This is a genomic window from Acidovorax radicis (genome assembly GCF_020510705.1).
Classification (GTDB): Bacteria; Pseudomonadota; Gammaproteobacteria; order Burkholderiales; family Burkholderiaceae_C; genus Acidovorax; species Acidovorax radicis_A.
In genome coordinates this window covers 1602158-2524903 of record NZ_CP075184.1, presented here as the reverse complement: position 1 = coordinate 2524903, position 922746 = coordinate 1602158, and the positions used below count along the sequence as shown (strand labels likewise).

Here is a 922746-nt window from a genome sequence, read left to right as displayed (position 1 = left end):
CACCAAGATCATGCAGACCGCGCTGGCCGTGCGCGACATGATCTTCACCACCACCGACGTGGTGATCGGCATGGGTATCTACCTGGTCACCATCCTGGTGCTGCTGGCGGGGTTTGACGCGCGGCTGCTGCTGCCGTTTGCCGCGTGGATGGTGGCCTATGGCCTGGCCTGCTGGTACTTTGTGCCGCGCCTGGGCAAGGTGGGCAAGGCGCAGGCCGATGCGCGCTCGGTCATGACCGGGCGCATCACCGATGCGTACACCAACATCGCCACCGTCAAGTTGTTCTCGCACACGCGGCGCGAGTCAGAATTTGCGCGCGCGGCCATGGACGCGTTCAAGCTCACGGGCTACGCGCAGATGCGGCTGGTGAGCCGGTTCGAGATCGTCAACCACATCCTCGTGGTGGCGATGATTCTGGGCGCCTGCGGCACCGCGCTGTGGCTGTGGTCAGCGGGTGAAGTGGGCGCCGGGGCTGTGGCCGCCGTCACCGCCATGACGCTGCGCGTGTCGGGCCACGCCCACTGGGTGATGTGGGAGATGACCACGCTGTTCGAGAGCGTGGGCACCATCCAGGACGGCATCAACACGCTGACCAAACCGCGCACGGTGGTCGACGCACCCGATGCCAAGCCGCTCAGCGTGACCCAGGGCGAGGTGCGCTTTGACAACATGACCTTTGCCTATGGCCAGGGTGCCAACGCGCGCCCGGTCATCGACCAGCTCAACCTGACCATCCGCCCGGGCGAGAAGATCGGGCTCATCGGCCGGTCGGGCGCGGGCAAATCCACCCTGGTCAACCTGTTGCTGCGCTTTCACGACGTGCAGTCGGGCCGCATCCTCATCGACGGACAGGACATTGCCCACGTCACACAAGACAGCCTGCGCCGCAACATCGGCATGGTCACGCAAGACACCTCGCTGCTGCACCGCTCCATGCGCGACAACATCCTGTACGGCCGCCCCGACGCGAGTGAGGCCGACCTGCACCAGGCGGCCGATCGCGCCGAGGCGGCAGACTTCATCGCCACGCTGACCGATCTGCAGGGCCGCACGGGGTACGACGCCCATGTGGGCGAGCGCGGCGTCAAGCTCTCGGGCGGCCAACGCCAGCGCGTGGCCATTGCGCGCGTGATGCTGAAAGACGCGCCCATCCTGCTGCTGGACGAAGCCACCAGTGCGCTCGACTCGGAGGTGGAAGCCGCCATCCAGCACAGCCTGGACGGCCTCATGCAGGGCAAAACCGTGATCGCCATTGCCCACCGCCTGTCCACCATTGCCGCCATGGACCGCCTCATCGTCATGGACGCGGGCCGCATTGTGGAAGAAGGCACCCATGCGCAACTGCTGGGCCAGGGGGGCGTGTATGCGCGGCTGTGGGGGCACCAGAGCGGCGGATTCCTGGGCGCGTCGGAGGAAGACTGAGTGCACGCGCCGCATCTCCCGCAGGCGATGCCCGCTCAACGCCGCAGATGAAATTTAAGTAAAAATGGGCTCTTACGCTTATGCAGAAAGCGCTAGCAGCTACACATTTGATAGTGAAACCTTCTTTTTCAAACACCACCCATGACTGCGCCTGAACAGCCCCTTGTGCCCATTCCGCCACGGGTCACACCCATGGCCCTGCCTACCCCCACGGGCGACCAGCTCAAGGCGGCCCGCGTGGCGGCCGGGCTCAGCCAGGCCCAGGCGGCCGAGCTGATGGGCTACCCGCTGCAAACTGGCAGCCGTGGCGGCGTGCAGTCGCGCACCTGGCAGGCGCTGGAGAGCCCCACCGACGAGCGCAACATGCAAAGCCCTGTGTTCGCCCTGTTTCTGCTGCTCACCGGCCAGCACCCAGGGTTTTGCCTGCTGCAGCGTACAGGTGGCGATCACGGTGCGGGTGGCGAGGGGGCCGAGGCCCCGTCTGCGCCCCCCGGCGATGCAACCGGCACGCGATTAGGCAAGTGATCCGGCACATGCACAGGCCCCCGGGCGAACGCATCCCGGCATAAAAAAGCGGGGTGGCCCGTGACAGCCACCCCGCTTTTTTGAGCAACCATGCAGCCGGCCACGGCCCCACCAGTGGCCGCGGCCCGCCGTGACGGCTCAGTCCACCTTGATGTTGGCGCCCTTGATGACCTGGGCCCATTTTTCCACTTCGGCCTTCTGGAAGGCGCCGATCTGCGCCACCGACAGATCGGCCGGCTCCATGCCAAAACCCTTCAGGCGGGTTTGCATGTCGGGCTGGGCCAGCACCTTGCGGATCTCGTCATGCAAACGCGTGACGATGGGCTTGGGCGTGTTCTTGGGCACAAAAATGGCCTGCCAAGACTGCACTTCAAAGTCCTTGAGTTCGGGCACACCCGACTCGGCCACCGTAGGCACGTCAGGCATGGACGCCAGGCGCTTGGCCGATGTGACCGCAATGGCGCGCAGCTTGCCGCTCTGGATGTGGGGGGCCGCCACCACGGTGGTGTCAAACATCATGTCCACCTGGCCGCTGATCACGTCCTGGATGGCGGGGCCGCTGCCCTTGTAAGGCACGTGGGTGAATTTGATGCCCGATTTGAAACCCAGCAGTTCCACCGCCAGATGCTGCGAGCTGCCAGTGCCGGCCGATGCAGACGACAAGCCGCCCTGTTTCGCCTTTGCGGCGGTGAGCACGTCCTTCAACGTTTTGTAGGGGCTGTTGGCAGAAACCACCAGCACAACCGGGTTGGTGCCGATCAGCGTCACGGGGTCGAACGATTTGATCGGGTCGTAGCCCAGCTTGGGATACAGGCTGATGTTAATGGCATGCGAGCTGACCGTGCCGCCCAGCAGCGTGTAGCCGTCGGGTGCCGAACGGGCGGCGGCTTCAGAGCCGATGCTGCCAGCCGCGCCGCCCTTGTTTTCAACAATCACGGTGGTGCCCAGGGCTGTGCCCAGTTGCTGCCCGATCAGGCGTGCCAGCGTGTCGGTGGTGCCCCCAGCGGCAAACGGCACCACGTAGCTGATGGTTTTGCCGGTGGGCCAGGTGCCCTGGGCGCTGGCGGGCAGGCCGATAAGCCCACTGGCGACGACGGCCGCGAGGGTGGCGGTGTGAATCAAGGTTCTGCGTTGCATGAGGATTGTCTCCAGGTAGTGTGTGAAAAAGGAGGGATCAGCGGACGGGGCAAGGCGACACAAAAAGCGAAAAGGGCACGGCCGAACCTGGCGCGAAACTTTGAACAGGTTCTTAGATCGTGAACACGTTCTTATGGCACCTCGACGATTTCGACCCAGTTGGGGTTTTTGCCTGCAGGAAAGCGCAACGGTGTGCCAGGGATGCCGGTAGCAGGGTCAATGGGGTGCAGCGACACGCTGTGCGACTCCTGGCCAGCGGCGATCAGGAAGCGGCCTGATGCATCGACGGCAAACCCACGCGGCGACTTTTCGGTTGGCACCTGGCCCAGAGGCTGCAGCTGGCCCGTGGTGGCATCGACGCGAAAGGTGCTGAGGGTGCTGGAGGTGCGTTCGGACGCATACAGCCAGCGGCCGTCGGGCGACAGGTGCAGGTCGGCCGCCCACGGCTTACCGGCAAAGTCGGCGGGCAAGGTGGTGGTGCGTTGCACAGCGCGCAGCGTGCCACGCTCTTTGTCGTAGTCCATCACCTGCAGCGCGGCGTCCAGCTCGTTCAGCAAATACAAATGGCGCTGGGCCTTGTCCCACACGAAGTGGCGGGGGCCGGACTTCTCAGGCGCCACAGCAGTCAGCGCAGGCTCGTGGGCGGTGAGCTTGCCAGTCTCGGCATCAAACCGCCAGGCCGAGAGGTTGTCGCCCCCCAGGCTGGTGGCAAACACATAGCGGTTGGCTGCGTCGGCATGGATGGCATGTGCGTTGGGCGCTGTGGGTATCAGTTGCTGCACCGCGCCCACCGCGCCGTCTTTGCCAATGGCATTGACCGTGATCTTGTGCCCGGGATAAGACGCCGCAAACAGCCAGCGGCCAGTGGCGTCGGTGTCGATATTGGCCATGCTGTCGGCCAGGGGGGCCTCACCGATCTTGCGCAGCTTGCCGCTGGCTGGGTCGATGGCCAGACTCAGAACCCGGAACGGCTGTGAGCGCAGCGCCACATACAACACACGTTGGTCGGGCGACAGCGCCATCGGCATGGCCTGCCCGCCCACCGGCACCGTCTGCACGGGCCTGAGCGTGGCTGCGCTGCGATCGAGCTCGAACACCGACACATCCTGGCTGTCGGCATTGGCCACATACACCCAGGTGGCAGCACCGGCGCCTGGCCCCGCGCACGCGGCGCCAAGGGCCAAGACCAACTGGGACGCTCGCAGGCGGGTGCGATGGGTAGCAATCATGGGGTTTTCCTTTGAAGCGAAGGGGGTATAGCGCCAAGGCAGGCCGGGTTGGGGGCGTGAATCGTTGGGGTTCCCGCTCGATGCACGCTGTATCGCCGTCAAGGCATCCAGCACGAATCAAACATTTTGTTATACGTCGTCATACAACATTGCTTGTATTTTGAGGGGAACGGCATGGTTCGTCATAAAGGGATTACCCCAATTTCAGAAGGCCCTCAAAGGCCATTTTTTCCTTTGAATCCGCCACCATCATTGTCAAAAACCTTAGCGTTAACCCTTGTTTTTGGCCATTCACCCACTGTCTTATGTCTGTTTTTGTTGAGTTGGAACAAATATAGTTGTACGATGACTAACAACACAACTTATCGGAGACACCCCATGCATTTGCAACGCCGCGCGATCCTCCTGGCCTGCACCGCCGCATTGGCAGCCACCACCACCGTCGCCACCGCGCAGCCTGCGGAGTGGCCGGCCAAGACTTTGCGTATTGTGGTGCCCTACCCGCCAGGCGGCAGCTCGGACATCATTGCGCGCTCCATCAGCCAGTCGCTGTCGGAACTGCTCAAACAAACCGTGATCGTCGAAAACAAGCCCGGAGCCAACGGCAACCTGGGCGCTGACTACGTGGCCAAGTCCGAGCCTGATGGCTACACCATGCTGCTGTGCGACGTGGGCGCGCTGGCCATCAGCCCCTCGGTCTACACCAAGCTGTCGTTCGACCCATCCAAGGACCTGCGCGGCGTGACGATGCTGGCCTATTCGCCCCACCTGCTGGTGGTGCACCCCTCAGTGCCGGTCAACAACCTCAAGGAACTGGTCGCATATTCCAAAAAGAACGACCTGAACTTTGCCGTGACCGCCACTGGCAGCGCCCCCCACTTGGCGGGCGTGGCGCTGGAGCGTGCCAGCGGCGCGCGCTGGCAATACATCCCCTACAAAGGCGGTGTCACGGCCATCCAGGACACGGTCGCCGGCCAGACACAGGTACTGATGAACGGCATGCTGGCCACGCTGCCGCAGGTGCAAAACGGCAAGCTCAAGGTGTTGGGCGTGTCCAAATCCACGCGCATGCCGCTGCTGGGTGACGTGCCCACCATCGCCGAGCAAGGGGTGCCCGGCTACGAATCCGGCACATGGCAGGGCATTTTGCTGCCGCGCGGCACACCTGAAGCCGTGGTGCAAAAGCTCAATAAGGCACTCATCACCGCCATCCGCGCACCGGAGCTGCGCTCGCGCCTTGCGGGCCAGGGCGCCGAAGTGGTGACGATGACGCCCACAGAGCAAGACCAGTTCTTCGCAAAGGAGCGCGCCCGCTGGGCCAGCGTGGTGTCGGCAGCCAAGATCCGGCTTGATTGAGAAGGTGTGAGCGAATCCACAACACCCTTGTGCCAGCCTGGCGGCACAGGGTGTGCTCCCGCCTTCTGACACCCCTCTTTTGTTTTCCGTTTCGTTTTTCTTTTGATCTTTTTCTTTTTTAGGCGGTTGCCGCTCACACCATGAATCCCCAAGAACTCAAGACCATCATGGGCTCCGGCCTGTTGTCTTTCCCCATCACCGACTTCGATGCCAACGGCGACTTCAACGAAAAAGGCTACCGGGGCCGCCTGGAATGGCTGACACCTTATGGCGCGTCGGCCCTGTTCGCTGCGGGCGGCACGGGTGAATACTTCTCCCTGGCCGGTGCCGAGTACAGCCAGGTTATCAAAACCGCCGTGGACACCTGCCGCGGCAAGGTGCCGATCATTGCCGGTGCTGGTGGCCCCACCCGCATGGCCATCGCCCATGCCCAAGAAGCCGAACGCCTGGGCGCCCACGGCATTCTGCTGTTGCCGCACTACCTGACCGAAGCCGGCCAGGAGGGTCTGATCGAACATGTGGCGCAGGTTTGCAACAGCGTGAAGTTCGGTGTCATCGTCTACAACCGTGACCGCACCAAACTCACCGCAAAATCGTTGGCCATTCTGGCCGAGCGTTGCCCCAACCTTGTCGGCTTCAAGGACGGCGTGGGCAACATCGAAACCATGTCTTCCATCTTCATGAAGATGGGTGACCGCTTTGCCTACCTGGGTGGCCTGCCGACCGCCGAGGTATATGCCGCCGCCTACAAGGCGCTGGGCACACCGGTGTACTCGTCGGCCGTGTTCAACTTCATCCCCAAGACTGCAATGCAGTTCTACGAAGCCGTGCGCACCGACGACACCGCTACGCAGCACCGGCTGCTCAAGGGCTTCTTCATGCCTTACCTGGACATCCGCAACCGGGTGGAAGGTTACGGCGTGAGCATCATCAAGGCAGGCGCCACCCTCGTCGGCCACAGCGCAGGCCCCGTGCGTGCGCCCCTGAGCGACCTCAAACCCTCCGAGATGGAAGAACTCAAGGCGCTGATCGACAAGCTCGGCCCACAGTAAGCAGCCCCAAGAGGCCTGGTGAACCAGGCCTCTTTTGCATTTCTGGCACCGTCACAGGCACCGTCATCCACGCTACACGCCGGGCCGTGCACTGGCGGGTGGTTTTTCTGCGGCACGCACACATCCATCACAGACAACAACGGAGACAGACAACATGTTCAAGCCATTCGTTCTCGCCACAGCCGCCGCTGCCGTGGCCATTGCAGCCCTGGCGGGCTGTGCAGCCAGCGCACCCAGCAGCGCCACGGCCTCGTCAGAGCAATCTGTCGCCGCCACCGCCGAGAAACTGCGCGTGGCCATGATCGACCCCACGCCCGCCGCATTGGCCCAGCTTGTCGCCGATGACCTGAGCTACGGCCACTCGGGTGGCAAGGTGGACAGCAAAGACAGCTTCATCGGCGACCTGGTCAGCGGCAAATCCGACTTTGTCACCATCGCCATCACCGACCAGACCATCAAGGTGGTGGGCAACACCGCCATCGTGCGACACACCCTCACGGCCGACACCAACGACTCGGGCAAGCCCGGCAAGGTGCAGATCAAGATTCTGGGCGTGTGGCAGCAGCAAAGCGCCCAATGGAAGCTGCTGGCCCGCCAAGCCGTGCGCGTCGCAACGTAATATCGTTGCGGACCACCTCTGCCTGACCTGGCCGCAGCAGCCCTCCCGGCTGTGCTGGCGGCAGGCACCGTCCGCTTTTCATGAGCGCCATGCCCAGGCGCCTTCATCCCGTCGCCATCCAATGACCCACCGCCCAAAGCCCCGCATCCTGCAGATCGCCCGCTTGCCCCTTCCTGCCCTCGAGACCGATCTGGCCGCCCGGTATGACGTGGTCTGCCTGTCCGACCAGACTGACCCGGCCGCCTTTTTGGCTGAGCATGGCGCAGGGTTTAGCGGCGTGGTCACTTCGGCGTCCATCGGCCTTCAGGGCTGGGTGATTGCCGCCCTGCCCAACCTGCAGGTGATCAGCAGTTTTGGCGTGGGCTTCGATGCGCTGGATATCGCGGCAGCACGCGCGCGCGGTGTGCAGATCGGCTACACGCCCGGGGTGCTCAATGACTGTGTGGCCGACATGGCATTTGCGTTGATGCTGGATGTGTCACGTGGCGTGGCCGCCAGCGACCGCTTTGTGCGCCGCGGCGAATGGCCCAAAGCCCGTTATGCACCGCAGACCAAGGTCAGCGGCAAACGCCTGGGCATTGTGGGCATGGGCCGCATCGGCCAGGCCGTGGCCGAACGGGCCAACGGGTTTCGCATGGAGGTGGGCTATCACAACCGCAGCCCCGCCGTCGGCACCACCTTCCAGTATTTCGACACGGTGGTCGATCTGGCCATGTGGGCGGATTACCTCATCCTTGCAGTGGCTGGCGGCCCTGCCACGCGCCACATGGTCAACAGCCAGGTGCTGCAAGCCCTGGGCCCACAGGGCTTTCTCATCAACGTGGCACGCGGCAGTGTGGTCGACGAGGCCGCTTTGATCGACGCACTCACCCACCGCCACATCGCGGGCGCAGGCCTCGATGTTTTTGAGGACGAGCCCAACGTACCCGCTGCGCTGATGGCCCTGGACAACGTCGTGCTGACGCCGCACACCGCAAGCGGCACCCATGACACGCGCCGCGCCATGGCGGACTTGGTGCTGGAAAACCTGCGCTCTTTCTACACCACGTGCACGGTGAGCGAGCCGGTGCCCGGCACTTGAGCGGAACAAAGCAGCGCATTCAAACGCTGCCACGCCGGGCAAAAAACCCGCATCCTGCGCGACGCAGTGCGGTGGCGCGCCTCGGCGCACACCCGTGCTTACCGGCCCCTTGTTTCCAGCATCACTCGCGGTGGTAGGGATGCCCGGCGTTCACGGACCACGCACGGTATAGCTGTTCAATGAGCAGCACACGCACCATGGCGTGTGGCAAGGTCAGATCGGACAAGCGGATGCGCTCGTGCGCGGCCTGGCGAAAGGCGGGGTCCAGGCCATCAGGGCCACCGATGACCAGCGCCACATCGTCGCCGCCCAGCTGCCAGCCCCGCAGCCGCTCGGCCAGGGCCTTGGTGGTGAGGTTGGTGCCGCGTTCGTCCAGCGCCACCACCCGCGTTCCGCGGGGGATGGCTGCCTCGATGCGCTCACGCTCGGCAGCGTAAAGCGTCTCCAGTGTCTTGGAGCCACGCGGCTCGGTTTTGACAGCCTTGAGCTCCACCTTGAGCTCGGGCGGGAAGCGTTTGGCGTAGTCGTCATACGCGGTCTGCGCCCAGTCGGGCACGCGCTGACCCACGGCCACGATCAGCAGCTTCATGGCGACTCAGGTGCTGTACACGTACGCGGATGCGGGTCGTCGATGGGCCGAGGCACCCATCACTTGCGGCCCGGTGCCCTCTTGGCTGCGGGCTTGGCGGCAGCACCACTGCGTGCCACTGCGGGCTTGGCACCCGTCTTGACGCCGGTCTTGGCAGCAGCAGCGGTCTTGCTGCGTGGGGCCGATGGCTTGACCACCACGGTCTTGATGGGGGCCTTGGTGGCTGCAGGCTTCTTGGCCGCAGTCGTCGGCTTGGCGGCTGTCTTGGCCGGTGTGGCTTTGGCTGCGCTGCTGCTTTTTGCTGGAGCCTTGGTCGGGGCCTTGGCAGGAGCTTTTGCGGCGGCCTTGGCTGCTGGTTTGGCAGCGGGGCGGGCAGCGGATTTGGCCGGCGCCGCCTTCTTTGCTGCAGCAGGGCGTGCCGATGCTCCACTCTTCGCGGCCGACTTCGCATCGGACTTGGCAGCCTTCTGGGCCGACTTCTTTTCTGCGAGCTCAGTGGCAGCGCTGGACACGGGCTTGGCGGCACCGAGCTTCAGTCGCACAGGCACTTCGCCCCAGAGCTCTTCCAGACGGTAGTACTGGCGGATGGCGGGCTGCATGATGTGCGCCACGGCGGCGCCACAGTCCACGATGATCCATTCGCCATTGTCTTCGCCTTCGATGCGTGGCTTCACAAAGCCTGCTTCGCGCACTGCGTCGCGCACGCTGGCGGCCAATGCCTTGGTCTGGCGATTGGAGGTGCCCGACGCCACGATGACCCGTTCAAACAGCGGCGAAAGATGCTCGGTGTTGAACACCTGGATGTCTTGCGCCTTGACGTCCTCCAGGCCATCGACGATGGCGCGCTGGAGTTTGGTAACGTCTTTTTTGGCGGCAGTTTCCGATTTGGAGGAGGTGGTCATCAGGCGGTGAAAGTGAAAGAAATGGAATCAATATAGCGCGCAACGGAGCACGCAGCCAGTGGGCAACGCCTTGGGAGTTGCGCATCAGCGCGGAGGCAGTTAGAGGTCGTTTTGGCCTCTTGCGCCGATGTAAAAAGCGCGGACAGCTACTGAAATTATAGCTTTTGCGCTTTTCAATGCGTTCAGGCTGTTGCGCCGGTGCCTTCGGCGAGCCAGTCGCGACGCACCAAAAACCGCTGCGTGAGGTCTGCTTCGGCCGAATCGGCAGCATCCGAGCGCTGGTAAGACCACGACACCAGCGGCGGCATCGACAGCAAGATCGACTCGGTGCGCCCACCCGACTGCAGGCCAAAGTGCGTGCCCCGGTCCCACACCAGGTTGAACTCGACATAACGGCCCCGGCGGTAGAGCTGGAAGTCGCGTTCGCGCTCACCGTAGGGCGTGGCTTGGCGGCGCTCGACGATGGGCAGGTACGCGCCTAAAAAGGCATCGCCCACCGACTGCGTCATCGCCAAGCTTTGCTCAAAGCCCAGCTCCGAGAAGTCGTCATAAAACACTCCGCCCACGCCACGCTGTTCATTGCGGTGCTTGAGGAAGAAGTATTCGTCGCACCATTGTTTGAAGCGCGGGTACTTGTCGTCGCCAAAGTTGCCGAGCGCATCACGGCAAGTGCGGTGAAAGTGCATCGCATCCTCTTCAAACCCGTAGTACGGCGTGAGGTCCATGCCACCGCCAAACCAGCAGGTCGGCGCCTGGCCAGGGTGACCGGCGGCAATCATGCGCACGTTCATGTGCACGGTGGGCACGTAGGGATTGCGCGGGTGGAACACCAGCGAAACGCCCATGGCCTCAAACGGTGCGCCTGCCAGCTCAGGTCGGTGCTGCGTGGCCGAGGGCGGCAGCTGCGGGCCGCGCACATGGCTGAAGCCGCAACCCGCGCGCTCGAACACGCGGCCGCCTTCCATGATCTTGGTGATGCCGTCGCCCTGCAGTGGTTCGCCGGGCGGCTTGCTCCAGGCGTCGGCCAGAAAGCGAGCTCCGCTCTCGCCTTCCACGGCTTCGAGTGCATCGGTGATGCGTGCCTGCAGGCCCTGCAGGTAGCTACGCACACGGGTCACTGTGTCCGCGGCATTCAAGTTGTGAGCGCCGGACATCAGCTTTTGAGGGCGCGAAAGCCAATGTCGTGGCGGTACTGGGCGCCGTCAAAGTGAATGCCGCGCGCCACATCGTACGCACGTTGCTGCGCCTGCTTGACGCTGTCGGCCAGCACCGTCACGCACAGCACGCGGCCGCCCGTTACGCTGACCACACCATCCTTGAGCTGCGTGCCGGCATGGAACACCACGGCATCGTCCGCCTCGGCAGGCAAGCCGGTGATGGCATCGCCCTTGCGCGGGTTCTCAGGGTAGCCGTGAGCAGCCATCACCACGCCCAGCGCGGTGCGGCGGTCCCATTGCAGTTCCATCTGGTCGAGCTTGCCGTCGGCGGCGGCGGTCATCACATCGCAGAAGTCGCTTTTGAGGCGCATCAGGATAGGCTGCGTTTCAGGGTCGCCCATGCGGCAGTTGAATTCGAGCGTCTTGGGGTGGCCCTTGGCGTCGATCATCAGGCCCGCATACAGGAAGCCGGTGTAGGGAATGCCATCCTTTTCCATGCCACGGATGGTGGGCAGGATGATTTCGCGCATGGCGCGGGCATGCACATCGGCCGTGACCACCGGTGCGGGCGAATACGCGCCCATGCCGCCGGTGTTGGGGCCTTCGTCGCCGTCCTTGAGGCGCTTGTGGTCCTGGCTGGTGGCCAGCGCCAGCACGTTCTTGCCGTCGCACAGCACGATGAAGGAGGCTTCCTCGCCTTCGAGGAACTCCTCGATCACCACACGCGGCTCTGCCTTGCCGTCTGCGCCTTCGTTGTGCGTCACGCCGTATTTGTTGTCCACCAGCATGAAGTCCACGGCATCGTGGGCCTCCTGCAGTGTCATGGCCACGACCACGCCCTTGCCCGCCGCCAGGCCGTCGGCCTTGATGACGATGGGGGCGCCGAGGCGGTCCACGAACGCGTGGGCTGCAACGGGGTCGGTGAACGTGTCGTAGTCGGCCGTGGGGATGCCATGGCGGCGCATGAAGGCCTTGGAAAACGCCTTGGAGCTTTCGAGCTGGGCGGCCGCCTTGGTGGGGCCAAAGATGCGCAGGCCGTTGGCACGGAATTCATCGACCACACCGGCGGCCAGTGGGGCTTCGGGGCCCACCACCGTCAGGCCGATCTTCTCGGCCTGGGCCCACACGCGCAACTCGCGCACGTCGGAGATCGCCACGTTGTCGAGCTTGGGGCTCAAGGCCGTGCCACCGTTGCCGGGGGCCACAAACACCTTGGTCACCTTGGGGGATTGGCTCAGTTTCCACGCCATCGCGTGTTCACGGCCGCCGCCACCAATCACAAGTACTTTCATAGGAACCTTTGGTGAACCCGGCCCGCAGCGCAATGCTGGTGGGCGGGGTTCCGGGAAATATCAGTCGGAATACAAGTCAGTGCAAGAAAAAAGCGGCGACCCACTTGCACACGGTCAGAGCGCAGCGTTGTGATAGACCTCTTGGGTGTCGTCCAGATCTTCCAGCACGTCCAGCAGCTTTTGCATCTTGGCGGCGTCGTCGCCCGTCAGTTCGATGGTGTTTTCGGGCCGCATGGTGACGCCCGCGACCTCGGCCGTCAGGCCTGCGGCCTCCAGCGCATTTTTCACGGATTCAAAGTCGGCTGGGGCGGTCAGCACTTCGACCGCGCCATCTTCGTCGGTCACCACATCTTCGGCGCCTGCCTCCAAGGCGACTTCCATCACCTTGTCTTCGCTGGTGCCCGGGGCAAAAATCAGCTGGCCAAAGTGCTTGAACTGGAACACCACCGAGCCTTCGGTGCCCATGTTGCCACCGTGTTTGCTGAACGCGTGGCGCACCTCAGCCACGGTGCGCACGCGGTTGTCGGTCATGGTGTCGATCATGATGGCGGCGCCACCAATGCCGTAGCCTTCGTAGCGGATTTCCTCGTAGGTCAGGCCTTCGGCGTTGCCCGTGGCCTTGTCGATGTTGTACTTGATGCGGTCGGCGGGCATATTGGCCGCCTTGGCCTTGTCCACCGCCAGACGCAGGCGAGGGTTGGCCGACAGATCGCCACCACCCGAACGGGCAGCGACAGTGATTTCACGAATGATGCGGGTCCAGATCTTGCCGCGTTTTTCATCCTGGCGCCCTTTGCGGTGCTGGATATTCGCCCATTTACTGTGTCCTGCCACGGGAAGTCCTTTTGTACTTGGTGTATTGATTTAATCTACCCAATGGATTTTACTTTTTGCTGAACCCGTACCCCCGAGGAAACCCCAAATGGCCGAACCCCTGCTGATTGCCAAGCACGACACCATCGAATGCCACCTGCTGCCAGGCCTGGCCAACCGCCACGGGCTCATCACCGGCGCTACCGGTACGGGCAAGACCGTGACCCTGCAGACCTTGGCCGAGAACTTCTCACGCATTGGCGTGCCGGTGTTCATGGCCGATGTGAAGGGCGACCTCACCGGCGCCAGCCAGCCCGGCAAGATCGGTGACAAGCTGGCTGCCGTGCTCAAAGAGCGTGGCCTTCCCCTGCCCGCCCCCCTGGCCTGCCCCACCACGCTGTGGGACGTGTTTGGCGAACAAGGCCACCCGGTGCGTGCCACGGTGTCGGACATGGGCCCGCTGCTACTGGGCCGCATGCTCAACCTGAACGAGACGCAGCTGGGCGTGCTCAACCTGGTGTTCAAGATCGCCGACGACAACGGCATGCTGCTGCTGGACCTGAAAGACCTGCGTGCCATGCTGCAGTACGTGGGCGACAACGCCAAAGACTTCACCACCGAATACGGCAACGTCAGCGCCGCCAGCGTGGGCGCCATCCAGCGCGGGCTGCTGCAGATCGAGCAACAGGGCGGCACGCAGTTCTTTGGCGAGCCCATGCTCAACATCCAGGACTTCATGCAGACCGTGGACGGTCACGGCGTGGTCAACATCCTGGCGGCCGACAAGCTCATGAACTCGCCGCGCCTGTACGCCACGTTTTTGCTGTGGATGCTGTCCGAGCTGTTCGAGCAACTGCCCGAAATCGGCGACCCCGAGCAGCCCAAGCTGGTGTTCTTCTTCGACGAGGCCCACCTGCTGTTCAACGAGGCGCCCAAGGTGCTGGTAGAGCGCATCGAGCTGGTGGTGCGCCTGGTGCGCTCCAAGGGCGTGGGCGTGTACTTTGTGACGCAGAACCCGCTCGACATCCCCGACAGCGTGCTGGCCCAGTTGGGCAACCGCGTGCAGCACGCGCTGCGCGCCTTCACCCCGCGCGACCAGAAGGCCGTGAAGGCCACGGCCACCACCATGCGGCAAAAGCCGGGCCTCGACATCGAAACCGCCATCACCGAGCTGGCCGTGGGCGAGGCGCTGGTGAGTTTTCTGGACGCCAAGGGCCGCCCCAGCGTGACCGAGCGCGTATTTGTGCTGCCACCGGGCAGCCAGCTCGGCCCCATCACGCCGCAGCAGCGCCAGGCGCTGATGGCCAGCTCGCTGGTCGCGGGCGTGTACGAAAAGGTGGTGGACCGCGAGTCGGCCTACGAAAAACTCAAGGGCCGCGCGGCTGATGCGGGCGAGCAGACGGGCAACGCTGCGGGCGGCAGCAATGGCAAGGTCGCCACCGGGGCGCCCGCCGAAGAAGGTGGCGGCCTGCTGGGCGGTCTGAATGACGTGCTGTTTGGCAGCACCGGCCCACGCGGCGGCAAGCGCGACGGCCTGGCGCAGACCATGGCCAAGTCGGCCGTGCGCACCATGGGCACGTCGCTGGGCAAGGAAATACTGCGCGGGGTGCTGGGCAGCATCTTCGGCGGCAGCAAACGCCGCTGATCACCGTCCACCCGGTCGATGGTTGCGGAGGGGACGGACTACCAAAACACCGCCCCGCCTTGCTGCCCCCACGAAAAGCGCGCAAAGGCCCACCCAAAGCCCCGATTGTCGCCCCTCCCAACCTTGCAGAGTTACCCCGTAACGATCTGGCCACACCCAAAAATCAGTCACAAATTAGTCATCTATCTGTCGTGAAATCGCCATACACAACAACAAAAAGGAGGGACGATGAAACGATTCGAACAGGGATTGCTGCGGTTGGGCGACAAGGCCATGCTGCTAGCCATCGCCGGGTGGATGGTGGCCATTGGCGGCTTTTTTGCGGGAGCCTGGCGCATTCGCGGGGTATGGGTTCTGTACTTCGTTGCCACCGTGGTCATCACTGCGCTGGTCATCCAGTGGACCACGGCGGTACGCCAGCGCACCATTCGCGAAGCCCCCCTGCCCCGCTTTCTGCAGCGCAAGCTGCGCGAAACCTACCCCCACCTGAGCACCCGCGACTGTGAGCTGGTGGAACGCGGCCTGCGCCAGTTCTTCATGGCCTGCCTGCGCAGCAACCAGCAGTTTGTGGCCATGCCCTCCAAGGCGGTCGATGCGCTGTGGCACGAATTCATCCTGCACACGCAGGCGTACAAACTGTGGTGCCAGAACGCACTGGGTTTCTTCTTGCACCACACACCCGCCGAGGCGCTGGGCCACAAGGCGCGCCACAACGACGGCCTGCGCCGCTGCTGGTACTGGGTGTGCAAGGAAGAATCCATCGACCCCAAGGCGCCCAGCCGCCTGCCCCTGCTGTTTGCACTGGACGCCAAGTTCGCGATTGCCGGAGGCTTCAGCTACGTGCCCGACTGCTCCGACATCGCCCGCAAGAGCGACGCGGGCGGCAGCGGCGGCGACAGCTACTGCGGCACCAGTTTTTCGGACGGCAGCTACAGCGGCAGCTCGGGCGACTTTGGCGGCGCCGAAAGTTCGGATGCAGGCAGCGACGGCGGCGGGGATGGCGGGGGCGATGGAGGCGGTTGTGGCGGCGGCGGGGACTGAGGGGCTGAGAACGGGGTCGGTGTCAGCCCCCGTGGGTCGGCCATCCCATCGAACCCAAAAACTCCTGCTTTCATAGCTACCAGCGCTTTATACATAAGCGCTAGAGGCCAAAAACACCCAAAGTCACCCAGGCGACGACCTGGCCTGCGTTCACCGGTCTACAGTGGTACCCCATGAACACCCTCACCTGCTTTTCCCTCAGCATCACCGACCATGTGGCCCATCTGGTTCTGAACAAACCCGAGGCCATGAACACCATGCACCCCACCTTCTGGCGCGAGCTGGACATGGTGCTGGCCCAGCTGCACCAGGCGGGCGAGGCGCGGGCGCTGGTCATCAGCAGCACCGGCAAACATTTCAGCGCAGGCATGGCGCTGGAGACCTTCGGCGGCGCCATCACCATGGACGACCAGAGCCCCGAGGGCCGGGCCGCCATCTTCGACCTGCTGACCGACATGCAGGCCACCTTCACCCGCATCGACAACCTGCGCATCCCCGTGATCATGGCCATACATGGCGGTTGCATCGGCGGCGCGGTGGACATGGTCACGGCGGGCTGCATCCGCTACGCGACGGCCGACGCGTTCTTCTGCATCCAGGAGATCAACATCGGCATGGTAGCCGACGTGGGCACGCTGCAACGCCTGCCCAAACTCATCCCGCTGGGCGTGGTCAAGGAGCTGGCCTATACCGGCCGCCGCCTGAGCGCGGCCAAGGCCCTCGACTACGGCCTGGTCAACGAGGTGTTCGACACGCAGGAGGCCATGCTGGCCGCCGCCTTGCAGTGTGCCAAAGAGATCGCGTCCAAACCCCCCGTGGCCATCTGGGGCACCAAGCAGGCTGTGAACTACGCCCGCGACCACAGCGTCGAAGACAGTCTGCGCCAGATGGGCTGGCTGCAAGGCGCCATCTGGAGCAACCAGCATGTGCGCGAATCGGTCGCGGCCATGAAGCAAAAACGCGGAGGGGATTTCCCGGCGTTGGCACCATTGCGCCGGTTCAGCGAATTGGGCTGAACGGCCGACCCATGGGATGGCCACTCTGCCGACCACGCATTGTCAGTAACACCGCAGGCCGCCCGCGGAACATCAAAATTCATAGCTGCTAGCGCTTGATACACAAGCGCTAGAGGCTATTTTTGCTTGAATAGACGCGGCAGACGGCTATCATGAGGCACCAGGGGCCAGCGTGCGCCCCGGCACACAGGGACGCCACCAATGACCTTGCCCAGCCTCACACTGCCCACCTACGAAGACGTGGTCACCGCCGCCCAGCGCCTCTCCGGCAAAGCGCACCGCACACCCGTGCAGCGAAGCGCTCACATGGAAGAGCGCCTGGGTGCCAAGCTGTTCTTCAAATGCGAGAACATGCAGCGCACGGGCGCCTTCAAGTTTCGCGGCGCCTACAACGCTCTGGCCCAATTCAGCGACGCGCAGCGTGAGGGGGGCGTGCTCACCTTCTCGGCAGGCAACCACGCGCAGGCAATTGCACTGTCGGCGCGCCTGCTGGACATGCCCGCGCTCGTGGTGATGCCGGAAGACGCCGCCCATTCCAAGATGGCGGCCACGCGTGAATACGGCGCTCAGGTCGTCACCTACAACCGCCATACCGAGGACCGTGAGGCCATCAGCCGCCAGTTGGCCCAGGAGCGTGGCATGACGCTGGTGCCCCCGTTCGATCACGCCCACGTCATTGCAGGCCAGGGCACCGCTGCCCTTGAGCTGCTGCAAGAAGTGCCCGATCTGGACTATCTCTTCGTCAGTCTGGGGGGCGGTGGCCTGCTGTCGGGCAGCCTGCTGGCAGCGCAGGCGCTCGCGCCGCACTGCAAGGTCATCGGGGTCGAACCCGCAACCGCCAACGACGCCCAACAGTCGCTGCACGCCGGGCACATCGTGCGCATTGCGCACCCGCAAACCATTGCCGATGGCGCCCAGGCCCAGGCACTGGGCGACCTGACCTTTCCCATCATTCGCGACCACGCGGAAGACATCATCACCGTCAGCGACCAGCAACTGATCGAGGCCCTGCGGTTTTTTGCCGAGCGCATGAAGATCGTTGTCGAACCCACCGGCGCCCTCGCCTTTGCCGGTGCGCAGGCGTTTTCGGGTGAAGACGATGGGGCCAGGCTGCTGCAGGGCGAGCGCGTGGGCATCATCATCAGCGGCGGCAATGTGGACCTGGCCCGATACTCACGGTTTCTGGCAGATTAAACATTCTCCCCCCCCGATGCGACTACGTCGCCGCCCCCTCAGGGGGCGGCCCCAGCGGCCCGGCAAAGCCGGTTCCGCGGGGCCACTGGCGTTGGACCGCTCCAGTTTCCACGCCCAGAGGGCGAAGGGGCGTCAAAATACGGCCACCGCTATTCATTCACCCCCTGCAGACCAAAGGCCGCGCCATGAGCACCGCTACCAACAACAACGTCACCGTCATCACCCACCCCCTCGTCCAGCACAAGCTCACGCTGATGCGCAGAAAAGACGCCAGCACCAACAGCTTTCGACGCCTGCTGGGCGAGCTCTCCACGCTGATGGCCTATGAAGTCACGCGCGACATGCCCTTGCAGGATTTCGAGATCGAAACTCCGCTGGAGACCATGACTGGCAAGGTCATTGATGGAAAAAAACTCGTGCTCGTGTCGATCCTGCGTGCCGGCAACGGCTTTCTGGACGGCATGCTCAACGTGGTGCCCGGCGCGCGCGTGGGCCACATCGGCCTGTACCGCGACCCGGCTACGCTGCAGCCCGTGGAGTACTACTTCAAGATGCCGTCTGAAATGGAAGAGCGCGACATCATCGTGGTCGATCCCATGCTGGCCACCGGCAACTCGGCCGCCGCTGCCGTGGCCCGGCTCAAGCAGCTCAAGCCCCGCTCCGTCAAGTTCGTGTGCCTGCTGGCCGCGCCCGAAGGCATCGCCACCCTGCAAAAGGCGCACCCCGATGTGCCGATCTTCACGGCGGCCATCGACCGCGAGCTCAGCGAACACGGCTACATCCTGCCGGGGCTGGGGGATGCGGGCGACCGGATTTTTGGCACCAAATAGACTGATCGCTACGGCCACCGGGCCAATCAAAGGCAGGCGGGCATCCCGGCGTGGAGCGCGCTGCGATGCAGCACGGCCCCGCGCCAGGCAGCCCCTCCATGCGCCTTGAAAGATGGGCTTTTTTGTTCAGACCGCTGGCGGTGGCCCCATCGGCGTGCACAGCTCGACCAGTGCGCCGTTGATGTCCGCCACGTAGGCCACCGTCTGGCCCCAAGGCATCTGAGCGGGGGCCTGCACCGTGCGGGCACCGGCATCCACAGCGCGCTGCACGGCGGCGGCCACATCGGGGGTGGTGAACGCGATCTCGAAAGTGGGGGCATCAGCCGATGTGCGCTGAGGGTTCTTGCCCAGCTCAGCCATCAAACGCAGCGACGAAAAGGCCAGCGCAGTGGCGCCCGTGTCCAGCTCGCCATAGTCGCCCGCTTCGTGCACGAAGCGACGCTGGAAGCCGAATGCAGACTCATAGAAGGCGATGGTTTTGAGAACATCTTCGACGTAGACAATCGTGTAGCTGAATTGCATGCCGCGTTCCTTGGAAACAAAGGGGTGAAATCTATCGCAGGCGCCACGGTGCAGGCACCGCGGGCCATCTCCCGCTTGAGATCTAGATAGCCGACAACATCCTCACCCGGCGACCACGCCGACGCGTTTCAATCTATAAAAAAATAGGCTCTAGCACTTATTGGATAAGCGTCAACAGCTATATTTTTTATAGCAAAAAGCGATAACATCAATGCCATGCAGAGCCCCGTATGACGCCCCTGCGTGGCTCTGCGACGGCTCTGCGACGGCGATAGTCAGCGCGTCGGCAGCGGTCCGCCTCGCCGCCCCATCAGTGGCTGGCAGATAACGGCAGGCTGGCCGGGGCCACATCGCCCGCAGGCCGGTGCGGGGCACAGGGCGCAGACGACACCATTTCGACCCGATTGCGTCCCCGCTGTTTGGCGAGATACATGGCTTCGTCCGCCCGCTGCAACACGGTTTCAGGCGCCTCAACGCCCTGGGTCAGAGCCACGCCCACGCTCACCGTTATCGCGATGGGCCGTGCGGAATCTGCCGCACAGGGGCTCGCCTCCAGCAGTGCACGCAGGCGCTCTGCAACCGCCAGGGCGCCAACGCCATCGGCATTGGGCAAGAAGATGGCGAATTCTTCGCCCCCGATCCGCCCCATCACGTCTTCGTTGCGCAGGCACTGCTGGGCCACGTTGACAAAGTGCCGCAGCACCGCGTCTCCACCCTGGTGGCCTCGGGTGTCGTTGACTTGCTTGAAATGGTCGAGATCGAGCACCAGCACGGGCAATGGTTTGCGCACGCGCTGGGCATTGCTGAGGGCCTTGTCCAGCAGCGTAAGGAACGCGCGCCGGTTGAACACACTGGTCAGGGGGTCTACCTCTGCCAGGTGCCGCAGCTCGTTGGTGATGAATTCATTGATCAACATGACCGTGCCAAAACCAATCAGCACCAGTGTGACGATGGATTCAAGAACCACGATGGACGACAGGGATGAGGGCAGCGATGAATCACCTTGCAGCGCGAGCAATTTGAAGGCCAAGGGCCGCATGAGCACAAAAATGCCATGCGCGCAGAGCATCCCCCCAAACAGATAGCGCATGGGCACCCGGTGGAACCCGCCACGCACCAGCGTATGCGCTGTCAGCAAAAAGAACACCCCGGAAAACAACCCCGCCATCACAAACCGCGCGCCCGGGTTTGGCTGGACATCGGTGAAATAGACCGACGCGCCCACCAGCCCCGCCAGCGCCAGCGCGGCGTATCCACGGGGTATGGGTGCGCGCCCCATATAAGCCCTGCTGCCCAGCCAGCACAGGTAGCCCGTCAGCGCGATAGCCACCTGGGCAAGCACCACCGACACCACCTCGGGCACCGGGCCGCGCACCAGCAGGTTGCAGCAAAACACCGCCGCGCTCAGAAACGAAAACACCCAGTACCGCAGCCCGGGGATGTGGCGATTGAAATGCCAGACGGCGTAAAGCACCGCAGTCACCAAGGACGACAGCACGGCCGCCAAAACGATCAACGTGGGGCTATGCACAGGGGCGTATCAACCATAAAAAGAAGAGGCAACGTCAAGGCTGACAATTTAACGCAGGGCAGTACAAAGCGGGGGGCTGGCGAGAGGTGAATGGAGAGGCCCAAGCGCTGCATCCCTTCGTTGCCTGCAAATGCCAGCAAACCAATCGACCCACCGCCCCGTTCCCTGAGCGACGTGATGACATGTCACGCGCCCTGTGCATGTTAACCACCCAGCACCGCGTCACAATGACAGCGCTTGTTCATGCTGTTGCATAGGTGCCTATTCCTGCACATGGCATTCACGGCGCAGCAGCGCCAGCGCATCGTGCAACTGGTAGTCCATGTCGCTGAGCAGGGTCCCCAGCGCATCCTGGAGAAACCCGTTCCACAGGGCGATGTAGTCCTGCTCGTGCACGCCGGGTGCATGGCCGCGGATGAAGTCGAGCACCAGTTCCGGTTGCAACCCGTTTTTGCGCATCTTGCGCACCAGGCTTGCTGCGGTTTTCTCGGTGAGCAGCGTCTTTTTGGGTGCGCCTGCAGCCAGGCACAAAAACAGCGTGAGCAGCGAATGCTCGTCGTCATTGCCCTGCACGGTCTTCACCCAGGTTTTGCTCGCCGGTTGCGGTGGCTCGTCCTGCGGCTCCAGATCGTCGAGGCTGCGGTGGTAGTCATCCACCTCGGCCAGGGGGTCGTCGAGCAGAAAATAGCGCGCGCGAAAGCTGCTGGTGGGGCGCAATAGCGGGCGCAGCGGCGTGGTGGTCTCCAGCAGACGCGGCAGCTCGGCCAGCACGGTGGCGCACTGGGCTTGCAAGGGGCCTTGCAGCTCGGCGGGCAGGCCGGGCGGCAAACGCAGTTGTGCGGGGGCCGCGTGTTTCTTCTTGCGCAAGGCCACCACCTGCTTCTCCAACGACACGGCATTGGGCCATTCGCCCAGCGCCATGGCCTTGGGTGCCAGGGCTTGCATGAGCAACCCGGTACGGATCACCGCCTCGGCGTCGGCGCCTGCGGCTTCGAGCTCATCGCTGTCCAGGTCGTATTGCTCGGCAAGCCATTGGGCGGCGTCCATGGCCTGCGCGATCTGGCTGCGGCGAGCCAGCTCAACGCGGTAGTCGGCATGGCTGCGCAGCGACCAAACGGCCAGCAAGGGGGTTTCGGCATCGGCATAACCGGCCATGCCGAAGTTGCTGCTCTCGGGCATGGCGATCAGGCGCTTGAGCATGTCAGAGCCGCCCTTGGAACGCGACAGGAATGAATGGTCGCGCAGGGAGACGGCGGCTTTGTGAAGGTCGCCATCCGTGGTGTCCAGCAGGTACAGGCTGATGAGGTTCACCATGCGGTCGCGCGCCTTTTCCAGCTCGGGCCGCAGGAACTCGCTGCCAAAGTACCGCGCAATCTGCACCATGCCTTTGGGCGCATCGGTGTCGATGGCCGCGAGCCGTTCGGCATCGACGATGCCGTGCTGCACGCCATATACCAGCGCCTTTTCAAAGAACGGGCGGGCGTCGTGGAGTTGCAGGGCGTTAGCGCCCGCTGGCAAATCAGAAGCTGTCGTAGGGGACAAGGTCATGCAGGTACTCCATCACGTTGCGCGTTACTCATGCCCTTTGCAACGGGCGCGGCCCCAACCAGGACCGCCGAGCAAGGGCCGCCCCGCAGCGAGGGCGGTGTCCCCCTTCCCGAATGGCGCAGCCATTCGAGAGAAGGGGGAAGGCGCAAAGCGCCTCAGGGGGTTGTTCTCTAGATCGCAGACTCTTCGTCCGATGCACGGGCCGCGGGCGTGGCCTTGCCCCGGTCGGTGTCGCTGGTCTCGAATTTGCCATCGTTCTCGTCGGCGGGCTCTTCACCATCTTCCTGACCCAGGTCGAACGCACGGGCCTTGGCGCGCAGCACCAGCAGGGTTTCAATGAACAGGTCGCGGCATTCATAGCGCAGCAGCCAGGCCATGTGCATCCAGTCGCGGTCGGCCACCTCATCGAGGTCGATGCGCGGCTGCACGTAGCCCGAGGCCAGCAACTCATCATCGGTGAGTGTGGGGCCGTAGTCTTCGGTGGCGTCAAAGGTGCCGGTGCGGGCAAACGCCTCCACGCGGCTCCACTTCTCGGCAAAGTAGTTGGCCAGGGCTTCGCTGCCGCCTTCAAGCTCGCCAATGGCGGTGAGAAATTCCACCGGGTCGGCGTCGTCACGAAACACCACGGCGTTGACCATGTTGCGCAGATGCTGGTGGGTAAGGTCTTTGTATTGCTTTTCAAGCACCATCGCACGCGCAAACTGCTCGGGGGTGACCAGCAGGTTCACCACCGACGCCTTGGAATCGTCGTACTCGCGCATCACGGCCAGGATGTCTTTGGGCGCGAGCTGGTCCAGCACCACCATGAGCGCGTTGTCGCCATCGGTGTCGGCCAGTTCGGCCAGCGCCGACTCGGCACCCACGATGTCACCGGCCGCGATGAGGCTGGTGGTTTTGGTGATCAGGGCCAGATGGCTGTTGGTGCTGCTATTGCTCATGGTCGGTCTCTTTGGGTGGTGGGGTTGCACAGCGCCCATGGGCACTGTGCAAGGCGCACAAACGGTGCACGCCGCCGGGGTGACGGCGAACAGCAACGCAAAGCTTCAATCCTTGCGGTCAAAACCTGCGTCGGCCAGCCAGTTGGAGCTCGCCTCGTCGCGGGTGCGGCTGTTGCTGGGCTCTGTGGCATCGTCGGCGCTGAGCGTATTGAAATCGTCGTCGTGCTCAAGCGCATCTTCGCCATCGGCGCCCTCTTGCGCGTGATCGCCATCGGCATGCAGGGCCGATGCCGCATGGGCCGCCATGCGCGCATGCATGTGCAGATATTCGAGCCCGGCGGCCACGGTCATGAAACGTGCGCCTTGTGGTTCACGCAGCACCGTTTGTGCCAGGCTCTGGGCCCAGGGCTCCAGGGCCACGGCGTGTGCAATCTCTTGCCAGTCTGGCAGACCGTCGACCGGCAAGCCCAGCACACGTTCTATCGCAGCGGGTTTGGTGAAACGAAAACCGTGGTGAAACACCACCGCCACCATTTCGGGCGCCAGCTCCATCATCTGCACCAGAAACGCGATTTCGTTGCGCTTTTCGGCCAGCCGCTTGCGCAGCACATCCTTGCCTTCGGAGTCGGAAAGCAGATCGTCGAGTTCGGCCTGATAGGCCGAGCGCAGGTCATGAAAGTAGGGAGAAATTTTCACTGAGATGAAGAGGAAGATGAGGAAAGAATGTTTCTGGAATAGGTCTGCCAGATCTCTTGAGCAGTCTGCAGCGGGTCATCGAGCAGGTTGCGGCGGCGGTTGTCGTCGTAGGCTTGCCGTGCCGTGTCGTCTGACAGCACTTCATAGGCCTTTTGCACCGCCTGAAAGCGCAGCGCGGCGTCGTGGGCGTCGTTACGGTCGGGGTGGTAGAACGAGGCTTTCTGGCGAAACGCCTTCTTGATGTCCGCCAGCGTGGCATGGGCCGACACCCCGAGGGCGGCGTAGTGGTCTGCAGTCATGGCATGAAGAAGGAGTGAACGCCGTCTGAGGGCCGGCCTTGCGCACAACCCCAAGCGCTAAAGCGCATGAAAGTCGGACGTACGGAGGCTGTAGAAAGAGCGTGGAAATTGGAGGAGCAGCAGAAAAAGGAGATAGCGCCAGAGGAGAAAGAGCCGGAAGCTGAAGGCGACGTGCCACAGGGGCGATCGTTACCACCACGGCCCACGGGCGCCCGCCCAGATGTGCGCTGCGCCCGCAAGCGGCCGTGGTGTTTCGTTTTCGTCAACCGCCCAGGCTCACATAAACGTTTTGCACATCGTCATTGCCGTCGATGGCCGCCAGAAAGCTCTCGACTTCTTCGAGCTGTTCGGCGCTCAGGCTGGCGGGGTCGACGGGGGTTTTGGGCTTGTAGCCCAGCTTGGCCGACAACACCGTAAAACCATGCGCCGGCAACGCGCGGCTGACGAGGTCGAGCTCGGTCGGGTCGGTCCAGAACGTGGTGTAGCCCTCTTCGTCGCCCGGCTCGCAGTCTTGCGCACCGGCTTCGATAGCGGCTTCTTCAGGGTCGGCACCGGCCACGGCAGGCTCGGCTTCGATGATGCCGACATGGTCAAAATCCCAGGCCACCGAACCCGAGGTGCCCAACTGCCCCTTGCGAAACAACACGCGCATTTCGGGGGCCGTGCGTTTGACGTTGTCGGTCAGGCACTCGACCATCACGGCCACCTGGTGGGGCGCAAAACCTTCGTAGATCACCCGCTCGTAGCTCACGGCATCGGCACCCGTGCCCGAACCCTTTTTGATGGCACGCTCGAGCGTGTCTTTGGGCATGGACGCCTTGCGGGCCTGCTCCACCACCAGACGCAACTTGGAATTGCTGGCCGGATCAGCCCCGCCGCGCGCCGCGACGGTGATTTCCTTGACCAGCTTGCCAAACAGCTTGCCCCTGGCATCGGCGACCAGCGCCTTGCCCTTTGCTTTCCACTGTGCGCCCATGATGGATCTCTTTTCCTTAATGTGTTGGCGCTGCGAAGCGCCGGTTTTTTGATATGTATCACCGGAACCATGCCTGCGCAAAAGCACAAAACCGGCGCAAAAAGGGCGCCGGGCACGATGGAACCGAACCCTCTAGATTACCACTGTGGGCAGTTTGGGCCCCAGCCGCGCCTGAAAACCGTCCTGCCGCCATCGCTGCCCTGTGTCGACCCATGTGTCGGCCTATATCTCGGCCCCTCTTCCTACTCAAAGTCACACCGTCACGCCGCCCTGCCCGCCGGGCGCGGTAACCTTAGAGCCTGTTCAAAGGCAATGCGTTCTTGTTTCCTCCCCCTATTCGCCTTCACCCGGTAACTGATTGATGCTCAATACCCTGTGGCTGGGATTTTTTATCGTCGCCGCCGTGGCAGCGTTGGCGCAATGGCTGGTGGGCGGCAACGCCCAGGTTTTTGCGGCCATGGTCGAAGCCCTTTTTGGCATGGCCAAGCTGTCGGTCGAGGTGATGGTGCTGCTGTTTGGCACGCTGACGCTGTGGCTGGGGTTTTTGCGCATCGCCGAAAAGGCCGGCATCGTCAACGCACTGGCGCGGGCTCTGGCGCCCCTCTTCACGCGGCTGATGCCCGGCGTGCCCCGCGGCCATCCGGCGCTGGGCCTGATGACGCTGAACTTTGCCGCCAATGCCCTGGGGCTGGACAACGCAGCCACGCCCATTGGCCTCAAGGCCATGCGAGCGCTGCAAGAGCTCAACCCCGAGCCCGCAACGGCCACCAACGCACAGATCCTTTTTCTGGTGCTCAACGCATCGTCGCTCACGCTGCTGCCGGTGACCATTTTCATGTACCGCATGCAACAGGGCGCCCCCGACCCCACGCTGGTGTTCCTGCCGATCCTGCTGGCCACCTCGGCGTCCACGCTGGTCGGCCTGGTCAGCGTGGCGGTGGTCCAGCGGCTGCCACTGCTCAGCCCCGTAGTGCTGGCTTATCTGCTGCCGGTGGGGCTGCTTCTGGCGGGGTTCATGGCCCTGCTCTCCACCATCAGTGGCGCGGCGCTGGCACAGCTGTCATCGCTGCTGGGCAACCTCACCCTTTTTGCGCTCGTTCTGGCGTTTGTGGTGATAGGCGCTTGGCGCAAGGTGGCCGTGTACGAAGCCTTCATCGAAGGCGCTCGCGAAGGTTTTGATGTCGCCAAAAACCTGCTCCCCTATCTGGTGGCCATGTTGTGTGCCGTGGGCGTGCTGCGTGCGTCGGGGGGCCTCGCGTATTTGCTGGACGGCATTCGCTGGTGCGTGGAACACGTGGGCATGGACACCCGGTTTGTGGACGCCATGCCCACCGCATTGGTCAAGCCGTTTTCGGGCAGCGCTGCGCGCGCCATGCTGATCGAGACCATGCAAACCTATGGCGTGGACAGCTTCCCCGCCCTGGTGGCCGCCACCGTGCAAGGGAGCACCGAAACCACGTTCTACGTGCTGGCCGTGTACTTTGGAGCGGTGGGCATCCAGCGCGTGCGACACGCTATCCCCTGCGCGCTGGTGGCCGAGTTGGCGGGAGTGCTGGCGGCCATTGGGGTCTGCTACTGGTTTTTTGGCTGAATTCTGCAAAGGCGCCGCCACGAAAAGGGCCTGCATGCGGCGCAGTATCGGCGCGATGGCATGGACGATGGCATGGGCCTGCACGAGCGGGATGCCAGCGCGCGTGTCTTAAGCGCCTATTCAAAGAGACCGCAGCCCACGACGCGCCGATTTATTTGAACGAAAATACCCGCCAGCGCTTATGCGGCAAGCGCTAGCAGCTATCAATTCAAGAGTGAATTGGCGGTGCCGCCACCAGATCCCATTCAGCCACCTGCTCGTTGGTGGCCACCAGGCGCCCCACCAGCAGCTTGATGAAGGCCTTGTCAAAACACGACTGCAGGGCCTCGGACGCACCACGCAATGCTGGGTTGCGCACCTTGAGCACCAGCACCTCGGTCTCGGCCACGGCGGTGGCGGTGCGCACGGGGGATTCGGGGCGCAGAAAGGTCATTTCACCAAAGGTCACGCCCGCATCCAGCGTGCACAGCTGCCAGTTCTGGCGGTGAATGCCCACCTGGCCCTCAATAAGGATGCAGAACGAATCGCCCACCGCGCCCTCGCTCATCAGCGCGGTGCCGCGTGGCACGCGGCGCCAGTGGCCCAGGCGCATCAACTCCCACAGCGCCACATCGTGAAAGCCGGCAAAGAACGGCAGTGCGCGCAAGCGCGTAAAACGTTCGGTCTCGGTGTCTTGCGATTTCTGGCGCGGCAGGCTGCGCGAGATGGCGATCAAGGCGTTCGCCCAGTCCTCCCACTGCGCAAAGCGCTCTTGTGGCGCCTTGGCCAGCGCGCGCAGCACAAAAGCATCGACCTCGGCCGGCAACGAGGCGCGCAGCAGGCCGGGGGCGGTGGGCTCCTCGTGGCCGATACGGTACAGCGTGGCAAAGTCGGAGTCCCCATCAAAAGGCCGCCGGCCCGTGAGCAACTCATACAGCACCACCCCGAGGGAGAACATGTCGCTGTGGTGCGTGAGATCTTGTTCGCGCACCTGCTCGGGCGACATGTACGAGGGTGACCCCACCAGGCCCGCCAGTTGGGTGGCCTCGCTGCGCAGCGACAGTGCGGCGCCAAAGTCCGTGAGCTTGACGTTGCCATCCCGCGCGAGCAACAGGTTGGCGGGTTTGATGTCCCGGTGCACCAGGCCTTCGCGGTGGGCGTATTCGAGCGCATTGCCGCACTTGAAGGCGATGTCCAGCACCTGGGACACCGGCAGCAGGGTGTCTGGCGTGGCAAAGTCTGACAGCGGCCGACCGTCCACATACTCCAGCACGAGATAGGGCGGCTGCGCCTCTTCATCGGCATCCAGCAACCGCACGATGTGGGGGTGGCGCAAGCGCCCCGACAAGGCCGCTTCATTGTGCAGGAGCTTGCGGTAGCGCTCGGCCTGGCCTGGCTGCTGCAGCAAGTGCGCGTGGGTCTGCTTGATGGCTACCCTGCGGCCCCGAAAGCCATCCAGCGCCAGATAAACCACCCCGCTCGCCCCCCGCCCCAGCTCCCGTTCGATGCGGTATTTGCCAATAGTGGCCGGTGGTGCCGAGGAGGGATTGACCATGGCCGGGCTCCATCAGGATGAAGGGACAAGAAACGCTGTTCGGCTAGGAACAATCGGCCAGGGCCTGCTCGAAATCTGCCAGCAGGTCTTCCACCTCCTCCAGCCCCACCGACAGGCGGATCATGCTTTCGGCAATGCCCATGGTGGCGCGCACCGCAGGGCCCGCCTCCCAAAAGATGGTGTGGGCCACAGGGATGATGAGCGTGCGGGTGTCGGCCAGGCCCGTGGCCTTGATGGGCAACCGCAGGCGGTTGCACACGGCCAGGCACTGCGCCGGATCGCGCAGCTCAAACGACAGCAGCCAGGAGCCGGCCTTGAGGTGTTTGCGCGCCCGCTCATGCTGCGGGTGAGACGGCAGCATGGGGTACAGCACCCTGGCGATGGCAGGGTGCTGCTCCAGCCACTGGGCCAGTACCAGTGCCGTGGCGCTGGTGCGGTCCATGCGCAATGCCAAGGTTTCGGCGCCCACCGCCAACTGGTGTGCTGCTTGGGATGACAGCGTGCCACCCATGTCACGCAAACCCTTCTTGCGCAATTGCTGCAGTCCCCAGCCTTTGGGGTCGCCCTTGCGGTAGGGGTCATAGATGTTGGGATAAACCGACCAGTCGAACCGCCCCGTGTCCGTGACCGAGCCCCCCAAGGCATCGCCGTGCCCGCCAATGCTCTTGGTCAGCGAATTGACCACCAGGCCAGCGCCCACCGTGGCCGCGCGAAACAGATACGGAGAGGCCACGGTGTTGTCCACCACATACAGCACACCGCGCTCCTGGCACAGCGTGCCGATGCCCTCCAGATCGGGGATCTGCGTGCCAGGGTTGGCAATGGTCTCCACAAACACCATGCGGGTGTTGGGGCGCAAGGCGGCCGCCACCTGAGCTGCGTCGGTGGCATCGACGGTGGTCACTTCAACGCCCAGATCGGCCAGCGTGCCCAACACGCTGTTGGTGTTGCCAAAGACAAACTGGCTGGCCACCAGGTGGTCGCCCGCCTTCAGCAGCGTCAGAAATACGGCGCAGATGCCAGCCATGCCGGTCGAGAACACGATGGTGCCCTGCCCTTGTTCCATCTGCGTGAGCTTGCCTTCCAGCGCGGCCGTGGTGGGCGTGCCTTGGCGGGCGTAGTTGAAACCGCCTTTCGCGGTGCCCTGAAAGACGGCAATCAGGTCTTCCACCTGGTCGTAGCCGTATTGCACCGAGGTGTGGACGGGCTTGTGGATAGCGCCCTGTTCGGCGCCGCCCAGGCGGTCGGCATGCACGATCTGGGTGGTGAAACGGTGGTTGTGCGGTGTCGTCATAAAAATCTACAGCAGTTTCTACTGGTCTACGTGCAAGGCATGGCGAGGGACACTGGCACGCCCCCATGCCAGCGCACCTGTGGAACTGGCTTTGCCAGGCCTCCGGGTGCATCCCCTTCCCGCGAAGCGAGAGAGGGGGAAGGCGTGCAGCGCCTCAAGGGGTTATCTCTCCGGCGCAACGTGCTCGGCGTAATCGTACAAGGCGCCAAGGATGTCCTGTGCGCGCTCGTCTGCGGTTTCCGACAACGCGTCGATCTCGGAAAAGAGCTGCTCGACCGTGCGTGCGCCCCCCTGGCCGTCAAACAGGCAAGCCGCGCGGTGGGCGTCCCAGCGCTCTTGCTCCTCGGGCGCCAGGGTTTCGGGGTAGTTGCGGGCGCGGTAGCGCCACACCAGCTCGGCCAGGCGCGGGTCGTCAAAGCCGGTGCGGGCCGTGGCCAGCTTGGCCCCGCTCAAGCCACGCAGGTCGTTCAAATGGCGCCGGTCGTTGTTGCCCACAAAACCGCCGTACAAGTCCAGGTCCACATCGGGCGCGGGCTCGGCGGGGCGCGCAAACACGGCGGGCCAGATGCCGCTCATGTCGGGCAGGCTGCGCGCCACCTCGGCATGCTGCGCCGCCTGCGCCAGATCAATGCCCCAGCGCTGCGCGAGCGCGGGGGTGAGCGTGTTCACATTGCCCACCACCATGGGCGACTTGTTCAGGTGGATGGTTTTGATGGGCAGGCGCGTGACGCCGTCGGGCAAGTCCGCTGCGCGGGTGAACATGCGCAGGCGGATATCGTCCACGTTGAGGGTGGCTAGCTCGCTGGGGTCGTGCGCCAGGTCCCAGGCAATCAGCTCGTTCTTGTTGGTGGGGTGGCTGGCCAGCGGCCACATCACACCCAGACAGCCGCGCTCGACGGGGAACATGCCCGACACGTGCAAAAACGGCCGGGCGGTGGCCGCGGTGGCGGGCAGACGCAATTCGGTAGCGACGCGGTCCTTTTTGTGCAGCGCCAGCGCAAAATCGAACAGCTTGGCGTTGTGCTGGCGGATAAGGCGCGCCAATGCGATGGTGGCCCGCACGTCTGACAAGGCATCGTGCGCGGCTTCGTGCAGCAGGCCATTGGCTTTGGAGAGGTGCTCGAGCTTGAAGCTGGGTGCACCGTCGTCTTTCGTGGGCCAGGTGATGCCGTCAGGCCGCAGCGCGTACGTCATGCGCACCACGTCGAGCAGATCCCAGCGGCCGCACTGGTTCTGCCACTCGCGCGCATAGGGATCAATGAGGTTGCGCCAGAACATGAAGCGCGTGATCTCATCGTCAAACCGGATGGTGTTGTAGCCCACCCCGATGGTGCCGGGCTGGGCGAACTCGGACTCGATACGGTTCGCGAAATCCCGCTCTGGCAGGCCTTTTTCAAGGCACAGCTGGGGTGTGATGCCGGTGATGAGGCACGACGCCGGGTCGGGCAGGTAGTCGTTGGCCGGCTGGCAATACATCATCAGCGGCGCGCCGATTTCATTGAGTTCGGCGTCGGTGCGGATGGCGGCAAACTGCGCGGGGCGGTCGCGCCGGGTGTCGGCGCCAAAGGTTTCGTAGTCGTGCCAGAGAAAGGTGTGGGAAGCCATGGGCGACGGGCCAACGAGGGCGGGACAAGAACGATACGGCAAATGTAACCTGATTTAGTGTCATTTTGACCCCAGGCGCTTGTATATCAAGCGTCAACAGCTATCAAAATAGTAGTAAAAAGCACGCTATTTCGCTTCACGCCGTGATACACCTGCCGCGCGGCAGACACGCCGCCGCGCGGGACAATAGCGCATGCCTCGTACCTTCCCCACACATCGCTCCGCCACGCGCCACTTCACATTCAGACAGATCGGCGCCCTCAGCGCTGTCAGCGCCCTCATGGTGACGCTGACGCTGGTGGGCTGCGCCACGGCCCCGGGCTCAGCCAGCCGCCCCGCCGCAGAGCCCACCCCACCACCGGCGGGGGTGCCGGTTGCACCTGATGCATCCTATGCGCCCGCCCCCACTGCCACGCACGTTGCGCCAGCACCCACCCAAAACGCCGCCCGCCAGATTGCAGCCGCTGCCAACGCGACGCCCGCCCCCGCGGTGGACCACATCGCAGGCTTTACGGCGTGGAAGACCTCCTTCATGGCACAGGCACTGCAGACAGGCATCCAGCCCCAGACGGTGCGCAATGTGCTGGCCAATGCGCAGTGGCAACCCCGCGTGGTGGAGCTGGACGGCGCACAGCCCGAATTCACCCGCACGCCCTGGGCCTACCTCGACAGCGCCGTATCGGCACAGCGCATCGCACAAGGGCGCGCCAAGCTGGCCGAATACGCGGTACCGCTGCAAGGGGCTGCCGACCGCTATGGCGTGCCCGCAGAAATGATCACGGCGATATGGGGCATGGAGAGCAACTACGGCAGCAATTTCGGCACGTTCCGCACCGTGGACGCCCTGGCCACGCTGGCCTATGAGGGCCGCCGCCGGTCATGGGCCCAGAGCGAGCTGCTGGCAGCGCTGCGCATCATCGACCAGGGCGACATCACATCTGAACGGATGATCGGCTCGTGGGCCGGCGCCATGGGACACACGCAGTTTCTTCCCTCGGTGTTTTTGGCCCATGCGGTGGATGCAGACGGCGATGACCATCGAGACATCTGGGGCAGTGTCCCCGATGTGGCGGCATCCACAGCGGCCTTCCTGGCAGGCGAAGGCTGGCGCCGTGGGGAACCTTGGGGGCGTGAGGTGCGGCTGCCACCGGGTTTTGATTACGCGCGGGCGGAGCTGAGTGTGCGCCAGCCTTCTGGCAAGTGGGCGGCTGAAGGCGTGGTGGCCATGGATGGACAGCCATTGCCCGCACTGGACAGCACCGCCATCGTTGCGCCCGCCGGTGCGCGCGGGCCGGCATTTCTGGTGGGACACAATTTTCGAACGCTGCTGCGCTACAACAATGCGCTGACCTATGCGCTGGGTGTGGCGCAGCTAGCGCAGCAAATCGGCGGCGGAGCCCCCATTGCTGCAGACTGGCCCCGCGACCTGGAGCCGCTATCGCAAGCGCAGATACAGACCCTGCAGTCCGCGCTGAATGCACGCGGGTTCGATACAGGCCACCCGGATGGCGTCCTCGGCCCTGCCACCCGGGGGGGATTGCGGCGCTACCAACAAAGCGAGGGGCTGGCGGCAGATGGCTATGCGACGATGGATTTGCTGAACAGGCTCACCGAGTCATCCCAGCCCGTGCTGGGAACGCCGGTTTCGCAAGATTTGCGCTGACCGGGCGAACTACAACGCCGCTCTGGCGGCGTGCTCTGCATCGGAATGCAGCGACGTGCTCAATTGGTCCACGATCACGGACCAAGGAGCATCGGATTTGAGCTGATCCAACAAGAGCTCGCGCTGCGATGCACTCCAGTACGCAGCATCGCCAATCGGTACGGCGGTGGGCAACTGGTGGCTCTTGATGAATTGAGCGATGCCCTCTTCGGTGGCGTCCAGACCGAGTTGCAGGAAAAGATGGGTCATGGTGGGTTCGGTCGTGATCATGAAAACTCCTTGAATGAGAAAGTCAAAGCAGCCGCAGCAGCCAAGGCGATAAACATAGCAGCTTGGCGCGCATCACCACACCTGCCATCGCCGTATTCATCGCGGTTTGCTCAAGAGGCGCCTTGAGCCTGCGGGGCGGGCACACGCCATCTGGCACCGTTTGGCGGCATGCGCTGACACAATGCACGCCACCACCTGTTGTATTTGGCACGTCGCCAACGAGACTTCGGACGAAAAAAAGCCAGCCATGGTTGAGATGGCTGGCTCGGTCCCTGTGGGGACTGTCTACGCGATGGCGCGGCCTTTAAAAACAGCGCCCTGGGTCTCTCCTCAGTCGGCGGTGGCCTCTTCGGGCTCGGCAGGCTCGGACTTGGCCGCACGCTCGCGCTTGGGCAAGGGCTGGATGTCAAGCAACACCTCGGAGGTTTCCACGCCCTTGTCGTCGGTCTTGACCTCGATATCCACCGTCAGGCGCCCACCTTCGGTAAGGCGACCGAACAGCAGTTCGTCGGCCAGCGCACGGCGGATCGTGTCCTGAATCAGGCGCTGCATCGGACGGGCGCCCATCAGCGGATCGAAGCCCTTCTTGGCCAGGTGCTTGCGCAGCGTGTCGGTGAAGGTGACTTCCACCTTCTTCTCGGCCAGCTGCTGCTCCAGCTGCAGCAGGAACTTGTCCACCACACGCAGGATGATCTGCTCGTCGAGCGCCTTGAAGTTGACGATGGCGTCCAACCGGTTGCGGAACTCGGGCGTGAACAGGCGCTTGATGTCGCCCATTTCGTCGCCCGCTTGCCGCGGATTGGTAAAGCCAATGGTCGCCTTGTTCATGGTCTCGGCGCCCGCATTCGTCGTCATGATGATCAGCACGTTGCGGAAGTCGGCCTTGCGGCCGTTGTTGTCCGTCAGCGTGCCATGGTCCATGACCTGCAGCAGCACATTGAAGATGTCCGGGTGCGCCTTCTCGATTTCGTCGAGCAGCAACACCGCGTGCGGCTTCTTCGTGATGGCCTCGGTCAGCAAACCACCCTGGTCAAAACCGACGTAACCCGGGGGCGCGCCGATCAGGCGACTCACGGCATGGCGCTCCATGTACTCCGACATGTCGAACCGGATCAGCTCGATGCCCATGATGTAGGCGAGCTGCTTGGCCGCCTCGGTCTTGCCGACGCCCGTGGGGCCGCTGAACAAGAACGAGCCGATCGGCTTGTCGCCCTTGCCCAGACCCGACCGCGCCATCTTGACCGCACTGGCCAACACTTCGAGGGCCTTGTCCTGGCCGAACACCACGCTTTTTAGGTCGCGTTCCAGCGTCTGGAGCTTGCCGCGGTCGTCGTTGGAGACATTGGCGGGCGGAATGCGCGCGATCTTGGCCACGATCTCCTCGATCTCGGCCTTGCCAATGGTCTTCTTGCGCTTGCTCGGCACCATGATGCGCTGGGCAGCACCGGCTTCATCGATCACGTCAATCGCCTTGTCGGGCAGATGGCGGTCATTGATGTACTTGGCGCTCAACTCGGCCGCAGCCTGCAGGGCCGCCGCAGCGTACTTGACGCTGTGGTGCTCTTCAAAGCGCGACTTCAGGCCCTTCAGGATGTCGATGGTCTCTTGTACCGTGGGCTCGACCACGTCCACCTTCTGGAAGCGGCGCGACAGCGCAGCGTCTTTTTCGAAGATGCCACGGTATTCAGTGAAGGTGGTTGCACCGATGCACTTGAGCTGGCCGCTGGACAGCGCCGGCTTAAGCAGATTGGACGCATCGAGCGTGCCGCCCGAGGCTGCGCCCGCACCGATCAGGGTGTGGATCTCGTCAATGAACAAAATCGCGTTGGGCTTGTCCTTGAGCGACTTGAGCACGCCCTTGAGGCGCTGCTCGAAATCGCCGCGGTATTTGGTGCCCGCCAGCAGCGCGCCCATGTCGAGCGAGTACACAACGGCCTCGGCCAGGATCTCCGGCACGTCGTTTTGCGTGATGCGCCAGGCCAGGCCCTCGGCAATCGCCGTCTTGCCCACACCGGCCTCGCCCACCAGCAGCGGGTTGTTCTTGCGGCGACGGCACAGGATCTGGATCGTGCGCTCCACCTCGTAGTGACGGCCGATCAGCGGATCGATCTTGCCATCCTTGGCCGCCTGGTTCAGATTCTGGGTGAACTGCTCCAGGGGCGAGGCCTTTTCGTTGCGTTCGGAGCCGCCACCTTCTTCGCCTTCGGCCTGGCTCTCGGCCTTGGCGGGCTCTGGGGGTTCACCCTTCTTGATGCCATGGGCAATGAAGTTGACCACATCCAGGCGCGTCACACCCTGCTGGTGCAGGTAGTAAACGGCGTGCGAGTCCTTCTCGCCAAAGATGGCTACAAGCACGTTGGCGCCTGTCACTTCCTTTTTGCCGTTGCCTGTGGATTGCACATGCATGATGGCGCGCTGGATCACGCGCTGGAAGCCCAGCGTGGGTTGTGTATCCACCTCGTCGCTGCCGGCAACCTGTGGGGTGTTGTCTTTGATAAAGTTCGACAACGATGAGCGCAGATCATCGATGTTGGCCGAACAAGCGCGCAGCACTTCTGCTGCGCTGGGGTTATCGAGCAGTGCAAGCAACAGATGCTCCACGGTGATGAACTCGTGGCGCTGCTGGCGGGCCTCAACAAAGGCCATGTGCAAGCTGACTTCCAGTTCTTGGGCAATCATATGAACTCCTTTGTGCTTGCGTGGAAGGGATAACTGTAGATCGGGGCGAAAAACCTGTTATTCAACAGGCTCACTGACACATTGCAGTGGGTGGCCCGCCTTGAGGGCTGCATCGAGCACCTGCTCCACCTTGGTGGCTGCCACATCGCGCGAGTACACGCCGCACACGCCTTTGCCATCGAGATGGATCTTGAGCATGATTTGGGTGGCCTGCTCACGGTCCTTGCTGAAAAACTCCTGCAAGACCACGATGACAAACTCCATCGGCGTGTAGTCGTCATTGAGCATGACCACCTGGTACATCTGGGGCGGCTGGGTCTTTTGTGTGCGCCTCTCGAGCACGACCGAACCGCCATCATCCCGCGCGGGCCGGGTGACCGACGGTGCGGCAGGGGGTTGAGGTGGTTTTGTTGCCATGAAAATCATTCTAGCGATCCGCGCGGCAGGCTGCCGCAAGAGAAGCTGGTTGTTACCCCGGTATTTTTCAAGCCGTGGTGTGCAAGTTTTTATTGCCGGCACCAGCTACTCGTACACCACGGTCGCAGAACCGGAGCCTGCCTGTGCCGTCCACGCGGCCAGCGCTGCGTCTGTCGGATAAAAACGAGCGCTTTCTCCCAGTTGCAGCTCAGCCACCGCAGCAGCATCTTCCGCAGCGCACCGCACGCCCATGCGCACGCGCAGGCCATGCACCAACTCGCCCTCGGGGACCTCTTCGCGCCGCGCAGGAAAATCGCGCACCAGCCGCGGAACATCGGGAGCTTTGTCCCCCACAAGCACATGCAGGTATTTCCCAAACCGGCACCGTGCGCCCGCCAGATCCCACACCTGCTGCACCTTCACCCGCAGGCCGCCGCTGAAATGGTCCAGTTGCAGCCGGCCCATCATCACCACGAACTCATCCTCTTTCAGTTCGTTGCGATAGGTATTGAGCAAGGCCTCATCAGCGGAAGCTTCGATGACCGCAGACTTGTCATCCAGCTTGAACAGGGCCAGCTTGCCGCGCTGGCCGTTAATGACACGGAAGTCGCTGATGATGCCCGCCAGAATCTGCGAATCGCGGCTGTCCAGCAGCTCGTCGATCTGGGTGCGCACAAAGCGACGCACTTCCGAGGCCACTTCATCGAACAGGTGGCCGGACAGGTAAAAACCCACCGCCGTCTTCTCCAGCGTGAGTCGCTCCTTGACGCCCCAGGGCACGGCGTCGACCAAATCAGGCTCCTGGGTGCTGGAGCCATGGGCGTCGTCGCCCATCATGTCAAACAGCCCCCCTTGATTGACATTGGCCAGCGTCGCTGCCGCAAAGTCAAATGCCCGGTCAATGGAGGCCACGAGGGCCGCACGGTTGAGGTGGATCGAATCAAAGGCACCGGCCTTGATCAATGCTTCCACCGAACGTTTGTTCATGCGCGCCTTGTCCACACGCAGACAAAACTCAAACAAGCTCTTGAAGGGGCCGGTGGTGGAGCCCTGCGGCCCGTCGCCCCGCCCTTCGCGCGCAGCCACGATCGCCTCGATGGCCTGCTGGCCTGTGCCTTTCACGGCGCCCAGGCCATAGCGAATGATCTTGTCGGTCACCGGCTCGAACCGGTAGCGGCCACGATTGACATCCGGCGGTTCAAACGTGAGCCCCATCTTGTGGGCATCTTCGAACAGCACCTTGAGCTTGTCGGTGTCGTCCATTTCCACGGTCATGTTGGCGCAGAAGAACTCCGCCGTGTAATGCACCTTCAGCCAGCCGGTGTGGTACGCCAAGAGCGAGTAGGCAGCCGCATGCGACTTGTTGAAGCCGTAGCCCGCGAATTTCTCCATCAAGTCGAACACTTCGTCAGCCTTTTCCTGGCTGATGTTCTTTTCTGCTGCGCCCTTGCGGAAGATCTCCCGGTGCTCGGCCATCTCCTCGGCCTTCTTTTTGCCCATGGCACGGCGCAGCATGTCGGCACCACCCAGGCTGTAGCCTCCCAGGACCTGGGCAGTCTGCATCACCTGCTCCTGGTACACCATGATCCCGTAGGTCTCTGACAGCACGGGTTCCACCAGGGGGTGCGGGTACTCCACCACTTCCTTGCCGTGCTTACGGTTCACGAAGCTGGGGATCAGGTCCATGGGCCCCGGGCGGTACAGCGCGTTCAGCGCAATCAGGTCTTCCAGTCGGCTCGGCTTGGCCTCTTTGAGCATGCCCTGCATGCCACGGCTTTCAAACTGGAACACGGCTTCGGTTTTACCCTCGGAGAACAGCCGGTAAGTCGGACCGTCGTCCAGCGGAATGGTTTCGAAGGTGAAGTTTTCTTGCCCCTTGTGGCGTTTGGCAATGAACTCGCGCGCAATCTCCAGAATGGTGAGCGTGGCAAGACCCAAAAAGTCAAACTTCACCAGGCCAATGGCCTCTACGTCGTCCTTGTCGTACTGGCTCACTGCAGACTCGCTGCCCGGCTGTTGGTAGAGCGGACAAAAATCCGTCAGCTTGCCTGGCGCGATGAGCACCCCCCCCGCGTGCATGCCGATATTGCGCGTCATGCCTTCGAGCTTCTGGGCCATCTCGATGACCGTTTTGACGTCTTCCTCCTTGCGCACTCGCTCGTAGAGCAGGGGCTCCAGTTCCAGCGCGTAGTTGTTCTTGTCCCCTTCTTTTTTCGGGTCTGGCGGGTACTGCAGGGTGTAAGACATCCCCGGCTTGCCGGGAACCAGCTTGGAAATGCCGTCGCAGAAGGTGTAGCTCATGTCCATGACGCGGCCCACGTCGCGGATCGCCGCCTTCGCAGCCATGGTGCCGAAGGTTGCAATCTGGCTCACCGCATTTTTGCCGTACTTGTCCTTGACGTAGTCGATGACACGGTCACGGTTGGACTGGCAAAAATCGATGTCAAAGTCGGGCATGGACACCCGCTCGGGGTTCAGAAACCGCTCAAACAGCAGGTTGTATTCCAGCGGGTCCAGATCGGTGATCTTGAGCGCATAGGCCACCAGCGAGCCCGCACCGGAGCCTCGCCCAGGCCCGACGGGGCAGCCATTGTTCTTGGCCCACTGGATGAAGTCGCCCACGATCAGAAAGTATCCTGGGAAGCCCATTTTCAAAATGGTCCCAATCTCGAATTTCAGGCGCTCCTCATAGCGCGCGCGCTGCCGGTCGCGCTCTGTGGTGTTGGGGTACAGCAACTCCAGCCTCGCTTCAAGCCCTTCGAAAGACGCAATGCGAAAGTATTCTTCGATCGGCATCCCGTTGGGGGTAGGAAAGTCTGGCAACTGCGGTTTGCCAAGCACCAGAGTAAGGTTGCATCGCTGCGCGATTTCCACCGTGTTGGCGATGGCCGATGGCAGGTCCGCGAACAGCGCCTGCATTTCTGCCGACGACTTGAAATACTGGTCCCGGGTGAACTTGCGCACCCGGCGGGGGTTCGCAAGGATCTCACCTTCGGCGATACAGATGCGGGCTTCATGCGCCTCATAGTCATCCGCTGCAGCAAACTGCACCGGGTGCGTGGCAACCACTGGCAGGTTCAGCCGTGCCGCCAACTGAGCGGCGGCGAGCACATGGCTTTCATCATCCACACGGCCCGCACGCTGCAGCTCAATATAAAACCGGTGCGGAAAAATCCCCGCCAGCCGCAATGCGATATCCGCGGCACCGGATTCGTCGCCTTTGAGCAGCGCCTGACCCACCGGGCCCGCCTGAGCTCCCGCCAGGGCAATCAACCCTTCGGAAAGCTCCTCCAGCCAGGCCCAGGTGCATAGGGCCAGGTTCTTGACGACGTTGCGCGTCCAGGCGCGGGCCAACAACTCGGACAAATTGAGATAGCCCTGGCGACTTTGCACCAGAACGATGACGCGCGACGGAGCACCGCCGCCCTCGGCCTCCAGAAAAATCTCCGCGCCAAGGATGGGCTTGACTCCTTTGCCCCGGGCTTCCTTGTAAAACTTGATCGCACCAAAGAGGTTGTTGAGATCCGTGATGGCAAGCGCAGGCTGTCCGTCCTGGGCAGCGGCCTTGGCCACCTTATCAATTCGATTGGTTCCGTCAACGACGGAAAACTCGGTGTGCAGGCGCAAATGAACAAACATGAAGCCATTGTAGAAAGCCCTGAACGCCTCCGCGCAAAAGCCGCACCGTCAGCGCCCATGGCCGGCACTGCCCGCCAGTACAATGGCTTTTTGCGCCCTGGGTGGCGCTGCGAGAAAGTCGGCACGCAGGTGAAAAACACTTGCGGCCTGACAACCGTCGCGTCCACCTGTTGTCCCTTTTGCCGAGAAAGCTGCTTGCAATGTTGCGTGCCCCCCTGCCCCTCGTTTCCGCCCTGCTATTTGCTGGTTTGCTGGCGGGTTGCGCCAACACCAAAGACGACCCTACCGCGGGCTGGAGCCCCAATCGCATCCACGCGGAAGCCAAGGACGAACTGGACAGCGGCGCTTATGACAAAGCCGTCCCGCTGTTTGAAAAGCTCGAAGGCCGTGCGGCAGGAACCCCTTTGGCACAGCAGGCACAGATCGACAAGGCCTACGCACAATACAAAGGCGGTGAAAAGGCCCAGGCGGTCGCCACCCTTGATCGCTTCATGAAGTTGCATCCCGCCAGCCCGGCACTCGACTATGCGCTGTACCTCAAGGGCCTGGTGAATTTCAACGACAACCTCGGCCTGTTCTCGTTCATCTCTCGACAGGATCTGTCGGAGCGCGACCAGAAAGCCGCCAAGGACTCATTCGAAGCCTTCAGCGAGTTGGTCACCCGTTTCCCGGAGTCGCGTTATGCACGGGACGCGCAGCAACGCATAACGTACATCGTCAATTCCCTGGCGCAATATGAAGTTCACGTGGCACGGTATTACTACCAGCGCGGCGCCTATGTGGCAGCCATCAATCGGGCCCAGTCTGCCCTGGCGGACTACCAGAACGTTCCAGCGCTGGAAGAAGCGCTGTACATCCTGATTCAATCCTACGATGCACTGGGCATGGCGCAACTGCGCGATGACACGCGCCGCGTGATGGAAAAATCCTATCCTGGCAGCGCCTACGTGACCGGCGGTTTCAAAGGCAAATCGGATCCGTGGTGGAAGGTCTGGTAAGTGCCAGCAAAGCGGTATTGAAGTCCTCGGCAGAATCGAGCCGCCGCATGGGAGGCAACGCAGCCAGCAGGCGTTTGCCATAGCCCATGGTAACGAGTCGGGTGTCGCCCACCACCAAAATGCCCCGGTCCGATTCTCTGCGGATCAGACGGCCAGCTCCCTGTTTGAGTGCCACCGCCGCTTCAGGGAGCGCATAGGCGGTAAAGGCCTTCCCTCCGGCGATCTCGATGCGACGAATGCGCGCCTCGACCAGGGGGTCTCCAGGTGGCGGAAACGGCAACTTGTCAATCACGACCAACTCAAGCGCATCGCCTGGGACGTCAAACCCCTCCCAGAAAGTGGCCGACGCCACCAACAGACAGCCTGGCCGGCCAGCACTCGCCCCCTCACGGAAACGCTCCATCAGTCGCCACTTGGGCCAATCGCCCTGCACCAGCACTTCCAGCGCCCCAGGCCCCGTAAAACGTGCCTTGAGTACATCGCCAATGGCTCGCAAGGCCTTGAGCGTTGTCGTGAGAACCAAGGTGCGCCCTCCCAGTCGCCCCGCAGCATCTCCCACCCAGTCGGCCAGTTGGCGGCTGTGCGACGGATCGGAGGGCGACGGCAAATGCCGCGGCACATGCAGTGCGGCCTGCAACGCATAGTCAAAGGGGCTTTCAACGCGCAACACCTGGGCGTCTTCCAGTCCGGCAGGCTCGGTAAACCAAGTCAACCGCTCGTCAGTGCCCAAGGTGGCAGACGTGAAAATCCATGCCCGGCCTGGTCCCCCGGAGGACTCTTCGGGCCACCCGTCCTCCTCTGCCGCCACTGAGGGCGCCGCCAGCACGCGGGCACGCATCGCTTGAGCAATGTCCAGAGGCGACTCAATCAGCCGCAACTGCGCCCCCACATCCAACCAGCGGACCCCATCAGCGGTGCACGGGCCAGCAAAACGAGCCAGACGCGCCAACAACTCCGCCCCCCGCTCGTACAAACGCACAAAATCGGGGGAAATTTCGCTGACGGTGTCGAGCGCTTCCTGCGCTTGTGCGCAGGCCACTGCCACACCGCGCAACGCGTCCTGCCACCCTTGCGCGGGGACCCCTTCGGGGATTTCATCCATCCAACGGATCTTGGCGCCACGCGGCGTGGCCTCCACCGCCAAACGCAGATCCCGCGCCGACAACTCTACGTGGCGGGATAGCGCAAGCCAGTCGGCCAATCCACGCGCCTGGTCAAACCCCGCCGCGAGCACGTCACGGCTGAAATCAAGCAGTTGCCCTGTGGAGAGGTTCAGCCCCAAAAACTGCACCCCGGTTTCGTTGATCTGGTGCGCCTCATCAAAGACCACCACGCGCACTGTAGGCAACAACTCGGCCATGCCCGACTCTCGCACCGCCACATCCGCAAAAAAAAGGTGGTGATTGATCACCACAATATCGGCCGCCAGCGCCTCGCGCCGCGCGATGTGCACGTGGCACTCCCGAAAATTGGGACACTGGGAGCCCAGACAGTTTTCGCGGGTGGAGGTAACCAGCGGAATCACCGGCGAGCGGTCATCCAGCCCTGTCAATTCAGCCAGGTCGCCTGATAGGGTGCTGTGGGACCACTCGCGCACCTTGGTCAGCACGCGCGCCACACTGCGCTCATGTGCGGGCATGTCGTGACACGCTTGTTTCATGCGGTGCAGACACAAATAGCTGGCGCGCCCCTTGAGCAACGCTACGCGCACCGGCAGGCCAAGTGTCTGAACCAAACGCGGTAGATCACGCGCAAAAAGCTGGTCCTGCAACGCTTTGGTGGCCGTAGCGAGCAGCACCCGCTCACCACTGAGCAACACGGGCACGAGATAAGCAAACGTTTTGCCGACGCCCGTGCCCGCCTCCACCACCAGTGCACCACCCTTCTCGATGGTGACCGCCACCGCCTGGGCCATCTGGGTTTGCCCGTCGCGCGGCTGAAATTGCGGATCGGCCCGCGACATCACGCCGTCACGGGCAAATACCTCCGAAACCATGGCGGCCAGACTCATGAGTCCCACTCTTGCGGGGCCAGCTCACGCCCCACCCGGCGCGCTGCGTCGCGCAATACCGGGCGGTGCTTTTTCAAGTGCGGCGAAATCAACCCGTCACATGCGCCAAAAGGCGGAGGGTTTCCAATCCGAGCGACAGTGGCCGTTGGCTCTGTGCGCAATGCGATCCATTGGCGTTGGGGTAATTGAAGGCGGGGTTTCAAGGTAGGGGCGCACCAGGGATGGCAAAAATGCCACAGGCGCGCAGATAATACGCGTTTGACCTGTATTACACGACGAGCGTTTGTGCACACGCCTTCACAATCATTCCCATGACCAAAGCGTTCCGCCTCATCGCATCCACCGGCATCCACAAGGGTGACCGTGAATATCAGCAAGATCAGGTCGCCTTGATCTCCCATGAGCGGCACAACGGCTGTGTGCTGGGCGTGATTGCCGATGGCATGGGTGGGCGCAGTGGCGGGCGCAAGGCTTCCGACCAGGTCATGATGACTGCCAGGCAGCTGTTTGAACGCTATTCGCCCGATACGGATGACGCGGCAGCAATGCTCAAAAGCATGGTTGAAGAAGCCCACATCGTCATCCGGCTCACGGCCATCTCGGCAGAACAGGAGCCCCACAGCACGATTGCCGCGTTCCTCATCAACCCCCGCGGCGACTGTCACTGGGTGCATGCAGGTGACTCGCGCATTTACCATTTTCAAGGTCCGAGAATGGCATTTCGTAGCAGCGACCACTCTTACGTGCAGGCGCTGGTCGACCGGGGTGAACTGACCGAAGCGGAGGCCAACAACCACCCGCACTCCAACATTTTGGTCGGGTGTCTCGGCACCGAGAGTGATCCGCCCATCACCACCCACGTGATTCCCCAGCTGCAGCCTGGGGACGTCTTGCTCGCCTGCAGCGATGGCGTATGGCATTACTTTTCACCGACGGAACTGGCCTCGGTGGTGGATTCACTCTCCCCACGCGAAGCCACGGAGTTTTTGATTGACAAAGCCCGCTCCCGCGCACGTGGGGGCGGCGACAACCTGTCGCTGGTTGTCGTCAAAATCGAGGCCCTGGTAGAAGAGAAAAAGATCGCCCGCCTCACCCCCGTCGATCTCGGCCGCGTTTGAAATCACGGTGCGGGCCGGCGTGGGCCTTCACCCACTTGCAAAAAGAGCGCGAGCAACAAAAGGCGGGTGTTGCTTTACGCGGCGTTGCGCTGTGAACGCCATGAATCTGCAACACTAACGCTGAAAATCGGGGGCGGGCAGCGGTGCAGCAGGCTTGAGCCCCTGCGCGGCCGCATCGGCACTGGCTTTTTCTACCCGAGCGCGGCGTTCTTGCGCCGCTTTGAGCGCCTCTGCATGCCGCTCGCGTGTTTTGGCTGCACGCTCTGCGTTCGAGGCGGCACGTGAGGCCTGCTCCGTGGCTTGTGACTGAGCACGTTCACGCTGCTGTTGCGCCCGCTGCTGGGCAGCATGGTCGTGCTGCGTTTTCACATCATCCGGACCAGGTTGCCCCTTGCGCACCTTGGCATCGCCCTTTTTACCACCAGGCGGCGGGGTGGGGACGGCATTCTGCTTTTCTTCGATGGCGCGCAGGCGCTCGGCCGCTTTTTCGCGGCGTTCGGCATCGTTGAGTTCCACCTCCTGCGAGCGCAGAGCGCTCTCGACGTCCCGCACCTTGGCACGCACGCCGCGCAAACAATCTTCCACCGCAAACCGCTTATAACAAGCAGCCTCATCCCGCTGGCGGCCTGCGGCCAACGCTGCACGCTCACGGGTGATGCGTGCGTGCTCGGCTTTGCGGTGTGCTGCTGCCGCAGATGCCGTAGGGTCATTGGTCGGTGTACCGGCTGGGGCGCCTGCATCCGCACCGCCGACGAGGCTCTCTGCCTGCCCTGCGATGGGAGCGGCCGTCAACACCAGAAAAAGCGCAGCGGCCACTAGCGACCAACGGATCATCGTCATGTGAGTCCTGTATCTACGGTACGCCGCTCCAGCGACAGAAATTCCTTGGACTGCATCTCGTTCAGCCGCGAGACAGTTCGAGGAAACTCGTGCGCTAGCGGGCCTTCGGTATAGAGTTGCTCAGGGAGCACCGCCGCCGACATGATGAGTTTGACGCGCCGGTCATAAAGCACATCCACCAGCCACGTGAAACGCCGTGCAGGCGATGCCATGCTCACTGGCATATGGGGCACATCCGACAACAGCACCGTGTGGAACTGCGTTGCGATCTCCAGATAATCGTTTTGCGAACGTGGCCCTCCGCAAAGGGTCCTGAAGTCAAACCAGACCACGCCACCCGCCTTGCGGCGCGACCGGATCTCGCGGGCTTCGATGTGCAGCACAGGGTCTTCGTCGCGCACTTCGGCCAATTGGTCAAACGCCTCATTCATCTGCGCATCGGCCTGCGGCCCCAGCGGCGTGTGATACAGCTTCACCTGTTCGAGCGTACGCCGACGGTAATCGGTGCCGTTGTCCACGTTGACGACTTCAAGCCTTTCGTTCAACAACGCAATGGCTGGCAAGATGCGGTCGCGGTGCAAACCATCCGGATACAGATCGTCAGGTTTGAAATTGGATGTGGTGACAAAACCCACACCATTCTGGAACAGCGCCGCCAACAAGCGGTGCAAGATCATGGCGTCAGTGATGTCCGCCACGTGAAACTCATCAAAACAGATGAGTTTGTAGCGCTTGGCAATGCGCGCGCCGAGCACATCCAACGGGTCTACCGTACCCTGCAGGCCAGCGAGTTCGCGGTGCACCTCGCGCATGAACTCGTGAAAGTGCAAGCGCACCTTGCGCTTGAGGGGAACCGCGTTGAAAAAGCACTCCATCAGAAAGCTTTTACCCCGCCCCACCCCGCCGTACATGTACACACCCCGTGGAATATCCGGGCGGTTGATCAGCTTCTTGAGCGTATTGGAGCGTTGTGCTTTGTACGCAGCCCAGTCATCCGCGCAGCGTTGCAGGGCATCTACCGCACGCAGCTGCGCTGGGTCACTTTGGTAGCCTTTAGCGGCCAACTCGGCCAGATAAGCCTGTTTGACAGTCACGTGATGGATGCTCTGATACTATGAATTCAATAGCTGCTAGCGCTTATTTGATAAGCGCTAGCGCCCTTTTTTGTTCAAAAATCAGAAATTCAGCGTGCGCTTGTCCACGGCCAGGGCCGCTTCCTTGGTGGCTTCGCTCAAGCTAGGGTGCGCGTGACAGATGCGCGCGATGTCTTCGCTGCTGGCCTTGAACTCCATGGCCACCACGGCTTCAGAGATCAGCTCGCTGGCCTGTGGGCCCACGATGTGCACGCCCAGGATTTCATCGGTCTCGGCATCGGCCAGCATCTTGACCATGCCGGTGGTGTCGCCCAGCGCACGTGCGCGGCCATTGGCCAGGAACGGGAAGGTGCCGGCCTTGTACTTGACGCCGTCGGCCTTGAGCTGCTGCTCGGTGCGGCCCACCCAAGCGATCTCGGGGCTGGTGTAGATGACCCAGGGCACGGTGTTGAAGTTGACATGGCCGTGCTGGCCGGCAATGCGCTCGGCCACGGCAACGCCCTCTTCCTCGGCCTTGTGCGCCAGCATCGGGCCGCGCACCACGTCGCCCACCGCCCAGATGCCAGGCAGGTTGGTCTTGCAGTCGGCATCCACCACGACGGCGCCGCGCTCGTCCAGGGCCAGTCCCACGGCTTCAGTGTTCAGACCGATGGTATTGGGCACGCGGCCAATGGAGACGATGAGCTTGTCCACGTCCAGCGACTGGGCTTCGCCCTTGGCGTTGGTGTAGGCGATGCTCACACCCTTCTTGCCGGTCTTGATCTCACCGACCTTCACACCCAGTTCGATCTTGAGGCCCTGCTTGTCGAAGGCCTTCTTGGCTTCCTTGGCGATCTGCTCGTCCACAGCGCCCAGGAACGTGGGCAGGCCTTCGAGGATGGTGACTTCGGCACCGAGGCGGCGCCACACCGAGCCCATTTCGAGGCCGATCACGCCCGAGCCGATGAGGCCGAGCTTCTTGGGCACTGCGCCCACGCGCAGCGCGCCGTCGTTGGACAGCACCAGTTCTTCATCGAACGGCGTACCGGGCAGCGCACGGGCGTTGGAGCCGGTGGCGATGATGATCTGTTTGCCGGTCAGCAACTCTTCGGCGGCGCCTGCCACCTTGATCTCGTAACCGCCTTCAACGGCCTTGGTGAACGAACCACGGCCATGGAAGAAGCTAACCTTGTTCTTCTTGAACAGGTACAGGATGCCATCGTTGTTTTGCTTCACGACGGTGTCCTTGCGGGCGATCATCTTGGCCACATCCATCTTGACGCCGGTGGCCGTGATGCCGTGCTCGGCGAAGTGCTTGTTGGCGTGTTCGAAATGCTCGGACGACTGCAGCAGCGCCTTGGAGGGAATGCAGCCCACGTTGGTGCAAGTGCCGCCAGGTGCGGGGCCACCCTTCTCGTTCTTCCACTCGTCGATACAGGCCACGTTGAAGCCCAGCTGGGCGGCGCGGATAGCGGCAATGTAGCCACCAGGGCCACCGCCGATGACGATCACATCAAATTGTTTGCTCATGGGAAATCTCGTTCAGTCTGTTGGAGAAAGACCCACCGGCGGGCAGGACCAGAGGCCGGGCCACGCGGGTGGGTCGATACGGTTCAGGGCTTAGATATCAAACAGCAGGCGCGAAGGATCTTCCAGCGCCTCCTTCATTGCCACCAGGCCCAGCACGGCTTCGCGGCCGTCGATGATGCGGTGGTCGTAAGACATCGCCAGGTAGTTCATCGGGCGAACGACGATCTGGCCGTTTTCGACCACAGCGCGGTCCTTGGTGGCGTGCACGCCCAAAATAGCGGACTGGGGCGGGTTGATGATGGGGGTGGACATCATTGAGCCGAAGGTGCCGCCGTTGGAGATGGAGAAGGTTCCACCGGTCATTTCTTCAATACCCAGCTTGCCTTCGGCCGCCTTCTTGCCGAATTCGGCGATTTTCTTCTCGATGTCGGCAAAGCTCATCTGATCCGCATTGCGCAGGATGGGCACCACCAGGCCACGGGGCGAACCCACGGCGATACCGATGTCGAAGTAGCCGTGGTAGACGATGTCATTGCCATCGACCGAAGCGTTGAGCACGGGGTACTTCTTGAGGGCATGCACAGCAGCCTTCACGAAGAAGCTCATGAAGCCAATCTTCACGCCATGTTCTTTGGTGAACGCGTCCTGGAACTTCTTGCGCATGTCCATCACAGGGGCCATGTTCACTTCGTTGAACGTGGTCAGGATGGCGTTGGTCGATTGCGACTGCAGCAGGCGCTCTGCCACACGGGCACGCAGGCGGCTCATGGGAACGCGTTGTTCTGGGCGACCGCTCAGGTCTTCCTTACCTGCGGGGGCGGCTACCTGTGGCAATACCTTGGTCGGCACGCCCGTCGGGATCACGCTCGGAGCGACGGTGGCCTTGGCTCCGCCGGCCACGGCGCCCAGCACATCGCCCTTGGTCACGCGGCCATCCTTGCCCGTGCCGGCCACCGAGGAAACCGACAGGTTGTTATCAGCCAACAACTTGGCGGCAGCAGGCATCGCGACATCACCCTTGTTGCCGCCCACAGGCGCGGGTGCTGGGGCAGGAGCCACTGCAACAGCAACAGGCGTAGCCGCCGCCGCTGCTGCGGGTGCTGCTGCACCGGCCTTGCCTTCGGTGTCGATCTTGGCAATCAACTGTTCGGCCACCACGGTGGCGCCGTCGCCCTGAATGATTTCGGTCAACACACCAGCGGAAGGTGCTGGCACTTCCAGCACCACCTTGTCGGTTTCGATTTCGATCAGGATTTCGTCCACGGCCACGGCATCACCGGCCTTTTTCTTCCAGGTGAGCATGGTGGCTTCAGCCACGGATTCCGACAGTTGGGGGACTTTGACTTCTACGATAGCCATTTTGAATTCTTTCAGAAGGGGGTTTTGTTCTGGTCTGTTGACGTTCGGGTAGCTGGCCTTACTTGGTCAGGACAAAACCCTTGAGTTTGGCAAACGCGCCATCCACCAGCGCCTTTTGCTGTTCCTGGTGCAGGTGCGAATAGCCCACCGCTGGCGATGCCGACGCAGCCCGGCCGGAGTAACCCAGCTTCTGGCCTTCGAGCATGTTCTCGTGGATGTAGTGCTGCACAAAGAACCAGGCGCCCTGGTTTTGCGGCTCGTCCTGGCACCACACCACGTCGGTGGCATTGGGGTACTTCTTGAGTTCGGCCGCAAAAGCCTTGTGAGGAAATGGGTACAGCTGCTCGACGCGCAGGATGGCCACATCATCATCTTCGCGTTCTGTACGCTTTTTCACCAGGTCGTAATACACCTTGCCAGAACAAGCGATCACGCGCTTGACCTTGGCGGCCTTCTTGGCGATTGCTTCATCCTGCTCAGGGATCACCGTCTGGAAGCTGCCCTTGGTGAACTCGGACAGCGGCGAGGTGGCGTCCTTGTTACGCAACAACGACTTGGGCGTCATGATGATCAGCGGCTTGCGCAGATCACGCACCATCTGGCGGCGCAATACATGGAAGATCTGGCTGGCGGTGGTGGGTTGAACCACCTGCATGTTGGCATCAGCCGACAGCTGCATGAAGCGCTCCAGACGCGCAGAACTGTGCTCCGGGCCCTGGCCTTCATAGCCATGTGGCAGCATCAGCGTGATGCCGTTCACACGGCCCCACTTCACCTCGCCCGAGGCAATGAACTGGTCGATCACGACCTGCGCACCGTTGGCAAAGTCGCCGAACTGCGCTTCCCAGACCACCAACGTATTGGGGTCGTTGGATGCGTACCCGTATTCGAAGCCCAGCACGGCCTCTTCCGACAGGATGGAGTCGATAACGACAAACGGCGCCTGGTTTTCGGCCACGTTCTGCAGAGGCACATAAGTGCCGATATCCCACTTCTCGCGCTTTTGGTCATGGATGACCGAGTGACGGTGTGTGAACGTGCCGCGGCCGCAGTCTTCACCCGACAGGCGCACCGGGTAGCCGCTGGCTACCAAAGAGGCAAACGCCATGTGCTCACCCATGCCCCAGTCCACGGGGATGTCGCCACGCCCCATCGCTGCGCGGTCGTCATATACCTTCTTGACCAGTTGGTGCGGCGTCACGCTGTCAGGGATGGTGGTGATCTTTTCGGCCAGACGCTTCCATTCAGCCATCGGGATAGCCGTATCACCAGCGTCCGTCCACTTTTTACCCAGGAACGGGCTCCAGTCCACCGCGTACTTGCTCTTGAAGTTGGTCAGCACAGGGTCTACTGTGTGCTTGCCAGCATCCATGGCGGCGCGGTATGCCTTGGCCATATCGTCGCCCAGGGTTTCGCCCAAGCCTTGTGCCGCCAGCTTGTCGGCGTACAGCTTGCGCGTGCCGGGGTGCTGGCCGATCTTCTTGTACATCAGCGGCTGGGTCAGGGCAGGAGTGTCCTGCTCATTGTGGCCAAGTTTGCGGAAGCAGATGATGTCCACGACCACGTCTTTGGCGAACTCCATACGGAACTCAAGGGCGAGCTGAGTGGCCAGCACTACGGCCTCTGGATCATCTCCGTTCACGTGCAGCACGGGCGATTCGATCATCTTGACGATGTCGGTGCAGTACAGCGTGGAGCGGGTATCGCGCGGATCGGAGGTCGTGAACCCGATCTGGTTGTTGATGATTATGTGTACCGTGCCACCCGTGGAATAACCACGGGTCTGGGCCAGCGCAAGGGTTTCCTGATTGACGCCCTGACCGGCAAAGGCAGCGTCGCCGTGCACCAGAACAGGCAGCACCTGCTTGCCATGCGGGTCGGCGCGGCGGTCCATACGCGCGCGCACCGAGCCTTCAACGACGGGGTTCACAATTTCGAGGTGGGACGGATTGAACGCCAGCGACAAGTGAACCGGACCGCCGGAAGTTGTCACGTCAGAGCTGAAGCCCTGGTGGTACTTCACGTCACCAGAAGGCAGGTCTTCAGGGGCGGTATGGTCGAACTCGGCAAAAAGGTCCTTGGGCATCTTGCCCATGGAATTCACCAGCACGTTCAAGCGGCCTCGGTGGGCCATGCCGATGACGATTTCCTGCACACCCTTGGCGCCAGCAGACTGAATCAGCTCGTCCATCGCAGCGATGAAACTTTCTCCCCCTTCGAGGGAGAAACGCTTTTGGCCCACATATTTGGTGTGAAGAAAACGCTCCAGACCTTCAGCGGCCGTCAAACGCTCAAGGATGTGTTTTTTCTTGTCAGCGCCAAAGCTGGGCTTGCTGCGAATGGCTTCAAGCTTTTGCTGCCACCAGCGCTTTTGATTCTGGTCGGTGGCATACATGTACTCGGCACCAATAGAGCCACAGTAGGTTTCGCGCAGCGCGTTGACCAACTCACGCAACGGCATGCTTTCTTTGCCGAAGAACGTGTTGCTGGTGTTGAACACCGTTTCCTGGTCGGCATCGCTGAAACCGTAGAACGAAAGCTCCAGTTCAGGAATTGCCGGGCGCTCTGTGCGTTTGAGCGGGTCCAGATCAGCCCAGCGCTGGCCCACGTTGCGGTACGCGGCAATGAGCTGCTGCACGGCGGTGCGCTTGCGGCCCAGCTCTGAGTCAGCGCCCGTAGCAACCACCACCTTGGTGCCGCCCTGCTTGGCGCGCTCGGCAAAAGCATTGATGACAGGAAGATGCGGGACGTCTTTGGCGTTGCTGCCGTCCGCAGCGGGAACGTGCTGGAGTGCGTCGAAATACTCGCGCCAGTTGTCAGGCACGCTGCCAGGATTTGCCAGGTAGTTTTCGTACATCTCTTCGACATAGGGCGCATTGCCGCCGAAAAGATAGGTATTGCCTTGGTAGGCTTGATAGACGGACGTCGTATCGCTCATATTCCGCTGACCTCCGCTTTCCTTGGGAAAGCATTAGCTGGTTGAGAAACCTTCCGCGTCACGGCTGAACCGGTTGGCGGATGCGACTGTGGCTGGGGAAGGGCCTTGGTACAAGCCGGTATTGTGCCACTGAACCGCATTCACCCTTATCCGGGTTCGTTTTGTCACGCATCGACCAGCACGCGCAGCTCGCCCCTGCAACGCCTCGCGTACATTCCAACCATCCTCATTTGCCTCACCAACATGACACCCCACCACCTGCAGGACAAAGCCTTCTTACTGCTGCTGATCGCCGTCACCATCGCGTTCGGCGCCATCCTATGGCAGTTTCACGGCGCGGTATTCTGGGGCGTCATCTTGGCGATCCTGTTCGCCCCCCTGCACCGCAGGCTTCTCAAGAAGATGCCTCAACGCCCGACCCTCGCTGCGCTGTGCACCTTGGCTCTGTGCCTGATCGTTGTGATCCTCCCCCTCACAGTCATCGCCGTTTCACTCGTCCAGGAAGCATCAACCATCTATGAGCGGGTACGTTCAGGTCAAATTAATTTTGGCCTTTATTTTCAGCAGGTGATCGCTGCCATTCCTGTCTGGGCTGTCGATCTGCTGGATCGACTGCACCTCACAAGCGTCGCAGAACTGCAAGAGAAGCTGTCGTCCGTTTCTGTGCAGGCGAGCCAGTTTTTGGCGACACGTGTTTTGACCGTGGGGCAAAACACACTGGAATTTGTCGTGAGCTTCAGCATCATGCTGTACCTGCTGTTCTTTCTGCTGCGAGACGGTGCGAGCCTTGCTTTACGCATCGGACAGGCAACGCCACTGAACGAGGCCCACAAAAGGCAACTGATTGAAAAATTCACCACGGTCATCAGGGCTACCGTTAAAGGAAACATCGTGGTTGCGGCCTCCCAAGGCGCATTGGGTGGCATGATCTTCTGGGCGCTAGGCATCCAGGGCCCCGTGCTCTGGGGCGTTTTGATGGCCTTCCTGTCACTGCTGCCAGCGGTAGGCGCAGGGTTGATCTGGGTGCCAGTTGCCATCTATTTTCTGGCCACGGGTGCAGTCTGGCAGGGCGTTGTGCTGAGCACATTTGGTATCTGCGTCATCGGGCTCGTCGACAATGTTTTACGCCCTATCCTGGTAGGGAAAGACACCAAACTGCCTGATTACGTCGTGCTCATCTCTACCCTCGGAGGCATGGCGCTGTTTGGCCTGACAGGTTTTGTTATTGGGCCCGTTATTGCGGCACTATTCATCGCATGCTGGGACCTTTTTGCGCCCAAACATGCAAGCCCCACCACCAGATAGTGCTGGGACTGCGTTGTGGCACTTCGTCAACTCGTCTTGACCACACGATTAGGACAATGGGTGCTCAACGCATGCAGGTCAGGCTGAGGCCGGGCCTTTCCGCTGGCCTGGCAAAGGCCTTGAGACGCCGCGAAACAAGCCGAGCGATCACCAAAACAAGCGACATACCCAAGAAAAAAGCACCTAGGCATCTCTGCGCTAAGTGCTTTTTTCGCAACTAAAACTTGGTGGGACGTGCGGGGGTCGAACCCACGACAAACGGATTAAAAGTCCGCTGCTCTACCAACTGAGCTAACGTCCCGGTCATTGCAACAATCAATTTTCAGATTGCTGCAAAGCCTTGAATTATAGCGTGCTTTTTACAGCTCTTTCTGAATTCTCGGCAAGTTTGTCCATGACCCAACCTGCCGCACATTGACCGAACGTGGCCGTCACAGCCACAACCGATCCGTACCCGTGGCAATTCAATGATCCATCGCCCAAAATGTCGCACGACGGGTCCGGGGGCGCGACAGCCTCACGGCTGAAAACGCAGGTGATACCAATCTTCTTGCCGTCGCGCGGCGCTTGGTGGTGCTTGCGCATCCGGTAGCGCAATTGCGCTAGCAATGGATCATGCGTGGTGTGGGCAAGATCATCGATGTCTACCTTGTGTGCATACCGCTTTCCACCCGCAGCCCCCACCGCAATATGGATCACCTTGGCAGTTTTAGCCCATACAGCGATCGCCAATTTGGCCTTGATCTGGTCACAGGCATCAATCACCGCGTCCACGGGCGTCACGAGTAAGGCAGGCCAGTTGTCGGTGTCTACAAAATCTTCGACGCAATGGGCCACACAGGCAGGGTTGATTTCTGCAATCCGATTGCGCATGGCCAGTACCTTCGCCAATCCGATGGTTCCCCCTACTGCATGGATCTGGCGATTGATGTTGGATTCAGCCACATGGTCGAGATCGATCAACGTGATCTGTGCTACACCGCTGCGTGCTAACGCCTCTGCAGCCCAGGAGCCGACACCACCGATGCCGATGACAGCAACATGAGCTCCTCGTATTCGGGAGGCGCCTTGGACACCGTATAACCGATTGAGACCACTGAAGCGACGCTCGAAGGATGCATCCGAAACGTCGATTACCTGATCAATCACAGCCCCCAGTGTCGTCGTGCCCGGCATTATTTCAAACGAGACAGGCGTTCCTTGGCAGCCAATGCGGCCTCGGATTGCGGATAGGCACGAATGAGATCTTCGAGCGTTTTGCGGGCTGTGCGCGTATCCTTGAGTTCGATCTGGCAATTGGCGATTGACAAAGCAGCCTCGGGAGCCCGGGCATGGCCTGGAGCGTCTGCAAGCATCTGCTTGAAATTACCAATGGCGTCTTTGTACTCGCGGGTTGCGTATTGCGCGTTTCCCAACCAAAACCGCGCAGATGGCACGTAACCGCTGCGAGGATATTGCTTCACAAATCCAGCAAAGGCAACGCCTGCGTCCGCGAATTTCCCGGATCGGAACACAGCCATCGCGGCTTCGAAGTCACGCTTTTCAGCAGGGTCCGCCTGAAACTCACGACCGTCCACGGTGACCTTGATGGGCTCAAACTGACGCAAACGCTCATCCACACCCTGCGCAATGTCTTTCTGGCGACTTTGCAGCTCACCCACACTGCGCAATAGCTGCTCATTCTGACCGTTCAGTTTCGCCTGATCGTTTTTCAGCGTGTCAATTTGCGTTTGCAGTTCCAACAAGCTGCGGCGCAACTGCGCATTTTCTTCACCCAGTTTGCGCAGCTCATCGACAGAGCGCTGATTGGATTGTTGAAACCCATCAACGCGTAGCCGCATTTCCAGAATGGCGCGGCGCGCCTCGTCGTCTTCAAACAGGGCAGCGTTTGCAGATGCCAGCAGCCCCACCGAAAGCACGGCTGCCGACAACGCCTTGAGAGAAAAATTCAAAGCGATGGCTCTCATCAACGGTAAGACAGTTCGGCACGGCGGTTTTGCGCACGTGCATCGTCAGAACTTCCCTGCACGGCCGGCTTTTCCTTGCCAAAGCTGACTGCTTCCATCTGGTTTTCAGGCACGCCCAGCAGTCCCAGCGAACGGCGCACTGCTTCAGCGCGCTTTTGACCCAGTGCCAGGTTGTACTCACGACCACCACGATCGTCGGTGTGGCCCTCGATCATGACCTTGCGGTTTGCACCCGCTTTGACGAAGCGGGAATGGGCTTCGATGAGCGACTGAAATTCGGGCTTGATGACGTAGCTGTCGTAATCAAAATAAACGATGCGTGCCACGCCCACAGGGCCGGCCGCGTCACGTGCAGACTGACCGAGATCCACGCCGGCAACGCCGCTTTGGCCGGTGTTGCCAGCGTTTGCGCCGCCGTTGGCTCCCATGGTGGAAGTCGCGTTTTTGTCTTCGACGGGTACGTCATCCAGCTTCACGCCGGAACTACAACCGGCCATCAATGCTGCAACGGTAAAGGCAAGGGTAATGCGTTTGATCATTCAAATTTCTCCTGAGACGGTTTGGTAACTAAAAGTGTGTGAAAGTTCATTGCTTTTGAAATGGACCCCAATCGGGTTCGCGAATATCGCCCGCCTGCCCCGCTAGGCGGGCCTTGATCTTGCCGTCCAGCGTTGACGTCATCAGTGCTTCTCGCCCTTGCTGCTGCGTTGCGTACACGATGAGTTTGCTATTGGGTGCAAAACTCGGGTTTTCGTCGGCGCTGGTGTCGGTGATGGCATTGGCCGTGCCAGATGAAAGATTCATCACGTAGAGCTTGAAAGCGCCTCCCACGCGAGAGATATACGCGAGCCAGCGGCCGTCAGGGCTCACGCTCGGAGAGATGTTGTAAGAGCCGGTGAAGGTCACACGCTCGGCATTGCCCCCTGACGCGCTGACTTTATAAATCTGAGGCGCCCCCCCCCGATCGCTTACAAAATAGATGCTGCGACCGTCGCCTGAAAACGCGGGTTCGGTGTCAATGCCCGGGCTCTGCATGAGCCGACGAGGCTCGCCGCCATTGGCGTCAATGGTGTAAAGCTGCGAACCACCATCCCGGCTCAGGGTGACCGCTAGCGATTTCCCGTCGGGAGCCCAAGCTGGTGCGCTGTTGGACCCTCGGAAATTGGCGATCAGGCGGCGACGCCCCGATGCCACGTCATGAACATACACAACCGGTTTGCGGGATTCAAATGATACGTACGCCAGCTGCCCACCACTGGGCGACCATGCTGGCGAAATAATGGGCTCAGGGCTCGACAGCGCAGATTGCGAATTCTCTCCATCCGCATCAGCTACCCAAAGGCTATATCGCCCTCCAGTTTTGGTCACGTAAGCAATACGCGTCGAAAAAACGCCACGCTCGCCCGTTAGCTTTTCGTAGATGAAATCGGCGATGCGATGGGCCACCAAACGCAAATCGCCCTGCGTGACAACAAAACTCTGCCCCCCTAGGTCTTGCCCCTTCACGACATCCCACAGGCGAAAGCGCACGTCGTAGCGGCCATCGGCCAAGCGGGTAACACTGCCGGTGGCCAAAGAGTCCGCGCTTTTCTGCCGCCACAACGCCACGTCGGGTCGCGCGGTCTCATCGAGCACTGCGCCCCCAGTGTCCACGGCCCGAAACTGGCCGCTGCGCTCCAGATCCGCCTGAACAATCGCCGCGATCTTCTGGGGGGCTTGGGCATCCCCCCTGAATGGGGCAATGGCGATGGGCAACTGCGTAAGCCCCACGCCCTTCACCTCGATGCGGAACTGCGCAAGGACGGGTAACGAGGGAGTGGCAATCAGCGCGGCCAGCAACTGGCGGCGCACGGGAAGCGGCGATGCCGCAGGAGAGGGGAATTTGGAGATTCGATCTGTGGTCATTGACATCCAGCAGTGGCCGAAAAAATACCGAAAGGCAAACCCGGATGTTACACACCACCGGGACACCCCTGTGACAAACTGTGAGCCACGAAGTTCTGCTGACGCGTTTGCCTTCGGCGATCACACTCCCCCGACTGCCGACAACCGCATGCCCCTGCAACCGTAGAATCCGGGCCACATGCAAGCCAAAGACATAGACGCCTCGCCCAAAACCGCCCCTCCTCCCGTCACCCCCCCCGGCTTGATTGCGCGCCTCAGGCGGCTCTCTGTTTATTTTGGCAACCAGGGTTTGGCGTGGGGTGTTGCCATTGCAGCGACCCTGGTAGGTGCAGTGACGGAGCCGCTGATTCCCGCCTTGTTGCAACCCCTTTTGGATAAAGGTTTTACCCAAGGCACCTTGCAGCTATGGATGGTTCCGCTGGCCATTCTGGGCGTCTTTTTTGTACGGGGTGTGTCGCAATTTATCGGCCAATACGCGCTTGCACGGATCGCCAACGAGGGTATGTTGGTGCTGCGTCAGGCCCTGTTTGATCGCGTGCTGGCGGCAGAGATGGGACTTTTTTCGCGCCAGTCGGCCAGCGCACTTTCCAACACCGTGGTGTATGAGGTGCAAACAGGCGCCACGCTGCTGGTCCAGGCGCTGCTGGGGCTTTCGCGCGATGGGTTCACGTTGGTCGCGCTGCTCGTGTATCTCCTGTACCTGAACTGGCAACTCACCTTGATCGTGGCAGTGGTGGTGCCGGGGGTAGCATGGATCATGAAGACACTGTCACGCCGCCTATACCAACTCACCAAACGCAGCCAGCAGGCCACCGATGAACTGGCCTATGTCGTGGAAGAAAACGTGCTCGCGCACCGCATGGTGCGCCTGCATGGCGCACAAGCGGGTCAGGCGCGCCGGTTTGCAGCACTGAGCACCAGACTGCGGGGGTTGGCCATTAAATCCACCATAGCCTCGGCAGCCATGACGCCACTGACCCAGTTGCTTGCCGCAGCAGCGCTCTCGGTGGTGATCTGCATTGCCCTGTGGCAAAGCCGGGGTGCAGTCACGGCCAAGGACGTCACCGTTGGGGGTTTCGTTTCGTTCATCACCGCCATGCTCATGTTGATAGCGCCCATCCGGCGACTGGCCGATGTAGCCAGCCCGGTGACGCGGGGCGTAGCGGCTCTGGAGCGTGGACTCGGGCTGCTGGGCGACTCTGGGGCCGAATCTGGCGGGCAATACCGTACCGACCGCGTGCGGGGATCTCTCTCCCTCGACAACGTGATTGTGTCGTTCGGCCCGGACCACGCGCCTGCACTTGATCGAGTGAGCCTGCAGGTGGCACCCGGCGAAATTGTTGCGTTGGTGGGGCCTTCTGGCGCAGGCAAAACCACGCTGGTCAATCTATTGCCAAGGTTTGTGATACCTGAATCAGGGACGATCCTGATCGATGGGCACGCTTTGCCCGAATGGGAATTGGGCTCCCTGCGCTCACAATTTGCCATGGTGAGCCAGGACGTGGTGATGTTCAACGACAGCATTGCCACCAATGTGGCGCTGGGCCATGTGATCGACGAAAAACGCGTACATGATTGCCTTGCCGCCGCCAACCTCGCAGAGCACGTTGCAGCGCTCCCGCTCGGGATCCACACGGTGGTGGGACACAACGCCACGCAATTGTCGGGCGGGCAACGCCAGCGTTTGGCCATTGCCCGCGCGCTCTACAAAGACGCACCCATTTTGATTCTGGACGAGGCTACTTCAGCACTCGACACAGAATCGGAACGGTTGGTGCAAGAGGCCTTGCAGCGCCTCATGCAGGGGCGCACGACCCTGGTCATAGCGCACCGGCTTTCCACCATCGAACACGCGGATCGGGTTGTTGTGATGGAACGCGGGCGCATTGCCGAGCAAGGCACACACAGCGAACTGATGGCCTACGGCGGCCTGTATGCGCGTTTGCAAACGCGGCCGGCTTCTGGCAATACCATGGCACAGCATTGAGGGGAACGAGGTGCATGCGCCTCTGTGCGTGCGACAGTCCCTAGTCCCTAGTCCCTAGCCCCCAGCGCAGCCCAAACTTTAGACAGCCTCTCAGGCATTCAAAGTCGTGTCCGGCTGGCTTCGCTCCCGATGGCTACCACTTGCCGTGGTTGGGCTGGCGTTTTCGCACGGCGGCAGCGATCTTTTCGACAACCCCTACACGGTTCGTCTGCGACGCAAAATCTGATGCCGAAAGCCCCAGCTGGTTCTTGAGCGTGGGGTCTGCCCCCTCGTCCAACAAAAGCTGAACCGCCTCTTCAGAGCCATAGCGCGCTGCCATCATCAAAGGCGTAGTGCCATTCGGAGAGGCTGCGTCGATGTATGCGTAGTTCTCCAGCAGCATGCGGGCTATGGCCACGTGTTGTGCCGAGCTCGCGGATGCCGCATAGTGCAAAGGCGTCCACCCTGTCTTGTTGACGTCGGCGTCGCGTGCCATCAAGGCCTTCACAACGTCGACCTGGCCCTTTAGCGCGGCCATCATGAGGGGACTTTCATCCTGTGCGTTGCGCGCATTGACATTCGTTCTGCGCGACGCGAGCAAAGCAGCGAAAGCCTTATAGCGTTCGTTTTGCAATGCAAGGACAAGACCCACCTGCTTTTTTTCATCCCGCGTGTTGGGATCAAATCCCCGGCGAAGCAGTGCCGTGATGGCATCTCCATCGTCTCGCACGATAGCGACGAAAAAATCGTCGTAAGCACCGGCCCATGCAGAAGGCACGGCCAAGCCCAACATCACCGCAGCCAAAGCAGAACGTCGTTGCAAATTCATGGTGCCGTCACGCCTTTGAACAAAGTGTCGAAATTGTGGCTGGTGGCTTCGGCCACCGCTTGCAGCGCCACCTCTTTGATTTGTGCGACTTGTTGCGCCACCAAAGGAACGTAGGACGGGTTGTTCGTTTTGCCCCGATAGGGCACTGGTGCAAGGTAAGGGCTGTCGGTTTCGATCAGCATGCGATCCAGCGGAACAAAAGCCACCACATCACGCAAGTCTTGCGCACTTTTGAATGTGACGATGCCCGAGAAAGAAATGTAGTAGCCCAGGTCTAGTGCCGCACGCGCCACCTGCATCGACTCGGTGAAGCAGTGAAACACGCCCCCAGCCAGGTTGCCGGGGCCCTCTTCCCCTTCCTCTCGTAGGATGGCCAAAGTGTCGTCCGAAGCACTGCGGGTATGAATGACAAGGGGTTTGCCACACGCGCGGGCCGCCCGTATGTGATGGCGAAACCGGTCACGTTGCCACTCCAGGTCGGCAATGCTGCGGCCACCCTTGCGGTCTTCCATGCCGTAGTAATCCAGGCCTGTTTCGCCGATGGCCACCACACGGGGCAAGGCGGCGCGATCGAGCAAATCCTGCACCGAGGGCTCGCTCACACCTTCGTTGTCGGGATGCACTCCGACCGTGCTCCAGAAGTTGTCGTATGTGGTTGCCAGCGCGTGAACACCGTCGAACTCTTCGAGGGTGGTACAGATACACAACGCCCGCGTGACCTGTGCGTCGGCCATCGCCTGACGGATCGCTGGCAACTGGTTGAGCAATTCTGGAAAGTTGAGATGGCAGTGCGAATCAGTGAACATGCGGTTTCAAAATAAAAAAGCCGACCAGCGAGCGCAGGTCGGCACAGACAGGAGGTGGGCGTGTACTCAAATGGTCTGCGTCGGGCGATCCGAGCCCAGCGCGGTGCCCAGCAGCTCCTCAATTTTGGCCTTGAGCTGGCGCGACTTCTCGTCCTTGGGGAACTGGATACCAACCCCTTGCGTGCGGTTGCCTGCGGCACGTGCCGGGGTCACCCATGCCACGCGACCCGCCACGGGATAACGCTGCGTGTCATCGGGCAGCGTAAGCAACACATAGACATCATCGCCCAGCTTGTAGTCACGCTGGGTGGGCACAAAAATGCCCCCTTCGGCAAAAAAGGGAATGTAGGCGGCGTAAAGGGCGCCTTTCTCCTTGATGGCCAGCTGCATGACACTGGGACGGGGCGCTGTGGATGGACTGCTCATGAAAGGTGTTTGCGTCTTAGTGCTTGAAGTGTAGGGTGTTTCTCGCCTGGGCGACAAGCGCCTCCAGCATGAGGCCGCCGTTGAAGGGATGGTCTGCCGTGCGAGCGGCCTTGGACAAGGCTTTGGACCAACGGGTCAAGGCCCCCAGCGGGGGGGCCTTGGGTAAATCGGCCAGCGCAAAATAACGGGGTGCCGCGCCCACGCTTACGGCCAGAAGGTCATGGCAGAGCTTTTGCAAGGCATCGATCACCTGGGCGGGCGCCCAGTCACCCAATGCGCTCACGTCGCCGCGAGCCACGGCCTGTGGCAGGGCCGACCAGGATTGAGGGCTGCGGCCCGATTGAGCCAGCGCCAGTGCGTCTTCTGGCCGACCGCCAGAGGCACGTAAAAAAGAGGCCGCGGCATCGGGTGCAATGCCTTGGGCCTGCAACCACGCCTGCATATCCACATCCGCGGGCCATACCATCGTGTGGCCCAAACAGCGGCTGCGGATGGTAGGCAGCAGCTGGTGCGCCGCCTCGCTGGCCAGCACGAAGCGCACATCCCCCGGCGGCTCTTCCAGTGTCTTGAGAAGCGCATTGGCCGTGACGTGGTTCATCTGCTCGGCCGGGTACAGCAGCACCGCCTTGCCGCGCCCACGGGCCGAGGTGCGCTGGGCAAACTCGACCGCATCGCGCATGGCCTCCACGCGGATCTCGCGGCTGGGCTTGCGCTTTTTGTCGTCGATATCGGCCTGGGCTTTTTCGGACAACGGCCAGCCCAGCGCCATCATCTGCACCTCGGGCATCAGCACGCACAGGTCGGCATGGGTGCGCACGTCGATGGCGTGACAGCTGCCGCACTGGCCACAAGCACCCTGGGCCGTGGGGGCATCGCACAGCCAGGCGCGCACCAGCTCCATGCCCAAGGCATATTGCCCCAGCCCCGAAGGCCCCTGCAACAGCCAGGCATGGCCGCGCTGCGCCAGCAAACGGGTGCGCTGGGTAGCAATCCAGGGGGCAAGGGCCATCGCTGGCTCTGCGGCGGAGACCCCACTCATTGCGGCCCCTTCTGAGCAGCCACCATGATGGCCAGCCAGCCCTTGCGCACAAACACGCTGGTGAGCTGCTGCCACACCCGGTGGCGATCCTGTGCGGCATCCAGCCGCGCAAACCGCTGCGGGGCCGCTGCCGCCCGGTCGGCATAACCTTGCGCAACCCGGCGGAAAAATTCGATGGGCTGGGCCTCGAAACGATCCGGGATGCGCGCCCCGGCCAACCGCGCCGCAGCCACTTCAGGCGCCACGTCAAACCAGACCGTCAGGTCAGGCTCTCGCATCAAATCGGCCTTTGGCGCAGTGCCTGTCTGCACCATGCGCTCCAATGTTGATAGCACGCCCAGGTCAAACCCCCGCCCGGCACCCTGGTACGCAAACGTTGCGTCGGTGAATCGATCGCACAGCACCACCTCCCCGCGCGCCAGAGCGGGCTCGATGACATTGCACAAATGATCGCGGCGCGCGGCAAAGATCAGGAGCGCCTCGGTGAGAGCATCCATGGGGTCACTCAGCACCATGTCGCGCAGCTTCTCAGCCAGCGGTGTACCGCCCGGCTCACGGCTCACGGTCACGGCGCGGCCCTGGGTGCGAAAGGCGGCAGCAAGGCCTTCAATGTGCGAGGACTTGCCCGCGCCATCAATACCTTCAAACGTGATGAAAAGACCGGGATGTGACATGGGAACCTTGGTTGAATCCGTGCCTGCTTGCAGGCAAGCAGGCGTGTAGGTGCGGCCGCCTATTGCCCCCGCTGATAGCGGTTGACGGCACGGTTGTGCTCCTCCAGCGACGGGCTGAAATGGCTGGTCCCATCGCCCTTGGCCACGAAGTACAGCGCACGCGTGGGCTCGGGCCGAACGGCCGCCAGTAGAGAGGCCTTGCCGGGCATGGCTATCGGCGTGGGCGGCAGGCCGGCGCGCGTGTAGGTGTTCCAGGGCGTATCGGTTTGCAGGTCGCGCCGGCGCAAATTGCCGTCGAATTTTTCGCCCAGCCCGTAGATCACGGTGGGATCTGTTTGCAGCAACATGCCAGAACGCAGGCGATTGGCAAACACGCCTGCAATCTGGCCGCGGTCGCTGGCGCGGCCCGTTTCTTTTTCGACGATGCTCGCCAGGGTCAGCGCCTCATCCGCAGATTTGAGAGGGGTATCCGCCGCCCGCTGTGCCCAGGCGGCCTCCAGTCGGCGGTCCATGGCATGCAGGGCCCGGCGCAGCAGGGCCACGTCGCTGGAGCCCTTGGCAAAGGTGTAGGTGTCGGGGAAAAACCGGCCCTCGGGTGCCACGCCGGGGCGACCCAGCAGTGCCATCAGGGCTTCATCGGTGAGTGGGGCGGAGTCGGGTTTGAGTTGCTCCTCTTTGGCCAGCGCACGGCGCACCTGGCGCCAGTTCCAGCCCTCGACGAGGGTCAAGGCACGCAAGGCCTCTTCGCCCCGCACCAGCTTGCGCAACAAACCAAGAGGTGTGGTGCCCGGCGGGATTTCATAGTTACCTGCCTTGATGTCCCGGTCTTGCCCCGACACCCGAAACCACGCGTAGAGAAGCCGCGCATCGGTCTGCACTCCAGCCGCGACCACGTCCCGGGCCACGCCGCGGGGCGTCGTGCCGGGCTCGATGGCGAGTTCAAGCGCCTGCGTGCCTGCGCCCGCCATGGGCATTGGCTGGTGCAGCCACCAGTAAGCCGCGCCGCCCAGTGCCATCAAAACCACCACGATCAAAGCCAGTAAACGTCGCACAACCCTGCTGCCTGTATGTAAGGGAGCGGGCATCATAATTCAGCGATGACTTATTCATTGAATGGCATCACCCCCCTCTCCCACCTTGGCGTGATTCGCGTGGAAGGCGAAGACGCTGCCAAGTTTCTACACGGCCAGCTGACCCAGGACTTCGCCTTGCTGGGCATGGACCAGGCACGTTTGGCAGCCTTCTTGTCGGCCAAGGGGCGCATGCAGGCCAGCTTCATTGGTTTCAAGCGCAGCGCGACCGAGATCCTGCTGGTGTGCAGCCTCGACCTGCTTGCGCCCACGCTCAAGCGCCTGTCCATGTTTGTGATGCGCGCCAAGGCCCGGCTGACCGATGCCACGGCCGACTTTGCGCTGTACGGCGTGGCGGGCGACACTGTGGCGGCCATCGCTGGCGGCGCGCAACCGGCATGGGCAAAAACCGATGTGGACACTGCCACCATGGTCCACCTGTACCCGGCCGATGGCCAGCCGCGCATGCTGTGGGTCGCGCCAGCGGCCACGCCGGCGCCCGAGGGGCCTGCGCTTGATACGGCTCTGTGGCTATGGGGCGAAGTACGCAGCGGCGTGGCCACGCTGAGTGCCCCGGTGGTGGAGGCCTTTGTGCCGCAAATGCTCAATTACGAATCGGTTGGCGGGGTGAACTTCAAGAAGGGCTGCTACCCGGGGCAAGAGGTGGTGGCGCGCAGCCAGTTTCGGGGCACGCTCAAGCGACGCGCCTATGTGGCCCATGCGGCGGCTGACGTGGTGGTAGGTGCGGAGGTGTTCCGCACCACGGACCTGGAGCAACCCTGCGGCACCGTGGTGCAGGTGGCTTGCGCCCCCGGCGGCGGCGTTGATGCCATCGTCTCGTTGCAGATTGCAGCGGCACAAGAGCACAGCTTGCAGGTGGGTGCGGCAGACGGCGTGACGCTGTCCCTGTTGCCCCTGCCCTACGCCCTGCTCGAAGATATTTGAATGAAAATGGGCTCTTCTAGCGAATGCTAGTGATGCACTCGATAAATGTCGTACGTTGAAATCGCCGTCTTCAGACGTGCGGCGAGTTCCATCACTACTATTCGCTAGAAGAGCCTGAAAATGGCCTCTAGCGCTTATTGAATAATCGCTGGCAGCTCATTTTTTTATAGCAAATCAGTCACAACGGCCGCGCCATGGCGATGTGGGCGATCCCCGCTTCTTGCCACGGCTCGCCCACCACCGCAAACCCGGCCCGGCGATAAAACCCCTCGGCATTGCGCTGGGCGTGCAGACGCACCTCGTGGTCGCCCCGGGCCTGCGAGGCGTCGACCAACGCATCCAGCAATTTCCGCCCCCATTGCGCGCCGCGCACCGAGCGGTCCACGGCCATGCGGCCAATGCGGCCCACGCCCCGGCTCTCTTGCAGCAGGCGGCCTGTGGCTACCGGCATGCCCAGGCGGTTATAGACCACGGCATGGCGTGCAGAAGCATCGAGCGCGTCGGCTTCAATGTCGGCCGCAATACCCTGCTCGCGGACGAATACGGCGGTACGCAGGCGGCCCGCGTCGCGGCCCAGGGCATTCCAGTCGCCGGTGCGCACTTCCGCCATATCGGTGCCTGCCTCAAAGCCCTCGAAGATGGCGCGCAGCGCAGGCGGCACGGGGCGCGAGGTTTGGGTGGCGGGGTCGGCAAACACATACACCAGCTCGCCCGACACCAGCAGCTGGTCGCCGCTGAAGATACCCGCCTCGAACAGGCTGGACGAGTTGCCCACCCGCGCGCAGCGCAGGCCCACATCCAGCGTGTCGTCCAGCCGCGCCGAGGCGTGGTACTCGACCGTGGCCTTCTTCACATACATCTCGCCACCCAGGGCCAGCATGCTGGCCTCATACGGCAACGCCAGCGCGCGCCAGTAGTCAGACATGGCCGTGTCGATATACATGAGGTAGTGCGCGTTGAACACGATCTTTTGCATATCCACCTCGGCCCAGCGCACGCGCAGGCGGTGGAAGCAACGGAAATCACTGCGTTGCATGGGTTCGTTTACTCCAGGTGAAAAGCCAGACGCAGCGCGCGGGCCGCGTCGGCATGGGCCTTGCGCGCTTCAGGGATGGCGCGGCCCATCTTGATGAATTCGTGGGTCACGCCCCGGTAGATGTCGAGGTCCACCGGCACACCAGCCAGGCGTAGCTTGTCAGCGTATTCGATGCCTTCGTCCACCAGCGGGTCGCATTCGGCCAGGCCGATCCAGGCGGGTGCCACGCCTTCCACATCGGGGGCAAGCAAGGGGGCAAAACGCCAGTCTTCGCGCTCTTCACGGGTGTTGACGTAGTTGCCGAAAAACCAGCTGATGGCGGGCTCCTCCAGCACCAGGCCGCGCGCAAAAGTGGCATGGGACGGCGTGTCCTGGTGCGCAGCGCAGCCGGGGTAGATCAGCAGCTGCAGTGCCAGCCGCAGGCCCGCATCGCGCGCGAGGATGGCGTTGGCCGCAGCCAGCGTACCGCCCGCGCTGTCGCCGCCCACGGCCAAGCGCTCGGGGTCTGCGCCCAGACTCTTGGCATGGGCCGCAAGCCATTGCAAGGCATCCCAGGCATCGTCGCTGGCCGTGGGGAAGCGGTGCTCCGGCGCCAGCCGGTAGTCCAGCGACACGACCATGCAGCCCGACAGGCGCGCCAGCTCGCGGCACAGGATGTCGTGCGTGGCAATGCTGCCGATGGTGAAGCCCCCGCCATGCGTGTACAGCAATAGCGGCAACCCGGCGTCCGTGGTCGGTGCGTACAGCCGCGCGGGCAGCGCGTGATCATCGCGGGCCGGGATCTGAAAATCCTCCACGCGCGCAAGGGTGGCCTTGGGTACTTCCAGCACGTCCGCACCCGCCTGGTAGGCGACGCGGGCGTCCTGGGGGGTGCGGGTATGCAAAGGGGCATGCCCTGCGCGGGCCATGCGTTCCAGCACGCTGCGCATCTGGGGGGTCAAGCGGGTGTGGTGAAGATGAAGGTGCGGATCGGTCAACAGTCAAAATCTCGGAAGCAGAAAAACACAGCGGCCCAAGCCAACGCCCACAGGGCGTTGGGGGGGCAGAAAAACGGCCTATTTAAAGATCAGGCGCACGGGCGTAGCCCCCGGTAATCCGTCGTAGGTGGCCGTCACCGACAGGCCTGCCCTGGGTGGCAGCAGCGGCGAAAACGAGCCCAGGCTGATGAGGTCGCCCGGCTGCATGGCAAGGCCTTCCTGCGCCAGAGCGCCCGCAAGCCACACCACGGCATTGAGCGGGTGCTCCAGGATGTCGCTACCCTTGCCGCCGCCCAGCCGCACACCACTGCCATCGGTCAGCGCCACGTTCATATCGGCCAGTGCCTGCAGTAGCGCATAACGTTCGGCGCGATAGGCCGGCACCGCCATGGGGGCGGCCGCCACACCAAGCCGGGCACCCACGTTGATGGCCGTCACGCCAGCGCCGTTGAGCTTGGGCGGCGCCTGCACCATCAGGTCGGGCAATTCGACAAAGGGAATGATCTGGTCCACCGACTCCAGCACCTCCATGGGCGTTTTGGCGTGGTTGATGGCGGCACTGCTCACACGCACCAGCATATCGGCCTCGTACAGCGGGCGGGCACCAAACGCCGCGTCCACAGTGGCCCCGCTTTGCAGCACCATGCCTTCATACAGCTTGCCCCACACCGGCTTGTCGGTGTTGAAGCGTTTTTGCACCGCCGGGTTGGTGAGGCCCGCCTTGTAGCCAATGACCTTGCCCAGACGCTGCGCCAGCAGCACATTGACCTTGGCACGCGTACAGGCGCCATCCGCATCCGACAGGTTTTCGGGGTTCGCTGCCGGGGTTTTGGCCAGGTAATGGGCGACCATGTCGGCAGCTTGCGCATCGGTAAGGCACTCCGCCTGCGCCGATGTCGCAAATGCGACGAACGCACTGGCCAGCAGGGCGGCGATGAGGGTTTGCTTCGTGGTCATCGGTGTCTCCGGGTTGTAGAGTGTTTGCAGCAATCGTAAACGTAACTCCCGAACTCACCATGGCCCTCATTTACTACGTCACCCAGATCCAGTTCGAATTCGGCGCCGTCCAACTGCTCCGGCAGGAATGCGAGCGCGTAGGCATCACGCGCCCGCTGATCGTGACGGACCCCGGTGTGAAGGCTGCGGGCGTGCTGCAAAAGGCGCTGGATGCCCTGCCCGGCATGACCGTCGCCGTGTTTGACCAGACGCCATCGAACCCCACCGAGGCCGCCGTGCGCGCCGCCGTGGAGATGTACAAGGCCCAGGGCTGCGACGGCCTGATCGCCGTGGGCGGTGGCTCGGCCATCGACTGCGCCAAGGGCATTGCCATTGCCGCCACACACGAGGGGCCACTCACCCACTACGCCACCATTGAAGGCGGCTCGCCCCGCATCACCGACCGCGCGGCGCCACTGATCGCCGTGCCCACCACCAGCGGCACGGGCAGCGAGGTGGCGCGCGGCGCCATCATCATCGTTCATGATCATCGCAAGCTCGGCTTTCACTCGTGGAACCTGGTGCCCAAGGCCGCCATCTGCGACCCCGAACTCACGCTGGGCCTGCCCCCCATGCTGACCGCCGCCACGGGCATGGATGCGATTGCGCACTGCATGGAGACCTTCATGTCGGCTGCGTTCAACCCCCCGGCCGATGGCATTGCGCTCGATGGCCTCACGCGCGGCTGGGCAAACATCGAGCAGGCCACGCGCAACGGCAGCGACCGCGACGCTCGCCTGCACATGATGAGCGCCAGCATGCAGGGGGCCATGGCGTTCCAGAAGGGCCTGGGCGCCGTGCATTCGCTCAGCCACAGCCTGGGCGGCGTGAACCCCCGCCTGCACCACGGCACGCTCAACGCCATGTTCCTGCCCGCCGTGGTCCGCTTCAATGCGCAGGCTGAATCGGTGCAAAAGGAAAGGCGCCTGGAGCGCATGGTCCATGCCATGGGCCTGCAAAGCGCGAGCGATATCCCCGAAGCCATCCGCGACATGAATGCCCGACTGGGACTGCCCACAGGCCTCGCCGCCATGGGCGTGACCGAAGCGATGTTCGACGACATCATCAAGGGCGCCCTGGCCGACCACTGCCACAAGACCAACCCGCGCATCGCCACGCCAGAGGAATACCGCAGCATGCTGGCCCAGTCGCTCTGAGCCTCCGGGCTATTGTTACGCTCCATCCCCGCGCACGGGGTCACGCGGTGGTGCGCTGCGTGGTGGTGTGAGTGAGCCAAAGGCCCAGCCGAAGGCTCTGGCATTCACACACCGCTGGATGTGCATCGGCCCGTCCACTCGCGTCCAGATCCCCCCCAACGTGCGCATCAAGCAACATTTCGGTGGATTGCGTTGTCCATCGCAGGGCTACCCATATGTAACAGTCCGCTACACGCTAGACTCCCCCCCCGGTCAACAATTAATTAACAATTCATTACCCTGGGGTTATTGGGGGAGAGAGGGCCATTGGCAAACGTGATGCGTATCGAAAGTCTCAGCACGTGGCTCCTGCGAGGCACCTACCCCCGGCTGTACATACCCATTGTGCTGATCGTCGTGATGGTCCTGGGGGTGCGCTACCACTATCTCCTGGGGTCGGAAACCGAAGAAGCCCATCAACACGCGGTGGCACAGTTGCGGCGCGCCAGCGACTATCTGCTGCCGCGCCTGGCACGGGTACAGGCGTCGGACAGCGCAACCATGCAGAGCCTGCTGAACGAGGGCATCCGCCACCTGGGGCCAGGCATAGACACGCTGCAGTGGGAGCCACGCGAACGGGACGCCATCACAGCGCACGCAGCCCCCGCCATTGCCCATGCGCCGCCATGGTTTATCGGCGTGCTCGACATGCCTGTTCCAGTGCAGCAATCGGGCCAGATACAGGCCGATGGCACCGCCGCACGCCTGACCGTGACGCTGCAAACCGCCCCGTTGGTGGATCGGGTCTGGCACAACATACTCGTTCAGGCACGCATCTCGGCGCTCAACGTATTCACCGTCTTTTTGCTGCTCACGCTGCTGCTGCGCGCCAACGCCCGCATGCTGCGCCGCCTGGCACGCGCCACGGATGCCTTTCGCCACGGCCACCTGGACGCACGCATGGAAGTGGCCGGGACGCTGGAATCGCGGGCCATCGCCGCCACGTTCAACGACATGGCGGGCAAAGTCCAATCGCTCGTGCTTTCACTGCGCGAAACCCAGCACCAACAAAGCGAGCAGCTGCATTTCACGCGCCAACTGATCGACGCCCTGCCCTTGCCCGTTTTTGTGCGCAACACCGACGGCGCACACCTGGATGCCAACCGCGCCTGGAAGAAGCTTTTTCATGCGACGGCCGAGCCCGCACGCCCCCACGCACACCAAGCAGCCACCCCGTGGCCTGCAGAACTGGCACCCGCACGCTCGGCGCAGTTGGCTGCGGCACCCAGCAACGAAATCCGTATCCATCCCCCCCGCCAATCGCCCCGAGACATGGCGTATTACGAAGCGTCGTTCACCACCACCAGCGGGGCATTGGCGGGCACGATCGGTGCGCTGGTCGATGTGACGGAGCGCAAGCGCGCCCAAGAGGCCCTGCAAGCCGAAAAGGAACGCGCCGAAGTCACCCTTGCGTGCATTGGCGACGGTGTCATCACCACCGACCTTGCCGACCACATTCAAACCCTCAACGAAGCTGCCCAGCTGATGACGGGCTTCACGCCCGAGCAAGCCACCGGTTGCCCGCTGGGTGAGGTGTTTCGCCTCTACCAGCAACCCGGTAGCCCCGCCGACACAACGGCCACCACCCTCAGCGACAACCCGCCGGGTGCGCTGAGCCAGCCCACACAAGAGGTGCTGATCCACCGCTCAGGCGAGCGCTATGCCATCGAATACACCGCGGCGCCGATTCGCGAGGGCAATGGCCTGGTGGTAGGCCGTGTGCTTGTCTTCCGCGATGTGACCGAAACCCGCAACCTGCGCCACCAGATCTCGTGGCACGCCCGACACGACGCACTGACAGGCCTTTACAACCGCGCCGCTCTGGCCGAACGCCTCACACACGCCACCTTTGTGGCACGCAACACGCAGCAGCTGCTGGCGGTGTGCATGCTCGACCTGGACCACTTTCAAACCATCAACGACACGCACGGCACCCGGTTTGGTGACCGTCTGCTCAAGGAGGTCGCTCGCCGCCTGGAGTCGTTCATCACACCGCGCGACGCGGTGGCACGCATGGGTGGCGATGAGTTTGTGCTGCTGCTGGGCGAACAGCCCGATGTGCCCGCCATCGAGGCCCGGCTCGCGGTGCTCAGGCAGCAGTTGAACGCGCCCTACGCCATTGCCGACCGAAAGGTGAATGCCACCGTCAGCATCGGTGTGGCCCTGTTCCCCCTCGACAATACCAACCCCGACACCCTGCTGCGGCATGCCGACCAGGCCATGTGCCAGGCCAAGAGTTTTGGCCGCAACCAGCTGCACGTGTTTGACGTGCAACACGACCATGCCGTGCAGACCCAGCACTCGCGCCAGACCCGCGTGGTCCAGGCACTGCGCGGCGGAGAGCTGGTCTTGTACTACCAGCCCAAGGTCAACCTGCGCACCGGCGAGGTGCTGGGCATGGAAGCGCTGCTGCGCTGGCAGCACCCCGAGCAGGGGTTGCTGGGCCCACAGCATGTGCTGCCGATGGTGGATGACATCGAGCTGATGGTCGAACTCGGCGAATGGGTGCTGCAAACGGCGCTGACACAGATGAGGCAATGGACCGATGCCGGCATGTTGTGGGAGGTCAGCGTGAACATCGCCGCACCGCACTTCCATCAACCCCAGTTCGTGCAGCGGCTCCAGGACATTCTGCACACCTGCCCCGAAGTGTCCCCCTCGCGGCTGGAGCTGGAAATCCTCGAATCCGCCGCGCTGGAGGACATGCAGTACATGCGCAGCATGATGCAAAGCTGCCAGGCCCTGGGGGTGCGTTTTGCGCTGGATGACTTTGGCACCGGCTACTCGTCGCTGTCCTACCTCAAGCGCCTGCCCGCCGAAACCATCAAGATCGACCAGTCTTTTGTGCGCGGCATTCTGGATGACGAGGACGACCTCACGCTGGTCAGCGCCATCGTGGCGCTGGCAGCGGCGTTTCAGCGGCATGTGGTGGCCGAAGGTGTGGAAACCGACGAACACTGCGCCAAGCTGCTGATGCTGGGCTGTGAACGGGCCCAGGGCTTTGGTATTGCACGCCCCATGCCTGCGCACGACGTAAGCGCATGGGCGCGGGACTACGCCACCCGCCACGCGGCCTTTCCACCCGGCAAACCGACACCGGGCGGAGCACCCCACGCAGCCCTGAAAAACGCGCCCTTACGCCCTGCCCTGGTGTGATTCGCGCAGCCGCCCTGGCCCTGACCACGCGCGGCAACGGCGATGCGCCATCGGCGCTGCAATCCCCAGCGCCTACAACGCCAGGACCTGCGCCATGTCCGGGCGTGCCAGCCATTGAGCCCATTCATCCGCCAGCTGCTGACTGGCGCGTATTGCGCCCAGCCACGCCTTGGCGCGCGCGCCGCTGTCGGTGCCGTAATGGGTGAAATCCCTGCGGTCTGGCAGCTTGGCGTTAGGCAGGGTACGAACCCAGTCGGGGTGGGGAGAGAGCACCACCACACGGTCGAGTGCGGGCGTGGCATGGTGGCGCCACGCCAGCCCCTTGTCGAGCCAGCCAGGGACCACCTGGTGCTGAAAGTGGGGATACAACACGATGCCACGCTCAGCGCTGAAGCTGTCAGCGCCACCAATTTTCAAGTCTTTTTGGCCTCCAGCTCTTGATGGATAAGCGCTAGCAGCTATCAAATCAGAAGCATTCCCGGGCACTAACTGCTGCCCGTACGCCAGATGCAGGTGGTAGTCCGTGATGCCACCGTCCCAATACGCGCCGCGCGGCGCACCGGGGATGTCGTGCACGGCCTGCAATACAAAGGGTATGGAGCAACTGGCCTGCAGCGCCGGCAAAAAGTTTTCCACACTGAGCCCCACCTGGCGCGTGGGGTAGTCGACGATGCCAAACGGAAGCCGTGGCAACACCTGCGACACGGCGCCGTTGCCCGCACCACCCGCCGCCGCCGCCATGGGATCGTGCCCAGGAACGGGTGATGAAAACACCACGCGCTCCAGCCACGCGCCCAGGGCCTTGCGGTGCACGGCATTCGACAAAAAAGCCGCCAGATAACCCAGTGGCGTGGCCACACCATGCTCGCGGCGCAACAGTCCGCGGCCGCGTGACGTCACGATATGCAAGCGGTAGCGCGGGTGGTTGAGCACTTCATGCACCCGGCCTGCGTAAAACGCCTGCAAGTTCTGCCCGAACCGCTCGCTCACATGCGTGGCCGTGGGGCGCCTTTTGCCTGGGGGCAATTCATAGTGCTGGTGAACGTAGTCGTGCTCCAGGCGCTCAAACGCTCCCTGGGCGTCTTGCAGGCACGCCGTGGCCATGCGCCACGCGCCAATGGATGCACCCACCAAATCCACCGGCTGGCACGATTGCGCCAGCCACTCACCAAAGATGAACCGATCCAGCGGCCCCAGAACCAGCCCCTTGGGCCCACCCGCTGCGGCAGGGATCACCCCCACATGGGCGGGCTGCAGCCCATGTTTTTGAAGGTGACGAAGGGCGCCGGGACCGGCATGGATACGCAGGGCTTTCATGCACACGATTGTCGCAAAGCAAAGCAACGCAACGCAACGCGGCGTGAACAGCGACCATCGACCAGCGTGAGGGGCAGAGCCGCCCGCCGCCCCATCCCCAAGCGCGGACTGCCTGCCTCCGACTACACGATGTAGTCGGCCGCCTCGGGCTTGGCGGTCCAATCAATGGGGTCTTGCTGCAGCACCATGTCGATGTCCAGTCCCAGGGTCAAGCCCACCTCTCCAGGGAAAGACACGGCCAGCTCTTTGTCCGTGAGCTCGGCTTCACGGGCGCGGGCGCGCCACGCCGCCAGATGAATGACCCCCGCCAGGGGCTCATAGGCATCGCCATCGAACGGAGCGCTTTGGTATTGCAGCGCGTCGATCACCACCCCGGGCAACTGCCAGCGGCGGGCGCACCCGGCGGTCACATGGCCATAGCTGTAGCCAAAGATGCGTTGCTCGATCCGGTCGCGGCGCAGATCAAACGGCGCCACCAGCGTGTTGACCGCTTGCGCCTTCTCAGGGTCTGCAAGGTGGATGACGAGCTCGCCCACCGCGTGCAAAAGGCCTGCCGTGTAGGCAGCAATCTGGTTTTGGTGAACGATGCCCGCCAGCGAGCGGGCCAGCTTGGCCGTGTTCAGGCTGCAACGCCAGAACTGTTGCATGTTCACGCCGGGCACTGACCGCGATGTGGTGCCCAACGGTGCCGTGGTGACCAAAGCGCGCAACTGCGCAATGCCCAGCAGCGCCAGCGCCTCCGGGATGCCCGAAATCTGGCGCGGCAGTTGAAAGGCCGCAGAGTTGGCCAGTTCCAGCAACCGGGCCGCCAGCGCGGGGTCGGTGCCAAAGAGCTGATTCAAACGCCGCAGGCTGGGCTCGCCGTGCGCCAGCTCACTCATCAGCAACGCCACCGCGCGCGGAAAGCTGGGCAGCGCCACAGGTTGGGCCAGCAGTGCGTTCAACTCCATGGGGTCAGGGTGCCTCGTGGTTAAGTGGTGCATTAGGCCAAGGGCCTATCGAAAACAGGCGCTTGGTTGCTGGCGATTATGGACCGGTGGGCCACCGGCCCACCATCCTGGCGCCTACCTGCCTTTGACTTGTTGCAGCTTTGCAAATGCCGATGCCATGGCCGACTGCTGCGTGGACTCGGGCGCGCGGCGCTGCGGTTGCGCATACCCCCGGCCTGCACCCTCAAACCGGTTATCGCGGGGTGCACCCCGGTCGCCGCCCTGGCGTGGTGGTGCATCGCCCAGCTTCATCGACAGGCCGATGCGCTTGCGCTCCACGTCCACCTCCATGACCTTGACCTTGACGATGTCGCCGGTCTTGACCACTTCGCGGGCGTCGTTCACGAACTTGTGCGCCAGCTGGCTCACGTGCACCAGGCCGTCCTGGTGCACCCCCAGGTCGATGAAGGCGCCAAACTGGGCCACATTGCTCACCGTGCCCTCCAGGATCATGCCTTCCTTCAAATCCTTGATGTCTTCCACGCCGTCGTTGAAGCGCGCCACCTTGAAGTCCGGGCGCGGGTCGCGGCCGGGCTTCTCCAGCTCGGCCAGGATGTCCTTGACGGTGATGACACCAAACTTCTCATTGGCGAACAGCTCAGGCTTGAGGGTCTTGAGCATGTCAGAGCGACCCATGATCTCGGCCACCGGCTTGCCCGTCTTTTCCATGATCTGCTCGACCACGGGATACGTCTCAGGGTGCACGCCGGTCATGTCCAGAGGGTTCTCGCCACCCCGGATGCGCAAGAAGCCCGCGCTCTGCTCGAAGGTCTTGGCGCCCAGGCCGGCCACTTCCATCAACTGCTTGCGGCTCTTGAACGCGCCATTGGCCTCGCGCCAGCGCACCACCGCCTTGGCCACGCTGCCCGACAGGCCCGACACGCGGGAGAGCAGCGGCACGCTGGCCGTGTTCAGGTCCACACCCACCGAGTTCACGCAGTCTTCCACCACCGTGCCCAGCGTGCGCGCCAACTCGCTCTGGTTCACGTCGTGCTGGTACTGGCCCACGCCAATGCTCTTGGGGTCGATCTTCACCAGTTCGGCCAGCGGGTCTTGCAGGCGGCGGGCGATGGAGGCGGCGCCGCGCAGGCTCACGTCTACATCAGGCATTTCCTGGCTGGCGTATTCGCTGGCGGAGTAAACCGACGCGCCCGCCTCGCTCACCACCACTTTCTCGATGGCGCGGTCTGCCTTGGCAGCCAGCTTGACGAGGTCGGCGGCCAGCTTGTCGGTTTCACGGCTGGCCGTGCCGTTGCCGATGGCAATCAGGTTCACGCCGTGCTTCTCGGCCAGCTTGGCCAGGGTGTGCAACGCCCCTTCCCAGTCGCGGCGCGGCTCGTGGGGGTACACCGTGGCCGTCTCCACCAGCTTGCCGGTGTCGTCCACCACAGCCACCTTCACGCCGGTGCGAATGCCGGGGTCCAGCCCCATCACCACGCGCGGGCCCGCAGGCGCGGCCAGCAGCAGGTCACGCAGGTTGTCGGCAAACACCTTGATGGCGACTTTTTCAGCGTCGTCGCGCAGGCGGGCAAACAGGTCGCGCTCGGTAGAGAGGCTCAGTTTCACGCGCCAGGTCCAGGCCACGCACTTGCGGATCAGGTCGTCGGCCTTGCGGCCCGCATGGCTCCAGCCCAGGTGCAGGGCGATCTTGCCTTCGGCCAGGCTCGGCTTGCCTGGCTCCGGCTCAACAGGCAACACCAGCTTGGCTTCGAGAATTTCGAGGCCCCGGCCCCGGAACACCGCCAGCGCGCGGTGCGAGGGCACGCGGCCAATCGGCTCGTCGTATTCAAAGTAGTCGCGGAACTTGGAGACCTCGGGATCGTTCTCGTTCTTGCCCTCCACCTTCTTGCTGCGCAGCAGGCCCTCGGCCCAGAGCCATTCGCGCAGGCTCTGCACCAGGGCGGGGTCCTCGGCCCAACGCTCAGAAAGAATGTCGCGCACACCATCAAGAACAGCAGGCACGGTGGAGAAGTCCGCACCGGGCTTGCCGTCGTCCAGTACCTCGGGCGGCCTCGTGAATGCCGCTGCTTCAACGGCCGGGTCCAGCGTGGGGTCGGCAAAAAGCTTGTCAGCGAGTGGCTCGATGCCAAACTCCCTGGCGATCTGGCCTTTGGTGCGGCGCTTTTGTTTGAACGGCAGGTAGATGTCCTCCAGCTCCTGCTTGGTCGGTGCGGCGGCGATCGCTGCGCGCAGTGCATCGGTGAGTTTGCCTTGCTCGTCAATGCTTTTAAGGACCGCAGCGCGGCGGTCGTCCAGCTCGCGCAGGTAGCCCAGGCGGGCCTCCAGTTCACGAAGCTGAATGTCGTCGAGCCCGTTGGTTACTTCCTTGCGGTATCGGGCAATAAACGGCACGGTGGCCCCGCTGTCGAGCAGCTCTACCGCTGCGCGTACCTGTTGTTCACTGACCCTGATTTCTGCGGCCAGTTGCCGAATGATCTGCTGCATGGGCTGCTGAGGTTGCAAAAGACGAAGCGCGCGAGTGTGCCATAGCTGCAAGGCCCGGGCCTCCATACCCGGCTTTCTGCCTCACGGCGCCATCGGTTCACGTTCAGGCCAAGGCGGTGCCATTTTCACGGTTTTTCGCTCAAGGCACCCCATACAAAACGACCTATACCCACGCGCAGCATTCAAATAACGAGCCTGTCCGCAAAGTCAAACGACCAATACCCCCCCGCTTCCAGCCGCACCCGCGTGCCACCGCCTTCCGGGGTTTCCTGTGCCAGAAAAAGCCCCGCCCGCAATGCCCGCTCGCGCATGGTTTTCAGGCCATACCCTGGGCTGGATTCAGCAGCGTCAGTGCCCTTCGACAGGCCGATGCCGTTGTCACGAACTTCAATGCACCACACCCCCCTGTTCACTTCGTGGACCATTGTCACCGTGACCTCCGTAGCCTGCGCATGGTGCAGCACATTGCTGAACGCCTCCTGCAGGATGAACACGATCTCGGAGGCAGTAGCGCCGCACGGTACGGGCAGGCCATCTGGCGGCTGGATATTCCACACCAGGCCGATATTGCGCAGCGTCAACACCGGTTCTATGCGATGGCGAAGGCAAGCAAGCCGCAGGGTCAACGGGTCGTTGGACGAAGAGATGGAGTCGACCGCAAGGCGCAGGCTGAGCAGGCACATCTGCAACTCCTGCAGCGTGCGTAACTCTCGGGGATTCTGGGCATCAAGCAGGGCCATGGCAGCCGTCAATTGCAGGCCGACGCCGTCATGCAGGTCACGCGCGATGCGTTGGCGTTCGGCCACTACCTCGGGGCTGGCGCGCTGTCTATATCGCCGGTCACGGAAGAAGGCGCCCAGGAATGGCCGCAGCATGGCCCGGCCCCGAAAAAACAAAGTGACCAGCAGAATCACCTGTAGCGCAATCAGGTAGGCCGGACTCTCGTGCAGGATATGCTGGAGTACATAAACCGTCAGAAAAAGCTGCAAGCACCATATCGCCAGACCGACCAGCAGCAGGCGGCGGTTGCGTTTTTCGAACATGACTGTCTATCGTTGGCGTCAAGTTCTGCCCGGCTACGCCCAATGCGCTAAAGCAGACCCCACAAAGACGCAAACCGCACGGCCTGCGCGCGTGTTCGCACCTGCAACTTGCGATAGATGTTGCGAACATGGGTGTTGACGGTGAGGGTACTGATCAGCAGCCGGGCACCGATCTCTGCACTGGTATAGCCACTGGCCACCAAGCTCAGGATTTCCTTTTCGCGCACCGACAGGTGCTCTGCCTCGTCCTTCGGACGCCTCGCTGACTCTACGGCGTGGGCGCGATCAAACCGCTGTAGAAGCCGCCGCGCCAGTGTGGGTGTAATGGAAGCACCACCATTGGCCACCTGCAACACCGCCTGCAGATAGCTACCGAACCAGGAGTTTTTACCCAGATAACCCGTCGCGCCCAGCTCAAATGCGCGTAGCAATTGGTCATCACTCTCCATCACCGAGATCACTACCGCCTGCGCTTGGGGTCGTACCGTATGCAGATATTCGAGCAATTCGAAACCCAGACCATCCCCGAGATTGATGTCCACCAGCAAAACGTCGAATTCATGCTGTTTGATCGCCTTGCGCCCTTCACGCACGCTGGTTGCTTGTGCAATCAAAAGCGTGCGGGGATCTCCCATAAGCTCTTGAGCGATCACGCGGCGGACGTGTTCATCGTCATCCACAAGCAACACCCGCACGGGTTTCGCTTCCTGGCCCACCATGAAATCGGGCCACACCGAGGGGGGGTTGCTGTACGTCGAAAACAGCCCCGCTCGCACGGCTGCGTGCTGCTCTAAAAGGGCCATATGGGCCCCGGCACTGGCGCCGACATTAATACCGGCATTGACATTGGCTTGCGCACTCTGGTCCACGGGGAGCACTCCTCAAACGGCCTTTTTTAGGCACACCATCACCTCTGGCACGACCAACGATGGAGCTTGAGCGCTGCCCCATCCCAAAAACCTCCCAGCTCAGCGTCCACGCGCAACAACCCAAACCCGTCCGACGCCACCAACGGACGAAGTCCGTCGTTCTCCAAGAGCTGTTAGTACATATTGCAGCAACAAAACGAATCAGATAGTGACAAAAATCAGTGCAGTTTCTTTTGTTACATACCGTAACTACCTAACAATTCAGGGGCGCCAAGACCCATATTTCGCTCCCACAACCCTCGCCAGCAGGGCACTTGGCCCCAGAGGACACACTGCAGATCCCCCAGGCACGCTAACCATTTCGGTGGATTGGCGCACTCTGGCACAAGACACACACTGAAACCAGACAGAGCAGAAACGTGGGGCAAATGGCTTACTCACCCAAGGGCGCCACCCATCGTTTCTCCCTGTCAGGTAGCTGCGATGCTGCGCCCCCGCAGACGTAGCGTGTGTAGAGAAGTGCAATTTCGAAGGAACTGTCATGAAAACCCTTGCTTTCATCGCCTTGAGTGCCATCGCCACCGCCGCCATGGCCACCACCCCGGTCGCCTCCAGCCCAGAGATCGTCATCAGCGGCACATCCAACCAGTTTGCGTCGCTCACCTCCACCTCGGTCAACAACAATTCGACCGGATCCAAGAGTGAGGCCTTCCAAAACCTTGCCAGCAACAGCGGCAACACCACCATCAGCGGCACATCGACCCAATCGGTCGGCGGCATCGGTGGCAATGTGACCAATACCGCGTCCGGCAGCGATGCCTATGCCAGCCAGAACCTGTCCTCCAACGTGGGAGAGGTGACAATCAGCGGCCACTCAAACCAGTACACCATGATGTACAACGCTTCCGTCAACAACCTCTCCAGCGGCAGCAACAGCAAAGCGGTGCAGAACATCGCCAGCAACAACGCCTGCTTTACCTGCCAACCTGCTGCGTCGGCTCAGCAAAGCGGTGGCGGCTGGGGTCATTAAACCCCTGGAGGCGCTGGTCCGGTACTCATGACCGGACAGCGCCGTGCCCCGGGCAATGCGCAACGGCACCCACGCGGACCACGCACCAAGCACCCGACCTCGGGCGGTCTGCGGCATTGCATCGACAGACACTCGCCATGGCAACGGTCTTGGCTGCGAAGCGCTTCTTTTGCGCAGTCGCCGCCCGGGGCGCTCGCCATTGCGGTGTTCCGTCATGCATCGCCCCCATTTTTCGGGAGACGGGGTTTTCAGCGCCACGGCGCCGCCACCGCATCTCCGCTTGCCTTGAAGGAGATACACCATGAAAACACATTTTTCGGTGCCACTCGTTCTGGCGCTACCGAGCGCCTTGGTGACGATCCTGTGCAGCGCAACACCCGCGTTCGCTCAAGCCCCGGGTGAAGACCCGGTCGTGCTGAACAAAAAACTCATCATCCAGATGCAGCCCACCGGCAATGCAGCACCCTCGGGCAACATCGACGGGGCTACCGGCATGCCGTCATGGCTGCGTGCCCGGGTGGCCCGCTACGAAGCCAAGGCATTCTCTGGCGATACCACCGGCATCGCGACCAATAGCGACGTGGTGACAACGGCCAATGCGCAGGGCATGCAAAAAACCTGCGTACAGGAAGTGGGCAGCAACACGCTGTCCAGCAGCAGCACCAGCAACGTCAACCGGTATGGCCCCCAGGCGGCGCCGCAGGTGGTCGTGTTGCGCGGTGATCTCGTCAACATCTGCAACTGAGCCCCACACCCCGTTCGCCACCAGCGCCTGCGCGGCAGGCCGGAGAAAGCACCATGATGCAAACAACACATGCCGCCAGCATGGCCTGGCGCCAGGCTGCGTTCGTGCGCCGTGGCTGGCTTGTGGCCTGCGCCGGCGCCGCCTTGCTGCTGAGCGCGTGCAGCACCCCCATGAACGCTCGCGAGGATGCGGCATTTCAGGGCCAGGCGTCCATTTCGGATCGGCCCGTGGTGCGCCCTACCCGCTCCATTTCCAGCTTTTCCGATTCGCTGATGTGCATGGACCACATGCTGCGCGATGCCCAGTTGCCAACAACACTGATCACCAGCAAGCAAATCCCTGATTACTCAGCGCGCGTACCCGTGGCCACCAAAGACATGGTGATTACCGCCATATCGCAAATGTCCCGGCTGAGCAATGCGTTTCGCTTCGTGGATTACGAAGTGGACATCGCACGCCAGGACACGGTGCAAAACCTCACCACCATCCTGCTCAACAACAACCAGATGCAGCTTCAACGCCCCGCGCTGTATCTGTCGGGCGCCATAGCATTTGTGGACCAGAACGTCATCACCAACCGGTTCGACGCGGGCCTTTCGGGGCCGCGTGTCGATCTCGGCTACAGCAAAAGCCGTGGCGCCACGGTCATTGGCCTGGAAATGCACCTGGGAGACTTTCGCACTCGCACGCTGATACCGGGCCTCGACTCGGCCAATGAAGTGATCGTGGGCAACGGCGGCCAGGGGCTCGATCTTGCAGGCCGCATCGGAACCTATGGTGTGCAGTTCAATGTAGGGCGCGACTACACCCAGGGAGCGGGAGCCGCCGTGCGCACGCTCGTTGAACTAGCCACCATCGAGCTCATCGGCAAATGGGCGCGTGTGCCGTATTGGCAATGCCTCACGCTAGAGCAAAACCACCCCGACTTCCAGCGCCAGCTGCGCGACTGGTATGACGAGGGCGAACCAACGGTCCACCGCCAATTGGTCAAACGCTCACTGGTAAGCCGGGGCTACCTGCCCGCAGGGGGGGAGCAGATGGCCGACAACAGCCCGCTGCTGCGCGTGGCGCTGGCCCGGTTCCAGGCCGATCAGGGCATGGTGGTCACGGGCGTGGTGGACTTCCCCACCTACGAACGGGCGCTGCGCCATTTTGTCGGCCTGGCCGCAGATGGCACGCTGGCGCGTGTGGGCTGGGCCAGCACCCACGCCCAACCCGTGGCCGTGGCCCCGCCGGACAGCGCAGGCGCCGCCGACCCCGCCGCTGCGCTCCTGCCAACCACTGCGCCGCTGGCATATGGCACCACCGCACCTGAGCGTGTCATCAATCTGCAGATCGAAAACATCATGATGGAGCGCACGGCCTTTGAGGTGGGCGAACAGATCTTCCTGTCTGCCACGCTGTCGCGTGCCTCCCATATGCAGTGCTACCTGGCCGATGCCACGGGTACGGTGATCCGCCTGCTGCCCAACGCGGCCAACCCCTCGGGTTGGGTATCCGCGAACCAGGCCGTGCGCATTCCGGACTGGATGAGCCCCAACCCTGGCTTCATCATGGACGCCGCCAGCCCCGGCACCGAAGGTGTGGCCTGCTTCGCCACCGATGAAGACAGCACACAAAAACTGCCCGAAGCCTTGCGCGGCCCGCCGCTCAAATCCATCGTGGGCTACAGCAAGCTCGAAACCATCAACCAGGCCTTTGCCGCTGCAGTGGGTGCCAATGGCTACACCGGCAACGCCATCTACTGGCAGGTCATTCCCCGGCGCAAACAGCCCGCTGCAGCGGCGCCTGCGGGGGGGGCGGTCGGTGCGGCTGCGGCTGCCACGCCACGCAAGTGACACAAGGGGACGGACATGACGTCCATCCGGAGGTACTTTCATGGCCGACCCCACCACTGGTTCTGCGCTGCCACACAACAGGGTACGCGCCACCGCGCGTGCCGCGATCCGTACCGCCATCCCTGTGGTCGTGTGGTGTAGCGCGACCTTGGTCTTTAGCGCGCCTGCAGCCCATGCGCAGGTCCGGTCGCACACCACGCAGGAAACCGCCCCCATCGACCCCCGCCTTCTGAATGCGCCCTCCCCTCAGATGCCAGGCCCAGACGACGCTGCACAGGAAAAAGCCATGGAAAATCTGCGTGCCGCAGCCCAAAGCGCCACCACGCCTTCGCGCGGCAAAAGCACATCGCCACAAGACATCGGCGCCGATCTGTCGCCACGCGATGCCGCCTGGCTGCTGGGCTTGATGGCCCTGCACGGCAAAGCCATGCCCGCCGACCCGGTGCAGGCACAACACTGGTTTGAGCGTGCTTACCTGCTGGGCAACCCGATGGCCGCCGCAGGGCTGGCCTGGTGCCAGATCGACGGGTGTGGCGCCCCCCCCAACCCCGCACTGGCGCGCACCTGGATCGACCGGCTGCGCAAGGCGGCACCGGGTCGGGCGCTGTTCCTCGAATGGCTCCTTGCCAACCAGTTGGCCCCGCTGGACATTGCACGGCCGGGCCCACTGGACCAGGCCCAGCCAGCCCCAGCCACCTACCCGGCAAAACACCGCGACCTGCTGCTGCGCGCAGCCCAGGCCGGCGACTGCCACGCCCTCAACGAACTCGGGTTGGAGAACCTCGCCGCCGGGCGCCTGGACATAGCCCTGCGACAGTTTCACGCCGCAGCCCGGCAATGCGACGCGGCCGCCAACAACGCCCGCCTGCTGGCCGAGCGCATTAACGCCGCCAAGAATCCATCCACGACGGCCAACCCCAATGCGCACACAGAGTGGCTGCAGGCCCGCAAATACCACCGGGGCGAGGGAGTACCCGCCAACTACACCGAAGCCATGCGCCTGTACCAGCAGGCGGCAGCCAAAGGCAGCCGGGAGGCCAAGCACATGCTGGAGCTTATCTACTCGCGCCCCGGCCCCCAGGGGGGCGTTGATATTGCGTGGATGCAGCAGCTGGCTGCGCTGGAGATCGGGGCGGACGGCGCGGTGCTGCAGCAAGCACCGTCTTCAGGCCCGGCACGCTTCGGGCATGACCCCACGCCGCTGTATGACCTTTTGCCCAGCCAATGGCGCAGCGCACCACGCGCAATGCCGCAAGCGGCCGAAACCACGGTGCGCTGAGCGTGCTCCCCGGGGCGCACGTTAGTTATCGCCTGCACGTGCAGGCCATACCCGCAGCGGTGGCCCGACCTACCCAGGAGGCTGTCGGACTGGGAAACCCGTCGGCTACATGTCGGCCGCACGTCGGCCGCACGTCGGCTGCACGTCGGCTGCAATTTGGCCGCAGCAGCCCATTTTTGGCTTCACGGCTCGTCGCAAACACCGTCTTCTTGCCCCACAGCTCGGCCATAGGGCTACAGATCCGCTAAAAACTGTGCGCGCCAGGGCCGAGTTTCGCTGATCGACGCTCCAGGTCCGACAGCCTCCTAGAATGCCAAGGCTTGCCGATCCCCCGCGATGCTTGCTGCCCATGAATACCGATGTCCCCTTCCCCATCCGCACCGAATGCCCCCCGGGCACCTGCGTGTGTGAGCGCGACGCGCTGCTCGCGGCGCCGCAGGGTGACGTGCGCATTCTTCGCCTTACGCGCACCGAAGAAAAGAAACTGCTGGAACGCCTGGAGAACCTGACAAGCCTGAGCGATTTGCGCCACATGCAGGCGCGCATAGAGCAGCAACTGGGTGTGCGCATGACGATCACGCCCAGCCCCAACGAAGTGCGCAGCCTGCGCGGTATTGCCATACTGGTGCTGGAGCAGCCCGGCCTGTGCCGCAAGACGCGCCAGGCCATTCCCGCAGCGATTCGCAAAAGCATGGACCAACGCCCCGAAATCACCTTTGATCTACTGAACGAAGGTGGTCTGTTTGGGGCGCTCTAAGAACGTGTTCACGATCTAAAGCCGCGCCACCGCATGCAAGATGATCTTTTTGGCGTACCGCTGGTGCCGGATATGCCGCCAGTCCCGCCAGACCCGGCCGCAAAAAAAGCAGCCCGCAGAACCCACCGCGCCGACGCCGCAGATGCCGCCGACGGCGACGCAGCGCAGCCCTCAGCACCCACACCACCCCGTCGCAGGGGCATTCAGCCCGCACCCGGATTAGACGTTTGGAGCCCCCTGGCTGCCAAACTGCCGCCAGGCCTGCGGCTGGGCACGTCGTCATGGAGCTATCCGGGCTGGAAGGGATTGGTATGGGAAGGCGAGCATTCCCAGCCCATGCTGTCCCAATCCGGCCTGCCGGTGTATGCGCAGCACCCGCTCATGCGCACGGTCAGCATTGATCGCGGTTTCTACCGGCCCCTCACCGCCAGCCAATACGAGCGCTATGCCGCGCAGGTGCCCGACGATTTCCGGTTTGTGGTGAAGGCGCCCAGCTTGGTGACCGACGCGCTGGTGCGCAGCGAGGATGGCCAGGGGCGCCAGCCCAATTCCGCATTTTTGGACCCTCAACTGGCAACGCAGGAATTTGTGCAGCCAGCGCTCGATGGCCTGGGCCACAAGACGGGCGCGCTGGTGTTCCAGCTCAGCCCCCTGCCCCTGCACGAACTGGGCCGATTGCACGACGTGCTCGAAAGGCTGCGTGCCATGCTGCTGATGCAGCCAGCGCTCCAGCCCACCGCCCCCGACGGTGTGCTGGCCGTAGAAGTGCGCGACGCGCAGTGGCTGGCGCCCGACGTCATGCCCCACTTTGCCGATGTGCTGCGAGAAACCGGCGCCACCTATTGCCTGGGCCTGCACCCCAAGCTGCCGCCACTGCAAGAGCAACTGCCCCTGCTGCGCCTGCTCTGGCCCGGCCCCATGGTCTGCCGCTGGAACCTGCACCCAATCCACGGCGCATATGGCTATGAAGACGCCGAAAAGCACTACGCCCCCTACGACCGCATCCACCACCCCGACCCCAAAACACACACGCTGCTGGCCCGCACCATCGCGGGGGTCACCGGCCGTGGGCAAAACACCTACGTCACCATCAGCAACCACGCAGAGGGATGTGCGCCGCTCACGGTACGCACACTGGCTGAACACATTGCGGCGCTGCGCCCGGCAGCGTAGCCTTCGCGCACGCGAGCCCTCGGCACCACGCGGCCGGAAGCGGGCCATCCACCCATACCGCACGCAGTGCACATCTGATTTGCTTCACTATTGATAGCTTCTCGCGCTTTATACATAAGCGCTAGAGGCCAATTTAGCCTTAAAACCCTGCAGAACAACGCCTGCGCATCAGCCGCACGACCTTGGCACCTTTGCGCTCCAAACCGCAACAAGCGCTGTGCCCCGCCCCCGTGATGGCCCAGTCCAAAACACCATTCTTGGCCCTATGGGGCTAGGCCACATATGCCCACAATCATGGCTAACCGAACTGCAGCAGCCAGCGCTTTTTGTGCGCCGCCAGCAGGCAGCGGTTTTCTCGAAGTCCCGATCCTTTTTTTGCTTTCACCTTGACGGAGCCAGCCATGTCCCAACGCCTCGACTATTTTCAGTCGTCTCCCGACGCTGCCAAGAAGTACATCGAATTCAACACCCTGCTGCACAAGAAGCCATTTCTTGCCGAAGTCGGCCATCTGGTCACGCTGCGTGCGTCCCAACTCAACGGCTGCGCCTTCTGCGTGGACATGCATGTGAAAGAAGCCAAGATCCACGGTGAACGCGAACTGCGCCTGCACCATGTGGCGGTCTGGCGCGAGTCCACGCTGTTCTGCGCGCGTGAACGTGCCGTCCTCGAATGGACGGAAGCCCTGACCCACCTGGGCGCGCATGGTGTGTCGGATGCAGTTTTCGACAGCGTGCGTGCCGAGCTGTCGCAAGAGGAGCTGGCCGACCTGTCGTTCCTGATCGTCGCCATCAACGGCTGGAACCGTCTGAGCGTCGCCTTCCGCGTCGTGCCTGGGTCGGCCGACAAGCTGTATGGACTAGAGAAAGCCGGGCTGTCCTGAGCGCCCGCGTTTCCCCGCGAGGTTCGACCGTGCGATCTACAGCGTCTGGCGAATCAATGCCCCCAGCTGCTCGGCGTGCGCCGTGGTCGTGCAGTTGGTAAAGCTCAGCAGGAGGGCCGAGTCCGTGCTGCCCGACGACCACCCATTCGATAGCGCTTGCACGGCCATGCCGTGCGCCAGCAGCTTGCTGGCCAGCGACTGGTCGGTGCGCTCGCCGGGCAGGCGCAGCACCAGGTGCATGCCACCGGGCTGCGGCTCGGCACGCAGGCGGCCTTGTAAACCTCGCTCCAGCGCGGCGATGGTGGCCGCGCGCCGATCGGCATAGAGGCCCCGCATGCGCTGGATGTGGCGCGAAAAATGGCCCTCGGCCATGAAGCTCGCCACCATGGCCTGTGTGATTGCGGGCGTAGCGGCCGCGAAGAAGATATGACCCACCCGTTCAAAGGCTGCCACCTGGGCCTTGGGCACCACCAGATAGGCCAGCCGGATGCCCGGGAACAGCACTTTGCTGAATGTGCCCGCATACAGCACGCGGCCACGCCGATCCAGGCTGGCCAGGGCGGGCAGCGGACGGCTGACATAGCGGTACTCTCCGTCGTAGTCATCTTCCAACACCCAGGCGCCCTGCGCCCCCGCCCATTCCAGCAGCGCCTGCCTTCGCGGCAACGACAAAGACATTGACAGCGGGCTTTGGTGCGCTGGCGTGACCGCGACCACTTTGGCATCGGGCGCCAAGGCGATGCCACGATCCACGTCCAGCCCCTGGGCATCGACGGGCACAGGCACAGGCACCAGGCCCGACTCGCGCAGCAGCTGGCGCGTGGGCGGGTAGCCAGGGTCTTCCACCCAGGCCCGCTCGCCCCGGTGCATCAGCGCCAGAGCGGCCAGTTGCAGACTGCTGCGATAGCCCGTGGTGACAAAGACCTGGTGCGCTCCGCAATCGATGCCGCGTGCCACCTGCAAATACGACGCAATGGCACTGCGCAACGCGGGCAACCCGTGTGGTGGCGGGTAGTCCAGATCGGCAGTCTGCATGCCACGCAGGTAGCGCGCCCCCAAGCGCGCCCAAATTTTGCGGGGAAACGCATCCAGCGCCGGCACGCCCATCTGAAACGGCAACAGTTGCGGCGGGCGCCACAACATGTCGTGTGCCGGAGACGGGGCCGACGGCTCCTGCACGCGCTCCTTGGCCAGTGAGGGCGCCGCAGCTGAGAATTGCAGCGCCGGATTGATCACCGTGCCCGCTTGCCCGCGGGCCAGCAAATAACCCTCGGACGCCAGCAGCTCGTAGGCCAGCTCGACGGTGCCACGCGCCACACCCAGCTCCTTGGCCAGAGCGCGGGCCGATGGCACGCGATCGCCCGGCGCCAGCGTGCCTGCTGCCAGCGAACCGCGCACCCTGTCATAGAGCTGCCGGTACAGCGGTTCACCGCCCTGCGGGGCCAGTGGCGTGAGGGCACCGAGCGCATTGGCGGGCATCATGGCCTAGTTGATATGTCGATTCATGGTTCATGGAATTGTGGCATGCACGCCCTAGCATGGCGCCATGACCACTTCGCACTCATTGCACTCTTTGCCGCAGCACCAGCCCAGCGTGCTGGACCTGGCAGACGGCGCGCTGCGCCCACTCGATTCGGCAGGCGACCTGCGCATGGCCACGCCGCTGATGCGTGAGCTGCGGCCCCATCTGGGGGGCGAAGACGATTTCGTGGCCCGCGTGGCGCGCATGCGTACTCAGGGCTATCACCTCGTCGGCGCCTTCGGATCAGACGGAACCTTGGTCGCGCTGGCAGGCTATCGACTGCAGGAAAACCTGGTCTATGGCCGCTTTCTTTACGTGGACGACCTGGTCTCCGCCGAATCCCATCGTGGAAACCAATGGGGATCACGCTTGCTGCGAGCGCTCGACCGGGTGGCGCGCGCAGAAGGCTGCGCACGGCTGGTGCTGGACACAGGCCTGGCCAATGCACGCGCCCAGCGCTTTTACTTTCGCGAAGGGCTCTATACAGGCGCACTGCGTTTTCAAAGGCCGCTCGACGGAGGTTGATCCATGCGCTCCGCCCCCTCTTCTTGCACACCGTGTGTTGAATGGGCCCACCTTTTTCACAACGCCATGAATGCCATGAATGCCATGAATGCTGCCGCCACTCTCCCTGCCACACCTGACCGTCCCGTGCACGTGCTGCGCATCATCGCCAGCCCCCGTGGGCTGAATCCGAAAGCCGCCGACTGTCGCAAGAGATTCTCGAAGCGCTCACCTTGCAGGCCGGTGGCCGCACCCTCCACACCACCGATCTCGACACCCACGAGCTGCCAGCAGTTGACGGTGGCTATGCCGCTGCACTGGCCTCGCCAGCCGATCCGAAGAGCCCCCGGCCCAAGGCACCGCACTGCATCGGTCGGACCGCTTGATTGCACAACTCGATGCGGCCGACGTGGTTGTCATCGCCACACCCATGCACAACTTCACACTGCCGTCGGCGCTGAAGGCGTGGGTGGACCATATCGTGCGAATACGCGCCACTTTCAGCGTCACACCACAAGGCAAGGTTGGCACGCTGCGTAACCGCCCCGTCTATGTGGCGATCTCGTGCGGCGGGTTCATCAGTGGTGAGCGGGCGCGCCAGCCCGACTTCTTGCGGCCTTACCTGCAACACACCCTGGGCACCCTGGGGCTGCATGACGTGCATTTCATCAGCGTGGAAGGTACGGCCCTTGGCGAGGCCGCACTCCAGGCGGGGCGCCAACGCGCTAGCGAAGCCGTGGCAGCCTTGTTCGCCCCACATGCCTCCTGCCTGCGCACGGCCACCAATGGGACGCCTCTCGACAGACACCATGAGGCCGAGAGCGCCCTGGCGTGATCTGCAGAACGCTGTAGCCAGGGCACCCCGCTACCACGAGACCGCGCCAGGCCGCGAAGCGCCATCAGACGCTTTTATGATCAGCGCATGCTCACGCTCTCGCAGTCTCTCTCGTTCCTCCTCGTCGCCGTCCTCATCACGGCCACCCCCGGGCCTGACAACCTGATGGTGCTTGGCATGGGCATGTCCAAGGGCCGCAGGCAGGGCATTGCTTTCGGCCTGGGCTGCGCGTTGGGATGCCTGAGCCACACGGTGCTGGCGGCCATCGGGGTCAGCGCGCTCGTTGCGGGTTCGCCCATGGCCTTCACGCTGCTCAAGTGGGTCGGCGGGTTGTATCTGGTCTGGCTGGGCATTCAGGCACTGCGCAGCCGGGGCGGCACACAGATGGACTCGGCCAGCGAGCGCAGCCAGACGCTGCGCGGCCTGTTCGCCAAGGGGCTGGTGGCCAACGCCATCAACCCCAAGGTGGTGCTTTTTTTCCTGTCGTTCCTGCCGCAGTTTGTGGTGCCTTCCCAAGGCAACGTCGGGCTGCAACTGGGCCTGCTGGGGCTGCTGTTCACGGCACAGGCTGCCGTGCTGTTCGCGCTGCTTGGCTACTTTGCCGGCGCCATCGGCGGCTGGCTGACACGCAGGCCCCGCGCGGGCCTCTGGCTCGATCGCATCGCGGGCATGGTGTTCGTCGGGTTGGGCCTGCGCATGATCATGGCCCGCTGAGTGCGGCCAAGGCGGCCTGCCGCTCACAACCGCTCCGCCCCTTCAAGCCGAGGTGCGTACGCGCATCGTGCTGCAAATGCCGGCCAGCACGGCGCTTGCAGCGGCCAGCATCAGTGCGATGGACTCACCCCGGCCATCGTGCTGGTTCCACACCGCATAAATGGCCGCCAGCACCACGGCGCCCAAGGTCTGGCCGGTGAGGCGCGCCGTGCCGAGCATGCCGCTGGCTGCGCCACTGCGGTGCAATGGGGCCGACGTGACGATGGTGTGGTTGTTGGGGGACTGGAACAGTGCAAAACCCGCACCACACAGCACCATGCGCCACACCACGTCCCCATCGGCGGCATGTGCAGGCAGCCATGCCAGGGCAAGCAGGCCACACGCAAAGATGGCCATGCCAATGCCACCGAGCAGCCCATCGGCATAACGACCGATGAGCCGGCCTGCAATGGGCGCCACGATGACGATGGCCAGTGGCCATGCGGTGATCAGCAGCCCCGCCTCGATGTGTGAGCGGCCGTGCACCTCCAGCAGCAAAAAGGGCAGCGATAAAAAAGCCAGCATCTGGGCACAAAACGCGCTCACCGACGAACCCATCGACAGTGCAAACACGGGCTTTCGCAGCAGATCCACAGGGAACAGCGGCGCAGCCAGGTGCCATTGGCGCCGCACATAAAACACCCCCAGGCCCACACCCGCAGCCAGCAGCAGCCAGCCCATACCGGCCCCCTGGGCTGCGGCACCTCGCACACCCAACTGCTCACCGCCGATGAAAATCAGCGTGAACATGGTCACGTTCAGAGCCACGTCGATGAATGAAAAACGCGGTGCTCCGTGCCCCTTCACCCCTTTCACGATGTTATGGGGCAACTCACGCCGACCCAGCCATACCGTGAACAGACCCAGCGGCAGGTTCAGCGCAAACAACCACTGCCACGAAGCCACTGACAGAATCGCCGCTGCCACTGAAGGGCCAGCCATCGACGACGTCGCTACCACCAGCGAATTGATCGCCATGCCCCGCCCCAGCAGCGCACGCGGATAAATCAAGCGCACCAGCGCAGCGTTCACACTCATGATGCCCGCCGCACCCAGCCCCTGCAGCGCACGCGCCGCGACCAGCGTCCACAGCGAGGACGCCAGCATGGCGCCCACCGAGGCCAGCGTGAACAGCGTCATGCCCACCAGATACACCCGCCGATAGCCAAAACGATCGCCCAGCGCAGCCAGCGGCAGCAGCAACACCAGTGCCCCCATCTGGTAGGCGTTGACCACCCAGATCGCCTGCGACGCACCGGCGTTCAGCTCATGCGCAATGCCTGGCAGGGCGAGGTTGACAATGCTGCTGTCCAGCACGGCCAACGTCAGGCCCAACACAATGACCAGCATTGCCTGGCGACGGGCCGGATCGCTCAGGCCGTCATGCCCAAAGGCTGGCAAAGAGGCGGGGGCAGGCGCACCGGTATTCATGAGCGGGGGGCGCGTTGCACGTTCTGCACGTTGTGCGCGCCGTGCACGCGGTGCGCCCGCGCGCCACCGAGCGTGACCCACGTCAGGGCCCCCCCTACCAACGCACCGGCCGCCATGCCAATCACCATGGGCAGCGGCTCCCCGTTGGCAAAAATGCCGACCAGGCCCATGGCCGCCGCCCCCATCAACATCTGCAGCGTGCCCAGCAGCGCCGACGCCGTGCCTGCAATCGCCCCGTGTTCTTCCAGCGCCAGCACCGAAGCCGTAGGAATCACCAGCCCCATGAAGCCGCTGGCCACAAAATACAGGGCCAGCAGCACGGCCAACGCATCACCACCGGCAAGGTAATAGGCCAGCAGGGCCAGCATCACCACCCCAGCGGCCGACACGGCAAATTTCACGGTGGGCACCAACCCAAAGCGGCGCCCCATCCGGGCATTGAACTGTGCAGACACAAAAAAGGCCGCCGCATTCACCGAAAACGCCAGGCTGTACTCCACAGGCGTCAGGCCGTAGTGGTTGATCAGCACAAACGGCGAGCCTGCGAGGTACACAAAAAACCCGGCCATCGAGCTCCCCCCGATGAACACCAACCCCAGGTAATGCGGGTCGCGCAGCAACAGCCAATAGCCCGCCAAAGCGCTGGCAAGGCTGCTTTCACGCCGCTCGCTCGCAGGCCGTGTTTCGCCCAGGCCTTGCGACACCAGGACCAGACCAGCCGCCGCCGCAATCGCCACGGCCCAGAACACGCCGCGCCAGCCCACCACCGCGATGACGCCACTGCCCGCCAGCGGCGCCAGCAGCGGCGAAACGCTGAACACCAGCATGAGCAGCGACATGAGGCGCGCCGCCTCGGCGCCAGTGTGCAGGTCACGCACCACGGCGCGCGGAATGGCCATACCGGCCGCAGCGCCCAGCCCCTGCACAAAACGCAGGGCCACCAGGGTCTGAATGTCGGTCGCCAGCGCACAGCCCACACTGGCCAGCAGGAAAAGCGCCAGCCCCGCATACAGCGGCGGCTTGCGGCCCACCATGTCGGACACCGGGCCATAAAAGAGCTGACCCACGCCCAGAGCAACAAAAAATGCGGTCAGGCTCCATTGCACTGCACCCACTTCGGCGCGCAGGCTCGCGCCAATCGCGGGCAGCGCGGGCAAATACATGTCGATGGCAAACGGGCCGATGGCCGAAAGCAGGCCCAGGATCAGGGCCATCTTGAAAAAGCGGGAAAAAGGCATAGCCCGCGATTGTGACAAATTAGCCACGAACTTGCGGGTTAACCCGCAATACCCTCGCATCGCCCTTGCGTCGCCTTTGTGTTGCCTATTGGTCCCGACAGCACCAGGGCGCTCTTCGCTGGGCTACGCGCCGGTGCTGGCCACTTCGACCCGATTGCGCCCCAACTGCTTGGCGCGGAGCAAGGCGCGATCAGCCTGGCGCACCAGCGCTTCGGGCAACTGGTCGCGCTCCGGGTGCAGGCTTGCCACCCCGAAGCTGGCCGTGACAGACCCCCATGGCGCGCCTTCGTGCGGCAAGGCCAGATGGCGGATCGCCTCTTGAATCTGGCGTGCCACCTCTGCTGCCACCAGCCCATCAACACCCGGCAGCAGCACCATGAACTCTTCCCCTCCAAACCGCGCCACCAGGCCGCCTTCACGCCCGGCGCAGGTTTGCACCAGCGTGAGCGCCAGGGTCTGCAGGCAGGCATCGCCGGCCAGATGCCCATAGTGTTCGTTGAACGGCCTGAACCCATCCACGTCCAGCATGATGAGCGCCACTGGCGTGTGGGCCCGCTGTGCGCGCGCCCATTCGTGGGCCAGGGCATCGTCGAAATGGTGGCGGTTGGCGACGCCCGTGAGGGTGTCGGTATTGCTCAGCACCGCCAAACTGTGATTGGCCTGGGCCAACGCCTCGGTACGCTCTTGCACCAAGGTTTCGAGATCACGGTTGTGCTGCCGCAATTCGTGGAGGGAATACACCTCGTTGTCACGCGCCTTGCCAAAAGGGATGGACACACTGACGTGCGCGATCTTCCAGATGTCGATGTCTTCGCGCCGAAACAGCACGACTTTGCGAGCTGTTTCTTGCGAAAACAGCGCATCGGGGATCGGCAAATGAATATGAAAAAAAGCGGTGGCCGCCACCAGATCCGACCCCAGGTCCTGCACCAACAGATCCACCATCTGGATCCCGATGCGGCCCGGCACCTGCCGAAAATCATGCTGCATCACGCCAATCCACTCGGCACGGGTTTTGATCAGACGGTCGCCGCTGCCCGAAAAGCCGCTGAAGTTGTCGCTGAAGCGCTCTAGCAAGCGAGCATCACGCGCTGCGTACAGTTCGATGTATTCCTCGAACAACAGGCGAATCAGTCGCTGGCGTTCCGGTGACATGGGTGGGTTCCTCTGGAGCAGCGGTAGGGATGGGGCGCATGACCTGCGGAGCAAACGGTGGCCCGACGCTCTCATGAATGTAGCATCACACGCCCTCGCGCAAGCGGCCGCACAAGCGCTAGTGGCTGTACGCAACAGTCAGACGAAGCCCAGAATCCCGCCCCATCAAGCTCCATCAGCACCGATCCGCACCGGATCGCAACAACCCGCAGCTTCGAAATGCATGACGAAATCCTGGCACCGGGCGGCCAACGAAAGCCGCATGCAAGCGTCCCATAGCCTGTGCTTATGTTTTCGGTCGGGGATCTACTGATTGTGTGTATACCGCGATCAATCACCCCTTTTTCGCAACACAGACGCAGCATGTCGCCCTATGTGCGCTGGCAGACAGTGAGAAGCCCTTAGACCCCGCAGACTCCATCACTAGTAAGGACATTGTTCTGATGACCATGCCCTTGTCCCGACTTCGCGTTGCCCCGCTGTTTCTCTGACAGTGGCGGCTGCATTCAAAGGACCGGCATATGGGTATCAATCAAAAAAAATTTCTGTTTGGCAAAACGCTCACCACGTCATGGCCCAGCGCAAGGCAACTGCAGCACTGGAACCAAGTGCTGCGTGCCCTGCGGTCGCGGCTGGTCAACCGGGAACTCTCAGGCGATGCGCTGCAAGAAAATCAGACGCTGCGCGCCACCACCACACCAGGCCCTAACTTCAGCATGAATGAGTGTGTGGCAGCGCTGGATGAAATGCACACAGCACTGCAACGCGAAACGGCACAGCGGCTAGAGCTGGAGCGCGCCTTTCACACCGCCCAGACCGCACTGATCAAGGCCGAAACCGACCTGGATCTTGTGCGATGTGGCGAGCGACGCGCGCGCCACATGGCCTTGCATGACGAGCTGACCACCTTGCCCAACAGACGTCATTTGCTGGAGCAGCTGAGTCACACGCTGGCAGAGCGTGGGCCCGACAGCCCTGGGCTCACCGTGTTGTACATCGACCTGGACGCCTTCAAGGCCGTGAACGATCTGTATGGGCACGGCGTTGGAGACGAAGTCTTGTGCATCACCGCCGCGCGACTGCGTGCAGCGGTGCGCCGTGGCGACACCGTGGTGCGCCTGGGCGGTGACGAATTTGTCTGCCTATTGCTGGACGTGGTTGACATGACACCGTTACGGCTGTTGTGCAAAAAGCTGCTGGAGGCTGTATCTGCCCCCATGAAAATTGGCACCCTGCAACTGCTGGTGCGCCCTAGCATCGGGATTGCGATTTGCCCACAACATGGGATCACGGCTGACGGTTTGCTCGCTTGCGCGGACGCCGCGATGTATGCGGCGAAACGCGACGGCTGCGGATTTGCTTTTCACTGCGCCGATCGCTGATCGGAACCCGTAGTCCGCCCCTCCCTCGCAAAGTAAAAAGATACATGGCCATGGGTACGGTTACGAACAGACGCCCGCCCCGCCTTCTGCAAAAGTACATACAACGGTTGCCACCTTGCCGACCGGCTCTTTGAGGGCATGTACCATGACGACGCTTCACCCCATTTTTTGCCACTAGCCACGTACGCGCCTTGGTGGACTGCGCCTACTCTTTCTTGCATCGCTGTTATCGCTGCTAGGCTGCAAAGGCACTGAGGTGGCGGACTCACGGGAGCCACTCACCTCAACAACAACAACAACAACAACCGCTCAACACGCGCAAGACAGTGTGCTCAATGAACGCGTCAAAGAGGCCTTGGGGCGCTCTCCGGTGACTCACGCTGTGGACATTGGTGTCGACTCGCACCAGGGAGTGGTACTGCTGAGCGGCATGGTGGCAGACCAGACGCAGCTGGATCTTGCCCTGTTCATCACCCAGAATGTGGAGGGTGTGATCCAGGTGGATAGCTTCATTTTTTCTGCTGGGGTAGCACTGGCCCTTCCCACACCCAGCAGCTACACGCCCTCCCCAGAGTTCCTTACGCGTCAACGCGCGGTGCGCCGCGCACGCAGCACCCAAACAAACGCCTTGCAGAGCCCGCAGACAGTGGCATCCTCCCTCTCGGCAACGGAAAACGCACCGCCAGCACCGAAGTCATCCTTGGCGATGCGCCGATTCATGAAGGTGACCTACGGCATTCTGGGGATCAGCAACGTCTACGACGAACTGTTGATTGAGCAATAGCCCACATGAGCCCACATCGCCCCCGCAAATTCTCAGCGGGCTGTTGCGCTGCATCACTCGGCAGCTCAGCAATTCCCTGCACGCATCGAGCGGCAAGTCTGCGCTGCGAATCGGCGCGGTCCGCGAGGTCCAGCAATAGCCATCACCATTGCGCGTATTTGTCACACCGCAGACCGAACGAGGCCGCACATAAGTACGGCGCAGAGATTCGTGCATTGGACCCATTGGCAACGCTGAGCAAGTCCCTCGCGCACGGCGCATCGCGCAGGCTTATTTAGCGCCGCCTTGGTTGCGGGCTGCCATCAACCGGCTGTGAATTTTTTTATCAGCGGCATAACAACTGCATGCCTGCTCTTCCATTGCCGCGCGGTTGAGCACCGTGAGCTCGCCCCGGTGGTAAGCAATCAAGCCTACGTCCTGGAACCGACTGGCGGCTTCCGTCACCCCCACACGACGCACGCCCAGCATCAGGGCCAAAAACTCCTGAGTGACATGAAAAATCTCAGTGCGCGAACGGTCCTGGCTCATCAACAACCAGCGTGCCAGGCGGGGAGCGATGGCGTGGTACCGCTGGCAGGCAGACGCCAGCGCCTGCTGGTGCAACCGCACCAACACGCAGGATTGCAGCAGCTTTTGCAGCGCAGGAATCGCGTCACTTTGTGCACGCAGCTCTGCTGCGCTGATCCGCCAGCTCGACCCCTCTCCCTGCACAAGCGCACGCCACGGCGTTGCTGCTGCACCTAAAACCAACTCAGAGCCGAGCATTGACTCCACCCCCACCATGCCCACTTCGAGCGGCGGGTGGCTGTCAACATGGATCACCAAAGACAAAAAACCTTCGTTGGGAAAATGCGCATACGCCAGCGGCTTGCCCAGCGCACTCAACTCGGCCGAAAGAACCAAGTCAAACGGCTCGCAATGGTCCAACAATTGCTTTCGGGCGGCAGGCGGAAGCAGACGAATGATCTGGTTTTGAGGACGAGGCATTAGGACGTTTCACTGGTCAGCCAGCACCGCTCAAAGAAGCAGTGTCATGACGAATGCACCGGCGCTGGGGCGGAACAACTCTCTACCAGTGTGTGCGCAGCGCAGGGCCTTGACTGTCTGCCAGCGCACAGAGGCTTGGTGGCAGCGCCTCACTACAACGCATCAACGGCTAACTCGCGGTGCGCGGGGGCAGCAACCGGTCATATTCTTTTTTCACAACGTCATAACACTCACAAGTGCGCCCCTCGAGGCCCGGCCGGTCGATCACATTGATATGCCCACGAGCGTAGCTGATGAGCCCTGCCTTTTGCAGTTTGAGCGCGGCCTCGGTCACACCCTCACGGCGCACCCCCAACATGTTGGCAATCAGCTCCTGGGTCATGACCAACTGGTTGCTCTGCAACCTGTCGAGGCTGAGCAGCAGCCAGCGGCACAATTGTTGGTCGAGGGAGTGGTGGCGATTGCACACGGCGGTCTGCGCCATCTGGGTGATAAGCGCCTGGGTGTACCGCAGCAAGAGATGCACCACGGGTCCCGAGCGCTCAAATTCTGCCTTCATGACATCAGCGCGCATGCGGTAACCTGCACCAGCGCTTTGCACCACCGCGCGGCTGGGGGTCGAGCCGCCGCCCATGAAGATGGAGATGCCCACCAGGCCCTCTAAACCGACCACCGCAATCTCGGCCGACGCCCCATCCTCCAGCACATAGAGCAAGGACACGATGGCGTTGGTCGGAAAATACACAAATGGCATGGCCGCACCCGATTCGTACAGCACTTGCCCTAGAGACAGTTCAACCGGCTCGAGTTCAGGCAGCCAGCGCTGCAACTCGGAGTCGGGCAGCGCGGCCAAAAGCTGATTCTGCAGTGGGGTTGCGTTCGGTTTTTTAATGGCGGTACCTTCGGTGAGATGGCAAACACCGAGGTAAGGGTGCCGCTGCATTGCGCTGGCAATCAATGTGCAACTGTTGGGCGCCAGCAGTCTGTACGGTATCGCACATACACACTTTTACCTAACGGCCACTTTCGTGGCTGTTCCAAGGTGGATGCCGAATGCCCCGCAATATGTCACAGCGGCACCACAAAGCAAGCGTCGCTCCTCTCATCCACCCAACGCAGCCGCTGCCCGACTGCAAGCCAGCGGGCATCGGCGGGCACGTTATCCGGTAGATGGTGACCTACCACCTGGGCAACTGTCGCGCGCACCAAGACGAAACGCAGCGTGACACCCGCCCGTACGAGGGAAATCTCGGCCCCCGGCCAATGGGTTGGCAGGCACGGCGAAAAGAACAAGTCGTGCGCACGTATATGCAAACCCACCATCGACTCCACCGCCGCCCGGTGCAGCCAGCCCGCCGCGCCGGTGTACCAGCTCCAGCCGCCGCGCCCCACATAGGGTGGCTGGCTGTAGATGTCAGCCGCCATCACATAGGGCTCCACGGCGTACACCGGCCCCCACACCGGGTGCTGGGCCCGGTGCACCGGGCTCAGGTAGGTGAAGTAACGGTAAGGCACATCGAACGCACCGGGGTGCTCAGGCTGCTGCACTGCCAATTCTGCGGCGGCCATCAGCGCCCACACGCCACCATGGGCATACTGCCCGCCGTTCTCACGCACGCCGGGCGGGTAGGCCTGGATGTAGCCCGCGCTGGGTTCGGCATGGCGCAACGGGGGGGTCAGCAGTTGGATCAACCCTGCTGCGGGGTGGACCAGATGCGCCTCGACCGCGTCCATCACATGGCGCTGCCGCTCAGGCGTTGCAACGCCCGAGAGCACTGCCCAGGCCTGGGCAATCAAATCGATGCGGCCCTCGTCCCGCGTGTGGCTGCCCAGGGCTGTGCCGTCGTCAAAAAAGGCGCGCTGGTACCAGTCGCCATCCCACGCATCGCTCTCCAATGCAGCGCGCCAGCCGGTCCATGCGGTATCCCAGCGCTGAACCCGCTCCAGATCGCCCCGATCACGGGCCAGTGGAATCCAGTCGGCGACGATGGCACACAGGAACCACGCCAGCCATACTGATTCGCCACGACCGCCGTCGCCCACGCGGTTCATGCCGTCGTTCCAGTCGCCACCGCCCATCAGCGGCAGGCCGTGCGCACCAGTGCGCAGACTGCGGTCGATGGTGCGGGCGGCATGCTCGTACACACTGGCCGTGGTGGCACTGGCGCTGGGGGATTCATAGATGTCTTCCGCCCCTTCGGGGATCGCGGAGCCTTCAAGGAACGCCACCTGCTCCTCCAGCAAGCCGTTGTCTGCGGTGCGCTGGAGGTAATGCGCACAGGCAAAGGGCAGCCACAACAGGTCGTCCGAGAAATGCGTGCGCACCCCTGCCCCGCCCGGCGTGTGCCACCAGTGCTGTACGTCGCCCGCTTCAAACTGGCGCGACGCACACAGCACGATCTGCGCGCGCAAGGCGCCCGGCTGTGCCCAGGCCAGCGCCATCGTGTCCTGCAACTGGTCGCGGTAGCCCGTGGCACCGCCCGCCTGGTAAAAGCCCGCCTTGGCAAACAGGCGTGATGACACCGTCTGGTAGAGCAGCCAGCGGTTGACCAACACGTCGAACAGCGGATCGGGCGTGGCCACCTGCGTTGCACCCAACAGTTCGTTCCACTGGTCGAGCGTGGCTTGCTCGCGTGCACGGGCCGCCACGGCCATGGCCTCTTGCGCCAGCGTGCGCGCGGCTGCCTCGGTGGGGGCGTAGCCCATCAGGTACACGCGCTCGAACGCGGCCCCACCCCGCAGGGTGACCATGCGCGAGAGTGCCGCGCAAGGGTCCAGCCCAAAGCCGCGGCGCTGCCCCAGTTGCAGGGGCACCACCAGATCACCCTGTGCATCGAAGAATTCGCGGCGGTCGCAGGTCCAGTCCAGGCTGTCGTTGGCACGGTCGCCCGTGCCCGACCCGGCCAAGGCCTCGCAGAAAAAGGCCGTGCCACCGCCAAAGCCAGCGGATGCCTCGGTTTGCGTGCACAGCAGGCCCAGCAAGCGGCCATCGGGCAGTGGTGCAAAACACGGTGCGGTGACCAGCGTGGCGCGGTCGCCGCGCTTTTCGCCCATCATCCACTCCACCATGCCAATGAGGCGCAAGTGCGCACGCCCGGCGCCCAGATTGCGCACCTGCACATGCACCTGCTTGATGGCGGTGACGGGGTCCACACACCAACGCACCTCTATATCCAGCAAACCTCTGCGGTGGCGGATGGTGGTGGTGCCCTGCGCGTGTTCCACGCGGTACACCACGTCGGCTGCGCCCCAGGCTGAGGGCGTCAGGCTCCACACCTCGCGCGTGCGGCGGTCCTGCAGCAGCAACCATTCAGCGGGCGGGTCGGCCACCGGGTCGTTCGACCAGGCGGTGAGCTGGTTCAGGCGGCTGTTGAGCGCCCAGGTGTTGCCCGCACCGCTTTCAGACACCATGGCCCCCAGTTGGGCGTTGGCCAGCACGTTGACCCAAGGCTTGGTGGGCCGCAGCGCAGCCGACACATCGAACCCAAAGGTGCCAGTGACGGGGGCAAAACTGCCTACTGGCGCGGGCACCCGCGTGCTGCCTTGGTGCGTGGGCACTTCATCGGTAGCGCCGCCGCGCCAGGGACTGACCGTTGACACGCCATGGGCCGCCACCCAGGCCTTCACCTGGTGCATGAGCGCATGGCCATCGGCCTGCAGGGTAATGCGAGCCAGGCTCGCCAACGTGCCCAGTTGCTGGGCCGACAGCTCGTCGATCCGCAGCACCCGCAGGCCGGTCACTGCCGGGCCGGTGCGTGTGGCCAGGTCGGCATCATGGTGCTCGCGCAGCAGCGCCAGCTCGCGCTGCAAAGGCATGTGGTACGAGTGCGATTCGCTGCTGAGCACCACCAGGTCGCAGGCCACACCGCCATGCGCCCATTCGCGCAGCGCCTGGGCCAGGCTGCGCAGCAGGCCCATGCCCTGGGGCGACCCGGCCATCACCAGCACGATGGGCCGGTCGCCTGACAGGCCCAGTTGCCACAGCGTGCGCCTGTCACACACGGGATGGGCGGCCTGCGATTCGGTCAGCACACCCCGGTAGGTGGTGTGCACCTTGGGCAGCGTGAACACCAGCGCCGTGGTCAGCGCCTGGAGCGCGGGCAGGTAGTCGCGGTGCGGGCGGTGTGAAGCCCACTGGATGCTGGCCAGCGTGGCCGACATGGCCGAAGCGCGCTCTACATAGGTCGGCTGGCGGTACTTGTCGATGATGGCCAGCAGCGTGGTCGGGTCTTGCGATGCCGCCGTGGCGAACGTGACGCAAGCCTGCGCACCGGGCGCAATGCGCAGCATCACGCCCAGGACAGCCACGGGGTCCAGGCCGGTTTCCAGCACCGCGGGCGCCTCGGGCACACGGTTCAGCAGGGCCAGCGGCTGGCAAGGCGTATGGTTGCGCCCCACCCAGAGCTCGCGGTCGGTCTGGCAGCGCAGGCCCAGCACGTGGCCGTGCGTATCGGCCACAAAGTGCGTGGCCTGCAGGGTGGCCTCGGTCTGCAGGCGGGGTGTTCTGACGAACCGCAGCGCCTGTTGCGCGGGCAGCCAGTCGGCGGCGATGAAAAGGTTAGAGAACGCCGGGTGCGCCTCGTCGGCCGCGTGGGTGGCCAGGGTGATGTCCAGGGCCGATATCAACTCCAGCTCGATCACCTCGTTGCCGAGGTTACTCACCACCACCTTGCGCAGTTCGATGTCGTCTTCCGGGCTCACCCACACGGTGGTGTGCACGCGCAGCCCCGGCCACAGCGCATCAAAACACACGCGGTCGGTGTGGAAGGTGCTGCCGTACACCGCACGCGCATCGGGCGCGGGGTGGCTGGTGACGGACGCGGGCACGCTGGAGCCCATCTGCCGCACATACAGAAAGCTGCCGTGCGCATCCCGCAGCGCATCGTCGCGCCAGCGGGTGATGCCGGTCTGGTGCCAGCGGCTCCACCCTGCCCCATTGGCACGCAGGGTAACGCTGTAGCGGCCGTTGCCCAGCAGGTGCGTGGGCTCCAGCGCCTGGGCCCCAGGGGTGACGGGGCGCACATGGTCCGGCGTTTTCTGCTGGCGCGCGTGCAGCGGCAAGCGCGACGGCGTCGCCTGCAGGGTGGGCAACTCGCGCGGGGCGCGCTCCTGCAGCAGCGGCAGCACGGCCTCGATGCGTGCATGCGCCGTACCCCAGCGCTGGGCCACGCCACGCAGCAGCACATTGGCCAGCGCCACAATGGTCATGCCCTGGTGGTGGGCCATGTAGGTGCTGACCAGCGTGAGCCGCTCGCCATGCGTCTGGCGTTCGGGTGTGAAGTCCAGCGCCTCGTAAAAGCCGTAGCGCCCCCGCGCCGACAGTGCGGCCAGCGTGCGGAAGTTCGTGCAGGCTGCGCGGGCGTCTACCTGTGTTGCCAGCGCCGTGGCGTAGGGTGCAATCACCAGCTCGCCCACGGGCGTGCGGCGCAAAGCCAGGCGTGGCACACCCTGCGGCGCGTATTGGTACGCCAGGGTGTGGTCGCGCCCGGCATAGGCACATTCGGAAATGCCCCAGGGCATGTCCTTGCCCAGGCCTTGCACCAGCGCCACCTGCTCACGCAGGGCCGACCGCCCTGCCTCGCCCAGGGCACTGTGATACGGCTCGGCCATGACCAGCGTGGGCATGAGGTACTCGAACATCGAACCCGACCACGAACGCAGCACCGCATGGTGGCCGCTGGCAAAAAATGGCCGCCCCAGGGCCGCCCAGTGCTTCACAGGCAGGTCGCCCTTGGCCATGGCCAGCAGGCTGGTGGTGCGCGACTCGGACGCGAGCAGGTCATAGAACGAGGTGTCCAGCTGCTGCTCGTCCACGCGATAGCCAATGTGCAGCAGGTGCCGCCGGGGGTGGTAAAGAAACCGGAAATCGGCCTGCCAGGCCAGTGCATCCAGCGCCTCGGCCAGGGCCGAAAGGCGGCGCGTGGCCTCGGGCGCGCCGCCGCTGAGCGCAGCCTGCTGGTCGCGGTCCACCGACTGCAGCGTGGACAGATGGTCGGCCAGCAGCCACAGCAGTTCGTCGTGGGCCGTGGGCTGGCTGTGCACGATGGCTGGGTGGCGAGGCTGGGCCATGCTGTGCAGTTCGTCTTGCGCCTGCGCCAGCAGCGTACGAAACGCCGTGGCCTCGGGCAGGTGCGCGGGGTCAGGCGGGCGCATGCCCAGCAGGCGGCTCAGCGCCGATGGGTGCTGCAGCCCGCGCATGCCGGGGTGGTGGGTGCCCAGTCGGGGCTGCAGCCGCGCCAGCGAGGTGCGGATGGCCTGCTCACCGGCCTGCGGCGACAGTGGCTGCGCCGCCAGCGCGTTGCAGGCCTGCGCCACGGCCACCAGGTGGGCGCAGAGGTTGCCGCTGTCCACGGTGGACACATAACGCGGGAGCAGCGGCTGCAAGGTTTCGGTGTCGTACCAGTTCAGGAAGTGGCCCTGGTGCCGCTCCATGGCTTGCAGCATGGCCAGCGTGGCTTCAAGCCGGTCGAGCAGCTCCAGCGTGCCGATCCAGCCGAACTGGCGCGCGCAACTGGCGCTCAGCAAATACAACCCGATGTTGGTGGGCGAGGTGCGGTGCGCCACCATTTCATAAGGGGCGGTCTGCAGGTTATCGGGCGGCAGCTGGTGGTTGTGCGCATCCACGCAGCGCTCGAAAAAACGCCAGGTGTCGCGAGCCACGCCGTGCAGCAGGTCCTGGTCTTGTGCCGACAGCGTCGGGCTGCCCTGGCCGGGCGGCTCCCGGTTGGCCAACCACACCAGCAGTGGCGACAGCGCCCACAGCGCCAGCAGCGGCGCCACCAAGGCCCAGGGCGCCGAGGTGTCCTGGGAGCCCCCGGCCCACAGCACCGCGCCACAGCCCAGCGCCAGCAAGGGCGCCGCCCTGTGCCTGCGCAGCGTTGCGCCAAGGCCTGTCATCAGGGTGCTCTGCGCGGCCTCGGCCGTGGTCCACTCCAGCAGGTGCCAACGGCTTACGGCCTGCCGGTGCACGGTGCGCACCACGGCATCGCCCAGCAACTGGGCCTGCTGCGGCAGCAGGGCCAGGTGCCACACGCCACTGGCCAGGGCGCGCAACAAGTCACCCGATGCTTCGTGCACAAAACGCATGCCCAGCAGCCCAAACCGGCTCGGAACCCAGCCCGCCAGTGCTCCCATCAGGGGTGCGGCCACGTAGGCCATCACCACCAGCGCCAGCGTGCTGGCCAAGGGCAGACCCCACCCCGCCAAGGCCAGCACCACCAGCACCAGCGACGCGGGCGCCACGAGCGAGCGGCGCAGGTTGTCCAGCAGCTTCCAGCGGTTGATGCTCGAGAGGCCCCATCGATGGGCCTGGGCCAGAAAGGGCCACAGCTGCCAGTCGCCCCGCGTCCAGCGGTGCAGGCGGGAGGCTGCGGTGTCGCTGTGCTCGGGCTCGGCCTCCACCAGCGTCACATCGCTCACCACAGCGCAGCGTGCGAGCGCGCCTTCAAGCAGGTCATGGCTCAGCACCTGGTCGGCCGGCAGGCGCCCGCCCAGCACGGCGTGCACGGTGGCCACATGCAACAATCCCTTGCCGGTGAAACTGCCTTCGGCAAAAAAATCCTGGTACACGTCAGACGTCATGGCGCTGTAGGGGTCCAGCCCCTGCTGGCCCGCAAACAGCCACTGCCACAACGAGGTGGTGGCATGCGTGGGCAGTGGCGCTAGCACCCGGGGCTGCAGGATGCCGTAGCCCTGCACCACGCGCTGGCCGCCGGCATCCAGACGGGGCTGGTTCTCGGGATGCTCAGCCACACCCACCAGGCTGCGCAGGCGGCCCGGTGGCAGCTGCGTATCGCTGTCGAGCGTGAGCACATAGCGGGTCTGTGGTGCGAGGTGCGAGAGTTCGCCCATATCGATGAACGCCTCCGACACCCCGGTAGAGAGCGCGGCCACCAGCTGTTCGAGCTTGCCGCGCTTGCGCTCCCACCCAATCCACTGCTGCTGCGTGGGGCTGTAGGTGCGCGCGCGGTGCAGCAGCACAAAACGCGGGGCACTGCCCGTGGCGGTCGGGTGCTGCGCATTCAGTGCCTGCATCAAGCCCTGGGCATGGGCCAGCAGCGCGCCATCTTCGGGCAGGTCTTGCACATCGGCATCTACACCGTCGGTCAGCAGCGCAAACTGGGCACAGGGCTCGGGGTTGGCCAGGAAATGCAGGTGCAGGCGGTGCACCAGCCGGTCGATGGTGCCGGTGCTGCTGAGCAGCGCCGGGATGGCCACCAGCACGCGTGCCGATGCCGGAATGCCCGCTGGCAGCAGGTAGCGTGGCATGTAGGTGGGCCGGACGGATTCGCCAATGAGCCGGTTGACCACAGCCACCACGATCTCGGACACGGGCAGCAGCATCAAGACGGCCAGCAACGCCAGGCCTGCAAGATGGGCTGCGCTGGCTGCGGGCCCTGGCGAAGCACCCCACAAGGGCACCGTCAGCCAGGCCAGCAGGCCGAGCGAGCCCAACAGCAAAGCGCCCAGGTACAGCGGCACGCGTGACAAGCCCACGGCAGAACGCCACAGGGCCACTGCATCGGTGGCATGGCGGCGCGCACCCAGGGCATGCTCCAGCTGGCCGCGCCCGGCGCCTTGCAGCCAATAGCCCGCCAACGCCTGCGCACCTCCAGGCTCATCCCGAGGCTCACCGTCGGCGCCCGACATCAGCACCAGCAGCGCCTGCGCCACAGCGGCCTCGCCCTGCCCGCTGCGGGCCGACAGATTTTCAATGCCGTGCAAGGTGGTGTTGCGCGTAGCCTCATCTTCGGCCGCGAACACGGGCGACTGCAGCATGGCGCGCAGCACCAGGCTGGTCTGGCTGATGATGTCGGACCAGTCAGCCGCACCAATCAGCCGCAGCGCCGTGACGGCATTGCCCATGCTCAGTTGGTCCGCCGCCTGGTTGATCTGCTGCTGGGCCTGCAGCGCCACCAGGTCGGGCACAGCGGTCAACAACCACTGCTGCACGGGCGACGGCGTGCCTGCAGCGGTATGCCCACCTAACGTGCCGCGCCCCACCATCGACTGCGCCAGATGAGCGAGGAACACCGGGGCCACGCCACGCCTGTCCATCGCCGCGCAGGCCGCATCCAGCGTCAACACGCTCAGGTCCTTGCTACGGGCGGCGCACAGGCTGGCCAGCTCCTGCGCGGCCTTGTGGCTGGCCAGGCGCTCGGCCAGGCGGCGCAGGTTTTCGATGAGCACCACGCGCAAAGTGGTGGGCAGCGCCCACAGCTCCCCCTGGCTCAGCTCGCAGGTCTGCTGGTAGGCATTGAGGTAGTGCATCAACAGCGATTCATCAAACGCGCTGTCGGTGTGGGCCACAAACGACCACGCCACACCGTACACACGCGGCAGGCCCACCAGCGGTGCATCTTTGAGCACCGGCAACGAGCGGTAGTAACGCGGCGGCAGCCCGGCGCGGATCTCCTTGAGCTGGCTTTCGATCAGGTGGAAGTTGTCAAACAGCCATTCGGCGGCGGGGCTGATGGCATGCTCGTCATGCGGTGCGTCAAAAAGGTAGCGGTATGCGGCCCGCAGCGCACGGATGTTGCTCTGCAGGCGCGGGTAGAACGTGGTGCGGCCGAAGGGTGCCTTGCCTGCGTCGTGGGAGGCGCCCAGGTGCCGGCCATGCTCTTCGAAGCGGACCACGCCAAACACTTCGGCCCGCAGGGGCTCCAGCACCAAGCCTGCCCGGGCATCGAGCATGCGGTCCAGCGCGGCAGGAACCCAGGGCCATGGTGTACGTAAGCCCATGCGCACGCCCCCTATCGCACCAGCGATACGGCCCCCACCGCCAACGTAACCAAGAGTGCAACAGTCACCACATGTTCTGCTACCAGGGCCTGCAGCCATGCAGCGCCAGCAAGAAACTGGTCCAGCGGCCCCCGCAAAGCGCCGCAATGCACCAGATGTTCACCCAGGTGGGAAAGCTCCAGCAGCGACATGTCTGCTGGCTGCCCTACGCAAGACGTGTCCCACGCAGAGACAAGGGTGGATGGATGGGACATGGGCGGCTCCTGGTACACAAGGTGAATGGCGCAACCGCATTGCGGCTGCGCTCCGATCCTCTTGTACAAGGGGCCGGGGCCGCGAGTCTGTGCGCTGCCGAACAGACCACCAGAGAGGTCTTTTTCAGGGTAAAGGCAATCCACCAAGAACTGAAACGATCAGTTACCAATCAAACAGCGATGGTGTTCCCCCCGGGCAAGCGCCTTCAATCTGCAGCATGCGCAGCTTAGTCAGCGCGCCGCCTCCGGCCGAAAAGCCGCCGGGCCGGTCGCCCGCCGCCAGCACGCGATGGCACGGCACCACGGGCGCAAACGGGTTCAGCCCCAGCGCCTGCCCCACGGCGCGCGACAGGCCCTTGCCGCCCAGTTGCTCTGCCACCTCGCCATAGGTACGCGTCTGGCCCGGCGGTATGGCCCGGGCAATGGCATACACCTGCTGGTGAAACGGCGAGATGCCGGACATATCGAGCGGCACCTCGCACAGGTCGCGGGGTTGCCCCGCCAGCAGCGCCTGGATACCTTCGATGGCGCTGCGCACGGTGGCGGGAGGCTCCGCAAACTGCGCGCAGTGTGTATGGCTGCGCAGCAAACGCGCCCGGGTCGCCTCGGCATCCGCCTCGGGCAATTGCACGGCCACGATGCCGCCCGGACGCCAGGCCATGCCGCAGGTGCCGATGGCGGTGTCGAACAGCGCATGGCCGTGGCCAGGGGCGGCATCAGGCACAGTGCGGGCCCCTCCTTGCAGGTTTGGTGTTCACTACTCTTTTTATAGCTGTTAGCGCTTACTGGATAAGCGCTAGAGGCCAATTTTTCTCACATTTTTGGCACCAAGCCTGCGCCTGCGCCATCAATCGGCCCGCAGCGCCGCACGCAGTTGCGCGCCCAGCTCGGGCTTGGCGGCGAACGGGTCGGTGGGGTTGCGGCCCATCATCACGTCTTCCATGCGCGTCTGCACCGAGGCCAGGGCCTTGGGGTGGCTGTAGATGTAGAACTGGCCCTGGGCGGCCGCGTCAAACACCTTTTGCGCCACCTCGGCGGCAGTCACCTTGCCGCTGCCCACGGCCTTGTCACTCATGGCCTGGCCGATGAGCTGGCTCTTGGTGGGCTTTTCCACCGGCATGTCTTGCGGGCGGTTACGGTGGCTTTGGCTGATGCCAGTGGGCACGAAGAACGGGCACAACACGCTGGCGCCGATCTGGTCAGTGACCAGCGACAAGTCCTGGTACAGCGTCTCCGACAAACTGACCACTGCATGCTTGCTCACGTTGTAGATGCCCATGTTGGGCGCCGCCAGCAGGCCCGCCATGCTGGCGGTGTTGATGATGTGGCCGCGCCAGGCCGGGTCGGCCTTGGCCGCTGCCAGCATCATGGGCGTGAACAGGCGCACACCGTGCACCACGCCCCACAGGTTCACGCCCAGCACCCATTCCCAGTCCTTGACGGAGTTCTCCCACACCAGCCCGCCCGCGCCCACGCCCGCGTTGTTGAACACCAGGTGCGGCGCGCCAAAGCGCTGCTGCACATCGGCGGCCAGCTGCTCCATCTGCGCGGCGTTCGATACATCCACCTTGCGGGCCAGCACCTGGCTGCCTGCGGCCTGCATCTCGGCAGCGGCGGCGTCCAGCGCGTCCTGCTGCACATCCACCAGCACCAGGTTCATGCCGAGGCGGGCACCGATGCGCGCGCATTCCAGGCCAAAGCCCGAGCCTGCGCCGGTGAGGACGGCGGTTTTGCCAGCAAAGTTATCGATCATGTTTTATGTCTCCTATAGGTTGTCAGTGGTTTATTGGATGCAGTGTTAAAAACCCAGGGCGGCGCTGACGCCGACACACGGCTTCGACAGGCTCAGCCCGAACGGGTGGAGGTCGTCGGGTGCGATGCGATAAAAAGACGCCGTTGCTCAGGACGAAACGGGCTTCAGCACATAGCCGATACGCGGGAAGTGAACATGGACCGTCCCCGCACGCGGGTCCGTGCGCCGCAGCGTGTAGCGGGTGCGGGTGGCGGCGATCAGCTCGCCCTCGGTGGGCTCCGTGCCAAAGCTCTCGGCCGCAATCGTGACCCGGCTGCCCAGCGCAATGCCGTGCTCGTCCTGGAACACATCGTCGGTCAGCGGCAGCGGCTCCATGCCCGCCGCCACGGTGATGGCGTCGGCCGCGCTGAACTTTTCCATGCGGCCATGGCCCAGCGCAGCGATGCGGTCCATCCACTCCAGCACGGCGGGCGTGGCCGCAAAGATGTCGGCCATCACCGGCACACACTGGCGTGTGAACCACAGCGGGTGATAAGCAGCTAAGTCGGCCAGGCAGGGCTCGGCGCCAAACAAAAAATCGTGCTCTTCGGCCATGTGGGCGATGCGGCGCAGGTACGAGCGGTAGGCGGCCGTGGCGTCCTGCGGGCGCAGGCGCTGCATGCCCGTGCTCATCTCGCGGCGGTCTTCGCCAAACACTTGCGCGGCGGCGGGCGGCAGGTTGGCAAACAGCACGGCTGCGCCCTTGGGCTGCAGGTTGTAGGCCATGGCGGCCCAGAACAGCGTGCTATCCGCCCACTGTGCAAACACGCGCGCCACGCCCTTGAGGTGCGGCGGGTACAGCACCGGTTCGGGGTGCTCGTGCTCCAGCACGTCGCAGATCAGGGCCGAGTCGCAATAGATGTCGGCGCCGATCTGCAAAAACGGCGTCTTGCGGTAGCCGCCCGTGAGCGCCACCACATCGGGCTTGGGCATGACGCTGGGGATGATGACGGACTTCCAGGCCAGTTGCTTGAAGCCGAGCACCGCACGGATCTTTTCGGAAAACGGCGACGAGGGGTAGTGGTGCAGGATGAGGTGGGACATGGGGTTCTCCGCAAAATTCTGTAGGGTGAATCAGGCCGGGAGCGCGCGGGTCAAGATGGCGTCAAGGTTTACACCCGCACCCAGCGTGCCAAAGCTGTAGCCCCAGTCGCCGCCCAGGCGCGAATCGCAGAACGCGCCGAACACGCTGGCGGGTGCGCTGCGGAACAGCAGCGCGGCCTGCACGGCCATGGCCACGTCTTGCGCGAGGCGGCGGGCCTCGGCCTCGGTCGTCATGGCGTCCACGCGCAGGGGCAGCGCGCTGGCCATGCGGTCCAGCGCCGGGTGGGCGCCGCGTGCGGGGGCCAGTTCGTCGGCCAGGGCTGCTGCGGTATCGGCACGGCGCACGGCGCGCAGCAAGTCGAGCGCCATGATGTTGCCCGCGCCTTCCCAGATGGAGTTGAGCGGCATCTCGCGGTAGATGCGGGCCATCACGCCCTCGCCGCCCTCCTCCACATAGCCGTTGCCGCCCAGGCATTCCATGGCCTCTTGCGCAAACACGCTGCCGCGCTTGCAGACCCAGAACTTGGCCACGGGCGTGAGGAGGCGGGCCATGATGGCCTCGTGCTCGTTCTTTTCTTTGTGATCAAAAGCACTCGCAAGCCTTATGGATAGTGCGGTAGCCGCTTCACTTTCGAGAGCAAGGTCGGCCAGCACGTTGCGCATCAGCGGCTGCTCGATGAGCTTCTTGCCAAAGGCCGAGCGCTGGCGCGTGTGGTGCAGCGCGATGCTGAGCGCCTGCCGCATGAGGCCGCTGGTGCCCAGGGCGCAGTCCAGCCGGGTCATGGTGCCCATCTCCAGGATCTGCGCCACGCCCCGGCCCTCCTCACCCACGCGCCAAGCCATCGCGTCGATGAACTCGACCTCGGAGCTGGCGTTGGCGTGGTTGCCCAGCTTGTCCTTGAGGCGCTGGATGCGGATGGTGTTGACGGCACCGTCACCACCATCGGGCAGCACGCGCGGCAGAAAGAAGCAGGTGAGCCCGCCAGGCGCCTGCGCCAGGATCAGGAACGCATCGCACATGGGGGCCGAGAAGAACCATTTGTGGCCGGTGATGCGGTAGCGCGCGCCCCAGGCGTCGTCGCCATCGGGCACGGCCTGCGTGGTGTTGGCACGCACGTCCGATCCGCCCTGCTTCTCGGTCATGCCCATGCCCATGGTGAGCGCGGATTTTTGCGAGAACAGCGCGAGGCGTGGGTCGTACTGCGTGCTGGCCAGGCCCGCGCTCCAGTCGGCCCACACGGCGGCATTGCCACGCAAGGCGGGCGTGACGGCATAGCTCATCGACACGGGGCAGAGGATGGAGGGCTCGGCTTCGGTGAACAGCATGAAGCCTGCGGCCCGCTCGATGTGCGCGTGGCCCGTGTCCTGGCGCGACCAGGGTGTGGCATGCAGGCCGTGGCGCAGGGCGGCCCCCATCAGCGCGTGGTAGCTGGGGTGGAACTCCACCACATCGGTGCGGTGGCCAAAGCGATCATGCGTGCGCAGCTGGGGCTTGTAGGTGTTGGCAAGGCGCGCATGGGTCGCCATCTCCGCCGAGCCCATCTCCGCGCCCAATGCCGTCAGGCTCGCCAGCGGCAGGCTGGGGGCATGCAGGCGCAGCGCGTCCTGCAGGGGCTGGTTGGTGGTGAAGAGGTTGGCATCGGCCCAGGGCGTGCTCTGGTTGAACACGTCATGGGTGGCAGCAAGACTGGCAACGGTCATGGCGGCTCCTCAGGCGGTGGGGCTGTCACCCCGCCTCAGCATTTCAACGTGCGGGATATCGTCTTCCAGATACTCGTCAGACACAGCCTCAAAGCCCAGGCTGCCATAAAAGCCCTGCAGATGCGCCTGTGCGCTGATGCGGATGCCCTGCCCCGGCCACACCTGGCTGCAGCGGGCAATGCCCTCCTGCATCAGCGCCCTGCCCGTGCCATTGCCACGCGCCTCCTTGGCGGTCACAACACGGCCGATGGAGGGCTCGGGGTAATTCACACCCGGGTCCGCCACGCGCAGGCAGGCCTGCAGCATGCCGGCGTCGTCGTAGCCCAGCAGGTGGTAGGACTGCTTGTCCGCTTCGTCCGGGTCCTGGTAAGGGCCCTGCTCCAGGATGAAGACCTTGCAGCGCAGGGCCAGGGCGTCATGCAGCGCATGCACGCCCAGGTCGTCGAAGCGGGCCCAGGTCCACTTCAGCATCGTCAGATCAGCTTGACGAGTTGCTTGCCAAAGTTCTTGCCCTTGAGCAAGCCCAGGAAGGCCTCGGGCGCTGCCGCAATGCCTTGGGCAGTGGTTTCGCGCGGGCGCAGCTTGCCGGTGCCGACCAGCGTGCCCAGTTCCTTGAGGGCATCGGGCCAGACTTCCATGTGCTCACTCACGATGAAGCCTTCGACCTTCATACGGTTGATGAGCATGAGCGCGGGGTTGGCCATGGGCAGCGGCGCGCCGTCGTAGCCGGCGATCATGCCGCACAGCGCGATGCGGCTGAAGGCGTTCATGCGCAGCATCACGGCGTCCATGATCCAGCCGCCCACGTTCTCGAAGTAGCCGTCGATGCCGTTGGGGCAGGCTTCCTTCAAGGCCTTGGACATGGCTTTCACATCGCTGTGTTCCTTGTAGTCGATGCAGGCGTCAAAGCCCAGCTCCTCCACCGCGTACTTGCACTTCTCGGCGCCACCGGCAATGCCCACGGCGCGGCAGCCGCGCGCCTTGGCCAGCGCGGCAAACGCGCTGCCCACGGCGCCGGTGGCTGCGCTCACCACCACGGTGTCGCCTTCCTTGGGTGCAATGATCTTGACCAGGCCGTAGTACGCGGTAACGCCGGGCATGCCCACGGCGCCCAGGTAGTGCGACAGCGGCACGTGGGCGGTGTCCACCTTGCGCAGCGCGCCCACAGCGTTACCGTCCACCACGCTGTACTCCTGCCAGCCGCCCATGCCCACCACCTTGTCGCCCACGGCGTACTTGGGGTGGCGGCTTTCGGCCACCTCGCCCACGGTGCCGCCGATCATGACTTCGCCCAGGCCTTGCGAAGCCGCGTAGCTCTTGCTCTCGTTCATGCGGCCGCGCATGTAGGGGTCCAGGCTCAGGTAGTGGTGGCGCACCAGCACCTCGCCGTCCTTGAGCGCGGGGGTATCAGCGGCCACCAGCTTGAAGTTGCTGGCCACGGCTTCGCCCTGGGGACGGTTGTCGAGAACGATTTGTTGATTGCGTGGCATGAAAGGCTCCTTCAGAATGTCTATGACTATGAATTCAATAGCTGCTAGCGCTTATGGATAAAGCGCTAGAAGCCCATTTGACTTAAAAATTTGGCTCAATCGGTGGAAATGACCTTGAGGTCATTCACATTGCGCCCGTCCACCGGCAGGCGCTTGACGTACTTGAACGTGCCAGTGGCGTGGCAGCACACCTTGCCTTGGGCGTCGACCACCGTGCCCTCGGTAAACGCCATGGTGGCCGTGCGATGCATCAGCCGCCCCTTGGCCACCAGCGGCCCGCGCGCGGGTTGCATGAAACTGGTCTTCATCTCGATGGTGACCACACCCATGTCGGGCGTCACACTGCGCGCCGCCGTGGCCATGGTCACGTCTAGCAGCGTCATCGACGCGCCGCCGTGCGTCACGTCAAAGGAGTTCAGGTGCTCGGGTTGGGCTTCGTAGTGCAGTTCAGACTCGCCACCTTCCATGCGGTGCAGCGTAAAGCCAAGGTGGCTGACAAAGGGGATTTCGACGCCGAATTTCAGCAAGGGCAACTCCGGTTTTCAGAACAAAAAAGCGAGCATAACGAACGCTGCCCGCCCCTCCTACCCTGTGGTCAACCGCCCGTAACAATGCTCACGCCGCCATCGACCGCCAGCCATTGGCCGGTGATGTGCTTGCCCGCATCCGACGCGTACAGCGCGCACAAGCCCTTCAGGTCTTCATCATCGCCCAGGCGGCCCAGGGGCGCATGTGCCGCCAGTGCCTCCTCGCCCATGGCCTTGAGGGTACCCACCGTCATCTTGCTGGGGAAAAAGCCCGGGCAGATCGCGTTGACGCGGATGTTGTACGCGCCCCATTCGGCCGCCAGCGCCCGCGTGAAGTTGATCACTGCGCCCTTGGAGGTGTTGTAAGCAATGGTGTTCATGCCCTTGGGGTTGCCACCCAGGCCCGCGATGGACGCCAGGTTGATGATGCTGCCGCTGCGCCGGCCAATCATGCTGTGCTTGGCGATGTGCTGGCTCAGGATGAAGTAGCCGCGCACGTTGAGGTTCATCACCTTGTCCCAGGCCTCCACAGGGTGGTCTTCGGCGGGCGCTCCCCAGGCCGCACCGGCGTTGTTAACCAGGATGTCCACATGGCCCATGCGCTCCAGCGTCTCATCGGCCAGGCGGCGGATGTCGTCTTCCTTGGCGCAGTCGGCGGCGATCCAGCGCGCGTCGATGCCTGCGGCCTGCAGGTCAGCGGCGGCTTCTTCCAGGTCGGAGGCCTTGCGCGAGCTGAGCATGATCTTGGCGCCCGCCTCGCCCAGCGCGTGGGCCAGTTGCAGGCCCAGGCCCCGCGAGCCACCGGTGACCAGCGCGGTCTTGCCTGTCAGGTCAAAGAGTTGTTGGATGGTGCGTGTCATGTGAATGTCTCCTTGGATTTTTGCCAGTCGATGGATGTTCTCGGACCACGGCCCGGCGCTGGGGAGCGCCGGCCAGGGGGTGGAATGCAGGCAGCCATTGTGCGGCGCCAAGAGGCTGCATTGTGTCGCCGCCGCGTCCGCTCCGCACCGGGCCAGCCACGTTGCCCCAGCGTCAGCTTTGCGAGTCAGCCTGGAGCCGCGCACGCACGGCGATCAGCGCCACACCCACCGCAGCCACCACGCCGCCGCCCACCATCAGCACCCAGCCCGTGGGCTCGTCCGTGCGGGCGATCGCGATGCCCAGCACCAGCGTGAGCAGGCCGCCGTAGATCAGCACCCAGATCAGCTTTTGCAGCCGCTGCAACGTGTGCGGAGCCGCCATCAGAACGCCTCTTCCGGAAAGCTGGCGCAGGTCGCGTCGCGCGTGCTGACCACTTGCAGCCAGGCGCCGATCTTGGGCAGCTCGTAGTGGAAGAAGAAGCGCATCGCACCCATGCGCCCCACGCTGGCAGGCTGGGCCAGCGCAGCATCGGCCTGCAGGGTGGCCAGCGCCACATCCAGCCACACCCAGGCCAGCACCGTGTGGCCAAAGGCCTGCATGTAGGGCACGGCGTTGGCCAGCGCATCAGCCGGTTGCCCTGTGGCCCAGGCGGCCTTGGTGGCAGCGCCCACGTCCTGCAACGCCTTGCCCAGCGCGTTGGCATGGGCGGCGAGTGCGGGCACCTGGAGGGCGCGCTCGATGGTGCCGTTGATGCGCCCTGCCAGCAGCTGCAGGCCGCGCCCGCCTTCCATCAGCACCTTGCGGCCCAGCAGGTCCATGGCCTGAATGCCGTGGGTGCCTTCGTGGATCATGTTCAGCCGGTTGTCGCGCCAGTACTGCTCCACCGGGAAATCGCGCGTGTAGCCATAGCCACCATGGATCTGGATGGCCAGGCTGTTGGCCTCCAGGCACCATTCGCTGGGCCAGCTTTTGGCGATGGGGGTGAGCACCTCCAGCAACATGCGGGCGTCATCGGCCGATGCCGCATCGGCGGTGTGCATTTCGTCCACCAGGCGCGCGCAGTACAGGTTGAGCGCCAGGGCGCCCTCGCCGTAGGCCTTTTGCGCCAGCAGCATACGTTTCACATCGGCGTGTTCGATGATGCGCACCTGGGGCTGTGCGGCGTCTTTGACCACGGCCACCGCACCGTCCTTGGGGCCTTGCACGGGGCGGCCCTGGGGGCGGTTCTTGGCATAGTCCAGGCTGGCGTAGTAGCCCGCCAGACCCAGCATGGTGGCGGCCATGCCGATGCCGATGCGCGCCTCGTTCATCATGTGGAACATGCAGTGCAGGCCCTTGCCGGGCTGGCCCACCAGGTAGCCCACGGCGCCCGCCTGGCCATCCACCGGGTACGTCCCCTCGCCAAAGTTCAGCAGCGTGTTGGTGGTGCCGCGCCAGCCCAGCTTGTGGTTCAGGCCCGCCAGCGCCACGTCGTTGCGCACACCGGTCAGCTGGCCGTTGGTGTCCACCAGCTTCTTGGGCACGATGAAGAGCGAAATCCCCTTGGTGCCCGGCACCAGCTTGCCATCGGGCCCAGGGATCTTGGCCAGCACCAGGTGCACGATGTTTTCGGTCAGCTCATGGTCGCCAGAGCTGATCCACATCTTGTTGCCCTTGAGGCGGTAGCGGGGACCGAGCGGGTCGCTCTCAAAGCCCTCGCCATCCGGCACGGCGCGTGTGGCCACATCTGACAGGGACGAGCCCGCCTGTGGCTCCGACAGGCACATGGTGCCCGACCAGCGACCGTTGAATTCATTGAGCGCAAACACCTGCTTTTGCAGGTCGGTGCCATGCACCATGAGCAGGTTGGCGTTGCCCGAGGTCAGCAGGTTGGAGCCGATGCTGATCGACGCCACCGCAAAAAAGCTGTTGGCCGCCGCATCCACCGTGTAGGGCAATTGCATGCCGCCAATGTCGTAGTCCTGCGCGGCGCTCAACAGGCCCGACTCTGCGTAGGCACGGCGCGCCTCATAGGTGGCCTGCGGCAGCACCACGCGCAGGGTGCCATCGGGCTCGGTCTCGGTGCGGGGTTCTTCGGTGTCCACCACGCGGTTGAAGGGGGCGTACTTCTCGCGGGCGATGCGCTCTGAGGTGTCGAGCACCGCGTCGAAGGTTTCGCGCGAGTGGTCGGCAAAGCGCTCGCGGGCTTGCAGCTTCTCGGCGTCGAGCCACTGGTACAGCAAGAAATCGACGGTGGGGCGTAGGCTCATGGCGTTTACATTAAAAACAGCCTCTAGCGCTTATAAATCAAGCGCAAGCAGCTATAAAAATAGGAGTATCGAAGTCCATAAAAAACCCCGCTACAGCATCACTCAACTCAGTGACACTGCACGCGGGGTAGTTCCGGTTGCGAAACCGCAGCGAGATCAGAACACTTCAAAAATGCCCGCAGCGCCCATGCCGCCGCCGATGCACATGGTCACGCACACGCGCTTGACGCCGCGGCGCTTGCCTTCGATGAGGGCGTGGCCCGTGAGGCGCTGGCCCGACACACCGTAAGGGTGGCCCACGGCGATGGCACCGCCGTTCACGTTCAGGCGATCGGCCGGAATGCCCAGCTTGTCGCGGCAGTACAGCACCTGCACGGCAAAGGCTTCGTTCAGCTCCCACAGGTCGATGTCCTGCACCGTGAGGCCCAGCTTTTTCAGCACCTTGGGCACGGCAAACACGGGGCCAATGCCCATTTCGTCGGGCTCGCAACCGGCCACCGCAAAGCCCAGGAAACGGCCCAGGGGCTTGAGACCCTTCTTGCTCGCGTACTCTTCGCTGGTCACCACGCAGGCGCCTGCGCCGTCGCTGAACTGGCTGGCGTTGCCGGCCGAGATCAGGCCACCGGGCAGTGCCGAGCGCAGGCCGCTGATGGCCTCCACCGTGGTGCCTTCGCGCGTGCCTTCGTCGCGGCTCACAGTCACTTGCTTGGTGATCAAACCCAGCGTCTTGTCGGCCACGCCGGCTGTGACGGTGATGGGGGCGATTTCTGCATCAAACAGGCCAGCGGCCTGCGCAGCGCAAGCCTTTTGCTGGCTGGCCGCGCCGTATTCGTCCATGGCTTCGCGGCCAATGTTGTAGCGCTTGGCCACTTGTTCGGCGGTCTGCAACATGCTCCAGTAGATCTCGGGCTTTTGCTTGGCCAGCGCCAGGTCCTGGATCATGTGCAGGTTCATCTCCTGCTGCACGCACGAGATGCTTTCGACACCACCGGCCACATACACGTCGGCTTCACCGGCAATGATGCGCTGCGCTGCCATGGCAATGGTCTGCAGGCCCGACGAACAGAAGCGGTTGACGGTGACGCCAGAAGCCGTGATGGGCAGGCCAGCCTTCAGCGCAATCTGGCGCGCGATGTTGCTGCCGGTGGCGCCTTCGGGCGTGGCGCAACCCATGATGACGTCCTCCACGTCAGCGCCGTCGATGCCGGCGCGCAGCACAGCGTGCTGCACGGCATGGCCGCCCAGCGTGGCGCCGTGCGTCATGTTGAAGGAACCCTTCCAGCTCTTGGCAAGCGGGGTGCGGGCGGTGGAAACGATCACTGCGGAGGTCATGGGGAAATCCTTTCAGGGGTGGAACGCACCGATGGCCGCCAAAGGCGTGCGCATCCGGTGCGGCTTCACTGCATCAATCAATTCGATCGGATCAAGCGATCCAGCGATCAGGCAAATGCCTTGCCTTCGGCTGCCAGCTTGGCCAGCAGCGGAGCGGGCTTCCAGAACTCCGCATCGTCGTTGGGGTTCTTGGCAAAACGGTCCATGGCCTGCACCACGTTGAACAGACCCACTTCGCTGGCGTAGTGCATGGGGCCGCCACGGTGGATGGGGAAGCCGTAGCCGGTCAGGTACACCATGTCGATGTCGCCGGACTTGCTGGCAATGCCGTCTTCCAGGATGTGCGCGCCTTCGTTGACCAGAGCGAACACCAGGCGCTGCACGATTTCTTCGTCCGAAATCTTGCGTGGCGTGATGCCGAGTTCCTTGCGGTGGTCTTCGATCATCTTGTTGACCAGGTCGCTCGGGATCGCGTCGCGCTTGCCGGCCTGGTAGTCGTACCAGCCTGCGCCGGTCTTCTGGCCAAAGCGGCCCAGTTCACACAGCTTGTCGGCCGTGCGGCTGTACTTCATGTCGGCGCGCTCGACGGCGCGGCGCTTGCGGATCGCCCAGCCGATGTCGTTGCCCGCCAGGTCGCCCATGCGGAACGGGCCCATGGCAAAGCCGAACTTCTCGACGGCCTTGTCCACCTGCTGGGGCGTGCAGCCTTCGTCCAGCAGAAATCCTGCCTGGCGGCTGTACTGCTCGATCATGCGGTTGCCGATGAAGCCGTCGCATACGCCCGAGACCACCGAGGTCTTCTTGATCTTCTTGCCGATGGCCATCACGGTGGCCAGCACGTCCTTGGCGGTCTCTTTGCCACGCACCACTTCCAAGAGCTTCATCACGTTGGCAGGGCTGAAGAAGTGCATGCCCACCACGTCCTGCGGTCGCTTGGTAAACGCTGCGATCTTGTCCACGTCGAGCGTGGAAGTGTTGGAGGCCAGGATGGCGCCGGGCTTGGCCACGGCGTCGAGTTGCTTGAACACGGCTTCCTTGACGCCCATTTCTTCGAACACGGCCTCGATGATGAGGTCGCAGTCCTTCAAGTCGTCGTAGCTCAGCGTGGTGGTCAGCAGGGCCATGCGCTGTTCGTACTTGTCTTGCTTGAGCTTGCCCTTCTTGACCTGGGCTTCGTAGTTCTTCTGGATGGTTGCGATGCCACGGTCCAGGGCTTCCTGCTTCATCTCCAGAATCTTGACGGGGATGCCCGCGTTCAGGAAGTTCATGGAGATGCCGCCGCCCATGGTGCCTGCGCCAATCACGCCCACCTGCTTGATGTCGCGCTTGGGGGTGTCGGAGGCCACATCAGGGATCTTGCTCGCTGCACGCTCGGCCATGAACAGGTGGCGCAGTGCGCGCGACTCGGGGGTCCACATCAGGTTGATGAACAGCTCACGCTCGACCAACATGCCTTCTGCAAACTTCTTCTTGGTGGCGGCTTCGACGGCGTCCACGCACTTGGGCGGGGCCGGATAGTTCTTGGCCATGCCGTTGACCATGTTGCGGGCGAACTGAAAGTACGCGTCGCCCTCGGGGTGTTTGCAGGGCAGATTGCGCACCAGCGGCAGGGGGCGTGCATCGGCCACACTTTGTGCATAGGCCAGGGCTTCTGCCGCCAGCGATTCGGCCGACGCGGCCATCTTGTCAAACAGCTTCTGCCCAGGCATGGCGCCAATCATTTCGCTCTTGACGGGCTCGCCGCTCACGATGAGGTTGAGCGCGGCTTCGACACCGATCACGCGCGGCAGGCGCTGCGTGCCGCCCGCGCCAGGAATCAGGCCCAGTTTCACTTCGGGCAACGCAATCAAGCAGCCAGGGGCCGCAATGCGGTAGTGGCAGCCAAGGGCCAGTTCCAGGCCGCCGCCCATGGCGACAGTGTGCATGGCGGCAACGACCGGCTTGGAAGAGTTCTCGATGGCGGCGATCACCGACAGCAGATTGGGCTCTTGCAAAGACTTGTCGGTGCCAAATTCTTTGATGTCGGCGCCGCCTGAAAACGCCTCACCGGCCCCGGTGATGACGATGGACTTCACGGCGGCGTCAGCGTTGGCACGGTTCAACCCGTCCACAATGCCTTGGCGGGTCGCAAGACCGAGCCCGTTGACAGGTGGATTCGACATGGTGATCACGGCAACGGCGCCGTGGACTTTGTATTCAGCGGTCATGCTGTTGTCCCTTGGAAAGTAAAAAAGAACGATCGTGCGATTTTATTGTAGAGGCTGCCACTGACTTTGCCAGTGACAGGGGGTATCTATTTGTCCCGCCCGGGACAAGATGCGGGCCATGCCCCACAGAAAGCGATAAGCAGCGATGTCACCTTTAGAACGTGTTTACGATCTCGCAGGGAATCGCGTTGGAGCGCAATCGGGATGAGTGGATGCTTTGGATGCGCCGCATGGGCTCGTGCCCATGCAAGCAGCCGGAGCGTTCAATCGCCCGATTTCGCTCCAACCCTTCGGGCAGCGGTCTTTGCGGGCGGTCTGCGGTGTTGCGGCGCTTGCCAATAGCCTAGCTATTGGCTGCTCCCCGCGCCTTGCATCCCATCCCGCAAAGACCGCTGCGCGACCCCTGGGAGATCCTAAACACGTTCTTAGCGCGATGCCCCATGCAAAAGCCCCTCGCACGGGGCTTTTGCAGCGGTCGCTCGGCACATTAGCTGAAAGCGGCTTCGAGGGCGTGCAGCCCTACTTTCGGGTCCAGCATGCCGTTGTAAATCGCCGGAATTTCACGGTCAATGCCCAGCAGGTGGTACACCGCCACCATCGCACAGCGCACCGAATATTCGACAGTGAACACCACATCACCGTCCATTTCGACAAACTGCCCCAGAAAAGCGAAGTTCTGCGAACCCTCGGGGAGCACCAAAGGACGGTCGCCCGCAGCGCGGCAGGCAAACAGGGCCGACGCGTAAGGCAGCATCACGGTGGTGACGTCGGTAGTAGCCAGCGCATGGTCGAGCAGGTCCTCAAAACCCATCTGGTGAATGAGCTCGGTGAGGATCTCTTTGCCCGTGGCCTGCGACATGGGCTTGCGCACGTAATCACCCAGGTTATCTACCTGAAACCCGTACCCCCACAGCGTGTAAGTGCCCTGTGCCTGGCCATAAAAATGGGGCTGATAGGGCACCACCACCGACAGATGCCAGCCGGATTCGTACCAGGTCATCAAAGCCCCGGTGCCGGGCTGGTTGCCCGAGTATTCGGTGATGCGCTGCAGGAGGCGGTCGTCGCGCATGGTGAGCGTGAACGACTCCCACTTGTGCTCATCGACATTGCCGCAGAACGCGGTGGGACGGCCGAAGTCAGGGGCCTTTTGGGCAATCTTTTCCCACAATGCCCAGCCGTGGTCTTGCCGGTCGCGCACCAACGCAGGCACATCGTCGTTGCCACCATAGCGCGCGTCAGGCGTGATGGAGCCCAGCGTGAAAAAGGCCAGGTCGTCGGCGCCCAGGTCCAGCGTGACGCTGGTCGCTGCGGTGGTGGAGGTACCCCGCCCTTTTTCCACCTGCAGTGCGGTTGCCCTGCGTGTGCCATCGGGCTGCTCTGCAAACGTGGCATCGGTCACGCGGTGACCAAAGCGCACATCCACGCCCTGCTCCATCAGCCAGCGCTGCAGCGGCACAACGAGCGAATCGTATTGGTTGTATTTGGTGCGCTTGACACCGGCAAGGGTATGGATGCGCGGAAACTCCTGCACGAACCGCAGGAAATAGCGGCGCAACTCGATGGCGCTGTGCCACTTCTGGAACGCAAACGTCGTGCGCCACATGCGCCAGAAATTCGTCTGAAAGAACGCCTCGTCAAAAAACTCGTCGATGCGACGGCTGCCGATATGGTCTTCGCTGAGCGCCAGCAGGCGCAGCATCTGCACGCGATGCCCCATCGAAAAACCCAGCTTCTGTGCGTCGGCAATCACATGACGGGCATCGATGAGGCGGGCTTGTGCATGGGTCTGCACTTGGGTGTTGAACTGGCGGCATTCCTCACGCACCGACAGGCCCGGGTTTTCCAGTGAGGGAATGCTTTCGAACAGGTCCCACAGGCACAGGTAGGTTTCGTCGGTCAGCATGCGGCCGCCACGCGTCACCCATGTCTGGGGAGCTTGTGCGTTGGGCGCAGCGCCGCCGTCCAGCGAGCCACCGGGCATATCGGTCTCTTCGAGAATGTGAATATGGCTGGCCGGAACCTTGCCGTCACGGATGGCAAAGGCGGCAACCGACATACCCGCAATGCCGCCCCCAACGATCCACAGCTGTGCTGTCTGGGGGTTGGCAAGCGAAGGCGTTGGACTGTGTTTTTTCATGCGATGACTTCCCGTGGGTAAAAAAGAGCGCCCGGCGAAATCTGCAGCCAACGCAGCAAAAGCGTCGCATACGGGTGCCTCAGTCACGCGTCCGCAAAAGACGAAACGCTGTGGACACAAGATTTATACGCTCGCCACATGACCACACTGCACCGCAGCCACGCCGCATGCAGATGCAGATCAAAAAGCAGTGGCCTGCGCGCGAAAAAAAAACCCCGACAGCGACGCCGGGGCTTGAAATATCGCAATGACAATCCTTTGTTTTTTTTCAGACTTCTAACCATTCCTTGCGCACGTAGTTGTCCGCGCGCAGGCTTTCGGGGGTGCCCTGAAACACGATGGAGCCGTGCCCCATGACCAGCGCCCGGTCCGAGATCTTCATCGCAATGGTGAGCTTTTGCTCGATCAACAGCACCGAAATGCCCCGGGCCTTGATGGTCTGCAGATACTGCCCCACCAGCTCGACGATCTTGGGCGCAAGACCTTCAGTGGGTTCATCGATGATGATGAGATCAGGGTCCCCCATGAGCGTGCGGCACAGCGTGAGCATCTGTTGCTCGCCACCCGACATCACCCCCGCCTCGGTGTGCTGGCGCTCCTTGAGGCGCGGGAACATGGTGTACATATCGTCGAACGACCAGCGGCTGCTCTTTCCTTTGCCTTTCTGGCCCAGCAGCAAGTTCTGGTGCACGGTGAGGTTGGGAAACACGTCGCGGCTCTCGGGCACATAACCGATGCCCAGGTGGGCGATCTCGTAGGCTTTCTTGCCACGGATGTCCTGGCCCTTGAAGTTAATGGCTCCCTCCCAGTCCACCAGGCCCATGATGGCCTTGGCGGTGGTCGAGCGGCCCGAACCGTTGCGGCCCAGCAGCGCCACGATCTCGCCGGGTTGCACATCAAAGCCCACGCCATGCAGCACATGGCTCTTGCCGTAGTAGGCATGAAGGTTGTCTATTTTCAGCATAAGTCAGTGTCCCGCACCCTGTTCATCGGCCACGGCAGAGCCCAGATAAGCCTCCTGCACGCGCGGGTTAGCGCGCACCTTGTCGGGGGTATCGAAAGCGATCACCTCGCCATAGACCACCACGGCGATCCGGTCAGCCAGGCCGAACACCACCCCCATGTCGTGCTCCACCGTGAGCAGCGTGCGGCCTTCGGTGACTTCCTTGATGAGATGGATGAACCGCATGGTCTCGGTCTTGCTCATGCCGGCCGTCGGTTCGTCCAGCAAGATCACATTGGCACCGCCCGCAATGGTGATGCCGATCTCCAGCGCGCGCTGCTCGGCATAGGTAAGGTTCATCGCCAGCGTGTCGCGCTTCTTGTCGAGCTTGATCATCTCCATGAGCTCTTTGGCACGCTGGTTGGCATCGCGCAAGCTCGACAGAAAACGCAGGAACGTGTACTTGTAGCCCATGCTCCACAGCACGCCACAGCGCAGGTTCTCGAACACGCTCAGCTTGGGGAAGATGTTCGTGATCTGAAAACTGCGCGACAGCCCCTGGCGGTTGATCTCATACGGAGGCAATCCGTTGATACGCTGGCCGTTCAAGATAACGTCGCCACTGGTGGGGGCAAAACGCCCGCTGATCAAATTGAACAGCGTGGATTTACCGGCACCATTGGGGCCGATGATGGCCACGCGCTCTCCCGGCGTCACCGCCAAATTCGCCCCTCGGATGATTTCAGTCTTGCCAAAACTCTTGCGCAGGTCACGCAGCTCGAGGGCATAGGTTGCATTGTCAGCCGCCATGGTTACTAGGCCCCCCCACGCTTGATTTCATGTTCAATTTCTTCCTGAATCTGGCTCCATTGGCGCACAAACTGGCGCCGGCAGAGCTCAAAAAGCCCAAACCCTGTCAGCATCACAAAAACAGCGCCAAACCAGGTGTTGTAGCCCGTGGCATTGAGCGTTGCCCCCAGGAACGTGAGCTCTGGCCCCAGCGCGGCATTGAGCTGCAGGTGGTAGGTCATCTCGATCATGCAAGCGGCGCCCAGCACCCCCACCAACCCCGCACCCGCAAGACCCAGATACGACGTCCAGAGTTGCCGCAGCTTGCCGTATTTGGCCAGGCGCAAATTCATCATGACCAGGCTGGCCACACCACCGGGCGCATACATCACCATGAAAAGGAACACCAGCCCCAGGTAGAGCAGCCAGGCCTTTGACAGCTCGGACAACAACACCGAGGCGAGCACCAGCAGGACCGCACCGATGATCGGCCCGAAGAAGAACGTGGCCCCACCCAGAAAGGTGAACAACAGGTAGCCCCCGGAGCGAACCACATTCAGGCTGTCAGCGCCGGTCACGATCTCAAAATTGATGGTGGCCAGCCCACCACCGATGCCTGCAAAAAAGCCGGCAATGATGAAAGCGAAATAACGCACGCGCTGCGTGTTGTAGCCAATGAACTCCACACGTTCGGGGTTGTCGCGCACAGCGTTCAGAATGCGCCCCAAAGGCGTTCCGGTGAACGCAAACATGGCTGCCGTGCACACAAAACAATAGGCTGCGATCAGGTAGTACACCTGAATGGCCGGGCCGAAGCTGATGCCCAAAAATGCAGAGCCATACACGCGGTCGGTGGTGATGCCGCCCTCGCCCCCAAAGAACTCGGGGAACATCAGCGCCATCGAGGCCACCAATTCACCAATACCCAGGGTGATCATGGCAAACGTGGTGCCCGATTTCTTGGTGGTCACAAACCCCAGCAAGATGGCAAAAAAGGCCCCGGCCAAACCACCGACCAAGGGGATGAGCACCAGCGGGATGTTGAAGCTGCCTTTGCTCGCCATGTTCATCGTATGGATGGCGATAAAAGAACCCAGCCCGGTATACACGGCGTGGCCAAAACTCAGCATCCCCCCCTGCCCCAGCAAGATGTTGTAAGACAGGCAGATGATGATCAGATAACCAATTTGGGACAGCATGGTCATTGCGAGGCTGCTGCGAAACAGCATGGGCGCAACGATGAGCGCGACGGCAAACAGCGTCCATATGACCCATCGACCGATGTTCCAGGGGGTGAACCGGTAGTGCGGCGCAGCGCCCGAGACAGTGTTGTTCTTGGAGTTCATGGCTTCAGTCCTCCCGCGTGCCGAGCAAGCCCTTGGGGCGGAATATCAGGATCAACACCAGAAACAGGTACGGCAGGATAGGAGCGACCTGGGAGATGGTGAGTTTGAGCAACGGATAGCCAAAAGTGTTCTCAGTCACCGTCATGCCCACAGAGGTGAAAACGCTGATCAGCGAATAGTCCAGCGCCACGGCAAAGGTCTGAACCAGGCCGATGAGCAGCGACGCCAGGAAGGCGCCCGCCAAGGAGCCCATGCCCCCCACCACCACCACCACAAAGATGATGGAGCCGACCGAGCCGGCCATGGCAGGCTCTGTGACGTAGGTGTTGCCGCCAATCACGCCCGCAAGCCCCGCCAGTGCCGCGCCACCACCAAACACCAGCATGAAAACACGCGGCACGTTGTGGCCCAACGCCTCCACCATCTCGGGGTATTTGAGCGCAGCCTGAATCACGAGGCCAATGCGCGTGCGCGTGAGCAGCAACCACACCGACACCAGCATCAACATCGCCACCAGCATCACGAACGACCGCGACTTGGGGAACTGCGTGCCATACAGAGAAAACAGCGGGCCCTGCAGTTGCTCAGGCAGGCCGTAGGGCACGGTGGACCGGCCCCACACCAGCTGCACCACTTCCAGTATCAGATACGACAGACCGAAGGTCACCAGCAATTCGGGCACATGCCCAAACTTGTGCACCCTGCGCAGGCAATAGCGCTCAAACGCAGCCCCCAGCACAAACACCAGCAAGGGGGACAGCACCAGTGCCGGCCAGAACCCCACCACACCGGAAATGGTGAAGGCGAAATACGCCCCCAGCATGTAAAAACTGGTGTGTGCAAAGTTGAGCACACCCATCATGCTGAAGATCAGCGTGAGACCAGAGCTCAGCATGAACAGCAAGAGCCCATAGCTCACGCCGTTCAGCAAAGAGATCACGAAAAACTCAGAATTCATTGGAATTTTTCACAACGGGAGGGGGTAAAAAAAAGGCCCGATGGTGTCGGGCCTCTGCGCGATGCACCGGATTTACGGACGCTTCATCTGGCACGATGTGGGCGTGCTGGCCACATAGGGTTCGTAGTACTTCACGGGGACGAAGGTATAGCCCGTGCTCTCAGAATCCAGCGGGTACTTGCCACCGGCCTTTTCCCACTTCGAAATGAACAGGCCTTGCTGCAGCTGGTGGTCAGTCTTGCGCATTTCGACCTCACCATTGAAGCTCTTGAACTTCATGCCTTCCAGCACGGCAGCCACCTTGACCGGATCGGTGGACTTGGCTTTCACAAAGGCGCTGTCCAGCATGCTGAAGGCGTGATACACAGCGCCGGTATACATGTCGTCGTTGAACTTCTTTTTGTAGTCCACCACGATCTTGTTGATCTCGCCAGGCAGATTCAAGTGGGCGTAGGCCACCATGTAGACATGGCCCGCTGCAGAGGCGCCCATGGCGGTGGGGGCGCCGGTGACCGAGCCGTAGTAGGTGTAGAAGTTGACGTTGTTCAGACCGGCATCGTTGGCGGCCTTGATGAGCAGCGCCAGGTCAGAACCCCAGTTGCCGGTGATCACGGAGTCGGCACCCGACTGCTTGATCTTGGCAATGTAGGGCGAGAAGTCGCGCACCTGGGCCAACGGCGCAAGGTCGTCACCCACGATTTGCACATCAGGGCGCTTGCGCTTGAGCATTTCCTTGGCGTATTTGGAAACCTGGTGACCGTGCGAGTAGTTCTGGTTGATCAGGTAGACCTTCTTGACTTCAGGCTGGTCTTTCATGAAGGTCGTCAGCGCTTCCATCTTCATGGACGTGTCTGCATCCAGACGGAAGTGCCAATAGCTGCACTTGCTGTTGGTGAGGTCGGGGTCCACGGCCGCATAGTTGAGGAACAGAACTTCCTTGCCGGGATTGCGCGCGTTGTGTTTTTCCAGCGCGTCCATGATGGCGAGGGCCGGGCCTGAGCCGTTGCCCTGCACTACATAGCGCGCGCCCTGGTCCATGGCCGAGCGCAAGGCACTGGTGGTTTCTTGTGGGCTGAGTTTGTTGTCGATGCCGATGATTTCAAATTTGACGCCAGCAGCGTTCTTCTTGTTGAACTCTTCGGAGATGAACTGAAAGCTCTTGAGCTGGTTGGTTCCCACTGCAGCCATCAGGCCGGAGAGCGGGTCGAGCCAGGCGATTTTTACCGTTTCGCCTTTTTGAGCGAATGCCCCGCCAGCGCTTACCAATATTAGCGACGCAGCTACAGCCTTAATAGCAAATTTCATGGTTTTGTCTCCTAGTGAATCGACACAACGCAGCGTACCGCGTTGCAACAAAGCGATGCTCAGGGATTGCCCCTAGCAGCGTCGCACACGTGACTGGACTCGGTTTCACCCCCTGAGGCGCTGCGCGCCTTCACCCCTCTCTCGCTGCGCGGGAGGGGGATGCACCCGGTGGCCTGACAGAGCCAGTTCCACGGGTGCACTGGCTTAGGCCCCGCCAGTTTCATAGGCCGCGACGATGACGATGGCACTGTCATGACCGATGACTTGTCTCAAAGACCTGGAAGCTTGTAATCCTTGAGCTGCTCACGCAGTTTGGTCTTGAGCATCTTGCCGGTAGCACCCAGCGGTATGGCATCGACAAACACCACGTCGTCCGGGATCTGCCACTTGGCGGTCTTGCCTTCGTAGAAGGCCAGCAACTCTTCGCGCGTCACCTCTGCGCCAGGCCGCTTGACCACGGCCACGATGGGGCGCTCGTCCCACTTGGGGTGTGGCATGCCCACGCAGGCCGCCATGGCAATCGCGGGGTGGGCCATGGCGATGTTCTCGATGTCGATGGAGCTGATCCACTCGCCACCGGACTTGATCACGTCCTTGCTGCGGTCGGTGATCTGCATGAAGCCGTCAGCATCGATGGTGGCTACATCACCCGTGGGGAACCAGCCACGGCCCTGCGCGTCGCGCACCAGCGGGTCGCCGCCCTCGCCCTTGAAGTAGCTGCCCACAATCCACGGTCCCTTGACCAGCAGATCGCCATAGGTCTTGCCGTCCCAGGGCAGCTCATTGCCGTCGCCCCCCACGATCTTCATGTCCACGCCGTAGATCGCACGGCCCTGCTTTTGCAGCACCTTCATCTGCTCGTCCTTGGACATGAGCAGGTGCTTGTTCTTCAAGGTGCACAGCGTGCCCAGCGGGCTCATCTCGGTCATGCCCCAGGCGTGCAGCACCTCCACGCCGTAGTCTTCCTTGAACGCGTGGATCATGGCCGGCGGGCAGGCCGATCCGCCAATCACGGTGCGGCGCAGCGTGGAGAACTTGAGGCCTGCAGGCTTCATGTGGCCCAGCATCATCTGCCACACCGTGGGCACGCCAGCCGCGTAGGTGACCTTCTCCGCTTCGATGAGTTCGTAAATCGACTTGCCGTCCATCGCCGGACCCGGAAACACGAGCTTGCAGCCCGTGAGCGCGGCCGAGTACGGAATGCCCCAGGCATTGACGTGGAACATGGGCACCACGGGCAGCACCGAGTCACGGGCCGACAGGCACATCACATCGGGCAGCGCCGCAGCGTAAGCGTGCAGCGTGGTAGAGCGGTGGCTGTACAGCGCGGCCTTGGGGTTGCCTGTGGTGCCGCTGGTGTAGCACATGCTTGACGCCGAGTTCTCGTCAAATTCGGGCCACGCATAGTCGGGTGATTGCGCACCAATCCAGGTTTCGTAGCTGGTGAGGCCAGGGATTCCCGAATCCGCAGGCAATTTGTCAGCGTCGCACAGGGCCACCCATTTCTTCACATTGGGGCACTTGGCATGCACTGCTTGCACCAGGGGCAGGAAGGTCGTGTCAAAACACATCACCTGGTCTTCGGCGTGATTGACGATCCAGGCAATCTGATCGGGATGCAAGCGCGGGTTCACGGTGTGCAGCACACGGCCGGACCCGCTCACGCCAAAGTACATCTCCATGTGACGATAGCCGTTCCAGGCGAGCGTGGCGACGCGGTCGCTGAACTGCAGCTTGAGCGCATCCAGCGCATTGGCCAGGCGGCGCGAACGCGTCGCTAGATCACGATAGGTGTAACGATGAATGTCACCCTCTACCCGGCGCGAAACGATTTCAGCGTCGCCATGGTGGCGTTCGGCGAATTCAATCAGCGACGAAATCAGCAACGGTTGACTTTGCATCAGGCCCAGCATGGGTGCTCCTTGAATGGTGTGGTGGCAAAAATAATCATCGTAGCGCGAGGTGTCTGACGGCGGTGTCTCGGCGGTACCAACACCAGCCCATCACCGCCCGGTGTGTGCGCTCAATCCGGTTGGAAAGCCTGCGTTGCAGGCGGAGAAACAACTGCTGCCCAAGCCTTCAGTGTGCGCCGGACCACTGTAGCTGCCAACACTTGTCGTCCCGTTGACAAACGCCGAGGGATTACCCTGAACGCCCCGCTGTGCCACGGCGACAATGGCGGCCATGCTTAGCTCGTCACCCTCTGCCTCGCGGTTCATTTCGGCCCAGCCATGGTTTGGCAGCATTCCCGCCAACCTGCAGGAACAGCTGTGCAACGAGGTGTCGCTCATGCAGGCAGACAAGGGCGCGGTCATGCTGGCCGCGGGCAGCCGCGTGGATGGTTGGCATGCCGTGCTCAGCGGCCTCGTGATGCTGCAAAGCCCGGCCAGCAAAAAGCGGTCTTCGGCTTTTATCGGGGTGCCCGACGGGGAATGGTTTGGAGAAGGCTCGGCCATGAAACCGGAACCGCGCCGATACAACGTGGTCGCCTTGCGCCCCACCAGCTTGCTGTGCCTGCCGCTGCCGCTGTTTGCCACCCTGCGCAAGACCAGCCTGGCTTTCAACCAGTTCCTGGTGCTGCACCTAAACATGCGACTGGGCCAGGCGATGACCATCATCGAGGCGGGGCGCACCCAATCGACCGAGCACCGCGTGGCTCTGTACCTGAGCCGCCTGTTTTGGCGCAGCACCAGGCGGCTGAACCTCACACAGGATGAGATCGGGCAACTGGTGGGGCTGTCGCGGCAAACCGTGAACAAGGTGCTTCACCTGATGGAAGGCCATGGGATCGTGTCGCTGGACTTCGGGCGCGTGGCCATCGTGGACGACGGGGCGCTGAACGCCTTCCTCGCCGCGACGGCGGCGCGCTGAGGAAGCAATAGTTTGCGCAGGCGCATATCCCTCACCCATGCCGCTGAGGCTGAGGCTGAGGCTGAGGCTGCGGCTGCGGCTGCGGCTGCGGCTGCGGCTGCGGCTGCGGCATCGGGCGTCGGCCCGAGACAGACGTTCGCCCCCAGAGACACACGCAGGCGCGGCAGCTACCAAACACGGGCCACCATGCCAAGGCCCTGCAAGCGGCGGGGCATCCATGGTGCGAGACAATCGGGTCCATGAACCTGACCGCTGAAAGCGACACCTCCGCCGACATTCGCCTGGCCTGGGACCACCGCTTTGCCGCACTCGGCCCCGACTTCTTCACCGAGTTGCGCCCTACGCCGCTTCCTGCGCCCCATTGGGTGGGAACAAGCGCCGAGGTGGCGACATTGCTCGGCCTGAACGAAGCCTGGATGCGCACCGACGAGGCGCTTCAGGCCTTTGCGGGCAACCTCTTGCTCACCGGCTCGCGCCCGCTGGCCAGCGTGTACAGCGGCCATCAGTTTGGCGTGTGGGCTGGCCAGTTGGGTGATGGGCGCGCCATCCTGCTGGGGGAGACCACCAGCGGATGGGAAATCCAGCTCAAGGGCGCTGGCCGCACGCCCTACTCGCGCATGGGGGATGGGCGCGCCGTGCTGCGGTCGAGCGTGCGCGAGTTCTTGTGCAGCGAAGCCATGCACGGCCTGGGCATTCCGACCTCCAGGGCGCTTTGCATCACGGGCTCTCCGGCCCACGTGCGGCGCGAAGAAATTGAAACCGCAGCCGTGGTGACCCGCGCAGCGCCCAGTTTTGTGCGGTTTGGCCATTTCGAGCACTTTGCGGCGACCGGCCAAGAAACGCAGTTGCGGGCCCTCGCTGACTACGTCATCGACCGCTTTTACCCCCAATGCCGCTCGACCACCCTGTTGGCGGGTAACCCTTACGCCGCATTGCTGCAGGCCGTGAGCGAACGTACCGCACGGCTCATGGCGCAATGGCAGGCCGTCGGTTTTTGCCATGGGGTGATGAACACCGACAACATGAGCATCCTGGGGCTGACCATTGACTACGGCCCTTTCCAGTTTCTGGATGCCTTTGTGCCCGGCCATGTGTGCAACCACAGCGACACCCAAGGCCGCTACGCCTACAACCGCCAGCCCAACGTGGCGTACTGGAACCTGTTTTGCTTGGCACAGGCCCTGCTGCCGTTGATCGGCGACCAGGACACCGCCAAGGAAGCACTGGAGTCGTACAAAACCGTATTCCCCACCGAGTTTTTGGCCCGTATGCGCGCAAAGCTGGGCTTGTACGAAGCAGGGAATCACCCTAGCAGCGAGGTCGGAGGCCATGGTGTCGCGGCAGATGTCACGGCAGGTGCCGGCGCCGGTGACACAGAGTTGATCGACACCCTCTTATTGCTATTGGCCCGCAACGCGGTGGACTACACCATCTTCTGGCGGCGCCTGTCGGTCGCAGTGGGCTCGGGTGATTTCGAGCCCGTGTGCGACCTGTTTGCGGACCGCGCCGGATTCGATCAGTGGTTGCTATCGTATTCAGAGCTGCTAGCGCTTATGGATAAAGCGCTATCGGCCGATTTGATGCTAAAAACAAACCCAAAATTCATTTTGCGCAACCACCTGGGCGAACAAGCCATCCGCGCAGCGAAACTCGGAGACTTCAACGAACTCCAAACCCTTCAGCGGTTGCTCGAGCGCCCCTTCGAGGAGCACCCGGGGCACGACGCTTACGCAGACTTCCCGCCCGACTGGGCGTCTTCCATCGAGATCAGCTGTTCATCATGACCTACCCTATCCAGAAAACCGATGCGCAATGGCAAGCCCTCCTGAATGACAAGGGAGCGGAGCCCACCGCCTTGCAGGTCACACGCCACGCAGCTACTGAACGCCCTTTCACCGGCAAATACGAAGCCCATTGGGCCGATGGCAGCTACCACTGCATCTGCTGCGGCACCAAGCTGTTTGACTCGGTGACGAAGTTCGACGCAGGTTGCGGCTGGCCCAGCTTCTCCGAAGCCATTCCCGGCGCGATCACGGAAATCGTGGACCGCAGCCATGGCATGGTTCGCACCGAAACGGTGTGTGCACAATGCGGGGCGCACCTGGGCCATGTCTTTGAAGACGGCCCAGCCCCCACCGGCCTGCGGTATTGCATGAACTCTGCGTCCCTTGACTTTGAGTCAGACAAAACCTGATCGCCGGAATTTCTTTCTGACTCCATGAAAATTCTGATCGACTTCTTCCCCATCCTGCTGTTCTTCGGGGCTTACAAGTTTTACGGCATCTACGTGGGTACCGCCGTGCTCATGGCCGCCACGGCGGCTCAGATGGCGCTGATCTACGCCATCGACCGGCGCTTGCAGACCATGCACAAAGTGACGCTCGCGCTCATCTTCGTGTTTGGCACACTTACGCTGGTGCTGCAGGACGACCGATTCATCAAATGGAAACCCACCGTCCTGTATGGCGCCATGTCGCTGGCACTGGCAGTCGCGCTATGGGCCATGAAGAAGAATTTCCTCAAGATGCTGCTGGGCAGCCAGCTGGAGTTGCCCGACGCCGTATGGCTGAGACTCAATGTGGCCTGGATTATCTATTGCGCCTTCATGTCAGCCATCAACGCCTACGTCGTGATGCACTTCAGCACCGAGGCCTGGGTGGACTTCAAGCTCTGGGGCTACGCCTTTCCACTGGTTTTTCTGGTGTGTCAGGGCATTTATATTGCGCCGCACCTTAAAAGCGACGAACCCACTTCTTGAGAGCCCTGCACATGAACACCCTCGCTCAGCAGATGCACGAAACCCTGGCCAAACGGTTGACTCCGACCCATCTGGAAGTGGTGGACGAAAGTGGCGCCCACGCGGGCCATGCAGGCGCCAATGGCACAGGTTTTGGCACCCATTTTCGGGTACGAATTTCGTCACCTTTCTTTACAGGCAAGCGCCGCGTAGCCCAGCACCGGCTTGTGTATGATGCGCTGCAAGAATTTATTGACCAAGGCGTTCACGCCCTCGCCATTGAAGTTCTCTGAGCCGGCCTCACTTCATCAGTTGCCGGATTTCACTCGGCAAAAAAACCCTCTCCTTTTTTTGGATTTCGCATGAAGAAACAGCTCCTGTCCGGCCTCGTGGCCGCTGCCGTGCTGGGCTCTATGGCCCTGCCCGTTTCCGCCCAGAACATTGCCGTCGTGAATGGCAAGGCTGTGCCCAAAGAGCGCGCAGAAGCGCTCAAGCAGCAGGTGGAACGCTCCGGTCGCCCTTTGACACCCGACATTGACGCCCAGATCAAGGAAGAAGTCATCGCTCGCGAAATCTTCATGCAGGAAGCGCAAAAGCGCGGCTTGGAAGCATCCGCTGACTACAAGACCCAGATGGAAATGGCGCGTCAAGCCATTCTGATCCGCGAGTTGTTTGCCGACTACCAAAAGGCAAACCCTGTGACCGACGCTGAAATCCAGGCCGAATACGACAAGTTCGTTGCGGCCAACAGCGGCAAGGAATACAAGGCCAGCCACATCCTGGTCGAAAAAGAAGCGGACGCCAAAGCCATCATCGCCTCAATCAAAAAAGGCGCCAAATTTGCAGACATCGCCAAGAAGCAGTCCAAGGATCCAGGCTCTGGCGCCAAGGGCGGCGACCTCGACTGGGCCAATCCGTCGAGCTACGTGAGTGAGTTCACTGAAGCGCTCATCAAGCTCCAAAAGGGCCAGATGACCGACACCCCCGTGAAGAGCCAGTTTGGCTGGCACGTGATTCGCCTTGACGATGTCCGCCAGGCAGAGTTGCCCAAGCTCGAGGAAGTCAAGCCCCAGGTGGCCCAGCAGCTTCAGCAGCAAAAGCTGGCCAAGTTCCAGGAAGACCTGCGCGCCAAGGCCAAGGTTGAATAATCCGATCGATCTGGGTCGAATGGTTTTAGACTATTCCTGAAACAAAAAAACGCGACCCAGGTCGCGTTTTTTTATGGGTACTCACAAAATTCCTGAGGGAGTAGCTGCGCCCTTCCGCCATCTCACCATAGCCATAGCCATACCTGTCAAGCTGCTTTGCCGCTCACCCAGACAAAGGCCATCACCAAACCAATCAAGACCGGCTGGTGAAGCATGTAGTAACTCAGACTCCATCGCCCCAACGCAGCAAGCGGGCTGAAAACAAGGGGCACCGGCCGCTGCATCCACGTCGGCTTTTGGGTCACAAGCCACTGCCCTGCAGCAAGCCCCCACCACAACACACCCAGCCAGGGGAAAACAGGCACATAGTCTTCTGTGAACGGTTTGCGGGAGACCAACCCCAACCAGTTGACGGCCCGACCGTTAAACCATGGCGCCGCATCAGCCAGGCCCCCTAGCCCATGGTGCGCCAAGGGAGGCAGCGCCATGGCCAATAGCCCCCCCAGCCAAAGCCATCGCCCCCACCCTGCCGTACACCTTGCGACGACAAGCATCACCGCCATGCCATGCAAAACCCCGAAGTAGATATAGCTTTGCGGGAACATCACGAAAGACCCAGCGGATACCAACAAGGCGCACCCCACAATTTGGATCCAGCGACGTCCAAACCGCAACCACCCCTGGCCCTGGTGCCAGGCGATCGCCTGCCCAAGCCCCGCACAAAAGAGAAAGAGGCTGACGATCAGCGTGCGCTGGGTCGTCCAGAACGGATCAACGCGGAAGTTTTGCGGCCACAGCCCAAAATGGCTCAGGTCAAAGCAGAAATGGAACACCGTCATCCACACCATGGCCAGCCCGCGCAATGCATCGACCGTTTCGTAGCGTTTCGTCGATGCGGCCAAACCCATCTTCGGGACTGCACTTAGTGCCGAAGAGATAGGGGTAACAGACGAAGAAGGTTTCATTGCGTGGCCAGCAAATCAGATCAATGGAGGTATAGGCCCTACCCAGACGCCGAATGGTACAGATGGATGTTGGTGCCAGGCGCCTCGCACCATTCCATCTCCCAAGCGGGATTTTTTCAAACCGGTTTTTGAAAAACCAAAGAAAAAAGGCCCTGCAACATTGTTGCAGGGCCTTCAAACATTGGTCGGAGCGGCGGGATTCGAACTCGCGACCCTCTGCTCCCAAAGCAGATGCGCTACCAGGCTGCGCTACGCTCCGACAGCTCGTATTCTAACTCGCCAAATTCTTGCTTTTTGGTAAAACGCCTGCTTTTTTTGAAATTTTTCAAAACATCCGGCGCAAGACTTGTTTTACAGATCCACTTCCGAGCCTTGAAGTGGTGGGTGAGTCAAAAAATGGCCAAAAAGGATCAACGATTGCTCGAAGGACCTGGGCCGCGACCGGCCAGGTGACGGAAAGTGATGCGGCCTTTTGAAAGGTCATAGGGCGACATTTCCAGTGAGACCTTGTCGCCCGCCAGGATGCGGATGTGGTGTTTGCGCATCTTGCCGCCCGTGTAGGCGATCAGTTGGTGACCATTTTCCAGGGTGACGCGAAAACGCGAGTCAGGCAAGACTTCCGTGACGGCACCTTGCATTTCAATGAGTTCTTCTTTGGCCATATTCTTTATCTCTTCAAAACAAATATTCTGTGATCAGCGCCTGAACGCTTTAGGCATCCACCACGGATGGAGCAACGTGGTCGGTCATCGACACACGGTGCATTGCGGGCGGTTGGAGTCGCTGCACCCTGGGCGCAGATCAGGCAGAGGGCCGGGAGACGGCTTCAATGGACAGGCAGAGCGCTGTGCATAGCCTATCAATTGTACCGCGATGTACTGCTTCATGCCTACCCATGCCTATGGGGAAGATTGCCCCACAGCGCCAAGAGCGTAGCCAACCTGTTGCGCAGCAGAAACGTCGGCGTCAAAAGCATCGTGGCTGCGCACCCCTTTGCACCCCCAAGGCTATTTCGGATTTCCGCCTGTCCCGCTGGCCTCGTCGCGCCCCTGAATGGCGGTCGCCAGCGTGCGCACGAGATCGGTCTGGGTAATAACCCCCACCAGTCGGTCTTGCTCATCCACGATGGGAATGTGGTGATGGCCACCTTGCGAAAACAGGGGGACAAGGTCCATGGCGTGTTGCGTCGTTTGCGCGACCTGTACATGGTGTGACATGATTTCTTTGACTTGGCTGGGGTGACCCGCGCGGCCCATGACGAGGGTGCGCAGACGTTGCCCCAGACCTTCATGCACCTCCAGATTGGCCAGACGCATGAAATCCGCCACGGTCACGATTCCAATCACCAAGCGCTGTCCGTCCACGACAGGCAACGCCTTGATTTGCTCCGTCCGCATCAACGCCCAGGCGTCCTTGAGCGAAACGCCAGCCTCCACGGCAAACGGCGGGTGGGACATGATGTCCGAGCACAACACCTCACCCAGCGTGCGCTGAAAAGCGGCGCGCCCCGCCAGATGCAAAAGCCCTTCCAGATCGGCGCGGCTGACGTCCAGCACCTCGTTGTAATGCGCCAATGCAGCATCCACGTCAGAGGCGGTAAAGGCGCCCTTGGCCACGCTGGCGCGTCGCACGATGCGCTGCGGATGCGGATAACTGCGGCCCGTGAGTCCGTTGTACACAACCCCGGCAATCAGCAGGATGACCACATTGAACAGGATGGGGAATGCGGCCAGATGCACACCGTCACCCGCTGTCAGCACCACATACAACGCCATGGCGCCACCGGGCGGATGCAAGCAACGCAGTGGCACCATCAAAGCGATAGATGCCCCCACAGCAACAGCACCTGCGACAGCAGGGTCGGGGATGAAGGCCGCACAAACCGCGCCAACCAACGCAGACAAGGTACTGCCACCCAACACGGGCCATGGCTGGGCGAGCGGGCTCGACGGCATGCAGAACACCAACACAGCACTGGCTCCCAACGAGGCCACCATCCACGGGCCCGCTGCACCGTGCTCCGCCCACCATCGACTGAGCAATGCCGTGATGAAAACCCCAAGAACAGCCCCAACGATCACACGCAGGCGTTCTCGCCCATTGATGCCGATAGGCGCAGGCCAAAAGTTGCTCAGCCAGCGCCCCACTCTGATGAAGAAGGAGTCCCCAACGCTTGGTGCAACAAGAGACGCGGATGAAGGTTGATTGAATTCAGATGGAGGCATGAAACAGCAAACGGTTCGCGACAAGCAATCGCACCAGGACCAAATGTTTTGAAAACGCGCGTCAAAGGCAAGCCGATACGCACCATGGGCAAACCCAAAGCGGCGGCTCGTTGGAGCGCGTTCAAAGCGGCAACCACAGCCCACGCCGCGGGATAAAGCGATAAATATCGCTCAGTCTCACAGGATCCAAACTTGGAGCCTTGGGCAGCGCCAGCGGTTTCTCAGCGAGAAAATGCCACAGAACGGGGTTTAACGTGGCGCAGTGCGATCAAACCCGCCATTTTGCCGCGAACGACCCGTTGGGGTTGCCTGCCCCCTCGTCCTCCAACGCGCAGCCAACACCGCAACCGCCTGGCCATCATCACGTGTGGTACGGGTAAGTCATAGGTTCCCACACCCAAAGCCTTGAAGTAAATTACTTTAAGCCTAAACAAAGGAGCCGCCCCATGACAACTCGCCGTCTTGTTCTCAGCCGCAGTGCAGCCCTCGTAGGTGCTGCCTCCTCGGGCCTGATACTGCCCTCGATGGTGCGGGCACAAAGCGGCAAGGTGCGCGTAGGCTTCATGCTGCCGTACACAGGCACATATGCCCAGTTGGGCGTTGCGATCGAAAACGGCGTGCGCATGGCCATCGACCAACAGGGCGGAAAACTGGGTGGCCGCGAGATCGAATGGTTCAAGGTGGATGACGAGTCCGAGCCGAGCAAAGGCGTAGAAAACGCGAGCAAGCTCGTACAGCGCGACAAGGTCGATGTGCTGATCGGCACCGTGCATTCGGGTGTGCAGATGGGTATCCAGAAAGTCGCACGCGACACCGGTGTCCTGAACCTGATCCCCAACGCAGGGGTGCTGGCGGCCACGCGCTCTTTGTGTGCGCCCAACGTGTTTCGTGCGAGCTACACCAACTCTCAACCAACGCTGGCACTGGGCAAGGCCATGATGGACCGGGGCCATAAAAAGGCGGTCTGGATCAGCTGGAAGTATGCTGCGGGCGACGAGGCACTGGAAGGCTTCAAGCAAAGCTATACAGCCGCAGGCGGCACCATTGTCAAGGAGCTGGGCTTGCCGTTCCCGAACGTGGAGTTTCAGGCGCTTCTCACCGAGATCGCCGCACTCAAACCCGATGCCGTCGCCTGCTTCTTTGCCGGTGGCGGGGCGGCCAAATTCATCAAGGACTACGCAGCGGCGGGGCTCAAAGGCAAAATTCCGCTGTATGGATCAGGCTTCCTGACCGAGGGCATTCTGGATGCGGCAGGCCCCGCAGCAGAAGGCATCGTCACCACGATGCATTACGCAGACTCGCTGGACACGCCGCGCAACAAACAGTTTCGACTGGAATACGCCAAGGCGTTTCGCAGCCAACCCGACGTGTATGCCGTGCAAGGCTACGACACCGGCCTGTTGCTGATCCAGGGCGCCAATGCGGTCAAGGGCGATATGTCGGCCAAGCCCGCGCTGTACAAGGCTCTGGAAGGCGCCGTCATCGACAGCCCCCGCGGAAAATGGACCATGAGCAAATTCCACAACCCTGTGCAGGACATCTACCTGCGCCAGGTGGAGAACAAGGAAAACAAGGTCATCGGCGTGGCCGCCAAGGCCCTTGCGGACAGCGGCGCCGGTTGCCGAATGGGCTGAGCCCGCGCACTGAAGCACGCACCCCGCTGATTCCCCACGCTGCGACCACATTTATTTGCGCCGCAAGAGCGGAGGGCCCGGTGGACGCGAGTGACAGTTAACGAATGCCTGGTTTTGCCAGATAGTGCGCTCACAGCGCGCCCATCTGAGGAGGTTGTGGGTTGCGGTTTTCACACCGCGTCTCTGACCCAACATGGTGTGTACGCCGCACTCAAAGTGCGGACACATCCAGTGCCGCACCGCATCCTTCGCTTGCCTTCCCCTTTCCGCTTCCAGCTTCCCTATTGCAGCCCCCATGGATTTCGCCACCTTCCTCATTCAGCTGCTCAACAGCGTTCAATACGGATTGCTGCTGTTCATGTTGGCAGCGGGTCTTACGTTGATCTTCGGGATCATGGGGGTGGTCAACCTGGCCCACGGCAGCTTTTACATGCTGGGCGCCTATCTCGGTTATTCGCTGTCGGCCGCGTTCGACAATCTGGCATGGGCGCTTGGGGTCGGAACCTTGTTGGCGGTGGCTTTCGGGTTTGCGCTTGAGTGGCTGCTGTTTCGCCACTTTTATCACCGAGACCACCTCGACCAGGTACTGCTGACGTTCGGGCTGATCTATATCTTTGAGGAGCTGCGCTCCATCGTGTGGGGCGATGAAGTTCACGGGGTGGCCATCCCAGCCTTGCTCGATGGCTCCCTTCCCCTCACCGACACCCTCTCCTACCCCATCTACCGGTTGTTCATGTCAGGGATTTGTCTCGTGATCGCAGCCGGTCTGTATCTGCTGATCTCGAAAACCCGCTTGGGCATGAAGATCCGCGCGGGGGCATTCAACCGCGACATGGCGGAGTCGCTCGGGGTGAACATCAAGCTCATTCATGCCACCGTTTTTGCCCTCGGCGTGGGACTTGCAGCCGTGGCCGGCATGGTGGCGGCGCCCGTGTCCAGCGTGTACCCGAACATGGGTGCGTCGGTGCTCATCATGTGTTTTGTGGTGGTGGTGATTGGCGGCATCGGATCGGTGCGGGGGGCCCTCATTGCCGCCTTGTTGGTGGGGCTGGTGGACACGTTCGGAAAAGTTCTCCTCCCTTCCATGGCCAGCATGCTGGTGTACATGCTGATGGCGGCCGTGCTCCTGTGGAAACCGGAAGGTCTTTTCAAACAATGAGCGCACCCAAAGCCCATACCGAAATGCTGCCGCGCAGCGTGCAGTTCGCACTGGCCCTAGGCCTTGCCGCCTTGCTGTTGTTTCCGGTGGCAGGCAGCGATTTTTACGTGCAGATGGTGACACGCATGATGATCATGGCCATCTTTGCGATGAGCCTGGATCTGCTGCAAGGTGTCACGGGCCTCGTTTCACTGGGCCACGCCGCCTATTTTGGCGTGGCAGGCTATGCACTTGCTTTTGTCACGCCGGCAGACGCGCCCGTCAGCCTGTGGTGGTCGCTGCCGCTGGCGGTTGCGGGCTCGGGACTGGTGGCACTCGTGATTGGCTTTTTTGTCGTACGCACGCACGGCATTTATTTCATCATGGTCACCATGGCATTTGCGCAGATGGTGTTCTACCTCTTCTTCGACAACAAGGCACTTGGCGGATCGGACGGCATCTATATCAACTTCCGGCCCGATGCGTCTATTTTTGGATGGCTGCCCTTCGACCTGGAAGGGCGCAAAACCTTTTACTACGTCACACTCGTTCTGGTCGTTGCTGTGTATGCCCTGCTGCGCAGACTGCTCTGGAGCCCGCTGGGTCGCGCCCTTGCAGGCATCCGCATCAATGAGCACCGCATGCGCGCAATGGGCTTTGGCACACGCGGCTACAAACTCACCGCGTTCACGGTGGCGGGCGCTCTGGCGGGCCTGGCTGGCTATTTGTGGGGTGCGCAGACCGGCTACGTGAACCCGGAATTGATGGGGTTTCACATGAGCGCGCATGCCATCATGATGGTCATACTGGGCGGCATGGGCAACTTCGCAGGCGCCATCGTAGGGGCGTTTGTTTTCGAATACCTGCTGCATGTTTTCAAGGACATGACCAAACACTGGCAATTGCTGATGGGCGGATTCATTGTGCTGGTGGTGGTGGTGGCGCCGCGTGGGCTGCTCGGCCTGTTTGGCCAGTCCCGCGCACCCGTTGGGCCCACAACCATGCCCCCCCCTCAAGAGCGACCACATGGCTGATCTGTTGCTCAGCGCCCGCGCGCTCACCAAGCAGTTCGGAGGCCTGGCTGCAGTCCATGGTGTGTCCATCGACCTTCGGCGTGGGCACATACACGCCGTGATCGGCCCCAATGGTGCCGGCAAATCCACCCTCACCAACCTGCTCTCGGGAGACCTGCCCCCCACCGCAGGTCAGGTGTGCCTGGGTGGCGTTGACACCACAGGCTGGGCGCCCGAACGCATCTCGCGCCAGGGTCTTGCGCGCAGCTACCAAAAAACCAACATCTTCATGCCGCTCACCGTGCTGGAGAACGTGCGCCTGGCCGCCCAGTCCCGCGAGGCACAGCAGCCATGGAACCCACTGCGGTGGTGGCACGACACACGCAAAAACACTATCAAAAACAGAGCTGTCAGCGCACGTGTAGAAAGCGCCATCGTGCTGTCGGGCTTGCAAGATCGCGGCACCAGCATTGCTGGTGCCATGAGCCATGGAGAGCAGCGCCAGCTGGAGATCGCCATGACCCTGGCCACAGAGCCCCAGGTGCTGCTGCTGGACGAGCCACTGGCAGGCATGGGCGTGGCAGAGGCGGAGCGCATGGTGCAACTGCTGCTGCGCATCAAACCCGCCTTGGCCATCATGCTGGTGGAGCACGACATGGATGCTGTTTTTGCGCTGGCAGACCATCTCACCGTGATGGTCAATGGGGAAGTGATTGCGCACGGCACACCACCCGATGTGCGCGCAAACCCGCAGGTGCAAACAGCTTATCTCGGCGAGGACCACTGAGATGAACACCCCCTGGATCGAAGCCCGAGGTATTCATGCGTTTTATGCAAGCAGCCATGTCCTGCACGGTGTGGACTTCACCATAGGCCATGGCGAGACCATTGGTCTCATGGGCCGCAACGGCATGGGCAAAAGCACCTTGCTCAAGTCGCTAATGGGGCTGGTCAAACCGCGCTCGGGCAGCGTAGTCGTGGCAGGCCGCGACATGACAGGCAAGCCGCCCTACGAGGTGGCGCGCCTTGGCATTGCGTACGTGCCCGAAGGGCGCGGCATCTTTGGCAATCTCAGCGTGGTCGAAAACCTGCAGATGGCCGCCCGTGTAGGCACACGCGGCCAGCGCGACTGGACCTACGAGCGCGTGCTGGAGACCTTTCCGCGCCTCAAGGAGCGCCTGGGCCACGGCGGCCAGCAGCTCAGCGGTGGCGAGCAGCAGATGCTGACCATTGGCCGCGCATTGATGACCAACCCCGACGTGCTCATCCTTGACGAAGCCACCGAAGGCCTGGCACCCCTGATTGCCCGCGAAATCTGGCGTATCTGCAGCCTGATCAAGGAAAGTGGCATCAGCAGCGTGATCGTGGACAAGAACTGGAAACACGTCACGCAGATCACCGACCGCAACGTCATCCTGGTCAAGGGCCAGGTGGTGTTTGACGGCAGCTCCGACGCATTGCACGCGCAGCCGCAATTGCTTGAGCAGTACCTAGGCGTCTGAGCCCGCAACCCGGCTGCTATCACACACCAGCCACCCGCTCGGCCTTAACGCAGGTTGATCGTCACCGGTACGGCCAGCTGGGCCGACAACCCTGCCGAGTCCTTGGCGGTGACCAGCAACTGATAGCTGCCTGCCACCGGCCTGGGCCAGCTGGCGGTGATGGTGTTACCCGCCACGGCAAAGCCCATCCCCAACGGAACGCCCGCGATGGACACCGACAGCCACGTGGCGCCCGGCGATGTGACGGAAATGCTGCCGGACAGCAGCTGGCCTGCCACGCCGACCAGGGCGGAGGCCGTGATCACAGGCCCTGCTGCGGCGATCTTGACCGTGAACACCCCCTTGCCCGACAGGCCTGTTTTGGTGTCCCTGGCGGTCAAGGTCACGCTGTACGTGCCAGCCACCGGCTTGGGCCAGCTCATCACGCCATCCGCAGCCACCACCATGCCCGACGGAGCACCCGCCAACGAGTAAGCCAACGGGTTGGCAGAAGCGACGTTGGCCTTGAAGGCCAACGCCACGCCAGGGCGGCCCGCAATGCTGGCACTTCCGACCGTCGGAGCGACAGGTGCGGCCACGCTGACGCTGTAGACACCTTGGCCCGTGAGCCCCGTCTTGGTGTCCTTGGCCACGACGGTGACTGCGTAGGACCCAGCCACCGGCGCCGGCCACGACACGACACCTGCAGCGCTGACGGACATGCCCGTAGGAGCACCTGAAAGACTGAAGGCCACCGGGTTGGACGCATTGACGGCCGCCGTAAAGGTGAGCGCCGAGCCCACCATGCCACTGATGCTGGCGGGAGTCACCACCGGCGCTAAAACGGGCGCCGTGGCGCCGGTCAGCAAACTCACCAGCGGGCCGGCATTGGGCGTTCCCAGGCCCGTCAGTTCGTCGTACCCCAGCCCGGCAGAACAGGTGCTGCAGGCGCCATGGCTGCCCAAGCGAATGTCAGCAAACCCACTGGCGTAGTTCGACGCCACTGCACCAATCTGCCCGTACAGCACCGCGTGCCCACCGGCCAACACAGGCAGGGTGGCCAGCTTCCGGTTTGCGGTGGCAACGGCCACCAGACCGGCCCACATGGGCGCAGCCAAGCTGGTGCCGCCCGCGCTGATCCATTGCACGGCGCCGCTGCCGGGCTGCATGACGGCCACATATTGGCCGGTGGTAGGGTCTGCATTCATGGCAACGTCGGCCACCGTGCGATGCACCAGCGAACCGGTGCCTCGCAGGGATGATTTCTGGTACGCAGGCACAGCGATGAAGGCGCTGGCGCCACCACCGGTGCCCGACCAGCTCACCTCGCTACGCACACCACTGCCGGCATAGGTCAGCGTCGTGCCGCCAACCGCGATGACATTGGGGGATACCGACGGCCAGTTCACCCCGGCCCCTGAATCACCCGTGGCCGCGAGGTAGGTCATTCCGGTGGCTGAAAAGGCGGAATCCACCGAATCCGTCCAGGCGCCCTCCTGGGCTCCAAAACTCATGGACACCACGCCTGACCCCATGGCATTGGCCAGCCGGATAGCGCCCAGCAGGCTGTTGAGCGATGGGTCGGGCGCTTCGATGAGGACGATGCGCGCCAGCGGCGCAATCGCATGCACCCACTGCACATCCAGCGCCATTTCTGTGGCCCAGCCAGCGTCGTAGGCGGGGGCCGTGGACGCGATGGCGCCAGACGCCGTGCCGTAAGCCACCCACAGTTCGCACCCCGTCGCCGGGGAGGCGGGAGCCAGAGGCAAACCGGTGGCGGCAGGCAGCACCTTGGCGGTACAGGTGGGCAAACCGAACTTCTGGTTGAAGACCGCCAGTTCGGCCGCCACGTTCGGGTTGTGTTTTGCGCCGATAACGTAGACGGTCTGCCCCGCCCCCAACTGCGCGGCCTGCACGCCGGCGGGCTTGGAGCCCACGGCGGGCAAAGCGCCAAAACCGTAGGCTGCACGTACCTGTGCAACCGAATAGGTGGTCACCACACCCGTGCCTGCCAGAGGCGCTGCGGCTTCGTCTGTTGGTGCAGCCAAGGCTGCGCGTGCCAACTTCTGGTGCACCTCCTCCAGTGTGTAGGGCGTCAGGCGGCGGGTGGACAACGCCTTGAACTCGTCAGGCACCCGCTGGAGCTTGGGCACAACCTGGGCGGATCGATTGGCGTCGTGCACATCCAGGTCGTCGGGGGCCTCCAGCACCACGGGCGCGATGTGGAAGGTGGGCTGCGCGACCAGGCCTGCCGCCTCGGGCGCAAGCGTGTCCGCAGACATCTGCAAGGTCGTCGTCGTGGAGGCCACTTCGCCCGTGTCCTCGGGGTCGGCCGATCCGCCGCACGCCATGACAACAAAGGGAATGGCTGCCAGCGCAGCCCAGCGAGCGCGTGGGCGCTCAGCGAAAGGAGGATAGGGTCGGGGCTGCGTTGGCATTGGGTGTTCCATGAAATGCGGACATTCACACCGCACACCCTGAAGAAATCCCGGGCCGCATACCGCTGCAAGGGTTGCCGCCGCGCCTGCATGCGCAGCCCCCAGCGGGGCTCGCTCGGAGGACTGTGGCAACCCCGCTGTCGTGTCCGTTGAACGGGGTTAGACCGGTGGCTTTGCGACCCCGACTTTCGTGCAGGTGTGCCTTGATGCGCTAAATGTAATTGTTTGAAACAAAAAAAATCAATAAATTTGATATCAAATTTCACATTTATCACATACGAATTCAGCGCGTGCGAGCAGGCACTCCCCTGTAGCAACAGCCCCCGAACACCTTGGAAACCCGGGTCGCCACCACACCCCCCGTCGTTAGAATCGTTCGCTCCATTGACTCAGGAAGAACGTTTTGTCTGACCGCCTGGCTGTACTGCCGCAATACCTCATGCCCAAGCAAGCCCTGACCACCCTGGCAGGCAAATTTGCTTCGGCCCGGCTGGGCCGTCTCACCACCGCGGTGATTCGCTGGTTTGTGACCCGCTACAACGTCAACATGGCCGAGGCGGCCAACCCCGATATTGCAAGCTATACATCGTTCAATGACTTCTTCACGCGGGCACTGAAACCGGGCGCCCGCCCCCTGGCGGGTGCCGACCTGATTTGCCCGGTGGACGGCGCTATCAGCCATTTTGGCCCCATCGCCAAGGACCAGGTTTTTCAGGCCAAGGGCCACACTTATTCCACCACCGCGCTGCTCGGGGGTGATGCCGCGCAAGCCGCGCATTTTGAAGATGGCCACTTCGCCACGCTGTACCTGAGCCCCCGCGACTACCACCGCATTCACATGCCTTGTGCGGGGGCGCTCACACGCATGGTGCATGTGCCGGGTGATCTTTTTTCAGTGAACCCCACCACGGCCCGGGGCGTGCCCGGCCTTTTTGCACGCAACGAGCGTGTGGTGTGTTTCTTTGAATCTGACCATGGCCCGTTTGTGCTGGTGCTTGTGGGGGCCACCATCGTCGGCAGCATGGCGACGGTGTGGCACGGCCAAGTGAACCCACCGCGCACCGGCACATTGCGGCACTGGGACTACCCCAAAGGCCAGGTGTGTCTTGAAAAGGGACAGGAGATGGGTCGCTTTCTGCTGGGCTCCACCGTGGTGATGTTGTTCCCGCGCGGGCCGCTGCAATTCAATCTCGAATGGGCGCCCACACGCGCCATTGCTTTGGGCGAGGCCATGGCAGAGCAATCCGCCTGACTCACGGCAATGCACTAAGAGAACAAGAAGCCAACGACGCCAGCGCACGGCGTCGTTCGCGCAAAGCAGGCCCACAAGGCCTTAATGGTCAAAGCCGGTCAGGTGCCCGCGTGAGCTGAAACGCTGTCGGTTGAAGTTGCAACGCGTCTGGATGCACGGGCGAATCGTGCCCGATCAGATAGACCATGAGCATATTGCGCCTGATCACCACGTGGCTCACGGTTTCGTAGCGCTGCATCCACTGCACAGAAACCCCAGGCTTGAAATGGGGCATGTAGTAATAAGCGGTAGGGTCCATGCGATGCGGCTCCTCCCGCTTGGCGCCGCAGGGGTGTGGCGCACTTGGCGGTCTGAAGCAGTCCGCCCAAGGCATGGTAGCACCGAACGCTCTGTGCACCGGGCGCCCCCCTTCATAGCCGGTGCCGGCCAGACCCGTCAGCCCTTGGAAACCTGGCGCGCGGCAAACGCCAGCACGGCCTCCAGCATGCGCCGCAGGTGCGGCTGCACGCCCGCTGCCACCTCGGGCAGGTAGTCAAATGGCAATGCTTCTTGCATATAGCTGCACTGGGTCATCTCCAACTGGATAGCATGCACGCCCTGCCCCGGCTGGCCATAGGTGCGTGTGATGTGCCCGCCCTTGAAGCGGCCATTGAGCACCGCCGTATACCCACTGGCTTGCTTCGCAATCGACAGCACTTCTTGCGCCAACGCAGGGTCGCAGCTTTCGCCGTTGGCCGTGCCCAGGTTCAGATCCGGCAGCTTGCCGTCAAAGAAGCGCGGCAACACCGAGCGGATGGAATGGGCGTCCCACAGCATTGCCACACCGTGCTGCGCGCGGATGCGGTCCAGCTCGGCACGCAGTTGCGCGTGGTACGGCGCCCAGACCGCATCACGCCGCCCAGCGACCTCTGCGTCATCTGGCACATCACCGTTGGCGTAGATGGGTGTGTCGTCAAAGGTATCAACCGGACACAGGCCGGTGACGCTCTGGCCAGGGTACAGGCTGGCGCCATCGGGCGGGCGGTTCAGATCGACCACATACCGCGAATGCGTGGCCACCAGGATGGACGCCCCCATGTCTTTGGCAAAGGCGTAGAGGCGCTCCATGTGCCAGTCCGTGTCGGGCACCTGGCGGGCTTCTTCCGTGAAGCGAGCGGCCAGCGCCGGGGGCACATAGGTGCCTGCGTGGGGCATGGAGACCAGTAGCGGCTGCGTGCCCTGGTAAAAATTGAACGATGGTGGTGGTGCGGTATTGGCGGTATTGGTCATGGCAGATTCAGAAAAAAGGGGGAAGGGATCAGTCGCGTGCAATGGTGGCAGAGCGCGCGACCACAAAGGCCCGTGCGGCGGCCTCGTGCAACGCATGGCGGCCTTTGGACACACGGCACACGCCACCTGCCCACAGGCTATCAAGGGCCGAAGTGCGGTGGCTGCCAAACACATGGGCCGACAGCATGCTGTGCGCAGGCAGATCACGCAGCGCCACATGCTGCGCGTCCAGCACCACCAGGTCGGCCTGCTGGCCCACGGCCAGGCCACCCACGGCGCGCCCGGCGGCCTGCGCGCCACCCAATACGGCCTGCAAGCTCATGGCCGTGGCCACCTCGGGCTGCGCCGCAGTGGCCAGCACGTTGCGCTGGCGCCGCGACAGGCGCTGGCTGTATTCCAGCATCTGCATCTCTTCGGCCGCGTTCACACAGGCATGGCTATCCGAGCCCACGCCCCAGCGGCCGCCGTGTTGCAGCCACAGTGGCATGTCAAAAATGCCATCGCCCAGATTCGCTTCTGTCGTGGGACAGATGCCTGCCACGGCGCCCGTGCGTGCGGCAGCGGCGTATTCATCCGGCGTCATGTGCGTGGCGTGCACCAGGCACCAGCGGGCGTCCACGGGGGCATGGTCGAGCAGCCACTGCACAGGGCGCTGGCCACTCCAAGCCAAACAGTCATCCACCTCCTGCGTCTGCTCGGCAATGTGGATGTGGATGGGAGCCTGCGGGTTCAAGGCGGTAAGGCCCTGCACGGCGGCAGCCAGGCTGTCGGGCGGCACCGCGCGCAGCGAGTGCGGCGCCAGGCCCAAAACGGCCCCTTGCGCTTGTGCAGTGGGCGCAAGGCGCTCCAATAATGAGAGCATGTTGTCCGTGCTGCGAATAAAGCGGGCCTGGTCCGCACGCGGTGGCTTGGCGCCAAAGCCGCTGGTCTGGTACAGCACCGGCAGCAGCGTGATGCCGATGCCCGCACTCTGCGCCGCACGCAGCAGCGCCAGCGACAGTGTGGCATCGTCGGCATAGGGCGTGCCGTCCTGGTCGTGGTGCACGTAATGGAACTCGCACACGCTGGTGTAGCCCGCCTCCAGCATCTCCACATACAGCCAGGTGGCGATGGCCTGCAGCGACTGCGGCGTGACGCGCGCAGCAAAGCGGTACATCAGGTTGCGCCAGCTCCAGAAGCTGTCCTGGCTTTCTCCCCGGTATTCAGTGAGTCCGGCAAACGCGCGCTGGAACGCATGCGAATGCAGGTTGGGCATACCGGGCAGCAGTGGCCCGGCAGCCACCGTGGCGCCCTGTGGCGCGGTGGTATCCGCAGTGACCGCACCAATGCGCCCCGCCCCATCCCACTGCACCAGCACATTGCGCGCCCAGCCCATGGGCAGCAGCGCGTCGGCCGCAAAAAGGCTGTGTGAAGCGTCAAGCGCCATGGCGAACTCCCTGGTGTGTGTGAATGCCCAGGCCGTCGGCGGCCACACGGCCCTGGCGCACGATGGTGCAGGCGGGCTTGTGACCCAACCAGTAGGCCAACTCTGCAGCCTCCCCCACGGGCCACAGCACAAAATTGGCGGGTCGGCCCGACGCAATGAGCCCCTGCGAATCCTGCAGCCCCAATGCGCGCGCAGCATGGGTGGTGATGCCTGCCAGCGCCTCAGGCACCGTCAGGCGGAACAGCGCGCAGGCCATGTTGGCCATGAGCAGCAGGCTGAGCGCTGGCGACGTGCCGGGGTTGTGGTCGGTGGAGACGGCCATGGGCACGCCCGCTTCGCGCAACTGCGCGATGGGCGGCAGGTGCGTGTCGCGCAGCGTGTAGTAGGCGCCGGGCAGCAGCACGGCCACGGTGCCTGCGGCCTTCATGGCCGCAATGCCGCCCTCCGACAGGTGTTCGATGTGGTCGCACGACAGCGCGCCATAGCGCGCAGCCAGCGCTGCGCCGCCCATGTCTGACAGTTGCTCGGCGTGCAGCTTAACGGGGATGCCAAGCTTTTGCGCGGCCTGGAACACCTGCTCTGTTTCCGCCAAGGTGAAGGCGATGCGTTCACAAAACACATCGACGGCATCCACCAGGCCCTCGGCCACCAGCGCGGGCAGCATCTCGTGGCAGACGAGGTCGGTGTACGCCTGGCTGCGGCCCGCGTACTCGGGTGGCAACGCATGCGCGCCGAGAAAGGTGGTGCGCACCGTCACGCCGAACGCCTCGCCCAGGCGGCGCGCCACACGCAGCTGCTTGCGCTCATGGGCCAAAGCCAGCCCGTAGCCAGACTTGATCTCGATGGCGCACACGCCTTCTGCCAGCAAAGCCTGCAGGCGCGGCGTCGCCAAGGCAAAGAGTTCGTCCTCCGACGCCTCGCGCGTGGCCTTGACCGACGACACGATGCCCCCGCCCGCCTTGGCCACTTCTTCATACGTGGCGCCCGCCAGGCGCATGGCGAATTCGTTGGCGCGCTGGCCGCCGTAGACCAGATGGGTGTGGCAATCGACCAGGCCGGGCGTGGCGATGGCGCCCAGACCGTCAAACCGGGGCAAGGCGCTGAAGGTCGATGGCAACTGTGCGTGCGGCCCCACCCAGCGCACCATGCCACTTTGCACCACCACGCTGGCGGGTTGCCCCTCAGGCACCGCCACATCGGCCACCCACAAAGGGACAACGGGCCGCAAGCCCGACCAGACACCGTCCGCCATGGGGGCCGATGAAAGCCGGGAGAGCCCGCCCTGAATCTGCGGGTTTGCCAATGTGTTCATGGATATTTTTGCTACTCAATTAATAGCTGCTTGCGCTTATAAATAAAGCGCTAGCGGCCAGTTTTAATCATATTTCTGTCGAAATGAAAGGCTGCAGCGCCACAAAGGCCAGAACGGGGTCTGCACCTTGCTGCCGCACACCGCTCGTGTCACCGAGGGGTTCGAGGCGGGCGCTCGCAACCCCGCCGTCGCCCACCTGCGCACCATTGCCATTGCCATTGCCGTTGCCGTTGCCGTTGCCATTGGCTTCGGCAGATCCATTGACCCACCAGGCCCCCTGCCCCGCCATCATCGAACGCGGGTTACCACCGTCGCCGCAGAAAACCCAGGTGCCCTGCAGCACCATACAAAGGCCAGCAGGGGCGTGGGCAAGCTGCTGCGCGTCGCGCACCACTTGCAGCGTGCCGCGCCAGGCGCCCCGGCGCAGCATGAGATTGAAGTCGGTCGAGGTGCTACCCCGCATGCGGCAATCCACGGGCTCGTCGCCCGAGAAGGCAAACGGGTGCCAACGCTGGTCCAGCGTATGTGCCCAACGGCCACCAGCACCCTGCAGATGCACGCCATCGCCCCCCAGCAGCATGATCTGCCGATCCACCCCGGGGAAGGCCGAGAAAGGCCCGGGGGTGGCAATGGTGGCCACGCTCACACGCCATTCAAAGCCGTCCATGCCCGCTCCGGGTGGCCAGCACACCAGCTCCTGCGTGCTGCCGCCACCGTTCTTCCAGGGCACAGGGGACAGGTCGTTCAGGTCAAAAAACGCCATCATGCGGCGTTAGCCCGCTGCGTCGGCGCACCATCCACCAGCAGCGGGAACAGCGGGTGGTTCATCTCGGCCCCGGCGGGCAGCTCATCGGCCAAGCCCGGAAACTCGGGTGAGGTCTTCCACGGCCGGGGCGCATGGCGCGTGTCGTCGCCGAGGAATCGCACCGAGAACACACGGCGACGGTTGCGGCCCTCCACCCCGCCCGCCGCATGCAGCGTGAGCATGTGAAAACACACCACGTCGCCGGGCTCGATCTCCCAGCCCACGATGGGAAAGGCGTCGCGGTGGGACTCCACATCCGGCAGGTCCTGCAGGCTGCCTTCGGGGAACCACTGGGCCTGGTTGTCCATGAAGGTGCGCGGCATGAGCCAGGGGCCCTTGTGCGAACCCGCCACGAATTCAAGGGTGGCTGCGCGCGACACCGGATCGACCGGAATCCACATGCTGATGTTCTGTTGGCCGTCGATGTTGTAGTAGGGCTGGTCCTGGTGCCATGGCGTGCGCTGGCGCGTGCCCGGCTCTTTCACCAGCACATGGTCGTGGTAAAGCCGCACGGTGCGCGACTGCATCAGGCGCTGCGCAGCCAGCGCCAGCGGTGTCTCGTGCACCAAGCGGCCAAACTGCGGGATGTCTTGCCAATTGCAAAAGTCCTCGAAGAAGCGGCCCGGGTCATCGGGCCGGCTGGCCACCTTGGCGCGCGGGCTGGGCGCGGCCAGATTGGCATCGATGCCATCGCGCAGCAGCGCCACTTCTTCGGGCGTGAGCAGCTGCTGGATGCACAGCGCGCCGTCACGGTCAAAGCGGGCAATGTCGTCTGGGGTCAGGCGTGCCTGCAAACGCTGTTGAATGTGCTGTTGAAAGCGATCTTGCTGGCGCTGGTCCACGGCGGGTAAAAACGGGGGCATGCGAGGCCGTCTCCTTGTGTGTTGTTAACCGTTGTCGCCCACGATGCGCCCCCCTGGCTCAGGTGCGGGTGAGCACCGCCTGCAGGAAGGAGCGCGTGCGCTCCTGCGTGGGGTTGGTGAAGATGGTGACGGGCACGCCGGCCTCGATGATGCCGCCGCCGTCCATCACCACGACCACGTCGCCCACCTCGCGCGCAAAGTCCATTTCGTGCGTCACGACCATCATGGTCATGCCTTCGCTGGCCAGCAGCTTCATGACCTGCAGCACCTCGCCCACCAGCTCCGGGTCCAGCGCCGACGTGGGCTCGTCGAACAGCATCACGCGCGGCTCCATGGCCAGCGCCCTGGCAATGGCCACACGCTGCTTTTGCCCGCCCGACAGGCTGGCGGGCATGGCCAACGCCTTGTGCGCCAGGCCCACCTTGGCCAACAGCGCTTGGGCGCGATCCTCGGCCTCTTTGCGCGAGAGACCACGCAGCTTGCGCGGGCCCAGCGTGACGTTGTCGAGCACCGACAAGTGCGGGAACAGGTTGAACGACTGGAACACCATGCCCACCTCTTCGCGCAGGGCGTTCAGGTCATGGTCAGGCAGCATGCGGCCGTCCTGCACCAGCGTGCGGCCGCAGATCTCGACCGTGCCGCCCTCGGGCTGCTCCAGGCCATTGCAGCAGCGCAGGAAGGTGCTCTTGCCCGAGCCGCTGGGCCCGATGACCACCACCACCTGCGACGGCAGCACGTCAAAGTCGATGCCGTTCAGCACTACATGGCTGCCAAACGACTTGCGCAGTCCGCGAATGCGCACGATGGGCTCGGCGGATTGGCTTGCTCCAGTCATCACAGAATTTTTCTTCATTGCACCATCCCCCCGGCACGCAGGCGCAGCTCCATGCGGCGCAGCACCAACGAAGTGACACCCGTGAGGATGAAATACACCACCGCAATCGCCAGGTACACCTCCAGCGAGCGATACGACACACTGATGATCTTCTGCCCTTCGTGCATCAGGTCGTGGATGGTGAGCAGCGACACCAGCGCCGAGTTCTTGATCAGCGCGATGAACTCATTGCCCAGTGGCGGAATCATGCGCACCACAGCCTGTGGCAGCACCACGGTGCGCATGGCCAGGCCCGAGGACATGCCGATGGAGCGCGCCGCCTCCATCTGCCCCTTGTCGATGGACTGGATGGCGCCGCGCACCACCTCGGACACATAGGCGCCCGAATAGATGCCCAGGCCGATCACGCCACACACAAAAGCGGGCAACAAGATGCCGAACTGCGGCAGACCAAAGAACAGGATGAACAGCTGCACCAGCAGCGGCGTGCCGCGGATCGCAGCCACGTAGGCGGTGCACAGGGCGTAGACCACCCGGCGCTTGGGGTTCAGGCGGCCAATGCCCACCAGCAGGCCCATGACGCAGCCCAGCAGCAGCGAGGCGGCCGTGATTTCCACGGTGACCAGCGCGCCCGCCAGCAACTGGGGCACCCCGGCCCAGACAGGAGAAAAATCGAGTTCCATGGCTCAGTTCGGCAACGTTAGGTTGCTGTTTACTTGGCAGCGCTGTTGCTGAACCACTTCTTGACGATGGCCGCATAGGTGCCATCGGCCTTGAGCTTGGTGATGGCACCGTTGACGGCCTTCGTCAGCTCGGGCGTGTCCTTGCGCAGGGCCATGCCGTATTCCTCGGTGGTGAGCTGCTCATCGAGCACACGCAGACCCGGGCGGGTGCGCACGTACTGGAAGGCGGCGGGCTTACCCGTCACTGCAGCGTCCGCGCGGCCGATGTCCACGAGGTTGAACATCTCCTGGTTCTTTTCAACCTCAACGCGCTGCACCTTGGGGAATTTCTCGGTCAGGTACGCCACCGACTTGGTGCCCACCTGCACGCTGACCTTCTTGCCGTCCAGGTCGGCGAGCTTGTTGATGGCCTTGTTGTCGGCCTTCACCATCACCACCAGGCCGCCCGCGTAGTAGGAGTCGGTGAAGTCCACCACCTTCTTGCGCTCGTCGGTGATGTAGATGGCCGATACCGCCATATCAAAACGCTTGGAGATCAGGCCGGGAATCAGCCCCTTGAAGTCGATGTCCACCCATTCGACCTGCTTGCCCATCGACTTGGCAATCGCTTCCACCAGCTCAACATCAAAGCCCGTGCGTTTGCCGTTCTCGACAAACTCCATGGGCGGAAACGTGGCATCAGTGCCCACACGCAGCACGTTGTCTTGCGCCTGCGCACCCGTGGTGCAAAAAGCTGCGGCGGCCAGGCTGGCCAGAAGAAGGTTGCGACGAAGGTTCATGGGAAAATCTCCTGAGGAGGGGTGGGGGAAATCAAGGGGAAGTGAGCTGGCGGGAAATACGCGCTGCGGCGACGACGGCCATGCCGGTGAGCGCGACCTGCTGCCCCTGGGCACGCAAGATCGGGGCCATCAGCGTGATGGCCCCGGCGGCCTGCCGGGGAGAACCGAACACGGGCACGCTGACGCCCCAAACACCGGCATCCACCTCGCCAGAGCTGACGGCGTAACCCGCCTTGGCAATGCCTTCCAGCTCGGTCAGCGCGGCCTGGCGCTCGGTGGTGCCTGCGCCGTAGTGCAGGTCCAGAATGGCGTTGCGCGTGGCCGGGGCCACATGGGCGAGCAGGCATTTGGCCGAGGCGCCCGCGCGCAGCGGCACGCTGCGCCCTTTTTCAAACGAGCAGCGCAGGGCCTGCGTGCTGTCCACCATGTCCAGGCACACCACGCTGTCATTCACGGCCACCACCAGCCCCACGCTTTCGTGGGACTGCCGGGCCAGGGCCTGCATGTCCGGCCGCGCGTGGTGCACCAGGTGCGACGCCATGTCAAAGCCCAGGGCCAGTTGCAGGCTGAGCGGCCCGGGCGCGTAGTGCCCGCTGCTCTCCAGCACAAAACCCCACAGCTTGAGCCGCGCGAGTTGCCGGTACAGCGTGCTGCGGGCCAGGCCCGTGGCCTCCACCAGCTCGGCAGCCGACATGGGCTGGCCGTGCTGCGCCAGCACCGCCAGCACGTGCAGAACACGGTCGGCAGCAGTAACGGAGGTCGGTCCACGGGTGGGCATGGGCTCAGTATCAAAGGATTGCTGCGGCATTCAAACCCACAATTCCCAGCAAATGGGAATGCAGTTCCCTTTTTTCACACCCTTGTCATGACCCTCTTCCCCGTCACTTCACCATCGGCAGCTTCAGCCCCTGCTTCTTGGCCGTTTCCACCGCCAGTTCATAGCCCGCGTCGGCATGGCGCATCACGCCGCTGCCGCAGTCATTGACCAGCACGCGCGCCAGGCGCTCGGCTGCGGCGTCGGTGCCGTCGGCCACGATGACCATGCCCGAGTGCTGCGAGTAGCCCATGCCCACGCCACCGCCGTGGTGCAGGCTGACCCAGGTGGCGCCGCCTGCGGTGTTGAGCAGCGCGTTGAGCAGCGGCCAGTCGCTCACGGCGTCAGTGCCGTCGCGCATGCCTTCGGTCTCGCGGTTGGGGCTGGCCACGCTGCCGGTGTCCAGGTGGTCGCGGCCGATGACGATGGGGGCCTTCAGCTCGCCGCTCTTGACCATCTCGTTGAAGGCCAGGCCCGCGATGTGGCGCTCGCCCAGGCCCAGCCAGCAGATGCGCGCGGGCAGACCCTGGAAGGCGATGCGCTCACCCGCCATGTCGAGCCAGCGGTGCACGTGTTTGTTCGCGGGGAACAGCTCCTTGATCTTGGCGTCGGTCTTGCGGATGTCCTCCGGGTCGCCCGACAGCGCCACCCAGCGGAACGGGCCCTTGCCTTCGCAAAACAGCGGACGGATGTAGGCGGGCACAAAGCCGGGGAAGTCGAATGCGTTCTTCACGCCTTCGTCAAACGCCACCTGGCGAATGTTGTTGCCGTAGTCCACCACCGGGATGCCCATGTGCTGGAAGTCGAGCATGGCCTGCACATGCACGGCGCAGGACTTGGCTGCCGCCTTCTTCAGCACCTCGTGCTGCGTCACGTCCTGCTGCGCGGCGCGCCACTGGGCCACCGTCCAGCCTGCAGGCAAGTAGCCGTTGACGAGGTCGTGGGCCGAGGTCTGGTCGGTCACCAGGTCGGGCTTGAGGCCACCGGCCTTGGCGCGGCGCACCAGCTCGGGCAGGATCTCTGCGGCATTGCCCAGCAGGGCAATCGACACGGCCTCTTTGGCAGCCGTGTGCTGCTGAATCAGCTCGAACGCATGGTCGATGTCGCGTGCCTGCTTGTCCACGTAGCGTGTGCGCAGGCGGAAGTCGATGCTGCTTTGCTGGCATTCGATGTTGAGCGACACCGCGCCCGCAAAAGTGGCGGCCAGCGGCTGCGCGCCGCCCATGCCGCCCAGACCGGCGGTCAGAATCCACTTGCCTTCCAGCGAGCCGCCGTAGTGCTTGCGACCTGCTTCGGCAAAGGTCTCGTAGGTGCCCTGCACGATGCCCTGCGTGCCGATGTAGATCCAGCTGCCCGCCGTCATCTGGCCGTACATGAACAGGCCCTTTTGGTCCAGCTCGCTGAAGTGCTCCCAGTTGGCCCACTTGGGCACCAGGTTGCTGTTGGCCAGCAGCACGCGGGGTGCGTTGGCGTGGGTCTTGAACACGCCCACGGGCTTGCCGGACTGGATGAGCAGGGTCTCGTCGTCGTTCAGGTCCTTGAGCGACGCGAGGATCTGGTCATAACACTCCCAGTTGCGTGCGGCGCGGCCGATGCCGCCGTACACCACCAGGTCCTGCGGGCGCTCGGCCACTTCGGCGTCCAGGTTGTTCTGGATCATGCGATAGGCCGCTTCGGTGAGCCAGCTCTTGCAGGTGAGCTGGCTGCCACACGGCGCGCGGATCACGCGGCTGGCGTCGTGGCGGGGGTCGGTGTTGGCGGAAGCTGCTGCAGCAATGATGGCGTCGTTGGCGTTCATGGTGGGCTCCTGGGGTATGTGGCTAGAAGGGGTGATGCCTATCAGGCGTGGCTGGGCTGGCAGGCGCGCAGCGGTGCGGGCCAATCGGCCTGCAGAGCCCACTCGCGCATGGCGTCGATGTCCGGGGCCAGGTAGCGGTCTTGCTCCAAGAAGGACACGCGCTGGCGGATGGCGGCGAATTGCGCTTCGATCAGGGGCGAGGATTTCAGCGATCTATCGAACTCCATGCCCTGCGCGGCAGCCATAGCCTCCACGCCCACCACCACCGCGGTGTTGTTCACCATGTCGGCCAGGCGGCGGGCGCCATAGGTGGCCATGGAGACATGGTCCTCCTGGTTGGCGGAGGTGGGCAGGCTGGTCACGCTGCTGGGGTTGGCCAGGCACTGGTTCTCGGCGGCCAGTGCGGCGGCAGTGACCTGGGCAATCATGAAGCCGGAGTTCACCCCGCTGTCTCGGATCAAGAAGGCTGGCAGGCCCGACAGGCCCGTATCGAGCAGCAGGGCCATGCGGCGCTCGGAGATGGCGCCGATCTCGGCCACGGCCAGCGCAATGATGTCGGCTGCAAAGGCCACGGGCTCGGCGTGGAAGTTGCCGCCAGAGATGACTTCACCCGTGTCCGTGAACACCAGCGGGTTGTCCGATGCGGCATTGGCCTCGATGCGCAGCACGCGTGCAGCATGCTGCAGGTTGTCCAGGCACGCGCCCATCACCTGCGGCACGCAGCGGATGGAGTATGGGTCTTGCACCCGCCCGCAATTGGGGTGCGATGGGTCGATTTCGCTGCCCTCCAGCAGCCCGCGCACGGCGGCCGCCACGGCGATCTGGCCGAGCTGGCCCCGCGCCTCGTGGATGCGGGCATCGAACGGCTTGACCGAGCCCTTGATGGCTTCGAGCGACAGACAGCCCGCCACCAGGCCTGCGGCCAGCACGTTCTCAGCCCCAAACAGCCCGGCCAGCGCCAGTGCGGTAGACACCTGGGTGCCGTTGAGCAAAGCCAACCCTTCCTTGGGGCCCAGCACAAAGGGCTGCAAACCGATGGAGCGCATGGCTTCTGCGCCCGACACCACCTGGCCGTTCACCTTGGCCTGCCCTTCGCCAATCAACACGCACGACAGGTGCGCCAGCGGCGCCAGGTCGCCTGACGCCCCCACCGAGCCCTTGGCGGGAATCACCGGCAGCACATTGGCATTGGCCAAGGCCAGCAGTGCATCCACGATGGCGGGGCGAATACCCGAGTGGCCGCGTGCCAGACTCACCGCCTTGGTGGCCAGGATAAGGCGCACCACGCCGTCGGGCAGCGCATCGCCCGTGCCCACGCTGTGTGACAGCACCAGGTTGCGCTGCAGTTCGGCCAAGCGGTCGTGGGCAATCTTGGTGCTGGCCAGCTTGCCAAAGCCGGTGTTGATGCCGTAGACCACCTGGTCCTCGTCCACGATGCGCTGCACCACGGCCTGAGCGGCCTGCATCCCTGCGAGGGCACCCCCGTCCAGCTGCAAGGCCACGCCGCCTGCATGGATGCGGCGCAGCGTTGCCAGGGTGACGGAGCCCGGCACCAGCTTGATGGCGGCGGGGGAATGGGAGGCCAAAGGTGCGGAAGTGGTCATAAGTCTCATCCTGTATATACAGGTTAGTATCAGCGAAAAATCGGTATTTGAAAAGAGGTGAAACCTGCAGTGGCGGCTGCGGGGCAGATTCAGAGCGGCTCACAAAACTCAGCAAAGCGTCCCTGGCTAGGCGTTTCGCCGCAGGCAGTACAAGCGTACGACAAGGCGAGACAACGACGCCAGGGGAGTTTTGTGAGCCGCTCTCAGCCTGCGGCCGGGTTGCCGTCGGCCCGAAAGCGGCTGCCCAGCCGGTAGCGTGATGCCGGGTGCAAGCAGCGCACCACCGTGATGGGCACGCCACGCGACCAGGTGCGCCGCGTGAGAAGTAGGCAGGGCTCAGTCGCAGGCATCTCCAGCAGCGCCGCTTGCTCAGCGGTGGGCATGACGGCATCGACCACATGTTCGACCTGGTCAAACGGCACGTTGCGCACTAGATATTCGGACGGCTGCAATTGCGTAAAGTCTTGCACCGCAAATTGCGGAACCTGGCGGGGGTTGACGTGGCGGTCTTCCAACTGCACCGGCAGACCGTCTTCACGGTGCACGCACAGCGAATGGAACACCGACTCGCCCGTGCGCAAATCCAGCGCCGCAGCCACCTCGAGCGAGGCCGACACACGATCGACCGCCAGCACATCGCAGCGGTAGTCGTGCCCGCGCTGGCGAATCTCGCTGGCCAGGTTGGCAATCTGCAGCAGTGTGGACTGGGGCTTGTCTTCGGCCACAAAGCTGCCCACCCCGGCCACGCGCACGATGCGGCCCTGCTCTACCAGTTCGCGCAAAGCGCGGTTTACCGTCATGCGCGAGATGCCGAACTGGGTGACCAGCTCGCTCTCGGACGGCAGCCGGTCCCCCGCGCGCCAGGCGCCCTCCTGGATCTTGCGGGCGATGAAATCTTTGACCTGCTCGTACAACGCCATGGCCTGGGTGGCTGCGGGCGCAGGCGCCGCAGCCCGGGGCTTGTCCGCCCGCGAAGATGTGGCAGGCGCACGGGCAGGCGATGCAACCGGGGCCCGCGCAGCAGGCGCAGTGGTAGAGCGGGCTTTGGCAGAAACTGCGGGGCGGCGAGGAGAACGGGCAGGCATGGGCAGGTCAGGGGTCAGTGCAAATCGGCAGCCATGGATTCTGCGCGAATCTCCTCGGTCAACCGGGCCTTGAGGTCCATGAACTCGGGGCTGGTCTTGATCGTGTAATGGCGCGGGTGCGGCAGGTCCACCGCCAGCTCGGCCTTGATGCGGCCGGGCCGGGCGCTGAACACGGCGACGCGGTTGGCCATGAAGATGGCTTCGTCGATGTCGTGGGTGACGAAGAGCACGGTCTTGCGCTCGGCCTCCCAGATGCCCAGCAGCAGCTCCTGCATGAGCACGCGGGTCTGGTTGTCGAGCGCGCCGAAGGGCTCGTCCATCAGCAAAATCTTGGGGTCGTTGGCCAGTGCGCGCGCAATGGCGGTACGCTGTTGCATGCCGCCCGACAGCTGCTTTGGAAAGTGCTGCTCGAAGCCGCGCAGGCCGACCTTGGCGATGAAGTACGCAGCGCGTTCCTTTTGCTGTGCCTCGGGCATACCCCGCTCGCGCAGGCCAAAGCGGATGTTCTGCTCGATGGTGAGCCAGGGGAACAGCGTGTAGCTCTGGAACACCATGCCGCGGTCGGCGCCGGGGCCTTCGACGGGCACCCCATCCAGCAGCACGCGGCCGCTGGTGGCGTGGTCCAGCCCCGCCACGATGCGCAGCAGCGTGGACTTGCCACAGCCCGAGGGGCCCAGGATAGTCACGAAGTCGTTGTCCTTCACCTCGAAATCGACCGGCTGCAGCGCCTGCGTGCGCTGGCCTTTGGCAGTCTCGAAGACACGCGAGACGGCTTGGATGGATACGCTGCTCATCGCACAAAACTCCAGGCAAACAGACGGTGGTTGAGCGCCTTGAAGGCGAAGTCGGACACCAGCCCGATGAGGCCGATGATGATGATGCCGAAGATAATCTGCCCGGTGTTAAGCAGCGACTGGCTGTCGGTGATCATGTGGCCGATACCGCTGGACGAGCCGATCAGCTCGGCCACGATCACATAGGTCCACGCCCAGCCCAATACCAGGCGCAGGGTCTCGGCGATCTCGGGCGCCGCGCCAGGGATGAGCACGCGCGTGACGATGCCCTTGTGGCCCGCGCCCAGGGTGTAAGCAGCTTCCACCAGGTCGCGCCGCGCACCACCCACGGTGACGGCCACCATCAGCGTGATCTGGAAGACCGAACCGATGAAGATGACCAGGATCTTCTGCGCCTCGCCAATCCCGGCCCACAGGATCAACAGCGGGATGAAGGCCGACGCAGGCAGGTAGCGGCAAAACGAGACGAAGGGCTCAAAGAACGCCTCGATGCCCTTGTACGCACCCATCGCAATGCCCAGCGGCACGGCAATGATGGCGGCCAGGATGAAGCCACCGACCACACGCCAGATGGTCATGCCGATGTCTTTGATGAAGCCGTACTCGGTGAACAGCAGCCAGCCTTCCTTCACCATGGTGACGGGGCTGGCCAGGAAGGTGGGCGACACGAAGCCGCCCAACGTGAAGAACGCCCACACCGCCACGAACACGACGAAGAAGGCCAGCCCGAGCATCCAGCGGGCGCTGCTGCTCACAGGCTCCAGCGGGGCCAGCGAGCGCCGGCGCGCGGGGGCATGTGGTCCGGCTTTTTGCTCGGGTTTTGGCTCGGTAACGGACAGGGGTTGCACGGCGGACATGGAGCGCTCTTCTTCCGTCTATTTACTTGATGAAGCTCGCGTCAAACGTCACCGACAGGTCTTCGTTGGCCTTGCGGATGATGCCGGCCTCCAGCAGGATGGCCGTAGCGTCCTTCATGAACGTGGTCAGTTCGCCCGCAAAGAACTTCTGGTTGGCCGCCTTGTCCTGCCAGCGCAGGAAGGCCGACGACTTGGCGAACTGCTCGCCCGTCTGCTTGACAGCGGCGCCCATGATTTCGTTGGACTTGGTCGGGTCGGCCTTGATCATGTCGAGCGCCTGGAAGTACGAGTTGGCCAGCGCCTGCGCAGCCTTGCCGTTGGCCTTGAGCCAGGTGGGGTCGCAGCCCACGGTGTCCATCACCATGGGGTAGTCGAGCGTGGTGGCCAAAATCTTGCCCGAGGCAGGGTTGTTGCGCACGGTAGACAGGTAGGGCTCGTAGGTCATGGCGGCATCGTTCTGGCCCGCCACAAAGGCCTGCGCGGCCGCCTGGGGCGACAGCGTGGTGGTCTTCACGTCCTTGAGGCTCATGCCGTTCTTGCTCAGCATCCAGGCCAGGCCAAAGTACGGGGCCGTGCCGGGCGCATCCACGCCAATGGTCTTGCCCTTGAGGTCAGCAAAACCCTTGATGTCGCCACGCACTGCAATGCCGTCAGCGCCGTAGGACTTGTCCATCTGAAAGATCTGCACGATAGGCACGCCGTTGGCGTTCCACGCCACATGCGTCTCGACCGTGGTGGCGGCGCACTGGATGGACTTGGAGGCCAGGGCGAGGTGGCGGTCCTTCTGCGGGATCATCTTGATCTCCACATCCAGGCCGTTCTTCTTGAAGATGCCTGCCTTGTCGGCCAGCGTGAGCGGCGCAAAGCCCGTCCAGCCGGACATGCCCAGCACGATTTTGGTGTCTTGCGCCTGGGCCGGTGCGGCCAGGGCCATCATGCATGCCGTTGCCGCTGCCAGCGACGTCCATTTCACAACCGATCGAGTCATCATCTGCTCCTGTTTGAAGAAAGTACCTTGCCCCACTCCAGCCGGTGCACCCGTGCACATCGGACGCCATCATGACACCCCGGTATACCTGTCTATACAGGGTAAACACCAAAACCGGCTGAAAGTGATGCTGCCAACACGCAGCAAGAAAAGGGCCAACCTGTGGCAACGGCTTTTGGGTGGGGTTTCCAACACCATCAACTATCAAATTTATAGCTGCTAGCGCTTACACATCAAGCGCCAGCGACCAATTTGATATAAAACGCGCCGCTGCAGCCCCTGCAGGGTTCGGTGGCGACAAACCAAGACGCACCAGCAGTGTGCAGACAAAGTGCCCCTCAGCCCTAGAAACCCAGCAGATATTTCGTCAGAGTGGGCCGCCAGCACAGGAACAACCCCGCCGTTCAGCCCGCAAACGGCAAGATGACAGCGACTGAAAGGCCCGGCTCGGCATTGCGCATGTGCAACTGCCCCCCATGCGCCTGCGCTACCAAGCGGCACAGATAAAGGCCCAGTCCCACCCCACCCGTGGAGCGTTGGCGTGCGGTATCTGGCCGATAAAACGCCTGTGCCAGATGGGGCAGGTGTTCTGGCGGTACGCCGCAGCCATGGTCTCGCACCTCGATCGCGACCGTTTGGTCGGCGACGCGCACATGCAACTCGGGAGGTAGCGCGGCCGATTCGGTATGGCGCAAACTGTTATCGAGCAGGTTGCGCAGCACCAAGCGCAGGCGTGAACGGTCCAATAAAACCAGCGGCAGATCTTGCGCGACATGCAGGGCAATATCTGCCGCCCCCGCGTGGCGCACGCCCAGTTCGTCAATCACCTCGCGTGCCAGCTCTGCCAGATCAGTGGACTCGCGATGCAGTGCGGCATGGCGGCCTGCCAGTCGCTCGCTTTCGAGCAGGTCGGTAATAAGCCCGGCCATTTCGCCCAGGTCGCGCAGCAGGGCCTGCCGCTGGATCACCACGTCGGCGGACTCGGGCAATAGTTCGGTGTTCAGCCTCGCACGGGTCAGTGGGCTACGCAGTTCATGGCTCATCGCCAGCAACAACGCACGTTTAGCTTCCAGCATCTGGTGGATGTCGTCGCCCATCGTGTTGATGGTGGCGGCCAGTTGCCCCAGCTCGTCGGGGCGGTGGGCGTGGCGCACGGGGATGGCCTGCGCAAAATCACCGTCGCCAAAACGCTGTGCACCACTGCGAATATCGTCCAGCGGCCGCAGCAGGTGGCGCACGTACACGTAAGCCAGCGCGGTCAACAGCAGCAGCACGGTGAGCGTGCCCCAGGCAATACGCGGTCGCTTTTCCCATGAAAGCGCATTCAATCCAAATTCAATGTGGTGCCCGTCCGCAGTGGTGCGCTGCAGCAGCCGGCGCCCGTTCTCACCATCGGCCCAGTGCTCTTGCCTGCGGAATTTGTCGCTCATCCAATCGGGTTCGGGTTGCTCGGGGTGCGACGCCCAGTTGACCTGCGGGCCATCAATGCGCAACGTGACAGGCAAACGGTTGGCAATGGCCTGCGCCCGCGCGATGCTTGGCGGGCTGCCAATATCGGCGGTGAGGCGGTCCACATAGTCCATCAACAATGGTCGGGCTGCCTCGCGCCAGCCCACGGCAACGGCCCGTTGAACCCCTCCCATAAATGTGACCGCCACAGCCACAGCAAGTGCCATGAACACCAACACCAGGCGTATGTGCAATGAATGCCCCACGGCGCGCCGCGCGCGGCGATGCCAGGCGCAATCGGGATCGCGCGCCCGACGAAACACTTTCATGACACCGCGCGCCGCAGCGCCAATGAATAACCGGCGTTGCGCAGTGTCTTGATGCAGTCAAGCGGCTCCAGCTTCTTTCGCAGGCGGCTCACCACGATATCCACGGCCCGGGTATACAGATCTGCCTCATGACCCCGCAGATGGTTCAAGATGTCGTCGCGGCTGAACACCCTGCCCGGCTCCCGCGCCAAAAGGTGCAGCAGATCAAATTCGGTGCCCGTCAGCTCGACCACAGCCCCCTGGCGATGAACACTGCGCTGCGCCGCGTCAAGAACGAGGCCGTCAAACTGGAGCGCCTCCACTGCCGCGCCGCCCTGCCCCTGGCCTCTGCGACGGCGAAGGATGGTCTGCAACCTGGCTACCAGCTCGCGTGGCTCAAACGGTTTGGGCAAGTAATCATCCGCACCCAGTTCCAACCCAACGACCCGGTCCATCACGTCACCGCGTGCGGTGAGCATCACGATGGGCAGATCGCCCTGTTTGCGAATCGTGCGACACAGCTCAAACCCGTCCATCTCGGGCAGCATCACATCCAGAATCGCCGCGTCAAAGCCCCCTGCATCCAGCAAGTCGAGCCCGTGGCTGGGCCTGACCGCGTGAACCAACTCGAGCTCAAAGCGGCTGAAATAGGTGGCAAGCGGCGCCCCGAGCTGTTCATCGTCGTCAATTAGCAAAATACGGTGCATGAGCAATTCTTACACCGTCAAGCGCGTGCGCCGAGCGATGCCTGTGCCGCGCCCGCCGCACGCAATGCGCGGTGACGCACGATCAGACGGCGCAAACGGCTCTGTGCCAGAGCATGCAATGCATCGAAGTGGTCGGCGGCGGCGAGCAGGGCGGGCAGGGTACGCGCTGCCGCTTCAGGCTGCCGGGCGACCAGCTGCAGCGCGTGGTCTCGATCAAATCGCGGGCCCCACACCAGCGACATGAGCTCATCGTGCGGGTCGGTTGCCCCTGCAAGCAACTCGCTGCCGTGAATGCGTACGCCCTGAGCCAAGCGGTGTACCGGTTCCTGAGTGGGTGACATGGCAAGTCCCGCTCGCATCAACCGCGCGCCATCCAGCCTTTGCGCCGGTGTTGCATCATCTCGCGCACCTTTTGCTGCTGACTGGGGTTGAGGCTGTCGTAGAAATCTGCCAGAGCCGTGATGACTTCAGGACTGTTGGCCTGCAAGGCACGCGTCGTCTCATCCACCATGGCTTGAGCATGGGCACGGTCAAATGTGCTCCCCGCCACGATGGTTTGCATTTCAGCGTGACGATCCTGCGTCTTGCCCATGAAAGCCGTACGCTGGGCCTCCAACTTGTCGGCCAGAATATCAAGCTTGTGCTTCTGCGCCTCGTCCAAATCGAGCTTGCTGCTTACCCGCGCAACCAACTTGCCGCGCACCTGGCTCATTTTTTCGGCGCCCATGGGCCCGCTATGCGGGCCGCCGCTGGAGCAAGCCGTTAGACCGCCCAGGACAATAGAAGCGCCGAACACGCCCAATAAAGTTTTTCGAATCCAGGGGCTCATGTTGCCGTCCTTTCAAGGAAGGTGTTGAACATGGCCCTCATCTTGCCCACCGCCAAACGCGGCGTCGTCTCGACCCGGTTTCGGTTTATTTCATTTTGTTTCGTCAGGGCTGCGGCCCTTCAACGTCCACTGTCTTGCGGAGGGGGCGTCAGCGCACCACGGCAGCCAATACCAGCAAGCGATTGGCCAACTGGGCCGCATCCGTGTCCATCTGCGTGCGCGCGACGCACCCAATCGTCCAGCCGCCATACCAGATAGAGAATGCCGCAGCCTGCGGGAACACCTCTGGCGCATTGGCGCCGTACGCCAAAATGGCGTCTTCAATGCGGGGATGGACAGTGGGCGCGCCTACCAGCAGCTTGCCATCAAACACCCTGGCAAGATATTGATGTGAGCCTTGGTGGCCAATGTGCAGGATCAGCGCCATAGCAGACCTCGGGGCCGCGCCAATAACGTCAGGCACCTTGCAGTGCTGCATCCGCGCGCGCCAACCCTGAAAGATCTCCACCCAGCGCATCCCCCTCCCCCGCCAGCAAGCCTATGCAATCGATGGCCAACGGAGGGTCGCAGGGCTCGGCATAGACACGCAAAGCAATGTCTTGCGCGGCGGGTGAGAAATACAGAGAGAGGTTGTCGGTGTTTTTGTCATAGCAAGAAAAGAGCGCCCGCCCTGATCCAGGCGGGCACATCAGAAACTTTGACATGAACATTTGCTGAATACGCAGCGTCGGCTCAAACGCCTGATCATCATTGCCGAGATTCAATTTGTACCAACTACCCATGAATCACCTTTCAACGGGCAACACCCGTAATTGAAGGAATTCATCATATTTTTGTGACGAGACTACAAACCGCCCACCGCAGCGCATTCACTTGTAGGAGATCTGCCCATGGCTCGCAGTGCTGCCATCAGCGTTGCTGCGCCAGAATCAATCGAAAGAAGGCTCGAGATCACACTCAGACTCAGACAGGACTGCGCGTGGAACATGAGCAGTCGCACCACCGCAGGCTCGCAGCGTGGCAGCACCCAGCCCGGTGATGAACAGCACCTGTGCGGTCTGCACATCTGCATCGACCGATGAAAACCGGACCTCGACCAAGCCCGCAGCATGCAACACCCGCAACGTGTCAATGTTCTCTACATCCGACTCGATCAGGGGCAGTTCATCCTGCGAAAGTTCCAACAAATATCTCATTGGCATACCACCTCCGGCTTGAACGAACGTGCATTCTGAATGCGACACAAAACGACCTTCAAGAACTGATACACACGGGAACAATATGCCAAAGCAGCGTATCTGCGCGAGTCACTCCAAAGAGAAAAATTGATCGAAAAAAGCATCAAGCGCTGGCGGGAATTGAACCCGCGTCCGCGCCTTGTTCCACGCCAGATGCCATCAATCGGTGCGAAATCGGTGCGAATTTCTGCGACGCACCCGACACCACTGGACACCGACAATTGTTAGAAATTGAAACTGAACTGGTCGCCATTCCGGGCAAAATTCCACGCCATGGCCCATATCTACGAAAAGCTGCTCTCCGCGCTCAAGACCCATTAGAAGGCACACAACAACGCCCACCCCAAAAAGTTCGTAATTTCTTCCTCTGAATTCGCGAAGCTCAAAAACGACCCCTCATCCACAAGGAAGGCCGTCACAGGCAATGACGTGGACGATCAAACCAAATTCATGGGCGTGAAGCTGGAAGTAGACGACTCAGCGCCTGGTGCGCATTCCGGTGATGATGACCGGTCAGTCCAGCAGCATGAACACCCTTAGCAGGTATCCTCGGCCACCGGCCGCAATCGGCCGAGGCTGTGTGAAAACACTTCGCCATTCGGACCATCGCAAATAAAATCATGCCACCCCGTTGCGATCGAGGTGACCCATGAAGAGATTCATCGAAGGCGAGGACCGAAGACAGGTCACGCTGCTGCCGGAGTGCCTGGACGACTACATCGGCGAGGACAACCCGGTACGAGTAGTAGATGCCTTTGTCGAGGAGCTCGATCTCCAGTCGATCGGCTTCGATGGCGTCAATCCTGCTGCCACCGGTCGGCCGGCGTATCACCCTGCCGTACTGCTCAAGCTCTACATCTACGGGTATCTCAACCGCATCCAATCGAGCCGTCGTTTGGAGCGTGAAGCCCAGCGCAATGTCGAGCTGATGTGGCTGACCGGCCGTCTCGCGCCGGACTTCAAGACCATTGCCGACTTCCGCCGCAACAGCGGCCCGGGCATCCGCAACGTCTGCAAGCGCTTCATCGCCATGTGCCGGCAGTTCAAGCTCTTCTCGCAGGCCATAGTGGCGATCGATGGCAGCAAGTTCAAGGCGGTCAACAGCCGCGACCGCAACTTCACCCCGGGCAAGATCGACAGGCGCCAGGAGCAAATCGAACAAAGCATCCAGCGTTACCTCGACGCGCTGGAGACCGCTGACCGCACGCAGCCCGCGGAAGTCGAGGCTAAGACAGAACGCTTGCAGGAGAAGATCAAGAAGTTACGCGAGCAGATGCGGCGGCTCGATAGCTTGAGAGAGCAGCTAAAGGACCTACCTGACGGACAGATATCACTCACCGATCCCGATGCACGCTCGATGACTACCCAGGCCAAGGGATCGGGTCTGGTGGGCTACAACGTGCAGACGGCCGTCGATGCCGAGCACCATCTGATCGTCGCGCACGAGGTCACGAATGTCGGCAACGACCGTGCACAACTGCACAAGATGGCCTGCGCCGCAGGCCAGACGATGGGAACTCAGGGCCTACAGGCCTTCGCCGACCGCGGCTACTTCAGTGGCCCGCAGCTCAAGGCCTGCGAAGACGCCAGCATCACGGCATTCGTACCCAAGCCTATGACCTCCAACGCGAAGGCCGAGGGGCGCTTCGACAAGGCCGACTTCATCTACATCGCGGAGGATGATGAATACCAGTGCCCTGCGGGCAAGCGAGCCATCTACCGGTTCAGCACGCTGGAGAAGAGCGGTCTCAATGCGCGTGTCTACTGGAGCAGTGCATGCCCGGGATGCGCCCTCAAGGCTGAGTGCACGACCAGCCGCAACAGACGCATCCGGCGTTGGGAACACGAAGAAGTTCTTGAGCGTGTGCAGCAGCGGCTGGACCGCAAGCCGGACGCCATGACCTTGCGCAGGTCCACCGTGGAACATGTCTTCGGCACTCTCAAGCACTGGATGGGCTCGACGCACTTCCTGATGAAGACCCTCAAGCATGTCAGCACCGAGATGAGCCTGCATGTGCTGGCCTACAACCTCAAGCGGGTGATCGGCGTGCTGGGCATCGCGGGGACGATGCAGGCGATGAGGATGGTCAAGGCATGAGGCCTTTCTTGGCCTCTACAAGCACATCCGCGCTTCAGATCGACTCATCAGCCCCAGGGGTGCGCTCAAAAACGCGGAGGCCGAAAATACGGCCCAGTTAGGCAGGAAGGGATTCGCCCGTTCACTCGCTGCGCGTTTCCACACAGCCTCGGCCAGAAGCGGACATTGCCGGTCAAACTTCAGCACGCAACATCCTTAGCTAACGGCTCAACGTGCATCATTGCCTTTGCAGGTGTGTTTTACTTTCTCCATGTCTATACGTTCCGCTGCACCCGCACTCGCCGCCGCCCTGTTGTTTGGCGCGAGCACGCCATTTGCCAAGCTGCTGCTCGGCAATGTGACACCTTTGCTATTGGCCGGGCTGCTCTACCTGGGCAGCGGACTTGGCCTGTGTCTGTTGCTGGCGCTGCGCCAGCTGAGGAAAAAAGAAGGTGAGCACACTCCCGATGCTCTGCGTATTCCACGGGCCGAACTGCCCTGGCTGCTGAGCGCCATCGTGTTTGGCGGCGTACTCGGCCCAGCGCTGCTGATGCTCGGACTGACCCAGACCAGCGGCGCCTCGGCATCGCTGCTGCTGAATGTCGAAGGCGTGTTGACTGCGCTCATCGCCTGGTGGGTGTTCAAGGAGAATGCGGACCGCCACATCGTATTGGGTATGGTGGTCATCGTTCTTGCCGGTCTCCTGCTGTCCTGGCAGCCAGGCGCTGTGAGATTTTCGTCAGGTGCGTTGCTCATTGTTGGGGCATGCCTGTGCTGGGCAGTGGACAACAACCTGACCCGCAAGGTTTCGACGAACGATGCCATGCTGGTCGCCGGGTTGAAGGGATTACTTGCCGGGGTCAGCAATACCGCCCTGGCGCTTCTCAATGGCGCCGCGCTGCCATCGATGACCACGCTGGGTGGGAGCCTCGTCGTGGGATTTATCGGCTATGGATTGAGTTTGACCTTGTTCGTGGTGGCTCTGCGGACGCTGGGCACGGCCCGGACGGGGGCTTATTTTTCGGTAGCACCGCTGTTTGGCGTGGCCATTTCTTTGGCGTTATGGCCCGACGTGCCGGGCCCACTCTTCTGGACGGCCGCCGCGCTGATGGCCGTTGGCATCTGGTTGCATGTCCGCGAGCGGCATGAACACGAACACAGCCATGAGCCGCTGGAGCACAGCCACAGGCATTCGCATGACGAGCACCACCAGCACGCGCATGCCTTTGCCTGGAACGCCACGGAACCGCACACGCATGCCCACCGGCATGAGGTGTTGACGCACAAGCACCCGCATTACCCGGACATTCATCACCGCCATGGGCATGCACATCCGCATTGAGATGGCCTGTGTATCAATCCGGGCTATTAGCTTGTAGCTCGGTGATTTACTGACGTCTGCTTACGGGAAAGGTGTACGGCTGCTTTGGGCCCGGTAGTGCCCCTCGCCGTGGGGCAGAATCCGGCTAATAGCAGACCTTCGCATTCTTTATGACGCTCGTATCCATTTTTTTCGCTTCGGTGGTTCTTTGGATAGTTGTCGGAGCAGTCTGGCTCCTTCCCCAAAAGCTGAAGCTGATGAAGCGGCTCGGACACCTGAATGCATATCAAATCATTCAGCTTGGCAAAGAGGGTGATGCCGAAGTGCAGAGCCTACGTAGGAAGGGCTGGTGGTGGATTGCTATTGGAATGACTGCACTCCTGCCCCAGCTGATCGTTCTGAACATCATCAAGGCAACGAGCAACTAAGGGGCAAACTTTTTTGTCTCGGCTACGCTCTTGACTTCCGCTTTGGGCCCAAAGCCGCCGCTCAGTAGTGCCGCCTGGAAGCCGCCATTGACTTGCTGTCGCGGTTGCTGGAAATCCCTGTGTTTGCCTACGGCAAGCTATAGTTTGCTGACTTAAAGCGTACCGGGTTTCATGGAATTTTTATACCTGTACGTTTGAACAGCTCATCGCTTGAAAAGCTATGCTGCAAGCGGCCTCCAGGAGAAATCAGTGCCCAGAATATCCCGCACGGTCCAGTTTATCCCGCAGGTTTTGCGGTCTAAATTACGTTATGCCTCAAGGAGTATCAATGCCTGATCTATTCGTCCAGCAGGAAGAGTTTTCTGAATGGCTATCCGATGAACCGCATCTTCTGGCCCCGTTGCTCCAGGGGTACGGCGACGCCATCTCGGATATGGGCGGCAATCTGCTAACAGATCCTCGGTCATCAAAGAACGCTCACGTTCTCAATCCGGATTTCGCAAAGCAACAGCGATATTTCATGGGCTTTCAGCATAAACAGTTTCAGTTCGTTCTTTCGTGCCTCTATGTCTTCCCTGCGTTCAGAGGCGCGGGCCTCGGAAAGCATCTCGTCAATACTGCGAAGCAAATGGTCCAAGACAAAGGATTCATTCAAGTCGCCGTGGAGCAACAGAAGATCCCTCAGCTTGATCGCTTCTACAAAGATCTGGGCTTCCTGTCGACCGACGACATCATCTCCAATGGTTTCGGTATGGCATATCGAGACTATTTCTGGTCAGGGAAGAAATTCTCTTTGTCGCGCGTCGGGAACACTATCGCGGTACAGCCGCTATGAGGCATAACCCGGCGTTCGAGGCGACCTGCGCGAAAAGCCGCGCAGGCGCCTCAACTCCACGTTAGAGCTCTCAGGCCCGATCGGACGCCGTGAACTTCACATCCACATCGCCGTACGTCGACATCTGCATCGAGTATGCGTATGCATACCCTCAGGGAACCTTGAGCGCCGAGTTTTCACGCACCGTCAACCGCATCTGTCGCAGACATTCGGATGGTGAGCACGCCACGACGAAGCCTATCTACATTCGGCACGGTCCGTTTGAAACTGAGGCGCTCCCTACGAACATCCGCGATGGTCTATGGCACTTCTTTGGGAATCGCCAGGCGAGAAGTTGGAACCAACTTCCTTTCGCAGAGTATTTCGCTCAAGTCAAGGCCGAGATGGTCCAGTGCTACGTTCCCTTCAGGTCGTTCTCGGAGGAAAGTTTCCAGGACGCAATGCGTCTTCGGGTTTATCAGGACACTATGAATATCATGGCAGGTCGTTCGGTGGACGAGGTTTCCTCAAAGACCTACTCAACTCTTCAAAAATTTAAGTGGCGTTTGAAGCGCACCACACCACCGGAGCTCTAACATGACAATCGACACGGACCCAGACCTGCAGGAGGCGGCTTCGCCGCAAAGGGTGGTGGTCCGGTCATTTTCACGTTGGGCGTCATAGGCGTGAGCACGAACGACTTTCTGAAGTTTGTTCCTAAACCAATCGATGCAGTGGGCATCAGAGCGGGCGAAGGGCCGAACGTTCAAGTAGCCTTAGCCATCATCCAGCGAACAACTGCTTTGCGCGCATACAGCAGCTTTGGCAAAGGTCGTGACTGGATGGAGGAGTTGTCTAAAGCTTACGTGGTGGCGCTCGCAACCCGCTCGGCGGACACAGTTGTTATGAAGCTAATCCAAGAAGACTTGGCCGCGAAATTATCGACTGATTGCCGTGGGTGCAAGGAAGCATCTGTTGGCGTAAACATCATCAGAGAGCGCCTGTTTCCCACGCTGAAGGTGCTCAGAGAACATGCCAATGAGCTGGTGCACCACCTTGATGATCCAAAGAACAAAGGCGTGGCTGGGTTAAACATAGAGGGCGTATTTGCCTACTGTCACCACTTCTTTCAGGAGAACGCCGAGGCGCTATTTGGTGTCATTCCGAACCCGAACGGGTTATTCCCGGAAGTGAAATGCAAAAAATGCAGCGCCAGTTCCTAAGTGCCGCCATGTGGCAATGGCGCCCAACCCTTCTTTCGAGCGGACCTGCGCGAAAAGCCGCGCAGGCCGCTCAATTCGAACGTTGAACGTCCGCTTCCATTTGCGGTGAGCTGCTGCTTCTGGCCGATTGCAGCCGGTGACCGAGGATACCTGCTAAGGGTGTTCATGCTGCTGGACTGACCGGTCATCATCACCGGAATGCGCAGCTACTGCTCAAACCTGAGCAGCGGTATCAAGTCGATGGGCACATCCGCCAGGAAGGATGTACCGAGGGCCGTCGCTTGAGCACGCGCGCCACGAAGGATTTCGCCGCTACCAGCGCCACGCGCGGTTTCTCTTGGCTGGGCGGCTTGACCTGCGGCTGAAAGGGTTCCACCCAGGCAGTGAGCAGGCGGACAACCCCGTAGCTCACGGCGGACACAACGCGGTCAGCGGCGACGGAAATGGCAGAGGCGGCAGCCATGAAAGCCACGGCAACCAGGGAAACGAGGCGGGACGAACGGTACATGGTGAATCTCCAAAAGGTGGTGCCGTGGCTACCGGCGAAGGGCCCCTTGCCGTGGCGGGGAATGGGTGTCGGCCAGGCTGGCGAACCACTTGGCCATCCCGGCGCACCGGGGCGGGCCTTGCCGACGTAATCAGAAGCAGGCGATCCGCTCGTCCAAGATGCCGGAGTAAACGGCCATGGCCTTCGACTGGCGAGACAGACGCTCCTGTTCGGCGCTGGGCAGCTTCAGGAAAAGCGGGTTGTCCAGAACGAAGGCATCCAGCTTTGACAGGCGCTCGTCCAGTTCTCGCTTCTCGTCCAGCACGCGCTGTTGGTGAGGCGGCAGAGCCTTGGCCTGGATCTCGCGCTCCAGAGAGTCGGGGCCGGGATCGATGACGGGGAGCTGTAAACTCGCGGAAGTGGTGCCCACACTTGGCGCACCAATCGGCGGGATCACAATCCCAGATGCCATGGCGGCCGATGCAGACTCCGCTTTTGCCGCCTGCCCCTGCTGGTAGGGCATCCATTCGGCGTAGAAGCCGGTCGCGGGTGTCGAGTCACCGGGTTGCAGCAGATTGACGCTGGTTGCGATGAACGGGTTGCCGTAGTGATCGAGCACCGACAGGTTCACCATGCGTTCGCTCCACACATAGGTCACGGTGGCGTCCAGCGGTTGCCCATGAAGTTCGTTCAGGCGGCCGCGTTCGGTAGTGCCGGGCTTCTGCAGATCAGTAGTGCCATTGGGGCGAAACCAAACTTTGCGGCCCACGGTGGGCTTGATGACAGTAGAGGTCATGGTGTTCTCAGGGAGTTGACCCGGCATCCGGCCGGGGCGGGATTACTGGCCAGGCTTCACGGTGGGTTCGGACATCACTTGCGTGCCCATCAGCTTTTTCAACCATGCCTGCATAAGCGGCACGGCAGTCGTCGAATACGGCGTTGACGGCAAGGGCGTACTCAAGGACGGCGGCGGGGGGAGCTGCAGCGAGGCTGCGGGCGGCACCGGCGTTTTGGTCCCGCAGCCCGTCAGAAACACGGTGCAGATGGTCAATTTCAGTGCGCAAAAGCGCTTCACGGGTGCGGGCAGCATTCAGGGCTCCTTGGTAGGTCGAGGTGATGGCACGCTCGTCGGCGCGGGCCTGGCTCACTGCGCCCAGGCGCTCATTCGTCTGCTCCAGCCGGACCTCGGCCACGGCGGCATCCATGCGGGCGTCTTGAAAGACCCACACGCCAGCGGCGGCCACGGTGGCAGCAATCAGATGGGTGATGAGAGTGAGGTTCACGCGCCCACCTCGCACTTCGCGGTTTCGTCCGCACGTCGGTTGGCAAGCCCTTGAACGAACGTGTAAACCTTCTTACCGGTCTTGGGGTCGATGTGACTGGTGAAACTCCACACCAGAGTCCCGTCATCGCCACGGCTGATGCGCTGGCAACCGCGCTCCCACTCGCCACGGTTCCATGCGGCCATGGCACCGCTGCCACAGGTGGCGCTGGCTCCGAGGTTCCATGCGTGGCTGCTGGCCATGTCGAGCACGCTTGGCGGTGGCAGACGTTTGAAGCAAGAGAGCACGGCGCGCTGCACGCGTTCCAGTGCGTTGGATTCCTCTACTACACACTTCTCTTCGGTCCAGCGCTCGCCGACGATGATCGGGGTGGTGGTGACGTGACGTGTAAGGCCATTGCAGACGGTGGGGATGTTGCCGGCCAGCTTGTCGGCATAGACCACCAGCACGCGGGCCTTGCCGCTTTCCCACTGCTGGAGGTGGTCTATCAGCATCGGTGACAGCAGCGTGACGAAGCCGCCGAGGGCCGCGACCCAGATCACCTTCGGCTGAATCTTGGAGTCGCTCATTCGTCCGCCGCAAGTTCGCCAAGGTCCGTGTCCCGATGGAACACCGGCAGGCCTGATGTACGCATTAACTGCATGCGCATGTCGCGCTCGGTTTCCCGGCGCTGGTGCTCAGCCTCGCGGCGTCGATCATCGGCAGCTTGGCGCTTGTTGGCTTCGCGCTTGTAGTACCAAGTGACGATCAAGCCAATCACGGCCACCGCTGCACCGATGTACGTGGCAATTTCCGTTGCAGTCCACTTCCCGGCCACCGCAACGGCGCCGCCGACAATCGTTGCTTTGTTTCCGGCTGCGCCGATGGCTTCAAGGGTTTCTGTCTTCATGAGCCCGGAGTGTTCCGGGCATAGCGCAACAGGTCGAACCCTACTGGGGGGGAATCAAGCCAGAACGGAGATTTCCCGCTGTCGCGTGGTCACAGTAACTTGTCCCGGTGCGGAGATGGCCACCACGGAGAGCGGAGCGGTTCGCGCGCTGATCTCGCGCAGCATGGTGGCCACAGATACGTCTCGAGTGAAATCACGCGTACCCCCGCGGATTCTTGTCGCGCTGGTGATGTTCACAACCGCAGCGGCTTGCCCGGTAACGGCGACGGCCCCGGCGGCTACAGAGCCCACCTGCACCGTGTTGTCCGAGAAGGCTGCAATAGGCACTGCACCGGCAGCCGCAGAGCTGACAGCCACCGAAGCGCTGGCCTGGCCACGCACTGGCACAGACCCGGACGCCACCGACAAAACCGTGACTTCCGATGCCCCCTGCCCCGCCGCGCGCACTGCAGCAGATCCAGCCGAAGCAACGTCTACCACCGTACTTCCGGACAGTTCCGCGCCCGACCGCACCGTGGCGTCCGCGCTGGAAGTGACGTTGATGGCCGTAGATCCTGCGCCCTGCACAATGGCGGCGCCGGATGCGGTTGACGAGACTCCTACCGTGGCTGCCCCGGACAGAACAGCTTCTGGGATGCCCAGCTCGCCAGCCGCTGCCGAGGTGACAGCCACAGTCGTGGCGGCCGAACCATCGACTGCGATACCGCCCGCCGCCGTGGAGGCTACTGAGACGTTGGCCGCTGCGGCGCCAGAATTTGATACCGAGGCAGACGACGAAGATGTAACGCCAACAGCCGCTGACGCGGAAAGCTCAGCGTCCGCCCCGAAAGTTGGGAATCCCGCCGTCGGTGGAGTGAAGTTCGCCGTGTACCTGGCGAGCCCTTTCGTGATTCGGACCTCATCGATATAGCCCGACAGCAACTGCAGAGGGCTGGGGTTATTCGAGTCTGTCCCCGTCGCACCGATGCTGACGCCATAGTCTGTCTTTGTGCTATTCAGACCTATTGGTGTGGTTGCCCAGATAGCCCCGCTCGTCACCGTAGTGGTCGCCGCCACGCCATTAACGTAGATCTTCGGAACCCCGTTCTGGAGGACGATCGCCACATGCGCCCAAGTCGCTGCGCTAAGTACGGCAGTGGTCGTGGTCATGCCAAAAATCCAAGGATTTGTGGCGGAGGATATCCCTGAAATCTGTAGGGCGAGGTTGCCGGACGTGGAATACAGAGACCATCCACCACGACCACTTCCGCCGCTACCAGGCAGCGCGTGGGAGATGAGGTTTTGAGCTTCCCCCCCAACACCGTCAAGCCGAACCCAAAGCTCTATGGTGTAGTTTGACGACGAGGTGATCGAACCAAGGTCAAAATCTGCATCAGCCCCGGAAAAAAAACGGGTCGAAGCCGATCCATCGGCCCGTAGGCTGGCCCCACCAAATTTGCTTTGTGTGGTGCTTATCTTGGCGTTCCCGCCGACTGAGATCGTTTTCCCGAAACTGCTGCTGTCTACGACGGTCGTGGAGTTGTTCGCCCCGTCGCCTTTCAGCAGCAGGACGACTTTACTGAAATCTGCGTCTCCAGCCATGGGCTGCTTTATGCCCCGCCAGCAGTCAGCGTCTTGGCAGTGATGGTCACAGTCTGCCCGGAGGCGATGCTGGTGTTGTCCAGGGTCATGTCGCCACCGCCGCCCGTGGCTGTGATGGAGCCCTGCTCGTGGCAAGTCGTTGCGGAGTTGTCCTTCAAGCGGTAGTGACCGGCCGTACCGGCGGCACCGGCCGCGACGGTCCAGGAGCCAGCGAGCGCCTTGGCGCCAGCGGATGCAGCGCCCATCCAATCTGCTGGGCAGGTGATTTCGGCGAGCAGCGTGCCGCTGTCAGCGGCTGCGCAGTTGGCGGGCGCTGCGCCGGTGCGAATCTGCAGCTTTGGGGATGTACCGATAGTGGTTTCGATGCTGTCCAAGAACGCATTGCGCACAGCGGTGGAAAATTGGGCGGCCATGTGGGCTCCTTCAAACAATAGGGGTGGTTACTTCGGTGTCGATGGCGACGGCACCCTCCATCAGCGCCGTGACCACGCCGCCAGGGGAAACAAGCTCGAGGTCGTACACGCCTGCGGTTTTCGTGAAGGCCTCGGCCTGCTCCGCCGTGATTGAGATTTCGATGACCTTGGTTCCGTCATCCAGCGCGATGCCGCCGTTCTCGGTAGTCAACTCCAGCAGCACGGTGCCGCCCACGCGGTCCTTGATCTGCATGCGCGCCTTGTAGCCGTCGAGGCTGTGCGGTGTGAGCCATGCCAGATAGCCCGTGCCGGCCTGGTGCTTGCTGAATGCTGCGGCGCTGATCTCGTTGAACTGGATCTGCGTTGCGCTCACCACGGTGGCGCGGCGCATGTCCGAAGCCTTGGGTGGATTGCTTTTGGCGTTGAGCTGGGTGAGGCCCTTGGCGTCCACGACAGCCACATTCCAGCCATCGGGGATGGTGTGAGCGGCCGACGTGATGGCTACCGGCGCGGTGAGCGAAATGCTGGCGATGGCCGCATACAGCCAGGGCGTTGTCTCCCACCGCACGGGCAGGACGAAGGTTGCCCCTCGGCGGAGTTCAATGTCGTGCTGTAGTGCTGCTGCCATGCCCTGCAGTTTTCCGGCTGCTGGGCATGGGGTAAAACCAGACTGGGGGGCTACAAAGTGGCACGCGCCTTCGCCGCTTCTTCCCGCAGCTGCTGGCGCATCGCCTTGGGCGCAGTGTCGGCAATCCGCTGGTCCTTGGTCTTGCCCATTTCTCGCACGCGCTTGAGCACGGCTGGCATGCTCACCACAATGCGCTGGTCTGGGTTCTTGCGATTCCAGTCCTCCAGATCCGCACGAGCTTCTGCAACCAGGCCAGGGTCTTTCTCAAAGATCCCCTTTGCCCACTTGGCGCGGATTTCCTGCGCCTGCTGGTTGTAGAAGTTCTTGGCCTGCTGGTTGATGAAATTGGCCTCTTGCACCTTGGACACACTGGCGGGTTGGAAGCCGATGGCCTTCATGGCCGCCTCGGCGGGGCTGGTGTCCAGAACCTTGTAGCCCTTGTCGTCGCGGTACATGCCGGTGGCGGCCATGTCGGCGCCCTTGACTGCGTTGCGCACGGCGGCAGGCGCCATCTGCAGAAGCCCGGCGCCCACATCGCCCGCCAGGATGGAGCGCGTACCCGACGCCACGCGCTTGGCCAGGTCGCCCACTGGGCCCACCACTTCCAGCACGTCGCGGGTGTAGTCGGTCTTTTCCTTGAACAGGCCAGTGGCCGGCAGCAGGTTCCCCATGCCAAGGCGCCCGGACACGTCCAGAGGCATACCTGGCAGGCCGGTGATACCGCGCTCAATGAAGCCTGCGCCAGCCTCACCGAACAGGCTTTCGAGCAATTCCTGCTTGGCCTTCTTGCTATTGAAGTTGTAGCCTGCCAGCTGCGCCAGACCATCCACCAAATCCTCGGCATCCTCGGCAAACGGCAGGCCGCCCGCACCACCCATCAGCATGAGCATGCCCAGCGCCAGGAGCACGGCCTTTTTGCCCTCGGGGCCGCCCTGCGTCCACATCCGGCCCAGCAGCTCCAGATAGGCAATGGAGTAGGTCTTGAAGGTCATCGCGGTGGCGCCCACTGCCCCGCGGCCCCACTTCATCTTGTTCGCCTTGCTGTAGGTGAACTGGGTTTCAATCACGGCCTTCTTGGCGAAGGCGGCCGGGTTGGCCATGCCTTGCGCCTTGGCCACGCGGTACGCGGCAATGAAGGTCATGCGGCGGTTCACCTGCTCTGCCGCGCCGAACACCTTGCCCCAGGCCAGTGACAGGCGGGTGAGCGCATTACTCGCTGCGGCGCGCGCATCCCCGGCGCGCGTGCCATCGCCAGGGCGCAACGAGCCGGACCCCCGGGCCTGTGCCATGAGCTGGTGCACCTCCTGCGGGCTCACGGTGCCTTCTTCCTCGGCCTGCTTGAGGGCGGCGGCCAGGTCGGCCTCGTAGCGGTGGCTACGGCTGGCCAGGTTCTTGGCTGCGCGGCCCAGCTCAGCTGCGGCCTGTTTGGCGCCACCGAACTGCGACAGCCACGGGAATGTGACGGCAGCAGGCTGGCTCATGTTCACAAAAGCCGAAGCGATGGAACCACCCAGGTACTGGGCAAACAACAGTCCGCGCACGGCCTGGGCTTCCTCCTGGGGGTTCTTCACGTATTCCGAGAGCTGGATCGCTGCGTCTTTCAGCTCGCCCTGCTGCTTGGGAATCGCCGTGATCGCCTCGCCCAGCTCGCCCATGTGCAGCCCGGCCGAAGTCTGGCGGGAGTTGCTGTAGAGGAAGCTGGCCAGCACCCGGCCCACATCCTCGCTGTAACCCGCGATGCCCTGGCGGTGAATCAGGCGGCGCATGGCGCTGCGGTTGGTCTTGGTGCGGCGCAGGTACTCTTGGAAAGCCTGGTCCTTGGCCTGATCGCCATCGGATTCAAGGCCCAGCATGTTCCCGAACAGCTCAAGCGACTCGGGCGTTATGCCGGCCAGCAGCTTGAACTCGTCGTTTGACAGCGTGCCCTGGGTCACGGCGTCCTGCCCGAACTCCTTGCGCATCTTGATGGCCATCAGATTGGCCTCGCGGGCAGTCTCGAACAGGCCGAAGTATTGGCGCTCGCCATTCTCGTCCACCACGTCCACCGTGTACTGGCCGAAGCGCGACAGCGGTGCATAGCCCTGCTCCTGCAGCTCCTGCACGCGGGCGGCACGGTCCAGCATTCCGTTCGACACCTGGCCGATTTCGCCTGCGCGGTCGGGATTCTCCTTGGCCAGCATCTGCAGGTGTTTACGCAGGATCTGCGCGGCATCCTGTGCGTCCTTGGCATCCATCACCATGTCGCGCAGCTCGGCCACGTCCTTGCCGCCGTAGCGCAGCATGTCGGCGCGGGCCATGGTATCCAGGCTGCGGTCTGTCGCGGCGCGGAACTCTTGGTACAGGTCCACTTGGGCGTCGGTCAGCTTGAACAGGGATTTCAGCTCGGCGGGCGTCCACACCACACCGGCCTGCAGCATCTGCGACTCGTAGCGGGAATCCACGTTTGCGGTGTACTGGTCCAGGGGCAGGCCCTGCCAGGCTTTCAGCATGCCCTCACTGATCTTGTTGTTGCGCAGAAGGCGCTGCGCCTTTTGCTCGGCGTTCAGGTTTGCGGCCTGGTCCAGCAGGGTCTGCAAGCGCACGGGCACTTCCTCGCCCTCACCAGACTCGCCGCCCTGGCTCTGCTCTTCCATGCCTTCAGCTGCTTCACCCATTTCCTCGGGCTCGCCCAGTTCTTCCAGCATTTCAGGTCCAAAGGCCTGCGTGCTATCGGCCGGCATGATGAAGGTGCCGGGGCGCTTCTCCGTTTCGATGGAGTCGCTGGTCCCAGTGCCTGGCCCACGGATCAGGCCGCCTGCCTTGAACCCGTGCGGCTTGACCGCGCCGCCGTTTTTCAGGCCCTGCTCCTTTTCACGGCGCTGCATGGCGCTCATGCCCGCATAGTCCGTGATAGCTGCCTGCGGAGCTGGCGCAGCAGGAGCGGCTGGAGCTGGGGTTTGGCGAGCGGCGACACGGGCCGCCGCCTCCCGATTGCGCTCCTGATTTTTGGCATCTGCCGCCAGCAGTTCCTCGCGGGTCTTTGGGCGCAGTCCCACCATCCCCTTGATCGTATCCACGATACCGCCATCGGCCAGGGCTTGAGGCTGCTGCTTGTAGCCCATGGCCTCCATCTGGGGGATCATGGCGCGCAGGCGTGCGGTATTGGATGTGTCGGCTGGTTGCGCAGGTTGAAATCCCATGGCCTGCATCCGGGGGATCAGGTCACGGACGCCCGCGACACCGCGCGAACCGAACGGTACAGATCCGCCATCAGCGAGCTGGGGCACGGTCTTGTTCCGTGCGGATTTTGGTTGGAAGCCGTACATGGCGCATCCTTTGAGTCGCGTTTTTTTGATTCTTGCGGTGCCCTGCCTATCGAACAAACCCGACAGGGGTGGTGGTTACAGCGACACGTTGGAAGAAATGGTGTTTCCAACATTGACGCCGATAGCGTTCAGGCTTGCTCCGACGGAATCACCAAGCATCTTCAAATTGGCCACCGAGGCATCTGCCCGCAGCTTGGCCGTTTCCATCTTGGCGCGCAGATTGGCCTCGTTGGCCCGCTCTTTCAGCTCCGCATCGGTGATTTCCAGCCGCAGAAATGGCTCCAGGGCAGCGCTCTCGGCCTGGTAAAGCGACACCAGCGTGCGCGCCGCGTCGTTCTTGAGCCCGCTCAGTGAGGTGGCCAGCTGCGCGGCGGTCTGGGGCGCGAGCATTACCGTGCGCACATAGTCGCTCACCGCCTGCAGCGCCTGCGTGAACAGGTTGCCCGCCGTGGTGATGGCAAAGCGAACGTTCTCCACCTCGGTGTCGAAGCTCTTGATGGCAATGTCCCGGCTCTGCTCGGCCAGCTTGTCCCGGCTGTCCTGGCGGATCATGGCAATGTCGTTCAGCATGGCGCCGGGCGGCAGCGGCCAGCCCGCGCGGGCGTACTTCTCGGTCACGCCGGCGGTATCCCGGGCGGCCTGTTTCAGGACGCGCGCACGCCCGCGCTCCCAGAGCGCCGTTTCCACCGCCGGATTGATACCCGTGCCGCCCTCATTGATCGCCCGCTTGCACCAACGCATGGCGTCTGCAAGCAGGGTCATGTCGGGGAAGGCAATGCCCACCATCTTGTTGAAAGCGTCTTCCACCAGGGCAGAAAGCTCTGCATTTTTCTCGTCAAAGAAGGCGAACGCACTGTTCGGGTCGTCAAACTGCAGGCCATCCGGGGGCGCGATCTGCTCCAGCGCTGTGCTCAGGGAAGGCAGCGGGATCTGCGCGGCGGTGCCAACATCGCCCTTGATACCGTCGCCAAACGCAAACGCCCGCTCGAACCACTCCTGGGCGTTGTTCCACTTGGCGTTGATGATCTGCGTGGTCTGCAGGGCTGGACCTGTCACCCCGCTGGGAATGGTCACAATATCGGTCATGTTCCGATCCTCCGGGCCGATTCGGCAATGAGAAAGCGCACGGCATCCACCTCAAAGGGCGTGCCGCTGTCGTTGTAGAAAGTGGGCGTCAGGTAGGTGCTCTGCATGCCCTTGCCCAGGTCGAAGCGCATTTCGCGCATGGTGCTTCCATACACCCGGGCTTGGTAGGAATATCTGGCCGGCACGCCGCGCACCAGCGCATCCACCTCCAGCCGCATCGCGCCGGCCGCCGCGCCCAGGTAGCAGTGGGTCACGGTCTTGACCTGCGGATTGCCGAAATTCATCTGGCCCAGGCCAAACACCGACACGATGGGATCGCCAGCGTCGTCCTCGCCCTCCAGCAAGAACAGGCCTTCGTCGGTCGCGCCGTAGTAGCGACCGCCGATCTTGGCGACACTGTTGAACGGGTAGTTCTCGTACTGCGTGGTGCCGCCCACCTTGCCACTGGTGATGTTCATTGCGAACACCTCCATCAAGCGCGAGAGCGCCCCCAGTTCGCCGCCCAGCACCAGGTGCATGGCTTCAGTCTGCAGCACCACATCCGCCAGCGCGCTCAGGCTGCCGCCCAGGATGCCACGCATATCCGCGGTGGTCAGCGTGATTTCAGCGTAAGGGGTGAAGCCGCCGCCCAGCACGCCGATGATGGGCTCAGTCTGCAGGATGCTGGTGCTCGCAGATCCTGTGAAGCTGCCAGACAGCAGGCCAACAAGGGGTGCTGTAGCCAGGGTGACAATCGCAAAGTGGCTGATCTCCCCGCCCAGGATGCCCATGATCGCGGGCGGCTGGTCGGAGGCGTAGCCCTGCATCGGGGCCATCTCGGCGTGTGACTCGCCATATTTCTTGTCAACAGCCATGCCTGTCATGGGCCGCATCACAGCGTTGGACGTGCCGTACCGCACTTCTGGCCCATAGGCGGCGCCGTACATCGGCATCATCTGGGCGGCGCTCACTGCATATGTTGGGGCGAGCATGCCCGCCGATGCACTGCCGCTCATGGGCCGCATGGAGGCGTGTGACTCACCATACTTCTTGTCAGTGGCCATCCCAGTCATCGGGCGCATGACCGCGTTGGACCGAGGCCACAAATCGCTGGCTGCACCAGTCATCTGCGCCATAGAGGCGTGCGAAAAGCTCCACCCAGATGTTTCCGAGGCGAAGCCGCTCATGGGCCGCATGGAGGCATTGGAATAACCGCCCGTGGTCCCGATGAGAGTCGGTGCGTCAACGATGTCACCGCCCGAATACAACGACACGTCAAGGAACACAGGGCGCGTGCTGGGCTCCAGGCTGGTGTAAATCAGTGCATCGTTTTGGTAGTAGCGCACCTGGTCGCCCACACGCTCAATCTTGAACGTGTCGGTCTTTAGGAACGTTGCATCTGACCCTTTCAGCACTCCAAGCTCGATCACCCGGAACGTCTCATTCTGGAAATAGAGCCCGTGCTCGATGCTCAGATAGCCAGAGTCTTCATCCACATCATTGAAGCCCACCACTGCGCCGCTGGCGCTCGGAACCAAGAAAGTCGCGGCGCCGTTGCCCGACAGCTCGGCGATGGACCTGGCCCCTGCATTCCACCCGATGCCAAATTCCTGCACCACGGTGCGTGGGCGGTAGGTCACGGCTTCCTGAGCCTTTTGTTCCGGGCGCGCAGGGTAGAAAACTGAAACCTGTACGTCCTCGCATACGCGGGTTGTTGTCGTGACGCCTGGAGAGCCCGGGATCTGCACAAAGGTCACCACCGCCTTGCCGTCCACAATGGTGACCACTTTGGTCAGTGACGGGGCCGTTCCCCCAGTTGTCCTTGTGACGAGGCGGCAGAACTGCTTTGTCTCTGTTGCCGTGTACGCCGGGCGCGCGGGCATGTAGGGGATTGCTGCCGAAGCCGCACGCTCGGGCAGCACCACTACATTCGTGACTTTTTTGAGGGTGTTGGTCACGGGATTTCCTTTGTGCCAGACAAACTCGTCCAGAAAGCAGGAGTAGTTGGTGGCTCAGGGCTGGTGAATGCAGAGATCGCAACCGAGAACCGGTCGCTGTCGCTGATCGTCGTAATCCCAGACCAATACGACGGGTCCGCCGCCACGGCGACAGCAACGATCACCCTCGGGTCAGATAGCTCGGGCGCTTGCCATACAGCAACCGCAATGTAATTTGTCCCGCTGACCACAGCACCAGGCGCCAAAGCGGACAGATCGAAACTCCCCGGATAGAGCAGGCCGTCTCCGTCGATGATTCGCACGTCGAATGCACGCACCGTCCCATCCAGCGGCTGGACAAACCGGATATCACCAGGGGTGATCGCGTACAAAGCAGCGATGTCCGGGTTGGCATCCGTGATCTCGTTGGCTGGGTAATAGCCAAACCGCTGCCCAGTGGAATCCGCCTGAGATGCTGAGTACGTGCCCGCGCCAAGGAACGTAACGGCGCCGTCGTCATAGATCGCATACGCGCGCAACGGCGCATCCCACGGCGCCCCGTACACATTGCCTGACGGGATGTAGCTGTAGTTCTCCGCCCGGCTGAAATAGGCGTACCCAGCGAGCGTCGCCATGGCTTAGAACGTAGGCAGGTTGATGCTGAATTCGTACAGGGGCTGCTCGATGCCAGACTCGAACGCCGTGCTGCCGAGGTTCATTTCTGCTCCGGATTTGCTGACGCGCCCTTGCACGCGAGGCTCAGTGGTAGACACGACACCGGTGTCGGCTGCCCCCACATAGCGGTAGTAGCCAGCGATGCCCGTGGCGATAATGGTGCCCTTGAGCACGTCCGAAACTACCTTGGACACGATGCCATCGACAGCAGTGGTGTCCAGCGTGAAGCCAGCGCCCGCACCGTCTTTGTCTATGACGCACAGCAGTGTGCCAGTCTCGGCCGCATCGGCGCTTACGGGCTCTGGGCCGCTGAAGATGCGGATCTTGCCGCCTGCCAGCGCAGCACGCGCGCTACCAGTGACCTGCATGTAGTTGCGCAGGCCAGAAGAGGTTTTGTAGGTCATGATGATTCCCTTTGCTGTGATTCAGTTTTTTACCCAGAGCGCGCCAGACATGAAGCCGCCGAACTCTTCTTCATCGTCAACGCCGTCGGGGTCGCCCCAATAGCTGTAGTCGCGGTCCTGCCCAAAGGCTGCGTTGAACACCGCTTTGTGCGTGGTGTCCTGCTTGCCGTGGACATGGATGGCATCAAACCAGTTCAGGGCACCCTCTGTCGAACCCGACAGGGGGGAGATCAGCTCGCCGGTAGCTGTGGGGATTTCTTCGGGGCCATCGAAACGAATTTCGCCCTGTGTGCGGTTGATGCATGCGGCCCAGTGCCCGCCCGGGTGGGCAGGGATACTGTTGCCCGGCAGCAGACTGGGGGTGATGAAGCGAGCTGCGAATTCCTGCTGCATGGCCAGGGCGGCGCCCTCATTGCCGCAGGGCGCCTCACCGCGTGGGATGCTTGGCAGGCGCACTGCATCCGCTGGCGTGGCCATGGTCACTGCAGGGTCTGGCCCAAACTCTGGAATGTCAGGCTGGTACAGGATGGAGCGCACCGCCTGGCCTCGGATGCGCAGATGGTGGTTGGGATACACCTGGCTGCCGAATCGGCGGCTGGCGCGCGCTGCGTTCCACTCCAGATGCGGGCTGGGATCGTCCACCACCAGCCGCTCATAGCTGGATGCCGTGGCCCTGTTGCGCTGATACGTGCGGGTGATGAAGTTCAAAAACCGCAGGTCGGCCACGTCAATGTGCGTCACAAAGGTGGCCGGCATGTGGTTCTCGCTCAGGTATTTGGCGCGAGCCAGCCCGATCTCGAACTGCGGGGATGTGGTGCTGGTGGTCAGCGGCATGAACACCCGCCCGGGGTAGCCCACGGTTTCACCGTTCTCCTGCTCGAATGCGCGGTCGGTGTCCGGGCCCGCGTAGAAGAACTCCGTGAGCACGTCCAGGCCGTCGAACTCCCACCGCTCGTTGTGCACCAGGCACAGGCGCTGCACCATGGCCTGCGTCCGCTGGTTGCGCACCATGTAGTACGCATGGACGCCATCGGCCCGGAACTGCCCGGTCAGCGCGCTTTCCAGGTAGGGCTCGTCAATGTGGTCGTGGTATCGCCGCCCGCTCGCAAAGCCTGGCGGCCCCACGATCCCGCGAAGATGCCGGCCGCCCTGGGCGTACTGCACGCCCGCCGTCAGGTAACGCCAGGTGTTGCCGCCCACAGGATCCGTGGGGAACCCGGTCCCCTCGTCCGTCACGCCCTGCCCCGGTGTGAAATACACCTCCACCTCGGCCACCACCAGGTCATCGTCCGCGAGGCCGTCCACCGCGTCCTGCTCCTTGGTGCGGGGCGTGGCCACGTAGTAGGCGGCGTCCACAAAGTACCGCTTGGGGCGCTCGCTGGTGGCGTCGTAGAACTCGCTTTGGAGCACATCAAACGTCACATCGAAGGCGTAAGGGTCGCTCTCGCTGGTCGCCGTCACCGTAATGCCCAGCTCCAGCAGGCCCGGCAGGTAGGTGAATGCGGGCTCGTAGTTCTCCGGGCTGGGCACTGCCTTCCAGTCCTTGGTGCTGCCGCCCACGACGGGATTGAAACCCGCCTCCTGCGAACACCCCACCAGCACGCCGTCGATCAGGTATGCGCGGGCAAATGTCTGCTCTCCGAATTTGCGAGGCAGGCGGTACTCACGCACGCGGCGGTAGGCCCAGCCGTCGCCGTCTGGATCTGCGCGAAATGAGCCATCCGCTTCACGGCCAGGCGCCGAGTTTTGGTAACCGTTGCCAGCGTTCTGCGTGGTGTAGAGGTTGTTGAAATGGGCATCCGGCATCAGCGGCTTGCCGTCCACCAGGTAGTAAGGGCCGAATGGGTCGCCCGCATTGGTCTTGGTCCACACCCAAACCCACGACTCCACTTTTTTGTGCGCCACGGTCGCGCAGCGGGTGGCGAGTCGCGTCTTTCCAACCGAGGGTGGTGTGCAAAAAAGCGATGAGCGCAAGGCGGCAATTGAAAAGCGCGTTTGCAACCGCCTTTACACGCTCCAGCCGCAGCTCTTCTGCGTGACGTGCCTGAGTCCGCACCTGCCAGTTCACCGCGACAGCACCGGCGGCAATTGCGACGATGGCCCCCACAGCTTGAACCCAACTAGCCACGTTGCTGGAGTTGTCGCTGATCCACACCCCAAGGCCAACCAGGACGGCCAACACCCCTACCGAGGCGATGACCAGAGCCCACGCAACAAACAACCTCTCGACCCAACTCAGTTTCGAATCCCGCATATGCCCACTCCATATGGCGAAAGTCTATCCGCGAGAGTCCCTTGAATTAAGAGCTCGTTGCGCGAGTGCAAGTCGCGGGTCGCCAAAACTACAAGTTCACTAGCCCCGAGCGCCGGGGCGTAACCGACCGCCTGGTGCTGCTGACCAGCCGCGCCCCCTGAGTTTGTGGAGCGCAAGTGCCGGAAGGCCAACCCCCACACCAGTTGCGCCGCTCGAATAGCCCCGGGAAGCCGGGAGGGCTGCCCAGCAAGGCAGGAGCTGTCGGATCTGTATCAACAGGCGGGTGATCCGCTGCACTTCACCTGGCTGCGAAAGCGGCAGGGAGGAAAGAAAACATGACCCTACCCTATGAGAACGCCACCAGCGGCGACGCTGCACTGGGCGAGATCCGCAAGGTGCTCACCAAATTTGGCTGCGCCCGATTCGGCACGATGACAGACACCGAGGCCGGCGAGTTGATCGTGCAGTTCAGCTATCGCGGCATGGATGTGACCGCGCGCGCTAGCTACCGGGGCTACGCGGCTGCTTGGCTGAAAGAGCACCCTTACACCACGCGCATGCGCGGCACCAGGGTGGACCACGAGCGCAAAGCGATGAAGCAGGCCGAGATCAGCGTCTGCAGCGTGCTCCGCGACTGGATCAAGGGCCAGGTGGTGGCCATCGAAACAGGGGTTCTCACCTTTGAGGGCGCATTCCTGGGGCAGATCCTGCTGCCAACCGGCAGCACGGTACTGGAGCAGGCGCGCAAGGTGGGCCTGCTTCCGGCACCAGGAGGAAACACACCATGAAGATCGGAATCGCACGCATCTACTACGGCGGCAGCCGGCGCTGGTTCACCCTGCGCGCGGCTTGCCGTGCTCACGCCCGCGATGTCATTGACGCTCGCCGGGCCCTCGAAGGCTACGACCGCAATGACCCGTGGCCCGCTGAACGAGTCGAACGCTTGGCCAAGCGGCTGGAACGAGAACATAGGAGAACCACAGCATGAACAGCTCCAAAAAACAGGCAGATAACGATTCACGCTTTGTTACAGAGCCTGAGCAGGACGGCAGCACAGTCGCGCCGCAGCCCGAATGGGTCCTGGCCAGCAAGTTCCAGGACATGACGGGCATCACCAAAGAAACGGTGAAACAGCGCAAAAAGAGCGGCGTCTGGAAAGAGGGGCAACAGGTTGCCGTCATCGCCAGGCGTCTGTACGTCAACATCAAAGCGGCTGACCAGTGGATAAACGACCAACTCCCCCAACCCCGCCGGGCGTGAAGATCCGGCAATTCGTTGCCGGTGACCGCATCCAGGTGGCTTTCACCTGGAACGACCAGGAATGCCGGGAGCTGCTGCCTCCCTGCCCCATCAACAAGTCGAGTATCCAGCGCGCATCCGTGCTTCGTGAAGAGGTGCGCCGCAAGGTCGGTGAAGGGACGTTTGTCTATGCGGACTACTTCCCGGACAGCCCCAGGGCCAAGGCGAACGTCAAGGACGCCCTGCTTATGGAAGTGCTGCTGCAACGCCAGCTAGAAACCTACGAGAAGCAAGTGCAGAACGGCCAGATGGCCAAGTCTTCCTATCGAGGGTACGCCAAAGCCATCACAGGGGAGAGAATGCGCCGCTGGCATGGACTGACTGTGCGCGAAGTGGCCCCCAGCGCCCTGCGCGAATGGATCAGCGTGATGGACTGCACCAGCAAGACCATCAGAAATACTTTGATTCCCTTGCGCAGCATCTTCGAAGACGCCTTGAACGATGAGCTGATCGACTTCAACCCATTCGACCGCATCGCTCTGACCAAGCTCATCAGGCAGACCGCCAAGGCCAGCGACTACGTGATTCAGCCTTTCACGGCCGATGAACGTGGCGCGATCCTTGAAGCCTGCCGGCCGGATGAGCGGCCGATGGTGCAGTTCTGGTTTCACTCGGGACTCCGGCCGGGCGAGCTGCAGGCGCTGGAGTGGGGCCACATCGACTGGGAGCGGCACATCGCACGCATTGAACTCAACCAGGTGGCGGGGGTAATCAAGGCGCCAAAAACGGCAGCCGGCATCCGCGATCTGGAACTCAACGCCGAAGCCATGGCAGCCCTGACAGCACAGAAAGTAATCAGTCTGATGCGCGGCCCCAGGGTGTGGCTCAACCCAAGCAGCCTGCAGCCTTGGGAAACAGATGCTCAGGTGCGCAAGACGCTGTGGATGCCACTTATGAAGCGCTCAAAGGTGCCCTACCGCAACCCGTATCAGGTACGGCACACCTACGCATCAAGCCTGCTGACGGCTGGTCAGAACCCTTGGTATGTCGCCCAGCAACTGGGGCACGAGGACGTAGAAATGGTGTTTCGCACCTATGGCAAGTTCATCCGCGAGGACTACCAAAAGCCCAAGGCTGAATTGCGCATCGTGGGATCAATCTGATCGGTGCGATTTACGTGCGAAATCGGTGCGATTTTCAGGACACCACCAGACCCCGACGGACAAAGAAAAACCGCCACAGACTGGGGTTTCCAGTGTGTGGCGGTGTCTTAGATGGTGGAGCTGGCGGGAATTGAACCCGCGTCCGCAAGCCTTTATCGGGCAGATCTACATGCTTAGCGGTCTGATTTAAATCTCGCCAATGTTGTCGCGCAGTCGCACGCTACACCACCAGCCAGCACCCTTTTTTCTTACCCCAAGCCAAGGTACCCGGATCAGGGCCAGCCCATGTAATTATCCTTGCAGCCGGGAGGAACTGATTACTCAGAACCCCCTTGCCCAGCCCATCGGCCAACTGTTGCAAGGCTCACTGGCAATTAAGCAGCGAGTGCGAAACGTTCGTCGTTTGCAGTTAGTTTTTTAAATCGAGATTTACGAGCGTGACTCAAGCTCGACATGCACCACACCGACTCCGAACCCACGTCGAAACCAGGACAGCCCCAAGACATCTATTTTAGTCTTATGCGAGCAATTGCAAGAGCTCCTTGGGATATTTAATTGTGGCGTGCGCGCCCCAGGCTTTGGGATCCACTTTTGCGCCCAAATATCCATACGCAGCAGCTACCGTTCCCATGTTGGCAGCAAGCCCCGCCACAATATCTCGCTCATCATCTCCCACATAAATGCACTGCTCAGGGCGCAATTGCAAGCGCGAGGCCGCCTCCAACAACGGCGCCGGATGAGGTTTGGGATGGGATGCCGTGTCTCCGCTGATAACGGCTCCAGCTGTTGCAAACAGACTGATGGCTCGTGTCAGGGGCTCCGTGAAACGTGCGGCCTTGTTCGTGACGACACCCCACACCAAATTGCGCTGCAAAATATGGTCGATGAGATCAGGTATGCCCTCAAAAATTGTAGTGCGTTGGGTCATACGCGACTCATAGTTCTCAAAGAACTCTTCTCGCAGGCTGGCAAATTCCGGGTGTTCAGGCCCAATGCCAAAAGCCTCGCCCAACATACCGCGAGCACCCGCACCGGCCATGGGGCGATAACGAGCCATTGGCAAAGAGGGCAACCCGCGATCGGTGCGCATTTGGTCAGCGGCTGCGCCCAGATCCGGCGCGCTATCAATGAGAGTTCCATCCAGATCGAACAAAACAGCACGAATATCGTGAAACACTGGGCGGGCCTTACACAATACGCTGAGTGGCAAACAGGTAGTTCACACTGGTGTTCCAGCTGAGCCAATATCGTCGCGTGAGGGGGTTATATTCCAGCCCCTTTGTTTGCAGAACTTCAAGCCCCGCGTCACGGCAACTGGCAGCCAGCTCGCTAGGGCGAATCATTTTGGCGTATTCGTGTGTTCCGCGTGGCAACATGTTCAGCACATACTCGGCACCGACAACGGCCAACATGAACGCCTTGGCATTGCGGTTAATGGTGGAGAAAAACACCCAGCCTCCCGGTTTCACCAATTGCGCGCAGGCGCGAACCACAGAACCCGGGTCCGGGACATGCTCAAGCATCTCCATACAGGTGACCACATCAAAACTGGCCGGCTGCTCTTGTGCGAGCCGTTCAACGCTGACTTCCCTGTATTGAATATTCTGCGTACCGGTTTCAAGCGCGTGTAGCTGCGCCACGCGCAAGGCTTTTGATGCCAGATCCACGCCCAGCACCTCTGCACCTTTATGAGCCATCGAATCCGCCAGTATTCCCCCGCCACAGCCTACGTCCAGCACCCTCTTTCCAGATAGTGGACACAAAGCATTGATCCAGTCGAGCCGCAAAGGATTGATTTGATGCAAGGGGCGGAATTCGCTCTCGGGATCCCACCAGCGATGGGCCAGCTCTGAAAACTTGGCCAATTCGGCCGGATCTGCGTTGACGGTGTCACTCATGAAGCTGATTGTCCCCCAAGAAACACAAAATTCAGAAGAAGCCAAACGCAAAAAAGCCCCGTCACCGGGGCTTTTTTGAGGAGTAATCCAGAGATTACTGAGCGGCGCGAGTGCCAACCACTTCGATTTCCACGCGGCGGTTCTTTGCACGGCCTTCGGCAGTCTTGTTGTCTGCAACAGGTTGCTTTTCGCCCTTGCCTTCGGTGTAAACGCGGTTCTTTTCGATGCCCTTGGACACCAAGTAAGCCTTGACGGCTTCGGAACGGCGCACCGACAGCTTCTGGTTGTATGCATCAGAGCCCACGGAGTCGGTATGACCCACAGCAATGATCACTTCCAGGTTGATGCCCTTGACCTTGGAAACCAGGTCGTCCAGCTTGGCTTTGCCTTCTGGCTTGAGCACCGACTTGTCGAAGTCGAAGAATGCGTCAGCAGCGTAAGTCACCTTGGTAGCGACGGCTGGAGCCGGCTTAGCAGCGGGCGCAGCAGCAGGTGCTGGGGCAGCAGCAGGTGCTGCAGCAGCTGGAGCCGCAGCAGCGATAGCGCCGTCGCAGCCAGGAGCAGCCGTTGCAGGCGTCCAGTTGGAATCGCGCCAGCAGTACTCATTGGTGCCGTTCTTCCAGACCAGTTGGCCAGAAGCGTCTCTCCAGTTGTCAACAGTTTGTGCGCCAGCGGCGGTTGCGAGCGCTGCAGAGGCAAACAACATCGCCACTTTGTTCAGTTTCTTCATGGTTCTCCTCTTGGGGAAAAAGCCGCAGCCGCGCTGCGAATCAGGACGCTTGGAGTGACCATCACCCAAAGCGTTCAAACGATTGTGCCATACGTAACAGGGCAAAAGCGGGGGCACCCACCTGGGGGCCGTAGGACAAAACCGGAATTGCTTTGATATGTTGCGTGGTCGCTACACGGTCTTACCTCTAAAATGGTTCTCCTTCGCCGCCACCGCCGTCCCCAATGACCCAGTTTGCCAAAGAAACCCTGCCGATCAGCCTCGAAGAGGAGATGCGGCGCAGTTACCTTGATTACGCGATGAGTGTGATCGTGGGGCGGGCTCTGCCCGACGCGCGAGACGGCTTGAAGCCGGTACATCGGCGCGTGTTGTATGCCATGCACGAGATGGGCAACAACTACAACAGCAAGTACCGAAAGAGTGCTCAGGCGGTTGGCGAGACGATGGGTAAGTACCACCCCCACGGGGACTCTGCCATCTACGACACGATCGTGCGCATGGCGCAGCCATTCAGTTTGCGCCATCCGTTGATTGATGGCCAGGGCAATTTCGGCTCGGTCGATGGCGACAACGCCGCAGCCATGCGGTACACCGAAATCCGCCTGGACAAGATCGCCCACGAAATGTTGGCCGACATCGACAAAGAAACCGTCGACTTTGGCCCGAATTACGACGGTAGCTTGACTGAGCCCATCGTGCTGCCCAGCAAGTTGCCCAATCTGCTGGTCAACGGCTCATCCGGCATTGCCGTGGGCATGGCCACCAATATTCCACCCCACAATCTGAACGAGGTGGTGGACGCCTGCCTGCACATGCTGCGCAACCCGGATGTCACCATCGACGAATTGATGGAGATCATCCCGGCACCCGACTTTCCCACGGCCGGCATCATCTACGGCATCAACGGCGTCAAGGACGGATACCGCACCGGGCGCGGCCGCGTGATCATGCGCGCCAAGTGCCACTTTGAGGACATCGACAAAGGCCAGCGCCAGGCGATCATCGTTGACGAGTTGCCCTACCAGGTCAACAAGAAGACGTTGCAAGAGCGCATGGCCGAGCTGGTGCATGAGAAGAAGATCGAAGGCATCAGCCACATCCAGGACGAGTCCGACAAGTCGGGCATGCGCCTGGTGATCGAACTCAAGCGCGGCGAAGTGCCCGAGGTGGTGCTCAACAACCTGTACAAGCAGACGCAACTGCAGGACACGTTCGGCATGAACATGGTGGCGCTGATCGACGGCCAGCCCCGCCTGTGCAACCTGCGCGACCTGATCAGCGTCTTCCTGCAGCACCGCCGCGAGGTGGTCACCCGCCGCACGGTGTTCGAGCTGCGCAAGGCGCGTGATCGTGGCCATGTGCTCGAAGGCCTGGCCGTGGCCCTGGCCAACATTGATGACTTCATCGCCATCATCCGCAACGCCCCCACCCCACCGGTGGCCAAGGCCGAGCTGATGGCCCGCCCGTGGGACAGCAAGCTGGTGCGCGAGATGCTCACCCGCACGCGGGCCGACGGCGGCGTGGTCAATGCCGACGACTACCGGCCCGACGGGCTGGAAAAAGAACTTGGCATGGGCCAGGACGGCCTCTACCGCCTGTCGGAAACGCAAGCCCAGGAAATCCTGCAGATGCGACTGCAGCGCCTGACCGGCCTGGAGCAGGACAAGATCGTGGCCGAGTACAAGGAAGTCATGGCAGTCATCGAAGACCTGCTGGACATCCTGGCCAAGCCCGAGCGCGTCTCCACCATCATTGGTGACGAGCTAACCTCCATCAAGCAGGAGTTCGGCCAGCACAAGCTGGGCGCACGCCGAAGCATCGTCGAATACAGCGCACAAGACCTGTCTACCGAGGACCTGATCACTCCGACCGACATGGTCGTGACGCTCAGCCACACCGGCTACATCAAGAGCCAGCCCCTGTCCGAATACCGCGCGCAAAAACGCGGCGGACGCGGCAAACAGGCCACGGCGACCAAAGAAGACGACTGGATCGACCAGCTGTTCATCGCCAACACGCACGACTACATCCTGTGCTTCTCCAACCGGGGCCGCCTGTACTGGCTCAAGGTGTGGGAGGTGCCTGCGGGATCACGTGGTTCGCGCGGCCGCCCCATCGTCAACATGTTCCCGCTGCAGGACGGCGAAAAGATCAATGTCGTGCTGCCGCTCACAGGCGACATGCGCACCTTCCCGGCCGACCGCTATGTCTTCATGGGCACCAGCATGGGCACCGTGAAGAAGACGGCGCTGGACGAGTTCAGCAACCCGCGCAAGGGCGGCATCATTGCCGTCAACCTGGATGACGGCGACTACCTGATCGGCGCCGCCCTCACCGACGGCCAGCACGATGTGATGCTGTTCAGCGACGGCGGCAAGGCCGTGCGCTTTGACGAGAACGACGTGCGCCCCCTGGGCCGCCAGGCCCGCGGCGTGCGCGGCATGATGCTGGAAGACGGCCAGAGCGTGATCGCCATGCTGGTGGCCGAGAACGAAACCCAGAGCGTGCTCACCGCCACCGAAAACGGCTACGGCAAACGCACCAGCATCGTCGAATACACGCGCCACGGCCGTGGCACCAAGGGCATGATCGCCATCCAGCAAACAGAGCGCAACGGCAAGGTCGTGGCCGCCACGCTGGTGCATGCCGACGATGAAATCATGCTCATCACCGACAAGGGCGTGCTCGTGCGCACACGGGTCGCTGAAATCCGCGAACTGGGCCGCGCGACGCAAGGGGTCACCTTGATCGCGTTGGACGAGGGTTCCAAGCTCAGCGGTCTGCAGCGCATCGTCGAAAACGACGCCAACATGCCCGACACAGATGCGCAAGTTGACGACACCAGCCCACCTGGCGCCGATGCGCCAGACCTGCCCCCCACCGACGCTTGATGCCCCCGCCGAAGGAGCCCCATTCCACGGGGCACATTCGCTACGAAAACAATAGCTGCTTGCGCTTGTGGAATAAGCGCCACATGCCTATTTGACACTTACCCATGAATCGCCCGTACAACTTCTCCGCTGGCCCCGCTGCCATTCCTGCCGAAGTCCTGGAACAAGCCGCTGCAGAAATGCTGGACTGGCACGGCAGCGGCATGGGTGTGATGGAAATGAGCCACCGCGGCAAGGAATTCATCTCGATCTACGAGAACGCGGAGGCTGACCTGCGTGAACTGCTGGCCGTGCCGGCCCACTTCAAGATCCTGTTCATGCAGGGTGGCGGTCTGGCCGAGAACGCCATCGTGCCGCTGAACCTCTCGCGCGCCGCCACGGTGGACTTCGTGATCACCGGCAGCTGGAGCCAGAAATCGCAAAAGGAAGCACGCAAATACGCCTCCGAAGTGCGTGTGGTGGCTTCTGGCGAAGACAGCCACTTCACCACCGTGCCCGATCCGTCTACCTGGCAGCTGAGCCGCGGCGCCAGTTATGTGCACCTTTGCAGCAACGAAACCATCCACGGCATTGAGTTCCACACACTGCCCGACCTGCAGGCGCTGGGCAGCGATGCCCCCCTGGTGATTGATTTTTCGTCCCACGTGGCGTCGCGCCCGGTGGACTGGTCACGCGTTGGGCTGGCCTTTGGTGGCGCACAGAAAAACCTGGGGCCCGCCGGCCTCACGTTGGTGGTGGTGCGCGAAGACCTGTTGGGGCAGGCCCTTCCCGCCTGCCCAAGCGCTTTTGACTACAAAATCGTGGCCGAGAACCAGTCCATGTTCAACACGCCCCCCACCTGGGGTATCTACATGGCAGGCCTGACCTTTCAATGGCTCAAGCGCCAGCGCGAAGGTGCGGCCAGCGGCGTGGCCGCAATGGAACAACGCAACATGGCCAAGGCGCAGTTGTTGTACAGCGCCATTGACCAGTCCCAGTTCTACGTGAACAAGGTGGCCGTCAATGCACGGTCGCGCATGAACATTCCCTTCTTCCTGCGTGACGAATCGCGCAACGAGGCGTTCCTGGCAGGCGCCAAGGAGCGCGGGTTGCTGCAACTCAAGGGCCACAAATCGGTGGGGGGCATGCGTGCCAGTGTCTACAACGCTATGCCGCTGGCGGGCGTGCAGGCGCTGGTGGACTACATGCGAGAATTTGAGCAGAAACACGCCTGAGCCTTCAGGGAACACAGGCCTGCACTCGTTCCAGCGCCGCATCGACACATCAGCCACTCATGAACACTCCGCAAGCCTCACCCGAACTCGCCAGCCTGCGCGTGCAGATTGACAGCATTGACCAGCAACTGCTCACGCTGCTGAACCAGCGTGCTCTGGTGGCCGAACGGGTGGGCGAGATCAAAAAACGCGAAGGCACCCCTTTCTTTCGCCCCGACCGCGTGGCCCAGGTCATCGACAAGATCACCCACGCCAATCCCGGGCCGCTCAAGGGCCCGCATGTGGCTGCTATCTGGCGCGAGATCATGTCCGCCTGTCTGGCGCTCGAATCGCCCCAACGGGTTGCCGTTCTCGGCCCCGAAGGTACGTTCTGTGAACAGGCGGCGATTGAATTTTTTGGTGGCGCAGCCGACCTGATGTACTGCGCGAATTTCGACGAAGTGTTCCACTCCACCGCAGCTGGCAGCGCGCAGTACGGTGTGGTGGGCGTTGAAAACTCCACCGAAGGTGTGGTCACCCGCTCACTGGATCTGTTTCTGCACACTCCCACGCATGTGGTGGGCGAGGTAAGCCTGCTGGTTCGCCACAACCTGCTGCGCACCAGCAATTCTGCAGAAGGCATTGAGGTCGTGTTGGCGCACCCACAAGCGCTGGCTCAGTGCCAGGCCTGGTTGTCCAAGCACTTGCCACATGCTGAACGCAGGCCCGTCTCCAGCAACGCGGAAGGTGCGCGCCTGGCCACCACCAACCCCGCATGGGCTGCGTTGTCCAGCGATCGGGCGGCCACCCAGTTTGGCCTGCACATCGTCTCGCACGCCATTCAGGATGACGCCTACAACCGCACGCGGTTTGCCATCATCTGTCTGCCCCACACACTGCAAACGCCGCCACCGAGCGGCAAGGACTGCACCAGCCTGGTGGTGTCCGTGCCCAACCGTCCCGGCGCCGTGCATGACCTGCTCGTGCCGCTGAAGACCAACGGCGTCTCCATGACTCGTTTTGAATCGCGCCCGGCACGCACCGGCCAATGGGAGTACTACTTCTACATCGACCTGGATGGTCACCCCGCCCAACCACACGTCGCGCGGGCGCTGGAAGAACTGCGCAGCCTGTGCGCGTTCTACAAGGTCCTGGGGACCTACCCCGTTTCTGCGTAAGGAGCCATCGCCATGTTTGAACAATTGGGGCTGATTGGCTGCGGGCTCATGGGTGGATCGTTTGCGCTGGCCATGAAAAAAGCGGGGCTGGTCAAACGCGTGGTGGGGTACAGCAAGTCGCCTTCCACGACGGATCGCGCGCGCCAGCTTGGTGTGATTGACGTCGAGGCACCGTCCGCATTGCTCGCCGTCGCGGGTGCCGATGTGGTGCTGGTGGCCGTGCCCGTCGCGGCCACCGAAGCAACGCTCAAGGCCATCAAGCATCTGGTCACGCCCCAGATGCTCATCATGGATGTGGGCTCAACCAAGGCAGACGTGGTGCAGGCCGCGCAGCGCGCGCTGCGCGACCAGGTGGGCTCATTCGTGCCGGCACACCCGATCACGGGGCGCGAGGTCTCGGGTGTGGAACATGCCGAGGCAGATCTCTACAGTGGGCGCCAGGTCATCCTGACACCCACCGAACGCACGCTGACTGTTCAGCTGCAACGGGCCGAAACGATATGGAACGCCCTGGGCTGCCGCGTGAGCAGCATGTCGCCAGAGTCCCACGACGCCGCCTTCGCGGCTGTCAGCCACCTGCCCCACGTGCTGGCTTTTGCAATGATGAACAGCATCACAGGGCAATCACACGGCGACGAATTTCTGTCGCTGGCCGGCCCCGGGTTCCGGGACTTCACGCGCATTGCCGCCAGCGACCCCAAGATGTGGCGTGACATCCTGCTGTCCAACCGGGAAGAACTCATCGCCCAGTCCAAGCTGTTTCGCCAGGCATTGGCCAACATCGAGCAGGCCATGGAAAAAAGCCAGGCGCAGAGTCTGGAGGACATGCTCACCCTGGCCAGCGAGACCCGCGCCCACTGGCGCATGGGCGCAAAGCGGAAGTAACCCCCCCTGAGTCGCCTTCGGCGCCTTCCCCCAAGGGGACGCCACCAGTGGCCTGGCAAAGCCAGCTCCACGGTGGCACTGGCCTAGGACGCGCCAGTTGCGTCGGGCACTGGTGCAAATGGACGAAAGATACTGATGTACACCACCGAATTCCTCGATCTGCCGCCCTTGCAATCCGCTGCGGGCGAAGTCCACCTTCCAGGCTCCAAGAGCATTTCCAACCGTGTGTTGCTGCTGGCCGCGCTGAGCCACGGCACCACCATCGTGCACGATCTGCTGGCGTCAGACGACACCCGCGTCATGCTCGATGCCCTGCGCCAGATCGGCTGCAGCATCGACGAAACCGGCAACACCGTGCACATCACCGGGCTGGGTGGGCGCTCGCCCCAATCCCCAGCACAGCTCTTTTTGGGCAACGCTGGCACCGCCATGCGGCCACTCACGGCAGCGCTGGCGCTGCTCGGCGGCGAGTTTGAGCTTGCGGGCGTGCCGCGCATGCACGAGCGCCCCATCGGCGACCTGGTTGCCGCCCTGCGTCAATTGGGCTGCCAGATCGACTACCTCGGCAATGACGGCTACCCCCCCCTGCGGATTGCGCATACCCAAGGCGTTCCGCCCTTGGCATTGGCCCGGCCGATTCAGGTGCGAGGCGATGTGTCCAGCCAGTTCCTGACGGCGCTGCTCATGGCCTTGCCATTGGCGGCTGCCACGCAGGCCATCGTGATCGAGGTGGTGGGCGAGCTGATTTCCAAGCCCTACATCGCCATCACCTTGGCGCTTTTGGCGCGTTTTGGCATCGTCGTCCAGCACGACAACTGGCAACGGTTCACGATTGCGGCGGGCAGCCGTTACCAGTCGCCTGGCAGCATCCACGTCGAGGCCGACGCGTCCTCAGCTAGTTATTTCATAGCACTTGGCGCAATAGCATCAAGCGCTAGCGGCCAAAAAGGCATAAAAATTCAAGGCGTAGGCCTGGACTCGATCCAGGGGGACATTCGCTTTGTAGAGGCCGCACGCGCCATGGGTGCCATGGTCACAGGTGGCCCCAACTGGCTGCACATAGAACGTGGCGCACCCGGTGTGGGCTGGCCCCTCAAGGCCATTGACCTCGACTGCAACCACGTTCCCGATGCCGCCATGACACTGGCGGTGATGGCGCTGTATGCGCAAGGCACCACCACACTGCGCAACATTGCCAGCTGGCGGGTAAAGGAAACCGATCGCATCGCCGCCATGGCCAAAGAGCTGCGCAAACTCGGCGCCACGGTGGAGGACGGCGCCGACTTCATTCGTATCACGCCCCCCGCACAAACCGGGGACTGGAAGGCGGCCAGCATCCACACCTATGACGACCACCGCGTGGCCATGTGCTTCTCGCTGGCGGCCTTCAATCCAGCCCGGTTGCCCGTGCGCATTGAAGATCCCAAGTGCGTGGCCAAGACCTTCCCCGATTACTTCGAGATGCTGTTTTCGGTGTCCCGGGTTGCAATCGACAGCATCCCGGTGATCTGCATCGACGGCCCTACGGCCTCTGGCAAGGGCACGGTGGCTGCCGCCGTGGCGCAGCGGCTGGGCTACCGGTTTCTGGATTCGGGTGCGATTTACCGCATCACGGCCCTGGCGGCGCTGCGCGCGGGCCTCTCCATCGACACTGCCCACGAGCCACGCATCGCATCTATGGCCCAGACACTGCCCGTTCGTTTTGAAGACGGGCGAGTGTGGCTGGCCAACGACGATGTCACCGAGGCCATTCGCACCGAAGAAGCCGGCATGAACGCCTCGCGCGTGTCGGCTTTGCCCACCGTGCGCACGGCGCTGGTCGCCTTGCAACACAGCTTTCAGCAGCTGCCCGGCCTAGTGGCCGATGGCCGGGACATGGGCACCGTGATCTTTCCCAACGCCCCCTTGAAAGTCTATTTGACAGCCAGCGCCACGTGCCGCGCTGAGCGCCGTTATAAACAGTTGATTTCAAAGGGTTTTTCAGCTAGTATCGAAGACCTCCGTGCGGACCTTGAAGCACGCGATGCCCGGGACAGTACCCGCAGCGTCGCGCCTTTGAAGCCCGCGCTGGATGCTCTGGTCCTGGACAACTCCACCTTGACGATTGATGAAGCCGTCGAACAAGTGTTGGTCTGGTGGCAGGAGCGGCAGCCGTTCGCAGTCTCTGCGCAAGGCTGAGCAGTGTGGGGCCGCAAGGCTCCCAGGTCAGGCCGAAAGGCCTGGCAACAGGCCCACGCAACCCCTCTCGCGCGCCAGCGCACAGGTTGTGTGGATCAATAACCTAACCCGCGGCTCTGCCGCAAAAAACTACCGCAAGCAGCTATAAAAACAGTAGCAATAGTGCTCCTGGAATCCTGTTTGTGGCAAGGAAATACATGTCCGAATCTTTTGCCGCCCTTTTTGAAGAATCCTTGCAGCGCACGGAAATGCGCCCAGGCGAAGTCATCACCGCTGAAGTCGTGCGCGTTGAGCACAACTTCGTGGTCGTGAACGCCGGCCTCAAATCCGAAGCCTACGTGCCGCTGGAAGAGTTCAAGAACGACAAGGGCGAAGTCGAAGTCCAAGTGGGTGACTTCGTGTCGGTGGCCATTGGCTCCATCGAAAACGGCTACGGCGACACCATCCTGTCGCGCGACACCGCCAAGCGTCTGGCTTCCTGGATGAGCCTGGAAAAGGCCCTGGAATCCGGCGAATTCGTCACTGGTACGACCAGCGGCAAGGTCAAGGGCGGTCTGACCGTTCTGGTCAACGGCATCCGCGCATTCCTGCCCGGTTCGCTGATCGATACCCGTCCGATCAAGGATCTGACGCCGTACGAGAACAAGACCATGGAATTCAAGGTCATCAAGCTCGACCGCAAGCGCAACAACGTGGTGCTGAGCCGCCGCGCTGTGGTGGAAGCCTCCATGGGCGAAGAGCGCGCCAAGCTGATGGAAACCCTGAAGGAAGGCTCCATCGTTCAAGGCGTGGTCAAGAACATCACCGAATACGGTGCGTTCGTGGACCTGGGCGGTATCGACGGCCTGCTGCACATCACCGACATGGCATGGCGTCGCGTGCGTCACCCTTCCGAAGTGGTGACAGCTGGCCAGGAAATCACGGCCAAGATCCTGAAGTTCGACACCGAAAAGAACCGTGTCTCGCTGGGTCTGAAGCAAATGGGTGACGACCCATGGATGGGCGTGAACCGCCGCTACCCACAATCGACCCGCCTGTTCGGCAAGATCACGAACATTGCCGACTACGGCGCATTCGTCGAACTCGAACCCGGCATCGAAGGCCTGGTGCACGTGTCTGAAATGGACTGGACCAACAAGAACATCGCTCCCGCCAAGCTCGTGTCGCTGGGTGACGAAGTCGAAGTCATGGTCCTCGAAATCGACGAAGACAAGCGCCGTATCAGCCTGGGCATGAAGCAGTGCAAGGCCAACCCATGGCAAGAATTCGCCCAGGAAACCAAGCGCGGCGACCGCGTGAAGGGCCCTATCAAGTCGATCACCGACTTCGGCGTGTTCGTGGGCCTGGCTGCCGGTATCGACGGCCTGGTGCACCTGTCCGACCTCTCGTGGAACGAAGCCGGTGAAGCCGCTGTTCGCAACTACAAGAAGGGCCAGGAAGTCGAAGCCATCGTGTTGGCTGTGGACGTGGACCGCGAACGCATCTCGCTGGGCATCAAGCAGTTGGATGGCGACCCATTCACGACCTTCGTGACCGTGAACGACAAGGGCCAGACGGTGACCGGCAAGGTCAAGACCGTGGACGCCCGTGGCGCTGAAATCGACCTCGGCGAAGACATCGTGGGCTACCTGCGCGCTTCGGAAATCTCCCGCGACCGCGTGGAAGATGCCCGCAACGTGCTCAAGGAAGGCGACGAAGTCACTGCTGTGGTGGTCAATGTGGATCGCAAGACCCGCAACATCCAGTTGTCGATCAAGCAAAAGGACATGATCGACGAACAAGGCGCCATGGCCAACCTGAGCCAACAATCGAGCCGCGAAAGTGCCGGCACGACCAGCCTGGGCGCCCTGCTGCGCGCCAAGCTGGACAATTCCGAAAAGTAAAGCACTGACCCGTTAAACGGTCAGACAGCGGGCGCCTTGTGCGCCCGCTCTTCTTTTAGCAAGCCGCCTATGCCCCAAGACTCCATGACCCGCTCAGACCTCGTTGAAGAACTGGCCGCGCGCTTTGGCCAGCTCACGCACCGCGATGCCGAATACGCCGTAAAGACCATTCTGGACGCCGTAGGCGACGCACTGGTGCGCGGGCACCGCATCGAGATCCGGGGCTTTGGCAGCTTCTCGGTCAACCACCGCCCTCCCCGCATGGGCCGCAATCCGCGCAGCGGCGAAGCCGTGGCCATTCCGGAAAAACGTGTGCCCCACTTCAAGCCCGGCAAGGCCTTGCGTGAAGCAGTCGACAAGCGCACCGCCGAAATGGAAATCACCACCGAATCCATAGTGGCAGGTGAATCAAATTTGATAGCTAAAAGCGCTTGATAATCAAGCGCCAGCAGCCGATTGGCCGCAGATTTACCGGCTCACAAGCCTGCACGGGCCTGCACACCTCTTAGAATCGCCCCACCACCGGGGAGCCTGATGAAATACCTCCTGTGGCTGCTTAAGGCAGCCATTTTTTTTACGCTGTTCGCTTTTGCTCTGAACAACCAGCAAGACGCCACCGTGCATTTTTTCTTCGGCACGCAATGGCGCGCGCCCCTGGTGCTGGTCGTTTTGACGGCATTTTCAGCCGGCCTGGTCGTGGGCGTGCTCGGCATGGTGCCGCGCTGGTGGCGCCACCGTACAGCAGCCCGCCGCGCCCAAGCCTCCGCGCCCGCAAGCACGCCGTTGCCCACGCAGACGTCCACCGTTGCCGACAGCAACGCCGTCACCCCTCCCCCTCCAGACCTGCCTTCAATTCATGGAATTTGACCTGACCTGGATTCTTCTGGGCCTGCCCGTGGCGTTTGTGCTCGGCTGGGTCGCTTCACGGTTTGACCTGCGCCAGTTGCGTGCCGAAAACCGCAGCGCCCCCAAGGCTTACTTCAAGGGGCTGAACTTCCTGCTCAACGAGCAACAGGACCAGGCCATCGACGCGTTCATCGAGGCCGTGCAGAAGGACCCGGATACGTCCGAGCTGCACTTTGCATTGGGCAACCTTTTTCGCCGCCGGGGCGAATACGACCGCGCGGTGCGTGTGCACGAACACCTGCTCTCGCGCGGCGATCTGAGCCGCACCGACCGCGAGCGCGCCCAGCACGCGCTGGCACTCGACTTCCTCAAGGCCGGCCTTCTCGATCGTGCCGAAGACGCCTTGCACCGCCTGGAAGGCACGCCGTTCGAGGCGCAGGCCCGTCTGGCGCTGCTGGCCATCTACGAACGCTCACGCGACTGGCCCCATGCAACAGCCATCGCCCGCAAGATGCACGATGCCGACCAGGGCGACTTCAGCACCCGCCAGGCGCACTACCTGTGCGAACAAGCCCTTGCGCTGACCGGACACGGCGAGCTGCCCGCCGCCCAGGCGCTGCTGGAACAAGCCGTGGCTGCGGCCCCCGAGGCCGCGCGTGCGCGCATTGAAATGGCACGGCTGCAGCGCCTGATGGGGCAACCTGCGGCAGTGCTCACCACGCTCAAGACGCTGGGCGAACGCACTCCCGCCGCGCTGCCACTGGCTGCCCCGCTGATGGTAGAGGCCGCCGTCGCTACCGGGCGCGTGCCCGAGGTGCAGACGCTGCTGCAGGCGCACTACACGCTGACACCGTCGCTGGATGTACTTGAAAGCCTGGTGGGTATCGAGTCTGCCAACGAAGCAACACGTGGCACAGCACGCCAGCGTTATGTGCAGCATCTGGACAAGGAAGCTTCGCTGGTGGCTGCCACCAAGTGGCTCGCAGCCGAAAAACTGGAGCACGAAGAGTTTCACCCGCAAATCCAGCGGGCGCTGGAACAAGCGGCAAAGCCGCTCACACGCTACCGCTGCGCCGCCTGTGGGTTTGAGGCCCGCCAGCACTTCTGGCAATGCCCGGGTTGCCAGACGTGGGACAGCTACCCCGCGCGGCGTGTCGAGGAGCTCTGACACGGCCCGAATCTGTCCCCGCTCTGCCACAAGGAACCCCGCCATGCTGAAAAGCCTGCTGACCCTCATCGCCCTGCTGTTTGCTGCCGCATCGTTCGCAGCCGTTGATGTGAACACCGCCACCGAGGCTGAACTCGATGGCATTAAAGGCATTGGGCCAGGCCTGTCGAGCAAAATTCTGGCGGAACGCAAAAACGGTGAATTCCGCGACTGGAACGATTTCATTGGGCGCGTGAGTGGCGTAGGCAACACGTCTGCCGCCAACTTCTCCAAGGAAGGTCTCACGGTAAGCGGCAAGAAATACACGGCAGCGGCCGCCGCGAAGGCCCGGGCGCGAGACACCCAACAAAGCGGGACCTCGGCAGAGGGCAAGACGGGACACAGCGCCACCACAGGTGCTGGCGCAGTACCCGCCACGCCCACCGCCACAGCGACCCAGCCGGCCAGCGACGCCAGCGCTAGCAAAAAATAAGCACGGCTCACAGACTGCAAGCCCGCTTCGGCGGGCTTTGTTGTTTGTGTCACCGATGACGCCCGGCGCAATACGACGCCAATGTTCGGGCAGGGTTTTTAGGTGCTCCCCCTAGAATTGGTAACGCATGCCCCTTATCACGCTCATCCTCCTCCCTTTTATCGGCAGTCTGCTGGCGGCGGTGTTACCTGCCAACGCCCGCAATACCGAGTCCACATTGGCGGGGCTGATTGCGCTGTTTTGCACCGTTCAGACGGCGCTGTGTTTTCCAGACATCGCTGATGGCGGCGTGTTGCGCCAGGAAATTGTCTGGTTGCCCGCGCTGGGCCTGAACCTTGTCATCCGCATGGATGGTTTCGCGTGGATGTTTTGCATGCTGGTGCTGGGCGTAGGCAGCCTGGTGGTGCTGTACGCGCGCTACTACATGTCGGCTGCCGACCCGGTGCCGCGCTTTTTTTCATTTTTCCTCGCCTTCATGGGGGCGATGACCGGGGTGGTTCTGTCGGGCAACCTCATCCAGATTGCTTTCTTCTGGGAGCTGACCAGCCTGTTTTCCTTCTTGCTGATCGGCTATTGGCACCACCTCAAGGATGCCCGGCGCGGCGCGCGCATGGCTCTCACGGTGACGGGCACGGGTGGCTTGGCCATGTTCGCGGGCATGCTGGTGCTGGGGCACATCGTGGGCAGCTACGACCTGGACCATGTGCTGGCCGCAGGCCAACTCATCAAGGACCATGCGCTCTACAACACGGCGCTGGTGTTGATACTGCTGGGGGCGCTCACCAAAAGCGCCCAGTTTCCCTTTCATTTCTGGCTGCCACACGCCATGGCAGCGCCCACACCGGTCTCGGCCTACCTGCACTCGGCCACCATGGTCAAGGCGGGGGTTTTTTTATTGGCGCGCCTGTGGCCGGCCCTGGCAGGCACAGAGCAGTGGTTCTGGCTGGTGGGTGGCGCGGGCCTTGCCACGTTGCTGGTGGGTGGTTATGCGGCCATGTTCCAAAACGATCTCAAGGGCCTGCTGGCGTATTCAACCATCTCGCACCTGGGGCTGATCACCCTGCTGCTGGGCCTGAACAGCCCGCTGGCCGCCGTGGCCGCCGTTTTCCACATCATGAACCACGCCACGTTCAAGGCCTCGCTTTTCATGGCGGTCGGCATCGTGGACCATGAAAGCGGCACGCGCGACATCACGCGCCTGTCGGGGCTGCGGCACATGATGCCCGTCACCGCCACGCTGGCCATGGTGGCCAGTGCGGCCATGGCGGGCGTGCCGCTGCTCAATGGCTTCTTGTCCAAAGAAATGTTCTTTGCCGAGACGGTGTATGTGAACGCCACGCCCCTGCTCGACTGGCTGCTTCCCGTGGCTGCGACCATCGCTGGCATCTTCAGCGTGGCCTACTCCCTGCGTTTCACGGTGGACGTGTTCTTTGGCGCCCCGGCCACCGACCTGCCTCGAACGCCCCATGAACCTCCCCACTGGATGCGGGTGCCGGTGGAGCTGCTGGTGCTGGCGTGCCTGGTGGTCGGTGTGTTGCCTGCATGGTCGGTAGGCGCATACCTGGCAGCGGCCGCGCGACCCGTGGTGGGTGGCGAGCTTCCCGTCTACAGCCTGGCCGTGTGGCACGGGTTCAACACCCCCTTCGTAATGAGCCTGGTGGCCCTGGGCGGCGGCATTGCGCTGTATACGCTGCTGCGTCGGCAACGCAACAAGGGGGTTGTGGATGCGCCCCCTTTGATGCATCACGTGAGCGGCCAGCGCATTTTTGAACGCACACTGGCCGCTCTCACGCAGGCCGGGCGCCATGGCCGCCGCGCGCTGGGCACCACACGATTGCAATGGCAGATGTTGTGGCTGGTGTGTGCGGCGCTGTTGGCCGGCATATTGCCCTTGTGGGCACGGGGCCTGCCGGTGGGTGACCGCGTGCAGCTGCCCTTGTCACCATCGTTTGCGCTGTTGTGGCTGCTTGGCGCGGTCTGCGCCGTAGCCGCCGCCTGGCAAGCCAAATACCACCGGCTGGCCGCGCTGACCCTGCTGGGCGGCTCCGGCCTGTGCGTGTGCCTAACGTTTTTGTGGTTCTCGGCGCCCGACCTTGCTCTCACGCAGATCGTGGTCGAAGCGGTCACTACCATCCTGATTCTTCTGGGTTTGCGCTGGCTGCCCCGGCGCGACGAAAGCCTGCGAGTCCCCACCCTCGCCGAAGAGCGGCGCACCCAACTGCGCCGCTACCGCGATCTGGCCCTGGCACTGGTCGCTGGTGGGGGCATGGCGCTGCTGTCATTTGCCATGATGAGCCGCCCCTTCCCTGACAGCACCTCGACGTTTTTTCTGGAGCACGCGCTCACGGGAGGCGGGGGCACCAATGTCGTCAACGTGATGCTGGTGGACTTCCGCGGCTTTGACACCTTTGGCGAGATCGTGGTGCTGGGCATCGTGGCCCTGACGGTGTATGCCCTGCTGCGGCGATTTCGTCCGGCGCGCGAAGTGATGGACCTGCCGCCCCAGCAGCGCGCGCTGCCTGCCGATGTGCACACCGATCTGGCCAACCCACGCCAGACCGCAGACACCGCCGTGGGCTACCTGATGGTGCCGGCCGTGCTGGTGCGGCTGCTGCTGCCATTCGCCACGCTGGTGGCGGCCTACCTTTTCATGCGAGGGCACAACGAACCGGGCGGCGGGTTTGTGGCCGGGCTGGTGTTCTCTGTGGCGCTGCTGCTGCAGTACATCGTTTCGGGCACCTCGTGGGTAGAGGCCCACTTGCCTTTGTATCCGCGCCGCTGGATTGGTGTCGGCCTGCTGGTTGCGCTGGCCACCGGGCTCGGGGCACTGTTCTGGGGATATCCATTCCTTACCAGCCACACCGCCCATTTTGATCTGCCGTGGGTCGGAGAGGTCCACGTTGCAAGCGCCATGTTTTTTGACATCGGCGTGTTCACGCTGGTGGTGGGCTCGACCATGCTCATCCTCACCGGCATCGCCCACCAGTCGGTGCGCAGCCGCCGCTACAGCACACGCGTTGCCGATGAGACGCAGGCGGCGGCCGCTGCGCAGGGAGAAAGCCCATGGAACTGATTTTGGCCCTGGCCATCGGCCTGCTCACCGGCTCGGGCGTGTGGCTGCTGCTGCGCCCGCGCACGTTCCAGATCATCATGGGGCTGTCGCTGCTGTCGTATGCCGTCAACCTGTTCATCTTCAGCATGGGCCGCCTGGGCCTGGCCATTGACAAGGAACCCGTGCTGCAACAGGGCCTGCCCCAGAACCTGGCGCACTATGCCGACCCCATGCCGCAGGCCCTCACCCTGACCGCCATCGTGATCGGGTTTGCGATGACCGCATTGTTCCTGGTGGTGCTGCTGGCCTCGCGCGGCATGGCAGGCACCGACCACGTGGATGGCACACACGCCAAGGATGCGCAGGAGATGCAGTGATCACGAACACCCCCCTGAGCGGCTTCGCCGCCTCCCTCCGCTCTCGCAGCGCTACGCGCTGCGGGCGGGGGGACGCAGCCCTCGCGGCGGGGCGGCCCTTGCTTGGCTGCTCTCGCCTAGATCGCGCCTGTTTTACGCGTAGCGCTAGGCAACTGACATGACATCCGTGGGATTCATCCTGGAGCGGCTTATGCCGCATTTGATCCTGGCGCCCATCGCGTTGCCATTGCTGACGGCAGGGCTCATGCTGCTGCTGCGCGAGGAACGCCAGCGCACCAAGGTCGCGCTCAACATCGCGGCGACGTTTGTCGGGCTGGTGGTGGCCGTGCTGCTGCTGGTCCAGGCCAAGGACCCCGGCGTGCAAACCAGTCTGGGCGTCTACCTGCCAGGCAACTGGCCCGCGCCGTTTGGCATCGTGCTGGCCATCGACCGGCTCTCGGCCATGATGCTGGTGCTGTGCAGCACCGTGGCCCTGGCGTCGGTGGTGTTTTCGGCGGCACGCTGGCACCGCGCGGGTGTGCACTTTCACCCGTTGTTCCAGTTCCAGCTCATGGGGCTGGCCGGTGCCTTCCTCACGGCCGATCTGTTCAATCTGTTCGTGTTTTTTGAAATCATGCTGGCGGCCTCTTACGGTCTGCTGCTGCATGGCTCGGGGCGACAGCGCGTGGCCGCGGGCATGCATTACATCGCCATCAATCTGGCGGCTTCATCGCTGTTTCTGATCGGTGTGTCGATGCTGTATGGCATCACTGGCACGCTGAACATGGCCGACCTGGCGCGGAGCATCGCTGGCGTGGCGGTGGCAGACCGGGGCCTGCTGCATGCGGCGGCCGCCATCCTGGCCGTGGCGTTTCTCATCAAGGCGGCCGTGTGGCCACTGAACTTCTGGCTGGTGCCGGCCTACAGCGCCGCCACCGCGCCGGTGGGCGCACTGTTTGCCCTCATGACCAAGGTGGGCGTGTACACCGTGCTGCGCCTGTGGACGCTGATCTTTGGCGCCGAGGCGGGCGAGTCGGCGCAGTTTGGCAGCCAGTGGCTCATGGGCGCAGGCATGGTGACGATGGCGTTTGGCGCCATCGGCATGCTGGGCTCACAGCGGCTGGGGCACCTGGCGGGGTACGCGGCCATACTGTCTTCGGGCACGCTGCTGGCGGCCACGGGCTTTGGGCAGACCCTACTCACCGCTGGTTTGCTGTATTACATGATCGGTTCCACGCTGGCGGTAAGCGCGCTGTTCCTGCTCACCGACCTGATCGACCGCTGGCGCAACCATGGCTCCAACCTGGCGCCTCATGAGCAGGCTGACGATGCACCATTCCTCTCTGCCGACCTCGTGCCCAACGAACGCATGAGCCTCGACGACGCGGACGATGCCCCTATCGGCCAGGTGATCCCGGCAGCGGCCGCCTTTTTGGGGCTGGCATTCATGGCCTGCACACTCATCATCACCGGCTTGCCGCCGCTGCCGGGTTTTGTCGGCAAATTCGCCATGATTCACGCGGTACTCAACCCGCTCGGGCTGGGCGCGTCGAACGGATTTCAGCCGGGCACGGCGGGCTGGGCGCTGGTGGCTCTGCTCGTGGGTTCGGGCTTGCTCGCCCTGCTGGCGCTCACACGGGCGGGAGTTCGCCATTTCTGGGCGGCGCACGACCGGACATCGCCGAAGCTGCTGGTACTTGAAGGCATGCCCATCGCCCTGCTGCTTGTGGCCTGCATCGCCTTGGTGTGGCATGCGGGTGCCGTGATGCGCTACACGCAGGCCACCGCAGATGCACTGCACGCGCCCGCCGTCTATATACGCGCCGTGATGACCGCCGCTCCCGTGGCCAACCCGCCCCGGCAGGGTGCACCCCAAACAGGCACCCCCACAAGCACTGGGAGCAGCGCGCCATGAAACCCTCCGACACGCCGATCGAAGCAACATCGCCCCACGCTGCGTCCGACGACAGGTTCGGTGGCAGTGCTGGCGCGGCCCTCGCCGTGGCGTCCGCTGCGCCGCGCCCAACCGCCCCACGGCAGGCGCCGCTCAAGCGCCTGGTGCCTGCGCCCCTGCTGTCGTTCGCGCTGCTGGGCCTGTGGCTGCTGCTCAACCGCTCTTTGAGCGCGGGCCACATCGTGCTGGGCGCCGTGCTGGGCCTGGCCATACCGCTGCTCACCGCCGGGCTGCGACCGTTGCCTGTGCGGGTTCGCAAACCCGGCGCGGTGTTGCGGCTGGCGCTCACCGTGGTGGCGGACACCACACGCTCCAACATCGCCGTGGCGCGCCTGTTGCTGGCACCGGGCAGCCGGCGCCACCCTCCGGGTTTTGTCCATGTGCCGCTGGATGTGCGCGACCCCAATGCCCTCGCAGTATTGGCGATGATTGTGTGCCTGACACCCGGTAGCGCCTGGGCCGAACTGTCGGTGGACCGCAGCATGCTGCTGGTGCATCTGCTGGAGCTCGATGATGCGGCTGCCGTCGTCGCCGATATCAAACACCGCTATGAACGCCCCCTCATGGAGATTTTTGAATGACCCCCATCCTCGACTGGGCCTTGCCTGCGGCGCTGCTCATGCTGGCGCTGGCCATGGGATGCGCGCTGATTCGCCTGCTCAAAGGCCCGTCGGCACAAGACCGCGTGCTGGCGCTGGACTGCATGTATCTGAGCGGCATGCTCATGATGCTGGTGCTGGGCCTGCTGTATGGCAGCAAAAACTACTTCGAGGCGGCGCTGCTGCTGGCGCTTTTCAGTTTTGTGGGCTCGATGGCCATGGCCAAATTTTTGCTGCGCGGCGAGGTCATCGAATGACCGGCGCCGCCGCACTGCCCTTGTGGCTGGAGGCCATCATTGCCGTGCTGGTGCTGGCTGGCGCGGGCTTGGCGCTTTTGGGCTCCATCGGGCTGCTGCGGCTGCACACGTTTTTTGAGCGTGCGCATGCCCCCACCATCATCGCCACCCTGGGCTGCTGGCTGATCATGCACGCCACCGTGATCTATTTTTCGGTGGTGGATGGGGCGCTCGCGTTGCACGCCTTGCTCATTGCCGTGTTCGTGGCGATCACGGCGCCAGTCATGTCGGTTTTTCTGATGCGCGCCGCCCTGTTCCGCGCGCGCCAGGCCGGGCAGGACGTGCCCCCCAGCCTGAACCCGAGCGGGCCCACACTGGAATCACCCGAAGATTCCTGATTTAATAGCTGCTAGCGCTTATGGATAAAGCGCTAGCGGCCATTTTCATCATTATTTCTGGCCTGCCGCGCCAAACCCGCCACCGCCCGGCGTGTGGATCTCGAACACATCGCCCGGCAGCATCTCGGCCTGGCCAATGTGGTCCAGCAGCTCCACCCGGCCATCGCTGCGCACCACCTTATTGATGCCCACGGCACCGGCCTTGCCGCCGGCCATACCAAAGGCGCCATGGTGGCGACCGTTCGACAAGATGCTGGCCGTCATGGGCTCCAGAAAACGCACGCGGCGGATGCCGCCATCGCCGCCCTTCCACTGCCCGGCCCCGCCTGAGCCCTTGCGGATCTCGTAGCCCTCCAGCCGCACCGGAAAGCGGAACTCCAGGATCTCGGGATCGGTCAGGCGCGAGTTGGTCATGTGGCACTGCACCACGCTCGTGCCCGCAAACCCGCCCGCGAGCTGCCCCGTGGCATCCCACACGCCGCCCGCACCACTGCCACCCGAGATGGTCTCGTAGTACTGGTAGCGCGTGCTGCCAAAGGTGAAGTTGTTCATGGTGCACTGCCCCGCCGCCATCAAACCGAGCGCGCCGTACAGCGCATTGGTGATGCAGGTGGAGGTCTCCACATTGCCCGCCACCACCGACGCTGGCGGGTTGGGGTTGAGCATGCTGCCGGGCGGGATGATGACCTTGAGCGGCTTTAGGCACCCCGCGTTCAGCGGAATGTCATCGTCCACCAGCGTGCGGAACACATACAGCACCGCCGCCATGCACACCGCTGTGGGCGCGTTGAAGTTGTTGGTTTGCTGCGGGCTGGTGCCGGTGAAGTCGATGGTGGCGCTGCGGTTCGCTGCATCCACCTTCACCGCGACGCTGATCTGTGCGCCGTTGTCGAGCGGCAGAGTGAATGCACCGTCCTTCAGGCGGGTGATCACGCGGCGCACCGATTCTTCCGCGTTGTCCTGCACATGGCGCATGTAGGCCTGAACGACGTCAAGCCCAAATTCGGCCACCATGCGGCGCAGCTCCTGCTGGCCCTTCTCATTCGCTGCGATCTGCGCGCGCAAATCGGCCATGTTCTGCTGCGGGTTGCGGGATGGGTACTCACCGCTTTCGAGCAGCGCAATCATCTCCGCCTCACGCAGCACGCCGCGCTCCACCAGCTTCACGTTGTTGATCTGCACGCCCTCTTCTTCAATGCGCGTGGAGAACGGTGGCATCGAGCCCGGTGTGGTGCCACCCACGTCGGCATGGTGGCCCCGGCTGCCCACATAAAACGTAGGCTCGGCCTCGTCAGACACATACACCGGCGTGATGACCGTGATGTCGGGCAGGTGGGTGCCGCCATGGTACGGGTCGTTGAGCACGTACACATCGCCTGGCTGCATCTTGCCCGCATTCTCGCGGACCACGGTCTTGATGCTCTCGCCCATCGAGCCCAGGTGCACGGGCATGTGGGGTGCGTTGGCAATCAGGTTGCCTTCGGCATCGAACAGCGCGCAGCTGAAGTCCAGCCGCTCCTTGATATTCACCGAGTACGCGGTGTTCTGCAGCTGCAGCCCCATTTGCTCGGCGATGTTCATGAACAGGTTGTTGAACACTTCGAGCAGCACCGGGTCCACCGTGGTGCCCACAGCATGCTGCACGGCGCGCGCCACGCGGCGGTTGAGCAGCAGGTGGTCCAGGTCGGTCAGCTCGGCCTCCCAGCCGGGCTCCACGATGGTGGTGGCGTTCTTTTCGGCAATGATGGCGGGGCCGGGAATCACGTCGCCGGGGCGCAAGTCTTCACGCACCACCAGCGCGGCATCGTGCCAGGCGGCCACACCATCTACGCCACCGGTGTACATGCGCACGGTGCTGCGGCGCGGCACCTCGCGTGCAGGCGGCAGCGCGTGGCGCGGTTCCACAGGCGCATCCCCAGGCACCACGGCCTCGACGGATACCGCCTCCACCACCAGGCCCTTGCCCTGCATGAGGAAGGCAAAACGCTGGCGGTACGCGTTCTCGAACGCGGCGGTGATCTCGGGCATCGACCCGAACGGAACGATGAGCGCCGAGTCGCTGCCCTCGTAGCGCACGTGCACGCGGCGGTGCACCACGGCTGTGCCCACGCCCACCTGCTGGCGCTCCAGCTCGGTGCGTGCGGTGGTGGCCAGTTGCTCCAGCGAGGCTGCGATGCCGGCCAGCGCATCGGGCACCAGCTTGGCCTCTACCGCCTGCTCGCGGATCACGTTCTGGTCGGCCAGGCCCATGCCATAGGCGCTGAGCACACCCGCGAGCGGGTGCACAAACACGCGCGTCATGCCCAACGCATCGGCCACCAGGCAGGCATGCTGGCCGCCCGCGCCGCCAAAACACTGCAGCGTGTAGCGCGTCACGTCATAGCCGCGCGCCACGCTGATCTTCTTGATGGCATTGGCCATCTGCTGCACGGCGATCTGGATGAAGCCGTGGGCCACGTCCTCGCCCGTGCGGCCGGTCTGCTGTGCAAGGTCTGCAAACTTCTGCGCCACCGCATCGCCATCCAGCGTCTCGTTGGCGCCGTGGCCAAACACCTTGGGGAAATGCGCGGGCTGGATCTTGCCCACCATCACGTTCGCATCCGTCACAGCCAGCGGGCCGCCCCGGCGGTAGCTGGCGGGACCAGGATTGGCCCCCGCGCTCTCGGGGCCGACGCGAAAGCGTGCGCCGTCAAAACCGAGGATGGAGCCGCCGCCCGCCGCCACGGTGTGGATGCTCATCATGGGCGCGCGCATGCGCACGCCCGCCACCTGGGTCTCGAACTCGCGCTCGAACTCGCCCGCGTAGTGGCTCACGTCGGTGCTGGTGCCGCCCATGTCAAAACCAATGACCTTGTCGTGGCCCGCGAGGCCCGCAGTGCGTGCCATGCCGACGATGCCGCCTGCGGGGCCAGAGAGGATCGCGTCCTTGCCCTGGAACACCTGCGCATCCGTGAGGCCGCCCGACGACTGCATGAAGAACAGCTTGACGCCCGGCATCTCGCTGGCCACCTGGCTCACATAGCGGCGCAGGATGGGCGAGAGATACGCATCCACCACCGTGGTGTCGCCCCGGCTCACCAGCTTCATCATCGGGCTGGTGGCGTGTGATGCACTCACCTGCGTAAAACCCACCTCGCGCGCGATGCGGGCCGCCGCCTCTTCATGCGCGGCGTAGCGGTAGCCATGCATGAACACAATGGCCGCGCTGCGCAGGCCGGCGTCGTAGGCGGCCCACAGGCGCTCTTTCAGGTGCGCCTCGTCCAGCGGCTCGATCACGTCGCCATGCGCGCCCATGCGCTCCTGCGCCTCGATCACACGTTCGTACAACAGCTCGGGCAGCACGATGTGGCGGTCAAAAATGCGCGGGCGGTTCTGGTACGCAATGCGCAATGCGTCCTTGAAGCCCTTGGTGGTGATGAGCAGCGTGGGCTCGCCCTTGCGCTCCAGCAGCGCGTTGGTGGCCACGGTGGTGCCCATCTTCACGCACTCCACCAGCTCGGGCGTCACGGCCTCGCCGGGCTTCAGACCCAGCAGGTGGCGAATGCCGGCCACTGCGGCGTCCTTGTACTGCTCGGGGTTCTCGGACAACAGCTTGTGGGTGACCAGGCTGAAAGATCCGTCTGGATGGGGCCGCTTGCCCACCACGTCGGTAAAGGTGCCCCCTCGATCGATCCAGAACTGCCAGCGGGACAAAGAGGATGGTTGATTGGACATATAAATGCTATTTAATTTATAGCTACTACCGCTTTATGGATAAGCGCCAGAGCCATTTTTATTCAAAATTTAAGGAAACGGGGGCGGCAGCGGTCACAACGAAGCCGCAGAGCGCGCAGCCTGGTCATACATGCCCGAGAGCACACGCAGCAAACGGGCCAGTTCGCCGATGTCGCGGTTCAGCGCATCGTCGGCATTCAACGCATTGATCAGGCAACTTTCACGAATCTCGCGGTAGCGCTGCACGTAAGCGCGGCCCGAGTCGGTGGCGGCATAGGTGACATCCTTACCATTCTTTTGCGAAGCCACCACGCCCAGGGTCTGCAGCTTCTTGAGCGAGTAGTTCACCAGGTGCGTGTCTTCCACATTCATGATGAAGCAGATGTCCGCAAGGCGCTTGTCGCGTGCGCGGTGGGACACATGGTGCAACACCACCACGTCGAGCGGTGTCAGGTCCTTGAGCCCCGCAGCGGCCATGCAGTGCACCACCCAGCGATGAAACGCATTGCCCGCGACGATGAGGCCAAACTCGAACTCGCTCAGCTCTGCGCTCTGGGCTGAGACAAGGTGCGCCGATGAAACGATGGAGAGCGCTTCGGTGGCTGGCTTAACGGAGATGTTCATGGCGAGGATTCCGACCGGACACAAAGCTGGCACGGGATGTGCAAGCGGATATTATGGTGCCGCTTTGATGGTAATTTGTTGATAATTTGTCGACACTGTGGCAAACACCTAGATGAACAGAGAACTCCGTCCAGTACATTGGTCACCCTGCGTTGGCTTCACCCCATCGAGCACGGCTGGTGAGCAGCAGCTTTTATCGAGCGGCGACTTCCATCGCCCTGCGGCTCGCCTTCAACGCACATGAATTGATGCTTCTCTCCTTCCTTCCACGATGACAATCAGTCCCGAATCGGCGACAACGCCGCTGCTTTCCGTGCGGTCTCTTTCCGTGGAATTCAACGTGCCCGGCGGTCGCTTCAAGGCCGTGGACGGGGTCAGTTTTGATGTACACGCTGGCCGCACACTCGCCATCGTGGGGGAGTCGGGCTCGGGTAAATCCGTGACCTCGCAGGCCATCATGCGGCTCACCGACTATTCGGGTGGTCACATCACCCATGGACAGGTGATGTTCCAGTCGCCCAGCAGCGGCGCGTTGGACCTCACGGGCGCAGACGACGACACATTGCGGCGCATCCGTGGCAATCAAATCGCCATGATTTTCCAGGAGCCGATGACCTCGCTGAACCCAGTGTTCACCATCGGCAACCAGATCGCAGAAGCGCTCATCCTGCACCAGGGCATGAGCCCGGCGCAGGCACGGGCGCAAACCCTGGTCCTCTTGCAAAAGGTGCGCCTACCAGACGCCGACCGTCTGGCAGATAGCTATCCGCATTCGCTGTCGGGCGGCATGCGCCAGCGCGTGATGATTGCCATGGCCTTGTCGTGCCAGCCGTCGCTGCTGATTGCCGACGAGCCCACCACGGCCCTTGACGTCACGATTCAAGCGCAGATTTTGAACATCATCCGTGAACTGCAGCGCGACCTGAATACCGCCGTCATGTTCATTACGCACGACATGGGTGTCGTGGCACAGATGGCCGACGATGTGGTGGTGATGTGGCGAGGCAGCCAGGTCGAGCAAGGCCCCGTCGCGCAAATTTTTCAAAACCCCCAGCACCCCTACACGCGCGCCTTGCTCTCGGCCGTGCCCAAGCTGGGCAGCATGCAAGGCCAGCCCCTGCCCCAGCGCACACCGCTGATCGTGCTGGATGGCGACACGCCGCGCGAAGTGGGCACCACACAAGTTCAAGACACGGTCGATGCCGCCACCACCTTGCTCAGCGTTGACAAGCTGACGACCCGTTTTGACGTAGGCCACTCGCTGCTGGGCCGCGTGACCCACCGTGTGCACGCCGTCGAACAAGTGAGCCTGGAGATCCACCCCGGTGAAACCCTGGCGCTGGTGGGCGAGTCCGGGAGTGGGAAATCCACGATTGGCAAAACCTTGCAACAGCTCGTCCCCTCCAGCAGTGGCACGGTGCGGTTCAACGGCCAGGACGTTCAAAGCCTGGATGCAGCAGGCCGCCAGCGCATCAAGCAAGAAATCCAGTACATCTTCCAGGACCCCTTTGCGGCGCTGGACCCGCGCAAGACCATCGGCTTCAGCATTGCCGAACCCATACACACCCACCGCCTGCTGACCGACAAAGAGGCCGTGCAAAAGCGTCTGACCGAGTTGCTGCGCGATGTAGGCCTGAACACCGAACACCTGCACCGCTACCCGCACGAGCTGTCTGGCGGCCAGCGCCAGCGCGTGTGTATTGCCCGCGCCCTGGCCTGCAACCCCCAGCTCATCATTGCCGACGAGTCGGTGTCAGCGCTTGACGTATCGATTCAGGCGCAGATCATTGACCTGTTGATGGAACTGCAAGCCCGGCTCAAACTGTCTTACCTGTTCATCACCCACGACATGGCCGTGGTCGAAAAAATCAGCCACCGCGTGGCTGTGATGTACCTGGGGCAGATTGTCGAAATCGGCAGCCGCCAGGACATTTTTGAAAACCCGCAGCACCCCTATACCAAGAAGCTGCTGGCCGCCGTGCCGATCGCCGAGCCGGGGCGCACCATTGATGCCCGCCTGATTGAAGGCGAGATCCCCAGCCCCGTGCGCAAGGTAGGCAATGAGCCGACGATTCTGCGTTTTCGCGAGGTGGCGCCAGGCCATCGCGTTGCGCTGGTCGCCACCGCCTGAAGCGACCCCAAGGCCCACCGACCTAGAGCCAGTTCATTGATTGGTTAGTTCGTTAAGTTCGTTAATCAGTTAGTTAGTCATTCCGTCAGTTCAAAAGCAAAAAGTCAGCCGCTCCACGACCGTCACCCACTCACTTCCAGGATGCACACCATGAAACTGAAAACCCTCGTTGCCGCCACCAGCTTCGCGCTTGCCAGCGTTCTGACCACAGGCGCCCATGCCGCCGGCACGCTGAACGTCGCCATCCACCAGGACCCGGGCAACTGGGACCCGATCGCGACCTTCCTGGTGTCCTGGGGCGCCGTGGGCAGCCAGGTGTTTGATGGCCTGATCATGCGCACCCCTGACATGAAACTGGTGCCGGGCCTGGCCACCAAGTGGGAGTTTTTGGACAACAACACCAAGCTGCGCTTCACGCTGCGCGAAGGTGTCAAGTTCCATAACGGCGAGCCCTTCAACGCCGACGCCGTGAAGTTCACGTTCGACCGCCTGCTGGGCGACGAGGGCAAAAAGGGCCCACAACAATCGAACTACAACGCGATCGAAAAAGTCGTGGTGGTCAACGCCCATACCGTGGACTTCTTGCTGAAGAACCCCGACCCCGTGTTGCTGACCAAACTGGCTGGCTACGGCGCCATGATCGTTCCACCCAAGTACATCACCGAAAAGGGCAGCGCGTACTTTGGGGCCAACCCCGTCGGCACCGGCCCCTTCAAGTTCACAGAGTACAAGCCCAAGGTCAGCCTCTCGTTTGAGCGCAATGCCAGCTATTGGGGCGGCGCGCCCAAGCTGGACAACCTGGTCTACCGCTTCATCACCGAGCCCGCCACACAAGCCGCCGAATTGCAGGCAGGCCGCATCGACGTGGCCAACCAGATCCCGCTGGCGATGATCGACACGCTGAAAAAAGACAGCAAGCTGGCCGTGCAAAGCATGGACGGCCCCGTGGCCCTGGCCATGCGCTACAACACGCAGCGCGGCATCATGAAAAACAAGGAAGTGCGCAAGGCCCTGACCATGGCCGTGGACCGCGACGCCATCATCAAATCGATCTTGCTGGGCAATGCCAAGCCTATCGCCAGCTTCCAGGGCGCGTTGTCGTTTGGCAATGACCCCGCCCTCAAGCCGCTGCCGTTCAACCCCGCGCAGGCCAAAGCCATGCTAGCCAAGGCAGGTGTCAAGCCCGGCACACAGATCCAGATCGACTTCCGCGGTTCGGACAGCAACTTCCGCGAAGTGGCCCAGGCCGTGGCCAGTTACCTACAAGGCGTAGGCATCGTGGCGTCCCTCAAGCCTTACGACACCAACGTGCTGCTCAACGACATCATCCCCGCAGGCAAGACCGGCGAGATGTGGCAAAACCAATGGGGCGGCTGGACGTTTGACTACGACAACACCGCGTATTCGATGTACTACACCAAGCAACGCTGGAACCCGTTTGACGACGACGCCAAGCTCAACGCCTTGCTGCATACCCAACGCAACACCTGGGACCAGGCTGCACGCAAGACCACGCTGCAGCAAATTGCCCGTTACGTCGCCGACGAAGCGCTGGAAATGCCGCTGTACAGCCTGAACACCATCTACGGCCTGAACAAGCGCGCCAAAAACCTGGCGTTGCCAGCCGATGGCCGCTTCCGTTTTGTCGACGCTTCGGTCGACTGACCTTGCAACCGTTCGCCCTTTAACCTGACACGCCAGCCCCATGAGTGGATTTTTGATTAAACGACTGCTGCAGGCGATTTTCGTCGTGCTCGTGGTCACCCTGTTTGTGGCCTATGCAGTGCGACTGTCGGGAGACCCCGCATTGATGCTGGCCCAGGGGGCCGGTAGCGTGACCGAAGAAGATCTGCGCAACATCCGCGAGGGGCTGGGGCTGGAGCGCCCTTTCGCGGTGCAGTACTTCGAATTTCTTCGGGGCGCGGTAGTGGGCGATCTTGGCAAGAGTTTCATGGGCGGCACACCCGTGTCGCGACTGATCGCCGACGCCTTGCCTGCCACGCTGGCCCTGGCGCTGGTGTCGTTGTTTTTGTCGGTGCTGGTGTCGGTGCCGCTGGGCATACAGGCGGCGGTGCACAAGGGCAAGGGCACGGACCAATGCATCCGCATCCTTTCGCTGGTGGGCTTGTCGTTCCCCAACTTCTGGCTGGCCATCATGCTGGTGCTGCTGCTGTCCATCACCTTCCCGCTGCTGCCGCCGTCAGGCTGGGACGGCCCCATTAGTCTGGTGATGCCGGCATTGACCATGGCCATCATCCTGTCAGCCACCAATGTGCGTTTGGTGCGCACGGCCATGCTGGAGACCTTGTCTGCGCAATACATCATGGTGGCGCGTGCCAAGGGGCTCAAAGACCGCGTTGTTTTGTACAAACATGCGCTGCGCAACTGCGCCATTCCCCTGATCACCTACATCGGGCTGCAGTTTGGCAATCTGGTCGGCGGCCTGGTGGTGGTCGAACGCGTTTTCAACTGGCCCGGCTTAGGCACCTTGGCGTTTGAAGCGATTGCCAGCCGCGACTACCCGGTGCTGCAAGGCACGGTCACGGTGTTGTCGGTGTTGATCGTCGCCGTCAATCTGTTGGTCGACATTGCCTACGGCCTGGTCGACCCCCGCATTCGCACCAAATAACACTGCAAGACCATGCAATCCACCGCTTCTACGACGGCCCCGGTGACAGCTCCGGCTCAACCCTTGCGCGCAATGCATTGGCGCTCGCTCGAATTTGTACTCGGCGTTGTGCTCACGGGCTCGATGCTGCTGCTTGTGTTGTGCTCGGTCTGGATTTTTCCAGACGGCGGCGCTGCCATGGATCTGAGTGCCCGATTGACCGCGCCCTTCACCAACTGGGCCCATCCCTTTGGCACCGACGCCCTGGGGCGCGACGTCTTGGCGCGCGTCTTGGTCGGCGGTCGCATCTCCTTGCTGGTGGGCTTCGCGTCGGTGGCGGGTGCCTCGGTGCTCGGAATCGTGATCGGGCTGGTTGCAGGCTACTACCGCGGCTTTTGGGACATGCTGCTGATGCGCTGCGTGGACATCCAGCTGGCGCTTCCCTTCATCCTGATCGCGCTGACGTTCATTTCCATTCTGGGCGGCGGCCTGTTCAACATCATCGTTTTCATGGTGATCTCGCAGTGGGTGCAGTTTGCGCGGCTGGTGCGCGGCATGGTGCTGCAGGTGCGCGAGCGTGAATTCGTCCAGGCTGCGCGGGCCTTTGGCGTGCGGGATCTAGCCATGGTGCACCACCATATCCTGCCCAACATCATGGGCCCCGTCATCATCTTGATGACGCTCAACGTGGCCAACAACATCCTGCTGGAGTCCAGCCTGACCTTTCTGGGCCTGGGCGTTGATCCACTGATCCCCAGCTGGGGCGGCATGCTGGCCGACGGCCGCACCTACATGCAGACCGCTTGGTGGATCAGCGTCTTCCCGGGGCTGGCCATCATGTTGACCGTGTTGGGCTTGAATCTGCTGGGTGACTGGCTGCGTGACCGCATCGACCCAACCGGAAAACAGTGATGAGCAACACCACCACCGTCCTTCTCGACCAGCGTTTCCCCCGCACCCTGGACGTGTGGGTGCAAGAGTTCACCCAACCCGCCTGGCGTGGCGCCAGCGTGCAGGCCTGGCTGTTTGAAGGCGTGGCGGCCCGCCGCGCGGCCGAACGCCAACTGGCCGCAGCGGGCGTGCAAGCGCACCTGCACAGCGCCTACAAGCCGTTGGTGTTTTATTTCATCGAAGACATCGACGCCAGCCTGCTGGCTGAAGTAACCATCCACTATCCGGTGCACCCGCAAGCGTCGCCCCAGCGGTTTTTACAAGAAGCCTATCCCTTGGCGGCACTGCTGACGCATTGCCAACTCAGCTTCGTGCCAGGCACGGAGGATCTGCACTACCGCATCGAAGGCACCTATCGCGATGGCACACGGCTCCTGGCTCGCGTCTGGGCGCCCAACCGCATGCACACGGATTTGCAAGGCATCAAACTGCTGTCACCCACGGGGTGGGTGCGGGCAACGCCTGAGTCCGCCGCACAGCCCGCGCTGGATATGGCCCGGGTCACCGACTACGAACAGCTGTTTGCCACGGTAATGGACACCGTGGCCAACCACCCGTGGCGCGCCGAGGAGCCCTACTTTGAGCGCCTCGATATCCGCATCGACATGCCTGGTATCGAGCAGCGGCTCCCCGTCGGTCACGAGACCATCAGCAGCCTTGAGGGTCTGCACGAGGACATCTATTTTTCGCTGCTGGAGGTTTTCCAGCGGCGCTCGGGCCGCCCTGCGGGCGACCGCAGTCTGCAACCCGGACAAATCGTGCCCGACCTGCGTGCCAGCTTGCAGGCGCCACGGCTGCGCATCGCACAACGAGCCTTTGACACGACCGCCCAAGACCTGTGCGCAGCGGCGCTGCCGGCAACGGATGAGCCACTGGACGCGTTGGGCACAGCGCCATCGCCCGAGCGCATCGCCTCCGAAATGCAGCGGATAGCCGGAGACCGCTTCGGCGCTGCCAGCCGCCAGGGCCGCGCGGTGCAAGCCCTGTACCGCCACGGCACCGACGCGCCGGTATTCATCAGTGGGGGTCAGCACGCCAACGAAACCTCTGGCATCGTCGGCGCCTTGCGCGCAGCACGAACACTGGACAGCCACGCTGGCGCCCACTTTGCGCTGATGGCCCTGGAAAACCCCGACGGCTACGCCCTGCACCGCGAGCTGCGCAGCCACAATGCGGAACACATGCACCATGCCGCGCGCTATTCAGCCCTGGGCGACGACATCGAGTACCGCAAGGGGGCACCTCTGTATGAGCGCGCAGCCCGCCGGCAAGCCCTCTCCATCTCGGGTGCGCAACTGCACCTCAACCTGCACGGCTACCCGGCCCACGAATGGACGCGCCCGTTGTCGGGTTATATGCCGCGCGGTTTTGAGCTATGGACCATACCCAAGGGCTTTTTTCTGATCCTGCGATACCACCCAGGCTGGCAAAGCGAAGCCATGGCATTGCTGCATGCGATGTGCGCCGCGCTGGACCAAGTGCCGGGCCTTACCGCCTTCAACGCACGGCAAATGGCGCTGTACGAGCGCCACGCGGGCAAGCTTCAATTTGACGTGCTGCACGGCACGGCCTACACCGCGACCGAAACGGCCAACCCCGACTCCGCGCCGGTCACCCTGATCACAGAGTACCCCGACGAAACCGTTGAAGGCGACGACTTCCGCCAAGCGCACACGGTGCAAATGCACACCGTGCTGGCGGCCACTGCGGCCTGGCAAAAGCTAGCCCGCCGACGCTGATATCCAGCAACGACGTCATCAGCGACCGCACGGCACGCTGGCCATCCCCCTGCCCTTGAGTCCGGCCTGCCGTTCAGCGTCTACAACGAAGCCGCAGAGCGCGCCGCCTGGTCATACATACCTGACAGCACACGCAGCAGCCGCGCTAGTTCGCCAATGTCGCGATTGAGTGCATCGTCGGCCTTGAGTGCATCCATCAGGCAAGACTCACGAATCTCTCGGTACCGTTCTACATAGGTGCGCCCCATGTCGGTGGCCGCGTAGGTGACATCCTTGCCATTCTTTTGCGAAGCCACCACGCCCAAGGTCTGCAGCTTCTTGAGCGAATAGTTCACAAGGTGGGTGTCCTCCATGTTCATGATGAAACAAATGTCGGCCAACCGCTTGTCGCGCGCCCGGTGCGTGACGTGGTGCAAGACCAGTACATCCAGCGGCGCCAGGTCTTTCAAACCCGAGGCAGACATGCAGTGCATTACCCAGCGGTGAAACGCGTTGCCCGCAACGATGAGGCCAAACTCGAACTCGCTCATCTCTGCACTCTGCGCAGACACGAGGTGTGCAGACGACACGATGGCCACGGACTCGCCGGACCCCTTGGATGCAGATTTCATGGGCTGAAGCCTTCACGGAACGATCACTTGGCACGGGTTGTGCATGCGTTCATTGTAGGTAAGTCAATGATGATTTGTTGGCAAATTGTCAGCGTTTAGGCAAAACACCTAGCGTATTTTGGCGAGCTTCCGATAAAGTCGTTTCTCTCACCTTGTCAGACACAGCTAGATACATCAACCTGCGGAGCTATCTCATGAAGCGTCGAATCTTCCCCGTCACCGCACTCGGCCTGGCACTGGCGGCCGGCCTGTCCGTCACCTCGGCGTTTGCCCAGACCAAGTGGGATCTGGCAGCGGCCTACCCCGCCACCAACTTCCACACCGAAAACATGGTGCAACTGGCAAGTGACGTGGACAAGGCCACGGGCGGCAAGCTCAAGATCACCGTGCATGCCAACGCCGCGTTGTTCAAGGCGCCCGAAATCAAGCGCGCCGTGCAAGGTGGCCAGGCACAGATGGGCGAAATCCTGCTCGCCAACTTCCAGAACGAATGGCAACTGTTCGGCGTGGATGGCCTGCCCTTCCTGGCGGACAGCTATGACGCCTCCAAGAAGCTCTACGCTGCGCAAAAGCCCTTCCTGGAAAAGAAGCTGGCGGAGCAGGGAATGATGCTGCTGTACGCCGTGGCCTGGCCGCCGCAAGGCATCTACACCAAGAAGCCGCTGGCCTCCGCCGCCGACCTCAAGGGCATCAAGTGGCGCGCCTACAGCCCCGCCACCGCACGCATCGCCGAGCTGGTGGGTGCGCAACCGGTCACCGTGCAGGCCGCCGAGTTCTCGCAGGCCCTGGCCACGGGCGTGGTCGAATCGACGATGACGTCGGGCGCCACCGGTGTGGACAGCAAGCTCTACGAGCAACTCAAGTATTACTACGACACCCAGGCCTGGCTGCCCAAGAACGCGGTGCTGATGAACAAGAAGGCGTTTGAAGCGCTGGACAAACCCCTGCAGCAAGCACTGCTCAAAGCCGGTGCCGACGCCGAAGCGCGCGGCTGGGCCAACAGCTCCAAGGTCAATACCGACACCGTGGCCAAGCTCAAGGCCAACGGCATGAACGTGGAAGCACCGCCTGCCGCGCTGAAGGCCGACATGGCCAAGGTGGGCGACACCATGCTCAAGGAATGGCTCGACAAGGCGGGCCCCGAAGGCAAGGCCCTGATCGACGCCTACCGCAAGTAAACAAGGCACCCAAGCCCATGCGTCGTCTGCTTGATTTTCTGTACAACAGTGCCGCCGCTCTGGCGGCGCTTTTTATGGTCGGCCTGCTGGGGATGGTTTTGCTGTCCATCGCCAGTCGGCAGTTCCACTTCCACGTGCCAGGCACCGATGCCTATGCGGGCTACCTCATGGCCGCCGCCGGGTTTCTGGCGCTGGCACATACCTTGAAGCGCGGCGAACACATCCGCGTCACGCTGCTGCTCAACTTTCTGAAGGGCGGCGCCAAGAAGGCCTTTGAGATCTGGGCCCTGGCCATTGCCTCGCTGCTGGCGCTGCTGTTTGCGGTGTACAGCTGCAAGCTGGCCTGGCAGTCGCACGAGTTTCACGACATCTCCACCGGCAGCGACGCCACGCCGCTGTGGATTCCACAAATCGCCATGGCCCTGGGCACGGTGATTCTGGCCATCGCATTCCTGGATGAGCTGGTGCTGGAGATGATGGGCAAGCGTGTCGAGGCCTCATCCGGTGAAGCATTGCGCAATGAATAAACCAGACACGACCCACCACCATGAGTGATCTCACCATAACCGGCCTGCTCATGCTGTCGCTGTTCCTGATTCTGGGCAGCGGCGTATGGATCGGGCTCACCCTCTCCGGCGTCGCCTGGATCGCCATGCAGCTGTTTTCCGCGCGCCCGGCGGGCGATGCGATGGCGGTGACCATCTGGGGCAGCGCCTCCAGCTGGACGCTGACCGCCCTGCCGCTGTTCATCTGGATGGGCGAAATCCTGTTTCGCACCCGGCTGTCGCAAGACATGTTCAAGGGCCTGGCCCCCTGGGTGCAGGCGTTGCCGGGCCGGCTGCTGCACACCAACGTGGTGGGCTGCACGATCTTTGCCGCCGTGTCGGGGTCGAGTGCCGCCACCTGCGCCACCATCGGCAAAATGACGCTGCCCGAGCTGACGCGCCGCGGCTACCCCGAGCACATGGTGGTGGGCACGCTGGCTGGGGCCAGCACGCTGGGCCTGCTGATCCCGCCGTCGATCATCATGATCGTCTACGGCGTGTCGGCCGAGGTGTCGATCTCGCAGCTGTTCATCGCGGGCGTGCTGCCGGGCATCTTGCTGGCGGCCTTGTTCTCGGGCTACATCATGGTCTGGGCGCTGCGCCACCCCGAGCAGGTGCCTGCCGCCGACGTGCGCATGACCTTCATGCAAAAGCTGTCCGAATCGCGCAGCCTGATCCCCGTGGTGCTGCTGATCGCGGCCGTGCTGGGCTCCATCTACACCGGCTTTGCCACCGCCACCGAAGCAGCGGCTGTGGGCGTGGTGGGCTCGTTGGTGCTGTCGGCCGTGCAGGGCTCGATGACCTGGGGCACCTTCAAGGACTCGCTGATGGGCGCCACGCGCCTGTACTGCATGATCGCGCTGATCCTGGCAGGCGCTGCGTTCCTCACGCTGGCCATGGGCTATATCGGCCTGCCGCGCCATCTGGCGGAGTGGATTGCATCGCTGGGCCTGAACCAGGCCCAGCTCATCGTGGCGCTGGCGGTTTTCTACATCATCCTGGGCTGCTTCCTCGACGGCATCTCGATGGTGGTGCTGACCATGGGCGTGCTCATGCCCACAGTGCAAGCCGCTGGCATCGACCCCATCTGGTTCGGCATCTTCATCGTGCTGGTGGTCGAGATGGCGCAGATCACACCGCCCGTGGGTTTTAACCTGTTCGTGCTGCAGGGCATGACGGGCCGCCAGCTGCCCTGGATCGCCAAGGTGGCGATGCCCATGTTCTTGCTCATGTGCGGCGCCGTGGCGCTGATCTACGTCTTCCCCGGCATCGTGACCTGGTTGCCGCAGCAGATGTCTGCCCGCTGAAACCCGGATGTAGCCACCGGATGTGGACAATCGCGCCATGCTGAATGTTCTCTCCATCTGTATCGGCGCCTGCCTGGGCGCGCTGGCCCGGTGGCGCCTGGGCCTGTGGCTCAGCGGCTCCGGTGCGCTGCTTCCATGGGGCACGCTGGTGGCCAATCTGGTCGGCGGCTACCTCATTGGCGTGTGTATGGCGACCTTCCAGGCGCTGCCCCAGATCGACCCCGTGTGGCGGCTGGCGCTGGCCACGGGGTTTCTGGGTGCCCTGACCACTTTTTCCAGCTTCTCGGCAGAGGTGGTGACCATGCTGCAGCAGCAGCGCTACCTTCTGGCTTCAGGCACCACCGTGCTGCATCTGGGAGGGTCCCTGCTCATGACCGTGCTGGGCCTGCAGACCGTGGCGCTGGCGCTGTCCACCCGCCCCTGACGGCGGAGCCCCCCTGGCGCCGCGAAGCGCTACTGCACAAGCAGCCGCAGGCTGGAAAACCCACTCGCCGGGTACACCGCCGGCACTGCGCCGCCACCAGCCGCGGGCTGCCACTGCGTGGTGGCCGATAGCAATGCCTGCAGCGCCACGCGCAGTTCCATGCGCGCCAGGGGCGCCCCGGGGCACACATGGATGCCGGCGCCATACAGCAGGTTCTCAGACGGGTCGCGGTCCAGCCGAAAGGTGTCGGGCTGCTCGAACACATGGCCATCGCGATTGGCCGATGTCCAGTAGATCGTCACGCGCTCACCCGCCCCGATGGACCGGCCACCCAAATCCACCGGGCAAGTGGTCACACGCCGGTTGGTCGCCAGCGGGCCATGCATCCGCAGGATTTCCTCGATGGCAGCGGGCACCAGCGCGCTGTTTTCGCGCAATTGGGCCTGCACATCGCCGTGCTCAGCCAGCCACTGCGCCAGGATGCCCACAGCAGCGGCGATGGTGCCGATCTCCCCCACCGTCCAGTTGCGCAGGATGCTGGTGATGTCGGCCGCGCTCATGCGCGCGCCGTTGACCGTTTCATGCATCAGCGCAGTGGTCAGGTCGCGCGGCGCCGCAGCACCGGCCTGCTGGCGAGCCTGCAGCAAGCCCGCCACGATGCCATCGAACTCAAGCGCCAGCGCCGCCAGGGCGGGCCGGTCCTGCGCCAGGGTGGCTGCTTGGCTTTTTTGCAGCCACTGCGTCAGCGATGCCTGCAGCGTTTCGGGCCAGCCCAAAAACGCACACTGGGCACGCACGGCAAAGGGCAGTGCAAAGGCGGCGATCATCTCGACCTCGCCGCCACCCGCCAGCGCCTGGGCCAGTGCAGCCGCGATCTCGCGGCATGCGGGCTCGAAAGCGTCCACCCGCTGCGCGGAAAAATAGGGTTCGATGGCCCGGCGGTAGGCGGTGTGCTCGGGCGGGTCCATGCCATTGGGGACGGCCACATGGCGCGACACGGCATTGCTGAAGGTGACGGGATCAAGCAACACGCGCATAACATCCGCGTGATGGAACACCGACCAGTGCAGCATCTCGCTGAAAGCGACAGGACAGCGCCCGGCCACCTCGTCGTAGGCGCGGATCTGGTTGTGTTGAACGTCGTCCGCCCGGGGATTCCAGTCGGGTTGGTGTGCAGGTGGGTTCATGGAATATCGCAAGGTCGAGGCGGCCCCAAAGGCCGGGGAATGCGCCTTGCCGCAGTGGGCTTTGCGCGGACCCATGCAGTATGGCCACGCAACGGTCCGGTCTCCAAGTGCTGGCCGCGCTGCCAGTGCGGGATTGCAGGCAAGCCCCTCCCCCCCCTCCAGCGAACGCCGCGCCGTGCCATACCGTGCCAGACGATGACGAGGGCACGTCCCGATCCGCTTTGCCAGCGCACTGAATCACTATGATTTTTATAGCTTGCAACGCATATCCATCAATCGCAATCAAGTGATTTGGCATAAAATTTGGCCCCACCTGACTGCCCGCCAAAGAGCGACGCGGCCACATCCTCTTATTCATCGTCCGGCCTCGCGCCGCGGCGCCCGGAATCCCCATGGAAGCCAACACCCAACTCAACGAACGCCGCCTGGCCGATGCCTGGGCCGAACTGCACGCCCACGCCAACAACGACAACCCCCTGCACGCCGACGCTTACCGGCTGGCCTTTGCCGACCCCGAGTTCCTGTTCCGGCGTGAAACGCGGGGCATCCGCTTTCAGCTGGAGATGCTCAAACCCGACCTGGGCCAGGCCGAGCAAGGCATCGAGAACACGGTGGTGGTGTATGGCAGCGCCCGCTTTGTGGCGCCCGACGAGGCCGCAGCCCGGCTGAGCGAAGCCGAGGCCAGCGGCGATGCAGAACAGCTGCAGCGCGCCCGCCAGGCCGTGCGCAACGCCCGCTATTACGACCTGGCGCGCCAATTCGCAGGCCTCGTGGCCACCTACAGCGAGCGCCAGCGCCCTGCCGACCGCATCTACATCTGCACAGGCGGCGGCCCCGGCATCATGGAGGCCGCCAACCGGGGGGCCCACGAGGCGGGCGCACTGAACGTGGGCCTCAACATCGGCCTGCCACACGAGCAAAGCGGCAACCGCTTCATCTCGCCCTCGCTGAGCTTCAAGTTCCATTACTTTGCGCTGCGCAAGATGCACTTCATGATGCGCGCCAAGGCCCTGGTGACCTTCCCTGGCGGGTTCGGCACGCTCGATGAACTGTTCGAAGTGCTCACCCTGGTGCAGACCGGCAAGGCCAAACCGGTGCCCATCGTGTTGTTCGGCGTGGACTACTGGAAGCGCCTCATCAACTTTGACGTGATGGTCGAGGAAGGCACCATCGCCGCCAAAGACCTGCAGCTGTTCCACACCACGGACGACCCGCAGGAAGCCTGGGACTTCATCCGCACGTTCTACAAGCTGTAAGGCCGTCTCGCCGGCTGCGGGCCACTGCCACACCCGTCAAACGCAGGCTGGCCCCACCCACCATCGAGGCAGGCGCGCGCTCACACAGGCTTTCTGCAGCGCTCTGCGTCTGTGCCGCCCAGCCGCCAAGCCGCCCGCGTGCAGACGCCCACGGCGGCGCCCACCACCCAGAACAAGCCCCCTACGCCGATCACGGCGCCTGCGGTTCCAAACAACATGGGCATCAGCACGCTGGAAGCGTTGATGGCCATGAGACGCAAACCCAGCGCCTCGCCATGGCGGTGCGACGGCGTGATCTGGTGCAGCAAACTCATCACCATGGGCTGCACCGAGCCCAGCGCAAACCCCAGCAGCACCGAGCAGACCCCCATGGCCAGTGCGCTGCCCAGCAACGGGTACACACCAAACAGCAGGGCCGTGATGGCCATGGCGCCGGTCACGACCACACGCTCGCGCAAACGCTCGGCCACCAGTGGCATCAGCAGGCGGATCACCGCAGCGGCAATGGCAAATGCCCCCAGGATGGAGCCGATGACCGAGGCCGATAGCCCGCGCTCATGCCCCAACAGAGGCACCACAAAGGTGTGCACGTCCCAGCACGACGACAGCAGCCAGTTGACGATCAGCAGGCGGCGAAACGGGGGCTCGTTCATCAGGTCCCAGGCCCGGGGGGCCGCGCCACCGCTCGCAGCGATCACTGGCGGCAATTCGACCGTGTTGCGCACCCAGAACCAGGTGAGCAGCGGCAACACCGCCATCAACGCAAACGCAGCGCGATAGCCCTCGGTGCTGCCGGCCACGCTGCCCACGTTGTCGATCAAAAGCCCGGCGCAAAAAGGACCGATGAAATTGGACACCGCAGGCCCGATGGCCAGCCAGCTGAACACCTGCCGCAGCTGCGTGGCATCGTGGGCCGCACGCCCTACATGGCGCTGCAGGGCAATGGTCGCGGCGCCCGTGGCGCCGCCTGTCATCAGCGCCGCCAGGCACAAGACCGGAAACACCGGGTACACGAGCGCCAAGCCCGCCCCCACCGAGGCCACCGCCACCGCGTAGCCCACCGGCCGCTTGAGGCCATGGCGGTCTGCATAACGCCCTGCGGGCAACGCCAAAAACACCTGCGTAAGCGCAAACAACGCCAGGAGCACACCCAGCGCCGCAGCACTGTAGCCCTCACGCAGCGCCAGCAGCGGCGCGGCCAGGCGCATCCCCGCCATGCACGCGTGCACACAGATCTGGCCTGCGATCAACCGCGCGAGGGCCCAGTTCACAGAGAATCATCCTCCGCATCCAGCCCCGGCAGCGCAGCCGTGCGGGCCCCTGCCAAGGGCACAGCAGTGTCGGGCGCGGGCAGGTCCTGCACATCGCGCAGGCGCTTTTGGATGGCGCGGGTGCGCACGCCCACCTCGTCAAACTTCCTGGCGGCGGCGTCGATGGACTTTTTGGTGGCCTCGACCACATCGCCAAACTTGGCGAACTCGGTCTTGACCATGCCCAACAGACTCCACACCTCGGACGAGCGCTTTTCAATCGCCAGCGTCTTGAAGCCCATCTGCAGGCTGTTGAGCATGGCGGCCAGGTTGGCCGGGCCGGTGATCATCACGCGGCATTCGTTCTGCACGGCTTCAACCAGGCCGGGGCGGCGCATCACCTCGGCAAACAGGCCCTCGGTGGGCAAGTACAGCACGGCGAAGTCGGTGGTGTGCGGGGGCGAGACGTACTTGGCGAAGATCTTCTTGGCTTCGAGCTTGATGGACGTTTCAAACGCATTGCCCGCCGACAAGATGGTCGCCTTGTCGGCGGCATCTTGCGCGTCCATCAGGCGCTGGTATTGCTCCACCGGGTATTTGGAGTCGATGGGCAGCCACACCGGGTGCTCGTCGCTCTTGCCCGGCAGGCGGATCGCAAATTCCACCAGCTCGTCGCTGCCTGGCACGGTCTTGACGTTGCGGGCGAACTGCTCGGGCGTGAGCACGTTGTCGATGATGGCGCCCAGCTGCATTTCGCCCCAGGTGCCACGCGACTTCACGTTGGTCATCACGCGTTTCAAGTCGCCCACGCTGCCGGCCAGGGTCTGCATCTCGCCCAGGCCCTTGTGCACCTGCTCAAGCCGGTCGCTGACCAGCTTGAACGATTCGCCGAGGCGCTGCTCCAGCGTGGCGTGGAGCTTTTCGTCCACCGTGCGGCGCATTTCTTCGAGCTTGGTGGCGTTGTCGGCCTGGATGGCAGCCAGGCGTTCGTTGAGCGCGGTGCGCAGTTGTTCGGCGTTGTGCTGGCTGCCCTGCACCAGCCCGGTGAGCTGCTGCGACACCGCATCTTGCAGCACCGCAAACTGGTTCTTGATCTGAAAGCTGTTGGCTTCGAGCTGGTCTTTGAGCGCTTGCGACATCACCCCCAGCTGCGACTGGGTGTCGCTCTTGAGCGAATCGAGCGTGAGGCGCGTGGCCGCGTCCAGGGCCGTGAGGCGCTGCTCCAGCCGCGCCTCAAACACGCTGAAGGCCGCCAGCAGCTCGGTACGGCCGTTGCGCGATTCGGTCACGGCCTGGGCCAAGCGCTCGTCCACTGCGTGGCGCAGGGCCTCCAGCGCGGTCTGTGTGGTCTGCGTGAAGCCACGCAACTGCTGGCCCATGCCGTCCAGCGCGCCATCGTTCTTGGCCACTGCCATCTGCGTGGCCTGGGCGGTGTGCTCCAACGCCTGCAGACGGGCAGCCCACTCAGGCGGCAAATCAATGCGGGGGCAGCGTAGCAGAAGAAGCACCAGCAGCAACAGCACCAGGGCCAACGCGGCCAGCAGAACGAGGGTATCGGTAGTCAAGGCAGATTTACTATGCTTTTAATAGCTGCTAGCGCTTATCCAATAAGCGCCACAGGCCATTTTTATTCAAAACTCTCCTCACTGCGCGCGCAAGCCGGCCACGGGCTGGTTCACCGGTGTGAGCGCCCCGCGCCCGTCAAAGAAGGCCATCAGGTTGTCTGCCGCCAGGTTGGCCATGGCACGGCGCGTGGGCACCGTGGCGCTGGCAATGTGCGGCGTGAGCACCACGTTGGGCACGGTGAGCAGATCGGGGTGCACGCTGGGCTCGCCCTCGAACACATCCAGGCCCGCTGCGGCAATGCGGCCTTCGCGCAGCGCCACGGCCAGCGCGGCATCGTCCACGATGCCGCCGCGCGCAATGTTGATGAGGGTAGCCGTCGGCTTCATCAGCGCCAGCTCGGCCGCGCCAATGGTGTGGTGCGATGCGGGGGTGTAAGGCACCACCAGCACCACATGGTCGGCCGTGCGCAGCAGCTCTTCCTTGCTCACATACGCTGCCTTGCATTCGGCTTCGAGCGCGGGCGCCAGGCGCGAGCGGTTGTGATAGATCACCTTCATGCCAAAGCCGTGCGCGCCGCGCTTGGCAATGCCCTGCCCGATGCGGCCCATGCCGATGATGCCCAGCGTGCTGCCGTGGATGTCGCTGCCCGCAAACATGTCGTAACTCCACTTGGTCCACTTTCCGGCGCGCAGGTAATGCTCGCTCTCGGTCATGCGGCGCGCCGTGGCCATCAAGAGCGCAAAGCCGAAATCGGCCGTGGTCTCGGTCAGCACATCCGGCGTGTTGGTGCCCCACACGCCTGCGGCGGTCATGGCATCCACATCAAAGTTGTTGTAGCCCACGGCCATGTTGGCGCAGATCTTCAGGCGCGGCGCGGCGGCGAGCAAGGTGGCGTCGATGCGCTGGCTGCCGGTGGTGAGCACGCCGTCCTTGTCGGCCAGGCGGGCGGCCAGCTCGGCCGGGGTCCAGATCACGTCGTCAGGGTTGGCTTCGACCACGAAGTGTTCGCGCAGGCGATCCACGATGTCGGGGAATATCGCTCGGGCGACCAGGATGCGAGGCTGTGTGGACATGGGCAGATATCTCCAATCAACGGAACCAGATGAATGTGACGATCACGAACAAGGGCACCAGAATGCCGCCGGACCAGAGCATGTAGCCAAAAAAGCTGGGCATCTTGACGCCACGGTCTTCTGCAATCGCCTTGACCATGAGGTTCGGTGCATTGCCGATATACGTATTGGCGCCCATGAACACGGCACCCGCCGAAATGGCCGCCAGCGTGGGCGCGAGCGTGGTCATGAGCACCGCAGGGTCGCCCCCGGCGGTGTTGAAGAACACCAGGTAGGTCGGTGCGTTGTCCAGGAACGAACTGAGCAAGCCCGTGGCCCAGAAATACATGGCAGGGTCGGCAGATCCGTCCGCACGGGTCACGGCAGCCACTACGGCACCAAACGGGCCGTTGACGCCGGCCTTGAGCATGGCAATGACGGGGATGATGGTGAGAAAGATCCCCGCGAACAGTTTGGCGACTTCCTGCATGGGGCCCCAGCTGAACTGGTTGTCGTGATGCACCTTTTTGCTGGTCAGCCACAGAGAGGCAAAGGTGACGAGCACCAGGCCCACATCGCGCACGATGCCGGGCAGCCCCACCGGCGTGCCTGCCATATCGAACACCACGGGCGACTTCCAGAACCCGCTCAGCAGCACCAACACGATCACGGCGCCAAGCAGCACAAAGTTGACCTTGCCATCAAACCCGATGTTGCGGCTGTCGGGTGTTGGATCGACAGGCAGTGTTTCTTCGCGGCGGTGGTAATACCACGAGTCAATGGCAAAGAAGATGGCCAGCAGCACCCCGACCATGAACAGTGTTTCCTGAAAGATATGGCCGACAGTCCAGAAGAAATCCACGCCCTTGAGGAACCCCAGAAACAACGGCGGGTCGCCCAGCGGGGTCAGCGAGCCCCCGACGTTCGACACGATAAAAATGAAGAACACCACCACATGCGCCACGTGTTTTCGGTTGTCATTGGCCCGGACCAGGGGGCGGATCAGCAGCATGGAAGCGCCCGTGGTGCCCATGAAGCTGGCCAGCACCGCACCGATGGCGAGAATCGCCGTATTGAGCCCCGGGCTGCCGTGCAGGTTGCCCCGGATGTGAATCCCCCCGGCCACAGTGAACAGCGCTGTGAGCAAGATCACAAACGGGATGTATTCGGCCAGCAGGGCATGAACGAGGCTCGCCCCCGCCACACCGGGCCCAAAGGCCACGGCAAACGGCACCAAAAACGCCAACCCCCAGCCTGCCGCCACCTTGCCAAAGTGGTGGTGCCAGAAGATGGGCGCCAGCAAGGGAATGAGGGCAATCGACAACAAGATGCCGGCAAACGGCACACCCCACAGCACCGACAGCGATGCGCCGTCCACATCAGCCGCCATGGCCAAGCCTGGCAATAGCAACCCTGCCCCTGCGGCGATCATCGGGGCCCATCGGCGAAAAATTGTCATTGTTTTTGTCTCCATCAAAGCGGTAAGGGTGTCCATTGCGGATACCCACTGTCAGTATCAGAAAAAGAAAAAGCGGCGGCGGGGCGCCACCGCCGCCCGCCAAGGTCAGGCCGGCGTCTGGATGTCAAACACCTGGCGCAGGTAGGCCAGATACTTCTCGTCGTCGCACATGCCCTTGCCGGGTGTGTCGGACAGCTTGGCCACCGGCTGGTCGTTGCAACGGGTCATCTTGATGACCACCTGCAAAGGCTCGTGCTCCGGCGGGTCTCCCAGGTCGTTGGTCAGGTTGGTGCCAATGCCAAACGCCAGCTGGCAGCGCCCCCGAAACTGTTGGTACAACTCAATGATGCGGGGCACCGTGAGCCCGTCGCTGAAGATCAGGGTCTTGGTCAGCGGATCCACCCGGTTTTTGCGATAGTGCTCCAGCAGGCGCTCGCCCCAGGCAAATGGGTCGCCACTGTCGTGGCGGGCACCGTCAAACAGCTTGCAAAAATACAGGTCGAAGTCGCGCAAAAAGGCGCTCATGCCGTAGACGTCCGACAGTGCAATGCCCAGGTCACCCCGGTATTCCTTGGCCCATATTTCAAACCCAAACACCTGGCTGTCGCGCAAGCGTGGGCCCAGTGCCTGGCAGGCCTGCAGGTATTCGTGGGCCATCGTGCCCAGGGGGGTGACGCCCAGCTTCATGGCATACAGCACGTTGCTGGTACCAGCGAACTGGCCCGCGCCCTGGGGCGCACCAGGACGGCGGTCACCGGTGCCCAGCCGCGCCACCAGCACACGCAACACCTCTTCATGCCAGGCCCGGCTGAAGCGGCGGCGGGTGCCATAGTCGGCAATCTTGAGATCTTCCAGCCCCTCGGCCTGTAGCGCTGCAATCTTGGAATCGAGCCTGCGGCGGCCTTCGGGAAAATTGGGCACCTTTTGCGTGTTGCGAAAGTAGACCTCGTTGACGATGGCCAATACAGGGATTTCGAACAGGATCGTGTGCAGCCACGGCCCACGAATGATGATTTCGATCTCACCCGTGTGTTGCGGGGTGATGGTGATGTACTTTTCATTCAGGCGAAACAGCCCCAGAAAATCCACAAAATCACTTTTGATGAATCGCAGCGAACGCAGGTACGCCAGTTCAGCATCCTGAAAATGCAGGCTGCACAACGAGCGGATTTCGTCGCGAATCTCGTTGACAAAGGGGGCCAGCTGCACGCCGGGGTTGCGGCACTTGAAGCGGTATTCCACCTGGGCGCTGGGAAACTGGTGCAGCACCACCTGCATCATGGTGAACTTGTACAGATCGGTGTCGAGCAGGCTGGTGATGATCATGAACGGGGCAGGCCTCAGGCGTGGTGACAACAAGGTCAACGGGGTTGCGCGTAGGGCGGGCTGCTTGTCAAACAGGCCGCCGCGCAATCAATAGCCCGGACAGGCTACGAGGGGGCAAACGCCATAAAGTGTAGGCCATTAGGGACATCGGTGCGGGGCAAAACCACTGCCGTCAGCACCGGTTCAGCCGTCGAATACCGAATGGCCAGTTTTTTAATGAAATATGCCTCTAGCGCTTATGCATCAATCGCAGGTAGCTATCAAAATGATGGCAACAATCTGCTCGACATTCAAGCGGGCACCACCAGGGCCTGCAGCACACCGCGCAAGGTGTCCGGCACCGGAACGGGTCTGCGGCTGTCGCGGTCCACATAAACATGGATAAAATGCCCAGCCGCTGCCGTGAGCGGCTCGCCTTGCGCAAACAGGCCCACCTCGTAGCGCACGCTGGAGCCGCCCAGCCGCGCCACGCGGATACCCGCTTCCACGGTTTGCGGAAACGCAAGGGGCGCGAAATAGTTGCACTGCGTTTCGATCACCAGGCCGATGGTGGTGCCCGCGTGAATATCCAGCGCGCCCTGGTCGATCAGGTGTGCATTCACCGCCGTGTCGAACCAGCTGTAGTACACCACGTTGTTCACGTGGCCATAGACGTCGTTGTCGGACCAGCGGGTGGTGATGGTGCGAAACACGCGGTAGGCGCTGCGCGGCTGGGGCGCCAGGCGGGCGGGCGTGGAAACGGAGGCGATGGCTGGGGAGGTCATGGCCGCCTATTTTGCCAGCGCTGGTGATATTCCAGCGCCACACGCCAGGTCGTGAGCTGGGCTTTGATCGTGTCCTCCAGGTCGTTCCCGTAGCCTCCGGCCATGGCAAATGCCACAGGAATCCGCCGTTGCCACGCCCAGTCAAACACACGCCGGTCGCGTGCCTCCAGGCCATCGTGGCTCACCGCCAGACGGCCCAGACGATCGCCCACATGCGGGTCGGCCCCGGCGAGGTAGAACAGCACATCGGGGCTACACCGCTGATCGAGCACGCCCAAGGCGAGTTCCAGCGCGTGGAGGTATTCATCGTCCGCACAACCGTCGGGCAGCTCGACATCCAGGTCGCTCAGCTCCTTGCGAAAGGGAAAGTTGCGCGCCCCGTGTAGCGACAACGTGAACACGCTGCTATCGCCCTGGAATATGTGCGCCGTGCCATTGCCCTGGTGCACATCCAGATCAACCACCGCTATTTGAAGCACGCGCAACCGAGCGCCCGGTTCGCGCACGCGGTCGGCCTGCAGAGATCGCGCAGCGACCGCCACATCGTTGAACACGCAAAAGCCGCTGCCCCGGTCGGCATATGCATGGTGCGTGCCGCCTGCCACATTACCCGCCACGCCATCGCGCAGGGCCGCCCGGCCTGCAGCGACGGTGGCCCCCACCGAGCGAAGGGCACGCTCGGCCATGGCTTCGCTCCACGGGAATCCGATCTCACGCTGCGCGGCGGCAGACAAGGTGCCCGCCGCAACCTGCACGATGTAGTCGCTTTGGTGCACAAGCGCCAGTTCGCTCTCGGACGCCGGCAACGCCACATGCAGCGCCACGCCGGGCAGCTCGCGGGCGATCCGGTCTCGCAACATCCGGTACTTGGCCATTGGAAACCGGTGGTGCTCTGGCAGCGGAAGAACAAAGTGATCGGCGTAATAGGCGCGCATGTCGGCATTGTGTCGGGCCGTGGGTTTCTGGGGGAGCGTGCCTAATTTGCTGCAATGCAACAAAAACCCCTTGCAATCACACAGCAAGTCCCTAAAATTCGATCTATGCTGCACTGCAACATGACGACAAGGTCAGGGCCAGCGCAGATGTCTGTGAAACACCCGGGCCCCAGGGGCCTTCATTCTTAGGAGATATGACATGACGCTGACCGCTGAACAAATCCTGGCCTCGCACAAAGCCAACATCGAAACCCTGTTTGGTCTGACCACCAAGGCCTTCGAAGGCGTGGAAAAGCTGGTTGAACTGAATGTGACCGCTTCGCGCGCTGCCTTGTCCGAAGCCTCTAACCACACCCAAGCCATGCTGGGCGTGAAAGACGCACAAGAACTGTTGGCCCTGCAAGCTGGCCTGTTCCAGCCCCTGGCTGAAAAGACAGCGGCCTACAGCCGTCATTTGTATGACATCGCCTCGGGCACGGGTGCGGAACTGGGCAAGGCTTTTGAAAGCCAGACCTCCGACGCACAACGCGCTTTCACCAACTTGGTAGACAGCGCCGCCAAAAACGCCCCAGCGGGTTCCGAAACCGCCGTGGCGGTGATGAAGAGCGCCGTCTCTGCCGCCAACAACGCGTTTGAATCCGTCCAGAAGGCTGTGAAGCAAGCGTCTGATGTGGCTGAAGCCAACTTCAACGCCGTGGCCAACACGGCCGCCAACGCAGCCAAGACGGCCGCTCCCCGCAAGCGCTGATTGCCTGCGGTTGATCGGGTCTGGAGGACACCCTCTAGACCATCTTCAGGGAATACCCTGATAATGCAACCCAGCGCTGAGAACACTTCTGAGCACTCCAGTTGTCTCCTTGGATCCTCTCGAAACCCCCGTTTCAGGGATCCTTTTCAAGCCCGGTTTATTGACCGGGCTTTTTTTTGGCCGAAACATCCGTGCGACACCAACGGCCACCGATCACCATAAAAAAAAAGGGCTGTCTTTTGACCTGTGGGCGACGTGTAGCAGCGGTCTGGGCTGTGCAGAAACCCCGTTCACCATCGTGCCATGTTGAGAATAATTCGCGTTTGCTTTATCATTGGCGACATCACAAACCGCAAAGATGTTGTCCATGTCAAAAACCGTGAAAGTCTTGCTAAGCGCTTGTGTGCTGGCCGCCACCGCTGGCGCCCTGCATGCACAGGAACAGGTCGTCAACCTTTACTCGGCCCGCCACTACGCCACAGACGAAGATCTGTACACCGGCTTCACCAAGGCAACCGGCATCAAGATCAACCGCGTGGATGCCGACGATGCTGGCATCTTGGCCCGGCTCAAGGCCGAAGGCACGGCATCACCGGCCGACGTGATCCTGCTCGTGGATGCAGCCCGCCTGTACAAGGGCGAGGTCGACGGCCTCTTCCAGCCCATCCATTCCAAGGTGCTCAATGACGCCATTCCGGCCAATCTGCGCAGCAATCCGGCGGCAGATGGCGGTATTTCCTGGTTTGGCCTGTCCACGCGTGCGCGTGTGGTGGTCTACAACAAGGTCAAGATGCAGAAGTCGGATGTGGACACTTACGAGGAACTCGCCGACCCCAAGAACAAGGGCAAACTGTGCATCCGCTCGGGATCACACCCCTACAACCTGAGCCTTTTTGGCGCAGTCACAGAACACATGGGTGAGCAAAAGGCAGAAGCCTGGCTCAAGGGCATGGTGGCCAATCTGGCCCGGCCACCCAAGGGGGGCGATACGGACCAGATCAAGGCCGTTGCGTCGGGCGAATGCGAAATTGCCGTGACCAACAGCTATTACCTGGCTCGGATGATGCGTTCGAACAAACCCGAAGACGTGGCGGTGGTCAACAAAGTGGGCGTGGTGTTCCCCAACCAGGATACCTGGGGCACACACGTGAACATCGCAGGCGGGGCCGTGGCCCGTTACGCCAAGAACCAGGCCAATGCCATCAAGTTTCTGGAATACCTGGCCAGCCCACAAGCGCAGAACTACTTTGCCAACGGCAACAATGAATGGCCCGCAGCCAAGGGTGTGACGCTGGACAACCCCGCCCTGAAGGCCATGACTGGCGGCAAACCATTCAAGAGCGAAACCATTCCGATCAGCGCCGTGGGCGCCAACATGACCAAGGTGCAGCAGATGCTGGACCGCGTGGGTTTCCAGTAAGCACGACGTGCTCCCGCAGGTTCGCACCAAGCCCGGTCCAGCCGGGCTTTTTTACGCCCCGTTCCGCGAAGTCATTGCGTCATAATTGACGTTTACGTTAACGTAACTTCTTGGAGACAAAGACATGGACATCAAGGGCAAAGTATTCATCGTGACTGGCGGAGCATCTGGTCTTGGTGAAGGCACGGCACGCATGTTGGCCGCCCAGGGCGGCAAGGTGGTGATTGCCGACATGCAAGCGGAAAAAGGGGAAGCGGTCGCCCGTGAAATTGGCGGCGCTTTCGTGAAATGTGATGTGAGCAACGAGGCCGACGGCCAAGCCGTGGTTGCCAAAGCGGTGTCCATGGGCAAACTGATGGGGTTGGTCAATTGCGCCGGCATTGCACCGGCTGAGAAAACCGTCGGCAAGAACGGCGCCCATGCGCTGGCTGTTTTCAGTAAAACCATCACTGTCAATCTGATTGGCAGCTTCAACATGATCCGTCTCGCCGCCGAGGCCATGTGCAAGAACGAACCCGAGTCCACGGGTGAACGCGGCGCACTGATCTCCACAGCCAGTGTCGCTGCGTATGACGGGCAGATTGGCCAGGCAGCTTATTCAGCCTCCAAGGGTGGTGTGGTGGGCATGACCCTTCCCATCGCCCGCGACCTGGCTCGCAATGGCATCCGCAACATGACGATCGCCCCCGGCATCTTCGGCACGCCCATGCTGTTTGGCATGCCCCAGGAAGTGCAGGACGCGCTGGCTGCGGGTGTGCCCTTCCCCAGCCGACTCGGTACACCACAGGACTACGCCAAACTCGTGCAGCACATCTTCGAGAACGACATGCTCAACGGCGAGGTCATCCGCCTGGACGGTGCCATCCGCCTGGCCCCGCGGTGATTGCGTATCGCAGCGGTCCCCAAGCGCGCCACGCCACGCTATTTAATTGATAGCACCTACCGCTTATGTATAGCGCGCTACGGCCTGAAAACGCTTAAAAATGTTGCTCGGGGCCCGTAGCTGGCCCTGGCGACAGGATCTGGCGCAACGGCCCTCCCCCAGCGCATCCGCTCACGATGGGGCCTGTCAGGATGGGGCCTGCCTTGTTTCTCGCGCAGGCACCCGTCGGCTGGATCAATCCGTGATCGAGCGCGGCTGCGTCATCAGACCTTCCAGTTGCGCAGCGGGCACCGGTCGGCTGAAGAAATAGCCCTGGCCCGTATCGCAACCCAAAGACAACAGGGTTTCAGATTGCAGGGCGGTCTCGACCCCCTCGGCGATGGTTTCCAGGGCCAGGCTTTGCGCCAGGCCGATGATGGCGCGCACGATGTGTTGGGCACTGGGGTCTTCACCCAGATGGCGCACGAACGACTGGTCAATCTTGAGCTTGTGCACACGCAGGCGCTGGATGTAGCTGAACGACGAATATCCGGTGCCAAAGTCGTCAATCGACAGCTGGACCCCGAGTGTTAGTGCCAACCCAAAACTGACCAGCTAAAGCGCAAAGTGCCAATCCAAAATTGACCAGGGTGTTCCACTGACCTGCTGAATCTTTCAGCAGGGGGATACAAGGTGATCACCATGGACATGATTGGCAAAGTCAGGCGCATGAAGCTGCGCGACCAACTCTCCCTCAGCGAGATCGCAAAGCGCACCGGCCTGTCGCGCAACACGGTAAAGAAGTGGCTGAAGGCCCCCAGCGAAGCCGTTCCTCGGTACGAACGGGCCCACGCCGAGGGCAAGCTCACGGCCTTCGAGCCAAGCCTGCACCAGGCGCTCAGCACCGACAGCCGTCGGCCCAAGCAAGGCCGGCGCAGCGGCCGGGCTTTGTTCGCACAGATTCAGGCCCAGGGTTACCGTGGCGGCTACAGCGCCGTCACCGCTTACATCCGCCGCTGGCGGGTGGAGTCCGTGTCCAGTTCCACCAAGGCCTTTGTACCGCTGAGCTTCGAACTCGGCGAAGCCTTCCAGTTCGACTGGAGCGACGAAGGCATGGTGGTCGGCGGCGTGTTCTACAACGTCCAGGTGGCTCACTTGAAGCTGTGTGCCAGCCGGGCCTTCTGGCTGGTGGCCTATCCCAGCCAAGGGCACGAGATGCTGTTCGATGCACACACGCGGTCGTTCCAGGCCCTCGGTGGTGTCACGCGGCGCGGCATCTACGACAACATGAAGACCGCCGTGGACAAAGTCCAGCGCGGCAAGCAACGCATCGTCAATGCCCGCTTCGCCGCCATGTGCAGCCACTACCTGTTCGACCCCGACTTCTGCAACGTCGCCTCGGGCTGGGAGAAAGGCGTGGTCGAGAAGAACGTGCAGGACAGCCGTCGGCGCATCTGGATCGAAGCCGCCACACGCCGCTTCGGCTCGTTCATCGAACTCAACGCCTGGCTGGCGGAACGCTGTCGCTCGGTGTGGGCCGACACCGCACACCCGATCCATCGACAGTTCACCGTGGCCGAGATGTGGGAGTTGGAGAAAGGCCACCTCATGTCGATGCCGACGCCCTTTGATGGCTACGTCGAGAAGTTGGCCCGGGTCAGCAGCACCTGCCTGGTGGCGGCCACCCGCAACCGTTACTCCGTGCCCTGCGAATGGGCCGGGCACATCGTCAGCACCCGCGTCTATCCCGAGCGTATTGATGTTGCCGCCGCAGACGCCGTGGTGGCCAGCCACGCCCGACTGCCCGGCGGCGGCCAGACCAGCTACGACTGGCAGCACTACATCGACCTGGTGCAACGCAAGCCTGGCGCCTTGCGCAACGGCACACCGTTCCTGGACCTGCCGCCACCACTGCTGCGCTTACGCCAGTCATTGCTGCGCCACGCAGGCGGCGACCGGGCCATGGCCCAGGTGTTGGCCGCCGTGCCGCAGTCTGGGCTTGAAGCGGTGCTGGTGGCGGTCGAGCTCGTGCTCGAAGGCATGGCCCCCAGCGGCACCATCAGCGTCGAGCATGTGCACAACGTGCTCACCCGCTTGAACAACCCGGCCACGTCGGCGCAGGCAGAAACCTCACTGCGGCTGAGCCAGGCGCCGAAAGCGGACACGGCGCGCTACGACCGCTTGCGGCCCACCCATCTGGATGGACAGGAGGTCGGCCATGCGTGATACCACCGGGGATGTGTATGCCCAACTGAAGGCGTTGCGACTCAATGGCATGGCGACTGCCTGGGCCGATCTGACCGAGCAAGGCGGTGACACCAGCCTGGCGGCTTCGCGCTGGTTGGTGGAACACCTGCTGCGAGCGGAAGATGCCGACCGGGCCATGCGCTCGATTGCGCACCAGATGAAGTCTGCTCGCTTCCCGGTCCACCGCGACCTGGCAGGCTTTGACTTCAAGGTCTCGCAAGTCGACCAAGGCTTGATCCACAAACTGGCCGACCTGGCGTTCACCCAGGACGCGCAGAACGTGGTGTTGATTGGCGGGCCGGGCACGGGCAAGACCCACCTGGCCACCGCGCTGGGCATCTCCGGGCTGACTCAGCACGGCAAGCGGGTGCGCTTCTATTCGACGGTGGACCTGGTCAACGCCCGGGAGCAGGAAAAGAGCCTGGGACGTGCGGGTCGCATCGCCATGAGCCTGGGGCGCATGGACCTGGTCGTGCTCGATGAGTTGGGCTATCTGCCGTTCAGCCAGGCCGGTGGGGCTTTGCTGTTCCATCTGCTGTCCAAGCTCTACGAGCACACCAGCGTGATGATCACCACCAACCTGACATTCGCCGAATGGTCGACGGTGTTCGGAGACGCCAAGATGACCACTGCGCTGCTCGACCGGCTCACGCACCACTGCCACATCATCGAAACCGGGAACGAGTCTTACCGCTTCCGCCACAGCAGCAATGAAGCCAAAGGCCGCATCAAGACGCGGGAGCAAGCTAGGAAGGTGGCAGCCGGCCGAGGCATCCAAGCCAGCGATACCGTGGAGGAAGGGGCCTCGCCTGACGGCTCGGGAACACCACAGATCGATTCAAGAAAAGGAGGACCAACCGAGGCAAGCAGCCTATAGTTATTCACAGTTGGCCTTCACGAAGGTCGACCTAGCCCCTGGTCAACATTCGATTGGCACTGGTGGTCAAGATTGGATCGGCTCTAACAGCCGGGCACTGACCCGGCCGGATATGCCGGACTGGAGGATGGCGTGGACTGGCACTGGGACCGAATCCTGGCCGGGGCTGCGCTGTCTACGCTGCTTGGGGTCGGAGCGGAACTGGCGGCGCCGGAGAGCCGCACCAGCGAGGATGGCAACCGGACGGTGATCGCTATCCGCGAGGGCGCGCAGGACTCGATCAACCAGGTGGGGCAGGAGATCACGAGGCGCAATGCGAGCATTCAGCCGACGCTGACGATTCGACCGGGGTTCCCCATGCGGGTGATGGTGAGCAAGGATCTTGTGCTGCGGCCGTACCAGCCTCTTTTCTTCAGTCGCGGGGGGATTCAATGAGCAAGAGCGTGAACCGGTTGAGCCTGGGGCCGCTGCCGGCGTCATCTTCGGTGAAATTGACGGTCACGGTCTCAACCGAGCTGAAGGCGCAGCTTGATGCGTACGCAGAGGTGCATGCGCGGGTGCACCAGGTGCCGGTGGATGCCGTGGCGCTGGTGCCGCACATGCTGGCGGCGTTTATCGCGCGGGATCGTGGCTTCAAGGCAATCCAGACCGAGCCAACCACAAGGGTTCCCGTTTGAGTTGACACCCAATGCCACCCCCCTCCCCTACTCCTCGCTTTGCTGCGTCAGGTTGGGGACGGCGGACATCCCCGGCAATCTATGGACATACCGCGACGGCAATGAACGCCGACGCAACCGTCGAAAGGATCGCCAAATGTCAGCCTCCTCCAACAACCCATCACGCGTGATGACCGAACAATTCATCGACAACCAAGCAACGGCTCGGACCGAGCAGGCTACGCACCTTCTTCGGGAAGCCCTCGCGCTGCTGGATGTCGGAACACTGGCTTCAACGGAGGTCATCGCCACGAAGCGCATGCCTGACAGACTCCTGCGACTTCCCGAAGTCGAGCGACTGACTGGCCTTCGCCGTTCAGCCATCTATGAACAGATGCAACGAGGTATTTTTCCTCGGTCCGTCAAGGTCGGACCACGTGCGGCAACATGGTCGGAGATCGCTGTTCAAGCGTGGATCGCAGATCGCCTGGACGGACGTTTGCGTTGACCCAGAACGCTCATCAACGCCGATCGCTAAGGCATTTTTGCAACAGCTCAGACGTCTGAGAAATCTAGGACACCCGTTAGGACACGGGGCATCAGAAAGACAAGAGGGTTAGCAGATACTTACCTGCTAACCCTCATGAATATTGGCGGAGTGGACGGGACTCGAACCCGCGACCCCCGGCGTGACAGGCCGGTATTCTAACCAACTGAACTACCACTCCTGGCAGGCAGCTTTCGCTTGCATCTTTCAACACAAGCCAAGCGCTACAACTTGGCGACCCCACGGGGATTCGAACCCCGGTACTCACCGTGAAAGGGTGATGTCCTAGGCCTCTAGACGATGGGGTCAAAACCTTGGAACTAACCGATAACTACTAACACGACCAACCAACAATTCTCAAACCTTGGTGGAGGTAAACGGGATCGAACCGATGACCTCTTGCATGCCATGCAAGCGCTCTCCCAGCTGAGCTATACCCCCACGGCTCTTTGGCTTACACCAAAGAAAAACCCTTGCATATCAAAGACCTGCAAGGGTTTTTGACTGGCGGAGTGGACGGGACTCGAACCCGCGACCCCCGGCGTGACAGGCCGGTATTCTAACCAACTGAACTACCACTCCTGGCAGGCAGCTTTCGCTTGTATCTTTCAAAACAAGCCAAGCGCTACAACTTGGCGACCCCACGGGGATTCGAACCCCGGTACTCACCGTGAAAGGGTGATGTCCTAGGCCTCTAGACGATGGGGTCAAAACCTTGGAACTAACCGATAACTACTAACACGATCAACCAACAATTCTCAAACCTTGGTGGAGGTAAACGGGATCGAACCGATGACCTCTTGCATGCCATGCAAGCGCTCTCCCAGCTGAGCTATACCCCCATTTAATGACATCAATCACACAGTGTTTGTTGTCATCATCAGAGCCTCGAATTATAGACAGCTTTTTAGTGATTTCGCAAACGCGCTACAACTTTTTCACGCCCAACCAATTCAAGCACCGCATCCACCGATGGTGTGTGGGCTGTACCCACCGTCAAAACCCGCACCGGCATTGCCAACTGAGGCATCTTGACTCCGTGGGCTGCAAGCACCTGCTTGAAGGCGGCACTGATAGAAGCCTTATCCCATTCGCATCCAGACAACACATCGGCCAATGCATCCAGCGCCGGAACAATGGCTTCGGTGACATGCTGGGCGCGTTCTGCATCCACTGGTGTCACATCCCCGTAAAAGACCTGCGCCCAATTCGCCAGCGCCACCGTGGTGTCGCAACGATCCTTGAACAAGGCGCAGATACGCGCAAGTCGACCGTCAGCCAATTCAGCGGCCGATATACCCCGCTGCTGCAGTTGTGGCGCCACAAGCGCAGCCAAGTCAGCATCCGCCATCACTTTGAGGTGCTGCGCATTCACCCAGCGCAACTTGGCCTCGTCGAACTGCGCAGCACTGCGCCCCAGATGGTCCAGATTGAACCACTGCAGAAACTGCTCGCGGCTGAAAATTTCATCGTCACCATGACTCCAGCCCAGGCGAGCCAGGTAGTTCACCATGGCGTCTGGCAAATAACCTTCGTCGCGGTATTGCGTGACGGGCTTGGCACCATTGCGCTTGCTCATCTTCTCCCCCTGCTCGTTCAGCACGGTGGGCAGATGGGCGTATACGGGCGGCTCCTTGCCAAGCGCCCGGAAGATATTGATCTGACGCGGCGTGTTGTTGACATGGTCATCGCCACGAATCACATGCGTGATGACCATGTCGATATCGTCAACCACCACACAAAAGTTGTAGGTGGGCGTTCCGTCCGGGCGCGCAATCACGAGGTCGTCGAGTTCGTCGTTGCTGATCTCGATGCGGCCCTTGACCTTGTCATCCCAGGCCACGACGCCGCCGTTGGGGTTTTTGAACCGCAGGACGGGCTGCACACCAACGGGAACTGGTGGCAGGGCTTTACCAGGATCAGGACGCCAGGTTCCGTCATAGCGCGGCTTTTCCTTGGCGGCCATCTGCTTTTCACGCAACGCATCGAGTTCTTCAATACTCATGTAGCACGGGTACACATGGCCTGCGGCCTGCAAATCGGCCAGTACCGCCTTGTAGCGATCCATGCGTTGCATTTGATAGAACGGGCCTTCGTCATGGTCAAGCCCCAACCACGCCATGCCCTCGATGATGACGTCCACGGCGGCCTGGCTGGAACGCTCCAGATCGGTGTCTTCGATACGCAGAATGAAATCTCCGCCAGCCGCACGGGCAAACGCCCATGGGTAGAGTGCCGAACGGATATTGCCCAAGTGGATGAACCCCGTAGGCGAGGGAGCAAAACGGGTGCGTACGCGGGTTGAAGTGGAAGCGGTGTTTTCAGTCATATCAATAAGTTCTGGCCCCTTGTGGGGCCAGTTTCAAGATTCAATCAGTCGACGGATGTGCTGCACTTTGCATCCATCCAGGCGATATGCACAGGCCCTACGCCTCTTGCGCATTTGGCAAAGCCAGACGCGAAGTATCCTCTTCGCCCTCTTCCACCCCCACACGCCCTTCATTGAGGCGGTCAATATCGGCGGCGGAGATGTCACCCGTCACATACACACCATCAAAGCACGATGCATCAAAGTCGGCGATCGCGCTATTGAGCGAGCCAATGGCTTTCTTCATGCCATCCACATCCTGATAAATGAGCGCATCACAACCAATGGACTGGCGAATTTCATCCACGGTACGGCCATGGGCGACCAGTTCGCTGCTGGTGGGCATGTCAATGCCATAGACGTTCGGATAGCGCACCGGTGGCGCCGCGCTGGCCAGGTAGACCTTGCGGGCCCCAGCGTCGCGGGCCATCTGCACGATTTCGCGGCTGGTGGTTCCGCGCACGATGGAGTCGTCCACCAGCAATACGTTGCGCCCCTTGAACTCGCTGGCAATCACATTGAGCTTCTGGCGCACAGACTTTTTGCGCACGCCCTGCCCGGGCATGATGAACGTCCGGCCCACGTATCGGTTCTTCACGAAACCCTCGCGATACGGGATGCCGAGCAGATGGGCCAGCTGGGTCGCGCTGGGCCGGCTTGACTCCGGGATCGGGATGACCACATCGATCTCGTTGGGGGGCACGGTGGAGATCACCCGCTTTGCCAAGGATTCGCCCAGGTTCAGGCGGGCCTGGTAGACCGAGATTCCATCCAGCACCGAATCCGGGCGCGCAAGGTACACAAACTCGAAGATGCAGGGGTTGAGCTTGGGGTTCTCGGCGCATTGGCTGGCATGCACTTTACCGTCCAGCGTGATGAAGATCGCCTCACCGGGATCAATGTTGCGCTCGAAAACATGCGAGGTGCCTTCCAGCGCGACCGACTCGCTACCCACCATGACCGTTCCGTCCTGGCTGCGCCCCATCGCCAGCGGGCGGATGCCGTGTGGGTCACGAAAAGCCAGCAATCCATGGCCCGCAATGAGGGCAATCACCGCGTAAGACCCCTTGATGCGCTTGTGCACCGCACGCACCGCAGTGAACACGTCCTCTGGTTGCAACGGCACTCCGCGCGTGGAGCGCTCCAACTCATGAGCGAACACGTTCAACAGTACCTCTGAGTCGCTGTCGGTGTTGGTGTGGCGGTGATCGGTCAGGAACAACTCGGTGCGCAGCTCGCGGGCATTGGTCAGGTTGCCGTTGTGCACCAGAACGATCCCAAAAGGTGCGTTGACGTAAAAGGGCTGCGCCTCTTCCTCACTGTAAGCATTGCCTGCCGTGGGGTATCGCACCTGCCCCAATCCGACGCTGCCGGGCAAAGCACGCATATTGCGGGTGCGAAACACATCGCGCACCATGCCTTTGGCCTTGTGCATGAAAAACTTGCGGCCTTGCTGGGTGACGATGCCCGCAGCGTCCTGACCCCGGTGCTGCAAAAGCAGCAAAGCGTCATAGATCAGCTGATTGACGGGCGTTGTGCTCACGACGCCGACGATTCCACACATAGTTGTATTCCATCCGTTTACGGGAACATCCCCGCGGCAACCACTCGGCAACGGCTTATGGCCGCTACCCCATTGATATCAAGAAGGCAGATGCCTACTAAATTCTTCCGGTAATGCAGGTTTCAAGCCCTTGAGCACTTCAGCCAGCACCGGTGCGGCCTGCGACTCTTGCCACCAAGGCGCACCACCCACAGGCGTAAGCCCCGCCACCACTGCCACAGCCAATAACAAAACGACGCCTCGCAGCACCCCAAAAATCGCGCCCAATGCCCGGTCCGCCGGTCGAAGTCCAATGGCCTCGATCAGCTTTTTGGCCAGCGAGGTCAAAAAACCGCAAGCAAACACTGCGGCAATAAAAACGATCACAAAGCCCGCTGCATAACGCAGCGCCCCTGCCGACTCCCTCATCGGGAGCCAGGCCGCAACGTCTTGCGCAAACCACTGCGCCACAAAAAACGACACGACCCACCCAAACAAAGACAGCACTTCAAACACCAGTCCACGCCAAGCGCCTATCAGCATAGATGCGACAAGCACCCCCATGAAGATCCAATCAAGCGCCGCCATGAATGCAAGCTAGACCGAGCTGGCTTTGGCTTACAGCGTCAACACCGAAGCGGGAAGATCCAGCCCTTTGATGCGCGCAGCGGCCTTGTCTGCATCACCACGGGTAGTGAACGGGCCCACACGAACCCGGGTCCGCTTTCCGTCTTTGGTATCTACCACCTGCATATAAGTTTTCATCCCGGCGCGCTCGACCTTGGTCCGTGCTTCGCGGGCCTTGTCGGCGTCAGCAAAAGCGCCCACCTGCACGATGAAGCGGCTCTCCTCGGCATTGCCAGCGGCAGGCAAAGTGGTAGCGGCCGGTGCAGGCGAGCGCCCTTCCAGCAACGCACGGGCGCGGGCTGAATCGTCCGTGCGGGGCGTCGGCTTGTGCTCAATCGGGGCCGGCGTTTTTGGCTCCGGCTTGGGTTCGGGCCTTGATTCCACCTTGACGGGCGCGGACGGTACCGGCTTCGCCACAGCGGGACGTGTTCCAGGCACGATTTCTTCGCCCTCGGTCAATCCGTTGCCGATCGCGCTGCTGCGCGCAGCAGCGACATGCGACCCCGCAGCGGAACTTTGAGCAGCAGGCGCAGCAGGTTTGACCGCAGGAGCCACGGCCACCGGAGCAGGAACCACCAGGGGTGCGACCTTATTGCGGTCCGGGATTTCAATGGGAATATCCACGGGCACAGGCCGGGGCTGGGTATCAAAAAGCAGAGGAAATCCGATGACACCCAGCAGCACCAGCACGGCGGCGCCAATCAGCCTGTGGCGGGCGCGGCGGCGCATCACCTCGACACTCTCGACCTGGGGCGCGCGTGGCCGCTTTGAAGGTTTTTCGGTCTGTTGCTGCTCACCCCGACCGGGCCACCGAAACTTGAAAAATGCCATGGAGTAACGACTCGTAAGGACCTCAGAACCCGCCTGATCAGCCCAAATGTTTAGCGTGCAATCGGGGGGTTCCGTTCACCAAAACGCCTCCAACCGTATAAAACGAGCCAAAGACCACAATTCTATCAGTGGGGTCTGCAGCGGCGACCGCAGACTGAAGTGCCTCCATGGGGCCTGAGTGCAATGTGGATGTGACGTCACTGCGGCGCCCTGAAACCATCTGGACAGCGTTCCACTTCTGCTGCAATCCCGCAGCAGTTTCAGCACGTGGAGTCGGCAGGTCGGTGAAATACCAGCGATCCACCAACGGCCCTACCTTGGCCATCATGGGAGCCAGGTCCTTATCGGCCATGGCCCCAAAAACAGCATGGGTGCACGGGAAATACCCCATGGCATCCAGATTGGCGGTGAGCGCCGCCACCGAATGGGGGTTGTGTGCCACATCCAGCACCAGCGTGGGCTGGCCCGGAACAATCTGGAACCGGCCAGGCAACTCGACCATGGCCATCCCGTTGCGCACCGCCTGGGCCGTCACGGGCAGGCGCTCGCGCAGCGCTTCAAACGCAGCCAATACACCCGAGGCATTGATCAACTGGTTGGCGCCCCGCAGCGACGGGTAGGCCAGACCGGCATAGCGCCGACCGCGCCCCGCCCAGTTCCACTGCTGCTTGTCGCCCGAGAAGTTGAAATCGCGCCCAAAACTCCACAGGTCAGCACCAACCTCCATCGCGTGATCCATGACGCTTTGGGGCGCCATCGGATCGCTCACCACCACGGGCCGGCCCGTGCGCATGATCCCCGCCTTTTCGCGGCCGATGCTCTCGCGGTCGGGCCCCAGGAACTCGGTGTGATCGATGTCGATGCTGGTGATGATGGCGCAGTCGGTATCCACGATATTTGTCGCATCCAGCCGTCCACCCAAGCCGACTTCCAAAATCGCAACGTCCAGCAGCGAATGGCTCATCAACCGCAGGATGGCCAGCGTGGTGAACTCAAAATACGTGAGCGATATTTCATCCCCATTTTGGGTTCTTGCGCTTTCCACTGCTTCAAAGTGCGCTACCAAATCTGAAGCAGACACAATCTCCCCATGCACACGGCACCGCTCTTCGAAATGCACCAGATGCGGCGATGTGTACACCCCTGTGCGATAGCCCGCCTGCAGCGCCACCGCTTCGAGCATCGCGCAGGTGGACCCCTTGCCATTGGTGCCCGCCACCGTGATCACCGGGCATTCAAAACGCAATGACATCCGTCGCGCGACTTCGCGGACCCGGTCCAGGCCCAGATCGATATTGAGGGGGTGTAACTGCTCACAATGGCGCAGCCAGCCTTCCAGGGTGTGGGGTTTGGTTTGCATACAGCCGGGGATTGTCGCCGAGCCTGCGGTCACCCGCCGAATATCAGGGATGATGCGTGGCATGAAAAATGTGCGTATCACCCTCTATGGCATCCCCAACTGCGACACCGTCAAAAAATCCCGCGCCTGGATGACAGAACACGGGCTGGACTACGAATTTCGCGATTTCAAAAAGCAGGGCGTTCCTGCAGACCGGGCCAGCGCTTGGACAAAAGCACTTGGATGGCAAAAGCTGCTCAATCGCCAGGGAACCACCTGGCGCAAGCTCGATGCAGACACCCAGGCGACGGTGCAAGACGATGCAAGCGCGCGTGCCGTCATGCAACTGTACCCAAGCACCATCAAGCGCCCAGTCGTCGAGTGGCAGGTCGAAGGCCAGAGCGAACCACAGATTCATGTGGGATTTGTCCCGGAACAATGGCAAACACTGATCGATACCCAGGGCCAAGACTGAAATCTGGCGGCCAAGACGGGAAAATCGCACAATTCTTTACGCAGGTTTACGGTGCCCCAGCCCTCAATTCACGGTCTGCGCCTAAACTTTTCGTCAGTCTGGTGCGTTATGTACCGACCCGAAAAGGAGTTTCTCCATGAAAAAGATCGTTGTTTTTTCCGTCCTGGCCGCAATAGCCACCCTGGCGAGCGCGCAGGAACAAGGCCGTGTGCTGTCGGCCACCCCTGTGGTGCAACAAATCGGCGTGCCACAGCAGGTCTGCGGCAATGAGACCGTTTACAGCGGCAACCGCACATCAGGAGCCGGTGCCGTGATTGGCGCAATTGCTGGCGGCGCTGCGGGCAATGCCATCGGCAGAGGCAACGGCCGTGCCGCCGCCACCGCCATTGGTGTGCTGGGTGGCGCGGTTCTGGGCAACCAGATCGAGGGCAATGGCCAGCCGCAATACCAGAACGTGCAGCGATGCAACACCGAGACCTATTACGAAAACCGCACTGTGGGCTATGACGTGGTCTATGAATACGCTGGCCGGCAATACACGACACGCACCCAGAACGACCCCGGCCGCTGGATTGCGGTGAACGTGCAGCCCGCTGGCCAGTACTCCACCCAGCCTGATCCATACGCACCGCAAGGCGTGTACAGCCAGCCCGGTGTGGTCACCTCCACGTATTCCACTCAACCGGTGTACCAGCAACCGGTCTACGTCGCCCCTCCTGTCACCGTGATCGAATACGGGTATGACGGCGGGCGCCCTTACTACCCGCGCCATCGCAATCCGTACGATCGGTGATCGACTGAGTGCTGATGGCCCATGGGCATGCAGGCCCATGTATGGCCCTCCATTGAAGAAAAGAGCCTTTCGGGGCTCTTTTTTTGACCTTTGGATAGAGTGCGCGCACGCAACTGGGCGACTGCGTGCAACGCGGCGCGCACCCTGTCCTAAAATCGCGGGTTTCCTTCCTAACTCACCGCCCCTCCATGACCACCGAAAAAATCGACGGCGTGTCCGTCACGACCCAGGCCAGTGTTTACTTTGACGGCAAGTGCGTGAGCCACGGGATCACGTTCCCCGATGGCACGAAAAAATCGGTCGGTGTGGTGCTGCCAGCAACACTCACCTTCAACACGGGCGCACCTGAAATCATGGAGTGCGTGGCTGGATCGTGCGAATACAAGCTCAGTGGCACAGACAACTGGGTGAAATCTTCGGCAGGCGAAAAATTCAGCGTGCCCGGCAATTCGAAGTTCGATATCCGCGTGACCGAGGCCTACCACTACATCTGCCATTTCGGCTGAGATGTTTCGGCTGAAATTTGATTGATTTTGGCCTCTAGCGCTTATTCAATAAGCGCTAGCAGCTATCATTTTTGAAAAACATTCCATGGCAACCATCCTCCAGAACCTCCCCCTCGGCCAAAAGGTCGGCATCGCATTCTCCGGCGGCCTGGACACCAGCGCCGCACTGCACTGGATGAAGCTCAAGGGCGCTTTGCCCTACGCTTACACCGCCAACCTCGGCCAGCCGGACGAGGCCGACTACGACGCCATCCCACGCAAGGCGATGGAATACGGTGCAGAAAAAGCCCGTCTGGTCGACTGCCGCACACAGCTCGCACATGAAGGCATCGCCGCCCTGCAGGCCGGCGCCTTCCACATCTCCACGGGTGGGCTGACCTACTTCAATACCACGCCCCTGGGCCGCGCCGTGACCGGCACCATGCTCGTGGCCGCCATGAAGGAGGACGACGTCAACATCTGGGGTGACGGCTCGACCTTCAAGGGCAACGACATCGAGCGCTTCTACCGCTACGGCCTGTTGACCAACCCTTCGCTCAAGATCTACAAGCCCTGGCTGGACCAGTTGTTCATCGACGAACTGGGCGGCCGTGCCGAGATGTCGGCGTTCATGACGAAGGCCGGCTTTGGCTACAAGATGAGCGCCGAAAAGGCCTACAGCACCGACAGCAACATGCTGGGCGCCACGCACGAGGCCAAAGACCTGGAGTTTTTGAACAGCGGTATCCGCATCGTCAACCCCATCATGGGCGTGGCGTTCTGGAAGGACGAGGTTGAAGTCAAGCGCGAGGAAGTGTCGGTGCGCTTTGAAGAAGGCCAGCCCGTGGCGCTCAACGGCGTGGAATTCGACGACCCTGTCGCGCTGATCCTGGAAGCCAACCGCATCGGCGGCCGCCACGGCCTGGGCATGAGCGACCAGATCGAGAACCGCATCATCGAAGCCAAGAGCCGCGGAATCTACGAAGCCCCCGGCCTCGCGCTGCTGCACGTCGCCTATGAGCGTCTGGTGACCGGCATCCACAACGAAGACACCATCGAGCAGTACCGCATGAACGGCCTCAAGCTCGGCCGCCTGCTGTACCAAGGCCGCTGGTTCGACCCGCAGGCCATCATGCTGCGCGAAACCGCCCAGCGCTGGGTGGCGCGCGCCGTGACCGGCACGGTGACGCTGGAACTGCGCCGTGGCAATGACTATTCGCTGCTGAACACCGAATCGCCCAACCTGACGTACCACCCCGAGCGCCTGTCGATGGAGAAGGTCGAAGACGCGCCGTTCTCGCCGCTGGACCGGATTGGCCAGTTGACCATGCGCAACCTGGACATCGTGGACACACGCGACAAACTGGGCGTGTATGCACGTGCGGGGCTGCTGTCGTTGGGTGGCAATGCCGCGCTGGCGCAACTGGAAAATGGCAACAGCACCAAGAAATAATGGCGAAATAAGCCTCTAGCGCTTGCACTGCAAGCGCAATCAGCTATAAAAACAGAAGCAAACCGCCCCCCGCTAAGCAAGCAGCTGGGGCGGTTTTTTGTTGTGTGGGCTCAGGCCGCTGCTGGATAGGGCTCCCGCCCCATGGTGCGGACGACGGCGGCCAGCACCACGCCATACGCTGGCACAAACAGCAGCAGGCTCACAACCAGCTTGATGATGTAGTCGACCATCGCAATCTCCCCCCAGTTCGCGGCCATGAAGGCGTCCGTGCTGCGCCAAAAGGCAATGGAGAAAAATGCCGCCGTGTCCAGCGCCTGACCGAACACCGACGCTGCAGCGGGTGCCAGCCACCACGCCCGGCTTTGCTGGCGGATGCGGTCGAACACCTGAATATCGAGCAGTTGCCCCAACACATAGGCCGCAAAACTGGCAAACGCGATGCGGAACACGAAGGTGTTGAACGTCTGCAGCGCGCCTGCGCCGTTGAAATGCCCTTCGTGGAACAGCACGCCCACAACGTAAGAAGCCACGAGCGCGGGGAACATCGCCCTCGTGATCACGCGACGCGCCGACTCCTTGCCAATCAGGCGCACCGTGAGGTCGGTCGCCAGAAAGATGAAGGGGAAACTGAACGCGCCCCAGGTGCTGTGAAAGCCCAGCAGCGTGATGGGCAACTGCACCAGGTAGTTGCTGGCGATGACGATGGCGATGTGGAGCGCCACCAGGAGGAAAAGAGCGAGCGGCGCGCGCGAATGCGGCGCTTGAACGGGAGTCATGGCAGTCCTTTTTGGTGAATGGGGGCGAGGGAACCCATCAATTGACGAACGAAAGGCGCGCATTGTACGCGCGCGCCCGGTTGCGGCCTCAGAACACGTTCTTACACCACCACCGGCTCAGGCTCCAGCCGGATGCCGAAGCGCTCGTAGACACTGGTCTGGATGGCCTTGGCAAGCGTCATCACCTCACCGCCGGTCACGCTATTGGCGCCCTGCCCCCGGTTGACCAGCACCAATGCCTGCTTTTCGTACACGCCGGCCTTGCCAATGGATTTCCCCTTCCAGCCACATGCATCGATCAACCAACCGGCCGCCAGCTTGATGCTGCCGTCAGGCATGGGGTAGTGCACGATGCGCGGCTCGCGCGCGATGATGTCGGCACACTGGTCGGGCGACACCGTGGGGTTCTTGAAGAAGCTGCCCGCGTTGCCCACCACGGCCGGGTCCGGCAGTTTGGTACGACGAATGTCACAGACCCAGTCGAAGATCTGCTGGGCGCTGGGACGCTCAATGCCCGCCTCCACGCGCCTGCGCTCCAGGTCAAGGTAACCCAACACCGGCTTCCAGGGTTTAGGCAGCCGAAAACGCACATGGGTAATGACCGCCCGCCCTGCGAGGCCCATGCCACGCGGCAACCCTTCTGCATTCCTGATGTCTGCCGGGGCATGTTTGAACACGGAATCCCGGTAGCCAAAACCGCACTGCGCCGCATCCAGCGTGAACGGCAGGCCAGTGGCCAGGTCGATGGCATCGAGCGAGTCAAATCGGTTCTGCAGCTCCACGCCATAGGCCCCGATGTTTTGCACCGGTGAGGCCCCCACCGTGCCGGGGATCAGTGCCAGGTTCTCCAGCCCCGGGTAACCCTGCGCCAGCGTCCAGGCCACGCAGTCGTGCCACACCTCGCCCGCACCGGCCTCCACGATCCAGGCCTTGGGGTTGTCGTCCACCAGCCGCAGGCCCTTGATTTCCATCTTGAGCACCACGGGTTTCACATCCCCCGTGAGGATGATGTTGCTGCCGCCGCCCAACACAAACTTCGGGGCAACTGCCAGTTCGGGGTGGGCCAGGACGGCGAGCACGTCTGCGATGGACTGCACGCGCACCAGCGTTTGGGCGCGCGCGGCTATGCCAAAGGTATTGCAGGGCTGTAAAGGGGCGTTTTTCTCGACTACCATTGGCTCGATTGTCGCATCCACCCCCCTTGGGGGCATGCGATCCGCCCTGTTTCCCCGAGATTGACTGAGAGCCACCATGCCATCTTTTGACACCGTTTGTGAAGCCAACCTGGTTGAAGTGAAAAACGCCGTTGAGAACACCGCCAAGGAAATCGGCACCCGTTTCGACTTCAAGGGCACTTCGGCCGGCATTGAGATCAAGGACAAGGACATCACGCTGATTGGCGATGCCGAATTCCAGCTCACGCAGATCGAAGACGTGCTGCGCAACAAGCTCACCAAACGCAATGTGGACGTGCGCTTCCTGGACATGGGTGATGTCCAGAAGATGGGCGGTGACAAGGTCAAACAGGTCATCAAGGTGCGCAATGGCATCGAGAGCGAGTTGGCCAAAAAAATCCAGAAGCTCATGAAGGAAAGCAAGCTGAAGGTGCAAGCCGCCATCCAGGAGGACAAGGTGCGCATCACCGGCGCCAAGCGCGACGATCTGCAGGCTGCCATGGCCCTCATCCGCAAGGATGTGACCGATGTGCCGCTGTCGTTTGACAATTTCCGCGACTGAGCCGGGACCCAAAGCCTCTACACCCTTCTTCACTCCTTTCGAGGGTCTTTGCCCATGACGCGCTCCCTTCAGCCACTGCGCATTCTTCCAGCCGCCATGGCAATGGTGGGCGCGCTCTGGTGGGTGCCCATGGGGGCTCAAGCGCAATCGGTCGCCCTGGCGGGCGTGCTGGGCACCAAGGCCTTGCTGGTGGTGGACGCCCACCCCCCACGCGCCATTGGTGTAGGTGACGAATTCCAGGGTGTCAAGGTCATTGCGGTGTCCAAGGAAGATGCCACGATTGAAGTCAAAGGCGCCCGCCGCGTCGTGCGAATGGGCGAGGCGCCGGTGAGCGTGGGTGCGCGCTCGGGTGGGCGTCGCGTCACACTCGTGGCCGACAGCCGCGGGCATTTTGTGAACAGCGGCTCCATCAACGGGCAGGTGATGCAATACATGGTGGACACGGGAGCCTCCACCGTGGCAATTGGGCGCCCTGACGCAGACCGCATGGGACTCAAATACCAAAGTGGTCAGCCCGTGAGGGTGGGCACCGCCAACGGGGTGGGCCAAGGGTGGCGAATGAAGCTGGACTCGGTGCGTATCGGCGATGTGGAGGTTTTTGGCGTGGAAGCCATCATCACTTCGCAGCCCATGCCCTATGTGTTGCTGGGCAACAGCTTCTTGACCGAATTCCAGATGACCCGCATCAACGACCAAATGGTGCTGGAAAAGCGCAACTGACACCGCCAATGTCTGTTCACCCCCACACCAGCCCCCCCCATTCGGAAGGCGAATACGAAGACCTGCTGAGCCTGTGGTCCGATCTGGAATCAGCCCTGTCGGTGCTGCTGTCACGGCCGCTTCAGGTACAGGACTTTCCGGGCAAGGTGCGGCAGTTCGATGGCTGGCTGCAGGATCTGGTGGCCCACGACATCGATGCGGCGCTCTACCTCATGTTCCAGCTGGCATCCACATCAACGGTTGGCTACAGCGCGTCCCATGCGCTGGTGTGCGGCACGCTGTGCCACATCATGGCGCACGAGTTGCAACTGTCACAGCGCGAGCGCGATAGCTTGGTGCGCGCGGCGCTGACGATGAACATCGGCATGACAAGCTTGCAGGATGAACTGGCGATGCAGCGCGAACGGCCTACCGCCGTGCAGCAGGAAGCCATCAAAACCCACCCGCTTGAAAGCCAGGCACTGCTGGAGCGGTTGTTCATTTCCGACACACTATGGCTCGACGTGGTCGGACAACACCACGCCAGCATTGCCGAGCGCACCCCCCTGGCCAACCAGGAGCCCGAGGACCGCCTGACGCGCATTCTGGGCACCATCGACCGCTACGCGGCCATGATCAGTCCACGCAAATCACGCGCTGGTCGCAGCGCCACGGACTCGGTGCGCGCCATCGTCGGGCAAGAGGTGGATCAACGCGATGAGGTGAGCTATACGCTGGTGCGGTCCATCGGACTGTGTCCTCCGGGCACCTTCGTCAAACTCGATAACGGCGAAACAGCCATCGTGCTGCGCCGCAGTGACAAAGCCAATCACCCGCTGGTAGCCAGCGTGCTGGACCCCAAAGGCAGCCACCATGCGCAACCGAGCCTGTACCAGACGGCCAGCGGCAAACCACGCATCCAGTCGGCGCTTGCACGGTCTGCGGTGGGTCTGGAACTCAACCACCGCACCATGGTGCGTCTGGGCCTGTATGCGGCCCAACACAGCAGCGGCTTGCGTGGCCTCGTCGCGCCGAGCCTGGTGGTCTGACGCTACCCTGGCCAGCAGACTCTCGACGGGTGGCTCCTGTCTGCCAACGGCAGATCTCTGCCCCACCGACCCCTCTCCGGTTCACAGGCAACCGATTGCCCCGAAGGCAAACTCGCGCCTGCCGTCGCAGAGAGGGCTGCGCGGCCCGGCAATCACGTCACTTGTGGGCTTTGCCAGAGGCTTCTGCCGCCGCCTTGACCTTCTTGCTCCCTAGACGCGACTCCTTGCCAGCGATGAGCCGCTGGATGTTTTCTTTATGCCGCCAGGCCAGCAACGCGGACATCACCACAATAGACAGGGCGATGGTGACTTCGGCATACCAGACCACGCCATCGACGAGCAGGTAATACACCGGCGCAAACACCGCCGCAACCAAAGACGCCAGCGACGAGTACCGAAAAAAGACGGCGATGATGAGCCAGGTTGCGGCCGTGGCAAGGCCCAGCCAGACACTGATGCCCAACAGCACGCCCAGCGCCGTGGCCACGCCCTTACCCCCCTCAAAGCGAAAGAACACCGGCCACAAGTGGCCCAAAAACGCAGCCAGTCCCACCATCGCCACGGTGCCATCCTCCAAGCCGTAGGGGTGCCCAAACCACATCACCAAGGCCACGGGCAACCAGCCTTTCATGCAATCGAGCACCAGTGTGACAACGGCTGCAGCCTTGCTGCCGGAGCGCAGCACATTGGTGGCGCCGGGGTTTTTGCTGCCATAGGTGCGCGGATCGTTCAGGCCCATGACTCGCGTCACGATGACCGCAAACGACAACGAGCCCAGCAGATAGGCAGCCACAGCGGCAAGAAGGGGGTAGACGACGTTCAAAACAACTCCTCAGGATTCACGGGGGCAGGCCTTCAGCGGCCCGTCTTTCTCAACGGCCTATTCTGCCAGCGCGCACTGCACGGGCGTCGCTCCCAGCAACTGCACGCAGATTTGTGGGTCAAGCTGTACGAGAAAACCCCTGCGCCCACCATTGATGGCGATGCGCGGTAGCGCAAGAATGGTTTGCTCGATGTACACCGGCATCTCGCGCCGTGTACCGAACGGCGAGGTGCCGCCCACCAAATAGCCACTGTGGCGGTTGGCCACCTCGGGCGCACAAGGCTCGACCGACTTGGCACCGATCTGGCGCGCCAGGTTCTTGGTCGACACCTTGCGGTTGCCATGCATAAGCACCAGCAATGGCTTGGCGTTCTGGTCCTGCATGACCAGCGTCTTGACCACCATGAAGGGATCGAGCCCCAACACCTCGGCGCTGTGCAATGCGCCGCCGTGCTCGAGATACTCATAGGGGTGCTCGGTAAACACCACCTTGTGTGCCTTGAGCAACTGGGTGGCTTGGGTCTCGGAGATGTGTTCTTTCTTGGCCATGGTGCAATCCGGATAGGGAACGAATGGTATCCACTTGCGAGCCCCGCCACGCAGCGGCGCTGGCGCGTTCAGGGGAGCGCGGCCATGGCTTTGCCGGTGGTCTTGCGCAGCCCCACCTTGCGTTTTCCGTACTGTTCGATGGCAGCGACCAGTGCCTGCGTGAACTGCTGCACCAGTGCTGACGGCGCCCGCCCGTCCACGGCCAGTACCTGCAGGCGCCGCTGCTGCAACTGCACCTCATCAAACGGCCGGGCCGCCAGCAGGCCCGCCTCCACCCAGCGCGCCGCAGTCAGATAACTGGCCAGCACCACATCCTGCCCGTCCAGAAGCGGCAGCAGCGCCGAGGAAAAATTGCTCTCGACCGCCGGCACGTAACGCAGACCCTGCACCGCACAGCTCAGGTCAAACAACTGCCGCCCTGTGATGCCAGCGGCCCCCAGAAGCAACGGGTAGCGCACTACATCGGCCACGCTCACACTGCGCTGGCGGGCCAGCGGATGCTGTGCGGGCATGATGGCGTAGAGGGGGGCGATGGCCGAATGGAGCACCTGCAAGCCCTTCTCGGGCGCCACGCTGTACTTCAGGGCCAGATCAACGTCGCCACGCAGCACCAGGGCCGACACCTCCTGCGGCACGGCCACCAGCAACTGCAGCTGCACCTGGGGGTGCGCCTGCCGGAAGGCCGATATCACGAGCGGCATGAAGCTGGCGGCAAACCCTTCGGTGCAGGCCACCCTCACGCGCAAGGACTCCTGCGCCGACAGCCCTTGCAATTGCTCCACCAGCTCCGTCGCCTGCGCATCATGCGCGGCGGCATGGGCCAGCAGCCGGGTGCCCGCTTCGGTCAGGGTCATGCCCCGGGCCTGGCGCTCAAACAGCACTACGCCCAGGCTGTCCTCCAGCTTGCCCAGCTGGCGGCTCACGGCCGAAGCGGCCACATGCAGGCGCTGCGCCGCCTGGTTGACGGAACCGGTACGCGCCACCTCCAGGAAGTAACGCAAGGGCAGGCTGAGCAATGAAACAGGCATTGTCTAAAAATCGCAAAAAGGTAATGGTCAATTGCCAAATCTCTATTCCAGGCAATGGTAAACCAGCATCCATCTTGCATGGCTTGAGGCTCCAATTCACCCATGCCCTGGCGCGCCCATCTGCTGTCGGGACGCTTACCACCGGAGTCCGCATGAAACGCCTTGTTCGAGTCTCGTTGTTGTCCACCGCCCTGGCCGTCCTCGCCAGCACCAGCGGCTTGTCGTTTGCCCAGACCGCCGCGCCCGCTGAGGCGTGGCCCCAGCGCGCCGTGCGCCTGGTGGTGCCCTTCCCGCCCGGTGGCGGCACGGACGCCGTAGCCCGCGCGCTGGGCCAAAAGCTATCCACGCGCCTGGGTAAGCCTGTGGTCATCGACAACAAACCTGGGGCATCCACCATCATCGGCACAGACAGCGTGGTGAAGGCCGAGCCCGATGGCTACACGCTGCTGGTGTCAGGCTCCACCAGCTACACCGTGAACGCAGCGCTGCGCCACAAGCTGCCCTACGACCCGCTCAAGGACCTGACCCCCGTGGCCACCATTGCGCGCGCACCGCTGGTGATCGTGGTGAACGCCAACTCGCCTTACAAGGACCTGCCCGCGCTGCTGGCGGCGGCCAAGGCTGCGCCTAAAACCATCAACTACGCCACCTTCGGCTCGGGCTCGGCCCCGCACCTGGTCGGTGCACTGCTGGAGCAGGCGGCCAACGTACGCCTGCAGGATGTGCCCTACCGGGGCAGCGCGCAGGCCATGCTGGGCCTGATCGGCGGCGAGATCCAGATGGCCATCGACACGGTGGCCAGCGCCGCGTCCCATGTGCGCTCCGGCAAGCTGCGCGCACTGGCCATCGCAGGCAACGAGCGTGCCCGTGCCCTGCCCTCGGTGCCGACCGTGCGAGAGTTGAAGCTGCCTGACGCAGCCTTTGATGGCTGGTACGCCCTGGCGGCGCCAGCGCGCACGCCGGACGCCATCGTGAACAGGCTCGTGAAGGAAGTGGAAGCGGCCATGCGCGATGTCCAGCTGCAAGAGCAAATCCGCGCCCAAGGGATGGAGCCCGTATTTGTAGGCCCCAAAGCCATGCATGCCGCGATGGACGACGAAATCGGGCGCTACCGCGCGCTGGCCCACCGCGCCCAGATCGTGGTGGACTGAACCCAATGCCGCAACACCAAGGATTCGCACGATGAGCCGAGAGCAACTGGTCCAGAACGTCCAGCGCTACTTTGACGACGGCCACTTTGCCACAGACCTGCGCCGCCGCGTGGCCTGGCGCACCGAGAGCGACACCGGCAAGGTGCCGCCCGAGCTGCGCACCTACCTCACCGACGAAATGGTGCCCTGGCTCACGCCCCTGGGTTTTGAGTGCCAGGTGCTCGACAACCCATCGCCACAAGGCGGCCCCTTGCTGGTGGCCCGCCGCGTGGAAGACCCGGCGCTGCCCACCGTGCTCACCTACGGGCATGGCGACGTGGTCAACGGGCAGGACAGCCAGTGGCGCGAGGGCCTCTCGCCCTGGGAGCTCACCATCGAAAGAGAGCGCTGGTATGGCCGGGGAACGGCCGACAACAAAGGCCAGCACACCGTGAGCCTGGCTGCACTCGCCCACACCATCGAGGCCCGGGGCGGCCGCCTGGGCTACAACGTGACGCTGCTCATGGAGATGGGCGAAGAGGCGGGTTCGCCCGGCCTGGCCGCCTTCTGCGAGCAGCACAGCGACGCGCTGAGAGCCGACCTTTTTCTGGCCAGCGACGGCCCCCGCGTGAACGCGGGCCACCCCACCCTCTTCCTGGGTTCGCGCGGAGCCATCAACTTCTCACTCGCGGTGCGCAGCCGCGACAAGGCCTACCACTCCGGCAACTGGGGCGGCGTGCTGGCCAACCCGGCCACCGTGCTCACCCACGCCCTGGCCACACTGGTGGACGCCAAGGGCCGCATCCTCGTCAAAGGCCTGCTGCCGCCTGCGGTGCCCGACAAGCTGCGCACTGCCCTCAAGGACGTGGTGATTGGCACCGGCGCCGATGACCCCGCGCTCACCCCCGGCTGGGGCGAGCCCGGCCTGACCCCCGCAGAGCAGCTGGTGGGCTGGAACACGCTGGAGGTGCTGGCGCTGGGCGCGGGCAACGCGCAGCGGCCCATCAACGCCATCCCCGCGCAGGCCGTGGCGCACTGCCAGCTGCGCTTTGTGGTGGGCACCGATTGGCAGAACGTGCAGGCCACGCTGCGCGAACACCTGGATGCGCATGGCTTCAGCCAGGTCGAGATCACCATGGGCATGCACTGCGGCGCCACGCGGCTCGATCTGCACAACCCCTGGGTGGACTGGACGATGGCCTCGCTGCAGGCCAGCGCAGGCCAGCCCGCCACGCTGCTGCCCAACCTGGCAGGCTCGCTGCCCAACGACATCTTTGCCGACCAGCTGGGCCTGCCCACCCTGTGGGTGCCGCACTCGTACCCCGCCTGCGCCCAGCATGCGCCCAACGAACATTTGCTGGCGCCCGTGGCACGAGAAGGTCTGGCGGTGATGGCTGGGCTGTTCTGGGACCTGGGTGAGCCACAAGGGACACCGTGGACTGAAGGGCGCACCACCCGGCAGGAGGCAACTGCCTGACAGCAGCGCGCACAAACTCGCAGAAAAACAAAGGGGCCTGCGCGGCCCCTTTGTTTGATCTTGCCGATTTGCAGGGCCACGCCCTGCCCCCGGTCACAACGCAGGGTCGCGCAGCTCCCAGCGAATCGCATCGATGGCCTTCAGCACCTCGGGCGACAGCGTCGTGCCCCAGGCATTCAGGTCTTCCTCCAGCTGCGTCACCGACGTCACGCCGATGATGGTGCTGGCCACTTGCCACTTGGTGTAGCAGAACGCCAGCGCCATCTGCGTGGGTGTCATGCCGTTGGCACGCGCCAGTGCGTTGTAGCGGCGCGATGCCTCCAGCGCCTCAGGGCGGCCCCAGCGTTGTTTGCGCACGGATTCATACGATGCAATGCGCGCACCCTGCGGGGCATTGGGGCCAGTAATGCCGCTTTCGTCGTACTTGCCCGTCAACAAACCAAAACCCAGCGGCGAATAGGCCAGCAGCGAGACATCCAGGCGGTGGCAGGTTTCATCCAGTCCGTTTTCCCAAGTGCGGTTGATCAGGCAGTACGGGTTCTGCACCGTGGCCACACGCGGCAGGCCGTGCTGCTCGGCCAGGCGCACGAACTCGTGCACACCATACGGGGTTTCGTTTGACAGGCCGATGTAGCGCACCTTGCCCGCCTTCACCAAGCCGGCCAGCGCTTCCAGTTGCTCGCGGATGGGGGTTTGCGAGGTTTCCTTGGAAGGGTCGTAATACAGGTTACCGAACGCTGGCACATGGCGCTCGGGCCAGTGGATCTGGTAGAGGTCGATCACATCGGTCTGCAGCCGGCGCAGGCTGGCCTCGCACGACGCCACGATGTCGGCCGGGGTCATGCCCTTGCCCTCGCGCACCCAGGGCATGCCGCGCGATGGGCCGGCCACCTTGGTCGCCACCACCAGCTTCTGGCGCGCGCCAGGGTTCTTGGCAAACCAGTTGCCGATGATGGTTTCGGTGGCACCAAAGGTCTCGGCCTTGGCGGGCACAGCGTACATCTCGGCCGTGTCGATGAAGTTCACGCCGCGCGCAAGCGACTGGCTCAGGATGGCATGCGAGTCGGCCTCATTGACCTGCTCGCCGAAGGTCATGGTGCCCAGGCAAATGGGGGTGACAAGCAGGTCACTCTGACCCAAGCGGACGGTGTTCATGCGGTGAAGGCTCCAGAAGATGGAAAAGTAAGCAGGGCCTGCTGCGGCCCCGGCTGGCGATGGTACAAGCGATCGCCAAAACCTGCCGGACGCCGGACTCCTTGGTGACACCGCAGGGCGCCCCGCCAGCGTGGCGGCAACGTAACATTGGCACAGCATGTACCAAGTCCTCACCCCTTCGCGCAGCAGCACACTGGCGCTGCGGCACCTCAACTACCACGTCCGCCACTGGGGCCCCGAGCAAAGCGACCTGCCCACGCTGGTGCTTCTGCATGGCTGGATGGACGTCAGTGCCTCCTACCAGTTCACGGTGGACGCGCTGCGGCAACCACGCCGCATCATCGCGCCGGACTGGCGTGGCTTTGGCCTGACCACCGGTGCGCCGGTGGACCACTATGTGTTTGCCGACTACCTGGCCGACCTGGACCTGCTGCTGGACCACTACGCCCCCGGCGAAGCCATCGACCTCGTGGGCCACAGCATGGGCGGCAACGTGGCCATGATGTACGCCGGTGTGCGGCCCGAGCGCGTGCGCAAGCTCGTCAACCTGGAAGGCTTTGGCCTGCCCGCCACACGCCCCGCGCAAGCGCCCACGCGCTACGCGCAATGGATCGACGAAATCAAGCAACTGCACCAGGGCAACAAAGATCTGAAGACCTATGACGGCGCCGACGGCGTGGCCCGCCGCCTCATGAAGACCAACCCCCGCCTGTCCGAGGACAAGGCCCAATGGCTGGCCCAGCACTGGGCTCGGCCCAACGCCCAGGGGCAATGGGAAATCCTGGGCGACCCGGCGCACAAGATCACCAGTGCGCAGCTGTACCGCGTGGACGAGGCCCTGGCCATCTACGAGCGCATTGCCGCTCCAGTGCTGGCCATCGAAGCCAGTGGCGACAGCCTGGGCCAGTGGTGGAACGGCCGGTACACCCTGGACGAGTACCACCAGCGCCTGACCCATGTGCGCACCTGCAGCACCGCCGTTGTGCAAGACGCGGGCCACATGCTGCACCACGACCAGCCCCAGGCAGTGGCCACGCTCGTTGAGGATTTTTTTCGCTGAAAGCTGCGGAAAAAAGGCCTCCAGCGCATTCTCTATTAGCTATCATTTTTACTTCCCTAGCACGAAACCCACCCACACCACCAGGAACACGGCACCCACCCACGAGCGCGGAGCCAGCACCACCGCCGTGCAGGCAGCGACCGCTGCGCCCCACAAGACCCGCTCCAGACGCGGCCACACCTGTTCGCCAAAGCGCCAGGTAAAAAGACAAAAGCACACCGTGTACAGAACGAAGGCGGCAATGTTCAGGCGTGACATGGCCTGCGTGTCTTCAAGCGGCTACGGGTTGGTGGCCAGCACAGTGAGCAGGTACACCGGCCAGGCGATCGACATCAGGGCATACCAGCCAAACGCGCGCTCTGCGCGGCGCAGGCACCACACCACACCAAACAGGCAACCCACAGCGCAGGACAAGTCCGCAGAAAACAACTACACCGTGCGCCGGCGCCACTGGCTCTGCTCTTGCTCTGCGGCTACCTCCGCAACGTTACCCAGCCGCACGCTACCCAGCCCCGGCGCCAAAAGCTCCAGCCCCAACACGCGCACCCGCACCGTGTTGACGCCCTCCCGCAGCGCCAAAACCGGCAGCAGCCACCAACGCGGCACATTCAAGTTGCGCGACAGAGGCCCCACCAGCGAAGCATCGTGCAAGAGCAGGTCATCGTTGATGAACACCTCTCCGGTCATGCTCATGCCATCCACGCCCAGCGCCATGGGCTCCGTGTGGTCAGCGCAAACACGCTCCCACTGAATGCGATACCACGCCGTCCCATCATGGTCCGGCCAGCGCCGCCCCCACACATCGGGCAGTTCTACTGGCTCCCAGCAACTGTCAGGCCGCACCAGCGGGTCGGCGCCACATGATGCGCGCGGCCTCCCCGGCCAGCACGCGCGGCGCGCATACCCCAGGCATGGCGACGGTTTGCGACCATGCCGGGCTGCACACCGCCATCGCCCACACCAGCACCCAGCCGCAGTCCCACCACCTCATCCGATCACCCCATGGTCACGCGCCGTGCGCACGGCCACGATGCGCGACGACACCGCCAGCTGCGGTAGATGCGCTTCACACGGCTCTCGACCGTGTAGTGCTACAGGTGCAGTTGCTCGGCAATTTCGCGGGTGCGCAGGCCGTCAGCCACCAGCCGCAGGATCTGGACCTCACGCTCGGTCAACGCCTGGCCCTGCCCTGCGACCGGCACCACCGCAGCTGCAGGCAGGGGCAGCAGCTCCAGAATGCGCCGCGCGTGAAGGGGTTGATCGGCGCCCCGCCGCGCAGCGCGCCGCGAATCGACACCTCGATGTCGTCACGCTCCTTGAGCACATAGCCCGTCGCCCCGACACGCAGCGCGCCCAGGATGGACTCCTCGGTGCTCCAGGCTGACACCACCAAAATGCCCAGCCCCGGATCGTCCGCGCGCAGTTGCTCGATCAGCGCCATGCCACTGCCGTCGGGCAGCGCCAGGTCGACCAGCGCCAGCGCCACTGGCTGCGTGGCCAGGCAAGCCCGCGCCTCGGCCAACGTGGCGGCAAACACCAGCGCATCGGACGCATAGCCCAAGGACAACAGGACGCCGCGCAGGCGCTGCTGCAGCAAAGGCTCATCCTCCACCACCAGCACCGGGGCAGGCAAGGAAAGCTCAGGCGCGAGGGGGTCAAGGGTCATGAAAGAAGGCAGGCATGCCAAGGCAAGAAAAAGGAAGAGCAAGAAGAAGAGGCGCCATGGTAGGCCACAGCGCCATCCTCGCCCATCCCTGAAACTGGTGAAAGTGCGCCGCGCGAGCGCAAATTACCCAATTTCAGGGATACCAAAAACGGGGCTCAACCACTAGCCTCGCCATAACTTCATACAGCCCCCTCGCGGGCAGCACGGCTTCAAGCCAAATCAATGCCCAGCGCTTGTCTGAAATGCACCAATGGATATCAAAAAATGAGCAACCGTCACTACACTCCCCGCCTATGCATTTGAAACACCTCTTGGGCCTTGCGGCGCTTGCGCTCACCTGTGGAGCAGCGCAAGCAGACTGGGCGCTGCCCGCGGGTGCCAGTGCGCGCCTGGGCGGCGGCACGGTATCGATGGGCTGCGCCAGCCTGCAAAACGGCGGCACGCTGCGGCTCGACGATGGCGCACTGCTCGCCGCGCGCGACGTGGCGCTGGCCAGTGGTGCGCAGCTAGAGATCGGCGCCGGCCGTATAGAGCTGGCCCAACAGTGGACCAACCTGGGCACGGCCACGGCCACCAGCGGCGGCGTGACGCGCACCGCCAGCCCAGGCTGCGCGGTAGTGGGCCAGGCCGGGCCGGTGGCACTGAGCCCGCTCACGCCGCCTGCACCGCAGCCCGTGACCGTGCCGCCCCTGCCGGGCGGAACCGGCACAACGGCACAGGTGGCCATCGGTGGCGTCGGTGCATCAGGCGCCATTATCGGCCTGCCGTCGGGCTGCACCGTCACCCAGTTGGCCATCGACCGCACCATCCCTCCTGGCGCGCCCGGCAACGCCAGCTTTCCGCTGGGCGTGCTGCGCTTTGAAGCCAGTGGCTGCCCTGGCGCGGTGCTGCAGGTGCGCGCCACCTACCCCGCCGGCAGCCTGGCGGGCCTGGTGATGCAGAAGTATGGCCCCCACGGCACGCCAGTGCGTACCGGCTGGTTCAGCCCGCCCGGCCTGGCGGTGAGTGGTGACACCGTGAGCTACACCGTGACGGACGGCGGCGACGGCGACAGCGACACCCGCGCGGGCTCCATCTCCGACCCCTTCGCGCCCATGCTGCTCGCCGCTGTGCCTGGCGCTGGTGGCGCACAGGCCATCCCCACTCTGGGCGAATGGGGCGTGTTGCTGCTGTCGACGCTCATGGCCCTGCTGGGCGCGCACGGCGTTCGCCGCATGCGCCATCCTGCCCGCCGCCACATCCTTTGATTTGCCTTTTCGACCGGATTCACACCATGCATCGCACCCCTCGCACCTACCGCCTCCTGGCCGCTGCCGCCGCCGCACTTGCCCTGGGGTCCGCCTGGGCACAGGACATGACCTTCACCCCCGCCACCAATGGCGCCGTGGTGATCGAAGCCCCTGCAGGCACGGCCGCGCTGCGCGTACAGCCCTCGGGCGCCGTGCAGCTGCCCGGCCTGCCAGCGACGCCCGCCACACTGACCACAGCCGTGTGCCACGATGCGGCCGGCACCCTGGGGCGTTGTGACGCTGCGGCGCTTGCGGGCCAGCAAGGCCCCGCAGGCCCACAGGGGCCTGCAGGGTCTGCAGGCGCCACGGGCCCAGCGGGACCCACCGGCCCTGTGGGGCCGACCGGGCCCGCTGGCGCTACCGGAGCGACAGGCGCCACCGGCCCCAAGGGAGACCCTGGCACCAGTGGCGGCGCAGGGGTCGTGGGCCTGGCCGAGACGCGCCACGGCTGCTTCAGCGCCGCCGCCACACCCGTATCGGGAGCAGGCTATGCCGTGGCCCTGGCCAACGGCATCTACTCCGTCACCTTCAACCCGGCGCTGGGCGCTGGCAACTACACCCTGCTGATGGACGCACGCACCAGCACGGGCCGGGCACTGGCCGTCACCACAGGCGGCGACGTGACCACGGCGCTGACATTCGCACCCGGCTGGCTCGCCGCCGACGGCCCCGAGACCATCGCCCGCATCTGCTTCATGCTGGCTCGCTGACCATGGCACACCCCGCACCATCCCAACCCTCGCGCCGCTTGCCAATCTGGCGCCACCTGGCCATCCATGGCGCATGCGGTCTGTCCATGCTCGCGGCTTGCGCCGCGGCGCGGGCCGACAGCTACCCTTTCGTGGGCGCGCTCATGCCCATGGCGGGCCTGTCGTCAGGCTCCTCCTGCCCCAATGGCTGGCTGGCGGCCGAAGGCCAGGTGCTACCTATCCAGACCAACACTACGCTGTACTCGCTGCTTGGCACCGCGTATGGCGGCAACGGCACAACCACCTTCGCGCTGCCCGACCTGCGCGGGCGCGTGGCGGTGGGCATGGGCCAAGGCCCCGGGCTCTCCGCACTGAATCAGGGCGAAAACGGCGGCAACACCAACACCACGCTGTCGTCAGCCAACCTGCCCATGCACCAGCACGGTCTGGCCACCAACGCCACGGCCACCCACACCACGCCAGGCCCGGGGCGCACGCTGGCCCAGGCACAGAACGCCGGGATTTACGCCAATAGCGGCAACGCAACCACTCTGGCCCAAAGCCTCCCAGTGGGCCAGAATGCGCCCATCCCGACCATGAGCCCCTACCTGGTCATCAACTGGTGCATTGCCATCACCGGCGACTTCCCTCAACGCCCATGAACCAATCCATGCCCTTGCGCACTCCCTTCTGGCAGCGCCCGGCCACACGGCTTGCAGCGCTGTCTGCCGCGCTCTGCGCGGCCTTGTGCACCGCGCCTATTGCACACGCCTCCGGCCCCGATCCGTACGTTGGCGAGCTGATGCTGTTTGGTGGCAACTATTGCCCCGTGGGCTGGCTGCCGGCCGAAGGACAGACGGTGAGGATCACTGAATACGAGCTGCTGTTTGTTCTACTCAACACAACCTACGGCGGCGATGGCGTGGAAACGTTCCAATTGCCCGACCTGCGTGGCCGCGCGGCCGTGGGCGCGGGCAACGGCCCTGGCCTGGCACAGCAAACCCTGGCCAATCGAGGCGGGGCAGAGGCCGCAACGCTGTTGCCGCAAAACCTACCCCCCCACACGCACAGCATGCAAGCCAGCACCCAGCCTGCCACCCACACCACACCTGCGCCGGGCCGTGTGCTGGGCACGGCGCAAAACGGCGGCGCCTATGCCTCCGGGGGGCCCAGCATGAATTTGCAGGTCACCAGTGCCGCCGGCACCAGCGCACCGCAGCCGTTCAGCGTGCGCAGCCCCTTTCTCGCCATGCGGTGGTGCATTGCCACCACGGGCCTTTTTCCGCAGCAGCAATAAAAAAATGAAAACCTCGTTACGCGCCCATGCAGCCTGCGCAAGCAGGTCTCTTTTCAATGGCATTTCATGCCACCTGCGGGTGGCCGCGCTGGCCGCCACAGCCCTCCTCGTTTGCAGTGGCGCACAGGCCCAAAGCCCCTACCTCAGCGAATTGCGTGCCTTCGCTTTCGGCTACTGCCCCAAATACTGGTTTCCAGCCAACGGAGCCATCTTGGCAATTCAGACCAACCAGGCGCTGTTTGCCCTGACCGGTACGACCTATGGCGGCGACGGCATTCGCACCTTCACCCTGCCCGATCTGCGCGGGCGCACGCCGGTGGGGTGGGGCAATGACACGCTGGGCAACAACTATCAGCGCGGGCAAAGTGATGGTCGGGAAACCACCTCCATTACCACCGCTCAAATGCCTTCGCACACGCATCAACCGATCGCCACCACGGACCCAGCCACCCACGCCACGCCCACAGCGAACGCGCTGCTGGCACAAGCGCAGAACGCCGGCTTATACGTGGACAGCGCCGCAGCCAACACCACGCTGGACACCGCCCCCGCCGGCACTGGCCAGGCAGTGTCCACGCGCGATCCCTATCTGGCCATCACCTGGTGCGTGGCGACGCAGGGCGTTTTTCCATCTTCAAATTGATCGCCAAAGCGGGCGATAGCGCTTACGTTTAATGCGCATATAGCTATTGAAAAAATATCATTCGCACCATAAAAACGCAAGCGCACCCATCGCGCCGCAAGACCTTTCGTGCCGGTGGCGAAGCCGAGCGGCACGTTGCGCGTCCCATGAGAAAATGTCGGATTACTCCCCACAAACACACAGGACACATCATGGACGCAGAACGTATCAACCTCATTGGCAACACCCTCTCCGACCTGACCGTGCGAACGCAAGAGTTACGGAGGTATCTTTGACTACGATGCCAAATTTGAACGCCTGCGCACGGTAAACGCCTCGCTGGAAGACCCTTCGGTCTGGAACGATCCGAAGAAGGCCCAAGAACTCGGCAAAGAAAAGAAATCGCTGGACGGCGTGGTGCTCACGCTGGAAAAACTCACGCGCGAACTGGCTGACAACACCGAGCTCTATGACATGAGCAAGGAAGAAAGCGACGAAGCGGGCCTGATGACCATCGAGGCCGAAACCGCCAAGCTCAGGCCCGAGATCGAGCAACTTGAATTCCGCCGCATGTTCCGCATGGAAGCCGACCCGCTCAACTGCTTTGTGGACATTCAGGCGGGTGCCGGTGGCACCGAAGCCTGCGACTGGGCGAGCATGCTGCTGCGCCAGTACCTCAAGTACGCGGAACGCAAGGGCTTCAAGACCACGGTCGAAGAAGAAACCCCGGGCGATGTGGCCGGCATCAAGAGCGCCACGATCAAGGTCGAGGGCGAATACGCCTATGGCCTGCTGCGCACCGAAACCGGCGTGCACCGCCTGGTGCGCAAGTCGCCCTTCGACTCGTCGGGTGGGCGCCACACCAGCTTCGCCAGTTTGTTTGTGTACCCCGAGATCGACGATTCCATCGAGATCAACATCAACCCCGCCGATGTGCGCACCGATACCTATCGCGCATCCGGCGCGGGCGGGCAGCACATCAACAAGACCGACTCGGCCGTGCGCCTGACGCACATGCCCACCGGCATCGTGGTGCAGTGCCAGGACGGCCGCAGCCAGCATGGCAACCGCGACATCGCGTGGCAGCGCCTGCGCTCCAAACTGTATGACTTTGAGATGCGCAAGCGCCAGGAAGAGGCGCAAAAGCTCGAAGACACCAAGACCGATGTGGGATGGGGCCACCAGATCCGCAGCTATGTACTGGACAACAGCCGCATCAAGGACCTGCGCACCAACGTCGAAATTTCGGCCACACAAAAGGTGCTGGACGGCGATCTGGACGCCTTCATCGAAGCCTCTTTGAAGCAAGGTGTCTAAAGGATGATGATGCGCACCGACGCCATCATCTTCGACATGGACGGCACCATGATCGACTCCATGCCCTGGCACGCCCAGGCATGGGTCGAGTTCGCGCGCCGCCGGGGCATGGACATCGACGTGCCCGATCTCATGGCCCGCACCACGGGCCGCAACGGCACCGAGTGCATCGTCGAACTGCTGGGCCGCGCCGTGTCGCAGGACGAGGCGGACGCCCTCACGCACGAGAAAGAAACCATCTACCGTGAGCTGTTTGCCCCCCGCTTTGCCGAAGTGGCGGGCTTTCGCCAGTTTGCGGCGCAGGTGCGCGCGCGCGGCCTTAAGGTGGCGGTGGGCACGGCGGGCGACATCGGCAACGTGGAATTCGCCCTGGGCCATCTGGGCCTGGAGCCTGCGCCACAAGCCATCGTGCGGGGCGACGAGGGCCTGCCCGGCAAGCCCCAACCCGCCATCTTTCTCGAAGCGGCACGCCGCATTGCCGCAGCGCCCGAGCACTGCATCGTTTTTGAAGACGCGCCTTTTGGCATCGAGGCCGCACGGCGCGCAGGCATGCGCGCCGTGGCCATCTGCAGCACGCACACGCCTGAGCAATTGGCCGGGCCGCATGTGCTGGCTAGCGTGCGCGACTACACCGAACTCATGAACACCGACTTTCTGGAGAGCATCCATGTTGCAACTGCATAACGCAGACGGAAGTGGAGACAGCGCCGGCCCGGCCGCCGCCATCCGCCGCGAGGACTACGCCGCCCCCGCCTACTGGATCGACAGCGTCGAGCTGACCTTCGACCTGGACCCCAACAAGACCCGCGTGCTCAACCGCATGACGCTGCGCCGCAACCCCGATGTGGCTGCGCAGCCGCTCAAGCTCGATGGCGATGACCTGAACCTGGCACGCGTGCTGGTCAACGGCCAGGGCACCTCGTTCAAGATGGAAGGCGCGCGCCTGGTGCTGGAGAACCTGCCGGAGGGCGCCGAGCCCTTTGCGCTCGAAATCTTCACCACCTGCTGCCCCGCCAAGAACACACAGCTCATGGGCTTGTATGTGAGCCAGGGCACCTTCTTCACACAGTGCGAAGCCGAGGGCTTTCGCCGCATCACCTACTTCCTGGACCGCCCCGATGTGATGGCCAGCTACACCGTGACGCTGCGCGCCGACAAGGCCCAGTACCCGGTGCTGCTGTCCAACGGCAACCTGGTGGACAGCGGCGACCTGGAAGACGGCCGTCACTTTGCCAAGTGGGTGGACCCGCACAAGAAACCCTGCTACCTCTTCGCATTGGTCGCAGGCAAGCTGGTGGCCCGCGAGCAGAAGATCAAGAGCCGTTCAGGCACCGACCACCTGCTGCAGGTCTACGTGCGCCCGGGCGATCTGGGCAAGACCGAACACGCCATGAACTCGCTGATGTACAGCGTGGCCTGGGATGAAGCCCGCTTCGGCCTGCCGCTGGACCTGGAGCGCTTCATGATCGTCGCCACCAGCGACTTCAACATGGGCGCCATGGAGAACAAGGGCCTGAACATCTTCAACACGAAGTACGTTCTGGCCAGCGAAGCCACCGCCACCGACACCGACTTTGCCAACATCGAAAGTGTGGTCGGCCACGAATACTTCCACAACTGGACGGGCAACCGCGTCACCTGCCGCGACTGGTTCCAGCTGAGCCTGAAGGAAGGCCTCACCGTCTTCCGCGACCAGGAATTCAGCATGGACCTGGCGGGCAGCCCATCGGCCCGCGCCGTCAAGCGCATCGAAGACGTGCGTGTGCTGCGCACCGCGCAGTTCCCCGAAGACGCGGGCCCCATGGCCCACCCGGTGCGGCCCGACAGCTACGTCGAGATCAACAACTTCTACACCGTCACCATCTATGAAAAGGGTGCCGAGGTGGTGCGTATGCAGCACAACCTGGTGGGTCGCGAAGGCTTTGCCAAGGGCATGAAGCTGTACTTTGAGCGCCACGACGGCCAGGCCGTGACCTGCGATGATTTTGTGCAGGCCATCGCCGATGCCAACCCCACCAGCCCGCTGGCGCAGCACCTGCCCCAGTTCAAGCGCTGGTACAGCCAGGCCGGCACGCCCCGCGTGCGCGCCACCGGCCGCTACGACGCTGCCACGCGCTGCTATGCGCTCACACTGTCGCAAAGCTGCGCCCTCACACCCGGCCAGAGCGAGAAGCAGCCCTTTGTCATCCCGGTGGAGCTGGGCCTGATCGATGCCACCACCGGCGGCGCCCTGCCCTTGCACCTGGCGGGCGAAGGCGCTGCAGAAGGCGCAGCCCACACCACCTCGCGCGTGGTGGTGCTCACCGAGGCATCGCAGACCCTGACCTTCACCAACCTGGATGCCGAGCCTGTGCCGTCGCTGCTGCGCGGCTTCAGCGCCCCCGTGGTGCTGGACATCGACTACACCGATGCACAGTTGCTCACGCTGCTGGCACACGACGCCGACGCCTTCAACCGCTGGGAAGCAGGGCAACGCCTTGCGCTTCGGTCTGCTATTAATGCAATAGCTGATAGCGCAATGGGGACAAGCGCTAGCGGCCAATTTGATCATAAAATTCTCGCTGCAGAGTTTGTGGACGCCATGCGCGGCGTGCTGCGCAACCCCGCGCTCGATGCAGCCTTCAAGGAGCTGGTGCTCACGCTGCCGTCCGAAACCTACATCGCCGAGCAGTTGGACGTGGTGGACCCACAGCGCATTCACGCCGTGCGCGAAGCCATGCGCGAGCAACTGGCCCTGTCGCTGCAGGCCGACTGGGAAGCGGCATGGGAGCAGAACCAGGACACCGGTGGCTACAGCCCCGATCCTGTGTCCTCGGGCCGCCGTGCACTCAGTGGCCTGGCGCTGCACATGCTGTGCATCGCCGCACAGAAAACAGGCGACGTGGTCTGGCCCGGCAAGGCCTACCAGCGGTTCAAGGTGGCCAGCAACATGACGGACCGTTTCAACGCGCTCACAGCCCTGGTGGCCAGCGGCAGCGAACTGGCGGCCCCGGCCCTGGCGCGCTTCCATGCGCTGTTCAAGGACGAGCCCCTGGTCATCGACAAATGGTTTGCGCTGCAGGCCGGTGCGCCCGACCGTGGCGGCAACGTGCTGCCCGCAGTGCGCCAGCTCATGGCGCACCCGGACTTCAGCCTGAAGAACCCCAACCGCGCACGCAGCGTGATCTTCAGTTACTGCAGCGCCAACCCCGGTGCCTTCCACCGGTCGGATGCCGCAGGCTACGTGTTCTGGAGCGACCGCGTGATCGAGCTGGACGCCATCAACCCGCAGGTGGCTGCGCGCTTGGCCAGGGCCCTGGACCGGTGGAAGAAACTGGCAGAACCGTGGCGCACCTCGGCACGCGAAGCCATCGCCCGCGTTGCCGCAAGGCCCACCCTGTCCAACGACGTTCGCGAGGTGGTCACCCGCGCGCTCGCTGAATAAACCACCACAAAGAGAAGACAGACATGGCAAAAAGCATCAGCCTGACCCGCTACCTCGTTGAACAGCAACGGGTGGACGGCCTTATCCCCTCACAACTGCGCCTGCTCCTCGAAGTGGTGGCCCGCGCCTGCAAAAGCATCAGCCACGCCGTGAACAAAGGGGCGCTGGGCGGCGTGCTGGGCACGGCCACCAGCGAAAACGTGCAGGGCGAGATCCAGAAAAAACTCGACATCATCGCCAACGAGGTGCTGATCGAAGCCAACGAATGGGGCGGCCACCTGGCGGCCATGGCGTCTGAAGAAATGGACGGCATCTACCTGGTGCCCAACCGCTACCCGCAAGGCGAATACCTGCTGCTGTTTGATCCCCTGGACGGCTCCAGCAACATCGATGTGAACGTAAGCATCGGCACCATCTTCAGCGTGCTGAAAAAGCCCGATGGCGACCGCGGCGTGGAGGAAGGCGACTTCCTGCAACCCGGTACCCAGCAGGTGGCCGCAGGCTACTGCATCTACGGCCCACAGACCACCCTAGTGCTCACCGTGGGCGACGGCGTGGCCATGTTCACGCTCGACCGCGAACAGGGCTCCTTCGTGTTGACCGAAGAGAACGTGCGCATTCCCGAAGACACCAAGGAATTCGCCATCAACATGAGCAACATGCGCCACTGGGACGAGCCCGTGAAGCGCTACATCGACGAATGCCTGCAAGGCAAGGAAGGCCCGCGCGGCAAAGACTTCAACATGCGCTGGATCGCGAGCATGGTGGCCGACGTGCACCGCATCCTGACCCGTGGCGGCGTCTTCATGTACCCCTGGGACAAACGCGAACCCCACAAGCCCGGCAAACTGCGGCTGATGTACGAAGCCAACCCCATGAGCTGGCTGGTCGAACAAGCCGGCGGGGCTGCCACCAACGGCAAGCAACGCATCCTCGACATCCAGCCCACCCAGCTCCATGAGCGCGTCAGCGTGATCCTCGGCTCAAAAAATGAGGTCGAGCGCGTGACTAGCTACCATTCCACGCTATAATTCGAGGCTAAGCCGGTGTAGCTCAGTCGGTAGAGCAGCTCATTCGTAATGAGAAGGTCGGGTGTTCGATTCATCTCTCCGGCACCAAGTCAGTAAAGAAAACCCCGCTATCCAAAAGATAGCGGGGTTTTTATTTTGGTGTTGCTTGTAGGCAATCTGTAGGCAAGTGACGCGAATCACTATCCTTCTTTGGGCGTGAAAAACGCCCCTGCCCCTTGCTCGATAGACGCGGCTATTGCTTTGCGGGCCAACTTCGCTTCGCCGGGGTAACGACCAGTCAACAGCACGCATGCGAGTGAGAACACGACACTAGCGAGCCAAAAGAAGACGGCAACAAACAGCACAGCCCACATTGAGGCGGCGCTTTCCGCGCCATAGGTGTACATGTACCAACCGACACCAGCCATCACCCCCACCTGAAGAAGGCCTCCCAGCCATCCCCAACCCGTGCGAATGAGCCCGCACATGTCTGAAATCCTGTTCCTTAGTAGTTCATCGCTACTACGACGCGACGCATACTGCATGACGCTAGGTAAAAGGCTCGGCTCGTTCTCGATGGCGGCGACTGGAACGCCAAGCGCGATTGCGGCGTCTTGAAGGCGGCGTTTGCGGACACGCTCTTGCTCCCACGCGCTGATTGCGATTGTGAGCACACCAAAGGCCGTAGTTAGACCAAGAGCGCCGACCACGTGCAGAACCGCCATCCACATTTGTCTCTCCAAAAGTATGAGAGCGATTTTGGTCGGAGCCAGTTGGGAATGTCTAGGAAATCTCTACGCCGGGCACTCTCTGCGCATGCGAGCGAGAGCAAAGCCCCCCGTTTTTCCGGTGAAAGACCCCCAAATTTCCCATGAAACACCCCCAAAAATGCGGGTATCAGCGGGCTGACGCCGGTGCGACGATGTAGACCCCTCCGATGATTGCGCCCGGCACTTTCACCACCTTGCCGGGTCCGCTTGCTCCCTCGGCAATCCCTCTGATGGTCACCAAGCCACCTTGCGCAACGCTCACCACCCAGAATTCCCGTTTAGCTCCGCCACGCCCTCGACGAACGGGGGTGCGGATAAAAACTTGGACTGGTTTTATGCCGTGAGTCCAAGGCTCTCTCGGTATTCGATGGGACTGAGTGAGCCAAGGGAGATCTTGATCCGCTTCTCGTTGTACCAGCGGATGTAGTCGTCGACTGCCTCAATGAACTGCGCAAGGGTGACGCTCTTCCAGTCCCGAGGATAGAACAGTTCGTTCTTCAGCCGACCGAAGAACCCCTCGCAGGCTGCGTTGTCAGGGGAGCATGCCTTGCGAGACATCGAGCGGGTGAAGTTGGCATCGCGCATCCTCGATATCCAGCCTGGCCAGCGGTAGTGCCCCCCGCGGTCGAAGTGAACCACAGGCCGGTCAGCGGTGTCTGTCACCGTCTCGATGGCTGCATCCAGCATGGTATTGACCAGCTCAGCATCCGGGCTCGTGCCAATGGTCCAGCTCACCACCATCCCATCGAAGCAGTCGATGATCGGCGACAGGTAGACCTTACCTGCAGGGATCTGGAACTCCGTGATGTCCGTGAGCCACTTCTTGTTCGGTGCCGCGGCCTGGAAGTCTCGGTCGATGATGTTCTCAGGCGCGGGGCTGATCTCGCCAAGGTAGGACGCATACCTGCGCCGCTTGGGCTTAGCCACGACTAGGCTCTCTTGCTTCATCAGGCGCTGCACCACCTTCTCGGAGATTGTGACGTCTTGCCTAGTCAGCGAGGCCTGCAGCCTGCGGTAGCCGTAGCAGCGATGGTTCGACTCGAAGATATCGGTGATGGACTGCCTTACTTCAAGGTACTTGTCGCCGGCGGCCGCTCGGACCCGATGGTAGAAGTACGAGCTGCGTGCAAGACCCAACTGTCCAAGGAGCTTTGGCAGACCATAGTGCTCCTTGAGGGCGTCAATCAGCAGTGTCTTCTCCCGGTTGGACAGGAGCTGCAGATCGACGCCCAGGCCTTTTTTTAGCAGTTCATTGGCCTTGTTCAAGAGGTCCTGCTCAAGGCGCAGTTGCCTGACTTCGCGGCGCAACGCCTCAACCTCGCGCTCGAGCTCATCGCGCTCTTGAGCCCGCGGGGACTGATTGGTGTGTTTCATGGATGCGGGTGCCTCACGTCCCAGAAGCTGGTTCTTCTAGTTGTACAACGTCGGCCTGCTCACGCCAAGCTTCTGAGCAACCGCCTGCGCACTTCCCTCACGAGTGCACAGCTCGAGGACTGTCTGCTTCTTCAGTTGCGGCAGCCGAGGCGCACTGACGGCTCTGCCGACAACGCGCTGGCGGGAGTCAGGGTCCAGTTCATCAATCCAGGCACGCAGCAAATCGCGGCACGGATAGCCCAGCGCCTTGACCGTGGCGACGATGCAGCGCCCGTGCTCGGCGTAGTGTTCGACAGCCTTCTTCTTCTGAATTTGAGAATACTTCGGCTTTGAGCGCGCGTAGCCGGACGGCAGGTCCAGGCGCCGCTCGTACTCCTCATGCCAGCTCATCAACGAGTTCTTCGTCGGATATCCCAACTGGCGGATAGTGGCACCGGTGCGCTTGCCCAGTTTGATGTAGAGCTCGACCGCTCGGATTCGATCTTCGTAGGAATACATGAACTACCTCCTGGTAGTCCAAGTTTTTGTCCGCACCCCCAGCTGGTCAGTTTTGGGTTGGCACTAACACTGTCGCCTCATCAAGCACATTTCCAATTGGCGTAGACGCCGCACCAGCGACCGCATTTTCGTAAATGGGCCGATAACGACAACCGGCATGGGCCTCAGTAGTCCAGCGACGCCGGAACTGCAAGCAGTCGGTGCGCCACCATATCAAGCGCAGGGCGCACTATGCCTTGTTTGTCTGTCCAAACGCGGGGGGTCAGACTCCCTGACAGAGCGACGGAATCACCATCGCGAAGTGCATCAAGTGACTCGCACACTCGCGCTTCGAAGGCTATGACATTGACGAACAAGACCTCACCCTCGGCCGTGCTCGCCCGCACTTTCGCGAGCGTGAAGCTCTTTCCACCCTTGTCAGTGCGCCGCTCGGGTTCACCGTAAATTCGTCCAGCAATCAGTCCGTCAATCATGAGAGTTTTTCGCTAGTTCAAGGCTCATTGCAGCGCGATTTGCGACATTTCACAGCCGCGTGAAGAACTGGGTATAGGCATCGCCACCGCCACGCGACAAAGGCCCCAGTGGCCGCAGACCCGAAAGCAATTCATCAAGCAAAAAAGCCCAGAATCTTTCGATTCTGGGCTTTTGCTATCAATGGTCGGCGTGGCGGGATTCGAACTCGCGACCCCTTGCACCCCATGCAAGTGCGCTACCAGGCTGCGCTACACGCCGACAAGAATTAGATTATATGCTGAAAAATCACCCCAAAGAAAGCAGCTCACGAATTTCAAACAATTCTTTGCGAACCGCGTTCGAATCCAGCGTAGCGGCTGACGCATCAAAGGAAAACCCATGCGCGCCATTCATCGAATCCGAGAGGGCATCCGAACCAGCATCTCCATGGCCACCAGCCACTGAATCATCGCGTGCGGGGTGCGCAAGCTCTTGCAGGCGATTGCGGGCTCCGCTGATGGTGAAGCCCTGATCGTAGAGCAAGTCGCGGATGCGGCGAATCATGAGCACCTCATGGTGCTGGTAGTAGCGCCGGTTGCCCCGCCGCTTCATGGGGCGCAGTTGAGTGAACTCCTGCTCCCAATAACGCAATACGTGGGGTTTGACCCCGCATAGCTCCGCCACCTCACCAATCGTGAAGTACCGCTTGGCTGGGATAGAAGGAAGCGTGGTGCCCATGTGATGCGGGTTCAAGCCGGAAAACCGTCGAGCGTACTGCAGACTCACCGATCCCGCCAGCCAAAGGCTTCGCATGAAGAACGAAATCGGTAAGAAATCACGCTGCAACAGCTGTCTGAATTTGCTCCTTGAGTTTGCTGCTTGCGTGGAAGGTCACGACGCGGCGCGCCTTGATCGGAATGGCTTCGCCTGTGCGAGGATTGCGTCCAGGGCGTGGTGCTTTGGTGCGGATCTGGAAATTCCCGAAACCCGACAATTTCACATCCTTGCCTTCGACCAGGCTCTGCGCAACCAAATCAAAAAATGCGTCGATCATGTCTTTGGACTCGCGCTTGTTCAGTCCAATCTGATCAAACAACAAGTCCGCCAGCTGCGCCTTGGTCAGCGCAGGTGTTTCCAGGGTTTCCACTGCAAACTCGATCACGGCATCACTCTCCTTGAACATCTTCAACCACGCAACCTTGCACCGACGTGCTGGGTCAATCGAGCCACGACGGCCTGCACTGCACCGTCGATTTCAGCCTCCGTCAAAGTCGCCTCGTCGCGTCCCAGCGTCAGGCGCACCGCCAGGCTCTTTTCGCCCTGTGCCAATCCGCCTGCGGGAGCTTCTTCTCCGGCACGCAGTGGTTTGGGCCGGTACACGTCAAACAAAACGGCTGAACGCAACACACCCCCAGGCAACGCCTGCTCCACTGCAGCCATGATGTCTCCGTGCGTCACACGCTCGGCCACCACCACGGCCAGATCCCGCTCAACCGATTGATGCTTGGTGACAGATTTGAACTGGGGCACTGCACGTTGCAGCACAGCATCAAGCTCCAATTCGAACAGCACTGGCGCCTGCGGCAGATCCCAGGATTGGCGCCATTGGGGATGCAGTTCGCCCACAAAGCCAATAGCGCGCTCATTCACCCACACGCTGGCGCAGCGGCCCGGATGCATGGCGGGGTGGCTGGCGGGCTCAAAGCGCGCCTGCAGCGGCGCGAGCAAAGCCTCGACATCACCCTTGACGTCAAAGAAGTCAACGACTTGCTCCTTGCGCCCCCATTGCAATGCATCGTTGGGCCCATAAGCCAGACCTGATACACGCATGGGCTGGTGAAATCCATCAACCGTTGTATCGGTGTTGCGCACGCTCGCATCACGCAGAAAGACACGGCCCAGCTCGAACACGCGCACGCGCTCTGTCTTGCGATCCAGATTGAACTTCAAAACTTGTAGCAACGAACCCAATAGCGTAGAGCGCATGACGCTCATCTGGCTTGCAATGGGATTGAGCAGCTTGATGGGCTGCGCATTGGCTGCCAGCTCCTGTTCCCAGCGTTCTTCCACAAAGCTGAAGTTGATCGTCTCTTGATATCCCAGACCTGCGAGCGAACGGCGCACGGCAAACGGGCTGCGCGTGGCCTCGGCCGCCAGCTTGGGCGTGATGGGCGCCAGTGGCGGCGTGGTGGGCAGGTTGTTGTAGCCGACCATGCGGGCAATTTCTTCGATCAGGTCTTCCTCGATCGTGAGGTCAAACCGGTAGGCTGGCGGCGTAACCGTGAGCAAACCATCGGCCTGCTCCAGTGGCAACCCAAGGCGCTGCAGCACGTCTGCGCATTGCGCCTGCGTCAATGGCATGCCGATGACCTTGACTGCGCGCGCAACACGCAGCGTGACCGGCTGCGGCACGGGCAGATTCACCGATTGATCGTCCATGGGGCCGCAGGCCGTACCAGGCGTGCCACAGATATCGATGACGAGCTGGGTGATGCGTTCAATGTGTTCAACCGTCAGGCTGGGGTCGACACCCCGTTCAAACCGGTGCCCCGCATCGGTGGAAAAGTTGAAACGACGCGAACGCCCTGCCACCGCCTTGGGCCACCAGAAGGCCGCCTCAATATAGATGTTTTGGGTGTCGTCGGACACCGCCGTGGCATCACCGCCCATGATCCCGGCCAGCGACTCCACTTGCTGGGCATCGGCAATCACGCCGACCTTTTCATCCAGCGTGATGGTGTTGCCATTGAGCAGCTTGAGTTGCTCACCAGGTTTGCCCCAGCGCACGTCGAGGCCGCCGTGGATCTTGTCGAGGTCAAAAATATGCGAGGGGCGTCCCAACTCAAACATCACATAGTTGGAGATGTCCACCAGCGGCGACACGCCCCGCTGGCCACAACGGGCCAAGCGGTCCAGCATCCACTGCGGGGTCGCCGCACGCGTATTCACGTTGCGCACAATGCGGCCAGAGAAACGGCCACACAGGTCGGTGGCACTCACCTTCACAGGCAGCTTGTCGGCGAGCGTCGCGTTCACGGCAGGGAACGACTGCGGCTGCAGTGGCACACCGGTCAGCGCAGACACTTCACGGGCAATGCCATACACGCTCAGGCAATGCGCCAGATTGGGCGTGAGCTTGAGGGTGAACAGCGTGTCATCCAGATTCAGGTGTTCGCGGATGTCCTGGCCCACGCGGGCAGCGCCATCAAGCTCGAGCAGGCCACCGTGGTCTTCCGAGAGCTTGAGCTCCCGCGCCGAACACAACATGCCCTGGCTCTCCACGCCGCGCAGCTTGCCCACTTTGATGAGGAAAGGCTTGCCGTCATCGCCCGGAGGCAACTCGGCCCCCACCAAGGCGCATGGCACCTTGATGCCAACGCGCGCATTGGGCGCCCCGCAAACGATGTTGAGCAACGCACCCTGCCCCACGTCCACCTGGCACACACGCAGGCGGTCCGCATCGGGATGCTGTACGGCTTCCTTGATTTCACCCACCACAATCTTGGTGAACGGGGGCGCCACGGGGCGCAGCTCTTCGACTTCCAAACCCGCCATGGTCAACGTATCGGCCAATTCTTGGGTGGTCAGCGGTGGATTGCAGAATTCGCGCAACCAGGACTCGGGAAATTGCATAGTGAGATTCTTTGGCGTTAGCTCTTAAAAAGATAGCTGGGTGCGCTTTTCAATACTCGGTTTCAATATAAAAATCCATGGAAACCTAATGAACACAAGCGCTAACAGCTCACTTTTTTGCGTTACTGAAACTGCGACAGAAAACGGATGTCGCCGTCGAAAAACAGGCGCAGGTCATTGACGCCATAGCGCAGCATGGTCAGGCGGTCGGGCCCCATGCCGAAGGCAAAGCCGATGTACTTCTCGGGGTCGAGGCCCATGTTGCGCACCACGTTGGGGTGCACCTGGCCGGAACCAGCGACTTCCAGCCAGCGGCCGGCCAACGGACCCGTCTGGAATTGGATGTCAATCTCGGCGCTGGGCTCGGTGAAGGGGAAGAAGCTGGGGCGAAAGCGCAGCACGAGGTCGTCGCTTTCAAAAAACGTGCGGCAAAAGTCCGTGAAGATGACTTTCAGATCCTTGAAGCTCACGTTCTCACCGATCCACAGGCCTTCGCACTGGTGGAACATGGGCGAGTGCGTCGCGTCACTGTCCACGCGATAGGTGCGGCCAGGAGCGATAACGCGGATCTCAGGCATGGACTGCCCCGCATCCAGCGCAGCGCGGTGTTTCTTGACATGCTGCACCGCGTGGCGGATCTGCATGGGGCTGGTGTGCGTGCGCAGCAGATTGGGGGCGGTGGCAGTGCCGCCCTCAACATAAAACGTGTCGTGCATGGAGCGCGCGGGGTGATCCTCGGGCGTGTTCAATGCGGTGAAGTTGAACCAGTCGGTCTCGATCTCAGGCCCCTGCGCTACATCGAAGCCCATAGAGCCGAAGATGCCCTCAATGCGCTCCAGCGTGAGCGACACGGGGTGCAGACCGCCTTGCCCGCGTCGGCGGCCTGGCAGCGTGACATCCAGCGCCTCGGCCTTGAGCTGAACTTGCAGTTCGGCATCGGCAAGGGCTTGGCGGCGCGCGGTGAGCGCAGCCTCGATGGCCTGCTTGGTCACGTTGATGGCCGCACCACGGGACTTCTTTTCCTCGGCGGAAAGCTGCGCCATGCCCTTCATGAGCTCGGTCACGCGGCCCGACTTGCCCAAAAATTGCGCTTTGGCATTTTCCAGATCAGCGGGGGTGGCGCTTTGGGCAAACAATTGCCGTGCGCTTTCGACCAGAGAATCCAACTCGTTCATATCAACTCTTGAAAATGAACAAGGGCTAGCGCCTTTTCAAGCCCTAGCCCTTGCTGTTATTGCGCAAGCAGCTATCAAGAAGATAGCTACTCATCGTGAACTCAAGCAGCCAGCTTGGCCTTGACTTGCTCCACGATGCTGCCAAAGGCAGCCTTGTCGTGCACTGCGATATCGGCCAGCATCTTGCGGTCGATCTCGATGGATGCCTTCTTCAGGCCGTTGGCGAACTGGCTGTAGGTCAGGCCCAGTTCACGGGCAGCGGCATTGATACGGGCGATCCACAACTGGCGGAACACGCGCTTCTTGGTGCGGCGGTCACGGTAGGCATATTGCCCAGCCTTCATTACCGCCTGTTTGGCGATACGGTAGACATTACCGCGGCGACCACGGAAACCCTTAGCGAGGGCGAGAACTTTCTTGTGACGGGCACGGGCCGTTACACCACGTTTGACGCGAGGCATGTATGTACTCCTTGTTCGTCGTTATTAAAGGCCAGCACCGGGCAGCATTTGTGCGATAGAGCCCATATTGGTCTCATGCACAGCAACTGCACCACGCAGGTGGCGCTTGTTCTTGGTGGTCTTCTTGGTCAAGATGTGACGTTTGAAGGCTTGACCGCGCTTGACGGTGCCACCGGGACGAACGCGGAAACGTTTTTTCGCGCTGCTCTTGGTCTTCATTTTGGGCATGTGAATGCTCCTTTTTCATTGTGCTCGTGAGGCGTTTGCAAACCGATCTGCAAACTTGTTGGCCCCGAGCCACTTTTTTCGAAAGGCTTGTGGGCCTTCCGATTTGGCAGCGCTTTCGCACCACCTTTGAGCACCGCGCCCTTGCAGGCACAGCGCTCAAATTCTCAAAAAAAACCGAACTCCAAACCTTCTGCGTTCAAGCCGAAGTACCGGGAGCAGCCTCTGCCGCCGCGGGCTTTGCCGCAGCAGGCTTCTTCTTGCCAGGGGCGATCATCATGATCATCTGGCGGCCTTCCAGCTTGGGAAACTGCTCGATCAAGATGGAATCCGCCAACTCGTCGCGAATGCGGTTGAGCAGCGCAAGACCCAACTCCTGGTGGGTAATTTCACGGCCACGGAAACGCAGCGTGATTTTGCACTTGTCGCCCTCCGCCAAAAACCGGCGGATGTTGCGCATCTTGATGTTGTAGTCGCCATCGTCCGTACCCGGACGGAACTTGACTTCTTTGATCTCAATGACCGTTTGCTTGGCTTTGGCTTCCGCCGCACGCTTTTGCTCCTGGTACTTGAACTTGCCGTAGTCCATGAGGCGGCAAACCGGAGGAATGGCCGTGGCGGCAATCTCTACCAGATCCACATCCAGCTCTCCGGCCATGCGCAAGGCCTCCATGAGGCTGACAACGCCCAAAGGCTCATTCTCAGGCCCGGACAGACGAACTTCCGGGGCCATGATTTCACGGTTCAGGCGGTGCTTGCGCTCTTCCCGGTGGCGACGATCACGAAATTCAGTAGCGATGGCTATCTTCCTTGAATCAAAATGCTACAAAATAAGTAGCTACTTCCGCACAGTCCACGAGCCGCAAAGCAGTTTTGTGTTCAAAATCAGGCTTTGGTGGCGATGTCGTTAGCGATCAGTTCAATGAACGCATCAACCGACATCACACCGAGGTCACGATTACCCCGGGCTCGCACTGCAACGGCACCTGCCGCCTTTTCCTTGTCGCCAGCGACAAGAATGTAGGGCAGCTTTTGCATCGAATGCTCGCGTATTTTATACGTAATCTTCTCGTTGCGCAGATCCAGGGCCACCCTAAGGCCTTGATTGGGCAGCGCTTTTTGCAGTTTTGCAGCGATTTCACGACAGTAATCGGACTGCGCATCGGTGATGTTGAGTACGGAAACCTGCACCGGAGCCAGCCACGTAGGCAGAGCGCCTGCGTGCTGCTCGATCAGAATTCCGATGAAACGCTCAAGGCTGCCGACAATGGCACGGTGCAGCATGATGGGGCGATGGCGGGCACCGTCCTCGCCCACGAATTCTGCGTCCAGGCGCTCTGGCATGTTGGGGTCCACCTGGATCGTGCCGCACTGCCACGGACGACCCAGCGCATCCTTGAGCGTGTACTCAATCTTGGGGCCGTAAAACGCACCCTCCCCTGGGAGGTATTCAAATTCGCAGCCAGATGCCCGCAACCCCTCGGCCAAGGCGTTTTCCGCACGGTCCCAGCTCTCCTCGCTGCCAATGCGCTTTTCAGGGCGTGTGGACAGCTTGTAGATGATGTCGGTGAACCCGAAATCCTTGTAGACCTTCTGTAAAAGTGTGGTGAACGCCACCACTTCGGCCTGGATCTGGTCTTCCGTGCAGAAGATGTGACCATCGTCCTGCGTGAATGCGCGCACGCGCATGATGCCGTGCAGGCCACCGGACGGTTCGTTGCGATGGCATTGGCCGAACTCGCCAAAACGCAGCGGCAGATCGCGGTAGCTCTTGATGCCCTGCTTGAAGATGATGATGTGGCCCGGGCAGTTCATCGGCTTGAGCGCATAGTCGCGCTTTTCCGATTCCGTCACGAACATGTTCTCGCGGTACTTGTCCCAGTGGCCGGTTTTTTCCCACAGGCCCTGGTCCAGAATCTGAGGCGCCTTGACCTCCTGATATCCGTTGTCGCGGTACACGCGGCGCATGTACTGTTCCACCTCTTGCCACACCGTCCAGCCCTTGGGGTGCCAGAACACCGTGCCTGGCGAGTGCTCGTCGATGTGGAACAGGTCCAGCTCGCGGCCCAACTTGCGGTGGTCGCGTTTCTCCGCCTCTTCCAGCATCGTGAGGTATTGCTGCAGCTCGTCCTTGGTGGCCCACGCTGTTCCATACACGCGTTGCAGCATTTCGTTGCGGTGATCGCCACGCCAATAGGCACCCGCCACCTTCATGAGTTTGAAGAATTTGAGCTTGCCCGTGCTGGGGACGTGCGGACCACGGCAGAGGTCTTCGAAATTGCCTTCGCGGTATAGGCTCACATCTTCATTGCTGGGGATGCTTGCAATGATCTCGGCCTTGTAGTGTTCGCCCAGGCCCTTGAAATACGCCACCGCCTCATCACGCGGCAGCACGCGACGCACCACAGGCTCATCCTTCGCGGCCAACGCAGCCATGCGCTTTTCGATGGCGGCCAGATCTTCGGGCGTGAAGGGGCGTTTGTAGGCAAAGTCGTAATAAAACCCGTTTTCAATCACCGGGCCGATGGTCACCTGCGCTTCAGGGAACAGCTCCTTGACGGCATAGGCCAGCAAGTGGGCTGTGGAGTGACGAATCACCTCCAGGCCATCCGCGTCTTTGGCCGTGATGATGGACAAGGGGCTGTCTGCCGTGATCTGGTGGCTTGTATCGACCACCTTGCCATTGATCTTGCCAGCCAGGGCCGCCTTGGCCAGACCCGCACCAATCGATGCAGCCACTTCGGCCACCGTAACCGGGCCCGGAAACTCGCGCTGAGAACCATCAGGAAGCGTGATGTGAATCATGGGATAACTCTTTCTTTTCAATCAGTGCAACGGGTACGGGCACGCGCCAGGCCCAGAAACAAAAAAAGCGCGGAACAGGTCCGCGCTTTGAGAGGGATGTATGCAATCTCGTGCAGGCGCGAACAGCCAGCCTTAGCGGCCGGTAAACATCTCCGATGTCGTTCGCGGTGTCATAACCAGATTGCCTTTCTCGCTCTTGTTCAGTGAATATCGCCGTATTTTAACCTTGATACAAACAAAAAACCCAAAGCGGCTGCTTTGGGTTTTTGGAGGATGTGGTTTGCGCCGCAGGTTGCCAGCGCAAACCCGCATGAAGTTCAGTGGAACTGCTCTTCTTCGGTCGAGCCCGTCAGTGCCTTCACGCTGGACGCGCCGCCCTGGATCACCGTGGTCACGTCGTCGAAGTAGCCTGCGCCCACTTCCTGCTGGTGCGACACGAAGGTATAGCCCTGTTCGCGCGCAGCGAATTCAGGCTCTTGCACCATGTTCACGTAATGCTTCATGCCTTCGCCGTTGGCGTAAGCGTGGGCGAACTTGAAGGTGTTGAACCAGTTGATGTGGATGCCGGCCAGCGTGATGAACTGGAACTTGTAGCCCAAAGCCGACAGGTCTTCCTGGAACGAAGCGATTTGCGAGTCGTTGAGGTTCTTCTTCCAGTTGAACGATGGCGAGCAGTTGTAGCTCAGCAGCTTGCCGGGGCACGCTGCGTGCACAGCCTGGGCGAACTCCCGGGCAAAACCGAGGTCTGGCACGCCGGTTTCGCACCACACCAGATCGGCGTAGGGGGCGTAGGCCACGCCACGGCTGATGGACTGCTCCAGGCCGTTCTTCACGCGGTAAAAACCTTCGGGGGTGCGTTCGCCAGTCAGGAAACGCTGATCGTTGGCATCGTGGTTGGACGTGATCAGGTTGGCCGCTTCCGCATCAGTGCGGGCCAGCACGATGGTGGACACTCCCATCACGTCGGCAGCAAATCGGGCTGAAATCAGTTTTTCGCAAGCCTCTTGCGTGGGCACCAGCACTTTGCCACCCATGTGGCCGCACTTCTTGACAGCGGCCAGCTGGTCTTCAAAGTGCACGCCAGCAGCGCCGGATGCGATCATGTTCTTCATCAGCTCAAACGCGTTCAGCACACCGCCGAAGCCAGCTTCAGCGTCGGCCACGATGGGCAAAAAGTAGTCGATGAACTCTTTGTCGCCAGGGTTGATGCCACGGCCCCACTGGATTTCGTCGGCACGCTTGAAGGTGTTGTTGATACGGCGCACCATGGTGGGCACCGAATCGTATGCATACAGCGACTGGTCGGGGTACATGGTTTCGGACGTGTTGCCATCGGCCGCGACTTGCCAGCCCGACAGGTAAACAGCTTCGAGGCCCGCCTTGGCTTGCTGCATCGCTTGGCCGGCAGAGATCGCACCGAAGGCGTTCACGTAACCCTTCTTGGCTTCGCCGTTGATTTTGTCCCACAGCTTTTCAGCGCCGCGCTTGGCCAGCGTGTGCTCAATGGGCAGCGAGCCGCGCAGGCGCACCACGTCCGCTGCGGAGTAACCGCGCTTGACACCCTTCCAGCGGGGGTTCTGGGCCCAGTCTTTTTCGAGGGCAGCAATTTGTTGTTCGCGGCTCAGTTGTTCATTGAGGGATTGGGGCATGAGATCACTCCAGAAGGTTGGTTGAAAACGCCGGGCTGCTGTAGGCCGCCCTTGGAGACAACTTTAAGTCTTCTATAAGACCCGTGCAAGCTCTTATGTCTTATATAAGATATAAATTTTCTTGTTTAAAAACAATGGTTTAACCCATTAATTTCTCAATGCAAAACGCAATTTCTCATATTGAGAAAAAATGTGGCAACGCAGCATCCGTTGAATTTTGCATTAAGAAAATCAACTTTCGTATTACGAAAAATCACCTGCTCGGCCATGCCCAACGGCCATGAGCCAGTCCCCATGGGCAATGGCGGGGGCAGCCACCACGCACCGGGGGTTGATTTCGTACACCAGACAGCACAAGGTCTGCCCTTGCACCCGCACGGTAATTTCCCGTTTGGTGTATTCGTCGGTCGGGTTGGCGCCCAGGCCCTCAATCTCATCCAGAACCAATTCGAGGGCGGGCTCTATGGCAAACACCTCGCCTTGTACTTCGTTGCCAGGGTCACTTTCACTTGCGCCGCTGGCACCCGGGCTTTCACCGCCACCAAGCACCATGCCCGGGTAGGCACCCAGGTGGTACAGCACACCTGGCACACGGCCAGAGCCGATAAACCGTGGCGCGGGTTGCAGGCGCGTGATGTCGTTGCGACCCGTTCGACGCAAGGTGCCGTACACAAATACATGGCGGGACGATGGGTCGGGTCTGGTTTCGTCGGGCATCATGCGCACTCGTTTTTTGAACAGCCCCTAGTCTAGTGAACACGCCCCGTCGCCCCCTCGCCTATTTGTGCCTGGCCCTCAGCATGTCGCTGGTGGGCTGCTACGTTGCGCTGTCCAAACCGCTGGCGGCGGTGCTGCCGGTGCTTCTGCTGGCCTGGTTGCGGTTTGGTATTGGCGGCGTGGCGATGCTGCACTGGCTCAAAAAGCCCCTGGACGAACCCGCGCTCACCCCGCAAACCAAACGGCTGCTTTTTCTGGAGTCGTTCCTGGGCAACTTTTTGTTCACCATCTGCATGATCTACGGTGTGAGCCTGACCGACGCCGTGTCGGCCGGTGTCACCATGGCGGCCATTCCCGCCGCAGTGGCAGTGATGGGCTGGGCCTTCTTGCGCGAACGGGTGGCTCCGCGCACTTGGGTCGCCGTGTTGTGTGCTGTCATCGGCATTGGTCTTTTTTCACTATCAAAACAAGAGCACATTGCGCAGACCAGTCAAGCGCTTACGGGCAATAATGGCAAAAACTTGGCATGGTTGGGCCACTGGCTGCTGATGGGCGCCGTGGTGTGTGAAGCCGCGTACACGGTGATCGGCAAAAAGCTCACCGCCAGCCTGGGGCCCAAACGCATCACCTCGCTCATCAACCTGTGGGGGTTTGTGCTGACGACCCCTTTCGGGCTTTATCTGGCCTGGGATTTCCCCTTTGCCACGGTCGGCTGGGGTACGTGGGCGCTGCTGCTGTTTTATGCACTGGCCGCCTGCATGTGGACGGTATGGCTCTGGATGACCGGCCTCAAGGCCGTGCCAGCCGCCCAAGGCGGGGTGTTCAGCGTCATGCTGCCCGTGAGTGCGGCGGCAGTGGGCGTGGTGGCGCTGGGTGAATCACTCACCACGCTGCAATTGATCGCCTTTGCCATTGCCCTGGCGAGCGTGGTGCTTGCCACCCTGCCCTCACGCGCAGCCATGCGCGTGCGTCAAAACCACCGCCCGGTCGATTGAAGGCAGCGGCCGCAGGTGCGCCGTGCCCGGCAAAAACAGCCGAGAGGGGGTCAGGCCGCCAGCGCCTGGGCGCTCACCACGATGCCGTCCGCATCGGCATACAGCCAGTCACCGGGACGCACCCACACGCCTTGGATCTGCGCAGGCACATCGCGCAGGCCTTCATTGCGTTTTTCTGTAGGCAGTGGCATGAGCGCCAGGGCGCGAATCCCGACGGCCGTCGCATTCAGCTCGGCCACGTCACGCACACAGCCGTCCACCACAATGCCCGCCCAACCATTGCGAGCCGCAGCTGCAGCAAGGTTGCCGCCGACCAGCGCACGGCGCAGCGAGCCCCCACCATCTACCACCAGAACACGCCCCGCCCCTGCGGAATCCACGGCGGCCTTCACCAAGGTGTTGTCCTCATGGCATTTCACGGTGCTGACCTGGCCCGAGAAGGCGTTGACGCCGCCAAAGCTCTGAAAAACGGGCGCCAGCACACGAAAAGCACCACTGGTGTCGCCCTTGTGTACATCACAAAAATCACAGGTGCTGAATGCAGGAGGGAGCGCGGAGGTCATGGCAAAGGCCTTTCACAATGGCAAAAATCAAAGGATAACGACGTACAGATAAGCCCTGCTGGGCCCACCGCGCCCGGCCCAGCCGAACACCGCATTTTGTCAAGCCAGTGGTGCCGCTAGGGGTGACGGGCCCGCCTGGCGCAGCACCGCCGCTACAAATCGAGGCAAAAAAAGCGTTTTCTCCCTTGGAAACGCAATTTTTTCCCATTAGCATCGGTCTGCCAGTAGCAAAGCGTCGTTTAGCTGGTAAAAATTTACGTCCAACAAGGAAAACCCAACATGGCAACTGCAAAAAAAGCTCCGGCAAAAACAGCCCCAGCAGCCGATAAGGCCGCTGCACCCGCCAAGAAGCGCACCCCCAACGCCGCTTTCATGAAGGCGCTCACGCCCAGCCCTGCGCTGGCTGCCGTGGTGGGCTCGGCACCGCTGCCACGCACGGAGATCATCAGCAAGCTGTGGGTCTACATCAAGGCCAACAACCTGCAGGACGCCGCCAATAAGCGCAACATCAATGCAGATGCCAAGCTCAAGGAGCTGTTTGGCAAGCCACAGGTGTCGATGTTTGAACTCGCAGGCCTGATCGGCAAGCACGTCAAATAAGACGCTCTGCCTTGCAGCAAAAAACCGGCTTTCGCCGGTTTTTTTTCGCCTGGACGCCGGCAAAGGTGTGGCAGACAAACATCAATACAAATGAGAATGACCCGCATTTGATGTAACATAAAGAAGCACGACGACGCACAGCCATGTTGATCTAGCCACTGCCTTTCGTCGGCTCTTGGCGCATCCACGCGCCACCTGCCCCCCTCACTGACGGAGTCCATCTTGGCCAATCCACGCGCCCCGCGCCTCAGCCCCGTGCTGCCCTCACCTTCCACTGCCGTAGCCCCCGCGAGCCCCGCCACACATGGCATGTCTTCGGACGTGGCCTTGCTGCCTTTGGGCGCACTCATGCTGGCAGCCTCCATGGGCGCCATGGCACAAACCAGCCCGCCAGAAACTACCCTCTCGACCGTGACTGTGAAAGAAGCGGCCGACGTGCAGGGCAAGGACACACTGCTGATCAAAAAAACCACCGTGGGCAAAGGCAAGCAGGACATCAAGGACATTCCGCAGTCCGTCACGGTGTTCACCGAAAAGCTCATGGCCGACCGTAACCAGGACGACTTCCGCGACGTGCTGCGCACCACGGCGGGCGTGACCTTCCAGGCCGGCGAAACCGGCGAAGAGGATGTGCGTTTGCGCGGTTTCTCGCTGGGCCAGGCGGGCGACATATACATCGACGGCATGAAAGATGCCCCGCTGATCGAGCGCGACACCTTCAACAACGACCGTGTGGAAGTGCTCAAGGGCTCGGCGTCGATGCTGTTTGGCAAGGGCTCGACCGGTGGCGTGGTCAACCAGGTCAACAAGGCACCCCTGCTGATCGACCAGCACGAAGTCTCGTACACCCTTGGCACCGGCAAGGAAAACCGCCTGACGGGCGACTTCAACTTCAAGACCGGTGAAAACGCAGCGTTTCGCCTGAATGCGCTGGTGCACAACGCGGACAACTATGGTGCCAAGCAGGACAAACGCGGCATTGCGCCCACGTTCGCCTGGGGCATCGGCACGGCCGACGAGTTCTCGGTGGGCCTGTACTACCTCGACGTCAAGGGCCGCCCCAACTACAACAGCCCCTGGATCAGCGACAACGGCAAGATCGTCGCCACCTTGCCGTCCAAGAACTACTACGGCCTCAACAGCGACCACCTCAACACGTCGTCGCAGTACGTCACCATGGGCCACATCCACCGCTTTGGCGACGGCGGCGAGTTGCAGACGCGCCTGCGCCGCGGCAAGTACGAACGTGACCTGCTGGCCAGCACCATCGGTTTTGCCAACCCACGCCCCACGGCGCTGGACCAGATCAACGGCGACACCGTGCTGACGCGTGGCTCCAAAGGCCGCATCGGCGAGAGCACGATGACCCAGGTGCAAAGCGACTACACCAACTCGTTCAACCTGGGCGGAATGAAGAACGACGTATTGGCCGGCGTGGACTATTACCACGACGATGCCAGCCGCAACGCCAACTACGCCAACCCCACAGCCCGCCCCAACACCACCGTGGGCACGCCTAACAACGGAGACTGGGTTGCCGACACACGCGCACCCGTGGCGCTCAATACCTTCAAGGCGCAGAACCTCGGCATCTACCTGCAGGACACGCTGTCGCTTACATCCACCGTCAAACTGGTGGGCGGCCTGCGCTACGACCGCTTCAAGGCGAACTACCGCAATGCCGACGGCACCTTGGCCGACGAAACCTCTGACGGCCTTTGGAGCCCCCGTGCAGGGCTGATATTCCAGCCCGACGAACTCACGTCGTACTACGTGTCGTATGGCTCTTCGTACAACACGTCTGGCGATACCTACCAGTTCGGCAGCATCAGCACGGGCGGCACCGTGGCCAACCCAGGCACCGGTTCGCTGGCCAACACGCCCCCCGAAAAGAGCCGCAACATCGAGATCGGCGGCAAGTGGGAGCTGTTCGAACGCCGCGCGCTGCTGGGCGTGGCCGCGTTCTACAGCGAAAAATTCAACGAACGCAACACCGACCCCGACAACCCGGGCTACCTGCTGTCGGGCAAGCGCCACGCTACGGGCATGGAGTTCAACCTGGCCGGCCGCATCACGCCGAAGTGGGAGATCTTCACGAACCACACCTGGATCCCGAACGCCAAGATCGACAAGAGCACCACGGTGCTGGCGTCCAACGGCGGCGGTGCACAGGTGCAGGGCGACCGCCCGGGTCTGACGCCCAAGCACAGCGGCAGCATCTGGAGCACCTACGCCGTTGCGCCCCAGTGGCGCGTGGGCGCAGGCCTGACCTACCGTGGATCACAAAATCCCGAGGGCTCGCGTGCCATGGAGGCCAGCGGCTTTGCCACGGCCGACGCCATGGTCGAATACAGCATCAACGACAAGACATCGCTCAAGCTCAACGTCACCAACCTGACCAACAAGCTATATGCCGACACGCTGTACCGTGGCTTCTACGGCGCCGGGGCCACCCGCTCGGTGCAACTGACGCTCAAATCGCGCTTCTAAAACCCGCCCCTGCATGCTGCTCGCCCTCCATGTTCTTGCACCTCAAAAACATCCTCACACCCGATGAGGTCCAGACCGCCCGCTCCCTGCTGGGAGCGGACGCACCCTGGATCGATGGCCGCAGCAGCGCGGGGGGCCAGGCGCTGGCGCACAAGCGCAACGAGCAACTGGCGCAAGACAGCGCGCCATCGCACCAGTTGCGCGCGCTGGTACTGGCCGCACTGCAGCGCGACGCGCTGTTCTTTTCGGCAGCCCTGCCCAAGAAGATTTTCAATCCGCTGTTCAACCGCTACAGCGGTGACAGCAATTTTTACGGCGACCATGTCGATGGCGCCGTGCTGCGCTCCAGGTCACCGGACCAATGGGTGCGCAGCGATATCTCCTGCACCCTGTTCCTGGCCGGGCCTGAGGAATACGACGGCGGCGAGCTGCGCATCCACGACGCGCACAGCGAACGCCACGTCAAGCTGCCAGCCGGTGACATGGTGCTCTACCCCAGCTCCACGGTGCACCAGGTGGCGCCCGTCACGCGCGGCGCGCGCATCGCCAGCTTTTTCTGGATCGAAAGCATGGTGCGCTCGACCGAGCAGCGCCTGCTGCTGTGGAACATGGACATGGATCTGCTCAAACTGCGCAGCCGCGTGGGCGACACCGACCCCGCCGTGGTCGGACTGACCGGCACGTACCACAATCTGCTGCGCATGTGGGCGGATGCCTGAGCCCCCCCGGGGGCCATCAGCAACGCCTTTAGCCCCCCGCCACGGCTGCGGTTCTATTCAAAAACAATAGCTGCTTGCGCTTGACCAGATTGCGCTAGAGGCCATTTTGACCAAAAACACTGCCCCCACCCTGCAACGCGGCACGTTGCCACCCGCCACGGCCAACCTGGCAGACCACGAACTGCACGCGCGCCAGCGCCTGGACGACAACGCCTGGGCCTATTTCAGCGGTGGCGCTGGCGACGAGATCACGCTGCGCGCCAACCGCTGCGCGTGGGATACCCTGCCGCTGTGGCCCCGCGTGCTGCGCCCCCTTGCGGGCGGCCACACGCGGGTGACGTTGCTGGGCCGCACCCTCGCCCACCCGGTGCTGGTTGCACCCATCGCCTTTCAGCGCCTGGCCCACACCGACGGCGAACTGGCCATGGCCTATGCAGCAGCGGCACAGGGTGCGGGGGTGGTGCTGAGCACGCAGGCCAGCGTCGCACTGGAAACCATTGCGCACGCCGTACAACCCGACCCGGGGCGCGGGCCGTTGTGGTTTCAGCTGTATCTGCAGCATGACCGTGGTTTTACGCAGGCCCTGGTGCAGCGCGCCGAAGCCGCCGGTTATGAAGCCCTGGTGCTGACGGTGGACGCCCCCGCCAGCGGCGTGCGCGACCGCGAGCGGCGTGCGGGCTTTCGGCTGCCGCCCGGTATCGCTGCGGTCAACCTTGCAGGCCTGCAGGCTCCGGCACCCGTTGAGCCGCACCCCGGCCAAAGCGCCCTGTTCGATGGCCTGCTGCACCATGCCCCCACGTGGGACGACATCGCCTGGCTGCGGTCCATCACCCGCCTGCCGGTGCTGCTCAAGGGCGTGCTGCACCCTGCCGACGCGCGCCTGGCGATCTCTGTGGGCGCTGCGGGCCTGATCGTGTCAAACCACGGCGGGCGCACGCTCGATACGGCACCCGCCACGGCCCAGGCATTGCCACGCGTGGTGCGGGCCGTGGCAGGCGCCGTGCCGGTGCTGGTGGATGGCGGAATCCGGCGCGGCACCGACATCCTCAAGGCCATAGCGCTGGGCGCATCGGCGGTGCTGGTGGGGCGGCCCGTGGTATGGGGCCTTGCCAACGCGGGGGCGGTCGGTGTGGCCCATGTGCTGCGCCTGCTGCGCGACGAGCTGGAAGTGGCGATGGCCCTGACCGGGTGCGCCACGCTGGCCGACGCCTCGCCGGCATTGCTGGACGCAGACGCCCCGCTCAACGACGACGCCCCACGCTGAGCGTTGTCTCACGCCTGTTATCCCAATGGCAGAAAGTGATTGGGATGGGGTGAGTTTATTTATTGCAAATGCGATAGATTCGTATTTATAATACAATCACTTCTTCTTCAACAGCCAGCCACACTGCCTGCTTGCCATCATGATCGTCTGTGTTTGCCGCCGGATTTCTGACCGTGAGATTGCCCGCCATGCACGCGCTGGCATGAGCTTCGACGAGATCCAGTTTGAGCTGGGCGTAGCCACCCAGTGCGGATGCTGCGAGAGCTGCGCCCGTGACGTGGTGGCGCAATGCAGTGCATCGCACCCTGTTGCTGCGGTGCACAATGATGCCGCGCCACAGACGATACAGCTTGCCAACTCCATTTTGGAAAGCAAGTCATGGAACTCCTCTCAACACTCGCGGGCAGCCTGATCCTCGTCGCAGGCTCGGCCTGGTGGATCTTTCGCAAATAATCAAGGTCTTTTAGGCCTCTGGCGCTTATTGAATAAGCGCAAGTAGCTATCATTTTTATGTCTTACCCAGATCGTTTTGCTGCCCCAAGGGGCATCAGCCGCAATACCGTGATCGTGGGCTCTGTCATTGCACTGCATGTCGGCGGCATCTGGGCGCTGCAGTCTGGCCTGGTACGCAAGGCCGCCGAAGTGATCGTGCCGGCCGAGTTGCTCAGCGAGTTCATCGCGCCGCCGGCCCCGCCCAAGGTGACACCGCCACCGCCCGCACCGCCACCGCCGCCCAAGCCGGCGCCCAAGGTTGCGCCACGCCCGGCGCCGATGCCGGTGGCCATCAATGACCCCGTGCCCGCGCCTAACGCGCCCACAGGCATCACCACGCCACAGCCGCCTGCGCCACCGATGGAAGCCCCCGCAGCGCCCCCGGCGCCAGCGCCTGCAGCGCCCGCCCCACCGGCCCCACCGCGCATCGAGATGCCATCGAGCGATGCGGCTTACCTGAACAACCCCAAGCCCAGCTACCCCGCCATCAGCAAACGCATGGGCGAGCAGGGCAAGGTGGTGCTGCGCGTGCTGATCGGCACCGACGGTTTGCCGCAAAAGGTAGAAATCAGCAAGTCCAGCGGTTTTGACCGGCTGGACCGACAGGCGCAAGAAGCCGTCATGCGCTGGCGCTTTGTGCCCGGCAAACGCAACGGTGTGCCCGAGACCATGTGGAATCTGGTCCCTGTCAACTTCGTTCTCGAATAGCCCAATCAACGTTTTAGATCACCGCTTCAGGGAGTTTTTTCATGGAATCGCAATTCGGCATCGCCAACGTCTGGATCCAGGGTGACTTTGTCACCCGCGCCGTCGCCATCCTGCTGCTGGGCATGTCGCTGGCCTCGTGGATCGTCATCCTCATCAAGGCGCTGGACATCATCAAATTCAAAAAGCACGCCCGCACTGCGCAGGACTTCTGGCACAGCGAGGACTTTGCCGCAGGCCTGACCAAGCTGGGCACGGACCCGACCAACCCCTTCCGCCACCTGGCGCTGGAAGGCCGCGAGGCCACGGCCCACCACCGCAACACCAAGGCCCACCTGCACGACAGCCTGGACGTGAGCGACTGGGTTACCCGCTGCCTGCGCAACTGCATCGACGAATTCACCGCCCGCCTGCAGTCGGGCCTGGCCATCCTGGCCTCGGTGGGTTCCACCGCGCCTTTCATCGGGCTGTTCGGCACCGTCTGGGGCATCTACCACGCGCTGCTGGCCATCGGCACCTCGGGCCAGTCCACCATCGACAAGGTGGCCGGTCCTATTGGTGAAGCACTGATCATGACGGCGCTCGGCCTGGCCGTGGCCATTCCTGCGGTGCTGGGCTACAACGCGCTGGTGCGCGGTAACAAGTCCATCCTGAATGGCCTGAACAGCTTTGCCCATGACCTGCACGCCTATTTTGTGACCGGCGCCCGCGTCAGCACCGGCGAGCCCGGCAATGTGGTGCCCATGAAGAAAGGCGGCTGAACACCATGGCCTTCGGAACCCAAGACGAATCCGATGAGGTGATGAACGAAATCAACATGACGCCCCTGGTGGATGTCATGCTGGTGCTGCTCATCATTTTCATCATCACCGTGCCGGTGATGAAACACTCGGTGAACGTGGACCTGCCGCGCGCCACCAACCAGATTGAGAACATCAAGCCCGAAACCGTGCGCCTGTCGGTGGCGGCTGATGGCAAATACTTCTGGAACGAGTCGCAGGTCACGCAAGAAGAGCTCTACCCGCTGTTGCAGGCCGAAGCCGCCAAGGAACCACAGCCCGACCTGCACATCCGCGGCGACAAGGAAGTGCGCTACGAGTTCGTGGCCCAGGCCATGGCCGCCGCCCAGCGCGCCGGAGTACGCAAAATTGGTTTTGTGACGGAGCCACAGCCCTGACGCCAGGCGCACAAAGGGTTTGTTAGCCTTTACCGTGCCTTGGCGGCCCCTTCGCCGTCGCAAAGCGAAGAACGCCCAGGCCCGTGCTTTGCCGCAATGGGTTGGTGAGTTGGTGGGTTGGCCTTCAGACCTCACACACCCACGGGTTGCCGCATCAACCAAAGCGTCATGCCCAGCACGGAGGGGTCAGGCCGCACAGAGCTTTCATTCGCCAGCACCGACAGCACAACCGGCACCAACTGCACCAACTGCACAAAAAGAAACATAAATTCCGCTTGACCAGTAATTGCGAATCGTTATCATTAACAAAACGCACCGCCACAGGAAACCAACCATGCAAGCCACCACCATGACCTCCGCCTCGCTTTTGCGCCCAGGCCATGCCGAAAACGCCGCCGCACAGCGCCCCATCGACGGCGGCACGGGCACCAGCCCTGCGGAACTTGCCGTGGACAGCAGCGCCCTGTTGCAAGGCCAAAAGGCCGTGTCCATCAGCCACAACGGCTCGGTGTATCGCCTGCAGGCCACCAAGCTGGGCAAACTGATCCTGACGAAATAACACGGCACGCCGAGCGGGCTCAGCCTGCCGGGCCAGGACAATTTTCCAAAAACCTTCCCTCTCCAGTTTCATCGTGGGGCGACTCCCGGACTTGTCATAAGTCCGACAGGGTCGTTTTTGCCAGCCAACGGGTTTACCCCCGCGTAGCCAGGCTTTTTTTCCCACTTCGCCATACGCCATACCTATCCTGCGCGGCTCTTGAAACAGCCGCTGGCAACAAAAAACCGGCGCTGAGCCGGTTTTTTGTTGGGGCATCAATAATCTGACGACTATTGGCGTTTTGTGCTTTATCTATGTAGCTTCTGAGCTATCAAAAACAGAGTTGTCTGATGCGCCAGTGGCTTATCACAAGCCCAATGCGGCGATGCCAGCACGTGCAATCTGCGCATCTTCGTTGGACTTCACCCCGCTCACGCCCACCGCGCCCAGGCACTGGCCGTCCTTCATGATGGGCACGCCGCCTTCAAGCAAGCCATCGATGGCTGGCACGCTCAGGAAGGCCGTGCGGCCACCATTGATGATGTCCTCATACACCTTGCTCTCACGGCGGCCCATGGCTGCCGTGCGGGCCTTGGAGGGGGCAATGTAGGAGGCCGAGGCAGCGGCACCATCCAGGCGCTGCAGCCACAGCAGGTGCCCGCCATCGTCCACAACGGCAATCGCCACGGCCCATTGGTTCTTGAGGGCTTCAGCTTCTGCGGCAGCGGCAATGACTTTGACATCGGCCAGTTCAAGTTCGTGTTTGGTCTTCATGCGTTCACTCCGGCAAGGAAATAATCGGGGCGCTCAAGGCGAAACGCCCCGGAGCAAGAGGCGCCAAGCATAGCGAGAATGCCAAGGCGTTTACCCCCAGTCGGGGTGAAAGTACCCTCACAAAAAGTAGGTGACAGGGCAACGCCATTGCAAAACAATCCATCGTCACCACCTAGAATTTGCTTTGTCTGCATGGTGCAGGCTATCAAGGAGAGACACAAGATGAATGACCAAGTCACCACCCTGGGCCACTCTGCGGGCTATGGCATCTCGCAGCAAGAACGCCACCGGGTGCTTCGCAATACCTATTGGCTGCTGGCGCTGAGCCTGATCCCCACGGTGCTGGGCGCCTGGATTGGTGTCGCCACGGGCATCACACAGTCGCTGCGCGGCGGCCTCGGCTTGATCGTGTTCCTGGGTGGCGCGTTCGGCTTCATGTATGCCATCGAAAAAACCAAGCGCTCGGCCGCTGGCGTGCCCGTGTTGCTGGCATTCACGTTCTTCATGGGCTTGATGCTGTCGCGCATGATCGGCATGGTGCTGGGGTTCTCGAACGGCGCCGAGCTCATCATGACGGCCTTTGCCGGCACAGCGGGCGTGTTCCTGGTGATGGCCAGCGTGGCCAGCGTCGTCAAGCGCGATCTGTCGGGCATGGGCAAGTGGCTGATGGTGGGCGCACTGGTGCTCATGGTCGGTGCTGTCGTGAATGTGTTCGTGGGCTCCACTGCCGGCATGATGGCCATCTCCATGGCAGCCATCGGCATCTTCAGCGCCTACATGCTGTATGACATCAAGCAGATTCTGGACGGCGGCGAAACCAACTACATCAGCGCCACCCTGGCCCTGTACCTGGACATCTTCAACGTATTCCAGAGCCTGCTGGCCCTGCTGGGCATCATGGGCGGCGAGCGCGATTGAGGCACTGCCTGGCCTTGATTGGCCTTGACTTTCATCAAAAGGCTCCTGCGGGAGCCTTTTTTATGGCCCCCTTGCCAGGATCAGGCCTCAATAGCGCTGCGGGCATGCCGATAATGCAAGTACATGTATCCACCCTCCACATTCCCCCTGTTGCGCCTGATGGTCCTTTCGACCGTTGTGCTGCTCGCGGGCTGCGACAAAATTCCCGGGTTAGGCCCTGATCCACGCATAGAGCAGCGCGACGCAGAAGCCAAAGCCATTGGTGGCGCCTGCCGCCATGCGCTGCGGGGTCTGGAGGACTGCTACACCCTCAACCCCAAGGCCGCCAAGGCCTCGGTGTTTGCAGGCTGGAAGGACATGGACGGCTACATGCGCGAAAACAAGATCGAGGGCACGCCGTCGGTGCTGGGCAAGGTTGAAAAGCCTAAGCGCAGCGAGCCGCCGGCCGACATCGAAACCGAACCCAGCGACACCGCCACCAACCGCGGCCGCAGTTGAGGTTGCGGTGGGGTGGAGTGCCCCCACAGGCGCAACCCCACATTGATTGCGCCCCTGACTGACTCACTCCCGCTCAAACACGGCCATGCTCTCGACGTGGGCCGTGTGCGGGAACATGTTCACCATGCCAGCCGCCGTGCACCGGTAGCCCGCCAGATGCACCAGCAGCCCTGCATCGCGCGCCAGCGTGGCGGGGTTGCAACTCACGTAGACAATGCGCTTTGGGGGCGTCCAGCCCTCGGCCCCTTCAGGCAATGGCCCGGCGCCTTCGGCACCGATGCGTGCCTGCTCGATGTCGGCCAGCGCCTTGGCCAGCGCGAAGGCACCTTCGCGGGGTGGGTCCACCAGCCACTTGTCGGCGGACCCGTCGGCCACCAGCATCTCGGGAGTCATCTCGAACAGATTGCGCGCTACAAAATCAGTAGCTGCCAGCGCTTTATGGTCGGGCGCTACGGCCTGATTCAATGCATAGTTCTCGCGCGAGCGGGCCACCAGCGTTTCGCTGCCTTCAATACCCAACACTTCGCGCGCCTGCGTGGCCAGCGGCAGTGTGAAGTTGCCCAGGCCACAAAACCAGTCGATCACACGCTCGTGTGGCTGCACGTCCAGCAGGCGCAGCGCGCGCGACACCAGCACACGGTTGATGTGCGGGTTCACCTGCGTGAAGTCGGTGGGCTTGAACGGCATGGTGATACCAAAGTCCGGCAGCGCATACGACAGCAGCTCGCCACCTTCGTCCAGCAGCTTCACCGTGTCTGGGCCCTTGGGCTGCAGCCACCACTGCACCTGGTGCTCAGCCGCGAAGGCACGCAGCCGGGCAATGTCGTCAGCGCTCAGCGGCTCGAGGTGGCGCAGCACCAACGCGGTCACCGTGTCGCCACAGGCCAGTTCGATCTGGGGGCAGGTGTCGCGGGCATCCATGCCGGCGATCAGTGCGCGCAGCGGCATCAGCATGGCGTCGACATGGGGCGGGAGCACAGGGCATTGCTGCATGTCGGCCACATAGCGGCTCTTGCGCTCATGAAAGCCGATCAGCACCTCGCCCTTCTTGATCACGTGGCGCACCGACAGGCGGGCTCGGTAGCGGTAGCCCCAGGCGGGGCCTTCGATGGGCCGCAGCATGGTCTGCGCCTTGACCTTACCCAGGTGCCAGAGGTTGTCTTCCAGCACGCGCTGCTTGACGGCCACCTGGGCACCAATATGCAGATGCTGCATTTTGCAGCCGCCGCAGGCACCGGCATGCAGGCCGAAATGTGGGCAGCCGGGACGCACGCGCTGTGACGATTCGCGATGGATCGCCGTCAGGCTGGCCTGCTCCCAGTTGTTTTTCTTGCGGTGGGTGTTGGCGGTGACCAGCTCAAAAGGGAGTGCACCTTCGATGAAGATGACCTTGCCGTCGGGCTTGCGGGCCACGCCCTGGGCGTCAAGGTTCATGGACTGGACTTGCAGCCAGCCCTCAGGGAAATCGGATGCGTCCTGTACGCCGGGTTCAAACGAGGGGGATAGTTCTTTCGGTTCGCTCATCCCCCGATTGTCTCAGGCCCGGGGCTGGCCATCCCGCCACCCCCATCAACCTGGATCAGCTGCGGTCCGCGCGTGCGGGGCGCATGCGCAAGCCACCGGGGGCCGAAACCGTCGTCAACGGCAGTTTGTTCATGCTGAACCGGCAACCATGGTCATCCGGCGTAAACACCAGCGTGGAGCCAGGGGCTACCACCGGCAGCGTTTCATGGATCTGGCGCGACATGTCCACCGGGGGTTCGTAACTCCGGTACACCACGGTTTTATCCGGGCCATACACCACATAGCACGAGGCCGCAGCGGACTGGCTGAAAAGGGCAGCCACCAGGGCTGCGGCTGCGTAGGGAAAGGCGGTCATGGTTCTTCTCCTCGATCGGACGTTTGTGCGGGGCATTATGCGGGCTTTGGCCTGCGCAGCCAATGTGACCCAAGCGGCAGCGCCGCTGCCCGCGCACATCCATCCCATCAACTGCCCACCGATGCACAGAGCGTCAACGCAAGGGCAGATGATTGCTGTGCTTGACCTCTTCCATCACCGCATAGGTGCGCGTCTCGCGCACACCCGGCAACTGCCACAGCACGTTGCCCGCAAACACGCGGTAGGCGTTCATGTCGGCCGAGCGGGTTTTGAGCAGGTAGTCAAACCCACCCGCCACCATGTGGCATTCCATGATCTCGGGGTGCACCTGCACGGCGGCCTTGAACTGGTCGAACACATTGGGCGTGGTGCGATCCAGCAGCACCTCCACAAACACCAGCATGCCCGCGCCCAGCTTCAGGGGGTTCAGGCGCGCCTCGTAGCCCAGGATGAAGCCATCCCGCGTGAGGCGCTGCACGCGCGCCAACACTGCCGTGGGCGACAAGGCCACCGCCTCGGCCAGCTTGAGGTTGGCAATGCGGCCGTCTTCCTGCAGGATTGACAGAATCTTGCGGTCTATTCGGTCCAGATCGGGTTCTGTTGGCATATTGAGTAGCGATTTATTCTGCACGAGCGCCAATTTTCGACCATTTATTCATCATCAACCCAAGGATCATCGCCAGTAACGTGCAAAACCGACACATCCACCCTGTGTTGGGCCCACAAAACCCCTGAAAGACACCGCCATGACGCTGCCCTCCGCCCTGTTTGCAGACTTCGCGCCCCGCACGCCACTGAGTAACCCGCTGCGCGCCGCCATCACCGCTGCCTACCGCCGCCCCGAACCCGAAGCGCTGGCCCCACTGCTGGCCCAGGCACGCCTGCCACGGGACCAGGCCGAAGCAGCCGAGCAACTGGCCCTGCGCATCGCCAAGGCCCTGCGCGAACGCAAGGCCAGCGCCGGGCGCGCAGGCATCGTGCAAGGGCTGCTGCAGGAGTTTTCGCTGTCGTCGCAAGAAGGCGTGGCGCTGATGTGCCTGGCCGAGGCGCTGCTGCGCATCCCCGACAAGGCCACGCGCGATGCGCTCATCCGCGACAAGATCAGCCACGGCCAGTGGGATGCCCACCTGGGCAAAAGCCCTTCGCTTTTCGTCAACGCCGCCACCTGGGGCCTGCTCATCACCGGCAAGCTGGTGGCCACGCACAGCGAGGGCAGCCTGGGCAATTCGCTCAGCCGCCTGATCGGCAAGGGCGGCGAGCCCCTGATCCGCAAGGGCGTGGACATGGCCATGCGCATGATGGGCGAGCAGTTTGTGACCGGCGAGACCATTGACGAGGCCCTGCACAACGCCCGCACGATGGAGGCCGAGGGCTTTCGCTATTCGTACGACATGCTGGGCGAAGCGGCGCTGACCAGCGAAGACGCCAAGCACTACTACGCCTCGTACGAGCAGGCCATCCACGCGATTGGCAAGGCCTCTGCCGGGCGCGGCATCTACGAAGGGCCGGGTATCTCCATCAAGCTCTCGGCCCTGCACCCGCGCTACAGCCGCGCACAGTTTGGCCGTGTGATGGACGAGCTGTACCCGCTGGTGTTGCGCCTGACCGCGCTGGCCAAGCAGTACGACATTGGCCTGAACATCGACGCCGAAGAAACCGACCGCCTGGAGCTGTCGCTCGACCTGCTGGAGCACCTGTGCCACGAGCCCACGCTGGCAGGCTGGAACGGCATTGGCTTCGTCATCCAGGCCTACCAAAAGCGCTGCCCCTTCGTCATCGACTATGTGGTGGACCTGGCCCGCCGTAGCCAGCGCAGACTGATGGTGCGCCTGGTGAAGGGCGCGTACTGGGACAGCGAAATCAAGCGCGCCCAGGTCGATGGCCTGGAGGACTACCCCGTGTACACCCGCAAGGTGCACACCGACATTTCGTACATCGCCTGCGCGCGCAAACTGTTGGCCGCACCCGAGGCTGTCTACCCCCAGTTCGCCACCCACAACGCCGAAACGGTGGCCACCATTTACCAACTGGCGGGCAGCAACTACTACGCGGGGCAATACGAATTCCAGTGCCTGCACGGCATGGGAGAGCCGCTGTATGAGCAGGTGGTTGGCGCCATCACCGCCGGTAAATTGGGACGCCCGTGCCGCATCTACGCCCCCGTGGGCACGCACGAAACCCTGCTGGCCTACCTGGTGCGCCGCCTGCTCGAAAACGGCGCCAACACCTCGTTTGTGAACCGCATTGCCGATGAAACGATTGCGCTGGACGAGCTGGTGAAGAGCCCCGTGCAAGTGGTGGACCAGCAAACTGCCGTGGAAGGCACTGCGGGCCTGCCCCACCCCCGCATTGCCACGCCGCAGGGCCTGTATGGCGCCCACCGCAGCAACTCCCGCGGGCTGGACCTGTCGAACGAAAACACGCTGACCGAGCTGGCTACCACGCTGCAAGCCACGGCAAGCCACGACTGGGCGGCAGCGCCCCTACTGGCCGCAGACGTGCCCGCAGGCCCCACCCAGCCCGTGAGCAACCCCGCCAACCACAACGACGTGGTGGGCCAGGTGCAAGAAGCCACCACCGCCGATGTGGACCAGGCCCTGGCCCACGCCCAGGCCGCCGCAGCACCTTGGGCTGCCACGCCACCCGCCGAACGCGCAGCGGCCCTGCTGCGCACCGCCGACCTGCTGGAAACCCGCATGCAGCCCCTGCTGGGCCTGCTGATGCGTGAAGCGGGCAAAAGCGCCAGCAACGCCGTTGCCGAGGTGCGCGAAGCCGTGGACTTCTTGCGCTACTACGCCGCCCAGGTGCAAAGCACCTTCGACAACGCCACCCACCTCCCGCTGGGCCCGGTGGCCTGCATCAGCCCCTGGAACTTCCCGCTCGCCATCTTCATGGGCCAGGTCGCTGCCGCATTGGCCGCAGGCAACCCCGTGCTGGCCAAGCCGGCAGAGCAAACCCCGCTGATCGCCGCCGAGGCCGTGCGCCTGCTGTGGCAGGCCGGTGTGCCCCGCGCGGCCGTGCAGCTGCTGCCCGGCCAGGGCGAAACCGTGGGCGCGCGTTTGATTGGAGATGAGCGCGTGATGGGCGTGATGTTCACCGGCTCCACCGAAGTGGCGCGCATCCTGCAGCGCGCCGTGGCGGGTCGGCTCGACGCCGCAGGCCGCCCCATTCCGCTGATTGCCGAAACCGGCGGGCAAAACGCGATGATCGTGGACTCGTCCGCCCTGGCCGAACAAGTGGTGGGCGATGCCGTGTCGTCCGCCTTTGACAGCGCAGGCCAGCGCTGCTCGGCCCTGCGCGTGTTGTGTGTGCAGGACGACGCTGCCGACCGCGTCGTCGAGATGCTACAAGGCGCCATGGGCGAGCTGCGCGTGGGCAACCCCGCCGCGCTCGCCGTGGACGTGGGCCCAGTGATTGACGCCGAAGCTCAGGCAGGCATCACCCAACACATCGAGACCTTCAAGGCCAAGGGCCACCGCGTGTTCCAGCACCCGAACCATGTTTCGGCTACCGGAGCCCAGGGCACCTTCGTTCCGCCCACATTGATCGAACTGAACCACATCGGAGAACTGCAGCGCGAAGTCTTCGGCCCCGTACTGCACCTGGTGCGCTACGCCCGCAACGACCTGGACCAGCTGCTCGACCAGATCAACGCCACCGGCTACGGCCTGACACAGGGCGTCCACACCCGCATCGACGAAACCATTGCCCGCGTGGTGAACCGTGCCCACGCAGGCAACGTCTACGTGAACCGCAACATGGTCGGTGCCGTGGTGGGCGTGCAGCCCTTTGGCGGCGAAGGCCTGTCGGGCACGGGGCCCAAGGCGGGCGGGCCGCTGTACCTGCTGCGCCTGCTGTCGCATCGCCCGGCCGATGCGCTGGCGCGCACCTTTGCAGAGGCTGACCGCGCCACGCCACCCGAGGATGCTGTGCGCGAGCGCCTGCTGGCGCCCCTGGCCACCCTGCAGCAATGGGCCCAGTTGCAAGGCAACGCAACCCTGGCCAGCACCTGCCAGCGTTTTGCCCAGCAAACCCAAAGCGGCACCGCCCGCACCCTGCCCGGCCCTACGGGCGAGCGCAACGTCTACACCCTGGCCCCCCGTGCCCGCGTGCTGTGCCTGGCGCAAAGTGTGGACGACCTGCTGGTGCAGACTGCAGCCGTGCTCGCCAGCGGTGGCACCGCTCTGTGGCCCCACGCCCAGGCTAACCAGCGCAAGCCATTGCCCACGCTGGTGCAAGCGCAGGTCATGCTGCAGGACAACACACTGAACGACGGCACCCTGGAGCTGGACGCCGTGCTGCACCACGGCGACGCCCCATCGCTACAGGCCGTGTGCACTGCCCTCGCCCGCCGCGCCGGGCCCATCGTGGGCGTGATGGCACTGCAACCCGGTGCCACGGACATCCCGCTGGAGCGCCTGCTGATCGAACGCGCGCTGAGCGTGAACACAGCAGCGGCTGGGGGCAATGCGAGCCTGATGACAATGGGATGAGGGCCCAGCACCGGGCCGCCATCCAACGTGGAGAAATTTGAATAAAACTGGCCGCTAGCGCTTACTCATCAAGCGCTAGCAGCTATTTATTTAATAGCATCAAGACGCTGATGCCAGTGGCAAATTGAGCAACAGGTTCTGGGGCTTGATGCGCACCACACCCTCGGCGTTGGTCGCCAGCCCCAGGTACACCGGCTTGCCCGCCACATCGGCGCGCATCTCGGAGGGGTTGGCAAAGGTCAGCGTGAACAGGCTGACCAAGCGCAGCATGCGTTCCGCCTCCACCGGGGTGTCCTGGTACAGGTCGTTCAGGATGGCGGTGGACTCCACATCCAGCCCCACATGCCAGCGCCAGGCGCTGTCGTTGATCTGGTGCACCGGCTCAATCTGCACCTGCACGCCCAGCATATGCAACACCCAGCGCTCCAGCACGCGCGCCAGGGCCTTCAAGCCCGAGCGGGCGCGGGTCAGCTTGAGGGTGAGGCCGTGGCTCAAGTCCTGCGTCAGCTCATGGGTCAGGTCCAGCAAAAAGTGGTGACGCTCGCTCTGCGCCCAATACAACGCCGCGTTGTCAGCCGTAAGCACCTGCATGTCGATGGCGGGCTGCAATGCTCCGCTTTGCAGCAGCAGGCGCCCCACCTCGCCCAAACCCGCGGTCTCATTGAGCATGTCCAAGGTTGCCCGATCGCCTGCCAGCATCTGCCCCTCTTGCACGGTGATGCGTTGCGGGCGAAACAACATCTCGGCAGCGCGGGCTTCGAGGGCGTCGTTGCAGTCATCCAGCAGGTTGCGCAGCAGAGCCTGCACCACGGCGTCGATGAACACGGCAGGCACGTTCACCGCCCCGCTGCGCATGAGTTGCAGGTAATACGCCTCCAGCGTGCCCGCCGCCATCAAGCCATCGCGAAAGCGCAGGAACACAGCGTAGTTCTCGCGCGCATCTTCGTCCTGCACGGCAGCCAGCTCGACCGTGGGCACAGGCTTGAGCGGCGTGGACAACAGGCTTTCATGCAGGGCCACTTCGGCCGCGCAAGACTCGGGCACCAGGGCCAACTCAGGCCGTGCAAGCAGGCTGCGGACATATGCCTCTGTAGGCACCGACCAGCCGCGGTCATTGCGCTGCAAACCAGAATAGCCACTGCGGGTCCAAAAATCGTTGGGGTGTTGGGTCACAAGGGTCTGTCTTTCCATTCCAATGGCGCAAGGCTACACCCCCCGTGCTTTCCCGCAGTTGCCTACGGGCTTGAAAGGTCAGCGGCACAATGACAGCACCATGATCGCGGCGCTCACCACGTTCCTGATCCGCACCGAATGCCCGCCCGGCGCCTGAGTGTGAGACCGCGAGGCCCTGCTGAAAAACCCGCAAGGCGAGACCCGCCGCCATCAAGCAGCACCTGGACCAGCGGCCGAAGATCAGCTACGAATTGCTGGACGAAGGGGGTTGTTTGGTGGGCTGTAGCCGCACAAATACAGCACAGGTTCTGCGGTGCGATCCCATCAAAAAAAGAAAAAAAGGCCTGGAAGTCATTCAAGGCACTTTTGCATAAAGATGTTACGGCTGACCTTGAATCGACCAGTTCAGAGCACTTGTTCCAATTCCGAACTGATAGGACGCATGTATCGGGAAAGGCGCATCCAGCTTTGTTTTGCAAGGACTCGGGGTGGTCATGAAATTACTGGCGGTGTTGGTCATTCTGCAGTTGGCGTCAACACCGCAACGTTAAACCGCCCCATCGCCTACGGTGGCGACGACACCGGCACCTTTGAGACCACCCTGCGCAACGCCATGCCGCACTGGATGGCGTACGACATGCGCCTGATGGCCGAGCGCTTCCTGACCGACTGCATGGCGCCCGAAGCGGGCGACGTGGAGCGCCTGGTGCAACTGCTAGGCCGCCCGCTGCATTCGTACCGCAGCATCGCCGATGCGGCCTCCCAGGCGGCCTGAGCGCCGTGCAACGAACTCTTTAAGCAAGCAACACCGACAGGAAACCACCATGATCTATTCCACCGCCACCGTCAACCCTGCCGGCGAAGTGCCACTCACCCGCGCCGAGACCTGGGCGGGCCTTGTGCTCAAGGCCCGCGATGCACGGCTTTTTCTGCCGCCCAACTTGTGCACCCACTGCGAGGTAGTGCAAGAAAGCGGCACGCATATCGTGCGCGAGGCCACCATCGCGGGGCAGGATCTGCGCGAGATCATCGCCTTCGAGCCGCAGAGCAAAGTGACCTTCTTCCAAGCTGCATGCCCGCGCGAGGGCGCGATCGTCAACGAGCTTTTTGAGGACGAACACGGGCAGCTCCAACTGCGGTTCTACGGCTACCTCGGCCTGCGCGGCAAGCTGCCCGGTGGCCCTTAGAACCTGTTTACGATCTCCTAAGATAGGAAAATCGCTTGGTGACCAGAAAGCCATACCCAAGCGACATCAGCCGAGAGAAATTCTCTGAGATAGAGCCATTGCTGCGTAGCGTGCGGCGCAGCACCAAACCCATAGAACTGAACCTGTACGAGGTGTTCTGTGCGGTGCTGTACCTTCTGCGCACGGGTTGCCAATGGCGTTTTTTGCCACCACAGTTTCCCAAGTGGCAGAACGTGTATGCGTACTGGCGCAAATGGAGTGAGCCTGACCAGCGCGGAATGAGCGTGCTGGAGCAGGCTTTAAAAAAATCAGGTTGGCGCGGCCCGAGAGAGACTGGGGCGCAACGCCTCAAGCGCGTTCTTGATCGTGGACGCGCAGAGCGTGAAGAACACAGACACGGCGGCCTTGAAGGGCTATGACGCGGGCAAGAAAGTCTCAGGCATCAAGCGCCACATTACGGTGGATACCCAAGGGTTTCCATTCAGTTCGGAGACCGCATCTCCGTCAATTGAAGTCCGAACCGTTTACACAAAAATTCGGACACGCCCTTGGGGGCGGGTACAACTGCTCACTCCGTGCGCGACGATTCGTTCTCAAAGCGCTCCCAGCACTGGCCTGTTTTGAATTGCCGGTGACGGAGGGCAGATTCAACCGGTCGATGCAACACACTAACCACCGCGTAGGCGCAAGGAGTGTTGCAGATGAAACAGCGACCAAGAATCTACTATTCAGATACCCAGAAGGCGCTGATGTGGGAGCGCTGGAAGCAAGGCTGGACGCTGCATGAGATCGGCAAGCTCTTTGATCGCGCCCACTCGTCGATCCATCGGATACTTGCAGAGACGGGCGGATTCCGGCCTGCGCAGCGATCACGTGCAGCAATTGCATTGACGTTGGCAGAGCGCGAGGAGATCTCGCGGGCGATGGTGTCAGGCGAATCGATTCGCTCCATCGCAACGCGGCTCGGGCGAGCACCGTCGACGATCAGCCGAGAGATCAAGCGCAATGGCGGCTGTGATGGCTACCGTGCAACTCAGGCAGATGAAGCGGCTTGGAATCGAGCGCAGCGCCCAAAGCGCTGCAAGCTCAGGCAGAACCGTGCATTGGCCCGGATCGTGGCTCACAAGCTGCGGATGCTGTGGTCGCCGGAGCAAATTGCAGGTTGGCTCAAGCAAACTTATCCTTGCGACGAGAGCCAGCACGTGTCACACGAGACCATCTACCGCAGTCTGTTCATTCAAGCGCGTGGCGCCTTGAAGAAGGAGCTGTTGGAGCACCTCAGACGCACTCGTGGAATGCGCCGATCACGGCACTACACACAGAAGACGGCAATTCACGGAAAGATCGTTGACGCTGTTTCGATCAGCGAGCGCCCCGCTTGCGTCGAGGACCGGGCAGTGCCTGGTCACTGGGAAGGCGACTTGGTCTTTGGCAGTGGCAACAGCCAAATTGCGACACTGGTTGAACGTCAAACGCGATACGTGATGCTGGTGAAGCTGAATGGCAAAGACTCGCAGTCGGTCGTCAAGGCACTCATCAAGAGCGCCAGCAAGCTACCGCAGGAACTGTACAAGTCACTGACCTGGGACAGAGGCTCGGAGATGCATGCTCACAAGCAATTCACGATGGCTACCGACATCCAGGTGTACTTCTGCGACCCGCGAAGCCCATGGCAGCGGGGAAGCAACGAGAACACGAACGGCTTACTCAGGCAGTACATGCCCAAGGGCATGAATCTCTCGGGTCTCTCACAGCTTCAGCTCAACGCCATTGCGAGACAATTGAATGAGAGGCCGCGCAAGACGCTGGGCTTCCACACACCCGCTGAGATGTTCAGCGAATGTGTTGCATCGACCGGTTGAATCTGCCGCTGGTGGCGTTCTTGGAGTCCTTGGGGTCCACCTCGCCACTGAGCGTGCCGGTCACACGCTGGTATTCGCCCACATCGCCGTAAGTGCCGGGGAAGGCTTCAGTGCCGGTGATCTCCAGCTTGAAGGCCGGGCCCTTGGCTGCGTCACTGTTGCTGCTGCCGCCGCAGGCAGCGAGGGCCGCAGCAGCGGCGGCGGTCAGCGCTATTTTTCCGAATGCATGAAGGGGTCTCATGTTGTCTCCTTGGATGGGTGGTTGATGTGGCCGCTTGTGCGGCTCTGGGGGAAGGTGGCGGCGTCTTTGCGCCGCACGCGGGCAAGGCTTCGCCCACACCTGCCAGTGAATGGCAGGGGGCGCGAAAAAAGCGGAAAGAAGGGAGAGAACCCGGCGCGCAGGTCAGCGTGCGCCGGGCGAGCGGCTTACTCGGCCTCGATACCAGCGGCCTTGATCACCTTGCCCCACTTCTGGGTTTCAGCGGCTTGGAACTTGGCGAGTTCATCAGGGGTGGTGGTCCAGACTTCGGAGCCTGCGTTGTCGAAGAAGCTCTTGGCCGCCGCGCTTTTGGTAGCGGCGCCCAGCAGTTCATTGAGGCGCGCCACCACCGGCGCGGGTGTGTTGGCAGGCACGTAGGCCGCAAACCAGTAACCCATGTCGTAGCCCTTCACGCCCGCCTCGTCGATGGTGGGCACGTCGGGCAGCTGGGTGCTGCGCTTTTGCGTGGAGTAGCCCAGCGCACGCAGCTTGCCCGCCTTGACCTGCGGCACCCCGGTGGAGGTGTCGGTGATCATCAGATCGATCTGCCCGCCCAGCAGGTCGGTGATGGCGAGCGGGTTGCTCTTGTAGGGCACATGCAGGATGTCCACGGCCGCGAGCTGCTTGAGCATTTCGCCCGCCATGCGGCTCGACGAGCTGCCGCTGCCAAAGCTGAGCTTGCCGGGGTTTTTCTTGGCAAAGGCCAGCAGCTCGCCCACGTTTTTGTACGGCGCGCTGGCGTTGACCACCAGCACCTGCCCGCCCTTGCCCAGGCCGGTGACGGGGGCAAAGTCCTTGACCGGGTCGTACGACAGCTTTTTGTACAGGTGCTCGTTGGCGGCGTGTGTGGTGTTGGTGGTGATGAGCACGCTGTAGCCATCGGCTGCCGACTTGGCCACGGCCGACGCGGCGATCATGCCGCTGGCGCCCGCCTTGTTGTCGATGACCACGGGCTGCTTGGTGTCGTTGGTGATGGACTGGCCCAGCGCGCGGGCCAGCTGGTCGGTGGCGCTGCCTGCGGCAAAGGGCACGACGAAGGTGATGGCCTTGGCGGGGTAGGCGCCTGCCGCCTGGGCCAGCGCAGCGGGGGCGTGCAATGTGCCCAGCGCCAGGACGGCGGCAGTGGCGAGCAGAGCACGGCGGGGGGATGAATGGGTCATGTTGTCTCCTTGTGTTGGTATGGATGGAAAAGAAAAAAGCGGGGCTACACGGAAGGTCCGCCAAAGTACGGCGCCAGGTGCGCGGGCACGGTGATGGGCAGGTCCAGCAGCAGGTAGCTGAGCGCCTTGCCATGGCTGTCGAGGTTGAGCGAGTCGTTCACGCCGCCGTCGAGCACCTCGTCCAGCACGATGTTCATGGCCTGCAGCTGCGGCAGCAGGTAGCGCGTGACCTGGCGCGGGCGGCGCTGCGCAAACTGCTGCGCCACGGCGGCCTCGGTGACCTGATCGACCAGCACATCCCACAGCGCGGGGTGCCAGGCGATGACGCTGATGTTGGAGCGGTTGCCTTTGTCGCCGGTGCGGCTGTGGGCCAGGCGGTACAGAGGCACGGTGATGGTGGTTGTCATGGTGTGTGTACTCCTCAATCCACCATCTCAAACCGCACGGCCACGGCCTCGCGCGGCACCAGGCACGACACGGTGCCCAGGCGTGGGCGCATGGCGGTGCGCACCCCGCCGCCGCCCGCAGGGCCGCAGGTGTAGAGCGCAGTCACCTCGCGCACCAGGCGCTGGGCGCTGGCGTGGTCGCGGTGCTGCAGGGCCACGCGCAGGCGCACATCGCGGGTGTCATTGTGGGCATCGCCCGCTGCGGGGTCGTTCAGCCAGCGGCTGGTGTCGTCGCCAAAGATGCTGGTCACGCCGATCAGGTCGATGCGCAGGGGGCCCAGGCCTTGCAACCGCTCGCGCAGCACCTCGCCCGCCAGGCGGGCGCGGGCTTCGGCGCGCGGGCCGGCGTAGGAGATTTCGCCCTCTGCAAACCAGCCCGATTCAAAACACACGTTGACCTTGAGCGTGGCGGGCCGCGCATGGCCCTGCACGCCTTCTAGCCGCACCGCGTCGGAGCCCACCGTGGTCACGCGGGCGGTGGTGATGTCGGCCACCACATCGGGCGTGAGGTACGCCGCCGGTTCGTGCAACTCGTACAGCAGCTGTTCCTTCACCGTGCGCTCGGTGATGCTGCCACCTGTGCCCGGGGGCTTGGTGATGGTGCAGTGGCCGTCGGCGTCGATCTCGGCGATGGGGTAGCCCAGTTGCGCCAGGCCCGCCACATCCTTGTAGCCAGGGTCGGCAAAGTAGCCGCCTGTGACCTGTGCACCGCATTCCAGCAGATGCCCCGCCATGGTGGCGCGGGCCAGCCGGTCCCAGTCGTCCAATGCCCACCCGTAGTGCGCCAGCGCGGGGCCCAGCACCAGCGACGGGTCGGCCACACGGCCACACACCACGATATCGGCGCCTGCGCGCAGCGCATCGGCAATGGCCTGCGCGCCGATGTAGGCGTTGGCGCTGACGATGGGCTCGGTGGGCATCGCAGCGCCCAGCGCACCCTGCAGCAGCGCGCGGTGTTCGGGGCCGCTCAGGTCGTCGCCCTGCAGCACGGCAATGCGCAGGCGGGCAAGGCCCAGCTTGGCCGCCAGCGCGTGGATGCGGCGCGCGGCGCCGTGCGGGTTGGCCGCGCCAAAGTTGCTGACGATGCGCACGCCGTGCGCCAGGCACTGCGCCAGCACGGGGCGCAGCAGGTCCACCAGCAGGGGTTCGTAACCTGCATCGGGGTCAGTGCGGCGCGCGAGCTGGGCCAGCGCCAGCGTGCGCTCGGCCAGCGTCTCGAAGATGAGCACCGCAGGCTGGCCGCTGGCGATGAGCGCCTGCACCACGGGCAGGGCCGCGTCGGTGCGGTCGCCCGAGAAGCCGGCGGCGCAGCCCACCAGCAGGTTGGTTTTTTGGTCGTTCGGCATGAATCCGTTGTCTCCTGACCGTGAATGTAGGAACATGTCTGTATTCTGTGAAATCGATTGTTACGATGAATCCATCTGAAAACCAGATGAATAACACCCACCCCGCATGAGCGCCCCCCACCTCTCCAGCCGCCAGCTCGACGCCTTCCTCGCGCTGGCCGAGCAGCGCAGCTTCACGCGCGCTGCCACTCTGTGCCACCTGTCGCAGCCCGCGTTCAGCGCCCTCATCCGCGCGCTGGAGGACGACCTGGGCCTGCGCCTGTTCGACCGCAGCACGCGGCATGTGGACCTCACGCCCGAGGGGCAGAATTTTCTGGAGTCTGCCCGCCGCATCCGCACCGAAATCACCAGCGCGCTGGCCGCCGTGCGCGACAGCGCCACGCTGCAGCGCGGGCGTGTGGCCGTGGCGCTGCTGCCGTCGCTGGCCGCAGGCTGGCTGCCGGGCGTGCTGGCGCAGTACCGCACGGCCCACCCCGGCATTGAGATCGACATTGCCGATGTGCTGTCAGAGCCTTGCATTGACCGTGTGGCCAGCGGCCATGCCGACTTTGCGCTGGCGGCCATCCGTGCCGACACCCCAGCCCTGCAGGCCGAGCCTTTTTGCAGCGACAACTTCTATCTGGTGTGCCCCGCAGACCACCCACTGGCGCGCCGCCGCAAAGCCATCACCGCGCAGGACCTGGCCGCCTGGCCTTTCATCCACCTGGCCCGCACCAGCAGCGTGCGCCAGTACCTCGAGGCCGCCCTGCACCCGCAGGCCATGCACACGCTGATGGAGGTGGAGCAGCTGGCCACCGTGATGGGCATGGTGCGCGCGGGCCTGGGCATCAGCGTGGTGCCTGCGCTCACGCTGTTTCACTTCGAGCAGCCAGGGCTGGTCACGCGGCCGCTGTCACTGCCGGGGCTGACGCGGCAGATCTACCTGGTGCGGCGGCGCGACGTAAGTCTTTCGGTGGCGGCGCAAGCGCTCTATGCGCTGGTGATGGCACAGCGGCCATAAGAGCCTGTTTACGATCTCGTAGAGCCTTGCTGCGCCAAGGGTCTCGCCGACCGATCCAGCGCAGTCCCACGTGTGACCCTGGCGGGTGCGCGCACAGATCGCCCCGCCAAGGGTTCATGCATACTTGACCGTCTGGTACAGACTGTTACGCCTGCGCGCCGCAGCCGTGAAGTGCCGCGAAGGCAACCAGTGCGAAAGACTTCCATCCACTGGCCAGCCACGCTTCGCGCGCCCGCGGCCACCACCACAATCACTGCAATAACTGAGGGAGATTCACCATGTTTTGTCATGTACGTACTGGCGCATTCTTGTTGGGCGCTACCGTGATCTTCGGCCCGGTGGCCGCACAAACGGACGGCAACAGCGCGACCCACAACCGCGCAACGGCGCGCGCTGCCGCACCAGCACCGGCTCCCGCCCCCAGCTTTGGCGGCCCTCGCGAAAAGCTGGTGGTTGCCATGCCAAAAACCTACGACAAGAGCGAAACGATGCTGGTGTGGGGTGACTATTTCAACCACCTCGCACGTTGCGGCAACATCGATCTGCAGAACCAGCAGGGCGAATCGCTGGAGCGCAGCACCAACATCGACACCCTGGGTGAAAAAGAACTGATTGGCGACCTCATCGCCGGCAAGGTGCAGTTGGCCCAGGTGAACCCGGGGCTGGTGCCCCAGTTGGTGGCAGCCGGCCAGCCCGCCCCGTTTGGCGTGCCCGGCAACAAGGCCAGCGGCGTGCGCAACTCCTACAAGCTGATCCTGATCACGCGTGTCGACAGCCCTTACAAACAACCCAAGGACCTCGTAGGCGCGAAGATCGCACACACCACACCGACGTCCAACTCGGGCAACCTGGCGCCCCGTGCGTTGTTCCCAGCCATTGGCCTGGTGCCCGATCAAAACTATGAAGTGGTGTTCTCCAAGGGCCATGAGCGTTCTGTCACGGGTGTGATGCATGGGTTCTACCCTGCAGCCGCCGTGGCCAGCGATCTTTACCAGCGCATGGTGGTCAAGGGCGAAGTGAAAGGCTCCAGCATCCGCACCCTGTGGGAGAGCCCCCCATTCATGACCGAGACATGGACGCTGGGCAAAGACGTATCGCCCGACCTGCAGGCCCGCGTGAAAAAGTGTTCTTACGCCTACAACTTCTCACCCAAACTGCGCCAGTTGCTGCCAGGCAACGACACCTTCTTGCCCATCAACTTTGATCGCGACTTCGCCACCGTGATGGAGGTCTACAACAAGACCCAGAAGGCAGGCGCCGCCAAGGCAGCAGGCAAATAAGCAGGCCGCTGGCGCCGAGAGCGCTGGCGTTTTCAGCGCCCCATGCGTGCGGGTGCGAGCCCGGCTCCACGGGCTGCGCCCACCACACCGCTTAAGGTTTCCACCCACCTGTCGATAACAAGGTATGCAGATCTCCATTGCCACCTCTTCTTCTGGCGCCACCTCGGGCGCCCGCGGCGGCAATGACGTTGCCAAACTCCAAAAGCAGCTGCGCGAGCTGACCGAGGAACTGCGCGGTGTGGCCTCACAAGACATGGATGCCAAGGCCAAGCAGGAGAAGGTCAAACTGCTGCAGGCCCAGATCCAGATGGTGCAGCAGCAGATTGCGGCCATTCAGCGCCAAAACCAGCAAGACCAGGCCGACAAGCTGCAACAGGCGCAAGACGCCAAAAAATCTGACACTAAAACACCGTCGACCAGCGGTAAAACGCCAGGCCTTGGCAACAACGTGGACACCTTTGCCTGACACGCGGGCCACGTATTCAACGCGCAAAAGCGCGCCTGCCTTGTGCCATATTGCTATTTAATTTATAGCTGCTAGCGCTTATGGCTATTGCGCAAATACCCATTTTCATTCGAAATGAGTCGCTACATCGGCTGGTGGTAACAGCACGAGCGTTTTGAACGGCATATGGTGCATCAGCTCGCGCAGCACCAGCAAGGCAGCGGCAAAAGCTGCGCTGGCTGGCAGTCCTTCATGCGCAGCGGGCCTCCCTTGCGAGACGGCTGTCAGGCGGTTGAACAGGCGCTCCACCGCATCTATTGTCAACAACCGCTGCGCCCCGGCGGCGACGCCTGCCAAAGTGGCCAAGTCATGCAGTGCCGGATCTGCTGCGTAAGGCACCACCAGCGCCCCTTGAGGCACCCAAAGGCGATGGCGCACATGTGCGGCATACACTTCATCCTCCACCTCGGCAATTGCTGTTTCCAACTCCAGTGGCGTGGGCAGGTCACTGCGAAAAAAGTCACGCGCCGTCTTCAAGCGCCCTAGCGCGAGGGTCAGCATGATGGACGGCGATGTGGCCTCCATGCCGGACGCCATCAGCGTGTGTTCGTTCCCCAAGTGAAACGCGGTCACCCACTGACCAGGTGGGCACACCGCGCGCACGCGGTGGTAAAGCGCCTTGATATCCACCGCCAGGTTCACGGCGGGCGCCAATGGCAAGGCCGCCTGTGCAGGCGCTGGTGCAGGTGAGAAAGGAAGGGGCAGGTTCATGGCGATTTCCTGTGGTGATCGGCGCACGGGCGGATAAAACAATCAGGCCATCGGGTGCGCACAACAAGCGACGGCTTTGTTGGAGTGTGCATACGCAATGACAGCAACGAGCGGCGGAAGATTCCAGGCGTCTCAGGCCTGCCCGGCAGGCGCCACAAAACGCTGATGAATCTCAACGGTCAACGCCTCCAGACGTGCCGCCAGTTCACGGGTCTGCGCGGTCAGCCGGGTGTTCTGCTCCAGCAGCTCCAACAACTGGGCTGCGTTTTGCGCAGCAATGGACTGGCGCTGCTCGTTGGCAACGGCCAACGCCTCGCGATGCTCCGCATCGGCCTCGGCATGGGCCTTGTCCCGCGTGGCCTGGCGGGTCTGGGCCAGCAGGATCAAGGGCGCAGCATAGGCGGCCTGCAGGCTGAATGCCAGGTTCAGCAAGATGAAAGGATATGGATCGAACGTGGTGGCGCCCAACAGGTTGATCGCAATCCACAGCACCACAACCACCGTCTGCGTCCCCAGAAACAACGGCGTACCAAAAAAACGTGCAAAGGCCTCGGCCCGCAGGGCAAACCGGTCAGTGCCAAAGGCGGGCGCCAGATGCGCGTGGGGCCTGTGAAAACGCAGGTGATCCACGGGCAAAGGTGCCTGTGCCGGGGCATCGGTGGACGTCGGTAACGGGGCATGGGCTGACATGGATTCTCCGGATGGGGCGTTTGAGACGGGAGGCAAAAAGGCACGTTGATGGCCGGACTCTACCCCTGTCATGGCCACGCACCTCACCTTGAAAGGCCCGCATGGCACCCTCCGCACAACCCATCCGCGCCGCTGCCCACCGACACGCGCTGACAGTTCACTCCTACACGCCCGCGCCACGCTGGCTCCTACATTGGAGCGCAGATTCAAGCGCGGTCTCATTACACCCAGCCACCACAAGACACCACCAGACAAGGCCTTGAGCCGCTGAATAACGCAAAAGAACAGGAAACGCCCATGCGCACTGATAACGCCCCCCGTCGTCGCCACACCGGCTGGACCTTGATGATCGGCGCCGCCGCTGTGGTGGCGCTGGCGGCCCTGTCTGCCTGTTCCACACCCCGCACACCCGAAGGCATCAAGCCAGTCAGCGGGTTTGACGTGGAACGTTATCTAGGTCATTGGCACGAAGTGGCGCGCATAGAGCATTCCTTCGAGCGTGGACTGATCCAGACCAGCGCGACCTACAGTCGCAACCAGGACGGCACCGTGAAGGTGGTGAACCGGGGCTACGACCCCATAGCCAAGAAGTGGAAAGAAGCCGAGGGCACGGCACGCTTCGTAGGCGACCCGAACCAGGCCGCCCTCAAGGTGTCGTTCTTCGGCCCCTTCTATGGTGGCTACAACGTGGTGGCGCTGGATGAAAACTACCAGTGGGCCATGGTGGTGGGCTCCAGCACAGACTATCTATGGATACTCTCGCGCACACCCAGCCTGCCCTGGCATGTGCGCGAACACCTTGTGGAACGCGCTCGCGCCATGGGCCTTGATGTGACGAAAATCCTGTGGATGCCACCCGCCAGTGAGCAATTGGCGCGGCGCGGCGTCATGACGTAAGCACCGAGGGCTGCGTTGTGGCGGGTTGACCCCAGCTCGTCGGCACAGATCAAAAGCCCAATGCCCGCCAGCGGCAAAGCTCAATACCTTGGCGAATTTCACCACGGTTGCCAGCTCAATACGCTATATTTTTCATAGCGATATATCCATACAAAATAAGCGCCGCCTGGCACTTTCTCTAAAATCAGGCGAGTGCAGGAACGGCGGCAGCGGCAACCAGGCGCTGTGTGTAAGGGTGCTGAGGATCATCCAGCACCTCGTTCACGCCGCCGCTTTCAAGCACCGCGCCGTCTTTCATCACCAGCACCTCGTGCGCCATCGCGCGTATGACATCCACATCGTGGGTGATGAGCAGGTAGCTCAAGGATTTCTCCTTTTGCAGGCGCTGCAGCAGCGTGAGCACCTGCTGCTGGATGGTCACGTCCAGCGCACTGGTGGGCTCATCCAAAACCAGCACCTGGGGCTGCACGATCAGCGCTCGCGCGATCGCCACACGCTGGCGCTGGCCGCCTGAAAACTCGTGCGGATACCGGTCCAGCAGGCGCGGGTATTGTGCCTCGGCCAAACCCACCTCGGCCAGCACGGACTCGACGCGCTCACGACGCTGGGCGGCGGTCAGACCGGGCTCGTGCACCTTGAGCCCCTCGCCCACAATTTCCTCGACGGTAAGGCGTGGCGACAACGATGAAAAGGGGTCCTGAAACACCACCTGCACCCGCTGGCGCAGGCGCTGGTTGACCGCAGTGTTGCGCGTTGCCGGCTGCTGCCATGCCCCGCCGCCCACCTGCAAATCCCCGGCATAGGGCAGCAGGCCCAAAATGGCCTGCGCCAGCGTGGATTTACCCGAGCCAGACTCACCCACCACCCCCAAGGTCTGCCCAGGCAACAACTGCAACGTGGCGCCTTGCACGGCCACGAACTCACCCTTGCCAAACCACCCGCGAACACCCGGCAAAGGGGTCGGATAGACCACCCGCAAACCCTGTGTCTTGATCACCGGCATTGAACCTGGGGGGGGCGCGGTGTCGATCACATCGCGCCGGGGGCGGCTGGCGATGAGTCGGCGCGTGTAGTCGTGTTGTGGCGCGCCGAACACCTCGGCCACCGGCCCCTGCTCGACCAGAACGCCATGCTCCATCACCGCAACCCGGTCGGCAAAACGGCGCACCAGATTCAGGTCGTGGGTGATGAGCAGCACGGCCATGCCGGTCTGGCGCTGCAGGTCGGACAACAGGTCAAGAATCTGCCCGCGCAGCGTCACATCCAGCGCCGTGGTGGGCTCGTCGGCCAGCAAGAGCTTGGGTTCGCTGGCCAGGGCCATGGCAATCATGGCGCGCTGGCGCTGGCCACCACTCAACTGGTGCGGAAAACTGTTGGCGCGACGCGCGGGCTCCGGGATGCCGGTTGTGGACAGCAGCTCGATGGCCGCCTGGGCACACTGCGCGCCCGTGAGGCCCTTTTTGAGCTGCAGGATTTCGGCAATCTGCATGCCGATGGTCATCAGCGGGTTGAGCGCCGTCATGGGCTCCTGAAACACCATGGCAATGTCACCGCCCCGCACACCGCGCATCTGCCGCTCTGTCAGGGCCAGCAGATCGCCACGCCCATGCATCAGCACCTGCCCGGTGATGGCGGCATCGCCCGCCAGCCGAAGCAGACTCAGCGCCGTGATGGTTTTGCCCGAGCCCGACTCGCCCACCAGCGCCAGTTTTTCGCCCGCAGCAATGCGAAAACTCACACCGCGCACGACCTCTTTGGTGCCAAAACGCACGTGAAGGTCTTTGACGTCGAGTAGCGGCGCCTGTGTGGTGTCGGCCGTGCCCCGGCTGGCATGGGCGGGCGATGGCAACGGCACCGCCGACGGTAAAGGGTGGGCAGTCATTGGTCGGCCTTTCGCGGGTCAAGGGCATCGCGCAGCGCGTCACCCATGAAGGTCAGCAGCAGCAAGGTCACCACCAAAACGGCAAACGTGGAGAGCGAAATCCACCACGCATCAATGTTGTTTTTGCCTTGGCTCAGCAGCTCGCCCAACGAGGGCGTACCCGGCGGCACTCCCAGCCCAAGAAAATCAAGCGAGGTGAGCGCCAATATCGCCGCGCTCATGCGAAACGGCAAGAACGTGACCACGGGCGTCAGGCTGTTGGGCAAGATATGGCGCCAGATGATCTGGCCATTGCCCACGCCCAGCGCACGTGCGGCCTTGACGTAGTCGAGCTGGCGGTTGCGCAGAAACTCGGCGCGCACATAGTCGCTCAATCCCATCCAGCCAAACAGGCTCAGCAAGATTAGCAGCAGCGAGATGCTGGGCGCGAACACGGCACTGAAGATGATGAGGAGATACAGCTCGGGCATGGAGCCCCAGATTTCAATGAATCGCTGGAACGCAAGGTCGGTCTTGCCGCCAAAAAAACCCTGAATGGCGCCCGTGATCACGCCCAGCAAAACCCCCGTCACGGTGAGCGCCAGGGCAAACAGCACACTCACCCGAAATCCGTAGAGCAACTGGGCCAACAGGTCACGGCCCCGGTCGTCGGTGCCCAGCCAGTTGTCCGTCGTAGGGGCCGAAGGGTTGGGCGCCTTGGCAAAGTAGTTGAGCGTGTTGGGGCCGTAGGGGTTGAGGGTGTAGAGCGCCCAGTTGGCGCCTTCGCTCAGGCGCTCTTTGATGAAGGGGTCAAGGTAATCAGTGGGGGTTTCAAAGTCACCTCCGAAGGTTTTCTCGGGGTAGTCCTTGAGCATGGGGAAGTAAGTCTGCCCTTCATAGCGCACGATGAGGGGCCGGTCGTTGCTGACCAACTCGGCGCACAGGCTGACCAGCACCAGCGCGCAAAAAATCAGAAGGCTCCAGTAGCCCAGGCGGTTGCGCTTGAAGCGCAGCCAGGCGCGGCGGCTGGGGGACAGGGATGCGGGGGCGGCGGCGTCAGCAGTGGCCGTGGCGACCGTGGTGCTGTGTGAAGTGTTCAAGCCCATGTCCTGCTGATTACCCGGCATTGCGCTGCAGGATGGCCTTGCTGTACTGAAGAAACTCATCCAGATGCTTTTCAATGATGGCGACGGTGATGGGCAGTTGCAGGCTCTGGTAGTCGTGCACCGCAATATTGCGGAACCCCACCATGCGTTTCAAACCTTCGGCCAAAAGCACGTCGATCCAACCGCCCTGCGCCAGCAAGGCAAAAACATCCCGTGCACTTTGTGGAACACCCAACCGCTCGCGCCGAATGAGGTGCTGGCCCATGTCTAGCGCAGCCTCGCAGGCGCGCTGGATGTTCAGAATGGCTGCATCCTGGCGGCTGAAGTTAGTGGCGAAACTGGAAGGATCACTGAAATATTCTTCCCGCGCGCGCGCTACGCAGCGCTCAATCGTGGCGGCCTTGTTGATCAGCACGTCATCCACCATACACACTCCCTCGTTCCTGAATATCGGCCAGCAGACCGGCACGCGCCGTGTCCAGTGCGGTTTTCTCGCTCAGGATGGCGCTCTCGAACATGGCGGCCTGCGTATCCCGTGCCCACCAGCGCTCGCCCTGGGTGATGATCTGGTATTGCATCACCGTGGACGCCGCGCGCAAGTCCAGCAAATCAATATCGCAACCCGCTATGTCGGCCAGTTCACCGGAGATTTGCCACAGCAGCAGCGCATCGGCATTCCCAGCCACCAGCACGGCCATGTCCAGGTCGCTGTCCGGCCCTGCCGTGCCTTGCATGCGGCTGCCAAAGCCGTACACCGCCAGCAGGCCCGGCAGCCGAGCCTGCAACACGCGCACGGTGCGCTCGATAACCTCGGGAGTCACGGAATACTGCATGGACATGGTTCGCCCTCAATCAAACTTGACACGCGGGTCCACCCACACATAACAAAGGTCGCTGACGAGCTTGGTGACCAGACCGATCAGCGTGAACAGATACAAGGTGCCCAGCACCACCGGGTAGTCTCGGCGGATGACGCTTTCATAGCTGAGCAGCCCCAGTCCATCGAGTGAAAAGAGTGTCTCGATCAAAAGCGAGCCTGCAAAAAAAGCGCCAATGAAGGCCGCCGGGAAACCCGTGATGATAGGAATGAGCGCGTTGCGGAACACGTGTTTCCACAACACCTGGCGCTCGCTCAGCCCTTTGGCACGGGCGGTCAGCACGTACTGCTTGCGAATCTCTTCGAGAAACGCATTTTTGGTCAGCATCGCGGTCACGGCGAAGCTGCCTAGCACCATCGCAATGATCGGCAGCGTGATGTGCCACAGGTAATCGACCATGCGCGCGCCCCACGACAGCTCGTCCCAGTTGGCAGAGGTAAGCCCCCGCAGCGGAAACCACTGCAACTGCCCGCCAAAAATCACCAGCAGCGCAACACCCAGCACAAACCCCGGAATGGCGTAGCCCACCAGAATGAGCAGCGTAGTCACCAGGTCAAAGCGCGAGCCCGCGCGCACCGCCTTGGCTACGCCCAGCGGCACCGCCACCAGATAACTGATAAAAAAAGTCCACAACCCGAGGCTGATGGACACCGGCAGCTTTTCCACCACCAGTTGCCACACATCCTTGTTCTGGAAAAAGCTCTTGCCCAGATCAAACCGGGCAAACTGGCCGAGCATGGCGATAAAGCGTTCGTGCGCCGGTTTGTCAAAACCATAAAGCGCCTTGATTTGTGCGATCCGCTGCGGGTCCACCCCTTGTGCGCCCCGGTAGCTGAGGCCACCACCTTCGGCGCCTGCGCCACCCGTACCCGCCTTGGCTTCGGCCATGTATTGTTCGACGGGGCCACCCGGCACAAACTGGATCACCACAAAGGTCAGGAGCAGCACGCCCAGCAAGGTGGGCAGCATGAGCAGGACACGTTTGAGGATATAGGCGAGCATGGGTGGGCGATCTTGTTATTTCTTGTCCGGCGCGGTCTGGGGCGGCATGCGCGCCCACCAGGTGTCAATCACCCAGCCTTCGCCACTGGTATATGCGGGCACGATCGGTGGTTTGGCCAGCCGCCAGGCGTTGTAGGCCATGCGGTGCGTGGCCGCTGTCCACTGCGGAATGAGGTAGTGGCTGTGGGCAATGATGCGCTCCAGCGCGTGGCATGCGGGCAGTAGTTGCGCTTCGGTCTTGGCCGAGGTCATGGCCCGGATCATGGCGTCCACCGCCGGGTTCTTCACGCCGGGGAAGTTGCCCGAATCCTCCACATCCGCCGCCTGGCTGCCGAACATGTCGGCAAACTCCTGGCCAGGGTTGTTGGTGCCCTGGTATGCCAGTGACGTGATGTCGAAATCAAACTTTTGCAGGCGTTGCTGGTACAGCGCAAAGTCCACCGACCGAAAACGCAGGGTGATGCCCAGCTTTTCAAGGTTGCGCATCCAGGGCGCGATGGTGCGAACGCCCACCTCGCTGCTGTCCATGTATTCAAGCACCATGTCCTGACCCTGGGCGTTGCGCAGCACCCCGTCCCGCACCTCCCAGCCCGCTTCCTTGAGCAGCCTTTGCGCGCGCCGCAGGTTGTCACGCAGTGACGCCTTGCCGTCGGTGCGGGGCGGCACGGTCATGGGACCAAAAGCTGCGGGCGGGATGTCTTTGCGAAAAGGCTCCATCAACGCCAGCTCCTCGGGCGAAGGTGTTCCACGTGTCTCACAGGCGGTGTTGCCGAAGAGCCCGTTGACCCGCTGGTAGGCGCCATAGAACATCTGGCGATTCATCCACTCGTAGTCCATGGCCAGGCCCAGGGCCTCGCGCACGCGCACATCTTGCAAGAGAGGCCGCCGGGTGTTGAGCACATAGCTTTGAAACCCCGAGGGCAGCTTGTGGGCGAATTCGCCCTTGACCAATTCACCGGTGTCAAATTTTTTGCCCGTGACACGCCGCGCCCAGTCCCCTGCGCTGAAAAACCGCATCAGGTCAAACTCACCCGCTTTCAACGCTTCCAGGCGCGCCGTGCTGTCCTTGTAGATTTTGACCAGGATCTGGTCGAAATTGGCCGTGCCTTTGCGCACATTCAGATCACGCGCCCAATAGTTCGGGTCGCGCACATAGGTGATGTCCTTGCCAAAACGCACGGGGCCAATCTTGTAGGGCCCGCTGCCGATGGGGATGTCCATCACCACCTGGTCAAACGGTTTGGCTTTTCCGTTCTCTACACCCCAGTCGCGGCTGAAGACCGGTAGCCCGCCCACCGTGAGCGGCAACTCGCGGTTGGGCTGCTTGAAGCGGTAGCGCACGGTGTGGTCGTCCAGCACGTCCACACCGGCCACTTCGATCAGCATGGTTTTGTAGGCGGGCGAGGTGTAGGGCCCCACCAGCGTTTCATAGCTGTACTTCACGTCTTGCGCCAGCACGGGCTTGCCGTTGTGAAAACGTGCTTCGGGCCGAAGCCTGAAAGTGGCGGACAAACCATCTGGCGCCACCGCCACGTCGTCGGCCAGCAGGCCGTAGCCCGTGGCGGTCTCATCCATTGAGCCCACCAGCAGGGAGTCGAACATCAACGACGCAAGGTAGGCAGGCGCACTGCCTTTGATGGTGAACGGGTTGTATTTATCAAAGGTGGACGTGCGCAGGTTGCTCACCAACCGCAACTCGCCCCCCTTGGGCGCATTGGGGTTCACATAGTCGAAGTGCGCAAACCCGGCCGCGTAACGCGGCTCGCCCCACAACGCATACGCATGCGCAGCCCACGCAGGAACAGCGCAACCCATCAGCAAAAAAGTCAGCCAAAACCGCATGCGACAATTCTGCACTACGTTCGCCGGGCCTTGCAGCAGATGCCACCTATCCACATGCACAGGGCGCCAGGCCTGCATTCCGCCATTCCACAAGGAGATTACACATGGGTTTTCTGACCGGCAAAAAACTGCTCATCACGGGCGTGCTGTCCAACCGCTCCATCGCCTACGGCATCGCAAAGGCCTGCCATCAACAAGGCGCCGAGCTGGCATTCAGCTACGTGGGCGATCGCTTCAAGGACCGCATCACCGACTTTGCCGCCGAGTTCGACTCCAAGCTGATCTTTGACTGCGACGTGGGTAGCGACGAGCAGATCGACCGCATGTTTGCCGACCTCTCCCAGGTGTGGCCAAAGTTTGACGGCTTTGTGCACAGCATTGGTTTTGCCCCGCGCGAGGCCATTGCCGGCAACTTCCTGGAAGGCCTCTCGCGCGAAGGTTTTCGCATCGCGCACGACATCAGCGCCTACAGCTTCCCGGCCATGGCCAAGGCGGCCCTGCCCTACCTGAACGACAAGTCGTCGCTGCTGACCCTGTCGTACCTGGGCGCACTGCGGTCCATCCCCAACTACAACACCATGGGCCTGGCCAAGGCCAGCCTGGAGGCGTCGGTGCGTTACCTGGCCGAGGCCGTGGGTCGGACCGAAGACGGCCGCGCCATCCGTGCCAACGGCATCAGCGCCGGCCCCATCAAAACGCTGGCGGCCAGCGGCATCAAGGATTTTGGCAAACTGCTCAGCCGTGTGGCCGATGCCGCGCCCCTGCGCCGCAACGTCACGATTGAAGACGTGGGCAACGTCGCTGCGTTCTTGCTGTCTGACCTGGCCAGCGGCATGACGGCTGAGATCACTTACGTAGATGGCGGCTTCAGCCAGACCGCGGGCTTGAGCGCCGACCAAGTCTGATATCGCTTTTTAGTTAATTTATAGAAAAATGGCCGCTAGCTCTTATCCATAAAGCGCAAGCAGCTATATATTCAATAGCAAACCCACTCACCACCATGCGCCGCAGAAGCTGCCTGCTTTGGCTTGGCTTGCCCGCCCTGCCCTGTTTCTCGGTGCTTGCGGCCGACGCGCCAGCCTTGCTGCTGGCGAATGTGTACCGGCCCGGCATGCCGCTGGCTGACTACTGGGTGAGCGAAAAATTCGACGGAGTGCGCGGCTTCTGGGACGGCCACACACTGCGCACGCGGGGTGGCGAAACGGTGGCAGCGCCTGCCTGGTTCACGGCAGGCTGGCCGGCGGTGGCCATGGACGGCGAGCTGTGGGCCGGGCGGAACCGTTTTACCCACGCCCAGTCCACCGTCCGCCAGCAACAACCCGACGATGCAGCGTGGCGCGCGATGCGGTTCATGGTGTTCGACCTGCCCAAGCACGAAGGCACGTTCGACGAACGCCTGCCCGCACTCCAGGCCCTGGTCGAGCGCATCGGCCAACCCCGGGTGCAGGCCGTGGCACAAAAACGCATTGCGACAGATGAAGCGCTCCAGGCCCTTTTACAGCGCACCGTGCGCGGGGGCGGCGAAGGCCTGATGCTGCACCGAGGCAGCTCTCGGTACCAATCTGGCCGCAGCGACGATCTGGTCAAGGTCAAAACCCACGAAGACGCCGAAGCCCGCGTCATCGCCCATCTGCCCGGCAAAGGGCGCCATGCCGGTCGCATGGGTGCCATGCTGGTGGAAATGCCGTCCGGCCAGCGTTTTCGGCTGGGTGCGGGGTTCACCGACGCGCAGCGGGAGGCCCCACCCCCGATCGGCAGCTGGGTCACCTACCGTTTTCGGGGCACCCATGATGGCGGACTACCCCGCTTCGCCAGTTTTCTGCGCGTGCGTGAGGACATGCCGCCCCGCTGACGTTGGCACGCAGCAGGATGCGCGGCCCTCGTGCCCCGTGCCGCCGCCCTCGCCGAGCGCCAGCGAATCATCCCTACGCGGCTTGCAGCCAGGCGGATTCAGCATCCGACCTCTTGACCTCTTTGGCAACCGAAAATCCATGGCAAAAAAATCGCCCCGCAGCAATGCCAGGGGCGATGGATGTGGGACAGCCAAAACGCTGCGGCACTAGCCGCAGGCGCTACCGTCAAACATTGCGCCCATAGGGGCCATCGTCTCCCACCTGCACCAGGTTCTTGGCCGTGGCCAGTGGTTTGGGGTTCTTCGGTGTATTGCTGGCGGCTACGCAGTCGGCGTAATAGCGCACCTGCCCGGATTCATCTTCCACCTCGACCAGGCCATGGATGTCGGTCTCAAAGCCCGGGCAGAGTTTGGCAAATTCGCGGGCGAACTTGAGGTAGTCCACGATCTTCTTGTTGAACACCTCGCCAGGAATCAACAACGGAATGCCCGGCGGGTATGGCGTAACCAGCCCCACGGTGATACGGCCTTCCAGCTGGTCGATCTCCACACGTTCCGTCTTGCGGTGCGCGATGTACGCGTAGGCGTCTGACGGCTTCATGGCGGGCGTCAGGTCCGACAGGTACATCTCGGTGGTCAGGCGCGCAATGTCGTACTTGGCATACATCTGGTGCACGTGCTGGCACAGGTCCTGCAGGCCCATGCGCTCGTAGCGTTTGTGCTGCTGACAGAACTCAGGAAGGATGCGCCACATGGGCTGGTTCTTCTCGTAGTCGTCCTTGAACTGCTGCAGGGCCGTGAGCAGCGTGTTCCAGCGGCCCTTGGTGATGCCGATGGTGAACATCACGAAGAAGCTGTACAGGCCCGTCTTCTCGACCACCACACCGTGCTCGGCCAGGTATTTGGTGACGATGGACGCAGGAATGCCCGTCTTGTCGAACTTGCCGTCCAGGTTGAGGCCCGGCGTAACGATGGTGGACTTGATCGGGTCCAGCATGTTGAAGCCATCTGCGAGCTGACCAAAGCCGTGCCACTTGGCACCAGCCTTCTTGCTCTTGCTGTCGCTGCGGATGATCCAGTCTTCCGCGCGGCCAATGCCTTCGTCCACGAGCTTCTCGGGGCCCCAGACCTTGAACCACCAGTCCTTCTTGCCAAAGTCGTCTTCGATCTGGCGCATGGCGCGGCGGAAGTCGAGCGCCTCCAGGATGCTCTCTTCCACCAGCGCGGTGCCGCCAGGCGGCTCCATCATGGCCGCAGCCACATCGCAGCTGGCGATGATGCTGTACTGCGGGCTGGTGCTGGTGTGCATCAGGTAGGCCTCGTTGAAGAGGTGGCGGTCGAGCTTGGTGGTCTGCGAGTCCTGCACCAGCACGTGGCTGGCCTGGCTGATGCCGGCCAGCAGCTTGTGAATGGACTGGGTGGCGTACGTCACCGAGTGTTTGGGGCGCGTGCGCTTCTTGCCCATGGCGTGGTAGGTGCCATAGAAGGGATGGAAGGCCGCGTGTGGCAGCCAGGCCTCGTCAAAGTGCAGGTTCTCCACGTAGCCGTCGAGCATGCCCTTGATGGTTTCGGTGTTGTAGAGCACACCGTCGTAGGTGGACTGCGTGAGCGTGAGCACGCGCGGCTTGACCTTCTTTGCGTCCACGCCCTTGAGCAACGGGTTGGCGCGGATCTTGGCCTGGATGGCCGCAGGCTCGAACTCACTTTGCGGAATGGGGCCGATGATGCCGAAGTGGTTGCGTGTGGGCTTCATGAACACGGGGATGGCCCCGGTCATGATGATGCTGTGCAGGATGGACTTGTGGCAGTTGCGGTCCACCACCACCACGTCGCCCGGGGCCACCGTGTGGTGCCACACCATCTTGTTCGATGTCGATGTGCCGTTGGTCACGAAGAAGCAGTGGTCGGCATTGAAGATGCGCGCGGCGTTGCGCTCCGATTCGCCGATGGCACCGTTGTGGTCCAGCAGCTGGCCCAGCTCTTCCACCGCATTGCACACGTCAGCGCGCAGCATGTTCTCGCCATAGAACTGGTGGTACATCTGGCCCACCGGGCTCTTCAAAAACGCCACGCCGCCCGAGTGCCCGGGGCAGTGCCAGCTGTAGGAGCCGTCTTCGGCGTAGTCGAGCAGCGCCTTGAAGAACGGCGGCTGCACGCCCTCGAGGTAGCTCTTGGCCTCGCGAATGATGTGGCGCGCCACAAATTCGGGGGTGTCCTCGAACATGTGGATGAAGCCATGCAACTCGCGCAGGATGTCGTTGGGCAGGTGGCGGCTGGTCTTGGTCTCACCGTGCACGTAGATCGGCACCTCGGTGTTCTTGCGGCGCACTTCACCAATGAAGTTGCGCAAGCTCAGCACGATAGGGTCCAAACCCTCGCCCACGGTGAACTCTTCGTCGTCAATCGACAGGATGAACGCGCTGGCGCGGCTTTGCTGCTGGGCAAACTGCGAGAGATCCCCATAGCTGGTTACCCCCACAACCTCGAAGCCTTCGGACTCGATGGCCTGCGCCAGAGCACGAATACCCAGACCCGAGGTGTTCTCGGAGCGATAGTCCTCATCGATGATGATGATGGGAAAACGAAATTTCATGCGCAGCCTCCGTGCAACCGTGCCCTGCCAGGCAAAAAACGAAACAGGCGCGAAGTGTAAGGAATAACAATGACCAGCCTTTGAACTCCCCCCCTTTTGACCCAGAATGTGGTGCACGCAACACATTACAAGCAGACAAAACTGCACAGGAGGTTTGATATGGAGGAATCCACCATCTGGTGGCTTGCCGCGGGGGCCGTGGTAGCAGCTGAATTGCTGACAGGCACCTTTTACCTCTTGATGGTGGCCGTGGGCCTTGTTGCTGCGGCGGTGGCTGCTCACCTAGGCCTGCACACCGCAGGACAAATGGTGGCTGCGGCGATTGTTGGTGGCGGATCTGTCGTGGCCTGCTACGTCGCCAAGAAGAAACTCCCTGGCAGCCCCTCGGCTCGGGCTGACCGCAGTGTGAATCTCGATGTGGGCGAAATCATCCTGATCGAAAGCTGGAACCCCGACGGAACCTCTACGGTGAAGTACCGCGGAGCCCAATGGATCGCCATTCACCGCCCTGGTGTCACTCCCTCCACAGGAATGCACCGTGTCGCCGAACTCGTAGGCAGCCGCCTGCTCGTAGACCCGCTGTAATCGTGCTGCGGATTCACCCGTCCATCGAAAAGGAAACTATCTCGTGGAAATAGCCATCGTCATTCTCGTCATCGCCGTAATCTTCATCGTTCGATCCATCAAGGTCGTGCCCCAGCAAAACGCGTGGGTGAAAGAACGCTTGGGCAAATACGCTGGCACCCTCACCCCCGGGTTGAACTTCCTGATCCCGTTCGTTGACAAGGTGGCCTACAAACACAGCCTCAAAGAAATCCCTCTCGATGTGCCCAGCCAGGTCTGCATCACGCGCGACAACACGCAGCTGCAGGTGGACGGTATTCTTTACTTCCAGGTCACCGACCCCATGCGTGCCAGCTACGGCTCGTCCAACTACATCATGGCGGTAACCCAGCTGGCGCAGACCTCGCTGCGCTCCGTGATCGGCAAGCTTGAACTGGACAAGACTTTTGAAGAGCGGGACATCATCAATGCCCAAATCGTGCAGGCCATCGATGAGGCCGCATTGAACTGGGGCGTCAAAGTATTGCGCTACGAAATCAAGGATCTGACCCCTCCAAAAGAAATTCTGCACGCCATGCAGGCACAAATTACCGCCGAACGCGAAAAACGTGCATTGATTGCCGCATCCGAAGGGCGACGCCAGGAGCAGATCAACATCGCCACGGGCGAGCGCGAGGCATTTATCGCCCGATCCGAAGGGGAAAAGCAGGCCGTGATCAACAAGGCCCAGGGCGAGGCGGCCTCCATCCTGGCTGTAGCCGACGCCAACGCGTTAGCCATCGAACGCGTGGCAGCAGCCATCCGCCAGCCCGGCGGCGAGCAGGCCGTGCAACTCAAGGTGGCAGAAAAGGCCATGGAGGCCTACAGCCAAGTGGCAGCAGACGCCACCACCACGCTCATCGTGCCAAGCAATATGACCGAGGTGTCCGCGCTGATCGGATCGGCTATGAAGATGGTGCAGACCAGCACGAAAGCCGTCTAAAAGCGCGAGTACTCTTGTTTTGTCTTGGCTGACGGATGGGCGTTCTGCATTTTTTTCATCATCGCCCACTTAACGTCAAAATGACCGCACTGCTGTGGCTATAATCGAAGGCCACCGGAGAGGTGGATGAGCGGTTTAAGTCGCACGCCTGGAAAGCGTGTGTGGGCTAATCCCCACCGCGGGTTCGAATCCCGCCCTCTCCGCCAGTAAGCAAGCAAACAAGCGCCTTTCGGGGCGCTTTTTTGTTTTTATCTACCATCATTTCTACCATCCAGTTTGCGATTGGACTGGATGCGCTGGAACGTCATTGGACATTCCAGCGTGGAAGATCGGTGCAGCGCCACTGCCAAGAAGCCATGCGATCTTGGCGATTTCGCTGCAGAGATGCTGCTTGGCGCTCCGGCAAGCCTGCGGTCTACCGCTCCGTCAACGATTGGTCAGGGCAGTTGCATGGCACCATACTGCCCCGCAAACGACTGCCCCTGCCGCACCGCATCCAGCAGTTGCACCACGCCAGCATTGCCGCGCTTGCCGATCCACGCTGCCACCTCCGCGCGTGCTTGGCAGTAGGTCTTGAAGAACACATCTTCCGGTCCCGTGTACGCCACCCAATCCGTCTCCTGATCGAGCTTGCGCAGATCGTCAATGCCCTTGCCTGTGACGTTCGTGCAGATAGGCTCACCAGCGATGTAAGTCGCCAGCCCCTCATCGAACCAGGCTGGCACGTGCTTGCCACCAGTGCGCGCCGCCACCTCCACGTGCGAGAACTCATGGGCAAGCACATACGGGTTCTGTGTCCAGGTCGGTGACGTGAGCACCACGGTCATGCGCGGAGCCACGTACTGACCGGCGTAGGTATTCGGGTACAGCGTCACATTACGCCGCCGTGGGCCCGCGAAATAGTCCGCACATGTCCCCGATTGGCACACCAGCACATCCGGCTGGGCCGATTGCAATTGGCCGTTGACCTTGCGATCCATCTCCAGGGCCGTCTGGATGCCATTGACGATCACTGGCCAGAGATTCTTGGCAACAGCGGATTCAACGAACACATTGCCACAGGCTGCTACCAATGCCGCGCCATTGAACGACGGAGGGGTGTTGGCCGAGCCACCAGGGCAAGCCAGCGCTTTCACTGTGAAGCTGGTCAGGGCAGTTGATCCGGTGAACACAGTTCCAGCCGCGTCCTTCGTCGCTGCAGCGTCCACCGAAGCCGAGCACTGCGCATTGGCGGCAACGCCTGGGGCATCTGGCTTGAAGGTTGCCACGGCACCGGAGACAGTGGTTTTACCCGCCACAGCCACACCATCGCAGACCAGCTTGATACCGGCCGCAGCTAGGGCCTTGCTCGCAGTGAATTGCACCGCAGGCGCATAGTCGGCGCCGGTGGTTCCGTTGGCCGGGGCAATGGCTGGAGCAGCCGCCAGTGTGAGATCTACAGGCGTGGTTGATGCACTGTTGTCACCGCCGCCACCACCGCCACCACCGCCACAGGCCAGTAGCATCGTCACCGGCATGGCAATGGCGGCACGCCGCATCGAGACAAGGGAAAGGGACTTCTTCATTTTTGCTTCTTTGGTTGGATGAATAAGGATGGCCGTGCGCTGGATGACACACCGGCTCAGGGCATGCGGCTCGGATCGGTGTAGAGGGCCAACAACTGCGCCACATGCATGTGCTCGCCTGGGGTTTCCAGCAAGGAGGCTCGGTCATCGGTCACCAGAGCCCAGACGTAGGCTTCCTTGCCCTCTGTGCGGAAGACAAAGCCGATGGCGGGCTGGCCAGGCCGTTTGATGGACACGCCGGGTCGGCCGCGCACCGTGATAGCCCGTACTTCTGAAATTTTCTGATTCTCCAGCAGCAGGCCAAGCCACTGCGCGCAAGGCATCAACTCCGTCCAGGCGGCGCCATAGCTCACGTAGAGCATGGAAGACACAAAGTCCGCTGGCAGCCCTAGTGCGCGGATTCGGGCTGCTTGGCGTGTGGCGGCCCCCTTGGCGTTGGCTTCCTGCTGGGTTTTAGCGGCAGCACGCTCCTGGGCTTCGCGCTCTTGCTGCTGCTTCGCGGCAACCTGGCGCTGGCGTTCCTGCTCTTCTTTGGCCTTCCGTTCAGCTTCGCGCTGGCGCTCGACCGCCTGCTGCTGCTGCTCCCAGGCTTCTTGGCTCCGTCGCTGGGCATCACGGCGCTCCTGGGCTTGGCGCTGCGCCTGCTCATCTTCGCGGCGCTGGGCTTCCCGTTGGCGAGCTATGCGCTCATCGTTTTCTCGGATGGCACGCTCGCGCAGGGCGTCTTTCTCTCGGTTGGCTTCTTGCTCACGCCTGGCACGCTCAGCGGCTGCAGGAGAAGCCGATACCGGCGGTGGCACCGCTACCGGCTTAGTGCCCCCGGCCATCGCAACCCGTACCGAGCAATCTCGCAAGCGCTGATCGCCATTGGCTGAAAAAATGGTGGCTGGTCCGGACAGCGCAGAGTCTTTCCACTCCAGCATGACCACGTTGCGCCATTGGCCGGTACTGCGCTGCCCTGGGCTCCAACGGCCCTCCAGATTGAAGCTCACGCGACCATTGCGCAGCATGCCGGAGCCCGTCTCGGACAGCCGACTGTCGAGCCGTTCCCAGGTCACGCTTTGGCCCGAGATGGTCAGTTGAATGGGCTGACTCCATGCGCCCTGCTGGGGGTTGGTAGTCAGGGGGCCGCATTCGAGTGTGCCGGTGTAGGTGCCGACTGTGGGCTGGGCTTGAGCGGCTTGAGCAATCAGCAGCACCATCGAAATGTGCAGCCAGACCCGTGTTCGCTGCGGTCGTGTGCGTGCAGTACGCATGTCCCTCTCCTTGATGTTTGATGGGCAATGGATGAGCCGCTGAGTGCAAGGCACCATCGCACTTTTGGTTTGAGATTCTTTGTATGAAATGAAGTATATATAACGCATACCAAATTCATCTGGTTCGGAACCCTCGGGGCATGAGTTCCCCGAAGGCAGTTCAAAAATCACAGGCGTCGCCGCTGGTCGGTAATCCGATGGCAGAGAAGCTCGGAGCCAACCTGAAACGCATACGACAGGATCGCGGCTTGACACAGCAGAACCTTGCATTCGCTGCAGAGATGGATCGGACGTTCATCTCCCTTTGCGAGAGGGGCGCGACCAACCCATCGCTCTACAGCTTGGGCACGCTTTGCTGGTGTTTGAAGATCACGTTGGCAGAGCTTTTTGCGGGCATTGAAGACACGCTTCCGCCGTCGTCATCGGGGGCTCAGAAGCGTCGTAAGAACCAGGCTTCGCACGAGCCGCGACCACCATCCGCCGCAACGTTGAAGCGAGCGGAGACCATGAGAAAGAAGAAGCTGGCCCAGCAGTCCTCGGCTCCTGCAAAGAGAGCACGGCCGGTTTAGTTCGGTAACAGGAGCTGGATGACAGACGCTGTTCTCACCCGTCCATGGCAACTGTGACCCTCAGAGCATCCATCAGGACTGGGTCACGCGCCGCAGCAAACCACAAGTTGATCTCGCGCGAACCCACGGCTGCATGGATCGCGCTGGAGACGGCTGCACAGTGTTGCAACTGCAGTCTGTGGCTATCACCGCTCAGTACCACAATGGCCGTCGTCGGATTCCTGCGCCGCCGATGCTGTGCAATGGCGTCAAGGCAGTCATTGATCATGGTCTGCAAATCACGGTGGCGGCCGGTAGCAACGAAGCACCAAGGCGAGTACCCCCATTCGGTTAGTGCACGATACAGATCACCCCAGTCCAAAGCAGGCATGGCATCCGGCTCCGTTGCTGCGCACAGATCGTCAAGAACTAGTGCTGAATGGACGACTGAAGAACTTGGTATGAACGCCAGGGCCAGCGTCTGCAACCATTCGCGCCGGTTCAGCGTCATGACGTTCTCCGCACACGTATGGCTGCGAGCAACCGAACTGCCTCGGGTTGCCAAGACTCAGACTCGTGCATCCAAATGATCATCTTCTGCTTGGGCTCTTTGTGCCAACCAGGCTTGGCACGACGGCTACCGGGGCCGGCATCTAGCAAACGCAGCCGTGCGTTATGGGCGTGGAAACATGGTTCTCCGCCACCACTGTCTAGTAGCAGGATACGCTGCGGAAAGTGGCTTTGTCCCACTACCAAACCCTCCACGCCGACCGCAAGAGCCCAGTGCTTGGTGCGGTGATGTTTCACAGAGGTAAATGCAATGGCAACTAGATCACCCTGCATGAGCCATTTGACGGCGGGGGCATCCACATCGTGCTCAATGCAGTAGCGAGCGGTGAGTTCGAGTGGCAGTCCAAGGCCATTCACTTGATCCGCCCAGTTTTCGGGGGTGATTCCGGTGAAGTAGTACGGGGACATTGCGGTCCACACTGCGGCTGCTACACCATGCTTGCGCCGTGACATGTCGTGCAGCGCCGAGGCCTTTGCAAGTCCAAGAATCACAAGCAGCATCGCCAGCATGTGAGTCCCGCAAGATGCGTCCAGAACCGATTGCTGCATGAAGACCGGCACCGGCTCTTCGCGCTTCTGTTGAACGGTAAGCGTATGGCCGGTCTGCAGCGCCGCGTGGATGCGCTGAAACGTATATGACGGCTCAGCGCGCTTGGTTGAGACGGCTTTGGGCATATCAATACTCATCTGGTCGCAACAACGTAGTCACGCTGCGGTCGGCTTCAGTAATGATCCAGAGCGTTGGCAGTGACGAACGCCTGTCTCTGGGCGTTGCAGCCAGTCGCTCCGCATCGACGAGCCGATAGCAACTCTGAATCCGCAAACGGCGCGTGATGGCGAAGTCGTTTTCTGCGCGGTCTTCTTCGCATATATCACCCCAGTCACATTGCACATGGCGGCGGCACAGGGCCGCAGCGCTGAAGCCAGTTTCTTGCAGCAGTTCAAAAGCACCGGGTGTGGCAACAATCTGACCCAGCGGAAACTTGGCGCTACTGGAATAAATGATGGTGGTGGTAGTCGGTGAAGACGAGGCCAGACTTGATGTTGGTTCGGGTGTAGCGGTCATTGAAAACTCCATAGGTAGGGAACGAAACAGAACGGTGAAAACAAGCGGGCGTGCGTAGTCCTCCGCAAACAGGTAGCGGATAGAAAACGCGGGCGAGGGAAATCAGTGCGGCCGCAGAAAAGCAGCCGACGAAAGACGAAGCCTCAGCGAGAGGCTGGTAAGGAAACTTGCGCTTGGCAGAGCGCTTTCGACAGATCACTGTCCGAGGCATAGGGATGCTCGGCCCAGTCTGCAAACTTGTCGGAGGCCGACAGCCAGCCGCTCAGCAACGGGGGCATTTCACCTTCAGCACCGATGCCATCGAGAAAACCCCAGGCGTACAACCGACGCGAGGCCACGGCATCTTGAACAGCGCCCACCGGCATGTCGGCTAGCAGCGCCAGCACGTCGCAACCATGAGTGACATGACGCAATGTGATGACTGGCAGGATCGCTCGGCCGAAATGCCAGACACAGCAAGACCAAAGTAACCACTGGGACTCGAATGGCGTGAAATTCAGCAGCCGCGCCAGCGTGTCCAGATTAGCGCCGATTGGCGACGACGTCGGTAATGATGAGGCTGCCAAATTCACCATGCGGGCAGCCAACTTCACCGGCTCCGTTGGTAGAGACAGATCGCATGGTTGACCGACACCGTCCTCCATCAAAAATGCAGGCAGGTCACCATCGAAAATGGGCTGCTTCGCATATCCAAGTTCACGCCAGCATCGCTGTTCAATCTGCCGACTTTCTCGGATCAATTCTTGGCCGACCAACCATTCGGGTAGTAGTGCTCCCATGCAATGCGGCAAACTGCCCATGTGGTGGCAACGAAAGGCTGCATTATCCAAAACACAAGTGCCGTCAATTATATTAAAAATCAAAGCAAATGTTTATACACCAATTATATCAGAATTTTCGTTTTTAAAAAAGCAAACTTAAAAAACCAGAAACAGCCATTTAAACTACGGCATGCTGGCTATTTTTTTTGATTCTGGTGTTATAGATCGAATCCCGGCGACATACCAGCAAACACCATTTTTATTCACATTCTTTGTTGCCTTAAATCTCCAAGGAGTCTTTTTGCACACGTCTGGATTACCTTCTGAAAATTCGACATAGCAGGCACCGGAAAAGGGGCAAATTGCATTCTTTAGATCTTTTGTTTTAGATATCCCCCCATCTGCAGTGAAATGTTGCTTTACAAAATGTATTGCAGAACACAAAACGATGAACCAGGTTATTTTCTCATCTGGCAATGAAGCCAGCCCATTTTGGTTGCCATGATAGTCTGTGATGGCAGTTCCGTCAGCTTTCTCTTGAATAATAAGTCGTTCCGCTAGAGCAGATGAAATTTCCAAAAATCTGCTAGGAGTCAATGAATCTTGCAGGAATATCTCTTCAACCAAGGGGAATGTCGATCGCATTTGAGAAGCAGATTTAATTCGCATAAGATAGCTTTCAAATGGCTCCCCAAGCTTATCAGTATGTGCATAAAACTCCCTGAGAATATCCACCTCCTCTTCAAAGGCATTGTCCATATAAAATTTTAATGCTTTGATGGAATTTTTAAAATACTTATCAAACGAATCACCACCTTTTCTAAGGGCCAGACAAGCCTCAATAAACCCTTGTGAGGGTGAATAATGCATGAGCGCAGCGCTTCCAACTTTCATCCGCTCTGATTGATTTGTTTTGCGCCCTACAATATAATTAACCACAGGCTCATAGGTTAAATATGGAAATATTGGGGTTGCATCATCAATAATTCCAGATGCAATGCCATTTTTTTGCCACACCTCTCGCTCCACTTCGTAAGCAATCCCCTCCGTAATAAAATTTAAGCCTATTTTTAAAACTCCATGTACGGCTCTTTTTTTTATTACTCCTTTGATGTTTAATTGGTAAGCAAAAAGGTGTGCAAAGCAATTTTGATCATAACTCTGGAGATTTGATATCTCCCAATGATCTTCGATGCTTTCATCTCTACAGTCTTCTATTTTTTCAAAAGAACCAAATATAAGATTCAAGTGTTTCAGAAAAAATTCAACGTCTTTACTTTGAAGTGTTTCTTGGCTTGATTTTTCGATCAACTCACTCTCAGTCATTAGGTACTGAGTCGCCATAAATACGGCTGTATTTACCAAAACAGCCGCACGAACCCCTGCTACCGTTGATATATTGTGGAGATAGTGAATGAATTCATGCACATGGGTTGGAACCGCGCTAGGATATGGATCGCCATCAGCAGGAGATAAATCGGCGGCGCTCTTGAAACGTGTAAAAAAACTATTTGTGCTATAAACCCCAAGAGTGGCGGAAGAAAATTGATCGTCATCGAATAAGATGGTCATGACAAAAATATAATTCCCTATTAAATCAACAATACCACTCTTGCCCTGATATTTTATAGACTACATTTAAGTATTTTATAAGGGGGAAAATATCATTCGCCTTCAAAAAATCATTAATCAACGCAGATTGAATATTGACCCATGAAGCGAGCTAGGCATTCCGGATGCACCACACCTATTGCTAGATTATATGAAGCACATGTTGTTTTCATTGACTTCTTAGCTCAACCCAAAAAGCCGCAACGATCAGTAGGTGCCGCAACGGGGGCGTTAACGTGGCAACGACGGGTGTCTCTTTTTCATCGAATATGATCGGCTTAGCGTTTATCTCGCCAAGTTTCACGCGCCTGATGAGTGCTGCGCTGAGAATGATGTTGTCAATGTGTTTGTGCTCATCGCACGCCGCCACCATGGTCAACATAATCTTGCTGCCTGAGGGATGATCGTCGTTCCATTCTAGGAACATCTGCTTGACCTGGGTCTTGCCCTGCGCTCTTTTTTGGGCGGTTCTCTTTCACTAGCGACAGCCATCGGTTACGGAAACAGACAGTACACACGTCGGACATGGCACTCTCTGAGTACATCCGCCTGGCAGCAAGAATGAAGATCCCGCCTAGGCTCGCATGCAGAGCTCGCTTGAATGAGGATTGCGAGCTGCTACCAAGGGATTGGCACGGCGTTCATCCCGTTCCTGCCGATGAACTGCGATGGGGCTCCGCTTTTCTCCTGTCCGGAACCGTTTAAGCGTTTGGTTGACGTTAGCAGAACTACCGCTTTGATAGCGCGAGTCACCCCAACGTAGTGCAGGTTCAAACACTGTTGCTCGTCTTTAAAGACAACTTGCCCATAAGGGACGCCGTCATACTCCCGCGCTGGCATCACGTGATCGTATAGATCCGCATGGAAGACCAAGTCAAACTCTAACCCCTTCGCTCTATGCAGCGTCATGATCTGCACCGCATCATCGCTGGGCTCACGGAATTGACCCAACTGGTGGACATTCGCACAAATAGCTAGAAGCTCGTCAGTGCTTTTCTTCGTTGGTGGCATACCCATAACCGCAGTAGCCGCTGATATGAGGACAGTAGCTAGATTGGCTTCATCGCAAGAGCGGCAAAGGAGGATGGACTTACGTATACGGCGCTTTTCTGGAGCCGTAAGCCTTACCGGCCCCAGGCGGTCGAGTAGCGACTCTGCCGTAGCTTGTGGGTCATAGCGCAAACGCAGCAGGTCGCTGAAAAGGTTGGCTTCGGACAGCGAAGCTAGAGCAAATGGACTGTCTTCTACAGCCACGTGAGACAGCCCAATATTTGCAGCGGCCAGCGACACGGTGTTCTGGTTTCTACAAAGTATGGCTACTCTCTTAGCCGCAGACACTTGATAGTGAGCCATCAAATGCGGGATTGCAGTCCTCAGCCAATGGGCGACGTGAATCTGAGTGCCAGTGACCGTCTTGATGAATACCCGATCATCTCCCGTCCGAGTTACTGCATGATTTGGGTTCAGCAGCCGTTGGGCGAAGTCATTAATCGAAGGGTGACTTCGGAAGTTCGTCGTTATCGCAAAGGTCGCGAAACCACTTCCCGAAGCGCATATAGCCTGTAAATAGCGAGCATCTTTGTGCGCGAAAGAGTAAATTGACTGATCAATGTCTCCTACTGCTACCGCGGTCAGCCCGATATCGCGTAGCTTGAGAAAAAGCCCGTGTTGAAAGTAACCGCTGTCCTGATACTCGTCGACATAGACTGCTCTATATCGTGCTTTGTGGTACGTTCTGCAAGCAGCCGACATCTCGAAGACGTAGCAAGCCAGCATGCCGACAGCTTCCATCGGAATACAACCATGTGCGAGCGCTGCCAATAGGAAGGGCAGGAAAGCATCTATATCCTTGAGCGAAGCGTTCGCGATGCTTATCGTAGGAAGCAGCTGTTGGATCGTCTCGGGTAAGTCGCGGATCTTGCCTGTGGCCAGTTCGACGGGAACACCAGTTACATGGCACTGAAACGGTAGGATGATCTCGCGCAGGCAGAATTTGTCGATCGTACCGAAGAAAGATTGCTTGACGTCGAACGAGCCCGTCTTGCAGCGATGCTCCAGCTCGTCGCTTGCCTTGTTCGTAAAGGAGATGGCGATGATGCCTTGATAGGGGCGTAGGTTTTCCAATTCCTTGCGGACTTTTTGAGAAATCACGCTTGTCTTGCCGCTCCCTGGTCGAGCAATTACGGCCATGTGGCCTTGGTACTCGATCGCTCGTAGTTGTTCCAAGCTAGGGGAAAAGGCAGCCATCCTCTAAACCCTCAGGGCAGCGTTGATGCAGTGCAAGAGCGGCTTCAGCAGGTTTCCGGCAGGACCGGCTTTAAGGTTGGCGCCGCAGTGTTGAATAAATTCCTGCATGCGCGTGGCCTTTTTGCCCTGAAGATACTTGATTGCGTCTGGCGCTCCCAGGTTATTAAAGGTGGCCATTAGAGTTGAAAACTCTGCGGCTATGTCGTGCTCAAGATCTACTTCAGACAAGAAGACGCCTTTAGGTGCAACGGCAGTACTGACTCTCATCCACGTTCCATCACTGAGAGAGGTTTGCCGATCGTACGGCGGCGGACGATGGGGCTCCGAAGCATATCCGGCCAACGAAAGTGCTCGATTGATGCCTGCTAGGTTGCGCAGGACCACCGGAGCTGAGCGAGGCCCGGTTGATATGTCGGAAACGTCATTGTCAGTGCGCATCGACCACGGGATCTCTAAAGCATCGAGCACTCGCTTGTAGGTGGCAAAGGACACGCCATCGACGGACAAAAGAGATACATTGTGCTGATCAAGGTCTAGATCGTGTGCGCGAGCCAAAGCTGAGTAGAACAACATCTCCGACGGGCCTTCGACCATCATCACTGCAGAGGCAAAAAATGCTTCAGCCGGAAGGATGCTAATTCGGTACCCCAGTCCAGTCCACGCAGTTTCGATGCAAGAAGAGCAGCCCTGACTGGCCGCGCGCGTTGAGCCCTTGTCCCTCATCAAACGAACGACCGAGTCGGGACGGTAGCTCGCGGCGATTTGAGGTGAGTGCGATGTGACGATCGTCTGTCCGGGCAGGGTACTGATCAGATAGCTCGCGAGCTTTCGCTGTTGATGGGGGTGGAGGTGCGCTTCCGGTTCTTCGACGCAGTAGATCACAACCTCGTTGTCTTCATCGTGCTCAAGGACGCTCCGGGCTTTCCATAGGGCAAGAAGGATCTGGTTGTTGCGGCCGTCGCCGCCCAGCATCACGGGTGAGCCATTTGTGCTGGCGCCTAATTCCAACTGCTCGATGAACTGCTGCATGTCGATCGCGCCAGTATCAAGCGAGACGTCATAACCCGCGTGATGATGTGAGAGCTTTTTCAGCTCCGCGTTGAGATCGGTCGTCGCCGAAGCGACATAGTTCAGCCTCTTTACACCGGCATTGACTGTGTCAAGAAGCTTGCCCAGCGCGAGGAGCTCTGTCGTATCAGCATCCGTTTGTTTTGGTGTGCGGGCATCTTGAGCAAGACGCAACAAGTGCTTTTTCTCAGTACGAATGAATCGCTGGAGGTCGCGCTGCGAGTGGATGTACTTCAAATGCAAGTGCTTCAAGTAGAAGCGGCTGGAGATCTCCGCCATGCTCGAAATATCATGGCCAGCAAAAATTTTATAGCTTAGGTCTGATCGGGTTGCATGGAATCCGAGGAAAGTCTGCCCAGTCGCGCTCACATGGCCCTTTAGCTGGGAGAGCACCGCGTCCTGGGTCACCTCGGAGAATGCGACGAGAACTGAAAAGGTGCTGGCTTGTGAGCCATCGTTGGCACAGTGGAAGTCACGAGCCGATGGCTCAATGTCTGCGTCGGAGAGCGTCTTATCGAGCAGCAGCCGGAGCCCATGGATCATGTTGGTCTTGCCAACGTCATTCCCTCCGATCACCAACGTGTTCAGGGCAAAGTTGATGTGAGCATCGGCAAAGTTGCGATAGCCCTTCAGTTGGATATAGTCAATTTTCATGAGTAGACGGGCTGGGTGGTGCGAATTTCGCCCGGCCTACGGCGCGCTTGCCAAACCGGGCACCAGGGTTTGCAGGACTAGCCCTTTTCACATTAAGGCCGACGAGTACCCAGCCACAACGGAAGCTTCTTGCGGCGGCAGTTCAAGATGCGACAACTCAGGGCACTCTTCAAAGGAATACCTCGGCTCAGACTATATTTTAAGAATGCCGGGATGCTGAGGGTTATTAATTACAAAATCCTCGGCAATTGCTCTAACCCCTGCTGCCCAGTTTGGCCCTTTCACCACACGATTTGTTTCTTCAAACGAGCTGAGATGTGTCTTAGTTATGTGAGGGTTGTTCAGAGTCGCACCACGTTGTGCGATGTACTGCAAACGTAGCTGCAAAATCTCCAGCATCCGTTGCGGAGATATTCTTGGTTTGCCGTCGACGACCAAGTCTAAGGCCGCTTGATATTCATCCGCAGTCCATTGCTGCTTATGTAAGCGCTTGGCGTCCTCGATGGAATAGGACTCCTGCTCTCCGCAGACCTCGTACAAATCCTCGACCAACAAACGACGTGACGCCCAGAGAGCAAGCTTAAAATCAATTGATATTTTGGCCTCGATGGATGCGATCCAAGGCTCCATATCAACTGGGGTCAAACAGAGACAATGCTGAAGCTCAGGCCTTCTAGCTTCTTTTGAATAGAAACCGATCACAAAAAGCATCCTGCGCCATTTTTTGATGTGATCCATTCCCACATCCCGCGCAGTTGAAACAGTAGTACCCGTCGAAGACTTGACTTCAACATCAAAGCGGAAATTCTCGCCATTGACTTCAACGTCAAGAACGGCGTCAACGCCAGCACGCTGATGAGCGGGATCCCAATTGAGGTTGAACATCCGAACAAGCTCACGCTCGCGCTCATCATCTTGTACTGGCATTTAGTTCCCTGTTAAAGCTCTTGCTACCTGTCGCGCGACAGCATAGCCTACTGGAGGGCATACGCTATTCCCAATTTGGCCGAGAGCTTGGTATACAGCACCTTTGAACCGCCAATTGGCCGGGAATCCCTGAAGTAACGCGCAGTCATCGACAGCCATCCGGAAGTGTCCGTTCTCCGGCGGGTAGGCTGCTGCCACAGCATGAGTCGGTTGAACGCCATTTGGCCAGATGCGCAACTCGTTCCAAATGCCTAATGCAGCCTTACTGTTCAAAACACCAGTGGTGTTCCTCGGTCCGGTAAATCCTGAGCGCAATGTCGGCGCTACCACGTCGTAGCCGATGGGCGGAAGTCCAAGGCTCCGACGGGCTGTGTTGCGCGGCAAAATTGGCCCGAAGACGCCTTCCACGTCTCCATGTGTGTGCGCAGGTTCGATCCATCGAGCGGCATCACGAGCAGCCCGGAACCCAACGAAGAAAACACGGCGGCGGGCTTGAGGTACGCCGAAGTCATGAGCCGCAAGTTTGAACTTGAAAATCGTGTACCTTTCTTGCAACGGCTGAAGAATGTTCTCTTGCACGAACCCCTCAAACTTGCGATCCAACAGGCCAGGCACATTTTCGGCAACGAAAGCACGCGGCCGGGTCTGGAGGACACACCGAATGAAGTCGGGCCACATGTTGCGTGGATCATCAGCGCCGGCCTGCTTTCCTGCAATGGAGAAAGGTTGGCAAGGGGGGCCGCCATGAACAATATCAACCCCTCTGAAGTCGAGGAAGCGGGCTGTGCGCACATCGCCAGCCTCTGCTCCTGCATAAACCGTCCACTCAGGCCGGTTGGAACGCAGGGTCTCGCCACAAATGTCAAGAATCTCAAATGAGGCGCTATGACTGAAGCCTGCGCGCTCAAAGCCAAGGTCGAGGCCTCCGCCACCAGCAAACAACGATAGCGAAGAAAGTCCATTACTTTCTAGTTGCGGCATGAGATCGTCAACATCAAGACGATCTCCGAACTCTGCGCCGAGCAGGGGGTTGTTCTCGTGGGCCTGTAACAATCGAAGTTTGCGCTGCTGTGAACGAATAGAGGTTTCTCTATAGCGGTCCCGCTGCTCATCGGTCAATTCATACGGCATAGTACTCCCAAGGTGAGCAGGCACTCACACGAACGTGTTGTGCCTGTAAATAAATACAGTATACAAGCCTGCTTCAAACCTGTTGCTGCGGTGAATTATCCTTGACCTCCGGAAGCCCTCCGCAACCACCGCAACGAAAACCGGCATGTCATTTTAGTTTTTGGCTATCAACTATTTAAATTCATAGTGTTTCCATTGACTGTTACCGGCTAGTCCGAATCGGCATAGCCAATCGGCGCCAGCGAAGTCCAGCGGCAAAGAAGTGCTCTGAATGGCTCCAGAACGGCCGGCAAGCTCGGTATTCGAGCCACCGGCATGAATGAATGCCATTTCAACTGAAAGTGGCTCAAATCGCTTGTCGGCCGGTTGTGTCGGCTAAGCGGTCACTTTCAAGAATGGCCACGCGGCGGAGTCGCGCAACGTCTCAAGCAGCGACGCGGCGTACATCTCCGGCTTCCACCATGGCGCAGCCATGGCATTGAGGCGGGCTTCCCACGCCAGAAGTTGTTCGTTAACCAGGCGGCTTTTGCCGCACTGTTCCTGAATGTGGGCACGCGCACCGTGTACACCGCGCAAGCGCACCTTGTCGACGTAGCCCGAGAAGCTGGCATCCCATTTCTGAGCATCACCCTTGAGTTCCAAGATGCGGTACCTGCCGAAGGGGGCCCTAATCTGCGCCAGTTCCGCAAAGGTCAGGGGCTTTTCAAAATTGCGGCGGCTCTCCAACTGAGTCCGGCCAGTCTTGCGTTCGAGAGCCAATTCAGCGCTGTCGCGTAGCTTGCTGCGACTAGGCTTCTCGCCCACCAGGCGTTTGTAGGCATCGCTCGCAAGCTGGTCATAGGCTACGCCGTGATGGGCCGAGTTAACGTCGCCCATGTAGATGGTCTGCACGTAGCCTTTGCGGTTTGTATTCACCCAAACCTTCGCGCCGGACATAACGCCTTCCATGTCGATGACCAAGTCATCAATGGGCAGGCCAAGCTGAATGCAAACGTCGATGCGACGGATGAGCATGTTGGCAGCGATCAGGCGGGCGCTTACGGAGAACAGAGTCTTGAACACCTCCTTGAGCAAGTCGCTGTCGCCTTTTTCCATCTGGTTCGGATTGAGCACGATCTGCATGGGGGCGCCCTTGTCTGTGTTGTTTGGCACCATGTGGAAGCGCACGATGGCGCCACTGGGCAGGTGGAGCACGAAGGCGTGTTTAAAGAAGGTGCCCTGAGTGCTGCCCTTGCCCAGGCGGCCATTACGGAGCAGTTGACGTGCGCGATCCAATGCAGCGTCAAGTTCATAGGCTTGCAAATGCAAGTCCAAGTACAGTTTGTCGATAGCCATCACGCCAATGGCAGGAGGAGGGGACTGCTGCAACGCTGCAGAGACATGTCTGTGTGGACTCATCTTCTGAGTTCCACCATTGCTACTACTAGTCTTACTGTTCTTATATGCTGGCTTCTTCTTTGTGAGAGACATGCTGATTCCTGATGAAGCCGGCCATGAACGCCAGCGCCGTCTCGAAGAAGTCCAGACGCCCCAGGGCCGGGAACTCGTCGAGCATCAGCAGCAGCTTGTGGCGGCGTGCGATGCCGTCCGAACCATCGAGCGATTCGGTGAGCCGCCGGCCGATCTGGTTGAGGATCAACCGAACCAGCGGCTTGGTGCGGCTGATGTCCGAGGGCGGCACCACCAGGTACAGCGATACCGGATGCTCCGCCGATATCAGGTCGGCAATGCGCCAATCGCAGCGCGAGGTGACTTCTGCCACCGTGGGATCGCGGTACAGGCCGAGTAAGGACATCGCCGTGGACAGCACGCCCGAGCGCTCGTTGTCACTCTTGTTGAGCACCTCGCGTGCGGCCGAGGCGACGACGGGATGCGGAGCGTGGCCCAGGTGCCGCGTCGTCATCATCCGGTGCAGCGTCAGCTCGAACGGACATGCCGGGTCGGACAGAAAGTTGGCGACGCCGCGCAACGTTTTGTCTTCGCCCGCATAGAGCACATGCAGGATGGCGCCGACCAGCAATGCGTGCGAAGTCTTTTCCCAGTGGTTGCGGCGCTCCAGGGCGCCTTCGGGATCGACCAGGATGTCGGCGATGTTCTGCACGTCGCGCACCTCATGTGCGCCGCGCCGCACCTCCAGCAGCGGGTTGTAGGCGGCCGACTTGGCATCGGTGGGGTTGAACAGCAGGCAGTGCGAGAAGCGGGAGCGCCAACCTGCGGTGATGGACCAGTTCTCGCCCTTGATGTCGTGGATCACGGCGGAAGCCGGCCAGGAGAGCAGCGTGGGGACCACCAGGCCGACGCCCTTGCCTGAGCGCGTGGGCGCGAAGGTCAGGACGTGTTCAGGGCCTTCGTGGCGAAGGTAGTGCCCGTCATGCTGGCCGAGGAAGACGCCAGCAGGCTGGGTCAGCCCGGCCTCGCGGATGTCAGTGGCACGGGCCCAGCGTGCCGAGCCGTAGGTGGTGACCAGCTTGGATTGCCGCGAGCGCCATACCGACATGGAGATGGCAACCACCACAGCCACCAAACCGCTGCTACCTGCGATTGCGCCTCCGATGTCAAAGACATGCGGTGCGTAGGCATCGAAGAAGAACCACCACTCGAAAAGCCGCCAGGGGTGATAGACCGGTGTGCCAGAGAAATCGAACCAGGGCGAGCCAAGGCGTGCTTGATAGCCCAGGGTGACGGCAGTCCATTGTGTGGCGCTCCACACGCCAGCGACCACGATGCCGAAGACAGCGGCGATCTGCCCGAATAGCACACCTTGACCTTGCATCCTGACTTCCCAATTTCTCCTGCGCGGCAAGAGGCACGAAAACGTGCCGCACACTCGAGACTGAGGGCTGGATCAAAGTCGGTCAAAGACCGTTATCGGAACAACGATGCTCTACAAGGCATCAATTCCCGTAGCGACGAAGCCAATAAAAATGCCGCGAGCGGCGGCATGCTGCGGCGTATCGAGCAAAAAATGCAGCTTTTTTGCAATTCGTCCAAGATCAGAACTTGGCAGGATCTTTCGGTGGTGTGTCGGTTGTTTTACGATCACCGAGAAAGCGTCGGTTCGTCGCTTCCGCCACCCGGTTACAGAGTTCATCGCCGAGCTTGGCGCGCTCGAGTTTGCATTGCAGGCGCAGTGCCTTCAGTCGTTCGGGGTTGGCAGCAAGCGATTCCACCGTATCGATGGCCGAGGAAGGGCTGCACGCAGACAACACCAGCGTAAACAACAATGTGGAGAAGTGGGACAGAGGTTTCATCGCGGTCACCATACAGAAGGTGGGCTATCGGACTGGCCGCACCGGATTAATTCGTTCGATAAAGCGGCTCAATTCCTGCGGCGGCTCAGTATTTCGGCGCAGCAGGTATGTCGTAAGCAGGGGCGTGCGGCCCGCAAGCGGACGGGTCACGATGGCGGGGTGATTGCACGTCGACAGGTGTGCCTCGGTAGCAAAGCCGAGGCCGAAGCCGGCAGCTACCAACGTGATCATCAATTCGTGGCTCGCTACCTGTTCAGCCACAATTGGCTCTCGGTGGTTGGAACGCAGCACCTTGGCGAGTTGTCGGCTACACCCTTCACTGGCATCTGGGTCGCACAGCACCAATGGGTAGCGCAGTATCTCGTCCAGCGGCAGCTTCTTGTATGCGAGCAAAGGATGCCGCACCGGGACAGCGACGACCATGGGATCATTCCACACGGGTAATGCAATCAAACCGTCGTCCACCTCTGCCGATTGTGCGAAACCGGCATCGTACAGGTCGCAGCACAAGCCTCTCATCTGCTGCGCAAAGGGCACCTCGTACAAGCGTATATCCACCTCGGGCTCCTGCTCTCGGCACAGGGTCAGTAAGGCTGACAAACGAGCTTGAGACAGGCAGTCAGACAATGCAATACGCAATTGCCCATAGTAGCCTGCCGCCACAGCCTTCACACTTTCACGAGCTTGTTGCAGTGCAGCGAAAATACGGGGTACATGCTCCAGGAACACCCGCCCTGCGTGCGTCAACCGCGTGCAGCGGGTGGTGCGCTCGAACAACAGAACACCCAGATCGGATTCAAGTTCCTTGATCGCTCGCGACAGGGGTGATTGTTCGATGTGCAGCTTCTCTGCCGCGCGCGCGAAATGGAGTTCTTCTGCCACGGCCACGAAACAACGCAAATGCCGAATTTCCATTCTGCCCTCTCGGATGCTGCTACCGAATCGTGCACGAGCACATGCTGGTGTTCATAGGAAATGACTCAGCGCGATTTTCGTGAACGCCAGGTAGATAAGCGCAAATGCACAACGACGTCTCGTCCCGCATAAGTTCGCGCTCATTAGGGCGACACAGAACAAGTAGCAGCGGGTGGCAACGCTATCGCGGTCTCGATCGAATTTGATGGTCTCGAGGCAGCATTGCAGGTTGCTGAAGTCCCCGGCTTGAGAAGCCTTGATCGCTACCATTGCTCTCTGGGTGGCGTAGGCCATGTCGCCATAGCTACGACACTCCTTTCCGCACCACTGCTTTGAGAATCGATCATATTGGCATTACCTGCACGCCGATATCGACCGGTAGAGCATGGTGAAGGCTACTGGTGACAAGCGCATCAACGCCAGTGGCGGCGTAGTCGGCGGCGTTGTGCCCGTTGATGCCGCCAGCCGCCAGCAAGGCCATATCCGGGTGCTGCGCCCGGAGTAGCGGACACCACTCGCGCAGTTGGTCTGCACTGGCTTTGTCGAACTGCACAACGTTGGCGCCGACTTGGGCCGCCAGCAAGGCCTCTTCCAGCGTATGCACTTCGATTACGCATTTTTTCTCAGCGAGCGCCGGGGCCACAGCCGTCAGGCGCATTTGCAGAGCACTCCAATCGCCCAGCAGTGCGCGATGCTGAGGAAATACCAAAACCGTCTCGCCAACACTGAGTCGATGTGGAAAGGCCCCACCGCAGAGTGTGGACTTGAGCGCAATGCGGCGCAGGCCGGGTGAATGTTTGCGCGTGGTCAACACCGCCACACCAGGCGCTGCGGCATGCACCGCCTGCACCATGCGCGCCGTGGCACCAGCCACGCCGCAGGCATATTCGAGCAAGTTCTGCACCACTTTCCATGCGCGCAAAAGGCTTGCCGCTTGACCGGTAGCGACCAACAGCACATCGCCCGCTACCGCCCGCGTGCCGCTAGGCAGGCAGCGCTGCACCTCGCCACCACAATGCTGCACCACGCGCGCTGCCTCTTCGGTGCAGGCGGCCATGCAGGTCTCGCGCACGGAGAAGCAAATATCCGCCTGCTGCGTACCGATCTGCAGCAGGTGCGTGGTCAGGTCGAGCAGAGGTGCATCCTCGGCAATCCAGGCATCGATGGTGGCGTGGTCAAAAAAAACGGAATTCATAGCGCTCCCAAACGGCGTAACAGAACAAAGGCCAGCAGCGCGGCCACCGCCAGCACCAGCGACAACGTGTTGGCACAAGCCAGGTTGCCGTCCAGCACATGGTTGTAGATGGCCAGCGACAGCGTCTCGGTGCGCCCGGCGATGTTGCCGCCCAGCATCAGCGACAGCCCCACTTCGCCCAGCCCGCGCCCGCCCGCCAAAATCACCCCGGCCACGACGCCGCGCCGCGCCAGCGGCAGGTCGACGCGCAAAAACACCGACCACGGGCGGTGGCCCAGCGTGGCCGCCGCCTCGCGCAGGCGCGGCGACACCCCGGCAAACGCCGCCTGCGCGGGCTTGACCATTAAAGGCAGCCCGGCAATGAATGCCGCTGCCACCAGCCCAGTCCGCGTAAAAACGATGTCGGGCCGCAATCCCTCGGGCAGCCACTGCGTGAGCCAACCCTGGCGCCCCAAAAGCAGCAGCAATCCATAGCCCAGCACGATGGGCGGAAACACCAGCGGCAGTGTCACCAGGGCGTCGAGCAGGCCGCGCCCGGCAAAGCGGCGCCGCGCCAGCAGCCAAGCCAAGCTACCGCCCAACACCAGTTGCAGCGCCATGCTCCAAGCCACCACGTTGAACGTGAGGGGCAGCGGCGCGCCGGGGCAGCCGTTGAGCACGTCCATTCAGGCCTCCATGCTCACAGGCCGTGGCGCTCCAGCACGCGCCGCGCCTCGGGGGTTGCCAGGTAGTTGAGAAAGGAGCGAGCACCAGCGCTGCCGCTGCGCCCTTTGATCACGCCAACGCTCAGCTCGATGGGGTCGTAGCAGCTGCCCGGCACATCCAAGCGCGCATACGCGCGCCCGTCCAGCGCCAGCGCCTCGGTCAGGTTGATGAAGCCGGCATCCACCTCGCCGGTGGCCACGTAGGTGCTTACCTGCGGTACCGTGGCCACTTCCAGCAGCTTGTCGGCCAGCGCGTGGTCCAGGCCCAGGCGCTGCAGGCAGGTGGCGGCAGCGTTGCCATACACCGCCTTGGTCCGGTCGGGCAGCGCAATGCGCTTGAAACGAGGCTCTTTCAGCTCAGCGATAGTGCCGATGGCCTGGCCGCGCGCCAGCACCAAAACCAGCCGACCCTGACCAAGCAACACATAGCGCTCGGCCAGTTGCATGGGCTCCATGAACACCCGGTCACCAACGATGAATGCGACGTCGGGATTCTGCTGCGCCTGCGTCTCGACCTGCTTCATATTCCCGAAGCTGGCTTCCGCGCGGACGCCACTGACCTTGCTGAAGTTCGCCAATAGCTCCAGCACGGGTTTGCGATAGCCTGCGCCTGCAGCGAGCAGCACGCTATCGGCAGCCCGAATGGGGCTCGACGTCAGGACCAGCATGGCAATAAGAAGATGGCGCAACAGCATCAGGTTTTTCCAGGTTTTCATGAAATAGTGGTTCAAGGCGACATCGCAGGTTGAGTCACGAAACCGACACGCGTCAGGCCATGGCGCGCGAGCGCGGACAAGGTTCGGGCCATGTCGCCATAAGGTACGGCTTCATCGCCTTTCAGATGCACTTCGGTATCTGGTGCTCTGGCGGCGAGTTGGTCCGCGCGTTGCTCCAGTTCGGTGCGCGTGATGGGCACGCCGTTCCAATGCAATTGACCCTCTTTCTGCACCACAATTTCGATGCGCTCGGCCTTGCTCACATTGGGGCGGCTACTGGCCTGCGGCAATTCCAGCTTGACGGCATGTGTGAGCAAGGGCGCCGTGACGATGAAAACCACCAGCAGCACCAGCATGACATCCACCAAGGGGATGATGTTGATTTCAGAGGTGGGACGGCCCGCGCCGCCCGCACCCAGTGTTCCGAGTCCCATCACACGGCCTTTGCAAGATGCAGGGGCTTGGCGCCCGGCTCCACCAAAGGATATGGCGCGATCGAATTGGCCCCTGGCGTGCTGCGCACCAGCGGTGCGCCAGTCACGACCATGGTGAGCACGTCGTGGCCGAAGGCATCGAGCTGGCACAACGCTACACGGTTGCGCCGCCCCAGGGCGTTGTAGCCCAGCACGGCGGGAATCGCTACGGCCAGGCCGATGGCGGTCATGATGAGTGCCTCGCCCACAGGGCCAGCCACCTTGTCCAACGTGCCCTGGCCCGAGATGCCGATCGCCAGCAAGGCGTGATAAATCCCCCAGACGGTGCCCAACAGGCCGACGAAGGGGGCTGTGGACCCGACAGAGGCCAGAACGGTCAGGCCCCGTTCCATGCGCTGCGCCTCATCCTCGATGCCCTGGCGCAGGACGCGGGTCAGAAACTCCGATAAACCACCGGCCCGGTCGATATGGCTGGCATCGTGGGCGTCGTAGTGGCGAACGGAATCGAGTGCCAGATAAACCAGCCGCGTGCAAGGCACATCAGCGGCTGAAGACAGGCCTGCGATGGCTTCTGGAAAGTTAATAGCCCGGTGGAATCGGGCCAGAAACGCCTGGCTTTGGCGGCGCACCCGAAAGTTATCGATCAAGCGGTCAACAATCAGTCCCCAGGTGACCACAGAGGCCACTAGCATGAAGCCAAGGATGAACCGGGCGACCACGTCGGCCTGCCCTAGAAAATGGGGAAACCCCAGCATGGAGTCATTCATTACGAAACCCTCATTACAAAAGAAACGGGCACCAGCACCCAGGCGGCAACCACTTCATCGCCGCGCCGTGCCGGCACGAAACGCCAGCCCTGCACCGCGTACATCGCAGCGCGGTCCAGCCGGTCAAAGCCGGACGAGGTCTTGATCTCGACACGCTCAGCACGCCCCTTTACAGAGACGTACACACGCAGCGTCACCCGGCCTTCTTCACCCATGCGCCGCGATGCCGGTGGGTATTGCGGCGCTGGGTTCTCAAGGTAGTTGGCGTTGAAGACCGGTGGCACCAACGGTGTCGGCGGCGCCGCAGGCGCGGCGATGACCGGCCCAGGATCCACCGCCGCAGCAGGAGTCGGCTCTACCGGCGCAGGAGCCGCCACAAAAGACGCCGGAGCCGCATCGGCACGCGGTACAGCCGCAAGTACAGGGGCGGGACGCGGCGGTGGCAGCACACGCTGCCTCTTCGGTGGCGATTGGGGTGCCGGTGGTTTGGGCTGCTCGGGTGGTGCCACCGGCAACGACTGGTGCAATATCAGGCTCGCCTGAATGACCTGGTCAAGCGCCTGGCGCGCCTGCGGCGAAATACTGAGCACCAAGGCCACCACCACACCATGCACCAGCACGACTGCCAGCCATGCGCTCGCGCGGCGTGGCAAGCGCGCAGCACAGCGGGGCACTGCCGGAGTTGGGCCCAGCCCGTACATGAACTCTTCAGCAACAAACATCACGCACGCGGGCGTAAACGCAGGGTGACGCGCTCGACCGTCTTGCCAAAGAAGTGATAACCCGACCCGCCTTCGGCCAACAAGTCGAGCAATACATCGGGGTCTAGAACACGTGTTCCGCCGACCACGGTGACGCCACGCTGCGCGAAAGGCTCCGTCACCAGCGTGGCCGTCGGCCCAATGATGGCGGCCTCAGCCCCTGGGCGCAGCAACCTCAGAAGGCCATCCAGGGAGCCATTGACGAGTGTGGTGCCCGTCGTGATGAAGACATCGGCTTGTGGAATCACCTCGGGGGCCCGCTCTGCAGGCATGTAGAACGGCAACTCCTCGGGTTTGAGCGTGGAGAGATCAAGCTCCAGTACATGGAAAGGTTGCCCGCGTTTGCGTAGTTCCCGCATGTAGGGAGGAAAGGCGCCCACCAACGCAACCTGCTGGCCGGGTGCCAGCGGCAAGGCATCGAAGGCATCGCCCGTGTGCAATTCCACGTGTGCAGGCGGCCCATCGCGCAGCCACAACGTCTCGGCCAATGCGTTGAGCGTCGCAATGGCGAGTGCGCGGCGCAGGTCCTGCGTGCGGTAAAGGTCTTCCAGCACATCGACCGCACGGCGTCCGGCAATCTTGCCCGGTGTAGGCATGGCCTTGGCCGAACTGGGACAGCACACAGCCTCCGGCACACTTTTGATGGGTGTGGCGCACAAGCCGCCAGCACCGTTGTTGAGTCTGACTCCGGTAAAGAAGATGCCCATGACGGCACGCTCGATCACCAGGGTCTCGACTTGATCGCCCAGGCGGTCAACTACGGCTCCGTGCAGTTCGGACAATAACGAGGTGGTACGGGGCTTATTGCAGGTTGCGAGGTTTTGCATGGTGCACCTTCAGCAGCCGCGCCCGCCACCTGGGCGGCGGGCGAAATGAAGCTTGGTATTGCCAAAATCGCCAGCCAGATCGGCACGTTCTGCGCCAATAAGCCCGGCATCTTCAAGCCGTTGACAGAACTTCTCGACACCACACAGGGGGTGGCTATCGGTAAGCACCGCTTTGTCTAGGTCACGCAATCCGCCAGGGGCAGACTCGCAGGCCTCGAGGCAGAACCAGTGCGCGCAACACAGCTCCCCCCCCGGCGCCAAGCGCGCCGCGGCTGCGGCCAATGCATCGGTCATGAACTTTCGTACCGGATACAGGCTGTGAAACAACACCACCTTGTCAAAGGTCTCGTGGGTCACAGAATCCAGCGGTGTACCCACCAGTACCTGGCAACGCTCAGCCACATCACATTCGAGCAATGCCTTTTCCGTGCGCTGCTGCGCGCCGGGCGCCACGACCACCTCTGCACGCAGTTCGGGAAATCGCTGGCACAACGCAGCCGCCAGCAGACCATCACCACCGTCAAAACACAGAAGCGTTTTCAGAGCCGCTCCGCCGCATCCCTGCCCGCTTCGCGATGCGAGGGCAGCCGCCAGTTGCTGGGCCTCGGTAAGGAATGGATGCAAGGCCAGTGTTTGTGGTGCCTGCCATGTTTTGGGCGGCCAGCCCTCCGTCATGAATGCCTGCATGTCTGCCCAGCCATTGGACGACACCAGCAGTGCTTCGAGCGTAGCCGCCTGGCACCATGGGCTGCTGGCCGCCAAAGCCTCTTTCATGCCCACAGGCAAGGTGTAGGCTGTCGCCTCACGCGCCAGGAGGCCAAGGTCTTCCAGCACCTGCAGGAACGCGCCCAAATGTGCACCCCGCAGGTTCAATGCGGCGCCAATGGTGGCCTTCTCTGCGGGGCCGTTCGCTTCCAGCCAGTCGAAAAGGCCGCTTCCATAGCCAGCCAACAAAACCTGAAATTCCTTGAAGCCATTGACAATGCCACGCACAGTGGCGAGCGCAGGCGGCGCTTTCAGTGTGGCGAGTTCGGTTCTTTCAATTACCAGATCCATTTTCAAACTCCGATTTCATGTGAATGCGGTCAGCGGGTGACCGGCAGACCACGTGGCCCACCTGCCAGGATTTCGTCGACCTGGGCCGCAGACAGGTCGATACCGAAAAGGTCGCTATAAAAGCGCTGCGTCTCCTGCTGGATGGAAACGTGGGCAAAAATGCGCGGGTGAAACCGAGTGGCCGCCCATAACACGGTGAGCGGCTGTTCAGAAGTTCGATTGCTCCAGGTATGTGCACCGCAAGGGGCCACCAGCACGCTGCCCGAATGCACAGCCTTGAGACCTGCAAAACGTGGTTCTTGCAAAACGGCTGCAGCCTCTTCATGGCCAGAAACAATCAAGAAATCTGGATCCCAAGCCAGCAATTGCTCCAGCGTGAAACTGCGTGTTTCCATTTGGCGGCCGTCATCTGTCACGCTGTCGCCACCGGCAGCGCGAATCCACCATTCGGCGATCAGGTGGGGTTGGCGCAACGTAGCGGGACTGAAATACAGCACGCGCGGCCGTTTGGGCGCCTCTCTCTGCAATACCGCATCGACCCGGCCCAAGATTTCGTCAAAGCGCGCTGCATAGCGCGCAGCTGCCTCAGGCTTGTTGAACAATTGCCCCAGCAAGCGCACTACGGCTTTGACGTCCTCAGGCTTTCGCCATGCGAGGTACAAGGCCGACAGGCCTGTGCGGTTGAGAGTCTCCGCTGTGGCGCGGTCCATCGTCAACACCACATCGGGCGCTGCCTGCATCAGTGCTTCCAGGTTTGGCGCATAGTCAGGGCTTTGCATGGATGGCAGCAGTACCGTATGGGGCGCAAAAACCGCTTGATAGCCCCACCGAGGCTTTTGCGCGAATACGGGCAATCCATTGACGATGCGCCGGCCCTCGCCCACCGCAAACACCAGGCTGTTGAGCACAGGGACAGAACCCACAGTCGCGACATGTTCGATCTGCACCGGTACGGTGGCGGTACGGCCCGCCATGTCCTGCAGCGTGCGCACAGGCGCGGCGTGCACCCAGGGTGCGCACCACAAGAAGCACATGAGAAGAAGTCGGGCAATCATCAAAAGCCTCCTGAACCATCAAAGTCGCAAGACGCAGGCCACGGCCTGCGCATCTTGTTGCAGTACATCCACCGCCGTGCCGTACAACGCGGCCAGGGTGTGTGCCTGCAGCACCTCTTGCGCGGGCCCGGTGGCCGCCAGCCGCCCAGCAGAAATCGCCACCACTTGGGCATTGAGCAGCAGCGCATGTTCTGGCTGGTGCGTGGTCATCAGCACCGTCATGCCATCGGCGGCCAAGTCACGGATGGTGCGCAACACCCGCGCCTGGTTACCCAGGTCCAGGCTGGCTGTCGGTTCATCCATGATGAAAAGCTGCGGCTGTTGGGCCAGTGCCCGGGCGATCAGTGCCAATTGACGCTCACCACCGCTGACCCGGTTGAATGGACGGGTTGCCAAGTGAGGGATACCTACACGCGCCAGCGCAGCGTGGGCAATGTGTGTGTCGTGCCGACCCGGCAAGGCCAGGGGTGGCAAATGGGGGGTGCGCCCCATCAAGACGGTGTCAAGCAGCGACAGACCACTGTCGCCTGCGGCTTGCGGCACATATGCCATCTTGCGGGCCATCTCGCGTGTGGCGGTATAGGCCTGGCCGTCGATGCGCACCTCTCCACGTTCTGTTTTCAGCGCTCCAATCAAGCAACGCAGCAACGTCGTCTTGCCGGTGCCATTGGGGCCGAGCAGGCACAGGATTTGCCCTGCGTTCAGTTGCAGATCGATCCCATCGAGCACGGGCGGTAGCCCCGGTGCACGGCGGTATGCCAAGTCTTTGACGGTCAAGACCATTGGCGCCTCGCCCGCATCAAGACGGCAACGAAGACCGGCGCACCCAGCACCGCCGTGACAATGCCCAGAGGCAGCTCGGATGCAAACGCACTGCGGCACAGGTCGTCCACTAGCAACAGGTAGCCTGCCCCCATCAACGCCGAAGTCGGCAATAAAACGGCGTAGGCGGGGCCGACCAACAAGCGCGCCAGGTGCGGCACCAGCAAACCTACCCAACCCACCGTGCCGGAGATGCTGACCGCCGCAGCCGTCATCAACGTGGCCGCCAGAATCAGCAACGCGCGCAGGGCGCGTACCGGTATACCCATGGTGCGGGCCTCGTCATCCCCAGCCTCCAGCACCTGGGTCGGCCAGCGCAGCAAGAACAGCGAAGCCATGCCGGCCAGCGCAAACGGCGCAGCCCACGCGAGATCCGTCGTAGTAACCCGCCCGAGGCTACCCATCAACCAGAACACGATGGCAGGCAAAGTATCCAGGGGATCGGCCACGTATTTGAGCGCCGAAGTAAATGCCATGAACAGGGCCGAGACCACCATCCCCGCCAATACCAGCACCAGCGCGGAGCCTTGACCCAAGCGACCCGCAATGAACATGGCCGCGCCCACCGCCAACACACCGCCCGCGAATGCCGAGCCCTGCACCATCAACGCGCCCGCATGCAACAGCATGGCCAACGCGGCTCCAAACCCGGCACCTGCAGAGACGCCCAGGATGGCGGGTGACGCCAAGGGGTTGCGAAACAGCGTCTGGTAGGCGGCACCGGCCGCAGCCAGGCTCGCGCCGACCAGCATCGCGGCAAGAACGCGCGGCAAACGGACGGATAAAACGACGTTGTCCACCATCAGCGGTTGCCCAGAGTCAGTGCCTGACAGCGCTGCCCATAACACCTTCAACACCGTTCGGGATGACAGCGGGTAGTGACCCAAGCCCATCGAAAAGACAGCAAGGGCCAAAACACATAGCCCCAGTAATACCAGCGGCGCCAGTCGCTGGCGGACTGACACGAAAGACGGGCGACCGATATGCGGCACGGGCATCGCGTCAAGACGCAGCCTGGCATCCAAGGCGTTGGAATGATCCATGTGCTCTCCGCGACTCAAAACTTCCCGCTTACCGTGAGCACCACCGCACGCGGAGTGCCCGGCAAGTAGGTAGGGAGGCCACCTACGGCGTAATCCGACGTATTTATGAGGCCGATGTAGCGCCGGTCAAAGAGGTTAGAGATGCTCAGGCCAATGTCCAGGCGATTGAACCCCAAAAGGTTCCGGGCCTGATAATCAATGCCCAGATCGGCCACGGTGTATCCGGAGACCACCTGTTTTTCCTCGGTATCGCCAAAGCGCTTGCCCGTGAACCGAACAGAGGGTGCGATCGACCAAGGTCCTATCCGCCATACGGCACCCACCTTGGCCATGTGCTTGGGCGCGTCCTGCATCTGCATGCCCTTGACGTTGACTACTTTGTTGCTGCCCGTGAGGGCGTCGTCGTCATAAACCGCCTGGTTGTAGGCGTACGAGAAGTACACATCCAGGTTTCTGAGTGGTGCAGCCCCCACCTCCAGCTCCAGACCGTTGGCGTGGGCCCGCGTTACGCTTTGGTGGTAGGCGACGCCCACGGCAGGATCAAACAGACTCAGCTGTTTGTTTTTGTAGCGGGTATGGAAGAACGTCGGTGCGATATAGGCGCTCCCTACATCAAAGCGTGCTCCCAGATCGAAGTTGTCCGATATTTCTGGTTGCAACTTGTACCAGAGGTCATTGAAACGGATACCTGCGGCATCAAAGGCAGCGCGGTTAGAAGTGAAAGCGCTGGCCACTGAGCCCCAGTTCTGGCGGCCGTAGGTGCGGCCATAGCTTCCCCGTAAAAGTGCTGTATCGGCCAGTGGATAGGTAAAACCAAGGTTTGGAAGTGCTTCCTGGAACGTGCGGCCGGTCGAATACATGCCTGCATCAGGCTGCGGCTTGTGGTCGAAAACTGACCCATAAGACACATCGGGCGCGGTTTTTCCAAGGTAGTACGCGAACGATGGATCGCGGTAAATCATGTACCGCAATCCCGCCGTCAACTCCGCCTTGCCAAGATGTGTCGTCGCCGAGATATAGGGGTTGTTGTAGATATGGCGCGTGGTTTTCGCCAAGGTGCTCCACTGCTCAAAGCGCAGACTGCCATCGGGCTGGATGCGATACAAGCGCTGGGAAGTGGGTGGTGGTGGTGCCGAGCTGCTTTGGTACCAATAGCCTACGGTCAAGTTACCCCAGCCATGCTTGGATTCATGGCGCAAATCAAACCCATAGGTATCGTGAACGATCTCCCACCACGTCACGCCTGGAGCACCCAGGGTGTTGGCGCTGCCCGAGAGCGAGTAACCAGTCTCTTTCCAGTAATAGGGCTTGAACACAAGGCTGGCATCCTCACCCGTGCGCAAGGTGGTTTTGCCGAGCAATGCGTTGTTGGTGAAGTCCTGGCGATTGAAGCCGTAGTAAAGCGCATCGGTGGCAGGTTTTCCTGTCAGCGCTCCATTGAACTCCACGTTCCTGTAAGAGGAAGGGGCCTGCACTTGTGCGTAGCTCAATGCTCGGTAGTCGTTCCAGCCCACCTTGTGGTGAACGCCGGTCAATTCGATGGCCAGGCGTTCGTTGACGTCCGTTTGCACTCCAAATTCAACGTTGGTACGGCTCTGATCGCCGGGGCCGCGCCATTTGTCGCTTCCCATGTCCGAAGCAGATACAAAGAAACGCAGAGGAGCAGACAGCTGCCCTGAATCAACCCGTACAAAAGTGCGGCGGAACTTGTCTGATCCAAAAGACTGGGAGGCCTCAACACCAAACGCCTTCTCCGGCCCGCGCAGCGTCATGTCTACCACTGACGAATTGGAAAAACCAAGGCCACTACCCGCCGGTACAGCACCCCGAAAAAGAGTGATGTCATTCATGTTCTCCATGTCGAACAAGTCGCCGCCACCTTTGCCACTGGCAAATCCCGGCTCCCCGGCGATGGGCAGGCCGTTGACAGTGCGACCTATATGCGAAGCACTCTTTCCGCGCACGCGCATGCTCAACTTGTTGCCCAGGCCATTGGAGTCTGCACTTTGCAGATTGACCGAAGGAGCCATTTGCAGGGCCTTCCAAGGATTACTTTGTGCGGGGCCACCCAATGTCCGAATGCCCTCGCGGCCAATCGTGGTGGCGGTATTGGCACGGCTATCGGGCGGCAGCACCATGGGTGCGGGTGCCTCACCGCTCACCGTGACTTCTTCGAGCAAGGCATCAGACCTATCGGCTTTGCCCGGATCCGCTGCCATGGAAAGGGTCGGCGCCCCACAGATCAATAGGGCGATGGCAGTAGCTATCGGGGTACGCATGAGCAATGTCCTCTGAGAATGAAAATTTCTGGAATTCGGCTACTGAGGCCTCGATGGAGCGGCCGCGTTCTCAACCCCTGCCAGCGCTACCGGCGTAAACCCAAGTTCCGCCAGACGCCGCTGGCCAGCGGGCGAAAGGATGTAGAGAGCCAAATCCGATGCCCTCGGATTGGCCGTACGTGCGAATGCTTATTTCTCCCACGAAATGAACGCCCAACGCATGGGGCTTCCCATGCGTTCATTGGGTGTGGCGCGCTCATACCAGGCATGCAGGCGACAGATTTCGTAAGCATCGAGCTCCCCCATCGACCAAGCCACCCGGCGCGCGAAGTCATCAAAATCCACCGCATCAGCGAGTCGGTTTTCGTGCGCGATGTAGTCCAGCCGAGGGTGGACACCCATGCGGTGCAGGATGTTCAGCAGGTAGATGTAGTCGGGCACGCTGGGCACCTGGCGGCCGATGACGGCCTGGATGGCCGGGTCGGTGAAATGGCCACCGACCAGGTGCGTGAGGTAAACGCGCAGGCGCGCCTTGGCGTGCAGACGCTCTAGCGCAGTGGAAATGTCATCCACCGTGGTCGAGCGTGAAGCGACCACGATGTCGCACTGCGGCACGTCGCTCCAGCATTCTTCCCAAGCGCGGTGCAAGGTTTCGACATTGCTCAACCTCATCTCTGCGGCTTTGGCACGCATAGCTTCCAGCATGGCGCAGCTGTAGTCCAGACCGACCACGCGCTGCAACTGCCCGGCTACCGCCAAACCAATCGTGCCAGGGCCGCAACCCACGTCGAGCAGAGAATGCGCGCCGGTCAGATCCATACGCCCGATGAATTCGTCAGCATAGCTGCTGCGCAGCGCCTTGCTTGCCATGTCTGCGGCGCGGCGATCCCAAGCGCTTGCATCTTTTCGGGTACGCTGGGTGGTGGCCAGGTGGTCGCGGTAGAGACGGCCAAAGTCGATAGCTTCGATGGTCATACAGGGCTCATAAGGATGGTGATGGTGGGGAGGTGTTCAGGCTGGCGACCAAGCTCGCGGCCACAGCGCGTTCGCTCACGCCGTACAAGGCGGCCAGGCGTTCGGGTGTCGCGGTGCTGGCAGGTGTGCCGACGGCCACCAGGCGGCCACCGCCGAGCAAGGCAATGCGATCAGCAATGCGCAGCGCGTGTTCGGGCTGGTGGGTGGAGAGCAGCACAGCCATGCCTTGCTGGCGCAGCTGGGCGATGTGTTCGAGCACGCGGATCTGGTTGCCAAAGTCGAGGCTGGCGGTGGGCTCGTCCATCACCAGCAGCACGGGCTCTTGCGCCAGCGCGCGGGCAATCAGCACCAGTTGGCGCTCGCCGCCGCTGATGGCGGTGTAGATGCGCTGGCGCAGGTGGGCGATGCCGAGGGTGTGCAGGCAATGCAGGGCATGGTCGCGGTCTTGCTGCGCAGGCGCTGCAAAACGGCCAATGCGGGCGGCGCGGCCCATCAGCACCACGTCTTCGACCGTGTACGGAAAGATGCCGGCGTGCGCCTGCGGCACATAACCCACATGGCGCGCAAAGGCACTGCGGGGCCACGCGGCCACGGGCTCGCCCAACACACGCACCTCCCCCGCCAGCGGCGCCAGCAGGCCGAGCAACGTGCGGAACAAGGTGGTCTTGCCGCTGCCGTTGGGCCCCAACAAACACAGCACCTCCCCAGGGACCATGGCAAAGTTCAGGTCGGTGCCCACGCGGCGCTGGCCGTGGCCGATGGCCAATGCGCAGGCTTCCAGCACGGGCAACGTGGCGGAATTGGCTTGCGGCACGGCGCTCATTCGCCCCGCCCCGGCCGCGCCAGCAAGAACAAAAAGAACGGTGCACCCACCAGCGCCGTGAGGATGCCCAATGGCAGCTCGATGCTGGCGACGGTGCGCGCCAGCGTGTCGGTGGCCACCAGAAAACCGCCGCCCAGCAGCAGCGACGCGGGCAGCAGACGCGCAAAGTTGGGCCCCACCAACAGCCGCGCCACATGGGGAACCACCAGGCCAATCCAGCCGATGATGCCGGTCAGCGACACCGCCGCCGCCGTGCTCAAAGTGGCAGCCGCCACCAGCAGCAGACGCAGGCGCACGACGGAGATGCCCAACGCCTGCGCTTCTTCGTCGGCCAGGCTCAGCAGGTTCATGCGCCAGCGCAAGAGCGCCATGGGCACCAGCCCCACCAGCATGACGGGCGCCGTCACCGCGAGGTCGGCCGTGGTCACGGCGTTCAGGCCACCCAGCAGCCAGAAGGTGATGGAAGGCAGTTGCGTGGTCGGGTCGGCCAATATCTTGATGAGCGAAATGCCGGCGCCCAATAGCGCGCCCACGGCAATGCCTGCAAGCACCAGCACCAGCACCGGGTCGTGCCGCCGCACCAGCCCCGCCACGCCCACCACCGTGCCGACTGCGAGCAATCCGCCCACGAAGGCCAGCGCCTGCACCACCGCCAGCGGCAGGCCCAGGTAGATGCCCAGCACCGCGCCCAACCCGGCACCGGCCGACACGCCCAGGATGTCGGGCGAGACCAGCGGGTTGCGAAACATGCCCTGGTAAGCCGCGCCCGCCGCCGCCAGCCCCGCGCCCACCAACAACCCGGCGGCAACGCGCGGCAGGCGGATATTCCAGACCACGGTTTCCTGGGCGGGCGAGAGGCCCGATTCCGTCCCCGTGATGCGCGCCAGCACGGCGCGCAACAGGTCGGCCGGGGCCATGGGGAACTTGCCGAGCGCAAACGCGGCGACCACCACGGCCGCCAGCAGCACGCCCGCCACGGCCCAGGGCAGCCAGATGGCCGGGGCGGGCGGGCAGAGCGCGGCGCTCGCCTGCCGGGCTTCTTTCACGCAGGCAGTCATGGGCTTAAAACTACCGAATTGATAGCTGTTCGCGCTTGACACATAAGCGCTAGAGGCCAATTTATTATCAATTTCACGCCGCACCTTCCAGCAAGGCCGCCACCGCTTTCGGCGACAGATCTGCGCCGTAGAACAGGCGGTAAAAGCGCTGCACAGCCACGGGCAAAGGTTCGAGCGCACGCACCGCCGGATGTGCGGGGTGCAGCAGTTGCACCAGCCAATGCACTCCGATGAGCCGGTTCACACCGGGCGGGCCATCGAGCCAGCCAAACGGCATGCTGGGCGCGCAGTGCACGCGACGCTTCCGCACGGCGGTGAGCGATTGCCACAGCGGGTCGCTCAAGGCACGGCGCGCAAAGGCAGGGTCTTGGGTGACGATGACCTCCGAGTCCCAGCCCAATATCTGCTCCATCGAGACGCGGGTGAGCGAGCCCTTGCCGGCGGCAGCGGCAACGTTGCGGCCCCCGGCAAAGTCCAGCACCTCGAGGTTGATGGAGCCTTCCAGCCCGGTCTCCAGCCCGTCGGCGCTGCGGCCAAAGTACACGCGCGGGCGCTCGCCCGGCGGCACGGTGGCACGCACCTGGGCCGCCAGCGCCAGCACCGTGTCGGCATAGGCGGCCAGGTGTTGGCCGCGTTCGGCCACGCCCAGCAGTTGCCCTACTTCGCGCAGCTGCGCTGGGTGGTCGGCCAGGCGGCCGTGCACCAGCACGCAGGGCAGGCCCGTTTGCTCGGTCACGCGCTGCGCGGCCGAGATGTAGGTGGCGCCGGCCGTGCCGGAGTCGAGGATCACATCGGGCTGCAACTGCACCAGGGTTTCCATGGGCACTGTGCTGCCCCGCCCGGCCAGGCGTCCGACAAAAGGAAGATCGCGCAGCGGCGCACCGAGCAGGCCACGGGCGGCGTCGCTCAACTGCAGCGGCCAGCCCACCAGTTTTTCAGGGGCCAGAGCGGCCAGCAGCACGCCCGCAGGCGCACCCGCTGCAAACACCCGGCGCACGCGCTCGGGCGGTGGCAGCTTGCCAAAGCGGGCCGCGATGGTGCTGCCCGTCGGGCCTGCCCAGGCGGGTACCCCCCACCAGGCAGCGGCCAGCCAGGGCAGGCCCGATTGCAAAAGGAGGCGTCGCTTCATCGCTCCTCCCACTCCATCGCCGTTTGGTTCTTTTGCATGTCGATGGCCAGGGAAAACCAACTTTGCAGCGCAGAAACGCGGGGCGGCAACTCTTCGCCCAACCCGCCGGTGAAGCGGCGCCAGGCGGGCAAATGTTTCTCACTTACCACGGTCATCAGGGGGCACTCGTCCGCCATCAGCGCCAGCAGCTCGGCGGCAAAACCACCGCCCGCCGCCTCCAGCGCGCCAAAACGGTTGACCACGGTCAGATCAACCCGATCGCGCAGCGCCTGGCGCAGCGTACCGCTGGCTTGCGCCACACCGGCAGGGTCGATGCAACACGATTGCGACTGCGCGCCCAGGTCTTGCGAGATGGAAAACTCCTCTCCGGTGCGCAGGTCCTGCAAAAGCATCCATTTGCCGCCCCCAGGGCGCACCCGATGGGCCTGCACCACACCGCCCACACACCAGCCCTGGGCCTGGAGGCTGCGGCAGAAGTCGGCAAGCAAGCTATCGGCACCGCCAAGATGGTCGGGGTGCACGATGGCGGCCAGAAGGGATGGCTGGATCACGTTCATGGTTTTGTTTCCTCGTAACTTGCGGGAACCGTGTTGCGGCCAAAAATCCAGGTGCCGGTGGCAGGCGGCTGTGCCTGCAGCAGTGCGGCCTGCCCGGCTGTAGACACCAGATGGTCGGCCAGTTGCTCGGCACGGCGGCGTGTTTCCGCAGAGGCAGGATGGCGTGGGCCGGGGGTCAACACCACATAAGGTCTGCGCATGAGCGGGTCGCCCTGCAGCAGCACCTCGATACCGGGCGCAGCCATCCTGCCGAACGCCACGGGGATATGGCCCACCACGGCATACGCACCCAGGGCGGCCGCCTGCTGCAATACGTCCTGTGGTGTGTTACCCGTGTCGATGCGCGCCCAGCGGGCATCGGGCCGGATGCCTGCGCGGCGCCACAGGCGCTGCACTACGGAGTAGCTGCCGGGGTCACGAAATGCGATAAATGACGCCTTGGCGTTGGCAATGCGGCGCAATGCGTCCTGTCCATCGCGTGCGTTGCGCACCTGGGCTGGGTCGGCAGCGGGCCCGACCAGCACATGTTCGTTCCAGGCCCAGACGCGCACCGGCGCCGCCAATGCGCTGGCCTCCAGGGCCATGGCCTCGTCGCTTGCGTGGATCAAGAGCACATCGACATCACCGCGTGCAAACACGGGCACCACACCCTCTTTGGGACTGGCGGCCACGGTGAGCACCTGCACCCCCAAGGCTTTGCCCGCCTGCGTTGCCACCCGGGGCCAGACGCCGCTGAGCACCAGCCCACCCACCGCAGCCACGCGCACGGCGGGCAGCACCGCAGGTGTTTGCGCCTGTGCGCAGGCCGCGCCCAGCAGTACGCAGGCCAGCGCCCTGCGGCAAACGGTGTGCCAGCGATTAGAAACGGTAGCTGCCACGAACAAACCAGGTGCGTCCGGGCAGCGGGAAGCCATCCGACAGTTCATACCATTTGTCGCCGAGGTTGCTCACCCCAAAGTCCAGCGCCATGTCTTTGCGCGGCTTCCAGGTGGCCTTCACTCCCACAATCCCAAAGCCAGCCAGGTCGCGGTAGATGGTCTTGCCCGATCCGGCAAAAGCGACCTTGCGGCCTTGCTCGGTCTCCAGCGTGGCGCGCAGCTCCCAGGCATCGCTGGGCGCCCAGGTGAGTGCCGTGTACAGGCGGTGGCGCGGTGTGTCGGTGAGCTGCACGCTCGCATCGCTGAGGTTGCGGCGTGCCAGATAGGTGTAGGCACCGGTCAGCGTCCACTGGCGCGCAAGGGCCTGGTCGAGCGACAGCTCCAGCCCCGCGTGGCGCGCGCGGCCCACGTTCTGGGCCTGTGCGCAGGTGTTGCTGCCCTCGCCACAGGTGCCCACCGGCGCCGCCACATAGACGTTTTGCATCAGGTCGGTGATGCGGCTGTAGAACACCGCCGCCTGGCCTTTGCCACCGGCCCAGGGAGCACCCTTGATGCCCAGCTCCAGGTGATTGGCCACCTCGGGCTTGAGGTCGGGGTTGGGCAGCGCCGAGCCCATGCGGGCAGAATAGCGGTCCTTGATGGTGGGAAAGCGCGTTTTGTGCGAGGCAATGGCATAGGCCTCGCTGCCGTGGTCATCGAGCAGGCGGGTCAACTCGACCAGGCCATTGGTGGCGCTGGTGGAGCCAGTGGGCCAGTCGTACACCTCTTTGGCATCGCGCTTGTCGTGCGACAAGCCCACGCGCAGGCGCCAGTTTTTGGCGAGCGCGATGCTGTCTTCGACCGCCAGCGATGTGGTGGTGTCGCGGTAGTTCTTGGTGGGCGACGAAGGGTTGGAGTCGTTGTGCTTGTCCTCCTTGAGGTGCACGGCCAGGCGCAACTCGTGGTTGGCGAGCGCGTAGTTGGCCAGCTCCAGCGAGGCACCGGTGGAGCTGTCGTTGTACACGCTGGGGAAGCTGGTGTTGTTCAGCTGCGTGGTGTAGCTGGCGTTGCTGAAGGCAAGAATGCTGTTCTTGTAGGTGTCATGGAACACCCGGGCCTTGAGCACATTGTTCTGGCCGATGCGGGTGCTGCTGATGAAGTACACGCTGTCCTTGTCCCAGAAGGGCCACTGCCAGTAGCGGATGCCGCTGGTGGACTGGCCGGTGTACACCGGGTTGCCTTTTTCGCCGTCCTGGCGCACGTAGCCCAGCGCATATTCGTCGGTCGCATTGGGCGTGAGGCCCACTTTGAACGACAGGCGCTGGTCGGTGCGGTAGGCGTTTTCGCGCTGGCTGCCGGTGTCGGTGGGTTTGGCCTTGTAATCCTTGAAGCCCTTGGGCAGCGGAAAGCCGTCGGCATCCAGGTACGACAGGCCCAACTGCGCGTACCAAGCACCCTGCTGGGTGCCGAGGTTGATCGCACCCATTTTTTCGGAACCCGAGCCCACGCCCAGCCGCACATCGCCTTCAAAAACGCGCACCGGCTTGCGCGTGACGAGGTTGATCGCGCCGCCCAGGGTGTTGGGGCCATAAAGCAGCGATGCGCCACTGGTGGCCACACGGATCTCGGCCAGATCAAACGTGGTGAACCGCCCAAAGTCCACATAGCCGTCGTAGGGCACATAGAGCGGCACGCCATCGACAAACATGGGCACCTGGCGCGCATCAAAACCGCGCAGATACACCGTGTCCTCGTTGCGGCTATTGCGGGACAAACTGACACCGGGCATCTTGGAAACCGCCGCCCCCACCGTGTCACTCCCCGTGTTCTGTATTTCTTGCTTTTCAACGATGCGCTCATCCCCTGAAGACACATCGCCTGCACGATCCCCTGCACGCCCCGTAACCACCACCGTTCCCAATTCAAAGGCCCCCTCGGCGGCCACTGCGGGCAAGGCGGTGGAGAAAGCCAGAACGATATGCACCACCAAAGGCCGAACCACATGGCACGTCCTACTCCCACTATTGTGGCGAAGCATCACATTCGCGTGTGCTCTCGTGGCGGCATATCCGTTTTTTTCAAACACGCTTTTCTCCCTCATTTTTCATTCCTTTTCATTTGGCGCCGTGTACAAATGCTTGCGAAAAGCACATCAAATGACGGATAAGAAACCATAAATTTTCACATCGACATGTTTTTGAAAACATAACGATACCCAAAAAAAACCTCGCGGATCTGATAACCATCAAAAAAGATTGAAAGTTCCGCTCATGACATTGATGTCCATTCGCACGTATCGATGTGGTTGTCGCGATACATTACCTCCGCGTCACCCCTCACCGCCTCGTATCGCCATGAAATCAAAAGTCCAATTCCGTGTGCGTATTTACCGCGACGACTGCATTGCCATCGGCCCCGGCAAAGTACAACTGCTGGAGTGCATTGCCGAGACGGGCAGCATCTCCGCCGCCGCCCGACAATTGGACATGTCTTACCGGCGCGCCTGGCAGCTAGTGTCTGAAATGAACAGCGCATTGATTGAACCCGTCGTCAACACAGCAATAGGGGGTGCTCACGGCGGCGGTGCCGGCCTGTCATCCACCGGCATCCGACTCATCAAGCATTACCGGGCCATGGAGGCTGCTGCGCGCGCAGCAGCGTCTGCGGATATCGCCGCACTCAACCGGCTCCTTGCGCCGTAGGGTAGGTAGTGCTGCATGCCGCTAGTACGACAGTCGGCATCGCCGCCACCGACAGGCCCGTCGACTCCAGGTAGGAGCCGTGGCGTTGTTGCTCACGCGGCCATAGTTCACCTGCTACTGTACCGAGACCAGCTCCAGCGATAGCGGTCCAAATGCCGTAGAGGATAGGAATTGGTTCACAGGCCCTCCCTGGGAGGGCCTGTCTCCACCTCGTTCAGCCACGCGGTAAATACAGCCCGTGCCACCTGCGGCAAGCCGGATTGCAGAGCTTGCGCTTCGCTGCGCAAGGCACGCGCGTCGATGCCAGCCTGCGCCAGTTCGCAGGCATGACCAACGAGCCAGCGCTCGATTTGGCGCGGGTTGGCCTCCAGATGGCATTGCAGGGCCAGCACATTGCGCCCTATGCTGAAAGCTTGATTGGCACAGGTTTGTGTCCCCGCCAGTCTCGTTGCTCCGTCGGGAATGCCGAAGTGGTCGCCATGCCAGTGCAGCACCGGCGTTTGGCCCAGTGCCGCCAATGGTGACCCCTCGCCATCCTGGGTCAGTGTCAGCGGCGCAAAGCCGATTTCCTTGACACCCATGCTGGCAACACTTGCACCAAGTGCGCGGGCAATCAGCTGTGCCCCCAGGCAGATCCCCAGCAGCGGGCGCCTGCTTGCCAGCCACTGCTGAACTACCGCCAGTTCGTCGCGGATGAAAGGGTAGATGTGGTCATCGAAGGCGCCTATGGGACCACCCAGTACCACCAGCAGATCAGCTGCTGCCATGTCAAGGGCATGCAAATCATCGGTGGTGGCATCTACATAGCGCACCGCATAACCGCGCGCCACCAGCAGGGGCTCGAGCGTACCCAGGTCTTCAAAATGCAGATGTCGCAGGGCAATGACGGTTTTCACGGGCGTGGCTCCTTGGTACTGGGCTCGCCGGGCCAATAGTAGCTATCCGGCAAGGGGCGAGCGCCAAAGATGGCTTGGCCAACACGAACCACCGTGGCGCCTTCCTCGATGGCGATCTCGAAATCGCCGGACATGCCCATGGACAGCTCCTCCAAGGCGATGCTGGCGGGCGCACTCTGGCGCAACTGGTCGCGCAAAGTGCGCAGCAGAATGAAGCACTGGCGTACCCGATCAGCATCGGAAGAAAACAGCGCGAGCGTCATCAGCCCTCGCACGCGCAGTGCCGGGAAAGCGGGCAGCGCGCGCAGGAAGGCCGAAACGTCCTCGGGCGACAGCCCGTACTTGCTGACCTCGTCCGAGGTGTTGACCTGCACGAACACATCCAGCGCGCGACCCTCGGCCTGCAGGCGCCGCTCCAGCGCCTCGGCCACGCGCAGACTGTCCAGTGCCTGGAACTCACTGGCGAAGCGCGCCACCAGCCTGGCCTTGTTGCTCTGCAGATGGCCGATGACCGACCAGTGCAAATCAGTCAGATCCTGCATGGCCCCCCATTTGCCGAAGGCTTCCTGCACCTTGTTTTCACCCAGCACGCGGCAACCGGCCGCGTAGGCCAGGCGCAGGCTGGCCTCGGGCTTGGTCTTGCTCACTGGCAGCAGGCGGACCCCGGAAGGATCACGCCCAGCGCGGTGGCAGGCGGCATCCATGCGAGCCCGTACTGCTGCCAGGTTGTGTCGGAAGTCCTCGACGGAGGCTGCCTGGGGATAGTGGCCATGCTGGTCGTGACGGGTCAGTGTGTGGGACGGCTCAGGCATTTGCTCTCTCCCCGTTGATCGCGGGTTTGGCAGTCGGTGCCGCGATGGCCTGTCGCCCACGGTGCGGCCGTTGTCCGTTGAGCGCGGCATGGGCCACCAATCCAATTACCAGGCCCCAGAATGCGCCACCGATGCCCAGCAATGTGATGTTGGCCGCCGAAGCCAGGAAGGTGATCAGAGACGCTTCTCGCGTCTTCATGTCGGCCAAGGCGGTGGCCAGGCTACCGCCAATGGTACCCAGCAGCGCCAGGCCCGCCAGCGTCGTGATGAAGGTCGCCGGAAGGGCCATGAAGACAGCGGCCAGTGTCACGCCGAATACGCCCACGAGGATGTAGCACAGGCCTGCGGCGATGCCTGCAATCCAGCGCTTGGACGGATCTTCGTGCGCTTCCCGGCCCGTTGCGATGGCTGCCGTGATGGCAGCAACGTTGAAGGCGTGTGAGCCGAACGGCGCCATCAGCAGCGATCCCAGCCCGGTCAGCGTCACGATGGGATTGGCGCTGGTCTTGAACCCGTCGTTGCGAAGCACCAGCATGCCCGGCATGTACTGGCCGGTCAGCGTGATGAGGAACAGCGGCAGTGCGACGCCCAGCAAAGCACTGAGCGAGAACACCGGCATGGTGAAGACCGGCGCGGCGGGCTTCAACGCCAACCCCGACAGGTCTACCCGATCCTGCGTCAGCAGAAAGAGCAGGCCCAGCACCAGAATGCCAACGACGGCATAGCGCGCACTGAACCGCTTGAGCACCACATAGGTCACGATGAGCAAACCGGCCAACAACGGGTCGATGTTCATGCCGCCGAAAGCCTTGATACCAAATTGCAGCAAGATGCCTGCGAGCAAACCTGCCGCCACACCATGTGGAATCAGCCGGATCAGGCGCTCGAACCATCCCGATAGGCCTAGCACCACAAAAGCAGCGGCTGAAATCAGATACGCGCCCACCGCTTCGGCATAGGGAGTGGTCGCCAGCGCCGTCACCAGGAACGCTGCAGCCGGCGTGGACCACGCGGTAATGATCGGCTCGCGCGTCAGCCAGCTCAGGATGATTCCCGTGGCGCCCACGCCAATCGAAATCGACCACACCCACGATCCCGTCAACTCCGGGCTCAGGCCTGCCACCTTGGCCGCCTGGAACACCAAAATGAAAGTCCCGCCATAGTTGACGATGACCGAAATGAGACCCGCGACGATGGGATGGGTGAGATCAAGCAAACGGGAGGATGGGGAGGACGAGGCGGATGACATGGTTTGTATCGGGCTCTTGAGAGTGATCTATTGGGCTGAACCTGGTAAGGATTTATAGATCTTGAATGGCATACTGCGCCCCACCAATTTTTTGATGCGATACCGGCCAATTGTTCAAGCATGCACAACTCGAATCCGTAAAAGCCTGGGTCCTTGATCCGGCAAATGGGGCGTTGCCCTTGCACGCGCGCATTCAACGCGCGATTCGGCAACTGATACTCGACGGTGCACTCGATGTCGCCACACCGCTGCCTGCTTCCCGCGCCCTGGCGAAGTCGCTGGACGTGTCACGCGACACAGTGGAGTCGGCATACAGCCAGTTGCATGCTGAGGGTTTTATCGAGCGACGCGTGGGCAGCGGCAGCTTCGTTTCGGAGCGGGCTTTGCGTTTGCCTGGATGTGGCACGGCGCGGCGCCTTGGACCACAGCGGGTACCTCTGCAGCTGAGCCAGCGCGGTGCGGCCATGTACCGTGCTGGCGGGGTACGAGACTTTCTGACGCCTCGCCCGTTCGCTCCTGGCGTGCCGGAAACGCGCACTTTCCCACTGCCCACCTGGGAGCGGCTGGAGCGGCAGGTGTTGAAGGACTGGGGCACCACAGCACTGCTGCACAGCCCCCCGCAAGGACTGGAGCCGCTACGGCGCGCGATTGCCAATTACGTCAACCTCGAACGCGGCGCGCATGCGACCCCCGAGCGTGTGCTGGTGGTCACCAGTTCACAGCAAGCCTTGACCCTGTGCGCTACCGTGCTGCTGGATGCTGGCGATCGCATCTTCACCGAAGACCCCATGTACCACGGCGCGCGCAAGGCGTTCGACGCCGCGGGGCTGGAATGCGTGCCCGTCCCGCTGGATGCCGAGGGAATGCAGGTGGGGCACCTGCGCAAGGTGCGACAACCGGGCAAGGCGGTGTTTCTTACGCCTTCGCACCAGTTTCCAACCGGAGTCACGTTGGCACTGGACCGGAGGTTGGACGTCATCGAATGGGCCCAGCAGCACCATGCCTGGATCATCGAGGATGACTATGACAGCGAGTTCCATTACGCGGGCAAACCCACGGCCTGCGTACAGGGGCTGGACCCGCAGCAGCGAACGATCTACATCGGCACGTTCACCAAGTCGATGTTTCCGGGCTTGCGTATTGCCTTCATGGTGCTGCCGCCTGAGCTTGTGGCGCCGATGACCGCCGCACGCACCTTGCTGGATGGACACAGCGCGCCAATTGCGCAACTGACCCTGGCGCGCTTCATGGAGGGCGGGCATTTCGGGGCGCATGTGCGAACCATGCGTGCCGTCTATTGTGAGCGACGCGATGTCCTGGCGCAGCTCGTGCGCGAGCACCTGGCAGACTTCGTGGAACCAGAAGTGCCGGACGGCGGCATGCAAATGCCTTGTCGGCTCATTCGCGATATTCCCGAACTGGAAGTCGTGGGCGCAGCGCGGCGTGCCGGTATTGATTTGCTGGGGCTTACGCCATTGCATGCATCGGGCGCGTGCCGGCCCGGGTTCCTCATGGGCTTTGCCGCGTATGCGCCGAAGGAACTGGAGATCGCGGTGAAGAACCTTGCGGTTGTACTGCGTGCGCTAGACCGCTGAGTCTGCTCGTCCAGTCAATTAGCCGATGACAGGGCCACACTGTCGCGCGATCTCCCACGACACCCCGTCGCCGCGCAGCATCGCCGCGATCTGCTGCCCCAGTCGCTGCTCGATCACCGGCTTCCAAGGCACCAGGCAGAATCCCATCCCGTCATCGAGCATCGCGTAGCGCCCGCTGGCGAGCATGACACTGCGGCGGAAAATGCCCGCCACGCGCTGACCGTCCGTCACCAGGCGATGCTCGAGGCCCGTTTCGGCAGCAATGTCCTTGGCGGCCCGCGCCAGTTCCCGGTTGCGCAGTGTTGCCAGCAGGTTGCGTGCCAGGATCACGCGCTGGCCGCGCCGCTCGGCCAGTCCCCATTCGGACAGGAAGTCGGCGCGCAGCTGCAGCGCCTCCCTGACTTCGCAGCCAAAGCCCAAGTCCCCCAGCCCTTTGCCACCGCCGATCAACTGTTGGTCCAGCCAGGTGGCGCCAATCACGCGCGCCTGCCGCTCGATGGGCAGGTGCGATTTCAGCTCCACAGCCACGCCACCCAGGCGCTGCGCGTCGTACTGTCGTCCGCGTTCGGACAGGTCGTCGGGTACCTTCCACAGCCCCTCGGCCACACGCTCCACGATGCCGGCCCGGCGCAGAGCTTCCAGCCGACGTATATGGGCCGCCACCACCTCTTGCGGATCGCGGCCCGGCACGGCCTGCCCCTGCGCGACGGCGAGGTGATGGTCGGTGCGGTACAGGCCATCGCTCGCCAGCGCTCCGATGTTGCGGTCGGCCGCGCGCTCGTCGGCCGCGCCCTTCACTTCCACCACCGCGCCCGCTGGGTAGGTCGCCAACTCGTCGCGGGCATTGAGCGCGACATAGTGGGCCTTGCCGTCCACGCCGCCGATGACCAGATAGTCCCGGTCGCGCAACTCGTCGGCCAGTCCCTTTGCGGCCACGCGGCCGATGATCGTGCGGCCATCATCACCCGGCTCGAACACCGCCAGCTCGCGCGGCTGGCCGCTCATGGCGCGCTGCATGGTGCGGATGATGTCGCCGCGCTCGCCGAGAGTGCGCAAGGTCTTCTCAGCGTCGGCATGGACGGCCCAGGTGCCGGGTTTCATCTCGCCGGCAAGGCCCAGCAGCTCCAAGCGTTGTAGCCGGCCGATCAGCAGCAGGCGCTGGCGTTGCAGTCGGGGGTCGTTGAAGCGCTCAATCTGCACCCGGCCGTCATCGTCCAACTCACGCTTAAGCGTGCGATCCAAGCTCGTCCATCGTTCTTGCTCCATTTCGCGCTGCAAGGTCTGCTGGATTTCCAACTCCGTGCGCGGCCCGAGCCATTCGGTCTCCAGCTCCGCGGCCCGATGACGGAAGCCATCGGCAATGTAGTTGCCCGCGATGATGAGGTCTTTTCCGGTGTCGTCGCGCCCTCGCACGATCAGGTGCGTGTGCGGGTTGTCGGTGTTCCAGTGATCGATTGCCACCCATTCCAGTCGTGTGCCCAGGTCAGCCTCCATGCGGCCCATCAGGTGGCGGGTAAAGGTACGCAGATCATCCAGTTCCGCTCCATCCTCGGGGGAGACGATGAAGCGAAAGTGATGCCGGTCATCAGCACAGCGTTCCTTGAAGGCATCAAGGTCGGCTTCGTCGGTCTGCGGCCCGTAGGCTCGGCCTGGCTCGCCATCACGGCCCACGCCATCGCGCTCAATGTAGCGCAGGTGCTTGGCAAGCGATTGCGGGCTGGCCCGCTGCTGATTGACCAGCAAGGTCTTGATGGTCACGCGCCTAGATAGGGGCGTGAGCTTCGCGCCTGCGAACCGTGCCGCCGTATGGCCGCGCCCTAGCCGCGAGCCGGGCCGCTGGCCGGTTCTGGTGCCCTTGCCACTGTTACTGCCACTGCCACCAGGGCGGCGCACCGAGGACTTCCCGCTGCTGGCCTTGCCCGCCTGCTTGAGCACCTTGGAGACGAAGCCCTGACCACGGTTCTTCGGAGCGCTGGGCCGAATGGGAAAATCGTCGTCGTCGTCGTCGTCGTCGTCGTCGTCGTCGTCGTCGTCGTCGCGGCGGTCGGTCATGGCTGTGCTCTCTGCAAGCGCCAGCGCGTCCGGTCGTGCGAAGCAAGCGGACATGCCTGCATTGGCGCGGGCCTCGCGCCACAAGCAGCACGGCGGCGAAGCCGCGCCGTGCTGCGCCAACCCCACGTGCAGACTGGCGTTCGACGCGGCCCGGTGCCGTGTCCTTTTGTCTTGCCTTCCGCATTTTTCTCCCCCTGCCCCCCAGGTTCTCGCTCTCGGCAACTGCGTTCCGGTGGCGCTGCTTCACCTGCAGCAAGCGCCCGGGCGAACACGGCGATGGCCGAAGGCCAGCCGCGTTCGATGGAAGACGCCTGCACATGGGACGACTGCGCCGGAGACAGCGCGAAGTGCGGTGCCGGATACGCAGGATCGGCACGCGCACTGCACGCGCGACGACACGGCAACAGCAGCCGGAACGACACGCCCGATAGCACGATGACGCGCAGCGAGTCGGCGGCCATCACGGACACTTCTCCAGCCAGACCGGGCGCGCAACGCCAATCACGGCAGTGGCGCTGACCGGGCCGAAATATCGGCTGTCGAACGACGCCGGATTGGTGACGCTGAGCAGGAACAGTTCGTCAGGCCGCAGGCGGCGGCACTGCTGCCAGGATGGCAGCAGCCGGCCCCAGCGATCGGCAGGCAGCACGGCAGCCGAAGGTACGCCGTCGATGCGGACTCTGCCGTTAGCGATGCACACCTCTTGCGGTGCCACCGCGCCTACGCGCTTGAGCAACGGGATGCGCGTCGGCAGGTAGCCGCGCTGCGCAGCGAGCGCGGCAGCCTCGGCGTGCAGCGGAACCAGCACAATGCTGCCCGCAAACAACGGACTTGGCAGCGAGCTGGCGCGATGGTCGAGCGGATCGACGCGATACCAGCCGGCCGCCACGCTGTCGGATGGGTTGTAGGTCAGGCGCGGCAGCGGATGCACGAAAGACGCCCAGGCCAGCGCAGCGAGGCCGCAGGCGGAGAGGCCAGCCAGCACGAGGCGAGCGCGAAAGCGCGAGCGTGGCTGCGTGACAGCAGTGGAAACAGAAATTGTGGTCATGGCAGTGCGTTCCCGGCCAGCCAAGCGGTATGCCGCTCGGCGCTGTATTCGGGCGGCGGCAAGCGCGCCGCGAGCCGGTTGCCTAGCGTGCGCCAGTACGCGGGCGAGGCGGCTGCGGGCGCGATTCCCAGCGCCTCGAGGGCGTCGATGCACTCCAGCACGGAGCACCGATGGCTCGCCCTCGGCGTGCAGCAGCAGGCGCGCGCCCGGCTGCACGCCGGGGATGCGCTGCACGCCCTCCATCGGCATGCACGCCTGCATCACCATGAGCTGCCAGCGGAACGTGCCGTAGTCGTTGGCCTGCCAGCGGATGCGGCAAAGAAGAACCGCGTTCGGCGTGAACACCGCGCAGCGGCGCCAGCGGTCGAACCGGATGATGCGCGAGGGATCGCCAAAGCGCAGATAGAGGTCGAAGCGCTGGTCGATGTACGCGAGCGCAACGCGCGTCAGCGGCACGCCAACAGGCGGAATGGACGGCGGCGCCGATGCAGTCGAAGCGGGTGTGTTCATGAAGACTTCTCCGGGAATTCACGCTCCAGCAGCGCGCGCAGCAGATCGGCCAGCGTCACGCCTTGCGTGAAGGCCGATACCTTGATGCGCGCACGCATGCCAGGCGTGATTTCGAGGGTCAGGCGGGCTGTGTAGAGGTCGCCCTTTTGGATTTCATCGGAGCTGCCCTGGCGAATCCACGCCTCGGCGTGCGGACTCGCGGGCGGACGTGCGCCGATGCCGACGCGCTTTGTCGTGCGTTTGCTGGCGGGACCGCTCATGACGGCCACCGCAGCAGTTCATCGACCAGAGCGGTGATTTCGCGCGCGGCGGCGCTGTCCGGCGCCGTCTCGCGAGCAAGCCGTCCAGCAGCCACGCTGTCGGCGAAGACGATGCGCTGGCGCACTTCCGAGCGCAGCGCAGGAAGCGGTTGCTCGGCCAGCGCACCGCGTGCTTCGCGCCCGATCACGGTGGTGCTGACGCGCCGGTTGATGACGAAGGCCGCGCGCAGCGCAGGCCGGAATACCTGGGCTTCCCGGATCAGCGCCACCATCTCGGCACTGGCCCACAGGTCGTAGGGGCTGGGCTGCACGGGGATAAGCACCCGCTCGGCCGCCAGCAGCGCGGAGCGCGCCAAGGCGGCAATGCGGGGCGGCCCGTCGATGACTACGTGATCGGCCCGCCTGGCGAGTTCTGGCGCTTCCTGGTGCAGTGTTTCGCGTGCGAGGCCCACGGCGCTGAACAGCCGTGGCAAACTTTGCAGGCTGCGGCGCTGCGTCCAGTCCAACGCGGAGCCCTGCGGGTCGGCGTCCAGCAGGATGACCGACTGCCCACGCATCGTCAGTTCGCCAGCGATGTGGGTGGCGAGCGTGGTCTTGCCCACGCCGCCTTTCTGGTTGAGCAGAGCAACGATCATGGCCTGGCCCTCCCTGTTGGAGAATCCGGCTGTTGCTGCTGCGCATGGTGCCGCTCGGCGGTTGTCCACCGAGGCGCGTCGCTTCTACTAAAAGTTAGAGAATTTAAGTTAGGGAAGTTAGGAGAGGCTGAAACCCGCGCCAGCATTGGCTTTGCGGTCGATTTTTTTGCCTGATAGCACGAGGATTCGTTGCGTGATAGCACGATACCTCTGTTGCCTGATAGCACAAGTCCGTCCACAGGCTTTGTCGCTGTTATCCCCGTGCCGTTTGCGGCACGGGCCTGAACGTCAACAGCGGCGAGGCAATGCCCGAGACGTACTCGACGCCCAACTGGTAGCCCGGCAGGGCTTGCCGCACTACCAGCGCCCGCAGGTCGGCGGCGAAATCGTAGTACCGCGCCACGCTGCCCGATTTTCGGTACAGGTGCTGAAAGTCGAATTGCCAACCACCCGGCTGTCGCCCGCCGTGCTTGCGCACCAGCCGGTACAGCCATCGCTCGATCCCGCCCGTGAGCCGGAAATACGCTGGGTCGATGGTCAGCACCAGCGCGGCATCCATGACGCCCGCGTAAAACCAGTCCGGCAGGATCAGCTCCAGCCCCAAGGGCGTGCCCTTGGCATCGGCCAGTTCCTTCCATTCGTTGATCCATGAGAAGCGGTGCAACCGCCTTCCCGTGGTTTCGCGGATGGACGTGGCCACCGTGGTCGATTGCAGCCGGTCGAGCGCGGCCTTGAGGCGCTGGTAGTCGCGCAGCGACGTACCGCGCCCGATGAAGCGCAGGATCTCGTAGGGTGTGGCCTGCATCAGCCGCGACGGGCGCAAGCCCGCGTCGCGCGCTTCCACGATCTGACTGGCCGCCCAGATCAGCACGTCCGCATCCCAAATCGTGGCGATGCCGTGCTCCTGCGTGCCCTCCACTCGGATCGTTATGCCGCTGGCGCGGAAGTCGATCGGCGCGATGCGCCGCGACTTCGCCAGCGAGAAGAATGGAAAGGCCATCAAGTCCTGGCTGTCGCGCGGCGCCATGTCGCCCGGCAGGGCGCGGAACAGGTCGAGCTGTTCGCGCTCTGGCACGGGCCGCTGCCGGGACGGCAGCGCAGGGCTGGACATGGCGAAGGCCACCCGCGCGCAAGCGATCAGCGCGCACGGCTGTCCGCCGAATGCTGCTCGGCGTACTCGGGATCGGATGTGCTCTCGAAGCTGCGCTCGGCGGCCCAGGCATCGAGGTCGGCCACGGCGTACATGACGCGGCGGCCGAACTTGCGGAACTTGGGGCCCCCACCCAGCACGCGCTGCTTTTCCAGCGTGCGCGGCGACAGCCGCAAGTAGTCGGCGGCTTCGTCGTTTATCAGATAACACTGCGGCTGCGCGGCAGCTGCAGGGGTGGTTGCGGGAGCGGCGGCAAGCCACAAGGGAGCAGGACGCATGGTGAGAACCTCCATCGGTTGCAGGGCTCCGGCCACACAGCGCAACCGGATGGAGGCAGTCTCAGAAAACGAAGCCCTCCTGCTCAGGGTCGTTTTGGGTTCCCTTCAAAACGCCCCTTCTCAAACGGTGGCAGTTGTGCTAAGCGGCGATAGCCGCCGCGCATCAACGCATCGCCGCGCCGCGCCAGACGACGCACCTTGGAGCGCAGACCGCCATCGCTGTACCAGCCGGCTGCGGCATCCACGCCGAACAAACCTTTGGCAACCTCGCGCAAGGACGCGCCCGCCAGGGTTGCGTCGAGCGCCTGCAGGGTGTGCAGCTCCAATAGTGCGGCGGGCGGAGGCCTGGGCCGCGCCATCGGCCTAGGCGCGTCAGGCACATGCGTAACGGCGCGCCCACGATAGGCATGGGTTACGGCCATACCGTCCTCCAGTCCAGGCGCCAGCGCGAAGCGCAGGCAATGGCCGGGGCTGCGCGCGATCAGCGCCAGTCCCTTGCCGTCGTGCAGCAACTGCTTGTGGCCGGGGACGTGCCAGAAGGCGAAGGTGATGGCATCCGGCGGTGGATCTACATCCGGGTGGAGCTGCACCACGGTCTCATGGCCGGGCAGCCAAGCTGGATGTGCGTCACGCGCATCCAGGGTCGGATCTTCCAGCAGACGCAGGCCCCAGCGATGCGCAACATCGGGGTAGCGCGCACGGCGCAGCCAATCGACCCGATAGTCGGGATGGCGGCGCAGGTACTCCCAGGCCAGCGCCAGCGTGTCCAGGCACAGGACGTAGAGGTAGGCGGCGGTCGGATACCAGTGCGCGAGGTGGTGCGGCTCGGCTATGACGCAAGCTCCCGTAGAACCGCAGGACGGCCGTCATCGGTTTCACACGCAAACGTTACCGCATCGAACCAGTGTCCAATCGTGAATAAGCTGTTAGATTGGTAACTTGCGCGTCAAGACGAAAAGCAACCGATGGATTGCGTGAATCGTCTGAATGCGACGGTGGCGCGCGAGGAAATGCCGCCTCCTGCAATAGCCACCGTGCCCCATCGCACGGCTGTCGTCATGACCGTTTGCGTCAGGATGGCATCGGTTTGGTGCAACAGTGCGGACAAAGACCTCACTGGTCTGGAGCAAGACCGAAATAGTCTCAATGCGCCCGGCTTGGCCGTGGCGCGAACGGCTCAATCGAGGATGGAACCGTTCTCCTGGGCCAATCGCAGGTACTCCGACAACGGGCGAACCGCCCGGAAATACAGGTCCCGCATCACGGGCTGCTGGCCCGGCCCGACGATGGATGCGAGGTCGGACAACTTGACCTCACCCAATTCGGGCATGCTGATTCCCAGGTCGATCAGGCCATAGGCCGTATTGCCGTCGGCGGGGTCGAGCGCAACCAGCAACCAGATGGCGTGTGCGTCCGGGGTGAACAGCCGCACCACGGGCAGCGGGTCAACGGCCTGGCCAGTCGCGCGGGCCAGGCCGTGTTCCAACAACTGACTGCGCTCGTCCTCGGTGATGAGCCGATTCATGGGTACCTCCTCATTCGCACACATCCGCCGAAGCGTGAAAGCGTAAAGCCGTATTGGTGGATTCGAGGAAATGCGCAGATGCGGCTTTGCGCGTCTGCAGGAAGCCCCAAATACGGATTTCCGTAAAAACGTAGAGCCACAAAAAAGGATTGAATCGGTTGAATGAGTTAAAGATAACGTGGTTTTAATTGTGCTGCGAATGGACGCTTCTGTCCATGCAGAAGCGCCCCGTCCAGCGCGGCCGACCGGCCGGCTCCACCACCCATGACGCCGAGCTGGCTCACGCCTTCGGCGCTGCGGTGCGTGCGCTGCGGATGGAGCGCGGCATTGCGCAGGAATCGCTGGCGCACCAGGCCGGCATCGAGCGTTCCCACATGGGAAAGATCGAGCGCGGCGAACACATGCCCACGCTGGCGATCATCTTCAAGATCGCCGGCGCGCTCGAATGCAGCACGGCCGTGCTGATGAGCGAAGCTGAAAGCCAACTCGCAGCAGCGGCCCAGCCGTAGGCGCCGGCCCGGCCGATCCGGCGCCGCCGGTTCGGGGGTATGCAGGGGCGCCAAGCCTGCGCGGCGGGGATGTGCCTTGCGCCGATCCCCCGGAGGCAAGCGAAGCGCGCAGCGCCCAAGGCGCGAAGGCGTGAGGGATTGGAGCCGGATGGCCGTGACGGCGAAGTCGGCACGGGGCGCAGCTCGCAAAGCCCGGCGGTGCAAGGCACCGACACGCCCGGCCGATCTTGCAGCCGCAGACTCACACACACGATGGCGACTCGACTTGGCTCAGGCCCCTGGGACGGCGCTGCCTCCATGCAGTGCCGCGAAGGCAGCACTGCGCCCCGCCGTGTGGGCGGAGCGCTGGTGGCCGTCAGGCAGCCTGGGGCTTGCTGCGCGACCAGATCAGGTCGTGCGTGCCGTTCTCGCCCTCGATCAGGCGGGCATAGACCGTGGCCGGGAACGAAGGATCGTCAAGGGTCACAGAGATGTACTCCCGCCCGGCCTCGCTGGTCTTCTTCCACGCCGCACCGATGTCGTGGCTGGCGGCCTGCAGGCGGAAGTCCGGGGCCTTCTCGTTGTCCCCCTTGTCGTTGGGCACCAGCTTGACCTTGACGTTGAGCGTCAGGGTGCGCAGCGTGCCGGTGAAGCTGTCTTTGTCTGCGGTGAAGCTGCCGATGTTGGCCATGATGAAACTCCTTTTGGTGGAACAAGGTTCGCGCCCATCGCGTCCTTGTTGTGATCCGGCCGGCGGGGGACGGGCGGGCTGCACCGCTTGCGGTCGCAACACAGTGGAGAGCCGGGAGGCGAAAAGAATTTGGCCCGCGAGGAATGCGCGCAGCGCAGGGGAAATTGTTTTCGCCGGACGGTTGCAGCCATGAAGCCCGAGGCGCAGCCGCGCCCCCGCCAGGATTCACAACAACACAAGGACGCCTTGGGCCGAACCGCTTCGAAAGGAGACAGGGCCGACTCTGCATCCCCGCACGAAGGCTGCACCGGCTCGCTCCCAGACGCGGGCCAGGTCAACACCCCAACGACGGGCGAGAACGCCTCGCCGCACCTTGCGGCGCCAGTCTTGAGGCGTGGCGTGGAAGCTCCATAGCGATGCCGGGCGGGATGTCCGTGAACCGTCCTTCGTGACGTGATGGGCGAGAACCGCCAGCGTTGAGGACGGCAAGCATTTGCACAACCTGTCGCAGCAAGTTCCAGGGTGTTCGCCAGCCCCGTCCATTGCGACGAGGCGCTGACCGGGCCGATCCGGCTGTCGGGCTCTAAAATTGATGAGACGTTCCAAAATTAGGTGAGACGGCAATCCCTCTCCCACGTCCATTCAGCGATCTTGGCTCAGAGTGTTGATTTCCACGCAAACCTAACCCGGGTTAGTGGCTCACTTCAGCGTGGAAATCAACTGCCTTCGAGAACGGTTTTCTCCGGATGTGGCGGTGAAGGCCGTAGGGGGCACACCCAAAATCAGTGACCCGATAGACGTTCCCCAGCCACTCGTCAGCTATAGCGAGAGGCGGAATGTCATGCTTGGCTGCGGGTTCATGCCAGCGTGGCGTTTTTTGGCCTGACTGAACCGCCCCGGGTTTGAACTGACCCCCAGAAGTTGGACAAACTTCAAGGGGTCAGTTCAAACCCGGGGTGATTCAGAACATTACTCCTGAACAAGGCAGCAAAGGTCGCCAGCGTAGAGATTCCTAGCTGCATGCATGAGGCTACCGCATTTCCTTTGAATTCGTCGCTGTGCAAGCGTCGATGGCCAATGGATCAACGCCAATCTACTGCGCCGCTGAATGCAAGCCACCGAGATGCGCCCCGGTAGCGCCTTGCCAGTTGCGCGGCCGACGCCCAGCAGCCATGAGGCGGATACACCTGCCGCGTTCGTGCCGTTGCAACTGCCAGCCAAAACTGCGGGCCCCGACATCCGCATCCAATTGCGTCGCGTCACGACCTCGATCTCCATGTCCTAGCCCAACGATGCCGCCAGCGAATGTGCGTGCGACCTGAATGCGCGAACTACTTCGATGATGCGCATCGATGCCATTTGGCTCGCAGTAGATCCCGCGGACATGCGTGCTGGCGCCGACCGCCTGATCGCCAGCGAGGTGCAAGTCTTCGGTGCAGCCCAGGCACATCACGGCTACCTCTTTGCCAATGTACGCGGATCAAGCTGCTGGCGCATGAGGGCTTTGGCGTGTGGTGCGCAACGCGCCGCCTGAGCCAAGGACGCTTCGTGTGGCCCGGCGGTGGAGTGCCGCTGCAGCAATCCACGCTCACACAGGCCCAGTTCGATGCCCTCATCGGGGGCCTGCCGTGGCAGCGGCTCGCTCAAGTGCAGGCCATCAAGCGCGTGTGAAGGAAGGCTCCGTGCGAGCCGGTGAGGATCGCGCGCACAAGGCAATTCGAGAATGCCCCGATGACAGCCATCGCCAAGCTTCAGACATTGGTGCATGCTAGATGTGAATGCGCTCAAAGCTCAAGACCTCTAAGGTGCAACCATGAACTCGACCAACTGTGCCAGGAGCTGGGCATAAATACCGCCTGACCAAGGCCAGGACGCCCCAGAACCAACGGCATGGTGGAGCGGTTCAACGGCCGCATCGCGCACGTCCTGAAGACCCACCGATTCAACAGCCGAGAGGACATGGAGAAGACCTTGCAGCGCTATGTGGCCCTGTACAACCACCAGGTGCCGCAGTCAGCGCTGGGCAGCAAGACGCCTATGCAGGCCATGAAAGAGTGGTATCAGGAGCACCCGGATCTGTTCCACAAGCGGCCATATGATCGTCCGGGATGCGGCAGCTAGGCGCAGGGCGTCAATGCAGATTACTTGAGCAAGTCCCACATCTCACCACTGAGCAGTGCTCGGCCACCGAACAGGCCAGGTCAGCGACACGCTGACTAAAAAGAGTCAAAGGCATACCAAGTGATATTGGCACCGGACCCCGGAGCACGCGCAACAGCGCCTGAGGCAGATGAACTCAAAGGCAGGAAAGCTGATTTTTGAAACCCAATTTGCGCTCGCTGCACAAGCGTGGTTGACGAAAAGTTGTCTTGAAACAACTCTGCGTACAGATTCAGCCAATCTCCGGTCACTGGAGTAATTGTGATTCTGACCCAATAGTGATTACCCGGCACAAAGCTCCAATTTGCGGGGAGCGGCTCAACGTACGCGCCCTCTGCCGAATAACTACTCCCAAGACAAACGTTTATTGGATTGGCATTAACAGCCGAACCACACAAATTATTTGTGCTCCAGACATGAGCGCTTCCGGATGCCGATACCGTTGGGTTAAACCAAAGTTCTAGATTAAGTCCGTTTGCGGCGACCAACGCGCCAGCACCATATGTCCATACAGCGGACTTAAAGCCTGGAGGTGCAGAATTCAAAAATGCTGGATTGTAGCCTTGCACGTAAGCAACAACTGCATGATCGCTCATTGAATTGGTGGGGGCCCATGTAAAACGGCTTTGGAGTTTGATGGGTGCCATTCCTGGAGTCGGAATTGTTTTTATAAATCCGTCCGGATAATTTAAATCAAATCCTCCCGTCCCCCCTACTGCATACAGAACCCCATTAGAAGATGCTGCCGATGCACTTATGCTAGCCATTAAAACAGCGAATACTGCAAGTATATTTCTCAACGACATTGAAAACTCCCAATTAAAACCTAGGTGTTGTGATATTAACCTAGGCTACTGTGCAGCATACTCCATTCGGCAATCAACCCAGTGTACTTACAGCAGATATCGTAGTGCTCCGTGCGTATCTTCGAATATGCCCTACCTGACTCATTGGCGCCCGTGGTTCGAAGTATTTTAGATCTCACCGACGCCTCGATTAGCGCCACCGCTCAGGATGAAACATCAGCTGCGTACCGCAGAACCAGAACAAAAGTTTTCCAGCTTGGACAGCAAGTCTTCCCGAATAGGCCCTGATTGCTTCATTTTTATCTCCGCCCCGCATCGCCTATGTGACCCGCTATACCCGGTGCTACAGGAATTGCCGCCAGGATGGCATCGACCACAACCCCCACACCACCCGGAACCCCACAGCTTTAGCAATTGGCAGGGGTTGTCGGTGGATTTTTGTTTTATTGCTCCGGCCCCCTGAAGTTTGAACAAATTCGATCATTTGCCATCGAGGCAATGCCGAAAAACTTATGACTTCACGGGGCCGGATCTATAGTTAAAAGAATAATTGGCCGTCGGACATCATTCTTACTGCGTAAGATGCTATGAATTTTGCAGTAAAATCCACTCCACTTTGTCATCAACCGTTGGTGATTCCATTTTTGCGAGAATTGTGCAGGTACGTACCGGGGGCCGAAGGCTGGGGTCGGGCCGTGGTGCGGTCGCGATCGCTTTCTCCGTGTCCATCTTTGTCTGGGCCCAAGTTTGCAAACACTGCCGCAGGCGACTCTGAGACAAACTCAGTAAACGCTTTGTCAAATGGGATAGGATTGGTTATGTAAGGCGATTCAGCTATGGAGTGCCGAGCATTTTTTCTAAAATGTTTTGTACGTCAACGGTGAATTTTGCGTAGGCAGTTCTATCTCCGCCTCTTTCTGCAACCCGATCAGATTGCCATCCGAGGAAGCTAGGTAAATACCAAAGTAGTGCCACTAACCGTTTCGGCATTAAATCGTCCATACCGATATCTATGGCGTCCAATATTTGGAGGATTTTTTGAGCTTGTTTTGCATCGTAATCTCCATTTCGGATTCGATCAAAGAAGCCGTCCGTATCCCACTCAGAATCCAGTTGCTCAATGATTCCACTGTAATCCATCACTTGATCCGATCTATTGCGTTCGGGGAAATAAAGTCTCGAATCAGCACCTCTTGATCTCGACGTGCCCAATTTGACATCCGCCCGCCATTCGCGAAGCCATCGGAAACGTCGAGAACCTCAGATCCGACCTTGTTCAGGTCAATCCGAACTACGCCGTTCTGTCCATACTTTTCAAGGGCGGTGTCTAAATCCTTAGTAGTCGAAATCCATTGCGTATCGCGTTTACCTGCGACGTGGCTGATCGTACTATTGCCGACACCAGGCGCTCGCGCAGCAAGCCCTTGTGCGGTGTCTTCGCCCTTGGCAAGTCCTCTGTAGACAAAGTTTGCTTCCTTTGAAGCCACTTTGGCTGCCATAGCTTCCGTCCCAGCAATCCCCGGCCCAGCGGCGCCCGCTGCCATCATTGCTCCTACTTCGACAACCGCTACCGTGGCTGCTTGCCGAGCACCCAGCCAAGTTACCACTTCAAATGCGGCCCACAAGATTGGATGCCGACCATCCGGATCAACGTACCGGTTGGGATTGTTATTCCCATACGCATACCGGTTAAAGCTATGCAGGTTCCCTTCCTGAAAGTCCACCGGGTCCACGCACATTCGGACAGTGTGGGGATGGATTCCACCCCGACTGGGCCTGCTTTCATGGCCACGGGACGGGTACGGGGGCCTGCCACGCGGGCATTCATCGCCGGGCTGGAATTGCCCTGCTCTTCACCCGGAACTACAGGTCACGGGAAGCTCAAGTAGCGCATGGACGCTACCCGCAAGTCCGTGGCTTGAGCGAACCCCAGACGAACAAAGGGCCGGTGTCAGCGGCCCTTTGTTCTTTAGCTGCCCAGCAGCTTTGTTAGTTTTATCTCCACTGACCCATACCCGCAAACACTTGCCTCTTCCAAAGCGCTAGCGTAATTCGAAAACAGATCTTCTTGCTCAATCTGGCTGGGATCAGTGTCTGAGTAACGGATCAGCCATGCGCGCTTGGACAAGGGATCTCGCCTAAAAAAGGAAGGCATCGGCCAATCTTCCCGCACCCAATGCGCAACACCAATGACTGGCCATTCGCCATTCACCAGACCCAAGTCACCCATGCGAAGACACTTAACCGCGTCCTCCGCTCGCAGATTTTCAACCTCAGACAAAACAGGAACAGCATCACGTTTTGGCCCGAACAAATACGCTAGAATGATTCGCCCCTCTGGGGCCATCCTGGCCACTACGCCAATGGCGTACCCCCCTTCACGTAGCGGCAGCGCAAACCATGAGCCTTCGCGATAAGGAAGTGCTTTCATCAGTTGATCCCCAAAAAGTCTCGCGCCGCATCCATATAGGTTTGCAACCTAGGATTTCTAGGACTGATCGGACGGATTGCGTTCAATGGCGGGTTGTACTGGTCATGCAGCATCTGCTCAAGACCCCGCTGCTCGGCTCGGACATCGGTGCGATGCACAGCACTAAAGTCCAAGTCCTTCAAAGCCGGATCGCGCGCATGCTCAAGCTCTCTCCTTGCCAAATCTTTGGTTCGGCCGGTACGCATCACGATACCTTCAGCGTCCTTGAGCAAATAGGTTCCACCCTTTGCAGCAACCTCTCCGCCCTCTCGAATGGCTTTAATTCCCAGGCCCGCGATACCCGGCGCCACAGGTATCGCCGCAAGGATGGCATCGGCCACTACCCCTACGCCATCCACTGCAGCCGCACTATAGCTTCCGGCACTGACGTTCTTGCGAAAACTGTCAATGCCAATTGCTAGGCTCAATGCCTCGAAGGCGATTTCGGCATAGCTCCCATCCGGATCTTTGTACTTGACCGGATTGTTATTCCCATACGCATACCGGTTAAAGCTATGCAGGTTCCCTTCCTGGAAGTCCACCGGGTCCACGCCCATGAACCGACCCACCACCGGGTCGTAGTACCGCGCCCCGAAGTATTGCAAGCCCGTGTTCGCATCCTGCTCTTTGCCATGGAACCACTGCGTCTGTTGCCCACTGCCCGCTTGCTGTACCGCGCGCTCACCGTATGCTCGGTAGCTCTCCTTCCACACCACCGCGCCAGTGGCATCAGTGGCCGCCAACGGACTTCCACTCACGTCCGTGTGCAGGTACGTGATGACGTCCGGGGTTGTGGCATTCGCAGGTGACCCTGTCGCCATCAGTGCGCCACCGAGCACCAGAGCGAGCACTCCCGGCAGCAAATGCTTACCGCCGCGCTTGCCCGTCTGGCGCAGGCCGAAGACGCCCAACAGGGCTGCCAACAGCAACACACCCCATTCGGACAGCGTGGGGATCGCTTCCACACCGCCGGGGCCCGCTTTCAGAGCCACGGGGGCCGGGGCTGCCATGCGGGCATTGATCGCTTGATTTGAATTGCCCTGCTCTTGATCCGCGATCTGCAGGTCGGGTGCAGCCGCTTGGGCTGTTTTGCTCAATTGGTCCGCTTCAGCCGCCGCTACTTTCAGTGTGGTCTTTTGCGGCACTTCAGCCTGGGCGAGCTGCACGGGACTTGTACCTGCTGGAGCGCAGATGCTGCCACTCGTTCGGGCCTGCTCCTTGCTCATGGCAACGCCTTGGCATGCGCTTGCCACCATGACTGCAGCCCGGGGGCTTTGAGCGCTTGCGCCCAAGCCCTGTGCAGTCGGGCGCCGCGCGCTCGGACTCTGCTGGGTGGATGTTGTCAGCGGTACGGTCCTGCGCTCGGCGACCCGGGGCCGAAGGCTAGGGTCGGGCCGTGGTGCGGCCGCGATGGCTTTCTCCGTGTCCATCTTTGTCTGGGCCCATACAGTGCCTGCCAACGAGGCGAGTGCCACGACGAGCGCGACCTGAATGCCTTGCTTTGCAATCGTTGTATTGTTCATTGCACACCTTCCTCTCAGTTCAGATCGATGCGGCGCTCGGCCACTTGGCGGCGGCCCAGGTAGACGTGCTCTTTGCGCTCTACGCCGGGCTTGAGGGTTTGCAGCAACAGGCCCTGCTGGCTATGCAGATACTGCGTGGTGTTGATTCCATCGCTCGTTTGCACGCGCATGTTGTCGCTGTCGTAGCTGTGCTGGGTGGGGGTGGTCGCGCTGCAAGAAATGCAGCGCAGGTTGTTGGCGCGGTCGTGGCCAAAGGTCCAGCTGCCATCGGCCCGCACGTTACCGGCAGAGTCGTATTGGTACGCACGGCTCACCCCGCCTGTGACTCCATCGAGGAGACCGGTGGAGGCTCCATAGGCATAGGTGTTCAACGCGTTGGGCGTGAGCAGGTAGGTAAGGTTGCCGGTGGCGTCGTAGTAATACTCGCGGGAGCCGTCCACGCTGGCTTCGACGATCAGGCGGTCGAGCTTGTCGTATTGAAAGGCGCGAGCGTAGATCCCATCGGCATATTCGTTGACTTGCGTGAGGTTACCCACTTGGTCGTATCCGTACATGCTGTCGATAAAGCTGGTCGAACCTTTGCTCAATTCAAGGCTTGAGGGCCACTGTCGATCGTTGATGCCCATCGCGGAAACCACGCCGTTGGCATACTGGATCTCGCTGGGCATGCCATTGGGGTGGTAGTTCACCTGGGTCACGTAGGGGGTCACCGCACGTGCGCGCCCGAAAGCATCCGGGTTGTAATTCACCAGATTGCCCGAGGGGTAGGTGATGCGCGACAAGGCCTCGTTGGCGTTGTAGCTGTAGCCCAGGGTCTGCGTAGTGCCCCCAACGGTGAGCGTTTCCTGCGTCAACTTGTCGCCGTCGTCGTAGCCGAAGCTGCGTGCGATAGTCCCGCTGACAGTGGTGACAGGTAGGTCGTTGCCGTTGTACGTGCGGCTCACGCTGGCCGCATTGGGAACGTTCGGATCTTCGGAGGGTGGATAGGTGATGTCTGTGACCCGGTTGCGGGCGTCATAGGTGTAGGTGATCGCTGGCGCTGCACCGATGGCCTTGCTGGTCATGTTGCCGATGGCGTCGCGGCCGAAGGTGGTCGTACCGGTTTCCGGATCAGTGCGTGCGACCAGGAAGTAGCGGCTGTCATAGTCGTAGGTGCGCGTCTTGCCATCCATGGTCACAGTCTTTGGCTGGCCCAGCAGGTCCCGCGTGATGTCCACGCTGGCATCGATATAGAGCTGGTTGTTGGCGACCTCCCCCGCGATGGTGTTGACGGTGTGCCGCTCGGCTGGGCTGCCGAAGGCCCGGAAAGACTCGATGGAAGCGCGGTTGGCCGTGTCTTGCCGCGTCACTTGCAAGCCGCTGTAGGAGGCGTACTCGATGCTATTGGCGCTATTTGTGCCTGCCGGGTTCCCATGCAGGGTTGTGATGACGCGGCCCAGCATGTCGTATTGATAGCCCGTTCCCTTGGTGCTGTTGGGGTAGGACTGGAACAGGCGTTGGCCCAGCATGTCGTAGCGGAAGTCCACACCGATCGGCGTTTCCCCCGGCGCGCTGACTTCGCGGCGCACCACGCGCCCCATGCCATCCATCGTGGTTAGATCAGCCATACTGCCCCGTTGAACCTTGCGCGAGGTGGCGCCCCAGGTAATGGCAATGGGATTGCCTTCTGGTCGGGTGATGGCGGTCACGCGGTTGAGGCTGTCGTAGGCGTAGGTGGACGTCTTTCCCCGACCATTGGTTGCGGAAGTGATGTTGCCAGCACCATCCACGCTGCGCGTGAGAATCACGCTTCCCGGCTGAACCTCCGAGCGCGCTGTGCCGCGATGGTAGTCGCCGAAGCTTGTGACTTGCCCCTTGGCATTCGTGTGGGTTTGCAGGTCGCCAGTGCTGTGATAGGTAAACATTGCGGGCACGCCAGCTACCGACTGCGACAACATGTTCCCATTGGAATCGAATTGACGGGTGGTTGCATGCGTCTGTCCATCAACCGCGACGGTTTCACTCGCCACCTGGCGCAGCCGCCATTTGGTGGTGTCGATGTTGTAGGTCCGGTCTGTTTGCCGGGTATAGGTGCGGTCGTCGTTGTTGGTGCCCATCTCTACGATGGTGGATGGATTGCCCCAGTTGTCGTAGTCATATTTTGCGACCTCGTAGGTCTCGCCAGCGCGCATCGTGACGTAGTAGTTGACTACGCTCGCGTCAGGGTAGTAGTAAGCGTTAGTGAACATGTTTGCGACAACGTCCTGTTGGGACGATATCTGAATGTGCTCGTAACCCAGCAAGGTGTATTCGAAGTCAGACACAGTGCCGATGAACAGGCCTACGCGTGTAGCGGCCTGAGGCACAGATTGAATGCCGAAATGGAAGTGCTCTTTAAGGTTTCCATTCGGATCGGTGACAGAGGTCACATTCACTTGGCTGCGATCAGGCGGCGGGACACTGTATTGGTAATTGATCCAGGTCCCGTCGACGGTGGAGGGCAAAGGGTTGGTCGCCACCTCATAGGCCCATGTCCAGGTACCGGTCTGCAAGCCTGCGGTGTTGGTGCCTGCAGTTTTACTGGCGACAACCGTGCTGCTGCCGTATCGCGGCGTGCCCGCTTTGAAATCGACGTGGCTATAGGCGTAATCGATACTGCCTGCGCTGGGGTACTCGATGCGAGACATGGACCCAATGCCGGGGGACGCCTGATGGTAGGAATATTTCCATGAGAGGCCATCTGGACGATCTACTTTGTCCAGGTACACATGCCCACCAGGCCCGCTGGAGACTGTGTATTGCCATGTGCGGGTAGGTGAGCTGGTCGTGTCAGTCACGGATGCCAAGGTCGACCCGCTATAGCTGAATGCCACCGACCGACCATCACTTGCAGTGATCTGGCTCATGGCCAAGACGCCGTACGGAAGGAACTGGTAGGTGATATTGAACCAGTTGCCATTGCGGTCAGTGATCTTGCTCGGGTAGTAGGCTTTTTGCTTGCTGCTAGGCGCTCCGAACATGTGTCCGATGGTGGTCATCTCGTACGTCGTACCGTTGGGCGATTGCACGTGCAAGTAACCCGCCACGCACTTGGCACGCCAGAAGTCCTTGGTGAGCCACGTCAGCGTGGGTGAATCGTCTTCATACAGAATCTGCCGACTTCCATCGGGCAGTTCCAGCACGGGATTGGCGGACGCCGAAGCCCACGATGCGGTACAAATACCTTTGTTAGCACCGCGAATCACGCGCCCCATGTGCATGGTCCAGCCCAGGCCTGCAGGACTGTATTCATAGTCGCTCCACAGCGCGAGCGTCACCAGGGGGTCGTCGATGCTGTTGTAGCTGCGCTGGACGACAAGATCCATGCCGCCGTTACCAGGGATGACCAGATCCGTGAAGGTGTACTGCAGTTTGCCGGTGAAGTTGTTGATCAGTTCATTGACGGACTGCGTCTCGGCTGAATTGGTGCGAGGCTGGCCTTTTTGCTGAAAGTAATCTGGAATGCTAGGCAAGCTCGACTCGTCAACTCCTTGCGCAGTGGCAACAGCAGGACTGCCTAGACCTAGTGCGCTGATGACGAGGATTGCAAACAGGCCTCCAAGAAAGCGCCCACTCCAGGCAAAGGTTCTTTGTGGGTTGCCCCCTCGCGCGGATGTCTTCAAACGGTACGACATACTCTCTCCCGTGCAAACAAAATTATTAAATATTCAGCCGTCGAAATGTTGGCAAATGCCAATTAATCGGCACAAGCATCTGATCCAGCGAGAGGCAGATGAACGGATGAACCCTGAATTCAATCAGCTGGATAATTTATAAAAACAAACCACCAATATTTGGTAGTTCATTGATATTTCCCGATCAGAAATTCGTTGTCAGGTGGCGCCGGATCGGCGCTTTTGGCTTTATGTATTTCGCAGCGTAATTCCCCCCCAATTACGCCGATATTTATTGAAGGCACTTCTGCCAATATTTGTTTCGCAACTCTATTTAATGGGATTTAGAGACGCCTGCCACCTACCAGTGTTGGTGGGTATTGGCCCTATCGATCTCGTGGAGAACGTCGATTAGCCCGTTGCGAGTCACCGTTGATGCTGACTTCTTCAACTCGACAGCGGACCTTGCACTTCAATCCAGCATCCAAAGAGCATCTGACCATCTACCACCACAGGTGGCGCGGCGCGGTGTGCTGCGATGCCCAGGCGCCGCAGCAGTCGTTCAACACCGAGCGGCGATACCGTGATCAGGCGGCTGGCGCCGTGCGATAGCGCAACCCGCAGCACCTCGCGCAGCAAGCCGGCAGCAACCGGCGAAGAAAACTGGCTCATTGGATGGGTGCTCGCCTGGTCAAAATCCATGGCCGCAAATCGTGAGAGTTCCCAAACGTCGGAGCTGCGAGGAGGCAGGGCATCACCCATCAGCTGAGGGAACACCTCTCCGAGCAGATAAGGTTTATCAGTGGGCAAAAGACGGGCTGTCCCTACCAAGCGACCATCTTCTTCACGCGCCGCCAAATAGATGGTGTCGGGCCGGTCGAACTGGTCGAGCTCCAAGTTTTCACGCGTCGGCAGATTCCACCCAAGGGTTTCGATGAATACCTTGTGCCGGTAACGCGCAATGCCCTCGAACAAATCAAAGGGCAATGACTTAGCAGTTCCACGAATAATTTGCAAATTGGCCTCCAGCAATGACAGACGGTCAGTCATTGCACCGCCGCAGAGGTCATCGCGGTACTACCAAATGCTGGAGGAGACTACAACGTACAAAGGGCCAGAGCCCGTCTTGTGTCAACGCGCCAAGGCAAGGCGTCGACCACCGTACCTAGTAGTTCAAGACTGCGCTCCCAGCCGTAGTCGGAACCCTGGGCGTCAATCAGCATTACGTTGCTGCGAGGCGACCCGACGCGCACCAGCCCTACCAAACCTTGCTCCCACGACAGGCGCCAGTCCCACCCGAGGCTTACGCGGGGCGCTGTGCTGCTGGCCCATTCGCTGAAGCCGCAGATGGTCGTGGGCGTGCCACACCGCGCAGACTCCTGTTGGTCATGTTCCAGCCCGGAAAGCATGTGCTCCAAGTGAGCACAAAGTATGGCGTCCAGAGACAGCCGCACAAAGCCGTCAGTGCTGGTCTCTGGGAGCGATGCAGGCCCCAAGCAGCTTTCATTGCGCGTCATGTGACAACTATCGTTCATACGTGGCAAGCCGCGCACTGCAAAAATAGCGCCTTGCAGTCTCAAGATACATAGTGGCCGTTCAAACCGTCCCAGAATCAGGACAGCAACCCCAACGCGAGAGCACGGATCGCGGCGGTGGCTTTGTTAGGGGTGTTCATCTTGGTGATCACGTTCTTGATGTGGAAGTTCACCGTGTCAATGCTGATCGACAGAATGTCGCCAATCTCGCTGGCAGTCTTGCCATCGGCAGTCCACTTGAGCACCTCGGTCTCCCGGCTGGTCAGCTCAATGGCGTTGTCCCCGTATAGCTTGGGCTTGATGAGGCGGCCCAGCGCCATGTGGGCAATGCTGACCAGCCAGCACATCTTCATCTGGTTGCCTGCCAACTCCCTCGCCGTGATTGCCTCACACGAACGCGACAGAGTGAGCATGCTTGTCACGCCGAAAACGTCGAGGTTCGACTGGCACCAGCCGTGGCGCAGCCCCACCGATTGGGCTTCTGACCACAATTGCTGAGCTGATCCAAAAACCTGATCGCTCCAAACAAGTGGGGCTTGGCTAGTGCGACCGTGAAGCACGGTGGGGTCGATACGGACATAGCCCGCATCGTGGTAACGCTCCTGCCATTCCTGAGAATAGTTGTTGAGCAACATGAACTTGGGATTGGTCACTGGCAGCGGTATGCGCATCCCAAACGCGCATTGTTCGAAGCCCAGCGCATGGGCCGCCGCCGCGATCCGAGCGAATACTTCGGCCTCGCCGCTATTAGGATCGATGGCCGACATGAGATCTGCAGCCCAAGTATGCATGCTCTTCCCTCGTCTATATCCCCTCCTGCAAGCCCGAGGGCGACCCGCTTGTAGCCGTCCGACGAAAATACGGAATGAGTATTGTTTATTGACATAAACGTAACGCGGCAGCAACTTAGAGATGCCAGACAGCTTTAGTGTGGCTGCTCAATTGCTGGTTGTAAACGGGTTCAGCAAATTTCGTACATTCAAATTCTGTTGCTGCAGACCGAAAACTGCCGTCTGGGACAGCTCCGCTGCGCATTTCTCATCAGGATAAATACCACCCCTTCCCGGCTTGCGGTGGCTTGCTCCCTATGCCGAGGGGGCCAGTTGCTGGGTTCACGGGACCAGTCAGTGCAGGGAATGTCTGCACTATGTCATTGTGTTTTCAGGAGATGTTGTGACGCCACTCGATCGAACGCCGGGGGGAAAAATGTTGCGTAATTTGTTACAAACCTATGATTTAGCGCTTCCGCGATTTATCACTCACCACATATTTCACATCAATGAAGACTCATCTTCGGCAGTGGCTCATCGCAGTCGGCATCTTCTTTTTTGCAGGCGGTAGGAGCCTTGCCATGCGGACGATGTTCTTTGCTCATCAGATATTGCCCCTGTATAACTTCACTTTAATGGCACTCGTCGTATATGGGGGCAATGAAAGAAGGTATCGCGCGGTACAGCGATGCCTTCAACGCCGCCGCCTGAGCGTCAGCGAGGGCGGTGGCGTTCTGATCGAGCTTTGGGGCCGGGCGCGGCCACTGCCGCGCCCGGATTTTTGCGTTCACCGCGCCCAGGGCGGAACGGGCTGGGCGCGATGCTGATGATGGTTATTCCTTCGCCTCGATGACCCACCACACGGCATGCGCCAAGGCGCGGCCCGTGATGGGATGAATGTCGGTGAGGTCGGCGCGGGCCGTCCAGCCCGAGGGCGGGCGGTAGCCGCGCACGTCGCCATCGCCGTGCCAGCGGCGAGCGCGTACCGTGCCGGGGGAGTAGATCGCCACCATGCGCGGTCGGCTGGTGGTAGTGCGGGTCATGGGGTTGCTCCTGACAGCGAAGCGCCCCGGTCGAGGCCGGGGCGCGTGCCTTCAGCGCGGGTCAAGCGGCCAACACTTCAGCGGGTTCATCCGCCTCGGTGGCGACTTCCTCCGCACCGTTCTGCGGGTTTGCCTCCGGCGCGTCTGCCGTCTTGAAGATGGCAGGCATCCAGCCCGTGCCGCCCACCAACCGCTCGGCTTCGCTGGCAATGTCGGCCTTCTTGAGCTTCGCCAGCCGATTGACGCTCTCGGGCGCAAATTCGCCCACGGCTTGCAGAACCCCCGCCTTCGGAACGTGCTTGAAATACCCCTCGGCGGTGGGCTGCCACCACGCGGCCATATCGAGGCCCACGGCCTGCGCCAGTTCTTCACCCGGCTGCTGCGCCGTGGCGCGCGGCGTCAACACGTCCACAGCCCCCGCCACGCATACGGCCAACAGCTTGACCAGCTCGCCTTGCTCCATCGCCAGCAGCGCGGCGAACAGTTCGGCTCTGTCCTCGGGCAGCTTGCCGCCCCAGGCTTCTTGCAGTTCGTGCAGAGCCACGGAGGCGGGTGAATCGGGCCAGTCCGGGGCCATGCCTTCCAGCCGGTCTTGCACCGTCAGGCGCACGCCCAACGGTAGATCGTGGCCGTAGTGGCGGCCCTGCAAGACGGTCTGCACCATGCCATGCACCAGCGCAGCCAGCGCCACTTGCGGATGCCGCGCGACTTCGATTTGCAGCGCGGCGGTGCGATGGGCGCTCAGCCGCTGGGCTAGCCGGTCGGAAATCGCTGCGGCCTTGGGCTGCTCGTCTTCCTCGCCTTCGTCATCGCTCGTGGCATCCGGGTCGCTGAAGCCTTGGCGCAGCTTTTCGAGCGTGCGCAGTGCCTTGGCCTCAGCCTCGCGCAGCAGCCCCCGATGAATCACGGCCTCGCCGTTGCGGTCGATGGTCACAATGGCACCGGCTGCGGCCTTCACGTTCGCGCCGTATCCCTGCAAGCCATCTTCCAGTGCCTGCAACTGCTCGCCCAGCCGCTCGCCTTCCTCTTGCAGCGCGTCGGCCTTGTCCTCGTCGTCGGCATCCGTCGCGGCGTCAATGGCTTCGGCTACCTCCTGCATCTTGGCTTGCAGCTTCTCGATGCGCTGTGCTTCGCGATTGCTCGGCTCGCGGCGCTCCCTCGGCGCACGCTGGAAGGCGTGCAGGTCGGCATGGGTCATGCCCGGCGTGGCATCCACCCAAGCCCAGCCCTCGGCCTTCACTTCGGCGGCGATGCCTGCCAGCTTGTCTTGCGCCTGTCGTTCCAGCAGCGCGGCGTCGGTCAGGTACACGCCTGCATCGCCCTCCGCGAACAGATCGCGGCGGATGCCGCCGCCTGCGGCCTCGTAGGCGTCCAGCCCGACAAAGCGCACCAGCGGATGGCGGTAGGCATCAATCTCGCGCTCGGTCAGGCGTTCGCGCAGCGCGGACGGTTGGCGCTGCCACTGCGGGGCATCGTAGAACGTGCTTTCCTGCGCGGCGTGGTCGTCGGTGATGGAAAGGGCCATCAGTTGGTCAAGGCTCACTGCGTCGGCCCGGTAGTCCGCCATCAGGCGCGGCGAGACGTTCGCCAGCTTCAAACGGCGCTGCACCACCAGCGGCGTGACGGAGAAATCCGCCGCAATGTCCTCGATGGGCCGGCCCTCGGCCACCAGCGCCGCGAAGGCTTCAAACTGGTCTGCGGGGTGCATGGATTCGCGCTGTACGTTCTCGGTAAGGCTGGCCGTGCGGGCCGTGCCATCGGCCACCTGCAGGCAAGGCACTTGCCAATCCTTGGCGATGCGGTGTTTCCTCGCCAGCAGCTTGAGGGCGGCGAGGCGACGGCCACCCCCCACCACCTCGTAATGCTCGCCATCGCTGGCGGGAATCACGATCAGGTTTTGTAGCAGGCCCACGCGCTGAATGCTCGCGGCCAGCTCAGGGATGGACATGCGCGGGACGGTCTTGCGCACATTGCGGCCTGCGGGGCGCAGCACCAGCCGCGACAGCGGAACCAGAATCATGTGCTTGCTCGGGTCGGCGGCTTGCAGCGCGTTGGCGGCGCTGCTGGCTGCGGTGCTGACGGTACGGGCTTCGGTAGTGGTAACGGCGTTCATGGAGAATCTCCAATCGAGTGAAACAAGGGAATGGAGGGGAACCGCCCCTCCGGCGGGAAAAGCGTCAGAAAGGTTCAGGCCTTGAGGGCGCGCATGCCATCGGCCAGCAGCCACAGGGCGCGGTTCAGGCGAATGTCGGAATCAATGCCCTGCACGGGGCGGGTCTGTTGCCTGCGGCCGTTGGCGGCACGGCCAGCCAATCCGCCCTTGGTCAAGTTCTCCTGCGTGCGGTTGAACACGCTCCACAGGTCGGGGCGGCGGTCATCGAAGCGGCGCGGCATCAGGATTTGCGATTCCGTGATGGGCGCGGGCTTGTCGGGGTCGTCATACTTGAGAGCCAGCGCGGCGCGGGCGAACACTTCCGATTCCCCGCCGTCCAAGGTGATGGCCTGCATGGATTCGCGTGATTCCTGCGCACGCTCGAAGCCGTCCAGCACCTGATAGGCGCCTTCGATGACATGCCCGGTCACGTCGCCCTTGTGGGGCACGCGCACATCGGCCACAGTGTTGCCGCAGACAAGGCCGTTTTGGCAAACGAAGCGGAACATGCCCGCCAGTAATTGATAGCTGCTCGTTCCGTCGTGGGAGTTCAGCAGGATGATTTCGTTGGCCTCGCGGGCGTTGATCTGGTTAGCGTGGCGCAGCCGGATCATGTGCTTGGTGAAGTCGCGGCGGTCTTCGGCGCGCACGCGGGTCTGGCCCACCATGAAGGGCTGGAAACCCTCTTTGCGAAGCTCGGTCAGCACCGCAGCAGTGGGGATGTAGCTGTACCGCTCGGAGCGGCTTTCGTGCGGGGCGTCCGCGAAGATGGACGGCACCACCGTTCGGATTTGGTCATCCGACAAGGGATGTTCCGAACGCAGCACCGGGGAGCTGGAAGCGAAGCGGGATGCGAGTTGCATGATCTTTCTCCTGACAAAGAAGGCTGTTGAAGAAACCGCACACCGGATTCCTAGATTCGGAGCCCAGCCTTTGTGGCTGTTCGGTGCGGTCGGCACGAGGGACCCGGTTGGCCTCGTTACCACCGTCTTTCCTGAGTTCATCGCCCGCGACGGTCAGGAGCGCGCGGCCGGGTGCCGTCAAGGAGACAAGCGCAGGGTGGGTGCGGCCCGCAGGCGCAGCCGAGGACACGGCCCTGCGCGCCTTGACCGCACCAGGCCGCGGGCTACAGTCGCGGACAAGGTGATGGAGTCAGGGAAGACGGCTGGACAAGGCAGCTGCCTTTCCACACGCCGACCGCAAGGCAAGCGAAGCGCGCAGGCCCGAAGCTGGAGGCCGGGCCGGAGGCGTCAGCCGAGCGGAGCGAGGGGACGATGGAAGCCCGTCAGGGGCGAGACGCCGAAGGTGGCTCGATGCGCCAGCACGAGAGCGCGACCGGCCATGCTTCTTGGCCGGGAACGCACGACTGTCCTACGATCCCTCTATAGAGGGAAGCATCATCAACAACGATGATCGTTTTGGAACACATGCTCCACCCGCTCCAATGCCTTGCACAAACGGCTGGAATGAACTGCTGAGCGATGCCGAGTTCGATGGATCGCCCCGTGGCGAGTCAGCTCTTGCCAAGTGCCTGGTCCCTATGGAACATGCAGTGGCAATGCGAGCATTGACGGCGCTGCGACTACCCAGGTCCGCCGTCGGCCTCATGCGTCTGCAGTTCGAGGCCCTGACGCGGGCGATGTGGCTGCTCTATGCGGCCAGTGACACAGCGATCGACAAACCGCTGGCGCCATTGAGCCTGCCTGGCGCGAGCGAAATGATCGAACAGATCGGTAAGCGGGTTAGGCAAGGTGCACCGGCAGCCGCACACCAATTGCTTTCGCACTTCAAGGAAATGACCTGGCACGGCATGAACTCGTTCGTGCATGACGGCATTCATCCGCTGCGGCGCAGTGCCGACGGCTTCCCGGTCGATCTTGCGCTGCAGGTACTGCCCAACCCGAACGGTCTGTCGACCATGACTGGCATGACGATGGCAGTCCTCATCGGCGACGAGGCCGTGACCAAGCCGGTGAGCAAGTTCCAACCGGCATTCGCCGACTGCCTGCCGGGTCTGCAGAGACCTTGAACGGGGCGTCTTGCGATGCCCCGTCCGGGATCATTCGACGATCCGCCCTGCATGCCGCGCATCACGCGCATAGGCGCTCAACCGCTTCTCCGCGCGAAAGTGCAGATCGCGCTCGACCGGCAACCCGAGCCGTCCGCGCACGGCCCCCAGCTCCTGCAGGCTGACCCAACCCAGCTCGGGCGTCCCCAGGCCAAGATCGCAAAGACCAAAGGCGTGGTCGTGGTCATCGGGATCAATCTCGGTCAGCAGCCAGGTCACGCCGGCGTCCGGCGTAAACAGCTTGACCACCGGAACCGGATCGAAGTCCGGGTTCTCCAGCGATTCGCGGCCGTTGGTCAGCAACACGATACGCTGCTTGACAGTGATGAGTACGTTGTTCATGGTGAACTCCTGAAAGTTGCCGGGCGAAATTGCCCACCCCTTCCGGGGCACGGCGCAGCGCAAGCAGTCAGGGGTCAAAGACGGCCGCCAGGACGCAAGCGCGCTCATGCGCGCGCCGCCCTTGACGGCGTGAACGCCGTGGCACGATGAAGGGAACAGCAAGACCGCCCACACCCGCCCACAGCACAGGTTCGGTTTTTGGGCAAACAGAGCGCGCAGGCCCTCACGGGCCGGAGGCCTCAGGGATCAAAGCCGAATGACCGCGATTCGGCAAGAACCGCGGGGCGCAGCCCGCGAGCCCGACGTCGGGACGCTCAGATGTTCATGAAGGGAAGAATTTCTTCATCTGAATTGTCGTACCAGTGAGACGACAATCGGCCGCTTAACGCGCACATCGGGACGTGACGGCACGGGTTCCTGCCGCCGGGAGGGTAGCCCCACACTTCCGCCAAGTTGAACATCTTGCGCAGTATGTCGAAAGCCTTGTTCGCTTCTGTCGGCTTGTAGGCCAGCCGTTGCATCAGCCCGGCAGTGTCGGGCCGCTTCACGTCCTGCACCTTCTTGCGGCCCAGCAACGGAATGATGCAGCGGTCAATGACGTCCTGATAGCGTTCCTGCGCACTGGGCTTTCCAAGAGCGACATGGGGGCCAAGCGGATGGAAGCCGGGTCAGGTTTCAGAATGCGCGGCATATGATGGACGCGCGTAAGTTATTGATAAACCTGCTGTATCTGGTTCTATCTCAGTCGAGCGAAGTTCGGTGCTGGAGTCAGCGTGAAACAAAAAAACCGCCTAGGACACACCAGACCCGTGGCGGTTTTGTTCTGGCTTTGGCCGACAGCGCCTTACTTACTTCCCAGCCTTGTCCGCCTTGCGCTTCGCAGCCTTGGGATCCACCACCGCCTTGAACTTCGCACCCGCCACAAACTTCGGCACCGTGCTCGCAGGGATCTTCAACGCAGCACCGGTCGATGGGTTCTTGCCCGCACGCGCCGCACGCTTGGCGGACTTGAAGGTCCCAAAGCCTACCAGTTGAACGGCATCGCCCTTCTTCACGGCGGTCTGGATGGTGTCGATCAGGGTGTCCAGTACGGCATTGGCTGAGACCTTGGACAGATCATTCTTGGCGGCGAGGATGGCAACGAGGTCGGCACGGTTCATGGATGCTCACAATGCAAAAAAGGTTGAAAGAGCCAATTTATAACGCCCCCGCTGACACCTGGCTTGCGAAGTTCAATGCTGCAGTGCACTCTTTGGCAAAAACTCAACCCCCGTTCGCTTCACCAACTCCTGGTAGCTGATCGGCCGACCCACCGTCTCACCCTCCCGGTTCTCCTGCCAATGCGCCCAGGCCCGCTTGTCCGTCGCGTCATAGACCAGTTTGTACAGATAGGTGGGCACCTTCACCCCATTGGCGCCAATGCGCGGCCCACTGTCCGTGAACACCGGTCCGGTGATCACCAACACATCTCCTTTGGCCCTTCGCGCATAGCGCCGGGTGTCCTGCTCGATCTTGTTCCAGGCGCCCCCGTTGTGCTGTGCGACCTGTGGAACCATGTTGGCCAGGCTGAAGCTTTGCGCCATGGCAGTGGGTGTGGGCATATCACCTGCGGGCGCCATGTGCCCGCGGCTGTACCCAGAGTTCTTGTAGTCCTCCAGTTCAGCTCGCTCGCCACTAGGGAGACGCGCATCGGCGAAGAACCGTTTGGCGCGCTTTTCATCGGCATCTTCAACGCTCTGGCGGTTCAGTCGCTGGGCCACAAACACCGGCGTTCGGGTCGTCCCACTGTGCAGCACCGCAAAGGCTTCATAGCAAAGCTCGCGAAGCTGACGTCGGGGTGTGATGGCAGGCGGCGTCCCATTGGCAAAGAACTGAGGGCACTGCGCAAAGCTGGTCGGCTGCGGTGTGAGGAGGGCTGCACTGTCGAACTGTGGCGAGCGGGCCCAGGAGAGATTCGGACTGACACTGGCCAGAGACAGGACCAGTGCGGTGGCAATGCGCAGACGGCGCGGCCAGGAAAACATACGGTTCACAGAATGGACTGAGCAAAAATGGAGCCCGATTGGAGCATCCTTCCCGTCCGATATCAGCGCTTAATGCTCAGGAATCACAGAGATTTACAGCTGCTTGCACGCATGTATCCCGCCAACAAACAAGGCTCCCGATGGGAGCCCCGTTTGCTTGGTTAACAGTGTGGGAAGAACACCCCCGTGGCAGCAGCACCCGCACCGCGCGAGGTGCCACCACCATGCGAAGTCCCGCAACTCATTCAGTTAGATGGCGCTGAATTCGCCCTGAGGAATCTACCGGTACGAGCCGCTGCGGCAGCCTGGCCCCCCCCAGTCGCAAACTACTGTTCCAGCATAGAAAACAATCGAACAGCAGAACCAGGCTCCCAAAAACACTTCCCGAAGGTTCTTTCTGACATGTACTTTTCCGAAGAAAGCTGTATATTCATACAGCAAACCAACAACCCGGAGAAGCCAGATGGAAACCATCGAATCCACCTACACCGTCACCCTGCGCGACTACCCCGAAGAGCTGCCTGCCAAGGAGCGCATTGCGGCCGAAACCCGATACGCGAAAGTACTGGAAAAGCAACTGGGCGGACCAGAACAAGTGGCTGCAGCCTTGGACACCATGAACAACCTGGAGGAGTCCCCGCCTGAGGTGGTATCCCCCGGAGATCTCACTTTGCTCAAGGCCTGGGGGAAAGCCAGCGCTGCGGCCAAGCAGGCGGGGTTCCGGGATCTGGGAGAAGGAGATGGGGCGTACTTTGAAGTACGGTTGGCGTGAAGGTTGATTTCGCTACCCAGAGCGCTGCAACCAACGAACGGTGCACTTTACCGATGGCAGAGCCTTGAACTGTTCATATTGAGTCAACACCTTGACTACCACCTCACCCTGGAAGTCCCCTCCTTGCTGTGCAAGCGACCTTGGACGATTGAAGGCATGCCTCCGACAGAGACAGCGTTGCCATCAGAGCCTGAGGCCTATACCGTCTGCCAGGAAGGAGGGGCTTGGTGCGTCGTGTCAGTCAACACCCGGTGGCCGTGGTTTATGAGGGGCCGGAGTCTGTGGAGTTTGTGGGGTTGCCTGCGCCGTTCCAAGGATGCTGAAGGTAGTGGCGAAGGCTCAACGTGTCGGGCCGCTATGGCTTCTTTGCAGCGATTGCTGTCATCCAAACCGTGCCATCTAAGGCGCACTATCGGCCACTAGCAGTCAGTGGTGGCAGGTGAAAGCGGGTGCTCAACGTTTGACATGAGAGGCTCGACCCGGCTTGCCGGGTCGAGTCCTCTCGATGGAAGGGTTAGGCGTCTGGCGGCTCACAGTGCTATGCATACATGCGCCACAGATTCCAGCCACCGAGCGCCACCATTGCAACAGAGATTAGTAGGCCGAGCGGAAGAAAAGACTCACGGGTCATCTTTGTTGCGCCGTCAAGCCCGTACTTCCGTACCCACAAGGCCGCCTTGGGACTGTTCTGCACGTACTCTCGCAGAGCATCTTCGCTCCGCAGGAGGCGAACATTACGGACCCCGAAATAAATGCCGCCTACAACCAGCAGCAGTGACAGTAGTAGTGCTTCCATGAAATCCTCCATGCGGTTTAACGTTTGAATTCACCGGACTGGCGCGGCTTGCCGCGACAGGTCCGGTGGAATGAATTGCTGGGCAGCAGGCCAAAGCATGAGGCAGTAACGCTCTTCGCTACCTGCTGATCCAGCGAAATAGGCGCGCCCACTGTAACTTCCGGGAGCCACGGTTAGCCGCCACGTCGCGGTCTGCTATCCAACGGTTGCTGCCCGTTGCTGCAGAGCAGCCGAGTGCTTACCGATTGCTATGAAGCGGGCGCTGGCTCCGTGCCGACTGCCTCCCGCGTTGTCACCGAGAGACGCGCGCGCCCGGTCCCCCTGGCAGATTGTTGATATTCATCAAGATACAAAAACAGCCATTCGTTTCAATCTACCTGCGCCTAGACGCGGGTCCCCCCTCCTTCATCGCCACCACGCATCGATTTCTTTTTCACACATGGCGCTATCCCCCTCGACCTTTTCGTTGCGACACATGACGATCGCCGCTAAGGTGCGGTTCATGGCCGCCCCCAGCACCTTGGTGCAAGTCGCCCGGTCCGGCTACCTGCTGGCTGAGGAGCACTTGACTGGCCGCCACGGCCGTCAGGTGCCCATTCGGCAGACGGTAGGGGTGGCTCACACCATCCTGCAGTGGACCCAGAAGCTAGGGGCCGACGGCCCCCAGACCCACGAGCAGGCAGTGGCGCCATCACAGAGCGTCAGCCGCTTCCGGCTGGCCTGACGGTGCGTGCGGGTATGCGAGGTGACCCGCCCCCGTGGCCCGGATCGGCGGCCTTCGCGGCTGCGACACTGGTGTCCCTAGCGTTGGCCGGCGTGGTGGCCTCCAGCCCCCAAGCGCCGGGCCTACCGCCACTGCTGCTGCCGACCACGGGCCTGGCGCTCGCGCTGTGGCTGCAGGGTGGGGCGCGCCTGACGGCGGCCCTGCTACCCGGCTCGGCCCTGGTATGGTGGCTCGCTCGCACCCCGCCTGCTGTGGCGCTGAGCGAGGCCTTGGCCACCGCGGTGGCGGCGGCGCTAGGCGCGGTACTGCTGCGGCGCCAGGACGGAACGGACCCACGCTGCGGCTCTGTGAAGGCTTTCGCGCGCCTACTGGCCAGCGGCTGCGGCGCGGCCGCCGGGGCTGGGGCGTTGGTAGCGGCCACCGGGCTGCTGCTGTCCGGCCACATCGTCTCCAACGCCTGGGCGCAGGTGCTGCTGCGCTGGTGGCTGGGCAGCGCGCTGGGCATCTTGCTGGTCACGCCGCTGGTGCTGGCCTGGTGGAGCGCGCTGGGCACCCGGGCCGCGCTGCGGCGCTTTCCCGAAGGCGTGATGGTGCTGGCGCTAGCGGCGCTGGCTGGCCAGCTCATCTTCCTGGACTGGCACAGCCCCGTGTTCAGCCCGGTGGCAAACGCGTACTGGATGTTCCTGTTCGTCACCTGGGCTGGCGCGCGCCTGGGCGTGGCCGGCACCGCTACGCTGCTGTGCACGACCGGGCTGCAGGCATGGTGGGGCGCCCACACCAATGCTGGCTTCTTCGCCAACGACCTGGACGCCAGCCAGGGCTTCGGCTACTGGTCGTACATGGCAATCCTGTCGCTGGTGGGCATGGTGCTGGCGGCCTACCTGGCGGAGCTGCGCCGCCAGCGCGCCGACCTGCTCATCGCCGCCATCGCCTTCGAGTGCCAGGAGGGCCTACTCATCACCGACACCCGTGGCGTGGTGCTGCGGGCGAACCAGTCGTTCCTGCGCATGTCGGGCCACACCGCGTCCGAGGTGCTGGGCAAGACCTCGCACCAGCTCTGCGCCCACCCTAGCGATGCCCCCGACCCACCGCCGCCCCACGACGACCGCCACCTGCCCTACCTGGACGTGCAGCGCCGCGAGTGGCACCGGCGCCAGTACGGCGAGCCCTATCCGGTGTGGACCGCAATCACCCCGGTCACCAGCGCGCGCGGGCGCATCACGCACTATGTGGTGGCCATCACCGACATCACCGACCTGCGGCGCCAGGCCGAGCAGCGCCAGGAGATGGAACAAAGGCACCGCGACGCTCTGGTGCGCGAGGTGCACCACCGCATCAAAAACAACCTGCAGGGCATCATCGGCATCCTGCGCGGCTTCGGCCAGGCGCACCCGCAGCTGGACGAGCCCATCACCGAGGTGGTGGGGCAGGTGCAGAGCATCTCCGTCATCCACGGGCTGCAGGGGCGCGCGCGCATGGACCAGGTGCGGCTGTGCGAGCTGACCAGCGCCGTCGCCGCCAGCATTGCCTCGTTGTGGCAGACGCCGGTATTCGTGGACATCCCGCCCATGTGGCAGCCCTGCCGCGTGCACCAAGCCGAGGCCGTGCCGGTGGCGCTGATGCTCAACGAGCTGATCCTCAATGCTGTCAAGCACGGCGGCAGGGCGCACCGCGACGTGCTCGTGGCGCTGCGCAAGGGCGACGACGACAGCACCGTGCGGATCACCATTTCCAACCCCGGCCAGTGGCCGCGCGAGGCGATGGCCGGTCACACCGGTCTGGAACTGGTCGCAGCTTTGATGCCGCGCAGCGGCGCCATGCTGACCATGGAGCAGCACCAGGAGCGGGCCGTGGCCTGCCTGGAACTCCATCCGCCCGTGATCCACGCAGAACCCACCGAATCCGCTACCGCATGAACGCCGCCATAAGCACTTCCTCCCCCGCCACCGCGCCTCGCCTACTGCTGGTGGACGACGACCGGCTGATCTTGGCCACGCTGGCCGGCGGCCTGCGCAGCGCCGGCTACCAGGTCAGTACCGCCGAGTCGGTGGACGACGCCGAGGCGCTGCTGGCGGGCGGTACTCCGCCCGACCTGGCCCTGATCGACCTGTGCATGCCCGGGCGCGGAGGGCTGGAGCTGGCCGAGCGCCTGCACGGCCTGGACCACATCCCCTTCCTCATGCTCAGCGCCTACAGCGACGGGCCCACGGTGGAGCATGCCTCGGCCCACGGGGCCCTGGGCTATCTGGTCAAGCCGCTGGACATCTTCCAGATCAGGCCCGCCGTCCAGGCCGCGCTGCGCCGCGGCCGCGAGTTGGAGGCCCTGCGTACTAGCCGCGCGCAACTCCAGGCGACGCTGGACGGCGACCGCGACATCAATATCGCCATCGGTATCGCGATGATGCAATACCGCCTATCCCGCACGGCCGCGTTCGACCTGCTGCGCTCGGCCTCGCGCTCACAGCGGCGCAAGCTCTCCGAGGTGGCGGCCGAAGCCATCCGGGCATGCGAAAAGTTGCACAGCTGACAGCAGCTGCGGGTTTTCCCGCGTAACACAATCTGTTTCAAGGGGTAAAAAGGGTCTTCTTTTGCTTGACCGCCCCGCCCTCGCAGCCAAGCTTACCCCTTCCCGAGGCCCCGACCATGCCTCTCCCCGGGTGCTCCAGCACCCGCATATCCTTGTCTAGGATGGAGACCGCCATGTTCGAATCGGCCCCTTGCCCGCTACCGCTGCACGTCCGCCCCGTGCGCCCATGACCGCGCCGCGCAAGCGCTGGCCGCAGCTGGATCACGCTGCCCTGTTCTCACGCTTTCGCATCGGCACGCGCCTGGCCGCCATGATGGCGCTAGCCGTCGCGGTGACGGTGGTGCTGGCCGCTTCGGGCCTGCACGCCTTGGCCGCCGCGAACGAGAGCCTATACATGGTGCACGAAGGCCGCATGAAGCCGGTACGCACCCTGGCGCAGATCTCGCTACTCATGCTGGCCAACCAGCAACAGCTGCAGATGGCGCTGGGGCGCACTGCCGACGGACGCTCGCCCAGCCTGGACCCGCTGCCCGCCCGCAGCGCCCGGGAGGCCATCGAGCACAACGTGCAGGCCATCGACCGCCTATGGAGCGAGTACGCCACCGGCCCCCTGGGCGGCCAGGAGCGCGCCTTGGCCGACACCTTCGCCAGCAGCCGCGCCCGCTACCTGGGCGAGGCCGTGATGCCGGCGCTGGAGGCGCTCAGCACCCTGAGCTACCACGACACCCAGCGCCTGGCCGCCACCGCCCGCGCGCTGTATGAACGCGCCTACCCCGAGATCCAGGCGCTGACCGACCTGCAGTTCCAAATGGCCCACGCCGCCTACGCTGACGGCGTGCAGCGCTACGCCCATGCGCGCTGGCTAGCCGTGTCGGCGCTGCTGGCCTCCATGGCGGTGCTCTCGCTGCTTGGCATGCTGCTCATTCGCTCCATCGTGCACCCGCTACAGGCAGCGCAGCAGGTGTTCCAACGCATCGCGCGCGGCGAGCTCAATTCGCCCATCGTCGTGCAAGGTCATGACGAAATCAGCGAGCTGATGACGGCCCTGCGCGACATGCAAACGCAGCTGGGGGCCAAAGAGAAGGCCATCCACCAGCTGGTCTACTACGACCCACTGACCAGCCTGCCAAACCGCAGCCTGCTCAAGGAGAACGTCCAGGCCGCGCTGGCCGCCAGTGCCCGCGACGACCACCATCGCGCCCTGCTGCTGCTGGACCTCGACAACTTCAAGGCCATCAACGACACCCTGGGCCACGAGCTGGGCGACGCCTTCCTAGTGGACACCGCGGACCGCCTGCAGCAGGTGGTGCAGCCGCCCCACTTCATCGCGCGCATCGGTGGGGACGAGTTCGTGGTGCTGGCGGGCCAGCTCTCGGCCGACGCGGCCACAGCCCTGGCCCAGGCGGGTCTTTTGGCCGACCGGCTGCTGGCCGCCGTCAACGGCCCTTGCCAGCTGGCGGGCCAGTGGCACCACGGCAGCGCCAGCATCGGCATCTGTCTGTTCCGGCGCCAGGACGCCACCATGAAGGACCTGCTCAAGCGCGCCGACACCGCCATGTACCACGCTAAGAGCGCCGGGCGCAATAGCTACTGCCTGTTCGACCCGGCCCTGCAGGCGCAGCTGGAAACCCGCACCGCGCTGGAGGCGGCGCTGCGCGGCGCCATGGCTGCCGGCGAACTGGAACTGCACTTCCAGGTGCAGGTCAACGCTGAGCGCAAGGCCTCGGGCGCAGAGGTGCTGCTGCGTTGGAACCACCCTGCGCACGGCAGCGTGCCGCCAGCGCAGTTCATCCCCATCGCGGAAGTGTCGGGCCTCATCCACGCCATCGGCACCTGGGTGCTACAGCAGGCCTGCGCTCAACTCAAGGCCTGGGACGCGCAGCCGAGCACGAGCCACCTGGAGCTGGCCGTCAACGTCAGCGCCAAGCAGTTCTGCCACCCCGATTTCGTCGCCCAAGTGTGCGGGGCACTGGACCATGCGGGCGCCAACCCGCGCCTGCTCGTTCTCGAACTCACCGAAAGCCTTGTGCTGCACGACATCGCCGACACCGTGCGCAAGATGCAGGCCCTGCGCCGTCGCGGCGTGCGCTTCGCGCTGGACGACTTCGGCACGGGCTACTCGTCCCTGTCCCACCTCAAGCAGCTGCCGCTGCACTACCTGAAGGTGGACGGCTGCTTCGTGCGCGACATCGTCACCGACCCCAGCGACGTAGCCATCGTGCAGACCATCGTCGGCATGGCCCGCAACCTGGGCCTGCGCGTGATCGCCGAAGGCGTGGAGACCGAGGCCCAGCGTCACGTGCTGCAGGGCCTGCAGTGCCCCGTGTTCCAGGGTTACCTGTTCGGCCGCCCCATGCCGATGCCGCATTTCGAGGAGCGGCTGGGCATGCCGCCTCCGCCGTCCCGCTCCACTCCGCCCTCCGCCGTCCCCGTGTACATGCCGGCGACTCTTTCCCAGGAAATCCCATGAACCGCTTCAAGATCTCCACCCGCGTCGCCACCCTCTCCGCCCTACTGTCCCTGCTACTGCTGACCATTGGCAGCCTAGGGCTATGGGGCATGGGCCGCTCCAACGAGGCGCTGCGCTCGATGTACGCAGACAATCTGATCGCCACGGGCGAGGTCACGCAGATTCAGGCCCTGCTGCTGCACAACCGCCTGGCCATCGCCATCGCGCTCATCACGCCAGAGCCGGCTACTATCGAAGCCAGCAGCAAGCAGGTGGAGGCCAACATCGCCGCCATCACCCGCATCTGGGACGCCTACCTGGCCCGCAGCCACGGCCCCGAGGAAAGTCGTCTCGCGCGCGATTTCACCGAGCACCGTGGCCGCTTCGTGCAGGAGGGCCTGCGCCCCACCGTCGCAGCGCTGCGCTCGGGCGACCTGCCCGGTGCAACTCGGCTGGTGACCACCGCCGTGCGGCCGCTGTACGTGCCTGTGGGCGCAAACATCGAGGCCCTGGTGCAGCTGCAGGCCGACGAGGGTCGCAAGGCCAGCGCCGCCAGCGCAGAACGCTACGCCACGGTACGCGCCGTTGCCTGGGCCACCATCGCGGGCGGGCTGCTGCTGGCGATCCTGTTCGCCGCCACGATGGTACGGGGCATTAGGCGCGCGCTGGAGCAGGCCGTGCACTCGGCCGAGCGCATCGCCCAAGGCGACCTAAGCCAGCCCATCGCAGTGGGCGGACGGGACGAGGCGGCCCAAGTGCTGCGCGCGCTGGCCGCCATGCAGCGGCAGCTCACCGGCGTCGTCGCCACCATCCGCGAGGGCGGCGAAAGCGTGGCAAGCGCCTCCAGCCAGATCTCCACCGGCAACCACGACTTGGCCAACCGCACCGCGCAGCAGGCCAGCGCGCTGGAGCAGACCGCCGCCGCCATGGAACAGCTCAACGCAGCCGTGCAGCACAACGCCGACAACGCCGGTCAGGCCCGTGCGCTGGCCGCCGAGGCCAGCACAGTGGCAGAGCGCGGCGGCGCAGTGATGGACCAGGTGGTGGCCACCATGCGCGACATCCACGCCTCGTCCGGCCGCATCGCGGACATCATCGGCGTGATCGACGGCATCGCCTTCCAGACCAACATCCTGGCGCTGAACGCCGCTGTCGAGGCTGCCCGCGCCGGCGAGCAGGGCCGGGGCTTCGCGGTGGTGGCGTCTGAGGTGCGCAGTCTGGCGCAGCGCAGCGCCGAGGCGGCCAAGGAAATCAAGCAGCTCATCAGCGCCAGCACCGAGCGCGTGGGCCAGGGGGCCAGCTTGGTGGACGCGGCGGGCACCACCATCCAGGAAGCCGTGGCCGCCATCCGGCGCGTGACCACCCTCATGGCCGACATCAGCGCCGCCAGCACCGAGCAGCGTGGTGGCACGGCTCAGATCGGGCAGGCCGTGCAGCACCTGGACCAGGCCACGCAGCAGAACGCGGCGCTGGTGGAAGAACTCTCCGCCGCCGCCTGCAGTCTGCAGGAGCAGGCGCGGGCCCAGGTGGCGGCCATCGCAGTCTTCACGCTGGAAGCCGCCGCGCCGCACGCACCCGCGCCCGCCGTCCGGCTGCTGTCGGCCGCAGCCTGACTCAGACCTGACTTTTACAGTCCGAAGTGACATGCCGTCGTAAGTCCGTGCAGCGCAACGCATTTCCGGCATGGTGCCGGCAGGCCACGTATCTACGGGGTTTGCCCATATCAGGTGAGCCCAAGTATTGGCGACGGAGTCTTGATTTGCAGGCATCTAAAGCACTTAACGGCGTCGGGTCGGTGACCAGCCACACAGTGTCGTGCAGCCATGGTCGGCTGCCTTCAACGCCCGAGGCCACGACACCGATCGCACTGGGCCCACCGCTCCACCGGCGCATGGTTTCTGTTGTACGGCGTCACATTCGACGTGTCCCGGGAGGTTTCGCTGGATTTTCGTGGTGCGGTCTCATGTGCTGTGAATTTCATTTCTTTAATCGGTTTTATGGTCATGGCCCGTCGTAGCTATCTCAAAGAACACAGCCAAAAAAAGGATTACCCCCCACGTTCCCGACTAGTTGCCCCGCCGTCTGCGGAATCGGGGGATCACGTTAAAGCGGCGCGCATTTCCGCTCACAGCCTCAAGCGGTCGGCACGCACAGTGCGCACCGTGACTTCCCGAAGGTGGGCATGGCCCGATGGCGCCGCCGCGCCGGGTCAGAACCACGCCCAGATGCGGCGCAGCAGTGCGGGAGCCGGTCGGGCGGGACGGAATACATAGCGGGAGGGTTTGTACATGGCCTTCTCGGTTTCGGTTTTTGCAATACTGTACAAAAATACAGTATTATGCGCAAGAGCGTGCCGCACCTGTCGATCATCTCGCCATAGGCATCAAAATTTGCGCGCCAACGTCCTCCGCCCCACCTGATGTCCTCAGCCCTCGCACCCACCGAACTCCGGGGCTTCCTCCTCACCCGCCACTGGCGTGACCTCCCAGACGGCACCGAGACCGAATACTGGCTGGCCACCGACGATGGGCCAAAGAAGGTGCTTCTGACCCGGCAGACCTCGGTCGCCTTTCTGCCGGCCCGTTACCGGGCAGCGGCACAGACCCCGCTGACGAACCTGCGGGGCCTGGAGGTGAGGGTGCTCGATCTGAAGACGTTCGATCAGGAACCCATCCTTGGTGTCTACGCCCGCAGGTTCCGCGATCTCGGCAAGGTGGCACAGGCTCTCCAGTCTCTGGGGGTACCGCTCTACTAAGCGGATATCCGTCCGCACGACCGCTACCTGATGGAGCGGTTCATCACGGCCGGTGCCGCCGCACCCCCTCTGCTGGTTGGTGGTCATACCTGCCTCTTTACTCACCAATTTTTCGGAGGAAGGTGGCGCATGTCATATTGGCGCTGGGGCTTGATGCTGACACGCCAGCCGCCAGAAGAGGTGCACGATGACAACGAACGCTCGCGGGCGAGTCCGTCGTCGTTTATCCCTCGCGCGTTGCTCGGCACTGAACTTGTACATTTTGGTTGAGCGAAATAGCCAGCGCATCGCATGGTCTGAAATTCGGAGACCCGTTGACTAACATCATCGAAGTAAGCGGCAAACCTTTCGAGCTGCAAAAAGCGTCAAAGCTTGTAGATAATGTTTGACCATGCACCGTCTGCGAAGTTCGTCATTGCTTGCCCGCCTTATCCTGGCATGGTTTGCATTGACACTGGCAAGTGCTACGGCCTCTCCCATCTTCCATCCGCAAGTGATGGAGTTTGTTTGCTCCGATGGCAGCTTCACCAAGCTGCTCGTGATCAACAGCGACGGTGAAGCTGTCGAGTTGGTCAAGCGCACGCTGGACTGTCCGCTTTGCCTTGGCGCTATCGCTCCTCTTCCTGAGACCAGCAGCGCCTTGAAGACGCCACCGCCAATGGCACATTTTCTCCAACTCTTCTTTGTGGCGCATATCGCCGCACTTGCCGGGGCACCGCTACCCGCGCGCGGGCCGCCCGTACTCGTCTGAATTTCTAGTTTCCCGGCGTCACGCACGCCTGCGAATGATTCTCCGCCAAGCGCAGTGGGGCGGTTTGCTGCCGCCATGGGCGTTCATCGAATGATCCCAGCCTTTCCCCGTGCGCGTCGGCCCAGCGCCGAAGGCAGTCGCTAAACCGCTGTTCATTTCTACATTTTCCCGCCTTTCGTGATCGACGAATCGGCTCGATTGCGTGTGCCCAGCTGCCAATCGCCCAGCTCTATGTGAACCCACGTCCATGGCTAGCGCAAAAGACATTCATGCGCCCAAAAGTTTCAACCCCGCATCTTTTACTGAACAGCGCATCCCCAGGCACGCTTGAATTAGGCGTGGACGGCATGCATTGCGGAGGCTGTTCGGGTCGCCTGAAAAAAGCACTGGAAGCAACGACGGGCATTCGCTCGGCCGTTGTCGTTCTGGAAAGCCAACTGGTGACGGTCGATTTCGACACGGCCTGCATCACCAAAGACGCCATTCGGCTAGCCGTCGAAGCAACCGGCTTCAGCGTGCGCGCCTAGAGCGACATGCGCTACGTACGAAGAGCACCAGCATCCGGCGCCAGAACATCAACACCTCAAAGAAAAATTCATGTCCATAAAAAGCAATCAACGCGCAGAAAGAAATTTTGCAGCAACGGCCACCGCGCTGGCCATCTTGCTGGTTTTGTATGTACCGCAAGGCTGGTCCCAGGTCAGTGACCCGCTGCAAACGGTCAAGCCGTCCGCATCGATCGCGGCGCCGGCTGCAGACACTGCGAACCCCGACCACAATGCGGTGCCGAGTCTGGCGCCGGTCATTGTTACCGGCTCAACCGAACCGGAAGGCTACCTCAGCAAGGTCATGGTCGGAGGCAAGCAGGAGCGCAGCTTGCGTGAGATTCCGAATTCGGTTTCAGTCATCACGCGCCAGCGAATCGAGGAGCAGAACCTGGCCACGGTTACCGAGGTGCTGAACCAGATGCCCGGCGTTACCGCCATTTCAAACGACTCCACGCAAAGCCAGTTCTACTCACGCGGCTATGCCCTGGGCGTTGCTTATGACGGAATTCCTGCGCGCACCGGGCTTTCGGGTTATCAGCAAATCGACCTGCCTATTTATGAACGCGTCGAAGTGCTGCGCGGACCTGCGGGTGTTCTCCAGGGGGCAGACGAACCGGGCGGCGTGGTCAACCTGGTGCGTAAGCGCGCCAAAGCGGACTTTGGTCTGTCCGGCTCGATCAGCGCGGGTTCGTGGAACAACTACCGCAGCGAGATCGATGTCACCGGCCCACTCAACGAGGCCAGGACGGTGCGCGCCCGTGCGGTTCTTGCGGCGCAGGACCGCGACTATTTTTACGATGCGACCAGGACGCGAAAATGGCTAGGCTACGGCACGCTGGAATGGGACCTCACCAAAGACACGACGCTCTCGCTCATCGCCACCGGGCAGGAGGACAAAACGCCTGTTTCTTATGGTGGTTTGCCGGCCTGGACTACAGGCGGCCTGCTGGACGTGCCGCGCTCCACCAACCCGGTGCCGCGCTGGTCGCGCTACGAATGGCGTACGCAGGATCTTGCAGCTGAACTGGAACACCGCTTCAACCCTGACTGGAGCGCCAAGGTCAAGCTCTCACGGCGCGACCAAAGCTTCTTTTTCAAGGACTCGTATGCATCGACCGGCGTTAATCCGGTCACGCAGACGCTGAACTATGCGCGCCGAGTAAGCGATGTGACATACCAGCGTGATGCCGTCGATGTGTTCGTGACAGGTGCGATTCCGGTGCTGGGTCGCAGGCACGATGTGCTGTTTGGCTACAACTACGACAAGTTCTCGACCCTCAACGTCGGCGTGAATGCGCCAGCCGTGACCGACGTGCCTTTTGAACGGCCTGACCTGGTGCCCGATTTCGAACTTCCGTATAACCGCGGATCGAATTCACAGACCCAGCAGAGCGGCTTCTACGGGCAGGTCCGCCTGAACGTCACCGACCCGCTCAAAATACTGCTGGGTGGCCGGCTGAGCCAGTTCAAAACCCGGTCACGCACCGTGGCGCCGGGAAATCCGACCGACTGGGCGACGGGCGCGGCCGGAGCCGACAACGAATTCACACCCTATGCGGGTGCGGTTTACGACCTGACTCAGGAAGTTTCCCTGTATGCCAGTTACGCCAGCATCTTCATTCCTCAAACCCAGAGCAAGGTCAGCGGCGAAACGATTGATCCGCGCGAGGGGCGCCAATATGAAGTCGGCGCAAAGAGCGCGTTCTTCAACGGGGCGTTGAACGCATCAATCGCGCTGTTCAATCTGCGCGACACCAACCGTTCATTCGCCGACCCGGACCATCTGGGCTACTACATCAATGCCGGCGAAGTGGAAAGCAAGGGATGGGAGTTCGAGGTGTCGGGCAGCCCGATGCCCGGCTACAACCTGCAGCTCGCTTATTCGCGGCAGGACACGGCTTATTTAAAAGACTTGGCCAACGCAGGCCTGCAGTTCCAGACCTGGCAGCCGCGCCACACCGTGAAGGTCTGGGGCACGCATACTTTTTCCGAGGGCGCGCTGCAGACATTGACACTGGGCCTGGGCGCGAATTTGGTGAGTAAAAGCAAGGCCGGCAACGGCAGCTCGGAAATCCGCTCGCAAGACGGGTATGCAGTGGTGAACGCTCTGGCCAGCTACCCGATCGATGCCCGCACCACGGTGAGCCTGAATGTAAACAACCTCTTTGACAAGACTTACTACACGCGGCTTGGCGGCACCAACACCTACAACAGCTACGGTGAACCGCGCAACGTGGCGATCACGCTACGCACCAGATTCTGATCTTTACATGGCACCGAACTGGAGGTGGCGATGATGGCAGCATCCGCGCGCCTCCGGTCGAAAATGAACACACGAACAGGCGGTGTCGATGGCCATTAAAGAACAGTTTTCGGCAGCATGGCGGCTGGCAAAACCCTACTGGATATCGGAAGAGCGCTGGGCCGCGCGCGGCCTGCTGGCGCTGATCATTGCGATTGACTTGACGCGGGCCTACACCGCGGTGCGCATGACGTACTGGCAGCGCGATTTTTTTGATGCGTTGGCGGATTTTGATGCTGCCGCCTTCTGGCGCCAGATATGGGTATTCCTGGTGATTGCGGTATCAAGTATTTTTCTGGATACCACGCGCCCTTGGTTCAACCAGAAGCTTGAAATGCGCTGGCGCAGTTGGCTGACCGATGTGTATGTGGGGCGCTGGCTTCACGCCAACGCATACTACCGTATCAACCGCGAAAAGCTCGTGGACAACCCCGACCAGCGCATTGCCGAAGACTTGCGCATGATGGCCACGGAAACGCTGCGGCTGTCGCTCGGCTTGCTCGACAACGTGGTCAGGCTGGTGTCTTACGGGACGGTTGTCTGGGCGATTTCGGGCAGTTTGGCTTTTGCGGTGGGCGGCATCAACATCAGCATTCCGGGTTACATGCTCTGGGCGGCCATCCTGTACGCGCTGGCGGGCTCGCTGTTTCTGGAAAAAATCGGCAAGCCGATGGCGGCGGTCGATTACCAACAGCGGCGGCGCGAGGCGCATTTTCGTTTTCTCATGGTTCGCCTGCGCGAAAACGCGGAGCAAATTGCCTTTTATGGCGGGGGCGAAACCGAGCGTGGGCAGCTGGGTGCGGCCTTTGCGGCCATCCGCCACAATTGGCGAGATGTCATGCGCTACACCAAGCGCGTGACCTTTTTCAAGGAAGCGTATATCGAGGTGGGCGCTTTTGTTCCTTACCTGATTATCGTTCCGCGCTACTTCGCCAGGGAGATCACGCTGGGCACGGTGCAACAAGTCACGCTGGCTTTCAGTCGGGTGCGCGGTGGACTGTCGTGGTTCATCATGATGTACAAGGACCTTGCCCTGCTGCGCTCGGTGTATATGCGCTTGAATGAATTTGACGCCGCCCTTGCCACGCCGCAAGTCAGCGACATCAAAACGGTTGAGGGCAACAGCGCGGTGCTGCGCACGCATGGCCTGCGCCTGGCGCTGCCCGACGGCAGCGCGCTCGATGAGCCCCTGGACCTTGCCTTGCATCCGGGCGAGCGCTGGCTGATCCGCGGCCCTTCGGGCGCAGGAAAAAGCACACTGCTTCGGGCGCTGGCGGGACTCTGGCCCCATGGCAGCGGCAGCATCGAATGGCCTGTATCGGCCAAAGCCATGTTTGTGCCGCAGCAAAGCTACCTGCCCAACGGCACGCTGCGCGCCTGCCTGTGTTATCCGGGCAATGGATCGGATGCCGGGACCGACGAGTGCGTCGAACTGCTGCGCGCCGTGCGGCTGGAACATCTCACCGAACACCTGGACGAAAGCGACAGCTGGTCAACACGCCTGTCGCCCGGAGAACAGCAGCGTATCGCCTTCGTCCGCATACTGCTGCAAAAACCGACCCACCTGTTCCTTGACGAAGCCACCGCCTCGCTGGATGCCAGCAACGAAGCGACGCTCTATGGTCTGGTGCTGGCGCGTCTGCCCGGCGTAACACTGATCAGCGTGGCCCACCGCGACAGATTACAGCCCTTTCACACGCATGCGCTGAACCGCAGGGGCACATCCGTCAACATGCCGCTCGCACATGCGCCTGGACTCCTTGCGGAAATAGCCACGTAAGGCGTTTGCGTCGTTGACTGCACAGCGGGCTTTTTTAAATTAAAACGTCCTGTAGCGCATGGCGGCCTCAAATCTGAAGTGCAACACCCCTTCAGAATTGAGGTATCCATGAGTAATCGAACATACGAGCTGATCAAAGAATCAGAACGCCACGCGATAGCGTCGGGACTCTAACAAAAGCGGAGCATCAGAGCCATTGCTTGTTCCCTAGCTGTCGCATCCCGGACGATTACATAGACCCTAAACGCTATCCACTCTTCATGGACCGAGCGGTTCTGCAAGAGTTGATAGAGTCCTTGCAATCAACCCGGGGAGTGAAGTCACGTTGATTGCCCTGCACAAGAACGCCCTTACCACGCCTGCCATGCGTGCCATGCGTGCCGAGAACTACCCCCCAGTAGATCCCGGAAAGACCTTCATCTGGAACCAATCAAAAGGTCAACGGTGTACTCAGCTTCTACCCTCTGCACCCCCACAATCCATCCGGCCGCACGCACCACAGCACCGGTGCGATGCGCCAGCAAAGCAACCCGAACGCCGTCACCCAGGACAGCCCGGCCAGGCTCTGCAGAGCGACCACCGCGTCAGGCACAAATGCCGCACTCGCGCGCAGCACGGCCCCAGCAAGGATCAGCATCGCCCCGCGTGCGACCCAGGGCCGTTCGTCCGACGGGTAGCCGCAGTGCGCACGCCCGGCGATGCAGATCACGGTGTATATCGAAAGCCCGATGGCGCCCACGCTGAGCAGGTGGCGCCCGGCGTCCACGCCTGGCCCGCCCGCGAGTAGGGCTGAGCCGATGAGGGCGTAGCCCAGCGCCATACAGGCGTATACGACGTAGAGCATGAGCGGCAGGCGGCGCAGCAGTGGGCGGCCGACATGCCAGTCGCCCATCAGATTGCACAGCGCCGCGGCGGCGGAGCATGCCAGCCATCCGCTGGTTCGGCCGCCGGGCTCAAGGAACTCGGCCACGGTGAACAATGCAATGCAGAGGATGGCGAGGTTGCGCCGAGGCGGGCGGGCCAGGTAGGGCTCTCTGCCCTCGCCTGCTGCGTCAATGGCGTTGTTGACGATGCGCATGGAGATACGGCTCATGGCCACGATGATGAGCACCATCACCATGCCCAGCAGGGCCAGCAGCCAGCGCATGGGGTAGGCCCCGCGCAGCGCGTCCACATAGAAGCCGGCCACCAGCACGAACAGGCCCGCCAGCGCCCAGCCAAAGGCGCGGTGGCGCTGCCCGGCCACGGTGCGCAGCGCGGGCCACAGCAGCGCCAGCAGGCCGCCGAGCAGGCCCAGGTGCGCCAAGGCAGCCAGCGCCAGCGCGAGGCTGCCCGCCACGCCCGAGAGCCAGAAGCCCGCACGCCCCAGCAGCCACAGCAGCACCAGCTGGCGCGCGGTGCGCGGGCTGGCGCTCGCGGTATTGGTGAACTCGGGCACGGCGGTGAGCACAAAGCCCGCCACCGCCGCCAGGCCAAAGCCCAGCAGCAGCTCGTGAGCGTGCCACACCAGCGCGCCGCCCGCCACCGGGGGCGGCGGCAGGCCCAGCGCCAGCACGGCGCTCCACAGCGCGATGAGCAGCACGGCAGAGCCCATGGTGAGCAAAAAGAACGGGCGCATGGCGCACATCCACAGCGGGTGTACCGACTGGTGCCATGCAGCAGAGGCGGCAGTGGCAGCCGTGGGCGGATGGGGGGCAGTGGAGAGGTTCATCCGCAGGAGATTTTGCTGGAAGCACTGGCGGCAGACGCTTGCTGCGCAGCCGCCAAGCGCTGCTGGCCCGGCAAGGAAGGGACTGTGGTGGCCGCGCTGGTCACGCTGGATATCGCGATGCATGCACCCTCTTCCTGCAGCGCATCCAACCCAAAGGCCATACGCACGGCGGGCACGCGCAGCAGCTCGGCGGTCTCGCGGTAGACCATGGCGTCGGTGCGCGCCAGCGCGGGCGCGGCAGGCGTGTGCCCGTGCAAGATGCGGCCCGGCCTAGCGGCCATGACGAGCACGGTGTCGGCCAGGCGCACGGCCTCCATAAGGTCGTGCGTGATCATCAGCACCGCTGTGCCCTTCTCGGCCTGGTGGCGCAGCAGCAGACGGTGCAGCTGCGCCTTGAGGCCGATGTCCAGCGCGGCGAAGGGTTCGTCCATCAGCAGCAGATCGGGTTCGAGCACCAGGGCGCGCGCCAGCGCGGCGCGGCTTTGCATACCGCCCGAAAGCTGGTGCGGGTAGACGGCCAGCGCCTCGGCGTCCAGCCCCAGCACGGCGCCCATGGCGTGCGCCCTGGCGCGGGCCTCAGCACGGGCCATGCCCCGTGCGCGCAGGCCCAGGGCGATGTTGTCCACCGTGGTCTGCCAGGGCAGCAGGCGCGGCTGCTGGAACATCAACGCAGGGTTCGCAAAAAAGTTGTCCAGCCGGCCCTCCTGCACATCGAGCAGGCCCGCGCACAGGTGCAGCAGCGTGGTCTTGCCGCAGCCCGAGGGGCCGACCAGCGCCAGCACGCCGCCCGCAGGCAGGGCCAGGCCCACACCGCCCAGTACTTCGGTCAACGCGTAGCTGTGGCGCACATCGTTCAAAAAAAGGCTCATCGCGGTGCCTCCCGCCAACGCTCGACTTCGCGCTTGAGCGGTTCCAAAAATCCATACTCCACTACCAGCAGGCAGCCCACCACGGCGGTGATCCAGCCCAGGGTGGTGGCGGTGTCCAGTTGCGAGCGGCTTGCCGCCAGCGCGGCGCCCACGCCGTCGGTGCTGGCCAGCAGCTCGGCCATGACGGTCACTTTCCAGGCACTGCCCAGCGCCGTCACCCAGGCCGGGAACAGGTACGACAGTGCATGCGGGCCATACACCTCGCGCAGCGCCATCCAGCGCGGCAGGCGGTAGGCGCGCGCCATGTCGCGCAGCTGCAAATCCAGCGTGCGCGTGCCCTGCAGGGCACTTGCAAACACCACGGGGACGCAGGCGATAAACACGGTGAACACGGGCGTGCCGTCGCTCATGCCGAACCACAGCATGGCCAGCACCAGCCAGGCAATGGGCGGTGTGCCCAGCAACACGGTTACCAAGGGGCGCGAAAGGACGGACGCGGTGACCGACAGGCCTGCGGCCAGCCCCAGCAGGCTGCCCACTGAAACGGCCAGCGCCAGCCCCACGAGTGCACGCCGTGCGGTGGCGGCCAGCGCGGGCCAGGCACTGCCCTGCTCTACCAGGCCCCACAGCGCGGCAAAGGCGCCTAGCGGGTCGGGCAGGATGAGCGGGTCGTAGAAAGCAGCCACCGCCTCCCAGGCGGCCAGCAGCAAAAACAGGCTGGCGCACGCACCCCAGCCGCTCCACAAGTAGCCGGGCAGCCCCCGCAAAACGCGCGCCAGCAGCCGCAGCATTACTGCACCACCCCTGCCGCTGCAGACTGCTCTGCACCTGCTTCGGGCACATACACCATGGAGCCATCTTTGAGGCGATAGGCCACACCCGCCTTGTTGCCCTGGCCTTCGCCAATTTCGCCGCTGGCCTTGTAGCGCTCGATCTTCTGGCCGTCCTTGATCACGACCTCCATATTGGGCTTGCCAGGGTTTTTGATGACGGTGACCGACTCTGTGCTGAACGGGTTCACCGGGTTGTTGGCCACCGCCAGCAGCAGCGCAGCGATGATGACCAGGAACACGTCGATCAGGTTCACCACCGACTGGATGGGGTCGTCGGCCTCCATGTCGTCCATCAGGCGCAGCTTCATGCGGGCACCTCGCTCACCAGGTGGCCCAGCATGTCTTGCGCGGGGGTCTCGGCCGGGGCTGTGCCTTGCTCAATGGCAGCCAGGTCGGTGGCGTACCAGCGCTTGCGCACGTTGACCACGCTGTAGCTGATGGCGGCGGCCAGCAGCGCCAGGATCACGGCGGAGAACGCCACCATCAGGCTGCGCGACACATCGGCCAGATTGCCATCGGCCAGTGCCATCAGCGCCGGGCCCATGGGGATCATCGTGGCCACCAGGCCCAGCATGGGCGCCACGCGGGTGGCGATGCGGGCAAACTCGAGCCGCTCGGCCGCCAGCACTTCCAGGTCGAGCACGCTGATGGCGGGGTTGGCGCGGCGTGCGGCCAGCATTTCAAAACCTGCGGCCTTGCCGCTGCGGCGCTGCCAGGCCTGCCAGGCAAAGGCGCCTGCCGCGTAGAAGGCATGCACGAACAGCGCGGCAATGGCCAGCAGCACGGGGAACAGGAAGAGCTGGCTGACGCCATACATCATCGATTCAATGGGATTGCTCATTTGAAAACTCCAGAAAGTGAAGGGATTCGGTGGGGGCGCACCACGCTGCGGCGGCGCGCCTGCCGCACGGCACCGGCGCCGGTGATGCCCGCCAGCAGCAGCGCCAGCAGCGCGGCCTGCGTGGGGCCCACGCTGACCGGCTGGGCTTGCGGCACGGGCGCCATCAAGAGGCCGCTGACCACCGGGGGCTCTGCAGCGGCGGGCTCGGCGGATTGCGGCGGTGTGGTGGGTTGCGGTGGCTCGGCGGAGGGTGGCAGCGGCGCTGGCGCAGCGGCCTGGGCGGCGGCAGTCTGCGTCAACGGGGCATCGAGGCCAAAACCCGGTGCAGCGGGCGCCACTTGGTTGTTAGTCGCAGGCGCTTTGCCTACATACGCTTGAAAGCGTGCGTTATCGGTGCGCACATCAAAGCGCTCCGCCAGGTCGCGCCAGCGCGCTTTCAGCTCGGCCACGGTTTTCGGGTCGGCCTTCCAGTAGCCCTGGCGGGCGGCTTCGAGCATGCGCTCCATGGTCTGCGCCAGCGCATGCGGGTTGTGCGCCTCGAACCAGCGCTTGAGGCCCAGCTGGTGCTTGTCGCGCACGTACACATCAGCCATCTCCTGCCACTGGTCGTCGCGCACGATCTCGCGCGCCACCGCCGTCCAACCCCAGAAGTTGTTGGTGGCGTCCAGCACCTGCAGCGTGCCGGCGTAGCCCTCGGCCATCAGGCCCTGGATGTAGCCGGGGTGGAACTGGCGCGTGGCCAGCTCCTTGCCCAGGAACTGCGCCGCGCCTTCGACCTTGCCACTTCCTGCCCCGCGCAGGTTGCTGATGTAGAGCTGCGGCGCCTTGCCGTCCAGGTGCCGCACGGCCAGCGCAATGCCGCCCAGGTACTGGAACGGGTCGTCGGTGGTCAACATGCCATAGAGATTGGAGCTGCGCGAGAGCACCGCGCCCTCGGTGCCGCGCAGGTGCTCGGCATACAGGTTGAGTGCCTTGCCGCCGTTGCCGCCTATACCGCTTTTTCCCTCCTGCGCCGCCCCCGGCAGGCTGCCCCAGGTGGATTCGTCCGGCCCATAGGCGTACTGCATGCGCGACAGGTACAGCTGCGCGAGCTTGCGGTCGCCCTCTTTCTTGCCCTGCCAGCTGTCGGTGGCCAGCGTGGCGTTGTCCAGGCCCGTGCCGTAGTTGCCCGATTCGGACGAGAAGATGCGCGTTTGCGCCGCCGCCAGCGCAGCCTGGTCGCCCATGCCTTGGGCGCGCAGCTTGGCGGCCATGCTGCGCGTGTGCGCCGCCACGGGGTTGGCCTCTTCGCCCGGCCCCTCAGCCTGCGCAGCCAGTTGCACGGCACGGGCCAGCTGCTTCATGGCGTTGGGGAAATGGTCGCGGTACAGGCCGGTGGCCGACAGCACCACGTCCACCCGCTCGCGCCCGAGCACGTTGCGCGGCACCAGCTTCACGCCCGTCACGCGCCCGCCGTCGTCCCACACCGGCTCCACGCCCAGCAGCCACAGCGCCTGTGCTTCGAGCAAACCCTGGTGGCGCATGGTCTCCACCGACCACAGCGACACGGCCAGCTTCGTTGGCGCCTTGCCGGTCAGGCGTTGGTGCTCAGCAATGAGTTGCTCGGCAGCGTCCTTGCCGGCCGCCCAGGCCTGGGGCGTGGGCACGCGCGAGGGGTCAAAACCGTACAGGTTGCGGCCTGTGGGGTAGGCGTCGGGGTTCTTGATGGGGTCGCCGCCAAACGACGTGGGCAGGTGGCGCCCGGCCAGCACCTGCAGCAAGGCAGGCAACTCCTGGTCGGCGCCAATGTGGGCGTAGGCGGTGCGGGCCTTGGCGATGCCGGTTTGCAACGCCGCTGGCAGGGCCTCAAGGCTCTGGCCCTCGATCACATGGCGCTGCAGCAACTGGTAGGGCGCCGTCTGCGCCAGGCGGCTGTACTCGCCAATCAGGGCCTCGTCCACATCGGCAGCCGGTGCTCCGGCGTGCAGTGCCGCAGCCTCCCAGAACGGGCGCCCCAGCATCAGCAGCACGGTGGCCAGGCGGTGCTGCTCTTCGGGCGCACGGCCCAGGGTGTGCAGGCCCAGCGGCTGGGCGGTTTCGGCCAGCTCGTGCAGGTGGTTGTGCAGCAGGTCGACAAAAGCCGGGAATTCGCTGCGCGCACGCGCGGGCGTCCAGCCCATGTCGCGGTCGATGTGCTCTTTTTGCACGGCGGCCAGCAGGTCGGCCTTGATTTTTTCTCTGACCACACCATCGTCCTGCGCCAGCCAGGCGTGCAGCAGGTCGTGCATGTGGGTGAGTGCGGCGTGCAGCCCTGCGGGTTTGAACGGCGGCGTCTGGTGGCTGACGATGACCGCGCGGCCCCGGCGCTTGGCTTGCTGTGCCTCGCCGATGTTGTCGGCAATGTACGGGTAGGCCACCGGCACGTTGCCCACCGCCAGCATGCCGGGGTCGAACACCGACAGGCCACGCTCCTTGCCGGGCAGCCATTCCTGGCTGCCGTGGGTGCCAAAGTGCACCAATGCGTCGCTTTTGTGCTGCTCGCGCGCCCACAGGTAGGCGGCCAGGTAGTAGTGCGATGGCAGGGCGCTGGGTGAGTGGTACAGCGCCTTTTCCTTGTCGTCCCATTGCTCGCCGCGCGGCGGCTGCGGCAGGATGGCGACCTTGCCCAGCATCAGGCGCGGCACCACGAACACGGCTTCGCCGCCGCGCCGCAGCACCATGCTCGACGCTTCGGGCGCGCCCCAGCGCTCGCGCAGGGCTTCTTGCGTGGCCGCAGGCAGCGTGGCCAGCCACTGGCGGTACTGCGCCACGGGCAGGGTGGCGGCCAGGCCGTCGCGCAGCAGGGGCTCCAACTCGCCTTGGCGGTAGGCCGGAGCCAGCAGGCGCTGCAGATTGCCGATCAACAGGGGCTCGGCAGGCGACTCGGTGTCGTAGCCCGCTGCCTGCAGCGCGGCCAGCGTGGTTTGCAGGCTGCGCGGCACGTTCAAAAACGAGGCAGACAGGTTCTTCTCGCCCGGTGGGTAGTTCCAGAAGAAAATGGACAGGCGCTTGTCGGCGTTCTGCTTGCGCTGCAAGCTAGCCAGGTTGAGCGCCTTGCCCACCACGGCGTCGGCCTGCGCGGCAATGGGCACGATCTGCTCATCGGCCTTGCGTGTGGCGGCCGCCACCTGGATGTCGGTAACGCCCGCGTATTCGGCCTGCGCCAGGTAGAACGGCACATCCATCAGCGCCACGCCCTGCGGGTTGGCGGCCCAGGCGGCCTCGTCGCCGCGCCGGTACGGCATGGCTTGCAGCACGGGGATGCCCAGCCGCTCGAACTCGGCACGTCGCTCCTCGGCGTTCAGCATGATCTGGGTGTTGATGAGCACGTCGGCCAGCCGCATGCCCGCGGGCTTGAGCATTTGCTCCAGCGCGCCCGCCTCCAGCATGGGGCTGTAGAACGGCAGCGCCACGGCGCCCCCGGCTTCGATGCGCGCAATCAGGTCGTCGATGAAAGCGGTCTGCATGGCGGCGATGTACTGCTGGTGCAGCGCCAGCGCCACCACGGGGCGGCGGTTGGTAGCAGCTGGATCAACGCCTTGCGAACGCAGCCACGCCACAGGGTCTGCCATGACCAGGCCCGGCGCACGCGGGTGGTACACAGCGGTTTTGGGGAACACCACGGGGTCGGGCACGCCCGGGGCCGCGCGGCCCTGCAGCTGCGCGGCCAGTGTGGCGAAGAAGCCCTCGAAGTTCTGCTTGCCGCCGTTGCTGTAATAGGTGATGAGCCGCCGCGCCACGGGCTCGGGCAAGCCGCCGCCCCAGGCGGGTTTGGCGTCGTACAGCCAGGCGTGGGGCGCACGCAGGCCGGGCAGCGCATGCGCCAACCGGTCTTGCACCACATCCTGCAAATAGCTGTCGATGAACACCGCGTCAAAGCCCTTGAACAGGCCTTCGTCGGTCTCGGCGGGCAGCCTTTCCAGGTAGCGCACCTGCAGCTCAATGCCGTGCGGCCGGGCGATGTCGGCCAACTGGCGGAACTTGCCTGTAGGCACATTGGACGTGGCGATGAACAACACCTGCGCCGCCTGCGCAGCGCCAAAGGGCGCCAGCACCAGCAGGCACAGGGCCAGCCAGCGCCGCAAGCAGGCGATGGTGTTTGCAATAGTTTTATGAGTCAAATTGGCCTCTATCGCTTATCTATAAAGCGGCAACAGCTATCAAAATAGTAGTATTTGAATATTGATACAACCGGCCCCTGGCCCACACTTCCCCACCAGAGAGAGGGCCAGGGGAGGTTCAAAGAGTCCTTGTTGTCAGAAATCAACCCTTGCGGTCACGAACACACGGCGGGCGCGCTCGGCATAGCCAAAGCTCTCCGACTTCTCGGCCAGGTTCACGTTGCCAATGTTTTCCAGCCCCGCGCGCAGCACCAGCTTGCGGCGGGCGTCCAGTGCAAACTGCTTGCCTACGCTGGCGCTCCACAGCGCATACGCGGGCAGCGCCGCGCCGTCGGTGCCGGTCTGGCTGCCGGTGAATTCGCCGGTCAGGCGTGCGCTCCAGCCCTCGGCGCCTTTCCATTCCAGGCGCGAGGTCAGGCTGCTCGATGGCCGGTCGGCCAGCTTCTTGCCGGTGCTCTTGTCGCGCGTGTGCAGCAGCGTCAGGTCGTTGCTCCAGGCAAGCTGGCGCGTCATGTCCCAGGTCATGCCCGCCTCCAGCCCCTGGATGCGTGCGGCGTCCACGTTGTCGTACTGGTAGAAGCGCCGCACGCCCTCCTGGCGCAGCAGGCGGTAGGTGATGAGGTCTTTGACCTCGGTGTTGAACACCGTGGCGCGCAGCGACCAGGCGGGCGCCACCTGCCAGTCGGCACCCACTTCAAACGAGTTGGACGACTCGGGCTTGATGTTGCCGTTGCCCGCAAAGGTGTGCGGCCCTTCGGCCCCCACGTAGTTGGGCGAGATCTGCTTGAGCGTGGGCGCCTTGAAGGCGTGGCCAAAACCGCCCTTGACCACCAGCGCCGGGGTGGGCTCCCACACCAGATAGGCGCGCGGACTGACTTCGCTGCCAAACAGTGCGTGGTGGTCGGCACGCAGACCGGCGGTGAGCATGAGCGTGTCGGTCAGGGCGATTTCATCTTGCGCAAACAGGGCCTTGTGCGCCGCATCGTCTACGCCGTTTTTCAGGCCGGCGTTCTCCAGCGTCTCGCGGCGCCATTCGCCGCCCACGGTGACCTTGTGCGCGCCCAGGGCAAAGCTGGCATGGCCGTCCAGCACGTCGTCCACCATGTTCTGCGGCCGCGTGGGCGTAGCGCCGTTGCTGGCGCGGTTGGCAATGTCGATCTCGCTGCGGTAGGCGCGCAGCTTGCCGCGCCAGTTGTCAAACTGGCCCTCCCAGCCAACATGGGCCTGAGAGCGGTCGATGTCGTAGGTGCTGCGGTACACACCCTTGGAGGTGGAGCTGGTGTCGTACACGCGCTGCTCTTTGCCGCCACTCCACCCCGCCTCCAGGGTTTGCTCGGGCGTCAGCGCATAGCGGGCAGCCAGGCCACCGTTCTTGGCGTGGCTGCCTTCGATTTCCGACAGCAGCGGGCTCTGCCGATCGGCCACGGGTGCGCTGTGCGCCAGCTCGGCGTTCACGCGCAGGCTCAGGCGTTCGCCCACCGGGCCGGCAGCAAACACCGAGGTGGTGCCCGTGGGTTCGCCTTCGCTGAAGCGGGTAGGGGCGCTGGCCGAGACGCCCACCGAGCCGATCCAGCGGTCCTTGGGCTGGCGGGTAATGAGGTTGATGACACCGCCCAGCGCCTCGGAGCCATACAGCGCCGACATGGGCCCCCGGATGATCTCGATGCGCTCGACCGCCGACATGGGCAGCCAGCCGTATTGGTAGTCGGAATGGCCCACCACATCGTCCGTGGCGCTGATGCGCCGCCCGTCGATGAGAGTGAGCGTGTGCTTGCCTTCCAGCCCCCGCAACGCCAGCGTCTTGCGCCCGCCCACCTGGCGCGGCGAGAGTGTGAGGCCAGGGGCGCCGCGCACGGCGTCGAGCAGATCGGACGCATTGCGCGCCGCCAGCTCCTCGCGGTTGATGACGGTGACGCTGGCGGGCGCGGTGCGGGCGTCCTGCTCGGTCAGCGTGGCCGTGACGGTGACCGCAGGCAGGGCCGTGGCGGCCTGTGCCACCTGCAGGGGCGGGGTGTTGTCCTGGGCCTGGGCGCTCGTTCCGGCAAGCAACAGCATGGCGGCCCAGGCCACGGGACGGGGGCGCAAGGGGCGGGAATTGTTCGGGGCTGCGCTGGGCGCGCCGGGGGCCTCGGGGGAATACGTCATGAATGCAAACTCCTGGAATCAAAAAAGCAAAGACCCAGGTGGCGGCGGCTGCCGGGGACAAACAATGGAAAACAACGAAAAGGAATGCGGGGCTGCGCCCCGAAGCAGCTACGGCATGCCGTAGAACGCGCTGGCAGGCAGCTTGCCGCCCACCAGCGCCGGGTTGCGCGCCATGAGCTGGCCAAAGAAGAACTCCAGCTCGGGCCGCGCGGCGGCGGCAGGCACGGTGTCGAGCTGGCTCACGGCAATGGCGTCGGCCACGGCCTCGGGGATGAGCAGGTCGATGTGTTTGGCCATCATGGCGCCGCACTCCAGGGGGTGCGCGCGGCACCAGGCGAGCGACTGCGCATAGGCGTTTGCCACGGCAGCCAAAACCTCGGGCTGCTGGCGCACCGTGCCCACGGCAGCGATACCCGCCTGCGGCAAGCGGGGCTTGCGCTCAAAAAGGCGGCCCCACTCCTGCTGCAGGTCGGCGCCCCGGTGCAGGTCAGGCGCAATCAGACCGATGGGGAAGGACTTGGTTTTACGCAGCGCCAGCGATACGGCGGGCTCGGCCAGCAGCGCATGCGAGACACGGCGCGTGATGAGCAACTGCATGGCCTCCATGGGCGTGGGCACGTAGCGGATGCGGAAGTCTTTTTGCAGATCGAGCCCCTGCTTGGCGGCCAGCAGTTGCAGCACGATGTCGGGCATGTCGCCCCGGAAGGGCACGGCGATTTCCTCGCCCCGGTAGTCGGCCAGCGCCTTGCGATGGGCATCGCGCGTGACGAGCCACAGCGCTCCCCAGGTCGAGATGTTGAGCAGCGTGACGCCCGCGCCCCGGTTGAACAGGTTGGCGGCCACGTTGCTGGGCATGGCCAGCACGTCGGCCTTGCCGCCCATGGCCATCATGCGCAGTTGGTCGGGGTCGCGCCACGACACAAAAGCGGTTTCGCCCGCCACACCCGCCAACGCATGGGTCTCGGCCATGTGGATCAAGGGAGCCGACACAATCGCCGGAGGGCCCGACAGGGTGATGCGCGGCAGGCGCGGGGCAGAACACGCCACAGCGGGCAGGCCGGAGGCGGCCAGCGCCGCCAGCACCTGGCGGCGTGAGAGGGTCGGCACAGGCAGGGATGGCAGCATGGCGTACCCTCAGAACTGGTAGCTCAGGCCTGCCGTGAAGCTGCGGCCCAGGCCTTGCAAGTAGCCCGGCTGCGCTGCGGTAGCCTGGTTGCGGATGGCGTAGGCGCTGGCATAGCGCCGGTCGGTCACGTTGTCGGCCTGCAGATACAGCGCCAAGGGTCCATCGCGCCATTCGAGCTTGAGGCCCAGCAGTGCGTAAGCGTCCTGCTCGGCACCTGCGGTGTTGGCGTGGTCGGTGGGCGTGCTGACAGGCATCCAGCGCACGTTGGGGCCGAAGCGCCAGGCGCCGATGCGGTAGAGCACCTCGGCATTGATGAGCTGGCGTGGCACACCGGCAATCTGTTTGCCCGCGTATTCGCCGCCCCGGAAGCGGAAGTCGCTGTACGTCCAGCTGGCGCGGTAGTCGAGCGCACCCACACCCATGCGCTGGCTGCCCGAGAGGCCCAGCTCCACACCCTGGTGGCGCGTGCCGCCGGCATAGTTGTACGTGCCCACCTTGATACCGTTGGCGTCGGTGGTGGAGATCAGCTCGTCGGCCAGGACGCTGCGGTACACGGCGGCCGTCCAGTTCAGCGCATGGGCGCCCTCGCCCCAGCGACCGGCACCGCCGAGTTCGAAGGTGGTGGCGCGCTGCATCTTCAGGCGCACCAGTTCGGCCTGGGCCGTGGCCGGGCTGTTGGGTGCCACGGTGGCGCTGACGATTTCCCAGAAGGTGGGCGCCTCGTGGCTGCGGCTCAGGTTGGCCCACAGGCGGGTGGTGGGGGTGGCCGCCCAGTTCACGCCCACCTTGGGGGTGGCAAATGCCCAGTCTTGATCGGCCCGCACAGCGCTGGTGCGGCTGGCGGCATCACGGGTCAGGTGGCTCCATTGCACGCTGCCCACCACCGTCCAGTCAGGTACCACGCGCCAATCCAGCGCGGCCAGCGCCTGCAAATTGCTGGCGTCCAGATCGTAGGAGCCAAAGCGCTGCAACCGCTGGCCATTGACAGGGCTGGTGGCGTACAGATCGCGCTGCATTTCACTGTGCGCCCACGACACGCCAGTGCGCCAACCCCACGCCCCCTGTTCACCCGCTGGCCGCCCGCTGGCCTGCCACTGCGCGCCCGCCGTGCGGCTGTGGGTCACGGTGTAGTTGGTTTGGTTGTTGAACAAATCATCGGTGTCTTGCCAGTACACCCCCACCTCCTGGCGCAAGGTGTCTGAGCCCCAGCGCGAGCGGTTGGCCAAGCGCATTTGGTCAGCCGCACGGCGCGGGTCGCGCTTGTACACGTTGAGCAACTGGTCTTGCGCCGTGGCGCCATCCCCCATCACGCCGCGCGGGTTGGACGCAATGCGGTCTTTGGGCACCACGCTCGGAACCTGAAACGACAGGTCGGCCCAACTCAGGTAAGTGCGGTTTTCAAAGCTGCCATCTCCCTGGAAACCCAGATTCGCCTGCACACTGTCCCGGCTCGACGCAGAGTGGTGACGGTAGCCATCGAAACGATCGCTGCTGGCAGAGATGCGGCTGTCAAACCGCTCTCCCACCCCGCCCACTGATGCCTGCAAAGCCTGGCGGCCATAGCTCCCTGTCTCTGCACGCACGCGGCCGCGTTCCTGAGCACCCGTCAGCGACACAAAATCCAGTTCACCACCTAACGTGGTTGCCCCTGGGGTGAGCGCATTCGCTCCTCGGCGCGCACTGATCAGTGCAGCGTTGCGCGGCTCCAGCAAACCGATGATGAAAGAGCCATCGGCCTCATTCAAAGGCAGGCCATCTTGGAGCAGTAATACACCTCGGTTGACCGGGTTGCTCTGAATACCCGAGCCTCGAATGCTCAAGCGTGGCTGGTCCGTGCCCCCAAAAAAGTCCTGGATCACAATTCCGGGCTGATAGTCCAGCGCATCGCGCAAGGTGGCCAGCCGACTCTGCTGCTGAGGCTCAATCAAATTGGTGCCGCCCGGCACGCGCGCAAGGCGCGCCCGCTCGGCCTCCACTCCGTCATACATCGGCGCAGTAGCACTGTCGCGGCTGGAGCGAACGGTGACCGCTGGCAGCTCTGGTTTCTGGGGCTGACCATCCTGGGCGATTGCAATCTGGGCCATGACTGCCACCACTACCAAGCAACCAGATCCCTTTTTTGTCGAAGGTAGAGAGAAACAAATGCGCATATGAAAAGTTATTGAGATGTATTCGTATTCTCAATATGATCTATGCACATGCAATTTCAACCAATGACTTTTATCAACAACGCTGCCACGCCAGAAAAACTCATCACTCTGCTCAGTACACTGCCAAGGCTTGCGGGGCTGGCTCCTCAAGTGCTGGAGTCATTGGTACAGGGCGCCCAGCAGCGAGAACATCGCAGCGGCGAAACCCTGTTTCGCGAAGGAGCGCCCGCACAACACTGGTTGTTGATAGAGCACGGCTGCGTGGAGGTTGTGCGCTATGGACTCGAAGGCCAGGAGTTGGTGTTTCATTGCTTCCTCGCAGGCCAAAGCGTGGCCGAAGCGGCGATGTTCATGGAGCACGGCCGCTATCCCATGACCGCGCGAACCAGAGGTGCTACAGCTGTTTGGCAGCTTGGGCGTGACGCAATGCGCCGGACATGTGAGCGCCACTCCGAACTAGCGATAAGGCTGCTGGAAGATTTCAGCAAACGGCTGTATCGCTACGTCAATGAAGTGCAGTGGCTTACCACCAGCAACGCTCCAGAGCGTCTGGCGGCCTATCTGCTGCGGCTTCCGAGCACGCAGCAGGGGGAGATCACTCTGCCCCTGAGTCAGCGCCAGCTAGCCGCCTATTTGGGTATCCGCGCAGAAACCCTGAGTCGGTTGCTAGCTGACTGGCAGTCCCAGAGCTGGCTACGCGGACATAGGAGAAGCTGGACACTGCTAAACGCATCGCCACTGCGCGACCTGGCGTATGGCAGCACTCGCCCGTTCTGAACGGCAACCGGGTTGGCTCAGATCTGTGATGAATCCCTGCCCGCTTATGGCCGCTTTGCCAGGAACAAAGATAGCATCCGTACTAACTAACGGCCTCGAAATGTCGCGCGAAACCGAACTGGCTGGCTGCTTGAACCATGCTGAAAGCGCACAGCACACGTACCTGCTCAGCTCGTTTCTGCGACGCCATTCAGGCGTGTTACCTCCCAGGGCAGACCATATCGGAAAAGCTGAAGCCCTGCAATGATTTGAAGCTGCACCACTGAGCGCCCGCTGAGATGTTCAGCACAACTATTGCATCAACCGGTTGAATCCGCCGCCTAAAGCTGTCGGATGGCCTTGAGCCCCATAAAGACTGTTTATGGCCGGTAGGCTCCCGACGCGGAGGTGACCAGGAACACTTTTCGTGTGATCACATCACCGGAATATGCGACTCGCCCAAACCGGGCGATGTGTCGACAACCCCCATGTGGCGCAACATCCGCGTCATCTGCATGCCTCTCACTACAGGGAACGTGTCAGTAAGGGCACATCGAGCAGCGTTCAAGATGCTGTGAGCCAAATGATGGAATAGACAGGCCGATTTTTTTCTCTGCAGCCCTTCTGATCCACTTTCTTTCGGTACGCCTATCTACGCTCCTGCGAGTTTCCACAATAGCAAATGAAAGCCACCATTCCTTAATACGGCAGCAAGCCACGCATCGCCGAAAACTCAAGGAGTTCGACATGGGGAACAACTTGCCGGGAGAAATTAGCTACAGCCAAGGTACCGAAAGCCGCCCGCAGGCCGCCCCCTTGCCTGGCTCAAACGTTTACAGCAATCTTCCGCAGTTCCCGAAGCGCGGCGTTCTGCCATTTCGGCGCACCATTCGTCGGCATGAGTTACGCCAAATCGTTCCCCTGGCCGAAACGACGATCTACGAAATGGAGCGCCGCGGCGAGTTTCCACGGCGCTTCAATCTGACGCCGCGCTGCGTGGTGTGGGACCTAGCCGAGGTGGAGGCCTGGATCGACGAACGCAAGCAAGCCCCGCGCGCCAGCGCCGCCAAGCCGGATGTCCACCTACGAAAAACCCGCCCCGTTCGGGCGGGTTCCGCTCTGAGATGAGCCTGGCGACAGCCTCTCATCCAACAAGAGCATCCAGTTCATTGGAAGCCGAACGCGCTAGCCGCCGCCCCTCCTTGGCCAAATTGACCTGCAAGGCCGCTCGCGCCACCTCCAGGACATCCAAGGCCAGCGAGTAGCTACCCTTGGCCTGCAGCCAGGCCAGCACATCCGCCAAGTGCCAGATCGATGCACTGCCCTCATGCACCGGCGTCGGGAAGCTGCCCGGATGGGCCAGCATCAGCTTGCGCATATTCTGCCGCGACACGCCCACGATATCGGCCACATCGGTCAGCCCGACCAGATCCGGTGCGACCTCGATCAGACTGGCTGACGGTACGGCACGCCGCACGTCCGCCAGCGCGCTGCGCACAGCCTCGTCCGCACTGACCGCCTCGCGGGTGAACTCCAGTGCGAGCCGCCCCGGCTGCCCGATGCCGACCAGGGCATCGTCGCAACCTGCCTCGCCCAAGCGCTCGACCAGCGCATCCGGTTCACGGTCATCGTCGGCAAGTTGGTATTTCAGGGTGAAGGTGTATTCCATCGTGCTACTCCTCGGCATCGTCAGCGGCCTCCTGCTGCTTGCGGTGTGTGGTGCAGTTGTCCACGACGCGCCGCAAGGCACGCGCGTGGTTGCCAGGGTTCTTCGGCGTGCTCCATACGCTGGTGATGCAGAACTCGCCACAGCGACACTCCGCGTCGTTGTACGGGCAATAGATCCGTCCCCAAGCATGGCTGCCACCGACTTCCACGCGCCAGCCTTGCCCTTCAGCGTGCCTGAGCGCTTCCTCAACCTCTTTCTTCGGATGAGAGGAACGTGCCATCAACAGTCTCCAGTATAGGAATAGTCAGCAAGGTTGTCAAGTGACAACCTTGCCATCGCATTAGGCCAACGCACTCAACACCGGCACGACCACGTTGTCCGGCATCAGCTTCGGCACGTAGGTCTGTCCGTCGGTCCAGGCATCGACCATGTTGGCCCACTCCTGAAGCATGTGGCGCCGCTGCTCGGCGTACTCGGCCTTGTTGTAGATCGAGCGCGAGGAACGCCCTTCCTCGTGCGCAAGGCACTTCTCGATCCAATCGCGGTTGAACCCGATCTCGTTGAGCAGCGTCGAACCCGTGCGGCGCAGGTCGTGGACGGTGAATGGCTCCAGCGGCAGGCCTGCAGCCTTCGCCCGCTGCGCCACGATCTGCGTGACCCGGTTGAGGGTCGCGTGGGACATGGAGCGGTCGGAGTCGTAGCGCGACGGCAGCACGAACCTCGATCCAGCCGCACAGGTGTGCAACGCCACCAGGATGTCCAGCGCCTGGCGCGACAGGTAGACCACATGCGGGTTGCGCCCCTTCATCCGCTGCTTCGGAACGGTCCAGGTCGCGTTCTCGAAATCCACCTCGTCCCAGGTGGCCTCGATCAGCTCGCTCTTGCGCACCAGCGTCAGCAGGATCATGCGTAACGCCAGCCGGATGGTGGGATAGGTGGCCACCGACTCCATCTGCCGCGACATCAGGCGAATCTCCAGTGGCGACAAGGCACGGTCCTTGGGCACGAAGGTCGCAATCGACGCCGCGCCCACGTCGGCCGCCGGGTTATCCACTTTCTCACCATGCAGGATGGCGAAGGCATAGACCTGCTTCACGATGTCGCGGACGTGCACCGCGGTGGCCGGGGCACCGCGCTCCTTCACCTTGCCGCACAAGGCGCGCAAGTCATCGGCGGTGATTTCGTTGAGCAGGCGGTTCTGGAAGGCCGGCAGGATGTCCCGATCGACGATGCTCTTGCGCATCGCTCGCGTGCTGTCGGCCATCCTCGCACCGGCCAGCCATTGGGCGGTCATGTCGCCAAAGTTCTTGGCAGCAGTCAGGCGGCGCTTCTCGCGCTGCTTCTCGTGCGCCGGGGACTTGCCCTGGGCGACGGCCTTCTTGGCGTCCAGCAGCTTTTCGCGGGCCATCGCCAGCGAAATACCGGAAAGCCCATACCGGCCAATGGTCAACGTCTCGCGCCGACCGTTGAGACGGTAATCAAAGCGGAAGGTGACGGTACCGGTGGGCGATACCGTCACGTACATTCCATCCCGGTCGGAAGCCTTATAAGTCAAGGACTTAGGCTTCAAATTGCGCAGTGCGGTGTCGGTAAGCATCGAGGTTTTTCCTCCTGTTCATGACGGCTTTTACCGTCAGGGGTCAGGAGACCTGCTGATGCCTGGAAAGCCGCATGAAACAAGCTTTCCAGAGGAGTGATTTACCGTCAAAGACCGATTTGGTCTCGATAGTAAACAAGGGGGTCTTAATCCGGCCTTCGGTTCTTACCGTCACCTCTACCGTCAATCCGCTGCGCTGCCCGGCGATAGTCACCGATAGCTGCCGTGACGTATTTCTTTTTAAATCAACACGTTACGACGGATTTTCGATAAGTAGCGATAGTCCCCGAAGGACCTGATTTCACTCCCACTCAATCGTCGCTGGCGGCTTGCTACTCACGTCATAGGTCACGCGGTTGATGCCACGCACTTCGTTGATGATGCGGCCCGACACCTTCTTGAGCAGCGCGTAAGGCAGTTCGGCCCAGTCGGCGGTCATGAAGTCGCTGGTCTGCACGGCGCGCAGGGCGACCACGTAGTCGTACGTGCGGCCATCGCCCATCACGCCCACACTCTTGACCGGCAAGAAGACGGTGAAGGCCTGGCTGGTGAGGTCGTACCAGGTCTTGCCGGTGGCTTCGTCCACGTGGTTGCGCAGTTCTTCGATGAAGATGGCGTCGGCGCGGCGCAGCAGGTCGGCGTATTCTTTCTTCACCTCGCCCAGGATGCGCACGCCCAGGCCGGGGCCGGGGAAGGGGTGGCGGTAGACCATTTCGGGCGGCAGGCCCAGAGCCACACCGAGTTCGCGCACTTCGTCCTTGAACAGGTCGCGCAGGGGCTCCAGCAGCTTCAAGCCCAGCTGCTCAGGCAGGCCGCCCACGTTGTGGTGGCTCTTGATAGTGACGGCCTTCTTACTCTTGGCGCCGCCGGATTCAATGACGTCAGGGTAGATGGTGCCTTGGGCCAACCACTTGGCGCCCTTCGCTCCGTCGCCCTTAAGCTTCGCGGCTTCGGCCTTGAAGACATCCACGAACAGGCCGCCGATGATCTTGCGCTTGGCCTCGGGCTCGCTCACGCCGGTCAGCTTGCCAAGGAACAAGTCGCTCGCATCCACGCGGATGACCTTGGCGTGCAACTTGCCGACGAACATGTCCATGACCATGTCGCCTTCGTTCAGGCGCAGCAGGCCGTGGTCGACGAACACGCAGGTGAGCTGGTCGCCGATGGCGCGGTGGATGAGCGCCGCAGCCACGGACGAATCGACGCCGCCGGAGAGGCCGAGGATCACTTCCTCATTGCCCACCTGCTGGCGGATCTGCTCGACTGCTTCGGCAATGTGGTCGCGCATGACCCAGTCGGGGCTGGTGCCGCAGATGCCAAGCACAAAGCGGTCGAGCAGCGCCCTGCCCTGTACGGTGTGCGTGACTTCGGGGTGGAACTGCACGGCGTAGAAGCGGCGCTCTTCGTCGGCCATGCCAGCGATGGGGCAGCTATCGGTGCTGGCCATGAGCTTGAAGCCCGGGGGCAGCTCGGTGACCTTGTCGCCGTGGCTCATCCAGACGTTGAGCATGCCGTGGCCTTCGGGGGTGGTGAAGTCGGCAATGTCCTTGAGCAGTGCGGTGTGGCCGCGTGCGCGCACGGCCGCAAAGCCGAACTCGCGCTTGTGGCCGCCCTCGACCTTGCCGCCCAACTGGTGCGCCATGGTCTGCATGCCGTAGCAGATGCCCAGCACGGGCAGGCCGAGCTCGAACACCGATTGCGGCGCCTTGTCGGTGGTGTCCTCGTACACGCTGGCATGGCTCCCGGACAGGATGATGCCTTTGAGTGAGCCGTCCTTGGCATAGTCCCGCACCCACTCGTCGGTCACATCGCAGGGGTGCACTTCGCAGTACACGTTGGCCTCGCGCACGCGACGGGCGATGAGCTGGGTGACTTGCGAGCCGAAATCGAGGATGAGGATTTTCTGGTGTGGCATGATGGGCGACAGGAAAAGACAAAGGCCCGAACACTTGGAAAGTGGGTTCGGGCCTGTAGTTGCTGAAAAATCAGTCCGCGCGGTAGTTGGGCGCTTCTTTGGTGATTTGCACGTCGTGAACATGGCTTTCGCGGATACCAGCAGTGGTGATCTCGACGAATTCAGCCTTGTTGTTCATGTCCTCGATCGTGGCGCAGCCGCAATAACCCATGGCAGCACGAATGCCCCCCGCCATCTGGAACACGATGGACACCATGGATCCCTTGTAGGGCACGCGACCTTCGATGCCTTCGGGTACCAACTTGTCGGCATTGGGATTGCCTGTGGTCGACTCCTGAAAATATCGGTCGGCACTGCCTTGCTGCATCGCACCGATAGAGCCCATGCCGCGGTAGCTCTTGTAGCTGCGGCCCTGGAACAGGATCACTTCGCCCGGCGCCTCTTCCGTGCCTGCAAACATGCCGCCCATCATGATGGTGCTGGCACCAGCGGCCAGAGCCTTGGCGATGTCACCGCTGTAGCGCACGCCACCGTCGGCAATCAGCGGCACGCCCGTGCCGCGCAGCGCCGTGGCCACACTGTCGATGGCCATGATCTGCGGCACGCCCACACCGGCAACGATGCGCGTGGTGCAGATGGAGCCCGGTCCAATACCGACCTTGACAGCGTCAGCACCGGCTTCGACCAGCGCCAGCGCGGCTGCGCCCGTGGCAATGTTGCCGCCAATCACATCGACCTGCGGGTAGTTTTGCTTGACCCAGCGCACCCGCTCTATCACCCCTCGGCTGTGGCCATGGGCGGTGTCCACTACGATGGCATCCACACCAGCCCTGACCAAGGCCTCGACACGTTCTTCAGTGCCCTCACCCACACCTACCGCAGCGCCCACGCGCAGGCGACCCGATGGGTCTCTTGCGGCGTTGGGAAAGCTGGTCTGCTTGGTGATGTCCTTGACGGTGATCAACCCCTTGAGCTCGAAGTCATCATTGATGACCAGCAACCGCTCCAGCTTGTATTTGTTCAGAAGCGCCTTCGCCTCGCTGGCCGTAGCGCCCTCTTTGACCGTGATGAGTTTTTCACGGGGCGTCATGATCTGATGCACCTTGACGTCGTAGCGGGTTTCAAAGCGCAGATCGCGGCTGGTGACGATGCCCACCACCTTGCCACCATCGCACACAGGGAATCCCGAAATCCCCAGTTGCTCCGACAAGTCCAGCACTTGGAGCACGGTGTGCTCGGGGGTAATGACGACCGGATCGCGCACGACACCAGACTCATACCGCTTGACCTTGGCCACGTGGGCAGCCTGCTCCTGGGGTGTGAGATTTTTGTGCACGATTCCGATACCGCCCTCTTGGGCGATAGCAATGGCCAGGCGCGCTTCGGTCACGGTGTCCATGGCGGCGGACACAAGCGGCAGATTCAGCTGGATATTGCGGGAGAGTTTCGTCGCGAGGGACGTGTCCTTGGGCAGGACCTGGGAGTACGCTGGCACCAGCAACACATCGTCGAAGGTGAGCGCTTTTCCAAGAAGGCGCATGAGAAAGCTCCAAAAAACGGATTGTACCCGTGCCACGCGCCGTCAGCAGCGGGCACACGCATTCAGTTGGCGGTCCATATGAAAATCAGATCCGCTCGTCATTTGTCATATATCGCCCTGCGGCCGACATTCCCACTGACATGAAACCCCAGCGACGCGTTGTCCAAAGGCAACCCCGGCGCTCATACGCTGGCGGGTGACGAGCCGGACGGATAAACTCGTTCGCATGAAAATGCACAAGCTTCTGCTGCTGGCTGTGGCCTGCACCTGGGCCATGGGCGCAGCCGCCCAATGGCAGTGGATCGACAAGGACGGACGCAAGGTCTTCAGCGACCGCCCGCCACCACAGGAAATCCCTGACAAGAACGTTCTCAAACAGCCTGGCGGAAACCGCCCCGCCAACAGTTCGCGCGTAGCCGTGCCGGTGGACCCGGACGCGGCACCAACCGCGGCCGCCGCACCCAAACCGGCCGCCAGCGCTCCCGGCACTGGCAAAGACAAGGAGCTGGAAGAAAAGAAGGCCCAGGCAGAGGCCGCCGAAGCCGCTAAAAAGAAGGCAGAAGACGAAAAGGTGGCCAAGGCCAAGGCTGAAAACTGCACCCGTGCAAAGGCTGCGAAGGCCGCGTTTGATGCGGGCAAGCCCATTACCCAAGCAAATGCCCAAGGCGAACGCATATTCCTGGATGGACCGGCACGCGCTGCGGAAGCCAAACGGATTGACGGGATCGTCGCGTCAGACTGCGTGCGCTGATCCGCTGCGACCCACTGCGCGAGGATGTCCGGCACGGCTTGGCAGAACGCGCCCCAACAACTCGGCCATCAATAACCCGATTTACCTCCGTCCCGGCGGTTCGCAAACAGGCCGGTGGTTCGGGCGCCCTGGCGGGCAAACCGCTCCCGGCGAGCCACCTTGGGGTCTACGGTCAGTGGCCGATAGATCTCCAGTCGATCAAGATGCCCCAGCAATACATTGCGATCGACAACGCGGCCCCAAACACCCACAAGCACCGAGGGCGGCACTGCGTCACTGTGCCTTGGATTCTTCGACTGCAGCGTATCGCCACCAATAGCCGCTAACGAACCCAACGCATCCAGGGCGTCCCCTACTGTAGAGCCCACGGGCAGTTGCAAAACCTGCTCCTGGGTTTCTCGCGGGGCAACACACACAACCACCGTCACCTGCATCACCTGCGTCACCTGCAAAGGGGCCAGGCCCCGGGCCCTATCAGCCATAGACCTGCTCTGCCCGCTTCACGAAAGCATCGACCATGCTCCCGGCAATGCGGTCAAACACCGGCCCCACGAGCGCGGCCAGCGCGGCACTGGCAAACCCGTAGTTGAGAAGCAGCTCGACCTTGCACGCCCGCTGCGTGCCGTCACCGACCGGATAAAAATGCCAATCACCATCGAGCCGTGAAAACGGCCCCTTGACCAAATGCATCTGCACCCGCCGCCCCACTTCGTGCGTATTTTTGGTCACAAACGTTTGGTGGATGCCTCCAAGGGCAATACCCACCTCGGCGGTCATGCTGTCGGCCGTGCGCTCAAGCACGGCAGAGCGATCACACCACGGTAAAAACTGGGGGTATTGCTCCACGCCAGTGACCAGCGCAAACATTTCTTCAGGGCTATACCAGATCAGGACGGACTTTTGGACGGTTTTCATGCAGACAGGGATTCTGGCCATCGCAACGCGGTCAACGAAGTTCGACTGCCAGAGGAAATTAGAATCACGTGAGCCAGACCACGACAATTGTAGGGAGGCCTTTCAACTCCCGGTTTGCGCCGCATCTAATTCCCCATGGCCAAAAAACCCGATCCTACTGCCCGCATTGCCGACAACAAGAAAGCGGCCTACAACTATTTCTTCGAGGAACGCTACGAGGCGGGCATGGTGCTGCACGGCTGGGAGGTCAAGGCGCTGCGCGAAGGCAAGGTGCAGCTGACCGATGGGTATGTGCTGATTCGCGAGGGCGAGCTATTCCTGCTCGGCTGCCAGATCAATGCGCTCAAGACCGCCTCCACCCATGTCAGCCCCGAAGCTGCGCGCACCAAAAAACTGCTACTCAGGAAGGCCGACATTGAGCACCTGATTGGCAAAGTGGAGCAAAAAGGCTTCACCCTGGTGCCCTTGAACCTGCACTGGAAAAATGGTTTCGTGAAATGCGAAATCGCTTTGGCGAAAGGCAAGGCCGAGCACGACAAACGCGACACCATCAAGGACCGCGAAGGCAAACGCGAGGTGGAGCGCGCCATGAAGAGCCGCAGCCGCTGATGAGAAGGGCTTTGCAGGCCCGTCCTTACCCCCGGCTGCAATGGCGAGTTTGAAGCGCTTACCTATGCCACGCCCTTGTACTCAACTCACATCTTGACCCGTGTGGCTAAAGCGCGGCCTGATGCTTCAATCGGCACGATCTGATCGCCATCGCCGTGGATGACCAACCTGGGCACGTCGAAGCTCTTGAGGTCCTCGGTGAAGTCTGCGGCCGAGAACGCTGCAATAGAGTCGTAGGTGTTCTTAGGCCGTCCAGCATGCCCTGGTGCAAGAACGACTGGACGGAGCAAGGCGCGACGGGCGTCGGCATGCTCGCAGGGCTGACCCCTCCGCTCTGCTTGGGTGAACTTCCCGAAGAAATCTCGATGCAAGCGCAAGCCCCCTGGGGTCAATGCGGGTGCGTGGGCGACACGCCGAACCAAAGTAAGCACAGCCCCAACCGTCAACTGGCAGAATTTATTAGGTACCTACGGGAATAAACCGCCATGCCTCTGTGTTTATGCAGGTGCAAGGCAAGCATTGGTGCCCGCCTGCACCCACCACACCCTGGAGAAACCCATGAAGAAATTTGTATCGATGGCTGCAGCACTCGTCGCCGTGGCTGGCATGGCTGGCTGCGCTGCCATGTCCGAAGCGCCCGTAAAGGCCATGGATGGCGTACTCGTTGGCGCCAGCGGCATGACGCTTTACACCTTTGACCGCGACGCAGCAGGCAGCGGCAAATCCGTGTGCAACGGCCCTTGCGCCACCAACTGGCCGCCGCTCATGGCCAGCAAGGCACCCGACAGCAACTACAGCATCGTGACCCGTGACGACGGAAAAACCCAACTGGCGTACAAGGGCAAGCCTCTGTATTTTTGGGCCAAGGACGCAAAACCCGGCGACAAGACCGGCGACGGTGTGAACCAGGTCTGGCACGCGGCGCGTCCTTAAGCGCTGGCACGGCTGCAGCCCCCCCTGCCCACCACATGAACCGCAACCAGGTCATCGAGCAATTGCCTGGCTTGCGCAGATATGCGCGGGTGCTGACCGGTGACGCCTGGGCCGCCGACGATCTGGTGCAGGACACGCTGGAGCGCGCCTGCAGCAAATGGCTGCTGTGGCGCACAGGCACAGATCTGCGGGCCTGGTTGTTCACGTTGATGCACAACCTGTACCTCAACCAGCGCCGTGGCGCACCGATGTTGGCATCGGTGGACATCGACGACATCAAAGACCATTTCGCTGGAGCACCCAACCCCACGGACGACGCGCTGGACCTGCAGCGTTGCCTGCAGCGTTTGCCCGCAGAGCAACGGGCCGTATTGCTGCTGGTGGCCATGGAGGACATGAGCTATGAGGACACGGCACGCGTCCTCTCGATCCCTTTGGGCACCGTCATGTCACGCCTGTCACGGGCCCGTGCGCGCCTGCGCGGGCTGATGGATCACACCACACCATCAGCTGCTGCGCCCAACCCTGCGCCCACCCCAGGCCCCGAGCCAGCCCCGATGGAACAGCCAGCGCGTACCGCCTCTTTGCGCCGACTCAAATGACCCACCGTCTCGCACCCTCCGTATCCCCACGCACCCCGCCGTTGGAACATACCGACGATCAAGCCGCGTGGCACGCCCTGGCAGACGGCCGCCTCACCCCTGCCGAGGCCGCCACCTTGCGCACCCAGTTACAGGGAAACTCCGCTGCGCTCGAATCCATCGATCAGTGGCAGAAACAACGGCAGCAGTTACAGGCACTGCACACCGACATGCTCGACGCCCCAGTGCCAGAGATGCTGCGGGCCAGCGCGCTGCGCACGGCCCATCGCAAGGCGCAGCAAATGCAGCGGTGGCGCTGGGGAGGCATGGCTGCCTCGGTATTCATGGCGTTTGCATTGGGATGGGCGGGCCACGGCCAATGGTCGGGCGGCACCCTCCAGCTGGGGTCCGGCAAACCGGCGTCTGGTGGCCCCAGTGTCCTGGTGGCGGCAACGGCCCAGCGTTTTGCCGAGCAGGCAGCGGTAGCCCATGCCGTGTACCAGCCCGAAGTACGCCACCCCGTCGAGGTTGGTGCCGCGCAGCAGGACCATCTGGTCCAGTGGCTGTCCAAACGGCTCGACAGGCCCCTCAAAGTGCCCGTGCTCACCCCGTTGGGCTACGAGCTGGTGGGTGGACGCCTGTTGCCGGGCGACACCGGCGCGCGGGCGCAGTTCATGTACCAAAATGGCGCGGGCCAGCGCATCACCCTGTATATGGGGGCATTGGCGGGCGCCGCTGCCTCCCCTGCGGCAACGGCTGCTGGCTCGTCGACAACAAACCCGCCTCTGCAATCAGCGCAGCCCGCCCCCGCAACAGCGTTTCAGTTCACCAGCGAAGGCCCGGTGCCTGGGTTTTATTGGGTGGATGCAGGCTTCGGCTACGCACTCAGTGGGCAGCTGTCTCGCGCGCAATTGCTTGCGCTGGCCACCGCGGTGTACCCACAGATACAGCGCTGACCGTCAGGCGAGCTGCGCCAAGGGGTGTGCGTGGGTCGGCCAAGGGCTGACAAAAAACGGCGCCACCATCTCGGGCGTCACATCCTCGATGCGGCCGGGGTTCCATTGCGGCGCATGGTCCTTGTCCACGGCCAGAGCACGGATGCCCTCCACTGTCTCGCTCTGCCCGGGGCGCAAAAAGAAACAGTGGCGCACCATGTCGCGCTCCATGCGCAAGTCGTCGGCCAGGCCCATGCCACGGGCGCGGCGGATTTGCTCCAGCACCACATGCAGCATCAGCGGCGAGCGCTTGCGCAGCGTAGCGGCCGTGGCGCGTGCCCAGTCGGTGTCGGCAGCCTCCAGCGCAGCGACGATCTCACCCACGGTAGGAAGCGAAAAATATTGATCAATTTGGCCTCTAACGCTTGACTGCAAAGCGTTAGCAGCTATTAATTTAGAAGCAACAAAGTCTTTGGCGGCGCCACCGCTGGCAAAGCCCTGCGTGCCCAACGCTTCCCACACGGCAGCTTGCTGGTCGGCAGGCAGACAGCCGTCGGCCAACTGGTTCTCGATGGCATCACCGGCACCAATGGCGTCACCGGTCAGCGCCAGCCATTCACCCACACGGCCTGGGCAGCGGCTCAGAAAGTACCCTCCGCCCACATCGGGGAACAGACCAATGGCCGTCTCGGGCATCGCCATCTTTGTGCGCTCGGTCACCACACGCAACGCAGCGCCCTGGCTGATGCCCATCCCGCCACCCATCACGATGCCATCCATGAACGCGATGTAGGGCTTGCCGTAGTTATGAATCAGGTGGTTGAGCGCGTACTCCTCGGTAAAGAAGTCCTCGATCAACGGGTTGCCCTGGCTGCCCGCCTGGTGCAGAAAGCGAATATCGCCCCCTGCGCAAAAGGCGCCAAATGGGCCTTCCTTGTTGCTGCCGCGGATCGCCACGGCCAGCACATGGGCATCGTTCTGCCAGGCGAGCAGCGTGCCCATCAGGGCCCGCACCATGCCCAGCGACAACGCATTGAGCGCGCGCGGGCGGTTCAGCGTGATGAAACCAACCTGTCCACGCACTTCGCTCAGGACCTCAGATACCCCTGTCGTCTCCGTCATTTTTGTTCCTTCCAACCTAACAGTTCATTAAAAACCAGCGCACCAATGACCAACACGCCGCCGGTGAGCACGGCCGCGCCGGGCTTCTCACCTGCCCCCACCCATGCCAGCAAGATACCGAAAATCACTTCCAGCAAACCCAGCAGAGCCATCTCGGGGGCCTTGAGCACGCGCCCACAGCGCACCGCCAGCACACACGGGATCGCCAATTGCACCACGCCCAGCAACGCCAGCAACACAAGGTCATGCAAGGATGCCTGAAACGGCAGGGCCAGCGGCAGAGTGGCAATGACCGAAAGCACCGCCCCCACCAACACCGCAGGCACCAGATCCACCGAGTGACCGTGCCGCTGCGAATGCTGCACCACGGTCCAGTTGATGGCAGCCGCCACCGGAACACACAGCGCCACCAGCGTCCCGGCCACCGGCAGGCCCGCCATTTGCGAGCCATACATCCACGCAATGCCCAGGCCCGCCACGGCGATGGCGGCCCAGGTGCGCGGGGCAATATGGTGGCCGATAAAGACACGCGCAAACAGCGCGGTGAGCAGCGGGCCCACCGCCATGGTGACCAGCACATTGGCCACCGGCATCAGCATGATCGCCACCATGAAGGCGGTGAACATCACGCTCCAGCACACACCCGAAATCCACAGGGAGCGGCCGCTGTGGCGCATGGACACAAACACGGTCCGTCCCTGCAAGGTCGGCAGAATCACCAGCAGTGCGAGCACCGTGAAGAAGCTGCGCCAGAAAGTCACTTCAAAGCTGCGAGCGTGCTCCAGATGGCGCGTGACCACACCCGCAATGGACCACATGAGGGTGACCGCCACCATCAGAACAACCGCGCGGGAATGCGTGAGCTTCAACATGGGAATCTGCAAGACAAGGGGAGCAACATGGAAAAAAGGCCACCGCAATGCAGTGGCCCTTCGGGTCGCGCAGCAAGAACCAAAGGGCCCTTGCGCGCACAACGGCTACCGGATCAAGCCGCCACAAAGGCGACGCTCTCCGGCAAGCCCGCTCAGGAGCGGCCTGCGCGCTTGCGGTCGCTTTCCTTGAGGTGGCGCTTGCGGATGCGGATCGACTTGGGCGTGATTTCGACCAGTTCGTCGTCCTCGATGAACTCCACCGCGTATTCCAGCGTGGCATCGATGGGCGGCGTGATCTTGATCGCGTCTTCCTTGCCGGAGACGCGGAAGTTGGTCAGCTGCTTGGTACGCGTGGCATTCACCACCAGGTCGTTGTCACGGCTGTGGATGCCCACAATCATGCCTTCGTACACCGGGTCGTTCGCCTTCACGAACATGCGGCCACGGTCGTCCAACTTGCCCAGGGCGTAGGTGAAGATTTCACCATCGTCCATCGAGATCAGCACACCGTTCTTGCGACCGCCAATATCGCCCTTATGCGGCTCGTAGCTGTCGAAGATGTTGGCGATCAAGCCCGAACCACGCGTTAGATTCAGGAATTCGTTCGTGAAGCCGATCAGGCCACGCGCAGGAATGCGGTACTCCAGGCGCACGCGGCCACGGCCGTCCGGCTCCATGTTCACCAGCTCGCCCTTGCGCTCGCCCAGGGCCTGCATCACGCCACCCTGGTGGGCTTCTTCGATGTCGGCGGTAACCAGCTCGATAGGCTCGTGCTTTTCGCCATTGATGTCCTTGAACACCACGCGGGGCTTGGACACGGCCAGTTCATAGCCTTCACGGCGCATATTTTCGAGCAAGATGGTCAGGTGCAATTCGCCACGACCCATCACTTCGAAGATACCTTCCTCGTCGGTTTCCTTCACACGCAGGGCCACATTGTGTTGCAGCTCCTTTTGCAGGCGGTCCCAGATCTGGCGGCTGGTCACAAACTTGCCTTCACGGCCGGCCAGCGGGCTGGTGTTCACGCAGAAGTTCATGGTCAGGGTGGGTTCGTCCACCTTGAGCATGGGCAGCGGCGCGGGGTTCACCGGGTCGGTGATGGTGACGCCAATACCGACGTCGGCAATACCGTTGATCAGCACGATTTCGCCAGGGCCGGCTTCGGTCGCCTGCACACGATCGAGCCCCTGGAACGTCAGCACCTGGTTGACACGGCCCTTCACGGCTTTGCCATCCGGGCCTTCCATGACCAGCACATCCATCATGGGCTTGATGGTGCCCTGGCTGATGCGGCCCACGCCGATGCGGCCCACGAAGGTAGAGAAATCGAGTGCGGAGATCTGCAGCTGCAGCGGGGCGGCTGGGTCACCCGTCTGCGCGGGCACATGCTTGAGCACGGTGTTGAACAATGCAGACATGTCAGGGCCCCACTGTTCGCCAGGTGCGCCTTCTTCCAGAGAAGACCAGCCATTGATGCCCGAGGCATACACCACGGGGAAGTCGAGCTGCTCGTCGGTAGCACCCAGTTTGTCGAACAGGTCGAAGGCAGCGTTGACCACCTTGTCGGGGTTGGCACCTGGCTTGTCCACCTTGTTCACCACCACGATGGGCTTCAAACCGAGGGCCAGCGCCTTCTTGGTCACAAAGCGCGTCTGGGGCATGGGGCCTTCTTGCGCGTCGATGAGCAGCACCACACCGTCCACCATGGACAGCGCGCGCTCCACTTCTCCGCCGAAGTCGGCGTGACCGGGGGTGTCCACGATGTTGATGTGGGTGCCTTCCCAGCTCACGGCACAGTTCTTGGCCAGAATCGTGATGCCACGCTCTTTTTCAATCGCGTTGTTGTCCATCACCGTGTCAACCACTTTTTCGTGGTCGGCGAAGGTGCCGGACTGGCGCAGCAGTTGGTCGACCATGGTGGTCTTGCCGTGGTCAACGTGGGCAATGATGGCGATATTGCGGATTTGTTTAGTCATAGTTTTTCCAATGTACCGCTGGCTTTCAGGTGCGGCGTGCCTTCCAAGATTTGTTGAATTTCCAGCGGACTCAGGAGCCTGTCCGGCACCAGCTCCCCGCCAACGATGTGACCGACCCCAAGCAACGCTGGGGGTGTTTCTCCAAAGACCGCGACAGCGCTGGCATCCGGCCAGTCCCCGCGCCGCCGCACGCCCGACAGGAACCGCGCCGCATTGTCGCTGTCCAGCGTGACACGCACGTGATGCACCAGCAGCGATTCAGGCGCCTCCAGGCAGGCCAGGCGCTCTGCTTCGGGCAGGGCTTCGAGCTGAGCGAGCGTGATGCAGCGCTCCACACCAATACCGCCGGTATCGATGCGGCGCAAAAACGTCAGGTGGGCGCCACATCCGAGCGCCGCACCGATGTCTTCACCCAGTGTACGGATGTAAGTGCCCTTGCTGCAGGTCACTATTATTTTGATAGCAGGTTGCGCTTGATCTGTATGGGCCAACGCCAGTTTTAATGCATGAATGACCACGTTGCGCGCCTCGCGCTCCACGGTCACGCCGGCGCGGGCGTACTCATACAGTGCCTTGCCGTCTTTCTTGAGCGCACTGTGCATGGGTGGCACCTGGCTCAACGGGCCCGTGAACTGCTGCTGCACTGCGGCAAGGCGTTCAACGGTCAGCTGATCGGGGGCGATTTCGCAGCGCTCGACCACGTCACCTTCGGCATCGCCGGTCGTGGTGGTGGTGCCGAGCAAAGCCACCGCTTCGTAGGTTTTGGGCGCATCCAGCTGCAACTGGCTGAACTTGGTGGCCGCGCCAAAACACAGCGGCAACACCCCGGTGGCCAGTGGATCGAGCGTACCCGTATGGCCCGCCTTTTCGGCGCGCAGCAGCCATTTCGCCTTCTGCAAGGCGTCATTGCTCGAGAGTCCGAGCGGTTTATCGAGCAGCAACACCCCATGCACAGGGCGCCGCTGCACCCTGGTGCGTGGCGCGTTCATGGTTAGTCTTCTTGAGCGCGCGAGGAAACAGCCTTGGCGATCAAGGCGTTCATATCTGCCGCACGCTCGGAGGTACGGTCGAACAAGAAGTGCAGCGTGGGCACCGTGTGGATGTGCAAACGCTTGAACAACCCATTGCGCAGGAACCCCGCAGCCTGATTGAGCGCCGCCTGCGTTTCCACAGGGTCGCCTGTCAGCAGGCTGAAGAACACCTTCGCATGGGCATAGTCAGGGGTGACCTCCACGCCCTGCAGCGTCACCATGCCCACGCGCGGGTCTTTCAACTCGCGCGCGATCAACTCCGTCAGATCGCGCTGGATCTGGTCGGCCACTTTGAAGGCGCGGTTGGGTGTGGAGGACTTCTTTGCAGCCATGTCGTCTTCGTCGAAGCCTTACAGCGTCCGCGCGATTTCCTTGATATCAAAGAACTCGAGTTGATCGCCTTCCTTGATGTCGTTGTAGTTCTTGAGCTTGATACCGCACTCGAAGCCTTCCTTGACTTCCCGGACATCGTCCTTGAGGCGCTTGATCGAATCGACTTCGCCCGTGTAGACAACGACGTTGTCGCGCAGCAAACGGAAGCGTGCATTGCGATGGACCATGCCCGACGTGATGTACGAGCCGGCAATCGTGCCTATCTTGGTCGCCACGAACACCGTGCGGATCTCGGCCGTGCCGATGACTTCCTCGCGCTGCTCAGGAGCCAGCATGCCGGACATCGCCACGCGCAACTCATCCACAGCGTCATAGATGATGCTGTAGTAGTGCAGGTCCACGCCATTGCCTTCGGCCAGCTTGCGCGCACCGGCATCGGCACGCACGTTAAAGCCAATAACGATGGCCTTGGAGGCAATCGCCAGGTTGATATCCGACTCGCTGATACCGCCCACGCCGGTATATACCAGCTGCACCTTGACCTCGTCGGTCGAGAGCTTGAGCAGCGATTGCGACAGCGCTTCCTGCGAACCCTGCACGTCGGCCTTGACGATGATGGGCAGATGCTTGATCTCGCCCGCCGTCATGTCGGCAAACATGTTTTCGAGCTTGGCGGCCTGTTGGCGTGCCAGCTTGGTATTACGGAACTTGCCAGCGCGGTAGGTAGCTACTTCACGGGCACGACGTTCGTCGGTGAGCACCATGAACTCGTCGCCTGCCTGTGGCACTTCGGTCAGGCCCTGGATTTCGACCGGAATCGAAGGTCCTGCCGTTTTGGCCGTTTTTCCGTTTTCGTCCAGCATGGCGCGCACGCGGCCATAGGTCTGGCCAGCCAACACCACGTCGCCCACCTTCAGCGTGCCCGATTGCACCAGCACGGTGGCCACAGGACCACGGCCCTTGTCGAGCTGCGCTTCGATGACAAGGCCCTTGGCCAGTGCATCCACCGGCGCCTTGAGTTCCATCACTTCAGCCTGCAGCAGCACCTGTTCCAACAGGTCGTCGATGCCCATGCCGGTCTTGGAAGACACGGCAATAAAAGGCGAGTCACCACCGTATTCTTCAGGCACCACCTGCTCGACCACCAGCTCCTGCTTGACGCGTTCAAGATTGGCATCGGGCTTGTCGGCCTTGGTGATGGCAACCACGATGGGAACGCCAGCAGCCTTGGCGTGCTTGATAGCCTCACGGGTCTGGGGCATGACACCATCGTCCGCCGCCACCACCAGAATTACGATGTCGGTGGCCTGGGCACCACGGGCACGCATGGCCGTGAAGGCCTCGTGACCGGGGGTATCAAGGAACGACACCATGCCGCGTGGAGTTTCCACGTGGTAGGCACCAATGTGCTGCGTAATGCCGCCCGCTTCGCCCGCTGCGACCTTGGCACGGCGAATGTAGTCGAGCAGCGAGGTCTTGCCGTGGTCGACGTGACCCATCACGGTCACCACAGGAGCGCGTGGCAGCACTTCAATGTTCTGATGTGCGGCCTCTTCGTCAGCGAAAGCTTCCGGATCGTCGAGCGCAGCCACCAGGGCCTTGTGCCCCATTTCCTCCACCACGATCATGGCGGTGTCCTGATCGAGAGGCTGATTGATGGTGACCATCTGGCCCATCTTCATCAGCGTCTTGATGACTTCAGACGCCTTGATCGACATCTTGTGCGCCAGCTCTGCCACCGTGATCGTTTCGGGCACGTGCACTTCAATAATGCGCGCTTCCACCGGTGCGGACTGGTGGTGATCGTCACGTTGATCGCGGTTGTCGCCACGACGGCCACGTGGGCCACCGCGCCAGTTGTTACGCCCGACACCGCCACTGCTATCGCCGCGGGTCTTGATTTCTTTCTTCTTGGCCGTGTCGCCCGCCCAGCTGGAAGACAGCTTGGCAGATTTGACTTCCTTGCCTGCACCGGGGGCACCGGCGCCTGCGCCTGCAGCCGCTGGCGCACCAGCGCGCGCCACCCCCGTACCCACAGCGGGTTTGTGCAACGTGCCCTTTTTGGCGTCTCCCGCAGGGGCTGCTTTAGCCACAGGCTTGGGTTCTTCAGGCTTCTTGGCCACCATGACCGCCTTCTTGGGCGTGGCCATCATGGAGCGAATGGCAGCGGCTTCGGCCTCGGCCTTGCGGCGACGGGCGTCCAGATCAGCAGCACGGGCCGCCTCTTCGTCGGAGCGCGCCTTGGACTCAGCGGCGGCCTTTTCGCGAGCCTCCACCTGCGCGGCGTTGCGCGCTGCTGCCTCGGCAGCCTGCTCGCGGGTCGCTTCTTGCTTCACTGCGGAGGCCTGGGCCTTCTTACCGGCCTCCTGGGCTGCGTAGGCTGCGGCACGCTCTTCGGCTTCACGCTCACGCGTTTCGCGTGCTTCGCGCTCAGCACGCTTTTCGGCCAGTTCGGCCTCCTGGCGGCGAATCAACTCGGCCTGGCGACGCGCCTCTTCCTCGCGGCGAGACAGCTCCTGGTCTTCGCTAGACACTGCGGGCTCAGCCACTGAAGACGCCGCGACAGACTCCACAGGGCTTTCGACCTCGTCATCACGCTGGATGAATGTGCGTTTTTTGCGCACTTCCACCTGGATGGTGCGTGCCTTGCCGGTCGCATCCGCCTGCTTGATTTCGCTGGTGGATTTTTTCACCATCGTGATCTTCTTGCGGTCGGCCGAAGCGGTGCCATGGCTGGCTTGCAGATAGACAAGCAGCTTTTGCTTGTCTGACTCGGTCAACACGTCAGACGGGGCAGCCTTGCCCACGCCCGCAGCCTTGAGCTGGTCGAGCAGGGTTTCAGGCGATTTTTTGAGTTCGGTGGCGAACTCGGCGACAGTATTACTGGACATATTTGGTTCGTGCCTCCCTGACCTTTACTCTTGCCCCGCGAACCAATGTTCGCGCGCCTTCATGATCAAGGCTTTGGCTTCTTCTTCAGACTGTCCGGTCAGGTCGGTCAGTTCATCAATGGCCAGATCGGCCAGGTCGTCACGTGTATGCACACCACCTTCAGCCAATTTGGCAATCAGCTCGGGGGTGAGGCCTTCGAGGTCGCGCAGATCCTGAGAGATCTGGTCCACGCTTTCTTCGCGGGCAATTTCCATAGTGAGCAGCGCATCCTTGGCGCGGGCTCGCAATTCATTGACGGTGTCTTCGTCAAATGATTCGATTTCCAGCATTTCCTGCAGCGGCACATAGGCCACTTCTTCCAGGGTATTGAAACCTTCGGAAATCAGGATGTCGGCAATTTCTTCGTCGACGTCGAGTCGCTCCATGAACAGCTTGCGGGCCGTGTCGGTCTCGCTGGCCTGCTTTTGCGCCGATTCGGCGGCGTCCATGATGTTGATCTTCCAACCCGTGAGGTCGGAAGCGAGGCGCACGTTCTGGCCACCACGGCCAATGGCAATCGCGAGGTTTTCCTCGTCCACCACCACGTCCATGGCGTGTTTTTCCTCGTCCACCACGATGGACGACACGTTGGCCGGGGCCAGCGCACCGATCACGAATTGGGCCGGGTCTTCGGACCACAACACGATGTCCACGCGTTCGCCAGCGAGTTCGTTGGTCACTGCATTCACACGGGTGCCACGCACGCCGACACAGGTACCGATGGGGTCCACGCGCTTGTCATGGCTGAGCACAGCAATCTTGGCGCGGGAGCCGGCGTCACGGGCACAGCTCTTGATCTCCAGCAGGCCCTGCTCGATCTCGGGTACTTCCTGGCGAAATAACTCGACCATGAATTCCGGGGCCGAACGCGAAAGGATGATGGGTGCGCCGCGCAGCGACAGGTCCACCTCCATGATCATGGCGCGCACACGGTCGCCACTGCGCAGGTTCTCCTTCGGGATCATCTCGCTGCGACGCAGGCGGCCTTCCACACGGCCGGATTCGACAATGATGTCGCCCTTGTCCATGCGCTTGACGGTGCCCGTGAAGATGCGCTCGCCGCGCGACATGAAGTCGTTGAGCAGCATTTCACGCTCAGCGTCGCGGATCTTCTGCAGGATGACCTGCTTGGCCGCCATGGCGCCAATACGGCCGATAGGCACGGATTCGACGCTTTCTTCGATGTACTCGCCGACTTCGATGTCCGCAATGCGATCTTTCGCATCCATCAGCAATTCTTCGGCCTCAGGATTTTGCAGACCAGCATCGTCCGGCACCACCAGCCAGCGGCGGAAAGTCTCGTAATTGCCGCTATCGCGATCAACGGACACGCGAATGTCCACATCGCCTTGGTACAGCTTTTTGGTAGCCTGGGCCAAGGCCGCCTCCACGGCGCCCAAGACCACGTCAAGCTCCACGTTCTTTTCGCGCGAAATGGCCTCAACCAACATCAACAATTCGCGATTCATGCGACGACTCTCCTATTTCAATCACCCGAAGGTAGTGGCCACACACCGCGGCATCCACCCAATTCATTCAGCGACTCAGGCGGGTGCTGCCCCTGCCTTGCCCGCACGCCCCTTGAAATCCACGATCGGTGCCAAACGGGCATCCCTCAGTTCATCCAGGGTAAAAGTCATGGCCTGCAACGGGGCTGGCACACGTTTTTTGCTAACCCTTTGGCCTGGCTTGACCGGCGGCTCATCGCTCCAGACGATCTGCCAGCCTCCAGCCTCGGCCCGCTCCAGCGTGCCGCGAAATTTTTTGCGGGTCGCATTGACTTGCCCTGCCGCTGCGACACCGATTGGCGCCTTCAGTGTGATGTCAATGATCGATCCCTCAAAGCGCACAAAATCTTGGTCATGGCGCAAGGGGCGATCAATACCGGGTGACGAAACTTCCAGGCGCTTGTACTCAACGCCGTCCACTTCCAACGAAAACTGCAACTGGCGCGTCACCTTCTCGCAGTCTTCCACCGTAATGAACTGATCAAGCACTGGCGCGGGCGCATCGGCGGCCGGCGGCACCCAAGGCAAGTCGATAGTGACACGCAACAACCCACCGGCAGAGCGCTCTATCTCTACCAGGTCATACCCCAGGCCCGTCACAATTTGTTCAACGACTTGCTGCAATGCCACGTGTTCAGTTCAATCCCGGAAAAACAAAAAACCCGATAACCCCCGGAGACTTCCCCGACAGCTTCGAGCTCGAAAAGCAAGCGACCAAAAAAAACGGGCGGTTGGTACCCGCCCGATTGGTCGTGAGCTTTGCATTGTAACGCGTAAAGCATTGCTTTGCAAAGGTCAAGTGTGCCAAACACGCCTTGCGATGTTGTTTGTGTGCCAGCGTGCCGCACGGGCGGTGCACCCCATGGCGCACGCCATGGGACGCGGTAGGTACAAGCAGAAAAGACAATGCACAAAATCGGCTCCAGCGCTTTATGGTCAAGCGCATACAGCTATGACTATGATAGCTACGATAGCGGCTTGAGCAACTGCGCAATGTCATCTTCACTGAACAAGGGCTCTTTGCGCCCCGCCGCGCCGCTGTACAGGCTGTCCGCCAGTTGCGCCTTGCGCTCTTGCAGCGCCAGGATGCGTTCTTCAATGGTGCCTTGCGCCACCAGCTTGATCACCCACACGCTCTGCGTCTGGCCGATGCGATGGGCCCGGTCGGTGGCCTGGTTTTCGGCCGCCGGGTTCCACCACGGGTCGTAATGGATCACGGTGTCGGCCTGGGGCAAGTTGAGCCCTACCCCGCCCGCCTTGAGGCTGATCAAGAACAGCGGCACCTGCCCGCTGGTGAACTGCTCGATGATCGCGTCGCGCCGCTGGCTTTGCCCGGTGAGCTTGACCCACGGCAGCCCACGTTTCTTCAGTTCGGCTTCGATCAGCGTGAGCATGTTGGTGAACTGCGAGAACAACAAAATCCGCCGCCCCTCGGCCAGCATCTCGGGCAACAGCGTCATGAGTTGTTCCAGCTTGGCCGACCCTTTGACCTTGCGCGCCGCATCGAGCGGCACCAGTTGGGGGTCGCAACACACCTGGCGCAGCTTGAGCAGTGCATCCAGGATGGTGATCTGCGACTTGGCAAGCCCTTTGCTCTGCAGCGCCTCGCGCACGGCCTTTTCGGTGCCCAGGCGAATGGTTTCGTAGAGGTCGGCCTGCGCACCGCTCAGCGCTACCGGCATGACCGACTCGACCTTGGGCGGCAGCTCGCTGGCCACCAGCGCCTTGGTACGGCGCAACATGAACGGTGTGATGCGTGCGCGCAGTTGGGCCAAACGCGTGGTGTCACCCTGCTTTTCGATGGGATTGCGGAACACTTCCGTGAAGCGCTGCTGGCTCCCCAGAAAACCCGGCATCAAAAAGTGAAAAAGGCTCCACACCTCGCCCAGATGGTTCTCCATGGGTGTGCCCGACAGGCACAGCCGGTGGCGCGCCGACAGCTGCCCCACCACCTGCGCGGCGTGGGTGCTGGCGTTTTTGATGTTTTGCGCTTCGTCGAGCACCACGAGGTGCCAGGTCTGCGCCAGCCAGCGCTCGCGATCACGGTGCAGCAATGAATAGGGCGCAATCACGATGTCGTGGTCGGCCAGCGCACCTGCGGCGTGGTGGCGGTCTGCTCCATGCAGCACCAGGCAGCGCAGCCCAGGGCAAAACCGCGCCGCCTCGCGGGCCCAGTTGCCCATGAGGCTCACGGGCGCAATGATCAGCGCGGGATCGGTCAAGCGCCCCGCGTCTTTCTCGACCTGGATGTGGGCCAGGGTCTGCAGCGTCTTGCCCAGCCCCATGTCGTCCGCCAACACACCGGCCAGCCCGTGGGTGCGCAAGAACTGCAACCAGTTCAAGCCCTGCGCCTGGTAGGGGCGCAGCGTGGCGTGAACCCCTGCAGGCACGGGCACCACGGGCAACGTGGTGTCGCCGTGCAACTGCGACAGCAATGCGCGCAAGGTATCCAGCCCTTGCCACACCGCGCCTTCGCCCAGACGGCCCAGCGCAGCGCTGGTGCGCAGTGCTTCCATGCGCGAAAGCCGCAGGCTGTCGCCGGAGAAGTCGTGCGCGCGGTCGCCCACCAGCTCCAGCAGCGCGGCCATCCAGGGCCGCAATGCGTCGGTGGGCAGGCGCACAAATCCCGCATCGCCCAGTGCGCGAAGGTAAACATAAGGAGGCAGGCTCGGCTGCCCCGTGACCGGGTCGGCAGGCTGCGCGGCCGCTGCGGCAATCAACATCGGCAACAGGGGCAGGATGTTGTGGCGCACGCCGTTGATCTCTACCCCCAGCGACAGTGCAAACCACGGCGCCGTGGTGTGGCTGCTGGCCGTGTTGGCACCGCCGCCCGCGCCTCCAGCAGCCCCCACACCACTGGCATCACCCTGCGGCAGCAAAACCGCATCCAGCACGTCGGCGTGGGTAATCCAGCCGTTCAGCGCCGCATCCAGCGACACCTCAAAACCCGCCTCGCGAAACACGCTGAAGTGGTTGTCCACCCAGTGCATCCAGTCGTTTTGCGATTGCTCACCGGGGATGCCGAACAGACCGTCATCGGTGGCCAGCAGGCCCAGGTCCATCAGGCCTTCGATGGCCTTCAATTCAGCCCGTGCGTCGCGCTGCAGCAGCTCCTGGGTGCCATCGGGCGCTGAAACGAGCACCTCCAGCGGCTCACCAGACCACCAGCCTATGCGGTGGGATTCGAGCGACCCGACCCGCGCCGCCGCATCGGCGCCCCGGTAGTCAAACCGCAGTTGGGCGGTGAGCAAGCCAAGGTGGGGCACATCAGCCTCGGCCACTGGCGCGATGTGCAGCCGAGCGACCGGTTTGACACGCGGCAGCCGCTGCACGGACGGCACCACGGGCGGCAAGGGCAACACACCGCCCAGGCGCGAGGCAATCTGCGCCTGATAGCGCTGCAGGGCCGCTGCGCTTAGCGCGGGTGTTCGCAGCAGCACCGCCAGCTGCGCGGAGCTCAGGCCCTCGGCAAGCACGGGGCCACACAGGCCGCGTTCAATGTCTATATACAGCGGCGGCTGGTTGACGCACAACAAGGCGCTGGGGTGTGGCAGGCGGGCGCCCAGCGCCCAGTGGGTATCGTCATCGGTGCCATGGTTGGTATCCGGCAGACGGTTCGCAGAGGCCGTTGAGGGCACGGCGCCCCAGGCCCATCTGATGGCCAGCGGCTCGCCCCACTGCAGCGCCTGCCCCACGCTGGGCCCCTCTTCTTCTGCAAAAAGAAAACCCGTGCTGGCCGCCAGTTGCAGAGCCTGCAAGCCCAGTGGCCCCTGCAGCACGGCGCAGGGCAACGACTGGTGCATGGCGTAATACGGGCTGTGAGCATCCGCCCCCATGCCCCCAAGCAGTTGCAGCACCTGGCGCTCGGCCTCGCCAGCGCGGTCGTAGGCGGCCTGCCCCGGTGCGGGCGTGTTGCGCACGGGCTTGGGCTTGATCCAGCCGCCCGTGGCTTTGGGGTATGACACCACGGCCTGCAGCTGAAGCTCGGGCAAGGCGGGTGGTTGGCCTGCGCTGGCTGGGGCCCCCCGGTACGCAAGCCGGTACGCGGGCCGGTTCACCACCTGGCTTTGGACTGACAGCAAAAAAACATACTGCTCAGGCCGCGCCGCGCTCACCCCTGCGCGCGGCGGCTTGCCTGCCCGCAATGCAGCGCCGGGTGCCGCCACTGCGTTGTCCCATTCGCGCAGCCAGTGTTCAAGCTGCGCATCGGCCTCGGCACGGGCCGCTGCTTGCTGGCGGGCCTGCAGATCAGGGGCTCGGCCTTTCGCGGGTGGTGCGCGTGAAACCTTGGCCATGGCCGGGGCAGCACCAGCGGGCGCGGCGTCTTGCAAAGCCGTCAAGGTGAGCGCCACCGCGTGTTTGCACTCGGCGCCGACGGGGCAACTGCAATCCCCCAACCAGTCGCTGAGTGTCGATTTCGCATCAAAGGCCAACTGCACTACCACGTCATAAGGCGTGTGCGCCGTGCCCTGCACCTGCCCATGGATGCGCCACCGGTTTGTGGCCAGCGGCTCCATCGACAGCACCGTGACGCTGTCGCTGTTCGCCAGCCCGCGCCCACGCGTCCAGGCGCCGGGGTCGCACAGTGCCTGCAGCGCCTTCAAAGGAAAAGAGGGGAATGACATTGCAAGAAATGTATCAAAAGTGCCTCTTGCGCTTTACAGCAAAGCGCAAGCAGCTATCAATAGATGAGTGAAGGCGGAACGGGCAATTGCGCTGGGTGCGCTCATCGCGCCCAACAACCCCGCTGGCTGGCGGGACAGAAGCAGTCAGCCAGACCTTCTCAGCCGCCGCGGGCTGTGCGCACGCGCTCGAACACACCCTGTGCCTCGCCCCCCACACCCGCTGCGGCCGGCGCGGCGGCCTGCAGGCTGGTCAACAAACGCGCCAGCACCGGCGCCTGCGGCAGCAGCGGCCCTAGAAACAGCGCTTGCCGGCCGTTGGCAATCAACAGCGTGGGGAAGGTCTCCACATCGAGATCGCCCGCAATGTCCGAGTCGTCCTCGATGTCCACCCATTCAAAACGCACACCGGGGTGCGCGCGGGCCAGTTCGTCAAAAAGGGGGCGGTACACGCCACAAGTGCCACACCAACCCGCACACAGACACACCACCCACCAATCCTGCGGGGCAGAGGGCGAAGTGGCGCCGGGGGCAAGGTGGGGCAACGTGGCCGGGCTTTCCATGACAACGACTCCTGGGTCATCCGCAACGGGGCAGCGGTTTGCGCAGGGGGGCGCAAAAAACCTCGGCAGTTGCTTTTTTATCTACAAGCCGCGCCGCTCGCGGGCGCGGTAAGCCTCGATGGTACCCACACCAGCCGCCTGGTTGCCCCAGCTGTTGCGAACAAAGGTGGCCACGGCCGCCACTTCTTCGTCTGTCAGCAATTGCTGAAACGGCGGCATGCCATGGGGGCGTGGGTTGCCTGCGGTGGCTGGCAGGTAGCCGCCCTGCAGCACCACACGCAAGAGGTTGGTCGGGTCGGCCAGCACCACCGCCCGGTTGCCGGCCAGCGCGGGGAATGCACCGGCTTCGCCCAGGCCCTTGTCGCCGTGGCATTGCGCACATTGCTGCTCATACACCTTGCCACCACGCGCCATGGCAGAGGCCAGGGGCGCGGGCTGCGTCGCAGGGGCTGCTGCGCCTGGCTGCTGCGGCAGGGCCTGCAAGTAAATGGCCATGGCACGTGCGTCCGCATCTGTCAGGTACTGCGTGCTGCGGAACACCACCTCAGCCATGGGGCCCAGCACCGACCCGTGGGGCGCCACGCCTGTTGTCAGCAAGGCCACCACATCCTCGGTGCGCCATTCCTTGACGCCAGCCTCTTTGGCCGCGTTGAGCGCGGGCGCGTACCAGTTCTGCACAGGGATCAGCCCGCCCGTGAAAGCCTTGGCGTCCGTGGTGGCGCCCAGCGCGTTGCGCGGTGTGTGGCAGGCCGTGCAATGGCCCAGGCCGTTGACCAGATAGGCGCCCCAGTTGTACTCGGCGGTTTGCGTGGGGTCGGGCTTGGGTGTGGCAGGCGCAAAGAACAGCGCACGCCACACGCCCAGTGCCGCCTGTGTGTTGTAGGGGAAGCGCAGCGCGTGCGCGCGGTTGGCATCGGCAGCAGCAGGCACGCTTTGCAAATAGGCAAAGAGCGCATCCGAATCCTCGCGCGAAACCTGGGTGTAGTTGGGGTATGGGAAGGCGGGGTACAACAACCGCCCGTCCTTGCTGCGGCCATGGTGCATGGCGCGCCAGAACTCGGCCGAGGTCCAGGCGCCAATACCGTGGCTCTTGTCGGGCGTGAGGTTGGCGCTGTGCACCACGCCAAACGGCGTTTCGATGCCGCGCCCGCCGGCAAACGGCGCCCCGCCCTGCGTGGTGTGGCAGGCCATGCAGTTGCCGACGCGGGCCAGGTATTCGCCGCGCGCCACCAATTCGGGTGTGGTTTGCAGCGTCTTGCTGGCAGGCAGCGGCTCTTCGCCGCGCAGGTTCAAGGTGACCAGTGCGGCGGCTGTGATGCCCAGGGCCGCCAGTGCGGAAGAAATGGTCCAGAGGATGCGTTTCATGGGGGCACCCTTTCTCAACGTGCAGCCGCCACAGCGGCAACCGGCACCTCGGCCACGCCACCGCAACGGGCGGGCATGGCGGCGGGCAGTGTGCGTGCGGGCTTGCCACCCGCTGCCACGGGCTGGGCGGCCAGCCAGGCAGAGACAGCACTCACCTCATCAGGCGTGAGCTGCCGGGCGATGTCGGCCATGCAGTCGGGCACGTGGGCGCGGCGCTGGCCGGTCTTCCACGCACCCAGCTGGCTGTTGAGGTAATCACGCGGCAGGCCCAACAGGCCCGGAATCGACGGTGCGACGCCCGTCATGGCGCTGCCGTGGCACGACACGCAGGCCGGAATGCGGCGCGTGGCGTCGCCCTGCTGCACCAGCTGGCGCCCCTGCTCCAGGGCAGCGGCCGGCGCCTGGGGCGCGGGCGGCGGCGGGTACGGCAGGTCCAGCGCGGCAAAGTGCTCGGCCATTTCGCGCAGGTAGTCGTCGGTCAGATGTTCGATGAGGTAGGTCATCTGCGGGTAGCTGCGCCGCCCATCCCGAAAGTTGAGCAGCTGGTTGGCCAGGTAGCCCGCCGGCTTGCCAGCGATGCGCGGAAAGTAGCCATCGGGCGTGGCCCGGCCTTCCTTGCCGTGGCAGGCAGTGCAGGCCAGTACGCGCGACGCCATGGACGACGCGGGCACCGTGGCCGCAGTGGCTGCGGTGGCCACGGGGGTTGCAGGGGCGGCGCTGGCAGGCACCGTCTGGGCCACAGCACCAGCGCTCAAGGCCAGTGCCAACAGGGCAGTGGCCGCAGGCAGGCGGAGAACGGGGCGCAGCAGGCTGCGCAGGCAATCGATCATGGGGTTTTATCAGTAGGGGAACGGCCGGCTGGCACACATCAGGGCGGACACCAGCACACGCCGCCACTCTACGCCCAGTCCAAAAATCAGTACAGATTCAGTTTCCAGTTAAAAATACAGATCAGTTTGCTCTGAATCAACCCCCGCCACCCGCCACCCATCACCGTCAGCCCGCCCCACGCCATGAAACGCTACGAACGCCACGCCGACGCCATCGCCCAGCTCATCCACAGCGGTGCGCTGCGCCCCGGCGACCGCGTGCCCTCGGTGCGCGAGGCCAGCCGCACGCGGGGCATCAGCCCCTCCACCGTGTTCGAAGCGTATTACCTGCTGGAAGCCCAGGGCCTGATCCACGCGCGCCCGCGGTCGGGCTATTACGTGAGCGCGCGGTTGCCTGGCGTCGCCGAGGCACGCCCGGCTGAGCCCCTGCCCTCGCGGCCTGCCGCTACCTCTACCGGCGTGGCCATCAGCGACCTGGTGTTCGAGGTGCTGGGCCTGGCGCGCGACCGCGACCTGGTGCCCCTGGGCTCGGCCTTCCCGGGGCTGGAGCTGTTTCCGCTGGAGCGGCTGGCGCGCTGCCTGGGCAGCGGCATGCGCAAGCTCGACCCCTGGAACATCGTGCAAAGCCTGCCACCCGGCGACGAACGCTTGCGCCAGCAGCTTGCACTGCGCTACGGCCTGCACGGCATGACCGTGGACGCGCAGGAAATCATCATCACCAACGGCGCCATGGAGGCCCTCAACCTCTGCCTGGAGGCCGTCACGCGCCCCGGCGACATCGTGGTGGTCGAATCCCCCACCTTCTACGCCGCGCTGCAGGCGCTGGAGCGGCTGAACCTGCAGGCACTGGAAATCGCCACCCACCCGCGCGACGGTATCGACCTGGCGGCGCTGGCCGAGGCCCTGGAGCGCCAGTCTTCGCGCCATCCTCAGCAACGGGTCAAGGCCTGCTGGCTCATGCCCAGCTTTCAGAACCCGCTGGGCAGCCTGATGCCCGAAGATAAAAAGCGCGAACTCGTGGCGCTGCTGGCCCGCCATCAGGTGCCATTGATCGAGGACGATGTGTATGGCGAACTGCACTTTGGCCCCCAGCGCCCGCCACCGGCCAAGGCGTTTGACGGCGATGGGCTGGTGATGCACTGCAGCTCGTTCAGCAAAAGCCTGGCGCCCGGCTACCGCGTGGGCTGGGTGGCGGCCGGCCGCTTTGCCACGGCGGTGCAGCGCCTGAAGCTCATGACCACGCTCTCGGCCGCCACGCCGTCGCAGCAGGCGCTGTCCGAATACCTGGCCCAGGGCGGCTACGACCGGCACCTGCGCCAACTGCGCCGCAGCCTGGCGCAGCAGCAGGCGATGGCGCTGGCGAGCGTGGCCCGGCATTTTCCGCAGGGCACACGTGTGTCGCGACCCGAAGGCGGCTACTTCTTGTGGGTGGAGCTGCCGCCCCATGTCAATGCACTGGAGCTACACAGACAGGCACTCGCACAGGGCATCAGCCTCGCGCCGGGGCAGATCTTCTCTGCCGACCAGCGCTTTGCAAACTGCGTGCGCATCAACTACGGGCACCCGGCGCAGAGCCGCTTCGAAGCCGCGCTGCAGACGGTGGGTGAGCTTGCCACGGCGATGGCGAACACATCGCCCGGCGCATGACACCGCCAATCGCTACATAAACAATAGCACATAACGCATACACAATAATCGCAGGCAGCACATTTGAGCCCAAGCCACCTCGGCAGAACAGCGCGAGAAAGCACATCCCCGGCCGAGCCACACGTTGGCTTGCAGCCACCTGACACATCCGCACCTGCGTTGGAAAGACCCACCTCGGGTTTTCCCGACCTCGGCACCGCTTGTGCGACGGCATACTGGCGGCCGCCCACACCACGGGCTGCGCACCACGGCGGCCCATCCGTCCGCCCGTACACCTCAAGCCCCTTGTTCATGGCCGCTCCCCAGCATGTCCCGTTTCTGACGGTGGAAGACGAAGACGACTGGGTCGTCTCATTCGCGCTGTGCCCACGGGGTGCCCACCGCCTCACACTGGTGCGCACCCCCCGGCTGGAGTTCATGCTGCGGCCCGAGCAGCGCGGTGTGTCGGTGGGCGCCGAAGCGGGCCAGCGCCCCGCCCTGCTAGTGGCCGTGCAATGGGGGCACAAGTGCGTGGACGTAGTGTCCACCGCCAAGCGCTACAGCCTGAGCCACCCGTGCCGCTGCGCTGCGCGTGCTGGGCAAGATGAATTTTGATCAGCGGTTTCAATTGGCGGGGACCTAACCCTCCGACCAACGCGAGCTCAGAGTGGCTGGGCCAGCAGAAGCTGCCAAGGCAAACACCCTCCGCGCATTGGCCAAGTGTCAACGCATCATCTTGAACAAGGCGGTGGTGATGGCCACCTGCGATTCATCCAGCGAAGTGGGTGTAGTGCTACCAAAAGCCATACGGTCATCAATGGGCCAAATTTTCCCGGGAGTGTTGGCCGTAGTGTCGTTCGCTAACGAAACGTCGCGCAGTCGGCCAAACCGTGCATCGCTGTTGCCATCAATCTGCTGGTCCAATGCGGCGGCCAGCGAAAACGTGGTGCCACGAATCACCATGACGTTGCGAGGCCGCGTCTCGTAAGTGCCCACGGTGGCACCGGGCTCAGCCCACTTCATGCTTTGGAAACACACCTGCACCTCCTGGGGGTTGCCATTGCTGTCCAGGTACACATAACGGTCTTGTTGCCCCTCCGTACGTCCGGCGGGCAACCGGATACCGGCGGCCAAAAACGCATTGATCATCGCGTCGCCACACAGCTCTGTACCGGGAGTAGCACTGCTGCCATAAATGCGCCCCGTGGGGTTGGTGGGGTTGTCCCCCGGAGGGTAGCCGACGCCGTTGAAGAACGCCTCGTAGGCCAGCTGCCATCCTTGAATGAAGTCTGTGGAAAGGCGTTGGTTGGCCGCTGACCGTTGCAGGTCGCGCCCCACCGCCACAGCCCCCAACACAAGGCCAATCACCACCAGGGCAATGCTCAGTTCAAGCAGCGAAAACCCGCGCTGCCGCCTCGCGGGCGTAGCCCAATAGTTCGTTGGTTTCGTTGTCATGGTGTACAGCTCTTTGAGCAAAAGTTCTCAATAGCCAATGGCATCAGCCTTCAGCGTGTTGTTGTTGATAGAAATGGCGAGTTCCGTCATGGCGGTGGTTCGCGTGGCAAAGTCCGAATGCACTTGCTTTGCCTCTATCAGAGCGGCGGTCGCCAATCCCGTGGTCACGATAGACAGCCCCACGCCAACGGCGGCTGCCACGATGCCTGCAGCGGCCAATCCGATCTGCACAGCCCGGGCGCCCGCGCTCATTGTCGTGTCCGCGGTTGCTGAAACCATCTCCTTGGCCGCACCCAAAGCACCCGCCGCTGCACCGGCAACCCCCGCAAAGGCAGCAGCCTCGTTGGCTTCTGCCAGTTTGACAGCCACGAACAACTGGTCTCGGTAGTCGTACAGAGCTCGCTCCATGACGAAAGCACCCGTGGCGGCGGTGAAATGCGCGTGCGATATGGCCGACAAGGCAGCACCACAGTGCAGTTCGCCGAACAGCTCCGCATGGCTGGGTGCCACTACAGAGTCGTCATAGGCATTGGTCGCCACGGTGCCAGGTGCTTCAAAGGTCGGATTGGCAGAACTGGCGGTGGCGTTCGCCCCGTCGAAGGCATGTCCGTCTCCGTCAGCATCCAACATGCCTGGAGCGGCAATGACAAACGCCACGGAACGTCTGGTTCCCAGCATCTTCGCAGCCAGCCGCCCCGCAGGTGCAACCAGAGCGTCACTCCCCTTATTCAGAGCCAGACAGACATCCACGAGGTTGACGGCCCTCGCTACACCCAGGGGGCAAGGTGGACTATCTGACGGGTTGCACGCCGTGTTCAAAGGGGCTGCATCGTTGCCAGACTGCGTAATGCCCAACTGAACCGTCGATACCGAAGGGATCGGGGGCTCCTTGTCATTGGGTGCATCCTGATTCTGCGGCTTGGGATTGGGTGTTCGCACGCGCAGCGGATTCATGCGATCCACGGCGGTCGCGAGATCCCGGTCCTCATGCGCGGTGGCTGATGGCTCCCTGTTGACCCCATAGCGTAGGGCCCCGGCCTCAGGACGTGGAAGCCCCAGTGTGCGCCAGGGCACAAACCCCACCTGTCGCAGGCCCGCGCCCTCTGCGCAAGACTCGACACCTGCCGTATCAGCGGCCGGGCAAGGAAGGCGATAGTTCGAGTGCAAAAAACCCACCACGGCATCGCGCGTTTGTTGTTGGGCGTCCACCTGGACGGTGGTTACGCGCTGGCGCTCCGACAGCTGCCAGAAAACGATGGCACCTGGCAATATCAGACCCAGCGCGAGCAAGATGACCGAAATTTCGACCAGGGTGAACCCTTGCATGCGGCGCTTCATGGGTTGAGTCCCTTCACATCCAATTTGGTGGCATTGGTCAAAACTTGCGTGAACGTGTCATACACCTGCGTGGCGTAGGTATCCGTGGCAACTTGCTTTTCCTTGGCCACCTGCAGCGCAGCCTTCGCATCATCAAGCGCCTTGGCTGCGAACACTGTTTGCGCAATTGCCACGGCCAAGTTGGCGGCTGCAATGCTCACCACAAATGCTGTGACTCCCTCAGAATTGGCCGCCGACGCAATACTGATCACGCCGCTAGCGGTAGCCACAGCCAAGGCCAAAGCCGCTGTGGCGACACCGGACTCGGCAGATTGCACCGCTGACTCCGCCGCCGTGATGTCAAACACTCGCAAAGCCCAATACTCCTGCATCACACGCGCACTGTCGTATGCCGCATAGGCACCTTGCGCAGTGGCCTGCATCTCGCTCAGCCGACCCACGCAGCCAATCCGCGCATCCAGATCCGCGGGTCCCACCGCCAGAGTCAAATCGTCGTAGTTCGCATCCTGCGGCCGCCCCGGAAAATCAAAACGCCAAGTCGCGCTGGCGCCGACTGCGTTGTTGCCGTCAAACTGGTTGTTTGCGCCTGGGTGTACCAGCACATAAGCCACTGGCATGCTGTCAGTCACGTTACCAGCAGTGAGTGTGCCGGCCACTGCCGAATTGGAAGCGAAGCCGCGCAGCACACGACACCAATCCAACCCGTTGACTGCGACACGGCGAGCGCTGGCTGCGATGATGGCGGCTTGTGCTCGGGCGGCTGCCGCAGTGACAGTTGCCGACGCTACGATCGGTGGGGAAAACGTGGGGTAAGTCGGTATCACCGGCATGCCGGTGAAGTCGATGTTCAGGTCTGGAGATACGGCCGCAGCGGGCGCTGCTGCCAGGTCCAGCCCCGCCCCCCGGTTCACGCCGTAGTGAAACTGCCCAAAGGCGCTACTTAGCCCCAGGCTTTTCCAGGGCAGCCGCACAGCCGTGACGTCGCCACAGGTTTCGTTGCCGCTGGCATTGGCCGCTGGGCATGGCAGCCTGTGGTGGGCTAGCACAAAACCCTCCACAGCCGCCTGTGCTTCTCCCAACTGCCTCAGCATGGCAGGCCGCTGCATCGGCTCACGGGTGGACACAACCCATCGCCATACGAAGATGCCGATGATTCCAATGATCGCCAGCACGACGGCCAACTCCACCATCGAGAAGCCGAGCTCTCGGCGCAGGGAGCGCTTCATCGCGTCCCCCCTTTCTCGTCCACCTTGATGAGAATATCCAACGCGGCACTTGGGGGCATCGGTGTCACCCCCTTGCCAGTGATGTTGCAAGGTGGAGGATTGTCAGCCTGTGTCTTGAGTTGGTCGTATATGTTTTTGGCATTGGTCACTCGTTTGTTGGCCTCGCCAAGCTGGCTCTGAAGGGCATTGAGCTCCCTTTGCAGCTTGATAGGTTTCAGATACTTGGCATCCGGGTCCGGGCTGACCGATGAACCACCGAAGAGATCCACCAAAGCCGCCTGGATACCTGCGGATGTCACGATGTCGCCCGCTTGGCATACGCCGGCAGACGTGGTCGTGCACCCAGTCGCTGCGGCCGCCGCACCCACAAAGATGGTGTAGCGCCCGGCATTGCTCAAATTGGAATAGGCCGTCTGAAAAATCGTTTGCGCAGATCCGACGCTCGCCTGGGCAGCCGACAGATCACTCTGGGCTGCATTGAGGTTGTTTTGCGCGTTGGTCCGCTCGGTCACCGCCTTGTCGTACTCCGCCTGGAGGGCAACGGGGTCGTTAAGTAGAGTCAACTGCGAAGTCTTCTCCAGCCTCTGTTTCTGCAGCGCGGCCTTCACTGCGGGGTCGGTGGTGGTGGCAATTTGTGCGTCCAGTGCCGCTATGTCGACATTGAGCTGGGAGATCATCGTGGTTCGGTTGGCCAGCATGTTGGCGTAGGTAGCCACCTGATTGGTCCACTGCGTTACCGCCGTCTGATAGTTGTCGCGGCGCATTGTGGCGGCGGTCAAGGAGAACGAATTGGACTCCCAGGTGGTCGCTGCATCCAGGACCGGCAGTATCCGAGAGTCAATGCTGGTGGAGGTGCCTCCGGCGCGCACCTGCGCTACCAGGTTGTTGATCGCAATGGTGCGCGCAACGTTGGCCGCGTTCAGCTCATTGGTTTTGTCGTTGATTTTTGTGATGAGCGTGTTGCGGTCCGCTACAGCATCGTCCCACTCCTTTTTCGCAGCTGCGAGCGTTTGCGTGTAGTCGGTGGATGGGCATGTGAGCGTGGACGCATCGACAGAGCTGTCGGCCAGCGCCAGCGCATTGCCTGCCATCACAGCAGCCACAACGTTCAGCCCCACCGAAACGCCGTTGGCATACAACACGCCGCCCGTCAGCGCCACGGCAGCAGTGTGTTGTGGCGCAGCGGCGCAAGCGTTTACAGCGAGCCCCAGAGTCGCTGCGCAAATCGCCCACTCCACAGCAGCATTACCCGCATCGGAAATGCCACCCAGAATCGTGCCCGTCATATCTGCCGCCGTGATCGCCGCCCCCAGGGCAGCGAAAACGACAGCTTGTTTTGCCGCAGCGATGTTGCCGGTCCGCAGATCGTCCACCTGTGTCACCACATCGTGCGCCAATGCCACGGTGTTGATGGAGTCGATCAGGGGAGCGCAATGCAGCCCGGCGAGCAGGCTCACGTAGGAGTGCTCCATGACGATGTCGTTGTAACGGGCCAGCAATGGCCGACGCACCGGGTCTTCCACGGCGCTGTCTGCAGAGGCGTTCGCCCCATCGAAGAGCGATCCGTTCCCATCTGCGTCGTCATTACCAGGATGAACCAGCGCGTACGCCACCGTGCGAACGGGAGACGACCTCACCTCCGCCATACCCGCCGCGTAAGGTGTTTTGCGCCCATCCTCCAGACGCTGACACAGATCCGCCAATGTCTGAATGTCTGCCTTGTAGGCGCCCCCCGCTGCAGTGGTTGCACGCATGGCATAGGTCTTGCCTGTGGTGTCGTATTCAAGGGGTCGCCATGCGTCGTCCAGCACGGTCAGATCGTTCGCTCCGCCGCCTCGCTGCACGAGGTAGCGCAACTGGCCCACATCAACGCCAGGGTCTGCCCCTGCCAGTCGCAGCGACACGGAGGGCAGCCAGCCTTTCTGGTCGCCAGCGCCACAGTCTTCCAGACCATCACGGTTGGTATCGGGACAAGGCAAGCGCCGCATGACCGTGGCAAACGTCACAATGGCGCGGTCCGCCTGGGCCAACGCCTGCCGCTCCTGGCGTGAAGACTCCACCGCAGAACGTTCACGCCATTGCAGGTAGCCCATGGTCGCCAGACCCGCCAAAACGGCAATGAGAAGTAGCACCTGCACCATCCCAAAGCCGCGCGAGCGATAGCACGACGCACCCTCGCTGCATCGCAAGCCAGTGCCCGAGAACGAACCGTTCTGCCTGGAATGAGGCCCGCGCAATTCGAAAGCGCCAACGCCAAGGCTCGGTACCTCCCGCGAAGGCCCTCCAGCCAGGTGAGCAAAGGCAAATATCAACATGAACATGAGTTATTGGTCTCGAATGCGGCTACGGCAAACTTGCACGCAGCCAGCCAGCCAACTGTGCGGGTGACTCGGCCACCACCACATCATCGGAAGCAAACCTCAGCGGTGCCGAAGGACTTGCTGCACACAGGCTGGCGCTCGTATGGGGTGTATCCAGGCGACTGCCATCGTTGTCCTTGTCTTGGAGCGGCACCACCACCCAATAGGCCACTGGCATTACGGCGTTCGACACGCAATCAATGACCCCAGCCGATCCTTCATCTCCCGTGAGATAGGCGCGGCCGGTGGACAAAGGAAGCGCGGCCGCATTCACAAGCGCCGCAATCAAATCCGTGACGTCAAGGTAGTTGGCTTCGTTGACGGAGTCGCCGGTACGCTCCTTGGAGATGGCCAGATCTGCGTCCAGCAACGGATCTGCGTTGGCTGCACGAAACACCGCGTAGCGGGCACGGTGCTGTAGCGTCGGAATCTCCAGCCCCAAACTGACATATGGAAACCAACCCAACTGGCTACCGCTGGAACACTCGCCAGCGGTCAGCGACTCATAGCCATTCGCCACTGCGCCCACGTCAGGACAAGGCAGACGCCCATAGCGAAGGGAAAAGGCGCGCAATATCGACTGCAGCTGTTGTGCCTGTGCTCGGCCCCTTTCAAGCTGCTGCTGTGCGGAAACGGTCTCGTACGCGCTGAATGACGCCCAAGACAAGAGGCCCACCACCACCAGAGCAACAGCCAGCTCGATCGCCGAAAAGCCGGACTGCAACCGACGCATGCGAATACGCGTCCGCAGCAAGAAGCCCCGCGTCATCACGATTTCCCCGCTGCGGACGGCCGTCGCACGCTGGATTGGAGATCAGCGGCATCAGCACTGATACGCGCGCTGATCTGCTGCAACTGACTCAATACCTCTTGGCGACGCGCGATGTCTTCAGGTTTGGAGCTGCCCGAGATCCGCTGCAACTCCGCATTGAGCGCCTGAACCTTGGCCGTGCTTTCCAACATGTTCCGAAGCGTTTGAAAATAGCGCGGGTCTGTATTTCCTGGCGACAGTTGCTCCAGCTCATCGATGAGTGCCAACGCTTTCTGGGGCGAACCGAGCGCTCCGTTAGACATCATTGCCGCAATATCGGACCGCACTTGGGCCAAACGCTTGCGACGTTCATCAGGCGAAAGTGGAGCAGAGGAAGTTGTTGCAGGAGCCACTGCTGCCGGAGGCTTCCCGGACGACGCCAACTCTTCGGAAGGATGGGACATCGGGCTGGCAGAGCTGCCCTGATTTGACGGCGGTGCGGTCGTTAACCGAGGGACTGGGGAAACGAGACTGTCAGCGCCCCTCCCTCGCGCCGTCCACCCAGCGAAGAACACAATGCCAAGTACGAGCAGAGCCAGGCTGCCGCCGATCAACACAGACTTTTTCATTGCCACCCCGCCAGAATCAACAGGCAACCTTTGGCCAACGATAGGCAAAGTTCAGCCCGCGTGAGTCTGTGCAAATACACACCCCGTGGGCCACGATGGGTGGTGGATGTCATCATGCTGCGCATCTTCACCGCCCCATGCTTTGATTGACTGACTGTCGCACCAAGTCATACACAGGCAATAACAGAGCAACAATCAGGAACAGGAACAATCCCCCCGCAATCAAGATGATCAAGGGCTTAAGGATCTCTGCCAGCGACTTCACCAGCACCTCCAGGCGCTTGCGATAGTCTGCCGCCAGATGCGAGAGTTGCTGGTCCAGACTGCCAGACTCTTCGCCCACCGAAATCATGCGCACGGCCATGGCTGGAAAACCGCCTACGCGCCTCATCGACGATGACATCGATTCCCCGCGCGATACGGACTCCGCCACATGGATGAGACGCGTGCGGTAGTACCGGTTCTTGGTTGCACGGCCCAGAACGCGCAGGCTCGACACCATATCCACCCCCGCGCGCACCAGGATCGAAAGGTGCTCCGTGATGTGCGCCATGCCTGAGGAAACCAGCAGCGTTCGCGCGATTGGCAGACGGTGCATGAGGGTGTAGGTAGCGAGCTGGAAGCGCTCTGATCGCCTGAAGGCAATGACCCCGATCGACACCACGATGGCCGTGACCAGCAACACCCAGGGAAGATGGGTGGACAGCAGGTCTGCGAATGCCACTAGACCTTCCGTAATGGGGGGCAGCTTGGCCTGCAGTTGCTTGAACAGCCGCGCCATGTTGGGCACCACGTAGTAGATCCAGAAGATCGCCACGCCGATGATGGTGGCAAACACAAAGGCCGGGTAGATGAGCGCGGTCTTGACGTCGCGCTTGATGTTGATCATGCGTTCCACGTGCTCGGCCGCCTCGCTCAGCATCTTGTCGAGCGTGCCGGTCTGGTCGCCAATGGAGATAAGGTTGCGCACGGTCTCAGGGAACACGTTGGGGTGCCGATTGAACGCCTCGGTCATGCCCACGCCAGCGTTCAGGTCGTCCAACATGTTGCGGGCCACTGCGGCCATGGCCGGATGGCCCACGCTGTTGCTCTCATCCACCAAGGTGGCCAATGCATCAAGAGCGGGCACACCGGCTCGCATCATCAACCCCAGGTCGCGCAGAAAGCCCGCCAGGTCTTCATTGCGCACCTGCCGGCGAAACAGGTGCAAAAGCACGTTAGAGATGGCCCCCAGCCAGGCAGGAAACTTCCACAGGCTGATGACCGTGCCCTCGGTGTCAGACTCCAGGCGCATGCGCGCCGACAAGTCGCGCTTGACGGCCAGACGCAGCAGTCCAGACCTGACGCCCCCGTGCGGCAGCAATACCCGGTAATAGTATGTATTGAGATTGGACATGCGATGGCTCTCAGTCCTCACCGACCGTGCGCAGAATTTCTTCCATGGTGGTTTCACCCGCGAGCACTCGATGGCGTGCCAAGGTCAAGATAGGGCGCATACCGGCAGCCAGCGCACGCTGGCGCATTTCAGCGCGTGAAGCGTCCGACGCAATAGCGTCGGCCAGATCACGGTTGACAACGAGCATCTCGTAGACCGGCAGGCGGCCCAGGTACCCGGTATCGCGGCAGTGGTTGCAACCCGCGCCATGGAAGACCTGGACGGTTTCATCCTCATGCGCCTGCCCCAACCACCGGCGCTCGTCGTCCGTTGCCAGGCGTGGCCGCACGCAGTGCGGGCAGATGCGCCGCACCAGGCGTTGATTGATGACGGCCACCAGGTTTTCGGCAATCGTCTCTGCATCCACGCCCAGCAGCTTGAGCCGGGGCATGACGCCAAAGATGGTGCCAACGTGCAGAGTCGACAGCACAAGGTGGCCAGTGGAAGACGCATCCAGCGCCGCACGCGCGGTTTCCGAGTCGCGGATCTCGCCCACCAGAATGATGTCGGGATCATGCCGAAGAAAATGCCGCATCGCGTTGGAAAACTCATAGCCCGCACGGCGGTTCACTTCCGTCTGGCAAGCCACGGGAACGCGGTATTCCACGGGATCTTCCACCGTCAGCACGTTACGCTCAATGAGCGGTTGCATGCGCAGCGCGGCATGCAAGGTGGTGCTCTTGCCCGAGCCCGTGGGCCCGGTGATAAGAATCAACCCATGCGGCCGCGAGAAGGCCTTCGCCATCACCGCAACGTCGTCCTTCAGAAATCCAAGGTCAGCGAGCTTGTCCAGGTTGCTGCGCTCGGGCAGCAAGCGCAGCACCATGCGCTCGCCGAACTCGGAGATGAGCGTGGACACGCGAATGGCGTAGGTTTGCTCCATCACCACCGCAGTGAAGCTGCCGTCCTGCGGCAGGCGCTGCTCGCTGGCGTCCATGTCGGCTTGCAGCTTGACGAAAACCACCAGGCGGTCCAGCGCGGGAGACAGTGCAAAAACCGGGCGGAGTACGCCATCCACCCGCAACAGCACCGAGCGGCTGCGCGCTGTGGGCGCAAGGTGAATATCGGTGGCGCGCTCACGCACAGCCAAGTGCAACATGTGCTCCAGCAGCCGCGCTGGGCTGTAAGCGCGGTCTACGTCCGCTTCGAGCTTGCGCACCTCGCTCTCGATCAACTGTGCCGGGGGGTGCTCGGCAAAGTAATAGTGTTGCTGGATGGCCTGTGCAACGCTGTCGAACTCGCCTTGATAGAAGTGGCAGCCCTTGCCCAGTTTGCGCTGCACCAACTCGCTGACCGCGTCTGGCTGTGCGTCGCCCAGCACCACGTCAATCAAGCCGTCGTCGTTCTCACGCACCGGCAAGAACCCATACGTCAAACACAAAGCGCGGTTGAAGAATCCTGCGACTGCCGCGTCAGGCTCTGGCATTTCATCGGAACTGATAAACCGCAGGCCACGCTGGCCCGCCAACTGGCGGGCCACTTCATTGGCACTGACAAAGCCCAATTCCACGAGAAGAGCACCCATGGGCACCTTCTCGATCTTTTGCTTTTGCAATACGTAGTCGATGGCCACCGCTGACACCAACCCCGCATTGACCAACGCAGCGCCCAACGAGGGGCTCTTTTCTTTGAGAACCGTCAGGCGATCTGCAACAGACACGCCAGAGGAGGACAACGACTGGCCTGAAATCTCCGGCAATGATTCAGCGGGGGGATGCATCCAGATGCTCCAAAAGTAAGAAGGTCAATTCGTCAGGCTTGCCCGTAGGAGCCAAGCCGTTTTGCTGCTGAAAGCGGGCGAGCGCCTCCCCAGTCTTGGTGCCAAAAAATCCGTCCCCAGGCTCGCGCGGATCGAGCAGCCCCAGGCTCTTGAGCTTTGCCTGCACCTTGAGCGTCGCCGGTTGTGCAGCCACGATGTGGCGCGCCTCACCGCGCTCCAGCCATACCACCCAAGACTCTTGCCCCTCCACGAAACGACAGAACCGTGCGGAAGACTTCCAGGCATCAGACACCCCGACCGGCAAGCGCTGCGTGTGCACCACTTCGTCGGCAAGCGCCTGCGCCTCCATGTGGGTCTCGCAAGCACGGCGAGGTGAAACCTCAGCGGACATAGCAGAACCGTGCGCAAGGCCAGAAACAGAAGCGGCAGAGAGGCTGGGTTGCGCAGGCGTAGCAACTACGGCAGCATCACTCGTTGCCCCCAAAGCGCTTGCTTGCGGAGGACCCAGTCCGAAACTGGCAAGTGCCACGGTGGCCGATGTACCCGCCAGCAAGCCCGCAAGAATCCACACTTTGCGAAGACGAGGGCCGGTGACCGCCGTGGCGTGCATCGCCTCATCGCCCAAGGCGGGCACATCAGCCACAGCACGTTGAACCAGTGCCACCGTGACCACGGACCCACGCGTGCTGGCGAGCCCATAAAGGCAGCGGTCCAGCACAAGATGAATGCGCCGAAGGTTGCCTTGTGTCGCGCAATGCAAGGCGTGGACTGCAGAGGCTTCGATGGACAAGCGCCCTTCCGCGCCCGCAGCGTTGACCCGAAAATCGAAATACCTCGCCAGCTCATCCTTGTGCAAGCCATTGAGGCGCGCATGCTTGACGATGCGGCTCTTGAGCTGACGCAACTCAGGCGTCGCCAGTTTCTCTTCAAGCTCTGGTTGCCCCACCAGCAGAATCTGCAACAGTTTTTCCTGGGCTGTTTCCAGGTTGCAAAGCAAGCGCACCAACTCCAGCGAATCAACGCTCAGGTTCTGCGCGTCATCAATCACCAGCAAATTGATGTCACCAGCCTGGTGCTTGGTGATAAGGAACTCCGTCAGACGTGCAAGGCCCTGTTCCAGTGAATCTGTGGGCGGCAGGCCAAAGTCTGCCTGGATGGCTGACAGCAAGGCACTGTCCTGAAGAAACGTGTTCAGAATCAACGCCGAATGGCAATTCGTACCTTGAAGCGTGTCCAGCAAGCGCCGCACCAGCGTGCTCTTCCCAAGCCCCACCTCTCCCGTCAGCAACACAAAACCCTTGCGGGCCTCAATGCAGTGGACGATCTCGGCAAAGTCCTCTTCCAGGCGGGGCGTAAAAAAGTACGACCCCGCATCTGGCGTGGGAGGAAATGGGTTGCGCGACAAACCCAGCGTTGCATAGATGGAGCTGGCAGTCATTACCGCGCTGCCGGGGTGAACTGGGCCAAGGCCGCCCGCAGGGCGGCGGAGTCGGGCTGCAGGCGCATGGCAGCATCCAGCGTTGCACGGGCTTCTTCGGGTCTCTTCTGATGCGCCTGAATGCTCGCCAGATTGATGGCCGCCTCTTCATCGGCAGGCATGCGTTCGATGATGGCCCGGTAGCCGTCCGCAGCGGCGGCCTCGCGCCCTGCACTCAAGTCGTACCACGCCTGCGCACGCAGCCGCCCCAAAGACCCTGCAGGCAGCCGCTCTTTGAGCGTGCCAAGCGCCCGCTCGGCATCGGCCCCCCGTCCTTCTTTCATGGCAGCCACAAAGCGGGCAAATATCAGCTCTATCGGGGTGTCATCCACCACGGGTTGCACAATAGGAGCGGGCGCAGCCTGCACCACGGGTCTTGCCGAACGCATTTGTCGCTGCGCAACAGGCCGCAGGTTTACCTGCGCAACGGTCGGTGCAGCGGCAGGAAGTGCCCCCACTGCAGCGGTGGTGCCGATGGGCGCGGCAAACACCACCGCCGGAGCCGCAGGAGTAGATGGCACAGTCACGCTCGCATGCGCAGCGGTCTGTATGTGCGGGGCTGCAGGGGCTGCAGACGCAACGGCAACATCGATCGGAGCCGCCGGTGTAGCGTTTGCTGCGACAACATCTGCAGGCGGGGTGTCTGCGGCCGCTGCGACAGGCACTGGCGGCGTCAACGGCTGTGGCGCAGCGTTGACGGTGGCAACCGCCACGGGCGACAGATCGGCCCGTGGCTTGGCCTGGCTTTGCCAGGTGAACCAACCCACCATACCGGCGCCTACCACGAGCACAAAGGCCAACACGGCGTCCAACCACGCCGGGCGGCGACGCATCGCCGCGGCAGGCGCGCGCGCTGGCACCATAGTCGGGTCTTGGGGCGCATCCATGGACTTGAGCGCGTCGTGAATGAGGCTCATAGCACACGCACCCGCAAAACGATCACCAGCTCGCGGCTGCCGTGCACCTTGTTCTCGTTGCCAAACAGCTTACCGAACAGCGGCACGTCAGACACTCCAGGCGCGCCCCGGTCGTTGTTGGAGGTGCGCTGGTCAATCAGTCCGCCTACCACCACCACGTCGCCATCGCCCACATTGAGCGTAGTGGTCAAACCCTTGTAGCTCACCTTGGGCAGAGATACCAGGTTCTCGCCGCCCACCGCCACCAGCTGCAGGCTGGCCGGGTCGACATCACTTTGCATGGGGTTGAGCAGTAGCTCAATACGGCCATCGTCGCGCACCATCGGCAGCACACCTACCATCACACCCGAGAACACGGTGTCGGTCTGAACGCTTGAAGACGTAGTGGACGCCCCGCCACCAGGCACCGTCTGCGTGGATGCCGACTGAGAGACATAGCGCGAGCTGGTGCCCACCGACAGCAGCGCTGGCGTGCCATTGCGCACCTGTACATTGGGATTGGAGAGCACCTTCAGGTTGCCGAAGGAGCGCAGTGCGTTAATAACGATCCCGTAGTTGCTGCCTTGGTAAGAAACCCCGAGCGCTGGGCCAGCGACGCTACCGATAATCGCAGCAGGAATCGAGATGGCGCGTGAGGAGTAGCCCGTGCCCGCGTTGGGCAGTGTTCCTGAGCTGCCACCCAGCTGCATGGGCGAAGAACCAAAGCCCGCAGCAAGGCGGCTGCGCAGGCTGTTCCAATCCACACCAAACTCAAAGTTGTCCGACAGCTGCACATCGATCAGTTGCGCCTCGACATACACCTGCTTGCCCAGCACCTTGTGCACCTGCGCCAGCATTTTTTCGACCGCACGCATCTTGGATGGGCGGGCCTTGACGTACAGCGTGCCTGTCATCTTGTTCAGGGTGAAGCCGCTGTCCTCACCCATGGTCGCCAATGGCGCCTGAGGCAAGACAGCGGGTCGAACGGGCGTGGGCGCCCCGGGCCAAGGCGACGACAAGTTGGCCGACAAACCCTGGTTTTGCTGTTGCTGCTGTTGGAAGGCGCGGTCCTGGGCGCTGTCACCCAACACCGATTTGATGGCGTTCTCCAACTCCATGTACGGGTCGGTAGTACCGCCGCCAGAGCCAGACATCGTCAAGCTCCCCTGTTGGGCGCCTGACCCACCACTGCTTCCGCCGCTCCCCCCACCGCTGCTACCGGAGGTGCCGCTGCCAAACACATTGCCGCCAGAGCCCATCTGGATGCTGGACTTGGTGTTCAGAAAATTGAGTGCAAAGAACTTTTCTTCTGTCAGGTTCACCCGCAAGGTGTTACCCCGGAACTCCCCCGCCACGTCATAGGTGCGCAACACTTCGTTGAACCCCTCGCGCAACGTGACTTGCCGCAGGTGCATGTCAGCCAACTGACCGCCCTTGAGAACATTCGGGTCCACGATCAGGTTGAGCTGCCCCGCATCGGAGAAAGCCCCCAGGATCTGGCTAATGCTGGCCTTCGACATGGCTACATTGATCAGCTTGCCTTCCAGGGGATCGAACACAGGGGCCATCGGCGCGATGACCGGTGGGGCCGCAGCCTTGTTCATTTCGGCGAGCAGCATCTGCTGGTGAATCAAAAGCCGCTGCGACTCCTGCACTGCGTGTTCGCGCATCTGGTCGGCCGCTGCGGTATCGGGCGGCGCCAGGCTCGACGCGCTGCGTGGGGACTGGTTGGCGCACCCACTGAGCGCGACTGCGGCACACACCAGGGCCACGGGCTTGAAAAACGGAAAATTGTTCATGTCGCTGTCCTTGGCACTGCTAGCGTGATTCTTGAAATATTCGAGAGGGAGAGTTCGTTCCGGAGCACGAGGCACCGCGAAACACCGGCAGTCGCACAGACTGCCTGGTCATTCACGGCAAGCTCCTGATGGGGCCGGGCTGACCGCCAGGCAAGCCGGCCTTGAATTCCTGCGAATTGACGCTTGCGAGCGACCCATCAGCCCATCGCAACGTGCCCACTCGCAGCTCCCCCTCAGGCAAAGTCAGCGTTTGACGCCCCAGGCGCTCGACGACCACCGCTTCATTGGGTCGTACACGCACAATCCGGCCTCCGCCATCCAGGCGTGCACCCTGGCGCACCAGGCGGCCATCGATGACCACGGACTGGGTCTCCGCAGACAAGTCATCCAGATGCAACGACAGCGAGCGACGCGGCATCTGCACGCTGCCCACGACCTCGCTGCCGGGCACAGGCAATGCAATCAAACCCAGCGGGTCTGTGCCTGCGCGGGCCGCTTGAGCCTGAACACGTGCCATCGCGTCAAAGGCATCGACAACCCGACTTTGCTCATTGCGCAAGGCGGGGGGCAGGGGCGCCAGTTCGCTCACGATGGGCCGCAACGTGGGGGTGCGCGCCTGACTCAGCTGAATCACCCCATACAGGCCCCATCCCAACAAAAGGATGGCCAAGCCATTCAAAAACAAAGCTGCGAATTTCATGGTTTCACATTTCCTGTGGCAGTCACCGACGAAACCAACTCGTACGAGAAGGCGCCAGGGCCCGTGTAGGTGGGGTCCACCGCCTTGAGCGTCCAACCCGCTTCAATCATCTGGGACACCCAGCGCGTCACCGCTGCCGACGCCCCGGCCGCCATCACGCCGTCCACCCGAAACGAGCGGACGGTGCTCACTCCGGTGGCGGTTTCAAGGCGCACGCGCTGTATGCGGATGTCCTTTCCCGTCGAGGCCTTGAGCAGGGCAAGAAAAGCCACAGGGTCATGCCGCGCACCTTCGTCCAGCACGCGCGAAAACTCGGCCACGGGCAAGAGCTTTTTCGGAGCCTCTACCGTCGACACTGCCTGTATGCGCTGCTCCAATGCCGTCAACTCACTGCGCTGACTCTGGCCTTCTGCACGCTGCTGATCGGCCATCTGGCCCACCAGTACACCCAGCATCACAAGCACCAGCCCCACCAAAGCAGTCACCACCGTGATCGGTGCAACCCAGCGCTCGGCGCGCCACGCTACGCGTTCCACCAGCGGGTTCAGCGCATGCCGCCCCGCGGCTTCACGAGCCAGCTCAGGCAACACCGTATGCACACGTTCGCCACCCATGGCAAATTCGGTGGTCGGCATCACGCCCGGTGCGCGGCCCAGCATGCTGCGCACAGCGGCCTGGTACGTGTCGATGTCGGCAGTGCTGGTGGTCCACATCGCGCCGCACTCCACGGCATCGGCTCCCAGGCGCTTCAGCAATGCCCCCTGGTTGGCTGTCATGACGTGTGCCGCACTGGTCATCGCCGAAATACCCGACCCCAGCGCCTGGGTGGAGCCGAACACCATGCCCTCTTCCGTCTGCGCAAAACACATCAGGCGCCGCTGCGACAGCATCACCCGTGCGTTGCCACTCGTAACGCCACGGCACAGCAGACCGGTCGCCGTCATCACCAGGCAATGGTCTGCCTGCTCTTGCGCCCATTGCGTGCAACGCTGCCACAGCTCCAGCGAGATGGCCGTGAAGTACACCTGAAAGCCCCCTGGCATCTTGACCAGGCGGTGCACCACGATGTGCGCGGCGCCCTCCACCAGACCCTGTGTACGCACCCGTTTTTCAATCAGTGCCGCCGCGTAATCGGACTTGCCCTCAAAGCGCCAGACATCCGTAAAAACGTCATCCAGATCCAACACCACAAGCGCGCTGTGCGTGAGCTGAGGCCACGCTGGAACAACATCAACTTGCTGACCATGGCAATGCAACCAACCAGCGCTTGCAACGCGATAGATATGTTCGGTGCTCATGGCTTGACCCTGAAAGGCTGCGAAACAGACACCGTCTGAAAATGCAGCGTGCCGCTGACACCCAGCACCAGACCCTGGTCCCCAGGCAGCGGAGGAATAAACAGGCTGGCTTCAGGCGACACCGTGGCAATGTCAAAGAGATCGGCCACAAAGATGGCGCCCGCCCCCCCTCGTCCCAGCTCCCCCAAAAACTGCGCGGCCTCTGCACGGGTGGCAGGCCCCTGTGAGCGGCGCAACCTGCGCTCGCCCCACTGCGAAGGGTCAAACCCCATGCGATCCACCTGCAGCGCCACATCCTTGATTGACCGCACCAGTTGCTCCCGCTGCTGCACCTCAGGAACTAGGCGGCGTGCGTTGTCTAGCGCCGACTGCAGTTGCCCATGCTGCTGGCGCTCGAAAGCCAGGCGCTTGAGCCCACTTTGAGCCAACCAGGCACCACCGCCCAAGAGAGCTGTGGCCAGGGCAAGTGAGACAAGCTTGAGCGTGCGGGTGGCGTTCAATTACTGCTCCATCGTCCAGTGGGCGGTCAGCAAGATGACGCGGTCTTCGTCATACGTGCGGCCCGTGGCTGTGCCACCGGCGTTGCCGCTGGCGTTGTCGATGCCTTGGCGTGTGTCGCTATTGTTCATGGCGCTATTGGCCTTCGTATCGGCAATGTTGTTGCCTTCGGTGTTGTTGGCCTCCCACTGATTGCCAGGCGCATTGGCTTGGGTCGAGGCCGTGTGCGCAGGGCGGCTCTGAATGCGAAAGCGCCCTTCGCGGGAGTCAGGCTTGCCGTCGACCACCTGGTCCATGAAACGGGCCAGATCGGGCGTCAGCCCCCGAATCACCATCACATTGCCTGCACCGCTGGCCGTGCCCGAGGTATTCCACTGGAAGCACACTTGCAGCTCCACAGCGTTCCCGTTGGAGTCGATGTACAGGAACCGGTCCTCATGCCCTTCACCACGGCCGGGCGGCATGCGCACGCCTGCACGGGTCATGAGGGTGCGAAGATTCTGGGTCGCCAAACCGGCATCACCTGGGCCAGACTGGCCTGGCGCGTAACCTTGGCCACTGCAAATCTTGAGCGCTCGATTGTCAAAATTCTCAGGGATGCCGGCGACCTTCATGGACCCTGCACGCGTGCAGGCGTCGCCCCCAAGAATCGTGGTCTCAGAGCCATTGACCATGTAGGTCGAGGCTTGTTGGCAATCGCCCAGCACCACACCAGTGCGCTGGTAATACTGGTCGTACGCCATCTTCCACTGGTAGGCGAACTTGTTGACGGCCTTTTGATATTCAGCGTTGCGCTGCACATCCTTGCCGATGGCAATGGCGCCAATGATGAGGCCGATGACGGCCAGCACAATGGCCAGCTCTACCAGCGTAAAGCCCTGCTGAACCTTGCGGCCAAGCCTGCGAAATGAATTGGATTTAGGCATTAGAAATCTCCGGCGATAAGTCGATACGGATGAGGTAAGTTGTTTTCAGAAAGATGCAAACCAGTCACTGGTTCATCTTGTAGATAGCGGTAACGATGACCACCTGGTCTTCGTCAAAGCTGCGGTCCCGGGCGTGAGCAGGGTCGATGGAGTCACGGTTGGTGGCTTGCCATTCCTGGCCGGGGGCGTTAACCGCACCACCCGCGTTGTTCTCAACACCTTGACGACGGAAGCGACCTTCGCGTTCATCGGGCTTGCCGTCGATCATCTGGTCCAGCGAACGGGCCAGGTCGGGCGTAAGGCCCGTGATGATCATTACGTTGCCAGAGCCTTCGCCCACCGCATTGACCGCAGATCCGTTGCCCAGCGGCACGTTCCACTGAAAGCAGACCTGAATCTCTTGAGGGTTGCCGTTCGTGTCCAGATAGACATAGCGATCCTCCAGCCCCTCCGCACGGCCGGGCGGCATGCGAACCCCCACACGTGTCATCAGCGTGCGCAGATCCACACGGTCGCCCGTGCGGGCCACCATGCCTCGGCCAATGGCCTTGTCGCAAATGGCGCCGGGGGGGGTTACACCCGTCATGTTCCGGCCAGACCGAAGCTTGGCCGTGACCAGCTGCTCGCCGTTGACCATGTTCTGCGGAGCAGTCTGGTCATCACCCAGCACAACCCCCGCACGCTGGTAATACTGGTTGTAGGCCTGCTCCCACTGGTCGAGGAACTTGTTCTTGACCTTGGTGTACTCGGCATTGCGCTGCACATCCTTGCCGATGGCAACGGCGCCGATGATGAGCCCGATGACGGCCAGCACAACCGCCAGCTCAACCAGTGTGAAACCCTTTTGACGCAGCGAATGCAGCCGGCGTGCAGGGAGCTTGAATGCTTGTTTCATGATGTTGATTCCTCGCCCTGATTCACTGATTCATCTTGTAAATGGCGGTCAGGGTGATGACCTGCTCTTCGTCACGCGTGTTGCCCGCGTCCTTCGCCCCTGTGGTGGGCGACGGGGTTGCGTCGCGGCCAAACGTGTTGTTGGCGGACCACTCCACCCCGGGGGCGTTGTTGGTGCTGTTGTCGATGGTTTGCAGGCGGAAGCGCCCTTCACGCGCATCGGGCTTTCCGTCGATCATCTGATCCAACATGCGGGCGAGGTCTGGCGTAAGCCCCGCGATCACCATCACGTTGCCAGCGCCTGCAGCCGTGGTGGGACTGTTCCACTGAAAACACACCTGGATTTCTTGCGGGGCACCGTTGGTGTCGGTGTAGACGTACAGATCCTCCTGCCCCTCGGCACGGCCTGGCGGCATGCGGATCCCCGCACGAGTCATGTAAACGCGCAGGTCGTTGGTGTTGGCAACGTACGCATTCGCAGAGTTGCGAATCACGGTGTCCGCCTCAGGGGTATGGGCACAAACAGGGGCAGGCAAAGTTGCACCAGCCATGTTGCCCCCCGAAACAGGCAGACCTGCCGCTGCTACGTAGCTGGTGCCGTTAACCATGATGCGCGGCGAAATCTGGCTGTCGCCCACCACCACGCCAGTGCGCTGGTAGTACTGGTTGTACGCCTGCTCCCACTGGTCAATGAACTTGTTCTTGATCTTGGCGTAATCGGCGTTGCGCTGCACGTCCTTGCCGATAGCGACGGCGCCAATGATGAGCCCGATGACGGCCAGAACCACGGCCAGCTCAACAAGGGTGAAACCACCCTGCACAGCTCGGGGGCTAGCGGAACATTGCATGCGCCGAGAGGGCAGGACGGGAAAGAGTGATCGCATGATTTCCTCAAGCGTTGAAATAAGAGTGAGCGCGAAGACTACTGAACGTAACGAATGCAAACAAGTGAAAACTGCGCACAGCCAACGAACCGAAAACTGCTTTTTTAACCACTGCGGATCTGAACAAAGTGACTGGAGGCGCAAGGGCCACACAAAGTCAAACCATTCACTTTTCCTCAATGAAATCAACGATTTTTCATATCCATCCGCAGCTTCTAAAAGTTCAAAAGACGGTGCGCAAGCATCGCGTACTGGGTCTCTACAAGCCATAGTGCGTATGGATTAGCGACACAAAATAACCAAAACAAACAACTAAAGATACATTTTGATAGATTTCAACTATCAAAAAATCGAGGGTTTACCCGCAGATATTTACGTACCTGTATCTGCACATAACTTCATTCGGCCGTGGTGAGCAGCATCGACGTCACTGCGCAACCTGCTTTTTGGTGGTTGGCGCGACCAAATTAGTGCGGTCGCCCCGATGCGGTAGGGGCGAGCAACACGCCAATCTGATGGCGCGCAGGGAGCAGTGTCGAGAGGGCAGCGAAGTACGTGGGGCGTGCCCTCAAGTGAAGGCGTATCCACGTCGGCACAGCAAAGGAGTACGGTGCTGTGCGCGGACGCACTCACCAACCCGCGCAATATCTACCGGCACCAGCAATGAAGGCTGCGCGCAAGGAGACAGGCCGGGTCTCACCAGAATGCGTAACACCTTCGCGCTGCGCGACGACGGAAGACGCGCTGAAGACGCACAGAAATGCGACGTGACAGGAGAAGGGGCCGCCCCCAGCTACCCACCACTTAGCGCGCGCAGACCCTCACCCCAGCGCCGTCCACTTGCGCTCGCTGGCGGCGGATTCCACCACCTTCTCGATAAAACGCACGCCTTGCGCGCCGTCTTCCACGCGCGGGTAGTCGGCGGCCAAGGGGTCGGCCGTGCGGCCGGCGGCGCGGGCACGGATGTCGGCGGCCACGCCCAGGTAGATGTTGGCAAAGGACTCGATAAAGGCCTCCGGGTGGCCCGGTGGCAGGCGGCTTGCACGCAGCGCTGCGGGGCTGAGCCAGGGAGAGCCGCGCGTGAGAATGCGGCGGGGGCCATCCACCGGTGAATGCACGAGGTGGTTGGGCTCCTCCTGCCGCCAGGTGATGGTGCCCAGCGTGCCAGAGACCTGCAGGCGCAGGTCGTTCTCCAGCCCCGCCGCCACCTGCGATGCAACGATGACGCCGCGTGCGCCATTGGCATAGCGCAGCAGCAGTTGCGCGTCGTCATCCAGCTGGCGGCCTGCGCCGAAGGTGGTGAGGTCGGCACACAGCGCCTGCGGCCGCAGGCCGGTGACGGTGGCGGCCAGGTTCTCGGCGTGTGATCCGATGTCGCCCATGGTGCCCACGGCGCCGCTGCGCGCCGGGTCCAGCCGCCAGTCGGCCTGTTTGTTGCCGCCACCCTGCTCCACCGCCGTGGCCAACCAGCCTTGTTTGTATTCGGCCGTGATCTTGCGCAGCTCGCCCAACGCGCCGCTTTGCACCAGGTGGCGGGCCTCGCGCACCAGGGGATAGCCGGTGTAGTTGTAGGTCACGCCGAACACGGTGCCCGCCTTGTGCACTGCCGCCACCAGCTCATCGGCCTGCGCGCTGGTGTGCACCAGCGGCTTGTCGCACACCACGTGAAAGCCCGCCTGCACAAAGGCCAGCGCCACCGGGTGGTGCACATGGTTGGGCGTGACGATGCTCACCAGGTCGATGCGCTCATCCGCCGGGCGGCGCAGTTCGTCGGCCAGCAGGTCCTGCCAGCTGCCGTGATTGCGGTCGCCTGCCAGGCCCAGCTCGGCGCCGGATGCGCGGGCGCGCTCGGGGGATGACGACAGCGCGCCGGCCACCAGCTCGAACTGGCCATCGAGCGCCATGGCCTTGCGGTGCACTGCGCCAATGAAGGCGCCCTGGCCGCCGCCCACCATGGCGTAGCGGAGCTTTCTTTGACTGGACATACGAAACGCCTTTGCTCGCTGTGTGTTGTTGTTATCGGTTTTCTGGAGGCGGCGTGGCTAGGCCTGCTTGTCGCGCGCAAACACGGCGTCGAATGCACCCGCCGCCGGCTTGAAATCCAGCCGCTTGCAGAACGCCGCGCTCTCCGTGGCGCCGTGCACGCGGTCCATGCGGCTGTCTTCCCACTCCACCGAGAGCGGGCCCTGGTAGCCAATGTCATTGAGCGCAACGATGATGGATTCGAAATCGATCATCCCGCGCCCCACGCTGCGAAAGTCCCAGTGGCGCCGCGCATCGCCAAAGCTGGTGTGCCCGCCAAACACGCCCACTGTGCCGTCGCCCTTGCCCCACCACACGTCCTTCATGTGCGCGTTGTAGATGCGGTCGGCAAACTGGCGGATGAACCTGATGTAGTCCACGCCTTGATAGGCCAGATGGCTCGGGTCGTAGTTGAAGCCGAAGCGCTTATTGCCGCCTACGGCTGCAATCGCGCGCTCGGCCGAGGCAATGTCGAACGCGATTTCGGTAGGGTGCACTTCGAGTGCAAAGTTGATGTCGTGCTGCTCGAACACATCGAGGATGGGGCCGAAGCGCTTGGCGAAATCGGCAAAGCCTTTGTCCCAATACGCCTGCGTGGTGGGCGGAAAGGCATAGATCGAGTGCCACACCGACGAGCCGGTGAAGCCCGTCACCGTCTTCACGCCGAACTTCGCGGCAGCGCGCGCCGTGTCTGCCAGCTCGCTAGCGGCCCGCTGGCGCACGCCCTCGGGCTCGCCATCGCCCCACACATGCGGCGGCAGGATGGACCGGTGGCGCTCGTCGATCAGGTCGCACACAGCCTGGCCCACCAGGTGGTTGCCGATGGCAAAACACTGCAGGCCGTGCTGGGCCAGCAGGGCGTGTTTGTCTTTGACGTACTGAGGCGACGACAGCGCCTGCTGCACGTTGAAATGGTCGCCCCAGCAGGCCAGCTCCAGGCCGTCGTAGCCCATGCTTTTGGCCAGCGGCGCAAGTTGGGCCAAAGGCAGGTCGGCCCACTGGCCGGTGAAGAGGGTGACGGGTCTTGGCATGGCGGCTCCAAGGGGCGTGGGGTTGCAGTTGCAGATGCAAAGCGGCAAGCAGCTATACTTTTTATAGCTGCTTGCGCTTTATGAATAAGCGCTAGAGGCCTATTTGATTCAAAACACCATCAGAACGGCGAATCCGGGAAGTAGAAGTCCTTCGCGTTCTCTTTGGTGATCAGCACCGACGGAATGATGGTGTTGGCGGGCAGTTTCTCGCCCTTGATGCGCGCCTCGGCCGTGAGCTTGATCGAGTCGTAGATGAACTTGGGGCTGTACGACACGTTGGCCTGGATCAGCGGGTTGCTGCCGTCCCTCAGCGTCTTGATCATGCCCTTGGCACCCGCGCCGCCAAACACCAGCTTGATGTCCTTGCGCTTGGCCTGCTCGATGGCCTTGAGCACGCCCACGGCCATATCATCGTCGGCGGCCCACACGGCGTCGATCTGCGGAAAGCGCGTGAGGTAGTCCTGCATCACCTTGAAGGCGTCGTCGCGGTTCCAGTTGGCGTACTTGGCGTCCAGCAGCTTGATGCCAGGGTAGTTCTTCAGCACGCTGTTGAACGCGTCCATGCGCTCGTTGTCCAGCGTGGTCGCAATGCCGCGCATGGCCACCACGTTGCCCTTGCCGCCCAGCGCCTTGGCGATGTATTCGGCCGGAATTTTGCCGAACGCCGTGTTGTCACCGGCCACATACGCGTCCTGCGCGCTGGTGTCCGTCAGGCCCCGGTCCACCACCGTCACGTACACGCCCTTGGCCTTGACCTGGGCCACAGGCTTGGTCAGCGCTGCGGATTCGAACGGGAAGATGACCAATGCGTTGATCTTGTTCACCGTGACTAGGTCCTGCAGCTGGTTGGCCTGCTCGGGCGCGCCGCCTGCGGTCTTGACGATGACCTGCAGGCCCGGGTGGGCCTTTTCCAGGTCCTTCTTGGCCTGGTTGGCCCAGTACACGATGCCGCCGGTAAAGCCGTGCGTGGCCGACGGAATGGCCACACCCACCACCGTCTTGTTGGCCTGGGCCATGGCGGGGCCGGCCAGCGCCAACGCTGCGGCGGCACCCACGGCCGAGAGGGCCAGGCGGCGGGTGAAAGAAGAAAGTTGGCTGTTCATGCGTTGTCTCCTGTTGCTTTAGAAAATGGCCAAGAAAGCTGGCCGGCTGGGGAACACCTCGAAAAACAAATGCACGCAAAGAGTGGCTGGAAAACTCAGCGAAGCGGTCCTGGCTAGACGCTGCGTCGCAGACAGTGCGACTGACACGGCGATATGCAAGCGCACACAGCAACAACGCCAGGAGAGTTGTTCCAGCCACTCCGTCACCTGCGGCCGCGCTGCATGAAGGCAACCGCAATGATCACGAACCCCTGCACCGCCGCGTTCAGGTACACGCTGATGATGCTGGTCAGGTTGAGGATGTTGCTGATGACCGAGAGCAGGATGGCGCCCACCACCGTGCCGGTGATGCTGCCCGCCCCGCCCTTCAAGACCGTGCCGCCCACGATGACGGCGGCAATCGCCTCCAGCTCCCACAAGAGCCCCGTGGTGGGCGATGCAGAGCCCAGGCGCGGCACGTACAGCAGCGTGGCAATGCCCACGCACACCCCGAGCAGCATGTACGTGAGGATCTTGATCTTGTGCACATCCACCGCCGCGTACTGCGCCACCTGCTCGTTGGAGCCGATGGCCTGCACATAGCGGCCATAGGCCGTGCGGTTGAGAATCACGCCGCCGATGACAGCCACCAGCAGGAAGATCCATACGGGGATGGGCACGCCCAGCAGGTTGGCGTAATACACCGGGCTGTAGATGTCCGACAGATCGTTCTCCAGCGTGATGGCCCCGCCGTTCGAAAAGTACGTGAGGTACGCGCGGAAGATGCCCAGCGTGCCCAGCGTCACGATGAAGGGCTCGATGCGCCCCTTGGTGATGAGCAGGCCATGCACCAGCCCGAACACCGCGCCCAGCACCACCGCCAGCAGCATGCCCACCACAACAGCCGCCATGGGCGAGCCCAGCATGGGCGCCATCGCGTTCATGAACAAGATGACCGAGCCTGCGATCAGCGCCGCCATCGACCCCACCGACAGGTCGATGCCGCCCGAGATGATCACAAAGCACATGCCCACCGCGATGATGCCGATGAAGGCCGTGCGCGTGAGCACATTCATCACGTTGTCGTAGGTGGCGAAGTTGCTGTTGAGCAGCGTGCCGGCAATGCACAGCAGCACCAGCCCGATGACCGGGCCCAGCCCGTGCAGCCTGCCCCACCAGGCCGTGGCGCCGCCGTGGCGGCCTGCACCGGATACGGCGGGTGCTGCGGCAGCCGCTGCGGTGGGTGCGTTTTCAGCGGGTACCTGTGGCATGTGCGATCAACTCCTCTTCGGTCAAATTTGGCTCTTGGAGCGTGGTCTGCAGCCGCCCGGCGCGCATCACCGCCACGCGGTGGCACAGGCCAATCAGCTCCATCAGTTCGGAAGAAATCACCACCACCGCCAAACCCTGCTCTGCCAGGCGCTGCACCAGGTGGTAGATCTCGCGCTTGGCGCCCACGTCCACGCCGCGCGTGGGTTCGTCGAGGACCACCACGCTGGGGCCGGGGTGCAGCACCTTGGCCAGCGCCAGCTTCTGCTGGTTGCCGCCCGACAGCGACGACGCGCGCACCTCCAGCGACCCGGTGCGGATGCCGAACTCCTGCACCGCATCGCGCAGCGCAGCCTGCTCGGCCGCCGGGTCGATCCAGGGCTTGGCGTAGCGCTCCAGCGCCATCAGCGTCAGGTTGGGCCGCAGGCCAAAGTGCACATGCAAGCCCTTGCCCTTGCGGTCTTCGCTCAGATACGTCAGGCCATGGCGCGACGCATCGCGCGGGCTTTTCAAAATCACCGGCTTGCCTGCCAGCTCCACCGTGCCGGCCGAGCGCGTGCGCAGACCCAGCAGGCCTTCAAACAGCTCCGTGCGGCCAGCGCCCACCAGCCCGGCAAAGCCCAGAATCTCGCCGCGCCGCACGTCAAAGCTCACATCCTCGGCCCAGCCCGGCACCGTGAGGCCGCGCACCTTAATGGCGAGCTCTCCACCCTCCGGTGCGGGCAGCTTGGGCGGGAACAAATCCGCCAGCTCGCGGCCCACCATCAGGTTAGCCATCTGCCGCCGCGTCACGCTGGCCGTGGGCTCGCGCGCCACCAGCAGGCCGTCGCGCATCACCACCACCTCGTCGGTGGTGCGCTCCACCTCGTCGAGCTTGTGCGATATGTAGATGATGGTCACGCCCGCGGCCTTGAGCCCGGCCATCAGCGCAAACAGGCGCTCCGTCTCGCCGGGGGTCAGCGTGGCGGTGGGCTCGTCCATGATGAGCAGGCGCGCATTGCGGGCCAGCGCGCGGGCAATCTCCACAAGCTGCTTTTCAGCCACGATGAGCTTCTTCACCCGCGTGTCCGGGTCCAGCGGCAAACCCACCTGTGCCAGGGCAGCGCGCGTCTTCTCGCGCATCGCTTTGTCGTCGAGGAAGGGGCCCTTCTTGATCTCGTGGCCCAAGAAGATGTTCTGCGCAATCGTCAGGTCGTCCGCCAGGTTGAACTCCTGGTGGATCAGCACAATGCCCTGCGCCTCGGCCGCGCGCGATCCACCGCCGGGTGCGCGCACCGCGCCATCTACCACCACCTCGCCGGTGGTGGGGCTCTCGTACCCCGCCAGAATCTTCATCAGCGTGGACTTGCCCGCGCCGTTCTCGCCCAGCAGGCCATAGACGCGGCCCGGCTGCAGCGCAAAGCCCACGCCGTGCAGCACGCGCACAGGGCCAAACTCTTTGGTCACGTTGCGGAACTCGACGGCCACACTCATCGCGCTGCCCCTGTTCCAGAACCTGCTCCAGCGCCCACACCCGCCGCCGAGCCCGCGCGCGACAGGCTCTCCTGCATCGCCAGCACACCCGCGCCCACCACACCGGCATCGTCGGCCAGCGGCGCGTACTGAATCTCCAGGTGCCGCGTGGACAGCGCCAGCGACCGGTGGTACACGCTCTGCCGCACCGACGCGAGGAACAGAGGCCCCATGTCCGTCACCCGCCCCGCAATGAACACATGCGACGGGTTGAAGAAGTTGACGATGGACGCCAGCATCTGCCCCACCAGGCTGCCCGCGCGCTGGATGATGGCGTTGGCCGCCACATCGCCCGCCCGGCTGGCCTGGGCCACGTCCTCGGTGGTCAGCGTGCCGGAGGCCTGCAGGCGCTCGGCCAGCATCGCGCTCTCGCCGCGCTCCACGGCCTCCATCGCCATGCGCGCCATGGCGGGCGCTGCGGCCATCGCCTCTACACAGCCCTGGTTGCCGCAGTGGCAGCGCGGCCCGCTCTGGTCCACGCAGATGTGGCCCACGTCGCCGGCCGAGCCATTGGCACCCCGGTACACCTGCCCGTGGCACACGATGCCGCAGCCAATGCCCGTGCCGACCTTGATCACGAGGAAGTTGGGCAGATTGCGCTGCAGCCGCCACAGCTCGCCCAGCGCCATCAGGTTCACGTCGTTGTCGACAAACACCGGCGCGGCAAATGCCTCGCGCAGGTAGTCGCGGATGGAAAAGCCGTCCCAGTCGGGCATCAGCGGCGGGTTGACGAGCTGGCCGCTTTCAAAATCCACCGGCCCCGGCACGCCCATGCCGATGGCGATCACCTGCGAAGCCTGCATCCCGCAGCGCGCCAACAACTCGCGCATCAGCCCCCGCACCCGCGCCAGGATCACGCCCGGCCCCTGGCGCACATCGATAGGCTCGCGGTGCCGCGCCAGCACCGTCATGTCGGGCCGCATCACCGCGACCTGCATGCTGGTCGCGCCCAGGTCGGCGCCAATCACCACGCCCAGGGTTTCGCTCAATCGAAGGGTTTCGGCACGCCGGCCGCCAGAGGATTCCTGCAGGCCCACCTCGTCGAGCAGGCCCTCGTCCAGCAGCGCCGCGACCATGGCGTTGGCCTTGCTCTTGGAATAGGCGAGCCGCTGCGCCAGCGCATTGCGCGACGCGCCGGCGGACCAGAAGATGGTCTGCAAAACGCTCAGGTCTTCAGTGCCGCAGTGACTCCAGCGGGTGGATGGCAAGCTTGTCTCCTGTCATGGTTTTGTGCAGCACCTCATGGGGATGGGTGCTTGACAGGGATGCTATGCGGTCTACTTTGGCCGGGCAAGACTGAACTTGGACCCGAATTAGATAAAAGGGGCTTAGTTTTTAATGCGCTATTCAAAACGCCGCAACCACTCGGCAAAATTTATTCAAGCTGCTCTTTAACCCAATCATCGCAATACTTCGACACTTGCCAGCTCTCCAAGCTAACTACCGATTGAGTAGCGACACTAACCGGCATTTGAGAAATGTAATAGTCAATTTTATTAGCTTCTTCCGGCATATCCTTTTTCCAAAGATTGCGAGAATGAAGATAAAAATAAAGGGACTCTACAATTTTTCCGGCATCACGCAGCCCTTCACCAATCCATTTATACGCATATCCCAGATTGTGGCTATCAAGGTACCCCAACCCACCTCGCATAAATCCCACATAGGATTTACAAATGAATTTGTGGACCAATTCTACATTATTTTGATAAAGCAAACATCGGCCAATATTTCCAAGCTTCGAAGATGACATGTCATCATCATTCAAAATATCCTCCAATGCCCTACCTTCAGAAAAATATCGAAGTGCAGCTCCCACATTTTCTGGTTCCTTAGAATCACGCAATGCCAAGTTTAACGTATGCTTTCCCGACCAAATATCCTCCTCGCCCAACACATCGATCAAGTCAGCTGCACTCTTGCCTTCACGAATCGCCTCAGAAAAGTTTCCAGCTATCCATGCCCTATGAGAAAGGGCTGACTTGGAAAGAATCATATGAGTATCGGGTATTTGATAAACATCCGTATATTTATACATATATTTATCAAAAATGTCATTTCTTCGCAGATAAGCAGCCCGCGTAAAAAAGGTGCTTATAAACTCCAAAAAACCCTTTAAACCTGAGATCCTCTTATTTGACCACTGCAAACCACTCAACAACAATTCGGAAAGCCTAAGATATTCCTCAGAAAAACCAGATACAAACAATGAGCCGCTCGTCAACCTCAACTCATTAATTGCATCTTGTGTCTTGCCTGCGTTTATTAATATTTCAATTTTCTTAACTATTATTGCTATATCTTCAGGTTGAAGCACCTTACCGAACTTCTTTTTGAGTAGATATATAAAACCATCAAGATAACTAACATACAATCCAATATAATTCTCCTGCTCCTCACTTCCATAATTTTTTCTAATAAATTCTCGAACCAAAGGGTGCAACTCCACAAAGCCATCACCCTCTTTCGAAATAATCAAATTTAGCGATTTAAGCGACCTTATTGCTTTTGAAAATTGATTGTAATTAATTTTGCCAGAAACAATCTTCGAAAGCCCTTCTTCCGACTCCGCAACGCTGGAGATCGAAAGCATTCGAAGCACCACTTTTTCGCGCTCCTTCAGTCCACTCCAAAGATCTTCCAAAACGATAGCCGAAACAAGACCTGAAAAATCAGGGTTGTATTCCGTGATTTTCTTATGTTCGATCTTATCCAAAAGAACATCGATTTGATTTATATCGACCCTTGACTGTGCAAGAATCAAACCCATCCAAAGCGGATGGCCGCGAGTGCACTGATGCATTCGCATGGCAATAGCTTTCAGCGTATTGACATTTAGCTGGGGATGGTACTTCGCTATCAGGTCCTCTGCATCGTCAACAGCTAAGGAAATCCTGCAAAACCTCGTGGTCAGTCTGATAGACCCCGGCCAGTCATGGCATCCTCGCAAGCCATGAAGCAAAGCAGCCTTGACCTGAACCTGAGCACCAAGAAGACCCGCAAACAGGAACTGCTGGCCCAGATGGATCGGGTGGTTCCCTGGGCTGCATTGCTCGATGTCATTGCCCCGTATTACCCCGAGGACAAGAACGGCCGCCCACCCTTTGCCCTGGAGACCATGCTGCGCATCCACTGCATGCAGCAGTGGTTTACCTTGTCGGATCTGGCGATGGAGGAAGCCCTCTTTGACACCCCGATCTACCGGGATTTTGCAGGGCTTGATGCCCATGGACGAATGCCTGACGAGAGCACCATTTTGAGGTTTCGCCACCGGCTGGAGAAGCACAAGCTGGCCGAGCAGATTCTGGCCACCGTCAACGAACTGCTGGCAGCGCAGGGCTTGCTGCTCAAGGCGGGCACTGCGGTAGACGCCACGTTGATCGCAGCGCCCAGCTCTACCAAGAACAAGGACAGAAAGCGCGATCCAGAGATGCACTCAAGCCAAAAGGGCAATGAATGGCACTTTGGCATGAAGGCCCACATTGGCGTGGACGCGGACTCAGGACTGGTGCACACCGTCATCGGAACCTCGGGCAACGTGGCCGACGTTGTAGAAGGCAACAGCTTGCTGCACGGGCAAGAAAAAGACGGGTTTGGTGACGCGGGCTATCAAGGCGTTCACAAGCGCCCGGATGCCAGGGCGGGCGTGACGTGGCACATAGCGATGCGCCCGGGCAAGCGCAAAGAGCTGGACAAAGAGCACAACCTCGTTGACGCGCTCATAGACCAGATGGAGAAGATCAAGGCAAGCATCCGGGCCAAGGTGGAGCATCCCTTTAGGGTGATCAAGCGGCAGTTTGGATATGTGAAGGTGCGCTACCGGGGATTGAAGAAGAACACACTGCAGCTCAAGACGCTGTTTGCGCTGTCCAACCTGTGGATGGTGCGCCACCAATTGCTGGGGGCGCAGGCATGAGTGCGTCCGCAAACAGCCGTGCAGCCGCAGCGGCTGCGCAAGCGGCCCCCACAAGGGGCACCAAACAAGACGGAACCGCAGGAAAGACGGTCTCCATTGCGCCAGCTGAAAAACTCAGTCTCGTAGCACGCGCGAAACCGAGTTGTTCAGAACATCCTTAGCTCCAACCCCAACGAATGATAAAAGTGAACCGCCCCGCGTTTTGAGGAGGCTCTTTTCTCTGAGAGGATTGAGCCATGAGCAAGAAGTCGAACCAGTTTTCACCTGAGGTCCGCGAGCGCGCTGTTCGCATGGTGCGTGAGCACCGAGGCGAGTACCCCTCGCTGTGGGCTGCCATTGAATCCATCGCCCCCAAGATTGGCTGCGTGCCGCAGACCTTGCACGAGTGGGTCAAGCGTGCCGAGGTCGATTCCGGCGTGCGTGAGGGCATCACCACCTCCGAGCGTGAACGGATGAAGGTGCTGGAGCGCGAGGTCAAAGAACTGCGCAAAGCCAACGAGATCTTGAAGCTGGCCAGCGCGTTTTTCGCCCAGGCGGAACTCGACCGCCGTCTGAAGCCCTGAAGGGCTTCATCGATCAGCATCGACAGGCCTACGGGGTCGAGTCGATCTGCAAGGTGCTGCAGATCGCCCCGTCAGGCTATTGGCGTCATGCCGCCCGTCAACGCAATCCACGGCTGCGCTGTCCGCGCGCCCAACGTGATGACACCCTGGTGCCGCATATTGAGCGCGTCTGGCAGGCCAACATGCGGGTCTATGGCGCCGACAAGATCTGGAAACAGATGAACCGCGAAGGGCTGTCCATTGCCCGCTGCACGGTCGAGCGCTTGATGAAGCGCCTGGGATTGCAGGGCGTGCGCCGTGGCAAGGTGGTTCGCACCACCATCAGCGACATGAAAGCACCGTGCCCGCTGGATCGGGTCAACAGACAGTTCAAGGCCGAGCGGCCCAACCAGCTGTGGGTCTCGGACTTCACGTACGTCTCAACCTGGCAGGGGTGGCTGTACGTGGCCTTCGTGATCGACGTATACGCCAGGCGCATTGTGGGGTGGAGGGTCAGCACCTCCATGCAAACGGAATTCGTTCTGGATGCCCTGGAGCAGGCCCTGTATGCCAGGCAACCCGAGCGTGATGGCGCATTGATTCATCACTCCGACAGGGGGTCGCAATACGTCAGCATCCGCTACAGCGAACGGCTGTCAGAGGCAGGCATCGAGCCCTCGGTGGGCAGCAAGGGCGACAGCTATGACAACGCTTTGGCTGAGACGATCAACGGTCTGTACAAGGCCGAGGTGATTCATCGACGGTCCTGGCCAACTCGTGAATCGGTAGAGCTGGCAACGCTGGAATGGGTGTCTTGGTTCAACCATCACAGGCTGCTCGGACCCATCGGATACATACCGCCGGCAGAGGCTGAGGCAAACTACTACCGGCAACTCGCCAGTCAGTCCTCCATGGTGGCGGCCTGACTTAAACCAACCGGCCTCCACGAAACCCGGGGCGGTTCAAAGTGCTTGATTGAATGCGGATGCAGTTACGCCTGTTGCCTCTGATTGCATATTAATCTTATTGGCAATCGTTGAGGCATTATCATTTGAATCAAGCGAAATGCTCGATTTTTTATCGCCTGAAATTTCAAATGAACCACTCAGATTGAGCTCTGGATGCGGAAGAATATTTACGGCTTTTACGAAGCTATTAGATAATTTTTGCTCTACCCCATAACTTTGGGTGCGAGCATTCTTCATGGAAGCGGCAATCGTCTGATTCGCATTCGGCCCCACTTGAAAGTTGGCTGTTCCAAAAGATCCGTCCAACAGTTTTTGACCGTTGAACTCCGATGTTTGAGCGATTCTGTCCAATTCGGTGAGCAATTGACCAACTTCCGCTTGCAAAGCCTTGCGATCACTGGCGCTGTTGCTCGCATTGGCAGATTGAACCGCCAGCTCACGCACTCGTTGCAGGATATTGGTGGAGCTTTTGAGCGCTCCTTCGGCCACTTGGGCCAGCGAGATACCATCGTTGGCGTTACGCCTAGCAGCGTCCATTCCCTTGACCTGTGCAAGCATGCGCTCACTAATTGCTAACCCTGCTGCATCGTCCTTGGCCGTGTTAACGCGCAGACCCGAAGACAGGCGCTGCATGGTCGTTGTCAAGCCTGCTTGGCTTGCACTCAAGTTGCGCTGTGCATTAAGCGAAGAGACGTTGGTGAAGATAGTCAATGCCATGTCTGACTCACCGCGCCAAGCCACAAAGCCACGGCCACTGTGGCTCCATCGCCAGCTGGGTCATTTCTCAGTCCACTCGAAGCCTGCCTCCCCGTCATTGGTTCTCCTCCTGCTGCTACAGGTCGTCTCGACCTTCGCCTTAAAACTACGTAAATCGTAGCTATAGAGAATATTCAGATAGGCAGCCATCAAAGGCAGGAAGTAGCTGGAAATGGCTACGTAATTCGTAGCTTTAAGGCAAATGGGGGGAGGCGGGGTGACAGCCCGGGGCTTTCAGCACGCTATCGTGCTCAGCACGTCCTGGCGGGCCACTGAAGAGGTGCAGGCCGCGTTCATCGTCAGGCTGCACGGCCTGAACAACGCAACTCGTAGTATCAATAAAACCGCATAACTACGACTCTCGTAGTCCTATGGGACGAGAGATGTCAGAGGCGGATCAACGGTGGGGAGCCAGGCTCAAGCAAGCCAGGCTCAACGCTGGCTTGTCTCAAAAAATGCTAGGGATCGAAGCTGGGATTGATGCATTCGTGGCGAGCACACGAATCAATCGCTACGAACTGGGCATTCATCGGCCTGACTTGCTCACCGTGCGCAAACTGGCCAAGGTGCTTGATGTACCCGTGGCCTTCTTTTTCGCGGATGAGGATGACGACATTGCAGAGCTGCTGTTTCGCTACAGCAAGGTCGCCCCCAGTGTTCGTATGGCGGTTTTCAAACTGTTGGCTGAATAGTTTTCGCTTTGCCCGTCGTAAAAGCGAGCCAAATGCAAAAATCTTGAAACGTTACAGAAGAAATTTTCTGTATCCCGCCTTGTGTTTTCTTCCTCGTTTTTTGAATAAATTGCCATACTGAGCGACCACTGGCACCCCTACCAGCCGGGAGGTCGATTTGATCCGTCCGAGTGCCGCATCAGAGACAACTGAGGCCAACGGTTTAATACCGGTGGCTGCGTATGTCCGCATGTCAACCGACCATCAACGGTACTCCACTGAAAATCAGACTATTGCCATCAAACAGTATGCCGAAGCGCACGGCATGGTGGTCGTAAAAATCTACGCCGACGAAGGCAAGAGCGGCTTGAATGCCGAAGGTCGTGAACAGTTTCGCAAATTGCTCATTGACGTGCAGGGTCATCACGCCGCGTATCGTGGAATCCTTGTGTATGACGTGAGCCGCTGGGGTCGATTTCAAGACACCGACGAAAGCGCTCATTACGAATATCTATGCACCCAAGCGGGTGCCCCTGTTTCCTATTGCGCAGAGCCCTTCAACAACGATGGGACGCCAATGGCTGCTGTTTTCAAAAACTTCAAGCGGTCAATGGATGGCGAGTTTAGTCGCGTGCTTTCGACCAAAGTCTTCATAGGTCAGTGCAATCTGGCCGGACGGGGATTTCATCAAGGTGGCACCCCTGGCTATGGTCTACGCCGTGAATTGATCAACGAGCAGCGGGAGTCGAAGGGGTTGCTTCAATCAGGGGAGCACAAGAGCATCCAGACGGATCGCGTGATTCTGGTTCGCGGTCCGGCTGAAGAAGTTGCTGTGGTTCACCGCATCTATCACGACTTTGTCGAAAATGGTAGGCCAGAGCGGGCGATTGCCAATGCACTCAATGCCGAAGGACTTTTCACAGACCTGGGAAAAGCATGGACACGCGGCACCGTCCACCAGATCCTGACCAACGAAAAATACATCGGCAACAACGTCTACAACCGTCGGTCGTTCAAACTGAAACAGGTGCGTGTCCGGAATGCGCCCGAACTTTGGGTGCGTTGCGATGGGGCATTCGAGGGAATCATCTCTGAGTCCTTGTTCTCAAAAGCGCGGGAAATCATTGTGGCGCGCTCGCATCGACTCGACGACGCGCAAATGCTGGCGCTCCTTCGTGATCTATTTGCACGGTCAGGCACTTTGTCTGGACTGATCATTGACGAACAAGAGGGCATGCCCTCCAGCTCTGCCTACCAGGAGCGATTCGGCGGATTGATCACCGCTTACGCATTGGTAGGCTTTCACCCTGATAGGGACTACCGCTATCTGGAAATTAATCGAGCACTCAGAAAGCAACGCCCCGATTTGGTGGATCAAGTCATCCGCCAACTGCATGCAGTGAACGCTGTTGTTCAACGCGATGCAGGTAATGATTTGCTGACTATCAATGGGGAATGGACCGTCTCCTTGGTCATTGCGAGATGCCAAACAACAGCAGCGGGAACACTGCGCTGGCGCGTCCGCTTCGATACCAGCCTGGAGCCTGACATCACCGTCGCGGTACGAATGGACAGCTCAAATGCGAAAGCGCGGGATTACTACCTCATTCCACGTATCGACACCGGTGCATGGCCTGAGCGCATCAACGAAGAGAACTATGGGTTGATTGACAGCTACAGGTTCGACACGCTGGACATACTGAACGAATTGGCTGCTCGATACAGCCTGAAGGACGCTGCATGACCAATACGCATCAAAGCGTGGAAATGATTCCCGTCTGTTTGGTTGATGTCCTCAACCCCCGCACCCGCAACAAGAAGCAACACGAAGCCATCGTGGAAAACATTCGCAGCGTAGGTCTGAAGCGCCCCATAAAGGTAAGCCGCCGAACGTTGAAAGACGGGTCCTTCCGATACGATCTGATATGTGGGCAAGGTCGCCTAGAAGCATTTCAGATGCTCAACCAGGAGGAGATTCCTGCGTTCGTCACAGACGCTCCTGAAGACGACTGCTTGGTGATGAGCCTCGTTGAGAATATTGCGCGAAGGCAGCACCGTCCTATCGACTTGATGCGCGAGGTGGGCAGCCTCAAAGAACGCGGCTTTAACGATACCCAGATAGCACTGAAAATTGGCGTTACCGCTTCGTGGGTGAACATGATTGGTGGGCTCTTGCAGCGCGGGGAAGAAAAGCTGCTGAGTGCGGTGGAGATGGGAACCATCCCGTTGAGCATGGCAACGACTATTGCCAGGAGCAGTGCTAGCGAAATCCAAGACCTTCTATCCGATGCTTATGAACAGGGATTTCGCGGCAAGAAGCTGTCCACATTACGCAGACTTTTGGAGCAGCGAGCGAATCGCAGCAAGCTTGTCAGCAATCCCCCACTTGGCAAAACGGCAAAACGCAAGACGCTAACTCCGCTTGAACTTCGACGAATCTTCGAGCGTGAGGCGGAAAACCAGCGCCTTGCCGCGAAGAAAGCTGATTTCACACATGACAAGTTGGTTTTTGCCACCCAGGCTCTGAAAGAACTGTTTGCCGACAAGAGCTTTGTATCGATTCTTCGTGCCGAGAAAATGGACTCGATTCCAAAGCTCATCAAGGATCGCATGGCAATAGGAGATCGTCCATGAATCTGGATGCATCCACAGCGAACGGCGCACCTACTACCGAGCCAATCGAGAAGACCAAGGCCGCCTTCTTGACAGATTGTGTGCGTATTCCCTTGTCCAACCTCATCTACCTTAAAACTTTGCGGCCTCGCGTCAAGGACAGCATCACCTTCCAGCAGGTTCTGTCATCGGTACGAGACGTAGGTCTGGTTGAACCGCCAGTAGTTTTCCCCCACCCGACCAACCAAGGTCACTACTTCGTGATGGATGGGCATCTGCGTATTGAAGCACTAAAAATTCTAGGCATTGCTGAAGTGGATTGCTTGGTTGCCACCGATGATGACACGTACACATACAACAAACGCATCAATCGAATGACAGTTGTGCAAGCGCACAAAATGATCGTCAAAGCAATGGAACACGGCGTTTCCGCCGAACGACTGGGAAAGACGCTGCATCTATCACCAGCGACCATCAGAAACCATTTCAGGTTACTGGATGGCGTTTGCCCCGAGGTGATTGAACAGCTACAAGACAAACCGTGTCCTGCCAAGTCATTCGCGATTCTGCGGCGTATGAAGCCCATCAGGCAAATTGAAGCTGCCGAGTTAATGTCTGGCCAGAACAACTTCACCACTGCGTTTGCAAATGCCCTGCTATACAACACACCATCAAATATGCTGGTAACGCAAGCGCCTGCCAGTGACACTGTGTCGGTGGAGTCCATGGCAAAGATGGAGCGTGAGATGGCCGCACTGCAAGTGCAAAACAAGGCTATTGAGGAAACTTATGGGCCTGATGTACTGCACCTCACCGTGCTGAAGCGCTTTTTGGAAAAGTGGATGGACTGCGCGCCAATTGTTCGTTGGTTGGCGGCCAATCAGCCAGAGTACTTCAGGGAGTTTCAGAGCATCGTCGGGACGATGCAGATCGACGACAGCAGGTCACATGGCGCTGCCGCCCAACAGAGTCGCGGAAAACTTGCTTAATGCCCCCGAGGATCCGCCATTCAGGCGCGGAACATCTCTTCCGCCATGTTGTCCAGCTTCTCTTTCACTACGCGCCAATTGGGCATATGCCTATCTAAGACGCTATAAAACTTGGAACTGTGATTGTGGTGAAGCAAGTGACATAGCTCATGCAGCAGGACGTAATCAATACACTCACGTGGCGCTTTGACCAGCAGAGGGTTCAGCGTAATACGACCAGAGGGCGAACAGCTTCCCCATTGAACGGTCATGAACTGGAGGCGTGTCGGAGGAGAGTGCTTGACCCAGCGCAGTGGCGCGGCCACGGCTGCAATACGGGCTGCGAATAGCTCACGCGCTCGCTGGCGGTACCAGTGATCCAGGGCGGCTCTGATCGCTTCGGGATCGTGCTCCGGTACGGTGACGGTAATGAACGCGCCGCGCATGCGGGCCTCCACTTTGGCATCAGGATTTACAACCACCCGCAGGCGATAGCGCCGCCCAAGGTAATGCAGTGATTCACCGCTCACGTACTCACGCGGGAGCACATGGGCCAGTCGCGCCTTGGCGGCTTCTAAGTGGTGGCTTATCCATCTCGAACGCTTCTTGACTGCCTCCAGCACGTCAACCAAGGGGGCGGTGTCAGGCGCATCCACCAACACACGGCCATCAGGCTCGACGTGGATTGCGACGCGCTGCACAGTACGCGTCGGCTGGCGGCGTACGCTGAAAACAATGACTTCATTGCCGTACACCAGCTGATGTTGGGAGGTGCGCTCCAGCAAAAGCATACTCAAGTCTTACCAAGACCAACACGCGTGATCTGGACAACCTGCTCTACCACCTGCTTGGCGTTGTCGAGCCCCAGAGTGCCGAATAGCAAAGGCAGCAAGCCCTTTCGGATAGCCGCCTCGATGTTCTGCGGGTTGAGCGAGTTCTCGGCCACGGCATCGCGCACCATGGAATCCATCGTCATTGCCTGTTGCGCCAGCGCATCCACGGCCACGTCACCCAGCGATGCAAAGGCTTCATCGCCTAGCACCAAGCGGATCGCGCCAAAGTAGGCCTTGGCATGCGGTTTTTCCGCCAACACGTCGGGCACGCCCGGTGTTGCGCGGGACGCCAGCTTTTGCTCGAAGGACTGAAACAATGCGTATTGCTTCAGCGGGTGGTCAAACATGGCTTCAGCCTCGGCAATGGCCTGCTTCAGCAGCTCGCCGAACACCTTTTGTGCATAGGGGTCTTCGGCCAGCTCCTGCTCGATTGTCTTGCGTAGGCGCGTGCGGATCATGTCCGTTTCATTGCGGGTTTTTTCTTCTGACCAGTCTTTCGGGTCTTCGGCCTTGCCTAACTGGTGCACTAGGTACACGCCGTCGGGTTCACGCACTTCGGTACCGATGACCTGTTTGTCCACGAGCTTGCGGATTTGCTCCTCGTAGGCGCTGTAGTCCACCGTCTCCATGGCATCGCGGCGGGCCGTCTGCCGCAGTTCGGTGAAGAAGCGCAGATCGGCCTTGTAGCGGGCAATCAAGCCTTCGGAAAAGCTCTTATCTTCAAAGAAGCTGTGGCTTGAGAGAGCGGTTTGCAGGCACAGGCCAAATGCCGTCAACGCCTCGTAGAAGTCATCGCGGACCTTCTGCCGCTCATCGTAGTCCTCACCATCGGCCCCCTTCACGAACTTTGGCGTCAACAACTGGCGGTACTGCTCGCGGTCCAGCTTGTTCGCCACCGACTTGAAGAACGACCACAGCTTGTCGTGCAAGGCGGGTAGCTGCTTGTACTCGGTGCTGAACTGGTGGTAGAGGCCTTCAAGGTCGCTCACGTCAAAGCCGCCTTGGGTGCGTGTCTCCAGGTCTTGGTAAGCTCGGATGGCGGTGTCCAGCTCTTTCAAAATGCCACGGTAGTCCACCAGCACGCCATACCGCTTCGCGTCGTGCAAGCGGTTCACGCGCGCCACGGCCTGAATCAGATTGTGGCCCTTCAATGGCTTGTCGATGTAGAGCACGGTATTACGCGGCTCATCGAATCCCGTCAGCAACTTGTCCACAACAATCAGCAAGTCGGGGGAGCCGTCCGTGCCAAAGTCGCTGACGATCTGCTTTTCATAAGTCTCCGGGTCATGGCCGTAGGTGGCCATGTTTTGCTTCCACCACTTCTGCACTTCAGGCATAGTGTCCTCATCCACATCGGAATTACCTTCTCGCGTGTCGGGGGCCGAGATCACCACGGCGCTGGTGACCAAGCCGGTGTCGTCCAAGGCTTTCTTATAGCGGATGGCGTCGAGCTTGCTGTCTGTGGCCACTTGGCCTTTCAGGCCCAGATCGAGTTGCTTTATGTTTTCGTTGAAGTGGGTGGCAATGTCCCAGGCGATCAACTCGATGCGGTTGGCTGCACTGTAGATAGCACCCTTCTTGGCAAACTTCCTTTTCAGGTCGGTGCGTTGCGCGTCACTGAGATTCACGGTGATCTTGTCGAACCAACGGTTGACTGCATCCTCGTTGATGTCGAGTTCGGGCACGCGCTCTTCGTACAGCAGCGGGGCCACAGTCTCGTCTTCCACGGCGCGCTGCATCGTGTAGGCATGCACGATGGGGCCGAACTTGTTGGCGGTCTTCTCGTTCTTCAGCAACGGCGTACCGGTGAAAGCTATGTAGGCCGCGTTGGGTAGCGCGTTCTTCATGCGCTCATGCGTCTCGCCGCCATGACTGCGGTGGCCTTCGTCCACCAACACGATCAGGTTCGGCGAGTCGTTTCGGCACTCGGGCAACTTGGACGCCGTGTTGAACTTGTGCACCAGCGTGAACGAGATGCGCTCGGTGCCGCTGCCGATGCGTTTGGCCAGGTCGCGGCCGGAGAGACTGCGGCTCGTCTCGCCATCCTTCTGCGTAGCGATGCTGGACCCGAACGCGCCGCCGGTCATGAAGTTGCGCGAGAGCTGGCTTTCCAGATCAATGCGGTCGGTCACCACCACCACGCGGCATTCTTTCAAGGCCTCCACCAGCAGCAGTGCCTTGGTCAGGAACACCATGGTGAAGCTTTTTCCAGACCCTGTGGTATGCCACACCACACCGCCTTCACGGCCGCCATCAGGCCGCAACAGGCTGATGCGCGCCAGCAGGGCACGGATGCCAAAGAACTGCTGGTAGCGCGCCACGATCTTGCCCACCTTGCGGTCGAACAGCACGTAGCCGCGCAGGAACTCCAGCAGCCGTACAGGCGTGAGTAGGCTCACCAGCAAACGATCCTGGTCAGTGGCCTGCATGGGCGCGCTCCACAGCGCATCGAAGTAGGTAGTCAGATCGGCGGGCTTGCCGTCAAACAGCGCGGCGCGTACTACAGGCTTTAGCGCCGCGTTCTTGAGGGCTTGCATGTGCGCGTCGTCAAACTCCTCTTCACGCCACTTGGCCCAAAACTTCGCGGCCGTATGCGTGGTGCCGTAGCGCCCCTCGGTCTGGCTGATGGACAGCAGCAACTGGGCGTAGCCAAACAGGTTGGGAATTTCGTCGGGCCGTTGGTTGCGTAGGTGCTGGCTGATGCCCTCGTTCACCATGGCTTTTGCCGGGTGGCTGCCGCCGCCTGATTCGGGCCGCTTGGCTTCGATCACCACCAAGGGGATACCGTTGACATAGCAGACCACATCCGGTGTGCGGTGGTGCGTGCCCTGTGCGGCCAGCACCTCCAATTCTTCGGTCACATCCCAATGGTTGGCTGTAGCGTCTGACCAATCGATCACTGGAATAGTAGGCTGGTGTTTCTTGCCATCGGGCATGAACTCGGTGACCGTGATGCCCAGTGCCAGTTTGCCGTAGAGCCGCTCGTTGGCGGGCATAAGCCCTTCCGCCAGGCTGAGCGCCGACAACTCCCGCACGATCTGGTCGATGCCGCTGGGTGATAGCGGGTACCACTCGCCCTTGTACTCGTAGCGTCGAGTCTGTAGCACCTCAATCAGCCGGGGCTTGAGAAGCACCTCGCGTGTGCTACCGCGAAGTGCCAGGGCATGGGCCGTGGTCAGAAAGCTCCAGCCCAGGTTGCACAACAGGTGCAGCGCGGGCAGGTGAGCACTGTATTGCTCGCGAGAGTTGGGCGTGATATTCATGCTTACGCTTCCGTCTCAGCTTTGGGCAGCTTGACACGGCGCTTGCCGGTCAGCAGTTGTGCCATCAGCGCGGACTTCTCGCGCTTGAGTGCTTTCAACTGCTCAGAGATGGCGGCTACCTCCCGGCTAGCCGTGTCCAAGATTTCGACAATGTGCTTCTGCTGTGCCAATGGGGGGATGTTGAATGGCCAGTTGAGCCAGTGGTCGGTCTTGAAAATCATCTTTTCAATATGCACGCCAATGCTGGAGTGAAAGCACGTCTGCTGAAAGTACCTTGACTCCGATAGATACCGCAAAAACTGCAAATCGATCTGACCGTCCGAGTTGAGAACGGCGTATTCGTTGGAGACCACCGCACCGTCTAGTTCTGGCGGTACAACGCCGCACGCTCCGTGCACGATCTGGCGTTTTGAAATCAGAAAGTCACCCGCCTGAACATAAAACTGTGTCGGCGTTTTGACCTCGTTGCCTCGCAAGTTTGCACGCAATTCCACGCCACCACGGGAGCGTTTGACAGTCACCAGCGAGTAGGACTCCTCGTCCACCAGGACTACCGGGCGTCGCACTTCCCTCAGGTGGTCGCGCAGGTGAATACGCCGCCAGCCTGAAGGTGTTGCTGGCAAGTTTGGTATACCCGGTTGCACTGAGGCCGGGAAGCCGCCGTTGTCGGCAGGCGCCATAGCATCGGGGTTGGCGGAAGGGAGATGCAAGTTAATGCCGATCAGCGCTTGTCTCTGCGTTCGGCTGTTGGCCAGCAACCGCTCCGAGGTGGCTATGGCTTGATCCCAGATGGAGAGAATGCGTGCGATGCGATTCTGTTCGGCAAGTGGCGGCAACAAAACAGGAAAAGACTTCAACTGTGAAGAGTTGATGCTTGCTAAGTTGGTACTTCTTTTTGCACAACTAAGAAAGTACACCCGCCCGTACTCGCTCCCCGATAAAGCCGACAAGAACTGCGGGTTGACCAACTCATTCCTAGCTCTGACCGAAAAAACGTGGTTCTGATGAAGGCAAGGGTCAATCTCACCGTCCCATACTGCCCCACGCCCTAACTTGTCGAAATCACCACCCTCTGTCATCAATATGTCGCCCCGCCGTAGCGAGTAGCGTTCAACCTGTAGCCTTTCTACCGCAATGCTCTTGACCTCAGCGAGATCAATATAACCATCCTGCACATTGGCTACCCGTAGATATGGCAATTCCACCGGATCAAGCAAACCTATCTTGCCCTTCGCCAATCCAGTTCGTACTTCGGCAACCTCATGAAGGGGGCGACGACTCCAACCTTTAGGCAGCATCGCGCCCTCCCTTCTTCTTTGTCAGCCGTTTTGCTACCTGTCCCAGGTCGGTAAGGGTCTTTTCATCAGCTGAGCCCACGCCCAGCATTCGCACGGCATACGCCTCACCGTCAGCCTCTAGCGCTGCACGCCGTTGAGCAGCGAACTGCTCGTACTCGCCTTGCGCATGGGCCACTGCTTGCTTGTGCGACACCTTGCCAGCGCCCACCAGCACCTTGCGGTCGTTGAAGCTAAGGAAGGCGTCGAGCTTCTCGGCCCAGTCTTTCAGGAAAACCTCTTTGCGGCGCGTAGCCTGGTCTTCGGCAAAGTCCAGCCACATGGTGACGATGCGATTGAGTTCGCTGATTTCACTCTCGGCCAGGTAGTTCTTGGCCACGCTGACATCGGCCTTTTGCACCTGACCCTTGCGAGTGCTGGTGAGGCCCATGTTGGGCTGGGTATGGTCGGCACGGGTGCGGATGATTTCGGCCGCTGTCTGGCCGCACACGGCATAGTGCAGCTTGTTTTGAATGATGCGGAAGAAGGCGGTAGTTTCTGGCAGCGTGGGGGCGTAGTCGGCTGCCAGGGCAAAGATTTCGCGCACGCGAAGGTACATGCGGCGCTCGCTGGCGCGGATGTCGCGAATGCGTTCCAGTAATTCGCCAAAGCGGTCGGGCACCACGGAATCACCCACAGGCGGGTTCTTCAGGCGCTCGTCGTCCAGCGTGAAGCCTTTGAGCAGGTACTCGCCCAGACGTTCTGTCGCCCAGCGGCGGAACTGGGTACCACGGGCTGAGCGCACGCGGTAGCCAACAGCCAAAATAGCTTCCAAACTGTAATAGTCGATCTGGCGGTTGACCTGCCTGGCCCCCTCCTGGCGAACTATTCGGAATTTCCTAATAGTTGCCTCGGGTTGTATTTCGCCATCGGCAAACAGCGTTTTCAGATGTTCGTTGACGGTGGGGACGGACACCTGAAACAGCTCAGCCATAAGGGCTTGCGACAGCCATAGCGAATCATCCACAAAACGGCACACCACGCGGGTGCGCCCGTCTTCGGTTTCATACAGTAGGAATTCAGCTCCTGGCACTGGCGTGGATTCACTCATAGCCCAGCTCCTTGAGGTACACGGCCATCTGAGCTTCCAAGCTCACCAACTGAGTCTTGAGCTGTTCACGCTCTTTGCGCACGGCCATCAGGTCGATTTCAGCCTCTTTCTCGAAGGTATCCACGTAGCGGGGGATGTTGAGGTTGAAGTCGTTCTCGGCGATTTCAGCTGGGGTTGCAAGGTAGGCGTATTTCTCAACGCCCTTCCTTGCCTGGGCTGTGCTCAGAATGCGCTGCAGGTCGACTTCACGCAGGACATTTTGGTTCTTGCCTGCTTCATATTCGCGGCTGGCGTCGATGAACAGCACCTTGTCGTCGGCTTTGTTCTTGCGAAATACCAGCACGGCGGCGGGGATGCCCGTGCCGTAGAAGAGCTTTTCAGGCAGGCCAATCACCACGTCGAGCAGGTTTTCTTCGATCAGCTTCTGGCGGATGCGCCCCTCGGCTGCGCCACGGAAAAGCACGCCGTGCGGAACAACGACGGCCATGCGGCCGGTGCCGGGCTTCATGGTTTCGATCATATGCAAGATAAAGGCATAGTCCCCTTTGGTTCGCGGCGGTACACCCCGACGAAAGCGGCTGAACTTGTCGGCGTCAGCCCCCTCGAAGCCCCACTTTTCCAGACTGAACGGCGGGTTGGCCACCACGATGTCGAAGTGCTTGAGGCTGGCGGCACTGTCGAGCAACTTGGGGTTGCGGATGGTGTCGCCCCACTCGATGCGGTGGTTGTCCTCGCCATGCAGAAACATGTTCATCTTGGCCAGGGCCCATGTACTGCCAATGGCTTCTTGCCCATAGAGCGCGTACTTGCGCGAGCCTGTGCGCTCGCGGATGAGGCGGCCACACTTCATCAGCAGCGAGCCGGAGCCACAGGTGGGGTCGCAAATTTCGTCGCCCTCTTGCGGTGCCATTAGGCGCGCCATCAGTGACGACACCTCTGGCGGGGTGTAGAACTCGCCCGCCTTCTTGCCGCTGGTGGAGGCGAAGTTCTTGATGAGGAATTCGTAGGCGTTGCCGATCACGTCGAGCTGGCCGACGCGGCTGGGGCGCAGGTCGAGTGCGGGTTTGGCAAAGTCTTCCAGCAGGTGGCGCAGGATGTCATTCTTCTGCTGTTCGTCACCCAGCTTGTTGGAGTTGAAGCTGATGTCCTGGAACACATCGCGCAGCTTGGTGATGTTGGCCTCTTCAATGGCGTGCAGGGCCTTGTCGATCCGCTCGCCGTTGCCGGGGCTGTGGCGCAAGGTGTGCAGCGCATAGAAGCTGGCACTGGCGGGCAACACAAAGCGCTCGTTCTTGAGCATTTCCTCGATCAGCTCGGGGTGGTCGCCGTACTGCTTTTTGTAGGCGTCGTAGTGGTCTTGCCAGACGTCCGACACGTATTTCAGGAACAGCATGGTCAGGACAAAGTCCTTGTAGATGCTCGGGTCTACGGTGCCGCGAAAGGTGTCACATGCGGCCCAGACGGCGGCATTGATGTCGTCCTGGCTGACCGTTGAGCTAGAAGTGGATACGGTCTGGATGGCGGTGTCGTTCATGGTCTTGTATTTCCGGAGATGTTCAACGGGCGGCCTGGGCGGCGTGAGCGAGGCCTTCGGCGAGCGCTTGAAGTTGCTGCTCGCGGTTGTGAATGAGTTGGTGGAGGGCGTGGCGCTCGCGACGCGCGAGATCGGTCAGGGCAACGATGCGCTGCTGGTCCGCCAGCGATGGCACTGAAAGCAATAGCGATTCCAGCACCGGGCGGCGGATGCTCAGTTGGCTGCTGCCCTCTGCCGCCTGTTGAAGCTGGCGCTGGAACGGTGGTTGATTGATCTGCCATGCCAGAAAGGCTGGCACCAGAGGTGTTTGTAGGGCAACCTGAAGATGGAAGAAATGCGGGCTACAAACGGCTTGGTTGGGCGGCTCGTCGATGCAGACCGCGTAGAAGCGTGCACCTTTAGAGACAAACAGCACGTCGCCCGCCTTGAGCCATTCCGGCTGCTTTCTACCGGCGAGTGCAGTGCGCGTGACGCCGGGCCAAAACACTCCATGTTCGGGGTCAACGTCCTTCATCTGAACAGCCAAGGCGTCCGCGTCGGCGGCCTCCTCGATGGAGCCGCGGAAGGGGTAGCCGCTCTTAACAACGGCGAGCGCCCCAAGGTTTGAAATTATTGCGTCAATCGACATGACGCAAATGTATTCGAAAAATCATCAACCATCAAGAATTAATGCATCAATCGTTTTGATGCAAAAACTTTCGCCAACTTCCTCCATGTGCTTGTAGTACCCAAATAGGCAGAAGGCGCGACTAGCCACCAGCTTGGCGTGCGCCACCTCCAGGCGGGTCCGCAACCCACCGATGGAGAACCTGAGCCACTGTGGCAGATTGCCCAGCGTGTCCAGGATTACCAGAGCTGCATAGGCCAGCAATCCTAATGCTCCCATAGTGCAGCCAAGCCGCGCCCCCTTGTCAAACCAGCATGCGAGTGAGCTTTGACATACCGCGACACATTCCGTCGCAACTCACAGCTATAGTGCAAAGTATCAAAACGTTACACCATGCCCGCCCAAACCACCCGAAACACGCTGGCCCGTCTGTGGGAGCTGCTCAAATGCTTGCCCAAGAGCGGCACTGGGAAGTCTGCCCAGCAGTTGAGCCAAGATCTTCAGGTGCGGGGATTTTCGGTGAGCAAGCGTCAGGTGGAGAGGGACCTGCATGACTTGTCCGCCAGCTTCTCCTTGCATTGCAACAAGGCGGGCACTCCGTATGGCTGGCGTTGGGCCAACGGTGCCCATACCGAGCTTGCTGGGATGGATGTGGCCGAAGCCCTGTCGCTGCACTTGGCAGAGTCTGCGGTGCGCCCGCTGTTGCCCCAGTCGATGCTCAAAACACTGGAGGCCAAGTTCCAGCAGGCGCGAGCCAAACTGCAGGAACTCAGCAGCACTAATCCGCTATGCCATTGGCAAGACAAAGTACGCAGCATTCCTGCCCAACTGCACCGTGAGTTGCCCGAAGTGGACACCGCAGTCGCCAGCACGATCCATGAAGGCTTGCTGTACGACGAGCAGTTGGATGTGGAATACACAGGACTGGGCGCCACGGCAGCCACCCCCCTTCGACTGCACCCTCTTGCGCTGATCCAGCGCGGCCCGCTGACCTATCTTGCTGCAACGGCGTGGGAATATGAGGACATCCGTCTGTACGCGCTCCACAGGATCACTGCGGCACAGCGCACTTACACGGCGTGCAATCGGCCTGCAGAAGGTCAGCTAGATGCTTGGCTGCAAAACGGCGCTGCGCAGTTCGGCAATCAGCAAACCATGCAGCTACGCTTAAAACTGTCCGAAGACCTGTTACGCCTGGTCGCCGAATCGCCGCTTTCCACAGACCAGGTGATGAAGCAAGACACCTTCCATGCCACAGTGCAAGACAGTTGGGAGCTGCGCTGGTGGATTTTGTCGCAAGGGGCTGGCATTGAAGTTCTGGAACCCATGACTTTGCGTGAAGAAATCGCGCAATCGCTGCGAGACGCCTGTAAGCGGTATGACACGCCAGTAGAAACAGAAAGCCTGCAATGATCCCCCCGTTAAACCCTGACCTGGCAGCGATCACCGGCGCACAGCTCCATCCAGTGCGGGACATCCTGAACGAAGTCATAGCGCTGCAAGGACGCCAGAAAGCACAAGAGACCCGTAGAGCACGCGAACTGCTGCAGCACCCTCTTGTGCATGATTTGGTGCTGACAGAAAAGGTTCGACGGCGGCTGACCGGTGAGCGCCACAACATATTTGAGGCGCTGGGCGTTGCTCACAAGGAAAACTACCATTCCCGCTTTATTGGCTACCTCTTCAACCCGAGCAGTGAACACGACCAGGGCGATGCGTTCTTGCGCGGCTTGTTGAAGTGGGCCGCATTGCAGATTGATCTTTCATCCGCTGTTCGCGAGTCCATCAGCGCGTACCTGAGCAGGGCATCGCACCGAGCTAATGCAAAGATCACCACAGAGCAGGATGCTGGTGAATACGGGCGGGTTGACCTTGTCATCGAATTGCCGGACGGCACCACCATCGCCATTGAAAACAAGGTGTATGCAGGCGAGCAAGACAGGCAACTGAGCAGGTATTGGCAGTGGCTTCGATCACGTCCAGGACGTGCTGCAGAGCAGGCGGCGCTCATTTTTCTGACCCCAGACGGCAGAGCGGGGACAACTGCGGCAGCGCGCGACATCGTGGTGTGCATGTCCTACGCGGACTTAGCAAACGTGCTGGAGCAAGGGGCTGCCGCTTGCCCTGCCACGGCCCTTCCACTGATCCAATCCGTATCTCAATACACCCATCTTTGCAGAAGCATTGCTATAGGAAGTGCACCCGTGACCAAACCCAATCCTGAAATCCAAGAACTGCTGGAGAGCCCTGCGCAACTGGAAGCTGCATTTATGCTGGCCGAACAGTTGGAAGAGAAAAAGAAAGCCATTCCTAGGGACTTTGCGCTTCATGTTGTCGAACTTCTGAACCAAAGGCTGCAGGCAGCCAGCCTCTATCAAAAGCCATGGGTGGCCAGACTTGAGGCTGACAACGGTCTCCTCTTTGGCATCGGAATAGACGGTGCCTTCGGCGACCACAGCAAATGCGTGGCAGAAGCATGGAATGGCACGCTCATTGGCGGCTGGCGCAAGGCGTATGAAAACCAAGGCTTTGCAGACGACGCTTTGCGCGTTGAAATGACGCAAAAGCTGGCAGGCAAATCGGACTCGTGGTGGCTTTGTTGGACAAGCCTTTCCGGTCCCGCCAGAGAAGCAGGTTCCGCCGTTGCAGGATCAACCGAAGGACTCCTTTTTCTCCACGAAGACAACCGTGACCCCACGCATCCGAATGCCCAGCGCTTGGCTCAGGAGCTTTGGACTTTCTTCGCACCCTTTCAAGAACGGATGAGCGCGTTGTACTGCCCTTCTGATGACGCGCTCCCTAACGGCTAAATCCGACTTGTGATGAAAGAACCGAAGCCCTATGACCTACGCAGCAAAGATCGAAGGCACCAACGTCAAGATCGTTGAAATCCGCACCAACAGCACCAAGCGCACGTTTGGCTGTGCCAGCTACAAGGGCGCCAAGTCCGTCAACATCACCAGCGATCTGGCGGCAGTCACCTGCGGTGACGGCAAGGTGCGTGTGTACGACATACGCACGGGCTCGCTCAAACGCACGCTGTAGTACAGCAAACACGCAGATCAGCACCTACTTGCCTACAACGATGAAAACTCCTGGCCTGTCCAAGTCCCGTATCGCTGCCTGGCGGCAGTGCCCGCGCAAGCTATGGCTGCAAGTGCATCGGCCTGATCTGCTGGATGCGTCCGAAGAAGCGGAACGCGGACACCAAATTGGCTATGAAGTCGCAGAGGCGGCTCGTTCACTGTTTCCGAACGGCGTTCTCATTGAAGGCGAAGCCGATTTGCAGTCGGCACTGGACGCAACGCGCAGCGCCATGCAGCAATTCCCCGACCGCCCTCTGTACGAAGCGACTTTTCAGCACGACAACGTCTTGGTGCAGGCCGATCTCCTGCTGCCTTCGCCCGCAGGCTACCGAATGGTCGAGGTGAAGTCTTCTGCAAGCGTCAAGCCCTACCACCTGGACGACTGCGCCTTGCAAGCTTGGGTTATTCGACAAAACGGCGTTTCGCTCAGTGCCGTCGAACTCGCCCACATCAACACAGACTTTGTTTACCAAGGCAATGGCGACTATCAAGGGCTGTTGCAACATGCACCGTTGCATACGGACATTGGGCCGATGTTGGAAAGCGTGGTCCACTGGGTTGATCAAGCACGCCTGGTACTGCAGGGGACTGAGCCCGCCACTGCCACTGGCGCGCAATGCGATGATCCTGTGGAGTGCCCTTTCAAATCGCACTGCAGCGTATCCGCCACAGAGGAAACGCCTGAGCCCGACTACACACTGGACGTGCTTCCGCGCATGCGATCCGCACTCAAAGACGAGCTGCGAGCACAAGGGGTTTTCGACGCTTTGCTGGTGCCCGAGGAGCACTTGAACGAGGTTCAGTTGCGAGTACAGGAGTGCAGCCGCACTGGTCAAATGTGGCTTTCCGACGCAGCAGCCCGTGTGTTGGAAGCCCTGCCCTATCCACGCTATTACCTGGATTTCGAGACCATCAAGCTGGCTGTGCCACGCTGGGCGAACACGAGCCCCCACCGCACGCAGGTGCCGTTTCAGTGGTCTTGTCACACCGAAGAGGAATCAGGAGAACTGCAGCACGCCATGTTCCTTGACGTGACGGGCGATGACCCGCGCCGACCATTCGCGCAAAGCCTGGTGAACGTGGTGGGCGACACCGGCCCGATCCTTGTGTACTTCCAGGCGTTTGAGAAAAGCCGCATTGCTGAGCTGGCGGCCTTGTACCCAGACTTGGCGGAACGGCTGGAAGCCATCAACGACCGGGTCATTGATTTGCTCCCACTTACGCGGGAGAGCTACTACCACCCCCATATGCGTGGGTCGTGGTCTATCAAAGCGGTGCTGCCTACCGTCGTCCCTGATTTGGACTACGGACAAATTGCGGTGAGCAACGGTACCGCAGCCCAGACTGCGTATGCAGAAATTGTGCACCCAGCAACCACAGCAGCGCGCCGCGAGCTGCTGACAGAGGGGCTGCGCGAATATTGCACGCTCGACACAATGGCGATGGTGCGGCTCGCGCATTTCTTGAGTGAAACGACTTCTTGGCGGTACTTCCTGCCAGACCTCGACAAAGAGTTCGGCGCATTTCACCTAGGCACACAAGACGGCGCATTACTGCACCGGGCGGCTGAACTGCTGCGCGAACGGTGCCGACTGGCCGACAACCGAGTGATCACCGATCCTATTGCGTGGCTACAGAGGAAGCTTCGGACCGGGTATTTGAGAACGCAAGCGCTGGTGGCTGAGTTGGAAGCGTTCAGTGTGTTGTCCCCTGCAGCTCAACGTACTCAAGCAGAGTTTTAAGGTAGCTGCTTCTCAAAATACCGCTTGCCAACCATCTAGCCGTCGTTCTTCGGGCGCTCGTCATCCATCGCAAAGCTTTTGATGGTGAACGACTAGATGATGGCTGTGGCCCACTTTCTGAACTGCACTGTGCGCTCGGAATTGACTTTGTAGTCAACGGCGATGATTGCAGCCAGGTTGAAATGCTTGGTGTTGCAGCTTTTTCCATCGGGGACAGTTACTCGAAAATTTCGAATAACTGAATCCTCGACCAGCACAAGGCATGGGGGTGGCGGTAGGTGCAGGCATGGGCATCAGCACTTGCCAACAATGGGCTATTTCCGAAAAACATACGGCACTTAGGCCCGACACATTCTGTCGCCGCACTGCGGATGATGACTCCTCCCATCAACAGGAGAATCGCCGTGGCCTATCACTGCCTCAGCCGTCCAGAGAAACTGGCACCGCACGTCACGCTGTGGATGCTGCGTCTGCTTACGTTGCCTACCGCGTTACGCAATTTCGTGCGCAAGGATGACTTTGGTAACGACGACATCGCCCACGCCTTGGGACTGGGCCATTGGATCGACTCGGAAGATCACCCGTTCAACCCCAAAGCCGTGCGTGCGGAGCTTTATCAGCAATTGGAGAAAGCACAGCAGGTTTGCGCCAACGTGCCCTTGCCTCCCTTGCTACAGCGCAATGTGCAGCGTCTGACAGAGCTGGTGGGTCTAGAAGCCGTCGATGCACAAATACTGGCGTTTGCCGTGTGCCTTCGCACCGACTCACTGCTTGAGGACGCAGCCGATCAGTTGGAAGCACTCACATCCATGCAGTTGTTTCAAACCCTGACCAAGGTGCTCAATGTGCCCGATGAGCAGGTGCGTCAGGCGTTGAGCAGCCAGGGCCTGCTGGCACGTTCGGGCCTTGTAGTTGTTAATCGGAGGGAAGCGTTCTACCTGAAGAGCAAACTCGAACTGCTCTCGCGCTCCTTCGCCGATCAGTTGATGTCCTGCGACGCCGACCCGATCCATCTGCTGCGCGGCAAGATTCAGCCCACCGCACCCGGGCATTTGCGTCTGGCCGACTATGGACACATCCAATCCACGCTCGACATCGTGCGCCCCTGGCTACGCCATGCGCAGGGCACGCAAAGGCGCGGGGTCAACGTCTTCGTGCATGGCGCATCGGGCACGGGCAAGACTGAGTTGGCCCGCGCCCTTGCACAGGATATGAACTGTGAGCTGTTCGAAGTTGCGGCAGAGGACGATGATGGCGATCTGAGTGACTCCAAAGACCGTCTGCGGGCCTACCGCGCTGCGCAAAGCCTTTTGTCTCAACGCAAGGCGTTGCTGCTGTTCGACGAAGCGGAAGGCGTTTTCACAGCCACCTCGCTAGAGCCCAGCGCAGCGCAAACACACAAGGCCTGGCTCAACCGCATGCTGGAGAACAACCCCGTGCCCACGCTCTGGTTGTCCAATACCGTGCGTGGAATAGACGCCGCCTTCATCCGCCGCTTCGACATGGTGTTCGAGCTGCCTGTGCCGCCCCGCAGCCAGCGCAATCGCATCATCCAGGCGCATTGCGGCGAGCTGCTAGACGCCTCCCAGCTGGCCCGTGTAGCCAACGCTGAGCACCTAGCCCCCGCTGTCGTAGCTCGCGCTAGCGCCGTGGTGCATGCCATCAAGCCGGAGGTCGGCCACACAGCCAGCGCTCAAGCCTTCGAGCACCTGATCAGCCACACCCTTGAGGCCCAGGGCCACGGCCCGTTGCCGCGCAACGCCTCAAGCTGGCTGCCGGAGGAGTTCGACCCGGCCTTTGTCAATGCGGACACAGACCTGATCGCTCTGGCTCAAGGAATTGCAGAGACGCGCAATGCCCGCCTGTGTCTTTATGGCCCGCCGGGGGCAGGCAAAACGGCCTTTGGACACTGGCTGGCCAAGCAGCTTGACATGCCTCTGTTGGTGCGCCGCGCGTCCGACCTTCTGTCAAAGTGCATTGGCGAGGCAGAAAAGAACATCGCTCGTGCCTTCCGCGAGGCCGAGGAAGACGGCGCGCTGCTACTCATCGACGAGGTGGATAGCTTTTTACAAGACCGACGGTCCGCTCAGCTCAATTGGGAGGTGACGCAGGTGAACGAAATGCTCACGCAAATGGAAGCGTTCAATGGCGTGCTTGTTGCCAGCACCAACCTCATGCAGGGGCTAGACCCCTCCGCGCTGCGCCGTTTTGATTTGAAGATCAAGCTGGATTTTTTGCGCACCGAGCAAGCCTGGGCACTATTGCAACGCCACTGCTCACACCTGGGACTGCCTGCGCCTGGCGGTGCCGAGCAGGCAGGGCTGGCGCGCTGCAGGCATCTCACTCCCGGTGACTTTGCCACCGTGCTGCGCCAACATCGCTTTCGCCCCGTGCGCGGCGCCGATGCGATGGTGGTAGCTCTGGAGGCCGAATGCACGCTCAAGCAGGATGCCCAAAACCCCGTCGGCTTTGTTTGACACTACATTGAACCGGCGAAGAAACGAACCCCACAAAGCGCGTGCAATCCAATTCCGAAATGCTCGATTTCGCAAATACCCAGAGAGCCGATAACCGATGTTTAAGGAGAGTGCTCGGGCCGCGCCTACATCATCGCGCGCCACTTCTCCAGCACATCCCCGCGCCGGTCGGCTGCCTCCACTTTAATGCCCACGATGTGTGGTCGCGCTGCATACGCCGCAGCAGGCGGTGAGTGTGATGTTGAGGTCTTGATCCGCTTTTCGTTGTACGCGCGGATGTAGGAATCAAACGCTGCGACGAATTGCTAGTGAATGAGTGACCTTAGCTGGTTGTAAAGAGCATCAAGCAAAAGCCTCTACCGTGACCCGATTCCCCGGCGTACATCGCCGCGCCGATTCCGGCATCTACCAATTCGGCCTTCGTGCCCCCCAAGACCTCCTCGCCCACTTCCCCGGCGGGTGGGCCATCCGTGCCTCGCTCAAGACTGCCGACTTCAAGGAAGCCAACGCCAAGGCCAAAGTGCTCCCAGCCGCTCCGATTGGATGAATTTTGGATTCACTTCGCCGCGTAGCGTCGCGACCCAAAGTGACTGAGTTGCCGTTCTCACTTGATCTGTAAAACACGACTGGAGTGGTAGCTGGTCGCGCAGGCCCATCTCGGCAGGCCCTTCGTCGCGCCACAAAAACGGACTATTCGGCATCCGCTCGGATTGCGAACATCCTTTTCGTTGCAAGCGCTTGCACAACATCTATTGGCGCTGGTTTGGCGCAGCCTCAATCTCCACGTTCTTGGCTTTGAGGGCGATTCGTTGTTTCAAGGGCGGCACTACGTCCGCCGACCTCCTACGCTCTGACAATTACTTTCACCATAAGTCGGCCGGAGGCGACGTGCTCTCACTGGCCTCCCCAGAAACCAACCGCCATTTCGGATCTGGGTGTGAGGCTCCAAGACCTGAATGGCGAGAAGTTTTGCCGCACCCTTGACGCATGTCAACTTGCATCGGTCGCTACACACCCATTATTGGGTGAGACGCTGCGCAAGCCCCTTGCCATCCTGAGGTGGATGCAGCGGTGTCACGAGAGGCACACACCATGAAAAACCAGGCACGTCCCAGAGCAATCTTGACGCCCGCTCCCGCGTTTCAGGACCGATTCCCCACCGCCTACACCATCCTCTTCGGGCTCATCATCCTGATGGCGGCGCTCACCTGGATCCTGCCCGCGGGCCAATACGACCGCGTCGCCAACCAGGCGCTGGGCAAGGATGCACCGGTACCCGGCACCTACAAGGTAGTGGAAGCCGCACACCAAGGGGTGCTCGACGTGATGATGGCGCCCATCTCGGGTTTCTACAACCAGGCCACGGGCATGGCCAACGCCATCGACGTGTCGCTCTTCGTGCTCATCATCGGCGGCTTCCTGGGCGTGGTGAACGCCACAGGCGCCATCAACACCGGCATCGAGCGCGTGATGCTGCGGTTGAAGGGCCGCGAAAAATGGATGATTCCTGTCCTGATGCTGCTGTTTGCCGCAGGCGGCACCACCTACGGCATGGCGGAAGAGACGCTGGCGTTTTACGTGCTGCTGCTGCCGCTGATGATTGCGGTGGGCTACGACGCACTGACCGGCGTGGCCGTCATCATGGTGGGCGCAGGAGTTGGCGTGCTGGGCTCCACCATCAATCCGTTCTCCACCGCCATCGCGTCCAATGCAGCCGGTATTCCATTCACGCAAGGGATGGTCTTGCGGCTGGCCATTCTGGGATTGGGCTGGCTGATTTGTGTGGGCTACGTGATGCGTTACGCCGAGCGCGTGCGCAAAGACCCGTCGTCTTCCCTGGTGGCCGACCTCAAGACATCCAATGAAACCCATTTCCTGCGAAATCGCGTGAGCCATCGAGACGCCCTGCTCAGCGGGCGCCAAAAGCTCATCCTGATTCTGTTCGGCGCCACCTTTGCAGCCATGGTCTGGGGCGTGGCGCTGCGAGGCTGGTGGATGGCCGAGATGTCCGCCCTCTTCCTGGTGTCGGCCATCGCCGTCGGGCTGGTGGACTGGATGGGCGAGAAGCCTTTCACCACCGCCTTCGTCGATGGATCGCGCGAGCTACTGGGCGTGGCGCTGGTGATTGGCTTGGCGCGGGGCATCGTAGTCATCATGGACCAGGGCAAGATCACCGACACAATTCTGCACACCTTCGAGGGATGGATGGGTGGCATGTCCGATGTGGCCTTCGTGAATGCGCTCTTTGCCACTGAAGGCTTGCTCAGCTTGCTGGTGCCATCCACCTCCGGGTTGGCGGTGCTGAGCATGCCCATCCTCGCCCCGCTGTCGGATTTCGCGGGCGTGCCTCGCCATCTGGCCGTCACGGCGTTCCAGACCGCTATCGGCATCACCAATCTGATCACTCCCACTTATGCCGTGGTGGTGGGCGCACTCGCCATCGGCAGAGTGCCTTATCAACGCTGGGTGCGTTTCATCTGGCCGCTAATGCTGATGCTGGCCTTGCTCAGCATGGCATCGTTGAGCGCGGCGGTTCTGCTGTGAACGCGATGCCCGAAGCGCAGGCGAGCGTCAACCGCCTGGGTGTGTATTCCGAGGTCGGCAAGCTCCGGCGCGTACTGGTGGCCTCGCCGGGCCTGGCCCATGAGCGCCTCACCCCCGCCAATTGCGACGCCATGTTGTTCGACGACGTGTTCTGGGTGCAGCAGGCGCGCACCGACCACTTCGACTTCGTATCAAAGATGGAGGACCGTGGCGTCGAGGTGCTCCACATGGACCGTTTGCTCAGCGAGACCCTGGCCCTTCCCGCCGCTCGCGACTGGGTGCTGAGACGCAGGGTCACACCCGACCACGTCGGCATCGGCATGCTCGACGAACTCCGTGGCTGGTTGTGGGAGCTGCCCCCGGAGGCGCTGGCGCGCTATCTCGTCGGTGGCATTGCTGTGCAAGATCTGCCGTTCACACCGCACGGCATGTTCGGCCCTTACCTTGGGTCCGATGGTTTCGTGCTGCCGCCGCTGCCCAACCTCATGTTCACCCGCGACACCAGCGCCTGGATCTACGGTGGCGTCACCCTTAACCCGATGCACTGGCCCGCCCGTCGGCAGGAGACGCTGTTGACGGCGGCCATCTACCGTTTTCATCCGCTGTTTGCGCAAGCCGGGTTTCCGGTCTGGTGGGGCGACCCCGATGTGGACCACGGCCCCGCAACGCTGGAGGGTGGCGACATCATGCCGATCGGCAACGGTGTGGTGCTGGTGGGCATGGGCGAGCGAAGCACGCCGCAGGCTGTGGGCCAACTGGCGCAAGCCCTGTTCGCGGGTGGCGCCGCGCAACGTGTGGTGGCCTGCCAGATGCCGCCGTCGCGCGCGGCCATGCACCTGGACACGGTTTTCTCGTTTTGCGACCGCGACACCGTGACGAGTTTCGTGGAGGTGGCGGCGCAGATCGTCTGCCACAGCCTCTACCCTAACGACCAGGGCGGCATCGACTACCGGCGCGAGACGCAACCTCTCTTCGACGTGGTTGCGCAATGCCTCGGGCTGAAGCAACTGCGCGTCATTCCGACCGGTGGCGACGGCTACGAACAGGCGCGCGAGCAATGGGACGACGGCAACAACGTGATCGCCCTGGAGCCCGGCGTGGTCATCGGCTACGACCGCAACACCCACACCAACACGCTGCTGCGAAAGGCCGGCATTGAGGTCATCACCATCCGTGGTAGCGAACTCGGCCGCGGTCGCGGCGGCGGGCATTGCATGACCTGCCCGCTGTGGCGCGAGGCTTGATGCCCTCCCCAGAACCCGACCCACGAAAGACATACCATGGCATTCAACCTGCACCAACGCAGCTTCCTCACGCTGCGCGATTTCTCGGCTGGCGAGATCGACTTTTTGCTCAAGCTGGCCGCGGACTTAAAGAGCACAAAAAACACCGGCACGGAACAACCCATGCTGCGCGGCAAGGAGATCGCGCTGATCTTCGAAAAGGATTCCACACGCACCCGCGCTGGCTTCGAAGTGGCGGCGCATGATCAGGGCGCCACCGTCACCTACCTGGGTCCATCGGGCAACCACATCGGCCACAAGGAGTCCATCAAGGACACAGCCCGAGTGCTGGGGCGTGTGTACGACGCGATCGAGTACCGTGGCTACGGACAGTCGGTGGTCGAGACGCTAGCCGCATGGTCGGGCGTGCCCGTGTACAACGGACTCACCGACCAGTTCCACCCGACGCAGATCCTGGCCGATTTTCTCACCATGCGCGAACACGCCGAGAAACCGCTGCGGAAAATGGCCTTCTGCTTTCTGGGCGACACCGGCAACAACATGGGGTCCTCGCTACTGACGGCAGCCGCCAAAATGGGCATGGACGTGCGCCTGTGCGGGCCGCAGAGTTTGTGGCCGCACCAGGACATTGTCGATGAAGCCAGAGGCTTGGCCCTGGAAAGCGGAGCCCGCATCCTGCTGACCGAGGACGTGGCGCTCGGTGTGAAGGATTGCGACTTCCTCTACACCGACGTCTGGGTGTCCATGGGGGAACCCGAATCGGTCTGGGCCGAACGCATTCGGCTGCTGCTGCCTTACCAGATCAACTCCCGGACGATGGAGATGACGGGCAATCCGCGCGTGCGTTTCATGCACTGTCTGCCCGCATTTCACAACACGGAGACCGAGGTGGGCGCACAGATCGAGAAGCTGCACGGCATCACCGCTATGGAGGTCACCGACGAGGTGTTCGAGAGTCCGGCGTCCATCGTGTTCGATCAGGCCGAGAACCGCATGCACACCATCAAGGCCGTGCTGGTGTCCACGCTCGGCGGCTGACATGGCACGCGTGGTGGTGGCACTGGGCGGTAACGCCTTGCTTCGACGAGGCGAGCTGGTAAGCGCGTCGACGCAGCGCGACAACATCCGCTGCGCAGCGCAGGCGTTGGCGCAACTCATGGCAGATGGTCACCAATTGGTCGTCACCCACGGCAATGGCCCACAGGTTGGCTTGCTCGCGCTGATGGGCGAGCAAGCTGGCAAGGGCGCGTTCCCGCTCGACGTGCTCGGCGCCGAAACCGAGGGCATGATCGGCTACGTGCTGCAACAGGAACTGGACAACGCCTACGCAGGGCCGGCGCAATTTGCCACGCTGCTGACGCAGGTCGAGGTGGATCCCCGCGATGCCGCCTTCAGCGTGCCTAGCAAGCCCGTGGGCCCGATCTACACCGAAGGCGATGCTCGGCGGCTGGCCGACCAGCGCGGGTGGGCCATTGCCCCCGACGGCAACGCCTGGCGCCGCGTCGTGGCGTCACCACGGCCGGTGCGCATTCTGGAGATCGAGGTCATCCGCCTGCTGATGGCGCAGGCAGTCACCGTGATCTGCGCGGGCGGTGGTGGCATTCCGGTGGCGCAACGCTCGGACGGGACCTATGTCGGAGTAGAAGCCGTGATCGACAAGGACTACGCGAGCGGTTTGCTGGCCGCCGAGTTGAGGGCAGATGCGTTTCTCATGCTGACCGACGTGTCCGCGGTCTTCACCGACTGGGGCACCCCGGCCCAGCGCGCGCTGGGCGACGTGTCACCGCAGGCGCTCGCGGCCCTGGACTTTGCTGCGGGCTCCATGGACCCCAAGGTGGAGGCCGCCTGCGATTTTGTGAACCGCACTGGCGGTCTGGCCGGCATCGGCGCGCTGGCCGATGCGTCCGCCATACTGACGGGTAAAGCCGGTACACGCGTGAGTGCTGATAAAAGTTGACGGTCCAGCTGACCCCGTCCCGCTGGCCAGTGCCGCAGAGCTGGAAGTGCAATGGGTACACCGCTGCGCCTCGGGTGCAAGCAGCTTGCCCTTGGTAGATGCCGTGCGCCAAATACGGATGCCGACTGGCTATTTCCACACCCGGATCGCTTGCGAATCCCTAAAGGCCAAGGCCCTGCGCGATTACCTCGTCACGGAATGCAAAGCCCATCCCAAATGGATTCGCGCGTCTGGCTATTGACGCAAGGGCAGCGCCGGCACGCACGATTCCTTGGATTGAAGTTCGCACGCTGCTGTGTTCGCCGTGCCGGGGCGCTACGCGCTGGCGGCCATGTAGTGGCCGCGCGCATCACGACGCAGCCAGCGCCGCCGCCAAAAAAAATGTTGACCCGGCACCTCGGGCGCTTGCGGCGTGGTGTCGTCAACTTGGCTATCTGAACCTTCCGCAGTTGAGCACTCTGAAAGCACACAATGGAGGACCACTTTCGGCGGCAGATTCAACCGGTCGATGCAACACACTAACCACCGCGTAGGCGCAAGGAGTGTTGCAGATGAAACAGCGACCAAGAATCTACTATTCAGATACCCAGAAGGCGCTGATGTGGGAGCGCTGGAAGCAAGGCTGGACGCTGCATGAGATCGGCAAGCTCTTTGATCGCGCCCACTCGTCGATCCATCGGATACTTGCAGAGACGGGCGGATTCCGGCCTGCGCAGCGATCACGTGCAGCAATTGCATTGACGTTGGCAGAGCGCGAGGAGATCTCGCGGGCGATGGTGTCAGGCGAATCGATTCGCTCCATCGCAACGCGGCTCGGGCGAGCACCGTCGACGATCAGCCGAGAGATCAAGCGCAATGGCGGCTGTGATGGCTACCGTGCAACTCAGGCAGATGAAGCGGCTTGGAATCGAGCGCAGCGCCCAAAGCGCTGCAAGCTCAGGCAGAACCGTGCATTGGCCCGGATCGTGGCTCACAAGCTGCGGATGCTGTGGTCGCCGGAGCAAATTGCAGGTTGGCTCAAGCAAACTTATCCTTGCGACGAGAGCCAGCACGTGTCACACGAGACCATCTACCGCAGTCTGTTCATTCAAGCGCGTGGCGCCTTGAAGAAGGAGCTGTTGGAGCACCTCAGACGCACTCGTGGAATGCGCCGATCACGGCACTACACACAGAAGACGGCAATTCACGGAAAGATCGTTGACGCTGTTTCGATCAGCGAGCGCCCCGCTTGCGTCGAGGACCGGGCAGTGCCTGGTCACTGGGAAGGCGACTTGGTCTTTGGCAGTGGCAACAGCCAAATTGCGACACTGGTTGAACGTCAAACGCGATACGTGATGCTGGTGAAGCTGAATGGCAAAGACTCGCAGTCGGTCGTCAAGGCACTCATCAAGAGCGCCAGCAAGCTACCGCAGGAACTGTACAAGTCACTGACCTGGGACAGAGGCTCGGAGATGCATGCTCACAAGCAATTCACGATGGCTACCGACATCCAGGTGTACTTCTGCGACCCGCGAAGCCCATGGCAGCGGGGAAGCAACGAGAACACGAACGGCTTACTCAGGCAGTACATGCCCAAGGGCATGAATCTCTCGGGTCTCTCACAGCTTCAGCTCAACGCCATTGCGAGACAATTGAATGAGAGGCCGCGCAAGACGCTGGGCTTCCACACACCCGCTGAGATGTTCAGCGAATGTGTTGCATCGACCGGTTGAATCTGCCGCCCTTAGCGGAACTTCAAATGTCAGTTGACCGTGTTGTCTTATTGGACCTATACCGCAGCCACCCGGCAACAATCGGACCACCTTCAGCACTGTCCTTCGGGTGCATTCGCCCCTCATTTACAGGCACTTCATCAAAGTCGAATGGACTCATTCCTTCAATGCAGGCGACGTTGACTCCGTATTGGTGCGGAGATGAGCGACGCTGGTGAAAGGTATAGATGCCGCAGCGCGAACAGAAGTAGTGCTTGGCTTCCCCAGTGTTGAACTGGTAAAGCGTCAGCACATCTTCCCCTTGCAGAACCTGTATATCGTTTAAGTTGGCAGAGACAGCCACTGCGCCGCGCATGCGGCAATAGGAGCAGTTGCACCTGCGGGCAGTGCGCAGACCATCGGTAAGCAGCACTGCAAAGCGGACAGCTCCGCAGTGGCACGCTGCTTGGTAGGTTGGCCGGCTATCGAGGGAGATTTCGGTCATACGAAGGCATTTTCACCGATGGCGGTTATTGGCCGATAGTACTCATTCGAAGGCGGGCATGCATTGCGGAGGCTGTTCGGGTCGCCTGAAAAAAGCACTGGAAGCACCGCACTGGCCATCTTGCTGGTTTTGTATGTACCGCAAGGCTGGTCCCAGGTCAGTGACCCGCTGCAAACGGTCAAGCCGTCCGCACCGATCGCGGCGCCGGCTGCAGACACAGCGAACCCCGACCACAATGCGGTGCCGAGTCTGGCGCCAGTCATTGTTACCGGCTCAACCGAACCGGAAGGCTACCTCAGCAAGGTCATGGTCGGTGGCAAGCAGGAGCGCAGCTTGCGTGAGATTCCGAATTCGGTTTCAGTCATCACGCGCCAGCGAATCGAGGAGCAGAACCTGTCCACGGTTACCGAGGTGCTGAACCAGATGCCCGGCGTTACCGCCATTTCAAACGACTCCACGCAAAGCCAGTTCTACTCACGCGGCTATGCCCTGGGCGTTGCTTATGACGGAATTCCTGCGCGCACCGGGCTTTCGGGTTATCAGCAAATCGACCTGCCTATTTATGAACGCGTCGAAGTGCTGCGCGGGCCTGCGGGTGTTCTCCAGGGGTCAGACGAACCGGGCGGCGTGGTCAACCTGGTGCGTAAGCGCGCCAAAGCGGACTTTGGTCTGTCCGGCTCGATCAGCGCGGGTTCGTGGAACAACTACGTTCTCAGCGTTCTTCTCAATGTTGTCCGCGACATAGGCTGTGAAGCCGTCGATGTCTGCATAGATGCTCACCGCCTCCTGACGGCGCGAGTTGCCGGGGGTCAGTGCCGGGATGTCCATCGTCGAAAACGGAGGGGTATGTCGCGTGAAAACAAAGCCTCCGAGAGGATTGTTTTTCTGGTCTTCGCGCCACTCTTTAACTATGGTTTCAGTGGTGACATCAAGGTCTTCTGCATCTTGGCAGTCCTTGATTTCGTCCTTGGTCAGTGCCGTCTTTTCCGGCGTATCGACTTCCTTGAGGCCAATCGCCAAACGTGCAGCATTCGTAAGGTAGATACCCTTGGAGGACAGGTTGCTGGCCAGTTTCGCAGCATGGTTTGCGGCATCGCCCAGGAACAATGGCTCGCGATTTCCGTTGCGCCCGTTGTTGACAGCCAGTGTCTCCCCAGTATCGATGCCAACGCGCAAGACTGCTGCTGGGATTTTTGCATCGTCATCTTTGGTCTCGTTCAGGACGTCAATCATGAGCTGTGCCGTTGCGACCGCACGTTGCACGCGTTTCTTTTCTGCTCCAGCCTCGGAGTTGTACGGTTTTGTGAAGAGAGAGTGCAGCCGCTGGTTGTGGAAGTCCACCCGCCGCGCGTCAACACGCTTGAGGATGCGATTGACGGCGCGATAGTGTTGGTCCAGAAATCGCAGCGTGCGCTTGTGGCAGTCCGGGCCTTCCACGTCAGTCACATTCAGCATCTCACGCAGATTCTGGATGTCTGCGTACATATGAACGCCGTCAACACGGTACGCCGCGTTGGTCGCGATGGACTCAAGAGACATATCACGCCCGTACTGCTTGATGGTGACGGTCTCCACATCCTCCATCTTCTTGTCGATGTGGGTACTGGCGCGTTCGTGGTTCCAAGTGTGACTCACAGCTATCTCCGGATGTAACCCGCGTGGACAAGGAGCAGTCCATTGCGTATAGTTTAATTATGGGTAGAGATTTTTTACCTGTCAACTAACTATACGCATGAAATCTGCAGTCGACAAAATTCGCTGGGGCACTGAACGGCGCCTTGAGTTCATTGAGTTCCGTCTCTATTGGGAAGGCGGTGTCCGACGTGGAGACATCACAGAAAAATTTGGGGTTTCGACCCCGCAGGCGTCTGCGGACCTTGGCCTTTACCAAAAGCTTGCTGCCGGCAACCTAGTGTATGACTCAAGTGAGAAGCGCTATGTCAGCACAGAAGACTTCAAACCGATCTTTCTAGACCTCAAGGCAGATAGCTACCTGGCCCATCTGCACGACGCGTCTGGGGACCGCGTTCGGTTGACGGATTCTTGGATGGGCGAAGTCCCGAGTACTGCTCTGATGCCCGTTCCAAACAGGCGGGTGAAATCAGATGTCCTTCGGGCGTTGATAAGAGCGATACGAGAAAAACGGTCGATTGAGATTCTGTATCAATCGATGAACAAGGAAAATTTGGATAAGGCGTGGAGATGGGTTTCCCCGCACTCTCTTGTGAACGATGGTGCGCGATGGCACGTTCGAGCTTTTTGCCACAACAGACGAGATTTCCGAGATTTCCTTCTGTCTCGCTGTGATGCCACCAAAAGCTTTGGCGAAGCCGAAAGTGACATTGACAATGACGTTGCCTGGAATGAACTCTTCGAAGTTCAGCTTCATCCCAACCCTAGTCTTAATGAAGTTCAGAGGCGTGGGGTGATGGAAGACTATGAAATGGAAAATGGCAATTTGTCCATTTTTATTAAAAAAGCACTCCTCTTTTATTTTGAAAAAAATCTTAGGCTTGACGTACCCGATGTCAAAGGAAATCCGGCAGCTACACCTCTGAAAATTCTGAATTACGAGGAGTTCAAAATCGCGATGTCACAAAGTTAATTGTGAATGCACATGAGAGGTGATAAGAAAGAAAGACTGGAATAACCTGTGGGTCGATTCCAACGTGTAGATGCATTAAAGGGATATCACTTCGATGTAACGCCAGTCACACGTGGGTTATGTGCACCTCGGCTAAAATGCTATAGGAAAAGTGAGTGCGCAGCATGGCTGATCTTGAAAGGCCGCGCGACCGTCTGCAATCGCTGCATTCCAGCAGCCCACATAGTGGCATAGCTACTCTTCTGGACCCGAACGCATTCTTTGCGCAGGTAATCCCCGACATAACAAACGCTTGCGCCAAAATAGTGCAAACGCCACAAACGCATCGGGAGGAACCATGGCCAGACGCAAGAAATCTAGTCCACTAGAAGATGTCCTGGACTTGCTTTCCATGCTCCCCTGGTGGGTCTGCCTGGTGCTCGCAGCGGTCAGCTATTTCTTGCTGCACCGCCTAGGGAAGCTCTTCACGAATCGGTTCTGGCTATGTCACAGCGATGCCTGAACTAAAACAGCACTCGCTTTGAGTAATGAGGCGTGCGCAGCGCACCCAGCAGGCGTTTGGCGAGGGCCATTGCCCCTATATCGGAGGCTTTACGCCCCCTGCACGCGCACCTGCCCCATGCAGGCCAGCAACTTGTGCCTTGCCATCCACAGATTGCCCAGCGCAAACAGCGTGACGATCTGCGCCGTGTTCTTCATGAGCCCCCGGTAGCGCACCTTCACGTACCCGAACTGCTGCTTGAGCACCCGAAACGGGTGCTCCACCTTGGCCCGGATGCTGGCCTTGGTGCGTTCAAGTTGGTCGATCAGCGCATCCACAGGCTTGTTTTTGTCCAAAGCCCGGCGCAACCCCGGGCGCATGGCTACATGCCAGCGCACGTTCTTGTTGGCATCGGGCCGCTTGTCCACTCCTTGGTAGCCCGCATCGCCAAAGGCATCCGTTTCTTGCCCGTGCAGCAGGCTGTTGGCTTCTATCACGTCGTTCACATTGCCACTGGTGCCGCGCACGCTGTGCACCAGGCCTGAATCCGCATCCACGCCAATGTGAGCCTTCATGCCAAAGTACCACTCGTTGCCCTTCTTGCTTTGATGCATCTCGGGGTCTCGTGCCTTGCCTTCATTCTTGGTGGACGTCGGCGCCGCAATCAGCGTGGCATCCACCACCGTGCCTGCTTTGAGTTGCAGCCCTTTGGCTTGCAGCAGGGCATTGACCGTAGCGAGGATCTGATCGGCCAGTTTGTGGCGCTCCAGCAGATGCCGAAAACGCAGGATGCTCGATTCACTGGGAATGTGTTCGTCCCAGTGAGACAGGCCGGCAAAGTCCCGAAAGGCTGGCACGTCGTGCAGTGCCTCTTCCATGGCTGGGTCGCTAAGCTTGAACCACTGCTGCATGAAATGGATACGCAGCAGGGTCTGCACCGCAAAGGGCTGCTGGCCCCGGCGTCCGATCTCTGGGGCGTAGGGCTCAATGAGCGAGACCAACTCGGCCCAGGGCACCACCAACTCCATCGCATCAAGGAACTCGCGCTTGCGTGTGCGCTTGATGGTATTGCTCAGGCCCAGGCTGCTTTGCTTCATGCGCTTATTGTCTGGGCTTCAGGCCTGTTCAATCACATCTCACAGGGATTCGTGCAGAGAATCCCTAGAAGCTCGCAGCAAGCGGCTTGCAGACTTCGCTAACAAACTGTTGGATTGATTTGTCAATGGGCCCCCTTCATCGAAGTCCAACCCACGTGTGCCAGTGCCATGTCAGCTCCAGCAGCCGCCTGCACCCGCCACCAGCACGCGATGGACCTCATGTAAGGTTCGCTCTGTATTTGATAGCTACCAGCGCTTTACCAATAAGCGTTATTGCCTTTTTCCGCTCATATTCTGCGGAGCACTTAGAGTGCCCCGTACGCCACTAGCGAAGATCACGCGGCACCACCCCCACCGCCTCGCACCGACGCCGGTAATCCGCCCGCCGATCCGCCGTAGTGATCCGCTGCAGCACCGTGTGGTGCGGGCCCAGGTACTCCACGCTGCCCTTGACCACCACATGCACCAGCAACTCTTCGGTGCCCGTTGCCTCCCACCAGTCCACATTGCCAGCGGGCTCGTGGATGTAGTCGCCCGGCCGCACCACGCGGCCGTCGTTCAGGCGGCGCTCGCCTGCCAGCGTGAGGGCGTGCACTTCGCCCGTGTGCCGGTGCAGGCCCAGCCGCGTGCCGGGTGACAGGCGCATCAGCTCCACCCACCCGGCATCGTCGGACAGGAACTGGATGGGCAGGGACCACTTGCCTTCGCCTTCAGGAATCCAGTCCGCCAGGCCCGCTCGCTCCAGCGTCTGGGCCACGATCACATCGGCAAGGTGGTTGTTCGTTGTCGTCATCGTCATGTCGGTACTCCTGGGTAGCTATTGGTTGATGGCTTGAGTGACTGATTGCTTACTGCTCGGGGTGCTGGTGGCGGTACTCCTGCGTGCGGCCGCCAAAGCCGTAGGCGGCGGCCCGAACGTCCTGCACGTAGACATAACTTTCGGGGTGCAGCGTGCCCAGCAGGCCCTCGAAGGCTGCAAACGCCTCGGCGATGTAGCGTGCCTTCTCGGCCTTGGTGTTGGTCTCGTCCACCACCTTGACGTCGAAGTAGAAGCTTGACTGTTTGAGGTCGGCCAGCGACCGGCCGGCGACGTACCAGTCGGCCGGGTCCACAAAGGTGATGACCACGGCGGTGAGGTCGCGCCGTTTGCCGAGCACGCGGGTGGTCAGGTCCAGCAGGGTTTCTGCAATGCGGGCAGACAGCTCGGGCGTGCGTTGGGCAGACACTTTGACGTTGAGGATGGGCATGGAGGGCTCCTGTAAAAACTCATGGGGTTGAACGAGCCTTCACTGTAGAAATTGCGCCCCGCCACGGAAACCGCCCGTGGCGATAATGGCTTTTGCTCCGCACGCAAAGGCGCGCACCATGAAAAATCAACCTCATTTCCTCCCCGATCCGGCCGACCTGCGTTGGCTGGTGCGGTCGCTCGATCTGCGCTCGTTTTCTGCAGCGGCGCGTGAAATGGATGTGGCGGTGTCCGTGGTGGCGCGAGGTGTGGACCGGCTGGAGGCCGGCTACGGCGTGCGCTTGCTGCGCCGGTCCACGCATGGCCTGTCGGCCACGCCCGAGGGCGCAGAACTGGCGCAGGAAGCGCGTGCCTTGCTGGCGCAGCTGGAGGACATTGGGGCTTCGCTGTCGGACCAGCGCAGCCGCGTGGCGGGCACCTTGCGCCTAGCCTCCAGCCAGGAGATTTGCGAGGCGCTGGTGCTGCCCCACCTGGCGGACCTGCAGGCGCGCTACCCCGCGCTGCGGGTGGAGCTGCTGGCCGACGACCGCGTGGCAGACCTGGTGACAGAAGGCATCGACGTGGCGCTGCGCACCACGGTGGGCCACAGCGACCTGGTGGTGGCGCGCGCGCTGGGCCGGTTTGAGCGCCGCCTGTACGCGGCCCCTGGATATTTGGAACAGCACGGCACGCCCGCCGACCCCAGCGACTTGCAGCAACACCACACCGTCACGCACACCGCGCAGGGGCCGGCGGTGACCTGGGCGTTTCGCAATGCACAAGGCAAGCCGCTGGAGGTGACCGTGCGCTCGCGCCTGGCCGCCAGCACTTCGGCCCTGGTACACCACACGCTGGTGGGCGGCGCAGGGATCGGCATGCTTTCCAGCCCGCTCGCAGCGGCCGATGTGGCGCAAGGCCGGTTGGTGGAGGTGCTTGCGCCTTTTGCGTCCCGCACCGTGCACACGCTGTACGCGGTGTCATCACCGGGCCGGCGCAACGCGGCCAGGGTGAAGGCGGTGATTGATTTTCTGGTGAAAGCGTCGAAGGACCGGTGGGCGCTGGCGCCTGTGCGTTGAAGATTTTTTATGCACCACCGGCTGGCCGAGGGCCGTTGACCCCTGCCGCAAGACAGCCCGGGGGTGAGCAAGGTGCGGACATGCAGGTCCAATGAGCTGGCCCGCTTTCATTGCTTGCTAGCAGGCCGATGCCACCCAGCCCCTGAACGCAAAGCCCATGTAAAACATCTGCACATCGGTGAATCCGGCCTCGCGCAGAATCGCCTCGTCTTCCTGCGGCGTCAGCACAGCCAGCTCCGCCGCAATCTTGTCCCGCGCCCTGGCCGCGTGCTCCGGCGGCACACCGGACGCCACCTGAAAAGCCGCGTAGCGTGACAGCCACAGATCTCGCTCCCCTGCCCCGCCCTCGCCACCGGGGCCTGCACCATGCGCCACGCTCAGATGCGCCACCACCAACGGCGCCCCGGGCTTGAGCCGCCGCCGGATCTCCGCCGCCATGGCCGCACGCTCCTCGCCCGGCACAAAGTGAAAAGTCAGCAGGCACGTCGCGCCATCAAACGGCCCGACCGGTGCACTTTGCACATACCCGTGGTGCAACGCCACGCGGTGCCCTGACACGCCCGCGCTCTGCAGCCGCTGCGCCGCCAAGTCCAGCATGGGCTGGCTGGGGTCCACGCCATTAAACCGCCAGCTGGGGTGCGCCAGCGCCATGTCTTCCAGCTCCAACCCGCCGCCTGCGCCCACCACCAGCACGCGGCCGTGGTCGGGCACACGCTCGGCCAGCAGGATGCGGGACATGCGCAGCAGGCTGTCGTAGCCGGGCACGTTGCGGCGAGGGCCGTCGGCGTAGCGGGCGACGGCGGCGGGGTCGGTGAAGGGGGAGGTGTGCTGGTGTGTCATCGGGCTGGTTGGGGGGTACGGCCGCAGCGGTGTCTGCAACGGTGGTGGCAGGGAAAATTCAGCATCAAATTGGCCTTCACCGCGCGTCCATCATGCCCCGGCAGCTATTGATTGAGTAGCAACCTGCCTAGGCGTTGGCAGGGTTTGCCGCGCCATGCTAGTATCACGCAACTTTTAATGTTGCATGAAACGAGATAGCCGCCTTTCCAACGTCCTCCACGCGCTGCTGCACATGGCAGAGATGGATGGCCCCGCCACGTCCGAGTCGCTGGCGCAGGCCACGCAGACCAACCCGGTGGTGGTGCGCCGCCTGATGGCGGGGCTGCGGTATGCGGGGTTTGTGGCTTCGGCCAAGGGCCATGGCGGCGGGTGGGTGCTGTCGTGCCCGCTGGCAGACATCACGCTGCGCGACATCCACGAAGCGCTGGGCGCGCCCACGTTGCTGGCGGTGGGCAACAGGGTGGAGAGCCCCGGCTGCATCGTGGAGCAGGCGGTGAACCGCGCGCTGTCTGACGCTTATCAAGCGGCCGAAGAGGTGCTGCTGGCACGCCTGGGTGAGGTGACGCTGGCGCAGCTGTCGGCCGAGTTCCATCAACGCATGGTGGCCGGGGGCCATTCGCACAAGGAGATTTCTCATGACGACGAAGACGACGACACCAGCACCCAGAACAACGGCGTATGACGTGATCGTGATTGGCGGCAGCTTTGCCGGCCTGTCGGCCGCAATGCAGCTGGCGCGGGCGCGGCGGCGCGTGTGCGTGGTAGACGCAGGCCAGCCGCGCAACCGGTTTGCGGCGGCGTCGCACGGCTTTTTTGGGCAAGACGGCGAGCCGCCGCTGGCGATGATCGAGCAGGCGCGGCGCAAGCTGCTGGCCTACCCCACGGTGACGTTGCGGCAGGGCAAGGCGGTGTCTGCCACGGCGCAGCAACGCGCCGGGTCTCCAGAAAACGGGTTTGAAGGGGTGCTGGACGATGGCGCCGCTGAGCTGTCAATGTTGGAGGCCAACAAGCTGGTGCTGGCCTTTGGCGTGTTGGATGGCCTGCCCGACATTGTTGGCCTGCGCGAGCGTTGGGGCGCATCGGTTTTGCACTGCCCGTATTGCCACGGCTATGAGTTTGCGGGCCAGCGGCTGGGTGTGCTGTACCACTCGCCGCAGTCGGGCATGCACGCGCAGCTGATTGCAGACTGGGGCCCGACCACCCTCTTTCTGAATGGCGAGACCACGTTGGAGCGCAGCGAGCACGAGCGGCTGCTGGCGCTGGGCATTGCGGTGGAGCCCGCGCGCATTGCTGCGCTGGAGGGCGCTGGGCAGGCGCTGCACGGCGTGCGCCTGCAGGCCCATGGCGGCAGCGATGCACGCCTGGTGCCGCTGGCCGCGCTGTATGTAGCAGCCACCACCCGCCCCGCCAGCCCACTGGCCGAGCAACTGGGCTGCGCGATGGACGACGGGCCCATGGGCCCGCTCATCCGCACCGATGCCAACAAGATGACCACGGTGCCCGGCGTGTATGCCGCAGGCGACGCCACGCTGATGCGGCACAACGCCACGCTGGCGTCTGCCGAAGGGGTGCTGGCGGGCGTGGGGGCGCACCAGGCGCTGGTGTTTGGGCAGTAGCGCTGCGCCGGGCTCAGAGGCAACCCACCACCGTGCGGGCTGAACTGGGCTGGGTTTGTCGAAGCCGGTGCGTCTGCCGGGAAAGCCCCTCCACAGGCTGCAGGCCAATGGCTCGAACGAGGTGGCGATGGCGTTGACCTTCAGCTGCCGCGCACGGCCTGTGCGCTGGCAGGCCGCCGGATGGTCCAGAGCGCAGTAGCCATCAGCCCCACGCCAGCCAACTGCACAGGGCTGAGCGTGCGGCCATACACCACCCAGTCCACCAGCACCGCTGTGAGCGGGTACACAAACTGCAGCACCGCGATGCGCCCCAGCCCCAAGCGCGCCATGCCGGCGAACAGCACCACATACGCCAGCCCCGTGTGCAGCACGCCCAGGCCCAGCAGCCAGCCCCACGCGGCGCCCTGCTGCGGCCAGCCCAGCACGAAGGGCGCCCACACCAGCACCACGGCACCCACTAGGCACTGCCACAGCGCCATCGCAAAGGGGCTGATGGTTTTCTGCGTGTTGGCGAGCAAGGTCACACCGGCATAGCAAAAAGAGCCCGCCAGGCACATCAGCACCCCCGCCAGGTAGCCGCCGCCGCTGCTGCTGGCCGCTGCGGCGGCCGCGGTGCCGTCGAGCAGCCCGGTGGTCAGCACCAGGCCGCCCAGCGCGGCCAGTGTGGCGAGCCATTGCATGGGCGAAACGGCCTCGCGCAGAAACAGCGCGCCACACACGATGACCCAGATGGGCTGGATGTGAAACACCACCGTGGCCACGGCAATGGACGTGCGCGGAATGGCCGCAAAAAACAGGGCCCAGTTCAGCACCATGAGCACACCGGTGGCGCAGGCCACCCAGCGCGCACGCCCATGCAATAGCAGTTGACGGCCCCGCCCGGTGGCCAGGCACCAGGCCAGCAGCGCCAGCGCGCCGAATGCGCAGCGGAACCATACGGTGACCAGCGGGTGCTGGCCCGCCTCTTCCACAAACACGCCGATAGTGCCCAGCAGCACGCCACCTGCGATCAGCAGCCACTGGCCGTCACGCGCGCGTGTGCCGCCGGGCGCGGTGGATGCAATGGGCAGAGCAAGTGATGAAGGCGCTGCAACGCTGGCTTTGTGGTTCATGCCGCTGATGCTCGAAGATTTCCGCCGTGGTGTAAAGCGCATAGTTCGAACGGCTACCATTCGATAAACGAAATATTAAAAGCGGGCCTCTTTGCCGCCACCCACCAGCGAGCTAACGCGATGAACTACCCGGACTTTCAGATCGACTGGCTGCGCGCCTTTGTGGCCGTGGTGGATGCAGGCTCGCTCTCGGGCGCGGCACCGCTTGTGCACCGCTCGCAGTCGGCGGTCAGCATGCAGATCAAGAAGCTGGAGGCCGCGCTGGATCGCCCCGTGCTGCTGCGCGGCCCGCGCCACCTGGAGGTGACGCCCGCTGGCGCGCAGCTGCTGTCGTACGCGCGCCGCGTGCTCGATTTGCAGGCCGAGGCGCATGCCGCGCTGTTTGGCCCCAAGCTGGCGGGCCGGGTGCGGCTGGGCGTGCCCGACGACTACGCATCGACCTACCTCACGCCGGTGCTGCGCAGCTTTTCACACCGCTACCAGGGGGTGGAGATTGAGCTGACCTGCGAGCAATCGACCTCGCTCATCCCGCGCGTGGTGCGCGGCGAGCTGGACCTGGCCCTGGTCTCGCGCGACAAGCCGCAGCGCGGACGCTTTCTGTTTGACGAGCCGCTGGTGTGGGTGGGTGCCGCGCAGTACGAAGCCTGGCGGCGCGACCCACTGCCGATTGCGGTGTACGAATCAACCAGCATGGCGCGGCAGGCCACCCTGTCGGCACTGGCGGCGCGGCGGCGTGCCTACCGCATCGTGTACCACAGCTCCAGCCTGGCGGGCCAGCTGGCCGCTGTGGAAAGCGGCCTGGCGGTGGCCGTGCTCACGCGCTGCAGCGTGCCGCCCAATCTGCAGATTCTGCAAAACCTGCCAGCGGAGTTTGACCTGCCGCCCCTCGATGCGATGCACGTGGCAGTGCTGCGCAGCAAGGTGTCGCAGCGCTCAGCAGCGGTGGATGCGATGTATGAGCAGGTGGTGCGTACGCTGGGCGCGTAGACGGGGGCGAATGCCTCTGTGCCCCTCCCCCATGCCCCTGTGCCGCTTGCCTCCCGTTGTAAGGCTTGCCGCCACCGCGCCCTGGCTTCGACAGGCCCAGCCCCAACGGTTGGGGGCGTGACGAGCGTCCTCAACCCGCCAGAACCTGCGCCAGCAAACTCTCGTGCGGCCCCAGCAGCGCGTCGCCCCCAATCAACCGCAGCGCGCCGCCCTGCCCCGTCGCCACTAATTGCGGCACACCGCGTGCGCCCACGGCGTGCATCGTGGCCTGGGCTTTGGCAACGCGCTCTGCCGTGGCGCGGTGCAGTGCGGCGCCAGGCGCCAACACCATGGCCGCCGCATCAGCCAGACCCAGGGCCGTCAGCACATCGGCCAGCACCTGCGCATCGGCTGTGTCGCGGCCATCCACGTACCGGGCGCACTGCAGGGCGTGCAACACGTCCAGCTCGCGCTCGGGCGCCGTCTGCGCCACGGCGGTCAGCGCCAGCGTGGCGGGGCCTGAGTCGAACCGGCCTGCTGCGGCGCCCAGAATGCGGTCACGATAGGCCGGGGTGAACGGCTGGCCCGTGAGCTTTTCGATGCGCTGGTCGTTGGACCATGCATAGGCGGCGAACTGCGCATCCATGGGGCGAGCACCCGCGCCCGCAAACAGGCCGGTAGGTGCCAGTTGCACATGCACACCGGGCGTGGCCTGCAGGCGCGCCAGCGCGGAAGCGGCGGCGTAGCACCAGCCGCACAGGGGGTCGAAGAGGTAAGCGACGGTGGTGTGAGAGTCAGATCGGTCCATTGCTCAGGTCCCTGGGTATGGGGTACTTTGGTTATGTTGTGTCGCAGCGTGCCGAGCGGCTTACAAAGCCCAGCGCAGCGGTCCTGGCTAGGCGCTCCGTCGCAGACAGTACGAGTAGTACGGCAAGACGGAGCAACGACGCCAGGAGGGCTTTTTAAGCCGCCCTTCCCTTTACTACCACTTCATCTCGCCCTTGTTGACCTTGGCGCCAATGTCCAGCGACAGGCCCATGGGCGCTGCGGGGTAGGCCTTTTTCATCGCGTCGATGAGTTCGGCGCTGGTCTTGGTGGCAGCGGCGTTTTTCTCGAAGGCTTGCAGGTAGCCTTTGGTGTAACTGATGTTGGCGGCGGCCAGCGTGCCACCAGCGGGCATGTGGCCGGGCACCACCACCGTGGGCTGCAGCGCGGCCATTTCGTCGAGCTGGGCCACCCAGGCGCTGCGTTCGGCCACGGTTTGCGTGTCGGCCGTCCACACATGCATGTTGGTGCCGAACACGCCAATGTTGCCCACCACGGCCTTGATCGATGGAATCCACGCATACGGGCGGTGTGCCAGCAGGCCCGTGGTGCCACGGATCTCCACCATCTGGCCGTCCACGCTCAGCGTGTTGCCGCTCAAGGCCTTGGGCAGCACGGGCGTGCGCGGTGCGTTGGCGCCCATCTTGGGGCCCCAGAAGGCGAGCTTGCCTGCGAGCTTGGCGTTGATCTTCTCCAGCACGGCAGGGGTGGTCACCACGTCTGCCTGGGGGAAGAACTCCTTGAGTGTCTCCACGCCGAAGTAGTAGTCGGGGTCGGCCTGGCTCACGTAGATGGTCTTCAGCTCTTTGCCCGTGTCGAGCACGTTGGCAGCAATGCGCAGCGCGTCGGCACGGGTGAAGCCTGCGTCGATGACCATGGCCTCTTTCTCGCCATACACCAGCGTGGAGTTCACGTTGAAGCTGTTGCCGTCGGCGTTGTAGACCTTGACTTGCAGGGGCTGGGCGGCCTGGGCGCCGGTGAAGGCAACGGCGAGGGTGGCGGCGATGAGGGTGGTGCGGAACATGGTGGTTTCTCCTAGATTTGATTGGTCGGTGTTGGGTACGGAATGAAGTTTATTTGCATCAATCGAACCAATAAACCAGATAATCCGCGCATATTTGTTTCACCAATCGATCAAATAACCCACTATGGACCGCCTGACCGCCATGCATGTATTTGCCGAAGTCGCCACCAGCGGCAGCTTCAGCGCCACGGCCGACAAGCTGGATATGTCGCGTGCCATGGTCACGCGCTACGTGGGCGAGATGGAGCAGTGGCTGCAGGCCCGCCTGCTGCAGCGCACCACCCGCAGCGTGACGCTGACCGACGCGGGCGAGCTGGCGCTGCGCCGCTGCCAGCAGATGCTGGCGCTGACGCAAGACCTCGAAGAAGAAACCGCCACCACCGCCGAGGGCGAACTGCGCGGCCAGTTGCGCATCACTTGCAGCGTGTCGTTTGCGTTTGCGCAGATGGGCGCGGCGATTGCCGACTTTCTGGCGCAGCACCCACAGCTTAAGATTGATCTGGACGCCAGCGAGGGCTCGCTGAACCTGGTGGAAAAGCGCATCGACCTGGCCATCCGCATCAGCGCCGAGCCCGACCCGTTGCTCATCGGCCGGCCGCTGGCGCGGTGTGACTCGGCCCTGGTGGCATCGCCCGCCTACCTGGCCGCGCATGGCGTGCCGCAGCAGCCCGCCGACCTGGCGCTGCACCGGTGCCTGAGCTATGCCAACTTTGGCAAAAGCGTGTGGCAGCTGACGCGCGGCGATGAAGTGGAACGCGTGGGCGTGAGCGGCCATTTCAGCGCCAACGAGGCCACCACGCTGATGCGCGCCGCGCTGACGGGCGGCGGCATTGCGCTGCAGCCCACTTACCTCGTCAACCCGCACCTGCGCAACGGCGAACTGCAGGCCGTGCTGCCAGGGTGGGATTTGCCGGTGATGACGATCTATGCGCTGTACCCATCGCGCAGGCACCTGTCGCCAGCGGTGCGCGCGCTGCTGGACTTTTTGGTGCAGCGGTTTGCTGAAGTGCCTTGGTAACGTGGGGACGCACGCTGTGTGGCACAAAGCGCTTTCATATTGATAGCTGCCACCGCTTACACGTCAAGCGCTAGAGGCCGATTTGGCTTGATATTTATGGCTCGCAGATGCCCTGCCATTCATCCATCCGTTCGGGCTGAGGTTCTGTCGAAGCCAAGGCGCTCGATGGAACCAGCCTGCCGCCCCTTTTGGCGGGCTCAGAACAGGCAAACTCCGGACGAATGAGCCCGGTCGGAAACAGGCATTTTTGAGGGGCCAGAAAATGGCATCCCCTCGCATGGTCGACGTGCAGGCGGGTGTTTTTGGCCCACAGAGTTTGAAGCGCCGACTGGTCGCTTGGGGCCCAACTCGGTCATTCGCTCGTCTCCAAAGCGGTCATCTAGCAAGCCCTGTTAATTAGCGAAAGCAAACTTCTTTTAGATACAGCTAAGGGGCCATGCCCCATGCTGCCCGAGCTTCCAGAAGTGGCGCCAAAACAGTGAGTACCTTGGCAACGCTTTGCCGAGGAGCCTCCCACGAAGGGTGCGGCATGTCCTTGAGTGACGCCGCTGCATTTCGTCCACCGCTTCGAGCGTCCAAAGGCACCGATCGGACACTTTGCCGTAGCACTTCGATAGCGGATTTTTGCTCCGCTGAAAGCGGCATGGAAGGATCTGTCAGCAGAGATGTTGGCTGGAGCAGGAAGTAGAACAACTCGCCTGCGACCAGATAGTTGTCCTGATCGGCGCAACACTCTTTCGGCGTCATAGCGAGAGATCGCACGTGGCCGATGTACCACGACACTTCGGTATCGAATCTCTGAATCACATCCTGTGATAGCGGGTGCAATGACGAGTGGTCCATTCGATCTTGATTGTTCGGTTGTGGCCGATGTGCGAATCTACCGCAAGTGTGGCGGGACACGCTTTTCCAAAAGCAAGACGAGCTCTGGTTGCATGAATTGATAGTTGTCCTGAATGTCTAGGCAAACCACCTTCTTACCTGACAAATATCGCTTGAATCTCTGAGTCAGTTGCGTTCGATGCTGTTTTTCCATGACGCAGATAACGTCTGCCCACTCAATCTGGTCAGAGCTTAGCTGGCAATCCGCGTCGGACGCCAAGCCAGCGGAATCCGTTTCGATGCCGGGTACGGAGGCGAAAACATGCTCCGCTGTTGGGCTGCGCAACCTATTTCGGCTACAGATGAAGAGCACTCGTTTCATTGGTGGGAGATGCTGTGTTGATGGCGTTGGCAGTCGGCCTTGGATGGCCGCTTGTGGCCGAAAGCACCCCCCACCACCTCCGCCTCTATGGGCACGAAGCAAGCAGGGGCGGGCCTACGACAACCTCTTCACCCCTGCTTTTGCAGCCAAGCCAAAGCCCCCGCCCCCGCCGCCCGGCCGCTGGCCATGCTGGCGGTGAGCAGGTAGCCCCCCGTGGGTGCCTCCCAGTCGAGCATTTCGCCAGCGCAGAAAACGCCGGGTGCGGCCGTGGCCATGAGGTGCGGATCCAACGACTCAAACACCACACCGCCTGCGGTGCTGATGGCTTCGTCAAGCGGCCGCGCGGCGACCAGGGTGAGCGGCAGCGCCTTGATGGCGTGCACCAGCGCCACGGGGTCGTTCATGCCGTCTTTGCCCAGGTGTTCATACAGCACACCAGCCTTGATGCCATCGAGCCCCAGGCGGCTTTTGAGGTGGCTGGACAGCGAGCGTGCGCCGCGCGGGTGGCGCACCTCCACCAGCACCCGTTCGGGGCTGTGGTCGGGCAGCAGGTCGAGGTGGAACGTGGCGTGGCCGTGGGCCTCAATCTCGTCGCGCAGCAGGTGCGAGGCGGCATAGATCAGGCTGCCCTCTACCCCGCTGGCCGTCACCACAAACTCCCCCCGGCGGCTGAAGCTGCGGCCCTGGCTGTCGGTGAAATCCAGCGCGACGGTCTTGAACGGCTGCCCTGCAAAACGCTCCACGAAATGGGGCGTCCAGCCGATGGCGGGCTCGGGTGCGCGGCCCAGCAGCTCTTGCAAAAACGCCCGGCGGGTTTCGCCAGTGGGGGCCTGGTCGCGCAGCACATCAAAACCGCAATTGGCCGGGCGCAGCGGCGCCACGGCCACCCCGCGCCCCGCCAGCAAGGGAACCCAGGCGCCGTCAGACCCCAGGCGCGCCCAGCTGGCACCACCCAGTGCCAGCACCAGCACGCGCGCGTGCACCAGCACCTCACCCGACGGCGCAGAAAAACGCAGTGCGCGCTCGGTACCGCCTTGCACCGGCTGCGCCTGCGGGGCTGGCGACCCGGCTTGCGGTTCTTGGGACTGTTGGGGCTGTTGGGGCTCTTCTTGCCAACCGAGCCACCGGTGGCGCATATGGAATTGCACACCCAGCCCCCGCAGGCGCTGCAGCCAGGCGCGCAGCAGCGGCGCGGCCTTCATGTCGGACGGAAACACGCGGCCCGAGCTGCCGACGAAGGTGTCCACCCCCAGCGCCTGCGCCCAGGCCCGGATCTCTGGCCCGCCAAACGCCTGGATGAGCGGCTCGATCTGCGGTTGCCGCTCGCCGAACCGGGTGGCAAAGGACGCATGGGGCTCGGAGTGCGTGAGGTTGAGCCCCCCCTTGCCCGCCAGCAAAAACTTGCGCCCGACCGAGGGCATGGCGTCAAACAAGTGCACCGCCACACCGGCCTGCGCCAGCACCTCGGCGGCCATCAGCCCGGCCGGGCCGCCGCCGATGATGACGGCGTCGCAGCGCCAGGGGGTGGCTGCATCGGGGGCCGCTGGGTGGGGTGTTTGCATGGGTAAAAACCTTTGATTCAGATACGTTCAGAACAGGGAGCCTTGGACATCGTTGGCGTCGTTGGCGTCGGGAATGTGTGGCGCTTTGTGGGCTGCGCTGGGTGGGGCCTGGGGCACAGGTACAGGCACCGGTACTGGCACCTGCACTGGCGGTGCGGGCGCTGTGTCGGCAGCCTCAGCGCCAGCGGGGGCGAGAGTATGCCCGACCGCTGCTGCGCGCGCTGCCACCCGCACCAAGCGCCCGTCGCCAGTCAACAGCGCGGCATGCACCGGCTCGCCGGGCACCTGCAGCTGCACGGCGTCGCGATAACGCTGCAGCTGCGCCAACAGCACGGCCTGGCGCTCGGGCTCGGCCGCGCTTTTGTAGTCCAGCACCCACCAGCCCGCGCGCTCGGGCGGCTGGTGGCAATGCACCAGGCGATCCAGGCGCAGGCTTTGCCCCTGGTGGCGCAGCGGTGCTTCGTTGATGGCGGTGTCCACGGCGGCGGGGGCCCAGGCCCAGGCGCCCTCGCCCGCCAGGATGCGCTGCGCGGTGTGTGCGGCCTGCTGCGCGGCGCCAGGTGTGATGTCGAAATCTTGCGCGAGCCGCGCCACGCGCACGGCGGGCCAGCCCGCCGTGCGCAGATCGGCCAGCGCCGCACCGGCCACACCGGCCTGCTCCAGCAATTGGTGCATGGCTTCGCCCAGGCGGGATGCGGCGGTGGAGGTAGCGGTAGAGGTGGCCACCGTCACATCCACCGGAGCCCCGGCCTTTGCCTGCGCTGGCTGCAAGCCGGGTGACGTGGCGGGCAAAGAGCCCCGCAGAGGGGCTGGCAAAACAGGCAGCTCGGCCAGGGTGAACTGGTCGTGTGGCTGGCCTGGTGCTGCGGGCTGTTGCCCGGTTGTGTCGCCTGAACCGGTTGTGTCGGGTGCACCTTCGGGCGGCGGCCACACCACATCGCCGACCACGGGCGCCAGTCGGTTCCACCAGCTGCCGGGGGCCGACGTGGAGGGCTGCACCGCCGACAGCGCCAGGCAATGTTTGGCCCGCGTCATGGCCACGTAGAGCATGTTGAGCTCTTCGCGCTGGCGGGCCTGCTGCTCGGCGGCCAGGGTGGCCTCGGCGCTGGGGGGCGGGTTCGATTCGCTGGCCAAAAACACAAAACCCGTGGGCACCGCCTGCTCGCCGGGCCAGTCCACCAGCACGCCCATGGTCTCGGCCTTTTGGGATCGGGTGTCGGTGTCGAGCAGCAGCACGCAGCGGGCCTCCAGCCCCTTGGCGCCGTGCACGGTGAGCAGGCGAATGGCCTGCGCATCGACCCGGCCCGGCGCGCGCACGCCACCTTTTTTCATGGCGCGCACAAACGCATAGGGCGTGAGATAGCGGCCTCCATCGTGCTGCAGCGCGGCCGACAGCAGCGCGCGCAGATTGGCCAGCACCGCCGTGCGCTGCGCTGCAGGCGCGGCCGCCGCAAAACGCGCCAGCACATCGCCATGCTGGTAGATGGCGTGCAGGGCATCGTGGGGCGGCAAAGTGTCTACCCAGGCTTTGTATTGAGTCAAAACAGGCGCTAGCGCTTGTGTATCAAGCGGCAACAGCTCACTTTTTTGAAGCAGATCGAACCAGCTGCAGCCTGCATGTGCGGGCTGGCGGCGCAACACGGCCAACGCCACCAGCGCGTCATCGGACAGGCCAAACAGCGGCGACTTGAGCGCACGCGCCAGCGAAAGGTCATGCCCGGTGGACACAAGTGCGTCGAGCAGCGCCACGATGTCCTGCACCTCGGGGGCGTCGAACAGGTCGGCCTTTTCGGGCTGCACGCAGGGCAGGTGCAGGGCACGCAGCGCCTCTTGCATGGCGGCGAGCCGGTCGCGCTTGCGCGCCAGCACCAGCACTTCATGGGGCGGCGTGCCTTGCGCAATCTGCGCGGCCACCCAAGCGGCGGCCTGCGTGCATTCGCGCATGCGCTGGGTTTCTTCGGGCTCGTGGCGCGGCTCGGTCAGGCTGTCGCGCCAGGCAAGCGGGTCGGTGCTGCCGCCACCATCGGCATCGGGCGGCAGGATGGCCGGCAGGCGCAGCAACACGCCGGGGTCTGTGGACTCGGTGGTGTGGTCGCGAAAGCCGCTGGTCTCGTGCTGAGCCTGGGCGGTGCCCATCACGTGGTTCACGGCGGCGATCACGCCCGTGGCGTTGCGGCGCGTGTGGTCGCAGCTGAGCAGGTCGCCCCCGAGGCCGTCGCGCACAAAGGCCTGCGCGGCGATGAACACCTGCGGCTCGGCACGGCGAAAGCGGTAGATGCTCTGCTTGGGGTCGCCCACGATGAACACGCTGGGCGGCTTCTGGCCACTGGCGCCGCCGCCCGAGCCCGCATAGCCCGACAGCCAGGCGTGCAGCGCCTGCCACTGCAGCGGATTGGTGTCCTGGAACTCGTCCACCAGCAGGTGGCGGATGCGGGCGTCGAGGCGCTCCTGCACCCAGCCCGAGAGAATGGGATCGTCCAGCATGACCAGCGCGGTGCGCTCCACATCGTTCATGTCCACCCAGCCGTGCTGGTGCTTGACGGCGGCAAACGCCGCAATCAGGCAACGCGCCAGGCGGGCCATGCGCTGCTGGTGTTGCCAGGCCGCGTGCTGGCGGCGGGCGGTCAGCAGGCGCTGCAGCTCGGGCTCGGCCTCTTGCGCGGCGGCAAACTTTTCGAGGTTCTTGGACAGCCGGTCTTCCTTGGCCACGAACATCGCACGGCGCAGCAGGTCCAGGCGCTGGTTCAGGTCGCCGCAGGCCAGCGCATCGATGATGGCGTCGGCGGCCTTTTGGGGGGTCTTGTTGGATTCGGCCCCCAGCGCCTTGGCCCGCGCGAGCCAGCGCTGGTGGCTGGCGTCACCCTGCAGCGCCCCGGCCGGTTCATCCAGCCCCGCCAGGTCGGGGTATTGCACCTGGAAAGGGGGCACGGATGCATCCACCACACCGGCTTCGTCGGCAAGGTCGAACTCCACGCGCTTGGCGAGCGCCGCCGCCAGCGCCTTGTGGGTTTGCGAGCGCCCGTGCTGGGCCACCACGGCTTCGTAGTCGGCCCGCAGCCCGGCGCTGGAAGACACGGTGTGCAAAAACGGGCCCCACACCTCGCGCACGGCCTCGGCATCGTCTTCAAGCAACTCAAAGTGGGCGGGCAGGCCCTGGGCCTGCAGCAGCGCCAGCGGGGCCGTGCCCAGCAGCGCTGCAAACCAGCTGTGGAAGGTGCGGATCTGCGCCGGGCGGCCGCTGGCCAGCATCTGTTGGTATAGATTTTGTAGCGCCTCGCGCTTATCCAGCGCGCGTTGGGGGCTGATTCCCCTGGTAACCAGCTCGGCGGTCAAGGTGTCGAGCGGGGCCTGGGCAAATTGCTCCAGCCACTCTTGCAGGCGCTGGCGCATTTCGCCCGCTGCCTTCTTGGTGAAGGTGATGGCCAGGATCTCGTGCGGCGCAGCGCCGTCAAGCAAGGCGCGCAGCATGCGCGACACCAGCATCCAGGTCTTGCCAGCGCCCGCGCAGGCCTCCACCGCCACGCTGCGCGCAGGATCACAGGCGATGGCATAAAAGGCCTCGCGCGAGACGGGCTGGCCATTGTGTTCGTAGGCCGCAGTCATGGGGGAATGTGCAGTCACCGGCGGGGCCTCAGTCATTTCCAGAAATCCTTGCGGCACAAGCCGCGGGCGGTGCAGTAGTCGCACACCGCCCCCTCACCCAAAGCGGGCAGCGGCGCGCCTTGGGCAATGCGGTCAAAGTCGTGCTGTATGCCTTCGACCAGCAAGTCGCGCAGGTGCACCACGTCGTCCTGCTCGTGCATCTGCGTCTCGCCCCGCTCGCCCACGTTGACGTAGGCAGCACGCAGCGTGTCGTGGCTCAGCAGCGCGGCGTAAAAGGCCAGTTGCGTGTCTTCGGCGCCCGCGCCGATGCGCTTGCGCGTGACGGTGTCGTTCTCGGTTTTGTAGTCGATGACCAGCGCAGTGGGCTCGCCGGTGGTCGAGACCGCATCGATGCGGTCGATGGTGCCCACCAGCTGCAGCGCGCCCAATGGCTGGGTGGTCTGCAACTCGGCCCGCTGAAAACGGGCGCCCGTGGCTTCGTGTTGCGCCAGCCATCGCAGGTAGCCGTCGCGCACCTGCGGCCAGCCCGCGGCAAAGGGCAAAAAGTCCCCTTCGTTCACGCCTTGCTCCTGGGTCACGGCCTGTGCGGCACTGTCCATGCGCGCCACGCGGGCCAGGGTGTCGTCCTCCGGGTCGGCGAGCAGCGCTTCATGAAAATGCTGCAGCACGGCGTGCAGCCAATTGCCAAAGTCGCGCTTGTCCATTTCGGCGGCCAGCTCGTCGGCATCTTGCAGGCCGAGCTGGCGCAGGGCAAAAAATCGGTAGGGGCAATGCCGCAGGTCGGAATACGCCGTGGACGACAGGCGATGCACCGGCAGCGCCTCGGCATGCGGCATGGGCCGCAGCGTGGGCGTGGCCGTGACTAGGCGCTGGCTGCGGTCGTCAACACCTTCGTGGGCTGCGTTGGCAAGGTGCAGCGCAAGCACCAGCGGGCTGGCCATCAGGGGCTCGCCGCCCTCATCGCCCGTGCGCCAGAGCAGGTCCACCGCAGGCGTTTGCAGTGCATGGGCCCATGCGGCGCGCTGCGCGGCTTCGAGCGTGTCGCGGGTGGGCAAGCCCAAGGCCATGCGTTGCGCCTGCGTCCAGTCGCCAAGCGGCTCGGGCGAGGGTTGCAGGCGTTTTTCATCGCAGCCGGGCAACACCAGCGCAGCAAAGGGCCGGGCCAGCAGTTGCGGCAGGGGCAACACCACCACGGGTGCATCGCCCTGCGGGGTGGGCACAAAACGGGCCGCCTCCAGCACCTCGTTGGCCCAACGGGTGAACTCGGCCAAGGTCATGCGGCGCCCGGCGCTATCCCACCCATCCAGCTCCACCCCCTGCCCTGCCTGCAAGCGCAGCACGGCAAGCACGCGGGCCCCTGCGGCATCCTCTGACAGCGCCTCCCACTGGCCGGTGGCCGTCAGCAAGCCACGCAGGGCCTCCAGCCACTGCACCAGCGGGCGTGCCGCACGCAGGCCCTCGCGCCACCCCTCCGCCAGCGCCACACAGGCCGCCAGGGCGGGTGTGTCGGCCCCGGACCCAGCCCAGGAACGGGCGACTGCGGCCGACCAGCTCGCCACCTGGGCCCGGCGCAGCGTTTTTTCCAGCGTGTCGATGGTCGCCTGATCCACAGCGGGGGCCTGTTTCAGCCAGTCAAGCAGGGTGTCCGCAGACGCGTCCCAGGCGCAGGCCTTGAGCGCGCCCATCAACTGTGCTGCCGCACGCGTGGTCGACAGCGTCCAGCCGTTTTCATCGCGCACCGCAACCCCGGCACTGGCCAGGTGCGCGCCGATGCGGCGCGTGAGCGCGCGGTCGTTGGCGGCCAGCGCCACCGGTGTGCGACCCGCCACAATGTGCGCCAGCACACAGGCGGCGGCGCGCTGCGCTTCGTCCTCGGCATCCTGTGCAACGTGCAGCGCAATCGGGCCGCGGGGTTGTCCATCCAGCGTTGCGGGCGGCAGTGCCCAGGCCAAGGCGCTGTCGCCCCAATGGGCCTGCAACGCCTGCGCCAGCGGTTCGACCTGAAACCCCTGCAACACGACCAGTGCATCCACCGACGAGCGCACGCCGGGTTCGAACAACACGTCCGTGGCATGGCGCGAGGCCAGCACCCATTCAAGCGCAATGCGGGCCACGACGGCTTCAAAACGCAGCGTGGAGCCCTCGTCTGCTTCGGGCAGCAGGCTGCGCGCCTGAAGGCCCCAAGCGGCCCTGTCCACTGGCGCAATCGCAGCCACAACGGGCAGGAGCTGGGTGGCCGCCTCTTGCAGCGGCACGGCCAGCACATCACGCTGGGCAGAGAGCCCGACGCGATCGAGCAGCGCGCGTGCGGTGAGCGTGTCGCGTGCCACGTCACCGGCCAGATCGTCGCCCTGCGGCACGAAGGCGGCAAGCTGCTGGGCCCAGTTGCGCGTGGTTTCAAAGCGGGGGGCAAAGCCGTCGGTGTGGTGCATGTCCCAGTAGCGCTGCGCCCAGGGCATGAGCTGTGCATAGGGCACAAGCACCACCGTGCGCGCCGGATGCGCCTTGAGGCGGTGCATATGCGCCACGACCTCCTGCAAAACACGCTGCCACAACGCAGCGCACCGATCACTTCTCGCTATGACAGTCATAGCGTCGCAAGGCCCGGCCACACCGGTCAACGTGGGATTGGTTTCTGTCACAATGCCCTGACTTTAAACGTACACCGGTCACAACCCGATCAAAATCAAGGAATCCGCCATGGCCAGCGAACTCATCAAACATGTCTCTGACGCCAGCTTTGAAGCCGACGTGCTCAAACCCGGCACCGCCGTGCTGGTGGACTACTGGGCCGAATGGTGCGGCCCCTGCAAGATGATTGCCCCCATCCTCGACGAAGTGGCCGGCACCTACCAGGGCAAGCTGCAGATTGCCAAGATGAATGTGGACGAAAACCGCGAGATTCCCGCCAAGTTCGGCATTCGCGGCATTCCCACACTGATGATCTTCAAGGACGGCCAGCTGGCCGCCACCAAGGTCGGCGCCATGAGCAAGGCGCAGCTCACTGCCTTCATTGACCAGCAACTGGCCTGATTCACCTCCCCCCGCTGGCGTCACAGCCAGCAGGGGTTTTGGGCGGCAGGCAGCACAAGCCAGCCAACCGGGTCCACACCCGTCGGCCGATTCAATTCAGCGCCCATAAAGCCCCTGCAATTTTTCCTGTCATAATTCCTACAGATCACCGGCCTGCACGCATTGGCAGCCGGACCGAGATCCCCGGCGAGCCAGACCTGCAAACAGCAGCCCATCTGGCACCAGCCCTCCTCCCCCAAGATTCATACCAGCTCCGCCAAGGAGTCATTCCATGCACTTAAACGAACTCAAGGCACTGCACGTGTCTGAAGTCCTGAAGCAAGCCGAAGAACTCGAAATCGAAAACACCGGCCGCATGCGCAAGCAGGAGTTGATGTTTGCGATCATCAAAAAGCGCGCCAAGACCGGTGAACAGATCATTGCGGATGGCGTGCTGGAGATATTGCCCGACGGATTCGGCTTCCTGCGCAGCCCCGACACGAGCTTTACGGCCAGCACGGACGACATCTACATCAGTCCGAGCCAAGTGCGTCGCTTCAACCTGCACACAGGCGACATGATTGAAGGGGAAGTCCGCACACCCAAAGATGGGGAACGGTACTTTGCACTGAACAAGCTTGACTCCGTCAACGGCGGCCCGCCGGAGCAGAACAAGCACAAGGTGATGTTCGAAAACCTGACGCCCCTGTTCCCCAAGGAGCAGATGCGCCTGGAGCGCGACGTCAAGAGCGAAGAGAACATCACCGGCCGCATCATCGACATCATCGCGCCCATCGGCCGTGGCCAGCGCGCATTGATCGTCGCCCCGCCCAAAAGCGGCAAGACAGTGATGATGCAGCACATCGCCCATGCCATCACGGCCAACAACCCCGACGTGCACCTGATGGTGCTGCTGGTGGACGAGCGCCCTGAAGAAGTGACCGAAATGCAGCGCACGGTCAAGGGCGAGATCATCGCCTCCACCTTCGACGAGCCCGCCGCCCGCCACGTGCACGTGGCCGAGATGGTGATCGAACGCGCCAAGCGCCTGGTCGAACTCAAAAAAGACGTGGTGATCCTGCTGGACTCCATCACCCGCCTGGCCCGCGCCTACAACAACGTAGTGCCCTCCAGCGGCAAGGTGCTGTCGGGTGGTGTGGATGCCGCCGCGCTGCAGCGCCCCAAGCGCTTCTTTGGCGCCGCGCGCAAGGTCGAAGAAGGTGGCTCGCTCACCATCATCGCCACCGCGCTGGTCGACACCGGCAGCCGCATGGACGAAGTGATCTTTGAAGAATTCAAGGGCACCGGCAACTGCGAAATCCACCTGAACCGCCGCCTGTACGAAAAGCGCGTGTTCCCTGCCATCGAACTCAACAAGAGCGGCACGCGCCGCGAAGAGCTGCTGCTGGCCCCCGAGATCCTGCAAAAGACCCGCATCCTGCGCCAGTTCATGTACAACATGGACGAGATCGAGTCCATGGAACTCATGATCAAGAACATGAAGGCCACCAAGACCAACGTGGACTTCTTCGACATGATGCGAAGAGGTGGGTGACATCCCCCTGAGGCGCTTGCGCGCCTTCCCCCTTCTCTCGAATTGCAACGCAATTCGAGAGAAGGGGGACACCACCAGCGCGGCGGGGCGGCCCTTGCGCGGTGGTTCTGGCTCAAGCCGTGCCAATTTCAAGCAGCCGTTGGAAACTTGATGTTGGAGAAATTGTCGTCTATGCAATAATGGAGGGCTTTTTCTGCGGAAAGTACGCTGGATGTTCCACGGCGCAAAGGTTGCATCGGGTTCAGCACGGCTCCCGCACTTGACAAGGATTGATCATGAAAGAAGGCATTCACCCCAATTACCGCGAAGTGTTGTTCTCCGACCTGTCTAACGGATTCAAATTCGTGACCCGTTCGTGCGTGAACACCAAGGAAATGGAAACCTTCGAAGGCAAGGAATATCCGCTGTTCAAGCTGGACACCTCCTCCGAATCGCACCCCTTCTACACCGGTACGCAAAAGTCGGTGGACAACATGGGTGGCCGCGTGGAGCGCTTCCGCAACCGTTTCGGCAAGACCACAGCGAAGTAACTCGCCGTCAGCGTTTCGCCCAAAAGGCAGCCCGGGCAACCGTGCTGCCTTTTTTTATTGTTTTTGCCCTTATTCTCGGTAGCTCCGCTTTTTTTGGCACCCCTGACGCGTGACACCCCCCACCCCCGCCATCGTTACCAAAGATGCCGTCCGCGCGTTTCCCCGCTGGGCGCTTGTGCTGCTGTGTATTGCTTACGTGGTACCCGGTTTTATCGGCCGCGCCCCCTGGAAAAATGCGGACGTCAGCGCGTTTGGCTACATGCTGGAGCTGGCCCATGGCCACACGCCGTGGCGGAGCCCTTTGCTCGGCGGCATGGCGCCGGACACCGAGGGTCTGCTGCCGTATTGGCTGGGTGCGTGGGCTATTCAGATGGCACCACCCTGGCTGTCGGCGGAGATGGCGGTACGCATTCCGTTCGCCCTGTTGCTGGCCATCACGCTGATCGCCACCTGGTACAGCGTGTATTACCTCGCCCGCAGCCCGGGCGCTCAACCCGTGGCGTTTGCGTTTGGTGGTGAGGCGCAGCCGCTTGACTATGCGCGGGCCATTGCCGATGGCGCACTGCTTGCGCTCATTGCCTGCCTGGGTCTGGCGCAGCTGTCGCATGAGGTGACGAGCTACCTCGTTCAGCTTCACTGCACCGCCCTGCTTTTCTTCGCCGCCGCTGCCATGCCCTACCGCACCGTTGCGCCCGCGATAGCCTTGGTGCTGGGCCTTGTGGGGCTCACCCTGGCGGGCGCACCGGCACTGGCGGCGCTGCTGGGAGTAGGCACCCTGGTATTGGTGTTTTTGGCACCGGGCGGTAGCAAAGCCCGCGGGATGCCTTGGGCGTTGGGTCTGGCGGCGGCCATCCTGGTCACGGCCTGGATGGCCTGGGCGCTGGATTTGTGGCGCTGGCGAATTGTGGGCACCGATGTCGACGCGAAAGAATGGCAAAGCCTTGCGAAGCTGCTGCTGTGGTTTGGATGGCCGGCATGGCCCATGGCGCTGTGGACGCTGTGGCGCTGGCGCCATCAGATCTTCAGTCGCAACGGCCACCGGCATTTGTTGCTGCCGTTGTGGTTCTCGGCGGTTTCCATTGGGGCAACCATCACCACCCAACCGGCAGACCGAGCTCTGCTGCTGGGATTGCCAGCGATGGCCGCTTTGGCAGCTTTTGCGCTGCCCACGCTGCGCAGAAGCGTGGCAGCGCTGATCGACTGGTTCACGCTGCTTTTCTTTACCGTGTCTGCATTGGCGATCTGGGTAATCTGGGTTGCCATGCAAACCGGTGTGCCCGCCAAGCCCGCCGCCAACGTGGCCAGGCTGGCGCCGGGTTTTGTGCCCCAATTCTCGGTGCTGGCCCTGGTGGTAGCACTGGCCGCCACCGTGGGCTGGTGCAGCCTGGTCTGGTGGCGCGCGTCACGCAACCGGGCCCCCATCTGGAAAAGCCTGGTATTGCCAGCCGGAGGTGCCACGCTGGGCTGGCTGCTTTTGATGACCTTATGGCTACCCCTGCTCGACTATGCACGCAGCTACGTAGCCCAGGTGCGCAGCGTTGTACAGGCACTGGGGCCCGCGCCAGGCTGCATTCAAACGGTGGACTTGAGCCGGGCTCAGGTTGCAGCGCTGCAGTACCACGGCGGGCTCACGCTGGAACGCGCAGGGCTGCAGGATAACTGCCAATGGCTCGTGGCGAACATCGGGTCGTGGCCGCCGTCAGAGCACAAGGTGAACACTGCGCTCTGGCAAGCCGCCGCCACCATTGGCCGCCCCACCGACAAGGAAGACTTTCTGCTGCTGTTCAAGCGCAAAGATGCGCCTGCGGCATCACCAGACCGGCCCCCCGAAAAGCCCCCGGGCTGATCTGCCGCATGTCAGAACTGTCGACCATTACACGGCATGCCACCACGGTGCTTGCCGGGCAACTCGCTGTCATGGCCTTTGGCGTCATCGACACCATCGTGGCGGGTCGCTATGGCGAGTCATCGCTGGCCGCGTTGTCTGTGGGGTCCGCGATTTTCGTCAGTGTGTACGTTGCACTGATCGGCGTGCTCCAGGCCTTGATGCCCGTGTGGGCAGAGCTGCACGGAGCCCGTGAGACCAAAGACGTGGGCCGTTCGCTGCGACAGTCTCTTTACCTGTGCGTGGCGGCCTCGGTCATCGGCATGACGATCTTGCTGTTTCCGGGCCCCGTGCTGCGCTGGACCGAGGTGCCCGCAGCCCTACGCACGGAGGTGGAAAACTACCTCGCAGTGCTGGCCATGGCCCTGCCCCCCGCATTGTTGTTTCGCGTTTACAGCACACTCAACCAGGCGCTGGGTCGCCCACAGCTGGTGACCTGGCTGCAGGTGGGCTCGTTGTGCATCAAGCTGCCGCTGTCGATATGGTTCACCTTCGGCGGCACGGGCTTGCCGGCCCTGGGTGTCGTCGGGTGTGCGTGGGCCACGCTCGTCGTCAACGTCAGCATGCTGACCTTGGCGATCTGGCTGCTGCGCACGCAGTCGCTCTATGCGCCATTGGGTCTGTGGCGACGCATGGAGCCCCCGCACTGGCCAACGCTTGCCAACTTTGCAAGGCAGGGTATCCCGGCAGGGCTGGCAGTCATGGTGGAAGTGACATCCTTCACCTTGATGGCATTGTTCATCGCACGCCAGGGAACCACGGCCTCTGCCGCGCACCAGATTGCATCGAATTTGGCGGCGGTGCTCTACATGGTTCCGCTGTCACTGGCCATTGCCACCAGTGCGCGGGTCAGCTATTGGCTGGGTGCAGGCGACGCCCTGCGCGCACGTGCCGTAGTTTTAATGGGTTTTAAGCTCTCAGCGCTTATCGGTATTGCGCTAGCAGCTATCCTATTGATAGTAAAAAATCACATCGGCTACATCTACACCAGCAATGCCAGTGTGGTGGCAATGGCCAGCGGGGTGCTGGTGTGGGTGGCTGCATACCACAGTGCAGACGCCATTCAGACCCTGTGCGTGTTTGTGCTGCGCTGCTACCGAATCACGATCGCGCCGCTGGCTGTGTATTGCACCTTGTTATGGGGCGCAGGCCTGGGCGGCGGTTATGTGCTCGCTTACGAAGGCCACGGGCCCTGGGCCGCCGTCCCCTCACCCACACCTTTTTGGGCAACAAGCGCCACCGCACTGGCAGTGACCGCTGCGCTATTTGCCACCATGCTGTGGCGTGCCATCAAGCCGGCAAACCCGGTGCTCGCAGGCGGCTTGCCGGAAACGTGACCGAAAACACCGAGCCTTTTCCCAGCGTGCTGGTAATGCCGAGCGTGGCGCCGTGGCGCTGCAGCACATGTTTGACGATGGCCAACCCCAGACCGGTGCCTCCGGTCTCGCGAGAGCGGCTGCGGTCAACCCGGTAAAAGCGCTCTGTGAGCCGGGGGATATGTTCAGGCGCGATGCCCGGGCCGCTGTCGCGCACGGAAAACACGGCGCTGCCATCACCTTGGCGCGTCCATTCCACAATGATGGAGCCACCGGCTGGCGTGTAACGCACCGCATTGCTGATCAGGTTGGAAAGTGCGCTCTGAAGCTCGGAGGGTGCCCCCGCAATATCGCCCTGCAACCGCAACATTTCGGAGGAGGGAAACTGCATCACATGGGGCCGCTGCTGGGCCTGCGTAAGCAGCACAGACAAAGCACGGCCTTCTTCTTCGCAACGCTCGAGCAACGACTGCACCGGAGTCCACTCGGTCATACCCGGTAGTGGGCTGCCCTCCAGGCGCGACAACGTGAGCAGCCCCTGCACTACGCTCTGCATGCGCACCGCCTGCTGCGCCATCATGCCCAGATAGCGCGCACGTTCGTCGGCATTCAGGGCAAGGGTCTGCAGTGTCTCGACAAAACCGGTCAGCACTGTCAGGGGCGTGCGGATCTCGTGCGAGACATTGGCCACAAAATCACGGCGCATGGCGTCAGCCTGCTCCAATGCCGTCACATCACGCGAGAGCAGCAAAGTACGCCCGTCGCCATAGGGATGCAAGTGAACCGATATGCGTTCGGGACGGGATGGCGTGCTCAGGCGCCCTTCGAGCACCACATCGGTTGAAAAATCGCGGGCTGAAAAATACGCGGTGAACTCGGGATTGCGCAGCAGATTTCCGATGGACTGCAACACATCGCGCTCCGCATCAAACCCAAACTGGGTCGCAGCAATCTGGTTGCACCACTCAATACGCCCCTGCGCGTCGAGCAGCACCACGCCGTTGGGAGACGCCTGCAACGCGGCCAAGATCTCCTGCAGGCGACTTTCACTGCTGCGCACCTCGGCCTGCTGGTTGCGCAGCAGCCGACGCGCACGATCGGCCGCCTCGCCCCAAACGCCCCCCATTTCAGGGGTGTCTGCCAGCTCACCGGTGCGCAGCCAGCGCAACACGCGTGCACCCTTTACCAGATCCCAGACAAACCACACCCAGACGGCAACGGCAGCGCCAAGCACAGCACCCCAAACACCTCCCTGCCACCACCCCAGGCCAGCCCCCGCCAACTGCCACAGCAGGAAAAATGAAATACGCCACAACATGCGGATTGCAAAGCCTTCTCAGAAAACCAGAAACAGGGCGCAAGACTCCATGGACCACAACCGTCGCTTCGGGATCTTCGCCATCCGCTTCAGGCCTGCAGTTGTGTTTGTGGTTGCGCCGTCAGCCGGTAGCCTGCCCCGCGCACGGTTTCCACCATATTGGATGCGCCACCCAGGGCTTCGCGCAGACGCTTGACGTGCACGTCCACCGTGCGCTCTTCAATAAAGACATGGTCGCCCCACACCTTGTCGAGCAGTTGCGAGCGGCTGTGCACACGTTCGGCATGTTTCATCAGGAAATGCAGCAGCTTGAACTCGGTAGGCCCCACTTTGAGTGACTGCCCCTGGAAAGTGACGCGGTACGTCGCCGCATCCAGCACCAGTTCACCAATCGCCACACTGTCGCTCACCTGCTCGGGCGCGCGGCGGCGCAGCACGGCGCGAATGCGGGCAAGAAGCTCCTGCGTCGAAAAGGGCTTGGTGATGTAGTCATCAGCCCCTGCATCCAGCCCCGCCACTTTGTCGGGCTCATCCCCGCGCGCTGTGAGCATCAGGATGGGTATGGGCTTGGTGCGGCTGTCGGCGCGCCACTTGCGGGCAAGCGACAGGCCGCTCTGCCCTGGCAGCATCCAGTCGAGCAGGATGACATCGGGCAGCACGGCATCCAGCTCGCGCTGGGCAGAATCGCCATCTTCCGCCCAGAAGGGCTGGAATCCGTTGTGGCGCAGGTTGACGGCAATCAGCTCGGCAATGGCGGGCTCGTCCTCCACGATCAGAACACGGGGGAGCTTTCTCATAGGTCTATCAACACCCTCTTGTCACAAAACAGCCGATTCGATCTCATCCATGGCCGTGTGGCGCACGTCTTTGCCCTTGACAAGATAGATGATCAGCTCGGCCACGTTCTTGGAGTGGTCACCGATACGCTCGATGGCCTTGGCCAGAAACAGCAAGTCCAGGCTGGGCGATATCGTGCGCGGGTCTTCCATCATGTAAGTAATGAGTTTGCGCACGAAGCCATCAAACTCCTTGTCGATCAAATCATCCTCCTTGAGGATGGCCACGGCAGCCTTGGTGTCCAGCCGGGCAAACGCATCCAGCGTTTTGCGCAGCAGGCCCGAAGCCAATTCGGCCGCTGTGCGCAAGTCGCTGGACGGCAGGGACCGGGGTGCGCCACTTTCGATGATGGAGCGCACCATGCGTGCCATCTTGTTCGCCTCATCACCCATGCGCTCCAGATTGGCCGTGGTTTTTGAAAACGCCAACAGCAGGCGCAGGTCACGCGCGGTGGGTTGCCTGCGCGCAATGATGGAAGACAGCTCCTGGTCGATCTCGACTTCCATCGCATTGATGCGTGTTTCCATCGACGCAACGGTTTCCACGGCCTCCAGACTGAACTGCGACAGCGCATATACCGCCTGGCGAATCTGCGACTCGACCAGACCACCCATCTCCATGACGCGGGCGGAAACGCTGTTGAGTTCGCTGTCGAACTGGGACGAAAGATGTTTATCGGGCATCTGCTGTCTCCTTAGCCGAAACGGCCGGTAATGTAGTCTTCGGTTTCTTTGCGCTCGGGCTTGAAGAAGATCTGCTCAGTGGCACCAAACTCGATCATCTCACCGAGATACATGTAGGCGGTGTAGTCGCTGCAGCGGGCTGCCTGCTGCATGTTGTGCGTCACGATGGCAATCGTGTAGTCATGCTTGAGCTCGTCGATCAGCTCTTCGATCTTGGCGGTTGACAACGGATCGAGCGCCGACGTGGGCTCGTCGAGCAGCAGCACGGAAGGCTTCACGGCCACGCTGCGCGCAATGCAAAGGCGCTGCTGCTGCCCGCCGGACAAAGACAAACCGCTCTGATTGAGCTTGTCTTTCACCTCGGTCCACAACGCCGCCTTGGACAGCGCCCATTCCACCCGGTCATCCATATCGCTTTTGCTCAGGGTTTCATAAAGTTTCACGCCGAAGGCAATGTTGTCGTAGATCGACATGGGAAACGGCGTGGGTTTCTGGAACACCATACCAATGCGGGCACGCAACAGATTGATGTCCTGCTTGGGGTCGAGGATGTCTTGCCCATAGAAGTTGATGGCGCCCTCGGCGCGTTGCCCGGGATAAAGGCTGTACATGCGGTTGAGCGTGCGCAACAAGGTCGACTTACCGCAGCCCGAGGGCCCGATGAAAGCAGTGACCTTGTGTTCGGCAATATTCAGACTCACGTTGCGCAGGCCCTGAAACTTGCCGTAGAAGAAGTTCAGGTTGCGCAGTTCCAGCGCATTTTTGCTGGAGGAGACGGTAGCGGTGGCGTTCATTATCAAATCCTGGAAATAGGGGCTGACGGTGTCTGCAACAGGTTGTCAGCGGTGGTCAGACGCGGTTCTTTTCACGCAGAAAAACACGGGCGACGACATTGAGAATCAGCACCGACAAGGTGATGAGCAAGGCACCACCCCAGGCGAGGCGCACCCAGTTCTCATAAGGACTCAGCGCGAACTGGAAGATCACCACAGGCAAGTTAGCCATGGGTGCATTCATGTTGGTACTGAAGAACTGGTTGTTGAGCGCGGTGAACAACAGCGGAGCCGTCTCGCCACTGATGCGGGCAACCGCCAGAAGCAGGCCCGTCATGACACCACTGCGCGCAGCGCGCAACGTCACCATGGTGGACACCTTCCAGCGTGGCGCGCCCAGTGCAAAAGCGGCCTCGCGCAGGCTGCCGGGGACGAGTCGCAGCATGTTCTCGGTGGTGCGCACCACCACAGGCACGGCGATCAATGACAGGGCGAGGCTGCCTGCCCAGCCAGAAAAACCGCCCACCGTCGCCACGGCAATTGCATACACAAACAAACCCAGCACGATAGACGGCGCCGACAGCATGATGTCCGTCACAAAACGGGTGAGTTCTGCCGTTTTGCTCTGGTCGCCATATTCAGCAAGGTACACACCAGCGAGCACACCCACCGGCGTTGAAACCAGCACGGTGAAACCCACCATCATCAGGCTGCCGACAATGGCGTTAGCCAAACCACCGCCCTCGGAGCCGGGCGCTGGGGTGGACTGGGTAAACATGTTCCAGTCCAGCGCGGCCACCCCCTTCGAAAGCAGGATGCTCAGAATCCAGAGCAGCACAAACAGGCCCAGCACCATCGCGCCCAAGGAGAGGGTCAGACCGATGGTGTTGGAGCGCTGGCGCTTTTTGTAGAGTTGTTGGTTGAATTCCATGGAGCGTGTCTCAAAAGAAGTTCGTGGTCAAAGCGTGGATCAAAGGCCCTTGGCCTTTTCAGCGCGCAGCATCATGATCTTTGCAGCTGAGAGCACCACAAACGTGATCACGAAAAGCAGGAAGCCCAACGCAAACAACGTGGAAAGATGAAAATCGGCTGCTTCGCCAAACTCGTTGGCCAGCGTGGACGCAATCGAGGTTCCCGGCGAAAAAAGTGAAGTGGGCATGCGGTTGGCATTGCCGATCACAAAGGTGACGGCCATGGTCTCGCCGAGCGCACGTCCCAGGCCCAGCATGACACCACCAATCACGCCCTTTTGGGTGTAAGGCAGCACGACCCGGCGCACAACCTCCCAGGTGGTGCAGCCCAGGCCATAGGCAGACTCGCGCAGGATGGGTGGAACGATCTCGAACACATCACGCATCACGGCAGCCACGAAGGGCAGCACCATGAATGCGAGCACGATGCCGGCGGCCAAAATGCCAAAACCATTGGTACTGCCGCCGAACAAAAATCCAACCAGCGGCATGGAGCCCAACAGCTTTTGCACCGGCATCTGAAAATAGTCCGCAAACAGCGGGGCAAAAACAAACAACCCAAACATGCCATAGATGATGGAAGGCACCGCGGCCAGCAACTCAACGGCCGTGCCCAGAGGGCGGCGCATCCACACCGGGCATGTTTCGGTGAGAAACAAAGCAATACCAAAAGCCAGAGGCACTGCGATCAGCAGGGCAATGCCCGCGCTGGCGAGGGTGCCGACAATGGCAATCGCCGCACCAAACTCTTCATTGACGATGTCCCATTCGACACGCCAGATGAACCGAAGACCGAACTTGTGAAACGCTGGCCATGCGTAGACAAAAAGCGAGACGATGATGCCCAGGAGCGCCACCAATACCAGCAGCGAGAGGCCCTGGGTCAACCGGTGGAAGAAGATATCCTGCAAGCGCTGCCGCCGGGCAATGGACACCATGCTTTTTGTAGGGACGTCCGTCGATCGGACGACCGGGGGTTGCGAACTCATAGTGGTTCCCACGCTCATATTGACTCCCGTCTGGCTGGTGGAAGCCCCACAAACCAGCGCCCATCAGTCGGTTTACCCGACCAACTGGACGCCATTGTGGGGCAGGCTCGCTTACTTCTTGATCTGCGACCAGACCTTGGACCGGATCTCGGCCGTGAGGGTATCGGGCAACGGAACATAGTCCAGCTCGGAGGCCATGCCCTTGCCGTTCTTGAACGCCCACTCGAAGAACTTCAAAACTTCAGCCGACTGGGCCTTGTCCGAAGGGTCCTTGTACATGAGGATGAAAGATGCCGTGCTCACAGGCCAGCTGTCTGCGCCCTTGGCGTTGACCATGGAGATGCCCATGCCAGGCACGCTGAACCAGTCTGCACTGGCTGCGGCGGCGGCAAACGTCTTGTCATCGGGACTCACGTACTTGCCATCTGCATTCTGAAGCTGCAAGAAAGTCATGTGATTCTTCTTGACATAGGCGTACTCGACATACCCCACGGCACCCTTGACACGAGTGACGTTGGCAGCCACACCTTCATTGCCTTTGCCACCCACAGACGACGGTGCAGGCCACTTGACTGCAGCGCCCTTGCCTACAGAGTCAGCCCACTCTTTGCTGACCGAGCTCAGGTAGTCGGTCCAGTTGAACGTCGTACCCGATCCGTCGGCACGGTGCACGATCGTGATGTTTTGATCAGGCAAGGTCTTGCCGGGGTTCAGCGCCGCCAGTTTGGCATCGTTCCATTTGGTGATCTTGCCCAGATACATCTCTGCCAGCACCGGGCCCGTCACACGCAACTCGCCAGGCTTGAACCCTTCCAGATTCACCACCGGCACCGTCCCACCGATGATGGCGGGGAACTGCACCATGCCGTCACGCTCCAGATCAGCGCCAGGCACCGGTGCATCAGAAGCGCCAAACGCCACTGTTTTTGCGCGGATTTGGCGAATGCCGCCCGACGAACCAATCGACTGATAATTCAGCCCGGTGCCCGTTTCCTTTTTGTAAGCTTCAGCCCACTTGGCGTACATCGGGAATGGGAACGTGGCTCCCGCGCCAGTGATGTCAGCCGCAAAAGCGCTGCCAGTGGCCATGGCGGCCAGTGCTACAGCGACGGTTTTGAGAAATACGCGTTTCATTAAGGACCTTTCGGCTAGGGTTAACAGGAACACAACGAACTCTAGATCCGAAAAATGACAATTTGGTGACAAAAATAACGACATTCAAACCATTGCCACATATCGCACTCACCCACAACGGGCAGCGTCATCATTGCGTCATCAAACGATGACATAGTCCCAAGGTTAAAAACTGGGGGCATTTTTGCCTCCCACGCCCTTCCCCCGCGTCCTCAACCGTTTAGTACCGATCCGCCCCTCGACAGGCGCGGTACGATGCCTCAAGCCTCCACCAGAAAAATATGCAGAACGGAACACGCCTCGCAGCAGTCGATCTCGGCTCCAACAGTTTTCGCCTGGAGATCGGGCGTTATGAGTTTGGACATATTCAGCGGGTGGAATACCTCAAGGAGACCGTCCGCCAGGGCAACGGACTTGATGAAGATCGCAATTTGACACAACAAGCCATGGAACGCGGCTGGGCTTGCCTTGCTCGATTTGGAGAACGGCTGGCAGACTTCCCCCGCGCGCACGTACGCGCCGTTGCGACACAAACATTACGAGAAGCGCGCAACAGGGAAGAATTTCTGTCGCGTGGCAGCGAGGTGCTTGGGTACCCCATCGACGTGATCTCTGGCCTTGAGGAGGCCCGGCTGATCTATCAGGGAGTGGCGCGGTTGTTACCTCAATCGGACGAGCGCCGGCTGGTGGTTGACATCGGAGGCCGCTCCACAGAGCTCATCGTGGGCCAGCAGTACACGCATCAGACGGTAGCGTCGTTCCGGGTCGGCAGCGTCGCCTGGTCGCAGCGGTATTTCGCCAACGGTGAATTCACCGTTGACGCCCTCCGTGGAGCGGAAATTGCCGCCAAAGCGGTGCTGGATGAAGCCGTCGGGACCTTCAGGCCGGACGCCTGGGACGTGGCGTATGGATCTTCGGGCACGGCAGGCGCGGTGGGAGATGTACTCGCCGCAGCGGGGGGGCCTACGGGCATCATTACCCGCGAAGGCCTGAACTGGCTTCGTGATCGCCTTTTACGGGCCCAGACTGCCGAACGCTTGCGCATGGACGGATTGAAGGACGAGCGACGCGCCGTGATCGGCGGAGGTCTCTGCGTGCTGCGTGCCGTGTTTGATCTGCTGGACATCAGAGAGATGCACGTTGCGCAAGGCGCTCTGCGCCAAGGCGCTCTTTACGACTTGCTGGACCGCGAACAACCTGGCACCGATCTGCGAAACACCACCGTGGATGGACTCACGCAGCGATTTGGCGTGGACATGGAACAGGCCGAACGGGTGGCACGCACCGCGTGTATGCTGTTTGATCAGGCAGCCCCAACTGGCAGTGAGCGCGCATCCCGCAAGCTCAACTGGGCGGCTCGTTTGCATGAGATCGGCTGCCAGATCTCACACAGCGACTATCAACGGCACGGGGCCTACATCCTCGACAACACCGATGCAGCTGGCTTTGCCATCCCGGAATTGCACCGCCTGGGCCTGCTGGTGCAAGGCCAGCGTGGCAAGGTTCGCAAACTCGACGCAGACCTGAGCGACCCTGTTTTTGCACTGCAACTGCTTGGGCTGCGTCTGGCCGTGGCGCTGTGCCACGCCCGCCGCGAACCGGACTCCGCGGGCCTTGCCCTTCACCAAGACGGCCAGCACTTTTACCTCACAGCGCGCGCTGGCTGGGCCACTGCGTACCCGCAATCGGCGCACCTGTTGTGCGAAGAAATGCTGGCCTGGCAGAAGACTCCGTGGGAACTGGTCGTTGAGCTGCCTTGAGCACAACCAAAGAACGGTATAAACTGTTTATACCGTTCATTTGATAATTACCATGACCACTTCCAGCACCGCGCTCCACGCCCCATCGCCAGCCGAAGCCCCGGCAACACCGGCCAAGGCCGTCAAGCCAGCAACCACCGTGACGAAGGCGATCGCAAAGGCCCCAGCCGAATCCGCGAAAAAGACTCCCACCAAGCCAGCGCCTGCCGCCAAGAAGCCGTCTGTACTCAGTCCCGCAAAGGCAGCAGCACCCGAAGCAGCCAAAGACAGCAAGGCCAAGAAGCCCAAGCTGGTGCGCGACAGCTTCACCATCCCCAAGGATGAATACGCCGTCATCGAAACGCTGAAGCAGCGCTGTGCCACATTGGCCCAGCCCATCAAGAAAAGTGAACTGCTGCGCGCTGGACTCAAAGTGCTGGCGGCGATGTCCGACAACACTCTGCGCAGTGCCGTGCAGGCCGTGCCATCCATCAAAACGGGGCGCCCCAAGGCTGAAGCTCCCACGGCAGCCAAAGTCACCCAGCCCAAAAGCCCCAAGCCCGCCCGCAAGTGATTTGCAGGCCGCTGCGCCACCTTTGATGCGCGGTGGACGGGGCCCGTCTATAAAAGATCGGGGGACTGTACCGTAATCAGCACCGTCTGACTCTCGTCCAGACGGTGCCGCTGGCGCAACCACCACACAGCCCCCTTGCGCACCGCGCAGTCAGCGGCCCGCAGCCCCAGTAACTGGGCAATGGTCTGCCCCAGAACCGGCTGATGCCCCACCACCAGCACCGTCCCCTTGCCATGGGGCCACTGCGCCAATTCCAGCAGATCCTGCGGCGTGCCCCCGGGCAAAAGCTCGGCCCGCATCTTGAACCTGCGCCCCAGCGCTCTGGCGGTCTGCTCAGTCCGCCGCGACGGACTGGCCAGCACACGCAGCCCTTGTGGCAACTGGCGATCCAACCAGGCCGCCATGCGGGCCGCCTGTTTTTGGCCACGGTCTGTCAGCGCCCTGGCCAGGTCATCGCAGCCCTCGCCCGCCTCCTCCGCTTCTGCGTGGCGCCACAGGATGAGATCCATCATGACCCTCCCAGCTCCAGAGCAGGCCCATAGCGAACCATCAGCGCGTCCTGTGCACCCCGCCCATCCGTGGGGTGGGGGGCGCGGTCGTACCCACCCTCGGCATTCAGCGTCCAAGCATCGCGATCATCGTGCAGATAAGCCACCAGGCATTCATCCACGATCTGCTGGCGCAACGCGGGGGCCGTGACGGGCCAGGCCAGTTCCACGCGGCGCATCATGTTCCGGTTCATCCAGTCGGCACTGGAGAGATACAAATCCTCTTCCTCGCCCGCGCGGAAATAGAACACGCGTGTGTGCTCCAGGAAGCGGCCGATCACCGAGCGCACACGGATGTTGTCCGTGACCCCGGGCACCTGGGCGGCCAGCATGCAGGCGCCGCGCACGATGAGATCAATGCGGGCACCCCGCTGGCCCGCCAGGATCAGCGCACGCATCAAGGCTTCATCGGTCAGGGCGTTCATCTTGGCGACGATGCGGGCGTCCTCGCCCCGGCTTGCGGCCAGCCCGACCTGCTCAATCTTCTCCTGCATGCGCTGGTGCAGATGGAAAGGCGCCAGCATCAGCTTGCGCAACCGCGGCGGCCGGTTCTGGCTGGCCAGATGGTTGAACACGCCATCCATCTCCGCCATCGTGTCCTCGTCGGCCGTGAGATAGCTCAGGTCGGTGTACAGCCGCGCCGTGCGCGCGTTGTAGTTGCCCGTGGACAAGTGCCCGTAACGCCGCAGCCGCCGTCCTTCCCTGCGCGTGACCAGCAGCATCTTGGCGTGTGTCTTGAGCCCCACCACGCCATAGACCACCTGCGCGCCAATCGACTCCAGCGCCTCGGCCCAGTTGATGTTGGCCTCCTCATCGAAGCGCGCCTTGAGCTCCACGACCGCCATGACTTCCTTACCGCGACGCACGGCTTCGGACAGGAGATCCATGAGTTCGGAGTCGGACTCCGTGCGGTAAATGGTCTGCTTGATGACCAGCACCTGCGGGTCATTGACCGCCTCGCGCAGAAACGCCAGCACGCCGCTGAAACTCTCAAACGGCTGGTGAATCAGCACGTCCCGCTGGCGCAGTTGCTCCATGATCGGGAGGCTGGGCTGCAACTGGCGGGGCCACGCAGAGCGCCATGGGGGGAACAGCAGGCGCGGATCACCCACCAGATCCACTAATTGCGTCAGGCGCACCAGGTTCACAGGGCCCTGCACCCGGTACAGAGCCGCCGCAGGCAGTTCAAATTGTTTCAGCAAGAAGTCCGACAGGAATTGCGAGCAGCCCGCCGAAACCTCCAGCCGCACGGCCTGACCGTAGTGGCGATGCTGCAAGCCCTGGCGCAACGCAGTGCGCAGACTGCGCACGTCTTCTTCGTCCAGCGCCAGATCCGAATGGCGCGTGGCCCGGAACTGAGAGAACTCCGTCACCTCCCGGCCCGGGAAGAGCTCGTCCAGATGGGCCCGAACAATGCTCGACAGACTGACGAACACGGCCCCTGTGTGTGCCACCTTGGCGGGTATGCGGATCAGGCGGGGCAAAGCGCGCGGCACTTTCACGATGGCAATTTCGTTCTCGCGGCCAAAGGCATCACGGCCTTTGAGACGCACGATGAAATTCAGCGACTTGTTGGCCACCTGCGGGAAGGGATGCGCGGGGTCCAACCCCACTGGGATCAACAGCGGGCGAACCTCGCGGGAGAAATACGCGTGTACCCAGCGCTTTTGCTCAGGCGTTCGGTCGCCGTGGCCCAGGATGCGGATACCGTGCTCGGCAAATGCCGGCACCAAGGCATCGTTGTACAGCGCATATTGCCGCTCCACCAGGCGATGCGCCTTGAGCGACAAGGCATCGAAGGAGGCCGTGGTGTAAAGCCCTTTGGTTTCGCCATTCTTGGCGGCGGTGATGTGCGGCTCCGCGCGCACTTCAAAGAATTCGTCCAGATTGGACGACACGATGCACAGATAGCGCAAACGCTCCAGCAAAGGCACATCCGTGCGCACCGCCCAATCAAACACCCGCTCGTTGAAGGCCAGGATGCTGTGGTCGCGGTCCAGAAACATCTGGTGCGACGCGCCCGACACCGCGACGGCCTGAGCCCCGCCACTGCGTGCAGTCGGGGCAGGGTTTTGGTCGGCGGCGTGTGGCTGCGGCAGTAGCGGCGAATCAGTGGAAGACAAAGGCAACATGGGTGCGCAAACGCAGCAAATTCAGGGTCTCCCGAGTATTCAACTATCCAATGACAGTGATGTGACATTTTTATGACCAATACGCCAACCGCCATGCCCCTCGGAGCGGGCCGGAACCAGGTGCTGCTGAAACACCTGCGCCGCCTGAGCCCAGGTGAAGTCCAATGCACGGGCTCGCGCTTCGTGCCGGGGAACGGCCAAAGCCTGCTGGCAGGCCGTGAGCAAATTGTCATGCAACACCCCTCCCCTGGCTGCTTGCCCCTCATGGGCGCCCAATACCTCGGTGGGGCCGTCAACCGGGAATGCCGCCACCGGCGTCCCGCATGCCATGGCCTCTAGCATCACGAGGCCGAAGGTTTCTGAGCGGCTGGGGAACACGAAGACGTCGGCCGCCGCATACACCTTAGCCAGGGCGGCGCGGTCCAGAATTCCGAGCCAACGCACCTGCGGGTACTTGGATTGAAGCCGCGCCCCCAGCGGCCCCACGCCACAAACCACCTTGGTGCCGGGCATATCCAGCTGCAAAAAGGCCTCTATGTTCTTTTCATAAGAGACACGCCCGACATACAAGGCCACCGGATGGGCCAAGGCACCGATATGGGTGCTTTTCGCCACCTCACCGTGGAACGAGAAAGCCTGGGTATCAACGCCATGCGTCCACGGGCGCAGATGGCGAAAGCCCCGCCGCTCCAGCATCTGCAACACGCCCTGCGTAGGCACCAGGACGCCCGACGACGGCCGATGAAAATGCCGGAACAGCGCATAGCCCCAGCCCAGCGGAATCCGCAAAGCGGCATGGAGGATTTCCGGAAAGCGGGTATGAAACGCGGTCGTGAACGCCAACCCATGGCGCAGGCAATACCGGCGCCCCGCCCAGCCGATAGGCCCCTCGGTCGCGAGATGAATGGCATCGGGCTGCAAGGCATCGAGCATCTTTGCAACCCCCTTGCCCGGGCGCACGGCCAGGTCAATGCCGGTATAGCCCGGGCACGGACGGGTTACAAACTGCCCCGGGTGCAGCACCTGCACCTCGTGCCCGGCCGCCTCCAGTTGCTGAACCAGCTCCCGCAAGGTGGTGACCACACCATTCACCTGGGGCAGCCAGGCGTCTGTGAGCAAAGCAATTTTCATACGGTGGTGACGTCCGCTGTGGGGAGGGTGGCGTGCGTGGGGGCCATGAAGGGCCAGCGGATCAGCTCCAGGCGGCCATCCAGGTGCTCTACCAGCGCGGCGTGGCTCTCCACCCAGTCGCCGTCGTTGCAATACAGGATGCCGTCGATCAGCCGCATTTCGGCACGGTGGATATGGCCGCAGACCACCCCGTCGTGGCCACGGCGGCGCGCCTCGGCGGCCACGGCTACCTCGAAATCGGTGACATAGTTCAGCGCTTTCTTCACCTTACCCTTGAGGTAGGCAGATAGAGACCAGTACGGCATGCCCATCCGGGCGCGCAGGGTATTGAGGTGGCGGTTGAGCCTGAGCGTGAACTCATACAGGTTGTCGCCCAGGTACGCGAGCCATTTGGCGCATTGAATGACACCATCAAAATGGTCCCCATGCGTGACCCAGAGGCTGCGGCCATCGGCCGTGGTATGCACCGCATCCGCCACCACCTCGATGCCGCCAAAGGAATGCCCGATGAAGGCGCGGGCAAACTCGTCGTGGTTGCCCGGCACAAACACCACACGGCAGCCCTTGCGCGCACTGCGCAACAGTTTTTGCACCACATCGTTGTGTGCCTGCGGCCAAAACCACTTGCGGCGCAGTTGCCAGCCATCGACGATGTCGCCCACCAGGTACAGATGCTCGCTGGGATGGTGCTTGAGAAAATCCAGCAAGGCGGCGGCCTGGCACCCCGGGGTGCCCAGGTGCAGATCCGAAACAAAAACCGCGCGGTAGCGCGGCAGGGCCACAGCCTGCGCTTGCGCCACAGCGTCCCCGGAACCCTCGGCGCGCATCGCCTCGGACATCCAGGGGCTAAACGCATCGAAGGCGGTGCGCATCAGGCCCCCAGGAAATGCTTGCGATACCGAGGATGCAAGTCTGCAAGCCGCATGAGCATGGGCAAATCTGCCGTGTTGAAATCCGGGTCCCACGCCGGTGCGCCCAGCACCCGAGCGCCCAGACGCAAGTAGCCCTTGATCAAAGCCGGAGGCTCCACGGTCATGGAACCATCGAGTTGCTCCACCGGTAATGGCAGCCGTGGAAGCACGTGGTATTCAATAGGCGCAAGGTGTGTCTTGCGCACCTGTTGCCAGATGCTGGCAGCGGTGTCTCCACTGACAATGCCGTTGCACAGCATGGGGATGCTGGCGCAGCCAATCATGGTGTCAAGCTGATTGCGCACCATGAAGCCCCCCAGGGCACTCCACAAAGCCATGATCACACCACCGTGGCGATGATCCGGATGCACACAACTGCGCCCGAGCTCAACCATGCGCGGACGCAAGGAACGCAGTCGCGTCAGATCAAACTCGGTGTCGCTATAGGTGCCGCCCACCCGCTTGGCCTGTGCCGGCGTTAACACACGGTAAGTACCAATGACTTGCCGGCTCTCCGCGTCACGCACCAGCAGGTGCTCACAATAATCGTCAAAAAGATCGGCATCGTGGCCGGGTATGGGAGTCGTCAATCGAGCGCCCATCTCGTTCACAAAAACCGCAAACCTCAATCGCTGCGCTTCACGCACTTCGTCCAGATGCCGAGCCCAGGTGACCTCAATCACGCCTCGTCCTTGCTCCATGCTCTCGGGGCCTTGGACGGCACCTTGAGCGACGCCTGCGCGTACCAGGATGCCTTCGGAATGGTGATCGCCAGAGGATGGCAATGCCAAGTTACGCGGCTCATTCATGGTGCAACTTCTCCTGGTGTGAGGTCGGGTTCGGCTGGAGTGCCAGTCACTGGACGTAATTCATTTCGCTGACAGGAGTGTTGAATCGGCGCATGACGCCGTCGTGTCGAAAACATGTCGAATAGATGACGCCACGCGTGCCCAGCAAGCGTCCGATCGATAGGATGCCTACCGAATGCCCACAGAGGCCGCTACGGCCAATCTGAACACGCGAGATGCGCGGGTCCGCCTTCCCGCATGCCCGGCAGCCGCTGCAAACCGGCGTGGGCCGCAGGGGGCCACGGTGTGGACGCCCGTGCCGCAACGCTGGTCAGCCTCTTCGCACTGCTACACTTTGGTACAACTCACCGAGGCCGTCTGGCCATTACGCCGCACTGGTCTCTATGTACCCGCTGTCTAGCGCTCCGGATTTGGAACGTCCGCGATCCTCACCCGAATCCGCACTTCAACGCGCCCTGCGTGAACAGCAAACCCTGCTAGAGAGCGCAGGCGTGGGGATTGTTTTTCTGCGGCAGCGCAGCGTCGTGCGCTGCAACCAGCGATACGCAGAAATCTTTGGCTACCCCGATGCCGATCAATTGATCGGAACCAATACGGAGACCTTCTACCCCAGCCGCAGCGCATTTCGGGAGCTGGGCCGAATAGCGTATCCAGTGCTGCGCCAGGGACAGTCTTTTCGCACTGAGCGCCTCTTGTGCCGCCGTGATGGCGCACTGTTCTGGGGCCACCTGACCGGGCGGCTTATCAATCCGCGCGACACCGCCGAAGGATCGATCTGGACCGTGGATGACATTGACGAGCAAAAGCGTGCTCACGCGGCGCTCAGCGTTGCAGAGCATGAAAAGCAGTTGCTGTTTGACTGCGCGATGGTCGGCATCGCTTTTTTGCGTGACCGCCAGTTAACACGCTGCAATAGCCACTTTGAGCAAATGCTCGGTTATGTGCCCGGCGAACTGACGGGCTGCTCGTCGCGCCGCTGGTATGCCAGCGATGCAGCCTGGGAGGAAGCAGGTCGTCGTTGCTACCCACCGCTGACGATGGGCCATGCCTACGAGGGTGAAGTCGAACTGCGCCACAAGGATGGCAGCGCCGTCATTTGTGATGTGCGTAGCAAATCCATCAACCCGACGGACCCCTCGCAGGGCTCGGTATGGATCACGCTGAACATCACCGACCGCAAGCAGGCGCAGGCTGCGCTCTCGCGCGTCCATGAGGAGCTGGAGCAACGGGTGCACGACCGCACCCAGGAATTGCGTGAAACGGTGGCCAACCTGCACCGAGAGATCCATGATCGCCGAGCAGATCAGGAGCGCATTTATTGGCTGGCCCATTACGACGCTCTCACCGGCCTGCCCAATCGCACGCTGCTGGCGGAACGTGCGAACGAGGCCATACGACTGGCCCAGACAAACAACACGCCTTTGGCAGTGATTTTCCTGGACCTGGATCATTTCAAACATGTGAATGACTCGCTGGGCCACAGCGTCGGTGACGCACTGCTCGTAGAGATTGCGCGGCGACTGCGCGCCGTTGTGCGCGACAAGGACACCGTCTCACGACTGGGCGGCGACGAATTCATTTTGCTTTTGCCAGGAGCAAATGCACATGGCGCTGCACGGGTGGCAGGCAAGCTGCAGGAGGCGTCACGCCAGCACTATCAGATCGATCACCATGAGCTGACCATGGCGCCATCCATGGGGGTGGCACTGTTTCCACAGGATGGCACGGACTTTGAAACGCTGACCCAGTCTGCCGACGTCGCGATGTACCGCGCAAAACTTGATGGCCGCAACACCTTTCGGTTTTTCACGCCCCAAATGCAAGCCGAATCGGTGCGTGCGTTGCAACTGGAGAATGCACTGCGTCGCGCGCTGGAGCGCAATCAGTTCCACCTGCTCTACCAACCCCAGGTGCACCTTGCCACCAACACGGTGCAAAGTGCTGAAGTGCTGCTGCGATGGCAGCACCCGCAGTTGGGAGCCATCTCTCCGGCGGAATTCATTCCCATTGCCGAAGACAGCGGGCAGATTCTGCAGATTGGAGAATGGGTTCTGCGCACGGCACTGACACAACTGAAGGCCTGGCGAGATGGGGAATTCAAAGGGCTCACCATGGCGGTGAACCTCTCGGCCATTCAGTTTCGCCAGCCCCGATTGCCGGAGCTGGTCAGCCAAATACTGGCAGCGCTTGATCTACCGCCCGTTTCGCTGGAACTTGAACTGACTGAGGGTGTTGCCGTTGACGACCCACATACGGCCGTGGCCACCATGGACCAACTGCACGCGCGGGGTGTTCGCATGGCGATAGACGACTTTGGTACCGGCTATTCCTCGCTGAGTCAGCTCAAGCGGTTTCAGATCTTCAAGCTCAAGATTGACCAATCGTTCGTGCGTGATTTGGGCAAGGACAGCAATGACCGCGCCATCGTGAGCGCCATCATTCGCATGGCGCAGACGCTGGGCATTCGCACCACCGCGGAGGGCGTGGAAACACCATCCCAACTCGCGTTCCTGCGCGAGCAGGGGTGTGATGAAGCGCAGGGCTATCACTTCAGCAAGCCGTTGCCAGCGACCGAGTTTGAAACATTCTTGCGCCAGCACCTCGGTTGACCGCAATGCCTCAGCAGGCAGGCGAACTGGCAGCACGGTGACTGACCGAGAGCCGGGCGCCCAGCCGGCGCCGAGCCACTGGCGCCGATATGAGCGCGCAGCCCAAGGCATCCATGCTCAGAGCCCTGTGTAGCCAGCCCTCGGAATCAAGAAATCATCCGGCGCGCGCCGCGTCAGCCAGCCGTTGGGCACACGAACTGGCCAGTTGTGCATCGCGCGCTTCCACCATCACACGCAGCAAAGGCTCGGTACCGCTGGCCCGAATCAGCACCCGCCCAGAAGCCCCCAACTGTTGTTCGACGGCCTGTGTCGTCTGCGCAAGCAGTGTGTTCGACTTCCAGTCCTGGCCCGGCGCCAATCGAACATTGAGCAGCACCTGTGGATACAAGGTGATATCGGCCAGCAACTGAGACAGCGTGCTGTCGCTGCGCACGCAGGCTTGCAACACCTGAAGGGCGCTCACCAGCCCATCCCCCGTCGTGTGGCGGTCGAGTGCCAGCAAATGCCCCGAGCCCTCACCACCGAGCACCCAGTGGTGACGTTCCAGCTCTTCAAGCACATAGCGATCACCAACCTTGGCGCGTACAAATTTCACACCACGCGCCTGCAACGCCACTTCCACCGCCATGTTCGTCATCAGTGTGCCAACAACACCCGGCACATGTTCATCCCGACTCATCCGGTCTGACGCCATGAGGTACAAAAGCTCGTCACCGTTGTACAGCCGCCCCGTGGCATCCACAATCTGCAAGCGGTCGGCATCGCCATCGAGGGCAATGCCGTAGTCCGCGTGATTGGCACGCACAGTGCGCACAAGGGCATCGGGGTGCGTCGCACCCACTTCATGGTTGATGTTGAGTCCATCCGGGGCGCAGCCAATCGACAGCACCTCGGCACCCAGCTCATGAAAAACTTTGGGCGCCACCTGATACGCGGCACCGTGGGCTGCATCCACCACAATCTTCAGCCCTTTGAGGGTCAGGTCATGAGGAAAGGTGCTTTTGCAAAACTCAATGTATCGTCCAGCCGCATCCTCAAGCCGCCGCGCCTTGCCCAGGCTGGCAGAGTCCGCCCACACAGGCGCCTCACGCAACTCGGCTTCCACCGCCTGCTCCCACGCATCCGAAAGTTTCGTGCCCTGCGCGCTGAAAAACTTGATCCCGTTGTCAGGGTAAGGGTTGTGGCTCGCACTGATCACAACACCCAGGCTCGCGCGCTGGGCGCGGGTCAGATACGCGACACCAGGCGTGGGCAAAGGCCCCAGAAGCACTACGTCCACCCCCGCAGAGTTGAAACCGGACTCCAGTGCACTTTCGAGCATGTAGCCAGAAATACGCGTGTCCTTGCCAATCAGCACCGTGGGGCGCTCTTCAGTCTGACGGAGCACACGACCCACTGCATGGGCCAGCCGCAATACGAAATCTGGTGTGATCGGTGGTTGCCCCACCGTGCCACGGATACCGTCCGTTCCAAAGTATTGCCGTGTCATGTGATGAGATCTCCTCGAATGGACATTTTTTTGATGGTGGATTGTGACTGGCTGACGATCAAACCACTTCATGGGGTTCACCCACCGGCAGATCTTGATGTGTCAGCTACCGGCTTGCGCGGCGCTCCACACTGCCAATGCAGCCACCGTTTCGCGGACGTCGTGCACTCGAACCACTGACGCGCCCCGTTCTACGGCCAACATGGCGGCGGCCACACTGGGCACCATGCGGTGCTCCACGTCGAGGCCTGTCACGGCACCCAATGATGACTTGCGCGACCACCCCACCAGCAGTGGGTAGCCCCCAGCCAACAGCATCGATTGATTTGCGAGCAATGAAAAATTCTGCGGTACCGTTTTTCCAAAGCCAACTCCGGGGTCAAGAACAATACGATTCTTTTCGACCCCTAGCGCTTGTATAGAAAGCGCTGAATGCTCTAAAAATGAGAGCACCTGCGGCCCTATATCGCCATTCATGAGAGCTGTCTGCATGGTCAGCGGCTCACCATGCATGTGCATCAGGCACACGCCACAACGCGGGTGCCCTGCTACCACTGCGGCGGCCCCTGGTTGCCGCAATGCCCAGATGTCATTGACGATATCGGCGCCCAGATCCAATACCGCTTGCATGACTTCGGGTTTGTAAGTGTCCACCGAAATAGGGACGCCCAGTGAAACGGCATCGCGCACCAGTGGGACTACGCGGGCTAGCTCCTCATCAAGCGGCACCGGAGGGCTGCCAGGCCGCGTGGACTCGCCTCCGACATCCAGGATATGAGCCCCCTCTTTGAGGAGCTGCTCGCAGTGCCTCAAGGCCCCAGCCAGCGAACCATGACGCCCGCCGTCAGAAAAAGAATCTGGCGTGACGTTCACAATGCCCATAACGCGGGGCGACCCCAGGTCGATCGAGAAGCGGGACGTTTGCCAGATCATGAAGCTGTCGAGATGAAGAGATGGGGGACCACTGGCAGCACCATCGATAAAAAAGAAATGAAATTGGCAGGCGTGAAAAACGGGGCACAAGGCCCCGTTGTAACGGCTGGGTGATGGCTAGGTGGTGCGGAGGTTGCGTAATGGCCGATGAAGCATGTGCATCAATCGACCTGTTTACCCTCAAGCCACCGTGGGGGCCACATCCGTGGCCACAGCGGGGGTACCACCGCTGGAATTGTCGCCACCCGACGAGGGCGGCGTGCGAGGAACCCAGTCCTTCGGAGGGCGCGGCGCCTTGCCAGCCATGATGTCGTCAAGCTGCTCGGAATCAATGGTCTCCCATTCGAGCAAGGCCTTGGCCATCGCATGCATTTTGTCGCTGTTTTCTTCGATCAAACGGCGGGCGAGGTCATATTGCTCATCGATGATGCGCCGCACCTCTCCATCGACCTTCTCCATCGTCTGTTCGCTCATGTTCGTCGTTTTGGTGACAGAACGGCCCAGGAAAACCTCACCCTCGTTTTCCGCATACACCATGGGACCCAGCGCCGCAGTCATGCCATAGCGGGTAACCATGTCACGCGCTATGTGTGTGGCTCGTTCAAAGTCATTGCTAGCGCCTGTGGTCATCTGATTCATGAACACTTCTTCCGCAATGCGGCCGCCAAACAGCATGCTGATCTGGTTGAGCATGTACTCGCGATCGTAGCTGTATCGATCTTGCGCAGGCAGGCTCATCGTCACACCGAGAGCTCGGCCACGGGGAATGATGGTGACCTTGTGAACAGGGTCACACTTGGGCAGAAGCTTGCCAATCAGCGCATGGCCAGACTCGTGGTATGCCGTGTTGCGGCGTTCTTCTTCGGGCATGACCATGCTTTTGCGCTCTGGGCCCATGAGGATCTTGTCTTTGGCTTTTTCGAAGTCCTGCATATCGACCATGCGGGCGTTACGGCGCGCAGCCATCAGTGCGGCTTCATTGCAGAGATTGGCCAGGTCAGCACCCGACATACCAGGCGTGCCGCGTGCGATGATGGCCGGAGCCACATCCTGACCGACCGGAATCTTGCGCATGTGGACGTTGAGAATCTGCTCACGGCCGCGGATGTCGGGCAGCGTTACGTACACCTGGCGGTCGAAACGACCAGGGCGCAGCAAAGCCGCATCCAGAATGTCCGGGCGGTTGGTAGCTGCCACCACGATCACACCCAGGTTGGTTTCGAAGCCGTCCATCTCGACCAGCATCTGGTTCAAGGTTTGTTCGCGTTCGTCATTGCCACCGCCCAGGCCTGCACCACGCTGACGGCCCACAGCGTCGATTTCGTCAATGAAGATGATGCAAGGTGCATTCTTCTTGGCGTTCTCGAACATGTCGCGCACACGTGCCGCGCCCACGCCAACAAACATTTCTACAAAGTCAGAACCCGAGATGCTGAAAAACGGCACCTTGGCTTCGCCCGCAATGGATTTGGCCAGCAGGGTCTTGCCGGTACCTGGAGGGCCCACCAGCAGCAGGCCACGGGGGATACGGCCACCCAGCTTTTGGAATTTCTGTGGATCTTTCAAAAAATCCACCACTTCCTTGACTTCTTCCTTGGCTTCGTCGCAGCCGGCAACGTCGGCAAAAGTGACCTGGTTGGTGTTCTCATCGAGCATGCGAGCCTTGCTCTTGCCAAAGCTGAAGGCACCACCTTTGCCACCGCCTTGCATCTGGCGCATGAAATAAACCCACACCCCGATCAGCAAAAGCATGGGGCCCCAGCTGACCAGCAAGGTCATGAGCAGAGAACCTTCTTCACGGGGTTTGACGTCAAACTTCACATTGTGATTGAGAAGGTCACCCACAAGACCGCGATCCAGCACCGACGCGTTCGTGCGGATCTTGCGATCATCCGTGGTGGTGGCAACAATTTCACCGCCACTCAGTCCCTCTGGAATCGTGGCGCTTTTGATGCGGTTGTTGCGCACTTCATCAAGAAATTCGGAATATCCGACATGCCCAGCGCTGGCACCGCTACGGGTGTCGAACTGTTTGAACACAGTGAACAACACCATGGCGATGACAAGCCAAACGGCAATTTTTGAAAACCACTGATTGTTCAAGCGGAGCTCCAGTTGCGGAAAACAGAAAACGGACACACTGCCGTCATGGCACCCATATGCGCTCTATTTTAGGTCTTTCAAGCCACGGGGCCACGCTTATTCCCCCATACGCCCCTTGAATCAGCACGGACTTCAGGGCAACAAATCACAGATTTGGCCCTCGAATTGCGCTGGATCAAGCAGTCTTTTTTAGCCCCATGCCCACTAGAAACGTTTCCGACGACTTGTCACGAGAAGCCTTGGGCTTGATGGGCTTGACGATCTTGAATGTCTGCTTGAAAAGCGTCACCAAATCACTGTAGCCACTGCCATGAAACAACTTGACGACCAGTGCCCCGTCCGGTTTAAGGTGCGTGGCCGCAAAATCCACCGCCAATTCCACAAGATGCGCAATACGAGCCGTATCCGCAGACTCGATGCCCGACAAATTGGGCGCCATGTCGGACACCACCACATCCACCACACGCCCAGCAAGGGCCTGCTTCAGACGATCCAGCACATCGGCCTCTCTAAAATCGCCGTTCAAATACATCACACCTTCGATGGGTTCCATGGGCAGAACATCCAATGCGATGATGGTTCCATTGAGCTGTCCTGCAGCCGCCCCAGTCGGTGACATGCGTCGCCGCAGATACTGGCTCCATGCTCCCGGTGTGGACCCAAGATCCACTACGGTATAGCCCGGCTTGATCAACCCCAGTTGCTCGTCAATCTCCTTGAGTTTGTAAGCTGCACGGGCGCGATAACCCTCCTTGTGGGCTAATTTGACGTAGGTGTCATTGACGTGGTCGTTCAACCACGCTTTATTGACCTTCTTGCTTTGCGTTTTGACTTTCATTACTTTTTTCTTCCTGCCTCGATAATACGGCCCATGCCCCAAATTCAACTGACTCCCGCAGAGCGCCGGGAACAACGCGCCAATGCCCATCACCTGGACCCTGTGGTTCTGATCGGTGGCGACGGTCTCACTCCTGCCGTCCAAAAGGAAATTGACGCCGCGCTGAACGCCCACGGGCTGATCAAAGTACGCGTCTTCAATGACGACCGTGCTGCGCGCGAGCTGATGTACCAGCAAATCACGGCAGAGCTCAACGCAGCCCCCATCCAACACATTGGCAAGCTGCTGGTGCTGTGGCGCCCTCAACCCCTCAAAGAGCGCACTATCGACGAAGACCGCATGCCAGGCCCTCGCGATGTCAAGGTGCTCAAGTACAGCAAACGTGGCGGCCAGCGCCCTGAAATCAAGCAACTGCGCGTGCTCGGCAACCAGCGCCTCACGTCAGGCGGGCAGATCAAGCGCGCCAAACCCAAACAAAAATCCATCAAGAAGCGCCAGGCAGACTGATGGGCTCCACGGCAGAAAAATCTTCTCCTGCTGTGGCGAGCACCCGGCACATCCTCTGCATGAAATGGGGCTCGAAATACGGCCCCGAGTATGTCAATCGTCTCTACGCGATGGTGCGTCGCCATTTGAGTGGCGACTTCAACTTTGTCTGCCTGACCGATGACCGCTCGGGCATCCGCAGTGAGGTGCAGTGCTTTCCAATCCCGGCACTGGACCTGCCTGCGAATATTCCGGAAAGAGGCTGGACCAAACTGGCCACTTTCAGCGCGGATCTGTATGGCCTGCGTGGCACGGCCCTGTTTCTTGATGTGGATGTGGTGGTTACCGGCCCGCTGGATGACTTTTTCACACAGCCGGGCGACTTCCTGATCATCCACGACTACAAACGACCTTGGCGCATCACGGGCAATTCATCGGTGTATCGCTTCGAACTCGGTGCACATCCCGATGTGCTGGACTACTTTCGCAATCACTTTGACGAGATTCGCAGCCGCTTTCGCAACGAACAGGCCTACCTCTCTGACTTTCTGCACCAACAAGGCAAGCTGGCGTACTGGCCTGCGCCATGGTGCCCCAGTTTCAAGTACCACGGCATTCCTTCCTGGCCCACCAATTATTGGCGAGCGCCCTTTGTGCCGGCGGGTGCACGGATCGTGATTTTCCACGGGGAATGCAACCCACCCGACGCACTGGCCGGCCGGCGCAACCGACGTTTTCGCTATATCCGTCCCGCTCAATGGGTGGCGGAACATTGGCACGAATAACGCGCACCCAAACCCAAGCCTAGGTTGATGAGCCTCTGGATAGGGGCGATAGGGGCACTGGCATGGTCAGCCCCAACCTACCCACCCTATGCAAGGCGGCCACGCCGGGTGCATACAGGCTCAGGGTTAGTCACTCCGTGAAAGCTCCTGCAGCGGCACATTGGCGGAGCCCTGTGCCAAGGTGTGCCACAACACCCACAGCGCGCAGCACCACTGCAATGCATACATGGCCGTGCCCACGCCGTGCCATAAACGCAGGTCCTGGCGGGCCACGATGCGGGGGGCCACGCCAAACTGATTCAACAATGCCAGCAGCATGCCACCCACTATAAAAAGCATAGCTGCTTGCGCCCATTGGTATTGCACTACAGCGCCTTTTGGCCTTGAAACCAGTAGCAGTACAACACAACACACTACGGCAACCCAAGTCTGCGCCGCAAACAGTTTTGCGGCCATCGCACCAGCCATGGCTGGCGACGGCAGGTTGGCAAAAAGCATGGGGACAGCAAGAAAGCCTATGGTGGTCAGGCTCCCCCACCACAAGGCAGCAACCAGGGCAGGAAAACGAGCACGCATGCCTTGTGGGGTGTTTACTGGTAGCTGACGGCTACCACGTCGTATCGACGGATGCCACCGGGCGCCTGCACCTCGGCGGTGTCACCCTCTTCTTTGCCAATCAGCGCACGCGCGATGGGGCTGGAGATATTGATCAGCCCCTGTTTCAGATCAGCTTCGTCTTCGCCCACGATTTGGTACCGAACCACATCGCCGGACTCTTCGTCTTCGAGTTCGACCGTCGCGCCAAAAACGACCTTACCGCCACCATCCACGCCACTGGGGTCGATGACCTGCGCCACCGACAATTTGCCCTCGATCTCCTGAATACGGCCTTCAATAAAGCCCTGGCGATCTTTGGCTGCCTCGTAATCGGCGTTCTCGCTCAGGTCACCCTGCGCCCGCGCCTCGGCAATGGCAGTGATCACGGAGGGACGCTCCACGGTCTTGAGTCGATGAAGCTCTTCCTTGAGCTTTTCGGCGCCGCGCTTGGTAATCGGAATGGTGGCCATGTTGTTGAGTCTCCACAAGTCAAAACGGTGAAAGTGCAAAGCACTTCCACCGGTCGTTTGCCACATCACACGCCGGCTGGGGCTGCGTGCGTGGCCAGTCTATAAAAGGAAACCGCCGCACGTTGCCGCGCGGCGGTGTCTGTTCAGGAGCTGATTATGCCGGTTTTACCGGCGCTCAGGCCACCAGTTGGGCGTGAAGTTCCTGCACCGAATACACATCCAGTTTATCGATGTACTTCATGCCTTCAACAGCCGCTTCCGCACCAAAAATGGTGGTGAAAGTGGTGACACGGGCAAGCAATGACGATGTGCGAATCGCCCGCGAATCGGCAATCGCATTGCGGCGCTCTTCCACCGTATTGATCACCATCACGATCTCGTTGTTCTTGATCATGTCGACGATGTGCGGACGGCCTTCGGTCACCTTGTTCACCACCGCAACTGGCACACCCGCATCGGCAATAGCAGCCGCCGTGCCCTTGGTCGCCACCAGGTCAAAACCCAACGCCACCAGCTGACGAGCGATATCCACCGCGCGGGGCTTGTCGCTGTTTTTCACGGTGAGGAACACACGGCCGGATGTAGGCAGCTTGGTGCCCGCGCCCAATTGGCTCTTCACGAACGCTTCGCCGAAAGTCTTGCCCACGCCCATCACTTCGCCGGTGGATTTCATCTCAGGACCAAGAATCGTGTCCACGCCCGGGAACTTGACGAACGGGAATACGGCTTCCTTCACGCTGAAGTACGGGGGCGTCACCTCCTTGGTGATGCCTTGCGAGGCCAGGGTCTGGCCAGCCATGCAGCGCGCTGCCACCTTGGCCAGCTGGATGCCGGTGGCCTTGCTCACGAACGGCACCGTGCGCGAGGCGCGTGGGTTTACTTCAAGTACGTAGATCACGTCCTTGCCGTCGACTTCCTGGATGGCGAACTGCACATTCATCAGGCCGACCACGCTCAAGCCATTGGCCATGGCTGCGGTCTGGCGTTTGATCTCGTCAATGGTGGGCTGCGATAGGTAGTACGGGGGCAATGAGCAGGCCGAGTCGCCGCTGTGCACGCCAGCCTGCTCGATGTGCTCCATCACGCCACCAATGAAAGTGACGCCTGAAGAATCACGCACGCAGTCCACGTCGCACTCGATCGCATTGGAGAGGAAACGGTCCAGCAGCACGGGCGAATCGTTGCTCACCTTGACGGCTTCGCGCATGTAGCGCTCCAGGTCGCGCTGCTCGTGCACGATTTCCATTGCACGGCCGCCCAGCACGTAGCTGGGGCGCACCACCAGGGGGTAGCCCAGAGCGGCGGCCTTTTCCAGGGCCTCGGGCTCAGTGCGGGCCGTGGCGTTGGGTGGCTGGCGCAGGCCCAACTCACCCAGCAGCTTCTGGAAGCGCTCGCGGTCTTCGGCCGCATCGATCATGTCGGGGCTGGTGCCGATGATGGGCACGCCTTCGGCCTCGAGGCCCAGGGCGAGCTTCAGGGGTGTCTGGCCGCCGTACTGCACGATCACGCCGACCGGTTTTTCCTTGTCTACGATCTCCAGCACGTCTTCGAGCGTGACGGGTTCGAAGTACAGGCGGTCGGAGGTGTCGTAGTCGGTGGAAACCGTCTCGGGGTTGCAGTTGACCATGATGGTCTCGTAGCCGTCCTCGCGCATGGCGAGGGCCGCATGCACACAGCAGTAGTCAAACTCGATGCCCTGCCCGATGCGGTTAGGGCCACCGCCCAGCACCATGATCTTCTTGTTGCTGGTGGGCTCCGACTCGCATTCCGCGACGCCGCCGTGCGTGGCAGCCTCGTACGTGGAGTACAGATAGGCCGTGTTGGTGGCGAACTCGGCAGCGCAGGTGTCCACGCGCTTGTACACCGGGCGCACGTTCAGCGCGCGGCGTGCGTCGCGCACCGCCTTTTCGGAGGTCTTGAGCAGCTTGGCCAGACGGCGGTCGGAGAAACCTTTTTGCTTGAGCGTGAGCAGCGTGCCCGCGTCGAGCGCCGCGAGGGCACCCTCGCCCTTTTCGGCCACCAGCTTGTCGATGTCGAGCTCGATCTTCACGATCTGCTCGATCTGCACCAGGAACCACTTGTCGATCTTGGTGAGGTCGAAGACTTCGTCGACCGACAGGCCCATGGCGAAGGCATCACCCACGTACCAGATGCGCTCGGGGCCGGGCTCGCCCAGTTCCTTTTCGAGCACTTCGCGGTCCTGGGTCTTTTCGTTCATACCATCCACGCCCACTTCCAGGCCGCGCAGGGCTTTCTGGAAGGACTCCTGAAAGGTGCGACCCATGGCCATGACCTCACCCACCGACTTCATCTGCGTGGTCAGGCGGCTATCGGCCGTGGGGAATTTTTCGAACGCAAAGCGCGGGATCTTGGTGACCACGTAGTCGATGGACGGCTCAAACGAGGCGGGCGTGACGCCGCCCGTGATCTCGTTGCGCAGCTCGTCGAGCGTGTAGCCCACGGCCAGCTTGGCGGCGACCTTGGCGATGGGGAAACCCGTGGCCTTGGAGGCCAGCGCCGAGGAGCGCGACACACGCGGATTCATCTCGATCACGACCATGCGGCCGTCCTGGGGATTGATCGAAAACTGTACGTTGGAGCCGCCCGTGTCCACACCGATCTCGCGCAGCACCGCCAGCGAGGCGTTGCGCATGATCTGGTATTCCTTGTCGGTCAGCGTCTGCGCGGGGGCCACGGTGATCGAGTCACCGGTGTGCACGCCCATCGGGTCCAGGTTCTCGATGGAGCAGATGATGATGCAGTTGTCCGCCTTGTCGCGGACCACTTCCATCTCGTACTCTTTCCAGCCGAGCAGCGACTCTTCGATCAGCAGCTCGTTGGTGGGTGAGGCTTCCAGGCCGCGCTTGCAGATGGTTTCGAACTCTTCAGGGTTGTAAGCGATACCGCCACCCGTGCCGCCCAGCGTGAAGCTGGGGCGGATCACCGTAGGGAAGCCCACGCTCTTTTGCACAGCCCAGGCTTCGTCCATGCTGTGGGCGATCCCTGAGCGCGCGGAACCCAGACCGATCTTGGTCATGGCGTCCTTGAACTTCAGGCGGTCTTCTGCCTTGTCGATGGCCTCTGGTGTGGCGCCGATGAGCTCAACCTTGTACTTGTCCAGCACGCCGTTGTGCCAGAGGTCCAGCGCGCAATTGAGCGCGGTCTGGCCACCCATGGTGGGCAGGATCGCGTCGGGGCGCTCCTTGGCGATGATCTTCTCGACCGTCTGCCAGGTGATGGGCTCGATGTAGGTAACGTCGGCCGTGGCCGGGTCGGTCATGATCGTGGCAGGGTTGCTGTTGATCAGGATGACCTTGTAGCCCTCTTCGCGCAGGGCCTTGCAGGCCTGCACGCCGGAATAGTCGAACTCGCAGGCCTGGCCGATGATGATCGGGCCGGCGCCGATGATGAGGATCGATTTGAGGTCGGTGCGCTTTGGCATTACTTCTTCTCCATCAGCGCGGTGAAGCGGTCAAACAGGTAGGCGATGTCGTGTGGTCCGGGCGATGCTTCAGGGTGCCCCTGGAAGCAGAACGCAGGCTTGTCGGTGCGTTCCAGCCCTTGCAGCGTGCCGTCAAACAGGCTGATATGCGTGGGGCGCAGCGTGGCGGGCAGCGATGCCATCTCTACGGCGAAACCGTGGTTCTGGCTGGTGATGCTGACACGGCCGTTGTCCAGGTCCTTGACCGGATGGTTGGCGCCGTGGTGGCTGTTGTCCATCTTGAAGGTCTTGGCGCCGGATGCCAGAGCCATGATCTGATGGCCCAGACAAATACCGAAGGTCGGCACACCGGCTTCAATGATCTGTTGCACCGCCGTGACGGCGTAGTCGCAAGGTTCCGGGTCGCCCGGACCGTTGGACAGGAACACGCCGTCGGGCTTCATGGCAAGCACTTCCGATGCAGGAGTCTGGGCGGGCACCACCGTAAGCTTGCAACCGCGTTCTGCAAGCATGCGAAGGATGTTCAACTTCACGCCGAAGTCATAAGCCACCACGTGAAAACGCGGCGCCTGCTGGGTGCCATACCCCGAGCCCAATTTCCACTCGGTCTGCGTCCACTCGTAGCGCGATGCCGTGCTCACCACTTTGGCCAGATCAAGGCCGGCCATGTTGGGCGCCGCCTTGGCCTTGGCGATGGCCTCATCGATGAGCGTCTGCGTGACCGCCTGCCCTTCGGCCAGGCCCACAATGGCACCATTCTGGGCACCCTTGGTGCGCAGCAGGCGAGTCAGCTTGCGGGTGTCAATATTGGCGATGGCCACGGTTTTCTCGCGAATCAGATACCGCGAGAGCGTTTCCGTCATGCGGAAGTTGCTGGCCACAAGGGGCAGGTCTTTGATGATCAGGCCTGCAGCATGGACTTTGCCGGCTTCGATGTCTTCCGCATTGACGCCATAGTTGCCGATGTGCGGATACGTCAACGTGACGATCTGCTGGCAATAGCTGGGGTCGGTGAGGATTTCCTGGTAGCCAGTGATAGCGGTGTTGAACACCACTTCGCCGACCGTGGTGCCGGTGGCACCAATCGAATTGCCGATAAAGACCGTGCCGTCTGCGAGCGCCAGGATGGCGGGCGGGAATGTTCCCTGTAGAGACAAAAGCACTGGGTTCTCCGGATGGTTACGGTCGCCCGGCGCCTGCAGTCCACTCGCAAGCGAGTGCCAGTGGCTGCTCTCAGATAGATTGTTGCTTTGGGTGCGGTCGGGCGACGCTGTTGCGAGAAAAGCCCCCGATTATACCCATCCCCACCTCGGCCCTATGCGGCATGCATCGCATACCCCTGCAGCGAAAGCAAGTGATTTTCAAGCCGAAACCCTGAGATGGAAGAGGAAGTGTGCGGTTTACGTTCTGAAGCGCAGCGCCCCTTGCACGGCCCCATGCACGGCCCTTCCCACCCATCCCCCTCACGGACCCGCCCCCGCCCTAGCGCCCGGCCCCGCTCGCATGCAGGCAGATTGCGGCCGCCGCTGCCACGTTCAGTGACTCTTCGCCGCCTGGCTGCGCAATGCGGATGCGCAAGCTGGCCCGCGCCTCCAGGACGGGCGACACGCCCTGCCCTTCGTGCCCCAAAACCCAGGCACAAGGCCATGGCAGCGCAGCGCGATGCAAATAATCCCCCTCGTGCGAACTGGTGACAAGCATGGGCAGCCCAAGCCCATCCAGATCACTGTGCTCCATGCCCTCGATCAGCTCCAGCGCAAAATGCGCGCCCATTCCGGCCCGCAAAACCTTGGGCGACCACAGCGCCGCACTCCCCTTGATGGCCACCACCTGCCGGAATCCGAATGCCGAAGCGCTGCGCAGGATGGAGCCCACGTTGCCGGCATCCTGCACACGGTCGAGCACCACCGTTGGCGCGTCTGGCCGGAGGGCAGCAGGTGCGGGAAGGTCCATGACAAAGCCCATGCGCGCGGGGGACTCCAGGCCGCTGATATCCGCAAACAATGCATCAGCGAGAACTACTGTTTTGATAGCAGCTTGCGCATATTCCACCTGCGCTAGCGGCCAAAAAGACTCTGAAAACACCGCCACCGATGCCCGCAGACCACGCGCCAGCGCCGCACGGCACAGGTGATCTCCCTCCAGCCATACGCGGCCTTGCTTGCGGTAGGCGGTCGAGTCTTGCGCCAGCCGGCGCAGGTCTTTGACAAACGGGTTGTCGCGGGAATGAATGGCAATAACGGGCGCTGAAGTCATCGGTCGTTTCGTGAAGGCCCACTCAGCGGACGAGCAGGTTTTGGGCCACCGGTGCAAAGGAACGCCGATGGTGAATACAAGCGCCATGCTCGCGCAGGGCTTGCATGTGCACGGCCGTGCCATAGCCCTTGTGCCCTGCAAAACCGTACTGCGGAAACTCCTCATGCACCTGAACACACCAGCGATCCCGGTGCACCTTGGCCAGGATGGATGCCGCCGAGATGGCGGGTACCAGCGCATCGCCTTTGACGATGGCTTCGGCCTGAACATCCAGCAGCGGCAGTCGGTTTCCATCGACCAGCACCATCGCGGGCTTGAGCCGCAGCCCCATGACCGCACGACGCATCGCCAGCATCGTAGCCTGCAGGATGTTGAGCCGATCGATCTCCTCCACGCTGGCCTCGGCAATGGAGCAGCACAGCGCCCTGGCACGGATTTCGTCGTAGAGCCGCTCGCGCCGGGCGGGAGAGAGTTTCTTGGAATCTGCAAGGCCCGCGATAGGGTGAATATCGTCCAGAATGACGGCAGCCGCCACCACGGGCCCGGCCAGTGGCCCGCGGCCCGCTTCGTCCACACCTGCGACGAGCCCTGGCGGATGCCAGGGCAGGCAAGATTGCTCAGGCACCAGTGGCAAGGATTTTCTGGATCGCATCGGCAGCCAGTTGAGGGGTATTGCGCTGCAAGCTGTGGTGCAGCGCGGTAAAGCGCTGCACCAGCGCGGTCATTTTCGGGGCGTTGCTCCGCCGTGCATCCAGCCAATCGAGCGTCGCTGCACATAGCGCCTGAGGGGTCGCGGCATCCTGTATCAGTTCGGGCACCACAAACTCTCCACAGAGGATGTTGGGCAAACCCACCCAAGGCTGCAACTGCTTGCGGCGCATGAGCCACCAGCTCAGCGATTGCATCCGATAGCCAATCACCATGGGGCACTTGAAAAGTGCCGCCTCCAGCGTGGCCGTGCCACTGGCGATGAGCGTGGTATCGCAGGCGGCAAGCACCGCATGCGACTGCCCTTCAACAATCTGCACAGCACCTGCCAAACCACAGGCGTGGGCGGTTTGTTCAATCCGAGCCCGCAAGGCCGGCACTGCAGGCACTACCAATTTAATAGCTGGTCGCGCTTGTCGGATAAGCGCTGCAGCCTCAAAAAATGGTTGGGTAATGTACTGGATTTCAGAGGACCGGCTGCCTGGCAGGATCGCCAGCACCTCATCCGAATCCTGCAGACCCAACTGCGCACGGGCGGCAGCACGATCGGGCACCATGGGAATCACCCCGGCCAGCGGGTGCCCCACATACGTGGCCGCAATGCCATGCTGCGCGAGAAGCTCGGGCTCAAAAGGAAAGATGCACAACACGTGATCGGCGCTGCGCCGGATCTTCTCGACGCGGTCGGCACGCCAGGCCCAGATGGACGGACACACAAAATGCACGGTCTTGATGCCTGCAGCCCGCAAATCCGCTTCCAGGCCCAAATTGAAGTCAGGGGCGTCTACCCCAATAAAAACGTCCGGGCGGTCGCGCAGCAAGCGGGTGCGCAATTGTTTGCGAATCGAGAGCAGCTCACGCAACCTGCGCAGCACCTCCATGCTGTAGCCATGCACGGCCAGCTTCTCGCTCGGCCACCATGCTGCGAACCCCCGGCGCTCCATTTGCGGGCCACCGATGCCACTGGACTGCAAACCCGGCCAATGGGCCAACATGCCGTCAATGAGCAAACCGGCCAGCAAATCACCCGATGTCTCGCCCGCCACCATGGCAACACGGGGAACAGCATTCATCATCTCCGCCCCATCACTGGCGCATCAACGCGCCACGCCACGCGTGGAGCCATCCAGGAAGGCAAGCATCAGCGCGATGTCGGCTGCAGCCTCTGGATGAATGAAGGGCAACTCCGCTATGGCCGCACGCGCCGCATCCAGCGTGAGGCCCTGGCGGTACAGCAGGCGGTGCATCTGCTTGATGGCGGCCACGCGCGCGGACGAAAAACCACGGCGGCGCAGACCTTCGAGATTCAGCCCCCGCACGGCCAGCGGGTTGCCATCCACCATCATGTACGGAGGAACATCCTGCGAGATGTGGCTGGCAAAACCCGCCATGACATGGGCACCCACCTTGACGAATTGGTGGATGCCGGTCAATCCACCAATGATGGCCTGATCGGCCACATGCACATGGCCTGCGAGGGTGGCGTTGTTGGCCAAAATGGTCTGGTTGCCCACCACACAATCGTGTGCGATGTGGGCATACGCCATGATCCAGTTGTCATCCCCGATAGTGGTCACCCCGAGGTCCTGGGTCGTGCCCAGGTTGAACGTACAAAACTCACGGATGGTATTGCGGTTGCCAATGACCAGTCGCGTGGGTTCACCGGCGTATTTTTTATCCTGGGGTGCCGCACCGAGCGAGGCAAACTGAAAAATGCGGTTGTCTGCCCCAATCGTGGTACGCCCCTCGATGACGCAATGCGCGCCCACGGTGGTGCCTGGGCCGATCACCACATGCTCGCCGATGACGGCATAAGGCCCCACGGTGACCGTAGGGTCCAGACTGGCGCCATCCGCAACAATGGCAGTGGGATGAATAGTGCTCACGTCCAACAGGGCTCCGTCAGATCCGTTCAGCCCACGCTGCGCATGGTGCACATGAGTTCGGCTTCACACGCCACTTCGTCGCCCACACTGGCAATGCCCTTGAACTTCCAGATGCCGCGGCGCACGCGGTCGATCGTGATGGACAGGATCAGCTGATCACCCGGCTCCACAGGGCGCTTGAACCGCGCACCATCGATCCCGACAAAATAGTAGATATTGTTTTCATCGGGCACCTTGCCCATGGCATCGAACGCCAGCAAACCCGCCGCCTGGGCCAGTGCCTCCAGGATCAGCACGCCAGGCATGACGGGACGCCCCGGAAAGTGGCCCATAAAATAGGGCTCATTGAACGTGACGTTCTTGATGGCCTTGATGCGGGTGTTGCTCTCAAGCTCGATCACCTTGTCCACCAGCAAAAATGGGTAGCGGTGTGGCAGTTGCTTGAGAATTGCGTGGATATCCATCATCGAGTTGTTCTTCCGTTCAGGCTGCTTTAAGAGCCTGCTCCAGCGCCTTGATGCGCTCTCGCAGACTGTGCAGTTGTTTGAGTGTCGCAGCGTTTTTTTCCCAGCGCGCATTGTCGTCGATGGGAAACACACCGGTGTATTGCCCCGGCCGGGTCAGCGACCGGGTCACCACCGTGGCTGCAGAAATGTGCACGTTGTCTGCCAATTCGAGGTGGCCCAGCACGATGGCACCGCCACCGACGGTGCAGTGCGCACCGATGGTGGCGCTTCCCGCCACCCCCACACACCCGGCCATGGCTGAATGTTTGCCAATCCGGACGTTGTGACCAATCTGAATCAGGTTGTCGAGTTTGACGCCATCCTCAATGACGGTATCCAGCAAAGCACCGCGGTCAATGCAGGTGTTGGCACCAATTTCGACGTCGTCTCCGATGCATACCGCACCCAGCTGTTCGATCTTGACCCACTGGCCATGGTCTGGGGCAAAACCAAACCCGTCGGCGCCGATCACCACACCAGGATGCACGATGCAGCGCGCACCGATACGGCAGCCTTCACCCAGCGTCACACGGGACTTGAGCACGGTTCCGGCGCCCACATAGGCACCACGCTCCACCACACACAAGGGCCCAATCGTGGCCGTGGGGTGAACGTCAGCCGTCGGGTCAACCACCGCACTGGCGTGTATGCCGCCTTGCCGGGTGGGTGCCGTGTGTTCGCGCCACCATTGGGTGGCGCGAGCGAAATAAACGTAGGGGTTGTCCGCCACGATGCAGGCGCCACGCGCCAACGCAGCGTCGCGCATCGCAGGCGCCACAATGACACAGGCCGCCCGGGAGGCGGCCAGTTGCTGCTGGTAGCGGGGATTGCTCAGAAAACTGAGGTCTCCTGGGCCTGCGACATCGAGTGGCGCGATGCGTGAAATGGGGGTGTGTTGCCCCCCCCCTTCCAGCGAACCACCGAGCGCATCAACAATGTGCCCGAGAAGCACCGTCACGCGTCACCTGCCTGCAGGGACTTACTTGGTGCCAGGGGCAGCATTCAGGGCCTTGAGCACCTTGTCGGTGATGTCATGCTTGGGGTTGATATAGACTGCCTCTTGCAGGATCACGTCGTATTTTTCAGCCTCGGCCACTTGCTTGACCACTTTGTTGGCACGCTCCAGCACCTGGGACAGCTCTTCGTTCTTGCGAGCGCTGAGGTCTTCCTGGAACTCACGGCGCTTGCGCTGAAAGTCACGGTCCTGATCGACCAACTGGCGCTGCTTGACGGCGCGCTGGCTCTCAGCCATGGTGGGCGCTTCCCGTTCGAACTTGTCGGTGGCGGTCTTCAGGGTGGTGCCCATATCGACCAGCTCTTTTTCACGGCGCGAGAATTCCTGCTCAAGCTTGGCTTGCGCAGCCTTGGCTGTGTTTGCCTCGCGGAAGATGCGGTCGGTATTGACAAAACCGGCTTTGAACTCTTGCGCTTGAGCTGGCGCAGCTACAGCAAGAGTGCCGAGCAAGAGGGCCAGAGAAAGATGGCGAGAAAAGGATTTCATTAGAAAGACGTTCCAATCTGGAATTGCAGTTTCTGGATTCTATCGCCGGCGAACTTGCGTACCGGCTGGGCAAACGCCAAACGCAGCGGGCCGAGCGGAGAAATCCAGCTCAGACCCAGACCGACTGAGGCGCGCATGTCGCTAAAAGTGACTTTCTCATTTTCCCCATAGACGTTCCCCACGTCGACGAAGGTAAAGATTCGAAGGGTACGGTCGTTGCCTGCACCGGGAAATGGAGCAATCAACTCTGCATTCAGCGTGACCTTCTTGGGGCCACCCAATGAAGCACCTGTTACATCACGCGGGCCCAGCGTCCCCTGGTCAAAGCCTCGCACCGAGCCCAAGCCACCAGAGTAAAAGTTCTTGAACACCGGGAACGGACGACCGTTCATGCCTTTACCAAGACCCGCCTCCCCATTGAAGGCCAGGGTGAAGCGCTTGTTGAGCGGCACATATTGCTGATACTGGTAATTGGCACGCACGTATCGCGCATCTCCGGCCACCGACCACTCTGAGTTGAGCCGCTGGTAACGACCCGAATTAGGGGCAAGGGCGCTGTCCCGATCATCGCGCGACCAACCCACCGTCAAGGGAATGGAGGTGCTGCTGTAGCCAAACTTATCGGCATAGAAGAGATAGGTGGCTGGTATGTTCGTGCCGGCTTTGATCGTGGTTTGCTCAAGCCCGCCGCCAAAAAAAACCGTGTCCGTCTCACTGAAAGGCACACCGAATCGCACCGACGTACCCTTGGTCACCAGTTGGTAATTGCCACCCTGGTCTTCATATGGTTTGTCCGTACGGTAATAGGCGTCAAAAGTGCGCGAGATGCCGTCGGGAGTGAAATACGGGTTGGTGGTGCTGAACACCAAGGTGCGGCGGTATTTGCTGGTGTTGACATCAATGCCGAGGTAATTGCCCGAGCCAAAAATGTTCTCTTGCTTGATGCCGAAAGAGATCGAAGCTTTTTCAGCGCTGGAGAAACCCACACCCATTTGCAGCGAACCGGTGGGTTTCTCGGCAACGTTGATCACCAGATCCACCTGGTCAGGGGACCCCGGCACTTCTTGTGTCTCAACGTTGACCTCGGTGAAAAAGCCCAAACGGTCCACGCGGTCACGGGACAAGCGAATCCGGTCCCCGTCATACCACGAGGCTTCGTATTGGCGGAATTCGCGCCGGATCACCTCATCGCGCGTGCGATTGTTGCCACTGACATTGATGCGTCGAACATACGCGCGGCGTGCAGGTTCGGCCTGCAACACAAAATTGACGCGGTTGTTTTCGCGATCGATTTCGGGCACAGCCTCCACCCGGGCGAAGGCAAAACCAAAACGTGAAAAATAATCGGAAAAGGCCTTGGTGGTTTCCGTGACCTGATCGGCGTTGTAGGGCTCCCCGGGACGAATGGTCACCAGCGACTTGAATTCGTCTTCGCGGTCCAGATAGTTGCCTTCGAGTTTGACCCCTGAGACCACATAACGCTCGCCTTCGGTCACGTTGATCGTGATCGAAATGTCTTGCTTGTCAGGAGATATCGCCACCTGGGTGGAGTCGACACGGAACTCCAGGTACCCGCGCTGGAGGTAGTACGAGCGGAGTGTTTCCAGATCAGCATTGAGCTTGGCCCGGGAATACCGGTCAGACTTGGTGTACCAGCTGAGCCAGCCGCCAGTGTCTTGATCGAACAGGCCCTTGAGTGTCGATTCGCTGAAAGCTTTGTTGCCAACCAAGCGCACTTCCTTGATGCGGGCAGGCTCTCCCTCCACCACGGTAAAGGTCACATTCACACGATTGCGCTCGATAGGCGTCACCGTCGTCACCACATCGGCGCCATATAGGCTCTTGTTGATGTATTGGCGCTTGAGTTCCTGCTCCGCACGGTCCGCAAGGGCCTTGTCAAACGGACGTCCCTCTGTGAGGCCCACATCGCGCATGGCTTTTTTCAGGACATCCTTGTCAAACTCTTTGGTTCCGGCAAAGTCGACATCGGCAATGGTGGGACGCTCTTCCACCACCACGACCAAGACATTGCCCGTGGCCTCCAGGCGGACATCCTTGAATAGCCCGAGGCCAAACAAGGCACGGATGGCTGCCGCACCCTTTTCATCGTTGTAGTCGTCACCCACGCGCAGGGGCATGGATGCAAACACGGTTCCAGCCTCCACACGCTGCAGACCTTCGACGCGGATGTCTTGCACCTTGAAAGGCTCCAGAGCCCATGCCGCATTGGCGGCAAAAATCATGGCTGCAACGGCCGATGCGGTACGCACGCCCAGGCGATTGATGTGTTTTTTCATGAGTGAAGCGGAAACCGCTGTTGCATGGCAAGCGGCATAAGGTTAGCCAAAGAGCCGGGTGATATCGTTGAACAGGGCAATTGACATCATGAGAAGCAAGACTGCAACACCTCCGCGCTGCAGACGCTCCATCCATGCGTCCGACACTCCCCTGCCCGTGACACCCTCCCAAAGATAATACATCAGGTGCCCCCCGTCCAAAACGGGGAGCGGAAGCAGGTTGAGAACCCCCAGACTTACGCTGATCAGCGCAAGAAATACCAGATACTGAGTGAGACCCATGCTGGCCGACCGACCCGCATAGTCTGCAATCGTCAACGGTCCACTCAGATTCTTGAGGGAGGCTTCGCCGATCACCATGCGGCCCATCATGCGCAGCGTGAGAACCGAAACATCCCACGTCTTGACGACGCCGCCCCACGCACCTTCCCACAGCCCGTAATCGACCGTCACAAACTCGGGGGCCGCCCCAACGTATGCACCAATGCGCCCCACCGTGGCGGCCGGTTCCACGACCGCGTCGGGCCGCACGTCCAGGGTCATGGACTGCCCCGCGCGCTCAATGCGCCATGGCTGCACCAATGGCTCGGTCCCGCGCACTGACTGCCGGATCAGTTCGCGCAGCTGTTGACCATCCACCACCTCAGTGGCACCTACCTGAAGAACCACATCGCCCTGCCGCAACCCTGCACGCTCGGCAGCACTCTGAGGCATCACCTCGCCCAACACGGGGCGTGTCCAGGGGCCCAGAATGCCGATCTTGCGGAAAAGCTGGGCATCGGCCTCGCGGCTGTTGATTTCGGCCATGTCGAGCAAGACCTCCCGGTGCCCCGCGCCGTTAGAAGAGCGCACATCCAGCCGGACCGTTACACCTTCCAAAGCACCACGCGTCAACAGCCAGCGCAAATCTTCAAATGACCGGACAGGCTCCAGCTCATCGGAGCCTAGGGCTGCCTGATCGACAACCTCTCCGCCCCGCAACCCGGCACCCTGGGCCACAGAGCCCGCCACAGGACTGGCTAAGACAGCACGCGGTTCCTGGACACCATTCCAGTTCACGATGGAATAAAGGACAACGGCGAGCAACAGGTTGGCAATGGGCCCGGCGGCAACAATCGCCGCGCGTGAAAGCAAGGGCTGGGTATTGAATGCCAGGTGGCGCTCTTCAGCGGGCACGGGCGCCTCGCGCTCATCCAGCATGCGCACATACCCGCCCAATGGGAAAGACCCCAATACAAATTCGGTTGGCGAACCCTTCGGTTGCCAGCGCAGCAAGGGCATTCCAAAACCCACAGAAAACCGCAACACCTTCACGCCGCAAGCCACTGCCACGCGGTAATGGCCGTACTCGTGCACCGCGATCAGAAGGCCAAGAGCCACAACAAATGCAACGAGGGTCAACAACATGGGCGGCAAAATCTGTGATGTCTCAAACACTCAGGCAGCCAGACGGTGGGCCACATGCTCGGCGGCACCGCGGGCCCGGTGGTCCAGATCCATCAGCGCCTGCAGCGAATCAGGGTTGGAGGGTGAGACCGCGTCCAAAGTTGCAAGGTTGACGGCATGGATGTGGTCAAACCGCAGTCGCCCAGACAAAAAGGCTCCGACCGCCACCTCATTGGCGGCATTCAGCACGGCGGTTGTGCCCTCCACGGCCTTTAGCGCCTGCCACGAAAGGTGCAAGCCAGGAAAGCGGATGGCATCGGCATCTTCAAATGCCAAGGCACTCAGTTTTGAAAAATCCAGCGTGCTGGCGCCACTGACAATACGTTCAGGCCAGGCCAGGCCACAGGCAATCGGCACGCGCATGTCAGGCGTGCCCAACTGGGCCAGGATCGAAGCGTCCTTGAACTGCACCATCGAATGGATGATTTGCTGCGGATGGATCACCACCTTGATCTGGTCCGGGTGCAGGTCGAACAACCAGCGCGCCTCGATCACCTCGAGCGCCTTGTTCATCATCGTGGCCGAATCCACCGAGATCTTGCGGCCCATTGAAAAGTTGGGGTGCGCACAGGCCTGGTCGGGCGTGATTTTGGCCAGAGTGGCAGGGTCGCGCTGACGAAATGGGCCACCCGACGCCGTCAGCAAGATGCTGTCAACACGCTGAGACCAAGTCGCAGGGTCTTCCGGCAGGCATTGGAAGATGGCGGAATGCTCGCTGTCGATCGGCAACAAGGTCGCTCCGCCCTGCCGCACGGCCTGCATGAACAAGCCGCCTCCTACCACCAGGGCCTCTTTATTGGCCAGCAGCAATCGCTTGCCTGCGCGTGCAGCCGCCAGACAAGGCGCCAGGCCCGCAGCCCCCACAATGGCCGCCATGACGGCATCGACGTCCGGATTCGATGCTATCATTTCAAGAGCATCTTGCGCTTGTATCACCTGCGTTAGAAGGCCATTTGCCTTCAATTTTTCAGCCAGCAGCGCGGCATGGGGGGCACTGGCCATCACAGCAAACCGCGGCTGAAAACGGGCGCATTGGGCGAGTATCAAATCCACCTGCGTGGCCGCACTCAGCGCAAAAACTTCAAAACGGTCAGGGTGGCGCGCCAGTACATCCAGCGTACTGGTGCCAATGGACCCGGTGGATCCCAGAACAGTGAGACGTTGTTTCATCATGGTGTTGTCAGGCTCGTGAGCATCATCGCCAGGGGCAGCGTGGGCAGCAGGGCATCCACCCGGTCGAGCACACCACCGTGCCCCGGCAGCAGGCCACTGCTGTCCTTGACACCCGCGCTGCGCTTGATGAGTGATTCCACCAGATCACCCGACACGCTCATGGCAACCATGAAGAGCGCTGCGAGCACCAAAAACCACCACCCCTGCTGCGCCATGCGCGTGTAAAAACTGGGCACCACGGCCTGCCAGTGTCCATCGGCAGCCACCCAGACAAACGCCATCACCACAACACCGGCAAGGCCGCCCCACACCCCTTCCCAGCTTTTGCCGGGACTGATAGCGGGTGCCAGCTTTCCCTTGGTGAACCGCAGGCCAAATGCCCGCCCCGAAAAATAAGCAAAGATATCGGCCACCCACACCAACACCAGCACCGACAACAAGAAATTGATGCCTACATTGCGTGCCTGCACCACCGCCAGCCACGCCAGCCACAGCGCAAGCACCCCGGCCACCAGCCGCAGCGCCGCAGGGATACGCGGCCAGCCCGGCACCCCGACCCTGAGAAGCCAGGCCGCCGCCAGCACCCACAACCCGCCGCCCACAACCCACAGGGCGGTCAATGACCGGTCGACCCATCCCAACGCCCACGAGGCGCAACACAGGGCGACACACCCGGCGCCAACAGCCACCGCTCCCGCCTGGCCCAAACCACTGAGACGCCCCCACTCCCACGCGCCCGCGGCCATGAGCACCAGCACAACAACAGTGAACGGGACGGGTGAGGAATAAAAAAGTGCCGGCAGCAAAATCGCCAGCAAGACAAGGGCAGTGATGACGCGCTGTTTGAGCATGAAGCCTTTTTCAGCCCGGCATCGGATCGGGATGCGCGGACAGGATTTGTTCGGATGTTTTACCAAAACGACGCTGGCGGCCACTGAACGCGGCAATCGCCTCGTCCAGAGCGGCTTCGTCGAAATCGGGCCACAACCGATCACTGAAGAACAGCTCGGAGTATGCCGCCTGCCACAGCAGGAAGTTGCTGATACGCATTTCACCCCCGGTGCGAATCACCAGATCGGGGTCCGGCACATGCGCCATGCCCATGGCGCCATGCAGGCTCACCTCGGTGATGGGCTCGCCCCGCGCCATCAGCGACGCCGCAGCTTGGGCGATGTCCCAGCGGCCACCATAGTTGAAACACACGTTGAGCACGAGGCGGGTGTTGTCGGCCGTGGCGGCTTCGGCTTGCGCCAGCCCGTCCCGCACCTTCTGAGACAAGGCCGAACGCTCGCCCACAAAATAAAGACGAACCCCGTCTTTCTTGAGCTGCGGCACCTCGCGCGATAGCGCCATGGCCAGCAACTCCATCAGACCCGAGACTTCATCGGCAGGACGGTTCCAGTTTTCGGAGGAGAACGCAAACACGGTCAACACCGCCACGCCACGCTGCACACAGGTGCGTGCGCAGCGGCGCAGTGAATCAACACCCTGTTTATGGCCAGCCAGACGCGGCAGAAACCGGCGCGTCGCCCAGCGGCCGTTGCCATCCATCACGATGGCGATGTGGTGTGGCACCACCTGCGGTAGAGACATGCTGAACGATCAGACCCGTCGTGAATCGGGGTTCAGACCGCCATGATTTCCTGCTCTTTGGCAGCCACCAGCGCATCGATCTCGCTGATGTGTTTGTCAGTGAATTTTTGAACGTCGGCCTCGGCACGCTTTTGATCGTCTTCCGATACCAGCTTGTCCTTGACGAGCTTCTTCACGGACTCATTCGCGTCACGACGCAGGTTGCGCACGGCGATCTTGGCACTCTCGCCCTCGTTGCGCGCCAGCTTGGTCATTTCCTTGCGGCGCTCTTCACTCATGGCCGGCATAGGCACCCGGATCAGGTCGCCCATCGACGCAGGATTGAGCCCCAGATCGCTTTCGCGAATGGCCTTTTCAATCTTGGCGCCCATGCCCTTTTCCCAGGGCTGAACGCTGATGGTGCGCGAATCAATCAGTGCCACATTGGCCACCTGGCTCAGCGGCACGAAGGAGCCGTAGTACTCCACCTGCACCGTGTCCAGCAACGCAGGGTTGGCGCGACCGGTACGGATCTTTTGCAAGTTACCCTTGAAAGCCGCGATGGACTGGTCCATCTTGGTTTCCGTATTTTTCTTGATGTCGGGAATCGTCATGTTTTTCTCCTCGGGGCCGGCCTGCACCCAGCGCAGACCTCGTCCATCGTCGTCGTCAAGCGTAAACCAGCGTGCCTTCATCTTCACCCATCACCACACGCTTCAATGCGCCGTGCTTGATGATGGAGAAAACACGCACGGGCAGCTTCTGATCGCGGCACAGTGCGAACGCGGTCGCATCCATGATGCCCAAATTGCGGGACATGGCCTCGTCGAAGCTCAGCTTCGTGTAGCGCGTGGCCGTGGGATCCTTCTGGGGGTCGGCAGTATAGACGCCATCCACCTTGGTGGCTTTGAGCACCAACTCAGCACCAATTTCCGCGCCGCGCAGCGCAGCTGCGGTGTCGGTGGTGAAAAATGGATTGCCCGTACCCGCCGCAAAAACGACGACCTTACCTTCTTCGAGGTACTGCAACGCCTTCGGGCGCACATAGGGCTCAACAACCTGCTCAATGGCAATGGCAGACATCACGCGAGCCACCAGACCCTGTTTGTCCATCGCATCGGCCAGCGCCAGCGCGTTCATCACGGTGGCCAGCATACCCATGTAGTCGGCGGTGGCACGGTCCATTCCGACCGAGCCGCCCGCGACGCCACGGAAAATATTGCCCCCTCCAATCACTACCGCCACCTGGACACCCAGGCGGGTCACTTCGGCAATTTCCTCCACCATACGAACGATGGTGGCACGGTTGATGCCGAAGGCGTCATCCCCCATCAGCGCCTCACCAGACAGCTTGAGCAGGATGCGCTTGTGAGCTGGTGCAGCGTGGGACATGGGGACTTTCTCCGGTGATAGGAACGGGGCTTGGGGAATAACGGAAACGATCAGGCCGCAGCCTTGGCAGCAGCTACTTGCGCAGCCACTTCGGCGGCGAAGTCGTCCACTTTCTTCTCGATGCCTTCACCCACGACGTACAGCGTGAAACCCTTCACGGTCGTGCCAGTGGCCTTGAGCATCTGCTCGACGGTCTGCTTGCCGTCCGCAGCCTTCACAAAGACCTGATTGAACAAGGAGACTTCCTTGAGGTACTTCTGCACGCCGCCTTCGATGCGCTTGGTAACGATTTCGTCGGATTGAACGGGCTTGCCTTCGGCCTCGGCCTTGGACTTGTCTTCCGCCGCCTTGGCAGCAGCCACCGAGCGCTCTTTTTCGATCAGGTCGGCAGGCACGTCAGCGCTGGTCAGGGCCACAGGCTTCATGGCAGCGATGTGCATGGCCACGTCCTTGGCAGCGACTTCATCGCCTTCAAACTCGACGATCACGCCGATGCGCGAGCCGTGCAGGTACGAGGCCAGCTTGCTGGACCCACCGAAGTGCTTGAAGCGGCGGAACGACATGTTCTCGCCGATCTTGCCGATCAGGCCCTTGCGCACATCTTCCAGCGTGGGGCCGAAGCTGTCTTGCTCGTAGGGCAGCGCGCCCAGGGCAGCCACGTCGGCAGGGTTGTGCTTGGCGACCAGTTCGGCAGCAGCCTTGGCCAGCGCCATGAAGCTGTCGTTCTTGGAAACGAAGTCGGTTTCGCTGTTCACTTCGACCAGGGCACCGGTGGTGCCGCTGATGTAGCTGGCGACCACGCCTTCAGCGGTGATGCGCGATGCAGCCTTGCCAGCCTTGGTGCCCAGCTTGACGCGCAGCAACTCTTCGGCCTTGACCATGTCGCCATCGGCTTCGGTCAGCGCCTTCTTGCATTCCATCATGGGCGCGTCAGTCTTGCCACGCAGTTCAGCGACCATGCTTGCGGTAATTGCAGCCATCTTTATTCCTTCAATATTCAGTTCAATCGATTCAGATTTGGGCTAAAAAAAAGGGGGCTCACCAGGGGCCCCGCTTTTATTCGCGACGAATCGCGCAGCCGGGCGATCAGGCAGCGGCTTCTTGCACTTCCACGAATTCGTCCGTACCTTCAGACGTCGCAGCCTTGACCACTTCATTGACGGCGCTGGCACGGCCTTCGATGATCGCGTCAGCGATGCCACGGGCGTACAGCGTCACAGCCTTGGCCGAGTCGTCGTTACCAGGGATCACGTAGTCGATGCCTTCAGGCGAGTGGTTGGTATCCACCACACCGATCAACGGAATGCCCAGCTTCTTGGCTTCGGCCACGGCGATCTTGTGGAAGCCCACGTCGATGATGAAGATGGCGTCAGGCAATGCAGCCATGTCCTGGATGCCGCCGATGTCCTTTTCGAGCTTCGCGATTTCGCGGGAGAACGTGAGTTGCTCCTTCTTGCTCAGGCTGTCGAGACCGGCTTCTTGCTGGGCCTTCATGTCCTTCAGGCGCTTGATAGAGGTCTTGACGGTCTTGAAGTTGGTCAGCATGCCACCCAACCAGCGCTGATCAACGAAGGGCACGTTTGCGCGCAGGGCTTCGGTGGACAGGATTTCGCGGGCTTGGCGCTTCGTGCCGACCATCAGGATGGTGCCGCGGTTGGCCGCCAGTTGCTTGGCGAACTTTTGGGCTTCCTGGAACAGTGGCAGCGATTTTTCCAGGTTGATGATGTGAATCTTGTTGCGATGGCCGAAGATGTAGGGGGCCATCTTGGGGTTCCAGAAGCGGGTTTGGTGACCGAAGTGGACACCGGCTTCCAGCATTTCGCGCATGGTAACGGACATAAAAATACTCCAAAGGTTGGGTCTAAAATCCAGCCCCAATACTTGCGCCGCCGTGGTTTTCACGAAAGGCACAACACCTTGACAGGGCTGGTTTGCGATTTGTCTTGCTGCAGCTGCCACACCACATATGCAGCGCCAGAGCCCTCAACCCGATAGCGATATAGCCACGCAGCTCAAAAGCCACATCACTTCGGATGACACTTGCGCCCTGCACGCATTGCGTTACAGCACCCAGCAAAACCCAAAGATTCTAGCACACCCATGTTTTCTGACCTGATTGCCACCCGCGAGCGTCTGCGGACTGAAGCGACCACCCCGGCGGCCGAAATGGAGCGTTGCATCGGCATTGCGCAGGCGCCGTCGAACACCCACAGTTTTGTACGCACGCTGTTTGACACCGCGCGCACCACATCGGTGCAACCCGGTATGACCGCCCAGCCACTGGCGGGGCTGGCGGTGTCGGTCAAGGACCTGTTTGACATCGCAGGCCAACCCACTCCCGCAGGCTCGACCGTGCTCGAGAATGCTCCCGCTGCACGCGCTGACAGCACCGCCGTGGCTCGTTTACGTGCGGCAGGGGGCGCCATCATCGGGCGTACCAACATGGTGGAATTCGCATTCTCCGGTGTGGGCGTGAACCCCCATTTCGGCACGCCGGCAGCATGGGATGCGCGCTCGGGCGCCCTTGTCGGTGCGCCCCGGGTTCCAGGGGGATCGTCATCAGGCGCCGCCGTGTCGGTGGCGACCGGGGCGGCGTTCATCGGTCTAGGGTCTGATACCGGTGGGTCGATCCGCATTCCGGCGGCGCTCAACGGGATCGTGGGATTCAAGAGCACCACCCGCCTCGTTTCCACATCGGGGACCGTACCGCTGTCCACCACGCTCGACACCGCCTGCGCCATGACACGCACGGTGCGCGATGCCATCGTGGCGCATCAGATCCTGGCCGCCCGGCGCGTCACGCGCAGTCTGGCGCCGCTGTCTCAATACCGCCTTGCGATCCCATCCACCGTTTTTCTTGACGGGATGGACGCCACGGTGGCCCGCGCTTTCGAGCGCAGCGTGTCCCTGTTGCGCACTGCGGGCGCCACCATTGACACCATCGACATGCCCGCTGTACAGGAACAACCGTCCTATGGCTTTGCGGCGCCCGAGGCTTACGCCTGGCACCGTGAGCTGCTGCAGCAAGCAGCCAACCGCTACGACCCCCGGGTGCGCGCACGCATCGAAAAAGGGGCCACGGTCATGGCCTGGGAATACCTTGATCTTATGGATGCCCGCCAGCATTGGATCGCACGCATGCACGCCAGCATGCAGGGCTATGACGCCCTGCTGTCGCCCACCGCCCCCATCGTGGCACCACTGCTGGCCGACGTGGCGCCCGCCGACGGCAGTGATCATGCGCAGGATGCTGCGCGCGACGCCGAGTTCTTTCGCGTTAACAACCTGCTGCTGCGCAACACCAGCGTCGTCAACCTGCTCGATGGCTGCGCATTGTCACTGCCCTGCCACGAACCAGGGGAACTCCCGGTGGGCATGATGATCTGGCACGGTGCACTGAGGGACGACACGGTTCTCAACATCAGCCTGCAAATCGAACAAATACTACAAAAACAATAGCTGCCAGCGCTTGATAATCAAGCGCCACAGGCCAAAAACACACCAACCCATGAAGATTGCCATCGTGGGCGCCGGCATTGTCGGCGTCACCACTGCCTATGAGCTGGCCAGCGATGGCCATGAGGTCACCGTTTTCGAACAGCGCGGCGCCGCCGCTGAAGAAGCCAGCTTTGCAACCGCCGGCTTGCTCGCCCCCCTGGCACTGAACCCGTGGGCCATCCCCGGTTTCGGCCAGGCACTGCGCATCATGGGCCCGCACCCCACACTCCGGGTGGCCGGTGGCCTGAGCCGGGCCAACCTGACCTGGCTCAGGCGCTGGCGCCATGTGGCGCGCAACCAAAGCGCCCCGGCGGCCGTCCTTGAACGCCTGGCGCAATACAGCCTGACCCGCATCCACACCATCGCTACCCGCCATGAACTGGATTTCGAAGCCAGCAGCGGGCGGCTGGTGTTGCTGCGCAGCGAGCAAGAACGTGCCGCGCTGCAGCCGGCCTTGCAGGTGCTGCGCGATGCAGGCGTACCGCTGCACGAAATCGATGCCGATGCGGCGCGCGTGATCGAACCCGGCCTGTCGCCCGAAGCGCCCTTGGCAGGCGCGATCCACCTGCCCGATGCGGGCGCAGGCAACTGCCGCCTGTTTGCACAGCTTCTGCGCCAAGGCACACAAGGCTCGGGCGTGCACTATGCGTTCAACACCCGTGTCGATCGCATCAGCAGCAACCCCACCGGGCTTGTGGTGCAAGGCGAGTCCGAACTGCGCCGCTATGACGCGGTGGTGCTGTGCGCCGGGATGGCCTGCGCGGCATTGCTGCCCGCTGTAGGCCTGCGACTGCCGATGACAGCCGTGCATGGCTACTCCGTCAGCGCACCGGTGCGCGAATCCACCCATGCCCCCTGCACCAGCGTGGTGGATATCGCCCAGCAGATCAGCATCACCCGCCTGGGGCAACGCGTGCGCATCGCTGGCGGTGCAGAGTGGGCCGGGCCAGACGCCGAACACCACACGCCCACGCTGCAGCGCCTGTACCGCACGCTCAACGACTGGTTCCCTGGCGGCGCGCAGCTGTCATCGGGGCTGCAGATCTGGCGAGGAGCGCGCACCATGCTGCCCGACGGCGCCCCCCTGCTGGGTGCCACTGGCTTGGCCGGCCTGTGGCTCAATACCGGCCACGGCGCCAGCGGCTGGGGCCTGGCTTGCGCCAGCGCGCGGGCGGTGGCGGACCTGATCGCGCAGCGCGAACCCGAAGTGAACCTTGACGGGCTGGGGATGCGCAGGTTCTGAACGGCTCGGCACCTGCGCGGTCTGATCGCGGTCTCGGCGCAAAATGACGGCCCTCCTGGCGCACGCAGGCAAAGCCAGAGGGGTTTGTCGCCTTTTGCCGAATCAGCAGCCCCTGGCGCGCTGCTGCACGCACCGAACTACGGATCGACCGGACCGCACCATGCAACCCACCCTGAACCGCATCACGCACCACCAGCCCCACGCGCTGTTCAACACTGCCGCCACCCGGCACATCGAGCAGATGGCGGCGGCCGCGCTGCCACCCCACACCCTCATGCAGCGCGCCGGCCTCGCCGTGGCCCGGTTGGCACAGGCGCTGGCGCCCCACGCGCGCACGGTGTGGATTGCCTGCGGCCCCGGCAACAACGGCGGCGATGGCCTGGAAGCCGCCATGCACCTGCAGCGCAGCGGCCGGGAGGTGGTGGTGACCTGGCTGGGTCACCCCGACCGAGCCCCCGCAGATGCACTCGCCTCGTGGCGGCGCGCACAAGACGCGGGGGTGCATTGGGCCGACGCGCCGCCCGACCATCTCACAGCCGCAGACCTGTGTATCGACGCGCTGCTGGGCATCGGGGTCACGGCACATCCTGCCGGGCCAGTGCGTGCGCCAGAAAATCGGATGCAGCGCTGCCTGGACGCGCTCCACCACAGTCCCGCCCCCGTCCTGGCCGTGGACCTGCCCAGCGGGCTGGATGCGGACACGGGCCAGTTCGCCGAGGGTTTCGGACCAAGCCCCACGGCCCATGCGCCATCGCCATCGCCATCGCCCGACCATGCGCCCTGCCCCAGCACATCGCCGCGCTACACCCTGAGCTTGCTCACCCTCAAGCCCGGTTTGTTTACTGCCGTGGGGAGAGATGCAGCGGGACAGGTTTGGTTGGACGGCTTGGGGGTGGACACCCGCCCCACACCACCGTCTTGCCAACTGTCAGGCCCGGCGTTGGCCACACCACGCGCCCATGCCAGCCACAAGGGCAGCTACGGTGACGTCGCCGTGATCGGGGGCGAAGGCCTTGACGCACGCGGCATGGGCATGGGCGGCGCGGCCTTGCTGGCAGCGTCGGCAGCATTGCACAGTGGAGCGGGCCGGGTGCTGGTCGCGCTGCTCGACAACGGCCACCAACAACTGGACCCAGCCCAGCCCGAGTTGATGTTCCGCCATTTTGAAGCGCTGGCGCTGGAACAGCTCACCGTTGTCTGCGGCTGTGGCGGCGGCCAGGCCGTGGCCCGCGTGCTGGCCGAGGTCATCAGACGCGCAGCCCAACTGGTGCTGGATGCCGATGCACTCAACCTCGTCGCATCCGATCCAACGCTGCAAACACTGGTAAAAACACGCAGCGAGCGAGGCCAGCCCACGGTGCTCACTCCCCACCCCCTGGAGGCCGCTCGGCTGCTGGGGACGAGCACCACCGACATCCAGGCCCATCGCATAGAAGCCGCAGAACAACTGGCAGCGCGATTTCAGTGTGTGGCCATTCTCAAGGGATCGGGCTCTGTGATTGCGGCGCCCGGCCAGGCGCCAACGATCAACCCCACCGGCAACGCCCGGCTGGCCACCGCCGGCACGGGCGATGTACTGGCTGGCATGGTGGGCGCACGCTTGGCAGCCAAAGCGAGCGCGCTGCGCGCTGCCAGCGAAGCGGTGTACGCCCATGGCCTGGCGGCAGACTGCTGGCCCACGCAACACCCTGAGGCCCGTGAGCGCAATGCAAGGAGCGACGCCACTGATTGCATTGCCCTCACGGATTCCATCGTGCCAACACTGACTGCCAGCACATTGGCGCGGTGGGTTTCCCGCTGAAAGCCCTGGCACCAGGCATCACACACCAAGGGCCCATGGCAATGGGCCGCTGAACGCAACACACCACAAGCAGAACAAGCAACGCACGAGGCGCCACTTCGCCACGTCACAGCGGCGTTTGAAATAGTGCCGTATGAATAAAAATAGCCGCTAGCGCTTATGAATAAAGCGCTAGCAGTTACAAAATAAATAGCAATTCAAAAGCACGCCTGCGTGGCGCCTTCAGCGGTGCTTGTTTGCACGCTCTGCCCCCTCTTCAACCGCGCCGCGGTTTACGGCTCTTGCTTTTGCCCGTTTTGGCGCCAGCCGCTTTTTTGACAGAGGCCTTGAGTTCCTGAATAGGTGAACGTGCCGCACGCTCGCGGGTGAGCGACGCCATCTCGGTGCTGCCCTTCTCGGGTGTCTGCCCGCCCTTGCGTCTGCCGGCCGAGCGGCTGCCCGTTTTGTGCGCGGCAGTGCCGGAGCCTTCCGAGGGGCCTGCACCTTTGTCCTTGGCTGCACGGGCGAGCAACTCCTCGCCTTCGCGTACCAAACGGAAATCTATCTTGCGGCCATCCAGATCCACACGACTCACCTGCACGCGCACGCGAGAGCCAATGGCGTAGCGGATGCCGGTGCGTTCGCCGCGCAGTTCCTGGCGGGCTTCGTCGAACTTGAAGTACTCGCCACCCAGCTCCGTGATGTGCACCAGTCCTTCGACGTACATGGCGTCGAGCGTGACGAAGATGCCAAAGCTGGTCGTGGCGCTGACCACGCCGCTGTATTCCTCGCCCAGATGCTCGCGCATGTACTTACACTTGAGCCAGGCCTCCACATCACGGCTGGCCTCGTCGGCGCGGCGTTCGTTGGCACTGCAGTGCAGGCCGGCGGCCTCCCAGGCCAAGGTATCGCGGCTGGGCGGCACCACATCCTTGCGGGGCTTGGTGCCCGGGGCGGCAACGCGCGATGCAAGCCGCTTGGCGAGCTTGGCATGGGCCTCGCCCGGCATGGGCAAGGTCGGCAGCTTGTACCGGGTCTTGCTCAGGATCGCCTTGATGACGCGATGCACTAGCAGGTCGGGGTAACGGCGGATGGGACTGGTGAAATGCGTGTATGCGTCAAATGCCAAGCCAAAGTGGCCGCTGTTGACGGGCGTATAGATGGCCTGCTGCATGGAGCGCAGCAGCATGGTGTGGATCTGCTGGGCGTCGGGGCGGTCTTTGGTGGCCTCGGCAATCGCCTGGAACTCTGCGGGCTTGGGATCGTTGCCAATCGTCATGCCGACGGCCATGGCCTTGAGGTAGTTGCGCAGGATTTCCTGCTTTTCAGGCGTTGGGCCTTCGTGCACACGGAACAGGCCCGGCTGGCCACCCTGGTCAATGAAGTCGGCACTGCACACGTTGGCGGCGAGCATGGCTTCTTCGATGAGCTTGTGCGCCTCGTTGCGGGTGCGTGGCACGATTTTTTCGATGCGCCCGTTCTCATCGCAGATGATCTGTGTCTCGGTGGTTTCGAAGTCCACCGCACCACGCTGCTGGCGCGCGATGAGCAGCGCGCGGTACACGTCGTGCAGGTTCAGCAGGTCCTTGACCCGCTCCTTGCGCTTGCTGGCTTCGGGGCCACGCGTGTTGGCCAGAATGGCCGCCACCTCGGTGTATGTGAAGCGCGCGTGGCTGTACATCACCGCCGGGTAAAACTGGTACGCATGCACCTCGCCCTTGGCCGTGACCATCATGTCGCAGACCATGCACAGGCGCTCCACTTCGGGGTTGAGCGAGCACAGGCCGTTGCTGAGCTTTTCGGGCAGCATGGGGATCACGCGGCGCGGGAAATACACACTGGTCGCTCGGTCGTAAGCGTCAATATCGATGGCGCTGCCCGTTTCGACATAGTTGCTGACATCTGCAATCGCCACGAGCAAACGCCAGCCCTTGCCACGGCCCACCTTGGCCGGCTCGCAATACACGGCATCGTCAAAATCGCGTGCATCCTCGCCGTCGATGGTCACCAGGGGAATGTCTGTCAGGTCGACCCGGCGTTTTTTGTCCTGCGCACGCACCTTGTCAGGCAGCTCTTTGGCCTGGGCCAGACACTCTGCCGAGAACTCATGGGGCACGCTGTATTTGCGCACCGCAATCTCGATCTCCATGCCGGGATCATCGACCTCACCAAGCACCTCGGTAATACGCCCGACAGGCTGACCAAAAAGCGCGGGGGGCTCGGTCAATTCAACCACCACCACTTGCCCTGGCTTTGCGGCCCCGGTAGCGCCTTTGGGGATCAAAACATCCTGCCCGTAGCGCTTGTCTTCGGGCGCCACCAGCCACACGCCACTTTCTTGCAGCAGGCGCCCAATAATGGGCTGCGGTGGGCGCTCGATGATCTCCACCACGCGGCCCTCAGGGCGACCACGGCGGTCCTGGCGCACGATGCGCACCCTCACACGGTCCTTGTGCAGGACGGCGCGCATTTCGTTGGGGGGGATATAAATGTCGCCTTCGCCATCGTCGCGGATGACGAAACCGTGTCCATCACGGTGCCCCTGTACGCTGCCTTCAATCTCTTGGGACAAATGTGCAGCGGGCTGCACTCCGGGGGAGGTTTTTTTGATATACAATCTTAGACTTTCCTGAAATGCCCAGGTGGCGGAATTGGTAGACGCACTAGTTTCAGGTACTAGCGAGTAACATCGTGGAGGTTCGAGTCCTCTCCTGGGCACCAAGTTTAACGAGAACCTGTGAAGGTTTCAAAAAATGAGCCGCTGAATTTTCAGCGGCTTTTTTATTTCCCGTCACGCCTCTCGCACATTCCGACATTCTCAAACTTTTTCTGAGATTCGCCAGAAGTGCTGAATACTTCCTCTATAATTCGAGGCTGATCTGAAAGCCCAGATGGCGGAATTGGTAGACGCACTAGTTTCAGGTACTAGCGAGTAACATCGTGGAGGTTCGAGTCCTCTTCTGGGCACCAAACACATAAAAAGCCGTTGCATTTGCAACGGCTTTTTTGTTTCTGCTGGACGCTCATACACCGCAGAATTCATTCACAGCCATCCCCGCCCCTCCACCGACGAGCGAACGTGATGGCTTCCCTTGTCGGCACAACCTCCACCTACGCGGCCGCCACCAGCGCCGCGTCAGTCGCAACAACAGAAAGCGCCCCACTCCAGGTGCGCGTGCCATAAACGAGCACCAGAAACACCCACCAACAACAACGCCCCAGCGGCTATGCCCAAAGAGGCCAGCACACTGGGGCGTACCAACATTCTGGGCCGGAAAAGCCAGCCCAAAATGCTTGTCAACTGACTCGTTTACTTGCGCAGCAGATTCTTGAGCACGTTCTGCAGGCGGCGTGCGGTGGCCGCATCGCTGGGGCTGGCCAGCACGCGGGCAGCATCCTGACCCCAGGTCTGCTCAGGCGCAGGATCGTTGCGGCGAGTAAGCAGTTGCAATTGCAGCATACGGCGTGCAGAAATATGCTCTGCCGGCGTTGGAACATCTGCTGCCATCTCCAAGCGCAGCAGCGCTTCAGACGCATCACCCTTGGGCGCCGCCGACAGCGCTTGCGTCCATGACGTGCGCACAGCGGGTGTCACGCGGCCTCCCAGATCCTGCATGCTGGGCACCTGCTCGGCATCGCGTTTTTCCCAAGCGGTCAGCAGTTGCGTGAGAGCCTCGCCATGGGCCTGTGCCGCGAGTTTCTTGAGCGCCATCTGGGCGTGCTCCATCGCGTCGCGCTGCGCGCGAAAGGCCGTATCGCCCAACCGTGGGCCACGATCCTCGTAAGGCGGGCGATCACCAAAGCGGCCGCCGCGGTCACCACCATGATCGCCAGGGCGACCATCTCGCGGACCGCCACGGCCAGCATCACCACGGCCACCATCTCGGCGCTCACCAGGGCGCGCACCACGGCCAGGGGCCGCTGGTGCGTCTTTCTTCATGCCGGGACGATCGTCGCCACGCACGGCCACCACGGGACGGGCGGGCTTCGGAGGCGTCTCCATGGGGGCTGCAGCAGGCGCTTCAACATCCCCATCGGCAACACCATCCACCGCAGAGGCTTCGTTGTCTGTCGACGCCGCTTCGCCGCCACCGGCCGCTACAGCAGCCTTGTCGGACTGCGCCACCGAAGCGGCAGCGTTTTGCTCACTCTTGTGGGCTGAGGCAGCCGCCTCCGCCGCCTGGGCCTGGCCGCGCAGAGCAGCTTCCAAGGCTTGCACGGCCGCGCGGATTTGCTGCGCATCTCCGGTCGCGTTGGCAGCCTCAAGCGCCTTGGACGCCTCCAGCACAATGCGGTCGCGCGCGCTCAATTCGGTCACGGCCTTTTCACGGTCGGCCGACTTGCGATTGAAGGCTTCGTCGATTGGCTTGCGGAAGGCATCCCACAGTTTTTGTTCGTATTTGCGGTCCAACGGCACGGCCTGGGCCTCGGCCTGCCAACGTTGCTGCAGCGCCTTGACAGCGTCAATGCGCAACATAGGCGCGGCGCCCAATGCCACGGCCTCGTCGATCATGGCGTGGCGGCGCGCCAGGCTTTCTTTCTGCGCTGCCTCCAGCGGGGCGGCAGCCAGACCAATGGCCTGCTTCCACAACGGCTGCAATTCGGCAAAGAGCTTTTCACCCACATGACCGCTTTCACGCCAGCGGTCCCCAAACTGGTAAAGGGCGCGAAGAATGGCCTTCCAGTCTCCGGACGATGCATGCGTTTGCGCCCACGCCGTGACTTCCTCGATCAAGGCCAAACGCTGCGCCTTGTGCTCTGCGGCGTCGGCACGAATCTTGTCCAACCAGGCCTCGACCACCTTGTGGGCAGCGTTGCAAGCCTCGTCAAATTTCTTCCAAAGTGCGTGGTTCGCCGCTCCACCCTGGTCTGCCTGCTTCCATTGCTCGCGCAAATTGCGAAGGGTTTCCTGCATCTTGCGGCCACCAAGCGCCTGACCCTCGGGGCGATTAAGCAGTGCTTCCGCCTTGGCAACCAGGTCTTCGCGAACCTGATCTGCGCTCCAACGCTGCCAGCCTTCCAGCTCGCCAGCGGCCACCAGGGCCGTATGCACCTGCTGCTCCAAGGAGTTGTCGATATGTTTGCCATGCACCTTGAGCACAGCGCGCAAAGCCGTAGCTGCGCCTGCACTGGCCTTGCCATGCCCCTCGGCCGTCTCCTTTTCCAGGGTGGCCAGGGCGTCGCGCACAGCTTGCGCTGCCTTGTCTATGACTTCGGGAGCAACCTTCGGCTTTGCTGCACGGGGCAATTTGGCAGCGACTGCAGCCGCTTCGGTCGGCAAGCCGCGCGCAACGCGCAATTCATCAGCCCACACAGGCACTGGCGGGAGCGGCGCACTCACATCTTCTGCGGCGGCAGCGGCCTGGGCTACTGCAGGCTGGAATGCGTCCCAGACGACCAACAGCTGCGTGCGCGACGCATCAAGCAGTGGTGGAAACCGCGCCTCAACACTTGCCCAGCTGGCATCGCTGGTCAGCTCCTGCGCCTGCTCCTGCCAACGGGCAACATCTGCTCTCAACAGTTCGAGTGCCGAGTGCGCATCACGCCATGGTTTGGTGGAAAGCACTTCAATCCGTTGCGCGAGGAGCACAGCGGCTTCACGCTGCACCTGCACGCGGTGCTGCAGGTCTTCGATGACCTTCACACGGTCCGCAACCTGCACCTTCAGTAACGACAGGGGTTCACGCGACAAAGGTGCTCCCGCCTTGGCTGCATCACGCTGCCAAGCCAAAGCGTCGGCGATGTTGAGTTTGGGTGCAGCCAAAAGCGCCTGGGCCTTTTCAGCCCACTCGGCAGCAATATTTTCTTGGCCCTTGGCACGGCGAATTTCATCCAGGCGCTCGCGCACCGCACGGGCTGCACCCTTGTCACGGCCGCTCAACTCCTTGAAAACATCCTGCAATTGCTCGGGCACGGGCTGGGTAGCCAGCCATTCGCGAATGCGTGAGGCACGCTCGCCAGACGTTGCGGCAGAAAAAGCGCCACCAGTCAGTACATCCAGCGGATGCGGCTCATGCGTTTTGGCCGGAGCCGGATTCACTTCAGGTGCGTCGGACATTTTGTTGCGAGAAAAAAGTGGAAACATGGATCCAATGGATAACAAGGGTGGCCTCCACGCATTGCACGAAGACCCGCCATGGCAACACATGCTGTGAAGGCCAGGACGACAAAGAAACTATTTTCACCGGAGTGGGCAAAAAGACCGCAGCATGACGCCGCACCAAATTCCGCAAGGTGATCTGGCACAAGCCTTAGTCAGACGGACTGACATGCTGCCCCCCCCTTGCAAGGACGCACGCCGCTCAGGCGACTGCATGGCGAAAGCTCTGGGAGAACAGCCCCCATTATCTATATATAAGGCACCGCCCCCAAATACCAGGGGCCGGCACAAACAAGAAAGCCCAGCTGACAAGCGGTTGAGGCTTGCCTGCCGGGCTTGACGGCTGACACAACGGTCTTTGCCATCGGTCGCAATGCGGAGATAAAGGTCCACATAGCGAGGAGGCAAGGTATTGCCTCCAGGGGGTTGCCATGAAAGCGGCATCTGCTGCACCTTGGCACTGAGTGCCCTCGGAGGGAGATTTCGCTTTGTCTGGCGATGCCTGAAATAGACAGGCAACTGCACGATACCAAAGTGATCTCAAGTACTCAAATCGGATTGCCAATGGCCAGCCTCACACCGATTGAATTTGACAAGCGCCCGAGCCCAAGAGCTTGTCATTTCACGCAGCATGAGTCTAAAAATATGGATTTTACTGTATTTTTTTACATATTTTTTATAACCAATTGATCTAACAATCTGTTTTTTTAGTATTGACTAAGCATTTAGTGAACTTCTAGAATCCGCCAGCCCCAAAACACGGCTAGTAAAAACCCGAACCCGCTGCCGAACCCGGCTAAGTCAAACCAGGGAACCAAGCACTCCACAGACGTGTATCCCGGTTTTGATGGCGTACCAATCCAGGCGTATTGCCGGGAGGGCGCAGTCCCAGACGACTGCGCCACAGCCCTGCCCCGCCCCAGAAAGGAAGAGCTATGACAGCGTCAAGAGAAATAATCTCCGGCGTACGAACCTTTGTGTCTGACGTGACCGAGGGTTTCCTTGAAATCACCCACAACAGCTTTGCCCTCATCGGTTTGGCCGTTGCTTTTGTTGTGATTGCGCTGACTGCGCGTCCAGACCTGCGCCAAGTGGGTGAAGAGCAACTCATGGGTTGGCTGCAGGCCCGTCAGACGCAAATGGTGGGCATGCCTATCGAACCCGAAGCAAGCGAGCGCGCGACGGCAGCCAACCCCAAAGACCTGCCCAAAGAGCAGGCGGCGGTCGCCTTCTGGCTGAGCAAGAAATACCGCGTGGCACCAGAACCTCTCAGTGCATTGGTCGCAGAGGCCTATGAAATCGGCACGCGGGCCAAAATCGACCCCACGCTTATCCTGGCCATCATGGCTGTCGAATCAAGCTTCAATCCGTTCGCTCAAAGCGCGGTCGGGGCCCAAGGACTCATGCAGGTCATGACCCGCGTGCACACCGACAAGTACGAAAACTTTGGAGGGCATTTCGCCGCCTTCGATCCGGTGAGCAATCTGCGTGTGGGCGTCAAGGTTTTGCAGGAGTGCATCGCACGCGCTGGCTCTCTTGAAGGTGGTTTGCGGTACTACGTCGGTGCCGCCAACCTTGCCGACGATGGCGGGTATGCCGCGAAGGTCATGGCTGAACACTTCCGGCTGCGTCAGGTAGCAGGCGGGCGGGCAATGCCAACAACCCCTCCCCCCACCCTCTCGACCCAAGCGCCAGCTCAGATTATTCCGGTGACGGCACCGCCCGCAAACCCACCTGTGGCAGCAGACAAGGTGGCCCTGCTTTCGGGCCTTTGAATATTCTTGGTGTAGGCACCGTAGCCCCGCACTGGCGGCCCCATCGGCCTCAGCAACATCGTCGGCTACACTAACGGGGTACGCAACTGGCGATAGGCGCGACCCCTGGCCCCAGGAAGTCGCCGCTGACGTGGAAACCAGCAAGAACCTGCTTCTTGTGAACCACTGGGGAGCGTGCCGCAAAGGCTCAAGGCTTGCGCGTTCAGCCGTTCGCCTGGGCAGCCCTTGTTTCAAGGGACACAAGTTCATAGGACTGCCAATATCATGTACGACCGCAATATTCTTGTCGAACAAACCGACCCCGAACTCTTTGCCGCCATCCAGGCTGAAAACGCCCGGCAAGAGCACCACATTGAGCTGATCGCCAGCGAGAACTACGCCTCCCCCGCCGTCATGTGGGCGCAGGGCACACAGTTGACCAACAAGTACGCCGAAGGCTATCCAGGCAAGCGCTACTACGGCGGCTGCGAACATGTGGACGTGGCCGAGCAACTGGCCATCAACCGGGTCAAACAAATCTTCGGTGCAGAAGCCGCCAACGTGCAACCCCATTGCGGCGCATCGGCTAACGAGGCCGTGTTCCTGGCCTTCCTCAAGCCCGGCGACACCATCATGGGCATGAGCCTGGCCGAAGGTGGCCACCTGACGCACGGCATGCCGCTGAACATGTCGGGCAAGTGGTTCAACGTGGTCTCCTACGGCCTGGATGCCAACGAAGCCATCGACTACGAAGCGATGGAAAAGAAGGCCCACGAAACCAAGCCCAAGCTCATCATCGCTGGAGCCTCGGCGTACAGCCTGCACATCGACTTTGCACGTTTTGCCAAGGTGGCCAAGGACGTGGGCGCGATCTTCATGGTGGACATGGCCCACTACGCGGGCCTGATCGCTGCGGGCGTGTACCCCAACCCCGTGCCCCACGCCGACGTAGTCACCTCCACCACGCACAAGAGCCTGCGCGGCCCGCGCGGCGGCATCATCCTGATGAAGGCCCAGCACGAGAAGGCCATCAACAGCGCCATCTTCCCCGGCCTGCAAGGCGGCCCGCTGATGCACGTGATCGCAGCCAAGGCTGTGGCTTTCAAGGAAGCACTGCAACCCGAGTTCAAGGCCTACCAGGAACAGGTGGCCAAGAACGCCAAGGTGGTGGCAGAGACGCTGACTGCACGCGGCCTGCGCATCGTGAGCGGCGGCACCCAAAGCCACGTGATGCTGGTGGACCTGCGCGCCAAGGGCATCACCGGCAAGGAAGCCGAGGCCGTGCTGGGCGCCGCCCACATGACCATCAACAAGAACGCGATCCCCAACGACCCTGAAAAGCCGATGGTGACCAGCGGCGTGCGCATTGGCACCCCCGCCATGACCACGCGCGGCTTCAAGGAAGAAGAAGCCCGCATGACGGCCCACCTGATCGCCGACGTGCTGGACAACCCCCGCGACGAAGCCAACATCGCAGCAGTGCGAGCCAAGGTCAACGCGCTGACCGCACGTTTCCCTGTCTACGGTTAAGCCCGGCGCATTGCTCCCATGAAGTGCCCCTTCTGCAGCCACCTCGAAACGCAAGTCGTTGAAACCCGGGTGTCTGAGGATGGGGTGTTCATCCGCCGCCGCCGCCAGTGCGGCGCGTGTGATAAACGCTTTACCACCTACGAACGCCCGGAAGTGAACTTCCCGGCCATCGTGAAGAAGGATGGCCGCCGCATCGACTATGAGCGCGGCAAGCTGCTGGCCTCTTTCAATCTGGCGCTGCGCAAGCGCCCGGTCAGCACCGACCAGATCGACAGCGCCATAGAACGCATCGAAGAAAAGCTGCTCAACCTAGGACAGCGTGAAGTGATCTCCAGCCGCATTGGCGAGCTGGTGATGCGCGAACTCAAGAAACTCGACAAAGTCGCGTACATCCGCTTTGCCAGCGTCTACCGCAGCTTTGAGGACATTGACGATTTTCGCGCCATGGTCGACGAAGTGCGCAAATAAACAGACATGCGGTGCAGGTGCCATGTAGGCAACGATTACGAGGTTTTTTGCCTTTTTGCGCCCGTAGCTATTACCTGAGCAGCTACATATTCAATAGCACATCATGATTGGGAGCGGGCCTTGCATACACAAGCCTCGTTCAACACCGAAACCGCCGGCCGCTCGCCAGACTCGTGCCACCCGTCTGCAGGGTTGCGAAAACTACAGAAAAGAAGCCTGAATAGGCGGCACCGTGGCTACCACATCACCGCACTGCGCACGGTGACGCAAGGCATGGTCCATGACAACGAGTGCCAGCAATGCCTCGGCAATAGGTGCAGCGCGGATGCCGACACAAGGGTCATGGCGCCCCTTGGTGATGACTTCGGTACTTTGGCCGTGCACATCAATGGACTCACGCGGGCTGATGATGGAACTGGTGGGTTTGATGGCAATACTTACTTCAAGGTCCTGCCCAGTGCTGATACCTCCCAGAACGCCACCAGCGTTGTTGGTACGAAAGCCTTGGGGCGTCATCGAATCGCCGTGCATCGTGCCGCGGTGGCCTACGCTGGCAAAACCCGCACCAATCTCCACCCCTTTGACGGCATTGAGCCCCATCATGGCGTGGGCAATGTCCGCATCAAGCTTGTCATACAGTGGCTCGCCCAGCCCCACAGGCACCCCTGTGGCCTGCACACGAATGCGTGCGCCGCACGAGTCGCCTGCCTTGCGAAGCGCATCCATATAGTCCTCGTACTGCGCCACATCGGCCACGGGCGCAAAAAAGGGGTTGCTGTGCACGTGGTCCCAGCTCTCAAAAGGAATAGCGAGCTCGCCCAACTGCGTCATGCAGGCGCGCAACTGCACTCCGTATTGCGCAGCCAGCCATTTTTTGGCCACGGCCCCGGCGGCGACCGTAGGCGCGGTAAGGCGAGCGGAAGACCGCCCCCCGCCCCGAGGGTCACGGATGCCGTATTTGTGCCAGTACGTGTAGTCGGCGTGGCCCGGACGAAAACTCTCGGCAATGTTGCTGTAGTCCTTGCTGCGCTGATCCGTGTTGCGGATCAGCAGGGCAATGGGGGTGCCGGTGGTTTTACCTTCATATACGCCAGAGAGGATCTCTACCGCATCGGGTTCATTGCGCTGCGTGACGTGGCGGCTGGTACCGGGGCGGCGGCGATCAAGATCTGCCTGAATGTCAGCTTCAGCAAGCGGCATGCCCGGCGGGCAACCGTCGATCACACAGCCAATGGCTGGGCCGTGGGATTCACCAAAGTTGGTGACTGCGAATAGTGTTCCGAAGGTGTTGCCGCTCATGGTGCTGGATTATCCCAGAGCTACGCGGGCATGGTCCGGCCAAGTGCGTAGCAATGCAGTACACCCACCTGCACTCGCCCCCCGGGCGCAAGGGGCCGGCAACCACCGGCAGCTGCAGTGCAAAAAAACATCCCTTGGCAAAAGGAGCTTGGCAGCGGCATGGCTGCTTGCTAGGATGACACACGACCTTTGGGACACCCATGCCCGTCTCCGCAATGCCCCCTTCCGGCTCCTCGTTGTCATGCCTGCCGCATCCACCCTTCACCTTGGCTGACGCCCCACTTCGCAAGGCGCTTGATGCAAGCGATAACGCCATCGCGATAAGCGATAGCGCCCGGCGTGTGGTGTATGTCAATGACGGCTTCACACGACTTTTCGGCTATGCGTCGGACGAGGTCCTGGGGAAATTACTCAGCGACGTGCTGCTCGGGCCCTACTCCGACCCGGGTTTGCTCGAGAACATTCGAGAGCACATCAAGACCGACGGCCGATTTCACTTCGATACGTTGCTCTACAGCAAGACCGGGCAACCGCTCTGGGTTTCGATGGTGGTCAACGGGTCAGACGATGCATCCGGCGGCCCGGGCGGCAGCATCACCATTTTGACGGACATCACACTCACCAAGATGCACGAGGTGCTTCAGACGCGGGTGCTCGAAGGCATGGTCAATGAGCTGCCGCTGCCCGACCTTATGGAGCTTGTCTGCCGTGAAGTCGAACGCATTGCGCCCGAAGTCACCGCGTCCATTTTGGCGGTCGATGGACAAGGCCGGCTACGCCCTTTGGCTGCGCCCAGCTTGCCACCATCCATTGCGCGGGCCATTGATGGCATAGCCATCGGCCCCTGCGCGGGCTCATGCGGCACGGCGGCGTTTCGCAATGCACCGGTGGTGGTCACCGACATCGCCACCGACCCCTTGTGGGCCGACTACCGAACGCTGGTCAGCCCCACTGGCTTACGGGCGTGCTGGTCCAGCCCGATCCGCGATCACAACGGCAAGCCGATCGGCACCTTCGCGTTCTACTACCGCGAGTCTCGCGCGCCAGACGCCCTGCACGAGCGCTTGGTAGATGTGTGCCTGCACCTGTGTGCGCTGGCCATCGAGCGGGAAGCTACCCATCAGCGCATCCACCAACTGGCATTTTTTGACGCACTCACCGGCCTGCCCAATCGCTCGATGTTCCACACCAGCGCAGAGCTGGCGCTTTCAGACCTGCAGCAAAGCGCCCGCCCCGCAGCTCTGTTGTTTGTCAACCTGGACCGATTCAAGCAAATCAACGACACCCAGGGGCATGGCGCGGGCGACACGGTGTTGTGCGAGGTGGCCAAGCGCCTCACCCAATGCCTGCGGGCACGCGATCTGATTGGCCGGCTGTCGGGCGATGAGTTCGTACTGTTGCTGTCCGAATGTCCGACCCGCCAGGCCGTGCAAACAGCCCAACGCATGCTGGACGCTATTGCGCAGCCCATGGACATCAAAGGGCAGACCAACGTGCCGCAGGCCTGCATCGGGATCGCCATTTACCCTGACGATGGCGACACCGTCGACACCTTGTTGCGGCATGCCGATCAGGCCATGGCACAGGCCAAAAGCAATCACCGCCACACACTGCAACTCTTCAGTGCCGAGATGAACCGCCGCGCCCAGGAGCGCGCGGCCCTTGAGCGTGCCTTGCAGCAAGCCCTGGCCGAACGCAGCCTCACCTTGCACTACCAGCCTCAGGTGCTCAGCAACTCAACGCGCACCCTGCATGGTGTCGAGGCCCTGGCACGCTGGCAACATCCCGAATGGGGCAAGGTGGCCCCGGGCCAATTCATTCCCGTGGCAGAAGAAACCGGTTTGATCCATGCGCTGACACTTTGGCTGCTGGACGAAGCCTGCAGGCAACTGGCCGCGTGGCGGGCCACTGGCTACAACGTGCCTAGCGTGGCAGTGAACCTCTCGGGCTACAGCTTTCACCGCCCAGAGTTTGCGCAAGAGATCCATGACGCACTGGAGCGCCACGGCCTGCGTCCCATTGACATCCTCCTGGAGATCACCGAAAGCGTCATGATGGATGCCAGCGCCGTAACGCTGGCCAACATCGACGCCCTGCATCGCAATGGGTTCCGCTTGTCACTGGATGACTTTGGCACTGGCTACTCGAGCCTGAGCTATCTGCACCGCCTGCCTATCGCTGAACTCAAGCTCGACAAGGCGTTTGTGCAAGACCTGACGACCAGCCCCGCCGCACGCGCGCTCACTGTGTCGGTGCTGAGCATTGCACACAGCCTGGACATGGTGGTCGTGGCCGAAGGTGTGGAAACTGCCGAACAGCAGCAATGGCTTCAAGCCCATGGATGCCCCGTGCTGCAAGGCTATCTGTTCGGCAAGCCCCTCGCGGCGGACGAGCTGGAGGCATGGCTTTGTGCGCAGGCCCCGCTTCGAGACTGAACGAAACCAGCGCTACCTCTCAGCACCAACACACGCCACCGCGCATGTACTGAGCCATCGCCGTGGCGATACCGCCACGACCTTGCGGCGTGTACACGGATCAGTCGCGAGATTCGTCCTCGGGCCAGTCGCGGATATAGGCCTTGAGCATCTTGTTCTCGAAATTCTGGCTGTCCACCACGGCCTTGGCCACGTCGTAGAAACTGATCACGCCCATCAGCATCCGGCGGTCCATCACAGGCATATAGCGTGCGTGGCGATCGAGCATCATGCGGCGCACTTCGTCCATATCGGTTTCGAGTGTGCAGGTCAGCGGCGCATCATCCATGGCCGAACGTACCAGCGTTGTGCCCACGCTGCCCGCGCCTTTCACCATGGCCTGGATCACCTCGCGAAAAGTGAGCATGCCCACCAGATCGCCATGCTCCATCACCACCAGCGAACCGATGTCCCGCTCTGCCATTACGTTGACGGCATCCGCCAGCGGCTCATCCGGCGAGGCGGTATAGAGGGTATTGCCTTTGACGCGAAGGATGTCGCTGACTTTCATGGTGCGGAGTCTCCGGGGAATCGGGAAGAATATGTGTGGACCCACAGGCACAAGCACATGCGCTTGCGCTTGGGTTGCCGAGGTGCTGCAGGCTGTTTGTCGGCAAATATAGCCCACAATGCCCGCCTGCATAGACAACATGGGAGACACAGAGATGCCCGGTTACTCCGACCCCGGCTTTGACACGCTGGCCCTGCACGCAGGCGCCAGCCCCGACCCCGCCACCGGCGCACGCGCCACGCCCATCCACCTGACCACGTCGTTCGTCTTCGAATCGAGCGACCACGCAGCCTCCCTCTTCAACCTGGAGCGCGGCGGCCATGTGTATAGCCGCATCAGCAACCCGACCAACGCGGTGCTGGAGCAGCGCGTGGCGGCACTGGAAGACGGCGTCGGCGCCATCACCACAGCTAGCGGCCAGGCCGCGCTGCACCTGGCCATCGCCACGCTGATGGGCGCGGGCAGCCACATTGTGGCCAGCACGGCCCTGTATGGCGGCTCGCAGAACCTGCTGCACTACACGCTCTCGCGCTTTGGCATCGAGACCACGTTCGTCCAACCCGGCGACATCGACGGCTGGCGCGCCGCCGTGCGGCCCGACACCAAGCTGTTCTTTGGCGAAACCGTGGGCAACCCGGGCCTGGATGTGCTGGACATCCCCACCGTGAGCGCGATTGCGCACGAGGCCGGCGTGCCGCTGCTGGTGGACTCCACCCTCACCTCGCCCTGGCTCATCAAGCCGTTTGAACATGGCGCGGATCTGGTCTACCACTCGGCCACCAAGTTCCTCTCGGGCCACGGCACGGTGGTGGGCGGCATCGTGGTGGACGGTGGCAGCTTTGACTGGGACGGTCCAAAGTCGGCCGGCAAATTTGCCGAGCTGACGCAGCCCTACGACGGCTTTCACAACATGGTGTTCACCGAAGAGAGCACCGTGGGCGCCTTTTTGCTGCGCGCCCGCCGCGAGGGCCTGCGCGACTTTGGCGCCTGCATGAGCCCGCACACGGCCTGGCTCATCCTGCAGGGCATCGAGACCCTGCCGCTGCGCATGGCACAGCACATGCGCAACACCGAGAAGGTGGTCGAATTCTTGGCCGCGCAGCCCTTTGTGTCGCGTGTGGGCCACCCCATGCTCGCATCGCACCCCAGCCACGCACTCGCGCAAAATCTGCTGCCGCGCGGCGCTGGCTCGGTGTTCAGCTTTGACCTCAAGGGCAACCGCGAACAGGGCAAGAAGTTCATCGAAACCCTCAAGGTCTTCAGCCACCTGGCCAACGTGGGCGACTGCCGCAGCCTGGTGATCCACCCGGCCAGCACCACCCACTTCCGCATGAGCGACGAAGCGCTGGCGGGCGCAGGCATCAGCCAGGGCACGATCCGCCTGTCCATTGGTCTGGAAGATGCCGACGACCTGATCGACGACCTCAAGCGCGCCCTCAAGGCAGCCGAGAAAGCGGGGGCCTGACCATGCACATCCAAGTCAACGGCGCTACCACCTACTGCTACACCGGCGGCAAGGCGTTCGACGCCACCAAGCCCACGGTGGTGTTCATCCACGGCGTGCTCAACGACCACAGCGTGTGGGCCCTGCAAAGCCGCTACATGGCCAACCACGGCTGGAACGTGCTGGCCATCGACCTGCCCGGCCACTGCCGCAGCGGTGGCGATGCGCCCGCCACGGTGGAGCAAGGCGCGGACTTCATCGGCGCGCTGCTCGATGCAGCTGGCGTGCAGCGTGCAGCGCTGGTGGGCCACAGCTGGGGCTCGCTCATCGCGATGGAGGCCGCCGCACGGCTCAAGGACCGCATCAGCCACCTGGTGCTGGTGGGCACGGCCTTCCCGATGAAGGTGTCGCCCGCGCTGATCGAAGCGTCGCAAACCAACCCCGAGCAGGCCATGCGCATGGTCAACGTGTTCTCGCGCAGCACGTTGTCAGCACCCCCTTCGGCTTTAGGGCCTGGCACTTGGGTGTTTGGCGCGGGCATGGCGCTGGGGCGCAAGGTGCTGCGCGGCAACACGGCGGTGAACGTGTTCCACCGGGGGTTTGTGGCCTGCGATAGCTATGCCGGTGGCGAAGCGGCCATGGCGCAGCTGACTTGCCCGGTGCTGTTTGCGCTAGGCGCCCAAGACCAGATGACAGCGCCCAAAGCGGCGCAGGGTTTGATCAATGCAGCGCGTGCCTCAGGCAAGACGGTGCAGGTCGCCAGCCTGCCCGTGGGGCACAACCAGATGACCGAAGCGCCCGAAGAAACACTGGCCGCCATTCGGGACTTCCTGGCCAGGTGACATCCTGGCCACCCCGGCGCGCTGAAAGGCCTGCCGGGGTTTTGATGTGCAGACCTCTTGGCGACAGCGCACCCGCATTCCCCCGCTGGTGCGCCCTGAGGCCGCGGCGTATAACGCAGGCAGAGCCCCAACGCCGCCAGGAGACAACATCATGACCGCCCAGATTGCCACCCCGCAACCCGCGCCCAGCACAGACCCTCGGGCCTTCAAGCGCTTTGCCGATTTCTATCCGTTCTACCTGAGCGAGCACAGCAACCGCACCTGCCGCCGCTTGCACTTCGTCGGCTCGACACTCACGCTGGTCTGCCTGGCCATGCTGGTGGCCACGGGCAAGCCCCAGTACCTGCTGTATGGCCTGCTGTGCGGCTATGGCTTTGCCTGGGTGGGCCACTTCGGCTTTGAAAAGAACAAGCCCGCCAGTTTCAAGCGCCCGTTCTATAGCTTCATGGGCGACTGGGTGATGTACAAGGACATCTGGACCGGCAAGGTTCCTTTTTGATGATTTTTTATCCAATAGCCCGCTAGCGCTTTATTCATATGCGCAACCAGCTATCATTTAAATAGCAATCGCACCCCAAAGACTGCGCGGTCTGCCTGCTGCTTTGCAGCCGTGCCTCACGGAGCACCGAGCACATCGGCCATCCGCAGCGCATCGAGCCGGGCGCTGCCCCACAGGGGCTCCAGGCTCAGCACCCGTTTGAGCAGCAGGCGCTGCAACAAGGGGGCCAGCAAGGTGGTGTTCGGGTCGGCCAGCAACACGCAGCGCATTTCGGGCACATCGGCTGCATTCAGGGCCACATCGTTCACCTGCCCGACCCAGTCCAGCGCGATCAATGCCTCCATCACGGGTTCGAGCTGCAACACATCCACCCGCAGCAACTGCGCCAGTTCGCTCGGCCGCAGGCCTTTGATGGGCTGCGAGCGGGCACGGTGCAGCGCCTGCAGCACCTCCACCGCCAGCTGAAACGTCCAGCCTGCCACGGTGCCGCGCCGCGCAACCCCTGCCAACAGGCTGGGTAGATACGCCGTGACCACGGCGCCCAGCAAAACAATCACCCACGCCACATAGATCCACACCAGCAAAATCGGCAACGTGGCGAAGGCGCCGTACACCATCGAATAGGTGGGCACCTTGCTCAAATAAATGGCCAGCACCTTTTTGGCCAGCTCAATGCACACCGCCACAAAAAAGCCACCCGCCCAGGCGTGCCGCCATCTCACGGGCGTGTTGGGCACATAGTGGTACAGCGCCGCCATGCCACCGGCCAGCGCCAGGAACTGGAAAGAGTCGAACAAAAGCTGCACGCCATCGGGCACGCGGTTGACCAACCCGCCAGACGCCGACATCACATAGGACGTGACCGCCAGGCTCGCCCCCATGAGCAACGGGCCCAGCGTGATGGCAGCCCAGTAGATGAGCACACGCTGCCCCAGCGGCCGCAGGCGCTGCACGCGCCAGATGTCATTGAGCGTGCGGTCAATGGTCAGGATCAGCGCGAGCGCCGTGACCAGGAGGACGCTGAAACCCGCCACACCCAGGCTGCTGGCCTTGGCCGCAAACTGCGTGAGATAGCCCAGCACCTGGCGCGAGATGCTGTCGGGCACCAGGCTGCTCACCAGCCAGCGTTGCAGCGCGTCCTGCAATTTGCCAAAGATGGGGAACGCAGTGAACACGGCCAGCGCCACGGTAAAAAAAGGCACCAGCGCCAAAATGGTGGTGAAGGTCAGGCTGCTGGCCGTCAGCCCCAGATGGTCTTCACGAAAGCGCTCGCGCAACGTCTGGGCCGTGGTTTTCCATGGAAAGTGCGACAGCTCGGTCATCAGCGACTCAAGACGCTGGGCAGGGGACAAGGACATGGCCGATATGATGCCATCCCAATGAATGCATCGCCCCACGCCCCTCTCTCCCCCCCCTCCCCCCAGCGCGCAGACAACGGCGTTGCCGCCACCCGTTGGTTGGCCACCGGCAGTGTGCTGGCGCTGATCGTGTTGTGCCTTGCCTGGGAGCTGGTGCTGGCGCCGGTGCGGCCCGGCGGGTCGTGGCTGGCGCTCAAGGCGCTCCCGCTGTGTGTGCCACTGGCGGGCCTGCTCAAAAACCGCATGTACACCTACCGCTGGGTGAGCCTCGTGGTGTGGCTTTATTTCATTGAAGGCGTGGTGCGCGGCTGGGGCGACAAGCCCCCATCGCAATGGCTCGCCTGGGCCGAGGCAGTGCTTTGCATCACGCTGTTTGTAGCCTGCACGCTGCATGTGCGCCTGCGCCAGCGCAATGCCAAAGCCACGGCGGCAGCAGTGCCAGCAGCAACCGCCTCATGATCCGGACGGCCACGGCCCACCGCCCGCGCCAAGCCCCGTCGCAGCGTCCCCGCTTGCTTGTTTATTGAAGACATGAAGACTTTGCACATGACCACACTCATCGACACCCTGCGCAGCCTTGTTGGCCCCACCCATGTGATCACCGACGGCGACCTCACCGCCTGGGAGCAAGACTGGCGCCGCCGCGTGCGCGGCAAGGCCCTGGCCGTGGTGCGCCCCGCCAACACGCTGGAAGTGGCCGCCGTGGTCAAGGCCTGCGCAGCGGCGGGCACCTCCATCGTGCCGCAGGGTGGCAACACAGGCCTGGCCGTCGGCTCTACGCCCGACGAGTCCGGCACGCAGATCGTGCTGAGCCTCACGCGCATGAACGCGGTGCGAAGCGTGGACACCGACAACCTCACCATGACAGTGGAAGCCGGCTGCATCCTGCAGAACCTGCAGGACGTGGCGCAGAACGCGGGCGTGCTGTTCCCCCTGAGCCTCGCGGCCGAGGGCAGCTGCACCATCGGCGGCAACCTGGGCACCAACGCGGGCGGCACGCAGGTGGTGCGCTACGGCAATGCGCGCGACCTGTGCCTGGGCCTCGAAGTGGTCACCGCCCAGGGCGAGGTGTGGGATGGCCTCAAGGGCCTGCGCAAGGACAACGCCGGCTACGACCTGCGCGACCTGTTCATCGGCAGCGAAGGCACGCTGGGCATCATCACCGCCGCCACGCTCAAGCTCTACCCCGAGCCCGCCGCGCGCCTGACGGCCTGGGCCGCCGTGCCGTCGATGGAACACGCCGTGGCGCTGCTGGGCCTGGCGCACAAGCAACTGGGCGCGGGGCTCACGGGCTTTGAGGTGATGGGCCAGTTTGCGCTGAGCCTGGTGGGCAAACACATGCCGCAGCTGCGTGTGCCCTTCCTGGGCGACGAGAACGCGCCCTGGTGTGTGTTGCTCGAAAACTCCGACAGCGAATCCGAAGAACATGCCCGCGCGCGTTTTGAAGCGCTGCTGGAGACCGCGTTTGAGGTGGGCTGCGTGACCGACGCCGTGGTGGCCGAGAACCTCACCCAGGCCCACCAGCTGTGGCACATCCGCGAGAACATTCCTCTCGCGCAGGCCGAAGAGGGCCTGAACATCAAGCACGACATCTCCATCCAGATCTCGCGCATCCCCGCCTTTGTGGCCCACACCGATGCAGTGCTGCAGCGCGAGATCCCCGGTGTGCGCCTGGTCAACTTTGGCCACCTGGGCGACGGCAACCTGCACTACAACGTGCAGGCCCCGGCCGATGGCGATGCGAAGGCCTTCCTGCGCGAGCATGAACAGCATGTGAACCACCTGGTGTACGAAGCCGTGGCCGAGTTCGGCGGCTCGTTCTCGGCCGAGCATGGCATTGGCGAACTCAAGGCCGACAAGCTCGAAAAGTACCAGTCGCCCGTGGCGATGGACATGATGCGTGCCATCAAGAACGCGCTCGATCCGCAAGGCATCCTGAACCCAGGGCGGGTGCTCCGCAGCCCCGTTCAGCCCTGAAGCGACGCGCACCCAAAGCACCGCCACACACCGCCTCTTAACGCACCGCACCACAAAAATTGCCCATGCCCTTGACCGACCTGTATCGCGCCGTCAGCGAACACACCGGTGAATTCACCTGCGAGCGCCTTCGCAAACCCGATGAAACCCGCGTGGTGACGTTCAAGCACCTCATCCAGCCCCCGGCCCCATTGGACGAGGCCGCACAGGCAGTCATCCACGATGTCGGCCCACTGCGCGCGTTCTACGCCACCTTCGGCGCGCTCATGCTGTACCACGACGCCCACAGCGGGGAAGCGGCCAGGTACATCGCCCCTCCTGCCGAGTGGGCGTCTCTGCACGATGGATTTGCGGGCTGGACGCAAGACCTGAGCGACGAAGAACGCGCCCACACGCTGCCACTTTGGGTTGAACACTGCGTGGTGATTGGCGAGGCGCCCCGCACGGGCAACTACATCGTGGTGGCCACCGATGGCGAAAGCGCTGGCCAGGTGTTCGAGTTCGACAACGGCGGCTTCACATTTGCACCAAAAAGCAGAGATATCGTGGCCTATGTCGAGCAACTGCTCACCCCAGACGCTGCGGCACTGACCGAGATCGCCTCCCACATGCGCTTCACCGACAGGAACTACGGCACGCAGTGGCAGATTCTGGAAATGCGGGACAACCGGGGCAAGCACATTCGCACGCAAGTGTGACGCGCCGGACTCCAATTACTATAAAAACAATAGCTACCAGCGCTTATTTATCAAGCGCTAGAGGCCATTTTTACCTGATTAGCTACTTACCTCAGATACCCGCAGCAGCTTCAAAGGCAGTGGGCCAGTAGTCACCAAGGCCTTCAACAGTCTGGGCAGCATGGCAGGCAGATCAAAGCGGCGGTTGAATCGCCAGCAGAACTCGGCCAAGTAGCGCTGGGCATACCTGGTGTGGTCAAACGAGTGATAGGTTCCTGCCATGCTGGTCTTGAGGTTGCCCAGCAAGGTGTTCACCCAACGCAGCTGAGGTGTCTGCGCCCCCTGGCGCCCACCTCCAGTCACGTGGCGCTCATGCGTGGCCTGCGCCTGCTGCACCTGCGCAAAGGCACGCGTGCCGTCGCTGACCACGTGGCAGCCCGCCGCCAGGTGGCCCTGTGCCCATTGCCGCATGTGCTGGTTGGTAAAGTCCTGCACAGGCGTCAAGTGCATGTACAGGGGCCGGCCATCGACGCTGGTCTGCACTGCGGCGACGAAGGCCGTCTTGTTGGCTGCGCGGCGCCCGCCGTTGATGTGGCCTGCCCGCTCGCCCCCAAGGTAGGCATCGTCAATCTCCACCCGCCCTTGCAGCAGGTAGCGCGCATCGCGCTGGGCCATGGCCTGCATCAGTTTGTGCTTCATCAGCCATGCCGTTTTGTAGGACACGCCCAACTGGCGCTTGAGCGCCAGGGCGCTGATGGCGTTCTTGTTCTGCGTCAGCAGGTACATGGCAAGAAACCACAGCTTTAGGGGCACATGGGTGTGTTCCATCACAGTGCCCACGATGGATGAGCTTTGGTAGCCACAAAGCAAGCACTCCCACAGCAGACGGCCCGTGCCATTGCGGGGGTGAAAAAAGCGCTTGCAGCCGCAATGCGCGCACTGCCAGCCATCGGGCCAGCGGGCGGCCACCAGGGCCTGCTCGCACTGCTGATCGCTGCCGTACTGAGACTGAAATTGTGGCAGCGACAGCCCGCGCTGGAACTGGATGGTGTTGATGGACATCGCTTGCTCCTTGGCGCCGAGAACTCGGCATGTCCGTTGGAGTCCTCTGGCTGGGCTTTGTTCTGCGCAATCTGAGGTATGTCGCTAATCAGGCATTTTTATTAAAAATTAGGCCGCACGCGCAATCGCCAGTACGGGCATCCAGCTTTAGTCAAAGCACTTTGCGCATGGGCTGCGCCTGCAAGCCGGCCCACACCTGGGCCGCGCCCGTTGGCTCATATCCGTTGCGAAGGTAAAACGCCTGCGCGGTGCGCGTGCTCTCCAGCCCCAACACAGCGATACCCGCCTGTCGCGCATGGGCCTCGGCTTCATGCAGCAAGGCGCGGCCGACGCCCTGGTGCAGCGCCTCTGGCACCACGTAGCACAGCGCCAAGGTGGCTCGCGTCAAAAGGACAAAACCCACCATCGCCTCTGCACGGTAAGCGCCCCACGCCGCTGCACCGGGTGCCGTGATCCACGCAGCCAAGCTCTCGGGGGTTTTGTTGGCAAGCCATGCGCTGAGGATGGCGGCGTTGTTGTGGTGGTCCTGAGCACAGCCGTGGGTGATGGATTGGCGCACCACATCGCAGGCAGCTTCCGCTGCACTTGTGCCGACAGTGACGATGCGTTGGGCATGGAGCACGACGTTGGAGGAGGTCATTCCGAGGCCGTCCGCGACAGCCCCACCACCACCAACACGAGCAATACGTAGAACAACAGGCCCGCGCATACCAAGCCGTTGGTTGTCACCACGCGCCGACCTTCGCGCCGGAACGAAAGCGCGCCCGCCGCACCAAAGACGCGGGCCTCGTTGCTGCCCCACTGCTCTGTGCGCCAGCGGCCCCAGCTGACCGTCCGCACCACCAGCGCACCCGTGAATATCAGCAGCACTTCTACGGCGGACCACAACACCGCGCAAACAAGCTCCGTCATCTGCATCCCCACCGAATCTGCGACAAGAGATCATAGATGCCAGCCGTAGGCACCTGCGCCGAGCCCCCGACTCAGGCGGGGTCTTGGGTCGCAGCGTGCAGCCGACTCCATTCGCGCGCAGCCTCCCACCCTGGCGGCACACAGCCCTGCTCCGTCACACACAGACTCGCACTGGTCAGCGCATGGCGCAACGCCTGCTGGCACGCCTTGGCTGAGAGCGTGTCAATGAACTGCACAAAACTCGCCACGCCTTCTGCCTGCGCCTGCCGCAGCAGGTGCGCCAGCAGCCCCGCCAGAAAGCTGTCTCCGGCGCCCACGGTGTCGACAACATTCAGCAGCTGCGCCTCTTTCGCAACGCACTGCGTGCCGTTGCTATGCAGCAGCCATGCGCCTTCAGCCCCCAGCGTGAGTGCCAGTAGGTGGGCCTGCGGGTTGGCGGCCAGCAGCTGGCGGGCGCGGGCCAACGCATCAGCGCCGGGCACGGCCAGGTGGTCCAGGTCTTCGTCGCTCACTTTGATGATGTCGGCCTGGGCCAGCGCCGCGTGCACGGTGGCGCGGTAAGCAGCCAGGTCGGGCATGACGGAGGGGCGCAGGTTGGCATCGACCACCACGCATCGGCCCGCCGTACGCTGGGCAACGAGCCAGGGCAGGTAGACAGCGGTGTCGCGTGCGTCGAGCGCCAGGGCGCCGGTGCAAACGACTTGCAGCGCGGGCAATGTGGTGCAGGCATCGACCAGGCCTTGTGCCGACACGGCGCGGTCGGCCACACCGTCGCGGTAGAAGGCGTAGTCGGGGTGGCCGTGTTCATCGAGGTTGACCACGGCCAGCGAGGTGACCTGCTGCACCGGCTCGGGCCGGGCCAGGTGCACACCATCGGCCGCCAGCTGCGCGGCCAGCTCGCGGCCAAAGCGGTCGCGTGACAAGGGGTTGAGGTACTGCGTGCCCACGCCCTGGCGGGCCAGTGCACGGCACAGGTTGTAGAGTGCGCCACCCAGGCATGGCAGGTAGCTGCCGTCGGGGCGGCGGATGAGGTCGATGAGGGCCTCGCCTGCGATGGCGGCCCGCACAGGGGCTGTGGTGAAAGAGGTGTTTGCGTCGGATGTCATGGTGGCTTCTGAAGGGGGGGGATGCCGCCTTGTCTTCGACAAGCTCAGCCTGAACGGCTCTGGGTGCCCTGTCTGAGATCCCTGGGCAGCGCTACCGATATAGCGTCACACTTTGCCAAAACGGCCCGCCCCTTGTTTTCGGTATTCACTCGGCGTCATGCCCTTGATGTCCAGAAAGCGGCGGTTGAAGTTGGCCATGTTGTTGAAGCCCACGTCGTAGGCGATATGGGTGATGTAGCGCTGCGTCTCCATGAGCAATTGGCAAGCGCGGTTGATACGCACCAGGTTCACGAAGTCGGTGAAGGTGTTGCCCGTGGCGCGGCGAAAAAAGCGCGAAAAGCGGCTCTCGGTCATGCCCAGCTCTTGCGCCAGGTCGGCCGCTGACAGCGGCTCGGCCAGGTGGTCGGTGATGCGGCTCACGATGGCGTTGATCTGGTCGAGCTGGGTATCGTTGTCTTCACTTTGCAGTTGTGTGCTCGACAGCAGGCGAAAGTCGGTGCAGCCGGCCAGGTCGCTCAACAACTCGCAAAAGGCGCCAAACCGAGCCAGCCCCTGGCGCGATTTGATGCGCTGCCAGTGCTCTGTGGCCTGTGCCTCCATGCCAAAAAACTCAATGCCGTGCCGCGCACGCTCCAGCAGGGGCAGCACCTCGCGCAACTCGGGGATGTTCTCGCTGCTAGCGACCAGGGGCGCGTGCGAGAACTGGATCACCAGGTCGCGCAGCGGCACCCCTCCTTCGGGCAGGTCCATGCTGATCCAGTTGTGCGGCAGGCGCGGCCCGGTCAGCACCAGGTGGCCGGGCTGGAACTGACCGATCCAGTCCCCCACAAAGACCTTGCCTGACGTGGCGGTGATGAGGTGCAGCTCGTACTCATCGTGGTAGTGCCAGCGCGCCAGCGGCGTGGGAAACCCGTGCGACAAACAACGGATGAAGCCCGCCGCCTCGGGCGACTCGTAGCCCAGAGCGGGCGAGCGCACATAGTCGTGCTCCAGCTCGGGCTTGGTCTGGCGCGGGGCGATGGGCATCTTCACGGTCATGGTGGAAGTGGGCTCAAATTACACCAGCATCAGGCGCCTGTCCGCTCCGCAACAAAAGCCAACACGCGGGCATAGGCTTTGCGCAGCGCGTCCACCAACCTGGGGTGGCCAGCCATCTCGCCCCACAAGGTCGTGTCGGCCGCATAGGCCGCCACCGGGTCGGCTGCGTCGCAGATGGCATGGGCCATGGCGGGGTCCATGGCCTGGTCCTGGTAGGTGTAGGGGATCTGCCCCGCATGCCAGCGCTGCAGGTAGGCCAGGAACAGCGCGGGCAGCATGGCCACGCTGCCGAACGAGCCCTCAGCGCCTGATCGCGCCAGCTTGTCACGGATGGTGGGCGCGATCATGCCGGGGATCTTGGAGAACGCGTCCATCGCCACGCGTTGGTTGGTGTCGGCAATGGCGGGGTTGCCAAAGCGGTCCAACACCACGTCGCGGTAGCGCGCGAGGTCGATGGGGCATGGCAGCAATACGGGGATGGCATCGTCGGTCACGTAGTCATAGGCCATCTGACGGATCGCGGCATCGTGCGTTCCTTCGTGGATGTACTGGTAGCCCGCCAGCGTGCCCGCCCAGGCAATGCAGCTGTGGGTGGCGTTGAGCAGGCGGATCTTGGCCTCTTCATGGGCCTGCACCGACTGCACCATCTCCACGCCCACCTTCTCCCAGTCGGGCCGGCCGGCAATGAAGTCGTCTTCAATGACCCACTGGATAAAGCTTTCACCCATGAGTGCTGCCTTGTCGCCCCAACCCGTTGCAGCCTTCACGCGCTCGGCCACATCGGGCGTGGGGCGCGGTGTGATGCGGTCCACCATGGCGTTGGGGCTGGTGGTGTTCTGCTCCACCCAGTCTTTCAGTTGCGCATCGCCCAGGGCCTCAATGAACTGCAGCAGGCCGCCGCGCGAGCGGTCACCGTTGTGGCGCAGGTTGTCGCAGTTCATCAGCGTCACAGGGCCCGCACCGGTCGCCCTGCGCGCGCGCAGGATGCTGACCAGGCCGCCGTAGATGGTGTGGCCCGCCTGCCCCGCCTGGATGGCCGCCAGGTCCGCACGCAGATCGGGAAAGGTGGCCCAGTCCAATCGGTTTTGCGCGTCGAGGTAGTAGCCCGCTTCCGTGACGGTGAACGAGATGATGCGCGTGGCAGGGCCGGCACCTGCAGCGATCAGCGGGGCCAGGTCGTCCTGGTAGGGGATCACGCGCTGGATCGATTCGATGACGGTGTAGCTGCGCTCGCCCTGGGGGGTGACGGTCTCTAGCGTGTAGCGGCCACCTTGCGCTTGCAGGGCCGCAATCGTGTCGGCCAGGTCGGGGCGCAGGTTGCCGCCCGCGATGGCCCAGCCCATTCCCTCGGCTTGGCCCTGCTGGCGCAATGCGTGGACATAAACGGCCTGGTGGGCGCGGTGGAACGAGCCCAGGCCCAGATGCAGGATGAAATTCATGGTGCGTGAAGACAGGGTTCTAGAGATCAAAATTCGTGGGCATCATCACCACGTCGCGGATGGTCATGCCGCGTGGCCGGGTGAGCATGAAGAGCACCACCTCGGCCACTTCGGCGGCCTCGATGAGGCTGCCGCTGGCCTTGGCTTCTGCGAGCTTCTCCGCAGGCCAGTCGGCCAACAGCGAGGTGATGACCGGGCCGGGCGAGATGGCGCCGACGCGGATGCCGTGCTTGAACACCTGGCGGCGCACGGTCTGCACAAAGCAGTTGACCGCCCACTTGGACGAGGCATACACCGGCTCCCACGGCGTGGGGAAATGCGCGGCCAGCGAGCTGGTGACGATGATGTCGCCCGTGCCGCGCTCGATCATGTGGGGCAACACGTTGTGCACGTTTTTCATCACCACGTTGACGTTCAGGTGGAGCATGCGGTCGATGGCGTCGGGGTCGGCGTCCACCAGATCTCCGCCCACATACAGCCCGGCGTTGGCGTGAAAGATGTCGAGCTGCCCGGCGATGGCCAGCGTGCGCGCCAGCAGACTCGCGCACTGCTTGGCGTCCAGCAGGTCCAGCACCAGCGGCAAGGCACACGCGCCGATGGCGGCACAGGCCTTGGCCAGCGCGGCCTCGTCACGGTCGATCAACACCACATGCGCACCCGCGTCGGCCATGGCTTGGGCACTGGCAAAGCCGATGCCCGATGCAGCGCCGGTGACGGCCGCCACCTTGCCATGAAGTGCTTGTCCGGGGGGCATGGAAGCAGTCATGGCGGTCATGCGGCCTGGCGGGCCACCACGCGGCCGTTCGGGTCGAACCAATGGGCTTGCGAAGCGTCGATGTCCAGGCTGACCGCATCGCCCGCACGCAGGCCGGTGCGGTCGTTCTGGCGGGCCACAAACTGCGCGCCACCGGGCGTGCTCACGTAAATCAGCGTCTCGGCGCCCAGTGCTTCGACCAGGTCCACCTGGCCCGGCACAAGCGTCGCACCGGTGTCGCGCACGCTGATGTTCTCGGGGCGCAGGCCGATGGCGCCGCCCTCGGCCCCGGCAGGCGCCTGCTGTTGCACGGGCGGTGGCAGCTGCGGCAGGGGCACCACGTTCATCTGCGGCGTGCCGATGAACTGGGCCACGAACTGGTTGGCGGGCCGGTCATACAACTCCAGCGGCGTGCCCACCTGCTCGATGATGCCGTCGCGCAGCACCACCACGCGGTCGGCCAGCGTCATGGCCTCCACCTGGTCATGCGTGACGTAGATCGTGGTGGCGTCCAGGTCGCGGTGCAGCTTGGCGATCTCCACCCGGGTCTGGCCGCGCAGCGCTGCGTCGAGGTTGGACAGCGGCTCGTCAAACAAAAACACCTTGGGCGCACGCACGATGGCGCGGCCGATGGCCACGCGCTGGCGCTGCCCGCCCGACAGCTCCTTGGGCGTGCGCTGCAGGTACTGCGTGAGGTTGAGGATGCGCGCGGCGTTCTGCACCTTCTCGTCGATCACCTGTTTGTCCACCTTGGCGAGCTTGAGCGCAAAGCTCATGTTCTCGTACACGCTCATGTGCGGGTACAGCGCATAGCTCTGGAACACCATGGCCAGGTCGCGCTTGCTCGATGGCTGGTCGGTGATGTCGCGGCCGTCCAGCATCAGGGTGCCGCCGTCGATGTTCTCGAGCCCCGCGATCAGCCGCAGCAGCGTGGACTTGCCGCAGCCCGAGGGACCAACGAAGACGATGAACTCGCCTTGCTGGATGGTGAGGTCGATGCCCTTGATGACGCGGTGTTCATCAAAGAATTTCTCGATGCCGCGCAGTTGAAGGTAGGCCATGGAATCGGGTTCCTGAAAACTTGATTGCGTTGGGATGAAGGGCTGCGCGTTACTTCACGGCGCCAAAGGTCAGGCCTTGCACCAGTTGCTTCTGACTGAACCAGCCAAACACCACGATGGGCGCAATCGCCATGAGCGACGCGGCAGACAACTTGGCCCAGAACAGGCCCTCGGGGCTGGAGTACGACGCGATGAGCGTGGCCAGCGTGCCCGCCTTGGCAGCGCTGAGGTTCAGGCTCCAGAAGGCCTCGTTCCACGACAGCACCAGGCACAGCAGGCCCGTGGACGCGAGCCCGCCCATGCCCAGCGGCAGCAGCACCAGGCGCACCTCTTGCCACAGCGTGGCACCGTCCATGCGTGCGGCTTCCAGAATCTCGCGCGGAATGTCCTTGAAGTGCGAGTACAGCATCCAGACCATGATGGGCAGGTTGGACAGCGCGAACACGATGATCAGCGCCAGCTGCGTATCGAGCAGATGGCTCTTTTGCGCCAGCACGTAGATGGGCACAAATGCGCCCACGGCGGGCATCATCTTGGTGGAGAGCATCCACATGAGGATGTCCTTGGTGTACTTGCCCTTGAAGAAGGCCATGGCATACGCCGCGGGCGCGGCCAGCATGAGCCCCACCACGGTGGAGAGCACGCTGGTGATGACCGAATTCTTGGCGTACAGCAGGTAGTCGCTGCGCTCCTGCACCTCGTGGAAGTTCTCGAACGTGGGGGTGAAGAACAGCAGCGGTGGCACGGCGATGGCCTGCAGCTCGGTCTTGAACGCGGTCAGCAGCAGCCAGCCCAGCGGGAAGAACAGCAGCAGGGCCACGCCCCAGGCAGCCACGGTGCGCAAGGCCAGCAGGCCCAGGGGGTAGGAAGAACGGCGTCGGGCGGTCATGGTGATGCTTGGGTTACTTGTCGAGGTTCTTGCCGACCATGCGGATCAAAAAAACGGCCGCGATATTGGCCAGCAGCACGGCGAACAGCGCACCCGCCGAGGCCACGCCCGCATCGAAATTGAGCAGCGCCTGCTTGAAGATCAGGAAGGTGACGTTGGTGCTTGCATCGCCCGGCCCTCCACCCGTGGTGGTGTAGATCTCGGCAAAGATGCTGAGCAAAAAGATGAGTTCGATCATCACCACCACGGCCACCGAGCGGCCCAGGTGCGGCACATACAGGTAGCGCAGTTGCTGCAGGTAGTTGGCGCCATCCATGCGCGAGGCTTCGAGCTGCTCGTGGTTCATGCTCTGCAGCGCAGTCATGAAGATCAACGTGGCAAAGGGCAGCCACTGCCACGCAACCATCACGATGACCGAGAACAGCGGCAAGTCCGTGAGCCAGTCCACCGGCTGTGCGCCAAAGAACATCCACACCTGCGCGAGCACGCCGTAGATGGGGTTCATCATCATGTTCTTCCACATCAACGCATTCACCGTGGGCATGACGAAGAACGGAGAGATCAACAACACCCGCACGATGCCCCGGCCCGGAAACGGCTCGTTGATGAGCAGCGCGATCGCCACGCCGAACACCACCGTGATGAGGATCACGCTGCCCAGCAGCAGCAACGTGTTGAGCACCGCCGTGCCAAACGAAGGGTCGGTGACGAAGTACTCAAAGTTCTCCAGCCCGGCAAAACCGGTCTGGTCCGGCTGCATCAGGTTGTAGTGGATGAACGAGAAATAGAGCGTCATCACCAGCGGCACGATCATCCACAGGAAGAGCGTGACCATGGCTGGCGTGAGCAGCAGGCGGGGGAGCAGGCGGCGGTTCATGAGGGTCTCGGGAGAATCCAGCTTTGCCAGATGAAATTAAAACCAGCAGCGCAATAGGCGGTCAGTCGGCGTAGCGAGCGGGTCGAGGCGGGGTCGCTGTACCGCAGCCGTACTCCCGTACGGCGAGGAACACCGGCCCCGGATCGGCCCGCGCAGTAGCCGAATGAATGCCTATTTGTAGTAGCCGGCTTTCTTCATCTCACGGTCGGCCGCCACCTGGCTGGCCTTGAGCGCCGCGTCCACCGTCGTCTTGCCGGCCAGTGCAGAACTCATCTGCTGCCCCACGGCAATGCCGATGGCCTGGAACTCAGGAATCGCCGCAAACTGCACGCCCACATACGGGCTCTTGGGCAGCGTCGAATCGGTCGGGTTGGCCGAGTCGATGGCGGTCTTCTCTGCGGCGGCAAAGCGGGCCGCCTTCTGGAACTCTGGCGCCGCGTAGGTGCTCTTGCGTGTGCCGGTGGGCACATTGGCCCAGCCGTTGGTCTTGGCGACCAGCTGGATGTACTCCTTGCTGGTGGACCAGGTGATGAACTTCTGTGCGGCCTCCACCTTCTTCGACCCTGCGGGAATGGCCAGATTCCATGACCACAGCCAGTTGGCGCCCTTGGGCGTGTTCATGGTGGGGGCCTGGGCAAAGGCCATCTGGTCGGCCACCTTGGACTGCTTGGGGTCGCTCACGAACGAGGCCGCGATGGTCGCGTCCACCCACATGCCGCACTTGCCGGAGTTGGTGAGTGCCAGGATTTCATTGAAGCTGTTGGCCGACGAGCCGGGCGGGCCATAGTTCTTGAGCAGGTCCACGTAGAAGGTGATCGCGTCCTTCCAGGGCTTGGATTCGAGCTGCGGCTTCCACTGCATGTCAAACCACTGGCCGCCGAAGGTGTTGACCAGCGTGGTCAAAAACGCCATGTTGTCGCCCCAGCCCGGCTTGCCGCGCAGGCAGATGCCGTACACGCCGTTCTTGGGGTCGTGCATCTTGGCGGCCAGGTCTTTGATCTGCGGCCAGGTGGGGCGCTCGGGCACCTGCACGCCGGCCTTGTCGGCCAGGTCCTTGCGGTACATGAGCATCGAGCTTTCGCCATAGAACGGCGCGGCAAACAGCTTGCCGCCCACGGTCAGGCCATTGCGCACGGCGGGCAGCAGGTCGTCCACGTCGTAGGCTGCGTCGGTTTTCAGCTCCTGCAGCCAGCCCTTCTTGCCCCAGATGGGCGCTTCGTACATGCCGATGGTCATCACGTCGAACTGGCCGCCCTTGGTGGCGATGTCGGTCGTCACGCGCTGGCGCAGCACGCCTTCTTCGAGCGTCACCCAGTTGAGCTTGATGTCGGGGTTCGCCTGCTCGAAGTTCTTGCTGAGCTTTTGCATCTCGATCATGTGGCCGTTATTCACGGTGGCGATGACCAGCTCGGTCTGCGCGCTGGCGGCGCCGCACAGCGAAGTCAAGGCCAGCGCAACGGCCAGGGCCAGGCGCGTGGGCATGGCAACTCGGTTGAAATGAGGCATTCGAAAGGTCTCCTTGGTTATAAGATTCTGCAATCTGCCACTCAACACCGACCAGACAAGGGGGGGCATTGACGGTCTGAACGATACCGATGCTGGCATGCCAGATTGATACTCCCCATGTCATCAAAGATACTTTTATGCACCAGCATCTTGGGATTTATACCTATCGGTCTCAACTGGGTATCTAACGGCGCGTATCTCACTGCGCCTCCCGGCTGGGGCGTTTTGATGTTTCTGTATGAAATGTCCTGCCGGCCGGAGCAAAAACTATCAAATTAATAGCTGCTAGCGCTTTATGCATAAGCGCTAGCAGCCTATTTGGCCAAAAACTTCTGTGGCACCGCAGACTTGCCCCACCGCTGGCCGCGCGCGGGGCGGGCCGCATAAAATCCAGCGGCGCGCCCACTCCACAGACACATCGCTACGGCCGGGCACGTGCAGTTTCCTTTCACCCGTGATGAGCCCCTTCGCATGACCCCGCCACTAGCCGCCACCGCCCGCCCAGTTCGCTCGCAATACGAAGACTTCATGCGCCATGTGTTCACCCACGGCGTGGATAAATCCGACCGCACGGGCACCGGCACCAAGAGCGTGTTTGGCCACCAGATGCGGTTTGACCTCAAGGAAGGCTTTCCGCTGATCACGACCAAGAAGGTGCACCTCAAATCCATCATCCAGGAGCTGCTGTGGTTCCTGACCGGATCGAGCAACAACAACTGGCTGAAAGAGCGCGGCGTCACCATCTGGGACGAATGGGCGCGCGAGGATGGTGACCTGGGCCCCGTGTACGGCGTGCAGTGGCGCAGCTGGCCCACGCCGGACGGCGGGCACATCGACCAGATCAGCGACGTCATCCAGACACTCAAGACCAACCCCGACTCGCGCCGCATCATCGTGAGCGCCTGGAACGTGGCCGAGCTGCACAAGATGGCGCTCATGCCCTGCCACGCGTTTTTTCAGTTTTACGTGGCCCCCGCGCAGCAGCCCGGCGGGCGCGGCACGCTGAGCTGCCAGCTCTACCAGCGCAGCGCCGACATCTTTTTGGGTGTGCCCTTCAACATCGCCAGCTATGCGTTGCTGACACATATGGTGGCGCAGCAATGTGACCTGGACGTGGGTGACTTCATCTGGACGGGCGGCGACTGCCACATCTACAGCAACCACCACGAGCAAGTGCAGACCCAATTGGCGCGCACGCCCTATCCCTACCCGGTGCTGAACATCAAGCGCCGACCCGGCAGCCTCTTCGACTACCAGTTCGAAGATTTTGAAGTGCTGGACTACCAGTGCCACCCGGCCATCAAGGCGCCGGTGGCGGTCTGACCGCACGCGGTCGCCACCGAAGAGCCCCTTCCCCCTCAGACCGATTCCCCCGGGCACGGCGCCATGGTTGCGCCCCGCCTCTTTTCACCATCCACATCGAGAACTTGCATCCATGTCTTCCGGCGGATTTCACGTACACGGCCCCCACGACCACGCAGTCGAGCACGCTACCCAAGGCCACGGCGAGCATGCAGCAGACCACGGAGCCGAAGGCGGCAACGGCTCGTCGGTCAACAAGATCGCCATGTTCACCGCCATCGTGGCCACGGTGGGCGCGCTGTTTTCGTACATGGGTGGTGCCACGCAGGCCAACGCGGGCCTGATGAAGAACGACGCGGCCATCAAGAAGACGGAAGCCTCCAACCAGTGGAATTATTTCCAGTCCAAGAGCACCAAGCAGGCCCTGGCCGAGCTGGCCCGCGACCTGACCCCCACCGAGCCCGAGAAGGCCAGATACCAGGGCAACGTGGACCGCTACGAGAAGGAAAAGAACGCGATCAAGACGGAGGCCGAGAAGCTGGAGGCCGATGCCCTCGCCTTCGATCACCAAAGCGAGGCCCAGATGCACCAGCACCACCGCTGGGCACAGGCCACCACCGCGCTGCAGGTAGCGATTGCGCTGGCAGCCATCGCGCTGCTGACCCGAAAGAAATGGCTGGAATACGGCATGTATGGCGTGGCGGCCGTGGGCCTGGGTGTGGGCGCGCTGGCGTTTTTGCACATCTGATCCGATCAACCCCAAAGCACTGAGCACCGAGCCCCATGCCCCTGCACCTTATCTACGCCCGCGCTGCCAACGGCGTCATCGGCAAGGACAACCGCCTGCCCTGGCACATCCCCGAGGACATGGCGCACTTCAAGCAGCTCACCCAGGGGTGCCCCGTGGTCATGGGCCGCAAGACCTGGGACTCGCTGCCGCCGCGCTTTCGCCCCCTGCCCGGCCGCACCAACATCGTGGTGACGCGCCAGGCCGACTGGCAGGCCGAGGGCGCCCACCGCGCGGGCAGCCTGGCCGAGGCACTGGCACAGTGCGATGCGGGCCAGACCGTGTGGGTCATCGGCGGCGCGCAGATGTATGCCGAGGCCCTGCCCCTGGCGGACTGCGTGGAGGTGACGGAGATAACGCAAGACTTTGACGGCGATGCCTATGCCCCCGTGCTCGGCGCAGAATGGGTGGAGACAGCCCGCCACCACCACGTCAGCACCAACGGGCTGCCGTTCCACTTTGTGACCCGTGTGCGCCGCGCCTGATGGCGCCCTGCCCCTTGCCACCCCATTTACTCACTTTTTGATAGCTGCCAGCGCTTTATCCATGAGCGCTATCGGCCAAAAACCATGCAAATCGCCACCTGGAACATCAACTCCCTGACCGTACGCCTGCCGCAGGTGCTGGCCTGGCTGGCCAGCAACCCGGTGGACGCCCTGTGCCTGCAAGAGCTCAAGCTCACGGACGACAAGTTTCCCCACGAGGCGCTGAAAGAAGCCGGCTACGAGACAGCAGCCTTTGGCCAGAAAACCTATAACGGCGTGGCCATCCTGAGCCGCCATCCGCTGCGCGACGTGGTGCGCAACATCCCCGCCTTTGGCGACGAGCAGGCCCGCGTCATCGGGGCGACGTTTGACACACCCACCGGACCGTTGCGCCTGCTCAACGGGTATTTTGTGAACGGCCAGGAGCCCGGCTCGGAAAAGTTCGCCTACAAAATGCGCTGGCTGCAGGCCCTGCAAGACATGGTGCGCGCCGAGATGGCAACCCACCCGCGCCTGGTGCTGGTCGGCGACTTCAACGTGGCCCCCGAAGACCGCGACTCGTACGACCCCGAGGGCCTGCGCGAAACCATTCACCACACCACCGAAGAGCGCGCACATTTCCAGGCGCTGCTGGCGCTCGGGCTGACCGATGCGTTTCGCATGTTCGATCAGCCCGAAAAAAGCTTCTCCTGGTGGGACTACCGCATGCTGGGTTTTCAAAAGAACCGGGGGCTGCGCATCGACCACATTCTGGTCAGCGAAGCATTGCGGCCTAGCGTGGTGGCCTGCACGGTGGACCGCGCGCCGCGCAAGAACCCACAGCCCAGCGACCACGCGCCTGTGGTGGTTACGCTGGGCTGACTGGCCTGCCCGGGCACTGTGTAGCGGCAGCAGCGGCCCCAGTGCCGCGCGGCAAAGTTGGGCAGACGTACGCGCAGCAACGCAAAAAAAGGCCGCCAAGTTTTACCTTGGCAGCCTTTTCGTATGGCGTCGTATGGGCAGACCGCCGCAGGCATTGCAACCGGGCTATGACCGACGCTCTTGACCTGCTGCAGGGCAACATCGAGCCCTGGGCAGCGGCATATCAGCGGCTTGCATCAACGCCCACTAACGCCCACTTACCCCCATTAACGCTGGGGCGAAAACCCATCACGAAATGCGCGCACTTCGTCGTGATTGCGCTGCGCACCCTGCGCCTGGCGCTCGATGAGCGCACGCACATCAAAGGGCAGCGTGGACTTCAGCGCCTTGTGGTAACGGGCCACGGCGGCGTCTTCACCGCGCTCGCACTCTTCGAGCACTGATTTATCGTCGCGGGTGGAAAGAGCCGTCTTGACCGAAACCCAGCCACGGTGCAGAGCCCCAGCCACGGTGCCGCCCGAAGCAGGTTCGCCGTTGAGGCGGCGGATTTCGTGCTCCAGCTCCATGGCCGCAGCGGCACACTCCCGCGAGTGGCGCTGGAAGATGCCCTTGAGCTCGCCCGAATCGGCGTGTTCGGAGCAGGAATGAAAGCCGAATTCACCGTCGCGCGCCGACTCCAGCAAGTCATTGAGCACATCGACCACATCATCGTTATCGATCACATCCATGGGACGCTGGTCATCGCTGCTGCGCGCACGGGAGGCTCGCTCCCAGGCAGCACGGGTGGCCGGGCGGACATCGGTCCAGGCCAAGCCTTGCGCCGCGTGGCGTGCACGCCAGTCGTCGGCCAGGCGTGGCTCGATAGCGTCGAAGTCGCCTTCGTAGCGGCCCACAGAACCCCAGCCCAGCTCATACGCCGGGCGGTATTGATCGTAAGTGCGGCCGCTCACAAAGTAGGGCTCACGCTCATAGGCGTCGCGCCAGTACGCATCTTCTGCGGTGGGGTTGACCGATTCGGCTGCCGCCTTACCAGCAAGGCCACCGACGACCGCGCCAGCCACGCCACCAATCGCGGCACCGATCGGGCCACCCAAGGCGCCTGCGGCTGCACCTGCTGCTGCGGCGCCCATGGCAGCGCCTACGCCAGTGCCGACAGGGTGAGCACCCGGCTCGTTGGTCAGCGGGTCACGGTTGGCATCGTTGAAATCCGACATAGAAATTCTCCGGTTGGTTGACAGTGACTTCATTCTTGAAGCGGTCAATCAACCCGGAGGTCGGCCCATGGAGGGCCTGTGTGTAGGACAGGGGGCCAGCCCCTGCCGCACCTGGCATCGGGGTTGCCCAGCACCGCACGGGCCCCACAGACTCCGCCTCAGTGCGGCGCCGATGCTACATATTCGATAGCTGCTAGCGCTTATAAATAAAGCGCCAGCAGCCATTTTCATGCCTCATCCGGCGCGTCGAGCCCCAGCTCCTGGATCTTGCGCGTGATGGTGTTGCGCCCAATACCCAGACGCTGCGCGGCCTCCATGCGCCGACCGTGTGTGGCCACGAGGGCCGTACGGATAAGGCGCGACTCAAAGCGCCGCATGAGCGCATCCCACACCTCGGGCTGCCCGCCTGCCAAGAGCTTGTGCGCCTCGGTCTCCAGCGATTGCTCCCAGCTGAGTGGTATCGATGCGGCCAGCGGTGCGGCAGCCAAAGCGATGTCGGTCATGGGCGAGGGCATGCCTGCATGGCCCAGGCCTGCACCCGCCGTACCCGCCTCAGCCACAGCCGCCGGGCCCGCACCCTGCCCCGCGGGGGCTGCAGGCAACGATGGCGCGGCCGCTGCAAACTCTGCAGACGGAGCGGCAGCAACAGCCGCCGCAACGCCCATGCCCAGGGGCGGCATCACTGGCGCTTCGATCGGCGCAGCCCGCACCACCGCGTCACGCGGGGCGGGCGCTTCCAGCACTTCGGGTGGCAAGTCTTGTGTGGACACCGTCTGGGCAGGTGCCATCACGGTGAGCCAGTGGCAGATGTTCTCGAGTTGGCGCACGTTGCCCGGAAAAGCAAACTGCTCCAGCCGCGCCAGGGCCGCATCGGATATGCGTTTGGGCTCCACACCCAGTTGCCGCGCGCTTTGCTGCAAGAAGTGGCGCGTGAGCATGGGCACGTCTTCATGGCGCTCGCGCAGCGCGGGCAAGCGCAGGCGGATGACGTTCAGGCGGTGAAACAAGTCCTCACGAAAGCCCCCTTCCTTGACGCGCCGCTCCAAGTCCTGGTGGGTGGCGGCGATCACGCGCACGTGGGCTTTCACGGCAGCATGGCCGCCTACGCGATAGAACTGGCCGTCCGACAGCACACGCAGCAGGCGCGTCTGCAGGTCAAAGGGCATGTCGCCGATTTCATCGAGGAACAAGGTGCCGCCTTCGGCCTGTTCGAAGCGCCCACGCCGTTGCGTCTGCGCGCCAGTGAAGGCGCCGCGCTCGTGGCCAAACAGCTCGGATTCCAGCAGGTCCTTGGGGATGGCTGCCGTGTTGATGGCCACAAAGGGGCCGTCAGCCACGGGCGAGTGTTTGTGCAATGCGCGCGCCACCAGCTCTTTGCCCGAGCCCGATTCGCCCGTGATGAGCACGGTGACCTGGCTTTGGCTCAAGCGGCCGATGGCGCGGAACACGTCTTGCATCGCAGGCGCCTGGCCGAGCATTTCGGGGGTAGCCGCCTGGCGCACTTCGGTGACTTCCTCGCGCTGGCTTTCCTCCACCGCGCGGCGGATCAGTTCGACCGCTTTGGGCAAGTCAAAAGGCTTGGGCAGGTATTCAAACGCTCCGCGCTGAAACGCCGACACCGCACTGTCCAGATCGGAATAGGCCGTCATGATAATGACGGGCAGACCGGGCTGCAGCTCGCGCACCTTCTCGAGCAACTGCAGGCCCGAGCCACCAGGCATGCGAATGTCGCTCACCAGCACTTGGGGGCTTTGGCGCGCTGGGTCTCCGGCGGTGATGTCGGCAAGGGCATCCAGCACTTCGCGGGGGTGGGTGAAGCTGCGGGTGGGCAGGTTTTCACGGGCCAGTGCCTTCTCCAGGACGAAGCGGATCGAGGGGTCGTCATCCACTAACCAGATCGGCTTCATATTTTTCTAACCTTCCCTGTGGTTGTATGTCAGGGACCGTCGTGCGCTTTTAAGGCAAGGGGATCAGGATTCGAAAGTCGGTGCGACCCGGTACGCTGTCGCATTCGATCAACCCGTGGTGGCGCTGCACGAAGGTTTGTGCCAACGTAAGCCCCAGCCCCGATCCACCGTCCCGACCCGATACCAGAGGGTAAAAAATACGCTCCTTGATGGCATCGGGCACGCCCGGTCCGTTGTCGATGACATGCAATTCCAGTGCCAGCCGGTAGCGCTGGCGACCAAACGTTACTTGTCGGGCGACACGGGTGCGCAACGTGATCACCGCGTCTCCGGCCGCAATGCGGTCAGACAGCGCCAGCGCGGCGTTTTGCACAATGTTGAGCAGGGCCTGGATGAGCTGGGCGCGGTCGCCGCGGAACTCCGGGATCGACGTGTCGTAGTCGCGCTGCACCTTGAGGCCCTGCGGGTACTCCACCAACACCAGAGAGCGCACACGTTCACACACCTCGTGGATATTGACGTCGCCCACCAGATGGGGGTGCCGGTGCGGAGCCAGCAACCGGTCAACCAGGCTTTGCAGGCGATCGGCCTCATGGATGATGACCTGCGTGTATTCGTGAAGCTCTCGGCTCTCCAGCTCCATCTCCAGCAGCTGCGCGGCGCCACGGATTCCACCCAGCGGGTTCTTGATCTCATGGGCCAGATTGCGGATCAGCTCCTTGTTGGCCGCAGCCTGGTCGCGCAGACGCTCTTCACGATCTTGCCGCGCCTGCTGCTCCAGCGGCCACAGCTCCACCAGAATCTCGCCCACCTGCTCTGCGTCGGCCACGCTCACGTGCACCGGCACTGGCTCCTGGTGCAGGCGCTTGAGGCTGGTTTCGTAACGCAGCGCGGCAAAGTCTTTGCCACGTGCGCCCGCAAGCGCCGTCTGCAGCAGCGCGGGGTCGGTAAAAAAGCCGGAGAAGTCAGCCCCTTCCAGCGTGCGCCGCGACAGGCCCAGCGTGTTCTCCAGCGCGGCATTGGCAAACTGCACGGCACCGTCGCTGGCTCGCAACACGGCCACCAGGGTGGACATCAGATCAAGCGAATGAAACCGCCCGGAGCCTGGCCTGGACGGTGCAAGGGGTGGAGAAGAGCTCACACGCAGCAGCGCTGGTTAATTGGCAGCGGCGGCAGGCAGTCGTGCCAGCTCGCGCTTGATGCCTGCGACGTCGCTCTCACTGCGGGCCAGGCTCGCCTTGAGCTCGGCAGTCCGATCCATGTATTGCTGCGGGTTGCGCAGATCCAGCGCATTGCGTTGAGGCGCACCGTTGTTGTATTCCTTCGCCAGTTCTGCGTACCGCGCTTCGGCCTTGCGCAATTCAGACTCCAGAATGGCCCGTGCATCGGAGTCACGGGCTTTTTGGTCACTGTTGCTCACGCGGGGGGCCGTGGAAGGCGAAGTGGCAGCGGCGCCGCCACTGGCAGCTGGGGCCGCACCGGACGCAGGGCGATTGCCCTGCAAAACCGTGACGTTTCCGCCTTCAACCAGTTTGCAGCCGCGCTCCTTGGACTGGCTGGCGTTGTTGGTGTATTCGTTGCCACAGCGGTAGATGCGGTCTTGCGCCAGGGCTGCGGGAACGGAAGAGACGATGAGTAGCAGGGTGATGAGCGTGTATTTCATTCAGGTTCCTCGCATTGACATGCCGGGGACAGGAGAGTATCTCCGAATCCCCCCACATCTCCAACGCAACAACGGCCGACCTTGCCAGGGGCGTTGTAAAGGTAATGAGGCAACACGGGCCCATGAGGTTCCGCAGGAGATCGCTCTATAGACAACGCTCCATAAAAAAAGGCGGCTTGCGCCGCCTTTCCAACGTAATGACCTGCAGGCAGGCAATTACAGCGAGTAATACATATCGTATTCAACGGGATGAGGTGCCATGCGGAAACGCGTGACTTCACCCATCTTGAGCTCGATGTATGCGTCGAGCATGGCGTCAGAGAACACACCACCCTTGGTCAGGAAGCTGCGGTCCTTGTCGAGATATTCCAGCGCCTGGTCCAGGCTGTGGCATACGGTAGGCACCAGCTTGTCTTCTTCGGGCGGCAGATGGTACAGGTCCTTCGTGGCGGCTTCGCCGGGATGGATCTTGTTTTCCACGCCATCAAGGCCGGCCATCATCAGCGCCGAGAAGCACAGGTATGGGTTGGCCGATGGATCGGGGAAGCGCGCTTCGATGCGGCGGCCCTTGGGGTTGGCGACGTAAGGAATGCGGATCGAGGCCGAGCGGTTGCGGGCCGAGTAGGCCAGCTTCACCGGGGCTTCATAGCCAGGCACCAGACGCTTGTACGAATTGGTACCGGGGTTGGTGATGGCGTTCAGGGCACGTGCGTGCTTGATGATGCCGCCGATGTAGTACAGCGCGAAGTCCGACAGGCCCGCATAGCCGTCGCCAGCGAACAGGTTCTTGCCGTCTTTCCAGATGGACTGGTGCACGTGCATACCGGAGCCGTTGTCGCCAGCGTAGGGCTTGGGCATGAAGGTGGCGGTTTTGCCGTAGGCGTTGGCCACGTTCCAGACCACGTACTTCAGCACCTGCGTCCAGTCAGCTCGCTCGACCAGCGTGCTGAAACGCGTGCCGATTTCGTTTTGGCCAGCGCCCGCCACTTCGTGGTGGAACACTTCGACGGGGATGCCCAGGGATTCGAGAATCAGGGACATCTCGGCGCGCATGTCTTGCGTGCTGTCGACGGGAGGCACGGGAAAGTAGCCGCCCTTGACGGTGGGACGGTGGCCACGGTTGCCGCCTTCGAGCTTGGCGCCCGAGTTCCAGGGGGCTTCGTACTCTTCGATCTCGAACATGACCTTGCCGGGCTCGTTGGACCAGCGCACGCCGTCGAAGATAAAGAATTCAGGCTCTGGGCCGAAGTAGGCCGTGTCGCCCAGGCCAGAGGCCTTGAGGTAGGCTTCAGCGCGCTTGGCGATGGAGCGTGGATCGCGGTCGTAGGCCTTGCCATCGCCAGGCTCGATCACGTCGCACTGCAGGAACAGCGTGGTTTCTTCAAAGAACGGATCGAGGTTGGCCGTGTTGGGGTCGGGCATGAGCTGCATGTCCGACGCTTCAATGCCCTTCCAGCCAGCCACGGAAGAACCGTCAAACGCGTGGCCCGAAGTGAACTTGTCTTCGTCGAAGTGAGACACAGGCACGGTAACGTGCTGTTCTTTGCCCCGGGTATCGGTAAAACGGAAGTCAACGAACTTGACTTCGTTCTCCTTCACCATCTTCATCACATCGGAAACGGTCTTGGCCATCAGGTTCTCCTGGGTAAAGCGCTTGTTGAAAAAAGAGTTTGAATAAACAAAAGCAGTTTGCGTGCCAGCCCGGTGCATCAACCGCACTACGAAAGGGCACTACGAACTAGGCGACGACACGGAACTCCGTCAATGCACCAAAGCAGTGCAAACCATTGTGCGAGGCATACATCAAAGATTTCGCACCAATTCAGGGCCAAGCTGCGCACCAAATTTGTGCAATCCATCTTTGAGTTGCTGCCAGGCGGCTGGGACAGCCGATGCCGGGCCTTTGACGCCTAGCTCAATATGCCGCCCGTATTGTGGATGATCCACGCTGGGCAAACTGAATACACGCACCTGTGGATGTTTGGTTTCGATGCGCTGCATGAGCGGTGTCAAAGCAGCCTCCATGGCGCCGTACACCACCACGGATTGTTCGGTTTGCGGCGTGCGATTGAAATGGTCGGCGTAACGGTGGTCCAGCACCCATTCGATCATGGGCCACGCCATTACAGGGAAACCTGGCACAAAGTGCACGGCCCCGGCACCGACGCCATTACAGCTGAAGCCCGGAATCTTGTTGTAGGGATTGGGGATGATGCGGGCACCTGCAGGGAACATCCCCATATTGAGGCGGTGGATGTTGTCAGGACGATCTGCCTCATAGGGGACACCCTGCTCACGCGCGACATCCCGCATTCGCTCGCGAATCAATACCTCGGCTTCGGCATGAAGCTCCAAGTCGCTGCCCAAGGCGCGCGCCGCACATTGCCTTGTATGGTCGTCGGGCGTGGCGCCAATGCCTCCACACGAGAACACCACATCGCCTGAAGCAAAGGCCCGTTGCAGCGTGGACGTGATCCTATCCGGGTTGTCGCCCACATAGTCTGCATATGCCAATGCCAGACCGCGTCCTGAGAGGAGTTCAATCACTTTGGGCAGGTGTTTGTCTGCGCGTTTGCCAGACAGTATTTCATCGCCCACGATGATGAGGCCGAAGGTTGGGGTCATGGCGTTGGGGCTCCGCTTGCGGGGAATTCGGATGAAGGCGCGACCACAGGGCTTTCCGCGCTGGCCAGTGCAGGGTTGTCAGGGCTGCCCATATGGTAATGGGGCCCTGGTGCAGCGGCAACACCAACACCAGTGGAAGTCTCAGCCCGGAGGCGCTGCAAAGCAGCCAGCCCATAGTGCGTGAACCAAAGCGACGAAAACGCGAAAACCAGGGTGTATATCCAGATGGCTAACGGCACAAGAACAAAAAACGCTGCGGCAAACACCACACCAGACGCCCACACCACGCTGGGTGCGGCACCCAGATAGCCCGTCAGAATGCCGATGCCCAGCAGACTGGCGCGATGGCGGCGAAATATCTCCCGCCGCTCGTCTTTGCTGGCATGCTCCGCCAGCGCATCAAAGGCCATCACACGGTAGGTCAGCCACCCCCAGATCAATGGCGGCAACACAAGCACCAGGGGCGGCACCAGCCACAGCGGGACAGACACGACAAGCGCCACCAACGCCAGCAATGTGGAGCCCAGCGACCAGGCCACGCTGGCCACAAACGAACCACCCTTCTTGCGCTCCAGATTCGGGAAGCGGCGATTGGCCACCAGGGACACCAACGCCGGTGTCATCAACACCGCCACCAACAATAACGAGACCACCACAAGCACCGGTGCCACCGCCAGCACGACCATCAGGGGAGCCATCACCGAAGTCACGTCCCCCAGCCCCCATCCCTGCAGCCAGCTCCAGATGCTGGCCAGCAGCGCCGACGACTCCAGCAACGAATGCATGAAGCGCACCGCCGCATCCCAGTAGAAATGCCCCAATCCAAGAGCCAATGCCGCCATCAGCAGCAGCGGCAGCAGTGACAACGCCATCACGCGTGGCCGCATGCAATAGGCGGCCGCGCGCCAGAAAGAATCAAAAAGTAAGCCCATTGGCGCAAGCATACCCTGAGCGCTCTGCGTGGCTTCAGGCCTTGCCAAACAACCGCAAAACCCCCAGCCACTGCTGGGACCAGAAGCCCTGCCCGTAGTCCCGCAATGGGCCGTCGGCGGCGGCGGGCTCGACCTGGTCGCGCACGCCCGTAGCGTCATAACGCAGCTCAAAATTGGCCGTGTGCATCAGCATGTCCCACCAAGGAAACAGCACACCAAAATTGTGACCACCGAGCACCACACGCGTTCCGGGAGACTGCGCATCGGCAGAGGCTACCTTGACGGTTTCATGGCCTATGCCAATGCTGTGGTGCCGCCGGTGAAAACGCGGGCTGATCCACAACCGCTCGCCCCATCGACCAAACCACATGCGCACATTGGCATGCTGAAAGCTTTCGCTGAGCTGGGTGATGGCCACGATGGCAATGAACTGCCCCGGTGCGACCCCGATGACCTGGGCCACCGCAACAAGGATCGCATCCCGAATCACGTCATCCAGCAGGTGGTTGCGGTTGTCGCTCCACATGGTCATCTGTTGCTGGGCATGGTGCAAAGAATGCAGGCGCCACCACCATTCAAAATGGTGCTGTCCCCGGTGAATCCAGTAATTCACGAAATCAAACACCACCAAATAGAGCAGCAAGCTGACCCAGCCTATATCGGTGACTCCGGGCCAAAGACCGTCCATATGGAACGTGCTGATTCCAGCAACCCGTAGCGAACCAAACAACCGGTCTGCCAATGGGTCGACCGTGAAAAAAAGTGCCAGCCGAAACAGACCCAACCGATGAATGAGGGTGTAGAGAATATCCGTGCGAATCGTCGCCCGGTCTGTGATGGGTTCCACCGGCCACAGGCGTTGCAGCGGTCCGATCACCACCACAATCACCACCAACTGCAGCACCCCCACCAGAAGCCAGCCAGCGGCTTCGTAGCCGTTTTCCAGCAGACTGGCCAAACCCATCGAAAACATCAGCGGCTGCAGCAGATTTTCAAAAAACCATTGCTGCACACCATCAAAACAACTGCCGAGCCATCCAAGCCATCCCATTGCGCAACCCTTCCAAACCCGTCCACCGCTATCCGCCGGGCACGGCCCGAGGTAGCCCCAATAGATATTCCCGCCGCACTCGCATCTGCAACCCGTCAGGAGGTTGCCATGTCAACGCCCCACGCGCTTGGCAAAATCAGGATGCTCGCGCAAGGTACGAAAGCAAAAGCCCTGCTGTTTGAGCCCGGCAATCAAAGGCTCCAGCACTGCGGGCGCCCATGGATCCCTGCGAGACCAGATTCCCAGATGGGCCAGCAAAATATCGCCGCTGCGTATATCACGCAACGCCTTTTGCAAGAGGGTTTCATTGCTTGCCGTCTCGCTCGGCAGTTCGTCACCCAGAAACCCGGCAGGCGACCAACCCACATGCGTGAATCCGCAGGCCTGCGCACTCTCCAGCAGGAGGGGGGATGTTTTTCCACCAGGTGCACGAAACAGCGGCAATGGCACCTTGCCCGTCACCACCTGGAGGCGATCCGAAGCACGGCGAATTTCCTCGCAATACTCAGGCGCAGACATCACAAAGGTCTGGCCCTCCCGGGCTCCTGCCGTCGGACGCACTCGAAATGAAGGCGGCCGGGTCTTACCAAAGTCCGCTCGCCAATAGGTGTGGTTCCAGGTGTGCGACGCAAACTCGTGCCCCTCTGCGGCCCGGGCGCGCCACCACGGGGCCCAATAATCCCCGAGACTGCCATCACCTAGCTTGGTGCGTTCATTCGCCGCAAAGAAAGTCACCTTCACTTGTTGGCGCTTGAGCACATCAGCCACCAGCGGTGCGATCTCCATGTGGCCGGTATCAAACGTCAGATACACCGGCTTATCACAGTCTTTTTGGGCATTAGCGCTTGATGTACAAGCGCAACCAGCTATCAATAGAATAGCAATCGTATACCCGCGCACATGGTTGCCAGAGGCCGTCAAACGTGCACGCATCCTGCTCTTTCAACGCCGCGCGTGTTGCAGGGTCCAGACACCATGGGGCGACTTGCCAACCGTCACCTGGCGCACCACCTTCTTGGCCTCGGTGTCCACCACCGACAGTTTGCGCGCCCACCGTGAGCTGACATAGATGAACCGGCCGTCGGCCGAAACGTCCATACAGTCCGGGCCTCCAGGCACTGGATAGGATTCAACCACCTGTTGCGTCACCAGATCGATCTTGCTGATGGAGTTAGCGACACGATTGCTCACATAAAGGTGGCGCCCATCCCCGGCGGAGCGAAAAGCATGCGCCCCATTGCCCGTCTTGATCTTCTTGATGCTCACGGGCTGCGGTCCGGAGACATCAAACACTTCCACACTGTCGCTACCGGTAAGGCCCACGAAAATCCGTTTGTCGTCAGCGCTCCCAAACACATCAGCGGGCATGGCACCCGTGTGAACGCGCCATTTGATTGTCTGCGTTGCGATGTCGACGGCAATCAACTCATCGCTGTCCTGCATGGTCGAATACACGGTAGTGCTGCGGCTGTCGATCCAGAGATGGCTCGGTGTACGCCCCGTAGCCACCCGTCGAACAAGATTCAAGTCCTTACCGTCCCATCGGTAAAAATCGATGTGATTGAGCCTGTTCGCCGCAGTGATGAACCACTTCATGTCGGGACTGAACCGCAGATGGTAGGGGTCAACGATGCCTTGTATCGTACGCTGCACCTGGGCGGTCCGGGGATCCAGAAAGGTCAAGGTATCACTCAACGCATTGGCGACGATGAGCGATTTTTCATCTGGAGTGAGGTACAGATGATGCGGCTCTTTTCCGGTAGATATCCGGCTGGTTTCGGCCCAGGTCAGAGGATCAATCACACTGACGCTGGCTTCCAGAGAATTCAGCACAAACAAGGGGGGAATCGCCGCAAACGCTACATTCACGGACAGTCCAATGAGGACCACGCACGCACGTGTTATAGAAAAAAACTTCACACAACCACTTTCAACAGAGCGGAGAAGTGTAGCTCTGGGCACCCCAAGAGGCGGCGCCGGAACACGCAACATTTTGATATTTAGCACCCCAATCTCCGATCCGCAACGCTTCAAAGACAAGGGATCGCACCGGGGCGCCGCATGGATTCAACGCCCTGACGGCGGCCATCAGGAACTGACCGTCGTCAACAACTGCAGGTCCACGGCACTCAGCCATTTCCATTCTCCGGGTCCGAGATCCCCAGGCAAATCCATGCCACCGATTCTTGAGCGGTGCAGCCCTTCAACACGGTTACCGACCGCAGCAAGCATACGTTTAACCTGGTGGTATTTGCCCTCAGTCAACGTCAAATCCAGGCGGTGACTCTCCACCACTTCACACGCGGCGGCACAAACTGGTTTGGGATCATCGTCAAGCACTACCCCGCTGAGTAGTTTCTCCACCTGAGCGCCATCAACCGGGTGCTTAGTCGTCACCTGATAGACCTTGGCGACATGTTTTTTTGGCGAGCTCATCCGATGAATGAATTGCCCATCATCGCTCAGTAACAACATGCCTGTCGTATCTTGGTCGAGTCGCCCAACCGCCTGAACACCTTGCACGGCACTCTTTGTCGGACGTTGACGCAAAGGTCCGGGCAACAAAGTGTAGATACTGGGATAAGTAGACGGCTTCTGCGAGCATTCAGTGCCAGCAGGCTTGTGCAAAAGCACGTAGGCCTTCTCTTGATAAGGCCAGTCGACTCCCTGCACCCGCAGGTGGAGCCCATCCAGTTCAAACCGGGCGGTAGCGTCAATGGATACCCTGTATTCGGACGCCAATGATGAGTCACACACCGATACCCAGCCCTGCTGTATCAGGCCCGCACAAACCCTGCGTGTTCCGAAACCTTGGGAGTAAAGAATATCTTGTAACTGCATAGTAAAAGGCAGGATGCCGATGTTGAGGTTGACGCTTCAAATTTCGCCCCCCCAAACGCAAAACCCCCCAGTCCTTTGGAGACTGAGGGGTATTGGGGCTATAAGAGCCTGACGATGACCTACTTTCACACGGGAACCCGCACTATCATCGGCGCAAAGTCGTTTCACTGTCCTGTTCGGGATGGGAAGGAGTGGTACCAACTTGCTATGGTCATCAGGCATAACTTGGTGTCGAACTGCTCTGAGAGCAGGCCAACGAATTCATAGAGTTTGGAATCAGATTTTTATGTCTTTTGACTGCGTCAACTTGGCATAACAATCTTTGAGCGTCTCACCTGTTGGAGAGAACGACTATCAAAGTTATAGGGTCAAGCCGCACGAGCAATTAGTATCAGTTAGCTTAACGCATTACTGCGCTTCCACACCTGACCTATCAACGTCCTGGTCTTGAACGACTCTTTAGGGGGCTCAAGGCCCCGGCAGATCTCATCTTGAAACGAGTTTCCCGCTTAGATGCTTTCAGCGGTTATCTCTTCCACACTTAGCTACTCGGCAATGCCACTGGCGTGACAACCGATACACCAGAGGTGTGTCCACTCCGGTCCTCTCGTACTAGGAGCAGGCTTCCTCAAATCTGCAGCGCCCACGGAAGATAGGGACCAAACTGTCTCACGACGTTTTAAACCCAGCTCACGTACCTCTTTAAATGGCGAACAGCCATACCCTTGGGACCGGCTACAGCCCCAGGATGAGATGAGCCGACATCGAGGTGCCAAACACCGCCGTCGATATGAACTCTTGGGCGGTATCAGCCTGTTATCCCCAGAGTACCTTTTATCCGTTGAGCGATGGCCCTTCCATACAGAACCACCGGATCACTATGTCCTGCTTTCGCATCTGCTCGACTTGTCAGTCTCGCAGTTAAGCACGCTTATGCCATTGCACTATCGTCACGATGTCCGACCGTAACTAGCGTACCTTCGAACTCCTCCGTTACGCTTTGGGAGGAGACCGCCCCAGTCAAACTGCCTACCATGCACTGTCCCCGATCCAGATAATGGACCTAGGTTAGAACCTCAAACACACCAGGGTGGTATTTCAACGTTGGCTCCACAAGATCTAGCGACCCTGCTTCAAAGCCTCCCACCTATCCTACACAGATCTGTTCAAAGTCCAATACAAAGCTACAGTAAAGGTTCATGGGGTCTTTCCGTCTTTCCGCGGGGAGATTGCATCATCACAAACATTTCAACTTCGCTGAGTCTCAGGAGGAGACAGTGTGGCCATCGTTACGCCATTCGTGCAGGTCGGAACTTACCCGACAAGGAATTTCGCTACCTTAGGACCGTTATAGTTACGGCCGCCGTTTACTGGGACTTCAATCAAGAGCTTGCACCCCATCATTTAATCTTCCAGCACCGGGCAGGCGTCACACCCTATACGTCCACTTTCGTGTTTGCAGAGTGCTGTGTTTTTATTAAACAGTCGCAGCCACCGATTTTTTGCAACCCCGTTGGGCTCGCCTTGTACAGGTTCACCTACTTGGGGCATACCTTCTCCCGAAGTTACGGTATCAATTTGCCGAGTTCCTTCTCCTGAGTTCTCTCAAGCGCCTTAGAATACTCATCTCGCGCACCAGTGTCGGTTTGCGGTACGGTCGTCAATAGCTGAAGCTTAGTGGCTTTTCCTGGAAGCAGGGTATCACTCACTTCGTCTGCAAGCAGACTCGTTATCACCCCTCATCTAAGCCCGGCGGATTTGCCTACCAGGCACGACTACAGGCTTGAACCAACATATCCAACAGTTGGCTGAGCTAACCTTCTCCGTCCCCACATCGCACTATTGATCGGTACAGGAATATTGACCTGTTTCCCATCAGCTACGCATCTCTGCCTCGCCTTAGGGGCCGACTCACTCTACGCCGATGAACGTTGCGTAGAAAACCTTGCGCTTACGGCGAGGGGGCTTTTCACCCCCTTTAACGCTACTCATGTCAGCATTCGCACTTCTGATACCTCCAGCATCCGTTACCAGACACCTTCACAGGCCTACAGAACGCTCTCCTACCACGTGCAATAAATTGCACATCCGCAGCTTCGGTAACTGGCTTAGCCCCGTTACATCTTCCGCGCAGGACGACTCGATCAGTGAGCTATTACGCTTTCTTTAAATGATGGCTGCTTCTAAGCCAACATCCTGACTGTTTTAGCCTTCCCACTTCGTTTCCCACTTAGCCAATTTTAGGGACCTTAGCTGGCGGTCTGGGTTGTTTCCCTCTTGAGTCCGGACGTTAGCACCCGGTGCTCTGTCTCCCAAGCTGTACTCTGCGGTATTCGGAGTTTGCATAGGTTTGGTAAGTCGCCATGACCCCCTAGCCTAAACAGTGCTCTACCCCCGCAGGTAATACTTGAGGCACTACCTAAATAGTTTTCGGAGAGAACCAGCTATTTCCAAGTTTGTTTAGCCTTTCACCCCTATCCACAGCTCATCCCCTAGTTTTGCAACACTAGTGGGTTCGGACCTCCAGTACCTGTTACGGCACCTTCATCCTGGCCATGGATAGATCACTTGGTTTCGGGTCTACACCCAGCGACTGATTCGCCCTATTCGGACTCGATTTCTCTACGGCTTCCCTATTCGGTTAACCTTGCCACTGAATGTAAGTCGCTGACCCATTATACAAAAGGTACGCAGTCACCCCTAAGGGCTCCTACTTTTTGTAAGCATGCGGTTTCAGGATCTATTTCACTCCCCTCCCGGGGTTCTTTTCGCCTTTCCCTCACGGTACTGGTTCACTATCGGTCGATTACGAGTATTTAGCCTTGGAGGATGGTCCCCCCATATTCAGACAGGATTTCTCGTGTCCCGCCCTACTTTTCTCTAGCTTAGTACCACACGTCTGTTTTCGCATACAGGGCTATCACCTGCTATGGCCGGACTTTCCATTCCGTTTTGCTAACAGTCGTGCTATCACTAGAAGGCTCTTCCGATTTCGCTCGCCACTACTTTCGGAATCTCGGTTGATGTCTTTTCCTCGAGCTACTGAGATGTTTCAGTTCACCCGGTTCGCCTCGCATGACTATGTATTCATCATGCGATACCTCTTGCGAGGTGGGTTTCCCCATTCAGAAATCTCCGGATCAAAGCTTATTTGCCAGCTCCCCGAAGCTTATCGCAGGCTATCACGTCTTTCGTCGCCTGTAATCGCCAAGGCATCCACCACATGCTCTTAGTCACTTGACCCTATAACTTTGACATCTCTTTCAAGATACCGCCGTCATCTCAAGGACTTGCCAGGTCTTTCACCTGACGCGTTATGCCGTAAACAACTTCAACCCTTTCGAGTTGTCATCGTATTACTTAAGAATTTCAAACTAGGTTTGAATATTCGTTTTGACGCAATCAAAAATTCTTGTTGCTAGCGGCACGGTCTGCACTAAACCTTTACGAATGCGCAGTTTCCGCTAGCAACTCTGATTCGACTCTATGAATTTTTAAAGAACAGCCGATTGATCAAATGATATTGATCAACAACAAAGAGGCCTTTAACCATTTCTGATCAAAGCCGCTTTGGTGTTGAATTCCTAAACTATCCGCTTGTTGGTGGTGGAGGATGACGGGATCGAACCGACGACCCCCTGCTTGCAAAGCAGGTGCTCTCCCAGCTGAGCTAATCCCCCGTGTCCTCTTACCGTATCTAGCAATTGGAATTTGGTGGGTCTAGTTGGGCTCGAACCAACGACCCCTGCGTTATCAACACAGTGCTCTAACCAGCTGAGCTACAGACCCATTCCGCTTCTTTGCGAATGACTTCGCAAGTCAGCAGCTTGTTCCAACAACCGATAAGTGTGGGCGTTCAATATTGAATGCGGTTTTCCAGAAAGGAGGTGATCCAGCCGCACCTTCCGATACGGCTACCTTGTTACGACTTCACCCCAGTCACGAACCCTGCCGTGGTAATCGCCCTCCTTACGGTTAGGCTAACTACTTCTGGCAGAACCCGCTCCCATGGTGTGACGGGCGGTGTGTACAAGACCCGGGAACGTATTCACCGTGACATTCTGATCCACGATTACTAGCGATTCCGACTTCACGCAGTCGAGTTGCAGACTGCGATCCGGACTACGAATGGCTTTATGGGATTGGCTCCCCCTCGCGGGTTGGCGACCCTTTGTACCATCCATTGTATGACGTGTGTAGCCCCACCTATAAGGGCCATGAGGACTTGACGTCATCCCCACCTTCCTCCGGTTTGTCACCGGCAGTCTCATTAGAGTGCCCAACTAAATGTAGCAACTAATGACAAGGGTTGCGCTCGTTGCGGGACTTAACCCAACATCTCACGACACGAGCTGACGACAGCCATGCAGCACCTGTGTTACGATTCTCTTTCGAGCACTCCTCTATCTCTAAAGGATTCCGTACATGTCAAAGGTGGGTAAGGTTTTTCGCGTTGCATCGAATTAAACCACATCATCCACCGCTTGTGCGGGTCCCCGTCAATTCCTTTGAGTTTCAACCTTGCGGCCGTACTCCCCAGGCGGTCAACTTCACGCGTTAGCTTCGTTACTGAGTCAGTGAAGACCCAACAACCAGTTGACATCGTTTAGGGCGTGGACTACCAGGGTATCTAATCCTGTTTGCTCCCCACGCTTTCGTGCATGAGCGTCAGTACAGGTCCAGGGGATTGCCTTCGCCATCGGTGTTCCTCCGCATATCTACGCATTTCACTGCTACACGCGGAATTCCATCCCCCTCTACCGTACTCTAGCTATGCAGTCACAAATGCAGTTCCCAGGTTGAGCCCGGGGATTTCACATCTGTCTTACATAACCGCCTGCGCACGCTTTACGCCCAGTAATTCCGATTAACGCTCGCACCCTACGTATTACCGCGGCTGCTGGCACGTAGTTAGCCGGTGCTTATTCTTACGGTACCGTCATGGACCCTCTTTATTAGAAAGAGTCTTTTCGTTCCGTACAAAAGCAGTTTACAACCCGAAGGCCTTCATCCTGCACGCGGCATGGCTGGATCAGGCTTTCGCCCATTGTCCAAAATTCCCCACTGCTGCCTCCCGTAGGAGTCTGGGCCGTGTCTCAGTCCCAGTGTGGCTGGTCGTCCTCTCAGACCAGCTACAGATCGTCGGCTTGGTAAGCTTTTATCCCACCAACTACCTAATCTGCCATCGGCCGCTCCGTCCGCGCAAGGCCTTGCGGTCCCCTGCTTTCATCCGTAGATCGTATGCGGTATTAGCAAAGCTTTCGCTCCGTTATCCCCCACGATCGGGCACGTTCCGATGTATTACTCACCCGTTCGCCACTCGTCAGCATCCGAAGACCTGTTACCGTTCGACTTGCATGTGTAAGGCATGCCGCCAGCGTTCAATCTGAGCCAGGATCAAACTCTACAGTTCGATCTTGATTTTTTTCGCTCTTTCGAGCAACTCATAATTAAGAATTGAAGTGAACTTCACTTCTCTCTCATGAGCGTTTGTAGTGCTAAGCACTAGTTCCAAAGAACTTGGCACTCGCCATCAAACGCCCACGCTTATCGGCTGTATATTTTTAATGAACCAGACAACAAACAAACCGTAATCTCTTTGCAATCTTTGCTTTGCTGCGATCAGCGAAGCCTTGTATTCTAGCACGAGTTTTTAAGTCCCGGCAAACTTTTTTTGCTTTTCTGATCAATCAGCGCCTCGGCAGCCAGATCAACCCTTACTCAGCGAAGCCTTGAATTCTACATCGGTTTTTACACCACTCAGAAACAAAACTTCTTGTTTTTTCCTTCACATCATCCGTCGCAATCGGCACCAAGCCCAAAGAGCCCATCCACCGCCTGCAACCCAAACACAGCACTGGGATGTGTCTTGAGCGAAGCCTTCGACTATAGCATGGATTGAAGCGCGGCATCCAGAAAAATCCCCAAACCGCGGCCGAAAGCCATCATACCCTCCACTTCTCAAGCAGCTTGGCCGGACCAAGGCTGTCGTAACCCTCAAAAGGCTGATGGATCCAGGGATTGGTGGGTAAGAACTCCACCGAGTAATCTGGCGAGAAGTTGGAAAGGCCCTTTGTCCAAATTACCGCACTACGCAACTCTGTAATAGGAGCGTAGTTGGTCTTCAACATGCTGATCACCGCATGAAGGGTGTGCCCTGAATCAGCAAGATCATCGACAAGCAACACCTTGCCAGCAATTTCACCCTTTGGCGTGGTGATAAAGCGAGCAATGTCCAAGTGACCTTGTACAGTGCCTGCCTCCGCGCGGTACGAACTCGTTGACATGATGGCCAACGGTTTGTCAAAAATCCGGCTCAGGATGTCCCCTGGTCGCAAGCCCCCACGAGCGAGACACAGGATGGTATCAAACTCCCAACCTGACTGATGCACCTTTAAAGCCAGCTTTTCAATGAGGCTATGGTATTCGTCATAACTGACGTAGAGATGTTTTCCGTCTTCGGTCAACATGAAACGACTCCTGATAGAAAGCGGTAGCGCTTAGTCAGCGACATATGGATGGCGCATCATGATCGTGTGATCACGATCTGGGCTGGTAGAAATCAAGTCGATCGGCACGCCCGTCACTTGCTCGATACGTTCCAAATAACGACGCGCACTCTCAGGCAGCTTCGCGTAGTCCGTCACCCCCACAGTGGATTCACTCCAACCAGAAAGTGTTTCGTAAATTGGGGTGCATCGCGCGATGTCCTCTGCGCCCATGGGCAAGATATCGATGCGTTCACCATCCAACTCATAGCCGGTACACAACAATAATTCCGTCAATCCATCCAGGACGTCCAACTTCGTAATACACAAACCAGACAGACCATTGACTTGGGCACTGCGCTTCAAGAGCGCCGCATCAAACCAGCCACAACGGCGACTACGCCCGGTAGTCACCCCCTTTTCGGCGCCCACCGTGCTCATGTGGTATCCGGGGGTACCTGGCACATCCCAATCCAGCTCAGTGGGGAAAGGACCTCCGCCAACACGCGTGCAATAGGCCTTGGTGATTCCCAGGATGTAATGCAACATGCCGGGACCGACCCCAGCGCCGGCTGCAGCATTGCCTGCCACGCAGTTACTGGACGTCACATAGGGATAGGTTCCGTGATCCACATCCAGCAACGTTCCTTGCGCCCCTTCAAATAGCAGATTAGCGCCCAACTTGTTGGCGTCATTCAATTCTCGCGACACGTCTGCCATCATGGGTTTGAGCATCTCGGCATGACGCATGGCCTCAGCGTAGACCACGTCGAATTGAACTTTCCCATCCATCAGATATGGCTTCAGCGCATCTCCAAACACAAACGTGTCCGAATGGAGATATGTCGTCAGCACATGATTGTGGAGATCAAGCAACTCACGCAACTTGGTCGCGAACCGCTCTGGGTACTTCAAATCTTGCACGCGAAGTGCACGCCGCGCAATTTTGTCTTCGTATGCTGGACCAATCCCCCGCCCCGTCGTACCAATTTTTTCCGTCCCACCCTGCTCCCGAGCGGCCTCTCTGGCCACGTCGATAGCGGCATGAAAAGGCAGAATGAGTGGACAAGCTTCACTGACGCGCAAGCGCGATCGCACTTCCACACCTGCTTTTTCAAGTCCTTCGATTTCTTCGAACAACTTGGCAGCAGATAGAACAACGCCATTGCCGATATAGCACTTGATGCCAGGACGCATGATTCCACTCGGAATCAAATGCAACGCCGTTTTCACTCCGTTGATCACCAACGTGTGCCCTGCATTGTGCCCACCTTGAAACCGAACCACCCCTTGAGCACTCTCAGTCAGCCAATCGACTAACTTACCCTTGCCTTCATCGCCCCACTGGGTACCGACCACCACGACGTTGCGACCTTTGGTTGCTTTCATCTCAAACCCAATTCAAATGACAATTGCTCAAATAGCCTGCACGACCCAACGGCCAGCAACCCGCACCAATTCACGATCGCAGTGAAACTCGTCCACTTCGCTTTCATGTCCTGGTAAAACACAAACCACGGTCTCCCCCGCTGCACGCAACTCGGAGATAGCGGCGTTCACATCTGCGGCTTCCCCCCATGGCGCGCGAATCGCCGCGTTCAAAGCCCGGGGCGCGACGACACCCACCAACTGCTTAATATCCAGACTAAAACCTGCAGCGGGACGATTGCGCCCAAACACAGCGCCGACCTCATCGTAACGGCCACCTCGGGCGAGCGCGTCCGTGGCACCACGGGCGTAAATGGCGAAACGAGCACCACTGTAATAGGCATATCCGCGCAGATCTGCCAAATCGAATGTGACGGAGGCACTCTCAAGACGCGACGCAATCCATTTCAAATTTGATAGCACATCAGCCATGCCAGGTATACGCCCAAGCGCTTTTTCGGCTTCAATTAAAACCGAAGAATCACCATAAAGCCCCAATAAAGCGAGTAACCCCTCACGCGATGCCGAAGAAAATTCCTTGGTGAGTGAGGCCAACTCACTTGCATCCTTAGCCGCAAGTGCAGAATAAATACCATTCAACTGCTGCGGGCGCACTACCTCGCCTGCAAGCAGATTTCGAACAATGCGAACATCCGCAAGGTCCACGATGGTGTCTCGTACCGCAGCCACGCGAAGGCACTCCTGTGCCAGTTGCATTACCTCCAGATCAGCCTCTAGTCCAACATGCCCATAGATCTCTGCACCAAACTGCAGAGGCTCACGCGTGGCATGCGGGCGATCAGGGCGTGTGTGCAATACGGGACCGCAATAACACAACCGCGTAACTCCCTTGCGATTAAGCAGATGGGCGTCTATACGAGCAACCTGCGGAGTCGTATCGGCCCTCAACCCTAACGAACGCCCAGAGATTTGATCTACCAATTTGAACGTCTGGAGATCGAGCGCTTCACCAGTGCCGGTAAGGAGCGACTCAAGGTGCTCCATCAAAGGCGGCATAACCAGCTCGTATCCATAACGACGAGCTGTATCAAGCAGCCCGCGACGCAATTCTTCGATGTGCCGCGCTTCGGACGGCAAGACATCGGCAATGTGATCCGGCAGGACCCAAGCAGACATGTAGAAAAGGGGAGGCTGTTAAAACCGCGATTCTACCGGCACCTGCTGTGAGTCTCCAAAGAATACTCCAGTCTGTAGATAGAAACCGCGTTCAAAGCCAACGCACACCTACTCCACTAGGAACGGACAGCAACGCAAAAAATGTATCTGACCGTCGCACAACAAGCACTCGCAGAAAGCCACACATCGCCAGCTTTAGGGAGGGCAGAGGGGTCCCACCCTCTTCCATGATAAGAACCCCAAAGCCAACGCCCCCAGCTACTCACCACGGTGCGTCGGGAGCATTGAGCAGCAGGCGACTACTTTCGTGGAGCGACCTGAGAGGCTCCTTGCGCGTTTCCTCGAAACACCTTGAAAAAATCCGAGGATGAAGGGTCGACGACCATGACATCGCTCTTCTTGTTAAAACTTGATTTGTAGGCCTCGAGACTGCGGTAAAACTGCGCAAACTGGGGATCACGGTTGAAAGCTTCGGCATAAATGCGCGCAGCTTCTGCGTCACCCTCCCCCTTCACCTTCTGTGCATCACGGTAGGCATTTGCAACAGCAATTTCTCGCTGCCGATCAGCATCGGCACGAATTTTTTCACCCTCGGCCGCGCCTGTAGAACGCAATTCGTTTGCAACACGTTTGCGCTCTGCCTCCATTCGCCTGTAGACCGACTCTGTGATCGCCTCGACATAGTCCACGCGGGTGATCCGCACATCAACCACATCTACACCCCAAGGCTTGGCGCCGCGCACAGCATCAAGCACTTCACGCTTGACATCTGCCATCAAGGCTTCTCGCTTAACCGAAAGCAATTCCTTGACCGTGCGCTTGTTGATCTCCTCTTGGAAGGCGTTGCGAACCACGCGGTTGAGTTGCATAGAGCCCGCACTTTCGTCAAGACCCACATTACGGATGTACTCCGTAGGCTCGGAAATACGCCACCTGACGTACCAGTCAATCACAACACGCTGCTTTTCGGCCGTCAACATGGGTTCCGCGTCCGTACTGTCCAAGGTCAGCAAACGCTTGTCGATGTAACTCACATTCTGAAAAGGCGGTGGCAGCTTGAAATTGAGACCGGGCTCCGTGATCACCTCTTTAATTTGCCCCAATGCGTACAACACACCAAATTGCCGTTGATCGACAACAAAAAGCATGGAGCTCATCAATGCGAGGACCACCAAAAAGGTGGATGCAATAAATCCAACTCTATTCACGAATTGCTCCTAGCGTGTTTCACGTTCGCGGGTGCGGCCAGTATCCCGCGTCCGCTGGTCATTCGAGAGTGCGGCCGAGGGCACCGCTGGCACCGTTGATGGCACCGCATTGAGCGAAGGACTATCGGCAGAGGCCGCGCCGCTCGCCACACTTTGCATAATCTTGTCGAGCGGCATGTACAAGAGATTGGAGCCCTGCCGAGAGTCCACAAGAATCTTGGTCACATTGCCATAGATTTGCTGCATTGTTTCCAAGTACATGCGATCGCGTGTCACTTGAGGCGCCTTCTGATACTCCGCGAAAATCGAAGAAAACCGTTGGGCATCACCTTGCGCTTGGGCAACGATCCGCGCCTTGTAAGCCGCCGCTTCTTCGTTCATGCGAGATGCCGAGCCCACGGCCCGTGGTATCACGTCATTGGCATAGGCTTGGGCTTCATTCTTGGCCCGCTCACGCTCTTGACCCGCCTTCAAAACATCGTCGAATGATGCCTGCACCTGCTCTGGTGGACGCACACCGCCCTGCTGTAAGTTGATGCCCACCACCTCTACACCAACCTTATAACGGTCCAGAATCGTTTGCATCAAGTTGCGAACCCGGGGTGCAATTTGGTCTCGCTCCTCAGCCAAAGCGGTGTCCATCCGCATTTTGCTCACCACCTCTCGTACAGCTGTTTCTGCAGCTTGAACGACTGCATCCGAAGGGTTTTTGCTCTCGAATAACCAAGCCCGTGCATCACTCAACCGGTATTGCACCGCGAATTTGATTTCAACGATGTTTTCATCTTCGGTAAGCATGGCGGACTCGCGCAAGCCCGTGCTTTTGATCACGGTGTCACGCCCTACATCTGCCGAGCGAATTTGCGTCACAAAAACAAGCTCGTGGCGTTCAATGGGATAGGGCAAGCGCCAGTTAAAACCGGCCCCAACGGTGCTCTTGTATTTGCCAAACTGTGTGATAACAGCCTGCTGCCCTTCTTGAACAATGAAGAACCCAGTTCCCATCCAGATCAAAAACGCGATCCCAGCGATCACACCCACACCCACACCAGCACTTTTCATATCAGGCTGAAAACCGCCGCCGGAGCCTCCGCCATCAGGCCTCCGATCACCGCCATTTTTACCTCCAAACAATCCCCCGAGCTTGCGATTCAAATCGCGCCAAAGTTCATCAAGATCTGGAGGTTGCTGTCCGTTGGTCGGCCGTTGGCCAGCGCCATTGGGGCCAGCAGCGGGAGGCGAAGAAGGGCGATCATCAGGACGCCCACCCTCCTCGGGCTTACCCTCACCACGCCCCCAACGAGGATCGTTCAGGTTGAACATGCCCCGAATACGTTGTGGAAGCGAGGCCCAGCGTAGGGTTCGATTTTGGAAATTCATGCGCAAAGTCTCTGGTTCTCTGATGGCGTCAATCAATCCATCATTGTGCCCAATCAAGGCATAACATCTGGCAATTCAACAGAGGGGTCTGGGGTCATGGCCAACGGTGTAGCAAGCACCTTTGCAGCGAGCACGCTGCGAAGATGACTCACCCCCTCACCGGACTTGGCACTTACGAACAAACGGGGCAACAAATGTCCAGAAACCTCATACTGGTCACTCAACAGCGCCGGACGCCGGTCTGCTGAAAGCGAATCCAACTTATTAAATACAAGGATTTGAGGGATATCTGCCGCGCCGATCTCGAGCAATACTCGCTCAACTTGTGCCATCTGCTCTGGAAAATCCGCATTGGAAGCATCAACGACATGAATCAGCAAGTCGGCATCAATGGCCTCCTGGAGGGTCGCCTGAAAGGCATCCACCAATCCGTGCGGCAGATCGCGGATGAACCCCACCGTGTCGGACAGCGAAACTGACCGCTGTGCATCGGCGAGATATAGCTGCCGCGTCGTAGTGTCAAGCGTTGCAAACAATTGGTCTGCAGCATACGCGCGCGCTTTTACCAGCGCGTTAAAAAGCGTGGATTTTCCGGCGTTCGTATACCCAACCAGGGAAATATTGAAAGTATCTCGACGCTCGCGCTGACGTCGCTGCGTAGACCGCTGTCGCTTGACCTTGACCAAACGCTCCTGAGTGCGTTTGATGGCATCGCCAATCATGCGACGATCCAACTCAATCTGCTTCTCACCCGGACCGCCCCTGGCCCCAATGCCACCAGTCTGACGCTCCAAGTGCGACCACCGACGAACCAGTCGCGTGCTCACGTACTGCAGCTTTGCAAGTTCAACCTGAAGTTTGCCTTCATGACTGCGCGCACGCTGGGCAAAAATTTCAAGGATCAGCAATGTCCGATCATTGACAGGCAACTCTAGATGCCGCTCAAGATTTCGCTGTTGAGCAGGACTAAGCGACTGATCAAAAAGCACCTCGACCGCGCCATGCATTTGGGCCAATGTGCGGATTTCATCCGCCTTGCCGCTTCCTACAAACAACGCGGCATCGGGCGCTTTGCGTTTGCAAGTGATACGCGCCACAGGCTCCATGCCAGCCGTTTGAGCCAGCAATCCCAACTCTTCAAGATTCGCGTCGAAGTGCGGAAGACCGAAGTCCACCCCCACCAATAAAACGGGGGCGGCACTAGCCTTAAGAAGGTCAACAGAACTCAAAGCAGGCCACCTTCTCGGACCATTCCACCCCTAAAGACAATCAAGCGCAAAAACAACAACTTACGTGCTGCTGCTATCTGCATCAGGCGTATCTGCAGTAGTGAAGTTGACCGCACGGCCTGGGACTATTGTGGAAATAGCGTGCTTATAGACCATCTGCGTAACGGTATTCCGCAGAAGAACCACGTATTGGTCAAAGGATTCGATCTGTCCTTGCAGCTTGATGCCGTTCACCAAATATATGGAGACAGGTACATGCTCCCTACGCAGCGCGTTGAGAAAGGGATCTTGCAAAAGTTGGCCTTTATTGCTCACGATATTCTCCGTGTTCAAAATGTTGTTGTAAACCACCACCTTACCACAGGCAAGCACCGCTTTCGCCGGTTCGGGCACATAGCCCCGCACCACACGAGACTATGTTTTCAACTCTCGTCCTTTTCTGCAAAGGGATTGTGCGAGGTTTTCATTTCGATGCGCAGCGGGGTTCCGACCAGGTCGAATTCCTTACGGAAACGCCCTTCCAGAAAACGTTTGTAGGCATCGGTCACGTGTTCCAGAGAATTGCCATGAATCACAATCACCGGGGGGTTCATGCCACCTTGATGGGCGTAGCGCATCTTGGGGCGAAACATACCTGCTCTCTTCGGGCTTTGGAATTGCACTGCCTCTAAAAGCAGCCTCGTCAACACCGGCGTTGACATCTTGCAATTTGCCGCCTTGTGCGCTTGCGCAATCGAGGACCAAAGAGGCCCGAGACCTTGGCGTTTTTTTGCCGAGATGAAATGCATTGAAGCAAACTTCAAAAAGGCGAGGCGCGTCTCTATCGAACGTTCCAGCAACTGACGTTGATAGTCGTCTACAGCATCCCACTTGTTGACCGCAAGAACAACGGCACGCCCGCTCTCCAAAATGTATCCGGCGATATGCGCATCTTGATCCGTGACACCTTGGGTCGCATCCAGCAAAAGCAACACAACACTCGCCGACTCAATGGCTTGAAGTGTTTTGACCACCGAGAATTTCTCGATCGCCTCGAACACCTTGCCTTTGCGACGAAGGCCCGCAGTGTCCACCAATTCGAAGCGTTGCCCATTGCGTTCAAATGGCACCGTGATCGCATCGCGGGTTGTTCCAGGCATATCAAATGCAACAAGCCGCTCCTCCCCCAACCAAGTATTGATTAAGGTGGACTTTCCTACATTGGGGCGCCCCGCCACCGCCAATGTAATAACGCTTTTATCTGAAGAATCTTCAGATTCGTCCGGATCTGGCAGATGCAGTGGCGCCAGAGAAATCTCCACCAAATCTCGGATGCCCTGACCGTGTGCTGCCGATACAGGATAAACCTCGCCCAACCCCAGTTCGTAGAACTCTGCAAGCTGCACACCTTGAAGCATGCCTTCTGCCTTGTTGGCGACAAGCACGCAGGGCTTCCCTAAACGTCGGAGATAGTTCGCGATGTCGTGATCTTGGGCGGACACTCCTGCGCGAGCATCAACCACGAAAACAACGACATCTGCCTCAGCGACAGCTTGCTGCGTCTGTTTCGCCATTTCCCGATAGATACCGCTGGATGCATCGGGCTCGAAGCCACCTGTGTCGATAACAATGTATTCGTGTTTCCCTTGCCTGCCGTTGCCGTAGTGCCGATCACGCGTAAGCCCCGCAAAATCAGCCACGATGGCGTCACGCGATTTGGTCAGACGATTGAAAAGCGTGGATTTACCGACATTCGGACGCCCCACGATGGCGATAACTGGCTTCATTAAATAGAACCGATCAATCCGGACGAAATCCGTAAACACCGCCATTGAGGGTGACAACTACCAAAGTATCTGCGGCAGCAACTGGCGCAGTTGCGATGCCCGAACCATCCGTAACGATCCGGTTGAGTGGAGAACCATCCTCTCGTGAAAGCAAATGGACGAGCCCGCTATCGTCCCCGATCACCACAGAGCGGCCAAGCAACAAAGGCGTCGTCAACTTGCGGTATTTGAGCCTATCGGTTTCCCACAAACGCTCTCCGTTGCTACGGCGCCATGCCACCACCTTGCCATTGCTCTCCACACCATAAAGTGCGTTTGCATCTCCATGAACGCCTTCCGCTCCATTTGCAGCCTGCGTCCAAACCACGGAACCACGCACCGCATTGACGCAGCCCACCGCAGATTGAAAGGACCGTGCGCAAACACTATCGGCAATTTTGCTGCTGGGGCCCACCAACTCCACCAGACGCTCCACATCATTGGTTCCGCGAGAACTACCGATGGGAGCTTCCCATCGGGTGCTTCCGTTGTCGGGGTTCAACCCCACAAGGCGCCCAGACAGGCCAACGACCAGCGTATCACCGACGGCCAAAAGCACTCCCGGCTGCCGCAAAATCAGCGGCTCCCCTGTTCTTTGCTGGGTCCAAAGGCGGTGTCCACTTGACGCGTCATAAGCGGAAACTGATCGATCGGCCGAAAGGATGAAAACACGCCCTCCGGCAATCAAAGGTGGAGTAAACACCTGCGCCGCCATTTGCTCGCGCCAACGCTCGTGGCCCGAGCCCAAAACAATTAGGGCATTACTGCGAGACACGACCGCAGTCAGCTTGCCGTCACCACCGACCCCTGCGGACAAAGCTTCCCCCAGAGAAATGCGCCAAAGATCGCCCCCGGTACGGGCATCAATTGCAGCAATCGTGCCGGCCGCGGAAGCAATCGTTACCACGTTTCCTGCGGTATTTATCTCAAGAGGAAACCCCGCGACAGCATCCACACGCGCCGTCCATGCCTGACGGACACCCAGGACCGCAACATTGGGCCCTAAATCTGCTGGCAAGGGCTTGGAACTGCCTCCACCCCACAATGAGCAGCCTGCCAACCCAACAACTACCACGACACCTACCAAACTACGCACCAAGGCCTTGCGCCCATAACCACTAATAAAAGTCAATGCCATGTTCACTTCACCTCAGTAGAAGTTGCGGCAGCGACTTTGGCTGCATCTTGTGGCGAAACACCCAAAGCATTTAACTTTATTTCCACCAATCGTCGATATTCCACATTACCGTCAAAATCCTTGTAGGCCTTTGTATATTCGCTGGCGGCTTCTTGACGCTTGTCCTGCAGAAGAAGGATGTCACCTTTACGGTCAGCAACAACGGACGAAAACTCAGAAGGGAAATCGCCGGACAATTGTCTAAGCGCCTCATCGTAGTTTTTTTGATCCATAAGAAGACTCGACAAACGCAATTGGGCTATCGCCTTGAGCCCCCCATCAGAAGACTGCGCAACGACCCATTCAAGAGCATCCTGAGCGCCCTTGGTGTTTCCTGCAGACTGCATTGCTTTCGCAACCACCAAGCCCGCTTGCCCGGCCTGGGTAGTGCCAGCGTACTTAGACTTGAGGTCACTGAACGCTTGCTCAACACGCGCCTGGTCCGAAGACGCCACAGCCACATCCACCGCATCAAAAAGCGCAGCTGCCTGCGCAGCCTGGCGGTTCTGCCAATACTGGTAACCATTCCAAGCAGCGGCTGCGCCCGCTACAAGGATGACTACCGTACTGATCAGCGTCCCCCACGTGTTCCAGAAATGCTTGAGTTGATCAAGCTGCTCTTGTTCTTCGAGATCGAGATGATTGGCCATGAAATGTGATCCGTTTAGCGGGTGGATTGTAGGGTGCTCGACCAATCGGCAATGGCGTCCAGCGATCGCTCCACTTGTGTGCCACTCCCATCGCGCAATGACTTGATCGTGACAGCGCCACGCAATGCCTCATCTTCACCAAATACCAGCGCATAAAAGGCACCACTGGCATCTGCCTTCTTAAACTGGGATTTCATGCTACCCATGCCCGCTGAAGTTGCAGCGTGCATCTGAACATTGACGCCTCGTTGCCGCAAGCGCTCAATGGTTGACACCGCCAAAGGCAATGCCGCTGAAGAAGGAATGACGGCGTACACATCAGGCACCGGAACAACCGCAACATTGTCTTGCTGATTGATCAACTCAAGAACTCGCTCCACACCAAGAGCCCAACCCACGGCGGGTGAAGGCTTTCCCCCCACCTGCTCGACGAGATAGTCGTATCGCCCCCCCCCGCAAATAGTGCCTTGCGAGCCTAGCTGATCGGTGACGAATTCAAAGACTGTCAGGTTGTAATAATCCATGCCCCGCACAAGCCGGGGATTAACTGTCCATGCCACTCCGTTGGCGTTCAGAATCGTTTTCACCGATTCGAAATGCGCCAACGACTGCGGGCCCAGAAAATCGATCAATCGGGGCGCTGCGTCCACCAGAGCCTGCATCGCGGGATTTTTTGTATCCAGGATACGCAGGGGATTGCTGTGAAGACGTCGGCGAGCCTCTTCATCCAGCGAGTCCACATGCTGCTCAAAATACGCAATCAATGCGGCACGATGGGTCTTGCGCTCACTGGGTTCACCCAGACTGTTGAGCTCCAGACGAACATTTTCCAAGCCCAACTCACGCCAGAGAGCATTCGCAAGAAGGATCAATTCCGCATCGACTTCTGCGCCCGGGAAACCCAAGGCCTCCGCACCGATCTGATGAAATTGCCGATAGCGACCGCGCTGAGGACGTTCGTGGCGAAACATCGGACCCATGTAATAGAGACGCTTGCCTCCGTCGTAGAGCATCGAATGTTCGACAGCCGCCCGCACAACACCCGCAGTAGCCTCAGGTCGCAACGTCAGGAGTTCTCCGTTAAGACGATCCTCGAATGAGTACATCTCTTTTTCAACAATGTCTGTGACCTCACCCAGCCCGCGCACAAACAAAGGAGTGGGCTCAACGATGGGAGTTCTGATATTGCGATAGGCGTAGCGCGCCATCAGGTCGCGCACCTTGGCTTCCAGCCACTCCCAGCGGGCAGACTCGGGGGGCAAAATATCGTTCATACCCTTCACTGCGACCAGTTTTTCTGGTTTGGCGGAAGAAATGCTTTTTTCGTGACTCACAGCTCTTCTTTTCTATAGAGGCAGATTTTTTGAATGCAACGTCCGTTCGCTACTGCAAACACGCACAGAAAGCGAAAAGTGCACTTAATTAAGAAGCAGGAACACCGGCGCCAAAGCGCTTTTCAATGTACCGCTCGACAATCTGATGGAACTCGGCGGCAATGCTGTCGCCGCGCAGTGTCAACGCCTTTTCACCGTCAATAAAGACGGGGGCAGCTGGCGCCTCCCCGGTACCTGGGAGACTGATACCAATATCTGCATGTTTGCTTTCACCAGGGCCATTGACAATACATCCCATGACAGCCACTCGCAGATTCTCAACCCCTGGATAACGGACTCTCCATACGGGCATCTGAGCGCGCAAAAAATCGTCGATCTGCTTGGCCAGATCCTGAAACGTGGTGCTGGTAGTGCGGCCACAGCCAGGACAAGCGGTCACGCTTGGCACAAAAACGCGCAGGCCCAATGCCTGCAAAATCTCCGATGCAACCACTACTTCCTGCGTACGCGCTTCCCCAGGCTGAGGGGTTAAAGAGACGCGTATCGTGTCTCCGATTCCCTCTTGAAGAAGCACAGAGAGTGCGGCGGCAGACGCAACCGTACCCTTGGTTCCCATGCCGGCTTCCGTCAGACCAAGGTGCAGGGCGTAATTGCAGCGACGGGCCAATTCTCGATATACCGATATCAAGTCTTGAACACCGCTCACCTTGCACGACAGAATGATCTGATTGCCATCCAGCCCCATCTTCTCAGCTTGGCGTGCAGATTCGATTGCCGATGTGATCAGCGCTTCGTACATGACCTGGCGCGCTTCCCACGGCGCACTACGGCGACTATTGACGTCCATTAAGCCCGCCAAGAGTTCCTGATCCAAGCTGCCCCAATTCACACCGATGCGAACCGCCTTGTTCCAGCGTATCGCAGCGTCAATCATCTGACCGAACTGCCGATCCCGCTTGTCACCCTTGCCAACATTGCCTGGATTGATTCGGTACTTGGAAAGCGCCTGCGCACAATCAGGAAAGTCTGTGAGCAATCGATGTCCGTTGTAATGGAAATCGCCCACCAGGGGCACACTTTCACCCATTCGGTCCAGTTGTTCGCGGATATAAGGCACCGCGGCGGCAGCTTCGGGCGTATTGACTGTAATCCGCACAAACTCTGAACCAGCCTGGGCCAGTTCCTTTACCTGGATAGCCGTGCCAATCGCATCCACCGTATCGGTGTTGGTCATCGATTGCACGCGAACAGGCGCGTCACCACCCACCGTGACGACCCGAGATCCCCAGACTATTTTTGCCTGACGGGATACGTGACGCAAGGGGGATGCGATTGCTACAGGACCGAACTCATGCACAGTATTCCCCACTATTTCACCTCAAAACGAGCGACGTTCTCGCGCGTCACAGGCACCAGATCAAAAGGTTTGCCTTTGACCACAACCTCTGTGGCATCTGCACGACCGATCACCACCGCCAGCGGCGTCGGAGCGGTCACAGAAACGGATTCGCCTGCGACAAGATTTCGTTGCAAGGCCACAGCACCCGCACCATCGCGAACCTGAACCCATGACTCACTACGGGCACGCAATACCAGCGCTCCAGCGGACGCCACGGGCACTAGCGGAGCACTGGCACCCGCCGCAGGCGCAACAGGAACGTCAGGGATAACGGCAACAGCCTCCGACGACGCAGGCACGTATGGACCCGCCGCCATCGAAGGGGTGGAATTCGCCGAAACCACGTCGGAAGCGAGTCGATCCGCAAGAGGGACCGCGTTAGATGCCGGATCCGTCGACAGGCCGTTCACGGGGGCTGCAGGAGCCACCGGATTAGACGTTTCCGCAGCGTTCTGCTCCTGCACTGTGTGGCGAGGATAGAAATACAAAGCCATAGCGCCGACCAACAAAACCAACACGACAAGCACGAAGGATTTGGATGATGAACTGGAGCCCGAAAATGATGAGGAGGACATCACGGAATGCTTGCCAAAGTTGCCTTTGACAGGCGCATTCAAGCCCGCGCTGTTTGTCGAAAGCTTGGGGCTCTCACTCTGCGGAAGCCGCGAAAGAATCAAAACAGGATCTATCTTGAGCGTCCGACAAACACTGGCCGCCAGAGCCCTGACAAAAACGGTATCCGGAAGCGCTGCATGGTCGTCTGCTTCCAGCGCCTCCAATTTACTCACCGGGACTTTCAAAGCCACGGCCAGAGCCGCAATATGCATTCCACATGCCTGCCGAGCTTCGCGAAGCAATGCCCCTGCGGTGGCTCCGTTATCCACAACCTCACTCATTAAAAGCCCCGCGTTCATATGCGCCGAGTTCTCGCGAATCCGGAAAGCGCTTGCGCAACTGGCCTGCCAGCTGCCTCATTGCCACAGAATCCCCCAAAGCACGCTCCACCTTGACACCCAACCACAACGACTCTGCATTCGCAAATTCGCTATTGTTCAGGCGTCGAATATAAAATTGTGCCCGCGTCATTTCATTGCGACGCATTAAAAGTGCCGAGAGGTGATAGCCAACAAACGGATTGGAGGCATCAAGTTCGTACGCCTTCAAAAATGACTGCTCAGCTTCGGCATATTGACCAGCACTCGATTGACACAAGCCACGCGCCATCAATGTTTTGCTACGGGCTGTATAGGTGGGACTCGCAATAGCCCGATCAAAAAACTGATCAGCCTCTGCGTATTTTTTCTGCTGACAAAGTAACCAGCCATAGTTATGCAGCAGGTTGGGATCCCCTCCACGCAACGCTAGTGCGCGGCGAAAGCTATCTTCCGCTTGTGGGAAATCACCGAGCCGCATGTAGATAAGCCCACGGAGATTGAAGGCATCGGCATAGGACGGGTCTGCAACAATGGCCTGTTTGACCTCATCCAGAGCAACCGCCGTCTGCCCCATATCAAAATAGTTCGCAGCAAGCTCCAGCCGGATACGGGCACGCCGCCGGGTCTCCGGCTCATCGGATGGAGTGACCAATCCAGCATCTGCATCGCTTACAGCAGTGGAACTGTTAGTAGCACAACCGTGGAGCGCGGAGATGCAGACCACTGCACTACATGCCATGAATGTCCAGCGGCCCAAATGCCGCCAGCGTTCAACCAATCCCACCATGTAGAGCCTCCTTGAAGTGCGCCAATTACCTGATCAATTCACCGGTTTGAGCACGATTGTGCGCTGCTTTGCCATCCGCTCCGCAGCCCGGGTACGGTCTTTGACATCACCCGCCAGCTGCCCGCATGCCGCATCAATATCATCCCCGCGGGTCTTACGCACTGTTGTGACAATGCCCGCATCACTCAAAATCTTGGCAAAAGCCAAGACTTGTTTCTGCGTTGATCGCAACAGTCCTGATGCGGGAAACGGGTTGAAGGGAATCAAATTGAATTTGCAGCGAATGCCCGAACGCCTAACCAACTCGATCAGTTGCTGTGCGTGCTCCAGTTGGTCATTGACCCCATCGAGCATGCAGTATTCAAACGTGATGAAGTCCCTGGGCGCATGAGCCAGATAACGCTTACAAGCCTCCAACAACTCGTCTATTGGATACTTGCGGTTAAGCGGCACCAGATTGTCACGCAGCGGATCATTTGGTGCATGCAAAGAAACAGCCAAAGCCACAGGGCAGTCTTGCGCAAGACGGTCGATCATAGGGACTACACCCGATGTCGAAACGGTCACGCGCCGACGTGACAAACCATAGCCATGGTCATCCAGCATCACATGCAACGCTGGAATCAGAGCGGCATAGTTTTGGAGGGGCTCCCCCATTCCCATCATGACCACGTTCGAGATCACGCGATCTTCTGTCTTGAGACGCTGGCGTAGGGTGTGTTCAGCAAACCACAACTGGGCAATGATCTCGCCAGTGGTCAAATTGCGGCTGAAGCCTTGGTGCCCCGTGGAACAAAAGCGGCAACCCACCGCACATCCAGCTTGGGACGAAACACAAAGTGTGCCGCGATCATCTTCCGGGATGAACACCGCTTCAACAGCATTGCCACCGCCTACGTCAAACAACCACTTCACCGTGCCGTCTGAAGACACATGCTCGGAGATGACCGTCAGGGCCTCGACTTTGGCGCAACCTTTGAGCTTGTCACGCAGTGCCTTGGCCAGATCGCTCATTGCATCAAAGTCGCTGGCGCCGCGTTGATGAATCCAGCGAAACAGTTGGGTCGCGCGAAACCGCTTTTCACCCAACTGCTCGCAGAAAGCTGCCAGCCCATCCAAGTCGAACTCAAGCAGATTGGTGCTCATGAATCCGACCTTTCGACGAGCGAAGCGCACTCACCCCCATGACGCAGGCATCCCACGATTGCGGGAACGGGCATGGGGACCGCCATATCAGCGCGAGTAGATGTTCAGGCCAGGGAAGAAGAAGGCAATTTCTGCCTGGGCAGTTTCAGCGGCGTCGGAGCCGTGCACTGCGTTGGCATCGATGCTGTCAGCGAAGTCGGCGCGGATAGTGCCTGCATCTGCCTTCTTGGGGTCCGTGGCACCCATCAGCTCACGGTTCTTCAAAATTGCGTTTTCACCTTCCAGGGCCTGGATCATCACGGGACCGGAGATCATGAAATCCACAAGATCCTTAAAGAAAGGGCGCGCCTTGTGCACAGCGTAGAACTGCTCGGCTTCCAGGCGTGACAGATGCGCCATGCGCGCAGCCACAACCTTAAGCCCCGCCGCTTCAAAGCGTGCGTAGATCTGACCGATGACATTCTTGGCCACTGCGTCAGGCTTGATGATGGAGAGAGTGCGTTCGATAGCCATGTTGATTTTCCTGAATGAATAATGTTGCTGTGATTCGTTTGCCCACCGGACAAAGCCCTCGATTCTAACCGGGGAAGGCCCTTCGCAAGCTTAGCGCCCACCACTGCGCCGAGGGCCACCGCCGCCTGGCCGACGCTTATCCTGGCGTTGCCGCGACAAACTATCCATGCCGATATAGCCCACCGACGTTTTCATCGGATCAGGCTGGGCTGCGCCCCGCTGGCGATCGCCACCTTCGGAATTATTGCCACGTGCACCCTGCCCGGCCCTGGAGCCATCTCGTCGTGGCTGTGGGTTGCGGGGACCACCACCAGGCGCCCCGCCCTGTGACATGTCGCGGCGCGGTCCATCACCCACCCTCGGGCCACTGCGCCCCCTGTTACGCTGATTGCCACCACGGCTTGCAGCTTCGGGGCGGCCATCCGCCGCACCGTCAACGGACTCGGACCGCCCTGCGCCTGCAGCCTGAACGAGTGCTCGAATATCGCCCTCATCGAGCTCCATCCAAGCCCCACGCTTAAGCCCCCTCGGAAGCACCATGGCGCCGTAGCGGATGCGAATCAACCGACTGACTGCATGCCCCACCGATTCGAGCATGCGACGCACTTCGCGGTTACGGCCTTCGGAAATCGTGACCCGATACCAGCAGTTGGATCCCTCGCCACCACCATCTTCGATCGACCCGAACGAGGCCATTCCATCGTCAAGCCGCACACCATCCAATAATTTCTGCTTTTCTTCGTTGCTAAGCGCACCCAATACACGGACTGCATATTCGCGCTCAAGGCCGAAGCGGGGATGCATCAGCTTGTTAGCCAACTCACCAGAGCTGGTGAACAACAGCAGCCCCTCGGTATTCAGGTCCAGCCGCCCCACAGACTGCCACTTGCCCTGGATCAGCCGGGGCAGCTTACGAAAAACAGTGGGCCTGTTTTGTGGATCGTCATGCGTTACGACTTCACCCACGGGCTTGTGGTAGGCGATGACACGCGCGGGCGGGGGATCAATACGGTAACGGATAGGCTTTCCATTGACCTTGACCTGATCTCCAAACTGAATGCGCTGACCAATATGGGCCGGCTCATTGTTCACGGAAATACGCCCTTCAAGAATGAGCTGCTCCATCTCCAGTCGCGAGCCCAGTCCGGCCTGGGCAAGTACTTTGTGCAATTTTGGAGTCTCCACCTGGGGCAACAACACCCGCTTGGAGGACACCGCCTCTGCCGATGCGTCCTCTTCATCGAAACGGCCAGATACCACGTCTTCAAATTGATAACCGTCCACCACCAACGGCACCCTGCCCTTGTCGCGACCCGCAACGTCGGGGCGCGCCTGTCGCGCCCGAGAATCGCCCCGAACCCGTCGCTCGCCTTGCGAGGCCTGGATTCCGGCATCGGAATCATCCACTTGTGCGACCGCAGGTGCAGCCTTCATCACCAGGTCTGTGGCGGAGGGAACTTCGGGCTTCAGCGCTGGAGCATCCACATCCGATGCCGTCGCAACAGCCGCCACAACCATCACGTCGGTAGCAGGTGCCGGCTTCTTACGCGGAGCGCGCTTGGCTGCCGGTTTTTTGGCAATCGCAGGCGTGTCAGCTACATCTGCATCCGGCACTGCGTCCGGATTTTCGAGGGTCGAATCATTCATCAAGTGTTTCCCTGGATACCACCCGGGGTATCACCATGATCGTCACGGAGATTGATCTCCGTGTTCTGAAAAAAATCATTCATAGACTGCAAACGAGCAGGGTCCGAAATGGAACCAGCGGCTTGCGGTGGCTCAGCCACAGGCTCAGCGGCGTCAAACCCCGACTCAATCACACCCTGTGCGACGGCGGCCATGGCCTCTAGCACATTCGCATTGCCCGAGGGATCGTCAAGCACCGGTAATTGATCCAGCGACTGCAGTCCCATATCGTCCAAAAACTGGCGGGTCGTCGCAAACAGCGCAGGACGCCCTACGGCCTCCCTGTGTCCGATAACTTCCACCCAGCCCCGATCTTCCAATTGCTTGATGATCAGGCTATTGACCGTCACCCCCCGAATGTCTTCAATATCACCACGTGTCACTGGCTGGCGATAGGCAATGATGGCCAAAGTCTCCATCGTTGCTCGCGTGTAACGCGGCGGCTTCTCTGGATGCAGCCTGTCGAGATATTCCCGCATTTCTGGACGGCTCTGAAAACGCCAACCCGTCGCCACCTGAACCAACTCCACACCCCGTTGCGCCCAGTCGAATTGCAACTCCAGCAAGAGATTTTTAAGAGTGTCAGAGCCCAGCGCGTCGCTGAACAGCACCCGCAACTCCCGCAACGGCACAGGCTGCGGCGCACAGATCAACGCAGTCTCGAGGACCCTTTTGGCATCCACCGTGTTCATGGTTAAGCGATTCCTGGAAAAGTGCCACGCGTTGCAACGGGTGTCACATCAACAGCAGGGGGCAATAAATAGCTCTGCGCAAGAAAGCTAGAGCAAAGCAAGAGCCCGGCGGGATTCCGTCTTCGGGCTGGGGCCGATAAGGCCGTCAGGGCTCATTGTATCCCAGCCCCCAGGACGACAGTGTTTGCTGCATGTCATCAGGTGCTGGCGAATGAAACTCCAGCGCTTCGCCGCTCATGGGATGCACGAACGCCAACCGATAAGCATGCAAGGCTTGGCGATTCATCACCCCCACCGGGGCACCACCGTACAAAGCGTCCCCGACGAGCGGATGCTTGAGCGATGCCATGTGCACCCGTATCTGATGGGTCCGCCCCGTGTGCAAGGTGCATTGCACCCAGCAGCCCAGTGCAGTGCTATCCATGCACAAAACATCGGTCCGTGCTGCCTTGCCGGCATAAAGGGCCAAGTCCACCACCGCCATTCGAAGCCGGTTGCGTGGATCTCGACCGATGGGGGCACCAACAGAGCGACTCTTGGGGCCAGTCCAGGCACCGTGGGCCAGGGCAAGGTACTGGCGTTTGACCTTGCGCTCTGCGATCAACGCAACCAAAGCATCCATCGTGGCGCGATCCCTTGCGACAACCATCAAGCCACTGGTGTCCTTGTCCAGCCGATGAACAATGCCAGCGCGTGGAACCTGCAACGCCTTTTCATCACGAGCGAGCAAACCATTGAGCAGCGTCCCACTCCAGTTGCCAGGAGCCGGATGCACCACCAAACCTGCAGGCTTGTTCACAATCAGCAGATACGCGTCCTCATACACCACGTCGATGTCCATCGGCTCAGGGCGGAACGCCTGACTCTGCAGCGTGGGCCGCATTTCCAGCACCAAGCGGTCTCCCGCCTTGACGCGTGTAGCGGCTTTGAGAACCGGCTTGTCATTGAGGCTGACCAGCCCCTGCGCCAGCAACTGCTGCAAATAGCTGCGAGAAAACTCGGGAACCAGCTCCACCAGCGCTTTGTCCAGCCTGGCGGAGTGTTGATCCGCCCCCACCTGCATGGGGCGCAGTTCACTGCCCGAGTCAACCAGCGCCTCCGACTCATCAGCAAGCAGATCATCACCCGCACCGGAGGGCAGGCCGGCGCTACCGGACTCGACCTCCGTCGGGATTGCCAACATCGTGTTCAACGCACCGGCAAATAGCGCGAAGGATCAACGGGCTTACCCTGCCGGCGAATCTCGAAATGCAGCTTGACGCGATCGGCATCGGTATTACCCATCTCCGCGATCTTTTGCCCCTTGCGCACAGCCTGATCTTCCTTGACCAGCAGGGTCTGGTTGTGCGCGTAAGCCGTCAAGAATGTGTTGTTGTGCTTGAGGATGACCAGATTGCCATAACCGCGCAGACCAGCACCGGCATAAACCACCCGCCCCTCAGCGGCTGCAAGCACCGGCTCACCCGCCTTGCCAGCAATGTCGTAGCCCTTATTCCGAGCTTCATCAAACCCTGCGATCAACGAACCCGATGCAGGCCAGATAAACGCCATATCGTCTTCGCCAGCGGGGGCTGGGGCTGGCGCGGGTGTTGCCGGAGCCACGGCAACTACCGTGCTTGATGCAGCCGGGGCCGCAGGCTTTGGAGTGCTGGCTGGTGCGATAGGCGCCAGCGCAGAAGAAGTGACGGGTCGGGTCACCACACCAGTGTCCGAAGCCACAGCCTGGGAAGGAGCCAAAGGCTGTGCAACACGCAGTACTTGCCCGACCTCGATGAGGTTGGCATTTTCGAGATTGTTCCAGCGGGCAATGTCTTTCCAGCTTTGGCCAGACTCGAGCCCGATGCGAATCAGGGTATCTCCGGGCTTGACCGTGTAGTAACCGGGCTTGCCAGCATTCTCTGCGCCAGGCAAAGGCTTGATAGCCGCGCCTACTACCCCCCCGGGCTGGGCTGCAGGCGCTGACGCCGATGCAGAGGTGCCACGGTCTTCCACAGGAGCCTTGCTCATGCGGGTTCCGCAACCGGAGAGCATCAGCCCCGCCACTGCCACGGTAAATCCCACCACAAGACCACGCGATACGAACATAAGCAATTCCCTTCAGGCAATCCCTGATTTTAGAGGGACAAAATGAACCGGCTCGAGCACGTTTTGTTTCAATCCGTGCGGAGTTTTGTCTATCACAAGCAACATCTGCTGCCCACCGGACAATGCCATGGGCGCCACCAGCCTGCCACCAACAGCCAATTGATCGCACCAAGCCTGGGGTACGGCATCGCCTCCTGCGGCGGCAATGATCGCTGCATAGGGCGCGCCTTTGGCGTATCCCAGCATCCCGTCTCCAAACAGAAGATGGACATTGGCAAGCCTGAAAGGCCGCAGGTTGTCACGCGCCTTGTCGTGCAGGCCGCGTAATCGCTCAAGGGTGTAGACCTCCCGGGCCAGCAGGCTCAGAACGGCGGCCTGATAACCGCAACCTGTTCCAATTTCGAGAACACGACCCAATCCGCCAGTGCGGGCAATTTCCGCGCCCAGTAACAATTCGCACATACGTGCCACAACGTTGGGCTTGGAGATGGTCTGCCCCAGACCGATGGGAAGACTGGTGTCTTCATAAGCCTGATTGGCCAGGGCGCTGTCCACAAATCGATGGCGCTCCACGGACCCCATTGCGTGCAAGACCATGGCGGAATCAATGCCAGACGCCACCAGCTTTTGCACCATGCGGGCCCGGACCGCCGATGAATCAAGCCCCACACCGGTAGGCACCGCAGCATACTGGCGTGCAGCCGACGGCTGAGGCGCCGGTTTTGCGGGGGCACTGCCAGCCCCCGGCATCCTGGCCGGGAATCCGGGGCGGCGCTGCATCACACGCCAGGAGCGATCACCGCCCCTGCAGCCCATCGAGACGCCGCTTGGGCCCAATGGCCCAGATTGTCGTGGTCGGTCAAATCCACCTTGAGCGGAGTGATCGATACATGGCCCTGCGCCGTGGCGTAAAAATCCGTCCCTTCGGCCTCGTCTTTGGCCGCTCCAGCGCTCCCAATCCAGTACATCGCTTCACCCCGGGGGCTTTCCTGCACGATGACGCGCTCCGCAGCATGGCGCCGCCCCAGGCGGCACCACTTGATGGGCCGCAAGGCATCCAGCGGCATGTTGGGGATATTCACATTGAGCAGCCACGGCGGCTCACCCACCAGGTTTTGCGCACGCATCTGCGCCACGATCTCGCGCGCCTTTGCGGCTGCGGCTTCCAGTTCCCCCCAGCCCTTGTCCACTTGAGAAAAGGCGATGGCGGGAACGCCAAAAAGATAGCCCTCCATGGCCGCACCCACCGTGCCCGAATAAATGGTGTCGTCTCCCATATTGGCACCGTTGTTGATGCCCGACACCACCAGGTCAGGTCGATAACCCAACAAACCGGTAAGTGCAATGTGCACACAGTCTGCCGGTGTTCCGTTGACATAGCGAAAACCGTTGAAGGCCTTGTGAACGGACAGCGGGGAATGCAATGTCAGCGCATTCGATTTGGCACTGTTGTTGTGCTCGGGGGCAACCACTTCCACCTCGACCCCGTCGAGGGATTGGAGCGCATCATACAAAGCCACGATGCCGGGAGCTTGGTAGCCGTCGTCGTTGGAAATCAGAATCTTCATGGGTTGCCGTATGGGTTGCAACCGATTGTAGGTGGGGCATGGCGCCACCGCCTTATCGGTCATCAAACACACACGGGCTTTTTCTGTCCGGCACAGCCGATCACCCGTCGCTCGTGGGACATCCCGGCTCTCGAAGGCACACCTATCATGCAGCCCATCTTTGACAGAACAACCTGGAGACACCCCATGCACGCTTGGCTCTGTACCACCCCCACCGGCGTTGACGCACTGGCCTGGACCGAACTGCCCACGCCCACGCCCAAAGCGGGCGAGGTCCTCATCGAGATCAAGGCGGCTAGCCTCAACTTCCCCGATCTGCTGATCGTGCAGAACAAATACCAGATGAAGCCGCCACTGCCCTTTGTGCCGGGCTCTGAATATGCAGGGGTCGTGGCCGCAGTGGGGGAAGGCGTCACGCACCTCAAGGTCGGGCAGAACGTGGCCTGTCTTTCGGGCACCGGGGGCTTTGGCACCCACACCATTGCACCAGCCGCGTTGTGCATGCCATTGCCTGACGGTTTTTCGCATGTGGATGCGGCCGCCTTCATTATGATTTACGCCACCTCGCACCACGCGCTGGTCGATCGCGGACAACTCAAGGCCGGCGAGACGGTGCTCGTGCTGGGTGCCGCAGGCGGCGTGGGCACGGCCGCCATTCAGATCGCCAAGGCGATGGGCGCGCGGGTGATCGCGGCAGCCTCCAGTGACGAGAAATGCGCGCTGTGCACCACCATTGGTGCAGACGCCACCATCAACTACAGCAAGGAGAACTTGCGCGACGCCATCAAGGCCCTGACCGATGGCAAAGGACCGGACGTCATCTACGACCCCGTAGGCGGCGACTTCGCGGAACCGGCCTTTCGCTCCATCGCATGGCGCGGTCGTTACCTGGTGGTGGGTTTTGCTGCGGGCCCCATCCCTGCCCTGCCGTTCAATCTGGCGCTGCTCAAGGGCGCGTCGATTGTGGGCGTGTTCTGGGGGGATTTTGCCAAACGTGAACCCAAGGCCAACGCGGCCATGATGGGCGAGCTAGCACAGTGGTATGCGCAAGGCAAAATCAAACCGGTGATCGACCACACCATGCCCATGGCCGAGTTGCCCGCAGCGTATGCCCACATGGGCTCACGCGGGGTCATGGGCAAACTCGTGATGGTGAACTGACCCGGTCGGCCCCAACGGGAGGGTGGCCCGTGACGCCTGTATGTGCGCCGTTGCTGTGTCACACTCTGCCCTCTCAGCCCCATGCACTGGTGCCCTAAATGGCCGACCGACCCCCTTCCGAGATTGCGCGCGAGACATTCAAACAACTGGCAGCGCGCCGACTGTCCCCCACGCCCGACAACTACCTCGCGCTTTACGAGGAAATCGCGGGCGTTCGAAGCCCGCAGCCCTTCCCGGAAGGGCCGCTGAGCAGCATCCTGCGGGTCTTGCCTGGCCAGACGCCAGCCCAAAAGCGGCTGCTGACCCAGTTTGAGCGGGCCATCATCACCAAGGACTGGACGTCGCTGCAAAGTGTGATGGTGGGTTACGCGAACCTGGGACTCAATCCGGCCGCCGCCTCCTCCCCCGTTGAAATAGTCACCGCAACGTCAGCGCTGAGCGAACTGCCGCCAGACCTGGCTGAAACAATCGCCCGGCTGATAGACAACACCTTGCCCGCACTGGGCGATGATGACGCCAGGGTGATTGGCCTGGGCCAGCAGCTCGTGACCTTTCTGCGCGAACCAGCCCCGTCGGTCGCGGACACCCAGACCCTGCTGGGCAATTTCACATACCGCCTGTCGTTTGCCAGTGAAGACCAGTCCGCCATACGCGCGCTGCTATTGGAACTGCTGCACATGGTGTTCGAGAACATCGCCGTCTTGAGCGTGGACGATCGCTGGCTGCAAGGCCAGGCCGAAGCCTTGATGACGGCCGCCACACCGCCACTGACGCTCCGACGTCTGGATGACGTGCAGCGGCGGCTCAAGGATGTGATCTTCAAACAGACGGAAGCGAAGGCCCGTGCGCTTGAAGCCCAAGAGCAGATGAAGGACATGCTGGCAACTTTCATCGAGCGTTTGGCAAAAATCACGGCGTCCAGCACCACCTACCAAGGCACGATGGAACGATGTGCCGACCTGATAGGCAAGGCAAACACACTGCAAGACATCGCTCCTGTGCTGCAAGAGGTGATGAGCGCAACACGCGCCATGGCCCTGGACAGCCGCATGACACACGATGAGCTGCAGGATCTGCGCGAACGCACCGAAGCCAAACGGGCCGAGGTCATCCATTTGCAAGAGGAACTCGACCGCGCCAGCGCCCAGGCGCGCCATGACTTGCTGACGGGGTCACTCAACCGCAAGGGCCTTGACGAAGCGATGGAACGCGAGATCGCCCGGGCGCGGCGACTGGGTTCGCCACTGTGCGTCGCATTGCTCGACGTGGACAACTTCAAGTCACTCAACGACCGCCTCGGCCACGCTGGCGGCGATGCCGCCCTGGTTCACCTGACGCAGGTCACGCGCGAAGTCATGCGGCCACAGGACCTGCTCGCACGCTACGGCGGCGAAGAATTCGTGATTGTTTTGCCAGACACGGCCGCAGAAAGCGGCGTGGCAGCCATGACCCGGCTGCAGCGTGAGCTGACCACGCGTTTCTTTTTGCAGGGGGCCGAAAAGGTGCTCATCACCTTCAGCGCCGGTGTGGCCCAGCTCAACGGCTCAGAGAGCAGTGCCGACGCGATTGGCCGCGCCGACCAAGCCATGTATCTGGCCAAGCGCTCCGGCAAAAACCGCGTGGTGGCCGCCTGAACCATGCATCCGCTCGCACGCCGCGCGTTCCTTGAGAAAGCGGCTTGGGCAGCCACCGCTACCAGCCTGCCCCGCTGGGCCTGGAGCAACCCGCCGGCCCTTGCCACCAACCCCTTCGCCCTCGGCATCGCCAGCGGCGATCCCACCCCTGACGGGGTGGTGCTCTGGACCCGCCTTTTGCCCACCGGGCCCGCAGCCGCGCAGTCTGCACTGACGGTGCATTGGGAGCTGGCCGACGATGCCGGCTTTCGCCAGATCGTGCAGCGCGGCCAGGTGCAGGCGCTGCCCGAATGGGGTCACAGCATCCATGTGGAACTTCAGGGCCTCAAGCCCGACCGCTGGTACCACTACCGCTTTCAGACAGGGGGGGCCACCAGTGCCGCTGGCCGCACCCGCACGGCGCCGGCCTTGGGGGATCTGCCCGCACGGCTGCGCGTGGCTTTTGCATCGTGCCAGCGGTGGGAGCATGGTCACTATGCCGCCTGGAGCCACGTCGTGGCCGACGCGCCAGACCTGGTGCTGTTTCTGGGCGACTATATCTACGAATACGCTAGCCCCAAAGAGACAACGGGCCTCGCCCGCGTGCACACCCTGCGTGCTGCGCAGGCACTGGCCGACTACCGCGACCGCTATGCGCTGCACAAAAGCGACCCGCTGCTGCAGGCCGCCCATGCCGCCTGCCCCTGGAGCACCACGTGGGACGACCATGAGGTACAAAACGACTACGCAGGCGAATTAGGGCGCGATGGCGACGCCGCAGCGTTCACGGCCATGCGCCTGGCCGGATGGCAGGCGTTTTATGAACACATGCCCCTGCGCGCCGCCAGCCTGGCGCGGGGCATCGGTGCGCTGCAGGTCTACCGCAGCCTGGCCTGGGGCCGCCTGGCGCAACTGCATTTGCTGGATGCGCGCCAGTTTCGCCAATGGCAGGCTTGCCGCAAACCGGGCAGCAGCGGCGCCAGCGGTGTGCAGCCTGACGACTGCCCCGCCCTGGCCGACCCCACACGCACCCTGCTGGGCGCCGCCCAGGAGCACTGGCTCAACCAGCGCCTGGCCGAAGGCGCCGCTTCTTTGGGCGGGGCCGCCCCCCACTGGAGCGTGATCGCACAACAAACCCTGTTTTCGCCGCGCCATTACCCCTCGGGCAAACGCAGCACCGACACCTGGGACGGCTACCCCGCCGCACGGGGCCGGCTGTTGCAATCGCTACAGCGTCACCCGCAGCGCAACACCGTGCTGTTGGGCGGGGACATCCACCAGAACTATGTGTGCAAGGTGCTCGCAGACCCGGAGCGCGCCAGCGCCCCCGTGATCGCCAGCGAGTTCTGCGGCACATCCATTTCATCGCGCTCAGGCACTTCACAAGACAAGGTGGATGCCATCGTTCGGCACAACCCCCATGTGCTGCTGGCGCGCTGCGATGAGCGCGGCTACGGCCTCGCCGACATCACCCCGCAGCGCTGGACCACCACACTGCGCGCCGTTGACGACCCGCTGCGAGCGGACAGCGGCGCCCATACGCTGGCGCGTTTTGTGGTCGAGGATGGCGCACCCGGCCCCCGGCGGGACCTGTAGAACGGGGCCCCGGGCCGCATGGACGCATGGCCACCATGAGCGCAACGGCATGCCGCATTTGCTATGTTTTATATAGCTACTATCGCTTAATACATAAGCGCTATAGGCCAAAAATACCTAAAACACGAATCACCACCAACGGCCACGCCCCACCCCCAAGCGGCCGCCAGCGCAGCGACCCAGGCCCGTTGGAAGCAATGCATTCACGGGTCCTATGCTGGTGGTAGCCGATGAAATCGCCGGAGCCAGCATCAGACGTTGATCGCAGCTGCAGAACCCGCCTGCTTGCGCAGCTCGAACTTCTGGATCTTGCCCGTGCTGGTCTTGGGCAGTTCGCCAAACACCACGGCGCGCGGCACCTTGAAGCCCGCCAGATGCTTCTTGCAGTGGGCCACGATGTCTTCAGGTGTCGCGGTGGCACCGGCTTTGAGCTCGACAAAGGCGCAAGGCGTTTCACCCCATTTCGCATCGGGTTTGGCCACCACGGCGGCGGCCAGCACGTCGGGGTGGCGATAGAGCACGTCTTCGACCTCGATGGACGAGATGTTCTCGCCGCCCGAGATGATGATGTCCTTGCTGCGGTCCTTGATCTTGATGTAGCCGTCAGGGTACTGCACGGCCAGGTCGCCGCTGTGGAACCAGCCGCCCGCAAAGGCCTCGTCGGTGGCCTTGGGGTTCTTCAGGTAGCCCTTCATGGCGATGTTGCCCTTGAACATGATCTCGCCCATGGTTTCGCCGTCCTGCGGCACGGGCAGCATCGTCTCGGGGTCCAGCACGCGCACATCGCGCTGCAGGTGGTAGCGCACGCCCTGGCGGGCGTTGAGGCGGGCGCGCTCGCCAATGTCCAGGGCATCCCAGGCCTCGCGCTTGGCGCACACGGTGGCGGGGCCGTACACCTCAGTCAGGCCGTACACATGGGTCAGATCGAAGCCCATCTTTTCCATGCCTTCGATCATCGAGGCCGGTGGCGCCGCGCCCGCCACCATGGCCTTGACGCCTGCGGGCACACCCGCCTTCATCGCATCGGGCGCGTTGACCAGCAGGCCGTGCACGATGGGCGCGCCGCAGTAGTGTGTGACGCCGTGGTGGCGAATGGCGTCGAAGATGGCCTGCGCGTCCACGCGGCGCAGGCACACGTTGACGCCGGCGCGCGCCGCGATGGTCCACGGAAAGCACCAGCCGTTGCAGTGGAACATGGGCAAGGTCCACAGGTAGACCGCGTGCTTGGGCATGTCCCACTCCAGCACGTTGCTGATGGCGTTGGTGGCCGCGCCCCGGTGGTGGTAGACCACGCCCTTGGGGTTGCCGGTGGTGCCGCTGGTGTAGTTGAGCGCAATCGCATCCCACTCGTCGGCGGGCAGGCTCCAGGCAAAGGCCGCGTCGCCACTGGCCACAAAGGCCTCGTAGTCGGTGCCGCCCAGGCTTTGCACGGCGGGACCGTAAAGCGCGTCCTGCACCTCAATCACGCGCAGGGGGGTGGTGGCGGTGCGCAGGGCCAGCGCCTTGGCCATGGTGCCGCTGAATTCCGGGTCCACGATCACGGCCTTGGCCTCACCGTGGTCGAGCATGAAGGCAATGGCTTCAGGGTCCAGCCGGGTGTTGAGGGTGTTGAGCACCGCGCCCGCCATGGGCACGCCAAAGTGCGCCTCCACCATCGGAGGCGTGTTGGGCAGCATCACAGCCACGGTGTCGTTTTTGCCGATGCCAGCCTTGGTCAGTGCGCTGGCCAGCTGGCGGCAGCGCGCGTAGGTCTGCGCCCAGGTCTGGCGCAGCGCGCCGTGCACGATGGCCAGGCGGTCGGGGTAGACCTCGGCGGTGCGCTCGATGAACGACAGGGGCGACAGGGCGGCAAAGTTGGCTTCGTTACGGGACAGGTGCTGGTCAAAAATAGAAGGCATGGCTCGTCTCATGAAGGTGGATCGGACACAGCCTACCGCCCCAGGCTGACTCAAACCCTTCGTCGGTGGCTCTGTTTGACACGGTACATGGCCGCGTCAGCGCTGGCTAGCAATGCGTGCGCATCGGCGGCGTCGCGCGGGAACAGGCTCACGCCAATGCTGGCGCGCACGGAGAACGACTGACCGTCGACCACCAGGGGTTGCGCAAAGGCCCGCTCCAACTTGGCGACCACAAGCAGCGCCCCGGCATCGGAATCCACGTTTTCACACAACACGGTGAACTCGTCTCCCGCCAGTCGCGCCACGGTGTCGATCTGCCGCACCGCCGCCACAATGGTCTGCGCCACGGCCCGCAGCACGAGGTCGCCCATGGCATGGCCCTGCGCATCGTTAATGGCCTTGAAGTCATCCAGATCCACAAACAGCAGTGCACAGCCGCATCCGCTGCGCCGCACGCGCTCCAGTTCTCGTTCGAGGATCTGTTCAAACATGCGACGGTTGGACAGACCGGTCAGTGTGTCGTGGTGGGCCAGGTGGGCCATGGCGTCATGGCTGGCATTGAGCTGCCTGATCTGGCGGCTGATCTGCTGCTCCATGTCATGAAAACTGCGGGCCAGCTCGCCCATTTCATCGGTGCGGTGCACGGGCAGTTCGCCATGGGGCTGCCCCTGCGAAAAGGCTTTGGCGGCAACCACCATGGCCTGAATCGGCTGGGTGACAACACGCGACACCCAGGTGGCCAGCACCACCCCAACGGCACCCAACAGCAACAGGATTTTGAGAATACTGCGCCCAAGGTCGCCCACCTCACCCTGCACCGCAGCCAAAGGCTGTGAAAGGCCCACCACCATGAAGCGCCCCTCCGTTGGACGTCCGTAAGGCATGCGCACAAAAGAAAATACGCGGGCTTCCTCATCGTCTGTGCCCGGCTGGCCCAGCACCACCTCGGATGTGCTTCCATCAATCAGCGTTGCCACCGGCGCAAACGCGTCTTGAATAAGAATGCGCTGCCCCCGGTCAAATCCGAAGGTCTGCGACGAATCGGGGTGCATCAGAAAATCGCCCCACCGGTTGCTCAGAAAAAATCCGTACGGTGTTGGCAAGGCGCTGTTGAAGTTCTGCAAAAACGCTTGCGCCGCCACGCGCACCACCACGACACCGTGCACCTGCCCACCCCGCAGCACGGGTGACGCCATGCTGAACACCGGAAGGGCCTGTTCATCTACCCCGTTCTCGTGGTTGATGCCGAAGTCAGAGATGTAGACCTCTCCCGGGCGCAGAGCGAGCGCCTCAAAGACAAAAGGAACATGGGACTTTTCCTGCAGCGCCTCTTCGGAGGCTCGCACCAAGGCATTTCCCACGCGGTCGACGCGCACCAGCTCCAACCCGTGGTTTTGCGCGCCGATGAAGCGGATCTGCAGATAACTGGGATGAGCGGCCAGGTTGGCCCTGAACACTTCGGCCAGCCGCCCGAGATCGCTGTCGGCGCCCGCCACGCTGGCGAGAAACGTGGTGTCCCGCGCCACCGTGCCAAATCCCGACTGCATGTGGCGGGCCAGCACCTGGGTGGTGGCCAGCAGTGAGCGCTCAGACCGCGCCTGGAGACGGTCGCTGCTGGAGTCAAATGCGTAGTAGGCCGCGAGCGTGGCCGCAAAAACACTGAACGACGCCAGCAAGACACCCAGTCGCAGTGCAATGCCCCATTTCATCCGGCTCATGCGTCAGAACCTGTCCGGGCGGTCGCCCGAAATAATGCGCTGCCACAGCTGGGCCCGCCGGGCTTCGTCTTCCACGGGCTCCAGCCAGAGGATAGGGCCCGCCAGTGCATCGCCCGAGAGCGCCAGTGGCTCGTCCAGCGTGTTGGCCAAGCCTTGGCGCCTAGTCAACTGGCGGCTCACGGCAGGATCAAGCATGAAGTCGATCCACTGAACCGCCAGCGCCGCTTGGGTCGAGCGCCGGGTCATGGCCCAGCAATCAAGCCAGGCCAAAGCCCCCTCCCGCGGCACGACATAGCCCACATTCAGCCCTGCATCTCGCAATTGTTTGAGTTGCTGCTGGCCATAGTTGGCATGCATCACCGCCACATGGTGGGTACGAAACAGCTCCAGCGATTCTTCCGGCAAGCTGTAGAAAGCGCGCACATTGCGGCGCAACGCCACCAGGTCTTTCGCAAGCAGGCTGAACTGGCTGCCATCCACGTGAAACGGCGGCAAACCACGGCGCTGGGCGGCCAGAGAAAACGCGTGGCTGCTGCTGTCAAACGCCAACACCCTGCCTTGCCAACGCGGGTCCCAGAGCACGGCAATCGATTGAGGCGGCGCGCTGAACTGTTGGCGGTCGTAGATCAGCCCCATTTCGGAATACGTGTAAGGGATGGCATACACATCCGCGCCGCGGGTGATGCCCACAATCGATTGCAACCGGCGAAAACGCGGTAGCTGGCGTGTAGTGTTGGGAATGTCGTTCACCGGCAGGGGTGCCAACAACCCTTGATGCACCATGCGGGAGATTTCTGCCGTATTGGCCGCCACCACGTCAAACCCCGGGCCATCGGCGCGGGCAAGCAGCGCGCGCAGTACCTCGTCAGACGCGACCGTGGTCACCGCGACCTTCACGCCATATCGTTTTTCGAATACGGCCACAATATCGGGGTCGGCATAGCCAGGCCATGCAAGCACCCGCAAAACAGTCGCAGCCCGCGCTGCACAAGGGGCCAGCACAATGCTTAACACGATGACCGCCAGCGTTACCGTGGCACAACGCAGCATTCGCTGCGCAAAAGCACCTGCCGTCAGTGGCCACGCCTGTTCCGCCATGCTGAACGCCTATATTGCAATATTTAGTAACAACATTTTAGTCGGACAACAGGCCAGTGACGATCCCTCAGTCTTTCATTCAGGAACTGCTTTCGCGTGTCGATGTGGTCGACATCGTGGGCCGCTACGTTCCGTTAAAGAAAGGCGGAGCCAACTTCATGGGTTTGTGCCCTTTCCATGGGGAAAAGTCGCCGTCCTTCAGCGTCAGCCCTTCCAAACAGTTCTATCACTGCTTTGGTTGCGGCAAAAATGGCAATGCCATCGGTTTTCTCATGGACCACGCGGGCATGGGGTTTGTGGAAGCCGTTGAAGACTTGGCCCAGCAGGTGGGCCTGCAAGTGCCCGATGACGACATTTCTACCCAGGAAAAAGAGCGCGCCGCTGCGGCCCGCCAGCGCCAGGCCACTCTGACGGATGTGCTTGAAAAGGCAGCCGATGCCTACAGGCGCCAGTTGCGCGAGTCACACCGCGCTATCGGGTATTTCAAAGGCCGTGGCGTATCGGGTGCCGTGGCCAAGCGTTATGGCCTGGGCTATGCGCCGGAAGGCTGGCGCAGCCTGGCCAGCGTGTTCCCGCAATACGACGATCCGCTGCTGGAAGAAAGCGGTCTGGTCATCGTGAGCGATGAAGACGGAGGCAAACGCTACGACCGCTTCAGAGACCGGGTGATGTTCCCCATCCGCAACGTCAAGGGGGAATGCATCGGATTTGGCGGTCGCGTGCTGGGCGACGACAAGCCCAAATATCTGAACTCGCCAGAAACCCCGGTGTTCCACAAGGGTCGCGAGCTGTATGGCCTGTTTGAGGCACGCACGGCGATCCGCGAACAGGGCTACGCGCTGGTGACCGAAGGTTATATGGATGTGGTGGCCCTTGCGCAACTGGGCTTCCCCAACGCCGTGGCCACACTGGGCACAGCCTGCACGCCAGAACATGTGCAAAAGCTGCTGCGTTTTACTGAATCGGTCGCGTTCAGCTTTGATGGCGACTCGGCCGGCCGCCGCGCTGCGCGCAAAGCCCTCGACGGCGCGCTGCCACACGCCACCGACACCCGCAGCATCAAGTTTCTGTTTCTACCACCCGAGCACGACCCCGACACCTTCATCCGGGCGCACGGCACGGAGGCGTTCGCCCGGCACGTGGCTGAAGCCGTACCGCTGAGCCGGTTCTTGATCGAGGCCGCCAGCGACGGCTGTGATATGGGCACAGCGGAAGGCCGCGCCCACATGGCCAGCAACGCCCGCCCCTTGTGGACAGCCTTGCCAGATGGCTTCCTGAAACGGCAGTTGCTGGGTGAACTGGCCGACCTGACCCAACTCAAAGCGCAGGATCTGTCTGAACTGTGGGAACCCACCCCCCACAAAGGCCAGCAGCGCATGCCGGGGGCAGGAACATCAACCAGCCCCCCCTCTCACACACGGCACGCATCGGCCGGGCATCCAGACGACGTGCCAGCTTGGGATGCGCCCCACGAGGCGGACCCGTGGCACAGCCACGCAGAACCTGCCAACAATGCATACAACAGTGGTTACAGCAAACCGCCCTTTCGCAAAGGCGCAGGCGACTGGAAAAGCGGCAACAGCTGGAAGAAGCGGGACAAGGACGCCCCCTGGCCGCCGCAGCCCCGTCTGCCGCGCACCCCCACCGCCAGCCGCATCGACCATGCGGCACGTTTGCTGCTGTCGCACATGGCTTTTCTGGAAGAGCTGACACAGGACGACCACACCACCCTGTGTGCCCAGCCAGCGCCCCACGGCCCGCTGTTCAGCTGGCTCGAAGCGCAGTTTCACGAACACGGCCCATTGGCGTGGGCCGTGCTGCGCGAGAGCCTGCGCGAAAACGAATGCGAAGCCCTGGCCGTGAAGGTCATGACCGGCTCGCACGCGCAGACGGAAGGCGATTTGCAGGAGCTGCGGCTCGAACTGCGCGATTTGCTCAACCGCATGCAGATCGAAGATATCAAGGAGCAGCAAAAACTGCTGGTCCTGCAGGTGGCGCAGGACCCTACGGCCCTGGAGCGCTACCGTGCGCTGGAGCAAAAGCGCAGCGCTTTACAGAGCGGCCCCGCTGCGGCGACTTGAAATCCGTCGCGACGGTATAATGTAGGGTTAGTTAGCGGCAAGAGCGACAGCAGCACCTCCGAGCCGGGCCACCGTGACAAACGCGCACAACCGCCCAATCATCGCAAGGACTGCACTCCAAATGATCGCCCAGACATCTTGCCCCTGAGGACCTTGTCCTCGAGCGCAAAGCCCAGGCTTTGCGTTGCCACCCGCGCCGGGATCTGTGGCGCTTGCGTTTTCTTTGTGTCCGTTTTTGATTTTGAGGTTCACCATGCCTGCTCAAAAGTCCGCGAAGCTGCCCAAGACTGCTCCAGACATCGCCGCCAAGGCTGTCACCAAAACCGCTGCCAAAGCAACGGCCAGCGCTGCGTCCCCTAAGACCGCAGCCGCAGCCCCTGCAAAGGCCGCCAAGAAAGAAGTCAAAACTGTGTCCGCAAAAAGTACTGCAGAGCTGATCAAAGCCGCCGACGAATTGTTAAAGAAAAAGCCCGCCCGCGCCAAAGCGGCTGCGGCGGCCGGCGACGATACGGAAACGCTCAAAAAACGCCCCGGCCGCCCCGCCAAAGCCGCTGGTGCCGCCGAAACAACGGCCCCAGCCAAGCGTGGCCGCAAGCCCAAGGCAGCGGAAGATGGTGACGATGCCGATCTGTCCGACATCGAGTCCGATCTGGAAGGCGAAGTCGAAGAGACCACCGAAACCGCGGCCACGGTCGAGAAGGTCAAGCCGCTGCGCATGAAGATCAGCAAGGCCAAGGAACGCGCCTTGATGAAGGAATTCGGCCTGGACGAGACCGTCCTGTCCGAAGAAGACATGGCCAAGCGCCGTGCGCGCCTGAAGGCCCTGATCAAGCTGGGCAAGACCCGTGGCTACCTCACGCACGTGGAAATCAACGACCACTTGCCCGACAAGCTGGTCGATGCCGAAACCCTCGAAGCCGTCATCACCACGCTGAACGACCTGGGCGTGGCGGTGTACGAGCAAACGCCCGATGCCGAAGCGCTGATCATCACGGACAACGCCCCCGCTGGCGCCACCGAGGAAGAAGCCGAAGAAGCCGCTGAAGCCGCCCTGTCCACCGTGGACTCGGAATTCGGCCGCACCACCGACCCTGTACGCATGTACATGCGCGAAATGGGCACCGTGGAGCTGCTGACCCGCGAAGGCGAAATCGAAATCGCCAAGCGCATCGAAGGCGGCCTGATGGCCATGATGGAGGCGATCAGCGCATCGCCCGCCACCATTGCCGAAATCCTGAACATGGGCGAAGAGATCCGCGAAGGCAAGGTCGTCATCTCGACCATCGTGGACGGCTTCTCCAACCCGAATGAGGCCGACGACTACGTGGCCGAAGAAGACTTCGACGAGTTCGACGAAGCCGACGACGACGACGGCAAGGGCGGCTCCAAGGCGCTGACCAAGAAGCTCGAAGAACTCAAGAAGCAGGCGCTGGAGCGTTTTGACAAGCTGCGCGAGCTGTTCGAGAAAGTGCACAAGATCTATGACAAGGAAGGCTACGGCACACCGGCCTACATGAAAGCCCAGGCCGCCTTGTCTGAAGAGCTGATGACCATCCGCTTTACCGCCAAGACCATCGAGAAGCTGTGCGACATGGTGCGCGGCCAGGTGGACGATGTGCGCAAGAAGGAGCGTGAACTGCGCCGCATCATCGTGGACAAGTGCGGCATGCCCCAAGAGACGTTCATCAAGGACTTCCCGCCCAACCTGCTGAACCTGCAGTGGGTCGAGAAGCAGGCCGCCGCCGGCAAGCCTTGGTCAGCCATCATGGCGCGCAACATTCCGCCCGTGCAGGACCTGCAGCAAAAGCTGATGGATCTGCAGTCGCGGGTCGTAGTGCCGCTGCCTGAGCTCAAGGGTATCAACAAACGCATGAACGAAGGTGAATCCACCTCGCGCGATGCCAAGAAGGAAATGATCGAGGCCAACCTGCGCCTCGTGATCTCCATCGCCAAGAAGTACACGAACCGTGGCCTGCAGTTCCTGGACCTGATCCAGGAAGGCAACATCGGCCTGATGAAGGCGGTGGACAAGTTCGAATACCGCCGTGGCTACAAGTTCTCGACCTACGCCACCTGGTGGATTCGCCAGGCCATCACCCGCTCGATCGCCGATCAGGCCCGCACCATCCGTATCCCGGTGCACATGATCGAGACGATCAACAAGATGAACCGCATCAGCCGCCAGCACTTGCAAGAGTTTGGTTTTGAGCCCGATGCGTCCATCCTGGCGGCCAAGATGGAAATCCCCGAGGACAAGATCCGCAAGATCATGAAGATCGCCAAGGAGCCGATCTCCATGGAAACGCCCATCGGGGACGACGACGACAGCCACCTGGGCGACTTCATCGAGGACGGTGCCAACACCGCGCCTATCGAAGCCGCCATGCAAGCCGGCTTGCGCGACGTGGTCAAGGACATCCTCGATGGACTGACCCCCCGCGAAGCCAAGGTGCTGCGCATGCGCTTTGGTATCGAAATGACCAGCGACCACACGCTCGAAGAAGTGGGCAAGCAGTTCGACGTGACCCGCGAGCGCATTCGCCAGATAGAAGCCAAGGCGCTGCGCAAGCTCAAGCACCCCTCGCGCTCGGACAAGCTGCGCAGCTTCATCGATTCGCTGTAAACGCACCCAGTTCGCTGGAGCGCTCTGCGCCACACCCGCCCTGCCCCGCTCACGCGGCGCGGGGCTTTTTTACGGGCGTGGCTCTAAAAATAAGTGTTTACCCTAGCGCTTTAGACAGCAGATTGACAGCTTGGGCCGCGACTATTACTCATTCATTGTTTGCTCGCTTGTATGCACTTGCATGCGCTTGAACACGATGATGTGGCGAAAGAAGTGCCCTGCAGCACACGCCCACAGGCTCCATGTAGAGTGGCCAACGTCCACATCCACCATGTTCAACGGAGAAACCCCATGACAGAAATCAATCGCCGCAAAGCACTTGCGCAGGCAGCCATTTCCGCAACGGCCATGATGGTCATGGGGCCGTCGGCGTGGGCACAAGCCAATTCGGCGGCAGCTCGGCCCGCAGCCCCCAAAGCGCCCAAACTGGCCGCCACGCTGCGTATCGTCATTCCAGCCAATCCCGGAGGTGGCTGGGACCAGACAGGCCGCGCGCTGGGCGCCGCGCTCACCGCGGTGAGCGCGGCAGACCAGGTGGTGTATGAAAACATCGGTGGCAAGGGCGGCACCATCGGACTCGCCAAGTACGCCGAAAAATATGGCAATGACGCCAACACGCTATTGATGGGCGGCATGGTGATGGTCGGGGCCGTTGCGCTGCAAAAACCCGCCGTGGACATGACCCACATTCAGCCGATTGCGCGCCTGACCAGCGACTATCTTGTGGCAGCCGTTGCAGCGAACTCTCCCATCAAAACCACCAAGAACCTCACGGACGCCATGCGTTCCGACCTGAAAGCCGTGCCCGTGGCAGGTGGCTCAGCGGGCGGTGTGGACCACATTTTCGCGGGGGTTTTGGCAAGGGCCGCCAAGGCCAATCCAGAAAACCTCGTTTACAAGCCCTTCCCCGGCGGCGCCGAAGTGGTGGAAGCTCTCGTATCGGGCAATGCAGCCATGGGCCTATCGGGTTACAGCGAGTTCAGCGATGCGATTGCAGCGGGCAAGCTCCGGACCGTTGGCGTGTCATCTCGCCACAGCGCGTTCGGCGTGCCGTCCTTCCGCGAGCAAGGGCTTGATGCTGTCATGGCCAACTGGCGCGGCGTATTTACAGGCAAGGGCGTGCCGGCCGGGCGCACTGCGGAGATGCTGACAGCCGTAGAGGCTGCGACCAACAATGAGGCTTGGCTGCGGACCCTCAAGCAAAACAAATGGGACCCCTCGTGGCTCACCGGCAAGGATTTGACGGAATTCCTGGAGCTAGACCTCACCACAGCGCGTGTAATGGTGTATTTGCTCAAGCTGAAGGCCTGAGAAGCCATGCATCAAAACAACACGCTTGTGAAGAAAACACCGGTTTTGATCAACCGGAGAGGCATGCACGGCCCGCTCCCCCGTTGGGGTCACCAGCGTATCAAGCGACGGCCCCACGCCCTGGCCGGTTGACTGATTGATTGAAGGTGCGGTGCCGCGCGGGCAGATACCCGCGCTTCAATCGATCTTCAACCCAGACTGTTTGACGAGTTTGGCCATGCGCGCTACCTCGGTACGAAAGAAGGCCGTGGTGGCGTCGGGTGTGGTGGCTTGTAGCTGGTAGCCCTGCGCCAGCAAAGCATCACGTGCTTCCGGCACGGTAAGGGCCGTGCGTACCGCCTGGTAAACACGGTCCACCTCGGCTTTGGGCAGACCTGCGGGGCCCACGACGGCCACCCAACCATCCAGTGCGTACTGCGACAGCCCTTGCTCGGCAATCGTCGGCACATCGGGCAGCAATGCCGAGCGTGTGGAGGACGACACGCCAATGGCCCTCAAAGTCCCCGTCTTCACATAGGGAGCCGCCACCGCCACCGCGATGAACGCCATCTGGATCTGCCCGCCCAGTACATCCGCCGTCAGCGGGCCCATGCCCCGGTAGGGAATGTGCTTGATATCCACCTGCGCCTCGTGCACAAACATTTCGGCGGCAAGGTGGAGGATGGTTCCGTTGCCCGACGAGCCGTAGTTCAATGCCCCAGGCTGTGCCTTGGCCAGCGCAATAAGTTCGCGCACATTCCTGGCCGTCACGGACGGGTGCGCCACCAGCACGAACGGTGTCGCGCCAATCACCGTGATCGGGGTAATGTCGTCCACCGCGTCATACGGGATGTTCTTGAAAACGCTGGGGTTCACCACGTGGTTGTTGGACACGATACCCAGCACCGAACCATCCTTGGGCGCCTTGACGATCATCGACGTGCCGGTGATGCCTCCTGCCCCAGGGAAGTTCTCCACCACCAACGGGCGTCCCAGCGCCTTGCCCAGACTGGGGCTCAGCGCACGTGTCAGTCCATCCACACCCGAACCGGCACTCACGGGCAGGATCATGCGCAGCGGACGATCGGCGGCTTGCGCCCAAACACCGGACGGCAGCACCACGCCAGTGGCGAAGATGGCCAGAGCCGCAAGCGCGTGGCGCCGGTGGAGCGCAGGCGGTGGCAATGGCAATGGCAATGGCAATGGCGTCAGGTTGGTTTCAAGGAAGGTCCCATTGTGCATGGCGGTTGACTCCGTTGTTGTATTCAGTTCGGGCCAGGTGGGGCTGCACCGTCAGGCCACGGCGTGTTTTGCCTGCAGGGCCCCTATCTGTTCGAGGGTGTAGCCCAGCTCCTGCATCAAGGCGGCAGTGTGCTGACCCCGCACGGGGGGCTGCAACCGCACACCCAGGCGCTGGCCATCCATACAAAGCGGCAGCAGCGTGGTACGGGCAGTCTGCCCCGCACGCTCGCCATCGGGCAACGTGATGTCAGCGAGACCACCGGTTGCGTTGAGGTGCGGGTCGTCCAGCAGTTGCTCGGGCCGCGAGATAGGGGCGAACGGCAAACCATGTTTTTCAAAAATGGCGGCCAATTCAGCGGCACTGTGGGCAGCCAGGCGCTGGCGCAGGTCAGGCATCAGCGTGGCACGGGCGCGCACACGGTCGTTGTTGGTAGCTAGCTGCGGATGGACCTTGAGGTCGTCAAAGCCCATCGCATCACAGAAGGTGATCCACTGGGCATCACTGACTGCCGCGAGGAATATCTGTTCGCCGTCTTTCACGCTGAACACGTCGTACAGCGCCCACGATGAAATACGGTCCGGCATGGGCGCCGCCGGCTTGCCCGTCACGGCGTACTGCATCATGTGCTGACCGACCAGGAACACGTTGTTCTCGAACAGGGCCGAGTCCACCTCTTGCCCACGCCCGGTGATGCCGCGCTGCATCAGCGCCGCCATGGCACCGATGGCACCGAACATGCCACCCATGATGTCGTTCACGCTGCTGCCCGCGCGCAGCGGGTCGCCAGGGCGGCCGGTCATGTAGGCCAGGCCGCCCATCATCTGCACCACCTCATCCAGCGCCGTGCGGTGCTCGTAGGGGCCGGGCAAGAAGCCGGTGTGGTTGACGTAGATGAGGCGCGGGTTGAGCTGGCTCAGCGCGGCGTAGTCCAGGCCATATTTGGTCATCACGCCGGGCTTGAAGTTTTGCGCCACCACGTCGGCCGATGCGGCCAGCTTGCGCGCCACCGACAGGCCCTCGGGGCTGCGCAGGTCGAGCGCAATGCTCTTCTTGTTGCGGTTGAACATGGGAAAGAACCCCGCGCCCGCGCCCAGCAGGTGGCGCGTGCGGTCGCCGTCCACGGGCTCGACCTTGATGACCTCGGCGCCCAGGTCGGCCAGCACCATGCCGCAGGTGGGGCCCATGACCATGTGGGTGAACTCCACCACGCGCAGACCTTCCAGCGGCAGGCGGGGGGACGAGGGAGAGGCGGATGTGTCGTGCATGTTCAGAGCGTTCAGAAAAAGGTTCAGGCCGTTGCGGCTTCGCGCAGCGCGGCGGGTGCGGCATTCTGCGGCAGCCCCGCCTGCCACAGCGTGCCATGCAGGGTCTCGCCCGCCAGCCATCCGGCCACGCGCTGGCGCAGCGCGAGCAGCGCGGTCACATCAACGCCAGTGGCAACGCCCATGCGCTCCAGCATGAACACCAGGTCTTCGGTGGTGACATTGCCGCTGGCGCCCGGTGCATGCGGGCAGCCACCAATGCCGGCCAGGCAGGCGTCAAAACGCGTGATGCCCGCCTGCCAGGCGGCAACCACATTGGCCAGGCCCATGCCACGCGTGTCGTGGAAGTGCGCGCAGGCCAGGCGGTCACCCACCAGCGCGCGGGCCTTGCCAAACAGGCGGGCGACCGAGGTCGGATCGGCATAACCGACGGTGTCGGCCAGGCTCACGCGGTCGGCGCCCGCATTGAGCAGCGCTTGCATCAGGCGCAGCACTTCGCTCTCGGCCACCTCGCCCTGCAGGGTGCAACCAAAGGCCGTGCCCACGCCGCCTTCGATCAGCGTGCGGCTGCCGCTGGCATCGCGCAGCGCGCGGATGCGCGCCACCTCGGCCACCACCTCGTCGGGGGTCTTGCGCAGGTTGGCCAGGCTGTGGGCATGGCTGGCGGACAGGGGCACGATCATCAGGTCGGCACCCTGCTCCAGCGCGCGCTCTGCGCCTTTGATGTTGGGCACCAGCACCGAGGCGCAGAGGCCGGGCAGCGTTTTGGCATGGGCCAGCACCTCGGCCGTGTCGGCCAGCTGGGGCAGCAGGCGGGCGGGCACAAAGGAGCCCACCTCGATCTCGCGCTGGCCAGCGGCGTAGGCAGCGTTGATCCATTCGATCTTGTGCGCGGTGGACACCACCGTGGCGATGCTTTGCAGGCCGTCGCGCAGGCCGACTTCGCGGACGGTGGCGCGAGCCACCGGGGGCTGCAGGTCGGACGGGATCGGGGAGGTGTGCACGGGATGTCTCTTTCGGGTGGGTCCGGGCAAGATTTTAAGAATTCCCGAATGAATCAGAAAATACATCTCGGAAGCCATAACATTCCCGAACGGAACATCACACCCCTTGGAGACTTGCCATGCGCGACCTGGACCTGCAGACCCTGCGCCTTTTTGCCGCCGTGTGCGAGCAGCGCAGCATTGCGCGGGTGGCCGAGCAGGAGTCCATCGTGGGCTCGGCCATCAGCAAGCGGCTGGCGCAGCTGGAAGATGCCGTGGGCACCCAACTGTTAGTGCGCAAACGCCGGGGCGTGGCCCCCACCCCGGCGGGCGAGACATTGCTGGAACACGCCCGCGCCATGCTGGCCAGCGTGGGACAGATCGAGCGCGACATGGCGGCCTATGCCACCGGCACCCGGGGCCATGTGCGCATGCTGGTCACGGCCTCCGTCATGGCCGAGTCACTGGCGGAGGATGTGGCGGCCTTCTTGCAAGACCCGGCGCACCGCAACATCCAGATCAGCCTGGAAGAGCGCGTGAGCCCCGACGTGGTGCAAGGCGTGCGCGACGGCAGCGCGTCCATCGGCATCTGCTGGGACGCGGCGGATCTGTCGGGCCTGGAAACCAGCGCCTACCGCAGCGACCACCTGGCCGTGGTGGCGCACGAGTCACACCCCGTGGCCCAGCTGCAGAGCGTGCGGTTTGCCGATGTGCTGGAGCATGAATTCGTCAGCATGCCCGCGCTCAGTGCAGTGCAGGTGCTGCTGGCGCGTGCCGCTGCAGTGGAAGGAAAAATGCTGGCCCACCGCGTGCTGGTGTCCAACTTTGACGCCGCCCTGCGGGTGGTGCGCGCCAACCTGGCCATCAGCGTGGTGCCGCGCGAGGTGGCCCAGCCGTTTGCCCAGTTGGCACCGGTACGCATCGTCCCGCTGAGCGACCCCTGGGCCCAGCGGCGCTTTGCGATTTGCTACCGCAGCGCCCAATGGCTGCCGCCTGCGGCCCAGTTGCTGGTGGGGCATCTGGCTGGGCTGGGGCAAACTTAGAACGCGTTCACGTTCTTGGAGCCTGTTCTGGGCCACATCCAAACCGTGGCCCAGTCACAACAGTTTGATCCGCAAAGGAGTATTTTTGAGGGTTAGCGCATGTGTGACGTGCGTTCCGAGCTACCAAACTTGTAGCAAAATGGCTTCCGCGCTATAGTCTCAGCGCACCTGCAGGCTTGGCAAACGGCCACCCGCATCGAACATTGATCTACAACTAGCGCGAGGAGAAGCGTCCATGAGCTCCAAAGAAAATGCCGCCATCAACCAGCTTTTCGAGAAACTCGAATGCCGTTATGCGCTGCGCGTACTGTGGGCCCTGAAAGACGGCCACCCCCAGACCTTCCGGCTTCTGCAGGACAGCGTGGGCGGTATCACCCCCAATACGCTCAACACCCGCATCAAAGAGCTGCGTGAAGCAGGTTTTGTGGACCACGGCAGCGACGGCTATACCGTCACGCCATCCGGGGCCGATCTGCTCAAGCGTCTGAGTGATGTCCAGGCTTTTGCCACCCGCTGGGTTGCGGGTCGCGCAAAAAAAGCCTGATCACCCACCTTGTCGGCCTGACCTGCCCCTTTGCGGGTGGTTGTTAAAATAAGGCTCAAAATAGCTTCTAGCGCTCTATGCACAAGCGCAAGAAGCTATATTTTTAATAGCAATCAAGGAATTTTTCATGGCATTGACCACCACCACATCCGGCCTGCAATACGAAGACACCACCGTGGGAGAAGGCGCTGAAGCCGTCAAGGGCCAGAATGTTTCGGTGCACTACACCGGCTGGCTCTACAACAACGGCGAACAGGGCGCGAAGTTTGACTCCAGCCGCGACCGCAACGATGCCTTCGAGTTCTCGCTGGGTGCCGGTATGGTCATCAAGGGCTGGGACGAAGGCGTTCAAGGCATGAAGGTGGGCGGCCAGCGCACGCTCATCATTCCCGCCGCACTGGGCTATGGCGCGCGCGGCGCGGGCGGTGTGATCCCCCCAAACGCCACGCTGAAGTTTGATGTGGAACTGCTCAAGGTGGGCCGTTAAACTGGTGAGACATCGGGGCCCGCGTACGCACGGGCCCTCTTGCGCAAAAGCGGCCCTCGGGCCGCTTTTTTTGACTGTTGCTTCAACACCCCACGCAGGCGATGAAAACACCTGCCGCGTTCAGCGCCCCATCGCACCATCACCGCCATGAAGCTCAGTCGAACAATGCCTTGTCGAGCTGTTCAAATTTGGCGTCTCCGACGGCTTCACGAATTTTTGGGGCCAGCGCTGCCAGGTCATCGAAGCTGCCCGTTCCCTCCACCGACAGGTTCAACCGAAAGCCGCGCAACCCCAGGCCCGCCGTCAACGCGGTAGCAATCGGATAAGCCGCCTGGTAGCGCTCTTTGGGCGTACGCCCTGACCCCTCCATCGGGGTGGCCACGGTGCCCAGGTCGGTGGCACTTGGGCCCCCTGCCGCCTGTGACGAAGCGCCAGAGGTGCCGACCGTTGCGGGCTGGCCCGACAGCGACGCCAGCAAACCTTGCGCAATCATGGCCTGCACATCGTCTGCCGTGATGCCCATGGCTGCTGTCGCTGCCAGCACATCCTGGGTGGTGCGCTTACCGTCAAAAAGGATGAAGGCCGAGCGCTGGCGTGAGCTCAAACTACCGTGCCGGTCTTTGAGTGCCTTCTGGCCTGCCTGGGTTTTGACGAGAACCATGAATCTCCTAAAAATGCTGATTGACAATGGGAATGCCGCACTCGGCCGTCACCCCCAGGGCCAGAATCCCATGTTTTGGCGGTATTGAAAATCGGGGTTTACACATAACAGCCGAGCCTGCGCGGTGGCTCGCCCGCTTTGCGCCAGGGTCCACCACACCCCAAGGAACAACCCCGTGCCGCTACATTTCGGAGCGAATGCGGGGCAAAGGCGGCGCGGGGCGCGTGATCCAGCTCACCACCAGCGCCAGCACCAAACCAAATGGCACACCAAACACGCCCGCAGAGATCGGCTGGATACCAAACCACAGCCCATCCGCCAAAAGCCAGTGCGGCAACACCTGCAGGGCCGCCACATGCGAGAGCATGTAGTACACCGTGATGCCCAACCCGCCCAGCATGCCTGCCACCGCCCCCTGCCGGGTGGTGCCTCGCCAAAAGATCCCAAGCACCATGACGGGAACAAAGGCCGATGCCGCCAGTGAAAACGACGCCGACACCATCGGGAGGATCTCGGACGGTTTGAGCGCAGCGACAAAAGCCGCCGACAGGGCCACCGCCAGCAGGGTGAACTTGGTCAAGATCACCCGCTGCTCGGGGGATGCCTGCCGGGGCATATCGCGAAAATACAGGTCACGCACCAGCGCATTGCTGATGGTGAGCAGCAGGCCGTCGGCGGTAGAAAGTGCCGCAGCCAACCCCCCCGCAGCCACCAGGCCCGATACCACATAGGGTAACCCCCCCAGCTCGGGCGTGGCCAGCATGATGAGGTCAGCGCCGAGCCTGATTTCCCCAAACTGGATCAAGCCGTCGCCGTTGACGTCTTCCACGGAGAGGAGCGAGCTGTCCACCCGCGCCCACTGCGCCATCCAGTTGGGCAACGCTTCAAAGCTGCTGCCCACCAAATGCTGCATGACCTCAAACTTGACCAGCACGGCCAGTGCCGGAGCGCTCAGGTACAACAAGGCGATGAAAAACAACGACCAGGCCACCGATGCCCGCGTCGCCGCGACCGAAGGCAAGGTGTAAAAGCGCGTCAGCAGGTGCGGCAAACCGGTCGTTCCCACCATCAGGCAGAACATGAGCGCCAAAAAGTTGCGACGTGTCAATTCATAGTCGCGCTGCTCTTCGGGCGTACCGTTCGGGTCGCCCGCATAGGCTTGGCTATGCAGTGGCAGCCCGCCCAGGGGCCGTGCGCGTTCATAGTTCTCGCGCATTTCGCGGGTCCAGCGTTCACGCGCAGCGGCCACATCGCGCGGCAGCGCGGCCAATTCGCGGCTGGCAGAAACGATCAATCCCACATCGGCGTTCTGGGTCCGCAGGGCGCGGATATGTTCACGGCCTTTCTCGCGTTCGCGCTCCAGCGATGTCTCCACGTCCTGCAGCCGCGCTTCAAAATCCTGGGCACGGTGCAGATAGGCCTGCACCACTTGGTGCTCGGCCGGAGAGTCGAGCAACTGCGCCTCCAGGTCAGCGATCTTGCTGATCTGCTTGCCATAGACCAATGGTGCAATCGGATTGCCAAGCTGTTTGTACGCCAGCCATGACACGGGGATCATGAACGCCAGCAAAAGCACTACGTATTGAGCCACCTGTGTCCAGGTGATGGCGCGCATCCCCCCCAGAAACGAGCACAACAACACCCCGCCCAGGCCCAGCATGATTCCGATCTCGAACTGCACACCGGTGAGACGGGACGCGATCAGCCCCACGCCATAGATCTGTGCCACCACATAGGTGAATGAACACAGCACGGCCGCCAGCGCGGCGATCACGCGGGGCCACCGCCCACCAAAACGCACATGGAAGAAATCGGGCACCGTGTACAGCCCCATCGCACGCAAATGCGGTGCGATGAGCATCGCCACCAGGCAAAAGCCGCCGGTCCAGCCCAGGAGGTACGCAAGCCCGCCCGCCTGACCCGGAGTGCCCGAGAAACCTTGCAGGTACAGCGCCCCGGACAAACTGATGAACGACGCAGCGCTCATCCAGTCGGCCGCAGTGGCCATGCCGTTGTACATCGGTGGAATACGGCGGCCCGCGACGTAATAGTCCTCGGGGTCGGTGGTGCGGCTGTACACGCCGATGCCGGCGTAGACCATGACGGTAAGAAAAAGAAAAATGGGCCCGATCCAGTGGCGAGAAAGCCCCCGGTGTTCGGCCCACGTCATCAACGCCAGAAAGCCCAGCACGCCCAACACATACATCCCCAGGATGCGGTGAAGCCGCCACAGATAGGCGCGGTCGCTATCGCCACTGGCGGTTTCAGGGGCGGCCATGGGGATTGACCGTGCCATCGGTGGGCTGCTGCCCCATGTGCTGTGCCTGGCGCTCGGCGTCCTGGCGCTCAAACCGGTTCATGGCCCAGCCATAAGCCACCACGATGCCGATAAAAACCAGCACAGCGCCCTGGGCCGCAATCCAATACCCCAGAGGCCAGCCCCCCCACACCAGGGTTTGCAGATCGCGGGCAAAGTAGGTGGTGCCAAACGACACCAACACCCAGAGCAACAACAGACCCGCCTTGAGCCAGAGATGGCGCACATCGTGCAGATCGGGCGGGAACGGCCCCGCCATCTCTGCGCCCTCAGGGCGTTTGGGCTGCTGCGATGGCATCACGGACACGGAGGCAAGTGGACCACATTGCGCAAGGGGTCCACTTGCAATGGCGGCATCGCAAGCAACCCCGACACGTCAGCCCGCCAGTTGCTGCCAGGTGGCGACCACGCTGTCAGGGTTGAGCGAGATCGACGAGATGCCTTCCTTGGCCAGCCACTGCGCAAAGTCAGGGTGGTCGCTGGGGCCCTGACCGCAAATACCGATGTACTTGCCCTGTGCCAGGCAGGCCTTGATGGCCTGGTGGATCAACGCCTCGACAGCGGGGTCACGCTCGTCAAAGTCTTTCGCCAGCAGCTCCAGGCCCGAATCGCGGTCCAGACCCAGCGTGAGCTGGGTCAGGTCGTTGGAGCCGATGGAGAAGCCGTCGAAGAACTCCAGGAAGCGGTCGGCCAGGATGGCGTTGCTGGGCACCTCGCACATCATGATGACCTTGAGGTCGTCCTTGCCACGCTGCAGGCCATGGGTGGCCAGCAGCTTGGTCACGCGCTCGGCCTGGCCCAGCGTGCGCACAAACGGCACCATCACCTGCACGTTGGTCAGCCCCATGTCGTTGCGCACGCGCTTCAAAGCCTCGCATTCCATCGCAAAGGCTTCGCCGAAATCTTCGCTGATGTAGCGGGCCGCACCACGGAAGCCCAGCATGGGGTTCTCTTCCTCGGGCTCGTAGCGGCTGCCGCCAATCAGCTTGCGGTATTCGTTGGACTTGAAGTCCGACAGGCGCACGATGACGGGCTTGGGCCAGAAGGCGGCGGCGATGGTGGCCACGCCTTCGGCGACCTTGTCCACGTAGAACGCGCGGGGCGATGCATGGCCACGGGCCACGGACTCCACGGCCTTCTTCAGGTCGGCATCGATCTGGGGGTAGTCCAGGATCGCCTTGGGGTGCACGCCAATGTTGTTGTTGATGATGAACTCCAGCCGCGCCAGACCCACGCCTTCGTTGGGCAACTGGGCAAAGTCAAACGCCAGCTGGGGGTTGCCCACGTTCATCATGATCTTGGTCTTGATGGGGGGCATCGCGCCGCGCCGCACTTCGGTGATTTCGGTTTCGAGCAGGCCGTCGTAGATCTTGCCTGTGTCACCCTCGGAGCAGCTCACCGTGACCAGCGTGCCATCCTTCAGGCGCTCGGTCGCGTCGCCGCAACCCACCACGGCCGGAATACCCAGCTCGCGCGCAATGATGGCGGCGTGGCAGGTGCGGCCGCCCCGGTTGGTGACGATGGCGCTGGCGCGCTTCATCACGGGTTCCCAGTTGGGGTCGGTCATGTCGGTCACCAGCACATCGCCGGGCTGGACCTTGTCCATCTCGGAGATGTTGTGCACCAGGCGCACGGGGCCGGTACCAATCTTCTGGCCAATCGCGCGGCCCTCGGCCAGCACGGTGCCGTGGCCCTTGAGCTTGTAGCGCAGCTCGGCCTGGCCCTTGGCCTGGCTCTTCACCGTTTCAGGCCGGGCCTGCAGGATGTAGAGCTGGCCGTCGGTGCCGTCCTTGCCCCATTCGATGTCCATGGGGCGGCCGTAGTGCTGCTCGATCACCAGCGCGTAGCGGGCCAGTTGTTCCACGTCGGCATCGGTCAGCGAGTAGCGGTTGCGCTGCTCGGTGGGCACATCAATGGTCTTGACCAGCTTGCCGCTGGCGGCCTTTTCCTCTGGTGTGGAGAACACCATCTGGATCAGCTTGCTGCCCAAGTTGCGGCGGATCAGCGCCTTCTTGCCCGCCTGGAGCATGGGCTTGTGCACATAGAACTCATCGGGGTTCACGGCGCCCTGCACCACCGTCTCGCCCAGGCCATAGCTGCTGGTGATGAAAACGACGTCTTCAAAACCGGATTCGGTGTCGATGGTGAACATCACGCCGGCGGCGCCCAGGTCGGAGCGCACCATGCGCTGCACGCCAGCCGACAGGGCCACCACATCGTGCTCAAAACCCTTGTGCACCCGGTAGGAGATGGCGCGGTCGTTGTACAGCGACGCGAACACTTCCTTCATCTTGTGCATGACTTCGTCGATGCCCACCACGTTCAGGAAGGTTTCCTGCTGGCCGGCAAACGATGCGTCGGGCAAGTCTTCGGCTGTGGCGGACGAGCGTACGGCAAACGAGGCGGCGGGGTTACCCGCGCTCAGCTTGGCAAACTCGTCGGCAATGGCCTTTTGCAGGTCGGCCGGAAAGGGCTGGGCCTCAACCATGGTGCGGATCTCGGCGCCCACGGCGGCGAGCGCTCGCACGTCTTCGGTGTCCAGGCTCTTGAGCTTGGCGCTGATGCGGTCGGCCAGGCCGTCGTGGGCCAGGAACGCGCGGAACGCGTGGGCGGTGGTGGCAAAGCCCGTGGGCACGCGCACGCCCTGCGGCAGCTGGGAGATCATCTCGCCGAGGCTGGCGTTTTTACCGCCAACGGCCTCGACATCGGTCATTCTCAGGTTTTCAAACGGTACGACCAGGGCGGTCGGGCTGAAAAGTGCAGACATGGGAAAGCTCCAGAAGTTGAAACCGGGTCTGCGCGCCCGCCCCCTGGGAGCGATGGGCGAGCGGCCATGCACAGGCTGCAGCTTTGTCGTTGTGGTTGTAGGCCGACGGTGTGCATGGTGAGAATTGGATAATTGTGACAATTGTAGGCCCGCGCATCTGGCAACGGGCTGACGCTTTCATGCGACTGACGCAAAACGGGGATTCGCCACTTCTTTGAGGTGGCAACCCCGCTGGCGCAAGCCGCACCCCCAAAAGGAGCCCCATGCACTCGCGCACCGTATTTTTTGTCTCTGACGGCACCGGCATCACCGCCGAAACCTTCGGCAACGCCATCCTCGCCCAGTTCGAGATGAAGCCGCGCCATGTGCGCCTGCCTTTCATCGACACCGTGGACAAGGCCCACCAAGCGGTGCGGCAGATCAACCATACGGGCGAAGTGGAAGGCAGAAAGCCCGTCGTGTTCACCACGCTCGTCAACATGGAAGTACTGAAGGTCATTCAGGAGGGCTGCAAGGGCATGCTGCTGGACATGTTCGGCACCTTTGTGCACCCGCTCGAACAAGAGCTGGGTATCAAGTCGCACCACCGTGTGGGGCGCTTTTCGGATGTGAGCCGCAGCAAGGAGTACACCGACCGCATCGAGGCCATCAACTTCAGCCTGGCCCACGACGATGGTCAGAGCAACCGCGACCTGGCGGGCGCCGACGTGATTTTGGTGGGCGTGAGCCGCAGTGGCAAAACCCCGACCAGCCTGTACCTGGCCATGCAATGCGGCATGAAGGCGGCCAACTACCCACTGATCCCGGAAGACTTCGAACGCCGCCAGTTGCCCCCCGCACTGATGCCGTTTCAGAAAAAGATTTTCGGCCTCACGATCAGCCCCGAGCGCCTGGCCGAAATCCGCAGCGAGCGCCGCCCCAACTCCAAATATGCCGACCTGGCCAATTGCCGCGCCGAAGTGGCAGACGCCGAAGCCATGATGCGCCGCTCGGGCATCCGATGGCTGTCGACCACCACCAAGAGCATCGAAGAAATCGCCACCACCATCTTGCAGGAAGTGCGCCCCGAGCGGCTGGTGTACTGAGCACTGCCGTACACACCACCACGCAAACGCGGCGCCATCACAGCGCCGCGTTTGCCATCATTTTGCTACTATATCTATAGCTACCAGCGCTTATTAATAAAGCGCCAGAGGCCATTTTTACCTGATATTTCAGGGTATCAAGCAGGTTCCGCCACACGATCGACCACTGGCGTCTGGGCGGGCGCCGCAGCCGCTGGCATGCGGATCAGGTGGTCAAAAGCACTCAATGCCGCCTTTGCACCGTCACCTGCGGCGATCACGATCTGCTTGAACGGCACCGTGGTGCAGTCGCCTGCGGCAAACACGCCAGGCACATTGGTGCGCCCATAGGCATCTACCACAATTTCGCCGAACCTGGAAAGCTCCACCGTGCCCTTGAGCCACTCGGTGTTGGGCACCAGGCCGATCTGCACGAACACGCCTTCCAGCGGCACCAGGTGCTCCACCTTGGTGGCGCGGTCCTTGTATTTGAGGCCGTTCACCCTGCCATCGGCACCCGTGATTTCGGTGGTCTGCGCGTTGGTGTGGATGGTCACGTTGGGCAGACTCTTGAGCTTGTTCACCAGCACGGCATCGGCCTTGAGCTGATCGGCAAACTCAATCACGGTGACGTGCGCCACCAGCCCCGCCAGGTCGATGGCCGCCTCAATGCCCGAATTGCCCCCACCAATCACCGCCGTGCGCTTGCCCTTGAACAGCGGCCCATCGCAGTGCGGGCAATAGGCCACGCCGTTGTTCTTGTACTCGGCTTCGCCGGGCACGTTCACGTTGCGCCAGCGGGCGCCGGTCGAGAGGATCACGGTCTTGGAGCGCAACGTGCCGCCGTTGGCCAGCTGCACCTCGATCAGGCCGCCGGGCTGCGCAGCCGGAATCAGCTTGTCGGCGCGCTGCAGGTTCATGATGTCCACGTCGTAAGCGCGGGTGTGGGCTTCGAGCGCGGCCGCAAACTTGGGGCCATCGGTTTCAAGCACCGAGATGTAGTTTTCGATGGCCAGCGTGTCATTGACCTGGCCACCAAAACGTTCGGCAGCAATGCCCGTACGAATGCCTTTGCGTGCGGCATACACGCCCGCTGCAGCGCCCGCCGGCCCGCCACCCACGATGAGTACGTCATAGGCCTCTTTGGCAGACAGCTTGGCCGCTTCGCGGCTTGCTGAGCCGGTGTCGAGCTTGGCCACGATTTCTTCCAGTGTCATGCGGCCCGAGCCAAACATCTGTCCGTTCATGAACACCATGGGCACGGCCATGATTTGGCGTTCTTCGACTTCTTTCTGGAAGGCACCGCCTTCAATCAGGGTCGTCTTGATCTTGGGATTGACGATGGCCATGAGCGACAGCGCCTGCACCACGTCGGGGCAGTTGTGGCAGGTCAGACTCATGTAGACGTCGAAGTGGAAGTCGCCATCCAGGGCCTTGATCTGGTCGATCACGTCCTGCTCGACTTTGGGCGGATGCCCACCGGTCCACAGCAGCGCCAGCACCAGCGAGGTGAACTCGTGGCCCAGCGGCAAGCCGGCAAAACGAAGGCTTTGCACCTGCGCGTCGGCGCCCACACGCTGCAGGCTGAACGATGGCTTGCGCGCATCGTTGCCGTCGGTGCGCAGCGTGATCTTGTCGCTGCGCAGCGATTGAATAGTCGTCAGCAGCTCGCGCATATCGCGCGCTGTCTCGCTGTCGTCCAGGGAAGCCACCAGCTCAAACGGCTGCTGCACGCGCTCCAGATAGGCGGCGAGTTGGGTCTTGAGTTGTTCGTCGAGCATGGTGGTGTCCTTTGAAATTCGAGTGGTGTTGTCTGGAAGGTTGAAGCCAAACGGGCGGCAGTTCAAGCCTGCGTATCAACGTCCGGGCGTAAAAAAGCCGGACGGCATGGCGCAATGCGCCATGACGCTGTCCGGCTTCGAGGGGGCCGAGAATTAAATCTTGCCGACCAGGTCCAGCGAAGGCGTCAGGGTCTTGGCGCCTTCCTTCCACTTGGCGGGGCAAACTTGGCCAGGGTTGGCGGCGGTGAACTGGGCAGCCTTGAGCTTGCGCAGGGTTTCCGACACGTCGCGGGCGATTTCGTTGGAGTGGATTTCCATCGTCTTGATCACGCCATCGGGGTTGATCACGAAGGTGCCGCGCAGTGCCAGGCCTTCTTCAGGGATATGCACGCCAAAAGCGTTGGTCAGCTGGTGCGTTGGGTCGCCCACCAGCGGAAACTTGGCCTTGCCCACGGCATCCGACGTTTCGTGCCACACCTTGTGCGAGAAGTGCGTGTCGGTGGTCACGATGTAGACCTCGGCACCGGCCTTCTGGAATTCAGCGTAGTTGTCGGCCGCGTCTTCGATTTCGGTGGGGCAGTTGAAGGTGAAAGCGGCAGGCATGAAGATCAGCACGGACCACTTGCCCTTGAGGCTGGCTTCGGTCACTTCGATGAATTCACCCTTGCCGTCACGGCTGACGAAAGCGGTGGTCTTGAAGGGCTGAACTTGCGTATTGATCAGGGACATTGCTGTTTCCTTAGTGGTTGGTTGACTGAACAGGACTGAAGTCTAGGCCTTCCGAAGGCATCAATCCAATTAATTGATTTGATTGAATCAATTGCCTGTGACTATATAGCTATCTATCAAAGGCTCGGACTGCTCAGGGGTTTTGGCGGGAGGCCACCAGCCGCAGGCATGCGTGGGTCAAGTGCTTGAGCACCCCCATCAACGCGTTGCCGGTCACCCCACACCACCCCATGCGGCCGTCTACCAGCCCCGGGACTTGGGGAGGGATGAACACGAATACAACCCAGCATGACGCGCAGCCATCACCGATGCGCAGGGACATGCCTTGCGCGCCCTGATACAGGTCACGACAATCACTGCCGAATCAACACCACAAGGAGTCCCCCATGAAAGGTGACGCACAAGTCATTGGCCATCTGCAGGCCCAGCTCAAGAACGAACTCACGGCCATCAACCAGTACTTCCTGCACTACCGCATGCTCAAGCATTGGGGCTTCGACAAGCTGGCCAAGAAGGAATACGCCGAATCCATGGGCGAGATGAAGCATGCCGACTGGCTCATGGACCGCATCTTCATGCTCGACGGCCTGCCCAACCTGCAGGACCTGGCCAAGATCCAGGTCGGCGAAGACGTGCCGGAGATCCTGGCTTGCGACCTGCGCGCCGAACAAGGCGCCCAGGCCACGATCAAGGAGGGCATTGCCCACTGCGAAACGGTGCGCGACTACGTGTCACGCGACCTGCTGCAAAAGATCCTGGACGACACCGAGGAGCACATCGACTTCCTCGAAACCCAGATTGATCTGATCGGCAAGGTGGGTTTGCCCAATTACCTGCAATCGCAAATGGGCGAAGTGGAGTAACCCCTGCATCTCTTGCACGACGCGGCGGGGGCTTGTTGCCCCTCCTCACGACGTGATCATTGACGGGCTTCGGCCCGTTTTTTTATGCCCGCACGGCGAGCCAACGAGTGGGGGAGTGATCGCATTGGCACAGAGCTCGGGTGTGGATAACTTTGGGCCTCGCTAATGCTGGCGCGGGTTTGCGGGGAGTTTTGGGGCGCGTGGGGTTGCCGGTGGCTTTGGCGCGGAATGGGCGCTTCATAGGGGCAGAACGGCCAAAATGGGCCGTATACGGGCTGGAGTGGGCCCAGGGTGGCGGAAGTTGCTTCACAGGGCCTTCTGGCCCCGTTTTCATTGGGGAAGGCTTTACTTGGCTCCTGGGCGGAGCAGTCGTTTCAGCGAAACGCATGGATCACGCAAGGTTGGGCGTTTTCAGGATGGGCGTCTCTAGCGCGCCCATCCTCAAGAAGTCTCAATGAAATCAATAGGTTGCCGCGTTGCTTATCGGACATATTCACAGCGCCCAACCAGCAGAAGGTTGGGCGTCTTTAAAACCACTCCACCCCGTTTTTAAAACAGCACCGCTTGGTGCCGACCTGTACGAGCGGTAGCCCCCATGGAGGCTCTGATGTTTCAGCTCTTGCAAAGAGCGATCAATCAAGGCGAACCGGTCAAAATTCAAGCCTGCATCGCTTGATACGATGTCGGCATTCGGCCGAGGCTGTGTGAAAACCCTTCGCCATTCGCACCATAGTAAATAAAATCATGCCACCCCGTTGCGATCGAGGTGGCCCATGAAGAGATTCATCGAAGGCGAGGACCGTCACCAAGTCACTTTGCTGCCCGAATGCCTTGACGACTACATCGGCGAAGACAATCCGGTCAGGGTTGTCGATGTGTTCGTAGACGAGTTGGACCTGCATGCTCTGGGGTTCACGCGGACCGAGCCCGCACTCACCGGTCGGCCGGCGTATCACCCCGCCGTACTGCTCAAGCTCTACATCTACGGTTACCTCAACCGCATCCAATCGAGCCGTCGCCTGGAGCGCGAAGCCCAGCGCAATGTCGAACTGATGTGGCTGACCGGACGTCTCGCGCCTGACTTCAAGACCATTGCCGACTTCCGCCGCAACAGCGGCCCGGGCATCTGCAACGTCTGCAAGCGCTTCGTCACCATGTGCAGGCAGTTGAAGCTCTTCTCGCAAGCCATCGTGGCGATTGATGGCAGCAAGTTCAAGGCGGTCAACAGCCGCGACCGCAACTTCACCCCGGGCAAGATCGACAGGCGCCAGGAGCAGATCGAACAAAGCATCCAGCGTTACCTCGACGCGCTGGAGACTGCTGACCGCACGCAGCCCGCGGAAGTCGAGGCCAAGACAGAACGCTTACAGGAGAAGATCAAGAAGCTGCGCGAGCAGATGCAGCGGCTCGATAACCTGAGAGAGCAGCTAAAGGACCTACCTGACGGACAGATATCACTCACCGATCCCGATGCACGCTCGATGGCTACCCAAGCCAAGGGATCGGGGTTGGTGGGCTACAACGTCCAGACGGCTGTCGATGTCGAACACCACCTGATCGTTGCGCACGAGGTCACAAACGTCGGCAACGACCGTGCACAACTGCACAAGATGGCCTGTGCCGCAGACCAAGCGCTGGGAACCCAGAACCTACAGGCCTTCGCTGACCGCGGCTACTTCAGTGGCCCGGAACTCAAGGCCTGCGAAGACGCAGGTATCACGACCTTTGTGCCCAAGCCCATGACATCCAATGCGAAAGCCGAGGGCCGCTTTGACAAGGCGGATTTCATCTACATCGCAAAGGATGATGAATACCAGTGCCCTGCGGGCAAGCGAGCCATCTACCGGTTCAGCACGCTGGAGAAGAGCGGGCTCAATGCGCGTGTCTATTGGAGCAGTGCATGCCCGGGATGTGCGCTCAAGGCGCAGTGCACGACCAGTAGCAACCGCCGCATTCGTCGCTGGGAGCACGAAGAGGTTCTTGAGCGCGTGCAGCAGCGGCTGGACCGAAAGCCGGACGCCATGACCTTGCGCAGGTCCACCGTGGAACATGTCTTCGGTACGCTCAAGCACTGGATGGGCTCGACGCACTTCCTGATGAAGACCCTCAAGCATGTGAGCACCGAGATGAGCCTGCATGTGCTGGCCTACAACCTCAAGCGGGTGATACGCGTGCTGGGTATCGCGGGGACGATGCAGGCGATGCGGGAGGGGAAGGCATGAGGCCTTTTGGGGCCTCTCTTGGCCTCTAAACGCACATCCACGCTTCAGACTGCCCCCATGCGCTTCAGGGATGAGCTCAAAAACCGCGAAGGCCGAAAATACGGCCCGGTTAGGTAGGAGGGGGCTGGGCTGCCTATCTGCTGCGCGTTTCCACACAGCCTCGGCCGGTTGCTGTCCCTCGACGTTGGATCTTGAGACGGCTTCAATTGGGGTCGGCGAGATGTTGCCATAAGCCGCGTTCCTTGCCCCCCAAGGGCAGCGCTTTCTGATCGAAAAGTTCAGGATAGGTGGTCCTAAAACAATGTGGCCTGCCGCCGATCACTCGGAGCTGCAACACCCATAGCCGCCACGATCCGCACGATCTGCCCTTCAGTGATGTGATATTCCACGGCCAGTTCGCGCGCCGTTTTGTGCGTGGCGTAGGCGTGGGCAATGCGGGCGTTGCGCACCTGAATGAGTGCCCTCTCCGCTTTGGGAAGCTGGAAGTGGGCCTCCCCGCCGTACACCTCCGCCAGCTTTAAAAGGTTGCCTAGACCGATCACATGCGCGAACGGATGGTCGGACGTGGCGCGCTCTGGCGTGGGGATATAAATGCGCAGCCCTCCCGAGTGCCTGACGAACGCCATGGTGGCTTCCAGTCCGATCAGGCGCTCAAAATCCTGCAGCAGGGGCGGCAGCAGGTCGACGGGGATGGCTGAACTGGCTGGGAGCATTGCCGTCAGCGTTTGGCGCTCTTGGCGCGGTCCAGCATGGCCTTAAGGGCTTCGATGACCTTGGAGGCGTCCTGCGTTGGCAGGAACTTCACATCGGCCACGCCCTTTCCGGTGGTGCGCCCTACAAACATCAGGAGTGCGGCCGGGCGGGGGTCGCGCAAGCCGTCCTCCTCGTCGATCTTGCGCCATAGCCACTTGATCTTGGCGGCCTGGTCAAAAGTCTGAAACTTGGCCGCCTTGGGCGTGTAGCCCAAAGTTGCCATGTGGGTTAGGACCGTGCGGCGCTCTGTTGCGTTCAGCTCGGCCGAGCTGCTTTTGCCGGTGAGGTTGCGCAGGTGATAGCGGTAGTCATCCTCGGTCCAGCGAAGCGCCGACTTGCCCTTGTGGATGTGGCCTAGTTCGCGCTTGCGTTGGACGTCGACGTTGAAGGCGGTGGTGTGCACGGTGAGTGCGCCGCGAGCAGTGGAGGTCATGTTTCAACCGGGGCCTTGGGGGCCGCCCTCGAACGCTGCAGGTGAGGTCGACAGCAGCCCCAATGCAACCAGCGTGGGGCGGCAGCCGTTACACGCCAGCGTGTGCCAGGGCACCTCGCTGGCTTGGCAGTACACGCAGACACTGCTCGGCTGCGCAATGATTTGCACTTTGCGGCCTTCGCTCATACCGCCGCCATGTCCAGGTTGATCGCTACGTACTCACCGCGCGCATCGCGCTCGTAGAAGCGGATGTAGGGCTTGGTGCTGGCAACCTGCATGCTGTCGCTGATGGCGGCCATGGCGCGCAGCCACGTCTCGTCATCGATCTTCAGGCGGCGCAAACCCAACACGCGGCCGGTGCTGATTTTCCCGGCCTGATCGACCTGGAACGCGTCGTTGACCAGCACCTTGATGTGCGCGTTGCTGCCCTTGCTCCAGCGCTGGATGCACTCATCAATGAGCGCCTTGGCAGCCATCAGGCGTTCGTCGAACACGAGGCTCTCTTGCATCTGGCGCACTACCTTGTAGCGGCCGTCAAAAGAGATCAGCGTGACGTTCCCCTTCTTGCCACCGTGCTTCACGTCGTATTCGGCCAAGCTGCGGTCGATGAACTCGGTCACCTCGGCCATGGCATTGGTCTTGAAAGCGGCCAACTCTGTGTGCTGCTTGATGGCGGCCTCGCACAGGTCAGAAACCGTGCGATGACGGTCCTTGTCGATGTCCTTGATCTTGGAGACGGGGATCAGGGCGCCGTTGGCGTCTTCCCAGTAGCCGTTGGGGATGGATTTCTCGGTCATGGTCTTTGCTTTCTTGGGTCGGTGATCAATGAAGGTGCATGGAACTGCGGCGCAGCGCCAGGAGTTGCTCTGCTGCGGCACCGAGCGCCAGACCAGCGCCGGGGACCATCTCCAAGACGCTGGCCTTGTCTGCGGTATTGATGTAGGCGGTCAACAAGGCGTTGAGCGCGATTGCGGGCGAGCTGGCCTGGCGCGCCAGGTCAGCGACCCTCACTGAGAGTGCGTGCACCTCTTCGACGTCTTGGTCGGTGAATTCTGCTGAGCTCGCGCTGGTCATTGCATGCCTCCTTGGTGAGCGCGACGGTGGCCCATGTGCAGGCTGGGGTAGCGGGTGTGATCCAGCGCACCCTGCCTCGCTGTGGGCATGGATGGCGGCACATAGGTGCCCGTCATAACCTCGCGCTTGGGCGCTGGCATGAGCGTTGCGATTTCGCGGTCATCGGATGTGACAGCGACCAGCGTCTCGCCAGGCAACTGGCGGCACTGCGGCGTGTAGGCGTATACGGTGCCTTCGCGGTGGTATTCCATGGCGGCCAGGAAGCCGCCGCGCTTGAGTGTGACCAGGTGCTCGGCGATCTCGTCCATCGAGAACACGCCGTCCCACTCGCGAGCCACGCGCAGCAGACTCCACCAACCGCCCGCGCGGGCGATGCCGCGCCAGATGTGGGCACATGAATGGGTAATGCCTTTAGCCATGGCTGCGCCCCCCTTGAATCAGTGTGAGGCCGCGCATGCCGGTGAACCAGGCGTAGTCGATGGCAGCAAATCGGATGGCTTCTCGGCGGGCAACGCCGAAGCCGTTTTGCAGACACCGGGCCCGGCGCGTGATCCAGCGCAGCGGGGGCCGCTGGTAGTTGGGTTGGGTAGTGATCACGACAACCCCTTCCAGAAGCTCGCAGCGCGCGCTGTGGAACTGACCTGTTTTGCCTGCATGGCATCCAGCTCGGCACGCAGTTGCGCCATGTGCTCACGATGCAAATCGCGCTCACGGTCCATGTAGGTAGAGATACTGCGAACGCGGCGGGCTACCCAGGCTTCGCGCAGGGCGTGGGCCAAACCCACAGGGCCGCCGATGACGATGGTCTTTAAAAGGTTCACAAAGCCTCCGTTTGGATGGGTTGGATGGGTTGGATGGGGATCACCTTGTTGCGTGGCTGGATGGCGCGTGGCACCGGAGGGGCGCTCGCGGCCTTGTGGGGGCACTGGCGGCAGGCCTGCCAGTGCTTCATGTCGCGCGGCGTGGCGGGTGCCGCGCGGTGGGCGTAGGCACGGCACTGATCGGCTGTCACTTCGTGCGGCTCGCCCCCAGCCTCCTCTGTGAGGTGCGGGCACACGTAGCGGCCGAAGGTGTGAGTCACCTTGTCTGCAACGCGCGATGTGCTGGCCTTTCCCTCGCCGTAGAGGCCGCTGCCGTTGAGCACCTGGCTCAACGTGGCAGGGCTGATGCCCAACTGCCGGGCAACCTGCGTGCGCGCTTGGCCTTCCGTGCGTGATTGAAGAAGTGAAAACCATGGGTCGTTCATGTACGAAAGCGGATACGTCATGTCGCGTCACGCCCTTCCCCTTTGCCTTCACCCACGCGGAGTTCGGCTTCGCGGTTTTTGCGGAACATCGATGGTGTGGCGCGCGCATAGGCAAAGGTGCTGGGGTGCATCTGCCCCGCACGCGACGGCGGAGGCCAGCGCCCCAGGTCCGAGAGAAGGACGTAGCGAATGCGCCCTGCTTCGCGCTTTTGCGCTACCACGAGGGTCTTGGGTGCGTACTTGGCCCACGCGGCGAGGAGCGCTCCGATGCGCTTGGTTTGGGCCTCGAAGTTGTCGTCGGCATCGACCAGCGTTTGCGCCGCTTCGGTTGCCGTAAGGCGGCGGCGGATGCGCAGCAGGTTCCACAGGCGGGTGGGCAGTGCCTGGACGTCAGGCGCCGGACCGCCAGGCAGCATCTGTAAAACAGCCTTGGCGGCCTGCAGGCCCTGGGGTGTGATGGACCATCGGTTGATGGCCCCCCTCTTGTTATGGCACTGCGCGTAGGGACGTACATAGCCATGCCGCTGCAGGGCAGCCAGTGCCAGCTCGGCAATCCCGAGCGGGAAATCTAGCTGGGCATCGGTGGCCCAAGCGCTCAGCTCTGGGGCAGTGATAGCGCGGGTTGTGTTCTTGGCGTTGCGCGCGAGCGCCGCCAGTGCTGGCAAGATGAACCATTGCAGGGCGCTCATATCAACCGCCCCTGTTCGCAGCCAGGTGGCCAGTGAAGTCTGCGCACAGTGGCTTGCCCTTCACGTGGGACACATCCACCTCAGTCCAGCTATTGGCCTCGGCCCAAACCTCGATGTTGGCGATGGCGTTGAGCACGTGGCGCATGCGGCCCTTGCTGTCGCGGTGGATCTGATCCACCAGGGCGGGCGTGAGAGCGACCTCGGCTTTGGCCTTGCATGCGGCCTGCACATCGATCAGGCTTAAAGGGTGCAACTGCACGATGCGCGCCACGCGGCTGGCGATGTGCTCGTAGCGCTGCACGATGGCCGGGAAGTTCTCCATACCGACCAGGAAGACCATGGTGCCGGTCACATCGGAGATGTCGCGAATGGTCTCCAGCTTGGCCGCGCTCTTCATGTCGGCCAGGTAGTCGGCCTCGTCGATGATGAGAGCCTGCATGGTCTGAGCCAAGTGCTGGGCAATGCGGTTCTCGACGTCCTTGGCCGATCCGCGCACCGACAATCCCAGCTCCGTTGCCACGTCTTCCAGCATGGAGCGGGAGGTCCATACCTTTTTGGCGCGGATGAACGCATGTCCGTTCTCGCTGGCCCAGCGCTCGGTCAGTTCGGACTTGCCAATGCCGAACTTGCCCTGGATCAGCACCAAGCTTGCCTCGCGGGCACCCCGGCGCGCGACGATCTTCTCGGCCTCTTTGAGCAGCCGAAAGTTTGTGGTTTGCACGAATCCTTTTTTCACTTTACATTCCCCTTTTGTTTGGGTCTCTTCAATCAACTCAGGCAGCTCTGTGACGGTTGCAGCCGTCACAGAGCACTCTTAAAACCGGGCATGTCTTTACCGTTCAGGCCCGCGTCATCCCACTCCAAGCCCCGCGCCGCGTAGTAGCCAGCCAGCCCCTCGTAGTCATCGCTGGCCACATAGGCGTGCAGCCAAGCGATGTCTTGTTCCGACCAAGCGCTGCGATGGGCGATAAGCCACTCGTAGCGGTCGCTGAACGTGTCGAAGAAAGGCCTGTCCGAAGCTGCACCCGTAAGCGCAAGCCCTGCGGTTTGCGATTGCGCAGCCTCGCCGGTGGAGGCAAGAGAGGGAGGGACGGAGGAAACAACCTCCACGAAGGGCAGCGCCTCTGGGGCGGCAGGCCCTGACAGGTAAACGTTGTCGTCAGCACCCACCACGGTGGGGCGCAGCTCGCGCAGAGCCGTATCGATCTGTTGCTGGCGGCGTTTGATGGCGGCCTGCACCCGCTTGTCTTTCGCCATGTCAATGACGGGAGTCGGGTACATAGCCAGGCGGCTGGCGTCGAACAGGGCCTCGCAGACGAACTCGCCCTGAAGCGTGTACACCTGCACAAAGCTGGGATCGTGGATGTCGTAGCGCACGCTCACCTGGCGGCCATCCACATCGCGCCGCATCAGTTCTGGTGCTGCATAGGTCTGATTGAAGAACGTCACCTGGCCGCGCTGGGCTGTGCGCAACACGGCGGGCATGAACATCTGGCGCAGTTCCTTTTGCGTCAGCGTGATCTGCTCTTCTGGCTTGATCTTGGCGGCCCATGCTTCGACGGGCGTCATGTGCTTTCCGTCTGCCCGCTTGGGCAGGCTACGGTGACGGTGCTCGTGGTTGTATTCGTGCACGGCTTGTTTGACCGCGTCGATGAACTGCTGCCAGGTCGGAACCTTTTTGCTCAGCACCACCACCTCGCCGGTTTGCTCGGCGCGGCGCACAGCACGCTGCTCTTTGGCAAGCTCGGCCGCCACCTTGCGGAAGGTGCCGCCGTCCACATCGCGCCCCTGGTAGCTGCCGAACTGGCGGGCCAGGTTGATACCCAGCGTTTGGTGCACACGCTCCACAATGCCGTGGCCTTGCGGCTTGCCAGGGATGCCGGTGCGATGGTCGATACCCAGGCGCGCACAAAAGCCGTCGATCGGGCAATCCATCTGCTTGGCTGTTTCGCCCGCACCGTTGTCGCCGTAGAGGATGGCGGGCACGCCCCATTGGCCCACGCCATGGCGCAGAGAATCACCCACCGCGCGGACGTTTTCCGACAGGTTGACTGACCAGCCAGTGAGCAGACGGGTGGCAGCGTCGATACAGATCGTCAGCTCTGGGGCAAACGGGGCCCCGTGGTCGGGGTGGCGCACCTTGGCTTTGACCGTGTGTCCGTCGATCAGCCAGACATCGTTGGCGTCCAGCATGCTGGTATCGCGGTGTTTAAAGGGCAGCTTGGCATCGCGCTGCGCGCCGGGTGCATGACGGGCCTTGATCAAGAGCACGCTGGCCTGGTGGTTCTTGCCCAGCTTGTCCAGGGCGCGACGGGCGCGGGCGTAAAGCGCATTCCAGGTATCGAAGTCACGGCCGAGTTGGCGGGTCACTTCTTTGGCCGCACCCGAGAGCTTGCGAAAGCGTGCATCGCGGCTGTGAAACAGGCCCAGCACAGCGGCTACGTCTTGCTCTATGTTGTTGAGCGAGGTTTCGGGCGCGGGTGCTGGCAGCAGGCCCCACCAGCCATTGGTGCGGTAGATGGAGAGGTAGCGTTCCAGCGTGCGGGCGCTGACCTGGTCGGCACGGGCACGCTGGTTGGCGGCGCGGGCTGTGGCTTGCAGATCGGTGCTGGCCTGGCCGCTGGCAAACTGCAACGCCACCGTGGCGCAAGCGCGCTTGACGCCGTGCAGTGGCTCCAGGTCCAGCACCATATTGACCAGCAGCATGCGAGCGTCTGCGGTGGCCTTGTCGGTCAGGCTGGGCGGGCGGCGCGTTGGCTCGGGCATGGGCACGAGTGGCGCGGGCAGCGGTGACTGCGGCGGGGCGAAGGACACCAGGCGCTGCGCGCTGCCTGGCAGCAAGGCGAAGACCTAGTAGACAAGCCCCTGGGCGCTGCAGGCCTGGGCGTGGAGATGCGACTGGGCGCACTCGATGCCCGGGTGCTGGCTGCCATGCGCACCTTTGCCCATGAGCGCTTGAACAATGTAGCCACCGAGGCCCTGGGCAAGATCGGTCAGCAGCTCGGCCTGGTCACCGTGGGGGGGATCACCCCCTTCCAGGCCATCAAGGCAATCCAGGCTTTGCTGGAGAGTGAATCGACGAGGAGGGCCACCACCATCGTTCGTACCGAGGTCAGCCGCGCCTTTGCCGTGGCCGCCAACGAGCGCCTGGTGCAGGCCGCGCCCCTGGTGCCAGGCCTGGGCAAACAGTGGCGGCGCAGCGGCAAGATTCACAGCCGTTGGACACATGACCTGATGGACGGTCAGGTGGTGGATGCCGACAAGGCTTTCAAAGTGCCCAACGCAGGGGGCGGCATCGACCTGATGCAGTGCCCCCACGACCCCAAGGCCCCACCCGAGCAGGTGATCAACTGCGGGTGCATTGCTATCCCATATATAAAGGGATGGGCTGTGGCCACGCCTGGGGCCAAGCCGTTCAGCGAGCTGGAGCTGAAGCTGGATGGAAGGAAGGCGGCGCTTGACCAGGCGGCGAAGAAGGCGGGGCGGCGCAAGGAGTGAGGGGCTGGCGCGGCGTGGGCTACGTCGCTTTAAACAGGTTTGGTGCGGGTACCCCTTGGAAATTTCAGCCGAACCAGCCCGTCGGGCGATTTAAAGCGGGTTTAAACACTATCCTGACCGTTACCGAACGGTGACTTGGGAAGCCAATTTAGGAACGGAGAGAAAAATGGGACGCGCGGAAGACCTTTTTTGGAAGCTTGAGACCGGCGGCGTGGATGCTATCGAGCGGATGATTGCAGAGAGGCACAACGAAGAAGCCTTTCTTGATTTCAAGCAATCTTCAGATAGCGGCGCCGGAACGAAACTTCACGACAATGATCGAAAAATACTCGGGAAAGCATTTTCTGGCTTCGGCAACACTGAGGGTGGTCTCATCGTGTGGGGCATCGGCACGGGGAGCAGCAGAGGAAGCGACGCGGCATGTGAGCGAAAGCCGCTCGAGAATGCCGTTAGGTTTGCCGGTTGGATTGACGACGCTGTATCGGGCCTCACGACCCCGTCAATGACAGGGGTGCGATCTCACCCGATTCGCACTGGAGAAAACGCAGGGTATGTGGCAACGTTGGTGCCGCACAGCCAAGGGGCTCCTCATCACTCAGTGATTGACGGCACATATTACTTCCGCTCAGGATCCAGCTTTAAACCCGTGCCACACGTCATATTGGCGGGCATGTTTGGTCGCCGTCCAAACGCGAGTGTCTTTCCCGACTATGTCATCGAATATGCCAACTATGTTTACGCGCGCGGAGAACGTCTGATTGAGGTCTGCGTAAGACTTGTACTATGTAATGAATCACCTGTCGTAGCCAGAGACGCTTTTGTTGCATGGGACGTGCGCAGCATAGGTGGCGAAACGTCCAAGCTGGAGGTTTTTCCCGCTGACGGTGCTCGTTGGCAAACTGACGCGCCGCTAGTGCATCGCCGTGGCGCATGTTTGGCGCTGGAGGGTAACCGTGTAGGCCCTTACTCGCAGCAAGATACTGCGAGACTAAAGTTTACGTTTACTGAACCGCTTGAAGCGGGACTTGAAGTACTCATTACCACCGGTTGCTCTGGTGGTCTTCCTCTTCATCATCGCTGGGTTCAATCAGCAGCCCAGCAAAATGCTCTATTTGAACAAGCTATCGCTTCTTGCGTTAGCGTTTTTGGAGAACGGGTCGCCTCGACGGGTACGAGTCCGATACCAAAGGTTAGCGCCGCTCAGCTACTTGGAATCTCGTAGGCAACCATCTCGTGGACTAGGGCCAGCAGATGCTGGCCTTAGTTTTTGTGCCTCCCCCCGGCACAGTCACTCCATCAAAACCGCCGCGCTGTTGCGGCCCATCCGATGGAGTGATCAATGTCCGACCCTAACGCCAAAGACCCCGCTGCTGAAGCCAAGCAGATGACAGCGGCCGAGGCCGCCAAGCGCGTCAAGCGCACCGTTGTCGAGTACGTCGACGGCAAAGATGGCGCCAAAATCCACCGCCCCAAGAAGGTGGCCGTCGAGGCCTCCGAGGTCCTGTCCTTCCGCGACTACGGCACATACGTGGTCGTTGTCACCAAGGACGGCCAGAAGCTGACCGACGCAGGCGAGTAAGCCCAGCATGAACTGGGCTCAACTCATTGCGGCGCTGGCGGCCTGCGGTGGTCTGCGCACGGGTGCGGCGGTGGATGCCGCACTGCGCGAAGCCGCTGCTGCCCCGGAGCGCGACTTCCGCCAGCTCATCGACGTAGTGCGCGCTGCGATCTCCGAGCAGATCAACAGCGGTCGCTTGCCCGAGCAGCGTCGGTATTGCAGCCTGTCGGCCATCTACAGCGACCGCGCCGTGATCGAGCTGGACGGTAAGCACTTCCAGTACGCCTATTCGTTCAAGCATGTGGCTGGGTCTGACCAGGTCGTGTTGGGTGCTCCCATCGAGGTGGTCGAGCAGTACGTGGTTATGGCGACCTGCCCGTGGTGGCAGAAGGCGCTGACTACCAGGCGCTGACCAGCCCGAGCGACGAAGAGGCCACCTACAAGGCAGACAAGCGCGGTGGCAAGGAAGAAGTGACGCTGGAGATGATCAAGAACGACGACGTGGGTGTGATCCGCCGCATCCCCACCAAGCTGTCGCGCGCCGCCAAGCGCACGCTCGCCAAGTTCGTGTTCGACTTCCTGCGCAGCAATGCGGTGATCTACGACGCCAAGGCGCTGTTCCATGTGGACCACGGCAACCTGTTCACGGCGGCCCTGTCCAAGGCCGAGCTGGCGGTGCACCGCCTGGCAATGCTCAAGCAGACCGAGCTGAGCAGTAACGACCGCATCGGCATTGCCCCCACCCGTCTGGTGGTGCCTGCCGACCTGCAGGAGGCCGCCGTCGACCTGTTCAAGCTGTCCACCAACAACGAGAAGACGTTCATCCAGTCGCTGACGATGAACATCATTCCCGTCTGGTACTGGACCGATGCCAACGACTGGTGCACGGCTGCTGATCCGGCCGACATCCCAGGCATTGAGATGGGCTTCCTGGACGGCCGACAAGAGCCTGAGTTGTTTGTGCAGGACACGCCCAACGTGGGCTCCATGTTCTCTGCCGACAAGCTGACTTACAAGATTCGCCACATTTACGGCGGCGCAGTGACCGACTGCCGCGCCTTCACCAAGGCCGTGGTGGCCTGACCCGCACACACCCAGCGGCGCGAAGGGCGCCTGAACGGCGCCAGGGAGTATCGCTCGGTCAACAACGGCGTAGCGTGGACCATCGTCGCATCGGGGCCACTGTATGTGTTGAAGGCAGGCGAATTTTTGATGTACCAATACACCCCGGCTAGTTCTGGGTCGTTTTACCGCTGGAACGCGACCACGCAAGCGTTTATGCCGGCGTCGTCGTTTCCTGACGGGACCTTCGCGAGCCAAAGCTACTCCTTGCTCGCCTACAACGGCACTCGCTATCTGGCTGTGGCTCCATCAGGCATCAACAGCCGCGCGGCTGTCAGCGTGGATGGCGTGAACTTCACGGGTGCAAGCACGGCCCTTGGTGCGGCCTGTGCGATGACGCACCTGCCCATCAGCCGCCTGTACACGGTGGGGGGCAAATTTATCGCCTTTGGATATGACACGACCGGCAACATCGCCATCCTGACCAGCACAGATGCCAGCGCCTGGAGTCTGGCCGCGACGTACCGGTTGCCACTGCCAGCGGGGTGCACCATCCAATTGGTCGGTCAAACCGGCATTGAGGAAGGTGGCATGTTGCACGTGCCCGTGATTCTCAGGCGAGACACCGCGTACTTGCCGACGATCTTGAGCACCTCGGATGGAATCGCTTGGCGCCTGCATGCCCATGGCTATGAGCTTGCGACGGCACCGGCGTACTGCGAGCTGATGCTGCAGCCCAATGGCCGATTGCTGGTGTGCGGCGCGCCCATCGAGACGGATGTGGACAACGGACTGGAGCTTTACTATGAACTTTGAATTCGACCTCTGGGGTTGGTACGCGGGCACATCGCATGATGCAGCGCCGCGCACGACGCCTGTGGCTCCCGCGAATTTATCAACGACCAATGCAGAAGGCGAGCTGCGGGCCAATTGGTCCGGTGTGGCCTGGGTCGACGTGCCCTACACACGGCCGATTCCCTTGATTGCGCCTGTACAGCCGGAGATCGTGATCACTGCTGTGCAGGCGGACATGCCAGGCATGGTGGCGTCTGAGGACTTCACGGACATCACAGTGCGCGTTGGCTCCACGCTTTCATTCGCAGCCGAGCTGCGCGCTGGCGACGTGGTGCTACCCATTGATGACTCGTTCCGCATGCCCATCAGATCGCGCGACGGGCGCGAGCGGGTGCTGCTAGCCAGCATGGTGCAGGGGGTGATTTCATTCACAGTCCGATTCGACGACTCGCGGGTGTGGGACGTGAGCGAGGAGGTGATCAATGCGGACCTGCCGCCCGAGGCGCAGATGCGATTTCACGGGGTGAAGGTCTTCGCTATAGAGGCCTGACACACAAAAGACGGGCGACCTGGCCAGGTGCGCTAACACCAGGCCAAACCCCAACCTGCAGAACACGCCTGCAAGCCGACAAGGCCCGCCACCCTGTACAGAGTGCGGCGAGTCTATCGGATGTTTCACCTACAGAAACTGGCTTGCAATGAATGAAATCCGATGCGGCAGCTGCCGCCGTAAATTGGGCGAGGGCATCTTTGCCCAGCTTTCCATCAAGTGCCCGCGCTGCGGGACACTGAATCAGTTCCAGAGCGCCCCGAGCGCCTATTCACCAGAACGCCATGCGAGCGTCGAACACTTAAATATCTCGCATGACGAAAAAAGCAAATTTCCCGACCTTCGCACCGCTCAGCCCCAGCATGATCATCAGCGGCGGGGGCAACCCTTCCCTGGCTGATCGCTATCTTTCAGTGCCGTTCTCGTTGCTGGATGCCCGCACCGGATGGTGGCGTGAACGCAAGGCGGCCTGGCTCGCCACCGGAATCCAGTCCGAGCTGGGGCGCAGTAGCCAACTTCTGTTTGCTGCATCAGCCCAGCCTCCCGCCACCTATGCGGCGAAAAACGCCTTCGAAGCCACCATTGGGCGCAAGGCGACGTGGGCCGAGTTCGCACAAGCGCACCCCGAGAAGGTTAAACAACAGGGCACCAGCGTGTTCGATCCCGTGTTGTGTGAACTGGTCTACCGCTGGTTCTCTGCGCCGGGCCACCTTGTGGTCGATCCCTTCTCGGGCGGCTCGGTACGCGGCATTGTGGCGGCAGCCACTGGCCGCGAATACGCGGGCGTAGACCTGCGCGCTGAGCAGATTGAGGCGAACCGTGCTCAGTGGGCCGACCTTTGCCAACCCGGCATGCCGTCTCCGCGCTGGGTGCAAGGCGATGCGCTGGCCGTGCGCCAGGCGCTGCCTGGAACGCAGGCAGACCTGCTGTTCTCTTGCCCACCCTATGGCAGTCTGGAGCGGTACAGCGACGACAAGGCGGACCTGTCCACCATGCGCTATCCAAGGTTTCTTCATACCTATCGCCAGATCATCAAGGAGTCCGTGGCCATGCTGCGCCAGGACCGTTTTGCCTGCTTCGTGGTGGGCGATATACGAGACACCCAAGGCTTGTACCGGGGCTTTGTGAGCGACACCATCGCCGCCTTCCGAGATGCAGGCGCGCGGCTGTATAACGAAGCCATCCTGGTCACCCAGTCTGGCTCGCTGCCCATACGCGTCGGCAGGGGCTTTGATATCTCGCGCAAACTTGGAAAAACGCACCAGCAGGTGCTGGTTTTCGTCAAGGGCGATCCAAAGCGCGCTACGGCCGCTTGTGGAGCGGTGCGATAGTGTTGCCGCCGCCCATCATTGAAGTGCATGGGGGCACATGGGTCGTCCGAGACGATCTGCTGCCCGGCGGGACCAAGATGCGCGCCATCTTGCCCATCATGCAGGCGCAATCGGCGGCCGAGTTCGTCTACGCAAGCCCGGCCCAGGGCTACGCTCAGGTGGCCTTGGCGCATTGCGCCCGGCTTCTTGGGCGCCGGGCTACCGTTTTCACGGCCGCGCGCAAGGTGCCGCATCCGCTAACCATGAAAGCCGCCCAAGCTGGCGCCGCCGTTGTGCCTGTGCCCTGCGGTTACCTATCCGTGGTACAGGCTCGTGCAAGGGCCTATGCGGCCGAGCGGGGTGCGTTCCTGGTCCCCTTTGGCGTAGAGGACGCCGCGAGCGTATGCGCCATCGCAAAGGCTGCCGTGGCTACCGGCCTGCAGCCCGCCGAGGTGTGGAGCGTTGCGGGCTCTGGAGTCCTCACGCGGGCGCTGCAGCTCGCGTGGCCAGAGGCTCGTTTTGTGGCGGTGGTGGTGGGTAAGGAGGGGTGCGATACAGGCCGGGCGAGGCGGATCGTGCATCCGCTGCCCTTTGGCCGGGCGGCCAAGGTGCTTCCGCCGTTTCCCAGCGCTGCGGGCTATGACGCCAAGGCCTGGGAGTACATACGCGCCGAGGCGGGGCCTGGCGCGTTGTTCTGGAACGTCGGTGCCTGAAGGGGCAATCAGGCAAAACGCTCACGCAAGGCTGCGTGACCGGCCTCTTTGGCCGCTTCGGGGTCCATGCCGACCTGGGCCAACCACCGAGGGTTGGTATAGGCCGTGCGGGCGTCAAGGATCGCCTCACGGTGCTTGTCCAGGCGAGGGAACGATGCGGCCAGGCGGACGGCCTCGGCCCAGCGGCCAGCGGCCATGTGATCGCGCACGAGGGAGGCTTTGGATTGGGGGGCAGTTGTCATTGCAGGGGCTCCTAAAAGTCGGTCGGACTCTAGGGAAGGACCCCGCAAAGTGCGAGTCAGGAGTTTTGCTGACGTAGCTGCGACTTCGTCCCGGAGGCGGGCTTTGCTTTTAAAGCAGCGCCAAAGACCGCGTCAACTAGCGCCAAAAGCAACGTAAATTAGTGCCAAAGCGCGCGGCGCGCCATTAACGTGCAGCAAAGGGGCTACACCGACCTCGCGACCTTCACACACTGTTGCAACTGCACATCAATCCGATCGAAGTCTCCATTCATTAAATGCGAATGCTTCTCAACAAAAGTAGAATGCGCTGTCACCCACTTTGCCAAAGCCTCGGGCGCCTCGCCCACGGTGGCAGCCATGCCACGCCGTGTACGCGCCATGGGCAAGCAAGTGACGTCTTTCTTTTTCTTTGGTAGCCAGCCAGTCAGCCAGGGCCCAGTGCCCATCCGCTGCAGCCAGCGTTTGTGTGCAAACCTGTCTGGAGCTGTCCCCCCATGCCGCGCCGCCCTGCCCGCCCCCGCCTCACCGGGGCGATGCCTCCCACCCTGAATGAACCGTCGTGTTCTGCCAACCCGGCGGGGCAAAAGCCATGAAGACGGCGCGCGCTGACTGGCGCTACCGCCTGGCCATCACCTCGCGCACCCTGGCCGCCGCCGCAGGCGGGTATGCACTGGCTGCGGGCTTCACGGCAGCACTGACACTGGGGCTGGCGCCATTCATGCCCCGTGTGGAGGCCGTGCTCACAGCCACCATGCTGGCCTGGCTGGCCTATGCGCTGGCAGCAGCCTGGGCGTTTTATGCACGCACGGCCTGGGGCGCCTGGGGCGGCACACTGCTGCCGGCGCTGGCCCTGGGCGCATACGCCACCACCCCGCAATGGACGCAATGGATGGGGACCGCCGCATGAACCACCACATGCCCCCCACACCGGCGGCCGCAGCGCTCCACTCGGCCAAAACACCCAAAGACCGCGAAGGCTTTCGCCAGGCCATGTCGTGGCTGCACACCTGGGCCGGGCTGGTGCTGGGCTGGCTGCTGTTTGCCATCTTTCTGACCGGCACGCTGTCGTTCTTCAAGAACGAATTCAACCTGTGGATGCGGCCCGAAACGCACGGCCTGCCTGCCGCCGACGCCCACGTCGCACCCAAAGCCCTGGCCGCGCTGCTGCGCCAGGTGCCCGATGTCACGCAGTGGATCATGCGTATGCCCGATGAGCGCGACCCCGCCGTGACGCTGCTGTGGCGCGACACAGGCAACGGCCGCTTTGAAACCCTGCGCATGAACCCGCAGACCGGCGACGCAATCACCACGCGCGACACCATGGGTGGCGATTTCTTCTACCGGTTTCACTTCGAATTGCGCACGGCACAAAAGGGCCGCTGGACCCTTCAGGGCCGCTGGGTGGTGGGCGCGGCCACGCTGATGATGTTCATTGCGCTGCTCACGGGCATCGTCACGCACCGGCGCTTCTTCAAGGACTTCTTCACCTTCCGGCCCAACAAAGGCGGGCAACGCGCCTGGCTGGATGCACACAACGTCAGCGGCGTGCTGGTGCTGCCGTTCTATCTGATGATCACCTTCAGCGGGTTGATGATCTTTCACACGCTGTACATGCCCTCGGGCATTGCCACCGCCTACCGTGGCGACAAGGGGATCGACTCGAACGCCTACTTTGCGGACCTGCAGGGCGAGAAGCCCGAGCGCCGCGTGCGGCGCAGTCCCGGCGACAAGGTCGATCCGTTGCCGCCCATTGCACTGGAGCCCATCGTGGATGCAGCCAGCGCGCGCTGGCACGGCGGACACATTGGCGCACTGCAGGCGCGCCGCGACGCCGAAGGCCGTGTGGTGGTCGAAGTCACCCGCCACGAAGGCGACCGCCTGCAATACCGCCCACCGCGCCTCCTTTTTGACGGCATCACCGGCCAATGGCTGGAGCAGGCCGATCCCACCAGCCCTGCCGTCACCACCTATGGCGTGCTGTACGGCCTGCACCTGGCGCGTTTTGCGGGCCCGGGCATGCGCTGGGCGCTGTTCGGCTTCGGGCTGCTGGGCAGCCTGATGATTGCCACGGGCATGGTGTTGTGGACCGTCAAGCGCAGCGCGCGCCAACAGACGCAGTCGCAGCGCAAGGGCACCGCCACCACCGCCCCACGCGCGCCGTTCGGCGAGCGCCTGGTGGGCGCCATCAACATCGCCACGCTGGGCGGATTGCCCCTGGCCTGTGGCGTGTACCTGGCATCCAACCGCCTTCTGCCGATCGCCACCACCCACCGCGCCGACACCGAATTGGCCTGGTTCTTCAGCGCCTGGGGCCTGGCCCTGCTGTGGGGCCTGTGGTGCGCTGTGGTGCGCCCCCAGCGCGGTGGGTGGAGCGTGCCGATGGCCGCCGGGGCGTTGGTGTGGACGACCTTGCCCGTGCTCAACGCACTCACCACCCAAGCGCATCTGGGCGTCACGCTGCCCACTGGCGAGTGGATGTGGGCGGGCATGGACCTGTCGTTCCTGGCCACCGGGGCGCTCATGGGCTGGCTGGCCTGGCGGCTGCGGCCAGGCCGTGTACCGCACGGCAGAAAAATGGCCCCAACGGGTGCCCAACACGCGCCTGCCCCAACGCATGCCCAAGAGCATGCCCATCCACATCACGGCGGCCATCACGGGGACCACGCAGGCAACGCTGCCATGGCGCCGTCCAAGGCGATGTCGGGAGGTTGAACCCATGTCCGCATTTCTCTTGTGTTTTGCCGCCTGGACCGCCCTGGCCCTGGGCATGGACCGCCACCATGAAGATGCCTTTGGCACCGCCGAGCCCGCACCGCGTCGCGCCCACCTCCCGGGGCTGAAGCACCCGTGGGTGCACCCGGCCTACCTGCGGCCTGCGGGCTGGGCGATGCTGCTGCTGTCGCTGTGGCCGGCCACCAGCCCTGCAGATGGCGCGCCAGGCGCTTTGCCTGCATCGATCAACGTGGTGGTGTGGGTGGCGGCGCTGTCGGTGTCGGCGATGGCCGTCACTGCGGTGGTCACCTGGCAACCCCCGCGTGCCCCTGCACTGGCCACGGTGGCACTCGTCGCCGCCCTGTTTGCACAGGCATGGGGGTGGTGAGGGCGATGGCCATTGCCGCGTGTTCCACCACCGCCTTTTTTTAGCGCGCCGGGCCGCTGGCGCGGGCAGCCCCCGCGCGGCGCGCGTGTTGCCCGCCGTAGTGCGCGCCACGTCTTTTTGTTGTTCTTTCATACCGCCCCCCGCAAGCTCGCTGCCCCGTGAGGCTGTGGAACCTGACGGCCGTTGATACCCCATCGACGCGCCTGGTTCCACAGCCTCCCTCCACAAGCAGTTGCCAGCCAGGCCCGCGCTGTTTCCCCCCTTTTTTTTGCATCCCAAGGAAACCCATGCGACCCTCGCGCTTCTGTGCACTCACCCCCCTGGCCGCCGCTCTGCTGGCGGCCTTCAGCCACGCAGCACTGGCCCAAGACGCCACCACCAACGCGGCACCACAGTCCACGCGCATGCTCGGCGAAGTCACCGTGCAATCCTCTGGCGCGGACGACGGCTACGCCCCCGCCGCCGCCAGCACGGCCACCAAGGGCAGTGCGCCGCTGCGCGACGTGCCCCAGGCCGTGAACGTGGTGCCCGAGCAGCTCATGCGCGACCAGGGTGCGCGGTCGATGGAAGACGTGCTGCGCAACGTGCCCGGCGTGGCCATGAGCCACGGCGACGGCCAGCGCGACCAGGTGGTGATTCGCGGCTTCACCGCCATCGCCGACCAGTTTGTGGACGGCGTGCGCGACGACGCGCTGTACTTCCGCGACCTGGCCGACATCGAGCGCGTGGAAGTGCTCAAGGGCCCGGCAGCCGTGCTGTACGGGCGCGGCTCGTCCGGCGGGCTAATCAACCGCGTGACCAAGAAACCCAAGTTTGGGGAGACCTCGGGCGAAGCATCGCTCGGCCTTGGTAGCTTTGATTACCGCCGCGCCACGGCCGATGTGAACGTGGGCATCAGCGACACCGCAGCTTTTCGCGTCAATGCCGCCGTCGAAGACTCTGGCAGCTACCGCGACCAACAATTCGTCAAGCGCCACAACTTCGCACCGTCGCTCGCGCTCAAGCTCGCGGCGCAAACCGACCTGCTGCTGCAGTACACCAACGCACGCGACAAACGCCTGACCGACTTCGGCATCCCCGCGCTCAATGGCCGCCCGGTGAACGTGCCCGCAAGCACCTACTACGGCTCCAGCAACGCCGCGCAAGACGACACCACCACCAGCACCATGCAATCGCTGGCGGCCACGCTCAACCACCGCTTCAACGATGACTGGTCGGTGCGCAATGTGACACGTGCCTACGACTACGCGCTGGACCGCTACAACACCCTGCCAGGTGGCACGACCAACCCGGTGAACCTGACCGTGGGCCGCACACGCTCTTTCATCCTGCGCGACGAGAGTGGCCTGTTCAACCAAACCGACGTGACCTGGCGCAACCAGCTCGGCGGCTTGAAGCAGGAATGGCTGATGGGCACGGAGCTGGGCCAGCAGAAGAAGCGTGCGGAATCCGTCTCGGGCGGTACAGATCGCGTCTCCATCTTCAACCCCTCTGGCGTGGCCGCCCCGGTGATACAGGCCGCCAGCTACACCGCCGACAGCGCCATCCCCAGCCACACCACGCAAGACACTGCCGCGCTGTACTGGCAAGACCAGATCACGCTGGCCCCGCAGTGGAAGGCGCTGGTGGGGGCGCGCTACGACGTGTTCAAGCAGCAGACCGAGTTTGATCGCAAGCTCTCCGCGTTGTCGCGCACTGACAAGAAGTTCAGCCCCCGCGCAGGCCTGGTCTGGCAGCCCAGCGATGCGGTGTCGTATTACGTGTCGTACAGCAAGTCGTTCCAGCCCTCAGCAGAGACTTTTGCGCTGGCCGCCAACAACACCGCTAACGAACCCGAGATCACGCAGAACAAGGAAATCGGCGTGAAGCTCGACCTGCTGGACGGCCGCCTCAACGTGACCGGCGCGCTCTTCAACCTCACGCGCACCAACATCAAGAACACCGACCCCACCAACCCGTCGCGCCAGATCAACGTAGGCACACAGCGCACCAACGGCCTGGAGCTGACCGCCAACGGCCGCCTGCCCGGCCCCTGGGATATCAGCACCGGCTACGCCTGGCTCGACGGCCGCATGACGAAGTCGCTGGCCACCACGGGATCGCTGCAACTGCCCACGGCGGCCATTGCGGCGCAAGGCAAGGTGGCAGCGCTCACGCCGCGCAACTCGGCCTTCCTGTGGGCGATGAAGGACCTGGGCCACGGACTGCGCGTGGGCGGCGGCGTGAACCATGTGGGTGCGCGCTTCACCTCGCTGACCAATCTGGTCACCCTGCCCGGCTATACCACGCTGGACGCGGCGCTGCAGTACACGCTGGGTCAGTGGGACGTGGACGTGAACATCAAGAACCTGGCCAACCGCAAGTACTACGTGTCGGCCCATGGCAGCAACGACAACCTGATCCTGCCGGGCTCGCCGCGCGCGCTGCAGGTGACGCTGCGCACGCACTTCTGACCACCACACCCAAGCGGACCTGCACGTCATTCGTGCACGTTTTCAAATGAAATCGGCCCCTGGCGCTTTATCCATAAGCGCGAGCAGCTTCATATTTGATAGCAAACAACCAAACACCGAGAAGGAGAAAAACCATGCGCATGCACCCACTGGCCTTTGCGATCTCACTGCTGACCACGATGGCCACGGCCCACCACGCCCAGGCACAGACCACCACCGCACTGCCCGAAGTGAAGGTGACCGACGGCGCCGACAGCGCTGCCACCGAAGGCTCGGGCCAGTACACCGCGCGCGAGGTGAGCGTGGGCAAGTGGGTGCAGTCGCCGCGCGAGACACCACAGTCGATCAGCGTCATCACGCGCCAGCGGCTCGATGACCTGAACATCACCAAACTCGAAGACGCCGTCAAGCAGACCACCGGCGTGAACGTGACGCGCCTGGACGGCGCGGGCAACTACAACACCATCCAGTCGCGCGGGTTCGACATCGGTGCCATCCAGCTCGACGGCATTGCCATCCCGCAGGGCGCCAACTTTGCCACGGCGCTGGACACCGCCATCTACGACCGGATCGAAGTGCTGCGTGGCCCCTCGGGCCTGCTGCAAGGCGCGAGCGAACCGGGCGGCACCATCAACCTGGTGCGCAAGCGTGCGCGCAGCCAGCTGGGCCTGTCGGCCAACCTGTCCGCAGGCGCGTGGGACATGCGCCGTGCCGACGTAGACATCACCGGCTCGCTCAACGCCACGGGCAGCCTGCGCGGGCGGCTGGTGGTGGTCTCTGATGAGCGCAAGAGTTTTGTGGACACGCTGTCCAACGACAAACAAGCGGGCTACGGCACGGTGGAGCTGGACATCAACGCGGCCACCACGCTGTCGGTGGGCCACACCCGCCAGCGCGTGCGCGCCACCATCGACCAGGGCCTACCCGCCTACGCCGATGGCCGCCTGCTCGACGTGCCCCGCTCCACCTTTGCCGGGCTGGCGCGCAACCAGCAGAACCTCGACACCACCGACACCTTTGCCGAGCTGGAACACCGCCTAGCCAACGGTGGACTGGTGAAGCTGGCCGCGCGCCAGGTGCAGCGCGACTCGTTCTACAGCGCCGCCCGCGCCAACTCGGCCGTGGCCGCCAATGGCAACTACCAGATGCAAACGGTGGACTACCTGCAGGACAACACCGACCGCAACTACGACGCCTACGTGACCACCCCCATACAGTGGCTGGGCCGCACACACCGTGTGCTGCTGGGCGCCAGCCACAGCCAGAACAACAGCCTGGGCGGCAACTATGTGTACGGCTCCACCTCCACCGCCAACATCTTTGCACCCAACTACACCGCACCCTACCCCGTGCTGACGCTGCCCGGGTATGACAGCGATACCCGCCGCACCGAGAACGCGATGTACGGCCAGGCCCAACTGAGCGTGACCGACCGCGCGCGCGTGCTGGTGGGCGGGCGCCTATCGTGGGCCAAGGTAGAGACCGAGCGCCTGAGCGACGGCAAGATCACCTCCACCGCCAACCCGGGGCGGCAGTTCGTCCCGTCCGTGGCGGCACTGTATGACTTGAACGCACAGACCACGGCCTACGCCAGCTATGCCGAGACGATGGTGGTGCAGTCTGCGCTGACCGCTGCCGGCAGCCTGCTGCCCCCACGCACGGGCTCACAGGTCGAGCTGGGGGTGAAGGGTGAATTCCTGAACAAGCGCCTGCAGGCCCATGCGGCGGTGTTTCGTATCCTCGACAGCGACCGCGCTATTGCCGACCCGGTGGTGACCACCGCGTCCATCCCAGGCGGCAAGGTGCGTAGCCAGGGCCTGGAGATGGAAGTGAGCGGCCAGGTGGCGCCCGGCTGGGATGTGCTGGCGGGCTACGCCTACACCGACACCAAGTACCTGCAGGCACCCGCTGCACAGCAAGGCCAGGTGTTCAGCCCGGTCACCCCGCGCCACAGCGTGAACCTCTCTACCCGCTACGCCTTCCGTACCCCGGCATTGCAGGGCTGGAGCATTGGCGGCGGCGTGGCGTATCGCAGCGAGTTCTACGCGCAAAGTGGCGCGCTGCGGCTGGTGTCGGGCGACTACGCGCTGCTCAACGCACAAGTGGCCTACCAGATCAACGACCACCTGGGGGTGAGCCTGACGGTGGACAACTTGCTGGACAAGACGTACTACGAAAAGGTCTCTGGCATGGGCCGCCAGAACTTCTATGGCGAACCCCGCCGCGTGACGGTGGCGCTGAAGGCGCGGTATTGAGGTGCTGTTGCGTATTCCCCACAGCGTTCAATATTGCAAAACGGAATCATTCCCATTTGCAATGTAAAATTAGGTTTCCGCGAGCCACAGCCTCTTCTTCGGCTGCAGCCAGCACCCACCGTCCTCTGATGTTTTCGGGTTGCCTGGCTTGAACCATTCCCTTGCCCCTGTCCTTGAAGCCGCTTGCGCGCCATGGCGGCCCCGCGCGCTTGTAGCGCCTGGGGCACGCCACGACGGCAACGCCATGCGCGGGTGCAACCCCCTCGACAACCCCTCCACACCATGCTAAGCCCCACCGCCCTGCGCCGCTGGAGCTGGACCCACAAGTGGTCCAGCCTGGTCTGCACCGTCTTCATGCTGCTGCTGTGCCTCACGGGCCTGCCGCTGATCTTTCACCACGAAATTGGCCACCTGCTGGGCACCGAGGTTGAGGCGCCAGCGATGCCCGCCACCACGCCGCGCGCCAGCCTCGACCAGGTGCTGGCCACCGCGCAGGCGCTGCACCCCGAGCGCGTGGTGCAGTTCGCATCGCATGCCGAGGACGACGACAACATCTGGTTCGTCACGCTCACGCCCACCCCGGCGCCTACCGACGACTTCCGATCCGTGGCGGTGGATGCGCGCACGGCCCAGGTGCTGGCGCAGCCACGGTTTGACGAGGGCTTCATGCACGTGATGTTCAAGCTGCATGTAGACCTGTTCGCAGGGCTGCCGGGCAAGCTGTTTCTAGGCTTCATGGGCTTGCTTCTGCTGGTGGCCATCGTCACCGGCGTGGTGTTGTATGCGCCGTTCATGCGCAAGCTGGCGTTTGGCGAGGTGCGGCGCGAGCGCTCCACGCGCGTGAAGTGGCTGGACCTGCACAACCTGCTGGGCATCGTCACGCTGGTGTGGGCCTTTGTGGTGGGCGGCACGGGCATGATCAACACGTGGGCGGATCTGCTCATCAAATACTGGCAGTACGACCAGCTCTCGGTGCTGCTGAAACCCTATGAAGGCCAGCCCATCGTGCCCGCCGCAGAGCGTGGCCCGTTGCAGCAGGCGCTGGAGGCCGCGCAGGCCCAGGCGCCGGGCACCAAGCTGTCGTTCATTGCGTTCCCGGGCACGGCGTTTTCCAGCCCGCACCACAACACGTTTTTCCTGCGCGGCAACGAGCCGCTCACCTCGCGCCTGCTCAAGCCCGTGCTGGTGGACGCGCGCACGGCCGAGGTCACCGCCTCGCCCCAGCTGCCGTGGTACCTGACGGCGCTGCTGGTGTCGCAGCCGCTGCACTTTGGCGACTACGGCGGCATGCCGATGAAGATCCTATGGGCGCTGCTCGACATCGCCACCCTCGCCGTGCTGGGCAGCGGGCTGTATCTGTGGCTACGCAAGGGCGTGCAGGCCCACAACACCAGCAACACCAGCACCACCAGCCCCATGGCCGCCGCCACCGCGCAAGGCCACACCAGCCGGCCCACAACGGCCACAGCACGCGCCGGCAGCCCGCTGCCCCGCACGGAGGGCCGCGCATGAAGCCGAGCCCGTTTTACTCGCTGTGGGGGGGGCCCATCGCCATGGCCGTGCTGACCACCACCGGTCTCGCCACCGCCCTCGTGTCCAACACCTGGGGCGACTGGTGGTCGTGGGTGGGCCTGGGCGTTCCGGTGGCGGTGATGGGCTGGTGCGCCTGGCCACGCTCCGTGTCGGCAGCCCCTGCCCCCAACACGTCCATCAGCATCCATGACAGCAACTCCAGCGCCCCTGCGCGCTCCGCGTCGCTCTGAGCCACAAACCACACCTTCTTTTTCACACTATGCGCCAAGCCTCCTCCAAGCTCACATCCCCCTGCGGCCACCGCTTTGCCCGCACCCCGGCCGCCTTGGCGGCTGCTGTGCTGTTCACCCTCGCGGCCCCCGCCTGGGCGCAGACAGCCGCCACCCGCACGGCCGCAGACGGCCAGACGCTGTCCACCGTCACGGTCAATGCCAGCGCCGATGCATCGGCCCAGGGCCTGTCGCCCGCCTATGCCGGGGGCCAGGTAGCGCGCGGCGCCCGTGCGGGCGTGCTGGGCACCAAGGACGCGATGGACACCCCGTTTTCCATCACCAGCTACACCAACGAGTTCATCCAGGACCGCCACGCCCGCAGCGTGGGTGACGTGCTGCAGAACGACCCCACGGTGCGTGTCGCCCGTGGCTTTGGCAATTTCCAAGAGGCGTACTTCATCCGGGGCTTCATCCTGGATTCGGACGACACGGCCTACAACGGCCTATACAGCCTGCTGCCGCGCCAGTACATCGCCACCGAGCTGTTCGAGCGCGTGGAAGTGCTGCGCGGCGCATCGGCCTTTTTGAGCGGTGCCAGCCCCAATGGCGGGGGCATCGGCGGCTCGATCAACCTGCTGCCCAAGCGCGCGCCCAACGAGCCTTTGAACCGCGTCACGTTCGGCGTGTCGAGTGGCGGTCAGACGCAGCTGGCGGCCGACATCGCGCGCCGCTTCGGTCCCGACGGCAACACGGGCATCCGCGTGAACGCGGCCACCCACAACGGCGGCACGGCCGTGGACCATGAAGACGTCAAGCTCGGCCTGGCAGCCGTGGGCCTGGACTGGCGAAGTCGCGACGTGCGCCTGTCGGGCGACATCGGCTGGCAGGACCACAAGCTCAAGAGCACCCGCACCAACGTGACGCTGGGTGCCACCGCCACGCAGATGCCCACAGCCCCGGACGGCGGCACCAACTTTGCCCAGCCCTGGACGTATTCGAACGAGCGCGACACCTTCGGCACGCTGCGCGGCGAGTGGGACATCACGCAGGACGTGACCGGCTGGGCCGCAGCCGGCGCACGCCGCAGCTCCGAAGCCAACTCGCTGGCCAACCTCACGGTGAGCAACAGCAGCACCGGCGCAGCATCGACCTACCGCTTCGACAACACCCGCAAGGACAGCGTCAACACCGGCGAAGCAGGCCTGCGCGGCAAGCTGCAGACCGGCAGCGTGGGCCACGAATGGGTGGCGGTGGCATCGCACTTCAGTGCCGACAAGAAGAACGCCTATGCGATGGACTTCGCCAACACGCAGGCCACCAACCTCTACAACCCCGTGTACAGCCCGCTGCCGGGCTTCAGCGCAGGCGCCTTCCGGGGTGGCGACCTGACCGACCCGCGCCTGACCGGCAGCACGCGCCTGACCAGCTTTGCCATCGGCGACACGATCTCGCTGCTGGACAGCCGCCTGCTGCTCACCGGCGGCCTGCGCCACCAGAAACTTGAGATCGCCAACTACGCCTACGGCACGGCTGCCGAGACCGACCGCTACGACCAGAGCCGCACCAGCCCGCTGCTGGCGGCGGTGGTCAAGCTGGGCAAAAGCCTGTCGCTGTACGGCAACTACGTGGAAGGCCTGAGCCAGGGCCAGACCGCGCCCTCCACCGCCGCCAACCGCGGCGAGATGCTCTCGCCCTATGTCGCCAAGCAAAAGGAAGTGGGCGTGAAGTTCGACGGCGGCCGTTTCGGCGGCAGCGTGGCACTGTTCTCCACCACCAAGCCGCGCGCCTATGTGGGCACCGACAACATCTTCCGCAGCAACGGCAAGGACCGCCACCAGGGCATCGAGCTGGCCGTGCAGGGCGAGGCCACGAAGGGCCTGCGCCTGCTGGGCGGCCTGACCTGGCTCGAAGCCAAGCAGCTGAACACGGGCGCTGCCAGCACCGACGGCCGCCGCGTGATCGGTGTGCCCAAGCTGCAGGCCAACATCGGCGCTGAATGGGATGTGCCGGGCGTGAACGGCCTGGCATTGGACGGCCGCCTGGTGCACACCGGCGCGGTCTATGCCAACGCCACCAACACCATCAGCGTGCCCAGCTGGAACCGCCTGGACCTGGGCGTGCGCTACCTGACCGAAGTGCAAGGCCGCCTGGTCACGCTGCGCGCCCGCGTGGACAACCTCACCAACCGCAACTACTGGGCATCGTCGGGCGGCTACCCCGGCGCGGGCTACCTGGTGGTGGGTGCACCGCGCACGCTGTCGCTCAGCGTGGGCGTGGACTTCTGACGCCACCGGCCCCCACATAGCCCCCTGCCCCAGCGGCGCGCTCATCCGAACGCAGCGCACCGCCACAAAGCCACCCAGCGCCTGACTACCGGGCGCAGGCAGCCACCCCTTTCGCACAGTGATGCCGCCCCCGCAATGCGCGGGGGCGCACAGCGCTGCGTGCCCGCCATTTTTTGTTGAAACCACCGAAAGGAAACTGCCATGTCCTCGTCCCTGCGCCTCAAGGCCCCTGTGCTTGCCGCCCTGCTCGCCTGTGCATCCCTCACCGCAGTCACCACCGCCCACGCCCACCAGGTGTGGCTGGAGAACGCGGGCGGCCAGGCCCGCCTGCACTTTGGCGAGTTCAACGAAAACCTGCGCGAGACCTCGCCGGGCTCGCTGGACAAGTTCAAGGGCGTGCCCGCGCTCGAGCAGCGCACCGGCACCGCCGCGCAGCGCGTGGACGGCCAGCTGGGCAAGGACGGCTTCCTCTACACCGTGGCCGGCACGCCCGACACGCTGTTCGCCGCCGCCACCTACCCGCTGATCGACCGCAGCAAGCGCAACCTGCCCGCGATGTACTGGCAGCCCTCGGCCCGCTGGGTGGCGGGCCTGACGCAAGCCGTGGCGCCCACTGCGCCGCTGGACCTGGTGCCCACCGGCAAGCCCGGCGAGTTCAAGGTGGTCTACAAGGGCGCGCCGCTGCCCAAGGCCAAGGTGCAGCTGGCAGCCCCCTCGGGCTGGACGCGCGAAGCCGAGGCGGGTGAGGACGGCATCGTGACCTTCGTCACCCCCTGGAAGGGCCAGTACGTGGCCGAGGTGAAGCACAGCGACAAGACCCCCGGGGAAGCCCTGGGCGAGAAGTACGGCGAAGCCAGCTACGTGACCACGCTGACTTTTGTGCTGGCCGACGGCATGGCATCGCCCGCCCTGCCAGCGCCCCCCAAGGCCCACTGAGCCACAGCGACCGCCGCCACGCCGCACACCCGCTGCGCCGGGCGGCGGCGCAGCCAACAGCCCGGTGCTCACCGGCGCTGCAGTCCGCCCGGCACCACCACACCTGGGGGCCCGCCACGCGCTGCTTTCACTGCACGACTGCCGACGGCCCGCCTTCCTGCCACAGCCAGCCAATGACGCCAGCGGGTTCAAGCAGGCCGTTTCAGGCCCGCTGTTTAGCATCCAATTGCCGCCTACCGCTTGATACACAAGCGCCAGTAGCTATAAAAAACATAGCATTATGACACAACCGAATTTTTTGCGCACCGCCGTGGCCCACGCCGCCCTGCTGGTCCTGTGCGGGACCGCCCTGGCACAAACCAGCGCAGCGCCAGACCCCGCCGACCCGCCCGCAGCGGCGCCCTCCTTGCGCCAGGTGGATGTTGTCGATTCGACCGCGGGCGCTGCCGCCACGCCCGCACGCCGCGCCCAGAGCAGCTCACGCCTGGGGCTGTCGGTGCTGGAGACACCGCGCTCGGTCAGCGTGATCGACAACGCGCTGCTGGAGCAGCAGATGGCCACCACCGAGCGCGATGTGCTGCGCAATGCCTCGGGCGTTTCGTCGCGCAGCGAGTACTACGGCTCGTACTCGCAGTTCTCCATCCGGGGGCTGTGGGCCAACAACACCTACAACTTCCTTCGCGACGGCGCCAAGTTCATCCACCTGCTGGACCCACCGCTGTTCAACATCGAGCGGGTGGAAGTCATCAAGGGCCCGGCAGCGCTGGAGTTTGGCCAGGTCGCGCCCGGGGGCCTCGTCAACTACGTGAGCAAGCGGCCCCAAGCCGATCCGCTGCGCACCGTGAAGATTGGCGCCGGCAGCCACGGCTGGCGCAGTACCGAGTTTGACCTGACTGGCCCGCTCAACGCCGATGGCACGCTGCGCTACCGGCTCGACGGCGGCGCCAGCCGGGGCGGCAGTTTTGTGGATGGCAACACCCCGCGCAAGCAAGGCATTGCAGGCAGCCTGGAGTGGCAGGTCACGCCCGACACCGTCTGGCGCGCGCAGGCGGAGACCCAAAGCATCGACGGCACCTCCACCTCGGGGCTGGCCGTGCCTGACCCCAAGAACCCACGCAGCGCGGACGTGCTGCCGGTGGGCGCGTTTTACGGCGAGCCGTGGTTGAAAACCGACGGCCATCTGCGCTTTTATTCCACCGAGCTGCAGCACCGTTTTTCGGACCAGCTGGAAGGTCGCGTGCATCTGTCGCGCAACGAAACCTTTCGCAACGTGAACATCGTGTCGCCCATGGGCCCGGTGACCAACGGCCGCGTGCCGCGCACCTACTGGATGGCGCCGGGACAAAATTACACGTCGGACACCGCACTGGCTGAACTGCGCGCGCAGCTGCAAACCGGCGCGGTCAAGCACACGATGCTGGCGGGGTTGGACTGGCGCGCCATTGCGGGCTTCTACGGCGCGCGCACCACGGGCAACCTAGGCGCTATCGACCTCTACAACCCCGTTACAGGCCTGTTGCCCCCCGTGGCCTCCACCGGCGTGGGCAAGCTCTCCTCCGACGCCCGCAACACCGGTGTGTTTGTGCAAGACCGGATGGTGCTGGGCGATTTCGGCCTGTTGCTGGGCCTGCGCCACGACCGCTTCAAAGACGCCTACACCACGCCCGTCACCGACGTGAGCAAGACACAGCCGAGTGCGGCGATCAGCTGGGAGCCTCGCCCTGGCACCATGCTGTATGCCAGCCATGCGCGCTCGTTCCAGGCCAACTCGGGCACGCTGGTGTGGGGAGCGCAATCGGCCCCGCCCTCGGAAGGCAAGCAGCTGGAGGTGGGCTGGAAGCAGGAATGGCTGGACAAGCGCCTGATGACCACCGTGTCGGCGTTTGACCTGCAGCTGACCAACGCCCCCGCCACCGACCCGCGACACCCTGGCTACTCAGTGCTCACCGCGCGCCAGCGCATCAAGGGTGTGGAGCTGGAGCTGCAAGGCCGTATCACCCCCGGCTGGACGGTGACAGCCCAGGCCAGCTTCCAGAACCCCAAGGTGCTGGCAGACACCACGGCCGGAGCCAATGTGGGCAACCGCGTTGCGCTGGCCACGCGCCGCAACGCATCGCTGTGGACGCAGTACCGCTTGCCGCAATGGCCCGGCCTGTGGGTCGGTGGTGGCCTGGTGCAACAGGGCGACAAGTTCACCGCCAACGACAACCAATGGCGCCTGCCGGGCTACACCGTGGTCGACCTGGCCGTGGGCTACCAGTTTGCAGGCGGCGTGCGGCTGCAGGCCAACCTGAAGAACGCAGGCAACCGCCGCTACTACCTGGACGGCACGGCCACCACGGCGGGCTTTGGCGCCGTCGTGCCAGGCCAGCCGCGCAGCCTGCAGGTGTCGCTGGACTACACATTCTGACGGCCACGCGCGCCGCCCCAGCACCCCAGCGCCCCACCACACAGCCCGAAGCCAGGCGCGTGATGACCGCCGCCTGTCGCCTTCGGACCCGCACCTCTTTTTCAACCATCGGAGAAACAACACCATGAAACCTGGCATCACCGTCTGCCGCACCGCCATCGCGCACGCGGCCTTGCTGGCCCTGTGTGGCGCCGCCCACGCGCAGCGGGCCACGGCCACTGGCACCACCGAACCAACGGCTGAGAAGGCGCTAGCCCCCGTCACCGTCAATGCCGACGGCGAGCAGCAAAGCCCCACAGCCCCCGTCACGGGCTTTGTGGCAAAACGCGCGCTCAGCGCCACCAAGACCAACACGCCGCTCATCGAAACCCCGCAGGCCATCAGCGTGATCACACGCGACCAGATGGAAGCCCAGGGCGTGCAAACGCTGCGCCAGGTGACGGCGTATACCGCCGGCGCGGTATCGAACTATTTCGACAGCCGCGTGGACAGCTTCAAGGCACGCAGCGGCGATGTGTCGCAGTACCAGGACGGCCTGCTGCGCAGCTACGGCACCTACAACACCAGCCGGCCCGACCCCTACACGCTGGAACGGGTGGAGTTTCTGCGTGGCCCCACCTCGGTGCTGTACGGGCAGGGCAGCGTGGGTGGGGTGCTCAATCTCACCAGCAAGCGCCCGCAGGCTGACACCCTGCGCGAAGTGCAGGTGCAGGTGGGCAACAACGCACGCAAGCAGATTGCGGCAGATCTGACCGGCGCGCTCGACCAGGACGGCCAGTGGCTTTACCGCTTAGTGGCCGTGGGGCGCGACAGCGGCACGCAGGTGGACCATGTGGATGACAACCGCGTGGTGTTTGCGCCTTCGCTCACCTGGAAGCCCAATGCCGACACGTCGCTGACGCTGCAGGCTCTGCACCAGAAGGACCAAAGCGGCTCGCTCATCGGCTTCTTCCCGTGGCAAGGCACGCAGCTGCCCAGCCCGTACGGACAGATCCCGCGCAACACCTTCATCAGCGAGCCGGGCTGGGACGCGTATGACACCAGCAACAACTCCTGGGGCTACCTGTTCAGCCACCGCCTGAACAGCGACTGGACCGTGCGCCAAAACCTGCGCCGCACTGTGAGCGAGGTGGACTACCGCACCATCTACACCAGCTTCACGGCCAACGCGACTACGGGGCGACCTGCCCGGCCCGTGTTCAACAACGATGGCCGCACCGTGGTGCGGGACGCTGCCTGGCAGGTCAACACCGGCCGCATGCTGCTCATCGACACGCAGCTGGAAGGCCAACTGAAAACCGGCAGCGCGGAGCACACCCTGCTCGCAGGCCTGGACGTGCAGCGCAACCACACCGGCCAGCAATCGTGGAGCGCCGTGGCACCTTCCATCGACGTGTACAACCCCGTGTACGGCAACTTCACGCCGCCCACCGCGTCGCAGCTGGTGCGCCAGCCCAACGTGGTGCAAAAGCAGCTGGGCTTCTACCTGCAGGACCAGATCAAGTGGGACCGCTGGACCGCCACGCTGGGCCTGCGCCACGACAGCGCCCAGACCGATACCGAAGGCCGCCCGGCCGCCGCCGTGGACAACAAGGCCTGGACCAAACGCGCCGGCATCACCTACCAGATGGGCGGCGGCTGGGCGCCGTATGTGGGTTATTCCGAATCGTTCCAGCCCCTGGGTGGGATTGATGCGTATGGCACCCCCTACAAGCCCCAGCGCGGCGAGCAGTGGGAGGCCGGCGTGAAATGGCAACCCCCAGGCCAGGGCATCAATGCGTTTGCCGCCGTGTACCAGCTGCGCGAAAAAAACCGCAAGACCAGCGACCCCACCAACCCGCTCAACAGCCTGCAGATCGGCGAAGTGAAGGTCAACGGCTTCGAGGCCGAAGTGCAGGCCAGCCTGACCCGCCAGTGGGACTTCACGGTGGGCTACGCCTTCACCGACGCCAAGATCAGCCGCAGCAACGCAGGCGACAAGGGCCAGCCCGTGGCCAGCGTGCCCAGGCACACGGCGTCGGCCTGGCTGAGCCACCGCTTTGCAGCCCAGGGGCGCGGCGGCTGGGTGGTGGGTGCGGGCGTGCGCTACACCGGCTCGCAATGGAGCGGCACCAGCGCCATCAGCACCCCGGCTGCCACGCTGGCCGATGCCATGGTGGCGTACGACGCTGGCGACTGGCGCGTGGCCTTCAACGTGGTCAACCTGACGGACAAGGTACACATCACGCAATGTCTGGCGCGGGGCGATTGCTTCTACGGGCAGGCGCGGACGTATACGTTGACGTCCACCTACCGGTTCTGATGGAACAGCGGGTTGGATTTGAAGTAAAAATGGCTTCTAGCGCTTACCCACAAAGCGCAAGAAGCTATCAAAGCATGAGCAAACCATATAAAACGGAGGCAACCCGCCAGTAGGCTCCAGCAGGCAGCAGGCAGCAGGCAGCAGGCAGCAGGCACACCGGCCCTTTTGCAGCCACCTACAAAAACGCGGGCAACCGCAAAGATCCGTTCACGCCGAGCTGGTCGGAGCAAGTGCTACAGCGTGTGGAGAAAGCGGGCGGTGATGCGAGTCAGGCAGACGCATGCGGTTTGTGGAGCCATTCGGCAATGGTGGGCCGCTTGGTACAACGGCGGTTTTGGGCCCAAAGGCGCCGTTGTACAACGCCACCCGGAAGCTGCCGTTGATTTGCTGCACGCTGCGGTTGTTGGAAATCCCGGTGTCTTCCTACGGCAAGCTATAGTTTGCCGAGTTGATGCGTGCCGGGTTTCACGGAATTTTTATACCTGTACGTTTGAACATTTCATCCCTTGAAAACCTATGCTGCAAGCCACTTCCGGGAGAAATCGGTGTCCAGAATATCTCGCACGGTCAAGTTTATCCCGCAGGTTTTCGGGATACATCACGTTGGGCTTTAAGCAGACAAATTCTTAAATAGGAGGAAGCCATGTCTAGTTACGCCAAGCATTCTGTTCTTAAAGAAATTGAGCCTAGCAAGGAATGGTGGACGACCACATACGAACCGGGTGACAAGGTTCCAGTTTCAGGCATCTACATATGTCAAGGCTGCAAGCGAGAAATCACTTCAAACAGCGACGATCCTTTTCCGCCGCAAAACCACCATCAGCACACAGCGGCGCAAGGAAAAATTCGGTGGAAGTTGAATATAAGAACCAACACAACTGGCGAGTAGCTATTGGCCCAACAATGCATTCAAGCCGACGGGCTTCGCCCGCCGCTTAATTTAGGCGTTAGCCGTCGAAGATCCACATGGCCGCATCTCGTTCGTTCTCAGAAGCCGAATACCTCGAACTGAGCCATCTATTCGGCGGTGGGGACATATCGAGAAGCTCAAAGAAGGAACTCGAACGCTTCGCCGTCATGCTGTCGCGGCCAAACGCCTTCACGCATTTCGGCGCCGCGAGCTTCCCCCAAATCTGCGAGACGGTACGAACGCTCCTGATCGTCCGCATGAGCGAGGAGCAGAACCAGCAGGCGAAGCGAGAGAGCAGGCTCGCACTCGTCATCGCTGTAGTGGCCTTACTTGCTGGCATCGTTCAGGCCGTAGTGTCGGTGGATCAATGGGCATTGAACAAACCCACTCAGGTAGAAGCCAGTACGCCGGTGCCAGTACGTGCGCCCTTGCCGATAGCTGTGACTCTGGATCCTCAAAGACCCGCAGCAGCGTCAGCGCCAGTGCAAAGCATTGCAACACCAGTGCCAAGCACGCGCACACAAGCGCAATCCTCGCTTCCACCATCTGCCGCGTCCAAGGGCGCCTCAAAGTGAGAGCGCTCATGCGTCACCACCATCGACGCTAACCCCTCGTTCGAGGCGAGGCCCAACGGCATTGCCTCAACTCGAATGTTGAGTGTCAGCTTTTCCTAAGCGCCACCGGCTGCTATTGGCCGCAAGCAGCCGACCACCAGCAAGAAACCGCCGACGAGCCGACCTAAACGGCGCTAGCCAGTCAGCGAATCGTCGATGCCAAACGCAAGCGCCAAGGGCAGCGCGCGTTGCACGCTCTGCCCAGTGGCACCTGCCGCTACGCCATCACACGTTCATGATCGACACCAGGCGCGTGTTCAGGTGCGCCTCCACCGCCTCAGAGCCACCTTCAGAGCCATAGCCCGAATCCTTCAGGCCGCCGAATGGCAGCTCGGCGGCGGGGGCTGCCGCCTGGTTGATCCACAGCATGCCCACTTCCAGCCGCTGGGCCAGCAGGTGTGCGTTTTTCAGCGAGCTGGTGAAGGCATAACCGGCCAGACCGAATGGCAGGCGGTTGGCTTCGGCAATGGCGTCTTCGATTTTTTCGAAGCCACGAATCGCGGCCACGGGGCCGAAGGGCTCTTCGTTCACGATGCGGGCCGACAGGGGCACGTCGTTCAGCACCGTGGGCTGGAAGAAGTTGCCTTCGCTGCCGATGCGCTCGCCACCCGTGACCAGCGTGGCGCCCTGCTGCACGGCGTCGGCCATCAGGTCGGCCATGGCGGTGATGCGGCGGGGGTTGGCCAGCGGGCCCATCTGCGTGCCGGCAGTCAGGCCGTCGCCCACCTTCAGGCCCTGGGCGTATTGGGCAAACGCCGCCACGAAGTCGGCGCGGATGCTTTCGTGCACGAGGTAGCGCGTGGGCGAGATGCAGACCTGGCCTGCGTTGCGGAACTTGGCGCCACTGGAGATGCGAATCGCCAGCTCCAGGTCGGCGTCTTCAGCCACGATGACCGGGGCGTGGCCGCCCAGCTCCATGGTCACGCGCTTCATGTGCTTGCCCGCCAGCGCGGCCAGCTGCTTGCCCACGGGCGTGGAGCCGGTGAACGTGACCTTGCGGATGACCGGGTGCGGGATCAGGTAGCTGGAGATTTCGGCCGGGTCGCCATAGACCAGGCCCACGGTGCCTGCGGGCACGCCCGCGTCAGCAAACGCGCGGATCAGCTCGGCGGGGCTGGCGGGGGTTTCTTCTGCGGCCTTGACGAGGATGGAACACCCAGCAGCCAGGGCGGCAGCCACCTTGCGCACCACCTGGTTGATGGGGAAGTTCCACGGCGTGAACGCGGCCACGGGGCCCACGGGGTCCTTCAGCACCATCTGTGTGGCCTTGAGGTTGCGCGAGGGCACGATGCGGCCGTACACGCGCAGCGATTCGTCGGCAAACCATTCGATGATGTCGGCCGAAGCCATGGTCTCGACCTTGGCTTCGGCCAGGGGCTTGCCCTGCTCTTGCACCATGATGGCGGCGATGGCCTCGGCACGTTCGCGCATCAGTGCGGCGGCGCGGCGCATGGTCTTGGCGCGCTCGGCAGCGGGCATATCGCGCCAGGCTTCAAAGCCCTTTTGTGCGGCGGCAAGCGCCAGGTCCAGGTCTGCCTTGCTGGCATGGGCCACACGGCCGATTTCTTTGCCCGTTGACGGGTTGAACACAGCAAGGGTCTTGCCGTCGGCGGCGTCCTGCCATTCGCCAGCGATAAAAAGACGGGTGCTTGGGTAGGTCATGCAATGCGCTCCTGAAATCGAAAGAGGGGTGGAATGAAGATGGGGCAAGGCGCAGCAAAATGCGGCACCGGCCCCATGGGTCACCCAGAACTATAGGCGCCACCGGTGTGGCCCGCTGGCGCAGGTCTGAACCCCGCCCTGCAATGTCGGTTATTGATGGGGCGCGCTGCGCGGGGTGGCGAGGGCCACCGGCACGGGTGCGTCATCCCACGCCCCGCCGAGCGCGCGGATGAGGCCCACCGTCGCCACATACTGCGCCGTCCGCACCTGCAACTCCTGCCGCCGATTGCGCAACTCGCTGCGGCGCGCGTCCAACAGCTCCAGCTGGCTCACCAGCCCATTGCGATACCGCGCATCCGACAACTGCGTCGCCCGCCGCGCGGCCGTCACCGCACGTGCTTGCGCCTCGGCCTGGCCGGACAGCAGACGCAGCGAAGTCAGCTGGTCCTCCACGTCACGAAACGCATTGAGCACCTGCCCCCGGTGGTCCGCCAGCGCAGCCTCCAGGCGGGCCTTGGCGCCCTCAATCTGTGCATCGCGCTGGCCGCCGTCAAAGATCGGCAGCGACAGCAGCGCACTCACGCCCCAGGCACGGGCCGACCACTTGAACAAATCACCCAGCTCAGGCGATGCATGCCCCGCGTTGCCCGTGAGCATGACGGCCGGGAACCACGCCTTCTGCGCCACGCCCACGCGCGCTTGCGCGGCCAGCACGGCAGTTTGCGCGGCCGACACATCGGGCCGGCGCGCCAGCACCGTCCCAGGCACGCCAGGTGGGATCACCGGCAACGCGGCATCGCCCGTCGCGGGCGGCAGCACAAAGCCGCTGGCCACCTCGCCCGCCAGCACGGCCAGCGCGTTGGTCAGCAAGGCTTGCTGGCGCTGCAAGGCCAGGGCATCGGACTCGGTAGCGGCCACCTCGGTCTGCACACGGGCCACGTCCAGCTCGGCCACGTCGCCCGCCTGCAGGCGGCGCTGGGTGAGGCGCAGGGTGTCCTGGTACGCGGCCAGACTCTCTTGCACCAGCACCTGCTCGGCCTGCACGGCGCGCAGCTGCAGGTAGGTTTGCGCCACATCGGCCTGCACCATCAGGCGCGTGCTTTGCAGCAGGGCTTCGCGGGCGTCGGCGTCCAGCCGCGCTGCGTCGCTGGTTTGCGAAAGGCGGCCGAACAGGTCCAGCTCGTACGAGGCGTTGAGCCCCGCCGTGCCCAGCGTGGCGGGTGCCGCGCTGCCGGTGGTGGCAGCGCCCGCCTGGCGCGTCACGCCCGCCGAGGCGCCCACTTGCACCGAGCGCGCGGCGTCGGCCGAGCGCAGCAGCGTGCGCGCTTCGGCCAGCCGCGCAGCGGCCTGCTGGATGCTGGTGTTGGCCGTGCCCGCACGCTGCACCAGGTCGGCCAGCACCGGGTCTTGAAAGCCCAGCCACCATTCGCCGCGCGGCTGCGCTTCGGCGGGTGCGGCCACCGTCCAGGGTGCCGTGGGCAGCGCGTCGCCACCGGCCGTGAAGCTGGTGGGCACGGGCACGCCCGCATGCGGCGCGGGGGCCACAGGCTGGGTTATGCAACCGGCCAGCACCAGGGCAGCGGCCAGGGGCGCCAGCAGGCTGCGCTTGCGCACTGCAAGAGCACTGTCGGTGGAGTTGTTCTTCAATAGCAAATCGGTCATGGTTGTTCTCCTGCCCCTGCCGATACGTGCGCTGCACTCGGCAGCACGGACATCGCGGAGCGCGCGGCTAGGGCCACAAAGGTCGTTGTTGTCACCGTGGTCAGGGGCATCATTCGTGCTCCTTGCGCGGCGCGGCCAGCACGGGGTGGGCGGTGCCACCGGTGCCGGGGGTGTGCGAGATGGGGGCCACATGCGTGCCATGCTCCACCAGCGGGCGGTTGCCTGCCAGCTTGCGCAGCAGCACGTAGAACACGGGCGTGAGGAACAGGCCAAAAGCCGTCACCCCGATCATTCCGGAGAACACCGCCACACCCATGGCGCTGCGCATTTCGGCGCCTGCACCGGTGGACAGCACCAGGGGCAGCACACCCATCACAAACGCCAGCGAGGTCATCAGGATGGGGCGCAATCGCAGACGGCTGGCCTCGATGGCGGCCTGCACGGGCGTGCGCCCGGCAAACTCCAGCTCGCGCGCAAACTCCACGATCAGAATCGCGTTCTTGGCCGACAGCCCCACCAGCACGATGAGCCCGATCTGCGTGAACACGTTGTTGTCGCCGTTGCTCAGCCACACCCCGGTCATGGCCGCCAGGATGCCCATGGGCACGATCAGGATGATGGCGATGGGCAGCGTGAGGCTTTCGTACTGCGCGGCCAACACCAGGAACACCAGCAGGATGGCCAGTGGGAACACCAGCACGGCAGAGTTGCCGGCCAGAATTTCCTGGTAGGTCAGCTCGGTCCACTCGAACGTGATGCCCTGGGGCAGCGTCTCCTTGGCGATGCGCTCGATGGCTGCCTGGGCCTGGCCCGATGAATAACCGGGCGCAGGGCCGCCGTTCACATCGGCAGCCAAGTAGCCGTTGTAGCGCATGGCACGCTCGGGGCCGAAGCTCGGCTCCATCTTCATCAGCGCCGACAGCGGCACCATCTCGCCGGTGCTGGAACGCACCTTGAGCAGGCCCACGTCTTCCGCCCGCGCACGGTAGGCCGCATCGGCCTGCACGCGCACGCTGTAGGTGCGGCCAAACTGGTTGAAGTCGTTGGCGTAGAGGCTGCCCAGGTAGATCTGCAGCGTGTCGAAGATGTCCGTCACGGGCACGCCGAGCTGGCGCGCCTTGGTGCGGTCGATGTTGGCGTACAGCTGCGGCACGTTGACCTGCCAGCTGGTGAACAACCCCGCCAGCTCGGGCGTCTGGTAGGCCTTGGCCATGAAGGCCTTCACGGCGCCGTCCATGGCTTCGTAGCCCAGCGAGGCACGGTCTTCGATCTGCAGCTTGAAGCCGCCCGTGGTGCCCAGGCCCGCCACGGGGGGCGGCGGGAACATGGCGATGAACGCGTCCTGAATGCTGCCAAAGGCCTGGTTCAGCTGCCCGGCCACGGCGCCGCCGCTCTGGTCGGCGCGTGTGCGCTCGGCAAAGGGCTTGAGCGTGGCGAACACGATGCCGGCGTTGGAGCTGTTGGTGAAGCCGTTGATCGACAGGCCGGGGAAGGCAATCGCGTCCTCGACGTTCGGGTTCTCCTTCATGATCTCGCCCATGCGGCGGATCACGTTCTCGGTGCGGTCCAGCGTGGCGCCGTCAGGCAGCTGGGCAAAGCCGATGAGGTACTGCTTGTCCTGCGCGGGCACAAAGCCGCCGGGCACGATCTTGAACAGACCCATGGTGGCACCCACCAGCGCGAGATAGATCACAAACATCAGCGCCTTGCGGCCGATGACGCGTTTGACACCGCCGCTGTACGCCTCGGAGCCGCGGTGGAACAGGCGGTTGAAGCCACGGAACAGGCCACCAAACACTTTGTCCATGCCGCGCGTGAGCGCGTCCTTGGGCTCGTTGTGGCCCTTGAGCAGCAGTGCTGACAGGGCGGGCGACAGGGTCAGCGAATTGATCGCCGAGATCACCGTGGAGATCGCGATGGTCACCGCAAACTGGCGATAGAACTGGCCCGTGAGCCCGCTGATGAAAGCCAGCGGCACGAACACCGCCACCAGCACCAGTGCGATGGCAATGATGGGGCCGGAGACTTCGCGCATGGCGCGGTAGGTGGCTTCGCGCGGGGTCAATCCCGCCTCGATGTTGCGCTCCACGTTCTCCACCACCACGATGGCGTCGTCCACCACGATGCCGATGGCCAGCACCAAGCCGAACAGGCTCAAGGCGTTGATCGAGAAGCCCAGCAGGTGCAGCACCGCAAACGTACCCACCACCGACACCGGCACAGCCAGCAGCGGGATGATGGACGCGCGCCAGGTCTGCAGGAACAGGATCACCACCAGCACCACGAGGGCGATGGCTTCGAGCAGCGTGTGGATCACGGATTTGATCGAGGCACGCACGAACTGCGTGGGGTCGTACGCAATGCGGTACTCCACGCCTTCGGGCATGTTCTTCTGGATCTCGTCCATGGTGGCGCGCACGTTGGCCGAGATGTCGAGCGCGTTGGAGCCCGGCGCCTGGAACACGCCCATGCCCACGGCAGGGTCGTTGTTGAGCAGCGAGCGCAGCGAGTAGTCGGCCGCGCCCAACTCCAGGCGGGCGATGTCGCGCAGGCGCGTCACCGCGCCGTCGGCGCCCGTCTTGACGATGATGTCGCCGAACTCTTCTTCGGTCTGCAAACGGCCCTGGGCGTTGATGGACAGTTGCAGGTCCACGCCCGGCAGGCCGGGCGATGCACCCACAACACCCGCGGCAGCTTGCACGTTCTGGCCGCGGATGGCGGTCACTACGTCGCTGGCCGAGAGGCCGCGCTGCGCGACCTTTTGCGGGTCGAGCCACACGCGCATGGAGTAGTCGCCGCCGCCGAAGATCTGCACCTGACCCACGCCACCAATGCGGGCGAGACGGTCCTTCACATTGAGCACCGCGTAGTTGCGCAGGTAGTCGATGTCGTAGCGGTTGTTGGGCGAGACCAGGTGAACCACCATGGTCAGGTCCGGCGCGCTCTTCACCGTGGTCACGCCCAGGCGGCGCACTTCCTCGGGCAAGCGCGGCTCGGCCTGCGAGACGCGGTTTTGCACCAGCTGCTGGGCCTTGTCAGGGTCGGTGCCCAGGGCAAAGGTCACGGTCAGCGTCATCACGCCGTCGGTGGTGGCCTGGCTGCCCATGTAGAGCATGCCTTCCACGCCGTTGATGGATTCCTCCAGCGGCGTGGCCACGGTCTCGGCGATCACCTTGGGGTTGGCGCCCGGGTACTGTGCGCGCACCACCACGGAGGGCGGCGCGACTTCAGGGTATTCGGAGATGGGCAGACCGCGCAATGCGATGAGCCCCCCGAGGAAGATGAGCACCGACAGCACCCCGGCAAAGATGGGGCGGTCGATGAAAAAGCGGGAGAGGTTCATGGATGCAAATTCCTGGTGTCCAGCGCGCTCAGGCGGCGGGCGACTTGGCTGCGTTCTTGGCTTCCTTGCGATCACCCGCAATCTCGGCCTTGGCGGTCATCGGCACAGATTGCGGTGCCACCACAGCGCCAGGACGCACGCGCTGCAGGCCGTTGACGACGATGTTCTCGCCGGCCTTGAGGCCCGAGGTGACCACGCGCAGGCCGTCAATCGGCGCGCCCAGGGTGACCTCGCGGTACTCGGCCTTGTTGCCCTCGCCCACCACCATCACGAACTTCTTGTTCTGGTCGGTGCCCACGGCACGCTCGTTGATCAACAGGGCCTGGGTGTCACGCGCTTGGCCCATGCGGATGCGGGCGAACTGGCCGGGCATGAGGGCACCGTCTTCGTTGTCGAACACGGCGCGCACGCGCACCGTACCGCTCTTGGCATCGACCTGGTTGTCGATGAGCTGCAGACGGCCGGTGTGTGGCGTGCCGCCCGTGGTGCCAGTGCCCATCTGCACGGGGATGCGCTCAATCAACTGGCGCGCGCTATGGCCACGCTGACTGCTTTGCAGGTCGGCGAGGGCCTTCACCACGATCTGCTCGTCCGTATCAAAACTGGCGTAGATGGGGCTCACGGACACCAGCGTGGTCAGCACGGGGGCGCCCGCACCGGCCGCCACCAGGTTGCCCACGGTGACTTCGATGCGGCCCACGCGGCCCGCCACGGGGGCGCGCACCTGGGTGTAAGAGAGGTTCAGCTTCGCGGTCTGCAACGCGGCCTGGGCTGCGCGCAGGTTGGCATCGGCCTCACGCTGTGCATTCAGGCGCTCGTCGTGCTCGCGCTGGGCAATGGCTTTGTCTTCGAGCAGGCGCGTGGCACGCTCCATTTCGCTGCGGGTGTACGACACACGGGCCTGCGCGGCGACCACCTGGGCCTCGGCGCGGTCCACCTCTGCGGCGTAAGGGGCCGGGTCCACCGTCACCAGCAGATCGCCCTGCTTGACCAGCGAGCCCTCGCGGAAATGCACGGCCTGCACGGCGCCCGAGACGCGCGGGCGCACGTCCACGCGCTGCACGGCCTCCAGGCGGCCCGAAAACTCATCCCACAAGGAGATGTCTTTTTGCAGCACAGCAGCAACCGACACAGGCATTGCCGGAGGCTGCGAAGCCGCACCCGTGGCCTGCGCCGAGGGTGACTGAAAGACAAGGATCGCTGCAGCCACGGCGGCCGTCACGGCAGTGGCGAGTGTCGCCACTCCGAAGGTGCGGGTGTTGGAGAAAAGAGGAGAGTTCATGATGATCTTGAATCGTGAAGGCCGCCGTTAGGGGCGGTCTGGAAAATCTTTTGGGATGCAGACCCCAAGGGACAAAGGCATCAACGCACACAGGCCAGCGCTGCGCATGGGTGGTGACGACCTCGGCCGCTTGTGGTGTTTGCAGGTTCGGATTCGCGTGCGAGCGTCAACAGTGGTTTCTGCGTGCAATGCCTTGGTGACCGGGGCCACAGCCCGTGATGGCTTTAAGTGTTTTCATGTTTTTTTCCCTCCATATCGTTGAAATAGTCAGCCGCGCTCACCGCGCTGTTCATCCGGGCGCACGGCTTGCACAAACACGTTGGCAAAAGATCCCCCTCCGGCACGGCAGGCCGGATCAATCAGCAGTGAAAACTGGGTACTAAAGCTGTCTTCAGACAGCAAAGCTCAACCCCGACACGCGTCAGGGCTGGTGGCTCTCTGCGGCCAGCGGTGGCTCAGGAGGGCACAGGAGACCGGGTTGCCTCAAAGAACAGGCGAAACTGCTCTTGCGCGCCTGCGGCACAGGGGCACTCATGCGAGCCCGTCGCCTGCAAGGCATCGGGCCACTGCCCGCCTTTGGCAAAAACATGGCGCGTGACCCGCAGACCCGCCGCTTCAAGGCGGGCGGCGTAGGCCAGCGACTCATCGTGCATGGGGTCGGTGTCCCCCACCAAGACCAACGTGGGCGGCAGGCCTGCCAGGCGCTGGGCTGCACCGGGCACCGCATAAGGGTGCTCTGCATCGCGCGGGCAGCGTAGAAAATTGCGCCAGCCCTCAGCCCATTTGCAGCCGGTGGTTTCGCCCGTGGCCTCACGCAGCGAGGCCGTACCCACACAAGGGTCCAGCATGGGAGACAGCAGAATCTGCCCTGCCAGCGGAGGACGGCACTGGTCGCGCGCCATCAGCGCAACAGCAGCAGCCAGATTGCCACCGGCTTCTTCGCCCGCCAGATACACCAAGGCCCCCTGCCCCCCCAGCTTGTTCCGATGGCGGTAGGCCCACTTGAGCACGTCATACCCCGTGTCAACAGGCTGCGGAAACGGGGTAAGCGGATAGGCCACCGACACCACCACAGCGCCAACCCCTTCCAGCAACGAGGCCACGACACGGCCGTTGTCCAACCCCCCTGTCGTGAATGCGCCACCGTGGAAATGCACCACCACCGGCGACAGCAGCCCGGTCTTCTTGCGACCATACATACGCACGGCCACGTCCTGCCCCGTGGCCACCTCAATGGTGGAATCGGAGCAGACAGACGTTGCCGTAGCCGCGCTGGAGGTCTTGCTGGACGCTACAGCGGTCGGCGACGAAGAAGCTTGCGAGGACGGCCGGTCGGGCTGCATGGCATGTACCCAGTGAATTGACGATGGAAGAAATGTAGTGGTTTGCGCGTTGCCGATAAACGGGGCAAACGCCACTGCAGTGTTTCCAAAAGCTAAACAATGAAAACACACTGTCCGTGTGAGAATTCTTCATCGCCCACTGGTGGGCGATGACGTTTCAGAACCAAGGAGAAGCCATGGACCAAATACAGGCCATGCGCATATTCGTGCGGGTGGTGGAGGCCGGCACGTTCACACGGGCAGCAGATTCGCTGTCGCTGCCCAAGGCCAGCGTGACCAAACACGTGCAGGCCCTGGAGGCGCGCCTGCGCGTGAAGCTGCTGAACCGCACCACGCGCCGCGTGACCGTCACGCCCGACGGCGCGGCCTACTACGACCGCACGGTGCGCCTGCTGACCGATCTGGACGACATCGAGGCCAGCATGACCAACGCACGCGCCAACCCGCGCGGGCGACTGCGGATTGATGTGGGCACATCGGTGGCGCAGCTGTTGATCATTCCGCACCTGGCCGAATTTCACGCACGTTACCCCGACATCCAGCTGGACCTGGGTGTCAGCGACCGCATCGTGGACCTCCTGGGCGACAACGTGGACTGCGTGATCCGGGGTGGCGAGCTCAGCGATCAATCTTTGGTGGCGCGGCGCATTGGCAATCTGGAGTTCATCACGGTGGCCTCGCCCGACTATCTGGCACGCAAGGGGACGCCCGCCCACCCGCTGGAGATCGAGGAAAAACACACCAGCCTGCTCTATTTTTCACCCCACTCGGGGCGGCACTACCCGCTGGAATTCCGCAAGGGTGACGAGTCCATCGATATAACAGGGCCTTACCAACTGAGCGTGAATGAGAGCAACGCCTACGTGACCGCCATCGTGGCAGGCCTGGGAATTGGCCAGATCACCAGCTACCAGGCAGAGCGGCACTTCAAAAGCGGCGTGCTGACGCAATTGCTGCCCGAATGGAGCCAACCCCTGCTGCCCGTATATGTGGTGTACCCCCCCAACCGGCACCTGAGCGCGAAGGTGCGCGCCTTTGTGGACTGGGCGGCTGAGCTGTTCCAACGCGACGCACATCTGCAGCGTGCGGCCTGAACAACGCGCCCTATCGGCAGCATCTGGCATCACCCACACCCAAGTGCCCAGGGGCTTTATGCTCACGTCCATGACCGCTGCCACCGAGCCCACCCCCGCCCCCATGCCCGAGAGCGCTGAAGGCGCCCCAATCGCACACCAGTCCCCGGCGCCCGCCAACCCACCACCGGCCAAGCAGCGCCACAACCCGCTGCACGGCGTGACCCTGGAGACCATGGTGGTGGCGCTGGCAGACTACTTTGGCTGGGATGAACTGGGGCAGCAGATCCCCATCCGGTGCTTTCAAATCGACCCCAGCGTGGGTTCCAGCCTGAAGTTTTTGCGCAAGACACCCTGGGCGCGCGACAAGGTGGAAAGCCTTTATCTCTTCATGCTGCGCGATCAGAAACGCAGCGCGCAGGAATAAGAAGCGCGCCCAATGGGCGCGCTTCTTATGGAGCCAACACCCGGCCGCCTGCCGTCAATAGTCAGCCGCCACCAAAAAGTCACGGCTGATGCCGCCCCCCAGATCATTCACACGATCAAGAAACTGCGTGAGGAACGCATGCAACCCGGTCGCGAGGATCTCGTCGATGCTGCCGTACTGAAGATCGGCTAACAGCCGCCCCGCCCTGCGGCTGGTTTCTGAGGACTGTTCATTGGCCACAACCGCCAGGTTGTTCACCACCTCATGCATGCAGGCGTGCAGCGACCGCGGCATGTCCTTGCGCAGGATCAGCAGGTCCGCCACACGCTCGGGGGTGATCACGTCGCGGTACACCTTGCGATAGACCTCGAAGGCTGACACGCTGCGCAAAATGGCGCTCCAGTGGTAGAAATCGCTCTCCTGGTTGCGTTCGCTGGGGCGGCCGAAAAAATCGTGATCCACCGCGTGAAACTTCACGTCCAGCAAACGCGCGGTGTTGTCGGCCCGCTCAAGAAAAGTGCCCAGGCGCAGAAAGTGAAACGCTTCGTCCTGAAGCATGGTGCCCAGCACCACACCGCGCGACAGGTGCGAGCGGTATTTCACCCATTCAAAAAACTGCCCCGGATCGCGCTCGAACGCGTCACCCTCAAGCTGGCGGTGCAGTTCCAGCCAAGTCTGGTTTTGTGTTTCCCACACCTCGGTGGTCAACGCGCCACGAACGGCCCGCGCGTTTTCGCGCGCGGCGCGCAAGCACGACAGGATGGAAGACGGATTCTCACCATCGCGCACCATGAATTCCAGCACGCGCGCGGGAGTCACCTCGCCGTGTCGCGCGGTGTACGCGGGGATCAATTCGCTGATGGACAGCAAGCCCTCCCAGCCTTTTTGTGCCACGTCTGCAGCCTGGGGCAGCATCGAGGTCTCGTAGCTCACATTGAGCATTCTTGCGGTGTTTTCTGCCCGCTCGGTATAGCGGGACATCCAGAAGAGATGATCGGCGGTGCGACTCAGCATGCAGCCTCCTTATGCAAGCAGGGCAGAAAACTCCGCACGCGCTGCGCGCGCTCGGTATAGCGGGACATCCAGAACAAATGGTCGGCAGTGCGACTCAGCATAGTCAATACCTCCCTTGTGCTTGGCTTTGCGACGGCGATGAATTCCGCACGGGCTGGGCCTGTGCATCGCCCAAGACCCAGGTGTCCTTGGTGCCCCCACCTTGCGAAGAATTCACCACCAGAGAGCCTTCTTGCAGAGCAACACGCGTGAGGCCACCGGCCACCATCTGCACCTCACGGCCGCTCAAAACAAAGGGGCGCAGGTCGATGTGGCGCGGCGCGATGCCGCTATCGACATAGGTGGGGCAGCTTGAAAGGCTGAGCGTGGGCTGCGCGATGTAGCCCGCAGGGTTGGCGATGAGCGCGGCGCGAAAGGCTTCGATCTCTGCGTGTGTGGCGGCGGGGCCGATCAACATGCCGTAGCCCCCCGCGCCGTGCACTTCCTTGACCACCAGATCCTTCAAGTGGGCAAGCACATACTGCAGATCGTCTGGCTTGCGGCACATCCAGGTGGGCACGTTTTTGAGAATCGGCTCTTCACCCAGATAAAAGCGAATCATCTCGGGCACGTAGGGGTACACCGATTTGTCGTCTGCGACGCCGGTGCCCACGGCATTGCAGATGCCGACGTTGCCTGCGCGGTACGCCTCCATCAAGCCGTGGCAACCCAGCGTGGAACCTGCGCGAAAAACCTGTGGGTCAAGAAAGTCGTCGTCCACGCGGCGGTAGATCACATCGACGCGCTGCAGGCCGCGCGTGGTGCGCATATAGACGAACTTGTCCTTGACCAGCAGATCCTGCCCTTCTACCAGTTCCACGCCCATTTGCTGGGCCAGGAAGGCGTGTTCAAAATACGCGCTGTTGTGCATGCCCGGCGTGAGCACCACCACGGTGGGCTCATCGGCAGTGGCGGGCGCGCTGGCGCGCAGGGTGTCGAGCAGCATGTCGGGGTAATGCGCCACGGGCGCCACCTTGTGCTGGTTGAAGAGGTCGGGAAACAGCCGCATCATCATCTTGCGGTTTTCGAGCATGTAGCTCACGCCGCTGGGCACACGCAGGTTGTCCTCCAGCACGTAATACTCGCCCGCACCCTGCGCATTGGGGGCGCGCACGATGTCGATGCCGGCAATGTGCGCGTAGATGTCTTTGGGCACGTGTACCCCCGCCATCTCGGGCCGGTATTGCGCGTTGTTGACAATGAGATCCGCAGGCACGATACCGGCGCGCAAGATGTCTTGCCCGTGGTACACGTCATGGATGAACCGGTTGAGCGCCGTGACCCGCTGCACCAGCCCCCGCTGCATGCTGGACCATTCGTGCGACGGAATGATGCGGGGGATCAGATCAAACGGAATAAGCCGCTCGTTCCCGGCCCCCCCCTCGTCCTTGGCGCCGTACACGGCAAAGGTGATACCGACGCGCCGGAAGATCATCTCTGCCTCGGCCCTGCGGGCTTGCATCGCATCGGGGGGTTGTTTGCTCAACCACTGCGCATAGCGCTTGTAGTGTTCACGCACATCACTGCCGTCAAAAGGCAGCATCGCGTACATCTCGTCAAATTTCTGCATGAACGGGCCTCCTGAGTGCAGGATAGCAAGTTGCGAGCCCGACCGGTTCTTCACGCCTCCAACGGCACCGCGCCGTGCACGCCCCGCGCGAGGCGACTCAATCGTTTCGTGGCGAAAGGGTGTGCTGCCAGTAATGTGGGGAGGTGTCGCGTTCGCACGCCACCACAGCCGGGGCGCTGGACGACCAGCGCGCCGCACCGCACTGGGGCGACTCCACCACCGCGATCCCCAACGCCCGGTAACGTTGCAACACATCCGGCGCGGGATGACCAAACCGGTTGCGGTAACCAGCCTGCACCAACGCGGTGCCTGGCTGAACGCCTTCCAGAAACGCCTGCGACGACGATGTCTTGCTGCCGTGATGAGGCACCAGCAGCAGATCCGCCTTGAGCGGCGCATTGCGCGCCAGCAGCGCCTGCTCCTGCGGGGTTTCGATATCGCCTACCAGCAAGACAGTGGCCCCGTCGCCTTCTCTGGCAACAATACGCAGCACGCAGCTGAGCGTATTGGGGCGCGGCACCCGGGGCGGGCGGTTGGCGCGCAGTTCGGGAGCCTCTGCCCCCGCCAAGGGGTGCAACACTTCAAAAAGCACGCCATCCCAGACCCACTGCTGGCCTGCCAGGCAAGGCGTGGCAGGGCGCACGCCTTGCAGCGGGTGACTGGCCTCGATCGAGCCCGTGAGCAGTGCCTGCGGCTGCTGCGTGAGCACCGCCTCTGCCCCGCCCGTGTGGTCGGCGTCCCGGTGGCTGAGCATGAGGGTGTCCACCCGTTCGCCCAATGCGCGCAACAGGGGCACCAGCACGCGGTGGCCCGCATCGCTTTCGCGGCTGAACTGGGGGCCAGCGTCATACAACAAGGTGTGGCTGGCAGTGCGCACCAGCACCGCATTGCCTTGACCGATGTCTGCCGCCAGCAGTTCAAACTCACCCACCCCAGGCCGCGCTGGCGACCAAAATACCACGGGAACCAGCAACGGAAGCGCCAGCAGCCGCAGCCGCCACGGCAGGCGCATGGCCAACAATGCCCCACCCAGCACACCGGCCATGCCCGCCCACAGCGGCGCGGCTGGCAGAAAAAGCACGGCCCAAGGCCACTGCGCCAGCCACTGCAGCACGGCGGCCAGCGGCTGAAGGCTAAGCGCAGCCAGGCTCCACAGGGGCGACCACAACACGCCGCCCAACGCCAGCGGCGTTACCACCAGAGTCACCCACGGAATCGCCACCAGATTGGCAGCAAAACCAACCAATGAAACCTGGCCAAACAGCAGCAGGCTCAAGGGGGTAAGCGCCAGTGTCACCACCCATTGCTCCCGCAATAATGCATAAAAATGGCCTTTTACGCTTGATGAGCGTGCCTTATTAGCTATTGGATTGGTAGCAAACAGCATCCCCACCGCCACAAAGCTCAACCAGAACCCCGCCTGCGCCAGTGCCCAGGGGTCCACCAACACCACCGCAGCGCAGGCCAGCAGCCAGACCTGTGGCCAAGGCCACCGCCGCCCGCTGACCTGCAGCAGCGCCACGATTGCCAGCATCAGCACCGTGCGCTGTGCAGGCACGCCCCATCCGCTGAAAAGCGCATAGCCCGCCGCCAACAGCACCCCCGCTACCACGGCTGCAGAGGGCGCCGGCACCCACAGGCACAAGCGCGTGGAGCGCCGCCACAACATGCCCGCACACCATGCCGCAAGCCATGCAAACAAGGTGATGTGGAGGCCAGAAATGCTCATGAGGTGGGCCACACCGGTGGCCCGAAACACATCCCAGTCCGCGCGGTCGATAGCACGCTGGTCCCCTGTGACCAGGGCGGCGACCACCCCCGCAATCCGCGCGCGGCCGGGGTCACTGTCGTCGGATGCGCGGCCCAGGCGGGCGAAGATGGCATCGCGCACGCCCTGGCGCAGTTGCTCCACCGGATGACGCCAAGTGGATGCCAGGTGCACTGGGGGCTCGTCCTTCGATCCCGTGCGCACCGAACCTGTGGCCTGCACGCCTTGCTCCCACATCCACAGTTCAAAGTCAAACCCGTGTGGGTTGCGCAAACCATGCGGTGCCTTCAAGCGCACCGTCATGGCCCATCGTTCTCCGGCGCGCAGGGCGGGCGCCTGGCGCGGCAGATCCTGGGCATCGTCGACATCGCGAAACGCCCCGCTGTACCAGGCCACCTCGATCTGCGCTGGCAATTGCACAGGCGCGCCTTGGAGGCGGGCGGTCTCGACCTCCAGGCGCACCCGGGTGCCAGCCTCATTGACCTGCGGCATTGCCGCAATCAACCCGGTCACCCGGATGTCCCGCCCCTCCAGGGGCGGGCTCAGAGCCTGGGCCACAGAGGCGGACGCCCGCAATCCACTGGTGGCAAACACGGCCGCTGCCCCGGCGGCGACGGCCAGCGCGGTCGCCACACCGGCAAACCACCGGGCCTTGGGCACGGCACGAAAAGGCCCCCACCTGCCGCCCACCGCCACACAACACGTGCCTGCCACCACCGCCACACACAGCAAGCCCGCATAGAGCGCTACGCTCCATAGCACCGGTTGCCGCAACTGGAGCGCCGCCCCAGCCACCATGCCCAGCAACACGGCGGCCCCGCGCCAGGGCGATGCAGGGGAACCAGCCCCATGCCCCGAGAACGCTTCGGCGTGGGACGACACGGCATTAGGGGCGCTTATGGCGGGCATACATGGATGCTAATGCGGTGCAGAAACCCCCGGTCACTGGAATCGGCGCGCGGGGCTGTGTAACACTTGCCCGCGTCCGGTCACCAGGGTCAGCACGGAGACACCCCATGGGGTGCGCGCACGTGCTTCATCGATCCATCCGACCCCACTTCAACCCAAGGAACACCATGAGCGTTTACGACAAGCTGAAAGAACTCAACATCACCCTGCCACCCGTGTCCGTGCCTGCAGCCGCCTACGTGCCATTTGTGCAGACGGGCAACCTGGTGTTCCTGAGCGGCCACATTGCCCGCAAGGATGGCAAGCCCTGGGCCGCACAGTTTGGCCGCGACATCGGCACCGAAGAAGGCAAGGCCGCCGCGCGCGCCGTGGCTATCGACCTCATGGGCACGCTGCAAGCGGCCTGCGGCGGTGATCTGAACCGCATCAAGCGCATCGTGAAGCTCATGAGCCTCGTGAACTCCACAGGCGACTTCACCGAGCAGCACCTGGTGACCAATGGCGCCAGCGAACTGCTGGGCCAGGTGTTTGGCGACAAGGGCGTTCATGCGCGCAGTGCGTTCGGCGTGGCGCAAATCCCCATGGGCGCCTGTGTGGAGATCGAACTTATCGCCGAACTGGCCTGATGCGGGCTGGCCCGGCACAGGGTTGGCCATTCGCAAAAAACAGCAAGCCTGGTGCTTTCGTCGGCGCAAGCACCGCGCGCGCCCGCGCTGAACCCTTTGCGCAGGCGCGGATGCAAGCCATTGCGATGATGGGCACGACACCCACGTGTCACGCCCCATAAAAAAACCCACGGCAATTGCCGTGGGTTTTTTTGATGCGGCAAAAAATACTCACCGCACACTCACCGCACCAGGAAGCATCGTTAGCAAGACGGCCAGATCAGAACGACTCCCAATCCTCATCACCGCCCTGGGCCACCACTGGCTTGCGGCCCGACGCGGCAACAGTTGCGGCTGCGGGGGCCTTGGCTGGCGGGGCCGCTTGCGTCAACGCGGGGCGGTGGGCGCTTGCCGCTGAAGGCCTCGCCCCGACGGCCTTGCCAGTGGGCTTTGGCGCGGCCATCGGCGACGGTTGCCGCACAGCCGATGTAGCGCGCGCAGCCGCGATGGCGGCTTGGGCGGGCGCGTAGCCTGCCGCATTCACCTTGAAGCGCGATACCACTTGCGCCAGCTGGTCTGCCTGTTCGCGCAGGCTCTGTGCGGCCGCGGCGCTCTCCTCGACCAACGCGGCGTTTTGCTGCGTCATCTGGTCAAGGTTGCCAATGGACTGATTGACCTGCGACACCCCGGCGCTCTGCTCGGACGATGCCGTCGTGATCTCGCCAATCATGTCGGTCACACGCTGCACAGACTGCACGATGTCGGTCATGGTGGTGCCCGCATCGGATACCAGGCGCGAGCCGGTTTCGACCTTCTCGACCGATGCGTTGATAAGTTGCTTGATCTCCTTGGCGGCCTCTGCGCTGCGCTGTGCAAGGCTGCGCACTTCGCTGGCAACCACCGCAAAACCCCGCCCTTGCTCACCCGCACGCGCCGCCTCGACCGCTGCGTTCAGCGCCAGGATATTGGTCTGAAACGCAATGCCGTCGATCACGCCGATGATGTCGGCAATCTTCTTGCTGCTGTGGTTGATGTCCTCCATCGTGGCAACCACCTGGGTCACTACATCGCCTCCGCGGCGCGCCACCCCCGTTGCGCCAGCGGCCAGGCTGCTGGCCTGCTGCGCGCTGCTGGCGCTTTGCTGGATGGTGCTGGTGAACTGCTCCATGGCAGCTGCCGTTTCTTGCAGGTTGCTCGAGGTCTCCTCGGTGCGCATCGAAAGATCGTGGTTTCCTGTGGCGATTTCGGCACTTGCAATCGCAATGCTGTCGGTGCTTTGGCGCACCTGATGCACCATGCGCCCAAGAGAGTCGCTCATGATGTAAAGCGAGCGCAGCAGCTCGCCAAACTCGTCACCCCGCGTGATGGTTTCGGTGTGGCTCAAATCGCCTTCGGCAATACGCCCGGCCAAGGCATTGGCCTGCTCCAGGGGCTGCGCAATGCTGCGAATCAGGTAAAAGGCCCCGACGATGATGGCCAGCAACAAGGCGCCCACGGCTGCCGCTGCAATCTTGACCGTGTCCATGCCAGCCTGCGCGAGCGTATTGCGGGTCTCCTGCATGATCTGCTTTTCGAGCTCGACGAAGTCCCCCAGTGTCTTCAGATAAGCCGCCGATGCGGGGTTATAGGTCTGGCGCACAAAGGTCTCGGCCTGATCTGCCTGGCCTGCAGCCTTGAGCTTGCGGGCCTGGTCGCGCTGCGTTGCCATGTTCTTGCGGGCCGCGGCAATTTTCTCCATCTGTGCCTTCTCGCGGTCGGACAGCGGCATGGCCTCCAGCGACTTCTGCACCTCGCCGATCTTCGCGGAAGTGGCGGCAATGGCATCCTTGAATTCGGCTTGCACCGCAGGTTCTTCACTCAGCACCAGCGCCAGGGTGCGCACTGCGTTGGTTTCTGTCAGGCCCGCCCAATGCACCACGGCATCGTGCCGCATGGACACCTCTTGGAGGATGGCGTTGCCCTCGGCCTGCGTCTTGGCCGACCTGAATCCGGAAAAGCCGACCACGGCCACGAGCAGCACCACAATGGCCGCAACGGCAAACCACAGTTTGTGACCCATTTTTAATTGGTGAAACATCGGGAGGCGCTCCTTTTATTTTGAAACATGTGTTGCTTGCCGCAACCATATTGCGCTATTTCAGCGTGAACACAAAGCGGAAAGACACGTAGGTCCATGGGCCTCGGCGGGCGCTACTCCACCCGTGTCACCGTGGTGGGCTTGAAACCGAGGTCCGCCGCCTTGCCCTTGCGCCCACGTGCAGCACGGGCGTTGTTCAGCGAGCGAATCTCCAGCGTTTCATCGCGCAGCTTGCCGCCGCGGCCCACACCGTCGAGCCGGATGCTGCGGGTGTAGGCTGCCGCGCCCGCAAGCTGGTCCTTGTCTTCCAGGTCGATCAGCATCAGGCCGCGTCCGCCGTTGGCCATGGTTTTGAGATCCGTGATCTCGAACGTGAGAATGCGCCCGCCCGTGGACGCGCAGGCCACATGGGTCGCAGGAGCCAAAGCGTGGCTGCCGCTGGACCCTGCGGCATGCGACGGCACACACAGCGCCTCGCCTTCGCCCAGCGTGATAAACGCCTTGCCGCCCTTCTGGCGCGAGACCATGTTTTCCACCGCCGCCAGAAACCCGTAGCCGCCCGACCCGGCCAGCAGCAGCGTGGCGCCTGCCGGGCCCGCAAAGTAGTGCAGCACCTGGGTGCCGGCCTCCAGCTCGATGAGCGTGGTCACCGGCTGGCCGTCGCCCCGCGCGCCCGGCAGCAACGCCACCGCCACGGAGTACACCCGGCCATTGCTGCCAAAGGCGAGCAAGGTATCGACCGTGCGGCATTCAAACGTGCCATACAAACCATCGCCCGCCTTGAAGGCAAAACTCGCCGCTTCGTGCCCGTGGCCGCTGCGTGCGCGCACCCAGCCTTTTTGTGACACGACCACCGTGACGGGCTCGTCCACCACCTTCACTTCGGCCACGGCCTTTTTCTCGGTCTGGATCAGCGTGCGGCGCGGGTCGGCGAAGGTTTTGGCGTCGGCCTCAATCTCGCGGATCATGGTGCGGCGCAGCGTGCCCGGGTTGTTCAGAATGTCTTCGAGCTTGCCCTGGCTTTCGCGCAGCTCCTTGAGCTCTTGCTCAATCTTGATCGCTTCGAGACGCGCGAGCTGGCGCAGGCGGATTTCGAGGATGTCTTCGGCCTGCCGGTCACTCAACGCGAACCGCGCAATCAGCGCCGCCTTGGGGTCGTCCGCCTGGCGAATGATGGCGATCACTTCGTCGATGTTGAGCAGCACAATCTGCCGCCCTTCGAGGATATGGACGCGGTCCAGCACCTTGTTCAAACGGTGCTGTGAGCGCCGCGTGACGGTGGTCTGGCGGAAGGCGATCCACTCTTCCAGCATCAGTCGCAATGATTTTTGCACCGGCCGGCCATCCAGCCCGACCATGGTCAGGTTGATGGGCGACGAGGTCTCCAGGCTGGTGTGCGCCAGCAGCGCGGTGATCAACTCTTGCTGCGGCGTCTTGCTCGTCTTGGGCTCGAACACAAGGCGCACGGGGGCGTCCTTGCTGGATTCGTCGCGCACCACGTCCAGCACGGCAAGCACGCTGGCCTTGAGCTGCACCTGATCCTGGCTCAGTGCCTTCTTGCCGGCCTTGACCTTGGGGTTGGTGATCTCTTCGATCTCTTCGAGCACCCGCTGGGTGCTGACACCCGGCGGCAGCTCGTTGACAACCAATTGCCACTGACCACGCGCCAGGTCCTCGATCTTCCAGCGCGCGCGCACCTTGAGGCTGCCCCGGCCCGTGCGATAGGCGTCGGCGATGTCGGCAGCGCTGCTGATGATCTGGCCGCCGCCGGGGTAGTCGGGGCCGGGCACCAGGGCCAGCAGGTCTTCGGCGCCCAGCGAGGGGGTCTTGATGAGCGCAATGCAGGCGTCGGCAATCTCGCGCAGGTTGTGGCTGGGGATTTCGGTGGCCAGGCCCACGGCAATGCCACTGGCGCCGTTGAGCAGTGCAAACGGCAGGCGCGCGGGCAACTGGCGCGGCTCTTCGGTGCTGCCGTCGTAGTTGGGCATGAAATCGACCGTGCCTTCATCGATCTCGTCGAGCAGCAGGCTCGTGATGCGCGACAGCCGCGCCTCGGTGTAGCGCATGGCGGCAGCGCCATCGCCATCACGGCTGCCAAAGTTGCCCTGACCGTCGATCAGCGGGTAGCGCTGGGCAAAGTCTTGCGCCATGCGCACCAGCGCGTCATACGCCGACTGGTCGCCGTGGGGGTGAAAGCGCCCCAGCACGTCGCCCACCACGCGCGCACTCTTGACGGGCTTGGGCGCGCTGCTGCGCGTGGGGCCGCTATAGGACAAGCCCATGCGATCCATCGCATACAGAATGCGCCGCTGCACGGGCTTGAGACCATCGCACACGTCGGGCAGGGCACGGCCCTTGACGACAGAGAGCGCGTATTCGAGGTAAGCACGTTGGGCGTAGCTGCCCAGGCCCGGTTCTTCGGGGGTCTCGGGCGCGGAAAAGGCGAGGTCGGGTTGCTCACTCATGGGTCAATCACTATCTTTTTCATAGCTACTACCGCTTTATAGATAAGCGCTAGAGGCCAATTTTGCTTAAATTTTGGCGATACTGAATCAATCACTGCGATGGCGCGCGCCGTGCGTCGGGATGGGATGCAAGGCGCAAACCGCAGTCATAGCCATCGCTATGGCGAGGATTTGCAACGCAGCAGACCGCCCGAGGCACGGATGCGCGGCGCGTGAGGGACTTGTTCAGCATTGCCTTAAACATCGATCTCGACGCTGTCACCGTGCAGCTCCATCAACTCGCGCCGCGACCCCGCTTCGCCCTTGCCCATGAGCTTGGTGATGAGGCCTTCGGTGGCGGCAAAGTCCATGCTGCCCAGCCGCACGGGCAGCAGGCGACGGGTGTCGGGGTTGAGCGTGGTGTCCCACAGCTGCTCGGCGTTCATCTCGCCCAGACCCTTGAAGCGGCTGATCTGGCACTTATCGCGCGCCACGCCGTCTTTTTCGGCTTTGTCCAGGATGGACTGCAGCTCGCCGTCGTCCAGCGCGTATTGCTTGGCGGCCGGCTTCTTGCCACGCGCCGGCACGTCCACACGGAACAGCGGCGGGCGCGCCACGTAGATGTGGCCGGCTTCGATGAGCTTGGGAAAGTGGCGGAAGAACAGCGTGAGCAGCAGCACCTGGATGTGCGAGCCGTCCACGTCGGCATCTGACAGGATGCACACCTTGCCGTAGCGCAGGCCCGACAGGTCGGGCGTGTCGTTGGGGCCGTGCGGGTCCACGCCAATGGCCACCGAGATGTCGTGGATTTCGTTGTTGGCAAACAACCGGTCGCGCTCCACCTCCCAGGTGTTGAGCACCTTGCCACGCAGCGGCAGGATGGCCTGGCTTTCCTTGTCGCGGCCCATCTTGGCACTGCCGCCGGCCGAGTCGCCCTCGACCAAAAACACTTCGTTGTGCGCGAGGTCGCGGCTCTCACAATCGGTGAGCTTGCCGGGCAACACGGCCACGCCAGAGCCCTTGCGCTTTTCAACCTTCTGGCCGGCCTTCTGCCGTGTTTGCGCCGCGCGGATGGCCAGTTCGGCGAGCTTCTTGCCGTATTCCACGTGCTCGTTTAGCCACAGCTCGAGCGCCGGGCGCACGAAGCTCGATACCAGCCGCACCGCGTCGCGCGAATTCAGGCGCTCCTTGATCTGGCCCTGGAACTGCGGGTCCAGCACCTTGGCCGAGAGCACGTAGCTGGCGCGGGCAAACACGTCTTCGGGCAACAGCTTGACGCCCTTGGGCAACAGGCTGTGCAGCTCGATGAAGCTTTTGACGGCGGTAAACAAGCCGTCGCGCAGGCCGCTCTCGTGCGTGCCGCCCGCGCTGGTGGGGATCAGGTTGACATAGCTCTCGCGCACCGGCTGGCCGTCTTCGGTGAACGCCACGCACCAGGCCGCGCCCTCGCCTTCGGCAAAACTCTCGTGCCCGCCATCGGCAAAGCCCTCGCCCTCGAACAGCGGGATCACTGGCTCGCCGTTCAGGGTCTGCTGCAGATAATCGCGCAGGCCGCCTTTGTATTGCCAGGTCTGGGTGTCACGGGTTTTTTCATTGACGAGCGAAACGCTCACGCCCGGCATCAACACCGCCTTGCTGCGCAGCAGGTGCGTGAGCTCACCCATGGGCAGGCTGCTCGATTCAAAGTATTTGGCGTCGGGCCACACGCGCACCGTGGTGCCCTGCTTGCGGTCGCCTTCGCCCCTGGTCTGGGTGACAAGGGGTTCGACCACATCACCCGCCGAGAACACCAGGCGTGCCACCTGCCCTTCGCGGTAGCTGGTGGCTTCGAGCCGGGTAGACAGCGCATTCGTCACGCTCACACCCACGCCGTGCAGGCCGCCCGAGAAGCTATAGGCACCGCCCTTGCCCTTGTCGAACTTGCCGCCCGCGTGCAGGCGGGTGAAGACCAGCTCGATGACCGGGGCCTTCTCTTCGGGGTGCAGTCCAAAAGGAATGCCACGGCCGTCGTCTTCCACGCTCACCGATCCATCGGCATGCAAGGTGACCTTGATTTTCTTGCCGTGACCGGCCAGCGCTTCGTCGGCGGCGTTGTCCAGCACTTCCTGGATGACGTGCAAGGGGTTGTCGGTGCGGGTGTACATGCCCGGCCGCTGCTTGACGGGCTCCAGGCCCTTGAGCACGCGGATCGAGCTTTCGGAATAGTCGCTATTCGAAACAGGAGAGGGTTTGGCTGCCATGGGGGCGGATTGTAGTGCGGTGACGCTGCGAAGGCTGGATGAAAAACCAGTGCACATCACCCTATGCCGGGGGCCACTGTATTGGTCGCTTGTGTATCAGCAGGTTTCACGCAATTTCGCTACATTCCTGCGCATGCATACCAATCCTCCCAAACTGTCCATGTTCCAGGTGCTGGCCTGTGGAGCCGCCATCGTGACGCTCTCCATGGGCATTCGCCACGGCTTCGGCTTATGGCTGCTGCCCATCACCCAGGAAATGGGCTGGACCCGCCAGTCGTTTGCGTTGGCCATCGCGATCCAGAACCTGTCCTGGGGTGTCATCGGGATTTTTGCGGGCATGGCGGCGGACCGGTTTGGTGCGTTTCGCGTATTGATCGGTGGCGCCGTGCTGTATGGGCTGGGCTTGGCGGGCATGGCGTTGTCGCCCACCCCGGGGCTGTTTGCGCTGACGGCGGGTGTCCTCATCGGCGCAGCACAGGCCGGCACGACGTATGCCGTGATCTATGGGGTGCTGGGCCGCCAGATCGCACCCGAGCGCCGGTCGTGGGCCATGGGGGTTGCGGCCGCGGCGGGCTCGTTCGGGCAGTTTCTGATGGTGCCCGTGGAGGGATGGCTGATTGCCAGCCTGGGGTGGCAACAGGCATTGCTGGCGCTGTCGATGGCGGTGGTGCTGATCGTGCCGCTGGCTTTTGGGCTGCGCGAGCCGGGGTTCAAGGGGGCGGCACCACCCCAACGCGACCAGACCATCACGCAGGCCCTGGGCGAGGCCTTCCGCTACCCCAGCTTCAACCTGCTGATGGCAGGGTATTTTGTGTGCGGGTTCCAGGTGGTTTTTATCGGCGTGCACATGCCCAGCTACCTCAAGGACCACGGCTTGTCGCCACAGGTGGCGAGCTATGCGCTGGCCTTGATCGGCCTGTTCAATGTGTTTGGCACCTACATCGCGGGCACGCTGGGCCAACGCATGCCCAAGCGGCACATTCTGGCGTTCATCTACTTTGCCCGCGCGGTCGTCATCAGCGTTTTTCTGGCGGTGCCACTGTCACCGTTGTCGGTGTATGTGTTTTCTGCAGTGATGGGCGCGCTGTGGCTGTCCACCGTGCCCCCCACCAATGCCACCATCGCCCAGATTTTTGGCGTGCAGCATCTGTCGATGCTGGGCGGCTTTGTGTTTTTCAGCCACCAGATCGGCAGCTTCATGGGCGTGTGGCTGGGGGGATATCTGTATGACGCCACCGGCAGCTACGATATCGTCTGGTACATCGCCATCGGTTTGGGTGTCTTTGCAGGGCTGGTGAATTTGCCTGTCAAGGAGAACCCCATCCAGCGCGCAGCGCCCGTGCCGGCCTGAGCCCTTTGCCTCGCTCTCCACCATCCAAAGCCCACATGAACAACAAGAGCCCGCACCCTCAGAAGCAGAAGCGCAGCTCGCGCGTTCTGCACTGGCTGGGCTGGGCGGTGGCGGTGTTGCTGTGCCTGGCGGTGTTTGGCATGTACACGGTGCCCGATTTCATGGTGATGGTGGCCGATCAGGTGTGGGCGTGCTTTTGAGCGCGGCTCGCCAATTTTCAAGTGTTTTAGGCCTCTGGCGCTTATGAATAAAGCGCTAGCAGCTATTAATTTAATAGTATATGCACGGCACCGAAACTCCGTCTGACTGGGTGCGCCGCTGGGCGCCCCTCATTCCCTCGGGCAGCACGGTGCTGGACGTGGCCTGTGGCGCCGGGCGCCACCTGCGCTGGTTGCACGGCCTCGGGCACCCGGTCGTCGGTGTAGACCAGTCCGCGCAAGCCCTGGATGCCTGCGCGGGCCTGGGTGAGATGGTCCGCGCCGATCTGGAGAGCGGCCCATGGCCCTTTGCAGGGCGACAGTTTGGGGCCGTGGTCGTCACCAACTACCTGTGGCGGCCGCTGTGGCCCGCATTGGTAGCGAGCCTGATGCCCGGTGGTGTGCTGGTCTACGAAACCTTTGCACGTGGCAATGAAACCGTGGGCCGCCCCGCCCGGGCCGAATTCCTGCTGGCGCCGGGCGAACTGCTGCACGCCTGCGCAGGGTTGCGTGTGGTGGCGTACGAAGACGGCTTTTTGCCCGACCCCGAACGTTTCGTGCAGCGCATCGCCGCCGTGCGGGAACTTGCCGAACCCGTCACACCACCAAGATATGGTCTCAGCCCGGCGGCATAGGCACCTTGTCAGACACCTGCGCGACAGCAAGCGCCGACATGGAAACCCACGGATTGACCCCGCCTGCGCCAGCAAGCACGCTTTGTTGCCCATGGCGCCGCCCCTGGCCTGACAACGGCCCGAGATGAAGGTAAAGAATGAAGCACTGCTGCCGTTTTGCACCCGATGGATCCTTTGACTCTGCAGGCTCCTAGTTAGAATGCCCTTTTACCGTTTTTCAACGCGGACATGACCTCTTCTTCCGTCCCCCTTACCGGCAGCATCGTCGCCCTCGTCACCCCCATGCACGAGGACGGCAGCGTGGACTATCCCGCCCTGCGCAAACTGATCGATTGGCATATCGCCGAAGGCACCGACTGCATCGGCGTGGTGGGCACCACAGGCGAGTCGCCCACGGTCAGCGTCGAAGAGCACTGCGAGATCATCCGCGTGGCCGTGGAGCAATCTGCCAAGCGCGTGCCCATCATGGCCGGCTGCGGCGCCAACTCCACCGCCGAAGCCATCGAACTGGCCAAGTTCGCGCGGGGCGTGGGGGCCGACAGCCAGCTGCAAGTGGTGCCGTACTACAACAAGCCCACCCAAGAGGGCCAGTACCAGCACTTCAAGGCCATTGCCGAGGCCACGGGCGACCTGCCCATCGTGCTGTACAACGTGCCCGGCCGCTCGGTGGCCGATATGCAGCATGACACCGTACTGCGCCTGACCCAGGTGCCCGGCATCATCGGCATCAAGGAAGCCACCGGCAACATCGAGCGCGCCCAGTGGCTCATCCGCGAAGTACCCAAGGGCTTTGGCGTGTATTCGGGCGATGACCCGACCGCTGTGGCTTTGATGCTGTGCGGCGGTCATGGCAACATCAGCGTGACGGCCAATGTGGCCCCTCGCCTGATGCATGAACTGTGTGTCGCGGCACTGGCAGGCAACGTTCAGCGCGCCATGCAGATCCAGTTTCAACTGATGCCTGTGCACAAAAACCTGTTCGTGGAAGCCAACCCCATCCCGGTCAAATGGGCCGTGGCCCGCATGGGCCTGTGTGGTGGCACCCTGCGGCTGCCCATGACGCCGCTGGCCAGCGGCAACGAAGCCGTCGTCGAATCCGCCCTGCGCAGCAGCGGCCTGATCTAATCCGGGCATCGCCCGTCACCCCCAGAGACACTTCGAGGATTTCCGCGTGAAAGCTGCTACTACCCGACTGGGCCTGCTGGCCCTCGCCACGGCCCTGTCCGCCTGTTCCGTTCTGGACGGTGACAAAATCGACTACAAATCGGCCACCAAAGGCTCGACGCTGGAAATCCCCCCCGATTTGACCCAGCTGTCGCGCGACTCACGCTATGCCACAGTGCCAGGCGGCTCCGTGTCGGCAGCAGCGATGCAGGCCGGGCAAGCCGCCCAGCCCTCGGGAACGGCCAACGCGGCAGCCATCACACTGGGCGACGTTCGCATCGAACGCGATGGCAACCAGCGCTGGCTGGTCGTCAACCGCCCGGCCAACAAGCTGTGGGATCCCGTGCGCGAATTCTGGGAAGAAAACGGCTTCATCCTCACCCAGGCCGAGTCGAACGTCGGCATCATGGAAACCGATTGGGCCGAAAACCGCGCCAAGTTGCCCCAGGATATTGTCCGCTCGACCATCGGCAAGGTGTTTGACTCCCTGTACTCGACGGGCGAGCGTGACAAGTTCCGCACGCGGCTGGAACGCAACAGCAACGGCGGAACCGAGATCTACATCACCCACCGCGGCATGATCGAGGTCTACAGCAGCTCCACCAAAGACAACACGGTATGGCAGCCCCGCGCCGCCGACCCAGAGCTCGAAACCGAATTTTTGCGCCGCTTGATGGTCAAGCTCGGCGTCAGCGAAGAGCAATCCAAGGCCGTGACTTCCACCGCAGCACCTCGCCAGCCCGCCGCACGCGTGGCCACTGTGAACAACGCCCCGGTGGTTCAGCTGGACGAAGGATTTGATCGCTCGTGGCGCCGTGTGGGCCTGGCGCTCGACCGCACCGGCTTCACCGTAGAAGACCGCAATCGCAACGAAGGCACCTACTTTGTTCGCTACGTGGCGCCCAATGCAGACAAGAAGGAACCAGGCTTCTTCAGCAAGCTGTTCAGCTCGAACACGGCCACGCCTCCGTTGAAGTACCGCATCGTGGTGCGCGGCCAGGGCGAGACCACCACGGTGTCGGTCCTCAATGAAGCGGGCGCACCGGAGTCCTCTGCAAACGCCGAACGCATCATTCGCGTGATTGCAGACGAACTGAAGTAAGCCCGGTCACCGCAGCAGCATCGACGACACACCCACCCGCTTAGGCCACCAGCGCCTTCACCGGCGCCTTGTGCGCCTCGCGCTGCGGTGGTGGGTGTGACGACACGATCTCTCCAGCGACCACGCCATGTTGCGATTCAAGAACCTGGCCAGTGGCAGCACGGGCAATGCCACGGTAGTCGAAGGACGCAGCGGTGCCGAAGTGCGCCGCCTTTTGGTGGACTGTGGCTTGGGTATTCGGCAGCTGCAGGCGCGCCTGGCACAGGCACAGCTACAGACGGAAGATCTGAACGCCATCTTCATCACCCACGAACACTCTGACCACATTGGTTGCGCACAGACCTTGGCCTTGCGCTACAGGATCCCGGTGTGGATGAGCCGAGGTACACATGCAGCGCTGGGGAGCCCCGACTTCGATGGACTGATGCATGTGGCGCGCGATATGGATGCGATCGATATGGGCACCTTCCAGGCGCTGCCCTTCACCGTGCCACACGACGCCCAGGAGCCACTGCAGCTCAAATGCTCCGACGCCAACATGCGCTTGGGCATCCTGACCGACCTGGGGCATGCCAGTGCCCACGTGCTTCGGCAGCTACAAGACTGCCACGCGCTGATGATCGAAGCCAACCATGACCCTGAGATGCTCGATGCATCCCGCTACCCGCTGTTTCTGAAACGCCGCGTAGCGGGCCCCTACGGGCACTTGGCCAACGCTGCAACAGCGGACATCCTGCGTACCGTTCAGCACAGTGGGCTCCGGTGTGTGGTAGCGGCACACCTGAGCGCCAAAAACAATACGGCAGCCCTCGCGCAGCAGGCGCTTGCGTCGGCGCTAGGCTGGGCCACGGAGAACATTGTGGTTGCCAGCCCGGTGCATGGAACCGAGTGGCTGAATATCGACGCGCTGGGTTGAAGCCAGGGGCGGCGTTTGATTGAACCCGTGCCCCCATAAACACCACAAACTCCCCTGCATCCATGCCGAAAAAAAAGCCCCGACCTTGCGGTGCGGGGCTTTCTTGCACAGGCCAGTCTTGCGACCAGCTCTATGTCGGTGCAGACAATTACTTGGCAGCAGAAGCGGCTGCAGCAGCGGCGTCAGCAGCAGACTTGGCAGCATCAGCGGAGGATGCAGCAGCGTCAGAAGCGGCAGCAGCGGCTTCGGAAGCAGCAGCTGCTGCTGGCGCGGCGACAGGAGCGGCTGGCTCAGCAGCAGGTGCAGGAGCTGGTGCTTCCACAGGAACTGGTGCTGGAGCGGGTTCTTCCTTCTTGCCACAAGCGGCGAGTGCAGCAGCAGCGATCAGGGCGGCCAGAACGAGAGAATTCTTCATTTCGATTTTCCTATTTGGACAGACAGAATCTAGAAAAGCCGTGGCGTTAGGCTTTCCGAAGCCCCGTTACGCGTTGGCACAATGCACTTGATTTGCACCTTTTTGGCACAGCCAGTGATTATATTGAGATTTAGTCAATACCGACTAACACTGACGAATTCTTTACACCCGCTTGACTTACCGCAGGGCGCCCAGACGCCGATCCTGGCCTGCTGTTGCAGGTGGAGACTGGCGAATTTGCCCTGTTCCGCCCCAAGACTGGGCAGGCCAGGCCACCCACTCAGTGCCCCATCGCAGGTCCTGCCAACGCAGAGAGCCTGTTGACGATTTCGCAGGGGGTCGTCAACAGGCTCTTACAGCCCCAGCGTAGTCGAAGGAAAGCCCGGCACGCTCTTGCTTCGCACCCACTCATTGAGTGTCTCTCTCAACGATACACGCCGGTCCGGCTCACTACCCGTCACCCCCACGCTGCGTTCTGTATCCAGCCGGTGCATGGCCCAATGCGGGGACCACAGCGCGCAGGGAATATCCAGAGGGTCAGCCGCCGGGCTACGACGGCAGCTAATGATGTGCTCCCAGGTACCCCGCCAGCGCACGAAACGGGCATGGCGCCGGATGACGTCAGCATAATCACCCGCAAGCATGGAGAAGCGCCGCCCACCTTGTGCCCACGCTTGCAGCGCCTCCACCACTTCTCGCTCACCCAGCGGCCAGTCATGAAAGTTGGCATCGCTGATGAAGATCTCCTGCCACCCCTCGCGGGCCGCCGTGAAAATGGCATCGCGCACCAGTTGCTGAAAGTCGTCGCGCCCACTGAATCGCCCGGTAGGCAGCTCGCGCAGGGGTACGGGCTCAGGCAGGTCAGCAGCATTCGTCATGATGTAGATTCCTCAAAAAAAGGGAACATGGACCCGGGTGGGGCCGTTCACTCCGTCCCCGCCCAGACATGGGCCCAGCCCGCATCGCACCAAGAAGACAAGAGCTCCAGCGCATCATCGCTGGCCCGAAGCAACTCGCGCGCAGACAGTTGGCGCTCATTGGCCAGGCGGCGCATCAAGGTGGCATCACGACCTGCGGCACGGTAGCTCTCGCCATTGATGAAGATGTGTTTTTCGTCATACATCATGCGGCTGCGGCGGTCCAGGCAAATGCCTTCCAGCATCACGCCCACCTTACCGGGCTCAAACCACACACTGGGTTTGGGCTCGGTCAGATACTCGCCGAGGGCACGTTCCAGAACCAGCGGCTGCGCCAAAGCACGAGACATGGCTTCGCGGGCAAAATCCAGCAAAGCGGACGGAATGGCGCCTGGTTGCGACACCGCATTTTGGTCGGCATCGCGGTAAAGCACAGGGCTGCCCTCCTCCCCGGCGTCCTCGGCCAGCCGCACCAGCAACTCTTGCGCAAGCTCTGCCCGCCCTGCAGATCGAAAGCCAATGGAGTAGGTCATGCATTCGCCTTCGGCGATGCCGTCGTGGGCATACCGTGGCGGCAGGTACAACATGTCCCCCGGCTCCAGCACAAACTCCTCCTCGGCTTCGAACTGCGCCAGTACCTTCAAGGGAATATCTTCACGCAACGTGAGGTCTTTTTGGCGGCCAATACGCCAGCGTCGCTTGCCATGGGCCTGCAGCAGAAAAACGTCGTAACTGTCGAAATGGGGCCCCACCCCACCGCCGTTGCTGGCATAGCTGATCATGAGGTCATCCAGCCGTGCATCTGGCACAAACCGGAACTGCTGCATGAGGGCGTGCACGGCATCGTTGTGCAGATCAACACCCTGCACCAGCAAGGTCCAGTCCGGCTGCTGCAGCGCCGGTAGCGCGCGGCGGTTGAACGGTCCGTGTCGCAGTTTCCATGCGCCTTTGATGGATTGCACCAGGCGCGACTCAACGCCCTCCTGCCCCGCCAGCGCAAACAACTCGGAGCGCAGCACGGGCGGTACAAAGCCAGCAATCGCCTGGCGCACCAGCAGGGGCTTTTTTTGCCAATGGCGGCGCATGAACTGCTCGGCGGTCAGGCCACCAAGCAGGGAAAGAGGTTGCTGGATATCCATGGGTAAAACTTCGCCCGTTTGCGGGGCTGTTGATCAAACTGCGACAATTCTCCTATGGAAATTACCCAACAATGTGTGGTCGCACTGACCTGGACACTCAAGGACACCTTGGGTGAAGAATTAGACGTACTCGATGAACCGGTAGAGTTTCTGGTCGGCGGCGACGACCTGCTGCCGCGCATCGAAGAGGCGTTGCAGGGCCACGGCCCCGGCGCCACGCTGGCGCTGCACCTCGAACCCGAAGATGCTTTCGGTGACTTCAACGATCAACTGCTGTTTCTGGAACCACGGGCCTTGTTCCCTGCAGAAGTCGAGGAGGGAATGACATTTGATGGCATGGCCCTGCCCGAAGGTTGCAACCCAGACGCACCACGTACAGCGCTGTACACGGTGGCCGAAATCTACCCAGAGCATGTCGTCCTGGACGGCAATCACCCGCTCGCCGGCATTGCATTGCGCCTGCAGTTGACGGTGCAGGCGGTGCGGGATGCCACTGAAGAGGAAATTGGCCGTGGCAGCGCCGGAACAGGGTTCTTCCGAATTCAGCCGCAAGCCCCCGGCAATTCATTGCTGCACTGAGAGCACCAGCGCGACAACCTGCCCGCCAGCAAGAGCGCAGCGGGCTGATCCGAGACGCTCAGCGCCCGCCTGACCGCTCAAGCTCGGCGTCAGTCTTAGTTGCGCGAAATTTGACCGTTGTACACGCGCACACGGTCTCCAATGCGCAGATCTCCGGGTGTGCTTACGTCGTAAGCGCGGTAGCCACCGTGATCAAGCTGAATAGAAATACGGTAGCTCTGCGCATATTCATCACGGTTGTTGCGCCCCTCAATGGCGTTACCGGCGACGGCCCCACCCACCACACCAAGGGCCGTGGCTGCCACCCGGCCAGAACCTTTGCCGACCTGGTTGCCCAACACACCGCCCACTACGGCGCCCAATACCGTTCCAGCACCGGAAGTTCTGCCTTGGGATTGACCCTGCAGCACCTCGATGTTCGCAACCCGACCGTACTCGGTGCCAGTGGGCTGATTGGGATAGGCAGGGGCTGCCTGGTATCCACCGGAGGAGTAACCGCCGGAGTATTGAGGCGCTTGCTGCGGGCTGCCACACGCTGCCAGCGAAGCAGCAAGAACAACAGCACCGGCAATGGCGAAAGGGCGGATCGATGGACGCATGTATTTACTCCTGAAGTGGATGGACTGACACAAGGGCCAAGGGCAGTTTTTCAAACTCCATGGGCCTTGCGCTGCTTGACGATATTGGAACAACGCGCCACCTGCCTGGGGCGTAGACAGAAGGGCTGGTATTGCGTCAGTAACAGAGCCATCGAAAAGTAAGCGGCATCTGACAGCGCCGCCCTAAGCGCTGGCCGCATGCACGGCCATGGCTTTGAAACCCCGTCACCCCTTGCCGGTAGAGCCGTAGCCGCCCTCACCCCGTTCGGTGGCGGTGAATTCGGTCACCACATTGAACTGGGCCTGCACCACTGGCACGATGACCAGCTGCGCCAGGCGCTCCATGGGCTCCAGCGTGAACGCAACGGTGCTCCGGTTCCACGCGCTCACCATAAGTTGACCCTGGTAGTCGCTGTCGATCAAACCGACGAGGTTCCCCAGCACGATGCCATGTTTGTGCCCAAGCCCCGAGCGCGGAAGGATCAGCGCAGCATATCCCGGGTCTTTGATGAACACGGAAATACCGGTGGGCACCAGCTGCCATGCATTGGGCTGCAAGGTCAGCGGCGCATCCAGGCATGCGCGCAGGTCCAGGCCGGCACTTCCGGGCGTGGCATAGGTAGGCAACTGATCCGCCATGCGCGGGTCCAGAATCTTGACATCAATCTTCACACTGTTTCTTCTTTCCTGATTGGCGCTGCAAGCCCGTTTGCCGCAGTCGCGCCGAACGGAACCTGTGGGTATGAAAACTCTCCGCCCGCAGTGTGCGGGATCAGACCGCTGCGTCACGGGCGCGGCGGCTGCAAACGCCCGGCTATCTCGCCGATCAGTTGCTGCGCGAGCACGCGTTTGGAGGCATGGGGCAATTCGCGATGGCCCTGCGCGTCCACCAGCAGCAGCGCGTTGTCATCTTTCCCGAAGGTCGCTGGGCCAATATTGCCGACCAGCAAAGGCACCCCTTTGCGGGCGCGTTTGGCGGTCGCGTGGGCCAGCAAATCGTGGCTTTCAGCGGCAAAGCCAACGCAATAGAGTTCGTTGGCCACAGCGCGCGGCGACTGGGCCACGGTGGCCAGGATATCGGTGTTCTCGACGAACTCCAGGGTTGGTGTCTGCCCCGATCCGTCCTTTTTGATTTTTTCGGAGGACGGTGCGGCAGGCCGCCAGTCGGCAACCGCCGCCGTCGCTATAAATATAGAAGCACTCTGGGCAATTGCATCAACCGCCACAAGCATTTCTTGTGCTGATTGCACATTGACACGCCGCACACCGCGCGGAGTGGGCAAATGCACCGGGCCCGCGACCAGCGTGACATCCGCGCCCGCCTCTCGAGCAGCCCGGGCAATGGCGAAACCCATTTTCCCGCTGGACAAGTTGGTGATGCCACGCACCGGGTCGATCGCTTCAAAGGTAGGCCCAGCGGTCACCAGTACCGTGTGGCCCGACAGGAGCTTGGGGGCAAAAAAAGCCCCCAACTCGTCAACGATCTCATCCGGCTCCAGCATGCGGCCATCACCTGTTTCTCCGCAGGCCTGGTCTCCATTGCCCACCCCCAGCACCACGGCCCCATCCTGCGCGACTTGGGCAAGGTTGCGCTGGGTGGCCGGATGGGCCCACATTTCACGGTTCATGGCGGGCGCAAGCAGCAGCGGCACCTGCTGCGCGGGGCGCGCCAGGCACAGAAGGCTGAGCAATTCATCTGCACGACCCTGCACCAGGCGTGCCACAAAATCCGCGCTGCAGGGCGCAACCAAGATTGCATCGGCCTCGCGACTGAGATTGATATGGGGCATGTTGTTGGGCTCGCGCGCATCCCATTGGGAGCCGTAGACCACGCGCCCCGACAGCGCCTGCATGGTGACGGGCGTGATGAACTGCTCGGCAGCTTCCGTCATCACGACCTGAACCGTCGCGCCCTCCTTGATGAGCCGGCGACACAAATCGGCGGCCTTGTAACAGGCGACGCCTCCACTCAAACCCAGGACAATGTGTTTGCCAACAAGCTCATTCATGGGCTGAATTTAGCAGACCAGGGGAGCCCCGCCAGCGAGGGCGTTGTCGGGGGCGCATCTATAATCCCAATTTCCCACCACCATAAAACGACATGACCAAATTTGTCTTCGTCACCGGCGGTGTGGTGTCTTCCCTCGGTAAGGGAATCGCCTCAGCCTCCCTTGCCGCGATCCTCGAATCGCGGGGACTCAAAGTCACCCTCATCAAGCTTGACCCCTACATCAACGTAGACCCGGGCACCATGTCGCCGTTCCAGCACGGCGAGGTGTTCGTGACTGATGATGGCGCAGAAACCGATCTGGATCTGGGCCACTATGAGCGTTTCATTGAAACGCGCATGAAAAAGACCAACAACTTCACCACGGGCAAGATTTACCAGTCCGTGCTGGAGAAAGAGCGCCGGGGCGACTATCTGGGCAAGACCGTGCAGGTCATTCCCCACGTCACCAACGAAATTCAGGAATTCATCAAGCGCGGCGCGGGCATCGGCACAGCCGACGCCGTGGATGTGGCCATCGTCGAGATTGGTGGCACCGTGGGCGACATTGAATCGCTGCCCTTCCTCGAAGCGGTGCGCCAGCTCAGCCTGAAACTGGGCCCGAACAATGCCGCGTTCGTTCACCTGACCTACCTGCCCTGGATTGCCACGGCGGGTGAGCTCAAGACCAAGCCCACGCAGCACACGGTGCAGGAGCTGCGCAAGATCGGCATTCAACCCGACGCATTGCTGTGCCGGGCACAACATCCTGTGCCCACGGAAGAGCGCGAAAAAATCTCGCTGTTCACCAATGTCCCTGAATGGGGCGTGATCAGCATGTGGGACGTGGACACCATCTACAAGGTGCCCCGTATGCTGCACGAACAAGGCCTGGATGGCCTGATCTGCGACAAGCTGCGCCTGAACACACCCCCCACCAGCCTCAAGCGCTGGGACGACCTGGTGTACGAAACCGAGCATCCCCAGGGCGAAGTCACCATCGCCATGGTTGGCAAGTATGTGGACCTGTCGGACAGCTACAAGTCCGTCAACGAAGCCCTGCGCCACGCCGGTATGCGCAACCATGTGCGCGTGAAGATCGACCATATCGACTCCGAAACCATCGACAGCGCCGATGCAACGGCCAGGCTTTCGAAGTACGACGCCATCCTCGTACCAGGCGGTTTTGGCGCACGCGGCGTGGAAGGCAAGATCAGCACGGCCCGCTACGCCCGCGAGCACAAGGTGCCCTACCTGGGCATCTGCCTGGGCATGCAGGTGGCCACCATCGAATACGCCCGCCACGTGGCGGGCCTCAAAGACGCCAACAGCACCGAGTTCAACCCCACCACCCCCCACCCCGTGATCGCACTGATCACCGAGTGGAAGGATGCGGACGGCACCATCAAAAAGCGTGACGAGAACTCGGACCTGGGCGGCACCATGCGCCTGGGCGCACAAAGCTCGGACGTGGCCAAGGACACACTGGCCCACAGCATCTACGGCGATGTGGTGACCGAGCGCCACCGCCACCGCTACGAAGCCAACGTGAACTACCTGGACCAGTTGCGCAAGGCAGGCCTGGTGATCTCGGCGCTGACGCAACGTGAACAGCTCACCGAAATCGTGGAACTGCCCCAACAAGTGCACCCCTGGTTCATCGGCGTGCAGTTTCACCCCGAGTTCAAGTCAACCCCCTGGAACGGCCACCCGCTGTTCAACGCCTTCATCAAGGCGGCCGTCGAACACCAGAAAAAATCGGCGAAAGCCTGATTGGAGCTCCCATGCAGCTGTGCGGATTCAATGTCGGCCTCACCCAGCGCTTCTTCCTGATCGCGGGCACCTGTTCCATCGAAGGCTTGCAGATGTCGCTGGACGTGGCAGGCCAGCTCAAGGATGTCTGCACTGCTTTGGGCATTCCCTTGATCTACAAGGGCTCGTTCGACAAGGCCAACCGCTCCTCGGGCACCAGCAAGCGAGGCGTGGGCCTGGAAGCGGGCCTGAAGATCCTCGATGAAGTGCGCCGCCAGCTGCAGTTGCCCATCCTGACCGACGTGCACGACACCTCGCACATCGCCGAGGTCGCCAGCGTGGTAGACGTGCTGCAGACGCCTGCCTTCCTGTGCCGCCAGACGGACTTTATCCGCGCAGTGGCGCAGTCGGGCAAGCCCGTGAACATCAAAAAGGGCCAGTTCCTTGCGCCCTGGGACATGAAGAACGTCATCGACAAGGCCCGGGCTGCGGCGGCCGAAGTGGGCCTGTCGGAAGACCGGTTCCTGGCCTGCGAGCGCGGCGTGAGCTTTGGCTACAACAACCTGGTGGCCGACATGACCAGCCTGGCCGAAATGCGCAACTCCGGCGCCCCGGTGGTGTTCGACGTGACCCACTCGGTGCAAAAGCCCGGCGGCCTGGGTGCCGTGAGCGGTGGCGCCCGCGACATGGTGCCCGTGCTGGCCCGTGCGGGCGTGGCTGCTGGTGTGGCGGGCCTCTTCATGGAAACCCACCCCAAGCCCGCCGAGGCCTGGTCGGACGGCCCCAACGCCGTGCCGCTCAAGCACATGAAGGCGTTGCTTGAAACGCTGGTGGCGCTGGACGACATCACCAAAAAAAGCGGATTCCTCGAAAACAACTTTGGAGCTTGAGACATGAGCAGTGGTTACGTCATCGCATCCGTCACCGTCACCAACCCCACGCAGTACGAGGAGTACCGCAAGTGGAGCACGCTGGCCATGCAAGTCCACGGCGCTGAAGTGTGCGTGCGCGGCGGCAAGGTGGAAGTGCTGGAGGGCGACTGGAACCCGGGACGCACCGTGATTCTCAAGTTCGCGAGCTTTGAAGCGGCCCGCGCCTTCTACGACACACCCGAATACCAAAAAGCCAAGGCAGCTCGCGAAGGCGCGGCCGTCATGCGCATGGTGTGTGTCGAAGGTGTTTAGTTAATTTAAGGAGCGCTACTATGACAATTGAAATAAACCGCTCGTATTCTTCACGCCTTCCCGCCATGATCATGGCTGCCGCGTCACTGCTAGTACTTACAGCGTGCGGCGACGGAGGCAGTGGCGAGACGCCACCGCCGCTGGTCCTGACCAAAGACATCTGTTTTGACAACAGCATATATGCGGAGAATGCCAAATACTCCTTGAAATACTTGGAAAATGATTCTCGCACGATCGAAACGACTGGCGAGGTGCGCTCAACCAACAGCAGTTACGCCGGCGTTACTAACCTCATCGAGTTCCAGGAAGTCACCTACAACACGACTGTCAGTGGTGTCACGCGATATTTGAAACCGCTGGCCCCTGGCATCGTGGCCCAATATGCCACCGTGGCGGCACAGGGCGCACTAACACTCACAACTACTCGGTATTCGCCCCCCCTCGAGGATCGACGTGCGGAAATGTCGCCTGGCGAGACTCGTACGTTCATTGGTACTGGAACGAGAGAAGTTGGCCCTTTACCGCCCAACACAGGACCGCAACCTTACAGGCGGCAGGACACGATTAAGTTCGTTACCATTGAACGCATCACTACACCCGCTGGTACTTTCCCCGCCTGCAAGTTCGAGTATCTAGATTCTCAAACGTCGGAATGGTGGTATCGCAGTTTGGTCATTCGCCGCACTCTTGCCGACGGTTCCAAGCGCGTCCTTCAATCAGGCGAACTCAACGGCGTCGCCATCAAAGATCTTTAAACCTTGAGAGTGAGTAAACATGAGTGCAATCGTTGACATCGTAGGTCGCGAGATTCTGGACAGCCGAGGAAACCCCACCGTCGAATGCGACGTGTTGCTCGAATCGGGCGTGATGGGCCGGGCCGCCGTGCCGTCTGGCGCTTCCACCGGCAGCCGCGAAGCCATTGAAATGCGTGACGGCGACAAGAGCCGTTACCTGGGCAAGGGCGTGCTCAAGGCCGTGGAATACATCAACACCGAGATCAGCGAAGCCGTGCTGGGCCTGGATGCCTCCGAGCAGGCCTTCCTGGACAAGACCCTGATCGACCTCGACGGCACCGAGAACAAGAGCCGCCTGGGCGCCAACGCGATGCTGGCGGTGTCGATGGCCGTGGCCCGCGCTGCCGCCGAAGAGTCTGGCTTGCCGCTGTACCGTTACCTGGGTGGCATGGGCAGCGTGCAGTTGCCCGTGCCCATGATGAACGTGATCAATGGCGGCGCACACGCCAACAACAGCCTGGACCTGCAAGAGTTCATGATCATCCCGGTGGGCGCTCCCACCTTCCGCGAAGCCGTTCGCTGGGGTGCCGAAGTGTTCCACGCACTCAAGAAGATCATCCACGACAAGGGCATGAGCACGGCCGTGGGCGACGAAGGTGGCTTTGCCCCCAGCGTAGAGAACCACGAGGCGGCCATCCAACTGATTCTGCAAGCCATCGAAGCCGCCGGCTACACCGCAGGCGACCAGATCGCCCTGGGCCTGGACTGCGCTGCGAGCGAGTTCTACAAGGACGGCATGTATGTGCTCGAAGGCGAAGGCGGCCTCAAGCTCACGGCCCAGCAATGGACCGACATGCTGGCGGCCTGGGTGGACAAGTACCCCATCATCAGCATCGAAGACGGCATGCACGAAGGCGATTGGGACGGCTGGAAGCACCTGACCGAACGCCTGGGCGACAAGGTGCAGCTGGTGGGTGACGACCTGTTCGTGACCAACACCAAGATCCTGAAGGAAGGCATCGACAAGCGCATCGCCAACTCGATCCTGATCAAGATCAACCAGATCGGCACGCTGACCGAAACCTTCGCCGCCATCGAGATGGCCAAGCGCGCCGGCTACACCGCCGTGATCTCGCACCGCTCGGGCGAAACCGAAGACAGCACCATTGCCGACATCGCAGTGGGCACCAACGCGGGCCAGATCAAGACCGGCTCGCTGAGCCGCTCGGACCGCATCGCCAAGTACAACCAGCTGCTGCGCATCGAAGAAGACCTGGGTGACATCGCCCAGTACCCCGGCCGCGCTGCGTTCTATAACCTGCGTTGATAACACGCGGGCCCGCGCCGAGCCATGGTCTCACGCATCGTCCCTGCCATCTTGCTGGCATTGCTGGCCGTTGTGCATGCACAGCTGTGGCTGGGGCGGGGCAGCGTGCCGCGCGTGCATGAAATGCAGCACAAGATCGACAGGCAGAAGTCCGCCAATGACCAGGCGCGCCAGGCCAATGAACGCCTGATCTCCGAGGTACATGACCTCAAGGAGGGGCTGGACATGGTGGAAGAAAAGGCACGCAGCGAGTTGGGCATGGTCAAGCCCAACGAGATCTACGTGCAGTTCACACCGCGCTGAGGCGCGGTTTTTCCTGCTCCCGTGTCTGCCCCGCCGACCATTGCCTTGCTGGGCGCGCCAGGCACCGGGGCCGCAGCCCTCGCGCAGGATCTGCAGCGGCTCATTGCGCCCGACGCGGCGAAGATCGCCTGCGCCGCAGCACCCGACGACTGCCCCCAGGCCACGCTCACGCTGCTGATGGGGCTGGACCTGCCCTGTCCCCCCGAACAACAGCAGGCACGCGAAGCCGCTGACGCCCATTTACGCGCAGCACTGGCGCATGCCGGCAGGGTCTATCGCGTGGTGTATGGGCAAGACGAACGGCGCATCGAGAACGCTTTGGCAGCTATTAAAAACATAGCTACTAGCGCTTACAGAACAGGCGCCAGAGGCCATTTTAAACCAGATTCCAGCCCCAGAACAGCCCGACTGCGCGCCTGGAACTGCGAGAAATGCAGTGATCCTGAATGTGAGCACCGCCTGTTCACGGCGTTGACGGGGCGGGACACGTCAACGACCTGATCCACAAAAGGCCGAACCCGTGGGGGTCGCCGGGCTCTCAGCGCGATGGGTTTCAGGCAGGGTTGGCGCGGGGCATTGTCAGCGATGGATGGTCAACGACGAACAGCAGCGGCCAGCCCCATCCGCAGTGCCCATCCGCAGTGCCCATCCGCTGGTCCCATCCGCTGCTGGTGTTGCGACTACTGGATCCCTGTAGGCCCCGGTGGCTGGCTCACTGCGGGTGCCACAAAAATCAGCGCGGCATCCACGGCGTCAAAGCGGTACTGCTGGCCACAGAACTCGCAGGCCACCTCGATGTCCTCGCGCTCGGCAAGAATGCTCTCGGCCTCTTCCACCCCCAGGCTGCGCAGCATGTTGCTCACGCGCTCGCGGCTGCAACTGCAAGCAAATCGCGGTCCACTGGCGCCTTGCTGGGACTCGAAGCGCAGCAGTTTTTCTTCCCAGAAAAGCCGCCGCATGATGGTGTCCACATCCAGGGTCAGCAACTCCTCGCGGGTCAGGCTGGCCGCCAGGTGGGCGATGCGGTTGTAGTCTTCGTTGTGCCCGATCTGGTCTTCGTTGTCACGGTGCGAAAGGCCCTCGGACAGATTGCCTTCACCCTTGATGGGCATGCGCTGTATCAACAGGCCCGCAGCCACCTTGTCATTGGCGCCCAACACCAGCACCGTGTCGAGCTGCTCGGACTGCAGCATGTAGTGCTGCAGCACGTCCGACAGGCGGTCCAGCTTTTCGTGGTGGTCGCCGTGCAGCGGCACCACGCCCTGGTAGGGCTGCTGGCCAGGGTGGCGGTCCTTGGGGTCCAGCGTGATGGCGCAGCGGCCCCCACCGCCCACATTCACCATGTGGCTCAGGCGTGCGTTCTCGGGCACCTCGCCAATGATGGTGGCGGTGGCACGCAGGCTCAGGTCCGACTGCACTTCGGCCACGGCCAGCTTCACGGGCCCGTCGCCAAACACCTGCAACACCAGCGCACCGTTGAACTTGATGTTGGACTGCATCAACACACCGGCAGCGGCCATTTCACCCAGCAACTCGCTCACTGGCGGGGGATACGCGCCCGTGCTGGAATTGCCGGCACGGCGGGCGAGGATATCGGTCCAGGCATCGGTCAGGCGCACGATCATGCCGCGCACAGGCAGGCCATCAAAAAGAAACTTGTGAAGTTCAGACACGCAAAAAATCCCCAGAAAATTACCGACACTCAGGAGATGCAATCCATCGCATTGCACACCGCCAGCAGCCCGCTAAACCGGCGCGGCCAAGCCAGTGCACCCGTGGAACTGGCTTGGCCAGGCCACCGGGTGCGTCCCCCTCCCGCACCGCGCAGCGGAGCGATAGAGGGGGAAGACGCGAAGCGGCTGAGGGGGTGCTTCAATGATTTCAGCCGATTTTGTGCAAGCCGTTTTGAAAGCGGCGTGCGTTGTCGATGTAATGCTGCGCACTCTGGCGCAGGCCTTCGATCTGCTCGGGGGTCAGCGCACGCACCGCCTTGGCCGGGCTGCCGATGATCATGGAGCCGTCGGGGAACTCCTTGCCTTCGGTGACCAGCGCACCCGCACCCACAAGACAGTTGCGCCCGATCTTTGCGCCATTGAGCACAATCGCCCCGATACCGATCAGCGACTCGTCTCCGATCGTGCAGCCGTGCAGCATGACCTGGTGGCCCACCGTCACACGCTTGCCCACCACCAGGGGCATGCCAAAGTCGGCATGCAGCACACTCGCATCCTGAATATTGGAGCCCGCGCCAATGGTGATGCTGTCCGTGTCGCCGCGCACCACGGTGCCAAACCACACACTCGTGTCTTCGCCCAACACCACGTTGCCCATCACCTGCGCGGAGTCGGCCACCCAGGCCGACTCCGCGATCTGCGGAGCCACCCCTTCGAATTCGTAAATTGCCATACACCACTCCAGAAAAATGGAAGGGCTCACTCTGCAGTGCCAGCCCTGAATCGCCAGTGGTTACAAAGCGCGCGCCTCGATGCCAATGGCAGGGCCTAGAATTGTAAGGATGGAGCTTCGCCAACGTGCATTGCAGGTCTTGTGCCTTGCAGACCCTGAACAAAAAGCGGCCGCCGCGCTTGATCTATATGCGCAAGCAGCTACACTTTCAATAGCATCCTGCACACCCGAAGGCCCCGCTGAACCCAGTGTGCTGCCAGGCCACCCCGAGCGCCCCGTGCTTTTGCGCCACAACGAGCTGGCACGCCGCTCCCCCGCCACGCCCGAAGGGCGTGCCGTGTTGATCCACGCTATTGCCCACATCGAATTCAATGCCATCAACCTGGCGCTTGACGCCGTCTGGCGCTTTGGCGGCATGCCACGCGCCTACTACACCGACTGGATGCGGGTGGCCGCCGAGGAGGCCCAGCACTTTCGGCTGCTGCGCGACCACCTGCGCAGCCAGGGGCATGACTATGGCGACTTCCCTGCCCACCAGGGCCTGTGGACGATGTGCGAAAAAACCAACCACGATGTCCTGGCGCGCATGGCGCTCGTACCACGCACGATGGAAGCCCGCGGCCTGGATGCCACCCCACTCATCCAGGCCAAGCTGCGCCAGGTCGGTACACCCGATGCGCTGGCGGCGGTCGCCATTCTCGACACCATCCTGCACGATGAGGTCGGGCACGTCGCCATTGGCAACCACTGGTACCGCTGGCTGTGCGAACGCGCGGGACAAAACCCTGAAACGCACTACGCAACCCTGGTCAAACACTACGAAGCCCCGCGCCTGAAGCCCCCGTTCAACGATGCCGCGCGCCGCAGCGCAGGTTTCACCGAGACCGAACTGCGCTGGCTCCAGCAGGGGTAAACAGTCCATCTGCTGGTTCTTATGGCGACTCCTACAATCCGCAGCGACCTGCACACCGTGCGACCGCTTCACGTTACAAGAAAACACCCATGACCACACCTTCGCTCCAGGGACACTCCCCCGCGCCACCGCCCGGCAACCAGACCTCGGTGGCCATGATTGCCCGGCAGGCCATCGTGAATGCGCAGCAGGTCGTGGTCGGCTATGAGCTGTTTAACCGTTCGCGCAGCGGCGCAGCCCACACGGCCGCCACCGATGTGATTCTGGTGTTCACCGCGCTGTCGCACGCGGGCACCGACGAGCTGGTGGGCAAAAAACTCATCTTCGTCAATTGCACGCACGAAAGCCTGTCCGGAGGACACCTGGAACTGGTAGACCCCGACAAGGTGGTCCTGGAAATCCCCCCCCTGGGCCACACGGCAGCCGAAGAAGTGACCACCCGCATGCCCATCCTGGCCGAGCTGCGCGAGCGGGGTTTTCATCTGGCGTTCAACCACACCGTGCTGCAGTCGGCCTATGCGCCATGGCTGCCTCTGGCCGATTACATCAAGCTGGACCTGTCGGCGCTCGCACCGGATCAGTTGGCGGTGTTGATCAGCTATGCCGGGCGCCATTCCAAGGCCGAGCTGATCGCTGAAAAAGTGGAAACCGCCCAGCAATACGACATGGTGTCGAGCCAGGGCGTGCAAATGTTTCAGGGCTACTGGTTCGCGCGCCCGGCACTGGTCGAAGCCAAGCTCCTCACCCCATCGCAAACCAGCATCATCGAACTGATCAACCAGGTGCGCAAACAGGCCAGCACCGACGACATTGAAGAAGTGCTCAAGAAGGACGCAGGTTTGGCGTTCAATCTGATGCGGCTGATCAACTCCGCCGGGTTTGGCTTGTCACGCGACATCACGTCGTTTCGCCAGGCGGTGTTGCTCATGGGGCTTAAAAAACTGTTCCGCTGGGCGGCGCTGCTGCTGACCACGTCGCGCTCCAGCGGCACGCCTTCTTCTGTCGGGCAAACCGCTGTGGTACGGGGGCGCCTCATGGAGCTGCTCGCACTGGAAACCCTGCCCCCCGAAGAAGCCGATCAGGCGTTTGTGGTGGGCATTTTCTCGCTGCTTGATGTGATGCTGTCCATGCCCATGGAAACCGCCGTGGGGCTGCTGCATGTGCCCGAACCAGTCGCGGCTGCGCTGTTGCGGCGCGAAGGCTTCCTCGGATCGCTCCTGACGCTGGCCGAAGCCTGCGAATCCAGCGATGACGTCGTTTTTGACCGCACGGCACACCTGCTGCACCTGTCGAGCTCGCAGATCAACCTGGCGCACCTGCAGGCGCTGGCCTGGGCTGACCAGATCGCAGATTGAACGGCACCGTCGCTCACAGCGCGGGCCATTGGCCTGGATTGCCAAGCAGTGGTTCGCTTCTGAAGCGCACCAGTCTAGAATCGGTCTGAAGGCCGTCGGGCTTGGAGCGTCGATCAGCAAACATTGCCCCCGTTGAGGACAGTTTTTGCCGGGTTCGCAGCCCCATGGCCCGGCCATGGGGCACGAAGACGGAGAAAAAGCAGACCACAGGGGTGCTTCTTCCACCGACGCCTTCCAAGCCCGACCGCCTCTCAGACCCCGATCTTCACTACAGCGGACCTCATGTCGAGCACACCTGAATCAGACGCCACGCAAGACGCACCTCCGGCAGTTGAGCCCGTAGACGAAAACCTTGCCATCATCGCCCGCCAGGCCATCGTGGACGAAGCCCGTGCCGTCTATGGCTACGAGCTGTTTGACCGATCCACCGCTTCGGACTCGCACACGGCAGCCAGCGATGCCGCGCTGCTGTTCAACGCCCTGTCCTACGCGGGCACCGAAGCGCTGGTGGGCAAAAAAACCGTCTTCATCAACTGTACCCACGACAGCCTTTCAGGGGGGCACCTTGAGCTGATCCACCCCGACAAGGTCGTACTGGAAGTCCCCCCCCTGCCCGAAAGCGCAACGCCCGAAGAAATCGAAGGCCGCATACCCACACTGGAGGCCCTGCGCACACGCGGCTTTCGGTTGGCCTTTGACCAACAGGCATTGCGCCGTGCCTACACCAGCTGGCTGCCGCTGGCAGCGTTCATCAAGCTCGACATGCAGGCCTTCAAGCCTGAACTCGCGGGGCCCCTGGTCAAATTTGCCACGACCCACAGCAAGGCCACGCTGGTCGCTGAAAAAGTAGAAACCGCCGAGCAATACGAACTGATGCGCGACCTCGGGGTCAAGCTGTTCCAGGGCTACTGGTTTGCGCGCCCGTCGCTTGTGAAGGCCACCACGATCCGCCCTTCACAGGCCACCATCATTCAGCTCATCAACCTGGTGCGCAAGCAAGCCAGCACGGGCGAGATCGAAGACCTGCTCAAAAAAGACCCCACGCTGTCTTTCAACTTGCTGCGGTTCATCAACTCGTCAGGGTTCGGGCTGTCGTGCGAAATCACGTCGTTCCGGCATGCGGTGATGATTTTGGGGCTCAAGAAGCTCTTCCGTTGGGCCGCCCTGCTCATGACCACCTCCCGCGCCGGTGGTGCGCCACCCGCAGTGGGCCAGACTGCCGTGGTGCGCGGCCGGTTGATGGAGCTGCTGGCTGCCGAGCTGCTGCCGCCCGAGGAATGCGACAACGCCTTCGTGGTGGGCGTGTTCTCGCTGCTGGACACCATGCTGGGCGTGCCGCTGGAGAAGGCTCTCGAATCCGTGGCCCTGCCCGAACCCGTGATGGATGCCTTGCTGCGTGGCACCGGCGTGTTTGCCCCCTTCCTGGAGCTGACCCGCGCCTGCGAAAGTGGCGATGAAGCCGCCTTCGCCAAAAATGCCGAAGCCTTGCACCTGTCCAACCGCCAGGTGAACTGGGCCCACCTGCAAGCACTCACCTGGGCAGAGAGCCTGAACGAAGACTAGGCCTGCGTCGCGCGGGGCGACAGGTCACAAGGCCGCAGGTCGCCACCGGGCCGGCTTTTCCCGTCGCGATGGACCTTCGTTGTCTTCGTGCTTTTCATCAGGCCCTGGCTATCGCAGGGCCTGTTGCATTTTTGCCCGCGCGCAAAGGGCGCATGCGAGGCGCGGCGCTTTTGGCTTTTTCTTACCCACGCGGGTGGTGCTCGGCATGCAGGGACTTGAGCCGCTCCCGCGCCACATGGGTGTAGATGGTGGTGGTGGAAATATCCGCATGGCCCAGCAGCAACTGCACCACACGCAGGTCTGCGCCGTGGTTGAGCAAGTGCGTGGCGAATGCATGGCGCAACGTGTGGGGCGACAGCGGCACCAAGATGCCAGCCACGTGGGCCCATTTTTTGACGATGACCCAGAACATCGCCCGCGTCATGCCGCTGCCGCGATGGGTAACGAACAGGTCGTCGGTTTGCTGCCCTCCCAAAATGGTGCCCCGCGCCTCGGCCAGATACCGGTTGAGCCACTGGCGGGCCTCTTCGCCAAATGGCACCAGGCGCTCCTTGCTGCCTTTGCCCATCACCCGAAGTACGCCTTCGTTGAGCCCCAGCTGAAACGTCTTGAGCGTGACCAGCTCGCTCACCCGCAGCCCACTGGCATACATCAGCTCCAGCATGGTGCGGTCGCGCAAACCCAGCGGATTGCCCAGATCGGGCGCCATCAGCAGGGCCTCTACCTGGGCCTGCGAAAGCGTCTTGGGCACACGCAGAGGCTGGCGGGCCGCCGTGAGCCGCAAGGTGGGGTCGGCGCTGGTGCGCCGCTCACGCAGCGCCCAGTGAAAGTAGCGCCGCAGCACTGTCAGGCGCCGATTGGCCGACGTGGCACGGGTTTGTGCATGCCGCGCGGCGAAGTAGCCCTGCAGGTGGTGCTCGGCGGTCTCGTCCAGCACCAGCGGGGGTTGCTGCTCTGCCAGCCACTGCGCATACAGCGTGAGGTCGCGCCGGTAGGCGGCCAGCGTGTTGCGCGACAGGCCGTCTTCCAGCCACAGGGCGTCGACAAAAGCATCTATGGCATCAGCGCTGGGTATAAGCATGCAAAAACATAGCACGTAAAAAAGCCGCCCGCGAAAAACGGGCGGCTTGGGTAGCTTGGGCGGCTTGGGTAGCTTGGGCGGCGTGGGTAGCTTGGGCGGCGTGGGTTGCTTTTTGCGAGCAAAAGCGCCGGTCGATTATTCCAGCGTCAGCTTCTGCTTGACCACCACGTCTTTGTAGACGGCGAATTCGGCCTTGATCTGCTCGGCAAACTGCTCAGGCGTATTGCCGACAACCAGGGAGCCCGTGTCTTCGATGCGTTTTTTCACGGCCGCATCTTCCAGGGCTTTGCGCACGCCGGCGTTGATCTTGTCAACGATGTCCTTGGGCAAACCCTTGGGGCCCACGATGCCGTAGTAAGCCATGCGATTCACGGGCTCCAGGCCGAGCTCCTTGAAGGTAGGCACATTGGGCAACGCGGCCACGCGATGCGGTGCGGCCACCACAATCGGCACCAGGCGGTTTTCCCGGATGAATGGCAGGGCCGACGGCAGGTTGTCAAAAATCATCGGCACCTGGCCCGCCACGGTGTCGTTCAGCGCCGGGCCCGCACCACGGTACGGAATGTGCGTGACGAAGGTGTTGGACAGATTCTTATACAGCTCCATCTGCAGGTGACCAATGCCGCCCGTGCCCGACGAGGAATAAGAATATTTGCCGGGCGACTTCTTGAGCTCGGCCACAAACGACTTGTAGTCCTTGGCCGGAAAGGCAGGGTTGACCGCAATGATGTTGGGGGTCGCCGCAATGTTGATGATGGGCGTGAAGTCCGTCAGCGGGTTGTAGGGCGTCTTGGGGTTGATGGCCGGGTTGGCCGCCGTGGTGGACACCGTGGCCACCCCCAGCGTGTAGCCGTCCGGGTTGGCCCGGACCAGCTCGGCGGCACCCACGATGCCGCCACCACCGGCCTTGTTGTCCACAATCACGGTCTGGCCCAGCGCCTTGCCCAGCGGGTCGGCGATCACGCGCGCGACGATGTCGGTGGTGCCACCCGGTGCAAAAGGCACGATCAGGCGGATCACCTTGTTGGGGTAGCCTTGTGCCGCTGCAGAGCCAGCAGCCACAGCCAGTGTCAGCGCAAACCATTGACGACGATGCATTGAGTTCTCCTTTATGGGGGTGACAAACAGCCTGGATGGTATGCGCAATGCACGCCAAAATGCCCTGCGGATTCCACATAAGGGCTAACCCTAGACACGGCGCTGATCGCTTGCTATCGCGTCAATGCGCGGTGGCTTGCTGCCCGGTGACCCCGTTGCGCGCACCACCATTGCATACAACGCCATGCACCTGCCAGCACGTGCTGGCTGGCACATCCAGCGGCCGCCTCCAGCAGTGCCCCAAGAGCTTGCCATGCATCAAGTATTCTCGGTGCGTGAACTACGCCCAGCTTCTGCTCCCCGATTTTTCCCTCATCCTTTTCGGCTACCTGATCTGCCGGTACACCGCACTCAACCGCTCGGTGTGGCAGCCGGTGGAGAGCCTGGTGTACTACCTGCTTTTCCCGGTGCTGCTGTTCCAGTCCATCGTCAAAAGCCCGGTGGACGTGGGCGCTGCGTCGGGCCTGATCGCTGCGGGCCTGTTGTCGGGTGTCAGCGGCATTGCACTGGCGTACAGCCTGCCGCACTGGCCGTGGCTCGGCAAGCGCCTGGATGTGCGCGACCACGCCGCCAGTGCGCAGGTGGCCTTTCGGTTCAACTCGTTCATCGGCCTGGCCATTGCCGAGCGGCTGGCCGGTGCCCAGGGCCTGCTGATGATCGCGGTGTTGATCGGCGTGTGTGTGCCGCTGTTCAACGTGGCTGCCGTGTGGCCCATGGCGCGGCACGGCCACCACAGCTTTGCGCGCGAGCTGTTGCGCAACCCGCTGATCATCGCCACGGGCTCGGGGCTCGTGGCCAACCTGCTGGGGTTCACCATCCCCGAGTGGGCGCTGCCCACGGTCAGCCGCATCAGCGCTGCATCGCTGGCGCTGGGGCTGATGGCCGCCGGTGCCGGCCTGCAGTTTGGGCTGCTCACACGCGGCAAAACACTGAGCGTGTGTGTGCTGGCCATTCGCCATCTGGTGCAGCCCTTGCTGGCGTTCTTGATGGCCCTTCTTTTTCGGCTGGATGCCGTACAAACCACGGTGCTGCTGGCTTTTTCTGCGCTGCCCACCGCGTCCACCTGCTACGTGCTGGCAGCACGCATGGGCTACAACGGGCCGTATGTGGCAGGGCTAGTGACGCTGTCCACCTTGCTGGGCGTGGTGAGCCTGCCATTTGCCTTGGGATTCTTGCGATGAACACCACGTCCACCACACCTACCACACGTGCAGCGCCTGCTCCGCATCCCGATCTCGCACGCCGCCAACTGCTAGGGGTCACGCTGCTCGCCGCTGGTCTGCCCGCGCTAGTGGCCTGTGGTCGCAAGCCGCCCAAGGCCCAGGCCATTGCGGCAGGGGCGAGCGTGCTGGCACTGGGCGATTCGCTGACCTCTGGCGTGGGCGCGTCGCCCGACGCGGCCTATCCCGCAGTGCTGCAGGGCCTGACGGAGTGGAAGGTCGTCAACGCAGGCGTGTCGGGCGACACCTCGGCCCAGGCACTGGCCCGGTTGCCCGCGCTGCTGCAAACACACCAGCCCGCACTGGTGATCGTGAGCATTGGGGGCAACGATTTTCTGCGCCGACAAAACGCATCCACCACCCGCACACACGTTCGCCAGATCTGCACCGACGCCCAGGCCAGCGGCGCCCAGGTGCTGCTGGTAGCCGTGCCCGAGCTATCACTGATGGCGGCGGCGGGCCGCTTGAGCGACCACCCGATGTACGAAGAGCTTGCCGACGAACTCAAGATACCGCTGCATCGCAAAGGCTGGTCGACCGTGCTGGCCAACGAGCGGCTGCGCGCAGACACCGTGCATGCCAACGCAGCGGGGTATGCACAGTTTGTGCAGGGGCTGGTGGGCACGCTCAAAGACAGCGGTTTGCTGGTGTGAGCGCCTGAAACGCTCAAAAAGCACAAAAAAGCGAAAGGCTGGACAAGCGTTAACGCCCACCAGCCATTCGCATCTCAACGCTCATTTTTTTATAGCCACTAGCGCTTTACCCATAAGCGCTATCGGCCAATTTCATTCAAAACCCAGGGCCCAGGCCACATGCTCGCGCACCAGCACGCTTGTGTCTTCTGCGCGCGAGTGCAGCGCGGCGCGCAAAGCCGGGTCGCCGGTGGCGTGCAGCGCGTTGCCCAATGCCACCGCCACATTGCGCAGCCAGCGCTCATGGCCAATGCGGCGGATGGGGCCGCCTTCGGTCATGCGCAAGAAAGTGGCCTCATCCCATGCAAACAGGTGCACCAGTTGCTGGCCCGACAGGCCCTTGCGCTCGTCAAAATCGGGCAAGCGGCTGACCTGGGCGAACTTGTTCCAGGGGCAGATGAGCTGGCAGTCATCGCAGCCGTAGATGCGATTGGCCAGCAGGGGCCGCAGCTCCAGCGGGATGGGGCCTGGGTGTTCGATGGTCAGGTACGAGATGCAGCGCCGCGCATCCAGCCGGTGCGGCGCAATGATGGCCTGCGTGGGGCACACATCTATACAGGCCGTGCAGCTGCCGCAGTGCGCCGTCACGGGGGCACTCGGCGGCAAGGCCATGTCCACATAGATTTCACCCAGGAAAAACGTGGACCCCGCCTCGCGGTTGAGCACCAGCGTGTGTTTGCCGCGCCAGCCCTGGCCACTGCGCGAGGCCAGCTCGGCTTCAAGCACCGGCGCCGAGTCGGTGAACACGCGGTGCCCGAAGGGGCCAATCGCCTCGGCGATGCGGTCGCTCAGTTTTTGCAGGCGCGCACGCAGCACCTTGTGATAATCGCGCCCCCGGGCATAGACCGACACAATGCCCTCGTGCGGGCGGGCGAGGCGGCCCATCTCGAATGCTTGCCAACCCTGCTCCTGCGCGCGCTGACCCGTGTCGCGCGGCAAATAATCCATGCGTGCCGTGATCACGCTCACGGTGCCGGGCACGAGCTCAGAGGGCCGCGCCCGCTTGAGGCCGTGTGATGCCATGTAATGCATGTCACCATGAAACCCCTGCGCGAGCCAGGCCGCAAGGCCGGGCTCTGCGGCAGACAGGTCTACCCCCGCCACGCCGATTTGGGAAAATCCCAGTTCGCGGGCCCACTCCTGCATTTGAGGAACGAGTTGACTGTTGCACCACATACTGACCCGATTGTAGAAACCGGCGCACCCGCTGCCGATCAAGCAATCGATCACGCCTGCGCCACCACGCGCCATGCCACCTGGCACAGCGAGGACGACACAGACGCCTTCGCACGCCAACTTGCCGCCCAACCCGGCATTGGCAATGCCTTCATCACCTTGCACGGCGACCTGGGCGCCGGCAAGACCACGCTGGTGCGGCACCTGCTGAGGGCAATGGGTGTGCAGGGGCGCATCAAGAGCCCCACCTATGCGGTGGTGGAGCCCCACGAAACACCGGGCGTCGCCATCTGGCACTTTGACTTTTACCGCTTTGACGACCCCCGCGAGTGGGAAGACGCCGGTTTCAGGGACATTTTTGCCAACCCCGGCCTCAAGGTGGCAGAATGGCCGGAAAAGGCTGCAGCGCTTACACCGCTTGCCGACCTTGCTATACACATTGAAGCAATTGATGACACCGAAAGGAAAGTCACACTGCATGCCCACACCCCTGCAGGGTGCAGCTTGCTGCAAGGACTGAAATGAAACACCCCCTGAGCCGCATCGCGTCGTCCCCCTCTCTCGCCCCGCTGCGCGACGCGGGAGTGGGACACACCCAGTGGCCCGGCAAAGCCGGTTCTACGGGTGCGCTGGCGCTGGCGCTGGCGTTGACGTTGGCGTGGGCCGCGCCAGTTTCATGGGCTGCGCAATGGATGATCGGAAGGGAGTGAACGCATGAGCCGCCGCCCCCCACCAGCGCCCTCTCGCCGCGCCGTTTTGCAGGCGGGCAGCTTGGTCCTGCTGCTGGGCACCCAGCAGATCGCGCGCGGCGCCACCATCGTGGCGGTGCGCGTCTGGCCCGCACCCGAGTACTCGCGCGTCACCATCGAATCCGATGGAGCGCTGGTGGCCAAGCAGTTTTTCGTGACCACGCCACCCCGCCTGGCCGTGGACATCGAAGGCATCGACCTGAGCCCCGAGCTGCGTGAGCTGGTGGCCAAGGTCAAACCCGACGACCCGAACATCGCAGGCATCCGCGTGGGCCAGAACGCGCCCGGCGTGGTGCGCCTGGTGGTGGACCTCAAACAGGCGGCCATGCCGCAGGTGTTCACCCTGCCCCCCGTGGCGGCCTACCGGCACCGTCTGGTGTTTGACCTGTACCCCGCAGCGCCGGTGGACCCGCTGGAAGCACTGATTGCCGAGCGGCTGCGTGAAGCGCCCACCACCTCGCCCACGGCGTTTGCCCCGGCACCCGCCCCAACGCCCCTCGGCCGGACTGAGCGCAACACCACGCCGCCAGCCGGCCAAGACCCGCTGGGCGACCTGATTGCACAGCGCAACGCCAGCCCCGGCAGTCCCCTCTCCAACACCGCCTCGCCCAGCGCCCCGCCGCCCGTGGTGGCTGCAGCACCCGTGGCGCCACCACCACCCGCGTCACCGGCCCCCACGGCGACCCCACGCGCTGCCAACAATCGCGCTACCGCCACAGAAACCGACCGCATCATCATCGTGGCGCTGGACCCTGGCCATGGCGGCGAAGACCCCGGCGCCATCGGCCCCGCTGGCACGCGCGAGAAAGACGTGGTGCTGCGCGTGGCCCACCTGCTGCGCGACCGCATCAACGCCACCACCGTGGGCGGCAACCCCATGCGCGCCTACCTCACGCGCGACGGCGACTACTTCGTGCCCCTGGGCACCCGCGTGCAAAAGGCCCGGCGCGTGCAGGCCGACCTGTTCGTGAGCATTCATGCGGACGCCTTCACGAACCCCGACGCACGGGGCGCCAGTGTGTTTGCACTGAGCCAGGGCGGTGCGTCCAGCACGGCGGCCCGCTGGCTGGCGAACAAGGAGAACCAGGCCGATCTGGTGGGCGGCATCAACGTGCAGTCCAAAGACCAGCATGTGCAGCGCGCGCTGCTCGACATGAGCACCACCGCACAAATCAATGACAGCCTCAAGCTGGGCACCGTGTTGCTCGGCGAGATCGGTAACGTCGGCAAGCTGCACAAGCCGCGCGTGGAACAGGCGGGTTTTGCCGTGCTCAAGGCCCCTGACATTCCCAGTGTGCTGGTGGAGACCGCTTTCATCAGCAACCCTGACGAAGAAAAGCGCCTGCGCAGCAGCGCCTACCAAGAGCAGCTGGCCAATGCCCTGATGCGCGGCATCACACGCTACTTTGCCAAGAATCCCCCGTTGGCTCGCAGCCGCTCGGTCTAAGTCTCAGAAACTGCGCCAAGGTGCGCCAAGATGCGCGCCAAGAGCGGGGCGATGGCGCCGCCACCAGCCGCGCGCGTGCCTTGGCATAGTGGTGCCCCCCACGCCTTGGCCGGCCCTTGCCTCCTTATCCTTGCACCGCCTCCCCCTCGATGCGGTGGCCTTGCACCCTGCTGCAAGTGCAGGCACAGTGACCCACCACAACGGCCAAACGACCCCGATGCGTGTCGGTCCGTTATCAAGGAGAAACCCATGGCACAACCCCACGCCCAATCAGGCCAGATCGTCAGCGTTCTCCCGCTGGGTGATCGCCTTTCTGAAAACACCTCCACGGCCATCTTGAAGGCCGGCCAACTGGAAGTGATCCGCGTGATCTTGCCCACAGGCAAGTCCATGCGCGAGCACCAAATTTCTGGCGAAGCCACTGTGCAATGCCTCGAAGGCGTGGTGGAATTCGTGAGCGACGGCCACACCCAGCATCTGCGCACAGGCGATTTTGTGCACCTCGCGCCTCGCGCACTGCATGGCCTAACGGCGATCGAGCCCGCATCCCTGCTGGTCACGATGTGCCTGCGGCCCGCCTAGCCCGATCTGCTGCGCTGCGGTGGTGTGCGGCGACCCCGAGCTGCGGGCGGGCGCGGGTGCGGGCGCGTGCTGACGTTAGTGACTGGTCGATGTGTCTCACCGTGACAGGTATCTTTTTTGCAAAGGGGTGATGTGCTCTGACGCACAGATCGGCAACACCGCCTTGGCCACGCAACGCCTACGCGGAGGCCCTTATCTCCCTGTGGAACACCCCATGGACCAAGGCACCCGAGCGCGCATGGGGCCAGGTGTCCTACAAGCGCCACGTGCCGCTGCCTACGCCGCGCCCCTGCCGGGTCGGTACATAGTCAAGGCACAGGTCGAGTTCAGCAGCACCCGCCGCTGCCCCACAAGGCCTGATTCCACATCACAAAGGACTCTTGCCATGAAAATCCGTCACATCCTCCTCGCCACCACTTGCACTGCAGCCCTTGCCCTGGGTGGTTGCGCTTCCAATCCCAGCAACACCCAAGTCGGCACGGGCGTCGGTGCCGTGGTCGGTGGCGTGGCTGGCAATGCCATCTTTGGCGGACCGGTAGGCACTATCGGGGGCGCAGCAGCTGGCGCGCTGGTGGGCCATGAAATTGGCGAGGACCGCGACCAACGTCGCCGTTAAATCAAACCACGCCCCCTCGGCCGCAGCAGCGTGCGACCGAAAGCCCCGACGCCCCACTTTGCGGGGGCCAAAGGAGCACTATCAAAAAGAGCTGCTGGCGCTTTCACAACAAGCGCCAGCAGCTATTTTTTTGATAGCAAAAAATCAGGTCGCCGTTTTGGCCGCCCGCCCGGCCCGCCAGGCGCCAAAGATGGCGATCAGGCCCGGAATGAAAATCATGGCCCAGATGATCTTGTCCAGGTGGAGCTTCACCCAAGCAAAGTTGCCAAAGAAGTAGCCCGCCGTGCAGATGCCCAGCACCCACAGCAACGCACCTGCCACATTGAAACCCGTGAACTTGCCGCGGCCCATTGCGGCCACCCCGGCCACAAAGGGGGCAAAGGTACGAATGAACGGCATGAAGCGCGCGAGGATGATGGTGATGCCACCGTAGCGCTCATAAAACGCATGCGCCTGGTCGAAGGCACGGCGATTGAACCAGCGCGAGTCCTCCCACTGAAACACCTTGGGCCCAAAAAACCGGCCTATTGAATAGTTGCACTGGTCCCCCAGGACCGCCGCCGCGATCAGCACCGCACAGGCGAGCGAAAAGCTCATCATCCCCGCGCCACACAACGCGCCCACGATGAACAAGAGCGAATCCCCCGGCAAAAAGGGCATGACAACCACGCCGGTTTCAATGAACACGATCAGGAACAGCAGCGCGTACACCCACATGCCGTAGGTCTGCACGAACGTTTCCAGATACTTGTCCACATGCAGGATGAAGTCGATCAGAAAAGTGACAAGTTCCATGGAGGGTGTGGCGCCGTGGGCCAGGCGCTAAGAGGGCGTTAAAAAGCAGCGCGCATTATCCCCACCCGGCGCCCTTACACGCCGATACCCTTGCGCCCCCTGTGCTGCCCCGCCCTAAAATCTGCCAGGTGAACGACACCAACCCATCCCTTGCAGCGGCACAGCCCTCCTCCGCTTGCCCGCGCCGCCCCATCCGCGACCTGCCCGACGAACTCATCAGCCAGATTGCGGCCGGCGAAGTGGTGGAGCGCCCCGCCTCGGTGGTGCGCGAGCTGGTGGACAACGCGCTGGACGCAGGCGCTACACAAATCACGGTGCGCCTGTCTGCCGGGGGTGTGCGGCTGATCATGGTGGAAGACGATGGCGGGGGCATCCCGCAAGAGGAGCTGCCGGTGGCCTTGCGCCGCCATGCCACCAGCAAGATCACCAACCTGAGCGACCTGGAAACCGTGGCCACCATGGGTTTTCGGGGCGAGGCACTGGCGGCCATTGCGTCGGTCTCGGAGATGTCGCTGCTCTCGCGCCCTGTGGCCCAAGCCAATGCGTTTTTGCTGGACGCCCGCAGTGGCGAGCTGCGCCCCGCCGCGCGCAGCACGGGCACGACGGTGGAGGTGAAAGAGCTGTTCTTCTCCACCCCCGCGCGCCGCAAGTTTTTGAAGACCGACGCCACCGAGCTGGCGCATTGCATTGAATCGGTGCGCCGGCATGCGCTGGCGCGGCCCGACGTGGGTTTTGCCATCTGGCACGAAGGCAAGCTGGTGGAGCAGTGGCGCGCCACCTTCGTGCCCGGTCAGGGCGATGCACAGGACGCACTGGCCCGGCGCCTGTCTGACGTGTTGGGCGAAGACTTCGTCACGCAGTCGGTGGCCGTTCAGCACCGCGCGGGCCCAGTCACCGTCACCGGCCGGGCCGGTCTGCCCGATGCCGCGCGCTCGCGGGCGGATCACCAATACTGTTATGTGAACGGCCGCTTTGTGCGCGACAAGGTGCTCACCCATGCGGCGCGCAGCGCTTATGAAGACGTGCTGCACGGCCACAAGCAGCCCGTGTATGCGCTGTATGTGGAGATCGACCCCGCCCGGGTGGACGTGAACGTGCACCCCACCAAGATCGAGGTGCGCTTTCGCGACAGCCGCGAGGTGCACCAGGCCGTGCGCCACGCGGTTGAAAACGCGCTGGCCGCACCGCGTGCGGCGGCCTTGGCGGCAGCCGCAGCAGTGGCGCCAGAAACCGGGCCTGGCAATGGAGGCGCCGAATATTTCAAACAAAAACAGGCGCCAGCGCTTATGTGGCAAGCGCAAGCAGCTATGAAATTTGAAGAACGTGGCCACCATGTCGCCGATCTGCAGGCGCTATGGGGGCCGCGCAAAGACAGCCTGCCCGCCAGTACACCGTCGCCAACCGATGCACTGGTGGGCGGGGGCAGCGACACACCGCAGTTACCCTCTCAAGACCTGGGCGGCGGTGGTGCGGGCGTTTTCGCTCTGCCATCGGGCCCGGCAAGAATACCCAGCGCCACGGGCGCAGCCAGTGCCGAAAGCGCAATGGGCATCACCGGGCCCAACGCCCACCCCAACGATACCTTCGGCCACGAGGCCACATGGCCTTTGGGCCGCGCAGTGGCTCAATTACACGGCGTCTACATCCTGGCCGAAAACGCCCAGGGCATGGTCGTCGTCGACATGCACGCCGCCCACGAGCGCATCGTGTACGAGCGCCTGAAGGCGCAGGTGGACAGCGGCGCGCGCATTGCCAGCCAGCCGCTGCTGATCCCTGCCACCTTTGCCGCCACGCCACAAGAGGTGGCCACCGCCGAAGACTCGGCCGAGGTGCTGGCCACGCTGGGGCTGGAAGTGGTGCCGTTCTCGCCCAAAACCCTGGCCGTGCGCGCCGTGCCCACCACCCTGGCGCAAGGCGACCCGGTGGAACTGGCCCGCAGCGTGTTGGCCGAGCTGGCCGCGCACGACGCCACCACCGTGGTGCAGCGCGCCCGCAATGAAATCCTGGGCACCATGGCCTGCCACGGTGCCGTGCGCGCCAACCGCAAGCTCACCATCGACGAAATGAACGCCCTGCTGCGCCAGATGGAAACCACCGACCGGTCGGACCAATGCAACCATGGCCGCCCCACCTGGCGGCAGCTGTCGATGAAAGAGCTGGACGCGTTGTTTCTGCGAGGAAGATAAACCGATCCACCGGACAGCCTGACAGAAAGGAAACGCACATGAGCCTGAGTCCAGAATGGTTTGCTGAATACAGCGATAGAGATAAGCAACGGTCTCTTGACAGCATCTCCGTCAAGGAAGCCGAGAGTGATTTGTCAATGTTCCGTTCATCTATTTCCCCAGTCGCCGAGGAAACCGCTAGATGGCTATACAAAAATTGGACGATAGAGAAATTTTTCCAACTCCATCCCACAGCACGCCTCCAGCTATTGAAATTCATAGAGCTTGAGCTTATGGCCAAGCAATCCAATGCTGAGCCGCTCTGGCACAAAATAATAGAGACTGATTTTTTGAAAAGAAATGGCATCAAGTAACTGCCCAGGGCGGCCAATCGCATTTCTGCCGTCAACATGAACAGTCTGAAAAAAGATGCCAGGCGCTTGAAATCCGTTCCACCTGAATACCGGGCCAGTGTTTACGCCAAGATGGAGCAGGAAAAGCGCAGCCAGCAGGATGCCAAGAGCAGAGAGTTGCTTGCATCACTGCGGGCGACATTGAAAGGGCTCAAGGAAGAGCTACGAAAAGCATGCATGGAGTGCGCCCAAGTTGATTTAATCAGCAAGATTTCCGCCTGCGAAAAGGCGATAAAGAAATCTCCGAAACCAACACGGAAATGGTCGCCGACACTCCCGGGCTCTTTTGAATCAGGGCAGAAAAGATAGCGCTATTCGACCCCGATTCATCGGAGTCGCCGCAACCAATACCATTCGGCCAACGACTGCAAGCCGCGCAGAGTCACAGCGCCCTAGGGATCCTCTGTCAAAGGTAGTGGTCTCAAAGTCATGGTAAGCAAGTCCGTCTTTCATGCACCATGCACCATGCAACGTAGCTTTTTAGATGGCTGGTTGATGTTGCAACGAGGCTCGTTGTGAGAGGCCGGATGGGCTTCACCAATCCTCCTTCACCGCCATCACCGCGTCCCTCCCCGCTGCAGCCCGTCCCGCCAACCAAGCGGTAACAGTCCCCGACACGATCACCGCAGCACAAAGCCCCAGCAACCTCCCCCCCGGCACCGCCAAATCCATCGTCCAGTGAAAACTCTGCGGGTTGACCACGTGCACCAGCACCACGGACACGGCCAGCCCCAGCAGCACGCCCGCCGCCGCGCCCACCGCCGTCCACGCAGCACCTTCGCCTGCCACCACGGTCAGAATCTGCCGCCGGGTGAGGCCCAGATGGGCGAGCAAGCCAAACTCCTTGCGCCGTGCCAGCACCTGGGCGCTGAAGCTGGCGGCCACGCCGAACAGGCCGATGCCGATGGCCACGGCCTGCAGCCAGTAGGTGACGGCGAAGCTACGGTCGAAGATGCGCAGCGAGCGCTCGCGGATGGTGGCGGCGGAGCTGAATTCCACCAGTGCCTCGCTGCTGTCGCCCGTGGTGGCACTCGCCGCAGTGGAGGGTTGGCGGCCAGCTTGCGTCGCAGCGAGCGCGCGGATGGATTCCTGCAAGGCCGACACATCGGTGCCTTCGCTGGGCCACAGGGCCAAGTCGCTGGTGCGGGCGTCGCCGGTCAGGCGCAGCCACACGGCGCGGTCCATCACCACGGCGCCGGTTTGCCGGGCGTAGTCGCGCCAGATACCTGCTATGTAAAAGATAGCTGCTGGCGCATGGTTCTCTAGCGCTTGGGGGCTAAAAGCCTTGGAAAGTGCAGGCCACTCCATGCCGGGGCGCAGGCCGTACAGGTCCACCACGGCTTCGCTGATGTACACGCCCGTCCGGCCGGGGGGCACCGGCAGGGCCTCGCCCACCAGCGGCAGGGTCTGCGCTGGCTCATCGCCCAGCGGGCGGCTCAGCACCGTGAGGGCGGGCAGCGTGGGGGACAGCTGCAGTGGGCTGGCGCGCAGGGGCTGCACGCGGTCCAGACCTGGCAACTGGCCCACCGCTTCTGCAAAGCCTGCTGGCAGTAACGCTGCCTCACTGCCGCCTGCGCCTCCTGTGCCGCCGCCCGCACTGAGGGCCGAGCGCACATACAGCGGCGACGGCAGCACCGCGTCCAGCCACTGCGTGACCGAGCCGCGAAAGCTGGACACCATCACCGTCAGCGCCACGGCCAGGCTGAGGGACGCGACCACGCCGCCCACCGCGATGGCCGCGCTGCCCCGCATGCGCCGCGCGCGCTCCAGCGCCAGCAATGGCAGCGCATGGCGTGCGGCCAGGGGCTGCAACCACGCCAGCAACCGTGCCATGCCCCAGGGCAGCAGGGCGATGCCGCCCACCAGCAGCAGCGCGATGGCCACATACGCGGCCAGCGGGATACCAAATACGGGTGGGGCGATAGTCAACAGTGCCCCGGTAGCTATCAAAACGATACCAACCGTGCCCTTGTCCGCCTGGCTGGCTGCGGCGCCAAGGCCTTTCAGGGTCTGGGCTGGAGGCAGGGTCTGTGCGGCGCGGGCGGGCCACCAACCGCCCGCCAAGGCGGCCGCCACGCCGAGTGCGCCGTACACCAGGGCGGCGGGCGCGCTCCATTGCAGCGCGGGCCGCACACCCGCAAAGTAGCCGCCACCCAGGTCGCCGCCCAGCAATTGCAATGCGGTGGCTGCCAGCGCAGTGCCCAGTGCAATGCCCAGCACACTGCCCAGCAGGCCCAAGGCTGCCGACTCTGCCAGCACCAGCGCCAGCCGCTGGCGCGGTGTGGCGCCCAGCACGGCCAGCAGCGCAAACTGCGGCCCGCGCTGCGCCACGCTGAGTGCCAGCACCGAGAACACCAGAAACGCCCCGGTGAACAGCGCCACCAGCGCCAGCACCGTCAGGTTGACCCGGTAGGCGCGCGACAGGTTGCTGATGCGCTGGGTGGCGTCGCCGGGCTGCGCCAGCACCAGGTTGGCGGGCCAGCCGGGCTGCGCGCGCAGTGTGGCCTCCCACGCGGCGCGGTCGGTGCCAGGCTGCAGTTGCAGGTCGATGCGGGTGAGCGCGCCCGCGCGGCCAAACAGGTCTTGCGCGGCGCCGATGTCCATCACGGCCAGCGGCGCGCCGCCCGCGGTCACGGTGCCTGCCACCTGCACGGTGAGCGCCGGTTGCAAGCCCACCTGCAGCGTGAGGCGGGGCAGGGGCGACGATGCATCGGGTGCAGTGGCAGGCAGCCCCAGTGCCTGTAGCGCGGCCGTGTTGAGGAACGCCGTCGCGGGGGCGAAGAGGGCGAACCGGTCGGCGCTGTCCCAGGGGCGTGGCACCAGCGCAGGGGCCGTGGTGGGCAGCAGCAGTGCATCGGCGCCCAGCACGCGGATGGGAGTGCGAAGGGGCTGGTCATTGGCGCCCGCTGCATTGGCGCCCGTTGTGGTGGCTGCCAGCGCCACGGCCGACAGCTCCAGCAACGGGCTGGCGCGTGCCACCTGCGGGTCGGTGGCCAGGCGCTCGTACAGAGCCTCCGGCAGGCTGCCCTGCATGGCGCGCAGCTCCAGGTCGGGTTGGCCGTTGACGGCCCGCACGGCCTGCGAGAACTCGTCCAGCGCCGATGCATTGATCACATGCACGGCAAACGCCAGCGCCACGCCCAGCATCACGGCCGCCACCGCTGCCGCGCTGCGCCAGGGGTGGTGGCGCAGGTCTTGCCAGGAGAAGGTGCGAAGCAGCGCGAGCATGGCCTGCATTGTGGCCGTTGGTGTGCGGTGCGGCGATTGTTGATGCATATCAACCCCGCGTTTGAGACCCCCTTGAAGCGCCGGGGGATGGCGCATATCTTGGAAGCAGGGTCGGCACTCCTGCGCAGGCCCAGTTGTGTTCATTCCCTTTTCAGGAGCAAATTCCATGAACTCTCTTGTGACACGCGGCAGTCTGTTTGATGACTTCTTCAAGGACATTGCGCCGGGTTTTTACGTGCGTCCGCTGCACGGCGACAACCTGCCCGCACCCGGCCAGATCAAGATTGACGTGAAGGAAACCGAAGGTGGCTACACCGTGCAGGCCGAGGTGCCGGGCGTGGCCAAGGAGGACATCCATGTGTCGCTCGACGGCAATGTAGTGAACCTGCGCGCCGAAGTGCGCCAGCACGATGAAAAGCGCGAGGGCGAGAAGGCCCTGCGCTCGGAGCGCTACTACGGTGCCGTGGCCCGCAGCTTTCAGCTACCCGCCGATGTGGACCCCGCCCAGGCCAAGGCCAAGTATGACAACGGGGTGCTGACATTGAACCTGCCCAAGAAGGTGGGGACGGCGGCGCAGCGGTTGAATATCGAGTAAGCCCTGCCGCCATCGGCCATCGGCCATCGGTCAGTGGTTAGTGGCCTACGCAGCAATGCCGCCAGCCGTCAGCCGCAGCACCCGGTCGGCCCGCGCCGCGGCTGCATCCGAGTGCGTGACCAGCACCAGCGATGCCCCATGCTCGCGCGTCTGCGCCAGCAGCAGGTCCATCACGCGGGCGGCGGTGGTGGGGTCGAGGTTGCCGGTGGGCTCGTCGGCCAGCAGCAGGGCGGGGCGGGGCACCAGCGCACGGGCAATGGCCACGCGCTGCAGCTGGCCGCCGCTGAGCTGCTGTGGCAGCCGTTCGCCCAGCTCTGCCAGCCCGACGGCAGCGAGCATTTGCTGCACGCGGCCCGCATCGTTGCGGCCCAACAGCATCAGCGGCAGTGCCACGTTTTGCGCCACGTCCAGATGCGGCAGCACGTGAAACGCCTGGAACACAAAACCCACGTGGGCGCGGCGCCATAACGCACGCTGGGTATCGGTGAGTGGGCCCAGGCCCACGTCTGCGTGGGTGATGTGGCCGGTGTCCCAGGTGTCCAAGCCCGCCAGGCAGTTGAGCAGCGTGGACTTGCCCACGCCCGAGTCGCCCACGATGGCGACAAACTCACCCGGCTCCACCACAAAATCCACGTTGGAGAACACGGGCGTTGCCCCGTAGTGTTTGCCCAGGCCCTGCACGCGCAGTTGTGTCATGGGGCGGAATGCTCCAGGTGCTTCCGTTGAGCCCCTTGATCCACGGGCGCGGCACGACCCAGGCGTTGCAGCACGGCATGCACGAGATGGTCCATCGCCTGGGGTTGGTCGCAGGCGATCACGTGGCGGTCGGGCATGCTGCGCAGCCAGGTGATCTGGCGCTTGGCCAACTGGCGGGTGGCGACAATGCCGCGCTCGCGCAGATAGGCCACGTTCAGCGGTGTGCCCGGTACGGTGGTGGATCGCATGGCCTGAAAGTCCAGCTCTTCCCAGGCCTGGCGGTAGCCCACGCAACGCATCGAGGGCAGGTCTGCGTGCAGGTCACCGCGCGCGCGCAGCGCCCGCACCTCGTCGATGAAACCGGCGTCGAGCATGGTGTCAAACCGCTGCGCGATGCGCCCGTGCAGCCAGCTGCGATCATCAGGTTCCAAAGAAAAAAGGGCGCTAGCGCTTGTGCTGTCTGCGCTAGTAGCTCCTTTTTTTGTAGTGTGAAAGCTCGACAGGGGTTGGCCTGAGATGTGCCACACCTCCAGGGCGCGCTGAATGCGCTGGCTGTCGGCCGGGGCCAGGCGCGCCGCGGTCACGGGGTCGACAAGCGCCAGCTCGGCATGCAGAGCGGGCCAGCCCTGTTCAGCGGCCTGCGCTTCAAGCCGGGCCCGCACGGCCGGGTCGGCGGCGGGCATGTCGTCAATGCCGTCGAACAGTGCCTTGAAATACAGCATGGTGCCGCCCACCAGCAGCGGCAACGCGCCGCGTGCACGGATCTCGGCGATGAGGCGCGTGGCGTCTTGCACAAACTCTGCAGCGCTGTAAGCCTGCAGCGGGTCGCGGATGTCGATCAGGTGGTGGGGCACCGCCGCGCGCTCCGCGTGCGAAGGCTTGGCCGTGCCGATGTCCATGCCGCGATAGACCAGTGCGGAATCCACGCTGATGATCTCCACCGGCTGGCCGTGTTGGGCGAGCGCTGCAGCCAGTGCCAGGGCGCCCGCTGTTTTGCCCGATGCCGTGGGGCCCGCCAGCGCAATGGTGGGCAGCTTGTGTTGTGGGTCAGGTGGCTCAGGCGTGGTCACGGGGCGCTCCAAATTTTTGCACCAGCGTCCATGAAATCAGCGCCAATAACACCGACCAGAACCAGACGCCATGGACCAGGGGCCAGATGGTCCCATCCAGCCTGACGCCCAGCCAGCCGCCAATCGCAAAGGCTGCCAGCATCATCATGAAACCGTTGAGTGCAGACGCTACGCCCGCGGCCTTGGGGAAAGGCCCCACCGCACCACTTTGTCCGCAGGGCTGGTGAATGCCGTGGCCGAGCATGAACAGATAAAAGGGCAGCAACAAGGCCCAGGGCTGGTGCCAGCCTGCCAGCGCAACCAGCGCCATCAGCGTGCCGCCGCCGGCGCTCAGCCCGCCGGCAATGGCCACGGTGCGCAGCAAGCCAAAGCGGGCAAGCAGGCGGCGGCACAGGATGGTGCCGCCAAAATAGGCCAGGCAGGCCGATGCCATGGCCCAGCCGTATTGCGTGCGCGTGAGGCCGAGCACGTCGATATACACAAACGACGACGACGCGAGAAACGTGAACAGGCCGCCATACGTGGCCGTGGTCTGCAGTGAAAACGCCCAGAAGGTCGGGCTGCGCAGCACCTGGCGCCAGGTGCCGACCAGAGCGCGAGGCTGCAGCGCCCTGGGGTTGGCTTGCGCCAGCGTTTCGGGCAGGCGCAACGCCACCAGCGCCAGCGTGGCTACGGCATACGCGGTGAGGGCGAGCAGCGCTGCACGCCAGCCCAGCCATTCGCTCAGCAGCCCGCCCAGAGGGGCGCAGATGCAGGCCACGATGCCCAACCCGGTGAGGGCCTTGGACATGGCGCGTGCGCCATCCAGCGGTGTGTACAGGTCACGCACGATGGCCCGCGCACACATCACCACCGCGCCCATGGCAGCACCCTGGGCAATGCGCCAGGCAATCAGCAGGCCCATGGTGGGGGCCAACGCGCTGCCCAAAGAGGCCACGGTGTAAATACCCAATCCGGCCAGCAAGATGGGGCGACGGCCAAAGCGGTCCGACAGCGGCCCCCACACCATCTGCGAGCAGCCAAAGGCCAGCAGCAACCCGCTGAGGGTGAGCTGGGCCAACGCCATGGGCGCGTTCAGGCTGCGCGTGAGGGCGGGTAACGCGGGCAGGTAAAGGTCGGTGGTGACGGGCTGGATACTGAGCAGCATGGCCAGCACCACAATGGCCAGGCCAGGCTGGATTAAGGCGGAGGCGGGCGCAGCGCCTTCGGGCGTTGCGGTGGCGGAAGGGGCAGACATATCCGTCTGAGCGTACCAGAAGCCGCTGTTTTGGCTGCCTGCAAGGCACCCCTCGCCGGGCCCTGCAGCGCGCGTTGCGAAGCGCCTGGCGGGAGCCGATGGCCGTCAGTGCCCGAGGTGCCCCCTGCAATGCCCGGGTGCCGTTCTAGCGTCCTCGTTAACCTGGCAAGACATCGGTGGCATCAAAAGACGGAGGGCGCAGCAGGTCTCTGTCTATGCCCATGACACCGCTGGCCCGTTCCACCGCCTGCCACAGCGGCGCTGGCATCTTCAAAATCTCGTCGGGGGAGTCGGACCGCGCAATCCATGCACTGATCTGGCCGTGCTGCTCGGTGGTCAGCAGATCCAGGTGCAGCATCTCGTCAATGGTTTTCATTTGGTTGGACTTGGATAGGTCGTGTGACGGGCCATCACGGGCCATGGTGGCCAATGCCTGAACATGCTGCCACAACGGCAAAGTTCAAGGCAGAGTCAGGGGCATCGCTGCGGGTCAGAGCATGTGTGCGGGTCGCGCAGGCCCGTGCCCAGCGCTGCGGGGTCTCGCCAGCGCCCCTGCGCTACCGGAGCTTGAACAGGCTGGCCATCGCCTCGCGATACAACCCGTTGCCCACGGCGTTGGTGTCGTAATGGGAGCCGCCCTCCACCAGCACAAACCGCTTGGGTTCCTGTGCGGCGTCATACAGCTGGCGGCCCAGCTGCGCGGGGATGAGGCTGTCGTTGCTGCCATGCACCACCAGCAGCGGCGAGCCAATGTCTGCCACCTTGCGGATGGATTCAAAACGCTGTGTGATGAGGCCGGACACAGGCAGCCAGCCCCATTTGAAGCCGCTCACCACATCGGCAATGCTGGTGAAGGTGCCCTCGACCACCGTGCCTTGCTCGTCGGGCACATCGCGGGCCAGATTGATCGCAATGGCTCCCCCCAGCGAATGCCCAAAGATGTAGCGGGGTTTGCCCGGCTCGTGCAGTGCCAGCCAGCGCCATGCCGCGTGGGCGTCTTCGGTGGCGGTGGCTTCAGACGGCAGGCCGGCGCTGCTTTGGCCAAACCCCCGGTAGTCGATGGCCAGCACCGAAAAGCCCAGCGCCTGCATGCGCCGGATGCGACCTGACGAACCAGAAACGTTCCAACGTGCACCATGCAGATACAGCATCACCGGTGCATCGGCACGGGCATGGGGCAGCCACAGGCCATGCAGACGCTCTGCCTGGTGGGTGATGCCTGACTGGAAGGCGATCCACACATCCTCCATGCCCTCGGTGGACGGGGCGCCGCCCCAGCTACGGTCACTGGGCTGAAAGATCCACTCGCGCTGTTTGGCGTCAAGGGTGGCGCAACCGGCGGTGACACCGATGGCCAGCACGACGGCGGTCAAGAGGAGGAGCAGTCTTTTCATGAACAGGGCTGACTCTGCCACGGCCCGGAAGTTCTGGCGCGGCAGGCTGGGCCCTTTAAGCGATTACCCCAGGGGGCTGCCTTGTGTCGCATGGACTGTCTTGTGGCCCCATGGGGCCACAAGGGGGGGGCTTGCCCCCAGTGCTTACACCACGCCCTGCGCGATCATCGCGTCGGCCACCTTCACGAAGCCGGCGATGTTGGCGCCGTCGATGTAGCTCACGCTGCCGTCGGCGCGTGTGCCGTGCTTGAGGCAGGCGGCGTGGATGCCTTGCATGATCATCAAGAGGCGGTTGTCCACTTCTTCGGCGGTCCAGTTCAGGCGCATGGCGTTCTGGCTCATTTCCAGGCCCGAGGTGGCCACGCCACCGGCATTGCTGGCTTTGCCCGGTGCGTAAAGCACGCCCGCAGCCTCGAACGCCTTGGCTGCCTCGATGGTCGAGGGCATGTTGGCGCCTTCTGCGACGCAGAGCACGCCGTTCTTGATGAGGGTCGCTGCGTCTTTGGCGTCCAGCTCGTTTTGGGTAGCACAGGGCAGGGCCACGTCCACGGGCACATGCCAGGGCGTTTTGCCCGCTTCAAACCGCGCGCCGGTACGCTCTGCGTAGTCGCTCACGCGGCCGTAGTGGTGGTTCTTCACGTCCATCAGGATGGCGAGCTTTTCGGTCGTGAAACCTTCTTCGTCAATGATCGTGCCGCTGGAGTCGGACACGGTGATGACCTTGGCGCCCAACTCCAGGGCTTTTTCCACGGCGTATTGCGCCACATTGCCGGATCCCGACACCGACACGCGCAGGCCGTCAAACGACTTGCCGCGGGTCTTGAGCATCTCCTGGGCGAAATACACCGTGCCATAGCCGGTGGCTTCGGGGCGGATCAGTGAGCCGCCAAACGACAGGCCCTTGCCGGTGAACACGCAATCGGCGCGGTTGCTGAGCTTTTTGTACATGCCAGCGATAAAGCCCACTTCGCGCCCGCCCACCCCGATGTCGCCCGCCGGCACGTCGGTGTCGGCACCGATGTGGCGAAACAGCTCGGACGCAAACGCCTGGCAAAACCGCATCACTTCTGCGGGGCTCTTGCCCTTGGGGTCAAAGTCAGCACCGCCCTTGCCGCCGCCCATGGGCAGCGTGGTCAGCGCGTTCTTGAAGGTCTGCTCGAACGCCAGGAACTTGAGCACCGACAGATTCACCGAGGGGTGAAAGCGCAGGCCGCCCTTGTAGGGGCCAATGGCCATGCTGTGCTGGATGCGGTAGCCACGGTTGACCTGCACGGTGCCGTGATCGTCCGTCCAGCACACGCGGAACATGACGGTGCGCTCAGCTTCGACCAGGCGCTCGAGCAGGCCGTGGTCTGCGTAACGCGGGTTCTTTTCAATAAAGGGCCACAGGCTTTCCATCACCTCGGTCACGGCCTGCAGGTATTCAGGCTGGCCAGGATTGCGAAGAGCCACATGGGCCAGGAAGCTTTCGGCGGACGCGTGTTTCATAGGTCAAAAGGCTTTCTGCATCAAAAAAATCGAGTCTGGTTGGCAGGCTTGGCGCGCTGCAGCATGGGGATTATGTTCAAAAGTTATACGTTTATGCGCATACCTCTGCCCAGCCGTGGGGATTTTTTTGGCGAAATGCTGCAAATTGGTGCAATCTGGAGGCGTGATAGTCACCAAATCTGTGCGAAAACCCGTGTTTTTGCTGTCACCGTCCCGTCATGTGGTGGCGCCACAGTTCGACGGTTCCATAACCAAAAAGGAGAAAAACATGCATGCATCTGCAGCAAAGTGGGGGGTGGTTGGCTTGGTGACGGCCCTGGCGGCGACGCTGGTGGCCTGTGGCGGCAATGATGATTCGCCATATCCGACGCTGAACGGTGACAAGCCGCTGGTCATTGGCCACCGGGGCGCGGCGGGCTATCTGCCCGATCACACCCTGGAGGGCTACAAACGCGGCATCGAGATGGGCGCCGACTTCATTGAACCCGACCTGGTGGCCACCAAAGACGGCGTGCTGGTGGCCCGGCACGAGCCCAACATCACCGGCACCACCGATGTGTCCACCCGGGCCGAGTTCGCCAGCCGCAAGACCAAAAAGGTGGTGGATGGGGTGACGGAAGAGGGCTGGTTTGCCTCGGACTTCACGCTGGCCGAGATCAAGACGCTGCGCGCCGTGCAGCCGCTGTCAGACCGCGACCCGTCGTACAACGGCAAGTTCCAGATCCCGACGCTGGACGAAGTGCTGGATCTCGCAAAGAGCGAGGGCGCCAAGGCCGGGCGCACGGTGGGCGTGTACCCCGAAACCAAGCACCCTACGTTTCACGCCAAGCTGGGCCTGCCGCTGGAAGACCGGCTTCTCGCCACCCTGGCCAAATACGGCTACACCGCCAAAAGCTCGCCGGTGATCGTGCAGTCGTTTGAAGTCGCCAACCTGAAGTACCTGCGCACCAAGACACAGGTGCGCCTTGTGCAATTGGTGGATGCCAACGACGTGAACCCCGACGGCAGCATGGACCTGACAGCGCCCTACGACAAACCCTATGATTTCGCCGTGGCGGGTGACGCGCGCACCTTCGCCAGCCTGCTCACGCCAGCGGGCCTCAAGGAGGTCAAGACCTACGCCGACGGCGTGGGCCCCTGGAAGCCCTACCTCATCCCGTCCAAGCAGGTCGATGCCAACAAGGATGGCAAGGCCGATGACTTGAATGGCGACGGCGTGATTGACGAACGCGACCGCGTCATGATGTCCGCCACCGATGTGGTCAAGAACGCCCATGCCGCCGGTCTGTTTGTGCACGCGTATACCTTCCGCAACGAAGCCAAGCGCCTGGCATCGGACTTCAAGGGCGACCCCAAGGCCGAATACCGGCTGTTCTACAACCTGGGCGTGGACGGCGTCTTCAGCGACTTTGCGGACGTCGCCAAGGCCGCGCGGGATAACTAAGGGGCAAAGGACAGCGCCTGTCTGTGTGATCTTTTCTTCAGCTAGGGAAGCTCTTCACGAATCGGTTCTGGCTGTGCCGTAGCGATGCCCGAACTAAGACAGCGCCCGCGTTGGGTCATTGGGTACTCCCGGCAGGCGCTGCGCGAGGGCCATTGCCCGGTTTCGCGGGGCATTAAGCCCCCTGCACGCGCACCTGCCCCATGCAGGCCAGCAACTTGTGCCTTGCCATCCACAGATTGCCCAACGCAAACAGCGTGACGATCTGCGCCGTGTTCTTCATGAGCCCCCGGTAGCGCACCTTCACGTACCCGAACTGCTGCTTGAGCACTCTGAACGGGTGCTCCACCTTGGCCCGGATGCTGGCCTTGGTGCGTTCAAGTTGGTCGATCAGCGCATCCACAGGCTTGTTTTTGTCCAAAGCCCGGCGCAACCCCGGGCGCATGGCTACATGCCAGCGCACGTTCTTGTTGGCATCGGGCCGCTTGTCCACTCCTTGGTAGCCCGCATCGCCAAAGGCATCCGTTTCTTGCCCGTGCAGCAGGCTGTTGGCTTCTATCACGTCGTTCACATTGCCACTGGTGCCGCGCACGCTGTGCACCAGGCCTGAATCCGCATCCACGCCAATGTGAGCCTTCATGCCAAAGTACCACTCGTTGCCCTTCTTGCTTTGATGCATCTCGGGGTCTCGTGCCTTGCCTTCATTCTTGGTGGACGTCGGCGCCGCAATCAGCGTGGCATCCACCACCGTGCCTGCTTTGAGTTGCAGCCCTTTGGCTTGCAGCAGGGCATTGACCGTAGCGAGGATCTGATCGGCCAGTTTGTGGCGCTCCAGCAGATGCCGAAAACGCAGGATGCTCGATTCACTGGGAATGTGTTCGTCCCAGTGAGACAGGCCGGCAAAGTCCCGAAAGGCTGGCACGTCGTGCAGTGCCTCTTCCATGGCTGGGTCGCTAAGCTTGAACCACTGCTGCATGAAATGGATACGCAGCAGGGTCTGCACCGCAAAGGGCTGCTGGCCCCGGCGTCCGATCTCTGGGGCGTAGGGCTCAATGAGCGAGACCAACTCGGCCCAGGGCACCACCAACTCCATCGCATCAAGGAACTCGCGCTTGCGTGTGCGCTTGATGGTATTGCTCAGGCCCAGGCTGCTTTGCTTCATGCGCTTATTGTCTGGGCTTCAGGCCTGTTCAATCACATCTCACAGGGATTCGTGCAGAGAATCCCTAGGCATACGCTCCAGCAATTCCACCGACCGCTGCTTGAACACGCCCCATGACTCTCCCCTCCCCCTGGCTCCACGAAGCCATCGCCCGCATCGAAGCCGACTACCAGCGCAGTGCCGACACCCACCTGATCCCGCTGCGCCTGACCGCGTTTGCCGCGCATGGCATTGACCTGTACCTCAAGGACGAATCCACCCACCCCACGGGCAGCTTGAAGCACCGGCTGGCGCGGTCGCTGTTCCTGTACGCGCTGTGCAATGGCTGGGTGCATGAGGGCTCGACCATCGTCGAATCCTCCAGCGGCTCCACGGCGGTGAGTGAGGCCTACTTTGCGCGCCTGCTCGGCCTGCCGTTTGTGGCGGTGATGCCGCGCAGCACTTCGCCCGAAAAGATCGCGCAGATCGAGTTCCATGGCGGGCGTTGCCACTTTGTGGACAGCGCGGGCGCGGTGTATGACGCGGCCCGTGCGATTGCTGAGGAGACCGGCGGCCACTACATGGACCAGTTCACCTATGCCGAGCGCGCGACCGACTGGCGGGGCAACAACAACATCGCCGAGAGCATGTTCACGCAGATGGTGCGCGAACGCCACCCGGTGCCGCGCTGGATCGTGGTGGGTGCAGGCACGGGGGGCACCAGCGCCACCATTGGCCGCTATGTGCGTTACCAGCGCCATGCCACGCAAGTGTGTGTGGCCGACCCGGCGGGGTCGGTGTTCAGCGCCTATCACCGCACGGGTGACGCGACGCTGACGGCCCCGGGATCGCGCATTGAAGGCATTGGCCGCCCGCGTGTGGAACCGAGCTTTATCCGCACGCTGGTGGACCGCATGGTGGATGTGGCGGCTGCGAGTCCATTGCCGCCATGCGCGCGCTGTCGCGGTTGCTGGGGCGGCGCGTGGGGCCGTCCACGGGCACCAACTTTGTGGCCATGCTCACGCTGGCCTGCGAGATGCGTGAGCGGGGCGAGCGCGGCTCCATCTTGTCGCTGCTGTGCGATGCGGGCGAGCGCTACCTGCCCACCTATTTCGACACGGCGTGGGTGGACCGCACATTTGGTGATTGCTCGGCAGCGCAGCAGAAGATAGACGGCCTGATCGGCTGATGCCAGCCAAGCACCGCACCATGCCCTCTTCTGCGTTGCCCTCCGGTTCTTTGCTGGCTCCCCCAGGCCCCATGGTCACGCGCCGACAGTGGCTGGCCCAGCAGATGCCCTGGGGCCTGGCGGCCGTGGGGACTGCGGAGTGGTTGCCCCATGCCGCGCATGCCTTGCCCGCACGCGCGTTGAGCTTTCCGCGTGACCACGGTAGCCACCCGGAGCTACGCACCGAGTGGTGGTACATCACCGGCCATGTGCAGGCGCAGGGGCAGCCATGGGGGTTTCAGATCACGTTCTTTCGCTCGCGGGTCGATGGCACGCAGCAGCTGCAGTCGGCCTTTGCGGCCAAGCACTTGCTGTTTGCGCACGCCGCCATCACCGATGTGCGCGGCCAGCGGCTGTTGCACGACCAGCGGATTGCGCGTGCCGGTTTTGGGGTGGCGCAGGCCAGTGAGGCCGACACCCGCATCCGCCTGCAGGACTGGGCGCTGGAGCGCAGTGACACGGCACGCGGAAAGCCAGACTTCACGGCCAGCCGCTACACCACCCGCATTGTGGGCCGCGAGTTTGGGCTGGATCTGGTGTTTGACAGCACCCAACCGTTGCTGCTGCAGGGGCAGCAGGGGTTGTCCCGCAAGGGGCCGGACGCCGAGCAGGCCAGCTACTACTACAGCCAGCCCCAGCTCGCCGTCAGCGGTACCTTGCAGGTGGGCAACAAACGCATGGCGGTTGGGCCAGACACAGGCCGTGCCTGGATGGACCACGAATGGAGCGAAGCGCTGCTGCACCCTGAAGCCCAGGGGTGGGACTGGATCGGCATGAACCTGCACGACGGCAGCGCGCTGACGGCCTTCCGCCTGCGGCGGGCTGACGGCACTGCGTTGTGGGCGGGTGGATCGTGGCGGGCGCCCGGGCAGCCGGTGCAGGTGTTTGGGGCGCAGTCTGTGGCGTTCACCCCCTTGCGGTGGTGGACCAGCCCGCGTAGTGGCGCGCGCTACCCGGTGCAATGGCAGGTGCAAACGCCCGCAGGAACCTTTGCAGTGAACGCGCTGCTGGACAACCAGGAGCTCGACAGCAGCAGCTCTACCGGCGCGGTCTATTGGGAAGGTTTGTCGGATCTGCAGAACCCGGCGGGCCTCAGCGTGGGGCGGGGTTATCTCGAACTCACAGGCTATGGCAAACCATTGCGATTGTGAAAACGCCCGGTGATTGGCCCGCACGCTGTCTCAGAACGTGTTCACGATCTGAGGCCGCACGCCGAGTTCGATGGGGACAAATCGGTGCGTTGAATCCGTGAACGGGGTTGAACAACGGGTCAACATGAACCCGCCGGGGGCCTTCGGACAAGCCCCGGCGGAACGGAGTGCCCCCGTCAGGGTTTGGGGGTTCCACCTCGGCGGCGCACCAGCCAGGCAATGATCTCCCCCATGATGCCCCGGCGGAAAGCCAGCACACAGATCACAAAGATCAACCCGGTGACCATGGTGACCGACTCACCCAATGTGCTGAACCATTCGATGTGGGTGACTCCTGCCAGGAAGTGGCCCACCTCGCCCAGCTTGTTCTCGAGCAAGACGACGACCGCAGAACCGATGATCGGGCCAGAGAGCGTGCCCAGGCCGCCCACCAGCGTCATCAACACCACGTGGCCAGATGAAGTCCAATGCACATCACTGAGCGTGGCGAAACCCATCACCAGGGTTTTTAACGCGCCGGCCAGGCCCGAGAGCGCGGCCGACAGCACAAACGCCACCAGCTTGTAGCGGTTGGTGTCGTACCCCAGCGAGGTGGCGCGTGGCTCGTTCTCTTTGATGGCTTTGAGCACCTGGCCAAAAGGCGAATGCACCGTACGCACGATCAGCAGGAAAGCAGCGACCACGATGGCCATCACGATGTAGTAAAGCACCAGGTCGTTTTGGAGGTCGACCAAGCCAAACAGCTTGCCGCGTGGCACGGATTGCAAACCATCTTCACCGCCAGTGAACGGAGCCTGGAGCGCCACAAAAAACAGCATCTGCGCCAGTGCGAGCGTGATCATGGTCGAATAGATGCCCGTGCGCCGGATGGCGAAAAAGCCCACGATCAGCCCCAGCAAAGCGCCACCAAGCGTACCCAGCAACAAACCGACTTCAGGCGTCAGGCCCCACACCTTGATGGCGTGGCCGGTGACATAAGCGGCACCGCCCAGAAACGCCGCATGACCGAATGACAACATGCCGGTGTAGCCCAGCAACAGGTTGAATGCCGCAGCAAACAGTGCGAAGCACATGAGCTTCATCACAAACACCGGATAGGCACCAAAAAACGGCGCCAGCAGCAAGCCGACGAACAGCAGGCCATAGCCTACAACAGCAAGATTCTTGAGATTCATGTGGAGGGCCCCGTCAATTTTCTTTGCCGAACAGGCCGGCGGGGCGAATCAGCAGCACGATCACCATGATCACAAAAACCACGGTGGACGATGCTTCAGGATAGAAAACTTTGGTGAAACCTTCGATGATTCCGAGGCCCAGGCCGGTCAGGATCGATCCCATGATCGAGCCCATGCCCCCAATCACCACCACCGCAAACACTACGATGATCAGGTTTTGTCCCATCAGTGGCGAGACCTGGTACACCGGGGCGGACAGCACCCCCGCAAACGCGGCCAGCGCAGCGCCAAACGCATACGTGAGCGTGACCATGACAGGCACATTCACACCAAACGCTTCGACCAGGCGCGGGTTTTCGGTGCCTGCGCGCAGATAGGCGCCCAGTTTTGTTTTCTCGATCACAAACCAGGTGGCCAGACACACGGTGACCGAGGCCACCACGACCCAGGCACGGTAGTTGGGCAAGAACATGAAGCCCAAGTTGGTGCCACCCGAAAGCAGATCGGGTGTGTCGTAGCCCAGGCCCGATACCCCATAGACCGAGCGGAACGCGCCCTCGATCAACAGCGTGAGCCCGAGCGTGAGCAGCAGGCCGTAGAGATGGTCGAGCTTGTAGATCCAGCGCAGGAGCAGGCGTTCGATGACCACGCCAAACGCCCCCACGACCAGCGGCGCCACAATCAGCATCACCCAATAACTGATGCCAAAGTAGTTCATGGCCATCCAGGTCACCACGGCCCCCATCATGAACAGCGCGCCATGCGCAAAGTTGATGACATTGAGCAGGCCGAAGATCACGGCGAGCCCCAGGCTGAGAATTGCATAGAACGAGCCATTCACCAGCCCCAAAAGGAGCTGGCTCAGCAAGCCTGGCAATGAGATACCAAAGATTTCCATGGGCGAAACAGGTCGTGGAAGGTCAGGTCAAATCAGATCGGTGGAAGAAGGCGTTATTTCCAGAGCGCGCACTTGCTCTCGGCCTTGGTGGTGAACACCGCTTCGCCGGGCAGCTTCTTCACGATCTTGAGGTAGTCCCAGGGCTTCTTGGAATCAGCGGGCTGCTTGGCCTCGACCAGGTACATCTCATGCACCATGCGGCCGTCAGGGCGGATCACACCGTTCTTGGCGAAGAAGTCATTGATCGGTGTCTTCTTCATGTATTCCATGACCTTGTCGGAATCGGTGGTCTTCACGGCAGCCACGGCTTTCAGGTACGTCATGGTGGCCGAGTAGTCGGCTGCCTGCACATCGGTGGGCATGCGCTTCATCTTGGCAAAGTACTTGTCGGCAAACTTGCGCGAGTCATCGTCCTTGTCCCAGTACCAGCTGGTGGTGTGCAGCAAGCCGGCGGTGTTCTTCAGACCCAGGCTGTGGATGTCGCTCAGGAACACCAGCAGACCGGCCACTTTCATGGTCTTGTCGATGCCGAACTCCTTGGCGGCCTTGACGGAGTTGATCGTGTCGCCGCCCGCATTGGCCAGGCCCAGGATTTGTGCCTTGGAGCTTTGCGCCTGCAGCAGGAACGACGAGAAATCCGACGCGTTCAGTGGGTGACGCACGGCGCCCAATACCTTGCCGCCCTTGGCTTCCACCACGGCACTGGTGTCTTTCTCCAGCGAGTGGCCGAAGGCATAGTCCGCCGTCAGAAAGAACCAGGTCTTGCCACCCGTGTCCACCACCGCGCCGCCCGTGCCCTTGGCCAGCGCCACCGTGTCATAGGCATAGTGCACGGTGTAGGGCGTGCAAGCCTCGTTGGTCAGCGCGGACGAACCGGCACCGTTATTGAAGTAAACACGTTTCTTCTCTTGCGCGACCTTCGCCGTGGCCAATGCCGTGCCCGAGTTGGTGCCGCCAAAAATCATGGTGGCACCTTGGGTGTCGATCCACTCGCGCGCCTTGGAGGCTGCAATGTCTGCCTTGTTCTGGTGGTCTGCCGTCAAGAGTTGGATCGGCTGGCCCAGCGCCTTGCCGCCGAAATCGTCGATGGCCATCTGGATGGCCGTGGCGCCCCCTTTGCCTTCTACGTCCGAATAGAGGCTCGACATGTCGGAGACAAATCCGATGACGACCTTTTCCTGCGCGTGCGCCGCGCCAGTGGCCAGGCCTGCAGCGGCCAGCATCAGTGCCAGAGTGGTGTGCTTGTATTTCATGCGGAGTCTCCTTATCGACGGTTGGAAAACAAAAACGGGAGGAAAGTCATTGGACAACGGAGCAGCAGAAACCCGGGCTCAAATGCCCAGCAGCTGATTGAGCACGGGCATGCGGGATTCGAGTTCATGGGCACCGAAATGCTCGACCACGGTGCCGTGTTCAATGACATAAAACCGATCTGCCAATGGCGCTGCAAAACGGAAGTTCTGCTCCACCATCACCACGGTGTACCCCTTGGCGCGCAAGGTGGTGATCATGCGGGCCAGCGCCTGCACAATCACGGGAGCCAGGCCCTCGGATATTTCATCGAGCAGCAGCAAATTGGCCCCGGTGCGCAGAATACGGGCGACCGCCAGCATCTGCTGCTCACCGCCCGAAAGACGCGTGCCCTGGCTATTTTTTCGCTCAGCCAGATTGGGAAACATGGCATAGATTTCGTCGAGCGACATGCCTTGTATGCCGGTCTTGAGCGTGGGCGGCAGCAGCAGGTTTTCCTCGCACGACAGGCTGGAAAAAATGCCCCGCTCTTCTGGGCAATAACCCACACCCAGGTGCGCGATGCGGTGTGTGGGCATCTGAATGGTTTCCACGCCACCAATCTTGACGGAACCTTTGCGGGCACCAGTCAGCCCCATGATGGCACGCAAGGTCGAAGTGCGGCCGGCACCGTTGCGGCCCAGCAGCGTCACCACTTCGCCGGGCTGTACCACCATGTCCACCCCGTGGAGCACGTGCGACTCGCCGTACCAGGCTTCGAGGTTCTTGATTTCAAGGGCGGGGGTCATGCTGGTGCTCATCTCAGTGCGCTCCCTGCAGTTGGCCGTCGGTTGTGCCCATGTACGCTTCCATCACCTGGGGGTTGTTCGACACTTCAGCGTAAGGCCCTTCGGCCAACACGGCCCCGCGTTGCAGCACCGTGATGCGATCTGCGATGGTGGAGATCACCTTCATGTTGTGCTCGACCATCAAAATGGTGCGCCCGGCGGACACTTTCTTGATGAGCTGCGTGACGCGGTCCACGTCTTCATGGCCCATGCCCTGCGTGGGCTCATCGAGCAGCATCAGCTCGGGCTCCATCGACAGCGTGGTGGCAATCTCGAGCGCACGCTTGCGGCCATAGGGCAAGTTGACCGTGACTTCGTCGGCCATGTCTTCCAGTCCCACTTCGGCCAGCAATTGCATGGCCCGGTCATCGAGCTGGCGCAGGCTGCGCTCGCTGCGCCAGAAGTGAAACGACGTGCCGAGCTTGCGTTGCAGCCCCAAGCGCACGTTCTCCAAAAGCGTGAGGTGAGGAAACACAGCCGAGATCTGGAAGGAGCGGATCACCCCCCGCCGCGCGATCTGAGCAGGACGCTCACGCGTGATGTCGTGCCCATTGAACCGTATGGCACCCGATGTGGGCTCGAGGAACTTGGTCAACAGGTTGAAGCATGTGGTTTTGCCCGCGCCGTTGGGACCAATCAGCGCATGGATAGAGCCCCGGCGGACGGCCAGGTTCACATCGCTCACGGCGGTGAAGCCCTTGAACTCTTTGGTCAAGCTGGTGGTTTCGAGAATGACGTCGCTCATTGCGCCTTGGCCGCTCTGTTAGGTGCTCAATGTGGAGCCTTGCAACAAGGTCTCCGCGTGTGTGGAATGGTTTGCATGGTATGCGTGCCTGCCCTGCCGCAGATACTGGGACTAATGCCTATGTATAAATGCCTACATGCGCAAAATGCGCTGCCGCCGTGCGCCCTCCTGCCGTCTCGATGCAGACATCTCAGGCACCCGGCACCCGCTGCAGACATGTTCACGATGGGGCCCGGCACGGGACACCATGGAGCCCTACACTGCCGCCATGGCATCCATTCCCTCTCCCACACCCGCACGTGGCGCCCCGCGGTCACTCACCGGCCTGTTCCCGTTCCTGCGGCCGTATCGCGTTCAGATCGCTCTGTCAGGGGTGTTCCTTGTATTGGCAGCGCTGGCCACTTTGGTGTTTCCGCTCGCGCTGCGCAGCCTCATTGACGGTGGGCTCACCGGAATATCGGCGGACAAGGGCACGCAGGCCATGGCGCTGCGCGGGCATTTCGAGGCCCTCTTCGGGGTAGCCATTGCGTTGGGTGTGTTTTCTGCCGCGCGTTTTTATACGGTGAGCTGGCTCGGTGAGCGCGTCACTGCCGATCTGCGCAACGCCGTCTACAGCCACGTGCTTCGACAAAGCCCGCAGTTCTTTGAGACCACCCAGACCGGTGAGGTGCTTTCGCGCCTGACCGCCGACACGACCCTGGTGCAGACCGTGGTGGGTTCGTCTCTGTCGATGGGGCTGCGCAATGCCGTGATGGGCGTAGGCGCGCTGGTGATGCTGGTTTGGACCAACCCCTACGTCATGTCGGTCGTGCTACTGGCCGTGGTGCTGGTGGTTTTGCCCACGATGTGGATCGGTCGCCGGGTGCGGCGCCTGTCGCGCGACAGCCAGGACCGCGTGGCGGACTCCAGTGCCATCGCGGCCGAGGTGCTCAATGCCGTGCCCGTGGTGCAAAGCTACACCGCAGAATCGCGTGAATCCGCCCGTTTCGGGCTGGCGACAGAGAACGCGTTCCAGGTCGCCATCAAGCGCACCCGCGCCCGGGCGATTCTTGTGGCCTTCATCATCATCGCCAATGCCGGGCTTCTGCTCTGGGGCCTGTACCGGGGCACCGAAGCCGTGCTGGCAGGCCAGATGAGTGCCGGGCACCTCGGGCAGACGGTGGTGTATGTCATGCTGCTGGCCGGCGCAGTGGCGGTGCTCGGTGAGGTGTACGGTGACCTGTTGCGTGCAGCGGGCGCCACCGAACGCCTGATGGAGTTGCTCTCCAGCCACTCGCCTGTGGCAGACCCAATCCCCCCCCAAACACTGCCGCCGTCAGGGCAGGGCCTGGAGGTGCAGTTTGACAACGTGCTGTTCCACTACCCCTCACGTCCCGACCAACCAGCGCTGCATGATTTCACGCTGCGCCTGGCGCCCGGCGAAACGGTGGCGTTGGTGGGCTCCAGCGGCGCAGGGAAAACCACGGTATTTCAGCTGCTGCAGCGTTTTTACGATGTGGACCCGGCGCTACACGGTCGTTCACCAGGGAGCATCCGGCTCAATGGCGTAGACATTCGCGAGATGTCGCTGGAGACGCTGCGTGCCCACACCGCCACCGTTCCCCAAGATGCCGTGATCTTCTCTGCATCAGCCATGGAAAATATCCGTTACGGGCGCCCCGATGCGACCGATGACGAGGTCATGGCCGCCACCAAGGCCGCATTTGCACACGACTTTCTCATAGCGCTGCCTGAAGGCTACGCCACCTTCTTGGGCGAGCGCGGCGTACGGTTGTCGGGTGGTCAGCGCCAGCGAATCGCCATTGCCCGGGCCATGTTGAAAAACCCGCCGCTGTTGCTGTTGGACGAGGCCACCAGCGCGCTGGATGCTGAAAGTGAGCGCATGGTGCAAGCGGCCCTGGACACCGCCATGCAACGCCACACGGGCAAGCGGACCACCCTGGTGATTGCGCACCGCCTGGCGACCGTACAAAACGCCGACCGCATCGTGGTGCTGGAACAAGGGCGCATCGTCGAGCAAGGCACCCACAGCAGTTTGCTGGCGCAAGGCGGCGTGTATGCGCGACTTGCAGCCTTGCAGTTCACGGTGTGAACACGGGTGCAAGCACCATGGCCCTCACACCGCTAACTTGCTGGCACCTATTCAATGGAGGCGCAGTCGCGTGAGGCATCTATCATATTGATAGCAGCAAGTGCCTATAGATAAAGCGCTACAAGGCGAAAAGGCTGAATACACTTACCAAGCCGCCTGCCGGGCAGCAAGCGGCAATGGCAGGGGCTATTACTGCAGCGTTTCTTTTGCAGCCTCAGGCAGTGGCAACGGCAGGACCGCAATGCCCTCTTCCAGCAACTGCACCGTTTCGTCAGGCGTGGCATGGCCGCGAATGCCGCGCTCTGGCACTTCGCCATGGTGCATGCGCCGGGCCTCCTGCGCAAAGTGATGCCCAACATCTTCAGTGTGGGCCACAATCTTGCGCGCCAGACTCAGCCACGCGGCTTGTAGCGCCATGGATTCGGCCTTTGTGTCCGCAACAGTTGGCGCAGGCGCAGAAGATGGGACGGGGGCCTTCGCTGGCTCGGTCACATCGCGACTGCCCAGATTCAACCTCGGCGCGCTCAACCGTTTTTCGATGTGATCATCTGCGCACAACGGGCATTGCAGGAGGCCGCGCTGCTTCTGACCCAGGTAGTCGTCTTCGGATGCAAACCATCCCTCAAAGACGTGACCCAACCGACATTGGAGGTCAAGCACCTTCATGGGAGCACGCTGGCACAGGCACCTTCACCCACGACGGCGCAGGAGGTACCGATACACAAAACCAGGAAAAGCCAGGGTAAGAAACATCGTCCCGGTGATCGCGTAAAACTCCCAGCCCTGAGGGGCAACCTGCCCCGCCCGCCGCTCCAGAACCAGCGCGAGTACCCCAACCAAGGCATACAACACGATCAACTCAACCACCCGCACGATCAACGGTTTCCCTGCGGGCGCCACTGGGCCCACCACCATCCAGCGCTGATTGACAAAAGGCAGATTGGCGGCAATAAAGGCGGCCACGATGACCAGCCAGACAGACCCGGTAAGAGACACAGAGAAATCGAATCAGTAGGTTTGTCGGACTACAACGAGGGCACGAAACGCGAAATGCAGACTCAGGTTGCCAGTGCGCGCACGATGGCATCGGCACACAACGACATCAGGCCACCAGGCAACAACCCGAGTCCCAACACCAACGCGCCGTTGATAGACAGGGCCACACGCACATCGACCGGGGCCGACACGTTGGAAGCGGTCAGAGGGACATCAAAGTACATGACTTTCACGACCCGCAGGTAATAGAAAGCCCCAATCAATGACATCAGCACGGCAAACACCGCCATGGCAATGTACCAAGGCTGCCCCGATGCGACCAACGCCTGCAACACCGACAGCTTGGCGTAGAACCCAACCATCGGAGGAATCCCGGCCATCGAGAACAGGCAGACAGCCATCACGCCGGCATAAAGCGGGCTGCGTTGGTTGAGACCGGCGAAATCAGAAATTTCCTCGCTCTCAAACCCTTCGCGGGCGAGCAACAAAATTACACCAAACGCAGCCAGAGTAGTCAGCACGTAGGTCACCACGTAGAACATCGACGCGCTGTAAGCGCTTTCAACAGCTGCCGCATCGACGTTGCCGTTGATGACACCCGACATCAGGCCCAACAGCACAAAACCCATCTGCGAAATGGTCGAATAAGCCAGCATGCGCTTGAGGTTGGTCTGGCCAATGGCCGCCAAGTTACCCACCAGCAGCGAGCCAATCGACAGCACCGCCAGCATCTGCTGCCAGTCGATCGCCAACGGCAGCAAACCATCCACCAGCAACCGAATCGTGATGGCAAACGCCGCCAGTTTCGGGGCCCCGCCGATCATCAGCGTGATGGACGTAGGAGCGCCCTGGTACACATCTGGAATCCACATGTGAAATGGCACCACGCCCAGCTTGAAAGCAAGACCAGCCACGACAAACACCAGACCAAACACAAGCACCTGGTGTTTGATCTGACCGGCGTTGACCGCCTTGAACACCTGACCGATGTCGAGTGAGCCCGTCGCACCATAGATCATGGACAGGCCATACAGCAGGAACCCGCTGGCCATCGCACCCAACACGAAATACTTCATCGCGGCTTCTGTTGCCGTGGCGTTGTCGCGGCGCAAGGCCACCAAGGCGTAGCTCGACAGCGTCAGCAACTCCAGCCCCAGGTAAATCACCAAGAAGTTGTTGCCTGAGATCATGATGAACATGCCCAGCAGCGCGAACATCGCCAGCGTGAACATCTCACCGCCGCGCAGCATGTCTCGATCTGCGGCATAAGGGCGGCCATAAACCAAGGTCGCCATCATCGCCACGGTCGCAAAACACTTGAGCCAATTGCCCATGGCATCGCTCACCACCATGTTGCCAAAGCCGTAGAACGTGTTGCCACTGCTGGCATACATTGCCTGCAACGCGGCCACCACGGCCAGCGTGAGCATTGTCAATACGTAGGTCCCTGTACGGCGTTTACTGTTGATCCCCAGATCGACCAATGCGATGACGCAGGCCATCGTCAACAGCACAATCTCAGGATAAATCGCTAGCCAGCTGATGTTGTCAATCATCTCTAATCTCTCAGTTCAGTCTGGTCAGTTCAGCTTGGACAGCGCCACATGCTTGAGCAGTTCTGCCACCGAGGTGTCCATCACATCGGTGAAGGGGCGCGGATAAATACCCATGGCCAGCACAGCGATACCGAGCAATGCCAGCATCAGGAATTCACGGTTGTTGATGTCCTTGAGGCCCTTGACGTTGTCGTTGGCCACAGGCCCCAGGTACACACGTTTGAACATCCACAGCGTATAGGCCGCGCCAAAAATCAGCGCCGTGGCGGCCCCGAGGCCCACCCAGAAGTTGGCCTTCACCGCACCGATGATGACCATCCACTCACCAACAAAACCCGCCGTCCCTGGCAGACCACAATTGGCCATCGCAAACAACAGCGCAAAAGCGGCAAACTTGGGCATGGTGTTGACCACACCACCATAGGCGGCAATCTCGCGAGAATGCACGCGGTCATACAGCACACCGATGGACAGGAACATCGCACCCGACACAAAACCGTGCGCAACCATCTGCACCAAGCCACCCGACACGCCAAGGTCGTTGAAGATGAAGAACCCCAGGGTTACAAAACCCATGTGGGCAACGGATGAATAAGCCACGAGCTTCTTCATGTCTTTTTGAACCATGGCCACAAGACCCACGTAGATCACAGCAATGAGCGACAGGGCGATCATGAGCCAGGCCCACTCACGCGCAGCATCAGGCGCGATAGGCATGGAAAAGCGCAGAAAACCATAGGCGCCGAGCTTGAGCATGATGGCCGCGAGCACGGCAGATCCACCCGTAGGCGCTTCGACGTGCACGTCGGGCAACCAGGTGTGCACGGGCCACATAGGCACCTTCACCGCAAAGGCAGCGAAGAAAGCAAAGAACAACAAGGTTTGCGCGCGCCCACTCAGCGGCAGCTGGTGCCACGTGGCGATGTCAAAACTGCCACCCGACTGGTTGTACAGGTAGATCAGCGCGATCAACATCAGCAGCGAACCAAGCAGCGTGTACAGGAAGAATTTGAACGCCGCGTAGATCTTGTTGGGGCCACCCCAGATGCCAATGATCAGATACATCGGGATCAGCGTTGCCTCGAAAAACACGTAGAAAAGAATGCCGTCCAGCGCACTGAAAACGCCAATCATGAGGCCCGAAAGAATCAGGAAAGCCCCCATGTACTGGTTGACACGCTCGGTGATGGACTCCCACGAAGCGATCACCACAATCACCGTGATAAAGGCAGTCAGCGGCACAAACCAGAACGAAATACCATCCACCCCCAGGTGGTATTGCACATTGAAACGCTCGATCCAGGCGGCCTTCTCGACGAACTGCATGGCAGCAGTGCCAAGCTTGAAGCCGTCATACAAAGGCAACGTGACCAGAAGACCGATCACAGCGCCCAGCAGCGCCAGCCACCGCACAACACGGGCATGTTCATCCCGCCCCAGAGCAAGCAGCAACACGCCAAAGGCAATCGGTATCCAGATTGCAAGACTCAACAGACCCATTTTTATTTTTCTCCTACTTGTTGAGCCAGACGAAATACGTCATAAGCACGAAAACACCCAGGATCATCACCAACGCGTAGTGATAAATGAAGCCCGTCTGCACCTTGCGCACCGCGCCTGCAACCCAACGCACAAGCTTCCATGAACCGTTCACCAAAGTGCCGTCAATGATGGCCTGATCGCCACCCTTCCAGAGCCCCGTACCCAACGCACGCATACCGCGGGCGATGATGTTTTCGTTGATCCAATCGAGGTAGTACTTGTTTTCCAGCAAGGCGTAGATAGGCTGCACACGCGCTTTGATGCCCGCGGGCAAGGCTGGGTTGACCATATACATGTAGTAGGACGAGACCACCCCCGCCAAGGCAAGCCAGAACGGCGCTGCCTGCAGGCCGTGCAAAGCCATCGCCCAGGCACCGTGAAACTCTTCGGCGATATGAGCCATCGACGGATGCTTGACGGCATCTACAAAAATAACGTCCTTGAAGAAATCGCCAAACAACATCGGCTGGATGAACATGAAGCCCACAACCACCGATGGAATCGCCAACAGAATCAGCGGCACCGTCACTACCCAGGGTGACTCATGCGGTTTGGCATCGTGCCCATGGTCATCGTGGTCGGTATGGTGGTCATGGTGGTGGACATCGGGATTCTGGTCGTAGCGCTCCTTGCCATGGAACACCAGGAAGTACATACGCCCCGAATAGAAGGCCGTCACAAACACACCCGCCAGAACCGCAAAATGCGCGAAACCGGCAGCAGGCAAATGGCTGAAATGCACGGCCTCGATGATGCTGTCCTTGGAATAGAAACCCGCAAAAAGCGGCGTACCGATCAAAGCCAAAGAACCCAGCAGCGATGTGATCCAGGTGATAGGCATGTATTTACGCACGCCACCCATCCAGCGAATGTCCTGGTTGTGGTGCATGCCCATGATCACGGAGCCGGCGCCGAGGAACAACAGTGCCTTGAAGAAGGCGTGGGTCATCAAGTGAAATACAGCCACCGAATAGGCCGAAGCCCCCAGAGCCACCGTCATATAACCCAATTGCGACAGGGTGGAATAAGCCACCACACGCTTGATGTCATTCTGAATAATGCCCAGGAAACCCATGAAGAGCGCTGTGATGGAGCCAATCACCAAAATGAAATTGAGTGCCGTATCAGAAAGCTCGAACAACGGCGACATGCGGGCCACCATGAAGATGCCAGCCGTCACCATGGTTGCGGCGTGAATCAGCGCGGAGATAGGCGTTGGGCCTTCCATGGAATCCGGCAGCCACACATGCAGTGGAAACTGCGCGCTCTTACCCATCGCACCGATAAACAGACAAATGCAGATCACGGTGATCAGCATCCAGTCAGTGCCAGGAAATGCAAGCCCGCCCAGCGCTCCTGATTTTGCAAAAATCTCACCGTAATCCAGCGTGCCTGCATACGCCACGATGAGGCCGATCCCCAGAATAAAACCGAAATCGCCCACACGGTTGACCAGAAAAGCCTTCATGTTGGCAAAAATCGCCGATGGCTTGTTGAACCAGAAACCAATCAGCAAATACGACACCAAGCCAACCGCTTCCCAACCGAAGAACAGTTGCAGCAGGTTGTTGCTCATGACGAGCATGAGCATGGAGAAGGTGAACAGCGAGATGTAAGCGAAGAAACGGTTGTAGCCGTCATCTTCTTCCATGTAGCCAATGGTGTAGATGTGCACCATCAAAGACACGAACGTCACGACAACCATCATCATGGCCGTCAGGCTGTCTACAAGGAAACCCACTTCCATCTTCAGGCCGCCCACCACCATCCACGTGTAGAGCGTTTCGTTGAATCGGGCACCATCCACCACAACGCTTTGCAGCGTCATGGCCGACAGGACAAAGGCGATCAGCACGCCCAGGATGGTGAGGGTGTGGCTCAAGCGGCGACCGATCCAGTTGCCGCCAAAGGTCGTGCCAAAGATACCGGCCAACAATGAGCCGACCAGCGGGGCCAGCGGGACAGCCAGAAGCGTTGAAGCAGAGAGGGTTTGACTCATTCTTGAGAACCTTGGGAATACAGCCGAACCATCAACCCTTGAGGGTGTTGAGGTCTTCTGCGTTGATGCTGGACTTGTTGCGGAACAGCAGCACCAGAATGGCCAGGCCGATGGCCGATTCGGCTGCCGCAACGGTCAGGATGAAGAACACGAACACCTGCCCATGCATGTCTCCCAGGTAATGGGAAAAAGCTACGAAGTTCGTGTTCACGGCGAGCAGCATCAGCTCGATCGACATCAACAGAACAATCAGGTTCTTGCGGTTGAGGAAAATACCAATGACGGCGAGCGCAAAAAGCATAGCCCCCAAAGAGAGGAAGTGACCCAGAGTCAACGTCATGCTTTTTTCTCCTCGACAACAGGCTGAACGGGCATTTCTGCAACTGCCTTCTGCGTCGCAGCCACTTTAAGAACCGAAAGGCGATCGCCAGCACGCACCCGAACCTGTGCAGAGGGATTGATGGCCTTGCTGTCCTTGCGCTGGCGCAGGGTCAACGCGATGGCCGAAATCATGGCGACCAGCAAAATCACTGCGGCAATTTCTACGGGAAACAGATATTCGGTATAGAGCAACTTGCCCAGAGCCTTGGCGTTTGAATATTGAACCACCTGACCGGCAGCATCCACAACGGCCATGACGGGCTTGGGCTCGTCCATACCCCGAAACCCTCCCATAAGGACGGCAGCCATTTCAAGGGCAACTACCGCGCCCACAGTAGCCGCGAGGGGAAAATGCTTCCAGAATCCCTTGCGTACGGTGTCAATGTGAATGTCCAGCATCATCACCACAAACAGGAAAAGCACCATTACCGCGCCTAAATACACCAGGACAAGGGCAATCGCCAAAAATTCCGCCTTCAACAAAAGCCATACGGCGGCCGCTTGCGAAAAGGCGAGGATGAGATACAGCACTGCATGCACGGGGTTGCGCGCAGTAATCACGCGGAAGGCTGCAAACAGCAGCACAACCGAGAAGAGGTAGAAAAAACCAGTCTTGGCGTCCATGAATCGGGTCTTTATAGAAAGTCTGGCTAAAGGGCTGCGCTAAATACCGCTCAACGGTATTTGGCGTCCGCAGCCTTGGCTGCCGCGATTTCACCTTCGTACCGGTCGCCCACGGCGAGCAACATGTCTTTCGTGAAGTACAGATCGCCCCGCTTTTCACCGTGGTACTCAAAGATGTGCGTTTCAACGATCGAATCCACCGGGCAGCTTTCCTCGCAGAAACCGCAAAAAATGCACTTGGTCAGGTCGATGTCGTAACGCGTAGTACGGCGGGAACCATCGGCACGAACATCCGACTCAATGGTGATTGCCATCGCAGGGCACACGGCTTCACACAGCTTGCAAGCGATACAGCGCTCTTCGCCGTTGTCATAACGGCGCAAGGCGTGCAGGCCACGAAAACGTGGTGACAGAGGTGTTTTTTCTTCCGGAAATTGCACGGTTACCTTGCGGCGAAACGCGTAGCGCCCGGTCAGAGCCATGCCCTTAAGCAACTCCACGAGCATGAAGCTCTTGAAGAAATCCTTGAATGAGAAAGGTGCAGCAGCAACCACAGCAGTCATTTCGTGTTCCGCCTATTTCCAGATATTCCAAGGCGATAGCAGCCAACCGCCCACAAAGAGCAGATACACCAGCGTCACCGGGATGAAGATCTTCCAGCCCAAACGCATGATCTGGTCATAACGGAAGCGAGGAAAGGTTGCACGGATCCAGATAAACATGGATACCACGAGGAATGTCTTGATGCCAAGCCAAATCCAACCCGGAATCCAGTTGAAAACCGCACTGTCAATGGGAGACAACCAGCCGCCCAGGAACATCAGTGCAGCCAAAATGGAAACCAGCCACATGCTGGCGTACTCGGCCAGGAAGAAGATCGCAAAGCCCATGCCCGAATATTCGACCATGTGACCGGCAACAATTTCGGCTTCACCTTCGACCACATCGAAAGGATGGCGGTTGGTTTCAGCCACGCCAGAGATCAGGTACACGAGGAAAATAGGCAACAACGGCAGCCAATTCCACGATAGGAACGTCAGCCCCTTATCGGCCGCAAAGCCTCGGCCCTGCCCCATCACGATTTCCGTCAGATTCATGCTGTTAGACACCATGATCACGACAAGGAAACAAAACCCCATGGCAATTTCATAACTCACCATTTGCGCAGAGGCCCGCAGAGCCCCCAGAAACGCATATTTGGAGTTGGATGCCCAGCCCGCGATGATCACGCCATAGACCTCGATCGAAGTGATGGCCATCACCAGCAGCAAGCCCGCATTCACATTGGCCAGCGCCACGTCCGGCCCAAAAGGAATCACCACCCATGCGGCAAGCGCAGGCATGATCGCCATGACGGGCCCCAACACAAACAAACCCTTGCTGGCCGCCGTTGGCTGGATGATTTCTTTGGTCAGCAGCTTCAGAGCATCGGCGATAGGTTGCAGCAGACCCATCGGACCCACGCGATTTGGGCCATGACGCACCTGCATGAAACCCAGCAACTTGCGTTCCCACAGCGTGAGATAGGCCACTGCCCCCATCAAAGGCGCGAGAATGCAGACGATCTTGATCATGATCCAGAGCACCGGCCAGACGATACCGGTCCACCAGCTCACCGAGAGAAGGCCCATGCCTCCGTTATAGATCGCGTCGATCATGGCGTCACTCCTTCACGGGCCAAGCGCGCATCGGCGGTGAATTGCAACGACGTAGCACGACGCACCAGACTGTCTAGCTGATAGATAGACGCAACCACCGGTTCGCCCGCGGCCACAACACCTTCCGGTATCACCGTCACTGCATTCGACAGCTGATCGCCAGGGATTTGCGTGAAAGAGCCCGCAGCAGCGTTCGTGGCACGCGCCAACACGTCTTGCGATGTCTCGAAGTCGAAACCTGGCAACGCCAGCAGATTGGCCAGAACGCGCAACACCTTCCATGCAGGACGGGTGTCACCCAGGGGGCGCACCACTGCATGAAAACTCTGCAAACGGCCTTCTGCGTTGATGAAGCTCCCCGACGTCTCAGTGAACGGCGCAATAGGCAGCAACACGTCGCTAAACGCCATGTTTGCCTTGAAGGGGCTCAACGTCACCACCATCTCTGCAGCAGACAAAGCAACCGCCGCTTGCGCACCTGCAGCTGCGTCATGAACCGGCTCGGTATTAAGCAACAGAGCGGCCTTCAAACTACCGGAGAGCATTTGCGCTGCATTCTGACCACCACTCACAGGGCGCGCACCCACGAATTGAGCACCGACGGTGTTGGCCGCTTCCGTGAGATAGCCAACGGTAGCGCCCGTGTTCTGGCCAATCCAGTTCGCAAGCGCCAGCAACTGGGCGGCTTGCGCGTGGTGTGCAGCTGCATTGCCCAGCAATACGGCCTTGCGCTCACCGCTTAGCAGCGAATGGGCGACGGCCACAGCGCTTTCGTCGGCAACAGCCGCAACACCTGAAGGAGGTGCAATACCTTTTTCCTGGGCGACAGCGGCGGCAATACCACCGAGCGCCTGAACCCATTGGCTCGTGCTCTGAACCAGCAGATTCTGCACAGGCAATGCCCAATCACGGGCGACAGAGTCCACGGCATTGACGTGGCATCCATGGCGCGCCGCCTGGCGAATACGCTGGGCGAACAGCGGATGATCCTTGCGCAGGTTTGAGCCAACGACCAGCACGCGCTGGAGTGTCGACAACGATGCAATGGATGTGCCGAGCCAGCGGACGCCGTCCGGCGCAGCGAATTGAGCATTTCGCAGACGATAGTCGATGTTGTCGCTGCCCAGGCCGCGAACCAATGCAGATGCCAGGTACAGCTCTTCGACAGTGCTGTGTGGACTTACCAGCGCGCCTACGCTGGCAGCCCCATGTTCTTGTTTGATGTTCTTGAGACCGTTAGCCACATACTCAAGAGCCGTTTGCCAGTCCACTTCTTTCCAGACACCGCCCTGCTTGAGCATGGGCTGCGTCAAGCGATCCTCACCATTGAGTGCTTCGTAGGAAAAGCGGTCGCGATCTGCAATCCAGCACTCATTGACAGCTTCGTTCTCGAAAGGAACCACGCGCATGACCTTGTGGTTCTTGACCTGAACGATCAAATTGGCACCTGTGGAATCATGCGGACTTACCGAGCGGCGACGTGACAACTCCCACGTGCGCGCGCTGTAACGGAACGGCTTACTCGTCAGCGCGCCCACAGGGCAAATGTCTATCATGTTGCCCGAAAGCTCAGAGTCCACGGTGTCACCCGCGACCGTGGTGATTTCGGAGTGCTCACCGCGATGGATCATGCCAAGCTCCATCACTCCGCCCACTTCCTGGCCGAAGCGCACACAGCGTGTGCAATGGATACAGCGGGTCATCTCTTCCATCGAGATCAGAGGACCGACGTCTTTGTGAAAGACCACGCGCTTGTCTTCCTCGTAACGAGAGGAAGAGCCACCGTAGCCAACTGCCAGATCCTGCAACTGGCACTCACCACCTTGGTCGCAGATAGGGCAATCGAGCGGATGATTGATCAGCAGGAACTCCATGACAGACTGCTGGGCCTTGATGGCCTTGTCGCTCTTGGTGCGCACAATCATGCCCTGCGTCACAGGCGTTGCGCAGGCGGGCATAGGCTTGGGAGCCTTTTCCACGTCCACGAGGCACATGCGGCAGTTGGCGGCAATCGACAACTTCTTGTGATAGCAGAAATGCGGAATATAGGTGCCCGCCTTTTCGGCTGCATGCATCACCATGCAGCCTTCGGCGACTTCCACTTTCTGACCGTCCAGTTCAATTTCAACCATATGTTTTCTCGCGATCAGGCAGAGGTCGCAGCCTGAGGGGCCTTGTTCCGGATCAGTGCTTCAAACTCGGGACGGAAATGCTTGATCATGGCGCGCACCGGCATCGCTGCGGCATCGCCCAGCGCACAAATCGTGCGCCCCTGGATATTGTCAGCCACCGAATTGAGCAAATCCAGATCGGTTTCACGGCCTTGGCCGTGTTGAATACGGTGAATCACACGCCACATCCAACCCGTGCCCTCTCGGCAGGGAGTGCACTGCCCGCAGGACTCGTGCGAATAGAAATACGACAGGCGCAACAGACTTTCCACCATGCTGCGCGAATCGTCCATCACGATGACAGCGCCTGAGCCCAGCATCGAACCCGCCTTGGCGATGGAGTCATAATCCATCGTGCATTCCATGATGATGGACGTTGGCAATACGGGTGAGGAAGAGCCCCCAGGAATCACCGCCTTGAGCTGGCGCCCCTTGCGCACGCCACCAGCGAGTTCAAGCAATTTGGCAAACGGTGTCCCCATGGGAATTTCGTAATTACCCGGCTTTTCCACATCACCAGACACCGAGAAAATCTTTGTGCCACCGTTATTTGGTTTCCCACACTCCAGGTAAGCCGCACCACCATTACGGATGATCCACGGGACCGCCGCGAAGGTTTCGGTGTTATTGATGGTGGTAGGTTTGCCGTACAGACCAAAACTCGCTGGAAATGGAGGCTTGAAGCGGGGTTGGCCCTTCTTGCCTTCGAGCGATTCGAGCAACGCGGTTTCTTCCCCGCAGATGTAAGCACCAAAACCGTGGACCGCGTGCAACTGGAAGCTGAAGTTTGCCCCTAGGATGTTGTCGCCCAGATAGCCTGCCGCGCGCGCCTCATCCAATGCAGCCTCGAAACGCTCGTAGATCTGGAAGATTTCGCCATGGATATAGTTGTAGCCCACAGAAATCCCCATCGCATAGGCTGCAATGATAATGCCCTCGATGACGATATGCGGGTTGAACTCCAGGATGTCGCGGTCCTTGCAGGTACCTGGCTCGCCTTCGTCCGAGTTGCAAACGAGGTACTTTTGCCCAGGAAACGATCGGGGCATGAAGCTCCACTTGAGTCCTGTCGGAAAGCCTGCACCACCACGGCCACGCAGACCTGACTCCTTCACGGTGGCAATGACCTGATCTTGGGTCAGCCCTTCACCACCATCTTTTCCGAGAATCTTGCGCAGGGCCTGATAGCCGCCACGCGCTTCGTAGTCTTTGATACCCCAGTTGCTGCCATTCAAATCAGCGTAGATCTGGGGGCCAATGTGCCGATTGTGGAAACAGGTCTGAACACCTGTTGACTGGAATTGGGAAAGAACCTGAGCAGCTGTGGTCATCACTTTCCCTCCGTCCGCAGCGCGGAGGCAGCTTCGGCCTGACGAAGACCGTCGACGAGTTGGTCGAGCTTGTCGTTGTCCATGAAACTGCACATCGTGCGGTCATTGACGAGCATGACAGGTGCATCTGCGCAAGCACCAAGGCACTCGCATTGCTGCAGCGTGAACAGGCCGTCCGCAGTGGTCTCACCCATCGAAACGCCCAGCTTTTTTTCCAAGTGGTGCAATGCCCGCTGACCGTCACGCAATTGGCATGGCAAGTTGGTGCAGACATTGAGCTTGTACTTGCCCACCGGCTGCTGGTTGTACATGTTGTAAAAGGTGGTGACTTCGTGCACGGCAATCTGGGGCATGCCCAGATAGTCGGCAATAACCACCTCGCTATCCGTACTGACAAAACCCTGTTCCTGCTGCACGATGGCCAGGCATGCCATCACGGCAGACTGCTTTTGGTCCGCGGGGTACTTGGCCACTTCACGCGCAAAACGCGCAAGCGTCGCTTCTGTAATCATCGGTCAATCTCTCCGAACACGATGTCCATGGTGCCAATGATGGCGACCGCATCTGCAATCATGTGGCCACGCGCCATTTCGTCGAGCGTTGCCAGATGCGCAAAGCCTGGCGCACGGATCTTGAGGCGGTAGGGCTTGTTGGCGCCATCGCTCACCAAATAGATGCCAAACTCGCCCTTGGGGTGCTCCACCGCCGCGTAGGCTTCACCTTCGGGCACATGGAAGCCTTCAGTGAACAATTTGAAGTGGTGAATCAGCTCTTCCATGTTGGACTTCATGGACTCGCGATCAGGGGCAGCCACCTTGTGGTTGTCAGTAATGACCGGACCGGGATTGGCGCGCAGCCAGTCCACGCACTGCTTGATGATGCGGTTGGACTCGCGCATCTCCTGCACGCGCACGAGGTAGCGGTCGTAGCAGTCGCCCGTCTTGCCCACGGGCACATCGAAGTCCATGCGGTCATAGACATCGTAGGGCTGGGTCTTGCGCAGATCCCAAGCAATACCAGAGCCACGCAACATGGGGCCAGTCATACCCAGATTCAGAGCGCGCTCCGGCGTAACTACACCAATACCCACCGTGCGCTGCTTCCAGATGCGGTTGTCGGTGAGCAGCGTCTCGTATTCATCCACGCAGGCGGGAAAGCGCTGCGTGAAGTCGTCGATGAAATCAAGCATCGAACCCTGGCGGTTCTGGTTCATGGCCTCCAGGGCCTTGGCGTTCTTGATCTTGCTGACCTTGTACTGCGGCATGGAATCCGGCAGGTCGCGGTACACGCCACCCGGCCGAAAGTAAGCCGCATGCATGCGCGCGCCGGAGACGGCTTCATACATGTCGAACAGGTCTTCACGCTCGCGGAACGTGTAGATCAAGATGGTGGAGCTGCCGCAGTCATTGCCGTGCGAACCGAGCCACATCAGGTGATTGAGCAGGCGTGTGATCTCCGAAAACATCACACGGATGTACTGGGCACGCACTGGCACTTCCAGGCCCAGCAGCTTCTCGATGGCCAAGCAGTAAGCGTGCTCATTGCACATCATGGACACATAGTCCAGGCGATCCATATAGGGAAGTGACTGGATGTACGTCTTGTGCTCAGCCAGCTTTTCGGTAGCACGGTGTAACAGCCCAATATGGGGGTCTGCACGCTGAACAACCTCACCGTCGAGCTCCAACACCAGGCGCAACACACCGTGGGCAGCCGGATGCTGGGGCCCGAAGTTCAGGGAATAGTTTTTGATTTCAGCCATGATGGATCACGTGAAGCGCGAGGCGCCTTTAGTGCAGGCCTCCGTACTTGTCTTCGCGGATGATGCGCGGCGTGATCTCGCGCGGCTCGATGGACACAGGCTCATAGACCACACGGCGCTGCTCGGCGTCATAGCGCATCTCGACATGGCCGGACAGCGGGAAGTCCTTGCGAAAGGGATGACCGATGAAGCCGTAATCGGTCAGGATGCGGCGCAGGTCGTTGTGACCATCGAACACGATGCCAAACAGGTCAAAGGCTTCGCGCTCGTACCAGTTGGCCGAGTTCCACAGATCGGAGACCGAAGCCACCACCGGAAAATCATCATCGGCGCAAAACACCTTCACACGCACACGCTGATTGAGACTCACGGACAGCAAGTGTGACACCACACAGTACCGCGCACCCTCGTTCATCGCATCGGCGTAAGCAGAGTAATCCACCCCGCATAGATCGATCAATTGTTCGAAACGGCAACCCTCTGCATCGCGCAACACACGCATGGCATCCAGGTAATCTGCAGCAGAAACCACCACAGTGACCTCATCCAGGGCCACCGTGATCTGACGCACTTTCGCCCCCAGTGCCGCAGCGATGTTGTCTTTGAGTTTTCCAGGCCAAATGGCAACAGCAGTCATCATCAACCCTTCAGACGCGAGCAATGGTGTTGGTGCGGCGGATTTTCTGCTGCAACTGGATGATCCCGTAGATCAAAGCTTCTGCCGTGGGCGGACAACCGGGCACATAGACATCGACAGGAACAATGCGATCACAGCCGCGCACCACGGAATAGCTGTAGTGGTAATAGCCACCGCCATTGGCACAGGACCCCATCGACAGAACCCAACGAGGCTCGGACATCTGGTCGTACACCTTGCGTAACGCAGGAGCCATCTTGTTGCACAAGGTGCCAGCAACAATCATCAAATCGGATTGGCGCGGGCTGGCGCGAAACACCTCCGCACCAAAACGACCAATGTCATAACGCGCAGCCGCTGCGTGCATCATCTCGACAGCACAGCAGGCCAAGCCAAACGTCATCGGCCAAAGCGAACCTGTTTTAGCCCAGTTCACCACAGAGTCGTAACTCGTGGTGATGAAGCCTTCCTTCATCACGCCTTCAATCATTGCAACATCCTTGCTGAAGCCCGCTCATTCCCAATCGAGGGCGCCTTTTTTCCACTCGTAGGCAAAACCCACGACGAGGATGGCCAGAAAAATAACGACCGCAACAAAACCAGCAATGCCCACTTCATGCAGCGTTACCGCCCAAGGGAAGAGAAATGCGATTTCGAGATCAAAAAGAATAAAAAGAATGGCCACGAGGTAATAGCGCACATCAAACTTCATGCGCGCATCCTCGAAGGCCTCAAAGCCACATTCGTAGGGGGAATTCTTCGCCGCGTCCGGGCGATTGGGGCCCAGTATGTATCCGAGGGCAAGTGGGACAACGCCAACGGCAATGCCAACCAGGATGAACAAAAGGACGGGGAGGTACTGATCGAGGTTCATCTTGAGGATGTGCTCACCGCTGTGGCCTTACCTGTCAGAGCCCTGATTGGGTCTGCAGGCAGGCCTTTGTTTTGGTGCCGTCGGCGAGACTCGAACTCGCACAGCTTTCGCCACTACCCCCTCAAGATAGCGTGTCTACCAATTTCACCACGACGGCTGATTTTTTGCTGCCTGGATGGCATGAGGAACCTTTCGGTTTTTGCTTTCCAGACAATCCGAAATTCTACTCCGGAAAAACCCTGCTTCTACGAACAGGGCCCAATTTAATGGAGTTTATTTGGTCGGAATTTGCGCTGCACCCGAGGCCGGCACGGCTGGCGCCACCACAGCATCCGAAGCCGACACGGCTGGTGCAGCAGTTGTAGTGGGTGCCACTCCAGCAGCCCCTTCAAGCACGCTGCCCGCAGTGGTGGGACGCGCATTGCCGAAGTAAGCCAATGCCAGGGTCGAGACAAAAAAGACGGCGGCCAGGACCGCTGTTGTGCGCGACATGAAGTTGGCACTTCCACTGGCACCAAAAAGGCTGCCAGAGCTTCCGCTTCCAAACGCAGCACCCATGTCCGCACCCTTGCCATGCTGGATCAGGATCAAGCCAATCATCACCAGCGCGGCCAACATCTGTACCGCCAAAATCACATTCACGATCACGTTCATTCTCTGTTCACTCCTGATTGAATAGCTAGCTTGGCTGCGGCCTTAACGGGCCGCAGCAATGATTTGCAAAAAGTCGGGCGCCTTCAGCGACGCGCCACCGACCAGCCCACCGTCAATATCGGGCTGCGCCAGCAGCTGGGCCGCATTCGACGCGTTCATGCTGCCACCGTACAACAACCGAATGCGGTCGGCCTTCTCGCTCGCCGCAGACAGCTGCGCCCGCAGCACTGCATGCACGGCCTGCGCCTGCTCGGGCGACGCCGTGCGGCCGGTGCCAATAGCCCATACGGGCTCATAGGCCACCACCACTTCACTGATGCAATGGCCGTTGAGATGGATCACGGCAGCCAGCTGGCGCTTGACCACGGCTTCCGTCTGCCCTGCATCGCGCTCTTGCAATGTCTCACCAATACAGACTATGGGTGTGATGCCTGCAGCGAGCGCACGCTGCGCCTTCTCGGCAACCACGGCGTCGGTTTCACCATGGTATTGGCGACGCTCCGAATGCCCCACGAGGGCAAAGCGCACGCCAAAGTCCTTCAGCATGGCCGCCGATGTTTCACCGGTATAGGCGCCTGCTTCGTGCTGCGATACATCCTGCGCAGCCAACGCCACCACAGAGCCCGCAGTGAGCGCCTGCACCTGTGCCAGATAAGGCGCGGGAACCGCCACCACTACGTCGCAAGCAGCGTTTTCCAGCCCTGCAACCAACGCCTTGAGCAGCGCTTCATTGGCGGCCAGACCGCCATTCATCTTCCAGTTGCCTGCGATGAGCTTTTTCTTGCTGTTCATGGTCACCACGTCAAAACAATTTTGCCAATGTGCTGGTTCGACTCCATCAACACATGGGCCTGACCGGCATCAGCAGCCGCAAAAGTGCTGTGAATCACCGGCCGCACCGCGCCAGCTGCCAACAAAGGCCATACGCGCTCACGCAGAGCACGGGCAATGGCCCCTTTGAAAGCAACAGAACGAGGGCGCAACGTGGAACCCGTGATGGTAAGCCGACGCCGCAGCACCAACCCCGCGTTGAAGTCGCTTTTCACACCACCCTGCACCGCAATGATCACGATACGGCCCTCTTCGGCCAGACACTCCACCTCGCGCGCTACATAGTCGCCAGCGACCATGTCGAGCACCACGTCCACGCCCTTGCCTTGTGTTATGCGCTTGACCTCGGCCACAAAGTCTTGCGACTTGTAGTTGATCGCATGGTCCGCGCCCAGTTGTATGCACGCAGCGCATTTGGTGTCGCTACCCGCAGTGGCGATCACGGTCGCGCCAAATGCCTTGGCCAGCTGAATGGCTGTAACGCCGATGCCACTGGCGCCACCCTGCACCAAAATGGTTTCACCGGCCTGCAGACGCCCGCGATCAAAAACGTTGCTCCACACGGTGAAGAATGTCTCTGGCAACGATGCGGCTTCCACGTCACTGAACCCGGCAGGAACAGAAAGGCACTGCAGCACGGGAGCCACGCACCATTGCGCATACCCCCCGCCGGCCACCAGCGCGCAGACGCGATCACCCACACGGATGCCCGCCTCTGCCATGGCCGCCGGATCACCGGACTCCACCACGCCAGCAACCTCCAAACCCGGAAGGTCGGATGTGCCGGGTGGCGGCGCATAGTGACCCAGCCGCTGAAGCACGTCAGGGCGGTTGATGCCACTGGCCGCGACACGGATCAGCAACTCCCCGGCGCCCGGTTGTGGCACCGGACGGTCACCCAAGCGCAGCACCTCGGGCGCACCAAACGAAGTGATCTCGACAGCCTGCATATTGCGATTCATTAGACAGTTAACATTTGAATGACTTTTGCCACTTGCGCTTTATATACAAGCGCAAGCAGCTACAAAATCAATAGCAAATTGACAGCAATATCAAATTAACCAATCACTTGGCCGGATTCGCCGTCCGAGGGCTGTCCTTGCTGCTGTTGCTGCTGGTCAGCGGGTTGTTGTGGACGACCACCCTCCCGGCCTTGGTCGCGGCGTGGTTCGCGGTCACCACGCTCTGCAGGCGCGGGACGGTCGCTACCGCCTGCAGGGCGGTCAGACAACACCTTCATCGACAGCTTGATGCGCCCTTTTTCGTCAGTCTCCATGACCTTGACCTTGACGATCTGGCCTTCGGTCAGGTAGTCGCCCACGCGTTCCACGCGCTCATGCGCGATCTGGCTGATGTGCAGCAGGCCATCCTTGCCGGGCAGCAGGTTGATCAGGGCACCAAAGTCCAGGATCTTGGTCACTGGGCCTTCGTAGATCTTGCCGATCTCGACTTCGGCGGTGATCTGCTCGATGCGGCGCTTGGCTTCGTCGGCCTTGGCGTTGTCGGTGGCCGCAATGGTGATCGTGCCGTCTTCTTCGATGTTGATCTGGCAACCGGTTTCTTCCGTCAGCGCACGGATGACCGCTCCGCCCTTGCCGATCACGTCACGGATCTTCTCGGGGTTGATCTTCATCGTGTAGAGCTTGGGGGCGAAGTTGGACACTTCGGTCTTGGCCTCGCCCATGGCTTCCTGCATCTTGCCGAGGATGTGCATGCGCGCTTCCTTGGCCTGGGCCAGGGCGACCTGCATGATTTCCTTGGTGATGCCCTGGATCTTGATATCCATCTGCAAAGCAGTGATACCACCCGTGGTACCGGCGACCTTGAAGTCCATGTCGCCCAGGTGATCTTCGTCACCCAAAATGTCGGTCAGCACGGCAAAGCGGTTGGCATCCTTGATCAGGCCCATGGCGATACCCGCCACGTGCGCCTTCATGGGCACACCCGCATCCATCAGCGACAGACAGCCGCCACACACCGAGGCCATCGACGAGGAACCATTGGATTCCGTGATTTCCGACACCACACGCACGGTGTAGGGGAATTCTTCCTTCGTTGGCAGCACGGCGATCAGCGCGCGCTTGGCCAAGCGGCCGTGGCCAATTTCACGGCGCTTGGTCGAACCCATGCGGCCCACTTCGCCGGTGGCAAAGGGAGGCATGTTGTAGTGCATCATGAAGCGGTCTTCGTATTCGCCAGCCAGCGCGTCAATGCGCTGCGCATCGCGCTCGGTGCCCAGTGTGGTCACGACCAGCGCCTGGGTTTCGCCACGAGTAAACAGCGAAGAGCCGTGGGCGCGGGGCAGCACGCTGCTACGGATTTCGATGGGGCGCACAGTACGTGTATCGCGGCCATCAATGCGAGGCTCACCAGCCAGAATCTGGCTGCGAACGATGCCGGCTTCGATGTCGAACAACATGCCTTCGACCTTGACAGAGTCAAACTCGACGCCATCAGCCTTCAGCGCAGCCATCACGGCGGCATAAGACTCGCGGCAAGCCTGGGTGCGGGCTTGCTTGTTGCGGATTTGATAGGCTGCGCGCAGCTTGTCGTCGGCCAGTGCGACCACCTTGGCAATCAGGGCTTCGTCCTTGGCAGGGGCTTCCCACTGCCACGCAGGCTTGCCCGCATCGCGCACCAGTTCGTGGATGGCGTTGATGGCGACATTGCCTTGATCGTGGCCAAACACCACAGCGCCCAGCATGATTTCTTCAGACAGTTGCTGGGCTTCGGACTCGACCATCAGCACAGCGGCTTCGGTACCTGCCACCACCAGATCCATCTGCGAGTTCTTGCGCGCAGTCTGGCCGGGGTTGAGCACGTATTCGCCATTGATGTAGCCCACGCGCGCGGCGCCGATGGGGCCGTTGAACGGAATGCCAGAGATGGCCAGGGCTGCGCTGGTGGCGATGAGGGCTGCGATGTCGGCATCCACTTCAGGGTTCAGCGACACCGTGTGGATCACCACATGCACTTCGTTGAAGAAGCCTTCAGGGAACAGCGGGCGAATCGGGCGGTCGATCAGACGGCTGGTCAGTGTTTCGTGTTCGCTGGGCTTGGCTTCGCGTTTAAAGAAGCTACCGGGGATCTTGCCTGCTGCGTAGGTCTTCTCGATGTAGTCCACCGTCAGGGGGAAAAAGTCCTGACCGGGCTTGGCGCCCTTGGATGCCACCACGGTGGCCAGCACCACGGTGTCATCGATATTCACCAGCACAGCGCCAGAGGCCTGGCGAGCGATCTCGCCCGTTTCCATGATGACGGTCTTGTCGCCCCATTGGAAGGTCTTGGTGACTTTATTGAAAATGCTCATGTTTAGCTCCTGTTTTAATAGCTGGTAGCGCTCTACCAGATTGAGCCGGAGAGCAATTCAGAACACGATGCCATTCCAGTGACACTGCATGCCAACGCACGGCAGCAACCCCATTGGAATGACACAGCTTCGCTCTGTTTTGCGGCTCCGAAGTAAAAAACGCCTGAGCTAGCGGACTAACCCAGGCGTTTTCGCATGCAATGAAGATTACTTGCGCAGACCCAACTTGGCGATCAGCGCGGTGTAACGCTCAGCGTCCTTGGCCTTCAGATAGTCGAGCAACTTGCGACGACGGCTCACCATGCGCAACAGGCCACGACGACCATGGTGGTCCTTGGCGTGCGTTTTAAAGTGAGGCATCAGCTCGTTGATGCGGGCAGTCAACAGGGCCACTTGCACTTCTGGGCTACCAGTGTCATTGGCAGCACGGGCGTTGGCCTTGACGACTTCGGCCTTGATGGAGGATGCGATCATTTTTTTTCCTTGAATGTGGTCCGCCATATGACTGGGGGACCATGGTTTTTACTTGCGCCAGCGACTGGAACGGCCACAAGCGTGCGTCTTGCACCATGCAAAACCTCGCGATTATACCCCGAGCCAGGTTTTAAGCCGCCCCACCCCCAACACCAGCCGCTGCGGATCCTTAGAGGCAAAACACCACCGCAACCAACCCTGCGCCTCAGGGCCAAATGCACTGCCCGGTGCCAAGCCCAAGCCCGCCTCTATCACCAGCCGCTTGGCCACTGCTAGCGAATCACCCTGCCCGGCCAGACGAAAAAACGCATACATACCACCCTTGGCAGGCGCAACCTCAACACCTGGCAAGGCCTGCAAAAGCGGGACCAGCGTGTCCCGACAGCGCTTGAGGTGCGCCACCACCCGGGGCGTGATCTCATCTGCATGCGCCAGCGCAGCCACCGCCGCACGCTGGGTAAACACGCTGGCACACGAGGTGTTGAATTCAATGAGTTTTCCCATCTCAAGCGTCATCGACGCCGGCATCACCAACCAGCCCACCCGCCAGCCCGTCATCAAAAAGCTCTTGGAAAAACTGTGCACCACGACCAGCCGGTCCTCTGGCTCTGCCACATCCAGAAAGCTCGGAGCACAACCCTTGCCGGTGGGCTCGTAGTACAGCCGCTCATACACCTCATCGGCCAAAATCCAGGTGCCCGTCGCGCGGCAATGCGTCAGAATTTCGCGCTGCTCCGCTTCAGTCAATGTCCAGCCCGTGGGGTTATTCGGCGCATTCACCACCAGCAACCGGGTCGCCGGGGTGATCGCCGCCAGCAGCTGCGCCATGTCCAGCGCCCATGCACCACCAGCCTGGGGCTTGAGTGGCACACACTGCAAACGAGCTCCCATGATGAGGGGCTGCGCGGTCAAATTGGGCCACACAGGCGTAATCACCACCACCTCGTCGCCCGGGTCTACCAACGCCTGCACCGCCAGCATCAATGCATTGACGCCGCCTGAAGTCACCGCAATGCGGTCAGCGCCGACGGCCCCGTGCAACTGGCTTGTGTATGCCGCAATGGCTTCGCGCAACGCAGGCAACCCCAGATTGTGCGCATAAAAAGTCTCACCGCGCTGCAACGACTCAATGGCTGCCTCGCGCACCACATCGGGGGTGACCTCGTCACTTTCGCCAAACCAGAAGGCCAGCACATCGCTGCGCCCCATGCCGGCGTTGGCGACTTCACGGATACGGGATTCTTCGAGGTTCAACAAGGTGCTGCGCATGATGGACGGGTGTAAGTAAAAAATGACGATCCACCATCGTATCGAACCACAGACATCCGCGCGGCGGCTGCCTATGATGGCGAGGAACCCATGTGGTGCATCACCATACCCGGGGCAGTTTGCAAGGTTGCACCAACAACTCCACTGTCTGATTCAGGAGCCTCCTCATGACGCCAAAATCAACGCACAACACTCACAGCGCGATTCTCACCCCCCTGTTGTTCAACACAGTTCTCAGCACGGTGGTTGCGATGGCTGCGTTGGTCGCAACAGCGTTGCCCATAAGCGCTCACAGCGCGGACGCTTCATCGAAATCAACACACAAAGCCACTGCACAGCAAGCCAAAAAGAAGGGATCTCTCAAAATCAAGCACCAACGCAGCCCGTCAGAAGAAACAACAGCCGAGCGCGACCGACGGCTTACGCGTGAGTGCAAAGGGGCTCCGAATGCGGGCGCCTGCTTAGGGTACACGCGCAAATAAAGGCCGGGCACCAACGACACTCGCAAACGATGGTCATCAAAAGCAGTCCCGCCCCGCGACTCGGGCAACCAAACGGACATCGCCCCCGACCTTATCCACCGCCTTGAAATCGAGTGCAAGAGCGTGTGATAACTCCTCCAATGGGCCCCATTGCAGCATTCCACGCCCCTCGCCGATCAATTTCGGGGCCAAATACACCAACAATTCGTCCACCAGCCCTTCGCGCACCAAAGAGCCATTGAGCTTGCTGCCGGCCTCGACGTGCAATTCGTTGATCTCACGGCGAGCCAAGTCTTTCATCATCGCAGGCAGATCAACCTTGCCGTGTTCGTTCGGCATCACGACCACGGTGGCTCCCATTGCCTCCAAGGCGTTTTTTTTAGCATGATTTTGGGCTGCAGCGTATATATACAAATCGCGAGCAGCTATAAATATTGAAGCATTCAGTGGCACTTGCAAATCGCTGTCCACCAACACCAAAGCAGGTTGCCGCTCGGTATGCACCTCTCGCACATCAAGCCTGGGATCGTCGGCCAACACAGTGCCGATACCAGTGAGCACAGCGCAGGCCCGCGCGCGCCACGCATGACCATCCGCGCGCGCTTCGGGTCCGGTGATCCACTGACTGGCCCCGTTGTTCAGCGCGGTAGTGCCATCCAGCGACGCGGCGACCTTCATGCGCACCCACGGCGTCTGGCGCACCATGCGGCTGAAGAACCCAAGATTAAGCTCTCGCGCCTGCGCGGCACCAAGCCCTACCTCGACGTCAACACCGGCTGCACGCAACCGCGAGAACCCATTGCCTGCCACCAGCGGGTTGGGGTCGGCCAGTGAAGCAACCACCTTGGCAATACCCGCCTCTACCAGCGCATCGCAACAGGGCCCCGTGCGCCCATGGTGCGAACAGGGCTCGAGCGTGACGTAAGCGGTAGCGCCGACCACCGAATGTCCGCGACTCTTCGCATCACGCAGGGCCATGATTTCGGCATGGGGGCCACCTGCACGCTGGGTAGAGCCCCAACCCAAAACAAACCCATCCCCATTCGAGATAACGCACCCGACCCGAGGGTTAGGGGAGGTTCGCAACAAGCCTTCGCGTGCACACGCGAGAGCAACATCCATCAAGGCGGCAGCATCTATCACACCGGACCTAGTATTCATAAAATTCAAACAACCCCGCCATAAACGACTAAAACCCAATCATGTCGCCATGATTGGGTTTTAAAAAAATCGGAAAAACTATTTCCAACAAGCTTCAAGTGCCGCAGCTTTGCTTGCAAACCCCGTGTAATTGGTCAAATCTCTTCGCCCCAAATAATCTAATGAAAAATCACCGCAGCGATCAGCTGCCATAGCAGTCCCCGCCTTGCGCGTGGCCTTCACAGAGTAAACATCTCGCACATCGTTCGTCACCACCACCGTAATATCATAGACCGCAGCGCCTTGTCCAGGCGTGGGCGATACACTGAATCGAGATGGGAACTGGGAGGCATCGGTAACCGCCACCGGGCTAGCCGCACTCGTTTTGTCGTAACGAAAATTTTCGGTATAAAACCGCTCCATCCACTGCTGACTGGCAATCAAAATGGTTCTTGCCTCTGCCCTGCGGGAGCGAGCCATATATTCCTTATAGGATGGATACGCTACTGCAGCCAATATCCCAATAATCGCAACAACAATCATCAACTCGATCAGGGTAAACCCCTTTTGAAACTGTTTTTTTATCATTGGTCGGTCCTCAAGCCTGGAATTTCACGCCACTGAAGTCGTGGTGCAGAGCTGGTGCACAGAATGGCATCGGCACTCCGTCCTGTTACGCGCTTTGCTCTCTGCCCCGGACCACAGATAGGCGCATCTTTTGTGCATTTTGCACCCACGCAGGTGCATCCTGCTTCACCGGCCTTGCACACTTTCGTAAATGGCTTCTTCGTGCGGTCGTTCACTACCTTGACCTTCTGATCGCCAATTTCCTTCGCGGCAACAACGACATTCACTGAAGCAACCTCAATGGTCCCTTGTGTGTTTCGCTCAGCCCGCCCTGATATCGGGTCCACCGTATAAAGTGCCGCATTTGGCGTCGACGAGCATTCGTCGGTTGTGGTTTTTGGTCGAACAGCGACGAAAGACAAAACGCCCGCATCGACAGATGGGTCCGAAAGAACGGCTTCGGAGCTACCAGGAAGATTCAGATACCAACCATCTTTCGTGGACCAGTCAATTGTTGCACCAGCAGTGACCGTCACAACCCCGTTGGAGTCGCGCGAATATGTTCTGGATGCCAGCGTGGTGAGGCCCGTCGGCAGCGGATGCGCAGCCGTCCCCATGCTTGGTCGGTCCCAGATACCATAAACACGCTGAACGATGCCCGCGGTCGGGAAGTCTCCCGTTTCAAAGGCATTTCCTGTTGCAAAATTCACCAAAAATCCACCCTTAGCCATATACAAGAGTTGCGGCGCTGTGGTAATAGGCAACGGAATCACTTGATTTAATGCATTAACGTAGGTAGCCGTATACAGGGGCTTATTCACATTACCAGTTTTATAGGCCACATCCCACACTCCTGGATCGATATCCGAAATATTGAACTTCCAGACGTTGCCTTTCAGATCCCCTGCGTAAACAACATCAGCCGTACCGTTGCCATCGATGTCTTCCCAACGCGGTGCTGACAATCCATTTCCAGTTCCCGCATCTGCAACGATTTTCACATAGCGCCCCGTCCAACTGCTCGCATTGGGGCCTTCCATATACAGAATAAACAGCACCGCCTTACCGGAAGTCGACTTATTTCCATTACCCAAAATAAGTGCATATTTACCATTATTCAGCTTCACAACCGGAAGCGCTTGATTGGATGCGGATTGAATCGAAATGTCGCCCGTGATGTATCCCAAATCAGCATCGTCGTCAGAAGTGAATTGCCATTTGAAAACACTCGCTGCATTCGACTCGGTCAAATTGGCGACCACAGTGGCATCAAGCGCAAAAATACCTTTCCCGCCACGTCCGAGGGTGCCAAAAACGTACGTCTTCCAGTCAGTTCCAACCTTCACATCAGCTGCAAAGGGGTTTCCATCCACATAAGGCCATACGGTCCCTGTAGGCTGACTTTCTGCTACGCCGCTCACAAAATTGACGTTGCTGAGTTTTGTGCGCGCTGTGGTGCCCCGCTGTAACGGTATCTCGGCCAACCGGTTAGCGAGAGGGCCGGGTACATAGGCAAAAACTTCGGCACCTGTGGTGGGGTTAAACGCGTGCAACATTCCGTCATTGGCAGCCACCCACAACAGCTTGTCGCGATTCTTCTGCGCCGCAAAGAAGGCGCTGTACCCATCAGCTGTGATACCGGGCAACGTGGAACTCGGCGTGCTCTGAATCCAAGGCGTACCGTTGACCACAGGGCCGAGAAGGCCGCTATCGCGCTGACGCAAACCGTTCAGCCCTTCAAGGCTCTGATCGCCGCGAATGTAATTCAAGGCCAGCTCAGCATTGGTGGCAGTCAACACATTGGTACTGGCGGTTGTCATCTGCGTTTTGTAGGCAGATGGCAGCGACGCCCAACGAAACGGGACCCCCGCCGCAGAACCATTGCCGGAGTTTGTAATGATGGCGCGGGTGGAGCCCCCATTGCCACTGGCACGGGTTGCCAACAGCGCGCCGGCCTCCCAATTCGGGGATGCGGCAAATTCACCGTCAGCATCAACTTTGTAAGCCTCAAGCGAACCCGTCACCGTAGCGCTGTCAAACTTCACAACATATTTGTAACCGTCCGCGACCAATTGCGCTGATGAGATAGCGGGCGCCGCATTGGAGTTCTTGGCGGCCGCATCGAGCGCTTTACGCAGTTGCGACTCCAACAATTCAGGACGACGGGCGAGGAAATATCCATCAGGCTGCCCATCCGAGCCAACACTGCCGTCGGCGCCTGCGCTGTCCCAGGAGTCTTGAGTGGAAGGCATGGCTATATCGCTGTAGGTGCCATCAGAGTTTTTGGCACTTGACTTGAAAGAACCATATTTACCGGCGTACCAAAGCGGGTCTTTGATAAGAGCGTCTGCCTCGCCCGTCATATTGAAAGTTTGACTTACGAGAAAATCTTTATTCTTTACAGAACAATAATTTGACAAGTTTGGAATAGCTGGATCACCGGTTGGACCGGTGCCTGTCACGCTACAGACTGTATTCTTATACGTGTCAGCAACACCGGAAGCATTGATCATCGGCAAATTGAGATACGCCGTATTCGTTGCTGCACATAAATATTCGGATGCCGGAGGCATTCCCGATAAAGTTGCGTATGTACTACTTCCACCACCATGTTGATGTGTTAGATATCGCCCATTTGCGCTAACGCCCCCCCTTTGAACACCAATCACACTGAAACCATGGGTTCCCGCTGCGCCACCGCATACACCTGGAATATCAGTGGTTATTTTAATGTCCCAGCCCGACGGCGAGGCCGCATTGGCTACCAAGTCATAACGCAGGAAACCAGTGATATCCATGTCATAGTCGCCACCCATCAAAATATCGTTCCAAGTCACGATAAATGAACCGTAGGTCGTGCCAGAGCTGATCGAGGCGAAGGTCAAAGGCGCACTCACCTTTCCGCCGCCCTGCACACTTTCAGGAGTAATATAGACGTATTTTTTTGGATTGGAACCGGGCACCGGAACATCGATACGCGGTGCGCCGCCCGAGAGCGATGCCGCCATGGTTTTGACTTTCAGCGCATTTTCGACCTTTGCCAAATCTGCGGGGGGCGTGGCGAGTGTACGGATTTTTGTGGTGTTTCCGTACAGCGCAGCACCAGCGACCTGGTAAGTACCGCCCATGGCTGGAGCCTCTGGGCATACGCCATTCACGTTAGCCAAAGTGCCCACTGTTTTAGCCGCGCAAGAGTTCTGGTCATCTGCGGCAGTTAAGCCTTTACCAGACACAGAGCCCACTGATCTTGAGGTGCCCGTGATGCCCTCGGCATCACCGATTTTATTGACAAAAGAATCAAGCCCAGCGCCGGAGCTTGGCAAGGTGCTGAATGGTGTGCCCGCTTGACCATCAAAACTCAATGCACTTGAAGAAAATGTCAATATATTCAAAGGGCGGCACACAGAGTTCCCATATTTAGCACGTGCCGTTGTATTAGCCAGCGGGTCACTCCACGTGGCCACTGGCATGCCTGCGCTGGTGTCGTTTGTCTTGGATGATGGATTGGTAGGGGTGGGAGAGGTACCGTTGTAAGCATAATATTGCAACGCCTGAACAACCATTTCACCAATAGGATTGCCCCACGCTGGCAAATCAGTTTCACCCGAGGCACTGGGCGTATTACCGCCACCATAGCTGTGCCCGCTTCCGCGACCATAAAGCAAAATGGAATCAAAAGTTTTGATAGCCCCGACACCGGTTGCCCGGCCGTCAGCCAAGTTGGCAGCACATCCCGAAGAGGCACTGTGGCAGAAAACACCAGTTGTACGATTAATTTCGTCGTCCAGGTCGCGGATATTTTTGCGCAGGGCCCCCGCCGTGTTCTTTTTATCGTAGCTGCCTGTGATCAAACCAAACTCAACACGAGCAGCATCGCCACTATTTTTAGGGTAACCGAACTCTTGCAGCAGGCCGTAAGGCTTGAAATTGGTAGTAGACGTGGGTGGAAACGCTTGGCAACGCTCTTCACCCAAATAATTAGGGTCACACGCTTTTACGCGCACATTCAAATCTGGCCCAATGCCCGAATAAGTCGCACCATCACCCACTTTGTTGGGGATGGTAATTTCGTGTTTGACGCCGCCATTGCCTGTGGCGACATCCGAATAAAAACGCGCCAGCTTCGGCCCAAACGTGCCTTGACTATAGCTATCTGCGTCATGCCACCGGCACAGCTGCACTTCCACGGTAGACCAAAAGCGCACATTCCCTTTCACCAACCGCATAATAGGCTGAGAAGTCTTAGGATCTTCGCTGCTACCAGTGACACAAATACTTAGCCCAGCATATACATTCGCGTTGGCCCCTGTTGTTTTAGTCAAATTGGCTTGGGTAAACGGGGTGTAGTCGCGGATGTCTGCCTCTTTATAGTATTTTACAAACGAGTGCGCATCATAAACCAGCCGCGACCCCATCAACACGGTCGAACCACTCGTGTCAGTAGAACGAAAACCACCGTACAACATCTTTCGTACAGTATCCAACCGGGTCATTGTGGCCCAATTGAGAAAATTACCGCTCCAATAAGCCTGAGAGGAAGGACAGCTGTACTTGATAGATGTAACTGCGCCAACCGTCACAGGCGTTTGTGTTGCCAATGCACTCGGATTGAACTGGTTGGTCGAACTATCGTATGAATAACATTTTATGGCATCAAAATAACCATAATATTTGAATGATGGCTTAAATGTGGTATCAATCACTCCATCATTATCCAGGTCCTCAAAATCAGAATAGATGGGACCAAAAAGCAAATGATCCTTGGACGCCGTGAGCATCATCATTGGCTTGTTGGCAGTTGTAACGATATTTGGCGGTATCACATCCTTGGGTGTCGATACATCCAAAGGCGTGGCAAAAATACTCGCCACACCAGACAGCCCAGCAAGAATTGCGCCCGCTTTAAAATAATTCGATAATTTCACAACGTGCTCCTGAATGTTTCATTCAGCATAAATAACAATTACCAACAGATGATTTTAAAAACCACCGGCTACGGGAAGAACACCGACTGCAGAACCACTTGTGTTCTTTGCGAGTAGCCAAAACCTCGGGCGGTGATCCGATACATCGTTGACCACTGGTTGGCCTTTTCACCAGTGGAAGTGACTTGGGTCTCATCGAGGTTGATTCGTACATGCTTGCGTTGGAATACCTCAATCAAATATTCCGGTTGCTTGGACACGCCGCGCACCGGGGGAACGCCACTGTAGGTACCTAACGGAACACCTCCAGTGAATGTGTCGCAATTACTTGAGTTGACGGGATTGCGCCCAGGCTTTGTGGTTTCGTCATCATTCCACAGCCCCCCTTTGCTTTTTGGCCACCAGGGATCTGCCACTGTTTTATTTGACGCGGTGGCGACAGTCCAGTCGCTGGCTGTATAGCTAGTGTCATCTTTCAAACACAAGCCTTTCGCACAGTCGCTGGAGAAAGCACTAGGGCTGATCCCGTCGGTATCGGTTGTGCTGGCGTTTCGCTGACAGGATGCATTCGCCATCAGCACACCCAAGGGCGCATTATCAATATCTCGCTCGGCATCGCGAAGCGCCGACTCAGCCGCTTGCCTTGCTGCCTCTTGGTCCATCTGATTACGCGCCATACCTTCGGCAAGCATGGATTGACGAGCCGTCCAGACACTGATCCCCGTGATGGCGACGAGAAACAGCAATACAACCACCAACGCCACCCCACGCTCGCGTCTTGGCGATGCGACGTCAGTTTGCTCGTTGAAGCCTGACACAGATTTGCACCTGCCTTGCATTATCTATACCTTAATAATATTGTTTAAGACTATTGCGCATACCAAAAACCTCTACCGTTCTGGTAATCGTGTCCCCTGCGGGCTGGTTTTTTTCCGTGTCGCTGCAGTCCAGATAAGTACGTGGAGAGCCTGTTTTATCAGAAATTCGCGTATTGCCGCCTGTAGTGCGTGAAAGCACACAAACACGCACCGCAGTCACCCGTTGCCACGCGCCCAAGCTCAATCCATTGACAACAACATTGGGCAGAGCATTCACTTCCGTGGCGGTGTAATATCGGGATGGCATTAAAGTGCTGTCTGTGCTGTAAACGCCGTAAGAAAACTGCAAATCCTCCAAGCCAGAAATAATCGGTTGATACGCCGTGGAGTCGGCGGTGCCATGAGGGCTCTTGCCGTTTCCGCTGCATACCAAACTCTGTGTGTTGACATCCTGCTGATCGACAGACATCTTCACGGCGCTCAGGGTGAATCGATTGGAGACAAACACAGGTAATTGCGGTGGCAGGTTATCCACGCCCGTGGTGTGCGGTGTCGCAGGAGGAGCCCCTCCGGAATTTTTCTTTCTCTCATCATTGCTTGGATCACCGCCAGACCCACTGGGTGCTACATCAGCCCCGGTGCAATCCATGCGCCTTCCGGTATACGCCCCCATGGCCTTTGTGTCAGACGTAAAGTAATTGATAACAATGGTGTCTGCACTTGCAGCAGTCACTGCGGGGCACGTGCTCGTCTGCACATCAAATTTTCCCCCGTCACACCCATAAATTCCTGTTTGGAAGGCGGTCGGAGGCCATCCAGTCAGAGGGTTTTGCCAATCTGTGATTGCACGTGGATCGGCGGGCAAAGGCGGATACGTGTCATACATGCCTTGCTGCGTGGCATCAGGCGCGACAGGGAGGGCTATGGCGGGGTAAAAACCCGCATTCATGATTTCGCGCCCGATCATCTGCATCACGTATGCACTGGTTTCCCGGCTACTGCTATTGCGGTCAATAGCGCGTTGGGATTCGCGCGATGCCAAATACATATATGCAGCCGCGATAACAATGACCAAACTGATGGCCATGGCGACCAACAATTCAATAATAGTCAACCCACGCTGATGCTGGCGCGGATGTGTATGTCGATCAAATTTATACATAACCACCATCCATCAGGGCACAAAAGTGAAACGGGCGCAGCGCACACCTGCAGGGGCTGACGCCTCAGAAGGGCAGCAAGTCTGTTGCGCCATGCCCGCCTCGGTGCCATCACAAACGGGCGCCTTCACCAGTGCCGCACTCGCGCTGTTGGGGTCATCCACCTGCTCTTTATCGAACCACATCAATGCAATGTCCAACCCGTTACGACGGTCCCCTGAAACCAAGGCCGCGCCTAGAGGCATGCTTTGGCGCACGCGCTGCCGCCATATCAAAAGATCGTAAGTGGCACGTTCAGACGAGGTGCACGCTGCGGCTTCACAATTTTTAGAGATGGTGAGCGCATTGGACTGCTGTGTGGCCCAGGTCTCGTCCACTACATATTCCGACGTTGCAGTAACACCCTCGCTTGCGAAGCTGGTCCCAGCGGCATCTGGATTGATACGAACGCGCTCCGAAAGATCAGACAACAAAGTGGATGCCGATGACCTCGCCCAAGTATTGATCTTGTATTTGGAGGTTGCAGCCTGGAGGCCTGCAATGCCCAGCATTCCGATAGACAGAACAAGAATCGCCACCATCATTTCGATCAATGTGACGCCTCTGGTTTTCCGAGGGGCGGGCTTGGTTCTATTTTTAATATGATATTTCATGATGAAATCTCATTTGTAACCCGAACAAATTTTATCTGATGGAATAGTTCGCGTACGACCCAAACCATCAAGGCAAATATTAAATGCGTATTTATTAAGTGGATTGTTTACTTCACGATAGATAATATCAAACTCCTCTGCAGCCCCTACACCTGGAGAACCCCTCGCCGAGAATGTCATTTTTTTTATGGGAGAGGTGCTTTGAGCCTGCAGCAAGAAATCACTACCAATGCTTGGCCGGGCAAGCAGCATATCGATGGGGTCTGCAGGTGAGTTTGCACCACTGTCACAACTTGGATTAAGGAAGGCGATCCAGCCTACTTGCCAGTCAGCGCCTGCGGTAGTGCAAGCAGGAGAAGCGTCACCAGCCTTGCTGCTCATGCACATGGTTACGCAGGTGTTGCGGTTGACGGCTTCGTTGCGCGCCTTGAGCACGCTGCCCGTGAACTCGTTGCCGAGGTTGGTCAACTTGCTGCGCACGATGAAATCGCGAATTGAAGGAGCCGCCAAGCTACCCAAGACGGCAGCCAGCGCAAGAGTTACCAACAATTCAATCAACGTGAAACCGCGCGACTCCAAGGGTGGACGGTGGTAAGCGAACTTTGTCATGCGTGAATTATGGTGACAGCACGTGTCGGGTTGCTTCCACTGACACAGCCAACCATACCGCTGATCCCCTTTTTATTGTTGCTGACGGTAGACGACGACTTGGACGACTTTGCTGGAGGGCCGCAAAGTCGCTGCCCGAGCATGTATGCAAATCACCCAAGGCCCCGCCCCATGCTCAGCTCCACTTAAGCGCGGACTTACGCACCAATTTTTGGCGCGATTTTTGCTTGAATTCGGTGCGAATTCGTTGGAACACACCAACACGCACCACATTGGATCAATCAACCCATCGCACGAGGATGTTATGCAAGCACACCAACAGGGCGCAGATGCCCTGTTCATTTTGCTGGGGGCCATCATGGTGTTGGCCATGCACGCGGGCTTTGCCTTTCTGGAGTTGGGCACGGTTCGCAAAAAAAATCAGGTCAATGCGCTGGTGAAGATCCTGGTGGATTTCTCCGTGTCTACCGTGGCGTATTTCGTAGTGGGCTACGGGGTGGCCTATGGCACACACTTCTTTGTGGGGGCCGAGACGCTGGCGCAGCAAAGTGGTTACGACCTCGTCAAATTCTTCTTCCTGCTCACGTTTGCGGCGGCTATTCCGGCCATTGTGTCGGGGGGCATTGCCGAACGCGCCAAGTTCTGGCCGCAGCTGATGGCGACGGCAGTGATCGTGGGTTTTGTGTATCCGTTTTTCGAGGGCATCGCCTGGAATCACCATTTTGGGGTGCAGGGCTGGATCAAGTCGATCACCGGGGATGAGTTTCACGACTTTGCCGGCTCCGTTGTGGTGCATGCCATGGGGGGCTGGATTGCCTTGCCGGCTGTTATCTTGCTGGGCTCCCGGGCCAATCGGTATCGTAAGGATGGCGCCATCTCTGCGCATCCCCCTTCCAACATTCCGTTTCTGGCGCTGGGGGCGTGGATTTTGATTGTGGGCTGGTTTGGCTTCAATGTGATGAGCGCGCAGACGCTGGACAAGCTCTCCGGCCTGGTGGCCGTCAATTCCCTCATGGCCATGGTGGGCGGCACGCTGGCTGCACTGGTGCTGGGCAAAAACGACCCGGGCTTTGTGCATAACGGCCCGTTGGCCGGGCTGGTGGCGGTGTGCGCTGGCTCCGACCTGATGCACCCCCTGGGCGCCTTGGTCGTGGGGGCGGTGGCAGGCGCGATTTTTGTGCGCATGTTCACGCTCACGCAAAACAAATGGAAGATCGATGATGTTCTGGGTGTCTGGCCGCTGCACGGCCTGTGTGGCACCTGGGGCGGCCTGGCCGCTGGCATTTTTGGTAGCAAGGCCCTGGGCGGTCTCGGCGGGGTGAGCGTGTGGGCGCAGATCATCGGCACCGGGATGGGCATTGCCTGGGCGTTGGCGGGCGGGGCCGTTGTATACGGGGTGATGAAGCGCTCACTCGGTCTGCGCCTGACGCAGGAGGAAGAGTTTGACGGGGCCGATCTGTCCATCCACAAAATCAGTGCGACACCCGATCGCGAAGTGAGCTGGTAACCCACCCCACCGCACCCGCTGCAATGGGGTCTCAGCTTTTTGAGAAATACGGCTGCGGGTGATGTGACGCTCCCATAGCAAGCGTAGGGGCCAAGCCAGCAGCCGGCCATGCGCCGGCCCCGCAATGGACACCGGGGGGCACTCGCAGATGAACAGCGCCAGCATTTCAGCATCTTGGCGTTTCGTCTGACGACCACTGAAGGTTTGCTGCGGTATACCTGGGTACGCAACCAACGATCAATCGCCAGAAAGTGAGGCACACGTGACCCCGCTTTCTGGCGCAGCACGCAGGCAAACCTTCAGGATCACCATCGCGCCATGTCACCCCTGCGCTCACTTCTTTTGACGAAATACGGCTCGTTCCCCTGTTGGTGCGTCGCTGCCGCTTTGCTGGTGCCCCTCTTTCTCGTGGGATGCAGCGGGTTACCCAAGGATGTGGCACGACCGGTGTCAACAGCCATCTCAACACCGGGCGAGACTGCACTGGGGCAGTTGGTGGATGCGCGCAGAGCGGCCGCTGGCGGGCGCTACCCCTCGGGCTTTCTCTTGCTGAGCGGCCCCCAGGCAGCCTATAGCAGCCGGCTGGCTTTGGTGGATGCGGCGCAAAAAACGCTGGATCTGCAGTACTACGCCATCCATGCCGATGCCAGCACAGAGCGCTTGCTTCTGCGTGTGGTGGCCGCAGCGCGACGCGGGGTGCGCGTGCGCGTTCTGCTGGATGATTTTCACAGCACCGGGCGCGATGCGCAGGTGATGCGGCTGGCGTTTGTGCCCAATATCGAGATGCGCATGTTCAACCCCGTGGCGGGTGCACGCGGGTCATCCATTGGCCGCATGTTGAGCGCGCTGGGCGACTTCTCGCGCGTGCAGCAGCGCATGCACAACAAGCTGTTTATTGCAGACAACGCCATGGGTGTCACGGGTGGCCGCAATCTGGGTGACGCCTATTTTGGCAACTCCGACTCAGGCAACTTTGTAGACCTTGACGTGTTGGCCGCCGGACCTGTCGTTCAAGACCTCTCGCACAGCTTTGACAGCTACTGGAACAACGAACGCGCCTACCCCGTGCAATCGCTCATCACCCGCGATGAACTGAGCCAGCTTCGCAACCGCATTCGTGCCAACGACGCTGCGCAACAGGAACGCAGCCGCAGACAAGATGGCAGCGCAGAGGCGGCCATTGCAACACCCGCGAGCGACAGCCAGAGCCCAACGGCCGCCCAGCGCGCGCGCATCTGGAACTCCGAACCCATGGATCTGCAGCAAGCGGCGTTCGTATGGGCGCCCGCCGCGGTGCTGGTGGACCAGCCCGCCAAGATCCCCCCGGATGGCGCGTCGGTGGCCACCTTGCCTGAAAGGCCGCCCGCCCGATCCACCCCATTGGCAGCCACTGCGCAAGGGGGCGTGGCAACAAATAAACGCTCGACCACCAAGCCACCGACAACCGGTGCAGAGGACAAGGGGCGCATACCCGCCACCGCCCCCACCGCAATGGTCGCGGCCCCATCTGACGCCCCGCCGGGCACCAGCACCAGCACTGAAACCGCCCTACCCGAGGCCCAGACCGACACGGTCGTTGATGGGCTGTTGCAACTCATGGGCCAGGCGCGACGTGATCTGCTGATCATCTCGCCCTACTTTGTGCCAGGGCCCGACATGGAAAAGGCGTTTGCCGATGCCCGTGCCCGCGGTGTGCGCGTGCGGGTGCTTACCAACTCGCTGGCATCCAACGACGCGCCCATCGCCCACGCAGGTTACGCGCGGCACCGCCCCAAACTGCTGGCGCTGGGTGTGGATCTGTATGAAATGCGGGGCGAAATCACCAGTGTGCTGCGCGGGGCGTTGGGCTCCACGGGCAGCTCCGGCGCGGGCGGAATGGATGGAGCCGGCGGCTCTACGGGCAGTTCAACCGGCAGCTCACGCGCCATGCTGCACTCCAAGGTGCTGATCATGGACGGCCGCTTGCTGGCCATTGGGTCGATGAACCTGGACGTGCGTTCGCAACGCCAGAACACAGAGGTCGCCTTGCTCATCCGCAGCACCGAGCTGTCTCGCCAGGCCACCACCCAGATCGACGTAGCGCTGCGCGACGCCGCCTGGCATGTGGAGCAGACGGACAACGGCCTGTTGTGGCGCGCGCCGCAAGGCAGCGGGCTGGCCGACGCCACCACCGAGCCCGATGCCAGTGCCCCTTTGCGCCTGATGTTGAAACTGCTGGGCCCGTTGGCGCCTGATCACCTGTTGTAGCCCGGGCCCACGCCGTTGGTGTCTATGGCTGGGGACGCTTCGCCCCTGCACCGGCCTGCAACGCCGCCACCCAGACCGAAATGGCGCGCTGGTCCGTCAGGGTGCGCACCTGCTGAAAAGCCACCTCGGCCTCGGTAAAGCGGCGGCGCAGCAGGTTGAGCCATTGCTTGAGGCGCCCTGCCCGTTGGCCTGACTCCAGGTCAGCGCACACCAATTGCCAGAACGCGGCCAGGTGTTCGGTCAGATCAGCCCACTCCACGGCATCGCCACCCGGGCGACCGGCATCGGCAGCGCGGATCGCGCGGGCAAGCCCCGGGTCTGCCACCATGCCACGGCCCAGCATGAGGGCATCGCAGCCCGACACCTCACGGCACCGCAGGGCATCGGCCACCGTCCATATCTCGCCATTGGCCACCACGGGGACCGTGACGGCTGCACGAATGGCCGGGATGTGCTCCCAATAGGCGGGCGGCCGATAGCCATCTGCCTTGGTGCGTGCATGCACCACGATCTCCCCCGCCCCGCCCGTCTGCATGGCCTGGGCACATTCGCGCATCAGCCCCGTGTCGTTAAAGCCCAGACGCATCTTGGCAGACACCGGCACCTGCGCAGGTACGGCACGGCGGACCGCGCCCACCACGGCCAAGATGCGCTCGGGCTCTTGCAGCAATGCGGCCCCGCCGCCGTGCCGGTTGACCACCTTGGCAGGGCAGCCAAAGTTCAGATCGATCCCCTCAGGGCCCAACGCCGCAAGGCACGCCGCGTTCTCCGCCATGCTCACCGGGTCAGAGCCCAGCAGCTGCGCACGCACCGGCACCCCCGACAACGTGCGGCTGCCGTTGCGCAGCTCAGGCACATAGCGCAGAAACACCTTGTCAGGCAACAGCGTGCCAGTGATGCGGATGAACTCCGAGACACAGCGGTCCACACCGCCCACGCGGGTCAACACGTCGCGCAACACAAAATCCAGAAGCCCCTCCATGGGGGCAAGCAGCAGGGTCATTACGAGGGATTTTCGGCCTGCGGCACCAGGCACAGCCATGCCGCAAAAATAGGATGAAAACAGGCTGTAGCGCTTATTTAACAAGCGCAAGCAGCTATAAAAAACAGAGCATCATGCACACCAAACCGGTGGATCGTCGCGTATTGTGCGGCAACGGGGTCATCACCGCGTCATGACGGTTTGCTGCAATCGCAGGCATTCATCCGACCGGAGAGACCCCCATGCTGCTGCAAAAGACCGAAAAAGCCCGCCTGGAACTCATGCCCGGCGTGCGCACGCTGAGTTTGCGCGAACGATCACTGCTCCTGCTGGTCGACGGCAAGCCATTGAGCGACCTGCAGGCGATGTACAACGGCATCGGGGCGCAAATCGTGGACAACCTCATGCGCCAGGGGTATCTCACCGGGCCGTCAGAGCTGCCCCAGGCGGGCGGGCGGGCCACACTGCAGGGCGATGCGCTGGCCTATCCGTCCGGGGCACAAGTGGCCGCCTCATCGCCAAAGCCAGAATCCGCCGAAGCCCTGCGCTCGCTGGCGGGGGCACGCATGTACCTGTTTGACACCTGCGAGCGGTTGTTTGTGCGCCGCGACCCCGTGCTGGCGCAGCATTTTCGCGAAGCCTTGCGCGCAGCCAAAGACCGCGAAAGCATGCTGGATGTGGGCGACGCCATGCTGGAGGAAGTGGCCATCGCGGCAGGGGCCGACCGCGCGGCCAGCCTGCGCCAACGGTTGGAAGAACTTTTGCCACCGGTCTCCGCCCATGCGCGCGAAAGATTCGCTCCCACGGCCCCGGCCGAGCTGCACTGACCACAGGGGCATCAATCTCCCGAGGGAAGCCCCACCCGAGGAAGCCCAAGCGGCTGCGCGGCGGCGCGGCAAATGCCCTCCCCACCGCGTGATTTCGCCTCACCTTGCCACGGAGACCTTGGACTTGCGACCCCAGCCCCCGCGTCGATGGACAGATCAGGCGGCGGCCAACCGCCACAGCGATGTGACCTCTGCCGCGCGCGCGGCGTGCAGAGGGTCCGCATCATCTGCCGCCTTGGCGTGGCCCGGCTTGACGTCATGCCGGCCACGCACCACCAGGCCCGCCTCTGCTATCCAGCCCAACAATTGATCACGCGGGCGCAGGCCCAGGTGCTCGGCCAGATCCGACAGAATCAGCCAGCCCTCGCCTGCAGGCTCCAGGTGTTCGGCCAGACCCGTCAAAAAACCGCGCAACATGCGGCTGTCCTCGTCATACACCGCATGTTCAATGGGCGAACTCGGGCGGGCAGGCAACCAGGGCGGGTTGCACACGACCAATGGTGCACGGCCCGGCGGAAACAGATCGGCCGACCGCAATTCGACCTGGGGCAAAACGCCCAGGCGTTCCAGGTTTTCTTGTGCACAAGCCAGGGCCCGGGGGTCCTGGTCGGTGGCCACCACCCGTTGCACACCTCGGCGCACCAGCACGGCAGACAAAACCCCCGAGCCCACACCAATGTCAAACGCCAGCGCCGGCACCTTGCCAGGCAGCGCTGTAGTGGCCACCAGGTCTACATATTCGCCACGCACAGGCGAAAAAACGCCGTAGTGCGGATGAATGCGGTTGCGCGGCGGAGCGCCCAGCGCAGGCACTTCCACACCTTTTTTGCGCCATTCGTGCGCGCCCACCACGCCCAGCAACTCACGCAGCGTGGCCACGGTGCGCTCGCCGGTGGCAGGCCCCCAGGCTTCGGTGCAGGCCTGGCGCCAATCGGGCGCACGGCGCAGCCCAATGCTGTAGTCGCCCTCCAAAGGGATCAGCACCGAGGCCAGCACGCGTGCGCGTTGCGACTGCGCCTGGCGATGCAGGTGAAACGCCTCGGCCGGCGTGGCCGCAGCAAGCTTCTCAGCCGCTTTGGCGGCGGCCTTGCTGGGTTTGCTGGGTTTGCTGGGTTTGCTGGGTTTGCCTGGTTTAGCAGACTTCGCTTGTTTGGCATCCGTGCGCCGCATCAGGGCCTGCAGCAGCATGCGGGCGTTTTGAAAATCCCCTTGCCACAAGAGGCCGGTGCCCTCGCAGGCCATGCGGTACGCCGTATCGGCGGCCAAGGTGTCGTCGGCTGTGACAACCCGGCGCGGAGCCGGGGCGCTGCTTTCGGAGCGCCATTGGGCTTGTTGAATCTGGCCCTGGCGGCTCCATTCGATCATCGTGTGCCTTATGCGTTGATGGGGCGCTTCAGGCGCACTTCTTCAATCTTCACGCCACCCACCACGGCGGTTTTGGCCGTGGCGAGTTCGCGCTTGAAACCTGCGAGTTCATGGAAGCGCAGCGCACGTTCATTGCGCAAAGGCACCCACGCAGTGACGTTGGTGCAACCTTCTTCGTGCAGACCGTCGCGGGCGGCGTCCCACAGCGCCAGGCCAACGCCTTGATTCCAGTGGGTGGGGGCGGCATAAATGGCCCAGATTTCACCCGTGGTGGGGCGGGACTTTTCATCGCGCGAGCGGTCGTAACCGACAAAACCGACGATCTTCTCGCCGTCCACGGCGACCTGGACCTGCGGCTCACAATATTCAATGGCCTCGCGCCAGTAAGCCTGGCGCTTTTCGACCGACATGGATTTCAATTGCTCGTCGGGCACCAATCCCTTGTATGCCTCTTGGGCAGAGAAGGTGTGGATTTGGGCAATGGCTTTGGCATCACGAAGCGTGGCGGGACGAACCTGGATACTGGACATGGAAAAATCGAACGAAAACAGAGAGTGGAAATACGAAAAGACCGGCATTGTCGCCGCAAACCGTTTTTCGCTGTTAACCGGTGGTTACCTGGCCCTTGGTCCGCCGTTGCCATCCGCTGGTTTCATGACCGACTCAACGGTCCTGTTTTACGCTCACCACTCCTTCATCCACCCCGCCAAAACACCCCGTTCACGAAAGCGCCAAAGCGCCTGAAATGGAAGCCCGGGCCGTCGACGCGGCACGCTGTGCCATCGCCCGCTTGTTGCGCGGGCGTGGCACATAGACGGCGGGCGGGACACCATTGATGGAGGAAAGGCTGAGCACCAGCGTGACGGTGCGAGAGCCGCCATCACGCTCTTCGTCCGCATAGGCGCGGTAGCTGCCGTTGCCCTGCCCATGGCTGCGCTGCACGGTGTGAAACGCCACACGGGCACCGGTCACGCGGTGCCCCCCAAAGGGCAGCACACGCAAACGCGCATCGCGATCGAGTGCCAGGCCCATATTGCCAGCGCGGTTGATCAGATCGGTGCGGACGGCGCGCCAGCTTTGCCCCTGGTCGGTCGAAAACTCCCACGCACCCGCCTGGGCATCCAGGTGCTCAATGACCACCCCCGCAGCAACCTGCATGTCTGGGCAGTTTTCCTCCACGATGCGCGCCAGCGTATTGCCCCCCAGGGCCAAGCCATCTTCGCCGGGGGCCACCCGCGAATCGAGAGCGGGCTGCAGGCTATGGTGGCGATCAATACCGCCGGAGGATACAGAGCCGTCAGGCCGTGTGCTGGTTGTCATGGAAGTCCCTTTGGCAACGGAGTTCGAAAAAGAAGGCGAGCGCATTGCGGTGCACGCCGCGTGCTTTTCAATGCTTGACGGAAAGTCTAGAAAATGCACTCACAGGCGTCCATCGCACAAATGGACTACCCCGCCACACCCCCACACGCCAGCGTTGTGCGCAATACTTGGCACATGAATTCCCGCCTTTTGCTCGTGGACGATCACACCCTGTTTCGCACCGGGTTGCGCCTTATCGTGCAAGACCACCCTCGGGTTGGCGCCATTGCCGAGGCGGGCTCGATTGCCGAGGCCTGCGCACTGCGGCAGGCCGATACCGACCTCATACTGCTCGACATTCAGATGCCCGGCATGAGCGGCCTCGATGGCCTGCACCTGTTGCGCCATGCGTGCCCCAAAGCCCGCATCGTGCTGGTCTCGGCCAGCGTGGCGCCCGATGCCATTCATGAGGCAAGGGCATGCGGTGCCGATGGTTTCTTACCCAAATCCGCCAACGCCGAAGACATCCTTCATGTCATCTCCTGCGCCCTGTCGGGCGAGCCGTGTTTTCCGCTGAACAGCGGCCATGGCGCCCACAGTGGCGCCTCACGCGGGCCCGACACGCCATCGCTGACGGCCCGGCAACTGGATGTGCTCACGCTCTTGTGCACCGGCAAGCCCAACAAGGTGATCGCGCGCGACATGGGCCTGAGCGAGAACACGGTGCGTGTGCATGTTGCAGCCATCTTCGCGCAACTGGGCGTCAACAGCCGCAGTGCTGCCTTGCTGGCGGCGCAGCGGCTGGGCCTGTCTACCCCCCCGGCCCATGACCCCCTCTGACGCCAGCTCGCCGCCCCTGCGCTGGGGCTGGCCCGCCTGGGAGCGCGACGAAGTGCTGCGCGAGCAGATCGCGCTCTTGCGGCAGAACTTTCCGATGACGCTGCTGGCATCGCTGGCCACGGCCGCAGCCACCTTGTGGGTGATGTCCGGGGTGGCCAACAACCAGGCAACAGCCGTGTGGCTGGCGGTACATGCGCTGGTGGTGGCCGGTGTGTATGTCACGCTGCGTGGCATTGCGCCCTTCACCGACCCAGCCCCGCGAGCGGCGAACAAGCTCATCGGCTGCATGGCTGCCATGGGGCTGAGCTGGGGAAGCCTGGGGTATCTGGTGCTGTACTGGGGCACTCCAGACAGCGTGATCTATGCCATTGGCATTATCAGCACGGTGTCGTCGGGCGCCCTGGGGCTGGGGGCGCCGCTGTACCGGGCCTATCTCATTTACCTCACCTGCGCCATCGGCGGTGTGATGACCGCCGTGGCGCTGGCCGGTGGCCCTGTGGTGTTGCCCGCCCTGCTTTTGACGGGGGTGTATTACATCCTGACCTGCCTGCAGGCGCGCACCGCCGACCGAGCCACCCGGCGCAGCATTGCGCTCAAGCTTGAAAACGAGCGCCTGGTCAACCGGCTGCGCGCCGAATCCCAGCGCGCCCTGGAAGCCCAGGCAGCGGCAGAGAAGGCAGACAGAGACAAGTCCCGCTTTCTGGCTGCGGCCAGCCACGATTTACGCCAACCCCTGCATGCCATGGGCCTGTTTCTGGAGTCGCTGCAGCGCAGCCCACTCAACGACCACCAGCAGACGGTGCTGCGACACGCCCATGCGGCTTCAGGCGCCGCCGCCGAGATGCTGACCACCTTGCTCGACTACTCACGACTCGAGGCGGGGGTGGTGAAGGTGCGGCCTGAGGCCTTTGCGGTGCAACCGCTGCTCACGGCGCTGGAGCAGGAGTTTGGCGTGCAGGCCGACGCCGCAGGGCTGGTGTATCGCACCCGTGAGACATCGGCAGCGGCATTTGCCGACCGCTCGCTGGTCGATCTGGTCATGCACAACTTCATCTCCAACGCCTTGCGCTACACCACACGGGGAGGGGTGCTCATTGCATGCCGCACCCGCGGGCGGCGGCTGGCGCTGGAGGTGTGGGACACGGGTGCAGGCATTCCGGAACACCAGTGGGAAGACATCTTTCACGAGTTCCACCAGCTCGGCAACCCCGAGCGCGACCGCCGCAAAGGGCTGGGACTGGGCCTGGCTATCGTGGACCGCCTGGTGCGCGAGATGAAAACATCGGTGGAACTGCGCTCGCGGCCAGGCCAGGGCTCCGTGTTTCGGTTGTGGCTGGACCGCTGGCAGGGAGCGCTGGAGGACGATGCCGCGCCCGCACTCAACGCCAGTTGCCTGCGCGGCCTCACGGTGCTGGCCATCGACGACGACGAGGCTGTGCGCCTGGGCATGAGGACGCTGCTGCAAAGTTGGGGCTGCGAATGCCTGACAGCACAATCGAGCGCCGACGCGCTCGAGGTGCTGGACATGCTCGACGACATCACCCCCGACCTCATCATCACGGACTTTCGGCTGCGCCATGAAGAAACCGGCAAACAGGTATTGCAGGCGCTGCGCGCCTACCTGGGGGCGCCAGTGCCCGCGATCATCCTGACCGGCGACACCTCACCGCAGCGCCTGCGGGATGCCCAGTCCACCTCGGCCATGCTGCTGCACAAACCGGTCTCTACGGCCCAGTTGCGCGATGCCATGGTGCAGATCATCACGCAGCCGCTACAGCCGCTGCAGCAGCCGCTGGCAGGCGAATTGCCGGATCATGCGACCCCTGCAGCCACTGAGGAGCATTCGCCGCCCCGCGTCAGATCCAGCGCCGAAGAAGGCCCATGACCTGGTCGAACCGGGCGCCATAAGGCGGGTAGAACACCGAGCCCATGGACCAGCGCGACTGCACCAGCACCGACTTCTGGTGGCAAAACCGCAGAAACCCCTGCTCGCCGTGGTAGGCACCCCAACCGCTGTCACCCACCCCACCAAACGGCAGGTTGTCGTGCGCAATGTGCATCAGCGTGTCGTTCACCGTCACGCCACCGCTCACGGTGCGGCGCAACACATCGTCGCGCACGGCTTCGCTCTGGCCAAACCAGTACAGCGCCAGCGGGCGGGGCCCAGCATTGATGTGGGCAATGGCATCGTCCAGCCGCTCATAGGAGATCACGGGCAGGATGGGGCCAAAAATCTCCTCTTGCATGAGCTGCATGGACGACGTTGCACCGAACACCAGCGTTGGCAACATCTGGCGGCTGACACCATCGCCCAGCATGCCCACGGTATTCACCACCGGCTTGCCTTCTGCGGGGTCGATGGTGTGAACCTCGGCGCCCAGAGTCTGCGCCTGTTGCAACATGGTGCGCAGCCGTGCGTGGTGGCGCGGCGTGATGATGGAGGCGTAGTCGCCATTGCCTTCGATGGTGGGAAACAGGCGCGCAACGGCCGCCTTGTAAGCCTGCGCAAACTCGCCCTCCCGCCCCCGAGGCAACAGCACATAGTCGGGGGCAATGCAGGTTTGGCCGCCGTTGAGCAACTTGCCATGGGCAATCTTGAGGGCCGCGTCCTGCATGTCGCAGTGGCCGTCAACGATGCACGGAGATTTCCCCCCCAGCTCCAGTGTGGTGGGCGTCAGGTGCTGCGCGGCCGCCTGCGCCACCTTGCGGCCCACAGCCGTGGAGCCGGTGAACACCAGGTGATCAAACGGTAGCGACGCAAACAGCGCCGACAGATTGGCGTCACCCTGCACCACACAAAATTCGTCGGGCGTAAAAAACTGTGCCACCAGCAACGCCAGCTGGGCCGATGTGTGTGGCGTGAGTTCACTGGGTTTGAGCATCACGCGATTGCCCGCCGCCAGCGCCGTAATGGCCGGCGCCAGAGACAGTTGCACGGGGTAGTTCCACGGAGCGATCACGCCCACCACACCCAGCGGCTGGCGCTCGATCCAGGCACGGGCTGGCTGCAGGTAGATGGGCGTGTGCACCTTCCGAGGCTTCATCCACTTCGCCAGGTGGCCAAGCGTGTGCGACAGCAGAGTGCGCAGCACAAAGAAGTCAGCCACCTCGGTCAGGCGCGGCGAACGCATGCCAAAGTCGGCCTGCACGGCGGCCGCCAGCACAGGGCCATGCTCGTCGAGCATCTTGGACAAGCGCAGCAGGCGCTCGCGACGCACCAGCAGCGGCACATCCACATGCTCGCGGCTAGCCCGGCGTTGAAGGTCGAAGTGAGCGTGAATTTCAGCAGATGTCATGGTCGGATCATAGAAGACACCCAGGCTGGCGCGTCACGAAAAATTCAGGTAAATCGCCGCGCAGGTCATCGATCCCGGCCCGCCCAGCGGGCAGCCATCACACCGCGCTGCCGCATTGCAGGCGCCAAAATTCAGCGCACATCGCGCGCTTCGACATCGGTGACTTCGGCGGCTCCCGGCAACACACCACCACGGCGCGAGGCGGCCGTTTCGTCGATGGCCTCGTCACTGGCGGCAGACGCACCACGCCATGACGCAGACCAGCGCTCACGCGAGCGAAACACCGTGCTGAAGCCCGTGCGCGGATCCATGCGCATCACCCAGGGCGTGACGGGGCGCCCCATGAGGCGCGCCCAGGCCGCACGCAAGGCCCACACCAAGGCAAACACCAGCATGGCAGCCAACAGGCTCAGGAACAACACCACGCCCATGGCGACGATGAGCAAACGCACCACCAGGCGAATCACGCCCGCAACAATTTCATTCAAACAAAACCTCTCATTCACAACATCGGGCATGGCCGCACGTGGTTCCACGTAGCCGCCATGCCCGCCGGTGATCCGGCACTAGAACCTGTTCAAAGTCTTTCTGCAGATCGCATTGGAGCGCAATCGGGATGAGTGGATGCTTCGGATGCGCCGCATGGGCTCATGCCCATGCAAGCAGCCGGGGCGTCCAATCGCCCGATTTCACTCCAACCCTTCGGGCAAGTGCCTTTTCGGGCGGTCTGCGGCGTTGCGGCGCTTGTGGATAGCTGGGCTATCCACTGCGCACCGCGCCTTGCATCCCCTCCCGAAAAGACACTTGTGCGACTGCATAGAGACATTGAACAGGTTCTTAACCCTGCGGGTGCGTGCCGAACTGGAACACCCCCGGCTCCAGCACCGCGTTCACGCTCACCGCGATCACGCTCTTGGGCGGGAACTGCCCCTCCAGCAACAGCTTGGACAGCGGGTTCTCGATGCGCTGCTGAATGGCCCGCTTGAGCGGCCGCGCACCAAACACCGGGTCAAACCCCACCTTGGCCAATTCTGCCAAGGCAGCGTCTGACACCTGCAACTCCAAGTCCATCTTTGCCAACCGGGTTTGCAGCAACTGCAGCTGGATCTTGGCGATCGAGGCGATGTGCTGTGCATCCAGTGCGTGGAACACCACGGTCTCGTCAATGCGGTTCAAAAACTCGGGCCGGAAGTGGTTCTTGAGCTCGCCCCACACCGCTTCCTTGATGTCGTCCGAGTCCTGTCCCACCATGGCCTGGATCAGGTGCGAGCCGATGTTGCTCGTCATCACGATCACCGTGTTCTTGAAGTCCACGGTGCGACCCTGGCCGTCGGTCAGGCGGCCATCGTCGAGCACCTGCAGCAGCACGTTGAACACGTCGGGGTGGGCCTTTTCCACCTCGTCGAGCAGCAGCACGCTGTAGGGCTTGCGGCGCACAGCCTCAGTGAGGTAGCCACCTTCTTCATAGCCAACATAGCCCGGAGGCGCGCCAATCAAGCGCGCAACGCTATGCTTTTCCATGAACTCGCTCATGTCGATGCGGATCAGGTGGTCTTCGCTGTCAAACAAAAAGCCCGCCAGCGCCTTGCACAGCTCGGTCTTGCCCACGCCCGTGGGGCCGAGGAACAGGAACGAACCGGTGGGACGGTTGGGGTCAGACAGGCCCGAGCGCGAGCGGCGGATGGCGTTGGCCACCGCGGCAATCGCCTCTTGCTGGCCCACCACGCGCTCGTGCAGCTTGGTCTCCATCTGCAAGAGCTTGTCTTTTTCGCCCTGCATCATCTTGGCCACCGGGATGCCCGTGGCGCGGCTCACCACCTCGGCGATTTCTTCGGCGCCCACCTGCGTGCGCAGCAGGCGGCGCGTGGCGGGCGCGCCGTCCTTGCCAGCCTCTTGCGCTTGCGCTTCCTTCAGTTGCTTTTCCAGGTCGGGCAGCTTGCCGTATTGCAGCTCGGCCACCTTGTTGAAGTCGCCCTTGCGGGTGAATTCTTCGATCTGGAACTTGAGCTTGTCGATGGCCTCGCGCACATGCGCGCTGCCCTGCGCCTGGGCTTTTTCGGACTGCCAGATCTCGTCGTAATCGGCGATTTCCTTTTGCAGCTTGGTGATCTCTTCCTCGATGAGCGCAAAGCGCTTCTGCGAGGATTCGTCCTTCTCGCGGCGCACCGCTTCGCGCTCGATCTGCAGCTGGATCAGGCGGCGGTCAAGCTTGTCCATCACCTCGGGCTTGGAGTCCATCTCGATCTTGATCTTGGACGCGGCCTCGTCAATGAGGTCAATCGCCTTGTCGGGCAAAAAGCGGTCGGTGATGTAGCGGTGGCTCAGCTCGGCCGCGGCCACGATGGCCGGGTCGGTAATGTCCACGCCATGGTGCACTTCGTACTTTTCTTGCAGGCCACGCAGGATGGCGATGGTGGCCTCCACCGTAGGTTCGCCCACCAGGATTTTCTGAAAGCGGCGCTCCAGCGCAGCGTCTTTTTCGATGTACTTGCGGTACTCGTCGAGCGTGGTCGCGCCCACGCAGTGCAGCTCGCCACGCGCCAGCGCAGGCTTGAGCATGTTGCCCGCGTCCATCGCGCCCTCGCCCTTGCCCGCGCCCACCATGGTGTGCAGCTCGTCGATGAAGACGATGGTCTGGCCTTCGTCCTTGGCCAGCTCATTGAGCACGCTTTTCAGGCGCTCTTCAAACTCGCCCCGGAACTTGGCGCCCGCCAGCAGCGCCGCCATGTCAAGCGACAGCACACGCTTGCCCTTGAGGCTTTCGGGCACTTCGCCCGCCACGATGCGCTGGGCCAGGCCTTCGACGATGGCGGTCTTGCCCACGCCGGGCTCGCCGATCAGCACGGGGTTGTTCTTGGTGCGGCGCTGCAGCACCTGGATGGCGCGGCGGATTTCGTCGTCGCGGCCGATCACGGGGTCGAGCTTGCCCATGCGGGCGCGCTCGGTCAGGTCCATGCAGTATTTGGCCAAGGCGCCGCGCTGGCCTTCGGCCTCGGCACTGTCCATCTTCTGGCCGCCGCGCACGGCTTCGATCGCGGCCTCCAGGCTCTTGCGCGTGAGGCCGTTGTCCTTGGCTATTTTTGCCGCCTCGCCCTTGCTGTCGATCACGGCCAGCAAAAACAGCTCGCTGGCGATGAACTGGTCGCCGCGCTTGATGGCCTCTTTCTCGGTAGCCTGCAGCACGCGGCCCAGCTCGGGGCCGCCTTGCACCTGGTCGTTGCCTTGCACCTGGGGCAGGCGCTTGACGGCCGCCTCGGCCGCCGCCAGCAGCCCCGGCACGTTGGCACCCGCGCGCTGCAACAGCGCCTTGGGGCCATCGTCCTGCTTGAGCATGGCCACAAGCATGTGCACGGGCTCGATGTAGGCGTGGTCATTGCCCAGGGCGATGGTCTGTGCATCGCTCAGGGCTTCCTGGAACTTGGTGGTGAATTTGTCGAGACGCATGATGGATGTCCTCCGAATTGCACAGCACTTGAGGCAGTGTGTGCCTGATTTCAAGACAGTACCCCGGCCTGCCGATTGACTTGCGTCAGTGAATCACCTCGGCGGCCCCGCCCTCAATCACTACCTTTTTGATAGCTATCCGCGCTTTATGAACAAGCGCTAGAGGCCCATTTCACTCAACATCTCAGCCTCAGAGGTAGTTCAGGAGCATTCAGGCATTGTTTGCCGTAATGCCCCAGCGCGCCAGCGCCGCATCGTCGCTCACGCGCGCATCCACCCAGCGGGCGCCCTGCGGGGTTTCTTCTTTCTTCCAGAAAGGCGCCTGGGTCTTGAGGTAGTCCATCAGGAACTCGCAGGCCTGAAAACTCTGCCCACGGTGGGCACTGGTCACGGCCACCAGGACGATCTGGTCCAGCGGCTGGAGCAAGCCCACGCGGTGGATCACGCGTGCGCCCAAAATATCAAAGCGGCGAAACGTCTCGGCCACCATCGCTTCGATGGATTTCTCGGTCATGCCGGGATAGTGCTCCAGCTCCATGGACGACACCGCATCACCCTCATTGCGGTCGCGCACCGTGCCCACAAAGCTGCACACAGCGCCCACCCCCTTGTTTTCACTGCGCAGGGCGGCGATCTCACGGGACAGGTCAAAGTCCCCGGTCTGTATGGAAACGTGGGGCAAGGTCATGGCAAGGGCTCTCTAAGGGACAGATGGCAACAAAAGAGGACGAGAGATCACGGCGACCGGTGCAGGCGGGGTGCCGCCAGCAATGCGCGCTCTTCCTCCACCACCTTGAGCAACTGCACTAACGCGGCAGATGGCGGCAACTGGGCCAGCAGGGCCTGCAGGCGCGTGACATCACCAACGGTCGGGGCCACCTTGATCTGCGCGATGGCGGCGGGCAGGTTGCCGCCCCGCACCAGCGCCAGCACCTTGGCGGGCCATTCACTTTTGTTTCGTGCCATAAATAGGTAAAAAGGTTTGTCTGTACGATTCGCACGCACTGTACCCGCACTGCGTTTTTAAAACAGGCTCCCCTCAACGCCCATGGCCACACAAACCATTCAAACCGATCTGTACAAGCTCTATCCGTCCCCGCGCAACACGGTCCGCGATGTCTTTGCACACCAGGTCTTCGTGCCCCATCCCTACGCCATCATTGACCTGGATGTGATGGAGCTGGCGGGCAAAACAACGCTGTTTGGAGCCTGCCGCCTGTCGGACATGAAAATGGGCCAGGTGGTGACCTTCGAGTTGGCCTCCGACCAGGCCAGGTTCGAGCGGCTGTTCACACCCGACTGAACCCACCCCATGGACGACGACAACCAGATCCACGTGCCGCCCTCCTTCATGGCGGTGTACACCGACGCCAGAGGGCGCCTCATCGAAAAAGCGAACGGCGTGCGCACGCGCTACGAGCTGTGCGAAGACCTGGCAGGCCACCTGGTGGAGCACGCACAGACGCTGTACCACGTGCAGGCGCCCTCGGAGGCTGAGATCCTGCGGCGCATTCATGCAGGGCTGGGCACGGCCGAATCTGGCGTGTCGGTGGCCGAAGCGACGTGGATCGTCACCCGTCTGGCCGAGCTGCTGGTGTGGCAATGCCCTGAATTGCCCGCACGGGCAGAGCCCGCCGTGGATGCGTGATGCAGAAACAGTCTGCCGGTCCTTGCCAGCAAATCAGCACCTTCAAAGGTGTGCGCCCGTGCTGGCCGCACCAACAACAAAGCGACGGATCGGGTCGGCTATAGCGCTGGCTTCACGCGCTTCCAGCTAAAAGGACCAAAGGCATCGACGCCGTTGGCTGCATTGGCGTACGGATCGATGGTGAGCTTCAAATATTCCAGCGGCGCGGTGCTGCCATGCACCGTCACACGGCGGAAGTTGGCGACGTTGTAGTTGTAGGGCTGCGCGCCCGACACATCGTCCTTGCAGGCAGCGGCTGCGCCGCCGGTGGAGGGCTCTGCCGCGCAAGCGGAGTTGGCCACCAAGGGGTTGTCCGAGCGGTAGGTGTGCGAATCGCCATTGAGCAGCAGCACCGGCTTGCCAAACGACTTGGTGTTGGCAGCGATGCGGTCTACGTAGGGCTTGTAGCCCACGACATGGGCGAGAACATTGCCGTCGAGGTACCACAGGTCGGCCTGGATCTCGACCACGACAGCCAGTGCACCGGCGTTGCTGGCCTCACGGAAGGCCTTGTCCAGCCAGCGCTGGTTGGCTGCGGAGCGGTCCGCAGTTTCCTGTTTCTGCGCTGCAGTGGCGGTGGGCGTGCCATACCAGGGATCGGCGTTGTCATTGGAGCCACCGGGAATGTTCAGCGTGACGAAGAGCACGCCCGACTGCATCCACCACACGTTTTCGACGTAATCACGGTCTTTGGGGAAGGCAGGGTCAAACTCCTTGGCTTGCGTGTGCACCGACATGGCCTTGCCCAAGGTAGTACCCGGCGCAGAAAAGAACATGGAGCGCACCAGCGCCAGATTGGCCAGCGGATCACCCTTTGCGTAGTTGACCGGCATACCGCTTGCATCAACCACATAGTCGATCGCCCCTGAGGTTGCGTTGTACGCACCGCCGCCTTCGGCCTTCTTGTGGCAATCGGCCCACTCGTTGTCGCCGATGGCATATACCAGCGGCATCCGAAAAGCCTTCCACTGGTCGAAAACGGTCTGGTTGTAGGCCTGGGTGCAATAGCTTTTGCCAGAGTGGATATCCCCTACGTGCAGCACGGTGGAGAGATCCGTGTCGGCATTGATAGCGCTGACGAACTTGGGGCCGCCTACCAGTTGCGTTGTATCGGTGGGGGTCGTGCCATAAGGTACATCACCAATCACGGCAATGATGGATTTGTCCGGCCCATCGCTTCCACCGCAGGCGGAAAGGGCGGCCGCGAGGGCCAGGGAACAAAGAGACAAGGGAAGAAGGCGCACGATGGGGTTTCCTCAGCAGAACGTGGCTTTGCATGAACGCAAAAACCTACTGCTGAGTGTGGCTATTCCACATGTCGATTGCGTGACAACAGCGCGCACACGCCTGCTGTCCCCCAAGGCGGTGATCGTGCCGCGCCTTTATCCGCCGGTAACCGGCGGGAAAAACGCCACCTCTGCCCCATCGGCCAGGGTGGCGGACTCATCGCTCAAAGTCTGGTTGAGCGCCATGCGCACGGCCCGGCCGCGCGCGAGGCTGCTGGCGTGGGCACCGCCACGGGCGATGAGTTCATCGCGCAAGGCGCCCAGCGTGGCGGCAGCGGTCTCGACCGTCTCGCTGCCTTGCCCAATGGCTTCACGGATGGAAGCGAAATAGCGCACGGTGACCGTCATGACAAGAGCTCCGAAAACGCAATAAACCGGACCGCATCGCCGGCCGCTATCGTCTGGCCCGCCGGGTTGTCCACCACGCCATCGCCCCAGGCGGCTGAGGTGAGCACGCCCGAACTCTGGTTGTGGAACAGATCCAGCCCGCCCGCCGCGTTGTGCCGCACGCGCAAAAATTCGCGGCGCTTATCGGCCTTGGGCCAGGTGAAATCAGCGCGAGCAGCTATGGATTGAGGAGCAACGTCACGCACGCCCTGCAGCCGCAGCACAAACGGCCGCACCAGCAACGCAAAGGTCAGAAAGCTCGACACCGGGTTGCCGGGCAGCCCCATGAAGTGCGTAGCCCCGCCGCCGTTGCGTGGGATATGGCCATAGGCGAAAGGCTTGCCGGGCTTCATGGCGATCTGCCACAAATCCAGCGTGCCCAGCGTCTCCACCGCGGGCTTGATGTGGTCTTCCTCGCCCACGCTCACGCCACCGCTGGTCAGGATCAGGTCGTGCAACGTGCTGGCGGTGCGCAATGCCTCGACAGTGGCGTCGCGCCGGTCGGGCACGATGCCAAAGTCGGTCACCTCGCAGCCCAGGCGCAGCAGCATGGCGCGCAAGAAGAAGCGGTTGCTGTTGTAGATGGCGCCGGGGCGCATCTGCTCAGGCGGCACATCTCCGGGCATCACGAGCTCGTCGCCTGTGGAAAACAGTGCCACACGCGGGCGGCGCGCCACCTGCAGCTGGTGCAGGCCGATGCTGGCCGCCAGGCCCAATTCGGCGGGCGTGAGGCGCGTGCCCGCTTGCAGCACCACGGCCCCACGGGTGATGTCTTCGCCAGCGCGGCGCACCCACTGGCCCGGCCGCGGTACGGCGTTGAGACGCACCCGGCCCAAGTCGCTCTGGCCGCCGCCATCCGCCTCCACGGCAGCCCCGGGCAGGGCTTCGCAGTCTTCCTGCATCAGGATGGCATCGGCGCCCTCGGGCACGGGTGCCCCGGTGAAGATGCGGGCCACCGTGCCGGGCAACAGCGGGCCGCCCGCGCTGCCAGCGGCAATGCGCTGCGACACGGGCAGCGCCACGCCTGCTGCCGTCACATCGGCGCATCGCACGGCGTATCCGTCCATGGAACTGTTGTCGTTGGGGGGCACCTGCAGTGCCGATACGCAGTCCTGGGCCAGCACCCGGCCGTCGGCATCAAAGGTGACGACGGTTTCAGTATCGGGCAACACCGCCGCTTTCGCGAGCAGGTCGGCCAGCGCCTCGTCCAGAGGCTTCAGAGGTTTCATTGGGGGGCGCATGACGAAAGGCTTCCGTGCAATTCCCAGTTGTATTCAAAGCGGTGTTCCTGTGCGAGCAGCCAGTCCACCACCAGGGCCGGGGCATTCAGATCGAGCAAGGGCAGCTGCGTGGGCACCGGCAGACGTTGCGGGGCGTCGGTGGCCACGGCGACCACAAAATCGTCTTCGGGGTAGCGCACGGGCTTGGCCACCTGACCGAGCTCGGGCGCGCGCCACACTTCGACCTTGAGCAAGTCGCTGTCCTTGAAACCTTCCACCAGCACCCAGTCCACGCCCTGGTACAGCTCGGCCAGCAGGTGGTGCACGCTGAGCGTGGCAGGCTGTTCGAACTCGCGCACCAGCATCAGGCGCTTGTCCGAAGCGGCCACCACCTCGAACGCCCCGGCTTCGCGGTGGCGATAGGTGTCCTTGCCCGGGTGGTCGATGTCGAAGCTATGGTGCGCATGCTTGACCACCGACACCCGCAGCCCCCGCAGCCGCAGCTCGGGGATCAACTGCTCGACCAACGTGGTCTTGCCACTGCCAGAAAAGCCGGCAAAACCGACAACCTTCATGGGATGCTCCTTGGTTAGCTACTCTATTGATAGCTGCTAGCGCTTACAGGATAGGCGCCAGGGGCACTTTTCATTCGAATATTCAATATTCATCACCGCGCTACAGAAAGGCGCCTGGGCGCAGAGCCCCAAGCGCCCCCCGCATTCGCTTCAGCCGAAAATGGCCGGAGTGCAATGGCGCTCGATATAGGCCTTGACCAGTTCCACATCGGCGGGCATCACCTGCACCCGCTTGGGCAGGTCTTCGATCCCCGCAAACTTCTCGGGCCGCTCGGGCGCATGGCCCAGGGCTTCGACAATGGTTTCGGCGAACTTGATGGGCAGGGCCGTCTCCAGCACGATCATGGGCACCTTGGCGTCCTTGTGGTGCTCGCGGGCCACCTTCACACCATCGGCGGTGTGGGTGTCGATGGTGACGCCGTGGCGTGTGTAGTTGTCCTTGATGGTGGCCAGGCGGTCGGCGTGCGTGCTCTTGCCGCTTTCAAAGCCGTATTTTTTGGCGGCATCGGCAAACAGCGGCTCAGCGCTCAGGTCAAAGCGGCCATAGGTTTGCAATGCCGCGCTGAACAAGGCCTTGGTGCGCTGGCCGTTGCGGCCCAGCAGGTCAAAAATGAAGCGCTCGAAGTTGCTGGCCTTGCTGATGTCCATCGAGGGGCTCGATGTCTCGTGCGTGTCGGCGCTGCTGCGCACGCGGTACACCCCGGTGCGGAAGAACTCGTCGAGCACGTCGTTTTCGTTGGTGGCCACCACCAGCTTGTCGATCGGCAGGCCCATGCAACGCGCCACATGGCCTGCGCACACGTTGCCGAAGTTGCCCGACGGCACCGTGAAGCTGACCTTCTGGTCATTGGTCTCGGTGGCCTGGATGTAGCCCGCAAAGTAGTACACCACCTGCGCCAAGAGGCGCGCCCAGTTGATGGAGTTGACGGTGCCGATCTTGTACTTGCGCTTGAACTCCAGGTCGTTGCTGACGGCCTTGACGATGTCCTGGCAGTCGTCAAACACGCCCTCGATGGCGATGTTGTGGATGTTGGCGTCCTGCAGGCTGAACATCTGCGCTTGCTGGAAGGCGCTCATGCGGCCGTGCGGGCTGGTCATGAAAACACGCACGCCCTCTTTGCCGCGCATGGCGTATTCGGCCGCGCTGCCGGTGTCGCCGCTGGTGGCGCCCAGGATGTTGAGCTGCTCGCCACGGCGCTTGAGTTCGTATTCGAACAGGTTGCCCAAGAGCTGCATGGCCATGTCCTTGAAGGCCAGCGTGGGGCCGTTGGACAGGGCTTCAAGCCACAGGCCGTCTTCGAGGTGGCGCAGGGGAACGATCTCGCCGGTGCCAAACACTTCAGCGGTATAGGTCTTGGCGCAGATGGCCTTGAGGTCCGCAGCGGGGATGTCGTCGATGTAGAGCGACAGGATCTGGAACGCCAGCTCGGCATAGCCTTGCTCGTGGTACGCCTTGCGCAGCTTGGTCAAGGCGGCGCCAGTGATCTTGGGGTAACTCTCGGGCAGGTACAGCCCGCCATCGGGTGCCAGGCCTTCGAGCAGGATGTCGCAGAAATGTTTGCGGTCGGCGTGGCCGCGGGTGGAGACGTACAGCATCAGTTCAGCTCCTCTTTGCGGATGCGCGTGATCGGGGCCAGCACCGTGGGCAGGGCCTGCATCTGGGCGATGACAGCATCCATGGTGCCTTCGCGGGTGTCGTGCGTGAGGATGATCAAATCTGTTTGCGTGGAGCCCTCTCCGCCCACCTCGTCGGCCTCGCGCTGCAGCACGGCGTCGATGCTGACGCCTGCTTCGGCCAGCAGGCCCGTGACCTTGGCCAGCACACCGGCCTGGTCCGCCACGCGCAGGCGCAGGTAGTAGCTGGTGACCACCTCGCTCATCGGCAGCACAGGCAGCGCGCCCATGGCGTCGGCCAACGTGTTGGGCTGGAAGGCCAGGTGCGGCACGCGGTGCAGCGGGTCGGCGGTGTGCAGGCGGGCGATGTCCACCAGGTCGGCAATCACGGCGCTGGCGGTGGGCTCGCTGCCCGCGCCCTTGCCGTAGTACAGCGTGGTGCCTACGGCATCGCCCTGCACCACCACGGCGTTCATGGCGCCTTCGACGTTGGCGATCAGGCGCTTGGAGGGCACGAGGCTCGGGTGCACGCGCAGCTCGATGCCCTTGTCCACCCGTTTGGTGATGCCCAGCAGCTTGATGCGGTAACCCAGTTGTTCGGCGTACTTGATGTCGGCCGCACCCAGCTTGGTTATGCCTTCAACATACGCCTTGTCAAACTGCACCGGGATGCCGAAGGCAATGGCGCTCATCAGCGTGACCTTGTGCGCGGCGTCCACGCCTTCGATGTCGAAGGTGGGGTCGGCCTCGGCATAGCCCAGGCGTTGCGCTTCTTTAAGCACCACGTCAAAGTCCAGGCCCTTGCTGCGCATCTCGCTCAAGATGAAGTTGGTGGTGCCGTTGATGATGCCGGCGATCCACTGGATGCGGTTGGCCGTGAGGCCTTCGCGCAGCGCCTTGATGATGGGGATGCCACCGGCCACGGCAGCCTCGAAGGCCACCATCACGCCCTTGGCCGAGGCGGCCGCGAAGATCTCGGTGCCGTGCACGGCCAGCAGCGCCTTGTTGGCGGTGACCACATGCTTGCCGGCCGCGATGGCTTCGAGCACCAACGCGCGGGCAATGCCGTAGCCGCCGATGAGCTCGATCACGATGTCGATGTCCGGGTTGGCGATGATGGCGCGGGCGTCGTTGACGACCTGGATGTCAGCGCCCACTACCGACTTGGCGCGCTCCACGTCCAGGTCGGCCACCATGGTGATCTCGATGCCCCGGCCAGCGCGGCGGCTGATCTCGTCCTGGTTGCGCTGCAACACGTTGAACACACCGCTGCCAACGGTGCCGATGCCCATAAGGCCTACTTGGATGGGTTTCATGGGGTTTTACTAGTCAAAATGGGCCCTAGCGCTTATCTATCAAGCGCTAGCAGCTATAAAAAAGAGAGTGTTCATGCGCCACGGCCTGATCAGGCCGTGCCACAGCGCTTGCGGTACTGCTCCAGGAACCGCGCCACGCGGCCAATCGCGTCGCGCAGATCATCCTCATGCGGCAGGAACACGATGCGGAAATGGTCGGGCGCCGCCCAGTTGAAGCCCGTGCCCTGCACCAGCATGACCTTGGTTTCCTGCAGCAGTTCCAGAAAGAACTGCTGGTCGTCCTGGATGGGGTACACGGCCGGGTCGAGGCGCGGAAACATGTAGAGCGCCGCTTGGGGCTTCACGCAGCTCACACCCGGGATGGCGGTGATGAGCTCATACGCCAGATCCCGCTGCTTGCGCAGGCGCCCACCTTCGCCCACCAGTTCATTGATGCTCTGGTAACCGCCCAGCGCGGTCTGCACGGCCCACTGGCCGGGCACGTTGGCGCACAGGCGCATGTTCGAGAGCATGTTCAGGCCCTCGATGTAATCCTTGGCGGGTTTCTTGTCGCCCGACACCACCAGCCAGCCAGCGCGGTAGCCGCACGAGCGATAGCTCTTGGACAGCGAGTTGAAGGTGAGTGTGAGCACATCCTCGCTCAGCGAGCCAATGGCGGTGTGCTTGGCGCCGTCGTACAGCACCTTGTCGTACACCTCGTCGGCAAAGATGACGAGGCCATGCTCGCGTGCGATACCGACGATGCCCTTGAGCAGCTCATCCGAATACAGCGCGCCGGTGGGGTTGTTGGGGTTGATGACGACGATGCCCTTGGTACGGGGCGTGATCTTGGCGCGGATGTCGTCAAGGTCCGGCATCCAGCCATTGGCTTCGTCACACAGGTAGTGCACGGGCGTGCCACCCGAAAGGCTGGCGGCCGCTGTCCACAGCGGATAGTCGGGCGAAGGCAGCAGCAACTCGTCGCCGGCGTCCAGCAGTGCATTCGTGGCCATCACGATGAGTTCGCTGGCGCCATTGCCCAGATAGATGTCATCCAGCGTCACGCTTTTGATGCCCTGCTTCTGGGTCTCGTGCATCACGGCCTTGCGGGCGGCGAAGATGCCCTTGCTGTCCGAGTAACCCGCCGAGTTAGGCAGGTTGCGGATCATGTCCTGCTGGATTTCCTCGGGCGCGTCAAAGCCGAACACCGCCAGGTTGCCGATGTTGAGCTTGATGATCTTGTGCCCGTCCTCCTCCATCTGCTTGGCCGCGTCCATGATGGGCCCCCGGATGTCGTAACAGACGTTGGCGAGCTTGGCGGATTTATGGACGGTTTTCATGCGCTGACGGTGGTGCAGTGGGGTCAGGTGGCAAGCCAGAGCGGCAGGCACCTTGGCGAAACCTATAATTTGACCACAGAACCGCAACGCTGCCTGGCAAGCGCTCTGCGGTGCCCCACCCGCCGCGACCCGGACACCCCAAGCCCATGAAATTCCAGCCCGACCGCTCCAACGCGCAAACCATCAGCAGCTATGGCCCCGGCTGGATCGGCATTGACGCCGAAAAGATCAACCAAAGCCTCATCATCGGCTCCCAGGGGCTTCGCCAGACCTGGCCTTGCGCGCGCTTCGAAGACCTGACAGCGGAGCATTTTGCGCAACTGGCCGCGCTGGAAACGGAGCTGGTCATCTTTGGCAGCGGCCTTCGCAACCGCTTCCCCCCACCGGCCTGGCTGGCGCCTCTCATGGCCCGCCGCATTGGCCTGGAAACCATGGACACGCCAGCGGCTTGCCGCACCTACAACATCCTGGCCAGTGAAGGGCGCAACGTGGTGGCCGCACTGATTCTGGAGGCCTGATCGCCCAGCCGTGCCGGCCTCCGCGGTCACCCGATTACGCATTCAAAATGCCCTCAGCGCGATGCATGCGCGCCCGTGTACACACGCCCAATGACACCCCCGCCTAAGCCCATGCGCCACAGGGGGGACACACTACCTTACATTTGGATGTAAACCAATTACAGGGTAAAATCTCGGGTTGCGGTCGGGGGCACCACCAAGAGCAATAACACACCCACTCCCCCGGCTTACCAACGACTACATCCTGAGAGATTGAAGTGATATGGCGATCGTTGTCAACAAACCCCTCCCTGAATTTGAAGCCAACGCAACTGGTGGACTCAAGGTCTCGAATACCTCCCACCTTGGCCAAGTTCTGGTTCTCTACTTCTATCCCAAGGACAACACACCTGGCTGCACCACGGAGGCCATGCAGTTTCGCGACAGGTACAAGGACTTCGTGAAAGCCGGCGCTGCGGTGTTTGGCGTGTCCCGCGACAACATGAAGTCACATGATGATTTCAAGGAAAAGCTGGAACTGCCCTTCGAGCTCATCGCCGACACCGAAGAAAAAATGTGCCACATGTTTGGCGTGGTCAAGAACAAGATCATGTACGGCAAGAAGGTCAAGGGCATTGAGCGCAGCACCTTCCTGGTTGGTCCCGATGGCATCCTCGTGCAAGAGTGGCGCGGCCTGAAAGTGCCCGGCCATGTGGATGACGTCCTCAAGACCGTCAAGTCCATCAAGGCACTGAAAAAAGCGGCCTGAGCCCTCGCCTGAAGAGGCGGTGGCGCATTGTTGCGACAGCCCTGCGTTCAGTGCCTGGTTTGGACATCTTGAGTAGGCATAATGGTTTGATGCTCCTGGTTACCGCAACATCTGCCCCCTCCCCAAAAGCCGCCTTGGTCTCCAGGCGGCTTTTTGCTTTCTGATCCGCATCTTCTTTTACTGATCGAGGCCCTGCCACCATGCCCCTGCCCCCCGCACCCAGCCGGCGCGCCGCGCTCCTTTCTCCCGAAGCCTTTGACGTCACCGCCCCCCCACGGGCCACCCCCCATGCCGCCAACGAGGCGGTGCCCCCCGCCATAAAAGCCACGCCCGCTGCCCGCAACGTGCGCAAGGCGGCCAGTGTCGCCTCGGCACCTGTTGCAACCGGTTCCACCACGGCGCCACTCATCCAGATCGAAACCCGTGCCCGCGAGCCGCAGGCTGTGCCGACGCCCGACGCACGCACGACCAGCACACGCAAGGCGCGCACCACCAGCGCCCCAGCCGCCAGCGCCGCGCCACCGAGCACAGCCCCGACTGCCAAAGGTAAAAAGACCGCGCCGCAAGGCCCGGCCAAGCTGTTTGTGCTGGACACCAACGTGCTGCTGCACGACCCCACCAGCCTGTTCCGGTTTGAGGAACACGACATCTTCCTGCCCATGATCGTGCTCGAAGAACTGGACGGCCATAAAAAAGGCATGACCGAAGTGGCTCGCAATGGCCGCCAGACCAGCCGCACCCTGGACGCGCTCGTGGGCGTATCCGGCGCCGACCTTGTCCGGGGTATCAAGCTGGACTCCACCGGCCAGCGCGCTGCCGGTGGCTGCCTTTATTTTCAGACGGCACCGCTGGATTACAGCCTGCCCACCAGCCTGCCCCAAGGCAAGGCTGACAACCAGATCCTGGGCGTAGTGCAAGCACTGAGCAAACTGCACGCGCCGCGTGAAGTGGTGCTGGTGTCCAAGGACATCAATATGCGCGTCAAGGCGCGCGCACTGGGCCTGGCTGCCGAGGACTACCAGAACGACAAAACGCTGGAAGATGGCGACCTGCTGTACGCTGGCGTATTGGCGCTGCCAGCCGACTTCTGGGCCAAGAGCGGCAAGAACGTGGAGAGCTGGCAAAGCGGCGCGTACACCTACTACCGCATCAGCGGGCCCATCGTGCCGCAGCTGATGATCAATCAGTTTGTGTATTTCGAAGCCCCCGGCGAGCCCAGCCTGTTTGCCCGCGTGAGCGAAATCCGCGACAAAACCGCAGTGTTGCAGACGCTCAAGGACTACGGATCGGCCAAAAATGCGGTGTGGGGCGTGACCACACGCAACCGCGAGCAGAACTACGCCATGAACCTGCTCATGGACCCCGAGATCGACTTCGTCACGCTCACCGGCACAGCTGGCACCGGCAAGACATTGCTGGCCCTGGCTGCGGGCCTGACGCAGGTGCTGGACGACCGGCGCTACACCGAGATCATCATGACCCGCGCCACCGTGAGCGTGGGTGAGGACATCGGCTTTTTGCCAGGCACCGAAGAAGAAAAAATGGGCCCCTGGATGGGCGCGCTGGACGACAACCTCGAATTCCTGGCCAAGGGCGACGGCGGCAACGCTGGTGAATGGGGCCGCGCGGCCACCAACGAGCTGATCAGAAGCCGCATCAAGATCAAGAGCATGAACTTCATGCGCGGGCGCACCTTTCTAAACAAGTACGTGATCATCGACGAGGCACAAAACCTGACGCCCAAGCAGATGAAGACGCTGATCACCCGTGCAGGCCCCGGCACCAAGATCATCTGCATGGGCAACCTTGCACAGATCGATACGCCCTACCTCACAGAGGGTTCGTCCGGCCTGACCTATGCAGTCGACCGCTTCAAGGGCTGGCCACACAGCGGCCACATCACCCTGGCGCGCGGCGAACGCTCACGTCTGGCAGATTTCGCCAGCGAGGTGCTCTGAATTGGCCGCAGGCTGGGTTGCGGCACTGAAGCTGGTGCCCTGGGGCACCGTCATCGAGGCGACGCCCCAGATTCTGCAGGCCGCAAGAAAGCTGCTGGGAGCCACAAGCAAAACGACGGCGGCGGGGTCGGCAGCAGGCTCGCTGGACGCCCCCAGCGCCGATGCCGCTACGTCGGTCACCACCCAACTGCAGCAACTGCACGAGCGCGTCGTGCGGCTGGAGCAGGAACAACAGGACTCTGCCGTGCTGATCCAGGCGTTGGCCGAGCAAAATGCCCAGATCGTGCAAGCCGTTGAAACGCTCCGCCACCGCAATCAGCGGCTGGTCGTGGCTATGGGGGTTGTGGCCGTCTGCTGCCTTGGCCTGCTGGCCTGGGCCCTGACAAGGCCTGGGGTCTAAGCAGGCGCTCACGCTCCAAGTGAAGGCGATGCGCACGTTGAGGGATTAAGGCATCCAGGCATCGGGGGATCGAGGGGGCTGGGCACCGGCATGCGCAGGATGACGCAGAAACAGGTTGAAAAAAACCCTCCGAAAACTCCTAAATCAATAGCTGCTCGCGCTTATACAACAAGCGCTAGCGGCTATTTTTATTAGAAATCGTCACCCGAACCCATGGCGAGATTCTCGAACCGCGTCTGGTTTTTCTGGAAAAACAGTTTGATCGTGCCCGTCGGGCCGTTACGCTGTTTGCCGATGATGACCTCCGCCACGTTCGGCTCCTTGCTGTCCTTGTTGTAGTAGTCGTCGCGGTAGATGAACATGATGATGTCCGCGTCCTGCTCGATAGCGCCGGACTCGCGCAAGTCGGACATCATGGGGCGCTTGTCGGTGCGCTGCTCCACCGAGCGGTTGAGCTGCGACAGCGCGATCACCGGGCACTGCAGCTCTTTGGCGAGCATCTTCAGCCCCCGCGAGATTTCGCCCAGCTCGGTGGCACGGTTGTCCGAACTGGAGGAGCCCGAGCCACTCATGAGCTGCAAATAGTCCACCACGATCAGGCCGAGCTTGCCACATTGGCGCGCCAGGCGGCGGGCGTTGGCACGCAACTCGCCCGGGGTGAGCCCCGGTGTCTCATCGATGTGCAGCGACACGGTGCGCAGCTTTTCAATCGCCTCCGTCAGGCGCGGCCACTCGTCATCGGTGAGCTTGCCGGTGCGCAGGTTGCCCTGGTTCACGCGGCCGATGGAACCCACGATACGCACCGCCAACTGGGCGGCGCCCATTTCCATCGAGAAGATGGCCACGGGCAAGCCTTCGTTGAGCGCCACATGCTCGGCGATATTCACGGCGAACGAGGTTTTGCCCATGGAGGGGCGCGCCGCCAGCACCACCATATCACCGGCCTGCAGGCCCGACGTCATGCGGTCCAGGTCGGCAAAGCCGGTGGGCACACCGGTCACGTCCACCGGGTTGTCGGCCATTTCCTGCACGCGGTCGAGCAGATCGATCACCAGCGTGTCGAGCGACTGAAACCCCTGCTTGGTGCGCGAACCCTCTTCGCCAATGGCGAAAATCTTGGCTTCGGCCTCGTCGAGGATGCGCTCGACCGTCTTGCCCTGCGGGTTGAAGGCGTTGGTGGAGATTTCATCGCTGGCCGTGACCAGCTTGCGCAGGATGGCTCGCTCGCGCACGATCTCGGCGTACCGGCGGATGTTGCTGGCGCTCGGGACGTATTGCGCCAGGTTGTTCAGGTAGGCCAGCCCGCCCATGTCCTGCGCTTTGCCCTGATTTTGCAGGTGCTCGAACACCGTGATCACGTCGGCCGGCTTGCTCGCATTGATCAGCGCGCCGATGGCCGAATAGACCATCTGGTGCTCGTGCCGGTAGAAATGGCTTTCGACCAGCAGATCACCCACCCGGTCCCAGGCGTTGTTGTCCAGCAGCAACCCCCCCAGCACGCTCGACTCCGCCTCGATCGAGTGCGGCGGCACACGCAACTGGGCAATCTCACGGTCCGGCAGGGGCGTGAAGCCATCATCAAGGGGGGGGAAAACGGCAGACATGGAATCCTCGGGCTAACCTGGCATGCTAGCGTCCGCGCGGAGCGGTGTCATGGCACAAGTCTGTGGATAAGGTTGGCACAACCAGTGGGCTACTGTGTACAGATACAGGGTGCACAAAGACAAAAGCCGCCCGAAGGCGGCTTTTGCGAAAGTTCACCAATGACGATCAGGCGGTTTCGCCGTAGACCGACACGTTGACTTCTACCACCACATCGGTGTGCAGCGCCACGCTGACAGCGGTTTCGCTGACGACCTTGATCGGGCCGTTAGGCAGGCGAACCTGGGCCTTGGCGACCTTGTAGCCTTGCTTGTTCAGCTCATCGGCGATGTCTTGGTTGGTCACGGAACCAAACAGGCGGCCATCGACACCGGCTTTTTGCGTCAGCTTCACGGTGGTACCGGCCAGCTTTTCGCCTTCAGCTTGGGCTTGCGCCAGCTTGGCGGCAGCTGCCTTTTCGAGTTCGGCGCGCTTGGCTTCGAATTCGGCCTTGTTGGCTTCGGTGGCGCGGCGAGCACGGCCCGAAGGGATCAGAAAGTTGCGGGCGTAGCCATCTTTGACCTTGACGATTTCGCCCAGGTTGCCGAGGTTCACAACCTTGTCGAGCAGAATGATTTGCATGGGTTGTGCTCCTTAGATCTTGTGCTGGTCGCTGTAAGGCACCAAAGCCAGGAAGCGCGCGCGCTTGATGGCCGTGTTCAGCTGACGCTGGAAGATGGCGCGCGTGCCGGTCAGGCGCGCGGGGATGATCTTGCCGTTTTCGGCGATGAAATCGCGCAGCGTGTCGACATCCTTGTAGTCGATTTCTTCAACGCCCGTCACCGTGAAGCGGCAAAAGCGCTTGCGCTTGAACAGCAGGGACTGGGTGTTGCGCTTTGGGCGCTTGTCTTTGTTGAACTTCTTGAACGTGGCCATTGCGGACCCCTTGCAAATTAATTTTGTTGAATATCCTGGATATGAAGCACTGCGTTTTTGCCATTGCGCGGGGTGGCTAGAAATCCACTGAAAGTCCAGATACTTCCGATGTTCTGCCGGGCCAGGCGCTCAGCCATTGCACCAAAGGCAACAGCTTTCATGACAGCCTTGACTTCGCGGGGGTGGCCTGCCTCGGTTTGCTGCGACTCGTGTTCGAGACGCAGCGCGATGGCGGGCAATCCGGCGGGCGTGTAGCGCAGGGCCTGGGCCTCTGCGATACAAGCGGTCAAGACAACGCGGTTCTCCACTCCTCAGGCTGAACTGTCGATCAGCGATCGCCAGAGCGTTCGCTGGAACGCTCGCCACGGTCACCACCGCGGTCGCCGCGCTCACCAGCAGCAGCGTATTCAGCCTGGCTGGCCTTGCGGGCTTCTTCGCGCTCAACGGTCTTCATCATCGAAGAGGGGCCGGCGTCAGCCTTCTTCTTTTGAACGGTCAGGTGGCGCAGCACGGCGTCGTTGAACTTGAAGGCGTGCTCCAGTTCAGCCATCACGGCCTGATCGGCCTCGATGTTCACGCACAGGTAGTGGGCCTTGGCCAGCTTGTTGATCAGGTACGCCAGTTGACGACGGCCCCAGTCTTCCACACGGTGGATCTTGCCGCCGCCGGCGGTGATCATGCCCTTGTAGCGCTCCAGCATTGCTGGAACTTGTTCGCTTTGATCCGGGTGGATCAACAAAATGATTTCGTAATGACGCATGCATACTCCTTTTGGGGTAACACCACCCGCTGCGTCCCAACCCTTGCAGGGTCGTGCGGTGTGGCAAGGCAAAGCCGGAAATTATAACCCGGCCCGCGCCGCTTGTACACTTTCACGGCAATCACGCATGCGACGCACCCCAAAAGTGCCGCAAAACTGCAGTCCGGCCCTTGCAAAATGGCCCAAGGGGCCGACATTCCCTACACCAACAGCGTGTGATTCAATCCCGGGTCGGAACAAACCCCTGATTCAGACCTTGAATAGGTGCGGTTCGCCCCCAAGTTCCGCGCGTAACGCTTTATCAACATCCAGATACAGACATGTCCGACAACAGCCACCACAACCTCTCCCAAAACGCTCCCGCCCCCGAAGAAGTCGAAGCCGCCATGGCAGCCCACGCCTCCGACGAGGTGGCACGTCTGCACGGCGAGCTGGCTGAACTCAAAGCCAAAAGCGCCGATCTGGCCGACCAGTTCTTGCGCGCCAAGGCAGATGCTGAAAACGCCCGCCGCCGCGCTGAAGATGAAGTAGCCAAGGCCCGCAAGTTCGGCATCGAGAGTTTTGCCGATAGCCTGTTGCCGGTCTGCGACAGCCTGGATGCCGCCCTGTCCATTGCCGAAGCCACCCCGCAGCAGCTGCGCGAAGGCGCCGACGCCACGCTGCGCCAGCTCACTTCGGCCCTGGAGCGTAATAAGGTGGTAGCCATCAACCCCGCCGCCGGCACCAAATTCGACCCCCATCAGCACCAAGCCATCAGCGTGGTGCCAGCGGACCAGGAAGCCAACACCATCGTGACGGTGCTCCAAAAGGGCTACGTCATCGCCGAGCGTGTGCTGCGCCCTGCGCTCGTTACCGTCACGGCCCCAAAATAAATGAGACGCAACCCCTTGAGGGATTGCAAAAAATATCAGCCGGGATGACTTGAACAAAGCCGAGTTATCCACAAGTTACTAGCCATCCAAACCAATCAAACATTCGGAGAAAAAATCATGGGAAGAATCATCGGCATTGACCTGGGTACCACCAACAGCTGCGTGTCCATCATGGAAGGCAACACCACGCGCGTCATCGAGAACAGCGAAGGTGCACGCACCACGCCCTCGATCGTGGCCTACCAGGAAGACGGCGAGATCCTCGTCGGTGCCTCGGCCAAGCGCCAGGCCGTGACCAACCCCAAGAACACGCTGTACGCCGTCAAACGCCTGATCGGCCGCAAGTTCACCGAAAAAGAAGTGCAAAAGGACATCGACCTGATGCCCTACAAGATCGTGGCCGCCGACAACGGCGACGCCTGGATCGAGGTGCGCGGCAACAAGATCTCGGCACAACAGGTGTCTGCCGACATCCTGCGCAAGATGAAGAAGACCGCCGAGGACTACCTGGGCGAGCCCGTGACCGAGGCCGTGATCACCGTGCCCGCGTACTTCAACGACGCACAGCGCCAGGCCACCAAGGACGCCGGCCGGATCGCCGGTCTCGACGTCAAGCGCATCATCAACGAACCCACCGCTGCAGCCCTGGCCTTTGGCCTGGACAAGCAGGAAAAGGGCGATCGCAAGATCGCCGTGTATGACCTGGGCGGCGGCACCTTCGATGTGTCCATCATCGAAATCGCCGACGTGGACGGCGAAAAGCAGTTCGAAGTGCTGTCGACCAACGGCGACACCTTCCTGGGCGGCGAAGATTTCGACCAGCGCATCATCGACTACATCATCACCGAGTTCAAAAAAGAACAAGGCGTGGATCTCTCCAAGGACGTGCTGGCCCTGCAGCGCCTGAAGGAAGCCGCTGAAAAGGCCAAGATCGAGTTGTCGAACTCGGCCGCCACGGACATCAACCTGCCTTACATCACGGCAGACGCGTCGGGCCCCAAACATCTGAACATCAAGCTCACGCGCTCCAAGCTCGAAGCCCTGGTGGAAGAACTGGTGGAACGCACGCTGGCCCCTTGCCGCATGGCGATCAAGGATGCAGGCGTGTCCGTCTCCGACATCCATGACGTGATTCTGGTGGGCGGCATGACCCGCATGCCCAAGGTGCAAGAGAAGGTCAAGGAATTCTTCGGCAAGGAACCCCGCAAGGACGTGAACCCCGACGAAGCCGTGGCCGTAGGCGCCGCCATTCAGGGCCAGGTGCTGTCGGGCGACCGCAAGGACGTGCTGCTGCTGGACGTGACGCCGCTGTCGCTGGGCATCGAGACCCTGGGCGGCGTGATGACCAAGATGATCACCAAGAACACGACGATCCCGACGAAGTTCGCGCAGACCTTCTCGACCGCCGATGACAACCAGCCTGCGGTCACCATCAAGGTGTTCCAGGGCGAGCGCGAAATCGCCACGGGCAACAAGCTGCTGGGCGAGTTCAACCTCGAAGGCATCCCACCAGCATCGCGCGGCACGCCGCAGATCGAAGTGTCGTTCGACATCGACGCCAACGGCATCCTGCACGTGGGCGCCAAGGACAAGGGCACGGGCAAGGAAAACAAGATCACCATCAAAGCCAACTCGGGCCTGTCGGAAGAAGAAATCCAGCAGATGGTGAAGGATGCCGAGCTGAACGCAGCCGACGACAAGAAGAAGCTGGAGCTGGTGCAGTCCCGCAACCAGGGCGAAGCCGCTGTGCACAGCGTGAACAAGAGCCTGGCCGAGCATGGCGACAAGCTCGACGCGGCAGAAAAAGACGCCATCACCGCTGCCGTGAAGGCCCTGGAAGAAGCCCTGAAGACGGAAGACAAAGCCGCCATCGACGAAAAAACCACCGCTCTGATGGCTGCGAGCCAGAAGCTGGGCGAGAAGATGTATGCCGAGTCGCAGGCCGAGCAAGCCGCACAGGCAGCAGGCGGCGCCAACGCGGCAGGTGCATCGTCTTCGGCGTCCTCCGGCAAGCCCGCGGATGACGACAACGTGGTCGATGCCGAGGTGAAGGAAGTCAAGAAGGGCTAAACACCTTCCCGTTGACCCCAGCCGCCGCGCGGGGCCCGAAGAGCCTGAACATGCAGGCTCCAAGGCTTGCGCGGCGTTCCTGTTCCAACCGGGCTCATAAAGACCATGTCGAAAAGAGACTTTTACGAAATCCTGGGCGTTCCCAAGAACGCCTCGGATGAAGAAATCAAGAAGGCTTATCGCAAGTTGGCGATGAAGCACCACCCTGACCGCAATCAGGGCGACACCGCCAAACCGGCCGAAGAGAAGTTCAAAGAGGCCAAAGAAGCCTACGAGATGCTCTCCGACCCGCAAAAACGCGCGGCCTATGACCAGTACGGCCACGCCGGGGTGGACCCCAACATGCGCGGCCCCGGGGGCGCAGGGGCCGAAGGTTTTGGCGGTTTTGCCGAGGCGTTTGGCGACATCTTTGGCGATATGTTTGGTCAGCAGGGCGGCGGTCGCGGGCGCGGGGCTGGCGGTCGGCAGGTGTATCGTGGCGGCGACCTCAGCTATGCGATGGAGATCTCGCTCGAAGAGGCCGCGCGTGGCAAAGACGCCCAGATCCGCATCCCCTCGTGGGACAGTTGCGACACCTGCCACGGCAGCGGTGCCAAGCCTGGCACCAGCGCCAAGACCTGCACAACCTGCTCGGGCAGCGGCACGGTGCAGATGCGCCAGGGGTTTTTCAGCGTGCAACAAACCTGCCCGCACTGCCGTGGCACGGGCAAGATCATTCCCGAGCCCTGCACCACCTGCCATGGCCAGGGCAAGCTCAAGAAGCAAAAGACGCTGGAAGTGAAAATTCCGGCCGGCATCGACGACGGCATGCGCATCCGCAGTACCGGCAATGGCGAACCAGGCACCAACGGCGGCCCGCCCGGTGACCTGTACATCGAAATTCGCCTGAAGAAGCATGACATCTTCGAGCGCGATGGCGATGACCTGCATTGCCAGGTGCCCGTGAGTTTCATTACCGCAGCGCTGGGCGGCGAAATCGAGGTACCCACCCTTGCGGGCAAGGCTGCTATCGACATCCCCGAAGGCACGCAGGCCGGCAAGCAGTTTCGCCTGCGCGGCAAGGGCATCAAGGGCGTGCGCGCCAGCTACCCGGGCGATCTGTACTGCCACATTGCAGTGGAAACGCCCGTCAAGCTCACCGAGCACCAGCGCAAGTTGTTGCGTGAACTCGAAGAGTCGCTGAAGAAGGGTGGTGGTCGCCATTCGCCCAGCGGCGAAAGTTGGACGGACCGGTTGAAGAACTTCTTCAGTTAAATGCGTGGCGCCACACAAAGCGCCCTCCGTTTTGCGCCAAAGGCTGCCCCGCACCACGCTGGGCAGCCTTTTTTCTTGTCCCTGCGCGCCCCCCGCTCCACTTTTCCGCTTTCCCGTTTTCTTGCAGTCTTTGCCAGCGCACCTTGACCTGCATCACATGACACCCCACTCCACCGTGAACCGGATGACGGCTCAGGCCGCTACGATGGCAGTCACTGGCATGAATTGGCACGAATGGAGAATCGCAATGGACGTCAACATCACTTTTCTGGGCGGCGCGGGCACCGTCACCGGCTCCAAATACCTGGTGCGCCACGACGGCCACAGCGTGCTGGTGGATTGCGGCCTCTTCCAGGGTTACAAGCAGCTGCGCCTGCGCAACTGGCAACCCCTGCCTGTCACGCCCCACCAGATCGATGCCGTGGTGCTGACCCATGCGCACCTGGACCACAGTGGCTACCTGCCCTTGCTGGCGCGCGACGGCTATACGAAATCCATCCATTGCACCACTGGCACGCGTGACCTGTGTGCCATCCTGCTGCCCGACAGCGGCCATCTGCAGGAAGAAGACGCCGCCTTTTTGAACCGCCACCAGTTCACGCAGCACACCCCGGCATTGCCGCTCTATACGCGGCTCGATGCTCAGCACTGCATGAAGCAGTTCCACACCCACGCGTTCCACAAAGCCTTCGAGCCGATTCCCGGCTGGCGCGTCACCTTCACACCCGCCGGGCACATCCTGGGCGCGGCCAGCGTACTGCTGGAGGTGGGCGGGCGGCGCATTCTGTTCTCAGGCGACCTGGGCCGCCCCGACGATCTGATCATGAACCCACCCGAGGCGCCGCCCCAGGCCGACACGGTGCTGGTCGAATCCACCTACGGCGACCGCCAGCACACCCAGGAAAACATCCTGCAAGAGCTAGCCCCCGCCCTGCAACGCCTGGCCCAGCGCGGCGGCGTGGCCGTGGTGCCGGTGTTTGCCGTGGGCCGCGCGCAGGCCGTGCTGCATGCCATCAACCTGCTCAAGAAGCAGGGCGCCGTTGCCCACTCGCTGCCGGTATTTCTGGACAGCCCCATGGCCGTGAGTACCACCGGACTTTTCTCGCACCACACGGGCGAGCACCGGCTGACCGCGCAGGAAGCAGAGGCCCTCTCGCACGGTGCCACCATGGTGCAGACCACCGACGAGTCGAAGGCCCTGGCGCGGCGCCACGGCCCCATGGTGATCCTGTCAGCCAGCGGCATGGCCACGGGCGGGCGCGTGCTGCACCACCTGGCGCTGTATGCGGGCGACCACCGCAACATGATCATCATCACAGGCTACCAGGCGCCGGGCACGCGTGGGGCGCGCATCGCCAACGGCGAAAAGACCACCCGCATCCACGGGCAGGACGTCGATATACGCGCCGAAGTGATGCAACTCACCTCGGCCTCGGCCCACGCCGATGCCAATCAGACCCTGGCCTGGCTGCGCAGCATGGAGCATGCGCCCGACCGGGTTTATGTGGTGCACGGCGAAATGGGTGCGGCCGACATGCTGCGCCAACGCATCGAGCATGAATTGCGCTGGCGCGCCACAGCACCCGAGCACGGCAGCACCCTGCCCGCCTGAGATCGTGAACAGGTTCTGAGAGCGCTCAACGGGGAGCGCTGCAGGCACCACAGTTCAAAAAGATGAGCGCCTAGCGCTCGTCTTTATTGGTTTTCCTATATAAAAGCCTCTGAACTGCAATGGGATAAAGCGCTAGTAGCTCACTTTTTTGATGAACCCCCCCTTGCACGACGAATACCATCGCATTCAGCGATGGCGAACATCAAAAATTGAGTAGAAAATGGCAAGCCTTCTCAAAACAAGAGGACTACGCCCCATCCCATGAAAAGCTCCGAGCGCAGTTTTGCGCGCCGTATCGACCTGACCTCGCTGCAATTGTTTGTGGCGGTGTGCGAGCTCGGCAGCATCGGCCGCGCGGCCGAGCGCGAATTCATTGCGGCATCGGCCGTCAGCAAGCGCCTGTCTGACCTGGAAACCGCCGTGGACACGGCCCTGCTGTACCGCCACAGCCGCGGCGTCACGCTGACCCCCGCTGGCGAAAGCCTGCTGCACCATGCGCGCACCGTCCTGTTCGGCCTGGAGCGCATGCAGGGCGAGCTCAGCGAATATGCCGATGGCGTGCGGGGCCATGTGCGCATGCACGCCAATATTTCCGCCATCTTCCAGTTCCTGCCCGAAGACCTGGGTGCGTTTGCGCGTGAGCACAGCCAGATCAAGATTGACCTGCAGGAGCACCTCTCCAGCGATGTGCTGCACGCCGTGCAGGAAGGCGCTGCCGACCTGGGCATCTGCAACATCGGCATGGCGAACGGGGGCGGAGCCCTGGAGCTGCAAAATCGCCCTTACCGCGCCGACAATCTGGTGCTGGTTGTGCCCCGGGCGCATGAACTGTCTGCGCTGGATGCTATCAATTTTGAAGAAGTCCTGGACTGGGACATTGTGGGCCTGCATGCCAACAGCAGCATCAGCCTGGCCATGCGCGCTGCCGCCGCTGCCGCCGGGCGCCCGCTGCGCCAGCGCATCCAGGTCACGGGGCTTGATGCCATGTGCCGCATGATCGACAACGGCCTGGGCGTGGGCCTGCTGCCCGACCGGGCGTTTGCGCTGATGCGCGGCGTGGGCAACCTGCAAGCCATCCCGCTGACCGATGCCTGGGCCCACCGCGAGCTGCGGGTGGTGGCCCGCGATTTCGATGCCCTGCCTGTCACCGCACGCCTGCTGGTCGAGCATCTGGCGCCGCGGGCCGCACCGCAGGTGCCCCCTGCAGCAGCCCCCGACACTAAAATCCAATCACCCACCTGAAAGCAGAAAGAAAGCCACGCCATGGGACGCACCCTGTACGACAAGATCTGGGACGAGCATGTCGTCCACACCGAAGAGGACGGCACCTCCATCCTCTACATCGACCGCCATCTGGTGCACGAGGTGACCAGCCCCCAGGCGTTTGAAGGCCTGCGCGAGGCGGGCCGCAAGGTCTGGCGCATGAGCTCCATCGTGGCCACGGCCGACCACAACACGCCCACCACGGGCTGGGAGGCAGGCTATGACGGCATCACCGACCTGACAGCCAAGGAACAGATCACCACGCTGAACGACAACATGGCGCAGATCTCGCCCGCCGCGTTCTTCCCCTTCATGCACAAGCGCCAAGGCATCGTGCACGTGATTGGCCCCGAAAACGGCGCCACCCTGCCCGGCATGACGGTGGTGTGCGGCGACAGCCACACCAGCACCCACGGCGCGTTTGGTGCGCTGGCCCACGGCATCGGCACCTCGGAGGTCGAGCACGTGATGGCCACGCAGACCCTGCTGGCCAAGAAGGCCAAGAACATGCTGGTGCAGGTCGATGGCCAGCTCGCCAAGGGCGTGACGCCCAAGGACGTGGTGCTGGCCATCATCGGCAAGATCGGCACTGCGGGCGGCACGGGCTACACCATCGAGTTTGCAGGCTCCGTGTTCCGCGCCATGAGCATGGAAGGCCGCATGACGGTGTGCAACATGGCCATCGAAGGCGGCGCGCGCGCCGGCCTGGTGGCCGTGGACGACAAGACCATTGAATACGTCAAGGGCCGCCCCCTGTCGCCCACGGGCGTGGAGTGGGACCACGCCGTGGCGTACTGGAAGACGCTGCACTCCGACCCCGACGCCCAATTCGACACCGTGGTCAAGCTCGACGCGGCCGACATCGTGCCGCAAGTCACCTGGGGCACTTCACCCGAGATGGTGCTGGGTGTGGACGCCCGCGTGCCCGACCCGGACAAGGAAAAGGACGCCAACAAGCGTGGCGCCATCGAGCGCGCCTTGACCTACATGGGCCTGCAGCCCGGCAAGGAAATCCGCGACATCACCATCGACAAGGTGTTCATCGGCAGCTGCACCAACAGCCGCATCGAAGACATGCGCGAAGCCGCTGCCGTGGTCAAGAAACTGGGCCGCAAGGTGGCCAGCAATGTGAAGCTGGCCATGGTGGTGCCCGGCTCCGGCCTGGTCAAGGAGCAGGCCGAGCGCGAAGGCCTGGACAAGATTTTTGTGGCCGCGGGCTTTGAGTGGCGCGAGCCCGGCTGCAGCATGTGCCTGGCCATGAATGCCGACCGGCTGGAACCCGGCGAGCGCTGCGCCAGCACCAGCAACCGCAACTTCGAAGGCCGCCAGGGCGCTGGTGGCCGCACACACCTGGTAAGCCCTGCCATGGCCGCAGCCGCAGCCGTGCACGGCCACTTTGTGGACATTCGTCAATTTGCCTGAAGGAGCCATGTCATGAAAAAGACCGCAACCCTCATCGTGCTCGCCATCGCCTTCGTGCTGGCCGGCTGCAACACCGTCAAGGGCGTGGGCCAGGACGTACAGCGTGCCGGTGGTGCCCTCGAACGCGCCGCCAAGTAACAGAACGCCATGCAGAAATTCACTTTACTCCAGGGCCTTGTGGCCCCGATGGACCGCGAAAACGTCGATACCGACGCCATCATCCCCAAGCAGTTTCTGAAGTCGATCAAGAAGACCGGCTTTGGCGTGAACCTATTCGACGAGTGGCGCTACCTGGACCACGGCGAGCCCGGGCAAGACCCCGCCAGCCGCAAGCCCAACCCCGACTTCGTGCTGAACCAGCCGCGTTACAAAGGCGCCTCCATCCTGCTGGCGCGCAAGAACTTCGGCTGCGGCTCCAGCCGCGAGCACGCGCCGTGGGCGCTGGACCAGTACGGCTTTCGTGCCGTCATCGCGCCCAGCTTTGCCGACATCTTCTTCAACAACTGCTTCAAGAACGGCCTGCTGCCCATCGTGCTGCCTGAGGCCACGGTGGCCCAGCTGTTTGACGAAGTGTTGGCCTTCCCCGGCTACCAGCTCACCATCGACCTGGAGCGCCAAGTGATCGTTCGCCCCCAAGGCGAGACGATCCCGTTCGACGTGCAGGCCTTTCGCAAATACTGCCTGCTCAACGGCTTTGACGACATCGGCCTGACCCTGCGCCAGTCCGACAAGATCAAAGCCTTTGAAGCCCAGCGCCTGGCCACCAAGCCTTGGCTGGCGCACTCGATGGTGTCGTAAGACAGCACGGGCATAAAAATATCAGTCAAATTGGCCTCTAGCGCTTTACCCATAAGCGCTAGCAGCTATCAAAAACAAAGCAAACTCAATGAAAATCGCAGTTCTGCCGGGTGACGGCATTGGCACCGAAATCGTGGCCGAGGCCGTGAAGGTTCTGGAAGCCCTGGAACTCCCGTTCGAGATGGAATCCGCCCTGGTCGGCGGCGTGGCGTACGATGCCCACGGCCACCCGCTGCCTGAATCCACGCTCAAGCTCGCCAAGGACTCCGACGCCATCCTGTTCGGCGCCGTGGGCGACTGGAAGTACGACAAGCTCGACCGCCCCCTGCGCCCCGAGCAAGCCATCCTGGGCCTGCGCAAGAACCTGGGCCTGTTCGCCAACTTCCGCCCCGCCATCTGCTACGAGCAACTGGTGGGCGCATCGAGCCTCAAGCCCGAGCTGATTGCGGGCCTCGACATCCTCATCATCCGCGAGCTGACGGGCGACATCTACTTCGGCCAACCGCGCGGCCGCCGCGTGGCCACCGACGGCCACTTCCCCGGTGCCGAAGAAGCCTTCGACACGATGCGCTACAGCCGCCCCGAGATCGAGCGCATCGCCCACGTCGCCTTCCAGGCCGCCCGCAAGCGCAACAAGAAGGTCACCAGCGTGGACAAAGCCAACGTGCTCGAAACCTTCCAGTTCTGGAAGGACGTGGTCACCGATGTGCACAAGGAATATCCTGACGTCGAGCTGCAGCACATGTATGTGGACAACGCCGCCATGCAGCTTGTGAAGGCCCCCAAGGCGTTTGACGTGGTGGTCACGGGCAACATGTTCGGCGACATCCTGTCGGACGAAGCCTCCATGCTCACCGGCTCCATCGGCATGCTGCCCTCGGCCAGCCTGAACAGCAGCAACCAGGGCCTGTACGAACCCAGCCACGGCAGCGCCCCCGATATCGCTGGCAAGGGCGTGGCCAACCCGCTGGCCACCATCCTGTCTGCAGCCATGATGCTGCGCTTCAGCCTGAACCAGGAAGCGGCCGCCCAGCGCATCGAAGCCGCCGTGCAAAAGGTGCTGGCCCAGGGCCTGCGCACGCCCGACATCTACAGCGAAGGCACCACCAAGGTGGGCACAGCGCAGATGGGGGATGCAGTGGTGAAGGCACTGGGGTAATCCATACGCGCATCCCACCAGGGCGGCCATGTGCCGCCCTTTTGCTTTCGCGAGGCGCGCAGCCCCCAGGAAATGAGCACCCTACAGCCATCCGGTACAATCCCCACCCATGTTTGCCGCCCGCCCGTTCGCCCGGAACCTCGCACCCGCCGCCACGGCCGGTGTGGCTGCGCGCGCAAGCACCACCAAAACCACGACCATTAAGGGCTGATCCAGCTCCGGTTCGTCGTGCGCCCTCCCTGGCCAGACGAGCCGGGGCTAAACAGTCTGGTCTGGCACTGTTTTACTTTGAAAGGGCGTTGAAATGAGCAACAAGTTGGTAGGGTTGGTTGGCTGGCGCGGCATGGTGGGTTCGGTCCTGATGGACCGCATGGCGCAGGAGAAGGATTTCGACCTGATCGAGCCTTTGTTCTTCTCCACATCGAACGCTGGCGGCAAGGCGCCCGCCCAGGCAAAGAACGAAACCACGCTGCAGGACGCGTTCAACATCGACGCCCTCAAGCGCTGCGACATCATCATCACCGCCCAGGGCGGCGACTACACCACCGAAGTGTTCCCCAAGCTGCGCGCAGCTGGCTGGAACGGCCACTGGATTGATGCCGCTTCCACCCTGCGCATGGAAAAAGACGCCGTCATCATCCTGGACCCGGTGAACATGCCCGTCATCAAGGACGCACTGGCCAAGGGCGGCAAGAACTGGGTGGGTGGCAATTGCACCGTGAGCTGCATGCTGATGGGCGTGGGCGCACTGTACAAGGCCGGCCTGGTCGAGTGGATGAGCACCCAGACTTACCAAGCCGCATCGGGCGGCGGCGCCCAACACATGCGCGAGTTGCTCACGCAGTACGGCACGCTGAACGCCGAAGTGAAGGCACTGCTGGACGACCCCAAGAGCGCCATCCTCGAGATTGACCGCAAGGTGATCGCCAAGCAGCGCGCCCTGACCAGCGCCGAAACCGCCAATTTCGGCGTGCCCCTGGGCGGCAGCCTGATCCCCTGGATCGACAAAGACCTGGGGATCGGCCACAACCACGACGAGCCCGGCTGGGGCATGTCCAAGGAAGAGTGGAAAGGCATGGCCGAAACCAACAAGATCCTGGGCATGGGCGAAGGTTTTGGCTCAGCGGCCATTCCGGTCGACGGCTTTTGCGTACGCGTGGGCGCCATGCGTTGCCATAGCCAGGCGCTGACCTTCAAACTCAAGAAGAACGTGCCCTCTGCAGACATCGAAGCCATGATTGCGGCAGACAACGAATGGGTGAAAGTGGTGCCCAACACCCGCGAAGCGACGATTCGCGACCTGACGCCAGTGGCCGTGACGGGCACCATGACCATCCCCGTGGGCCGCATCCGCAAGCTGGCCATGGGGCCGGAATATGTGGGCGCCTTCACCGTCGGTGATCAGTTGCTGTGGGGTGCGGCCGAACCGCTGCGCCGTATGCTGCGCATCCTTTTAAGCGCCTGATTTCCCCCGCACACCGCGCGCGCAAACCCCATTGCGCGCGCTTTTTTATGCCTGCGCGGTAGACACACTCCGTTACGCGACGTTGGCAATTGGCAACATGTGTAGTCCCTAGTTTGGGGCCCAAACCGCCCGCTTAAAGCTTCGGAGCCACCTCAGCTTGTCAGTGCAAAACATTGATGCTATGGTGCTTTTTACATATTTTCACGCGCCGGGGCGGGGACCACACCATGCGAAAAAAAGCACCGCTCGACCGAGCCGCAATAAATCCTAATCAGTTGTTGGCAAACATGCATCGTTGGAAATTTTCTGTCTTGGCGGCTGCGGCCGTCGCTTGCGCTGGTCTTTATGCCGGCGATGCGTCGGCTCTGGCACTCGGCCGTATTACTGTGCAGTCGGCTTTGGGCGAGCCTTTGCGGGCAGAGATTGATCTGCCCCAGATCACGCCAGCAGAAGCCGATTCGCTGAAAGCCACCATGGCATCCCCTGATGTTTTCCGCGCCCAGGGCATGGAATACACCCAGGTGATGAACAATCTGCAGATTCAGCTGCAGCGCCGACCCGATGGCCGCGCAATTCTTCGGCTGTCGAGCGATCGCCCGGTGAATGAGCCATTTCTCGATCTGGTGCTCGACGCCAACTGGGGTTCGGGCCATATCGTGCGCAGCTACACCATGCTGTTTGACCCCCCAGCCCTGCGCCGTGCAGCCCCTGGCGTCACCGCATCCCCGCAGGTATCTGCGCCTTCTGCACCATCGGTGCCCGCGACGCGCACGCCGACGGCACCCCGCGCCGCCGAAGCATCGACGCCTACGGCGCCCCGTGCCCCAGCCGCTCGCACTGCACCCGCCGACGGCGTCACGGTGCAGGCAGGAGACACGGCAGGCCGCCTTGCCAGCGCTTACAAACCTGCCGGTGTATCGCTGGACCAGATGCTGGTAGCCATGATGCGCGCCAACCCCGAAGCCTTCGTGCAAGGCAACGTCAATCGCCTGAAGGCGGGTGCCGTTTTGCAAATGCCTGACCAGGCGGCGGCACAATCCACACCAGCACCGCAAGCGCGCCAGATGCTGGCGGCACAAGCGCGTGATTTCAACGACTTCCGGCGCAAATTGGCGGGCGCAGCCCCCACGACCGAAGTGGCAGCGGCCCAACGCTCCGCGTCCGGCGCAGTACAAACCCAGGTAGAAGACAAAAAACCCGCCACGGCCGCCCCAGACAAGCTCACGCTTTCCAAGGGTTCCGTGAAGGGCCAAAAGGCCGTCGAAGAGCAGGTTGCCAAAGACAAGCAGGCAGGCGATGCGGCCAGCCGGATGGCAGAGCTCTCCAAGAACATCAACGACCTCAACAAGCTGGGGGCGGCTTCGGCCGCAGCCGGTAGCCCAGCCCCCGCAGGCACTGCAAGCGCACCAGCGGGTGTTGCCGTGCAAGCGCCCGTTGTGCCAGCCACGCCCACCGCACCAGCGGCCCCCGAGCCGACCGCATCCAGTGCCGTGGCGGCAAGCAGCGTCACCTCGCAAGCAACTGTGCCTGCAGATGCGGCTTCCGCGCCTGCGGCAGAGGCTTCCGCCCCTGCTCCAGCTCCCGTTCCAGCCCCTGCTCCAGCGCCCAAACCTGCCCCTACGCCGCCACCTGCGCCCGTCGAAGAGCCCGGTTTCCTCGCCGGCCTGATGGACGACCCGCTGGTGCCCATTGGTGGAGGCATCCTGATTGCGGCACTGCTGGGTTTTGGTGCCTACCGCGTCATGCAGCGCCGCCGCGACAACGGCGGTGTCGACAGCTCCTTCCTCGAAAGCCGAATCCAGCCTGATTCCTTTTTTGGCGCTAGTGGCGGCCAGCGAGTGGATACGGCCAACAGCGAAATGACCACCGGCTCGTCCATGGCGTATTCGCCCAGCCAGTTGGACGCTGGCGGCGATGTGGACCCTGTGGCAGAAGCCGATGTGTACCTGGCTTATGGCCGCGACCTGCAGGCCGAAGAAATCCTGAAAGAAGCGGTGCGACACAACCCTGGCCGTGTGTCGGTCCATGTGAAGCTGGGCGAAATTTATGCCAAGCGCCAGGACCGCAAAGCCTTCGAGGCCGTGGCTGGAGAGGTATTCAAACTGACGCAGGGCGAGGGTTCTGATTGGGCCCGCATTGCAGAGTTAGGTCGCGACCTGGAACCGGAAAACCGCCTGTACCAGCCGGGCGGTCGTCCCGGCATGGCAGAGGACGAGTCTCCATCCCTGCCCCCAGGCGGTTTCCCCAGCACATTCAGTGGCGCGGGCAACGCGGCAGCCGCCCTGGCGCAGCCACCCGATCTCGATCTGGACCTTGACCTGGACTTACCCGACGATGCCCTGACCGAGGCACCACCTGCAGCAGCTGGAGGCTTTGCCGCTGCAGCAGCAGCGGCCGCCGCAGCCACCAGCAGCCGCAACACGCCCACCCACGACGATGAGCCGCAAACGCTGCGCCCCGAGCTGGATCTGCCCGATCTTTCTCCCGACGCATCGGCATCATGGGGTGGGCTTGACGCCACCCCGAGCCCGGTGATTACACCGCCTCCCTCGGCCCATCTGGAGTTCCCCAGCGCGGACGACCTGAGCATGGCACCATCCGGCCCCATGCCCTTGTCTGGCAACGCCCAGGATTCGGGCCCCATGGAGTTCGATTTGGGCGAACTGTCGCTGGACCTGACCGCGCCATCCAAGCCCATGGCGGCCCCTGCGAGCAAATCCCCTGCTCCGGCCCCCCTGTCCATGGATGACGGCTCGGCGGCCGCGCAAGACGACCCCTTGTCCACCAAACTGGCGCTCGCTGAAGAGTTCAATGCCATTGGCGACACCGACGGTGCCCGCACATTGATCGAGGAAGTGGTGGCAGAGTCCACCGGGGCGCTCAAGACCCGCGCCCAGCGCATGCTGAGCGAATTGGGCTGATGCAACTGGCACCCGTTTTCACGGTTCTTCACGCAGCCCACTCCCCGGCCACCCTATGACGAGGGTGGCCCTGGGAGTCAGCTACAACGGCCAGTCTTACAGCGGCTGGCAAAGCCAGCTGTCCGGCAACACGGTGCAGGACAAGCTCGAATTGGCGCTGGGGCGGTTTGCAACCCACCCCGTCAGCACTTTGTGTGCAGGTCGCACGGATGCGGGTGTCCATGGGCTGATGCAGGTGGTGCACTTCGACACACCACTCCAGCGCCCCTCGTCGTCCTGGGTTCGCGGCACCAACACCTTTCTGCCGGCGGACATTGCCGTGCAGTGGGCACAACCCGTGCCCGACGGCTTTCACGCACGGGCCAGTGCGGTCGCACGGCGTTATGCCTATGTACTGCTCCAGTCGCCAGTGCGCCCTAGCGTGGACGCCGGGCGCGTGGGCTGGGTGTTTCATCCGCTTGACCACGACGCCATGCGACGCGCTGCAGACCAACTGCTGGGCGAGCACGACTTCACATCATTTCGTGCGTCAGCCTGCCAGGCCAAATCGCCAGTCAAGACGCTGCAACGCATCACCATTTCCCGCCGAGGGCACGGTGAACCACACCCTGAGCTGGGTTGGGCACCTTGCTACTGGCGGTTCGAGTTTGAAGCCAACGCGTTTTTGCACCACATGATTCGCAACATCATGGGCTGCCTGATCGCCATTGGCCAGGGCAATCAGCCTGTCGACTGGATCGGGCAGGTGCTCTCCGCCAGATCGCGCGATGCAGCCGCACCTACGTTTTCTCCCGATGGTCTGTATTTTCTGGGGCCCGTGTACGACGCTGCCTGGGGCTTGCCCCAACGCGCGGCTGCGTATGATTGGCTCCCATGACACAGGATCTGGCTCCGTCCATTACTCCGACCCCGCAGCGCTCTACAGAGGCTGCAAAGGCTCAACCCGGCAACCACGCTGCACGCACCCGCATCAAGATTTGCGGCCTGACACGTGAAGAAGACGTGGATGCGGCGGTTTCGGCAGGCGCTGATGCCGTCGGCTTTGTATTGTTTGCACCAAGCCCCCGCGCCGTATCCCCAATGCGGGCCGCACAGTTAGCCAAACGCCTGCCCCCTTTCGTGACGCCCGTGTTGCTGTTCGTCAACGAGCAAGCTACAAATGTGATAACAGCCAGCGCTTTGATTCCGGGCGCTACCATCCAATTTCATGGTGATGAAACACCGCAGGCCTGCCTTGCGGCCACGGGCCTTGGCGCCCGCCCCTACCTGCGGGCAGCGCGTATTCCCCTCGGCGACGGTGCATTGCAGTTCGACCTCGTAAAATACGCCCACGATTACTCTCACGCCCAGGCCATCCTGCTCGACGCCCATGTCGACGGTTATGGCGGCGGCGGCAAGGCATTCAATTGGTCACTCCTTCCACCAAGCGTCAGCTCTCACCTCGTTTTGTCTGGTGGACTCACGCCTGCAAACGTGACCGATGGCATTTTGCAAGTCCGCCCGCGAGGCTTCTCGCTGGCGGTTGATGTCAGCTCCGGCGTCGAAGCCGATGGCCCCGATGGCAAACCGCTCAGGGGCATCAAGGACGCCGACAAAATCCAACGTTTCGTCGCCGCAGTGCGAGCGGCCGATGCACAACTTGCAAAGAATCCCCATGAGCTCTTATCAGCAACCTGATGCCAGCGGCCACTTCGGCCCGTATGGCGGTAGTTTTGTCAGTGAAACCCTGACCCATGCCATTTTGGAACTGCGCGAGGCTTATGCGCGCTACCAGCATGACCCCGCGTTTCTGGCCGAGTTTCATTACGAACTCAAGCACTTCGTGGGCCGGCCATCGCCGGTCTATCACGCCGCGCGCACCAGTCGCGAGATGGGTGGCGCGCAGATATATCTCAAACGCGAAGACCTCAACCACACTGGCGCCCACAAGATCAACAACGTGATCGGCCAGGCCATGCTCGCCAAGCGCATGGGCAAGCCCCGCGTGATTGCCGAAACCGGTGCGGGCCAGCATGGCGTGGCCACGGCCACGATATGTGCACGCTATGGCCTGGAGTGCGTGGTTTACATGGGCAGCGAAGACGTCAAGCGCCAAAGCCCCAATGTCTACCGCATGAAACTGCTCGGTGCCTCCGTCGTACCTGTGGAATCCGGCAGCAAAACGCTCAAGGATGCGCTCAACGAAGCCATGCGCGACTGGGTGGCCAATGTAGACAACACCTTCTACATCATCGGCACCGTGGCCGGCCCGCACCCTTACCCGATGATGGTGCGCGACTTTCAGAGCGTGATCGGCAAGGAATGCCTGGAGCAGATGCCCCCCATGCTGGCTGAACAAAAGGTACTGGGCCAGCAGCCAGATGTCGTGATCGCCTGCGTAGGCGGTGGCAGCAATGCCATGGGCATTTTTCACCCCTACATTCCGTATGAGAAAACACGCCTCATTGGCGTGGAGGCGGCGGGCGAAGGGCTGGAGACCGGCAAACACTCGGCCTCGCTGCAAAAAGGCAGCGCAGGGGTGTTGCACGGCAACCGCACGTTCATCCTGCAAGACGATAACGGCCAGATCACCGAAACCCACAGTATCAGCGCGGGCCTGGATTACCCCGGGGTGGGGCCAGAACACGCCTGGCTGCAAGAGGTGGGCCGCGCCGAATACGTGGGCATCACCGACAAGGAAGCGCTGGAAGCCTTTCACTACCTGTGCCGCACCGAAGGCATCATCCCTGCGCTTGAATCAAGCCACGCGGTGGCCTATGCCATGAAGCTGGCCAAGACCATGCACCCCGACCAGTCCATTCTGGTCAACCTCTCAGGCCGCGGCGACAAGGACATTGGCACCGTAGCCGACCTTTCGGGTGAGGATTTTTACGACCGCCCCTCCATGCGCGGCCTGTCCGTCAAGGGCGCCGCCGGAGACACCAAACCATGAGCCGCATCCAGACCACTTTTGAACAACTGAAGGCGCAGGGCCGCAAAGCCCTGATCCCTTATGTCACCGCAGGCTTTCCGTTCGCGGACATCACCCCGGCGCTCATGCACGGCATGGTGGAGGCTGGCGCCGATGTGATCGAACTGGGGGTGCCCTTTTCCGACCCCATGGCCGACGGCCCCGTCATCCAGAAGGCCGGTGAAAAAGCACTGGGCCTGGGGATCGGCATGGTGCAGGTGCTCGACCACGTGCGCGAATTTCGCAAACGCAACACCACGACGCCCGTGGTACTGATGGGCTACGCCAACCCCGTGGAACGCTACGACCAGAAGCACGGCACCGGCGCCTTTGTGCGTGATGCCAGCGCTGCGGGCGTCGACGGCGTCCTCATCGTGGACTACCCGCCCGAGGAATGTGAGGCCTTTGCCGCCAGCCTGCGCGAGCACGGCATGGACCTCATCTTTCTGCTGGCGCCGACGAGCACGGACGAACGCATGGCCCAGGTGGCGCGTGTGGCCAGCGGCTATGTGTACTACGTGTCGCTCAAGGGTGTGACGGGGTCTGGCGCGCTGGATACCGCAGCGGTCGAGCAGATGCTGCCCCGCATCCGCAAACATGTGGACATTCCCGTGGGTGTGGGCTTTGGCATCCGCGACGCCGCCACCGCCCAGGCCATTGGCAAAGTAGCCGATGCGGTGGTCATCGGCAGCCGCATCATCCAGCTGATCGAAGACCAGGAGCACGCCAAGGTGGTGCCCCTGACCGTGGACTTCCTTCGCGGGGTCCGCAAGGCACTCGACGCATAATGCTGCCCGGCGCGCGCCCAGCGGCGCGCGCCCTCATTTCACTCCAGACCTGCCCACCAGAGCCTGCCGGCTTCTCCCGCAGGTCTTGCCACTGAAGAGGAAAACACCATGTCCTGGCTCGAAAAACTATTGCCCTCCAAGATCCAGCAAACCGATCCCACCGAGCGCCGCCAGGTGCCCGAGGGGCTGTGGGTCAAGTGCCCGAGCTGCGAAACGGTGCTCTACAAGGCCGACCTGGAGCAGAACCAGAACGTCTGCCCCAAGTGCAGCCACCACCACCGCATCGGTGCGCGTGCGCGCCTCAATACCTTTCTGGATGCCGAAGGGCGCTATGAAATCGGGCAAGAAGTTTTGCCTGTCGATGCCCTCAAATTCAAGGACAGCCGAAAGTACCCCGAGCGCCTGAAAGAAGCCCTGGAGAACACGGGCGAGACCGATGCGCTCATCGTCATGGGCGGCGCCGTCAAAAGCGTGAACGTGGTGGTGGCCTGCTTTGAATTCGACTTCATGGGCGGCTCCATGGGCTCTGTGGTGGGAGAGCGCTTCGTGCGCGGTGTGGAAACCGCCATCGAACAAAAGGTGCCGTTCATCTGTTTTACCGCCACCGGCGGCGCGCGCATGCAGGAGGGCCTTCTCTCGCTCATGCAAATGGCGAAAACCAACGCCTCGCTCACCCGCCTGGCCAAAAAAGGCCTGCCCTATATCAGCGTGCTGACCGACCCGACCATGGGAGGTGTGAGTGCCGGCTTTGCGTTTGTGGGCGACATCGTGATCGCCGAGCCCAAGGCGCTGATTGGTTTTGCCGGCCCCCGCGTGATCGAATCAACGGTGCGCGTGACCCTGCCCGAAGGTTTTCAGCGCGCCGAATTCCTGCAGACCAAAGGGGCTGTCGATTTCATCTGCGACCGCCGCGAGCTGCGCAACACCGTGGCCACCAGCCTGGCCATGCTGCAGCGCTTGCCCGCTGATGCAGTGACGCCATAAATCGGCGCGGCATATGCCGCGATCCGTGGAACATGGTGCATTCGATTACTACCATTTTGATAGCTGCCAACGCTTATACATAAAGCGCTAGCAGCTATTTTTATATGGATTGCACGCACATCACTGACGCATCACTGCATCACGCTGGCCTGCAGGTGCCCCAACACGATCATCAGCACCTGCAGCACAACCAATGCAGCCAACGGTGAAAGGTCAATACCGCCCACCAAGGGGATGATCCGGCGAAATGGCCGCAACACCGGCTCGCACAAGCGTGCAATCACGTCCGACAAGGGTGACCGCCCCTGCTGAACCCACGACAAAACGGCATAGACAATCAGCAAGCCAATCAAGCCCGACACGGCCACACGCATCAACCCAAAAAACGCCAGCCAGGGCACCCAGACCCACGCAGAGCCCAGACCAATCAACACCGTCAACAGAACATACTGCACCAGCTGAAGCAACACGGCGGCCACCAGACTGGAGATGTCCCAGCGACCCACGGGCGGAATCACCCGGCGCAGCGGCATGATGAGCCAGTCCGTCAGCGCAAAAACCAGACCGCCTACAGGGTTGGAAAACGGAACCCGCTGCCACTGCATATACAGCCGCAAAAGACACGCCCCCGTGAGCAAGCCACCAATGACGTCGAGCAGGAATGAGGCGATCTGATAGAGCATGGATGAGACAAAAACGAATGAAGGCAGCGAAAGCAGACGGTGTCATGGGATGATAGCGGGCCAAGGCTTCACCCCTCCATGACACAACCCCTCACCCTGTCATCCCTGCCTCTTTTCCCCCTGGGCTCCGTGCTCTTTCCTGGCGGCGTATTGGCCCTGCGCGTGTTTGAGGTGCGCTATCTCGATATGGTGCGCAAGTGCCACCAAACCGGCGCTCCCTTTGGCGTCGTCTCGCTCACGCAAGGCCACGAGGTGCGGCAGGCGGGAGCACCCGACGAACGCTTCCATGACATTGGCACCCTGGCCGTCATCGAGCACCTGGACAACCCCCAGCCCGGGCTGATCACCCTGCTATGCCGCGGCAGCCAGCGTTTTCGCATCAGCGAGCGCCACCACCTGCCCCATGGCCTGTGGACCGCCGATGTAGACCACATCGATCATGACCTCACGGTCCCTGTTCCCGAAGACCTCCAAAAGGCTGCCACCGCACTCGCGCAGGTGCTGCACACCTTGCGGCAACGCGACCCCGACACCCCCAACGCCATCACGCCCACAGCAGGGCAACTGAACGATTGTGGCTGGGTCGCAAACCGCTGGTGCGAACTGCTGCCCGTGCCGCTGGAACTCAAGCAACGATTGATGGAACTGGAGAATCCGCTGGTGCGGCTGGAGCTGGTGGGGGATGTGCTGGAGCGGACAGGGATTGCGCAATAAACAGAAGCCCACGACACCTTACCGTGAGGTGTATTCAGGCACCTGGCTCTGCAACCACGCACGCAATGATTGCGCAGACGGTTCAACGCCAAGTTCCCCAATGCTCTGAACTAGAAACTCCAGATTTACGCAAATAGACAAACTGGTTTTGGCCACATGCAGCTTGGGATGAGGGGTAGGCTCGGTTGTTTCTCCATTGGCCAGTAACTCCTCAAACAGCTTCTCGCCAGGCCGCAGGCCCGTGAACACAACAGGTACCTCCTGCTCCGTCTTCCCCGACAACCGAATCAAAATTCTGGCGAGTTCGAGAATTTTCACCGGCTCGCCCATATCCAAAACAAAAATCTGGCCCGATTGCCCTACCAAACCTGCCTGTAAGACTAACTGGGCGGCTTCCGGAATCGTCATGAAATATCGCACGATGTCTGGGTGAGTCACCGTCAACGGGCCACCCCGTCCAATTTGCGCCGTAAACAATGGCACCACCGAGCCACTCGAACCCAACACGTTACCGAAGCGTACTGCGACAAACCGCGTTCCTGCATATTCGGCAGCCACCGACTGCATGACTATTTCTGCAAGCCTTTTACTGGCTCCCATGACATTGGTTGGATTGACTGCCTTGTCCGTAGAGATCAATACAAAACGTGCAGCCCCCGCAGCACCTGCCACCCGAGCAGAGTTCAAGGTCCCCAAGACATTGGTGCGCAGGGCCTCGATTTCGTTGAGCGATTCCATCAACGGCACATGCTTATAGGCTGCGGCATGGAACACCACGGTCGGTCGGTGCAGACGCGCAATGGACAACAGGCGCTCGGCCTCGCGCACATTGGCGGTGTAGTAGAGCCCCTGCATCTGCGGGTGCGCCTCGCGCAGTTCTTGCTCAAGTTGGTAGATGGCGTATTCGGAGACATCCACACACACCAACCGCGCGACGCCAAAGCGGGCGATCTGGCGACACAGCTCCGAGCCAATGGAGCCGCCCGCGCCGGTGACCAGTACAGTCTGGCCCGACAATAATTCAGACAAACCCTGCACATCCAACTGCACAGGATCTCGCCCCAGGAGATCATCCAATTCAATGTGCCGAGGACCTGCGACTTCTTCACGCAGCCAGGTGTCGGGACGCGGAAGCGTCAGCAAAACCAAATTGGCATCGGGCTCTTGCAAAAGCACTGCACGCCGCTCTGCCGACCCAGGCGGGCTCGCGATCAGCGCAGTCGAAGCTCCGACCACCCTGGAAATGTCATTCAACTCATCCAGACCACCCAGCACAGGTATGTTCTGCAGCGACAGCCCTCTCTCAGAGGCAACGGGCGAGACAATACCCAGTGGATGCCATTGCCTTGCCCCTTTCAAAGCACGCAGTGCCGTGGACGCATCGCTCAAAGAGCCGACGATGAGGATCGGTTGCCCCACCGAGCCGCTGCTTTGCCGCTCGAACATGGTGCGCCAGACTGCCCGCACAGCGGCGAGTAGTGTCACAACAATCAAGGGGTGAAGCAACAAAACTGATCGAGGAAAGTTCTCAATCCGCAGCATCAACACCACCACAGCGGTCAGGACAGCGCCGGCAAAAATCGCGAGAACCATTCGCCGCAACTCGGGCAACCCGATATAGCGCCAGACTTGGCGGTAGACACCCAACCCCAACATCCCAGCAGCGTAGCCAAACACGGCATACGCGGCGCTGCCCCATGCCATTGCAACAAGCTCATCAGGAACGTCAAGGTTAAAGCGCAACCAAAAAGCGCCACCCCAAGCGATGAGGATAAGAGCCAGGTCCAGAGCCAAAAGTGCAGGCAAAGCGGATGGCAACGAAGGTCGGTTCACGAAGTTGGCGGAATTAAGAGGTGCGGCGTCTGGTGATGCCGGGGACAAAAAAAGCAGCCGCCAAGTATCAACGGCTTTGGCTGATAATAACAACGCGCTTCTTGCTCTTACCCTCATGCTCAACAACAAGTCCATTCTTATCACTGGCGGAACAGGCTCTTTTGGCAGAGCCTTCGTCAATACCGTATTAACGCGTTACCCGGACATCAGGCGTCTCGTGGTGTACTCCCGCGATGAGCTGAAGCAGTTCGAGATGGCGCAGGTGTTCCCCCCAAACCGGCACCCGGGGCTGCGGTACTTCATTGGAGATATTCGTGACGAGGCCCGGTTGCGGCGCGCACTGGAAGGCATTGACATCGTTGTGCATGCTGCGGCACTCAAGCAGGTTCCTGCAGCCGAGTACAACCCATTCGAGTGCATCAAGACCAACGTACTTGGCGCCCAGAACCTGATTGAGGCTTGCCTGGACAATGGCGTTCAACGCGTTGTTACCCTGTCCACCGACAAGGCCGCAGCGCCGATCAACCTGTATGGCGCCACCAAGCTGTGCTCGGACAAGCTGTTCGTCGCCGCCAACAACATCCGAGGTGATCGTGATATCCGCTTCAGCGTGGTCCGATATGGCAACGTGATGGGCAGCAGAGGCTCGGTGATCCCCTTTTTCCTCGAGCAACGCAAGACAGGCGTTTTGCCGATCACCGACCCGCGGATGACGCGGTTCAACATCTCCCTCGAAGAAGGGGTAGAGATGGTGTTATGGGCCATAGAGAGCGCTTGGGGGGGCGAGATTTTGGTGCCAAAAATTCCTTCCTATCGCATCACTGACGTTGCCGAAGCCATCGCGCCAAACTGCCGCCAAGAAGTCGTTGGTATACGACCGGGCGAGAAGATTCATGAAGAAATGATCACAACAAGTGACAGCTTCAACACTGTTGATTTGGGTAGCTACTATGCAGTGCTGCCGGTTGGGGGCGCCTTTACCCAGGACGAATACTGTCTTGGTCGCAAAGCGACCCCAGTGGAACCAGGCTTCGCGTATGACAGTGGCACCAACCCTGATTTCCTCAGCGTTGCGCAGTTGCGCGAACTGATTGGTAAGCATCTGGACAATCCCGCCAAGGGGTAAACCGCTTATGGATTCGTTTATGGATTTCATCCCATACAGCTGCCAGCAAATAACGGATGAAGACATCGAAGCGATCGTCATGGCCCTTCGATCCGAGTACCTGACTCAGGGCCTGATCGGCCCTGCATTCGAAGCCGCGTTCGCCAAGCGCCACCAGGTGGAAAACGCAGTGGCCGTATCCAACGCTACCGCCGGCCTGCATATAGCCTGCCTGGCTCTGGGTGTCGGCCCCGATTCGCGCGTGTGGACGAGCCCCAACACCTTTCTGGCCTCGGCCAATTGCGCGCTTTACTGCGGCGCATCCATCGACTTTGTTGACATCGACCCAGACACCCGGAACATGAGCGTGGCTGCCCTGGCGGCAAAGCTCGAACTGGCAGCCGAATCGGGCACGCTGCCCTGCGTCGTCATCCCTGTCGACTTTGCCGGACTGCCGGCCGACCTGAAAGAGATCCGCGCGTTGGCAGATCAGTATGGTTTTCGCATCCTGCAAGATGCCTCCCACGCCGCAGGCGCCAGCTATCTTGGCGCGCCGGTCGGCAGCAAGTACGCTGACGCCAGCGTGTTTAGCTTCCATGCGGTCAAAATCATCACCACCGCAGAAGGTGGCATGGTCACCACGAACGATGGGGCCGTGGCGCGCAAACTGCAGTTGCTTCGGGCCCATGGCATGACCCGTGAAACCACAGAAATGGAGCACGCGCCAGAAGGCGTGTGGTATTACGAGCAACAGGTGCTGGGCTTCAACTACCGCCTCACCGAGTTGCAGGCTGCATTGGGTCTGTCGCAACTGCAGCGGATAGAGGACCTGCAACAACAGCGTGTTGTGATGGCTGATCGCTATGACCAGTTGCTGGAAAATTTACCGCTGCGACTGCCGCCTCGCCAGCACGACCGCGTTTCATCTTGGCATCTTTATGCCATCGAGATCGATGCCGACCGGACCCAGGTGCAACGAACCGATGTATTCCGGCAAATGCGCGAAGCGAAAATTGGCGTGAACGTACATTACATCCCGGTGCATTTGCAACCCTACTATCAGCGCCTTGGGTTCAACCCAGGCGACTTCCCTGCAGCCGAGCAGTACTACCGCCAGGCCATCAGCCTGCCACTCTTCCCCGCCATGACCAAGCCACAACAAGACCGCGTTGTGGGCGTCCTGCGCCAAGCCTTGGTGACCGCATGAAACTTGCCGTCATTCCCGCACGCGGTGGCAGCAAACGCATCCCGCGCAAGAACATCAAGCTGTTCGCAGGCAAGCCCATGATTGCGTATGCGATCGAGACGGCGCTACGCTGTGGCATCTTCGATGCAGTCGTCATCTCCACCGATGATGAGGAAATCGCGCAGACATCTGTTCAGCTGGGTGCACAGGTGCCTTTCATGCGCCCTGCAGAACTGGCCGATGACCACACACCGACTGTACCGGTGGTGGCCCACGCTATCGGTCAGATGCAGGCCGCTGGCTTTGCTCCGGAACTGGTCTGCTGCATCTACCCGGGCTGTCCCTTGCTGGATCCCGACGACCTGCGCGACGGTCTGGCTTTGCTGGACAGCGGGTGCAGCGCCTATGCGTTTCCTGTGCTGACCTTTCCCGCACCGATACAACGGGCCCTGCGTCGGCGCGCCGATGGCACTACAGAACCGTTCGATTCGAGGTACACCCAGACCCGCTCGCAGGACCTGGAACCAGCGTTTTACGACGCCGGCCAGTTCTACTGGGGCCGTGTCGGTGCCTGGCAGGAAGGTTTGGACATTCATCGCAATGGTCGCACCCTGATCGTGCCCGACTGGCGCGCCGTGGACATCGACACGCCAGACGACTGGTTGCGTGCCGAAACATTGTTCTATGCTCGGCAATCCATGGCTGCTAATGCATCACCGTGAAAAATATCGCGCTGCGGGCTGATGCATCCGTCCGGACCGGCACCGGCCATCTGCGTCGTTGCATCTCCCTGGCCCATGCCTTGGTGGCCTGCGGCGCCCGCCCTTACTTCATTTCCCGTCAACTGGATGGCACGGCCGCCACCATCTTGCGTGACACGCCCTTCCCGGTCACATGGCTACCAGAAGCGGTGATCAATGAACCCATCGAAGGCGAAGTGCCCAGCGCCCAACAAAAACTCGACGCATCCCAAACCATTGCAGTGTGTGGGCCGTTGGCACCCGCTTGGGTGCTCGTAGATCATTACGGCCTCTCATCTCAATGGCACCGTGAAGTTGCACAAGCCTTGAAGTGCCGCATTGCCGTGATTGACGACCTGGCTGATCGCCCGCTGGCATGCGACGTGCTGCTTATCGACCCCAATTGGCACGCCGATCACCAGGCCAAATACCAAGCCCGACTTGAGGCACCAGCAACCTTACTGGGAGGGCCACGCTATGCCCTGCTTGACGACCATTACCGCCATGGTCCGAAATATCGGTTCAAACCAAAGGTGGACAGCATTGGCATCTTCTTGGGCGGCACCGATCCAGCAGGGCTTTCGGCCTTGGCGGCCCGCAGCTGTCGCCGCGCCGGGTTCGATGGTCCCGTGGAAATTGCCACCACATCTGCCAACCCGCGACTTTCACAACTGAAGGCCGAACTCGCACTTGACCGCGCATTGCGCCTTACGATCAACCAACCCGACCTGAGTGCATTCTTTGCACGCCATGACCTGCACATCGGTGCCGGTGGCGGCGCTACCTGGGAACGCTGTTGCATGGGCTGTGCCAACATTGCCATGGTCGTGGCCAATAATCAGCGCGCCGTCGTCCCCGCACTAGCCGAATTGGGCGTATTGCGTTGGGCGCGGGCGCAGGGCGGCACGCTGGAGCAAGCCTTAAGCGACGAAGTGCGCACCTTGCTCCATTCACCAAAACAACGGCAGGCCCTGTGCAAAGCAGGACTGGGCCTGGTTGACGGCTGGGGGATCCACCGGGTAGCCGCCTGGCTCCTGGCAAGCCAACTGACACTGACCACCCGTCTGGCTAAGCCAGATGATGAGGCGTTGCTATTGTCCTGGTCCAACGACCCCACCGTGCGCGCCCAGTCTTTCTCCAGCGATCCGATCGCCGAGGCCGACCATCACCGATGGTTCACTAACAAACTGACCGACTCCGGTGGATCGCGCATCTTCATCGTGCATACCCCTGGCGGGCTGCCGCTGGGCCAGGTGCGCTTCGACCGAGTAGATCCGAAAAGCTGGCGCATCAATTACGCCATGGATGCAGGCATGCGCGGTGCGGGCCTCGGCCGTGCCCTGCTAAGCGTTGCGGCCGATACCCTGACTCGCGAGTTCACAGGTGCTGTCGAATTGATTGGCGAAGTGAAGTCAGACAACACGGCGTCGTGCCGGGTATTTGAAGGTCTGGAATTCGAAGTCCTCACAGGAGAAGACGCCCATGCCAGCACCCGGACCTACCGCAAAGCCTGGCACCCTGCGGGTAAATATTGATCCGACCCTTGAAATTTAAATACCTATCAGGCTGAGCGTGTCGAAGCCCTTCGACGAGCTCAGGACGAACGGTTCAAACATCTTCAGGCCGAATCAATAGATTTTTCAGACGGCCGATCAAGCGTGACGCAAGGCATTCCACAGACCGCGCAGGCATAATGGCCCACGGTATATTCATCACACATGCTGCTGTAGTCAGCCGCCGGTCAATTCCAGCTTCGATTGCAATTTCAGGCGCCATTTCGCGGTCTTCAGCCAGACACACCTATGAGTTCGAGCCAGGAAATCCACATCGCAGGCCATGTGATCGGACTGGGCCACAAGCCCTTCCTCATCGCAGAAATGTCGGGCAACCACAACCAATCCCTGGAGCGGGCCAAAGACATCATCACCAGCGCGGCGCAAGCCGGTGCGCACGCAATCAAGCTGCAGACCTACACGGCCGACACCATGACACTGGATGTTGATGTCGAGGGTTTTCGCATCGATGATCCAAAGAGCTTGTGGCGAGGCGCTTCGCTTTACAAACTCTACGAGCAGGCACACACACCATGGGACTGGCACGCGCCGCTCTTTGCCCACGCACGCAGTCTTGGGCTGGTGGTGTTCAGCACGCCCTTCGACGAAACAGCAGTCGACTTCCTTGAATCGCTTGACGTGCCCTGCTACAAGATCGCCTCATTCGAAAACACCGACCTGCCGCTGATCCGCCGCATCGCGGCGACCGGCAAGCCAATAATCCTCTCCACCGGCATGGCCTCTCTGGGCGAACTCGACGAAAGCGTGCGCGCGGCGCGTGACGTCGGCTGTCGCGACCTGATCCTGCTCAAATGCACCAGCACCTACCCGGCCGCTGCGCAGAACACCAACCTAGCCACTATCCCGCACATACGCGAGCTGTTCGACTGCCAGGTAGGTCTGTCCGACCACACCATGGGCGTGGGCGTCGCCGTGGCCAGCGTGGCCCTGGGCGCAACGGTGATCGAAAAGCACTTCACCCTGCGACGCGCCGACGGCGGCGTGGACAGCAGTTTCTCCCTGGAGCCGCAGGAATTCGCGCAGCTCGTGGTCGAGAGCGAGCGCGCCTGGCAAGCCATGGGGCAGGTGCGTTACGGCGCCACCGAGGCTGAGAAGCCTTCGCTGCAATTTCGCCGTTCGCTCTACGTGGTGCGTGACTTGAAGGCCGGCGACCTGCTCTCGCACGACAACGTCAAGGCCATCCGACCAGGCATGGGCCTGCCACCCAAGCATCTAAACGATGTGCTGGGTTGCCGCGTCGTTGCAGACATATCGCGCGGCACGCCTCTGGCCTGGCCCCTGCTGCAGAGATCATGAGCAACACTTTGGCGGTCCTACTAGTGGGCTGCGGGAACATCGCCGGCGGGTACGACCCCGGCCCTTATGCGACGGCAATGCCACTTACGCACGCCGGTGCCTACGCGCGCCATGGCGGCTTCACGGTCACCGCCTGCGTGGAGCCCAACGACGCGCGACGCGAAGCCTTCATGCGCACCTGGCGCATCCCCATGGGCTATCGCCACCTGGAAGATGTATCGGCCTCCGCGCACTTCGATGTGGTTAGCATCTGCTCGCCCACGGCGATCCACAAACAGCAAGTTGACGCCGCGCTAGCGCTGCGGCCGCGCCTAGTGTTCTGCGAGAAGCCCGTCACGCCACAGGTGCATGACACCGAAGCCTGCGTTGCCCGATGCGACGCCGCTGGTGTGCTGCTAGCCGTGAATCACACACGACGCTGGGCGCCCGACATCATCAGTCTGCACGAACGCCTTGCCGTAGGCGAACTCGGCACCGTGCGCTCGGTCTCGGGGCTGTACAACAAGGGCGTATTGAACAACGGCTCGCACCTGATCGATCTGTTGCACTACCTGATCGGGCCGCTCACCGTCGTCGCGGCTCTCGCGCCCATCGCCGATGCACTGCCCGATGACCCGAGCGTTGCCGCCCTGCTACAGGCTGACGCTGGCGGTGTGCCCGTGCACCTGCGCACGGCCCACGCGGGCGACTACGCCGTGTTTGAGCTGGAAATTGTCACATCCACCGGAATCCTGGCCATGGAAGAAGGCGGCTTCGTTTGGCGCCAACGCACGGCAACCGACAGCACCTCTTTTCCTGGATACAAGAAGCTCGGGGCAGCCGCCACATCCGTCGGCCTCTACCGCAACGCGATGGCGGCGGCCGTCTCGAACATTCACGACACCCTGTTGAACAACGAGCCTCTACGCAGCACCGGCGCCACCGCATTGGCCGCACAGCGCGTCTGCCACCAGCTACTTCACCTCGCACGCCAGACCAGTGAACCATGAGCACACACACCCTTGCACTC

General features: G+C 62.0%; 823 protein-coding genes, 16 tRNA genes, 3 rRNA genes, 1 other RNA gene, 11 pseudogenes, 2 riboswitches and 1 other annotated feature (2 of these 857 only partly in view). Of the genes and pseudogenes, 323 read left to right on the top strand and 531 right to left on the bottom strand.

Annotated elements, in window-relative coordinates; all coding sequences use genetic code 11:
• Both KI609_RS11565 and KI609_RS11560 read left to right on the top strand, forming a co-directional pair.
• Window positions 1-1423, top strand: the 3' portion of a protein-coding gene (locus KI609_RS11565) for an ABC transporter ATP-binding protein (RefSeq protein ID WP_226443383.1). 422 nt of this gene lie to the left of the window's left edge; only the last 1423 of its 1845 coding nucleotides appear in the window; its start codon lies off the left edge, out of view; the stop codon is at window positions 1421-1423.
• A gap of 141 nt (window positions 1424-1564) precedes the next feature.
• The gene (locus KI609_RS11560; RefSeq protein ID WP_226443382.1) at window positions 1565-1948 is read left to right on the top strand and encodes a helix-turn-helix domain-containing protein; all 384 of its coding nucleotides are present in this window, start codon (window positions 1565-1567) and stop codon (window positions 1946-1948) included.
• A 138-nt stretch (window positions 1949-2086) separates the two neighbouring features.
• Here the strand turns inward: KI609_RS11560 and KI609_RS11555 are convergent, their stop codons facing one another.
• A complete protein-coding gene (locus KI609_RS11555) occupies window positions 2087-3085 on the bottom strand; it encodes a Bug family tripartite tricarboxylate transporter substrate binding protein (protein ID WP_226443381.1) in 999 nt (332 codons plus the stop codon).
• 131 nt (window positions 3086-3216) lie between these two features.
• Window positions 3217-4314, bottom strand: a complete 1098-nt coding sequence (locus tag KI609_RS11550) for a lactonase family protein (RefSeq protein WP_226443380.1) — start codon at window positions 4312-4314, stop codon at window positions 3217-3219.
• Window positions 4315-4692: 378 nt separating this feature from the next.
• Here KI609_RS11550 and KI609_RS11545 point away from each other — a divergent pair, with 378 nt between their 5' ends.
• The 4 genes from KI609_RS11545 (at window position 4693) to KI609_RS11530 (ending at window position 8422) form a co-directional block, all read left to right on the top strand.
• Window positions 4693-5670: a Bug family tripartite tricarboxylate transporter substrate binding protein gene (locus KI609_RS11545; protein ID WP_226443379.1), complete on the top strand. Its 978-nt coding sequence runs from the start codon at window positions 4693-4695 to the stop codon at window positions 5668-5670.
• 140 nt (window positions 5671-5810) lie between these two features.
• On the top strand, window positions 5811-6722 hold the full coding sequence (gene kdgD / locus KI609_RS11540) for a 5-dehydro-4-deoxyglucarate dehydratase (protein ID WP_226443378.1): 912 nt from the start codon (window positions 5811-5813) through the stop codon (window positions 6720-6722).
• Between the two features lie 154 nt (window positions 6723-6876).
• Complete coding sequence (locus KI609_RS11535) at window positions 6877-7341, top strand: nuclear transport factor 2 family protein (RefSeq protein ID WP_226443377.1); 465 nt, start codon at window positions 6877-6879, stop codon at window positions 7339-7341.
• Window positions 7342-7462: 121 nt separating this feature from the next.
• Window positions 7463-8422, top strand: a complete 960-nt coding sequence (locus tag KI609_RS11530; protein WP_226443376.1) for a 2-hydroxyacid dehydrogenase — start codon at window positions 7463-7465, stop codon at window positions 8420-8422.
• A 121-nt stretch (window positions 8423-8543) separates the two neighbouring features.
• Here the strand turns inward: KI609_RS11530 and rlmH are convergent, their stop codons facing one another.
• The 5 genes from rlmH to KI609_RS11505 all read right to left on the bottom strand — a co-directional run bounded on the left by rlmH (window position 8544) and on the right by KI609_RS11505 (window position 13196).
• Window positions 8544-9011, bottom strand: a complete 468-nt coding sequence (gene rlmH / locus KI609_RS11525; protein WP_226443375.1) for a 23S rRNA (pseudouridine(1915)-N(3))-methyltransferase RlmH — start codon at window positions 9009-9011, stop codon at window positions 8544-8546.
• A gap of 59 nt (window positions 9012-9070) precedes the next feature.
• The gene (rsfS, locus tag KI609_RS11520) at window positions 9071-9913 is read right to left on the bottom strand and encodes a ribosome silencing factor (RefSeq protein ID WP_226443374.1); all 843 of its coding nucleotides are present in this window, start codon (window positions 9911-9913) and stop codon (window positions 9071-9073) included.
• A 182-nt stretch (window positions 9914-10095) separates the two neighbouring features.
• Window positions 10096-11067, bottom strand: a complete 972-nt coding sequence (hemF, locus tag KI609_RS11515; protein WP_226443373.1) for an oxygen-dependent coproporphyrinogen oxidase — start codon at window positions 11065-11067, stop codon at window positions 10096-10098.
• Window positions 11067-12362: a phosphoribosylamine--glycine ligase gene (gene purD / locus KI609_RS11510; protein ID WP_226443371.1), complete on the bottom strand. Its 1296-nt coding sequence runs from the start codon at window positions 12360-12362 to the stop codon at window positions 11067-11069. The genes hemF and purD overlap by 1 nt, the downstream gene beginning before the upstream one ends.
• Before the next feature lie 114 nt (window positions 12363-12476).
• The gene (locus KI609_RS11505) at window positions 12477-13196 is read right to left on the bottom strand and encodes a YebC/PmpR family DNA-binding transcriptional regulator (RefSeq protein WP_226443369.1); all 720 of its coding nucleotides are present in this window, start codon (window positions 13194-13196) and stop codon (window positions 12477-12479) included.
• An 88-nt stretch (window positions 13197-13284) separates the two neighbouring features.
• Here KI609_RS11505 and KI609_RS11500 point away from each other — a divergent pair, with 88 nt between their 5' ends.
• The 5 genes from KI609_RS11500 (at window position 13285) to upp (ending at window position 18901) form a co-directional block, all read left to right on the top strand.
• Window positions 13285-14820, top strand: a complete 1536-nt coding sequence (locus KI609_RS11500) for a helicase HerA-like C-terminal domain-containing protein (RefSeq protein WP_226443367.1) — start codon at window positions 13285-13287, stop codon at window positions 14818-14820.
• A 228-nt stretch (window positions 14821-15048) separates the two neighbouring features.
• The gene (locus tag KI609_RS11495; protein WP_226443365.1) at window positions 15049-15861 is read left to right on the top strand and encodes a glycine-rich domain-containing protein; all 813 of its coding nucleotides are present in this window, start codon (window positions 15049-15051) and stop codon (window positions 15859-15861) included.
• Window positions 15862-16034: 173 nt separating this feature from the next.
• Window positions 16035-16877 carry an enoyl-CoA hydratase-related protein gene (locus tag KI609_RS11490; RefSeq protein ID WP_226443363.1) on the top strand — a complete coding sequence of 281 codons (843 nt, stop codon included), beginning with the start codon at window positions 16035-16037 and terminating at the stop codon, window positions 16875-16877.
• A 201-nt stretch (window positions 16878-17078) separates the two neighbouring features.
• Window positions 17079-18071, top strand: coding sequence for a threo-3-hydroxy-L-aspartate ammonia-lyase (locus KI609_RS11485; protein WP_226443361.1), 993 nt, complete (start codon window positions 17079-17081; stop codon window positions 18069-18071).
• Between the two features lie 185 nt (window positions 18072-18256).
• Window positions 18257-18901, top strand: coding sequence for a uracil phosphoribosyltransferase (gene upp / locus KI609_RS11480; RefSeq protein ID WP_226443359.1), 645 nt, complete (start codon window positions 18257-18259; stop codon window positions 18899-18901).
• Between the two features lie 126 nt (window positions 18902-19027).
• Here the strand turns inward: upp and KI609_RS11475 are convergent, their stop codons facing one another.
• From KI609_RS11475 to KI609_RS11445, 7 genes are all read right to left on the bottom strand, one after another.
• Window positions 19028-19423 carry a VOC family protein gene (locus tag KI609_RS11475; protein WP_226443357.1) on the bottom strand — a complete coding sequence of 132 codons (396 nt, stop codon included), beginning with the start codon at window positions 19421-19423 and terminating at the stop codon, window positions 19028-19030.
• Between the two features lie 310 nt (window positions 19424-19733).
• Window positions 19734-20954, bottom strand: a complete 1221-nt coding sequence (locus KI609_RS11470) for a GGDEF domain-containing protein (RefSeq protein WP_226443355.1) — start codon at window positions 20952-20954, stop codon at window positions 19734-19736.
• Between the two features lie 261 nt (window positions 20955-21215).
• On the bottom strand, window positions 21216-22502 hold the full coding sequence (locus KI609_RS11465; RefSeq protein WP_226443353.1) for a hypothetical protein: 1287 nt from the start codon (window positions 22500-22502) through the stop codon (window positions 21216-21218).
• 170 nt (window positions 22503-22672) lie between these two features.
• The gene (locus KI609_RS11460; RefSeq protein WP_226443351.1) at window positions 22673-23440 is read right to left on the bottom strand and encodes a hypothetical protein; all 768 of its coding nucleotides are present in this window, start codon (window positions 23438-23440) and stop codon (window positions 22673-22675) included.
• Between the two features lie 105 nt (window positions 23441-23545).
• Window positions 23546-24136 (bottom strand): hypothetical protein, encoded by a 591-nt coding sequence (locus tag KI609_RS11455; protein ID WP_226443349.1) that lies wholly within the window; start codon window positions 24134-24136, stop codon window positions 23546-23548.
• On the bottom strand, window positions 24133-24435 hold the full coding sequence (locus tag KI609_RS11450) for a DnaJ domain-containing protein (RefSeq protein WP_226443347.1): 303 nt from the start codon (window positions 24433-24435) through the stop codon (window positions 24133-24135). The genes KI609_RS11455 and KI609_RS11450 overlap by 4 nt, the downstream gene beginning before the upstream one ends.
• A 262-nt stretch (window positions 24436-24697) precedes the next feature.
• The gene (locus tag KI609_RS11445) at window positions 24698-25411 is read right to left on the bottom strand and encodes a YebC/PmpR family DNA-binding transcriptional regulator (RefSeq protein ID WP_226443345.1); all 714 of its coding nucleotides are present in this window, start codon (window positions 25409-25411) and stop codon (window positions 24698-24700) included.
• A 361-nt stretch (window positions 25412-25772) separates the two neighbouring features.
• Between KI609_RS11445 and KI609_RS11440 the strand changes: the two genes are divergently transcribed.
• Window positions 25773-27002 (top strand): nucleoside recognition domain-containing protein, encoded by a 1230-nt coding sequence (locus tag KI609_RS11440; protein ID WP_226443343.1) that lies wholly within the window; start codon window positions 25773-25775, stop codon window positions 27000-27002.
• A gap of 208 nt (window positions 27003-27210) precedes the next feature.
• On the opposite strand, the gene KI609_RS11435 is transcribed toward KI609_RS11440, so the two are convergent.
• The 3 genes from KI609_RS11435 to sbcB form a co-directional block, all read right to left on the bottom strand.
• On the bottom strand, window positions 27211-28536 hold the full coding sequence (locus KI609_RS11435; RefSeq protein ID WP_226450103.1) for a protein kinase domain-containing protein: 1326 nt from the start codon (window positions 28534-28536) through the stop codon (window positions 27211-27213).
• A gap of 43 nt (window positions 28537-28579) precedes the next feature.
• A complete protein-coding gene (locus tag KI609_RS11430; RefSeq protein ID WP_226450101.1) occupies window positions 28580-29830 on the bottom strand; it encodes a cystathionine gamma-synthase family protein in 1251 nt (416 codons plus the stop codon).
• Window positions 29831-29992: 162 nt separating this feature from the next.
• Window positions 29993-31435, bottom strand: a complete 1443-nt coding sequence (gene sbcB, locus KI609_RS11425) for an exodeoxyribonuclease I (protein WP_226450099.1) — start codon at window positions 31433-31435, stop codon at window positions 29993-29995.
• 280 nt (window positions 31436-31715) lie between these two features.
• Here sbcB and KI609_RS11420 point away from each other — a divergent pair, with 280 nt between their 5' ends.
• Window positions 31716-33098, top strand: a complete 1383-nt coding sequence (locus tag KI609_RS11420) for a lytic murein transglycosylase (RefSeq protein WP_226450359.1) — start codon at window positions 31716-31718, stop codon at window positions 33096-33098.
• Window positions 33099-33107: 9 nt separating this feature from the next.
• Here KI609_RS11420 and KI609_RS11415 read toward each other — a convergent pair whose 3' ends face one another.
• The 4 genes from KI609_RS11415 to dnaE all read right to left on the bottom strand — a co-directional run bounded on the left by KI609_RS11415 (window position 33108) and on the right by dnaE (window position 40103).
• Complete coding sequence (locus tag KI609_RS11415) at window positions 33108-33368, bottom strand: DUF2789 family protein (RefSeq protein ID WP_226450097.1); 261 nt, start codon at window positions 33366-33368, stop codon at window positions 33108-33110.
• A gap of 330 nt (window positions 33369-33698) precedes the next feature.
• Window positions 33699-36047, bottom strand: coding sequence for an ATP-dependent Clp protease ATP-binding subunit ClpA (clpA, locus tag KI609_RS11410; protein WP_226450095.1), 2349 nt, complete (start codon window positions 36045-36047; stop codon window positions 33699-33701).
• Between the two features lie 57 nt (window positions 36048-36104).
• Window positions 36105-36473 (bottom strand): ATP-dependent Clp protease adapter ClpS, encoded by a 369-nt coding sequence (clpS, locus tag KI609_RS11405; protein WP_226450093.1) that lies wholly within the window; start codon window positions 36471-36473, stop codon window positions 36105-36107.
• Between the two features lie 96 nt (window positions 36474-36569).
• Window positions 36570-40103, bottom strand: coding sequence for a DNA polymerase III subunit alpha (gene dnaE, locus KI609_RS11400; RefSeq protein ID WP_226450091.1), 3534 nt, complete (start codon window positions 40101-40103; stop codon window positions 36570-36572).
• Window positions 40104-40303: 200 nt separating this feature from the next.
• Between dnaE and KI609_RS11395 the strand changes: the two genes are divergently transcribed.
• Complete coding sequence (locus KI609_RS11395) at window positions 40304-41101, top strand: outer membrane protein assembly factor BamD (RefSeq protein WP_226450089.1); 798 nt, start codon at window positions 40304-40306, stop codon at window positions 41099-41101.
• Here the strand turns inward: KI609_RS11395 and KI609_RS11390 are convergent.
• Complete coding sequence (locus tag KI609_RS11390) at window positions 41064-43112, bottom strand: ATP-dependent DNA helicase (protein ID WP_226450087.1); 2049 nt, start codon at window positions 43110-43112, stop codon at window positions 41064-41066. The two genes, KI609_RS11395 and KI609_RS11390, sit on opposite strands and share 38 nt — an antisense overlap.
• A gap of 311 nt (window positions 43113-43423) precedes the next feature.
• Between KI609_RS11390 and KI609_RS11385 the strand changes: the two genes are divergently transcribed.
• Window positions 43424-44230, top strand: coding sequence for a PP2C family protein-serine/threonine phosphatase (locus KI609_RS11385; protein ID WP_226450085.1), 807 nt, complete (start codon window positions 43424-43426; stop codon window positions 44228-44230).
• A gap of 114 nt (window positions 44231-44344) precedes the next feature.
• On the opposite strand, the gene KI609_RS11380 is transcribed toward KI609_RS11385, so the two are convergent.
• The 5 genes from KI609_RS11380 to KI609_RS11360 all read right to left on the bottom strand — a co-directional run bounded on the left by KI609_RS11380 (window position 44345) and on the right by KI609_RS11360 (window position 51970).
• Window positions 44345-45070, bottom strand: a complete 726-nt coding sequence (locus KI609_RS11380) for a hypothetical protein (RefSeq protein ID WP_226450083.1) — start codon at window positions 45068-45070, stop codon at window positions 44345-44347.
• Window positions 45067-46164 carry a cell division protein ZapE gene (zapE, locus tag KI609_RS11375; RefSeq protein WP_226450081.1) on the bottom strand — a complete coding sequence of 366 codons (1098 nt, stop codon included), beginning with the start codon at window positions 46162-46164 and terminating at the stop codon, window positions 45067-45069. The genes KI609_RS11380 and zapE overlap by 4 nt, the downstream gene beginning before the upstream one ends.
• Before the next feature lie 81 nt (window positions 46165-46245).
• Window positions 46246-47673, bottom strand: coding sequence for a dihydrolipoyl dehydrogenase (gene lpdA / locus KI609_RS11370; protein WP_226450079.1), 1428 nt, complete (start codon window positions 47671-47673; stop codon window positions 46246-46248).
• A 90-nt stretch (window positions 47674-47763) separates the two neighbouring features.
• Entirely contained in the window at window positions 47764-49032 is a 1269-nt protein-coding gene (odhB, locus tag KI609_RS11365) for a 2-oxoglutarate dehydrogenase complex dihydrolipoyllysine-residue succinyltransferase (protein WP_226450077.1), read from the bottom strand.
• Window positions 49033-49090: 58 nt separating this feature from the next.
• Window positions 49091-51970, bottom strand: coding sequence for a 2-oxoglutarate dehydrogenase E1 component (locus tag KI609_RS11360; RefSeq protein WP_226450075.1), 2880 nt, complete (start codon window positions 51968-51970; stop codon window positions 49091-49093).
• Between the two features lie 243 nt (window positions 51971-52213).
• Between KI609_RS11360 and KI609_RS11355 the strand changes: the two genes are divergently transcribed.
• On the top strand, window positions 52214-53275 hold the full coding sequence (locus KI609_RS11355; RefSeq protein ID WP_226450073.1) for an AI-2E family transporter: 1062 nt from the start codon (window positions 52214-52216) through the stop codon (window positions 53273-53275).
• A 225-nt stretch (window positions 53276-53500) separates the two neighbouring features.
• Here the strand turns inward: KI609_RS11355 and KI609_RS11350 are convergent.
• The 5 genes from KI609_RS11350 to tolB all read right to left on the bottom strand — a co-directional run bounded on the left by KI609_RS11350 (window position 53501) and on the right by tolB (window position 57147).
• A tRNA-Lys gene (locus tag KI609_RS11350) sits at window positions 53501-53576 on the bottom strand.
• A 44-nt stretch (window positions 53577-53620) separates the two neighbouring features.
• Window positions 53621-54451: a ThiF family adenylyltransferase gene (locus tag KI609_RS11345; protein WP_226450071.1), complete on the bottom strand. Its 831-nt coding sequence runs from the start codon at window positions 54449-54451 to the stop codon at window positions 53621-53623.
• Window positions 54451-55242, bottom strand: a complete 792-nt coding sequence (gene ybgF, locus KI609_RS11340; RefSeq protein WP_226450357.1) for a tol-pal system protein YbgF — start codon at window positions 55240-55242, stop codon at window positions 54451-54453. Before ybgF ends, KI609_RS11345 begins: the two co-directional genes overlap by 1 nt.
• A complete protein-coding gene (gene pal / locus KI609_RS11335; RefSeq protein WP_226450069.1) occupies window positions 55242-55781 on the bottom strand; it encodes a peptidoglycan-associated lipoprotein Pal in 540 nt (179 codons plus the stop codon). The genes ybgF and pal overlap by 1 nt, the downstream gene beginning before the upstream one ends.
• Before the next feature lie 46 nt (window positions 55782-55827).
• On the bottom strand, window positions 55828-57147 hold the full coding sequence (gene tolB / locus KI609_RS11330; RefSeq protein WP_226450067.1) for a Tol-Pal system beta propeller repeat protein TolB: 1320 nt from the start codon (window positions 57145-57147) through the stop codon (window positions 55828-55830).
• Window positions 57148-57325: 178 nt separating this feature from the next.
• Here tolB and msbA point away from each other — a divergent pair, with 178 nt between their 5' ends.
• Complete coding sequence (gene msbA, locus KI609_RS11325; protein ID WP_226450065.1) at window positions 57326-59134, top strand: lipid A export permease/ATP-binding protein MsbA; 1809 nt, start codon at window positions 57326-57328, stop codon at window positions 59132-59134.
• Window positions 59135-59267: 133 nt separating this feature from the next.
• Here msbA and KI609_RS11320 read toward each other — a convergent pair whose 3' ends face one another.
• From KI609_RS11320 to mltG, 6 genes are all read right to left on the bottom strand, one after another.
• Window positions 59268-59942 (bottom strand): ankyrin repeat domain-containing protein, encoded by a 675-nt coding sequence (locus KI609_RS11320; RefSeq protein WP_226450063.1) that lies wholly within the window; start codon window positions 59940-59942, stop codon window positions 59268-59270.
• Complete coding sequence (locus tag KI609_RS11315; RefSeq protein ID WP_226450061.1) at window positions 59939-60748, bottom strand: TatD family hydrolase; 810 nt, start codon at window positions 60746-60748, stop codon at window positions 59939-59941. The genes KI609_RS11320 and KI609_RS11315 overlap by 4 nt, the downstream gene beginning before the upstream one ends.
• A gap of 66 nt (window positions 60749-60814) precedes the next feature.
• Window positions 60815-61174 carry a PilZ domain-containing protein gene (locus KI609_RS11310; protein ID WP_063460474.1) on the bottom strand — a complete coding sequence of 120 codons (360 nt, stop codon included), beginning with the start codon at window positions 61172-61174 and terminating at the stop codon, window positions 60815-60817.
• Between the two features lie 16 nt (window positions 61175-61190).
• Window positions 61191-62183 (bottom strand): DNA polymerase III subunit delta', encoded by a 993-nt coding sequence (locus KI609_RS11305; protein WP_226450059.1) that lies wholly within the window; start codon window positions 62181-62183, stop codon window positions 61191-61193.
• A 26-nt stretch (window positions 62184-62209) separates the two neighbouring features.
• Window positions 62210-62887, bottom strand: coding sequence for a dTMP kinase (gene tmk, locus KI609_RS11300; protein WP_226450056.1), 678 nt, complete (start codon window positions 62885-62887; stop codon window positions 62210-62212).
• 59 nt (window positions 62888-62946) lie between these two features.
• Window positions 62947-63903 (bottom strand): endolytic transglycosylase MltG, encoded by a 957-nt coding sequence (gene mltG / locus KI609_RS11295; protein WP_413463426.1) that lies wholly within the window; start codon window positions 63901-63903, stop codon window positions 62947-62949.
• Between the two features lie 81 nt (window positions 63904-63984).
• Here mltG and KI609_RS11290 point away from each other — a divergent pair, with 81 nt between their 5' ends.
• Window positions 63985-64902 carry a YgfZ/GcvT domain-containing protein gene (locus tag KI609_RS11290; RefSeq protein ID WP_226450051.1) on the top strand — a complete coding sequence of 306 codons (918 nt, stop codon included), beginning with the start codon at window positions 63985-63987 and terminating at the stop codon, window positions 64900-64902.
• Window positions 64903-65080: 178 nt separating this feature from the next.
• Here the strand turns inward: KI609_RS11290 and KI609_RS11285 are convergent, their stop codons facing one another.
• From KI609_RS11285 to KI609_RS11275, 3 genes are all read right to left on the bottom strand, one after another.
• Window positions 65081-65938 carry a YbgC/FadM family acyl-CoA thioesterase gene (locus KI609_RS11285; RefSeq protein ID WP_226450049.1) on the bottom strand — a complete coding sequence of 286 codons (858 nt, stop codon included), beginning with the start codon at window positions 65936-65938 and terminating at the stop codon, window positions 65081-65083.
• Between the two features lie 8 nt (window positions 65939-65946).
• Window positions 65947-66867 (bottom strand): alpha/beta hydrolase, encoded by a 921-nt coding sequence (locus tag KI609_RS11280; RefSeq protein WP_226450345.1) that lies wholly within the window; start codon window positions 66865-66867, stop codon window positions 65947-65949.
• Window positions 66868-66993: 126 nt separating this feature from the next.
• Window positions 66994-67872 (bottom strand): 2-keto-4-pentenoate hydratase, encoded by an 879-nt coding sequence (locus tag KI609_RS11275; RefSeq protein WP_226450047.1) that lies wholly within the window; start codon window positions 67870-67872, stop codon window positions 66994-66996.
• Between the two features lie 59 nt (window positions 67873-67931).
• Here KI609_RS11275 and KI609_RS11270 point away from each other — a divergent pair, with 59 nt between their 5' ends.
• Together KI609_RS11270 and KI609_RS11265 are read left to right on the top strand one after the other, a co-directional pair.
• Window positions 67932-69068, top strand: a complete 1137-nt coding sequence (locus KI609_RS11270; protein ID WP_226450045.1) for an iron-containing alcohol dehydrogenase — start codon at window positions 67932-67934, stop codon at window positions 69066-69068.
• A gap of 318 nt (window positions 69069-69386) precedes the next feature.
• The gene (locus tag KI609_RS11265; protein ID WP_226450043.1) at window positions 69387-72263 is read left to right on the top strand and encodes an EAL domain-containing protein; all 2877 of its coding nucleotides are present in this window, start codon (window positions 69387-69389) and stop codon (window positions 72261-72263) included.
• A gap of 72 nt (window positions 72264-72335) precedes the next feature.
• On the opposite strand, the gene KI609_RS11260 is transcribed toward KI609_RS11265, so the two are convergent.
• From KI609_RS11260 to KI609_RS11240, 5 genes are all read right to left on the bottom strand, one after another.
• A complete protein-coding gene (locus KI609_RS11260) occupies window positions 72336-73580 on the bottom strand; it encodes a phospholipase (RefSeq protein ID WP_226450041.1) in 1245 nt (414 codons plus the stop codon).
• Between the two features lie 122 nt (window positions 73581-73702).
• Complete coding sequence (locus KI609_RS11255) at window positions 73703-74530, bottom strand: HDOD domain-containing protein (RefSeq protein ID WP_226450039.1); 828 nt, start codon at window positions 74528-74530, stop codon at window positions 73703-73705.
• 114 nt (window positions 74531-74644) lie between these two features.
• A complete protein-coding gene (locus tag KI609_RS11250) occupies window positions 74645-77014 on the bottom strand; it encodes a Tex family protein (protein WP_226450037.1) in 2370 nt (789 codons plus the stop codon).
• A 182-nt stretch (window positions 77015-77196) separates the two neighbouring features.
• Window positions 77197-78057, bottom strand: a complete 861-nt coding sequence (locus KI609_RS11245) for a sensor histidine kinase (RefSeq protein WP_226450035.1) — start codon at window positions 78055-78057, stop codon at window positions 77197-77199.
• A gap of 47 nt (window positions 78058-78104) precedes the next feature.
• Window positions 78105-78776 carry a LuxR C-terminal-related transcriptional regulator gene (locus KI609_RS11240; RefSeq protein WP_413463425.1) on the bottom strand — a complete coding sequence of 224 codons (672 nt, stop codon included), beginning with the start codon at window positions 78774-78776 and terminating at the stop codon, window positions 78105-78107.
• A gap of 691 nt (window positions 78777-79467) precedes the next feature.
• Here KI609_RS11240 and KI609_RS11235 point away from each other — a divergent pair.
• The 7 genes from KI609_RS11235 to KI609_RS11205 all read left to right on the top strand — a co-directional run bounded on the left by KI609_RS11235 (window position 79468) and on the right by KI609_RS11205 (window position 86629).
• Window positions 79468-79956, top strand: a complete 489-nt coding sequence (locus tag KI609_RS11235; protein ID WP_226450033.1) for a hypothetical protein — start codon at window positions 79468-79470, stop codon at window positions 79954-79956.
• A gap of 301 nt (window positions 79957-80257) precedes the next feature.
• Entirely contained in the window at window positions 80258-80701 is a 444-nt protein-coding gene (locus KI609_RS11230; protein ID WP_226450031.1) for a hypothetical protein, read from the top strand.
• 80 nt (window positions 80702-80781) lie between these two features.
• Window positions 80782-82539 (top strand): DUF4384 domain-containing protein, encoded by a 1758-nt coding sequence (locus KI609_RS11225; protein WP_226450341.1) that lies wholly within the window; start codon window positions 80782-80784, stop codon window positions 82537-82539.
• 40 nt (window positions 82540-82579) lie between these two features.
• Window positions 82580-83818, top strand: a complete 1239-nt coding sequence (locus tag KI609_RS11220) for a tetratricopeptide repeat protein (RefSeq protein WP_226450029.1) — start codon at window positions 82580-82582, stop codon at window positions 83816-83818.
• Window positions 83819-84167: 349 nt separating this feature from the next.
• On the top strand, window positions 84168-84575 hold the full coding sequence (locus tag KI609_RS11215; RefSeq protein WP_226450027.1) for a hypothetical protein: 408 nt from the start codon (window positions 84168-84170) through the stop codon (window positions 84573-84575).
• A gap of 33 nt (window positions 84576-84608) precedes the next feature.
• On the top strand, window positions 84609-85748 hold the full coding sequence (locus tag KI609_RS11210) for a DUF72 domain-containing protein (RefSeq protein ID WP_226450025.1): 1140 nt from the start codon (window positions 84609-84611) through the stop codon (window positions 85746-85748).
• A gap of 401 nt (window positions 85749-86149) precedes the next feature.
• On the top strand, window positions 86150-86629 hold the full coding sequence (locus KI609_RS11205; RefSeq protein WP_226450023.1) for a carboxymuconolactone decarboxylase family protein: 480 nt from the start codon (window positions 86150-86152) through the stop codon (window positions 86627-86629).
• 36 nt (window positions 86630-86665) lie between these two features.
• On the opposite strand, the gene KI609_RS11200 is transcribed toward KI609_RS11205, so the two are convergent.
• Window positions 86666-88111, bottom strand: coding sequence for a PLP-dependent aminotransferase family protein (locus KI609_RS11200; RefSeq protein WP_413463406.1), 1446 nt, complete (start codon window positions 88109-88111; stop codon window positions 86666-86668).
• A 64-nt stretch (window positions 88112-88175) separates the two neighbouring features.
• On the opposite strand from KI609_RS11200, the gene KI609_RS11195 reads away from it, so the two are divergent.
• From KI609_RS11195 to KI609_RS11185, 3 genes are all read left to right on the top strand, one after another.
• On the top strand, window positions 88176-88676 hold the full coding sequence (locus tag KI609_RS11195) for a GNAT family N-acetyltransferase (RefSeq protein WP_226450021.1): 501 nt from the start codon (window positions 88176-88178) through the stop codon (window positions 88674-88676).
• A gap of 361 nt (window positions 88677-89037) precedes the next feature.
• On the top strand, window positions 89038-89490 hold the full coding sequence (locus KI609_RS11190; RefSeq protein WP_319003142.1) for an FMN-dependent NADH-azoreductase: 453 nt from the start codon (window positions 89038-89040) through the stop codon (window positions 89488-89490).
• An 87-nt stretch (window positions 89491-89577) separates the two neighbouring features.
• Complete coding sequence (locus tag KI609_RS11185; RefSeq protein WP_226450018.1) at window positions 89578-90204, top strand: LysE family translocator; 627 nt, start codon at window positions 89578-89580, stop codon at window positions 90202-90204.
• A 42-nt stretch (window positions 90205-90246) separates the two neighbouring features.
• On the opposite strand, the gene KI609_RS11180 is transcribed toward KI609_RS11185, so the two are convergent.
• The 3 genes from KI609_RS11180 to KI609_RS11170 all read right to left on the bottom strand — a co-directional run bounded on the left by KI609_RS11180 (window position 90247) and on the right by KI609_RS11170 (window position 94067).
• Window positions 90247-91674 (bottom strand): MFS transporter, encoded by a 1428-nt coding sequence (locus KI609_RS11180; protein ID WP_226450016.1) that lies wholly within the window; start codon window positions 91672-91674, stop codon window positions 90247-90249.
• A complete protein-coding gene (locus KI609_RS11175) occupies window positions 91671-92912 on the bottom strand; it encodes a multidrug effflux MFS transporter (protein ID WP_226450014.1) in 1242 nt (413 codons plus the stop codon). Before KI609_RS11175 ends, KI609_RS11180 begins: the two co-directional genes overlap by 4 nt.
• Window positions 92913-93035: 123 nt before the next feature.
• Window positions 93036-94067, bottom strand: coding sequence for a sensor domain-containing diguanylate cyclase (locus KI609_RS11170; RefSeq protein ID WP_226450012.1), 1032 nt, complete (start codon window positions 94065-94067; stop codon window positions 93036-93038).
• 521 nt (window positions 94068-94588) lie between these two features.
• On the opposite strand from KI609_RS11170, the gene KI609_RS11165 reads away from it, so the two are divergent.
• Window positions 94589-95449 carry a GGDEF domain-containing protein gene (locus KI609_RS11165; RefSeq protein WP_226449999.1) on the top strand — a complete coding sequence of 287 codons (861 nt, stop codon included), beginning with the start codon at window positions 94589-94591 and terminating at the stop codon, window positions 95447-95449.
• Window positions 95450-95777: 328 nt separating this feature from the next.
• Window positions 95778-96233, top strand: coding sequence for a BON domain-containing protein (locus tag KI609_RS11160; protein WP_264181383.1), 456 nt, complete (start codon window positions 95778-95780; stop codon window positions 96231-96233).
• A gap of 270 nt (window positions 96234-96503) precedes the next feature.
• On the opposite strand, the gene KI609_RS11155 is transcribed toward KI609_RS11160, so the two are convergent.
• From KI609_RS11155 to KI609_RS11045, 23 genes are all read right to left on the bottom strand, one after another.
• Window positions 96504-97220 carry a Crp/Fnr family transcriptional regulator gene (locus KI609_RS11155; protein WP_226449997.1) on the bottom strand — a complete coding sequence of 239 codons (717 nt, stop codon included), beginning with the start codon at window positions 97218-97220 and terminating at the stop codon, window positions 96504-96506.
• Window positions 97221-97389: 169 nt separating this feature from the next.
• Window positions 97390-98064, bottom strand: coding sequence for a Crp/Fnr family transcriptional regulator (locus KI609_RS11150; RefSeq protein ID WP_226450337.1), 675 nt, complete (start codon window positions 98062-98064; stop codon window positions 97390-97392).
• Between the two features lie 224 nt (window positions 98065-98288).
• The gene (locus KI609_RS11145) at window positions 98289-106913 is read right to left on the bottom strand and encodes a GH36-type glycosyl hydrolase domain-containing protein (protein WP_226450335.1); all 8625 of its coding nucleotides are present in this window, start codon (window positions 106911-106913) and stop codon (window positions 98289-98291) included.
• Between the two features lie 59 nt (window positions 106914-106972).
• Entirely contained in the window at window positions 106973-107215 is a 243-nt protein-coding gene (locus tag KI609_RS11140; RefSeq protein WP_226449996.1) for a hypothetical protein, read from the bottom strand.
• A 163-nt stretch (window positions 107216-107378) separates the two neighbouring features.
• Entirely contained in the window at window positions 107379-107939 is a 561-nt protein-coding gene (locus KI609_RS11135) for a methylated-DNA--[protein]-cysteine S-methyltransferase (RefSeq protein WP_226449995.1), read from the bottom strand.
• A 123-nt stretch (window positions 107940-108062) separates the two neighbouring features.
• Window positions 108063-108968, bottom strand: coding sequence for an SDR family oxidoreductase (locus KI609_RS11130; RefSeq protein ID WP_226449994.1), 906 nt, complete (start codon window positions 108966-108968; stop codon window positions 108063-108065).
• Window positions 108969-109115: 147 nt separating this feature from the next.
• The gene (locus KI609_RS11125; RefSeq protein WP_226449993.1) at window positions 109116-110051 is read right to left on the bottom strand and encodes a glutathione S-transferase family protein; all 936 of its coding nucleotides are present in this window, start codon (window positions 110049-110051) and stop codon (window positions 109116-109118) included.
• 30 nt (window positions 110052-110081) lie between these two features.
• Complete coding sequence (locus KI609_RS11120) at window positions 110082-111752, bottom strand: isovaleryl-CoA dehydrogenase (RefSeq protein ID WP_226449992.1); 1671 nt, start codon at window positions 111750-111752, stop codon at window positions 110082-110084.
• A gap of 9 nt (window positions 111753-111761) precedes the next feature.
• The gene (locus KI609_RS11115) at window positions 111762-112223 is read right to left on the bottom strand and encodes a GNAT family N-acetyltransferase (RefSeq protein WP_226449991.1); all 462 of its coding nucleotides are present in this window, start codon (window positions 112221-112223) and stop codon (window positions 111762-111764) included.
• Window positions 112224-112225: 2 nt separating this feature from the next.
• The gene (locus KI609_RS11110; protein ID WP_226449989.1) at window positions 112226-113242 is read right to left on the bottom strand and encodes an NADP-dependent oxidoreductase; all 1017 of its coding nucleotides are present in this window, start codon (window positions 113240-113242) and stop codon (window positions 112226-112228) included.
• 95 nt (window positions 113243-113337) lie between these two features.
• Window positions 113338-113769: a PaaI family thioesterase gene (locus KI609_RS11105; RefSeq protein ID WP_226449987.1), complete on the bottom strand. Its 432-nt coding sequence runs from the start codon at window positions 113767-113769 to the stop codon at window positions 113338-113340.
• Window positions 113770-113837: 68 nt separating this feature from the next.
• Window positions 113838-114629, bottom strand: coding sequence for an SDR family oxidoreductase (locus KI609_RS11100; RefSeq protein WP_226449985.1), 792 nt, complete (start codon window positions 114627-114629; stop codon window positions 113838-113840).
• Between the two features lie 172 nt (window positions 114630-114801).
• Window positions 114802-115011: a hypothetical protein gene (locus KI609_RS11095; RefSeq protein WP_226449983.1), complete on the bottom strand. Its 210-nt coding sequence runs from the start codon at window positions 115009-115011 to the stop codon at window positions 114802-114804.
• On the bottom strand, window positions 115011-116879 hold the full coding sequence (locus tag KI609_RS11090) for an acyl-CoA dehydrogenase (RefSeq protein ID WP_226449981.1): 1869 nt from the start codon (window positions 116877-116879) through the stop codon (window positions 115011-115013). Before KI609_RS11090 ends, KI609_RS11095 begins: the two co-directional genes overlap by 1 nt.
• A gap of 156 nt (window positions 116880-117035) precedes the next feature.
• On the bottom strand, window positions 117036-118211 hold the full coding sequence (locus tag KI609_RS11085) for an acetyl-CoA C-acyltransferase (RefSeq protein WP_226449979.1): 1176 nt from the start codon (window positions 118209-118211) through the stop codon (window positions 117036-117038).
• Between the two features lie 107 nt (window positions 118212-118318).
• A complete protein-coding gene (locus tag KI609_RS11080) occupies window positions 118319-120418 on the bottom strand; it encodes a 3-hydroxyacyl-CoA dehydrogenase NAD-binding domain-containing protein (RefSeq protein WP_226449977.1) in 2100 nt (699 codons plus the stop codon).
• Between the two features lie 487 nt (window positions 120419-120905).
• Window positions 120906-122555, bottom strand: coding sequence for an oleate hydratase (locus KI609_RS11075; protein ID WP_226449975.1), 1650 nt, complete (start codon window positions 122553-122555; stop codon window positions 120906-120908).
• 268 nt (window positions 122556-122823) lie between these two features.
• A complete protein-coding gene (locus KI609_RS11070) occupies window positions 122824-123519 on the bottom strand; it encodes an ABC transporter ATP-binding protein (RefSeq protein WP_226449973.1) in 696 nt (231 codons plus the stop codon).
• Between the two features lie 3 nt (window positions 123520-123522).
• Window positions 123523-124308, bottom strand: a complete 786-nt coding sequence (locus tag KI609_RS11065; RefSeq protein WP_226449970.1) for an ABC transporter ATP-binding protein — start codon at window positions 124306-124308, stop codon at window positions 123523-123525.
• Window positions 124309-124313: 5 nt separating this feature from the next.
• The gene (locus KI609_RS11060; RefSeq protein WP_226449968.1) at window positions 124314-125633 is read right to left on the bottom strand and encodes a branched-chain amino acid ABC transporter permease; all 1320 of its coding nucleotides are present in this window, start codon (window positions 125631-125633) and stop codon (window positions 124314-124316) included.
• A gap of 4 nt (window positions 125634-125637) precedes the next feature.
• Window positions 125638-126591, bottom strand: a complete 954-nt coding sequence (locus KI609_RS11055) for a branched-chain amino acid ABC transporter permease (protein WP_226449965.1) — start codon at window positions 126589-126591, stop codon at window positions 125638-125640.
• Between the two features lie 72 nt (window positions 126592-126663).
• Window positions 126664-127896, bottom strand: coding sequence for a branched-chain amino acid ABC transporter substrate-binding protein (locus KI609_RS11050; protein WP_226449963.1), 1233 nt, complete (start codon window positions 127894-127896; stop codon window positions 126664-126666).
• A gap of 269 nt (window positions 127897-128165) precedes the next feature.
• Window positions 128166-129809 carry a 3-(methylthio)propionyl-CoA ligase gene (locus tag KI609_RS11045; RefSeq protein ID WP_226449961.1) on the bottom strand — a complete coding sequence of 548 codons (1644 nt, stop codon included), beginning with the start codon at window positions 129807-129809 and terminating at the stop codon, window positions 128166-128168.
• Between the two features lie 271 nt (window positions 129810-130080).
• Here KI609_RS11045 and KI609_RS11040 point away from each other — a divergent pair, with 271 nt between their 5' ends.
• The 6 genes from KI609_RS11040 (at window position 130081) to KI609_RS11015 (ending at window position 134652) form a co-directional block, all read left to right on the top strand.
• Entirely contained in the window at window positions 130081-130767 is a 687-nt protein-coding gene (locus tag KI609_RS11040; RefSeq protein WP_226449959.1) for a Crp/Fnr family transcriptional regulator, read from the top strand.
• 239 nt (window positions 130768-131006) lie between these two features.
• A complete protein-coding gene (locus KI609_RS11035) occupies window positions 131007-132551 on the top strand; it encodes a protein adenylyltransferase SelO (protein WP_226449957.1) in 1545 nt (514 codons plus the stop codon).
• Window positions 132548-132961 (top strand): peptide-methionine (R)-S-oxide reductase MsrB, encoded by a 414-nt coding sequence (gene msrB, locus KI609_RS11030; protein WP_226449955.1) that lies wholly within the window; start codon window positions 132548-132550, stop codon window positions 132959-132961. Before KI609_RS11035 ends, msrB begins: the two co-directional genes overlap by 4 nt.
• 24 nt (window positions 132962-132985) lie before the next feature.
• A complete protein-coding gene (locus KI609_RS11025; protein WP_226449952.1) occupies window positions 132986-133525 on the top strand; it encodes a septation protein A in 540 nt (179 codons plus the stop codon).
• Window positions 133526-133536: 11 nt separating this feature from the next.
• Window positions 133537-133797 (top strand): BolA family protein, encoded by a 261-nt coding sequence (locus KI609_RS11020; protein WP_226449950.1) that lies wholly within the window; start codon window positions 133537-133539, stop codon window positions 133795-133797.
• 69 nt (window positions 133798-133866) lie between these two features.
• Entirely contained in the window at window positions 133867-134652 is a 786-nt protein-coding gene (locus KI609_RS11015) for a peptidylprolyl isomerase (RefSeq protein ID WP_226449948.1), read from the top strand.
• Window positions 134653-134798: 146 nt separating this feature from the next.
• On the opposite strand, the gene KI609_RS11010 is transcribed toward KI609_RS11015, so the two are convergent.
• The 4 genes from KI609_RS11010 to KI609_RS10995 form a co-directional block, all read right to left on the bottom strand.
• On the bottom strand, window positions 134799-135560 hold the full coding sequence (locus tag KI609_RS11010; protein ID WP_226450333.1) for a DUF1624 domain-containing protein: 762 nt from the start codon (window positions 135558-135560) through the stop codon (window positions 134799-134801).
• Between the two features lie 239 nt (window positions 135561-135799).
• A tRNA-Pro gene (locus KI609_RS11005) sits at window positions 135800-135876 on the bottom strand.
• A gap of 151 nt (window positions 135877-136027) precedes the next feature.
• The gene (gene infA, locus KI609_RS11000) at window positions 136028-136279 is read right to left on the bottom strand and encodes a translation initiation factor IF-1 (protein ID WP_226449946.1); all 252 of its coding nucleotides are present in this window, start codon (window positions 136277-136279) and stop codon (window positions 136028-136030) included.
• A 345-nt stretch (window positions 136280-136624) separates the two neighbouring features.
• Window positions 136625-137614: an HPP family protein gene (locus KI609_RS10995; protein WP_413463405.1), complete on the bottom strand. Its 990-nt coding sequence runs from the start codon at window positions 137612-137614 to the stop codon at window positions 136625-136627.
• A gap of 674 nt (window positions 137615-138288) precedes the next feature.
• On the opposite strand from KI609_RS10995, the gene KI609_RS10990 reads away from it, so the two are divergent.
• From KI609_RS10990 to KI609_RS10970, 5 genes are all read left to right on the top strand, one after another.
• A complete protein-coding gene (locus KI609_RS10990; RefSeq protein WP_226449942.1) occupies window positions 138289-139476 on the top strand; it encodes an ABC transporter substrate-binding protein in 1188 nt (395 codons plus the stop codon).
• A gap of 295 nt (window positions 139477-139771) precedes the next feature.
• Window positions 139772-140635 carry a branched-chain amino acid ABC transporter permease gene (locus KI609_RS10985; protein WP_226449940.1) on the top strand — a complete coding sequence of 288 codons (864 nt, stop codon included), beginning with the start codon at window positions 139772-139774 and terminating at the stop codon, window positions 140633-140635.
• Window positions 140632-141648 (top strand): branched-chain amino acid ABC transporter permease, encoded by a 1017-nt coding sequence (locus KI609_RS10980; protein WP_226449938.1) that lies wholly within the window; start codon window positions 140632-140634, stop codon window positions 141646-141648. Before KI609_RS10985 ends, KI609_RS10980 begins: the two co-directional genes overlap by 4 nt.
• Window positions 141641-142414, top strand: coding sequence for an ABC transporter ATP-binding protein (locus KI609_RS10975; protein WP_226449936.1), 774 nt, complete (start codon window positions 141641-141643; stop codon window positions 142412-142414). The genes KI609_RS10980 and KI609_RS10975 overlap by 8 nt, the downstream gene beginning before the upstream one ends.
• 1 nt (window position 142415) lies before the next feature.
• Window positions 142416-143129: an ABC transporter ATP-binding protein gene (locus KI609_RS10970; RefSeq protein WP_226449934.1), complete on the top strand. Its 714-nt coding sequence runs from the start codon at window positions 142416-142418 to the stop codon at window positions 143127-143129.
• 44 nt (window positions 143130-143173) lie between these two features.
• On the opposite strand, the gene KI609_RS10965 is transcribed toward KI609_RS10970, so the two are convergent.
• A complete protein-coding gene (locus KI609_RS10965; RefSeq protein ID WP_226449932.1) occupies window positions 143174-145546 on the bottom strand; it encodes a putative Ig domain-containing protein in 2373 nt (790 codons plus the stop codon).
• Window positions 145547-145670: 124 nt separating this feature from the next.
• Window positions 145671-145759, bottom strand: a riboswitch (cyclic di-GMP riboswitch).
• A gap of 190 nt (window positions 145760-145949) precedes the next feature.
• Between KI609_RS10965 and asd (KI609_RS10960) the strand changes: the two genes are divergently transcribed.
• Window positions 145950-146798, top strand: a complete 849-nt coding sequence (asd, locus tag KI609_RS10960) for an archaetidylserine decarboxylase (protein ID WP_226449930.1) — start codon at window positions 145950-145952, stop codon at window positions 146796-146798.
• An 88-nt stretch (window positions 146799-146886) separates the two neighbouring features.
• Here asd (KI609_RS10960) and KI609_RS10955 read toward each other — a convergent pair whose 3' ends face one another.
• The 23 genes from KI609_RS10955 to KI609_RS10845 form a co-directional block, all read right to left on the bottom strand.
• On the bottom strand, window positions 146887-147096 hold the full coding sequence (locus KI609_RS10955; RefSeq protein WP_226449928.1) for a hypothetical protein: 210 nt from the start codon (window positions 147094-147096) through the stop codon (window positions 146887-146889).
• A gap of 137 nt (window positions 147097-147233) precedes the next feature.
• On the bottom strand, window positions 147234-148067 hold the full coding sequence (gene hutG, locus KI609_RS10950) for an N-formylglutamate deformylase (protein ID WP_226449926.1): 834 nt from the start codon (window positions 148065-148067) through the stop codon (window positions 147234-147236).
• A gap of 28 nt (window positions 148068-148095) precedes the next feature.
• Entirely contained in the window at window positions 148096-149493 is a 1398-nt protein-coding gene (locus KI609_RS10945; protein WP_226449924.1) for a formimidoylglutamate deiminase, read from the bottom strand.
• On the bottom strand, window positions 149483-150805 hold the full coding sequence (gene hutI / locus KI609_RS10940) for an imidazolonepropionase (RefSeq protein ID WP_226449922.1): 1323 nt from the start codon (window positions 150803-150805) through the stop codon (window positions 149483-149485). The genes KI609_RS10945 and hutI overlap by 11 nt, the downstream gene beginning before the upstream one ends.
• A gap of 67 nt (window positions 150806-150872) precedes the next feature.
• On the bottom strand, window positions 150873-151571 hold the full coding sequence (locus KI609_RS10935) for a HutD family protein (protein WP_413463404.1): 699 nt from the start codon (window positions 151569-151571) through the stop codon (window positions 150873-150875).
• Window positions 151568-152473 carry a phytanoyl-CoA dioxygenase family protein gene (locus KI609_RS10930; protein ID WP_226449920.1) on the bottom strand — a complete coding sequence of 302 codons (906 nt, stop codon included), beginning with the start codon at window positions 152471-152473 and terminating at the stop codon, window positions 151568-151570. Before KI609_RS10930 ends, KI609_RS10935 begins: the two co-directional genes overlap by 4 nt.
• A gap of 58 nt (window positions 152474-152531) precedes the next feature.
• The gene (locus tag KI609_RS10925) at window positions 152532-153308 is read right to left on the bottom strand and encodes an amino acid ABC transporter ATP-binding protein (RefSeq protein ID WP_319003141.1); all 777 of its coding nucleotides are present in this window, start codon (window positions 153306-153308) and stop codon (window positions 152532-152534) included.
• Window positions 153309-153322: 14 nt separating this feature from the next.
• A complete protein-coding gene (locus KI609_RS10920; protein ID WP_226449918.1) occupies window positions 153323-153991 on the bottom strand; it encodes an amino acid ABC transporter permease in 669 nt (222 codons plus the stop codon).
• A gap of 29 nt (window positions 153992-154020) precedes the next feature.
• Complete coding sequence (locus tag KI609_RS10915; RefSeq protein ID WP_226449915.1) at window positions 154021-154770, bottom strand: transporter substrate-binding domain-containing protein; 750 nt, start codon at window positions 154768-154770, stop codon at window positions 154021-154023.
• A 31-nt stretch (window positions 154771-154801) separates the two neighbouring features.
• A complete protein-coding gene (locus KI609_RS10910; RefSeq protein WP_226449913.1) occupies window positions 154802-155548 on the bottom strand; it encodes an IclR family transcriptional regulator in 747 nt (248 codons plus the stop codon).
• 103 nt (window positions 155549-155651) lie between these two features.
• Window positions 155652-157382, bottom strand: a complete 1731-nt coding sequence (hutU, locus tag KI609_RS10905; protein WP_226449911.1) for a urocanate hydratase — start codon at window positions 157380-157382, stop codon at window positions 155652-155654.
• Between the two features lie 41 nt (window positions 157383-157423).
• The gene (hutH, locus tag KI609_RS10900; protein WP_226449909.1) at window positions 157424-158986 is read right to left on the bottom strand and encodes a histidine ammonia-lyase; all 1563 of its coding nucleotides are present in this window, start codon (window positions 158984-158986) and stop codon (window positions 157424-157426) included.
• Between the two features lie 203 nt (window positions 158987-159189).
• On the bottom strand, window positions 159190-160071 hold the full coding sequence (gene hutC / locus KI609_RS10895) for a histidine utilization repressor (RefSeq protein WP_226449907.1): 882 nt from the start codon (window positions 160069-160071) through the stop codon (window positions 159190-159192).
• Window positions 160072-160085: 14 nt separating this feature from the next.
• Window positions 160086-160865, bottom strand: coding sequence for an ABC transporter ATP-binding protein (locus KI609_RS10890; protein WP_226449905.1), 780 nt, complete (start codon window positions 160863-160865; stop codon window positions 160086-160088).
• A complete protein-coding gene (locus KI609_RS10885) occupies window positions 160862-161722 on the bottom strand; it encodes an ABC transporter permease (protein WP_146871949.1) in 861 nt (286 codons plus the stop codon). Before KI609_RS10885 ends, KI609_RS10890 begins: the two co-directional genes overlap by 4 nt.
• Before the next feature lie 22 nt (window positions 161723-161744).
• Window positions 161745-162710: an ABC transporter substrate-binding protein gene (locus KI609_RS10880; RefSeq protein ID WP_226449902.1), complete on the bottom strand. Its 966-nt coding sequence runs from the start codon at window positions 162708-162710 to the stop codon at window positions 161745-161747.
• Between the two features lie 404 nt (window positions 162711-163114).
• A complete protein-coding gene (locus KI609_RS10875) occupies window positions 163115-164488 on the bottom strand; it encodes a sensor histidine kinase (protein ID WP_226449900.1) in 1374 nt (457 codons plus the stop codon).
• Window positions 164485-165174, bottom strand: coding sequence for a response regulator transcription factor (locus tag KI609_RS10870; RefSeq protein ID WP_226449898.1), 690 nt, complete (start codon window positions 165172-165174; stop codon window positions 164485-164487). The genes KI609_RS10875 and KI609_RS10870 overlap by 4 nt, the downstream gene beginning before the upstream one ends.
• Before the next feature lie 17 nt (window positions 165175-165191).
• Window positions 165192-165515, bottom strand: coding sequence for a hypothetical protein (locus tag KI609_RS10865; protein WP_226449896.1), 324 nt, complete (start codon window positions 165513-165515; stop codon window positions 165192-165194).
• 17 nt (window positions 165516-165532) lie between these two features.
• Window positions 165533-166003: a Spy/CpxP family protein refolding chaperone gene (locus tag KI609_RS10860; RefSeq protein ID WP_226449894.1), complete on the bottom strand. Its 471-nt coding sequence runs from the start codon at window positions 166001-166003 to the stop codon at window positions 165533-165535.
• Window positions 166004-166151: 148 nt separating this feature from the next.
• Complete coding sequence (locus KI609_RS10855) at window positions 166152-166430, bottom strand: hypothetical protein (protein ID WP_226449892.1); 279 nt, start codon at window positions 166428-166430, stop codon at window positions 166152-166154.
• A 28-nt stretch (window positions 166431-166458) separates the two neighbouring features.
• Complete coding sequence (locus KI609_RS10850; protein WP_226449890.1) at window positions 166459-166785, bottom strand: hypothetical protein; 327 nt, start codon at window positions 166783-166785, stop codon at window positions 166459-166461.
• Window positions 166786-166932: 147 nt separating this feature from the next.
• Entirely contained in the window at window positions 166933-167187 is a 255-nt protein-coding gene (locus tag KI609_RS10845) for a hypothetical protein (RefSeq protein WP_226449888.1), read from the bottom strand.
• A 703-nt stretch (window positions 167188-167890) separates the two neighbouring features.
• On the opposite strand from KI609_RS10845, the gene KI609_RS10840 reads away from it, so the two are divergent.
• The 6 genes from KI609_RS10840 to KI609_RS10815 all read left to right on the top strand — a co-directional run bounded on the left by KI609_RS10840 (window position 167891) and on the right by KI609_RS10815 (window position 173104).
• Entirely contained in the window at window positions 167891-169339 is a 1449-nt protein-coding gene (locus KI609_RS10840; protein ID WP_226449886.1) for an IS1182 family transposase, read from the top strand.
• Between the two features lie 250 nt (window positions 169340-169589).
• A complete protein-coding gene (locus KI609_RS10835) occupies window positions 169590-170660 on the top strand; it encodes a DMT family transporter (protein WP_226450327.1) in 1071 nt (356 codons plus the stop codon).
• A 149-nt stretch (window positions 170661-170809) separates the two neighbouring features.
• Window positions 170810-171067 carry a hypothetical protein gene (locus KI609_RS10830; protein ID WP_226449884.1) on the top strand — a complete coding sequence of 86 codons (258 nt, stop codon included), beginning with the start codon at window positions 170810-170812 and terminating at the stop codon, window positions 171065-171067.
• A gap of 328 nt (window positions 171068-171395) precedes the next feature.
• Window positions 171396-171902, top strand: a complete 507-nt coding sequence (locus tag KI609_RS10825; protein ID WP_226449882.1) for a GNAT family N-acetyltransferase — start codon at window positions 171396-171398, stop codon at window positions 171900-171902.
• 89 nt (window positions 171903-171991) lie between these two features.
• Entirely contained in the window at window positions 171992-172477 is a 486-nt protein-coding gene (locus KI609_RS10820) for a hypothetical protein (RefSeq protein ID WP_226449880.1), read from the top strand.
• A 90-nt stretch (window positions 172478-172567) separates the two neighbouring features.
• A complete protein-coding gene (locus KI609_RS10815) occupies window positions 172568-173104 on the top strand; it encodes a hypothetical protein (RefSeq protein WP_226449878.1) in 537 nt (178 codons plus the stop codon).
• 232 nt (window positions 173105-173336) lie between these two features.
• On the opposite strand, the gene KI609_RS10810 is transcribed toward KI609_RS10815, so the two are convergent.
• From KI609_RS10810 to KI609_RS10745, 14 genes are all read right to left on the bottom strand, one after another.
• On the bottom strand, window positions 173337-173612 hold the full coding sequence (locus KI609_RS10810; RefSeq protein WP_226449876.1) for a hypothetical protein: 276 nt from the start codon (window positions 173610-173612) through the stop codon (window positions 173337-173339).
• Between the two features lie 130 nt (window positions 173613-173742).
• A complete protein-coding gene (locus KI609_RS10805; protein ID WP_226449874.1) occupies window positions 173743-174387 on the bottom strand; it encodes a crAss001_48 related protein in 645 nt (214 codons plus the stop codon).
• A gap of 7 nt (window positions 174388-174394) precedes the next feature.
• Window positions 174395-174874: a hypothetical protein gene (locus KI609_RS10800; protein ID WP_226449872.1), complete on the bottom strand. Its 480-nt coding sequence runs from the start codon at window positions 174872-174874 to the stop codon at window positions 174395-174397.
• A complete protein-coding gene (locus tag KI609_RS10795) occupies window positions 174871-175443 on the bottom strand; it encodes a lysozyme (RefSeq protein WP_226449871.1) in 573 nt (190 codons plus the stop codon). The genes KI609_RS10800 and KI609_RS10795 overlap by 4 nt, the downstream gene beginning before the upstream one ends.
• Window positions 175440-175763 (bottom strand): holin, encoded by a 324-nt coding sequence (locus KI609_RS10790; RefSeq protein ID WP_226449867.1) that lies wholly within the window; start codon window positions 175761-175763, stop codon window positions 175440-175442. Before KI609_RS10790 ends, KI609_RS10795 begins: the two co-directional genes overlap by 4 nt.
• 54 nt (window positions 175764-175817) lie before the next feature.
• Window positions 175818-177344 carry a LamG domain-containing protein gene (locus tag KI609_RS10785; protein WP_226449865.1) on the bottom strand — a complete coding sequence of 509 codons (1527 nt, stop codon included), beginning with the start codon at window positions 177342-177344 and terminating at the stop codon, window positions 175818-175820.
• An 8-nt stretch (window positions 177345-177352) separates the two neighbouring features.
• Entirely contained in the window at window positions 177353-177757 is a 405-nt protein-coding gene (locus KI609_RS10780; protein WP_226449863.1) for a hypothetical protein, read from the bottom strand.
• Between the two features lie 10 nt (window positions 177758-177767).
• Complete coding sequence (locus KI609_RS10775) at window positions 177768-178385, bottom strand: hypothetical protein (RefSeq protein ID WP_226449861.1); 618 nt, start codon at window positions 178383-178385, stop codon at window positions 177768-177770.
• Window positions 178386-178435: 50 nt separating this feature from the next.
• On the bottom strand, window positions 178436-181564 hold the full coding sequence (locus KI609_RS10770) for a PLxRFG domain-containing protein (RefSeq protein ID WP_226449859.1): 3129 nt from the start codon (window positions 181562-181564) through the stop codon (window positions 178436-178438).
• A 201-nt stretch (window positions 181565-181765) separates the two neighbouring features.
• Window positions 181766-182776 carry a hypothetical protein gene (locus KI609_RS10765; RefSeq protein WP_226449857.1) on the bottom strand — a complete coding sequence of 337 codons (1011 nt, stop codon included), beginning with the start codon at window positions 182774-182776 and terminating at the stop codon, window positions 181766-181768.
• Window positions 182773-184713: a hypothetical protein gene (locus KI609_RS10760; protein WP_226449855.1), complete on the bottom strand. Its 1941-nt coding sequence runs from the start codon at window positions 184711-184713 to the stop codon at window positions 182773-182775. Before KI609_RS10760 ends, KI609_RS10765 begins: the two co-directional genes overlap by 4 nt.
• Entirely contained in the window at window positions 184710-185327 is a 618-nt protein-coding gene (locus tag KI609_RS10755) for a hypothetical protein (protein WP_226449853.1), read from the bottom strand. Before KI609_RS10755 ends, KI609_RS10760 begins: the two co-directional genes overlap by 4 nt.
• 3 nt (window positions 185328-185330) lie before the next feature.
• Window positions 185331-185771 (bottom strand): hypothetical protein, encoded by a 441-nt coding sequence (locus tag KI609_RS10750; protein ID WP_226449851.1) that lies wholly within the window; start codon window positions 185769-185771, stop codon window positions 185331-185333.
• A gap of 21 nt (window positions 185772-185792) precedes the next feature.
• Complete coding sequence (locus KI609_RS10745) at window positions 185793-187676, bottom strand: hypothetical protein (protein ID WP_226449849.1); 1884 nt, start codon at window positions 187674-187676, stop codon at window positions 185793-185795.
• Between the two features lie 684 nt (window positions 187677-188360).
• Here KI609_RS10745 and KI609_RS10740 point away from each other — a divergent pair.
• From KI609_RS10740 to KI609_RS10725, 4 genes are read left to right on the top strand one after another with little or no spacing between them, the layout of a single operon-like run.
• A complete protein-coding gene (locus KI609_RS10740; protein WP_226449847.1) occupies window positions 188361-188813 on the top strand; it encodes a hypothetical protein in 453 nt (150 codons plus the stop codon).
• On the top strand, window positions 188810-189013 hold the full coding sequence (locus KI609_RS10735) for a hypothetical protein (RefSeq protein ID WP_226449845.1): 204 nt from the start codon (window positions 188810-188812) through the stop codon (window positions 189011-189013). Before KI609_RS10740 ends, KI609_RS10735 begins: the two co-directional genes overlap by 4 nt.
• Window positions 189010-189285, top strand: coding sequence for an excisionase (locus tag KI609_RS10730; protein WP_226449843.1), 276 nt, complete (start codon window positions 189010-189012; stop codon window positions 189283-189285). The genes KI609_RS10735 and KI609_RS10730 overlap by 4 nt, the downstream gene beginning before the upstream one ends.
• Complete coding sequence (locus KI609_RS10725; RefSeq protein ID WP_264181382.1) at window positions 189282-190427, top strand: site-specific integrase; 1146 nt, start codon at window positions 189282-189284, stop codon at window positions 190425-190427. The genes KI609_RS10730 and KI609_RS10725 overlap by 4 nt, the downstream gene beginning before the upstream one ends.
• 112 nt (window positions 190428-190539) lie before the next feature.
• On the opposite strand, the gene ssrA is transcribed toward KI609_RS10725, so the two are convergent.
• The 4 genes from ssrA to ompA all read right to left on the bottom strand — a co-directional run bounded on the left by ssrA (window position 190540) and on the right by ompA (window position 193055).
• Window positions 190540-190926: a transfer-messenger RNA gene (gene ssrA, locus KI609_RS10720) on the bottom strand.
• An 18-nt stretch (window positions 190927-190944) separates the two neighbouring features.
• On the bottom strand, window positions 190945-191604 hold the full coding sequence (locus KI609_RS10715; protein ID WP_226449838.1) for an HAD family hydrolase: 660 nt from the start codon (window positions 191602-191604) through the stop codon (window positions 190945-190947).
• Between the two features lie 10 nt (window positions 191605-191614).
• Complete coding sequence (gene ubiG, locus KI609_RS10710) at window positions 191615-192325, bottom strand: bifunctional 2-polyprenyl-6-hydroxyphenol methylase/3-demethylubiquinol 3-O-methyltransferase UbiG (protein WP_226450325.1); 711 nt, start codon at window positions 192323-192325, stop codon at window positions 191615-191617.
• 94 nt (window positions 192326-192419) lie between these two features.
• Window positions 192420-193055 carry an outer membrane protein OmpA gene (gene ompA / locus KI609_RS10705; RefSeq protein WP_319003140.1) on the bottom strand — a complete coding sequence of 212 codons (636 nt, stop codon included), beginning with the start codon at window positions 193053-193055 and terminating at the stop codon, window positions 192420-192422.
• A gap of 224 nt (window positions 193056-193279) precedes the next feature.
• Here ompA and gyrA point away from each other — a divergent pair, with 224 nt between their 5' ends.
• The 16 genes from gyrA (at window position 193280) to mnhG (ending at window position 212344) form a co-directional block, all read left to right on the top strand.
• Window positions 193280-195946 carry a DNA gyrase subunit A gene (gene gyrA / locus KI609_RS10700; protein ID WP_226449836.1) on the top strand — a complete coding sequence of 889 codons (2667 nt, stop codon included), beginning with the start codon at window positions 193280-193282 and terminating at the stop codon, window positions 195944-195946.
• Window positions 195947-196050: 104 nt separating this feature from the next.
• Entirely contained in the window at window positions 196051-197160 is a 1110-nt protein-coding gene (gene serC / locus KI609_RS10695) for a 3-phosphoserine/phosphohydroxythreonine transaminase (protein ID WP_226449834.1), read from the top strand.
• A gap of 59 nt (window positions 197161-197219) precedes the next feature.
• Window positions 197220-198317 (top strand): prephenate dehydratase, encoded by a 1098-nt coding sequence (gene pheA / locus KI609_RS10690; protein ID WP_226449832.1) that lies wholly within the window; start codon window positions 197220-197222, stop codon window positions 198315-198317.
• A gap of 12 nt (window positions 198318-198329) precedes the next feature.
• Window positions 198330-199202, top strand: a complete 873-nt coding sequence (locus KI609_RS10685) for a prephenate dehydrogenase (RefSeq protein ID WP_226449829.1) — start codon at window positions 198330-198332, stop codon at window positions 199200-199202.
• Window positions 199203-199337: 135 nt separating this feature from the next.
• Window positions 199338-201380 carry a bifunctional 3-phosphoshikimate 1-carboxyvinyltransferase/cytidylate kinase gene (locus KI609_RS10680; protein ID WP_226449827.1) on the top strand — a complete coding sequence of 681 codons (2043 nt, stop codon included), beginning with the start codon at window positions 199338-199340 and terminating at the stop codon, window positions 201378-201380.
• A 182-nt stretch (window positions 201381-201562) separates the two neighbouring features.
• Window positions 201563-203263 (top strand): 30S ribosomal protein S1, encoded by a 1701-nt coding sequence (gene rpsA, locus KI609_RS10675; protein ID WP_264181381.1) that lies wholly within the window; start codon window positions 201563-201565, stop codon window positions 203261-203263.
• A gap of 84 nt (window positions 203264-203347) precedes the next feature.
• On the top strand, window positions 203348-203698 hold the full coding sequence (locus KI609_RS10670) for an integration host factor subunit beta (protein ID WP_226449822.1): 351 nt from the start codon (window positions 203348-203350) through the stop codon (window positions 203696-203698).
• 99 nt (window positions 203699-203797) lie between these two features.
• On the top strand, window positions 203798-204130 hold the full coding sequence (locus KI609_RS10665) for a lipopolysaccharide assembly LapA domain-containing protein (RefSeq protein ID WP_226449820.1): 333 nt from the start codon (window positions 203798-203800) through the stop codon (window positions 204128-204130).
• Complete coding sequence (gene lapB / locus KI609_RS10660; protein WP_226449818.1) at window positions 204120-205277, top strand: lipopolysaccharide assembly protein LapB; 1158 nt, start codon at window positions 204120-204122, stop codon at window positions 205275-205277. Before KI609_RS10665 ends, lapB begins: the two co-directional genes overlap by 11 nt.
• Before the next feature lie 43 nt (window positions 205278-205320).
• Window positions 205321-205749, top strand: coding sequence for a ComEA family DNA-binding protein (locus KI609_RS10655; protein ID WP_226449816.1), 429 nt, complete (start codon window positions 205321-205323; stop codon window positions 205747-205749).
• A gap of 127 nt (window positions 205750-205876) precedes the next feature.
• Window positions 205877-208822 carry a monovalent cation/H+ antiporter subunit A gene (locus KI609_RS10650; protein WP_226449814.1) on the top strand — a complete coding sequence of 982 codons (2946 nt, stop codon included), beginning with the start codon at window positions 205877-205879 and terminating at the stop codon, window positions 208820-208822.
• Entirely contained in the window at window positions 208813-209178 is a 366-nt protein-coding gene (locus KI609_RS10645) for a Na+/H+ antiporter subunit C (RefSeq protein ID WP_226449812.1), read from the top strand. Before KI609_RS10650 ends, KI609_RS10645 begins: the two co-directional genes overlap by 10 nt.
• A gap of 157 nt (window positions 209179-209335) precedes the next feature.
• Complete coding sequence (locus KI609_RS10640; RefSeq protein WP_226449810.1) at window positions 209336-211072, top strand: monovalent cation/H+ antiporter subunit D; 1737 nt, start codon at window positions 209336-209338, stop codon at window positions 211070-211072.
• A gap of 86 nt (window positions 211073-211158) precedes the next feature.
• Entirely contained in the window at window positions 211159-211692 is a 534-nt protein-coding gene (locus tag KI609_RS10635; RefSeq protein ID WP_226450321.1) for a Na+/H+ antiporter subunit E, read from the top strand.
• Window positions 211689-211967 (top strand): K+/H+ antiporter subunit F, encoded by a 279-nt coding sequence (locus KI609_RS10630; RefSeq protein WP_226449808.1) that lies wholly within the window; start codon window positions 211689-211691, stop codon window positions 211965-211967. The genes KI609_RS10635 and KI609_RS10630 overlap by 4 nt, the downstream gene beginning before the upstream one ends.
• A complete protein-coding gene (gene mnhG, locus KI609_RS10625) occupies window positions 211964-212344 on the top strand; it encodes a monovalent cation/H(+) antiporter subunit G (RefSeq protein ID WP_226449805.1) in 381 nt (126 codons plus the stop codon). Before KI609_RS10630 ends, mnhG begins: the two co-directional genes overlap by 4 nt.
• Window positions 212345-212395: 51 nt before the next feature.
• Here mnhG and KI609_RS10620 read toward each other — a convergent pair whose 3' ends face one another.
• Together KI609_RS10620 and KI609_RS10615 are read right to left on the bottom strand one after the other, a co-directional pair.
• The gene (locus KI609_RS10620) at window positions 212396-216058 is read right to left on the bottom strand and encodes a hydantoinase B/oxoprolinase family protein (protein WP_226449803.1); all 3663 of its coding nucleotides are present in this window, start codon (window positions 216056-216058) and stop codon (window positions 212396-212398) included.
• Window positions 216059-216151: 93 nt separating this feature from the next.
• A complete protein-coding gene (locus KI609_RS10615; protein ID WP_226449801.1) occupies window positions 216152-216682 on the bottom strand; it encodes a winged helix DNA-binding protein in 531 nt (176 codons plus the stop codon).
• A 271-nt stretch (window positions 216683-216953) separates the two neighbouring features.
• Here KI609_RS10615 and KI609_RS10610 point away from each other — a divergent pair, with 271 nt between their 5' ends.
• The 5 genes from KI609_RS10610 to KI609_RS10590 all read left to right on the top strand — a co-directional run bounded on the left by KI609_RS10610 (window position 216954) and on the right by KI609_RS10590 (window position 224111).
• Window positions 216954-218813 (top strand): ABC transporter ATP-binding protein, encoded by a 1860-nt coding sequence (locus KI609_RS10610; RefSeq protein WP_226449799.1) that lies wholly within the window; start codon window positions 216954-216956, stop codon window positions 218811-218813.
• A gap of 150 nt (window positions 218814-218963) precedes the next feature.
• Window positions 218964-220478: an ABC transporter substrate-binding protein gene (locus KI609_RS10605; RefSeq protein ID WP_226449797.1), complete on the top strand. Its 1515-nt coding sequence runs from the start codon at window positions 218964-218966 to the stop codon at window positions 220476-220478.
• Between the two features lie 40 nt (window positions 220479-220518).
• A complete protein-coding gene (locus KI609_RS10600) occupies window positions 220519-221442 on the top strand; it encodes an ABC transporter permease (protein ID WP_226449795.1) in 924 nt (307 codons plus the stop codon).
• Window positions 221443-221454: 12 nt separating this feature from the next.
• Window positions 221455-222333, top strand: a complete 879-nt coding sequence (locus tag KI609_RS10595) for an ABC transporter permease (RefSeq protein WP_226449793.1) — start codon at window positions 221455-221457, stop codon at window positions 222331-222333.
• Window positions 222333-224111, top strand: a complete 1779-nt coding sequence (locus KI609_RS10590) for a peptidase M14 (protein WP_226449791.1) — start codon at window positions 222333-222335, stop codon at window positions 224109-224111. Before KI609_RS10595 ends, KI609_RS10590 begins: the two co-directional genes overlap by 1 nt.
• Before the next feature lie 80 nt (window positions 224112-224191).
• Here the strand turns inward: KI609_RS10590 and KI609_RS10585 are convergent, their stop codons facing one another.
• Window positions 224192-224722 carry a winged helix DNA-binding protein gene (locus tag KI609_RS10585; protein ID WP_226449789.1) on the bottom strand — a complete coding sequence of 177 codons (531 nt, stop codon included), beginning with the start codon at window positions 224720-224722 and terminating at the stop codon, window positions 224192-224194.
• Window positions 224723-224916: 194 nt separating this feature from the next.
• Here KI609_RS10585 and KI609_RS10580 point away from each other — a divergent pair, with 194 nt between their 5' ends.
• The 4 genes from KI609_RS10580 to crcB are packed head-to-tail and all read left to right on the top strand — an operon-like array spanning window position 224917 to window position 228176.
• Window positions 224917-225900 (top strand): TRAP transporter substrate-binding protein, encoded by a 984-nt coding sequence (locus KI609_RS10580; protein WP_226449787.1) that lies wholly within the window; start codon window positions 224917-224919, stop codon window positions 225898-225900.
• Window positions 225901-225917: 17 nt separating this feature from the next.
• The gene (locus tag KI609_RS10575; protein WP_226449784.1) at window positions 225918-226427 is read left to right on the top strand and encodes a TRAP transporter small permease; all 510 of its coding nucleotides are present in this window, start codon (window positions 225918-225920) and stop codon (window positions 226425-226427) included.
• Window positions 226428-226447: 20 nt separating this feature from the next.
• Window positions 226448-227752, top strand: a complete 1305-nt coding sequence (locus KI609_RS10570) for a TRAP transporter large permease (RefSeq protein ID WP_226449782.1) — start codon at window positions 226448-226450, stop codon at window positions 227750-227752.
• A gap of 37 nt (window positions 227753-227789) precedes the next feature.
• On the top strand, window positions 227790-228176 hold the full coding sequence (gene crcB / locus KI609_RS10565) for a fluoride efflux transporter CrcB (RefSeq protein ID WP_226449780.1): 387 nt from the start codon (window positions 227790-227792) through the stop codon (window positions 228174-228176).
• A gap of 29 nt (window positions 228177-228205) precedes the next feature.
• On the opposite strand, the gene KI609_RS10560 is transcribed toward crcB, so the two are convergent.
• Complete coding sequence (locus tag KI609_RS10560; protein WP_226449777.1) at window positions 228206-229363, bottom strand: cytochrome P450; 1158 nt, start codon at window positions 229361-229363, stop codon at window positions 228206-228208.
• A gap of 392 nt (window positions 229364-229755) precedes the next feature.
• On the opposite strand from KI609_RS10560, the gene KI609_RS10555 reads away from it, so the two are divergent.
• Window positions 229756-230619 carry a TIGR00730 family Rossman fold protein gene (locus KI609_RS10555; RefSeq protein ID WP_226449774.1) on the top strand — a complete coding sequence of 288 codons (864 nt, stop codon included), beginning with the start codon at window positions 229756-229758 and terminating at the stop codon, window positions 230617-230619.
• Window positions 230620-230699: 80 nt separating this feature from the next.
• Here KI609_RS10555 and KI609_RS10550 read toward each other — a convergent pair whose 3' ends face one another.
• The 7 genes from KI609_RS10550 to KI609_RS10520 all read right to left on the bottom strand — a co-directional run bounded on the left by KI609_RS10550 (window position 230700) and on the right by KI609_RS10520 (window position 238971).
• Entirely contained in the window at window positions 230700-231890 is a 1191-nt protein-coding gene (locus tag KI609_RS10550; protein WP_226449771.1) for an MFS transporter, read from the bottom strand.
• Window positions 231887-233434: a DNA recombination protein RmuC gene (gene rmuC, locus KI609_RS10545; protein ID WP_226449769.1), complete on the bottom strand. Its 1548-nt coding sequence runs from the start codon at window positions 233432-233434 to the stop codon at window positions 231887-231889. The genes KI609_RS10550 and rmuC overlap by 4 nt, the downstream gene beginning before the upstream one ends.
• 78 nt (window positions 233435-233512) lie before the next feature.
• Window positions 233513-234508, bottom strand: a complete 996-nt coding sequence (locus KI609_RS10540; protein WP_226449767.1) for a 2-hydroxyacid dehydrogenase — start codon at window positions 234506-234508, stop codon at window positions 233513-233515.
• Between the two features lie 16 nt (window positions 234509-234524).
• Window positions 234525-235946 carry a sodium:proton antiporter gene (locus KI609_RS10535; RefSeq protein ID WP_413463403.1) on the bottom strand — a complete coding sequence of 474 codons (1422 nt, stop codon included), beginning with the start codon at window positions 235944-235946 and terminating at the stop codon, window positions 234525-234527.
• A 105-nt stretch (window positions 235947-236051) separates the two neighbouring features.
• Window positions 236052-237272: a nicotinate phosphoribosyltransferase gene (pncB, locus tag KI609_RS10530; RefSeq protein WP_226449765.1), complete on the bottom strand. Its 1221-nt coding sequence runs from the start codon at window positions 237270-237272 to the stop codon at window positions 236052-236054.
• Between the two features lie 290 nt (window positions 237273-237562).
• On the bottom strand, window positions 237563-238036 hold the full coding sequence (locus KI609_RS10525) for an acyl-CoA thioesterase (protein ID WP_226449763.1): 474 nt from the start codon (window positions 238034-238036) through the stop codon (window positions 237563-237565).
• On the bottom strand, window positions 238033-238971 hold the full coding sequence (locus KI609_RS10520) for a histone deacetylase (protein WP_226449761.1): 939 nt from the start codon (window positions 238969-238971) through the stop codon (window positions 238033-238035). The genes KI609_RS10525 and KI609_RS10520 overlap by 4 nt, the downstream gene beginning before the upstream one ends.
• A gap of 199 nt (window positions 238972-239170) precedes the next feature.
• On the opposite strand from KI609_RS10520, the gene KI609_RS10515 reads away from it, so the two are divergent.
• On the top strand, window positions 239171-239719 hold the full coding sequence (locus tag KI609_RS10515; RefSeq protein ID WP_226449759.1) for a phasin family protein: 549 nt from the start codon (window positions 239171-239173) through the stop codon (window positions 239717-239719).
• Window positions 239720-239932: 213 nt separating this feature from the next.
• On the opposite strand, the gene KI609_RS10510 is transcribed toward KI609_RS10515, so the two are convergent.
• Window positions 239933-240088, bottom strand: coding sequence for a hypothetical protein (locus KI609_RS10510; RefSeq protein WP_226449757.1), 156 nt, complete (start codon window positions 240086-240088; stop codon window positions 239933-239935).
• Between KI609_RS10510 and KI609_RS10505 the strand changes: the two genes are divergently transcribed.
• Together KI609_RS10505 and KI609_RS10500 are read left to right on the top strand one after the other, a co-directional pair.
• Window positions 240087-241139, top strand: a complete 1053-nt coding sequence (locus KI609_RS10505; RefSeq protein ID WP_226449755.1) for an extracellular solute-binding protein — start codon at window positions 240087-240089, stop codon at window positions 241137-241139. The two genes, KI609_RS10510 and KI609_RS10505, sit on opposite strands and share 2 nt — an antisense overlap.
• A gap of 124 nt (window positions 241140-241263) precedes the next feature.
• Window positions 241264-242022 carry a 3-hydroxyacyl-CoA dehydrogenase gene (locus tag KI609_RS10500; protein WP_226449753.1) on the top strand — a complete coding sequence of 253 codons (759 nt, stop codon included), beginning with the start codon at window positions 241264-241266 and terminating at the stop codon, window positions 242020-242022.
• 234 nt (window positions 242023-242256) lie between these two features.
• Here KI609_RS10500 and KI609_RS10495 read toward each other — a convergent pair whose 3' ends face one another.
• On the bottom strand, window positions 242257-242601 hold the full coding sequence (locus tag KI609_RS10495; RefSeq protein WP_319003139.1) for an EAL domain-containing protein: 345 nt from the start codon (window positions 242599-242601) through the stop codon (window positions 242257-242259).
• A gap of 102 nt (window positions 242602-242703) precedes the next feature.
• Here KI609_RS10495 and istA point away from each other — a divergent pair, with 102 nt between their 5' ends.
• From istA to KI609_RS10470, 5 genes and pseudogenes are all read left to right on the top strand, one after another.
• Window positions 242704-244227 carry an IS21 family transposase gene (gene istA, locus KI609_RS10490; protein ID WP_226449751.1) on the top strand — a complete coding sequence of 508 codons (1524 nt, stop codon included), beginning with the start codon at window positions 242704-242706 and terminating at the stop codon, window positions 244225-244227.
• Entirely contained in the window at window positions 244220-245125 is a 906-nt protein-coding gene (gene istB, locus KI609_RS10485; protein ID WP_226449749.1) for an IS21-like element helper ATPase IstB, read from the top strand. Before istA ends, istB begins: the two co-directional genes overlap by 8 nt.
• 93 nt (window positions 245126-245218) lie before the next feature.
• A pseudogene (locus KI609_RS10480) lies at window positions 245219-245560 on the top strand (TrbI/VirB10 family protein); the annotation flags it as partial.
• The gene (locus KI609_RS10475) at window positions 245557-245802 is read left to right on the top strand and encodes a DUF2274 domain-containing protein (RefSeq protein WP_226449747.1); all 246 of its coding nucleotides are present in this window, start codon (window positions 245557-245559) and stop codon (window positions 245800-245802) included. The pseudogene KI609_RS10480 and the gene KI609_RS10475, both read left to right, overlap by 4 nt.
• 136 nt (window positions 245803-245938) lie before the next feature.
• A complete protein-coding gene (locus KI609_RS10470; protein ID WP_226449745.1) occupies window positions 245939-246289 on the top strand; it encodes a helix-turn-helix transcriptional regulator in 351 nt (116 codons plus the stop codon).
• A 143-nt stretch (window positions 246290-246432) separates the two neighbouring features.
• On the opposite strand, the gene KI609_RS10465 is transcribed toward KI609_RS10470, so the two are convergent.
• The 11 genes from KI609_RS10465 to folC all read right to left on the bottom strand — a co-directional run bounded on the left by KI609_RS10465 (window position 246433) and on the right by folC (window position 253057).
• Window positions 246433-246509, bottom strand: a tRNA-Asp gene (locus KI609_RS10465).
• A 51-nt stretch (window positions 246510-246560) separates the two neighbouring features.
• A tRNA-Glu gene (locus tag KI609_RS10460) sits at window positions 246561-246636 on the bottom strand.
• A 57-nt stretch (window positions 246637-246693) separates the two neighbouring features.
• A tRNA-Ala gene (locus KI609_RS10455) sits at window positions 246694-246769 on the bottom strand.
• 64 nt (window positions 246770-246833) lie between these two features.
• A tRNA-Asp gene (locus tag KI609_RS10450) sits at window positions 246834-246910 on the bottom strand.
• A 51-nt stretch (window positions 246911-246961) separates the two neighbouring features.
• Window positions 246962-247037: transfer RNA gene (locus KI609_RS10445), tRNA-Glu, on the bottom strand.
• A 57-nt stretch (window positions 247038-247094) separates the two neighbouring features.
• A tRNA-Ala gene (locus tag KI609_RS10440) sits at window positions 247095-247170 on the bottom strand.
• A 65-nt stretch (window positions 247171-247235) separates the two neighbouring features.
• A complete protein-coding gene (gene gltX, locus KI609_RS10435; protein WP_226449743.1) occupies window positions 247236-248657 on the bottom strand; it encodes a glutamate--tRNA ligase in 1422 nt (473 codons plus the stop codon).
• Window positions 248658-248754: 97 nt separating this feature from the next.
• A complete protein-coding gene (gene purF / locus KI609_RS10430; RefSeq protein ID WP_226449741.1) occupies window positions 248755-250260 on the bottom strand; it encodes an amidophosphoribosyltransferase in 1506 nt (501 codons plus the stop codon).
• A gap of 78 nt (window positions 250261-250338) precedes the next feature.
• On the bottom strand, window positions 250339-250827 hold the full coding sequence (locus KI609_RS10425; RefSeq protein WP_226449739.1) for a CvpA family protein: 489 nt from the start codon (window positions 250825-250827) through the stop codon (window positions 250339-250341).
• A 30-nt stretch (window positions 250828-250857) separates the two neighbouring features.
• On the bottom strand, window positions 250858-251697 hold the full coding sequence (locus KI609_RS10420) for an SPOR domain-containing protein (protein ID WP_226449737.1): 840 nt from the start codon (window positions 251695-251697) through the stop codon (window positions 250858-250860).
• A 37-nt stretch (window positions 251698-251734) separates the two neighbouring features.
• Window positions 251735-253057 carry a bifunctional tetrahydrofolate synthase/dihydrofolate synthase gene (gene folC, locus KI609_RS10415; protein ID WP_226449735.1) on the bottom strand — a complete coding sequence of 441 codons (1323 nt, stop codon included), beginning with the start codon at window positions 253055-253057 and terminating at the stop codon, window positions 251735-251737.
• Window positions 253058-253118: 61 nt separating this feature from the next.
• Here folC and KI609_RS10410 point away from each other — a divergent pair, with 61 nt between their 5' ends.
• From KI609_RS10410 to argG, 4 genes are all read left to right on the top strand, one after another.
• Window positions 253119-253511, top strand: coding sequence for an arsenate reductase (locus tag KI609_RS10410; protein WP_413463402.1), 393 nt, complete (start codon window positions 253119-253121; stop codon window positions 253509-253511).
• 136 nt (window positions 253512-253647) lie between these two features.
• The gene (locus KI609_RS10405) at window positions 253648-254304 is read left to right on the top strand and encodes a glycine zipper 2TM domain-containing protein (protein WP_226449733.1); all 657 of its coding nucleotides are present in this window, start codon (window positions 253648-253650) and stop codon (window positions 254302-254304) included.
• A 188-nt stretch (window positions 254305-254492) separates the two neighbouring features.
• Window positions 254493-254810, top strand: coding sequence for a pyrimidine/purine nucleoside phosphorylase (locus KI609_RS10400; protein ID WP_226449731.1), 318 nt, complete (start codon window positions 254493-254495; stop codon window positions 254808-254810).
• Between the two features lie 85 nt (window positions 254811-254895).
• Entirely contained in the window at window positions 254896-256242 is a 1347-nt protein-coding gene (gene argG / locus KI609_RS10395; protein ID WP_226449730.1) for an argininosuccinate synthase, read from the top strand.
• A 110-nt stretch (window positions 256243-256352) separates the two neighbouring features.
• Here argG and KI609_RS10390 read toward each other — a convergent pair whose 3' ends face one another.
• Together KI609_RS10390 and murB are read right to left on the bottom strand one after the other, a co-directional pair.
• On the bottom strand, window positions 256353-257018 hold the full coding sequence (locus KI609_RS10390; protein ID WP_226449729.1) for a 7-cyano-7-deazaguanine/7-aminomethyl-7-deazaguanine transporter: 666 nt from the start codon (window positions 257016-257018) through the stop codon (window positions 256353-256355).
• Between the two features lie 101 nt (window positions 257019-257119).
• A complete protein-coding gene (murB, locus tag KI609_RS10385) occupies window positions 257120-258193 on the bottom strand; it encodes a UDP-N-acetylmuramate dehydrogenase (RefSeq protein WP_226449728.1) in 1074 nt (357 codons plus the stop codon).
• A gap of 76 nt (window positions 258194-258269) precedes the next feature.
• On the opposite strand from murB, the gene KI609_RS10380 reads away from it, so the two are divergent.
• Genes KI609_RS10380 through KI609_RS10370 form a run of 3 tightly spaced genes read left to right on the top strand, consistent with a single transcriptional unit; the run spans window position 258270 to window position 260503 of the window.
• The gene (locus KI609_RS10380) at window positions 258270-258755 is read left to right on the top strand and encodes a YajQ family cyclic di-GMP-binding protein (protein WP_226449727.1); all 486 of its coding nucleotides are present in this window, start codon (window positions 258270-258272) and stop codon (window positions 258753-258755) included.
• 54 nt (window positions 258756-258809) lie between these two features.
• A complete protein-coding gene (locus KI609_RS10375; RefSeq protein ID WP_413463401.1) occupies window positions 258810-259475 on the top strand; it encodes a TIGR02281 family clan AA aspartic protease in 666 nt (221 codons plus the stop codon).
• An 8-nt stretch (window positions 259476-259483) separates the two neighbouring features.
• A complete protein-coding gene (locus KI609_RS10370) occupies window positions 259484-260503 on the top strand; it encodes an HD-GYP domain-containing protein (protein WP_226449726.1) in 1020 nt (339 codons plus the stop codon).
• Between the two features lie 157 nt (window positions 260504-260660).
• On the opposite strand, the gene plsY is transcribed toward KI609_RS10370, so the two are convergent.
• The 3 genes from plsY to KI609_RS10355 all read right to left on the bottom strand — a co-directional run bounded on the left by plsY (window position 260661) and on the right by KI609_RS10355 (window position 262903).
• A complete protein-coding gene (plsY, locus tag KI609_RS10365; protein WP_226449725.1) occupies window positions 260661-261326 on the bottom strand; it encodes a glycerol-3-phosphate 1-O-acyltransferase PlsY in 666 nt (221 codons plus the stop codon).
• Between the two features lie 57 nt (window positions 261327-261383).
• Window positions 261384-261875 (bottom strand): aminoacyl-tRNA deacylase, encoded by a 492-nt coding sequence (locus tag KI609_RS10360; RefSeq protein ID WP_226449724.1) that lies wholly within the window; start codon window positions 261873-261875, stop codon window positions 261384-261386.
• A gap of 68 nt (window positions 261876-261943) precedes the next feature.
• Window positions 261944-262903: a LysR family transcriptional regulator gene (locus KI609_RS10355; RefSeq protein WP_226449723.1), complete on the bottom strand. Its 960-nt coding sequence runs from the start codon at window positions 262901-262903 to the stop codon at window positions 261944-261946.
• 152 nt (window positions 262904-263055) lie between these two features.
• Here KI609_RS10355 and KI609_RS10350 point away from each other — a divergent pair, with 152 nt between their 5' ends.
• Both KI609_RS10350 and KI609_RS10345 read left to right on the top strand, forming a co-directional pair.
• A complete protein-coding gene (locus KI609_RS10350; protein ID WP_226449721.1) occupies window positions 263056-264054 on the top strand; it encodes a Bug family tripartite tricarboxylate transporter substrate binding protein in 999 nt (332 codons plus the stop codon).
• Window positions 264055-264085: 31 nt separating this feature from the next.
• Complete coding sequence (locus tag KI609_RS10345; protein ID WP_226449719.1) at window positions 264086-265510, top strand: M20 family metallopeptidase; 1425 nt, start codon at window positions 264086-264088, stop codon at window positions 265508-265510.
• A 93-nt stretch (window positions 265511-265603) separates the two neighbouring features.
• On the opposite strand, the gene KI609_RS10340 is transcribed toward KI609_RS10345, so the two are convergent.
• A complete protein-coding gene (locus tag KI609_RS10340) occupies window positions 265604-266665 on the bottom strand; it encodes an aldo/keto reductase (protein ID WP_226449717.1) in 1062 nt (353 codons plus the stop codon).
• A gap of 157 nt (window positions 266666-266822) precedes the next feature.
• On the opposite strand from KI609_RS10340, the gene KI609_RS10335 reads away from it, so the two are divergent.
• Window positions 266823-267725 (top strand): alpha/beta fold hydrolase, encoded by a 903-nt coding sequence (locus KI609_RS10335; RefSeq protein ID WP_226449715.1) that lies wholly within the window; start codon window positions 266823-266825, stop codon window positions 267723-267725.
• 48 nt (window positions 267726-267773) lie between these two features.
• Here the strand turns inward: KI609_RS10335 and KI609_RS10330 are convergent, their stop codons facing one another.
• The 4 genes and pseudogenes from KI609_RS10330 to KI609_RS10320 form a co-directional block, all read right to left on the bottom strand.
• Window positions 267774-267983 (bottom strand): hypothetical protein, encoded by a 210-nt coding sequence (locus KI609_RS10330; RefSeq protein ID WP_226449714.1) that lies wholly within the window; start codon window positions 267981-267983, stop codon window positions 267774-267776.
• 21 nt (window positions 267984-268004) lie between these two features.
• Window positions 268005-268139: a hypothetical protein gene (locus KI609_RS22915; protein WP_264181380.1), complete on the bottom strand. Its 135-nt coding sequence runs from the start codon at window positions 268137-268139 to the stop codon at window positions 268005-268007.
• A gap of 15 nt (window positions 268140-268154) precedes the next feature.
• Window positions 268155-268418, bottom strand: a complete 264-nt coding sequence (locus KI609_RS10325) for a hypothetical protein (protein WP_226449713.1) — start codon at window positions 268416-268418, stop codon at window positions 268155-268157.
• A 294-nt stretch (window positions 268419-268712) separates the two neighbouring features.
• A pseudogene (locus tag KI609_RS10320) lies at window positions 268713-269391 on the bottom strand (response regulator transcription factor).
• A 293-nt stretch (window positions 269392-269684) separates the two neighbouring features.
• Here KI609_RS10320 and KI609_RS10315 point away from each other — a divergent pair.
• The 10 genes from KI609_RS10315 to KI609_RS10270 all read left to right on the top strand — a co-directional run bounded on the left by KI609_RS10315 (window position 269685) and on the right by KI609_RS10270 (window position 279147).
• Entirely contained in the window at window positions 269685-270638 is a 954-nt protein-coding gene (locus KI609_RS10315) for an IPTL-CTERM sorting domain-containing protein (RefSeq protein ID WP_226449712.1), read from the top strand.
• A gap of 26 nt (window positions 270639-270664) precedes the next feature.
• Window positions 270665-271390 carry a hypothetical protein gene (locus tag KI609_RS10310; RefSeq protein WP_226449711.1) on the top strand — a complete coding sequence of 242 codons (726 nt, stop codon included), beginning with the start codon at window positions 270665-270667 and terminating at the stop codon, window positions 271388-271390.
• Window positions 271391-271392: 2 nt separating this feature from the next.
• A complete protein-coding gene (locus KI609_RS10305; protein ID WP_226449710.1) occupies window positions 271393-272031 on the top strand; it encodes a phage tail protein in 639 nt (212 codons plus the stop codon).
• Entirely contained in the window at window positions 272028-272666 is a 639-nt protein-coding gene (locus KI609_RS10300; RefSeq protein WP_226449709.1) for a phage tail protein, read from the top strand. The genes KI609_RS10305 and KI609_RS10300 overlap by 4 nt, the downstream gene beginning before the upstream one ends.
• A 4-nt stretch (window positions 272667-272670) precedes the next feature.
• A complete protein-coding gene (locus KI609_RS10295; RefSeq protein WP_226449707.1) occupies window positions 272671-273309 on the top strand; it encodes a phage tail protein in 639 nt (212 codons plus the stop codon).
• A gap of 191 nt (window positions 273310-273500) precedes the next feature.
• Window positions 273501-274605 (top strand): peptide chain release factor 2 gene (prfB, locus tag KI609_RS10290; protein WP_226449705.1). Its coding sequence is split into 2 segments (ribosomal slippage): window positions 273501-273581 and window positions 273583-274605, totalling 1104 coding nucleotides; the frame shifts between segments, so codons are not numbered across the junction.
• A 9-nt stretch (window positions 274606-274614) separates the two neighbouring features.
• On the top strand, window positions 274615-275289 hold the full coding sequence (locus KI609_RS10285) for an HAD family hydrolase (RefSeq protein WP_226450312.1): 675 nt from the start codon (window positions 274615-274617) through the stop codon (window positions 275287-275289).
• The gene (gene pepN / locus KI609_RS10280; protein ID WP_226449703.1) at window positions 275273-278029 is read left to right on the top strand and encodes an aminopeptidase N; all 2757 of its coding nucleotides are present in this window, start codon (window positions 275273-275275) and stop codon (window positions 278027-278029) included. The genes KI609_RS10285 and pepN overlap by 17 nt, the downstream gene beginning before the upstream one ends.
• Window positions 278030-278052: 23 nt before the next feature.
• Window positions 278053-279060, top strand: a complete 1008-nt coding sequence (locus KI609_RS10275) for a class 1 fructose-bisphosphatase (RefSeq protein ID WP_226449701.1) — start codon at window positions 278053-278055, stop codon at window positions 279058-279060.
• 11 nt (window positions 279061-279071) lie between these two features.
• Window positions 279072-279147, top strand: a tRNA-Thr gene (locus KI609_RS10270).
• Between the two features lie 92 nt (window positions 279148-279239).
• Here the strand turns inward: KI609_RS10270 and KI609_RS10265 are convergent.
• The 14 genes and pseudogenes from KI609_RS10265 to KI609_RS10200 form a co-directional block, all read right to left on the bottom strand.
• Window positions 279240-279764, bottom strand: coding sequence for a hypothetical protein (locus tag KI609_RS10265; protein WP_226449699.1), 525 nt, complete (start codon window positions 279762-279764; stop codon window positions 279240-279242).
• A 378-nt stretch (window positions 279765-280142) separates the two neighbouring features.
• A pseudogene (locus tag KI609_RS10260) lies at window positions 280143-281681 on the bottom strand (IS3 family transposase).
• Between the two features lie 164 nt (window positions 281682-281845).
• Window positions 281846-282154, bottom strand: a complete 309-nt coding sequence (locus tag KI609_RS10255; RefSeq protein ID WP_226449697.1) for a single-stranded DNA-binding protein — start codon at window positions 282152-282154, stop codon at window positions 281846-281848.
• Between the two features lie 182 nt (window positions 282155-282336).
• Window positions 282337-282413 (bottom strand) — tRNA-Pro (locus KI609_RS10250).
• Between the two features lie 27 nt (window positions 282414-282440).
• The gene (locus KI609_RS10245) at window positions 282441-282872 is read right to left on the bottom strand and encodes a MerR family transcriptional regulator (protein WP_226450310.1); all 432 of its coding nucleotides are present in this window, start codon (window positions 282870-282872) and stop codon (window positions 282441-282443) included.
• Between the two features lie 97 nt (window positions 282873-282969).
• On the bottom strand, window positions 282970-283317 hold the full coding sequence (locus KI609_RS10240; protein WP_226449695.1) for an integration host factor subunit alpha: 348 nt from the start codon (window positions 283315-283317) through the stop codon (window positions 282970-282972).
• Window positions 283318-283319: 2 nt separating this feature from the next.
• On the bottom strand, window positions 283320-285767 hold the full coding sequence (pheT, locus tag KI609_RS10235; protein ID WP_226449692.1) for a phenylalanine--tRNA ligase subunit beta: 2448 nt from the start codon (window positions 285765-285767) through the stop codon (window positions 283320-283322).
• Between the two features lie 122 nt (window positions 285768-285889).
• Entirely contained in the window at window positions 285890-286942 is a 1053-nt protein-coding gene (gene pheS, locus KI609_RS10230) for a phenylalanine--tRNA ligase subunit alpha (RefSeq protein ID WP_226449690.1), read from the bottom strand.
• 101 nt (window positions 286943-287043) lie between these two features.
• Entirely contained in the window at window positions 287044-287403 is a 360-nt protein-coding gene (gene rplT / locus KI609_RS10225; RefSeq protein WP_226449688.1) for a 50S ribosomal protein L20, read from the bottom strand.
• 24 nt (window positions 287404-287427) lie between these two features.
• Window positions 287428-287631 (bottom strand): 50S ribosomal protein L35, encoded by a 204-nt coding sequence (rpmI, locus tag KI609_RS10220; protein WP_056645539.1) that lies wholly within the window; start codon window positions 287629-287631, stop codon window positions 287428-287430.
• Between the two features lie 196 nt (window positions 287632-287827).
• Complete coding sequence (infC, locus tag KI609_RS10215; protein WP_264181387.1) at window positions 287828-288433, bottom strand: translation initiation factor IF-3; 606 nt, start codon at window positions 288431-288433, stop codon at window positions 287828-287830.
• 80 nt (window positions 288434-288513) lie between these two features.
• The gene (thrS, locus tag KI609_RS10210; RefSeq protein ID WP_226449685.1) at window positions 288514-290433 is read right to left on the bottom strand and encodes a threonine--tRNA ligase; all 1920 of its coding nucleotides are present in this window, start codon (window positions 290431-290433) and stop codon (window positions 288514-288516) included.
• A gap of 317 nt (window positions 290434-290750) precedes the next feature.
• Window positions 290751-292082: an isocitrate lyase gene (gene aceA, locus KI609_RS10205; RefSeq protein ID WP_226449683.1), complete on the bottom strand. Its 1332-nt coding sequence runs from the start codon at window positions 292080-292082 to the stop codon at window positions 290751-290753.
• A 243-nt stretch (window positions 292083-292325) separates the two neighbouring features.
• Window positions 292326-292799, bottom strand: coding sequence for a gamma-glutamylcyclotransferase (locus KI609_RS10200; protein WP_226450306.1), 474 nt, complete (start codon window positions 292797-292799; stop codon window positions 292326-292328).
• A gap of 83 nt (window positions 292800-292882) precedes the next feature.
• Here KI609_RS10200 and KI609_RS10195 point away from each other — a divergent pair, with 83 nt between their 5' ends.
• Window positions 292883-293794: a DMT family transporter gene (locus KI609_RS10195; RefSeq protein WP_413463424.1), complete on the top strand. Its 912-nt coding sequence runs from the start codon at window positions 292883-292885 to the stop codon at window positions 293792-293794.
• 50 nt (window positions 293795-293844) lie between these two features.
• Here KI609_RS10195 and rraA read toward each other — a convergent pair whose 3' ends face one another.
• Window positions 293845-294357: a ribonuclease E activity regulator RraA gene (gene rraA / locus KI609_RS10190; RefSeq protein ID WP_226449679.1), complete on the bottom strand. Its 513-nt coding sequence runs from the start codon at window positions 294355-294357 to the stop codon at window positions 293845-293847.
• Window positions 294358-294636: 279 nt separating this feature from the next.
• Between rraA and KI609_RS10185 the strand changes: the two genes are divergently transcribed.
• The 8 genes from KI609_RS10185 to KI609_RS10150 all read left to right on the top strand — a co-directional run bounded on the left by KI609_RS10185 (window position 294637) and on the right by KI609_RS10150 (window position 301804).
• Window positions 294637-294957: an SWIB/MDM2 domain-containing protein gene (locus tag KI609_RS10185; protein ID WP_226449677.1), complete on the top strand. Its 321-nt coding sequence runs from the start codon at window positions 294637-294639 to the stop codon at window positions 294955-294957.
• Between the two features lie 309 nt (window positions 294958-295266).
• A complete protein-coding gene (locus tag KI609_RS10180) occupies window positions 295267-297447 on the top strand; it encodes a TonB-dependent receptor (RefSeq protein WP_226449675.1) in 2181 nt (726 codons plus the stop codon).
• Window positions 297448-297476: 29 nt separating this feature from the next.
• On the top strand, window positions 297477-298166 hold the full coding sequence (locus KI609_RS10175; protein WP_226449672.1) for a Fe2+-dependent dioxygenase: 690 nt from the start codon (window positions 297477-297479) through the stop codon (window positions 298164-298166).
• Window positions 298167-298272: 106 nt separating this feature from the next.
• Window positions 298273-299430 (top strand): alpha-hydroxy acid oxidase, encoded by a 1158-nt coding sequence (locus KI609_RS10170; protein WP_226449670.1) that lies wholly within the window; start codon window positions 298273-298275, stop codon window positions 299428-299430.
• A gap of 139 nt (window positions 299431-299569) precedes the next feature.
• A complete protein-coding gene (locus tag KI609_RS10165) occupies window positions 299570-299842 on the top strand; it encodes a bacterioferritin-associated ferredoxin (protein WP_226449668.1) in 273 nt (90 codons plus the stop codon).
• Window positions 299843-299940: 98 nt separating this feature from the next.
• Window positions 299941-300630, top strand: a complete 690-nt coding sequence (locus KI609_RS10160) for an energy transducer TonB (protein WP_226449666.1) — start codon at window positions 299941-299943, stop codon at window positions 300628-300630.
• A gap of 41 nt (window positions 300631-300671) precedes the next feature.
• Window positions 300672-301388, top strand: a complete 717-nt coding sequence (locus KI609_RS10155) for a MotA/TolQ/ExbB proton channel family protein (protein ID WP_226449664.1) — start codon at window positions 300672-300674, stop codon at window positions 301386-301388.
• Between the two features lie 5 nt (window positions 301389-301393).
• Complete coding sequence (locus KI609_RS10150; protein ID WP_226449662.1) at window positions 301394-301804, top strand: ExbD/TolR family protein; 411 nt, start codon at window positions 301394-301396, stop codon at window positions 301802-301804.
• 131 nt (window positions 301805-301935) lie between these two features.
• Here KI609_RS10150 and KI609_RS22910 read toward each other — a convergent pair whose 3' ends face one another.
• Window positions 301936-302070: a hypothetical protein gene (locus tag KI609_RS22910; RefSeq protein ID WP_264181379.1), complete on the bottom strand. Its 135-nt coding sequence runs from the start codon at window positions 302068-302070 to the stop codon at window positions 301936-301938.
• Window positions 302071-302138: 68 nt separating this feature from the next.
• Between KI609_RS22910 and hemP the strand changes: the two genes are divergently transcribed.
• Window positions 302139-302363, top strand: a complete 225-nt coding sequence (gene hemP, locus KI609_RS10145; RefSeq protein ID WP_226449659.1) for a hemin uptake protein HemP — start codon at window positions 302139-302141, stop codon at window positions 302361-302363.
• Window positions 302364-302708: 345 nt separating this feature from the next.
• Here hemP and KI609_RS10140 read toward each other — a convergent pair whose 3' ends face one another.
• A complete protein-coding gene (locus KI609_RS10140; protein ID WP_226449657.1) occupies window positions 302709-303116 on the bottom strand; it encodes a GlcG/HbpS family heme-binding protein in 408 nt (135 codons plus the stop codon).
• 222 nt (window positions 303117-303338) lie between these two features.
• Between KI609_RS10140 and KI609_RS10135 the strand changes: the two genes are divergently transcribed.
• Entirely contained in the window at window positions 303339-304034 is a 696-nt protein-coding gene (locus KI609_RS10135) for a Bax inhibitor-1/YccA family protein (RefSeq protein ID WP_226449655.1), read from the top strand.
• Between the two features lie 123 nt (window positions 304035-304157).
• Entirely contained in the window at window positions 304158-304532 is a 375-nt protein-coding gene (locus KI609_RS10130) for a hypothetical protein (protein WP_226449653.1), read from the top strand.
• Window positions 304533-304595: 63 nt separating this feature from the next.
• Here KI609_RS10130 and rlmD read toward each other — a convergent pair whose 3' ends face one another.
• From rlmD to KI609_RS10115, 3 genes are all read right to left on the bottom strand, one after another.
• A complete protein-coding gene (gene rlmD, locus KI609_RS10125; RefSeq protein WP_226449651.1) occupies window positions 304596-306056 on the bottom strand; it encodes a 23S rRNA (uracil(1939)-C(5))-methyltransferase RlmD in 1461 nt (486 codons plus the stop codon).
• Window positions 306057-306111: 55 nt separating this feature from the next.
• Window positions 306112-306411, bottom strand: a complete 300-nt coding sequence (locus KI609_RS10120) for a hypothetical protein (RefSeq protein ID WP_226449648.1) — start codon at window positions 306409-306411, stop codon at window positions 306112-306114.
• A gap of 133 nt (window positions 306412-306544) precedes the next feature.
• Window positions 306545-307018 (bottom strand): Lrp/AsnC ligand binding domain-containing protein, encoded by a 474-nt coding sequence (locus tag KI609_RS10115; RefSeq protein WP_226449646.1) that lies wholly within the window; start codon window positions 307016-307018, stop codon window positions 306545-306547.
• Between the two features lie 139 nt (window positions 307019-307157).
• Here KI609_RS10115 and putA point away from each other — a divergent pair, with 139 nt between their 5' ends.
• Window positions 307158-310904, top strand: a complete 3747-nt coding sequence (putA, locus tag KI609_RS10110; protein ID WP_226449644.1) for a trifunctional transcriptional regulator/proline dehydrogenase/L-glutamate gamma-semialdehyde dehydrogenase — start codon at window positions 307158-307160, stop codon at window positions 310902-310904.
• 99 nt (window positions 310905-311003) lie between these two features.
• Here putA and KI609_RS10105 read toward each other — a convergent pair whose 3' ends face one another.
• Window positions 311004-312077, bottom strand: coding sequence for a DUF6352 family protein (locus tag KI609_RS10105; RefSeq protein ID WP_226449641.1), 1074 nt, complete (start codon window positions 312075-312077; stop codon window positions 311004-311006).
• A 613-nt stretch (window positions 312078-312690) separates the two neighbouring features.
• On the opposite strand from KI609_RS10105, the gene KI609_RS10100 reads away from it, so the two are divergent.
• The 4 genes and pseudogenes from KI609_RS10100 (at window position 312691) to KI609_RS10085 (ending at window position 315126) form a co-directional block, all read left to right on the top strand.
• Entirely contained in the window at window positions 312691-312852 is a 162-nt protein-coding gene (locus tag KI609_RS10100) for a hypothetical protein (protein ID WP_413463400.1), read from the top strand.
• A gap of 49 nt (window positions 312853-312901) precedes the next feature.
• Window positions 312902-313264, top strand: a complete 363-nt coding sequence (locus tag KI609_RS10095; RefSeq protein WP_226449639.1) for an AtaL-like protein — start codon at window positions 312902-312904, stop codon at window positions 313262-313264.
• 35 nt (window positions 313265-313299) lie between these two features.
• Window positions 313300-313744, top strand: a pseudogene (locus tag KI609_RS10090) (IS5 family transposase); the annotation flags it as partial.
• A 221-nt stretch (window positions 313745-313965) separates the two neighbouring features.
• Window positions 313966-315126: an IS30 family transposase gene (locus KI609_RS10085; protein ID WP_226450124.1), complete on the top strand. Its 1161-nt coding sequence runs from the start codon at window positions 313966-313968 to the stop codon at window positions 315124-315126.
• Here the strand turns inward: KI609_RS10085 and KI609_RS10080 are convergent.
• The 4 genes from KI609_RS10080 to KI609_RS10065 all read right to left on the bottom strand — a co-directional run bounded on the left by KI609_RS10080 (window position 315098) and on the right by KI609_RS10065 (window position 318337).
• Window positions 315098-315367 (bottom strand): hypothetical protein, encoded by a 270-nt coding sequence (locus KI609_RS10080; RefSeq protein ID WP_226449637.1) that lies wholly within the window; start codon window positions 315365-315367, stop codon window positions 315098-315100. The genes KI609_RS10085 and KI609_RS10080 overlap by 29 nt on opposite strands.
• A gap of 185 nt (window positions 315368-315552) precedes the next feature.
• Entirely contained in the window at window positions 315553-316545 is a 993-nt protein-coding gene (locus tag KI609_RS10075) for a Bug family tripartite tricarboxylate transporter substrate binding protein (RefSeq protein ID WP_226449635.1), read from the bottom strand.
• A gap of 44 nt (window positions 316546-316589) precedes the next feature.
• Window positions 316590-316952: a hypothetical protein gene (locus KI609_RS10070; RefSeq protein WP_226449632.1), complete on the bottom strand. Its 363-nt coding sequence runs from the start codon at window positions 316950-316952 to the stop codon at window positions 316590-316592.
• Window positions 316953-316966: 14 nt separating this feature from the next.
• On the bottom strand, window positions 316967-318337 hold the full coding sequence (locus tag KI609_RS10065; protein ID WP_226449630.1) for an acyclic terpene utilization AtuA family protein: 1371 nt from the start codon (window positions 318335-318337) through the stop codon (window positions 316967-316969).
• A 106-nt stretch (window positions 318338-318443) separates the two neighbouring features.
• Between KI609_RS10065 and KI609_RS10060 the strand changes: the two genes are divergently transcribed.
• The 3 genes from KI609_RS10060 to KI609_RS10050 all read left to right on the top strand — a co-directional run bounded on the left by KI609_RS10060 (window position 318444) and on the right by KI609_RS10050 (window position 321083).
• Complete coding sequence (locus KI609_RS10060) at window positions 318444-319337, top strand: LysR family transcriptional regulator (protein ID WP_226449628.1); 894 nt, start codon at window positions 318444-318446, stop codon at window positions 319335-319337.
• 278 nt (window positions 319338-319615) lie between these two features.
• A complete protein-coding gene (locus tag KI609_RS10055) occupies window positions 319616-320617 on the top strand; it encodes a PhnD/SsuA/transferrin family substrate-binding protein (protein WP_226449626.1) in 1002 nt (333 codons plus the stop codon).
• Between the two features lie 124 nt (window positions 320618-320741).
• On the top strand, window positions 320742-321083 hold the full coding sequence (locus KI609_RS10050; protein WP_226449623.1) for a FlxA-like family protein: 342 nt from the start codon (window positions 320742-320744) through the stop codon (window positions 321081-321083).
• Between the two features lie 105 nt (window positions 321084-321188).
• On the opposite strand, the gene KI609_RS10045 is transcribed toward KI609_RS10050, so the two are convergent.
• Window positions 321189-321833 carry a hypothetical protein gene (locus tag KI609_RS10045; RefSeq protein ID WP_226449621.1) on the bottom strand — a complete coding sequence of 215 codons (645 nt, stop codon included), beginning with the start codon at window positions 321831-321833 and terminating at the stop codon, window positions 321189-321191.
• 132 nt (window positions 321834-321965) lie between these two features.
• On the bottom strand, window positions 321966-322523 hold the full coding sequence (locus KI609_RS10040) for a DUF1003 domain-containing protein (protein WP_226449619.1): 558 nt from the start codon (window positions 322521-322523) through the stop codon (window positions 321966-321968).
• Window positions 322524-322820: 297 nt separating this feature from the next.
• Here KI609_RS10040 and KI609_RS10035 point away from each other — a divergent pair, with 297 nt between their 5' ends.
• Entirely contained in the window at window positions 322821-323420 is a 600-nt protein-coding gene (locus KI609_RS10035) for a lipocalin family protein (protein WP_319003138.1), read from the top strand.
• Window positions 323421-323604: 184 nt separating this feature from the next.
• Here the strand turns inward: KI609_RS10035 and KI609_RS10030 are convergent, their stop codons facing one another.
• From KI609_RS10030 to KI609_RS10005, 6 genes are read right to left on the bottom strand one after another with little or no spacing between them, the layout of a single operon-like run.
• A complete protein-coding gene (locus tag KI609_RS10030) occupies window positions 323605-325302 on the bottom strand; it encodes an ABC transporter ATP-binding protein (protein WP_226449616.1) in 1698 nt (565 codons plus the stop codon).
• The gene (locus KI609_RS10025) at window positions 325299-326381 is read right to left on the bottom strand and encodes an ABC transporter permease (RefSeq protein ID WP_226449614.1); all 1083 of its coding nucleotides are present in this window, start codon (window positions 326379-326381) and stop codon (window positions 325299-325301) included. The genes KI609_RS10030 and KI609_RS10025 overlap by 4 nt, the downstream gene beginning before the upstream one ends.
• A gap of 16 nt (window positions 326382-326397) precedes the next feature.
• The gene (gene hepT, locus KI609_RS10020; RefSeq protein ID WP_319003137.1) at window positions 326398-326814 is read right to left on the bottom strand and encodes a type VII toxin-antitoxin system HepT family RNase toxin; all 417 of its coding nucleotides are present in this window, start codon (window positions 326812-326814) and stop codon (window positions 326398-326400) included.
• Window positions 326804-327220, bottom strand: coding sequence for a type VII toxin-antitoxin system MntA family adenylyltransferase antitoxin (gene mntA / locus KI609_RS10015; protein WP_226450300.1), 417 nt, complete (start codon window positions 327218-327220; stop codon window positions 326804-326806). The genes hepT and mntA overlap by 11 nt, the downstream gene beginning before the upstream one ends.
• Before the next feature lie 15 nt (window positions 327221-327235).
• On the bottom strand, window positions 327236-328267 hold the full coding sequence (locus tag KI609_RS10010; protein WP_226449612.1) for a microcin C ABC transporter permease YejB: 1032 nt from the start codon (window positions 328265-328267) through the stop codon (window positions 327236-327238).
• Window positions 328268-328282: 15 nt separating this feature from the next.
• Complete coding sequence (locus KI609_RS10005; RefSeq protein WP_226449610.1) at window positions 328283-330109, bottom strand: extracellular solute-binding protein; 1827 nt, start codon at window positions 330107-330109, stop codon at window positions 328283-328285.
• Window positions 330110-330213: 104 nt separating this feature from the next.
• Here KI609_RS10005 and fabI point away from each other — a divergent pair, with 104 nt between their 5' ends.
• Window positions 330214-331014, top strand: coding sequence for an enoyl-ACP reductase FabI (fabI, locus tag KI609_RS10000; protein WP_226449608.1), 801 nt, complete (start codon window positions 330214-330216; stop codon window positions 331012-331014).
• Window positions 331015-331109: 95 nt separating this feature from the next.
• Window positions 331110-331961, top strand: a complete 852-nt coding sequence (locus KI609_RS09995; RefSeq protein WP_226449606.1) for a DNA ligase — start codon at window positions 331110-331112, stop codon at window positions 331959-331961.
• A 226-nt stretch (window positions 331962-332187) separates the two neighbouring features.
• Here the strand turns inward: KI609_RS09995 and KI609_RS09990 are convergent, their stop codons facing one another.
• Window positions 332188-334554, bottom strand: coding sequence for an arginine/lysine/ornithine decarboxylase (locus tag KI609_RS09990; RefSeq protein ID WP_226449604.1), 2367 nt, complete (start codon window positions 334552-334554; stop codon window positions 332188-332190).
• 159 nt (window positions 334555-334713) lie between these two features.
• On the opposite strand from KI609_RS09990, the gene KI609_RS09985 reads away from it, so the two are divergent.
• The 3 genes from KI609_RS09985 (at window position 334714) to KI609_RS09975 (ending at window position 336306) form a co-directional block, all read left to right on the top strand.
• Complete coding sequence (locus KI609_RS09985; protein WP_226449602.1) at window positions 334714-335139, top strand: NfeD family protein; 426 nt, start codon at window positions 334714-334716, stop codon at window positions 335137-335139.
• A gap of 43 nt (window positions 335140-335182) precedes the next feature.
• Window positions 335183-336100, top strand: coding sequence for an SPFH domain-containing protein (locus tag KI609_RS09980; RefSeq protein ID WP_226449599.1), 918 nt, complete (start codon window positions 335183-335185; stop codon window positions 336098-336100).
• Between the two features lie 116 nt (window positions 336101-336216).
• A tRNA-Ser gene (locus KI609_RS09975) sits at window positions 336217-336306 on the top strand.
• 231 nt (window positions 336307-336537) lie between these two features.
• On the opposite strand, the gene KI609_RS09970 is transcribed toward KI609_RS09975, so the two are convergent.
• Entirely contained in the window at window positions 336538-337665 is a 1128-nt protein-coding gene (locus KI609_RS09970) for an Ig-like domain-containing protein (RefSeq protein WP_226449597.1), read from the bottom strand.
• A 56-nt stretch (window positions 337666-337721) separates the two neighbouring features.
• Window positions 337722-338921, bottom strand: coding sequence for a hypothetical protein (locus tag KI609_RS09965; protein WP_226449595.1), 1200 nt, complete (start codon window positions 338919-338921; stop codon window positions 337722-337724).
• Window positions 338922-339061: 140 nt separating this feature from the next.
• Between KI609_RS09965 and KI609_RS09960 the strand changes: the two genes are divergently transcribed.
• The gene (locus tag KI609_RS09960; protein WP_226449593.1) at window positions 339062-339490 is read left to right on the top strand and encodes a helix-turn-helix domain-containing protein; all 429 of its coding nucleotides are present in this window, start codon (window positions 339062-339064) and stop codon (window positions 339488-339490) included.
• A 34-nt stretch (window positions 339491-339524) separates the two neighbouring features.
• Here KI609_RS09960 and KI609_RS09955 read toward each other — a convergent pair whose 3' ends face one another.
• The 33 genes and pseudogenes from KI609_RS09955 to KI609_RS09795 all read right to left on the bottom strand — a co-directional run bounded on the left by KI609_RS09955 (window position 339525) and on the right by KI609_RS09795 (window position 372730).
• Window positions 339525-339980 carry a hypothetical protein gene (locus KI609_RS09955; RefSeq protein ID WP_226449591.1) on the bottom strand — a complete coding sequence of 152 codons (456 nt, stop codon included), beginning with the start codon at window positions 339978-339980 and terminating at the stop codon, window positions 339525-339527.
• Window positions 339977-340714, bottom strand: coding sequence for a hypothetical protein (locus KI609_RS09950; RefSeq protein ID WP_226449589.1), 738 nt, complete (start codon window positions 340712-340714; stop codon window positions 339977-339979). The genes KI609_RS09955 and KI609_RS09950 overlap by 4 nt, the downstream gene beginning before the upstream one ends.
• A 1-nt stretch (window position 340715) precedes the next feature.
• Window positions 340716-341105, bottom strand: a complete 390-nt coding sequence (locus tag KI609_RS09945) for a type I restriction endonuclease subunit M (RefSeq protein ID WP_226449587.1) — start codon at window positions 341103-341105, stop codon at window positions 340716-340718.
• A gap of 143 nt (window positions 341106-341248) precedes the next feature.
• Window positions 341249-341905: a hypothetical protein gene (locus KI609_RS09940; protein WP_226449585.1), complete on the bottom strand. Its 657-nt coding sequence runs from the start codon at window positions 341903-341905 to the stop codon at window positions 341249-341251.
• Between the two features lie 144 nt (window positions 341906-342049).
• Window positions 342050-343438 carry a hypothetical protein gene (locus KI609_RS09935; protein WP_226449582.1) on the bottom strand — a complete coding sequence of 463 codons (1389 nt, stop codon included), beginning with the start codon at window positions 343436-343438 and terminating at the stop codon, window positions 342050-342052.
• Between the two features lie 208 nt (window positions 343439-343646).
• Window positions 343647-343904 carry a hypothetical protein gene (locus KI609_RS09930; RefSeq protein WP_226449580.1) on the bottom strand — a complete coding sequence of 86 codons (258 nt, stop codon included), beginning with the start codon at window positions 343902-343904 and terminating at the stop codon, window positions 343647-343649.
• A gap of 191 nt (window positions 343905-344095) precedes the next feature.
• Entirely contained in the window at window positions 344096-345724 is a 1629-nt protein-coding gene (locus KI609_RS09925; RefSeq protein WP_226449578.1) for a UvrD-helicase domain-containing protein, read from the bottom strand.
• 3 nt (window positions 345725-345727) lie between these two features.
• A complete protein-coding gene (locus KI609_RS09920; RefSeq protein WP_226449576.1) occupies window positions 345728-347446 on the bottom strand; it encodes an ATP-dependent nuclease in 1719 nt (572 codons plus the stop codon).
• A 192-nt stretch (window positions 347447-347638) separates the two neighbouring features.
• Window positions 347639-348373, bottom strand: a complete 735-nt coding sequence (locus KI609_RS09915) for a hypothetical protein (RefSeq protein WP_226449574.1) — start codon at window positions 348371-348373, stop codon at window positions 347639-347641.
• The gene (locus KI609_RS09910) at window positions 348374-349492 is read right to left on the bottom strand and encodes a DNA cytosine methyltransferase (protein ID WP_226449572.1); all 1119 of its coding nucleotides are present in this window, start codon (window positions 349490-349492) and stop codon (window positions 348374-348376) included.
• A 387-nt stretch (window positions 349493-349879) separates the two neighbouring features.
• Window positions 349880-350839 (bottom strand): hypothetical protein, encoded by a 960-nt coding sequence (locus KI609_RS09905; protein ID WP_226449570.1) that lies wholly within the window; start codon window positions 350837-350839, stop codon window positions 349880-349882.
• 148 nt (window positions 350840-350987) lie between these two features.
• Window positions 350988-352277 (bottom strand): annotated as a pseudogene (gene traG / locus KI609_RS09900) (IncP-type conjugal transfer protein TraG); the annotation flags it as partial.
• Window positions 352278-352497: 220 nt separating this feature from the next.
• On the bottom strand, window positions 352498-352755 hold the full coding sequence (locus KI609_RS09895) for an EexN family lipoprotein (RefSeq protein WP_226449568.1): 258 nt from the start codon (window positions 352753-352755) through the stop codon (window positions 352498-352500).
• Window positions 352756-352779: 24 nt separating this feature from the next.
• Complete coding sequence (locus tag KI609_RS09890; RefSeq protein ID WP_226449565.1) at window positions 352780-353670, bottom strand: LysR family transcriptional regulator; 891 nt, start codon at window positions 353668-353670, stop codon at window positions 352780-352782.
• A gap of 343 nt (window positions 353671-354013) precedes the next feature.
• Window positions 354014-354865 carry a ModD protein gene (modD, locus tag KI609_RS09885; protein ID WP_226449563.1) on the bottom strand — a complete coding sequence of 284 codons (852 nt, stop codon included), beginning with the start codon at window positions 354863-354865 and terminating at the stop codon, window positions 354014-354016.
• Window positions 354862-355530: a molybdate ABC transporter permease subunit gene (gene modB, locus KI609_RS09880; protein ID WP_226449561.1), complete on the bottom strand. Its 669-nt coding sequence runs from the start codon at window positions 355528-355530 to the stop codon at window positions 354862-354864. Before modB ends, modD begins: the two co-directional genes overlap by 4 nt.
• 14 nt (window positions 355531-355544) lie before the next feature.
• Window positions 355545-356285 (bottom strand): molybdate ABC transporter substrate-binding protein, encoded by a 741-nt coding sequence (gene modA / locus KI609_RS09875; protein WP_226449558.1) that lies wholly within the window; start codon window positions 356283-356285, stop codon window positions 355545-355547.
• Window positions 356286-356296: 11 nt separating this feature from the next.
• Window positions 356297-356719, bottom strand: coding sequence for an ExbD/TolR family protein (locus KI609_RS09870; protein WP_226449556.1), 423 nt, complete (start codon window positions 356717-356719; stop codon window positions 356297-356299).
• Window positions 356719-357486, bottom strand: a complete 768-nt coding sequence (locus KI609_RS22905; RefSeq protein ID WP_319003136.1) for a MotA/TolQ/ExbB proton channel family protein — start codon at window positions 357484-357486, stop codon at window positions 356719-356721. Before KI609_RS22905 ends, KI609_RS09870 begins: the two co-directional genes overlap by 1 nt.
• Window positions 357486-358208, bottom strand: a complete 723-nt coding sequence (locus KI609_RS09860) for an energy transducer TonB (protein ID WP_226449554.1) — start codon at window positions 358206-358208, stop codon at window positions 357486-357488. The genes KI609_RS22905 and KI609_RS09860 overlap by 1 nt, the downstream gene beginning before the upstream one ends.
• Entirely contained in the window at window positions 358208-359074 is an 867-nt protein-coding gene (locus tag KI609_RS09855; RefSeq protein ID WP_226449552.1) for a DUF364 domain-containing protein, read from the bottom strand. Before KI609_RS09855 ends, KI609_RS09860 begins: the two co-directional genes overlap by 1 nt.
• Before the next feature lie 9 nt (window positions 359075-359083).
• Complete coding sequence (locus KI609_RS09850; protein WP_226449550.1) at window positions 359084-360130, bottom strand: hypothetical protein; 1047 nt, start codon at window positions 360128-360130, stop codon at window positions 359084-359086.
• Between the two features lie 29 nt (window positions 360131-360159).
• The gene (locus tag KI609_RS09845) at window positions 360160-361185 is read right to left on the bottom strand and encodes an ABC transporter substrate-binding protein (protein WP_226449548.1); all 1026 of its coding nucleotides are present in this window, start codon (window positions 361183-361185) and stop codon (window positions 360160-360162) included.
• Between the two features lie 18 nt (window positions 361186-361203).
• Window positions 361204-361968, bottom strand: a complete 765-nt coding sequence (locus KI609_RS09840) for an ABC transporter ATP-binding protein (protein WP_413463399.1) — start codon at window positions 361966-361968, stop codon at window positions 361204-361206.
• Complete coding sequence (locus KI609_RS09835) at window positions 361959-363050, bottom strand: FecCD family ABC transporter permease (RefSeq protein WP_226449544.1); 1092 nt, start codon at window positions 363048-363050, stop codon at window positions 361959-361961. The genes KI609_RS09840 and KI609_RS09835 overlap by 10 nt, the downstream gene beginning before the upstream one ends.
• A 14-nt stretch (window positions 363051-363064) precedes the next feature.
• Complete coding sequence (locus KI609_RS09830; protein ID WP_226449543.1) at window positions 363065-365329, bottom strand: TonB-dependent receptor; 2265 nt, start codon at window positions 365327-365329, stop codon at window positions 363065-363067.
• Window positions 365330-365518: 189 nt separating this feature from the next.
• Window positions 365519-366304 (bottom strand): class I SAM-dependent methyltransferase, encoded by a 786-nt coding sequence (locus tag KI609_RS09825; protein ID WP_226449542.1) that lies wholly within the window; start codon window positions 366302-366304, stop codon window positions 365519-365521.
• A 7-nt stretch (window positions 366305-366311) separates the two neighbouring features.
• Window positions 366312-367127 (bottom strand): ABC transporter ATP-binding protein, encoded by an 816-nt coding sequence (locus KI609_RS09820; RefSeq protein ID WP_226449541.1) that lies wholly within the window; start codon window positions 367125-367127, stop codon window positions 366312-366314.
• Window positions 367124-368185 carry a FecCD family ABC transporter permease gene (locus KI609_RS09815; protein WP_413463398.1) on the bottom strand — a complete coding sequence of 354 codons (1062 nt, stop codon included), beginning with the start codon at window positions 368183-368185 and terminating at the stop codon, window positions 367124-367126. The genes KI609_RS09820 and KI609_RS09815 overlap by 4 nt, the downstream gene beginning before the upstream one ends.
• 73 nt (window positions 368186-368258) lie before the next feature.
• Complete coding sequence (locus tag KI609_RS09810; RefSeq protein WP_226449540.1) at window positions 368259-369314, bottom strand: iron ABC transporter substrate-binding protein; 1056 nt, start codon at window positions 369312-369314, stop codon at window positions 368259-368261.
• The gene (locus KI609_RS09805; RefSeq protein WP_226449539.1) at window positions 369311-369871 is read right to left on the bottom strand and encodes a DUF2478 domain-containing protein; all 561 of its coding nucleotides are present in this window, start codon (window positions 369869-369871) and stop codon (window positions 369311-369313) included. Before KI609_RS09805 ends, KI609_RS09810 begins: the two co-directional genes overlap by 4 nt.
• The gene (locus KI609_RS09800; RefSeq protein WP_199562957.1) at window positions 369868-370749 is read right to left on the bottom strand and encodes a tungsten ABC transporter permease; all 882 of its coding nucleotides are present in this window, start codon (window positions 370747-370749) and stop codon (window positions 369868-369870) included. Before KI609_RS09800 ends, KI609_RS09805 begins: the two co-directional genes overlap by 4 nt.
• Entirely contained in the window at window positions 370730-372730 is a 2001-nt protein-coding gene (locus KI609_RS09795; protein ID WP_413463397.1) for a TonB-dependent receptor plug domain-containing protein, read from the bottom strand. The genes KI609_RS09800 and KI609_RS09795 overlap by 20 nt, the downstream gene beginning before the upstream one ends.
• A gap of 352 nt (window positions 372731-373082) precedes the next feature.
• Between KI609_RS09795 and KI609_RS09790 the strand changes: the two genes are divergently transcribed.
• On the top strand, window positions 373083-373430 hold the full coding sequence (locus KI609_RS09790) for a winged helix-turn-helix domain-containing protein (RefSeq protein ID WP_226449538.1): 348 nt from the start codon (window positions 373083-373085) through the stop codon (window positions 373428-373430).
• A 176-nt stretch (window positions 373431-373606) separates the two neighbouring features.
• Here KI609_RS09790 and KI609_RS09785 read toward each other — a convergent pair whose 3' ends face one another.
• The 3 genes from KI609_RS09785 to KI609_RS09775 are packed head-to-tail and all read right to left on the bottom strand — an operon-like array spanning window position 373607 to window position 376387.
• Window positions 373607-374326 (bottom strand): glutamine amidotransferase, encoded by a 720-nt coding sequence (locus tag KI609_RS09785; RefSeq protein ID WP_226449537.1) that lies wholly within the window; start codon window positions 374324-374326, stop codon window positions 373607-373609.
• Window positions 374323-375138: a YggS family pyridoxal phosphate-dependent enzyme gene (locus KI609_RS09780; RefSeq protein ID WP_226449536.1), complete on the bottom strand. Its 816-nt coding sequence runs from the start codon at window positions 375136-375138 to the stop codon at window positions 374323-374325. Before KI609_RS09780 ends, KI609_RS09785 begins: the two co-directional genes overlap by 4 nt.
• A complete protein-coding gene (locus KI609_RS09775; protein WP_226445105.1) occupies window positions 375131-376387 on the bottom strand; it encodes a benzoate/H(+) symporter BenE family transporter in 1257 nt (418 codons plus the stop codon). The genes KI609_RS09780 and KI609_RS09775 overlap by 8 nt, the downstream gene beginning before the upstream one ends.
• A gap of 110 nt (window positions 376388-376497) precedes the next feature.
• Between KI609_RS09775 and KI609_RS09770 the strand changes: the two genes are divergently transcribed.
• Window positions 376498-377982 carry a PLP-dependent aminotransferase family protein gene (locus tag KI609_RS09770; protein ID WP_226449534.1) on the top strand — a complete coding sequence of 495 codons (1485 nt, stop codon included), beginning with the start codon at window positions 376498-376500 and terminating at the stop codon, window positions 377980-377982.
• An 18-nt stretch (window positions 377983-378000) separates the two neighbouring features.
• Here KI609_RS09770 and KI609_RS09765 read toward each other — a convergent pair whose 3' ends face one another.
• From KI609_RS09765 to KI609_RS09725, 9 genes and pseudogenes are all read right to left on the bottom strand, one after another.
• The gene (locus KI609_RS09765) at window positions 378001-380034 is read right to left on the bottom strand and encodes a relaxase/mobilization nuclease and DUF3363 domain-containing protein (RefSeq protein ID WP_226449532.1); all 2034 of its coding nucleotides are present in this window, start codon (window positions 380032-380034) and stop codon (window positions 378001-378003) included.
• A gap of 460 nt (window positions 380035-380494) precedes the next feature.
• Window positions 380495-381082, bottom strand: coding sequence for a S26 family signal peptidase (locus KI609_RS09760; RefSeq protein WP_226449530.1), 588 nt, complete (start codon window positions 381080-381082; stop codon window positions 380495-380497).
• Window positions 381079-381592: pseudogene (locus tag KI609_RS09755) on the bottom strand (DUF2840 domain-containing protein). Before KI609_RS09755 ends, KI609_RS09760 begins: the two are co-directional and overlap by 4 nt.
• The gene (locus tag KI609_RS09750; RefSeq protein ID WP_226449528.1) at window positions 381589-381852 is read right to left on the bottom strand and encodes a chromosome partitioning protein ParB; all 264 of its coding nucleotides are present in this window, start codon (window positions 381850-381852) and stop codon (window positions 381589-381591) included. Before KI609_RS09750 ends, KI609_RS09755 begins: the two are co-directional and overlap by 4 nt.
• On the bottom strand, window positions 381849-382487 hold the full coding sequence (gene parA / locus KI609_RS09745; protein ID WP_226449526.1) for a ParA family partition ATPase: 639 nt from the start codon (window positions 382485-382487) through the stop codon (window positions 381849-381851). The genes KI609_RS09750 and parA overlap by 4 nt, the downstream gene beginning before the upstream one ends.
• A 253-nt stretch (window positions 382488-382740) precedes the next feature.
• A complete protein-coding gene (locus KI609_RS09740; RefSeq protein ID WP_226449524.1) occupies window positions 382741-383598 on the bottom strand; it encodes a replication initiator protein A in 858 nt (285 codons plus the stop codon).
• A 26-nt stretch (window positions 383599-383624) separates the two neighbouring features.
• Window positions 383625-383915 (bottom strand): helix-turn-helix transcriptional regulator, encoded by a 291-nt coding sequence (locus tag KI609_RS09735; protein ID WP_226449522.1) that lies wholly within the window; start codon window positions 383913-383915, stop codon window positions 383625-383627.
• Window positions 383916-383998: 83 nt separating this feature from the next.
• Complete coding sequence (locus tag KI609_RS09730; protein WP_226450293.1) at window positions 383999-384748, bottom strand: DUF2285 domain-containing protein; 750 nt, start codon at window positions 384746-384748, stop codon at window positions 383999-384001.
• A 344-nt stretch (window positions 384749-385092) separates the two neighbouring features.
• A complete protein-coding gene (locus KI609_RS09725) occupies window positions 385093-385440 on the bottom strand; it encodes a DUF2958 domain-containing protein (protein ID WP_226449520.1) in 348 nt (115 codons plus the stop codon).
• Window positions 385441-385655: 215 nt separating this feature from the next.
• Here KI609_RS09725 and KI609_RS09720 point away from each other — a divergent pair, with 215 nt between their 5' ends.
• Window positions 385656-385949 (top strand): helix-turn-helix domain-containing protein, encoded by a 294-nt coding sequence (locus tag KI609_RS09720; RefSeq protein ID WP_226449518.1) that lies wholly within the window; start codon window positions 385656-385658, stop codon window positions 385947-385949.
• A gap of 355 nt (window positions 385950-386304) precedes the next feature.
• Here the strand turns inward: KI609_RS09720 and KI609_RS09715 are convergent, their stop codons facing one another.
• A complete protein-coding gene (locus KI609_RS09715; RefSeq protein ID WP_226449516.1) occupies window positions 386305-386619 on the bottom strand; it encodes a DUF736 domain-containing protein in 315 nt (104 codons plus the stop codon).
• Window positions 386620-387924: 1305 nt separating this feature from the next.
• On the opposite strand from KI609_RS09715, the gene tnpB reads away from it, so the two are divergent.
• A complete protein-coding gene (gene tnpB, locus KI609_RS09710) occupies window positions 387925-388290 on the top strand; it encodes a transposase (protein ID WP_226449514.1) in 366 nt (121 codons plus the stop codon).
• 132 nt (window positions 388291-388422) lie between these two features.
• A pseudogene (locus tag KI609_RS09705) lies at window positions 388423-388740 on the top strand (integrase core domain-containing protein); the annotation flags it as partial.
• Between the two features lie 95 nt (window positions 388741-388835).
• On the opposite strand, the gene KI609_RS09700 reads toward KI609_RS09705, so the two are convergent.
• From KI609_RS09700 to KI609_RS09645, 12 genes are all read right to left on the bottom strand, one after another.
• A complete protein-coding gene (locus tag KI609_RS09700; protein ID WP_226449512.1) occupies window positions 388836-389585 on the bottom strand; it encodes a hypothetical protein in 750 nt (249 codons plus the stop codon).
• Between the two features lie 834 nt (window positions 389586-390419).
• Complete coding sequence (locus KI609_RS09695; RefSeq protein WP_226449510.1) at window positions 390420-390725, bottom strand: hypothetical protein; 306 nt, start codon at window positions 390723-390725, stop codon at window positions 390420-390422.
• A complete protein-coding gene (locus tag KI609_RS09690; protein WP_226449508.1) occupies window positions 390725-391084 on the bottom strand; it encodes a hypothetical protein in 360 nt (119 codons plus the stop codon). Before KI609_RS09690 ends, KI609_RS09695 begins: the two co-directional genes overlap by 1 nt.
• 470 nt (window positions 391085-391554) lie before the next feature.
• Window positions 391555-392016 (bottom strand): immunity 26/phosphotriesterase HocA family protein, encoded by a 462-nt coding sequence (locus KI609_RS09685; RefSeq protein WP_226449506.1) that lies wholly within the window; start codon window positions 392014-392016, stop codon window positions 391555-391557.
• Entirely contained in the window at window positions 392016-393221 is a 1206-nt protein-coding gene (locus KI609_RS09680) for an IPTL-CTERM sorting domain-containing protein (RefSeq protein ID WP_226449504.1), read from the bottom strand. Before KI609_RS09680 ends, KI609_RS09685 begins: the two co-directional genes overlap by 1 nt.
• 371 nt (window positions 393222-393592) lie before the next feature.
• A complete protein-coding gene (locus KI609_RS09675) occupies window positions 393593-397069 on the bottom strand; it encodes an RHS repeat domain-containing protein (RefSeq protein ID WP_226449502.1) in 3477 nt (1158 codons plus the stop codon).
• A 588-nt stretch (window positions 397070-397657) separates the two neighbouring features.
• Window positions 397658-398260, bottom strand: coding sequence for an acyl-homoserine-lactone synthase (locus KI609_RS09670; protein WP_226449500.1), 603 nt, complete (start codon window positions 398258-398260; stop codon window positions 397658-397660).
• A gap of 47 nt (window positions 398261-398307) precedes the next feature.
• Complete coding sequence (locus tag KI609_RS23040) at window positions 398308-398727, bottom strand: DUF4902 domain-containing protein (protein ID WP_226449498.1); 420 nt, start codon at window positions 398725-398727, stop codon at window positions 398308-398310.
• 95 nt (window positions 398728-398822) lie between these two features.
• Window positions 398823-399512: an autoinducer binding domain-containing protein gene (locus KI609_RS09660; RefSeq protein WP_226449496.1), complete on the bottom strand. Its 690-nt coding sequence runs from the start codon at window positions 399510-399512 to the stop codon at window positions 398823-398825.
• A gap of 836 nt (window positions 399513-400348) precedes the next feature.
• A complete protein-coding gene (locus KI609_RS09655; RefSeq protein WP_226449494.1) occupies window positions 400349-400558 on the bottom strand; it encodes a hypothetical protein in 210 nt (69 codons plus the stop codon).
• Between the two features lie 61 nt (window positions 400559-400619).
• Window positions 400620-402671 carry a ParB/RepB/Spo0J family partition protein gene (locus tag KI609_RS09650; protein WP_226449492.1) on the bottom strand — a complete coding sequence of 684 codons (2052 nt, stop codon included), beginning with the start codon at window positions 402669-402671 and terminating at the stop codon, window positions 400620-400622.
• A 74-nt stretch (window positions 402672-402745) separates the two neighbouring features.
• Entirely contained in the window at window positions 402746-403573 is an 828-nt protein-coding gene (locus KI609_RS09645) for a DUF932 domain-containing protein (RefSeq protein ID WP_226449490.1), read from the bottom strand.
• Between the two features lie 581 nt (window positions 403574-404154).
• Here KI609_RS09645 and KI609_RS09640 point away from each other — a divergent pair.
• Window positions 404155-404739 carry a DUF6988 family protein gene (locus KI609_RS09640; protein WP_413463396.1) on the top strand — a complete coding sequence of 195 codons (585 nt, stop codon included), beginning with the start codon at window positions 404155-404157 and terminating at the stop codon, window positions 404737-404739.
• A 30-nt stretch (window positions 404740-404769) separates the two neighbouring features.
• Here the strand turns inward: KI609_RS09640 and KI609_RS09635 are convergent, their stop codons facing one another.
• The 4 genes and pseudogenes from KI609_RS09635 to KI609_RS09620 form a co-directional block, all read right to left on the bottom strand.
• The gene (locus KI609_RS09635) at window positions 404770-405120 is read right to left on the bottom strand and encodes a DUF2958 domain-containing protein (protein WP_226449486.1); all 351 of its coding nucleotides are present in this window, start codon (window positions 405118-405120) and stop codon (window positions 404770-404772) included.
• A 392-nt stretch (window positions 405121-405512) separates the two neighbouring features.
• Window positions 405513-405749, bottom strand: a pseudogene (locus KI609_RS09630) (integrase); the annotation flags it as partial.
• Between the two features lie 219 nt (window positions 405750-405968).
• On the bottom strand, window positions 405969-406280 hold the full coding sequence (locus KI609_RS09625; protein ID WP_226449484.1) for an HU family DNA-binding protein: 312 nt from the start codon (window positions 406278-406280) through the stop codon (window positions 405969-405971).
• Between the two features lie 72 nt (window positions 406281-406352).
• Window positions 406353-407144 (bottom strand): DNA/RNA non-specific endonuclease, encoded by a 792-nt coding sequence (locus KI609_RS09620; protein WP_226449482.1) that lies wholly within the window; start codon window positions 407142-407144, stop codon window positions 406353-406355.
• A 463-nt stretch (window positions 407145-407607) separates the two neighbouring features.
• Between KI609_RS09620 and KI609_RS09615 the strand changes: the two genes are divergently transcribed.
• A complete protein-coding gene (locus KI609_RS09615; protein WP_226449480.1) occupies window positions 407608-407916 on the top strand; it encodes a hypothetical protein in 309 nt (102 codons plus the stop codon).
• Between the two features lie 538 nt (window positions 407917-408454).
• Here KI609_RS09615 and KI609_RS09610 read toward each other — a convergent pair.
• Window positions 408455-408712 (bottom strand): hypothetical protein, encoded by a 258-nt coding sequence (locus tag KI609_RS09610; RefSeq protein WP_226449478.1) that lies wholly within the window; start codon window positions 408710-408712, stop codon window positions 408455-408457.
• A gap of 475 nt (window positions 408713-409187) precedes the next feature.
• On the opposite strand from KI609_RS09610, the gene KI609_RS09605 reads away from it, so the two are divergent.
• The 10 genes from KI609_RS09605 (at window position 409188) to KI609_RS09560 (ending at window position 422548) form a co-directional block, all read left to right on the top strand.
• Window positions 409188-409436 (top strand): hypothetical protein, encoded by a 249-nt coding sequence (locus tag KI609_RS09605; RefSeq protein WP_226449476.1) that lies wholly within the window; start codon window positions 409188-409190, stop codon window positions 409434-409436.
• 71 nt (window positions 409437-409507) lie between these two features.
• Entirely contained in the window at window positions 409508-411352 is a 1845-nt protein-coding gene (locus tag KI609_RS09600) for an MASE1 domain-containing protein (protein WP_413463395.1), read from the top strand.
• The gene (locus KI609_RS09595; RefSeq protein ID WP_226449472.1) at window positions 411349-411963 is read left to right on the top strand and encodes an ANTAR domain-containing response regulator; all 615 of its coding nucleotides are present in this window, start codon (window positions 411349-411351) and stop codon (window positions 411961-411963) included. The genes KI609_RS09600 and KI609_RS09595 overlap by 4 nt, the downstream gene beginning before the upstream one ends.
• A gap of 226 nt (window positions 411964-412189) precedes the next feature.
• A complete protein-coding gene (locus tag KI609_RS09590; RefSeq protein ID WP_226449470.1) occupies window positions 412190-414433 on the top strand; it encodes a putative bifunctional diguanylate cyclase/phosphodiesterase in 2244 nt (747 codons plus the stop codon).
• Entirely contained in the window at window positions 414430-416025 is a 1596-nt protein-coding gene (locus KI609_RS09585) for a methyl-accepting chemotaxis protein (RefSeq protein ID WP_226449468.1), read from the top strand. Before KI609_RS09590 ends, KI609_RS09585 begins: the two co-directional genes overlap by 4 nt.
• 806 nt (window positions 416026-416831) lie before the next feature.
• Entirely contained in the window at window positions 416832-417167 is a 336-nt protein-coding gene (locus KI609_RS09580; RefSeq protein ID WP_226449466.1) for a hypothetical protein, read from the top strand.
• A gap of 391 nt (window positions 417168-417558) precedes the next feature.
• On the top strand, window positions 417559-417918 hold the full coding sequence (locus KI609_RS09575; protein WP_226449464.1) for a hypothetical protein: 360 nt from the start codon (window positions 417559-417561) through the stop codon (window positions 417916-417918).
• A 269-nt stretch (window positions 417919-418187) separates the two neighbouring features.
• On the top strand, window positions 418188-418445 hold the full coding sequence (locus tag KI609_RS09570) for a heavy-metal-associated domain-containing protein (protein WP_226449454.1): 258 nt from the start codon (window positions 418188-418190) through the stop codon (window positions 418443-418445).
• A gap of 70 nt (window positions 418446-418515) precedes the next feature.
• Window positions 418516-420729 carry a TonB-dependent siderophore receptor gene (locus KI609_RS09565; protein WP_226449452.1) on the top strand — a complete coding sequence of 738 codons (2214 nt, stop codon included), beginning with the start codon at window positions 418516-418518 and terminating at the stop codon, window positions 420727-420729.
• A gap of 88 nt (window positions 420730-420817) precedes the next feature.
• On the top strand, window positions 420818-422548 hold the full coding sequence (locus tag KI609_RS09560; RefSeq protein ID WP_226449450.1) for an ABC transporter ATP-binding protein/permease: 1731 nt from the start codon (window positions 420818-420820) through the stop codon (window positions 422546-422548).
• A 457-nt stretch (window positions 422549-423005) separates the two neighbouring features.
• Here the strand turns inward: KI609_RS09560 and KI609_RS09555 are convergent, their stop codons facing one another.
• From KI609_RS09555 to KI609_RS09515, 9 genes are all read right to left on the bottom strand, one after another.
• Window positions 423006-424259, bottom strand: a complete 1254-nt coding sequence (locus tag KI609_RS09555; RefSeq protein WP_226449448.1) for an NnrS family protein — start codon at window positions 424257-424259, stop codon at window positions 423006-423008.
• Window positions 424256-425128, bottom strand: a complete 873-nt coding sequence (locus tag KI609_RS09550; RefSeq protein WP_226449446.1) for an ABC transporter ATP-binding protein — start codon at window positions 425126-425128, stop codon at window positions 424256-424258. The genes KI609_RS09555 and KI609_RS09550 overlap by 4 nt, the downstream gene beginning before the upstream one ends.
• Window positions 425125-425919 (bottom strand): ABC transporter permease, encoded by a 795-nt coding sequence (locus KI609_RS09545; RefSeq protein WP_226449444.1) that lies wholly within the window; start codon window positions 425917-425919, stop codon window positions 425125-425127. Before KI609_RS09545 ends, KI609_RS09550 begins: the two co-directional genes overlap by 4 nt.
• Window positions 425919-426269, bottom strand: a complete 351-nt coding sequence (locus KI609_RS09540) for a DUF2149 domain-containing protein (RefSeq protein WP_116003376.1) — start codon at window positions 426267-426269, stop codon at window positions 425919-425921. The genes KI609_RS09545 and KI609_RS09540 overlap by 1 nt, the downstream gene beginning before the upstream one ends.
• A complete protein-coding gene (locus KI609_RS09535) occupies window positions 426266-426802 on the bottom strand; it encodes a MotA/TolQ/ExbB proton channel family protein (RefSeq protein ID WP_226449442.1) in 537 nt (178 codons plus the stop codon). The genes KI609_RS09540 and KI609_RS09535 overlap by 4 nt, the downstream gene beginning before the upstream one ends.
• On the bottom strand, window positions 426799-430941 hold the full coding sequence (gene cobN / locus KI609_RS09530; RefSeq protein ID WP_226449440.1) for a cobaltochelatase subunit CobN: 4143 nt from the start codon (window positions 430939-430941) through the stop codon (window positions 426799-426801). Before cobN ends, KI609_RS09535 begins: the two co-directional genes overlap by 4 nt.
• 135 nt (window positions 430942-431076) lie before the next feature.
• Complete coding sequence (locus tag KI609_RS09525) at window positions 431077-433086, bottom strand: TonB-dependent receptor plug domain-containing protein (protein WP_226449438.1); 2010 nt, start codon at window positions 433084-433086, stop codon at window positions 431077-431079.
• A gap of 108 nt (window positions 433087-433194) precedes the next feature.
• A complete protein-coding gene (locus KI609_RS09520; RefSeq protein WP_226449435.1) occupies window positions 433195-434211 on the bottom strand; it encodes an ABC transporter substrate-binding protein in 1017 nt (338 codons plus the stop codon).
• A 9-nt stretch (window positions 434212-434220) separates the two neighbouring features.
• The gene (locus KI609_RS09515; RefSeq protein WP_226449433.1) at window positions 434221-436296 is read right to left on the bottom strand and encodes a TonB-dependent receptor family protein; all 2076 of its coding nucleotides are present in this window, start codon (window positions 436294-436296) and stop codon (window positions 434221-434223) included.
• Window positions 436297-436425: 129 nt separating this feature from the next.
• Between KI609_RS09515 and KI609_RS09510 the strand changes: the two genes are divergently transcribed.
• On the top strand, window positions 436426-437139 hold the full coding sequence (locus tag KI609_RS09510) for a Crp/Fnr family transcriptional regulator (protein ID WP_226449431.1): 714 nt from the start codon (window positions 436426-436428) through the stop codon (window positions 437137-437139).
• Window positions 437140-437865: 726 nt separating this feature from the next.
• On the top strand, window positions 437866-438246 hold the full coding sequence (locus tag KI609_RS09505) for a helix-turn-helix transcriptional regulator (protein WP_226449429.1): 381 nt from the start codon (window positions 437866-437868) through the stop codon (window positions 438244-438246).
• A gap of 16 nt (window positions 438247-438262) precedes the next feature.
• Here the strand turns inward: KI609_RS09505 and KI609_RS09500 are convergent, their stop codons facing one another.
• The 5 genes from KI609_RS09500 to guaB all read right to left on the bottom strand — a co-directional run bounded on the left by KI609_RS09500 (window position 438263) and on the right by guaB (window position 443839).
• Window positions 438263-438787 carry a helix-turn-helix transcriptional regulator gene (locus tag KI609_RS09500; RefSeq protein WP_226449427.1) on the bottom strand — a complete coding sequence of 175 codons (525 nt, stop codon included), beginning with the start codon at window positions 438785-438787 and terminating at the stop codon, window positions 438263-438265.
• 4 nt (window positions 438788-438791) lie between these two features.
• Complete coding sequence (locus KI609_RS09495; protein ID WP_083881241.1) at window positions 438792-439067, bottom strand: hypothetical protein; 276 nt, start codon at window positions 439065-439067, stop codon at window positions 438792-438794.
• A gap of 60 nt (window positions 439068-439127) precedes the next feature.
• Window positions 439128-440384 (bottom strand): tyrosine-type recombinase/integrase, encoded by a 1257-nt coding sequence (locus KI609_RS09490; RefSeq protein ID WP_226449424.1) that lies wholly within the window; start codon window positions 440382-440384, stop codon window positions 439128-439130.
• Between the two features lie 301 nt (window positions 440385-440685).
• The gene (gene guaA, locus KI609_RS09485; protein ID WP_226449422.1) at window positions 440686-442299 is read right to left on the bottom strand and encodes a glutamine-hydrolyzing GMP synthase; all 1614 of its coding nucleotides are present in this window, start codon (window positions 442297-442299) and stop codon (window positions 440686-440688) included.
• Window positions 442300-442369: 70 nt separating this feature from the next.
• Window positions 442370-443839, bottom strand: a complete 1470-nt coding sequence (gene guaB, locus KI609_RS09480) for an IMP dehydrogenase (RefSeq protein ID WP_226449420.1) — start codon at window positions 443837-443839, stop codon at window positions 442370-442372.
• Window positions 443840-444065: 226 nt separating this feature from the next.
• Here guaB and KI609_RS09475 point away from each other — a divergent pair, with 226 nt between their 5' ends.
• Window positions 444066-444590 (top strand): DUF4124 domain-containing protein, encoded by a 525-nt coding sequence (locus KI609_RS09475; protein WP_226449418.1) that lies wholly within the window; start codon window positions 444066-444068, stop codon window positions 444588-444590.
• 68 nt (window positions 444591-444658) lie between these two features.
• Here KI609_RS09475 and KI609_RS09470 read toward each other — a convergent pair whose 3' ends face one another.
• Window positions 444659-445072: an RnfH family protein gene (locus KI609_RS09470; protein ID WP_226449416.1), complete on the bottom strand. Its 414-nt coding sequence runs from the start codon at window positions 445070-445072 to the stop codon at window positions 444659-444661.
• Complete coding sequence (locus KI609_RS09465) at window positions 445065-445505, bottom strand: type II toxin-antitoxin system RatA family toxin (protein ID WP_226449414.1); 441 nt, start codon at window positions 445503-445505, stop codon at window positions 445065-445067. The genes KI609_RS09470 and KI609_RS09465 overlap by 8 nt, the downstream gene beginning before the upstream one ends.
• Window positions 445506-445640: 135 nt before the next feature.
• Between KI609_RS09465 and smpB the strand changes: the two genes are divergently transcribed.
• Window positions 445641-446114 carry an SsrA-binding protein SmpB gene (gene smpB, locus KI609_RS09460; RefSeq protein WP_226449412.1) on the top strand — a complete coding sequence of 158 codons (474 nt, stop codon included), beginning with the start codon at window positions 445641-445643 and terminating at the stop codon, window positions 446112-446114.
• Window positions 446115-446200: 86 nt separating this feature from the next.
• Here smpB and KI609_RS09455 read toward each other — a convergent pair whose 3' ends face one another.
• Entirely contained in the window at window positions 446201-446404 is a 204-nt protein-coding gene (locus tag KI609_RS09455) for an alpha/beta fold hydrolase (protein WP_413463394.1), read from the bottom strand.
• Window positions 446405-446672: 268 nt separating this feature from the next.
• Here KI609_RS09455 and KI609_RS09450 point away from each other — a divergent pair, with 268 nt between their 5' ends.
• Genes KI609_RS09450 through KI609_RS09440 form a run of 3 tightly spaced genes read left to right on the top strand, consistent with a single transcriptional unit; the run spans window position 446673 to window position 448584 of the window.
• Window positions 446673-447047, top strand: coding sequence for a hypothetical protein (locus KI609_RS09450; protein ID WP_226449410.1), 375 nt, complete (start codon window positions 446673-446675; stop codon window positions 447045-447047).
• A 35-nt stretch (window positions 447048-447082) separates the two neighbouring features.
• Window positions 447083-447649 carry a sigma-70 family RNA polymerase sigma factor gene (locus tag KI609_RS09445; protein ID WP_226449408.1) on the top strand — a complete coding sequence of 189 codons (567 nt, stop codon included), beginning with the start codon at window positions 447083-447085 and terminating at the stop codon, window positions 447647-447649.
• Window positions 447646-448584 (top strand): anti-sigma factor family protein, encoded by a 939-nt coding sequence (locus KI609_RS09440; RefSeq protein ID WP_226449405.1) that lies wholly within the window; start codon window positions 447646-447648, stop codon window positions 448582-448584. The genes KI609_RS09445 and KI609_RS09440 overlap by 4 nt, the downstream gene beginning before the upstream one ends.
• Before the next feature lie 3 nt (window positions 448585-448587).
• Here KI609_RS09440 and KI609_RS09435 read toward each other — a convergent pair whose 3' ends face one another.
• The 12 genes from KI609_RS09435 to KI609_RS09380 form a co-directional block, all read right to left on the bottom strand.
• Window positions 448588-449685: an enoyl-CoA hydratase/isomerase family protein gene (locus KI609_RS09435; RefSeq protein WP_226449403.1), complete on the bottom strand. Its 1098-nt coding sequence runs from the start codon at window positions 449683-449685 to the stop codon at window positions 448588-448590.
• Window positions 449682-450557, bottom strand: a complete 876-nt coding sequence (locus KI609_RS09430) for a DMT family transporter (RefSeq protein WP_226449401.1) — start codon at window positions 450555-450557, stop codon at window positions 449682-449684. The genes KI609_RS09435 and KI609_RS09430 overlap by 4 nt, the downstream gene beginning before the upstream one ends.
• 152 nt (window positions 450558-450709) lie before the next feature.
• Complete coding sequence (typA, locus tag KI609_RS09425; protein WP_226449399.1) at window positions 450710-452533, bottom strand: translational GTPase TypA; 1824 nt, start codon at window positions 452531-452533, stop codon at window positions 450710-450712.
• The gene (truB, locus tag KI609_RS09420; RefSeq protein ID WP_226449397.1) at window positions 452530-453522 is read right to left on the bottom strand and encodes a tRNA pseudouridine(55) synthase TruB; all 993 of its coding nucleotides are present in this window, start codon (window positions 453520-453522) and stop codon (window positions 452530-452532) included. The genes typA and truB overlap by 4 nt, the downstream gene beginning before the upstream one ends.
• Window positions 453523-453524: 2 nt before the next feature.
• Window positions 453525-453896 carry a 30S ribosome-binding factor RbfA gene (gene rbfA, locus KI609_RS09415; RefSeq protein WP_226449394.1) on the bottom strand — a complete coding sequence of 124 codons (372 nt, stop codon included), beginning with the start codon at window positions 453894-453896 and terminating at the stop codon, window positions 453525-453527.
• A gap of 18 nt (window positions 453897-453914) precedes the next feature.
• Window positions 453915-456788: a translation initiation factor IF-2 gene (gene infB, locus KI609_RS09410; protein ID WP_226449392.1), complete on the bottom strand. Its 2874-nt coding sequence runs from the start codon at window positions 456786-456788 to the stop codon at window positions 453915-453917.
• Between the two features lie 24 nt (window positions 456789-456812).
• Window positions 456813-458297, bottom strand: a complete 1485-nt coding sequence (gene nusA, locus KI609_RS09405) for a transcription termination factor NusA (protein WP_226449390.1) — start codon at window positions 458295-458297, stop codon at window positions 456813-456815.
• Between the two features lie 75 nt (window positions 458298-458372).
• Window positions 458373-458966, bottom strand: a complete 594-nt coding sequence (rimP, locus tag KI609_RS09400) for a ribosome maturation factor RimP (RefSeq protein ID WP_226449389.1) — start codon at window positions 458964-458966, stop codon at window positions 458373-458375.
• A 335-nt stretch (window positions 458967-459301) separates the two neighbouring features.
• Window positions 459302-462961: a DEAD/DEAH box helicase gene (locus KI609_RS09395; protein ID WP_226449388.1), complete on the bottom strand. Its 3660-nt coding sequence runs from the start codon at window positions 462959-462961 to the stop codon at window positions 459302-459304.
• A gap of 158 nt (window positions 462962-463119) precedes the next feature.
• Window positions 463120-463521 (bottom strand): thioredoxin family protein, encoded by a 402-nt coding sequence (locus KI609_RS09390; RefSeq protein WP_226449387.1) that lies wholly within the window; start codon window positions 463519-463521, stop codon window positions 463120-463122.
• Window positions 463522-463602: 81 nt separating this feature from the next.
• Entirely contained in the window at window positions 463603-464886 is a 1284-nt protein-coding gene (locus KI609_RS09385; protein WP_226449386.1) for a c-type cytochrome, read from the bottom strand.
• A 14-nt stretch (window positions 464887-464900) separates the two neighbouring features.
• Window positions 464901-465716, bottom strand: coding sequence for a c-type cytochrome (locus tag KI609_RS09380; RefSeq protein WP_226449385.1), 816 nt, complete (start codon window positions 465714-465716; stop codon window positions 464901-464903).
• 183 nt (window positions 465717-465899) lie between these two features.
• Here KI609_RS09380 and KI609_RS09375 point away from each other — a divergent pair, with 183 nt between their 5' ends.
• Entirely contained in the window at window positions 465900-467363 is a 1464-nt protein-coding gene (locus KI609_RS09375) for a PLP-dependent aminotransferase family protein (protein ID WP_226449384.1), read from the top strand.
• 291 nt (window positions 467364-467654) lie between these two features.
• Window positions 467655-467957 carry a hypothetical protein gene (locus KI609_RS09370; protein ID WP_226449383.1) on the top strand — a complete coding sequence of 101 codons (303 nt, stop codon included), beginning with the start codon at window positions 467655-467657 and terminating at the stop codon, window positions 467955-467957.
• 108 nt (window positions 467958-468065) lie between these two features.
• Here KI609_RS09370 and KI609_RS09365 read toward each other — a convergent pair whose 3' ends face one another.
• The 24 genes from KI609_RS09365 to KI609_RS09250 form a co-directional block, all read right to left on the bottom strand.
• Window positions 468066-468797, bottom strand: a complete 732-nt coding sequence (locus tag KI609_RS09365) for a type II secretion system protein (protein ID WP_226449381.1) — start codon at window positions 468795-468797, stop codon at window positions 468066-468068.
• A gap of 27 nt (window positions 468798-468824) precedes the next feature.
• Window positions 468825-470135 carry a type II secretion system protein gene (locus KI609_RS09360; RefSeq protein WP_226449379.1) on the bottom strand — a complete coding sequence of 437 codons (1311 nt, stop codon included), beginning with the start codon at window positions 470133-470135 and terminating at the stop codon, window positions 468825-468827.
• A complete protein-coding gene (locus KI609_RS09355) occupies window positions 470132-471361 on the bottom strand; it encodes a type II secretion system protein (protein ID WP_226449377.1) in 1230 nt (409 codons plus the stop codon). The genes KI609_RS09360 and KI609_RS09355 overlap by 4 nt, the downstream gene beginning before the upstream one ends.
• Window positions 471358-473226, bottom strand: coding sequence for a hypothetical protein (locus KI609_RS09350; protein WP_226449375.1), 1869 nt, complete (start codon window positions 473224-473226; stop codon window positions 471358-471360). The genes KI609_RS09355 and KI609_RS09350 overlap by 4 nt, the downstream gene beginning before the upstream one ends.
• A 478-nt stretch (window positions 473227-473704) precedes the next feature.
• Window positions 473705-474490, bottom strand: coding sequence for a prepilin-type N-terminal cleavage/methylation domain-containing protein (locus KI609_RS09345; protein ID WP_226449373.1), 786 nt, complete (start codon window positions 474488-474490; stop codon window positions 473705-473707).
• The gene (locus KI609_RS09340) at window positions 474490-474936 is read right to left on the bottom strand and encodes a hypothetical protein (RefSeq protein WP_226449371.1); all 447 of its coding nucleotides are present in this window, start codon (window positions 474934-474936) and stop codon (window positions 474490-474492) included. Before KI609_RS09340 ends, KI609_RS09345 begins: the two co-directional genes overlap by 1 nt.
• A gap of 292 nt (window positions 474937-475228) precedes the next feature.
• Window positions 475229-476497 carry a type II secretion system F family protein gene (locus tag KI609_RS09335; protein WP_226449368.1) on the bottom strand — a complete coding sequence of 423 codons (1269 nt, stop codon included), beginning with the start codon at window positions 476495-476497 and terminating at the stop codon, window positions 475229-475231.
• A gap of 10 nt (window positions 476498-476507) precedes the next feature.
• Window positions 476508-478256, bottom strand: a complete 1749-nt coding sequence (locus KI609_RS09330; protein WP_226449366.1) for a GspE/PulE family protein — start codon at window positions 478254-478256, stop codon at window positions 476508-476510.
• The gene (locus KI609_RS09325) at window positions 478240-479694 is read right to left on the bottom strand and encodes an ExeA family protein (RefSeq protein ID WP_226449364.1); all 1455 of its coding nucleotides are present in this window, start codon (window positions 479692-479694) and stop codon (window positions 478240-478242) included. Before KI609_RS09325 ends, KI609_RS09330 begins: the two co-directional genes overlap by 17 nt.
• Window positions 479694-480650, bottom strand: a complete 957-nt coding sequence (locus KI609_RS09320; protein ID WP_226449362.1) for a tetratricopeptide repeat protein — start codon at window positions 480648-480650, stop codon at window positions 479694-479696. The genes KI609_RS09325 and KI609_RS09320 overlap by 1 nt, the downstream gene beginning before the upstream one ends.
• Window positions 480647-482428, bottom strand: a complete 1782-nt coding sequence (gene mshL, locus KI609_RS09315) for a pilus (MSHA type) biogenesis protein MshL (RefSeq protein ID WP_226449360.1) — start codon at window positions 482426-482428, stop codon at window positions 480647-480649. The genes KI609_RS09320 and mshL overlap by 4 nt, the downstream gene beginning before the upstream one ends.
• A gap of 112 nt (window positions 482429-482540) precedes the next feature.
• The gene (locus tag KI609_RS09310; protein ID WP_226449358.1) at window positions 482541-483128 is read right to left on the bottom strand and encodes a hypothetical protein; all 588 of its coding nucleotides are present in this window, start codon (window positions 483126-483128) and stop codon (window positions 482541-482543) included.
• Entirely contained in the window at window positions 483125-484426 is a 1302-nt protein-coding gene (locus tag KI609_RS09305; RefSeq protein ID WP_226449356.1) for a hypothetical protein, read from the bottom strand. Before KI609_RS09305 ends, KI609_RS09310 begins: the two co-directional genes overlap by 4 nt.
• Window positions 484423-484926 carry a hypothetical protein gene (locus KI609_RS09300; RefSeq protein ID WP_226449354.1) on the bottom strand — a complete coding sequence of 168 codons (504 nt, stop codon included), beginning with the start codon at window positions 484924-484926 and terminating at the stop codon, window positions 484423-484425. The genes KI609_RS09305 and KI609_RS09300 overlap by 4 nt, the downstream gene beginning before the upstream one ends.
• Window positions 484927-485850: a type II secretion system protein gene (locus KI609_RS09295; RefSeq protein WP_226449352.1), complete on the bottom strand. Its 924-nt coding sequence runs from the start codon at window positions 485848-485850 to the stop codon at window positions 484927-484929.
• 64 nt (window positions 485851-485914) lie between these two features.
• Window positions 485915-486745 (bottom strand): type II secretion system protein, encoded by an 831-nt coding sequence (locus KI609_RS09290; RefSeq protein ID WP_226449350.1) that lies wholly within the window; start codon window positions 486743-486745, stop codon window positions 485915-485917.
• Between the two features lie 22 nt (window positions 486746-486767).
• Window positions 486768-487592, bottom strand: coding sequence for a type II secretion system protein (locus tag KI609_RS09285; RefSeq protein ID WP_226449348.1), 825 nt, complete (start codon window positions 487590-487592; stop codon window positions 486768-486770).
• An 857-nt stretch (window positions 487593-488449) separates the two neighbouring features.
• Window positions 488450-489613, bottom strand: coding sequence for a Gfo/Idh/MocA family protein (locus tag KI609_RS09280; protein WP_226449346.1), 1164 nt, complete (start codon window positions 489611-489613; stop codon window positions 488450-488452).
• Window positions 489614-489670: 57 nt separating this feature from the next.
• Window positions 489671-490681 (bottom strand): sugar phosphate isomerase/epimerase family protein, encoded by a 1011-nt coding sequence (locus KI609_RS09275; RefSeq protein ID WP_226449344.1) that lies wholly within the window; start codon window positions 490679-490681, stop codon window positions 489671-489673.
• Window positions 490682-490800: 119 nt separating this feature from the next.
• Complete coding sequence (locus KI609_RS09270) at window positions 490801-491784, bottom strand: substrate-binding domain-containing protein (protein WP_226449332.1); 984 nt, start codon at window positions 491782-491784, stop codon at window positions 490801-490803.
• Window positions 491785-491987: 203 nt separating this feature from the next.
• The gene (locus tag KI609_RS09265; protein ID WP_226449330.1) at window positions 491988-493034 is read right to left on the bottom strand and encodes an ABC transporter permease; all 1047 of its coding nucleotides are present in this window, start codon (window positions 493032-493034) and stop codon (window positions 491988-491990) included.
• Window positions 493015-494505, bottom strand: coding sequence for a sugar ABC transporter ATP-binding protein (locus KI609_RS09260; protein WP_319003135.1), 1491 nt, complete (start codon window positions 494503-494505; stop codon window positions 493015-493017). The genes KI609_RS09265 and KI609_RS09260 overlap by 20 nt, the downstream gene beginning before the upstream one ends.
• Entirely contained in the window at window positions 494502-495752 is a 1251-nt protein-coding gene (locus KI609_RS09255) for an ROK family transcriptional regulator (RefSeq protein ID WP_413463393.1), read from the bottom strand. The genes KI609_RS09260 and KI609_RS09255 overlap by 4 nt, the downstream gene beginning before the upstream one ends.
• Window positions 495753-495919: 167 nt before the next feature.
• Entirely contained in the window at window positions 495920-497353 is a 1434-nt protein-coding gene (locus KI609_RS09250; protein ID WP_226449328.1) for a hypothetical protein, read from the bottom strand.
• Between the two features lie 144 nt (window positions 497354-497497).
• On the opposite strand from KI609_RS09250, the gene KI609_RS09245 reads away from it, so the two are divergent.
• Both KI609_RS09245 and KI609_RS09240 read left to right on the top strand, forming a co-directional pair.
• Window positions 497498-498460, top strand: coding sequence for an IS5 family transposase (locus KI609_RS09245; RefSeq protein WP_226450289.1), 963 nt, complete (start codon window positions 497498-497500; stop codon window positions 498458-498460).
• A gap of 236 nt (window positions 498461-498696) precedes the next feature.
• Window positions 498697-499928 (top strand): IS3 family transposase gene (locus KI609_RS09240; RefSeq protein WP_226444521.1). Its coding sequence is split into 2 segments (ribosomal slippage): window positions 498697-498982 and window positions 498982-499928, totalling 1233 coding nucleotides; the frame shifts between segments, so codons are not numbered across the junction.
• Window positions 498978-499094 (top strand) — a sequence feature (AL1L pseudoknot). Its footprint overlaps the gene before it by 117 nt.
• 54 nt (window positions 499929-499982) lie before the next feature.
• Here KI609_RS09240 and KI609_RS09235 read toward each other — a convergent pair.
• A pseudogene (locus tag KI609_RS09235) lies at window positions 499983-500687 on the bottom strand (flagellin hook IN motif-containing protein); the annotation flags it as partial.
• Between the two features lie 422 nt (window positions 500688-501109).
• Between KI609_RS09235 and KI609_RS09230 the strand changes: the two are divergent.
• The 4 genes from KI609_RS09230 to KI609_RS09215 all read left to right on the top strand — a co-directional run bounded on the left by KI609_RS09230 (window position 501110) and on the right by KI609_RS09215 (window position 504999).
• Entirely contained in the window at window positions 501110-501418 is a 309-nt protein-coding gene (locus tag KI609_RS09230) for a helix-turn-helix domain-containing protein (protein ID WP_226450287.1), read from the top strand.
• Between the two features lie 211 nt (window positions 501419-501629).
• Window positions 501630-503141, top strand: coding sequence for a recombinase family protein (locus KI609_RS09225; protein ID WP_226450285.1), 1512 nt, complete (start codon window positions 501630-501632; stop codon window positions 503139-503141).
• Complete coding sequence (locus tag KI609_RS09220) at window positions 503138-504031, top strand: plasmid partitioning protein RepB C-terminal domain-containing protein (protein ID WP_226449326.1); 894 nt, start codon at window positions 503138-503140, stop codon at window positions 504029-504031. The genes KI609_RS09225 and KI609_RS09220 overlap by 4 nt, the downstream gene beginning before the upstream one ends.
• The gene (locus KI609_RS09215) at window positions 504028-504999 is read left to right on the top strand and encodes a plasmid partitioning protein RepB C-terminal domain-containing protein (protein ID WP_226449323.1); all 972 of its coding nucleotides are present in this window, start codon (window positions 504028-504030) and stop codon (window positions 504997-504999) included. Before KI609_RS09220 ends, KI609_RS09215 begins: the two co-directional genes overlap by 4 nt.
• Window positions 505000-505019: 20 nt before the next feature.
• Here the strand turns inward: KI609_RS09215 and KI609_RS09210 are convergent, their stop codons facing one another.
• Genes KI609_RS09210 through KI609_RS09180 form a run of 7 tightly spaced genes read right to left on the bottom strand, consistent with a single transcriptional unit; the run spans window position 505020 to window position 513879 of the window.
• The gene (locus tag KI609_RS09210) at window positions 505020-505769 is read right to left on the bottom strand and encodes a M48 family metallopeptidase (RefSeq protein WP_226449321.1); all 750 of its coding nucleotides are present in this window, start codon (window positions 505767-505769) and stop codon (window positions 505020-505022) included.
• A 2-nt stretch (window positions 505770-505771) separates the two neighbouring features.
• A complete protein-coding gene (locus tag KI609_RS09205; protein WP_226449319.1) occupies window positions 505772-509074 on the bottom strand; it encodes a type I restriction endonuclease subunit R in 3303 nt (1100 codons plus the stop codon).
• A gap of 2 nt (window positions 509075-509076) precedes the next feature.
• A complete protein-coding gene (locus tag KI609_RS09200; RefSeq protein ID WP_226449317.1) occupies window positions 509077-510372 on the bottom strand; it encodes a restriction endonuclease subunit S in 1296 nt (431 codons plus the stop codon).
• The gene (locus KI609_RS09195; protein WP_226449315.1) at window positions 510362-511459 is read right to left on the bottom strand and encodes a virulence RhuM family protein; all 1098 of its coding nucleotides are present in this window, start codon (window positions 511457-511459) and stop codon (window positions 510362-510364) included. Before KI609_RS09195 ends, KI609_RS09200 begins: the two co-directional genes overlap by 11 nt.
• The gene (locus tag KI609_RS09190; RefSeq protein WP_226449313.1) at window positions 511452-512993 is read right to left on the bottom strand and encodes a type I restriction-modification system subunit M; all 1542 of its coding nucleotides are present in this window, start codon (window positions 512991-512993) and stop codon (window positions 511452-511454) included. The genes KI609_RS09195 and KI609_RS09190 overlap by 8 nt, the downstream gene beginning before the upstream one ends.
• 22 nt (window positions 512994-513015) lie before the next feature.
• Complete coding sequence (locus KI609_RS09185) at window positions 513016-513621, bottom strand: restriction endonuclease subunit S (RefSeq protein WP_226449311.1); 606 nt, start codon at window positions 513619-513621, stop codon at window positions 513016-513018.
• Window positions 513622-513645: 24 nt separating this feature from the next.
• The gene (locus KI609_RS09180) at window positions 513646-513879 is read right to left on the bottom strand and encodes a hypothetical protein (protein ID WP_226449309.1); all 234 of its coding nucleotides are present in this window, start codon (window positions 513877-513879) and stop codon (window positions 513646-513648) included.
• 171 nt (window positions 513880-514050) lie between these two features.
• On the opposite strand from KI609_RS09180, the gene KI609_RS09175 reads away from it, so the two are divergent.
• The 4 genes from KI609_RS09175 to KI609_RS09160 are packed head-to-tail and all read left to right on the top strand — an operon-like array spanning window position 514051 to window position 518428.
• The gene (locus KI609_RS09175) at window positions 514051-515013 is read left to right on the top strand and encodes a helix-turn-helix transcriptional regulator (RefSeq protein ID WP_226449307.1); all 963 of its coding nucleotides are present in this window, start codon (window positions 514051-514053) and stop codon (window positions 515011-515013) included.
• A complete protein-coding gene (locus KI609_RS09170; RefSeq protein ID WP_226449305.1) occupies window positions 515010-516410 on the top strand; it encodes a PD-(D/E)XK nuclease family protein in 1401 nt (466 codons plus the stop codon). The genes KI609_RS09175 and KI609_RS09170 overlap by 4 nt, the downstream gene beginning before the upstream one ends.
• Before the next feature lie 31 nt (window positions 516411-516441).
• Complete coding sequence (locus tag KI609_RS09165; RefSeq protein ID WP_226449302.1) at window positions 516442-516645, top strand: hypothetical protein; 204 nt, start codon at window positions 516442-516444, stop codon at window positions 516643-516645.
• 40 nt (window positions 516646-516685) lie between these two features.
• A complete protein-coding gene (locus tag KI609_RS09160; protein ID WP_226449300.1) occupies window positions 516686-518428 on the top strand; it encodes a DUF2779 domain-containing protein in 1743 nt (580 codons plus the stop codon).
• 92 nt (window positions 518429-518520) lie between these two features.
• Here KI609_RS09160 and rhuM read toward each other — a convergent pair whose 3' ends face one another.
• Window positions 518521-518685, bottom strand: coding sequence for a RhuM family protein (gene rhuM, locus KI609_RS22960; protein ID WP_226449298.1), 165 nt, complete (start codon window positions 518683-518685; stop codon window positions 518521-518523).
• 147 nt (window positions 518686-518832) lie between these two features.
• Between rhuM and KI609_RS09150 the strand changes: the two genes are divergently transcribed.
• From KI609_RS09150 to KI609_RS09115, 8 genes are all read left to right on the top strand, one after another.
• Window positions 518833-520905 (top strand): AAA family ATPase, encoded by a 2073-nt coding sequence (locus KI609_RS09150; protein WP_226449296.1) that lies wholly within the window; start codon window positions 518833-518835, stop codon window positions 520903-520905.
• Window positions 520906-521266: 361 nt separating this feature from the next.
• Window positions 521267-521452: a DUF6538 domain-containing protein gene (locus tag KI609_RS09145; RefSeq protein ID WP_226449294.1), complete on the top strand. Its 186-nt coding sequence runs from the start codon at window positions 521267-521269 to the stop codon at window positions 521450-521452.
• A gap of 545 nt (window positions 521453-521997) precedes the next feature.
• Window positions 521998-523449, top strand: coding sequence for a YfcC family protein (locus KI609_RS09140; protein ID WP_226449291.1), 1452 nt, complete (start codon window positions 521998-522000; stop codon window positions 523447-523449).
• Between the two features lie 5 nt (window positions 523450-523454).
• Window positions 523455-524693: an arginine deiminase gene (arcA, locus tag KI609_RS09135; RefSeq protein ID WP_226449289.1), complete on the top strand. Its 1239-nt coding sequence runs from the start codon at window positions 523455-523457 to the stop codon at window positions 524691-524693.
• Between the two features lie 36 nt (window positions 524694-524729).
• A complete protein-coding gene (gene argF, locus KI609_RS09130) occupies window positions 524730-525731 on the top strand; it encodes an ornithine carbamoyltransferase (protein WP_226449287.1) in 1002 nt (333 codons plus the stop codon).
• Window position 525732: 1 nt separating this feature from the next.
• A complete protein-coding gene (gene arcC, locus KI609_RS09125; protein WP_226449285.1) occupies window positions 525733-526650 on the top strand; it encodes a carbamate kinase in 918 nt (305 codons plus the stop codon).
• The gene (locus KI609_RS23035) at window positions 526634-526891 is read left to right on the top strand and encodes an SIP domain-containing protein (protein ID WP_226449283.1); all 258 of its coding nucleotides are present in this window, start codon (window positions 526634-526636) and stop codon (window positions 526889-526891) included. The genes arcC and KI609_RS23035 overlap by 17 nt, the downstream gene beginning before the upstream one ends.
• Before the next feature lie 310 nt (window positions 526892-527201).
• A complete protein-coding gene (locus KI609_RS09115; RefSeq protein WP_226450124.1) occupies window positions 527202-528362 on the top strand; it encodes an IS30 family transposase in 1161 nt (386 codons plus the stop codon).
• Between the two features lie 22 nt (window positions 528363-528384).
• On the opposite strand, the gene KI609_RS09110 is transcribed toward KI609_RS09115, so the two are convergent.
• Window positions 528385-528846, bottom strand: a complete 462-nt coding sequence (locus KI609_RS09110; protein WP_226449281.1) for a GFA family protein — start codon at window positions 528844-528846, stop codon at window positions 528385-528387.
• A 120-nt stretch (window positions 528847-528966) separates the two neighbouring features.
• Here KI609_RS09110 and KI609_RS23030 point away from each other — a divergent pair, with 120 nt between their 5' ends.
• From KI609_RS23030 to KI609_RS23025, 3 genes and pseudogenes are all read left to right on the top strand, one after another.
• Window positions 528967-530499, top strand: coding sequence for a TonB-dependent siderophore receptor (locus KI609_RS23030; RefSeq protein ID WP_413463392.1), 1533 nt, complete (start codon window positions 528967-528969; stop codon window positions 530497-530499).
• A 79-nt stretch (window positions 530500-530578) separates the two neighbouring features.
• On the top strand, window positions 530579-531451 hold the full coding sequence (locus KI609_RS09095) for a helix-turn-helix transcriptional regulator (protein ID WP_226449279.1): 873 nt from the start codon (window positions 530579-530581) through the stop codon (window positions 531449-531451).
• 337 nt (window positions 531452-531788) lie between these two features.
• A pseudogene (locus KI609_RS23025) lies at window positions 531789-531905 on the top strand (restriction endonuclease); the annotation flags it as partial.
• A gap of 137 nt (window positions 531906-532042) precedes the next feature.
• Here KI609_RS23025 and KI609_RS09090 read toward each other — a convergent pair.
• The 3 genes from KI609_RS09090 to KI609_RS09080 form a co-directional block, all read right to left on the bottom strand.
• On the bottom strand, window positions 532043-533029 hold the full coding sequence (locus KI609_RS09090; protein WP_226448774.1) for an IS5 family transposase: 987 nt from the start codon (window positions 533027-533029) through the stop codon (window positions 532043-532045).
• Window positions 533030-533354: 325 nt separating this feature from the next.
• A complete protein-coding gene (locus tag KI609_RS09085) occupies window positions 533355-533828 on the bottom strand; it encodes a cupin domain-containing protein (RefSeq protein WP_226449277.1) in 474 nt (157 codons plus the stop codon).
• Between the two features lie 49 nt (window positions 533829-533877).
• Complete coding sequence (locus KI609_RS09080; protein WP_226449275.1) at window positions 533878-534276, bottom strand: tautomerase family protein; 399 nt, start codon at window positions 534274-534276, stop codon at window positions 533878-533880.
• A gap of 118 nt (window positions 534277-534394) precedes the next feature.
• Between KI609_RS09080 and KI609_RS09075 the strand changes: the two genes are divergently transcribed.
• The gene (locus tag KI609_RS09075; RefSeq protein WP_226449272.1) at window positions 534395-535330 is read left to right on the top strand and encodes a LysR family transcriptional regulator; all 936 of its coding nucleotides are present in this window, start codon (window positions 534395-534397) and stop codon (window positions 535328-535330) included.
• Between the two features lie 117 nt (window positions 535331-535447).
• Here the strand turns inward: KI609_RS09075 and KI609_RS09070 are convergent, their stop codons facing one another.
• Window positions 535448-536170, bottom strand: a complete 723-nt coding sequence (locus KI609_RS09070) for a class I SAM-dependent methyltransferase (RefSeq protein ID WP_226449270.1) — start codon at window positions 536168-536170, stop codon at window positions 535448-535450.
• A gap of 184 nt (window positions 536171-536354) precedes the next feature.
• Here KI609_RS09070 and KI609_RS09065 point away from each other — a divergent pair, with 184 nt between their 5' ends.
• Window positions 536355-536852, top strand: coding sequence for an Rrf2 family transcriptional regulator (locus KI609_RS09065; protein WP_226449268.1), 498 nt, complete (start codon window positions 536355-536357; stop codon window positions 536850-536852).
• Window positions 536806-537786 (top strand): NAD(P)/FAD-dependent oxidoreductase, encoded by a 981-nt coding sequence (locus KI609_RS09060; RefSeq protein WP_226449266.1) that lies wholly within the window; start codon window positions 536806-536808, stop codon window positions 537784-537786. The genes KI609_RS09065 and KI609_RS09060 overlap by 47 nt, the downstream gene beginning before the upstream one ends.
• A 140-nt stretch (window positions 537787-537926) precedes the next feature.
• Here KI609_RS09060 and KI609_RS09055 read toward each other — a convergent pair whose 3' ends face one another.
• On the bottom strand, window positions 537927-538898 hold the full coding sequence (locus KI609_RS09055) for a DMT family transporter (protein ID WP_226449263.1): 972 nt from the start codon (window positions 538896-538898) through the stop codon (window positions 537927-537929).
• A 120-nt stretch (window positions 538899-539018) separates the two neighbouring features.
• Here KI609_RS09055 and KI609_RS09050 point away from each other — a divergent pair, with 120 nt between their 5' ends.
• Entirely contained in the window at window positions 539019-539885 is an 867-nt protein-coding gene (locus KI609_RS09050) for a LysR family transcriptional regulator (protein ID WP_226449261.1), read from the top strand.
• A 130-nt stretch (window positions 539886-540015) separates the two neighbouring features.
• Here the strand turns inward: KI609_RS09050 and KI609_RS09045 are convergent, their stop codons facing one another.
• Complete coding sequence (locus KI609_RS09045; RefSeq protein WP_226449259.1) at window positions 540016-540672, bottom strand: DsbA family protein; 657 nt, start codon at window positions 540670-540672, stop codon at window positions 540016-540018.
• A gap of 174 nt (window positions 540673-540846) precedes the next feature.
• Complete coding sequence (locus KI609_RS09040; protein WP_226449257.1) at window positions 540847-541713, bottom strand: MBL fold metallo-hydrolase; 867 nt, start codon at window positions 541711-541713, stop codon at window positions 540847-540849.
• Window positions 541714-541837: 124 nt separating this feature from the next.
• Here KI609_RS09040 and KI609_RS09035 point away from each other — a divergent pair, with 124 nt between their 5' ends.
• Window positions 541838-542731 carry a LysR family transcriptional regulator gene (locus tag KI609_RS09035; protein WP_226449254.1) on the top strand — a complete coding sequence of 298 codons (894 nt, stop codon included), beginning with the start codon at window positions 541838-541840 and terminating at the stop codon, window positions 542729-542731.
• Window positions 542732-543611: 880 nt separating this feature from the next.
• On the opposite strand, the gene KI609_RS09030 is transcribed toward KI609_RS09035, so the two are convergent.
• From KI609_RS09030 to KI609_RS09015, 4 genes are all read right to left on the bottom strand, one after another.
• The gene (locus KI609_RS09030) at window positions 543612-543935 is read right to left on the bottom strand and encodes a low molecular weight protein tyrosine phosphatase family protein (protein WP_226449252.1); all 324 of its coding nucleotides are present in this window, start codon (window positions 543933-543935) and stop codon (window positions 543612-543614) included.
• Between the two features lie 128 nt (window positions 543936-544063).
• Window positions 544064-545497 carry a TIGR03862 family flavoprotein gene (locus KI609_RS09025; protein WP_226449250.1) on the bottom strand — a complete coding sequence of 478 codons (1434 nt, stop codon included), beginning with the start codon at window positions 545495-545497 and terminating at the stop codon, window positions 544064-544066.
• Window positions 545498-545524: 27 nt separating this feature from the next.
• Window positions 545525-549100 (bottom strand): UvrD-helicase domain-containing protein, encoded by a 3576-nt coding sequence (locus KI609_RS09020; protein ID WP_226449248.1) that lies wholly within the window; start codon window positions 549098-549100, stop codon window positions 545525-545527.
• Between the two features lie 32 nt (window positions 549101-549132).
• On the bottom strand, window positions 549133-551691 hold the full coding sequence (locus tag KI609_RS09015; RefSeq protein ID WP_226449245.1) for a PD-(D/E)XK nuclease family protein: 2559 nt from the start codon (window positions 551689-551691) through the stop codon (window positions 549133-549135).
• A gap of 109 nt (window positions 551692-551800) precedes the next feature.
• Between KI609_RS09015 and trxA the strand changes: the two genes are divergently transcribed.
• The 5 genes from trxA to KI609_RS08990 all read left to right on the top strand — a co-directional run bounded on the left by trxA (window position 551801) and on the right by KI609_RS08990 (window position 557419).
• The gene (trxA, locus tag KI609_RS09010) at window positions 551801-552133 is read left to right on the top strand and encodes a thioredoxin TrxA (RefSeq protein ID WP_226449243.1); all 333 of its coding nucleotides are present in this window, start codon (window positions 551801-551803) and stop codon (window positions 552131-552133) included.
• Window positions 552134-552404: 271 nt separating this feature from the next.
• Complete coding sequence (rho, locus tag KI609_RS09005; protein WP_010457918.1) at window positions 552405-553667, top strand: transcription termination factor Rho; 1263 nt, start codon at window positions 552405-552407, stop codon at window positions 553665-553667.
• 275 nt (window positions 553668-553942) lie between these two features.
• Window positions 553943-554197 (top strand): type B 50S ribosomal protein L31, encoded by a 255-nt coding sequence (locus KI609_RS09000; RefSeq protein ID WP_226449241.1) that lies wholly within the window; start codon window positions 553943-553945, stop codon window positions 554195-554197.
• A gap of 109 nt (window positions 554198-554306) precedes the next feature.
• Window positions 554307-556043: a hypothetical protein gene (locus KI609_RS08995; RefSeq protein ID WP_226449239.1), complete on the top strand. Its 1737-nt coding sequence runs from the start codon at window positions 554307-554309 to the stop codon at window positions 556041-556043.
• A gap of 8 nt (window positions 556044-556051) precedes the next feature.
• The gene (locus KI609_RS08990) at window positions 556052-557419 is read left to right on the top strand and encodes an MATE family efflux transporter (protein ID WP_226449227.1); all 1368 of its coding nucleotides are present in this window, start codon (window positions 556052-556054) and stop codon (window positions 557417-557419) included.
• Here the strand turns inward: KI609_RS08990 and phoR are convergent.
• The 7 genes from phoR to pstS form a co-directional block, all read right to left on the bottom strand.
• Window positions 557373-558716: a phosphate regulon sensor histidine kinase PhoR gene (gene phoR, locus KI609_RS08985; protein ID WP_226449225.1), complete on the bottom strand. Its 1344-nt coding sequence runs from the start codon at window positions 558714-558716 to the stop codon at window positions 557373-557375. The two genes, KI609_RS08990 and phoR, sit on opposite strands and share 47 nt — an antisense overlap.
• Before the next feature lie 89 nt (window positions 558717-558805).
• Window positions 558806-559513, bottom strand: coding sequence for a phosphate regulon transcriptional regulator PhoB (phoB, locus tag KI609_RS08980; protein ID WP_226449223.1), 708 nt, complete (start codon window positions 559511-559513; stop codon window positions 558806-558808).
• A gap of 21 nt (window positions 559514-559534) precedes the next feature.
• Window positions 559535-560236: a phosphate signaling complex protein PhoU gene (gene phoU, locus KI609_RS08975; protein WP_226449221.1), complete on the bottom strand. Its 702-nt coding sequence runs from the start codon at window positions 560234-560236 to the stop codon at window positions 559535-559537.
• Between the two features lie 11 nt (window positions 560237-560247).
• A complete protein-coding gene (gene pstB, locus KI609_RS08970) occupies window positions 560248-561030 on the bottom strand; it encodes a phosphate ABC transporter ATP-binding protein PstB (RefSeq protein ID WP_226449219.1) in 783 nt (260 codons plus the stop codon).
• A 55-nt stretch (window positions 561031-561085) separates the two neighbouring features.
• Complete coding sequence (gene pstA, locus KI609_RS08965) at window positions 561086-561940, bottom strand: phosphate ABC transporter permease PstA (protein WP_226449217.1); 855 nt, start codon at window positions 561938-561940, stop codon at window positions 561086-561088.
• Between the two features lie 39 nt (window positions 561941-561979).
• Window positions 561980-562987, bottom strand: a complete 1008-nt coding sequence (pstC, locus tag KI609_RS08960) for a phosphate ABC transporter permease subunit PstC (RefSeq protein ID WP_413463391.1) — start codon at window positions 562985-562987, stop codon at window positions 561980-561982.
• 93 nt (window positions 562988-563080) lie between these two features.
• A complete protein-coding gene (gene pstS / locus KI609_RS08955) occupies window positions 563081-564103 on the bottom strand; it encodes a phosphate ABC transporter substrate-binding protein PstS (protein WP_226449213.1) in 1023 nt (340 codons plus the stop codon).
• Between the two features lie 281 nt (window positions 564104-564384).
• Here pstS and KI609_RS08950 point away from each other — a divergent pair, with 281 nt between their 5' ends.
• On the top strand, window positions 564385-565863 hold the full coding sequence (locus KI609_RS08950; protein WP_226449211.1) for a Ppx/GppA phosphatase family protein: 1479 nt from the start codon (window positions 564385-564387) through the stop codon (window positions 565861-565863).
• Window positions 565864-565915: 52 nt separating this feature from the next.
• Window positions 565916-566416, top strand: coding sequence for a hypothetical protein (locus KI609_RS08945; RefSeq protein ID WP_226449209.1), 501 nt, complete (start codon window positions 565916-565918; stop codon window positions 566414-566416).
• A gap of 47 nt (window positions 566417-566463) precedes the next feature.
• Here the strand turns inward: KI609_RS08945 and KI609_RS08940 are convergent, their stop codons facing one another.
• From KI609_RS08940 to KI609_RS08920, 5 genes are read right to left on the bottom strand one after another with little or no spacing between them, the layout of a single operon-like run.
• Complete coding sequence (locus KI609_RS08940; RefSeq protein WP_226449207.1) at window positions 566464-566928, bottom strand: SixA phosphatase family protein; 465 nt, start codon at window positions 566926-566928, stop codon at window positions 566464-566466.
• Complete coding sequence (gene ppk1, locus KI609_RS08935; RefSeq protein ID WP_226449204.1) at window positions 566925-569096, bottom strand: polyphosphate kinase 1; 2172 nt, start codon at window positions 569094-569096, stop codon at window positions 566925-566927. Before ppk1 ends, KI609_RS08940 begins: the two co-directional genes overlap by 4 nt.
• Window positions 569097-569135: 39 nt before the next feature.
• Entirely contained in the window at window positions 569136-570227 is a 1092-nt protein-coding gene (locus KI609_RS08930; RefSeq protein ID WP_226449202.1) for a glycosyltransferase family 4 protein, read from the bottom strand.
• Window positions 570224-571054, bottom strand: a complete 831-nt coding sequence (locus KI609_RS08925; RefSeq protein ID WP_413463423.1) for a UDP-2,3-diacylglucosamine diphosphatase — start codon at window positions 571052-571054, stop codon at window positions 570224-570226. The genes KI609_RS08930 and KI609_RS08925 overlap by 4 nt, the downstream gene beginning before the upstream one ends.
• 44 nt (window positions 571055-571098) lie before the next feature.
• Window positions 571099-571839, bottom strand: a complete 741-nt coding sequence (locus KI609_RS08920) for a GNAT family N-acetyltransferase (RefSeq protein ID WP_226450281.1) — start codon at window positions 571837-571839, stop codon at window positions 571099-571101.
• Between the two features lie 491 nt (window positions 571840-572330).
• Here KI609_RS08920 and KI609_RS08915 point away from each other — a divergent pair, with 491 nt between their 5' ends.
• On the top strand, window positions 572331-574556 hold the full coding sequence (locus KI609_RS08915; RefSeq protein ID WP_226449198.1) for a bifunctional diguanylate cyclase/phosphodiesterase: 2226 nt from the start codon (window positions 572331-572333) through the stop codon (window positions 574554-574556).
• 154 nt (window positions 574557-574710) lie between these two features.
• On the opposite strand, the gene glmM is transcribed toward KI609_RS08915, so the two are convergent.
• From glmM to KI609_RS08895, 4 genes are all read right to left on the bottom strand, one after another.
• A complete protein-coding gene (glmM, locus tag KI609_RS08910) occupies window positions 574711-576045 on the bottom strand; it encodes a phosphoglucosamine mutase (RefSeq protein ID WP_226449196.1) in 1335 nt (444 codons plus the stop codon).
• Between the two features lie 102 nt (window positions 576046-576147).
• Entirely contained in the window at window positions 576148-576978 is an 831-nt protein-coding gene (gene folP, locus KI609_RS08905) for a dihydropteroate synthase (protein WP_226449194.1), read from the bottom strand.
• Between the two features lie 180 nt (window positions 576979-577158).
• Window positions 577159-579081, bottom strand: a complete 1923-nt coding sequence (gene ftsH, locus KI609_RS08900; RefSeq protein ID WP_226449191.1) for an ATP-dependent zinc metalloprotease FtsH — start codon at window positions 579079-579081, stop codon at window positions 577159-577161.
• Window positions 579082-579256: 175 nt separating this feature from the next.
• Window positions 579257-579919: an RlmE family RNA methyltransferase gene (locus KI609_RS08895; RefSeq protein WP_226449189.1), complete on the bottom strand. Its 663-nt coding sequence runs from the start codon at window positions 579917-579919 to the stop codon at window positions 579257-579259.
• Between the two features lie 33 nt (window positions 579920-579952).
• Here KI609_RS08895 and KI609_RS08890 point away from each other — a divergent pair, with 33 nt between their 5' ends.
• Window positions 579953-580426, top strand: coding sequence for a YhbY family RNA-binding protein (locus tag KI609_RS08890; protein WP_226449188.1), 474 nt, complete (start codon window positions 579953-579955; stop codon window positions 580424-580426).
• Window positions 580426-581190, top strand: coding sequence for a glycosyltransferase (locus KI609_RS08885; RefSeq protein ID WP_226449187.1), 765 nt, complete (start codon window positions 580426-580428; stop codon window positions 581188-581190). The genes KI609_RS08890 and KI609_RS08885 overlap by 1 nt, the downstream gene beginning before the upstream one ends.
• A gap of 126 nt (window positions 581191-581316) precedes the next feature.
• On the opposite strand, the gene KI609_RS08880 is transcribed toward KI609_RS08885, so the two are convergent.
• The 20 genes from KI609_RS08880 to rpsB all read right to left on the bottom strand — a co-directional run bounded on the left by KI609_RS08880 (window position 581317) and on the right by rpsB (window position 602275).
• Window positions 581317-581766, bottom strand: a complete 450-nt coding sequence (locus KI609_RS08880; RefSeq protein ID WP_226449186.1) for a DUF4149 domain-containing protein — start codon at window positions 581764-581766, stop codon at window positions 581317-581319.
• A gap of 14 nt (window positions 581767-581780) precedes the next feature.
• Window positions 581781-582257 carry a transcription elongation factor GreA gene (gene greA / locus KI609_RS08875; RefSeq protein ID WP_226449185.1) on the bottom strand — a complete coding sequence of 159 codons (477 nt, stop codon included), beginning with the start codon at window positions 582255-582257 and terminating at the stop codon, window positions 581781-581783.
• Window positions 582258-582432: 175 nt separating this feature from the next.
• On the bottom strand, window positions 582433-585699 hold the full coding sequence (gene carB / locus KI609_RS08870; protein ID WP_226449184.1) for a carbamoyl-phosphate synthase large subunit: 3267 nt from the start codon (window positions 585697-585699) through the stop codon (window positions 582433-582435).
• Window positions 585699-586862: a glutamine-hydrolyzing carbamoyl-phosphate synthase small subunit gene (gene carA / locus KI609_RS08865; RefSeq protein ID WP_226449183.1), complete on the bottom strand. Its 1164-nt coding sequence runs from the start codon at window positions 586860-586862 to the stop codon at window positions 585699-585701. The genes carB and carA overlap by 1 nt, the downstream gene beginning before the upstream one ends.
• 319 nt (window positions 586863-587181) lie before the next feature.
• On the bottom strand, window positions 587182-587955 hold the full coding sequence (locus tag KI609_RS08860; RefSeq protein ID WP_226449182.1) for a TrmH family RNA methyltransferase: 774 nt from the start codon (window positions 587953-587955) through the stop codon (window positions 587182-587184).
• A gap of 22 nt (window positions 587956-587977) precedes the next feature.
• Complete coding sequence (gene rnhB / locus KI609_RS08855; RefSeq protein WP_226449181.1) at window positions 587978-588607, bottom strand: ribonuclease HII; 630 nt, start codon at window positions 588605-588607, stop codon at window positions 587978-587980.
• Complete coding sequence (gene lpxB, locus KI609_RS08850) at window positions 588573-589736, bottom strand: lipid-A-disaccharide synthase (protein WP_226449179.1); 1164 nt, start codon at window positions 589734-589736, stop codon at window positions 588573-588575. The genes rnhB and lpxB overlap by 35 nt, the downstream gene beginning before the upstream one ends.
• Before the next feature lie 24 nt (window positions 589737-589760).
• Entirely contained in the window at window positions 589761-590549 is a 789-nt protein-coding gene (lpxA, locus tag KI609_RS08845) for an acyl-ACP--UDP-N-acetylglucosamine O-acyltransferase (protein ID WP_226449177.1), read from the bottom strand.
• A gap of 26 nt (window positions 590550-590575) precedes the next feature.
• Window positions 590576-591016 carry a 3-hydroxyacyl-ACP dehydratase FabZ gene (gene fabZ, locus KI609_RS08840; protein ID WP_226449174.1) on the bottom strand — a complete coding sequence of 147 codons (441 nt, stop codon included), beginning with the start codon at window positions 591014-591016 and terminating at the stop codon, window positions 590576-590578.
• Between the two features lie 16 nt (window positions 591017-591032).
• Window positions 591033-592013 carry a UDP-3-O-(3-hydroxymyristoyl)glucosamine N-acyltransferase gene (gene lpxD / locus KI609_RS08835; RefSeq protein WP_226449172.1) on the bottom strand — a complete coding sequence of 327 codons (981 nt, stop codon included), beginning with the start codon at window positions 592011-592013 and terminating at the stop codon, window positions 591033-591035.
• Between the two features lie 21 nt (window positions 592014-592034).
• The gene (locus KI609_RS08830; RefSeq protein ID WP_226449170.1) at window positions 592035-592556 is read right to left on the bottom strand and encodes an OmpH family outer membrane protein; all 522 of its coding nucleotides are present in this window, start codon (window positions 592554-592556) and stop codon (window positions 592035-592037) included.
• Window positions 592556-594853 (bottom strand): outer membrane protein assembly factor BamA, encoded by a 2298-nt coding sequence (bamA, locus tag KI609_RS08825; protein WP_226449168.1) that lies wholly within the window; start codon window positions 594851-594853, stop codon window positions 592556-592558. Before bamA ends, KI609_RS08830 begins: the two co-directional genes overlap by 1 nt.
• 42 nt (window positions 594854-594895) lie before the next feature.
• Window positions 594896-596260 (bottom strand): RIP metalloprotease RseP, encoded by a 1365-nt coding sequence (rseP, locus tag KI609_RS08820; RefSeq protein WP_226449166.1) that lies wholly within the window; start codon window positions 596258-596260, stop codon window positions 594896-594898.
• A gap of 30 nt (window positions 596261-596290) precedes the next feature.
• Window positions 596291-597469 (bottom strand): 1-deoxy-D-xylulose-5-phosphate reductoisomerase, encoded by a 1179-nt coding sequence (gene ispC, locus KI609_RS08815; RefSeq protein WP_226450270.1) that lies wholly within the window; start codon window positions 597467-597469, stop codon window positions 596291-596293.
• Window positions 597469-598323 carry a phosphatidate cytidylyltransferase gene (locus KI609_RS08810; RefSeq protein WP_226449164.1) on the bottom strand — a complete coding sequence of 285 codons (855 nt, stop codon included), beginning with the start codon at window positions 598321-598323 and terminating at the stop codon, window positions 597469-597471. Before KI609_RS08810 ends, ispC begins: the two co-directional genes overlap by 1 nt.
• Window positions 598324-598333: 10 nt before the next feature.
• The gene (uppS, locus tag KI609_RS08805; protein WP_226449162.1) at window positions 598334-599065 is read right to left on the bottom strand and encodes a polyprenyl diphosphate synthase; all 732 of its coding nucleotides are present in this window, start codon (window positions 599063-599065) and stop codon (window positions 598334-598336) included.
• 32 nt (window positions 599066-599097) lie between these two features.
• Entirely contained in the window at window positions 599098-599658 is a 561-nt protein-coding gene (gene frr / locus KI609_RS08800; RefSeq protein ID WP_226449160.1) for a ribosome recycling factor, read from the bottom strand.
• Between the two features lie 55 nt (window positions 599659-599713).
• Window positions 599714-600436 (bottom strand): UMP kinase, encoded by a 723-nt coding sequence (pyrH, locus tag KI609_RS08795; RefSeq protein ID WP_056413356.1) that lies wholly within the window; start codon window positions 600434-600436, stop codon window positions 599714-599716.
• A gap of 50 nt (window positions 600437-600486) precedes the next feature.
• Window positions 600487-601416 (bottom strand): translation elongation factor Ts, encoded by a 930-nt coding sequence (gene tsf / locus KI609_RS08790; protein WP_226449158.1) that lies wholly within the window; start codon window positions 601414-601416, stop codon window positions 600487-600489.
• Between the two features lie 106 nt (window positions 601417-601522).
• Entirely contained in the window at window positions 601523-602275 is a 753-nt protein-coding gene (rpsB, locus tag KI609_RS08785) for a 30S ribosomal protein S2 (RefSeq protein ID WP_226449156.1), read from the bottom strand.
• 261 nt (window positions 602276-602536) lie between these two features.
• Between rpsB and KI609_RS08780 the strand changes: the two genes are divergently transcribed.
• From KI609_RS08780 to KI609_RS08770, 3 genes are all read left to right on the top strand, one after another.
• Complete coding sequence (locus tag KI609_RS08780; protein ID WP_226449154.1) at window positions 602537-603895, top strand: amidase; 1359 nt, start codon at window positions 602537-602539, stop codon at window positions 603893-603895.
• A gap of 49 nt (window positions 603896-603944) precedes the next feature.
• Window positions 603945-605177, top strand: coding sequence for an FAD-dependent oxidoreductase (locus KI609_RS08775; RefSeq protein WP_226449152.1), 1233 nt, complete (start codon window positions 603945-603947; stop codon window positions 605175-605177).
• Between the two features lie 160 nt (window positions 605178-605337).
• Entirely contained in the window at window positions 605338-606978 is a 1641-nt protein-coding gene (locus tag KI609_RS08770) for an NAD(P)H-hydrate dehydratase (RefSeq protein ID WP_226449150.1), read from the top strand.
• A 256-nt stretch (window positions 606979-607234) separates the two neighbouring features.
• Here KI609_RS08770 and rnr read toward each other — a convergent pair whose 3' ends face one another.
• Window positions 607235-609574 carry a ribonuclease R gene (rnr, locus tag KI609_RS08765; RefSeq protein ID WP_226449148.1) on the bottom strand — a complete coding sequence of 780 codons (2340 nt, stop codon included), beginning with the start codon at window positions 609572-609574 and terminating at the stop codon, window positions 607235-607237.
• 19 nt (window positions 609575-609593) lie between these two features.
• Here rnr and KI609_RS08760 point away from each other — a divergent pair.
• Both KI609_RS08760 and KI609_RS08755 read left to right on the top strand, forming a co-directional pair.
• Window positions 609594-609678: transfer RNA gene (locus KI609_RS08760), tRNA-Leu, on the top strand.
• Window positions 609679-609842: 164 nt separating this feature from the next.
• A tRNA-Leu gene (locus KI609_RS08755) sits at window positions 609843-609927 on the top strand.
• 340 nt (window positions 609928-610267) lie between these two features.
• Here the strand turns inward: KI609_RS08755 and KI609_RS08750 are convergent.
• Window positions 610268-613042, bottom strand: coding sequence for a DUF349 domain-containing protein (locus KI609_RS08750; protein ID WP_226449146.1), 2775 nt, complete (start codon window positions 613040-613042; stop codon window positions 610268-610270).
• Window positions 613043-613992: 950 nt separating this feature from the next.
• Between KI609_RS08750 and KI609_RS08745 the strand changes: the two genes are divergently transcribed.
• The 3 genes from KI609_RS08745 (at window position 613993) to nrdR (ending at window position 616809) form a co-directional block, all read left to right on the top strand.
• Window positions 613993-614832 carry a lytic transglycosylase domain-containing protein gene (locus tag KI609_RS08745; RefSeq protein WP_226449144.1) on the top strand — a complete coding sequence of 280 codons (840 nt, stop codon included), beginning with the start codon at window positions 613993-613995 and terminating at the stop codon, window positions 614830-614832.
• Window positions 614833-614904: 72 nt separating this feature from the next.
• Window positions 614905-615059: riboswitch (ZMP/ZTP riboswitch) on the top strand.
• 37 nt (window positions 615060-615096) lie between these two features.
• Complete coding sequence (gene glyA, locus KI609_RS08740) at window positions 615097-616341, top strand: serine hydroxymethyltransferase (protein ID WP_226449142.1); 1245 nt, start codon at window positions 615097-615099, stop codon at window positions 616339-616341.
• Between the two features lie 18 nt (window positions 616342-616359).
• Window positions 616360-616809: a transcriptional regulator NrdR gene (gene nrdR / locus KI609_RS08735; protein ID WP_226449139.1), complete on the top strand. Its 450-nt coding sequence runs from the start codon at window positions 616360-616362 to the stop codon at window positions 616807-616809.
• A 201-nt stretch (window positions 616810-617010) separates the two neighbouring features.
• On the opposite strand, the gene aroC is transcribed toward nrdR, so the two are convergent.
• Window positions 617011-618108, bottom strand: coding sequence for a chorismate synthase (gene aroC / locus KI609_RS08730; protein WP_226449137.1), 1098 nt, complete (start codon window positions 618106-618108; stop codon window positions 617011-617013).
• A gap of 266 nt (window positions 618109-618374) precedes the next feature.
• Here aroC and KI609_RS08725 point away from each other — a divergent pair, with 266 nt between their 5' ends.
• Window positions 618375-620543 carry an EAL domain-containing protein gene (locus tag KI609_RS08725; RefSeq protein WP_226449135.1) on the top strand — a complete coding sequence of 723 codons (2169 nt, stop codon included), beginning with the start codon at window positions 618375-618377 and terminating at the stop codon, window positions 620541-620543.
• 100 nt (window positions 620544-620643) lie between these two features.
• On the opposite strand, the gene KI609_RS08720 is transcribed toward KI609_RS08725, so the two are convergent.
• On the bottom strand, window positions 620644-621093 hold the full coding sequence (locus tag KI609_RS08720) for a CBS domain-containing protein (protein ID WP_226449134.1): 450 nt from the start codon (window positions 621091-621093) through the stop codon (window positions 620644-620646).
• A gap of 154 nt (window positions 621094-621247) precedes the next feature.
• On the opposite strand from KI609_RS08720, the gene KI609_RS08715 reads away from it, so the two are divergent.
• The 3 genes from KI609_RS08715 to KI609_RS08705 all read left to right on the top strand — a co-directional run bounded on the left by KI609_RS08715 (window position 621248) and on the right by KI609_RS08705 (window position 623878).
• Window positions 621248-622558 (top strand): O-acetylhomoserine aminocarboxypropyltransferase, encoded by a 1311-nt coding sequence (locus tag KI609_RS08715; RefSeq protein ID WP_226449130.1) that lies wholly within the window; start codon window positions 621248-621250, stop codon window positions 622556-622558.
• A 2-nt stretch (window positions 622559-622560) separates the two neighbouring features.
• The gene (locus tag KI609_RS08710; protein WP_226449127.1) at window positions 622561-623379 is read left to right on the top strand and encodes an alpha/beta fold hydrolase; all 819 of its coding nucleotides are present in this window, start codon (window positions 622561-622563) and stop codon (window positions 623377-623379) included.
• Window positions 623380-623530: 151 nt separating this feature from the next.
• Window positions 623531-623878 carry an Mpo1-like protein gene (locus KI609_RS08705; RefSeq protein WP_226449125.1) on the top strand — a complete coding sequence of 116 codons (348 nt, stop codon included), beginning with the start codon at window positions 623531-623533 and terminating at the stop codon, window positions 623876-623878.
• Window positions 623879-623994: 116 nt separating this feature from the next.
• Here KI609_RS08705 and KI609_RS08700 read toward each other — a convergent pair whose 3' ends face one another.
• Window positions 623995-625236 (bottom strand): YihY family inner membrane protein, encoded by a 1242-nt coding sequence (locus KI609_RS08700; RefSeq protein ID WP_226449123.1) that lies wholly within the window; start codon window positions 625234-625236, stop codon window positions 623995-623997.
• 21 nt (window positions 625237-625257) lie between these two features.
• Between KI609_RS08700 and KI609_RS08695 the strand changes: the two genes are divergently transcribed.
• From KI609_RS08695 to KI609_RS08685, 3 genes are all read left to right on the top strand, one after another.
• Window positions 625258-625695 carry a DUF2069 domain-containing protein gene (locus tag KI609_RS08695; RefSeq protein WP_226449121.1) on the top strand — a complete coding sequence of 146 codons (438 nt, stop codon included), beginning with the start codon at window positions 625258-625260 and terminating at the stop codon, window positions 625693-625695.
• A gap of 87 nt (window positions 625696-625782) precedes the next feature.
• Window positions 625783-627213, top strand: coding sequence for an FAD-binding oxidoreductase (locus KI609_RS08690; protein ID WP_226449119.1), 1431 nt, complete (start codon window positions 625783-625785; stop codon window positions 627211-627213).
• Window positions 627214-627278: 65 nt separating this feature from the next.
• Window positions 627279-627911, top strand: a complete 633-nt coding sequence (locus KI609_RS08685) for a hypothetical protein (protein WP_226449117.1) — start codon at window positions 627279-627281, stop codon at window positions 627909-627911.
• Between the two features lie 78 nt (window positions 627912-627989).
• Here KI609_RS08685 and KI609_RS08680 read toward each other — a convergent pair whose 3' ends face one another.
• The 11 genes from KI609_RS08680 to KI609_RS08630 form a co-directional block, all read right to left on the bottom strand.
• Window positions 627990-628952 carry an IS1595 family transposase gene (locus tag KI609_RS08680; RefSeq protein ID WP_226449115.1) on the bottom strand — a complete coding sequence of 321 codons (963 nt, stop codon included), beginning with the start codon at window positions 628950-628952 and terminating at the stop codon, window positions 627990-627992.
• A 151-nt stretch (window positions 628953-629103) separates the two neighbouring features.
• A complete protein-coding gene (locus KI609_RS08675) occupies window positions 629104-629592 on the bottom strand; it encodes a GNAT family N-acetyltransferase (protein WP_226449113.1) in 489 nt (162 codons plus the stop codon).
• Window positions 629589-629864 (bottom strand): hypothetical protein, encoded by a 276-nt coding sequence (locus KI609_RS08670; protein WP_226449111.1) that lies wholly within the window; start codon window positions 629862-629864, stop codon window positions 629589-629591. The genes KI609_RS08675 and KI609_RS08670 overlap by 4 nt, the downstream gene beginning before the upstream one ends.
• Window positions 629865-629935: 71 nt before the next feature.
• A complete protein-coding gene (locus KI609_RS08665) occupies window positions 629936-630970 on the bottom strand; it encodes a PfkB family carbohydrate kinase (protein WP_226449109.1) in 1035 nt (344 codons plus the stop codon).
• Between the two features lie 105 nt (window positions 630971-631075).
• Complete coding sequence (locus KI609_RS08660; protein ID WP_226449107.1) at window positions 631076-632008, bottom strand: AraC family transcriptional regulator; 933 nt, start codon at window positions 632006-632008, stop codon at window positions 631076-631078.
• A 29-nt stretch (window positions 632009-632037) separates the two neighbouring features.
• A complete protein-coding gene (dalD, locus tag KI609_RS08655) occupies window positions 632038-633447 on the bottom strand; it encodes a D-arabinitol 4-dehydrogenase (protein ID WP_226449105.1) in 1410 nt (469 codons plus the stop codon).
• A 19-nt stretch (window positions 633448-633466) separates the two neighbouring features.
• Entirely contained in the window at window positions 633467-634201 is a 735-nt protein-coding gene (locus KI609_RS08650) for an SDR family oxidoreductase (RefSeq protein WP_226449103.1), read from the bottom strand.
• Between the two features lie 17 nt (window positions 634202-634218).
• Entirely contained in the window at window positions 634219-635262 is a 1044-nt protein-coding gene (locus KI609_RS08645) for an ABC transporter ATP-binding protein (RefSeq protein WP_226449101.1), read from the bottom strand.
• Window positions 635263-635311: 49 nt separating this feature from the next.
• Window positions 635312-636151 carry a carbohydrate ABC transporter permease gene (locus KI609_RS08640; RefSeq protein WP_226449098.1) on the bottom strand — a complete coding sequence of 280 codons (840 nt, stop codon included), beginning with the start codon at window positions 636149-636151 and terminating at the stop codon, window positions 635312-635314.
• 13 nt (window positions 636152-636164) lie between these two features.
• Complete coding sequence (locus KI609_RS08635; protein WP_226449096.1) at window positions 636165-637028, bottom strand: carbohydrate ABC transporter permease; 864 nt, start codon at window positions 637026-637028, stop codon at window positions 636165-636167.
• Between the two features lie 171 nt (window positions 637029-637199).
• Window positions 637200-638510 (bottom strand): ABC transporter substrate-binding protein, encoded by a 1311-nt coding sequence (locus KI609_RS08630; RefSeq protein ID WP_413463390.1) that lies wholly within the window; start codon window positions 638508-638510, stop codon window positions 637200-637202.
• 495 nt (window positions 638511-639005) lie between these two features.
• Between KI609_RS08630 and KI609_RS08625 the strand changes: the two genes are divergently transcribed.
• The 4 genes from KI609_RS08625 (at window position 639006) to xth (ending at window position 641969) form a co-directional block, all read left to right on the top strand.
• Window positions 639006-639857, top strand: a complete 852-nt coding sequence (locus KI609_RS08625) for a thymidylate synthase (protein ID WP_226449092.1) — start codon at window positions 639006-639008, stop codon at window positions 639855-639857.
• A 112-nt stretch (window positions 639858-639969) separates the two neighbouring features.
• Window positions 639970-640584 (top strand): DUF4337 domain-containing protein, encoded by a 615-nt coding sequence (locus KI609_RS08620; protein ID WP_226449090.1) that lies wholly within the window; start codon window positions 639970-639972, stop codon window positions 640582-640584.
• Between the two features lie 35 nt (window positions 640585-640619).
• Window positions 640620-641108, top strand: coding sequence for a dihydrofolate reductase (locus tag KI609_RS08615; protein ID WP_226449088.1), 489 nt, complete (start codon window positions 640620-640622; stop codon window positions 641106-641108).
• An 84-nt stretch (window positions 641109-641192) separates the two neighbouring features.
• Window positions 641193-641969 (top strand): exodeoxyribonuclease III, encoded by a 777-nt coding sequence (gene xth / locus KI609_RS08610; protein ID WP_226449086.1) that lies wholly within the window; start codon window positions 641193-641195, stop codon window positions 641967-641969.
• Window positions 641970-642235: 266 nt separating this feature from the next.
• Here the strand turns inward: xth and KI609_RS08605 are convergent, their stop codons facing one another.
• The 38 genes from KI609_RS08605 to surE form a co-directional block, all read right to left on the bottom strand.
• The gene (locus KI609_RS08605; RefSeq protein ID WP_226449084.1) at window positions 642236-643183 is read right to left on the bottom strand and encodes a ferritin-like domain-containing protein; all 948 of its coding nucleotides are present in this window, start codon (window positions 643181-643183) and stop codon (window positions 642236-642238) included.
• A gap of 227 nt (window positions 643184-643410) precedes the next feature.
• Window positions 643411-645090, bottom strand: coding sequence for a nitrogen regulation protein NR(I) (gene ntrC, locus KI609_RS08600; protein ID WP_226449082.1), 1680 nt, complete (start codon window positions 645088-645090; stop codon window positions 643411-643413).
• Window positions 645091-645139: 49 nt separating this feature from the next.
• Window positions 645140-646165, bottom strand: coding sequence for a nitrogen regulation protein NR(II) (gene glnL / locus KI609_RS08595; RefSeq protein ID WP_226449080.1), 1026 nt, complete (start codon window positions 646163-646165; stop codon window positions 645140-645142).
• A gap of 81 nt (window positions 646166-646246) precedes the next feature.
• Window positions 646247-646753 carry a hypothetical protein gene (locus tag KI609_RS08590; RefSeq protein ID WP_226449078.1) on the bottom strand — a complete coding sequence of 169 codons (507 nt, stop codon included), beginning with the start codon at window positions 646751-646753 and terminating at the stop codon, window positions 646247-646249.
• 216 nt (window positions 646754-646969) lie between these two features.
• Window positions 646970-648385 carry a type I glutamate--ammonia ligase gene (glnA, locus tag KI609_RS08585; RefSeq protein ID WP_226449075.1) on the bottom strand — a complete coding sequence of 472 codons (1416 nt, stop codon included), beginning with the start codon at window positions 648383-648385 and terminating at the stop codon, window positions 646970-646972.
• Between the two features lie 171 nt (window positions 648386-648556).
• Window positions 648557-649378 carry a competence/damage-inducible protein A gene (locus KI609_RS08580; RefSeq protein ID WP_226449073.1) on the bottom strand — a complete coding sequence of 274 codons (822 nt, stop codon included), beginning with the start codon at window positions 649376-649378 and terminating at the stop codon, window positions 648557-648559.
• On the bottom strand, window positions 649375-650310 hold the full coding sequence (locus KI609_RS08575) for an EI24 domain-containing protein (RefSeq protein WP_226449071.1): 936 nt from the start codon (window positions 650308-650310) through the stop codon (window positions 649375-649377). Before KI609_RS08575 ends, KI609_RS08580 begins: the two co-directional genes overlap by 4 nt.
• A 34-nt stretch (window positions 650311-650344) precedes the next feature.
• Window positions 650345-651361: a sterol desaturase family protein gene (locus KI609_RS08570; RefSeq protein ID WP_226449069.1), complete on the bottom strand. Its 1017-nt coding sequence runs from the start codon at window positions 651359-651361 to the stop codon at window positions 650345-650347.
• Between the two features lie 111 nt (window positions 651362-651472).
• Complete coding sequence (locus KI609_RS08565) at window positions 651473-652294, bottom strand: polysaccharide deacetylase family protein (protein WP_226449066.1); 822 nt, start codon at window positions 652292-652294, stop codon at window positions 651473-651475.
• A gap of 9 nt (window positions 652295-652303) precedes the next feature.
• Window positions 652304-653281, bottom strand: a complete 978-nt coding sequence (locus tag KI609_RS08560; protein WP_226449064.1) for a YncE family protein — start codon at window positions 653279-653281, stop codon at window positions 652304-652306.
• Window positions 653282-653449: 168 nt separating this feature from the next.
• Window positions 653450-654202: a pseudouridine synthase gene (locus KI609_RS08555; RefSeq protein ID WP_226449062.1), complete on the bottom strand. Its 753-nt coding sequence runs from the start codon at window positions 654200-654202 to the stop codon at window positions 653450-653452.
• A 106-nt stretch (window positions 654203-654308) separates the two neighbouring features.
• Window positions 654309-654421, bottom strand: a 5S ribosomal RNA gene (rrf, locus tag KI609_RS08550).
• 145 nt (window positions 654422-654566) lie between these two features.
• Window positions 654567-657445: ribosomal RNA gene (locus KI609_RS08545) — 23S ribosomal RNA — on the bottom strand.
• 361 nt (window positions 657446-657806) lie between these two features.
• Window positions 657807-657882: transfer RNA gene (locus tag KI609_RS08540), tRNA-Ala, on the bottom strand.
• Between the two features lie 32 nt (window positions 657883-657914).
• Window positions 657915-657991: transfer RNA gene (locus KI609_RS08535), tRNA-Ile, on the bottom strand.
• 91 nt (window positions 657992-658082) lie between these two features.
• A 16S ribosomal RNA gene (locus tag KI609_RS08530) occupies window positions 658083-659615 on the bottom strand.
• Together the 16S, 23S and 5S rRNA genes with 2 tRNA genes alongside form the textbook arrangement of a ribosomal RNA operon.
• A 532-nt stretch (window positions 659616-660147) precedes the next feature.
• On the bottom strand, window positions 660148-660672 hold the full coding sequence (locus tag KI609_RS08525; protein WP_226449060.1) for a phosphoribosyltransferase: 525 nt from the start codon (window positions 660670-660672) through the stop codon (window positions 660148-660150).
• A 30-nt stretch (window positions 660673-660702) separates the two neighbouring features.
• Window positions 660703-662079: an adenylosuccinate synthase gene (locus tag KI609_RS08520; protein WP_226449058.1), complete on the bottom strand. Its 1377-nt coding sequence runs from the start codon at window positions 662077-662079 to the stop codon at window positions 660703-660705.
• 27 nt (window positions 662080-662106) lie between these two features.
• The gene (locus KI609_RS08515; protein WP_226449056.1) at window positions 662107-663255 is read right to left on the bottom strand and encodes an ATP phosphoribosyltransferase regulatory subunit; all 1149 of its coding nucleotides are present in this window, start codon (window positions 663253-663255) and stop codon (window positions 662107-662109) included.
• A gap of 299 nt (window positions 663256-663554) precedes the next feature.
• A complete protein-coding gene (gene hflC, locus KI609_RS08510; protein WP_226449054.1) occupies window positions 663555-664463 on the bottom strand; it encodes a protease modulator HflC in 909 nt (302 codons plus the stop codon).
• Window positions 664464-664472: 9 nt separating this feature from the next.
• A complete protein-coding gene (gene hflK, locus KI609_RS08505) occupies window positions 664473-665843 on the bottom strand; it encodes an FtsH protease activity modulator HflK (RefSeq protein WP_226449051.1) in 1371 nt (456 codons plus the stop codon).
• Window positions 665844-665896: 53 nt separating this feature from the next.
• On the bottom strand, window positions 665897-667072 hold the full coding sequence (gene hflX, locus KI609_RS08500) for a GTPase HflX (RefSeq protein ID WP_226449049.1): 1176 nt from the start codon (window positions 667070-667072) through the stop codon (window positions 665897-665899).
• Window positions 667073-667132: 60 nt separating this feature from the next.
• Window positions 667133-667387 (bottom strand): RNA chaperone Hfq, encoded by a 255-nt coding sequence (gene hfq / locus KI609_RS08495; protein ID WP_226450267.1) that lies wholly within the window; start codon window positions 667385-667387, stop codon window positions 667133-667135.
• Window positions 667388-667494: 107 nt separating this feature from the next.
• Window positions 667495-668838, bottom strand: coding sequence for a ribosome biogenesis GTPase Der (gene der / locus KI609_RS08490; RefSeq protein WP_226450265.1), 1344 nt, complete (start codon window positions 668836-668838; stop codon window positions 667495-667497).
• 13 nt (window positions 668839-668851) lie between these two features.
• On the bottom strand, window positions 668852-670015 hold the full coding sequence (gene bamB, locus KI609_RS08485; RefSeq protein WP_226449047.1) for an outer membrane protein assembly factor BamB: 1164 nt from the start codon (window positions 670013-670015) through the stop codon (window positions 668852-668854).
• Window positions 670016-670017: 2 nt separating this feature from the next.
• On the bottom strand, window positions 670018-670704 hold the full coding sequence (locus KI609_RS08480) for a YfgM family protein (protein ID WP_226449045.1): 687 nt from the start codon (window positions 670702-670704) through the stop codon (window positions 670018-670020).
• A gap of 14 nt (window positions 670705-670718) precedes the next feature.
• Window positions 670719-671978 (bottom strand): histidine--tRNA ligase, encoded by a 1260-nt coding sequence (gene hisS, locus KI609_RS08475; RefSeq protein ID WP_226450262.1) that lies wholly within the window; start codon window positions 671976-671978, stop codon window positions 670719-670721.
• Window positions 671979-672126: 148 nt separating this feature from the next.
• Window positions 672127-673395: a flavodoxin-dependent (E)-4-hydroxy-3-methylbut-2-enyl-diphosphate synthase gene (ispG, locus tag KI609_RS08470; RefSeq protein ID WP_413463422.1), complete on the bottom strand. Its 1269-nt coding sequence runs from the start codon at window positions 673393-673395 to the stop codon at window positions 672127-672129.
• A gap of 11 nt (window positions 673396-673406) precedes the next feature.
• Window positions 673407-674264 (bottom strand): RodZ domain-containing protein, encoded by an 858-nt coding sequence (locus tag KI609_RS08465; protein WP_413463389.1) that lies wholly within the window; start codon window positions 674262-674264, stop codon window positions 673407-673409.
• Between the two features lie 61 nt (window positions 674265-674325).
• A complete protein-coding gene (pilW, locus tag KI609_RS08460) occupies window positions 674326-675159 on the bottom strand; it encodes a type IV pilus biogenesis/stability protein PilW (protein ID WP_226449041.1) in 834 nt (277 codons plus the stop codon).
• A gap of 33 nt (window positions 675160-675192) precedes the next feature.
• Complete coding sequence (rlmN, locus tag KI609_RS08455) at window positions 675193-676305, bottom strand: 23S rRNA (adenine(2503)-C(2))-methyltransferase RlmN (RefSeq protein ID WP_226449038.1); 1113 nt, start codon at window positions 676303-676305, stop codon at window positions 675193-675195.
• Between the two features lie 87 nt (window positions 676306-676392).
• The gene (gene ndk, locus KI609_RS08450; protein WP_226449036.1) at window positions 676393-676818 is read right to left on the bottom strand and encodes a nucleoside-diphosphate kinase; all 426 of its coding nucleotides are present in this window, start codon (window positions 676816-676818) and stop codon (window positions 676393-676395) included.
• Between the two features lie 90 nt (window positions 676819-676908).
• Entirely contained in the window at window positions 676909-678465 is a 1557-nt protein-coding gene (locus KI609_RS08445; protein ID WP_226449034.1) for a pseudouridine synthase, read from the bottom strand.
• The gene (gene scpB, locus KI609_RS08440) at window positions 678465-679196 is read right to left on the bottom strand and encodes an SMC-Scp complex subunit ScpB (RefSeq protein ID WP_226449032.1); all 732 of its coding nucleotides are present in this window, start codon (window positions 679194-679196) and stop codon (window positions 678465-678467) included. Before scpB ends, KI609_RS08445 begins: the two co-directional genes overlap by 1 nt.
• A gap of 145 nt (window positions 679197-679341) precedes the next feature.
• Window positions 679342-680379, bottom strand: a complete 1038-nt coding sequence (locus tag KI609_RS08435) for an RluA family pseudouridine synthase (RefSeq protein WP_226450258.1) — start codon at window positions 680377-680379, stop codon at window positions 679342-679344.
• A gap of 5 nt (window positions 680380-680384) precedes the next feature.
• Entirely contained in the window at window positions 680385-681281 is an 897-nt protein-coding gene (locus KI609_RS08430) for a peptidoglycan DD-metalloendopeptidase family protein (RefSeq protein ID WP_226449029.1), read from the bottom strand.
• 12 nt (window positions 681282-681293) lie between these two features.
• Window positions 681294-682061, bottom strand: coding sequence for a protein-L-isoaspartate(D-aspartate) O-methyltransferase (locus KI609_RS08425; RefSeq protein WP_226449027.1), 768 nt, complete (start codon window positions 682059-682061; stop codon window positions 681294-681296).
• A complete protein-coding gene (gene surE / locus KI609_RS08420) occupies window positions 682061-682849 on the bottom strand; it encodes a 5'/3'-nucleotidase SurE (RefSeq protein WP_226449025.1) in 789 nt (262 codons plus the stop codon). The genes KI609_RS08425 and surE overlap by 1 nt, the downstream gene beginning before the upstream one ends.
• A gap of 186 nt (window positions 682850-683035) precedes the next feature.
• Between surE and KI609_RS08415 the strand changes: the two genes are divergently transcribed.
• The 3 genes from KI609_RS08415 to KI609_RS08405 all read left to right on the top strand — a co-directional run bounded on the left by KI609_RS08415 (window position 683036) and on the right by KI609_RS08405 (window position 687219).
• Window positions 683036-684010 (top strand): NADPH:quinone oxidoreductase family protein, encoded by a 975-nt coding sequence (locus tag KI609_RS08415; RefSeq protein WP_226449023.1) that lies wholly within the window; start codon window positions 683036-683038, stop codon window positions 684008-684010.
• Window positions 684011-684108: 98 nt separating this feature from the next.
• Entirely contained in the window at window positions 684109-685644 is a 1536-nt protein-coding gene (locus tag KI609_RS08410; protein ID WP_226449021.1) for a sensor domain-containing diguanylate cyclase, read from the top strand.
• 3 nt (window positions 685645-685647) lie between these two features.
• Window positions 685648-687219, top strand: a complete 1572-nt coding sequence (locus tag KI609_RS08405) for an alkaline phosphatase D family protein (protein WP_226449019.1) — start codon at window positions 685648-685650, stop codon at window positions 687217-687219.
• Between the two features lie 251 nt (window positions 687220-687470).
• On the opposite strand, the gene KI609_RS08400 is transcribed toward KI609_RS08405, so the two are convergent.
• The 3 genes from KI609_RS08400 to KI609_RS08390 are packed head-to-tail and all read right to left on the bottom strand — an operon-like array spanning window position 687471 to window position 691933.
• A complete protein-coding gene (locus tag KI609_RS08400) occupies window positions 687471-689117 on the bottom strand; it encodes an acyl-CoA synthetase (protein WP_226449017.1) in 1647 nt (548 codons plus the stop codon).
• Window positions 689118-689167: 50 nt separating this feature from the next.
• Complete coding sequence (locus tag KI609_RS08395) at window positions 689168-690835, bottom strand: diguanylate cyclase domain-containing protein (protein ID WP_226449015.1); 1668 nt, start codon at window positions 690833-690835, stop codon at window positions 689168-689170.
• Between the two features lie 3 nt (window positions 690836-690838).
• The gene (locus KI609_RS08390; RefSeq protein ID WP_226449003.1) at window positions 690839-691933 is read right to left on the bottom strand and encodes an ABC transporter substrate-binding protein; all 1095 of its coding nucleotides are present in this window, start codon (window positions 691931-691933) and stop codon (window positions 690839-690841) included.
• A 56-nt stretch (window positions 691934-691989) separates the two neighbouring features.
• On the opposite strand from KI609_RS08390, the gene dnaG reads away from it, so the two are divergent.
• From dnaG to KI609_RS08375, 3 genes are all read left to right on the top strand, one after another.
• Window positions 691990-694014: a DNA primase gene (dnaG, locus tag KI609_RS08385; protein WP_226449001.1), complete on the top strand. Its 2025-nt coding sequence runs from the start codon at window positions 691990-691992 to the stop codon at window positions 694012-694014.
• A 253-nt stretch (window positions 694015-694267) separates the two neighbouring features.
• Complete coding sequence (rpoD, locus tag KI609_RS08380) at window positions 694268-696637, top strand: RNA polymerase sigma factor RpoD (protein WP_226448999.1); 2370 nt, start codon at window positions 694268-694270, stop codon at window positions 696635-696637.
• 291 nt (window positions 696638-696928) lie between these two features.
• Window positions 696929-697948, top strand: coding sequence for a Bug family tripartite tricarboxylate transporter substrate binding protein (locus KI609_RS08375; RefSeq protein WP_413463421.1), 1020 nt, complete (start codon window positions 696929-696931; stop codon window positions 697946-697948).
• Between the two features lie 177 nt (window positions 697949-698125).
• On the opposite strand, the gene KI609_RS08370 is transcribed toward KI609_RS08375, so the two are convergent.
• The 3 genes from KI609_RS08370 to KI609_RS08360 are packed head-to-tail and all read right to left on the bottom strand — an operon-like array spanning window position 698126 to window position 701436.
• Entirely contained in the window at window positions 698126-699169 is a 1044-nt protein-coding gene (locus KI609_RS08370) for a Bug family tripartite tricarboxylate transporter substrate binding protein (RefSeq protein ID WP_226448997.1), read from the bottom strand.
• 51 nt (window positions 699170-699220) lie between these two features.
• On the bottom strand, window positions 699221-700435 hold the full coding sequence (locus tag KI609_RS08365; RefSeq protein ID WP_226448995.1) for a CaiB/BaiF CoA transferase family protein: 1215 nt from the start codon (window positions 700433-700435) through the stop codon (window positions 699221-699223).
• Window positions 700436-700458: 23 nt separating this feature from the next.
• Entirely contained in the window at window positions 700459-701436 is a 978-nt protein-coding gene (locus KI609_RS08360; RefSeq protein ID WP_226448993.1) for a hydroxymethylglutaryl-CoA lyase, read from the bottom strand.
• Between the two features lie 119 nt (window positions 701437-701555).
• On the opposite strand from KI609_RS08360, the gene KI609_RS08355 reads away from it, so the two are divergent.
• The 3 genes from KI609_RS08355 to KI609_RS08345 all read left to right on the top strand — a co-directional run bounded on the left by KI609_RS08355 (window position 701556) and on the right by KI609_RS08345 (window position 703489).
• Entirely contained in the window at window positions 701556-702458 is a 903-nt protein-coding gene (locus KI609_RS08355) for a LysR family transcriptional regulator (protein ID WP_226448991.1), read from the top strand.
• A gap of 235 nt (window positions 702459-702693) precedes the next feature.
• On the top strand, window positions 702694-703002 hold the full coding sequence (locus KI609_RS08350) for a winged helix-turn-helix transcriptional regulator (protein WP_226448989.1): 309 nt from the start codon (window positions 702694-702696) through the stop codon (window positions 703000-703002).
• 127 nt (window positions 703003-703129) lie between these two features.
• Window positions 703130-703489 (top strand): FKBP-type peptidyl-prolyl cis-trans isomerase, encoded by a 360-nt coding sequence (locus KI609_RS08345; protein WP_226448987.1) that lies wholly within the window; start codon window positions 703130-703132, stop codon window positions 703487-703489.
• A 154-nt stretch (window positions 703490-703643) separates the two neighbouring features.
• Here the strand turns inward: KI609_RS08345 and KI609_RS08340 are convergent, their stop codons facing one another.
• From KI609_RS08340 to ppsA, 4 genes are all read right to left on the bottom strand, one after another.
• The gene (locus KI609_RS08340; RefSeq protein WP_226448985.1) at window positions 703644-704150 is read right to left on the bottom strand and encodes a hypothetical protein; all 507 of its coding nucleotides are present in this window, start codon (window positions 704148-704150) and stop codon (window positions 703644-703646) included.
• Between the two features lie 181 nt (window positions 704151-704331).
• Window positions 704332-706428, bottom strand: coding sequence for a sodium:solute symporter family protein (locus KI609_RS08335; protein ID WP_226448983.1), 2097 nt, complete (start codon window positions 706426-706428; stop codon window positions 704332-704334).
• Window positions 706415-706765 carry a DUF4212 domain-containing protein gene (locus KI609_RS08330; RefSeq protein ID WP_226450254.1) on the bottom strand — a complete coding sequence of 117 codons (351 nt, stop codon included), beginning with the start codon at window positions 706763-706765 and terminating at the stop codon, window positions 706415-706417. Before KI609_RS08330 ends, KI609_RS08335 begins: the two co-directional genes overlap by 14 nt.
• A 78-nt stretch (window positions 706766-706843) precedes the next feature.
• A complete protein-coding gene (gene ppsA / locus KI609_RS08325; protein WP_226448981.1) occupies window positions 706844-709234 on the bottom strand; it encodes a phosphoenolpyruvate synthase in 2391 nt (796 codons plus the stop codon).
• A 263-nt stretch (window positions 709235-709497) separates the two neighbouring features.
• Between ppsA and KI609_RS08320 the strand changes: the two genes are divergently transcribed.
• Window positions 709498-710319, top strand: a complete 822-nt coding sequence (locus KI609_RS08320) for a pyruvate, water dikinase regulatory protein (RefSeq protein WP_226448979.1) — start codon at window positions 709498-709500, stop codon at window positions 710317-710319.
• 137 nt (window positions 710320-710456) lie between these two features.
• Here the strand turns inward: KI609_RS08320 and ahpF are convergent, their stop codons facing one another.
• Window positions 710457-712079: an alkyl hydroperoxide reductase subunit F gene (gene ahpF, locus KI609_RS08315; RefSeq protein WP_226448977.1), complete on the bottom strand. Its 1623-nt coding sequence runs from the start codon at window positions 712077-712079 to the stop codon at window positions 710457-710459.
• 4 nt (window positions 712080-712083) lie between these two features.
• Here ahpF and KI609_RS08310 point away from each other — a divergent pair, with 4 nt between their 5' ends.
• Window positions 712084-712236, top strand: coding sequence for a hypothetical protein (locus KI609_RS08310; protein ID WP_226448975.1), 153 nt, complete (start codon window positions 712084-712086; stop codon window positions 712234-712236).
• On the opposite strand, the gene ahpC is transcribed toward KI609_RS08310, so the two are convergent.
• Together ahpC and KI609_RS08300 are read right to left on the bottom strand one after the other, a co-directional pair.
• On the bottom strand, window positions 712233-712808 hold the full coding sequence (ahpC, locus tag KI609_RS08305; RefSeq protein WP_226448973.1) for an alkyl hydroperoxide reductase subunit C: 576 nt from the start codon (window positions 712806-712808) through the stop codon (window positions 712233-712235). The two genes, KI609_RS08310 and ahpC, sit on opposite strands and share 4 nt — an antisense overlap.
• 133 nt (window positions 712809-712941) lie before the next feature.
• Window positions 712942-713130 carry a hypothetical protein gene (locus tag KI609_RS08300; protein WP_226448971.1) on the bottom strand — a complete coding sequence of 63 codons (189 nt, stop codon included), beginning with the start codon at window positions 713128-713130 and terminating at the stop codon, window positions 712942-712944.
• A gap of 64 nt (window positions 713131-713194) precedes the next feature.
• On the opposite strand from KI609_RS08300, the gene bfr reads away from it, so the two are divergent.
• Both bfr and KI609_RS08290 read left to right on the top strand, forming a co-directional pair.
• Window positions 713195-713671 carry a bacterioferritin gene (gene bfr, locus KI609_RS08295; RefSeq protein ID WP_226448969.1) on the top strand — a complete coding sequence of 159 codons (477 nt, stop codon included), beginning with the start codon at window positions 713195-713197 and terminating at the stop codon, window positions 713669-713671.
• Between the two features lie 773 nt (window positions 713672-714444).
• Window positions 714445-715893, top strand: coding sequence for an IS1182 family transposase (locus tag KI609_RS08290; RefSeq protein ID WP_226448967.1), 1449 nt, complete (start codon window positions 714445-714447; stop codon window positions 715891-715893).
• Between the two features lie 293 nt (window positions 715894-716186).
• Here the strand turns inward: KI609_RS08290 and KI609_RS08285 are convergent, their stop codons facing one another.
• The 11 genes from KI609_RS08285 to KI609_RS08235 form a co-directional block, all read right to left on the bottom strand.
• Complete coding sequence (locus KI609_RS08285; protein ID WP_226448965.1) at window positions 716187-716606, bottom strand: Mor transcription activator family protein; 420 nt, start codon at window positions 716604-716606, stop codon at window positions 716187-716189.
• Between the two features lie 5 nt (window positions 716607-716611).
• Window positions 716612-717079, bottom strand: a complete 468-nt coding sequence (locus KI609_RS08280; RefSeq protein ID WP_226448963.1) for a regulatory protein GemA — start codon at window positions 717077-717079, stop codon at window positions 716612-716614.
• Between the two features lie 182 nt (window positions 717080-717261).
• Complete coding sequence (locus tag KI609_RS08275) at window positions 717262-717876, bottom strand: DUF3164 family protein (protein ID WP_226448961.1); 615 nt, start codon at window positions 717874-717876, stop codon at window positions 717262-717264.
• Window positions 717877-717901: 25 nt separating this feature from the next.
• Window positions 717902-718153 carry a hypothetical protein gene (locus KI609_RS08270; protein ID WP_226448959.1) on the bottom strand — a complete coding sequence of 84 codons (252 nt, stop codon included), beginning with the start codon at window positions 718151-718153 and terminating at the stop codon, window positions 717902-717904.
• Window positions 718150-718572 carry a hypothetical protein gene (locus tag KI609_RS08265; protein WP_226448957.1) on the bottom strand — a complete coding sequence of 141 codons (423 nt, stop codon included), beginning with the start codon at window positions 718570-718572 and terminating at the stop codon, window positions 718150-718152. The genes KI609_RS08270 and KI609_RS08265 overlap by 4 nt, the downstream gene beginning before the upstream one ends.
• Window positions 718565-718750 (bottom strand): hypothetical protein, encoded by a 186-nt coding sequence (locus tag KI609_RS08260; RefSeq protein WP_226448955.1) that lies wholly within the window; start codon window positions 718748-718750, stop codon window positions 718565-718567. The genes KI609_RS08265 and KI609_RS08260 overlap by 8 nt, the downstream gene beginning before the upstream one ends.
• Window positions 718747-718974, bottom strand: a complete 228-nt coding sequence (locus KI609_RS08255) for a hypothetical protein (RefSeq protein WP_226448953.1) — start codon at window positions 718972-718974, stop codon at window positions 718747-718749. Before KI609_RS08255 ends, KI609_RS08260 begins: the two co-directional genes overlap by 4 nt.
• Entirely contained in the window at window positions 718971-719420 is a 450-nt protein-coding gene (locus KI609_RS08250) for a hypothetical protein (RefSeq protein WP_226448951.1), read from the bottom strand. The genes KI609_RS08255 and KI609_RS08250 overlap by 4 nt, the downstream gene beginning before the upstream one ends.
• Window positions 719417-720088 (bottom strand): hypothetical protein, encoded by a 672-nt coding sequence (locus KI609_RS08245; protein WP_226448949.1) that lies wholly within the window; start codon window positions 720086-720088, stop codon window positions 719417-719419. Before KI609_RS08245 ends, KI609_RS08250 begins: the two co-directional genes overlap by 4 nt.
• A gap of 1 nt (window position 720089) precedes the next feature.
• Window positions 720090-720809 carry an AAA family ATPase gene (locus KI609_RS08240; RefSeq protein WP_226448947.1) on the bottom strand — a complete coding sequence of 240 codons (720 nt, stop codon included), beginning with the start codon at window positions 720807-720809 and terminating at the stop codon, window positions 720090-720092.
• An 80-nt stretch (window positions 720810-720889) separates the two neighbouring features.
• Entirely contained in the window at window positions 720890-722929 is a 2040-nt protein-coding gene (locus KI609_RS08235; protein WP_226448945.1) for a Mu transposase C-terminal domain-containing protein, read from the bottom strand.
• 45 nt (window positions 722930-722974) lie between these two features.
• Here KI609_RS08235 and KI609_RS08230 point away from each other — a divergent pair, with 45 nt between their 5' ends.
• The 10 genes from KI609_RS08230 (at window position 722975) to KI609_RS08185 (ending at window position 729574) form a co-directional block, all read left to right on the top strand.
• Window positions 722975-723586 (top strand): phage minor head protein, encoded by a 612-nt coding sequence (locus KI609_RS08230; protein ID WP_226448943.1) that lies wholly within the window; start codon window positions 722975-722977, stop codon window positions 723584-723586.
• Between the two features lie 166 nt (window positions 723587-723752).
• Window positions 723753-724808, top strand: coding sequence for a helix-turn-helix domain-containing protein (locus KI609_RS08225; protein WP_226448941.1), 1056 nt, complete (start codon window positions 723753-723755; stop codon window positions 724806-724808).
• A gap of 117 nt (window positions 724809-724925) precedes the next feature.
• On the top strand, window positions 724926-725165 hold the full coding sequence (locus KI609_RS08220; RefSeq protein WP_226448939.1) for a hypothetical protein: 240 nt from the start codon (window positions 724926-724928) through the stop codon (window positions 725163-725165).
• 7 nt (window positions 725166-725172) lie between these two features.
• Entirely contained in the window at window positions 725173-725556 is a 384-nt protein-coding gene (locus KI609_RS08215) for a hypothetical protein (RefSeq protein WP_226448937.1), read from the top strand.
• The gene (locus KI609_RS08210; protein WP_226448935.1) at window positions 725523-726227 is read left to right on the top strand and encodes a hypothetical protein; all 705 of its coding nucleotides are present in this window, start codon (window positions 725523-725525) and stop codon (window positions 726225-726227) included. Before KI609_RS08215 ends, KI609_RS08210 begins: the two co-directional genes overlap by 34 nt.
• 246 nt (window positions 726228-726473) lie before the next feature.
• Window positions 726474-727022 carry a hypothetical protein gene (locus tag KI609_RS08205; protein ID WP_226448933.1) on the top strand — a complete coding sequence of 183 codons (549 nt, stop codon included), beginning with the start codon at window positions 726474-726476 and terminating at the stop codon, window positions 727020-727022.
• Window positions 727012-727551 carry a hypothetical protein gene (locus KI609_RS08200; protein ID WP_226448931.1) on the top strand — a complete coding sequence of 180 codons (540 nt, stop codon included), beginning with the start codon at window positions 727012-727014 and terminating at the stop codon, window positions 727549-727551. The genes KI609_RS08205 and KI609_RS08200 overlap by 11 nt, the downstream gene beginning before the upstream one ends.
• Window positions 727552-727699: 148 nt before the next feature.
• Window positions 727700-727951: a Com family DNA-binding transcriptional regulator gene (locus KI609_RS08195; RefSeq protein WP_226448928.1), complete on the top strand. Its 252-nt coding sequence runs from the start codon at window positions 727700-727702 to the stop codon at window positions 727949-727951.
• Complete coding sequence (locus KI609_RS08190) at window positions 727866-728882, top strand: site-specific DNA-methyltransferase (protein WP_226448926.1); 1017 nt, start codon at window positions 727866-727868, stop codon at window positions 728880-728882. Before KI609_RS08195 ends, KI609_RS08190 begins: the two co-directional genes overlap by 86 nt.
• Window positions 728882-729574 (top strand): hypothetical protein, encoded by a 693-nt coding sequence (locus KI609_RS08185; RefSeq protein ID WP_226448924.1) that lies wholly within the window; start codon window positions 728882-728884, stop codon window positions 729572-729574. Before KI609_RS08190 ends, KI609_RS08185 begins: the two co-directional genes overlap by 1 nt.
• Before the next feature lie 8 nt (window positions 729575-729582).
• Here the strand turns inward: KI609_RS08185 and KI609_RS08180 are convergent, their stop codons facing one another.
• On the bottom strand, window positions 729583-729816 hold the full coding sequence (locus tag KI609_RS08180; protein ID WP_226448922.1) for a hypothetical protein: 234 nt from the start codon (window positions 729814-729816) through the stop codon (window positions 729583-729585).
• Window positions 729817-730405: 589 nt separating this feature from the next.
• On the opposite strand from KI609_RS08180, the gene KI609_RS08175 reads away from it, so the two are divergent.
• The 13 genes from KI609_RS08175 to KI609_RS08115 all read left to right on the top strand — a co-directional run bounded on the left by KI609_RS08175 (window position 730406) and on the right by KI609_RS08115 (window position 748787).
• Complete coding sequence (locus KI609_RS08175; RefSeq protein ID WP_226448920.1) at window positions 730406-730723, top strand: DUF3649 domain-containing protein; 318 nt, start codon at window positions 730406-730408, stop codon at window positions 730721-730723.
• Window positions 730720-732528, top strand: coding sequence for a PepSY-associated TM helix domain-containing protein (locus KI609_RS08170; protein WP_413463388.1), 1809 nt, complete (start codon window positions 730720-730722; stop codon window positions 732526-732528). Before KI609_RS08175 ends, KI609_RS08170 begins: the two co-directional genes overlap by 4 nt.
• Before the next feature lie 4 nt (window positions 732529-732532).
• Window positions 732533-732916 (top strand): DUF3325 domain-containing protein, encoded by a 384-nt coding sequence (locus tag KI609_RS08165; protein WP_226448918.1) that lies wholly within the window; start codon window positions 732533-732535, stop codon window positions 732914-732916.
• Window positions 732917-733203: 287 nt separating this feature from the next.
• Window positions 733204-735369 carry a TonB-dependent receptor gene (locus KI609_RS08160; RefSeq protein ID WP_226448916.1) on the top strand — a complete coding sequence of 722 codons (2166 nt, stop codon included), beginning with the start codon at window positions 733204-733206 and terminating at the stop codon, window positions 735367-735369.
• 134 nt (window positions 735370-735503) lie between these two features.
• Window positions 735504-737624: a TonB-dependent siderophore receptor gene (locus tag KI609_RS08155; protein WP_226448914.1), complete on the top strand. Its 2121-nt coding sequence runs from the start codon at window positions 735504-735506 to the stop codon at window positions 737622-737624.
• A gap of 282 nt (window positions 737625-737906) precedes the next feature.
• On the top strand, window positions 737907-739136 hold the full coding sequence (locus KI609_RS08150) for a PepSY-associated TM helix domain-containing protein (RefSeq protein WP_226448912.1): 1230 nt from the start codon (window positions 737907-737909) through the stop codon (window positions 739134-739136).
• Entirely contained in the window at window positions 739133-739387 is a 255-nt protein-coding gene (locus KI609_RS08145; protein WP_226448910.1) for a hypothetical protein, read from the top strand. Before KI609_RS08150 ends, KI609_RS08145 begins: the two co-directional genes overlap by 4 nt.
• A gap of 29 nt (window positions 739388-739416) precedes the next feature.
• The gene (locus KI609_RS08140; protein WP_226448907.1) at window positions 739417-741654 is read left to right on the top strand and encodes a TonB-dependent receptor; all 2238 of its coding nucleotides are present in this window, start codon (window positions 739417-739419) and stop codon (window positions 741652-741654) included.
• 201 nt (window positions 741655-741855) lie between these two features.
• Complete coding sequence (locus KI609_RS08135; RefSeq protein WP_226448905.1) at window positions 741856-742590, top strand: DUF4198 domain-containing protein; 735 nt, start codon at window positions 741856-741858, stop codon at window positions 742588-742590.
• 280 nt (window positions 742591-742870) lie between these two features.
• Window positions 742871-745000, top strand: coding sequence for a TonB-dependent siderophore receptor (locus tag KI609_RS08130; protein WP_226448903.1), 2130 nt, complete (start codon window positions 742871-742873; stop codon window positions 744998-745000).
• Window positions 745001-745124: 124 nt separating this feature from the next.
• The gene (locus KI609_RS08125) at window positions 745125-747302 is read left to right on the top strand and encodes a TonB-dependent siderophore receptor (protein ID WP_226448901.1); all 2178 of its coding nucleotides are present in this window, start codon (window positions 745125-745127) and stop codon (window positions 747300-747302) included.
• 643 nt (window positions 747303-747945) lie between these two features.
• Window positions 747946-748191, top strand: coding sequence for a protein L (locus KI609_RS08120; protein WP_226448899.1), 246 nt, complete (start codon window positions 747946-747948; stop codon window positions 748189-748191).
• A 77-nt stretch (window positions 748192-748268) separates the two neighbouring features.
• Complete coding sequence (locus KI609_RS08115; protein WP_226448897.1) at window positions 748269-748787, top strand: hypothetical protein; 519 nt, start codon at window positions 748269-748271, stop codon at window positions 748785-748787.
• 264 nt (window positions 748788-749051) lie between these two features.
• On the opposite strand, the gene KI609_RS08110 is transcribed toward KI609_RS08115, so the two are convergent.
• The 5 genes from KI609_RS08110 to KI609_RS08090 form a co-directional block, all read right to left on the bottom strand.
• Window positions 749052-750488, bottom strand: a complete 1437-nt coding sequence (locus KI609_RS08110) for an NAD-dependent succinate-semialdehyde dehydrogenase (protein WP_226448894.1) — start codon at window positions 750486-750488, stop codon at window positions 749052-749054.
• A 150-nt stretch (window positions 750489-750638) separates the two neighbouring features.
• The gene (locus tag KI609_RS08105; RefSeq protein ID WP_226448892.1) at window positions 750639-752150 is read right to left on the bottom strand and encodes an efflux transporter outer membrane subunit; all 1512 of its coding nucleotides are present in this window, start codon (window positions 752148-752150) and stop codon (window positions 750639-750641) included.
• Between the two features lie 109 nt (window positions 752151-752259).
• Window positions 752260-755493, bottom strand: coding sequence for an efflux RND transporter permease subunit (locus KI609_RS08100; protein WP_226448890.1), 3234 nt, complete (start codon window positions 755491-755493; stop codon window positions 752260-752262).
• Between the two features lie 28 nt (window positions 755494-755521).
• Window positions 755522-756775, bottom strand: a complete 1254-nt coding sequence (locus KI609_RS08095; RefSeq protein WP_226448888.1) for an efflux RND transporter periplasmic adaptor subunit — start codon at window positions 756773-756775, stop codon at window positions 755522-755524.
• A gap of 455 nt (window positions 756776-757230) precedes the next feature.
• Window positions 757231-758118 (bottom strand): alpha/beta hydrolase, encoded by an 888-nt coding sequence (locus tag KI609_RS08090; RefSeq protein ID WP_413463387.1) that lies wholly within the window; start codon window positions 758116-758118, stop codon window positions 757231-757233.
• 176 nt (window positions 758119-758294) lie between these two features.
• On the opposite strand from KI609_RS08090, the gene KI609_RS08085 reads away from it, so the two are divergent.
• Window positions 758295-759212, top strand: a complete 918-nt coding sequence (locus tag KI609_RS08085; protein WP_226448886.1) for a LysR family transcriptional regulator — start codon at window positions 758295-758297, stop codon at window positions 759210-759212.
• A 103-nt stretch (window positions 759213-759315) separates the two neighbouring features.
• Entirely contained in the window at window positions 759316-759618 is a 303-nt protein-coding gene (locus KI609_RS08080) for a VF530 family DNA-binding protein (protein ID WP_226450248.1), read from the top strand.
• A gap of 54 nt (window positions 759619-759672) precedes the next feature.
• Here the strand turns inward: KI609_RS08080 and KI609_RS08075 are convergent, their stop codons facing one another.
• From KI609_RS08075 to KI609_RS08065, 4 genes are all read right to left on the bottom strand, one after another.
• Entirely contained in the window at window positions 759673-760632 is a 960-nt protein-coding gene (locus KI609_RS08075; RefSeq protein ID WP_264181376.1) for an alpha-E domain-containing protein, read from the bottom strand.
• Window positions 760626-760733, bottom strand: a complete 108-nt coding sequence (locus tag KI609_RS22900) for an alpha-E domain-containing protein (protein WP_264181375.1) — start codon at window positions 760731-760733, stop codon at window positions 760626-760628. The genes KI609_RS08075 and KI609_RS22900 overlap by 7 nt, the downstream gene beginning before the upstream one ends.
• Before the next feature lie 2 nt (window positions 760734-760735).
• A complete protein-coding gene (locus tag KI609_RS08070) occupies window positions 760736-762241 on the bottom strand; it encodes a circularly permuted type 2 ATP-grasp protein (RefSeq protein WP_226448883.1) in 1506 nt (501 codons plus the stop codon).
• Window positions 762242-762338: 97 nt separating this feature from the next.
• Window positions 762339-764918: a DNA internalization-related competence protein ComEC/Rec2 gene (locus tag KI609_RS08065; RefSeq protein ID WP_413463386.1), complete on the bottom strand. Its 2580-nt coding sequence runs from the start codon at window positions 764916-764918 to the stop codon at window positions 762339-762341.
• A gap of 167 nt (window positions 764919-765085) precedes the next feature.
• Here KI609_RS08065 and KI609_RS08060 point away from each other — a divergent pair, with 167 nt between their 5' ends.
• Complete coding sequence (locus tag KI609_RS08060; protein WP_226448881.1) at window positions 765086-765544, top strand: RidA family protein; 459 nt, start codon at window positions 765086-765088, stop codon at window positions 765542-765544.
• 259 nt (window positions 765545-765803) lie between these two features.
• Here KI609_RS08060 and KI609_RS08055 read toward each other — a convergent pair whose 3' ends face one another.
• The 3 genes from KI609_RS08055 to KI609_RS08045 form a co-directional block, all read right to left on the bottom strand.
• Window positions 765804-767600 (bottom strand): methyl-accepting chemotaxis protein, encoded by a 1797-nt coding sequence (locus tag KI609_RS08055; protein ID WP_226448879.1) that lies wholly within the window; start codon window positions 767598-767600, stop codon window positions 765804-765806.
• Between the two features lie 113 nt (window positions 767601-767713).
• Window positions 767714-770065: a DNA topoisomerase IV subunit A gene (gene parC, locus KI609_RS08050; RefSeq protein ID WP_226448877.1), complete on the bottom strand. Its 2352-nt coding sequence runs from the start codon at window positions 770063-770065 to the stop codon at window positions 767714-767716.
• A 236-nt stretch (window positions 770066-770301) separates the two neighbouring features.
• Window positions 770302-772284, bottom strand: a complete 1983-nt coding sequence (locus KI609_RS08045; protein ID WP_226448875.1) for a DNA topoisomerase IV subunit B — start codon at window positions 772282-772284, stop codon at window positions 770302-770304.
• A 133-nt stretch (window positions 772285-772417) separates the two neighbouring features.
• Between KI609_RS08045 and KI609_RS08040 the strand changes: the two genes are divergently transcribed.
• From KI609_RS08040 to KI609_RS08015, 6 genes are all read left to right on the top strand, one after another.
• Complete coding sequence (locus KI609_RS08040) at window positions 772418-773635, top strand: MFS transporter (protein WP_226448873.1); 1218 nt, start codon at window positions 772418-772420, stop codon at window positions 773633-773635.
• 35 nt (window positions 773636-773670) lie between these two features.
• On the top strand, window positions 773671-773835 hold the full coding sequence (locus KI609_RS08035; protein ID WP_226450610.1) for a hypothetical protein: 165 nt from the start codon (window positions 773671-773673) through the stop codon (window positions 773833-773835).
• Between the two features lie 80 nt (window positions 773836-773915).
• Window positions 773916-774467, top strand: coding sequence for a class I SAM-dependent methyltransferase (locus tag KI609_RS08030; protein ID WP_226448871.1), 552 nt, complete (start codon window positions 773916-773918; stop codon window positions 774465-774467).
• A 228-nt stretch (window positions 774468-774695) separates the two neighbouring features.
• On the top strand, window positions 774696-775592 hold the full coding sequence (gene dapA, locus KI609_RS08025; protein ID WP_226448869.1) for a 4-hydroxy-tetrahydrodipicolinate synthase: 897 nt from the start codon (window positions 774696-774698) through the stop codon (window positions 775590-775592).
• Window positions 775593-775638: 46 nt separating this feature from the next.
• Entirely contained in the window at window positions 775639-776733 is a 1095-nt protein-coding gene (gene bamC, locus KI609_RS08020) for an outer membrane protein assembly factor BamC (RefSeq protein ID WP_226448867.1), read from the top strand.
• Window positions 776734-776860: 127 nt separating this feature from the next.
• On the top strand, window positions 776861-777649 hold the full coding sequence (locus KI609_RS08015; RefSeq protein ID WP_226448865.1) for an MBL fold metallo-hydrolase: 789 nt from the start codon (window positions 776861-776863) through the stop codon (window positions 777647-777649).
• A 148-nt stretch (window positions 777650-777797) separates the two neighbouring features.
• Here KI609_RS08015 and KI609_RS08010 read toward each other — a convergent pair whose 3' ends face one another.
• The 3 genes from KI609_RS08010 to KI609_RS08000 form a co-directional block, all read right to left on the bottom strand.
• Entirely contained in the window at window positions 777798-778064 is a 267-nt protein-coding gene (locus tag KI609_RS08010) for a hypothetical protein (protein WP_226448863.1), read from the bottom strand.
• Between the two features lie 353 nt (window positions 778065-778417).
• Window positions 778418-778942 carry a hypothetical protein gene (locus KI609_RS08005; protein WP_226448861.1) on the bottom strand — a complete coding sequence of 175 codons (525 nt, stop codon included), beginning with the start codon at window positions 778940-778942 and terminating at the stop codon, window positions 778418-778420.
• Between the two features lie 47 nt (window positions 778943-778989).
• Window positions 778990-780120 carry a cupin domain-containing protein gene (locus KI609_RS08000; protein WP_226448859.1) on the bottom strand — a complete coding sequence of 377 codons (1131 nt, stop codon included), beginning with the start codon at window positions 780118-780120 and terminating at the stop codon, window positions 778990-778992.
• A 54-nt stretch (window positions 780121-780174) separates the two neighbouring features.
• Here KI609_RS08000 and KI609_RS07995 point away from each other — a divergent pair, with 54 nt between their 5' ends.
• The gene (locus KI609_RS07995) at window positions 780175-780699 is read left to right on the top strand and encodes an FKBP-type peptidyl-prolyl cis-trans isomerase (RefSeq protein WP_226448857.1); all 525 of its coding nucleotides are present in this window, start codon (window positions 780175-780177) and stop codon (window positions 780697-780699) included.
• Window positions 780700-780794: 95 nt separating this feature from the next.
• On the opposite strand, the gene KI609_RS07990 is transcribed toward KI609_RS07995, so the two are convergent.
• The 3 genes from KI609_RS07990 to coaBC form a co-directional block, all read right to left on the bottom strand.
• A complete protein-coding gene (locus KI609_RS07990) occupies window positions 780795-781298 on the bottom strand; it encodes a glycine zipper 2TM domain-containing protein (RefSeq protein WP_226448854.1) in 504 nt (167 codons plus the stop codon).
• A gap of 225 nt (window positions 781299-781523) precedes the next feature.
• Window positions 781524-781970, bottom strand: coding sequence for a dUTP diphosphatase (gene dut / locus KI609_RS07985; protein WP_226448852.1), 447 nt, complete (start codon window positions 781968-781970; stop codon window positions 781524-781526).
• A 113-nt stretch (window positions 781971-782083) separates the two neighbouring features.
• Window positions 782084-783307 (bottom strand): bifunctional phosphopantothenoylcysteine decarboxylase/phosphopantothenate--cysteine ligase CoaBC, encoded by a 1224-nt coding sequence (gene coaBC, locus KI609_RS07980; protein WP_226448849.1) that lies wholly within the window; start codon window positions 783305-783307, stop codon window positions 782084-782086.
• Window positions 783308-783399: 92 nt separating this feature from the next.
• Here coaBC and KI609_RS07975 point away from each other — a divergent pair, with 92 nt between their 5' ends.
• From KI609_RS07975 to KI609_RS07945, 7 genes are read left to right on the top strand one after another with little or no spacing between them, the layout of a single operon-like run.
• On the top strand, window positions 783400-785058 hold the full coding sequence (locus KI609_RS07975) for a CTP synthase (protein WP_226448847.1): 1659 nt from the start codon (window positions 783400-783402) through the stop codon (window positions 785056-785058).
• A gap of 11 nt (window positions 785059-785069) precedes the next feature.
• Window positions 785070-785927 (top strand): 3-deoxy-8-phosphooctulonate synthase, encoded by an 858-nt coding sequence (gene kdsA, locus KI609_RS07970; protein WP_226448845.1) that lies wholly within the window; start codon window positions 785070-785072, stop codon window positions 785925-785927.
• A 3-nt stretch (window positions 785928-785930) separates the two neighbouring features.
• Window positions 785931-786221, top strand: coding sequence for a DUF1330 domain-containing protein (locus KI609_RS07965; RefSeq protein WP_226448843.1), 291 nt, complete (start codon window positions 785931-785933; stop codon window positions 786219-786221).
• Between the two features lie 20 nt (window positions 786222-786241).
• Window positions 786242-786976: a hypothetical protein gene (locus KI609_RS07960; protein ID WP_226448841.1), complete on the top strand. Its 735-nt coding sequence runs from the start codon at window positions 786242-786244 to the stop codon at window positions 786974-786976.
• 19 nt (window positions 786977-786995) lie between these two features.
• Complete coding sequence (gene eno, locus KI609_RS07955; RefSeq protein WP_226448839.1) at window positions 786996-788282, top strand: phosphopyruvate hydratase; 1287 nt, start codon at window positions 786996-786998, stop codon at window positions 788280-788282.
• 24 nt (window positions 788283-788306) lie between these two features.
• Window positions 788307-788585, top strand: a complete 279-nt coding sequence (locus KI609_RS07950) for a septum formation initiator family protein (protein WP_226448837.1) — start codon at window positions 788307-788309, stop codon at window positions 788583-788585.
• Window positions 788586-788606: 21 nt separating this feature from the next.
• A complete protein-coding gene (locus KI609_RS07945) occupies window positions 788607-789086 on the top strand; it encodes a hypothetical protein (RefSeq protein ID WP_226448835.1) in 480 nt (159 codons plus the stop codon).
• Between the two features lie 179 nt (window positions 789087-789265).
• Here the strand turns inward: KI609_RS07945 and KI609_RS07940 are convergent, their stop codons facing one another.
• Both KI609_RS07940 and KI609_RS07935 read right to left on the bottom strand, forming a co-directional pair.
• A complete protein-coding gene (locus KI609_RS07940) occupies window positions 789266-790258 on the bottom strand; it encodes an Hsp33 family molecular chaperone HslO (protein ID WP_226448833.1) in 993 nt (330 codons plus the stop codon).
• A 208-nt stretch (window positions 790259-790466) separates the two neighbouring features.
• Window positions 790467-790991: a gamma carbonic anhydrase family protein gene (locus KI609_RS07935; protein ID WP_226448831.1), complete on the bottom strand. Its 525-nt coding sequence runs from the start codon at window positions 790989-790991 to the stop codon at window positions 790467-790469.
• A 109-nt stretch (window positions 790992-791100) separates the two neighbouring features.
• Between KI609_RS07935 and KI609_RS07930 the strand changes: the two genes are divergently transcribed.
• The 3 genes from KI609_RS07930 to KI609_RS07920 all read left to right on the top strand — a co-directional run bounded on the left by KI609_RS07930 (window position 791101) and on the right by KI609_RS07920 (window position 794822).
• The gene (locus KI609_RS07930; RefSeq protein ID WP_226448829.1) at window positions 791101-791904 is read left to right on the top strand and encodes a ferritin-like domain-containing protein; all 804 of its coding nucleotides are present in this window, start codon (window positions 791101-791103) and stop codon (window positions 791902-791904) included.
• An 89-nt stretch (window positions 791905-791993) separates the two neighbouring features.
• Window positions 791994-793259, top strand: coding sequence for an EAL and HDOD domain-containing protein (locus KI609_RS07925; protein WP_413463385.1), 1266 nt, complete (start codon window positions 791994-791996; stop codon window positions 793257-793259).
• Window positions 793260-793541: 282 nt separating this feature from the next.
• On the top strand, window positions 793542-794822 hold the full coding sequence (locus KI609_RS07920) for an EAL and HDOD domain-containing protein (RefSeq protein WP_226448827.1): 1281 nt from the start codon (window positions 793542-793544) through the stop codon (window positions 794820-794822).
• 181 nt (window positions 794823-795003) lie between these two features.
• Here the strand turns inward: KI609_RS07920 and xerD are convergent, their stop codons facing one another.
• Window positions 795004-795903 carry a site-specific tyrosine recombinase XerD gene (gene xerD / locus KI609_RS07915; protein ID WP_226448825.1) on the bottom strand — a complete coding sequence of 300 codons (900 nt, stop codon included), beginning with the start codon at window positions 795901-795903 and terminating at the stop codon, window positions 795004-795006.
• A gap of 135 nt (window positions 795904-796038) precedes the next feature.
• Window positions 796039-797001, bottom strand: coding sequence for a tripartite tricarboxylate transporter substrate binding protein BugE (locus KI609_RS07910; RefSeq protein WP_226448823.1), 963 nt, complete (start codon window positions 796999-797001; stop codon window positions 796039-796041).
• Between the two features lie 275 nt (window positions 797002-797276).
• Here KI609_RS07910 and KI609_RS07905 point away from each other — a divergent pair, with 275 nt between their 5' ends.
• Window positions 797277-798182 (top strand): AEC family transporter, encoded by a 906-nt coding sequence (locus KI609_RS07905; protein WP_226448821.1) that lies wholly within the window; start codon window positions 797277-797279, stop codon window positions 798180-798182.
• Complete coding sequence (locus KI609_RS07900; RefSeq protein WP_226448819.1) at window positions 798179-798874, top strand: GDSL-type esterase/lipase family protein; 696 nt, start codon at window positions 798179-798181, stop codon at window positions 798872-798874. The genes KI609_RS07905 and KI609_RS07900 overlap by 4 nt, the downstream gene beginning before the upstream one ends.
• A gap of 132 nt (window positions 798875-799006) precedes the next feature.
• Here KI609_RS07900 and queG read toward each other — a convergent pair whose 3' ends face one another.
• Window positions 799007-800059 (bottom strand): tRNA epoxyqueuosine(34) reductase QueG, encoded by a 1053-nt coding sequence (gene queG, locus KI609_RS07895; protein WP_226448816.1) that lies wholly within the window; start codon window positions 800057-800059, stop codon window positions 799007-799009.
• A 12-nt stretch (window positions 800060-800071) separates the two neighbouring features.
• Between queG and tsaE the strand changes: the two genes are divergently transcribed.
• The 5 genes from tsaE (at window position 800072) to KI609_RS07870 (ending at window position 803483) form a co-directional block, all read left to right on the top strand.
• A complete protein-coding gene (gene tsaE / locus KI609_RS07890; protein WP_413463384.1) occupies window positions 800072-800614 on the top strand; it encodes a tRNA (adenosine(37)-N6)-threonylcarbamoyltransferase complex ATPase subunit type 1 TsaE in 543 nt (180 codons plus the stop codon).
• Complete coding sequence (locus KI609_RS07885; RefSeq protein ID WP_226448806.1) at window positions 800611-800799, top strand: hypothetical protein; 189 nt, start codon at window positions 800611-800613, stop codon at window positions 800797-800799. Before tsaE ends, KI609_RS07885 begins: the two co-directional genes overlap by 4 nt.
• 4 nt (window positions 800800-800803) lie before the next feature.
• Window positions 800804-802285, top strand: coding sequence for an N-acetylmuramoyl-L-alanine amidase (locus KI609_RS07880; protein ID WP_226448804.1), 1482 nt, complete (start codon window positions 800804-800806; stop codon window positions 802283-802285).
• Window positions 802286-802534: 249 nt separating this feature from the next.
• Window positions 802535-802867 carry a cupin domain-containing protein gene (locus KI609_RS07875; protein ID WP_226448802.1) on the top strand — a complete coding sequence of 111 codons (333 nt, stop codon included), beginning with the start codon at window positions 802535-802537 and terminating at the stop codon, window positions 802865-802867.
• 385 nt (window positions 802868-803252) lie between these two features.
• Window positions 803253-803483 carry a glycine zipper 2TM domain-containing protein gene (locus KI609_RS07870; RefSeq protein WP_226448800.1) on the top strand — a complete coding sequence of 77 codons (231 nt, stop codon included), beginning with the start codon at window positions 803253-803255 and terminating at the stop codon, window positions 803481-803483.
• Window positions 803484-803627: 144 nt separating this feature from the next.
• Here the strand turns inward: KI609_RS07870 and KI609_RS07865 are convergent, their stop codons facing one another.
• A complete protein-coding gene (locus KI609_RS07865) occupies window positions 803628-804278 on the bottom strand; it encodes a DedA family protein (RefSeq protein WP_226448798.1) in 651 nt (216 codons plus the stop codon).
• A 128-nt stretch (window positions 804279-804406) separates the two neighbouring features.
• On the opposite strand from KI609_RS07865, the gene mutL reads away from it, so the two are divergent.
• From mutL to KI609_RS07850, 3 genes are read left to right on the top strand one after another with little or no spacing between them, the layout of a single operon-like run.
• Complete coding sequence (gene mutL / locus KI609_RS07860) at window positions 804407-806464, top strand: DNA mismatch repair endonuclease MutL (RefSeq protein ID WP_226448796.1); 2058 nt, start codon at window positions 804407-804409, stop codon at window positions 806462-806464.
• A gap of 38 nt (window positions 806465-806502) precedes the next feature.
• On the top strand, window positions 806503-806817 hold the full coding sequence (locus KI609_RS07855; RefSeq protein WP_226448794.1) for a hypothetical protein: 315 nt from the start codon (window positions 806503-806505) through the stop codon (window positions 806815-806817).
• A gap of 36 nt (window positions 806818-806853) precedes the next feature.
• A complete protein-coding gene (locus KI609_RS07850) occupies window positions 806854-807165 on the top strand; it encodes a hypothetical protein (RefSeq protein WP_226448792.1) in 312 nt (103 codons plus the stop codon).
• A gap of 225 nt (window positions 807166-807390) precedes the next feature.
• On the opposite strand, the gene KI609_RS07845 is transcribed toward KI609_RS07850, so the two are convergent.
• On the bottom strand, window positions 807391-810093 hold the full coding sequence (locus KI609_RS07845; protein ID WP_226450239.1) for an ABC transporter permease: 2703 nt from the start codon (window positions 810091-810093) through the stop codon (window positions 807391-807393).
• 157 nt (window positions 810094-810250) lie between these two features.
• Here KI609_RS07845 and KI609_RS07840 point away from each other — a divergent pair, with 157 nt between their 5' ends.
• Window positions 810251-810679, top strand: a complete 429-nt coding sequence (locus KI609_RS07840; protein WP_226448790.1) for an Hsp20/alpha crystallin family protein — start codon at window positions 810251-810253, stop codon at window positions 810677-810679.
• Between the two features lie 45 nt (window positions 810680-810724).
• On the opposite strand, the gene KI609_RS07835 is transcribed toward KI609_RS07840, so the two are convergent.
• From KI609_RS07835 to gdhA, 6 genes are all read right to left on the bottom strand, one after another.
• Complete coding sequence (locus KI609_RS07835; protein ID WP_226448788.1) at window positions 810725-811375, bottom strand: ABC transporter ATP-binding protein; 651 nt, start codon at window positions 811373-811375, stop codon at window positions 810725-810727.
• Entirely contained in the window at window positions 811372-812445 is a 1074-nt protein-coding gene (gene miaA, locus KI609_RS07830; RefSeq protein ID WP_226448786.1) for a tRNA (adenosine(37)-N6)-dimethylallyltransferase MiaA, read from the bottom strand. The genes KI609_RS07835 and miaA overlap by 4 nt, the downstream gene beginning before the upstream one ends.
• Window positions 812432-813682 (bottom strand): multidrug effflux MFS transporter, encoded by a 1251-nt coding sequence (locus tag KI609_RS07825; RefSeq protein ID WP_226448784.1) that lies wholly within the window; start codon window positions 813680-813682, stop codon window positions 812432-812434. The genes miaA and KI609_RS07825 overlap by 14 nt, the downstream gene beginning before the upstream one ends.
• Window positions 813683-813839: 157 nt before the next feature.
• Window positions 813840-814058 (bottom strand): hypothetical protein, encoded by a 219-nt coding sequence (locus KI609_RS07820; RefSeq protein WP_226448782.1) that lies wholly within the window; start codon window positions 814056-814058, stop codon window positions 813840-813842.
• A 181-nt stretch (window positions 814059-814239) separates the two neighbouring features.
• Window positions 814240-815076, bottom strand: coding sequence for an alpha/beta hydrolase (locus tag KI609_RS07815; protein ID WP_226448780.1), 837 nt, complete (start codon window positions 815074-815076; stop codon window positions 814240-814242).
• Between the two features lie 144 nt (window positions 815077-815220).
• Window positions 815221-816564, bottom strand: coding sequence for an NADP-specific glutamate dehydrogenase (gene gdhA, locus KI609_RS07810; RefSeq protein ID WP_226448778.1), 1344 nt, complete (start codon window positions 816562-816564; stop codon window positions 815221-815223).
• A 268-nt stretch (window positions 816565-816832) separates the two neighbouring features.
• Here gdhA and KI609_RS07805 point away from each other — a divergent pair, with 268 nt between their 5' ends.
• Window positions 816833-818008 (top strand): glycerophosphodiester phosphodiesterase, encoded by a 1176-nt coding sequence (locus KI609_RS07805; protein ID WP_226448776.1) that lies wholly within the window; start codon window positions 816833-816835, stop codon window positions 818006-818008.
• Between the two features lie 172 nt (window positions 818009-818180).
• Here KI609_RS07805 and KI609_RS07800 read toward each other — a convergent pair whose 3' ends face one another.
• Window positions 818181-819167, bottom strand: a complete 987-nt coding sequence (locus tag KI609_RS07800) for an IS5 family transposase (RefSeq protein ID WP_226448774.1) — start codon at window positions 819165-819167, stop codon at window positions 818181-818183.
• Window positions 819168-819280: 113 nt separating this feature from the next.
• On the opposite strand from KI609_RS07800, the pseudogene KI609_RS07795 reads away from it, so the two are divergent.
• Both KI609_RS07795 and KI609_RS07790 read left to right on the top strand, forming a co-directional pair.
• Window positions 819281-820335, top strand: a pseudogene (locus KI609_RS07795) (PLP-dependent cysteine synthase family protein).
• Between the two features lie 20 nt (window positions 820336-820355).
• Window positions 820356-821525 (top strand): lipocalin-like domain-containing protein, encoded by a 1170-nt coding sequence (locus KI609_RS07790; protein ID WP_413463383.1) that lies wholly within the window; start codon window positions 820356-820358, stop codon window positions 821523-821525.
• A gap of 176 nt (window positions 821526-821701) precedes the next feature.
• Here KI609_RS07790 and KI609_RS07785 read toward each other — a convergent pair whose 3' ends face one another.
• From KI609_RS07785 to KI609_RS07765, 5 genes are all read right to left on the bottom strand, one after another.
• Window positions 821702-822700 carry a branched-chain amino acid ABC transporter permease gene (locus KI609_RS07785; RefSeq protein WP_226448772.1) on the bottom strand — a complete coding sequence of 333 codons (999 nt, stop codon included), beginning with the start codon at window positions 822698-822700 and terminating at the stop codon, window positions 821702-821704.
• A gap of 13 nt (window positions 822701-822713) precedes the next feature.
• Window positions 822714-823598 (bottom strand): branched-chain amino acid ABC transporter permease, encoded by an 885-nt coding sequence (locus KI609_RS07780; RefSeq protein WP_226448770.1) that lies wholly within the window; start codon window positions 823596-823598, stop codon window positions 822714-822716.
• A 53-nt stretch (window positions 823599-823651) separates the two neighbouring features.
• Window positions 823652-824851 carry an ABC transporter substrate-binding protein gene (locus KI609_RS07775; RefSeq protein ID WP_226448768.1) on the bottom strand — a complete coding sequence of 400 codons (1200 nt, stop codon included), beginning with the start codon at window positions 824849-824851 and terminating at the stop codon, window positions 823652-823654.
• Window positions 824852-824929: 78 nt separating this feature from the next.
• Window positions 824930-825637, bottom strand: a complete 708-nt coding sequence (locus KI609_RS07770) for an ABC transporter ATP-binding protein (RefSeq protein WP_226448766.1) — start codon at window positions 825635-825637, stop codon at window positions 824930-824932.
• Window positions 825638-825650: 13 nt separating this feature from the next.
• Window positions 825651-826421 carry an ABC transporter ATP-binding protein gene (locus tag KI609_RS07765; protein ID WP_226448764.1) on the bottom strand — a complete coding sequence of 257 codons (771 nt, stop codon included), beginning with the start codon at window positions 826419-826421 and terminating at the stop codon, window positions 825651-825653.
• Between the two features lie 268 nt (window positions 826422-826689).
• On the opposite strand from KI609_RS07765, the gene KI609_RS07760 reads away from it, so the two are divergent.
• Entirely contained in the window at window positions 826690-828513 is a 1824-nt protein-coding gene (locus tag KI609_RS07760) for an ABC transporter transmembrane domain-containing protein (protein ID WP_226450235.1), read from the top strand.
• A gap of 189 nt (window positions 828514-828702) precedes the next feature.
• Here KI609_RS07760 and KI609_RS07755 read toward each other — a convergent pair whose 3' ends face one another.
• From KI609_RS07755 to KI609_RS07605, 30 genes are all read right to left on the bottom strand, one after another.
• Window positions 828703-829179, bottom strand: coding sequence for a DUF1178 family protein (locus KI609_RS07755; protein ID WP_226448762.1), 477 nt, complete (start codon window positions 829177-829179; stop codon window positions 828703-828705).
• Between the two features lie 24 nt (window positions 829180-829203).
• Window positions 829204-829509, bottom strand: a complete 306-nt coding sequence (locus tag KI609_RS07750) for a DUF2818 family protein (RefSeq protein ID WP_226448760.1) — start codon at window positions 829507-829509, stop codon at window positions 829204-829206.
• A gap of 62 nt (window positions 829510-829571) precedes the next feature.
• Entirely contained in the window at window positions 829572-831065 is a 1494-nt protein-coding gene (gene nuoN, locus KI609_RS07745; protein ID WP_226448758.1) for an NADH-quinone oxidoreductase subunit NuoN, read from the bottom strand.
• Window positions 831066-831089: 24 nt separating this feature from the next.
• On the bottom strand, window positions 831090-832565 hold the full coding sequence (locus KI609_RS07740; protein WP_226448756.1) for an NADH-quinone oxidoreductase subunit M: 1476 nt from the start codon (window positions 832563-832565) through the stop codon (window positions 831090-831092).
• Between the two features lie 13 nt (window positions 832566-832578).
• Window positions 832579-834606, bottom strand: a complete 2028-nt coding sequence (gene nuoL, locus KI609_RS07735; protein ID WP_226450233.1) for an NADH-quinone oxidoreductase subunit L — start codon at window positions 834604-834606, stop codon at window positions 832579-832581.
• Window positions 834607-834637: 31 nt separating this feature from the next.
• Entirely contained in the window at window positions 834638-834946 is a 309-nt protein-coding gene (nuoK, locus tag KI609_RS07730) for an NADH-quinone oxidoreductase subunit NuoK (RefSeq protein WP_226448754.1), read from the bottom strand.
• The gene (locus KI609_RS07725) at window positions 834943-835611 is read right to left on the bottom strand and encodes an NADH-quinone oxidoreductase subunit J (RefSeq protein WP_226448752.1); all 669 of its coding nucleotides are present in this window, start codon (window positions 835609-835611) and stop codon (window positions 834943-834945) included. Before KI609_RS07725 ends, nuoK begins: the two co-directional genes overlap by 4 nt.
• A gap of 50 nt (window positions 835612-835661) precedes the next feature.
• Window positions 835662-836174, bottom strand: a complete 513-nt coding sequence (gene nuoI, locus KI609_RS07720; RefSeq protein ID WP_226448750.1) for an NADH-quinone oxidoreductase subunit NuoI — start codon at window positions 836172-836174, stop codon at window positions 835662-835664.
• A gap of 12 nt (window positions 836175-836186) precedes the next feature.
• Window positions 836187-837269, bottom strand: a complete 1083-nt coding sequence (gene nuoH / locus KI609_RS07715) for an NADH-quinone oxidoreductase subunit NuoH (RefSeq protein ID WP_226448748.1) — start codon at window positions 837267-837269, stop codon at window positions 836187-836189.
• Window positions 837266-839401, bottom strand: coding sequence for an NADH-quinone oxidoreductase subunit NuoG (nuoG, locus tag KI609_RS07710; RefSeq protein ID WP_226448746.1), 2136 nt, complete (start codon window positions 839399-839401; stop codon window positions 837266-837268). The genes nuoH and nuoG overlap by 4 nt, the downstream gene beginning before the upstream one ends.
• Window positions 839402-839415: 14 nt before the next feature.
• Window positions 839416-840771: an NADH-quinone oxidoreductase subunit NuoF gene (gene nuoF / locus KI609_RS07705; RefSeq protein ID WP_226448744.1), complete on the bottom strand. Its 1356-nt coding sequence runs from the start codon at window positions 840769-840771 to the stop codon at window positions 839416-839418.
• A complete protein-coding gene (nuoE, locus tag KI609_RS07700) occupies window positions 840771-841283 on the bottom strand; it encodes an NADH-quinone oxidoreductase subunit NuoE (RefSeq protein WP_226448742.1) in 513 nt (170 codons plus the stop codon). The genes nuoF and nuoE overlap by 1 nt, the downstream gene beginning before the upstream one ends.
• Window positions 841280-842533 (bottom strand): NADH-quinone oxidoreductase subunit D, encoded by a 1254-nt coding sequence (locus tag KI609_RS07695; RefSeq protein ID WP_226448740.1) that lies wholly within the window; start codon window positions 842531-842533, stop codon window positions 841280-841282. Before KI609_RS07695 ends, nuoE begins: the two co-directional genes overlap by 4 nt.
• A gap of 28 nt (window positions 842534-842561) precedes the next feature.
• Window positions 842562-843170: an NADH-quinone oxidoreductase subunit C gene (locus KI609_RS07690; protein WP_226448738.1), complete on the bottom strand. Its 609-nt coding sequence runs from the start codon at window positions 843168-843170 to the stop codon at window positions 842562-842564.
• A gap of 10 nt (window positions 843171-843180) precedes the next feature.
• Entirely contained in the window at window positions 843181-843660 is a 480-nt protein-coding gene (locus KI609_RS07685) for a NuoB/complex I 20 kDa subunit family protein (RefSeq protein ID WP_007849129.1), read from the bottom strand.
• A gap of 24 nt (window positions 843661-843684) precedes the next feature.
• A complete protein-coding gene (locus tag KI609_RS07680; protein WP_010463935.1) occupies window positions 843685-844044 on the bottom strand; it encodes an NADH-quinone oxidoreductase subunit A in 360 nt (119 codons plus the stop codon).
• A gap of 72 nt (window positions 844045-844116) precedes the next feature.
• Window positions 844117-844201: transfer RNA gene (locus KI609_RS07675), tRNA-Leu, on the bottom strand.
• 116 nt (window positions 844202-844317) lie between these two features.
• On the bottom strand, window positions 844318-844698 hold the full coding sequence (gene secG, locus KI609_RS07670; protein WP_226448735.1) for a preprotein translocase subunit SecG: 381 nt from the start codon (window positions 844696-844698) through the stop codon (window positions 844318-844320).
• 42 nt (window positions 844699-844740) lie between these two features.
• Window positions 844741-845490 carry a triose-phosphate isomerase gene (tpiA, locus tag KI609_RS07665; protein ID WP_226448733.1) on the bottom strand — a complete coding sequence of 250 codons (750 nt, stop codon included), beginning with the start codon at window positions 845488-845490 and terminating at the stop codon, window positions 844741-844743.
• A gap of 2 nt (window positions 845491-845492) precedes the next feature.
• Window positions 845493-846479, bottom strand: coding sequence for an NAD(P)H-quinone oxidoreductase (locus tag KI609_RS07660; RefSeq protein WP_226450231.1), 987 nt, complete (start codon window positions 846477-846479; stop codon window positions 845493-845495).
• Between the two features lie 107 nt (window positions 846480-846586).
• Window positions 846587-848839, bottom strand: coding sequence for a polyribonucleotide nucleotidyltransferase (gene pnp, locus KI609_RS07655; RefSeq protein ID WP_226448731.1), 2253 nt, complete (start codon window positions 848837-848839; stop codon window positions 846587-846589).
• 207 nt (window positions 848840-849046) lie between these two features.
• Window positions 849047-849313: a 30S ribosomal protein S15 gene (gene rpsO / locus KI609_RS07650; RefSeq protein ID WP_226448728.1), complete on the bottom strand. Its 267-nt coding sequence runs from the start codon at window positions 849311-849313 to the stop codon at window positions 849047-849049.
• Window positions 849314-849424: 111 nt separating this feature from the next.
• The gene (locus tag KI609_RS07645; protein WP_226448726.1) at window positions 849425-850582 is read right to left on the bottom strand and encodes a pyridoxal phosphate-dependent aminotransferase; all 1158 of its coding nucleotides are present in this window, start codon (window positions 850580-850582) and stop codon (window positions 849425-849427) included.
• A gap of 518 nt (window positions 850583-851100) precedes the next feature.
• Window positions 851101-852225: a bifunctional diaminohydroxyphosphoribosylaminopyrimidine deaminase/5-amino-6-(5-phosphoribosylamino)uracil reductase RibD gene (gene ribD, locus KI609_RS07635; protein ID WP_413463382.1), complete on the bottom strand. Its 1125-nt coding sequence runs from the start codon at window positions 852223-852225 to the stop codon at window positions 851101-851103.
• A 78-nt stretch (window positions 852226-852303) separates the two neighbouring features.
• Window positions 852304-852792 carry a type IV pilin protein gene (locus tag KI609_RS07630; RefSeq protein ID WP_226448722.1) on the bottom strand — a complete coding sequence of 163 codons (489 nt, stop codon included), beginning with the start codon at window positions 852790-852792 and terminating at the stop codon, window positions 852304-852306.
• Window positions 852789-857696: a pilus assembly protein gene (locus KI609_RS07625; protein WP_226448720.1), complete on the bottom strand. Its 4908-nt coding sequence runs from the start codon at window positions 857694-857696 to the stop codon at window positions 852789-852791. Before KI609_RS07625 ends, KI609_RS07630 begins: the two co-directional genes overlap by 4 nt.
• A gap of 68 nt (window positions 857697-857764) precedes the next feature.
• On the bottom strand, window positions 857765-858514 hold the full coding sequence (locus KI609_RS07620; RefSeq protein ID WP_226448717.1) for a PilX N-terminal domain-containing pilus assembly protein: 750 nt from the start codon (window positions 858512-858514) through the stop codon (window positions 857765-857767).
• Window positions 858515-858545: 31 nt separating this feature from the next.
• Window positions 858546-859676, bottom strand: coding sequence for a PilW family protein (locus tag KI609_RS07615; RefSeq protein WP_226448715.1), 1131 nt, complete (start codon window positions 859674-859676; stop codon window positions 858546-858548).
• 12 nt (window positions 859677-859688) lie between these two features.
• Window positions 859689-860327: a type IV pilus modification protein PilV gene (gene pilV / locus KI609_RS07610; RefSeq protein WP_226448713.1), complete on the bottom strand. Its 639-nt coding sequence runs from the start codon at window positions 860325-860327 to the stop codon at window positions 859689-859691.
• A gap of 9 nt (window positions 860328-860336) precedes the next feature.
• Window positions 860337-860936 (bottom strand): GspH/FimT family pseudopilin, encoded by a 600-nt coding sequence (locus KI609_RS07605; protein WP_226448711.1) that lies wholly within the window; start codon window positions 860934-860936, stop codon window positions 860337-860339.
• 304 nt (window positions 860937-861240) lie between these two features.
• On the opposite strand from KI609_RS07605, the gene KI609_RS07600 reads away from it, so the two are divergent.
• Together KI609_RS07600 and KI609_RS07595 are read left to right on the top strand one after the other, a co-directional pair.
• The gene (locus KI609_RS07600; RefSeq protein WP_226448708.1) at window positions 861241-862443 is read left to right on the top strand and encodes an ammonium transporter; all 1203 of its coding nucleotides are present in this window, start codon (window positions 861241-861243) and stop codon (window positions 862441-862443) included.
• Window positions 862444-862761: 318 nt separating this feature from the next.
• Window positions 862762-864690: a phospholipase D family protein gene (locus KI609_RS07595; protein ID WP_226448706.1), complete on the top strand. Its 1929-nt coding sequence runs from the start codon at window positions 862762-862764 to the stop codon at window positions 864688-864690.
• A 22-nt stretch (window positions 864691-864712) separates the two neighbouring features.
• On the opposite strand, the gene KI609_RS07590 is transcribed toward KI609_RS07595, so the two are convergent.
• Window positions 864713-865693, bottom strand: a complete 981-nt coding sequence (locus KI609_RS07590; RefSeq protein ID WP_226448704.1) for a tRNA dihydrouridine synthase — start codon at window positions 865691-865693, stop codon at window positions 864713-864715.
• Between the two features lie 221 nt (window positions 865694-865914).
• Here KI609_RS07590 and KI609_RS07585 point away from each other — a divergent pair, with 221 nt between their 5' ends.
• On the top strand, window positions 865915-866499 hold the full coding sequence (locus KI609_RS07585; RefSeq protein ID WP_226448702.1) for a hypothetical protein: 585 nt from the start codon (window positions 865915-865917) through the stop codon (window positions 866497-866499).
• Window positions 866500-866655: 156 nt separating this feature from the next.
• Here KI609_RS07585 and KI609_RS07580 read toward each other — a convergent pair whose 3' ends face one another.
• Both KI609_RS07580 and KI609_RS07575 read right to left on the bottom strand, forming a co-directional pair.
• On the bottom strand, window positions 866656-867864 hold the full coding sequence (locus KI609_RS07580) for a methyltransferase (protein ID WP_226448700.1): 1209 nt from the start codon (window positions 867862-867864) through the stop codon (window positions 866656-866658).
• Between the two features lie 8 nt (window positions 867865-867872).
• A complete protein-coding gene (locus KI609_RS07575) occupies window positions 867873-868394 on the bottom strand; it encodes a GNAT family N-acetyltransferase (protein ID WP_226448698.1) in 522 nt (173 codons plus the stop codon).
• Here KI609_RS07575 and KI609_RS07570 point away from each other — a divergent pair.
• Window positions 868393-868608, top strand: a complete 216-nt coding sequence (locus KI609_RS07570; RefSeq protein WP_226448696.1) for a hypothetical protein — start codon at window positions 868393-868395, stop codon at window positions 868606-868608. The two genes, KI609_RS07575 and KI609_RS07570, sit on opposite strands and share 2 nt — an antisense overlap.
• Here the strand turns inward: KI609_RS07570 and KI609_RS07565 are convergent.
• Entirely contained in the window at window positions 868585-869184 is a 600-nt protein-coding gene (locus KI609_RS07565; protein ID WP_226448694.1) for a hypothetical protein, read from the bottom strand. The genes KI609_RS07570 and KI609_RS07565 overlap by 24 nt on opposite strands.
• A 174-nt stretch (window positions 869185-869358) precedes the next feature.
• Here KI609_RS07565 and KI609_RS07560 point away from each other — a divergent pair, with 174 nt between their 5' ends.
• Together KI609_RS07560 and KI609_RS07555 are read left to right on the top strand one after the other, a co-directional pair.
• A complete protein-coding gene (locus KI609_RS07560) occupies window positions 869359-870003 on the top strand; it encodes a response regulator (protein ID WP_226448692.1) in 645 nt (214 codons plus the stop codon).
• A complete protein-coding gene (locus KI609_RS07555) occupies window positions 869990-871888 on the top strand; it encodes a hybrid sensor histidine kinase/response regulator (RefSeq protein WP_226448690.1) in 1899 nt (632 codons plus the stop codon). Before KI609_RS07560 ends, KI609_RS07555 begins: the two co-directional genes overlap by 14 nt.
• Here KI609_RS07555 and KI609_RS07550 read toward each other — a convergent pair.
• The 5 genes from KI609_RS07550 to KI609_RS07530 form a co-directional block, all read right to left on the bottom strand.
• Complete coding sequence (locus KI609_RS07550) at window positions 871860-873299, bottom strand: coniferyl aldehyde dehydrogenase (RefSeq protein ID WP_226448688.1); 1440 nt, start codon at window positions 873297-873299, stop codon at window positions 871860-871862. The genes KI609_RS07555 and KI609_RS07550 overlap by 29 nt on opposite strands.
• A gap of 131 nt (window positions 873300-873430) precedes the next feature.
• Window positions 873431-873787: a hypothetical protein gene (locus KI609_RS07545; protein WP_226448686.1), complete on the bottom strand. Its 357-nt coding sequence runs from the start codon at window positions 873785-873787 to the stop codon at window positions 873431-873433.
• Between the two features lie 349 nt (window positions 873788-874136).
• A complete protein-coding gene (gene clpB, locus KI609_RS07540) occupies window positions 874137-876743 on the bottom strand; it encodes an ATP-dependent chaperone ClpB (protein WP_226448683.1) in 2607 nt (868 codons plus the stop codon).
• 211 nt (window positions 876744-876954) lie between these two features.
• A complete protein-coding gene (locus KI609_RS07535; RefSeq protein WP_226448681.1) occupies window positions 876955-877431 on the bottom strand; it encodes a molybdenum cofactor biosynthesis protein MoaE in 477 nt (158 codons plus the stop codon).
• Window positions 877432-877478: 47 nt separating this feature from the next.
• On the bottom strand, window positions 877479-877709 hold the full coding sequence (locus KI609_RS07530) for a hypothetical protein (RefSeq protein ID WP_226448679.1): 231 nt from the start codon (window positions 877707-877709) through the stop codon (window positions 877479-877481).
• 82 nt (window positions 877710-877791) lie between these two features.
• Between KI609_RS07530 and KI609_RS07525 the strand changes: the two genes are divergently transcribed.
• On the top strand, window positions 877792-878046 hold the full coding sequence (locus KI609_RS07525) for a hypothetical protein (RefSeq protein WP_226448677.1): 255 nt from the start codon (window positions 877792-877794) through the stop codon (window positions 878044-878046).
• 9 nt (window positions 878047-878055) lie between these two features.
• Window positions 878056-878391, top strand: coding sequence for a hypothetical protein (locus KI609_RS07520; protein WP_226448675.1), 336 nt, complete (start codon window positions 878056-878058; stop codon window positions 878389-878391).
• A gap of 98 nt (window positions 878392-878489) precedes the next feature.
• Here the strand turns inward: KI609_RS07520 and KI609_RS07515 are convergent, their stop codons facing one another.
• The 7 genes from KI609_RS07515 to KI609_RS07485 form a co-directional block, all read right to left on the bottom strand.
• Window positions 878490-879674, bottom strand: coding sequence for a hypothetical protein (locus KI609_RS07515; RefSeq protein WP_226448673.1), 1185 nt, complete (start codon window positions 879672-879674; stop codon window positions 878490-878492).
• A gap of 138 nt (window positions 879675-879812) precedes the next feature.
• Entirely contained in the window at window positions 879813-880064 is a 252-nt protein-coding gene (gene moaD / locus KI609_RS07510; protein WP_226448671.1) for a molybdopterin converting factor subunit 1, read from the bottom strand.
• Window positions 880061-881332, bottom strand: a complete 1272-nt coding sequence (gene glp / locus KI609_RS07505; RefSeq protein ID WP_413463381.1) for a gephyrin-like molybdotransferase Glp — start codon at window positions 881330-881332, stop codon at window positions 880061-880063. The genes moaD and glp overlap by 4 nt, the downstream gene beginning before the upstream one ends.
• Window positions 881329-881898 (bottom strand): molybdopterin-guanine dinucleotide biosynthesis protein B, encoded by a 570-nt coding sequence (mobB, locus tag KI609_RS07500; RefSeq protein WP_226448666.1) that lies wholly within the window; start codon window positions 881896-881898, stop codon window positions 881329-881331. Before mobB ends, glp begins: the two co-directional genes overlap by 4 nt.
• Before the next feature lie 150 nt (window positions 881899-882048).
• Window positions 882049-883494: a threonine synthase gene (thrC, locus tag KI609_RS07495; protein ID WP_226448664.1), complete on the bottom strand. Its 1446-nt coding sequence runs from the start codon at window positions 883492-883494 to the stop codon at window positions 882049-882051.
• Entirely contained in the window at window positions 883494-884828 is a 1335-nt protein-coding gene (locus KI609_RS07490) for a homoserine dehydrogenase (protein WP_226448662.1), read from the bottom strand. Before KI609_RS07490 ends, thrC begins: the two co-directional genes overlap by 1 nt.
• A gap of 89 nt (window positions 884829-884917) precedes the next feature.
• Window positions 884918-886147, bottom strand: coding sequence for a pyridoxal phosphate-dependent aminotransferase (locus KI609_RS07485; RefSeq protein WP_226448660.1), 1230 nt, complete (start codon window positions 886145-886147; stop codon window positions 884918-884920).
• A gap of 146 nt (window positions 886148-886293) precedes the next feature.
• Between KI609_RS07485 and KI609_RS07480 the strand changes: the two genes are divergently transcribed.
• The 4 genes from KI609_RS07480 (at window position 886294) to KI609_RS07465 (ending at window position 889771) form a co-directional block, all read left to right on the top strand.
• Entirely contained in the window at window positions 886294-886665 is a 372-nt protein-coding gene (locus KI609_RS07480) for an Mth938-like domain-containing protein (RefSeq protein WP_226448658.1), read from the top strand.
• 262 nt (window positions 886666-886927) lie between these two features.
• Entirely contained in the window at window positions 886928-887413 is a 486-nt protein-coding gene (locus KI609_RS07475; protein ID WP_226448656.1) for a peroxiredoxin, read from the top strand.
• A gap of 200 nt (window positions 887414-887613) precedes the next feature.
• Window positions 887614-889371: a PhoH family protein gene (locus KI609_RS07470; protein WP_226448653.1), complete on the top strand. Its 1758-nt coding sequence runs from the start codon at window positions 887614-887616 to the stop codon at window positions 889369-889371.
• Window position 889372: 1 nt separating this feature from the next.
• A complete protein-coding gene (locus tag KI609_RS07465) occupies window positions 889373-889771 on the top strand; it encodes a hypothetical protein (RefSeq protein ID WP_226448651.1) in 399 nt (132 codons plus the stop codon).
• Window positions 889772-889962: 191 nt separating this feature from the next.
• Here KI609_RS07465 and dnaB read toward each other — a convergent pair whose 3' ends face one another.
• The 5 genes from dnaB to rpsF form a co-directional block, all read right to left on the bottom strand.
• Entirely contained in the window at window positions 889963-891375 is a 1413-nt protein-coding gene (gene dnaB, locus KI609_RS07460) for a replicative DNA helicase (protein ID WP_226448649.1), read from the bottom strand.
• A gap of 166 nt (window positions 891376-891541) precedes the next feature.
• Entirely contained in the window at window positions 891542-891994 is a 453-nt protein-coding gene (gene rplI, locus KI609_RS07455; RefSeq protein ID WP_226448646.1) for a 50S ribosomal protein L9, read from the bottom strand.
• Between the two features lie 12 nt (window positions 891995-892006).
• Window positions 892007-892288, bottom strand: a complete 282-nt coding sequence (gene rpsR / locus KI609_RS07450) for a 30S ribosomal protein S18 (protein WP_005795932.1) — start codon at window positions 892286-892288, stop codon at window positions 892007-892009.
• Between the two features lie 17 nt (window positions 892289-892305).
• On the bottom strand, window positions 892306-892596 hold the full coding sequence (gene priB / locus KI609_RS07445; protein ID WP_226448644.1) for a primosomal replication protein N: 291 nt from the start codon (window positions 892594-892596) through the stop codon (window positions 892306-892308).
• 20 nt (window positions 892597-892616) lie between these two features.
• The gene (gene rpsF, locus KI609_RS07440; RefSeq protein ID WP_226448642.1) at window positions 892617-893048 is read right to left on the bottom strand and encodes a 30S ribosomal protein S6; all 432 of its coding nucleotides are present in this window, start codon (window positions 893046-893048) and stop codon (window positions 892617-892619) included.
• A gap of 320 nt (window positions 893049-893368) precedes the next feature.
• Here rpsF and grpE point away from each other — a divergent pair, with 320 nt between their 5' ends.
• The 16 genes from grpE to accD all read left to right on the top strand — a co-directional run bounded on the left by grpE (window position 893369) and on the right by accD (window position 912606).
• Window positions 893369-893920: a nucleotide exchange factor GrpE gene (gene grpE, locus KI609_RS07435; protein ID WP_226448640.1), complete on the top strand. Its 552-nt coding sequence runs from the start codon at window positions 893369-893371 to the stop codon at window positions 893918-893920.
• 117 nt (window positions 893921-894037) lie between these two features.
• Window positions 894038-895990, top strand: coding sequence for a molecular chaperone DnaK (gene dnaK, locus KI609_RS07430; protein ID WP_226448638.1), 1953 nt, complete (start codon window positions 894038-894040; stop codon window positions 895988-895990).
• Window positions 895991-896095: 105 nt separating this feature from the next.
• Complete coding sequence (gene dnaJ / locus KI609_RS07425; protein ID WP_226448635.1) at window positions 896096-897244, top strand: molecular chaperone DnaJ; 1149 nt, start codon at window positions 896096-896098, stop codon at window positions 897242-897244.
• Window positions 897245-897491: 247 nt separating this feature from the next.
• Window positions 897492-898856, top strand: coding sequence for an MBL fold metallo-hydrolase (locus KI609_RS07420; RefSeq protein WP_226448633.1), 1365 nt, complete (start codon window positions 897492-897494; stop codon window positions 898854-898856).
• Window positions 898857-899117: 261 nt separating this feature from the next.
• A complete protein-coding gene (locus KI609_RS07415; RefSeq protein WP_226448631.1) occupies window positions 899118-900098 on the top strand; it encodes a LysR family transcriptional regulator in 981 nt (326 codons plus the stop codon).
• 21 nt (window positions 900099-900119) lie between these two features.
• Window positions 900120-901541 (top strand): 3-isopropylmalate dehydratase large subunit, encoded by a 1422-nt coding sequence (leuC, locus tag KI609_RS07410; RefSeq protein WP_226448629.1) that lies wholly within the window; start codon window positions 900120-900122, stop codon window positions 901539-901541.
• A gap of 12 nt (window positions 901542-901553) precedes the next feature.
• Complete coding sequence (locus KI609_RS07405; RefSeq protein ID WP_226448627.1) at window positions 901554-901679, top strand: entericidin A/B family lipoprotein; 126 nt, start codon at window positions 901554-901556, stop codon at window positions 901677-901679.
• A gap of 9 nt (window positions 901680-901688) precedes the next feature.
• Complete coding sequence (gene leuD, locus KI609_RS07400) at window positions 901689-902339, top strand: 3-isopropylmalate dehydratase small subunit (RefSeq protein WP_226448625.1); 651 nt, start codon at window positions 901689-901691, stop codon at window positions 902337-902339.
• 88 nt (window positions 902340-902427) lie between these two features.
• Window positions 902428-903498, top strand: a complete 1071-nt coding sequence (gene leuB, locus KI609_RS07395) for a 3-isopropylmalate dehydrogenase (protein ID WP_226448623.1) — start codon at window positions 902428-902430, stop codon at window positions 903496-903498.
• Window positions 903499-903802: 304 nt separating this feature from the next.
• Window positions 903803-904963, top strand: coding sequence for an aspartate-semialdehyde dehydrogenase (gene asd, locus KI609_RS07390; protein WP_226448621.1), 1161 nt, complete (start codon window positions 903803-903805; stop codon window positions 904961-904963).
• 287 nt (window positions 904964-905250) lie between these two features.
• Window positions 905251-907884, top strand: a complete 2634-nt coding sequence (locus KI609_RS07385) for a FimV/HubP family polar landmark protein (protein WP_226448619.1) — start codon at window positions 905251-905253, stop codon at window positions 907882-907884.
• A 55-nt stretch (window positions 907885-907939) separates the two neighbouring features.
• A complete protein-coding gene (gene truA, locus KI609_RS07380; RefSeq protein ID WP_226448617.1) occupies window positions 907940-908761 on the top strand; it encodes a tRNA pseudouridine(38-40) synthase TruA in 822 nt (273 codons plus the stop codon).
• Window positions 908758-909561 (top strand): phosphoribosylanthranilate isomerase, encoded by an 804-nt coding sequence (locus KI609_RS07375; protein WP_226448615.1) that lies wholly within the window; start codon window positions 908758-908760, stop codon window positions 909559-909561. Before truA ends, KI609_RS07375 begins: the two co-directional genes overlap by 4 nt.
• Window positions 909539-910816, top strand: coding sequence for a tryptophan synthase subunit beta (trpB, locus tag KI609_RS07370; protein ID WP_226448613.1), 1278 nt, complete (start codon window positions 909539-909541; stop codon window positions 910814-910816). Before KI609_RS07375 ends, trpB begins: the two co-directional genes overlap by 23 nt.
• Window positions 910813-911622 (top strand): tryptophan synthase subunit alpha, encoded by an 810-nt coding sequence (gene trpA / locus KI609_RS07365; protein WP_226448611.1) that lies wholly within the window; start codon window positions 910813-910815, stop codon window positions 911620-911622. The genes trpB and trpA overlap by 4 nt, the downstream gene beginning before the upstream one ends.
• A 108-nt stretch (window positions 911623-911730) precedes the next feature.
• A complete protein-coding gene (accD, locus tag KI609_RS07360; RefSeq protein ID WP_226448609.1) occupies window positions 911731-912606 on the top strand; it encodes an acetyl-CoA carboxylase, carboxyltransferase subunit beta in 876 nt (291 codons plus the stop codon).
• Between the two features lie 131 nt (window positions 912607-912737).
• Here the strand turns inward: accD and KI609_RS07355 are convergent, their stop codons facing one another.
• Entirely contained in the window at window positions 912738-913289 is a 552-nt protein-coding gene (locus KI609_RS07355) for a YggT family protein (RefSeq protein ID WP_226448607.1), read from the bottom strand.
• Between the two features lie 78 nt (window positions 913290-913367).
• Between KI609_RS07355 and KI609_RS07350 the strand changes: the two genes are divergently transcribed.
• Complete coding sequence (locus KI609_RS07350; protein ID WP_226448605.1) at window positions 913368-914003, top strand: LON peptidase substrate-binding domain-containing protein; 636 nt, start codon at window positions 913368-913370, stop codon at window positions 914001-914003.
• An 18-nt stretch (window positions 914004-914021) separates the two neighbouring features.
• Here the strand turns inward: KI609_RS07350 and KI609_RS07345 are convergent, their stop codons facing one another.
• Window positions 914022-915836, bottom strand: coding sequence for a polysaccharide biosynthesis protein (locus tag KI609_RS07345; protein WP_226448603.1), 1815 nt, complete (start codon window positions 915834-915836; stop codon window positions 914022-914024).
• Window positions 915837-915951: 115 nt separating this feature from the next.
• On the opposite strand from KI609_RS07345, the gene pseB reads away from it, so the two are divergent.
• The 7 genes from pseB to KI609_RS07310 form a co-directional block, all read left to right on the top strand.
• Complete coding sequence (gene pseB, locus KI609_RS07340; protein WP_226448601.1) at window positions 915952-916962, top strand: UDP-N-acetylglucosamine 4,6-dehydratase (inverting); 1011 nt, start codon at window positions 915952-915954, stop codon at window positions 916960-916962.
• Window positions 916963-916969: 7 nt separating this feature from the next.
• Complete coding sequence (pseC, locus tag KI609_RS07335) at window positions 916970-918148, top strand: UDP-4-amino-4,6-dideoxy-N-acetyl-beta-L-altrosamine transaminase (protein ID WP_226448599.1); 1179 nt, start codon at window positions 916970-916972, stop codon at window positions 918146-918148.
• Window positions 918145-918849, top strand: coding sequence for a pseudaminic acid cytidylyltransferase (gene pseF, locus KI609_RS07330; RefSeq protein ID WP_226448597.1), 705 nt, complete (start codon window positions 918145-918147; stop codon window positions 918847-918849). Before pseC ends, pseF begins: the two co-directional genes overlap by 4 nt.
• Entirely contained in the window at window positions 918846-920402 is a 1557-nt protein-coding gene (gene pseG / locus KI609_RS07325; protein WP_226448595.1) for a UDP-2,4-diacetamido-2,4,6-trideoxy-beta-L-altropyranose hydrolase, read from the top strand. Before pseF ends, pseG begins: the two co-directional genes overlap by 4 nt.
• A 267-nt stretch (window positions 920403-920669) precedes the next feature.
• Window positions 920670-921737, top strand: coding sequence for a pseudaminic acid synthase (gene pseI / locus KI609_RS07320; RefSeq protein WP_226448592.1), 1068 nt, complete (start codon window positions 920670-920672; stop codon window positions 921735-921737).
• On the top strand, window positions 921734-922726 hold the full coding sequence (locus KI609_RS07315; protein WP_226448590.1) for a Gfo/Idh/MocA family protein: 993 nt from the start codon (window positions 921734-921736) through the stop codon (window positions 922724-922726). The genes pseI and KI609_RS07315 overlap by 4 nt, the downstream gene beginning before the upstream one ends.
• On the top strand, window positions 922723-922746 hold the 5' end (the start) of the coding sequence (locus tag KI609_RS07310; protein WP_226448588.1) for a DegT/DnrJ/EryC1/StrS family aminotransferase. It continues 1287 nt past the right edge of the window; 24 of the gene's 1311 nt are visible here — the first part of the coding sequence; the start codon lies at window positions 922723-922725; its stop codon lies beyond the right edge, outside the window. The genes KI609_RS07315 and KI609_RS07310 overlap by 4 nt, the downstream gene beginning before the upstream one ends.

Coding starts and splice junctions, on each gene's coding strand:
- KI609_RS09750 (WP_226449528.1), bottom strand. CDS start 381,852: ATGAGCGGTCCCGCCAGCAAACGCACGACAAAGCGCGTCGGCATCGGC.
- KI609_RS10305 (WP_226449710.1), top strand. CDS start 271,393: ATGGCACACCCCGCACCATCCCAACCCTCGCGCCGCTTGCCAATCTGG.
- KI609_RS08520 (WP_226449058.1), bottom strand. CDS start 662,079: ATGAAAGCAACCAAAGGTCGCAACGTCGTGGTGGTCGGTACCCAGTGG.
- lpdA (WP_226450079.1), bottom strand. CDS start 47,673: ATGAGCAAACAATTTGATGTGATCGTCATCGGCGGTGGCCCTGGTGGC.
- KI609_RS10670 (WP_226449822.1), top strand. CDS start 203,348: ATGACCCGCTCAGACCTCGTTGAAGAACTGGCCGCGCGCTTTGGCCAG.
- KI609_RS10620 (WP_226449803.1), bottom strand. CDS start 216,058: ATGTCCAATCAACCATCCTCTTTGTCCCGCTGGCAGTTCTGGATCGAT.
- putA (WP_226449644.1), top strand. CDS start 307,158: ATGACGCTGCCCTCCGCCCTGTTTGCAGACTTCGCGCCCCGCACGCCA.
- KI609_RS08340 (WP_226448985.1), bottom strand. CDS start 704,150: ATGGTTCTCGTCAAAACCCAGGCAGGCCAGAAGGCACTCAAAGACCGG.
- KI609_RS10470 (WP_226449745.1), top strand. CDS start 245,939: ATGTCAGCCTCCTCCAACAACCCATCACGCGTGATGACCGAACAATTC.
- KI609_RS09440 (WP_226449405.1), top strand. CDS start 447,646: ATGACCCACCGTCTCGCACCCTCCGTATCCCCACGCACCCCGCCGTTG.
- KI609_RS08280 (WP_226448963.1), bottom strand. CDS start 717,079: ATGACCTCCACTGCTCGCGGCGCACTCACCGTGCACACCACCGCCTTC.
- KI609_RS07630 (WP_226448722.1), bottom strand. CDS start 852,792: ATGATAAAAAAACAGTTTCAAAAGGGGTTTACCCTGATCGAGTTGATG.
- trpA (WP_226448611.1), top strand. CDS start 910,813: ATGAGCCGCATCCAGACCACTTTTGAACAACTGAAGGCGCAGGGCCGC.
- KI609_RS07775 (WP_226448768.1), bottom strand. CDS start 824,851: ATGAAATACAAGCACACCACTCTGGCACTGATGCTGGCCGCTGCAGGC.
- KI609_RS08270 (WP_226448959.1), bottom strand. CDS start 718,153: ATGACCAGCGCGAGCTCAGCAGAATTCACCGACCAAGACGTCGAAGAG.
- KI609_RS07690 (WP_226448738.1), bottom strand. CDS start 843,170: ATGACTGCTGTTGCCATTTGGCCTGGAAAACTCAAAGACAACATCGCT.
- rpsF (WP_226448642.1), bottom strand. CDS start 893,048: ATGCGTCATTACGAAATCATTTTGTTGATCCACCCGGATCAAAGCGAA.
- KI609_RS10600 (WP_226449795.1), top strand. CDS start 220,519: ATGAGTGGATTTTTGATTAAACGACTGCTGCAGGCGATTTTCGTCGTG.
- KI609_RS09445 (WP_226449408.1), top strand. CDS start 447,083: ATGAACCGCAACCAGGTCATCGAGCAATTGCCTGGCTTGCGCAGATAT.
- tolB (WP_226450067.1), bottom strand. CDS start 57,147: ATGACCACAGATCGAATCTCCAAATTCCCCTCTCCTGCGGCATCGCCG.
- KI609_RS09430 (WP_226449401.1), bottom strand. CDS start 450,557: ATGTTGAAGCTCACGCATTCCCGCGCGGTTGTTCTGATGGTGGCGGTC.
- KI609_RS07470 (WP_226448653.1), top strand. CDS start 887,614: ATGCCCCTGCCCCCCGCACCCAGCCGGCGCGCCGCGCTCCTTTCTCCC.
- KI609_RS09765 (WP_226449532.1), bottom strand. CDS start 380,034: ATGACCGACCGCCGCGACGACGACGACGACGACGACGACGACGACGAC.
- KI609_RS09735 (WP_226449522.1), bottom strand. CDS start 383,915: ATGCGTCCTGCTCCCTTGTGGCTTGCCGCCGCTCCCGCAACCACCCCT.
- KI609_RS08715 (WP_226449130.1), top strand. CDS start 621,248: ATGCCCGGTTACTCCGACCCCGGCTTTGACACGCTGGCCCTGCACGCA.
- KI609_RS07935 (WP_226448831.1), bottom strand. CDS start 790,991: ATGGCAATTTACGAATTCGAAGGGGTGGCTCCGCAGATCGCGGAGTCG.
- hepT (WP_319003137.1), bottom strand. CDS start 326,814: ATGGTGGATGACGTGCTGATCAACAAGGCCGCCACGATTGAGCGCTGC.
- KI609_RS09595 (WP_226449472.1), top strand. CDS start 411,349: ATGAACGCCGCCATAAGCACTTCCTCCCCCGCCACCGCGCCTCGCCTA.
- KI609_RS09625 (WP_226449484.1), bottom strand. CDS start 406,280: ATGAACCGTGCCGACCTCGTTGCCATCCTCGCCGCCAAGAATGATCTG.
- KI609_RS11165 (WP_226449999.1), top strand. CDS start 94,589: ATGGGTATCAATCAAAAAAAATTTCTGTTTGGCAAAACGCTCACCACG.
- KI609_RS09635 (WP_226449486.1), bottom strand. CDS start 405,120: ATGAACAACGTACTCATCACTGTCAAGCAGCGTATCGTGTTGCTGACC.
- KI609_RS07580 (WP_226448700.1), bottom strand. CDS start 867,864: ATGATCGAATGGAGCCGCCAGGGCCAGATTCAACAAGCCCAATGGCGC.
- KI609_RS09605 (WP_226449476.1), top strand. CDS start 409,188: ATGACGATCGCCGCTAAGGTGCGGTTCATGGCCGCCCCCAGCACCTTG.
- KI609_RS08685 (WP_226449117.1), top strand. CDS start 627,279: ATGCCCTTGACCGACCTGTATCGCGCCGTCAGCGAACACACCGGTGAA.
- bamA (WP_226449168.1), bottom strand. CDS start 594,853: ATGAAAAAACACATCAATCGCCTGGGCGTGCGTACCGCATCGGCCGTT.
- KI609_RS08055 (WP_226448879.1), bottom strand. CDS start 767,600: ATGTTTCACCAATTAAAAATGGGTCACAAACTGTGGTTTGCCGTTGCG.
- KI609_RS08650 (WP_226449103.1), bottom strand. CDS start 634,201: ATGCCCCCCGGACAAGCACTTCATGGCAAGGTGGCGGCCGTCACCGGC.
- KI609_RS08580 (WP_226449073.1), bottom strand. CDS start 649,378: ATGACCCCAACCTTCGGCCTCATCATCGTGGGCGATGAAATACTGTCT.
- hutG (WP_226449926.1), bottom strand. CDS start 148,067: ATGACCAATACCGCCAATACCGCACCACCACCATCGTTCAATTTTTAC.
- tnpB (WP_226449514.1), top strand. CDS start 387,925: ATGTGCGTGCGACCTGAATGCGCGAACTACTTCGATGATGCGCATCGA.
- KI609_RS11495 (WP_226443365.1), top strand. CDS start 15,049: ATGAAACGATTCGAACAGGGATTGCTGCGGTTGGGCGACAAGGCCATG.
- pstS (WP_226449213.1), bottom strand. CDS start 564,103: ATGAAACGCGTATTTCTCAAAACCGTCGCTGTAGCACTGGCCGCCATG.
- KI609_RS10245 (WP_226450310.1), bottom strand. CDS start 282,872: ATGGGCACCACGCTTCCTTCTATCCCAGCCAAGCGGTACTTCACGATT.
- KI609_RS07755 (WP_226448762.1), bottom strand. CDS start 829,179: ATGAAGGTGCTTGACCTCCAATGTCGGTTGGGTCACGTCTTTGAGGGA.
- KI609_RS09580 (WP_226449466.1), top strand. CDS start 416,832: ATGTCCTCAGCCCTCGCACCCACCGAACTCCGGGGCTTCCTCCTCACC.
- KI609_RS10790 (WP_226449867.1), bottom strand. CDS start 175,763: ATGAAGACAGAAACCCTTGAAGCCATCGGCGCAGCCGGAAACAAAGCA.
- trxA (WP_226449243.1), top strand. CDS start 551,801: ATGGCCAGCGAACTCATCAAACATGTCTCTGACGCCAGCTTTGAAGCC.
- KI609_RS10115 (WP_226449646.1), bottom strand. CDS start 307,018: ATGCCAACAGAACCCGATCTGGACCGAATAGACCGCAAGATTCTGTCA.
- KI609_RS10045 (WP_226449621.1), bottom strand. CDS start 321,833: ATGAACCTGCCCCTTCCTTTCTCACCTGCACCAGCGCCTGCACAGGCG.
- KI609_RS09385 (WP_226449386.1), bottom strand. CDS start 464,886: ATGAAACGCATCCTCTGGACCATTTCTTCCGCACTGGCGGCCCTGGGC.
- KI609_RS10525 (WP_226449763.1), bottom strand. CDS start 238,036: ATGACCTCCCCAGCCATCGCCTCCGTTTCCACGCCCGCCCGCCTGGCG.
- KI609_RS11430 (WP_226450101.1), bottom strand. CDS start 29,830: ATGACGACACCGCACAACCACCGTTTCACCACCCAGATCGTGCATGCC.
- KI609_RS10265 (WP_226449699.1), bottom strand. CDS start 279,764: ATGGCGGTTCTGCACGTGGTCGGCGCTCTTGGTCTAACTACGGCCTTT.
- KI609_RS10180 (WP_226449675.1), top strand. CDS start 295,267: ATGTCTTCGGACGTGGCCTTGCTGCCTTTGGGCGCACTCATGCTGGCA.
- kdgD (WP_226443378.1), top strand. CDS start 5,811: ATGAATCCCCAAGAACTCAAGACCATCATGGGCTCCGGCCTGTTGTCT.
- truB (WP_226449397.1), bottom strand. CDS start 453,522: ATGAACGCGCCACGCACCAGGGTGCAGCGGCGCCCTGTGCATGGGGTG.
- KI609_RS07555 (WP_226448690.1), top strand. CDS start 869,990: ATGACCCCCTCTGACGCCAGCTCGCCGCCCCTGCGCTGGGGCTGGCCC.
- KI609_RS09380 (WP_226449385.1), bottom strand. CDS start 465,716: ATGATCGATTGCCTGCGCAGCCTGCTGCGCCCCGTTCTCCGCCTGCCT.
- KI609_RS10585 (WP_226449789.1), bottom strand. CDS start 224,722: ATGAAATCTGCATCCAAGGGGTCCGGCGAGTCCGTGGCCATCGTGTCG.
- KI609_RS09985 (WP_226449602.1), top strand. CDS start 334,714: ATGGAGGAATCCACCATCTGGTGGCTTGCCGCGGGGGCCGTGGTAGCA.
- KI609_RS09165 (WP_226449302.1), top strand. CDS start 516,442: ATGACCTACGCAGCAAAGATCGAAGGCACCAACGTCAAGATCGTTGAA.
- KI609_RS10755 (WP_226449853.1), bottom strand. CDS start 185,327: ATGGCGACGCTCGCTGGGTACGCCTATTTCAGCCGGGCGGAGAACTAC.
- KI609_RS09335 (WP_226449368.1), bottom strand. CDS start 476,497: ATGTCCAATCTCAATACATACTATTACCGGGTATTGCTGCCGCACGGG.
- KI609_RS08175 (WP_226448920.1), top strand. CDS start 730,406: ATGAAGACGGCGCGCGCTGACTGGCGCTACCGCCTGGCCATCACCTCG.
- KI609_RS09295 (WP_226449352.1), bottom strand. CDS start 485,850: ATGCCTAAATCCAATTCATTTCGCAGGCTTGGCCGCAAGGTTCAGCAG.
- KI609_RS10400 (WP_226449731.1), top strand. CDS start 254,493: ATGACCACCGAAAAAATCGACGGCGTGTCCGTCACGACCCAGGCCAGT.
- KI609_RS10730 (WP_226449843.1), top strand. CDS start 189,010: ATGAACAGCTCCAAAAAACAGGCAGATAACGATTCACGCTTTGTTACA.
- hutH (WP_226449909.1), bottom strand. CDS start 158,986: ATGACCACTTCCGCACCTTTGGCCTCCCATTCCCCCGCCGCCATCAAG.
- nuoL (WP_226450233.1), bottom strand. CDS start 834,606: ATGAGTCAAACCCTCTCTGCTTCAACGCTTCTGGCTGTCCCGCTGGCC.
- nuoG (WP_226448746.1), bottom strand. CDS start 839,401: ATGGTTGAAATTGAACTGGACGGTCAGAAAGTGGAAGTCGCCGAAGGC.
- arcC (WP_226449285.1), top strand. CDS start 525,733: ATGGCACGCGTGGTGGTGGCACTGGGCGGTAACGCCTTGCTTCGACGA.
- KI609_RS11185 (WP_226450018.1), top strand. CDS start 89,578: ATGCTCACGCTCTCGCAGTCTCTCTCGTTCCTCCTCGTCGCCGTCCTC.
- KI609_RS10765 (WP_226449857.1), bottom strand. CDS start 182,776: ATGACCGATATTGTGACCATTCCCAGCGGGGTGACAGGTCCAGCCCTG.
- KI609_RS08605 (WP_226449084.1), bottom strand. CDS start 643,183: ATGTCGGATTTCAACGATGCCAACCGTGACCCGCTGACCAACGAGCCG.
- mshL (WP_226449360.1), bottom strand. CDS start 482,428: ATGAACAATTTTCCGTTTTTCAAGCCCGTGGCCCTGGTGTGTGCCGCA.
- accD (WP_226448609.1), top strand. CDS start 911,731: ATGTCCTGGCTCGAAAAACTATTGCCCTCCAAGATCCAGCAAACCGAT.
- KI609_RS11485 (WP_226443361.1), top strand. CDS start 17,079: ATGACCTTGCCCAGCCTCACACTGCCCACCTACGAAGACGTGGTCACC.
- KI609_RS08525 (WP_226449060.1), bottom strand. CDS start 660,672: ATGTTGACCGAAGACGGAAAACATCTCTACGTCAGTTATGACGAATAC.
- ndk (WP_226449036.1), bottom strand. CDS start 676,818: ATGGCTATCGAACGCACTCTCTCCATCATCAAGCCTGACGCAGTGGCC.
- KI609_RS11360 (WP_226450075.1), bottom strand. CDS start 51,970: ATGAGCGATACGACGTCCGTCTATCAAGCCTACCAAGGCAATACCTAT.
- nrdR (WP_226449139.1), top strand. CDS start 616,360: ATGAAGTGCCCCTTCTGCAGCCACCTCGAAACGCAAGTCGTTGAAACC.
- KI609_RS08245 (WP_226448949.1), bottom strand. CDS start 720,088: ATGAGCGCCCTGCAATGGTTCATCTTGCCAGCACTGGCGGCGCTCGCG.
- KI609_RS07975 (WP_226448847.1), top strand. CDS start 783,400: ATGACCAAATTTGTCTTCGTCACCGGCGGTGTGGTGTCTTCCCTCGGT.
- KI609_RS22905 (WP_319003136.1), bottom strand. CDS start 357,486: ATGAATGACTCCATGCTGGGGTTTCCCCATTTTCTAGGGCAGGCCGAC.
- KI609_RS08065 (WP_413463386.1), bottom strand. CDS start 764,918: ATGCCCGCCATAAGCGCCCCTAATGCCGTGTCGTCCCACGCCGAAGCG.
- KI609_RS08575 (WP_226449071.1), bottom strand. CDS start 650,310: ATGGGCTTACTTTTTGATTCTTTCTGGCGCGCGGCCGCCTATTGCATG.
- KI609_RS09200 (WP_226449317.1), bottom strand. CDS start 510,372: ATGCTGCCTAAAGGTTGGAGTCGTCGCCCCCTTCATGAGGTTGCCGAA.
- KI609_RS10405 (WP_226449733.1), top strand. CDS start 253,648: ATGAAAAAGATCGTTGTTTTTTCCGTCCTGGCCGCAATAGCCACCCTG.
- KI609_RS09250 (WP_226449328.1), bottom strand. CDS start 497,353: ATGCGAATGCATCAGTGCACTCGCGGCCATCCGCTTTGGATGGGTTTG.
- KI609_RS11530 (WP_226443376.1), top strand. CDS start 7,463: ATGACCCACCGCCCAAAGCCCCGCATCCTGCAGATCGCCCGCTTGCCC.
- KI609_RS11225 (WP_226450341.1), top strand. CDS start 80,782: ATGGCCTGGCGCCAGGCTGCGTTCGTGCGCCGTGGCTGGCTTGTGGCC.
- KI609_RS10195 (WP_413463424.1), top strand. CDS start 292,883: ATGTCGCTGGTGGGCTGCTACGTTGCGCTGTCCAAACCGCTGGCGGCG.
- KI609_RS10925 (WP_319003141.1), bottom strand. CDS start 153,308: ATGACTGGAGCAAGCCAATCCGCCGAGCCCATCGTGCGCATTCGCGGA.
- KI609_RS10390 (WP_226449729.1), bottom strand. CDS start 257,018: ATGACTCCCGTTCAAGCGCCGCATTCGCGCGCGCCGCTCGCTCTTTTC.
- KI609_RS11280 (WP_226450345.1), bottom strand. CDS start 66,867: ATGCGCAGCGTGCTGGAACGCATGGCCCGCGCAGGGCATGCCCCTTTG.
- KI609_RS10370 (WP_226449726.1), top strand. CDS start 259,484: ATGTCTGTTCACCCCCACACCAGCCCCCCCCATTCGGAAGGCGAATAC.
- KI609_RS07865 (WP_226448798.1), bottom strand. CDS start 804,278: ATGGAACTTGTCACTTTTCTGATCGACTTCATCCTGCATGTGGACAAG.
- KI609_RS07480 (WP_226448658.1), top strand. CDS start 886,294: ATGAAATTCCAGCCCGACCGCTCCAACGCGCAAACCATCAGCAGCTAT.
- serC (WP_226449834.1), top strand. CDS start 196,051: ATGAATCGCCCGTACAACTTCTCCGCTGGCCCCGCTGCCATTCCTGCC.
- murB (WP_226449728.1), bottom strand. CDS start 258,193: ATGGTAGTCGAGAAAAACGCCCCTTTACAGCCCTGCAATACCTTTGGC.
- KI609_RS09945 (WP_226449587.1), bottom strand. CDS start 341,105: ATGACCGCTACACCCGAACCAACATCAAGTCTGGCCTCGTCTTCACCG.
- uppS (WP_226449162.1), bottom strand. CDS start 599,065: ATGTCTCTACCGCAGGTGGTGCCACACCACATCGCCATCGTGATGGAT.
- KI609_RS10160 (WP_226449666.1), top strand. CDS start 299,941: ATGTCTTACCCAGATCGTTTTGCTGCCCCAAGGGGCATCAGCCGCAAT.
- KI609_RS07525 (WP_226448677.1), top strand. CDS start 877,792: ATGGCCACACAAACCATTCAAACCGATCTGTACAAGCTCTATCCGTCC.
- KI609_RS09505 (WP_226449429.1), top strand. CDS start 437,866: ATGGGGAACAACTTGCCGGGAGAAATTAGCTACAGCCAAGGTACCGAA.
- KI609_RS08990 (WP_226449227.1), top strand. CDS start 556,052: ATGTCAGAACTGTCGACCATTACACGGCATGCCACCACGGTGCTTGCC.
- rplT (WP_226449688.1), bottom strand. CDS start 287,403: ATGCCTCGCGTCAAACGTGGTGTAACGGCCCGTGCCCGTCACAAGAAA.
- KI609_RS08645 (WP_226449101.1), bottom strand. CDS start 635,262: ATGGCCTACCTTCAACTGCGCGGCATCGAGAAATTCTTTGATGAACAC.
- KI609_RS10930 (WP_226449920.1), bottom strand. CDS start 152,473: ATGCCCCCGTTTTTACCCGCCGTGGACCAGCGCCAGCAAGATCGCTTT.
- KI609_RS08400 (WP_226449017.1), bottom strand. CDS start 689,117: ATGCCTTCTATTTTTGACCAGCACCTGTCCCGTAACGAAGCCAACTTT.
- KI609_RS10830 (WP_226449884.1), top strand. CDS start 170,810: ATGACGCTCGTATCCATTTTTTTCGCTTCGGTGGTTCTTTGGATAGTT.
- nuoI (WP_226448750.1), bottom strand. CDS start 836,174: ATGACTGCTGTGGTTGCTGCTGCACCTTTCTCATTCAAGGATTTCTTC.
- fabZ (WP_226449174.1), bottom strand. CDS start 591,016: ATGATGGATATCCACGCAATTCTCAAGCAACTGCCACACCGCTACCCA.
- KI609_RS08200 (WP_226448931.1), top strand. CDS start 727,012: ATGAACTTTGAATTCGACCTCTGGGGTTGGTACGCGGGCACATCGCAT.
- KI609_RS08675 (WP_226449113.1), bottom strand. CDS start 629,592: ATGACCTCCTCCAACGTCGTGCTCCATGCCCAACGCATCGTCACTGTC.
- KI609_RS11305 (WP_226450059.1), bottom strand. CDS start 62,183: ATGGCCCTTGCCCCCTGGATTGCTACCCAGCGCACCCGTTTGCTGGCG.
- KI609_RS09525 (WP_226449438.1), bottom strand. CDS start 433,086: ATGACGTATTCCCCCGAGGCCCCCGGCGCGCCCAGCGCAGCCCCGAAC.
- KI609_RS08885 (WP_226449187.1), top strand. CDS start 580,426: ATGGGCTCCACGGCAGAAAAATCTTCTCCTGCTGTGGCGAGCACCCGG.
- KI609_RS09615 (WP_226449480.1), top strand. CDS start 407,608: ATGGAAACCATCGAATCCACCTACACCGTCACCCTGCGCGACTACCCC.
- KI609_RS08375 (WP_413463421.1), top strand. CDS start 696,929: ATGACAGAAATCAATCGCCGCAAAGCACTTGCGCAGGCAGCCATTTCC.
- KI609_RS08120 (WP_226448899.1), top strand. CDS start 747,946: ATGTCTAGTTACGCCAAGCATTCTGTTCTTAAAGAAATTGAGCCTAGC.
- KI609_RS08365 (WP_226448995.1), bottom strand. CDS start 700,435: ATGCACGACACATCCGCCTCTCCCTCGTCCCCCCGCCTGCCGCTGGAA.
- KI609_RS07790 (WP_413463383.1), top strand. CDS start 820,356: ATGCCCTCTTCTGCGTTGCCCTCCGGTTCTTTGCTGGCTCCCCCAGGC.
- KI609_RS09305 (WP_226449356.1), bottom strand. CDS start 484,426: ATGAGCACCGAACATATCTATCGCGTTGCAAGCGCTGGTTGGTTGCAT.
- purD (WP_226443371.1), bottom strand. CDS start 12,362: ATGAAAGTACTTGTGATTGGTGGCGGCGGCCGTGAACACGCGATGGCG.
- gdhA (WP_226448778.1), bottom strand. CDS start 816,564: ATGAAACACGCGTCCGCCGAAAGCTTCCTGGCCCATGTGGCTCTTCGC.
- nuoN (WP_226448758.1), bottom strand. CDS start 831,065: ATGATTGACAACATCAGCTGGCTAGCGATTTATCCTGAGATTGTGCTG.
- arcA (WP_226449289.1), top strand. CDS start 523,455: ATGCCCGAAGCGCAGGCGAGCGTCAACCGCCTGGGTGTGTATTCCGAG.
- KI609_RS10780 (WP_226449863.1), bottom strand. CDS start 177,757: ATGGCCGCCCAATTTTCCACCGCTGTGCGCAATGCGTTCTTGGACAGC.
- rlmH (WP_226443375.1), bottom strand. CDS start 9,011: ATGAAGCTGCTGATCGTGGCCGTGGGTCAGCGCGTGCCCGACTGGGCG.
- KI609_RS08810 (WP_226449164.1), bottom strand. CDS start 598,323: ATGCTCAAACAGCGCGTCATCACTGCCCTTGTCTTGCTGGCGATTTTG.
- KI609_RS09915 (WP_226449574.1), bottom strand. CDS start 348,373: ATGCCAGTACAAGATGATGAGCGCGAGCGTGAGCTTGTTCGGATGTTC.
- rpoD (WP_226448999.1), top strand. CDS start 694,268: ATGCCTGCTCAAAAGTCCGCGAAGCTGCCCAAGACTGCTCCAGACATC.
- KI609_RS07585 (WP_226448702.1), top strand. CDS start 865,915: ATGCTGCTGCAAAAGACCGAAAAAGCCCGCCTGGAACTCATGCCCGGC.
- KI609_RS10505 (WP_226449755.1), top strand. CDS start 240,087: ATGTCAAAAACCGTGAAAGTCTTGCTAAGCGCTTGTGTGCTGGCCGCC.
- KI609_RS10680 (WP_226449827.1), top strand. CDS start 199,338: ATGTACACCACCGAATTCCTCGATCTGCCGCCCTTGCAATCCGCTGCG.
- KI609_RS08060 (WP_226448881.1), top strand. CDS start 765,086: ATGAGCGTTTACGACAAGCTGAAAGAACTCAACATCACCCTGCCACCC.
- KI609_RS10420 (WP_226449737.1), bottom strand. CDS start 251,697: ATGGCATTTTTCAAGTTTCGGTGGCCCGGTCGGGGTGAGCAGCAACAG.
- dnaK (WP_226448638.1), top strand. CDS start 894,038: ATGGGAAGAATCATCGGCATTGACCTGGGTACCACCAACAGCTGCGTG.
- KI609_RS08140 (WP_226448907.1), top strand. CDS start 739,417: ATGCGCCAAGCCTCCTCCAAGCTCACATCCCCCTGCGGCCACCGCTTT.
- KI609_RS07780 (WP_226448770.1), bottom strand. CDS start 823,598: ATGGAAATCTTTGGTATCTCATTGCCAGGCTTGCTGAGCCAGCTCCTT.
- rpsR (WP_005795932.1), bottom strand. CDS start 892,288: ATGGCCACGTTCAAGAAGTTCAACAAAGACAAGCGCCCAAAGCGCAAC.
- KI609_RS09950 (WP_226449589.1), bottom strand. CDS start 340,714: ATGCCCAAAGCCGTCTCAACCAAGCGCGCTGAGCCGTCATATACGTTT.
- KI609_RS09655 (WP_226449494.1), bottom strand. CDS start 400,558: ATGACCCGCACTACCACCAGCCGACCGCGCATGGTGGCGATCTACTCC.
- greA (WP_226449185.1), bottom strand. CDS start 582,257: ATGGCCACCATTCCGATTACCAAGCGCGGCGCCGAAAAGCTCAAGGAA.
- KI609_RS07660 (WP_226450231.1), bottom strand. CDS start 846,479: ATGCAGGCTGTCGAGATCACTTCGTTTGGTGCGCCCGAGGTGCTGCGC.
- KI609_RS11385 (WP_226450085.1), top strand. CDS start 43,424: ATGACCAAAGCGTTCCGCCTCATCGCATCCACCGGCATCCACAAGGGT.
- KI609_RS09670 (WP_226449500.1), bottom strand. CDS start 398,260: ATGACTGACCGTCTGTCATTGCTGGAGGCCAATTTGCAAATTATTCGT.
- KI609_RS11245 (WP_226450035.1), bottom strand. CDS start 78,057: ATGTTCGAAAAACGCAACCGCCGCCTGCTGCTGGTCGGTCTGGCGATA.
- KI609_RS11050 (WP_226449963.1), bottom strand. CDS start 127,896: ATGAAATTTGCTATTAAGGCTGTAGCTGCGTCGCTAATATTGGTAAGC.
- KI609_RS09195 (WP_226449315.1), bottom strand. CDS start 511,459: ATGAGTGAATCCACGCCAGTGCCAGGAGCTGAATTCCTACTGTATGAA.
- ubiG (WP_226450325.1), bottom strand. CDS start 192,325: ATGAGTGACACCGTCAACGCAGATCCGGCCGAATTGGCCAAGTTTTCA.
- KI609_RS08555 (WP_226449062.1), bottom strand. CDS start 654,202: ATGCAGTTACAAGATATTCTTTACTCCCAAGGTTTCGGAACACGCAGG.
- KI609_RS08425 (WP_226449027.1), bottom strand. CDS start 682,061: ATGCAGCGCCGCCCCGGATTCCCGGCCAGGATGCCGGGGGCTGGCAGT.
- KI609_RS09055 (WP_226449263.1), bottom strand. CDS start 538,898: ATGAACCACAAAGCCAGCGTTGCAGCGCCTTCATCACTTGCTCTGCCC.
- gltX (WP_226449743.1), bottom strand. CDS start 248,657: ATGACTGAAAACACCGCTTCCACTTCAACCCGCGTACGCACCCGTTTT.
- KI609_RS11420 (WP_226450359.1), top strand. CDS start 31,716: ATGGTGACGCTGACGCTGGTGGGCTGCGCCACGGCCCCGGGCTCAGCC.
- KI609_RS09070 (WP_226449270.1), bottom strand. CDS start 536,170: ATGACACACCAGCACACCTCCCCCTTCACCGACCCCGCCGCCGTCGCC.
- KI609_RS08465 (WP_413463389.1), bottom strand. CDS start 674,264: ATGCATATTGCGGCTCTGGCCGTGGCTTTGAAAGTCCCGGTGAGTAAA.
- KI609_RS09965 (WP_226449595.1), bottom strand. CDS start 338,921: ATGCGTACTGCACGCACACGACCGCAGCGAACACGGGTCTGGCTGCAC.
- KI609_RS09700 (WP_226449512.1), bottom strand. CDS start 389,585: ATGTCGTTGAGAAATATACTTGCAGTATTCGCTGTTTTAATGGCTAGC.
- KI609_RS09535 (WP_226449442.1), bottom strand. CDS start 426,802: ATGAGCAATCCCATTGAATCGATGATGTATGGCGTCAGCCAGCTCTTC.
- KI609_RS08130 (WP_226448903.1), top strand. CDS start 742,871: ATGACACAACCGAATTTTTTGCGCACCGCCGTGGCCCACGCCGCCCTG.
- KI609_RS10795 (WP_226449871.1), bottom strand. CDS start 175,443: ATGAGCGACTCCAAGATTCAGCCGAAGGTGATCTGGGTCGCGGCCCTC.
- KI609_RS07565 (WP_226448694.1), bottom strand. CDS start 869,184: ATGACAACCAGCACACGGCCTGACGGCTCTGTATCCTCCGGCGGTATT.
- KI609_RS09590 (WP_226449470.1), top strand. CDS start 412,190: ATGACCGCGCCGCGCAAGCGCTGGCCGCAGCTGGATCACGCTGCCCTG.
- frr (WP_226449160.1), bottom strand. CDS start 599,658: ATGACGATTCCCGACATCAAGAAAAATACGGAAACCAAGATGGACCAG.
- KI609_RS11445 (WP_226443345.1), bottom strand. CDS start 25,411: ATGGGCGCACAGTGGAAAGCAAAGGGCAAGGCGCTGGTCGCCGATGCC.
- KI609_RS09080 (WP_226449275.1), bottom strand. CDS start 534,276: ATGCCCATCCTCAACGTCAAAGTGTCTGCCCAACGCACGCCCGAGCTG.
- KI609_RS09275 (WP_226449344.1), bottom strand. CDS start 490,681: ATGCCAAGACCCGTCACCCTCTTCACCGGCCAGTGGGCCGACCTGCCT.
- KI609_RS07475 (WP_226448656.1), top strand. CDS start 886,928: ATGGCGATCGTTGTCAACAAACCCCTCCCTGAATTTGAAGCCAACGCA.
- ahpF (WP_226448977.1), bottom strand. CDS start 712,079: ATGCTCGACGAACAACTCAAGACCCAACTCGCCGCCTATCTGGAGCGC.
- der (WP_226450265.1), bottom strand. CDS start 668,838: ATGAAGCCAGTTATCGCCATCGTGGGGCGTCCGAATGTCGGTAAATCC.
- ispC (WP_226450270.1), bottom strand. CDS start 597,469: ATGAAACAACGTCTCACTGTTCTGGGATCCACCGGGTCCATTGGCACC.
- KI609_RS10255 (WP_226449697.1), bottom strand. CDS start 282,154: ATGATTGACGGACTGATTGCTGGACGAATTTACGGTGAACCCGAGCGG.
- KI609_RS07570 (WP_226448696.1), top strand. CDS start 868,393: ATGGAAAAATCGAACGAAAACAGAGAGTGGAAATACGAAAAGACCGGC.
- KI609_RS08045 (WP_226448875.1), bottom strand. CDS start 772,284: ATGGCAGCCAAACCCTCTCCTGTTTCGAATAGCGACTATTCCGAAAGC.
- KI609_RS10355 (WP_226449723.1), bottom strand. CDS start 262,903: ATGCCTGTTTCATTGCTCAGCCTGCCCTTGCGTTACTTCCTGGAGGTG.
- KI609_RS10650 (WP_226449814.1), top strand. CDS start 205,877: ATGCCCCTTATCACGCTCATCCTCCTCCCTTTTATCGGCAGTCTGCTG.
- glmM (WP_226449196.1), bottom strand. CDS start 576,045: ATGACACGGCAATACTTTGGAACGGACGGTATCCGTGGCACGGTGGGG.
- KI609_RS07575 (WP_226448698.1), bottom strand. CDS start 868,394: ATGTCCAGTATCCAGGTTCGTCCCGCCACGCTTCGTGATGCCAAAGCC.
- KI609_RS09320 (WP_226449362.1), bottom strand. CDS start 480,650: ATGAGCCTCATTCACGACGCGCTCAAGTCCATGGATGCGCCCCAAGAC.
- KI609_RS08030 (WP_226448871.1), top strand. CDS start 773,916: ATGCACGGCACCGAAACTCCGTCTGACTGGGTGCGCCGCTGGGCGCCC.
- msbA (WP_226450065.1), top strand. CDS start 57,326: ATGCAAGCCAAAGACATAGACGCCTCGCCCAAAACCGCCCCTCCTCCC.
- KI609_RS10560 (WP_226449777.1), bottom strand. CDS start 229,363: ATGAACCCACCTGCACACCAACCCGACTGGAATCCCCGGGCGGACGAC.
- KI609_RS08330 (WP_226450254.1), bottom strand. CDS start 706,765: ATGCCATCGCAGCAGCCCAAACGCCCTGAGGGCGCAGAGATGGCGGGG.
- argG (WP_226449730.1), top strand. CDS start 254,896: ATGGCAACCATCCTCCAGAACCTCCCCCTCGGCCAAAAGGTCGGCATC.
- KI609_RS09280 (WP_226449346.1), bottom strand. CDS start 489,613: ATGTCCAGTCAAAGAAAGCTCCGCTACGCCATGGTGGGCGGCGGCCAG.
- truA (WP_226448617.1), top strand. CDS start 907,940: ATGACGAGGGTGGCCCTGGGAGTCAGCTACAACGGCCAGTCTTACAGC.
- KI609_RS08155 (WP_226448914.1), top strand. CDS start 735,504: ATGCGCATGCACCCACTGGCCTTTGCGATCTCACTGCTGACCACGATG.
- KI609_RS08515 (WP_226449056.1), bottom strand. CDS start 663,255: ATGTCTGCTTGGGTCCTGCCGGATCACATTGCCGATGTCTTGCCGTCC.
- KI609_RS09520 (WP_226449435.1), bottom strand. CDS start 434,211: ATGCTGCCATCCCTGCCTGTGCCGACCCTCTCACGCCGCCAGGTGCTG.
- KI609_RS09330 (WP_226449366.1), bottom strand. CDS start 478,256: ATGCATCCCCCCGCTGAATCATTGCCGGAGATTTCAGGCCAGTCGTTG.
- KI609_RS09285 (WP_226449348.1), bottom strand. CDS start 487,592: ATGCAATGTTCCGCTAGCCCCCGAGCTGTGCAGGGTGGTTTCACCCTT.
- KI609_RS10990 (WP_226449942.1), top strand. CDS start 138,289: ATGACAACTCGCCGTCTTGTTCTCAGCCGCAGTGCAGCCCTCGTAGGT.
- KI609_RS10750 (WP_226449851.1), bottom strand. CDS start 185,771: ATGACCTACAAAACCTCTTCTGGCCTGCGCAACTACATGCAGGTCACT.
- pseB (WP_226448601.1), top strand. CDS start 915,952: ATGCTCAACAACAAGTCCATTCTTATCACTGGCGGAACAGGCTCTTTT.
- KI609_RS11260 (WP_226450041.1), bottom strand. CDS start 73,580: ATGAAAGCCCTGCGTATCCATGCCGGTCCCGGCGCCCTTCGTCACCTT.
- KI609_RS07595 (WP_226448706.1), top strand. CDS start 862,762: ATGTCACCCCTGCGCTCACTTCTTTTGACGAAATACGGCTCGTTCCCC.
- KI609_RS10520 (WP_226449761.1), bottom strand. CDS start 238,971: ATGCGCGCCTATTACGCCGATCACTTTGTTCTTCCGCTGCCAGAGCAC.
- KI609_RS08620 (WP_226449090.1), top strand. CDS start 639,970: ATGTCTTCCGGCGGATTTCACGTACACGGCCCCCACGACCACGCAGTC.
- glnA (WP_226449075.1), bottom strand. CDS start 648,385: ATGGCCAAGACCGTTTCCGATGTGATGAAGATGGTGAAGGAGAACGAA.
- xth (WP_226449086.1), top strand. CDS start 641,193: ATGCAAATCGCCACCTGGAACATCAACTCCCTGACCGTACGCCTGCCG.
- KI609_RS09855 (WP_226449552.1), bottom strand. CDS start 359,074: ATGCAAAACCTCGCAACCTGCAATAAGCCCCGTACCACCTCGTTATTG.
- pstB (WP_226449219.1), bottom strand. CDS start 561,030: ATGAACGCCACCGCTACCGTCTCCTCCAGCAAAAATGCGCTGGAACTG.
- KI609_RS08395 (WP_226449015.1), bottom strand. CDS start 690,835: ATGAGCCGGATGAAATGGGGCATTGCACTGCGACTGGGTGTCTTGCTG.
- KI609_RS07680 (WP_010463935.1), bottom strand. CDS start 844,044: ATGAACCTCGATCAGTACCTCCCCGTCCTTTTGTTCATCCTGGTTGGC.
- KI609_RS08220 (WP_226448939.1), top strand. CDS start 724,926: ATGTCCGACCCTAACGCCAAAGACCCCGCTGCTGAAGCCAAGCAGATG.
- KI609_RS11320 (WP_226450063.1), bottom strand. CDS start 59,942: ATGAATTTGCAACGACGTTCTGCTTTGGCTGCGGTGATGTTGGGCTTG.
- KI609_RS09355 (WP_226449377.1), bottom strand. CDS start 471,361: ATGAAGCGCTCCCTGCGCCGAGAGCTCGGCTTCTCGATGGTGGAGTTG.
- pseF (WP_226448597.1), top strand. CDS start 918,145: ATGAAACTTGCCGTCATTCCCGCACGCGGTGGCAGCAAACGCATCCCG.
- KI609_RS11210 (WP_226450025.1), top strand. CDS start 84,609: ATGCAAGATGATCTTTTTGGCGTACCGCTGGTGCCGGATATGCCGCCA.
- KI609_RS09820 (WP_226449541.1), bottom strand. CDS start 367,127: ATGAGCGCCGTGCCGCAAGCCAATTCCGCCACGTTGCCCGTGCTGGAA.
- KI609_RS11395 (WP_226450089.1), top strand. CDS start 40,304: ATGTTGCGTGCCCCCCTGCCCCTCGTTTCCGCCCTGCTATTTGCTGGT.
- KI609_RS10175 (WP_226449672.1), top strand. CDS start 297,477: ATGTTCTTGCACCTCAAAAACATCCTCACACCCGATGAGGTCCAGACC.
- KI609_RS10360 (WP_226449724.1), bottom strand. CDS start 261,875: ATGGCCAAGAAAGAACACATCTCCGAGACCCAAGCCACCCAGTTGCTC.
- KI609_RS11090 (WP_226449981.1), bottom strand. CDS start 116,879: ATGAGCCTACGCCCCACCGTCGATTTCTTGCTGTACCAGTGGCTCGAC.
- KI609_RS10070 (WP_226449632.1), bottom strand. CDS start 316,952: ATGACAACCACCATCACCGTGCCTCTGTACCGCCTGGCCCACAGCCGC.
- KI609_RS08085 (WP_226448886.1), top strand. CDS start 758,295: ATGGACCAAATACAGGCCATGCGCATATTCGTGCGGGTGGTGGAGGCC.
- purF (WP_226449741.1), bottom strand. CDS start 250,260: ATGTGTGGAATCGTCGGCGTCGTGAGCACAACGCCCGTCAATCAGCTG.
- KI609_RS11545 (WP_226443379.1), top strand. CDS start 4,693: ATGCATTTGCAACGCCGCGCGATCCTCCTGGCCTGCACCGCCGCATTG.
- KI609_RS09205 (WP_226449319.1), bottom strand. CDS start 509,074: ATGAATATCACGCCCAACTCTCGCGAGCAATACAGTGCTCACCTGCCC.
- KI609_RS07930 (WP_226448829.1), top strand. CDS start 791,101: ATGGAGCTTCGCCAACGTGCATTGCAGGTCTTGTGCCTTGCAGACCCT.
- KI609_RS10300 (WP_226449709.1), top strand. CDS start 272,028: ATGAACCAATCCATGCCCTTGCGCACTCCCTTCTGGCAGCGCCCGGCC.
- KI609_RS10645 (WP_226449812.1), top strand. CDS start 208,813: ATGGAACTGATTTTGGCCCTGGCCATCGGCCTGCTCACCGGCTCGGGC.
- KI609_RS09370 (WP_226449383.1), top strand. CDS start 467,655: ATGGCCGCTCCCCAGCATGTCCCGTTTCTGACGGTGGAAGACGAAGAC.
- KI609_RS07535 (WP_226448681.1), bottom strand. CDS start 877,431: ATGACCTTGCCCCACGTTTCCATACAGACCGGGGACTTTGACCTGTCC.
- KI609_RS08830 (WP_226449170.1), bottom strand. CDS start 592,556: ATGAAATCCTTTTCTCGCCATCTTTCTCTGGCCCTCTTGCTCGGCACT.
- thrC (WP_226448664.1), bottom strand. CDS start 883,494: ATGCTGTACGTCTCCACCCGCGGCCACGCCGACCGCAAACATTTCTGC.
- KI609_RS10580 (WP_226449787.1), top strand. CDS start 224,917: ATGAAGCGTCGAATCTTCCCCGTCACCGCACTCGGCCTGGCACTGGCG.
- KI609_RS08350 (WP_226448989.1), top strand. CDS start 702,694: ATGAGCTCCAAAGAAAATGCCGCCATCAACCAGCTTTTCGAGAAACTC.
- istB (WP_226449749.1), top strand. CDS start 244,220: ATGCGTGATACCACCGGGGATGTGTATGCCCAACTGAAGGCGTTGCGA.
- KI609_RS10915 (WP_226449915.1), bottom strand. CDS start 154,770: ATGAACCTTCGTCGCAACCTTCTTCTGGCCAGCCTGGCCGCCGCAGCT.
- KI609_RS11555 (WP_226443381.1), bottom strand. CDS start 3,085: ATGCAACGCAGAACCTTGATTCACACCGCCACCCTCGCGGCCGTCGTC.
- pal (WP_226450069.1), bottom strand. CDS start 55,781: ATGATCAAACGCATTACCCTTGCCTTTACCGTTGCAGCATTGATGGCC.
- KI609_RS07925 (WP_413463385.1), top strand. CDS start 791,994: ATGACCACACCTTCGCTCCAGGGACACTCCCCCGCGCCACCGCCCGGC.
- KI609_RS09215 (WP_226449323.1), top strand. CDS start 504,028: ATGAATCTGGATGCATCCACAGCGAACGGCGCACCTACTACCGAGCCA.
- KI609_RS11490 (WP_226443363.1), top strand. CDS start 16,035: ATGAACACCCTCACCTGCTTTTCCCTCAGCATCACCGACCATGTGGCC.
- KI609_RS10350 (WP_226449721.1), top strand. CDS start 263,056: ATGAAACGCCTTGTTCGAGTCTCGTTGTTGTCCACCGCCCTGGCCGTC.
- KI609_RS11155 (WP_226449997.1), bottom strand. CDS start 97,220: ATGCCTCGTCCTCAAAACCAGATCATTCGTCTGCTTCCGCCTGCCGCC.
- surE (WP_226449025.1), bottom strand. CDS start 682,849: ATGAAGATTCTGATTTCCAACGACGACGGCTACCAAGCTCCCGGCATC.
- KI609_RS08320 (WP_226448979.1), top strand. CDS start 709,498: ATGCACTCGCGCACCGTATTTTTTGTCTCTGACGGCACCGGCATCACC.
- KI609_RS10610 (WP_226449799.1), top strand. CDS start 216,954: ATGACAATCAGTCCCGAATCGGCGACAACGCCGCTGCTTTCCGTGCGG.
- KI609_RS08190 (WP_226448926.1), top strand. CDS start 727,866: ATGACGAAAAAAGCAAATTTCCCGACCTTCGCACCGCTCAGCCCCAGC.
- clpS (WP_226450093.1), bottom strand. CDS start 36,473: ATGATTTTCATGGCAACAAAACCACCTCAACCCCCTGCCGCACCGTCG.
- KI609_RS11310 (WP_063460474.1), bottom strand. CDS start 61,174: ATGAGCAGTCCATCCACAGCGCCCCGTCCCAGTGTCATGCAGCTGGCC.
- KI609_RS11215 (WP_226450027.1), top strand. CDS start 84,168: ATGAATACCGATGTCCCCTTCCCCATCCGCACCGAATGCCCCCCGGGC.
- KI609_RS07490 (WP_226448662.1), bottom strand. CDS start 884,828: ATGAAACCCATCCAAGTAGGCCTTATGGGCATCGGCACCGTTGGCAGC.
- KI609_RS08640 (WP_226449098.1), bottom strand. CDS start 636,151: ATGACCGCCCGACGCCGTTCTTCCTACCCCCTGGGCCTGCTGGCCTTG.
- KI609_RS09220 (WP_226449326.1), top strand. CDS start 503,138: ATGACCAATACGCATCAAAGCGTGGAAATGATTCCCGTCTGTTTGGTT.
- KI609_RS09720 (WP_226449518.1), top strand. CDS start 385,656: ATGCAGAAGCGCCCCGTCCAGCGCGGCCGACCGGCCGGCTCCACCACC.
- secG (WP_226448735.1), bottom strand. CDS start 844,698: ATGAACGTGATCGTGAATGTGATTTTGGCGGTACAGATGTTGGCCGCG.
- KI609_RS09310 (WP_226449358.1), bottom strand. CDS start 483,128: ATGAAATTCGCAGCTTTGTTTTTGAATGGCTTGGCCATCCTTTTGTTG.
- KI609_RS08170 (WP_413463388.1), top strand. CDS start 730,720: ATGAACCACCACATGCCCCCCACACCGGCGGCCGCAGCGCTCCACTCG.
- KI609_RS11145 (WP_226450335.1), bottom strand. CDS start 106,913: ATGCTCGATGCCCGGGCAGGCTTGGTGCTGGAGCCCCTGCGGGCCGAA.
- KI609_RS07825 (WP_226448784.1), bottom strand. CDS start 813,682: ATGTCTGCCCCTTCCGCCACCGCAACGCCCGAAGGCGCTGCGCCCGCC.
- KI609_RS10685 (WP_226449829.1), top strand. CDS start 198,330: ATGTTTGAACAATTGGGGCTGATTGGCTGCGGGCTCATGGGTGGATCG.
- KI609_RS08010 (WP_226448863.1), bottom strand. CDS start 778,064: ATGAAGAATTCTCTCGTTCTGGCCGCCCTGATCGCTGCTGCTGCACTC.
- dapA (WP_226448869.1), top strand. CDS start 774,696: ATGACCTCTTCTTCCGTCCCCCTTACCGGCAGCATCGTCGCCCTCGTC.
- KI609_RS07530 (WP_226448679.1), bottom strand. CDS start 877,709: ATGGCACGAAACAAAAGTGAATGGCCCGCCAAGGTGCTGGCGCTGGTG.
- KI609_RS09470 (WP_226449416.1), bottom strand. CDS start 445,072: ATGGCTGATAGGGCCCGGGGCCTGGCCCCTTTGCAGGTGACGCAGGTG.
- KI609_RS08300 (WP_226448971.1), bottom strand. CDS start 713,130: ATGTCCCTGCGCATCGGTGATGGCTGCGCGTCATGCTGGGTTGTATTC.
- KI609_RS08445 (WP_226449034.1), bottom strand. CDS start 678,465: ATGAATGATTCGACCCTCGAAAATCCGGACGCAGTGCCGGATGCAGAT.
- KI609_RS11085 (WP_226449979.1), bottom strand. CDS start 118,211: ATGACCTCCGCAGTGATCGTTTCCACCGCCCGCACCCCGCTTGCCAAG.
- KI609_RS09095 (WP_226449279.1), top strand. CDS start 530,579: ATGAAATCTGCAGTCGACAAAATTCGCTGGGGCACTGAACGGCGCCTT.
- rpsB (WP_226449156.1), bottom strand. CDS start 602,275: ATGTCCGTTACCATGCGCGAAATGCTGGAAGCCGGTGTCCACTTCGGT.
- glnL (WP_226449080.1), bottom strand. CDS start 646,165: ATGTCCACCCTGGTGGCCGTGTTGCGAGCCAGCGACGGTGCCGTGCAG.
- KI609_RS11460 (WP_226443351.1), bottom strand. CDS start 23,440: ATGAGCAATAGCAGCACCAACAGCCATCTGGCCCTGATCACCAAAACC.
- KI609_RS10665 (WP_226449820.1), top strand. CDS start 203,798: ATGAAATACCTCCTGTGGCTGCTTAAGGCAGCCATTTTTTTTACGCTG.
- KI609_RS07900 (WP_226448819.1), top strand. CDS start 798,179: ATGAACACCACGTCCACCACACCTACCACACGTGCAGCGCCTGCTCCG.
- KI609_RS09490 (WP_226449424.1), bottom strand. CDS start 440,384: ATGCTTACCGACACCGCACTGCGCAATTTGAAGCCTAAGTCCTTGACT.
- KI609_RS10955 (WP_226449928.1), bottom strand. CDS start 147,096: ATGGACCCTACCGCTTATTACTACATGCCCCATTTCAAGCCTGGGGTT.
- KI609_RS09180 (WP_226449309.1), bottom strand. CDS start 513,879: ATGGGAGCATTAGGATTGCTGGCCTATGCAGCTCTGGTAATCCTGGAC.
- KI609_RS10740 (WP_226449847.1), top strand. CDS start 188,361: ATGACCCTACCCTATGAGAACGCCACCAGCGGCGACGCTGCACTGGGC.
- ribD (WP_413463382.1), bottom strand. CDS start 852,225: ATGAATACTAGGTCCGGTGTGATAGATGCTGCCGCCTTGATGGATGTT.
- KI609_RS09850 (WP_226449550.1), bottom strand. CDS start 360,130: ATGGATCTGGTAATTGAAAGAACCGAACTCGCCACACTGAAAGCGCCG.
- KI609_RS10590 (WP_226449791.1), top strand. CDS start 222,333: ATGAGCAACACCACCACCGTCCTTCTCGACCAGCGTTTCCCCCGCACC.
- KI609_RS07785 (WP_226448772.1), bottom strand. CDS start 822,700: ATGAATCTCAAGAATCTTGCTGTTGTAGGCTATGGCCTGCTGTTCGTC.
- rraA (WP_226449679.1), bottom strand. CDS start 294,357: ATGACCTCCGCGCTCCCTCCTGCATTCAGCACCTGTGATTTTTGTGAT.
- KI609_RS09210 (WP_226449321.1), bottom strand. CDS start 505,769: ATGCTTTTGCTGGAGCGCACCTCCCAACATCAGCTGGTGTACGGCAAT.
- pseI (WP_226448592.1), top strand. CDS start 920,670: ATGAGTTCGAGCCAGGAAATCCACATCGCAGGCCATGTGATCGGACTG.
- KI609_RS10785 (WP_226449865.1), bottom strand. CDS start 177,344: ATGGCTGGAGACGCAGATTTCAGTAAAGTCGTCCTGCTGCTGAAAGGC.
- KI609_RS07870 (WP_226448800.1), top strand. CDS start 803,253: ATGAAAATCCGTCACATCCTCCTCGCCACCACTTGCACTGCAGCCCTT.
- KI609_RS08590 (WP_226449078.1), bottom strand. CDS start 646,753: ATGAAATACACGCTCATCACCCTGCTACTCATCGTCTCTTCCGTTCCC.
- KI609_RS08710 (WP_226449127.1), top strand. CDS start 622,561: ATGCACATCCAAGTCAACGGCGCTACCACCTACTGCTACACCGGCGGC.
- KI609_RS09790 (WP_226449538.1), top strand. CDS start 373,083: ATGAAATCAAAAGTCCAATTCCGTGTGCGTATTTACCGCGACGACTGC.
- KI609_RS08145 (WP_226448910.1), top strand. CDS start 739,133: ATGAAGCCGAGCCCGTTTTACTCGCTGTGGGGGGGGCCCATCGCCATG.
- KI609_RS08075 (WP_264181376.1), bottom strand. CDS start 760,632: ATGCTGAGTCGCACCGCCGATCATCTCTTCTGGATGTCCCGCTATACC.
- leuB (WP_226448623.1), top strand. CDS start 902,428: ATGAAAATCGCAGTTCTGCCGGGTGACGGCATTGGCACCGAAATCGTG.
- KI609_RS07765 (WP_226448764.1), bottom strand. CDS start 826,421: ATGAGCGACGTCATTCTCGAAACCACCAGCTTGACCAAAGAGTTCAAG.
- KI609_RS08770 (WP_226449150.1), top strand. CDS start 605,338: ATGCAACCCACCCTGAACCGCATCACGCACCACCAGCCCCACGCGCTG.
- KI609_RS09815 (WP_413463398.1), bottom strand. CDS start 368,185: ATGACTGCCTGCGTGAAAGAAGCCCGGCAGGCGAGCGCCGCGCTCTGC.
- KI609_RS09940 (WP_226449585.1), bottom strand. CDS start 341,905: ATGGGCAGTTTGCCGCATTGCATGGGAGCACTACTACCCGAATGGTTG.
- folC (WP_226449735.1), bottom strand. CDS start 253,057: ATGCAAACCAAACCCCACACCCTGGAAGGCTGGCTGCGCCATTGTGAG.
- ompA (WP_319003140.1), bottom strand. CDS start 193,055: ATGAAGAAACTGAACAAAGTGGCGATGTTGTTTGCCTCTGCAGCGCTC.
- thrS (WP_226449685.1), bottom strand. CDS start 290,433: ATGATTCACATCACGCTTCCTGATGGTTCTCAGCGCGAGTTTCCGGGC.
- KI609_RS09185 (WP_226449311.1), bottom strand. CDS start 513,621: ATGTCGATTGACGCAATAATTTCAAACCTTGGGGCGCTCGCCGTTGTT.
- KI609_RS07950 (WP_226448837.1), top strand. CDS start 788,307: ATGGTCTCACGCATCGTCCCTGCCATCTTGCTGGCATTGCTGGCCGTT.
- rnhB (WP_226449181.1), bottom strand. CDS start 588,607: ATGCGATCCAGAAAATCCTTGCCACTGGTGCCTGAGCAATCTTGCCTG.
- KI609_RS10030 (WP_226449616.1), bottom strand. CDS start 325,302: ATGACTGCCCACCCTTTACCGTCGGCGGTGCCGTTGCCATCGCCCGCC.
- KI609_RS08480 (WP_226449045.1), bottom strand. CDS start 670,704: ATGGCCAATCATCTCGATCTCGAAGAACAAGAGCAGCTTGATCAACTC.
- KI609_RS09170 (WP_226449305.1), top strand. CDS start 515,010: ATGATCCCCCCGTTAAACCCTGACCTGGCAGCGATCACCGGCGCACAG.
- KI609_RS10570 (WP_226449782.1), top strand. CDS start 226,448: ATGAGTGATCTCACCATAACCGGCCTGCTCATGCTGTCGCTGTTCCTG.
- KI609_RS09245 (WP_226450289.1), top strand. CDS start 497,498: ATGAAGCAAAGCAGCCTTGACCTGAACCTGAGCACCAAGAAGACCCGC.
- KI609_RS11380 (WP_226450083.1), bottom strand. CDS start 45,070: ATGACGATGATCCGTTGGTCGCTAGTGGCCGCTGCGCTTTTTCTGGTG.
- KI609_RS08925 (WP_413463423.1), bottom strand. CDS start 571,054: ATGCGCGCCGAGGGTTCCGGGGACGCTGTGGCGCAAGCGCAGGCTGTG.
- KI609_RS07385 (WP_226448619.1), top strand. CDS start 905,251: ATGCATCGTTGGAAATTTTCTGTCTTGGCGGCTGCGGCCGTCGCTTGC.
- KI609_RS09260 (WP_319003135.1), bottom strand. CDS start 494,505: ATGAGTGTGGCCGTCGAGTTCCGCAACGTGACCAAAGAGTTTGGCCCT.
- trpB (WP_226448613.1), top strand. CDS start 909,539: ATGAGCTCTTATCAGCAACCTGATGCCAGCGGCCACTTCGGCCCGTAT.
- eno (WP_226448839.1), top strand. CDS start 786,996: ATGAGTGCAATCGTTGACATCGTAGGTCGCGAGATTCTGGACAGCCGA.
- KI609_RS07550 (WP_226448688.1), bottom strand. CDS start 873,299: ATGACATCTGCTGAAATTCACGCTCACTTCGACCTTCAACGCCGGGCT.
- KI609_RS10945 (WP_226449924.1), bottom strand. CDS start 149,493: ATGGCGCTTGACGCTTCACACAGCCTTTTTGCGGCCGACGCGCTGCTG.
- KI609_RS09435 (WP_226449403.1), bottom strand. CDS start 449,685: ATGACGGAGACGACAGGGGTATCTGAGGTCCTGAGCGAAGTGCGTGGA.
- grpE (WP_226448640.1), top strand. CDS start 893,369: ATGTCCGACAACAGCCACCACAACCTCTCCCAAAACGCTCCCGCCCCC.
- KI609_RS11415 (WP_226450097.1), bottom strand. CDS start 33,368: ATGATCACGACCGAACCCACCATGACCCATCTTTTCCTGCAACTCGGT.
- tmk (WP_226450056.1), bottom strand. CDS start 62,887: ATGTCACATCCCGGTCTTTTCATCACGTTTGAAGGTATTGATGGCGCG.
- xerD (WP_226448825.1), bottom strand. CDS start 795,903: ATGCTTATACCCAGCGCTGATGCCATAGATGCTTTTGTCGACGCCCTG.
- tpiA (WP_226448733.1), bottom strand. CDS start 845,490: ATGAACAGCAAGAAAAAGCTCATCGCAGGCAACTGGAAGATGAATGGC.
- KI609_RS09060 (WP_226449266.1), top strand. CDS start 536,806: ATGACGACGAAGACGACGACACCAGCACCCAGAACAACGGCGTATGAC.
- KI609_RS07685 (WP_007849129.1), bottom strand. CDS start 843,660: ATGATTGAAGGCGTGATGAAGGAAGGCTTCATCACCACGAGTTACGAC.
- KI609_RS11250 (WP_226450037.1), bottom strand. CDS start 77,014: ATGCAGCAGATCATTCGGCAACTGGCCGCAGAAATCAGGGTCAGTGAA.
- KI609_RS09935 (WP_226449582.1), bottom strand. CDS start 343,438: ATGACCATCTTATTCGATGACGATCAATTTTCTTCCGCCACTCTTGGG.
- KI609_RS10555 (WP_226449774.1), top strand. CDS start 229,756: ATGGAAGCCAACACCCAACTCAACGAACGCCGCCTGGCCGATGCCTGG.
- bamB (WP_226449047.1), bottom strand. CDS start 670,015: ATGGCATTGACTTTTATTAGTGGTTATGGGCGCAAGGCCTTGGTGCGT.
- modB (WP_226449561.1), bottom strand. CDS start 355,530: ATGGACGTGCTCAACGGCTGCCCCGGCGCGCCGCTGCCCCTCACGTTC.
- KI609_RS07990 (WP_226448854.1), bottom strand. CDS start 781,298: ATGCGTCCATCGATCCGCCCTTTCGCCATTGCCGGTGCTGTTGTTCTT.
- KI609_RS09270 (WP_226449332.1), bottom strand. CDS start 491,784: ATGAACAGCCAACTTTCTTCTTTCACCCGCCGCCTGGCCCTCTCGGCC.
- KI609_RS10140 (WP_226449657.1), bottom strand. CDS start 303,116: ATGAAGACCAAACACGAACTTGAACTGGCCGATGTCAAAGTCATTGCC.
- KI609_RS09805 (WP_226449539.1), bottom strand. CDS start 369,871: ATGAACGTGATCCAGCCATCCCTTCTGGCCGCCATCGTGCACCCCGAC.
- clpA (WP_226450095.1), bottom strand. CDS start 36,047: ATGATTGCCCAAGAACTGGAAGTCAGCTTGCACATGGCCTTTGTTGAG.
- lapB (WP_226449818.1), top strand. CDS start 204,120: ATGGAATTTGACCTGACCTGGATTCTTCTGGGCCTGCCCGTGGCGTTT.
- KI609_RS08080 (WP_226450248.1), top strand. CDS start 759,316: ATGCCCGAGAGCGCTGAAGGCGCCCCAATCGCACACCAGTCCCCGGCG.
- KI609_RS08250 (WP_226448951.1), bottom strand. CDS start 719,420: ATGACGTATCCGCTTTCGTACATGAACGACCCATGGTTTTCACTTCTT.
- KI609_RS11200 (WP_413463406.1), bottom strand. CDS start 88,111: ATGATGCCCGCCAATGCGCTCGGTGCCCTCACGCCACTGGCCCCGCAG.
- dnaJ (WP_226448635.1), top strand. CDS start 896,096: ATGTCGAAAAGAGACTTTTACGAAATCCTGGGCGTTCCCAAGAACGCC.
- KI609_RS09475 (WP_226449418.1), top strand. CDS start 444,066: ATGAAAATGCACAAGCTTCTGCTGCTGGCTGTGGCCTGCACCTGGGCC.
- KI609_RS11275 (WP_226450047.1), bottom strand. CDS start 67,872: ATGACCACGAAGCAAACCCTCATCGCCGCCCTGCTGGCCAGTGCGTTC.
- modA (WP_226449558.1), bottom strand. CDS start 356,285: ATGAAAACCTGGAAAAACCTGATGCTGTTGCGCCATCTTCTTATTGCC.
- KI609_RS11070 (WP_226449973.1), bottom strand. CDS start 123,519: ATGCTGAAAATAGACAACCTTCATGCCTACTACGGCAAGAGCCATGTG.
- KI609_RS11095 (WP_226449983.1), bottom strand. CDS start 115,011: ATGGCGGCTCCGCACACGTTGCAGCGGCTGCAAAAGCTGATCTGGGTG.
- KI609_RS09030 (WP_226449252.1), bottom strand. CDS start 543,935: ATGAAACGAGTGCTCTTCATCTGTAGCCGAAATAGGTTGCGCAGCCCA.
- gyrA (WP_226449836.1), top strand. CDS start 193,280: ATGACCCAGTTTGCCAAAGAAACCCTGCCGATCAGCCTCGAAGAGGAG.
- KI609_RS09920 (WP_226449576.1), bottom strand. CDS start 347,446: ATGAAAATTGACTATATCCAACTGAAGGGCTATCGCAACTTTGCCGAT.
- KI609_RS09775 (WP_226445105.1), bottom strand. CDS start 376,387: ATGTCATCCGCCTCGTCCTCCCCATCCTCCCGTTTGCTTGATCTCACC.
- KI609_RS11440 (WP_226443343.1), top strand. CDS start 25,773: ATGCTCAATACCCTGTGGCTGGGATTTTTTATCGTCGCCGCCGTGGCA.
- folP (WP_226449194.1), bottom strand. CDS start 576,978: ATGATCTGGCAAACGTCCCGCTTCTCGATCGACCTGGGGTCGCCCCGC.
- KI609_RS09650 (WP_226449492.1), bottom strand. CDS start 402,671: ATGAACGCCGTTACCACTACCGAAGCCCGTACCGTCAGCACCGCAGCC.
- KI609_RS09690 (WP_226449508.1), bottom strand. CDS start 391,084: ATGGCAGCCAAAGTGGCTTCAAAGGAAGCAAACTTTGTCTACAGAGGA.
- KI609_RS09930 (WP_226449580.1), bottom strand. CDS start 343,904: ATGTTCCTAGAATGGAACGACGATCATCCCTCAGGCAGCAAGATTATG.
- rho (WP_010457918.1), top strand. CDS start 552,405: ATGCACTTAAACGAACTCAAGGCACTGCACGTGTCTGAAGTCCTGAAG.
- KI609_RS09065 (WP_226449268.1), top strand. CDS start 536,355: ATGAAACGAGATAGCCGCCTTTCCAACGTCCTCCACGCGCTGCTGCAC.
- KI609_RS08720 (WP_226449134.1), bottom strand. CDS start 621,093: ATGAAAGTCAGCGACATCCTTCGCGTCAAAGGCAATACCCTCTATACC.
- KI609_RS10335 (WP_226449715.1), top strand. CDS start 266,823: ATGTACCAAGTCCTCACCCCTTCGCGCAGCAGCACACTGGCGCTGCGG.
- upp (WP_226443359.1), top strand. CDS start 18,257: ATGAGCACCGCTACCAACAACAACGTCACCGTCATCACCCACCCCCTC.
- hflK (WP_226449051.1), bottom strand. CDS start 665,843: ATGAATTTCCAAAATCGAACCCTACGCTGGGCCTCGCTTCCACAACGT.
- crcB (WP_226449780.1), top strand. CDS start 227,790: ATGCTGAATGTTCTCTCCATCTGTATCGGCGCCTGCCTGGGCGCGCTG.
- KI609_RS09560 (WP_226449450.1), top strand. CDS start 420,818: ATGGCCATTAAAGAACAGTTTTCGGCAGCATGGCGGCTGGCAAAACCC.
- clpB (WP_226448683.1), bottom strand. CDS start 876,743: ATGCGTCTCGACAAATTCACCACCAAGTTCCAGGAAGCCCTGAGCGAT.
- KI609_RS09925 (WP_226449578.1), bottom strand. CDS start 345,724: ATGGCTGCCTTTTCCCCTAGCTTGGAACAACTACGAGCGATCGAGTAC.
- KI609_RS09845 (WP_226449548.1), bottom strand. CDS start 361,185: ATGATTGCCCGACTTCTTCTCATGTGCTTCTTGTGGTGCGCACCCTGG.
- KI609_RS10855 (WP_226449892.1), bottom strand. CDS start 166,430: ATGGCGCTGATCCTGCACATTGGCCACCAAGGCTCACATCAATATCTT.
- KI609_RS10985 (WP_226449940.1), top strand. CDS start 139,772: ATGGATTTCGCCACCTTCCTCATTCAGCTGCTCAACAGCGTTCAATAC.
- KI609_RS07605 (WP_226448711.1), bottom strand. CDS start 860,936: ATGACAAAGTTCGCTTACCACCGTCCACCCTTGGAGTCGCGCGGTTTC.
- parC (WP_226448877.1), bottom strand. CDS start 770,065: ATGAGTGAGCAACCCGACCTCGCCTTTTCCGCGCCCGAGACCCCCGAA.
- KI609_RS07845 (WP_226450239.1), bottom strand. CDS start 810,093: ATGCAGGCCATGCTCGCGCTGCTTCGCACCTTCTCCTGGCAAGACCTG.
- KI609_RS09360 (WP_226449379.1), bottom strand. CDS start 470,135: ATGAAGCGCCGCATGCAAGGGTTCACCCTGGTCGAAATTTCGGTCATC.
- KI609_RS10325 (WP_226449713.1), bottom strand. CDS start 268,418: ATGAGCATGACCGGAGAGGTGTTCATCAACGATGACCTGCTCTTGCAC.
- KI609_RS10310 (WP_226449711.1), top strand. CDS start 270,665: ATGCATCGCACCCCTCGCACCTACCGCCTCCTGGCCGCTGCCGCCGCC.
- KI609_RS11025 (WP_226449952.1), top strand. CDS start 132,986: ATGAAAATTCTGATCGACTTCTTCCCCATCCTGCTGTTCTTCGGGGCT.
- KI609_RS10185 (WP_226449677.1), top strand. CDS start 294,637: ATGGCAACTGCAAAAAAAGCTCCGGCAAAAACAGCCCCAGCAGCCGAT.
- KI609_RS10835 (WP_226450327.1), top strand. CDS start 169,590: ATGTCTATACGTTCCGCTGCACCCGCACTCGCCGCCGCCCTGTTGTTT.
- KI609_RS08660 (WP_226449107.1), bottom strand. CDS start 632,008: ATGACCGTGAAGATGCCCATCGCCCCGCGCCAGACCAAGCCCGAGCTG.
- KI609_RS07855 (WP_226448794.1), top strand. CDS start 806,503: ATGAGCCTGAGTCCAGAATGGTTTGCTGAATACAGCGATAGAGATAAG.
- KI609_RS08035 (WP_226450610.1), top strand. CDS start 773,671: ATGAACAACAAGAGCCCGCACCCTCAGAAGCAGAAGCGCAGCTCGCGC.
- KI609_RS09515 (WP_226449433.1), bottom strand. CDS start 436,296: ATGGCCCAGATTGCAATCGCCCAGGATGGTCAGCCCCAGAAACCAGAG.
- KI609_RS10165 (WP_226449668.1), top strand. CDS start 299,570: ATGATCGTCTGTGTTTGCCGCCGGATTTCTGACCGTGAGATTGCCCGC.
- KI609_RS10885 (WP_146871949.1), bottom strand. CDS start 161,722: ATGTCCGCCGTGCAACCCCTGTCCGTTACCGAGCCAAAACCCGAGCAA.
- mltG (WP_413463426.1), bottom strand. CDS start 63,903: ATGGCACTGGGCGGCGCGGCTTACTGGTGGCTGCACCAGCCAATGCCC.
- KI609_RS08775 (WP_226449152.1), top strand. CDS start 603,945: ATGAAGATTGCCATCGTGGGCGCCGGCATTGTCGGCGTCACCACTGCC.
- aroC (WP_226449137.1), bottom strand. CDS start 618,108: ATGAGCGGCAACACCTTCGGAACACTATTCGCAGTCACCAACTTTGGT.
- KI609_RS11265 (WP_226450043.1), top strand. CDS start 69,387: ATGCGTATCGAAAGTCTCAGCACGTGGCTCCTGCGAGGCACCTACCCC.
- KI609_RS11290 (WP_226450051.1), top strand. CDS start 63,985: ATGACTTATTCATTGAATGGCATCACCCCCCTCTCCCACCTTGGCGTG.
- KI609_RS10060 (WP_226449628.1), top strand. CDS start 318,444: ATGAGCGCCCCCCACCTCTCCAGCCGCCAGCTCGACGCCTTCCTCGCG.
- KI609_RS10735 (WP_226449845.1), top strand. CDS start 188,810: ATGAAGATCGGAATCGCACGCATCTACTACGGCGGCAGCCGGCGCTGG.
- KI609_RS09035 (WP_226449254.1), top strand. CDS start 541,838: ATGGACCGCCTGACCGCCATGCATGTATTTGCCGAAGTCGCCACCAGC.
- KI609_RS07835 (WP_226448788.1), bottom strand. CDS start 811,375: ATGACACAACTGCGCGTGCAGGGCCTGGGCAAACACTACGGGGCAACG.
- KI609_RS10080 (WP_226449637.1), bottom strand. CDS start 315,367: ATGAGACCCCTTCATGCATTCGGAAAAATAGCGCTGACCGCCGCCGCT.
- KI609_RS10615 (WP_226449801.1), bottom strand. CDS start 216,682: ATGAACATCTCCGTTAAGCCAGCCACCGAAGCGCTCTCCATCGTTTCA.
- KI609_RS07805 (WP_226448776.1), top strand. CDS start 816,833: ATGCATGCATCTGCAGCAAAGTGGGGGGTGGTTGGCTTGGTGACGGCC.
- KI609_RS08015 (WP_226448865.1), top strand. CDS start 776,861: ATGTTGCGATTCAAGAACCTGGCCAGTGGCAGCACGGGCAATGCCACG.
- KI609_RS11115 (WP_226449991.1), bottom strand. CDS start 112,223: ATGCTGAAGTGGACCTGGGCCCGCTTCGACGACCTGGGCGTGCATGCG.
- rplI (WP_226448646.1), bottom strand. CDS start 891,994: ATGCAAATCATTCTGCTCGACAAGGTTGTGAACCTCGGCAACCTGGGC.
- KI609_RS08335 (WP_226448983.1), bottom strand. CDS start 706,428: ATGGCCGCCCCTGAAACCGCCAGTGGCGATAGCGACCGCGCCTATCTG.
- KI609_RS10970 (WP_226449934.1), top strand. CDS start 142,416: ATGAACACCCCCTGGATCGAAGCCCGAGGTATTCATGCGTTTTATGCA.
- KI609_RS09645 (WP_226449490.1), bottom strand. CDS start 403,573: ATGCAACTCGCATCCCGCTTCGCTTCCAGCTCCCCGGTGCTGCGTTCG.
- KI609_RS09810 (WP_226449540.1), bottom strand. CDS start 369,314: ATGAAGCGACGCCTCCTTTTGCAATCGGGCCTGCCCTGGCTGGCCGCT.
- KI609_RS08695 (WP_226449121.1), top strand. CDS start 625,258: ATGAATGCATCGCCCCACGCCCCTCTCTCCCCCCCCTCCCCCCAGCGC.
- KI609_RS09395 (WP_226449388.1), bottom strand. CDS start 462,961: ATGTCATTCCCCTCTTTTCCTTTGAAGGCGCTGCAGGCACTGTGCGAC.
- KI609_RS07875 (WP_226448802.1), top strand. CDS start 802,535: ATGGCACAACCCCACGCCCAATCAGGCCAGATCGTCAGCGTTCTCCCG.
- KI609_RS08180 (WP_226448922.1), bottom strand. CDS start 729,816: ATGACAACTGCCCCCCAATCCAAAGCCTCCCTCGTGCGCGATCACATG.
- scpB (WP_226449032.1), bottom strand. CDS start 679,196: ATGAACACGGTGGATGCCAAAAGGGTCCTCGAGACTGCGTTGATCTGT.
- KI609_RS11130 (WP_226449994.1), bottom strand. CDS start 108,968: ATGATCGATAACTTTGCTGGCAAAACCGCCGTCCTCACCGGCGCAGGC.
- istA (WP_226449751.1), top strand. CDS start 242,704: ATGGACATGATTGGCAAAGTCAGGCGCATGAAGCTGCGCGACCAACTC.
- KI609_RS11435 (WP_226450103.1), bottom strand. CDS start 28,536: ATGGTCAATCCCTCCTCGGCACCACCGGCCACTATTGGCAAATACCGC.
- nuoK (WP_226448754.1), bottom strand. CDS start 834,946: ATGACGTTGACTCTGGGTCACTTCCTCTCTTTGGGGGCTATGCTTTTT.
- KI609_RS08435 (WP_226450258.1), bottom strand. CDS start 680,379: ATGTTGGCAATCCCGACGGAGGTCGAGTCCGGTAGCGCCGGCCTGCCC.
- KI609_RS10910 (WP_226449913.1), bottom strand. CDS start 155,548: ATGCCCACCCGTGGACCGACCTCCGTTACTGCTGCCGACCGTGTTCTG.
- KI609_RS09835 (WP_226449544.1), bottom strand. CDS start 363,050: ATGGATCATTCCAACGCCTTGGATGCCAGGCTGCGTCTTGACGCGATG.
- KI609_RS09160 (WP_226449300.1), top strand. CDS start 516,686: ATGAAAACTCCTGGCCTGTCCAAGTCCCGTATCGCTGCCTGGCGGCAG.
- KI609_RS10840 (WP_226449886.1), top strand. CDS start 167,891: ATGAAGAGATTCATCGAAGGCGAGGACCGAAGACAGGTCACGCTGCTG.
- KI609_RS11080 (WP_226449977.1), bottom strand. CDS start 120,418: ATGACCGCTGAATACAAAGTCCACGGCGCCGTTGCCGTGATCACCATG.
- KI609_RS07995 (WP_226448857.1), top strand. CDS start 780,175: ATGGAAATTACCCAACAATGTGTGGTCGCACTGACCTGGACACTCAAG.
- KI609_RS09825 (WP_226449542.1), bottom strand. CDS start 366,304: ATGACCATCGAAGCTATCGACTTTGGCCGTCTCTACCGCGACCACCTG.
- KI609_RS08370 (WP_226448997.1), bottom strand. CDS start 699,169: ATGCACAATGGGACCTTCCTTGAAACCAACCTGACGCCATTGCCATTG.
- KI609_RS07850 (WP_226448792.1), top strand. CDS start 806,854: ATGAACAGTCTGAAAAAAGATGCCAGGCGCTTGAAATCCGTTCCACCT.
- hemF (WP_226443373.1), bottom strand. CDS start 11,067: ATGTCCGGCGCTCACAACTTGAATGCCGCGGACACAGTGACCCGTGTG.
- KI609_RS08860 (WP_226449182.1), bottom strand. CDS start 587,955: ATGACTTCAGCGCCCGTTATTGCCATTCATTCCCGCGACAACCCGTTT.
- KI609_RS10770 (WP_226449859.1), bottom strand. CDS start 181,564: ATGGGATTTCAACCTGCGCAACCAGCCGACACATCCAATACCGCACGC.
- KI609_RS11060 (WP_226449968.1), bottom strand. CDS start 125,633: ATGAACTCCAAGAACAACACTGTCTCGGGCGCTGCGCCGCACTACCGG.
- hutI (WP_226449922.1), bottom strand. CDS start 150,805: ATGAACACATTGGCAAACCCGCAGATTCAGGGCGGGCTCTCCCGGCTT.
- KI609_RS09040 (WP_226449257.1), bottom strand. CDS start 541,713: ATGTTCCGCACCACCCTCATCGCCGCCACCCTCGCCGTTGCCTTCACC.
- parA (WP_226449526.1), bottom strand. CDS start 382,487: ATGATCGTTGCTCTGCTCAACCAGAAAGGCGGCGTGGGCAAGACCACG.
- KI609_RS09140 (WP_226449291.1), top strand. CDS start 521,998: ATGAAAAACCAGGCACGTCCCAGAGCAATCTTGACGCCCGCTCCCGCG.
- KI609_RS09905 (WP_226449570.1), bottom strand. CDS start 350,839: ATGGCTATCGACAAACTGTACTTGGACTTGCATTTGCAAGCCTATGAA.
- KI609_RS10155 (WP_226449664.1), top strand. CDS start 300,672: ATGGAATCGCAATTCGGCATCGCCAACGTCTGGATCCAGGGTGACTTT.
- phoR (WP_226449225.1), bottom strand. CDS start 558,716: ATGTTGTGGCGTATTTCATTTTTCCTGCTGTGGCAGTTGGCGGGGGCT.
- KI609_RS07740 (WP_226448756.1), bottom strand. CDS start 832,565: ATGGGTCTGTTGAGTCTTGCAATCTGGATACCGATTGCCTTTGGCGTG.
- KI609_RS08160 (WP_226448916.1), top strand. CDS start 733,204: ATGCGACCCTCGCGCTTCTGTGCACTCACCCCCCTGGCCGCCGCTCTG.
- KI609_RS07420 (WP_226448633.1), top strand. CDS start 897,492: ATGGACGTCAACATCACTTTTCTGGGCGGCGCGGGCACCGTCACCGGC.
- pilW (WP_226449041.1), bottom strand. CDS start 675,159: ATGGTGGGATTGGTTGAACGCTGGCGGCATTTGGGCCGCTGGACATTC.
- KI609_RS10120 (WP_226449648.1), bottom strand. CDS start 306,411: ATGACCGCCTTTCCCTACGCAGCCGCAGCCCTGGTGGCTGCCCTTTTC.
- KI609_RS11550 (WP_226443380.1), bottom strand. CDS start 4,314: ATGATTGCTACCCATCGCACCCGCCTGCGAGCGTCCCAGTTGGTCTTG.
- KI609_RS10980 (WP_226449938.1), top strand. CDS start 140,632: ATGAGCGCACCCAAAGCCCATACCGAAATGCTGCCGCGCAGCGTGCAG.
- glyA (WP_226449142.1), top strand. CDS start 615,097: ATGTACGACCGCAATATTCTTGTCGAACAAACCGACCCCGAACTCTTT.
- KI609_RS11110 (WP_226449989.1), bottom strand. CDS start 113,242: ATGCCACGCAATCAACAAATCGTTCTCGACAACCGTCCCCAGGGCGAA.
- KI609_RS22900 (WP_264181375.1), bottom strand. CDS start 760,733: ATGCTGAGTCGCACTGCCGACCATTTGTTCTGGATGTCCCGCTATACC.
- KI609_RS11045 (WP_226449961.1), bottom strand. CDS start 129,809: ATGCTGGGCCTGATGCAAAGTCAACCGTTGCTGATTTCGTCGCTGATT.
- KI609_RS23040 (WP_226449498.1), bottom strand. CDS start 398,727: ATGACGCGCAATGAAAGCTGCTTGGGGCCTGCATCGCTCCCAGAGACC.
- KI609_RS09375 (WP_226449384.1), top strand. CDS start 465,900: ATGAAACGCTACGAACGCCACGCCGACGCCATCGCCCAGCTCATCCAC.
- KI609_RS10510 (WP_226449757.1), bottom strand. CDS start 240,088: ATGGACAACATCTTTGCGGTTTGTGATGTCGCCAATGATAAAGCAAAC.
- KI609_RS10475 (WP_226449747.1), top strand. CDS start 245,557: ATGAGCAAGAGCGTGAACCGGTTGAGCCTGGGGCCGCTGCCGGCGTCA.
- mnhG (WP_226449805.1), top strand. CDS start 211,964: ATGACCGGCGCCGCCGCACTGCCCTTGTGGCTGGAGGCCATCATTGCC.
- bfr (WP_226448969.1), top strand. CDS start 713,195: ATGAAAGGTGACGCACAAGTCATTGGCCATCTGCAGGCCCAGCTCAAG.
- KI609_RS07965 (WP_226448843.1), top strand. CDS start 785,931: ATGAGCAGTGGTTACGTCATCGCATCCGTCACCGTCACCAACCCCACG.
- KI609_RS10200 (WP_226450306.1), bottom strand. CDS start 292,799: ATGCCCGACGAAACCAGACCCGACCCATCGTCCCGCCATGTATTTGTG.
- KI609_RS22910 (WP_264181379.1), bottom strand. CDS start 302,070: ATGTTTCTTTTTGTGCAGTTGGTGCAGTTGGTGCCGGTTGTGCTGTCG.
- hutU (WP_226449911.1), bottom strand. CDS start 157,382: ATGAACGCCAACGACGCCATCATTGCTGCAGCAGCTTCCGCCAACACC.
- ybgF (WP_226450357.1), bottom strand. CDS start 55,242: ATGAGAGCCATCGCTTTGAATTTTTCTCTCAAGGCGTTGTCGGCAGCC.
- KI609_RS09890 (WP_226449565.1), bottom strand. CDS start 353,670: ATGGAAATTCGGCATTTGCGTTGTTTCGTGGCCGTGGCAGAAGAACTC.
- KI609_RS09715 (WP_226449516.1), bottom strand. CDS start 386,619: ATGGCCAACATCGGCAGCTTCACCGCAGACAAAGACAGCTTCACCGGC.
- KI609_RS08750 (WP_226449146.1), bottom strand. CDS start 613,042: ATGTTTCCACTTTTTTCTCGCAACAAAATGTCCGACGCACCTGAAGTG.
- nuoF (WP_226448744.1), bottom strand. CDS start 840,771: ATGACCACAGCTGCTCAGGTTCTTTCCCAATTCCAGTCAACAGGTGTT.
- KI609_RS08670 (WP_226449111.1), bottom strand. CDS start 629,864: ATGACGGAGCTTGTTTGCGCGGTGTTGTGGTCCGCCGTAGAAGTGCTG.
- leuD (WP_226448625.1), top strand. CDS start 901,689: ATGCAGAAATTCACTTTACTCCAGGGCCTTGTGGCCCCGATGGACCGC.
- ntrC (WP_226449082.1), bottom strand. CDS start 645,090: ATGAAGCCGATCTGGTTAGTGGATGACGACCCCTCGATCCGCTTCGTC.
- KI609_RS07885 (WP_226448806.1), top strand. CDS start 800,611: ATGAAACACCCCCTGAGCCGCATCGCGTCGTCCCCCTCTCTCGCCCCG.
- rpmI (WP_056645539.1), bottom strand. CDS start 287,631: ATGCCCAAAATGAAGACCAAGAGCAGCGCGAAAAAACGTTTCCGCGTT.
- KI609_RS10065 (WP_226449630.1), bottom strand. CDS start 318,337: ATGCCGAACGACCAAAAAACCAACCTGCTGGTGGGCTGCGCCGCCGGC.
- KI609_RS09000 (WP_226449241.1), top strand. CDS start 553,943: ATGAAAGAAGGCATTCACCCCAATTACCGCGAAGTGTTGTTCTCCGAC.
- KI609_RS09565 (WP_226449452.1), top strand. CDS start 418,516: ATGTCCATAAAAAGCAATCAACGCGCAGAAAGAAATTTTGCAGCAACG.
- KI609_RS07910 (WP_226448823.1), bottom strand. CDS start 797,001: ATGCATCGTCGTCAATGGTTTGCGCTGACACTGGCTGTGGCTGCTGGC.
- KI609_RS09390 (WP_226449387.1), bottom strand. CDS start 463,521: ATGGAAAGCCCGGCCACGTTGCCCCACCTTGCCCCCGGCGCCACTTCG.
- KI609_RS10540 (WP_226449767.1), bottom strand. CDS start 234,508: ATGTCCACACAGCCTCGCATCCTGGTCGCCCGAGCGATATTCCCCGAC.
- sbcB (WP_226450099.1), bottom strand. CDS start 31,435: ATGGCTTCCCACACCTTTCTCTGGCACGACTACGAAACCTTTGGCGCC.
- pnp (WP_226448731.1), bottom strand. CDS start 848,839: ATGAGCATTTTCAATAAAGTCACCAAGACCTTCCAATGGGGCGACAAG.
- KI609_RS10095 (WP_226449639.1), top strand. CDS start 312,902: ATGATCTATTCCACCGCCACCGTCAACCCTGCCGGCGAAGTGCCACTC.
- KI609_RS09780 (WP_226449536.1), bottom strand. CDS start 375,138: ATGCCTGAGCCGTCCCACACACTGACCCGTCACGACCAGCATGGCCAC.
- ppk1 (WP_226449204.1), bottom strand. CDS start 569,096: ATGTTGCCTTTGTCTTCCACTGATTCGCCGCTACTGCCGCAGCCACAC.
- KI609_RS07645 (WP_226448726.1), bottom strand. CDS start 850,582: ATGCGCAGCACCTTGTTGAACCTCGAAGAATCCCGTATCCGTGAAGTC.
- nuoH (WP_226448748.1), bottom strand. CDS start 837,269: ATGATCGACGCGATCTATAACGGAGGCATGGGCCTTCTCTCGGTGAGC.
- KI609_RS10240 (WP_226449695.1), bottom strand. CDS start 283,317: ATGTTCAAGGAGAGTGATGCCGTGATCGAGTTTGCAGTGGAAACCCTG.
- KI609_RS08195 (WP_226448928.1), top strand. CDS start 727,700: ATGAATGAAATCCGATGCGGCAGCTGCCGCCGTAAATTGGGCGAGGGC.
- KI609_RS09075 (WP_226449272.1), top strand. CDS start 534,395: ATGAAAAATCAACCTCATTTCCTCCCCGATCCGGCCGACCTGCGTTGG.
- KI609_RS11195 (WP_226450021.1), top strand. CDS start 88,176: ATGACCACTTCGCACTCATTGCACTCTTTGCCGCAGCACCAGCCCAGC.
- KI609_RS09495 (WP_083881241.1), bottom strand. CDS start 439,067: ATGGCACGTTCCTCTCATCCGAAGAAAGAGGTTGAGGAAGCGCTCAGG.
- KI609_RS11475 (WP_226443357.1), bottom strand. CDS start 19,423: ATGCAATTCAGCTACACGATTGTCTACGTCGAAGATGTTCTCAAAACC.
- KI609_RS09960 (WP_226449593.1), top strand. CDS start 339,062: ATGAGTTCCCCGAAGGCAGTTCAAAAATCACAGGCGTCGCCGCTGGTC.
- dnaB (WP_226448649.1), bottom strand. CDS start 891,375: ATGTCTGCCGTTTTCCCCCCCCTTGATGATGGCTTCACGCCCCTGCCG.
- KI609_RS09620 (WP_226449482.1), bottom strand. CDS start 407,144: ATGTTTTCCTGGCCGCGCCGTCTGCGCATTGCCACCGCACTGGTCCTG.
- KI609_RS10035 (WP_319003138.1), top strand. CDS start 322,821: ATGCGCACTGATAACGCCCCCCGTCGTCGCCACACCGGCTGGACCTTG.
- KI609_RS07920 (WP_226448827.1), top strand. CDS start 793,542: ATGTCGAGCACACCTGAATCAGACGCCACGCAAGACGCACCTCCGGCA.
- rbfA (WP_226449394.1), bottom strand. CDS start 453,896: ATGGCTGCAAAGAAGTCCTCCACACCCAACCGCGCCTTCAAAGTGGCC.
- KI609_RS09325 (WP_226449364.1), bottom strand. CDS start 479,694: ATGACTGCCAGCTCCATCTATGCAACGCTGGGTTTGTCGCGCAACCCA.
- KI609_RS07880 (WP_226448804.1), top strand. CDS start 800,804: ATGAGCCGCCGCCCCCCACCAGCGCCCTCTCGCCGCGCCGTTTTGCAG.
- KI609_RS09575 (WP_226449464.1), top strand. CDS start 417,559: ATGCACCGTCTGCGAAGTTCGTCATTGCTTGCCCGCCTTATCCTGGCA.
- KI609_RS08040 (WP_226448873.1), top strand. CDS start 772,418: ATGCATACCAATCCTCCCAAACTGTCCATGTTCCAGGTGCTGGCCTGT.
- KI609_RS09265 (WP_226449330.1), bottom strand. CDS start 493,034: ATGCCACAGGTACCCGCTGAAAACGCACCCACCGCAGCGGCTGCCGCA.
- rseP (WP_226449166.1), bottom strand. CDS start 596,260: ATGTTGTTGACCCTCGTTGCATTTGTTGTGGCTCTTGGCCTTCTGATC.
- KI609_RS10010 (WP_226449612.1), bottom strand. CDS start 328,267: ATGCTCGCCTATATCCTCAAACGTGTCCTGCTCATGCTGCCCACCTTG.
- dalD (WP_226449105.1), bottom strand. CDS start 633,447: ATGAATTTCATCCTGCATCTGGGCCTGGGCTCGTTCCACCGCGCCCAC.
- KI609_RS10965 (WP_226449932.1), bottom strand. CDS start 145,546: ATGCCAACGCAGCCCCGACCCTATCCTCCTTTCGCTGAGCGCCCACGC.
- mntA (WP_226450300.1), bottom strand. CDS start 327,220: ATGCAGTATTCCGTGACTCCCGAGGTTATCGAGCGCACCGTGCGCGTG.
- KI609_RS09110 (WP_226449281.1), bottom strand. CDS start 528,846: ATGACCGAAATCTCCCTCGATAGCCGGCCAACCTACCAAGCAGCGTGC.
- KI609_RS10295 (WP_226449707.1), top strand. CDS start 272,671: ATGAAAACCTCGTTACGCGCCCATGCAGCCTGCGCAAGCAGGTCTCTT.
- KI609_RS08225 (WP_226448941.1), top strand. CDS start 723,753: ATGGGACGCGCGGAAGACCTTTTTTGGAAGCTTGAGACCGGCGGCGTG.
- KI609_RS08165 (WP_226448918.1), top strand. CDS start 732,533: ATGTCCGCATTTCTCTTGTGTTTTGCCGCCTGGACCGCCCTGGCCCTG.
- KI609_RS08700 (WP_226449123.1), bottom strand. CDS start 625,236: ATGTCCTTGTCCCCTGCCCAGCGTCTTGAGTCGCTGATGACCGAGCTG.
- KI609_RS10935 (WP_413463404.1), bottom strand. CDS start 151,571: ATGATGGCGTTTTTTGACCTGAACGACCTGTCCCCTGTGCCCTGGAAG.
- KI609_RS09870 (WP_226449556.1), bottom strand. CDS start 356,719: ATGGGACTCGGAACACTGGGTGCGGGCGGCGCGGGCCGTCCCACCTCT.
- KI609_RS07815 (WP_226448780.1), bottom strand. CDS start 815,076: ATGAAAAGACTGCTCCTCCTCTTGACCGCCGTCGTGCTGGCCATCGGT.
- KI609_RS08950 (WP_226449211.1), top strand. CDS start 564,385: ATGCAGAACGGAACACGCCTCGCAGCAGTCGATCTCGGCTCCAACAGT.
- KI609_RS08920 (WP_226450281.1), bottom strand. CDS start 571,839: ATGGAGCAAGGACGAGGCGTGATTGAGGTCACCTGGGCTCGGCATCTG.
- KI609_RS10805 (WP_226449874.1), bottom strand. CDS start 174,387: ATGACCTCTACTGTCATCAAGCCCACCGTGGGCCGCAAAGTTTGGTTT.
- pheT (WP_226449692.1), bottom strand. CDS start 285,767: ATGCAATTTCCCGAGTCCTGGTTGCGCGAATTCTGCAATCCACCGCTG.
- KI609_RS10135 (WP_226449655.1), top strand. CDS start 303,339: ATGAATGACCAAGTCACCACCCTGGGCCACTCTGCGGGCTATGGCATC.
- infB (WP_226449392.1), bottom strand. CDS start 456,788: ATGTCCAGTAATACTGTCGCCGAGTTCGCCACCGAACTCAAAAAATCG.
- hutC (WP_226449907.1), bottom strand. CDS start 160,071: ATGCCTGCCCGTTCTCCTCGCCGCCCCGCAGTTTCTGCCAAAGCCCGC.
- guaB (WP_226449420.1), bottom strand. CDS start 443,839: ATGCGCCTTCTTGGAAAAGCGCTCACCTTCGACGATGTGTTGCTGGTG.
- KI609_RS09685 (WP_226449506.1), bottom strand. CDS start 392,016: ATGAAAGCACTTCCTTATCGCGAAGGCTCATGGTTTGCGCTGCCGCTA.
- KI609_RS08275 (WP_226448961.1), bottom strand. CDS start 717,876: ATGACCGAGAAATCCATCCCCAACGGCTACTGGGAAGACGCCAACGGC.
- rsfS (WP_226443374.1), bottom strand. CDS start 9,913: ATGACCACCTCCTCCAAATCGGAAACTGCCGCCAAAAAAGACGTTACC.
- KI609_RS10870 (WP_226449898.1), bottom strand. CDS start 165,174: ATGCACCGTATTTTGCTAATTGACGACGATGAACAGCTCGGGGCGCCG.
- KI609_RS07600 (WP_226448708.1), top strand. CDS start 861,241: ATGCAAGCACACCAACAGGGCGCAGATGCCCTGTTCATTTTGCTGGGG.
- KI609_RS11355 (WP_226450073.1), top strand. CDS start 52,214: ATGACACCCCACCACCTGCAGGACAAAGCCTTCTTACTGCTGCTGATC.
- KI609_RS08290 (WP_226448967.1), top strand. CDS start 714,445: ATGAAGAGATTCATCGAAGGCGAGGACCGTCACCAAGTCACTTTGCTG.
- KI609_RS08690 (WP_226449119.1), top strand. CDS start 625,783: ATGACCACACTCATCGACACCCTGCGCAGCCTTGTTGGCCCCACCCAT.
- KI609_RS08625 (WP_226449092.1), top strand. CDS start 639,006: ATGACCCCGCCACTAGCCGCCACCGCCCGCCCAGTTCGCTCGCAATAC.
- KI609_RS08090 (WP_413463387.1), bottom strand. CDS start 758,118: ATGCAGCCCGACCGGCCGTCCTCGCAAGCTTCTTCGTCGCCGACCGCT.
- KI609_RS11220 (WP_226450029.1), top strand. CDS start 82,580: ATGGCCGACCCCACCACTGGTTCTGCGCTGCCACACAACAGGGTACGC.
- KI609_RS09115 (WP_226450124.1), top strand. CDS start 527,202: ATGAAACAGCGACCAAGAATCTACTATTCAGATACCCAGAAGGCGCTG.
- KI609_RS08100 (WP_226448890.1), bottom strand. CDS start 755,493: ATGAACCTCTCCCGCTTTTTCATCGACCGCCCCATCTTTGCCGGGGTG.
- KI609_RS10640 (WP_226449810.1), top strand. CDS start 209,336: ATGACATCCGTGGGATTCATCCTGGAGCGGCTTATGCCGCATTTGATC.
- KI609_RS10975 (WP_226449936.1), top strand. CDS start 141,641: ATGGCTGATCTGTTGCTCAGCGCCCGCGCGCTCACCAAGCAGTTCGGA.
- KI609_RS10425 (WP_226449739.1), bottom strand. CDS start 250,827: ATGGCGGCGCTTGATTGGATCTTCATGGGGGTGCTTGTCGCATCTATG.
- KI609_RS11560 (WP_226443382.1), top strand. CDS start 1,565: ATGACTGCGCCTGAACAGCCCCTTGTGCCCATTCCGCCACGGGTCACA.
- KI609_RS07820 (WP_226448782.1), bottom strand. CDS start 814,058: ATGAAAACCATTGACGAGATGCTGCACCTGGATCTGCTGACCACCGAG.
- guaA (WP_226449422.1), bottom strand. CDS start 442,299: ATGCCACACCAGAAAATCCTCATCCTCGATTTCGGCTCGCAAGTCACC.
- phoB (WP_226449223.1), bottom strand. CDS start 559,513: ATGAGAAAGCTCCCCCGTGTTCTGATCGTGGAGGACGAGCCCGCCATT.
- pstC (WP_413463391.1), bottom strand. CDS start 562,987: ATGAGCGTGGGAACCACTATGAGTTCGCAACCCCCGGTCGTCCGATCG.
- KI609_RS08945 (WP_226449209.1), top strand. CDS start 565,916: ATGACCACTTCCAGCACCGCGCTCCACGCCCCATCGCCAGCCGAAGCC.
- KI609_RS08895 (WP_226449189.1), bottom strand. CDS start 579,919: ATGAAAGTCAAAACGCAAAGCAAGAAGGTCAATAAAGCGTGGTTGAAC.
- nuoE (WP_226448742.1), bottom strand. CDS start 841,283: ATGATTACAGAAGCGACGCTTGCGCGTTTTGCGCGTGAAGTGGCCAAG.
- KI609_RS08285 (WP_226448965.1), bottom strand. CDS start 716,606: ATGCTCCCAGCCAGTTCAGCCATCCCCGTCGACCTGCTGCCGCCCCTG.
- KI609_RS09760 (WP_226449530.1), bottom strand. CDS start 381,082: ATGACCACAATTTCTGTTTCCACTGCTGTCACGCAGCCACGCTCGCGC.
- KI609_RS08745 (WP_226449144.1), top strand. CDS start 613,993: ATGACAGCGTCAAGAGAAATAATCTCCGGCGTACGAACCTTTGTGTCT.
- KI609_RS07695 (WP_226448740.1), bottom strand. CDS start 842,533: ATGGCTGAAATCAAAAACTATTCCCTGAACTTCGGGCCCCAGCATCCG.
- KI609_RS11180 (WP_226450016.1), bottom strand. CDS start 91,674: ATGAATACCGGTGCGCCTGCCCCCGCCTCTTTGCCAGCCTTTGGGCAT.
- KI609_RS10375 (WP_413463401.1), top strand. CDS start 258,810: ATGACGCGCTCCCTTCAGCCACTGCGCATTCTTCCAGCCGCCATGGCA.
- aceA (WP_226449683.1), bottom strand. CDS start 292,082: ATGCCCCAATCCCTCAATGAACAACTGAGCCGCGAACAACAAATTGCT.
- KI609_RS08890 (WP_226449188.1), top strand. CDS start 579,953: ATGCCCCAAATTCAACTGACTCCCGCAGAGCGCCGGGAACAACGCGCC.
- KI609_RS10605 (WP_226449797.1), top strand. CDS start 218,964: ATGAAACTGAAAACCCTCGTTGCCGCCACCAGCTTCGCGCTTGCCAGC.
- KI609_RS08565 (WP_226449066.1), bottom strand. CDS start 652,294: ATGCGTGCACGTTTGACGGCCTCTGGCAACCATGTGCGCGGGTATACG.
- KI609_RS10275 (WP_226449701.1), top strand. CDS start 278,053: ATGGCAAAAAGCATCAGCCTGACCCGCTACCTCGTTGAACAGCAACGG.
- KI609_RS11140 (WP_226449996.1), bottom strand. CDS start 107,215: ATGTCCCATCCATCCACCCTTGTCTCTGCGTGGGACACGTCTTGCGTA.
- KI609_RS07760 (WP_226450235.1), top strand. CDS start 826,690: ATGGCATCCATTCCCTCTCCCACACCCGCACGTGGCGCCCCGCGGTCA.
- KI609_RS11235 (WP_226450033.1), top strand. CDS start 79,468: ATGAAAACCCTTGCTTTCATCGCCTTGAGTGCCATCGCCACCGCCGCC.
- carB (WP_226449184.1), bottom strand. CDS start 585,699: ATGCCAAAGCGCACCGACCTCAAATCGATCCTCATCATCGGCGCCGGC.
- KI609_RS10050 (WP_226449623.1), top strand. CDS start 320,742: ATGCAGATCTCCATTGCCACCTCTTCTTCTGGCGCCACCTCGGGCGCC.
- infA (WP_226449946.1), bottom strand. CDS start 136,279: ATGGCCAAAGAAGAACTCATTGAAATGCAAGGTGCCGTCACGGAAGTC.
- KI609_RS09510 (WP_226449431.1), top strand. CDS start 436,426: ATGACTTTTATCAACAACGCTGCCACGCCAGAAAAACTCATCACTCTG.
- KI609_RS09465 (WP_226449414.1), bottom strand. CDS start 445,505: ATGAAAACCGTCCAAAAGTCCGTCCTGATCTGGTATAGCCCTGAAGAA.
- KI609_RS09610 (WP_226449478.1), bottom strand. CDS start 408,712: ATGGAAGCACTACTACTGTCACTGCTGCTGGTTGTAGGCGGCATTTAT.
- KI609_RS10575 (WP_226449784.1), top strand. CDS start 225,918: ATGCGTCGTCTGCTTGATTTTCTGTACAACAGTGCCGCCGCTCTGGCG.
- KI609_RS09570 (WP_226449454.1), top strand. CDS start 418,188: ATGCGCCCAAAAGTTTCAACCCCGCATCTTTTACTGAACAGCGCATCC.
- KI609_RS09090 (WP_226448774.1), bottom strand. CDS start 533,029: ATGAAGCAAAGCAGCCTGGGCCTGAGCAATACCATCAAGCGCACACGC.
- KI609_RS11120 (WP_226449992.1), bottom strand. CDS start 111,752: ATGACCGTTGCCAGTCTTGCTGCCACCCATGACGTGTTCAACCAGAGC.
- KI609_RS07560 (WP_226448692.1), top strand. CDS start 869,359: ATGAATTCCCGCCTTTTGCTCGTGGACGATCACACCCTGTTTCGCACC.
- KI609_RS10150 (WP_226449662.1), top strand. CDS start 301,394: ATGGCCTTCGGAACCCAAGACGAATCCGATGAGGTGATGAACGAAATC.
- KI609_RS11035 (WP_226449957.1), top strand. CDS start 131,007: ATGAACCTGACCGCTGAAAGCGACACCTCCGCCGACATTCGCCTGGCC.
- KI609_RS10340 (WP_226449717.1), bottom strand. CDS start 266,665: ATGAACACCGTCCGCTTGGGTCAGAGTGACCTGCTTGTCACCCCCATT.
- KI609_RS07615 (WP_226448715.1), bottom strand. CDS start 859,676: ATGTATAAATTTGATCGACATACACATCCGCGCCAGCATCAGCGTGGG.
- hisS (WP_226450262.1), bottom strand. CDS start 671,978: ATGAACGATATTTTGCCCCCCGAGTCTGCCCGCTGGGAGTGGCTGGAA.
- KI609_RS09660 (WP_226449496.1), bottom strand. CDS start 399,512: ATGTCGGCCATCGATCCTAATAGCGGCGAGGCCGAAGTATTCGCTCGG.
- KI609_RS08615 (WP_226449088.1), top strand. CDS start 640,620: ATGCCCCTGCACCTTATCTACGCCCGCGCTGCCAACGGCGTCATCGGC.
- KI609_RS07415 (WP_226448631.1), top strand. CDS start 899,118: ATGAAAAGCTCCGAGCGCAGTTTTGCGCGCCGTATCGACCTGACCTCG.
- KI609_RS08070 (WP_226448883.1), bottom strand. CDS start 762,241: ATGCAGAAATTTGACGAGATGTACGCGATGCTGCCTTTTGACGGCAGT.
- KI609_RS10075 (WP_226449635.1), bottom strand. CDS start 316,545: ATGACCCATTCATCCCCCCGCCGTGCTCTGCTCGCCACTGCCGCCGTC.
- KI609_RS10100 (WP_413463400.1), top strand. CDS start 312,691: ATGCCGCACTGGATGGCGTACGACATGCGCCTGATGGCCGAGCGCTTC.
- KI609_RS09025 (WP_226449250.1), bottom strand. CDS start 545,497: ATGCAAACACCCCACCCAGCGGCCCCCGATGCAGCCACCCCCTGGCGC.
- KI609_RS11240 (WP_413463425.1), bottom strand. CDS start 78,776: ATGGTGGGCCAGGAAGCGAAACCCGTGCGGGTGTTGCTTGTGGATGAC.
- msrB (WP_226449955.1), top strand. CDS start 132,548: ATGACCTACCCTATCCAGAAAACCGATGCGCAATGGCAAGCCCTCCTG.
- KI609_RS10850 (WP_226449890.1), bottom strand. CDS start 166,785: ATGGGTAGTTGGTACAAATTGAATCTCGGCAATGATGATCAGGCGTTT.
- KI609_RS09840 (WP_413463399.1), bottom strand. CDS start 361,968: ATGGTCTTGACCGTCAAAGACTTGGCATACCGCCGTGCACCGGGGCTA.
- KI609_RS07960 (WP_226448841.1), top strand. CDS start 786,242: ATGACAATTGAAATAAACCGCTCGTATTCTTCACGCCTTCCCGCCATG.
- KI609_RS10920 (WP_226449918.1), bottom strand. CDS start 153,991: ATGGAACTCGATTTTTCTCCTGTCTGGGCCGGGGTGCCCCAGTTGCTG.
- KI609_RS09340 (WP_226449371.1), bottom strand. CDS start 474,936: ATGTCCCATCCTTCCGAAGAGTTGGCGTCGTCCGGGAAGCCTCCGGCA.
- KI609_RS07590 (WP_226448704.1), bottom strand. CDS start 865,693: ATGACCCTGCTGCTTGCCCCCATGGAGGGGCTTCTGGATTTTGTGTTG.
- smpB (WP_226449412.1), top strand. CDS start 445,641: ATGGCCAAAAAACCCGATCCTACTGCCCGCATTGCCGACAACAAGAAA.
- KI609_RS08630 (WP_413463390.1), bottom strand. CDS start 638,510: ATGCCCACGCGCCTGGCCCTGGCCGTTGCGCTGGCCTTGACTTCGCTG.
- KI609_RS08115 (WP_226448897.1), top strand. CDS start 748,269: ATGGCCGCATCTCGTTCGTTCTCAGAAGCCGAATACCTCGAACTGAGC.
- KI609_RS07375 (WP_226448615.1), top strand. CDS start 908,758: ATGACACAGGATCTGGCTCCGTCCATTACTCCGACCCCGCAGCGCTCT.
- KI609_RS11100 (WP_226449985.1), bottom strand. CDS start 114,629: ATGACACGCACCATCCAACAACTCTTTGACCTGACAGGCAAGACCGCG.
- KI609_RS08355 (WP_226448991.1), top strand. CDS start 701,556: ATGCGCGACCTGGACCTGCAGACCCTGCGCCTTTTTGCCGCCGTGTGC.
- coaBC (WP_226448849.1), bottom strand. CDS start 783,307: ATGAATGAGCTTGTTGGCAAACACATTGTCCTGGGTTTGAGTGGAGGC.
- KI609_RS10865 (WP_226449896.1), bottom strand. CDS start 165,515: ATGTCACCCACTCAGGAACCGGTACACCGCTTGGCTCAGGGCGTACGC.
- KI609_RS08570 (WP_226449069.1), bottom strand. CDS start 651,361: ATGGGATGGCTTGGATGGCTCGGCAGTTGTTTTGATGGTGTGCAGCAA.
- KI609_RS09290 (WP_226449350.1), bottom strand. CDS start 486,745: ATGAAACAAGCATTCAAGCTCCCTGCACGCCGGCTGCATTCGCTGCGT.
- KI609_RS11500 (WP_226443367.1), top strand. CDS start 13,285: ATGGCCGAACCCCTGCTGATTGCCAAGCACGACACCATCGAATGCCAC.
- KI609_RS10315 (WP_226449712.1), top strand. CDS start 269,685: ATGCATTTGAAACACCTCTTGGGCCTTGCGGCGCTTGCGCTCACCTGT.
- KI609_RS09365 (WP_226449381.1), bottom strand. CDS start 468,797: ATGACAACGAAACCAACGAACTATTGGGCTACGCCCGCGAGGCGGCAG.
- KI609_RS07315 (WP_226448590.1), top strand. CDS start 921,734: ATGAGCAACACTTTGGCGGTCCTACTAGTGGGCTGCGGGAACATCGCC.
- KI609_RS09190 (WP_226449313.1), bottom strand. CDS start 512,993: ATGAACGACACCGCCATCCAGACCGTATCCACTTCTAGCTCAACGGTC.
- KI609_RS09450 (WP_226449410.1), top strand. CDS start 446,673: ATGAAGAAATTTGTATCGATGGCTGCAGCACTCGTCGCCGTGGCTGGC.
- KI609_RS10130 (WP_226449653.1), top strand. CDS start 304,158: ATGTATCCACCCTCCACATTCCCCCTGTTGCGCCTGATGGTCCTTTCG.
- KI609_RS08705 (WP_226449125.1), top strand. CDS start 623,531: ATGACCGCCCAGATTGCCACCCCGCAACCCGCGCCCAGCACAGACCCT.
- KI609_RS08000 (WP_226448859.1), bottom strand. CDS start 780,120: ATGGATATCCAGCAACCTCTTTCCCTGCTTGGTGGCCTGACCGCCGAG.
- KI609_RS11465 (WP_226443353.1), bottom strand. CDS start 22,502: ATGACCTTGTCCCCTACGACAGCTTCTGATTTGCCAGCGGGCGCTAAC.
- KI609_RS11040 (WP_226449959.1), top strand. CDS start 130,081: ATGCTTAGCTCGTCACCCTCTGCCTCGCGGTTCATTTCGGCCCAGCCA.
- KI609_RS08215 (WP_226448937.1), top strand. CDS start 725,173: ATGAACTGGGCTCAACTCATTGCGGCGCTGGCGGCCTGCGGTGGTCTG.
- KI609_RS09895 (WP_226449568.1), bottom strand. CDS start 352,755: ATGAAACCTCTGTCCCACTTCTCCACATTGTTGTTTACGCTGGTGTTG.
- dnaE (WP_226450091.1), bottom strand. CDS start 40,103: ATGTTTGTTCATTTGCGCCTGCACACCGAGTTTTCCGTCGTTGACGGA.
- KI609_RS10775 (WP_226449861.1), bottom strand. CDS start 178,385: ATGGCAGCAGCACTACAGCACGACATTGAACTCCGCCGAGGGGCAACC.
- argF (WP_226449287.1), top strand. CDS start 524,730: ATGGCATTCAACCTGCACCAACGCAGCTTCCTCACGCTGCGCGATTTC.
- queG (WP_226448816.1), bottom strand. CDS start 800,059: ATGCAGGAGTGGGCCCGCGAACTGGGATTTTCCCAAATCGGCGTGGCG.
- KI609_RS08940 (WP_226449207.1), bottom strand. CDS start 566,928: ATGATGGATCTCATCCTGTGGCGCCACGCAGAAGCGGAGGAGGCGGGC.
- KI609_RS09500 (WP_226449427.1), bottom strand. CDS start 438,787: ATGGAATACACCTTCACCCTGAAATACCAACTTGCCGACGATGACCGT.
- KI609_RS10535 (WP_413463403.1), bottom strand. CDS start 235,946: ATGACAATTTTTCGCCGATGGGCCCCGATGATCGCCGCAGGGGCAGGG.
- KI609_RS11055 (WP_226449965.1), bottom strand. CDS start 126,591: ATGAATTCTGAGTTTTTCGTGATCTCTTTGCTGAACGGCGTGAGCTAT.
- KI609_RS10810 (WP_226449876.1), bottom strand. CDS start 173,612: ATGTACCGTTCGTCCCGCCTCGTTTCCCTGGTTGCCGTGGCTTTCATG.
- KI609_RS09045 (WP_226449259.1), bottom strand. CDS start 540,672: ATGGACCGATCTGACTCTCACACCACCGTCGCTTACCTCTTCGACCCC.
- pseC (WP_226448599.1), top strand. CDS start 916,970: ATGGATTCGTTTATGGATTTCATCCCATACAGCTGCCAGCAAATAACG.
- KI609_RS09015 (WP_226449245.1), bottom strand. CDS start 551,691: ATGACTGTCATAGCGAGAAGTGATCGGTGCGCTGCGTTGTGGCAGCGT.
- modD (WP_226449563.1), bottom strand. CDS start 354,865: ATGAATTCCGTTTTTTTTGACCACGCCACCATCGATGCCTGGATTGCC.
- KI609_RS11125 (WP_226449993.1), bottom strand. CDS start 110,051: ATGTCCCACCTCATCCTGCACCACTACCCCTCGTCGCCGTTTTCCGAA.
- KI609_RS10085 (WP_226450124.1), top strand. CDS start 313,966: ATGAAACAGCGACCAAGAATCTACTATTCAGATACCCAGAAGGCGCTG.
- KI609_RS09955 (WP_226449591.1), bottom strand. CDS start 339,980: ATGACGCTGAACCGGCGCGAATGGTTGCAGACGCTGGCCCTGGCGTTC.
- odhB (WP_226450077.1), bottom strand. CDS start 49,032: ATGGCTATCGTAGAAGTCAAAGTCCCCCAACTGTCGGAATCCGTGGCT.
- KI609_RS08915 (WP_226449198.1), top strand. CDS start 572,331: ATGTACCCGCTGTCTAGCGCTCCGGATTTGGAACGTCCGCGATCCTCA.
- kdsA (WP_226448845.1), top strand. CDS start 785,070: ATGCAGCTGTGCGGATTCAATGTCGGCCTCACCCAGCGCTTCTTCCTG.
- KI609_RS10860 (WP_226449894.1), bottom strand. CDS start 166,003: ATGAGCCCCTGGATTCGAAAAACTTTATTGGGCGTGTTCGGCGCTTCT.
- KI609_RS09860 (WP_226449554.1), bottom strand. CDS start 358,208: ATGTTTGTTGCTGAAGAGTTCATGTACGGGCTGGGCCCAACTCCGGCA.
- KI609_RS07405 (WP_226448627.1), top strand. CDS start 901,554: ATGAAAAAGACCGCAACCCTCATCGTGCTCGCCATCGCCTTCGTGCTG.
- typA (WP_226449399.1), bottom strand. CDS start 452,533: ATGACTAAACAAATCCGCAATATCGCCATCATTGCCCACGTTGACCAC.
- rpsO (WP_226448728.1), bottom strand. CDS start 849,313: ATGATCGCATCCTCCATCAAGGCCGAAGTCGTCAAGGCCAACGCCCGT.
- KI609_RS09640 (WP_413463396.1), top strand. CDS start 404,155: ATGCCTTGCACAAACGGCTGGAATGAACTGCTGAGCGATGCCGAGTTC.
- pyrH (WP_056413356.1), bottom strand. CDS start 600,436: ATGTCCCACGCTGCACCAGCTCACAAGCGCATCCTGCTCAAGCTGTCT.
- KI609_RS11535 (WP_226443377.1), top strand. CDS start 6,877: ATGTTCAAGCCATTCGTTCTCGCCACAGCCGCCGCTGCCGTGGCCATT.
- KI609_RS10380 (WP_226449727.1), top strand. CDS start 258,270: ATGCCATCTTTTGACACCGTTTGTGAAGCCAACCTGGTTGAAGTGAAA.
- KI609_RS07725 (WP_226448752.1), bottom strand. CDS start 835,611: ATGGACGCCAAGACTGGTTTTTTCTACCTCTTCTCGGTTGTGCTGCTG.
- KI609_RS08930 (WP_226449202.1), bottom strand. CDS start 570,227: ATGAAAATTGCTTTGCTCACAGACGCCTGGCTGCCCCAGGTGAATGGT.
- KI609_RS10630 (WP_226449808.1), top strand. CDS start 211,689: ATGACCCCCATCCTCGACTGGGCCTTGCCTGCGGCGCTGCTCATGCTG.
- KI609_RS09020 (WP_226449248.1), bottom strand. CDS start 549,100: ATGACTGCGGCCTACGAACACAATGGCCAGCCCGTCTCGCGCGAGGCC.
- pepN (WP_226449703.1), top strand. CDS start 275,273: ATGTTGCAACTGCATAACGCAGACGGAAGTGGAGACAGCGCCGGCCCG.
- KI609_RS07350 (WP_226448605.1), top strand. CDS start 913,368: ATGACACAACCCCTCACCCTGTCATCCCTGCCTCTTTTCCCCCTGGGC.
- KI609_RS08415 (WP_226449023.1), top strand. CDS start 683,036: ATGCACGCTTGGCTCTGTACCACCCCCACCGGCGTTGACGCACTGGCC.
- KI609_RS08005 (WP_226448861.1), bottom strand. CDS start 778,942: ATGACGAATGCTGCTGACCTGCCTGAGCCCGTACCCCTGCGCGAGCTG.
- KI609_RS11020 (WP_226449950.1), top strand. CDS start 133,537: ATGAACACCCTCGCTCAGCAGATGCACGAAACCCTGGCCAAACGGTTG.
- KI609_RS10500 (WP_226449753.1), top strand. CDS start 241,264: ATGGACATCAAGGGCAAAGTATTCATCGTGACTGGCGGAGCATCTGGT.
- KI609_RS11390 (WP_226450087.1), bottom strand. CDS start 43,112: ATGAGTCTGGCCGCCATGGTTTCGGAGGTATTTGCCCGTGACGGCGTG.
- KI609_RS09830 (WP_226449543.1), bottom strand. CDS start 365,329: ATGCGTACCCCGATAGCTACTGCCATCGCCCTATTGATCTGTGGGGCG.
- KI609_RS08105 (WP_226448892.1), bottom strand. CDS start 752,150: ATGACCGATTTGCTATTGAAGAACAACTCCACCGACAGTGCTCTTGCA.
- KI609_RS11255 (WP_226450039.1), bottom strand. CDS start 74,530: ATGGAGTTGAACGCACTGCTGGCCCAACCTGTGGCGCTGCCCAGCTTT.
- leuC (WP_226448629.1), top strand. CDS start 900,120: ATGGGACGCACCCTGTACGACAAGATCTGGGACGAGCATGTCGTCCAC.
- pstA (WP_226449217.1), bottom strand. CDS start 561,940: ATGGAATTCAACCAACAACTCTACAAAAAGCGCCAGCGCTCCAACACC.
- KI609_RS09990 (WP_226449604.1), bottom strand. CDS start 334,554: ATGAAATTTCGTTTTCCCATCATCATCATCGATGAGGACTATCGCTCC.
- tsf (WP_226449158.1), bottom strand. CDS start 601,416: ATGGCTGCAATTACCGCAAGCATGGTCGCTGAACTGCGTGGCAAGACT.
- KI609_RS11010 (WP_226450333.1), bottom strand. CDS start 135,560: ATGGGTTTGGCCGCATCGACGAAACGCTACGAAACGGTCGATGCATTG.
- KI609_RS10410 (WP_413463402.1), top strand. CDS start 253,119: ATGAAAAATGTGCGTATCACCCTCTATGGCATCCCCAACTGCGACACC.
- KI609_RS09585 (WP_226449468.1), top strand. CDS start 414,430: ATGAACCGCTTCAAGATCTCCACCCGCGTCGCCACCCTCTCCGCCCTA.
- moaD (WP_226448671.1), bottom strand. CDS start 880,064: ATGACGGTCACCGTGCGCTATTTCGCTTCCATCCGTGAAGCCATTGGG.
- phoU (WP_226449221.1), bottom strand. CDS start 560,236: ATGCCCGATAAACATCTTTCGTCCCAGTTCGACAGCGAACTCAACAGC.
- KI609_RS08880 (WP_226449186.1), bottom strand. CDS start 581,766: ATGCGTGCTCGTTTTCCTGCCCTGGTTGCTGCCTTGTGGTGGGGGAGC.
- KI609_RS08095 (WP_226448888.1), bottom strand. CDS start 756,775: ATGAACTCTCCTCTTTTCTCCAACACCCGCACCTTCGGAGTGGCGACA.
- KI609_RS10880 (WP_226449902.1), bottom strand. CDS start 162,710: ATGACTCGATCGGTTGTGAAATGGACGTCGCTGGCAGCGGCAACGGCA.
- lpxB (WP_226449179.1), bottom strand. CDS start 589,736: ATGAATGCTGTTCCCCGTGTTGCCATGGTGGCGGGCGAGACATCGGGT.
- KI609_RS09085 (WP_226449277.1), bottom strand. CDS start 533,828: ATGACGATGACGACAACGAACAACCACCTTGCCGATGTGATCGTGGCC.
- KI609_RS09995 (WP_226449606.1), top strand. CDS start 331,110: ATGCGCCGCAGAAGCTGCCTGCTTTGGCTTGGCTTGCCCGCCCTGCCC.
- KI609_RS11065 (WP_226449970.1), bottom strand. CDS start 124,308: ATGGCGGCTGACAATGCAACCTATGCCCTCGAGCTGCGTGACCTGCGC.
- pheA (WP_226449832.1), top strand. CDS start 197,220: ATGAACACTCCGCAAGCCTCACCCGAACTCGCCAGCCTGCGCGTGCAG.
- KI609_RS08635 (WP_226449096.1), bottom strand. CDS start 637,028: ATGAACCGCCGCCTGCTCCCCCGCCTGCTGCTCACGCCAGCCATGGTC.
- KI609_RS07520 (WP_226448675.1), top strand. CDS start 878,056: ATGGACGACGACAACCAGATCCACGTGCCGCCCTCCTTCATGGCGGTG.
- KI609_RS08265 (WP_226448957.1), bottom strand. CDS start 718,572: ATGGCTAAAGGCATTACCCATTCATGTGCCCACATCTGGCGCGGCATC.
- KI609_RS11170 (WP_226450012.1), bottom strand. CDS start 94,067: ATGTCACCGGAACGCCAGCGACTGATTCGCCTGTTGTTCGAGGAATAC.
- KI609_RS10055 (WP_226449626.1), top strand. CDS start 319,616: ATGTTTTGTCATGTACGTACTGGCGCATTCTTGTTGGGCGCTACCGTG.
- KI609_RS07770 (WP_226448766.1), bottom strand. CDS start 825,637: ATGACCCCCGCCCTTGAAATCAAGAACCTCGAAGCCTGGTACGGCGAG.
- KI609_RS11315 (WP_226450061.1), bottom strand. CDS start 60,748: ATGTTCACTGATTCGCACTGCCATCTCAACTTTCCAGAATTGCTCAAC.
- fabI (WP_226449608.1), top strand. CDS start 330,214: ATGGGTTTTCTGACCGGCAAAAAACTGCTCATCACGGGCGTGCTGTCC.
- glp (WP_413463381.1), bottom strand. CDS start 881,332: ATGAAACCTCTGAAGCCTCTGGACGAGGCGCTGGCCGACCTGCTCGCG.
- KI609_RS08125 (WP_226448901.1), top strand. CDS start 745,125: ATGAAACCTGGCATCACCGTCTGCCGCACCGCCATCGCGCACGCGGCC.
- KI609_RS10995 (WP_413463405.1), bottom strand. CDS start 137,614: ATGGTGGCCTCGTTGGGAGCCAGTGCTGTGTTGGTGTTCTGCATGCCG.
- KI609_RS08405 (WP_226449019.1), top strand. CDS start 685,648: ATGCATCCGCTCGCACGCCGCGCGTTCCTTGAGAAAGCGGCTTGGGCA.
- KI609_RS11450 (WP_226443347.1), bottom strand. CDS start 24,435: ATGACTGCAGACCACTACGCCGCCCTCGGGGTGTCGGCCCATGCCACG.
- KI609_RS08110 (WP_226448894.1), bottom strand. CDS start 750,488: ATGACCTACCCAAGCACCCGTCTTTTTATCGCTGGCGAATGGCAGGAC.
- ppsA (WP_226448981.1), bottom strand. CDS start 709,234: ATGTCTGCACTTTTCAGCCCGACCGCCCTGGTCGTACCGTTTGAAAAC.
- nusA (WP_226449390.1), bottom strand. CDS start 458,297: ATGAATCGCGAATTGTTGATGTTGGTTGAGGCCATTTCGCGCGAAAAG.
- rlmN (WP_226449038.1), bottom strand. CDS start 676,305: ATGAGCACCAATCTGCTTGAGTTCGACTTGGATGGGCTGGCAGCTTTC.
- KI609_RS08430 (WP_226449029.1), bottom strand. CDS start 681,281: ATGTTCGTATCGCGTGGTCTTGTGGTGGGATTTACCGTGGCAGTGGCG.
- KI609_RS11075 (WP_226449975.1), bottom strand. CDS start 122,555: ATGAAAAAACACAGTCCAACGCCTTCGCTTGCCAACCCCCAGACAGCA.
- KI609_RS11270 (WP_226450045.1), top strand. CDS start 67,932: ATGGCCCTCATTTACTACGTCACCCAGATCCAGTTCGAATTCGGCGCC.
- KI609_RS09545 (WP_226449444.1), bottom strand. CDS start 425,919: ATGCTGCGGCTGCTGGCGCGCGTTTTGCGGGGGCTGCCCGGCTACTTG.
- KI609_RS08780 (WP_226449154.1), top strand. CDS start 602,537: ATGTTTTCTGACCTGATTGCCACCCGCGAGCGTCTGCGGACTGAAGCG.
- KI609_RS08150 (WP_226448912.1), top strand. CDS start 737,907: ATGCTAAGCCCCACCGCCCTGCGCCGCTGGAGCTGGACCCACAAGTGG.
- KI609_RS08390 (WP_226449003.1), bottom strand. CDS start 691,933: ATGGCGGAACAGGCGTGGCCACTGACGGCAGGTGCTTTTGCGCAGCGA.
- asd (WP_226448621.1), top strand. CDS start 903,803: ATGAGCAACAAGTTGGTAGGGTTGGTTGGCTGGCGCGGCATGGTGGGT.
- KI609_RS10875 (WP_226449900.1), bottom strand. CDS start 164,488: ATGAAAGTGTTTCGTCGGGCGCGCGATCCCGATTGCGCCTGGCATCGC.
- KI609_RS10285 (WP_226450312.1), top strand. CDS start 274,615: ATGCGCACCGACGCCATCATCTTCGACATGGACGGCACCATGATCGAC.
- pncB (WP_226449765.1), bottom strand. CDS start 237,272: ATGATCATCACCAGCCTGCTCGACACCGATCTGTACAAGTTCACCATG.
- KI609_RS10655 (WP_226449816.1), top strand. CDS start 205,321: ATGCTGAAAAGCCTGCTGACCCTCATCGCCCTGCTGTTTGCTGCCGCA.
- pheS (WP_226449690.1), bottom strand. CDS start 286,942: ATGAACGAGTTGGATTCTCTGGTCGAAAGCGCACGGCAATTGTTTGCC.
- KI609_RS09695 (WP_226449510.1), bottom strand. CDS start 390,725: ATGGATTACAGTGGAATCATTGAGCAACTGGATTCTGAGTGGGATACG.
- KI609_RS10515 (WP_226449759.1), top strand. CDS start 239,171: ATGACGCTGACCGCTGAACAAATCCTGGCCTCGCACAAAGCCAACATC.
- pilV (WP_226448713.1), bottom strand. CDS start 860,327: ATGAAATATCATATTAAAAATAGAACCAAGCCCGCCCCTCGGAAAACC.
- KI609_RS09230 (WP_226450287.1), top strand. CDS start 501,110: ATGTCAGAGGCGGATCAACGGTGGGGAGCCAGGCTCAAGCAAGCCAGG.
- KI609_RS11015 (WP_226449948.1), top strand. CDS start 133,867: ATGAAGAAACAGCTCCTGTCCGGCCTCGTGGCCGCTGCCGTGCTGGGC.
- KI609_RS09050 (WP_226449261.1), top strand. CDS start 539,019: ATGAACTACCCGGACTTTCAGATCGACTGGCTGCGCGCCTTTGTGGCC.
- KI609_RS10345 (WP_226449719.1), top strand. CDS start 264,086: ATGAGCCGAGAGCAACTGGTCCAGAACGTCCAGCGCTACTTTGACGAC.
- KI609_RS08135 (WP_226448905.1), top strand. CDS start 741,856: ATGTCCTCGTCCCTGCGCCTCAAGGCCCCTGTGCTTGCCGCCCTGCTC.
- KI609_RS11345 (WP_226450071.1), bottom strand. CDS start 54,451: ATGCCGGGCACGACGACACTGGGGGCTGTGATTGATCAGGTAATCGAC.
- KI609_RS10595 (WP_226449793.1), top strand. CDS start 221,455: ATGCAATCCACCGCTTCTACGACGGCCCCGGTGACAGCTCCGGCTCAA.
- KI609_RS07355 (WP_226448607.1), bottom strand. CDS start 913,289: ATGCTCTATCAGATCGCCTCATTCCTGCTCGACGTCATTGGTGGCTTG.
- KI609_RS11285 (WP_226450049.1), bottom strand. CDS start 65,938: ATGCAACGCAGTGATTTCCGTTGCTTCCACCGCCTGCGCGTGCGCTGG.
- KI609_RS08345 (WP_226448987.1), top strand. CDS start 703,130: ATGGCATTGACCACCACCACATCCGGCCTGCAATACGAAGACACCACC.
- KI609_RS10005 (WP_226449610.1), bottom strand. CDS start 330,109: ATGCGGTTTTGGCTGACTTTTTTGCTGATGGGTTGCGCTGTTCCTGCG.
- KI609_RS09740 (WP_226449524.1), bottom strand. CDS start 383,598: ATGTCCAGCCCTGCGCTGCCGTCCCGGCAGCGGCCCGTGCCAGAGCGC.
- KI609_RS10330 (WP_226449714.1), bottom strand. CDS start 267,983: ATGTCACGCCTGAACATTGCCGCCTTCGTTCTGTACACGGTGTGCTTT.
- KI609_RS07800 (WP_226448774.1), bottom strand. CDS start 819,167: ATGAAGCAAAGCAGCCTGGGCCTGAGCAATACCATCAAGCGCACACGC.
- KI609_RS09555 (WP_226449448.1), bottom strand. CDS start 424,259: ATGAACCTCTCCACTGCCCCCCATCCGCCCACGGCTGCCACTGCCGCC.
- ahpC (WP_226448973.1), bottom strand. CDS start 712,808: ATGTCCCTGATCAATACGCAAGTTCAGCCCTTCAAGACCACCGCTTTC.
- KI609_RS11205 (WP_226450023.1), top strand. CDS start 86,150: ATGTCCCAACGCCTCGACTATTTTCAGTCGTCTCCCGACGCTGCCAAG.
- KI609_RS11175 (WP_226450014.1), bottom strand. CDS start 92,912: ATGCCTTTTTCCCGCTTTTTCAAGATGGCCCTGATCCTGGGCCTGCTT.
- KI609_RS09540 (WP_116003376.1), bottom strand. CDS start 426,269: ATGAAGCTGCGCCTGATGGACGACATGGAGGCCGACGACCCCATCCAG.
- KI609_RS11230 (WP_226450031.1), top strand. CDS start 80,258: ATGAAAACACATTTTTCGGTGCCACTCGTTCTGGCGCTACCGAGCGCC.
- hemP (WP_226449659.1), top strand. CDS start 302,139: ATGCAAGCCACCACCATGACCTCCGCCTCGCTTTTGCGCCCAGGCCAT.
- KI609_RS09550 (WP_226449446.1), bottom strand. CDS start 425,128: ATGAGCCTTTTTTTGAACGATGTGCGCCACAGCTACGCGTTGACCGAA.
- KI609_RS10040 (WP_226449619.1), bottom strand. CDS start 322,523: ATGTCAGCCCATGCCCCGTTACCGACGTCCACCGATGCCCCGGCACAG.
- KI609_RS10890 (WP_226449905.1), bottom strand. CDS start 160,865: ATGAGCAGCGTATCCATCCAAGCCGTCTCGCGTGTCTTCGAGACTGCC.
- KI609_RS10825 (WP_226449882.1), top strand. CDS start 171,396: ATGCCTGATCTATTCGTCCAGCAGGAAGAGTTTTCTGAATGGCTATCC.
- KI609_RS08665 (WP_226449109.1), bottom strand. CDS start 630,970: ATGACATCCGACGCAAACACCTCTTTCACCACAGCCCCTGTGCGGGCC.
- KI609_RS09345 (WP_226449373.1), bottom strand. CDS start 474,490: ATGACGCGGGGCTTCTTGCTGCGGACGCGTATTCGCATGCGTCGGTTG.
- mobB (WP_226448666.1), bottom strand. CDS start 881,898: ATGAAGGTTGTCGGTTTTGCCGGCTTTTCTGGCAGTGGCAAGACCACG.
- KI609_RS07485 (WP_226448660.1), bottom strand. CDS start 886,147: ATGAAAACCGTCCATAAATCCGCCAAGCTCGCCAACGTCTGTTACGAC.
- KI609_RS08680 (WP_226449115.1), bottom strand. CDS start 628,952: ATGTCCATCAACACCATCCAGTTCCAGCGCGGGCTGTCGCTGCCACAA.
- KI609_RS09970 (WP_226449597.1), bottom strand. CDS start 337,665: ATGAAGAAGTCCCTTTCCCTTGTCTCGATGCGGCGTGCCGCCATTGCC.
- rlmD (WP_226449651.1), bottom strand. CDS start 306,056: ATGAGCGAACCGAAAGAACTATCCCCCTCGTTTGAACCCGGCGTACAG.
- KI609_RS07840 (WP_226448790.1), top strand. CDS start 810,251: ATGAACTCTCTTGTGACACGCGGCAGTCTGTTTGATGACTTCTTCAAG.
- KI609_RS08410 (WP_226449021.1), top strand. CDS start 684,109: ATGGCCGACCGACCCCCTTCCGAGATTGCGCGCGAGACATTCAAACAA.
- KI609_RS09725 (WP_226449520.1), bottom strand. CDS start 385,440: ATGAATCGGCTCATCACCGAGGACGAGCGCAGTCAGTTGTTGGAACAC.